Here is a 922,746-nt window from a genome sequence, read left to right as displayed (position 1 = left end):
AACGCTAACCGCGAGGCATTAAGATGGATTATACGCTCACCCGCATAGATCCTAACGGTGAGAACGACCGTTACCCCCTGCAAAAGCAGGAGATCGTAACCGACCCCCTGGAACAGGAAGTTAACAAAAACGTGTTCATGGGCAAACTGCATGACATGGTTAACTGGGGTCGCAAAAACTCAATCTGGCCTTATAACTTCGGCCTTTCCTGCTGCTACGTTGAGATGGTGACCTCGTTCACCGCCGTGCATGACGTGGCGCGCTTTGGTGCGGAAGTTCTGCGTGCTTCACCGCGTCAGGCCGACCTGATGGTGGTGGCGGGGACCTGCTTTACCAAAATGGCGCCGGTCATCCAGCGTCTCTACGACCAGATGCTGGAGCCGAAATGGGTGATTTCCATGGGCGCGTGTGCCAACTCCGGCGGTATGTACGATATTTATTCGGTAGTGCAGGGCGTTGATAAGTTTATCCCTGTGGATGTTTACATCCCGGGTTGCCCGCCGCGTCCGGAAGCGTACATGCAGGCGTTAATGCTGTTGCAGGATTCCATTGGCAAAGAACGTCGTCCGCTCTCCTGGGTGGTTGGCGATCAGGGCGTTTATCGCGCCAACATGCAGTCAGAGCGCGAGCGTAAACGCGGCGAACGCATTGCAGTAACGAATCTGCGTACACCAGACGAGATTTAATTTGCGCCTGTCGGCAGCAGCATTTTCTTCGCCCATCACTACATAAATTCAGCGAAGCTCTGTCGACAGTCACCACGGACCATTTGCAATGGTGAACAATATGACCGACTTAACCGCGCAAGATGCCGCATGGCAAACACGGGATCACCTTGATGACCCGGTCATCGGCGAACTGCGCAACCGTTTTGGGCCGGATGCCTTTACCGTTCAGGCGACTCGCACCGGGGTACCCGTTGTTTGGGTCAAGCGTGAACAATTACTGGAAGTGGGCGATTTCTTAAAGAGATTGCCGAAACCTTACGTCATGCTGTTTGACTTACACGGCATGGACGAACGTCTGCGCACACACCGCGAAGGGTTACCCGCCGCGGATTTTTCCGTTTTCTACCACCTGATTTCCATTGAGCGCAATCGCGATATCATGCTCAAGGTGGCATTGTCAGAAAACGATCTGCGCGTGCCGACCTTCACCAAACTGTTCCCGAACGCCAACTGGTATGAGCGTGAAACCTGGGAAATGTTTGGCATTGATATTGAAGGTCACCCGCACCTGACGCGCCTGCTGATGCCACATACCTGGCAGGGCCACCCGCTACGTAAAGACTACCCGGCGCGTGCCACCGAATTCGATCCGTTTGAGCTGACTAAAGCGAAACAGGATCTGGAAATGGAAGCGCTGACTTTCAAACCGGAAGACTGGGGTATGCAGCGCGGAACCGAAAACGAGGACTTCATGTTCCTCAACCTCGGCCCGAACCACCCGTCCTCACACGGTGCATTCCGTATTGTGCTTCAGCTTGATGGCGAAGAAATTGTCGACTGCGTGCCTGACATCGGCTACCACCACCGTGGTGCTGAAAAAATGGGTGAACGTCAGTCCTGGCACAGCTATATTCCGTATACCGACCGTATCGAATACCTCGGCGGCTGCGTTAACGAGATGCCGTACGTGCTGGCAGTGGAAAAACTGGCGGGCATTACCGTACCGGAACGCGTTAACGTTATCCGCGTGATGCTCTCCGAACTGTTCCGCATTAACAGTCACCTGCTGTATATCTCGACGTTTATTCAGGACGTCGGCGCCATGACGCCGGTCTTCTTTGCCTTTACCGATCGTCAGAAAATCTACGACATCGTGGAAGCGGTCACCGGCTACCGTATGCACCCGGCCTGGTTCCGTATCGGCGGCGTGGCGCATGACCTGCCGCGCGGCTGGGACAAACTGCTGCGTGAGTTCCTCGACTGGATGCCGAAGCGTCTGGCTTCTTACGAGAAAGCCGCACTGCAAAACACCATTCTGAAAGGGCGTTCGCAGGGCGTTGCCGCTTACGGTAAGAAAGAAGCGCTGGACTGGGGCTGCACCGGCGCGGCGCTGCGTGCGACCGGTATTGATTTCGACGTGCGTAAAGCGCGCCCTTACTCTGGCTATGAAAACTTTGACTTTGAAGTGCCGGTTGGCGGCGGGGTTTCCGACTGCTACACCCGCGTAATGCTGAAAGTTGAAGAGTTGCGTCAGAGTCTGCGCATCCTTGAGCAGTGCCTCAACAACATGCCGGAAGGCCCGTTCAAAGCGGATCACCCGCTGACGACGCCGCCGCCGAAAGAGCGCACGCTGCAACATATCGAAACCCTGATCACCCACTTCCTGCAAGTGTCGTGGGGCCCGGTCATGCCGGCGAACGAGTCCTTCCAGATGGTGGAAGCGACCAAGGGTATCAACAGTTACTACCTGACCAGTGATGGCAGCACCATGAGTTATCGTACCCGTATTCGTACCCCGAGCTATGCGCATCTGCAGCAGATCCCGGTGGCAGTACGTGGCAGCCTGGTGTCCGACCTGATCGTCCATCTGGGTAGTATCGATTTTGTTATGTCAGATGTGGACCGCTAATTATGCACGAGAATCAACAACCACAAACCGAGGCTTTTGAGCTGAGTGCGGCAGAGCGTGAAGCCATTGAGCACGAGAAGCACCACTACGAAGACCCGCGTGCGGCGTCCATTGAAGCGCTGAAGATCGTTCAGAAGCAGCGCGGCTGGGTGCCGGACGGTGCTATCCACGCGATCGCCGATGTGCTGGGGATCCCGGCCAGCGACGTCGAAGGTGTTGCGACGTTCTACAGCCAAATCTTCCGTCAGCCGGTGGGTCGCCATGTGATTCGCTATTGCGATAGCGTGGTATGCCATATCAACGGTTACCAGGGGATTCAGGCTGCGCTGGAGAAAAAGCTCAACATCAAGCCGGGGCAGACGACCTTCGACGGTCGCTTTACGCTGCTGCCGACCTGCTGCCTGGGGAACTGCGATAAAGGGCCGAACATGATGATCGATGAGGATACTCACGCTCACCTGACCCCGGAAGGCATTCCTGAACTGCTGGAGCGGTATAAATGAAAGACATTATCCGTACTCCCGAAACGCATCCGCTGACCTGGCGGCTGCGTGATGACAAACAGCCCGTCTGGCTGGACGAATACCGTAGCAAGAACGGCTACGAAGGTGCGCGTAAGGCGCTGACCGGTCTGTCGCCGGACGAGATTGTCAACCAGGTAAAAGACGCTGGCCTGAAAGGGCGCGGCGGCGCGGGCTTTTCCACGGGGCTTAAGTGGAGCCTGATGCCAAAAGACGAATCCATGAACATCCGTTACCTGCTGTGTAACGCCGATGAAATGGAGCCGGGCACCTATAAAGACCGTTTGCTGATGGAACAACTGCCGCACCTGTTGGTAGAAGGCATGTTGATCTCCGCGTTTGCGCTGAAAGCGTACCGGGGTTACATCTTCCTGCGCGGTGAATACATTGAAGCCGCCGTGAATCTGCGCCGTGCGATTGCGGAAGCGACCGAAGCCGGTCTGCTTGGCAAAAACATTATGGGCACCGGTTTTGACTTCGAACTGTTTGTCCATACCGGGGCAGGGCGGTACATCTGCGGTGAAGAGACCGCGCTTATCAACTCCCTCGAAGGCCGTCGCGCTAACCCGCGCTCGAAGCCGCCGTTCCCGGCGACCTCCGGCGCATGGGGTAAACCGACCTGCGTCAACAACGTGGAAACGCTGTGTAACGTTCCGGCGATCCTTGATAACGGCGTGGAGTGGTATCAGAACATTTCGAAGAGCAAAGATGCCGGTACCAAGCTGATGGGCTTCTCTGGTCGCGTGAAGAATCCGGGACTGTGGGAACTGCCGTTCGGCACCACCGCGCGTGAGATCCTCGAAGATTACGCGGGCGGCATGCGCGATGGGCTCAAGTTCAAAGCCTGGCAGCCCGGCGGCGCGGGAACCGACTTCCTGACGGAAGCGCACCTCGATTTGCCAATGGAATTTGAGAGCATTGGTAAGGCCGGAAGCCGTTTGGGTACGGCGCTGGCGATGGCGGTTGACCACGAGATTGGCATGGTGGGGCTGGTGCGAAACCTGGAAGAATTCTTCGCCCGTGAATCATGCGGCTGGTGTACGCCATGTCGTGACGGCCTGCCGTGGAGCGTAAAAATTCTGCGTGCGCTGGAGCGTGGTGAAGGTCAACCGGGGGATATCGAGACGCTTGAGCAACTGTGTCGTTTCCTCGGTCCGGGTAAAACCTTCTGTGCACACGCACCGGGTGCGGTTGAGCCGCTACAGAGCGCCATTAAATATTTCCGCGAAGAATTCGAAGCTGGCATCAAGCAGTCGTTCAGTAATACCCATGCGATTGGTGGTATTCAGCCGAACCTGCTTAAAGAGCGCTGGTAAACGTTTTACGCGAAAGCATTCAAGCTACGTCAAGGCGGCGACTGAGAGAATCCCCTGAGCTTACTGATGTAAGTGACTGGGGTGAACGAAGGAAGCCAACGCCGAGGTAGCTTGAAGGATAAAGCGGAAAAGAAATTCGATTAACGCTCAGTCTCTGACTGAGCCAACTGGAAGCATGCTGACTATGGCTACGATTCATGTAGACGGCAAAGAATATGAGGTCAACGGAGCGGACAACCTGCTGGAAGCTTGTCTGTCTCTCGGCCTTGATATTCCGTACTTTTGCTGGCATCCGGCGCTGGGAAGCGTTGGTGCTTGCCGCCAGTGTGCGGTGAAGCAATACCAAAACGCGGAAGACACGCGTGGTCGCCTGGTGATGTCTTGTATGACACCGGCCACCGAAGGCACGTTTATTTCGATTGACGACGAAGAAGCGAAACAGTTCCGCGAAAGCGTGGTGGAGTGGTTAATGACCAACCACCCGCACGATTGTCCGGTCTGTGAAGAGGGCGGTAACTGTCATCTTCAGGATATGACCGTGATGACCGGCCACAGTTTCCGTCGTTATCGTTTCACCAAGCGTACTCACCGCAATCAGGACCTCGGACCGTTCATCTCTCACGAAATGAACCGCTGTATCGCCTGCTATCGCTGCGTGCGTTACTACAAAGATTATGCAGACGGCACCGATCTTGGCGTGTATGGCGCGCACGATAACGTCTACTTCGGTCGCCCGGAAGATGGCACGCTGGAAAGCGAGTTCTCCGGCAACCTGGTAGAAATCTGCCCGACCGGCGTCTTCACTGATAAAACGCACTCCGAGCGTTATAACCGTAAATGGGACATGCAGTTTGCACCGAGCATCTGCCAGCAGTGTTCCATCGGCTGTAACACCAGCCCGGGCGAGCGCTACGGCGAACTGCGTCGTATCGAAAACCGCTACAACGGGACCGTTAACCATTACTTCCTCTGCGACCGCGGTCGTTTTGGCTATGGTTACGTGAACCTGAAAGACCGTCCGCGTCAGCCGGTACAGCGTCGTGGCGATGACCTGATCACACTCAACGCCGAGCAGGCGATGCAGGGCGCGGCAGACATTCTGCGTCAGTCGAAGAAAGTGATTGGCATCGGTTCTCCGCGCGCCAGCGTCGAGAGCAACTTCGCGCTGCGTGAACTGGTTGGAGCGGAAAACTTCTACACCGGGATTGCACATTCCGAGCAGGAACGTCTGCAACTGGCACTGAAAGTGCTGCGTGAGGGCGGAGTGCATACCCCTGCGTTGCGTGATATCGAATCTTACGATGCGGTGCTGGTGCTGGGCGAAGACATCACTCAGACCGGTGCTCGCGTTGCGCTGGCCGTGCGTCAGGCGGTAAAAGGCAAAGCACGCGAAATGGCGGCAGCCCAGAAAGTGGCTGACTGGCAGATTGCGGCGATCCTCAACATCGGCCAACGTGCGAAGCATCCGCTGTTCGTGACCAACGTGGACAACACCCGTCTGGATGATATTGCGGCCTGGACCTACCGTGCGCCGGTTGAAGATCAGGCGCGCTTAGGTTTCGCTATCGCCCACGCGCTGGACAACACGGCACCAGCCGTTGACGGCATCAGCAGCGATTTGCAAAACAAAATCGACGTGATCGTTCAGGCGTTGGCCGGGGCGAAAAAACCGCTGATTATTTCCGGCACCAACGCCGGTAGCACTGAAGTGATTCAGGCGGCTGCCAACGTGGCGAAAGCGCTGAAAGGTCGCGGAGCTGACGTCGGCATCACGATGATTGCCCGTTCTGTTAACAGTATGGGCCTGGGCATTATGGGCGGCGGTCCACTTGATGATGCGTTGACTGAACTGGAAACCGGTCGTGCAGACGCGGTGGTGGTGCTGGAAAACGATCTGCATCGTCACGCGTCGGCAACGCGCGTGAATGCCGCGCTGGCAAAAGCGCCGCTGGTAATGGTGGTTGACCATCAGCGCACCGCGATCATGGAAAACGCCCACCTGGTGCTTTCTGCGGCAAGCTTTGCCGAAAGCGACGGTACGGTCATCAACAACGAAGGCCGCGCTCAGCGTTTCTTCCAGGTTTACGATCCGGCGTACTACGACGCCAACACCATTATGCTGGAAAGCTGGCGCTGGCTGCATTCGCTGCACAGCACCGTGCAGAGCCGCGAAGTGGACTGGACGCAGCTTGACCACGTTATCGACGCTGTAGTTGCCGCGATACCTGAACTGGCCGGCATTAAAGACGCTGCGCCGGATGCCACCTTCCGCATTCGTGGACAGAAACTGGCGCGTGAGCCGCACCGTTACAGCGGTCGTACGGCGATGCGCGCGAACATCAGCGTTCACGAACCGCGTCAGCCGCAGGACAAAGACACGATGTTTGCCTTCTCCATGGAAGGGAACAACCAGCCGTCCGCGCCGCGTTCACAGATTCCATTTGCCTGGGCTCCGGGCTGGAACTCCCCGCAGGCGTGGAACAAGTTCCAGGATGAAGTGGGCGGTAAACTGCGTCATGGCGATCCGGGTGTGCGTCTGATCGAAGCGTCAGATGGTGGTCTGGATTACTTCACGACCGTTCCGGCGAGCTTCCAGGCGCAGGACGGACAGTGGCGTATCGCGCCGTACTACCATCTGTTTGGTAGCGACGAATTGTCTCAGCGCGCGCCGGTATTCCAGAGCCGCATGCCGCAACCGTACATCAAACTCAACCCGGCCGATGCCGCGAAGTTGGGCGTGAATGCCGGTACCCGCGTCTCCTTTAGCTACGATGGCAATACGGTCACGCTACCGGTTGAAATCGCTGAAGGGTTGACGGCAGGGCAGGTCGGTTTGCCGATGGGCATGCCGGGCATTGCCCCTGTTCTGGCGGGCGCACGTCTTGAGGATCTGCAGGAGGCACAACAATGAGTTGGATTACACCGGATCTGATTGAGATCCTGCTGACCATCCTCAAAGCGGTGGTGATCCTGCTGGTGGTGGTCACCTGCGGGGCATTCATGAGCTTTGGCGAACGTCGTCTGCTGGGGCTGTTCCAGAACCGTTACGGACCGAACCGTGTAGGCTGGGGCGGTTCGCTCCAGTTGGTCGCGGACATGATCAAGATGTTCTTTAAAGAAGACTGGATCCCGAAATTCTCGGATCGCGTCATCTTTACGCTTGCGCCAATGATTGCCTTTACTTCGCTGCTGTTGGCGTTTGCCATCGTGCCGGTGAGTCCGGGTTGGGTGGTCGCGGATCTGAACATCGGGATCCTGTTCTTCCTGATGATGGCGGGTCTGGCGGTGTATGCGGTGCTGTTCGCCGGTTGGTCGAGCAACAACAAATACTCGCTGTTGGGTGCAATGCGTGCGTCTGCGCAGACGCTCAGCTACGAAGTGTTCCTCGGACTTTCCCTGATGGGCGTGGTGGCGCAGGCCGGTTCATTTAACATGACCGACATCGTCAACAACCAGGCCGATATCTGGAACGTTATTCCGCAGTTCTTTGGTTTTGTCACTTTCGCTATCGCAGGCGTGGCGGTGTGTCACCGTCACCCGTTTGACCAGCCGGAAGCCGAGCAGGAACTGGCCGATGGTTATCACATTGAATACTCCGGGATGAAGTTCGGTCTGTTCTTTGTGGGGGAGTACATCGGTATCGTCACCATTTCTGCGCTGATGGTTACCTTGTTCTTCGGTGGCTGGCATGGCCCGTTATTACCGCCATTCATCTGGTTCGCGCTGAAAACCGCGTTCTTCATGATGATGTTCATTTTGATTCGTGCGTCGTTACCGCGTCCTCGTTATGACCAGGTAATGTCCTTCGGCTGGAAGATCTGCCTGCCGCTGACGCTCATCAACTTGCTGGTAACGGCGGCTGTCATTCTCTGGCAGGCGCAATAAGGGACACAAAGACCATGACCTTAAAAGAATTGTTAGTAGGTTTCGGCACCCAGGTACGCAGTATCTGGATGATCGGCCTGCACGCGTTCGCGAAACGCGAAACGCAGATGTACCCGGAAGAGCCGGTCTATCTACCGCCCCGTTTTCGTGGTCGTATCGTTCTGACACGCGACCCGGACGGCGAGGAGCGCTGCGTTGCCTGTAACCTGTGTGCGGTAGCGTGTCCGGTAGGCTGTATTTCTCTGCAAAAAGCGGAGACCAAAGACGGTCGCTGGTATCCGGAGTTTTTCCGCATCAACTTCTCACGCTGCATTTTCTGCGGTCTGTGCGAAGAAGCCTGTCCGACAACCGCGATTCAGCTTACGCCAGATTTCGAACTGGGTGAGTACAAGCGCCAGGATCTGGTTTACGAGAAAGAGGATCTGCTGATCTCCGGTCCGGGTAAATATCCGGAATATAACTTCTACCGGATGGCAGGTATGGCAATCGACGGCAAAGATAAGGGCGAAGCAGAGAACGAAGCTAAGCCTATCGACGTCAAGAGCCTGTTACCGTAAGGAGAGGGGCAATGGAGTTCGCTTTTTATATCTGTGGCCTGGTCGCCATTCTCGCTACCTTGCGGGTGATCACCCATACCAATCCGGTGCACGCGCTGCTGTACCTGATTATTTCGCTGCTGGCGATTTCTGGAGTGTTCTTCTCGCTGGGGGCTTACTTCGCGGGTGCGCTGGAAATTATCGTTTATGCCGGTGCCATTATGGTGCTGTTCGTGTTCGTGGTGATGATGCTTAACCTGGGCGGTTCTGAAATCGAACAGGAGCGCCAGTGGCTGAAACCGCAGGTGTGGATTGGTCCGGCGATTCTGTCGGCCATCATGCTGGTGGTGATTGTGTACGCCATTCTGGGTGTTAACGACCAGGGTATCGACGGTACGCCAATCAGCGCGAAAGCGGTCGGTATTACGCTGTTCGGGCCTTATGTACTGGCGGTAGAGCTGGCGTCTATGCTGCTGCTGGCGGGGCTGGTTGTCGCCTTCCACGTCGGTCGCGAAGAGCGCTCTGGCGAAGTGCTGAGCAACCGGAAAGACGACAGCGCGAAAAGAAAAACGGAGGAGCACGCATGATCCCCTTACAACATGGACTGATCCTCGCTGCGATTTTATTCGTTCTGGGCTTAACCGGTCTGGTTATCCGCCGCAATCTGCTGTTTATGCTGATCGGTCTGGAAATCATGATCAACGCTTCCGCGCTGGCCTTTGTGGTCGCCGGTAGCTATTGGGGCCAGACCGATGGTCAGGTGATGTATATTCTCGCTATCAGCCTTGCTGCTGCCGAAGCGAGTATTGGACTTGCGCTGTTGCTGCAACTTCATCGCCGTCGCCAGAACCTGAACATCGATTCAGTAAGTGAGATGCGTGGATGAACATGCTTGCCTTAACCATCATTCTGCCATTGATTGGCTTTGTCCTGCTGGCGTTCTCTCGCGGACGCTGGTCAGAAAATCTCTCCGCCATCGTAGGCGTGGGCTCCATCGGTCTGGCGGCGCTGGTCACCGCCTTTGTGGGTGTCGACTTCTTCGCCAACGGCAAGCAGGCGTTTAGCGTCCCGCTGTGGACGTGGATGTCTGTCGGTGACTTCAACATTGGTTTCAACCTGGTACTGGACGGCCTGTCGCTGACCATGCTGTCGGTGGTCACCGGTGTTGGCTTCCTGATCCACATGTTCGCGTCCTGGTACATGCGTGGTGAAGAGGGGTATTCCCGCTTCTTCGCCTACACCAACCTGTTTATCGCCAGCATGGTTGTTCTGGTGCTGGCCGATAACCTGCTGTTGATGTACCTCGGCTGGGAAGGCGTGGGTCTGTGCTCCTATCTGCTGATCGGTTTCTACTACACCGATCCGAAGAATGGCGCGGCGGCCATGAAAGCGTTTGTCGTGACCCGTGTGGGTGACGTGTTCCTCGCCTTCGCACTGTTCATTCTGTACAACGAACTGGGCACCCTGAACTTCCGCGAGATGGTGGAACTGGCGCCGGCACACTTCGCCGCAGGCAACAATATGCTGACGTGGGCGACGCTGATGCTGCTGGGTGGCGCGGTCGGTAAATCGGCACAGCTGCCGTTGCAGACATGGCTGGCTGACGCGATGGCGGGCCCGACGCCTGTTTCCGCGTTGATCCACGCCGCCACGATGGTCACCGCCGGTGTCTACCTGATTGCCCGTACCCACGGCCTGTTCCTGATGACCCCGGAAATTCTGCATCTGGTGGGTATCGTTGGTGCGGTGACGCTGGTGATGGCAGGGTTTGCTGCCCTGGTACAGACCGACATCAAACGCGTGCTCGCCTATTCCACCATGAGCCAGATAGGCTACATGTTCCTGGCGCTGGGCGTTCAGGCATGGGATGCGGCGATTTTCCACCTGATGACGCACGCCTTCTTTAAAGCGCTGCTGTTCCTGGCGTCCGGTTCCGTCATTCTGGCCTGCCATCACGAACAGAACATCTTCAAGATGGGCGGCCTGCGTAAGTCCATTCCGCTGGTTTATCTCTGCTTCCTGGTGGGCGGCGCGGCGCTGTCGGCTCTGCCATTGATTACTGCTGGCTTCTTCAGTAAGGATGAGATTCTGGCGGGGGCCATGGCAAATGGTCATATCAATCTGATGGTGGCAGGTCTGGTCGGTGCGTTCATGACCTCCCTGTATACCTTCCGTATGATTTTCATCGTGTTCCACGGTAAAGAACAAATTCACGCTCATGCAGGGAAGGGGATTACTCACCACCTGCCGTTGATTGTCCTGATGATTCTGTCCACCTTCATTGGCGCGCTGATTGTACCGCCGCTGCAGGGTGTATTGCCGCAGACAACAGAACTTGAGCATGGCCGCGTGATGACCCTGGAAATTACCTCTGGCGTGGTGGCGATTGCGGGCATCCTGATTGCTGCATGGCTGTGGCTGGGTAAACGTACGCTTGTGACGTCGATTGCCAACAGTGCGCCTGGCCGTCTGCTGGGGACCTGGTGGTATAACGCCTGGGGCTTCGACTGGCTGTACGACAAAGTGTTCGTTAAGCCGTTCCTTGGCGTCGCCTGGCTGCTTAAACGCGATCCGCTCAATGCCCTGATGAACGTACCGGCAATTCTTTCCCGCTTCGCAGGTAAAGGCCTGCTGTTCAGCGAGAACGGTTATCTGCGCTGGTATGTCGCGTCAATGAGCATTGGCGCCGTCGTGGTGCTGGCACTGCTGATGGTATTGCGTTGAGTTTGAGGATTGGGGTGTTTTGCCCGGTGGCGCAGGGCTTACCGGGCCTACGAAACGTAGGTCGGATAAGCGCTAGCGCCATCCGACAGTACCCAAAAGAATTTTCGAAATTCGTTGAAAATCAGGTCCTTTAGAGGACTTTTACAAGGAATAAAGATCACCATGTTATTACCCTGGTTGATACTAATCCCCTTTATCGGTGGCTTTCTGTGCTGGCAGACCGAACGCTTTGGCGTGAAGGTGCCGCGCTGGATAGCGCTGGTAACCATGGGACTGACGCTCGCGCTTGGCCTGCAACTGTGGCTACAGGGCGGCTATTCGCTGACGCAATCTTCTGGCATTCCGCAGTGGCAGTCTGAATTTGTCCTGCCGTGGATCCCGCGCTTTGGCATCTCAATTCATCTGGCAATCGACGGCTTGTCGCTGCTGATGGTGGTGCTAACCGGCCTGCTCGGCGTTCTGGCGGTACTGTGCTCCTGGCGAGAAATCGAAAAATATCAGGGCTTTTTCCACCTGAACCTGATGTGGATCCTCGGCGGCGTTATCGGTGTGTTCCTTGCCATCGACATGTTCCTGTTCTTCTTCTTCTGGGAAATGATGCTGGTGCCGATGTACTTCCTGATCGCGTTGTGGGGCCATAAGGCGTCTGACGGTAAAACGCGTATCACGGCGGCAACCAAGTTCTTCATTTACACCCAGGCGAGTGGCCTGGTGATGCTGATTGCCATCCTGGCGCTGGTGTTCGTTCACCACAATGCGACCGGCGTGTGGACCTTCAACTATGAAGACCTGCTGAAAACCCCGATGTCGCACGGCGTCGAGTATCTGCTGATGCTGGGCTTCTTCATCGCGTTTGCGGTGAAAATGCCGGTGGTTCCGCTGCACGGCTGGCTGCCGGATGCGCACTCCCAGGCCCCGACCGCGGGTTCCGTTGACCTCGCCGGTATTTTGCTGAAAACCGCCGCTTACGGTCTGCTCCGCTTCTCCCTGCCGCTGTTCCCGAACGCGTCGGCGGAATTCGCACCTATCGCGATGTGGTTGGGCGTCATCGGTATCTTCTACGGTGCGTGGATGGCGTTCACGCAGTACGACATCAAACGTCTGATCGCCTACACCTCGGTTTCACACATGGGCTTCGTGCTGATTGCCATCTACACCGGCAGCCAACTGGCATATCAGGGGGCGGTGATTCAGATGATCGCGCACGGCCTGTCCGCGGCGGGTCTGTTCATTCTGTGTGGTCAGTTGTACGAACGTCTGCACACTCGCGACATGCGCATGATGGGCGGTTTGTGGGGCAAAATGAAATGGTTGCCTGCACTGTCTATGTTCTTCGCGGTGGCGACGCTGGGTATGCCAGGTACCGGTAACTTCGTTGGCGAATTCATGATCCTGTTCGGCAGCTACCAGGTGGTTCCGGTCATCACCGTGATTTCGACCTTTGGTCTGGTGTTTGCCTCTGTTTACTCGCTGGCGATGCTGCATCGCGCTTACTTCGGTAAAGCAAAGAGCCAGATTGCAAAACAAGAACTGCCAGGGATGTCGCTGCGTGAGCTGTTTATCATCCTGTTGCTGGTCGTGCTTCTGGTACTGCTTGGCTTCTATCCGCAGCCGATTCTGGATACCTCGCATTCTGCGATGAGCAACATCCAGCAGTGGTTTGTTAATTCCGTTACTACTACAAGGCCGTAAATCGCCATGACAATAACTCCACAACACCTGATTGCGCTGCTACCGCTGCTGATCGTCGGCTTGACGGTGGTGGTTGTGATGCTCTCCATTGCGTGGCGACGCAATCACTTCCTCAATGCCACGCTGTCGGTCATTGGGCTTAACGCCGCGCTGGTTTCGCTCTGGTTTGTTGGCCAGGCTGGCGCGATGGATGTCACCCCGCTGATGCGGGTTGACGGTTTCGCGATGCTCTACACCGGACTGGTTCTGCTGGCGAGTCTGGCGACCTGTACCTTTGCCTACCCGTGGCTGGAAGGCTATGACGACAACCGGGAAGAGTTCTACCTGCTGGTGCTGATTGCCGCGCTGGGCGGTATTCTGCTGGCGAACGCGAATCATCTGGCGGCGCTGTTCCTCGGTATCGAGCTTATCTCCCTGCCGCTGTTCGGCCTGGTGGGTTATGCGTTCCGTCAGAAACGATCGCTTGAAGCCAGTATCAAATACACCATCCTGTCTGCCGCCGCCTCTTCATTCCTGCTGTTCGGTATGGCGCTGGTGTACGCGCAGTCTGGCAACCTGTCGTTTGTTGCGCTTGGTAAGAGCCTCGGCGACGGTATGCTGAACGAGCCGCTGCTGCTGGCAGGCTTCGGGATGATGATTGTGGGTCTGGGCTTTAAACTCTCACTGGTTCCGTTCCACCTCTGGACGCCAGACGTGTACCAGGGCGCTCCGGCTCCGGTTTCCACCTTCCTGGCGACGGCGAGCAAAATCGCTATCTTCGGTGTGGTGATGCGTCTGTTCCTGTACGCGCCGGTTGGCAACAGTGAAGCGGTTCGCGTGGTGCTGGGCGTGATTGCCTTTGCCTCCATCATCTTCGGTAACCTGATGGCACTGAGCCAGACCAACATCAAGCGTCTGCTCGGTTACTCGTCTATCTCTCACCTTGGCTATCTGCTGGTGGCACTGATTGCCCTGCAGAGCGGCGAGATGTCAATGGAAGCGGTTGGCGTTTACCTCGCCGGTTACCTGTTCAGCAGCCTCGGCGCATTCGGCGTAGTCAGCCTGATGTCCAGCCCGTACCGTGGCCCGGATGCCGATTCTCTGTTCTCCTACCGTGGTCTGTTCTGGCATCGTCCGATCCTCGCGGCAGTGATGACGGTGATGATGCTGTCTCTGGCCGGTATCCCGATGACGCTGGGCTTTATCGGTAAGTTCTACGTGCTGGCAGTCGGTGTGCAGGCGCACCTGTGGTGGCTGGTCGCCGCTGTGGTGGTGGGTTCCGCGATTGGTTTGTACTACTACCTGCGCGTTGCCGTGAGTCTGTACCTGAGCGCACCGCAGCAGCTTAACCGTGATGCGCCGTCTAACTGGCAGTACAGCGCAGGCGGCATCGTGGTGCTGATCTCCGCGCTGCTGGTGCTGGTGCTGGGTATCTACCCGCAGCCGCTGATAAGCATCGTGCAGTTAGCCGCACCGCTGATGTAAGCGAAAAGCAGAAACGACAAACCCGCTCCGGCGGGTTTTTTTATGCCGTATTCCATACGATGAAATACGTAAGGCGTGATTCGGTTATGGTATAACGCAGATGCCTACGTGACAGGATGCAAAAATGTTCTTTACACATTCATCAACTTCATCCATTGGCTATTGGTTTACAGGTGCAGATGAGCACCAAAATCTTATTGTCGGTAATAAGGTTAAAAATGCGCACCGTGGTCCACCGTGGATGGTTGTGGATCAAACGATCTCCTCGGTGATTGTAACGGCCAGGCACTGGCCTGGTCGTTTATGGCGTGTTCGTGTCATCAGGATGGGCGACATGTCTGGGTTGGTCGCTAACCCTGGCTACTGGCGCGCCAGTAAAATTGAGCTGATCGAAGCACTTTCCTGTGGCGTGCTGTTTGGCATGGCAGGGGAAGCAATCGTGACGCTACTGCAAGATATCAAACGTATAGACACAGAGCGGGCTGCGCTACTACAGACAAACCTGCCAGCGGATGCGCAACAACTCTGGCAACTGGCCTGGAAAAACTGGAACCGTCGTTTGCCCTCACCAAGAACTGAGTATGATGATGAAAACGAAGAATTAACGCTGGGATGGCCTGGGCGCGATGACCAGGAGGTCTCTCCTGTCGGACGTGGTTTTATGCTGGCACAGGAACTCTTCCGCCAGCATGTCCGCGAAACTCAAGGTTCTGCGGCCTTTATCCGGGTTGAGGAGGACGGAGAGACAGAAGAATATCTGACGCCTCTGTGGTCAGCGGCGATACGGGCGCTGTTGTTTCGGATGATGGCGTTGGCAGAACGGGAATATCTTAGCCCGAGCGAGTTCGCTCAATTAAGCCAAAGCTGGAACGCTGTTTTTGTCGGGAAACCCTGCATTCGTGACCGCCCAGGGGGCTGCGGTAGGGTATAAATAAAGACCCCAGCGTGCCAGCCTGGCGCAAAAGAGAAACGGCCCGAAGAGAGGGCCGTTCGTCTTTCAATACTCAGTATTCCGTGCACTCAAAACATCTTAAGCGAACATCAGGCAATTAGCTGACGGCTGACCAGCGGGCCGCTGACGTTTTGCGCCGCACGGTCCATTACTTCCTGAATAACGGATGACAGTTCATTGACCTCAAACTTTGCCACGTAGCCATCAGCTTTAACTTTGCGGACGTGATCTTCGTTGGCGCTGCCGGAGAGGGAAGAGTGAATCACCACCGGGATCTTCTTCAGCCGCTCGTCGGTTTTGATTTTCCGGGTGAGGGTGAAGCCATCCATCTCCGGCATTTCAAGATCGGTTAGCACCAGCGCGATCTTCTCGCTGATCGCTTTGCCTTCCGCCTCCGCTTCCTGCATCAACTGCTGGATTTTGTCCCACGCATCTTTACCGGTGACGTGCATCTGGTGGGGAATCTCCATCGCCGTCAGCGCTTTCTCCAGCATCGCGCGGGCCACGCGGGAATCTTCCGCGACAATGGCGACGGCACCGGGAGTGATGTTGAACTTATTGGTTTTCAGTTCCGTTGCGCGCAGGTCGTGATTCGACGGCACGATGTCATACAGGATCTGCTCAACGTCGAGCACCAGCGCCAGGTTGTTGGTCTCTTTGTCCTCATCCAGACAGGCGATACTGGTGATATAGCGGCCGTTCACCGCTTTCTCTGCGGTGTGTACCTGCTTCCAGTCCAGGCGCATGATGTTTTCCACTGACTCGACGGCGAAGGCCTGCACGCTACGGGCGTATTCGGTGATCAGCAGAATGTTGAGCCCATTCTCCGGTTTGCAGCCGGCAACGGCCGGGAGGTCAATGACCGGAATAACCTGATCGCGAATGTTGACCATTCCCAGCAGGGGGGCCTTCATCCCCGCCGGACGGGTAAAGGCAGGCATGGGGACAATTTCGCGCAATTTAAACACGTTAATGCCAAACAGCTCGGACTTCTGTTCGTGCAGGGAGTTTCCCAGGCGAAACAGCAGCAGCTCAAAGCGGTTGGACAGGGTCAGATTCGCCCTGTCATCGATATCTTTCTGGAAATTATCCATTCTGCCCTCAGTGTGAATACAGCGTTTTTACTGTTATCGGCACTGAGGGCGAAAAATGGAGCACTAAACCGTGAAAACGGCGAAATCGTCGGCAAGTTCCGTGGCAGGAAAGATTGCCTGACACTCTGCCAGCAGTCGCTGGCAGCCTGCGGCGTCATAGCGAGAACTGACGTGTGTCATGATGAGTTTCCCGACCCCGGCCTCCCGAGCCAGCAGCGCCGCCTGGCGGGTAGAACTGTGTCCACGGCTGTTGGCCTTTTCTTCCATAGACGCATCCAGCGTGGTTTCGTGAATCATCACATCAACCCCTTTCGCCAGCGCAAGCGAGGATGCACAGGGCGCGGTGTCGCCAAAAATCGCAACCGCTTTACCGGGCGTCGCCGGGGCAAGAAAATCCGCACCGCGTATCACGCTGCCGTCTTCCAGCGTAACCGTTTTGCCGGCTTTCAGATCCTGAAACCAGGGCCCGGCTTTCACTCCTGCGGCTTTCAGCGCCCTGGCGTTCAGCGCGCCGGGTTTATCATGCTCTTCAACGCGGTAGCCGTAGCATTCCAGCGGGTGTTCAAGCGGGTAAGCCGTCACTTTTCGCAGCCCGTCATCGAGAATTTCCCCGGCGGTGATTTCGACGATTTCCAGCGGATAGTCGGTCCAGGAGCCGCTCAGGCGCAGCGCGGTTTCAGTAAACTCACGCAGTCCCTTCGGGCCGTAAAGCGTCAGCGGGTGAGCATTGCCCGCCATCGAACGGCTGCACAATAATCCCGGTAAACCGAACAGATGATCGCCGTGCAGATGGCTGATGAAAATCCGTTCAATCTTGCCGGGATGATGTGCCGTGCTCAACATCTGATGTTGTGTGCCTTCACCACAGTCAAACAGCCACAGAGCGGGCTGCGTCGGGTGCTGATGATGCAGCAAAATGGCCGTCACGTTACGTGCCCGCGTGGGAACGCCAGCCGAGGTGCCTAAAAAGAGAAATTCCATTATTTCATTACACTTTTGAAAAATAATCTGGCTAGTATAAATCGTTTACGGAAAAAGGAGCGCACGATGATTACCTGGCAAGACCTGCATCATTCGGAATTAACCGTCCCTCAACTCTATGCGCTGTTAAAACTGCGCTGCGCGGTGTTTGTCGTGGAGCAGAACTGCCCCTATCTTGATGTGGACGGCGACGACCTCGTGGGTGATAACCGTCATATCCTTGGCTGGCATGATGGCGAACTGGTGGCGTATGCGAGGATTCTGAAAAGTGCTGAAGATCTTGAACCCGTAGTGATTGGACGGGTGATCGTCAGTGAAGCGTTACGTGGTGAAAAACTGGGTCAAAACCTGATGGCGCAGGCGCTGGCATCCTGCCAACGACGCTGGCCGGAGAAGGCGCTGTATCTGGGCGCACAGGCGCATTTGCAGGAATTCTATGCGCGATTTGGTTTTACGCCGGTCACTGACGTGTACGATGAAGATGGCATCCCTCATGTGGGGATGGCGCGCGAAGCGATTCGGGCGTGATCCTGAGTCATTGTCTATAGTTAGGGGCAGGTTTTACTAACATGGAGAACGAGAATGTCTTATCAATTTGGTGATTCGCGTATTGATGACGACCTGACGTTGCTGAGTGAAACGCTGGAAGAGGTGCTGCGTTCCTCAGGGGATCCTGCCGATCAAAAGTACATCGAACTGAAAGCGCGGGCGGAACAGGCGCTGGATGAGGTCAAAAAACGCGTAAGCCAGGCTTCAGATAGCTACTATTATCGCGCCAGGCAGGCGGTTTATCGTGCGGATGATTATGTACACGAAAAGCCCTGGCAGGGGATTGGTGTGGGCGCAACGGTCGGACTGGTGCTCGGTTTACTGCTGGCACGGCGCTAACCTGTAACCGGGATCGCATTTCCTCCCTAAACTGGGGTACTGCTTTTTTTCCGCAGTACCCCGTATAATGTGAGGTTTTTAACAGGGAGAGGTCCGCGTGCATTCACTCACTACTGCGCTGGAAGGTCTGACGCGTCTTTTGTCGCAGGCGATCCCGGCGGCACCAGGCATTCGGGTTCTCGATGTTCCTTTCCCCCTCAATGACGCCTTTGATGCGTTAAGCTGGCTGGCAAGTCAGGCCATTTATCCGCAATTTTACTGGCAGCAGCGCAACGGCGATGAAGAGGCCGCGGTGCTGGGTGTCGTTGCGCCTTTTTCCTCGCTTGATGAGGCGCAACGCTTTCTTCGCCAACATCCGCAGCAAACCGACCTGCGTATCTGGGGGTTAAATGCGTTCGACCCTCAGCAGGGCAATCTCGTGTTACCGCGACTTGAGTGGCGGCGCTGTGCGGGCGTAGCGGTGCTGCGTCTGCATCTGTGGAGCGATGTTTCTCTGCGCGAGGATGCTGACCGGGCGCTGACCTTCTTGGCTTCGCTGGCGAGCGTAAAACCGTTGCCGACGCTACGTCTGAGCAAAACGGGTGAACAGCACTGGCCTGAAAAAGCGGGCTGGATAAACCTGATTGAGCAGGCCACTCAGACGATTGCCGACGGTGAACTGGATAAAGTAGTGCTGGCGCGCGCCAGCGACCTGCTATTTTCTCGCCCGGTGAATGCCGCTGCCGTTATGGCCTCGAGTCGCCGTTTGAATCTGAACTGCTACCATTTTTACATGGCTTTTTGCGCCGAGCGCGCGTTCCTTGGCTCGTCTCCGGAACGTCTCTGGCGTCGTCGTGATACCGCGCTACGCACCGAAGCGCTCGCCGGTACGGTGGCGAATCATCCTGATGATTATAAGGCCTGGCAACTGGGCGAATGGCTGATGAAGGATGACAAAAACCAGCGCGAAAATATGCTGGTGGTCGAGGATATTTGTCAGCGCCTGCAGGACTACACTCACTCACTGGACGTTTTGCCACCGCAGGTGCTGCGGTTGCGAAAAGTGCAGCACCTGCGACGTTGCATCTGGACGGCGCTGAATCAGGCGGACGACACGTTGTGTTTACTGCAGTTGCAGCCGACGGCGGCCGTCGCCGGGATCCCCCGCGAGCGGGCGCGGGCATTTATTCAACAGCATGAACCCTTTGCGCGGGAATGGTACGCCGGGTCGGCGGGCTATCTGTCATTACAGCAAAGCGAATTTTGTGTCTCGCTGCGGTCGGCGAAAATCAGCGGTAACGTGGTTCGACTGTATGCCGGCGCGGGTATTGTTCGCGGTTCAGATCCTGAGCAGGAGTGGCAGGAAATCGACAATAAAGCCGCTGGCCTGCGATCTTTGTTACAGATGGATGGATAATGAGTCACATATTCCCGATTCATATCAATAATCCCTTTTTTCCATTCTTTATACTGAGTCGCAATATTGATACCGGACAATCTCATGTCAGTAAGCGCATTTAACCGACGCTGGGCGGCGGTCATTCTGGAAGCATTAACTCGCCACGGTGTCAGGCATGTTTGTATTGCCCCTGGCTCACGTTCCACGCCGCTCACCCTGGCGGCGGCAGAAAATTCGACCTTTATTCACCACACCCATTTTGATGAGCGTGGTCTTGGTCATCTGGCGCTGGGACTGGCGAAGGTGAGCAAACAGCCCGTTGCCGTGATAGTGACCTCCGGCACGGCGGTGGCTAACCTTTATCCGGCACTGATTGAAGCGGGGCTGACCGGTGAAAAATTGATCCTCCTGACGGCCGATCGTCCCCCTGAACTGATTGACTGCGGCGCAAACCAGGCGATTCGCCAGGCGGGCATGTTTGCCTCGCATCCGTCACAAACGCTTTCTCTCCCGCGTCCGACGCAGGACATTCCGGCCCGTTGGCTGGTGTCGACCATCGACAATGCGTTGACCTCGCTACATGCTGGCGCGGTTCACATCAACTGTCCGTTTGCCGAGCCGCTGTATGGCGAGATGGATGAGACCGGTCTGGCCTGGCAACAGCGCCTCGGTGACTGGTGGCAGGATGACAAGCCCTGGCTGCGCGAAGCGCGTCGGCTGGAGAGTGACAAACAGCGCGACTGGTTCTTCTGGCGCCAAAAACGCGGCGTCGTCGTCGCCGGGCGAATGAGCGCGGAAGAGGGCAAAAAAGTTGCGCTGTGGGCGCAGACGTTAGGCTGGCCGCTGATTGGCGATGTGCTGTCGCAAACCGGACAGCCGCTTCCGTGCGCCGATCTCTGGCTCGGTAATGCGAAGGCGGTGACGGAACTCCAACAGGCGCAAATTGTGGTGCAACTGGGGAGCAGCCTGACCGGAAAGCGCTTACTACAATGGCAGGCAAGCTGTACGCCTGAAGAGTACTGGATTGTCGATAATATCGAAGGACGGCTGGATCCTGCTCACCATCGCGGTCGCCGTCTGGTCGCAAAAATCGGCGACTGGCTGGAACTGCATCCAGCGGAAAAACGTCAGCCGTGGTGTGTGGACATCCCGCGTCTGGCGGAGCAGGCCTGGCAGGCCGTGGTGGCGCGTCGGGATACCTTTGGCGAGGCACAACTGGCGCATCGTATTCGTGACTATCTGCCTGAACAGGGGCAGCTTTTCGTCGGCAACAGCCTGGTGGTGCGCCTGATTGATGCGCTGTCAAAACTCCCGGCCGGTTACCCGGTTTACAGTAATCGTGGAGCCAGCGGCATTGATGGCCTGTTATCGACGGCCGCGGGTGTGCAGCGCGCCAGCGCGAAATCGACGCTGGCTGTCGTGGGTGATTTATCGGCGTTGTATGACCTCAATGCGTTAGCCTTGCTGCGCCAGGTTTCCGCGCCGTTCGTCTTGATTGTGGTGAACAATAACGGCGGGCAGATTTTCTCGCTACTGCCCACGCCGCAGAGCGAACGTGAGCGCTTCTATCTGATGCCGCAGAATGTCCATTTTGAACACGCGGCCGCAATGTTTAACCTCAAGTACCATCGCCCGGAAAGCTGGGATGAACTGGAGGCGGCGCTGGCGGGTGCATGGCGTACCCCGGCAACCACGGTGATTGAACTGGTGGTCAACGACACCGACGGCGCACAAACTCTGCAACAACTGCTGGCGCAGGTAAGCCGTCTATGATCCTGCACGCGCAGGCAAAAGACGCACAGCCAGGTTCACCCTGGCTGGTTTTTCTGCACGGCTTTTCGGGTGACGGTCAGGAGTGGCAGCCGGTTGGCGAGCAGCTTACGAATTTTTCCCGGCTGTATGTTGATTTACCCGGTCACGGCGGATCGACAGATATTCGCGTCAGCGGATTTACCGATGTCATTGCTTTGCTGCGTAATACCCTTATTAGTTACAACATACTAAACTACTGGCTGGTGGGATATTCGCTCGGCGGCAGAGTGGCGATGATGGCGGCCTGTCAGGAGATGCCGGGGCTTTGCGGCCTGGTGGTTGAAGGCGGTCATCCGGGACTGCAAAGCGAGGCTGAACGCGACGCGCGCCGACGTTCCGATCATCGCTGGGCGGAACGTTTTCGCCATGACGCGCTGGCTGACGTGTTTACTGACTGGTATCAGCAGCCGGTGTTTGCCTCGCTGAACGCGCAGCAACGAGAAGCGCTGGTTGTTCTGCGTAGCCAGAATAACGGCGAAACGCTGGCGGCAATGCTGGAGGCCACTTCGCTGGCGGTCCAGCCTGATTTACGCGAGGCGCTCAACGCGCGCGCATTTCCGTTTTATTATTTATGTGGTGAACGTGACAGCAAATTCTGCGCTCTCGCGACGGAGTTAGCGGCGACCCACCATGTGATTCGTAACGCCGGACACAACGCGCATCGGGAAAATCCCGCGGGCGTGGTGGACTGTCTGGCTCAGATTCTGCGTCTCTGACTAAAGGACACACTATGATCTATCCTTATGAAACAATGCTTTATGCGCCGGTAGAATGGCAAGATTGCTCCGAAGGCTACACCGACATTCGCTATGAGAAATCGACCGACGGTATCGCAAAAATCACCATTAATCGTCCACAGGTGCGCAACGCATTCCGTCCTCTGACCGTCAAAGAGATGATTCAGGCGCTGGCGGATGCCCGTTACGACGATAACGTGGGTGTGATTATTCTGACTGGTGCAGGCGATAAAGCCTTCTGTGCCGGCGGCGACCAGAAGGTTCGCGGCGACTACGGCGGCTATCAGGATGACTCCGGCGTGCATCATCTGAACGTGCTGGACTTCCAGCGCCAGATCCGTACCTGTCCGAAGCCGGTCGTGGCGATGGTGGCGGGTTACTCCATTGGCGGCGGTCATGTGCTGCATATGATGTGCGACCTGACGATCGCGGCGGAAAATGCCATCTTCGGCCAGACCGGCCCGAAAGTCGGTTCTTTCGACGGCGGCTGGGGCGCATCTTACATGGCGCGGATCGTTGGGCAGAAGAAAGCGCGTGAAATCTGGTTCCTGTGCCGTCAGTACGACGCTAAACAGGCGCTGGATATGGGGCTGGTCAACACCGTGGTTCCGCTGGCGGATCTGGAAAAAGAAACCGTGCGCTGGTGTCGTGAAATGCTGCAAAACAGCCCGATGGCGCTGCGTTGCCTGAAAGCCGCGCTGAACGCTGACTGTGATGGTCAGGCCGGCCTGCAGGAACTGGCGGGTAACGCGACCATGCTGTTCTATATGACGGAAGAAGGTCAGGAAGGCCGTAACGCCTTCAACCAGAAACGTCAGCCTGATTTCAGCAAATTCAAACGGAATCCGTAATGCGTAGCGCGCAGGTATACCGCTGGCAGATCCCCATGGACGCGGGGGTGGTTCTGCGCGACAGGCGGTTAAAAACGCGTGACGGGCTGTATGTCCGTCTGCACGACGGCGAGCGTCAGGGATGGGGAGAGATCTCTCCACTGCCGGGCTTCAGTCAGGAAACCTGGGAAGAGGCGCAGGTTGCGCTGCTGGCCTGGGTTGACGGCTGGCAGCAAGGAGAAGACGCATTGCCGACAATGCCTTCTGTGGCCTTTGGCGTCAGCTGTGCGCTGGCGGAACTGGAAGGCGTCTTGCCAGAGGCAGCGGATTACCGGGCAGCGCCGCTGTGTACCGGGGATCCTGACGATCTGGTGCTCCAGCTTGCCGACATGCCCGGCGAAAAAGTGGCGAAGGTGAAGGTCGGACTGTACGAAGCGGTTCGCGACGGCATGGTGGTCAATTTGCTGCTGGAGGCGATACCGGAGCTGCAGTTGCGGCTGGATGCTAACCGTGCCTGGACGCCGCTGAAGGCCCAGCAGTTCGCGAAGTACGTGAACCCGGACTACCGCAACCGCATCGCTTTCCTCGAAGAACCGTGCAGAACACGCGATGACTCGCGAGTCTTTGCCCGGGAAACCGGTATTGCCATCGCCTGGGACGAGAGCCTGCGTGAAGCGGATTTTGCCTTTGAGGCAGAAGAGGGCATCCGTGCGGTGGTTATCAAACCGACGCTGACCGGTTCGCTGGAGAAAGTACGCGAACAGGTGCAGGCGGCGCATGCGCTGGGGCTGACGGCGGTGATCAGTTCGTCTATTGAGTCGAGCCTGGGCCTGACGCAACTGGCGCGCATTGCCGCGTGGCTCACGCCAGATACCATTCCGGGACTGGATACGCTGAGTCTGATGCAGGCACAGCAGATTCGTCGCTGGCCGGGCAGCGCCTTGCCGCTGATTAACGACGACGCGCTGGAACGCCTGCGATGACCTTTCCTGACTGGCCGTGGCGTTACTGGCGGCAGGTTCAGGGAGACGTGCCAGCCTTACGCCTGAATGATGAGGTGCTAAGCTGGCGCGCACTCTGTAACCGGACTGATGTCCTGGCGAGCGGTTTTGCCGCACAGGGCGTCACCGAAGGCAGCGGCGTTATGCTGCGCGCCTGGAATCATCCGCAGACCCTGCTGGCGTGGCTGGCGCTGTTGCAGTGCGGAGCAAGGATTTTGCCGGTCAACCCGCAGCTTCCTCACCCGCTGCTGGCAACCCTGATACCCGATCTCACGTTGCAGTTTGCGCTGGATCTGGAGGGAGAAAATTCGTTTCCCTTTCTGATCTCGCTGGACTGTCAGGACGCTGACGGTCAGCATGCCGTCGACTGGCAACCGCAGCGTCTGTGTTCCATGACGCTGACCTCCGGCTCGACGGGTCTGCCGAAAGCGGCGGTCCATACCTGCCAGGCGCATCTTGCCAGTGCTGAAGGCGTGCTGTCGCTGATGCCGCTGGCAAAAGAGGATGACTGGCTGCTCTCTCTGCCGTTGTTTCATGTCTCCGGACAGGGGATTCTGTGGCGCTGGTTATCCGCCGGTGCGCGGATAACCGTGCGGGAAAAACAGCCGCTGGAACAGATGCTGGTCGGCTGTACGCATGCTTCGCTGGTGCCGACGCAACTCTGGCGACTGCTGGTGAACCAGACGCCGGTGGCGCTGAAAGCGGTTTTGCTGGGAGGTGCAGCGATTCCGGTCGCGTTAACCGAACAGGCGCGCGCACAGGGCATTCGCTGCTGGTGTGGTTACGGCCTGACGGAATTTGCCTCGACGGTGTGTGCGAAAGAGGCGGACGGTCTGGCTGACGTGGGTATGCCCTTGCCGGGACGAGAAGTCAGAATCGTGGATGATGAAGTCTGGCTGCGGGCGGCCAGTATGGCGGAAGGCTACTGGCGAAACGGTAAACTGGTTCCGCTGGTCAACGACGAAGGCTGGTTTGCCACACGCGATCGCGGCGTGCTGAATGATGGCAAACTGACCATCGCCGGGCGTCTGGATAATCTCTTTTTTAGCGGCGGAGAGGGGATTCAGCCCGAAGAGGTGGAACGGGTAATTGTGACACATCCCCATGTGCTGCAGGCGTTTATCGTCCCGATCGCGGACGCCGAGTTTGGTCATCGTCCGGTGGCGGTGGTTGAATATGACGCTGATGTTTCACAGACCGCTCTTAGTGAATGGGTGAAGGACAAACTGGCGCGCTTCCAGCAGCCGGTCCACTGGCTTTCTCTGCCTGCAGAACTGAAAAATGGGGGGATCAAGATTTCCCGACGGGCAATTGTTGATTGGGTGAATGAAATATTAAGAAAACATTAATTTCATTTCGCAATTTGCCAACTGACGCCCATTGCCACTTTGTTTATCTGCTACTGTGTAACGTAATGTGAACGTCCCCGATAAGTAAAGGTAAGCAATGGAATGGCAGGTGAAGAAGTCATGCTATGACAAAACGTCAGGGAAGCATGCATTAGTGTTGAGCGATGCCGGCGGTTCACTGAAAATGATCGCTGAAGTCCAGTCTGATATCGTTGTGAATGCCGGTGATATCCTTTCCCCGCAGAAGGATGCCCTGTATTCCGTCAACCGTGATAACGGGCGGACGGTGAAGATTCTGGATGCCAGAAGCTATACCTGCGACGAGTGGGATCGCCTGAAGAGGCTGTTGGTAAAAAAATGAGTATCAGCGAGTTCTCCGCTGCGCGGGCAGAAAAATGAACATCAGTCCGGCCATGATGCACAGTACGCCCAGCAACGCTTTCAGGGAAAATGCGCCTTGCCAGCCGGGTAAGGTCATCGACGCCACCCACACCAGCACATAACTCAGGCTGAGCAGCGCGTAAGCCTTGCTCAGCGCGAGGTGATGCAGCGCGTTATGCCAGCAGAAAACCGACAGCAAATAGCCCACCAGGCCGGCGAATAGCGCGAAGGTACCGGTATGACCGGAGAACAGCGCCGGGATAAACGTCTGCCACTGCGTCATCGGCGGCAGTTGTGCCATCGCAAAGCCCAGACTCAGTTGCGCGACGGACGTGATGATAACGCTGCACAGTCCCCACAGTAATCCCATCACGCCGCGCTCCCCAGAATAAAAATACCGCTGATAATTAAGACGATGCCCAGCCAGTGACGAAATGTTACCGGTTCGCGCCAGATTTTCCATGCCAGCAGTGTGACCCAGACAAAATTCAGGCTGAGCATGGGGTAAGCAATACCCACAGGAATGCGCTGCAATACCAGCAGCCACAAGACCATTGCCAGACCGAGGCAGGCGAGCGCCAGCCCCAGCCACAGGGTAATATGACGTCTTCGCGCGCGTGTTGGCACGCGGAACGTCGCCTGTTTCTGGCATAACTGCCCCGCAACGCTGAGCAGGCTGGCCATCACTAAAACCAGCCAGATCATTTGGGACGATACTGAATCAGCACCAGACGCCCCTGATTATCAATTGTATCGGCAGGCGGAATGGCAAGGCGGTTGATGTCTTCATCTTTCGCGATAGTGAGCACGAGCGTAATAATCCCCTCCTGACGGTGTTGGCTGAGCCAGTCCGCAAAATCGGCATAGCGAATGAACCGGCCTTTGGCATCGGGATAGTTAAGACCATATTTCAGTTCGCCGGTTTGCCCATACAGTAAGATGTCATCCCGCTTCAGACTCCAGGCCAGACCAGCGGCGACCCCCACGCTATCGGTAAGAATGTAGCGGCTCGGCGCGAGGTTTTCTCGGGTCATTTCGACAAAAAACTGCGGCTGTTTGGATTCCATCACCCGATCGGGAACGGAAAAACCAAACAATAATGCCAACGCCAGTGGACACAACGCGGCGTAAACCCAGCTTTTCTCCGTGTTACTCAGCGTATACCAGCCGAAAAAGGTCCACAGGAAAAAAATACCCAGCGAGCAGAAGACCTTGTATACCTCGATGTGCACCCAGACCGGCGATTTCAGCGGCCCCCACGGCGAGACGACCAGCGTGGCAATAATCCCGATAATACCAAACAGGATATTGATCCAGCCGTTGATGCGCAGCGCGGCATAGCCCTTTTCCGCGGCGTTCAGCCCATATCTCGCCATCAGTATCGCGAGCGGGGCGAAACATGACAGGATATAGGTGGGCAATTTACCTTTGGCGATGCTGAAGAACACCAGCGGCATCACTATCCAACCGAGCAGATAGAGGGCACCGCGCGATTCATCGCGCGCCTGCCAGCCGGTTTTTAATGCTCCCGGAAGCAGTGCAAGCCACGGCAGACTTCCGGCGATCAGCACCGGCAGATAGTACCAGAATGGCGCTTTGTGCTGGGCGTCGTCCATCGCGAAACGCTGGATATGTTCAACCCAGAAAAAGTAGTGCCAGAAATCGGGTTCACGTTGGGCGATAGCCAGTCCCCACGGCAGGATGACGGCGACACAGCTGATGACCGCCAATCCGCCGTAAAGAAACAGGTCTTTCCAGCGTTTCTGCACGGCGACCCACGGCAACACGCTGAGCACCGGTACGGCAAGCGCCAGAAAGCCCTTGGTCATGACGCCCATCCCGCAGGTCACGCCCAGCAGCAGGAATCCCATGCTTTTCCCTTGCCAGGTGGTGGACTGCATCGCCAGCCAGAAGCAGCACATTCCCGCCATCAGCCAGAGCGCGATCAGCGGATCGAGTACCGCATAGGTGCCAATCCCGTAAACAATGAACAACGACAAAAAGATAATGGCCGACAACAGCGCGGTACGCGTATCCCGCCATAAGCGCATGGCGAGCCATCCCACCAGCGCGGCGGTTACCAGCGTCGCAAAAATCGCGCCAGCGCGAACGCCGAAGTTGTTCGCTCCAAACAGCCATTGCCCGATGCTGTTGATCCAGTATCCGGCAATCGGTTTTTCAAAGTAACGCACCCCCAAAAAATGGGGGACGAGCCAGTCGCCGGATGCCAGCATCTCGCGACTGATCTCGGCATAGCGCGTTTCATCAGGCTGCCACAGCAGGCGCAGGTCGATGGGGATGATGTACCAGAACGCGATAAGTGCGATCAGTATCTGATAATAACGGGTGTTCTTCATCGTGTGACGCTCGTCGCTTGCTGACAGCCTAACCATCCTTCTCTTCCCGCGATTTTACCGCGAATAATCTCTCCCGACGGCAAGGTATTGCGATCGGCAGGCAGCAGGTCGCCAAGCGGGCAGAAGGTGATGCCCGCATCTGCCGCACGCGCAAGCAGATCCTCAAACTGGCTATGCCAGGCGCCGCCTTCGACTTCGGCATGGATGGTATACACGGGGGTACCGGTATCCTGCTGCATCCGGGAGAGGATCCAGTCGTTGAAATCTTCCGCCTGAACCTCGCGACCCACCGCTTCGTCCCACGTGGGCAGCGTAACCGGAATTTGCGGTGTGGCGAACGAATCCTCCTCGAGAAGCGGACGGAACGGCGTCCTGCCGCGGCAATCACTGTTGTAACGCAGAGGGAATGCCTCTTTGGCGAGAACCACACGCTGGTCAGCGCGCCAGCCTGCGACGGCTGAACAGGTCACCGGCTGGCCGGTGATCGCCTCCAGGGCGGTTATCCCGTGCAACATATCGGCGATCAGCTGCTGTTTGCTCCACTGAGGGCTACGGGACTGCCAGGCATGGTGATCCCAGGCGTGTAGCCCGGTTTCATGCAGGCGCGCCGCTTCCCGGATAATCTCTGCGTTTGCGCGGCCGATTTCTTTCCCCGGCCAGGCGGTACCGGCCAGCAGAATATCCCAGCCGTAAAGAGAAGCCGCGTTTGAGCGCAGCATCTTCCACAGAAACTGCGGTTTGATCAGGCGCCAGAGATGGCGCCCCATGTTGTCTGGTCCGACGCTAAAGAAAAAACTTGCCCGAATGTGGTATCGGCTCAATGACGCTAACAGGCGTGGCACACCTTCGCGGGTGCCACGGAAGGTATCGACATCAATTCGCAAGCCTACTTTTGTCATGATGAATGTTCCGTGAGATCCACACTGCGCAGGAAGAAATCCAGCGTCTCGTCGACCGTTTCGCGCATGTCGATGGTCGGTTCCCAGTCCAGGCAACGTTTTGCATTACGGATGTTGGGTTTACGGTGCTCAACATCCTGATAGCCTTTGCCATAATAGCTGCTGCTCTCGACGACCCGTAACCCGGCAAACGGCGGGAAGTGATTGCGCAGTGGATGTTTGTCGAAACTCTCCAGCAGCATTTCCGCCAGTTCCTTGATGCTGGCTTCGTTTTCCGGGTTACCAATGTTGATGATTTCACCGTCACAGCGGCCACCCGCGTTTTCAATGATCCGGTATAGCGCTTCGATACCGTCGCGAATATCCGTAAAGCAGCGCTTCTGTTTCCCCCCTTCGATCAGCTTGATCGGCGAGCCTTCTACCAGATTGAGGATCAGCTGTGTAATGGCGCGCGAGCTGCCGATTCGCGCGGAATTCAGGCTGTCCAGACGCGGTCCCATCCAGTTGAACGGGCGGAAGAGGGTAAAGCGCAGTCCTTCTTTTTCGCCGTATGCCCAAATGACGCGATCGAGAAGCTGTTTGGACACCGAGTAAATCCAGCGGGGTTTATTGACCGGCCCGACAATGAGATTCGAGCTATCCTCATCAAACACTTTATCGGTACACATCCCGTAAACTTCGGAAGTCGATGGGAAAATGATGCGCTTACGGTATTTCACGCAATAGCGAATGATTTTCAGGTTTTCTTCAAAATCCAGTTCAAAGACGCGCAACGGGTTGCGGGTATATTCAATAGGGGTGGCAATTGCCACCAGCGGCAGCACGACATCACATTTCTTAACGTGATATTCGATCCATTCAGAATGAATGCTGATGTCGCCTTCCACAAAATGAAAACGCGGATGACTGAGGAAACGACTGATGGCGTCGCTGCCGATGTCCAGACCATAGATTTCATAGTGGTCTTCGCGTAACAGACGTTCGGTAAGATGGTTGCCGATGAAGCCATTCACGCCGAGGATCAGCACGCGGGTGCGGCGCTTGCTGGCGGCCAGCGATGGGGTGTTTAAACGAGAACCCGCAACCAGGCCGAGAATCTGTGCTAACTGTGCGCCTTGCACCGTGATGCCGTTGCCAGCCTGTCCAGTCACCACTTCCAGCGCACCTTCGGAACAGGCGATCAGCAGAGGGGAGACGGAAATCACGGTACCCGGTTGCGCGGTCTGGTTCTGAGCGTGGACGCGGGATGACCAGATAGTGAATTTCTGCGTACCGGAATAGCTGAACGCGCCCGGCCAGGGGGCCGCGACCGCCCGCACCATGTTGTGCAGCGTCGTTGCCGGTCTGTCCCAGGTCAGGAAGCTGTCTTCTGGCGTGCGGCGACCAAAGTAGGTCGCTTCACTCTCGTTTTGCTGGACGTCGTGTATCTCTTTTCGTTCGATGGCCGGTAATGCTTGTTCCAGCACCCGCCGTGCGGTCTGGCAAAGCTTATGATGTAGCGTAAGGGCCGTGTCGTCAGGCGAGATGGCGACGCGCTGTTGCGCGACAATGGCACCCGCATCGGCGCGTTTCACCATGCGGTGCAGCGTCACGCCGGTTTCGCTTTCGCCATTCACCAGCACCCAGTTCAGCGGAGCGCGACCGCGATATTTCGGCAGTAGCGAACCGTGCAGGTTAAATGCGCCAGCCGGTGCCAGCGCCAGAATCGCATCGCTGAGCAGATGGCGATAGTAGAAAGAGAAAATAACGTCGGGAGCGAGTTGGCCGATACGCTCGGCCCAGATTGGGTGATTGACGTCATCGGGAGCATAGACCGGGATCCCCGCGTCAGCTGCCAGGCGAGAAACGGAGCCAAAAAACGCGTTTTCTCCCGGATTATCCGCATGCGTAAAAATGGCGGCAATTTCATAGCCGGCGTCGAGCACGGCCTGAACGCCCAAACACCCCATATCGTGATACGCGAAGACAACGGCTTTCATTGTTGGTTTTCCTTAGTAGAGTGCAGACTTTCCGGACGAATAACTTGCTGGACGAAATAGCGGGGACGGGCGCGTACATCGTTGTAAATCCGACCGATATATTCGCCGAGTAAACCCATGCCGATGAACTGCGCGCCAATAAAGGTAAACAGAACGGCAAACAGCATGAAAACCCCTTCTGCCGCCCATTGGGGGCCCAGCGTCAGGCGGAGGATGACGAGGAGTATCGACAGGGTAAATCCGGTGACGGCAATGACGCTGCCGAGCAGGCTCAGCATGCGCAGAGGCGTTGTCGTCAGGCAGGTCACCAGGTCGTACATCAGGTTAATCAGCCGCATAAAGCTGTATTTGGAGTCGCCAAATTCACGTTCAGCGTGATGAACGGGGATCTCCGTGGCGCGTCGGGCAAAGATATTCGCCAGAATCGGGATAAACGTGCTGCGTTCATGGCAATGCAGCATGGCATCAATAATGTGACGGCGATAAGCGCGAAGCATGCAGCCGTAGTCGCCCATCGCTTTGCCCGTGGTTCTCTGAATCAGATGGTTGATCATCTTCGAGGCTGTCTTGCGAAACAGACTGTCCTGACGATTCTGGCGCACGGTGCCGACTACGTCATACCCTTCGTCGGCTTTTGCCACCAGGCGAGGGATCTCTTCCGGTGGGTTTTGCAGATCGGCATCAAGCGTAATAATCAGGTCGCCGGTGACGTGACTGAATCCTGCCATGATGGCGGAATGCTGCCCGTAGTTGCGGTTCAGCAAAATCGAAACAACGTGGCTGCCTTCGGCTTCTGACGCGTCAATCAACAATTGTGCGGAGTTGTCGCTGCTGCCGTCATCAATCAACAGGATCTCATAATCTTTTCCCAGACTCTCGCAGGCTGCGGTGGTCCGCCTGAGCAGTTCCGGCAGGCTTTCCTGTTCGTTGTAGACAGGGATCACCACCGATACTTTCGTTATCGGGAGGGCTTCAAACATGGCTATTTTCCTGCAATCTGGCGAAGCGCGGTAATGACGCGAGCGGTATCCGCCGGGGTCATATCGGGAAACAGCGGTAGCGAGCAGATACGCGCGCTGTTCCATTCGGTATTGGGGAGCGACAGGGTGTTAAAGCGTTCGCGGTAATATTTCTGCGTGTGTGCCGCGCGGAAATGCAAACCTGTACCGATCCCCTGGGCTTTAAGTGCCTCCATCAGCGCGTCGCGACTGATGCCGCACCGATCTTCGTCGGTACGAATAATAAACAGATGCCAGGCATGCACGTGGGGCCACGGCGGCAGACTCAGCGGCTGAAACGGGAGATCGGCCAGCGCGTGTTGGTACTCCTGGGCGATGACTGCCCGACGATGGTTGAGTGTCTCAAGCTTCTCTAACTGAACCAGGGCCATCGCCGCGTTAATGTCGGTCAGATTGTATTTATATCCTGGCGTCAGGACCTCCGCCTGTGGCGCACGACCCCAGGTCTGGCGATCGAAGGCATCAACGCCGAGTCCGTGAAACTTCAGGTTACGTAACTGTTGGGCAAGTTGCTCATCGTCGGTGACGATGAGTCCTCCCTCCGCACAAGTGACATTCTTGATGGCGTGAAAGGAGAAAATCGCGGTGCCCCGAGCGCCGACGTGGCGACCCTGATAATAAGTGCCGACCGCGTGGGCGGCATCTTCGATAACCGCAATACCGTGGCGTTCCGCGAGGGCGTAAATAGCATCCAGATCGGCCGGTGCGCCGGCGTAATGGACAGGAATGATGGCTTTCGTGCGCGGGGTGATGGCAGCTTCAATGTGTTCAGCGGTGACCATCAGCGTGTCGCGGTCGACATCCACCATGACCGGGGTTGCCCCCAGCAGCACAATCATGTTCAGTGTGGAAACCCAGGTCATTGACGGGGTGATGACTTCATCACCGGCACCGATTCCCAGCGCCATGAGGGCGATATGCATACCTGCCGTGGCAGAACTCACGGCAATGGCGTGTTGGTTTCCCGTCAACTGGCAGAAAGCCTCTTCCAGTTGCTGATTTTTCGGGCCAGTGGTAATCCATCCAGAATCGAGAACCGCTTTGATAGCGGCAAGTTCTTCTGTACCTACCGCCGGGCGAGAGAAAGGCAGAAAATCAGACATTATATTTCCTTCAGCCATTTGGATACTGCGAACCTCTTATTTATTGCGTCATAAACAGGAGGCTAAATGAGGATTATCCAGTCAGACCTAAATAGTAGTATATGAATATTAAATTAACCTTAAGAACTTAACGTTATGGAAATATATGCTTTTTTACCCATGTTGCATTTGCAATGGCCGCGGCTTTCGGGCATTTTTCCCACATAAACGATCGTGCCTTTCATTAAGCAGTACGCTGCAAGGTTATATTTCTGTTTGCCGGTATCAAGTGGAGTTTAATGTGTTTGTAGTATCCCAATATTTTGTTAAATACAAAAAATATACCGTTGTTCTGCTATCGGCACTGGCGATCATGGTGGGGCTGGGCAGCCATTTCGCCTGGAGCAGCAACGGTCTACCGAGAATCGATTCCCGTACCCTGGCGATACTGGCAAAACAGCATCCGGTAGTGGTGCTGTTTCGCCATGCTGAGCGCTGTGACCGGTCAGACAATACCTGTCTGTCGGATAAAACCGGCATCACCGAACATGGGGCGATGCAGGCTCGCGCGCTGGGCGCCTCGTTTAGCAAAGAGATTAAAGACTACGATCTGTATGCCAGCGATACGGTGCGCACTGTTCAGTCAGCAACCTGGTTTGCTGCGGATAAAAAATTGACGGTGGATAAAGGCATGCATGCCTGTGGCCGGGGAACCGGACAGGCCATTGAGCGTTTAGCAAATAAGTCGGAAAATAAAGACGTGGTTATTTTTACTCATAATCATTGCCTGACCTATCTGGCAAAAAATATGCGTGGCGTAAAATTGACACCGGATTATCTGGACGGTCTGGTGATGCATGTCGATAAGGGAAAACTGTATCTTGACGGTAAACTGGTCTCACCTTAACCAACATTATGAATAAAAGATGACAGCCGCAACAGCTGTCATCAGAGATTATAATAACCCTTTCAGTGTTAAGGTTTTCACTGTCGCAACGTTCAGATCGTATTGCGGTAAATCTTCCGGCTTGACCCAGGCAAACGCCTGAAATTCTTCATTGATATGCACTTCGCGATTGGCGGCGGTGCAGTCAAAAATCAGGTAAATCATATAGATCTCTTCCTGACTGCCATCGGGGTAGGTTTTCGTACGGATATCGTCACTGAAGGTCCAGGGTTTGATGTCAGTCAGAACCAGCTCACTGCCCAGTTCTTCGCGAATTTCACGGCGCAGGGCCTCTTCAATACGCTCTCCTGGCTCAACGCCACCGCCAGACAGCGCCCATTGACCCGGGAAAACCCCCCGATCGTTAGCCATCTGGCACAGGAGATAACTTCCTGCATTCTGTATTAAGGGGCAAACAATAGTCCTTTGACGCACGGTAATGTTCCTTGAAGCAGAGGTAGAGTTAGCAGGGAAAAGTTTATCCCCTGGCAACATCAGATAACATGTTTATTTTCCATTCACATGAGAAATGTACTGTAAGGGATAGCGATAAATAAGAAATGGTTCCCGGACTCTCTCCGGGTCGATAAAAGGAATTAACGGCTCTCTTCTTCCCGCGTACCGGTATTATTTGGTTACAAAACGTTGAGCGATCGCTTTTTTAGCTCATTGATTCCTTTAGCGTTGGCAGTACAATCCCGCAGCTTTGGGAAACGTTATGTATTTGCTTGCTGGAAAGGGTAAAAATGAAGAAAAGCGTATTATTTGGAATAGCTGGAATGCTGTTCGTTTCTGCTTCTGCGAGTGCCATGAGCATCAGCGGTCAGGCGGGTAAAGAATATACCAACATTGGCGTCGGGTTTGGCACGGAGTCTACCGGACTGGCCTTGAGCGGTAACTGGATGCATAGCGATGACGACGGCGACGCTGCGGGGCTGGGATTGGGTATGAATATTCCACTCGGCCCGATGCTGGCGACCGTGGGCGGCAAAGGGGTCTATACCAGCCCGAACGACAGTGATGAAGGTTATGCGGCAGCCGTTGGCGGTGGATTACAGTGGCCGATAGGCGACAGCGTCCGCCTGTTCGGTGAGTACTACTACTCTCCGGATTCGTTATCCAGCGGTATCCAGAGCTATGAAGAGGCAAATGCCGGCGCGCGTTTGACGATCATGCGTCCGCTTAGCATTGAAGCGGGTTATCGCTACCTGAATCTGGCGGGTAAAGATGGCAATCGCGATAATGCCATTGCGGACGGCCCATACGTTGGGGTCAACGCCAGCTTCTGACTCCGGTGGCGCGATCTCCTGTCGCGCCACTTTTATTCCCTTCAGGATATTTCTCTGCCACGCCACTTCCCCCTTTGCGTTATAGTATTTTCATCATAAAAGCAGGAGAACACGATGTTAAACGTGGAGATGTTATCCACCGGGGATGAAGTGTTGCACGGGCAAATCGTCGACACGAATGCTGCCTGGCTGGCCGATTTTTTCTTTAATCAGGGATTGCCCTTAACGCGCCGTAATACGGTGGGCGACAACCTCAACGATCTGGTCGCCATTTTGCGCGAGCGGAGTCAGCATGCTGATGTTTTGATCGTCAACGGCGGCCTGGGGCCGACCAGCGACGATCTCAGCGCGCTTGCTGCGGCGACGGCGAAAGGGGAAGGGCTGGTTCTGCACGAGGCCTGGCTTGCCGAGATGGAGCGATTCTTCCGGGAGCGCGGCAGAGTGATGGCACCCAGCAACCGTAAACAGGCGGAACTGCCCGCCAGCGCCGAATTCATCAATAATCCTGTCGGCACCGCCTGCGGCTTTGCCGTGCAGCTCAATCGTTGCCTGATGTTCTTTACTCCGGGCGTACCGTCAGAATTTAAAGTGATGGTGGAACATGAGATCCTGCCGCGTTTGCGCGAGCGTTTCTCTCTCACCGAGCCGCCGCTGTGTCTGCGTCTGACCACCTTTGGCCGTTCGGAAAGCGATCTGGCGCAAAGCCTCGACTCGCTTTCATTACCGGAAGGGGTGACCCTGGGTTATCGCTCATCGATGCCAATTATCGAGCTTAAACTGACCGGACCGTACGCCCAGCGCGAGGCGATGCGCAACCTGTGGCAGGAGGTCAAGCGCGTTGCCGGGCAAAATCTGATTTTTGAAGGCACCGAAGGACTTCCTTTGCAGATTGCGCGCGAGTTGCAGAAAAGGCAGCTCAGCCTGACGTTGAGTGAGCAGTTCACCGGCGGGCTGGTGGCATTGCAGCTTTCTCGCGTGGGTGCGCCGCTGCTGGCCAGCGAAGTGGTGCCTTCGCAGGAAGAGACGCTGGCGCAGACCGCGCACTGGACGTCGGAACGACGCGGTAAACATTACGCCGGACTGGCGCTGGCGATCTCCGGGCTGGAAAACGATCACCTGAACTTTGCGCTGGCGACGCCAGATGGGACGTTTGCTCTGCGCGTGCATTTCAGCGTGACCCGTCACAGCCTGCTGGTCCGTCAGGAGGTCTGCGCGATGATGGCGCTTAACATGCTGCGTCGCTGGTTCAACGAACAGGATATTGCCAGCGAGCATGGCTGGATTGACGTGGTTGAATCGCTGACGCTGTAGTTTTTAATCGCCCGATGGCGCTGTGCTTTTCGGGCTGATACTCTTTTTGTCCAACCTGCTGTACTCCTCGCGAAAAAATCCGTGATTCATCTCGCATTTTTGCACGTTGTTTCTCCATTCTGCTGGAAGAAAGACGCGACATGACGCGCTTCACAAATTTACCCGCCATGACCGATCACACTGATTCCAGTATCTCAGACTGGAGTCCAGTATGTTGGAATCAAGCAAAGTCCCGGCGCTCACCCGCGCCATTGATATTCTCAATCTGATTGCGCGGATTGGCCCCTGCAGCGCCGCCACCATTATTGAAACGCTGGGTATTCCCAAAAGTACGGCTTACCTGCTGTTGAGTGAACTGAAGCGTCAGCGGTTTATCAGCGTCGATCATCAGGAGAACTTTTGTCTGTGGACCAAGCTGGTGGAGCTTTCCGGCCATGCGCTCAGCAAAATGGATCTGCGCGAACTGGCGCGTCCGCGCCTGACGAAACTGATGGATGAAACAGGGCTGCTCTGCCATCTGGGGATCATCGATCATGAAAGCGCGTATTACATTCTGAAGGTGGAATCGTCTTCGACCATCAGCGTGCGCTCCCATGAAGGGAAAAGCCTGTCGCTGTATCGCTCTGGCATTGGTAAATGTCTGCTGGCGTGGCAGCCTGCTGCCGTGCGCAACGCTATCATTGAGCAACTGGTGTGGGAGCAGGCGACCCCCACCACGATCACTCAACCTCAGCAACTCAGAGACGAACTGGAACGCATCCGCCAGCGCGGCTGGAGCTTTGATAACGGAGAAGATTATCCGGATGTGCGCTGCGTCGCCGCCCCCATTTTTAATGCCAACAACGAACCCGCCGCCGCCATTTCGGTGGTCGGCACCCGTTTAGAAATCAACGAAGAGAATCGTGATTATCTTGCTGGCAAAGCCATTGCCTGCGCGAAGGATATTTCACGTCTATTGGGATGGAAAAGTCCCTTCGATTCACTCGCATCATAATAATGGAGAACATCATGACCCTACCCAAAATTAAACATGTCCGCGCCTGGTTTACCGGTGGAGCAACGGCAGAAAAAGGAGCCGGCGGCGGCGATTATCATGACCAGGGCGCTAACCACTGGATTGACGATCACATCGCCACGCCGATGAGTAAATATCGTGAGTACGAACAGTCGCGTCAGTCGTTTGGGATTAACGTGCTGGGTACGCTGATTGTTGAAGTTGAAGCCGAAAACGGACAGACGGGCTTTGCGGTCTCCACGGCAGGAGAGATGGGCTGCTTTATCGTTGAAAAACATCTCAACCGTTTTATCGAAGGGAAATGCGTCAGCGATATCAAACTCATTCACGATCAGATGCTCGGTGCGACCCTGTATTACTCGGGATCCGGCGGTCTGGTGATGAACACCATCTCTTGCGTTGATTTGGCGCTGTGGGATCTGTTTGGCAAGGTGGTGGGCCTGCCGGTTTACAAACTGCTGGGCGGCGCGGTGCGCGATGAAATTCAGTTCTATGCCACCGGCGCGCGTCCTGACCTGGCAAAAGAGATGGGCTTCATTGGCGGCAAAATGCCGACCCATTGGGGACCGCACGATGGCGATGCGGGGATCCGCAAAGATGCCGCCATGGTAGCGGAAATGCGTGAGAAGTGCGGCCCGGATTTCTGGCTGATGCTGGACTGCTGGATGAGTCAGGACGTGAATTACGCCACGAAACTGGCCCACGCCTGCGCGCCATCTAACCTGAAGTGGATTGAAGAGTGTTTGCCGCCGCAGCAGTACGAAGGCTATCGCGAACTGAAACGCAATGCGCCAGCCGGAATGATGGTCACCAGCGGTGAGCACCACGGTACGCTGCAGTCCTTCCGCACGCTAGCGGAAACTGGAATCGATATCATGCAGCCGGATGTCGGCTGGTGCGGCGGCCTGACCACGCTGGTCGAGATTGCTGCGATTGCGAAATCGCGTGGACAACTGGTCGTGCCGCACGGCTCGTCGGTCTATTCGCACCATGCGGTGATTACTTTCACCAACACGCCGTTCAGTGAGTTCCTGATGACCAGTCCGGACTGCTCAACGATGCGTCCGCAGTTTGACCCGATTCTGCTTGATGAGCCGGTACCGGTGAATGGTCGCATTCATAAGTCCGTGCTGGATAAACCGGGATTTGGCGTCGAGCTTAACCGCGACTGTAACCTGAAACGCCCTTATAGCCACTAATGACCTGTGCGTTGCCGCAGAGACGGCAACGCCCTCATTTCTTTGAGGATCTTGCTATGAGTACCACTCTTCTTGACGGCGTAGTGAAGAAAAACCGCGCACGTTTGATCCCGTTCATGCTGGCACTGTATGTACTGGCGTTTCTGGACCGTTCGAACATTGGCTTTGCCAAAGAGACCTATCAGATTGATACCGGGCTGAGCAATGAGGCCTACGCGCTCGGCGCGGGGATCTTCTTTGTGGTCTACGCCTTTCTCGGCGTGCCCGCTAACCTGCTGATGCGCAAACTGGGGGCCAGAACCTGGATTGGCACCACTACGCTGCTGTGGGGATTCCTCTCCGCCGCGATGGCGTGGGCGGATACCGAGGCGAAATTCCTCATTATCCGTACTCTGCTGGGGGCGGCAGAAGCCGGTTTCTTCCCCGGCATGATCTATCTCACCTCGCAATGGTTCCCGCAGCGTAACCGCGCCAGCATTATGGGGCTGTTTTACATGGGGGCACCGCTGGCGTTGACGCTGGGATCGCCGCTGTCCGGCGCACTGTTGGAGATGCACGGTTTTATGGGCCATCCCGGCTGGTTCTGGATGTTCGTTATCGAAGGTTTGCTGGCGGTAGGCGCAGGGATCTTCACCTTCTTCTGGCTGGATGACACCCCACAACAGGCGCGTTTCCTCAGCGCTGAAGAAAAAGCGGCGCTCATTAGCCAACTGGTGAGCGAAGAAGAAAAGAAGACCACGTCAAAACTCTCGGATGCCTTGCGTAACGGACGCGTCTGGCAACTGGCGATTATCTATCTGACGATTCAGGTGGCGGTGTACGGACTGATTTTCTTCCTGCCAACCCAGGTTGCCGCGCTGCTGGGAACCAAAGTCGGCTTCACGGCGTCGGTGGTCACCGCCATTCCGTGGGTTGCCGCACTGTTCGGGACCTGGCTTATCCCTCGCTACTCCGATCGCACTGGTGAACGCCGTAATGTCGCCGCGCTGACGCTGCTGGCTGCGGGGATTGGTATTGGTGTATCCGGTCTGGCATCACCGGTGGTGGCGATTCTGGCGCTTTGCGTGGCAGCTGTGGGTTTCATCGCCGTACAGCCGGTGTTCTGGACAATGCCGACGCAACTGCTTTCCGGCACAGCGCTGGCGGCGGGGATCGGTTTCGTGAACCTGTTTGGTGCGGTAGGCGGGTTTATCGCGCCAATTCTGCGCGTTAAGGCGGAAACGATGTTTGCCAGCGATGCCGCAGGACTGCTGACGCTGGCGGGTGTCGCGATTATCGGCTCATTGATTATCTTCACGCTGAGCGTGAACCGTCCCGCGTCGCAACCGGGTGCTGCGCATCAATAATTTTATCCACGTTGTAAGGATCATTATGAACGGATTGTTAGCAAACCCTTTTAAAGACGCGCTCCGCAGAGGGGAAGTACAAATCGGACTGTGGCTGAGTTCGACAACCTCCTACATGGCGGAAATTGCCGCAACGTCGGGTTATGACTGGCTGTTGATCGACGGCGAACACGCGCCGAACACGGTGCAGGATCTCTATCATCAGTTGCAGGCGATTGCTCCCTACGCCAGCCAACCGGTGATCCGCCCGGTCGAAGGCGCTAAGGCGCTGATCAAACAGGTTCTGGATATCGGGGCACAGACGCTGTTGATTCCGATGGTTGATAGCGCAGAGCAGGCACGGCAGGTGGTTGCGGCCACCCGTTACCCGCCCGTTGGCGAGCGCGGCGTCGGGGCTAGCGTGGCGCGAGCGGCGCGCTGGGGGCGTATTGACAACTATATGGCGCAGGCCAATGCGTCACTCTGTTTGCTGGTACAGGTCGAAAGTAAAGCCGCGCTGGAGAATCTGGATGCGATCCTGGACGTGGACGGTATTGACGGTGTGTTTATTGGTCCTGCCGATCTTTCGGCGTCTTTGGGGTATCCGGACAACAGCGGACACCCGGAGGTGCAGCGGATTATCAAAGAGAGTATTCAGCGCATTCGTGCGGCTGGAAAAGCGGCGGGCTTTCTCGCCGTCGATCCGCTCATGGCGCAGAAATGTCTGGCGTGGGGCGCGAATTTTGTCGCCGTCGGCGTTGATACCATGCTGTATACCGAGGCGCTGGACCAGCGGCTGGCAATGTTTAAGCCCGGTCAGACGATGCCGAAACTGAAAAGCAGTTACTAAATCCATAGCCCGGCGGCACTGTGTCACCGGGCTATCTGTCAGGCTTTACGGACTGTTTGCCATGATATCGTCGAGTGACAGTCCGGTTATCACCAGTACCTTGTCGCGTTCGATCCCGCTTTTCAGCATCATCCGCGCGATACGTAATGCCTCCTCCCTGGTGCCTTTTTGTAATCCTTCCTTGTAGACCCTTTTGTAGTCCTTTCTGCAGCCCCGTGCGGTGGCCTTCCTGCCGAAGCCTTTCTGCAATCGTCATCAATTTCTCCTTGTGATGGGGAACGCGTCTGGCGACCTCATGGATAAAGTCACTGAAGCGGGACGCATCGCCGTACTGCACCAGGTAATTAAACAGCGTATGCAACTGGCTGTCATTAGTGGTACCGGTTATTAAAAGCGAAACCAGTCGGTCAACCAGCCCCATCAAATCACGATCGCGAATATGTTTTTGCATCAGTTCCAGCAGGGCTATGCGCTTATGCTGCATGATTTCGTCGTCAGAGATGACCGTGATATCGACCAGCGGAAAGGCTTCCGTGTAGAGCCGCCGCGCCAGCTGTGGGTCGTCAAATTCGTCCAGCCAGTTCAGTGAAAAAGGGTATGGGCTTGGTTCGCCATGATAAAACAGCATCGGGATCACCAGCGGCAGGGTTTTATTTCCGCTATCAAGATGGTGTTGCATAGCGGCAGTGGCATAACGCATCAAACGAAATGCCATGTGCGGCACGGCGGTACTCTGATGTTCGATAACGCAGTAAATGTAACCCTCACCCTCGCGTGTTTTCAGCGACCACAAAACATCGGAATAGTAGGTTCTCAGGTTGTCTTCAATGAAGGTGGTGGATTCCAGCTTGAGCGTGGCTAAATCGCAGAGTTTGCATAACGACTCAGGAAGATGAATCTTAAGAAAATCCTGCGCAATTTCAGGATGGGTCATCATCTTTTTAAACACGGCATCGTGCGGTGTTGACGTCGTTGATTTCGCCATGGTTGTCCGTCACCAAAGAATCCAGTGGCGTGACGATACGAGGTTATATTAAGGGCTGCATGCGCGAAATTCAGTCTTTGCGAAGAGGGGCGGGAGATAAATACGTACGACGGTAACGTATTCAATTTTGTGGAATGCTAAACGCAAAAACGCCCGGGGCACAGTACCGCCGGGCGAGTCATTTAGCCTAATGCTTTCGCCAGCAGGGTAATCGGATGTTCACAGCGTTTGCTGGTGGACATCTCGATTTGCCATTTGCAGGTCTCGCAGTCGGTAACCACAATATCCGCGCCGCTTTCTTCAATCTGTTTAAACAGTGGAGAGCCAATGGCTTGCGAGGTGGGGTAGTTCTCCTTCTTAAAGCCGTAGGTGCCGGCAATCCCGCAGCACTGAGAATCCAACACCGTGAGTTCCAGCCCCGGAATGCGACGCAGCAGTTCAAGGGTGTACAGCGTCCAGCCCATTTTTTCCATATGGCAGGGAGTGTGGTAAACCACTTTCAGCGGCAGCGTTTTCAGCGGCAGCGTTTTTCCTTCATCCAGTTTGCGCCACAGCCAGCGGGTCGCCAGTTCGATATGTTCCCGTAGACCGCTGTTGTCGACGTCCAGGACTTCCGGATACTCGTCACGCAGTGCAAAGGTACAGGTCGACGACGTGGCAATCACCGGAATTCCCTTCACACTAATTGCTTCACGTAGCGATTCGACGTTGGATACCGCCTGTTTACGCGCTTTATCGGTAAACCCGTTGGCAATCAGCGGTACGCCGCAGCACTTCTCTTTACTCAATAACTGGACGCCTGTGCCCATCGCGTTCAGCACGTTGATCAAATCTTTGCCGAGCTGTGGGTGATTGTAATTCACAAAACAACCGTGGAAGAAGGCAACCTGATCGTTGTACTGCGCCTGCTGGGTCGCCACGCTGCGATACCAGCGGCGGAAGGTGCCAAAAGAGTATTTCGGCAATGTACGACGATGATCGATTTTCAGCGCGTAATCGAGCAACTGGCGCACCGGTTTCAGCGAGGTTGCCGTATTGACCACTGGCGCGAACGGCGTGGAGACGCTGCCCATCAGGTCAGTATGGCTTAAGATAAAGTTACGCAGCGACGGACGCGACGTGTCATATTTGGCGCGCGCGCGCTGAATAATATCGCCGATTTTCACGTCAGATGGACAGGCTACTTCGCAGCGTTTGCAGTTAATGCAATATTTCAGCGCATCGTCGTACAGTGCGCCATCTTTCAGGCGCAGGCGTTCGCCGTCGGGGCCGGCCTGTTTTGGGCCCGGATAGCTCGGGTTAACGCGGCTGACCGGACAGGCGGTGGTGCACACCGTGCATTTGATGCAACTTTCAAAACGGGTATCGCTCATTGCTCACCTCCTGCACGTGCTGCAATGTGATGGGCGGCATGTAAAGCGGTGACCGCACAGACGCCGCCTCCGCACCCCTGGGCAATCGGGTCGAATCCGCCGAGAACAGATCCAATGGCATACAGATTGTCTACCGTTTGTCCCGCCAGCGACGGGCGCAGCGTCTCATCGGTGGTGACGCCAAACTGCTGCCAGGGTTGCGCATCAAAGAAATCGCGTTGATACCATTCGGCGCGGGTCGCCGCTTGCTGAACATCCAGCCCCAGAATGGGCTCGCGAATACCTTCACGTTCGGCGAGCAGGCCGCTGCTAAAGAAACTTCCGCTGGCGAGCACGGCAAAGCGCGGGCGCAGAGGGATGTCCGCGTGATTGCGCGTCCAGATTTCGCTCACCACGCCATTTTTACAGGTGACTTTCTTCACTTCATCGCCGGGCATCCAGAGTCCGCCCTGGCGGACGAACTGACGCTGTAACTGGTTATGCAGTCGGATCCCCAGCACCGACGGCGGCAAAGTGGGAAGTAACCTGAGCGAGCAGGGCAGGCGCTCGTTGAGCCAGCGCCAGAGACCGTCATCCGCCAGGCCAAAGCAGGCGGGCATGATGATCATTTCGCACGTTTTTGCTATCGGCAATAACGCGTCATATAGCAGGGGCCATTTGTCTTCGTTATCCAGAAAACGGGCGATGTTCACCGCCCGAAACTCGGTGGCGTTGTCGCGCAAAACGTCCAGTTCAGGCAGATCAATCTCGGCGGTTTCTACCTCCAGGTCGCGTTGACCGAGAGAGGCGGCAGCCAGGTGTGCCTGGAAATCAAGCAGGCCGCTAATGCCCACTACGCAGATACGTTTAGCCTCCAGCGGCCAGACAGGGACTTCCGGTGAACTGAGCCAGGTCGAGCGCAGAGTACCTAACGGGGTGACCCGCTGATGCGACGACTGAACCTCGCCCTGCAGATGCGCACCGGATGCGTTTAGCAGCGCCTGCGCTTGCTCTGCGAGCATCAGCACCTGTTGGGTGCCGAGTGTCGTGTAAGGGTGTGTGGGGGCCTGTTCGCGCAGGGCGTTCAGGCCCGCAGTGATATCATGCACCGGCTGCCCATCCGGCAGCGCGCTGAGCAGATCCAGCGAGCCGGAGGAGAAGTGCAGCGCGCTCTGTCCACGGGTGACCACCGCGCAGCGTAAACCGCTCTTTTGCAACTGTAGACCGCACAGGAGTCCGGCGAGACCGCCGCCCATAATGACCGTATCAAATCTCATCGCGCGGCTCCTTTTCCAGACCACATAATCCCTGGTACACCCAGCGGGTAAATTCGCTTTCGCGCAGCGCATCGCCCCAGGCGATCGGCTGCACGCCTTTCCAGCGTTCATTGAGAAAATCCGATAGCTGGGTGATGGATTGTGCAGCGGTGGTGATGTTAAAGCGTTGCAGCAACCCGGCAGCACGACAGGCGCAGAGTTCGCCCTGACAGGTGCCCATCCCTACGCGGGTGCGACGACGGAGATCCAGCAGGCTGTTAACGTTTAAATTTTCGACGGCGTACTGTACTTCACCCGCGGTGACGGCTTCGCACTCACAGACCAGGCTGCGGTGCTGGCGGCCATGGCTCAGCCACGCCGGCGTACGGTCGCCGTGGCGATACACCGCTGATCCGCGCAGTGGGGCGGGCAAGGAGATCACACGCTTCAGCGTGCTTTCCGTCGGTTCCTGTGAACCCGGTAGCGGTGTGTCTGCGGTGATGCAAGGGCGCGTGTTGCCAAGCTTACGGCAGACCGCGTCGGTAGCCCATTCCGCCATCAGGCGGTAGGTCATCAGTTTGCCGCCGGTAATAGTGATAAACCCGTCGAGGCCGTCGCGTTTCGCGTGATCGAACAGCACAATGCCGCGGCTGACGTTACGACCACTCGGATCGTCATCACTGGCTACCAGCGGGCGCACCCCGGAGTAGGCGCGCAGAATACGGGTTTTCGCCATAATCGGCGCCAACTTTTCACCTTCACGCAGCAGAATATCGACCTCATCGGCGGTCACCCTGTTGCTGTCGATATCGTTGTAATCAATGTGGGTTGAGGTCGTGCCAATCAGCGAAATCGTGTCGCCGGGCACCAGAATATCGGCGTCAGACGGCTTACGGCAGCGGTTGATGACGTGCTGGTTGATGCGGTGGTCCATAATCAGCAGCGATCCTTTTGCCGGGAACATGCGGATACTCAAATCAGCATATTCCGCGATCCGCTGTCCCCAGATCCCGGCGGCATTAACCACCACCGGCGCATGCAGGGTTTGTGTTTCGCCGTTGAGATGGTTGCGCACATGGACACCGCTGACGGTCGCGCCTTCGCGGATAAGTCCAGTCACTTCGTGGGCGGTCAGGATGATGGCGCCGTGCTCTTTCGCATCGAGCATATTGGCCGCGGTCAGGCGGAACGGGTCAACGGTGCCGTCCGGCACTTTGACCGCGCCGATCAGTTGCGGATTTACCGACGGCTCAATCATCCGCGCCTGTTGCGGATCGACTGCTTCTGCACGAATCCCCGCTTCTTCGCAGGCGCGGATAAAGGTGGTCTGGAAGGAAAGTTCATCCTCCGGCAAGGTAATAAACAGACCGTCCGTTGGCTCAACGCAGTGGCGGGCGATACGTTTCAGAATTTGGTTTTCGCTGATGCATTCACGGGCAGATTCCGCGTCAGTCACGGCATAGCGCGCACCGCTGTGCAGCAGTCCATGGTTACGGCCGGTCGCACCGGTCGCAATATCATGACGTTCGACTAAGATGACACGTAGACCGCGTAGCGCGCAGTCACGGGCAATCCCTGCGCCTGTGGCACCGCCTCCAATGATAATCACGTCACTTGTTTGCGAGTCGCGAGTTTTCATTGCTTTCCCTCACAGTTCGTTTTTTATCATTTAGCCACATAAAAAACATGGTTTGTTTGATTTCGCGCATATTCGCTCATGATTCGAAAATGAAACGTGATTTCGTGCGCCTTTCTGAACATTTGTCATAAATCTGTAACAATATGTGCTGCAATTCACATTCACGACAGGTATCTTTACCTAACATCGCCGCCATACGGGAATCTGCGGGGGGCGCTCGAACTACCTGCGGTGTTTACTACTTATAAAAGACGGGCCACGGAGGCTACATTATGTTGAGTATTTTTAAACCAGCGGCGCATAAAGCTCGCTTGCCAGCGGCGGAAATCGATCCGACTTACCGTCGGCTTCGCTGGCAGATATTCCTGGGAATATTCTTTGGCTATGCCGCGTATTATCTGGTGCGCAAGAACTTTGCTCTGGCGATGCCCTATCTGGTAGAGCAAGGCTTTTCGCGGGGAGATTTAGGTTTTGCCCTCTCGGGGATCTCCATTGCTTACGGATTTTCGAAATTCATCATGGGCTCGGTTTCGGATCGCTCGAATCCGCGCGTTTTCCTCCCTGCCGGTCTGATTCTGGCGGCGGCAGTGATGCTGTTCATGGGCTTTGTGCCGTGGGCGACATCGAGCATTGCCGTGATGTTTGTGCTGCTGTTCCTCTGCGGGTGGTTCCAGGGGATGGGGTGGCCGCCGTGCGGACGCACCATGGTGCACTGGTGGTCGCAGAAAGAACGTGGCGGAATCGTCTCCGTCTGGAACTGTGCGCATAACGTCGGTGGCGGGATCCCTCCGCTGCTGTTCCTGCTCGGGATGGCCTGGTTTAACGACTGGAAAGCGGCGCTGTATATGCCAGCGTTCGGCGCCATTCTGGTGGCAATTTTCGCTTTCGCGCTGATGCGTGATACTCCGCAATCCTGCGGTCTGCCGCCCATCGAAGAGTACAAAAACGACTACCCGGATGATTACAACGAAAAAGCGGAAGAAGAACTGACGGCGAAGCAGATCTTCATGCAGTACATCCTGCCGAACAAATTGCTGTGGTACATCGCTATCGCGAACGTGTTCGTCTATCTGCTGCGCTATGGCATTCTCGACTGGTCTCCGACCTATCTGAAAGAAGTGAAGCATTTTGCGCTGGATAAATCCTCCTGGGCCTACTTCTTCTATGAATACGCAGGGATCCCCGGGACGCTGCTGTGTGGCTGGATGTCGGACAAAGTGTTCCGTGGCAACCGTGGTGCGACCGGCGTGTTCTTTATGACGCTGGTGACTATCGCCACCATCATTTACTGGATGAACCCGGCAGGTAACCCGACCGTCGATATGATTTGTATGATTGTGATCGGCTTCCTGATTTACGGCCCGGTGATGTTGATTGGTCTGCATGCGCTGGAGCTGGCACCGAAAAAAGCCGCAGGGACGGCAGCTGGCTTTACCGGCCTGTTTGGTTACCTCGGTGGTTCCGTGGCGGCCAGCGCCATTGTCGGCTACACCGTTGACTTCTTCGGCTGGGACGGCGGCTTCATGGTGATGATCGGCGGCAGCATTCTGGCGGTTATCCTGCTCATTGTGGTGATGTTCGGCGAGAAACGCCACCATGCTGAGATGCAACTGAAACGCAACGGGGGCTAAGTGAATGAAGACAGCACTGAAAAACCTTAGTCTGACGCTGATGATGGCGGGCGCGGTAATGGGAAGTCATGCACTGGCGGCCACGACTACGGATAAAGTGGTGATTGCCCACCGTGGTGCGAGCGGATATTTGCCGGAGCATACGCTGCCCGCGAAAGCGATGGCCTATGCACAGGGAGCGGATTATCTGGAGCAGGATCTGGTGATGACCAAAGATGACCAACTGGTCGTTCTGCATGACCACTATCTGGATCGCGTGACGGATGTCGCCGAGCGTTTTCCGAATCGTGCGCGCAAAGACGGTCGTTACTACGCCATCGACTTTACGCTGGATGAAATCAAATCCCTGAAGTTTACCGAAGGGTTTGATCTGGAAAACGGCAAGAAGGTACAGACCTATCCAGGCCGTTTCCCGATGGGCAAGTCGGACTTCCGCGTGCATACCTTTGCCGAAGAGATCGAGTTTATTCAGGGGCTGAACCATTCCACCGGCAAGAACATCGGTATCTATCCGGAGATCAAAGCGCCGTGGTTCCATCATCAGGAAGGGAAGGACATTGCGACCAAGACGCTGGAAGTGCTGAAACAGTACGGCTACAGCGACAAGCAGGACAAGGTCTATCTGCAAAGTTTTGATGTAGCAGAACTCAAGCGCATCAAAAATGAGCTGGAACCCAAAATGGGGATGGATCTGAACCTGGTACAGCTGATCGCCTATACCGACTGGAATGAAACCCAGGAGAAGCAGCCGGACGGCAGTTGGGTCAATTACAACTATGACTGGATGTTCAAACCCGGGGCGATGAAGCAGGTGGCGGAGTATGCGGACGGCATCGGTCCGGACTACCACATGCTGATTGATGAGAAGTCGACGAAAGGCAATATCGCGCTGACTGGCATGGTGCAGGACGCCCATCAGAATAAGATGACGGTTCATCCTTATACGGTGCGTGCCGATCAGTTGCCGGACTATACGACGGATGTGAATCAGCTGTACGACATTCTGTACAACCAGGCGGGGGTGGACGGGCTGTTCACCGACTTCCCCGACAAAGCGGTGATGTTCTTACGTCAAGAGTAAAAACCGCGTTATCCCTCTCCACTGCACCCCAAAAGCGGGAAACCGCTGAGTAAGGTGCAGTTTTTTTATCTCATTTTCACGATAAGCCATAAAAAACGCACACCAGATCAAGAAATCCAGACCGGAACATAAATATCTTAAGAAATCCTTAAGCGGACGATTTATATTAATTGTCTGAATAGTTTATGACGTTATGGTAACGGATGAGGCCGAAATGGTGCAGGAAGAGTTTAATCACTGGTGGGCAACGGAAGGCGATTGGGTCGAAGAACCGAATTATCGACGCAAAGGGATGAGCGGTGTGCAATGCATCGAGCGCGACGGGAAGAAACTGTACGTGAAGCGGATGACTCAACACCTGTTTCACTCGGTACGCTATCCCTTCGGACGTCCGACGATTGTGCGTGAAATCGAGGTGATCAACGAACTGGCCCGCGCGGGCGTTATCGTGCCGAAAATTGTTTATGGCAAAGCGACAAAAATTGACGGTGAGTGGCGTGCGCTGCTGATCACCGAAGATATGAAAGGCTTTGTGAGCATCGAAGAGTGGTATAAACAGCATGCGGTGACGCCGTATCCTGATGAGGTGCGTGATGCAATGCTAAAAGCGGTCGCGCTGGCCTTTAAAAAGATGCACAGCGTCAATCGTCAGCACGGCTGTTGCTACGTACGTCATATCTATGTGAAAACGGAAGGGACGGTAGAAGCCGGGTTTTTAGATCTGGAAAAAAGCCGCCGCCGTTTACGTCGCCATAAAGCGGCACAGCATGACTTCTCCCAGCTTGAGAAGTACCTGAGTCCCATCCCGAAAGCGGACTGGGAACAGGTGAAGGCGTATTACTACGCGCTGTAGCGCACGCTACATCTCAATTTCAATGTCGCCTTTTGCCCGGCAACAGCAGGGCAAAATTTCACCCGGCTGAATGAACGCTAAAGGCTCGGCGATCCAGTCGACCTGGCCGGCAATCAGCCGGGTGCGGCACGAGCCGCAATAGCCTTCGCGACACTGGTATTCCACGTCAACGTTGTGCGACTCAAGCGCGGCGAGCAGGGAAGGGTGTTCATCCTGGCACAGCAACTGTGTGCCAGTGATGCGTAGCGTGACGCGTCCCATCAGAGCTGGAAATTACTCAGATCGTCGGTATCGACTTCGGAGTCGATCTGCCCGACCAGATAAGAGCTTACCTCCACTTCCTGCGGGGCCACCTGAACGTTATCGGACACCAGCCAGGTGTTGATCCACGGAATCGGGTTTGAACGGGTCTGGAACGGCAGATCCAGTCCGACCGCCTGCATACGAATGTTGGTGATGTATTCGACGTACTGGCAAAGAATGTCTTTGTTCAGGCCGATCATCGAACCGTCGCGGAACAGGTAGTCTGCCCACTCTTTTTCCTGCAGCGCGGCCTGCACAAACAGGTCATAGCACTCCTGCTTACACTCTTCCGCGATTTCCGCCATTTCCGGATCGTCAACGCCGCTGCGCAGCAGGTTCAGCATATGCTGAGTGCCAGTCAGGTGCAGCGCTTCGTCACGGGCAATCAGGCGAATGATTTTGGCGTTGCCTTCCATCAGTTCGCGCTCGGCAAAAGCGAAAGAGCAGGCGAAGCTGACGTAGAAGCGAATCGCTTCCAGCGCGTTGACGCTCATCAGGCACAGATACAGTTTTTTCTTCAGCGCGCGCAGGTTCACGGTGACGGTTTTGCCGTTCACGGTGTGCGTCCCTTCGCCCAGCAGATGCCAGTAGCTGGTCATCTCAATCAGCTCATCGTAATAGCTGGAAATCCCTTCCGCCCGTTTCTGGATCTGCTCGTTGGTGACGATGTCATCAAACACGATTGCCGGATCGTTAACGATATTACGGATGATATGGGTGTAAGAGCGCGAATGAATGGTCTCAGAGAAGGCCCAGGTTTCGACCCAGGTTTCCAGTTCCGGAATGGAGATCAGCGGCAGCAGCGCCACGTTCGGACTACGTCCCTGAATGGAGTCCAGCAGCGTCTGGTACTTCAGGTTGCTGATAAAAATATGTTTTTCGTGCTCCGGCAGCGCCTGGTAGTCGATGCGGTCGCGGGAAACGTCAACCTCTTCAGGACGCCAGAAGAACGAAAGTTGCTTTTCGATCAGTTTTTCGAAGATGTCATATTTTTGCTGATCGTAGCGGGCCACGTTAACCGGCTGACCAAAAAACATCGGTTCCAGAAGCTGGTCATTTTTCGTCTGTGAAAAAGTGGTGTATGCCATGAATATGTCCTGTTTGGAGTTTAATGCCGGATGGCGTTACGCTTATCCGGCCTACAACACTTTAATGCCGGATGGCGCTACGCTTATCCGGCCTACAACGCTTTAATGCCGGATGGCGCTATGCTTATCCGGCCTACAACACTTTAATGCCGGATGGCGCTACGCTTATCCGGCCTACAACGCTTTAATGCCGGATGACGCTACGCTTATCCGGCTTACAACGCTTTAATGCCGGATGGCGCTACGCTTATCTGGGCTACAACACGATGCATTTGTAGGCCGGATAAGGCGTTTACGCCGCCATCCGGCATCACAATATCAAATCTTACATGCGCCGCTTTCGCAGCCATCATCCTGAATGGAGGGCACCAGATCGTCCTGGGCATCTTCCGCGCCGTCGCGGGTGTTCTGATAATACAGCGTTTTGACCCCGAACTTATAGGCGGTGAGCAGGTCTTTCAGCAACTGCTGCATCGGCACTTTTCCTGACGGGAAGCGTGACGGATCGTAGTTGGTGTTGGCCGAAATCGACTGATCGATAAACTTCTGCATGATGCCGACCAGTTGCAGATAACCGTCGTTGCCCGGCATTTCCCACAGCAGTTCATAGGCGTTGCCCAGGTGCTCGTAGTCCGGCACGACCTGACGCAGAATACCGTCTTTCGACGCTTTAATGCTGACGTAACCGCGCGGCGGCTCGATACCGTTAGTGGCGTTCGAGATCTGCGAAGAGGTTTCGGACGGCATCAGGGCAGAGAGCGTTGAGTTACGCAGACCAAAGGTCTTGATGGACTCACGAAGCGCTTCCCAGTCATGATGCAGTGGTTCGTCGGCGATAGCATCCAGATCTTTCTTGTAGGTATCGATCGGCAGAATGCCCTGCGCGTAGGTGGTTTCGTTAAACCACGGGCAGGCGCCTTGTTCGATAGCCAGTTCGTTAGAGGCCTTCAGCAAATAGTACTGAATGGCTTCAAACGTCTTGTGCGTCAGGTTGTTGGCGCTGCCGTCGGAGTAGCGCTTACCGTTTTTCGCCAGCCAGTAAGCAAAGTTAATCACGCCGATACCCAGCGTACGACGACCCATCGCTCCGCGTTTGGCGGCCGGGATCGGGTAGTCCTGATAATCTAACAGCGCATCAAGGGCGCGAACGGCCAGTACCGCCAGCTCTTCCAGTTCCTCGAGGCTGTTGATCGCCCCCAGGTTGAACGCGGAGAGCGTACACAGGGCGATTTCACCGTTTTCGTCGTTCACATCCATCAGCGGTTTGGTGGGCAGGGCGATTTCCAGGCACAGGTTAGACTGGCGTACCGGCGCAACCTGCGGATCGAACGGGCTGTGGGTGTTGCAGTGGTCAACGTTCTGAATGTAGATACGACCCGTAGACGCACGTTCCTGCATCATCAGAGAGAACAGTTCGACCGCTTTGACACGCTGTTTGCGGATGCTGTCATCGTTTTCATATTTCACGTACAGGCGTTCGAATTCATCCTGATCGGCGAAGAACGCGTCATACAGCCCCGGAACATCGGATGGGCTGAAGAGCGTAATGTCGCCGCCTTTCAGCAGACGGGTGTACATCAGCTTGTTGATTTGTACGCCGTAGTCCATGTGACGAACGCGGTTGCCTTCCACACCACGGTTGTTTTTCAGTACCAGCAGGCTTTCAACTTCCAGATGCCACATCGGGTAGAACAGCGTGGCCGCTCCGCCGCGTACGCCGCCCTGAGAGCAGGACTTCACTGCGGTCTGGAAGTGTTTATAGAACGGGATACAGCCGGTGTGGAACGCTTCGCCACCGCGAATCGGACTGCCCAGCGCACGAATACGACCCGCGTTGATACCGATACCGGCACGCTGGGAGACGTATTTTACAATCGCGCTGGAGGTGGCGTTGATTGAGTCCAGGCTGTCGCCACACTCGATCAGTACGCAGGAACTGAACTGGCGCGTCGGGGTACGAACGCCGGACATAATCGGCGTCGGCAGCGAAATTTTGAACGTTGAGACCGCGTCATAAAAACGTTTTACGTATTCCAGACGGGTATCACGCGGGTAGTTAGAGAACAGGCAAGCCGCCACCAAAATATAGAGGAACTGGGCGCTTTCGTAGATCTCACCGGTGACACGGTTCTGTACCAGATATTTCCCTTCCAGCTGCTTAACGGCGGCGTAGGAGAAGGTCATATCACGGTCGTGTACGATAAACGAGTCCATCTGCTTGAACTCTTCTTCCGTGTAGTCTTCCAGCAGATGATTGTCGTATTTGCCCATTTCAACCATTTTCACCACATGGTCAAACAGTTTCGGCGGTTCGAACTCGCCGTAGGCTTTTTTACGCAGATGGAAAATCGCCAGGCGCGCAGCCAGGTACTGGTAATCCGGCGCTTCGCGAGAGATCAGGTCCGCCGCCGCTTTAATGATAGTTTCATGAATATCGGAGGTCTTGATACCGTCATAAAACTGGATGTGGGAGCGCAGTTCGACCTGAGAAATCGATACGTTATTCAGCCCTTCTGCCGCCCAATCCAGAACCCGATGGATTTTGTCGAGATTGATGCGCTCTGTACTACCATCACGCTTTGTCACCAGCAGACTCTGATTCATGTGGTTTTTACCTGTCCGTGAAAGAAAAAATATCCCCTGCATTATCCACAATGCCACCTTGTGACTAACTCTGTGGATAAATACTATATATAGGGGTTGAGTGTTAAAGTAAACGCTATATGGTGAGTATTCTAGTAGGGATTCTTTTCAGCACAAGAGTTGATTTTGAGGTTAAATTGAGGTTGCAAAAGGGTAAGAAAGGCTAAGTGCGCGTCTTATAAGGCCTGGCGGGGATGTCAATAATTTATAAAAAAAATAGATAATTTGATCGAGTGCTGATTTCTTCAACGAAGGTGTAGAATCTTCTTATGACCTGGCGCAAGTTTTGTAACCTGGATACAGGCGAGAGATGCCGAATGGCGACGTAAACGTCTTATCCGGCCTACAGGGCATATTTCCGTAGGCCTGATAAGCGTAGCGCCATCAGGCAAGTGGATTATTCCGCGTTAGCCGTGGTGTGCACCATATAGTTCACATCCACGCCGGGGCCAAGCTTGAAGGTGTTGGTGATAGGGTTGAAATGCAACCCGGTCATATGGCGTTCCTGCAATACCGTCTGATCCACCCAGCCTAACAGCTCCGCAGGTTTAATAAATTTTTTAACATCATGGGTCCCTTTCGGCACCATGCGCAGAATATATTCCGCGCCGACAACGGCCATCAGCCAGGATTTGCCATTGCGGTTAAGGGTTGAGAAGAACACCTCGCCGCCGGGTTTGACCAGTTGCGCACAGGCTCTGACCACCGATTGCGGATCGGGCACATGCTCCAGCATCTCCATGCAGGTCACCACGTCATACTGGTGGGCATGTTTCGCTGCGTGTTCTTCCACGGTTTCCTGCACGTAATCCACCTGAATACCACTTTCCAGCGCATGCAGTTTTGCTACCTGCAAGGGCTCAAAGCCCATATCCAGACCGGTCACCGTGGCACCTTCACGGGCCATACTTTCTGCCAGAATGCCGCCGCCGCAGCCCACATCGAGCACCTTTTTACCAAACAGGCCGCCTGCGCGTTCAGCAATGTAACCCAGTCGCAGCGGGTTAATGCGATGCAATGGCTTAAATTCGCCTTCCAGATCCCACCAGCGTGACGCGACGGCTTCAAACTTGGCAATTTCTTCGTGGTCAACGTTGTGGTTTACCGGTGGTTTTACGGCATTCATCGGGGCTTTTACTCCTTCTATGGCTTGTTACAGGAGTATATCAGTCAACGCGGGTGAATAAAGCTTATTGGTTTACCTCAATCGGTGCGGATGTGTTATAATTTGCGACCTTTGAATCCGGGATACAGTAGAGGGATAGCGGTTAGATGAGCGACCTTGCGAGAGAAATTACACCGGTCAACATTGAGGAAGAGCTGAAGAACTCTTATCTGGATTATGCGATGTCGGTCATTGTTGGCCGTGCGCTGCCGGATGTCCGAGATGGCCTGAAGCCGGTACACCGTCGCGTACTTTACGCCATGAACGTATTGGGCAATGACTGGAACAAAGCCTACAAAAAATCAGCCCGTGTCGTTGGCGACGTCATCGGTAAATACCACCCGCACGGCGACTCTGCGGTATATGACACCATTGTTCGTATGGCTCAGCCGTTCTCGCTGCGATATATGCTGGTGGATGGTCAGGGGAACTTCGGTTCCATTGACGGCGACTCTGCGGCGGCGATGCGTTATACGGAAATCCGTCTGGCGAAGATTGCCCATGAGTTGATGGCGGATCTGGAAAAAGAGACGGTTGATTTTGTCGACAACTATGACGGCACGGAAAAAATCCCTGACGTTATGCCGACCAAAATCCCTAACCTGTTAGTGAACGGCTCCTCCGGTATCGCGGTTGGGATGGCGACTAACATTCCGCCGCACAACCTGACTGAAGTGGTCAACGGGTGTCTGGCATATATCGACGATGAAGACATCAGCATTGAAGGGCTGATGGAATACATCCCGGGTCCGGACTTCCCGACGGCGGCGATTATCAATGGTCGTCGCGGCATTGAAGAAGCCTACCGTACCGGTCGCGGCAAAGTGTACATTCGCGCCCGCGCGGAAGTGGAAGCTGACGCGAAAACCGGTCGTGAAACCATCATTGTTCATGAAATCCCGTATCAGGTGAACAAAGCGCGCCTGATCGAGAAAATTGCGGAACTGGTAAAAGACAAACGCGTTGAAGGCATCAGCGCGCTGCGTGATGAGTCTGATAAAGACGGTATGCGCATCGTGATTGAAGTTAAACGTGACGCGGTTGGGGAAGTGGTACTCAACAACCTCTACTCCCAGACCCAGCTGCAGGTCTCTTTCGGTATCAACATGGTGGCACTACACCATGGTCAGCCGAAGATCATGAACCTGAAGGACATTATTTCAGCGTTTGTGCGCCACCGTCGTGAAGTGGTGACCCGCCGTACCATTTTCGAACTGCGTAAAGCCCGCGATCGTGCGCATATCCTCGAAGCGCTGGCGATTGCGTTGGCGAACATCGACCCGATCATTGAACTGATCCGTCGCGCGCCGACCCCGGCGGAAGCGAAAGCGGGGCTGATTGCGCGTCCGTGGGATCTGGGCAACGTGGCGGCGATGCTGGAACGTGCCGGTGATGATGCCGCGCGTCCGGAGTGGCTGGAGCCTGAATTTGGCGTGCGTGACGGTCAGTACTACCTGACGGAACAGCAGGCCCAGGCGATTCTGGATCTGCGTCTGCAGAAACTGACCGGCCTTGAGCACGAAAAACTGCTCGACGAATACAAAGAGCTGTTGGAACAGATTGCGGAACTGCTGCACATTCTGGGCAGCGCCGATCGCCTGATGGAAGTGATCCGCGAAGAGCTGGAACTGATCCGCGATCAGTTCGGCGATCAGCGTCGTACCGAAATCACCGCCAACAGCGCCGATATCAATATCGAAGATCTGATCAACCAGGAAGATGTGGTTGTCACCCTGTCTCATCAGGGCTACGTGAAGTATCAGCCGCTGACCGACTACGAAGCACAACGTCGTGGTGGGAAAGGCAAATCTGCTGCGCGTATTAAAGAAGAAGACTTTATTGACCGCCTGCTGGTGGCCAACACCCATGACACGATCCTCTGCTTCTCCAGCCGTGGTCGTCTGTACTGGATGAAGGTGTATCAGTTGCCTGAAGCGAGTCGTGGCGCGCGTGGTCGTCCGATCGTCAATCTGCTGCCGCTGGAAGCCAACGAACGCATCACCGCCATCCTGCCGGTACGCGAGTACGAAGAGGGCGTGAACGTCTTTATGGCGACTGCCAGCGGTACGGTGAAGAAAACGGCGCTGACCGAGTTCAGCCGTCCGCGTTCTGCCGGTATCATTGCGGTCAACCTGAACGACGGCGACGAACTGATTGGCGTGGATCTGACCTCCGGTTCCGACGAAGTCATGCTGTTCTCGGCGGCGGGCAAGGTGGTGCGCTTTAAAGAAAACGCCGTCCGTGCGATGGGCCGTACCGCGACCGGCGTCCGGGGTATCAAACTGGCGGGCGAAGACAAAGTCGTCTCCCTGATTATCCCACGCGGCGAAGGCGCGATCCTGACCGTAACGCAAAACGGTTACGGTAAGCGTACGGCGGCGGAAGAGTATCCGACCAAGTCCCGTGCGACGCAGGGCGTTATCTCTATCAAAGTGACCGAGCGCAACGGCTCCGTTGTTGGCGCGGTGCAGGTCGATGACTGCGACCAGATCATGATGATCACCGATGCCGGTACGTTAGTGCGTACTCGCGTGTCGGAAATCAGCGTGGTAGGGCGTAACACTCAGGGCGTGATCCTCATCCGTACCGCGGAAGATGAAAACGTAGTGGGTCTGCAGCGTGTGGCTGAGCCAGTGGATGACGAAGACCTCGATTCTATCGACGGTAGTGCGGCGGAAGGGGATGATGATATCGCTCCGGAAGCGGAAACCGACGACGATGTCGCAGATGATGCTGACGAGTAATCGGCGGGTTTAAATACTGCGCAAAAGGGAGGCTTAGCCTCCCTTTTTTACGTCCTGAATTCACCATTCCCCTTGTCAACATTCGTGTCAGGGTGGTTTTGTATTTAATGTATAAAAATACAAAATTAAATGAATAATTATAACTCTGTGAAGGTGCTCACTGTTTGTTCAGCCATTTACCGTTAACTTTCCTGTTACCAAACCGCGATATTTAAGAGCCCTTACTGGCAGGAGAACTAAAAATTAGTAAATAAAATAATCTGAAGTTTTAAAGAAAAAGCGTTGGCTGCCTTCGTCTGTCAGTTCACTTCTGACGGATGAATATACTTATACCTACACGTTGGGAGTTAACTATGATAGTTGAAATTGCAGAAGGCTTTATCCATCTTTTTCAGAGCGCAGGTAAGATATTCTCCGGGATGATCGTCAGTACCATTCCGATGCTGATAACCTTAATTTTGACCGTTAATTTTATTATGAAATTAATTGGCCAACAGCGAATGGAAAAAGTCGCCACCCTGATGGGGAAATCAAAAATATTAACCTATGGAATTTTACCCAGTTTTGCCTGGTTCTTCCTCAGCAGTCCAGGTGCGCTGACGATGGGTAAATTTTTACCAGAACGCTGTAAACCTGCTTATCAGGATGCGCTGGGTAGCACCGTACACCCGCTGACGTCTCTGTTCCCCCACATTGTACCATCGGAGCTCTTTATCTGGCTGGGCGTCGCCGCCGGTCTGACCCGACTCGACCTGCCCGTTGCCGACCTGGCTTTACGCTATATCGCCGCGGGTATTCTACTCGGCTTTATCCGTGGTTTTCTTACGGAATATATCTTCACCCGGCTGGAGAAACGCGAACTTAATCAGGAATAAGGGAAAACAATGAAAGTACTATTTTCGGCTGACGTCGTAAAAGCTGGAAGAAAAGTGGAAGAGGGACTGCTTAATGGCATGTTGATTACCTTTAATGACCGCGCTCCGGAAGATTATCTCGACTACGTGCTGGTTATTAAGAATATTGTTTGTGATGTTACCCCATTACAAAAAACAATGGATTATGTTCTGCAGATGAATCATCACACCTGGAATATAACCTGCTGGGGGGAGGCTGCATGGCAAAATTTATGCGAGTTAGGTCATGTGACGGTGGTATTTGACGGGGCTGAAAAGCCAATAGCCTATGGTTCATTACACGTAAACAGTCATTGTTCTCCATCCGTAAATGAATTGATTGGCCCATTGAAAATAATGAGGAAAACCAATGAAAACCGTACTGATTAAAAAAGGTCATTCAGGGATTGGCGATGATATGTATTTATATCGCGATACCCGCATGGTGATTCTGTCGCTAACCGGAAAAACCATTGACCCGGTCGCGAAAAAACTGGGTGAAATGCTGGAGATGACCGTGGTTAACGGTTTTGATGCCATGCCGGATGACAAGAAAATCCTCTGTGTGGTGATCAACTGCGGCGGTTCACTTCGCTGTGGCATCTATCCGCAAAAAAGAATCAAGACGATCAACGTGCTGCCTACCGGTGCGATGGGGCCGCTGGCGAAATATATCACCGAGGATATCTACATCTCGGATGTCAGCCTTGATTCGCTTTCGCTGATTGAGACCATTAATCAACCGGTAAACGGGGAGGAAAACGTTGAGCACATTGAGCCGCTCCCCGCAGGCGACGTCTTCGCGGTTGCTCGCGATACCGAGGCGGTAAAACCGCGCGCCTCAGCGACCAACACCGCGCTGGAGTTGATGACGCGTTTTGCGACGGGGATCGGTAACTTTGTCAGCCTTCTCTACTCCTCTGCGCGTGAATCGGTTGAGTTGTGCATTAAAAACGTTATCCCCTTTATGGCCTTTATCTCGGTGCTGATCGCCCTGGTTCAGGAGACGGCGATTGGTCAGTGGACCGGGAATGCGCTATCGCCGCTTGCCGGATCGTTAACCGGGCTGTTTGTGATTGCAATTATCTGTGGCCTGCCCTTTATCTCTCCCATTCTGGCTCCCGGCGCGGCGATTGCGCAGGTTGTTGGCGTGCTGGTGGGAACGTTAATCGGTAGCGGGGTGGTTTCGCCTCTGATGGCGCTGCCAGCGCTGTTCGCGATTAACGTCCAGGTGGGGGCTGACTTCATTCCCGTTGGGCTTTCCATGCAGGAGGCGAAAGAGAAGACCATCCGTCTCGGTGTTCCCTCGTTCTTGTTATCACGGATGATTACCGCACCTCTGGCGGTGGCCATCGGTTATCTGTTTTCGTTTGGCTTGTTTAACTGAGGAATCGTGTAATGAACAAAATCAATGCCGCAGTGGTGGGGGCTGGTATTTACGGCAAACATCATATCAATGCGTATCACTATAATCCGTGGGTGAATCTGGTGGGTTTTTGCGAGATCAATCCGGAAATCCGCGCCAGAGTGGCGGCGGAGTTTCAGGTGCCGGGTTATGCCTCGCTGGCAGAGTTATTTGCCGCGACGGAGGTTGATCTGGTGTCAATTGCCACACCGGATCCGTTCCACTTTGATGCCACCATTGAGGCCATCAACGCGGGTAAACATGTGCTGATTGAAAAACCGATGGCGACAACATCAGCGGAATGTCGGGAAATCATCCGTTGTGCACAGCAGCAGGGAGTGAAGATTGGTGTCGATTATCACAAGCGTTGGGACGGAATGGCGCAGCATATTCATCATGAACTGTTAAAACCCGAAACCGGCCAGGTCCTGCGTGGCTACATGAGCATGGACGACATCATCGACGTGCCGAAAAACTGGCTGTCATGGGCGAACGAGAGCTCTCCCGTTCATTTCCTTGGAACACATTGTTTTGATTTGATTCGATATTATATGAATGGCGCCAATGCAGTGAGCGTCTATGCGATAGGACAGAAGAAGAAGCTGGTTGCGGAAGGCATCGATTCTTGGGACACCATTCAGTCTTTCGTCACGTTTGATAATGGCGCGCAGTGGACTGTTGAAGTGGGGTGGTGCTTGCCTCCTTCCTTCCCCAAAGCAAATGACGGTCGTAGTTTTGTTATCACAGAGAATAACTATTATCGTGCCGACGCGCAGTTGCGGGGCTATGAAATGTTTACGCCACAGCGCAGCGCAACGCCAAATTATAATTTTATTAATTACGTTAATAATAAAGCCAGTGGGTATGGGATTCAGCCAATACATGATTTTGTTGAGTACGTTTTATTTGATACCCCTTATCTGGCAACCGCGGACGATGGGTTGCAAGCTACGTTAATTTGCGAAGCCGTGCATCATTCGTTATCAACAGGAAGTATTGTGCAGTTATAATTAATCTGCAATTTACGCCTCATAGACAGTCTTTTCTGGCTTTAATTTCTCTGATTAAGGCAGGGTTCTTTATTCCCCCGCAACCCGGTCGATGATCAGCGTTTATGAGGCGTCTTTTCATTATTCATATTCAGATAGCAATATTGCAGCGCATGGAAAAAAAGCGTATGCAATGACATTTTCAGCGCGGCAAAACTCAGTGGGCTGGCGCTGGACTGCGGCGTATATAAGGTCACATCGGCCAGCGACGCGCCGCTCTGATGGCAGGCTACCGCCAGCGAGGCTGCCTCATGCTCTCGAATCAAGGTAATCAATTGATTATCCGGCTCATCTTTAAGTCCCGGCAGCAGGATCACCGAATCGCAATCCGTCAGGGCGTTTGTCAACAGTGAATGGGCATTCTGGTACTCCACGGGAATACAGACTTTACCAATATCGCTATAGTCCTGAATGATATTGCTGAGTAAGGAACTCAATTCCCGTGGATGACAGAAATAGAGGTTACGACTGGAATTAATAATTTCAAAGAAGGTATTGAGTGCCGCCGGGTTATTATTATTAATAAACTCGCTAAGGATAACGTTGTTCTTCGTTGCCTGGGCCGGGAGTAGCGTCTCAGGTTCACTACGCAGACATTTAATTAAATCATATTTAAATGAAGTAAAACCCGTATAACCGAGAGATTGAGCAAAACGAACGATGGAGGGTTGGCTGGTCTGTGTCTTTTTTGAAATTGCCGTCGACGTCAGTTTTTCCGCGCCCGATAATGTAGCCAGAATGTAACGGCTAATTGTTTGTTCCGCGTGCGAGCCTGTTTTTACCAGTAACTGAAGTTGTTCGATAATGTTCATTAAGGTCCCTCGGTTTTGTTTATTATGACAGATACACTTTATCCTTCAAGCGGCCTCTGTGTTGGCTACGGCATTACTCGGCTCATCCATGAACCTCGTTCTTACGGACCGTCGCTTTGCCGGGTTGTAAAAAACCCCTGGCACATCGTTATCTCTGTGCCAGGGGTTTACAGGAGCGGCATCCATGCCAACTGAATGATGTTGTGTATAACCGGGGGACTCCAGGTATTAATTCATCCTTTCCACAATCATGGCTATTCCCTGACCGCCGCCGATACACAGCGTCGCCAGACCCAGCGTTTTATCTCTCGCGGCAAGCGCATGCAGTAATGTCACCAGAATTCGCGCGCCGCTGGCACCGATCGGATGACCAAGCGCAATCGCGCCGCCGTTAACGTTCACCTTCTCTGGATCGAAGCCCAGCGTCTTGCCGACGGCGAGGAACTGCGCGGCAAACGCCTCATTGGCTTCAATCAGATCGATATCCGAAAGCTGTAGTCCGCTGTATTGCAGCGCCTTTTGCGTGGCGGGCACCGGACCCATTCCCATCAGCGCCGGGGCGACGCCGCCGCTGGCGTAGGCCTTAATGCGTGCCAACGGTTTCAGCCCCGCCGCCAGTGCCGCCGATTCTTCCATTACCACCAGCGCCGCCGCACCGTCGTTGATCCCGGAGGCGTTACCGGCGGTGACGGTGCCAGCTTTATCAAATGCCGGACGCAGCGCGGCAAGACCTTCCGCTGTTGAGTCAGCTTTGGGGAATTCATCGCGGTCAAAGACGATGGTTTTCTTCCGCGACGTGACGCTGACCGGCACAATCTCGGCCTGGAAGGCACCAGAATTGATGGCCGCTACCGCTTTTTGCTGGGAGAGCAACGCCAGCTCATCCTGCATTTCGCGGCTGATACCGTATTCGCGGGCGACGTTTTCGGCGGTGATCCCCATGTGATAGCCGTGGGTGGCACAGAGCAGGCCATCGCGCAAAATCACATCTGATAACTGACCGTCGCCGAGGCGATAGCCCCAGCGGGCTTTCGCTTCCAGCAGATACGGTGCCAGACTCATGTTTTCCATGCCGCCGGCGACCAACGCCTGCGCCTGACCGGCCTGAATCGCCTGGGCAGCCAGCGCGACGCTTTTCAGGCCGGAGCCGCAGACTTTGTTGACGGTAAAACCGCAGACCGTCTCGCTAAGACCGCTCTTTAGCAGCGCCTGGCGCGCCGGGTTTTGTCCAAGACCTGCCTGCAGCACGTTGCCCATGATCACTTCATCCACGCGCTGCGGATCGAGTTGTGCGCGTTCCAGCGCGGCGCTAATCACGGTTGCGCCAAGATCGATGGCGCTGGTTGTTGCCAGCGCGCCGTTGAAGCTGCCGATGGCGGTACGTGCTGCGCTGACGATGACACAATTTTTCATCTTCTGTTCCTTAAAAGTGAGCGGCTGCCGTCAGAAAAAGGTCAGGCCGACAACAAAAATGACGCCGGAGAAAAGCAGGGCGGTGATGCAGTAACCCATGATGTCGCGAACCCCCAGCCCGGCGATGGCCAGTGCGGGAAGCGCCCAGAAGGGTTGCGCCATGTTCATCCACTGCTCGCCGTAGGCGATCGCCATGACGGACTTACCGAGATCGGCTCCTAACGCCTGCGCGGCTGGCATGACGAACGGTCCCTGAATAACCCAGTGACCGCCGCCTGACGGCACGGCAAAGTTGATCAGTGCGGAGCTGAAGAAGGTCATGACCGGGAAGGTGTCTTTATTGGCGACGTTGATGAAGAATTCGGTGATAAGTCCCCCGAGGCCGGAATGTTCCATCATTAACTGGATCCCGGCATAGAACGGGAACTGCACCAGGATACCGGCGGTGCTGCGCGCGGCGGCGCTAATGGCGCGCATGTAGGCCATTGGCGTTTTGTGCAGCAGTAGACCGGCAATCATGAACATCAGGTTGACGGTGTTGATGGTGATGTTGAATCCTTTCTCGGCGAAGTAGATCCCGAGATAGGCGATGCCTAATGCCCCAATGATCAGCGCCAGGATACGGCTCTCTTCCAGTTTTTCTGACGGAGGCGCATCTGCCGGCAAGGTCTTCTGGAAATCAGGCTCTTCCATCAACAGTTTCGGATCGACGCTGACCACATCTGACGGTTTTGGCGTCATCATGCGGGTGATAAACGGCATGACCACAATCAACCCGAGGGTGATGAAGATGTTGAAACCGGTGAACAGGGTATCGCTGACCGGAATTAAGCCCGCGATGTGTTCAACCGGGTTACCCGGCGTTGCCGCCAGCAGGGGCATCGAACCGGAGAAGCCGCCGCCCCAGGTCAGGAAACCGATATAGGCGCAGGCAATCAGCAGCGGATAATCGGAACCCGGCACGCGACGGGCAACTTCACGGGCAAACATCGCCCCAACCACCAGGCCGAAGCCCCAGTTGATGACGCAGGCGACGGAGCCAAAGAAGGTCACCAGCATTACGCCCTGGGCGGGCGTTTTAGCGGCAGACGCGGCGGTGCGCAGCAGGTTTTTCACCGGACCAGAACTGGCCAGCGCGTGGCCTGTCACGATGATCAACGCCATCTGCATCCCGAAGGCCAGCAGGTTCCAGAAGCCGTCCCCCCAGAAACGCACCATCGCGACGGGCGTTTGCGGTGTTAACCACAGCGCGATGCCGAACGTCAGCAGCGTCAGCAGCATGGCGAAAATCAGGGGATCGGGCAGCCAGCGGCTGACAAAGCGCGTCATGAAACGCGAGATACGGCCAATCATGCGTCACCTCGCTGAACGACCAGATCGGCGGCAACGTCAAAGTGTGCTTCGGTTTTTGCGCGTAGGGTATCAAGGTCACACCCGTCGACGATTTCCGTCAGCCACATTTTACCGTCGATAAAGCGGAACACCGCGAGTTCAGTGACCAGCACATGCACCGCATGCTGGGCAGTCAGTGGCATAGTGCAGTGGCGGAGGATTTTCGCCGAGCCGTCTTTCGCGCAGTGCTCCATCGCGATAATGACGTTGCGCGCGCCGGTCACCAGATCCATTGCGCCCCCCATACCGGGAACCATTTTGCCGGGCACCACCCAGTTCGCGAGGTTGGCCTGTTCATCAACCTGCAACCCGCCCAGAACGCAGGCATCCACATGACCGCCACGGATCAGGGCGAATGACATCGCGCTATCGAACATCGCCGCACCCGGCAAAATCCCGCAGGGTTGTCCGCCAGCGTTCACCAGATCGGGATGCGCGGTGGTGACCGGCCCCAGTCCAAGAAATCCGTTTTCTGATTGCAGAGTGATATGAATGTCATCTGGCAGGTAGTTGGCGACCATCGTCGGCAGGCCAATACCTAAGTTCACGACGTCACCATCATGAAGTTCTTGCGCCACGCGGCGCGCAATACGTTGTTTCGCATCCATTATTTGCTCTCCTGTGGAATGACGATATGGTCGATAACCGCACCGGGGGTGACTATCTGGTCAGGCAGCAGATCGCCTGTCTCAACGAGTTCGTCAGGTTCCACCAGGGTGATATCGGCGGCGAGGGCAATAAGTGGGTTAAAGTTGCGGGCGCTGAGTTGGTAGGTCAGGTTGCCGAGAGGGTCGGCACGGTGCGCGCGGATGAGCGCCAGATCGGCGCGCAATGGGCGCTCCAGCAGCCAGGTTTTTCCGTCGAGCGTCAGGGTTTGTTTGCCATCTTCCACGATGGTGCCGACGCCGGTGGGGGTCAGGAACCCGCCGAGTCCTGCGCCGCCGCAGCGGATCTGCTCAATCAGCGTACCTTGCGGCACCAGTTGAACCTCCATCTCTTTGGCAATCATCCGACGCCCCGTTTCCGGGTTGGTGCCGATATGAGACGCAATGACTTTGTTCACCCGGCCATTGACGATCAGTGGGCCAATACCGGTATCGACAAAGGCGGTATCGTTGGCGATCAGCGTCAGGTCTCTGACGCCGGATTCAAGTAAGGCTTCGACAAGACGGGGCGGGGTCCCTACCCCCATAAAACCGCCAACCATGATGGTCATGCCGTCACGAAAGAGCCCGGCAGCGTTTTGTAAGGTAATCAGTTTTGTTTTCATTATGTTTCCCTTTTGCATACTCCATTTTGGGTACGTAAAGGGAATAGCAAGCGGGATGCCAGAATGGCTAACGGATGAGGAAATTAATTAACTGATTGAATTAAGAAAGTTATTTGTTTGTGTGCAGTGGGCTGGCCGCGCGGAGGCTATGCAGAATTTTGCGCACTGTGCAAAATTCTGCATAGCAGATTCTGGTGCTACAACCCGGCCGTATCGATACCGTATTCCTGCAGTTTGTACATCAGAGCGCGTCGACTGATACCTAACATCAGCGCGGCGCGGGTGCGGTTGCCTTCATGCTGCTCGAGCACCTCGATAATAATTCGCTTCTCTTCACGTTTTATCTCTTCTTTCAGATTGCGTTCACCGGGCTGCGTGGCTTTTATCTCGCTGCTTCCACTCACCGGCTGGCGGAGCGGGGCGGGTAGATCTTCAGCAAAAATAACCGCCCCGGTATTCATCACGACCGCCCGCTCAATGACGTTAGACAACTCCCGAATGTTGCCGGGCCAGGGCCAGGTGGTAAGCATCGACATGGCCGCAGGATCGATTTCAATAATATCGCGCTGATTTTCCGAACTGAATTTCTGTAAGAAGTGGTTAGCGAGTAGCGCAATATCTTCCCGTCGTTCACGCAGCGGGGGAAGTTGCAGATGAATGACGTTCAGACGGTAAAACAGGTCTTCACGGAAGGCGCCTTCTTTTACCATTGCAGGGAGATCCCGGTTGGTGGCGGCAACGATACGGATATCTACCTGAATGGTCTGGTGTCCGCCCACGCGTTCGAACTCTCTTTCCTGCAGGATGCGCAGTAGCTTCGCCTGCAGTACCAGCGGCATTTCGCCAATTTCATCGAGCAGCAACGTTCCCTGATGGGCGCGTTCAAACAGTCCCTGACGCTGAGTCTGTGCCCCGGTGAAGGCGCCTTTTTCATGACCAAACAGCTCGCTTTCCAGCAGTGACTCCGGCAGCGCGGCACAGTTGATTTTGATAAACGGCCCGTTTGCCCGGCGCGAGTTGTAGTGAATGGCGCGTGCAATCAGCTCTTTACCGGTGCCGCTTTCGCCACTGATCAAGACGTTGGCCTGCGACAGAGCAATTTTTGCCGTGTCTTTGCAGATATCCATCATCCGTGGACTGTTGGTCAGGATATGCCCCCACTGCCAGCTGGTGCTCAGCGCCTGATGCAGGCTGCGGATCTCTTGTTTCATCGCCTGCAATTGCAGTGCGCGTTGGATCAGTAAATTGAGTTCATCGAGATCGAAGGGTTTGATCACGTAGTCAAACGCGCCGCTGCGCAACGCTTCGACGGCGGTTTCGACTTCAGCGTAAGCGGTCATCAGGATCACGGGGATGCGCGGCTGCCGGGTGCGCATGACTTTCAGTGCATCAATCCCGTTCATTTCCGGCATACGGATATCCATCAGCACCACATCCGGCGGTGCGTCGACAAAGCGCTGTAAGGCTTCCTCACCGTTACAGGCGCAGTGCGTTTCATGCCCCTGTAGCGAGAATGCGGTAGTGAGCATACGACGAACGTTGTCTTCGTCATCCACGATGAGGATACGATAGCGGGTTTTCATACTGACAAATTTCCCTGCGGGTTAATGGGCAAAATGAGGGTAAATGTCGCGCCGCATCCGGGCATGCTGGTGACGCGAATATCGCCCTGATGGGCATTGATGATGCGCTGGCTGAGCGCGAGTCCAAGCCCCGTTCCTGAGGCTTTGGTGGTGAAAAAGGGGTCAAAGATCTTTTTCTGTAGCGCGATATCGATCCCACAGCCGTTGTCTTCAATCGTCACGGCTTGTTGCGTGGCTGAATGTTGCCAGGTGCGAATGCGAATTTCGCCGCGCGCGTTGATGGCCTGCACGGCATTAATCAGGATATTGAGGATCACCTGTTTCAACAGTTCGCGATCGGCAACGATGGCAGGTAATCCTTTATCCTGTTCGACGTTGAACGCGATCCGCGCCTGTACACCGGAGGTTTGCACCAGAATCAGCGTCTCTTCGATCAACGAATTAAGCAGCACTTGCTGCCACTGGCTTTGTCGTGGGCGGGAGAAATCCAGCAACTGCTGAATGACTCTATTGATGGAATCAATTTCTTTCAGTACCACGGACAGATATTCCTGATGTACCGGCAGGCTGGTTTGCTGACGGATGATCTGCACATAGCCGCGGATAGCGGTAAGCGGATTACGCACCTCATGCGCCACCCCGGCCATCAGTTCACCCAGCGTGGCAAGTCTCTCCGTCTGGGCCAGACGACGCTGTGTCTCTTTACGGGCGGTCAGGTCGGAAAAAATCACCAGCGCGCCGATCAATTCACCATTGGGGTTATGAATGCGACTAGTGGTGACGCTGAGTTCGATGGTGCGATCGCGCGCCGGAAAACTGACTTCTTGTGCCAGATGTTCCGTACCGTGTGCCAGGGTATCGAGAACCGGGCTGGCAAAATGCGGGTCGGAAAACAGCGTGGCATACGGCTGACCGACCAGTTCATTCAGCGTGTAGCCGGTAATCATTTCCGCTGCGGGGTTCATGGTGGTGACATCGCCCTGTCTGTCGATAGCAATCACGCCGTCGGCGGCGTTTTCAATGATCAGGTCGTTCAGGGTTTTGGTTTCACGCAGCGTTTGCGCCAGGGCGTTGACGCTGCGGCTGATTTGCCCCAGTTCGCCGGGGAGATTGGGAAGTTGTGCCGGCGTTTTCTGCGCCAGCGTCGACAGACCGTCCGTGATAATGTCGATATTCGCGCCAAGACGTCGGGAAAACAGCACAATCAGTAACAGGCTACAGAGCAGACCCGCCGCCAGTACCGCAATGATGCGCACGTCCATCCTCCAGGCCTGACGCTGAATATCTTCCGTCAGCTCATTTGCCCAGATGTAACCCATCACGTTGCCGTCCCGGGTGATGGGGATCATTGAGTTGAGAATATCGCCACGCACCTGGCGACCGGAAAAGACCACCGGGGCATTGCTGCGCATCACTTCACGTCCGGGGTGATCGGCGGCAATCGTCACGCCGACGTTATTTTGATACAGCGCGGAAGGGGCGTAGGTCACAATCGCATCCAGCGCTTTGTTATAGTAGCCTGCGCCAATGCCCGGAAACGCCAGGGTTATCTGTTCGGTGATGGGGCCGAGTTCGGCATTCAGCGCCCGGATTCGCTCTTCCCGTGGCAACGTCGTAAAATCGTCAAAGCGTTCGCCGAGCGCCTGATCGAGCAGGTGTACGACGGCAGATAATTTTTTCTCTTTTTCGGATAAGACTGCTGACCGGCCTTCGGTTTCTACGATATAACCGATCGACAGCGTCGGCACGATGACCATCAGGATCGCCATCAGTATCATTTGATTGCGTAAGCGTCGCGGGTATAACCCTCTCAAAAAGCGCATGCTGGCATCCCTGTGGCTCTGTACGGCAAATGATGATTATCGATGGTTGCGGCAATGGTTTCTCAGCGGTGTATCATATTCCCGCAAACGGAGGCGCGGGCATTGCGACGCCGCGCATTTACCGCTACCTTAACCACACTCCATTTATCGCCTGAGGCGGAGCTTCGCCCTTTTGAAATACCTTGCTTCCTTTCGCACGACACTGAAAATCTCGCGCTACCTGTTCAGAGCGTTGGCGCTGTTGATTTGGCTGCTCATTGCCTTTGCCTCGGTGTTCTACATCGTGAACGCCCTGCATCAGCGGGAATCAGAGATTCGCCAGGAGTTTAATCTCAGTTCCGATCAGGCCCAGCGCTATATTCAGCGCACGGCGGATGTGATGAAAGAGCTCAAGTATATCGCTGAGAACCGCCTGACGGCGGAGAACGGCGTGCTGACTTCGCGGGCGCGTGACGATAAAACCGAGGTCCCGACCTTTCAGCCGCTGTTTGCTGATTCAGACTGTGCGGCAATGGGCAATGCATGGCGCGGATCGCTGGAGTCGCTGGCGTGGTTCATGCGCTACTGGCGCGACAACTTTTCTGCCGCCTACGACCTGAATCGCGTATTTCTCATCGGTAGCGATAATCTCTGCATGGCGAATTTCGGCCTGCGCGATATGCCCGTCGAGCGCGATAACGCGCTGAAAACGCTGCACGAGCGGATTATGAAGTACCGCAATGCGCCGCAGGATGAGTCCGGAAGCAATCTTTACTGGGTAGGGCAGGGGCCGCGTCCGGGGATCGGGTATTTCTACGCGCTGACGCCGGTTTATCTGGCAAACCGTCTGCAGGCGCTGTTAGGCGTTGAGCAGTCCATTCGGATGGAAAATTTCTTTACGCCGGGCAGCCTGCCGATGGGGGTGACCATTCTGGATGAAAATGGTCATGCGCTGATTTCACTGACCGGACCGGAAGGCACCATTAAGGCGGAGCCTCGCTGGATGCAGGAGCGTTCCTGGTTTGGCTATACGCCGGGCTTTCGTGAACTGGTGCTGAAGAAAAACCTGCCGCCGTCCTCGCTGAGCATTGTCTATTCCGTCCCGGTTGATCTGGTGCTGGAACGGATCCGGATGCTGATTCTGAATGCCATTCTGCTGAACGTGCTGGTGGGCGCGGCGCTGTTTACTCTTGCGCGGATGTACGAACGGCGGATCTTTATTCCGGCGGAAAGCGACGCCCAGCGTCTGGAAGAGCATGAGCAGTTTAACCGTAAGATTGTCGCTTCCGCGCCGGTCGGGATCTGTATTCTGCGCACCGTTGACGGTATTAACATTCTCAGTAATGAGCTGGCGCACACGTATCTGAACATGCTCACCCATGAGGACCGACAGAGGCTGACGCAAATCATCTGCGGACAGCAGGTGAACTTTGTCGATGTGCTGACCAGTAATAACACCAACCTGCAGATTAGCTTCGTCCATTCCCGCTATCGCAATGAAAACGTGGCGATCTGTGTGCTGGTGGATGTCTCCGCCCGCGTCAAAATGGAGGAGTCGTTGCAGGAGATGGCGCAGGCGGCTGAGCAGGCGAGTCAGTCGAAATCGATGTTCCTGGCGACCGTCAGCCACGAGCTGCGTACCCCGCTGTATGGCATCATCGGTAACCTCGATCTGCTGCAAACCAAAGCGTTACCCAAAGGGGTCGATCGTCTGGTGACGGCGATGAATAACTCTTCCAGTCTGCTGCTGAAAATCATCAGCGACATTCTCGACTTCTCGAAAATTGAATCTGAGCAGTTGAAAATTGAGCCGCGTGAATTCTCACCGCGCGAGGTGATGAGCCACATTACGGCGAACTATTTGCCGCTGGTGGTGCGCAAGCAGATAGGGTTGTACTGCTTTATCGAACCGAATGTGCCGGTTGCCCTCAATGGCGATCCGATGCGCCTGCAACAGGTGATTTCTAACCTGCTCAGTAATGCGATTAAATTCACCGACATTGGCTGCATCGTACTGCATGTTAGCCGTGACGATGATTACCTCAGTATTCGGGTGCGGGATACCGGCGTTGGGATCCCGGCGAAAGAGGTGGTGCGCCTGTTCGACCCGTTTTTCCAGGTCGGTACCGGCGTGCAGCGCAATTTCCAGGGGACGGGGCTGGGACTGGCGATTTGCGAAAAGCTGATCAGCATGATGGACGGCGACATTTCGGTCGATTCCGAACCGGGGATGGGCAGCCAGTTTACGGTGCGTATTCCGCTGTATGGCGCGCAGTATCCGGCGAAAAAAGGTCTCGATGGACTCGCCAGAACACGCTGTTGGCTGGCGGTGCGTAATGCCTCGCTGTGTCAATTTGTTGAAAACAGCCTGACGCGCAACGGCGTCGAAGTGATGCGTTATGAAGGCCAACCTCCGGCGAGTGACGATGTATTGATCGCTGACGATGAGCTGGAACAGCCCTGGCAGGGGCGTGCGGCGGTTATTTTCTGTCGCCGTCACATTGGCATTCCGCTGGAAAGGGTGCCGGGGGAATGGGTTCACAGCGTCGCGTCGCCGCATGAACTGCCGGCGCTGCTGGCCCGGATCTACAGTATTGAACTCGACGATGACGAGCTCTCTTCCGCGTTACCGGCCCCGGAAAAAGCGGCGGCCACCAATGATGACATGATGATCCTGGTGGTTGACGATCATCCAATCAACCGTCGCCTGTTGGCCGATCAGTTGGGTTCGCTGGGGTATCAGTGCAAGACCGCGAATGACGGCGTGGATGCCCTGAACGTGCTGAGCAAAAACCACATCGATATCGTGCTGAGCGACGTCAACATGCCGAATATGGACGGCTATCGTCTGACGCAGCGTATTCGTCAGTTGGGGCTGACGCTACCGGTAGTCGGGGTGACGGCAAACGCTTTAGCCGAAGAGAAGCAGCGCTGTCTGGAGTCGGGAATGGACAGCTGTCTGTCGAAGCCGGTCACGCTGGACATTCTCAAGCAGACGCTGGCGGTGTATGCGGAGCGGGTCAGGAAAACACGGGGTTAAAAATGCCGGATGGCGGCTTTGCCTTATCCGGCCTACAGAACGGGATGTTTTCCGTAATGAGTAGGCCTGATAAGCGGAGCGCCATCAGGCATTTTGCAACGGAAAGAGAAATTAGTCTTTGTCTGCCGGGCTCAGCGTCACGGAAGAAAGATAGTTCAGCAGTGCGATATCGTTCTCAACGCCCAGTTTCATCATGGCTGATTTCTTCTGGCTGCTGATGGTTTTGATACTGCGGTTCAGTTTCTTGGCGATTTCAGTGACCAGGAAACCCTCGGCAAACAGACGCAGGACTTCACTCTCCTTCGGAGAGAGACGTTTGTCGCCGTAGCCGCCCGCACTGATTTTTTCCAGCAGGCGAGAGACGCTTTCCGGGGTGAACTTTTTGCCTTTTTGCAGCGCCGCGAGCGCTTTCGGTAGATCGGTTGGCGCGCCCTGTTTCAGGACAATCCCTTCGATGTCGAGATCAAGAACCGCGCTCAGGATTGCCGGGTTATTGTTCATGGTCAGAACAATGATCGACAGGCTCGGAAAATGGCGCTTGATATATTTGATCAGAGTGATCCCATCGCCGTACTTGTCGCCCGGCATGGAGAGATCGGTAATCAACACGTGCGCATCTAATTTTGGCAGGTTGTTGATCAGTGCTGTGGAGTCTTCAAATTCGCCAACAACATTCACCCACTCGATTTGCTCAAGTGATTTGCGAATACCGAACAGTACAATCGGATGGTCATCGGCAATAATTACGTTCATATTGTTCATGTAAAGGCTACCTTGCTACAGCAAGCTCTTGACGTAGGCGTCAATGTCGCTGATGTATTTTTCTATTCCTGGAGCATCTTTCTCGCGAATCAGATGTTCCAGCGTTTCACATAACTGCTTGCCGGGTACCAGATTTAGCATGGCAAACACGCCTTTCAGGCGGTGAGCCGTTTGGGCTAGCGCAGCAAAATCGCTGATTGCTGCCTCAGTATACAACCTCTTAACATCATCCGGTACTGTGTCTACAAATAGTGCGTAATAACCGCTGGCATGAAGTTCGGCGTTTTCATCACCTCCCAGAGGGGATTCCGGGATCGCTTCCTGCGCCAGTTGCTCTTCAATTAGTTGTAGTACAGCTTCCTGCATAGCGTTGCTCATATTAAAGTTGACGCGAAGCTGGCCAGGGCCTATTTTCCGCACGCCTGACTCATCATCGCTTAAAAGCAAGCCGGAGGCAGTAAGATTAGACGGATTATCAGTTAAAAAGAGATCATATTCTTGACTTATGAGTCTCTCATCCGGGGTGATGCAGGTCGCCCCCCAGTTTTCCAACTGACGAAGCACAATGTTGCGAACCTCGTTAGAGGTCACGTCGATCATGACGCTGACATCATCCAGCAGACGCTCTTCGTCTTCTCTATGCTGGTCGAGCGGAGTCATTTTAACATGGACTGTATAGCGTGTACCCAGCGCATCTCGCGCTTTTATGTTCAAATGCCCACCGAGTTTACGTGCCAACTGATCGCATAGCCAGAAGGCCAGCGGATTGGCTTTGCCGTAACGATCTTTCTGCGTCTCGCTGATGAACGGGAAATGCAGGTTGTCGATTTCGCTTAACGTCACGCCTTCACCGGTATCCAGAATGCGGAAAGTCAGGCGCTCGGCCACCGACTCATCCTGACTCACCTCAAGCGTGATTTTACCAATCTGGGTGGTCGTCACCGCGTACTGCATCAACAACAGTAAGATCCGTCGCAGCGCATCGCGATCGCCACGCCGCTCGTCGTTGGCCTTCAGATGGTTGTTGATGAGCAGTTGCAGCCCTTTGCGCTTCATGGCCGGCAGCACTTCCGGTACGACTTCGTCAATCAGCGCCTGAACCGAGAAGAGGGTCGGCTCGCTCTTCCAGGCGTCGCTTTCCAGCATGTTCGCCAGTTGAATTTCATCGATCATGCGGATCAATACATCGGCATGATTCGCCAGTTGCTGTGCATCAGACGTTTGCACCTGCGCAACCTCCGCCGCCAGCTTTTTGACCGGGTCTTTTAACGCCTCGCTGATGTTTTGCATAAAGGCGGTGCGGCCCTGCTGATTTTTTTCGTACAACCGCTGCGCCTGTTTGAGCTTTTTGTTCACCAGCACTTCACGATCCTGGTCACGGATAATAAAGATCTGGGTGCGCGGAGCGACCTGGCTGCGGAACAGGCGTATCTCATACAGCTCATTATTGACGGTTGCCTGGATCACGCCCTGATGCTGTTCCGCCATACTGGTGATGTTTTGCAGATTCAGATGCGGCAACAGATGGTCGGCAATTTTGTTACTCATCACCGTGCGGTTCGCCTCCTGGTCATGCACCAGCAGACCCAGCGGCAGCAGGGAGACAATTTCTTCATTAATCGCACGCAGAATACGTAGCTCATTATTGGCTGCGGTATTCGGCGCGACTTCGGTTGTGCGTCCCGGCTGGTTACGAAAGGTGGTATAGCCAAACAGCGCGAGGGCCAGCAGGCCAATATTCAGCAACAGCGGTAACAGGATGTTTTGCAGCGTATCGAGCAACAGCGTACCGAACGGCACCTGCCAGACCAGCCGCATTCCCGTCGAGTTCAGCGCCGAAGAGATTTCAATTTTCGAACTGTTAAAGCTGATGCTTACGCTGTCGGGTGATTCTTTATCCGCGTTGCGTGTGCTGACTGGCGTGGTGTCAGGCTCTAGGCGGAAGCTGTCCAGCGGCATACCGGGGGGAATTAAGTCATTGATGGGCAGATCAAATGCAACAACGGTCGCCAGATGTCCCGGCTGGTTAAAGGTGGTCCGCAGGGTAAAGTAGTGGCCGTTTTGCCAGGCCAGACGACGCAGCGATGAAAAGCTTTCCCGTTCATCCAGCGCATTGGCCTGCTGAAGCATCTCTGCCCGGCGTGAATCGACAATGCTGCCAATGGTTGACTCTTTAAATCCCGACGAGAGGTCTTTCAACGGCAGCGTCGAGATGAGGGTCAGGCTGTTGTCCTGGCCGTTGAGATAATACATGGACCACGGCACCGTTTCGGCACCCCACAGGGTGTCGAGGTAGGCTGAGATCCGCTGCGTCATTTCCAGCGTTGAACTGTCATGCGAGCCAAAGATCAGCGCTTCGGTTTTACGACGCGGTTTTTCGAGATAGTAAACGTCCTGTTTCAGGCGCGTTTCCTGCAATCCTTCGCTGCTCGATGGATTCGTGGTCGCCGCAATGTTGTCATAGATTTGCCAGGTCGCGTAACGCCAGGTATCGACACGCTTATGGATAGCATGGGTGATATCGACGATTTGATAGCTCTTATCTTTTAGCCATGCGTTAACCGCGCTTTGCACCATCACGCCCATCGTTACCAGCAACACAATGATCAGCAATAAAAAGAAACGGGTAATGCTTCCCGGCAGGAGGGAGAATCGGGACGTAGCCGTTGTATCAGACTGACTCATTCGTGGTTATGACCTGTAAAACAACGCCGAAGGTGAAAGGGCAGTATAAAGGGTACGGTGTGAATTTCCACATTCTCTACTCATTGATGTTCTGCATTTTTTGCCAAAAAGAATTCATCGGTTAGATGACGTAAAAGTGTACAGCCCCGCAAGCTACGTACAAATATGACCCGACGCGTGATGACAAATAGCACGAAATAACAAGAAATCGGTTTCTGATATCAGTCAGTGACTGAATGAAGGTAAATAGTTAATAGTTGTTATTATTTTTGTGCGGTAGCACATAAAGAGAAAATAAGTGTAAAGAAGGGTAAAAAAAAACCGGACGCATCGCATCCGGTTGAAATAGGGGTAAACAGACATTCAGAAATGAATGACGGTAATAAATAAAGTTAATGATGATAGCGAGAGATATTTTAGTGATGCGCGACGATTTTGTTTTGTCATTCAGTGCTATGAAATTTATTTCAGTAAAATATTGTTTTTGTTGTTATTTTTATATTTCTTGAGTGATTGTGCTTATTTTTTGTCTTTTTGAAGCAAAAAAAAAGTTCCCTCATATTTACATTTTGAAACATCTATGTGGATAAATGAAACATCTTAAAAGTTTTAGTATCATATTCGTGTTGGATTATTCTGCAATTTTGAGGAGAATGAACTTGCCGACTGGTTAATGAGGGTTAATCAGTATGCAGTGGCATAAAAAAGCAAATAAAGGCATATAACAGAGGGTTAATAACATGAAAGTTAAAGTACTGTCCCTCCTGGTACCAGCACTGCTGGTAGCAGGCGCAGCAAATGCGGCTGAAATTTACAACAAAGACGGCAACAAATTAGACCTGTTCGGTAAAGTCGACGGTCTGCATTATTTCTCCGATGACAAGAGTCTTGATGGCGATCAGACCTATATGCGTATCGGCTTCAAAGGCGAAACTCAGGTTAACGATCAGATCACCGGTTACGGCCAGTGGGAGTATCAGATCCAGGGTAACGCACCTGAATCCGAAAACAACTCCTGGACTCGTGTCGCATTTGCGGGTCTGAAATTCGGCGATGCGGGTTCTTTCGACTACGGTCGTAACTACGGCGTTGTGTATGACGTTACGTCCTGGACCGACGTTCTGCCAGAATTCGGTGGCGACACCTACGGTTCTGACAACTTCATGCAGCAGCGTGGTAACGGCTTTGCAACTTACCGTAACGCGGATTTCTTCGGTCTGGTTGATGGCCTGAACTTTGCCCTGCAGTATCAGGGTAAAAACGGCAGCCCGTCAGGCGAAGGTGCTGATGGCTTAGCTTACACTGGCGTGACTAACAACGGTCGTGGAGCGCTGCGTCAGAACGGCGACGGTGTCGGCGGTTCCGTGACTTATGACATCGGTGAAGGCTTCGGTCTGGGTGCGGCAGTGAGCAGCTCCAAACGTACTGATGAGCAGAACAAAGCGATTTATCTTGGTAACGGCGATCGCGCTGAAACCTACACCGGCGGCCTGAAATACGACGCTAACAACGTTTATCTGGCAGCACAGTACACCCAGACCTACAACGCAACGCGCGTAGGCGGCGAAGGGTGGGCAAACAAAGCGCAGAACTTCGAAGTGGTTGCTCAGTACCAGTTCGACTTCGGTCTGCGTCCATCCGTTGCTTACCTGCAGTCCAAAGGTAAAAACCTGGGGACTCTCAAGGGTCGTAACTACGACGATGAAGATCTGCTGAAATATGTTGATGTTGGCGCAACCTATTACTTCAACAAAAACATGTCCACTTACGTTGATTACAAAATCAACCTGCTGGATGACAACAGCTTCACTCGTGATGCCGGTATCAGCACCGACGACATCGTTGCACTGGGCCTGGTTTACCAGTTCTAAGTTTGCTTAATGTCGATAAAAGGCCCTGCGGGGCCTTTTTTTGTGCGGTTCTACGACGCACAACCGGCGGTTTTTGGTGTACTCTTGCGCCTCTTTTGCAGGAGAACAATCACGTATGGAAATGAACATTGCTCGCGTGGCCTTACTGGCGATGACACTCTTTTTTACCGGGTGCGATAACGCGCCGGACGCGGCGCAAACGCCAGCGACGGCTCCGGTAGTGCTGGAAGGGAAAACGATGGGCACCTTCTGGCGCGTGAGTGTGGTCGGTATTGATGCTAACGCGTCAGCGGCGCTACAAACGAAAATTCAGACGCAACTGGATGCCGACGACCAACTGCTGTCAACCTATAAAAATGATTCGGCGCTGATGCGCTTCAACCTGTCGAAAAGCCTTTCTCCCTGGCCTGTCAGCGAAGCGATGGCGGATATTGTGACCTCTGCGCTGCGTATTGGGCAAAAAACGCAGGGCGCGATGGACATCACCGTCGGGCCATTGGTGAATTTGTGGGGATTTGGTCCCGACAAGCAGCCGGTCCAGATCCCGACGCAGGCGCAAATTGATGCGGCAAAAGCCAACAGCGGGTTGCAGCACCTGACGGTGATCAACCAGGCGAAACAACAGTATCTGCAAAAAGATCTGCCGGATTTGTTTGTCGATCTCTCCACCGTCGGTGAAGGTTACGCTGCCGATCACCTGGCACAGTTGATGGAGCGGGAAGGTATTGCCCGCTATCTGGTCTCTGTCGGCGGGGCGCTGAACAGTCGTGGGATGAACGCCGAAGGGCATCCGTGGCGGGTGGCTATCCAGAAACCCACCGATCGCGAGAATGCGGTTCAGGCGGTGGTGGATATTAACGGACACGGCATCAGTACCTCCGGCAGTTACCGCAACTATTACGAGCTGAACGGCAAACGCCTCACCCATGTTATCGATCCGCAAACGGGTCGTCCCATTGAGCACAATCTGGTGTCGGTGACGGTGATTGCGCCAACGGCGCTGGAGGCGGATGGTTGGGATACCGGGCTGATGGTGCTCGGCACGGAGAAAGCCAAAGAGGTCGTACGCCAGGAAGGACTGGCGGTGTATATGATCATCAAAGAGGGGGAGGGATTCAAAACCTGGATGTCGCCACAATTTGAAAGCTTCCTCATCCGTGAACAAAATTAAAAAGCAAGATTGCGGGTTTTCGAGTGACGGGTTTCGGACACACTGCAGCTAAGCAGGCACTATGCTTAACGAAGGAGTCCAGAATGAAAAATTATCAACGCGTAAATGACGATCAGCGCTGGCAGTCGGTGTTAGAACGCGATTCTGACGCCGATGGTCAGTTTGTTTTTGCCGTGCAAACGACCGGGATCTTTTGTCGACCATCGTGTACGGCAAAACATGCGCTGCGTAAAAATGTCCGCTTCTTTCCCGATGCGCAGGCCGCGCTGATGGCTGGGTTTCGCCCGTGTAAACGCTGTCAGCCGGATAAAGCCAACGCCCAGCAGCACCGGCTGGATAAAATCACGCATGCCTGTCAGCTTCTGGAGCAGGAGAGCCCAATAACGCTCAATGTTCTGGCTGAGAAGGTGGCGATGAGCCCGTATCATCTGCATCGCTTGTTCAAAGCCACAACCGGGATGACGCCAAAAGCCTGGCAGCAATCGTATCGCGCCCGCCGCCTGCGCGACGCCCTGAGTCACGGCGAAAGCGTGACCCAGGCGATTCTGAATGCCGGTTTTCCAGACAGCAGCAGCTACTATCGCAACGCCGATGCAGCGCTTGGGATGACGGCAAAACAGTTCCGCCGCGGCGGTGACAAACTGGCCGTGCACTACGCGCTGGCCGATTGCTCACTCGGACGCTGCCTGGTAGCGGAAAGCGAGCGGGGGATTTGCGCCATCTTGTTAGGGGATGACGATGCGGCGCTGATTGCTGAACTGCAGACCTTGTTCCCGGCCGCTCAGGGTCACCCTGCCGACGCCCATTTTCAGCAGCGCATCCACCGCGTTATTGCCAGTATTGACGGGCGCGACGCGGCGCTGACGTTGCCGCTGGATATTCAGGGCACCGCGTTTCAGCAGCAGGTCTGGCAGGCTCTGCGCACGATTCCTTACGGGGCGACCGTCAGCTATCAGCAACTGGCAAAAGCGATCGGCAAGCCGAAAGCGGTTCGTGCGGTCGCCAGCGCCTGTGGCGCGAACAAACTGGCGATCGTTATCCCCTGTCACCGCGTTGTCCGGGGTGATGGTTCGCTTTCCGGTTATCGCTGGGGCGTGTCGCGCAAGGCGCAGATCCTGCGGCGTGAATCGCCTGATGAGGGAGCATAATGCTCGATCTGTTTGCCGATTCGCAGCCCTGGCAGGAACCGCTGGCACCCGGCGCTGTCATTTTGCGCCGCTTTGCCTTCCGCGCGGCGCCGCAACTGGTACAGGAGATTGAGACGGTCGCCCACTGCTCGCCGTTTCGCCAGATGATCACCCCCGGCGGCTACACGATGTCGGTGGCGATGACCAACTGTGGGCGGCTGGGCTGGACGACTGACAGCCATGGCTACCTCTATTCGCCTGTCGATCCGTTGACGGGACACGCCTGGCCCGACTTCCCACCGTCCTTCCTGCGTCTGAGTCAGCAGGCGGCAACGGCGGCGGGCTATGCGGATTATCAGCCGGACGCCTGCCTGATCAACCGCTATGTGCCTGGCGCAAAGCTTTCCTTGCATCAGGATAAAGACGAGCCGGATCTGCGCGCGCCAATCGTCTCTGTCTCGCTGGGCTTACCGGCGGTCTTTCAGTTTGGCGGTCTGAAACGTAGCGATCCGCTGACGCGCATTCTGCTGGAACACGGTGACGTGGTGGTCTGGGGAGGAGAATCACGTCTGTTTTACCACGGAATTCAGCCGCTGAAGGCCGGGTTCCATCCGATGACCGCCGATTGTCGTTACAATCTGACTTTTCGCCAGGCGGGTAAAAAAGAATAAAAATAAGAATTATTATTGCTGAACGCGTTGAGACGTTTAAACTGCGGGCTGTTATTCCTTGTCCGGGTTGTATGAATGGAACTACTTCTTCTTGTCTGGCGGCAGTATCGCTGGCCATTTATTAGCGTGATGGCGCTCAGCCTCGTCAGCGCGGCGCTGGGGATTGGTCTTATCGCTTTTATCAACCAGCGTCTTATTGAGACCGCGGATCCCTCTCTGCTGGTTTTACCGGAATTTCTGGGATTGCTGTTGCTGTTGATGGCGGTGACGCTGGGCTCACAGCTGGCGCTCACCACGCTGGGACACCACTTTGTCTTCCGTCTGCGCAGTGAATTCATCAAACGTATTCTCGATACGCACGTTGAACGTGTTGAGCAACTGGGCAGCGCCTCTCTGCTGGCCGGGTTGACCAGCGACGTGCGCAACATCACCATTGCCTTTGTCCGTCTGCCTGAACTGGTTCAGGGGATCATCCTGACCGTCGGCTCGGCGGCGTATCTGGCGATGTTGTCGACCAAAATGCTGCTGGTCACGGCTATCTGGATGATCATTACCATCTGGGGCGGTTTTATGCTGGTATCGCGGGTTTACCGGCATATGGCGACGCTGCGCGAAACCGAGGATAAGCTGTATAACGATTATCAGACGGTGCTGGAAGGGCGCAAAGAGCTGACGCTCAACCGCGAGCGCGCGGAACATATCTTCACCCACCTCTATATTCCGGATGCCAAAGCGTATCGCCACCATATTATTCGCGCCGATACCTTCCACCTCAGTGCCGTAAACTGGTCGAATATCATGATGCTCGGCGCGATTGGCCTGGTGTTCTGGATGGCAAACAGCCTCGGCTGGGCGGATACCAACGTCGCGGCAACCTACTCGTTAACGCTGCTGTTCCTGCGTACACCGCTGCTGTCGGCGGTGGGGGCATTACCCACGCTGCTGACGGCGCAGGTCGCTTTCAACAAGCTGAACAAATTCGCGCTGGCGCCATTTAAGGCACAGTTCCCGCGCCCGCAGGCCTTCCCGGGATGGAAAACCCTCGAACTGCGTAACGTCATGTTCCACTATCAGGACAACGCGTTCTCCGTAGGACCGGTGAATCTGACGATTAACCGCGGTGAATTGCTGTTTTTAATCGGCGGCAACGGCAGCGGTAAATCGACGTTGGCGATGCTGCTGACGGGGCTATATCAGCCACAGTCCGGGGAGATCCTGCTGGACGGTAAGCCTGTCAGTGCCGAAAAGCCGGAAGATTATCGTAAGCTCTTTTCGGCGGTGTTTACCGACGTCTGGCTGTTTGACCAACTGCTGGGACCGGAAGGTAAACCGGCCGATCCTGCACTGGTTGAAAAGTGGCTTGAGCACCTGAAAATGGCGCACAAGCTGGAACTGAGCGATGGCCGGATCCTGAATCTGAAACTGTCGAAGGGGCAGAAAAAGCGCGTGGCGCTGCTGCTGGCGCTGGCGGAAGATCGCGACATTATTCTGCTCGACGAGTGGGCGGCCGATCAGGATCCGCACTTCCGCCGCGAGTTTTACCAGGTGCTGCTGCCGTTGATGCAGGAGATGGGGAAAACCATTTTTGCCATCAGCCACGACGACCACTATTTTATTCATGCCGACCGTTTGCTGGAAATGCGCAACGGACAGGTGAGTGAACTGGTGGGTGATGAGCGTGACGCTGCATCACGCGATGCGGTCGCGCGCACGGCCTGAGCTATCTGACCATTGTCCCGATGGCGCAACGCTTTTCGGGACAGCGGTTCTTTTTTTATCCATCTGACGCCCCCGTTTATTGTTATTTACATAACCTCGCGCCATGCTTAATGGCATCTCATATCATGGATTTATGATTAATGTTCGCAAAACACAAAAACAGCGCAAGGCTGCGCGATGAAGAGCGTGCGCGGCTGATCTGGCTGCTCACCACCGACAAAGCCATCGTTTCCACCCTGTTAGGCAAGCTCACCCTGGCTGAGCAATATGATGTCGGAACGTTATCCGACGATATTGCTGAGGTAGGCGCGCTGGTCGACCATCTTCCGCCGCCCGATCTCGCGGATACTCTGGAAGCGCTCCCGTCGGAAGAGCGTCACGCCCTCTGGCGGCTGATCGCAAGCGAAAAGCGCGGCTACGTGCTGCTCGAAGCTTCAGAAAACGTCTGGGACGACCTGATCGACGAAATGACCGATCGGGAGTTGCTCGAGGCGCTGCAATACCTCGACATCGACGAACAGATTTACCTGGTTCAACACCTGCCGCGTAACCTCACTGGCCGGTTACTGGCGACGCTGCCACCCGAAGAACGGGCCCGCGTGCGCCAGGTCATGCATTACGAAAAGAATCGCGTCGGTGCGATTATGGAGTTCGAGGTCATTACCGTTCGCCCGGACGTGACGCTGGAAGTGGTACAGCGCTATCTGCGTCGTCTGGGCAAGATGCCGGAAAACACCGATAAACTGTTTGTCACCCGTCGCGACAAAACGCTGGTCGGGGAGCTTACCCTGACCTGTATTTTGCTCAACGACGTGCAGCGCAAAGTCAGCGAGGTGATGGATGACGATCCGCTGACCTTCGCCCCGGAAGACAAAGCGGAAAACGCGGCGCGTACCTTCGAACGTGACAACCTGGTCAGCGCCGCGGTGGTTGATCCTTCCGGCAAACTGATGGGGCGCCTGACGATCGATGAGATAGTCGACGTGGTGTATGAAGAAACGGACACCGATCTGCGTCGGATGGGCGGGTTGAGCGCGGAAGAGGACGTTTTTGCGCCCGTACCTAAAGCGGTGAAAACGCGCTGGGCGTGGCTGGCTATCAACCTGTGTACCGCGTTCATCGCCTCGCGCGTGATTGATGGCTTTGAGCACACCATTTCGCAACTGGTGGCGCTGGCGTCGCTGATGCCCATTGTCGCCGGGATCGGCGGGAATACCGGTAATCAGACCATCACCATGATTGTCCGGGCGCTGGCGTTACAAAACATTCAGCCGGGTAACCTGACGTTTCTTATTCTGCGCGAGATGGGCGTGGCGTTGGTGAATGGCCTTGTCTGGGGCGGGATCATGGGTGGGATCACCTGGTGGCTGTACGACGACATGGCGCTCGGCGGGGTGATGACCCTGGCAATGATGCTGAACCTGTTAATGGCGGCGCTAATGGGGGTGATCATCCCGATGACGATGGTGAAGCTCGGGCGCGACCCGGCGGTCGGTTCGAGCGTAATGATTACCGCGATTACCGATACCGGCGGGTTCTTTATTTTTCTTGGGCTGGCGACGCTGTTTCTGATGTAGCGCATCGTTTACGCGTTACGACGCGGGGCAGTAATCCCATCGCCACCACTCCGGCAACCACGCCAATCGCCAGGTTGCCGGTGGAGACCGTTGCGCCAACGGTAATGACCATCACCAGCGTTTTCACCACGGGCAGTGTCGTCAGGGTAGCGGGCTGGATGCTGTGCCAACTGAACGTTTTCACCGCCACAATCACCATGATCCCGGCCAGAACCGACATCGGGATTTTCGCCATCACGTCGCTCAGCGCGGTCACCAGCAGCAGTAAAACCAGCCCGGCGGCGATTGTCGACACGCGGCTGCGGCCTTTCCCCATCTCCACGTTAACGATGGTCTGCCCGATCATCGCGCAGCCGGCAATGCCGCCGTAAAAACCCGCCAGAATGTTGGCCAATCCCAGACCCGTGCTTTCACGATTTTTATTCGACGGCGTGACCGTCAGGTCATCAACCAGTTTCGCCGTCAACAGCGACTCCATCAGGCCTACGAAGGCGATACTCAGTGCGCAGGGCCAGATAATCGCCAGCGTGTGCAGATTCAGCGGTACCAACAGTTGCGTCAGTGCCGGTAGGCCTCCACGCATTGAACCTTCATCGCCGACGGTTGGCAGCAATTGCCCGGTGGTTGCGGTAAACAGCGTCAGCAAGACAATGGCAATCAGCGGCGCAGGAATGCTTTTAATCACCCGCGGTACCCACAGCACAATCAGCAGCGTTAAAGTAAATAGTCCCCAGATGAGTGGGCTTGTGCTCCAGAAATGGGGAACCTGGGCGAAGAAAATCAGAATACCGAGGGCGTTCACAAAACCGGTCATGACGGCGGTGGGAATAAAACGCATCAGCCGCGCCATCCCGGTGACGCCAAACAGAATCTGAATGAGTCCGGCCAGCACCACCGCCGGCAGGATGTACTGTACGCCATGCTGATGCACCATCGGACCAATCACCAGCGCAACGGAACCGGCGGCCGCTGTGACCATCGCGGGGCGACCGCCCATGAAAGACATGGCAAGACAGAGGACCACCGAGGCGATCAGACTGACTTTCGGGTCAACGCCAGCAATCACCGAAAAGGAAATCACTTCCGGGATCAGCGCCAGCGCGGTAATGACTCCCGCCAGCGTTTCGCGTATCAGCAGACGTGGGGCGCGAAGGACGCCACTGACGGTGTGTTCTTCAGCCAGAGCAGGAGACGAAGGGGTTACAGACATATTTACTCTCAGGTCGGAAGGGGCCTGATAACAGCAGACCAGCAGGCGTCCGTGCGGTGAATAATAAAGCGCCGCATAGTACCTTTCTGGAGCGTCTGTTTCCAGAAAATATTGCGAATAACCCTATAAAGATTCAACGTATTTTTAACTTTTATAAAATTTAAATATAATTTATAAACAATATTTAAATATTTTTACTGAAATGTTAACGTTGATGCCGCTCGATTTTCACCTGCAAAAAGCAAAAAAACGATACTAAAAGTAAGGCATTAACAATATGAAAAAAGTGACTGCCATGCTCTTCTCGATGGCCGTAGGGCTGAATGCTGTCTCGATGGCGGCAAAAGCGAAAGCGACGGAAGAGCAGGAGACGGACGTACTGTTGATCGGCGGCGGCATCATGAGCGCTACATTGGGAACGTATTTACAGGAACTGGAACCCGGCTGGTCGATGACCATGGTGGAGCGCCTGGACGGTGTCGCGCAAGAGAGTTCAAACGGCTGGAACAACGCCGGTACAGGGCACTCCGCGCTGATGGAGTTGAACTACACGCCAAAGAAAGCCGACGGGAGTATCAGCACCGAAAAGGCAGTTGAAATTAACGAAGCCTTCCAGATTTCCCGCCAGTTCTGGGCGCATCAGGTCAACAGCGGCGTGTTGCACGACCCTCGTTCCTTCATCACCACCGTTCCGCACATGAGCTTCGTCTGGGGGGATGAGAATGTTAACTTCCTGCGCGCCCGTTATGCGGCGCTGCAACAGAGCACACTGTTCCGCGGCATGCGCTACTCTGAAGATCACGCGCAAATCAAAGAGTGGGCGCCGCTGGTGATGGAAGGGCGCGATCCGAAACAGAAGGTCGCCGCCACGCGAACTGAAATGGGAACGGATGTGAACTACGGCGAAATCACGCGCCAGTTGATTGCCTCGTTACAGAAAAAGCCTAACTTTACGCTGGAGTTAAGCACCGAAGTCCGCGGTTTTAAACGTAACGACGATAACAGCTGGACGGTGACCGTCGCCGATCTGAAAAACGGCGAAGCGGAACATCACATCAAAGCCAAATTCGTCTTTATCGGCGCAGGCGGCGCAGCGCTGAAACTGCTGCAGGAGACCGGTATTCCTGAAGCCAAAGAGTATGCTGGCTTCCCGGTCGGCGGTCAGTTCCTGGTCGCGGAAAACCCGGACGTTGTGAATCGTCATCTGGCGAAAGTGTACGGTCAGGCTTCCGTGGGCGCGCCGCCGATGTCGGTTCCGCATATCGATACCCGTATTCTGGACGGTAAACGCGTGGTGCTGTTTGGGCCGTTCGCTACCTTCTCCACTAAATTCCTGAAAAACGGTTCGCTGTGGGATCTGCTGAGCTCAACCACGCCTTCGAACTTCATGCCGATGGTCAATGTGGGACTGGATAACTTCGATCTGGTGAAATACCTGATTAGCCAGGTGATGCTGAGTGATGACGACCGCTTTGACGCGCTGAAAGCGTACTATCCGCAGGCGAAGAAAGCGGACTGGCGTTTGTGGCAGGCGGGTCAGCGCGTACAGATCATCAAGCGTGATGAAGACAAAGGGGGCGTACTGCGTCTGGGAACGGAAGTGGTGAGCGACAAAGAAGGAACCGTTGCCGCGCTGCTGGGCGCGTCACCGGGCGCATCCACTGCGGCACCGATCATGCTCCACCTGATGGAAACGGTCTTCAAAGATAAAGTGAGCACGCCGCAATGGCAGGCGAAGCTGAAAACGATTATTCCGTCTTACGGTACAAAACTGAACGGCAACGTTGAGGCGACGCAGCAGGAACTGCAATATACCAGTGAGGTGCTGGGTCTGAAATATGACAAGCAGCAGGTGGCAGACTCGCTGCCCACACCGCAACTGAAACCTCAGGCTCAGCCGGAGCGTAAAGCCGTCGCGGATATCGCACTGTAACCCGATTGCCGGATGGCGCTGCGCTTTTCCGGCCTACATCACGTTCCTGTAGGCCGGATAAGGCGGTACGTCGCTATCCGGCATCATTAGCTATTTATCGCGTTACCGCGTTCTGCACGTTATCTTCCGCTTTCCAGATGCGGAATTTCACATCGATATTTGCCGGGGTATACACCACGATCGGCAACTTGCTGTTGTAACGCAGCATCCCGTTATCACCCAGATACGCGGTGACAAACTTCTGCTCTTTTTTGCCGTCCGGGCAGGCCATCATGGTCGATACCGGAGAGGTGACTTTGTCAAAGACGTAGTAGTCATAACCCCAACCTTCCAGCGTTTTGCTTTCCAGTGCGCCGCCCAGACGATGCTGGTTGCAGTCGACCTCCAGCGTCTGGCCGATCATCAGTTCCACTTTCAGAGTAGATTCATCTTCCTGATGGGGTAACTGGATAACCTGGCGCTTCATCCCTTTTTCCGCCTGCGGATAAGGGGCGATTTTTTCCAGCGGTTGCGGGTTAGTCTCAGCGGATGCCGCCCATGCAGAGGTGCTGGCGAAGGCAGCGAACAAAACGGCAGGGACCATTGTCTTCATTTTAGAGTTCACAGGTTTTCCTTTTTTATCTTATGAACGATTTCACGGCAGGTTAGCATATTCACCAGAGTTATTGATCTGTCTTTACGTATTTTTTAAGTGCATTAACTGAGTGCATGTCTTTAGTCTGGTTATTTATTCTGTCAATGACCATTTGGCCCGGACAATTATCCTGACAGTTACTTCGATATATAAATAATTACATAACCCTTTGATATGTGCGGAGAAGCACATTCTGACAAGCTTCATTAACACTCTTTTGATCCAACCACTGGTTTTACCCCAATTGGGGTATGCACCTGGAACACATCCTTTACTATCTTACCGATCATAATAATGACTTAGTAGTAACGCGGTTTTTATTGTCGTTCACCCAGCCGGGGGAGCGTCGTTTATGGAAGGGCGATGCCATGGTTGATTTATCCCGTCGAGGCATACTGACTGGCAGTTGGCGTAATGCTAACCGTGGGATCCGTCCGCCGTGGAGCATGGAAGCCTCTCAGTTTCTGTCCCAGTGTACCCGTTGCGACGCCTGTATTCAGGCTTGTGAACACGATGTTTTGCAGCGTGGGCCGGGTGGCTATCCAAACGTTAATTTCCAACAAAGCGAATGCACCTTCTGCTACGCCTGCGCGCAGGCTTGCCCCGAATCTCTCTTTTCTCCGCGCCACACCAGGGCATGGGATCTGATTTTTACCATTGGGCAAGCGTGTCTGGCGTATCAGTCCGTAGAGTGCCGCCGCTGTCAGGATAGTTGTGAGCCGCAGGCGATTATGTTTCGCCCAACGCTGTCCGGCATTTATCAACCACAACTCAATAACCAGAACTGTAACGGATGCGGCGCGTGTGTCGCCAGTTGCCCGGTGTCAGCCATTACCGCGGAGTATAACCATGCACATTAACTGGCAGGTCTGCAGCCTGATTGTTCAGGCCAAAGGCGAACATGTACAGGATATCAGCACGCAGTTAAACGCATTGCCGGGCTGCGAAGTGGCGGTAAGCGACCCGCAAAGCGGTCAGATGATTGCCGTGGTTGAAGCAGAACACAGCGAAACGCTGATGCAAACAATTGAGTCGGTACGCAACGTTGCGGGCGTACTGGCGGTGTCGCTGGTTTATCACCAGCAGGAAGAACAAGGTGAGGAAACACCATGAAACTCAGTCGTCGTAGCTTTATGAAAGCTAACGCCGTTGCGGCCGCTGCGGCGGCTGCCGGGCTAAGCGTGCCGGGCGTTGCCCGTGCAGTTGTCGGTCAACAGGAAGCCATCAAGTGGGATAAAGCCCCGTGCCGTTTTTGTGGCACAGGCTGTGGCGTACTGGTCGGGACGCAACAGGGGCGTATTGTCGCCTGTCAGGGCGACCCGGAAGCCCCGGTTAACCGTGGTCTGAACTGCATCAAGGGCTATTTCCTGCCCAAAATTATGTACGGAGAGGACCGTTTAACGCAGCCGCTGCTGCGTATGAAAGACGGTAAGTACAGCAAAGACGGCGAATTTACGCCGATCGGTTGGGAGCAGGCTTTCGACGTGATGGAAGAGAAATTCAAAACCTCACTGAAAGAGAAAGGCCCGGAGTCTGTCGGCATGTTTGGTTCCGGCCAGTGGACCATCTGGGAAGGTTATGCCGCCTCCAAACTGTTTAAAGCCGGTTTCCGCTCGAACAACCTCGACCCAAACGCACGTCACTGCATGGCGTCAGCGGTAGTCGGCTTCATGCGAACCTTTGGTATGGACGAACCGATGGGCTGCTACGACGATATCGAGCATACCGATGCGTTTGTCCTGTGGGGCGCCAATATGGCGGAAATGCACCCGATCCTCTGGTCGCGCATCACCAACCGTCGTCTCTCCGATCCGAATGTTAACGTTTCCGTGCTGTCCACTTTCCAGCACCGTAGCTTTGAGCTGGCGGACAACGGGATGGTCTTTACGCCGCAGTCTGACCTGGTGATCCTCAACTACATCGCCAACTACATCATTCAGAATAACGCGATTAACCAGGACTTCTTCAGCAAGCACGTTAACGTCCGCAAAGGGGCAACGGATATCGGCTATGGCCTGCGTCCGACCCATCCGCTGGAAAAAGCTGCGAAAAACCCAGGTTCTGACGCCTCTGAGCCGATGAGCTTTGAAGATTACAAAGCGTTTGTTGCCGAGTATACGCTGGAAAAAACCGCTGAAATGACCAGCGTGCCAAAAGATCAACTGGAACAACTGGCGAAGCTGTATGCCGACCCGAACAAGAAGGTCATCTCCTACTGGACAATGGGCTTCAACCAGCATACGCGCGGCGTGTGGGCCAACAACCTGATCTACAACATCCACCTGCTGACCGGCAAAATTGCGCAACCGGGCTGTGGGCCGTTCTCTTTGACCGGACAGCCTTCTGCCTGTGGTACTGCGCGTGAAGTGGGCACCTTTGCTCACCGTCTGCCAGCGGACATGGTGGTCACCAACGAAAAACACCGTGAGATCTGCGAAAAACACTGGAATATCCCGGCAGGGACTATTCCGGCGAAAATCGGTCTTCACGCGGTTGCCCAGGACCGGGCACTGAAAGACGGCAAGCTGAACGTCTACTGGACGATGTGTACCAACAATATGCAGGCGGGTCCGAACATCAATGAAGATCGTCTGCCGGGCTGGCGCGATCCGCGCAACTTTATCATTGTCTCCGATCCGTACCCGACCGTCAGCGCGCTGGCAGCGGATCTGATCCTGCCAACCGCGATGTGGGTGGAGAAGGAAGGGGCTTATGGTAACGCCGAGCGCCGCACCCAGTTCTGGCGCCAGCAGATTAAAGCACCGGGTGAATCAAAATCTGACCTGTGGCAACTGGTTCAGTTCTCACGTCGTTTCAAAACGGAAGAGGTCTGGCCTGAAGAGCTGCTGGCACAGAAACCGGAACTGCGCGGTAAAACGCTGTATGACGTACTGTTTGCCACGCCTGCGGTGAGCAAGTTCCCGCTGACGGAGTTGAAAGAGGATCAGTTGAACGATGAATCCCGCGATCTGGGCTTCTACCTGCAAAAAGGATTGTTTGAAGAGTACGCCTGGTTTGGTCGCGGACACGGTCACGATCTCGCACCGTTCGATGACTACCACAAGGCGCGCGGTCTGCGCTGGCCAGTCGTTGACGGGAAAGAGACGCAGTGGCGCTACAGCGAAGGTAACGATCCGTACGTCAAAGCGGGCGAAGGCTACAAGTTCTACGGTAAGCCAGACGGTAAAGCGGTGATTTTCGCGCTGCCGTTTGAACCTGCCGCTGAAGTCCCGGATGCAGAGTACGACCTGTGGCTTTCCACGGGACGTGTACTGGAGCACTGGCATACCGGCAGTATGACGCGCCGCGTGCCTGAACTGCACCGGGCCTTCCCGGAAGGGGTTCTGTTTATTCATCCGCTGGATGCGAAAAAACGGGACCTGCGCCGTGGCGATAAAGTCAAAGTGGTTTCACGTCGTGGCGAGGTGGTTTCCATTGTTGAAACCCGTGGACGTAACCGTCCGCCGCAGGGGCTGGTATACATGGCGTTCTTCGATGCCGCACAGCTGGTGAATAACCTGACGCTGGATGCGACAGATCCGCTCTCTAAAGAGACGGATTTCAAGAAGTGTGCTGTGAAACTGGCGAAGGTGTAACACGCCATGTCCCGGTCAGCGAAACCCCAAAACGGCCGCCGCCGCTTTCTGCGCGATGTTGTACGCACAGCGGGTGGACTGGCTGCCGTTGGCGTGGCGCTGGGGTTACAGCAGCAAACCGCACGAGCTACGGGCGTGCGGTTGCGCCCGCCTGGTGCCGTGAACGAGAACGCCTTTGCCAGCGCCTGTGTGCGCTGCGGGCAGTGCGTTCAGGCATGTCCGTATGACACCTTAAAACTGGCGACGCTCGCGTCGGGCTTGTCGGCCGGTACGCCGTATTTTGTTGCCCGCGATATCCCGTGCGAAATGTGCGAAGACATTCCGTGCGCCAAAGTGTGCCCCAGCGGGGCGCTGGACCGGGAGATTGCCTCCATTGATGATTCGCGGATGGGGCTGGCGGTTCTGTTGGATCAGGAAAACTGCCTGAACTTCCAGGGCTTACGCTGTGACGTCTGCTACCGCGAGTGCCCAAAAATCGATGAGGCCATCACGCTGGAACTGGATCGCAACATGCGAACCGGCAAACATGCGCGATTTATCCCCACCGTTCACAGCGATGCCTGCACGGGTTGCGGTAAATGTGAAAAAGTCTGCGTGCTTGAACAGCCGGCGATAAAAGTGTTGCCGCTGACGCTGGCGAAAGGGGAGTTGGGTCACCATTACCGCTTCGGCTGGCTGGAGGGGAACGATGGCAAATCGTAAGCGTGACGCCGGGCGCGAAGCGCAGGCGAAAAAAGGCATATGGCGGAGTCACCGCTGGCTGATTTTCCGCCGTCTCAGTCAGTTTATCGTGCTGGGAATGTTTCTGAGCGGTCCGTGGTTTGGCGTATGGATCCTGCACGGGAACTACACCAGTAGCTTGCTGCTGGATACGATCCCGCTGACGGATCCGTTGATTACCCTGCAAAGCCTGGCGAGCGGTCATCTGCCCGCCGCGGTGGGACTCACGGGCGCGGCGATTATTACGGCGCTGTATGCCCTGGCAGGAAAGCGATTGTTTTGCAGTTGGGTCTGCCCGCTGAACCCGATTACCGATTTTGCGGCCTGGCTACGTAGAAGGTTTGACCTGAATCAGTCCGCAACCATTCCACGTCATATACGGTACGTACTTCTGGTTATTGTGCTGGTGGGGTCAGCGCTGACCGGGACGCTACTGTGGGAATGGATTAACCCTGTTTCACTGCTGGGGCGTAGCCTGGTGATGGGATTCGGTAGCGGCGCACTGCTGATTATCGCTCTGTTTTTATTTGATTTGCTGGTCGTTGAACACGGCTGGTGCGGGCATCTTTGTCCTTTAGGCGCACTGTATGGCGTGCTGGGTAGCCAGGGCGTGTTAACCGTTGCGGCAAAAGACCGACAGAAATGTAACCGCTGTATGGACTGTTTTCATGTTTGCCCGGAACCGCATGTGTTACGTGCCCCGGTGCTGGATGAGCAAAGCCCGGTGCAGGTCACCAGTCGCGATTGCATGGCCTGCGGTCGCTGCGTGGATGTCTGTTCTGAGGACGTATTTACAATAACTACACGATGGAGTTCGGGAGCGAAATCATGAAAAGCCATGACCTGAAGAAAGCGCTGTGTCAATGGACAGCCCTGCTGGCCCTGGTGGTGAGCGGTGCGGTTTGGGCGGCAAACGGAGTGGATCTTAGCCAGTCTCCGGAAGTGTCAGGGACACAGGAAGGGGCGATTCGCATGCACAAAGAGCAGGAGCGTATGCCGCTGAACTACGTGAATCAGCCGCCGATGATTCCCCATAGCGTCGATGGTTACCAGGTGACCACGAATACCAACCGCTGTCTGCAATGCCACGGTGTCGAAAGCTATCGTACCACCGGCGCGCCGCGTATTAGTCCAACTCACTTTATGGACAGCGACGGCAAAGTGCTGGCCGAAGTGGCGCCGCGTCGTTATTTCTGTTTGCAGTGTCATGTGCCGCAGACTGACGCCCCGCCGATTGTGGGTAACACCTTTACCCCATCGAAAGGTTACGGAAAATAAGAGGTCATTATGGAAAATTCTAACCGTAAACCAGGCCGGATTAAGCGCCTCTGGCAATGGTGGCGTCGCCCCAGTCGCCTGGCGCTGGGTACGCTGCTGTTAATCGGGTTCGTCGGCGGGATTATTTTCTGGGGTGGATTTAACACCGGGATGGAAAAAGCCAACACCGAAGAGTTCTGCATTAGCTGTCACGAAATGCGCAACACGGTGTATCAGGAGTACATGGAAACCGTGCACTACAACAACCGTAGTGGTGTACGCGCGACCTGTCCTGACTGCCACGTACCGCACGAGTTTGTGCCGAAAATGATCCGTAAGATCAAAGCCAGCAAAGAGTTATATGCCAAAGCGTTGGGGCTTATCGATACACCGCAGAAGTTCGAAGCGCATCGCCTGACGATGGCGCAGAATGAATGGCGAAGAATGAAAGATAACAATTCTCAGGAGTGTCGTAACTGTCACAACTTTGAATTCATGGACTTAACGGCCCAGAAGAGTGTCGCCGCGAAAATGCACGATCAGGCGGTGAAAGACGGGCAAACCTGTATTGATTGCCATAAAGGGATTGCGCATAAGCTTCCCGATATGCGCGACGTCAAACCGGGCTTCTGACGGGGTGGTAATGAGTGGGTAGTATGCTTGAAGCCAGAAAGCTCCTCTGCGAGCGGGATGAACGAGTCCTGTTTAGCGATTTGTCGTTCCAGGTCAACGCAGGGGAGTGGATACAAGTTACCGGGGGCAATGGCGCGGGGAAAACCACCCTGTTGCGATTGCTGACGGGACTCTCTCGCCCTGATGCCGGGGAGGTATGCTGGCAAGCGCAACCGCTGCATCGTGTACGGGACAGCTATCATCAAAATTTGTTGTGGATTGGACATCAGCCGGGGATCAAAACCCGGCTGACGGCGTTGGAGAACCTGCGTTTTTTCCACCAGGACGGTGACAGCGCAAAATGTCTCGCGGCGCTGGCGCAGGCTGGCCTCGCCGGATACGAAGATATCCCTGTCAATCAGCTCTCTGCCGGACAGCAGCGCCGGGTGGCGTTAGCGCGTCTCTGGCTGACTCGCGCCACGCTCTGGATCCTCGACGAACCCTTTACCGCCATTGATGTGAACGGCGTTGAACGCCTGACGCAGCGGATGGCGCAGCATACTGAAGAGGGGGGGATTGTCATCCTCACCACCCACCAGCCGTTGAACGTCGCCACGGACCGCATTCGCCGGATTGCGCTAACTCACGAGAGGGTAGGGCAATGATGTGGCGTATCTTTCGTCTTGAACTGCGCGTGGCTTTTCGCCATAGCGCGGAAATTGCCAATCCGCTGTGGTTCTTCCTGATTGTCATTACGCTGTTCCCGCTGAGTATTGGCCCGGAACCGCAGCTGCTGGCGCGCATTGCGCCGGGCATTATCTGGGTCGCTGCGCTGCTGGCTTCGCTGCTGGCGCTGGAGCGACTGTTTCGCGATGACCTGCAGGACGGCAGCCTTGAGCAACTGATGCTGCTGCCGATCCCGTTACCGATGGTGGTGCTGGCAAAAGTTATGGCCCACTGGATGGTCACCGGTTTGCCGCTGTTGATCCTCTCTCCGCTGGTGGCGCTGCTGCTGGGGATGGACATCTACGGCTGGAAAATTATGGCGCTGACCTTGCTGCTGGGGACGCCGACGCTGAGCTTTCTCGGCGCACCGGGGGTGGGCTTAACGGTTGGGCTAAAGCGCGGCGGCGTGTTGCTGAGCGTACTGGTGCTGCCGTTGACTATCCCGTTGTTGATTTTTGCTACCGCCGCGATGGATGCGGCATCCATGCATCTTCCTGTGGATGGATACATGGCGATTTTAGGCGCGTTACTGGCGGGTAGCGCGACGTTGAGTCCTTTTGCGACGGCGGCAGCGTTACGCATTAGTTTGCAGTAATGCGTTGCCTGATGGCGCTGCGCTTATCAGGCCTACAGGGACAGAGTATGCAGTATGTAGGCCGGATAAGGCGTCAGCCGCCATCCGGCATGACGGTAACTTCATTCGTTTGAGTCTGGTGACGGAATTATGTGGAAAACACTTCATCAACTGGCTATGCCCCCACGGCTGTATCAGCTTTGTGGCTATTTCGTGCCGTGGCTGGCCGTCGCCAGTGTACTGGTGCTGGCTACGGGTTGGATCTGGGGATTCGGTTTTGCACCCGCGGATTACCAGCAGGGGCAGAGCTACCGCATTATTTATCTGCATGTCCCGGCGGCAATCTGGTCAATGGGGATTTATGCCTCGATGGCGGTGGCGGCGTTTATCGGCCTGGTCTGGCAGATGAAAATGGCGAACCTGGCGCTGGCCGCGATGGCGCCGATTGGTGCGGTGTTTACGTTTATTGCGCTGGTTACCGGCTCTGCCTGGGGCAAACCGATGTGGGGCACCTGGTGGGTATGGGATGCGCGGCTGACTTCGGAACTGGTGCTGCTGTTTCTCTACGTTGGCGCGATTGCCCTGTGGCATGCCTTTGACGACCGTAAAATGGCAGGGCGCGCAGCAGGGATCCTGGTGCTGATTGGTGTGGTGAACCTGCCGATCATTCACTATTCGGTGGAGTGGTGGAACACGCTGCATCAGGGCTCAACCCGCATGCAGCAAAGCATTGACCCGGCTATGCGTACGCCGCTGCGGTTAGCGATTATCGGCTACCTGCTGCTGTTCATCACGCTGTCGCTGATGCGCATGCGTAACCTGATTCTGATGATGGAAAAACGTCGCCCGTGGGTGAGTGAACTGATTTTAAAAAGGGGCCGCCAATGACCACTGCATTTGCATCCTGGAGTGAATTTTTTGCGATGGGCGGTTACGCCTTTTACGTCTGGCTGGCCGTGGCGCTGAGCATCATCCCGCTGGCGGTACTGGTTATTCATACTGTGACGCAGCATCGCGCCATCTTGCGTGATGTTTCCCGACAACGGGCGCGTGAAGCCCGCCTGCGTGCGGCGCAGACAGAACGGGAGGCGGCGTGAATATTCGACGTAAGAACCGTTTATGGATTGCCTGCGGCGTACTCGTTGGATTAGCACTGACGATTACGCTGGTGCTTTACGCGCTGCGCGCCAACATCGACCTGTTCTATACGCCAGGTGAGATTATCTACGGTAAACGCGAGACGCAGCAGATGCCGGAAGTGGGCCAGCGGCTGCGGGTGGGCGGCATGGTTATGCCCGGCAGCGTGAAGCGCGATCCGAACTCGCTGAAGGTGAATTTCAGCATCTATGACGCCGAAGGCGTGGTGGATGTCACCTACGAAGGCATCCTGCCGGACCTGTTCCGTGAAGGGCAGGGCGTGGTGGTGCAGGGGGAACTCGGCGAGAAAAATCACATCCTCGCGAAAGAAGTTCTCGCCAAGCATGATGAGAATTACACGCCGCCGGAAGTCGAAAAAGCGATGCAGGAAAACCATCGTCGCCCGGCAAGCGTCAATAAGGATAAGACATCATGATGCCTGAAATTGGCAATGCGCTGTTATGCCTGGCTCTCGGCGTTGCGTTGTTACTCTCAGTCTATCCGCTATGGGGCGTGGCACGCGGCGACGCGCGGATGATGGCATCGGCAAGACCCTTCGCCTGGCTGCTGTTCATCCTGGTGATGGGGGCCTTCATGGTGCTGATTAACGCCTTTGTGGTGAATGATTTTACCGTGCTCTATGTCGCCAGTAACTCCAACACGCAACTGCCCGTCTGGTATCGCGCCGCGGCCACCTGGGGCGCGCATGAAGGCTCGCTGCTGCTCTGGGTGTTGCTGATGAGCGGCTGGACGTTTGCCGTCGCGCTGTTTTCTCAGCGGATGCCGCTGGATATCGTCGCCCGCGTGCTCGCGGTGATGGGGATGGTCAGCGTCGGTTTCCTGTTATTCATTCTGTTTACCTCCAACCCCTTTGCCCGCACGCTGCCGGATTTCCCGATTGAAGGGTGCGATCTGAATCCATTGCTGCAGGATCCGGGACTGATCTTCCATCCCCCGCTGCTGTATATGGGCTATGTTGGTTTCTCAGTCGCCTTCGCGTTCGCTATCGCGGCGTTGATGAGCGGCCGTCTGGACAGCACCTTTGCCCGTTTTTCGCGTCCGTGGACGCTGGCCGCGTGGGTTTTTCTGACGCTAGGGATCGTGCTGGGCTCGGCATGGGCTTACTACGAACTCGGCTGGGGCGGCTGGTGGTTCTGGGACCCGGTGGAAAACGCCTCGTTTATGCCGTGGCTGGTGGGTACCGCGCTGATGCACTCGCTGGCGGTCACTGAACAGCGCGGTAGTTTCAAAGCGTGGACGCTGCTGCTCTCCATCTGTGCGTTCTCGCTCTGTCTGTTGGGGACGTTCCTTGTACGCTCGGGCGTGCTGGTATCGGTGCATGCGTTTGCTTCCGACCCGTCCCGCGGGATGTTCATTTTGGCCTTCATGGTGCTGGTGATCGGCGGCTCGCTGCTGCTGTTTGCCACGCGTGGGCATAAGGTCCGCTCCAGGGTGAATAACGCCCTCTGGTCACGCGAATCGTTGCTGCTTGGTAACAACGTGCTGCTGATTGCCGCCATGCTGGTGGTGCTGCTGGGAACACTGCTCCCACTGGTGCATAAGCAGCTCGGGCTGGGGAGTATTTCCATCGGCGAACCGTTCTTTAATACCATGTTTACCTGGCTGATGGCGCCGTTTGCCCTGCTGCTGGGCATTGGCCCGCTGGTCCGCTGGGGACGCGATCGACCGCGTAAATTGCAACGGTTGCTGGTCATCGCGCTGGTCAGCACTTTTGGGCTCTCTCTGCTGCTGCCGTGGCTGTTTGAGAACAAGATTGTCGCCATGACGGTTGTCGGGCTGGCAATGGCCTGCTGGGTGTTTGTGCTGGCGATGGCGGAGCTTGCGCAGCGTATATCGCGTGGTACAAAAATGACGCTCAGCTACTGGGGGATGGTGGCCGGGCACGTCGGCCTGGCGGTGACGATTGTCGGGATCGCCTTCAGTCAGAACTACAGCGTCGAGCGCGATGTCCGCATGAAGGCCGGCGATAGCGTCGATATTCATGAATATCGCTTCACCTTCCGTGAAGTGAAGGATATCACTGGCCCCAACTATCGCGGTGGCGTGGCAATTATCGGCGTGACCCGTGATGGCAAAGCAGAAGCGACGCTGCACGCCGAAAAACGGTTCTATAACAGCACCAGTTCGATGATGACGGAAGCGGCGATTGATGGCGGGATCACCCGCGATCTGTACGCGGCGCTCGGCGAAGAACTGGATAACGGCGCGTGGGCCGTTCGTCTGTATTACAAACCGTTTATTCGCTGGATCTGGGCGGGTGGAATATTGATGGCGCTGGGTGGGCTGTTGTGTCTGTTTGACCCACGTTATCGCAAACGCGTACAACCGCAAAAATCGGCGTCGGAGGCGGTATGAAGCGTAACGTACTTTTGATTCCCTTTGTGATTTTCCTCGTGATTGCCGCGGCGTTGCTGTGGCAACTGGCGCGCAACGCAGAAGGCGACACGCCGACGAATCTGGAATCGGCACTGATTGGTAAACCGGTGCCGACCTTTCGACTCGAGTCTCTGGAAAACCCCGGTAAGCATTATGAGGCGGACGTGCTGACCCAGGGCAAACCGGTCTTACTTAACGTCTGGGCGACGTGGTGCCCGACCTGTCGCGCTGAGCATCAGTACCTGAACCAGTTGTCGGCACAGGGGATTCGCGTGGTGGGGCTGAACTATAAGGACGACCGCCAGAAAGCCATCGTCTGGCTGAAAGAATTGGGTAATCCCTACGCGCTGAGCCTGTTTGACGGCGACGGCATGCTGGGCCTGGATCTGGGGGTCTATGGCGCGCCGGAAACGTTTCTGATCGACGGTAAAGGCATTATTCGCTATCGCCATGCCGGGGATCTGAACGCCCGCGTCTGGGAGAGTGAAATCAAGCCGCTGTGGGAGAAATACAGCAAGGAGGCCGCGCAATGAGAATTCTGCTGAGTGTGCTGTTGCTGCTGCTTTCTGCCAGGGCGCTTGCCACCATTGATGTGATGCAGTTTAAGGATGAAACCCAGGAGCAACAGTTCCGTCAGTTAACCGAACAGCTGCGCTGTCCGAAATGCCAGAACAACAGCATCGCGGATTCCAATTCAATGATTGCGACCGACCTGCGGCAGAAAGTGTATGAACTGATGCAGGAAGGGAAAAGTCAGAAAGAGATAGTCGACTACATGGTGGCGCGCTATGGCAACTTCGTCACCTATGATCCGCCGCTGACACCGCTGACTATTCTGCTGTGGGTGCTCCCGGTAGCGGCAATTGGTGCCGGTGGCTGGATTATCGTTGCCCGCTCGCGTCGACGGGTACGCCTGAAACAGGAGGTATTCCCGGACGAGATGACGCTAGCGCAGGGCAAACGCGCCGGGCTGGCGGTTTATCTGCCGGGTATTGTGATTGCCGTCATTGTAAGTGCAGTCAGTTATTACCAGACCGGGAGCTATAAGCAGGTGGCAATCTGGCAGCAGGCGACGGCACAAAGCCCGGCCCTGCTGGAGCGCGCGCTGGATCCAAAAGCGCAGCCGCTGGATGAGGAAGAGATGACGCGTCTGGCGCTGGGGCTGCGTACCCGTCTGCAAAGTGATGCGACGAACGTGGAAGGCTGGATCATGCTGGGGCGGATCGGTATGGTGCTCGGCAATGCCAGTACCGCTACCGAGGCATATGCTAACGCCTATCGACTCGATCCGAAGAACAGCGATGCGGCGCTGGGCTATGCTGAAGCGCTAACCCGCTCTTCCGATCCTGATGATAACCGTCGGGGTGGGGAGTTGTTGCGAGAGCTGGTCCGTCGCGATCACGCCAATGTGCGGGTCCTGAGCATGTACGCCTTCAATGCCTACGAGCAGGAACGTTTTGGCGACGCGGTGGCGGCCTGGGAAATGATGCTGAAGATGCTGCCAGCGAACGATACGCGTCGTGCGGTGATTGAGCGCAGTATCGCGCAGGCAATGCAGCACTTATCACCAAAAAGTGAGTAACCACGTGGCCGGACTGAACGCTCCGGCCGCGTGTTGCTGAATTACTGTAGCCCGCGGGTTTGTAAAAACAGAATGGTAGCGGCAACGCGCGAGCGTACGTTGAGCTTGCGCAGCAGGTTGCGGATATGCACCTTCACGGTTTGTTCGGAGATGTTAAGGACCGAGGCAATCTGCTTGTTGGACAGTCCCTGTGCCAGTTCGTGCAGGACATCCAGCTCACGCTCGGTCAGCATGCTGAACGGATCGTCCTCCTCACCAAACATTTCGCGCTCGCGCAGATAATCACTGACGCGTTCGCTGAAAACCTGACCGCCGTTGGCACCCGTGCGAATAGCGTCCAGCAGGACTTCCGGATCGCTGTCTTTTAACAGATAGCCGTCTGCGCCAGCGTCAATCAGTGCGTAGATGTCACTGGCCGCATCCGAGACGGTGAGAATGATAATCTGCGCTGTGATCCCATCGCGGCGCAGGGCGTTCAACGTATCCAGACCGCTCAGCCCTTTCATATTCAGATCAAGCAGGATCAAATCCAGGTCGAGACGGTTTGCCAGATCAATCGCCGTTGCGCCATCGCCCGCTTCGGCAACCACCTCGAATGTCGGATCCAGTTCCAGTAACTGACGGATACCACGACGCATAAGAGGGTGGTCATCGACTATCAGCACCTGAAAAGGCGTTGCTTCAGGCATAGTTAGCTCCCGATATTTTATTAGAATCATTATTGTTATTCGATCAGGAATCGTCCAGATTCACCGCATCGATAATAGGGTGAAATATTACCCCAGATTACGCATGGGTAAGAAGTAAAACCTGTCGGGAAAAGGGGGGAGGGGGAGCCTCTCATCGTCATGAGAGGCGATGTGATTAGGGCAGTAGCGCGACGTGAGTCACGTCTTCCTCGGGTATCGCGCTGAAATACCAGTATTCATCGTTGATTTTTGCGACGCTAAAACGCGCAAGCGAGAGCGATATGTCGGACGATGCGGTCTTCACCTGTACGGTGCCGGTTAACGGACGTTTGCTCACCAGCATGAAATCGCCGCGGTTATTGAACCAGGCTGTGATATCGCCGCTGAGCGCTTGTTGCTTGCCGTTTGCCAACACGGAGTAATCGAAGTTAACCTTTTCCTTTTCCACATTCTCTGCGCCAAAATAACGGCCATAAACCTGCGGATCGTGAAAGAAACCGAAATGCCCCCCGCTGTTTTGCATCTTCAAAAAGTGGAAATCAGGCACGGTAAAGTCCTTGTGCCCCTGACTGAGTTGGCTCTTAACGATACTCACACGGACAAAATCTTGCTGATAAACGCGCGTATAAGCGGCATACATTAAGGAGTATGACCAGATGAATACCGCAGCCATCAGGCCCGTAACGGCATAGACGCCATTCATGACCCTGGGACCGGCTACCGTAACGACTTCCCTTGCGAGGAAAGAGAGGGCCAGCAGGAAGAATAAAAATGTCGACAGCATGACCCGGTCGGGATACGACGGGGAGGCCACCATGATAAAAGAGGTCCCCAGTCCCACCAGCAGCATTAACACGGCCATACCGAGATTGGCACTTTTAATGCGATGTCCCTGTCGTTTCGTCGCGAACAAAAGTATCGCCAGTAAAACCAGCACCACATAAGAAATCCATACCAGCGCCAGGTGGTTAAAGAAGCGCTCACTCAGATGAATAGTGATTCTTTCGACGATCGATTTATTGTACCAGACGGTATGCGCACCCTGGGCGCGAATAAAATTGCCTGGCGAGAAAATCAAAATACTGGCACCCACCAGCGCGGATAAAAAGTAAGCGATCTTATTCGCAATGATACGTTTCTCTTGCCAGTAATCGTACACAATAGCCAGCAGTGCGAGGCCAACGACAAAAGGCGCGACGCTTTCATTGGAGCAGCCTGCCAGTAGTCCGAGCAACAGCATTCCAACGTGCGTCCGCGCTTCGCGCTGTTGTTGTATGCGGTACAGGTTCCATATCCATGCGGCGACGAACAGATTCGTCCACAGGTAGTTTGCGCTACCAACGATCCAGAAAACCGTTTGTCCAATATTCGGGTTAGCGACCCAAAAGGTCAGAAAAATAAGGGTAAAAATCAATGCATCATGTTTTTTCCATTTCAGCGTGCCCGTAGGGGTTTTCACAATGAAATAGCAGAACGCGACGACGACAAGGCCCGTCATGGTCGAGACAAACCAACGAGACTCGGTGGCGAGTAACAGCGCGCTGACATAATCAGCGACGACGCGCCCGCTCCAGGTCAGGTAGTGATTCAGGTGCGCATCAAATGAGACGCCGAGCAGGGCATAACGGTAATCATCGGAGTGAATAGGGGTGAACCACTCCAGGACAAATACTGCAAAAAAGGCAATTAAAAGAATGCTTTTATTAACATGCTTTAACATCAGTTATCCTTGTCTGAATCATGACCCATCGTTTTACGTTTTTTCAGGATGTATCGAGGCCGCTGCTTAGTTTCGACATAGATTCGCCCGATATACTCACCCAGTACGCCAATACCAATAAGCTGAACGCCTCCCAGAAACAGGATTGACACAATCAGGGAAGAATAGCCACGCACGGGATTTCCCCACAGAAGCGTATCTATTACCATTCCCGCGCCGTAGGTGAAAGAAACCAGGGCGACCGCGAGACCAATGTAGGTCCAGATACGCAGAGGAAAGGTGGAAAAAGAGGTGATCCCTTCCAGTGCGAGGTTCCACAGCTTCCAGCCGTTAAATTTGCTCTTTCCGGCACAGCGAGTGGCGCGCGCGTAGAGGACGATGTCGGTTTTGCCGCCAACCCAGGATAAAATCCCTTTCATGAACAGATTTCGTTCGGGCATTTGTTTAATGTTGTCCACCACTTCACGACTCATCAGCCGAAAATCGCCGACGTTTTCTTCAATATGCGGTGTACTGATTTTATTGTGCAGTTTGTAGAACCACTCGGCGCTTTTACGCTTCAGGCGACTATCGACAGAGCGATCGGAACGTTTAGCCAGCACAATGTCCGCCCCTTCCTGCCATTTTTTGATCAGGTGAGGAAGGACTTCGACAGGGTCCTGGAGATCGACATCCATCGGAATAACGGCGTCGCCACTGGCATTGTCGAGCCCGGCAAGCAGCGCCGGCTCCTTGCCAAAATTTCGCGTAAACGAAAGCGCGACAACGAGGGGATCGGCAACGGCGAGAGCGTTAATGATGGATTCCGTTGCATCGGTACTGCCATCATTGATGAACACAATTTCGATGTCATGCGCTTTCAGCGCGTCGTATTCGCGCACCGTCTTGTAAAAAAGACCAATGGTTTCTTCTTCGTTGAAGACAGGAACGACCAGTGAAATTTTCATCGTGCGTCCTTGAATACAATGAATCGGGAATAGATAAATCCACAGATAAGGCTAATGGCTGAGAACGCAACCAGCGTCACCAGCGGCGGGAAACCGCACTGTTCTGCCCCCCAGCCCGTCAGGATACTGAGCAGGCCCATAAACCCGACATACAGCAGATAGCGACGTGTTGTAGTCGATTGCTTGAAGGTAAACCGGGCATTGGCATAAAAAGAGAAACTCACAGCAACACTGAACCCCAGGAAATTAGCCAGCGCCTGATGGGTATGAAAAGCGTAGATGCAGATAGCAAAAACTATCCAGTGAATCAATGTGTTGATCACGCCTACGGAAGTGTACTTAATGAAGTGATGCCACATAAGCAATAAGGTCGGCTGTGCAAAAAACGGGATTGTAACATTATTCCTTCCCCTAACTCGAATCGAATTCAACGCTTATGAGTGTGAATAATCAGAAGCCAGCCCACCAGGGCGGGTTTCCAGGGGAATGTTGGTCAACACGAGAGGATTTGAACCTCCGATCTCCGTCCTGTGACACCCATGATGATGCGCAGCACATACTGAGGGTCGGATATGTGCCGGGAGAGAACGCTGTCAATTAGAGTGTTATCAAAGAGATGAGTCGCTGTAGGGGCAGTCGAAGCTTCTCCTGGAAACTATTTCAGAATAGCCGTAACGATGCTGCTGAACACGGAACCCGTAGTAAAGGCGTGCTCCGTCGTTATCTCCTCTTTGCGCATGTCCGCGAGTCTGGCAAGTGCGCTTTTAGCATCGGTCGCGTGGACTTCCTCAAAGAGCTTCTCCCAGCCGTCTCTGGCAAGTTGCGCAGTTTTTTCCGCATCAGTTCTTTCCAGGGCGGCAATTTGAGCCCCTCTTTTAAAGAAACAGTATTCAGGCATACGTTACTCCAGGACAGGATGACATCAAAAATAACATATCTAATCGATCTGGGTTCGTACAGCGGAATTTTCAGCAGGCTGATTCAGTATCAATAAGATGTTGTGCTATATCGTCGATATATCGTAAAAGCATGAAAAGATTTATTCCGCTCCTCGCTCAGCGCAGACAGTAAAATGAATGGATTACAGCGTCAGACGCTCTACATTTCCGCCAGATTAAACAAGGGCGCGACAGAAGGTCGCTTCTTTTTTTGGGTTGTTGCAATAGCTTGAAAGTTAATTCAGGATTGTCAGTGTCGTCGACGGCATATCTGAACATAAAGGCAATTTAAAATGACTTTTGTTAAGGAGACGCTATGAGAACATATATTGATGCTATAGGGAAAGTTGAGGTTAGTAATGATGATATAATCATTGCGCTTAACCCTCCCTATCGCGATGGTCTGAAAGGATTAGACGGATTCAGCCACATCAATGTATTGTGGTGGTGCGATGGCTGTGATGATCCCTTATCTCGGCAGAAAATGATAACGTCAGCACCTTATACTGAGGAAACGTTGGGAGTGTTTGCGACTCGCACTCCTCAGAGACCAAACCCCATTGCACTCACGACGGCAGAAATAATGGATATTGATTCAGATAAAGGTATTCTGATTATATCCTGGATTGACGCGAACAATGGAAGTCCGGTTATAGATCTTAAACCTTATACACCGAGTCTTGACAGGGTGGAAAATCCAGTTACGCCATCGTATTTTTCTCACTGGCCTGAATCATTAGAGGCTTCTTCGAATTTTGACTGGTCGTCAATTTTTTAATTGTGATAACAGTACAACGATGCGCAGAACAATATCATTCCTGATATTCCACTGGATGAGATGATAATAACGAAAGGTGAGGGTATATCTCTCACCTTTAAATACCTTTCAACCAGACGGTGGCACGCGGGTAGCCTGAAAACGGGATCGCTTCGGGCGCTGTATGCGGCACCTTGTCTCTCTTGCGGAATAGCTCGTTCAAGCGATTACTCTTCCTGTTGTCAGGGATACACATCCCGTTGAGAAAAAATGAGAAAAAATAGCGCCAGAGTAAAAACTGACGCTACGGTGTTAATCACATTTTTCTGCTCAGGGTTGGGCTTACTTTTATCGTTTTGTCGGATATGAGAACCTGAGATTCATGGATGTCATTTGCTTTCTTCTTGTACTTCTCTTTCAGCAGCCTCAACTTCACGATACCAGCGAGGATGATGTTTCTTTGCCCACCGTCGACTGACTTTTCCTTCGATCATGCCGGTGATGGAGCCTTTCACCCAGAACGCCATATACATATGAATCAAAATGGCGTGGATCAGCACGATAGCTGCAGTTGCATGAATCAATAAACTCCAGCGAACGACGACGATGGGGAAATAGTGAGTAAAGTAAGGCCGCCAGATAATGACACCGGTCACCAGTAGTACAAAGATCAGACTCATGATGCTCCAGAACATCATTTTCTGTCCGGCATTATATTTCCCAACATCCGCGACTTTATGTTCATTTCCTTTCAGTACCTCGACAATGCCTTTAATCCAGGGAAGATCCTGTTTATCAGGGATATTGTGATGGACAAAACGGACGAACATAAACATCAGTACGACGAAGATCAGCACGCCGAAGAAGGGATGCAATATCCTTCCCATCTGCGGTGTCCCAAAGGTTTCGGTCAACCATTTCAGGGTAGGGAAGAACAGAGCGATACCGGAAAGCGCGACCAGAAAGAAGCTGATGACGACCGTCCAGTGACAGGCACGATCAATGAACGTCGTTCTCAGGATCATTTTGCTTTTACTCATGGGTGTTTTCCTCATCATCATCTGTCTCTTTGTTGGGCCCAATCCCTACATAGTGGTAAATCAGCCCAGCAAAGGTGGCGATAAATCCGGCAGCAGAGAGCGGTTTGAGGATCCCTTTCCATAAATTCACCGGGGTAGCAATATGCGGATCGTTCGGTAGGTTATGGTAAAGCTCCGGCCGATCGGCATGGTGCAAAACATACATCACATGAGTACCGCCCACCCCTTGCGGGTTGTACACACCCGCGTTGGTGTATCCGCGTTTTTTAAGTTGTGCCACACGGGTTTCCGCTACGTTCAGCATCTCTTTTTTGGTGCCAAACTGGATGGCACCCGTCGGGCAGGTTTTCACACAGGCGGGTTCCTGGCCGACGCTGATCCTGTCCACACAGAGCGTACATTTGTAGACACGATTATCTTCAGGGTTCAGTCGCGGGACATTAAACGGGCAACCGGCAATACAGTAACCACAACCGATGCAGTGCTCAGACTGGAAATCGACGATGCCGTTGGCGTACTGGATGATTGCGCCTGCAGACGGACAGGCTTTAAGACAGCCCGGATCCGCGCAGTGCATACAGCCATCTTTGCGGATCAACCATTCCAGCTTGTCATTCCGGGTGGTTTCGCTAAAACGCATCACAGTCCAGGATTTAGCGCTGAGATCGGTCGGGTTGTCATATACACCGTTGCAATATCCGACGTCATCGCGGATGTCGTTCCATTCGGAGCAGGCTACCTGACAGCCTTTGCAGCCAATACAGGTCGTGACATCAATGAGTTTTGCCACTTCGGCACGAAAATCCCGGGCATGCGGCGGTGGAGTAAGAGTGTTGGTCGCGGAGCGTTTGATAATATCTTGTGATTGCATAGCCATAAGTTCCTCTCCTACGCTCGCTCGATGTTAACCAGGAATGCTTTGTATTCTGGTGTTTGTGAGTTGGCGTCGCCGACGGATGGCGTCAGCGTGTTAGCGAGGAACCCTTTGCGTGTTGCCCCTTCAAATCCCCAGTGGCATGGGATCCCAATTGTGTCCACCTGCCTGCCGTCAATTGTCAGCGTTTGCAGGCGTTTGGTTACAACGGCTTTCGCTTTGATAAAACCACGTTTGGACATGACCTTCACCGTGTCGCCTGCCGTAATCCCCTTTTTGCTCGCCAGCGCTTCACCAATTTCGACGAACTGGTCGGGTTGGGCGATGGCGTTCAGAAGAGCGTGTTTCGTCCAGTGGCGGAATAATTCGGTAATCGAGTACGTGGTCGCGACGTACGGGAAAATGTCGGCTTTGCCCATATTAGCGATATCGCCAGGGTAGATGCGCGCAACCGGGCTGGACACAACATCCGGATGAAGCGGGTTGGTGCCAATAGGTGATTCAATGGGTTCGTAATGTTCGGGGAATGGCCCGTCGTTCATTTTGTCGAGAGAGAACAGACGTGCGACACCTTCCGGATTCATGATGAAGGGCCCGACGTTACTGCCCGGAGCGGCCTGGCCGTAGTCTGCCACATCCATTCCGGTCCATTTTTTACCGTCCCAATGCAGAAGAGGACGTCTGGCATCCCATGGCTTTCCGGCAGGGTCGGCAGAGGCGCGGTTGTAGAGAATTCGGCGATTTGCCGGCCAGGACCATGCCCAACCAGGCGTACAGCCCAGGCCATACGGATCGCTGTTATCGCGATTGGCCATTTGGTTACCTTGCTCGGTCCAGCTTCCGCAGTAGACCCAACAGAAGCTGCTGGTCGACCCGTCATTACGAAGCTGAGCAAAGCTGCTCAATTGCTGACCTTTCTTCGCGATCAATTGTCCTTTGTCATCGTAGAGGTCTGCCAGCGCTATTCCGTTGGCTTCGCGGGCAATCTCTTCCGGATGCGGGTCATACGGATCTTTATAGTTCCAGTTGATGTTCATAAGCGGTTCGGGATTCGCACCGCCTTCCTGTTGGTATAATTCGCGCAAACGCATAAACAGACGGCCGAGAATTTTGCCATCATGCAACGCTTCACCCGGCGGTTCCGCCGCTGCCCAGTGCCACTGTAACCATCGTCCAGAGTTGGCAATTGAACCGTTCTCCTCTGCAAAACAGGATGACGGCAGGCGGAACACTTCTGTCTGAATCTCTTCCGGTTTAACCTCGTTCATTTCGCCGTGGTGCTGCCAGAAGTTAGAGGATTCGGTAACCAGGGGATCGATAACCACCATATACTTCAGCTTCGAAAGCGCGCGGGACGATTTGTTTTTATCGGGAAATGCAGCCAGTGGATTGAATCCCTGGACGATGTAGCCGTTTATTTTGCCTTCCAGCATCAGCTCGGCTTGCGTCATCACGTCATAAAGACGATCCCATTTAGGCAGCCAGTCATAGCCCCAGTTATTTTCCGCAGTGGCATGATCGCCCCAGAAGCTTTTCATCATGCTGACAAAGAACTTCGGCGTATTCTGCCAATAGTTCACTTCATTTACGCCCAACGCTGGTGGAGTAATTTGCGAGATATAGGTCTGATAGTCTGGCTGTTTTTCGGAGGGTAGCGGCATATATCCGGGGAGGTTGGTCGACAGCAGACCAAGGTCAGTATAGCCCTGAATATTTGAGTGGCCACGCAGGGCGTTGACGCCACCGCCAGCCATACCGATATTGCCCAACAGCAGTTGCAGCATTCCGGCTGCACGAATGATCTGCGCCCCGGCGGAGTGGTGTGTCCAGCCCAGCGCATACAGGATAGTCGCGGTGCGGTCGGGTACGCAGGTGCTGGCGAGAATGTCGCAAATGCGGTTGAAGTCCTCCAGCGATGTCCCGCACAGGCGATTCACCATTTCCGGGGTGTAACGATCGACGTGAGTTTTGAGTAAATTCCAGACACAGCGAGGATGACTCAGGGTTTCATCACGCAGGGCATTTCCCTGTTCATCAAGCTGATAGAACCAACTCGATTTATCATATTGCCGTTTTTTAGGGTCATAGCCGCTGAATAATCCGTCATTGAACTGATAGTCTTCGCGGATCAGTAGCGCAGCGTTGGTGTAATGGAGAACGTATTCGTGCTGTACGCGCTCGTGTTTCAGCAGATACCGAATGACACCCAGCAGGAACGCGGTGTCTGAACCCGCACGGATCGGCGCATAGAGATCGGCAACAGCGGCGCTTCGGTTAAAACGTGGGTCGACCACCACAACGGTGGCGTCATTTTTGGTCTGTGCTTCAACCACCCATTTAAAACCAACCGGGTGAGCCTCTGCGGCATTGCCGCCCATAATCAGCACGACGTTGGCGTTTTTAATATCCACCCAGTTGTTGGTCATTGCGCCACGACCAAACGTTGGTGCCAGCGCAGAAACGGTTGGACCATGGCACAGACGAGCCTGGCAGTCGATGGCAACCATCCCCAGGCTACGGGTAAATTTGCCGTCGAGGATACCGGTTTCATTGCTGGCTGCGGAAGAGCACAGCATGCCGGTGGTCGTCCAGCGATTGACGGTCACACCCTGCGCGTTTTTCTCGATGAAATTAGCATCGCGATCGTCCTTCATTAACCGAGCGATGCGGTTAATGGCATCATCCCAACTGATACGTTCCCATTTACCAGAACCTGGGGCGCGATATTCGGGATACTGCAGGCGTGTTTCACTGTGAATATAATCCAACACGCCAGCACCTTTCGGACACAAAGAGCCGCGACTGACCGGATGATCAGGATCACCTTCAATGTGGTAGATGCTCTCTTTGACGTTTTTAGCGGTATCGCCAAGACTGTACATCAGCATGCCGCAGCCTACTGAGCAATAAGTACAGTTGTTACGCGTCTCTTTGGCTTTTAAGAGTTTGTACTGACGTGTTTCCGCGTGAACGGAAAAAGATGATAAGAATCCGAGAGATGCAACAGTTGTTCCTGCCATACCACCCGCGCAGATTCGAAAGAACTGCCTCCGGCTGAGCTCCATTTTTTCTCCAGCTTAAACTTAAGACATGAAAAAGTTCAGTTATTGTAAGGTTAAATCGAATGATAAACCATTAGCTTTTAGTGGTTATTGACATGCTGAAATATTGATATTTTTGATCTAAGAAGAGATTGCCAGATAAAGGACTGGCTTCGTCGGCCAGACAGGCCAGGTATTCTTCGCGGGTCTGTGCTTGTGCAAATCGTTCACACAGAGGAAACCTCCAGTCAGTCTGACTGAAGGTATAGGATAGCGACGGAATTTCAGGTGGTTACAGGTTAGCTTATGTCGGAGTTATTCCCCGTACAAATTCCAGGCATAAAAAAACCAGCCGTAACAGGCTGGTTCTTAAGGGGAATTTTGGTCGGCACGAGAGGATTTGAACCTCCGACCCCCGACACCCCATGACGGTGCGCTACCAGGCTGCGCTACGTGCCGACTCGTGGGAGGTAATACTACCGCTTTCCGCACCGAATGCAAGGGGACATCCGGCTAACTGATTAATAATAAATCAGTTAGCGATAAAACGCTTCTCGTCCGTCAACACCTGCAACAGCAGACTCAACTGTGGCTTCTGATCTTTAATCTTCTCGCCGCGTAAATCGTAAGTCTGGTACTTGCCGTTGTTGTTCAGCACCAGCGTCATTTCAGGCGTAGTGATCGCCAGCGTACTGAGATCGGCCGCCGTCACCCAGTAGTGGCGACGATTGGCGTTGAACAGATCCTGTCCCTGCGAATACTCATTGGCAGGCGTGCTGACGTGGAGCAGACGCTGCATTAGCGTGGTCATGACATCAGTATGATCGGTCAGGCTGTTGATCCGCTGCGCGGGGGTTCCCGGCCAGTGAATGATAAGCGGAACCTGCAGGTGGCCGCGTGACCAGGCGAAGTTTCTTTCTTCATCGTTCAGCGCGACGCCGCGACCGGCAGTGATAATCACAACGGTGTTATCCAGTTTGCCGGATTCACGCAGCGCACCGAGCACGCGGTTGATCTGTTTATCAACATCTCCCGCCGCGCGGGCGTAACGGCGGATGAAAGTCGCCTGGTTGCTGTCGTCAACGTTGGTGCCGTTAAACGAAACCCACGAGAACCAGCGGTTATCTTCCTGTGCGTAACGGCCCAGCCAGTTGATCCACTGGCTGGCGGTCTGCTCGTCGGACTGCGTTTGTACGCTGGGCATTGAGAAGTCAGACAGCAATGCCTGGCGGTACAGCGGGCTGGTAAAGCCGTCGGAGGAGAATAGCCCCAGTTGATATCCTTGTTGATTCAACGCCGAAATCAGCGCAGCGGGCGTTCGGGTGGACAGAATACCGTCCATATAGCTCGGTGACACGCCGTAGAACAGGCCAAAAATACCGTTGTCGGTGGTGTTGCCGGAACTCATGTGGCGCGTGAAGGCAATGTTCTGCTCGGCAAATCCGGCGAGGGCAGGCATCTGCTTTTCATAGCGCGAATAGTTCAGGCCATCGACGGTGATCAGCAGGACGTTTTGCCCGGTGCCCATATCGCGATAACGTAACTCGCTCAGCGGATACTGTACGGACACGGCTTCAGGATTTCCCTGCTCAACCAGACGGCGCTGATACTCCTGCGCATCCAGCAGGCCATGTTTTTCCAGAAACCGGCGAGCGGTCATCGGATAGGAGAGCGGCAGATTGGCGCGCTGCATGGTGATCGGGCGATAGAAATTGGCATCCGCCCAGATATAGACCACATGCGAGGTAATAAATGACACAAAGAAGAAGGCGGCCAGCGGCTTGGCGAAGTGGCGACGACGCGTCAGGCTGCGCAGTTTTTGCCAACTCCAGGTCGCAAACAGCATTTCAATCAGCAGGATAACCGGCACGCTGATAAACATCAGCTGCCAGTCGCGCGCCATTTCATTCTGGTCGGGGTTAATCACCAGTTCCCAGACGATGGGATTAAGATGCAGGTGGAAACGGGTAAACACTTCGCTGTCGATCAGCAGAAGCGTCATTCCGGCCGTCGCCAGAATGGCTGACAGGAAACGCATCAGCCTCTGGGACATCACAATGAACGTCAGCGGGAACAGAATCAGCAGATAAGTGGCAAACACCAGAAAGCTGAAATGACCGACGATACTCAGATACGAGTAAACACGACCCGCCAGCGTTGTCGGCCAGTCGGCGACAAACAGGTAACGGCTGCCAAGCACAATGGCCAGCAGAATGTTGAACAGTGCAAACCAGTGCCCCCAGCTAACCATCTGGGAGACTTTTTCACGGTAGCGCTGACGGTGAGTTACCATAACTTGTCGTTCGTTTCCCCGAAGTCGGCTTTTAGTGCGCTTTGTCGTCGTTTACCGAGGACTGTAACGCGCGGGCAAAAGAGTTCGCAATCGCCTGGCGCTGAGCCGGGGCAATGCTGGTATTTATAAGGTTGGTGACCATGTTTCCCAGCACCATCAGGGAAAGGTCAGTCGGTGCCTTATGTTTTTCCAGTACGTTGAGCATCTCGGTGAGCAGTTGTTCAACGTGTTCGTCACTATAGCGGGAGATTTGTGGCATAAATCGAAATCAGTTTATTCATGAAAGGGCAACATATTACCGTAGCAACAGTTTTTTTTCCGCTTTTTTATCCTCAATAATTCGCGTTACCGTGCGACAGGCAAAATGGCGCTGCATCTTCTGTTGCGTCGCCTCGCCGGTGGTGGTTGAATACCGCCCGGTCTTTAAGGAGAGTTTATCATGAGTCTGGATATCAACCAGATTGCCCTGCACCAGCTTATCAAGCGTGATGAGCAAAACCTTGAGCTGGTCCTGCGCGATTCATTACTGGAACCGACAAACACCGTTGTCGATATGATGGCTGAGTTGCATCGGGTCTATAGCGCGAAAAACAAAGCGTATGGCCTGTTCAGCGAAGAGAGCGAACTGGCGCAAGCACTGCGCTTGCAGCGTCAGGGGGACGAAGATTTTCTCGCCTTTAGCCGCGCGGCAACCGGACGTTTGCGTGACGAGCTCGCCAAATACCCGTTCGCTGACGGCGGCATTGTGCTGTTCTGTCATTATCGCTATCTGGCGGTAGAGTATTTACTGGTGGCGGTGCTGAACAACTTAAGCAGCATGCGCGTTAATGAGAATCTGGATATCAACCCAACGCACTATCTGGATATCAACCATGCCGATATTGTCGCGCGTATCGATCTGACCGAGTGGGAAACCAATCCGGAATCCACCCGCTACCTGACCTTCCTGAAAGGACGGGTAGGGCGCAAAGTGGCGGACTTCTTTATGGATTTCCTCGGGGCCAGCGAAGGTCTCAATGCCAAAGCGCAAAACCGTGGACTGCTGCAGGCGGTCGATGACTTCACCGCCGAAGCGCAACTGGATAAGGCTGAGCGTCAGAACGTGCGTCAGCAGGTGTACAGCTACTGCAACGAGCAGCTCCAGGCCGGTGAAGAGATTGAACTGGAGTCGCTGTCAAAAGAGCTTTCTGGCGTCAGTGAAGTGAGCTTTAGCGAGTTTACGGCAGAGAAAGGCTATGAACTGGAAGAGAGCTTCCCGGCCGATCGCAGCACGCTGCGTCAACTGACTAAATATGCCGGTAGCGGTGGTGGGTTAACCATTAACTTTGACGCGATGCTGTTGGGCGAACGCATCTTCTGGGATCCGGCCACCGATACGTTGACCATTAAAGGCACGCCGCCGAACCTGCGCGATCAGCTTCAGCGTCGTACTTCAGGCGGTAACTAAGCGCCATAAAAAAACCCCGCCGGAGCGGGGTTTTTCTTCAACTTGTTGGCGATTACGCGCGAACGAAGTCGATGTGAGTCAGCTTCGGCTTGAACGCGTGACGCTGTACAGCCTGAGCTTTAACTTTAACTTCTTTACCGTCAACAACGATAGTCAGAACGTCGCTATAAAAACCTTCTTTAGCTTGCATGTTCATGATGGAATCGTGGTCCAGTTCGATAGCAATCGGGGCTTCTTTGCCACCGTAGATGATTGCCGGGAACTTGTTAGCGGCACGCAGGCGGCGGCTCGCACCCTTACCCTGCTCTTTACGTACTTCAGCGTTGATAGTAAACATTTAAATCTCTCTTTAATAATTCCTGTTACAGGCGACCCAGCAACAGGTAAGTGATCTGCTTTGCGTATGCAAAAGCGGGCGAGATTCTATACTCAAACGCCCATTACATCAATCAAAAGTACGATTAACCGCGTAATTCATGTGCCCGACGGAAACGTCCCTCGTAATCGAACACTTTTTCCCGTACTTGCCAGTATTGACCTTTCATTCGCGCCACCACAAAGTCGGGATGACGTAACAACGTCTGCTGCGCGAGGATATCCGCCGCCGTGATCCAGCGTAGCGGCACGCCCGGCGTGCGGGTATGCGGGCGGATAAAGAGTTGTTCAAACGCTGTACGCTGGGCTGGAGTTTGTAAGCGAAAACGTTCGCTTACATCCGCGCCGTCTTCGTCGTAGTAGGTGATTTTCAACCATTCGCCTTTCTCGTCATGACCGTGCTGCAACGTCATGCCGCTACAGCGGAGCACCAGCGCGTCTTTCAGCTTCAGCGCCGCTTTCAGCATGTCGTCCGGATCGACGAGGATCGTATCGCATTCCCGGCAGCGACGGGCGGCAATGTCGTTTTCGGCATTACACTGTGGGCAATTTTTAAAGCGAAAGCGAAAATCGCACTGCTCACGGTGTCCCTCATCATCTTCAAACCAGCCCTGACAGCGGCGTCCGAAATGTTCTATCAGGGTACCGTCAGCGGTGGTTTTGCCCCAGAAGGTGTTGGCGAAGCCGCAGGCCGGACAAAAGACCTGTACCGGCACGTTGTCACTTTTGCCTTTCGGGCTGCCCACTTCCGGGGAATAGAGGTCGTGTGGATTACCGGCGTAATCGAGAATCAAACAGTCCGTCTTTCCCGGCGCGAGGCGCAGACCGCGACCCACAATTTGTTGGTACAGACTGACCGACTCGGTGGGGCGCAGGATGGCGATAAGATCGACGTGCGGGGCATCAAAGCCGGTGGTTAAGACGGAGACATTGACCAGATAGCGAAAACCCTGGGCTTTGAACGCATCGATCAGTGCGTCGCGTTCAGGGCCGGGGGTGTCGCCTGTAATCAGCGCAGAATCCTCTTTGGGCAGCAATCCGACTATCTCTCTGGCGTGTTCGACGGTGGCGGCAAATATCATCACCCCTTTGCGGGTCTGGGCAAATTCAACAATCTGGCTGATGATGTGCGGCGTGATGCGCTGCTGCTTTTTCAGCTCCCGGTTCAGATCAACGTCGCTAAACAGACCATTGCTCTGCGCCTGCAGGCGGCTGAAATCGTACTGTACCACCGGCATATCAAGTCGTTCCGGCGGTGTGAGATAGCCGTGCTTAATCATATAACGCAGCGGCAGTTCATAAATGCAGTCGCGAAACAGCGCCTTGTCGTCGCCGCGCACCATACCGTGGTAGTGGAAATGATAGATCCAGCCTTTACCCAGACGAAAAGGGGTGGCGGTCAGCCCCAGCAGGCGAATATGGGGATTAGCATTGCTCAGATGAGTAAGGATCTGCTGATACTGGCTCTCTTCGTCATCGCCGATGCGATGGCATTCATCAACAATTAGCAGCGAAAATTCGCTCTGGAAGGCGTCCAGGTTACGGGCCACGGACTGAACGCTGCCGAACACCACTTTGCCGTGGCTCTCTTTGCGTTTGAGTCCGGCCGCAAAAATATCGGCCTCCAGTCCCAGCGCGCAGTATTTGGCATGGTTTTGCGCCACCAGCTCTTTCACATGTGCCAGCACCAGCACACGCCCTCTGGCGACGCGCGCCAGTTCGGCAATCACCAGGCTTTTACCGGCGCCGGTGGGGAGAACAATCACCGCTGGCGTTTGATGGCGGCGGAAATGGTTGAGCGTGGCATCCACTGCTTCTTGCTGGTAGGGGCGAAGTGTAAAAATCATGGTCTCACAATACGTAACGAACTCGGGTATAGTATGCCACGAATCGTTTTCCCTTGAGGGATGTTGTTAGCCCGCTATACTGGGCAGATAACGGCTCCACTTTTCGGGCAGCGCGCCCGATTCCCGTATTGTTACAGGCAAAATCACACTCATGCGACTTGATAAATTTATCGCTCAGCAACTCGGCGTCAGCCGCGCTATTGCCGGGCGTGAGATCCGCGGTAGCCGTGTTACCGTGGATGGTGAAATCATCCGAAATACCGCGTTCAAACTGTTGCCAGAACACGACGTAGAATATGATGGCAACACGCTGGTTCAGCAAAATGGCCCACGTTACTTTATGCTTAATAAACCCCAGGGTTACGTGTGCTCAACCGATGACCCGGATCATCCGACGATCCTTTACTTCCTGGATGAGCCGGTCGCGCATAAATTACACGCTGCGGGTCGCCTGGATATCGACACCACCGGTCTGGTGCTGATGACCGACGATGGGCAGTGGTCGCATCGTATTACTTCGCCACGTCATCACTGCGAGAAAACCTATCTGGTCACGCTGGAGTCGCCGGTAACCGGTGATACCGCAGAGCAGTTTGCGAAGGGCGTGCAACTCCATAATGAGAAAGATCTCACGAAGCCGGCTGTGCTTGAGGTTATTACTCCCACGCAGGTGCGTCTGACCATTAGCGAAGGGCGCTATCATCAGGTGAAACGGATGTTTGCCGCCGTGGGCAACCACGTTGTCGGGCTGCACCGCGAGCGGATCGGCGCCATTATCCTCGATGCTGACCTTGAACCGGGTGAGTATCGTCCATTGACTGACGCGGAAATTGCCAGCGTTGTCTAAGCCAGACAGGCCAGGTTTTTAACCTGCCTCTGACAAATTCAGGAGTTTTTTGTGACCACCCGGCAGCACTCGTCTTTTGCCATTGTTTTTATCCTCGGTCTGCTGGCTATGCTGATGCCGCTGTCGATCGATATGTATCTTCCGGCGCTACCGGTGATCTCCGAGCAGTTTGGCGTGCCGGCGGGCAGTGCGCAGATGACGCTCAGCACCTATATTCTGGGCTTCGCCGTCGGGCAGTTGCTGTATGGGCCGATGGCGGATAGCCTCGGGCGAAAACCGGTGATCCTCGGCGGCACGCTGGTGTTCGCCGCGGCTGCTGTGGCCTGCGCGCTGGCGCAAACCATCGATCAACTGATTGTCATGCGATTCTTTCACGGCCTGGCGGCAGCCGCTGCCAGCGTGGTGATCAATGCGCTGATGCGCGATATGTATCCGAAAGAAGAGTTCTCCCGCATGATGTCATTCGTCATGCTGGTGACCACGATTGCGCCGCTGATGGCGCCGATTATCGGCGGCTGGGTGCTGGTATGGCTGAGCTGGCACTACATCTTCTGGATCCTGGCGATCGCAGCGGTGCTGGCCTCTGTCATGATCGCGACGCTCATTAAAGAGACGCTGCCGGTTGAAAAGCGCCAGCCGTTCCATATTCGCACGACGATAGGTAACTTCGCCTCGTTGTTTCGCCATAAGCGGGTGCTGAGCTATATGCTGGCCAGTGGCTTTAGCTTTGCCGGGATGTTCTCATTCCTTAGCGCCGGGCCTTTCGTGTATATCGAAATCAACCATGTATCACCGCAGGATTTTGGTTACTACTTCGCCCTGAACATCGTCTTTTTGTTCATTATGACGATTTTTAACAGTCGCTTTGTGCGGCGGATCGGTGCGCTGAACATGTTCCGTACCGGATTGTGGATCCAACTGGCGATGGCGGTGTGGATGGTGCTCAGCGCGCTGTTTGGCGTCGGTTTCTGGGCGCTGGTGCTGGGTGTGGCGGTCTTTGTCGGCTGCGTGTCGATGATCTCCTCCAATGCGATGGCGGTGATCCTCGATGAGTTCCCACATATGGCGGGAACGGCCTCGTCGCTGGCGGGTACCTTCCGCTTTGGCATTGGCGCGCTCGTCGGCGCATTGCTCTCTCTGGCGACGTTTAACTCGGCCTGGCCGATGATTTGGTCCATTGCTTTCTGTGCAAGTTGTTCAATTTTGTTCTATCTCTATGCGAGCCGCCCGAAAAAACGGTGATCAAATACACAACATGGAAGCCGTTCGGCTTCCTTTGTTGATGTATGTCAACGACAATTCCATCATTTCCCCGATATATGTTTATTTTATGTAAAATCAATTTATGTAAAAAGTCACATCATTGTAGTTAAAAAGGTTGAGTTAGATCGCAGAAACGGGTACATATAGCCCGCGCTCCCATCCCGACTGGAAACATCTATTTTAATAAAGGCCATACCGACCATACTGGCCACGCGGGATAAGGATCGTCACGTTATGCAACCGTTTAAGGACGGATTGTCAATGATGTGTTAATATAGATGTAAATAAATTGTGAAGTTATTGTGCTTCCGGGGAAAGAAAGTGACAACATTACAGCTCTCAATCGTTCATCGCTTACCACAGAACTATCGTTGGTCAGCGGGTTTCGCAGGTTCGAAAGTTGAACCGATTCCGCAAAATGGCCAAAGTGTAGAAAACAGTCTGGTGGCGCTTAAACTGCTGAGTCCGGATGGCGATAGCGCCTGGCCGGTGATGCATAAACTCAGCCAGGCGCTCAGCGATATTGAAGTGCCATGTTCAGTACTGGAGTGTGAAGGTGAACCGTGCCTGTTTGTGAATCGCCAGGACGAGTTTGCCGCGACCTGTCGTCTGAAGAACTTTGGCGTGGCCATTGCCGAACCGTTTTCTAACAACAATCCGTTTTGAGCGTCAGCTTAGCGTGAGAAGCTGACGCGTATACGCCTGCTGCGGTGCGCTAAAGACGTGCTGGCATTGCCCCTGCTCGATTACCTCTCCCTGTCTTAGCACAATCACCTGATGGCATAACGCGCGTACCACGTGCAGATCGTGGCTTATGAAGATATAGGCCAGACGATGCTTCTGCTGCAACGATTTCAACAGCGCGAGAATTTGCGTCTGCACGGTCCGATCGAGAGACGACGTGGGTTCATCAAGAATAATCAATGACGGTTTCAGGATCAGCGCTCTGGCAATTGCGATACGCTGGCGCTGACCGCCGGAAAACTCCGCCGGATAGCGATGACGCGTGTCGGCATCCAGTCCCACTTCCGCCATCACATCCACGACCTGCTGCTCACGCTGTTCGGCTGAGAGCGCTGGCTGGTGAACGCGCAGTCCTTCTTCAATGATTTGCAGTACGCTCAGTCGCGGATTCAGCGAGGAGTTGGGATCCTGGAAGACCACCTGGATACGATGACGAACGGGCAACAGCTGTCGGCGCTTAAGATGTTGTAACTGCTGACCGTCAAATTCTATGCTGCCCTGAGAGGTAATAAGCCGCAGGAGCGCCAGCCCGGTAGTGCTTTTTCCCGAACCTGATTCCCCCACCAGCCCCAGCGTTTCACCCGGTTGCAGACTGAAACTGATGCCTTTCACCACCTCATTGTTCGCCACCACGCGCTTAAGGATGCCCTTGCGAATGGGGAACGCGACGCGTAAATCCTCAACACTGAGAAGGGGGGACAGCCCCTGCGGCAATGGTACCGGATCGCCTGCCGGTTCGCTGTTGAGCAACTTCTGCGTGTAGGGATGGGTGGGCGCATGGAGAAGGGGAGCAGCCCGGTTTTGCTCAACGCATTGCCCGTTTTGCATCACCGCCACGCTGTCGGCGAGCTTCCTGACAATACTGAGGTTATGGGTGATGAACAACATCCCCATATTCAGCTCGCGCTGGAGTTCGCGCAGCAGTTGCAGGATCTGCGCCTGTACCGAGACATCCAGCGCGGTGGTTGGCTCATCAGCGATGAGCAATTCGGGTCGCGTTAATAGCGCCATTGCAATCATCACCCGCTGACGTTCGCCGCCGGAAAGTTGGTGCGGGTAATCACCCAGTCGTGTTGCCGCCTGACGAATGCCGACCCGGTCGAGACAGCTTAATATCTCCGCGCGTGCCGCTTCCCGGCGCATTCCCCGGTGCAGGGAAAGCACTTCATAGAGCTGTTTTTCGAGATTGTGGAGCGGGTTTAGCGACACCATCGGCTCCTGGAAAATCATGGCAATCTTGTTGCCGCGTACGCCGCGCAGGGTCTGCTCACTGGCGTGCAGTAAGGACTCACCGTGAAAACGGATATCGCCGCCGAGATACACTGCGGGCGGGGTAGGTAACAGGCGCAGAATCGACAGCGCGGTAACGCTCTTGCCGGAGCCGGATTCTCCCACCAGCGCCAGCGTTTCGCCAGCCTCCACGCGCAACGAAATCGCGTTAACCACCGTGCGGACCGTCTCCTGCTTGCGAAATCCCAGCGTCAGATTGTCAATGGCGAGCAAAGGTTGCGTCATATTACACCGCCTTGTTGGGATCGAATGCGTCACGGACGGCCTCGCCGATAAAGATCAGCAGCGAGAGTAAAATGGCCACGGACAGGAAGGCGGTGATGCCCAGCCACGGCGCTTGCAGGTTATTTTTACCTTGCAGGAGCAACTCGCCCAGCGAAGGAGAGCCTAGCGGCAAACCAAAGCCGAGGAAGTCCAGCGACGTCAGGGTAGTAATAGAACTGCATAAAATGAACGGTAAGAAGGTCAGGGTGGCAACCATTGCGTTGGGTAGCATGTGGCGAAAGATGATACTGCGGTCGCTAACGCCGAGCGCCTGGGCGGCCCGGATATAGTCAAAATTACGCGTGCGTAAGAACTCTGCGCGCACCACGCCCACCAGACTCATCCAGCCAAACAGCACCGTAATCGCCAGCAGCCACCAGAAGTTGGGTTGCACGACGCTGGAGAGCAAAATGATCAGGAACAGCGTCGGCATACCCGACCAGACTTCAATGAACCGCTGGCCCCATAGATCCACTTTACCCCCGTAATAGCCCTGCAACGCCCCGGCCAGCACGCCCATGACGCTTGAACACAGGGTAAGCATCAGGCCGAAAAGAATGGAAATACGCGTACCGTAAAGCACTCGCGCCAGCACGTCGCCGCCGTTGGCATCGGTACCCAGCCAGTTTTGCGCCGAAGGGGACGAGGGAAAGGGGGTGTCGGTTGCAAAGTTGATGCTGTTCGCCCCAAAACGCACCGGTGCCCAGAGAACCCAACCGCGCTTTTCCAGTTGTTGCTTTAACCACGGGTCCTGGTAATCCGCCCTCGTTGCCAGAGGGCCGCCAAAATCGCTCTCACTGTAGTTTTTGACCAGCGGGAAATACCAGCTTCCGTCGTAGCGCACCAGTAACGGTTTGTCGTTAGCAATCAGCTCAGAACACAGGCTCAGACCAAACAGGACAAGAAAAATCCACAGCGACCAGAAACCACGACGATTATGGCGAAAACGTGCCCAGCGGGCCTGATTGACGGGGCTTAAATGGGCCATTAACGTCCCTCAAAATCAATACGCGGATCGACCAGCGTATAGCTGATATCACTGAGAATATTCAGCAGCAGGCCAATCAGGGTGAATATGTACAGCGTGCCAAACATCACCGGGTAGTCTCGTGAAACCGTCGCCTCATAGCCCAACAGCCCCAGACCATTGAGTGAAAACATCACTTCAATCAGCAGTGAACCGGTGAAAAACATACTGATGAAGGTGGCGGGAAAACCGGCGATCACCAGCAGCATGGCGTTGCGAAAAACGTGCTTCCACAGGATATTCCCTTCACTCACCCCTTTGGCACGGGCGGTGACGACGTACTGCTTACGGACCTCATCGAGAAAGGCGTTTTTGGTCAGCATGGTCAACGCGGCAAACCCGCCAATCACTGTCGCCAGGACGGGTAAGGTGATGTGCCACAGATAGTCGGTTATCTTCTGATACCAGGGCAGGGAGTCAAAATTCGCCGAGACCAGGCCACGCAGCGGGAAGAGATCGTAATAGCTGCCGCCGGCAAAAAAGACAATCAACAGTATTGCGAACAGAAACGCCGGGATAGCGTAGCCAATGATAATAAACGCGCTGCTCCAGACGTCGAATCGGCTGCCGTTATGCACGGCCTTGCGGATCCCTAACGGAATCGACACCAGATAGATGATGAGCGTACTCCACAGCCCCAGGGTAATAGACACCGGCAGACTCTCTTTGATGAGCGCCAGCACCGAGGCGCTACGAAACAGGCTGTCGCCGAAATCGAAGCGAATGTAATTCCACAGCATGGTGAAATAGCGCTCGTGCAGTGGCTTATCAAAACCGTAGCGTTGGGTGATTTCGGCAATCACTTCAGGGTCAAGGCCGCGTCCTCCGCGATAGTTGCTGTCGCTGATATTACCCACCCCGGTCCGGGCGTGGCTGGCGCGGATGCCTTCGCTTCCGGCACCGGGCAGTGCGCTCGTCTGACCAAACTCAATGGCGGCAATCGCCTGGTCGACCGGGCCGCCAGGGGCAATTTGCACGATGAAAAAGTTGATGGTGATGATCGCCCAGAGCGTCGGGATAACCAGCAACAAACGGCGAATCAGGTACGCGCCCATTTATTCTCCCTGTCGTCTGGCGGCTGGCAACTTCGCCGCCCGGTTTACGTCATACCACCAGTTATCCAGGCCGATGGTATAAATCGGACGAATGGCCGGACGGGAGAATTTATCCCACCAGGCCAGTCGGTCTTCCGCCATGTACCACATCGGCAGCATGTAGTAATTCCAGGTAAGTACTCTGTCCAGCGCGCGCCCAAGCGGCAGCAGTTTGTTTTTATCACCTTGCGCCGCGATGATTTGATCGATCAGTTTGTCAACCACCGGACTTTTCACACCGGGGGCATTATAGCTGGAGTCGATGTATTCAGACGCCCAGGAGATTTGCAGATCGGAACTGGGCCACGGCATCGCGCGCCACAGGGTCGGCATCATGTCGTAGTCCCGGTTGCGCAAGCGATTGGTGAGTTGTGAGTTATCTACCTGGCGAATATTCATCGTAATACCCAGCCGCTGGAGATTGTGCTGGAAGGGCAGGACCCACTGGCTGTTACTGGCGGCGGAAATGAGCAGTTCAAAGCTCAACGGTTTACCGGTGGCCGTGTTAATGCGCTGCTGGTCTTTCAGTTCCCAACCCGCGTCTTTCAGTAAGTTATCGGCTTTTAACAGGTTTTCCCGATCGTAACCGTCGCCTTTAGACACGGGAGGCTGGTAAATCTGGCTGAAGACCTCCGGCGGCAGATCCTTTTTCATCGGCGCCAGCAGTACCAGTTCCGCCGCGTCAGGATAGTTTCTGGCGGCATACTCGGTGTTCTGGAAATAGCTGTTTGCCCGGCTCCAGGCGTTGTAGAACAGCGCTTTATTCATCCACTCAAAATCGAACGCCAGCGTAATGGCTTCACGGACGCGTCGGTCGCTGAAAACGAGGCGCTGAGTGTTGAACGCCAGCCAGCGCGTATCCTGCGCCGATTCATTTTTCTGCTCATCTTTGATGATGTACTGATTATCAAAGTTTTTACCGACATAACGTGTCGCCCAGTTTTTGGCGTCGCTTTCCAGACGCAAATCGAACGCGCCAGCCTTAAAGGCCTCAAAAGCCACGTTGTCGTCGAGGTAATAGTCGTAGCGAATGACATCGAAATTCCAGCGGCCACGATTGACCGGCAGATTGGCGGCCCAGTAATCCTTCACGCGTGAATAGACAATATACTGGCCCATCTTCCACTGACTGATGCGGTAAGGCCCACCGCCCAGCGGAGGTCTGGACAGCGGGTCGCTGAGTTTGTGATCTTTCCAGTACGCTTGTGGCATCACGGGCAATGAGAACAGGCTGAGCATGTCCTCTTTACCCGGCTTCGCGAGTTCCATACGGACGGTCAGCGGCGCAATGGCTTTGACCGTTGTGCCTTTGTAGACCAGACGAAACTGCGGCACACCTTCGGTCATAAATTTGTTGAAGGTGAAGGCGACATCCTTTGCCATGACGGGCGAGCCATCATGAAAACGGGCGCGAGGGTTGATCGTGATTTCAACCCACGAATAATCCTCCGCATAGCGTGCGCTCTCGGCGATCAGCGGATAATAGCTGCCGGGCTCGTCATCAGAGGTGGTAAACAGGGTGTCGTAGAGTTGTTCAGTCCGGGCTGCGGGATTACCGCGCAGGGCATAGCGGTTGAAATTGTCGAATGTGCCGAGGGCGGAAAGCGTGATCTGACCGCCTTTGGGGGCCGCGGGGTTGGCGTAATCGAAATGATCAAAATTGAACGCGTATTTAGGTTCTCCCAGCACCGCAAAGGCATAGCTCTCTTTGATCGCCTGCGCCTGGGCGCCCGCGCTCATCAATATGACAAACAGCAGCAATATGCGAATGATTATCTGCAAAGGGATTCCTTCTCTTGCTAACCTGCCGGCACAGGTCACACTTATGCCTGAATAATAGGGCAGGTGGCGTCTGTTGTGAATCCACGCGTTGGCGCTTTACCATTTCAGCGTGTGTGGCTGCGAAACCCACTGGACAAATTCGTCGAGCGGCATGGGGCGGCTGACCCAATAGCCCTGAAGGAAACGAACCCCGTGTTCATGCAGCCATTTCGCCTGCTCCGGCGTTTCCACTCCTTCGGCCACCGTCATCATATTGAGGCGCTTAGCGAGCGTCAGCACCGCATCAAGCACCGGTGAGGTGACGGTTTCTGTACCAATGGCGTGTATAAAACCGCGATCGATTTTCAGATAATCCAGGGTATAACGCTCCAGATAAATCAGCGCGCTGTGGCCGGTACCGAAGTCGTCTATTGCAATTTCGAAGCCTGCGGCATGCAACCATTCAAATAACTGTGAGGCTTCATGTTGCTGGATCATGTCGCGTTCGGTAATTTCCAGCACAATCTGGAAGTGGTTGGGAGGCATTGCGGCGACTAACTGGCGAACGTCGTCTTTAAAACTGCTGCTGTGCAGGTGGTCAGGTGCAATATTGATACCGTACTTTGCGCCAACAGGAAGGACTTTCTGCAATGTAGGGGCATCTCGCGCCAGCAGTTTAAACAGATGCTGGGTCAATGGCACAATCATGTGCTGGGCTTCGGCGTAATGAATAAACGCATCCGGCGGGATTTCTCCCGCTGTTGGATGTTTCCAGCGCAGCAACACCTCCAGCCCGGTGACCTTCAGCGACTGCGTATCCACGACGGGTTGATAGACCACGTAGAATTGATCGCGTTTGATCCCTGTGAGGATCTCTTTCCCGGGCCGCAAGCGAATGCACATGATGTAGTAGCAAAGTAAACCAGCAATGATGCCCCCCATCCCGCCAAGAAGCAGGGCATACCATAAGTCGGGCCAGGTCCAGTTGGTTGCGTACAGCCGGATCGTCACCGGAACACCGCTTATTTTTGCTTCGCGCTCCGGTGAACTGTCGAGATCGTTAACAGTGAGCAGATGGTCCGAAAAGGTCGACAACACGGTGTTGCCAACGATAATGGCGATCCCATCAAAGTCTTCTTGTCGGGCGGTATACAGCAGATACGGCGTAAGGTTGATATTCAGGGAGGTGAAAACACCGCTGTTCACCAGCAGGGGATTGCGATACCAAATCACCATCGCAGGTTTATTGGGCATCATCGGTGTTCCCGGGATAATCGCCATGTCGATATCTTTACTAATATCGAGGCTGGGGACCAGTTCGGTCAGCAGCGCATCCATTCCACCGGTTGCCGATGAGCAAAATGCTTTCTTATCCTTAACCAGCAAAAACGCGCGAACGTTCAGGCTAAACGCGGCACGAGAAGTGAGATCCGCGCTGACTTGTTTGCAGGTATTTAAGGTCAACGGCTGGAGGATATCGGTGGTATTTTTGAGATCGGCGAAATAGCTGACCAGGTAATGTTGAATGTCGGAAACCAGCGTGTCGTATTTGATTTCCCGCTTATGCCACGCCATCACGAACTGTAGGCTACTGATAACAATAGCAATGACAACCCCAGTGATCAGGCAGGTAAGCACGATTTTTCGACCAGTCGTTAAGGCGCGTGTGAACATGATGCCTGGTTGTACCCTGAGATTGTCGATGATGACAAATGTGATGGAATAACAAGACTATAGCCTGGATTGATTCGGCGAGTCATGCTTTTCCACAGAGAGAAAAGGGGAACCAAAAAAAAACACCGCCGAAGCGATGCTTTTCGTTTGTCTCGTCAGGGTCGCCAAGGGATAGCAACCAAACGATTAACTGCGGCTCAGAACCCGGCGCGCTTCGTTGTAGCGCTTTTTCCAGTATGGCTCGTTCATGCTGGAGATAATAACACCGCTGCTGGTAGAGGCATGAACAAACTGGTTGTTGCCAATATAGATACCAACATGACGGCCCGTCGAACCTGCGCGGAACAGAACCAGATCGCCAGTACGCAAATTCGTGCGTGACACGGACTTACCGGTTTCCTGCTGTTCGTAGGTGGAACGTGGGAGTTCTAAACCAAATTGTTCACGGAATGTACGTTGTACAAAGCTGGAACAATCAATACCTTTTTTGGAGTCGCCGCCGAGACGATAGCGCACGCCTTTCCAGTCAGCATATTGATCCATAATCCGCGACTTCACATCGAGGTTACGCACCATACTCTCAAATTCATCCTGAGAAGCTTGCAGTGAAGAAGCTTCTTGACCCACACCAAGCGTCTCAGAATGCGTGTTCTTTGCGGTGTTACTGGTAGTGCTACATGCAGAAAGCAGTACCGCGACTGCTATCGCGGGGATCCCGCGCAAGATATATCTCAAGATCGGTTGAGATTTGACCATTTTGTTTGTTTTCCCTTGAAGTCCTTAACGATAAATATCGTTATAAAAAATGCCAAACGTGACGAGACTAATTACCTACGCACAATGAGACAATTCTTTAAGCGCAAAACTGTGGCAGAACGCACAAATTTATTCGCGAAGAGAATAATAACCCAGCGAGGCAAAACGAGTTCGAGGTTACCCGATCGTTACAGGCTTGGCGAGTGATTTTATCTGAATTTTAATAAGAAAATGTGATACAGAAAGTGAATAAACGGGATTGGTCAATTTAAGTGCAGAATGGCGAAAAAACAGGCAACTCATTCATTCACAAAGATAATGTTATGACTAAATAATGACGGTGAGATGAATAATTTATCTTAATGCATCATCAGGGCTTAAGAATAAACCCTGATGATGTTAATAACTGTGGGTTATTTGTTTAAGATTTGTTTGTTTTTGCCGGGGAGATAATTGTCGAAAAGCGCGATAAGGCGATCGCTTAACGGGCTCAGGAGACACCAGGGCAGGCCAATTAAGACCACGGTTAATGAACCTACGGCGATATCAGTGAACCAGTGGGCGCCGATCATGACGCGCGGGAAAGCAAAAACCACAACGATAATAAGGCCGATAATCCCTGCGGCTTTTCCGAAATAGCGCAGCATAAATGCGGCGAAAATAAGCAGCATCATTCCGTGATCGCCAGGGAAACTGTCTCTGGACGCATCCTTCGTCGAAATATGCAGCAATTCACTGACGCGATAAATATTGTCAAAACTGAGCGTGGGACTTGCGCGTTTTACGGGCAGCAGCGCCTGACCCGCCTGGTTCAGAACCACGGCGGTGAGCAACATCACCAGGCCGATGATGACAATACGACGGCGGCCTGCAGGCGTCTCCTTCAGCCAGAAACTCAGCATCAGACCGCCCATCGCCAACAGGGAACAGGCGTCAAACGCCCGATTGTTGGTGATGGCGACCAGCCACAGGAAGGTCTGGCTCTCTACCAGTTTCTGGTTGAAAAAGTGAAAAATGCCGGCGTCAACCGGGAACCAGAATCCATGATTCACGGGCATATACCAGCTCATGAATAAAGCCAGACCGGCAAGATTCAGCAGAAGTATCAGTGGTAACCTGATTTTCATATTCAAAGAGTTCACTGTTCAATAAATCGCAGGCAACCTTACGCGTGTTCAGCTAAACGAAGCTTCAACAATGCGCTCTGCAACGTATTCCAGTCTGCCTCAGTACTGGAAATCAGTTCAATACGGCTGTCCGGCGGCGCGACGTTCTGCGTTTCAATGTGCAGATCTTCATCCTGGCGGTTAATGCGCACGAGACCTTCCGCAATACGCATGACCCCTTTCACCCGACCAACTGGCGCCAGACGCGCCCATTCCAGCAGCCCAATGGTGTCAAAGACGGTATCGGCATCGAAAATCCAGCCGCAGGCCTGATGCCCCTGGCCACTGTTCAGGCTACGACGCCAGCGCTGTTGTGCCGGCAGACTCATCGCCGCGAGTCCTCGTGTTACAGGCTGGCTGTGCGAATGCGCCGCGCTGGCGGGTAATTCAGCCAGATTCAGACGCGGTAAGTCCAGCAACTGTCCGTCAATCTGACCGTGATCGGCTTGCACTAACTGACGGTTGCCGCCGAACTGCTGCCACCAGGTCTGCAAAGCGCGTTCACTCTCCGCCGTCGCGCGATCGGTTTTATTCGCCACGATGATATCTGCCGCAGCCAGTTGGTCACGAAAGTTCTCATTGGCAACGCTTTTTTCATCCAGCAACCCGCGTGGGTCAAGAATACACAGCGTGGCGCGAAGGTCTATCCAGGGTTCATACACCGGCGCGGTGAGGAGAGAGAGGATCTGTTTCGGGTGCCCCAGTCCCGTCGGTTCGATCAGCAGACGGTCTGGTTTTCCCTGACGCAACAGCGTGTTCAGGCCAACCTGCATGGGCAGGCCGTTCACGCAGCACATACAGCCGCCGGGGATCTCTTTGAGCAACGCGCCGCTATCTGCCAGCAGGGCGCCGTCGATACCGACCTCGCCGAACTCATTGACCAGTACCGCCCATTTTTCGGCAGGATCTTTGTGCGCTAACAGATGAAGAATTGAAGTGGTTTTTCCGCTGCCGAGGAAACCGGTGATGAGGTTAGTTTTGGTCACGCCTGCTCCAGAATGATGTGCCGTAACGGGTTAGCTTTAATCCTGGCGAAAAAAAGTGAAAAAGAGAAGGGCGGGACGAACGAAGACAGGCTCCGTTCGCCTTAATGGCAGAAATTGTTAATTTTTTAACGTATCAATCACCGCCTGATGCGCGCCGCGTTGCGCGATACGCTGCCAGGCCGTTTCAATCACCTGAACAAAAGCAGGATTGTGCGGGAGGTCGTTGCCAAAGACTTCCTGTAAAGAGAGCAGTGCTGCGACGCGTTGGTCCTCATGACTGGCGGAGACGATTGAGCGGATTTTATCGCTCAGCGGATCGCGAACGTCGATGGTCGAGCCGGCATCATCGATGCCACTGACGTAGCGCATCCATCCCGCCACACCCAGTGCCAGTAATGGCCATGCGCTTTCGCGCGCCAGATGGAGGCGAATACCTGCCAGCATCCGCTGCGGTAGTTTCTGACTGCCGTCCATCGCGATTTGCCAGGTCTTGTGCTTCAGCGCTGGATTCGCAAAGCGTTCAATCAGGCTTTGTGCGTACCCGGTTAAATCCACGCCGGTAATACTGAGCGTCGGTGCCTGTTCATTCAACATCAGTCGGTACGCGGCTTCGCGGAACGCGCTGTCCTGCATACACTCATTAATATGCTGAAATCCAGAAAGATAACCGAGATAAGCGAGAAACGAGTGGCTGCCATTAAGCATTCGCAGTTTCATCTCTTCCCAGGGGCGAACATCGCTAACCATCTGCACGCCTGCGGCTTCCCATGCGGGACGACCAGCGACAAAATTGTCTTCAATCACCCATTGAATGAACGGTTCACAACTGATGGCGCAGGGGTCGGCAACGCCCAGTTCGCGGGTGATTTCCGCCAGAGATTCCTCTGTAGCGGCCGGAACAATGCGGTCGACCATGGTGGCGGGAAAACTGACGTATTCACGGATCCAGCTTGCCAGCGCGGGAGAGCGTTTTTCCGCCATCCCCAGTACGGCATTCTTCACTACGTGACCGTTATCAGGAATGTTGTCGCAGGAGAGCACAGAAAAAGGCGCCAGCCCGCGCGCCTGTCGACGTGACAGCGCTTCCACCAGAATGCCGGGCGCTGAATGGGGTTCGTCAGGCGCCTGCAGGTCGTGAATAATGCGCGGGTTTGTCAGGTCCAGCGTACCGGTAGCCGGATCGATGCAATAGCCTTTTTCGGTGATGGTCAGTGAGACAATCGCGACCTGGGGCTCGCAGAATTTTTCAATAATAGTGGCGAGCGAATCGAGTTTTGCGTTCAGACATTCGTTGACGGCACCGACGATAATTGCCTGATTGCCGTGCGCACCTTTTTCCAGCACGGTATAGAGATTATCCTGTGCGCGGAGTTGGCTCATCAACGTGTCGCCGCTGAACAGGCTGATTTCACAAATTCCCCAATCCCCGCCCTGGGCGTTCAGCACCCGGTCGGTCAGTAATGCCTGGTGCGCACGATGAAAGGCGCCAAAGCCGAAATGCACCATGCGCGTTTTGAGCTGCTGGCGGTCATAGTGCGGCGTTTGTACGCCATCCGGCAGTATTGCTGAGGCAATTGTAGTCATGAATTACACACCTGATTAACCATAAATTAACAACGCCAGTGTAAAGTTATATGACAACAAATTGAATTGGTAAGCCGAATTTATCCGGGTAATGTGAGCTGGATCAATCAATCATGCCCCTTTTATTGATCACCTCACAGAAGCCTGTATGGTAGTCGTCATTCAGGTAAGTTAATTTGGTATAACAACTTTGTGAGGTAAAGCAATGGAACAAACCTGGCGTTGGTACGGGCCTAACGATCCGGTATCGCTTGATGATGTGCGTCAGGCTGGCGCAACGGGCGTTGTGACGGCATTGCACCACATTCCGAACGGCGACGTGTGGCCGGTCGAAGAGATTAAAAAACGTCAGGCAATTCTGGCGGAAAAAGGGTTAACCTGGTCGGTTGTCGAAAGTATTCCGGTTCACGAAGAGATCAAGACTCGCTCCGGTCAGTATCAGACATGGATAGCGAATTATCAGCAGAGCATCCGCAATCTGGCGGCCTGCGGCATCGATACCGTCTGCTACAACTTCATGCCGATTCTGGACTGGACGCGTACCGACCTTGAGTACGAATTGCCGGACGGCTCGAAAGCACTACGTTTCGATCAAATAGCCTTTGCTGCTTTTGAGTTGCATATCCTCAAGCGTGCGGGAGCTGAAGCGGACTATAGCGACGAAGAACAGCGTCAGGCTCAGGCGTATTTCACCGCCATGAGCGATGCGGATATCGAAAAACTGACCCGCAATATCATTGCCGGTTTGCCCGGCGCGGAAGAGGGTTATACCCTCGATCGGTTCCGTGCGCGTCTGGCCGAGTATGACGGCATCAGCAAAGACGATCTGCGTGACAATATGGCAGTGTTCCTGCGCGCGATTGTCCCGGTGGCTGAAGAAGTGGGCGTACGCCTGGCGGTGCATCCTGACGATCCGCCGCGGCCGATTCTCGGATTGCCGCGCATTGTCTCTACCATTGAAGATATGCAGTGGCTGAAAGAGACGGTCGACAGCATCTACAACGGCTTCACCATGTGCACGGGGTCATACGGTGTTCGCGCGGATAACGATCTGGTGAAAATGATCGAAACCTTTGGCGATCGTATCCACTTTACCCACTTGCGCTCGACGTGCCGCGAAGAGAACCCGAAAACCTTCCATGAAGGCGCGCACCTGCAAGGGGATGTGAACATGGTGGCGGTGGTAACGGCGATTCTGACCGAAGAGCAGCGCCGTAAGAAGGCGGGTGATTTACGTCCAATACCGATGCGTCCCGATCACGGTCATCAGATGCTGGACGATCTGCATAAGAAAACCAATCCGGGCTACTCTGCGATTGGGCGTCTGAAAGGGCTGGCGGAAGTGCGCGGTGTTGAACTGGCGCTGAAAATGACCCAGTTCCGCGACCTGCTGTAAGAGCGAAAATGACAAAAAGGACAGCTCAGGCTGTCCTTTTTTACGTACATGCAAAACTTAATCCGCGCGACCCATATAACGGCGCTCTTCAATATGAATGCGGATTTTTTCACCGGCACTCAGGTATTCAGGAACCAGAATGACCAGACCGGTACTCAGCGTCGCTGGCTTGTTGCGCGCACTGGCGGAAGCACCTTTAATACCAGGAGCGGTTTCCACGATTTCCAGATCAACCGTCTGTGGCAGTTCGAGCGCCAGCAGCTGACCGTCCCAGGTTAATACCTGCATATCCGGCATCCCGCCTTCTGGAATAAACAGCAGCTCTTCTTCGATCTGATCTTTAGTGAAGGTATAGGGCGTGTAATCTTCTTTATCCATGAACACGTATTCGTTGCCATCGACATAGGAGAAGTCAACGCCACGGCGGCTCAGGGTGACGGTATCTACAATGTCATCGCCCTTGAAACGTTCTTCCACTTTCAGACCGGTACGGACATCGGAGAAACGCATTTTGTACAGCGTTGCTGCGCCACGGGCGGTCGGGGACTGAATATCGATATCTTTCACAATCAGCAGCTTGCCGTTGTAATTCAGTACCATACCTTTTTTGATTTCGTTCGCTCTTGGCATCGAAAAGATCCTGTTATAGAGATTAGCTAAATTATCGCGTCAAACTACTCGCGCCGGGTCATTCAGGCAAGCGGAATTCACCTTTTGCTGGTGCAAAAAAGGTGGTACTGTGCGCGCCTGTCCGGTGGTCATAATAAAGAGAGTCAGACTATGGAATGCCGTCCGGATTGTGGGGCGTGTTGCACCGCACCATCGATTTCCAGTCCCATCCCCGGCATGCCTGAGGGCAAGCCCGCCAATACGCCGTGTATCCAGCTTGATGAACACATGCGATGTAAAATTTTCGCGTCTCCACTGCGGCCAAAAGTGTGCTCCGGACTGCAGCCAAGTGCGGAAATGTGCGGCGAATCGACTCGCCAGGCGATGACCTGGCTTATTGAACTGGAGGCGCTGACGGCGCCTTAAACATCCTTAATACGCGTCAGGCAAACCATCGTGGCGATAATCATCCCCAGCGCAAACCAGAAGACGGCATGGTAGTTCCAGATTTCTGCGGCAATGCCCGCCAGTGACCCGGCGATAATCCAGCCGACGCGGATGGTATTAGTGTAGAGCGTTGTCGCTGACCCCGCCTGACCCGGCATCAGATCCTGAAAATAGAGCATGCCGATCCCGCCGAGAATACCGATGTAGATGGCGTTCAGCAGTTGTAAACCCAACAGCACCACAGGGGAGTGCGCGACCAGCATTCCTGCGTAAAAGCAAAAACCGGCGGCGACCGCAATGCACATTAGCAGGCGTTTGCCCAGCCGTTTTGCGAAGTAGCCGGCAATCAGCATCGTCGGGATTTCCAGTCCGGCCGCCGTACCCATCATCACGCCCGCCAGTTTTTCCGGCAGATGCAGCTCATTAATAATAAACAGCGGCATATTAATGATATACAGGCTGTTGGTACCCCACATTAAGGTGCAAATCGCAAACAGCAACAGGGTATCCCGACGGTTTCGACGCGGCGCTTCCAGCGTACCGGTGGCCAGTGTGGTTTCTTTACGCATAGACGGTAAGAAAAACCACACCATCGCGCCGCAAACCACAAACGCCACTGCGGCGCTGAGGTACATCACCGTAAAGCTGAAACCCATCGCCAGCGCGTAAGCCAACGGCGGACCTATCACCCACGCAAGTGAAACCTGGGCGCGCAGTATGGAACTGAACATCACCGCTTCACGACCTGTGCGGTCAGCATGTTCGCGGGCGAGAGCAAACATTTGCGGGTTGGCGGTCGAGCCAAAGCTGCTGAGAAACACGCCGACAAGCAGCAGGATAAAGTAGTTACGATTCCAGGCAAATAACACGCACGCCAGCATGCCCAGTGCACAGCAGAAGACGATCAGCTGTTTGCGATCGCCTTTTCTGTCTGAACGTCCTGCCAGAAACTGGCTGACCAGAATGCCGATCACCGCACTGCCGGTAAAAAAGAAACCGACCATCCCCGGGCGCGCATGGACTTCATCGGTCAGAAAGAGGCTCAGCGTGGGGGTTTGTAGCGCACCTGCAATACCGGTGAGAAAGGCGACAATAAGGAAAGCCGTAGACGTCAGGTCAAACGTTTTTGGCGTGGCGGCAGCGGGGGTGTTGTGCATGTTCTGGTATCAGTAGTGTGATGAGACGCGGAGTTTACGCCGCTTAGCTGAAAATAAACAGATGACTAAATCAAAATCGCCACGAAAAATCAAAATGGCATTTCACTCTGGCAATGCGGTTAGCTGACGCTGCTGAACCTTAAACGAAATAGCGCTGTATTTGCTTCAGCACCTTTTCGGTAATGAGGCAAAAATGTGCATTGCTTCTAAATTTTGCGATCAAAAATGCAACTTTTCTTGCGTGCTGAAGCAGAAAGAGCAAGACTTCTTGAAACGTTTCAGCGCTGTCGAGTTTCAGTTGAGGAAACCGTATAGCGTCTTTTTTCTCATGTAAGCTGAATCGTTTCAATTCAGCAGGAGAGGAGAACCATGTTTCAGTTATCCGTTCAGGACATTCATCCGGGCGAGCAGGCCGGAGACAAACAAGAAGCTATCCGTCAGGTCGCCGCTGCGTTAGTGCAGGCCGGTAACGTAGCGGACGGCTACGTAGACGGCATGCTCGCTCGCGAGCAGCAGACTTCCACTTTTCTCGGCAACGGGATTGCGATTCCACACGGCACCACCGACACTCGCGATCAAGTGCTGAAAACCGGCGTTCAGGTTTTTCAGTTCCCGCAGGGCGTGACCTGGGGTGACGGTCAGGTGGCTTACGTGGCGATTGGTATTGCCGCCAGCTCCGATGAGCACCTTGGTTTACTGCGTCAACTGACGCACGTGCTGAGTGACGACTCCGTGGCTGAACAACTTAAGTCAGCGACCACGGCGGAAGAACTGCGTGCGTTGCTGATGGGCGAAAAGCAGAGTGAGCCGTTGAAGCTCGACAACGAGACGCTGATGCTGGATGTCGCCGCGACCGACTTAGTGACGTTGCAGGCGCTGAACGCGGCGCGTCTGAAAGAGGCGGACGCGGTAGATGCGGCGTTTGTCGCGAAAGTGATTAACGATCGGCCGATGAACTTGGGGCAAGGGATCTGGCTGAGCGACAGTGCTGAAGGTAACTTGCGCAGCGCAGTGGCGGTGAGCCGTGCGGCGAATGCCTTTGACGTCGAGGGCGAAAAGGCGGCACTGCTGGTGACCGTCGCCATGGCTGACGATCGGCCTGTTGAAGTGCTGAAGCGTCTGGGCGATCTGCTGCTGGACACGAAAGCTGACCGTCTGCTGAACGCTGATGCGGCCACCGTACTGGCGCTGCTGACCAGCGATGACGCGCTGACGGATGATGTGCTGAACGCCGAGTTTGTCGTTCGTAATGAGCACGGCCTGCATGCCCGTCCGGGGACCATGCTGGTCAATACGATTAAACAATTTAACAGTGAAATTACCGTGGCAAACCTTGATGGAACCGGCAAACCGGCAAATGGACGTAGTCTGATGAAAGTGGTGGCTCTGGGCGTGAAGAAAGGGCATCGCCTGCGCTTTACGGCGCAGGGGGCTGATGCTGAGCAGGCGCTGAAAGCAATTGGCGAGGCCATCGCTGCCGGTCTCGGGGAGGGCGCATAATGAGCAGACGTGTTGCTACGATCACGCTAAACCCGGCCTACGATCTGGTGGGGTTCTGTCCTGAAATCGAACGCGGTGAAGTTAACCTGGTGAAAACCACCGGTCTGCACGCGGCGGGTAAAGGGATCAACGTGGCAAAAGTGCTGAAGGACCTCGGGATCGACGTAACGGTCGGTGGTTTCCTCGGCAAAGATAACCAGGACGGTTTTCAGCAGTTGTTCAGCGAGCTGGGTATTGCTAACCGTTTTCAGGTGGTGCAGGGGCGTACCCGCATCAACGTCAAGCTGACGGAAAAAGATGGTGAAGTCACCGACTTCAACTTCTCCGGTTTTGAGGTTACGCCTGCCGACTGGGAGCGTTTTGTTAATGATTCCCTGAGCTGGCTGGGTCAGTTTGACATGGTGTGCGTCAGCGGCAGTTTACCGTCCGGCGTAAGCCCGGAAGCGTTTACCGACTGGATGACGCGTCTGCGCAGTCAGTGTCCATGCATTATCTTTGATAGTAGCCGTGAAGCACTGGTTGCGGGACTGAAAGCCGCGCCGTGGCTGGTAAAACCAAACCGTCGCGAACTGGAAATCTGGGCTGGTCGCAAGCTGCCGGAAATGAAAGATGTGATTGAGGCAGCGCATGCGTTGCGTGAACAGGGTATCGCGCATGTGGTGATCTCCCTGGGCGCGGAAGGTGCGCTGTGGGTGAATGCCTCAGGAGAATGGCTCGCCAAACCGCCTTCGGTGGATGTGGTTAGCACCGTGGGGGCAGGGGATTCAATGGTCGGCGGCCTGATTTACGGTTTGCTGATGCGCGAATCCAGTGAACATACGCTGCGTCTGGCGACAGCCGTCGCTGCGCTGGCGGTCAGTCAGAGCAATGTCGGTATTACCGATCGTCCGCAGTTGGCCGCAATGATGGCGCGTGTCGACTTACAACCGTTTAACTGACAGCAGGAGAGGCATAATGAAAACGCTGCTGATTATTGACGCTAACCTCGGGCAGGCCCGCGCTTATATGGCGAAAACTCTGCTCGGTGCGGCGGCGAATAAAGCAAATCTGGAAATCATCGACAATCCAAATGACGCTGAACTGGCGATCGTATTGGCCGATGCCATCCCTAATGACAACGCGTTGAACGGCAAAAAAGTCTGGTTAGGCGATATTGCCCGGGCGGTTGCGCACCCTGAACTGTTTCTTAGCGAAGCCAAAGGTCACGCTAAGCCATACAGCGCACCGGTTGCCGTAGCACCTGTAGCCACGACCAATGGCCCGAAACGTGTTGTGGCCGTGACGGCGTGCCCGACCGGTGTCGCGCATACCTTTATGGCGGCGGAAGCGATCGAAACCGAAGCGAAAAAACGCGGCTGGTGGGTGAAAGTCGAAACCCGTGGTTCTGTGGGCGCCGGCAATGCCATTACGCCGGAAGAAGTGGCGCAGGCTGATCTGGTCATTGTGGCGGCTGACATTGAAGTGGATCTGGCAAAATTTGCCGGTAAGCCAATGTACCGTACTTCTACGGGTCTGGCGCTGAAGAAAACCGCGCAGGAACTGGACAATGCCGTGGCGCAAGCCGTGGTGTATGAGCCAACCGGCAAAGCGCAGGCTGCGGCGAATGAAGGGAAAAAAGAGAGTGCAGGCGCGTATCGTCACCTGTTGACGGGCGTTTCCTACATGCTACCGATGGTGGTTGCCGGTGGTCTGTGTATCGCGCTCTCCTTTGCTTTTGGTATCGAAGCGTTCAAAGTCGAAGGGACGCTGGCGGCGGCGCTGATGCAGATTGGCGGCGGTTCAGCCTTTGCGCTGATGGTGCCGGTTCTGGCGGGATACATTGCCTTCTCGATTGCTGACCGTCCGGGTCTGACGCCGGGTCTCATCGGCGGTATGCTCGCCGTCAGCACGGGTTCAGGCTTTATTGGTGGGATCATTGCGGGTTTCCTCGCAGGCTATGTGGCGAAGGCCATCAGCACGAAGCTGAAGCTGCCGCAGAGTATGGAAGCGCTGAAACCGATCCTGATCATTCCGCTTATCTCCAGCCTCGTGGTCGGTCTGGCCATGATCTACCTCATCGGTAAACCGGTCGCCGGGATCCTCGAAGGGTTAACGCACTGGCTGCAAACCATGGGGACGGCGAATGCGGTACTGCTGGGGGCAATCCTTGGCGGGATGATGTGTACCGACATGGGTGGCCCGGTTAACAAAGCGGCGTACGCGTTTGGCGTTGGTCTGTTGAGTACACAAACGTATGCGCCAATGGCGGCCATTATGGCGGCAGGCATGGTGCCGCCGCTGGCGCTGGGACTGGCAACGATTGTTGCGCGTCGTAAGTTCGACAAGGCGCAGCAGGAAGGGGGTAAAGCGGCGCTGGTACTCGGCCTGTGCTTTATCACCGAAGGGGCTATTCCTTTCGCCGCGCGCGATCCGATGCGTGTTCTGCCGTGCTGTATTGTTGGCGGCGCGTTGACGGGAGCAATCTCTATGGCGGTCGGTGCAAAACTGATGGCACCACATGGCGGTCTGTTTGTTCTGCTGATCCCTGGTGCGATTACCCCGGTGTTGGGATACCTGATTGCCATTGTTGCCGGTACGCTGGTGGCGGGTCTGGCCTATGCCTTCCTGAAACGCCCGGAAGAGGATGCTGTCGCCAAAGCGGCATGATGTTATCGCTTCATACAAGGGCAGAGCGTTCTCTGCCCTTTTTTTTATCTTCGTTTTGTGCCCTTCTTCGCAAATTTTTCCTCGCTTACAAACTGTATCTATAAAAAATTGTGATTCTGTTCATATCTGGCGGTTTTAGCCCTTGCCAGTGCGTTTACTTTCATCAAAACAAGTTTACTATGAACACATGTTTGAATGTAAACATGTGCTCTAATAAGTTGTTTGAGCCGTGAATAGTCTTAACGATCTCATTGTCATGGTATTTTCATACCAGGAGATGTGCTATGCGAGAAAAGGAATACATCATCACGATTGGTTCCGCCAATATGGACGTTGCAGGATATTCGCATGCTTCTTTAAATTATGCGGACTCGAATCCTGGAAAAATTAAATTTACACCGGGCGGGGTGGGTCGCAATATCGCCCATAATCTTGCCCTGCTCGGAAAAAATTCCTGGTTAATGACGGCGGTGGGCAATGATTTCTATGGGCAATCATTATTGGCGCAGACGAATCAGTCTGGCGTGCATGTGGATAATTGCCTGATTGTCGCCGGTGAGAATACCTCTAGTTATTTATCGCTTCTCGATAATACCGGTGAAATGCTGGTGGCAATCAATGACATGAGCATTACCGAGCATATTTCGGCGGCATTTCTGGCTCAGCATCTCGATTTCATCCGTGGTGCCAGTGTCATTGTGGCGGACTGTAACATTAGTGAACAGACGCTGGCCTGGCTACTGGATAATGTGGGGAATGTTCCGGTGTTCGTTGACCCGGTATCGGCGTGGAAATGCGTGAAAATCCGCGAGCGTTTAGCCCAAATCCACACGCTTAAACCCAACCGTCTTGAGGCGGAAACCCTCAGCGGCATCGCGCTTTCAGGGCGTGAAGATGTCGCGAAAGTCGCTGCCTGGTTCCACGAGCGTGGCCTGCATCGTCTTGTGCTGAGTATGGGGGGGGACGGGGTCTATTACAGTGAAAGAGGCGGCGTCAGCGGCTGGTCGCTACCGATAAAAACCCACGTAGTTAACGTCACCGGAGCGGGAGATGCCATGATGGCGGGACTTGCCTCCTGCTGGGTTGAAGGCATGCCTTTCATTGATTCTATCCGATTTGCACAGGGTTGTTCTTCGATGGCGCTGGCCAGTGAATATACCAACAACCCTGAATTATCTGTTGCGAACGTTAAAACCCTTGTGGAGAACACAGAATGTCTGAATTAACGCTTTCCTCTGAATTACTGCATATTTCGCCAGAAGTCCAGGACGCTATTAACAGTAATAAACCGATTGTTGCACTTGAGTCGACGATTATTTCTCACGGTATGCCTTTTCCACAAAATGCGCAGACGGCAATTGAAGTTGAAGAAACAATCCGTAAACACGGAGCCGTGCCGGCAACGATTGCCATTATTGGCGGGGTAATGAAAGTTGGGTTGAGTAAAGAAGAAATTGAATTATTAGGTCGCGAAGGACATAGCGTCACTAAAGTCAGTCGTCGTGATTTACCGTTTGTGGTGGCTGCTGGAAAAAATGGCGCGACCACTGTCGCCTCGACCATGATTATTGCCGCGCTTGCTGGTATTCACGTTTTTGCCACCGGTGGCATTGGCGGTGTTCACCGCGGTGCTGAACATACATTTGATATTTCCGCCGATTTACAGGAACTGGCCCATACCAATGTGACCGTGGTTTGTGCAGGCGCGAAATCTATTCTCGATTTAGGTTTAACCACGGAATATTTAGAAACGTTCGGCGTGCCATTAATTGGCTATCAGACCACCGCGCTACCGGCATTTTTCTGCCGTACCAGTCCGTTTGACGTCAGCATTCGTCTCGACAGCGCGAAGGAAATTGCCCGGGCGATGGCGGTGAAATGGCAAACCGGCCTGAACGGCGGTCTGGTGGTTGCCAATCCAATCCCGGAAACCTATGCCATGGCGGAAGAGAAAATCAACGCGGCGATTGACCAGGCCGTCCGGGAAGCGGAAGAACAGGGCGTTGTCGGCAAGGAAAGTACGCCGTTCCTGCTGGCGCGCGTCGCTGAATTAACCGGCGGCGACAGCCTGAAGTCCAACATTCAACTGGTGTTTAACAACGCCGTACTGGCCTGCGAGATCGCGAAGGAATATCAACGCCTCGCCTGATCATAACGAACGGGCAGCTCGCGGTCGCCCGAAACCACCAAAACCTGGCTTCGCGCCGGGTTTCCTGGCATGAAGGGAAATCATTATGGATATAATGAGAAGTGTTGTGGGTATGGCGGTATTGCTGGTGATCGCATACTTACTGTCGGTGAATAAAAAGCACATCAGCTTACGTACCGTAGGCGCTGCGCTGGTACTGCAAATCGCGATTGGCGGGATCATGCTCTACTTCCCGCCGGGCAAATGGCTGGTTGAGCAGGCCGCGTTGGGCGTGCATAAGGTCATGTCTTACAGTGACGCGGGCAGCGCCTTTATCTTTGGTTCCCTGGTAGGGCCAAAAATGGATGTGCTGTTTGATGGCGCCGGGTTTATTTTTGCCTTCCGCGTGCTCCCCGCCATTATTTTTGTGACAGCGCTTATCAGCCTGCTGTACTACATCGGCGTGATGGGGCTGCTGATTCGCATTCTGGGCGGGATTTTCCAGAAAGCCCTGAATATCAGTAAGATTGAATCATTTGTTGCGGTCACGACGATTTTCCTCGGGCAGAATGAGATCCCGGCGATCGTGAAGCCGTTTATTGACCGCCTGAATCGCAACGAACTGTTCACTGCTATCTGTAGCGGGATGGCCTCGATTGCGGGTTCGATGATGATTGGCTATGCCGGCATGGGCGTGCCGATTGATTATCTGCTGGCAGCCTCGCTGATGGCGATTCCGGGCGGGATCCTGTTTGCCCGTATTCTGAGTCCGGCAACGGAAGCGTCAAAAGTCACCTTCGAAAACCTCTCTTTCACCGAGACGCCACCAAAAAGCATTATCGAAGCTGCGGCAAGCGGGGCGATGACCGGGCTGAAGATTGCCGCCGGCGTGGCGACGGTGGTCATGGCGTTTGTCGCAATTATCGCGCTGATTAACGGCATTATCGGCGGAATTGGCGGCTGGTTCGGTTATGGTCATGCGACGCTTGAAGGGATCTTTGGCTGGGTGTTAGCTCCGCTTGCGTGGATTATGGGCGTTGACTGGAGTGATGCCTCTCTGGCGGGTAGCCTGATTGGGCAGAAGCTGGCGATCAACGAATTTGTCGCTTACCTCAATCTCTCGCCTTACCTGCAGGATGGCGGCACCCTGGATGTGAAAACTATCGCCATCATCTCTTTTGCGCTGTGCGGGTTTGCCAACTTTGGTTCCATTGGCGTGGTGGTTGGGGCGTTCTCTGCCATCTCGCCTCAGCGTGCGCCGGAAATCGCCCAGTTGGGTATGCGTGCGCTGGCGGCAGCTACGCTCTCTAACCTGATGAGTGCGACTATTGCCGGGTTCTTTATTGGACTGGCATAGCAGATAGCGGGAGTTTGCCGAACGGCGGCTGATGCCTTATCCGGCCTGGAGAAACGCTCCCAGGCCGGATAAGTTGTTTTTACTGGTTTGTTTTTAACAGATATAGCGCGTTATCAGCGGAAAGGGTGGGGTTGTTGATACTGACGCTGGCGCGTGACAGGGCCGCACAGGCCATCGCAAAATTCGCGCTTTCGCGAAAATCGCTCCCTTCCAGGAAGCAGTAGATAAGCCCGGCCATAAAACCGTCGTCAGCGCCGAAGCTGTCGACCACCGTATGAGCAGGCGGCGTGAGTAAGAATTGCTCACCGTCTTTCTCGCTACAGAAGACCGACTCATCTTCCAGACAGACAAAAATCTGCTTAATGCCCTGTTGGTGCAGAGCATTCACCGCGCTGAGCCGATCGGCGTCGCTGTTGATGGGATGACCCCATAAGATTTCCAGCTCTTTTTGCGTCGGTTTCAGCGTATGGATGCGCGTAAACCAGGTTTTCACCTTTGTTGCCTTGAACTCGGAAACGGTATCAATAAACACTGGAATATCATCAGCCACCGTAAAGACCCATTCGATGGCTTCCGGCGTCAGGTTGCAGTCCGCCAGCACCACGCCAGCGTGGCGGATTAAATCCCGCGAGCTGTTTAGTAACTGCGGCGTTAGCTGCTGCAGGATGTGGGTATCGTTAATCGCCAGCACCGTCTCTTCCTGCTGGTTGGCGATAGAGAGATAGGTGGAGGTGTTATGCCCGTGCAGGCGAATGCAGCTGGAGATATTGACGCCCGCCTGACGCGTTTGTTCCAGCAGCGTCTCGCCATAAAAATCACTGCCGACAGCGGAAATCAGATGCACATCACGACCCAGCAGCGCGAGGTTATGGGCGATATTGCGCCCAACGCCGCCTGCGGAACAGTGGATACTGCCCGGATTGGACGCGGCCTGCGGGTAGTGGATATCCGCCATACCGCGAATATCCATGTTGATTGCTCCCACCACCACGCAATAGGCCTGTTCGGTGAGGATGTAACCTTTCCCTTTTATCGCCCCTTTACGCATCAGGTCCATGATGTGCGCGGCAACGCGAGAACGGCTGATCTGCAAAATGTCGGCGATTTCGTTTTGCTGAATCAGCGGGTTGCGGCGCAGAATTTTGAGTATCTGTTTTTCCCTGTCGTTCATGATTACGCAACCGCCGTTTCAGTCTGTTGCGCTTTCAGCCAGGCAATCTCTTCTCCCCAGATGTCGGGATTGATGGTTTCCAGCACCAGCGGGATGCCGTCAAAACGGGCGTCCTGCATGATCCAGCGGAACGCGTCGTGACCAATGTTGCCTTCACCCAGGCTGTGGTGGCGGTCGACCCGGCTGCCAAAGGTACTCTTGGCATCGTTCAGGTGCATACCGCGCAGATACTGAAAGCCGACGATGCGCTCAAATTCGGCAAAGGTTTTTTCACATTCAGCAGCGGAGCGTAAGTCATAGCCTGCGGCGAAGGCATGGCAGGTGTCGATGCAAACGCCGACGCGCGATTTGTCTTCCACGCCGTCGATGATGGCGGCGAGGTGTTCAAATTTGAATCCGAGATTGCTGCCCTGACCGGCGGTATTTTCAATCACCGCAGTCACGCCTTCGGTCTGGGCGAGGGCGATGTTGATTGACTCGGCAATCTTCGCCAGACACGCGTCTTCCGATATTTGCATCAGGTGGCTGCCCGGGTGAAAGTTAAGCAGGGATAAGCCGAGCTGCTCGCAGCGCTGCATTTCATCGAGAAAAGCGTCGCGGGATTTTTCCAGCGCGTCGCTGACCGGGTGGCCCAGGTTGATCAGATAGCTGTCGTGCGGCAGGATCTGAGCGGATGTGAAGTGATATTTCTCACAGGCGGCTTTAAAGTCATCGATGATTTGCGCGGTGAGAGGGGCGGCGCGCCATTGACGCTGATTTTTGGTAAAGAGCGCAAACGCGGTTGCCTCGATTTCAGCGGCGCGAATGGCGGCATTTGCCAGCCCGCCCGCCGCGCTGACGTGTGCTCCGATGTATTTCATTAAAACTCCTGTTAACCCTATACGCTTTATCCTTCAGGCTGCCTTTGCGTTGGTGGCGTTCACTCACCCCGGTCACGCATTTATGTACGCTCCCGGGGATGAATTCACTTGCCATCTTGATGCAACGTGAGTGGTTTTGCGTATAAACAAACAATCAACAAATAATTCCCAATCATAGCGGGTTAACAGGGTCAGGATGTAGCGAATTATGCAATAACGTGCTGGACCAGGACGTTAATCACGCCACCGCCGACAATCAGCCAGATGAACAGCACCAGCGCCATTAACAGCGGTTTCGCCCCGGCTTTTTTCAGCGCACTCACATGCGTTGTCAGCCCCAGTGCCGCCATTGCCATGGCCAGCAGTATCGTATCCAGGGTGACCAGCATGTTCACTACCGCCTGTGGCAACAGGTGGAATGAGTTGAAAATGGCAACCACGATGAACAGAATTGCAAACCACGGAATGGTGATTTTGCTTTTTTCCCCACCGCTGGCCGGTGACAGTTGCTTAACACGTGCGGCCATAAAGATGAGGAACGGAGCCAGCATCATGACGCGCAGCATTTTGGCAATCACCGCCGCGTTTTCCGCATCCGGGTTGATCGCATGTCCTGCCGCCACAACCTGTGCCACTTCATGCATGGTGGAGCCAATAAAAATACCGTACGTTTCCGGGCTAAACCACTGAGCCAGCAGCGGGTACATCGCCGGGTAGAGGAAAATCGCCATCGTCCCGAAGATCACCACCGTCGCGACGGCGACCGTGACTTTGCTGGCCTCGGCTTTCACTACCGGCTCTGTCGCCAGCACCGCCGCCGCACCGCAAATACTGCTACCTGCGCCGATCAACCAGCTGGTCTGGCGATCCAGCCCAAAGACTTTCTGACCCAGAAAGCAGGCCAGCATAAAGGTGCTGGACAGCGTCAGAATGTCGATCAGGATGCCGCTGACACCCACGTCAGCAATCTGCGCGAAGGTGAGGCGAAAGCCGTAGAGGATAATCCCCAGGCGTAATAAATGTTGCTTGGCAAACAGGACGCCGCCGTCACAGCTTTTCCAGATCTGCGGATAGACGGTATTACCGATCACCATCCCCAACAAAATTGCTAAGGTGAGGGCGCTGAACCCGGCCCCTGCCACGGCGGGAATGGACCCGCCCCATAAGGCAACCCCGGTAATTACTGCACTCAGGGCAAGCCCCGGAATAAAATGCCACATTGTTCGACGATGAGTCGTTAAGGTGAGTTCTGTCATTGCCTTCTCCTCTTTTATGGGCAAAAGGTTACGGCGAACTGGCTTAAAAATAAAATTGATTATATATTTATAATTAATCTTTATAAGTGGTAAGCGACCATGCACATCACCCTGCGGCAACTCGAAGTATTCACTGAAGTTTTGAAAAGCGGCTCAACGACGCAGGCGTCGGTGATGCTGTCGCTGTCGCAGTCGGCGGTCAGTGCGGCGCTGACCGATCTGGAAGGCCAGCTGGGTGTTCAGCTTTTTGATCGCGTAGGCAAACGGCTGGTGGTGAATGAACATGGACGCTTGCTTTATCCGCGGGCGCAGGCGTTGCTGGAGCAGGCGGTGGAAATTGAGCAACTGTTCCGCGAAGACAACGGTGCTATCCGTGTGTACGCCAGTAGCACTATCGGTAACTATATTCTTCCGGGGGTGATCGCCCGTTATCGTCGTGATTTCCCCACTCTTCCCCTGGAACTCAGCGTCGGTAACAGTCAGGACGTGATGACGGCGGTGCTTGATTTTCGGGTCGACATTGGGCTTATCGAAGGGCCGTGCCACAATACGGAAATCATCTCGGAGCCGTGGCTGGAAGATGAACTGGTGGTGTTCGCTGCGCCGTCTTCGCCGCTGGCACAGGGACCGGTGACGCTTGAACAACTCGCCGCTGCCCCCTGGATCCTGCGCGAGCACGGTTCCGGAACGCGGGAAATTGTGGATTATCTGCTGCTGTCGCACTTACCGAAATTTGAAATGGCGATGGAACTGGGAAACTCCGAAGCCATCAAGCACGCCGTGCGTCATGGGCTGGGAATTAGCTGTCTGTCACGGCGGGTAATTGATGAGCAACTCCAGGCGGGAACGCTCAGCGAAGTCGCGGTGCCGCTTCCGCGTCTGGTGCGTACGCTCTGGCGGATCCATCATCGCCAGAAACACCTCTCCAATGCGCTCCAGCGCTTCCTGAGCTATTGCGAATAACGCCAGGGGACCGATGCCTTACCGGTGATGAGTCCTGAAGGCTATCGGTCCACTATTCTCTGCTATTACTTATAATCCGCGGCCGGTCATGAAGGTCTCTTATAACAGCGCATTTGTGCCAGATAGAGAGCGTTTCGTCTGTTACAATCGCGCCTCATTTTTTGGATGGATAGCATTTTCACATGGTTTCCGAAACTAAAACCACAGAAGCGCCCGCGTTACGTCGCGAACTGAAGGCGCGTCACCTGACGATGATCGCCATCGGCGGCTCCATCGGTACCGGCCTTTTTGTTGCGTCTGGTGCCACCATTTCCGCAGCGGGTCCTGGCGGTGCGCTGTTTTCCTATATTCTGATTGGCCTGATGGTGTACTTCCTGATGACCAGTCTTGGCGAACTCGCGGCGTATATGCCGGTGTCCGGTTCGTTTGCGACCTACGGTCAGAACTACGTTGAAGAAGGCTTTGGCTTCGCGCTGGGCTGGAACTACTGGTACAACTGGGCAGTAACCATCGCCGTTGATCTCGTGGCGGCACAGCTGGTGATGAGCTGGTGGTTCCCCGATACCCCAGGCTGGATCTGGAGTGCGCTGTTCCTTGGTGTGATCTTCCTGCTGAACTACATCTCGGTCAGAGGCTTTGGTGAAGCGGAATACTGGTTCTCACTGATCAAAGTGGCAACCGTGATTATCTTCATCATCGTGGGCGTGATGATGATAGTCGGCATCTTCAAAGGCACTCAGCCGGTGGGCTGGAGTAACTGGACGACGGGCGATGCGCCGTTTGCCGGTGGTTTTGCGGCAATGATTGGCGTGGCGATGATTGTCGGATTCTCTTTCCAGGGGACGGAGTTGATTGGTATTGCTGCCGGTGAATCTGAAGACCCTGAGAAGAACATTCCGCGCGCGGTGCGTCAGGTGTTCTGGCGGATCCTGCTGTTCTATGTCTTCGCTATTCTGATCATCAGCCTGATCATCCCGTACACCGATCCGAGCCTGCTGCGTAACGATGTGAAAGACATCAGCGTCAGCCCGTTTACGCTGGTCTTCCAGCATGCCGGTCTGCTCTCTGCGGCGGCGGTGATGAACGCGGTTATCCTGACGGCGGTGCTGTCGGCGGGTAACTCCGGGATGTACGCCTCAACCCGTATGCTCTACACCCTGGCCTGCGACGGCAAAGCCCCGCGTATTTTCGCGAAGCTGTCTCGCGGCGGCGTTCCGCGTAATGCGCTGTATGCTACGACGGTGATTGCTGGTCTGTGCTTCCTGACCTCGATGTTCGGTAACCAGACGGTTTACCTGTGGCTGCTGAACACGTCCGGGATGACTGGCTTTATCGCCTGGCTGGGGATTGCCATCAGCCACTATCGTTTCCGTCGCGGCTATGTCATGCAGGGCCGTGACCTGAAGGATCTGCCGTACCGTTCAGGCTTCTTCCCGCTGGGGCCGATCTTCGCGTTTGTCCTGTGCCTTATCATCACGCTGGGCCAGAACTACGAAGCGTTCCTGAAAGACACCATCGACTGGGGCGGCGTAGCGGCAACCTATATCGGTATTCCGCTGTTCCTGATTATCTGGTTCGGCTATAAGCTGACCCGAGGGACTCGCTTTGTTCGTTACAGTGAAATGCACTTCCCGGAACGCGTGAAGAAATAACAGCAACCACACAAGTGAAACGATAAAAAACCCCGACGCTGTCGGGGTTTTTTGTTGGGGGAGACTCAGAAGTTGTACGTCAGACCTACCGTGTAGCGACGACCATCGAGGATAGTGTCGTAGGTATCGTAATCAATCTGTTTATCCAGTGCGTTATAAACCCCAGCCGTCACCAGCAGGTTTTTGTTCGCGTTGTATCGCAGACCGACATCAACCTGCGTATAGGACGGCGTACCCTGCGACATAGAGGTGCGGCTCAGGTATTCGGAGGTTTTACCGCGGAAGTTCAGACGGCTCCAGAAGCCCACGGTCTCCGTTGCCTGCCAGTCCAGCGTCGTGTTAAACATATGCTTTGGCATTTTGTTTAATGGCTTGCCCTCGAATTGACCGCTTTTCTGTTCTGACTCGGTATAGGTGTAGTTGGCCGTCCAGTTGAGGTCGCGGGTCATTTTCCAGCCGAACGTCGATTCCACACCGCGCATGTTGGCTTTATCAACGTTCACGCGATCGCTGATAAAATCATAGTGCTCACCGCCAATCGTACAGGCCGGATCGGCGCTGCTGTTACAGCGGCGAACTTCGGTGATCTTGTCTTTGAAATCGGTATTGAACAGGGTGATGCCGGCGTTGAGGTTGTCGCCGTTATCCCACAGCAGCCCCAGTTCTTCGCTCAGGCTCTTTTCCGGCTTCAGATCCGGGTTACCGACGATAATGCCATTCAGACGACCGCCTCCGGTGACCTGACCCCAGTTTGCGGAGGATTGACGCAGGTCCGGCGCGCGATAACCTGCGGAGACACCACCTTTTAAGGTCCATTGATCGCTCAGATGCCAGACGCCATAACCGCGCGGTGTCCAGTTGTCGCCGTAGTTTTCGTCTTTATCCATGCGGATGCCGCCGGTCAGGGTGAAGCTGTCGGTCATTGCCCATTCATCTTCCGCAAACAGCGCCCAACTCCAGCGAGTCAGTTTGTCCAGACCATCAGCCGCTTTCAGTTGGTTGCCGGTATCGCGCAGTTTTTCATAACGATATTGACCGCCCAGCGTCAGGGTATGGGCGCCGAGGAAAATCTGGTTCTGGTTATTGAAGATCGTGTTGTACGACTTCATCTCACGACCCGGGTTGTTGGTCTCTTCCTGCTGGATATAGCTGGTGGTGTTGAACTCATCGTAATAGCCGCTGTGCGTTAATGAGTACGTGGTGTGCTCATAGCGGTTTTCACTTTTTGTATTGGGTTTACAGGTTCCGTTACGGCAACTCTCTGCGGCCATTGATTTGCCAGGCGTACTGTCGCGATCCTGCAATTCACGGGCGATATCAAAATCGATGTCATTCTTATCGTCCGGCGTAAAGTTAAGGGTCAGACCGCCGTTACGCAGGCGTTGCTCATTGTAGCCATTGACAATTTGGTCTTCCGCACGGCGAGACAGCAGTCCGGTGACTTTCGCGCCCAACAGGCCGTCGATCAGTGGGCCAGAGGCATAGGCATTGGTCTGGAACAGATCGCCGGAATCGCTGTTTTCCTGGAAGGTGGCATCGCCGTGCAGAGAGCCGGTCCAGCCTTTGGTATTAGAGACTTTTTTGGTGATCACGTTAATCACGCCGCCCATCGCATCGGAGCCATACAGTGATGACATCGGGCCACGGATAACTTCGATTCGCTCAATGGACTCCAGTGGCGGCAACCAGCCCTGCTCGATCCCAGAGTTATCGCTGTTCGGGCGTGTACCGCGAGTGCTAATGCGTTTGCCGTTCACCAGGAACAGCGTGTACTGCGACGCCATCCCGCGGATGCTGATATCACTGCTGCTGCCCCCGCCGGTGACCACCACGCCGGGCACATCTTTCAGCGCATCGGTAACGTCGCGGTAAGCTTTATCTTCAATTTGCTGTTTCGAAATAACCGAAATTGAAGCTGGGGCATTCTGGATTTTCTGCTCAAATCCCGTCGCGGTAACAACAACGGTATCCTGATCGGCAGCATGAACGAACGATGGGAGGCACGCCGCGCTGACTACGACGGCAATAGCCTTAACGTGAGGTATGGTCATTTTGTCATTCCATTAAACGAGTAAAAACCGCATGTCATGTGAAAGGCCATGACAACTGTATGTGTTTGTCTTTTAAGAACTCTTTGCGGTAAAGAAGCGAGGGGAATTGTACAAAATAATGAATATTTGTAAACAGTAATGATAATTGAAATCATTTGCATTTATCTGATTTGTAAAAGAAATCCTTTTACGTCAATGAGATAGGTGAGCGTAAATGTGAGGAAAAAATGAAGAAATCATGGAGAAGTAACGAAGAAAAAAGGAGGGCACATAGCCCTCCGCGGCTATTTCATCAAATGCTCTGCATGGAAGCGCAGATGATCCTCAATAAATGAGGCAATAAAGTAATAGCTGTGATCGTAACCGGGCTGAATGCGCAGCGTCATCGGCCAGGCGGTCTGACGTGCGGCTTCTGCAAGAACGGCGGGTTGTAGCTGGTCGGCCAGAAACTGATCGCTGTCACCCTGGTCAATCAGCGTCGGGATGGCATCTTCCGGCTGGCTGGCGTACATCAATGCACAGCTGTCCCATTCCGTCCATGCGGCCTGATCTTCGCCCAGATAGGCGCGAAACGCTTTCTCGCCCCACGGGACGCGGCAAGGATTAACGATGGGCGCGAAAGCGGAAACGCTGGTGTATTTGCCCGGATTTTTCAACGCCATGATCAACGCGCCGTGACCGCCCATTGAGTGTCCACTGATCGCGCAGCGATCGCTGACGTTAAAATGCGCCTGAATCAGCGCCGGGAGTTCATCACGTACGTAGTCATACATGCGGAAATGGGCAGCCCAGGGTTGCTGCGTGGCATTGAGATAAAAACCGGCTCCCTGGCCCAGATCGTAACCCTCATTATTGGCGACCTGTTCGCCACGCGGGCTGGTATCCGGCATGACTAATACAATACCCAATTCAGCCGCGATACGCTGCGCGCCGGCTTTGGTGGTAAAGTTTTCATCATTACAGGTTAACCCGGACAACCAGTACAGAACTGGCGGAGAGGTGGTGTCGCGAGGCGGGGGGAGAAAAATGCTGAACGTCATTGCGCAGTTCAGCGTGGTGGAGTCGTGTCGCCAGCGTTGCTGCCAGCCTTCAAAACAGCGGTGCTCTTCGAGCATTTCCATGCGTGGCTCCTTGTTGTGTTGAACCTGAATGTGTTCGCAAACTCCCCATAATACAGATAATTCATGGCACTGTGAGTAACTTTCACTTCCGCATTGCGCAGACATGCTTCATCATCGATACCACGTCGATGTAACCCTTCCCGCTGCCTTTTGCGAAACACGATTTGAAAGGCGACGGCGATTTCAATAATTATCGTTGCGAATACTGGATTATGTGCGCGGCCTCACGCACAATAATCAGGCTGTCTACAGCCTACAAACTTTGCCCCACGTAGGGCAGAGGTGCCACACCTGCAGGAGAAGAATAAATGTCATCACTCAGTAAAGAAGCGGCCCTGGTTCATGAAGCGCTGGTAGCGCGAGGGCTGGAAACGCCGCTGCGCCCACCCGTGCATGAGATGGATAACGAAACGCGCAAACGTCTTATCTCAGGCCATATGACCGAGATCATGCAGTTGTTGAACCTCGATCTGAGCGATGACAGCCTGATGGAAACGCCGCATCGCATCGCCAAAATGTATGTCGATGAGATTTTCTCGGGTCTGGATTACGCCAATTTCCCGAAAATCACCGTCATTGAAAACAAAATGAAGGTTGATGAGATGGTAACGGTACGCGACATCACGCTGACCAGTACCTGTGAGCATCACTTCGTGACCATTGATGGCAAAGCCACCGTGGCCTATATCCCGAAAGATTCAGTGATTGGTCTGTCGAAGATCAACCGCATCGTCCAGTTCTTTGCACAACGTCCGCAGGTACAGGAGCGTTTAACGCAGCAAATCCTGACTGCGCTGCAAACCCTGCTGGGGACCAACAACGTGGCGGTATCGATTGATGCGGTGCACTACTGCGTGAAAGCGCGCGGTATTCGCGATGCCACCAGTGCGACCACCACCACCTCGCTTGGCGGCCTGTTCAAATCGAGCCAGAATACGCGTCAGGAATTTTTGCGCGCTGTACGTCATCACAACTGATTAAGGCAGGGGCTATGGAGCGTAATGTCACGCTGGATTTTGTTCGTGGCGTCGCCATCCTCGGTATCCTGCTGTTGAATATCAGCGCCTTTGGTCTGCCAAAGGCGGCTTACCTTAATCCAGCCTGGTACGGAAATATTACCGCTTCCGATGCCTGGACCTGGGCTATTTTGGATTTATTCGCCCAGGTAAAATTCCTCACTCTTTTTGCACTGCTGTTTGGCGCGGGTCTGCAAATGCTGCTGCCACGCGGCAAGCGTTGGATCCAGTCCCGTCTGACCCTGCTGGTGCTGCTCGGTTTTATTCATGCTTTGCTGTTCTGGGATGGCGATATTTTACTGGCTTATGGACTGGTGGGGCTGATCTGCTGGCGACTGGTACGCGATGCACCGTCGGTGAAAAGCCTGTTTAACACCGGGGTGCTGCTCTATCTGGTTGGGATTGGGGTCCTGTTGTTGCTAGGTGCGATTTCCGGTAGCGCCTCTAATCGCGCCTGGACGCCGGATGCCTCAGCCTTACTGTATGAAAAATTCTGGAAAGTTAACGGCGGCGTCGACGCTATCAGCAATCGGGTTGAAGGATTATCAAACAGCCTGCTGGCGCTCGGCGCTCAGTACGGCTGGCAACTGGCGGGTATGATGTTGCTCGGAGCAGCACTGATGCGCAGTGGCTGGCTGAAAGGGCAGTTTCGTCTTTCGCATTACCGCCGCAGCGGCGTTTTACTTATCGCCGTGGGCCTGCTGATTAACCTGCCTGCCGTGGTCGCGCAGTGGCAACTGGACTGGAACTATCGCTGGTGTGCCTTCCTGTTACAGGCCCCGCGTGAACTCAGCGCGCCGTTTCAGACGATCGGCTATACCGCGTTGATGTTTGGTTACTGGCCGCAGCTTAGCCGCAGTAAAATTGTTCTCGCGATTGCCTGCGTCGGACGAATGGCGCTGACGAATTACCTGCTGCAAACCCTGATTTGCACCACACTGTTTTATCAATTCGGCTTATTTATGAAATATGACCGTCTTGAGCTGCTGCTGTTTGTTTTCCCGGTGTGGCTGGCAAACCTGCTTTTCTCCGTGATTTGGCTGCGATTCCTGCCTCAGGGCCCGGTGGAATGGCTCTGGCGACAATTAACCCTGCGTGCGTCAGGGATATCATTGCCCCATACATCCAGATAACGATCTGGATCACAATCATTAACAAAATGGATGTAAGCGCTTTCATCGCTGTGACCGCACTCACGTAGTCCTTTCCCCTCCGCTGACAAAATAGCCGCCAGTTATGCAGCGAGTGACTGCAATTCCAGACAGGGTAGTGAATATGATCACCATTCGTGATGTGGCGCGTCAGGCAGGCGTATCCGTGGCAACGGTTTCCCGCGTATTAAACAACAGTGCGCTGGTCAGTCCCGATACGCGCGAGGCGGTAATGAAGGCGGTGACGCTGCTGGGCTATCGGCCAAACGCCAATGCCCAGGCGCTGGCCACGCAGGTCAGTGAAACGATTGGCGTGGTGGTGATGGACGTTTCCGATGCGTTTTTTGGCGCGTTGGTGAAAGCGGTGGATCTGGTCGCCCAGCAGCATCAAAAATATGTGCTGATCGGCAACAGCTATCATGAGTCCGAAAAGGAGCGTCACGCCATTGAGGTGTTGATCCGCCAGCGGTGTAATGCTTTGATCGTTCACTCGAAAGCGTTAAGCGATCGGGAACTGGGCGAGTTTATGGACCAGATCCCCGGTATGGTGCTGATCAACCGTATAGTCCCTGGTTACGCCCACCGCTGTGTCTGCCTTGACAATATCAGCGGCGCGAAAATGGCGACCCGCATGCTATTGAATAACGGTCATCAGCGCATTGGCTATCTGGCCTCCAGCCACCGCATTGAAGATGACGTCATGCGCCGGGAAGGGTGGAGCAGCGCGCTCAAAGAGCAGGGCATTGTCCCGCCGGAAAGTTGGATCGGCACCGGTTCGCCGGACATGCAGGGCGGTGAGGCGGCGATGGTGGAGTTGTTGGGGCGCAACCTGCAGTTAACCGCTGTGTTCGCCTATAACGACAATATGGCTGCCGGGGCGCTGACGGCGCTGAAGGACAACGGCATTTCCATCCCTTTACACCTTTCAATCATCGGTTTTGACGATATTCCCATCGCCCGCTACACCGATCCCCAACTGACAACGGTGCGCTATCCCATTGCTTCTATGGCAAAACTGGCAACAGAACTTGCCTTGCAGGGCGCGGCTGGAACGCTGGATTTATCCGCGTCACACTGCTTTATGCCGACCCTCGTGCGGCGTCATTCGGTCGCCGTGCGACAGAATGCGGCGGCGATCACTAACTTATGATTTCGCCAGATGTAACCGCTTTCAATATGTGAGTAAATTCACAGTATCTTAACATTGTCGTCGCTATGATGGCACCGCTTGTCGCACTGTAACTACGATGTAACTGTGAGTAATCACTTTTACCGAGGTAAAGTCGCCTTAAGCGAAATTAAAGCCTATTTCTGGAGCGTTACCGGGCAAGGAAGAGAGATTTTTTTAAAATGAGCTTCGGCGTTTACATAACACTTCATTAACGTTTTGTCCCGCCGGGCATTTATCTTACGTACTACCCTGCATAATAAAACCGGAGTTACCATGAATAAGAAGGTGTTAACCCTTTCTGCTGTTATGGCAAGCATGTTATTCGGCGCGGCTGCGCACGCTGCTGATACTCGCATCGGTGTGACAATCTACAAATATGACGATAACTTTATGTCCGTGGTGCGTAAGGCTATCGAAGCAGACGCGAAAGCGGCACCAGATGTTCAGTTGCTGATGAACGACTCACAGAACGACCAGTCGAAACAGAACGATCAGATTGACGTGCTGTTGGCAAAAGGCGTGAAAGCGCTGGCCATCAACCTGGTTGACCCGGCGGCGGCGGGCACGGTTATCGAGAAAGCGCGCGGTCAAAATGTGCCAGTAGTCTTCTTCAACAAAGAACCTTCGCGTAAAGCCCTGGACAGCTATGACAAGGCTTACTACGTCGGTACTGACTCCAAAGAATCCGGTATTATCCAGGGCGATCTGATCGCTAAACACTGGGCGGCAAACCAGGGCTGGGATCTGAACAAAGACGGTCAGATTCAGTTTGTGCTGCTGAAAGGCGAACCGGGTCATCCGGATGCTGAAGCGCGTACCACTTACGTTATCAAAGAGCTGAACGACAAAGGCATCAAAACCGAGCAGCTGCAGTTAGATACCGCGATGTGGGACACCGCAATGGCGAAAGACAAAATGGACGCGTGGCTCTCCGGTCCGAACGCGAACAAAATTGAAGTGGTTATCGCCAACAACGATGCGATGGCAATGGGTGCTGTTGAAGCGCTGAAAGCGCACAACAAAACCAGCGTACCGGTATTTGGCGTCGATGCACTGCCAGAAGCGCTGGCGCTGGTGAAGTCCGGTGCGCTGGCCGGTACCGTGCTGAACGATGCGAACAACCAGGCAAAAGCGACCTTTGATCTGGCGAAAAACCTCGCAGACGGCAAAGGTGCAGCTGACGGCACTGAGTGGAAAATCGAAAATAAAATCGTCCGCGTTCCTTACGTAGGCGTTGATAAAGATAACCTGGCCGAGTTCACCAAGAAGTAAGTTTGTGGGGCGCGATGATTATCGCGCCCTTTCATCACGCACTCTGCGAGGCCAACAAGGTATAATTATGGTCAGCACAATTACTCAGCCGTCAGGCGAATTCTTGTTGGAAATGAGCGGCATCAACAAGTCTTTTCCCGGCGTTAAGGCACTTGATAATGTTAATTTAAAAGTCCGCCCGCATTCGATTCATGCATTAATGGGAGAGAATGGTGCTGGAAAGTCGACACTATTAAAATGTCTTTTTGGGATCTATCAAAAAGATTCTGGCAGCATATTATTTCAGGGTAAAGAAATCGATTTTCATTCAGCCAAAGAAGCGCTGGAGAATGGTATTTCAATGGTACACCAGGAGTTAAACCTGGTATTACAGCGTTCTGTAATGGACAACATGTGGCTGGGGCGTTATCCCACCAAAGGCATGTTTGTCGATCAGGAAAAAATGTACCGTGATACCAAAGCTATTTTTGATGAGCTGGATATTGATATCGATCCGCGCGCGCGCGTCGGGACATTGTCCGTGTCGCAAATGCAGATGATTGAAATTGCCAAAGCGTTTTCGTATAACGCGAAAATTGTGATTATGGATGAACCGACCTCCTCGTTAACGGAAAAAGAGGTCAACCATCTGTTCACGATTATTCGTAAGCTGAAAGAGCGTGGCTGCGGTATTGTGTATATCTCCCACAAAATGGAAGAAATTTTCCAGTTGTGCGATGAGATTACCGTTCTGCGTGACGGACAGTGGATTGCGACGCAACCGCTGGAAGGGCTGGATATGGACAAGATCATCGCCATGATGGTCGGTCGTTCCCTGAACCAGCGATTCCCGGATAAAGTCAACGAGCCGGGGGAAGTTATTCTGGAAGTGCGTAACCTGACCTCGCTGCGCCAGCCATCTATCCGTGATATCTCTTTTGATTTGCATAAAGGCGAGATCCTCGGTATCGCAGGACTGGTCGGCGCCAGGCGCACTGACATCGTTGAAACGCTGTTTGGTATCCGTGAGAAATCATCGGGCACCATTACGCTACACGGCAAAAAGATTAATAACCATAGTGCGAATGAAGCCATTAACCACGGTTTCGCGCTGGTCACAGAAGAGCGTCGTTCCACGGGGATTTATGCTTATCTGGACATCGGTTTCAACTCCTTAATTTCCAATATTCAGAATTACAAAAATAAAGTCGGTCTGTTAGATAACTCGCGAATGAAAAGCGATACCCAATGGGTTATTGACTCCATGCGGGTAAAAACGCCAGGTCACAAGACGCAAATTGGTTCGCTTTCGGGTGGTAACCAGCAGAAGGTGGTTATTGGTCGCTGGCTGCTGACGCAACCGGAAATTTTAATGCTCGACGAACCCACCCGTGGGATCGACGTCGGTGCGAAGTTTGAAATTTATCAGTTAATTGCGGAACTGGCGAAAAAAGGTAAGGGGATCATTATTATCTCCTCCGAAATGCCGGAATTGTTAGGGATAACAGATCGTATTCTGGTCATGAGCAACGGCCTCGTTTCTGGAATTGTTGATACAAAAACGACAACGCAAAACGAAATTCTGCGTCTTGCGTCTTTGCACCTTTAAGATTAGGGGCTCCTCATGAGTGCGTTAAATAAGAAAAGTTTTCTTACTTATCTGAAAGAGGGCGGTATTTACGTCGTTCTTTTAGTCTTGCTGGCCATTATTATTTTCCAGGATCCCACGTTCTTAAGTCTGCTTAACTTAAGTAATATTCTGACCCAGTCTTCCGTGCGTATTATTATTGCGCTGGGGGTTGCGGGTCTGATTGTCACCCAGGGGACTGACCTGTCCGCAGGTCGTCAGGTTGGGCTGGCGGCGGTGGTGGCGGCAACGCTGCTGCAGTCAATGGATAACGTCAATAAAGTGTTCCCGGAAATGGCAACCATGCCGATTGCGCTGGTTATCCTGATTGTCTGCGCTATTGGCGCGATCATCGGTCTGGTGAACGGGATTATCATCGCTTATCTGAACGTGACGCCTTTTATTACCACGCTCGGCACGATGATTATCGTCTACGGGATCAACTCCCTGTATTACGACTTCGTGGGGGCTTCACCGATTTCGGGCTTTGATAGCGGCTTCTCGACCTTTGCGCAGGGCTTCATCGCACTGGGTAGCTTCCGGCTTTCGTATATCACGTTCTATGCGCTGATCGCCGTCGCATTTGTCTGGGTACTGTGGAATAAAACCCGCTTTGGTAAAAACATTTTCGCCATCGGCGGTAACCCGGAAGCGGCGAAAGTGTCGGGTGTGAACGTGGCGCTGAACCTGCTGATGATCTATGCGCTGTCCGGTGTGTTCTATGCCTTCGGCGGCCTGCTGGAAGCGGGGCGTATCGGTTCGGCGACCAACAACCTGGGCTTCATGTACGAACTGGATGCGATTGCGGCCTGCGTGGTCGGCGGCGTGTCGTTTAGCGGCGGGGTGGGTACCGTGTTCGGTGTGGTGACCGGTGTGATTATCTTTACCGTCATCAACTACGGCCTGACCTACATCGGCGTTAACCCGTACTGGCAGTACATCATCAAGGGCGGCATTATCATCTTCGCGGTTGCGCTGGATTCACTGAAATACGCGCGTAAGAAGTAACCCTTCCATGCAGAATCAAACCGGTGCAGACGAGCTTTGCGCCGGTTTTTTATTTGATAAAAACCAGCCAGATGCCCACAAGCAGCGCGCCAACCGAAAGGCCAAAGTAGACGCCAATATAGCTCCAGTAAGCGGCAGGTTCTGCGGAACGCTGAATTAGGCGTGGTGTCTGCGAGCCCTTGACCGTTTTCTCGACGACGCCGGAGCGTAACCCTTTAATTCCTTCCCGCAGGGTCCAGGCGACAATCATCAGCACGCCAATCACGATAAAAAGCGTTTTATCTTCCATGTCTATTTTCCTTGTTTCTTTTGCAGTTCAAGCAATTGCTCTGGCGTCACGGCCGGATACCCTTGGGCATCGTCAGGAACCTGATGCAGGGTGGGGATCGGCACTAACGGGCCGAGGAACCGGGGTTCACGTTTAAACAGATACAGATCGGCAAGCGCCCCAAAGCGTGCGCCAAACTCGCGAACCCGAACCGTCAGCATATCTTTTGGCGAAGGTACGGCGTAGCACTGCGCCTGTATGCCCATATGCAGGGCGATAAACAGCGCGCGCTCGCAGTGGAAGCGCTGGGTAATGATGATGAAGTCATTGGTGTCGAAGACTTTACGGGTGCGAACAATCGAATCGAGCGTGCGAAATCCGGCGTAATCTAACACGATATCGGTAGGATCGACGCCAGCGGCAATCAGGTCTTTGCGCATGGTCATCGGTTCGTTGTAGCTTTGCAGCGCGTTGTCACCGCTAAGCAGCAGGTAGTTAACTTTGCCGCTGTTGTAGGCGTTGAGCGCGCCCTGAATACGATAGCGGTAATACTGGTTAATAACCCCGGTACGATAATATTTTGCGGTACCAAGTACCACGCCGACCTGGCGGTAGGGAAGGTCCTGAAGCTCATCGTAAATATAGGGGGCGGTTTTCCAGCTCATCCAGCGGTCAAGGCCCAGCACGACCAACAGCAGCAAGCCGATCAGGACCAACAGGCTGTAGAGTACGCGCTTTAGCATGAAGAAAACTCTGTCACTGGATGAAATTTCAATCAGGCTACTGTACCCGCTGTCGAAGCGCAAGAAACAGTAGTCTGATTGGGGGGATTTTCAGCAATACGCAGTCATGCCGAATGAAACCAGTGCAGGCCTGATAAGCGTAGCGCCATCAGGCGATTAGGCCGGATGGCGGTGAAAGCACCTTTTCCGGCCCAGGGGCTGGAGCCATCGGGCAATTAACCCAGTAGCACGCGATCGATGTGATGGCATCCCAGCGCTTTCAGCGTAGCGGCGGTGGCATCCCACTGGATCAGCGGCGCGTCGGCTTTTTCCGCCAGAACCGCACGTTGAATATCGGCATAACCGTAGCCGTTCAGATTCAGCAGAATCAGCGCCCCCTGCAACGGTGGCAGCGTCGGGTTAAACGCGGCATTCTCGCCATAGCTTCCGCTAAAGATGCGTCCGTCTTTGCACTCCAGCGCCACACCGCTCGGTGACTGGCTGTACGGCATATGACTGCGGCTGGCGGCGGCAATGGCCGCTTGCGTCAGTGCATCGCCCTGAGGGGCAAAACCGTGATCCTGTTCGTCCATCAGCAGCGTCTTGATGTCGAGATCTTTGGGCCCAAACGCGTCTGGTAAATAGTCGCGCAACGTATGCGGTTCGCGACCGGGCAGATGAATGCGCAGATCCAGTCCGCTGTTCAACTCGTTCATAAACTGACGGCAGTGGCCACACGGAGTGTAGTTAACGGTGATCGCCGCGAGGCCTTTCTCGCCGCGCAGCCAGGCGTGGCTGATGGCGCTTTGTTCAGCATGAACCGTTTGCTGCATGGTCGCGCCGAGGAATTCCATGTTGGCGCCGAAGTACCATGTTCCGCTCACGCCGCGTGCAATCGCGCCGACGTTGAAGTTCGACAACGGCGTACAGGCGCAGGCCGCCGCCAGCGGCAGCAGCGCGAATGCCAGCGCGTCTTCGTCCAGTCCCGTTGCGCTTTTAAGCATTGAAACCTGCTCAGCCGTCAGCGAAGCGGGGAAATGCGTATCCGCCAGGATGGGTGCCAGCGCTGATTGCAGATTGTCTGCAAGTTGGCTAAAGGCAGTGTGAAAACGTGGGTGCATGACGTTGCCTCATAACAATGTATTGGGATCGTAGTGTACGGGCCTGTCACGGCCATATGTGTGATCTAAATCTCATTGCGTGTGCAACTTATGAAACTTAAATTAAAAATGCGCGACGTATCGCAAATTTTAGCCCACAGCCGCGAGAATAATCGGAAACAGGAATGGGGCGATCAGTGAGGTAATAATCCCGCAAATCACCAGCGCCAACGAACTGAATGCGCCTTCCTGATAATCCAGCTCCGCGCAGCGGGCGGTGCCGAGGGCGTGAGACGCAGTGCCCATCGCCAGTCCACGCGCGGCTTTGGTTTTAATGCGCATGGCGTTTAACAGCGTATGACCAAAGACGGCGCCGAGAATACCGACGAAAATCACGCACACGGCGCTGACCGCCGGGATGCCGCCGATGCTGCCGCCGACGGCCATCGCAATCGGCGTGGTGACGGATTTCGGTAAGACAGAGGCGGCGATTTCAGGCGTTGCGCCCATCAGCAGCGCCACCGAGGTACCGGTCACCATGGCCACAATGCTGCCGACAAAGCAGATAGTAATAATCGACTTCCAGCGGGCACGGATCTGATGCAGTTGTTCGTACAGCGGGTAGGCCAGCGCCACCACCGCCGGTTGCAGCAGATCGTTTAATACCTCGCTGCCTTTAAAATAGCTGTCGTAGGAAATACCGGTCAGCAGGAGGAACGGGATAATCACCACCATTGCCACCAGCAGCGGATTCAGTAAAGGAAATTTGAAACGTGCAGCCAGTTTGCGCGCGCCGAAAAAAACCGCCAGCGTCAGCGGTAAAGACCACCAGATTGACGACATCATTCTTTAGACCCTTTCTGACCAACCACTTTGCGTTCACCGTGGACCAGGTGCGAACTCCAGCTCACCACCAGAAAAACCACCAGCGTACTGATTGCGCACGACACCACCACCGGACCAAACTGCGCGCGCAGCAGATCGAAGTACTGCATTACGCCGACGCCAATCGGCACAAACAGCAGCGCCATATAGCGAATCAACACATAGCAGCCGGGGTTGACCCATTTCGCCGGAATGATTTGCAACGCCAGCAGCACAAACAGGATCAGCATCCCGATGATGCTGCCTGAAATGGCGACGGGCAGCAGGGACGCAATAAAAATGCCTGCATACAGACAGGCATAAATCAGCACGAAAGCGCGTAAGTATTGCCAGATGATATTCAGTGTCTTGCTCATGTTGTAATTCCTTGAAGCGACGGATTCATCATACAATTAAACTTTAAAACGTGCTATCGATCACATCATGAATTCTTAGCATACTGAAGATAGACAGCGGGAACATTGGGCAATGTCCCCAATACGTGACGCTAAACTTGTGCCAGCAGTTGTAAGAAACGACTCAGCGCGCTGGACGGCGTCTCATTATTGCGCCAGAACACACCCACGCTGCCCTTTTGTTCAATTTTCGGCAGGTTCAGGATCACCAGTTGCCCCTGACTGGCATAGCGTTGTGCCAGCCGTAAAGAAAGGATAGAGATCATATCGCTGCTTTGCAGCAGGTTGGTACTGACGTTCATTGATGCCGATTCGATGGTGTTTTCCGGCAGCATCACCCCGTTATCGACCAGTGCGTTATCAATACTCAGGCGGATGGGCGTTCCCGTCGGCCAGACAATCCAGCGCCAGTGCGCGAGATCGGCCCAGCTCAGGGTATCAAACTTCGCCAGAGGATGGTGGGGACGAGCGACAAAGCAGACGGGTTCGGTATACAGCACCTGATAATTGAGCGGAAGTTGCAGCGCTCGCCCACCGACGCGACCCACTACCACATCCACGGAACCGGCAAGCAGGTCGTGCAGCAGCGGCGTCATGACCTTTTCTTCAATGTTAAGATGCAGCGTCGGCATCTCAACGAGCAGATTGAGGATCGCCTGCGACACACAGTCGGTCGCCACCGGCGAGCAGCCAATCTTCAGGCTCCCTACCAGCCCGCCTTCTTTAAAACGTGCCATTTCATACTGTGAACGTTCCATGTCATTGATTAAACGCTGGGCGTGTTGCAGCAGCAACTTGCCGCCTTCCGAGGGGCGCAGACCTTTACTGTGACGTTCAAAGAGCGTGATCCCCATCTCATCTTCGAGCTGTGACAGCCATTTCGACAGCGCGGGCTGGGTGATATTCATCATCCGCGCGACGTGCGTGAGATTCCCTTGTTCGCCCAGCGCCACCAGCATTTGCAGATGGTGCAGCTTCAGTTTTTGCGCCCAGTTTGCCATCAGCGATAACCTCCAGGTTATGTCTCTGCATGAAATGCCATTGTACATTTTATCGCCCAGTCTACAAACTCGTAACATACCAAAAACAAAACAACATCTGTCCCTACCTGCACCGAGGCATTCACTATGACTCAACGACGTGAACTACAAGCTCTGATCGATGCTGCTCCTGTCAGCAAGACACAGTGGCGGGTGATCATCTGCTGCTTTCTGGTGGTCATGCTTGATGGTTTTGATACTGCGGCCATTGGCTTTATCGCACCCGATATTCGTACCCACTGGCAGTTAACTGCCGGAGACCTGGCCCCGCTGTTCGGCGCGGGTCTGTTAGGACTTACCGCTGGCGCCTTACTATGCGGACCGCTGTCCGACCGTTTCGGTCGCAAACGGGTGATTGAGCTCTGCGTGGCGCTGTTTGGCGCGCTGAGCCTGATTTCCGCCTTTTCGCCAGATCTGCAAACGCTGGTCATTCTGCGCTTTCTGACCGGTCTGGGCCTGGGCGGCGCCATGCCAAACACCATCACAATGACCTCTGAATACCTGCCTGCCCGTCGCCGTGGTGCGTTGGTTACCCTGATGTTCTGCGGCTTTACGCTCGGTTCCGCCATGGGCGGGATTGTCAGCGCGCAGCTGGTGCCGGCCATCGGTTGGCACGGAATTCTGGTACTCGGTGGCGTGTTACCGCTGATGCTGTTCTTCGTACTGCTCGTGGTCCTGCCGGAATCTCCGCGTTGGCAGGTACGCCGTCAGCTGCCGCAGGCAACCATCGCCAGAACGGTCAGCGCGATCACCGGCGAACGTTACGACAATACGCAGTTTTACCTCCAGGAGGCTGCGGCGATTGCCAAAGGCAGCATTCGCCAGCTGTTTGTTGGCCGTCAGTTGCCCATTACCCTGATGTTATGGGTGGTGTTCTTCATGAGTCTGTTAATCATTTATCTGCTGTCGAGCTGGATGCCAACGCTGTTAAACCATCGAGGGATTGACCTGCAACAGGCTTCCTGGGTGACGGCGGCGTTTCAGGTTGGCGGTACGCTCGGTGCGCTGGCCCTGGGCGTGCTGATGGATAAACACAATCCGTTCCGGGTGCTGGCCGTGAGTTACGCGCTGGGGGCGGCATGCATCGTCATGATTGGTCTGAGCGAAAACGGTTTATGGCTGATGGCGCTGGCGATCTTCGGTACCGGGGTGGGTATCAGCGGATCGCAGGTGGGCCTCAACGCCTTAACCGCCACGCTCTATCCCACACAGAGTCGGGCGACGGGCGTGAGCTGGTCCAACGCGGTGGGGCGCTGCGGCGCGATTGTCGGGTCGCTTTCCGGTGGCGTGATGATGGCGATGAATTTCTCTTTCGATACTTTGTTTTTCATTATCGCTGTTCCAGCGGTCATCAGCGCGGTGATGTTAGCCGTACTGACAGTCGTCGTCCGCCAGTCAGCCTCTGTCCCGGATAGCTTGCCGCACGCAAGCGTCGTGAACGAATAAGGAGAATCCCTATGTCAGAACAAAATCAGGATGTTAAAAACAGCCGTCAGCAGTTTTATCAGCATATTTCGGGGCAGAATCTGACCCCGCTGTGGGAATCACTGCATCACCTGGTTCCGCAAACGCCGAATCCGACCTGTGCGCCAGCGTACTGGAACTACCAGGAAATTCGCCCGCTGCTGCTGGAAAGCGGCAACCTGATTGGCGCAAAAGAGGCGATTCGTCGCGTGCTGGTACTGGAAAACCCGATGTTACGCGGGCAGTCCTCCATCACGTCAACGCTCTATGCGGGGTTGCAGTTGATCATGCCGGGTGAAGTTGCACCCAGCCATCGTCATAACCAGTCGGCGTTACGCTTTATTGTCGAAGGGAAAGGCGCGTTCACTGCCGTGGACGGCGAGCGCACCCAGATGCACACCGGCGACTTTATTCTGACCCCGCAGTGGCAATGGCACGATCACGGTAACCCTGGCGACGAACCGGTGGTCTGGCTGGACGGTCTGGATCTGCCGTTGGTCAACCTTTTGGGCTGTGGCTTTGCCGAAGATTACCCGGAAGATCAGCAGCCGGTCTCGCGCAAAGAGGGTGACTACCTGCCGCGCTATGCCGCCAACATGCTGCCGCTGCGCCATCAGAAAGGCAACTCATCGCCGATTTTCAACTACCGCTATGACCGCAGTCGCGACGCGCTGCATGACCTGACTCGTCTGGGCGATGCCGACGAGTGGGATGGCTACAAGATGCGCTATGTCAACCCGGTAACCGGCGGCTACCCGATGCCATCGATGGGCACGTTCCTGCAACTGTTGCCAAAAGGCTTTACCTCGCGGGTGGCGCGTACCACTGACAGCACCATTTACCACGTCGTTGAAGGGGCGGGCGAGGTCACCGTCGGCAACGAGACCTTCCCTTTTTCAGCCAAAGATATTTTTGTGGTTCCGACCTGGCACGGCGTGTCGTTCAAAACCACCGATGAGACCGTTTTATTCAGCTTTTCGGACAGACCGGTACAGGAAGCCCTCGGGCTGTTCCGCGAAGCCCGCTATTAATTTGGGAGAGAGCCATGACTCAGTATGTATTTGCCCCACAGGCCCCCGTGACCGTACCGGTTGTCGGCAGCGATGCGCAGTTCCCCGTCCGTCGCGTGTACTGCGTGGGACGCAACTATGCCGCCCATGCCCGCGAAATGGGTTTCGACCCTGACCGTGAACCGCCGTTCTTCTTCTGTAAGCCTGCCGATGCGGTTGTGCCGGTTGCTGCAGGTGAAACGTTAGCGCTGCCGTATCCGGCGCAAACGGACAACTATCACTATGAAATTGAGCTGGTGGTTGCCATCGGCAAAAAGGGCAGCGATATCCCGTTAGAAAAAGCCCATGAATATATCTGGGGGTATGCCACCGGGCTGGATATGACCCGTCGCGATCGCCAGATGGAGATGCGTCAGATGGGGCGTCCGTGGGAAATCGGCAAAGCGTTCGATCTCTCTGCGCCCATCGCGCCGCTGCATAAAGCGGATGAGATTGCGGATATCACTTCCGCGCCCATCTGGTTGCAGGTGAACGGCGACGATCACCAGCGTAGCGACATTCGCCATCTGATCTGGTCGGTGAATGAAACGATCAGCTATCTGTCCGGTTTCTTCGAATTGCAACCGGGCGACCTGATCTTCACCGGTACGCCAGAAGGCGTCGGCGCCGTGGTGAAAGGGGATGTGATCACCGGTGGCGTGGGCGGGTTGACGCCTGTCGCTGTGAAGATTGTCTGAGGTGATGTATGAAGCTGTACAGTTTTTTTAACAGTTCGGCGTCATACCGCGTACGTATCGCGCTGGCATTAAAGGGCATCGACTACCAGACGGTGGGCGTCAATATTCGTATCGGTCAACAAAACGAACTGGCCTACCGGCGGATGAATCCGGTGGGGCTGGTGCCGACGCTGGTGACCGATGACGGCGAAGCGCTTGGTCAGTCGCTGGCCATCATCGACTGGCTGGACCGGCATTTTCCACAGTCGCGCTTGCTGCCCGTCAGCGATCCGGCGCGCACGCAGGTGCTGGAAATCGTCTATGCCATCGCTTGCGACATTCACCCGGTGAACAACCTGCGGGTGCTGCGCTATCTGAGCGAGGAACTGAAGGTCAGTGAAGAAGACAAAAAACGCTGGTACGCGCACTGGATCCAGCAGGGGTTAAGCGCCGTCGAACAGCTGTTGCGTCAGAGCCAGTCGCAGAACTACTGCGTGGGCAATGCGCCAACGCTTGCCGACTGCTGCCTGGTCCCACAATGGGCGAATGCGTTAAGAATGGGGTGCGATCTGAGCGGTTATCCGCGCTGCAAAGCCGTGTATGACGCCTGTACACAGCTATCGGCGTTCATCGCCGCAGCCCCCGAAAATCAACAAGATAAAATCTCAGCCTGAGAAGGAGAATGACAATGGCTAAAGTGATGAGAGCAATTATTGTCGGCGGCGGAATTGGCGGAGCAGCCACCGCGCTTTCGCTGGCACGTCAGGGCATCAAGGTGATGCTGCTGGAAAAAGCCCATGAAATTGGCGAAATTGGCGCGGGCATTCAGCTCGGTCCAAACGCCTTCTCAGCGCTGGACAGTCTCGGCGTCGGCGAAGTGGCGCGTTCACGCGCGGTGTTTACCGATCACATCACCATGATGGACGCTGTGAACGCGGAAGAAGTGGTGCGCATCGAAACCGGACAGGCCTTTCGCGACCACTTTGGCGGCCCGTATGCGGTTATCCACCGGGTTGATATCCACGCTTCCGTCTGGGAATCGGTTCTGACCCATCCGAATGTTGAGTACCGGACCTCGACCAACGTGGTCGATATTCGCCAGACGGCAGACGACGTGACGGTATTCGATGAGCAGGGGAACAGTTGGACCGCCGATATTCTGGTTGGCTGTGACGGCGTGAAGTCGGTAGTGCGTCAGAGTCTGCTGGGCGATTCGCCGCGCGTGACCGGACACGTGGTCTACCGCGCGGTTATTGACTGTGCGGATATGCCGGAAGACCTGCGCATTAACGCGCCGGTGCTCTGGGCCGGGCCGCACTGCCACCTTGTGCACTATCCGCTGCGTGGCGGCAAGCAGTACAACCTGGTCGTGACCTTCCACAGTCGTCACCAGGAGGAGTGGGGCGTTAAAGACGGCAGCAAGGAAGAGGTGCTGTCGTATTTCGCCGGGATCCATCCGCGCCCCCGGCAGATGCTGGATAAACCCACAACCTGGCGTCGCTGGTCAACTGCCGATCGCGAACCGGTAGAAAAATGGGGTACTGAGCGCATCACGCTGGTAGGCGATGCGGCGCACCCGGTGGCGCAGTACATGGCGCAGGGGGCCTGTATGGCGCTGGAAGATGCCGTCACGCTGGGCAAAGCGCTGGCACAATGCGACGGCGATGCGGCAAAAGCCTTCGCGCTGTATGAGTCCGTGCGCATTCCGCGCACGGCACGCATCGTCTGGTCTACCCGCGAAATGGGACGCGTGTATCATGCGGCGGGCGTAGAGCGCCAGGTGCGTAATCTGTTGTGGAAAGGCAAATCGCAGGCGGAGTTTTATCGCGGCATGGAATGGCTGTACGGCTGGAAAGAAGATAACTGTCTTCTGCCGCGCTGAGAATAAGGGCCTTTGCCGGGGGGCGCTTCGCTTGCCCGGCCTACCGCCATGATGGGGTGCCGGCCGGGATAAGGCGCTTTGCGCCGCCACCCTTGCAAAAGGTTTTGCTCATTCCGGATAGGCGCTATGATAGCGCCTCTTTTTTTTGCGGATGACGATATGCGTGTTTTACTGGCGCCGATGGAAGGTGTGCTCGATTCACTGGTGCGCGAACTTCTGACGGAAGTGAATGATTATGATCTCTGCATCACCGAGTTTGTACGCGTGGTGGATCAACTCCTGCCGGTAAAGGTCTTTCATCGTCTCTGCCCCGAGCTGCTCAACGGCAGTCGGACGCCTTCCGGCACCTTAGTGCGCGTGCAACTGTTGGGGCAGTACCCGCAGTGGCTGGCGGAAAATGCGGCTCGCGCTGTGGAACTCGGCTCTTACGGCGTTGATCTCAACTGCGGCTGTCCGTCTAAAATGGTGAACGGCAGCGGCGGTGGCGCAACGTTACTGAAGGATCCTGAACTCATCTACCAGGGCGCGAAAGCGATGCGTGAAGCCGTGCCGGCGCATCTGCCGGTGACGGTGAAAGTGCGTCTGGGCTGGGACAGCGGCGACAAGAAGTTTGAGATTGCGGATGCCGTCCAGCAGGCCGGGGCAAGCGAGCTGGTCGTGCACGGGCGCACCAAAGAGCAGGGCTATAAGGCGGAGCATATCAACTGGCAGGCGATTGGCGAAATCCGCGAGCGTCTGTCGATTCCGGTGATTGCCAACGGTGAAATCTGGGACTGGCAGAGCGCGCAGGCGTGTCTGGCTGTCAGCGGCTGTGATGCGGTTATGATTGGTCGCGGGGCATTAAACATTCCTAACCTTAGCCGGGTGGTGAAGTACAACGAGCCGCGAATGCCGTGGCCGCAGGTGGTTGCGCTGCTGAAAAAATATACCCGTCTGGAAAAACAGGGCGACACCGGGTTGTATCACGTCGCGCGCATTAAACAGTGGCTGGGTTATTTGCGTAAAGAATACCGTGAGGCCACGGACGTCTTTCAGGATATTCGCGCGTTAAATAATTCAGCGGATATTGCCCGCGCGATTCAGTCGATTGAAATTTAGTATTATTGGCGTGTTTATATTCTGCTGGAATATATTTTTCCAGTTGTGACTTTTCATTGCCGAAGATGTTATGCCACGCGTAACTAAAAAACAGGTCACCACAACGGGTAAGCTCCGCGCACCTTTTCTTATCAGAACCTCTTCATGACTCGTAATTCTTTTCACGCGCTGAACGCGTGCTTTCCGCTGGCTATTTTGCTTGCGGGATGCGCCCCCATGCATGACACCCAAAAGACGCTGGTTCAGCAACCTCCCACCTCTCACGTAGATTCCGCGCTGCCGTCGGCGCTGAATAACGGATGGCCTGGAAGCCAGTGGTGGCAGGATTATCATGACGCACAGTTGAACGAATTAGTGAAGAATGCGCTTGCCAGTTCCCCGGATATGCAGGTGGCGGAACAACGGATCGCGCTGGCCGAAGCGCAGGCTAAAGCGGTCGAAGCCCAGGATGGGCCGCAGGTTGATTTCTCGGCGGAGGCTGAACGGCAGAAAATGTCGGGAGAAGGGGTCATGGGGCCGTTTGCGGTCACCGATCCGGCAGCGGGCACGACCGGGCCCTGGTACACCAACGGGTCGTTCGGCTTAACCGCCGGTTGGGATCTCGATTTGTGGGGCAAGAACCGCGCGGAAGTGACGGCGCGAATCGGGGCGGTGAAAGCGCGGGAAGCCGAGCGTGAACAGTCGCGCCAGCTGTTGGCCAGCGGCGTTACGCGGCTTTACTGGGAATGGCAGACCGAGGCGGCGCTCAGCAAACTGCTGACGCAAATTGAACAGGAACAGCGCAGCATCATTGATACCGATCGCCAGTTGTATCAGAACGGCATCACCTCCTCGGTGGAAGGCGTGGAAACGGATATTGATGACAGCAAAACCCAGCAGCAGTTGAATGATATCGCCGGGAAGATGAAAGTGATTGAGGCGCGTCTGAGCGCGCTGACCAACACGCAGTCGACGTCGCTGCAACTGCACGAAGTGAGTCTGCCGCAGGTGGAGAGTCAGCTTCCAGCGCAACTGGGTTATGCCCTGCTGGCGCGCAGAGCGGATTTGCAGGCAGCGCACTGGGTGATCGCGTCATCCATGAGCAGCGTGGAGGCGGCGAAAGCGGCGTTCTATCCCGATATCAATCTGATGGCGTTTTTACAACAGGATGCGCTGCATCTGAGCGATCTGTTCCGCAGTTCTGCGCAACAGATGGGCGTGACCGCAGGCCTGACGCTGCCTGTTTTCGACAGCGGCAGACTGAATGCCAGTCTGGATATTGCCCAGGCACAAAACAATTTGTCGATCGCCAGTTATAACAAAGCGGTTGTTGATGCGGTGAACGACGTGGCGCGCACCGCCAGTCAGGTGGCGACGCTGATGCAGAAAAATCAGCATCAGCAGCAGATAGAGCATGACGCCGATCGGGTGGTCAGCCTGGCGCAGGCACGCTTTGACGCCGGGATCATTGCGGGTTCTCTTGTCAGTAAGGCCAGAATACCGGCGCTGCGCGAGCAGGCTAACGGACTGATTTTACAAGGGCAGTGGCTGGATGCGTCGATCCAGCTCACCAGCGCGCTCGGTGGCGGCTATCATCACTCCTGAGGCATCTTCGCTTTACTGCGGCGCTTTAGCCACCAGCGAGCGCCGATCACCAGCACTACCGCCAGAATCAGCCAGATCCAATGCTTGAGGTGCTGATCGAGGTGATGCAACCACGGCGCGACCACTTCACCTCCCACGTAGCCCAGGGTGGTGAAGATCAGCGCCCAGATCAGCGCGCCGAGAATATTCAGGGGTAAAAAAATCTTTGGTGGCAGATGGCTGGCACCAATCAGCAGCGGCCCGATCACGCGGAATCCGTACATAAAGCGGGTGCCGATCACGAACAGATACGGGCGGCGCTGGATCATCTTTTGCGCCTGGCGGATTTTGTTGCGGTGACGGGCGAAGCGGCGCAGAATCTTGCCGCCATAGCGGCGTCCCAGCAGATACAGCAGTTGATCACCTATCATGCCGCCTAAGGCCACGGCCACGACCACAAGAGGAAATTTGAGTAATCCCTGATGTGCGGCAACGCCTCCCAGCAGAGTGATGGTCTCGCCTTCCGCCAGACTCCCAATCACCAGAGCGGCATAACCGTATTGCGCAATAAGACTGTTTATATCCATACGTCTGTATGACCTCCATGACTGTAAGCATACACCCTCTGAATTCGGGATGCTCAAAAAGGGCCATCACACGCAGCGGCATTTCTTTGTCTGTACAATAAATAATCGAAAAGCTGAATTATACTTGAAGTGTTAAGTCCACAGCTGACAACAAGGGGGCGGTATGAACCATGTCTGGGGGCTGTTTTCCCATCCCAATCGTGAAATGCAGGTGATCAACAGCGAGAACGAAACGGTTTCGCATCACTACACCCACCATGTGCTTTTGATGGCGGCCATCCCGGTTATTTGCGCCTTCATTGGTACAACACAAATCGGCTGGAATTTTGGCGACGGCAATGTCCTGAAGCTCTCTTTGTTTACGGGACTTGCGCTGGCTGTCCTGTTCTATGCCGTGATGCTGGCGGGCGTGGCAATCATGGGGCGCGTGATCTGGTGGATGGCGCGGAGTTATCCGCAGCGTCCATCCCTGACGCACTGTATGGTGTTTGCCGGCTATGTCGCGACGCCGCTATTTCTTAGCGGTCTGGTGGCGCTGTATCCGCTGGTGTGGCTTTGCGCATTTGTTGGCACAGTAGCGCTGTTCTATACCGGCTATCTGCTCTATCTGGGCATTCCGACATTCCTGAATATCAATAAGGAAGAGGGATTAAGTTTCTCCAGCTCGACCCTGGCTATCGGCGTACTGGTACTGGAAGTGCTGCTCGCGCTGACCGTCATCCTCTGGGGATACGGCTACCGCTTGTTCTGATTACCGTGCTGCATTGTTGGTGCAAAAGCCAGCAATGCAGCATTTCCTGACGATTCTCTTATGGCGGCGAGGTCATTAGCTCGCTATGATTCCTCTGCTAGCCTGAGCCATCCTGACTCCGGCGGTGCGTGTCATCACGCGTGAATCATTTTCTGAAATCTCATCATGCTGAAATTCCGAGTTTCCATACTGAGCCTGGCGCTGATGCTGGCTGTGCCTTTTGCGCCACAAGCGCTGGCAAAAACGGCGGCGACTGCCGCGGCGTCTCAACCCGAGATCGCCTCCGGTAGCGCGATGATCGTGGATCTGAACACCAATAAGGTTATCTATTCGAACCATCCGGACCTGGTGCGTCCGATTGCGTCAATTACCAAATTAATGACGGCGATGGTGGTGCTTGATGCACGACTGCCGCTGGACGAAAAACTGAAAGTGGATATCAGCCAGACGCCGGAGATGAAAGGGATTTACTCTCGCGTGCGGCTGAACAGTGAAATCAGCCGTAAAAATATGTTGCTGCTGGCGCTGATGTCCTCAGAAAACCGGGCGGCGGCGAGCCTGGCGCACCATTATCCTGGCGGCTATAACGCGTTTATAAAAGCAATGAACGCGAAGGCAAAAGCGCTGGGTATGACCCAGACGCGTTTTGTGGAGCCAACCGGTTTGTCGATTCATAACGTGTCGACCGCACGCGATCTCACCAAAATGCTGATTGCCAGCGAGCAGTACCCGCTAATCGGTCAACTGAGTACCACGCGTGAAGATATGGCGACCTTCGCCAATCCGGCGTATACGCTGCCGTTCCGCAATACCAACCATCTGGTGTATCGCGATAACTGGAATATTCAGCTGACTAAAACCGGCTTCACCAACGCGGCTGGCCATTGTCTGGTGATGCGCACGGTAATCAATAACAAACCGGTGGCGCTGGTGGTGATGGATGCGTTCGGCAAGTACACCCATTTCGCCGACGCCAGTCGTTTACGCACGTGGATCGAAACCGGGAAAGTGATGCCGGTTCCGCCGGCGGCGTTGAGCTATAAAAAGCAGAAAGCCGCACAGATGGCTGCTGCGGGTGGCAATGCGGGTGAGCAGACCGCGCAAAACGACTGATGCCGCTATAGGCCGAATCAGGCGAAATCGTCCTGGAAAATAGCCTGATGACGCTTCGCTTATCAGGCCTACGAAAACACCTCACCCGTAGGCCGAATCAGGCGAAGTCGTCCTGGAAAATAGCCTGATGACGCTTCGCTTATCAGGCCGACGAAAACATCTCACCCGTAGGCCGAATCAGGCGAAGTCGTCCTGGAAAATAGCCTGATGGCGCTTCGCTTATCAGGCCGACGAAAACATCTCACCCGTAGGCCGGATAAGGCATTTATGCCGTCATCCGGCATGGATAACAAAACCTTACTCTGGCAGCGTCCAGTCACCTTCGTTGAGTGGGCGCTGCATAATCAACGTATCCCGCCAGTCTCCCTTTTTATACCCGACGCTACGCAACTGTCCGGCAATCTCGAAACCGTGCTTTTTATGCAGTCGCAGCGACCCCGGATTGTTATGCCCGTCGCCAATCACCGCCACCATCTGCCGCCATGGACCTTCTTCACAGCGGGTGATTAACGTATGCATCAGCAGGCTGCCGACGCCGCGTCCGGTCATGCTGGCATCGACATAAATCGACTCTTCCAGGGTAAAACGATAGGCCGGACGAGGACGATACTGCGTGGCATAACAATAACCGACGATCACGCCGCGATAGAGCGCCACCAGCCACGGCAATCCATACTGTGCCACCGTACGCATACGTCGGCGCATTTCATCGACCGTTGGGGGTGTTTCTTCAAAAGAGGCGCGGCCATTCAACACATGCCACGCATATAACGAGGAGATCGCCTCTACGTCGTCGGGCAGCGCATCGCGTACCACGATATCGTTATCAGAAAGCGTATCGGCAACAGACATGGTTCTCACCTTTGCGAAGAAAAACCGGAGTCATCACGACTCCGGCACATCTTATTACTTTTGCACGATATTTCGTGCAAATCCAGCCTGCGCATCAGGCACATTAGCTGGCGTTAATCTGAAGACGGTACTTTCCAGAATTTTTGCTTACTGGTCTTGCCAATTCCGGGATTCATACTGTTGGTCGGGTCATTTTCGCGATAAAAACGGGTCAGTGCGGGCGGTGCTTCATACAGATGCCCGACGTTATGCTCAGCCGGGTATTGCGCGCCGCGCTGTTGCAGCAGTTCCAGCATTTGCGCTTTCAGCGCGTGAGCATCCACACCTTTCTTCACGATATAATCCTGATGGAAGACGTAGCACATAAAGTGCCCGTAATAGAGTTTATGCACCAGTTGGTTATCCATCTCCGCCGGCAGATGTTCGTACCATTCGGTGTCATTGCGGCGCAGTGCGATGTCCAGCGCCAGAATATCCTCCACCTCGTCAGCATGAACCGCCTGATAGCGAATGGCTGCGCCAGCCGCTGCGAAGCGGTGCAGGAAGGCTTTGCTACCTTCTTCCGGCGTGCAGGCAAAGAAATCGCCTTCTGCGGTTTTAAAGAATTCGGTGAGCCAGCTTTGCGCTTCCGCGACGCCATCGCCCGCCATTTTTAACAGCAGATGATGTTCATATTTATCGCGCCAGCTTTTCATGCGTGGCGGCAGATGAGTCGGGAACAGATGACCAAACTTCTGCATCGCGCGGTCGGTAAAGTGCGGACGGAAGAATTTCACCTTTTCCAGCATCGCGTCGGTGCGCCCCTTCAGGGTGAAGAAGAACGGCATTTTGTCGGTGCCGAGCTTATCAATCATCAGGAAGGTGTCTTTGCCGTACTGTTCGGCAATGTCGTAAATGTCGCGGTGCATGTATTCACCCGCCACCGGCAGATTGTCGAACGTCGCCAGAATATGGCGGCGGATCTCCGTCAGCACCTCGGGTTGATTGGTGCCAATGTAAAATACCTGCTGATTTTTTTCCGCTTCAAAGGTGTCGAGACGCACCGCAAAGACCGCCAGCTTTCCGGCACAGCCAGAAGATTCGAACAGGCGATCCGGATCGGCGTTATAGCGTGCGGGCGTGTCGGCGTCGATGTCTCTGACGCGGGTGACGTAGTCGTGATCGTGGGCGTGTCGCCCGTCGTGGCGGACATTTTCCTCTTTGATCCGTTCATCGTCCAGTTGACTCAGGATCTGTTCTGGCGTTTGTCCCAGATCGATCCCCAGATGGTTAACCAGTTGCAGCTTGCCGTTTTCATCAATACGGGCAAACAGGGACATTTCGGTATACGCCGGGCCTCTTTGCACCAGCGAACCACCGGAGTTATTACAGATCCCGCCAATGACCGATGCGCCGATGCACGACGAACCAATCACCGAGTGTGGCTCACGCCCCAGCGGCTTCAGCGCTTTTTCCAGCGAATACAACGTGGTGCCGGGATAGGCCAGCACCTGCTCGCCTTTGCCCAGCACGTGGAGCTTGTCGAGGCGCAGGGTGCTGATGATGACAATCTCGCGGTCATAATCATTACCGTTCGGCGTGGAGCCTTCGGTCAGGCCGGTATTGGCAGCCTGCATCAGGATAATTTTATCGGCGTTGACGCAGGCGTTCAGCACGCGCCAGAGTTCCAGCAGCGATCCGGGAAAGACTACCGCCAGAGCCTCGCCCTGACCGGAACGGAAACCCTTGCGATAGCGGGCGGTTTTTGCAGGGTCAGTCAGCAGGTGTGAATGTCCCACCAGGCGGGCGAGCTCATTCAGGAAGGTTTTATTATCAGTTGTTGTAATGGAAGACATTCTCCACTCCTTGTGGTGGGACAAAATATCAGGTTCAAGCATAGCGCTTTGTATGACAATACGCTTTCTCATTCACACTGTCTTTGAATTGGCGGCGTTGAAAATTAAGAGAATAACCTTAGCTTTCTGCCGCGCTGCCGTTTAGGCTTATGGCAAAATGCGGTTTTTGCTATATTTTCGCTGCCACGTCGGGCTTTAGAGAAAGAGAGAATCAACATGAAATGGCTATGTTCTGTAGGTGTCGCAGTCAGTCTGGCGTTGCAACCAGCGCTGGCGGAGGAGCTGTTCGGTAACCATCCGCTGACGCCGGAAGCGCGGGATGCGTTTGTCACCCAGTTGCTGACGAAAATGACCGTCGATGAAAAGATTGGCCAGCTGCGTTTGATAAGCGTCGGCCCGGATAACCCGAAAGAAGCGATCCGCGAGATGATCAAAGACGGCCAGGTGGGCGCGATTTTTAACACCGTTACCCGTCAGGACATCCGTAAAATGCAGGATCAGGTGATGGAACTGAGCCGCCTGAAAATTCCTCTCTTTTTTGCCTATGACGTGCTGCACGGCCAGCGTACCGTCTTCCCGATTAGCCTTGGGCTGGCGTCCTCTTTTAACCTCGACGCGGTGAAAACCGTCGGACGCATCTCGGCGTATGAAGCTGCCGACGACGGCCTGAACATGACCTGGGCACCGATGGTCGATGTCTCCCGCGATCCGCGCTGGGGACGCGCCTCGGAAGGTTTTGGCGAAGATACCTATCTGACCTCCATCATGGGCAAAACGATGGTGGAAGCGATGCAGGGCAAAAGCCCGGCGGATCGCTATTCGGTGATGACCAGCGTGAAGCACTTCGCCGCCTACGGCGCCGTGGAGGGCGGTAAAGAGTACAACACCGTGGACATGAGTCCGCAGCGCCTGTTTAACGACTATATGCCGCCGTACAAAGCCGGTCTGGATGCAGGCAGCGGCGCGGTGATGGTGGCGCTGAACTCGCTGAACGGCACGCCAGCGACCTCTGATTCCTGGCTGCTGAAAGATATTCTGCGCGATAAGTGGGGCTTTAAAGGCATTACCGTGTCCGATCACGGGGCCATCAAAGAGCTGATTAAACACGGCACCGCCGCCGATCCGGAAGATGCGGTGCGCGTGGCGCTCAAGTCCGGCATTAACATGAGCATGAGCGACGAGTATTACAGCAAATACCTGCCGGGACTGATCAAATCCGGCAAAGTGACGATGGCGGAGCTGGATGACGCGGCGCGTCACGTGCTCAACGTGAAATATGACATGGGGCTGTTTAACGATCCGTACAGCCATCTGGGGGCGAAAGAGACCGATCCGGTGGATACCAACGCCGAAAGCCGGCTGCACCGCAAAGAAGCGCGTGAAGTCGCGCGTGAAAGCCTGGTGCTGCTGAAAAACCGCCTCGACACGCTGCCGCTGAAAAAATCGGGGACGATTGCGGTTGTCGGCCCGCTGGCTGACAGCAAACGCGACGTGATGGGCAGTTGGTCTGCCGCAGGCGTGGCCGATCAGTCCATTACCGTTCTGACCGGCATTAAAAATGCTCTCGGCACAAACGGTAAGGTGGTGTACGCCCATGGGGCCAACGTCACCAACGATAAAGACATTGTGACCTTCCTCAATCAGTACGAAGAGGCGGTGAAGGTGGACTCGCGTTCTCCTCAGGAGATGATTGATGAAGCCGTCGCGGCGGCGAAGCAGTCTGATGTGGTGGTTGCCGTGGTGGGTGAGGCACAGGGCATGGCGCATGAAGCGTCCAGCCGTACCGACATTACCCTGCCGCAGAGCCAGCGCGACCTGATCGCGGCGCTGAAAGCGACCGGAAAACCGCTGGTGCTGGTGCTGATGAACGGTCGTCCGCTGGCGCTGGTGAAAGAAGATCAACAGGCCGATGCGATTCTGGAAACCTGGTTTGCCGGTACGGAAGGGGGTAACGCGATTGCCGACGTCCTGTTTGGCGACTACAACCCGTCAGGCAAACTGCCGATGTCCTTCCCACGCTCGGTGGGGCAGATCCCGACCTATTACAGCCACCTCAACACCGGTCGTCCGTATAACGCCGACAAGCCGAACAAGTACACCTCTCGCTACTTTGACGAAGCTAACGGCCCGCTCTATCCGTTTGGTTATGGCCTGAGCTACACCACGTTTACTGTTTCTGACGTGACGCTTTCTGCGCCGACCATGAAACGTGACGGCAGCGTGACGGCAAGTGTGAAGGTGACCAACACCGGCAAGCGTGAAGGTGAAACGGTGATCCAGCTGTACGTGCAGGACGTCACGGCTTCCCTGAGTCGTCCGGTGAAAGAGCTGAAAGGCTTTAAGAAAGTGAACCTGAAACCCGGCGAAACGCAGACCGTCAGCTTCCCGATTGATATCAACGCGCTGAAGTTCTGGAATCAGCAGATGACGTTCGATGCCGAACCCGGCAAGTTCAACGTCTTTATCGGCGTCGATTCTGCCCGCGTGAAGCAGGGATCGTTTGAATTGCTGTGATCGGCGTAAGGGGGCGTTCCCGCGTGGATTCCCCCTGTTTTTCCCCCCGAAAAAACCGAAATGTCGGGTTAACGGAATACTTTTCGACTATGCTTTTCCCTCAAGTCGCTGAAAAAGTCGACAAAAAGATGAGGAAAGCATCATGACAATCTCAAAGATTTGGGCCGGTTCGCTGGCGCTGTTAGCGGCAGTGAGCTTACCCTTGCAGGCGGCGTCGCCGGTGAAGGTTGGGTCGAAAATTGATACCGAAGGCGCGCTGCTTGGCAACATCATTTTGCAGGTGCTGGAAAGCCACGGCGTCAAAACGGTCAATAAAGTCCAGTTAGGTACCACGCCGGTCGTGCGCGGTGCGATCACCTCAGGCGAACTGGATATCTACCCTGAATACACCGGTAATGGCGCGTTCTTCTTCAAAGATGAAAACGATCCGGCATGGAAAAATGCACAAGCAGGCTTTGAGAAAGTTAAAAAACTCGATGCAGAGCAGAATAAGCTGGTCTGGTTAACACCGGCACCGGCCAATAATACCTGGACTATCGCGGTGCGAAGCGATGTCGCCGAAAAGAATAAACTCACCTCGCTGGCCGATCTCGGACGCTATCTGAAAGAGGGCGGTACCTTCAAACTGGCCGCCTCCGCCGAATTTATCGAACGTGCCGACGCGCTGCCCGCGTTCGAAAAAGCCTACGATTTTACGCTCGATCAGACGCAACTGCTTTCACTGGCGGGCGGTGACACGGCGGTGACCATCAAAGCAGCCGCGCAGCAAACGTCCGGCGTCAACGCTGCGATGGCCTACGGGACGGATGGTCCGGTCGCCGCGCTGGGCTTGCAGACGTTAAGCGATCCCAAAGGCGTTCAGCCCATTTATGCGCCAGCCCCTGTGGTGCGTGAGGCGGTGTTGAAGGCGTACCCGCAGATGGCGGAATGGCTGCAACCTGTGTTTGCCAGCCTGGATGAAAAAACGTTGCAACAACTCAATGCCAGTATTGCCGTTGAAGGGTTAGATGCCAAAAAAGTGGCGGCAGATTACCTGAAACAAAAGGGATGGGTGAAGTAAAGGGACTGAAAAAGGTTGGGTGACGTGTCAAAAGTCAGTATTCAGCGCGTACTGCTGCTGCTGGTTGTTCTTTCAGCCGCCGCCGTTGCGCTGCCGTTTGTGAACTATGCCCCGAATCGTCTGGTGTCGGGAGAGGGGCGTCAGCTCTGGACGCTCTGGCCCGGTTCGGTGTCGATGCTCGCCGGCGCGGGTTGCGCCCTGCTGGCATTGTGCTTCGTGCCGGGAAGAAAAGGGGCGCTGTGTACGCTGGTGGTGGCACAACTGCTGGTGATCCTGATGCTGTGGAGCGTGGGTAAAGCGGCGACACATCTGGCAGAGACGGGAACGCCGCTGGCGCGAACCAGCGTGGGAAGCGGTCTCTGGCTGGGGCTCGCGCTGGGATTACTGGCCTGCAGCGACGCTATCAGACGTATTACCGCACAGCCACTCTGGCGCTGGGTTTTACATGCGCAGATGGCGATTATTCCCGTCGCACTCTTGCTGACGGGGACGTTCGATGACCTCTCTTTACTCAAAGAGTACGCTAATCGTCAGGATGTCTTTGATGATGCGCTGGCCCAGCATCTGACGTTGCTGTTGGGTACCGTGCTGCCCGCGCTGGCGATAGGCATTCCCCTTGGAATCTGGTGTTATTTTTCCACCGCCCGCCAGGGGCCGGTGTTTACCGTCCTCAATGTGATTCAAACCGTTCCTTCCGTCGCACTGTTCGGCCTGTTGATTGCACCGCTTGCCGGACTGGTAAAGGCGTTCCCCTGGCTTGCAACGGTGGGCGTGGCGGGAACCGGTCTGACCCCGGCGCTGATCGCGCTGGTGCTGTACGCGCTCTTGCCGCTGGTTCGCGGCGTGGTGGCCGGGCTGAATCAGGTTCCCCGCGATGTCCTGGAAAGCGCCCGCGCGATGGGGATGAGCACCGTGCAGCGCTTTCTACACGTTCAGCTTCCGCTGGCACTGCCGGTCTTTTTACGTAGCCTGCGGGTGGTGATGGTGCAGACCGTCGGGATGGCCGTCATCGCCGCGCTGATTGGCGCCGGGGGTTTTGGCGCGCTGGTGTTTCAGGGACTGCTCAGCAGCGCCGTGGATCTGGTGCTGCTGGGCGTGATCCCGGTCATTGCGCTGGCGGTACTGATTGATGCGCTGTTTGATTTAGGGAATGCTCTGCTGAAGGTAACCCACCATGATTGAATTTAGCCACGTGAATAAAGCCTTTGGTGAGCACAAGGCGGTTAGCGACCTGAATCTGCACGTTAAGGAAGGCAGTTTCTCGGTACTGATTGGCACCTCAGGTTCGGGGAAATCCACCACTCTGAAAATGATTAACCGGCTGGTGGAGCATGACAGCGGCAGAATTCGCTTTGCTGGTGAGGAAATTCGCAGTCTGCCGGTACTGGAACTGCGTCGGCGGATGGGCTACGCGATTCAGTCGATTGGCCTGTTTCCGCACTGGACGGTAGCGCAGAACATCGCCACCGTCCCGCAATTGCTGAAGTGGCCGCGCAGAAAAATTGATGAGCGGGTGGAGGAATTAATGGCGCTGCTCGGGCTGGAAGTCGTGCTGCGCGAGCGCTATCCGCATCAGCTTTCCGGTGGACAGCAGCAGCGCGTGGGCGTGGCGCGCGCGCTGGCTGCCGATCCGCAGGTGCTGCTGATGGATGAACCTTTCGGCGCGCTGGATCCGGTCACTCGTGGGGCGTTGCAGCAGGAGATGACCCGCATCCACCGTCTGTTGGGGCGGACCATTGTGCTGGTCACGCATGATATTGATGAAGCGCTGCGCCTGGCGGAGCATCTGGTGCTGATGGACGGCGGAGAAGTTGTTCAGCAGGGGACGCCGCTGGCGATGCTGACGGCACCGGCGAATGACTTTGTGCAACAGTTTTTCGGTCGCAGCGAGTTGGGAGTACGGTTGCTGTCGCTGCGAACCGTGGCTGACTATGTGCGCCGGGATGAACAGATTGCCGGGGAGGCGTTGACGGAAGAGATGACGCTGCGCGACGCGCTTTCCGCGTTTGTCGCGCGTGGGTGCGACGTGTTACCGGTGGTCAATCAGCAGGGCATTGTCTGTGGGACGCTGCATTTTCGCGATCTGCTACTGGAGACGCTAACGCATGAAACGACTGTCTGACCCGCTGCTCTGGTTGATCGCGCTCTTCCTGCTGATGCTGTTGGGGTTACCGCACAGCCAGGCGATTTTTGCCAGTCTGTTTCCTGAACTTCCGCGCCCGGTTTACCAGCAGGAAAGCTTTCTCGCGCTGGCGCTGGCCCATTTCTGGCTGGTTGCGGTGTCGAGCCTGTTTGCCGTGGTGATTGGCGTGGGCGCCGCAATTGTGGTGACACGACCAAAAGGACGGGAGTTTCGCCCGCTGGTGGAGACCATTGCTGCCGTTGGACAAACCTTTCCGCCTGTCGCGGTGCTGGCGATTGCGGTGCCGGTGATGGGGTTTGGTCAGAAACCGGCCATTATTGCGCTGATCCTGTACGGCGTGTTACCCATCCTGCAGGCGACGCTGGCGGGACTGGGGTCGATCGAGGACAGCGTGCGCAACATTGCCAGCGGAATGGGGATGAGCCCGGGACAACAGTTGCGAAAGGTGGAGTTGCCGCTGGCGGCGCCGGTGATTCTGGCAGGGGTACGGACGTCGGTGATTATCAATATTGGCACCGCGACTATCGCGTCAACGGTGGGGGCCAGTACGCTTGGCACGCCGATTATCATCGGTCTGAGCGGATTCAACACGGCGTATGTTATTCAGGGCGCGCTGCTGGTCGCGCTGGCGGCGATCGTCGTAGACCGCCTGTTCGAGCGGTTAGTGCAGCGCCTTAGCCGGCACGCAAAATGAAGGTATAGCCTGCGAGCATCACACCGCCAATACCGCCGATGGCCATGAGTAAAAAGAGGGTGATGACACCGATTTTCGCTACGCTCATGATGTTCTCCTTATGTTAACTCAGAGATTATACAGAGAAGCGTAGCTGTTAATGAATCATTAAATGCCAAGTGGATAAATATCGTGTCCTTCCGCGCGCCAGGTATTCAGCTGCTGCTGCTGTGCCGACGTCTGATTTTCGCCGCACCACACCAGTAGGGTTCGCCCCTCAAACAGGTCCGGGCGAAACTGGCTCAGCGAATGCGCCAGTACGTCAACCCGCCATCCCTGCTGGCTGGCAACCCAACCTTCCAGCCACAGACGCGTGGTATCGTGAATATTCCAGCCCACGACCAGCGCATCTTTGCCCTGTTTTTTTCTGGCCGAGGCGAGGCAAATGGCGATGTAGTTGATCAACACACCGTCAAGGATCCCCAATAGCGCCAGTAGTGTGGGCTGTTGGCACTGTAACCGCCGACGTAGCGGAAGAAAAAGGTGGGTGGTTAGCGTCTGCGCGGGGTAATCCTGTCCACGCTCTTTCAGCCAGACCCGGAGACTGTGCAGATTGTTATTTTGCAGATAGTGCAGCAGGGTTTCCTGTTGTTCACGCCATCCGTTTTGCAGGTCTACGTTCTCATTGCTCAACAGCATCTTGACTTTGCCGACCTGCACCCCGTTATCAATCCAGCGTTTGATTTCGCGGATCCTGTCGATATCTGAATCATTGAACAGGCGATGTCCGCCGTCGGTCCGCTGCGGTTTCAATAATCCATAACGCCGCTGCCACGCGCGGAGCGTAACGGGGTTAATATCACAAAGCAAAGCCACTTCACCTATGGTGTAAAGCGCCATCATTTTATCCTTGCTCGCGAGGTCCCAGTCTAACTTTAGTCGCTCTTTTTCGAACCAGGTAGTTTTGTCTGTTTTTTAATCAAAGGAGGCGTGATATTGTATTCACACGGACACTTTTGAGTGATCGTTCTCACGAATTCATCTTTTTTTGCAACAGTTCAAAGAAAGATCAACGTAGTCGATGTATGTTACGCGGTTTTAAACGCAGTGTGGTTTGCGGGTATGTACGATTTTAATCTGGTGTTGCTGCTGCTTCAGCAGATGTGCGTGTTCCTGGTTATTGCATGGTTGATGAGTAAAACGCGTTTATTCATACCGTTGATGCAGGTGACCGTTCGCTTACCCCATAAGTTGCTCTGTTACGTCACCTTCTCTATTTTCTGTATCCTCGGCACCTATTTTGGTCTGCACATTGATGATTCCATCGCCAACACGCGCGCGATTGGCGCGGTGATGGGCGGTCTGCTCGGCGGACCGGTCGTCGGTGGACTGGTGGGGCTAACCGGGGGTCTGCACCGCTATTCGATGGGCGGTATGACCGCGCTCAGTTGTATGATCTCCACCATTGTCGAAGGACTGCTGGGCGGTTTGGTGCACAGCGTGCTGACGCGGCGGGGACGCACCGATAAAGTCTTCAATCCGCTGACGGCAGGGGCGATCACGTTTGTCGCCGAAATGGTACAGATGCTGATCATTTTGCTGATCGCCCGGCCGTTTGACGATGCTTACCGGCTGGTCAGCAATATCGCCGCCCCGATGATGGTCACCAACACCGTTGGCGCGGCGCTGTTTATGCGTATTTTGCTCGACAAGCGCGCGATGTTTGAAAAATACACCTCTGCGTTTTCCTCCACCGCGCTGAAAGTGGCGGCCTCCACCGAAGGTATCCTGCGCCAGGGATTCAACGAAGTGAACAGCATGAAGGTGGCGCAGGTGCTGTATCAGGAACTCGATATCGGCGCGGTGGCGATTACCGATCGCGAGCGGCTGTTGGCCTTTACCGGGATTGGCGACGATCATCATTTGCCGGGCAGGCCTATCTCTTCCAGCTACACGCTACGGGCCATCGAGACGGGCGAGGTCGTATATGCTGACGGCAACGAAGTGCCGTACCGCTGTTCGCTGCATCCGCAGTGCAAACTTGGTTCTACGCTGGTTATCCCATTACGCGGTGAAAACCAACGGGTGATGGGGACCATCAAGCTGTATGAAGCAAAAAACCGACTCTTCAGTTCCATTAACCGAACGCTGGGTGAGGGGATTGCTCAGCTACTCTCCGCGCAGATCCTCGCCGGGCAATATGAACGTCAGAAAGCGATGCTGACTCAGTCAGAAATCAAGCTGCTGCATGCGCAGGTTAATCCGCATTTTCTGTTTAATGCGCTCAACACCATTAAGGCGGTGGTGCGCCGCGACAGTGAACAGGCGAGCCAACTGGTGCAGGATCTCTCTACCTTCTTTCGCAAAAACTTAAAGCGCCCGTCGGAGATCGTCACGCTTGCCGACGAAATTGAGCACGTGAATGCCTATCTGCAAATTGAGAAAGCGCGATTCCAGGCGCGGCTGCAGGTGAGTTTAAACGTACCGGATGCGCTGGCGCATCAGCAGTTGCCGGCCTTCACCCTGCAACCCATTGTCGAAAACGCCATTAAGCACGGGACGTCACAGCTGCTGGGGACGGGAGAGGTGTCTATCACCGCCCGTCAGGAAGGGCAGTACCTGATGCTGGATATTGAAGATAACGCCGGGTTGTACCAGCCCACCACGAATGTCAGCGGTCTGGGCATGAATCTGGTGGATAAACGCCTGCGCGAACGGTTTGGCGATGACTACGGTATTAGCGTGGTCTGCGAACCGGATAGCTTTACCCGAATAACCCTACGACTGCCCCTGGAGGAGACGCATGATTAAGGTGCTGATTGTGGATGATGAGCCGTTAGCGCGGGAAAATCTGCGGATCTTGTTACAGGAACAAAGTGATATTGAGATCGTGGGTGAGTGCGCCAACGCCGTTGAAGCGATTGGCGCGGTGCATCGACTGCATCCGGACGTGCTGTTTCTGGATATTCAAATGCCGCGTATCAGCGGGCTGGAAATGGTCGGTATGCTTGACCCGGAGCATCGTCCGTATATTGTTTTTCTGACCGCCTTTGACGAATACGCGATTAAGGCCTTTGAAGAGCATGCCTTTGATTATCTTCTGAAACCGATAGAAGAGGCGAGGCTGGAGAAAACCCTCAGTCGTCTGCGCCAGGAGCGGAGCAAGCAAGATGTGTCGGTGCTGCCGGAAAACCAGCAGTCGCTGAAGTTTATTCCCTGTAGCGGGCACAGCAGGATCTATCTGCTGCAAATGGATGATGTCGCCTTTGTCAGCAGCCGCATGAGCGGCGTGTTTGTGACCAGCAGTGAAGGCAAAGAAGGCTTTACGGAACTGACGCTCAGAACACTGGAAAGCCGGACGCCATTGTTGCGCTGCCATCGACAGTATTTGGTTAACATGGCGCAGTTACAGGAAATTCGCCTGGAAGATAACGGTCAGGCAGAGCTGATACTACGCAACGGGTTAACCGTTCCGGTCAGCCGCCGTTATCTGAAAAGTTTGAAAGAGGCGATTGGCCTGTAAAACTGGTACACTGCGCGCCATTGCATCATCGACAGTTGAAGGCTCTATGCTTAGTAACGATATTCTTCGTAGCCTGCGCTACACCCTGAAAGTTAATAATAACGACATGGTGCGCATTCTTGCGCTCGCCGACATGGAATCCACCTCCGCGAATTTCGACACCTGGATGACCAAAGAAGATGAAGAGGGTTTTGTCCGCTGCCCGGATATTATTCTCTCCGGATTTCTGAATGGTCTGATCTACGAGAAGCGCGGCAAGGATGATTCAGCGCCTGAACTGGCGCTTGAGCGTCGGGTGAACAACAACACGGTGCTGAAAAAGCTGCGCATCGCCTTTTCGCTCAAAACGGATGATATTCAGGCGATCATGACCCAGCAGAACGTTCGCGTTTCAATGCCGGAAATTACCGCCATGATGCGTTCTGTCGATCATAAAAACTACCGCGAGTGCGGCGATCAGTTTATGCGTTATTTCCTGCGTGGACTGGCTGTGCGTCTGCACGGCAATAAAGACTAAAAGAAAAGCGACGACCCGGCATGATGCCCGGTCGTCGTCGTTTGATTATTTCACTTCTTTAAAGCCTGAGGCTTCCAGCATTTTCTGGCTTTGCTTCATGCTGATACCGTTGCTCGGGTCACCAGAGAATTGAGTACCCGTCACGCCCTGCAGCTTTTTAAAGTCAACCTTCTCCATGTCAACAGAGACGGTTTCTTCAGCGTAGCCATCCTTATAGGTCAGCTTCTCTTCCACGCCGGGAATGTTTTGATATTTTGCACTGATCGGATCAAGGATCTTCGCCGCGTCTTCTTTGGTTTTTACCCCGATAGAGGCAAAGTTGATTTTGTTCTGTGAGGTCTGCTTAATGACTTTGTCACCCTTGTAGGTATAGGTCATTACGATCTCAGTACCATTGACATCCGCTTTGAATGTTTTGCTTTCTTCCTTGTCGCCACATCCAGCCAGAGAGAAAACGAGAACTGACGCGAAAACTACCGAAAAAAACGTATTTAATGCTTTCATGTAAAACTCCATTTTATTAAACGTCTGGTACTCAAAAAATCGTACCTGGTATGTATACCAGAAAGAGATACAGTATAGGGGGGAAAGGCTAGGGGAGATGTCTGAAAATGCGGTGTGAAAAATCTGAAAATGACGTGGTCTGCTGCCCTATTGGACAAAAAAAGCGCCGCGAAAGCGGCGCTTGAGGGCGAACTTATTTAACCTGATGTCCAGGCTTCGCGCCTTCATCCGGGCTCAGCAGGAAGATATCTTTCCCGCCAGGACCCGCCGCCATCACCATCCCTTCAGAGATGCCGAAGCGCATTTTACGCGGTGCCAGGTTTGCCACCATGATCGTATGACGGCCAATCAGTACCTGCGGATCCGGATAGGCTGAACGAATGCCGGAGAAGACGTTGCGCTTCTCGCCGCCCAGGTCCAGCGTCAGGCGCAGCAGCTTGTCGGAACCGTCAACGAATTCGGCGTTTTCAATCAGCGCCACGCGCAGATCGACTTTGGCGAAATCATCAAAGCTAATGGTTTCCTGAATCGGGAAGTCTGCCAGCGGACCGGTCACCGGAGCGGTCATGGCTTTGACCTCTTCCTTAGACGCTTCAACCAGCGCTTCAACCTGCTTCATGTCGATACGGTTATACAGCGCTTTGAAGGTGTTCACCTTGTGGGCCAGCAGCGGTTGCGTAATTGCATCCCAGCGCAGTTCCGTATTGAGGAACGCTTCGACGCGCTCGCTCAGGGTTGGCAGAACCGGCTTCAGGTACGTCATCAGCACGCGGAACAGGTTGATGCCCATTGAGCAAATCGCCTGCAGATCGGCGTCGCGACCTTCCTGTTTCGCCACAACCCATGGTGCCTGCTCGTCCACATAACGGTTTGCGACATCCGCCAGCGCCATGATTTCACGAATTGCTTTGCCGAATTCACGACTTTCCCAGGCTTCGCCAATGACAGTCGCTGCGTCGGTAAAGGTTTTATAAAGCGCGGGATCGGCCAGTTCAGAAGCCAGCACGCCATCAAAACGCTTGCTGATAAAGCCGGCGTTACGAGAGGCGAGGTTAACCACTTTGTTGACGATGTCGGTGTTCACGCGCTGCACGAAATCTTCCAGGTTCAGGTCGATATCATCAATGCGTGAAGAGAGTTTCGCGGTGTAGTAGTAGCGCAGGCTGTCGGCGTCAAAATGGTTCAGCCAGGTGCTGGCCTTAATAAAGGTGCCGCGAGATTTGGACATCTTCGCGCCGTTGACGGTGACATAACCATGCACGAACAGGTTAGTCGGCTTGCGGAAGTTGCTGCCTTCCAGCATGGCCGGCCAAAACAGGCTGTGGAAGTAGACGATATCTTTACCGATGAAGTGATACAGCTCGGCAGCAGAATCTTTCTTCCAGTATTCGTCAAAGCTGACGGTATCACCGCGCTTGTCGCACAGGTTTTTGAAAGAGCCCATGTAGCCGATCGGGGCATCCAGCCAGACATAGAAATATTTACCTGGCGCATTCGGGATTTCAAAACCAAAGTAAGGCGCATCGCGGGAGATATCCCACTGTTGCAGGCCAGATTCAAACCATTCCTGCATTTTGTTCGCAACCTGCTCCTGCAGCGCGCCGCTGCGGGTCCACGCCTGCAGCATTTCGCTGAAAGAGGGCAGGTCAAAGAAGAAGTGTTCAGAGTCACGCATCACCGGCGTTGCGCCAGACACCACGGATTTCGGCTCGATCAGTTCAGTCGGGCTGTAGGTCGCGCCGCACACTTCACAGTTGTCGCCGTATTGATCCGGAGATTTACATTTCGGGCAGGTGCCTTTCACAAAACGGTCCGGCAGGAACATGCCTTTTTCCGGATCGTAGAGCTGAGAGATGGTGCGGTTCTTAATAAAACCGTTCTCTTTCAGACGGGTATAGATAAGCTCAGACAGTTCCCGATTCTCATCGCTGTGCGTGGAGTGGTAGTTGTCATAGCTGATGTTGAACCCGGCGAAATCCGTCTGGTGTTCCTGACTCATTTCCCCAATCATCTGCTCCGGGGTGATGCCAAGCTGCTGTGCTTTCAGCATGATTGGCGTGCCGTGGGCGTCGTCGGCGCAGATGAAGTTGACCTCGTGGCCGCGCATTCGCTGGTAACGGACCCAGACATCAGCCTGGATGTGCTCCAGCATATGGCCGAGGTGGATTGAGCCGTTGGCGTACGGCAGTGCGCACGTTACCAGAATTTTCTTCGCGACTTGAGTCATAGTAGGTATTACTTCTTCTCTGTTGAAAGGGGGTTCTGATGTTACCTGAAAGGGAATAACTACGCCAAGAATTAAGGGCATCAAACCACAAATGAATAATTGTTACCGCTGGAGTACACTAGCTCGCTACAATTGACCTTTTCAGAACAACAAAAAGGAGTCGGGATGAACGCACAATCCCAGGCCAAATCACCAGAGACCCTGCGCGCGATGGTCGCCGGGACGCTGGCGAATTTTCAGCACCCCACCCTGAAGCATAATCTGACGACGCTGAAGGCGTTGCACCACGTCGCCTGGATGGATGACACGCTGCACGTTGAACTAGTCATGCCGTTCGTCTGGCACAGTGCATTTGAGGTGTTAAAAGAGCAATGTAGCGCCGACCTGTTGCGTATCACCGGTGCGAAGGCGATCGACTGGAAGCTTTCTCACAATATTGCCACCCTGAAGCGTGTGAAAAATCAGCCGGGCGTGAATGGCGTGAAGAACATTATCGCCGTCAGCTCTGGCAAAGGCGGCGTGGGCAAATCGTCGACTGCGGTAAACCTGGCGTTGGCACTGGCGGCAGAAGGGGCGAAAGTAGGGATTCTGGACGCCGACATTTATGGTCCGTCGATCCCAACCATGCTGGGTGCGGAAAACCAGCGTCCCACCTCGCCGGATGGCACGCATATGGCACCGATCGTGTCTCACGGGCTGGCGACGAACTCCATCGGCTATCTGGTCACGGATGATAACGCGATGGTCTGGCGTGGGCCGATGGCCAGCAAAGCGCTGATGCAGATGCTACAGGAGACGCTGTGGCCGGATCTGGATTACCTCGTGCTGGATATGCCGCCAGGCACCGGCGACATTCAACTGACCCTGGCGCAAAACATTCCCGTCACCGGTGCAGTGGTGGTCACGACGCCGCAGGATATCGCACTGATCGACGCCAAAAAAGGTATTGTCATGTTTGAAAAAGTCGAAGTGCCTGTGCTGGGCATTGTCGAAAATATGAGCATGCATATCTGCAGCAACTGTGGTCATCATGAGCCTATCTTTGGTACCGGCGGCGCGCAGAAACTGGCTGAGCAGTATCACACGCAACTGTTGGGGCAGATGCCGCTGCATATCAGTCTGCGTGAAGATCTCGATCGCGGGACGCCGACCGTTGTCAGTCGTCCGGACAGTGATTTCACCGTAATGTATCGCGAACTGGCGGGACGTGTTGCCGCGCAGCTTTACTGGCAGGGTGAAGTCATTCCTGGTGAGATTGCCTTTCGTGCCGTCTGAGTTCTGCTGAACTGTTTCTTTATCTCCGTTCACCGCATCCGCTAAATAATGATGCGGTGAATATTTAATTTAAATAATGCTGTCTGATCTATGTAGTTCCACTGAACAGAGTGGGCGCTTTTCTTAAAAAAGAAGCGTAATCCACCATTTAAATTGCTCATTCCCGCACGATTAATTTATTATTTCTATTGGTATGGCAATGGAGTCATGACCATACTTTACAGGCAGACATACTGCGCTGTAACTATTTTTACTACAGGGATTACACTCGACATGAAGAATTATCTGTTGTCAGGAATCATAGTTTTGACTTACGGAATGAGTACCCCTGCCTTTTCCTCCGATACAGCCACGTTAACCATCAACGGTAGAGTAACCATACCCACTTGCAGCACCGACGTCGTTAACAGTCAGTTGCAGCAGCGTTGCGGTAATACTCTCTATCAGTTTAATACGCAGGATGCAAAAAAGACCTCATCAGCAAGGGGCGTGGCGACCGAAATGACCCATCTTCCCGGAGATGCGGCACGACAGATCGTACTTAACCGCTACGATTAATCAGGCGGTGGTCTATTTAAGTAAATTTTCGTTCTTAGCCGAAATCATCATCATGAATGATTTCGGTATTTTAATTCCCTTCTCATATATTACTGTACAAAAATTATCTAAAATTAATCACCGCTAAAAATAGTCATTCCCTTCTTTATTTATTGAAATTATGTTTCATAATTTTATTTGCGTTAAATCAATAAAACAATGCGTTTACATTGCGGCAACGAACCGTCTATGAGAATTTACTCCCCGAGATAAGCTCTTTCTAAACAAATAGACATAATTCAATTCAGGAAAATATTATGAAGCGTTCAATTATTGCCATCGCTGTTCTTTCATCTGTTTTTATCAGTGCTGGCGCAGTGGCTGCCGCGGGTGATACCTATGATTCCGGTGTATTAAAAATTAACGGTAAAGTGGTTGGGACTACGTGTCAATTTATTGACTCAAATACTGCGGAAATCAGTCTGAACGAAGTGGGTATGGATAAACTGAGTACGCTTCCCGTCGGTCAGGCTTATACTCCGGTGGTTAATGGAACTCAGCAACCGTTGAGAATTAAGTGTGAAGGGAATAAAACACCGCGGGTAACATTCTCTGCCAGTCAATTTGATGATAAAAAAGTTACGTTTAATAACGGCGATGCAAAAGGGGTAGGTTTTGCGGTTTACTACGGTAATGATAACAAACAGATTGACCCTGCCGGGAAAATGGACCTCGCTCTCGAAAAAAATGCAAATGGCGAATATGAACTCAACTTCTTCGCCCGTTATGCACGTTTGAATAATAGTGATGCAGTTAAAGCCGGTAGTGTAAGTTCAACACTGACGCTGACGGTTGTGACAGACTGATATATGATACCGGCGGTACTTACCGCCGGTTCCTGGTGAGTAAGGCCGCGCAATTAAATATGAAAAGACTGGTTGCAGTATTATTATCTGCCATAATTCTACCTGTCCACGCAGGCATTGTTATTTATGGCACTCGGGTCATTTACCCGGCAGACAAAAAAGAAGTGGTTGTCCAATTGATGAATGAGGGCGGTAGCGCCTCGCTTGTGCAATCATGGATTGATGAGGGCGACACGTCATTACCCCCGGAGAAAATCCATGTTCCATTCATGTTAACTCCACCGGTGGTACGTGTCCCAGCCAGTTCCGGGCAACAGCTAAAAATTAAGAAAATGGCCAATGCATTACCAGAAGATAGAGAAAGCCTGTTTTATTTGAATGTTCTGGACATCCCGCCGAATAACGTGGAATCGACAGGTAAAAACACGCTCAAGTTTGCCATGCAAAACAGGATTAAACTTATCTGGCGTCCAAAAGGAATTACTGTCGTCAATGAGGATAGCTTTCGTAAGTTAGGCTTATCCGCAACAGGTAGAACTCTGACTTTGAGGAATGGCACCGCAAACTGGATTACTGTTGCCGATATTAATACAGGAACGGTGAAAATAAATGATAAAGCAATCATGCTGGAACCGTTCTCTGCGCAGACCGTAAATACGAAGTCTGCTGTCGAAAGACAATATGAATTAACTATTATTGACGATAGCGGAAATTATATCAGCAGCAAAGTGAATGTGAAATAAACAGGAGTTGATTATGCCGCGGATGACCCCTGTTGCATTACTTATATTATCTATTTTGTTATCTCATCAGGTTCACGCCACAGCGACAGAAACATTTGACACCCATTTTATGATGGGGGGAGCAAAAGATCAGAAAGTTTCAAACTTTAGTCTTGATGAAAGCAAGCCACTTCCCGGCCAGTATGAGCTGGATATTTATGTCAATAAACAATGGCGTGGCAGATATGAAATTAACGTTGGTGATGAACCCGATAATGTTTGTCTGACGGATGATATTTTGCATAACCTCGGTGTCATAACCGACGATCTGAAACCACAGGTACCCGATCGGTGTATTACATTAAAGCGCGCGATCAGAAGCGGCAGCTATACATTCGATATAGGCATTTTTCGTTTGGATCTGAGTGTTCCGCAAGCCTATGTTACACAAGTGGAGGCGGGTTATGTTTTACCAGAGAATTGGGAACGCGGAATTAACGCTTTCTATACGTCATATTATGTGAGTCAGTATTACAGCGATGATCAACGTTCAGGGCGTAACAAGAGTACTTATGTGCGATTTAACAGCGGATTAAACTTACTGGGGTGGCAGGCACATGCGGATACCAGTTTTGACAAAGCAGAGGCCAGTCAGGGGGAGTGGAAAAGCAATACGCTGTATCTTGAGCGCGGTTTTGCGCCAATTCTTGGCACATTACGTGCCGGTGATATGTATACGTCACCCGATATATTCTCGTCCGTACGATTTAGCGGTGTTCGCCTGTTTCGCGATATGCAAATGCTACCGAACTCAAAGCAAAATTTTACGCCGCGGGTGCAGGGGATCGCGCAGAGTAATGCTTTGGTTACCATCGAGCAGAATGGCTTTATCGTTTATCAAAAAGAAGTTCCGCCAGGACCCTTCTCAATTGCTGATATGCAACTGGCAGGCGGCGGGACAGATTTGGATGTAACGGTACGCGAAGCGGACGGTTCAGTAACAACCTATCTGGTGCCCTATGCTTCAGTCCCCAATATGCTACAGCCGGGGGTGTCGAAATATGACTTTGCGGCCGGGCGTAGCCATATCGAAGGTGCGAGCAACCAGTCCGATTTTGCACAGGCCAGTTATCAGTACGGATTAAATAATTTACTGACACTTTTTGGCGGTACCATGTTTTCTAATCACTACCATGCGTTTACCTTTGGTACGGGCTGGAATACGCGCATTGGCGCGATTTCTATGGACGCCACCCGGTCACACAGCGAGCAGGATAGTGGCGAGGTATTTGACGGACAGAGCTACCAACTCGCCTATAACAAGTATTTGGCGCAAACCGCGACCCGTTTTGGACTTGCGGCATATCGTTATTCATCGCGCGACTATCGGACATTTAACGATCACGTCTGGGCGAATAACAAAAACAGCTATCATCGTGATGAAAACGACGTTTACGACGTCGCTGATTATTATCAAAACGATTTTGGCCGTAAAAATACTTTCTCGGCAAACATCAGTCAGACATTGCCGGAGGGATGGGGCGCTGTTTCATTGAGTTCGCTGTGGCGAGATTATTGGGGACGAGGGGGGAATAGTGAAGATTATCAGCTCAGTTATTCAAATAGCTGGCAGCGGATTAGCTATACATTCTCAGCGAGCCAGACCTATGATGAAGACCATCGCGAAGATAAACGTTTTAACCTGTTTATTTCGGTTCCGCTTGACTGGGGGGACGGTATTACCACACCGCATCGTTACCTGAGCATGTCAAATTCAACCACCTTTGATGAGAATGGACTGGCGTCAAATAATATCGGCTTAAACGGAACGACGGGCGATCGCGATCAATTTATTTATGGTGTTAACCTGAACCACCAACGGCAGGATAATGAAACGGCCGTGGGGGGAAATGTCACCTGGAATACCCCGATAGCGGCCATTAACGGCAACTACAGTCAGTCGTCGCAATATCATCAGGCTGGCGGAAGTCTTTACGGGGGCGTAGTGGTGTGGTCTGGCGGCGTGAATTTATCGAATCGACTTTCGGATACGTTTGCCATTATGCAAGCGCCGGGTCTGGAAGGCGCCTACGTTAATGGACAAAAATATCGGACGACCAATGCTAACGGGACGGTCGTCTACGATAATCTGACGCCCTATCGCGAGAATCACCTGCTGCTTGATGTATCGCAAAGCGACAGTGAAACCGAACTACGTGGTAACCGTAAAAACGCATCCCCACACCGTGGTGCAGTTTTGCTTGTGCGTTTTGATACCGACCAGCGCAAACCGTGGTTTATTAAAGCCCAACGCCCGGATGGTGCGCCATTAACCTTTGGTTACGAAGTGAATGATATCCACGGGTACAACGTGGGGGTCGTGGGGCAGGGAAGCCAGCTTTTTATCCGTACGAATGAAATTCCACCTGAAGTCAGCGTGGCGATTGATAAAGAAAAGGGACTTTCATGTTCAATCACTTTCGATAAGACGATTGATGAAAGTAACGTCTATATTTGCCGATAGTGTCGGATACCGCTATGAAACTCAATTTTTTACTTTTACTGGTTCTGATGGTGGTGCTGCCCGCATCTTACGCAGGGTGTAAAGGAAATATCTCCTACGAGGATAATCTTATTATACGGGAAGATTTTTCTATAAATTCCTCACTGTCAGAATCCTATACTCATCAGTTTAACGATCTCACTTGTGCAGGGACGAATACTATTAGTCCATTAAAAACATCGGATGTTATTGTTGGATTGTATGATGATACCGTTAAACTAGCGTTGAAATTTACGTGGGTAAATAGTTCTGACATCAGTCTGGCAAGTGGGAAAGGTGATTTTTCAGCGAGCTATCGGGTCGATGTTTCACCGGCAAGCAGTGGTGCATCTGTGAACATCTCAGCGGGGTCAGGGAACAGCGTTTATATTAAAGATGTGGCTTCGCTTTCCAGCGCCACGGTTACTTCTCAACGTTCAGCACTCATGACCTTATTGGGTTGTTTACTGTCGGGTAAAGCATGGGAACCTTGCATCACAAGTTATCATAACTCGCTTGCAAAAGACGGCGGATTTTACTCGGCGAATTTGCGTTTAACCTACAACAGAAAGCAGACGACCTGCAAACCTGAAGAGTTGAATATTGTACTGCCTGACATTGCGCTTTCAGAGCTTGCTGTAAACGGAAAGATTGTTAGCAAAAATGTTACCGAAAATATTCGATTGCAGTGTGATAATCTTTTTGGTGACCGCAAACAGACGTCACGCAAAATGGCGACGTATCTCTCCAGCAGTGATTTAGTCGCGGGAAGCAGTTTTATTCTTCGTGGCAGTGCAGACAATGGCGTTGGGTTTGTTCTGGAGAATAATAATCAAGTCGTCAATATATCCAGCGTGACCGGACAAGGTGACGCAACCACATTATGGAAAGTGGATAAGCCAGGAGACGCGGTGAACAGCAATACTGTGAACATTCCCATCGTTGCCAGCTATTACGTTTATGACAAAAGTAAGGTGAAACCGGGCAATCTCAGCGCTACCGCGTTAATTTATGTGAAGTATGACTGACTGTGCCTGGGGTTATCCTGATTACGTTAACGATAAAGCAAGCGCTTGAATCCCCCCTCAGTCCGAGGGGGGATTTTTAGCGGTGATAAAAAATCTCGCCATCGTAGGCTTTGATAATTTTGCCGTCAGCGTCATTGATCAGCACATACGCACCGCCCATATAGGTCCAGTGCGTCCCGGCATCCGGTGCGGGTAAATTTCGCAACTTCCACTGCTTGATGTTGTACTCGTCGGTGCGATACATCTCTGGCACTGTATCGCCTGGTTTGAAATGGGTGAAGTCAGCGATGAAGCCGCTGAGTTCGTACTGATCAATCCCCTTCGCGGCGACGGTTGTGGCGGGTGCGGCCCAGACCGCGCTGGATGCGAGCAGCAGCGCGCTCATCACCAATTTGTTCTTCATACTTCTACGCTCCACTGTTAGAACCTTCAAAATCAATCGTGTATCTTTCCCGGCCTTCATGATGACTGACAAGCGCTGGTTTGTTAGATTCCCGGAAATTTCGTAAAAAATGTAAACCTGTTTTTCGTCTGACAACTGCACTATAGAAGAATTCGGCCAAAAATGATGGTGTCAGACAGCGTTTTCGGACCACTGGCTACCCATGCCACGATCCCCAGATGCAGAAATGCAGGCGTTCGGCATACATCACTCCAGCGATGAAGCCCATAGAGACCAGAAGGAGATACAGAAAAAGATAAAGGACTATCAACTTTAACTCACTGGGTTTCATATTGAAATAGGCTTCATAAACAGAGACGTTTTAAATATTTTCGAAGATAACCGTTAATCAATGGCAACATATAAATCACCTTGCACGATACTATGGCGTAGTAGGCGTTTTTTGATCTTGATAAATATCATAATATTAAATGTATTTAAGATTGTGGATAAAAGAATATATGATGACATTGTATCTTTGTACCTCCTTCGTTAATTAATTGCTAATTGAATAAATCAGAATGAAAAAACAGCCAGGAGTACTCTTATTATTCATGCCGGGAGCGCGTTTTGATATCAGCACTACATGAATTATATTGACAGAACAGAACAGAACAGAACAGAACAGAACAGAACAGAACAGAACAGAACAGAACAGAACAGAACAGAACAGAACAGAACAGAACAGAACAGAACAGAACAGAACAGAACAGAACAGAACAGAACAGAACGGCAAAAAATATCCTGCACGTGATCTGTTGATATAAAATTCGCGGCTGGCCAGCTGCGTTATTCTTTTTGTTAACTAATGATGGTGATGGCAGTGATGAAAGCGTTAAGCCTAAAAAAGAGTGTTTATGTTCTGGTTATAGCCAGCGTATTGTCTGGTTGTGTTTCGGAAGAAGAACGCCTCGCGCGCTGTGAAGCTAAAGGCGTGAGCCGTGATGTTTGTTATCAGGTCGATCGCGCTAATCAGCAAATGATCGACAACAATGCGCAACAAAGCGCTTATGCCAATGCCCGTGCTGCGGTAAAACAGCATGCGCAGGCCACGAAGAAAAAAAACGTCTATTACTATGAAGGGATGGAAATCAAAAAGGTGAGCACGGGTTTGAATATTAATGGTTTGCCAGCGTCTCTCGTGGAGAAAGAGGAAAGCGCTACCGTTTATCAGCAAGGTTTACATTATTTTATCGTGTACAACACGGGACGCCTGGCAGTACTTAATAACCAGCGTCAGATGCTGGGCTGGGCAAAATAAAAAGCCATCGCTTTCTAATCTGCTGTTCTTACCGCGGGTCAGGCAAAGCTGATTTCAGTCGCGCCAGGAATAAGACAATAAACGCCGACGATATCAATATTCATGTGGCGCTTCAGGTTGAAGCGCCACCGTTTTAACCGATACCTTAGCGTCGTTTCACTATATTCTTACCAGCCTAATGAAGCAGACGCCGCGACGACGGAATCACCATCAGACGTTCCGGCATAGCTAACCGTTGCGGCGACATTCTCCGCGAATTTATGACGATAGCCCATGGCATAACCTTGTTCACTTTTAAAATCAGCAGCGCCAACAGCAATAGCATTATCAGTGTCTACATAGTGAAGCCCGGCGATAGACGCGGCTCCAGCAATACCACTACGGTATTCTTTACGATCGTCGTTTTGCTGCTTTTCCATCGAAGAGAAGCGCGAATTATTTTGATTTTCCAGGGTTGTAATACGCGTTTCATGGTTAGCTAACTGTGTGGTGTGAGTCTGAATGACGCCATCTTGTGCTTTTTGTTTTGTTTGCACGTTAGCCACAGCGACCTGGTTAGTCGTTGTATGCTGTAAAGCAGTGTCTGCTTTACTACCATTAGCGCTAATTAACACGTTTTGATCGTTATCGACAATTTTCTGGTTTGCTTTGTTAGTGGCAATATCATCACGATTCTTAATGATTGCCTGTCCGTCATATTGTTCATCCAGAGTGACACGTTTTACCAGGTTATCATGATCGGTACGAATTTGTTGTGCATAAGTGGCAACATTATTCACCTGAGTTACATCCGCTTTACCCGCTTCCAGAGCGGATATTTGCCCTTCATGCTTTTGTAAATCATACGTAGCGCCATCAATACCAGAGACAAAAAAAGCCCCATTGGTTGTGGGATTCGTGACCACTGCATCAACGTTAGCCGCCTGGGCCGCAGGGGCAAGGGAAGCAAACAGAGCAGAGAAAACGGCAACAGCAATAATGGATTTATTTACAGATTTCATTTCAAAGTCTCACATTCAAAACACTATATAAAAACAGTTATTTCCACTCTTTTTAATTGCGAGTGTGATTTAACAGTTGTTAATAAAAATGGATGTCAACATTAATAATACGTTCAGAGCATCTTGATTAAGAATTTACTTAATTCGTGAGGCGAACTATCTACTAATGGAGGGCTAATAATCTTGACTTGGATCACATTTGAATTTAATAAGTAAAGAGGCGTGTCGAGTTATGGTTGGATTATTTTAATGTAAACATTAATAACCCATGCAGCATAAGGTGTCGGCATAATAAATATATTTCTGAAGAGGCGAAAATATTTTTTCATGCCTGGTTCAAATAATGGATTTCTTACATTAATAATGATTGTGCTGCTTATAAGCGTTGGCGGCGTTTTGTCCTGAAGATGCTGTTGTTGTTACGCACAGAAAAACTCCTTGCACCTGCTCGGTACAGGCGGTTACACTAAATATTGATATTTTGATATGTAATTTATTGTTTTATAAGTAATTTGACTCGGGGTGCCCCTTTTCACGAAGGGCTGAGAAATACCCGTACCACCTGATCTGGATAATGCCAGCGTAGGGAAGTCAGACACTGCTCGTGTCCCTTCTTCGCGCGGGCAGGAGCGTAATCATGCAGCCTGACCTGCACAGCCGCGAACATGCGGTTCGTACCTTAAAACAATTTCGTACCCTTTCTCCGTTAACACACTGTATGACTAATGACGTCGTGCAGAGTTTTACCGCCAATACGCTACTGGCTTTGGGCGCTTCTCCGGCGATGGTGATCGAGCCGGAAGAGGCTCGCCAGTTCGCTGCCCTTGCCAGCGCCTTACTTATTAACGTGGGTACGCTGACGCAGCCGCGCGCACGCGCAATGCGAACGGCGGTTGAGCAGGCGAATAGCGCAAAAACGCCCTGGACACTGGACCCCGTTGCCGTGGGCGCGCTCGAGTATCGTCGTCGCTTCTGCTTTGAACTCCTGGCCTTAAAACCCGCAGCCGTTCGCGGTAATGCTTCGGAGATCCTGGCGTTAGCCGGTGAAGACTCCGGGGGACGCGGTGTGGACGCCACCGATTCGGTCACAACGGCACTGCCAGCGGCGCAGATTCTTGCATGCCAGACCGGCGCTATTGTGGTGGTCACCGGTGAAGTGGATTACATCACGGACGGCGAGCGCACGCTGAGCGTCACCGGCGGCGACCCGTTGATGACGAAGGTAGTGGGCACCGGGTGCGCGCTTTCCGCCGTGGTGGCCGCCAGCTGCGCGCTGCCCGGAAACCGAATCGAAAATATCGCGTCGGCCTGTGGGTGGATGAAACAGGCGGGGCTGATTGCCAGTAAAACCTGTCACGGACCCGGCAGTTTCATTGCGGCATTTCTCGATGCGCTCTACACCCTGGAAACGGAGGTAGTAGCATGAAGCGGATTAACGCCTTGACGATTGCCGGCACCGATCCCAGCGGTGGTGCGGGCATTCAGGCCGATCTGAAAACTTTCTCGGCGCTCGGCGCTTACGGCTGTTCGGTGATTACCGCGCTGGTGGCGCAGAATACGCGCGGCGTGCAGTCGGTATATCGCATTGAGCCGGATTTTGTCGCCGCGCAGCTCGATTCGGTGTTCAGCGATGTACGCATTGATACCACCAAAATCGGCATGCTGGCGGAAACCGATATCATCGAGGCTGTGGCGGAGCGTTTACAGCGCCATCAGGTGCGGAATGTGGTGCTCGACACGGTCATGCTGGCGAAAAGCGGCGATCCGTTGCTGTCGCCCTCTGCCGTTGAGACATTGCGCAAGCGACTGCTGCCGCAGGTTTCACTGATTACGCCCAACCTGCCTGAAGCGGCAGCGTTGCTGGATTGTCCGCATGCGCGCGCAGAAAAAGAGATGCTGGAACAGGGACGGGCGCTGCTGGCGATGGGCTGTGGCGCGGTGCTAATGAAAGGCGGCCATCTGGATGATGCGCAAAGCCCCGACTGGCTCTTTACGGCTGACGGTGAGCAGCGTTTTACCGCACCGCGGGTGATGACCAAAAACACGCACGGCACCGGTTGCACGCTCTCTGCGGCGCTGGCCGCACTGCGTCCTCGGCATGCTGACTGGGCAGGGACGGTGCAGGAGGCGAAAGTCTGGCTGTCGGCGGCACTGGCGCAGGCGGATACCCTGGAGGTTGGGCACGGCATTGGACCGGTTCATCATTTCCACGCGTACTGGTAGCGTATATACTGGCAGCAGACTGGCTGTCAGGAAAAAGACTCATGGAACAAGCGCATACTCAACTTATCGCGCAACTGAACGAACGTATTTCAGCGGTGGATAATACGCCGCTCTATATCAAGTTTGCCGAGACGGTAAAAAATGCCGTGCGTAGTGGAGTGCTTGAGCATGGCAATATTTTGCCCGGCGAACGAGATCTCAGCCAGTTGACCGGCGTCTCACGCATCACGGTGCGTAAAGCGATGCAGGCGCTGGAAGAAGAGGGCGTGGTGACGCGTGCGCGCGGCTATGGTACGCAGATCAACAATATCTTTGAGTATTCGCTGAAAGAGGCGCGTGGTTTTTCTCAGCAGGTTGTCCTGCGCGGGAAAAAGCCGGACACCTTATGGGTCAACAAACGAGTCGTTAAGTGTCCGGAAGAGGTGGCGCAACAGTTGGCGATTGCCGCTGGCAGCGATGTGTTTTTGCTTAAGCGTATTCGCTACGTTGATGAAGATGCCGTATCTATTGAAGAGTCGTGGGTGCCCGCGCACCTCATTCATGATGCCGATGAGATAGGCATATCGCTGTACGACTATTTCCGTAGCCAGCACATCCACCCGCAGCGCACCCGCTCACGGGTGAGCGCAAAGATGCCGGATGCCGAGTTCCAGTCGCATATCCAGATGGACAGCAAAGTGCCGGTGCTGGTGATAAAGCAAGTGGCGCTTGACCAGCAGCAGCGCCCCATCGAGTACAGCATCAGCTACTGCCGAAGCGATTTATACGTCTTTGTGTGCGAGGAGTAACTCCTCGCGAAACGGCGCACAGTCACCGCCGCGATGTCCGACGACCCACGAGGCCACGGCGTTGCCGAGCAGCACCGCGTCCGCCAGCGACCAGCCCGATGCCAACCCGGCCAGCATCCCCCCCGCGTGACTGTCACCCGCGCCAATCGTATCAACGACCAGCGTTGGAAAGGCGGGGACATGACCAGAGGATGACGTGCTGAAAAACCAGGCGCCCTCTTTGTCATGGCGAACGATCAAAGGTGCCGCAAATCGCTTCACCCATTGCGCACCCAGCTCTTCCACATCCGAGCTCAGATCGAACCGTTGGGCCGCGATTTCAGCTTCCTGACGATTGAGCGACACCAACGGGCGACAGGACAGAATGCGCGCCATTAGCGCATCAGGTATATCGCCAATGCGCGGACCAAAATCGATAAACGGCATCATCTGATCCAGACCTTCCAGCCACTGCACCAGCAGTTCGCCGCAGGGTGAGGCCAACTGATAGCCCGAGAGATAAATCAGGCTATTACGCGGGACGGTGAGTTGAGCCAGCCAGTCAACGTTCCACTGGTTCTCAACGCCGCTGAATGACATGAACGTGCGCTCGCCATCCGGCTCGACCAGCGCCAGACACCAGCCGTTGTCCCCTTCTGCGGTCTCAATAAGGCTGTGTAACCCTTCTTTCGCCATCCGGTTACGAATGATATCTGCCCACACGCCCTGGCCCAGCGGCAGGGCATTACCGGCATCAATGCCCAGCCGTTTCAATGCGACGGCGATGTTCAGCGCGCAACCGCCGACGTTAACACCTTGCTGCTTTAGCTCAATGTCACAACCGCGCCAGGGCAGAGCATACGCATCGGCAATGACATCGATAACCGCTGCGCCGACGACCGTGACTGGTTGGCGAGTCGTTAAACCTGGCAGCAGTTCGGCTAAACGTGAAGCGTTCATGACTCCTCCCGACGTTGGCGCAGACGGGCAAGCGCCGTAGCATAGCGGTTGAAATCGAGCTGATTGACCGTATCCAGCTCCTGTTTCCATGCCGGATTAATGGCGCCAACGCCCTGCAACGCACCGCAAATGGCCGTTGCCATCGCCCCAATGGTATCGGTGTCGCCACCAAGATTTGCGCACAGAATAGCGCAACGATTGGGATCGGTTTGCGCCAGTTCGACCATCGCAATAGCGCACGCCACCGATTCGATCGTGCTGGTTCCCGCACCAATCACCTGATACAGCTGTTCGCTGGCCGCTTCGGCACCGTCGGCATGACGCACAATTTTTAGCGCCATCTCCAGACGTGCACAGAGCGACGCGCTAAAGGTGGTGATTCGCTTTTGTTGGGCATGCAGGGCGATGGCGGGGAGCGAATCAACGATCGCTGCCCAGGAATCGCCTTCGATCGCCCGTGAAATCGCCCATGCCACCACTACCGCACCGGCGATAGCCAGATCCGATTTGTGCGTCGGGCTGGAGGCCAGCGCGACGTCGTCGATAAACGCATCCAGATTGTGCGCTGGCAGCAGACATCCCAACGGCGACACGCGCATGGCTGCGCCGTTGGTGACGCCATTGTTCTCCAGTTCCGCCACCGGTTTCCCGTCGCGAATGGCGTTCAGGGCGATTTTCGATGTCGGCCCGAGGACGTTTTTGTTGAAGGCGTCAAAGCGCAGCGCCCAGTCGAGAATGTTACGCCCAATCAGATCCGGGTCGATCTCACCGTCGCGTGCCAGCAGGGCATCTGCCAGACAGAGCGCCATTGAGGTATCGTCGGTAAATTCTGCGCGGCCAAAATAGCAGGCCGCATTGTTTTCTTGCGGGCCCGGCAGAAAGCGGTCAATCCAGCCAAAATGCGCTTTAACGCGGGTTCTCGGCCACAGTTCTGACGGCATACCCATCGCATCCCCTAACGCCTGCCCGTAAAGAGCACCGAGAATACGTTCTGCTTTCATTTCACTTCCCCTTGTGTCAACGCAGTATCGCGAACCTCAATAGCGGTAATTTCTTTGTCCGATTCGCGAAAGAAAATCATAAACAGCACGGCAATCACGGCGATCATCACCGCCCCGAATGTCCACATGCCCGCCCAGTTGAAGGTGAGGCCGTTGACCGGCTCCTGATAGGCAAACATTTTTTCCATCATTACGCCGCCGAGACGGTAACCCAGCAGGCTGCCGAATCCCTGACAGCAGAGTGTAATCAACCCTTGTGCGGCGGTACGCATATGCACTGGCGCTTTTTTATCGACGTAGATATACGCCGTCACATAGTAGAAGTCATAGCTCACACCGTGCAGCAAAATGCCGAGGAACAGCAGAGCATAGGTGAAGTATTCGTCTGCGCTGCCGTAAATGAAGAAGCCATAGCGGATCGCGGCAGTGATAAGACCAAGGAGTAATACCTTTTTGATACCAAAGCGCTTGGTAAAGAAAGGCAACGCCAGCATAAAGAAGATTTCAGAGAATTGACCGAGGGTCATCCAGCCGGTGGCGTTTTTCATCCCCACTTCCGTCAGATATCCATTGGCGAAGATGTAATAGAACGCCAGCGGCATCGCGAACAGGAACGAGCAGAAGAAAAAGACGAGGAAGTTTTTATCACGCAGCAGGGTAATCGCATCCAGACCCAACATGACTTTGAAGTCCATCTTGCCGGTGCTTTTCGGCGGCGTATCCGGCAGGAAGAAGGCAAACACGCCCAGCAGCGCAGAGCTGGCAGCCGTCACCAGCAGTGGGATGTTGGTTGGCGATATATCGTTATAACCCAGCATTTGCGGCAGGAATCCACAGGCGAGACCGGAGGCAATCCAGCCGATGGTGCCCATCACACGGATGCGCGGGAAGTCGCGCTCCACGTCCGGCACGTTGGCAAATGCGATGCTGTTGGTCAGCGCAATGGTCGGCATATAGGTCAGCGAGTAGGCCAGCAACAGCGGGAAGAATCCACCGAACGTCGTCTGCTGAGCGGCAAAATACATCAGCACCGCACCGGCGAACATCAGAACTGCCAGCACCTTTTGCGCCGAGAAAAATCGGTCAGTCAGAGAGCCCACGAGGATCGGCGACAGAATCGCGGCGATTGCGGTACAGGCGTAAGACCAGCCAATCTCACCGGCGGTAAAACCACTTTTACTCAACCAGAGCCAGAGCGGAACAAACCAGGCTCCCCAGATAAACCATTCAACGAACATCATGAACGACAGCTTCACTGTAGTTTTCATCTTTAAATCCTTCATGACAGGTAAGGTACGTCATGACAGCACCATTTAATAATACCTTTTAAATACCTTTGAGGTGAAACCTTGACCGTCTTAACACTTTTTCGTCAGTGAATCGTGCCAGCGGATAACGCTGAAAAATGCCCGAAAGATGGAAAAAATGGCTGGTCAGTACCAGACTTATGGCTGCCCGCAAAACGCGGATCAGGACAATTCACATTCCGACTCATTCGGAACTTACGGGAGCATAGCTATGACTGATATTGCGCAGTTGCTTGGCAAAGACGCCGACAGCCTCTTACAGCATCGTTGCATGACCATACCCTCTGACCAACTCTATCTACCCGGACATGACTACGTCGACCGCGTGATGGTGGATAACAACCGTCCGCCTGCGGTGCTGCGTAACATGCAGACGTTGTATAACACCGGGCGTCTGGGGAAAACGGGTTATCTGTCCATTTTACCGGTCGATCAGGGTGTGGAACACTCGGCAGGTGCCTCGTTTGCCGCCAACCCGCTCTATTTCGACCCGAAAAACATCGTTGAACTGGCGATCGAAGCCGGATGTAACTGCGTAGCCTCGACCTATGGCGTGCTGGCCTCCGTATCGCGCCGTTATGCGCATCGCATTCCGTTTCTGGTAAAACTCAACCATAACGAAACCCTCAGCTATCCGAATACTTACGACCAGACGCTGTACGCCAGCGTGGAGCAGGCGTTCAATCTGGGGGCGGTGGCCGTAGGCGCAACCATCTACTTTGGTTCAGAAGAGTCGCGCCGGCAGATTGAAGAGATTTCTGCCGCCTTTGAACGGGCGCATGAGCTGGGGATGGTCACCGTACTGTGGGCCTATCTGCGAAATTCTGCGTTTAAAAAAGATGGCGTCGATTACCACGTCTCCGCCGACTTAACCGGGCAGGCGAACCATCTGGCGGCAACCATCGGCGCGGATATCGTCAAACAAAAAATGGCAGAAAATAACGGCGGATACAAAGCCGTGAACTATGGCTATACCGACGATCGCGTCTACAGCAAGCTGACCACGGAGAACCCTATCGATCTGGTGCGCTACCAACTGGCAAACTGCTATATGGGGCGTGCAGGGTTAATCAACTCCGGTGGCGCAGCGGGCGGCGAGACCGACCTGAGCGACGCGGTGCGTACTGCGGTTATCAACAAACGCGCGGGCGGCATGGGGCTGATCCTCGGTCGCAAAGCCTTCAAGAAATCGATGGCTGACGGCGTGAAACTGATCAACGCCGTGCAGGATGTCTATCTCGACAGCAAAGTGACGATTGCCTGATGTCACACAGTCCTCTCCCGCAACGGGAGAGGACTGACTATTACGACTTCAACGAAATCAAATAAGGCATATAAGTATAATGTAATTTCATAATATTCATGGCGTTATTGTGAGTGTCATTTTTCTCTTACAGTAGAAACTGGATAAATTTTATAACCTTTCTTATTTGGCAGGTGAGTCAAGGTATGTGCCTCATCATTTCTACTGTCGTATATAATATATTTTCCTTTCCACTCACCTATGCTGTCAGTATTTTTGATAATTATCAATATATGCGTCTTATTGAACCATATAGACTCTGGTATGTGTTTCTCTGCAAAACAAACACCTTCTGGTTTGTCTTTTTGAGATACATCATCTGTCATTCCTGTGATAAGACATCCCTTAATATATGGAGAGCCGTAATCTAAAGCAAATATGAGGGAGTGATTTATGCACTTCGAAAGGATAATATCTCCGGAAGATATGGTCTGATCTAAGAATGCGCTGACAATTATATTGTTGAATGTTAAATATGGAGTGTCGCCCTCAATTGTTTTTAATGAAATTAACTTGATGTTATAACCCCCAGGTAATTCACATTTTTTAATGTCGTGAACGTCACTGGTAAAACAATGAAAAGGGATGGTTATCATAATGCAAAAAAATAAATAAATCGCATAATTACCTAACCTCTACCATTTTCTTAATTACTTGTATATTATCAGGTTGTACAGATAATTTATCTGCGCACGATTTTTCTTGTTGTAATATATGTCATTTATTTTTCCCCAATAATCTTTATATGCCTGAGCTGTATTGTTTTTATTTTTATCTATCCAGTATTGAATGTATTCAGTTCCTATTTTCATATTTTCACCGAGAGTGACTTCTCTGACGATGCCGCTGTGCCCTGCCTGACAGTCAGTTCGGCACTTTTTTCAAGAAAATCGATCGCCACCAGGTCAGGAAGGCCACTGGCGATATCCACTTTAAGCAGAAAGGGGACTGAGTAATGCTGAGCCAGACGGAATCCCACCACCGCAGTGGCCATTTCCATCAGTCCGTCAATTTCCAGCGTAAAACGCAGTCCTTTTAAAGACATACTGACCTCTCTGGTGCTTACAGGAAAAAGTAATTATCCTATGTTGACCGTACCGCCACCGATGACTACACCACCACAATCAATGGCATCATCAGTTCTGGCTGCAGGCTTACCGTCAATAAAGACGGTTGAAGAACCTCCGGCGATTTTACGCGGATGGGGTGGATGCTTCGGTTTATCGTGCGGTGTCAGTGGGTCGCCCTGACGAGCTGCGGGTAATCCATCAATAAATACAGTCGATGAAGCCGCAATGATGACTGTCTCACGATAGCCGTCATGTTGGGTACCTTTGTCGTTTAATCTGGCAGCTAAAGGCATATATTATCCTGTTCGAAATATCAGTAGTAAAAACATCAAAAAACCGATAAAACACTCAATTCAAGAACAACCATCTAATCAGATATTCTGATCTCTGATTAAAAAAGCCAATTAAGTCACGGGGATAAATTTTCCGTCAATAAATGAAAACACTGGAGCATAGCTACTCATTAGTTTATCTCCATCTTCACCTGTATAGGTATAAGTCAACGGTGAATAAACTGGTTTTGATTTATTATATAACTGGACCATTCGCCCGTTATTCATAACCCGGACAGCATAATCATCCCATCGGATAGGTAGTATTCTAATCTTTCTACCTTCAAGTTCTTCTTTCGTATACAGTGAAAGTAATATGCTATCCTCACTGTCGCCGGTAGTGGCTGACCATGCTTTCAGTGCCTCGCTGTCAAAAGCCTTCAGGCTGGCTCTGTCCCCGCGGCTGATGATCCCGGCCATCTCGGTATAGGCTGCTTTTAACTTCTGCAACTGTTCATCGCTTCCGGTAAAGGGCGTAGCACGCGTCCACGCCCATTCAGGAAGCCCCGTCACCGTGACCTTTTGTGTGAACTGATACACTTTCATTCCCTTCGGGAAATAAGTTTCATCAAAATAGTCTGCGTCAATAAATCCGGGTTCTGCCTGTTCCGCCAGAATTTCTTTGCGCATGATGGGGTGCACACTGTCCAGGTGTGCTTCAGGAATTCCCTGCGCATTTACCGTCACTTTTATTGAAGACAGTGTGGTTTCATCCTGCTTCATCGAACGCACCAGATCCAGGCTGCATCCCGCCTGTGGTGAAAACCGTGCCCGCACTTCACTTCTGAGCGGCTTATCGGAAAACCACCCCAGTGCTCCCACTTCTAGGCTGATTTCATTTTCGCCATTCTCCATCAGCATCATGGCGTTGGTGCTGGATATGGCACCCGTGGGATCACCATTCTCTATCCATGCAGATCTCCGGTTGCTGAACCCGATGACGCCATTGGTTTTGATGGCGCAGTACGCCTCCTGAATATTGAACCGGCTGCGAATCTTCTGTTGATTATCACCTGCATAAAGTACTGCACCCATAATGCCTCCTGACAGTAAAACAACCGATATCAAATATCTTATCTTCATCACCACCTCCACTTAAGGATGAGGAATACCGTTATATCCAATATTATCCTCGCTATTACTGCTCCAGTCGGGGTTAGTTCCCATAGCCCACAGTTTTATCGGTTTTGGCGGCGTAACCTTTGGTCTGGTTATTGGGCGAGGCTTGCCATATAAATTAACTCGCACTGGTGAATCTAATGCCTTTAAGGGTGTGCACAGTTGCCATTCTTCTTTTATCTTATTTTCTGTTTTCGATTTTTGTTTTTCATTTTGACCATCACCTCCAGTTTTATAACTTATATCTGCCATAAACTCGAATGTGCCTTTAATACCATCGTGGTAGAACGCCAGATCCAGTCCGTTATCGTGAGGATCGCATTCAACTCCGGCTTTTGCCTCTATAGAAGCACTCGTCTTCGCCGTCAGTTGCACAACAAATACTTCTGCCTCAAACGTTGCGCTTACCGCACCTTTTAACCCCAGATAACTCTGATTTTTTTTAGGGATATTAAAATCCCATGACTTATCTTTTACTGCATAGACTGCACCAAGGTTGAGATTAATACCCGCTGAAATTTCGATATAGCATTCAACACTAGTTCCATGCTTACTGAGATATTCGCGGCATCTGTTTACCAGTGTTTCAACCTTACAGTATGCACATATAAATGAAATAATATCAAATTTAAATTTCGCTTCCAGAAATGGTTTCCCAAATAAGCCATAAAAATGACAGGGGCCATCCTTAATATCTATATATTGATAGGCATATGAAATGCCCAGTTTGACGGGTTCTATTTTGGTACTGAATAACGTGTATTTGCGTGTATCCTCTTTATTCTCAGGATCTGGCGCAAAATATTTGTTAATGTTTTCAATCAGAGAATCAATCCGTTTTAACTGATCTAGTGTTTTTATCCGTCGTAATTTTTTTATTTCCTCTTCATATTTGTGTGTATATTCAACATTCCCTACTTTCACACCGAACTCAACAGCTAAGGACGTTTTATTTGACCACTCAAATTCTTCAGTAGAGGACGTCCATCCATCCCGGAGTTTATTTTTATTTTGGGGCTTTGTATTATCCATTGCCTCTCTTGCTTTTATTCGTTCATCACGACGTTCTTTGACTGTGCGTTCACGTTTCGACGAAATGATGTCATAACTAAGGCCAGTGGTAAATCGAATTTCAATTGTAGGATAAACATCAATTTCAACATAACGGCCACATTCATAACAGCCGTCTATCATAACCGTATAATGTGCTGGTTCATCAAAAATATTCAGTGGTGTGGTTATCGAACTCAGATATTCCCACGGAGAACGAAAAGCATCAACAACATTTGTTTCACCTTTCTGCCCTTTATAATGCAGCGAGACACTATTGGTATTTCCATCAGTTTTCAGTTTATTATCATGGTTTCCTGACGCTTCTTCTAACCATGCTTCATGCGTCCCACTCCGGATACACTGGCACACGATAGCAATCGTACCATCACAACCATAGCCTTTATCCAGTAAATTAAAATGAACCATACCTTCCTTTGACCAGGTATGTTTCTCCTTATTTGCAGGGAAATCTGTAATGACATCAAGAACACATGGGTCAGGAATGCCACATTCAGCACAAGCCTTCCCGGCAGTTGAAGATGGATAAACCATATATTATCGTCCATTTAGCTGTTTATTGTGGAATAAATCCTAGTTCCCGTAATGCCAGTTTCTGTACCCGGACATGCTCCGGGTATGCCTGGTCCCTGAGTAAATAATGCCATTCATCAGGAATTCTTCTGGTATCACGGATGTTTCCCTTCATAAATATCAGCGTCATCATTCTGACGGAACGATCATCTTCTATATTTAATGACTGGAAAAAAGAGAAATAATCTTCTGCCAGAATTTGGGATGATTCAGCTTTTGATGAATCATCCCATCCTTCTTTTTCTGCATTTTCTTCGATAAATGCGGATAATGTATCAAGATAATTATCCCGTGCCTTTCGTTCCAGTTGGCTATATTGTCTGTAACTCAGAGTCAGTTGTGATGGACATTCTGTCCTTATATTCATGGTTTCAGGGTGACGGACGGAAGAAAAATTATCTTCACGACATTCTTCACCATAACGGGTACTTAGCTGTCTGACGGGTCTGATAAAAGAAAGATGCTGGCGGGGTGTCAGAACTTCCGTTAATACCCATATATTCCGGGGATCATAAAATCGCATGAGAACCGGTTTCTCCTGTTCGGGGATCATAACCCACAGATAACGTCTGAAGTGTTGCTGTAACTCACGCATGGATGACTCAGAAGTCAGATATATTCCCCACGGCGACGCCTTAACATTCAGCCATGCTTCAAGTTCAGGAACGACTTCCACGAGATAAGGGGCCAGCGCGACCAGATCCGGTTGTATGGGTTCTGCATACAGACAGCAGTGTGGGGGATTCACCTCGTTCAGAAAATCTAGCAATCCTTCCTCAACAGCACCATCAACGATGGCATACCGGGTAAGGTCCATTACTGCTCCTCCTTCGGACAATGCGACACGAACATCGAACCACTCCCGGCTGCGGCTTTCAGGATCACCGGACGCATCGGCAGGATCACGTCTCCCGGACTGCCGCCACCATTAAGATTGATTTTTGCGCCCTTAATATCCACACCTCCGGAATGGATCACCACAAATGAACTACCCACCCGCAGGCTGATTTTGCTGTCGCTCTGCAAAACAATATCACCCTGTACACTGATCCCCAGTGCGCCGCTTATCTTCTGTGCCAGATCACCTTTCACTTCCAGCCCCTGATTGCCCTCTGTCAGGCTGACATGGTCTTTGGTGGTTTTGTGGTCCTGTTTACCTTCAACCGTCACCTTCCTGTCGTTGGCTACGACCAGGGATTCATCATGACCAATGCTGACAGTCCGGTCATAGTTGACACGTTCATCCTTACTGTTCAGTACGATGAGCTGCATATTTTTCTGTGCGTGCAGATAAACTTCTTCCTGGTTTGTCGCATCGTCAAAACGCAGCTCATTAAACCCGCTGCCCTTGTAGGTCTTCGACCGGATGGTCATCTGGGTTCTGGTACCCGGCAGACTTCCCGGTGAACGGTTATCCTGGTGGTAGGTACGGCCCATCACTATCGGCTGGTCCGGGTCGCCGTTGAGGAAGTCCACGATGACTTCCTGGCCCACACGCGGTATCGCCAGGTTACCGAAGCCGGTTCCGGCCCACGCCTGCGACACCCGCACCCAGCAGGAGCTGTCCTCGTTCCCCGGACTGTAACGGTCCCAGTGAAAACGCACCCGCACCCGGCCATGCTCGTCGCAGAAGATTTCTTCCCCCGCCGGGCCGGTAACGATGGCGCTCTGCGGGCCGTCCACGCAGGGCTTGGGCAGGGGAGGGACGCGCCAGGTTCTGTCCGCCGGAATGATGCTGAACTGGTTAGACAGCGTGGTGCCTTTACCCTGACTGCCGTGCAGCGCCTGCGGCTGGTCGCCCGTCAGGACGCTGCTCACCACCTGCCATTCCCGGTTCAGCGTGTCAGAGGGATGTCCGGTCAGGGTGAAGCGTTTTCCCGGCCATAACCGGGGGGAGTTGCTGCAACCTGTCGCGGTCTCTGCATTATTCCGCCAGCCGTCCATCTGATAGCGGGCAAAAGCCTGCCCGTGCTGCTCGTCCTTGAAGCGTCCCGGATAATCGAAGATTTCATACTGCGTGAGCTGGCCGTTCAGGTTTTCACCGTCGCGGTTGTAATAGCCAGGCCAGCCCGGTGTTTTGAAGGTGTAGTCCTGGGTCTCGACGGAAGAAGGCCGTATCTGCGCCTGATAGCGGAACTGACTGATGCATTCCGTGGAGACCCCGGTCGTGGTGTTCGGGTTAAACGGCATCTTTCCCGACGACGACACCCCGGCGACATCGTCGCAGAGCACCAGCTTCTGCCCCGGCCCTTCCGGCGCGTGCCAGTCAAAAAAGAAGATACCTTCCTCTGACCATAGTCGCGTCAGGAATGCGAGGTCGGTTTCACCGTACTGAACGCAGAACTCGCGTGCAGGATGGGGTTCATAGAACACAGGAGTCCATCCGGTGACGCCATTTTCAGTGAGCAGGGTGGAGGAGATGGTCCGGATATCCTGCTGCTGGAAGATGCGGAAGTTCTGGCGCAGGCCACCGCGCCAGAGTGGAGGGACGATGGTGAGATGGTAGCGCATCTGCCAGTGGTTATTTTCACCCAGGGTGACTTCACTGACGATGCCACTGACATAACGCTGCGCCACGGTGCCCTGCCAGACAGTCAGTACGGCATTTTTTTCGAGAAAGTCGGTCGCCACCAGGTCAGGAAGGCCGCTGGCGATATCCACCTTAAGCCGGAAGGGGGTTGAGTAATGCTGAGCCAGACGAAAACTCACCACCGCGGTGGTCATTTCCATCAGACCGTCAACTTCCAGTGTAAAACGCAGTCCTTTTAAAGACACTGATACCTCCCTGGTTCAGATAAAACTTATCTTATGGGAACCGACACCGTGGCGGAGAGGAGAACAGGCCCGATCGCGTAATTCCGGAAAAACGATAAGCATGGTTACTGCATGAAATGGAATACTCCCTTTTTGCATTATTTTTTTTGACTGATATCAATAGGGTGAGTCAACATGCAGAATATTTACTAAGCACTGATTGCATATTGTTCATTGTATTTTTTGTTTGGATGTTTTTATTTTTTGATATTCATTTTGTGATTGAATTTAACGATGTCCCTGCTTTATTGCCTTTTTATTTGTTATTTTTTTTGCCACGCAACCATTACTTTAAAATCTATTTCAGGGGGCTGGGTTGTTTTCTCAGCCATACACAACTGCACTGGGCGGCATGAAACTGATCAACGCCGTGCAGGATGTCTATCTCGATAGCAAAGTGACGATTGCCTGATGTCACACAGTCCTCTCCCACTGAGGGAGAGGACTGTCTACGATGACTTCAGCGAAGTAAAGGACAATCCGGCGGTAACCGACACCGCAAGGCGGCGGGCAGAATTTCGATATGAAATTCCTGTCCGCTCAACGGTTCGCCGTCCAGATTAAAGGTGATGTCATGTGGGGCCCGGATAGCAAACCAGGCGGAGGCACCATCGATGATATTGGGATTCTCCTCCTGCGGTTTCAGGGTGGAAAACAGCGCGGGGAGGATCTCTTCACCGGTAAAAATCCGCAGTTGCAGCAGACCGTCGTTGATCAACGCATTCGGGCACAACTGCTGTCCGCCGCCAGCCTGACGTCCATTACCAATTCCAATCACCAGCGCGTCACCCTGCCAGTGGAAGTTTTCGCCACGGATTTCGCAGCGATCTGGCTTAAGCGTATCCATGCGCATCAGGCCGTGAATGATGTATGACACGCCGCCCAGCGCGGCTTTCAGTTTTTCCGGTGTCTCAGTGGTGATACGTGTGCCAAAGCCGCCGGTGGCCATATTGATAAAACAGGTTTTATCGTTGACCTGCGCCATATCAATCTCAATGGCGTTGCCGACAATCGCCAGCTTCAGCGCCTTATCCAGCTCAACAGGGATCCCAACGCTGGTGGCAAAATCGTTGGCGGTGCCCAGCGGCAGGATGCCGAGTGCCGGAATATCGGGACCCTCACAGTGAATCAGGGCTGTCGACACCTCGTTAATCGTGCCGTCACCACCGCCCGCGATCACCGTTTCAACGCCCAGATGACGGGCTTCTTCAACATAACGTTCAGCATCGCCTTTTTCCCAGGTGACGCGAACGTGAATCTCAACCCCTTCGTCGCGGAGCAGCCCAATGGCTTCTCGTAGTACGGGGTTATCTGCACTTTTACCATTCAGAATCAATACGCTGGACGGGAAATGATCCATTCCTTTTTTGCCTGTTTGTTTTTGAAAGACTTGAAGAAAGTGTATAGCAGAAACGAAAGGAGGAGGTCAGAACAGGACTAAAATACGCACACAATATACTATTTTTGCAAACTAAATCGCGGTACAGAAAGGCGGCAAATGAACGAATCCCTGGGAGCATAGAATTACTATGTGACCAGGGGGAGTGAGTGCAGCCAACGCATCAGTACCGCGATTCAGGCAGCAAAAAAAATAAGCCTGCGTAAGGGAGATTACGCAGGCTAAGGAGGTGGTTCCTGGTACAGCTAGCATTTATGGGTTATGTTTTTCAGCGAAATGGATAATACCCTTAAAGAACGAAGCGGTATGTGATCGGTTTCTAAGATTCATCCTGGCGTGAAAAAATAACCCTGATTAACTATTTGGCGTGCGGATTACGCGTCGATTCGCCGGAGAAATTACGCATTAACAGCGCATAATCCAGCATCAGATCCTGCGGAACAGGGATCCATACGGTATAACCGTCACCAGGTGCTACCGGCATCGGCTCGCCTTTGGCGTTTTCCATCTGCGCTAACGTGAAGTTAACGTTGCCCTGCGGGGTCATCAGTTCCAGACTGTCGCCAACGGAGAATTTGTTCTTCACCGCCACGGCGGCGAGGTCGCCTTTCCGCTCACCGGTAAACTCGCCCACGAACTGCTGACGCTCGGAAACCGAGTAACCATATTCGTAGTTTTGATAATCGTCATGGGTGTGGCGACGCAGGAAACCTTCGGTGTAGCCACGATGCGCCAGGCCTTCCAGCGTTTCCAGCAACTGTGGATCAAACGGTTTGCCGGCAGCGGCGTCGTCAATTGCTTTACGATAAACCTGTGCGGTACGCGCGCAGTAGTAGAAGGATTTGGTACGGCCTTCGATTTTCAGCGAATGCACGCCCATCTGTGTCAGGCGTTCAACGTGGGCGATGGCGCGCAGATCTTTCGAGTTCATGATGTAGGTGCCGTGCTCGTCTTCGAACGCGGTCATGTATTCACCCGGACGCTGGGCCTCTTCAATCATAAACACTTTATCGGTTGGCGCACCGATACCCAGCGTCGGCTCCACATTTTGTACCGGGATCGGCTCGTATTTGTGAACGATGTTACCGACCACATCTTCTTTGCCTTCCTGCACGTTGTATTCCCAACGGCAGGCATTGGTGCAGGTGCCCTGGTTTGGGTCGCGCTTATTGATATAGCCAGAGAGCAGGCAGCGGCCAGAGTAGGCCATGCACAGCGCGCCGTGAACGAAGATCTCAATCTCCATCTCCGGCACCTGATTGCGGATCTCTTCAATCTCTTCCAGCGACAGCTCGCGAGACAGAATCACGCGGGTCAGTCCCATCGAGTGCCAGAATTTTACCGTGGCCCAGTTAACGGCGTTGGCCTGGACGGAGAGATGAATCGGCATCTCCGGGAAGTTTTCACGCACCAGCATGATGAGCCCCGGGTCAGACATGATCAGAGCATCCGGACCCATTTCCACCACCGGCTTCAAATCGCGGATAAAGGTTTTCAGCTTCGCGTTATGTGGCGCGATATTCACTACCACGTAGAATTTTTTACCCAGCTCATGGGCTTCATTAATGCCGAGCTGCAGATTCTCGTGATTGAATTCGTTATTGCGCACGCGCAGAGAGTAACGTGGCTGGCCCGCATAGACGGCATCTGCGCCATAGGCGAAAGCGTAACGCATATTTTTCAGCGTTCCCGCCGGGGAAAGGAGTTCCGGTTTAAACATAATTTTCTCGTTCTGATGACAGGTCAGATCCGCTTCACCTGATGAAGCGGCTAGAGGAGAGTCCTCACTTTAAGGGCGGGCATTGTAGCGCTGCGGGGCAGGGAGGTAAAGGAAAACGCCTGGCCCGATAAGTGTTGCGTTATCGGGCCGCAATTTGTGCTACAGCCTCAGGCAATCCGGCATGCGTCCGCTTCCCAGCGATACCCGACGCCATACACCGCGCGGATAAATGACTGCTCTTCGTCGAGCGCTTCCAGCTTGCGACGCAGGTTTTTGATGTGGCTGTCGATGGTGCGATCCGTCACCACGCGGTAATCATCGTAGAGATGATTCAGCAACTGTTCGCGGGAAAACACTTTTCCCGGCTCGTGAGACAGGGTTTTGAGCAAGCGGAATTCCGCAGGCGTCAGGTCAAGCATTTTACCGCGCCAGGAGGCCTGGAAGCGGCTTTCATCGACGACAAGCGGGCTTTCAGCGTCCAGTTGCTGCAGTTCACGCTGTGGCTTGCAGCGGCGCAGAATGGTCTTCACGCGGGCGACCACTTCACGCGGACTGTAAGGCTTGCAGATATAATCATCCGCGCCGATTTCGAGCCCCAGCAGGCGGTCTATCTCCTCAATTTTGGCGGTGACCATCACAATAGGCACTTCGGAGAAGCGGCGGATCTCTCGACACAGGGTCAGGCCGTCGGTACCCGGCAGCATCAGGTCCAGCAGGATCAGATCCGGCGGGGTCTGGCGCACATAAGGCAGAACCCGATCGCCATGGCTAATCAGCGTCGGGGCATAGCTTGCGGCACGCAGATAGTCGATAAGTAACTGTCCCAGCTTGGGTTCATCTTCCACAATCAGGATGCGTGGTGTGTTTTCATCAATGGGTAACTCAGTCATACGTCTCTCTGTAAATCGCGTTCCAGCGGTAACTCTACTGTAATGCTAACCCCGCCAAAAGGCGAATGGGCTGCGTGGATGTGACCATTATGTGCGTCGACGATGTTGACGCAAATTGCCAGCCCCAGACCGGAGCCTCCGCTGGCGCGGTTGCGTGAACCTTCGGTGCGGTAGAATCGCTCAAACAGTCTCTGAAGCTGATCGTCACTGACCCCCGGCGCGGAGTCGGCAAAGGTGATCAGGACGCGTTTGTCTCGCTGTTCTGCGCTGATGCGCAATCCGCCGCCGCTGTCTGTGTAACGAAGGCTGTTTTCCAGCAGGTTGTTGAATAGCTGCATCAGGCGATCGCGATCGCCGAACACGGTCACGCTATCGGGCAGGGAAAACTCTAACGTCAGCCCACGACTGGCAAAACGTTCACGGAATGCGCCACCAGCCACTTCCAGTAGCGGGATTAAATCGACGGAGGTTTTTTGATAGGCCAGCGCGCCTTCGTCAGACATCGAAAGCTGGTGCAAATCGTCGACCAGTTTGGTCAGCGTACCCACTTCTGCCTGTAACGAGGCTACCGATTCCGGCGTGAATTTTCGCACCCCATCCTGAATCGCCTCCAGTTCACCGCGCAGGACCGCCAGCGGTGTGCGCAGCTCGTGCGAGATATCGGCCATAAAGTCACGACGCATCTGCTGATTCTTTTCCAGCGTACTGGCGAGCTGGTTGAAGTCCTGCGCCAGTTTGCCCAGTTCATCGGCGCTGGTGGCGGTCACACGGGTGGTGAAATCCCCCGCAGCCAGTTTGTGCGTGCCTTCAACCAGACGTTTGACCGGGGCCAGCAGTCCGCGCGCGAGTGGAAAGGTTGCCAGCGCCGCCAGCAACGTCGAGAGCGCGACGATAAGCCAACTGGTACGCCGCTGCTGTCTATCGAAATTGATGTCGGTGTTACGCGTCAGGCGTTCGACGGGGGAGGCGATCACCGCGCCGACCTCAAGGCCGTTCACCAGAATGGGACGCCGCGTGCCGTCTTTGGGAACCGGGCCGCGCGGGCCGACCATCACATGGGCATCCTGGTCCACCACCCAGAACTGCGTACGCCAGCCGTGCGGCGGCATACCGGGCCCCTGTTTGTCATCGTCGTTGTCATGTTCAAATGAGCGGAGGATCTGGAACACAAAGCGTTCATTATTGCGCAGAAAGCGCCAGTTGCCGTGCAACTGGTACTGTTCGCCCAACGCGTCGCTGAGCATGGTCAGGCGCTGTTCGTTGCCGTTCTTAATGTAATCAATGAACCCTCGCTCGAAGCTGATGCGCACCGCCCAATGCATACTGATCAACAGTACGATGCAGGTGGCGAAAATCGCCAGAAACAGTTTGCCGGTAATACCGGGTCGCCAGAGCTTCATCAGGTTCTCCTTTTACGTCGCGCAATGACGACATTTTTGTGGGTATCATTCGGGACGCGAGCAAAGATCACGGCAGGTAAGGCGATGATAAAAGCCATACACAGCCAGGTGTACATAAAGACGGTATGGGATGTTCCGCTATCGACCGTCATGTGCTGCTGCCCGAACATCCCCAGCAGCAACCCGGCGACGGTAACGCCGATACTCATCGAGAGCTGCATAATCATCGACAACAGGCTGTTCCCGCTGCTGGCCAACTCATCCGGCAGATCTTTCAGGGTCAGGGTGTTCATGGAGGAGAAACGCGTCGAGTTAACCATGCCCTGAACAAACAGCACCAGCGGCAGCAGGTAATACCAGCCAAGCAGGGCGGTGGACATAAACAGCAGGGTGACCACCGATAGCCCAAGCGTGGTGGTCACCAGCACCCGCCGATAGCCAAAGCGGTTAACCACCTGCACGACAATCCGTTTCATGCCCATACTGCCGAGCACCATGGGGATCATCATCAACCCGGCGTGAAACGGGGAGAAGCCAAGACCGATTTGCAAAAAGACCGGCGTCATAAAGGGCAACATGCCGCTGCCGACGCGCCCGGCGAAACTGCCGAACAGCCCCAGCGAGAAGGTCGGCGTGCGAAACAGGTGGAGGCTGAACAGCGCCCGCGGATTACCTTTGGCATGTACCAAATAGAATAAAATGGCCGCCACACCGCACGCCACCAGCGCGCCGAGGGCGAGTGGCGAAATCCCCATTCCCTTGCTGCCGTCCAGCGCGATGGTCAGGACCGCCATCCCTGCCGCCAGCAGCAGAAAACCCGAGAGGTCAAAGCGCCGGGTTTGCATGGTGTAGTTGGGCATCAGCATCAGCGTGGCGATAGCACCAATGATTCCGACCGGGAGATTGATCAGGAAAATCCAGTGCCAGGAGGCGTATTCCACGAGGATCCCGCCCAGTGCCGGGCCGAGCAGCGGACCAATCTGGCCCGGCAGTGTGACAAACGTCATCGCCGCCATGTACTGCTCACGCGGGACAATTTTCATCACCGTCAGCCTACCGACCGGCACCATCATGGCTCCGCCGATGCCTTGCAACACCCGCGCCATGACCAGTTCATTCAGCGTGCTGGAGCCCGCGCAGAACAGCGAGCCCAGGGTAAACAGCACAATGGCGGTGAAGAAAATGTTCCGCACGCCGATTTTGTCCGCCAGCCAACCGCTGGCAGGGAGCATGACCGCCACGGTCAGCACATACGAGACCACGACCATGTGCATATGCAACGGGCTTTCCCCGAGGCTTTTTGCCATCGAGGGAAGCGCGGTATTGACGATGGTGGTATCCAGCGACTGCATAAAAAAGCCGAATGCCACAATCCACAGTTGCCAGCGGGTGCTGTTGGGAAGTTCTGTCATGTCTCTGTTATCGGTTTACGGTGTTTACGCGAAAAACGCAGCCGCAGACGGTCGAAAAAGAGGTACACCACTGGAGTGGTGTAAAGCGTTAACAACTGGCTCATCACCAGACCGCCGACGATGGTAATCCCCAGCGGCTGGCGTAGTTCAGAACCGTCGCCGCCGGAAAGCACCAGCGGCAGCGCGCCAAACAGCGCGGCCAGCGTGGTCATCATAATCGGACGAAAACGCAGCAGACAGGCCTGGAAAATCGCCTGCTCCGGGGTGAGGTTGCCATGCCTTTGCGCTTCCAGCGCAAAATCGACCATCATGATGGCGTTTTTCTTCACGATGCCAATTAATAGCATGATCCCTATCAGGGCGATTAGGCTGAACGGGGCATCGAAAATCTCCAGCGCCAGCAGCGCGCCCACCCCAGCCGAGGGAAGGGTGGAGAGGATGGTCAGCGGATGAACGTAACTTTCATACAACATGCCGAGCACAATATAGACCGTGGCAATCGCGGCAATGATCAGGATAACCTGGGAATTCATCGTTTCCTGGAAAACCTGCGCGGTACCGGCAAAACTGCCGCGCACGGTGGACGGTACGCCAAGCTGGGTCATCGCCCGATGAATGGCATCACTGGCTTCTGACAGCGAGGATCCCGTTGGCAGGTTGAAGGATACGGTGGACGCCGCCGACAGGCCCTGATGATTCACCGACAGCGGCGCGTTCGCCGGTTGCCATTTGGCAAACCAGGAGAGCGGAATCGCTTTGCCGTCGCTGTTAATGACGTACATTTTCTCCAGCGCGCTGATGTCCTGGGTGTAGCGTGGATCGACTTCCATCACCACTTTATACTGGTTCATCGGCTGATAGATGGTGGAGATTTGCCGCTGACCAAAGGCGTTGTTCAACAGGCTGTTAGCCGCTTGCACGTCAATGCCCAGTCGCGACATGGTTTCACGATCGTAGATGAGATTCATCTCCGCCCCGTTGTCCTGTTGATCGGAATTGACGTCCGCCAGTTGGGGGAGAGCGGCTAAGGCTTTACGAATCTTCGGTTCCCATTCGCGCAGCGCGGCCAGATCGTCTGACAGCAGCGTGTACTGGTAGCTGGCATTGGACTGGCGTCCGCCGACGCGAATATCCTGTACCGCCATCAGGAACAGATTGGCGCCTGGCACTTTTGCCAGTTTCATCCGCAGGCGGTCAATCACCTGTTGCGCGGTCTCCCGACGTTCATCGCGGGACTTAAGGGTGATGAACATCATCCCGCTGTTGACCCGTGAGCCGCCGGTAAATCCGGTGACATTATCCACCGCCGGGTCGTCGCGAATGATCTTCATAAAGTCCTGAAGCTTGCCGCGCATCGCCTGGAACGAGATGCTCTGATCGGCCTGAATCCCGCCCATCAGTACGCCGGTGTCCTGCTCCGGGAAGAAAGTTTTCGGGATCGAAATGTAGAGCCAGATATTCAGCGCAATGGTGCTGAGTAGCACCACGCCGACCAGTCGCGTATGGTTGAGCACCCATTTCAACGACTTACCGTAGCCCTGTTGCAGCGCGACCAGCATGCGGCCAAATCCGCGCAGCCGCTTCTGCTCCCGCGGCTGGCTGGATTTCAGCATCCAGCCGCACATCATCGGGGTGAGCGTGAGCGACACCAGCAGTGAAATACCAATTGCCACCGACAGCGTGACGGCAAATTCACGCAGTAATCGCCCCGGCAGCCCGCCCATCAGCAGTAACGGCAGGAACACGGCGACCAGCGACAGGCTCATGGACAGCACGGTAAAGCCGACTTCACGCGTCCCCTGAAGCGCGGCCTGCAAGGGGTTCATTCCGGCTTCCAGATGGCGCGAGATATTTTCCAGCACCACGATGGCATCATCGACCACAAATCCGGTGGCGATGGTTAGCGCCATCAGCGACAGGTTATTGAGGCTGAACCCACACAGATACATCGCGGCAAAGGTGCCAATTAACGAAACCGGAACCGCCACGGCAGGGATCAGCGTGGCGCGTCCGGAGCGCAGGAATAAAAAGACCACCAGAATGACCAGCGCCACAGAAATGATCAGCGTTTGTTCGACCTCTTCCAGTGAAGCGCGGATGGTTGGCGAGCGGTCCTGGGCGATTTGCATATCAATCGAGGCCGGGATGGTGGACTGCAATTCCGGGAGTCTGGCCCGGATGCTGTCGACCGTCTGGATAATGTTGGCTTCCGGCAGCTTGCGGATCATCAGCAAAATCGCCGGTTTGGCGTTGGTCATCCCGGCGTTGCGTACATCCTGCACCGAATCCGTCACCGTGGCGACATCGCCCAGCCGTACGGCACCGCCATTGTTATAGTGAATAATCAGAGGCTGATATTCCGCCGCCGTTTTGAGTTCGTCATTGGTCTGGATCTGCCAGCGATGCGTGGTATCTTCCAGCGCGCCCTGCGGCTTGCGCACGTTAGCGTTGCTGATGGTCGTGCGCACGTCATCCAGCGAGACGCCCTGGTTAAACAGCGCCTGCGGATTCAACCCAACGCGCACGGCGGGCAGCGAACTCCCCCCCACATCAACATCGCCGACGCCATCGATTTGCGCGATGGTCTGCGCCAGTTGGGTTGAGGCGAAGTCGTACAGCTCACCCTGTGAATACGTTTCTGATGTCAGCGTCAGAATCATAATCGGCGCGTCGGACGGGTTCGCCTTGCGGTAGGTGGGACGGCTTGGCATCCCGCTTGGCAGCAGACTTTGCGCAGCGTTAATCGCCGCTTGTACATCCCGCGCCGCGCCGTTGATATCGCGATCGAAGTTAAACTGCAGAATGATGCGCGTGCTGCCCAGCGAACTGCTCGAGGTCATCTCACTGACCCCGGCAATGCGGCCCAGCGAGCGCTCCAGCGGCGTGGCTACGGATGACGCCATCGTCTCTGGTGAGGCACCCGGCAGCGACGCGCTGACCATGATCACCGGAAAATCGACCTGCGGCAGCGGGGCGACGGGCAACAGTCTAAAGCCCAGCACGCCGCACAGGGTGATGGCGAGGGAGATTAAAATCGTCGCCACCGGACGGTAAATGAAGAGGGCGAAAAACCTCATTTACGCCTCCTCTTTCCGGTGAGAGAAGCGGTTTTTCATATACAGCGACAGGCGGTCAAACAGCAGATAGATAACCGGGGTGGTGAAAAGCGTCAGAACCTGGCTGACCAGTAAGCCGCCTACCATGCCGATCCCCAGCGGACGGCGCAGTTCCGCCCCCACACCCGTACTCAGCATCAGCGGCAGGGCGCCCAGCAGTGCCGCCAGTGTGGTCATCAGGATCGGACGAAAGCGCAGCAGACAGGCCTGGAAAATCGCTTCGCGCGGCGCCATCCCCTGTTCGCGCTCAGCGGCAAGGGCAAAGTCGATCATCATGATGGCGTTCTTCTTCACGATGCCGATCAGCAAAATAATGCCGATGATGGCGATAACGCCCAGTTCGCTACCGGCAATCATCAGCGCCAGCAGCGCCCCGACTCCCGCCGTGGGCAGCGTTGAGAGAATGGTGATCGGATGAATAAAGCTTTCATACAGCACGCCGAGCACGATATACATCGCCACCACCGCCGCAACAATCAGCCAGATAGTGCTGCTTAGCGCTGCCTGGAAGGCGAGGGTGCTGCCCTGGAACTGAGTGGTGATATCTACCGGCAGATTCAGCGTTTTTTCGGCGTCCAGAATCGACTGGACCGCATCACCCAGCGAATAACCGTCCGGGACGTTAAACGAGATGGTGGTGACCGGGAACTGATCCAGATGATTGACTGAGAGCGGCGCAAAGCGCTGCTCTACTTTAGCGATGGCGCTGAGCGGTACCATGCCGCCGTCGCTGCTGGTCAGACGGATTGAATCCAGCGCCGCCAGCCCAGGCGTGTTTTCGGTATCGTGTTCCAGCACCACGCGATACTGATTCGCCTGGGTGTAGATAGTGGAAATCAGGCGCTGACCGAAGGCGTTATACAGCGCGTTATCGACATCCGCCATGCTGATCCCCAGCCGACTGGCGCTGTCGCGATCGACATTCACATACGCTACCAGGCCCTGGTCCTGCCAGTCGCTGCTGACGTCAGAAAGCTGCGGTAACGCCTGCAGTTTTTCCATCAACTGCGGCACCCACGTGCTGAGGGCATCCAGCGAGGTGGCCTGTAGCGTGAACTGATACTGCGTGCGACTCACCTGGGTATCAATCGTCAGATCCTGCGTCGGTTGCAGATACAGATCGACGCCCGGCACTCTTGCCACCGCGTCCTGCAAACGGGCGATCACTTTCTGGACGCGGTCGTCACGCTCGTCGAGCGGCTTCAGGTTGATTTGCAGACGCGCGCTGTTCAGCGACGGGTTGGTACCATCGACGCCGACAAAGGAGGTCAGGCTCTCAACCGCCGGATCTTTCAGAATCACGTCCGACACCTGGCGCTGGCGCTGGGCCATACTGGTAAAGGAGCTGGACTGCGGTGCCTGTAGCGTGCCCTGAATGATGCCGTTATCCTGGACAGGGAAGAAGCCTTTCGGAATAAACACCCACAGCATGATGCTTAACAGCAGGGTGCCCAGCGCCACGCTCAGCGTCAGCCACGGATGGTTCAGCACTTTCGCCAGCCAGTGTCCGTAGCCCGCAATCACGCGGTCAAACATTTTTTCCGACGCGCGGGAGAAGCGGTTTTGCTTACGCAATGACTCCTGGCTCAGCATTCTGGCGCACATCATCGGCGTCAGGGTTAACGACACCACGGCGGAGATTAAAATCGCCACCGCCAGTGTCACGGCAAATTCGCGGAACAGGCGCCCCACAATATCGCCCATGAACAATAGCGGGATCAGGACCGCAATCAGCGAGAAGGTTAACGAAATAATGGTAAAGCCGATTTCGCCAGCCCCTTTCAGCGCGGCCGTCAGCGGTTTTTCCCCTTTTTCGATGTAACGCGAAATGTTTTCGATAACCACGATCGCATCATCCACCACAAAGCCAGTGGCAATGGTTAGCGCCATTAGCGTCAGATTGTTGATGGAGAAATCGAGAAACACCATCACCGCAAAGGTCCCGATCAGCGACAGCGGGACGGCGACGCCAGGAATAATGGTGGCGGGAATATTGCGCAGGAACAGATAGATGATCATCACGACCAGCGCGATGGCCAGCATTAACTCGAACTGGGTGTCGCTCACCGAGGCGCGGATATTGGTGGTGCGATCGGACAGTACCGTTACGTTCACCGACTTCGGCAGGCTCTCTTTGAGCTGTGGCAGCATCTGATGAATGCTGTCTGCCGTTGAGATGATGTTAGCGCCAGGCTGGCGCTGGACGTTCATCACTATGGCCTGTTCTTTGTTTGCCCATGCGCCAAGCCAGCTGTTTTCCGCCCCTTGTTCAACGGTGGCGACGTCGCCAAGACGAACCGGCGCACCGTTTTGATAAGCAATGATAAGCTGGCGGTATTCGTCGGCGGACTGCATCTGATCGTTTGCCGAGAGCGTGACCGCCCGGGTGGGGCCATCGAGGCTGCCTTTGGCGGAGTTGACGTTCGCCCCGGTAATCGCCGTACGGACGGTTTCGCTGGTCAGGCCCAGCGCGGCAATGGCCTGCGCATTGAGCTTCACGCGGACCGCCGGGCGTTGACCGCCGGAGAGCGTCACTAACCCGACGCCGGAGACCTGAGAGATCTTCTGCGCTACGCGGGTTTCTACCATGTCTTCCACCTGAGTCATTGGCATGGCGGTGGACGTCACCGCCAGCGTCATGATCGGCGGATCGGCAGGGTTGACTTTACTGTAGACCGGCGGGTTTGGCAGGTCGCTCGGCAGCAGATTGGTGGCGGCGTTAATGGCCGCCTGAACTTCCTGCTCGGCCACATCCAGCGGCAGAGTCAACTGGAACTGGAGGGTCACCACCGATGCGCCGCCGGAGCTTTGCGACGACATCTGTTTCAGACCAGACATCTGACCAAACTGCCGTTCCAGCGGCGCGGTAACCGCAGAGGTCATCACGTCCGGGCTGGCGCCAGGATACAGCGTTACCACCTGAATGGTGGGGTAGTCCACCTCTGGCAGCGCAGAGACGGGCAGGAAACGATAGCCAATGATCCCGGCGAGAAGAATTGCCACCATCAGCAGCGTGGTGGCGACAGGACGCATAATAAACAGGCGCGACGGGCCGCCTGTGCTGCTCGGAGGTAACACCTGCATCAGGAGCGTGCTCCTTTCTTACCGTAGTCGCGGCTGGTGGCTTTTGCATCGGTTGTGGTGGCGGTCTGTGCTTCCACCACTTCCACCTTCGCCCCTTCCGTCAGGCGGTCAATCCCATCGGTAACGACGCGGTCGCCTGCCGAAATCCCGGCGCTGATCACCACCCTCTGGCTGTCCTGAATGCCCGTTTTAACCAGATGCTTACTGACCTTATTTTCATCGTTCAGCACCCAGACGAAGTGACCCTCGTTGCCCATTTGCAGGGCGGCGGTCGGGATCACCACGGCGTTTTGTTCAGTGTCGACCAGCATCCGGGCATTGACAAACTGGTTCGGGAACAGCGCGTCATCCTGATTATCAAAGCGAGCCTTCACTTTAATCGTTCCGGTGGTGGCATCGATCTGGTTATCCAGACTCAGCAGCACACCCGCGCTGAGCTTTTTCGAGTTGGTCCGATCCCAGGCTTCAACCACCAGCGGCTGTCCGCTTTTTTGTGCCTGTACCACGGTGGCGATATCGCTTTCTGGCAGGGTGAACACCAGATCGATGGGATGCGTCTGGGTGATCACCACAATGCCGGTGGTATCACCGCTGGAAATCTGATTGCCGACATCGACCTGTTTCAGACCGACACGACCATCGACCGGCGCGGTGATGCGGCTCCAGTCGAGTTGCAGTTGCGCGCTGGCGACGCTGGCCTCATCGGCCTTAATCGTGCCCTCGGATTCGCTCACCAGCGCCTGCTGGGCATCCAGCTCCTGGCGGGAGACTAAATTGCTTTTGACCAGTTGTTGGTAACGGGCCAGATCGCGCCGCGCGTTGGCGAGGGTGGCTTTGTCTTTCGCCAGGACGCCCTGCGCCTGTGCCAGCGCCACTTTAAACTGGCTGGGATCGATCTCCGCCAGCAGGTCACCGGCTTTAACCTGTTGTCCTTCCTGAAAATGAAGCGCCAGCAGTTGTCCATCCACGCGGCTACGCACGGTGACGGTGTTGGCAGCGGTAATCGTGCCCAGTCCGGTGAGATAGCGTGGAACAGCCTGCTCCGTGGCGGTCGCGGCCTGAACCGGCGCGAGTGGGCCCGAGCGCATGCCGCGACGACCTGCGCCAGCCGTTGGCTTCGCTTGCCCGGTTGCGCCGGGCGCTGTGCTCTGCGGTTCACTACGGTTCTGCCAGAACCAGAATGCGGCGATGGCGGCGATGACCACTACGATGGCGATCGTCCAGCGGGATTTGTTACTGCCTTTCATCGTTATGAGTTTCTCATCCTGAAACGTTTCACGGAATGATACTAGTTTAGTCAGCCATCAAGGGAGAAAAATGGAGGAATTATGAAACCCGGTACGGATTCATCCGAATGGCGGCGCGCTTTGCGAGGCGCTACGCAGCAATCATCGTCGAATAAAACGTATGTAAAATTGTGCGCTACAGTGGCGGCACGGCAAAAAGGAGGTAAGCCACGGATTTCAGCAGGATGCTGGAACGGGAAAGCCCCTCCCGAGGAAGGGGCCAAAATAAGGAAAGGGTTATGATGAGGCTAGTCATCATACTGGTGATACTCTTAGTGATCAGTTTCCACACTTACTAAGACACCAGGGGGAGGGGTAACCCTCCCTTGCCCTCACTCCTGACGTTAAGCCACACAAACAGGAATGTCAATCCATCCGCATTCAGCATGCGAGGCGTTTAGCGGAATACCACCTCAGCCCAGCGGGCCAGACCGGCGGTGACGGAACCGAAGTCATCGCCTCCGGCAACGGGAATGCCCGGCAGTTTGGCGGTCAGCGCTTTTTTGATCAGCGGCGAGCGGGCGCTACCGCCGGTCAGATAGATGACCTCCGGTTTTTCCTGGGCGTTATCCAGCGCCAGTTGCACCTGTTCCAGAATTCGGGTGAGCGGCTGCTCCAGCGCGCTCTCCAGTCCCTGTTGACTAATAACGGTCGCCAGATCGTCACGGATAAACGGGAGCGTTGCGTTTATCTCGGGCTGGGCGGACAGTGCAATTTTGCCTTCTTCAGCGCGGCGAACCAGACGATAGCCGAGACGCTGACGCCAGACTTTCAGCAGCAGCGCCACCTGTTCCGGTTCGCGGGCATCGCGCACCAGGTCGTTCAGCAGGCGGCCCGTGGCGCTGCTGTAGAAATCACTTTGCGCCGGAACATCGTTGATAGCCACCGCATTCCACCAGGGCAGTACTGGCAGGGCGATCCCTTTTTCCGTTTCGCCTCCCATTCCGAGCAGCGGCATCAGGTGTTTAAACGCCAGCGCGATATCCAGATCGTTCCCGCCAACACGACAGCCGCTGTGCCCGAGCAGGCTGGACTCGCGGTCGGCGCGGTGATGCCACTGCGGCCCCATCAGCAATAGCGAACAGTCGGTGGTACCACCGCCGATGTCTACCACCAGGACGCGTTTTTCCTCCTGCAATGTCGCTTCGTAGTCCAGCCCCGCCGCGACGGGCTCATACTGGAAAACGACATCCTGGAATCCGGCTCGTTTTGCCGCACGCTCCAGAATGCCCTGCGCCTGGCGGTTTGCTTCATCGCCGCCTAATCCCTGGAAGTTAATAGGACGTCCAATGACCGCCTGGGTGATGGTTTCAGGGAGCTGGTTTTGCGCCTGTTGACGGATATGCAGCATCATTGCGCAGACTAAATCTTCAAACAGCGCGACCTGCTGCGGCTTCAGCCCGCTGGCGCCGAGGAAGGATTTCGGCGATTTAACAAAGTACACCTCTTCCGGGTCGTCAATATAGTGCCCAAGCGATGACAGGCCAAACTGTACGCTGCTGGCGTGAACGTCAATGTCCTCGTCGCGATTAAAACGAATGGCCCGGCGCAGCAGCGCCTGCGTTTCATTGTCCGGTGTCGGCACATCATGATGGCGGTAGAGCCATTCGCTCACCGATTCACGCGTCGGCGCGCAAAGCATGGAGGGCAGCAGCGTGCTGCCGTTTTCCATTTTCAGCAGTTGCGGCTTGCCGTCGCGCATGACGGCGACAGAGCAGTTAGCGGTACCGTAATCAAATCCAATAAACACCTTAGAAATCCCCATGCCAGTGAAGAAGGGGCGTGACTTTAGCGAAATGTCGTCGTCGCGACAACTGGAATATGAAAGCAAAGCACAACGCCTGAATAGCGTTTATGCTGAAGGTTTGCAGAAAAAGGAGAAGATGATGTTTACCCTGAGCTGGCAGCCGCCGTATGACTGGTCATGGATTTTAGGTTTTCTTGCCGCTCGTGCGGTCAGCGGCGTGGAAACGGTAGAGGCGTTACGCTACACGCGGAGTCTGGCAATAGGTCAGCACACGGGAATCATCACCGTCGTTCCCGACACGGTAACTCACACGCTTCAGGTCACGCTGAGCGAAGGGCTGCTGCCGGTCGCGGATATCTGTCTTGAAAAAATGGAACGACTCTTCGACCTGCGCTGTAAACCGCAGCAGATAGGGCATGTTTTAGGTGAACTGGGCGCGGCGCGTCCGGGGCTGCGCCTGCCGGGTTCGGTGGACGCCTTTGAGCAGGGTGTTCGCGCGATTCTGGGTCAACTGGTGAGTGTGGCGATGGCGGCAAAGCTGACGTCGAAAGTCGCACGTTTATATGGCGACGTGTTAGCGGACGCACCGCAGTACGTCTGCTTTCCGACCCCTGAACGGTTAGCCGCAGCCGATCCGCTGGAGTTGAAAACGTTGGGTATGCCGCTGATGCGCGCCAACGCGCTCATCCATCTGGCGCAGGTCGCGCGGGATGGAACACTGATAACCCAGCCGCCGGAAGATATCGAACAGGGGATTAAAACGTTACAGGAATTTCCGGGAATAGGCCGCTGGACAGCAAGCTATTTTGCCCTGCGCGGCTGGCAGGCGAAGGATGTGTTTTTGCCTGACGACTATCTGATCAAGCAGCGTTTTCCGGGGATGACCCCCGCGCAAATCCGTCGCTATGCGGAGCGCTGGAAACCCTGGCGCTCCTACGCGTTATTACATATCTGGTATACCGAGGGATGGCAGCCGTCAGTTGATCGCGAAATAACTGGTATTGAGTAGCAGATCCAGCGGCTGCGCTTCGGCGATGATGTCGCCATAAATCTGATCGACACCAATGCCCGATAGCGTATCCATGACGATCGGCGTTTGCACCGGCCCGGCGATGGTTTTAATGCCCAGACGCTGGGCGTGACCCTGAATAATCGACACCAGCATTTCATCCATCATATTGCCGTGAATGCTGGTACTCAGCTCACTGTCGAGCAGCAGGTAATCCGCCATGCTTTTGGTCATCAGATTGAAGATCTGCAGATCGCGGCCAATCTGACTCACAATAATGTGACAACCTGCCTGACGTAATTTCTGGAGTGCCGAGGCGCTCTCCTGCGGATGCAGCAACAGCGCTTCTGCAGGCACCATCAGATGCAGCAGGCGTCCCGGCAGGGTGCTCTGCTCCAGTTGATCCAGGATCTCATCGATAAGCGTTGCGCTGGTCAACCCGGCAGCGGAAAGGGGCAGGGCGACGCTGAATCCTTTACTGGCAACCGCCGGAGCCGCATGATGAAAAAACTCATGGAGTACGCGGCGATCTAACGCATGGTTGAGCGCCGGATCGGCTAAGCTGGCCCGGAAGGCCTGTTCTTCCATGACTTCCCCTTCGCTGGTCCACAGGCGCAGCGAGATCAGCCAGAAATTGCTCGCTTCGGGAATGCGCGGGGACGCCACGCTGCGGGCGACCATCAGCAAATGGTTATCTTTAATCATCCGCCACTGCTCATCCAGCGACATCATCGCGCGCTCGTGATGCGCCAGTTCCTGCTGTGGTTCATACACGGTCACCTGACCACGTCCGCCATTTTTAGAGGCATAACAGGCGATATCCGCCTGCGACATTACCTCAACCGCCTGACAGTTGTTTTCGTCGATAAGCGTAATCCCGGCGCTGGCGCCAATGCGGTGCAGGCGGCCCTCCCACATAAAGTGGTAATCGTTGACGGCGTTAATGATCCGCGTGGCGATAAAGCGCGCGCTTTCAATATTACACTCCGGCAGCAGCAGTCCGAACTCATCGCCACCCAACCGCGCCAGCACGTCGCTGGAACGCAACATGCTAAGCATCAGTTGCGCCAGTTCGCGCAGCAGCGCATCACCCGCCGCGTGACCGGCGCTGTCGTTCACCGCTTTAAAGCGATCAAGATCGATAAAGACCAGTGCGTGACGCTGATGCGAATTGCGCTCGGTTTGCAGCAGTTGCTTCAGTTTGTTTTCAAAACTGGCCCGGTTGGTCAGGTGGGTGAGGGCGTCGTGGGTGGCGCTGTAGCTCAGTTGGCGCAGCATCTTGCGCGACTCGGTGACGTCCTGAATCACCAGCACCGAACCGATATTGCCGCCATCCAGCGTGCTGAGTGGGGTAATGCTGTAGTGAATATCGTAACTGCCGCCGTTGCGACAATGGAGAACCACATCCTGTTCGATGGCGGAACGGGACATATCGGCGCTGTAGATGTTCTCCATCAACGGACCGTTATCACCAAAGGTGATCCGCAACACCGTCAACAGCGGGATGCCAATGGCATTCTCCTGCTGCCAGCCGCTCATCTTCTCAGCGACCGGGTTCATAAAGGTGACCTTCATGTCGACATCAATACACACCACCGCTTCCCCGATGGAGTCCAGCGTGATGTGCAGACGCTCTTTTTCCTGAAACAGCGCTTCATTCAACTGCTTCACTTCCGTCATGTCCATATTGATGCCGAGTAGTCGTTCGACTTCGCCATCTTTATTTAACACCCGATTCGCCAGCGAGCGGATATGGCGGATGCCATCGTTGACCGCAATCCGGAATTCCAGCTTAAAGGGCAGGCGCGCGGCTAATGAGTCGCGAATCACCTTTTCCGTATACTCGCGATCTTCCGGGAGCACACAATCGTACCAGAGCGACCAGGTAGGCTTAACGTGGGCGGGGACATCGTACAGTTCGAACATGCGCTTATCCCAACTGATGACGTCGGGTTGCAGTTCCCACTCCCAGATCCCGATGCCGCCGGCTTCATTGGCCAGCGTGATGCGTTCCATCAGCCGTTTGTTGACCCATTCGGTATGTTTGAGATCGTTGATGTCTTCGATTTGGGCAATAAAGTAAAGCGGCGTGCCATCAGGATGGCGGACCAGCGAAACGGCCAGCAGCGCCCAGACGACCTCGCCTGCGCGGGTGTAATAGCGTTTCTCCATTGAATAGCTATTAATGTCGCCGCACACCAGCATCGTGAGTTGTTCCAGATCGTTATCCAGATCTTCCGGCCAGGTGAGTTGCTGAAAGGTCAGTGAGCGTAATTCATCCTGGCTATAGCCAAGAAACTGACATAACGCTTTGTTGGCCTGCAGCCATTGCCCTTCCGTACCAACCAGCGCCATGCCGATCGCCGAGTACTCCATCGCGTTGCGAAAACGCTCTTCGCTTTCCGTAATGTGCTTACGTTCGGCGCGAAAAGCATACATCACCATGGTCATGATGTTCGCCGGTAAGAGAATCATTAAGAACGGCAGCCACGGCAGGTTGTTCATCACATGCACTTTGGGGGTGGTCAGCAGCGACGGATCGGATGCCATCATCATTGACACCATCATGACGGTGGCGAGAAAAATGAGAAATGCCTCCATCCGCGGTAAGCGCACGGCGCTCCACATCAGTAACACGATCACTAATGTGAAGGGCCATGGAACATACTTCATGGCGAACCAGCTCAGGACTAAGGTCACCGTCAGCGTCAGCAGCGTCTCAAGGAGCAGGCGCGGATCGCGGTGGCGCAGCAGGTAGTGCGGTTTGAACAATAAGCCCAACGGCACCAGCGCCAGGGCACCAATGGATTCCGACAGGACCCAAATCAGAAACGCTTTCAGCGGCGTTTCGTGCGCAGACAACATCCAGACCAGAATTCCGCCCAACAACGGCGGGATAACCGCACTGCCGAAGGCGAGACGTAGCCAGTCATTGAGATTCTGTAATGGGTTGTACCAGGGGAGCAGCTTACGCAATAGCATTGCGCCGACGGCGGCTTCAATGATGTTGATCGCCGTGTAGGTAAAATTCAGCGCGCTGGGGGGAAACAGGACCAGCGATGCGCCAATGCTCCCCAGCGAGCAGGCAAGCGCAATGCCCGGCCACATGCGCCCGGCATGACGGTAAAAGGCCACCATCATGATAGACGTCGGGAACCAGAGCGGGGCGAGCTGGGTACCAAACTGTGATAATTCCAGCGAGAAAAGGGTAAAAATAAAAGCCGTCAGCCCTAAACTGACGACGCGCAGCAGAGGATGCGGCAAGGTAACTAAAACATGTTGGAATTGTTTACTCATTACCCTGTATCCGAGTGTCCGGAACGTCGCGGAACGCCCGGACGCATCGTAGTAATCTCTGTTTATGCTAGTACAAACAATTTACAATTTATATCCCAGTTGCTCATAATTTGACATTATATGGCGATTAATTACTGCGAAATCGGGTTAATTCCGCGAGTTGCTCCAAATCTGAACAAATAAATTTGCGACAGGGAATCATTGGGGGCTAAATACGCTCCCTGCTATCTCGACTGGTATCGTCCGGCTGAAATCCCTATAATTGCCGCGTTTGACGCCCGTGCGGCGTCGTCCTTCCTAACCAGGTTATTCAGGTCGCTAAATTTATGACTGATCAGTCTCATCAGTGCGTCATTATCGGTATCGCTGGCGCATCGGCTTCCGGCAAGAGTCTTATTGCCAGTACCCTTTATCGCGAGTTGCGTGAACAAGTCGGTGACGAACATATCGGCGTTATTCCCGAAGACAGCTATTACAAAGATCAAAGCCATCTGTCGATGGAAGAACGCGTCAAAACCAACTACGACCATCCGAACGCGATGGATCACAGTCTGCTGTTTCAGCACCTGCAGGCCCTTAAACGGGGTTCGGCGATCGAGTTGCCGGTTTACAGCTATGTTGAACATACCCGCATGAAAGAGACGGTTCGCGTTGAACCCAAGAAAGTCATCATTCTTGAAGGGATTTTGCTACTGACCGACGCGCGCCTGCGTGAAGAGATGAACTTCTCCATTTTTGTCGATACCCCGCTGGACATCTGTCTGATGCGCCGTATCAAACGTGATGTTAATGAACGCGGTCGTTCGATGGATTCCGTGATGGCGCAGTATCAGAAGACCGTGCGTCCGATGTTCCTGCAATTTATTGAACCGTCTAAACAGTACGCTGATATTATCGTGCCGCGTGGTGGGAAAAATCGCATCGCCATCGATATTCTGAAAGCGAAAATCAGTCAGTTCTTTGAATAAGCCCGGCGAATTGTGTACCGTTCAGTGATAACCTGGTTTGCCCTTAATGCACAATGCGTTAAGTACCCGATGCACGAAAGGAGAAAGTGCCATGCGTCTGTGTGACCGAGATATTGAAGCCTGGCTTGATGAAGGCCGTTTGTCGATCAACCCGCGTCCGCCCGTTGAGCGCATTAATGGTGCGACGGTGGATGTGCGCCTGGGCAATAAATTTCGTACATTTAGTGGACATACCGCTGCTTTTATCGATCTCAGCGGGCCAAAAGCGGAAGTGAGCGCCGCGCTGGATCGCGTGATGAGCGACGAGATCGTACTGGCTGAAGGTGACGCATTTTACCTGCATCCGGGTGAACTGGCACTGGCGGTGACCTATGAGTCGGTGACTTTGCCGGCGGATCTGGTGGGTTGGCTGGATGGCCGCTCTTCACTGGCGCGCCTCGGTTTGATGGTCCATGTGACCGCGCACCGTATCGATCCGGGCTGGTCCGGCTGTATTGTGCTGGAATTCTATAATTCCGGTAAATTACCGTTGGCGCTGCGCCCGGGAATGCTGATCGGCGCGTTGAGCTTCGAGCCGCTTTCGGGGCCTGCGCTTCGACCTTACAACCGTCGTGAAGATGCGAAGTATCGCGATCAGCAGGGTGCTGTCGCCAGCCGGATTGATAAAGACTGAGTCTAATCCATTGAGGATAGCATGAGACGATTTCTGACGACGCTGATGATTTTGCTGGTCGTGCTGGTGGCCGGCTTCTCTGCGTTAGTATTGCTAGTCAATCCGAATGATTTTCGTGCCTATATGGTGCAACAGGTGGCCGCGCGCAGCGGTTATCAACTGCAACTGGACGGCCCACTGCGCTGGCACGTCTGGCCGCAGCTCAGCATCCTCTCCGGGCGCATGGTATTAACGGCGCAAGGGGCCAGTGAGCCTCTGATTCGCGCGGATAACATGCGGCTGGACGTCGCACTGTGGCCGCTGCTGAGCCACCAGCTCAGCGTCAAACAGGTGATGCTCAAAGGCGCGGTGATTCAGCTGACGCCGCAAACGGAAGCGGTACGCCGCGCAAACGCGCCGGTGGCGCCGAGAGACAACACCTTGCCTGACGTCGCCGAAGATCGCGGCTGGTCGTTTGATGTTGCCAGTCTGCGCGTGGCGGACAGCGTGCTGGTCTTTCAGCATGAAAATGATGAACAGGTCACCGTTCGCGATATTCGTCTGGAGATGGAGCAGGATGCGCAGCATCGCGGTTCCTTCGAATTTTCCGGACGTGTGAATCGCGACCAGCGCGACCTTACCCTTGCCCTCAACGGAACCGTTGACGCCTCCGACTATCCACATAATTTAACCGCCGGTATTCAGCAGTTAAGCTGGCAATTGCAGGGCGCCGATCTGCCGAAACAGGGTATCCAGGGGCAGGGACAACTGCAGGCGCAGTGGCAGGAAGAGAAAAAAATGCTCACCTTCAGCCAGCTCAATGTGACGGCGAACGACAGTTCGCTAACCGGAAACGTGCAGGTGACGCTGAGTGAACAACCGGCGTGGCTCGTCAATCTGCAATTTACCCGATTGAATCTGGATAACCTGTTAGCCCCACCTGAGAACGCCAGCAGTACTAACGGTTCGGCGGAGCAAGGGGGCAGTCAGCCGCCGCTGGCGCGTCCGGTGATTTCAAGTCGTGTGGATGAACCTGCTTATCAGGGGCTGAAAGGCTTTAGTGCGGATATCGCGCTGAAAGCGGATACCGTTATCTGGCGTGGGATGAATTTTACCGACGTCAGTAGCCGCATGACAAATCAGTCCGACGTGCTGACGATTGCTGAACTGCAAGGCAAGCTCGACGGCGGAACGATATCGCTGCCGGGGACGCTGGATACGCGCGCGCAAACCCCGCAAGTGGTGTTCCAGCCGCGTCTGGACGAGGTCGAAATCGGCACGATCCTTAAGGCATTCAATTACCCGATAGCCCTGACCGGCAAGATGTCGCTGGCGGGTGATTTCTCCGGTGCGGATATCGATGCGCAGTCATTCCGCCATAGCTGGCAGGGGAAAGCCCATGTTGACATGCGCGACACGCGGATGGACGGCATGAACTTCCAGCAGTTGATTCAGCAGGCCGTAGAACGCAGCGGCGGCGATGTACAGTCGATGCAAAACTTCGATAACGCAACTCGTCTGGCGCGCTTTGTCACGGACCTGACGTTGGATAGCGGTAAGCTGATGCTGGATAACATGGAAGGGGAATCCACGATGCTGAGCCTGACGGGCCAGGGGACGCTCGACCTGGTCGGACAAACCTGTGATACGCAGTTTAACGTGCGGGTGCTGGACGGCTGGAAGGGCGAGGGCAAGCTGATCGATTTCCTGAAGGCAACCCCGGTTCCGCTGCGGGTCTACGGTAACTGGCAGGCGCTGAATTACAATCTGCAGGTTGATCAGCTACTGCGTAAGCATATGCAGGATGAAGCGAAGCGTCGCCTGAACGACTGGGCGGATCGCAATAAAGATTCCCGCAACGGCAAAGACGTGAAGAAGCTGCTGGATAAACTCTGATTCGGCAGGGCGTGTGTGCCGGATGGCGTCGCTGTGCGTCTTATCCGGCCTACAAACTGATTCGGCGGGAAATGCCGGATAGGGCTAGCGCTCATCCGGCATCGTTTAACGTTAAACCTCGTAATCCATCTCATCATTGTTGCGCAATGGAATTAACTGCACTTTCTGCACGCGATGGCTTTCTACCTGTAGCGTCTTGAGCAGATAATCGCCCACCTGAACCTCTTCCCCCGGCTTCGGCACGCGCTGCAATTCTTCCATCAGCAGGCCCGCAATAGTGTGGTATTCCCGTTTGTCATCGAGCGGCAGCGGGACATATTGCACCAGGTCCTCCAGCGGCATATGGCCGTTTGCGGTCCACGAGCCGTCCGGGTTTTTCTGGATGTCATGGCGGGCATCGATCTCTTGTGCCTCGTTCGGCAGATTACCGGCGATGGTTTCCGTGACGTCACTCAGCGTTACGATCCCTTCTACCGAACCAAATTCATCCACAACAAAGGCAAAGTGCGTCCGCGCGTTGCGGAACTGCTCCAGCGCCGGAAGCAGCGGCAGCGTCTCCGGGAACACCAGCGGCTGGCGAATCAATACCCGCAGGTTGAGCGGCTCACCGCGCAGCGACTGTTGCAGCAGATCAATAACGTGCACCACGCCGAGCAGATCTTCTTCATCATGACCGCCGGTCACCACCAGACGCGTGTGCTGGTTTTTTTCCAGCAGGGCGCGAATCTCCTCTTCCGGTGCGGTGAGGTCGATATGCTCGATGTCGTGACGCGAGGTCATAATACTGCTGACGGTACGCTGATTGAGGTTGAGTACGCGCTCAATCATCCGACGTTCCTGCGGGTTGAAAATCTGGCTGTCGTCATGGTCAACCAGCATCGAGGCGGTTTCCGCATCCAGTTCGGCTTCTTCTTTCTGCCCACTCAGCAGGCGCATTACCGCCTCGGTCGTACGCTGGCGCAGCGTGTGATTGGCCGACAGGAAACGACGGCGGTTGAAGATAGCCAACTGGTTCAGCGCTTCGATCATCACCGAGAAGCCAATTGCGGCGTACAGATACCCTTTCGGGATCCGGAAGCCGAAGCCTTCCGCTACCAGGCTGAAGCCGATCATCAGCAGGAAACTGAGACAGAGGATGACAATGGTCGGGTGGCTGTTCACAAAGCGGGTGAGTGACTTACTTGCCAGCAGCATCAGGCTGATGGCAATAATCACCGCCGCCATCATCACCGCCAGATGATCCACCATACCGACAGCCGTGATCACTGAGTCGAGCGAGAAGATGGCGTCCAGCACCACAATTTGCGCCACCACGCCCCAGAATTTCGCCCCTTTGCGCTGGGTGGGGTTGTCGCTGTCCTTCCCTTCGAGTCGTTCGTTCAGCTCCATCGTGGCTTTAAACAGCAAAAAGAAGCCACCAAACAGCATAATCAAATCGCGGGCGCTGAAGCTTAACCCCTGCACGCTAAACAGCGGTTTTGTCAGCGTGACCAGCCACGAGATCGATGCCAGCAGCAGTAGGCGCATCAGCATTGCCAGGATAAGCCCGGTGACGCGCGCACGGTCACGCTGCGCAGGTGGCAGTTTTTCTGCGAGGATGGCAATAAAGACTAAGTTATCAATGCCGAGGACTAATTCGATCACGACCAGCGTGACCAGTCCCGCCCAGATTGACGGATCGGCGATCCATTCCATAGTAAACGTAAAACCTTTCGTTATATGACAATTGTCACAATTCGATCATGGATAAAGCGGACGGAAAATGCAATGGCGAGAAGGGATTTCTCGCGTATTCATCTTACTGACTGTACTGAAAATAACCATAAAGTTTCTGTCGGGAATAATTAAAAAAGCTAAAAACTATTTAGGAAATATCGCAGGGTGAATTGAGGAAATAGATTCTGTCAACCTCAAGTAATTCCTAAAAACAGGTCAATATATCGCTTAATATTAATCTTAAAAACAGAGAATAGCAGGCTTGTTACCTTGCCTGCAATTACGTTAGCTGTAACAATTCTTCCAGCGTTAATGATGGAAGAGTAAATATATTAAGTTGGATCCCGTTTCATTAATGGCTGACATTCAGAATGCCTTACGTATTTCTCTGTTGCGGCAAATCACGAAATGACGAGGCTTGAAAAACATAACCTAATCAGTGTATTGGTAGCTAAAAAGCCAGGGGCGGTAGCGTGCCTGAACGCCTGATGACGAGTCTGCATTATTCTGTCAATAGCTTACGGATGAATTCAATTTTTTTAGGACTGATGCCAGTTAAATTTCTTTTCAATTAACTGCAATGTAAATGTGTACGGCGAAGTCGCTATTTAAATTGCACAGGATAATTACTCTGCCAAAGTGATAAATAATCAATGATGAAATCCAAAATGAAATTGATGCCATTATTGGTGTCGGTAACCTTGATAAGCGGTTGCACAGTACTTCCGGGCAGCAATATGTCTACGATGGGTAAAGACGTGATTAAACAGCAAGACGCTGATTTTGATCTCGACCGGATGGTGAATGTGTATCCACTCACTCCGCGACTGGTTGAACAATTACGTCCTCGCCCTAACGTCGCCCAACCGAATATGTCGCTGGACCAGGAACTCGCCAGCTATCAGTACCGCGTTGGCGCGGGGGATGTGCTGAGTGTGACCGTCTGGGATCACCCGGAACTCACCACGCCTGCTGGGCAATACCGTAGCTCCAGCGATACCGGCAACTGGGTTCAGCCCGATGGCACCATGTTTTATCCCTACATCGGCAAGGTTAGCGTGGTCGGAAAAACGTTGGCAGAAATTCGCAGTGATATTACCGGGCGCTTAGCGAAGTACATTGCTGACCCGCAGGTGGACGTTAATATCGCCGCTTTCCGTTCGCAAAAAGCTTACATCTCCGGGCAAGTGAATAAATCCGGACAGCAGGCGATCACCAACGTGCCGCTGACCGTGCTGGACGCGATTAACGCCGCCGGTGGCCTGACGGAAGTGGCCGACTGGCGCAACGTCGTGCTAACGCACGAGGGTAAAGAACAACGCATTTCACTGCAGGCGCTGATGCAAAACGGCGATCTCAGCCAGAACCGTCTGCTCTATCCGGGTGACATCCTCTATGTGCCGCGTAATGACGATCTGAAAGTGTTCGTGATGGGTGAAGTGAAAAAACAGAGCACACTCAAAATGGACTTCAGCGGCATGACGCTGACCGAAGCACTGGGTAATGCCGAAGGTATCGATATGACCACCTCCAACGCCAGCGGCATCTTCGTGATCCGTCCGCTGAAAGGCAAAGGCCCGGGCGGCAAGATTGCCAATATCTATCAGCTCGATATGTCTGATGCGACCTCTCTGGTCATGGCGACGGAATTCCGTCTACAACCGTATGACGTGGTGTATGTCACGACCGCACCGGTTGCGCGCTGGAACCGTCTGATCAATCAGTTGCTGCCGACCATCAGCGGTGTCCGTTACATGACGGATACGGCCAGCGACCTTCATAACTGGTAATCGTCATGTTTAACAAAATATTAGTGGTTTGCGTGGGGAACATTTGCCGTTCCCCAACGGCAGAGCGCCTGCTCAGACAGTATCACCCGCAGATTACAGTGGAATCCGCCGGTCTGGGGGCGCTGGTGGGAAAAGGCGCTGACGCCTCGGCGGTGAACGTCGCAGCCAGCCATGCACTTTCTCTCGAAGGGCACTGCGCGCGGCAGGTTACCGGACGACTGTGCCGGGACTATGACCTGATCCTGGCGATGGAAAAAAGGCATATCGCCTCTCTGCACGAAATGGCGCCCGAGATGCGCGGCAAGGTCATGCTTTTCGGTCACTGGGATAACGAGCGCGACATTCCCGACCCCTATCGCAAAAGCCGCGAGGCGTTTGAAGCGGTGTACGCATTACTTGAACGGTCTGCTCGCCAGTGGGCGCAGGCATTGAACGCAGAGCAGGTAAAATAATGACAGAAAAAGTAAAACAGTCTGCCGCTCCGGTAACGGGCAACGATGAGATTGATATCGGTCGCCTGGTGGGAACCGTCATTGAAGCACGCTGGTGGGTGCTGGGCATTACGGCGGTCTTTGCGCTATGCGCGGTGATTTACACGCTTTTCGCTACGCCTATCTACAGTGCAGATGCGCTGGTACAGATTGAACAAAACACCGGCAACTCACTGGTGCAAGATATTGGCTCTGCGTTATCCAATAAACCGCCGGCCTCCGAAGCGGAAATTCAATTGATCCAGTCGCGTCTGGTATTAGGCAAAACGGTAGACGATCTGGATCTGGATATTTCGGTTACTAAGAACACTTTCCCGCTGTTTGGTGCGGGCTGGGAACGGCTGATGGGGCGCCAGAATGAATCGGCGAAAGTCACCACCTTTACCCTGCCGAAAGGGATGAACGAACAGACCTTCACCCTGAAAGTACTGAACGATAAACGTTATGAGCTGTACAGCGACGGTGGTTTCAGCGCGCACGGACAGACTGGTCAGACGCTAAGTAAAGACGGCGTCACGATGGTGGTCAGTGAAATTCACGCCCGCCCGGATACCGAATTTACCGTCACCAAATTCTCCACTCTGGGGATGATCAATAATCTGCAAAATAACCTGACGGTGACGGAAAACGGCAAGGATACCGGGGTGCTTAGCCTGAGCTTTACCGGTGAGGATCGTGAACAGATCCGTGACATCCTCAACAGCATTACCCGCAACTATCTGGAACAGAACGTTGAGCGCAAATCGGAAGAGGCGGCGAAAAGCCTGGCCTTCCTGGCGAAACAGTTGCCGGAGGTGCGAAACCATCTGGACGTGGCGGAAAATAAACTCAATGCCTTCCGTCAGGATAAAGACTCCGTCGACTTACCGCTGGAGGCCAAAGCGGTGCTGGACTCGATGGTTAACATCGACGCGCAGCTCAACGAACTGACCTTTAAAGAAGCAGAAATTTCCAAGCTCTTCACCAAAGCACACCCGGCGTACCGCACGCTGTTGGAAAAACGTCAGGCGCTGGAAGATGAAAAAGCCAAACTGAACGGACGTGTGACGGCGATGCCGAAAACGCAGCAGGAGATTGTGCGTCTGACGCGTGATGTAGAGTCCGGCCAGCAGGTTTACATGCAGTTGCTGAACAAACAGCAGGAGCTGAAGATAACCGAGGCCAGCACCGTGGGGGACGTGCGGATCGTTGACCCGGCCATTGCTCAGCCCGGCGTGTTGAAACCAAAGAAAGCGCTGATCGTTCTCGGTAGCATCATCCTGGGCCTGATGCTTTCCATTGTGGGCGTGCTGCTGCGTTCACTGCTCAACCGCGGTATCGAAAGCCCGCAGGTGCTGGAAGAGAATGGCATCAGCGTGTACGCCAGCATTCCGCTATCGGAATGGCAGAAAGCGCGGGATAACGTCAAGACCGTGAAGGGCGTCAAACGTTACAAACAGAGTCAACTGCTGGCGGTGGGCAACCCGACCGATCTGGCGATCGAAGCGGTGCGCAGCCTGCGTACCAGCCTCCACTTCGCCATGATGCAGGCGCAAAACAATGTACTGATGCTCACCGGGGTCAGCCCGTCCATCGGGAAAACCTTTGTCTGCGCCAACCTTGCAGCGGTGATCAGCCAGACCAACAAGCGTGTGCTGCTGATCGACTGCGATATGCGCAAGGGCTATACCCACGAACTGCTCGGTACCAACAACGTCAACGGCCTGTCTGAGATTCTGGTCGGCAAAGGGGATATTGCCTCCTGTGCGAAACCCACGTCCATTGCCAACTTTGACCTCGTACCGCGTGGTCAGGTGCCGCCAAATCCGTCTGAACTGCTCATGAGCGATCGCTTAGGCGAGCTGTTGCGCTGGGCGAGCAGCCACTACGATCTGGTGCTTATAGATACCCCGCCCATCCTGGCCGTCACCGATGCCGCGATTGTCGGACGCCATGCCGGTACGACGCTGATGGTCGCCCGCTATGCCGTCAACACCCTGAAAGAGGTGGAAACCAGTCTGGGCCGCTTTGAGCAAAACGGCATTCAGGTGAAAGGGGTGATCCTCAACTCTATCTTCCGTCGCGCCACCGGGTACCAGGACTACGGGTACTACGAGTACGAATATAAATCAGACACAAAATAATAAATCGTGAGTGGCCTGCTCATTGAGTAGGCCTGATAAGCAAAGCGTCATCAGGCATCGCTGCCGGATGACGGCGTAAACGCCTTATCCGGCCTACACGTTCGGCCCTCCGGCAATATTTCCTGGGAAATGAAGATGAAAACAGACAAGCCATTGATTTCCATTTATATGCCAACCTGGAACCGGCAACAGCTTGCCATTCGGGCGATTAAATCGGTACTGCGCCAGGATTATCCCCACTGGGAGATGATCATTGTTGATGATTGCTCCTCCTCCTATGAGCAGCTACAACAGTTTGTTGAGGGATTAAACGACCCCCGCGTGCGTTACACCCATAATGAGATCAACTCTGGCGCCTGCGCGGTGCGTAATCAGGCCATCGTCCAGGCGCAGGGGCATTACATCACCGGAATTGATGATGATGACGAGTGGACACCAAACCGCCTGAGCGTGTTCCTTGCGCACAAGCATCAGCTGGTGACCCACGCATTTTTATACGCCAACGATTATGTCTGCGAAGGCGAGGTTTATTCTCAGCCGGCGAGCCTGCCGCTGTATCCGAAATCCCCTTACTCGCGTCACTTGTTCTACAAGCGCAACATCATTGGTAATCAGGTCTTTACGTGGGCGTGGCGTTTCAAAGAGTGCCTGTTCGATACCGAACTGAAGGCCGCGCAGGATTACGACATTTTTCTGCGAATGGTGGTGGAGTACGGCGAGCCGTGGAAGGTGGAGGAGGCGACGCAAATCCTGCACATCAATCATGGCGAAATGCAAATCACTTCGTCGCCGAAGAAGTTCTCCGGCTACTTCCATTTTTACCGCAAGCACAAAGACAAATTCGACCGCGCCAGCAAGAAATATCAGCTGTTTACGCTCTACCAGATCCGCAACAAGCGCATGACCTGGCGCACGCTGCTGACGCTGTTCTCACTGCGCAACGGCAAGCGTCTGGCGGATGGACTGCGAGGACGATAAGCATGCTGGAGGATATCCGCGCGAACAGCTGGAGTCTGCGTCCGTGCTGCATGGTGCTGGCCTACCGGGTGGCCCATTTCTGCTCCGTCTGGCGCAAAAAAAACGGGCTGAACAATCTGTGGGCAGCGCCGGTGCTGGTGCTGTATCGGCTGATGACCGAATGCCTGTTCGGTTATGAAATTCAGGCGGCGGCCACCATCGGACGGCGCTTCACCATTCATCACGGTTACGCCGTGGTGATCAACAAAAACGTGGTGGCCGGTGATGATTTTACGGTTCGTCATGGCGTCACTATCGGCAATCGTGGAGCAGACAGCCTGGCCTGTCCGGTGATTGGCAACGGCGTGGAGCTGGGGGCCAACGTTATCCTGTTGGGTGACATTCGCATTGGTAATAACGTGACCATTGGCGCAGGCAGCGTGGTGCTCGACAGCATCCCGGACAATGCGCTGGTGGTAGGTGAGAAGGCCCGGGTTAAGGTAATTAAATGAACATTCTGCAATTTAATGTGCGACTGGCGGAAGGCGGTGCGGCTGGAGTGGCATTAGATCTGCATCAGCGTGCGCTGCAAAAAGGGTTGGCTTCGCAATTTATCTACGGCTACGGCAAGGGTGGGAAGAAGAGCGTCAGCCATAGTCACTATTCCCATGTCATCAAACAGACACCACGTTTAACGTCGGTAGCCAATATCGCCCTGTTTCGTCTGTTCAATCGCGATCTGTTTGGCAATCTGAACAATCTCTACCGTACCGTGACCCGCACACCGGGTCCGCTGGTGCTGCACTTTCACGTTCTGCACAGCTACTGGCTGAATCTGGCTGACGTGGTGGCGTTCTGCGAAAAGGTGAAAAACCACAAGCCGGACGTGACGCTGGTCTGGACGCTGCACGATCACTGGAGTGTGACCGGGCGTTGCGCCTTTACCGACGGCTGCGAGGGGTGGAAATCCGGCTGTCAGAAATGCCCGACGCTGAATAATTACCCGCCGGTGAAGGTTGACCGTGCGCATGCGCTGGTCGACGGAAAACGTCAATTGTTCCGCCAGATGCTGGCGCTGGGCTGTCAGTTTATCTCTCCGAGCCAACACGTTGCCGACGCGTTTAACGGTCTGTACGGCGCGGGGCGTTGTCGCATTATTAATAACGGTATCGATGTGGCGACCGAAGCGATTCTGGCGGAGTTGTCCCCGGTCAATGAGACCCGGGGAAAACCGAAAATTGCGATTGTTGCTCATGACCTGCGCTACGACGGTAAAACCAATCAGCGTCTGGTGCGCGACATGATGGCACTGGGTGATAAGGTTGAGCTGCATACCTTTGGCAAATTCTCGCCGTTTGACGGGGCGAACGTGGTGAATCATGGCTTCGAAACCGACAAGCGCAAGCTGATGAGCGCGCTCAACCAGATGGACGCGCTGGTGTTCAGCTCCCGCGTGGACAATTACCCGCTGATTTTATGTGAGGCGTTGTCGATAGGCGTGCCGGTAGTCGCTACCCACAGCGACGCGGCGCAAGAAGTGCTGCATAAGTCGGGCGGAAAAACGTTTGCGGCTGAAGAGGTGCTACAACTGGTGCAGATGGATAAAGCCGGGATCGCGCAGACCGTTTTTGGCACCTCGCTCAGCGCGTTTCGCGAGCGCAGTCGTGCGGCATACAGTGGTCAACAGATGCTGGAGGAATATGTCTCGTTCTATCAGAATCTGTAGCTATCTGCTGCTGCCGCTGATCTACCTGCTGGTCAACGTCAAAATTGCCCAACTGGGCGAAAGCTTCCCCATCACCATTGTCACTTTTTTACCCGTTTTATTGCTGCTGTTCGTTGAGCGCATCAGCATTAAAAAGCTGATGATTGCGTTAGGGATTGGGGCAGGGCTTACGGCGTTTAACTATCTGTTCGGTCAGTCGCTGGACGCCAGCAAGTATGTCACGTCGACGATGCTGTTTGTCTATATCGTGATCATTATCGGCATGGTCTGGAGCATACGTTTCAAAACCATTTCCCCGCATAACTACCGTAAGATCCTGCGTTTTTTCTATCTGGTGGTGGCGCTGGTGGTGATATTGGCCGCGGCGGAAATGGCGCAAATTATCCTGACCGGCAGCAGCAGCTTGATGGAAGGCATTTCGAAGTATCTAATTTACAGTAATAGCTATGTACTGAATTTTATTAAATTTGGCGGCAAGCGAACCACCGCGCTCTATTTCGAACCGGCATTTTTTGCTCTGGCGTTAATCTCAATTTGGCTCAGTATCAAACAGTTTGGTATCAAAACGCCTAAAACCGATGCTATGATTCTGGCAGGGATAATATTATCAGGATCGTTTTCAGGGGTAATGACATTTATCCTGTTTTACCTGCTGGAATGGGCGTTTCAGTATCTGAATAAGGATGCGATAAAGAAAAAATTACCGCTGGCGATAATCTCATTAACCGTATTTTTAGTAGGGGTGATATTTGCATTCCCTTATATCTCTACGCGTCTGGGAGATTTAGGCACGGAAGGGTCGTCCTCTTATTATCGCATTGTGGGCCCGTTAGTCATGGTCGGTTATTCTTTAACCCATATTGATGGCGTAGTCAGATTTGGCTCACTTTATGAATATGTCGCATCATTCGGAATCTTTAACGGTGCAGATGTCGGGAAAACAATAGACAATGGTTTGTATCTGCTGATTATTTATTTTTCCTGGTTCGCGGTGTTAATGACGCTGTGGTACATGTGGAAAATCTTTAAAATGACGTTAAACGCATTTGGCGATAATCAGAATTTTCGGGTGCAACTTTATCTTTTTACGCCGGTGTCGCTGTTTTTTACCGGTTCAATATTTAGCCCGGAATATGCATTTTTAATTGTTTGTCCGTTTATTTTGCGCAAAGCGCTGAATATTACAAAAGTATGATGAGGTTAATCCTATGCTGCTCAGTGTTATCACCGTCGCGTTTCGCAATCTGGACGGCATCGCCAAAACCCATGCGTCTCTGGCGCATCTGGCGAAGGCGAGTGACATCAGCTTTGAGTGGATCGTGGTGGATGGCGGCTCAAATGATGGTACAGAGGAATTTCTGGAAAACCTCAGTGGTCACTATCACTTACGCTTTGTCAGCGAACCGGATAACGGCATCTATGATGCGATGAACAAGGGCATTGAAATGGCGCGTGGAAAGTTCGCGCTGTTCCTCAATTCCGGCGATATTTTCCATCCGGATGTTACCCACGTTGTCCGTCAGCTCAAGACACAAAAAGATGACGTGATGATTACCGGCGACGCGCTGCTTGATTTTGGCGATGGTCATAAAACGAAACGTAGCGCGAAACCCGGTTGGTATATTTATCACAGCCTGCCGGCAAGTCATCAGGCCATCTTTTTCCCGCTGGCAGGACTGAAAGTCTGGCGCTATGACCTGCAATATAAAGTGTCATCGGATTATGCGCTGGCCGCCAGATTGTATAAAGAAGGCTATGACTTTAAAAAACTGGACGGGCTGGTGTCTGAATTTTCAATGGGCGGCGTGTCAACGACGAATAATCTGGAATTATGCGAAGACGCGAAAAAAGTTCAGCGTCAGATATTACGCGTGCCGGGTTTTTGGGCTGAATTATCGAAACTATTACGTTTACGTACAACGGGTAAAACGAAAGCCTTATATAACAAAGTTTAAAATATAAGGATGCAATATGCAGGATCTGAGTGGTTTCACCGTACCCAAAGGATTCCGGGGCGGTAATGCAATCAAAGTCCAGTTGTGGTGGGCGGTACAGGCGACATTATTTTCCTGGTCGCCACAAGTGTTGTATCGCTGGCGCGCTTTTTTGCTCCGACTCTTTGGCGCAAAAATAGGAAAAAACGTAGTCATTCGACCGTCAGTGAAAATTACCTATCCGTGGAAATTAACCATTGGCGATTATGCCTGGGTGGGGGATGACGTTAATTTATATACGCTTGGCGATATTACAATTGGCGCCCATGCGGTGGTTTCGCAGAAAAGTTATTTGTGTACCGGCAGTCACGATCACGCAAGTGCGCATTTTGATATTAATGCCACCCCGATTGTGATTGGCGAGAAATGCTGGCTGGCAACGGATGTGTTCGTGGCACCAGGCGTCACGATAGGCGATGGCACCGTCGTCGGTGCGCGCAGCAGTGTTTTTAAATCGCTACCGGCAAATACGATTTGCCGTGGCAATCCCGCAGTGGCAACGCGTGAACGCGTTACAACGTTACACCCTAATGGGATCAATTAAGAGGTAATAAAATGTCAAAAGTCGCTCTCATCACCGGTGTAACCGGGCAGGACGGTTCTTACCTGGCAGAACTTCTGCTGGAAAAAGGTTATGAGGTTCACGGTATTAAGCGTCGGGCTTCTTCATTTAACACCGAGCGCGTCGATCACATCTATCAGGATCCGCATGCGGGCAACCCGAAATTCCATCTGCACTACGGTGACCTGACGGATTCCTCTAACCTGACGCGCATCTTGCAAGAAGTGCAGCCGGATGAGGTCTACAACCTGGGGGCCATGAGCCACGTGGCGGTCTCCTTCGAATCACCGGAATACACGGCCGATGTCGATGCGATGGGCACGCTGCGCCTGCTGGAAGCCATCCGCTTCCTCGGCCTTGAGAAGAAAACCCGTTTCTATCAGGCATCGACCTCCGAACTGTACGGCCTGGTACAGGAAATCCCGCAGAAAGAGACCACGCCGTTCTATCCGCGCTCGCCGTACGCGGTTGCCAAACTTTACGCCTACTGGATAACCGTCAACTACCGTGAATCCTACGGTATCTACGCCTGTAACGGCATTCTGTTTAACCACGAATCGCCGCGTCGTGGCGAAACCTTCGTCACCCGTAAAATCACTCGCGCGATTGCTAACATCGCTCAGGGTCTGGAGTCCTGCCTGTACCTCGGCAACATGGATTCCCTGCGTGACTGGGGCCATGCGAAAGACTACGTCAAAATGCAATGGATGATGCTGCAACAGGAACAGCCAGAAGATTTCGTGATCGCCACCGGCGTGCAGTACTCCGTACGTCAGTTCGTCGAAATGGCGGCGGCTCAACTGGGGATCAAACTGCGCTTTGAAGGTGAAGGCGTGGAAGAGAAAGGGATTGTGGTTTCGGTCACCGGTCATGACGCGCCGGGCGTGAAACCGGGTGACATCATGGTCGCCGTTGATCCGCGCTATTTCCGTCCGGCGGAAGTGGAAACCCTGCTGGGCGACCCAACCAAAGCGCATGAGAAGCTGGGCTGGAAGCCGGAAATTACGTTGCAGGAGATGGTTTCCGAAATGGTCGCCAACGATCTGGAAGCGGCGAAGAAACACTCCCTGCTGAAGTCTCACGGCTACGAGGTTGCCATCGCGCTGGAGTCCTGAGAATGAGCAAACAACGTATCTTTATTGCCGGTCATCGCGGAATGGTGGGTTCCGCGATTGCCCGCCAGCTTGAACAACGCGGCGATGTGGAGCTGGTGCTGCGTACGCGTGATGAGCTGAACCTGCTGGACAGCCGCGCGGTGCAGGACTTCTTTGCCACTGAGCGGATCGATCAGGTTTATCTGGCGGCGGCAAAGGTAGGCGGCATTGTTGCTAATAACACGTATCCGGCCGATTTCATCTTTGAGAACATGATGATGGAAAGCAACATCATTCACGCCGCGCATCTGCACAACGTGAATAAGCTGCTGTTCCTCGGTTCATCCTGTATCTATCCCAAACTGGCGAAACAGCCGATGGCGGAAAGTGAACTGTTGCAGGGCACGCTGGAACCGACCAATGAGCCCTACGCCATTGCCAAGATTGCCGGTATCAAGCTGTGCGAGTCTTATAACCGCCAGTACGGGCGCGACTACCGTTCCGTGATGCCGACCAACCTGTACGGCCCGCATGACAATTTCCATCCGAGCAACTCGCATGTGATCCCGGCGCTGCTGCGTCGTTTCCATGAAGCGACCGTGCAGAGTGCGCCGGACGTGGTGGTGTGGGGAAGCGGGACGCCGATGCGTGAGTTCCTGCACGTCGATGATATGGCTGCTGCCAGCATCCACGTGATGGAACTGGACCGCGAAGTCTGGCAGGAGAACACCCAGCCGATGCTGTCGCACATTAACGTCGGCACGGGCGTGGACTGCACCATTCGCGAACTGGCGCAGACCATCGCGCAGGTAGTGGGCTATAAAGGCCGCGTGGTGTTTGACGCCACGAAGCCGGACGGTACGCCGCGAAAACTGCTGGATGTGACGCGTCTGCATCAACTGGGCTGGTATCACGAGATCTCACTGGAAGCCGGCCTTGCCAGCACGTATCAGTGGTTTCTTGAGAATCAGCATCGGTTCCGGGGGTAAACATGTTTTTACGTCAGGAAGATTTTGCCACCGTCGTGCGTTCCACGCCGCTTATCTCCATCGATTTGATCGTGGAAAACGCGCAGGGGGAATTTCTGCTGGGTAAACGACTGAACCGACCGGCACAGGGCTACTGGTTTGTGCCCGGTGGGCGGGTGCAAAAAGATGAGCCGCTGAGTGCGGCCTTCGAACGCCTGACCGAAGCCGAACTGGGGCAACGTTTACCGCTGTCCGCCGGGGAATTTTATGGCGTCTGGCAGCATTTCTATGACGATAACTTTTCCGGCGAAGACTTCTCGACGCATTACATCGTGCTCGGTTTCCGTCTGCGGCTGCAGGCGCGCGATTTGCCTCTGCCTGACGCGCAGCACAACGCTTACCGCTGGCTGACGCCTGCGGCACTGCTGGCGAGCGACAATGTCCATGACAACAGCCGGGCGTATTTTTTGCCGGAATGTCAGGCTAAGGCGCTGGGATTATGAGAATCCTCGTTTATGGCATCAACTACTCACCAGAACTGACCGGCATCGGCAAATACACCGGTGAAATGGTGGAGTGGATGGCGCGTGAAGGCCATGAAGTACGGGTTATTACCGCGCCGCCGTACTACCCACAATGGAAAGTGGGCGCGCGTTACTCTGCCTGGCGCTATCGCCGGGAAGAGGGCGACGCCACCGTCTGGCGCTGCCCGTTGTATGTGCCAAAGCAGCCGTCAACACTGAAACGATTACTGCATCTGGGCAGCTTTGCCCTCAGCAGCTTTTTCCCGCTGATGGCGCAGCGTCGCTGGAAGCCGGATCGCATTATTGGCGTGGTGCCCACACTGTTTTGTACGCCGGGGATGCGTCTGCTGGCAAAACTCTCCGGTGCCCGCACCTTGCTGCACATTCAGGATTACGAAGTCGATGCGATGCTGGGCCTCGGTCTGGCGGGCAACGGTAAAACCGGCAAAGTGGCGCAACTGGCGACCGCTTTCGAACGCAGCGGCCTGCATAACGTCGACAATGTTTCCACCATCTCCCGCTCAATGATGAATAAAGCGCAGGAGAAAGGGGTGGCGGCAGAGAAGGTGATCTTCTTCCCTAACTGGTCAGAAGTCTCCCGTTTTCAAAATGTTAATGATGACGACGTCATTACCCTGCGCCAACGGCTTGGTCTGCCGGATGACAAAAAAATCATTCTTTACTCCGGCAATATCGGCGAGAAGCAGGGGCTGGAAAACGTGATTATGGCGGCGGAACAACTGCGTGAGCAGCCGCTCATTTTTGCCATCGTCGGTCAGGGGGGCGGTAAAGCGCGCCTGGAAAAAATGGCTCGCGATCGCGGTCTGCACAACGTGCTTTTTTCCCCGTTGCAGCCGTACGAGGCGCTGCCTGCGCTATTGAAGATGGGCGATTGCCATCTGGTCGTGCAAAAACGCGGGGCGGCGGATGCCGTTCTGCCCTCCAAACTGACCAATATTCTGGCGGTGGGCGGCAATGCGGTGATTACCGCAGAACCGGAGACGGAACTCGGCCAGCTTTGCGACAACTTTACAGGCATTGCGGTGTGCGTTGAGCCGGAATCGGTCGATGCGCTGGTGGCTGGGATCGCTCAGGCGCTCGCTATGCCAAAAAACAACACGGTGGCACGTGAATATGCCGAACGCACGCTCGATAAAGAGAACGTGTTACGTCAATTTATTACTGATATTCGGGATTAAATTATGGGTCAGACAACACTCTATCCGGTCGTGATGGCCGGTGGCTCCGGTAGCCGCTTATGGCCGCTTTCCCGCGTACTTTATCCCAAGCAGTTCCTGTGCCTGAAAGGCGATCTCACCATGCTGCAAACGACCATTTGTCGTCTGAACGGCGTGGAGTGCGAAAGCCCGGTCGTGATCTGCAACGAGCAGCACCGTTTTATCGTCGCTGAGCAGTTGCGCCAGCTCAACAAACTGACTGAGAACATTATTCTCGAACCGGCAGGTCGCAATACCGCGCCGGCCATTGCCTTAGCGGCGCTGGCGGCAAAGCGCCACAGTCCGGACAGCGACCCGCTGATGCTGGTGCTGGCGGCAGATCATGTCATTGCCAATGAAGACGCTTTCCGTGATGCGGTGCGAAACGCAATGCCGTACGCCGAAGCCGGAAAGCTGGTCACATTTGGTATCGTTCCGGATCTGCCGGAAACCGGCTACGGCTATATCCGTCGCGGCAATGTTACGCCCGGTGAGGAAGATGCCGTGGCGTTTGACGTTGCGCAGTTTGTGGAAAAACCGAATCTGGAAACGGCTCAGGCTTATGTTGCCAGCGGCGATTACTACTGGAACAGTGGGATGTTCCTGTTCCGCGCCGGACGCTATCTGGAAGAGCTGAAAAAATACCGTCCCGATATTCTGGAAGCCTGCGAAAACGCGATGAGCGCGGTCGATCCGGATCTCGATTTCATCCGCGTGGATGAAGCCTCATTCCTGGCCTGCCCGGAAGAATCCGTCGATTACGCGGTGATGGAACGTACGGCGGATGCGGTGGTGATGCCCATGGACGCGGGCTGGAGCGATGTCGGCTCCTGGTCTTCGCTGTGGGAAATCAGCGCCCATACCGCCGAGGGGAACGTCCACCACGGCGACGTTATCAGCCATAAAACCCAGAACAGTTACGTTTATGCCGAATCGGGTCTGGTGACGACCGTCGGCGTTAAAGATCTGGTGGTGGTGCAGACCAAAGATGCGGTACTGATCGCCGACCGTAATGCGGTACAGGACGTGAAAAAAGTGGTTGAACAAATCAAAGCCGATGGCCGCCATGAGCACCATATTCACCGCGAAGTGTACCGTCCGTGGGGGAAATATGACTCCATCGACGCCGGTGACCGCTATCAGGTCAAACGCATTACCGTGAAACCGGGGGAGGGGCTGTCGGTGCAGATGCACCATCACCGCGCTGAACACTGGGTGGTAGTGGCCGGTACTGCCAAAGTCACCATTGACGGTGATATCAAACTGCTCGGTGAAAACGAGTCTGTCTACATTCCGCTGGGAGCCACCCACTGTCTGGAAAACCCAGGGAAAATTCCGCTCGATCTGATTGAAGTGCGCTCGGGTTCTTACCTCGAAGAGGATGACGTGGTGCGGTTTCAGGATCGCTACGGCCGGGTGTAACGCCTTTATTGCGCCCGGTGGCGCTGTGCTTACCGGGCCTACGATTCTGTAGCGTGTAGGCCTGATAAGACGCGAAGCGTCGCCATCAGGCAATGACCGCTGGATGGCGCGTTGCTTATCCGGCCTACGACGCGCGCCGGGCCACTACCCGGCAAAAACAACAAAACACTTTTTTGGCCAACTACGGGTCAGGGCTAACTGTTGCCTGAATAAGGGTAAAAACATGACGAATTTAACCTGTTTCAAAGCCTACGATATTCGCGGCAGGCTCGGCGAAGAACTGAATGAAGAGATTGCGTGGCGGATTGGTCGCGCGTACGGCGAGTTTCTCAAGCCGAAAACCATTGTGCTGGGCGGCGACGTGCGCCTGACCAGCGAGGCGCTGAAGCTGGCGCTGGCGAAAGGGTTACAGGACGCGGGCGTTGACGTGCTGGACATCGGCCTGTCGGGGACCGAAGAGATCTATTTCGCCACCTTCCACCTCGGCGTGGATGGCGGGATTGAAGTGACCGCCAGCCATAACCCGATGGACTACAACGGGATGAAACTGGTGCGCGAAGGCGCACGCCCCATCAGCGGCGATACCGGTCTGCGCGACGTGCAGCGCCTGGCGGAAGCCAATGATTTTCCGCCGGTGAACGATGCGACGCGCGGAAGCTATAAGCAAATCACGCTGCGTGACGCCTATATCGACCACCTGTTCGGCTACATCAACGTCAAAAACCTCACGCCGCTGAAGCTGGTCATTAACTCCGGTAACGGCGCGGCAGGCCCGGTGGTGGATGCCATCGAAGCGCGCTTTAAGGCGCAGGGCGTGCCGGTGGAATTGATCAAAGTGCACAACATTCCTGACGGCAATTTCCCGAACGGGATTCCTAACCCGTTGCTGCCGGAGTGTCGCGCCGACACCCGTAATGCGGTGGTTGAACATGGTGCCGATATGGGCATCGCGTTTGACGGCGATTTCGACCGCTGCTTCCTGTTCGACGAGAAAGGGCAGTTTATCGAGGGCTACTACATTGTCGGCCTGCTGGCGGAAGCGTTCCTCGAAAAACAACCGGGTGCCAGAATTATCCACGACCCGCGTCTGTCCTGGAACACGGTGGATGTGGTAACGGCGGCGGGCGGCACGCCGGTGATGTCGAAAACCGGCCATGCCTTCATCAAGGAACGGATGCGCCGCGAAGACGCCATCTACGGTGGAGAAATGAGCGCCCACCACTATTTCCGTGATTTTGCCTACTGCGACAGCGGGATGATCCCGTGGCTGCTGGTGGCGGAACTGGTGTGTCTGAAGGGGCAGTCGCTGGGTGAACTGGTACGAGACCGGATGGCGGCGTTCCCGGCGAGTGGTGAAATCAACAGCACGCTGGACGAACCGGCGGCAGCGATTTCGCGGGTGGAACAGCACTTCGCCGGTGAGGCGCTGGCGGTGGACAGAACGGACGGCATCAGCATGTCGTTCGTCGACTGGCGCTTCAACCTGCGCTCCTCCAACACCGAACCGGTGGTGCGCCTGAACGTGGAGTCTCGCGGGGATATCCCGCTGATGGAAGCGCGAACGCGCACTCTGCTTACGTTACTGAATCAGTAAGGTCAGATCTCCCCTTACTCGTTAACGGGTAAGGGGGGCTAATAACAGGAACAACGATGACAAATCTAAAAAAGCGCGAACGGGCCAAAACCAATGCATCGTTAATCTCTATGGTGCAACGCTTTTCAGATATCACCATCATGTTTGGCGGGCTGTGGGTCGTCTGCAAAGTCAGTGGATTGCCTTTCCTGTATATGCACCTGTTGGTGGCGCTGATCACGTTGGTTGTTTTTCAGATGCTGGGCGGCATAACCGATTTCTATCGCTCATGGCGCGGCGTCAAAATTTTCACAGAACTAACCCTTCTGCTGCAAAACTGGACGCTTAGCCTCGTCTTTACTGCCGGTCTGGTCGCGTTTAACGCCGATTTCGATAACCGTCTCGCCATCTGGCTGGCGTGGTATCTGCTGACCAGCGTCGGGCTGGTCTTCTGTCGGTCGTTTATCCGCTACGGTGCGGGCTGGCTGCGTCATCGTGGCTATAACACGCGCCGGGTGGCGGTCGCGGGCGATCTGCCTGCCGGACAGTCGCTGCTCGACAGCTTTCGCAATGAACCGTGGCTGGGCTTTGAAGTGGTCGGCGTCTATCACGACCCGAAACCGGGTGGCGTAACGTCCGACTGGGCAGGGAACCTGGAACAGCTGGTTGAAGATGCCAAAGCGTCGCGGATTCATAACGTCTATATCGCCATGTCGATGTGCGACGGCGCGCGGGTGAAAAAACTGGTGCGCGAACTGGCGGATACCACCTGTTCGGTGATCCTCATTCCGGACGTGTTTACCTTTAACATTCTGCATTCCCGTATCGAAGAGGTGAGCGGCGTGCCGGTGGTGCCACTGTATGACACGCCGCTGTCGGGTATTAACCGTCTGCTTAAGCGTGCGGAAGATATTGTGCTGGCATCGCTGATTCTGCTGCTGATCTCCCCGGTGCTGTGCTGCATTGCGCTGGCAGTGAAGCTGAGTTCGCCGGGGCCGATTATCTTTCGTCAGACCCGCTATGGCATGGACGGTAAACCAATCAAAGTGTGGAAGTTTCGCTCGATGAAGGTGATGGAAAACGACAAGGTCGTTACGCAGGCGACGCAGAACGATCCGCGCGTCACCCGCGTGGGTAACTTCCTGCGTCGTACCTCGCTGGATGAACTGCCGCAGTTTATCAATGTGCTGACCGGCGGGATGTCCATCGTCGGGCCGCGCCCGCACGCGGTGGCGCATAACGAACAGTATCGTCAGCTGATTGAAGGCTACATGCTGCGCCATAAGGTCAAGCCGGGGATCACCGGCTGGGCGCAAATCAACGGCTGGCGCGGTGAGACCGACACGCTGGAGAAAATGGAAAAACGCGTGGAGTACGATCTGGAGTACATCCGCGAGTGGAGCGTGTGGTTCGACATCAAGATCGTTTTTCTGACGGTGTTCAAAGGCTTTGTCAACAAAGCGGCGTACTGAGGAACGGTTATGAGCTTACGTGAAAAAACCATCAGCGGTGCGAAGTGGTCGGCTATCGCCACGGTGATCATCATCAGTCTGGGGCTTATCCAGATGACGGTGCTGGCGCGGATCGTCGATAACCACCAGTTCGGCCTGCTGACCGTATCGCTGGTGATCATTGCGCTGGCCGATACGCTGTCTGACTTCGGTATTGCCAACTCCATTATTCAGCGCAAGGAGATAAGCCATCTTGAACTGACCACGCTGTACTGGCTGAACGTTGGGCTGGGGATTGTTGTCTGTGTGGCGGTCTTCCTGCTTAGTGATGTGATTGGCAATGTGCTGCATAACCCGGATCTGGCGCCGTTGATTAAAACGTTGTCGCTGGCGTTCGTGGCGATCCCGCACGGACAGCAGTTTCGCGCACTGATGCAGAAGGAACTGGAGTTCAACAAGATTGGGATGATTGAAACCAGCTCCGTGCTGGCGGGCTTTACGTTTACCGTCATCAGCGCCCATTTCTGGCCGCTGGCGATGACCGCCATTCTTGGCTACCTGGTCAACAGCGCGGTACGCACGCTGCTGTTTGGCTACTTTGGTCGCAAGATCTACCGTCCGGGCCTGCACTTTTCGCTGGCGTCCGTTTCGTCGAATTTGCGCTTTGGCGCGTGGCTGACGGCGGACAGCATTATCAACTACGTCAATACCAACCTTTCCACGCTGGTACTGGCGCGCATTCTCGGGGCCGGTGTCGCGGGGGGCTATAACCTGGCGTACAACGTAGCGGTGGTGCCGCCGATGAAGCTCAACCCGATCATCACCCGCGTGCTGTTTCCTGCATTTGCCAAAATTCAGGACGACACGCAGAAGCTGCGCGTGAACTTTTACAAGCTGCTTTCCGTGGTGGGGATCATTAACTTCCCGGCGCTGCTCGGCCTGATGGTGGTTGCCAATAACGTCGTGCCGCTGGTCTTTGGTGAAAAGTGGAACAGCATCATTCCCGTGCTGCAACTGCTGTGCGTGGTGGGGCTGCTGCGCTCGGTCGGCAATCCGATTGGTTCGCTGTTGATGGCGAAAGCGCGCGTGGACATCAGCTTTAAATTCAATGTTTTTAAAACGTTCCTGTTCATCCCGGCGATTATTGTTGGCGGGCACATGGCGGGCGCCATCGGCGTGACGCTGGGCTTCCTGCTGGTGCAAATCATCAACACCATTCTGAGCTACTTCGTGATGATCAAACCGGTGCTGGGTTCCAGCTATCGTCAGTACATCCTGAGCCTGTGGCTGCCGTTGTATCTCTCACTGCCAACGCTGGCGGTGAGTTATGGGCTGGGCATTGCGCTACAGGGGCATCTGTCACTGGGCGTGCTGTTGGCGACACAGATTACCGCCGGTGTCCTGGCGTTCGCGGTGATGATCGTGCTCTCGCGCCACCCGCTGGTGGTGGAGATGAAGCGCCAGTTTTGCCGCAGCGAAAAAATGAAAGCCCTGCTTCGCGCAGGTTGAACCTTACCGCCGCCATCCGGCAAAACCATGCCTGATGACGCTGCGCTTATCAGGCCTACGGGGCGCATGGCGCTTCGGTTATCGGACCGGGAAATAACGCTGTAGGCCGGATAAGGCGATAGCCGCCATCCGGCAAAACCATGCCTGATGACGCTGCGCTTATCAGGCCTACGGGGCGCATGGCGCTTCGGTTCTCGGACCGGGAAATAACGCTGTAGGCCGGATAAGGCGATAGCCGCCATCCGGCAAACCATGCCTGATGACGCAGCGCTTATCAGGCTCACGGGGCGCATGGCGCTTCGGTTATCGGACCGGCAAATAACGCTGTAGGCCGGATAAGGCGACCGCCGCCATCCGGCAAACCATGACTGATGACGCTGCGCTTATCAGGCCTACAGGGCGCATGGCGCTTCGGTTATCGGACCGGCAAATAACGCTGTAGGCCGGATAAGGCGACCGCCGCCATCCGGCAACGATTTTACGAGGGTGAAATGAAATTACTGATTCTGGGCAACCATACCTGCGGCAACCGTGGCGATAGCGCGATTCTGCGCGGCCTGCTGGACGCCATTAACCGCCTCGAACCTGACGCGGAAGTGGACGTCATGAGCCGCTACCCGGTGAGTTCGTCCTGGCTTTTGAATCGTCCGGTGATGGGCGATCCGCTTTTTTTACAGATGAAACAGCACAACAGCGCGGCTGGCGTGGTGGGGCGGGTGAAAAAAGTCCTCCGCCGTCGCTACCAGCACCAGGTGCTGCTTTCCCGCGTTACCGATACCGGCAAGCTGCGAAATATCGCGATTGCCCAGGGCTTTACCGACTTCGTGCGTCTGCTCTCGGGCTATGATGCCATCATCCAGGTGGGCGGTTCGTTCTTCGTCGATCTGTACGGCGTCCCACAGTTTGAACACGCGCTGTGTACCTTTATGGCGAAAAAACCGCTGTACATGGTAGGCCACAGCGTGGGGCCGTTCCAGGATCCTCAGTTCAACCAGTTGGCTAATTACGTTTTCGGTCACTGTGACGCGCTGATCCTGCGCGAATCCGTCAGTCTGGAACTAATGAAACGCAGTGAAATCACCACGGACAACGTTGAACACGGCGTGGATACCGCGTGGCTGGTGGATCATCACGAGGCGGACTTTGAACCGGGGTATGCCGTTCAGCACTGGCTGACGGTGGCGGCGCAGCAGAAGACGGTGGCGATCACCCTGCGTGAACTGGCTCCGTTTGATAAACGTCTGGGCACCACTCAGCAGGCTTATGAGAAGGCCTTCGCTGGCGTGGTAAACCGCATTCTGGATGAGGGGTATCAGGTTATCGCGCTGTCCACCTGTACCGGCATCGACAGCTATAACAAAGACGATCGCATGGTGGCGCTGAATCTGCGCCAGCACGTCAGCGATCCGGCGCGCTACCACGTGGTGATGGATGAACTGAACGACCTTGAGATGGGCAAGATCCTTGGCGCATGCGACCTGACGGTTGGTACGCGCCTGCACTCCGCGATTATCTCGATGAACTTCGCAACGCCTGCGATTGCCATTAACTACGAACACAAATCGGCAGGCATCATGCAGCAGTTGGGGATGCCGGAGATGGCGATAGATATTCGTCACCTGCTGGATGGCAGTCTGCAAGCGATGGTGGCGGATACGCTGGGACAATTACCGCGGATCAATGAGCGTCTTGCACAGGCGGTGCGTCGCGAACGCGAGCAGGGATACCGCATGGTGGAATCGGTGTTAACACGCATCGGGGAGGGGAAATGAAGGTCAGCTTCTTTTTACTGAAATTTCCGCTGTCGTCGGAAACCTTCGTCCTCAATCAAATTACCGCATTTATCGATATGGGCTTTGACGTTGAGATTGTCGCCCTACAGAAAGGCGATACGCAAAATACACATGCCGCCTGGGAAAAATATGGTCTGGCGGCCAGAACTCGCTGGTTGCAGGATGAACCGCAGGGACGCCTGGCAAAACTGCGCTCTCGGGCAATAAAAACGCTGCCGGGGTTGCACCGGGCGGCAACGTGGAAATCACTTAACTTCACCCGCTATGGCGACGAGTCGCGTAATCTGATCCTCTCGTCAATCTGTGCGCAGGTGAGTAAACCGCTGCGTGCGGATGTCTTTATCGCTCACTTCGGTCCGGCAGGCGTGACGGCGGCGAAGCTGCGCGAGCTGGGGGTCATTCAGGGCAAGATTGCAACGATTTTCCACGGCATCGATATTTCCAGTCGGGACGTCCTTAATCATTACACGCCGGAGTACCAGCAACTGTTCCGCCGTGGCGACCTGATGCTGCCGATTAGCGATCTCTGGGCTGGACGGCTGAGAAGCATGGGCTGTCCTCCCGAGAAGATTGCCGTTTCGCGAATGGGCGTGGATATGACGCGCTTTACGCACCGACCGGTGAAAGCACCCGGCACGCCGCTGGAGATTATCTCTGTTGCACGACTGACCGAGAAAAAAGGGCTGCATGTGGCGATAGAGGCTTGTCGCCAGTTGAAGGAGCAGGGCGTGGCGTTTCGCTATCGCATTCTGGGCATGGGCCCCTGGGAGCGACGGTTGCGCACGCTGATTGAGCAGTATCAGCTTGACGATGTGATTGATATGCCGGGCTTTAAGCCCAGCCATGAAGTGAAAACGATGCTGGATAACGCGGATGTCTTTCTTCTGCCGTCGATCACCGGTGCGGATGGCGACATGGAAGGGATCCCGGTGGCGCTGATGGAAGCGATGGCGGTGGGGATCCCGGTGGTCTCTACCGTTCACAGCGGGATCCCGGAACTTGTGGATGCCGGAAAGTCTGGTTGGCTGGTGCCGGAAAACGATGCCCGGGCGCTGGCGCAACAGCTCGCCTCGTTCAGCCAATTTGACCGCCGTACGCTGGAACCCATTATTCAGCGCGCGCGTGAAAAAGTTGAACATGATTTTAATCAGCAGGTGATCAATCGTCAGTTGGCCTGCCTGCTGCAAACGATGTAAACCGAGGTTGTATGCCAGAGAAAACACTCTCCCGACGTACCTTCCTGACGGCAAGCTCCGCGCTTGCCGTACTTCCTGTCCTCCATTCTCCCTTTGCCTGCGCTATTGCGTCCCGTAAAACCGTCAACATTCAGGATTACGATGCGAAAGACTGGATTGCCTCGTTTAAACAGGCCTTTAACGACGCCGGGACCGTCGTGGTGCCGGCGGGACTGGTGTGTGAGAACATCAATACCGGCATTGTTATTCCACCGGGCAAAACGCTGCATGTGCTGGGCCGTCTGAGCGGCAACGGGCGCGGTCGCTTTGTGCTCCAGGATGCCTGCCAGGTGACTGGAGAGAAGGGCGGCAGCCTGCACAATATCACGCTGGATGTCCGCGGTTCCGACTGCGCAATTACCGGTCTTACGATGAGCGGTTTCGGGCCGGTGACACAAATTTATATCGGCGGGAAAAAGCCGCGCGTGATGCGCAATCTGGTCATTGATAATCTCACCGTGACCCAGGCCAATTACGCGATACTGCGCCAGGGGTTCCACAATCAGGTTGACGGTGCACGTATTACTCACTGTCGCTTCAGTGATTTGCAGGGGGACGCCATCGAATGGAACGTCGCGATTAACGACAGCAATATCCTGATTTCCGACCACGTTATTGAACGGATCAACTGTACCAACGGCAAGATTAATTGGGGGATAGGCATTGGGCTCGCGGGGAGCACTTATGACAACACCTATCCCGAACAGCAGACGGTCAAAAACTTTGTGGTTACCAACATTACCGGATCAGATTGTCGGCAGCTGGTGCATGTCGAAAACGGCAAACATTTTGTTATTCGCAATGTTAAGGCGAAGAACATCACCCCGGATTTCAGCAAGAAGGCGGGCATTGACAATGCGACGGTCGCCATTTACGGCTGCGATAATTTTGTGATTGATAATATCAACATGGTCGACAGTGCCGGGATGCTCATTGGCTATGGCGTGGTCAAAGGGAAATATCTCTCCATCCCACAAAATTTCAAACTCAATAATATCTCCCTCGATAACACGCAGCTTGAATACACATTGCGCGGCATTCAAATTTCGTCGGGTAATGCGACCTCTTTCGTTGCACTGACCAACATCGAGATGAAGCGGGCGACGCTGGAGTTGCACAATCAGCCCCAGCATCTCTTTCTGCGCAATATCAAGGTGATGCAGGAATCAGCAACCGGTCCGGCGCTGAAAATGCACTTTGACCTGCGTAAAGACGTACGCGGCAAGTTCATGGCAAAAGACGACACGTTGCTGTCGCTGGCGAACGTGCACGCGGTGAATGAGAAAGGGCAAAGTTCAGTGGATATCGACCGGATAAACCATCATGTAGTGAATGTTGATGCGATCAACTTCCGGCTACCGGAGGGGAGGGGGTGATGCAACCCGCCATAATCTTACTGGATATCATGTGTTAAAAGATTATAATTGCGAAATTACCGTTAAAGCTGGGGCTGGGCAGCGCTGACTACTCAGGGAAGGTTCTCATCTTTATCTTGTGTTTTTGTCTTAATAACCAGACTAAGTGATTTATGAACGATAACGTTTTGCTCATCGGAGCCTCCGGGTTTGTTGGAACGCGCCTCCTTGAAACCGCCGTTGCTGACTTTAACATCAAAAATCTGGATAAACAGCAAAGCCATTTCTATCCGGAAATCACACAAATTGGTGATGTTCGCGATCAAGAATCACTGGATCAGGTGCTTTCGGGTTTTGATACCGTAGTCCTGTTGGCGGCTGAGCATCGCGATGATGTGAGTCCCACCTCTCTTTACTATGATGTCAATGTCCAGGGGACGCGCAATGTTCTTGCTGCCATGGAGAAAAATGGTGTCAATAACATCATTTTTACGAGTTCTGTTGCTGTATATGGTCTGAACAAAAATAACCCTGATGAAACGCATCCACACGACCCCTTCAACCACTATGGTAAAAGTAAGTGGCAGGCTGAAGAAGTGCTTCGTGAATGGCATGCAAAAGCACCTGATGAGCGGTCACTGACCATCGTTCGTCCAACGGTGATATTTGGTGAGCGTAACCGCGGCAATGTTTATAATCTGCTGAAGCAGATTGCGGGCGGTAAATTCATGATGGTTGGATCTGGCACGAACTACAAGTCGATGGCTTATGTTGGCAACATCGTTGAATTCATTAAGTATAAGCTTAAGAATGTGCATCCCGGCTATGAAGTCTACAATTATGTAGATAAACCAGATCTCAACATGAACCAGCTTGTAACGGAAGTTGAACAGAGTCTGAATAAAAAGATCCCTTCAGTTCATCTGCCGTATCCGTTAGGCATGCTTGGGGGGTACTGCTTTGATGTCCTGAGTAAACTCACCGGGAAGAAATTTGCAGTGAGCTCTGTTCGCGTCAAAAAGTTCTGCGCTACCACGCAGTTCGATGCGACTAAGGTTCACTCTTCAGGATTTGTTGCGCCCTACACACTTTCTCAGGGACTGGACAGAACGTTAAAGTTCGAGTTTGTCCACGTTAAGAAAGACGACATTACATTTATTTCTGAGTAAAACTTTGACTTTATAGAGTCTGCACAGCTACCTACGATAATTCGGAAAGCGGCTAAGGTATTGTTAGCTGAGAAAGTTTTCCGAGTTATCTGAGTTAAACCTCACGTTGATGAAGTGTAGTGTGAGAAGACATTTTGTCTTAATGGTGAGATTTCGATCATACCAAGCGAGAAGGAAGCCTGGCGCCGATTAGCACATGGCGAAGGCCCAGACTTCATCAGCCATTCAAAGGTAGGAAAGATAATGACGAATTTAAAAGCAGTTATCCCGGTAGCTGGACTAGGTATGCACATGTTGCCTGCCACAAAAGCGATTCCCAAAGAGATGCTCCCGATCGTCGACAAGCCAATGATTCAATACATCGTTGACGAAATTGTGGCAGCAGGGATCAAAGAAATCCTCCTGGTGACTCACGCGTCTAAAAATGCCGTTGAGAACCATTTTGATACCTCGTATGAACTAGAGTCACTGCTTGAGCAGCGCGTGAAGCGTCAGTTGCTGGCAGAAGTACAGTCTATCTGTCCCCCTGGCGTGACCATCATGAACGTACGCCAGGCGCAGCCTCTGGGGCTGGGTCACTCCATTCTTTGCGCGCGTCCGGCAATTGGCGATAACCCTTTTGTGGTTGTATTGCCTGATATCATTATCGATACTGCCAGTGCCGATCCATTGCGTTATAACCTCGCCGCGATGGTTGCTCGCTTTGAAGAAACAGGGCGTAGCCAGGTTCTGGCGAAACGTATGCCGGGTGACCTTTCCGAGTATTCCGTCATTCAGACGAAAGATCCGCTGGATAATGAAGGCAAGGTGAGTCGCATCGTCGAGTTTATTGAAAAACCGGATCAGCCGCAGACGCTGGATTCTGATCTCATGGCGGTAGGGCGCTATGTCCTCTCTGCGGATATCTGGGCTGAACTGGAAAGAACTGAACCGGGTGCCTGGGGCCGTATCCAGTTGACCGATGCGATTGCAGAACTGGCGAAAAGACAGTCTGTAGATGCCATGTTGATGACCGGCGACAGCTATGACTGCGGTAAAAAATTGGGCTACATGCAGGCGTTTGTGAAGTATGGGCTGCGCAACCTGAAAGAGGGGGCGAAGTTCAGGGATAGTATTGTAAAAATAATAAGCAATTAGTTTGATTTAATTAGCGGATTAATAAGCTGACATCTAAGCAGTAGCCTTATAAGAATTTCTAATCAGGTACTGCTTTTCTTTTTTATAGATAGTGCACTGGTAACTGATAAGCCAGGGGCGGTAGCGTGGAATTTTAAATGCGTAAAAACAAGGCAGCTGGCCATATGATTATATTAGCCGTTGGTACCCTATTAACGGCATTGTTAAATTTTGCCACGCAATTCATGCTTGCAAAACATATGTCACCGAGTGATTTTGGCATTTTTTCTTCAGCTTTTTATTTAACAATGACTGTTGCACCATTATGTGGCTTCGGAATACCACAGTTTTGGTTGAAAGCGTTTGGAAGTGAAGGATGGGGAGGTGTTAGATTCCTTATTCCCGGTTTAACATTTACACTGTTCACAACATCCATCATAATTATTGTTCTCTCAGGTTGGTTCTTATATACAGAATATTATCATCAAAAATTATTATTTTTATTATCATTTATCGTACTTTCTCAAGTTTTAATAGAACTATTGGGTGCAGTTTATCAGCTAGAAGAAAACTATATGGCTGTTTCTGTAGTACAAACTTCAGTATATATTTTACGCTTTTGCGTGCTAATTATTATTTGCTTGGTTTTTAATGAAGTTTCCATCAATAATATTTCTGCAGGATACGCACTGATATCCGTTTTAATGGTGATTGTAACTTATGGGGTGTTGAAACGTCTTCTTAAGAAGGATATTTATTTAAAAGGACATGCTAAAAAAGAATTAATTAAACCCCCAATCGTTGATATACTCGAGATGATTAAGGAATCCGCTATTTTTGGAATCTCTGGTGTTTTCTACATGGTTTATTATCAAGTTAATATTGTTCTTGTTAAATACTTTATTTCTACTGAAGATGCAGGGTATTACAGCGTTGCATTTCTATTTATATCTGCAGCTATCTTATTTCCAACAGTGATATATCAAAAATATCTACTTCCAAAACTGCATCGATGGGCCTATCAGGATGTTTCCAAACTTAAGATAGTTTATAAGTATGGTAATATTTTAATGTTTTTATTCGGGGTTATAATCACGTGCATTATATATTTTTTATCTCCGTTTATAATTTCATTTTTATTTGGTCAGAAATATATTGATGCGGTTGAATTAATCCAATTAATGGCAATTAGTATCCCAATTATTTATTTGGCAAGTAACTCAGGTGCAATCCTTGTTACTAAAGATAACATGCGAGCTAAAGTGAAAATAATGTCTATCGCGAGTATCATAAGTCTAATTAGCTTTTTTCTCTTTTACAAGCATATTGGTGTTTATGCCGGAGTTCTTGCGACAATTCTAAGTAATCTGTTCATATGCGTAGCATATAATTATAAAAGTATTGTTTTTTTGGAGGCGAGTAAATGAGCATTCAGAAAGTAATAAAGAATAACTACTGCATAGGATGCGGAGCATGCTCTTATAAAAATAACAATGTTACGCTGGAATGGGATGAATATGGAGCACTTGCACCGAAAGGGAATATCAATGAACTTGATGATGAAATATGTCCGTTCTCGACTCACCACAATGAATCGAGTATAGCAAATTCATTATATGAGGGCATTGAAAGTCTGCATTTCCATCAAAAAGTCGGTTATTACCATGAAATTTTTGCTGGTTTTGCTAGCGAGGGAAAATATAGGGAAAATGCTAGTTCGGGAGGTCTTACTACATGGTTACTTGTCGAGTTAATGTCAAAAAAACTAATCGATGGAGTAATTCATGTTGGACTATCAAAAAGTAATGAACAGTTATATTCTTATTCAATATCCGAATCTATTGAAGAGATTAAAGTAAAAACTCGTTCACAATATTACCCAACGAGATTTGATAATGCGCTAGAAAATATTAATACAGAAAAGAAATATGCTGTGGTTGGAATACCTTGTTATATAAAAGCGATCCGTCTCCTGTGTAAGAAAAATGAAGAATTAAATATTTCTTTGAAATATTTTATTGGCATATTTTGTGGACACCTCAAGACAAAAGCATTTTCTGAGCTTCTCTCTTGGCAACAAGGCATACTACCCGCAAACCTTAGCAGTATAAATTTTCGTGTCAAAAATTCATCTGGGACGGCCAGTCGCTATAATATTAAAGTTACATCATCAAGCGGCGTTGAAAGGATGGCTCAAACGGGACATTTATACGGAACAGATTGGGGATTAGGATTATTCAAACCTGAAGCATGTGAATGGTGTGATGATATAGCCGCTGAAGTTGCCGATGTTGTCTTCGGAGATGCATGGCTTCCAAAGTATGTCTCAGATTCAAAAGGGACCAACATAGTATTATCTAGGAACCTTGAAATATCGACTCTTTTAAAAGAGGGAGCTAGTGCGCAGCGACTATTTTTAGAGCATATTGACGTTGATGATGTTATACATGCTCAGGCAGGCAATTATAGACATCGACAGGAAGGGCTTTTAGTAAGAATTAAGGATGCAGATCTTGAAAAAAAATGGCATCCACAGAAAAGAGATTTTTTACTACCTCCAGAAGTTGACGAAGAGCGCAAGGAAATCTATCGCATAAGAAAAATTATTTCAAATAAATCACATGCAATATTTCTTGAGGCTAAAAAGAAGAATAATTTAATATTTTTCTTTTTTAATATGGCATTCTATGAAGTTAAGTATAGGATTCTAACTAAGTCATTAATTAAAAATGGCATTAAATATATATATTACGTCGCTAATTATTTGAAGAAAAAAGGTGTAAAATGAATAAAAAAATAGGACTACTCACGTTACCATTGATTGCTAATTATGGAGGCATCCTGCAATGCTTGTCGCTAATTTTTGTCCTAAGAAAAATGGGGCATGAAGTAACTCTAATTGATATAAGACCTTCATTAAAACCGACAAGACGCTTTTTGTTATATATTTTAGCTCGGCTCCCATTTCAGAACATCCGTGGTATTCGTGAGAGATTTATTAAAGAAAAACAAAATAAAAAAACCATTCATAAATATATATGTAAATATACTAAAAAGATTGAGAATTTAGATGAATTCAAAAATGAAAGTAAAACACTACTTTTGGACGCTATGATCGTAGGTAGTGATCAGGTCTGGCGCTATGATTATATTAATAATGATATGTACTCAGCCTATTTTTTAGATTTTTATGATGGCGAAAAATGTAAAAAAATATCATATGCAGCTTCATTTGGGGTTGATAGTTGGAAACATGAAGACAGAAGACAATTAACCAAGTCTTTACTTAAACAATTTGATGCAATTTCAGTACGTGAAGATTCAGGAATAGATATTTGTCGAGATGAGTTTTCTATAGAATCTGTAGTACACGTCCTCGATCCCACTATGCTTGATTTATCATTTTATGATGATCTGCTTTCAGCACATTCTTCGAATCATGAAACAGGCTATTTACTTAAATATATTCTTGATGAAGAAGAAACAGCGAGAGTTTATTCATCTATAGTTAAAGATAAGCTAGGGATAATGTCAGAAAAAGACATACATGGTGATAATAAATATTATACACTTGCCGAATGGGTTCAGGCGTTTAAGAATGCAGAATATGTAATAACAGATTCATTTCATGGCATGGTATTCTCAATAATATTTAACAAGAATTTTATAGCTATAGGGAACAAATCAAGAGGGTTAAGTCGCTTTATTTCTCTCTTAATGTTGGTGGGACTTGAAGAACGACTTGTTTACCCAGAAAACATAACAAGTAGTACTGACTTATCTAATGTTTTTTTAAACGATATTGACTATTCGAGAGTTAATCAAATTGTCGAGGCTTGGCGTGAAAAGTCATTAAATTATTTGGTCGATAGTCTCAAATAATTCCAAAAACTAATTAGAGATAACATATTTAAATGCATACAGCCCCACTTTCTCATAAATTAATCCTTGTATTGGGCGGTACAAGTTTATTATCCATTCCTTTTTCGCCGGTTGTCAGTTTTGCCATTGCAATTTTTACCTTACTTACAATGTCAAAGTACCTTATTGGCTATTATCGGCAATGTTTAATATTGCTAGCATTTATTTCTGTTTTGATAATTGTCGCATCGAGAAATTATACTGATGAACTAGATCATGATCTAAGTCATTATTTCATGGTATATAAAGCTCTCTCATCTGGTTATTATAGCGAAATTTTCGGTTTCTCAGGAGGCATTGAAGTAGGATGGCCATTTATATATTTGCTTATATCAAAATGTACGGCTAATTTATCACCGGTAAGTATTGCTGTAATTAATACGTCAATATGTCTCTTTCTTCTATATGTATGGATGCTCAGATATGCTTTCAAAAATGTGTTACATAGTCAGATAGGAATAATCGCTGCGATAATTATTCTATTTGCATCAATTCAAACATATGGATATTTACAAAGACAGGCAATATCGACTGTAATACTACTGTTTGCAATATCGACGTCGGGTAAAAAAAGTCTTTTGTTTTTAGCGATAGCTACGCTATTTCATTTGACATCACTGCCTCTAGGATTGTTTTATTTATTCTTAAAGAAATTCCACAGCAAAATAAGGCTACGTCACATAATTATAATTTTTATTTTAATGATAATCATAAAATTAAATTTATATTTTGTGCTCAAATTTTTATCTGAGATAGGTGAGGGATTACCCGGCGCAAATAAGTTGAATTTTTATTTGATGACAGCGACAGAGTTTAGTTTTACATCTAAAAGATTTGCAATATTAATTTTCCCATTAACAATTACGATGATGCTATTCTGGAACAAAATTGACAATAATTACTGGAAAATTATCGCGATATTTAGTTGTCTTTCATATATTGGTTTCCTGGGGGTCCCTTTGGGACCGGAGAGAATTAATTTCATATTACTATATATATATGGTTATTTTGTATATATGTATATATACAAACTTTATCCTTCTTTGACAACATATTTTATGCTGATTTATTTCTCGTTATTTATTGTGGAGAAATTGAACCTGTTCGGAAATTCTATAGATCCTTTCTGGTCTAGATATCCATTTTTTTCATTTGAACCGTTTTATTATCTCTACTAATTGATAATCTGCTGGAGACTGTGATGTTACTTTCAGTTGTAATCCCGTTATTTAATAAAAAAGAATCGATCAAATCAACGATTACATCGGTATTAAATCAATGCTATGCAGAGTTTGAATTAATTATAGTGAATGATGGTTCGACTGATGGAAGTGAGTATGTAGTCAGCGAATTTAATGATAAGAGAATCAGATTTATTAACATTAAAAATTCAGGGGTATCAGTAGCAAGAAATATTGGTATAGAGGCAGCAAAATCTGAATATGTGTGTCTACTAGATGCAGATGATTATTGGAAGTCTGCTCATCTGGAAAAAATAGCCAATCTGATTACTTTGCATCCACAATGTGCACTGTATTCCTCGTGTTACATTGAAATATTAGAAGATGGAACTACATTCATACCAAAGAACAAATATTCGAAAGATTATATAGGAGTATTAAACGATTTCTATTACGATTACTCTTGTTCCAGAGGTCTTATTAATTCATCTTCTGTTTGCGTTAATAAATTGCTATTTCAACAAATGGGAGGATTTCCACGTGATGTGAAACTCGGGGAAGATATTTACGTGTGGCTAAAAATGTCGATGCTTGGGAAAGTAGCATACTCTGGGGATCCTCAGGTAGTCATTCGAAGGAATGCTGAAAATAGAACTGCAGCCAGAGTTAGTAATGATATTTTATATCATGTTAAGTATTTCTATGAACACCCAGATGAAAAAAATGTACTGTCCAATGAAATGATTAAATCATTAAATACGTTCCTTAAAAAAAATATATTTGTTAATGCACTTTATTCTTTATCCATAAAGGATTTAGAGACATATTCTAAGTATTTAACTGCTATAAAACAGGTTAGTTTATCATATTATATATATCTTGGTGTTCTAGGCAAAATACTTAACCCAACTCTATTGAGAATACTTAGGAAATTAAGAAATAAAATACAGAGTTCATAAATGGGTTTTATTCTTGAGCATATAACTAACAAACGGGTGAACATATGTCTATATTAGTGACTGGTGGATGCGGATACATTGGAGTCCATACTGTGTACTCTTTGGTTTCCCAAGGGTATTCGGTTGTTGTATTAGATAATTTTTCAAATTCAACAATTGAGCCTTTGCGTAGAGTTGAGTCCATGACTGGTCAGAAAATTACTTTTTATGAAGGTGATTCTTGTTGCGAGAAAACATTAGATAATATCTTTGGTAATAATAATATCACAGCGGTGATTCATTTTGCTGGATTAAAGTCAATAAGTGAATCGATTCAAAAGCCGATTGAATATTATTCAAATAATGTTTCAGGTACCCTGACATTATTGAAATGTATGATAAGAAATAATGTTAACAACTTTATTTTCAGTTCCTCGGCAACTGTCTATGGTAAACAAACTAGTTATCCAATAAGCGAATCAACTTCTATAGGCGGAACTACAAATCCATATGGGAGTTCAAAATTATTCATGGAGCTAATGCTCAATGATATATCAGGGGCCCATGAGCAACTGAAAATCACGATATTGCGATACTTTAACCCTATTGGAGCACACGAATCCGGTAATATTGGCGAGCAGCCCAACGGAATACCAAATAATCTGATGCCCTATTTAACTCAGGTTGCAATTGGCACTTTACCTTATTTGAAAGTATATGGATTTGATTACCCAACTCATGATGGTACAGGTGTTCGAGATTATATTCATGTAATGGACCTTGCTGAAGCTCATGTACAAGCCTTATCTAAGGTTTCGTGCTCTAATGGTCTCCAAATCTATAATTTGGGAACTGGAAAAGGATATTCAGTTTTAGAGATTATCCACACTTTCGAAAGTGTTACTGGAATTAAAATTCCATACAAATTAGTCCCTCGTAGAAAAGGTGATATTGCAGAGTGTTGGTCTGATAGTTCAAAGGCAAATATTGAACTAGGTTGGAAGGCTAAAAGAGGAATAATTGAAATGATTCAAGATGCTTGGAAATGGCAGTCTGACAACCCTAATGGATACGGAAAATAAATTATCTGATTATATGGTAACTAAATGAATGCTGTCAAAAAAAATCTTGTCTTTGTAATTACGAAATCAGAAGTTGGCGGTGCCCAAAAATGGGTAAGCGAGCAAAAAACGATTCTTGATGATTATTTTAATATCTATCTTATTACTTCAGAAAAAGGATGGCTAACGGAGCAATTTCATGATGATAAAACATTTCTTATCCCAAGTTTAACAAGTGTAAAAAATATACTAAACATATTCTATATTTCTAAAGTTTTAAAAAAAATCAAAGCTGATATTGTTGTCAGTAATTCGGCAAATGCTGGTTTATATGCTCGTCTTTCTAAGTTGATTTGGAAGCATCGTGCTATTTATGTCTCACATGGGTGGTCGTGTATATATAATGGCGGTCGAGCGCAAAAAATTTACTGTCTAATTGAACGATGGCTGTCTTATCTTTCTGATTCTATTTTATGTGTCTCAGATAATGACAGGAAAAATGCCATTAAAGTAATAGGTATAAAAGAGTGTAAACTAGCACTTATAAATAATGCTACTCTTCCTGCTGAAACAGTGATTAACCCAGTCAACAATCATTCAGGGCCATTAAGACTGGTTTTTGTTGGGCGGATGACATATCCAAAGAGACCTGAATTGCTTGCTGAAGCATTGTGCAACAAAGAAGGCATTGATATGTCTTTTATTGGCGGTGGTGAGTACCTCGAGGCGCTTAGGATAAAGTATAGAAACAGTGGTAATATTAATTTTCTTGGTGAGCTTAAAGGGTTTAGTAACTACGGGGCTTATGATGCTTTTATTTTGGCTTCAGATAGTGAGGGACTCCCAATGTCCGCTATAGAAGCAGGGGTTGTTGGTTTGCCATTATTATTAAGCGATGTTGGCGGTTGTAGTGAATTAATATATGAGCGAGATGGCGAAAAAAACGGAATCTTATTTGGAAACAGTATTGAAGCAGTTTTATTGGCTATTGAGGATATGCAGACTCATTATAATGAATATAGACTTACTGCAAATAAAGTCTCACATCACTTTAATTTAAACAATCTGAAGGATGACTACATCAACTTATATAAAGGTTAGCAATAGAAAATCGGACGATGCAGACCCCAAGATCTGGTCATTACTTTTCCTCTGCTGTAAGATTTACTCACATTCAAGCCGCGCATACGTCGCGCGGTGACCACACCTGACAGGAGTATGTAATGTCTAAGCAACAGATCGGCGTCGTCGGTATGGCAGTGATGGGGCGCAACCTGGCGCTCAACATCGAAAGCCGTGGTTATACCGTCTCCGTGTTCAACCGCTCCCGTGAAAAGACCGAAGAAGTGATTGCCGAGAACCCGGGCAAGAAACTGGTGCCTTACTACACGGTGAAAGAGTTTGTTGAATCCCTCGAAACGCCTCGTCGTATCCTGTTAATGGTGAAAGCGGGCGCGGGTACCGATGCTGCCATTGATTCTCTGAAACCGTACCTGGATAAAGGCGACATCATCATTGATGGCGGCAATACTTTCTTCCAGGACACTATTCGTCGTAACCGTGAGCTTTCTGCCGAAGGCTTTAACTTCATCGGTACCGGTGTTTCCGGTGGCGAAGAGGGCGCGCTGAAAGGGCCGTCTATCATGCCTGGCGGACAGAAAGAAGCGTACGAGCTGGTAGCGCCGATTCTGACTAAGATCGCGGCTGTCGCTGAAGACGGCGAGCCTTGCGTGACTTACATCGGCGCTGATGGCGCAGGCCACTATGTGAAGATGGTTCACAACGGCATTGAATATGGCGACATGCAACTTATTGCTGAGGCCTATTCCTTGCTGAAAGGTGGTCTGAATCTCTCTAATGAAGAGCTGGCCAGCACCTTTACTGAGTGGAACAATGGTGAGCTGAGCAGCTACCTCATTGACATCACTAAAGACATCTTCACCAAAAAAGATGAAGAGGGTAAATACCTTGTTGATGTCATTCTTGACGAAGCGGCTAACAAAGGTACCGGCAAGTGGACCAGCCAGAGCTCTCTGGATCTCGGTGAACCGCTGTCGCTGATTACTGAATCGGTCTTTGCGCGTTATATCTCCTCGCTGAAAGACCAGCGTGTTGCGGCGTCTAAAGTCCTGACAGGTCCGAAAGCGCAACCTGCGAGTGATAAAGTTGAGTTTATTGAGAAAGTACGCCGCGCGCTGTACCTCGGTAAAATCGTTTCCTATGCGCAGGGCTTCTCTCAGTTGCGTGCGGCGTCTGATGAGTACTACTGGGATCTGAACTACGGTGAGATCGCGAAGATTTTCCGTGCAGGCTGCATTATTCGTGCGCAGTTCCTGCAGAAGATCACTGATGCCTATGCGAAGAATGCGAATATTGCCAATCTGCTGCTGGATCCGTACTTCAAGAATATTGCTGATGAGTATCAGCAGGCGCTGCGTGATGTCGTCGCCTACGCCGTACAGAATGGCATTCCGGTACCCACTTTCTCCGCCGCCATTGCCTACTACGACAGCTACCGTGCAGAGGTATTGCCGGCTAACCTGATCCAGGCGCAACGCGATTACTTCGGTGCGCATACCTATAAGCGTACTGATAAAGAAGGTGTTTTCCATACTGAATGGATGGATTAAGTACATTGTTTGTCAAAAAGCCCGGTTTTGACCGGGCTTTTTTTATCCTGATTCTTATTGCATAATCTCCATTGCTTAATATTAACTTAATATTATCCATTTAGGATGATAAAGAAAATCCTAATTGTATTAGGCTTCATTGACACATTATTCGCTCAGACGCTAAAACAATAATAACGTGTCAGGATGCGAATACATCATGATGTCTAATTAAGTTAATTCTGAGAGCATGCAATGAAAATTACCATCTCCGGTACCGGGTATGTTGGCCTGTCCAATGGTCTGCTAATCGCACAGCATCATGATGTTGTTGCGTTAGACATCATCCCTTCTCGTGTCGAAATGTTGAATGATCGGATATCTCCGATTGTTGATAAAGAAATTCAGCAGTTCTTAAAGTCGGAGACAATTAAATTTAAGGCTACGTTAGATAAACAGGATGCCTATCGAAACGCGGATTACGTTATTATTGCAACGCCAACCGATTATGATCCAAAAACAAATTACTTCAATACTTCCAGCGTAGAGTCAGTGATTGAGGATGTAAGCGCAATTAATCCAGACGCTGTGATGATTATTAAATCCACCGTACCGGTTGGATTTACCGCAGCGATGAAGAAGAAGTTTAAAACGCAAAATATCATTTTTTCCCCCGAGTTTCTGCGTGAAGGCAGAGCGCTTTATGACAATCTGCATCCGTCTCGTATTGTCATCGGCGAACGTTCAGAAAGAGCTGAGCGTTTTGCTGCTTTGCTTCAGGAAGGGGCAGTAAAGCAAGATATCCCAACGCTGTTTACAGATTCCACCGAAGCGGAAGCGATCAAGCTTTTTGCCAACACCTATCTGGCGATGCGCGTTGCCTATTTTAACGAGCTCGATAGCTACGCTGAAAGTTTAGGTTTAAATACCCGTCAGATCATCGAAGGTGTTTGTCTGGATCCACGTATTGGCAACCACTATAACAATCCCTCATTTGGCTACGGCGGTTATTGCTTGCCAAAAGACACCAAGCAGCTTCTGGCTAATTATCACTCAGTACCGAACAATATTATTTCCGCTATCGTTGATGCCAACCGCACCCGCAAAGACTTTATCGCCGATGCCGTTCTTGCCAGAAGGCCAAAAGTCGTGGGGATTTATCGTCTGATTATGAAGAGCGGCTCGGATAACTTCCGCGCATCTTCCATTCAGGGGATCATGAAACGTATTAAAGCTAAAGGTATTGAAGTGGTGATTTATGAGCCGGTGATGCAGGAAGAGGCGTTTTTTAACTCTCGTATCGAGCGTGATTTAACGCAGTTTAAGCAACAGGCGGACGTAATCATCTCGAACCGTATGGCAGAGGAACTCAAAGATGTGTCCGAAAAAGTCTATACCCGGGACCTCTTTGGGAGTGATTGACCTGTAAGCCAGAGGGAACGGATTCCCTGACAATGGGGTAAAACCTACCAGAATTTTCACTATCATATAAAATTTCCTATAGCATAAATTACGTTTCCCGATACACTGTGGCGGGATTAGAGCTTTCTTATTTAGGGCAGTGATGACAGTGGAAAATAACAACATGTCCGGGCGTAGCAACGAACCGGAACAGATTGATTTAATTGATTTAGTTGTGCAATTGTGGCGAGAAAAAGTGACAATAATCATCTGTACTATTGTAGCTATCGTTCTGGCTGCGGGTTACTTGGTGGTAGCGAAAGAGAAATGGACCTCGACGGCGATAATCACTCAGCCTGATGCAGGCCAGTTAGCGACCTATACCAATGCCATGAGTATCCTCTACGGTCAGGATGCGCCGAAAGTGAATGATGTTCAGTCCGGTGTTATTGGGCGTTTTAACTCGGCATTTTCCGCGCTTTCTGAAACGCTCGATAATCAGGAAGAACCAGAAAAATTGACAATCGATGCATCAGTGAAAGGTCAGCCTCTTCCGTTGAAAGTCACCTATCAGGGAATATCCGCTGAAGAAGCCCAAAAAACGTTGGCCCAGTATATTCAACAGGTCGATGAAGCGGTCTCTAAAGAAATCAATACTGACCTCGCGATGAGTATTAAAACTCGTACTTCTGATTTAGAGCATTCACTTGAAGCGCAGGAAAAGGTCGCAAGGGAACAAAAAGCACTCAATATTGCGCAGATCAACCAGGCACTGTCCGTTGCAAAGCAGGCAAATATTAAACTTCCTAAGATTCAACTGACCGATCAAGTTTCCCCTGACACCATGTTTATGTTGGGTAGCGATGCGCTTTCATCGATGGTAAATAATGAAGCGACTCGGCCGTTAACGTTCTCTGATGACTATTACCTGACCCGTCAGAACCTGTTATCGGTTAAGGCGCTGAAGGTCGATACGGACAGCATTCATGCTTACCGCTACGTGATGAAACCGACGTTACCAATTCGTCGCGACAGTCCGAAAAAAGCGATTACGCTGGTACTGGCGGTACTGCTCGGTGGAATGGTTGGCGCTGGTGTGGTACTGGGACGCAATGCGCTGCGTAACTACAAGCCAAAAGCGCAGTAACCTGATTTATATAATAAAAAAACCGGGCTTTGCCCGGTTTTTTACGCCTTAAGATCACTGATGCCGCTTGCGCAGATTCTCAATGACCGTTGTCAGGTCGAGATCCTGATCCTGCAGCAGAACCAGCAGGTGATACATCAAATCCGACGCTTCATTGGTCAGTTCGAATCGGTCATGCACCGTGGCGGCCAGTGCGGTTTCGACACCTTCTTCACCCACTTTTTGGGCGATACGCTTGGTGCCGCTGGCATAGAGTTTCGCGGTATAGGAACTCGCCGGGTCGGCCGTTTTGCGCTCGGCTAACAGTTGTTCAAGCTGATACAGGAACAGCCACTGGTGGCTGGTGTCGCCAAAGCAGCTGCTGGTGCCTTTATGGCAGGTGGGGCCGACAGGATTCACCAGCACCAGCAGGGTATCGTTATCACAATCTGGCGCAATGCTGACGACGTTCAGAAAGTTTCCTGACGTCTCGCCTTTGGTCCACAGGCGCTGTTTGGTGCGTGAGAAGAAGGTGACTTTGCCGGTTGCAAGGGTTTTATCCAGCGCGTCTGGGTTCATATATCCCAGCATCAACACTTCACCGGACACCGCGTGCTGCACGACGACAGGCATCAGTCCGTCGGTTTTTTCCCAGTCCAGTTGGCTGCGTTGTTGCTCTGTTAACATATCCTGATCTCCACGCCCTGTGTTGCCAGGTACGTTTTTAATTCACCAATATTAATGATTTGCTTGTGGAAGACGGAGGCGGCAAGCGCACCGTCGACATCGGCATCGCGGAAGGCCTCAAGGAAATGTTCCATGGTGCCTGCGCCACCGGAGGCGATCAGCGGCACGCGGCATACTGCGCGCACTTTTTTCAACTGCTCCAGGTCGTAGCCGTTACGCACGCCGTCCTGGTTCATCATGTTAAGGACTATTTCGCCGGCACCGCGCTTTTGCACTTCCTGCACCCAGTCGAGGGTTTCCCAGGTGGTGACGCGGGTGCGGCTTTCATCGCCGGTATACTGATTGACATGATACTTGCCGGTTTGCGCATCATACCAGGTATCGATACCGACCACGATACACTGCACGCCAAAACGATCCGCCAGACGGCTAATCAGCGTCGGGTCAGCCAGCGCTGGCGAGTTGATGGAGATTTTATCTGCGCCAAACGAGAGAATTTTGGCCGCATCGTCGACCGACTTAATCCCACCCGCCACGCAGAAAGGGATGTCGATCACTTCCGCGACGCGCGAAACCCAGCTTTTATCGACCACACGGCCGTCGCTGGACGCGGTGATATCGTAGAACACCAACTCATCGGCGCCTTCATCGGCATAGCGTTTTGCCAGCGGGACGATGTCTCCGATGATTTCGTGATTGCGGAACTGCACGCCTTTCACGACCTGACCGTCGCGAACGTCGAGGCATGGGATTATACGTTTTGCCAGCATTGGATCGCCTCCTTAACGGTGAATTTACCCTCCAGCAGCGCACGTCCGACGATCACGCCGCGCACGCCAGTTCCGCGCAATGCGGCGACGTCGTTGATATCACCGATCCCGCCAGAGGACTGAAAGGCCACCTGTGGATATTTTTTGCACACCTCTTCATACAAAGAGACGTTTGAGCCCGCCAGCGTGCCGTCGCGAGAAATATCCGTACAGAGCACATGTTTCAGGCCCACCGGTAGATAGGTTTCTACCAGTTCTTCGAGCGAAACGCCGGAGTTCTCCTGCCAGCCACTTACGGCGACCTGCTTGTTTCCCTGCTCATCAATACGGACATCCAGTGCGAGGACCAGCGCGTCGGCTCCAAAACGCTCGAACCAGCCTTTCACCATTTCCGGCGATTTTACCGCCGTGGAGCCGACCACCACGCGAGCGACACCCGCTGCCAGCAGCGCGGCGACGTCGTCTTCGGTGCGTATGCCTCCGCCCACCTGAACCGGTACGTTCACGCCCGCGACCAGGGTTTTAATCAGTGGGATCTGCCGTTTTGCCGGATCTTTCGCACCCGTTAAATCAACCAGATGTAACACTTCGGCACCCTGTGCCGCGTAATCCTGCAAACGCGGTAGCGGGTCGCTGCCGTAATCACGCTGTTGCGCATAATCGCCCTGATGGAGACGCACGACGGTACCGTCGATCAAATCTAAAGCCGGAATAATCATCACATCTCCAGAAAGTTTTTCAGCAACTGCGCGCCAGCGGCACCGGAGCGCTCCGGGTGGAACTGCACGCCGAAGAAGTTATCTTTTTGCACGGCAGCAGTGAACGGTTCGCCGTAGTGGCACTGGGCGATGGTCCACGGATTGACCGGCATGGCGTAGCTGTGCACAAAGTAGAAATACGCCCCATCCTCGATGCCCTGAAAAAGACGATTCCCGGCCTGCGGATAAACGCGGTTCCAGCCCATATGCGGTAATGGCAGACCGACGTCAGTCATCTTAGGTACATCCTGCTCGATGATGCCGAGCATATCGACGCCCCGTGTCTCTTCACTACGCCGTCCGAGGATCTGCATGCCGAGACAGATGCCCAGCACCGGCTGGGTACAGGCTTTAATCAGATCGATCAGTTCACGCTCGCGTAACTGATCCATTGCCGCCTGCGCCGTGCCGACGCCGGGCAGAAACAGTTTATCTGCGCGTAAGACCACATCCGGGTCGCGACTGACCACCGGGGAATAACCATGGCGCGCGACGGCGGATTTCACTGAGTTCAGGTTGGCGCAGCCGGTGTCGAGGATCACCACGTTCATCACAGCACTCCTTTGGAGGAGGGAAGGGTATCACCTTCAACACGGATGGCCTGGCGCAGAGTACGACCGAAGGCTTTGAACAGGCTTTCCACACGGTGATGGTCGTTTTTGCCCTTGGTCTTCAGATGCAGCGTCACACCCATGGTGTAGGAGAGTGAGCGGAAGAAGTGTTCGATCATCTCGGTACTCAGATCGCCGACGCGCTGATAGGCGAACTCGGCACGGTATTCGAGGTGCGGACGTCCGGAGATATCCAGTGCGCAGCGCGCCAGGCATTCGTCCATTGGCAGCACAAAGCCAAAACGGTTGATGCCACGTTTATCGCCGAGCGCCAGTTTTAACGCTTCACCCAGCGCCAGACCGGTGTCTTCCACGGTGTGGTGATCGTCGATATAGAGATCGCCTTTGACGGTAATCTCCATGCGGAACCCGCCGTGTGTCGCAATTTGATCGAGCATATGGTCAAAGAAGCCGACGCCGGTGTTAATTTTGCTGCCGCCTTCACGGTCCAGCCACACTTTGACGTCAATCTGCGTCTCTTTGGTTATGCGCTCAACGTGGGCGTAGCGATCGCGTTTCGTCAGTTGCTCGCCAATTGCCGTCCAGTTCAGCGTCTCGCGATGGTAACGGAGCCCGGTAATGCCCATGTTTTCAGCCAGTTGGATATCGGTAGCGCGATCGCCAATGACGTAGCTGTTGGCGCTGTCCATTGTCTGCTCAGCGAGGTAACGTTCGACCAGCTTCACTTTTGGCTTACGGCAGTCGCACTCGTCTGCGGGCAGATGCGGGCAGATCAGCACTTCATCAAACAGCACGCCCTGAGAGGTCAGGATTTGCATCATCAGATTGTGCGGGCCGTCGAAATCCGTCTGTGGAAAACTCGGCGTTCCCAGACCGTCCTGATTGGTGATCATCACCAGCTTAAAGCCCGCTTTTTGCAGCTTCAGCAGCACCGGCACAACGTCTGGCTCGAAGGCGAGCTTGTCAAAGCGATCCACCTGGAAATCGCTCGGCGGTTCGGAAATCAGGGTTCCATCACGATCGATAAAGAGATACTTCTGGCTCATACTTGCTCCGCACGTAAAGCGTCAATGACGCGCTGGCTTTCTTCACGGGTACCAACAGTAATACGCAGACAGCCGCTTAAAGAAGGTTGTTTGTTCTGGTCTCGTAAGATAATGCCCTGATCCCACAAAGATTTAAATACGCTGCTGGAGGCGGTGAAGCGCGCCAGAATGTAGTTGGTCTCGGAGTCGAAAACCTGTTCAACGCAGGCAATCTCTTTAAGCGCATTCACCAGGTACTGGCGCTCAAGCAGGATCTGCGCCACGCGTTCGCGCATGGCGTTGATGCCCTGTGGGCTGAGCGCCTGTTCGGCGATGTCAGCGACGGGCGTGGATAGCGGATAAGGGGCGATCACCTTCAGCAACAGGTTAATCACCTCTTCGTTGGCCAGCGTAAAGCCACAGCGCAGACCGGCGAGGGCAAACGCTTTGGACAACGTGCGCAGAATGACCAGGTTAGGGTACTCGGAAAGCCAACCCGCCAGCGTTGCCTGCGGGCAGAACTCGATATAGGCCTCGTCGGCGACCACAATGGCTTTGCCGCGCGTCAGTTCCAGCAGCGTGCGCAGATCCTGCGGATTAATCAGCTGTCCGGTGGGGTTATTGGGGCTGCACACGTAAACAACCTTCACGCCATCCAGATTGTCAGAAATGCCCTGCATATCCAGCTGCCAGTCGGCGAGCGTGGGGACGGTGCGGCACTCGACGCCAATGGTTTCGGCGCTGACGCTATACATCCCATAGGTGGGCGGACAGAAGAGAATGGCGTCTTTCCCCGGTTCGCAGAAAGCGCGGATAAGCAGCTCAATACCTTCATCTGCGCCACGACTGACCAACACCTGCTCCGGTTTGACCCCGGCGTACTGCGCATAATTTTCAATCACCGCTTTCGGCTGGCATTCCGGGTAACGGTTCAGCGTTTGCCGGGTGAGTTGATAGTCAACCGCCGTCGGGAATTCGTTGGCATTGAGCCAGACGTCGCCGTTGCCGCCCAGACGACGAGCAGATTGATACGGCGTCAGATTGCGGACGTTTTCACGGGCTAAGTCGGTGACGCTGAACGTGTTTTCAGTGCTCATGCTTGCTCCTTCAGGGCGTTGACGCGCAGGGTGACGGCGTTTTTGTGAGCGGTCAGGCGCTCAGCCGCCGCCAGTGTCTCAATGGTTGAAGCCAGCGCGGAGAATCCCGCTTTAGACAGTTCCTGAACCGTCATGCGCTTCTGGAAATCCGCCAGTCCGAGGCTGGAACAGGTGGACGTATAGCCGTAGGTCGGCAGCACATGGTTCGTTCCGGAGGCGTAATCGCCCGCCGATTCCGGTGACCAGTCGCCAAGGAACACTGAACCGGCGCTGGTAACCTCATCAACCATTTCACGGGCATTGCGGGTCTGGATAATTAAGTGCTCAGGGCCATACAAATTAGAGATGGCAATACATTGCGCCAAATCCTTCGTCACTATCAGCCGACTGGCGCTGAGCGCCTGACGCGCCGTTTCTGCACGCGGAAGTTCAGCCAGTTGACGTTCAACGGCTTCGGCAACGCGACGGGCGATATCGGCATCCGGGGTCAGCAGAATCACCTGTGAGTCCGGGCCGTGCTCCGCCTGTGAAAGCAGATCGGAGGCGACGAAATCTGGCGTTGCGCCACTGTCAGCAATCACCAGCACTTCGGAAGGACCGGCTGGCATATCAATCGCTGCACCGTCGAGACGCTGGCTGACCTGGCGCTTCGCTTCGGTCACAAACGCGTTTCCTGGGCCAAAAATTTTGTCCACCTTCGGCACGGATTCGCTGCCAAATGCCAGCGCGGCAATGGCCTGCGCGCCGCCGACGTTAAAGACGTCCTGCACGCCGCACAGTTGTGCCGCGTAGAGAATTTCATCGGCAATCGGCGGAGGAGAACACAACACCACCTTTTTACAGCCCGCAATGCGTGCCGGTGTGGCAAGCATCAGTACGGTAGAAAAGAGCGGGGCGGAGCCTCCTGGAATATATAAACCGACGGACGCCACCGGGCGCGTCACCTGCTGGCAGCGTACTCCTGGCAGGGTTTCCACATCGACGGGCGGTAATTTTTGCGCGTTGTGGAAGGTCTCAATGTTTTGCACCGCGACGGCCATGGCTTGCTTGAGATCGTCGCTCAGTCGTGCGCTGGCGGCGGTTATCTCTTCTGCGGTCACCTTCAGCGCCGCAACCTCAGTTTTATCAAACTTTGCGCTGTATTCGCGCAGGGCGTCATCGCCACGGGCTTTGACGTTATCCAGAATCTCGCTCACGGTACGAGTGATGCTGTCAGACGCGGAAATCGCCGGGCGCATCAGTAATTCACGCTGCTGCTCTGGGGAAGAGGTGTTCCAGTTAATGATTGTGCTAAAGCTCATGTCACTTTCCTTTTTATGTCGGATGACGCCTTGCTTATCCGACCTACTGAACCCGTAGGCCCGGTAAGCGAATGCGCCACCGGGCGCCGTCGCGTGCAATTATTCCATCATCTTCTCAATCGGCAGCACCAGAATCGAGCTGGCGCCGAGCGCCTTCAGTTTCTCCATGGTCTCCCAGAACAGGGTTTCGCTGCTGACCATGTGCATTGCCACACGCTGCTGATCGCCGGCCAGCGGCAGAATGGTTGGACGTTCCGCGCCCGGCAGCAGGGCGATCACCTCTTCCAGACGCTCGCTTGGCGCGTGCATCATGATGTACTTCGATTCGCGCGCCTGGATAACGCCCTGAATTCGGGTCAGCAGCTTATCGACCAGTTGCTGCTTGGCGTCGGTCATCTCGCCGTCACGCTGGATCAGGCAGGCTTTAGAGCGATAAATCACTTCCACTTCGCGAAGACCGTTGGCTTCCAGCGTTGCGCCGGTCGAGACCAGATCGCAGATGGCATCGGCCAGTCCAGCGCGTGGGGCCACTTCCACAGAACCGTTCAGGAGACAGGATTTAAAGGAGACACCTTTCTGGTCGAGATAACGTTTGAGCAGGTGGGGATAAGAGGTGGCGATGCGTTTGCCATCCAGCGCGGCGGGGCCATCCCAGGTTTCATCAACGGGCGTGGCCAGAGAAAGACGACAACCACCGAAGTCGAGACGACGCAGGGTAAAGTAGCGCGGATCTTCGCCCTGGGCGCGTCGGTTCAGCAATTCCTCTTCCAGAACGTTCTCACCGATGATGCCCAGGTCAACGACGCCGTCCATCACCAGACCGGGGATATCGTCGTCACGCACACGCAGAATATCAATCGGCATATTCTCTGCCATCGCAATCAGGCGCTGGGTGTGTAAGTTAATTTTAATCCCGCAGCGAGCGAGTAATTCGCGTGAGTCATCGCTCAAACGACCTGATTTCTGAATAGCTATGCGTAAACGGGTGTTATCTAACATTCTCTTTTCCTCTTTATCCTGTCTGAACCTGTCTGAATTGCGCACCAAAAAAAAAGCCCCCGGAAGAAATCTTCCGGGGGCTTTCTCATACGTTCATGCACCACTGGAAGATCTGAATGTCTCCCAGCACACATCGCCTGAAAGACTAGTCAGGATGATGGTGATGATGGTGGTGTTTAAATTGAACGCGTGTCATAAAATTCTCGATGAATGCTTATTCATTTGATGCCTTTTAACCTAAACCACTTTAACGCTTTAAAGCAAGCGCTTTTTTTAATTCCTATTTATAGTATGAATTGTCAGTCTTAAAACGCTGGCGTAGCCTTATAGACATAGTGCTGGAGTCAGGAGAAAACGGATGAAAAAGGTCGCAGTTGTCGGTTTAGGATGGTTAGGCATGCCGCTGGCGATGTCGCTCACTGCCAGGGGCTGGCGGGTGACGGGGAGCAAAACCACCCAGGATGGCGTGGAAGCGGCCAGAATGAGCGGGATCGAAGGGTATCCGCTACGGCTCGAGCCTGAACTGGTGTGCGAAACAGATGACCTGGATGCGCTGATGGATGTTGATGCGCTGGTGATTACTTTACCAGCCCGTCGCAGTGGTCCTGGCGAAGAGTTCTATCTGCAGGCCATGCAGGAGCTGGTGGACAGCGCGCTGGCTTACCGTATTCCGCGCATTATCTTTACCAGTTCGACCTCCGTCTATGGTGACGTGCAGGGGACAGTGAAAGAGGGAACGGCGCGTAATCCGGTCACCGCCAGCGGTCGCGTGTTAAAAGAACTGGAAGACTGGTTGCATAATTTACCGGGTACGTCGGTCGATATTCTGCGTCTGGCCGGACTGGTAGGGCCTGGACGTCATCCGGGTCGCTTTTTCGCCGGTAAAACAGCCCCTGACGGCGAGCACGGCGTCAATCTGGTTCATCTGGAAGATGTCATTGCCGCCATTACCCTGTTGTTACAGGCACCAAAAGGGGGACACATCTATAATATATGTGCGCCTTCGCATCCTGCCCGCAATGTATTCTATCCGCAGATGGCGCGTCTGCTGGGAATGGAACCGCCGCAGTTCCGTGATTCCATGGATAACGGTAAAGGTAAAATTATAGATGGCAGCCGGATCTGTAATGAGCTTGGGTTTGAATACCAGTATCCCGATCCGCTGGTGATGCCGTTGGAGTAATGCTTACCTCCAGCAGTTAGTCGCCATACACCGCAAGGGGGCGTGTATGAAACCACTGCTGGATGTGCTCATCATTCTCGATGCCCTTGAAAAAGAGGGCAGCTTTGCGGCCGCGTCGGCCAAACTGTATAAGACGCCGTCTGCACTCAGCTATACCGTCCACCGCCTGGAAAGCGACCTCAACATTCAGATCCTCGATCGCAGCGGCCATCGCGCCCGGTTCACGCGTACCGGGCAAATGCTGCTGGAAAAAGGGCGCGAAGTCCTGCATACCGTGCGGGAACTGGAAAAGCAGGCAATTAAACTCCACGAAGGTTGGGAAAATGAGCTGGTGATTGGCGTAGACGATACGTTCCCCTTTTCTCTGCTTGCCCCACTGATTGAATCTTTTTATCAACATCACAGCGTCACGCGTCTGAAGTTCATTAACGGCGTGCTGGGAGGATCGTGGGATGCGCTGACCCAGGGCAGGGCGGACATTATTGTCGGTGCGATGCATGAACCGCCCTCATCCAGCGACTTTAGCGTTGCGCGTCTGGGCGAACTGGAACAGGTCTTCGCTGTCGCGCCGCACCATCCTTTGGCTCAGGAGGCAGAGCCGTTGAGCCGCAGTACCATCAAACGCTATCGCGCAATTGTGGTCGGTGACAGTTCGTCTCTCTCTTCTGCATCGGCGACGCAACTGCTTGATGACCAGGAGGCGATCACCGTCTTCGATTTTAAAACCAAACTGGAACTGCAAATCAGCGGTCTGGGTTGCGGTTATCTTCCACGCTATCTGGCACAGCGCTTCCTGGAAAGTGGGGCGCTGATCGAGAAAAAAGTGGTAGCACAAATGCTCTTTGAACCGGTGTGGATGGGATGGAATGAGCAGACGGCGGGGCTTGCCAGCGCCTGGTGGCGGGATGCAATTTTAGCAAATAGTGCTATTGCTGGCGTCTACACAAAAGACGAGACAAACAAATCAAACATTTAAGAAAAAATAGTTCACGACAAGCCTCTCATTCTCTTGTCTTTTCGCCTCATTTTAGTGCACAATGCGCCGCTTGCAAAAAATGACATTAACCGACGTTTTCATACGCGTCGGTTATTTTTTTGCATCAAACCAATCATTCATACAAAGAGGCCGGGCTTCGTACCGGATAGATATTTACTAAAAACCGACAGTTGTTGTCGCTGAGGAATCCAGAAAATGGGGCAATTTTTTGCTTACGCGACGGCATTCGCCGTAAAGGGGAATGACCATGTCGCATAACGCTACTCCAAAAACCTCTCGCGTGGAATTGCGTAAAACGCTTACGCTGATTCCGGTTGTCATGATGGGTCTTGCCTATATGCAGCCGATGACGCTGTTCGATACGTTTGGTATCGTTTCGGGCCTCACTGACGGTCACGTTGCAACGGCGTACGCCTTTGCGCTGATCGCTATTCTTTTTACTGCGTTGAGCTACGGTAAACTGGTTCGCCGTTTCCCGTCTGCTGGCTCGGCGTATACCTATGCCCAGAAATCCATTAGCCCAACCGTTGGCTTCATGGTGGGTTGGTCATCCCTGCTGGACTACCTGTTCATGCCGATGATCAACATCCTGCTGGCTAAAATTTACTTTGAAGCGCTGGTGCCGTCCGTGCCGTCGTGGATCTTTGTTGTCGCGCTGGTGGCCTTTATGACCATCTCTAACCTGCGCAGCATCAAGACCGTGGCGAACTTCAATACCCTGATTGTGATCCTGCAGATGGGCATTGTGGCGGTGATTGTTGGCCTGATCATCTACGGTGTTTCGAACGGCGAAGGTGCCGGTACCCTGACCAGCACCCGTCCGTTCTGGTCGGAAGGCGCGCATGTTGTGCCGATGATTACCGGGGCAACGATTCTGTGCTTCTCATTCCTGGGCTTCGACGGTATCTCTTCGCTGTCTGAAGAGACCAAAGATGCAGAACGCGTGATCCCGAAAGCTATCTTCCTGACGGCGCTGATTGGTGGTCTGGTGTTCATCGGCGCTTCGTACTTCCTGCAACTGTACTTCCCGGATATCTCTCGCTTTAAGGATCCGGATGCGTCTCAGCCGGAAATCATGCTGTACGTGGCGGGTAAAACTTTCCAGTGGGGCGTGCTGATTTTCTCCAGCGTGACCGTTCTGGCTTCCGGTATGGCAGCACATGCAGGCGTCTCTCGTCTGATGTACGTAATGGGCCGTGACGGTGTATTCCCGACGCGTTTCTTCGGCTACATTCATCCGAAGTGGCGCACCCCGGCGTGGAACGTGCTGCTGGTGGGTGCGATTGCCCTGATGGCGATTAAGTTTGACCTGGTAACGGCGACGGCGCTGATCAACTTCGGTGCGCTGGTGGCATTTACCTTCGTGAACCTGTCTGTGATTTCACAGTTCTGGATCCGCGAAAAACGCAACAAGACGCTGAAAGACCATTTCAACTATCTGGTGCTGCCGGTATGCGGCGCGCTGACCGTTGGCGCTCTGTGGATCAACCTGGAAGAGAGTTCCATGGTTCTGGGTCTGATCTGGGCCGGTATCGGTCTGGTGTATCTGGCTTGCGTGACCAAAAGCTTCCGCAACCCGGTTCCGCAGTACGAAGATATCGCACAGTAATTCATAACGTCTGTAGTCCCGGTAAGCGAAGCGCCACCGGGCAGGAAGCCGGAGTTAACCACTCCGGCTTTTTTTATGTCGTTGGTTTATTTCCAGTCATTATTCATAACCATTCGTTCTAAATTAGAGAATTTGGTTATTGGTTCCCCGCCGCGTGGTCAGGAATAATTTCCTGATTGATATTCTTCAGGCTAACGAATTTATGTTTTCAATGATTTTGAGCGGGGTTATCTGCGGCGCGCTGCTGGGTTTTGTGATGCAACGTGGTCGATTCTGTCTGACCGGTGGTTTCCGCGATATGGTTATCGCCAAAAACAACCGCATGTTCTATGCGCTGCTGATCGCGATTTCCGTACAGAGCGTCGGTGCCTTTGCGCTGATTCAGGCGGGAGTAATCCGCTATGATGCTGGCGCGTTCCCGTGGCTTGGCACCGTTGTCGGTGGCTACATCTTCGGGATTGGGATTGTCTATGCGGGGGGATGTGCCACCGGAACCTGGTATCGTGCGGGTGAGGGGCTGATCGGCAGCTGGATTGCGCTGGCGACCTACATGGTGATGAGCGCGGTAATGCGTTCGCCTCATGCCAGCGGTTTAAACCAGACGCTGAAGGCGTACAGCACGGAGCACAACGCTATTGCCGACACGCTGAACCTCTCCGTCTGGCCGCTGATTGCGGTTCTGCTGGTCGTGACGCTCTGGGTGGTCAGCAAAGAGCTGAAAAAGCCAAAGCTGAAGGTGGCCTCTTTACCGCCGCGCCGTACCGGGCTTGCCCATATTCTGTTTGAAAAACGCTGGCACCCGTTCGTGACGGCGGTGCTGATCGGTCTTATCGCGCTGCTGGCATGGCCGCTGAGCGAAGCCACCGGGCGTATGTTTGGGCTTGGGATCACCTCGCCGACGGCTAACATCCTGCAGTTTCTGGTGGCAGGAGACAGCAAATTCCTCAACTGGGGCGTTTTCCTGGTGCTGGGGATTTTCCTCGGTTCGTTCATTGCGGCAAAAGCCAGTCGTGAATTCCGTGTACGGGCAGCCGATGCGCCAACGACGCTGCGCAGCGGTTTCGGCGGGATCCTGATGGGCTTTGGCGCCAGCATTGCCGGCGGCTGTTCTATCGGCAATGGTCTGGTGATGACGGCGATGATGACCTGGCAGGGCTGGATTGGCCTGGTATTTATGATCCTTGGCGTCTGGACCGCGTCGTGGATTGTGTTTGTACGACCGCAGCGTAAAGCCCGTCTGGCAAGCGCTGCGGCAAATTAAGTGTAAGGATTAATGATGGCAATTAAAAAACTGGACGTGGTCACGCAGGTTTGTCCGTTTCCACTGATTGAAGCAAAAGCCGCGCTGGCCGAGATGGCGAGCGGTGACGAACTGGTGATTGAGTTTGACTGCACCCAGGCGACCGAAGCGATCCCTCAATGGGCTGCACAGGAAGGGCATGCGATTACAGATTATCAGCAGGTTGGCGATGCCGCCTGGAGCATCACCGTACAGAAAGCGTGATAACAGGCCCTCCGCCGTGGCGCGGAGGGCGAATCTCAGACAATCTCTTCCGCGTACTGCCACAGCGCCTTCAGTAGCGCCTGCTTCTCTTTATCATCCGCATATTCCTGATATAACACCTGCAACTCATCGGCGTAGTGCTGTAAATATTCCGGCGTAAAGACCTGGCGACGGTGTTCCAGCCAGCGCTGCTGTTCTGCTTCATCCAGCGTTCCGGGGAAGTTACGCGCCCGATAGTTGAACAACAGTTTTTCAATACGCGGATCGAGAAAGGTGATATCCAGTGCCGGCAGATTCTGCGGGTCGGTTTCCAGCACAATCTTCATGGCCGCCCGGTCAGCATCGCTGAAGAAGCCGTTATAGAGCTGGGCATCGACGTTGTCAGACGGCGTGAATGGTTCCGCTTCAGCAAAGACGGCGACCACTTTGTCACGCACCTGCGGATTTTCACGCAGTACTTTCAAATTATCGAGGCAGTGCTGGCGATTAATGCCCAGACGGTCAGCATCTTCCGGGCGCAACGTGTTCGCCTGCGCCAGCACCGGACATTTGTTGATGTGTACCAGTTTCAGGGGAACGGCGGCGTTATCGCCCAGACTGGCTTTGGCGGTATACAGACGCTCGCGCAGGGTGTCGCTGTCCAGTTCCAGCAGCGGCGAAATATCACCGGCCAGGTCAACCATAATCACCGCATTGCGGTTATCCGGATGCCAGGCCAGAGGCGCAACCCAACTGGTATTGCCGCGCCATGCGCCAAACATACCGGAAACATGCACCAGCGGCTTCATTTGCGGCACATCTATCAGCGCGGCCAGCTTGTGCTTGTTGCGGTGCGTATAGAGATACTCAAACAGACGCGGCTGACGTGACTTCACCAGTTGTGCCATGGCAATGGTGGCATAGACGTCCGCCATCGCATCGTGCGCATTGCTGTGTTCGATACCATTCGCTTTCGTCAGATGCTCCAGGCGAAAACTGGGGAGCCCGTCGTCATTTTCCGGCCAGTTGATGCCTTCCGGGCGCAGGGCATAGCAGGCGCGCATGACGTCCAGCAGATCCCAGCGTGAATTATCATGCTGCCAGCTCCACGCGTAAGGATCGTAGAAGTTGCGGTACAGCACGTTACGCGTGACTTCGTCGTCGAAACGCACGTTGTTGTAGCCAATAATGCAGGTTTTCGGCACCGTAAACAGTGCGTGGATCCGCGCGGCAAACGCAGCTTCATTGTCACCTTTCTCCCACGCTTCCTGTGGGGTGATTCCGGTGACCATCACAGCACCTGGTTGAGGCAAATAGTCATCCGCCGGTTTGCAGTAAAACACCTCTGGCTCGCCGATAACGTTGAATTCGCTATCGGTACGCAGGGCGGCAAATTGCGCTGGTCTGTCGAGCGCCGGGTGAATGCCAAAGGTTTCGTAATCGTGGAAGAGAAAGGTGGGTTGCTGCTTGCCGTCATTCATAAATAAGTGGGTTCCGTGACTTCTGGTTGCGCGCTGCCTGGACTGCACAGAGTACCAAAGTTCGACGCGGTAATCAGCCTGACTCGCCGTGAAGCAATAAAGAAACTCGCGACCGGAAACGCGTTCATAACAACGAAAGAGAGAAAACTATGCGATAAGTCACATTTCCTTGCAATTAATCCCTGTTTGTTTTGCCAGTTTTCCGTAAAAAGGACGGCTCTTTTGGAACACCTGAGGACATGCTGTTGAAACCCCGTCTGTTTATTGCCGCTTCTTTACTCGCGATTCATCTCGCTTCTGCTTTTGCCGCGAGTTCGGCCAGTTTTGCGCCCCCTCCTCCCAGCATTGAGGCCGGTTCGTGGGTGCTTATGGATTACACCACGGGGCAAATCCTCACTGCGGGTAATGAACATCAGCAGCGCAATCCTGCCAGCCTGACCAAGCTGATGACCGGTTATGTGGTCGACCGCGCCATTGACAGCCAGCGCATTACGCCGGATGACATGGTCACGGTGGGACGCGACGCGTGGGCAAAAGACAATCCGGTTTTCGTCGGCTCCTCGCTCATGTTCCTCAAAGAAGGAGATCGGGTATCCGTGCGCGACTTAAGCCGTGGATTGATTGTCGATTCCGGTAACGACGCCTGCGTTGCGCTGGCTGACTATATTGCCGGTGGACAGCCGCAGTTTGTCGCCATGATGAATAATTACGTCAAGAAGCTCAATTTACAGGATACCCATTTTGAGACGGTTCACGGGCTGGATGCCCCCGGTCAGCACAGCTCGGCTTACGATCTGGCGGTATTGTCCCGGGCCATCATTCATGGCGAGCCTGAGTTCTATCATATGTACAGCGAGAAAAGTCTCACCTGGAACGGCATTACGCAACAGAACCGTAATGGGCTGCTGTGGGACAAAACCCTGAACGTTGATGGGCTAAAAACCGGTCACACCTCGGGCGCGGGCTTCAATCTGATTGCCTCTGCGGTGGATGGCCAGCGCCGACTGATTGCCGTTGTTATGGGGGCGAATAGCCCGAAAGGGCGTGAGGAGCAGGCCCGCAAACTGCTCCTCTGGGGGCAACAACATTTCGACACGGTGCAGATCCTGCGCAGCGGTAAGCAGGTTGGGACGGAGCGCATCTGGTACGGCGATAAAGAGAACATCGCGTTAGGCACCGAACAAGATTTCTGGATGGCGCTGCCGAAGGCGGAAATCCCGAACATCAAAGCGAAGTACATCCTGGATAAGAAGGAACTGGAAGCACCGCTCGCCGCGCATCAGCGGGTCGGAGAAATTGAGCTCTACGACCGTGACAAACTGGTCGCCCACTGGCCTCTGGTGACGCTGGAAGCGGTAGGCAAGGGGGGCGTCCTTTCGCGTCTGAGTGATTATTTTCATCATAAAGCCTGACGATCGCTGGCAGGAGACTGGCAGGAGTTCGGCTCTGCTCACATAATAATCACAAATCTCTTGTGGCTGTTATTCAGGCTTAGTTACACTGTATATAAATACAGTGTAACAATGGAGGCAACATGAACTACGAGATCAGACACGCTGACAAGCGTACCGTTGCAGGTTTCCACCTGGTGGGACCGTGGGAACAAACGGTGAAACAAGGCTTTGACCAGTTGATGATGTGGGTGGATGACAAGCAGGTTGTGACGCAAGAATGGATCGCCGTTTACTTCGACAATCCAGATGAAGTGCCTGCCGAAAAACTGCGCTGTAGTACGGTCGTTTCGGTGCCCGCTGATTTTGTCATACCGGAAAACAGCGAAGGCGTGACGCTCAGTGAAATCGATGGCGGTCAATATGCGACGGCGGTTGCGCGTGTTGACAATGGTGACTTTGCGACGCCATGGCATCAGTTATTTAATAGCCTGATGCAGGATCAAAAGTATGAAATGACATGCAAACCCTGCTTTGAAGTCTATCTGAACAACGGTTGCGAAGACGGTTACTGGGATATCGAGATGTATATCTCGGTGCAACCTGTCACGAAGTAAGCATAAAACCAGGCGGACCGGCGCTGAGCGACTACGCTTAGCGAGATGTCCTGTCCGCTGCGGTGATCTTCTGCGCGTAAAAACAGGTACAATCTGTTTTTGTCTTTGCCTGACGGAGTGCGTGAGTGCGTGCCGATAAGTCACTGAGTCCATTTGAAATCCGCCTGTATCGCCATTACCGCATTGTGCATGGTATTCGCATCGCGCTGGCCTTCATCCTGACCTTTTTACTTGTTCGCCTGTTTAACATTCCTGAAGGGACGTGGCCTCTGATTACGCTGGTGGTGATTATGGGGCCAATCTCGTTCTGGGGAAACGTGGTTCCCCGCGCGTATGAACGGATCGGTGGCACGATCCTCGGGTCGGCGCTGGGGCTGGTGGCGCTGCGCCTCGAGCTTTTCTCATTGCCGCTGATGCTGCTCTGGTGTGCGGCGGCCATGTTCCTGTGTGGATGGCTCGCGTTAGGTAAAAAACCGTATCAGGCGCTTTTAATTGGCATCACGCTGGCCGTGGTGGTGGGCGCTCCTGCAGGCGATATGGAGACCGCGCTCTGGCGCGGCGGCGATGTCATTCTCGGGTCGCTTCTCGCCATGCTGTTCACCGGAATCTGGCCGCAGCGCGCCTTTATCCACTGGCGAATCCAACTGGCACATTGCGTAACGGCCTATAACCGGGTGTATCAGGCTGCACTGTCGCCCAATCTGTTAGAACGTCCTCGGTTGGATAAACACCTGCAACAGCTCCTGGCTGACGTGGTAAAAATGCGCGGGCTTATCACTCCCGCGAGCAAAGAAACGCGCATCCAGAAATCTATTTTTGAAGCCATTCAGACCGTCAACCGTAACCTGGTCTGCATGCTCGAATTGCAGATCAATGCCCTGTGGGCGACCCGTGAGAGCCATTTTGTCATGCTCAACGCCCATACGCTGCGGGAAACGCAGAAAATGACCCAGCAGGCGCTACTGACGATTGCGCATGCGTTGTTTGAAGGCAACCCGCAACCGATTCTCGCGAACAGTGAAAAACTGAATGAGACCGTTAACGAACTGCGCACGCTGATACGCCAGCATGATGAACATAATGTGGCCGAAACGCCGATTCATGGCTATGTCTGGCTCAGTCTGGAAACCGCCCGTCAACTGGAGCTGCTGTCGCATCTTATCTGCCGCGCACTGCGCAAATAAAAAGCAGGTAAGGGGAATGCTGCCGCTGCTGCTTCGATTCAGCAAGGAATAAGGGTATGATGGAAACCAGAATGAAGCCATTGTCATTTGTGGCTGCGAAAAGTAATGTTAGCCCTATCGTTTAAACGAATCCGACTCTCACATTATCAGGGGTGTAAAAATGGAAACTACCAAGCCATCTTTCCAGGACGTGCTGGAATTTGTCCGTCTGTTCCGTCGTAAAAACAAACTGCAGCGTGAAATCCAGGACGTTGAGAAAAAGATCCGTGACAACCAGAAACGTGTTCTGCTGCTGGACAACCTGAGCGATTACATCAAGCCGGGTATGAGCGTTGAAGCTATTCAGGGCATCATCGCCAGCATGAAAAGCGACTATGAAGATCGCGTTGATGACTACATCATCAAAAATGCAGAGATCTCCAAAGAACGCCGCGACATCTCCAAAAAGCTGAAAGCAATGGGCGAAATGAAAAACGGCGACGCGAAAGCGGAGTAACGTTTGTGTGCAGTGAGGATTCGCAATGCGATCCTCACTGACGTTTTACGCCGCCGCTGACCATCCGTAACAGGTGCTGTTCTGGCCAGTGTTCGGTCAGTCTGTTTTTTGCCAGTAGCCACTTAACATAGTCCACATCGTGTCGCTGTCTGTCGAGCATCAGTCCGACGACGCTGCCGCTGTGCGCCACGTTCACGCCGTATAAATCGCACTCTTCAACCAGCGACAATAGCGCATCGAAATCGGGTTTCGGCAACAGCATCTGGCTGGCGATGGCGCTCAGCGTCGCCGCTTCTCCCATGCGATACGGATTTTGCTCCGCACAAGCTTCCTGTACTTTTTCCCACGCCCGCTTCAGCGCAGGCGCGCCAGCATGCAAACCGGCCTGCCGCGGAATGCGGTGATAGTCGGCGGTGCGTAAAGTTTGCGGGCTTTCCAGCACGAGGAGGTCCAGCGCGGGTTGAGAATCGCAGGGGATTTGCGTCGAAGCGTCGTTGTGGTCAAACAGCGTCAGCTGTTGAAAAACGGTGCTGTCAGTCGGTTCCAGCGAGACGCAAAGTTGCGCGAGCGTGGATTCATCCAGTTGATGACCGAGATGCTGCGCAGTAGCGACGGCTGTTGCGGCGATATCCGCCGTACTGCTGGCCATACCTTTTGCAATCGGGATAGTTGAATGGATCGAAACACGAATATCCTGGCTCAGGTGCGCGGGGTAGTTCCAGTGTTCAAGGAGTCGGTTGACCATCGCCCGCGAAAGAGGGCGCTCGTCCGCTAAAGGAGAACCGGTACAGACCTCGACGGTGCTGTACCAGTCAACCGGGCAGGAGACCAGTTTCTCGCTGCCCATAATCCAGCCCTGAATAAGCTCTCCGCATGACGCGGGGCACTGCGCAACAGCCACGTTATCACCTTTCTGCTCGACAATCCTCGGCGCATAGTGTCATGGCGATTTCGCTATTACCATGATTTGCCGCAATTTGTGCGGCGCGAACTCAGGCCGACACGGCGAAAGTTTCTGATTCTGCGAGAGCAATCCGCATCACGTCCTGGGCTATCATCAGCTCTTCATTGGTGTTGATGACCGCCACTTTGACGATCGCGTTTTCCGCCTGAATAAAGGTTGCATTCCGTTGGTTCTTCTCTTCGTCTATGGCAAGACCCAGGAAGTGCAGGTTCTGACAGATTGCCGCTCTGGCGCGCGCCGAGTTTTCCCCGATACCACCGGTAAACACCAGCGCATCCAGTCCACCCATTTGCATTATATAGCTGCCAATCGTGGCGCGAATACGCTCCGCAAACAGCGACAGTGCGAGCGCCGCGCGGGGATCCCCGGCGTCAGCAGCCTGCTCAACGTCACGATAGTCATGCGAGACGCCCGAAACGCCAAGCAGCCCGGATTCATTGTTCAGCAGGTGATTGAGCTGCTGTGGCGTCTTGCCTTCACGCTGGGCAACCCAGGGTAAGATGGACGGGTCGATATCCCCGCTGCGGGTTCCCATCATCACGCCAGACTGCGGGGTGAAGCCCATCGATGTATTAACCGACTTTCCGCCCTTAATCGCGCAAATACTGCTGCCGTTGCCCAGATGACAACACACGACGCGCAGTGCGCTGAGCGGTACGCCAAGCCTTTCGGCGAGTGTCGCACTGACATACTTATGGCTGGTCCCGTGAAAACCGTAGCGGCGGATACCAAACTCAGCGTAATACCGCCACGGAAGCGGATAGATATAGGCGGGTTCTTCCAGCGTTTGATGAAACGCGGTATCAAAAACGGCAACTGAAGGTACGTCGGGCAGCAACTGGCGAAACACGTTGATGCCAAGCAGGTTTACCGGGTTATGCAAGGGCGCCAGTTCGGCAAGGCGTTCAATTTCCGCCAGCGATTCATCGGTCACGCGCACGGAATCCTTAAACGATTCCCCGCCATGCGCCACGCGATGGCCGACACCCTCGATATCCTGCAGGCTGGTGATAATATCGTGGCTAATCAGCATTTCGAGAAGCAGGGTTACCGCCTCACGATGATCGGCAACCGGCGTGGTTTGCTGCCATTTTTGATCCTGCGCTTTCAGGGTGATCCGGGCATCCGGCAGGCCGATACGCTCAATGAGCCCCTGACACAGCAAATCGCCCTGCGGCATGTCCAGCAACTGAAATTTAAGGGACGAGCTGCCCGCGTTGATCGCCATTATTTTGTGAGACATGAAGATTCCTTTTGGTTCAGAAAGGCAAACAGTTCATCAAGACCGGAACGGTTGACGGCGCTGGTCACGAAGACGCGCCGTGCGCCGGCCTGCTCCAGCCACCCGGTGACCTGCGCAATTTTCTGCGGGTTCGCTAAATCTGATTTGGTCACCACGCCGAATGCCGGTCTGTTCATCGGTGCAGTAAAGCCGGGGGAGAAAGGTGACCACTGCGCATCGCTATTAAGCACCAGCGCAATGACATCCGCCTCGCAGGCGCTTGCCAGCAGTGCGCTGTACAGACAACGGTTTTCCAGATATTCGCCAGGGGTGTCGATGGTTTCGGCAGACCAGACAATCGCCTGCGTTTTCTGATACTCGAGAGCCTCGCCGCGCAGACACTGCGTCAGCGAGGTCTTACCGCACTGGCTGGGGCCAATCAACATCATGCGTTGCATAACGCTACGTCCGCGTGATGGAACAGGTTGTAAAGCGCATCATTTCACCAAGCGTGCGCGTTACCTGCTTCAGGGCGTATTCCACCGCCGACACGTCGCCGGTTAACACCACCGCACCGGTGAAACGGTCGAGAAAACCTATCTCTACTGCGCCGGATTTCGTTGCGATGTCACAGGCAATAATGGAAGCTTCACTTGGCGTGATGGTGAGAATGCCAATCGCCGAGACGCTGTCCTGCAATCCCAGTTTCTTGAACAGATCTTTGCCGGGGTTCGCAATCAGATGTGCCAGCGTGACCTGTTTGCCCGGTACGTACTCCTGGATCATGCGATCCGTGGTCGGTTGTCTTTCCATCATCCCTCCACTATCTGACGCCACATCGCGTCGTGCGGGCGTGGGATCACCGAACGATAAACCAGCAGACCTTTTTCACCCGCGCTCTCACTGGCAACCGTGACCGCGTTGTTGACATCGGAGACGTCGCCTGCGACCACCATGTAGCATTTGCCGCCGATGCCGAACGCCATATGAACGCGCACGAGCGTCACGTTGGACGCCTTCACCGCCCGGTCAGCCGCACTGATACAGGCCGCTACGCTCCAGGTTTCGACAATCCCCACCGCCTGACGTTTATCCACGCTGTTCAGGCCGCTGATTGCGGGAAGCACGCTGGCATGAATGTTGGGCAACACCAGACTGTCGACCAGCATTTCGCCAGCGAGCGCGTTTCCGGTTTCGATCGCCTGTTGTACCGCGCCAACGTCGCCGCCCAGCATGAGTAAAAATTTACCCGGACAAATGGTTTTGCTGACCAGCAGATCCACATTGGCGCTTTTCAGCATGGCATCGCCCGCTTCCATCCCTTTGGCAATGCTGGTGAGTTCTAAAATACCTATGGCCTGAGACATGGTTACCCTCTTACAACGATAATGGCCTGATCTGTTACCTCACAGACAATGCCGTCAATACTGGCGTGAACAGGCGCACCGAGTGCGCCTTGCGGAGTTTCAGCAACGCACTGACCACGCGCGACGCGCTCGCCTTTCTGAACGCAGGGCACCGCGCTGGCGCCGATGTGCTGGCGCAGCAACAGCGTCGTCTTCTCAACAACGGGCTCGCTGTCGACTAACGGCGCTTCCCGATACCACGGCGTTAGCCCCAGTTTGGCGATGAGTCGTTTAACCGGCACCAGACGGTATTTCGCCATCTCATCAGCCGGATTGAGCGGGCCCTCGTAGCGCTGATTTTGGGCGCGCAGTTCGCGTTTCAGCATGCGGTTAATCCGCATGGGTGAAATACCTACCGGACAGGCCACACTTTCACAGACGTTACATTCGGAACAGGTGAGGGCGCTGAGCAGCAGTTGTGGTGTGGCGGCCTGATGGAAATTGACTGCGCGCACCAGCAGATGCGGAGAGAGTTCGTGACCGATGAGATGCCTCGGGCAGAGATCGGTACACAGGCGACATTGTTCACAAACGGTTCTCGCCACCGACAGCACGGTACGCTCATCCTGCATACGCCGCTGAATCAGCGGATGTGATTTCGGCAGCACCAGCAGTCCGCCGGTAGTTTTCGTGACCGGCGCGTCCAGCGACGTCACCAGGCTTCCCATCATTGGTCCGCCGTTGATAAATCCCGGATCGTCGATGGTTGCGCCGCCAGCCATCTCCAGCACGTCGCGTAAGGACATGCCGATGGGGACGGTTACGGTCTGTGGGCGGGCAACGGCACCGTTAATCGTGAGCGTACGGCGCGTCACGGGATACTGCTGCTCGATCGCGCGGGCGATATTCAGTACGGTTTGTACGTTGTTGACCACCACCCCCACGCTGACCGGCAGGGCGGCGGGGGGAACGCGACGACCTGTTGCCATCCAGATCGTCAGAACTTCATCTCCCGCCGGATAGACGTCGGGCAGAATGTGAAGCCTGATCGCCGGAGGCAACAGCGGCGTCAGGGCGGCAATCGCTGGCTGGTACTTTTCTTTCAGGGCGATAATCCCTTCGCGGGCTCCGGTGGCCTTCATCGCATACTGTACGCCACGAATCAGACGCGCCGCCTGCTGCGCCATGAGTTGCTGATCGACTTTCAGCATCGGCTCGCATTCGGCAGCATTGACCAGGAAAATCTCCACCTGAGCCTGGAGTTTGACATGCGTCGGAAAGCCGGCACCGCCGGCCCCCACAATGCCTGCCGCGCGAACGCGCTCGACGAGGGTCTGCGCATTCAGTGTGGCCAGTTCATCATTCAGGGCGGTATTCATAGCAACTCCTCAAGCAGTTCCTGAATGGCTCTGGCATTCGCAGCTCTGGGGTTGGTTTTCAGCGTTACGTCCGCCAGCGCGGCCTGAACCATTGCCGGAATACGCTGTGACCAGTCCTGCTTTTGTTCTTTAAGCGCGGCGGCGAGAGTAGGGATAGCGCACGCTTTTTTCAGTTGTTCAATGTGCTGCACCAACGCATTCACACTCGCCGTTTCATTGGCGCTGTCAGGACATAAATGACAGGCTTTGGCGAATCGGGCATAGCGTTTAGCCGCCCGTGGATCGTGCGCGTTGAAGCGGATCACTGACGCCAGCAGCAGGGCATTTGCCAGGCCGTGGGGCAGATGGAACTGGCCGCCTAGCTGGTGGGCGATGGCATGGTTCAGTCCCAGTCCAGCCTGGCTGAATGCCATTCCTGCCAGCGTAGAGGCGTTGTGCATTTTGCCTCGAGTGGCTAGACAGTCGCCTTTACGAACGGCGACAGGCAGATACTGAAAGACGATCTGCGCTGCTTTTTCAGCGAGTGCATCGGTAAAGTCACTGGCGTGCGTGGACACATAGGCTTCCAGCGCGTGCGTCAGAACATCCATCCCGGTATTGGCGGTGATGGCGGGCGGGACGCTGACGACCAGCATCGGATCAAGGATCGCCATGTCCGGATAGAGCGCGTTGTTAAACAGCGGATACTTAATGCCTTTCTCCGGATCGCTAATCACGCAGGCGCTGGTGACTTCCGACCCGGTTCCGCTGGTGGTCGGGATCGCCACGCAGGTTTCAATATCAATATCAAACTGACGGCTGAACCAGACAATGGCCTTCGCCGCATCTAGCGCGGAGCCGCCGCCGAAACCGATCACCACATCGGGGCGCAGGGACTGCATTTGCGCAATCCCCTGAACGACGGTTCCGATGGTCGGGTCTGGCGTGATCTCACTGAATACGCTGATCCGGTTATCCGCCGGTATCGCCTCGCGCAGCGTATTAATCAGCGGCGAACGAGCGAGAAAACTATCGCAGATAATCCAGATGTGCTTGTTCGTAAAGCGGCCAAGCACCTTCAGACTTCCAGGGCCGCTGTACAAACGGGTTTGCAGTGAAAAGGTATTCATCACAACCTCATTAGCGGATTGAGAAACCGTTAGTCAGCACACAGCGACGGGAGCGGGCAAACGTGCGCGCCGACGTTGTCCCTTCACCGGTCGGCGTGGCGATGGTGAAGGTGGTAAAACCTTCGCCGCCGACGCCAATTCCCGCATAGGAGGGGCCATTTTTAACGAAAATGGAGGTTTGCAGGGTCCGCGCAGCGAGGTTCAGGCGGGACACATTCTGCGAGTGCATGATGGCGGTATGATGCAGCCCATCTTCCACTTTCAGCGCCAGCGACAGCGCGGCGTCAAAATCGTTAACCTTCACCACCGGCAGCATCGGCATCAACTGCTCACTGGTTACCCAGTTGTCATCCGCGCTGACGACGCCAATCAACAGGCGCGGCGCTTTTGCCGGGACCGGAATACCGGCGGCGTCGAGCATGGCGGAAGGGCTTTTACCGACCAGTTTTTTATTGGCAATGCCTTCAGGCAGGCAGGTCGCGCGCAGCTTCTCGATATCGGCCGGACTGAGCAACAGTGCGCCGAAACTTTGCATTTGCTGGATTAGCTGTTCCGCAACTGACTCCACCACAATCAGGCTTTTCTCTGAGATACAGGGTAGGTTGTAGTCAAATGCCGCGCCGTTGATGATATCTTCTGCGGCCTTCACCAGGTCCGCTGTCTCATCGACGATGCAGGGGGGATTGCCCGCGCCTGCGCCAATTACTTTCTTCCCACTCTTCATGCCCATTGCCACAATGCCTGGACCGCCGGTAATGGCCAGTACGGCAATTTTCGGATGCGCCATCATTTGTTGGGTAGCTTCAAATGTCGGTTCGGCGACGGTCACCACCAGATTGCGAATGCCACAGCTGCGAAACGCGATATCCTCAATCATGGCGATAAGCTTCAGCGACACCGTTTTGGCACCCGGATGCGGGCTGAAATAGACGCTGTTGCCTGCCGCCAGCATGCTAATGCTGTTGTTGATAATGGTTTCTGTCGGGTTGGTGCTGGGAGCGACTGAACCAATCACGCCAAACGGTGAATATTCAAACAGTACCATGCCGCCGTCGCCGGTGAGCGCGGTAGTGGTCAGGTCTTCGATGCCAGGGGTGTTGTCCAGCGCCGCTTTGTTTTTGAGGAATTTGTCCTCTTTGTTACCCATTCCGGTTTCCGCTGCGCTTTCTGCTGCCAGGGCTGCCAACTGTGGTGCCAGCTCTTCCCGGATAGCGCTGATAATGGCGCTGCGCGTTTTCAGCGGTGACTGCTGATAACGCAAGAACGCCTGGTGGGCGGCATCGACTGCTTCACCAACAGACTGAAAGATTCCGTTCCCTTTGATTTCAGTTTTTGCGGGAGCCAGTTGCTCGCTCAAAATGGTGCGGATGAGGGTTTCCAGTTCAGTAGTATTCATTGATGTGTTCTCACGTTTATTGCCGCAATGGCAGTCTGTGCAATGTCCATGTCCTGTTCAACGCTTCCCCCGCTGATACCAAGACCCCCAATAAGCAATCCATCACGCCATAGCGCGTAGCCGCCGCCAAACGTGACGACTTTTCCCTGCATATGACTTTCCAGCCCGTACAGCGGTGCGCCGGGCTGAACCACCGACGCGAGTTCATGAGTCGCGGTTTTCATCGCCACGGCGGTCCAGGCTTTTTTCGGTGCCAGTTCGCTGCTGACCAGCAGAGCGTCCGGCATCCGCCAGGTAACGGCTTCTGTGCCGTGGGCGTCAACAATACTGACGACCACCGGGACGTTTAAGGCTTGCGCCCGCTCGACGGCGGCGCGGGTTAACTGATGGAGATCGCCAAAAGAGAGCGACATCGCAGATTCCTTTTTGACAGGGGCGTGACCGGTTGCCAGATAGCGTTTCGTCACTTCCCGGATAATCGTGTCCTGATGGGCGTCGTGATCTTCCGCTCGCGCCAGCGCATACAAGCAGTCTGACAGGCGATTGATATAGCGCATTAGTACATGCCTGACGCTGACATCGGCAGCGAGTTCAACCAGCCGGCGTTCAGCCCGGCGCGCCAGCGTGCGGGCAAAATGCAGGCGGCTTGCGGCTTCACAGCGGCCTGGCAGAATAAAACTGTGCAAGGGCGCGACGCGTCCCATTGCGGTATCGATGGCCGCTTCCAGCGCGGCAATTTCCTCAGAGCTGATGTAGCGCTGGTCCGCTGAGGGCTGTTCGCTTTCGCTGGCAAGTTCAGCGCTGAACCAGAAAATTTGCAGTTGAATGGCTTCCAGCAGCGCGCGATGCTGCGCGTTGCGGGTGGCGCAGACGCACAGGCTCAGCGCGGCGTTAAGCTCATCAAGCGTGCCGTACGCTTCCACTCGGGGGTGCGTTTTACTGACGCGCTGTCCGGTAAAAAGCGCCGTTGTGCCTGCGTCGCCTGTGCGGGTATAAATCGCCATAACTCCCCCTTAACGAGAAAGCGTGTCGACAATGCCGACAACGGCCAGATCGATGGCCTCATTCGGCCCGGAAAAAACATGCCTGGCGCTGGAACCGCTGCTCAGGAGCACCAGTTCGCCAACGCCTGCGCCGACGGAGTCAACGGCGACTTCATCGCCTGCCGTCGGATTCGCCGGCAGTTCGCCGTCGGCACTGACCCGGCGTACCAGCAGAAGTTTTTTACCGACCAACGAGGGCGATTTTTGCGTGGATACCACCGCGCCTGTAACACGTGCCAGATGCATGGTTCACTCCTGCTTAATTAAATAGATGTGGCGTGAACTCGCGGTCTCGCGAGCCAGCGCGGTAACAACACATGTGCGATGCAGCACCAGTAACCCTGCGGGTAAGCGGGCAACATCGGCGTAACTTAACAGTCGGGTGGGGTGCAGTGTGATTGACTGCCCCTGTTCATCGCAGAAAACCAGCGGCAGTCGGGCCAGCTTCTTCACCGGCAATGCGGGCAACAACCGACGTTGCACTGAGAGTTGCACCCGGAGACCCAATGCCAGCGCCTCATGAATCATGACGGCGGCAGCATGCGACGAATCGTTGTCGGCGATCTGCTCCAGCAGGGGCAGATCGACCTGCAAAATATGCAGGGAGGCGTACTGACAAAACAGGGTGTGGGACTGTGTTTCCCGCAGTTGCGCGACGCTCAGCGTGACGGAGCTTTGTGCTCGACGCTGCAGGCGGGAGACCACCTCCTCGACGATTCGCTGCAACAGTTCGCCGTTCATCGCGGCGTCACCAGCGTGACGAAAGCATTGGCGTCATCTGCCCCAGCGGCATTGGCCTCGTCGGTATCAATATGCATCTCCAGGCGCATATCGGGGGAAACACGTACCGCAACGTTGTCGAAGATCAGCCGACGATCGGTTCCCTCAATGGCGACACTGACGCTATCGCCATGAGCAACGCGCAGGATCAGCGCATCCAGCGGTGACATGTGAATGTGGCGCTGGGCGACGATCACGCCAGAGGGGAGTTCGACTTCGCCAAAGGGGCTCACGAGACGAATACCCGGCGTACCATTAAGATTACCGGACATCCGTAACGGTACGGCGATGCCCAACGTTCTGGCATCCGTGCGGGAAATCTCCACCTGGCTGGTGCTACGTAGTGGCCCCAGCAGGCGGACATTTTTCAGTTGACCTTTTGGACCCACTAACGTGACGGTCTGCTCAGCCGCGTACTGTCCCGGTTGCAGGAGTCCTTTTTTCTCACTAATCGGATGTCCCGGAAAAAGACGGGCATAATCCTCAGCGTTAAGGTGGATATGACGGTTGGAAACGCCCAGTGGAATAGGGCGATCCCGCAATTCATTCAGCACTTTGCTGACCGTCGTTTCCAGAAGTTGCTTATCCATTACGCTTAACCTCGTTTACCTGAATGCAGGCAGAGCGACCGGGGTTCGCCTTTCTGGCGCTTACAGGCCGGGTCCAGACACAAATTGCAGCTGATAATCCCGTCTTCAGGCGCCGCTTCCGGTGCTGACTCTTCTACAACGACTTCAGTTTCAGGTTCTTCAATGGGGGCTGGCACGGGCTCAGGTACAGACACCGCTGCGGGTGCTGATACAGGCGCCGGGGTGGCAGCCATCGCGCGGGAGAGAATGCCCTCGCCGGGTCTGGCGATCACTTTATGCGCGACCAGGCCATCTTGCTGTTCGGCGAGATGAGCACCGGTGATGATGGCAGATTGTACTGACGCCACATCACCGGTTATCTTGATCACCGTCCAGCCTGAACCGTTGGTTTTTTCAAGGCCAACCAGCGTGATGGAAGCCGCTTTCGCCATGGCATCTGCGCAACAGATGGCTAATGCCAGACCACTAACTTCGAGTAATCCCAGTGATTGCTTCACGCTGTGCTCCTTTTCGATAGTACTCAGGCAGATTTCGGTAAAATAGCCTCAACGTCGCTGTGCGGACGCGGGATAACGTGGCTGGATTTCACCTCGCCCACGACGCTTGCTGCCGCGCAGCCTGCATCAACGGCGGCTTTAACGGCGCCGACGTCACCGCGAACCATGACGGTCACCAGACCGGAGCCGATTTTTTCGTAACCGACCAGTTGCACGTTGGCAGATTTCACCATGGCATCTGCGGCTTCAATCGCGCCGACCAACCCTTTTGTTTCAACCAGTCCCAGTGCGTTATTCATACTGCGATTCTCCTGTGGATTAAGCATTGAGATCCCGGAAGGGGATCCCTTTGACTAACCTTGCCGCGTTGTTTCCAGTACTTCGCCGGTCAAGGCTGTTTTGGCGATACGTCAGCGTAAAAAGCGGCGCTGAAGTGGGTAAATTTTTGTAGTGCACGACCAGGGTTTCTTCGTTGCAGGCGATGCCAACCAGCAGCGGCGACATGCGGGCTGCCTGCCATGCGCTCTGAACGACTTCTCCCGCCGCCTGGTGTTGAATCACAAACGGGATGCCTTCTTCTTCAATGCCGAGCAGCACCTCTTTCCAGACGGAAAGACAGTCGCCGATAGTCGAAATCACAATGGCAGGCGTAGTGACACTACTGTCCATGGGCAAACTCCTTATGCCAGGAAAGGATGAGGCCGGTAGCCACTGCGTTTCGCGGTCCTTCAGTGCCGCGAATATTTCCGCGTCCGGCAACCAGTCGATAATGCGCCAGGGCGTCCGTCACCAGTTGCGGCACTTCAAAGTCCAGCGAGGAGCCGCCCACCAGAACGACGAACGGAATGTCGCGGATATTGCCCGTCGGGCTAACCTGTCGTAGCGCGCGCAGGGCATTGGTGACAAATACGCGCTCTTTGGCGCTGCGACGAATGGCGCGAACTTTTTCCAGTGCGAGATCGCCGGGCAGAGGCACCAGTTCATCCGGCTTGACCACGCAGACGCGGGCAAATACCGCAGGGGGAAGCGGCGTCGGGAAAAACTGAACGCTGCCGTCTTCGTGACGCAGATGGAACAGGCTTTCGACCTTGGCTAACGGATACTTTTTGATCTCTTCTGCCAGGTAGCGGTCATCAAGCCCCAGTTCCCGGGCGATGATCATGGTCACCATGTCGCCAGCCCCGGCGAGGTGTGTGGCGATAATTTCGCCTTTGGGATTAATGATGGAGGCGTCGGTCGAGCCAGCGCCTAAATCCAGAATCGCCAGCGGACGCGTGGTACCGGGCGTGGTGAGCGCGCCCAGAATCGCCGCTTCAGCTTCTGCGCCGCCAACCTGAACGTCCACGTTCAGCTTTTCTTTGATTTCGCTGGCGATCATCGCCATCTGCAGACGGTCTGATTTCACCATCGATGCGATACCGACGGCCTGTTCCAGAGAAAACTCACCGGCCAGTCCGCCGGTGACGCTGACGGGGACGGAGGTGTCGACGGCCAGCAAATCCTGGATAAAAATTTCGTTGCTTGGCTTGTTGGTCAGTTCCGCCATCGTCTGGCGAACGTGTTCCAGCATGCCGCCAATATTGGTGCCCGCTTCACCGGTAACGTTGTCCAGTTTCGGGCATTCGCCGACCGCTTTCATAATGGCGTCGGCACCCGCGGCGACATCAACGCGTAGCGTACGTCCCTGTGACTGCAGTTCAATGTTTCCAGCAGGAATGGCGCGCGCTTTAACATCACCTGAAGGGGTTTTCACCACCACAGCGGAGCGGTTGCCAATCAGCGCTCGCGCCATCGGAACAATGTTTTTGGTCTCGTTCGCGTTGAGATTAAACACCGTCGCGATGCCATAAGGGTTTGACAGCGTTTCGATAACCTTGCCGGGTACGGCGACCTCAATGGCGGCCAACATTCCGAGCGGTATACGGTCGATGTACAGCACTTCATCAACGATAGGCAGCGGTTTTTCCAGTCTGTTACTGACCAGAACGCCATCGTCCTGTTGCAAAATGACGCCCGTTAACTGATAACCAGCACGGACAGAGGCGTTAATCATGGTGGCGACATCAGCGAAATCGAAAGCGGATGACACCACCAGAATTAACGGGGTATCCGCCGGGCGGGTGAGTAACTCTTCCGGCGTGATAGTGATCCCCACACCCAGACCGACACCGCCCGGTGTTTTCGGGTTATGACCGATCATGGTGGATTCGGTGATGATAGTTTCCGTGATGGTTTCCATCGCGACATCACCAATCACCGGGGTGGCTTCGTTGATACGGATAAGCGAGATATCGCTGACATTGATGCCTGCATTGTTAGCCGCAAGCGTAAGCGCCTCCTGAATCCCAAACACATTACGCAATGTGCCTTTTATCCCGGTGGTTTCCGCCAGCGCGCTACCGGTAATGGTGAGCGCGCCAGTGCCATCCACTGTCGCCAGTGCGACTTCTGTGGATGAGTTGCCGATATCAATGCCAGCTATATATCTCATGACCTTTCCTTAGTCGTCGCCTTTCAGTTTCTTACGCTCGACGTACAACACCGCAGCTTCACGAACAAACGCGGCGCAGATTTTGGCCTGATAGCGATTTTCAAGATCGTCCGCGATCGCGAGCAGTTCTTCTTTCGTTGAACGGTAAGGACGCAGAGCGTTATAGATCTCAAGAATGCGATCGTCCGGTACTGCCGTCAGTTCTGCGGCACGCTCAAAGTTCATCGCCAGGCGGTCACGTCCAGCATCTTTGGCGATAGCCGCCTGAATACGCAGCGTTTCCGGTGTGATACGCATATCCTGCGCGGTCACTTTGTTGCTCAGAACGTTTTCGAGAGTGAACTCATCCAGCGTTTTGTTGGTGGCCGTTTTGACCCACTCAGGATGCTTACTGGCGAGTGGATAGTCGGTCACTTTTGCGGTCTGGGTCGTACTGCTCGAACCGGCTGCCGGGGCAGATGTGTCGCCCTGCAGGCTGTTCATGCGGCTCAACACATCCCGTACCATCGATTCAATTGCATCGGTATTCATAAAGGGATCCTTATTAAAGCGCCACGCGCAGTTCCTGCGGGTTTTTGCCCGTCACGACGTACTTCGTCTCTTTAATGTGCAAAATGGCGGATTTAGCCTGATATTTCGGGCGTGCCATCTGATCGTTCAGCGTCGGAACCGGCTGCGGTGATTCACGCTTGGCATAACGCGCGGCGTTTTTACCAATCTGGCGATAGGTTTCCAGCGTCAGCAGCGGTGCCTGCGGGAACAGCTCCAGGTTGGACAGCGGCGGCAGTCCCTGTTGGTGGATGACCGTCGTGCCTTTTGACTGGATGCCGATAGAGATGCCAGAGCCGCTCAGACGGTTACCCTCCACGGCAACAAAGGCCACGTCGGACGATTTAAAGCAGCGAATCACACGCGCTTTGATGCCTTCTTCTTCAATACCGGCAATCACTTCACGCAGAATGTTCTTGTGCGGCAGACCGACGATATTAACGGTCTGAGAAAGGCCAAACGCCGGGCCGACAGCGATGATGACTTCATCCTGTTGCGTGCCCTGTTTTGCCTCGCCAATTTCCGTCAGAAAACTGTCACCGGCCGGTGCAGCAGGTGCGGTTGACGTTCCCGGCGCGCGAAACGAGACGGGCTTATCGCTGGTCTGCATTTCGGACAGAACGTCTTCAATAATCTGGCGCAGCAATTTTTCATTAATTTCCATTGTTCACCCCTTAGCCAAGCTCGTTGGGATCAAGTGCGCCAGGGATGTTCTTAATTTCTTCCCAGCGTTCGCCTTGCAGGCGATAACCTGTTGCCGGACCGGCATAATCGTTGACGTCATTGACTGCAGAGAGCACTTGTCCGTCGCCGACGATAATGGCGGAGGTATGCAGATAGTCCCCGGTTAACTTGGCTTTCTGGATGTTGAGCATGTCCTGCGCGACATCGGTAAAGCCACCCTGAGCCAGCGCTTTCACCACTTCCAGACCGTTGCGGTTTTTGTTGATGATTTCCTGCGCAAACTTGATGTCCTCAACGATGTTACGTTCAGGCATATCTTTTGAACCGTGTGCGTAGGTGGCGGCTTCGACTTCTTCATCCGTAATCGGCGGCAGACCCATGCCGGCGAAAACCGCCTGCAGAGCACGTGCTGCTTTGTTACGAATGGCGATAACGTCCTCTTCACGCACCGGACGCAGACCACCGTCCACTTTCAGGTCACGCTGGATAACGTTGTAGTCATCGAAGTCTTCCGCATCTTCGTTGGAGCCCGCGAACATGTTGTCGTAGTTCGGCACGGCGGAATAACCGGAAGAGATAAAGTCGGTACCCGGCAGGAACTGCATCAGCAGACGCGCGGTACGACGCATATCGGAGTGGGTAAAGGTCTGGTCGTTACTGGAGGCGCATTCCAGATCCAGTGATGAACAGATCAGGTTTTCTGCAAGTACCGCGCGGATCCCTGATGGAACGGCGGACGGAACGCCGATGCAGCTCACGGAGCCGTTTTGCAGACCTTGAACACCCGCCGCTTTGGTGATGTATATGCAGCGCGCTTCCAGATACAGCATGGATTTACCTTCGGCATAGCCCATCTGCACTTCGGAACCTGAACCGGAGGTGAAACGCATTTTCAAACCACGGGAGGCGTAAGAAGAGGCGAGGAAACCTTTTGACCACGGCGTATCATCGCCATCGGTAAAGACTGGTTCGGTACCGTAGACAGAAATGGTTTCGGCGTAGCAGGTATGGCCCAGCATGCCGAGTTTCAGTTCAGTGGCTTCTTCCAGCGAACATTGCGTCAACACGCCCGGACGACCGACCTGAGAACCGACGAGCAGAGCAATGGCGTTGAACGGGGCATAACGCGCCACGGCCACGGTCGTCTCTTGCTCATCAAAACCGCGCCATGCACCTTCTGCTGCGTCGGCAGCAATCTGCACCGGATTATCTTTGACGTTGGTGACGTGTGCCTGCTGGGATGGAGTACGACGTGCGCGCATTTTTTGCATCGCCATCATCATCTCAACCACGTTCATGTGCGAAACCACTTCGACAATTTTCGCCGGGGTCATCGCCGTAGTCAGCGGCACAATGTCGCGACGTTTCACGTTAGGATCGCACAGCATGTTGGCGAGCTTAACGGAGTCCATTGCCATGACTTCTTCTGCGCGCGTCAGGTTGATGCCGTAGCGGGCAATGAAGTGGTCAATCAGGTCGAACTGGCTGACCGATTTGCCATCGAGTTCGGTGACTGCGCCGTTAACGATTTTAATCGACGGCTTAGGATCGTTCGGGCTTTCCATCGCAATGAAGCCTTCTTCGATCCACTCCTTAACGAATCCGTCCTGATTTACAGGGCGTTTCGCCAGTGCTTCAAATCTTTTCGATCTCATGAATGAGCCTCACGGATATCAGATGTAGGACGGGCGATCGTTTTTCGGTTCTGAACCGAGGGTCGCAAGGACGGTTTTACCGATTTCTCGCGCCGAGATAACCGCCTGACGCACTGCGCCGGAATCGCCGGAGATAACCAGGATCGCTTCGTTACTGAAGCTGGTGCCATGCGCCGGAGAGCTGTAAGCCACGACTTCAACATTCGCTGCTTTCAGCGCGGTATCCGCCATCAGCACGCCGACGGAGGCCGGAGCACCGACAATCACGCCGCAGGCACGGCCAACCGGCGCGCCGAAGGCTTTTTCCAGTGCGTAACTGGCACGCGCGGTGTACTGCAGTTCGATGTGTCCGGCCTCATTGCCATAAACATCACCGAAGGTCCGGTCGAGTTCTTTCAGCGCCACTTCAATCCCGCGCTTAACGTCGGAAACGTCGTTGCCGCCGATAATGATTAACGAACCGTGGCCTGCACCGCCTTTGGTATCGCGTGGGAGTTCAATGCTCACCACTTCGGTATTGGTGGCTTTGACCGCTTCGTCTGCCGCCATGATGTGTGGACCCGCGCCGGTACGCGCGCCCAGGATGCCAATGGAGCGATAGCGCTTCTCAAGCTTCATTGCTTCCAACAGGGCACTGTCTACGTTTGCAATCACCAGACCTACGGTGTCGCCAATCGCAGTGCCAACAAATTCCGTTAAACTGCAGCTCTTCTCTGCCATAGCCGTCTCTCGTTTTGGATGGGTTTTATCAGGGATGCCCGCTTGATCAGGCGTTGCCACACGGGCAATGACCTGCGCCATGATCTGTTCAACCAGTTCATTGCTGCTCATGGGTTAATTCCCTTCGGTAAGATTTTTTCAACATCGGTATGAGGGCGTGGAATGACGTGTACGGCTTTCACTTCTCCCACGTTGCGCGCAGCGGCAGCACCCGCATCGGTCGCCGCTTTTACGGCACCGACATCACCGCGAACGATGACGGTTACCAGCCCTGAGCCAATTTTTTCGTAGCCGACCAACATGACATTGGCTGACTTCACCATTGCATCTGCGGCCTCTATGGCTGCAGTTAAGCCTTTGGTTTCTACCATTCCTAATGCTTCTTGTTGCATAAAGACCTCGCCTGGGTTTGTCCCGATAATCATGACTATAAAAAGAAGCGAGGAAAAAGAATGGCTGACTTGAAAGTAAGGGAGAAAAATTAGTGGGGTATGAATGTGATAAACTTGCTTTATTGTATTTTATCTTGTTGTTTTTTAAGGTTTTGTTAATTTTTATGGATGTGATATTTTGGTTTTTGCTATTCCATATTTACATTTTTAGGGGTGACAGTATTAATTTAATTTGCTATGCGGGAAAGCCGATTTGTGACGTTGATTGGAAAAGACGAATCTGCAAATAACCAATTTTTATTATTATGAATCGTTCTGGTTAATTACATTCAGGCACTCTACACGCTGCCTCTGAATAAATGAATGACAAGAAATTGCTATAACAACACGATTTTTCCAGGTCTCAGAGTGCTCAGTTTGCCAACAATTTTCAGCGACCTCTTTCTATAGTAGGTGTTGTTGTACTCTACGACCAGCAAGGGTCCGCTGGTAAGGACACGAACGCTTCTAAGAAGGTGTCACAATGAATGATTCACTGAAAGCGCAATGCATTGCCGAGTTTTTGGGTACCGGATTGTTTTTGTTTTTTGGTATCGGCTGCCTTAGCGCACTGAAAGTTGCAGGTGCCAGTCTGGGTCTCTGGGAAATTTGTATTATTTGGGGTCTGGGAATTTCGCTTGCGGTTTATCTGACAGCGGGAATTTCCGGGGCGCATCTGAACCCGGCGATCACCGTCGCACTCTGGCTGTTTGCCTGCTTCCCGGGACGCAAAGTTCTGCCTTACACCATTGCGCAGGTTGCGGGTGCGTTTGGCGGCGCGGTGCTGGCCTATCTGCTTTACGGCAATTTATTCACCGAGTACGAAACTGCCCACAATATGGTTCGCGGCAGCGCCGATAGCCTCTATCTGGCCAGCATTTTCAGTACATATCCGGCCGCCGCGCTTAGCGTGTGGCAGGCGGCAGGGGTCGAAATCGTCATCACCTCTATTCTGATGGGGCTGATTATGGCGCTGACGGATGATGGCAACGGCGTGCCTAAGGGACCACTGGCGCCGCTGCTGATCGGCATTCTGGTGGCGGTGATTGGCGCATCCACAGGCCCGTTGACAGGGTTTGCCATGAACCCGGCGCGTGATTTTGGTCCTAAACTGTTCGCCTGGATGGCGGGCTGGGGGGATATTGCGATGACTGGCGGACGTGATATTCCGTACTTTATTGTGCCGATTATCGCGCCACTGATTGGTGCGTGCGCGGGAGCGGCTATCTACAAGTACCTCATTGGTAAAAATTTGCCCTGTAATACCTGTAAAATTGAAGAGACAGACGCGTAATTCGGACACATACGGCTATTATCACGTCTTTAATTTCTATTTCGTGATCTGCTTTCACGAACTGACTAAAAAGTCTCCCCACCCGGGGAGACTTTTGTTATTGTCCCTTATACTTTCTGTCATTTACATACACGGATAGGGGATGATAAAAAGTGAATGTAAAATTTATGTTTTCATTATAACAATGGATTAACTGAGGGATTTTATCATGATTTCTGCGAGTACCCTGAACTCAGAACTCATTAATAAAATCGCACAGGATTTTGCGCAAGCGACCAGCCTGGCTGTTGTGGTTGTCAATATTCACGGTGATGAGATTTCTGAGCTGTTTAATTTCACGCCTTTTTGTCAACTGATGCGTCAGCATCCACAACACAGTACCCGGTGTCGTATGAGCGATCGCTGTGGAGGACTGGAAGCGTCAAAATCGGATCAACCCTGTATCTATCGCTGTCATGCCGGGCTAACCGATTTTTCTATTCCTCTCGTGATCTCAGGCCATCTTGTCGGGTTCGTCTTGTGCGGCCAGGTGCGTTTACGTAACGATGACGGTATCGATCTGCTTAACATCATGAAGGTTGACGATCGCTGGCAGGCCGATCCAGAACTGCTCAATGAGTTCAGTAATGTCCCGGAAATGGACTATTCACGCGTGATGGCCTCGGCGGATCTGCTCAAACTCATTGTTGAAAACTGCCTCAAAAAGCAGCTCAATTTCGTGGTGATCAAAGACAGTGCGCAGCCTACGGAACCTGCACGTCCGGCCCGCGCCGCCAGCCCTCATGACAGTAAGATGAAAAAAGCGTTGCGTTATATTGATGCGCATCTGTCTGACGATCTTCGTCTTGAAGATGTGGCATCGCACGTCTATCTGAGCCCGTACTATTTCAGCAAACTGTTCAAAAAATATCAGGGCATTGGTTTTAATGCGTGGGTCAATCAACAGCGCATGGCCAGTGCCAGAGAGCTGCTTTGCCACAGTGACTGGAGCATTGCCAGTATTGCCCGCAATTTAGGTTTTTCGCAAACCAGCTATTTTTGCAAAGTGTTCCGTCAGACTTATCAGGTTACGCCGCAGGCCTATCGACAAAAAATAAATGAAAACTTGCCTGCTGAGTCGGCATAAATAGCAATATTTTGCTATTGCCGATTTTTGATATTCTCGTGTAATCCGGTCATTTATAATGGTTAAGTGTTTTTAGTACAGCAATAAATTGTCATAGCGCAATAAAATATCGCTCTTTACGGAATAATCTTCACCAGTTTTTATTTCTGTGATGAGATACAGTGTCATTGTTAAGAGGTTTCATTATTCTCTTGCATGACATTTCATTCAGAATCGTTTTATTGCGGCATTTTATGTTGATAAAAAATGCGCAACGAATAAGTAACGAAAAAGTATTGTTGTGATGAGGAGAATTCATTCTGCTCATCATTTAAGCCGACAGGTTTGACACAATTGTGTCTGGGAAGGGGGTGAAAATCCCCCGCAGCCCCCGCTGCTGTGATGCTGACAACCCCGTGAAGACCACTGATCGCAAGATTGGGAAGGACGGGCGAGGACGACGCTAAGCCAGAAGACCAGCCTGTCGGATACTACCAACAACTTCGGTGGGAAGTGGGTTGCTCAGATGCGTACAGTCGGAAGACTGGGTGTCAGTACATCCCTACCACCCTGAACAGGATCAGGGTCATGGCGGCAAAGCAGTACGCGTTTGTTCTGGCAGGTACCGGTAGCGGCTGTGGTAAAACCACGGTGACGCTGGGCTTGCTGAACGCATTGAAACAACGTGGTTTACGCGTCCAACCCTGCAAAGTCGGCCCTGACTACCTGGATACCGCCTGGCATACGGCCATCAGCGGCACCGCTTCCCGTAATCTCGACAGCTTCATGCTTCCCGAATCGATTCTTAATGCGCTGTTCAGCGAACAGATGCAGGACATGGATATTGCGGTGATCGAAGGGGTGATGGGGCTGTACGACGGCTACGGCACTGACCCCAACTACTGTAGCACCGCGGCGATGGCAAAACAGTTGGGCTGCCCGGTGATTCTGCTGGTTGATGGGAAAGCCGTTTCTACCTCCATTGCCGCCACGGTGATGGGCTTCCAGCATTTTGACCCGACGCTGAACATTGCCGGCGTTATTGTTAATCGCGTTAATAGCGAGTCCCATTTCCAGTTGCTGAAAACCGCCATCGAACACTACTGCGCCGTGCCGGTGCTGGGTTACGTTCCGCGCGTTGAGGGCGTTGCGTTACCCGAACGGCATCTGGGGCTGGTGACCGCGCGCGAGTCCGTCGTGAATCAACCGTTGTGGCAGGATTTCGCTGCCCGACTGGAAAACACGCTGAATATCGACCAGTTACTGGCGTTAAGCCATCTTGAGGCGTTACCACAGGGTGAGTGGCCTGAGCTTCCTGCGGCGAACGCCGGGGACGGTCTGACGCTGGCGATGGCCGATGATGAAGCCTTTAACTTTTATTACCCCGACAACGTGAAGTTGCTGGCGCGTACCGGTGTCAACATTGTGCGCTTCAGTCCGCTCCACGATCGCGTGTTGCCCGATTGCCAGATGGTCTGGCTGGGCGGTGGTTATCCGGAACTGCATGCGGCCACGCTGGCGGCCAACAGCACCATGCTGGCAAGCCTGCGCGAGGCGCACCAGCGCGGCGTCGCGATCTACGCCGAGTGCGGCGGATTAATGTACCTCGGCAGCCTGCTGGAAGATGCTGACGGGGTAGAGCATCGCATGGCCGATATCATTCCCGGTCGCAGCAAAATGGGTAAACGACTGACCCGCTTCGGCTATTGTGAAGCGCAGGCTCTGCAGCCCACGTTGCTGGCTGCGGAAGGTGACGTGCTGCGCGGTCATGAATTTCATTACTCCGACTTTTCCCCTGAAACGCCCGCCGTGCTGGCATGTCGCAAAGTCCGTGACGGTCAGACGGTGCAAGCGTGGTCTGGCGGCTGGCGAATCGGCAATACCTTTGCCAGCTATCTGCACGTTCACTTTGCTCAGCGTCCATTAATGCTTAATCACTGGCTGAACGCCGCACGGGAGGCGTTATGACGCTACTGGCATGGTGCGTGGCCTGGCTTCTGGATGTCGTGATTGGCGACCCGCCAGACTGGCCGCATCCGGTGCGCTGGATAGGCAATCTGATCAATGTCGTGCAACGGATTATTCGCCGCTTCTGCCACAGCGATCGGGCGTTACGTATCGGCGGCGGGGTAATGTGGCTGGTGGTTGTGGGGCTGACGTGGGCGGTCGCCTGGGGCGTGTTACGGCTGGCGGCGCTGATTCATCCGTGGCTCGGTTGGGTCGTTGAAGTCTGGATGATCTTCACCGTGCTGGCGGGGCGCTGTCTGGCGACGGCGGCGCAGGAGGTTGAGCGCCCGCTACGTGAAGGTAACCTTGCGCAAAGCCGTGAAAAACTCTCGTGGATTGTCGGTCGCGATACGTCGCAACTTCAGCCGGAACAGATCAACCGGGCGGTGGTGGAAACTGTTGCGGAGAATACGGTTGACGGCATCATCGCGCCGCTGTTCTTCCTGTTACTCGGCGGCGCGCCGCTGGCGATGGCCTACAAAGCGGTGAACACCCTGGATTCCATGGTGGGCTATAAGCACGAAAAATACCGGGCGATTGGCATGGTAAGCGCGCGGCTTGACGACGTCGCGAACTATATTCCTGCGCGGCTGAGTTGGCTGTTACTGAGCGCGGCGGCGGTTTTGTGTCGGCGTAATGGCTCCCGGGCGCTCTGCGTGGGGTGGCGAGACCGCTATAACCACAGCAGTCCAAACTGCGCGTGGGCGGAGGCATCCGTTGCCGGTGCGCTGGGCATTCGACTGGGCGGCCCGAATGATTACTTTGGTGAGCGTGTTGAAAAACCGTGGATCGGCGACGCGCAGCGCACCATTTCCGTAGATGACATTTCCCAAACGATTCGACTGATGTGGGTCGCCTCAACGCTGGCTCTGGTGCTGTTCCTCGTAACGCGCTGGCTGGTGGTTGGGGTGGCCTGAGGATAAATGACAATGCAATACATCCAGCAACCCCAGGCGATTGAAGCCAAAAGTTTTGACATCATTGGCGAGATCATTAATGAAACGCGCCCGGAGTACCAGTTTGCCAGTCCGCTGCATGAAGCGATCATCAAGCGGGTGATTCATACCACCGCTGACTTTGACTGGCTGGATATTCTCTGGTTTTCGGGCGATGCGCTGGAAAAACTTTGCGCGGCGCTGAGTCGTCCGACGGTTATTTATACCGACACCACCATGGCACTTTCGGGGATTAACAAAACCCTGCTGGCGAAGACGGGGGGCGAGTGCCGCTGCTACATCAGCGATCCGCGCGTGGTAGCACAAGCGAAAGCGCAGGGGATCACCCGTTCAATGGCGGCGGTAGATGTGGCCGTGACGGAAGAGAGTGAAAAAGTGTTTGTCTTTGGCAATGCACCCACCGCACTGTTTCGCCTGCTGGAGCATGATGTGGCGGTAAGTGGCGTGGTGGGCGTACCGGTGGGGTTTGTCGGCGCGGCGGAGTCTAAAGAGGCGTTGACGCACAGTCAACTGCCCGCCATTGCAGCCCTTGGACGTAAAGGCGGCAGCAACGTTGCGGCGGCGATTGTCAACGCCATGTTGTATCACATGCAGGGGGCGCGATGAGCGATCAGACTTTCGACGCGCCCGTCTGGCATAACGGTAAAGCGCTGCGCAAAGGTTACACCACCGGATCGTGCGCCACGGCGGCGGCAAAAGTTGCCGCGCTGATGGTCCTGCGCCAGCATTTGATCCACCAGGTGTCGATTGTTACGCCGTCCGGCGTCACGCTGTGTCTGAACGTGGAATCGCCGCACATTGAAGGACAGCAGGCCATTGCCGCCATCCGCAAAGACGGTGGCGACGATGTGGACGCCACCCACGGCATGTTGATTTTCGCCCGCGTCACGCTGAACGATAGCGGCGAAATTGTCCTGCTTGGCGGCGAAGGGGTTGGCACCGTCACCCGCAAGGGGATTGGTTTACCCGTTGGCAGTGCGGCAATTAATCGCACCCCGCGTCACACCATTGAATCCGCCGTGCGTGAGGCGATAGGCCCGGCGCGCGGGGCGGAGATCGAAATTTTTGCTCCGGAAGGCGAAGAACGGGCGCAAAAAACTTACAACTCGCGACTCGGTATTCTTGGCGGCATTTCCATCATTGGCACCACCGGCATCGTGACCCCAATGTCCGAAGAGAGCTGGAAGCGGTCGCTGTCGTTGGAACTGGAAATTAAACGCGCCGCCGGGCTGGAGCGAGTGGTTCTGGTGCCGGGTAACCACGGTGAGCGTTTTGTCCGCGAACAGATGGGCATCGACACCAACGTGGTGGTCACCATGAGCAACTTTGTCGGCTACATGATTGAAGAGGCGGTGCGACTGGGATTTCGCCAGGTTGTGCTCGTTGGCCATCCTGGAAAGCTTATCAAAATTGCCGCCGGGATTTTCCATACCCACAGCCACATTGCCGATGCGCGGATGGAAACGCTGGTGGCCCATCTGGCGCTGCTCGGGGCACCGCTGGAGTTGCTAACGCTGGTGAGCGACTGCGACACCACCGAAGCGGCAATGGAGCACATTGACGCGTACGGTTTTCAGCACATCTACAACCACCTTGCCGAACGTATCTGCCTGCGCGTGATGCAGATGCTGCGCTTTACCAAAACCCCGCCGACCTGCGACGCTGTCATGTTTTCGTTTGATAACCAGGTACTCGGCAGCAACCGGCCCGTCGAGGCTATCGCCCGGGAGATGCAATGCTGACGGTGGTTGGGATGGGGCCCGCCGGTCTGCTACTGATGACGCCAGCAGCACGCGCGGCGGTTGACGAGGCTGATGTGCTGGTTGGCGGTCAGCGCCATTTGCAGCAGTTTCCGGACTTTCGCGGCGAGCAGTTTGCGCTGGGCGCCAACATTCCCGAGCTGCTGACGTGGATTGACGCGCATCAGGATAAGCAGGTGGTGGTTCTGGCCTCCGGCGATCCGCTGTTTTACGGCATCGGTACGCGGATGGTGGCGCATTTTGGCATTGAGCAGGTACGTATCATTCCTGGAATTAGTGCGGTGCAGTATCTGTGCGCACAGTCGGGAATCGACATGAATGACATGTGGCTCACCAGTAGTCACGGGCGCAGCGTCTGTTTCGATACGCTGGCCGAACATAACAAAGTGGCAATGGTCACCGACGGTCAGTGCGGACCGCGTGAAATTGCCGCGCAACTGGTTGCACGAGGAAAGGGCGATCGCTGGATGGTGATTGGCGAAAACCTGGCGATGGAAAACGAACGGATCCACTGGCTGCGCGTCAGCGAGGTCCATGCCGAATACGAGATGAATGCAGTGGTGATCCTTGATGAAAGATGAGCTTTTCCTGCGCGGTGAGAAGGTGCCGATGACCAAAGAAGCGGTACGTGCACTTGCTCTCGCAAAACTTGAGCTGCACCGGGCCAGTCACCTGATTGATATCGGGGCGGGGACCGGCAGCGTATCCATCGAAGCCGCGCTGCAGTTTCCGTCGCTGCACATCACGGCTATCGAGCGCAATCCGGCAGCGCTGCGTTTGCTCGACGAGAACCGTCAGCATTTCGCCTGCGCGAATATTGATATTCTGCCGGGCGAAGCGCCGATGATGATGACCGAGAAAGCCGATGCCGTCTTTATGGGCGGCAGCGGGGGACATCTCACGGAACTGATCGACTGGTCCATGCGCCAGTTGCACGTTGGCGGGCGTCTGGTGATGACCTTTATCCTGCAGGAAAACCTCAACACCGCGCTGGCGCATCTGCAACAACTTGGCATGCTGGAGGTGGACTGCCTGCAAATGCAAATTTCGTCACTGACCGCGCTGGGCGCGGGTCACTATTTCAAACCGAATAATCCCGTTTTTGTTATCGCCTGTCAGAAGGAAGAACACCATGTCTGAGACATTTGATCCCCGTTGTGTGTGGTTTGTCGGCGCAGGTCCAGGTGACCGGGAACTGATTACTCTTAAGGGTTACCGGCTGCTGCAACAGGCGCAGGTGGTGATTTATGCCGGATCGCTTATCAACACTGAACTGCTGGAGTATTGCCCGGAGGGCGCGGAGTGTCACGACAGTGCGGAACTGCACCTGGAGCAAATCCTCTCCCTGATGGAAGAGGGCGTGAAGGCCGGGAAAACAGTGGTGCGCCTGCAAACCGGCGACGTGTCGCTGTATGGCTCGGTGCGCGAACAGGGTGAAGAACTGACCAAACGCGGCATCAACTGGCAGGTGGTGCCGGGCGTCAGCGCTTTCCTCGGCGCAGCGGCGGAGTTGGGCGTTGAATACACCGTGCCGGAAGTCTCGCAGAGCCTGATTATCACGCGGCTTGAAGGCCGCACGCCAGTACCGGAACGCGAACAACTGGAATCCTTCGCCAGCCACCAGACCTCAATGGCTATCTATCTCTCCGTCCAGCGCATCAATCGGGTGGCGGAACGGTTGATCGAGGGCGGTTATCCGGCGACCACGCCCGTGGCGGTTATCTATAAAGCGACCTGGCCGGAAAGCCAGACCGTGCGCGGCACGCTGGCGGACATCGCGGATAAAGTGCGCGATGCCGGGATCCGCAAAACGGCGCTCATCCTGGTCGGGAATTTCCTCGGAGATGAGTATCACTACTCCAGACTCTATGCCGCGGACTTTAGCCATGAATACCGTAAAGCCTGAATCTATCGCGCTGTTTTGCCTGACGCCCGGCGGCGTTCAGTTGGCAAAACGGCTGGCAGCGATGCTGCCGCTGACCTGTTTTACCAGTGAAAAACTGCTGGAGGACGGTTTTCTGCCGTTCGACGGCGGATTCGCCCACGCCGCGCGCGACGCGTTCTCGAACTATTCCGCGCTGATTTTCATCGGGGCGACCGGCATTGCGGTGCGCGTGCTGGCCCCGCTGGTGAATGACAAGTTCAGCGATCCGGCGGTGGTGGTAATCGACGAGCGCGGGCAGCACGTGATCAGCCTGCTTTCCGGTCACGCGGGCGGCGCGAACGCGCTGACCCGTTATCTCGCCGGCATGCTGGGGGCCGATCCGGTGATTACGACCGCCACTGACGTCAATGAAATGGCGGCGCTGGATACCCTCGCGTTTCAGCTCAATGCCCGCATGACTGACTTCCGTTCGGCGGTGAAAGTGGTGAATCAGATGCTGGTGAGCAACCAGCGAGTGGGGCTGTGGTGGGATGAAGAACTGGATGAAGACGTCCGCCACTGCGATCGCCGTGGGTTCATTACCGTCACCGATCTCCAGCAACTACCGGAACTGGATGCGCTGGTGTGCGTCACGTTACGTAACGAACTGCCGGCTATCCCGGTTCAGCACTGGAAACTGGTGCCGCAGCGAGTCGTCGCCGGAATTGGTTGTCGCCGCGATACCCCGTTCCCGCTACTGGCGGCATTGCTGGCTCGTCAGCTTGAAGCGCAGCGCTTTGATCCGCTGGCGTTGAAAGCTATCGGCAGCGTGTCGCTCAAGAAAGATGAAGAGGGGCTGATTCAGCTTGCCTCCTGCTGGCGCGTGCCTTTTGAAACCTTTACCGCTGACGCGCTGCGTGAGCATGAACATCACTTTCCGACCTCGCCGTTTGTTCGCCAGACGGTCGGCGTCGGAAGCGTCTCGGGTCCGGCAGCGTGGCTGCTGAGTCATGGGCAATTGACCGGCGAAACCCTGCGCGAGCAGGGCGTCACTATCACTTTGGGAGTTTCACACTGATGTTAACCGTAATCGGAATCGGCCCCGGCTCACAGGCCATGATGACCATGGAAGCCGTTGAAGCACTGCAGGCGGCAGAAATCATTGTGGGTTACAAAACCTACACCCACCTCGTCAAAGCGTTTACCGGTGACAAGCAGGTGATCAAAACCGGTATGTGTAAAGAGATCGAGCGCTGCCATGCGGCGATTGAACTGGCGCAGGCCGGACATAACGTGGCGCTGATCAGCAGCGGTGACGCCGGTATTTACGGCATGGCGGGGCTGGTGCTGGAGCTGGTCAGCAAACAGAAACTGGATGTTGAAGTGCGTCTGATCCCAGGGATGACTGCCAGCATCGCTGCTGCGTCGCTGCTCGGTGCGCCGCTAATGCACGATTTTTGCCACATCAGCCTGAGCGATCTCCTGACGCCGTGGCCGGTTATCGAAAAACGCATTATTGCCGCTGGGGAAGCAGACTTCGTGATTTGCTTCTACAACCCGCGCAGCCGGGGCCGTGAAGGACATCTGGCACGCGCATTTGAACTGCTTTCCGCCAGCAAGAGCGGGCAAACGCCGGTAGGGGTGGTGAAATCTGCCGGGCGTAAAAAGCAAGAGAAATGGCTGACCACGCTGGGTGAAATGGATTTTGAACCGGTGGACATGACCAGTCTGGTGATCGTCGGCAACAAAGCGACCTATGTGCAGGAGGGTCTGATGATCACGCCACGAGGTTATGTGTTGTGAGTTTTGGCGAGGTTCTGGTCATGGGCGGCACCAGCGATGCCCGCGCGCTGTGCCAGCAACTGGACGCCGCCAACGTGGCGTACACCCTGTCGGTGGCAACGCCGACCGGGAAACAACTGGCCGGCGACATCAAGGGCCAGGTGCGCTGCGGTCGGCTGGAGCAGGATCAGATGGTGAACTGGCTGAAGGAAAACGGCACGCGTTGGGTGATCGACGCGTCGCACCCGTATGCCGAAGTGGTGAGCCGCAACATTCTGCGCGCCTGCGAACGGGCAGGAGTGCTGCTCAGTCGCTATCAGCGCCCGGAGCAGCTCAGCAATCTGACGCATCCGCTGCTCTTTGCCGTACAGAGCATTGATGAGGCGTGTGACGTTGCGCGACGTTTCGGCGAGCGAGTACTGCTGACCACCGGGAGTAAAGATCTGGCAACGTGGCGTGCGGGTTTACCAGAAAAAACGCTGCTCGCTCGCGTGTTGCCCGTACCCGAAGTGATTCAACAGTGCGCCGATCTTGGCTTTGGCGTTGGTGATACGTTCGCGCTGTGCGGACCGTTTAGCGCCGAGTTCAACGCCGCGTTTTATCGTCAGTGTCAGGCTGACGTCGTGATAACCAAGGCTTCTGGTGCAGAAGGTGGTTATCAGGAAAAGGTTCAACCCTGTCTGGATGCAGGCATTCCCTGCATCGTGATTACCCGCCCGGCGCCGCTGGTGACGGGAGATGAGTTACTGGAAAGTCAGGCCGCATTTGCGCAGCGTTTGGCGCGCTGGCTGGCCGCTGCTTAAGGAGTCAGAAAATGAAAAAAGCGCTTCTGGTGATAAGCTTTGGCACCAGCTATCACGACACCTGCGAGAAGAACATTGTGGCCTGCGAGCGCGATCTGGCCGCCAGCTGTCCCGACCGCGATTTGTTCCGTGCCTTTACCTCAGGAATGATTATTCGCAAGCTTAAACAGCGTGATGGAATCGAGATAGACACCCCGCTGCAGGCGCTGCAAAAGCTTGCTGAGCAGGGATATCAGGATGTGGCGATTCAGTCACTGCACATTATTAACGGCGACGAATACGAAAAAATTGTCCGTGAAGTGCAGAGTCTGCGTCCGCTGTTTGTCCGCCTGACGCTGGGCGTGCCGCTGCTGAGTAGCCATGATGATTACGCGCAGTTAATGCTGGCCCTGCGACAGCAGATGCCTGTGCCTGCCGACAATGAAAAAGTGGTGTTCATGGGCCACGGTGCCAGTCACCACGCGTTTGCCGCCTATGCCTGCCTCGATCACATGATGATGGCGCAGGGTTTCCCGGCGCGCGTCGGCGCGGTGGAGAGCTATCCGGAAGTCGACATTCTGATCGAGAGCCTGAGCAAAGAGGGCGTCAAAGCCGTCCATCTGATGCCGCTGATGCTGGTGGCGGGGGATCACGCCATCAACGATATGGCCTCTGACGAAGATGACTCGTGGAAAACGTTGTTTACTGCGGCAGGGATCACGGCAACGCCGTGGCTGAGCGGTCTTGGCGAAAATCCGGCGGTACGAGCGATGTTCGTTGCGCATCTGCAACAGGCGCTGAGCGTGGCGATGGAGGAAGCGGCATGAGCGGCAAACTGTACGCCCTGAGCACCGGTCCGGGAGCGGCCGATCTGATCACCGTTCGCGCTTCACGCATTCTGGGGGCGCTGGACATTCTCTATGCACCAGCGGGACGTAAGGGCGGCGACAGCCTCGCGCTTTCCATCGTGCGGGAATACATCGGCAAAAACACCGAAGTGCGCTGTTGTCATTTTCCCATGAGTGCAGACAGCGCGGAAAAAGAGGCGGTCTGGGATGAAGTGGCCGCCGCGCTGGTTAAAGAAGTGAAGGCGGGTAAACAGGTGGGATTTATCACCCTGGGCGACGCCATGTTGTTCAGTACCTGGGTCTTTTTGCTACAGCGCATCGGTTGTCCTGACTGGCTGGAAATTGTCCCTGGCGTGACGTCGTTTGCCGCCATTGCCGCACGATCCAAAACGCCGCTGGCGATGGAACAACAGTCGCTGGCGGTGATCTCTTGTACCGCGCCGGAAGCGGAAATCGCCCAGGCGCTCCGTCAACACGACAGTCTGGTTTTAATGAAAGTGTATGGTCGATTCGCGCGGATTAAAGCGCTGCTGGAACAGGCCGGATTACTGGACTGTGCACTGATGATGTCCGAGGCCACGCTCCCGGGAGAGCAGTGCTGGCGGCATCTCAACGAGGTCAGCGACGATCAGCCGTTGCCTTATTTCTCGACCATCCTGGTCAACAAACAGTGGGAGTATGCAGAATGAAACTCGAACAACAGCTGAAACAGCTGTCATTCAGTGGGCTGGCTGCGGCGCTATTGCTGATGATTGTGCCGGAGCAGGCGTTCGCCATGCACATTATGGAAGGGTTTTTACCGCCGATGTGGGCGCTGGCCTGGTGGCTGCTGTTTTTACCGTGCCTGTGGTATGGACTGGTGCGTTTGCGTCATATCGTGATGGACGACAGTCATCAGAAAGTGCTGCTGGCGCTGTGTGGGGCGTTTATCTTTGTGCTGTCCGCACTGAAGATCCCGTCGGTCACTGGTAGCTGCTCACATCCGACGGGCGTTGGGCTGGCGGTTATCCTGTTTGGGCCGGGCGTGGTGGCGGTTCTCGGCGCTATCGTCCTGCTGTTCCAGGCGCTGCTGCTGGCGCACGGTGGCTTAACCACCCTGGGCGCAAACGGCATGTCGATGGCGGTGATTGGCCCGGTTGTCGGTTATATGGTGTGGAAAATGGCCTGCCGCGCCGGGATCCGCCGGGATGTCGGTGTCTTCCTCTGCGCGATGCTGGCGGATCTGGTGACCTACTTTGTCACGTCGGTGCAGTTGGGCGTGGCTTTCCCGGATCCCGAGGCGGGTGCGACAGGGTCTGTCGTCAAGTTTATGGGGATTTTCTGCCTGACGCAGATCCCGATTGCTATCGCCGAAGGATTGCTGACCGTGATGATCTACGACCAGTTGACGAAACGGCAACTGATTACCGCGCAAGGACATTAAGATGAAAAAGACGCTGATATTGTTAGCCATGGTGATTGCCCTGGTCATTTTGCCGTTTTTTATTGACCATGGCGGAGAGTTTGGTGGTTCAGACGGCGAGGCGGAAAGCCAGATTCAGGTGGTCGCTCCGCATTATGAGCCGTGGTTCCAACCGCTGTACGAACCGGCGAGTGGGGAAATTGAAAGCCTGCTGTTTACCTTACAGGGGTCGATTGGCGCGGCGGTGATTTTCTATATTCTGGGTTACACCAAAGGCAGACAACGCCGTGATGACCGGGCTTGATCGACTGAGCTATCAGAGCCGCTGGTTTCACATCGCTCCTGAACGTAAGTTTCTGTTCTGGCTGCTGTTGATGATTCTGGCTTTTACCTTGCCTGCGTGGGGGCAGGGGATCGAACTGGCGCTGATAGCCGGGCTGACCTGTTGGCTGCTGCGGATCTCCCTGCGTCGCTGGTGTCGCTGGATGGCGTTGCCGTTTGGTTTTTTACTGGTCGGCGTGGTGACGATCCTGTTCAGCGTCAGCCGCGACCCGCAAACGCTGCTGGTAAGTTTCCCCGTGGGCAGTTACTGGCTGGGCGTGACGGCGTCAGGACTTCATACCGCTAACGAGACGTTCTGGCGCAGTCTGGCTGCGCTGGCCGCCACGTTCTGGCTGGTGCTTAATCTGCCGTTTCCGCAGTTGATCGTCCTGCTCAAACGGGCGCGGGTGCCGCGCCTGCTGACGGAACAGATCCTGCTGACCTGGCGCTTTATTTTTATTCTGTTAGATGAAGCGATGGCAATTCATCGCGCGCAGACGCTGCGTTTTGGCTATCGTAGTCTGCCGATTGGCTATCGCTCGCTGGCAATGCTGGTGGGCGTTCTGTTCACCCGGGTGCTGATTCGCTATCAGCAAATGGCGGCGACGTTAGATATCAAATTGTATCAGGGTGATTTTCACCTGTAAGGAAAAACATGCTTGCCACCACCGAACTCTGGTTTCGTTATCAGGATGCGCAGGTACTTAAAGGGCTGACGCTGGATTTTTCGCAGCACGCCGTCACCGGACTGGTGGGGGCCAACGGCTGTGGGAAATCCACCCTGTTTATGAATCTGAGCGGCTTACTGCGACCGCAGCAGGGCGCGGTACTGTGGCAGGGAAAACCGCTAGACTACAGTAAGCGCGGTTTACTGGCGCTGCGTCAGCAGGTGGCGACGGTATTTCAGGATCCCGATCAGCAAATTTTCTACACCGATATCGACAGCGATATCGCTTTCAGCCTGCGCAATCTTGGCGTGGAGGAAGCGGAAATTGCCCGACGAGTCGACGAGGCGTTAACGCTGGTAGATGCTCAGCATTTTCGCCAGCAGCCGATTCAGTGCTTAAGTCACGGTCAGAAGAAACGAGTGGCCATCGCCGGCGCGCTGGTGTTACGGGCGAAATACCTGTTACTCGATGAACCCACGGCGGGTCTTGATCCTTCGGGGCGCAGCCAGATGATTGACATCATCAAACGGATTGTGGCGCAGGGAAACCACGTGGTGATCTCCAGCCATGATATTGATCTGATTTATGAAGTCAGCAACGCCGTCTACGTCTTACGTCATGGCGAAGTGCTGGCGCACGGTGAACCGGGCGAGGTCTTTGCTCGCACGGCGCTGATTGAAGAGGCCGGGTTAACGCAACCCTGGCTGGTGAAACTGCACGCGCAGTTAGGCATGCCGCTGTGCAAAACCGAAGATGAATTTTTCAGTTGTATGCGACAACGCGCAATCAAGGAGGCGTCATGACGCAGGCCATTATGTTGCAGGGAACGGCGTCTGACGTCGGCAAGAGCGTTCTGGTGGCGGGTTTGTGCCGCATATTTTATCAGGACGGTCTGCGGACCGCACCGTTCAAGTCGCAGAATATGGCGCTCAACTCCGGCATTACGCCGGAGGGGAAAGAGATGGGCCGCGCGCAGATATTCCAGGCCGAAGCGGCGGGTATTGTGCCGGATGTCCGTATGAATCCGGTGCTGTTGAAACCGACCAGCGATCGCAAGGCGCAGGTGGTACTAATGGGGCAGGTGGCGACCGATATGGACGCGGTCAGCTATCACGAATACAAACCGCGTCTGCGCGAGCAAATCCTCTCCGTTTATACCAGTCTGGCGCAGGAGTTTGATGTACTGGTGCTGGAAGGCGCGGGCAGTCCGGCGGAGATCAACCTGCGCGACCGCGACATCGTTAATATGGGAATGGCCGAGATGGCGCAGTGCCCGGTGATTCTGGTCGCCGATATCGATCGCGGCGGGGTGTTCGCCTCTATTTACGGTACGCTGGCGCTGCTGCATGAACACGAGCGTGCGCGAGTGAAAGGGGTGATCATCAATAAATTTCGCGGTGATGTGGCGCTGCTTAATCCCGGCATCGAACAGATTGAAAGCCTGACCGGCGTTCCCGTACTGGGGGTGATGCCGTGGCTGGATGTCGATCTCGAGGATGAAGACGGCGTGGCGCTGCAAAAAGGGAAATACCTGCGTACGGAAAAACGCGATATCAACATTGCGGTGGTGCAAATCCCGCATATCTCCAATTTCACCGATTTTAACGCGCTGGCAGCGCAACCTGATGTGCGCGTGCGCTATGTACGCCATCCGCAAGAGTTGGCGGATGTTGATCTGGTTCTCCTGCCGGGCAGCAAAAATACGCTCGGCGATCTGGTATGGCTACGTGAAAGCGGCATGGCTCACGCGGTGTTGCAGGCGCACCAGCAAAACATCCCCATCGTTGGGATCTGCGGCGGCTATCAGATGCTCGGTGAAACCATCATTGATGAGGTTGAATCGGGACTGGGAACGCTGCCGGGACTGGGGTTGCTTGATACTGTCACCCACTTTGCCCAGCGGAAAACCACTACTCAGGTAACGGCGACGATGTCGTCGGCACTGCCTGACTGGCTGTCTGCGGCGTCCGGGTTGCCGGTACGCGGCTATGAAATTCATATGGGTGAAACGACGCTGAACGGTGACTGTCGGTCGGTGATGCAACTCCAGAAGCACGGCGAAAACGTCGCGGATGGCGCCGTCACGGCAGACGGACGGGTGTTTGGCACCTATCTGCACGGTCTGTTCGACAGTGATGGCTTTACGCGGGCGTTGATTAACGGCCTGCGCGTGCGTAAAGGCCTGGCTCCCCTGGATCCCGCCTTCCAATACGCGCAATATAAATCGCAGCAGTTCGATCTGCTGGCGGATGCGATGCGGCAACACATCGATATTGAGAAAATTTATACCATCATGCAGCAACACCGGGAGTCCGTATGATGATTCTGGTCACTGGCGGCGCGCGCAGCGGTAAGAGTCGTCATGCCGAAGCGCTAATCGCGGATTCCCCGCAGGTGCTGTACATCGCGACATCGCAGATTTTTGATGACGAGATGGCCGCGCGTATTCAGCATCATCGCGAGGGTCGCCCAGCGCACTGGCGTACTGCCGAGCGCTGGCAACATCTTGATGCGCTGATCGCTGCGGATAACGCGCCGGATGAGGCCATTCTGCTGGAATGTATCACGACGATGGTCACTAACCTGCTGTTTGCCTTTGGCGGTGACAGCGATCCGGATAGCTGGGACTACGCGGCCCTGGAAACGGCGATTGAGGCGGAGATCCAGACGCTGATCGCGGCCTGCCAGCGATGTCCGGCGAAGGTGGTGTTGGTAACCAACGAAGTCGGGATGGGGATTGTGCCGGAAAACCGTCTGGCTCGTCACTTTCGGGATATCGCCGGGCGCGTGAATCAGCGTCTGGCGGCTGCGGCGGATGAGGTCTGGCTGGTGGTATCCGGTATTGGAGTCAAAATTAAATGAGTAAGTTGTTCTGGGCAATGCTCTCTTTTATTACGCGTTTGCCTGTTCCTGGCCGCTGGTCGCAAGGACTGGAGTTCGATCAGTATTCACGCGGTATTGTGACTTTCCCACTCATTGGCCTGCTGCTTGGTGCCTTGAGTGGGCTGGTGTTTATGCTCTTTCAGCCCTGGTGCGGCGCACCGCTGGCAGCGCTTTTCACCGTGTTAGCGCTGGCGCTGATGACGGGAGGTTTTCACCTCGATGGTCTGGCCGACACCTGTGACGGTGTTTTCTCTGCCCGTAGTCGGGAACGCATGCTGGAGATTATGCGCGACAGCCGCCTGGGAACGCATGGCGGCCTGGCGCTCATTTTTGTTCTGCTGGCGAAAGTTCTGGTGGTCAGCGAACTGGCGCTACGCGGTACTCCTGTGCTGGCGGCGCTGGCGGCCGCCTGTGCGGTAGGGCGCGGGACGGCCGTGCTGTTGATGTACCGCCATCGCTACGCCCGTGAAGAGGGGTTAGGCAATGTGTTTATCGGCCATGTCACCGGAACGCAAACCTGCTTTACTCTTGGCCTTGCGGCGATTCTGGCGGCGGTCCTCCTGCCCGGAATGCAGGGCATCGCGGCGCTGGTCGTGACGATGGTGGCGATCTTCCTGCTGGGACAACTGCTAAAACGTACGTTGGGTGGGCAAACCGGCGATACGCTGGGTGCGGCAATCGAACTTGGTGAGCTGATATTCCTGCTGGCTCTGCTGTGAGTCAGCCAACACAATGAGAACCCTTATGCAAACGTTAACCTCTTTACTGTGCGAAATTCCGCCGATGAACCGTGACGCCATGACGCGAGCGCAGCAGCATATTGACGGTCTGCTTAAGCCGCCGGGTAGTCTTGGACGACTGGAGGCGCTGGCGGTACAACTGGCGGGTATGCCGGGTTTGAACGGGGTACCGCGTGTCGGTGAGAAAGCGATACTGGTGATGTGTGCCGATCACGGAGTCTGGGATGAAGGGGTTGCCGTTTCACCTAAAGTGGTGACCGCTATTCAGGCAGCCAATATGACGCGCGGCACGACGGGCGTCTGCGTGCTTGCGGCCCATGCTGGTGCAAAGGTTCATGTGATCGACGTGGGGATTGATGCGGAACTCATCCCCGGCGTGGTGAACATGCGCGTGGCGCGAGGGTGCGGGAATATTGCGACTGGTCCGGCAATGAGCCGTACGCAGGCGGAAGAGCTGCTGCTGGAAGTTATTCGCTACACGCGCGAACAGGCACAGCGCGGCGTGACGCTGTTTGGCGTGGGTGAATTGGGGATGGCGAATACCACGCCTGCCGCGGCGATTGTCAGCGTGCTGACAGGCAGCGAGGCTGAAGCAGTGGTAGGGATTGGCGCCAATCTGCCGCTTTCCCGCGTGGGAAATAAAGTGGAGGTGGTTCGTCGCGCGATTGCCGTCAACCAACCCAATCCGCATGATGGACTGGACGTGCTGGCGAAAGTCGGTGGTTTTGATCTGGTGGGCATGGCGGGGGTCATTCTGGGGGCCGCTTCCTGCGGCTTACCGGTGTTGCTGGATGGCTTCTTGTCCTATTCCGCTGCGTTGGCAGCCTGCCAGATTGCGCCTGAGATCAAGCCGTATCTGATTCCTTCGCACTTCTCCGCCGAAAAAGGGGCGCGGATTGCGCTGGAGCATCTGGAGCTCGATCCCTATCTCAATATGGGAATGCGTCTGGGCGAAGGCAGCGGTGCCGCACTGGCTATGCCGATCGTGGAGGCCGCTTGCGCGATGTACAGCAACATGGGGCAACTGGCTGCCAGCAATATCGTACTGCCGGATGGTAAAGAAACCGTCTGATACGTCTGTTTTCTGGCCTGCGCACTGTGCTGTTCGCCGGCCAGTTTCAGAAGACGGCAGAGGGTATAGGTTTACGCACGCTAAAAAAGCTATAATTTCCCTACATCTGCCGCGACTGAGGAAAGGGAAATGTTGCCTCGTGTAAAATTGTTCTGTTCATTATTTATGCTGTTTGCAAGCCAGAGCGCGCTGGCTGTCAGCTATCCACTACCACCTGAAGGAAGTCGTCTGGTCGGAAATCCGCTGACGATCACTGTCCCTGATAAGAATACTCAACCGCTTGAGGCTTTTGCCGCGCAGTACGGACAAGGGCTGAGCAATATGCTGGAAGCCAATCCGGATGTGGATGTGTTCCTGCCGAAGTCGGGTTCAACGCTGGTTGTGCCGCAGCAAATCATTCTGCCGGCTACCGTTCGTCAGGGTATTGTCGTGAACGTGGCGGAGATGCGTCTCTACTACTATCCGAACGGCAGTAATACCGTTGAGGTTTTCCCTATCGGTATTGGTCAGGCAGGGCGAGAAACGCCGCGTAACTGGGTGACGAAAGTTGAGCGTAAGCAGGAGGCACCGAGTTGGACGCCAACGGCGAATACCCGTCGTGAATACGCGAGAAGGGGAGAAAGCCTGCCCGCCTTCGTTCCTGCCGGGCCGGATAACCCCATGGGGCTGTACGCTATCTATATTGGCAAGCTGTACGCTATTCATGGCACCAATGCTAATTTCGGCATTGGTCTGCGCGTGAGCCAGGGCTGCATTCGTTTACGCAACGATGATATCGAGCATCTGTTCCAGAATGTACCTGTGGGAACCCGCGTGCAGATCATCGATCAGCCGGTGAAAACCACCACAGAACCGGATGGCAGTCGCTGGGTGGAAGTGCACGAACCACTGTCCCGTAACCGCTCAGAATATGAATCTGACAAAAAAGTCCCACTGCCGATCACGCCTGTGATGCGTAGCTTTATGAGCGGTGAGGGTGTGGATGTTCACCGCGTCAGCGAAGCGCTCGAACGCCGCTCGGGGATGCCCGTCAACATTAGCCATGGGCAAACCGGAATTTGATGGCGCTGAGGCTGCTGTCAGAAAAGCAAAAAGCCCGCTAAAAAGCGGGCTTCTTAAATATGGCTCCTCTGACTGGACTCGAACCAGTGACATACGGATTAACAGTCCGCCGTTCTACCGACTGAACTACAGAGGAATCGTTGTGGAGGCTTATCTTAGCGGCGAAAAATCTTTTGTCAAACCCCATTTCCGACATTGGCGATTAATTGGCGCTTCTCTCAACAATTTGTTGCAATTGCAGTGATTTTATCGGGAAAAAACTTTGCAGCTTTTCCGTTTCTCCCTCATCATTTGAAATGAGGTTTCAACTTTCTTCTCTAAGGTCCATTTTGAACGTCTCCGCAGCCCTACGCCAGGCCGTCGCCCGCACGCCCTGGTATGCCAAACGCAAGAGTTATAAGGTCCTTTTCTGGCGCGAAATTACCCCGCTTGCCGTGCCTATATTTCTGGAAAATACCTGTGTTTTGCTGATGGGCGTACTCAGTACGTTTCTGGTCAGTTGGTTGGGGAAGGAGGCGATGGCGGGCGTCGGTCTGGCCGACAGTTTCAATATGGTGATTATGGCCTTTTTTGCTGCTATCGATCTGGGAACGACGGTCGTGGTGGCCTTTAGCCTCGGTAAGCGCGATCGCAGACGCGCCCGTGCGGCGGCCCGACAATCTTTGGTGATTATGACGCTGTTTGCCGTGATTCTGGCGGCGGTGATTCACTACTTTGGTGCGCAGATTATCAATGTTGTTGCGGGAGAAGCAACGGCGGAAGTGAAGGCACTGGCGCTGACCTATCTGGAATTAACGGTCATTAGCTACCCTGCTGCGGCGATCGCCCTGATTGGCAGCGGTGCGTTGCGCGGTGCGGGCAATACGAAAATCCCACTGCTGATTAATGGTGGGATGAATATCCTCAACATTATTATCAGTAGCATCCTGATTTACGGGATTTTTTCCTGGCAAGGGGTCGGTTTTGTCGGCGCTGGACTGGGCCTGACCATTTCGCGCTATATCGGCGCGATCGCCATTATCTGGGTACTGATGATTGGGTTTAATCCGGCGCTGCGCATATCGCTGAAAAGTTATTTTAAACCGTTGAACTTCGCCATCATCTGGGAAGTGATGGGGATTGGTATCCCAGCCAGTATTGAATCCGTACTATTCAACGGCGGTAAGTTGTTAACGCAGATGTTCGTCGCCGGGATGGGGACCAGCGTCATTGCCGGTAATTTCATTGCTTTCTCCATTGCCGCGCTGATTAACCTGCCGGGGAACGCGCTGGGGTCTGCATCCACCATCATTACCGGAAGGCGTCTGGGAAACGGACAAATTGCCCAGGCAGAGATTCAACTGCGTCATGTGTTCTGGCTTTCCACTATTGGCCTGACCGCTATCGCCTGGTTGAGTGCACCGTTTGCCGGGCTGATGGCATCGTTTTACACCCGCGATCAGGAGGTAAAAGACGTTGTTGTCATCCTGATTTGGCTCAACGCGGCATTTATGCCGATCTGGGCCGCTTCCTGGGTTTTACCTTCAGGGTTTAAAGGCGCGCGTGATGCTCGTTTCGCCATGTGGGTATCGATGCTGGGGATGTGGGGCTGCCGTGTGGTTGCTGGCTATACGCTGGGGATCGTACTAGGCTGGGGTGTCGTGGGGGTCTGGATGGGGATGTTCTTCGACTGGGCAGTACGTGCAGTGCTGTTTTACTGGCGTATGGTTAGCGGTCGTTGGCTCTGGAAGTATCCGCGTCCGAAACATGAAAAGGTGACAAAATCCCCCGTTGTGTCTGAATAAACGACGAAGTGGAGAATATTTCGGCAAACAGTCGCGATAGCGCATTCAGGCTTTGACATTGGCAGTGGGCGTCGCTAATATGCGCCCCGTTCACACAATTCCTCTGTAGTTCAGTCGGTAGAACGGCGGACTGTTAATCCGTATGTCACTGGTTCGAGTCCAGTCAGAGGAGCCATATTTAAGAAGCCCGCTTTTTAGCGGGCTTTTTGCTTTTCCATCTTCAGATCAGCTTAACGGAACGGCGGCTCGTTGAAGGTGCGCAGTTTACGGGAGTGTAGACGGTCGCCTTCAGCACGCAGCAGGTCAATAGCGCGAATACCAATCTGCAGGTGTTCGGAAATTGCCCCCTCGTAGAAACGGTTTGCCTGACCGGGCAGTTTGATCTCGCCATGCAGTGGCTTATCAGAGACGCACAGCAAGGTGCCATATGGCACACGGAAACGGTAACCCTGCGCGGCAATAGTGGCGCTTTCCATGTCAATCGCTACGGCACGGCTCAGGTTAAAGCGTAGCGCCGAGGCGGAGTAGCGCAGTTCCCAATTGCGATCGGAAGTGGTCACCACTGTTCCGGTACGCAGACGCTGTTTGACCTCTTCACCGGGCATGCCGCTGACCATCTTCGTTGCGTCATACAGGGCGCGCTGTACCTCAGCGATACTTGGAATCGGGATATCTGGCGGCAGTACCGCATCGAGCACCTGATCGTCACGCAGATAGGCATGAGCAAGCACGTAGTTGCCAATCGCCTGGCTTTCACGCAGACCGCCGCAGTGACCAATCATCAACCAGACATCCGGGCGCAGTACCGCCAGGTGGTCGCAGATCGTTTTGGCGTTAGACGGGCCTACACCAATATTCACCAGCGTGATCCCCTGACCGTCGGAAGTGATCAGATGCCATGCTGGCATCTGATGTTTCTTCCATGCCAGATCGGAAATCGCTTCTTCGGGTGCTTCCGTTTCAGCCGTGATCCAGATCCCTCCGGCGCAGGAGAGGGCAATATACGGGCTGTCCGGATCCAGAATCTGGCTGCATCCCCAGCGTACAAACTCATCCACATAGCGGGTGTAGTTGGTGAACAACACGAACGGCTGAAAATGTTCCACTGGCGTCCCGGTATAGTGGCGCAAACGTGCAAGAGAGAAATCGACCCGGCGCGCGTCAAAGTGCGACAGGGGAGAATACTCGACCGGATGATAGATGCCATCTGCGGTTTCATCGCCAATTTGCGCCAGCTCGGTGGTTGGGAAATGGCGGGTTAACCCGGCACTCATGGAGCGATCAAGTGTGAGTTCGGAACCATCAATCACGTAGGGATAGGGGATTTCATGCTGCGAAGGCTCTACGGTTATCTGGGCGTCGTAATCCTGATACAGCAGCGTGAGTTGCTCTTCCAGATAGGGACGAAACAGTCCTGGCCGGGTGATGGTGGTGGTATAGCAACCCGCATGGGTAAAGCGTCCATACGCGCGGGTTTTGGGGGGATTGGTGGCATTGCCATCCCAGGTAACAGAAAGCGATGGGTAAACAAAAAGACCTTTACTCCGGGCGATGATATCGGGAAGTTCCCCCGTTTCAATGTACTTGCCAATGGCACTGCGTAGCGCCTTAACTGACTGCTCGTAGAGTGCGTCAAGTTTTTCCAGCGCTTGTGCAGGTGTCAGGCTGGAGCCCTTACTCTTCATCTGTGTCTCCTTGTTCTACAGGTGTACTGCTCACCTGATAGTATGTCACCAGAATGTGAAACAAAAGGCAGAGTTTTAGAGAAGAGGCGAGAGCCGAATGGCCCTCGCAGAGTACTCAGGCGTGTTGCTTATCTTTCATCAACAATGCGGTAGCGGCCGAGATCAGGCTGCCGGCCAGTAGATAGATAGCCACACTGTGCCAGTCGCCGCCAGAGAAGGTGACCAACGCCGCAGCGATGAAGGGGGTAAATCCGCCGCCCACCACGCTGGCGACCTGATAACCCACGCCAGCCCCGCTGTAGCGATATCCCGCGCCAAACATGCCGGTGAACATGGGTTGCTGTACGCAGACCACCATGTCATGGGCGATATTGGCGAGCATTATCGAGAAGAAGACAATCCAGAAGATCGACTGTGATTCGAGCGCCATAAAGAACGGAAATGCGCTCAGCGTGCCAATCAACGCGCCGGTAATATAAACGCGTCGGCGGCCAAAACGATCTGCTAACCAGGCAAAGCAGGGGATAGTCAGACAGCTCAGCCCACCAACCAGCAGGCCAATATTCAAAAAGAGCTCACGCGGCAGACCGAGATTTTGCGTCGAGTAGTTCAGGGCGAAAGCGGTAACAATATACATGGTCAGCAGTTCGCACAGGCGAAGCGCAATAATCTTTAAAAATGCTCCCGGATGGCGGGCGAGCGCTTCCATCACCGGCAGGCGTTTTTTCTCTTCAGAGGGTTGCTGCTTTTGCTGTTCAAATTCAGCGGACTCTTCCATCCCGTTTCTCACCCACAGCGCGCCGAGCACCAGGACGATGCTGAACAGGAACGGAATGCGCCAGCCCCAGCTCAGAAACTGTTCGTCGGTGGTCAGATAACTGATCACTGACACAAGGCCGGTGGAAAGAAGCAAACCGACGCCGTAACCCACCTGTACTCCGCTGCTATAGAACGCCTTTTTGTTTTCTGGCGCACTTTCTACGGAGAGTAACGCGGCACCGCCCCACTCACCGCCGACGGCAAATCCCTGAATGGCGCGCAGCAGTACCAACAGCACCGGCGCCCACCAGCCGATAGCGGCGAATGAAGGAAGAATGCCGATCAATGCTGTGGCAATCCCCATCATCCAGACGGTGAGCATCAGCATCCGCTTACGGCCTAAGCGATCGCCGAAGTGGCCGAAGATCACGCCGCCCAGCGGACGGAACAAGAAACCCACACCAAAGGTTGCAAATGCGGCAAGCGTGCCCATTGCCGGACTAACCTGTGGGAAAAACTCGCGGTTGAATACCAGGGCTGCGGTAATGCCATAAAGCAGAAAATCGTACCAGTCGACGACGGCTCCGGCAAAGCTGCCCAGCGCGGCGCGTCGAGCGCGATTAAGCGATGGGGTTTCCTCTGAGGAGGGCGTGGAGATGAGGGTGGAATCCATAGTAATCCTGTCTGTACTGATTTTATTATTAGTATGGGAATGAGAGTCACACACATTGCGGCCAACCTATAAGCGGCTGCTATGAGACTACCGCGACAGACAGGAAGAGAAAACGATTTTTAATCCGACGAGAGCAGAACAGGGAAATTAAGCGAGTATGGTGTTCGGAAAAGCAAAAAGCCCGCTAAAAAGCGGGCTTTTCAAAATTTGGCTCCTCTGACAGGGATCGCCTTAGCCAGTAACTGGCTAATAAGGAAGCTAACTAACTCTCGATTCTCATCCTGCAAGACCACCAGGATGACGACCAATCGACGCTGATGAGCGAATCAGGGGGCTGGGATGTCGTTACTTATTGTTGGAATTGGGGACATGCTGCTGCATCAATTCAATGATCCAATCAATAAAAACGCGTAGTTTAGCGTTGACATGGCGGTTCGGCGGAAACGCCAGGTGCAGGGGCATTGGACTGATACGCCACTGCGCAAATAACGGAATCAAAGAGCCAACAGCCTGATGTGGTGCCGCCATATAGACTGGCAGCACAATCACGCCTAACCCGGCTAACCCAGCTTCCAGGTAAGCATTGCCATCATCCACGGCAAGTACATAGCTGCCCGTGATTTCAATATGTTCACTCTCATTGCGCAGTATCAGAGGATCAATCTTACCCGTGCGTGAGGACAAGAATCCCACGATGCGATGGTCAGTATTTTCCAGCTCTCGCGGGTGCGCAGGGGCGCCAAGGCGTTCCACATAACCGGGGGCGACGTAGACGCCGATTTGCAAATCTCCGACATGGCGTGCGATTAGGGACTGGTCGTTGATTTCACCACCGCGCAGGACGCAATCCACGTTGTCGCCGATCAGATCCACTATCCTGTCGCTCACGCCCATGTCGAACTGGATATCTGGGTAGCGTGCGTGAAAAGCCGGTAGTGCCGGTATCAGAATGAAGCGGGCCAGTGGACTGGGCACATCCACCCGTAGCCGACCCCTGGGCGTAATCGCCGCACTGGACAGGCTGTTTTCAGCATCCTCCATGTCTGCCAGCAGGCGGATGACGCGTTCGTAGTAGATCGCGCCATCGGGAGTCATGCCGAGCTTGCGGGTGGTGCGATGGAGCAACTTGACGCGCAGGCGCGCTTCCAGTTGCTGAATGAGTTGCGTCACCGTGGTTTTGCTCATATGAAGCGTTTGGGCAGCCTTTGTGAAGCTACCTGCCTCCACCACGCGAGCAAAGGCGCGCATCGCATCGAAACGATCCATTCCTTATCCTCTCTTTTCACCGATTGTTTGGATTTTACAAACAATGATGGACAAAGTCGCTTGTTTATCCACCCGATCCAGCACCTGTAAAGTGTCTTTATGTTCACCGGGCTGATTTCGCCCCATTGCAAAGGTATAAACATGACAGCACGTGAAGCAGTTTTTCCCTTCGGTCGGCAGGCGCTCTATGAGCGTAATCGCTATTCACCAGCCATCAAATCCAACGGTTTCTTGTTCGTTTCGGGGCAGGTTGGTAGCCGCGAGGATGGTTCGCCTGAGCACGATCTAAAAGCGCAGGTCAGGCTGGCATTCAATAATCTTAATGCTGTTCTCGCAGCTGCGGGCTGCACGTTCGGTGATGTGGTTGACGTTACCCTCTTTGTCGTTGATCCCGAGTCAAACCTCGACGCTATCTGGAGTATCCTGCCAGAATATTGGGGGGAAGCGCCTTACCCTACGTTGACTGGGATCGGCGTGACGTGGCTTTACGGCTTCAAGTTTGAGATTAAGGTGATTGCCAGGCTGCCCTAACCGTTACGGGTCTTTCCGCCAATCGAAAATTCAAGAAGGCAGCCCGCGCTGCCTGGCGAGGTATATGCCGGATCGGGATAGTTTGCCAGATTGGTCTGGATTTACTGATGAGACAGAGGAAAATTTATGAAAGCAGCGGTTTATGACGTGGAAGGCGCTCCAGGCGTCCTGAAATATGTCGATATTCCGGAACCAGTCACAGGGCCTGATGACATCCTGATTTCTGTCGAGGCTATCTCGATTGAAGGTGGAGATCTGATCAATCGCCGTTCAACTCCGCCGCCTTTACCTTCATGGATTGTCGGCTACGCGGCTGCGGGCACCGTTGTTGCCGTCGGATCGAAAGTCCGTAGCCGTGCGGTTGGGGACAGAGTCGCTGCTTTTCACATGCAGGGATCGCATGCGGAACGTTGGGCTGTACCCGCGGAACGAACCTGGCTTATACCAGATGGGGTGGATATGACAGAAGCGGCGGTGTTGCCGATTTCTTTTGGAACCGCGCATCATTGCCTTTTCACACGAGGCATGCTCCGGCACGGAGAAACCGTCCTTATTCAGGCCGCTGCTGGTGGCGTAGGGATCGCGGCCGTTCAGCTTGCCTCACAAGCAGGCGCAACAGTCATCGCTGTGACAAGCGGAACGCAGCGAAGAAACCGGCTGCTTGAACTTGGTGCCGCTCATGTCGTGGATCGCGCAGAGAATAACGTCGTGGACAGTGTCCGACAGTACACCCATGGCACCGGTGTTGACCTCGTCATCGATCCGGTGGGGACGACGTTGCCTGCTTCGCTTTCTGCACTCGCTCCGCAAGGACGTCTCGTCTTCGTCGGTAATGCGGGCGGTGGCAGTCTGACTGTCGATTTGTGGCCGTCAATGCAGTCTAACCAGACGCTCATGGGGGTGTTCATGGGCCCCCTTTTTGAAAGGCCCGGCGTTCGGACAAGTGTGGACGACATGTTGCAGGCTGTAGCAACAGGGCGCATCAGGGTTGTCATTGACCGCATCTTCCCCCTGGCTAACGCTGCCGCGGCCCACGAATTCGCTGAAACAGCGAAACCGCTTGGCCGCATCGTTATGAAGCCATGAGGCGCATTTTCGCACCACGCCCTGAGTAGCGGACATCGGGTACGGCTTCTCGGGTAGCAGGAATCGCCCAGAGTTTGTTTCTGGAATCGATCTCAGACCCACGGGCGAAACGTAGTTCGCTGGAACGGATAAACAGGTGCAGGGTGAGTGAGACTGCCAGACGGGTTAATTCTCGTCCTTGCTGGTCGTCCTGAATTCGGGTCAACAATTCGGGTAGTCGTTCGTGTGAAAGCGCAGAAGTAGTGGCGTTTAACGAGAGGGGAGATTATACCGTCCAGATTTTTCACGCTAACTTATTGAATCTGAATCACATAGTGATTAGCAAAGTGGCATGAAAACAAGAATTTGGCTCCTCTGACTGGACTCGAACCAGTGACATACGGATTAACAGTCCGCCGTTCTACCGACTGAACTACAGAGGAATCGTGTGAACGAGGCGCATATTAACGACGACAATTGGGGTTGTCAAAGGGGGAAATGCGATTGTGCGTCTGTTTGCTGACAAAACCAGCAAAGCGGCGAACTTTCGATCTCCAGCCGGTTTTGCCCCATTCTGGTGCGAGCCTACCCCGGATGGGGCAGATCGGAAAACGTTGACTGAAATCGATATTACCGATAACAATCATAAATGCTTATTTTACGGGTGGTTAACGCGAATTTTTGATCTTATCCGAAACTGGCAAGCATCTTGCAATTCTCTCCTGACATCACTGCCAGCACAGGTTCTGGCATTCCGGACAGGAGGCAAAATGAACTTCAGACGATTGAAATATTTCGTGAAAATTGTCGATATTGGTAGCCTGACGCAGGCCGCTGAAGTATTGCACATCGCACAACCCGCGCTGAGTCAGCAGGTTGCCACACTGGAAGGTGAGCTCAATCAGCAACTGTTAATTCGCACCAAACGAGGTGTGACGCCCACTGAAGCAGGAAAAATTCTCTACACGCATGCGCGGACGATCCTTCGTCAGTGCGAACAGGCACAGTTAGCTGTCTATAACGTTGGACAGACCTTAACGGGGCAGGTGTCGATTGGTCTTGCGCCGGGGACGGCTGCGTCGTCGGTCACCATGCCGCTCTTGCAGGCGGTGCGAGCAGAATTGCCCGAAGTGCTGGTGTATCTGCATGAAAACAGCGGTGCCGTACTGAACGATAAACTACTGAATGGTCAACTGGATATGGCGGTGCTCTATGAGCGTTCCCCGCTGGCAGGTATTACCAGTCAACCTCTGTTAAAAGAAGACCTCTTTCTTGTCGGCACCCGTGACTGCCCTGGGCAGAGCGTGGATCTTACCGCTGTCGCACAGATGAATCTTTTTCTCCCTCGCGACTACAGCGCAGTCCGTTTGCGGGTCGATGAAGCCTTCTCGCTGCGTCGTTTAACGGCGAAAGTCATTGGCGAAATTGAGTCGATAGCCACGCTGACCGCGGCGATTGCCAGCGGCATGGGCGTGACGGTGTTGCCGGAATCCGCCGCGCGTTCCCTGTGTGGCGCGGCGAATGGCTGGATGGCGCGAATTACCTCGCCGTCGATGAGTCTGTCGCTGTCGCTGAATATGTCGGCTAGGGGGAGTTTGTCGCCACAGGCACAGGCGGTGAAAGAGATCCTGATGTCGCTGGTCAGCAGCCCAGCGTTGGATAACCGCGAGTTGCAGTTGGTCAGCTAAGCGTTATTCCATGATGGAATAAGATACGGGTTTTTATTATTTGTTATGCCGGACATCAGACTCTAACAATAGCAGCATGTCTGATGTATCCGGAGCAACGAGTGAATTTCCAGCAGCTTAAAATTATCCGTGAGGCAGCACGTCAGGATTACAACCTGACGGAAGTCGCCAATATGCTCTTTACCTCGCAGTCAGGGGTAAGTCGGCATATTCGTGAGTTAGAAGATGAGCTTGGGATCGAGATATTTATCCGTCGGGGTAAACGTCTGCTTGGAATGACTGAACCAGGTAAGGCGCTGCTGGTCATTGCCGAGCGCATTCTCAATGAAGCCAGTAACGTACGGCGACTGGCGGATTTGTTCACCAATGACACCTCTGGCGTGTTAACCATCGCCACGACGCACACGCAGGCACGCTACAGCCTGCCGGGTGTGATTAAAGCCTTCCGCGAATTGTTCCCGGAAGTCCGTCTGGAATTAATCCAGGGGACGCCGCAGGAAATAGAGACGCTATTGCAAAATGGCGGGGCGGATATTGGTATCGCCAGTGAACGCCTGAGCAACGATCCTCTGTTGGTCGCATTCCCCTGGTTCCGCTGGCATCATAGCCTGTTAGTGCCGCACAATCATCCGTTGAGCCAGGTTTCGCCGGTGACGCTGGAGTCGATAGCCCACTGGCCGTTGATCACCTATCGACAAGGGATCACAGGACGTTCCCGCATTGATGAAGCCTTTGCCCGCAAGGGGCTGCTGCCTGATATTGTTCTCAGCGCGCAGGATTCTGATGTGATTAAAACCTATGTCGCGTTAGGACTGGGGATTGGTCTGGTGGCGGAGCAATCCAGCGGTGAACAGGAAGAGGGGACGCTGATGCGTCTGGATACCCGGCATCTGTTTGACGCTAACACCGTCTGGCTGGGACTGAAACGTGGGCAACTCCAGCGCAACTATGTCTGGCGGTTTATCGAACTCTGCAATGCGGGACTGTCCGTGGAGGATATAAAGCGACAGGTGATGGAGCCTGATGACGTCGCGATTGATTATCAGATATAAGCAAAAAGCCCGCTAAAAAGCGGGCTTCTTTAAATTTGGCTCCTCTGACTGGACTCGAACCAGTGACATACGGATTAACAGTCCGCCGTTCTACCGACTGAACTACAGAGGAATCGTGTGAACGAGGCGCATGATACTGACCTCACTACGGCGTGTCAACAGTAAAATTAGCACGCCTTTTCAAGTGGTTAATTAATCCTCAATGCGAGGGATCAGTGAACCTGCGCGGGGTTATACGAGTCATCGTCTTCGCTATCACGAAGGCGTTGCAGGGGATCCTGCTGATAAAACTGGCAGAAGCGTTGCCACAGCGCGGGGAACCGTGGCGCAAAGAGCTCCGGGGCGCTGAAGAAATACTCCGACAGGACGGCAAAACATTCCGCCGGATCGCTTGCCGCATAGGCGTCAATACTCGACGCGGTTTCACCGACCAGATCAATTTCATCCTGAATATTGTTCATAGCAGCGTGTAGGTCATGTTCCCAACTGGCCACTTCCCGCAGAGGAATCAGCGGGATGCCGCTGGCGCGATCGCCATTGCGCATGTCCAGTTTATGGGCAACTTCATGAATAATCAGGTTAAATCCTGAGGCGTCAAAAGAGTCCTGAATATCCAGCCAGTTCAGGATGATCGGCCCTTGCTGCCAGCTTTGTCCGGACTGAACGACGCGCTGGTTATGGACCAGGCCAATATCATCTTCCCATTCGTCATCGACAACAAAGGGAGCAGGGTAGATCAGCACTTCATGGAAGCCATCCAGCCATTCGATACCCAGTTCCAGAACCGGTAGACAGAAAAGCAGAGCGATGCGCGCGCTTTTCAGCGAGTCGAGTTCGAAACCCTGAAGGGCGACCAGCCTTTTTTGTTGCAGGAATCGCTCTGCCAGCGCAATGAGTCTGGCTTGTTCTTGCGCAGTCAAGGTCACAAGCAGGGGGATCGCAAGGGCTTCCTCCCACTGGGCAGATTCATTTTGCGCGGAGTCTTGTGCTTTCCAGGGCCACTTAATCATCGTTTTGCTCGCAAACTCGTCACTTGAACAAAATTGAAGGGACAGGGTCTGTTAAAATGCCAAATTACCTGGCATGATGGCAACCATCAAAACGGAGAGATGCCGGAGCGGCTGAACGGACCGGTCTCGAAAACCGGAGTAGGGGCAACTCTACCGGGGGTTCAAATCCCCCTCTCTCCGCCACTATTCAAGCAGTTAGCTACGTTCCTTTCAACGACGCCCGTCACACTTGGTATTGTGTTGGTATATCCACTCGGTGTTTTTCGCGCCATCATCATCTTCCGATTTACCCAAAACAGGAAGATACAGGGCTGTGAATATTCTGACTTTGCGATCCTGAACATGAACCTGATGTTTCATTTTGTGGTCTGCGTCCGCTTTCACCCATGATGTGCAAACTGGCGAGACGTGGTCGCAGTTGTGCCCGCCAGGGCGCTTTTAAGCGTGCCTGTGAAACGGTGTTGCATCAACTGCATTGCGGTGGAAGATGCAGAGGTGCTGGCGCACCTTTGCATTCTGTTGATTGTTTTGAAATTGATATATTTCAAATAATGATGACACTTTCTGGCGCTTTTTAGCTCGTGTTAAGGACAATGCTTTATCCGTCCATCCCGGCTTCACCACCCGCATCGCGCTTAAAAGCTGAAGCGATATCCGCCGTTGACTTGCTTCTGATCAAAAGCATTTCCCTGCGTGTAATCGGCTTCGAGGTAGAGCGTGTGCTGCTTGTTGAACTGTGCACTCACACCCACGCCGTTGTTCCAGCCATTACCTTTGAAGCTGTGTTTCTCCCGGGAGCGGTTCAGTCGATACTCAGTATCCCCTGAAAACTCGCGGATACCGCCTGTCTTCACATACATATTCAACCGGCTGTTACCTGTGGTGACGTCATACCCCAGTGCTATGCTGGCACGCCCCAGCATCGAATCGTAGTGGCTCAGATGGATATTGAGGCCATTACTCGCCTTCATATCCATGTCATTCTGGTCGCTGTAAGTGAACTGGGCCTGTGGCTCAATATAGAGCCCATGAGCAGGTTGGTTCAGGCTGAACTTCTGCCCGGCTTCCAGAGAGACGCTGAATCCATTGGTGCTACCGCTGGCGCTAACGCCGTTGTTCTGGCTGTCCAGTACATGAAAGCTATTTTTCTGGCGTGACGCTTTTACAACCAGATCGCTGTAAAATCCGCTTTGTGCCATGTAGCTGGCGTACATCCCCATATAGTCTGAACGTGCAGTACCATCGCCTTCGCGATAGTCTGGCGACGCGCGCGTTGAGCCAATAAACAGACCCACATACAACGGCGTTGCATCAGAGAGACGTTTATCTCCGCCAAACTGTATACCGCTGTAACCCATGTCAAAGCCGCTCAGTTTGCCACTGGCGAAAGAGTCCAGGCTTCCCCCGTAACCGCGAAGCCAGATATTACCTTCCTTGCTCTGATTTCTCAGGTCGCCCATCCGTTGCATCAGCGTGCGGTTTTCGACATAGTTCATCAGATAACCGACGTTGAGATAATTGCCGCCAGCATCTGCGGTCGTGGTTGGCTTAGGCGCGGGAGAGGGTTTTACGACGGGAGGCTGAGCCGGATCTGGTGTTGGATCAGGAACCGGCTCCGGAGCTGTCCCGGAAGCGTAAAGTTCCCAGTTGGTCCCATTTTTACGCACATCATACAGATATCCCCCCAGCTCAACCTGAGAAGAGGCGGTGAATGAGGCCGCACCGTCGGGGGTCTGGACAACGGTCAGGACTTCATTTCCCGTTGTCGCCTCGCTGCCCTGGTTGCGGATGGTCAATACGTGATTACCGGCACTGCTTCCGCTGACATTCAGTAAATCTCCTGCGTTATTAACGCCATCCCCCTCGCCAACGACATCGGCACGCATAACAAAAGTGCTGCTACCGCTCAGGTTCGTGACGTTTAACGTGGTAAATGCGCTGGCGGTTGAGGCGTGGCTGGCAAAATCGACGGTTGAATGAGTCAGCGCCAGCGTATCGAGGTTGGAATGACTCGTCACGTTCCAGACGCTATTATCCATTGCGACGTCCAGTGTCCCGCCATTGATATTGTCGCTGAAGGAGGAACCCGTCCAGACAGATCCGGAATGCATGTCCAGATTGATCACCCCACCTCTGGAAAGTACGCTGCCATTGATCAGCATATGTCCCGAGGCGTTAATTCGACTGGCTGCATAGCCATCGTTATGTTGAGTCGCGATGGCCATCTGGTCGGGCGTGCTCATATCAATGACCAAATCGTTTGTCAGATCGATCTGGCTGTTAGTCATGGCGTAAACCCCCCGGGTTCCCGCCGCGCCAGTGATACTCAGATTATCACCGGTTATTTTACCGCCGCCAAGCGTCCACAAACCCAGCGCCAGGCTGCCATTGCGATCCACCGTAATGTCGGTGTTTTGCAAGTTGATAACGGCCGTTGCGCTCTGGGCAGAGGCACCGTAAGAACCGCCAGAGAGTATGCTGTTCCGTTGCGCTGTCGAACCGGAAAAATTGATCGTTGCGCCTGTGCCGCTGGTCACGAGCCCACCCCCCTGGGCGGAAGAAATGTGGCTGCCTTCACCAATAGTGGTCGTTCCACCACGCACTTCAATTCCATTGGCGTCAGTACCATTCACATCCACTGTGAGTCCACTCGCATTAACCTGGCCAAAGCTCCAGATGCCGTGCGCATAGCTGCCATTGGTTTTAATGATGCTGTTTGTTCCCAGGTCGACAACAGAGTTTCTCTGTACGTTTATGCCTAAGGCGCTGTTACCCTGAACATCGATCGTCAGATCTGTCGCGGTAAAACGTGCAACACCGTTGGCTGAATTACCGTTGAGACCACCGATATAAACCCCTGAGCCACCCTCGGTTTTGATTTGGCTTCCGCTACCAAGATCGGCACTGCTGCCATAGTCGTTGATGCTTAAGCCTGTTCCGTTCGCGTTTTCAATGGAGAGTTGGCTGGCTAATAGCGTAGAACTATGCCCAACAATGACGCCGTTACCGTTACTTTTAATGGTGCTGCCCGTACCCAAGTCAGCATGTGTATAGTTACCATTTAAGGTAATGCCGACGGCAGCGGTCTGACCGACAACGTTTACTGTCAGTTGGTTAGCTGTCAGGGTGCTATTGTCACCCTGAAGAATGATCCCTTTTGCATATCCGGAGGGGTCATTAACATTGACGGTAACATTATTACCCAGGTTGATGTTGCCAGGAGTATTGCCTGTAGGGGTCATTACGCCATAGATGCTCCCGTAAGGATCGACGTTATCTCCTGTAATTCTGTCACCATCATTAACTGTAATATTGGTACCATTTTGACTGCCTAAATCAGCAGCAACCACTAATGGCGAAAAGACAATGGCATTTAAACCAATAGCGCCGATCGTCGCCAGTTGAATTGAGGCAGAACGTATTTTAAATTCAGTGAGGCGATCGGCCCCAGTATTTTCATTGTGCTGTTTGATGCTCATACTACTCCTGTATAGTACCCAGACTGCGGGTACTATGAACCCTGTCATTTTGCATACGCGGGGCAATAATGTTTTCTCCCATCATCACCGGGTTATTTATATGATGCGGTTAAGACGAGAGGCCGGAGAATAGTTCTCTATTGCCGAATGTCATCAGAAAGGCTGAAAATTAAGGGGTTTTTAGCTTCCCTCTTGCGAGAGTGCGTTAAGAATAAACTGTTCTCATGCCTGCCGTCGTACTTTATTCCATGCAGTGACTATAAATAGGTCAAAAAATGTTGTCAAAAAGTTCGGCGATATCATTGGATAAATATTTTGGTAAAAGTCTTATTTGTTTGTCGAATTTTCTAATTTATTGTTTTATTTTAAACCGAAGCAATAAAGTGTTGGCTGTTTTTACATTCTTAATAATAAGAAAATGCAAAAATATCAGCAGTCTCTTTTGGTGAGAGAATTTCTACGCGGGAGTTTTACGAAACCATGCTCAGGTGCGGTTTCGCGTACGGTCAAAGCGGGAATGCTGCCGTGGAATGAGTATAAGAGGTACAAAAAAGCCCGCCGGAAGCGGGCCTGACATTATTCTGGAAATTAGAACTGATACACTAAGCCCAGAGCAACCACGTCATCAGTCGCGATGCCGTTGTCTGCATAGAAGTTGTCATCATTGTCCAGCAGGTTAATTTTGTAATCAACGTAGGTAGACATGTTTTTGTTGAAGTAGTAGGTCATACCTACATCAACATATTTCACCAGATCTTTGTCGGTGTAACGTGGGTTACCATCACCATCGTGATCCTGACCACCCAGTTCCTTACCTTTAGATACAAGGTAGGCGATGGATGGGCGCAGACCGAAATCGAACTGATATTGCGCGACCGCTTCAAAGTTTTTAGTCTGGTTAGCGATACCGCCAGTTGCTTCACCTTTGCCACCGCCGTAGTAAGTCATGTTGCGGGTTTCAGCATACATCGTGGCCAGATAGATATTGTTCGCGTCGTATTTCGCACCCAGGGTCCAGGCTTCTGCTGTTTCACCGCCAGCATAGTTGTTGGCATGGGAACGATCGCCATAACCACGAGTAACCTGATTATCGGTACGATCGGAATTGGCGTAAGCCGCGCCCAGGCTCAGACCAAAGTCAAAGTCGTAGGAGGTGGACATACCGAAACCGTCGCCGTTTTCTTGAGCCAGCTTACGGTTGGTGCTGTTACCAGAACCTTCTTGCCCAGCGAATCCGCCTGAACCTTCATTGTTACCCTGATATTGCAGCGCAAAGTTCAGGCCATCAACCTGACCGAAGAAATCTTTGTTACGGTAGGTGGCAACACCGTTAGTACGACCCAGCATATACACATCGGTCTGAGTGTAGCTGTCGCCACCAAATTCTGGCAGCATATCGGTCCAGGCTTCTACGTCGTAAACCACGCCGTAGTTACGACCATAGTCAAAGGTACCATTCTGGCCGAAACCTAAACCGGCAAAGGCCAGACGAGTTGCGGAATCGCCTTTGTCGCCTTCGGTACCATTGGCCTGGATGTTGTATTCCCACTGACCGTAGCCGGTCAGTTGGTCCATGATCTGGGTTTCGCCTTTGAAGCCAAGACGGGCGTAGGTCTGATCGCCATCGCTGCCGCTGTCGTCTGAAAAATAGTGTAAACCATCCACTTTTCCGTAGAGATCTACTTTATTGCCATTTTTATTATAGACTTCAGCTGCATGTGCCGCGCCAGCAATAAGTAATGCAGGAACAAGCATTGCCAATACTTTTCTTTTCATTATGTTTTCCCTTATGATGATAATTCACGTGAATATATTCCCCTTTCCAGAAGAACACGTTGGATACTATTCTATAGAGTTCATTTTATTTTAAAAATAACATGTAACAATTGTATTTTAAATATTTCCAAATATTTCATTTTAGTTTTTTATAATTAATTTTATATGGTTTATTTAAAAATCATTCACATTTATTATGGTGTTATATCAAATGCTTATGACTCCATTTGATAGCATCAATTATTTGAATGATTACTGAATAAGCGTATATCAATCAGTCTGGGATAATAATAAAGAAACTGGCATAGGAGCTGGTTATAAAAACAAGTTAATTTAACGATAAAAAGGCTAATGACTCGTTCATAATGATATGGATAATATAAAACAGAAAACAGGATGATGGGGTGAATGTTTTATTTGTTTGCAATATGAGTAAATAAACGGAAAACAGGGCGATTATTAATACCGCGGGAAGTAGCAGAGGATTTTTGTGACATAACTAAAATTGCCCTGGATCAATACATATGCAAAATCAATGACTGGCGGTGGTGTTGTGGCACACATAACATAAAAATGTGATTATAATCACAAAAATGAGCAATGATCTTTTTTGAGTCACATTACAAAAATGGAGTTTCCTTTGAGCAGTATGGAAGAAAGAGCAACACGGAGTCTGGGCGGAAAACTGGCATTGTGGGTGTTTTACGCTTTCTGCGTTTACTTTGTCTGGGCCATGCTTCGCTACGTGTGGGTGATCAGCCACATCGAGTCGATTCAGGTTGCTGGATTCGAAAGCTCACTTGGCTCAACCAGTGGGAAATGGATGGGCGCTCTGCTGGGTTTTCTGGTCCTCGGGCTGGTGGGATTGATCCTCGGCGGCATCGCCTGGTATACGCGTCCGCGCCGTCAGCCAACGTGAAGACACGGGAGAAACTTGCTACTGTAGCGTTTCTTAACGTACGGGAGGCAATGTGGATCTTCAGCACTGGCAATCACAATTTGAAGCGTGGCTAGGTAACCATCACACCCGGCAGGATACCGCGCATGATATCTTTCATTTTCGCCGCGTCTGGGCAACATCCCGGAAACTGATGGAAGGACAGGACGTAGATGGGCTGGTCGTGCTGACAGCCTGTTATTTCCATGACATTGTCAGTCTTGCCAAAAATCATCCTGATCGCCATCGCTCGTCGGTTCTGGCGGCTGCTGAAACTCGCCGTATCCTCATCCAGGATTTTCCGACCTTCCCCGAGCCGCGACTGGCGTCGGTTTGCCATGCGATCGAGGCCCACAGTTTTAGCGCGAACATTGTCCCGCTTACTCTGGAAGCAAAAATCGTTCAGGATGCTGACAGGCTTGAGGCGCTGGGCGCGATAGGGCTGGCACGGGTCTTTGCGGTTTCAGGCGCGTTAGGCGTGGCGCTTTTTGATGGTGAAGATCCCTTTGCAGAGCGGCGTGCGCTTAACGATAAACAGTTTGCCCTCGATCACTTCCAGACCAAACTACTGGCGTTGCCCGGTACCATGCAAACCGAGCGTGGACGTGAACTGGCCCGGCATAACGCGGCGTTCCTGGTAAACTACATGGCAAAACTGAGTGCTGAGCTAAAAGGGGAGTATGAGTCTGTCGATCCTGTGGTGATCCACGCATTTCGCCCCGGCCACTCGTAAAGCCAATTTTATGTTAACCTGACGACACTCTTTTTTGGCCGGTTGACGATATGCAGCAAAATCTTTCAGTAACAGGTTCGCTGGTTCCCGCGACAGACAGCAATGCAGAAACTGTGCAGGCGCTGTTGGCGAAATTGTTGGAAATTTATGATGTTAAAACGCTGGTGGCTCACCTGAATGGAATCGGCGAGAACCACTGGAGTCCGGCTATTTTAAAACGCGTGGTGGCGAATGCCTCGGCATGGCATCGATTAAGCGAACGAGAGTCGGCGTTTTTACACTCTCTGTTGCCCACGCCGCCTGCGCACCATCCTCACTATGCCTTTCGGTTTATTGATCTCTTTGCTGGCATTGGCGGTATTCGTCGCGGATTTGAAGCGATAGGCGGGCAGTGCGTGTTTACCAGCGAGTGGAACAAACATGCGGTGCGCACCTATAAAGCCAACTATTACTGCGACCCGGCGAGCCACCATTTTAATGAAGACATTCGCGATATCACGCTCAGCCATCACGAAGGCGTTAGCGACAGTCAGGCGGCAGAACATATTCGCCAGCATGTGCCTCAGCACGATGTCCTGTTGGCAGGCTTCCCGTGTCAGCCATTTTCCCTTGCCGGCGTGTCGAAGAAAAATGCGCTGGGACGAGCCCACGGTTTTGCCTGCGATACCCAGGGGACACTGTTCTTTGACGTCGTGCGCATCATTGACGCCCGCCGCCCGCCGATTTTTGTCCTGGAAAACGTGAAAAACCTGAAGAGTCACGATCGGGGCAAAACGTTCCGCATCATTATGCAAACGCTGGATGAGCTGGGCTATGACGTCGCCGATGCGGAAGATAACGGGCCGGACGATCCGAAAATTATCGATGGCAAACATTTCTTGCCGCAGCACCGGGAACGTATTGTGCTGGTTGGATTTCGTCGCGATCTGAATCTGAAGCGCGATTTTACCCTGCGTGATATCAGGACGCGTTATCCTCAGCGGCGCACTACTCTGGCGGAGCTGTTAGAACCGGTAGTCGAAGCCAAATATGTACTGACGCCCGTGCTGTGGAAATATCTCTACCGCTACGCGAAAAAGCATCAGGCGAAAGGCAACGGTTTTGGCTACGGCATGGTCTATCCCGCGAATCCGAATAGTGTGACGCGCACGCTTTCCGCGCGCTATTACAAAGATGGTGCAGAAATCCTGATCGACCGTGGCTGGGATTTTGCTACCGGGGAAGTAAACTTCGACGATCCGCAAAACCAGCAGCATCGTCCACGCCGCTTAACCCCGAGAGAGTGCGCGCGGCTGATGGGTTTTGAATCGCCGCAGGGATACCAGTTCCGTATCCCCGTTTCTGACACCCAGGCCTATCGCCAGTTTGGTAACTCCGTCGTGGTGCCCGCATTCGCCGCCGTGGCGACGTTGCTGGAAGAGAAAATTAAAGCAGCTGTCGCGTTACGCCAGCAAGAGAACGTGCATGGCGGACGTTCACGATAAGGCAACGCGCAGTAAAAATATGAGGGCCATCGCGACCCGCGATACTGCCATCGAAAAACGGTTGGCGGGACTGCTGGCGGAGCAGGGACTCGACTATCGCGTTCAGGATGCATCGCTGCCTGGGCGTCCTGATTTTGTACTGGATGAATACCGCTGCGTGATTTTTACCCACGGCTGTTTCTGGCATCACCATCATTGCTACCTGTTTAAAGTGCCGGCTACGCGCACAGACTTCTGGCTGGATAAGATCGGTAAAAACGTGGAGCGCGATCGCCGTGATATCCAGCGTTTGCAGGTACTGGGCTGGCGGGTGCTGATCGTCTGGGAATGTGCATTACGAGGGCGGGAGAAGCTCGCTGATGTTGCGCTGTCTGAACGTCTTGAAGAATGGATCTGCGGCGGAGGCGCGCCCGCGCAGATCGACACTCAGGGGATGCATTTACTGTAACGTTTTTTCGTTTTCCACCGCGTCAAGCGTCGGTTTGGCCGGGAAAAGATATTTCCCCAGCGTCACCAGAACCACCGCAAAAACGATAACCCCCAACGCCAGCCATTCAATCAGTGCCAGACGTTCACCTCCCAGTCCCGTCCCCAGTAACACCGCAACGACCGGGTTCACGTAGGCGTAGCTGGTTGCCAGTGCGGGGCTGACGTTACGGATCAAATACATATAGGCGTTGATGGCGATGATGGATCCAAACACCGCCAGATAGCCGACCGCCAGAAAGCCTGACAGTGACGGTAGCGCGGTCAGTTTTTCACCGCTGATAAGCGAAGCACACATCAGCACGATCCCGGCGGCGAGCATCTCAATGGCGCCCGCCATCATGCCTGTCGGCAGTGTAATGCGGGAACCGTAGACGGAACCAAACGCCCAACTGATTGAACCAATCAGAATCAATATCGCCCCCCACGGATTGCCGCTCAGGTTGCCACCGCTGTTGAGCATCACGATCCCCGCCAGGCCAATGGCAATCCCCATCCACTCCAGCTTGCGGGTTTTGATGCCAAAGAAATGGCTGAAGCACAGGGTGAACAGTGGGACTGTTGCCACCACGACCGCCGCGATGCCGGAGGGGACGTCCTGATGCTCTGCCACCGTGACCAGGCCGTTGCCGACGGCCAGCAGTAAAATACCAATCAGCGCCGCGTTAAGCAGCGGGCGAAGCGGTGGAAGTTTATGACCGCGCAACAGTAAAAAGGCGGTTAACACTCCCCCGGCGGCGAGAAAACGGACGCCAGCCATCATCAGCGGCGGCCAACTCTCCACACCGATACGGATGACGAAATAGGTGGAACCCCAGATGATATACAGCGCGAACAGTGCGCTGAAAAGCGGTAACAACTGCCTGAAACGCATAATCCCTCACGTGAGAAACGCTAACAAGCGACATAGTAAACGCGAAAACTATCGGACTGGCGAGCGATATAATTCACGCATCTTGTTAGAAAAATGTTGACGAATGATGCCAGTTTCAGGCTTATGCGTTTTACTCCATACTTAACGCTTCGAGAAGAAAAAAATGAGGGAATAATTTTGGCAGGAAGTAGCTTACTGACCTTACTCGATGATATCGCCACGCTGTTGGATGACATCTCGATGATGGGCAAACTGGCCGCGAAGAAAACCGCTGGCGTTCTGGGGGATGACCTGTCGCTTAACGCGCAGCAGGTGACGGGGGTTAGAGCGAATCGTGAGCTGCCGGTGGTCTGGAGCGTGGCGAAAGGCTCGCTCGTCAATAAAGTGATCCTTGTGCCGCTGGCGTTGCTCATCAGTGCCTTTATTCCCTGGGCTATTACCCCGTTGTTAATGATTGGCGGCGCCTTCCTCTGTTTTGAAGGGGTGGAGAAAGTTCTGCATACCCTCGAATCGCGAAAACACAAAGAAGATCCGGCTGAACGACAACGGCGGCTGGAAGCGCTGGCGGCGCAGGATCCGCTGGCGTTTGAAAAAGATAAAATCAAAGGCGCGGTGCGAACCGACTTTATTCTCTCTGCGGAGATTGTGGCGATCACGCTGGGGATTGTGGCCGAGGCGCCGTTGCTCAATCAGGTGCTGGTCCTGTCGGGGATCGCGCTGGTGGTGACAATTGGCGTTTATGGCCTGGTCGGACTGATTGTTAAGCTGGATGATATGGGCTACTGGCTGGCGGAAAAAACCAGCGTGCTGGCGCAGGCGTTAGGTAAAGGCTTGCTGGTTGTCGCGCCGTGGCTGATGAAATCATTGTCGGTGGTTGGCACGCTGGCGATGTTCCTGGTGGGCGGCGGGATTGTGGTGCACGGCGTTGCGCCGTTACATCATGCCATTGAACAGTTCGCCCAACAGCAAAGCGCCGTGGTGGCATTGATTTTGCCGACGCTTCTTAATCTGGTGCTGGGCTTTATCATCGGCGCGATCGTCGTGCTGCTGGTAAAAGCCGTGGCCAGAGTGCGCGGGGTGGCGCACTAAAAGTCTTCCCCACAATGAGGCAAAACCAGACATCCTCGTCTAAGGTGAAAACGTTCACTGTATACAGGAGGTAACATGGTTTTTTCGGTCAGTGAGGAAGTGACTGTGAAAGAGGGCGGTCCACGCATGATTGTCACCGGCTATTCCAGCGGTATGGTGGAGTGTCGGTGGTATGATGGGTTTGGCGTCAAGCGAGAAGCATTCCATGAGAATGAGCTCGTTTCCGGTGATGCCAGACAACGGTGTGAATGAGCCTGATGCCTAAACGCCCGGCGACTGTCGGGCGTTTTCTTAAATTCAAAAAATACGTGACGGCCATAATACGTAACGTACTGAGTTATGCCAGGATTAGGAAAGCAATCGCGAGTAGGGAGTGGTCAGAGTGCCGCACGAAACAACGATGGAAAACTGGGGCTGGCTGAAAACGCTGGCGCGGCGACTCGGCCCTGGCCATGTCGTGAATCTCTGTTTTCTGATCGTCATGCTCTTTTCAACCCTGCTGACCTGGCGGGAAGTGGTTGTCCTGGAAGACGCTTATATCTCAAGCCAGCGCAATCATCTGGAAAATGTCGCCAACGCCCTCGACAAGCAACTGCAATTCAATGTGGATAAACTGCTGTTTCTGCGTGATGGGATGCACGAGGCGCTGATCACTCCACTGGGATTTTCCGTCTTAAAAGATGCGGTTACCCATTTTGAACAGTTACGTCATTCGCGCGTCTGGCAGCTTGAACTGGATAAGCGACGAACGCTGCCGCTGAATGGCGTTTCTGATTCGTTTGTGAATCAAACTCAGTTGCTCTCGCGTGACAACGAATCGCTGGATAACGAACTGACTGCCGCGCTGGAAGTCGGTTATCTGCTGCGCCTGGCGATCACCCGCGCGTCCCTGTCACTACAGGCGATGTATGTCTCACGCGCGGGATTTTACGTCTCCACGCTGCCGACATCGCTCTCGAGCGAAATTACCACCCGCTACTACGACTACGTGATTCAACCCTGGTTTACCGAGCAGTCGCAGCGAAAAAACCGGACGCGCGGCGTGCGCTGGTTTACCTCGCCGTCACCCGAACTCAGCTATGAGCAACAGCGTGTAACCGTCAGTGTACCGTTGGATCACAACCATTACTGGCTCGGGGTGCTGGCGATGACGATCCCCGTTTCAGCGGTAGAACGGTTTATGGATGAGGCTATCGACAAGGATGTGGAAGGGGAGTACCAACTCTACGACAGTAAACTGAAACTGCTGGCAGCCTCAACGCCGGAACTGAGAAATGCAAAGACGTTTGACGAGCGCGAACTGGCGATGCTGGCGCATGATATTGAGCAGGATACGGTAGGCGGTTTGCGCATGGGGAGCCGCTATATTAGCTGGGAACGGCTGGACCATTTTGATGGTGTGCTGGTGCGGGTACATACCTTAAGCGAAGGAGTACACGGCGATTTCGGCAGCATCAGTATTGCGCTGGCGTTACTGTGGGCGCTGTTCACCGCGATGCTGATCATCTCCTGGGTGGTTATTCGCCATATGGTCAGCAATATGTTTGTGCTGCAAAGTTCACTTCAGTGGCAGGCATGGCACGATACGCTGACCCGCTTGTATAACCGCGGGGCGCTGTTTGAAAAAGCCAAACAGCTGACCCAGCGTTGTCGAACGCAAAAACAACCGCTGTCGGTTATTCAGATCGATCTGGATCACTTCAAAAGCATCAATGACCGTTTTGGCCACCAGGCCGGGGATCGGGTGTTAACGCATGCAGCAGGCTTAATCAGCGGCACATTGCGTACTTATGATGTTGCCGGCCGCGTGGGCGGGGAGGAGTTCTGTGTGGTTCTGCCAGAAACGTCTCTGGCGCAGGCGGAGCAGATAGCTGAACGTATCCGCCAGCGGCTGAATGAGAAAGAGATTCTGGTGGCGAAAAGCGCAACGCTGCGGATAAGTGCCTCACTCGGGGTGAGTGGCACCCAGGAAACCGGAGACTACGATTTTGAGCAACTCCAGTCGCTGGCGGACCGCAGACTCTACCAGGCAAAACAGGCGGGACGTAACCGGGTTTGCGCGGCGGATCGGGGCTAAGGCGCAGTGAACAGCCAGGTCATACCCTCCTGCCAGCCCTCGGGCCCTTCATGCTGTGTGCGGTAAACCTGCACCGCGCTGTCGGAGCGTAAAACCACCCCTTCGCGATTCAGTCCTTTGACGATCACCGCGTAATCCATCGCTTCAAGCAGAGGAGCGTCGTTCGGGCCATCGCCGAGGCCAACGGTGATCGGGCGTCTCTTCCACTGGCGCTGATAGAGATCAATCAGCCCGTTCGCCGCAGAGTTTTTTCCTGACGTGATGTCCAGGACATGCCAGAAGCGGGCGCCGTGGACAAACTGCAATCCCAGATCGTTTAGTTGTCGGGCAAACTCGGCCATGCGTTCATCGCTGTCGCGCCAGATTAGGGTGACAGAGGCCTCATACAGGCGCGTTAAGCTGGCCTGGGCAGGCGACAAGCCGGTCCATTCGGCGATCGTGGACTCATCAACATCATCAAACGTTGTGAATTTAAACGCGGAGCGGGCACGAAGTTTACTCAGTACGGCGCTAATTTCAGCATGTGAGGCCCCGACGATCTGACGCGGAAAGTCAGGATGCGTCTGCCAGCGGCTGTCCAGTTCAACCACGGCGCCATTCTCAGCAATCAGCGGTAGTCCTTGTAAGCCGAGTAACTTCTGGATGTGCAGCATCTCTGCGGCGGTTTTACTGCTGCACAGGATCACGGGAATATTTTTCTCACGCAGGCGAGCGAGCCAGTCGGCAGCGGGTTGCCAGTCATAGGTATGACTGTCCAGCAGCGTGCCATCGAGATCGGTAAAAATCAGCAGTGGAGCGTCGAGTGAAAGCATTTTTATTCCCGTCACGTTAGTCGCGGTATTCTGGATAAATCCTAAAAATAGGGTATTTTGCCTGACAGGGAATTGGGATCGATCCCGTCATCATGAGCGCTGACAGCCTGTCCGGCCTAACCATTAGAAGGATTAATCATTTGTCTGAAAAATATTTGCTTGTCATGCAAAAAAATTGCGGATAAGGTTTAGCGTACATCAGATTTCCTGGTGTAACGAATTTTCAAGTGCTTCTTGCATAAGCAAGTTTCATCCCGACCCGTCAGGGTCGGGATTTTTTTCGCTGCCGGTTAGCGATTAATTTCCGTGACGCTAAAGTCATGGATATCCAGCTCAAACGCCTCGGCTAATTCATGCCATGTATGATACTCGCGACCATCCACGCTGACCCTGTCCGGGTCGTTTCCGCTACGATGAATCTCGCTCTCGCTGATTTCATTAATCGCCGCCAGCAACGCGTCAACATCGACGCTGACTTCACGTTTTGCGGTATCGCTGTACTCTTTCGCGGTCTTCATTTCAACCTCGTCATTAACCGTGCCACAGACTAAGTATAGACCGTTGAGAAAACCCGCAATTGAACCGGTCAGACGCTGTCAGGCGGCGGTTTTTGTTCTACACTGGCACAAAGCCACAGGAGGATAATGATGAAGGTGAATGATCGGGTCACAGTCAAAACGGACGGCGGTTCTCGTCGCCCTGGCGTGGTACTGGCAGTGGAAGAGTTTAGTGAAGGCACAATGTACCTGGTTTCGCTGGAAGACTACCCGCTCGGCATCTGGTTCTTTAACGAGTCAGGGCATCAGGATGGTATCTTTGTGGAGAAGGTTGAGTAGGATTACGACGGTCGATGTAAACCCGGCTGGTGGGACATCCACCAGTCGGGACGTCTCATCGCATGTTAACAAATATACCGTTGGTCACGTTATCGGTCAGTCTGACGACATGATAGATAACCTGTTTGTTATGCGTCTTTATCTTTCGTTTTATATTCCCCTTATGGGATGACACCGTTTTCGCCTTGATGTTCATTTGATCTGAAATTTGAATTGTTCCCTGGCCTTCCATCCACATGCGCAGCATGCTGGACTCAGTACGACTTAATGATAACGTCGGTAAATTTATTACCCCGGCGGCGTCCGTCTCTTTTTTCAGAATATCGCCAAGGAGATCGTCCAGTGATTCTGGCTTTATTGATTTTGAACTGATCAATAAGTTTTTTCTGACTAATAGATATTCATCAAAATGGACATTGGCAATTGCCATAAAAACAATAAATAGCGTATTGGGATGCTGATTAATGATTTGCTTTATATGCTGACTGTTGGCTGGATCATGGATAAAACAGTCTTCATTAATAAACACCACAGAAGGTTGGTGCGTGTCACAAGCGATGTCGAGTTCGTCAACGGTTTCGATGTCGTTGATTTCCCTTTTTTTCACCCCTCTGCTTACCAGATACCCGGTCAAACCTAGCCGGGTGTAACTGCATAGATCCATAATAATCGTTGACATGGCTTACCCTCACTCAATGCGTAACGATAATTCCCCTTACCTGAATATCTCATCACAACTTAACGGAATCGAATGCTTCACCTAATGAGACGCTTATGCGGTTTTCAGGCGGACTTACTATCCCGTAAAGTTACGTATAATTTGCCTGGAATTGTCTTAAAGTAAAGTAAATGTTGCGTTATGTGAGAGAGATAAAAACAAATAAAGCGCGTGAGAGTTATCCTGGTAGATGTTTTTACTGAATGACTTTCGGATAATCCTTAGAAAAACACGATAAACATTATGGACTATTATTAACGGGTAATTCACTAACAATATCAGCTAATAAATTGAAAATTTCGCTAAATAGATGTTCGCAAAACGGCGCAATCAACGGCATTAATGCCGCGATTAATGTGATACCCACGGTCAGGGTGAGCGGAAAGCCAATCACAAATACGGATAATTGCGGTGCCATACGGTTTAGTAATCCCAGCGCCAGGTTCAGCGTTAGCAGCATAGTGATCACCGGCAGCGCCAGCATCATGCCGTTGAGGAAGATCAGACTCCCCGCTCTGGCCAGCGCCAGGAACGCGTTGCTGTTCACCAGATTGCCGCCAATAGGCAGGGTGTGGAATGTGTCAACCAGCAGTGAAATCAGCCACAGATGACCGTCAAAGGTCAGAAACAACAGCATCGCCAGCATATCAATGATTCTGGCGAGCACCGGCATATTCAGGTGGCTGGCCGGATCGACAAAAGTGGCAAAGGAAAGCCCCATCTGCAAACCGATAATCTCACCCGCCGTACGCACCGCCGCAAAGGCAAACTGCATGGTAAAGCCCAGCGCGATGCCGATCAGGATTTGCTGCATTGCCAACCATAACGCGTTAAACGAAAAAATCGGCACATCGTTAGGCGGCAAAGAAGGGGCAATGACGATGGTGATGATGATCCCCAGTCCCAGTTTCACCCGTTTAGGGACCGCGCGTTCACTGAGGATAGGTGCGGTGGTGATCAGCGCCAGTACGCGCAGCAGCGGCCAGAAATAGAGGCTTAGCCACTGCAGCCATTGATCGCTGGTTACCTGCAACATCCGTCGTCTTATCCGATGATGTACGGCAGATTGGTGAACAGCGTGCGTACGTAATCCAGCAGCAAGTTCAGCATCCACGGCCCGGCGACGATGATAGCCGTAAACACCGCCACGATTTTCGGGATAAACGACAGCGTCATTTCGTTAATCTGCGTGGCGGCCTGCAAGATACTGATGATAAGCCCCGTCACCAGCGCGACCAACAGCAGGGGGGCGGCAAGGGCGAGGGCAACTCTCATGGCCTCGGTGCCAATCATCATGACCGATTCGGGTGTCATTTTTCGCCTCTAACTGTAGAAACTTTGCGCAAGCGAACCCACCAGCAGTTGCCAGCCATCAACCAGCACGAACAGCATCAGTTTGAACGGTAGGGCAATGGTTGCCGGAGGAACCATCATCATCCCCAGCGCCATCAGTACGCTGGCGATCACCAGGTCGATAATCAGGAAAGGGATGAATATCGTAAAGCCGATCTGAAAAGCGGTTTTCAGCTCGCTGGTCACATAGGCGGGTAGCAAAATGCGCATCGGTACGGCTTCTGGCCCCTGAAGCGGGCCGCTGTTTGCCAGACGGGCGAACAGGGCCAGATCGGCTTCGCGGGTCTGGCGTAGCATAAATTCACGCAGCGGCTGTGCCCCTTTATCCAGCGCTTCCTGCATCGAGATTTTCTCTTCACTGAAGGGCTGGTAGGCCTCGACGTAAATCTTGTCGATGACCGGCGACATGATAAAAAAGGTCAGAAACAGCGCCAGCCCCAGCAGCACCTGGTTTGGCGGTGCAGACGGCGTACCAAGCGCATTGCGCAGCAGACCGAAGACGATGATGATGCGGGTAAAGCTGGTCATCATCAGCAAAATGGCCGGAATAAAGGTCAGCGAGGTGATGAAAACCAGCGTCTGTACGGGAAGCGACCAGCTCTGACCGCCGCCAGGCAGGGGCTGGCTCACCAGACCGGGAAGTTGCGCCAGTGCGGCGGGGCTGATAAGCCATAAACCGGTCAGCGTAAGGGATAACAAACGGCGCATCAGGATCTCCCGGAACGCTTAAGCAAACTCTTCATCATGGCCTGAAAATCGGCAGGAGCAGACGGCGTCTCTTCTGGCACAACAGGGGCCGGGGGGAGGGTATGCAGCACACTGATGTTTGACGCCGTGACGCCAAGCACCAGTCGCGCGTCCTCAACCTCGACAATCACCACGCGTTCGCGCGGACCCAGCGAGGTACTGGCGGAAACTTTCAGTCCGCGCGCATGGCTGCCTTTCGGCGCAAAGCCCAGACGTTTGATGATCCAGGCGGCCGCCAGGATCAACAGGATGATGCCCAACAGCGCGCCGCTAACCTGCATCAGGGGGGACCCCGGGACGGCGGAAGGCGGTTGAACAGTGGCCTGGGTTTTCATGACTAACGGCTCAGACGGCGCATACGCTCGGACGGGGTGATGATGTCGGTAATGCGTACGCCGTATTTATCGGCAACGACCACAACTTCACCCTGGGCGATCAGATAGCCGTTGATCAGGATATCCAGCGGTTCACCCGCCAGACCGTCCAGCGCCACCACGGAGCCCTGCGTCAGGCGCAGCAGCTCTTTAATGGTCATGCGCGTGCGGCCCAATTCGACGGTCAGCTTGACCGGAATATCCATGATCAGGTCGATATCCTGCAGCGTGCCGCTGACATCGCCACCGCCAAGCTGCTGGAAAACGGCATCGGCAGCACTTTTGCTGGTGGTCGTTTTTTGCTCGTTCAACGCGTCAGCCCACAGATCGTCCAATGCACCAGTGTTCTCATCAGACGGATTATTCATGTCACTCATTTGGGCTGTTCCTCATTCAGCGAATTCAAAATCGGGTTAATCAAATGTTCCACGCGTAACGCGTACTGACCGTTAACCGTGCCGTATTGGCTGGTCAGTACAGGCACACCGTCCACATGAGCAATAATGCGGTCTGGTTTTTCAATCGGCAGCACATCGCCGGGTTGCAGTTTTAATATCTGAGAAAGGCGCAGCGGAATATCGGCAAAGTTCGCCACCAGCTCCAGCTCGGAGTGCTGAACCTGACGCACCAGATTGTCGCGCCAGTTCTGATCTTCATTACGGGAGTTTTCCAGCGGCGGGTTCACCAGCAGTTCGCGCAGCGGCTCAATCATGCTGAATGGCAGACAGATATTGAACTCACCGGTCAGGTTGCCAATCTCGACATGGAAAGGGGTGTTAACCACGATATCGTTCGGCGACGTAGTGATGTTGGTAAATTTCACCTGCATCTCAGAACGCACGTACTCCACTTCCAGCGGATTGATGGCCTTCCACGCGTCGCTATAGCTTTCCAGCGCCAGTTTCAGCATGCGGTTGATAACGCGCTGCTCGGTGTGGGTAAACTCGCGGCCTTCCACTTTCGTCGGAAAGCGTCCGTCACCGCCAAACAGGTTATCGACGGCGATAAACACCAGGCTTGGCGAGAACACCACCAGACCCGTACCGCGCAGCGGCTTCAGGTGGATCAGGTTCAGGTTGGTCGGCACCGGCAGGTTGCGGGCAAACTCGTGATACGGCTGGATGCGGATTGCGCCCACGGTAATATCCGGGCTACGACGCAGCAGGTTAAACAGCCCCATCCGAAACTGACGGGCAAAACGTTCGTTGATGATCTCCAGCGCTTGCAGACGCTCGCGCACCACACGACGTTGGGTATTGGGATCGTACGGGCGAATTTCACTTTCGCCCGCGATACCCGGAGTCGGCTCGTCTTTCGTGTCGCTGTCACCGTTCAACAGCGCATCGATTTCAGCCTGAGAGAGAATACTGTCGCCCATGTCTTTACCGCAGAATGAAAGCTGTGTACAGCACGTCGGTAACGTCCTGTTTGGGTTGTCCGGCAACGAGCGGAGGGGAAAGCGTCTCTTTAATCGCCGCGATCAATTTTTGCTTACCTTCTTCGGTAGACAGCGCGTTGGCGTCCTGGCGAGAAAACAGCAGCAGCAGACGGCTACGGACTTCCGGCAAATATTCGTTCAGGCGCGTGCGCGTGGCTTCATCCTTCAGCCGCAACGTCACGCCGATATACAGTACGCGATCCGCATCGCCCAGATTGACGGTAAACGTATCCAGGGCGAAGAACACCGGTGCAGGCGGTGGCGGTGGTTCATTCGCCGCCGGAGTGGGATGCTGCTGCATACGCCAGTAGCTATAGCCTGCGGTTGCGCAGGCGGCAAGGGTAATGATTACCAGCAGCGGGATCCAAATTGAGCGTTTGCTCTTTTTGCTAATCGCGGAATCAGTCATCTGATACGGGCTTCCTGTTTCGGTACAGCTTATCGGCTGATTATCCCGTGTCCTGACCACGGCAAAGCGTGGAAAAGACGCGGATAATCATGCTACCTCTGGCGTTAGGCGAAGATATCGACGGCGCCGTTACCGCGTGCGGCGGACTGGAGCGAAGCGGGAACGGCCAGCTCACTCTCGTCATCGGCCATGTGCAGAGCCTGTCCCTGTGTGCGAGCCGTTTGCTGCTGTTGGGAAGAGGAGTGTTGCTGGCCGGCGAAACTCTCGCTGCTGATGCTGCTTTGCCCCAACTGAATGCCGCTTTCTGCCAGCTGTGTGCGCAGCGTCGGTAGGGCGGCTTCCAGCGCCGCGCGAACGTGGCTATGGGCTGAAACCATCTGTAGCTGTGCCTGGTTATCATCAAGCTTAAGCGAGATCTGTACCTGACCGAGATCTTCCGGATGCAGACGCAGTTCCGCACTCTGCTGACCCTGGCGGGTAAATAGCGTGATGTGCTGACTCAGGGATTGTTGCCATTCATGGCTGCCCAGCGGTGCGCTCAGAACCGGTGCCGCGCTGGTGGGCGGCGGCTGCGATGCGGAATGCGTGGCGGTGGTCATGGCAATGCCCGGCGTCACGGGGGAAGGCGTGCTGTCGATCTCGGCGTTTGCGGTGGCAGCCACCACCACAGGCGAGGTGACCACCTGGCCTTTAGCGTTTTCCGCAGCGATAACCTGCGGTGTGCTATCCACTTTGCCCTTTTTCGCGTCGTCACGGGTCAATGAACTGCCTGCGCCCTGCGCGAGCGAGCGGGGATCGGCGCTAAGCGAAGCGCTCAGCGCACTCACTTTCTCACCGACGGTTACCGGCGGTGTCGTCATTCCCGGTTGACCCGGCAACATGGCGAAAAGGGCGCTAAGGTTGGCGAGATCGTCATCGCTGAGTGCTGAGGTGTCTTCATTATTTTGTGCGGTCTGGCGCAGAGCTGCCAGCGCACTGTTCTTCTGCGTGGGGGTCAGCGCGGACAGCAGAGCCTGTGCGTCGCTCAACCCTTTTTGCACCTCTTCAGACTGCCCCTCTTTGGCGGCTAACAGGTCGGCCAGCTTAACGGCCTGCGAGGAGTCGCCGTCCTGCGTCAACAGGCCCTTTTGCAGCTTGCCGCCGGCGGCCTGCAAATCGGCTAACGTCAGCGGCGCGTCTTTACCCTGTGCGTCGCCTGCGCCTAACGCGCCGGCCAACAGGGCCAGAAAATCCTGGGCGGAGTCCGCCGTTTTCCCGGACGACAGGCCGGTGATAAGGTCTGTGTCAGTTGTGGCCATTTGGGGCAAAGTGATCATTCTGGTTTCCTCATTGCTGCACGCTGCGCAAATTCATCCATTTTTTTCTGATCCAGGCGGTTTTCAGCCAGTAAGGCTGCCGCGTTCTGTCTGTCTTGTAAGGTCTGCCAGGCCTGAAGTCGCTGTTTTTTTTCACGCCAGCTGTTCAGCGCCACATCCACTTTTTGCGTCCACTGCGTTAACTGCTGGCGATGCTGTTCCACCGCTTTTTCCAGGGTTTGAATAAACTGCTGGTAGTTAATCCAGCGATTACTGGCAATCCCCTGACTCATATCGTTGTTGAGGTTGCTGCGGTATTCGTTCTGGTAGTCGAGCAGCATCGTGAGCTGCTCTTCCGCTTGCTGAAAACCGCGGCGCATTTCACCTAACAGCAACGCCGCGTCGTCTACCTCTTTTTCGGCGAGATCTTTGAGCGTTGCCAGTGCACCATGTTCAGCCATGACCCTTACCCTCCTGCTTTATCACACCGTCGGGAAAATCAGATCGAGCGCCGACAGGGAATCCTCCCAGTCAGCGCGTTCGAAAATACCTTGCTGTAAAAACGCCTCCAGCTGTGGCCACAACGCGATGGCTTTATCGAGCATTGGATCGCTGCCTTTGGCATAAGCGCCGACGCTGACGAGATCGCGGTTGCGCTGGAAGCTCGACAACAGCTGCTTGAAGTGACGCACTTTGGCGTAGTGTTGTTCCGTAATCAGCGCCGTCATCGCGCGACTGATCGACGCTTCGATGTCGATTGCGGGGTAGTGCCCGGCTTCCGCCAGACGACGCGACAGCACAATGTGACCGTCAAGGATGGCGCGCGCCGAGTCGGCAATCGGGTCCTGCTGATCGTCACCTTCGGTCAGCACCGTATAAAATGCGGTGATAGAGCCGCCGCCGTGGATCCCATTCCCCGCGCGTTCAACCAGCGCCGGGAGTTTGGCGAACACTGAAGGTGGATAGCCTTTGGTGGCTGGCGGTTCACCGATCGCCAGGGCGATTTCACGCTGGGCCATGGCATAACGGGTCAGGGAATCCATGATCAGCAGTACGTGCTGACCGCGATCGCGAAAATCTTCCGCAATACGGGTGGCATAAGCGGCGCCCTGCATGCGCAGTAATGGCGAAACGTCCGCCGGGGCGGCTATCACCACCGAACGCGCGCGACCGTCGGCACCGAGAATGTTCTCGATAAAATCTTTCACTTCGCGACCACGTTCGCCAATCAGTCCGACGACGATGACGTCAGCGCGGGTATAGCGCGCCATCATGCCGAGCAGTACGCTTTTCCCGACGCCGGAACCGGCGAACAGCCCCATACGCTGGCCGCGACCAACGGTTAACAGGGCGTTGATCGGGCGCACGCCGGTATCCAGCACATGCTCAATCGGCGTACGTTGCAACGGGTTAAACGGCTGGGTAATCAGCGCCCCGGTTTCCGTGGTATCAGGGGAGGGCAGACCGTCGAGCGGTTTGCCGCTGCCGTCGAGCACGCGACCTAACAGCGCCGGACCCAGCGGCAGTTGTTTGCTGCTTTGCAGCCCTTCGCTGGCGATATTTTTGGCGTAGACGCGCGCGCCGGGCAGAATGCCTTCGACCTCTTCGAGCGGCATCAGAAACAGCCGCTGACCGTTAAAGCCCACCACTTCACTTTCCACTTCGCGGGTTTCGGTTCCCTCCTGGCGTTCAATCACGCAGGTCGCGCCAAGCGGCAGCTGTAACCCTGTGGCCTCCAGAACCAGACCGGTGGCGCGGGTCAGTCGCCCATAGCGACGAACGGCCGGAAGCTGCACCATTTTGGCTTCGAAGTTGTCCAGCGTCGTCAACCAGCGGGTCAGGCGTGAAGTCATCAGATCACTCCCGGCGCGGCCAGACGACACAGTTCTTGCCAGCGGGTCGCGACGCTGGCGTCAAGATCGCCTTCATCCGCAGAGACTTTACAGCCGCCGTGGTGCAGGGTCGGATCGCCACGCAAACGCCAGCCGTGCAGGCTGAGGGTGGCGCCGAGCATATCTTCGACGCGCTGTAAATCATCCGGGTGGACGCGAAGTTGCGGTTTGCCGCTGAACAAGGGCTCCTGCTGTAAGAGCTGCTGGATCTGCTTGATTAAAGCGGAATTGTCCACCGCGGGCGTCTGACCAATCACCTGACGCGCGGCTTCCAGCGCCATCTGCATCAGACGCGAGGCGATCACGCTGTCCAGTGCGTCCAGCGTGTGCTGAAATTCGCTGACCAGTTGCTGCATCCGCGCATGAAGCGGTGCCTGTTGGGAGCGGGCCTGCGCCTGGCCCTGCTCCAGTCCTTGCGCCAGCCCTTCCTGATAGCCTTGTTCATGACCGGACTTCCGACCTTCCACAAGGCCCGCGTTGTAACCTTGCTCGTGGGCCTGAATTTTCAGCTGCGCTAACTGCTGCTCGAGCTGCTGTTCCGCACTGATCTCTGGCTCATCCTCTGCTGGCACGGGGTCATCGTTGTGCTCCATGGGCACAAATTCAGCCAGCGGCGGCGCGAGATCGTCCGGGGTCCAGATTTTCCACGGCAGCTCGTTAGACATAGGTATCCTCGCCGCTGCCAATCATCATCTCGCCGGTCTCCGCCAGACGACGCACAATCAACAGAATGGCCTTCTGCTCGTTTTCCACCTGCGACAAACGCACCGGGCCACGGTTGGCGAGGTCGTCGCGCAGGATGTCTGCCGCACGTTGCGACATGTTGCGCAGGAACTTCTCGCGCAGCGGCTGTTCCGCGCCTTTCAGGGCGATCAGCAGCGACTCGGAATCCACTTCCTGCAGCAAACGCTGGATGCTGCGGTCGTCCACATCCACCAGGTTTTCGAACAGGAACATCTCGTCGATAATTTTTTGCGCCAGCTCGCCGTCGAATTCACGCACCGCGGTGATAACCGCTTCTTCCTGCTGCGTTTTCATCAGGTTGATAATTTCTGCCGCCGTTCTTACGCCGCCCATTTTGCTGCGTTTGAGGTTCTGACCGTCGAGCAGGCCGTTGAGCACTTCGGTCAGTTCCGCCAGCGCGGCGGGCTGTACGCCGCCAAAGGTGGCGATACGCAGCATGACGTCGTGACGCAGACGTTCGTCGAACAGTGCCAGAATATCCGCCGCCTGACCGCGTTTGAGGTGCACGAGAATGGTGGCGATAATCTGCGGGTGTTCGTCGCGGATAAGGTCAGCGGCGCTTTGCGGTTCCATAAAGTTGAGCGTTTCAATGCCGCTGGCGGTATCGCGGGTTTCGAGAATATCTTCCAGCAGGCTGGACGCTCGCTCTTCGCCCAGCGCTTTCACCAGCACCGAACGCAGATATTCGTTGGCGTTGATGTTCAGGGCGGCAAACTGCTCGGCTTCCTGCTCAAACTCCGCCAGCACGTCGGTCAGTTGTTTGTTGGAGATCTGGCGGACGTTTGCCATTGCCGCACTCAGCGTTTGTACTTCGCGCTGGGAGAGGTGTTTGAACACCTCCGCCGCGCGATCTTCGCCAATGGTCATCAGCAGGATGACGCTTTTATCGGTACCGGAAAGAGCATTACTCATGATCGTTATTCATCCACTGGCGAATGACCAGCGCCACGACGCGCGGATCGTTATCTGACATTTCGCGAATGCGCTGGCTCATCACTTCTGCGCCCAGTCGCTGATTTGCCCGGCGCTGCTGAGTCTGCTCATCTTTACTGAGGCGAACTTCAACGGCTTCTTCGGTCTCCTGACGGATCTGCTCGCGTTCCTGCAGGGCCTTCGCCTCTTCAGCACGACGTGTCAGCTGCGGACGAATCGCTTTACGCCACAGGATCCACGCCACCAACAGCACCAGCAGCCAGCGACCGGCAGAGATCAATTGTTCGATAAATAGCTGCTGTTTCCAGAACGGCAGTTCGCCCGCGTCGTCATCCGTGGCGCTGAACGGTGAGTTGACCACGTTCAGGGTGTCGCCGCGCTTGTCTGAGAAGCCCATTGCCTCGCGAGTCAAATCTTCAATCTGTTTCATTTGATCGGCGGTAAGCGGCAGCGGTTTGCCATCCGGCAACGTTTTGTAGTTCACAACCACCGCGACGGACAAACGCTGTACGTCGCCGACGTTCATTTTTGTATGGCGGATAGTGCGATCAACTTCATAGTTGCTGGTTTCGTTGCGCTGAGTATTACGCGGACCGACACTGGCGCTGGTGGCCGTCTGCTGCTGTGCGTTCTGTCCGTTTTGTGCATTCTGCGCATTTTGCTGATTCGCTGGCGGCGTGGTGATCGGTGCCGTATTCGCCGGCGCAGGCTGGTTGGACAGCGCCCCCGGCACGCCACCCGGCAGACCTGAGCCAATTTGCTCGCTTTCGTTCAGTTGACGCGAACGCAGCACGGCCTGAGAGGCATCGCCGTTGGGGCGATACTGCTCCTCCGTCTGCTCTTTATTGGCGAAATCCAACTGCGCGGTCACCTGCGCATGGACATTCCCGTTACCGACAATCGGTGACAGGATCGATTCGATACGGCGCTGGACGCGGCCTTCCACGTCGCTGGCGTATTTCAACTGAGCATCGTTCAGATCGCGACTGCTGGTGTTTGACTGGGTGAGCAGATGACCGGCCTGATCGACCAGCGTCACGTTACCCGGTGGCAGACCCGCCACCGCGCTGGAAACCAGATGCACGACCGCGCTGATTTGCCCTTCATCCAGGGCGCGTCCCGGCTCCAGATTGACGGTAACCGAGGCTGAAGGGGATTTCTGTTCACGTACGAACAGGGACGGCTTAGGCATTGCCAGATGCACGCGAGCGCGTTTAACCGGGCCAAGCGTTTCGATAGTACGCGCCAGTTCGCCTTCCAGCGCCCGCTGGTAGTTCACCTGCTCGCTAAACTGGCTGATGCCGAACTTTTCCTGATCCAACAGTTCAAAGCCTACCGCACCGCCTTTTGGCAGTCCTTGTTGCGCCAGGCGCAGGCGCAGTTCATGGACTTTTTCTGCCGGAACTTCAATCGCACCGCTGCCTTCCGAGAAGCGGTACGGGATATTCATCTGGGTCAACTGGGTGACGATAGCCCCGCCATCCTGATCGGATAAATTGCTGAACAACGTGCGGTAGTCAGGCGCTTTGGCCCACAGCACCATCGCCACAATAATGGCGACGGCAGCAGAGCCCGCAACAATCAGAGGAATTTTGGGATTCGCACGCAGGCGATTAAGCCACTCGAGAGGTTTAGGTTGGGTTGCAGCCGATGCAGTCGCGTTCATCTCGCACCTCGTGACTGTTCGTGGACGGCTTTATTTGCAAAGTGGAACAAGACTCACTCCCGGGTCAGCAAAATCGAAAAATTGACGGTCTCATTATTTGCGGTTTCGTTTTTTTCTATGCGGTAAAAACCGGGGTTTTATAGCGTTATTTAGCGCCTTTATCTTATTGACAAACTGGTAATCTCTGCTGCGTAGAAAACCATCCAGGGGATTATCATGTCAGCGATACAGGGGATTGAAGGGGTCATCAGCCAGCTCCAGGCCACGGCGATGGGCGCCCGGGCGCAGGAGATACTGCCGCAGCCGACCGTGAGTTTTGCCGGTCAACTGCACGCGGCGCTGGACCGCATCAGCGATACGCAAACCGCCGCCCGCACACAGGCGGAAAAATTCACGCTGGGTGAGCCGGGAATTGCGCTTAACGATGTGATGACCGATATGCAAAAAGCCTCAGTCTCTATGCAGATGGGGATCCAGGTGCGAAACAAACTGGTGTCGGCCTATCAGGAAGTCATGAGTATGCAGGTGTAGGTTTGCGTGCCGGATGGCGCTTACGCTTATCCGGCCTACGATTCACACTTCTTGTAGACCGGATAAGGTTTAGTTGCCTTCCGGCAACCTGTTATTTCTGAATCAGATAGCGGATCGTCGGTCCGTCCTGTTGAATATCCAGCACGGTGTAGCCGTGGTTACGGGCATCCAGCGGAATGTTGTTGATGGACTGCGGGCAGTCGCTGACCACTTCCAGTATTTCCCCTTTTTGCAGTTGTGGCATTGCTTCCAGCGTTGCCACGGCAGGGTAAGGACAGGGTTCACCGACCATATCAAGGCGATAATCAGGAACAATTTGTTTCATGCGGATTCCTTAGCAGGGGTCAGCCCGGCGCGACGGAAGAAGCGTTTTTCCCAGCCGATGATGAACATCAAGGCGGCAAACAGCAGCAGATAGGTTACCAGCAGGCCGCCGAGCGGACCGAAGGTGTTGAGCAGGTTGATTTTGTCCCAGTTGGTGGCAAGTGCAGGGGCGAAGTCATCCCAGTAGTAAGCCAGAATCGTTGAGCCGATGACGTTACCGAGACCCACCCACCAGTAGTGTACCTGGCCTTCCACCGCGCGATACATCCAGCCGGTTTCACACCCGCCAGCGAGCACAATACCAAAACCAAACAGCAGTCCGCCGATGACCGCATTCGGGCCCGCCCACATGATTTTGGCTTCTACGCCCAGTTGTACGTAGCTGAAAATACCGATCGCACTGACGCCCATCCCGAAGATGATCGCCTTTGCCATATGGGTTCGTCCGGTTATCCACAGATCGCGGAAGGCGGAGGTGAAGCAAATCTGCGCACGTTCGATTAACAGACCAAAGCCAACGCCGAACAGCATCGCCAGACCCAGTTTCGGCTGGTTCATGGCGGTCAGTAGCGCCCAGCCTACCATACCGATAAACACCAGCATGCCGAGACGGAAACGACGGCGCGCCTGCTCCGGCTTTTGCGTCAGCGGCGACGCGGCGGAGACTTTCTGCATTTTAACCGGAATGCGGAACATCGGCAGCAGGGTGAATCGCGCGCCGAACCAGGAACCGATGGCCGTTGCCACGGCAAAGAACCAGGCGTGCAGGGAGAACTGAGGAATACCGGTAAAGAACGCTGCCAGGTTGCAACCCATCGCCAGACGCGCGCCGAACCCGGCGATGATCCCGCCCAACACCGCCTGCATGATGCGAATGCGGCTGCGTGGAATTCGGAGTTTGACGTTATTGGCCCACAACGCTGCCGCGAAGCAACCGCCGAACATACCGAGGATCATCATCCCGTCGATGCGGGTGAACGGAGTGCCTTCCAGATGGATCAGCTTGTAGTAGCCCCATTCTTCCGCATGGACGCCAAACAGTTGCAGGATTTGTCCGCCCCAGCGGGTAAATTCACCCGTGACGGCCCAGAAGGTACCGGTGATGCCGAAATAGTAAGTAGAGAGAATACCTGCTGCGATGACCGCAGGGACAGGTGCCCAGAATTTAATTAACCAGGCGTGTTTGAATTGTTGCCATGACATGTGTTTTGCCTCTGAACTCAGAAGGTGTGATACAAGAATGCGGATAGTACACCACTGTGGTTGTTTTGCCTGGTACTATTAAGCGGTAATCCCAAATGGATCAAAGTTCTGCGGGTACCGCGAAAGGCTGGCGGCTGCAGGGCTTTAATGCCACAATCCTCTTTTCTTCGCATGCAGGATGAATGATGAAAAAATGTGCAATCATTGGGGCGTTGCTGATGTTAACGGGATGCGCCGAGGTAGAAAATTATAATGATGTCGTCAAAACGCCAGCGCCCGCCGGACTGGAAGGGTACTGGCAGACTAACGGACCGCAACGCAAACTGGTGAGTCCGGAAGCCATTGCCAGCCTGGTGGTGACCAAAGAGGGGGATACGCTCGACTGTCGCCAGTGGCAGAGGGTGATTGCGCTGCCGGGTAAGCTGACAATGCTGTCCGGCGACGTAACTAACGTGACGGTCAAACGTGAACTTTACGAGATCGAGCGGGAAGGGAACACCCTGGAATATGACGGGATGACCTTGCAACGCGTGGATCGTCCAACGGTGGAATGTGCCGCTGCGCTGGAGAAAGCGCCGCTGCCGACGCCACTCCCGTAATGTTTTGTCCCCCGACAGCCTCCCTGTCGGGGTGCTTCACGAGATCGCCTCTTCAATCACCCATACGCTGACGCTGCCGGCGTTGCAGTAAAACGTGGCGTCGCCGTTCTCGTCGGTAACCACGCTTTCGCTGCGGTTGCCGAGAAAATCTCGCCACGTTTTATTGCCGTAGTTCGCGCCCAGCGCGAGTGTCTTTTCGCCATCATCGCCATTGGATAACACCACCACACAGCCGGGATCGTCGTCCGTCCCGCTGCGACTAAACGCAATGCAGTTGGGATGATCAAACCAGAGCGTCTGAATGCCGTGGGCGAAACGCTGGCGGGCAAGAATGAGTTCGTCGAGTTGCTCAATGACCGGCATGTCGATCGTATAGGTTTCCCCATCACCCCCGGTATCTTCATAATGTGCGCCATAGAGATCGGGATAGAAAACCGATGGCACACCATTTTCCCGCAGCAGGATGAGCGCGTAGGCCAGCGGTTTAAACCATGCTTCAACCGGTGCCTCCAGCGCCTGTAACGGTTGGGTGTCGTGATTGGCGACCAGCGTCACGGCGTGAAACGGATCGGCTTCCACCAGCGTACCGCTGAAGATCTGGCTCATGTCGTAATCACGACCCTGGCGCGACGCCTCATGAAAATTGAGCTGGAGCGGGGCGTCAAAAAGCATCGTTTTGCCTTCCACCTGTTCGATATAGGTTTGCAGTTTATCCACTTCATGCGACCAGTATTCGGCGACGATAAACAGCGGCTTCGGCGCCACCTCCTGCACATGCTCAATCCACTCTTTATAGAACCAGGCCGGGATGTGCTTGACCGCATCGAGGCGAAAGCCGTCACATTGGGTTTGTTCCATCACCCAGCGTGCCCAGTATTTAATCTCCTCAGTGACGGCATGATTACGAAAGTCGATATTTTCACCCATCAGGTAATCGAAATTGCCCAGTTCGTCATCGACCTGGTCGTTCCAGCCCTCGCCGGTGTAGTCGTTGACGATTTTAAAGATGCCGTCTTCGTGAGGGTTTTCGATGTGGTCGATACCGCTGAAGCATTTGAAATCCCAGATGAACTGAGAGTACTGACCGCCCCGCGCCGGGAAGGTGTAACGCGTCCAGCCTTCGCATTCGATGATCTCATCCGCAATCTGCGTGCGATCCTCTTCATTGACCCGCTGTACGCGGATAGCCTCTTTCTCGTCCGCCCCCATTTTGTGATTCACCACCACGTCGAGCAGTACCGCGATGTCGTTTTTCTTCAGCGCATCGACTGCCGCCAGCAGCTGCGCCTTATCACCATATTTGGTCGCGAGGGTGCCTTTCTGATCGAACTCGCCGAGATCAAACAGATCGTAAGAGTCATAACCGACGGAGTAACCGCCTGACGCGCCTTTATAGGCGGGGGGCAGCCAGACCATATTGATACCGATATCATTGAGGCTATCTGCGCGCTCTGCGACTTCCTGCCAGAGTTTGCCTCCGTCAGGGTAATACCAGTGGAAGAACTGCAGTAAGGTGGGGTTTTTCATCTTCCGTGCTCCAGAAGTCTTTTAGACGACCTCTGGAGTATGGAAGATTTTTGCCAACGTAGCGGGAATTATTGCGGGGCAGTGGGGGCATCGGGCACCAGCAGCATGCCAGAAAGCCGACCATATGCATTGTTGAGCGACTGCTGACGCGTTGACTGACCGATCAGACCACTGAGCTCATCGAGCCGTTGGCGCAGTAAAACTTTCAGGTGCTCTTCGTTATCCAGCGTCTGTTTGATATGACTGGCAACGATATCCTGGATACTGCGTGTCATGCCCGGTGGAGTTTGCGTTTCAACGACCGCTTCAATACTTTGCAGATAGGAGACTTCCTGCTCCAGTAAAAGGTCCCATTCACCCCGCTGCGCAAATTCGAGCAGCGACTGACTGAGCAGCGCAATGCGCTGCCAACGGTTGATAAACTCCACGGCTGAGGTCATTAACGAGACTCCTGGGAAGATGCTTTCGGTGAGATCTGTTTCCAGGCTTCCGCAATGTTGCCGAGTAACCCTTCCACTTCTTCAATGGCTTGACTGTCATTGCGTAAATTAGCGAGTAATAAACGACGGATCATATAGTCATACAGCGAGGAGAGATGGTCAGCGATTTCGCCGCCATTCTCCTGATCCAGTCCCGCTTTCAACCCGTTATCAATGATGTTGATAGCCTTACTGAGCGCTTCCCCTTTGGCTGCAATATCACCTTGCGCTAAAAACAGGCGAGCGCGCACCAGGGCACTGTTTGCGCCATCAAACAACATTTCGATCAACTGGTGCGGACTCGCACTCATCACGCCGCTTTCCACGCTGACTTGCGCATAAGCTTTGGTACCGCTCGCGGTATACATGTTTACCTCTGGTTATCAGGAACTGGTCATCGCAGTAAATTGTTGGCTCAGGTAGCTACTGGTGCTGTTGAGTTTACTCATCATGGTATCCAGTTGTGTAAACTGAGTTTTGTACCGCGCGATGGTATCGTCGATACTGGTGCTGACAGCCAGATATTGCTTGGTCAGCTTTTTCAGCGTGGCGTTAATATTATCTTGCGCACTATCAATAATGCCGTCGTCGGCCAGATAACTTTTAACTTGCGCTGCAATTTTGCTGGTAATTCCGGTTTCTTTACCGTCACCGACCAGCAATTCGCGTGTGCCAGCGGTATTTTCATCCAGCGCTTTTTTCAGTTTGGCATCGTCAATTTTTAATTTACCGGTCGCGCCGTCGGATGTGATGCCAATTTCGCTCAGGGTTTTAAAGGCTCCGGTGCTGCCGGCATTAGAAAACTGAGCGCGAATCCCCGTCTGAATAGTACGTACAGCGCTATCGCCGAGTAGCGCACCGTTATTTTGATCCTGTGCTTCTGCGCCAGGATCCACTTCAGTGTACTTGGTCAGTGACGAGAAGGTATCAAGCAAGGAGTTATATGCATCCACCCAGCCTTTAATCGCATCTGTTGCTTTGCTGTTGTCTTTAGTGACCGTCAGGCGTGCGTCGGTGACTTCTTTGGTCAGATTCAGCGTAACGCCCTGCGGCGCATCGGTAATGGTGTTGCTGGAGCGTTCAATGTTGATACCATTAACGGTAAGTTGAGCATTCTGCGCGCTAACCAGTTGCTTCATCTGACCACTGCCAGCGGTGCTGTCATAGGCCAATAAATCGTTGAGTTTGCTGTCGCCTTCAACCGAAATGGTCATCTGGTTTTCTGTGCCAGAATCTGCGGTAAGCACTAACTGATAATCGCCTTCTTTTACTTTGACGATACTGGCCGAAATACCACTATCGGCATCGTTAATGGCATCGCGAATACCTTCCAGAGACGTCTGGTCTTTAGAAAGTTTAATTTCCAGCGGCTCTTTGCGCCCGGCTTGTTCAATTTTGATGGTGCGAGTGTCAGCAGAGGTATCACCCAACGCATCTTTCGTGGAGCTGATGTCAGCGGTGGTACTAAGTGACTGTGCTTGCGCCAGCTTTGTGACGCTGATGGTGTAGGTTCCTGCTGCTGCGCCCGCGGTCGTCGTTGCGGTTAAATCTTCCGTGCTGCTGGTAATGGTTGTGCTCTTAAAGAGATCGGCACTGTTCAGCGTGGTGTTGGCTGTCTGAAACTTTTCCAGTGCGCTTTTTAGCGTGCCATAAGCCGTTAAGCGCGCGGTATTTGCGCTCTGTTGCTGTGTGATAGGCGTTAAGCGTTTTTTCTCTGCAGTGGTCAGGTTCGTCAGCAATGTGTCCAGTGGTAAGTTTGAGCCTACGCCCAATGATGTAAACGAAGCCATGCCTTATTCCTTTTGATTGCAAACAGTAGTTAAACGCGTTATCGGCAATCCCGGGGCAAAGTTTAATAATAGTTTTAGAAAAATAATGCCCGGAATAATGGCGTATAAAGAGGGTATTTCAATGGCTAAGAAAAAATGATTGGGAAACTCAAAATTCTCTAAAGTTCGAATTTAAGGTGCCGATACAAGGGTTACGGTGAGAAACCGTGGGCAACAGCCCAATAACATCAAGTTGTAATTGATAAGGAAAAGATCATGGCACAAGTCATTAATACAAACAGCCTGTCGCTGTTGACCCAGAACAACCTGAACAAATCTCAGTCTACCCTGAGCTCTGCTATTGAGCGTCTGTCTTCCGGTCTGCGTATCAACAGCGCGAAAGATGACGCTGCGGGTCAGGCGATTGCTAACCGCTTCACATCTAACATCAAGGGCCTGACTCAGGCTTCTCGTAACGCTAACGACGGTATTTCCATTGCGCAGACGACGGAAGGCGCACTGAACGAAATCAACAACAACCTGCAGCGTGTGCGTGAACTGACTGTTCAGGCAACTAACGGCACTAACTCCGATAGCGACCTGACCTCCATCCAGAACGAAATCACCCAGCGCTTGAGCGAAATCGACCGCGTATCCGGTCAGACTCAGTTCAACGGCGTGAAAGTACTGGCTCAGGACAACACCCTGAAAATTCAGGTTGGTGCTAACGACGGTGAAACCATCTCCATCGACCTGAAAAAAATCGACACCCAGAGCCTGGGCGTGTCTGACTTCCGTGTGAACGGCGCGCAGAAAGCCACTGCCAGCGACCTGATTTCTAAATTTGGCGCGACCGGTACTGATAACTATACCGCTATGGTTAGCGACGGTACTAAAAATCCAGGGGATGCAGGCTATTCTGCTGAATCAACCAAAATTACTGTTGATGTTAAGTCCCAGACAGTAATGAACGATGGCAAAGCACTGTATGTTAGTGCGAAAGATGGCAGTTTAATCGATACAGCCACAGTTAATAATACAGCTTCCACCATTTATACAACCACAGCAGACCAAAATGATAGTGCTGAGGGGCTGGCAAAATTAGGCGCAAATGCTAAAGCAGGTGATAAATTCACTTATGATGGCATGGAGTTCACCGCTAAAGCTGACTCAGACGAATTTGGTAATGGTACTTATACGGCGAAAGTCGATGGAAAAACCGTCACCTTCACAATTGCTGATGAAGAGGTTACTGGAGATAAAGCGACAGTTAAGACTGATGTAGCATTGTATGCCTCTCAAAGTGGCACATTGACCACTAACGCAACAACCGCCAACAAAGCTGCTACGGTAACCGACCTGCAGAACGTCAGTGCAAACAAAACAGGTAGCACACTGAAATCAAGCGGTGCAACCTATAACGTTGACGTTGACGGCGTTGTGACTAACGCAGCTGATGACAAAGTCATGTACCTGACTACCGACAAAAACGGTAGCGCTAAACTGGTTAACGAAGATGTGGCGAAAGCCAGCACCAGCACTGAAGATCCGCTGGCGGTGATCGACGCTGCACTGGCACAGGTTGACGCCCTGCGTTCTGACCTGGGTGCGGTACAGAACCGTTTCGATTCTACCATCACCAACCTGGGTAACACCGTTAACAACCTGACTTCTGCACGTAGCCGTATTGAAGACGCTGACTACGCGACCGAAGTGTCCAACATGTCCAAAGCACAGATCCTGCAACAAGCGGGTACTTCTGTACTGGCACAGGCTAACCAGGTTCCGCAGAACGTCCTGTCTCTGCTGCGTTAATTTACGCTTCCTGCACAAACCCCGCTCCGGCGGGGTTTTTTCGTTCTGGCTTTACCGGTAACCCCTAAATAACCCCTCATTTCACCCACTATTCACCCGATTAAAACCCCTGCAGAAACGGATAATCATGCCGATAACTCATTTAACGCAGGGCTGTTTATCGTGAATTCACTGTATACCGCTGAAGGTGTAATGGATAAACACTCGCTGTGGCAGCGTTATGTACCGCTGGTGCGTCACGAAGCGTTGCGCCTGCAGGTGCGTTTGCCCGCGAGCGTAGAACTGGACGATCTGCTACAGGCGGGCGGTATCGGGTTATTGAATGCAGTTGACCGATATGACGCTCTGCAAGGAACGGCATTTACCACTTACGCAGTGCAGCGTATTCGTGGGGCGATGCTGGATGAACTACGCAGCCGTGACTGGGTGCCGCGTAGTGTCCGGCGTAATGCCCGCGAAGTGGCACAGGCGATGGGGCAACTGGAACAGGAATTAGGACGCAATGCGACGGAAACCGAGGTCGCGGAGCGACTGGCGATTCCTGTAGAAGAATATCGTCAGATGTTGCTTGATACCAACAACAGCCAACTCTTCTCCTATGACGAGTGGCGGGAAGAGCATGGCGATAGTATCGAGCTGGTGACAGAAGAGCACCAGCAGGAAAACCCGTTACAACAGCTCCTTGAGAGCAATTTGCGCCAGCGCGTGATGGATGCCATAGAAGCACTTCCGGAACGCGAACAACTGGTGCTCACGCTCTATTACCAGGAAGAACTCAATCTCAAAGAGATTGGCGCGGTTCTGGATGTCGGGGAGTCACGGGTCAGCCAGTTGCACAGTCAGGCCATAAAACGGTTACGCACGAAGCTGGGTAAGTTATAGCGAACGACGTTGTCGGCGCTGAAAAATGCCGCACAACGTATTAACTACCAGGAGTTCTCATGACGGTGCAGCAATCAAAAAGACGGCCTCTAAGCCGCTACCTCAAAGACTTTAAACACAGCCAGACGCATTGCGCCCATTGCCATAAGTTACTGGATCGCATCACGCTGGTGCGCAAAGGGCAGATAGTCAACAAAATCGCCATTTCCCGCCTCGACACGCTCATGGATGAAGCCGCCTGGCAACAGGAGCAGAAAGAGTGGGTGGCACTCTGTCGTTTCTGCGGTGATTTACACTGCAAAACGCAGAGTGATTTCTTCGACATCATTGGTTTTAAACAATTTTTGTTTGAGCAAACCGAAATGAGTCACGGGACCGTGCGCGAGTATGTCGTCCGTCTGCGCCGCCTCGGTAATCATCTTAGCGAACAGAAGATTTCTCACGATCTGCTCCAGGACGGTTACCTTGATGAAAATCTGGCGCCGTGGCTGCCGGAGACCAGTACCAACAACTATCGCATCGCGCTACGTAAGTACGCGCAATATAAAGCGCATGCCCATCCCGAACAGCAACAGAAATCCTCCCTCCGGATGACTTCTGATATATATTAAAAATGAATAAGATGTAGCAGAGTGATTTATGTCGTTACCGATAAACGCTCTACACTACGGGCATTCATAACAACATTCGGGGTAAATATGAAATTAGCACTTCTGGGACGCCAGGCGCTGATGGGCGTGATGGCAGTTGCTCTTGTCGCGGGAATGAGCGTAAAAACGTTTGCAGATGAAGGTCTGCTGAAGAAGGTCAAAGATCGCGGGACGCTGCTGGTGGGGCTGGAAGGCACCTATCCTCCGTTCAGTTTCCAGGGCGATGACGGTAAATTGACCGGCTTTGAAGTGGAATTTGCCGAAGAGCTGGCAAAGCATCTGGGCGTGAAAGCGACGCTGAAACCGACCAAATGGGACGGGATGCTGGCCTCTCTGGACTCTAAACGCATCGATGTGGTTATCAATCAGGTAACCATCTCCGATGAGCGTAAGAAGAAATATGATTTCTCTACCCCTTATACCGTTTCCGGTATCCAGGCGCTGGTGAAAAAAGGCAATGAAGGCGCGATTAAAACGGCCGCCGATCTGAAAGATAAAAAAGTTGGCGTGGGTCTGGGAACCAACTATGAAGAGTGGCTGCGTCAGAACGTACAGGGCGTCGACATTCGGACTTATGATGATGATCCGACGAAATATCAGGATCTGCGCGTAGGCCGTATCGATGCCATTCTGGTGGATCGTCTGGCGGCGCTGGATCTGGTTAAAAAGACCAAAGATACGCTGGCGGTTACCGGTGAAGCATTCTCCCGTCAGGAGTCCGGCGTTGCGCTGCGTAAAGGCAACGACGATCTGCTGAAAGCGGTGGACGCAGCCATCGCCGAAATGCAGAAGGACGGTTCGCTGAAGGCGCTTTCTGAGAAGTGGTTTGGCGCGGATGTAACGAAATAGTCCGAACAGTAAGAAAAAAAAGGCGCTTTAATCAGCGCCTTTTTTATTTCATGCGTTTGAACGTGCATAATAAAAAGAACATCACAACAACGAATACCTGGAGGCTTTATGCCACTGCACAACCTGACACGCTTTCCGCGTCTGGAATTTATCGGCGCGCCGACACCGCTTGAATACCTGCCGCGTTTTTCTGACTATCTGGGACGGGATATTTTCATCAAACGTGATGATGTGACACCAATGGCGATGGGCGGTAATAAGCTGCGCAAGCTGGAGTTCCTGGCAGCAGATGCGTTGCGCGAAGGCGCAGATACGCTGATCACGGCAGGCGCGATTCAGTCTAACCACGTGCGCCAGACGGCGGCGGTCGCGGCGAAGCTGGGACTGCACTGCGTGGCGCTGCTGGAAAACCCCATTGGCACCACGGCGGAAAACTATCTCACCAACGGTAACCGGCTGCTGCTGGACTTGTTCAACGTGCAGGTCGAAATGTGTGATGCGCTAAACCAGCCGGACGCGCAGTTGCTGGAGCTGGCCACCCGAGTCGAAGCGCAGGGCTTTCGTCCCTATATCATACCGGTTGGTGGTTCAAACGCGCTGGGGGCATTAGGTTATGTTGAAAGTGCGCTGGAAATAGCTCAGCAGTGTGAAGGGGCAGTACAACTCTCTTCGGTGGTAGTGGCCTCCGGTAGCGCGGGAACGCACGCCGGGCTGGCAATTGGTCTGGAACAACTGATGCCGGATGTGGATCTGATTGGCGTAACGGTCTCGCGCAGCGTAGCCGAACAAAAGCCGAAAGTGGTGGCGTTGCAACAGGCTATCGCCCACGAGCTGGAACTGACGGCGGCGGCGGAGATTTTGCTGTGGGATGACTACTATGCGCCCGGCTACGGCACGCCAAATGAAGAGGGGATGGAGGCCGTGAAGCTGCTGGCGCGTCTGGAAGGGATCCTTCTCGACCCGGTCTATACCGGAAAAGCGATGGCCGGACTGATTGACGGAATCAGCCAGAAACGCTTTAAAGACGAAGGCCCAATCCTCTTTATTCATACTGGTGGGGCACCCGCGCTGTTTGCCTACCATCCACACGTGTAATTTTCGGATAAGCTCATGCAAGAAAGTATCCAACTGGTTATTGATTCCCTGCCGTATCTGCTCAAAGGGGCCGTGTTTACGCTGCAGCTAAGTATTGGCGGGATGTTCTTCGGCCTGCTGCTGGGTTTTATCCTCGCGCTGATGCGCCTGTCGCCGCTGCTGCCTCTGCGCTGGCTGGCGCGTTTCTATATCTCCATTTTTCGCGGTACGCCGTTGATTGCTCAACTGTTTATGATCTATTACGGTCTGCCGCAGTTTGGTATTGAGCTGGATCCGGTTCCGTCTGCAATGATTGGCCTGTCGCTCAATACGGCGGCCTATGCTGCTGAAACCCTGCGTGCGGCGATTTCGTCGATTGACAAAGGGCAGTGGGAAGCGGCTGCCAGTATCGGGATGACGCCATGGCAGACGATGCGCCGCGCCATTTTACCGCAGGCTGCCCGGGTGGCGCTGCCGCCGCTGAGTAACAGTTTTATCAGCCTGGTGAAAGACACGTCGCTTGCGGCAACCATTCAGGTGCCAGAATTGTTCCGTCAGGCGCAGTTGATCACGTCGCGTACGCTGGAAGTATTCACCATGTATCTGGCGGCATCGCTGATCTACTGGATCATGGCAACCGTACTGTCTTCGTTGCAGAACTACTTTGAAAATCAACTGAACCGCCAGGAGAGAGAGCCGAAATGAGTGCGATCGACGTAAAAAACCTGGTCAAGAAATTCCATGGTCAGACGGTGCTGCACGGCATCGACCTGCAAGTGCAGGCGGGAGAGGTCGTCGCGATCATCGGTCCCAGCGGCTCAGGAAAAACAACGCTGTTGCGCAGTATAAATCTGCTGGAACAACCGGAAGCGGGTACGATCACCGTGGGTGATATCACCATTGATACAGCGCGTTCGCTGAGTCAGCAAAGAACGCTTATTCGTCAGTTGCGTCAGCATGTCGGCTTCGTGTTCCAGAGCTTTAATCTCTTCCCCCACCGGACGGTACTGGAGAACATCATTGAAGGTCCGGTTATCGTGAAGGGTGAAGGTAAAGAGGAGGCGGTGGCGCGGGCGCGGGAACTGCTGGCGAAAGTGGGGCTGGCCGGAAAGGAGACCAGCTATCCGCGGCGCTTGTCCGGTGGGCAGCAGCAGCGTGTGGCGATTGCCCGGGCGCTGGCGATGCGCCCGGAAGTGATTCTGTTCGATGAACCGACCTCTGCGCTCGATCCTGAGCTGGTGGGCGAGGTGCTGAGCACTATCCGCCAACTGGCGCAGGAAAAACGCACTATGGTGATTGTGACCCATGAAATGAGCTTTGCCCGTGATGTCGCGGACAGGGCGATATTTATGGATCAGGGGCGAATAGTGGAACAGGGCCCTGCCAAAGCGCTATTTGCCAATCCACAGCAGCCGAGAACGCGTCAGTTTCTTGAGAAGTTTCTGCTGCAATAATCGGTTTGCTTCCACTCGCCCGGGATTATCCCATTTCGGGCGAGTGGGCATGCATAAATATTAATATCATACGCATGACTATGAGTTCATTTCCCTGGGCGAAATACGCGTATTGAAACAACACTCAAGTAATTGGCGTTATGACCGATATTTTATTCATCTACTTTATTTTATGTGATAGGTTAATTCTCACATTAAAAATGATTATCACTCTCAAGGGCGCGAATACTGAGTATGCAGGATTTAGATTTCTTTACCTGGCGACGGACGATGCTGTTACGCTTTCACGAAATGACAAGCGCAGAGGAGGTCTATAGCGAATTGCAGCAGCAGACCCAATTGCTGGAATTTGATTATTACGCGCTATGTGTCAGACATCCGGTTCCGTTTACCCGCCCTAAAATTTCCCTTCATACCACCTATCCCGATGCGTGGGTTTCACAATACCAGGCGGAAAATTATTTCGCGATTGATCCGGTCCTGAAGCCGGAAAACTTCATTCAGGGACATCTTCCCTGGAGTGATGCATTATTCAGTGACGCGCAGACGATGTGGGATGCCGCTCGTACGCACGGATTGCGCAAAGGGATCACGCAGTGTCTGATGTTACCAAACCGTGCGCTGGGCTTTCTCTCGGTCTCGCGGTCGAGTCTGCGTAATACGCCGTTTGCGGGAGATGAGGTGGAATTGAAGCTGCAGTTGCTGGTTCGCGAAAGCCTGACGGTGCTTTCCCGCCTCGAGGATGAGATGGTGATGGCGCCGGAAATGCGCTTTAGTAAACGGGAGAAAGAGATTCTGAAATGGACGGCGGAAGGGAAGACCTCTGCTGAAATCGCGATGATTCTGTCGATATCAGAAAACACGGTTAACTTTCACCAGAAGAATATGCAGAAGAAGTTCAACGCCCCAAATAAGACGCAGATTGCGTGCTATGCCGCGGCGACCGGTCTTATCTGAAATAATGAGCGTTCTGCGTGGCAGACGACAAACCGGCTGAAAGCGTTGCTCTCAGCCGGTTTTTCTTTACTGACGGTAAGCTTGTTTAATTTGCTTAACAGTGCTGGAAAATACTGCTGCCTGCGCGTCGTCTTCGACCAGCGCGATCTGTTTTTCCATTTTAAGAATCACGCGGCCTGCGTCGGCCTGGCCCATTGCTTGCAGCATCAGTGTTAACAGCGCCTTCAGGCAGGTGACTTCGTTAGCCAGTTCTTGATTATTCTCGGCAGTGGAAAAATCAGGCGTACTCATTTATTTTCCTCGTAATGTCTCAGTAAAAATGTGCGATGGTAAATGTTAAGGCCGCGGAGTATACCATAAGCTGAGGAAAAAATAGCAGTGGTTGTTTTTTGATCGGAAATCACACCAGAGGAGTTAAATTAAACAACAACATGAGAAGCCAATATTTTCTTCATCTATTGTTTATTCCGAGTATTTTACTCGTTAATTATTGTTACAAACTTGCCCGGCTATTTAGCATTTAGGCAGGGGATAGCGAGCTTTTGTCACTATTGTGAAACCTTGCTCCCGAAATAACGTGAGTAACTGGCTGTTCTTAGTGAAAGTTTCCACAAAATGTATAGGCTAATTTCCAAAAACGAGAGCAAAATCGGGAACCGGACGTTTTTTTACGTTTCAAAGTTGAGATAAAACCCGCTAATATAGTGGGGATCCACTATCAGTAGCGTTATCCCTATTCTGGAGATATTCCTTTGATCAACGTTCTTCTTGTTGATGACCACGAACTGGTGCGCGCAGGGATACGACGCATTCTTGAAGATATAAAGGGCATAAAAGTTGTCGGTGAAGCCGGTTGCGGTGAGGATGCCGTGAAATGGTGTCGCGCCAACACCGTCGATGTTGTGTTGATGGACATGAACATGCCCGGTATTGGTGGCCTTGAAGCCACGCGCAAAATTGCGCGTTCGACTGCCGATATTAAAGTGATCATGTTGACCGTCCACACGGAAAACCCGTTGCCGGCAAAAGTGATGCAGGCCGGGGCCGCAGGTTACCTGAGTAAAGGGGCGGCACCTCAGGAAGTAGTGAATGCCATCCGCTCGGTTTATTCCGGGCAGCGATACATTGCTTCTGACATCGCACAGCAAATGGCATTAAGCCAGATTGAACCCGAAAAAACGGAAACGCCGTTTGCCAGTTTGTCTGAGCGTGAATTGCAGATTATGCTGATGATCACCAAAGGTCAGAAGGTTAATGAGATTTCGGAGCAGTTGAATCTCAGTCCTAAAACGGTGAACAGTTATCGCTATCGTATGTTCAGTAAACTAAACATTCATGGTGATGTTGAGCTGACTCACCTGGCAATTCGCCATGGCCTGTGTAATGCGGAGACGTTAACAAGCCAGTGAGCGATCAGTTTGACGCGAAAGCGTTTCTAAAAACCGTAACCAGTCAACCCGGCGTTTATCGCATGTATGATGCCGGTGGTACGGTTATCTATGTGGGTAAAGCGAAAGACCTGAAAAAACGGCTTTCCAGCTATTTCCGCAGCAACCTGGCTTCGCGTAAAACCGAAGCGCTGGTTGCGCTTATTCAGCAAATTGATGTGACGGTGACGCACACCGAAACGGAAGCGTTGCTGCTTGAGCACAACTACATCAAGCTGTATCAGCCGCGTTACAACGTGCTGCTGCGCGATGACAAATCCTATCCCTTTATCTTTCTCAGCGCGGATACCCATCCCCGACTGGCAATGCACCGTGGGGCGAAACATAGCCGGGGCGAATACTTTGGCCCGTTCCCCAACGGCTATGCCGTCCGTGAAACGCTGGCGCTATTGCAGAAAATTTTCCCGATCCGCCAGTGTGAAAACAGCGTTTATCGCAATCGCTCACGTCCGTGTCTGCAATATCAGATCGGCCGCTGCCTCGGCCCCTGCGTCGAAGGTCTGGTGAGTGAAGAAGAGTATGCGCAGCAGGTTGACTACGTCCGGCTGTTTTTGTCCGGCAAAGATGACCAGGTTTTAACCCAACTGATCGCGCGGATGGAGAAGGCCAGTCAAAACCTGGCGTTCGAAGAGGCCGCGCGTATACGCGATCAGATCCAGGCCGTGCGGCGGGTAACGGAGAAACAGTTCGTCTCTAATGCGGGCGACGATCTGGATGTGATCGGCGTCGCGTTCGATGCCGGAATGGCCTGTGTACACGTACTCTTTATCCGCCAGGGGAAAGTGCTGGGGAGCCGCAGTTATTTCCCGAAAGTGCCGGGAGGGACTGAACTGGGCGAAGTGGTTGAGACCTTCGTCGGGCAATTTTACCTCCAGGGCAGCCAGATGCGCACATTGCCTGGCGAGATCCTGCTGGATTTCAATCTGGACGACAAAACGCTGCTGGCGGATTCACTCTCTGAACTGGCAGGGCGTCGCATTAATGTGCAGACCAAACCCCGAGGCGATCGCGCACGTTATCTGAAACTGGCGCGCACCAATGCCGCCACGGCACTGACCACAAAACTCTCGCAGCAGTCGACCATTACCCAGCGTCTGACGGCACTGGCGACCGTGTTGAAGTTGCCGGCAGTAAAACGAATGGAATGTTTCGACATCAGCCATACGATGGGCGAGCAGACGGTGGCATCCTGCGTGGTCTTTGATGCGAACGGGCCGTTGCGTGCAGAATACCGTCGCTACAATATCACCGGTATCACGCCGGGCGATGACTATGCGGCAATGAATCAGGTACTGCGTCGCCGTTATGGTAAAGCTATCGAAGAAAGTAAGATTCCGGATGTTATCCTGATCGACGGCGGAAAAGGGCAACTGGGGCAGGCGAAGGCCGTTTTCGCTGAACTGGATGTCCCCTGGGATAAAAATCGCCCCATGCTGCTAGGGGTTGCGAAAGGCGCTGACCGTAAAGCTGGTCTGGAAACCTTGTTCTTTGAACCGGAAGGCGAGGGATTCAGCTTGCCGCCGGATTCACCGGCGCTGCATGTGATCCAGCATATCCGCGATGAGTCACACGATCATGCCATCGGCGGCCACCGTAAAAAACGGGCAAAGGTGAAAAACACCAGTACGCTGGAGACCATCGAAGGTGTCGGGCCGAAGCGTCGTCAAATGTTGTTGAAATATATGGGTGGTTTGCAAGGATTACGTAACGCCAGCGTTGAGGAAATTGCAAAAGTGCCGGGTATTTCTCAAGGTCTGGCAGAAAAGATCTTCTGGTCGTTGAAACATTGAGTCCGCTGTAGCAACATAGGGGTAAATTCTCTGACAACAGATAGTTACCCGTCACTATGCAATTTAATATTCCAACGTTGCTTACGCTGTTTCGCGTCATCCTTATCCCATTCTTTGTCGTGGTGTTTTATCTGCCATTCACCTGGGCGCCGTTCGTTGCTGCGCTGATTTTCTGTATCGCTGCCGTGACCGACTGGTTTGATGGTTTTCTGGCGCGTCGCTGGAATCAGAGTACGCGTTTTGGTGCGTTTCTCGACCCGGTCGCGGATAAAGTGCTGGTGGCGATTGCGATGGTGCTGGTGACCGAGCACTATCACAGTTGGTGGGTGACACTGCCAGCAGCCACAATGATCGCACGTGAAATTATCATCTCTGCACTGCGTGAATGGATGGCGGAACTGGGTAAGCGCAGCAGCGTGGCGGTCTCCTGGATCGGCAAAGTCAAAACCACCTCGCAAATGGCGGCGCTGGCCTGGCTGCTGTGGCGTCCGAATATTTGGGTGGAGTACGCGGGTATTGCGCTGTTCTTCGTTGCGGCAGTCCTGACACTGTGGTCAATGTTCCAGTATCTGAACGCCGCGCGCGGGGATTTGCTTGATCAGTGATCGTTTCGCCGTAAATTTCAGCAAACGAGCTTACGTGGCGAAAAATATCGTTGACTCATTGCGTCAGGTAAGTAGAATGCAACGCATCGAACGGCAGCACAGATTGCCAGACGATAATAAAATCAAGTGATTAACGATTTGCTTGATGATGCGGGAATAGCTCAGTTGGTAGAGCACGACCTTGCCAAGGTCGGGGTCGCGAGTTCGAGTCTCGTTTCCCGCTCCAGTTTACGACATCGGCTATTGCGGGTGTCAGTCGCAGGACAAAGATTTAAGGCGCGTTAGCAAAGCGGTTATGTAGCGGATTGCAAATCCGTCTAGTCCGGTTCGACTCCGGAACGCGCCTCCACTTTCTTCCCGAGCCCGGATGGTGGAATCGGTAGACACAAGGGATTTAAAATCCCTCGGCGTTCGCGCTGTGCGGGTTCAAGTCCCGCTCCGGGTACCATGGGAAAAAGCAGAATAATCAAAGCAATAAGCAGTGTCGTGAAACCACCTACGGGTGGTTTTTTTGTGCCTGCGATTCTTGTTCCTGACATTTTTCCTGACAATGACCCTGTCGCGGGATAGATACCGTCAGCTTGATAGTGGCTGTTCAATCAGAGTAAACATAATCGTTTCATCCTTGTCGTCATGCAGGACGATCTGGTTTATCTCGATTGCCGAGTCCGTCAGGAGCCCGTCAGTTCCTTAATCGGATCTCAAAAGAAAGTCTGATAGGATGTTGTCACAAGGGATGCGTCGTGCTGGAACAGAACGATTTTTCGGTATACTGCGCTCCTGTCTGTCAATTCGCAGTGAGGCGAAAAAATGTTAAGCAACGAAGCGAAGCGCAAAAGGGAAGCACTTTTCAGGGACTACGCGAGTAATGTCGATTTTGTGCTTAACACGCCTCTTCATGAACAAAGAAGAATATGGGAAGAAGGGGCAATGAATGCTCCGTTACCCGAAAATGTCAGCATTGAAACAATTGCGGAAGAGGGCATTTCAGCGGAGTGGGTGAGACATTCGCAGGCAGAAAAGCGTAAAGTCATCCTGTATCTTCATGGTGGGGGCAACGCTCTCGGATCCAGTATTACGCACAGGAAACTGGTTGGACATATTGTTCATTGTTCAAAAGTGAATGCACTCTCGCTCAATTATTCGTTAGCCCCTGAAAATCCATTTCCTGCCGGTCTGATGGATGCAAAATATGCCTGGCTGTGGCTATTAAAGCAGGCTTATCGGCCTGATGACATCATTCTTGGCGGCGACTCAAGCGGCGGTGGGCTGGTTTTATCTCTGCTCCTGTTACTGAAAAACGAACATTATCCGTTGCCGCACTCCAGTTTCTTACTCTCTCCTATGCTTGATTACACCTTATCGGGTGCCACTATTTCTTCTTGTGCAGATAAGGACCCGATGATCATTATTGAGGATTTACGGCAAACCGTCGCATACTACTGCTCTGCAGCTGAAACATCGAATCCACTGGTCTCCCCCCTTTATGGTGATCTGACAGGACTCCCCCCTATCCTGATACAGACAGGAAGTGACGAATTACTTCTTGCTGACTCGATCCGCCTGGCGCAACAGGCAACAGAAGCAGGTGTTAACGTCCACATTGAAGTATGGAATGGCTTGTGGCACGTATTCCAGTCATCCGCAGGAAAAATACCGGAAGCAAACCGCGCGATAAGTCGAATTGCATCATTTATTCATTCGCAGCCGCTCGAGGTACTGTAGGTGCGGCTTAATGTAAGCAGAATCAATCTTGTGCTAAGCAAGTATTAATTTAAGTTCAGTAAAGATATAAGAATTATCCCCGCCTTATTTAACAAGTAAAATATAAAAACAACATGGTACTTTTACAAATAAAAAGAGATATACATTCTTTATTTTTCCGACTATATTGAGCGAGAGAGGTTTCTACTTCTCTTTCTTAGTTAATGGAATCATTTACTGTTTTGAACGCATTTTTACCTTTAACATATGGCCATTATTCTGAATTTTACAGTTTCAGTGGTTTTCTGTGCATTTGATTTTATATTCTGCCGATTTTTACATGGCACAGGACGAAAATATTTCTTTTGAAAACAAAGGGCGTTACTGCAGGTGAAGTGATTTTTTAATTAATAGGAGTAATGGTGATTGGATGCCAATTATCTTAATTGGCAAAGCGGTACTCCATTTTTAATGGTTTAGTATTCGTGAAATATTACTTAATAAAAAGATGATGTAATGGTTCTGCCTGGAACCATTAGCAGGGAAACGTTTATTTCATGGGTCTCGAAAAGAATATTGCAGAGACACCAGGAAGGAACATGCTTGATCTGGAGGACTGACAAGTGACTCAAAGGAAATTGAAACAATTATTAATAGCTGCATCAGGTTGTGCCGCAATATGCGCTTTCCCTGTTGACGCTGTGGAATTAGTGGACCGTGAGTTCATCACCGGAGTATCCCCCATTAATTCCGGGAACCACACCGTAAGTGGAGACGATGACAACGTTACGTTAGATGCCAGTGGATTAACCACATCAGTTGCATACCAGCGTGCGATTATCAGCACCCTGAATGGCACGGTAAGGATTGCTATCTCTCAGGATAAAACCTTAACGGTGATAGGACACAATAATAATTCTACTGTCGAAAACAGTTCAGCGTTATATGCCTGGCAAAGAGACACATATCCCGGTAGCTCTATCATTTTTACTGGGGGCAATGTTGTTGTCAGCAATACGGTTCCTGGATCTTCCTCTGACATCTATGCCATCTACGCCGGTCCGGGCGGGAAATTGAATTTCCTCAGTGATGGAGATAACAAAATCAATCTCAAAGTGGATATGTCTGCGCAAGAGGGGGCCGGAACCCATCGCACGGGCATTGCTCTTCATAATGGTGAACTGGATTTTGATGGTGGTCGGTTTGAGGTCTACGTAGATGGTGCGCCTGGAAGTCATTCTATCGACGGACGCAACGGAATAACCATCGCTGCAGGGAGTAAGATGAATGTTAAGGCTGACAGCATTCATATTGAAACGAATCAAACGGCTATTGGGGTAACAGGGAGCACTGGCTCGAGTCGTCCGGCCGCTCCCTATGGTGTTTTAAATGAAGTGAACTTCGAGGCAGATTCCATTTATCTGAAAGGTTCTCAGGGAATTATTTCCATGTTGAACGACAACCTCGGAAGCCACACCCGTTTCACGTTCAGCGGCAGGACGGTTATAGAGGCCATCGCCAATACAGGCCCATGGGCTTTTCCCGGTGATTATGTGGGCGGGCACATTATTGCGGGCAACGCGACAGACTTTGAATTCAATGGCGACGTGACATTGACGGGGGAAGATCTGACGTCACTTGGCACAAGCCCTGGGCATGAACTCAAAGGCGTTACGCTTGTTAATAGATCAAAACTCGTCGCTAATGATGATTTCAGTCTCCGGAGCAACGGTGGTTATCAGAACACGGGGTTACGGATACTGGAAAGTCAGGCCCAGTTCAAAGGGCAAACACACATCTCCCTGTCAAATGGTATCGAATCGGCTACCGGGATCCACATTGATGGTCAACCCGGAATGACCACTCACGCTGAATTTCAGGATGACCTGACAATTTCAACTGCGGGTGCTCATGCGGCTAAAATTACCGGGATTGAAGTGCTCTCTGCGGGCACAGCAGATATCCAGAAAGGGTTGTTTATTAATGATAACCCGTCAATTGACTGGTCTCTTTTTTCAACGGGCGCCGACAGCCGGATCGATGCAAACTCATCGGGAACCGGGACCGTACAGGTTGAAGGTAATATTGGCGCGGCTGACAACGGCACGCTGGAGATGACACTCAACAATGCAAACTCGTGGTTAAAGGCTGCCAGTTATACCGCACGTGATACGGCCAGGGTTGGCATCCTTAACATGAATATCTCCAACGGTGCAGTGTGGGAGATGACCGGTAATTCGTACGTCACGAATCTGCTGTTGCAGGGAGGGCGCGTTAATATGCTTGCGCCGGGCAGTTCTGGCGCGTTTAAGACATTGACCGTCGAGGGCAATTATAGCGGCGGTGGAACCCTGACAATGAACACGGCGCTCGGAAGTGATAACTCAGCAACGGACAAACTCATCGTCGAGGGAAATACTTCCGGCCATACCCTGGTGGCAATCAACAATATCGGCGGTATGGGCGCGCAGACGGTTGAGGGGATTGAAATTGTCAATGTTGCAGGAACCTCCGACGGAACTTTCGAAAAAGAGAGCCGTATTGTCGCCGGGGCGTACGATTACGATGTGATCAGGCGCGGCAGCAACTGGTATTTAAGCAGCACAGTGGATCCCGTTGACCCGGTTGACCCGAACGATCCTACTGACCCGGGTGCGCCTGCTTCGCCAGAAACCCCGCAACTACCGGTACACCCGGGAGGCCCATCACAGATTCGCCCGGAATTCGGCAGCTATCTGGCAAACAACCTGGCTGCAAATACCTTGTTCATCTCGCGACTGCACGATCGTCCTGGCGAAACTCAGTATACCGATGTGCTAACCGGTGAGAAAAAAACCACCAGCATGTGGATACGTAACGTGGGGATCCATACACGGTTTCACGACAGCAGCGAACAGTTAAAAACCCAGAGTAATAACTATGTGCTGCAGATGGGGGGCGATCTGGCGCAGTGGAGTTCGGATGGTCTGGACCGCTGGCATCTTGGGCTCATGGCGGGCTATGCCAACAGCCGTAGCCGCACCACGTCGACGTTAAATAACCATAATTCCCGTGGTAAGGTCGACGGCTACAGCGTGGGTCTGTATGGCACGTGGTATGAAAACGAGCTTGATAAATCAGGGGGTTATGTAGACACCTGGATGCTCTACAACTGGTTTGATAACACCGTCGATGGTCAGTATCAGGCAAGTGAGGCGTATAAATCCAAAGGTATCACGGCTGCGGTTGAGGCGGGTTACAGCCTGAAGGTCGGAGAAAGTCAGCAATTGACCTACTGGATCCAGCCCAAAGCGCAGGTCGTCTGGATGGATGTGCAGGCGGACGATCATCGGGAACGTTACGGTACGCAGGTGAAGGTAGATAGCACCGGTAATCTGATGACCAGTCTGGGTGCCAGAGCATACTTCAATCGTAAACCCACCGGTGAAGAAGACAGAATGGCAGGCATTCAGCCATTTGTTGAAGCGAACTGGATCCACAACTCACACAGCCCGCGAGTGACAATGGGTGAGGTGCAGAATGACGTCCAGGGAGTGAAAGACCTGGCTGAACTGAAAGTGGGTGTGGAAGGGCAACTCACTTCTCGATTGACCGTCTGGGGAAATGTCTCCGGGCAAATGGGCAGCGACAGCTATCGCAATGCGCAGGGAATGGTGGGCGTGAAATACCACTGGTAAGTGGAATGGAGAGGGGCAGGGGAAACCTGCTCCTTATTCGTTCGGGATTGACTGGGCTCTGTTCCAGCAAATAGCAAAAGATCGGTCGTCTATCTCAGTTTCAAAGGGTATCTTTAGCGTGAGCCAGGAATTCCCTGCATCCGTTGCCATGAGAGAACGACCATGAAAAGAGAAGTTCACCAGGTTAAGCAGCACCGCTGCGTGGTACCTGATGTTGAAATCCTGTCGTTATATTCAGAGCGTGCTTTCCCGCGCCATTCACATGATCAATTCGGCATTGGGGTTTTCATCCAGGGTAGCCAACGCTCATGGAGTAATATCGGCAATGTGCACGCGGTGGCAGGGGATATCATTATGGTCAACCCCGGCGAAATTCACGACGGGATCCCAGCGTCAGGCCCCCGGGGCTGGCATATGCTCTATATCAATCCCGACGCCTTCATAAAGGAATGGAATGCTGACTTACCGGCAGACGATTTAATCCTGAAACCCGTGGTTAACGATCCTGCTCTTGGCCTGATGATTCGACAGTTTTTTAGCCAATTGGCTGCCAGCGCGCCTGACACCATGGCGATTGAAGAGGCGATCATGCGCTGTCTGATGCAGGCCGGACAGTATCACACCTTATCTGCTGCACAGCGTATTCCGTATTCTCCGACGGTACGGCTTGCCAAAGCGTTCATTGATGATGCCCCGGAAGAAAACATTACGTTGACTGGGCTCGCCAGCCTGTGTGACATCACCCGATTCCAGCTCATTCGCCGCTTTTCCCGTGAAGTGGGCATAACGCCGCATGCTTATCTTTTACAGTCCCGGGTCCGTCTGGCAAAACAACTCTTATCACAAGGCAAGAGAACGGTTGATGTTGCGATGATGGCGGGTTTTTCCGATCAGAGCCACCTCACCCGCGCGTTTCAGAAACAGACTGGCATAACGCCGGGGCAATATCGCTACGCCGTGGTTAATTAACGGTACTGCAATTTATTACAAGATCTGTAAGTCTGTCCTGATAAACACTGACTGCTCCTGTTATGTGTCTATCAGAGATAATGCTATGCAGATCGGTATCGAATTCTTATTAACCTCATTTATTGTGATTATTTCACCGGGAACGGGGGCTATTTACACTATTGCGATGGGCTTATCGCGTGGTGTGGCATTGAGTCTGCTGGCCGCCGTGGGATGTACTCTGGGGATCATTCCACACATGTTGGCCGCTATCACGGGATTAGCCGCCATATTCTACTCCAGTGAAATGGCATTCACTGTCATCAAATATGCCGGAGTCTTGTGGTTGCTGTACATGGCGTGGAATATCATAAAGGAGAAATCGACGTTACAACCCGATGATTGCGAAGTGACTCAGTCAGGCGTGAAAGTGATCCTGCATGCGATATTCATTAATCTGTTAAATCCTAAGCTGTCTCTCTTCTTTCTGGCCTTCTTACCCCAGTTTATTCAAACTACGTCAACTGCACCTGCAACGGACATGCTGATATTGAGCCTGATATTCATGTTAATGACGCTGCTCGTGTTTATGCTTTATGGTGCTTTTTCATCCTTTATGCGTCGCAAAGTACTAAACCATCCCACGATTTTGTCAGGATTACGGATCTTGTTTTCGTGTGGTTTTGTAAGTCTGGCCGTGAATTTATTTTTAACACAGCGAGGCCTGGGGGAGTAATGTCAATGGCATGCTATTTCTGCGTGAAGCTTATTCATGAGGGCCTGTTCTTACGGCGCGATCGTTTATCACGCCGTAAGAATGGTTTGTAATACGATGGGGAATATTATCGGCAAGCAATGGCGTCAAGTTGAAACAGCATTCCTGACGCCCCGCCGCGATGGGCAAACTCAGTCTGAATGGATTTTCTGGCAGGAAATTGACCGTTGAATCGTTGCTTCATGACTTTCTCCATGACCGGAATATCCCACACGTCGCGGAACAGGGCGTCAATTTTCACGACTGACTCCAGTGTCAGGCCGATAGTGCTGAGTCTTTCACTCAGATTATCAAAAGCGCCATTGATTTGTGCCTCAATGGGCTGCCCGATATTTCCGACACAGTAGCTCACAAAAACAAACCCACCAGCTTCAACCATTCCGGCAAGTGCCCAGTCTTCATTTATTTCATGTCTGGTTATTGTCGCCATCATTCACCCCTATTACCCTTAAGTTTTACGCGGCTATTCTCTGCCATCATACTATCTCCACGCATTGTAGTAATAAAGGCGTATTTCAGGCCGGAGAAATAAAAAGTAAGTCGACTCGCGCCCGTCGTTGTTATGCTTTATGCATGCACCCGCGCTCTCATTGACGGTGTTACCAGACTGCTGTCATTTCGCTAATCCTGACCTTACATTTCTCGGACTTTCCAGTGAATTGGAATTATTTTATTTTAGCAAGCCAGTCAAGTGTTAAGTAAAAGTAACAAATTTAAGCTTCTTATTGCCTCGGGCAATGCCTTGAATCTTATTCTGATGCAATGGCAGAAGGCATGATATCTCAGGTTTCAATACTCGGATCCTGCAATGTAACCCACGGGTTCTTTTATAGCATGTAATAATAACGATTATGTAAGCGGAGGGAGTTATGGGATTTGAAGTGAGAGAAATCGGAACGTCGAATGATACTGGTATCAGATTATTAAAACAGGGTAAATATTTATGCATTTCCTGTGTTATTGTTTTGTGTCAGATAGAGTATTTCAATGCTTTTTGTGTTAAATGTCCTCTCTGACTGGCTTAAATTAGCAATCATGAAAGCTTTTCTGTACCTTGTTTATCGTGGTTTTGTGTATTAATTACTTAATGTTACAGGTGTATATTCTTTTAAATCATGAGCTTAAAGAACTTCATTTTTTCGTGAGATTGCTGATGTTTCTCATTTAAGGTCGTTTAAGGCTATTTAAAATGACAATTTAAGATATCTACAGCAATAATCAATGTAACAAGAACAGGAAGTGTCTCTGTTGCTTGGCTTATCTATTCTCAAAATAAAATTTCATACGTGTCAGTCTATGCGAAAGGAATCGTCTATGCCTGTGAAAACGGTAATAAATAAAACGTTGTTGACGGCATCTGCAATTACTGCACTGTTCAGTCAACATACCGCAGGTGAGAGTGGCACCATTAACGTTACCGGGAATATGACAGCCAGTATCTGTGGAGACAGACCCTGCGGGCGGCTGCACGAATAGCCCGGCTACCGTGATATAGATTAACGTTAGTGTCCCAATGCTCATTGTCGCAGCAGGTGCAAAAGAACGTCGTTTCGTATGATGGTGGTAAAAATGTGGTTGACGGGCGTGATATTTAACTGAAGTACAGCGGCAACCGGATCTACATTGACGAAACAACCGGAGCAGTACAGGAAGTCATGGTCAGGTATGTCATGGGCAGGGTCGATACCACTTTATACATCCATCAGCCAGGTCATGTTTACGGCAAATTATATCCAGTCCAGTCCCATCATTTCAGATGATCATAATGATAGCGGACCGGTTTCCTGGAAGACAATATCTGGGTAACGTACAATTGATATATTTCGTATGCGCTTTTAAGCATTAAAATATCGTTATTACGAATGGGGTGATGCACGATGCATATATTTTCATATGACCAGTATTTTATTACCGGCTTGCAGCAAGTGTTGTTCTTTATCGGTCTTGATAAATCACCTGATATTGTTGTTTTTGATCCGGGAGGAGGGGCAGTGTATATTACAAACAGTGTAGAATGTCTTCGTGCGGGTTCATCAGATACGTTAACTCATTTTACACAAATACGGTGCTATTCATTGACCAAAAACGCGCCTTTGGCTGAGTACTTTTACGTGCTGGACCAGGTCAAGCAGAATAAACGAATCCCGTTGCATACCCGGTCATTGTCGAACAGGGAACGGGTAATCATTGAATATTATCTGGCGGGACTGGGAAAAAGGGCAATTGCACGAACCATGCTGCTTAGCGAGGGCGCTGTCAGCAATAGCCAGTTAAGAGCACTGCGGAAAATGAACATGAAAAATATTCCATTGTTTTTGCAAGTAATGCGTAACTGGTGTGCATTCAGAGCGAAGTACACCTGTGAATGCAATATCACTTTTCTGTCATAGATTTTACGCATTAACGATTATCCTGGAACCATAACCCGACATCACCAGGGCTGAATGCTCAGAGAGCGACATTGCGATGACAGCGTTGTTTGCCCAGAGAAAAGAAGTGACAAAAGAGTGATGTCATGCCGCCAATCAGGAGTACCTGAGGATGAAGGCGATAAAAGCAACAAGTAAGAATACCAGGCAATTATAGACAGTAAAGTGCATGGCTATTATGGTATTCAGAACGTATCGTTGCCCTCTTGTGGCAGGATAATGTCTGATTATGCGCGTTGTCAGATCTGTCACTGGATTTGTGATCCCGCGAAGTCGGCAGATAGTGATTTATCTGAAGCAAGAAATTCGTTGAGTCTCTCTGAAGCCAGGATCGCGTGAACCATACACGTGACAAAAATCTTTTTTTGGGGGATAACAGGACGCATCCAAAGGACATGGTGATGAAATTGTATTTAATAAATGGAACGGTAGAGTTCAATCCACAGACCCGGAGCCTGAAAAATCAATTAACTGGAGATGTTGTTTATTTACAGCAGCCCGCCGCGATATGTTTCCTTTATCTGATCCTGAATCAGGGTGTGGTTATCAAGCAAAAGGAACTGGTAACCGAGGGCTGGAAAGAGCGTGACGTTGTGGCCATGCCAAATACGTTTTATCAGACTATTTTAACATTGCGTAAGGCACTGGAAGAGATAGGTTTACCCAGAAACATGGTAAAGACCATTTCCCGTCAGGGATTAACCTTGTCATCAACCATTGTGATTGAACCGCTTCCTCTCCAGAATATTACCGCTTCTGATAGTCCATCAATAAAGACGGTGGTCAGCGAAAACGTAGTATGCGAAAAAACACCAATACGAAAATCTCGCAGGTTAAGTATCGGAGTCGCATTTTTCTTTGTTGTGACGTTAATCAACGGCATGTTTATTTATCAGAATCGATTGAAAATGCCATTTCAGAATTTTGTGGCGATGCATGTGGAGAAAAAGACAGGCAACGATTGCCATATCTATTATGAAGTGACGCAGCCAGTCACTGATAATTACGCTACGTTAATAAAAGAGCATCTGCATTTTTGCCAGAACAATAATTATATTTTTCTTACGGGCTACGCGAAAACTGGACGTACTGCGGCATTTGTCTGTAATAAAGATGTGCGGTCTGACACAGAGGCATTTTGTTCATCTCATTTTTTCTGGAACCTAAGCCAATGAGTAAAAATACCGCTGTTTTGCTCCTGATCGTGTTCTTCAGTACGACAGTTATTTCCGGGGCTTTTTTGTTCTACATGCTTTTCAAACCTTCATACCTGGAGTGTATTGGTGATGCCGACTGGAATGTTGATGATGCACGTTTTGTAGGTACCGTTTCCTTTCAGATGCATAAGAAGGAGGGGCTGGCTGTCATTACGGGGAAAGTTGATGGGGAGACAAGTGTTAACGTGAATCGGCTGGTCTACTTTAACTATACCCAGCAGTTCAGGACGCGGATTTTACATACGGTACGCATTGTTAAAACCTTTTCCGATACCGTTAATGATGAAACGCTCGGAAAGATATTATCCCAATTTTATCTGAGGACAGGAGGCGAATTGACCCTGGCCGTAGAGGAATATCAATCAGCGTATGTCTTTTCAAACGCCAATGTGCCCTATCTGTTTTGTAGAAAGAAGTGATACACGCTTAAGGAGCGGTTGATGACACTTTCGACGAACAGGTGTACCCGCGCGTGCTGTAGTCCGAAGACGATCGCCTGACTGTCATTGTGAATTCCCTGCGACAACAATTATCTGCGGATTGGGGCATTTCGCATAAACAGACCGCGGGCGGGATTATTGGCAAACCCATCCCGGGCAGGGTTGCCACCGGGGGTGGTGAAATTGTCGGATATCAGCGGATCGCCGATAAAAAATCTGGGTTTCCTGCTGTGTTTGCTAAACAGAGCGATGCCGACATCACCGCCCCCATCCATGTTTATCCCCCATCCTGGCGTCGTGGCGCTGAGATCGCGTTCCATCCCGGCCTGTCTCTGAAGCGCGTTAGCGGCGACCGGAGCAGAAGAAAGGAAAAATAACGTGAAAATGACGGGACAGGCACTCGACGATCGTTTCATGATAAAGACCTGGTAAAGCATTACGAGTAAAGTATAGCCCTTGCGACCAGAAGTCAGTGTTAACGGATCCCGCGGCAATCAGTATCGGTTTCCTCGTTCGCCATGTAAGATAGCCGCTGGCGAGAGTGTTTACCGAGGACAAGCATGATGAAAACGGGACCGTTGAACGAAAGTGAACTGGAGTGGCTGGATGATGTACTGACCAAGTACAACACCGAGCATGCCATTCTGGACGTGGCAGAACTGGATGGGCTGCTGACGGCTGTACTCAGTTCGCCACGTGAAATTGAGCCAGAGCAGTGGCTGGTTGCCGTATGGGGTGGGGCGCAATATGTGCCGCGCTGGTCCTCTGAAAAAGAGATGACGCGCTTTATGAATCTCGCTTTCCAGCATATGGCGGACACCGCTGACCGGCTGAATGATTTCCCGGAACAGTTTGAACCGCTGTTTGGTCTGCGCGAAATTGAAGGGCGTGAGATTACCATTGTGGAAGAGTGGTGCTTTGGCTACATGCGCGGCGTCGCGCTTTCCGACTGGTCTGCGTTACCTGACACCCTGAAACCGGCCCTGGATGCTATTGCGCTGCACGGCACAGAAGAGAATTTCGAGGTGGTTGAGAAACTGACTCCGGAAGCGTTTGAAGAGAGCGTTGACGCGATTCGCCTCGCGGCGTTGGATCTCCACGCTTACTGGATGGCGCACCCGCAGGAGACGCCGGTGCAGGTACCGGTGAAAGCGGAAGGGAAGGTGGGCCGTAACGATCCGTGTCCGTGTGGAAGCGGCAAAAAATACAAGCAGTGCTGTCTGCACTAGCACGAACAGAAAAGGGGCATTAGCCCCTTTTCTATCCACACGATAATATTATCCCACTTCGGGCAGTAGTCCCGCGGCTATCAAAAACTGCACGCCAATCACCCCAATGCCACACATAAACACCAGTGCTAAGGCGGGACGTCCGCCCCGCACGCGGTAGCCCGCCTGCGGATTCTGTTTGCGACTTTGCCATGCCAATAGTGAAGGGACGATCAGTGCCAGTACCGCCAGTGCGACGCCGGCATAGCCCAGCGCCATCACAAAACCTCGCGGATAGAAGAGGGCGAAGGCCAGCGGCGGCAGAAAGGTGATCGCACCCGTTTGTATCCGGCCAGACGCCGAATTGCGGCGCTGAAACAGATCGGCCAGATAATCGAACAGCCCCAGCGCGACGCCGAGGAAGGAGGTCGCCAGCGCTAAGTCAGCAAAGAGATGCACCGCCAGTTCAACGTGCGGCGAGGCAACAACTTCCCGTAGCGCCTGGAGCAAACCGTTCAGACCGGCATGATTTGCCAGCAGTCCCATAAACGTCGTGGAATCGATACTGCCCAGCGTCGCCAACTGCCAGAAAATATAGGCCACTAACGGAATCGCGCTGCCGGTGATAAACACCCAACGTAGTTTGCGAATATTACCTTCCATGTAGCTCACGATGCTGGGAACGCTGCCGTGAAAGCCAAAAGAGGTAAAGATGACCGGGATAGCTGAAAGCGCCAGCCCCTGCTCAAGCGGCAGAGTCAGCAGATTGACTTTATGAATGTGCGGCATCAGCAGCGCCAGCATCACCACCAGGAAGATGATCTTGGCGCTGAACAGAAAACGGTTAAACAGATCGACCAGCGAGGTACCCACACAGACGACGCCGCCGGCAACAAAGGTGAACAGCAGGACGCCTGTGGTGGGCGACATCTGCGTCCCGCTCCAGTCGCTGATACTGGAGGCGAGCAATTCCCCCGCGCCGCTGATATAGGCTGCCGTCAGCGCGTACATCAGGAACATCATACTGAAGCCGGTTACCCACTGACCGTAGTGTCCGAGATAGCGTTTTGCCAGCGTGCCCAGTCCGGTATCCGCCGGGACGTGCTGATACACTTCAAGCAGCAACAGCGCGGTGTAGCACATCAACGCCCACAGCCCAATTAATAACGCAAAAGTGACGCCAAAACCGACCCCGGCGGCTGCCAAAGGCATCGCCAGCATCCCTGCGCCAATCGTGGTGCCCGCCACGATGAAAACACTTCCCAGAGTTCTATTCTTCACGCTTTACACTATCCCAGAGATAAATGACGGTTAGATCTGCGGCGCAGGGTAAGGCAAAACGTTATTTTCGTCAAATGACCGTTACATCGACTGTATAAAAATATTTACACTCTTGAGTGACCGCAACCTGCGTTAGCGCAAAGCAGCGGATTCCGTATCGCCGTAGGCTACGCACTTTATTGAGGAGGAATGATGGATTCTGTACACGGTCACGAAGTGTTGAATATGATGATTGAGTCAGGCGAGCAATATTCTACGGCAAGCCTGGAAGCAGCGATTAAGACCCGGTTCGGTGAAACGGCGCGTTTTCATACCTGCTCAGCGTCGGACATGACGGCGGGAGAACTGGTGGCATTTCTGGCGGCGAAAGGGAAGTTTATTGCTCAGGATGACGGTTTCTCTACGCATGAAAGCAAGATCTGCCGTCATTAAGAAAACGGTGAGGAATTTCCTCACCGTTTACGATTAATTTGCGGTATCGAGCGTCGACAGCTCTTTATCAATAAAATACAAACCTTCGCCGCTTTTCCCTGCCAGCGTTAATTTATCAATCACCGATTTAAACAATTTCTCTTCTTCATGCTGTTCGGCAACATACCATTGCAGGAAATTAAAGGTCGGATAGTCCTGACTGGTCATGGCCGCATGCGCCAGCTCGTTAATTTTCTGGGTGATCAACTGTTCGTGTTCGTAGGTCACGCGGAATAATTCGTCCAGCGATCCATATTCAGCAAAAGGTGATGAAACGGTATTAATGCGTGGCAGGCTGCCGGTATCGGTCAAATAGTCGAACAGGCGCTGCATGTGGGTCATCTCTTCCTGGGCGTGGCGACGCAGGAACGCGGCGGCCCCTTCAAAGCTGTGGTAGCTGCACCAGGCACTCATCTGCTGATAGAGCAGGGAGGAATATAATTCCAGGTTCATTTGCTCATTCAGTTTGTCGATCATTTCTGTTTTCAGCATGACTTCGCTCCACGAAATTCATAAATATGTTGATGTGGCGTCACTATAATTTGTTATTTAAATATTTGCAAAAGGTAAAATAATAAATTTAATTATTAAAAATACGAATGGGAATAAAACGCATTTGCGCTATAAAATAATCAGCGTGCGATAAATCAGGCCAGTTAATACTGGCCCATAAATTAATAATAATGAGGCGTTGTTGGCGAAATGGCGACGCCCTGACACTGCCAGGAGAGTGTGATTTTGGTATTCATGCACAACGATCCGGCATAAACGCTACAGGTACTTACGGGTTGACCGAAAGACCGGGCGCTGGCGTAGCCTAATTGTTGACATGCACGCGTGGCGGTACCCTGGGCGATATAGTCATCGGTATGGGCGTTTTGTAACATCGCCTGATCGTAACTCAACCGCACTACGCCGGTCGTCGTGCTGACATCACTCACCTGCGCCTGTCTGTTGATCGTACATCCCGTCAGGAGTATCAGTGAGAGGGCAATAAAAAGAGTCTTCATAGTATCGCTCTGAATGTTCGGTGATACGCTATCCTAATTCACGCATCGGCGTTTCAATGGCCTGAATAACTTATAAATCAGCAACGACTAATCCACACGACGGGAGAGACGGTTTGCGGTCAGTGGATGAAAATGTGAAACCGCTCCTTATTTTTAAAACCATTTTTCACAAAATTTGAAAGTATGTTTGCTAAGTAGTACTGTGCGGTATCGTGATTGACTCAAGGCGGGACTTCCCGCATCGCATTCAGGAGAAGACAGAATGAAAATTGCACTGATGATGGAAAACAGCCAGGCAGGCAAAAACGCCATCATTCACCGTGAACTTAAAGCGGTTGCGGATGAAAAGGGCTTTCCGGTATTCAACGTCGGGATGAGCGACGAGAATGACCACCATCTGACCTACATCCATCTTGGCATCATGGCCAGCATTCTGCTGAATTCGAAAGCGGTTGATTTCGTCGTGACCGGTTGCGGTACGGGTCAGGGGGCGCTGATGTCGCTGAATATTCATCCGGGCGTGGTGTGCGGCTACTGCATCGATCCGGCGGATGCGTTCCTGTTTGCGCAAATTAACAACGGTAACGCATTGTCTCTGCCGTTTGCGAAGGGCTTTGGCTGGGGAGCGGAACTGAACGTGCGCTTTATCTTTGAAAAAGCCTTTACGGGCCGGAACGGTGAAGGTTACCCGCCAGAGCGTAAAGAACCACAGGTACGTAACGCCGGGATCCTCAATCAGGTCAAAGCGGCGGTCGTGAAAGACAACTATCTTGATACGCTGCGCGCGATCGATCCGGAGCTGGTGAAGACAGCGGTTTCCGGTCAACGTTTCCAGCAATGCTTCTTTGAAAATGGTCAGAATAAAGAGATTGAAGCGTTTGTTCGCGAAATCCTCGGCTGATTATTGCTGAAAAGCCGGATGGCGCAATGCGCTTCCGGCTTCACACATCACTGCCTTGCAGACACCGCGCTCCCCGCATTCTTCGTCAACCGTAATGTATCCACCATGCCAATCAGGCAAATAAGCGCGATGGACACAAATGCCAGACGGAAGCTGATGCCAGGAATTGCGCTCATCCCCAGCCATTCACTCACATTCGCGCCAATACGAATACCGATTGCACCCAGCGAAATCCCCAGTCCAACGGCCAGTTGTGTGGCGGTGCTGAACAAGGTATTGGCATAGCTCATCTGGGCGGAAGGAACGTCTGAAAAAGCCAGCGTGCTGATGCCGGTAAACTGAATCGAGCGGAACACGCCGCCAAGATACAGCACCAGCAAAATAAGCCAGACGGGAGTGGTCGGAGTGATCAGCGCGCAGGCGAGCAGGGCCAGCACATTGAGCGCCCCGTTAATCAGCAGTAGCTTTTTAAAGCCGAGCCAGCGGATGAGCGGCGTGGTGGCGGGCTTAATGGTCAGATTGCCGACAAATACCGCCAGTACCAGCGAACCGGCCTGAAAGGCATTCATGCCAAATCCCACCTGAAACATGAGCGGCAGAAGAAAAGGCACGGCGCTGATAGAAGCCCGGAACAGCGAGCCTCCGTACATGGTGACGCGAAACGTTGGGACCTGCATGGCGTCGAGGCGAATCATTGGATAGCTGGCCCGCTTGAAATGGCGCAGAGAAAAGGCAAATGTCCCCACGCCAAGCGCCAGCAAGGCTATCGTCAATCCGCCTTCGGGATGTTGCGCGCCCAGCAACTCCATCGCATAGACCAGGCTGACCATCGCAATAGCGGTGGTGATAAAACCAGGAAGATCGAAGGGACGGCGATCGTCATCGCGGATATTGGGAATAAATCGCAGCGCCAGTGCGATCGCCAGCAGGCCCAGGGGCACGTTAATAAAGAAGATCCAGCGCCAGTTGGCATAGCTGGTGATAAAACCGCCGAGCGGTGGGCCAATGATGGGGGCAACCAGTGCAGGCCAGGTTAAGGTGGCAATAGCCGTAATCAATTGATGCTTTGGCGTGGTGCGCAATACCGCTAAGCGACCAACCGGAACCATCAGTGCGCCACCCACGCCCTGCAGGATACGCATTGCCAGGAAGCCCTCCAGCGTCGTGGAAAGACCGCACAGTACTGACGCGAGGGTGAAAATGGCGAGGGCGAGCGTAAAGATTTTGCGTGCGCCAAAACGATCGGCTATCCAGCCGCTGGCCGGGATGAGAACCGCCAGGGTAATCAGATAGGCGCTGATACCAATGTTTAAATCAACCGCCGGAACACCGAAACTTTGGCCATATCGGGCAGGGCGGTCGCGATCACCGTACCGTCAATAAACTCCATAAAAAATGCCCCTGCGACGAGCAGGGCGGCAGGGGAGATACCTCGCTTGCTTTCTATGATCCGATCTTCGTGCATGTTGTACTTGCCATTCAAAAAAAATTATAAAATTTTACCGGAATTGATAGTTACGTAGATGCTTGATTTACCAGCTAAACAGACATAAATGCAAAGGATATGTAAATTTAAAATAGTGATGCCCATCACAAAATGGTTGATTTTTGTGATGGCGGTCATATTATGTGCGCATAGACAATAACACCTGCATAACAAGATATCTGGAGTCATGCCATGAAACTGAAACTGCGCAAAATCCTGAAAAGCATGTTTGAAAATTATTGCAAAACTTTCAAAGACGTACCGCCAGGCGCTATGTTCTGATGAAAAAACCTGCTTCGGCAGGTTTTTTTATGCCTGTCATTTGCGCTGGCAGGTCTGGCTATCGTTTTAGCGTCTGAATCGGTACTATGACGGCCTTTCAACACTATCAGGAACGCCTACTATGTCCCAACCGCTGAATGCCGATCAGGAACTGGTCTCTGACGTTGTCGCCTGTCAGCTCGTCATCAAACAAATACTCGATGTTCTCGACGTGATTGCGCCCGTCGAAGTTCGTGAAAAAATGACCAGCCAGCTGAAAAATATTGATTTTTCAACGCATCCCGCTGCTGCCGATCCCGTCACGTTACGCGCTATCCAGAAAGCGATCGCGCTGATTGAACTGAAATTCACGCCGCAGGGCGAAGCTCACTAAAATAAACCGTTGTTTTAGATTTTAGAAATACTTTTTGCGATACCTCCCCAAAGAGGGAGGCATCGGACTGAAAGGACTTTGCGAACGGGCCTGCTGGGGTGTGAAATGCAGGCCAATGACGGGGTCAATTAATGCTGTTGATAATTGACCACGTTAAGTACGTGCTGATCGGTTTGTGCCGGGCAGAGGCCTGCGCGTTTGGCGCTACGCACTTCATCAAGAATTGTTTGCAACAACAGCCCATCTTGCTGCTGTTCTTTTTCCAGATCGTGGAGAAAATCGAGGGTTGGAGCATCATTCAGGGCTTCAGCTTCGTCAGTTAGCTGCGAAAGCGTGCTGGCGCGCTGTTCATAATCATCCATCGTTTTCTGAAACAGTTCTTCCAGCGAATGTAAATCCTCACCCGGTACGTCGATGGCCTTCACGACCGGATTCGCCCCGGCATTTTTCATGAAGTTAAATACGCGCATCATGTGGGTGACGTTACTCTGAGCCTGAGTACGTAAGAAAGTCGCAGTACCCATCAGACGGTGTTCAGAACACCACTCACTCAGATGGAGGTAGAGATTGGAAGCATAAAACTCAAGATTCATTTGATTGTTGAGTTTGTGAACCATTCCAACTGCAGCCATATCAATATCCTTATTTCCTGATAGAAGGGATGTGCAAAGCCAATATGCACAACTTACTGTTAGCAGAATAAATCCATTCTGCCGGTCCATTATGTGATCGAAGAGTCAATTTCGTTGCGAATCGAAAATAAGCATACCCTCATAAAGGGAATAAGAAAATCCTTAAGTGGTATTGTTTATGTTTTTTTACATATTACTGAAGGTAATACATCAAGTAGCAGTTGGTAAACATAATGTGAAATTATATATCTGATTGATTTTAAATGGCGGGTAATGATTTGTTGATTTTGAAATAGTGTTTCAAGTCACAAAACAGAATGATTTCACATGGTAATATAAGAATATTGATAATTTCGACCGTCCCTGCCGCGATAATAATCCTGAGAAACCGTTTTGGCTGAAATAACTCCGGATTATCTCGTGCGGAAAATCAGGGCAGCGACATCATATTTAATTATAACCGAATGATTAACTCGTCATTTTCGGTGTTATCAGTATGTAATAAATGAGGAACGGTGAATGAAAAGAGTGGCAGTCTTGCTGGCATCGGGTTTCGAAGAAGCGGAAGCGATCGTCACCATTGATATCTTGCGTCGTCTGAATATCGACGTTGACACACTGGCCTGTGCGGAATCTCGCGCCGTGGTGAGCTACCACGATGTTCCAATGGTGACCGATTACACCCTGGCGGGGAAGCGGGAGCGTTTGTATGACGCGGTGGTGCTGCCGGGTGGACCACAGGGGAGCGTGAACCTTGCGGCGAATCCGCTGGTTGTCGAGTTTATCTCGCGCCATGATGCCGCCGGGAAATTAATTTGTCCCATTTGCTCAGCGGCCGCACGCGTATTAGGCGGCAACGGCTTACTGAAGGGGCGTCGTTACGTCTGTTCAGGCGATCTCTATGAAACGGTGGCCGACGGGATCTATGTCGATGCCCCTGTTGTGGAAGATGGTCATCTCCTGAGCGGTAAAGGATTAGGCCATATTTTTGATTTTGCCCTGACGCTTTCAGCCCGTTTATTAGGCGATGACAAACCGGTTCGCGATCACGCCGAGCATATCTATTATCCGTGGTAATCCGTTTGTTCCCGAATGCAGAGGTATTCGGGAACAAGGATTTGTGAGCTGACCTTATGGATTAATGTGCTACCCCACTTTTCATTTGTCTGACAATTACCCCCTTTCTTATGTCATTTTCCGCTGAATTTATGTACGCAATTACTGTAATTCTGCGGTGTGATGCCGCTCTCCTATGGAGAATCAATTTCCCGCTACAACTATTCCAGAACTGGCACTTATCACGAGTCTATTTGGTAATGCCTTGTTTTTCGTCTGAATTACACAAAGTCGTTGAATATTACCCTACATAAAATGACGCTAAAGCTGGAGTTAACCATGCACAAATTCACTAAAGCCCTGGCAGCCATCGGTCTGGCCGCCGTTATGTCACAATCCGCTATGGCAGAATCGATGAAGCTGGGTTTTCTGGTGAAACAACCGGAAGAGCCCTGGTTCCAGACAGAGTGGAAATTTGCCGATAAAGCCGGGAAAGATCTGGGTTTTGAAGTCATTAAAATTGCAGTGCCGGACGGCGAGAAGACCCTGAATGCGATTGATAGCCTGGCGGCAAGTGGGGCGAAGGGGTTTGTTATTTGTACCCCGGACCCAAAACTGGGCTCCGCCATTGTTGCTAAAGCGCGCGGCTATGACATGAAAGTGATCGCCGTGGACGATCAGTTCGTTAACGCCAAAGGCAAACCGATGGATACGGTCCCGCTGGTGATGATGGCAGCGACCAAAATCGGCGAACGTCAGGGCCAGGAACTGTATAAAGAGATGCAGAAACGTGGTTGGGACGTTAAAGAGAGCGCGGTGATGGCGATTACGGCCAACGAACTGGATACCGCTCGTCGTCGTACTTCCGGTTCGATGGAAGCGCTGAAAGCCGCGGGCTTCCCGGAAAAACAGATCTACCAGGTTCCAACCAAATCTAACGATATCCCAGGCGCATTTGATGCCGCCAACTCCATGCTGGTGCAGCACCCTGAAGTGAAGCACTGGCTGATTGTCGGTATGAACGATAACACCGTGCTGGGCGGCGTGCGCGCCACCGAAGGCCAGGGCTTTAAAGCGGCGGACGTGATAGGCGTGGGTATCAACGGCGTGGACGCAGTGAGCGAACTGTCAAAAGCGCAGGCGACCGGTTTCTTCGGCTCACTGCTGCCAAGCCCGGACGTTCACGGTTATAAATCCAGTGAAATGCTCTACAACTGGGTAACCAAGGGCGCTGAGCCACCTGCATTCACCGAAGTGACTGACGTGGTGCTGATCACCCGCGACAACTTTAAAGAAGAGCTGGCGAAAAAAGGGTTAGGCGGCAAGTAATACGACAGCAAGTGAAAGGCCGGGTGGCATCGTTCATGCTGCCATCCGGCAACCGGTTAGAACGATACTGACTCACGGAGACGTTATGCAACAGTCTACCCCGTATCTCTCATTTCGCGGCATTGGTAAAACCTTCCCTGGCGTCAAAGCGCTTACGGATATCAGTTTTGACTGTTACTCCGGTCAGGTGCATGCGCTGATGGGTGAAAATGGCGCCGGGAAATCAACACTCTTAAAAATTCTCAGCGGTAACTATGCGCCAACCACGGGCTCTTTGGCGATTCGCGAGCAGGAAATGAGCTTCGCGGACACCACTGCCGCGCTGAATGCCGGCGTTGCCATTATTTACCAGGAATTGCATCTCGTGCCGGAGATGACCGTTGCCGAGAATATCTATCTCGGTCAGCTTCCGCACAAAGGCGGCATTGTGAACCGCACTCTGCTCAACTATGAAGCGGGTCTGCAACTTAAACATCTGGGGATGGATATCGACCCCGCAACCCCTCTGAAGTATCTCTCAATCGGTCAGTGGCAAATGGTGGAAATCGCCAAAGCGCTGGCGCGTAACGCCAAGATCATCGCCTTCGACGAACCAACCAGCTCGCTCTCCGCAAGGGAGATAGAGAACCTGTTCCGGGTGATCCGCGAGCTGCGTAAAGAAGGGCGGGTCATTTTGTATGTTTCGCACCGCATGGAGGAAATCTTCGCCCTCAGTGATGCGATTACCGTGTTTAAAGATGGCCGCTACGTGAAAACCTTTACCGATATGCAGCAGGTCAACCACGATGCGCTGGTGCAGGCGATGGTAGGGCGCGATCTGGGCGATATTTACGGCTGGCAGTCACGTCCCTATGGCGCAGAACGCCTGCGTCTGCATGAGGTAAAAGCGCAGGGCGTACGTACGCCCATTAGCCTCACGGTACGCAGCGGCGAAATTGTCGGGCTGTTTGGGCTGGTGGGGGCGGGTCGCAGTGAGTTGATGAAAGGCCTGTTTGGCGGTACCCGCATCAGCGAAGGGCAGGTGTATATCGACGAAAAACCGATTGATATACGCAAGCCGGCAAATGCCATCGCGGCAGGAATGATGCTGTGTCCGGAAGACCGAAAAGCGGAGGGGATCATCCCGGTACATTCGGTTCGCGACAACATCAACATCAGCGCCCGGCGTAAGCATGTGCTGGGCGGATGCGTGATCAACAACGGATGGGAGGAGACCAATGCCGACCATCACATTCGATCGCTGAATATCAAAACCCCCGGTGCCGAACAGCTAATCATGAACCTCTCCGGCGGCAACCAGCAGAAGGCTATTCTTGGTCGCTGGCTATCGGAAGAGATGAAGGTGATTTTGCTCGACGAACCGACGCGTGGGATTGACGTTGGCGCGAAGCACGAAATTTATAACGTTATTTATGCCCTGGCCGCGCGCGGCGTTGCCGTGCTGTTCGCCTCCAGTGACCTGCCGGAAGTCCTCGGCGTGGCTGACCGCATTGTGGTGATGCGGGAAGGCGAGATCGCCGGGGAATTACTTCACGAACAGGCGGATGAGCGCCAGGCGCTGAGCCTCGCTATGCCTAAAGTCAGCCAGGCTGTCGCCTGAGAAAGGAGAGAATGATGTCTTCCGTAACTACTTCCGGATCGGGCGCGCCAAAGTCGCCGTCACCTTTTAGCCTTGGACGTATCTGGGACCAGTACGGCATGCTGGTGGTGTTTGCCGTCCTGTTCCTGGCCTGCGCCATTTTTGTGCCAAACTTCGCGACATTCATCAATATGAAAGGGCTGGGGCTGGCGATCTCCATGTCGGGCATGGTGGCCTGCGGCATGTTGTTTTGCCTGGCGTCAGGGGATTTCGACCTGTCCGTGGCGTCGGTGATTGCCTGCGCCGGGGTGACCACGGCGGTGGTCATCAATATGACCGAAAGCCTGTGGATCGGCGTGGGGGCGGGCCTGCTGCTGGGGGTGCTGTGCGGACTCGTCAACGGCTTCGTGATTGCACAACTGAAGATCAACGCCCTGATCACCACGCTGGCAACGATGCAAATCGTCCGCGGCCTGGCGTATATCATTTCCGACGGTAAAGCGGTGGGGATTGAAGACGAGCGCTTCTTTACTCTCGGTTACGCCAACTGGTTCGGCTTACCGGCCCCGATCTGGCTCACGGTGGGCTGCCTGATCATCTTTGGCTTGCTGTTAAACAAAACCACCTTCGGGCGCAACACGCTGGCAATTGGGGGCAACGAAGAAGCGGCGCGTCTGGCTGGGGTTCCGGTGGTGCGCACGAAGATCATTATTTTCGTGCTCTCCGGTCTGGTCTCTGCGGCAGCCGGGATTATCCTCGCTTCGCGTATGACAAGCGGACAGCCGATGACCTCCATTGGCTATGAGCTGATTGTCATCTCTGCCTGTGTGTTAGGCGGCGTTTCCCTGAAGGGTGGCATCGGAAAAATCTCATATGTGGTGGCGGGCGTCCTGATCCTGGGTACCGTTGAGAATGCGATGAACCTGTTGAACATTTCGCCTTTCGCTCAGTACGTCGTGCGCGGTCTGATCCTGCTGGCAGCGGTGATCTTCGACCGTTACAAACAAAAAGCGAAACGTACAATCTGATAAAAAACGTCCAACTTTTTAGTCTAGTTCCTCTCCTTTGCCAGCCGCTACCCCGGCTGGCAATTGTCTTTCCAAATGGCGAGCATTGTCACACTGTCTATACTTATCGTTGCTTATGAGGCGCGATCCGCGCGTCTCAGACATGACAATAAGGAGGAGTACCGGGTGGCAGAACCGTTAACCGTAACCCCTGAACAGTCCGCGCACTATGCTTATTTTTTTGATCTCGATGGAACCCTTGCAGAGCTCAAGCCGCATCCAGACCAAGTGGTGATTCCTCCCACGATCCTTCAGATGCTCCATCATCTTGCAGAATGCAACGCAGGGGCTCTGGCATTGATTTCAGGGCGCTCAATGGTTGAACTTGATGCGTTGGCTAACCCATGGCGCTTTCCACTGGCAGGCGTGCATGGGGCTGAACGCCGTGACATCAATGGGAAAATGCATATCGTACATCTCCCTTCGGCAATCGAACGCGATATCAGCGTGCAGTTACATACGGCGCTGAGGCATCTGCCAGGAACGGAGATTGAGACCAAAGGAATGGCGTTTGCGCTGCATTACCGACAGGCACCCGAGCATGAGGCCGCGCTACAGGCGCTGGCGCTGCGTATCACGCAAACCTGGCCGCAGCTTGCGCTTCAGCAAGGGAAGTGTGTTGTCGAAATTAAACCGAAAGGCACCAACAAAGGTGAAGCCATAGCCGCGTTTATGCAGGAAGCACCGTTTGCCGGGCGGGTCCCTGTTTTCCTGGGGGACGATCTGACCGATGAGACGGGGTTTCGTGTGGTGAACAAGGCGGGTGGTATTTCAGTGAAGGTTGGAGAGGGGGAGACGCAGGCACAATGGCGATTAGCCGGGGTGCCAGATGTCTGGCGCTGGCTGGAGTCTGTTTACGCTGCACAACAAGAAAAAAACACGAATGACAGGAGAGATGGCAATGAGTCGTTTAGTCGTAGTATCTAATCGAATAGCGCCTCCGGATAACAAAACCAGTGCGGGCGGTCTCGCCGTTGGGATACTGGGGGCGTTGAAAGCGGCAGGGGGGCTTTGGTTCGGTTGGAGTGGCGAACTGGGTAACGAGGATGAGCCATTAAAAAAGATCGCCCGGGGCAACATCACCTGGGCGTCGTTTAACCTGAGCGAAAAGGATCACGAAGAGTATTACAACCAGTTCTCTAATGCGGTGTTATGGCCGGCCTTTCACTACCGGCTAGACCTGGTAAACTTTCAGCGTACTGCCTGGGAAGGCTACCAGCGTGTGAATGCGCAACTGGCAGACAAACTCCTGCCGCTGCTGAAAGACGATGATATCCTCTGGATCCATGATTATCACCTGCTACCGTTTGCCAGCGAACTGCGCAAGCGTGGTGTAAACAATCGGGTCGGTTTCTTCCTGCATATTCCCTTTCCCACGCCGGAGATTTTTAATGCGCTGCCGTCGTCAGAGATCCTCCTTGAGCAGATGTGCGATTTTGATTTGCTGGGTTTTCAAACTGAAAACGACCGGCAGGCTTTCCTCGACAGCCTCTCCAGCCTGACAAGAGTCAGTTCCTGCGATACGCAGAACCACACGGCATGGGGGAAACACTTTCACACTGCGGTCTATCCTATCGGTATTGAACCGAAGGAGATTGCCCGCCAGGCGTCGGGACCATTACCACCCAAACTGGCTCAGTTAAAGGCCGAGTTAAAGAACCTGAAGAATATTTTTTCCGTTGAGCGACTCGATTACTCAAAAGGGCTTCCGGAGCGTTTTCAGGCCTATGAGGCGCTGCTGGAGAAATTCCCTCAGCATCATGGAAAAATCCGTTATACGCAGATTGCACCCACTTCACGTGGCGATGTGCAGGCATACCAGGACATCCGTCATCAGCTAGAGACGGAAGCCGGACGCATTAACGGCAAATATGGGCAATTAGGCTGGACGCCGCTGTTTTATCTTAACCAGCATTTTGAACGTAAACTGTTGATGAAAGTGTTCCGTGCGTCGGATGTAGGACTGGTCACGCCCCTGCGCGACGGTATGAATCTGGTAGCGAAGGAGTTCGTTGCCGCCCAGGATCCCGCCAACCCAGGCGTTCTGGTGCTGTCGCAGTTCGCTGGCGCGGCGAATGAGCTGACCTCCGCGCTGCTCGTCAATCCTTACGATCGCGATGAAGTGGCGGCAGCGCTGGATCGCGCACTCACTATGCCGCTGGCCGAGCGTATTTCACGTCATGCTGAGATGCTGGAAGTGATTGTGAAAAACGACATCAATCACTGGCAGGAGCATTTTATCAGCGATCTAAAGACGATCATCCCTCGCAGTGCTGAAACTCTTCAGTCACGCAAAGTCGCGACCTTCCCTAAGCTGGCCTGAATGACGTTTTAAGATTAATCACCTTCAAGCGGGACCAGCAGGACGTCCACCAGGCTTGAGCTCACCACACTTTTCGCCGAGCAGGACGCTCGCGAAAAGAAGCTATGGTTATGGTTGCCGCAGATGACCAGATCCACATCGTGCTTGCGGCACACGTCCAGAATATGTTCGCTTAACTCGCCGTAGGTAATGAAGGTCTGTTCTATCGGGTAACCAGCATCTTTCCCCAATTTTTCAAGAAAATCATTTGTTTCTTCATGCATCACCGCGCGTAAATCTTCCAGCATGGGGGCGGCAAATTGGTTGTATAACTCAGGGTCAGAGGCGAGGGTGATAAGGCTTATCCGGGCGTTGACGGGACGGGCAATGGAGACGGCTTTTGCCAGGAGTTGTTGGCTTTCCGGGGTCACAGCCACGGCAACAAGAATGTGGGTGTAGCTCATAACTCGCTCCTTATTGCAAGAATATGAGGTGGTTCTTCAGCATTACTCCGATTCGCTTACAACTGCAATGCTTCAATATGACAATAATGTGAAGACTATCATAATTATTCATTAATATTCCTTATAAGTGGATCTAAGGAATAACCAAAAGTGTTAACCAAATCGATTGACTTAAATTAAATCACGGGCTCAATCAATATTCGGTTTAACCAATTCACATTAGTGATTAATCGCAATGCAATCATAAGTACAGTATGTTGATTAAAAAATAGTAACAGTTAACGTGTTGTTTGGAAAGGATAAAAAATATTTTTCGTTCGGGTTGAGATAAATTCACCTGAATTATTTCCGTTAAGTGACTTTCACTGCCGTGATGTAATATCTTCTACCGCGTCAGACGCCCGATTTAATACTCGTGAGAATAAAAAGGAGTTTCACTGGTTAATTTACCAGCAAAATAAAAGCTCAACTGATGGATTTATGTTAACGATTAAGTTAATTTATGTGATGTGCATCACATATTTTCCAAATTCGCAGCGTGGCTTTGTTGTATGTCTCGGGTGTCACGAGTACAGTTGCGTCGAATTAGGAAAAATCTTAGGCATTTGTAAGAAATCATGTGCTCGCGTTACAACCTGGCAAGGGGCCAGCGTGACGCGTGTGTTCATGTTTTAGCGCCTGAGTAAAAGGTATGTGTTTGACCTATTTGCTTTTTTTACCGGGAATTCCCGGCGACATCACGGGGTGCGGTTTTACCGCATAAAAATAAAAGTTGGTTATTCTGGATGGGAATAATGCATACATCCGAGTTGCTGAAACACATTTATGACATCAACTTGTCATATTTACTCCTTGCACAGCGTCTAATCGTTCAGGACAAAGCGTCCGCTATGTTTCGTCTCGGGATCAATGAGGAAATGGCGGTCTCACTGGGGGCGCTGACCCTTCCACAAATGGTAAAACTGGCAGAAACGAATCAGCTTGTGTGTCATTTCCGTTTCGACAGTCATCAAACCATTACTCGTCTGACTCAGGATTCCAGAGTGGACGATCTCCAGCAAATTCATACCGGTATCATGCTGTCCACTCGTCTGTTAAGTGATGTCAATCAGGCCGATGAAACCGCGCGTAAGAAAAGGGCCTGATGATGAGTGAAAAAAGCATTGTTCAGGAAGCTCGTGATATCCAGTTAGCGATGGAATTGATCACACTGGGTGCCCGTTTGCAAATGCTGGAAAGCGAAACGCAGTTAAGTCGCGGTCGCCTCATCAAGCTCTACAAAGAACTTCGTGGCAGTCCGCCGCCGAAAGGTATGCTGCCGTTTTCCACTGACTGGTTTATGACCTGGGAGCAAAATATTCATGCTTCCATGTTCTGTAATGCCTGGCAGTTCTTGCTAAAAACGGGTCTGTGCAGTGGCGTTGATGCCGTGATTAAGGCGTATCGGCTGTACCTCGAGCAGTGTCCGCAGGGTGAACAGGGACCACTGCTGGCGTTGACTCGTGCGTGGACGCTGGTGCGTTTTGTCGAAAGTGGACTGCTTCAGTTATCGAGCTGCAACTGCTGTGGCGGTAATTTCATTACCCATGCTCACCAACCTGCGGGTAGTTTTGCCTGCAGTTTATGCCAGCCGCCTTCCCGTGCGGTAAAAAGACGTAAACTTTCCCAGGATGCTGCCGATATTATTCCACAACTGCTGGATGAACAGATCGAACAGGCTGTTTAACCGATACGGTGTGGTCGGAACACTCCAGCAGCGGTAAGCAATTACCGCTGCTTTTTTTTGCCTCGCCGACGTGTTAACGCCCCGACTGTACGTCCTGTCATAGTCAACAGCGGAAGGATGATGTCGTGCTTATCTTATTAGGTTACCTGGTGGTTATTGGTACAGTTTTCGGTGGTTACATGATGACCGGCGGAAACCTGGGGGCACTCTATCAACCGGCTGAATTTGTCATCATCGGTGGCGCGGGAATAGGGGCATTTATCGTGGGCAACAACGGTAAAGCCATCAAGGGGACGCTGAAAGCGTTGCCGTTACTGTTTCGCCGTTCGAAATACACCAAAGCGATGTATATGGATCTGCTGGCGCTGCTCTATCGCCTGATGGCCAAGTCTCGCCAGCAGGGAATGTTCTCGCTTGAGCGCGATATCGAGAACCCAAAAGAGAGTGAGATTTTTGCCAGCTACCCGCGTATCCTGGCCGATTCGGTGATGCTGGAGTTCATCGTCGATTACCTGCGCCTGATCATCAGCGGCAACATGAATACCTTCGAAATTGAAGCGCTGATGGACGAAGAGATTGAAACGCATGAAAGCGAATCGGAAGTGCCGGCCAACAGCCTGGCCCTGATGGGGGATTCACTGCCGGCGTTTGGTATCGTTGCCGCGGTAATGGGTGTGGTACATGCGCTTGCGTCAGCGGACCGACCTGCCGCAGAGCTCGGTTCACTGATTGCCCACGCGATGGTGGGGACATTCCTCGGCATTCTGCTGGCCTACGGTTTTATTTCGCCGCTCGCCAGCGTCCTGCGCCAGAAGAGTGCGGAAACCAGCAAAATGATGCAGTGCGTGAAGATCACATTACTGTCGAATCTGAACGGTTACGCCCCGCCGATCGCCGTCGAGTTTGGACGTAAAACACTGTATTCCAGCGAACGTCCGTCGTTCATTGAACTGGAAGAGCATGTTCGCGCAGTGAAAAATCCGAATCCGCAACAGACGACGACTGAGGGCGCATGAAGAATCGGTCTCATCCTATCGTCGTCGTTAAACGGCGCAAACATAAGGGACATGGCGGCGGCGCACACGGATCGTGGAAGATTGCTTACGCTGACTTTATGACCGCCATGATGGCCTTTTTTCTGGTGATGTGGCTCATTTCTATCTCCAGCCCTAAAGAACTGATTCAGATTGCCGAATATTTCCGTACCCCGCTGGCAACGGCGGTGACGGGAGGGAATCGAATTTCCAACAGCCAGAGTCCGATTCCCGGCGGTGGCGACGACTTCACTCAGCAACAGGGTGAAGTGAACAAGCAGCCGAACATTGATGAACTGAAAAAACGTATGGAACAAAATCGCCTGAGCAAGCTGCGCGGCGACCTCGATCAGCTCATCGAATCGGATCCTAAACTGCGGGCGTTGCGTCCTCACCTTAAGATTGACCTGGTGCAGGAAGGGCTGCGTATTCAGATTATCGACAGCCAGAATCGCCCGATGTTTAAGACCGGCAGCGCCGAGGTTGAGCCGTACATGCGTGACATCCTGCGGGCGATCGCGCCAGTGCTGAATGGTATTCCAAACCGTATCAGCTTGTCCGGGCATACCGACGATTTCCCTTACGCGAGCGGTGAAAAGGGCTACAGCAACTGGGAACTTTCTGCCGATCGCGCCAATGCGTCGCGGCGCGAACTGGTGCAGGGCGGTCTGGATGACGGAAAAGTATTACGGGTGGTCGGCATGGCCGCCACGATGCGCATGAGCGATCGCGGTCCGGATGATGCCATCAATCGCCGAATCAGTCTGTTGGTGCTGAACAAACAGTCCGAGCAGGCCATTTTGCATGAAAACGCTGAAAGCCAGAACGAGCCGGTAAGTGTATTACAACAGCCTGAGGCCAGTCCGCAGGTAAGCGTTCCCACATCGCCACCAGCCAATCCGAGGTGATAGCGTGAGCATGGATATAAGCGATTTTTATCAGACTTTTTTTGATGAAGCTGACGAGTTGTTGGCTGACATGGAGCAACATCTGCTCGATCTGGTGCCCGAGGCGCCGGATTCCGAGCAACTGAATGCCATATTTCGTGCAGCGCACTCCATCAAAGGGGGAGCCGGCACTTTCGGCTTTACCATTTTGCAGGAAACCACCCATCTGATGGAGAACCTGCTGGATGAAGCGCGTCGCGGTGAGATGCAGCTCAATACCGCCATTATCAACCTGTTTTTGGAAACGAAAGATATTATGCAGGAACAGCTCGATGCCTATAAAAGTTCGGAAGAACCGGACGCCGCCAGCTTCGAATACATCTGCACGGCATTACGCCAGTTAGCGCTGGAAGCGAAAGGTGAAACCGCGCCGGCGGTGGTGGCAAATGCCCGACTGAGCGTGGTCGACAACACGACGCCTGAAGAGGCTGTTGCAGCCCAGGAAGAGAAGTTGCGCATTGTTCTCTCGCGCCTGAAGGCCAATGAAGTGGCGCTGCTGGAAGAAGAACTGGGCAATCTGACCACCTTATCTGATGTGGTCAAAGGCGCAGACAGCCTTGCGGCAACGCTTGACGGCGACATTGCAGAAGACGACGTTATCGCCGTGCTGTGCTTTGTGATTGAAGCCGATCAGATTGCCTTTGAGAAAGTGGTAACCGCGACGGCACCTGTGGTGCAGGCGGAAGTGGCTGACCCGGTTGCCGTCGAACAATCTGTCGTCGCGGTTCCTGCGGTGAGCGCGGTTGCGGGTGAAGCGCAAACCGGACGCGCAGAGCGGGAAAAACCGGCGCGCGCGAGTGAATCCACCAGCATTCGTGTGGCGGTGGAGAAGGTCGATCAGCTTATCAACCTGGTCGGTGAACTGGTGATCACCCAGTCAATGCTGGCTCAGCGTTCGAATGAACTCGACCCGGTGAATCACGGCGATCTCATCACCAGCATGGGTCAGTTACAACGTAACGCCCGCGATCTGCAGGAATCGGTGATGTCGATTCGCATGATGCCGATGGAGTACGTGTTCAGTCGTTTCCCGCGTCTGGTACGCGATCTGGCGGGCAAACTCGGCAAGCAGGTTGAACTGACGCTGGTCGGCAGCTCGACAGAACTCGACAAGAGCCTGATTGAACGCATCATCGATCCGTTAACTCACCTGGTGCGTAACAGCCTCGACCACGGTATCGAACTGCCGGAAAAACGCATGGAATCCGGTAAGAATGTGGTGGGTAATCTGATCCTGTCGGCGGAGCATCAGGGCGGTAATATCTGCATCGAAGTGACCGATGACGGGGCCGGACTGAACCGTGAACGCATTCTGGCGAAGGCCATTTCCCAGGGGATGGCGGTCAATGAAAACATGACCGATGACGAAGTGGGAATGCTGATTTTTGCGCCTGGCTTCTCGACCGCCGAGCAGGTTACCGACGTTTCCGGACGCGGCGTGGGCATGGACGTGGTGAAACGTAACATCCAGGAGATGGGCGGCCATGTTGAAATCCAGTCGAAACAGGGAACCGGCACCACCATCCGCATTTTGCTGCCGCTGACGCTGGCTATCCTCGACGGTATGTCCGTCCGCGTGGCCGACGAAGTCTTTATTCTGCCGCTGAATGCGGTGATGGAATCCCTGCAGCCGCGTGACGATGATCTGCACCCGTTAGCCGGAGGCGAGCGCGTGCTGGAAGTGCGCGGCGAATATTTGCCGCTGGTTGAGTTGTGGAAAGTCTTCGAAGTGGAAGGGGCAAAAACCGAGGCCACCCAGGGCATCGTGGTGATCCTGCAAAGCGGCGGTCGCCGTTACGCGCTGCTGGTGGATCAGTTGATTGGTCAGCACCAGGTGGTGGTAAAAAACCTGGAGAGCAATTATCGCAAAGTGCCGGGTATCTCAGCCGCCACGATTCTGGGCGATGGCAGCGTCGCGCTGATTGTGGATGTCTCCGCCCTGCAGGGTTTAAATCGCGAACAACGTATGGCGATCACCGCCGCCTGATTGAGTGAGAAAGGGTAAAATATGACCGGTATGACAAATGTAAGCAAACTGGCCGGCGAGCCGTCAGGTCAGGAATTCCTGGTGTTTACGCTGGGAGATGAAGAATACGGCATCGACATCCTGAAAGTGCAGGAGATCCGTGGTTACGATCAGGTCACGCGCATTGCCAACACGCCTTCCTTTATCAAAGGGGTAACGAACCTGCGCGGCGTGATTGTGCCGATTGTCGATTTGCGCGTGAAGTTCTGCCAGGGCGATGTCGACTATAACGATAACACCGTGGTGATTGTGCTTAATCTGGGACAGCGCGTGGTGGGGATCGTGGTGGATGGCGTGTCTGATGTGCTGTCACTGACCGCGGAGCAAATCCGCCCGGCACCGGAATTTGCCGTGACCCTGTCGACGGAATATCTGACCGGACTTGGCGCGCTGGGCGACCGGATGCTGATCCTGGTGAACATTGAGAAACTGTTGAACAGTGACGAAATGGCGCTGTTGGATATGGCCGCTTCTCACGTTGCATAAACTGACCGCCGGATGGCGCTATGCTTATCCGGCCGACAGTTTGAATGTGTTGTAGGCCGGATAAGGTGTTTACACCGCCATCCGGCAATTACCGCCTCCGTTATGCTTCGACCTTCTGCGACACTTCTTCCTCATCACGCTCTTCCAGCAAACCTTCATTTTGTGCCAGCATCGCCGTGGCAATACCGTTACCTAACACATTGATAGCGGAACGGCCCATGTCGAGAAAATGGTCGATACCCATCAGCAGCAAAATCCCGGCGACCGGAATATTGAAGCTCGGAATCGTTGCCGCCAGCACGACCAACGCGGAGCGCGGGACGCCGGCAATGCCTTTTGACGCCAGCATCAGCGTGAGCATCAGGACGCTGATCTCGGCAAACGACAGGTGGATATTGTAGGCCTGAGCGATAAACATCGAGGCAAAAGAGCAGTAGACCATTGAGCCGACCAGGTTGAAGGAGTAGCCAATGGGGAGCACGAAAGAGACGATGTTGCGCGAGCAGCCAAACGTTGTGAGTTGCTCCAGCGTTTTTGGATAGGCCGCTTCTGAACTGCTGGTGGTAAAGGCTACCAGCACCGGATCCTTGAGCATACTGACCAGGCGAAACACCTCTTTCTTCAGTACCAGATACCCCACCGCCAGCAATACCAGACAGGTCATCAGAATGGCAACGTAATAGCCGCCAATGAACGAGGCGTAGTTGAGCAAAATACCCAACCCTTCGGTGGCGATCACCGAGGAGATGGCGGCAAAAATCGCCAGCGGCGCGACGTACATCACGTAGCCGGTCACTTTCAGCATGATGTGGGACACCACGTCCAGCGCGGCTACCAGCGGGGCATTGAATTTTTCGCCCAGCGACGCGCCGCCAATCCCGAAAAACATTGAGAACACCACAATCTGCAAAATTTCGTTATTGGCCATCGCGCCGACAATGCTGGTGGGAATAGTATGCGACAGGAAGCCTTTCAGGCTCATTCCGCCTACGGCGAGGCCGGTATCGACCGCTTCTTTCGGGATAGCCAGATTGAGTCCGCTGCCGGGTTGTTCCAGGGTAACAATAAACAGGCCCACCAGAATGGAGAGGATGGAGGAGCTAATGAACCAGATCATCGCTTTGCCGCCTACACGCCCAATGGTGGACGTTTCGCCAAGACGCATAATGCCTACGGTCAGGGTGCTGAACACCAGAGGGGCGATGACCATTTTAATCAGACGTAAGAAGATGTCGGTGAGAAGCGTGATGTTATCCGACCAGGCGACAATAGCGCTTTCGGATGTATACGAGTGAATAACCGCACCTGACAGAATGCCTGCCAGCATGAAAATCACGATAAATATCGTGAGCTTATTTGCATTTGCCACTAAAAATCCCTCGGGCTGAATTTAACCATTTGTTATCAGCGATATATACGTTTTGTGTATTTAATGCCGCTGAATCATTTCTTACCTAACCTGGAGTAATCCGCCGAGGGTTACAACTATTTTTTATTATTTACTCATTTTGTTGTGTTCTAACGAGGGCGATTTTGTGAACTGGATCGCATAAGAAGGAATATATCCTCTCAAATAACGAGGAAAACAGAATGCTAACGATGTTAATCAATTGATACGTAAGTGCTTTCTTCGTCAATCGCCCGTTCGTAGGGGGAAGCCTGACGGCAGTGGTCGTTTTCTCATCCGTAAACTAAATTTCTGATTATCGGTTTGTTTTACAGGTCTGCATGACCTTTCTCGCCATGCGAGTCGTGACTTTCGTTAAACGTGGCGATTTTTCGGAGGTGTTTGATGAACAGATTATCCCGATTCCTGGGGATGGCTGGCATTTTCCTTCTGCCGCTGCCTTCAGCAATGGCGGTGACCAGCAGCGGGACGGTTGGGGCGACGTTGACCTTAACCAACGGTTGCCTGATCAATGGTTCGCCCAGTCAGAACGGTATTAACTTTGGTACGCTGGATTTCGGTACCCATCCTGCCACATTCTCGGAATTAACCACCCAGTTGACGGGGGCCGCAGGCGGAAACAGTTTTGGCATTCAGTGCACTACCACGGACTACACCGTGCAAATCACCGGCAATACCAACTCGTCGGCACCCGGTACCGTTGTCGGTACGCCGGGTACGCCAGCCCGTTACCTGGTGAATGCCGCCAATACTACCCAGGGCGTGGCCTACAGCCTCTACAGCGACAGCGGCTTTAACAACGTTATCAGTAATAACGCCCCAATACCGAAAGCCTCAACGACGGCCGGGGTCGACAACTACACGTTATACGGCCGGATCCAGGGCGGCGGAAATAGCGTCACCGTGGTGCCAGGTACTTACACCGATACGATTAACGTCAGCGTCATTTACTGATTCGCCCCCTGTCATGAGGATCCTCAGAGCGTGCTTCCCATGCGGAGGCGGGGGACGGCTACGCCTTTTTCTGGCGATGTTCGGTCTGGTCACGGTGCCGGTCATGGCCGTCACCACGCAGTCCTTCCAGCTAAACGCCACCATCACGCCGGGTTGCTCGGTGACAACCAGCAGCGGCGCAGCGCTGGGAACCCTGAACTTTGGCACCTATAGCGGTGTAGAAAACCGACGGGTGAGTGCGCAATTTGTTCCCAATGCCGCGCTGGTACTGGCCTGCACGCCGGGCGTGGCGCTGAGCATGACGATTGACAGCGGACGCAACTATACCTCGGTGCGCAATATGCAACGCTCGGGGGGAACGGAGCGGGTGGCCTATCGGCTCTACAGTTCGTCATCGCTGGCGGCGAACAGTGAGATTGGCGTGAATCAGCCGGTCTCCGTCGTCTACACCGACAGCAATAATATCGCGTTACCGCTGTTTGGCGCGGCAACGCTGACGGGGTTTAGCCCCGCAGGTAACTATTCAGATCAGCTTACGGTGACCCTGTCATGGTAGCGAAGGGAGAAGTGATATGCATGTGCGAGCGTCTTTGGGACTGCTGTTTGGCCTTACGGCAGCGCTGGTTTCAGCAGGGGCAAACAGTGCCGCAACGATCCTGTTGTGGCCTATAGATCCCTGGCTGGCGGCGGAGACCAACGCCACCGAATTGTGGATCCAGAATCAGGGCAATACCCCCACGACGATGCAGGTGCGAATTGTTCGCTGGCGACAGGATGAGGGGTTCGAACGCTACCAGCCGCAGCAGGATGTGGTTGCCAGCCCGCCAATTGTCCGTATTGATAAGGGCAGTAAACAGCTGATTCGTCTGATTAAGCAGTCAGCCGTTCCCGCCGGTGTTGAGCAGGCTTACCGTATTATCGTCGATGAGATCCCACAACCTGACGGCGGGGATAAACCGCAAATGGGGCTGAAGGTGCAAATGCGCTATTCACTGCCGCTGTTTGTCTACGGCCAGGGAATTCAGACCTGGCCGCAGGGGGAGCACCATGCGCGGGTGGATACCGCGAAACTGCACTGGCGAGTGGTGCGCGCCGACGGACAGCCCCAACTGGAAGTGCGTAATGACAACAATGTGCACGTCCGGTTAAGCAAAGTGATGTTGCGTCAGGGCGGTGCGCAGCACACGATGGCGCAAGGCTTGCTGGGGTACGTCCTGCCGGGCAGCACTCGTCGCTGGCCGCTTCCCGCCGGAGCCACCCATCCAAACAACGTTAGCGCGGCAATCAACGCACAGGGTGGCAAATGGTTGTCTGGTCCCGCCCACTAAGCGGCTTACTGATGACGACCTTTCTTATCACCAGCGGAATTTGTCGCGCGGAGTCGGGGGATGATGCGCTCCCGCCGCCGCCCGATGCCCGCGCTATCAATCAGCAAGCGGTTTTTCATCTGGCGCTGATCGTAAACCATTACGACACGCAGCGAGTGGTGCCGGTGATCCAGCGGGCGGGGGAGTTCTACGTTAGCCGAGACGATCTATTGCAGGCCGGGCTTCCCGCAGAACACCTTTCGCAGGGCGAGGTCAATGTTTCGCGCTTACCGCAGGTCACGACGCAATACGACAGTAGCGGGCAGCGCCTGCTGCTGAGCGTACCGCAGGACTGGCTACCCGAACGCGCAACGCCATTCGGCGGTGAAGCCAGAGTAAACGAGGCGCACAACGGCCGCGGAGCGCTGCTTAATTACGACTTCTACAGTAGCCACTCGCAAAACGGCGACAGCCAGGCCTCCATCTGGCACGAGTTGCGCTTTTTTAACGATGTGGGTTCGCTCTCGTCAACGGGCTACGTGCGGCACATTCTGGCCGGGGATGGCGAGCGGCAGGACGGATACGTGCGCTACGATACCGTGTTCACTGCGACCCATGAGGCAGATGCCACGCAATGGCGGGTGGGGGATGTGATAAGCGACGCCCTGAGCTGGAGCAACAGCGTGCGGGTGGGCGGTGTGTCGTGGGGACGCGACTTCTCGTTGCGTCCGGATCTGGTGACCTGGCCTTTGCCTGAATTTTCCGGTGAGGCGGCGGTGCCGACGGCGGTAGACCTGTTTATCAACGGTTATCGCGCCGGTTCAACGGAACTCCAGCCGGGGCCGTTTACCCTCACTAATTTGCCCTACATTAATGGTGCCGGCGACGCGGTGCTGGTGACCCGTGACGCGCTGGGTCGCCAGGTGAGTACGACTTTACCGTTTTATGTCGCCAGTAATTTGCTCAAAACAGGCGTCAGCGACGGGGCGGTCACGCTGGGCAGCCTGCGCCGCAATTACGGCATCGACAATTTTGATTACGGTCCGGCGGTCGGTAGCGCAAGCTACCGCTACGGGGTGAATGACTATCTGACGCTTGAGGGCCACGCCGAGGGAGCGGAAGAACTGGCGCTGGGCGGCATGGGTTCGTTGGTCAAGCTGGGCCGGCTTGGCGTAATCAATGGCGCCTGGACGGAAAGCCGGATGCGCGGTAATCACGGCAATCAGATTAACTGGGGCTATCAGTACAGCACCGCCGAATTTAGCGTGGCCACCCAGCACTCCCGTCGTGAGCGCGGTTTTGGCAATCTGGCGCTGTACGATCAGACCCCGCTGGTGGATAACGACAATCAACCGCTGGCCTCGTTAAGCCAGCGCAGCGATCAGTATTCGCTGACGTTCAACATGGGTGAGTTTGGCAATATCGGCGCGGCCTGGATTGGGATCCGCAGTTTTGACTCACAGAAAACAGAACTGCTGAATCTTTCCTGGAGCCGGAGCCTGTGGGGGAGTAGCAGTCTTTATCTGTCTGCCAGTCGCGACAATCAGCAGGGCGACTGGACGCTGGCGATGTCGGTGCAGATCCCGCTGGGCGAGCGGGACAGCGCGGCGGTGTCGATGGAGAAAACGCCGGATGCCGGTCAGACACAGCGCATTAATTACAATCACTCAATGCCGACTGACGGCGGGTTTAGCTGGAATCTGGCATGGGCGCGCCAGTCTCAGGCGCGGGATTATCAGCAGGCGACGCTGGGCTGGCGGAATCGAAATATCGAATTACAGGGCGGAACTTACGGCGAAAGCGACGCCATGACCTGGTGGGGTGAGGCGATGGGATCGCTGGTCTTCATGGAAAACCAACTGTTTGCCGCCAATAAAATCAACGATGCCTTTGTGGTGGTCAGCACCGGCGGGCACCCTGATGTCCCGGTCAATTACGAAAACCAGCCGGTTGGTCACACCAACGATCGGGGCTATTTGCTGATAAGCGGCGTCTCCGCCTACTACCCGGCGAGCTACAGCATTAACACGCTCAATCTGCCTGCCGATACCCGCCTGAAGGAGACCGAACGGAAAGTGGCGCTGCGTCGCCAGAGCGGATACCTGGTTGATTTCCCGATGGAACAGGAGCGGGTAGCAAGCGTCATTCTGCATGATGAAAACGGGTACGCGCTGCCGGTGGCAAGCCAGGTTATGCGCGATAACAAATCGCCCGCCGTGGTCGGTTACGACGGGATAGTCTGGCTGGAGAATCTCGACGCGGTGAATCCACTGCGTGTCGTCACGCCGGACGGCCTGCGCTGCGAAACCCGCTTTTCACTGACGGCCAATCCTGAACATAAGCTCCAGACCTACGGGCCGCTGGTCTGTCATCAGGGGGGCGGATGACTGGACGCGCGCTGCTGCTGTTGCTGGTACTGATGGCCGCGCCTGGAGCGTGGGCGGCCTGTACCGTGAACACCGTGGCGGGGGCGTTTGGCAGCGTCTCTTCGTTTACTGTCAACAGTATCGAGCAGGCGACCAGCGCCAATCTGCTGGTGCAATGTGATGTGGTGCTGGGGCTATTAAATAACGATACGGTGACATTGACGTATACCGGGGCAACGGTGTCGGCAGGCACCCGCGCCAGTCTCAAGCGCACGGACAATACCACGGTGACGGATGCGATCCCGGTTCGTCTGTGCGGTCTGTCCGGTTGCGCCAGCAACAGTGAGGTGGCCATCGGCAGCAGCTATACCTGGAGTGGGAGTACGCTGTTAGCGCTGTTAGGTTCCACACGCTTTACCCTGCCGCTCTTCTTTCGTACCAGCACCGGACAGAACGTCAGCGCCGGACCGTATCAGGTGACGCTCAATTTCAATGTTTATTACAACATCTGTCAGGTGGGGGCTCTGGGACTGTGCGTCACCACGCAAACCAATACGGTCGCGACCACAATGCAGCTTAACCTGACGGTGACCAATGACTGCATCACCATTAATGCACCGAATGTCAATTTCGGCAGCGCGCCGCTGGTGAAAAATTTCCCGGCGATCTCGCAGGCGGTCTCGATTACCTGCACTAAAGGCAGCAGCTACACGGTAGGGATTAATAATGGCAGTTACGCTAATGGCAACGTGCGCAATATGGCGAGCGGCAACAATCGCCTGAGTTACGAAATTTACAAAGCGAGCACCACCAACCGATGGGGCAGCGTCGGCACGGAGCGCTGGACCAGCAGCGCTTCATCCTCCACCAGCAGCGATGGTCTGCTGCGAACCTACAACTACACCGCCGTCGTGTTACCCAGCCAATCCACGCCTCCCGCCGGGACTTACACCGACACGGTGGTGGTGGATATCGCCTTCTGAGCTGGATTTCCCTTTCGCAAACGTAAAGTTCTTATCCTGGGTGCCGATAACGTTGATAACTCGTTTTCAGGAAGGTGCCTTATGTTTAACCGTATCCGCGTTGTCACAATGCTGATGATGGTGCTGGGGGTTTTCGCACTGCTACAGCTTGTATCTGGTGGTTTGCTGTTTTCGTCTTTGCAGCAGAATCAAAAAAGTTTTGTTATTTCTAACGATCTACGCCAACAGCAAAGTGAACTGACCTCGACATGGGATCTGATGCTGCAAACGCGTATCAACCTCAGCCGTTCATCAGCACGCATGATGATGGATGCGAACAACCAGCAGAGCAGCGCAAAAACTGACTTGTTGAAGGGCGCGAAAGCGTCGCTCGCCCAGGCGGCGGAGCATTACGGCAGGTTTAAATCGTTTGCCCCTCTGCCGGAAATGGCGGAGGTCAGCAGCGATGTGGACGAAAAATACCAGAAATATTTTGCCGGTTTAACTGAACTGGTGCAGTTCCTTGAAAACGGCAACATGGATGCATTTTTCGCACAGCCCACGCAGGGCATGCAAAACGGCCTCGGCGACGCGAAGAGCAAATACGCCAGCGTCAGCGAAAAACTCTATCTCCAGGCGTTTGATGAAAGCGCGCGCGATTACCAGTTTGCGAAGTGGCAACTCGCCATCCTGGCGGTGGTGCTGGTGCTGATCCTGGTGGTGGTGTGGTACGGCATTCGTCAAACGCTGCTCAACCCGCTTGCCCGGGTCATCGCTCATATTCGTGAAATCGCAGGCGGAAACCTGACCAATACCCTGACCTTCGCCGGACGTAATGAGATTGGTGAACTGGCCAGCAGCGTCGATCACATGCAGCGCTCGCTGGTGGAGACCGTGACGCAGGTGCGCGAAGGATCGGATGCTATTTACTCCGGCACGACGGAAATTGCCACCGGCAACACCGATCTCTCATCGCGAACCGAGCAACAGGCGTCGGCGCTGGAAGAAACGGCTGCCAGCATGGAAGAGTTGACCGCGACGGTGAAACAGAACGCCGACAATGCCCGTCAGGCGTCGCAACTGGCGCAGAGCGCGTCGGAAACCGCGCAGCACGGCGGCAAAGTCGTGGATAACGTCGTCAAAACGATGCACGAAATTGCCGGCAGCTCGAAGAAGATTGCCGACATCATCAGCGTCATCGACGGTATTGCTTTCCAGACCAATATCCTGGCGCTGAACGCGGCGGTGGAAGCCGCGCGGGCAGGCGAGCAGGGGCGTGGGTTTGCGGTGGTGGCGGGCGAAGTACGTAACCTGGCCAGTCGCAGTGCGCAGGCGGCAAAAGAGATCAAAGCGCTGATTGAAGATTCTGTTTCGCGCGTGGATACCGGCTCCGTGCTGGTCGAGAGCGCGGGCGAGACCATGAACGATATCGTCAATGCGGTGACCCGCGTGACCGACATTATGGGCGAAATCGCCTCGGCCTCAGATGAACAAAGTCGTGGCATCGATCAGGTGGCGCTGGCGGTTTCTGAAATGGACCGCGTGACGCAGCAAAACGCCTCGCTGGTGCAGGAATCTGCTGCCGCTGCCGCCGCGCTGGAAGAACAGGCCAGCCGTCTGACGATGGCGGTGTCTGCATTTCGTCTTGCCGCGCGTCCCTTCGCGGTAAAAACCAAAGAAGAACGGACTTCTGCGGACGTGTCACGCACGGCGCAGAAGCCCTCGTTAAGCATGGAGCATGATACTAACTGGGAAACATTTTGACCGAACTTTAACACTGCGGCCGTTGCCGCCTGATGGGAGCGTTGATGTTTAATCGTATTCGAATCTCGACCACGCTGTTTTTGATTTTGATCCTCTGTGGTGTATTGCAGATCGGCAGTAATGGCTTGTCTTTCTGGGCATTTCGGGACGGTTTTCAGAGCCTGAATCAGGTCGAGCAGAGTAATCAGCAACGCGCGGCGCTGGCACAAACGCGCGCCGTTTTATTACAGGCGAGTACCGCCCTGAACAAGGCCGGGACGTTAACAGCACTGAGCTATCCGCCCGATGACATCAAAAGTCTGATGGTTATCGCGCGCGAAAGTCTGGCGCAATCCGGCACGCTGTTTAACAGCTTCAGGGCGATAGAGGTGAATACCCAGGAGGGGAAAGCCTTGCAGGACGCAACGGAGAAAAGCTTCACCCAGTGGCACAGCGATCTGGAGCATCAGGCCACCTGGCTTGAGAACAACCAGCTGTCAGACTTTCTGACCGCGCCAGTGCAGGCGTCGCAGGACGCCTTTGACGTTAATTTTAACGCCTGGCAGCAGAACATTAATCATGTGCTGGTGGTGGCGGGGCAACAGAGCAAGAACAACTATCACATGTCGGCGGCGATCTTTATCAGCATGGTGATTATTGCTGCACTGTTAACCACCGGGGCGCTGTTCTGGTCACGCAAAATGATCGTCCAGCCGCTGGCGATTATCGGCAGTCATTTTGACAGCATTGCCGACGGTAACCTGGCGCGTCCGATCGCGGTCTACGGGCGTAATGAGATTTCGGCGATCTTCGCCAGCCTGAAGGCGATGCAACAGGCGCTGCGGGAAACCGTCAGCGACGTGCGTCAGGGCAGTCTGGCGATGCATACCGGGATTTCCGAAATTGCGATGGGCAATAACGATCTCTCCTCACGCACCGAGCAGCAGGCGGCGTCGCTGGCACAGACGGCGGCCAGCATGGAGCAGTTGACCGCCACCGTCGGTCAGAACGCCGACAACGCGCGTCAGGCTTCAGTGCTTGCAAAAAGCGCGGCCGACACCGCGAAAACCGGTGGCGATCAGGCCACGAACGTCGCCAGTACGATGCAGGCGATTGCCGCCAGTTCGCAAAAGATTGGCGACATCATCGGGGTGATCGACGGCATTGCCTTCCAGACCAATATTCTGGCGCTGAACGCGGCGGTTGAAGCGGCGCGGGCCGGTGAGCAAGGGCGTGGATTTGCCGTGGTTGCCGGAGAGGTGCGCAACCTGGCGAGCCGCAGCGCTCAGGCAGCGAAAGAGATTAAAGGGTTGATTGAAGAGTCGGTGAATCGCGTCCACCAGGGATCGCAACTCGTCAATACCGCTGCACACACCATGACGGAAATCGTGAGCTCGGTAACGCGGGTCAACGACATCATGGGCGAGATTGCCTCGGCGTCAGACGAACAGCGCAGAGGGATTGAACAGGTGGCGCAGGCGGTCACGCAGATGGACCAGGTGACGCAGCAGAACGCCGCGCTGGTGGAAGAAGCCGCCGCGGCTACCGACCAACTCGCGCATCAGGCCGACTCGCTGTCAGCCCGCGTGGCGGTTTTCAAACTGGAAGAACACGTAGTAACACACCAAGAATCGGCACCGCTGCAGGCTGTGCCCGTTGTATCCTGAATGTGATTGAGAAGGCGCTATGACATCATCTCTGCCCAACGGGCAAACGTCATTATTGTTACAGATGACCCAGCGCCTTGCGCTGTCTGACGCGCACTTTCGTCGGATATGTCAATTAATCTACCAGCGCGCGGGGATCGTGCTGGCGGACCACAAGCGGGATATGGTTTATAACCGCCTGGTTCGTCGACTGCGTACGCTGGGGCTGGATGATTTTGGCGACTATCTCAGCGTGCTGGAAGCCAATCAAAGCAGCGCAGAGTGGCAGGCTTTTATCAACTCGTTGACCACCAACCTGACAGCCTTCTTCCGCGAAGGGCACCACTTTCCAGTATTAGCGGAAAGTGCCCGTCGCCACAGCGGCGAATATCGGGTCTGGAGCGCCGCGGCATCGACCGGTGAAGAGCCATACAGTATCGCCATTACGCTGGCTGATACGCTGGGTACGGCACCGGGACGCTGGAAGGTGTTTGCCAGCGATATCGACACCGAAGTGCTGGAAAAGGCCCGCAGCGGGATCTATCGGCTGGACGAACTGAAGACCCTGTCGCCGCAGCAGCTACAGCGCTATTTCATGCGCGGAACGGGCCCGCATGATGGGCTGGTGCGCGTGCGTCAGGAACTGGCAAGCCACGTCGAGTTTTCCGTGATTAACCTGCTTGATAAGCAGTACAACGTGCCGGGGCCGTTTGACGCTATTTTTTGTCGCAATGTAATGATCTATTTCGATAAAACGACGCAGCAGGACATCCTGCGCCGTTTTGTCCCTCTCCTTAAGCCTGATGGTCTGCTGTTTGCCGGGCATTCAGAGAACTTTAGTAACCTCGTGCGCGACTTTAGCCTGCGCGGGCAAACGGTTTATGCGCTAAGTAAGGGTAAAGCATGAGTAAAATCAGGGTGTTGTCGGTCGATGATTCTGCATTGATGCGCCAAATCATGACTGAAATTATTAATAGCCATAGCGATATGGAGATGGTGGCAACCGCGCCGGATCCACTCGTCGCCCGAGACTTAATCAAGAAATATAACCCTGACGTGTTGACGCTGGACGTCGAAATGCCGCGGATGGACGGCCTTGATTTTCTTGAAAAGCTGATGCGACTGCGTCCGATGCCGGTGGTGATGGTGTCATCGCTGACGGGGAAAGGGTCGGAAGTGACGCTGCGGGCGCTGGAACTGGGGGCGATTGATTTTGTCACTAAGCCGCAGTTGGGGATCCGTGAAGGGATGCTGGCCTACAGCGAGATGATTGCGGAGAAAGTGCGTACGGCGTCGCGGGCGCGTCTGACGGCCCATAAACCGCTCGAGGCTCCGGTGACCTTAAAAGCGGGTCCGCTGCTCAGCTCGGAAAAGCTGATTGCGATTGGCGCTTCAACGGGCGGCACCGAGGCCATTCGCCATGTGCTGCAACCGCTGCCGCTCTCCAGTCCGGCGGTCATTATTACGCAGCATATGCCGCCAGGCTTTACCCGCTCGTTCGCCGAGCGTCTGAACAAACTGTGTCAGATAGCCGTGAAAGAGGCGGAGGACGGCGAGCGCGTTCTGCCGGGGCATGCCTACATTGCGCCGGGCGACAAGCATATGGAGCTGTCGCGCAGCGGGGCAAACTATCAAATCAAAATTCATGACGGTCCGCCGGTTAACCGGCACCGACCGTCGGTGGATGTGCTGTTTCATTCGGTAGCGATTCATGCGGGGCGCAACGCCGTCGGAGTGATCCTGACGGGAATGGGCAACGACGGCGCTGCCGGAATGTTAGCGATGCACCAGGCGGGTGCCTGGACGATTGCGCAAAATGAAGCAAGTTGTGTGGTGTTCGGCATGCCGCGCGAAGCCATCAATATGGGTGGCGTCAGCGAAGTGGTCGATCTTAGTCAGGTAAGCCAGCAGATGCTGGCGAAAATCAGTGCCGGACAGGCAATACGTATTTGAATCAGGAGTAATTTTTTATGGCGGATAAAGAGCTTAAATTTTTGGTTGTGGATGACTTTTCCACCATGCGCCGCATCGTGCGTAACCTGCTTAAGGAGCTGGGATTTAACAACGTGGAAGAGGCCGAAGATGGCGCCGATGCGTTGAATAAACTGCAGGCAGGTGGGTTTGGCTTTGTGATTTCCGACTGGAACATGCCGAACATCGACGGTCTCGAGTTGCTGAAAACTATCCGCGCGGACGGTGGGATGTCCTCACTGCCGGTGCTGATGGTGACGGCAGAAGCGAAGAAAGAGAACATTATCGCCGCAGCGCAGGCCGGTGCCAGCGGCTACGTGGTGAAACCGTTCACTGCGGCGACGCTGGAAGAAAAGCTCAATAAAATCTTTGAGAAACTGGGCATGTAAGGGGCTGACCATGATGCAACCATCGATTAAACCCGTAGATGAACATTCTGCCGGGGATATCATTGCCCGCATTGGTAGCCTGACCCGTATGCTGCGTGACAGTCTGCGCGAACTGGGACTGGATCAGGCCATTGCCGAAGCGGCAGAAGCCATTCCCGATGCCCGCGATCGTCTGGACTATGTGGTACAGATGACCGCGCAGGCGGCTGAACGCGCCCTGAACAGCGTTGAGGCCTCCCAGCCGCATCAGGACGAAATGGAGAAAGGGGCGAAGGCGCTGAGCAAGCGTTGGGACGAGTGGTTCGAAAACCCGATTGAGCTCTCAGACGCCCGCGAACTGGTGACGGATACGCGCAAATACCTCGGTGATGTGCCTGGACATACCAGTTTCACCAACGCGCAATTGCTCGACATCATGATGGCGCAGGATTTCCAGGATCTGACCGGTCAGGTGATCAAGCGCATGATGGATGTGATTCAGGAAATTGAACGTCAGCTGCTGATGGTGCTGCTGGAAAACATTCCGGAGCAGGGCGCTCGGCCTAAACGCGAAAGCGAGAGCCTGTTGAATGGGCCGCAGGTTGATACCAGTAAAGCCGGTGTGGTCGCCAGCCAGGACCAGGTGGATGACTTGCTGGATAGCTTAGGGTTCTAAATTGCCGGTTCAGAGATGGCCCTTAGGGGGCATCTCTGAGAGCGGACGACGCTATTTAATGTCCATTTTCACGGTAACATTGCCTTCAAATTTGCCCGCGGCAGGTTTGCTGCTGGTGGTGGCGACCGGGGCGGCAGTCATCTGAATGTGACCATCGCCATTGCTGTCGAGCACAATGGGGAAGTCCTTCGTTCCATCCAGCGGTACGTCATGATCGTCGCTGTCGTACATCCGTACGCCAATATCATCGCGCCCAATCATTTTGGCAATTAATCCATCCGTATCACTCACGCCCTGATCCGCCGTCAGGGTCAGTTTGATCTTATCGCTATTGCTGACTGCAGTGCTGTCGCAGTGAAATTTGATATCCACATCGCGCAGGGCGAATCCTGTGGGAGGCTTACCCTTCGTGGTGAAATTACTGTTGGCCAGGGTATTGAAGTCGACATTGATGACGCTACCCGCGTTTATCGTACAGCTTAGCGGGGCGCTAATGGCCCCGGAGATGTACATCAGCGACGCGGTATCAGCATATGAGAAGTTACAGCCCCCCGTCGAGCTGGATAATATGCACACGTGAGTCGTCATGATTAGCTGAGAAGGAATGATTTCTTTCCCGAAGATGGGGGCTGCGATATACAACGAGGCGGTGATCTTGTTCCAGTTGAATTCGCGCTGAGGCGTTCCAGCGACAGGGCTCACCGCACATAGTGTTTGTGTCGCCTCGTCATTGGTGCCCTCATTTATGCTGGTGGTTGGGGCGGCTTGCGGGTAGGTGTCGAGAACCGTCACTACGGTGCTTCCTGCCACGGTATCACCGAAGGCGGAGATCTGAATATCGATGTTATCCGTAAGTTTGCCGTATTTGGCTATTCTTCCGCCAGTCAGAGGCGTGGTTCTGTAACTGTAGATTTTTTCTTTTGTGGAGGCTGTGACACTTGGGCAGCTTCCACACTGCGCCGGATGCGAAACGGCAGGGAAGACAAAGCTTGTTGCCGCCGAAATTTTATTACCGGCTTTATTATCGTCCGGAGTGAGATCGTAATTCAGCGTGACATTAACCTCACCCTTTACCGGGAAACAGTTATCCAGATAGGTGGCCGCGCTGACCTGACAGGCGAGGGGGAGTCCTGACAATAGAAGCCATACCTTCAGACGGCTACTGCCGATACGCCTGGACTTACGATAGTGAGACAGGTTCATTTATCCACCTTCTTATTTGCATAGCGCCGTGATGCGCCTGATTCCGGAGACATCCGTTGCCTGACGTGTCTCTCCATCTGTGGTCAGCGTTGCAGTGCACGTATCGCTACCCTGATTCCCCCATTTGGCGTTGAGCGTGACGGTTTCATTGAGTCCGGCGAGATACACCATGCCCTGATCGTCGGCAATACCGCTGAGCAAACCGTCCCCGGAGGTCACCATCGTGCCAAAAGGCAGCGGTTTTCCTGACAATTGCACCAGCGTAATCAGCGCGCGATAGCCCCGACGGGCGCTAAAATGCGCTACCACAGCAGCGTTACGGGAAGGGACGACCGTTGCTGAGGTGTTATTGCTGTCGACATCATCCGGCAGCATTGTGGTGTCAACGTTGATATGATTTTCCTGATACGCAGAAAGCGAGGGAATGACCGCATTGCCAAACATGTCGGTACGAATACCGCGCTGATTTTGAAAAGCCACCCCCGCTGCGCCATCAGCATCGACAATGGCAAACTGGTTGCCCAGCGGTTGCGACAGCGTGACCCCATGAGGATGGACAACCAGCGCCCCATTGGCGCCGTAGCTGAGCTGGCGAGCTCCATCGGATGCGGTGTAATAACCGGCATTGAGTCTGCCGTATTGCGCATACCAGGTTCCGTATAGACTGCTGCTGTCCTGCGAACTCTGGTTACTGTGGCTTTGCAAAAGCGAATAGCTCAGGCTGTTATCGGCCAGCAGTGAGCCATTGAGCCCGACGTTTTGCGAGGTAGTGCCGTGCTGGTTGTTATTGAGACTGTAGGTCGCCCAACTGTTAGGCAGCCAGCGGCTTAGCGGCACCGTTAACCCCAGATAGAGCGAACGATCGTCTTCGCTGTTGCTGCTATGATCCCATGTGAGCGACAGGTTGTAGCTAATGCCCATCAGGTTATAACTCGCCCCTGCGGAGAGGGAACGATCGCTGCGGCTATTATCCCAATAATTTTGCTGATAGCCGTTGAGGTAAAGACTCCCGTTGCCCAGTGACTGGCTGATGTTAACCTGAAGTCGGTGACGTTTATGATCCAGAGTCTCGTCTGCCGAATCGGCTGTCTGCCATTGATTAGCTTCGGAGAAACTGTAATAACCTTTACTCGAGTAACGGTAGCCTGAAAAGGAAAAATGCGTATTGGTGGGAGTGATATCCGCAGAGTAAAGCACCCGCCATGACTGACCGCTGCTAACTCTGCCGGAGTCGAGTTCGGTTCGCGCCGCCGTGACATCCGTCGAGACTGCGCCAAGGGTACCAAGGCTGACGCCGACACCAGTGTTGATGGCGTTATAATTTTGCGCTGCGGTTATGCCGCCAAAGGCCGTTAGCCGGTTGGTTAAGCCATAAATAGCACTTCCCTGGACGAATTCAGGTTCTTTGTCGTTGCTGCCGTTGTCTGCCCGGTAGCGCCCGGCGGTCGCTTCGAAACGCAGGCGGGTCGGGCGCAGCATCAGCGCAATGCTGGAAAAAGGCTGGGTGGTGGTGCGTACGGAGCCATCCGCTTCCTGTACGCTAATTTCCAGATCGCCGCTGTTGGTGGAGGCGGCCAGATTGTTGATCTCAAAGGCACCCGGCGCCACGTTCTGTTGATAAAGGGTGTAGCCATTTTGTTTAACGGTCACCACGGCATTCGAGTAAGCCGTTCCACGAATGATCGGTGCATACCCTCTTTCGCTGTTTGGCAGCATTTCGTCGTCAGAAGCGATATTAATGCCGCTGAACTGAAGGCTATCAAATACCTCACCACGGGTACTACTCTCACCGGCGACAAACTGTGCTTTTAGCCACTGGACATCATGCTGAATCCAACTGGCAATGTTTTGCCAGCTCCGCTTATCGGCCGAATCCGACCAGGTGCCGTAATTACGCAACCGCCAGCCGCCAACGTTAGCGCCACTGTGCAGGTTCAGGTATTGACTGTCAGACTGACGCTGATTGTGTGCGAGATTGTCATGGCCGCTATAAGCGTAATCGGCGAACATTACCGGCACGCCTGCGTCCCAGCGGTAAGGGTCGATAGCGTCTGCGTTCACTGTTTGCACGGCGATCTGCGGAATGCTGAGATGCAGGTTTTGCTGTTGAAAGTCGAATGACGCGCTCGCCGCCGGAATATACGTACCGAGTGCGCTTTTCAACGGCGTGTCTTCAGGGGCTGCCGCCAGTGCAGGAAAGCTGTCAATGTTGATTCCCCATTCGCGCAACATCTTCGGCGTCAGAAGGGGAACCAGGCTACCATCCTCGGCGTTAATATACGTCAGCGTCCGATCCTGGATTTTGTTGTCATTAAGCAGAATATGCGAAGGGTAGTTACCCGCAAGCTGTGCCGCAGGGTTCGAGAATATAGCCAGATCCACCGCCTGTGGCGCGTTATCTCCCCCTTCCAGTGAGCCAGGCTGAAAATAAAATTCGCGCGCGTACAGCATGTGACAGCTCAGCAGTAATAAACCACCCAGACCGTGCAGGAGTGGCGTACAGGCACGGTGGCAGGAATGGCTAAATAACTGCACGCGGGTATTCATGATTTCAACGATGCGGTGAATTTTTCGGACGTTCCGCCGTAGTCATTGATACAGCGCCATGAAACGGTCTGTGCCGTCGCGTTTGCCCCCATTTCCAGCGTGACGCGGCTTTTAGGGGGAACCATATCCGCTGTGCGCAGTAAGGTGCTGCCGACGAACACGGAGTCAAAGACGCTGTAAAAATCGCTATGGTTCTCGATCTGGAGTTGATTGCCTGAGCGGCTGTACTGAAGCTGCCTGCAGCCATCTTCAGCGCTCCCGTTCAGACCCGAAGGGCGGAAGAACAACTTGATCTGCGTCTTGTAGATAAGGTGCAGGACGTTATTCTGTTCGCTTTGACGATCGCTGGCGGGAATCATTCTGACAACGAGATAGTAGAGTGATTCTTTATCTGTTACGGCTATGTTTTCAGTGCGTATGATCCGCAGGCTTTGTTCAGACTGTGGATTTAAACGAAACAGCGGTGGCGTAATAATAAAAGGCGCTCGTGTCTTATTGTCGGCATTCATCACCCATGACTGAACAAGCCAGGGAAGTTCCTTTTCCGAGTTAATCAGCGGAAGGGCTGCCTCTTTTTTATTAGCGTAATAGATAATACGCGTACGGCCAAGTTGAATTCCTCCTGCTTTTATCGTAGAAGAAAAAAGAAGACAGAATATTATTAACGGAGCAAATTGTGGTAATACGCGCATTTTATTCCTTCATAACATGACAGATAATAGCCTGCCGCTGTGCAGACTATTATCTGTTAATGAAAAGGGGGTCTAACGATACAGAATGTTGACTGTCATATCTGCTTTCGCATCGCCAGGGGTGATAGGCGTTGAATCATAGGATTCATAGCGGGCGAGCATGTTCAGGTTTATATCACTTGCTGTTGATGGTAGCGGAATCGACGTCTGACCATCCTTTCCGGTCATATCAAGATCGACGGTTGGGTCCGTTTCCGTACTCACCGAAATGCCAACGCCTGAAGCACCACCAGCAATCAGTGCCAGAAGTTCGTCATGTCCGCTAATGACGGTGCCTTTGAAGGTTAACTGAACGTGATCCAACCCGGTTGTTGCCAGCGGACAACCGGTCAGTGTAATGGTAAAGGGAGTATCATCAGATTTTGTCACGCCACCGGTAAAATAGCTGGGGGAATATGAACCAAGGTAGACGGTACTGTCTGTTCCACTATCCCCTGCAATTTTACAACTGGGATTAACAATTTCACCGGTAAAATGGATGGTACCCGCGTTGGTTTCATCGGCCCTGGCCACTGTAAAATTGAGCATTAACAGTGGCATTAACGTTAACATTATTTTTAGACGCATTACACTCTCCATGTTGGCTAATCGTCATTGCAATAATTAAATATCTGTTTCACTAATAAAATGAAAATAGAGACTACTGGATAGGTAAAATACTCCACTCCCTGAAAATTCGAAAGTATTAACAACGCTAATGAAATAGAAATAATATTTCAAAAATAAATGTCATGAAATTCATTATTGCTATAAATCATTGGATAAAAAATGTGAATAGTTTTCGTTGTTTTATTTATGCGTATGCATTGTCTTTTTGTTAATTTATGTTTGGTTATTGTTTTGTAATGCGGTTATTTCTGTTTCATTTTAAAAATGAAGTGTAATGCTCTGCGCAGTAGTCAATTATTAATTAATGTTCAGAGTCCAAAATAAGACTCAAAAAAACGATAACCACGTCACGATGCGACGCCCTTGCGCAAAACGGCTAAAAAAGCAGGGAATCACCCCTCTGTTCCTCGCATTGCTTTGCATCTGGAAGGGCAAAATGAGCCTATCGTAAATCATCACAGATGCAAGCCGTGGCGGACGAAAGCGAGAGCGACGACAAGACAGAAGCCCCCACCCCCCACCGACTTGAAAAAGCGCGGGAAGAAGGGCAGATACCCCGTTCCAGAGAACTGACGTCACTGCTGATTTTGCTGGTGGGCGTCTGCATTATCTGGATTGGCGGCGAGTCGCTGGCCAGACGGTTGTCGGGCATGTTGTCAGCGGGACTGCGCTTTGACCACAGCATGGTCAATGACCCCAATCTGATTCTCGGGCAAATCATACTGCTGATTAAAGAAGCGATGATCGCGCTATTGCCGCTGATCGCCGGCGTGGTGCTGGTGGCGCTGATCTCGCCGGTTCTGCTCGGTGGTCTGGTCTTTAGCGGTAAATCGCTGCAACCCAAATTTTCCAAGCTCAACCCACTGCCTGGCATCAAACGTATGTTCTCGGCGCAGACGGGGGCGGAGCTGCTGAAGGCGATTCTGAAATCCACGCTGGTGGGCAGCGTGACGGCGCTGTATCTGTGGCACAACTGGCCGGAGATGATGCGTTTGATGGCGGAGTCACCGCGTACGGCGATGGGCAACGCGATGGATCTCGTCGGGCTGTGTGCGCTGCTGGTCGTGTTGGGCGTGATCCCGATGGTCGGATTCGACGTGATTTTCCAGATCATGAGCCATCTGAAAAAATTGCGCATGTCACGCCAGGACATCCGCGACGAATTTAAACAGAACGAAGGCGACCCTCACGTGAAAGGACGTATCCGGCAGATGCAGCGCCAGGCGGCGAGTCGACGCATGATGAGCGACGTCCCCAATGCCGATGTCATCGTTACCAACCCGACGCACTATTCGGTGGCGCTTCAGTACGACGAGAACAAGATGAGCGCGCCGAAAGTGGTGGCGAAAGGGGCTGGACTTGTGGCGTTACGTATTCGTGAGATCGGTGCCGAGAACAAAATTCCCACGCTTGAAGCGCCGCCGCTGGCGCGTGCGCTTTATCGTCATGCTGAGATTGGTCAGCAGATCCCGGGGCAACTGTACGCCGCCGTCGCGGAAGTGCTGGCCTGGGTCTGGCAGCTTAAACGCTGGCGACTCGCCGGTGGGGAACGTCCACCACAACCTGCAAATCTTCCGGTGCCTGAAGCTCTGGATTTTATGAACGAGAAGACTACTGATGGCTAATCTGGTCGCGATGCTGCGCCTGCCCAACAACATAAAAAACACGCAGTGGCAGATCCTTGCCGGGCCGATCCTCATCCTGCTGATCCTGTCGATGATGGTCCTGCCGCTGCCGGCGTTCATCCTTGACCTGCTGTTTACCTTTAACATCGCGCTGTCGATCATGGTGCTGCTGGTGGCGATGTTCACCCAGCGTACGCTGGAGTTTGCCGCGTTTCCGACCATTCTGCTGTTTACTACGCTGCTGCGTCTGGCGCTGAACGTGGCCTCCACCCGTATCATTTTGATGGAAGGGCACACCGGCGCGGCGGCAGCGGGGAAGGTGGTTGAAGCGTTCGGCCACTTCCTGGTCGGTGGCAACTTCGCCATCGGTATCGTGGTGTTCGTTATCCTCGTCATCATCAACTTCATGGTCATCACCAAAGGTGCCGGGCGTATCGCCGAAGTGGGCGCGCGCTTTGTCCTTGACGGAATGCCGGGTAAACAGATGGCGATTGACGCTGACCTTAACGCCGGTCTTATCGGCGAAGATGAAGCGAAAAAACGTCGTTCTGAAGTGACCCAGGAAGCCGACTTCTACGGGTCGATGGACGGTGCGAGTAAGTTTGTTCGCGGTGATGCTATCGCCGGTATTCTGATTATGGTGATCAACGTCGTGGGCGGTCTGCTGGTGGGCGTGCTGCAACACGGTATGTCCATGGGGCATGCTGCGGAAAGCTATACCCTGCTGACTATCGGTGATGGTCTGGTGGCGCAGATCCCGGCGCTGGTGATCTCAACGGCGGCGGGCGTCATCGTCACCCGCGTCAGTACCGATCAGGACGTTGGCGAGCAGATGGTCGGGCAACTGTTCAGTAACCCCAGGGTGATGTTGCTCAGTGCCGCGGTACTGGGTTTGCTGGGTCTGGTACCGGGGATGCCGAACCTCGTCTTCCTGATGTTTACCGCCGCGCTGCTGGGACTTGCCTGGTGGATCCGGGGTCGTGAACAGAAGGCGCCTGCCGAGCCGCAGCCAACTAAAGTTCCGGAAAATAATTCGGTGGTGGAAGCCACCTGGAACGATGTGCAACTGGAAGACTCGCTTGGCATGGAAGTGGGCTATCGTCTGATCCCGATGGTCGATTTTCAGCAGGATGGCGAACTGTTGGGGCGTATCCGCAGTATTCGTAAAAAGTTCGCCCAGGACATGGGCTTTTTGCCGCCGGTAGTGCACATCCGCGACAATATGGATCTCCAGCCAGCGCATTACCGCATTCTGATGAAAGGCGTTGAGATTGGCAGCGGCGACGCCTATCCGGGACGCTGGCTGGCGATCAACCCTGGTACCGCGGCCGGCACGTTACCGGGCGAGCAGACGGTTGATCCGGCATTTGGCCTGGACGCTATCTGGATCGAAAGCGCGCTAAAAGAACAGGCGCAGATTCAGGGCTTTACCGTGGTGGAGGCCAGTACCGTGGTCGCCACCCATCTGAACCACCTGATCGGTCAGTATGCGTCTGAACTGTTCGGTCGCCAGGAAGCGCAGCAACTGTTGGATCGCGTGTCACAGGAGATGCCGAAGCTGACCGAAGATTTGGTGCCTGGCGTGGTAACCATGACCACGCTGCATAAAGTGCTGCAGAATCTGCTGGACGAAAAAGTGCCGATTCGCGATATGCGTACCATTCTGGAAACGCTGGCAGAACATGCACCGTTGCAGAGCGATCCGCATGAACTCACTGCGGTGGTTCGCGTGGCGCTGGGCCGCGCCATTACTCAGCAGTGGTTCCCGGGTAACCATGAAGTCAGTGTGATTGGCCTCGACACCGCGCTGGAACGTCTGCTGTTGCAGGCGCTACAGGGCGGCGGTGGACTGGAGCCGGGTCTTGCCGACCGTCTGTTGGCGCAAACCCAGGAGGCGCTGTCTCGTCAGGAGATGTTGGGCGCGCCACCGGTGCTGTTGGTTAACCATGCGTTGCGTCCATTGCTGTCACGCTTCCTGCGCCGCAGCCTGCCGCAATTGGTGGTGCTGTCGAACATGGAGTTGTCCGATAACCGTAACATCCGCATGACGGCGACTATTGGAGGTAAATAATGCGCAAACTCTTTTGGTTGCTACTCTTCCCGCTGACGTTACAGGCTGCTGGGGAAGGAGCGTGGCAGGCCAGCAGCATCGGTATTACTCTGAATCATCGTGGTGTGTCAGCGTCGTCGGCACCGCTTTCATCCAGCCAGCCCGTCTCGGGTCTGATGACGCTGGTCGCCTGGCGTTATGAGCTGAATGGCCCGACGCCTGCTGGCTTACGGGTGCGCTTATGCTCGCAATCCCGCTGCGTGGAGATAGAGGGACAGAGCGGCACAACGATGGCATTTAGCAATGTGCCCGCCGTTGAACCGCTGCGTTTCATCTGGGAAGTTCCCGGCGGCGGTCGTTTAATTCCCGCATTAAAAGTCCAGAGCAATCAGGTGATTGTGAACTATCAATAACGGTTATTCTCCTCATCAGGCAGCGGACTGAATTGCTGCCTGACTCGCATTTTTGGCCTCACCTTTTGATCTAAAAGAAACGCTGTTTTATAAATCGGTGACACGTGTTGCCGGTCTCTTTGCGTTTTTGCCATTTCACTCCAACAGGTGGCAAAAACGAAAAGGTATCCCACTTTGTAAGCTTTTACTGTAGCCGTGTAAGTACTCCCCTGGCGCAGCCAACCGGCCGGGAGTCCCCCAACCATTTGCAGGGTTAACGGTGATGAAAACACGTAAAATTGGATTGGTGAATTATTTCGCCTATGGCTCAGGCGATTTCCTGGGCGCAGGCACCACGGCGCTTACGGCAGCCTGGCTGCTCTATTTCTATACAACCTTCTGCGGACTTTCTCCCATCGAAGCGACCTTCATTTTTGCGGCCGCAAGGGTGCTGGATGCCGTTGTCAGTCCGCTGATGGGCTTTTTGACCGATAACTTCGGCTCCAGCTGGCTCGGCAAGCGCTTTGGTCGGCGTAAATTCTTTATCTTGCTGGGGATCCCGTGCGTATTCAGCTACTCACTGATGTGGGTAGGGGATATGAGCTTCTGGTATTACCTGCTGACCTATTTGCTGTTTGATATCGTCTATACCATGATCCTAGTGCCTTACGAGACGCTGGTACCGGAAATGACCGATGATTTCAAACAGAAAACTAAATTTTCCGGCGCGCGTATCGGTATGGCGCAAATGTCCGCGATTCTGGCCTCTTTCTTGCCCGGCATTTTGTTAACTGCTTTCGGCAAGGACAACCCGATCTCCTTCTTTTATGCCAGCCTCGTGTTCTCGGTACTGTGCGCGTTGATGCTGACCTTTGTCTGGTTCTTTACCTGGGAACGTCCGCGTGAAGAGTGGACAGAAGCCGCGCTGCGTGCGGAAGAAGAGAAAAAGAGCCTGACGTTCAGCCAGAGCATGAACCGCCTGTTCGTAGAGTTAAGCTCCACACTGCGGATTAAGATATTCCGTCAGCATCTGGGGATGTACCTCGGCGGCTATATTGCGCAGGACGTGTTCAATGCGGTCTTTACCTATTACGTCGTGTTTGTCCTGATGCAGGAAGCCTCAATGGCGTCGAATCTGCTTGGAACGATGGCTATCTTCCAGTTTATTGCAGTCATCGCCATGATTCCGCTATGTATCCGTTTTGGACCTGCGCCATCCTACCGAATGGTGGTGGTACTTTTCGGTCTGAGTTCACTCTCTTATGCGGTGCTTTACTACGCCGGATTGAGCGATGTCTACTCTCTGTTACTGCTGGTTTCCGCGGTGGCAGGTCTGGGGCGTGGGGGTATCAACTATGTACCGTGGAACACCTACACCTACATTGCGGATGTGGATGAAGTCATTACCGGTCAGCGCCGCGAAGGGATCTTCGCTGGGATCATGACCCTGACGCGTAAAGCGTCACAGGCAGGAGCGGTGATGCTGGTCGGCATTGTCATGCAAATGTCAGGCTTTGTCTCAGGGCAGAGCACGCAGCCTGAAGCGGTCAGCCATACCATCCTGCTGATCCTCAGCTGCGGTACGCTACTGGTGCTGGCCTGCGGTTTCCTGGTCTCCCTGCGCTTTAAACTGAATTTGCAAACCCACAGCACGCTGCGCGAAGAGACGGCGAAAATGCGCGAGTCAGGCTGCGCAATGCCGGAAAGCATTACGCCACAGGCGCGCGCCACCGTCGAGATGCTCGCCGGACTGCCGTATGAATCACTTTGGGGTAACAACAACATTGGTTATCTGAATCGTAACAAACCAGCGGCTCCCTCACTGAAGCAGGCTGCGATATTGAATTCGACTTACAACAGAGGTTAAGGATATGAAGGTTTGGCCTGTCAAACATAGCGCATTACTGCGTCAGCCGGAACGTTTTATCTCCCGGGAAGAACTGAAAACGTTAATTCAGACGGTGACAACCAATCTGGTGAACATCAAGGACGAGACTGGTCAATTTCTGCTGCGCCTGGACGACGGACGCGTGATAGACACCAAAGGCTGGGCAGGGTGGGAATGGACGCACGGCGTTGGGCTGTATGGGATGTATCAGTACTACCAGCAGACCGGTGACGAGACCATGCGCGATATTATCGACAACTGGTTCGCCGACCGTTTTGCCGAAGGGACCACCACCAAAAACGTCAACACGATGGCGCCGTTCCTGACTCTGGCGTATCGCTATGAAGAGACGCGTAACCCGGCTTATCTGCCGTGGCTCGACGCATGGGCGGAATGGGCGATGTATGAGATGCCGCGCACCGATCATGGCGGCATGCAGCACATCACGCTGGCGGAAGAGAACCATCAGCAGATGTGGGATGACACGCTGATGATGACGGTGCTGCCGCTGGCGAAAATTGGACAATTGCTTAACCGGCCTGAATACGTGGAAGAGGCGACCTATCAGTTTCTGCTGCACGTACAGAATCTGATGGACCGGGAGACCGGCCTGTGGTTCCACGGCTGGAATTACGATGGACATCATAACTTTGCCAACGCCCGCTGGGCACGCGGCAATAGCTGGCTAACCATTGTGATCCCGGACTTCCTCGAACTGGTGAACCTGCCGGAAAACAACGCCGTACGCCGCTATCTGGTGCAGGTGCTGAATGCGCAGATTGCCGCGCTGGCGAACTGTCAGGATGAGAGCGGACTGTGGCATACGCTGCTTGACGACCCGCATTCCTACCTGGAAGCTTCCGCCACTGCAGGGTTCGCTTACGGGATTTTAAAAGCCGTGCGTAAACGGTATGTCAGCGCGGAATATGCCGACGTGGCGGAAAAAGCGATTCGCGGAATTGTGCGGAACATTTCACCGCAAGGAGAACTGCTACAAACCTCTTTCGGTACGGGAATGGGGCACGATCTTGATTTCTATCGGGCGATACCGCTGACGTCCATGCCCTACGGCCAGGCAATGGCGATGCTGTGTCTGACGGAGTATTTACGCAAGTACTTCTGACCTTTCCTCCGGAACGCGTCGTCCTTCGGGACGGTGTGACGGGGAGCCCGGATAAGGCAGTCGCCGCATCCGGGCACTTCACCACGCTAAAGTCTACAGGCGTGCCTCTTCATCCAGGGAAATAATCTGTATACCCGCATTGCGATACTCTGTTGCCTCATCGGGCAAGCGATCAATCACGATGGTATTGATACGATCTGCTGAGGTAAATTGAGCCAGTGACGTGTTCTTCAGTTTGCTGTAGTCGCAAACGATAATCACCTGGCTTGCATGCTCAACCATGCCCCGTTTTGTTTCTGCCAGCATAATGTCGGCCACACAGGCGCCCTGTTTGAGCGAGAGCGAATTGGTCCCCATAAACGCTTTATCGACGTTCAGCGTATCGAGAATGGATCGTCCGTTGATCGCCACCACACAGTGGTATCCTTTCTTCACGATCCCGCCCAGCAGGATGGTCTGAATTGAGGGACTGGATTCCAGTTCGCGAGCGATCTGATAATCATTGGTCACCACGGTCACGTTCTGCCGATCGCGGATATTACGCGCGATGTGTAGGGTCGTTGTGCCTGTATCCAGCACAATAATATCGCCATCTTCAACCAGCGCCGCCGCGCGCTGGCCAATCCGTTCCTTAGCGCTCAGGTTGACAATTTCGCGGGTGTCAGAAGCCTGTTCAAAACTCGCCCGCGTACGGAGAACGGCGCCGCCATGCGTTCGGGTAAGCAACCCTTCATCTTCCAACTGACGGAGATCGGCTCGAATGGTTGCGCCGGATACATTAAAGAGATCGCACATTTCAGAAACAGTGACTTTGCGTTTTTCCCTGAGAATACTGAGCAACTTCTCCTGTCTTTCTTCTGCAAACATTCTTCCTCTCTTATTTACGGCGCGTTCCGCACGATAGCGCGCTGGCTTATCTTCAGTCTGGTCCTGCGCTCAGGGCATCCAGCCTGTCATATAAGGCGGTGGACTGCTGGTAGAGCGTATCAAAAAGCTCAGTGCAGGCCTGGTAATAATCCCGCAGACGGGGATCTGGCGAAATCAGTTTGTCGAACTGAACCGTCTGTCGCACGCCGCTGGCAAAATCAGCGTACAGCCCCACGCCAACCCCTGCGATAATACCGCATCCGGTGACGCCATTCTCCTGATTACGCGTAGATAATATCGGGAGATTATATGCCGCCGCTTTGATTTCAAGCCATAGCGGGCTGCGTGCGCCACCGCCGGAAGCGATCATCTGTTCAGGGTATTGTCCGCACGCTTGTAACTGGCGAAGATTGCGCCAGGAAGCAAAAGCCACGCCTTCCAGTACCGCACGGAATAAATGACCGCGGCGATGCTTTCGTTGCAAGCCGAAGAACTGCGCGCGCGAGTTATTTTTTTCAGCCAGTCGCTCTCCCGTCAGATAGGGAAGAAATAGCAGCCCTTCAGCGCCCGCCTGTACCGTCGCCGCTTCCTGTAAAAGCTGCGGGTGCGTAATCTGATTGTCGGCAAGCGCCAGCCGCGCCCAGCGGACGGCATCACCGCCAGCATCCAGAATTGTGAATCCGCCCCAGGCAGCGTTAGCCAGATGAAGATTATTAACGAGGGGATGCTGTAACGGGTGCTTTGCGACAACCGTGAGTAACGTCGATGTTCCCGTAGAGTCAGACGCCATTCCCGGCTCATAGACCCCAGAACCCAGCAGGGACGCTGCCATATCAGATGTTCCTGCAACCACCGGGATCCCGCATGGGAGGTCGGTCAGACGGGATGCTTCGGGCGTCACGTATCCAATGATATCGCTGGATAACTTCAGCGTCGGCAATTGCTCAACGCGTAAGCCAAACAGAGCGCAGGCCTGTGAAGACCATCGACGGGTCTCGCTGTCCATCAGAAAATAACAGGATGCTTCACTATAATCGGTCGCCAGCGCGCCGGTTAACATGAAATTGATGTAATCCTTCGGCATAAGAATGGTGGCGATTTTCGACCAGCTTTCAGGCTTATGCTCACGCCACCAGGCTAATTTGAACGCGGGCCAGGCCGCCGCGGGCGGGTTATTTAAATGCGACAGCCATTTTTCCCGCCCTTCACGCACAGCAAAGGCGTCAACCTGCGGTTGGCTGCGCTTGTCATTCCACAATAGCGCCCTGTCTTCTACCAGCTCGCCATGATTATCCAGCAGCACGGTTCCATGCATCTGCCCGCAAACGCCGATGACCGCTATCTGCGAAGCCGTTTCAGGATAACGGTAGAGAACCTCGCGTACGCATTCGCAGGCGGCCTGCCACCATAAAGAAGGGGACTGTTCTGACCAGCCCGCCTGTGGCGTCGTCTGCTCATATTCTCTTTGAGCAAAGCCGACCATTGTGCCATCGACATGCAGAATCGCTGCGCGAGTACTGCCAGTGCCAACATCGATCGTGAGTATTTTATCTTTCATCACTGACTCCGGTGACGTTTCAGGCGGGCCATCAGGCCCGCAGCCCTTCGGTTTAATCGGCGTTCAACTCAGGAAAACGTTCAGGATATTGCTCCAGTTCAGCCAGCACTTTTGTGACCGCGCCATGGCTCATGCCGAAACGGCGAACGCCCAGCTGGTAGAGCGCGCGGACCGTTTCCAGGTCACGAATGCCCCCGGCGCCTTTGATGTCGATACGGCCGTTAAGCTGATCGGCGATAATGCTGACTTTTTCCACCGTTGCGCCAGTCGGGGCCCAACCGGTAGAGGTTTTAACCCATTTCATCCCGACTTCTACGGCAATATCACAAACGCGGCGAATCTGTTCTTCGTTCAAATAGTGCGTTTCGAGAATCACTTTTGCCGGTACTGGCGCTGCGGCTTCCACCACGCGGCGTAAATCGTCGCGCACATAGTCATAATCCCCGGATAACACTTTGCCAATGTTCACCACCATATCCACTTCACGAGCACCATCGGCAATAAGCTGCCTCACTTCCTGAACCTTGGTATCAGTGGCATGCCCGCCACCGGGAAAGCCAACGGGCCCGCCAATCATCACCTCTCCAGTCCCTTGCTGAGGTAGCAACGTGCTGAGAAAGCGTGTCCAGCAAGGCAGTACATGCACGGAAATGATGTTGTACCGGGTTGCCAGTTCGGCGCAGGCACGGACATCAGCTTCGGTACTGGTCGCCTGTACTGCGCTCAGATCGATTAAACGTGCAAAACGACGGGTTGTTTCATTCATGGTTATATCCTGCCCTTTGTTTTTAATTGGTTTCATTTGACGCTGTTTTAACGCTTAAATTCATTTAAAAACGCATCAAATGAAAATAACGTGATCAATTTAGCATTTTTTTATTTTCATTTGTTTTTAATTAGCAGGGCGGGGATGAGAAAAGAGGCATGAAGGGGGATGGGTCGGATAGATCGTCTGGCGCACCTCTGCTTAAAAAAACCGGCATAACGTCGGCAGTCAAATCGTCTGAGTACGTCGTCATGTTGTGACGGCTAATACGTGCATTGTTGAAACGCTGCTGCGTGCGGCGGGGAGAGCTTTTGCCCGGAAATCACCGGGTTGTCGTAATGAAGAAGCCTTATGCGTTGCGACATTTCACCTATCGCAGATGCGGATAGAGAACATGGGACTGACGGGACGGGTGGGCTTTTGGGATTCCTGGGCCGACAGACGACATGCCGACGCAATGGACGATCGCGTAGACCTGTATGGCGAACATGAACATCTTTTCCGTGCCGCTTCTGATGATGAAATGACATGAACCCTACAATATGAAAACCATTACGAGGATAGCTCAATGAGTACGCTAATTACGGATAAGGTCGATAAAGCGGTGGTCCAGAACGAAAAACTGGATACCAGCGCTTATTTATCGCATACCCCATGGCTACAGTTTTTACTGGTTTGCTGTTTGTTTGCGCTATGGGGGATGGCGGGCAACCTGAATGATATTTTGATTGCCCAGTTTAAAAAGGGGTTCGATCTGACGGATACCCAGACCGCGCTGGTACAGTCGATTTTTTTCCTGGGCTACTTTTTTGTCGCGCTACCTGCGGCGGCGCTGATTAAGCGCTATTCGTATAAAGTGGCGATTATCATTGGATTATGCCTGTATGCCCTGGGATGCTTCCTTTTTGTTCCCGCCGCTCAGATAATGACCTATGGCGCGTTCCTCGCCTGCCTGGGGGTAATTGCCTGTGGACTCTCCTTCCTGGAAACCTCGGCGAATACCTACTCAAGTTTGCTGGGACCCATTCAATCTTCCACACAGCGCATTAATTTCTCGCAGATCTTTAATTCGCTGGGCGTCATTTCCGGCGTGCTTATCGGCCAGGTGATGGTCTTTGGTGAAAACGACCCCAGCCATGAAGCGTTGCAGGCAATGCCGACCGCGGTTGCGGATGCGGCTCGCCATCAGATGGTGAGTCAGGTGGTCGGGCCCTATCTGATTATTGGTTCGGTGCTGGTTGTGCTGGCTCTGGTTTTTGTGTTTATTAAATTCCCGTCGTGTAAAGGCGCACAATCTCAGCAACAGGTTTCTGCGGAAAAGATGGGGCCCACCGTGAAGCGCTTGTTTGCAATGCCGCGTTTTCGTCTCGGCGTACTGTCGCAGTTCCTTTATGTCGGAGCGCAGGTTGGCGTATGGAGTTTCACGATTCGTTTCGTTCAGCTTGTACAGCAGGGAACGAGCGAACACTCAGCGACCTACTGGTTGCTTGCCTCACTGGTGATTTACGCCATTGGCAAAACGGTTGCCACCTGGCTGATGAATCGCCTGAATCCGGCGTTATTGCTCGGCAGCTTCGCCTTAGCGGCAACCGGGCTTTTGTTGATCGCGGTGTTTAACAGTTCAATGCTTGCCGTGTACGCGCTTATCCTCGTGAGTTTCTGCATGGCACCATGCTGGCCGACGAACTTTGGCCTGGTCATCAAAGGCATGGGGAAAGATACCCAAACCGCAGGCTCGATAGTGGTGATGTCAATTATCGGCGGCGCAGTGATTCCGCTGGTGATGGGCATTATCTCTGATATGAACGGCGGCAATATGCAAATCGCCTTTATCGCCCCGTTATTGTGCTTTGTTTACGTCGCTTTCTACGGTTTCTGGTGTGTGCGTAAGGGGGTATGACATGCGCGAGTTGATCAAGACGATTGCCCATGTTGGCTATCAGGTCAGTAATTTAACGCGGTCGCTGGCCTTCTACGAACCTCTGGGTTTTAAGCGCCAGCAGCGGTTTAGTAAAACGTCGCCGCAGGGAAATATTGACGTGGCATTCATTGAAATGGGTGGGGCGGTTCTTGAACTGTATCAGCTTCCCGAAGGGACACCTTTTGACGTCCCTCGCTGCGGTATCGATCATCTTGCGCTGGAAGTCAGCGACCTTGATGCCGTTCAGCGGAAACTGGCAATGCTTGGCTATCCGTTGGATGAAGGGCCGATTGAAGAAGATAACGTGCGTTTCTTGCTGATTCGCGGTCCCGATGGTGAACGGCTGGAGTTTGATGTGTTTGCCCGTTAGCGGCAGTAGGGTAGGTGGGCATCAAAAAACCCGGCGGTTGCCGGGCTTTTGCTATCATTTACATCCGCTCTACGGTTTCGATGCCTAATGTATCCAGACCGAGCTTCAATGTTTTCGCCGTCAGCAGCGCCAGTTTCAGGCGGCTGTTACGGATCTCGTCGTTTTCTGCGCTCAGGATTGGGCAGTGCTCGTAGAAGCCTGAGAACAGACCGGCGACGTCATACAGATACGCACACATTACGTGCGGTGTCCCTTCACGCGCGACAACGGTCAGCGTCTCTTCAAACTGCAACAGACGGGCCGCCAGCTGCGCTTCGCGATCTTCACTGAGCTGCACCTTCGCGTTCGCCAGGTCATTTTCATCCAGACCAGACTTACGGAATACCGACAGCACGCGGGTGTAGGCGTACTGCATGTATGGCGCGGTGTTACCCTCAAACGCCAGCATGTTGTCCCAGTCGAAAATGTAGTCGGTGGTGCGGTTTTTTGACAGATCGGCATATTTTACCGCGCCAATACCGACGGCGTTGGCCAGTTTTTCCAGCTCGTCTGCCGGCATATCCGGGTTCTTTTCACTCACCAGACGGCGCGCACGTTCCAGCGCTTCGTCCAGCAGGTCCGCCAGTTTCACTGTGCCGCCCGCACGGGTTTTGAACGGTTTGCCGTCTTTACCCAGCATCATGCCAAACATGTGGTGTTCCAGCGGCACGGAATCCGGGACATAACCGGCTTTACGCACGATGGTCCACGCCTGCATCAGGTGCTGGTGCTGACGGGAGTCAATGTAATAGAGCACACGATCGGCATGCAGCGTCTCATAACGGTACTTGGCGCAGGCAATATCGGTAGTGGTGTACAGATAACCGCCATCTTTCTTCTGAATGATGACGCCCATCGGTTCGCCTTCCTTGTTTTTATACTCATCAAGGAATACCACGGTTGCGCCTTCGCTCTCGACAGCCAGACCTTTAGCCTTCAGATCGGCCACGATCCCCGGCAGCATCGGGTTGTACAGACTTTCGCCCATAACGTCGTCGCGGGTCAGGGTCACGTTCAGACGGTCATAGGTGATCTGGTTCTGGGACATGGTGATGTCGACCAGCTTGCGCCACATTTGCAGGAAGTACTCGTCGCCACCCTGCAGTTTTACCACGTAGCTACGTGCGCGCTCGGCGAAGGCTTCGTCTTCGTCGTAGTGTTTTTTGGCTTCACGGTAGAAACCTTCGAGATCGGCCAGCGCCATTTCACCGGCGTTTTCCTGCTGCTGTTTTTCCAGATAAGCGATCAGCATACCGAACTGGGTGCCCCAGTCGCCGACGTGGTTGGCGCGAATAACGTGGTGGCCGAGGAACTCAAGGGTACGCACGGCGGCATCACCGATAATGGTGGAGCGCAGATGACCGACGTGCATCTCTTTCGCCACGTTCGGCGCGGAGTAATCTATCACTACTGTCTGCTTTGCTGGTTTCGCCACGCCAAGACGATCGGAGGTCAGCGCCTGTTCCACGTGTTTTGCCAGGAACGCCGGATCGAGGAAAATGTTGATAAAGCCAGGGCCCGCGATTTCAACTTTGCTGGCGATACCGTTCAGATCCAGATGAGTCAGCACCTGCTCAGCCAGTTGTCGCGGAGCCATACCCAGTTTTTTAGCAACTGCCATCATGCCGTTGGCCTGATAGTCGCCGAACTGTACTTTTGCTGACTGACGAACCTGCGGTTCGCAATCTGCAGGCGCGCCTGCAGCAATCATGGCCTGACTGACTTTTTCTGAGAGAAGAGCCTGAATATTCACCGGAATACCTTACGTTGATGAAGCGGGATGTTATTTACCGCACCAGTTTAAGAATTAAGGGCGGGAGTATACTGCAAATGCCCCCCTGCGTCAGCACTGCACAGCCGCAAGCGTGCGCAGAAAATAAGCGTTAAAGGAGTGCATAAGCATGCATACCGCAAAACCCGTAATCTACGGTTGGTTGCGAGAGGCCAACAGAGTAAATTAGCGGCTTTGTACACCGATAAGAGCTCTTATTATGGCGAACTGGCAGACCATTGACGAACTGCATGATATTTCCGCAGATTTACCGCGATTCACTCAGGCGTTCACAGAACTTTCCACTCGCCTCGGTCTGGATGTTTCACCGCTTGAGGCCGATCACATTTCTTTGCGCTGTCATCAGGATGCCACTGCCGAACGCTGGCGCCGCGGATTTGAACAGTGTGGTGAGCTGTTGTCGGAAAATACCATCAACGGCAGACCGATTTGCCTGTTTAAACTGCATGAGCCGGTGTGCGTCGCGCACTGGCGTTTTTGTGTGGTGGAACTGCCGTGGCCCGGAGAAAAGCGGTATCCTCATGAAGGGTGGGAACATATTGAAATCGTCCTGCCGGGCTCCCCTGAAACCCTGAACGCGCGCGCGCTGGCGCTGCTTTCGGATGACGGGCTGAGCCAGCCGGGCATTTTTGTGAAAACCAGTTCACCGAAAGGGGAACATGAACGTCTGTCGAACCCGACGCTGGCGGTCACTGACGGGAAGGTGACCGTCAAGTTCCACCCGTGGTCGATTGAGGCGATTGTCGCCAGCGAACAGCAACAGGAGTGAATATGGCATTGTTGGAAATCTGTTGTTACAGCATGGAGTGCGCGCTCACGGCGCAGCAAAACGGTGCGGACCGCATTGAACTGTGCGCCGCGCCAAAGGAGGGGGGCTTAACGCCGTCACTGGGCGTGTTACGCTCGGTCCGTCAGGCGGTGACGATTCCTGTACATCCGATCATCCGTCCACGCGGTGGGGATTTTTGTTATACCGACGGCGAGTTCGCTGCGATGCTGGATGATGTACGGACCGTGCGTGAACTGGGTTTTCCTGGACTGGTGACGGGGATTCTTGACCCTGATGGTCATGTCGATATGCCGCGTATGCAGCAGATTATGGCTGCAGCGGGTCCACTGGCCGTGACCTTCCATCGCGCCTTCGATATGTGTGCTAATCCGTTAAATGCACTGAAGAATCTCGCAGAATTGGGGATCGCCAGAGTGCTGACGTCGGGGCAAAAATCTGATGCAGTGCAAGGTTTAGCAAATATTTTGGAACTTATTGCTCAACCCGGTGCTCCAATCATTATGGCCGGAGCGGGGGTTCGCGCAGAAAATCTGTCGCGTTTCCTGGATGTCGGGGTACGGGAAGTACATAGCTCCGCTGGAACCTTGATGGCTTCGCCGATGCGTTATCGCAATCAGGGTCTGTCAATGTCGACAGATAAGCAAGCGGATGAATATTCCCGCTATGCGGTAGACGGCAAGTCGGTTGCTGAAATGAAAGGAATCATGGTTCGCCATCAGGCCAAATGATTTTACCGTTGCATCATGTCGCCCAATATGATGCTTGCTCGTACCAGGCCCCTGCCCATTCAACAGGGGCCTTTTTTTATCTTTCTCCTGCATATTTCGGCCTGCAACTGTGTTGGCTTTCCGCGCTCACCCCGGTCACTTACTTATGTAAGCTCCCAGGGATTCGCTGTGTCGCCGCCTTGTTGCAAACCGAACTATTTTGGAGAAAGGACCTTATTCCATCAGAAACCGTAGGCCGGATAAGCGAAGCGCCTCCGGCAAAACGCCGGATGCGGCTAACGCCTTATCCGGCCTACGACCCACAACATCACGGTTTACGCGCAATCAATACCGCGCGTAACGGGGCAGGGTAACCTTCAACGGTTTTGCTGTGATCGTTCGGGTCGAGGAAGTCGGCCAGCGATTCGGTAACCATCCACTCGGTACGACGCTGCTCTTCGGTTGAGGTGATGCAAACATCTGCGATGCGAACATCGACAAAGCCGCATTTCTCCAGCCAGTTTTTCAGTGCCAGAGCAGAAGGGATGAAATAGACGTTACGCATCTGCGCGTAGCGATCGCCCGGCACCAGTACGGTGTTTTCGTCGCCTTCCACTACCAGGGTTTCAAGCACCAGTTCGCCGTCTTTCACCAGCTGGTCTTTCAACTGCCAGAGGTGCTCCAGCGGGGAACGGCGATGGTAAAGCACCCCCATCGAAAAGACGGTATCAAACGCATTCAGCGCTGGCAGTTGTTCTATGCCCAGCGGCAGCAGATGCGCACGCTGATCGTTACCCAACAGTTTACGCACCGCTTCAAACTGGCACAGGAACAGTTGCGTTGGGTCAATGCCGACGGCCAGATGTGCCCCCGCGCCAATCATGCGCCACATGTGGTAGCCGCTACCGCAACCGACATCCAGAATTGTACGCCCGGTCAGGTCTGACAAATGTGGCAGCACGCGATCCCATTTCCAGTCGGAGCGCCATTCGGTATCAATGTTCACGCCATACAGCGAGTACGGCCCTTTACGCCACGGCATCAGATTTCGCATCAGGGTATCGATACGCTTGAGTTGCCCTGGGCTCAGCGGCTCTTCGCTTTCCGCCGTCACGCTGTGCAATAAGTCCAGACGGTACGGCGTCAGTTCCGGCAGAAATTCCACCGCGTTTGACCACTGCTTGAAGAGACCGTGCTGATCGCGCTGCCAGGTGGCTATCTGCGCGGGCAGTGTTTCCAGCCAGTGGGCAAGATGATTTTTGGCAATCAGCTGATAGAAGTTACCAAAGTCGATCATGCGCTCGCCCCGGCTTTTAGCGCCACCAGGGAGCCAAAGTTAAAGCACTGGAACCACAGTTCGCTGTGCTCAAAACCGGCCTGGCGCAGGCGCGCCTTGTGGGTTTCGACCGAATCGGTCAGCATCACGTTTTCCAGCATGCTGCGCTTCTGGCTGATCTCCAGTTCGCTGTAGCCGTTTGCCCGCTTGAAGTCGTGATGCATGTTGAACAGCAGTTCACCGACTTGTGCATCTTCAAAGCTGAATTTTTCCGACAGTACCAACGCACCGCCCGGATTCAGCCCCTGATAAATCTTATCCAACAACGCCTGGCGCTCCGGTGGCTCAAGGAATTGCAGGGTAAAATTCAGTACCACCATTGAGGCGTTCTCGAGGGTAATCGTGCGGATGTCGCCTTCCACGACTTCAACGGGTGTCGGCGCCTTGTAAGCATCGATATGACGGCGGCAGCGTTCGATCATCGCCGGGGAGTTATCAACGGCGATAATTTTGCAGTTTTCATGATGAATATTGCGACGCACAGAGAGCGTCGCTGCACCCAGCGAACAGCCCAGGTCGTAAACCTGCGTATCCGGCTGCACAAAGCGTTCGGCAAGCATGCCAATCATCGAGATAATATTGGAATAGCCGGGGACAGAACGTTGGATCATATCAGGGAAGACTTCGGCTACCCGTTCATCGAAAGTCCAGTCGCCCAGGCTGGCGATTGGCGCAGAAAAAAGCGTGTCGCGGTGAGACATAACGTAAAAATCCGGGAAAAATAAAGTGGCGTATTGTGCGCTAATGCAGGGAGAAAACCAACTCCCACGGCATATACCAAAGGTTCGCCAACACCATCAGCAGCAACGCGCACCAGGTGGCGCTCATGCCAGAGCGACGCCAGCGGAACAGACGGTGGTGGAAACCGTAATAATGCATCAGCCGACCCACGAGCAGAATAATGCCGCAAATGTGCACCATCCAGGTTTCTGCGCCGTTCATTTCCATAAACAGCAACAGTACTAACGCGACGGGAATGTATTCCACCGCATTACCATGAATGCGGATGGCGGTCTGGAGTTCACTGAAGCCGCCGTCGCCATAGGCAACGCGGTATTGCATCCGCAGGCGGACAACGTCAAAAGAAAACTTCATCAACAACAACGCACCCAAAACGGCATACAGCGCGCTTACCATACAAACTCCCTTTAAAATGGCTGATGGCACTGTCTATGATAGGTGGCAATTTCAGAAAAGAGAAGATTGCTGTGGAATGGACGGAGCAGTTCCGATGTCCGGTAAGGCGGTACGTAAGTCCTGCCACAAGGTGTCGACCAGTTCTGGGGCCTGCGCGATATCCGGAGTATGTAAAAAAAGATACGGCGTGGTGGTTTGCTCCCAGAGCGGTAATTTTTTTAGCCATGCGGCAAAAAATTCCCGGTTTTGCCGCATGTCATCGCTGCCGATAAAGCGCACCAGCGGATGGTTCGCGGTGACGACGGCATGCACCGGCAGCTTCGGTTTCTTGCGTTGGGCATCGCGGATGGCTTCATTATGCACAAGGGCCGCGTGTACCGGACGACTGTCGAGGATCACCCGATTGACTCCGCGCTGATGCAGCCCGCTATTGAGCTGCTGTTCCGCGTCGCTTTTGGCGAAAAACTCTGGGTGGCGCACCTCGACGCCGTAGGTAAACGTCTGCGGCAAGGTATCGAGAAAATGCCAGAGGGCAGGGAGATCGCGTGGACCAAAGCTGGCGGGCAATTGCAGCCAGTACTGACCAATGCGGGTTTCCAGCGGTGACATCCGGGTCAGAAATTCGTGGAGCAAATCATCGCAGTTGCGCAACGCTGCCTGATGAGAAATGGTCGCCGGAAATTTAAAACAAAAACGGAACGCATCGGTCGTTTGCGCGTGCCAGCGTGCAACAATCTCCACTTTTGGCAGCGCGTACAGCGTGGTGTTGCCTTCCACACAGTTAAAGTGGCGGGCATACTCTTCAAGACCCGTAATGCCAAGACGCACCCACTTCGGGTGCGACCATTGCGGCAGGCCAATGTAGATCATAAGGCGTTGACGATCTCTTCTGCACGGCGCACGCGCGCAATGCGAGGGAAGATGTGGGTCAGGCTGTTCTGATGCTGTTCAGCGCTGGCGGCACTGCAGGCGTCTTCGGCAATCACCAGGCTAAAGCCCAGCTCCCAGGCGTTACGCGCGGTGGACTCGACGCCGATGTTGGTCGAAATCCCGCACAGCACGATGGTGTCGATACCGCGACGGCGTAACTGAAGCTCCAGGTCTGTGCCATAGAAGGCGCCCCACTGGCGTTTGGTGACTTCCAGATCGCTGTCGGCTTTGTCCAGCGCCTTTGGATACGTCCACCAGTTTTCCGGTAGCGCTTTAGCCGGGGCCTGTGCGTCAACGGGCTGTTTGAGCGCTTCGGCGTAATCGTCAGACCAGCCCACGCGGACCATCACCACCGGAGAGCCTTTAGCACGAAATGTCTGCGCCAGTCGCGCGGCGCGCGCCACCACGTCATTGGCTGAATGAGGGCCGCCGGCGAAGGGCAGGATCCCTTCCTGCAGGTCAATAATGACCAGGGCTGTCGTTTTAGCGTTCAGTTGTAACATGGTAACTCCCGTCAAAATCAAGATTCCGTTACACCTTAATCGCGATTGCGTGTGTAAGGAGCGACAATTTTTGTTATTTTTTGTGAGAATTCGCAAGGCCCGTCCAGGAAACAGGCGTACAGTCAGTACCGGACTTATCGTGCGGCAGAATTTCCAGTATAATAGCCGCCTTTTTCATTCAGTTGTGACATACAGTTAAAGCTGCGACATCGTGGCCTGCAAGACAGGCGACAATCCGCCTGCGGCTAATTAAGGGATATCTCATGCGTACAGAATATTGCGGACAGCTCCGTTTGTCCCACGTGGGGCAGCAGGTGACTCTGTGTGGTTGGGTCAACCGTCGTCGTGATCTTGGTAGCCTGATCTTCATCGACATGCGCGATCGCGAAGGTATCGTGCAGGTATTTTTCGATCCGGATCGTGCGGACGCGTTAAAGCTGGCCTCTGAACTGCGTAATGAGTTCTGCATCCAGGTGACGGGCACCGTGCGTGCACGTGACGAGAAAAACGTCAATGGCGAGATGGCAACGGGCGAAATCGAAGTGCTGGCCTCTTCGCTGACGATCATCAACCGTGCTGAATCACTGCCGCTTGACTCCAACCACGTAAACACCGAAGAAGCGCGTCTGAAGTACCGCTATCTGGATCTGCGTCGCCCGGAAATGGCTCAACGCCTGAAAACCCGTGCGAAGATCACAAGCCTGGTGCGCCGCTTTATGGACGATCACGGTTTCCTCGACATCGAAACTCCGATGCTGACCAAAGCCACGCCGGAAGGTGCGCGTGACTATCTGGTTCCTTCGCGTGTGCACAAAGGTAAATTCTACGCGCTGCCGCAGTCTCCGCAGCTGTTCAAACAGCTGCTGATGATGTCCGGTTTTGACCGCTACTATCAGATAGTCAAATGCTTCCGCGACGAAGACCTGCGTGCTGACCGTCAGCCGGAATTTACCCAGATCGATGTGGAAACGTCCTTCATGACTGCCGAACAGGTGCGTGAAGTGATGGAAGCGCTGGTGCGCAGCGTGTGGAATGATGTGAAAGGCGTGGAACTGGGCGACTTCCCCGTCATGACCTTTGCCGAAGCCGAACGCCGTTATGGTTCCGACAAACCGGATCTGCGTAACCCGATGGAACTGGTGGATGTTGCTGACCTGCTGAAAGCCGTCGAATTCGCGGTCTTCTCCGGCCCGGCAAACGATCCGAAAGGACGCGTCGCTGCGCTGCGCGTACCGGGCGGTGCCGCTCTGAGTCGTAAGCAGATCGACGACTACGGTAACTTCATTAAGATCTACGGTGCGAAAGGTCTGGCTTACATTAAAGTCACCGAGCGCGCGAAAGGTCTGGAAGGGATCACCAGCCCTGTTGCCAAGTTCCTGAACGCTGAAATCGTGGAAGCCATTCTGGATCGTACCGCTGCGCAAGACGGCGATATGATTTTCTTCGGCGCGGACAACAAGAAAGTGGTTGCCGACTCTATGGGCGCGCTGCGTCTCAAACTGGGCAAAGACCTGGGCCTGACTGACGAAACCAAATGGGCACCGCTGTGGGTCATCGACTTCCCGATGTTTGAAGACGACGGCGAAGGCGGTCTGACCGCGATGCACCATCCGTTCACCTCACCGAAAGACATGACCGCGAGCGAACTGAAAGCGGCACCGGAAGACGCGGTGGCGAACGCCTACGATATGGTCATCAACGGCTACGAAGTGGGCGGCGGTTCCGTGCGTATTCACAGCGGTGAAATGCAGCAGACCGTTTTTGGCATTCTGGGCATCAATGAACAGGAACAGCGTGAGAAGTTTGGCTTCCTGTTAGACGCGCTGAAATACGGTACGCCGCCGCACGCAGGTCTGGCATTCGGTCTTGACCGTTTGACCATGCTGCTGACCGGCACCGATAATATTCGTGACGTTATCGCCTTCCCGAAAACCACCGCTGCGGCCTGTCTGATGACTGAAGCGCCGAGCGTTGCGAACCAGGCGGCCCTGGCTGAGCTGGGTATCGCCGTGGTGAAAAAGGAAGAGAAAAACTGATATGGCAGATATACACGGAATCATTCGCGCTGCATCGCGGCGGCAACTGAGTGAATTCCCATGAGCATAGATAACTCTGTGAATGGGATGAACGAAGGCAGCCAACAAAGAGGCGGCGTGAAGGATAAAGTGTATAAGCGTCCTGTTTCTGTCCTGGTCGTGATTTTTGCCCAGGATACGAAACGGGTGCTGATGTTGCAGCGACGCGACGATCCTGAATTCTGGCAGTCGGTGACTGGCAGTGTGGAAGAGGGAGAGACCGCGTCGCAGGCCGCCATGCGCGAAGTAAAGGAAGAGGTCGCCATTGACGTTGCGTCTGAGCAACTGACCTTAATTGACTGTCAGCGCACGGTGGAGTTTGAAATTTTTTCACATTTACGTCATCGCTATGCTCCGGGTGTGGTGCGCAACACAGAATCCTGGTTCTGCCTTGCGCTGCCGCACGAGCGTCAGATCGTTTTTAGCGAACATCTGGCCTACCAGTGGCTTGATGCGCCCGCTGCCGCGGCACTCACCAAGTCATGGAGCAACCGGCAGGCGATTGAAGAATTTGTAATTAACATCGCCTGAGAAGGCATGCTTTTTGAGGAAATATTTATGGCAGGTCATAGTAAATGGGCCAACACCAGACATCGTAAAGCGGCGCAGGATGCTAAGCGCGGCAAAATCTTCACCAAGATCATTCGTGAGCTGGTGACGGCAGCAAAACTGGGCGGCGGCGATCCGGATGCGAACCCGCGTCTGCGTGCGGCAGTCGACAAAGCGCTGGCTAACAACATGACCCGTGACACTCTGAACCGTGCAATCGCACGCGGCGTGGGCGGTGATGATGATGCGAACATGGAAACCATCATCTATGAAGGCTACGGCCCTGGCGGCACGGCGGTCATGATTGAATGCCTGTCTGACAACCGTAACCGTACCGTTGCCGAAGTGCGCCACGCCTTCAGCAAAACCGGCGGTAACCTGGGGACGGATGGTTCTGTTTCCTACCTGTTCAGCAAAAAGGGCGTGATCTCCTTCGAAAAAGGGGATGAAGACGCGATCATGGAAGCGGCGCTGGAAGCGGGTGCGGAAGACGTTGTGACCTTTGATGATGGGGCAATTGACGTCTACACGGCATGGGAAGAAATGGGTAAAGTGCGTGACGCTTTGGAAGCGGCTGGGCTGAAAGCCGACAGCGCTGAAGTCTCTATGATCCCATCAACTAAAGCAGACATGGATGCGGAAACCGCACCGAAACTGATGCGTCTGATCGACATGCTGGAAGACTGTGATGACGTGCAGGAAGTTTACCATAACGGTGAGATCTCTGATGAGGTTGCCGCTACATTAGAATGATGTGGCTTAACCCCGTTACCACCGGAGGCGCGTGATGTCCATCATTCTCGGTATTGATCCGGGCTCCCGCATTACCGGTTACGGCGTGATTCGTCAGACAGGCAGACAACTGACGTATCTCGGCAGCGGCTGCATTCGTACCAAAGTCGACGATCTTCCGTCGCGCCTTAAGCTGATTTATGCTGGCGTGACGGAAATCATCACCCAGTTTCAGCCCGACTACTTTGCCATCGAGCAGGTGTTTATGGCGAAGAACGCCGATTCTGCGCTTAAGCTGGGGCAGGCTCGCGGGGTGGCGATTGTGGCGGCGGTCAACCAGGAACTGCCGGTATTTGAGTACGCGGCACGTCAGGTGAAGCAGACGGTAGTCGGTATCGGTAGTGCAGAGAAAAGCCAGGTGCAGCACATGGTGCGAACCTTGCTGAAACTGCCAGCGAATCCACAGGCGGATGCGGCTGATGCGCTGGCCATCGCCATTACCCACTGCCACGTCAGTCAGAATGCGATGCAAGTGAGTGAATCCAGGCTTAATCTGGCGCGAGGTCGCTTGCGATAATAACAAATGAGGCTGGATATTTATCCAGCCTTTTTTTATGATACGGCTTTACTTTCGGCCCAACGCAGGAGCGTAACGTGATAGGCAGACTCAGAGGCATCATTCTGGAAAAACAACCCCCGCTGGTGTTACTCGAAGTGGGCGGCGTTGGCTATGAAGTGCATATGCCAATGACCTGTTTTTATGAGCTCTCGGAATCCGGAAAAGAAGCCGTTGTTTTTACTCACTTCGTGGTGCGTGAAGACGCACAACTGCTGTACGGGTTTAACAATAAACAAGAGCGCACGCTGTTCAAAGAGCTCATCAAAACCAACGGCGTCGGGCCAAAACTGGCGCTGGCCATCCTGTCCGGGATGTCCGCACAGCAGTTTGTTAACGCTGTCGAACGTGAAGAGCTGGGCGCACTTGTCAAGTTGCCAGGCATCGGCAAGAAAACGGCCGAACGACTGATTGTTGAAATGAAAGACCGATTTAAAGGCCTGCATGGCGATCTCTTTACGCCAGCCGCCGATCTGGTGCTGACCTCGCCAGCGAGCCCGACGTCGGACGATGCTGAACAGGAAGCGGTTGCGGCGCTGGTGGCGCTGGGCTATAAACCACAGGAAGCCAGCCGCATGGTGAGTAAAATCGCTCGCCCGGATGCCAGCAGTGAAACACTGATACGCGAAGCCCTGCGCGCCGCGTTATGAGGTAAAGGATGATAGAAGCAGATCGCCTGATTTCGGCAGTTGCCACCCTCCCCGAAGAGGTTGCCGATCGTGCCATTCGCCCGAAACTACTCGAAGAGTACATCGGTCAACCGCAGGTGCGCTCGCAGATGGAGATTTTCATCCAGGCGGCAAAACTGCGTGGCGATGCACTAGACCACCTGCTGATCTTTGGTCCTCCCGGTCTGGGGAAAACCACGCTTGCCAACATCGTTGCCAATGAAATGGGCGTCAATCTGCGCACCACGTCCGGCCCGGTGCTGGAAAAAGCGGGCGATCTGGCCGCGATGCTGACCAACCTTGAGCCCCACGACGTATTGTTTATCGATGAGATCCACCGTCTGTCACCGGTGGTGGAAGAGGTGCTCTATCCGGCGATGGAAGATTATCAGTTGGATATTATGATCGGTGAAGGACCGGCGGCGCGCTCGATTAAAATCGACCTGCCGCCGTTTACCCTGATTGGCGCGACGACTCGCGCGGGTTCACTGACCTCACCGCTGCGCGATCGTTTCGGTATTGTGCAGCGTCTGGAGTTTTATCAGGTGCCGGATCTTCAGTATATCGTTGGCCGCAGCGCGCGCTTTATGGGCCTGGAGATGAGCGATGAGGGGGCGCTGGAGGTGGCGCGTCGTGCACGAGGAACGCCGCGTATCGCTAACCGCCTGCTCAGACGCGTGCGGGATTTTGCCGAAGTGAAACATGACGGCACCATTTCCGCTGATATTGCCGCGCAGGCGCTGGATATGCTGAACGTTGATGCCGAAGGGTTTGATTACATGGACCGCAAGCTGCTGCTGGCGGTGATCGACAAATTCTTTGGCGGGCCGGTCGGGCTGGATAACCTGGCGGCGGCCATCGGCGAAGAGCGCGAAACGATTGAGGATGTGCTGGAGCCGTATCTGATTCAACAAGGCTTTTTGCAGCGCACGCCGCGCGGAAGAATGGCGACAGTGCGCGCCTGGAATCACTTTGGTATTACGCCGCCGGAAATGCCGTAATTTCTCGGGCCTGACGGCGCTTCGCTTATCGGGCCTACAAACCACGTAGGCCGGATAAGTCGCGACAGCGCCGCCATCCGGCAACACCCCGTCAGCTTGCCTGCTTCTTCATCATACTGAAAATAAACAGCACTGCGGCGCACAGCACGACTGACGGACCCGCAGGGGTATCGTAGAAGGCCGAGAAGGTCAGCCCGCCTGTAACCGCTATCATCCCAATCCCTACCGCAACGCTCGCCATCTGCTCCGGCGTACGGGCAAAACGACGCGCCGTGGCCGCAGGGATAATCAGCAACGAGGTAATGATCAGCGCCCCGACGAACTTCATCGCCACGCCAATGGTTAAGGCGGTGACCAGCATCAACAGAAGCTTCACGCGCTGCAACTTCACGCCATCGACAAACGCCAGATCGGGGCTGATGGTCATCGACAGCAGATTGCGCCATTGCCAGAAGAGGATTGCCAGCACGACAACCACGCCAATGGCGATAGAGATCAAATCGTCCGGCGTCACGGCCAGCAGATCGCCAAACAGGTAGGCCATCAGATCCACGCGAATATTTGACATCAGGCTGACCACCACCAGACCCAGCGACAGCGCACTGTGCGCCATAATGCCAAGCAGTGTATCAATGGCGAGGTGAGGGCGTTTCTCCAGCCACACCAGACCCGCCGCCAGCATCAGCGTGACGGCAATGACCGCATAGAAAGGATTCACATCCAGCAACAAACCGAAGGCGACGCCAAGCAGCGACGCATGCGCCAGCGTATCGCCAAAATAGGACATCCGACGCCAGACGACGAACGAACCCAGCGGACCTGCCGCACAGGCCAGCATGATCCCGGCTAACCAGCCAGGCAGTAATAATTCAATCATGAGTGACCATTTCCCCGGCGCAACACAATACGACCCTGTAGATCGTGGCGATGATTATGATGATGACGATAAATCCCCAGCTGTTCCGCGCCGCGAGGGCCGAACATCGAGATAAATTCCGGGTGCATGGAAACGATTTCAGGGGTGCCTGAACAGCAAATATGATGGTTCAGACACAACACTTCGTCCGTTTTTGCCATCACCAGATGCAGGTCATGAGACACCATCAGCACGGCGCAATCCAGTTCGCGACGTAGCTGATCGATAAGGTCATACAGCGCGACCTGGCCGTTGACATCCACGCCCTGAGTGGGTTCATCAAGCACCAGAAGTTGCGGCTGGTTGAGGAGCGCGCGCGCTAAAAGTACGCGCTGCGTTTCTCCTCCGGAGAGCTTTTGCATCGGCGCGTCAATCAGATGCCCGGCCTGCACGCGCTTCAGAGCTGGCAGGATGTCATCTTTCTTCGTTCCGGGGCGCAGGCGCAGGAAACGACTGACGGTGAGCGGCAGGGTGGTATCAAGATACAATTTCTGCGGAACGTAGCCAATTCGCAGCTTGCCGTTACGCTTGATCACCCCTTCATTCGGGGCTACCAGCCCGAGGACGACCCGAACCAGCGTTGACTTCCCGGCACCATTTGGGCCGAGCAGCGTTAAAATTTTTCCGGGTCTCAGTTCGAGCGACACGTCAGAAAGGACGCGGCGCTGACCGAAAGAGACCGAGACATTTTCCAGTGAAACCAAAGTCGTCATGTCAATTTTAGTCTTGCAGAAGTTATAGAATGTTATAATATCACATTTCTCACATTCATTACGATGATTGGTCGCATTATGTTACATAAAAATACGCTTCTTTTCGCTGCATTATCCGCCGCTCTTTGGGGCAGTGCAACACAGGCGGCAAATGCCGCTGTTGTCGCCTCTCTTAAGCCATTAGGGTTCATTGCTTCTGCCATTGCTGATGGCGTCACGGATACACAAGTCTTACTTCCGGATGGGGCATCCGAACATGACTACTCACTGCGTCCATCTGACGTAAAACGCTTACAGGGCGCGGACTTAGTGGTCTGGATTGGACCTGAGATGGAAGCATTCATGGAAAAGTCCGTCAGTAATATTCCCGAGGCTAAACAGGTAACGATTGCGCAGCTCAAAGATGTGAAACCGTTGCTCATGAAAGGGGCAGATGATGATGATGACGACCATGACCACGATCATGGGCATGCCGAAAAAGGTGATGCGCATCACCATCATGGTGATTACAACATGCATCTTTGGCTCTCCCCAGAGATAGCGCGGGCCTCAGCGGTTGCAATCCATGAAAAATTAGTGGAACTTATGCCGCAAAGTCGAGCCAAACTTGACGCCAACCTGAAGGATTTTGAGGCACAATTAGCCGCAACCGATAAGCAGGTCGGTAACGAGCTCGCACCGCTCAAGGGTAAAGGCTATTTCGTTTTTCACGACGCCTATGGCTATTACGAAAAACACTACGGACTCACTCCGCTGGGTCATTTTACCGTCAACCCTGAGATACAGCCTGGTGCGCAGCGTTTACATGAAATAAGAACACAGTTGGTTGAGCAAAAAGCAACCTGCGTTTTTGCTGAGCCACAGTTCAGGCCAGCGGTCGTTGAAGCCGTTGCGAGAGGGACATCCGTTCGAATGGGAACGTTGGATCCCCTCGGGACAAATATCAAACTGGGTAAAACGAGCTATTCAGCGTTCTTGAACCAACTAGCGAACCAGTATGCGAGCTGCCTGAAAGGAGATTAATGAGGAAGTGAATACGTGCAACAGATAGCCCGCTCTGTCGCCCTGGCATTTAATAATCTGCCAAGACCCCATCGCGTCATGTTGGGGTCGCTTACTGTTCTGACACTGGCCGTTGCCGTCTGGCGGCCTTATGTTTATCACCCGGAATCCACCCCCATTGTTAAAACGATCGAACTGGAGAAGAGCGAAATTCGTTCACTGCTCCCGGAGGCCAGCGAGCCTATCGATCAGGCTGCACAGGAAGATGAAGCCATTCCTCAGGATGAGCTGGACGACAAAACCTCAGGGGAAGCGGGCGTTCATGAATATGTTGTTTCGACGGGTGATACCCTCAGCAGCATTCTGAATCAGTACGGCATTGATATGGGGGATATCACCCAGCTTGCTGCCTCCGATAAAGAACTGCGTAATCTGAAGATTGGTCAACAGCTCTCCTGGACGCTGACCGCCGACGGCGATTTACAGCGTCTGACGTGGGAAATGTCGCGTCGTGAAACCCGTACCTATGACCGTACTGCGGCGAACGGCTTTAAGATGAGCGCTGAAACGCAGCAGGGCGACTGGGTAAACAGCCTGATGAAAGGAACCGTCGGCAACAGTTTCGTGTCCAGTGCGAAAGATGCCGGGCTGACCAGCGCAGAAATCAGTGCGGTGATCAAAGCGATGCAGTGGCAGATGGACTTCCGCAAACTGAAAAAAGGCGATGAGTTCTCTGTGCTGATGTCCCGCGAAATGCTGGACGGCAAGCGCGAGCAGAGCCAGTTGCTGGGCGTGCGGCTGCGTTCAGAAGGTAAAGATTACTACGCTATCCGTGCCGAAGACGGTAAGTTCTATGACCGCAACGGTACCGGGCTGGCGAAAGGTTTCCTGCGTTTCCCGACGGCGAAACAGTTCCGCATTTCGTCTAACTTCAACCCGCGTCGGGCTAACCCGGTTACCGGACGTGTCGCGCCGCACAGAGGTGTGGATTTTGCGATGCCGCAGGGGACGCCGGTGCTGTCCGTGGGTGATGGTGAAGTCGTCGTGGCGAAGCGCAGTGGGGCGGCTGGGTATTATGTGGCGGTTCGTCATGGTCGTACCTATACCACGCGCTACATGCACCTGCGTAAGCTGCTGGTGAAACCAGGACAAAAGGTCAAACGTGGCGATCGTATCGCGCTCTCCGGTAACACCGGGCGTTCTACCGGCCCGCATCTGCACTATGAAGTGTGGATCAACCAGCAGGCGGTTAACCCGCTGACGGCGAAGCTGCCGCGTACCGAAGGTCTGACCGGTAAAGATCGTACCGATTACCTGGCGCAGGTGAAAGAGGTTCTGCCGCAGTTACGCTTCGATTAATCACTCCTGACGTTAAAGCCGGTACGCAGCGCGTGTGCCGGCTTTTTTATTTTGTGCGCGGCAGGGTGCGCCGCTACACTATCATCAGATTTACTTTTCGCGTCATCAGGCACTGGATAAGCATGGAAACAAAAAAGAATAACATTGAGTACATCCCTGAGTTTGAGAAGTCTTTTCGCCATCCACGCTACTGGGGCGCCTGGCTGGGCGTCGCGGCGATGGCGGGTATTGCCTTAACGCCTGCGTCTTTTCGCGATCCGCTACTGGCGAAACTGGGCCGTTTTGCCGGACGTCTGGGTAAAAGCTCGCGTCGTCGGGCGCTGATCAACCTGTCCTTATGTTTTCCTGAGCGTAGCGAAGCCGAACGCGAGGCTATCGTCGATGCCATGTTTTCTACTGCGCCGCAGGCCATGGTGATGATGGCGGAACTGGCGATTCGCGGCCCAGAGAAAATACAGTCGCGCGTTGACTGGGAAGGCCTTGAAATCATCGAGGAGATGCGTCGCAACAATGAGAAGGTGATCTTCCTGGTGCCGCACGGTTGGGGCGTGGATATTCCGGCGATGCTGATGGCATCACAGGGACAGAAGATGGCGGCAATGTTCCATAATCAGGGAAATCCGGTGTTTGATTACGTCTGGAACACGGTTCGTCGCCGCTTTGGCGGTCGTTTGCATGCGCGTAATGACGGTATTAAACCGTTTATCCAGTCCGTACGACAGGGTTACTGGGGATATTATCTGCCGGATCAGGATCATGGTCCTGAGCACAGCGAATTTGTTGATTTCTTTGCCACCTATAAAGCGACGCTACCCGCCATTGGTCGACTGATGAAAGTGTGCCGTGCACGCGTGATCCCGCTGTTCCCGCTGTACAACGGTGACACTCATCGGTTGACGATTCAGGTGCGCCCGCCGATGGACGATCTGTTAACCGCAGATGACAACACCATTGCCCGGCGAATGAACGAAGAGGTGGAAATTTTTGTTGGCCCGCATCCCGAGCAATATACCTGGATCCTGAAACTGCTGAAGACCCGAAAACCGGGTGAAATCCAGCCTTATAAGCGCAAAGATCTCTACCCCCTCAAATAAAAAAGGCCTCTCGGAAGAGAGGCCTTTTGCATCAGTAGACAATTACTCGACGGTCAGAATACGCGTAGTATTGGTCGAACCGATGGTGCTCATCACGTCACCCTGAGTCACGATAACCAGATCGCCTGATACCAGGTAGCCTTTGTCACGCAGCAGATTCACCGCTTCGCTTGCCGCGACAACGCCATCCGCCGCGCTGTCGAAATAGACCGGCGTAACGCCACGGTAAAGCGAGGTCAGGTTCAGCGTACGCTCATGTCGGGACATGGCGAAAATCGGCAGGCCAGAACTGATGCGAGAGGTCATCAGCGCAGTACGACCGGATTCGGTCATGGTAATGATCGCGGTAACCCCTTTCAGGTGGTTCGCTGCATACATGGCGGACATTGCAATCGCTTCTTCAACATTGTCGAATTGAATATCCAGACGGTGTTTAGAGACGTTAATGCTGGGGATTTTTTCTGCACCCAGGCAGACGCGAGCCATCGCCGCGACGGTCTCCGCCGGGTACTGGCCTGCGGCCGTCTCGGCTGACAGCATGACCGCATCGGTACCATCCAGCACGGCGTTTGCGACGTCCATCACTTCCGCACGGGTCGGCATTGGGTTGGTAATCATCGACTCCATCATCTGGGTCGCGGTAATCACGGCACGGTTCAACTGACGTGCACGACGAATCAAGGCTTTCTGGATGCCGACCAGTTCCGGATCGCCAATCTCAACGCCGAGATCGCCACGTGCGACCATCACCACGTCAGAGGCCAGAATGATGTCATCCATCGCATTCTGATCGCAGACCGCTTCAGCACGCTCAACTTTTGCCACAATTTTGGCATCGCAGCCTGCATCGCGCGCCAGGCGGCGAGCGTAGTTCAGATCTTCACCGCAGCGCGGGAAAGAGACCGCCAGGTAGTCAACGCCAATCAGGGCGGCGGTAACGATGTCGGCTTTGTCTTTTTCGGTCAGGGCTTCTGCGGAAAGACCGCCACCCAGTTTGTTAATGCCTTTGTTATTGGAAAGCGGGCCGCCCACGGTCACTTCCGTGAACACTTTCATGCCCTGAACTTCCAGCACTTTTAACTGCACGCGTCCATCGTCGAGCAGCAGAATATCGCCAGGTACCACGTCTGCCGGCAGACCTTTGTAGTCAATACCGACTTTTTCTTTGTCGCCTTCACCTTTACCCAGGTTGGCATCCAGGAGAAATTTGTCGCCGATGTTGAGGAATACTTTGCCTTCTTTAAAGGTAGAGACGCGAATTTTTGGCCCCTGGAGGTCACCCAGAATGGCCACGTGGCGTCCCAGTTTGGCAGCTATCTCACGAACTTTATCCGCGCGCATTTTATGATCTTCTGGCGAACCGTGAGAGAAATTCATTCGTACGACGTTAGCGCCAGCGGCGATAATCTTCTCAAGATTGTTATCGCGGTCAGTAGCCGGGCCTAATGTCGTAACGATTTTGGTTCTGCGAAGCCTTCTGGACATGTAATACTCCGTTGACTGAAACAACTAGGTGTTGCGTGAACAATAAACCGGTCGTTCTGAAAACCTTCTACACCCGCTATACTTCACGTTGCCTGTGCGTTGGCTTCCTCGCTCACTCCAGTCACTACCTTAAGTCAGCTTCTGGGGATTCGCTGCGTTGCCGCCTTCCTGCAACGCGAATTATTTAGGGTCTACAAAGCATAGCGAACAAAACCGGATGATGAATTTAAGTCGGACTTATTATTGCTGTTAGCGGTCATTACTCTTGATGAGCAGTTCTTTATCAAAACGCGATTCCTTGAGCGCTTCTTTGACACGCTTCAAGTTATCTCTGAATTTTGCCCCACGACGCAAAGTAAATCCCGTAGCCAGCACATCTATCACGGTCAACTGCGCAAGTCGAGAGACCATGGGCATATAAATGTCAGTATCTTCCGGCACATCGAGGGTAATTGCCAGCGTTGCTTCACGTGCCAGCGGCGTATCGGCGGAGGTTAACGCAATCACCATGGCATCGTTTTCACGCGCAAGCTGCGCCAGTTCGACCAGACTCTTGGTGCGACCGGTGTGTGAAATCAGCACCACCACGTCATCGTCGCTACAATTCATACAGCTCATCCGTTGCAAAACGACGTCGTCGGAGTAGATAACCGGGACGTTGAAACGGAAAAACTTGTTCATGGCATCATGCGCGACGGCGGCAGAAGACCCCAGCCCAAAGAAGGCGATTTTCTTTGCCTGCGTCAGCAGATCCACCGCGCGGTTGATCGCCGATTTGTCCAGCGACTGGCGAACGTGGTCAAGACTGGCCATCGCCGATTCGAAAATTTTGCCCGTATAGGACTCGACGCTGTCATCTTCATCCACATTACGATTAACATAAGGGGTACCATTTGCCAGACTTTGTGCCAGATGCAGTTTAAAATCAGGGAAGCCACGGGTTTCCATGCTGCGACAAAAGCGATTCACCGTCGGTTCGCTGACGTCGGCTTCTTGTGCAAGCGTGGCAATACTGCAATGGATGGCCCGTTCAGGCGAGGCAATGATGACATCGGCGACTTTGCGTTCAGATTTGCTCAAATGTTCCAGCTGAGACTGGATCTTTTCCAGCATATTCATGATGTAGACTCAAAGATATGACGATTTCAGCAATACAAGAAATCGAGAGGCAATTTTGGTAGATAGTACCCCTGCTAACCTGAGAAGGGGGCAAAATGGTCAGAATAGTTGTTGTTTTTTTTCATTACATGATCAGCATCGTGTTTTGACTCAACGTTATGCGTCGCAAATCGACGACGTTTTTGACCATTTTGCGCCGTTAAACGCCAACCGCACGGTGGGGTAAGCGTTTACGGTTTCCGGAATCACGTAAAAGCAGTACAGTGCACTGTAATAAAATTACAAGTAATGCCTGGCAAAGTACCAGGATAGCTAACTAAGGAGAATGACATGGCGGTAACGCAAACAGCCCAGGCATGTGACCTGGTCATTTTCGGCGCGAAAGGCGACCTTGCGCGTCGTAAATTGCTGCCTTCCCTGTATCAACTGGAAAAAGCCGGTCAGCTCAACCCGGATACCCGCATTATTGGGGTAGGCCGTGCCGACTGGGACAAAGATGCCTACACGAAGGTCGTGCGCGAAGCGCTCGAAACCTTCATGAAAGAGAAGATCGATGAAGGATTGTGGGACACCCTGAGCGCTCGCCTGGATTTCTGCAATCTGGACGTGAACGACACTGCGGCATTTACCCGTCTGGGAGAGATGCTTGATCAGAAAAATCGCACTACGATCAACTACTTCGCCATGCCACCAAGCACTTTTGGCGCAATCTGTAAGGGGCTCGGCGAAGCGAAACTGAATGCCAAACCGGCGCGCGTAGTGATGGAAAAACCGCTCGGAACTTCACTGGCGACCTCTCGCGAGATCAACGATCAGGTCGGTGAGTATTTTGAAGAGTGCCAGGTTTACCGTATTGACCACTATCTGGGGAAAGAGACAGTTCTGAACCTGCTGGCGCTGCGTTTTGCCAACTCCCTGTTTGTCAATAACTGGGATAACCGCACGATCGATCATGTGGAAATCACTGTGGCAGAAGAGGTGGGCATTGAAGGACGCTGGGGCTATTTCGACCAGGCCGGCCAGATGCGCGACATGATCCAGAACCACCTGCTGCAAATTCTGTGCATGATTGCGATGTCGCCGCCGTCGGATCTGACCGCTGACGCCATTCGTGATGAAAAAGTGAAGGTACTGAAGTCGCTACGTCGCATTGATCGTTCCAATGTACGCGAAAAGACCGTACGCGGTCAGTACACCACCGGCTTTGCGCAGGGCAAAAAAGTGCCGGGTTACCTGGAAGAAGAGGGCGCGAACAAGAGCAGTAACACCGAAACGTTTGTGGCTATCCGCGTGGACATTGATAACTGGCGCTGGGCGGGCGTACCGTTCTACCTGCGTACCGGTAAGCGTCTGCCGACGAAATGCTCTGAGGTTGTGGTTTATTTCAAAACCCCTGAGCTAAACCTGTTCAAAGAGTCCTGGCAGGATCTGCCGCAGAACAAACTGACCATTCGTCTGCAGCCGGATGAAGGCGTGGATATTCAGGTTCTGAACAAAGTCCCGGGTCTTGACCACAAGCATAACCTGCAAATTACCAAGCTGGATCTGAGCTACTCCGAAACCTTCAATCAGACGCACCTGGCGGATGCTTACGAGCGCCTGCTGCTGGAAACCATGCGCGGTATTCAGGCGCTGTTTGTGCGCCGTGATGAAGTGGAAGAGGCGTGGAAGTGGGTCGACTCCATCACCGAAGCGTGGGCGATGGATAACGATGCGCCGAAACCGTATCAGGCAGGGACATGGGGACCGGTCGCCTCCGTGGCGATGATTACCCGTGATGGTCGTTCCTGGAACGAATTTGAGTAAAAAAGCGTCTAACTCTTCCGTGTTATTTTACCGGTAACATGATCTAACACAGATTGTTGAACAATTTTTGCACTTTTAAGCCTCGTGTGGATTCACCCACGAGGTTTTTTTTATTACACTGCCTGAAACGATTTTGCCCCAGAGCTCCGGCTAACAAGCGTTTCCTGTGTTTTAAACCATAGTAAATGAACTTGCCAAACCTACCGCTCTGACAGATAAATTTCAGGAGCTTCTATGAATCCTAATTTGTTACGCGTAACACAACGTATTGTTGAACGTTCCCGTGAGACCCGTTCTGCCTACCTCTCTCGTATAGAACAGGCTAAATCCTCAACCGTTCACCGTTCACAACTGGCATGCGGGAATCTGGCGCACGGATTCGCGGCCTGCCAGCCAGACGATAAAGCCTCTCTCAAAAGCATGTTGCGTAACAATATTGCGATCATCACCTCCTACAATGACATGCTCTCCGCACATCAACCCTACGAACATTACCCGGACATCATTCGCAAAGCGCTGCATGACGCGAACGCGGTCGGGCAGGTAGCGGGCGGCGTTCCGGCAATGTGCGACGGCGTGACGCAGGGTCAGGATGGTATGGAGCTTTCGCTGCTGAGCCGCGAAGTGATCGCGATGTCCGCCGCGGTCGGGCTGTCCCACAACATGTTCGACGGCGCGCTGTTCCTCGGTGTTTGTGACAAAATTGTCCCGGGTCTGGCGATGGCGGCGCTGTCATTCGGTCATCTGCCGTCCATCTTCGTGCCATCAGGTCCGATGGCGAGTGGCCTGGCCAATAAAGAGAAAGTCCGTATTCGTCAACTCTATACCGAAGGTAAAGTTGACCGTATGGCGCTGCTGGAATCTGAAGCGGCCTCCTACCATGCGCCGGGTACCTGCACATTTTACGGTACCGCGAACACCAACCAGATGGTGGTGGAGTTCATGGGGATGCAACTGCCGGGATCTTCTTTTGTCCACCCGGATGCTCCGCTGCGTGAAGCGCTGACGGCGGCGGCGGCGCGCCAGGTGACGCGTCTGACCGGTAACGGCAACGAATGGATGCCAATCGGCAAAATGATTGATGAGAAAGTGGTGGTGAACGGGATTGTTGCGCTGCTGGCGACCGGCGGTTCAACAAACCACACCATGCACCTGGTGGCGATGGCACGTGCTGCAGGTATCCAGATTAACTGGGATGACTTCTCCGATCTTTCCGACGTCGTGCCGCTGATGGCGCGTCTCTATCCTAACGGTCCGGCGGATATTAACCACTTCCAGGCTGCGGGCGGCGTTCCGGTCCTGATGCGCGAACTGCTGAACGCGGGTCTGCTGCATGAAGACGTCAACACGGTAGCCGGCTTTGGTCTGAAGCGCTACACCCTGGAGCCGTGGCTGAACAATGGCGAACTTGACTGGCGTGAAGGCGCGGCCAAATCGCTGGACAGCAATGTGATTGCCTCTTTCGACCAGCCGTTCTCCCATCATGGTGGCACCAAAGTGCTGAGCGGTAACCTCGGTCGTGCGGTCATGAAAACGTCCGCTGTACCGGTTGAGAATCAGGTGATTGAAGCGCCGGCCATTGTTTTTGAAAGTCAGCATGATGTTTTACCGGCTTTTGAAGCGGGTCTGCTAGACCGTGACTGCGTGGTTGTTGTGCGTCATCAGGGACCAAAAGCGAACGGAATGCCAGAATTACATAAACTCATGCCGCCACTTGGTGTATTATTGGACCGTCGTTTCAAAATTGCGTTGGTTACCGACGGTCGACTTTCCGGTGCTTCCGGTAAAGTGCCTTCAGCCATCCATGTCACCCCGGAGGCTTATGATGGCGGTTTGCTGGCAAAAGTACGCGATGGCGACATTATTCGGGTGAACGGACAGACAGGTGAATTGACGCTGCTGGTTGATGAGGCGGAGCTTGCCGCTCGTCAGGCTCACATCCCGGATCTGAGCGCATCGCGCATTGGAACGGGGCGTGAAATGTTCAGCGCGCTGCGTGAGAAGTTGTCCGGCGCGGAACAGGGCGCAACCTGTATTCATTTTTAAGGCATATTTTGTAATCAGTCGAGAGAAGAACTCTGATGAAAAACTGGAAAACAAGTGCAGAAACAATCCTGACCACCGGCCCGGTAGTCCCGGTGATCGTTGTGAATAAACTGGAACACGCGGTGCCGATGGCAAAAGCGCTGGTTGCGGGCGGGGTGCGCGTACTGGAAGTGACCTTACGTACCGCCTGCGCGATGGATGCTATCCGTGCTATCGCCAAAGAAGTTCCGGAAGCCATTGTGGGAGCCGGTACGGTGCTGAATCCGCAGCAACTGGCAGACGTCACCGCTGCCGGTGCACAGTTCGCAATCAGCCCGGGTCTGACCGAGCCACTGCTGAAAGCGGCAACCGAAGGCACAATCTCGCTGATCCCGGGCATCAGCACCGTTTCTGAACTGATGCTGGGCATGGACTACGGTTTGAAAGAGTTCAAATTCTTCCCGGCAGAAGCTAACGGCGGTACGAAAGCGCTGCAGGCTATTGCGGGTCCATTCTCTCAGGTGCGTTTCTGCCCGACTGGCGGCATCTCCCCGGCCAACTACCGTGATTACCTGGCGCTGAAAAGCGTGCTGTGCATCGGCGGTTCCTGGCTGGTGCCGAACGACGCGCTGGAAGCCGGTGATTACGATCGCATCACCAAACTGGCGCGTGAAGCGGTTGAAGGCGCGAAGCTGTAAGCTACCAACGTGTAAACCGTGAGCCCGATAAGACGCGTTAGCGCCAGTATCGGGCTTTGCCGGATGGCGGCGCTAATGCCTTATCCGGCCTACAGATCTGTTCCTTAACCAGCCACTTTCACCTGTGCCGCCGCGTTCTTCGCACGTTCAATCGCCTCATCAACGTTGTCAGCCGTTGCCAGCGCCACACCCAGGCGACGCGTTCCATCAATTTCCGGCTTACCAAAGAAACGAACCTGCAAACCGGCACCGACGGCGTTCTGAACATTGCCAAACGTCACGTCCTGACTGGTCAGTCGCGGTAAAATTACCGCAGAGGCGGCCGGACCATACTGACGAATGGCACCCACGGGCAGGCCAAGGAAGGCGCGTACATGCAGGGCAAACTCCGACAGATCCTGAGAAATCAGCGTCACCATGCCGGTATCGTGCGGGCGAGGGGAGACTTCGCTGAAAATAACGTCATCACCGCAGACAAACAGCTCCACGCCAAACAGACCATGACCTCCCAGAGATAACACCACCTTACGGGCAATTTCCTGAGCGCGTTCCAGCGCCAGCGCGCTCATCTGCTGCGGCTGCCAGGATTCACGATAATCGCCGTCCTCCTGACGATGACCTATCGGGGCGCAAAAGTGGACGCCGTCGACGGCGCTTACGGTGAGCAGGGTAATTTCAAAATCAAACTTCACGACGCCTTCGACGATCACCCTACCTGCGCCCGCGCGACCTCCCTGTTGCGCGTAGTCCCACGCCTGCGTCAGCTGCGCTTCAGTACGAATGAAGCTTTGCCCCTTGCCGGAAGAACTCATCACCGGTTTGACAATGCAGGGATAACCGATTTCAGCCACGGCGGTGCGGAAGGTGGCTTCGCTGTCGGCGAAACGGAAGGTCGAGGTGGGCAGCGCCAGTTCTTCCGCCGCCAGACGGCGGATACCTTCACGGTTCATCGTCAGCTTTGTCGCGCGTGCACAGGGCACGACGTTCAACCCTTCCTGTTCCAGCGTCACCAGCATGTCCGTGGCGATGGCTTCGATCTCCGGTACGATATAGTGCGGTTTTTCCAGTTCAACGATGCGGCGAAGCGCGTCGCCATCCAGCATATTGATGACGTGTGAACGATGCGCGACGTGCATTGCCGGTGCGTCGGCATACCGGTCCACCGCGATGACTTCCACACCGAGGCGTTGGCACTCGATGGCCACTTCTTTACCCAGTTCGCCTGAACCCAATAACATCACTCGAGTTGCTGCCGGACGCAGCGCTGTGCCTAATAACGTCATGAATATATCCCCCAACAAATTTGGCCGCAGTATATACGAAAACGTTTGCGTCTGTCTTTATTGCCAGGTTGATTTCAGCGGTAAAATAGAATATACTGTACATAATTACAGTAATATTGAGAGGCTGCAACATGGCGGTTGAAGTTAAATACGTAGTCATTCGGGAAGGTGAGGAAAAAATGTCATTTACCAGCAAAAAGGAAGCCGATGCGTATGACAAGATGCTGGATACGGCGGATCTGCTCGACACCTGGCTTGAACAGTCGCCGTTAGCACTGGAAGACGAACAGCGTGAAGCGCTGTCGTTGTGGCTGGCAGAACAAAAAGAGGTGCTGAGCACCATCCTCAAAACCGGTAAGTTGCCTTCTCCGCAGGCGGTTGAGAATGACGCCTCTGCCGGAGACGATACTCAGGCGGCCTGAATCTGACTTGCGCTCCTGACGTTTTGTACCATGCTTTTTCCTGAATCAATGTGCTATTGGGTAAAGGAAAAGTATGAAAAGAAAAGGTGCGTTAATCAGCCTGCTGTTGTTAGGCGCCAGTCTGTCGGTGTCTGCTGCGGACACTGACAGTAAAACCGTGAAATTCCCCCCGTGTGAGGGTCTCGATGCGGCAGGCATTGCCGCAAGTGTGAAACGTGATTATCAGCAAAATCGCGTGGTGCGCTGGGCAGACGATCAAAAACGGGTGGGGCAGGCCGATCCGGTTGTCTGGGCTAATCCGAAAGAGATTACAGGGCAGGACGGGAAATGGACGGTGCCACTGACCGTGCGTGGAAAAAGCGCGGATATTCATTATCAGGTGAAGGTCGACTGCAAGGCCGGCACGGCGCAATACCGCCAGCAATAGCGCGAACATTTGCGCATCTTTAGCGCTGGCAGACATTTCCTGACATCCCCTCGGGTACGCTTTGAGAATTCATTGTCAGTACTTGAGGGATAAAATGGCTAACTGGCTTAATCAATTACACTCTCTTCTCGGGCAAAACGGATCGTCTTCGTCCTCTTCAGGGGAACAGGGATTAAGTAAGCTGCTGGTACCCGGTGCGCTGGGTGGCCTGGCAGGGTTACTGCTCGCCAACAAATCTTCCCGCAAACTGCTCAGCAAATACGGCACTAGTGCGCTGTTGGTCGGTGGCGGCGCGGTGGCGGGTAGCGTGTTGTGGAACAAGTACAAGGATAAAGTTCGCGCGGCTCATCAGGATGAACCGCAGTTTGGCGCGCAAAGCACACCGCTGGATGTCCGTACCGAACGCCTGATTCTGGCGCTGGTTTTCGCGGCGAAAAGCGACGGTCACATCGACGCCAAAGAACGGGCGGCAATCGAACAGCAGCTACGTGAAGCGGGCGTTGAAGAACAGGGGCGCGCATTCATCGAACAGGCGATTGAACAACCGCTGGATCCACAGCGTCTGTCGCAGGGGATCCGCAACGAGGAAGAGGCGCTGGAGATCTATTTCCTCAGTTGTGCAGCCATTGACATCGACCACTTTATGGAACGTAGCTACCTGAACGCGCTGGGCGATGCGTTGAAGATCCCACAGGATGTCCGTGACGGCATCGAGCAGGATCTGAAACAGCAAAAACAGGCGCTACCCGGTTAACCGAATACCGTCGGCGGCATGTTTCGCTTGCATCATTCGTCAGTTTTGCCACCCTTAGAGGGTGTATAAAGACGAAAGAACAATAACATGCTGCCGAAAGCCAATCGCATTCCCCACGCCATGACTCTCCATGGCGACACACGCATTGATAATTACTACTGGCTGCGGGACGACACCCGTTCGCAGCCGGATGTGCTGGATTACCTGAAACAGGAAAACTGCTACGGACATCAGGTCATGTCTACGCAGCAGGCGTTGCAGGAACGTGTGCTGAAAGAAATTATCGATCGCATTCCTCCCCGTGATACTTCTGCACCGTATGTGAAAAACGGTTATCGCTATCGCCATCTCTATGAACCCGGATGTGAGTACGCCATTTATCAACGTCAGTCGGCGCTAAGCGAGGAGTGGGATGACTGGGAAACGCTGATCGACGGCAACAAGCGGGCGGCGCACAGCGAGTTTTACACCCTGGGGGGACTGGCGATCACGCCGGATAACACCATCATGGCGCTGGCGGAAGATTACCTTTCTCGCCGTCAGTACGGGATCCGTTTTCGCAATCTGGAAAACGGTAACTGGTATCCGGAGATGCTGGATAACGTGGAACCCGAGCTTGTCTGGGCGAATGACTCGCTGACCTTCTACTATGTGCGTAAGCATGAGACGACACTGTTACCCTGGCAGGTCTGGCGACACACCATCGGTACACCGTCGACGCAGGACGAACTGATTTACGAAGAAAAAGACGACACCTTCTACGTTAGTCTGCACAAAACGACATCCCAACATTACATCGTCATTCATCTGGCTAGCGCAACGACCAGCGAGGTTTTGCTGCTGGATGCCGAACTGGCCGATGCCGAACCGTTCATCTTCCTGCCACGCCGCAAGGACCACGAATACAGCCTCGATCACTATCAACATAAGTTTTACCTGCGCTCGAATCGCGAGGGTAAAAATTTTGGCCTCTATCGCACCCGTGTGCGCGATGAGAAACGGTGGGAAACGCTGATCCCGGCGCGCGACGCTATCATGCTGGAAGGGTTTACCCTCTTTACCGACTGGCTGGTGGTGGAAGAGCGCCAGCGCGGCTTAACCAGCCTGCGGCAGATCAATCGTAAAACCGGCGAGGTCGTGGGGATCGCCTTTGACGATCCGGCCTATGTCACCTGGCTTGCTTATAACCCGGAACCGGAAACGTCGCGCCTGCGCTATGGCTACTCCTCGATGACCACGCCGGACACGCTGTTTGAACTGGATATGGATACCGGCGAACGACGGGTGATTAAACAGACGGTGGTGGCGGGATTTGACGCCGCGAACTATCGCAGCGAACACCTGTGGATCACCGCGCGTGATGGCGTCGAGGTGCCTGTCTCGCTGGTGTATCATCAGAAGCATTTTCGCAAGGGACAAAATCCTCTCCTGGTGTACGGCTACGGTTCCTACGGTGCCAGCATAGATGCCGATTTCAGCAGCAGTCGCTTAAGTTTGCTGGATCGCGGCTTTGTTTATGCCATCGTCCACGTGCGTGGCGGAGGCGAACTGGGGCAGCAGTGGTATGAAGATGGTAAATTCCTGAAAAAGCGTAATACCTTCAACGACTATCTTGATGCCTGCGATGCGCTGATAGCCCAGGGCTACGGCTCGCCCTCCCTGTGTTATGGCATGGGGGGGAGCGCGGGAGGAATGCTGATGGGTGTGGCAATCAACGAACGTCCCGAACGTTTTCATGGCGTGGTTGCCCAGGTACCGTTTGTGGATGTGGTGACCACGATGCTCGATGAGTCGATCCCCCTGACGACCGGCGAGTTTGAAGAGTGGGGGAATCCGAAAGATCCGCAGTATTACACCTACATGAAAAGCTACAGCCCGTACGATAACGTCAGGGCGCAGGCTTACCCGCATCTGCTGGTCACCACCGGGCTGCATGACTCGCAGGTTCAGTACTGGGAACCGGCGAAATGGGTGGCGAAACTACGCGAACTGAAAACGGATGACCATCTGCTGCTGTTGTGTACCGACATGGATTCCGGGCACGGCGGAAAATCAGGCCGTTATAAATCCTGGGAGGGGGTTGCGCTGGAATTTGCTTTCCTGATTGGCCTGGCGCAGGGGACGTTGCCCGGCAACCGTGCGGCTTAAGCGTTATCCAGATAGTGCTTGAGAGTTAAACGCAGTTCCGGGCTCATGCTGTCAAGGTTGTTAAACAGCCAGCGCAGGTAGCCCGGATCGCGCTCAGCGACATCCGAGACAGCTTTGCCACGATACTTACCAAAGGTAAAGGTGGTCAGCAACCCCGGTCGCCCGGTGATGTCGACCATCTGCTCTGTCGTCCAGCCGGAGGTATTCATAATATCGATGAGCAGCGCGGCGGTGATATAGCAGTCATAGAGTGCGCGGTGATGGTGAAGTCCCACAGGGGTTTGCACATTCAGTTTGCGTGACTTGTAGAGCGCCATATTGCTGTACTTAATACCCGGCCAGAGGCGGCGGGAAAGTTTCATGGTGCAAATCCACTCGCCCGGCATGTCTGGCAGCACGCGGCGGTCAAAGCTGGCGTTATGTGCCACATACCATTCACTGCCGTAATAGTGGGGAATGACCTCTTCAATCCACGGCTTATCCGCCACCATCGCTTCAGTAATGCGGTGAATCGCCATGGCCTGCGGCGAGATCGGTCGGTCAGGGCGCACCAGGTGGCTCATAGGATTCACTATCTTACCGTCAACCACGTCGACAGAGGCGATCTCTACAATCCCGCCCTGCAGGCCACAGGTTTCAGTATCGATGATGCGCAGCATGTAAAACTCCTGACCGAAAACGATTAGCGTAATGGAATGATATCACCTTGCCAACCCTGCGCTGTGCGCTGTCCTGTTAATAACAGTGAACCGCGGTCAGCACGGACAATTAATTGCCCGCTTTCATCCCACAATGCGCTACTTCCCCGCGCATTGGCCATCAGTACGGCAATCGAGAATTTATGCGAGAAGCGTTGTAATCGTGACGTTGAGGTGAGCAACTCGGATTCGCTGACGCTTTGACTGGTTGTAAACAGAGAACACGCCGGATCCATATCGACACCTTCCGGTTGTTCATCCACCACGCTGATGGTTTTCAGGTCTTCACACAGACACGCGCCATGGCTTTGATGAAACATGCGCGGTGAGGTTACCCACGGGGCGAAAACGGCAATCCCGGTGACGAAGCGGTTGTTATGCTCGACCGGAAGACCGGCAATGATCGTCATGCGGTGCGCGTGGGCGGCCTGAGAGAGCGGCTGTAGCAGACTGATATCCGGCGGTGCGGGCAGCGACTGCGATTCGTCCATGCAACCGAGTAATGAAAGTGAGGGAAACACTAACAGTTCACACTGTTGTCTGGCTGCCGCCTCGATGAAATTCAGATGATGAGCGATATGTTCGCGAATAGACGTTTTTAGCGGTTCATACTGTGCTGCGGCTATTTTCCAGCGTGACATAATGACTTCCTTTTCATAGTGTCTACAATCATCCTTAAATCATAGAATAAGAATGTACTTATACTGTAGCAGCCAATATGTAAGGATACGTAACTTTACATCAAAGATATTACTTAGGTTTGGGCTCATACGGTAAGCGTGACAACGAAACGGACGCCAGACGGTGGGCGATCAGTCGTTCGCGAAACCATTCGCGCAGATGAGCGGGTTGCTCGCGTTCTACGACTTCGGCGACAACGGGCATGTTGTAGCGCTCTTTAAACGCGACGCCAGCAGCGGCCAGGTCAACGTTTACCTTGTCCATTTCAGCCTGTTCAAGCTGAGCCAAATTTTTGTGCATGGGCTTCTCCTTCGGTATTGCGCGCAAAAGTTACTAAGAGTCTGCCATAATGGCAAGCCGCAATTGAAGATTGTCGACGCGAACATTATAGAAGGTTATCCTCACAGGATAAGGCATTACAAAAGGGAATAGTTGATATGGTCTCTCCTGCTCGTACTTTTCGCTATACGCTCCTTTTTCTGGCTTCAGCCCTGGCGGCTCCGACCGTATGGGCCCATGCGCATCTGACCCACCAGTATCCGGCCGCGGAGGCCGAAGTTGCCGCCGCGCCACAGGCGCTGACGCTTAATTTCTCTGAAGGTATCGAGCCTGGATTCAGCGGGGCGACGATTACCGGTCCGAAACAAGAGGGAATCAAAACCCGTCCGGCAAAGCGTAATGAACAGGATAAGAAACAGCTGATCGTCCCGCTCGATGAAACGCTGAAGCCGGGTCAATACACGGTGAACTGGCACGTGGTGTCCGTCGATGGACACAAAACCAAAGGACAGTACACTTTTAGCGTGAAATAAACATGCTGACGCTGACCTGGGTTGCACTCCGCTTCATCCATTTTACCGCCCTGATGCTGGTGTTTGGCTCTGCGCTTTACGGCGCGTGGCTGGCACCGCTCTCTATCCGCCGTCTGATGAGCCGACGGTTCCTACGTCTGCAACAGCATGCTGCATGGTGGAGTTTTCTGAGTGCGTTACTGATGCTGGCGATCCAGGGCGGGCTCATGGGCTCCGGCTGGCAGGATGTTATCTCCGTTTCGATCTGGGTTGCCGTACTGCAAACCCAGTTTGGCGGGGTGTGGCTCTGGCAGATCGTTCTGGCGCTGGTCACGCTGGTTGCCGCGCTGATTGTGCCGCGTAATTTACCGCGACTATTACTGCTCTTAACCCTCGCACAGTTTGCACTACTGACGGGAGTTGGGCATGCCACGCTGCACTCTGGCGTTATTGGCGCGCTCCAGCAGACAAATCATGCACTGCATCTGATTTGCACTGCGGCCTGGTTTGGCGGTCTGTTACCGGTGATTTACTGCATGGACATGGCAAGAGGACGCTGGCAGCAGCAGGCGGTTTACACCATGATGCGTTTTTCACGCTATGGGCATCTCGCCGTGGCAGGTGTGTTGCTTACCGGTATCGCCAATGTGTTGTTTATACAGGGTTTCTCACTTCCATGGCGGACCGTCTGGGGGCAACTGCTTTTGCTAAAATGTGCACTTGTCCTGCTAATGGTGGCAATCGCACTGGCGAATCGGTATCTTCTCGTACCACGAATGCGCCAGGATAGTCGACGCATCAATCTGTACTTTATCTGGATGACGAAGATCGAATGGGGAATCGGCGCGGTCGTGCTGGCAATTGTCAGTTTGTTTGCGACGCTGGAACCGTTCTGAGGGACAGGCAAAACTCATGAAAAAAATGATTCTCTCTTTACTGCTTCTGACCAGTTCAGGGGTTGCGCTGGCGGCACCGCAGGTCATTACCGTGAGCCGTTTTGAAATCGGCAAAGATAAGTGGGCGTTCAATCGCGAAGAGGTCATGCTGACCTGTCGGCCCGGAAACGCGCTGTATGTGATTAACCCCAGCACGCTCGTTCAGTATCCGTTGAATGATATCGCGCAAGAGCAGGTGGTAAGCGGCAAAACGAATGCACAACCTCTGTCGGTGATTCAGATTGACGATCCGGCAAAACCGGGTGAAAAAATGAGCCTGGCACCGTTTATCGAACGAGCAGAAAAACTCTGTTAATTCCCAAAAGTATCTTTCTGATTTCCAATAAAAAACCGCAAGCCTTCTGCTGAGGGTCTTGCGGTTTTTACATTTCAGTCAGTGACTACCACCGTTTTTTTCCGGCCGCATAAGCCGCGGACTGGAAAACCTGGCGTCGTCATCTATTCTTAAAAGGCAAGGCGACTTAGCCTGCATTAATGCCAACTTTTAGCGCACGGCTCTCTCCCAAGAGCCATTTCCCTGGACCGAATACAGGAATCGTATTCGGTCTCTTTTTATCTGTAGAACGGATGCTTTTCCTGAGCCAAACGGCGTTTCGCACCTATCATTCTGAGTAAACCATACCTACACCCAGGCATAAACGTCCAGCGTTTTTTGCTGCTATTGTTAAATTTGTGTTAGGGCGTGACTGAGGACAAAAACTCTCATGAAACAGCCTGAAAAGAGTTACCAAATGATCGAGGGGGCGCACTGGCGGCACATCTGGGTAGTCGGGGATATCCACGGCTGTTTTGCGCTGTTGATGGCGAAATTACGGGCCTGTCGCTTTGACCCCTGGCAGGATCTGCTGGTTTCGGTGGGCGATCTCATCGATCGTGGTCCTGACAGTTTGCGCTGTCTGCAACTGCTGCATAAGCGCTGGATGGTGGCGGTCAGAGGGAATCATGAACAGATGGCGATAGATGCCTTGCGCACGTCTCAATGGTCGCTGTGGACGATGAATGGCGGAGGCTGGTTTACGATGTTGCCTGAGCAGAAACGGCATCAGGCCACGCTGGCACTGGAATACTGCCAGCAATTGCCGTGGATCCTGGAGCTGCATTGCCGCGAGGGGACGCATGTGGTTGCCCACGCTGATTACCCGGAAGACGTTTATCAGTGGCAAAAACCGGTTAACCTTACGGAGGTGCTGTGGCGACGTGCACGACTGAGTGCGCATCTTGCGGGAGATGGGGCCGCTATTGTCGGCGCTGACCATTTCTGGTTTGGTCATACGCCGCTGCATCAACGCGTTGACAGCTACAATCTTCACTACATCGACACGGGGGCGGTATTCGGCGGTGAGTTAACGCTGGTACAACTGCAGTGATTAAAAGTCACTGTATTGCTGCGCGGGTGCCCAGAATCCATCGATAAAATCCTCTACCGGGAAGCAGCCACCCTGGCGAATTCGTTGATCGTCCATATAATACAGACACTGCTGCTCGGTATCGTAAACATCCACTACGATATCTTCGCAACCGCCATCCAGATAACAGACAAACAGAACCAGTGCGAACATCCTATCCTCATTTTGTACAACCCTGACAAAAGTGTAGGAGGAATTAACGCAGGCGGGAAGGGGGAAATAAATAACCCGCCGATAGACGGGTTCTTTTTGAATCAGGCAAGACGCATGATCCAGGCATCAGACTTACGATCGTAATGGTTGCGAAAGAGGACCGAATGTTCTCCGTTGAGAAGGGCAGGAATGCTGGTCTCATCGTCCCAGGCATCCAGCTGCATGCATAAATCCGGATCGGATTTACACGGAATGGTTAACGTTCGGTCTCCCGGCGACTCGCCGTGTAACTCGGCATCGTCAATTTCAAAGGCGCCAATGCGCACACTGGTTTTCATCATCGTGCTCTCCGTTGGTTTGCTGATTGTGGTACGACCAGTTAGGCCGTCCATTTCTCAGCGTAGACAACGCAGGCAAAAGCGCCAGTCAAAAAATGCGCAAATTTTCCGATTTCAGACGTTACCGGTAAACAATTTGCCATCACGAACCAGTTCTCGCGGGTAACTGTTTTTCAGCCGCGAACCGATCCGTTTGGCAAGGCCAATCGGTTGATGCTGGAAGGTCACCAGCACATCGTCAGTGGCGGGGGCGGTCTGCGGGTAAACATCGCGCCCGCGATACCACTCTTGCGCCTCCTGGTGCGACAGTTCAAACGCACTGCGGTGATTCACATCAGCCAGCGCGATGACCGCTTCGTGCTGCCAGCGATAACCTTTGTTATGGGTTTCTGCCAGCTTAATGCCGAGGCGAGAGAAGCGGACTTTACCGATCAGTGGTTCAATCTCCGCCGGGAAAAGCCAGACCTCTTTATCGCGCTGCCAGAGGTGCAGGTTTTCATCCCAGAGCAGGCCGAGGGCGCTAGCCGCCTGGGCTATATTCGCGGCTTCGCTACCTTTGACGGGGGTGAAAGGGAAGTTACCCACTTTGTACTTCGGCGCAGGCAGCGCGGGAATGGACGCTGTTTTACGCAGACGAGCAACGAAGAATCCTTCGCAGTCATAAATCTGCGGAAAGACATGCAGGAAACCTTCGGCTGTTAGCGCCTGAGTCGCCTCAGGAAAAAGATCGTCTAACGGTAAAAATTCCACTGCCTCAGGCCAGGTCTCTTTCAGCCAGGCAAGCACCGATTCGTTTTCATCACGATTTAACGTACAGGTCGAATAGACCAGAATACCGCCAGGGCGCAGGGCGTGAAACGCACTTTCGAGCAGTTCGCGCTGGGTTGCGGCAATCTCATGATTGCTCCCCACGGACCAGTTTTTCAGCGCATCCGGATCTTTTCGCACGACCCCTTCACCCGAGCAGGGAGCATCAAGCAAAATCGCGTCGAACATTTCCGGCAGTGCTGCACCGAATACGCGGCCGTCAAAATGGGTCAGCGCCACGTTATTGATCCCGCAACGACTGATATTGGCATGCAGCACTTTCACCCGACTGGCGGAGTACTCGTTCGCGAGAATCGCCCCGCGGTTGCCCATGCGCGCTGCGATTTGCGTGGTTTTTGAACCCGGCGCGGCGGCAACGTCCATCACGCGGCTCGGCGAATTATCATCGGCAAACAGGGCGGCAACCGGCAGCATGGAACTGGCTTCCTGAATATAAAACAGGCCGCTCAGATGCTCGGCGGTACTGCCTAAGGGCAATGCTTCTTCATCGTCGCGCTCAATCCAGAAGCCCTCTTCACACCAGGGAACCGGCGTCAGCGACCAGCCATACGGGGCGGTTAAAGTGAGAAAATCGGCAACCGAAATCTTAAGGGTATTAACGCGGATGCTGCGGCGTAACGGGCGCTGGCAGGCGGCGAGAAAATCATCAAAAGAGAGGTGTGCAGGCATTGCCTCGCGCATTTGCGTCAAAAAGGCGTCAGGAAAATAAACAGCGTGTTGAGTCACGGGGGAGCACCACCGGCAGTAAAACAAGCGCGCAGTGTAGCATAAAGGCCCCGGCGCGAGCACGCCGGAGCCTGATATTAACGTGGCAGCGCGGTGCCCCATTCCCGCCACTCTTTCGGCTCACTTTCCAGCAGCAGGAAGTGTTTCCCGGCCTGCGCTTTCGGTGCCAGCGGGGTGCCTGGCGGCGTGGCGAACGCAATGCCGCCGCGAATGAACTGATTAAAGGTGCCGGTCTTCACGACGCCCCCCGTCAGGCCAAAGTCCAGACTGTATCCGGAGGCCAGCCAGAAGACGGAGTTATTGCGGACCAGATGCTGATAGCGTTGACTGATGCGCAAGGCGATCATCACGCGGTCAGACAATGTGCCGAGCGTCATGCCGGTTACCGTACCGACTTCAATCCCACGGAACAGCACCGGCGTACCGATCGCCAGTGAGCCTGCTTCGGGGACTTCGAGCACAATACTCAGCCCGTCAAGGTAGCGCGAGTCAGTAATGGTCGCTTCCTGCAGTTCGAAGTCTCGACGCGGATTACCCCGACCCGGCTCGACGTTGATGTAGGGTTGCAGGATAGTGTCGAGATGCTCCACGCCAGCGGCCGAGATCTGTGGCGTAATCACGGAAAAGCGCGTCCCGCCACGGGCAAAGGTCTGCACGTACTCCGGATACAGTACCGCCTTCGCCTGTACCTCGTTGCGCGAGGTGAGCAGTTCAAGCGTCTGAATCTGTCCGATATCAATGCCGAGGTAGCGAATCGGCATCCCGGCCGCCAGTTTCCCGGCATCAAAAGCGTGGAGTGTAATTTGCCCCCCGACCGCACGCGCGGCGGTTTCAGAGGCGTACAAAATACGCTTATCGCCTTTGCGCTGGCTGGCGCTGGCGCCGCTCAGGTTATCAAAGCTGATTGCTCCCTTCAGCGCGCGCGACAGGGGAGAGGCTTGCACGGTCAGACCGCTGCCGTTGAGCTGCACTTTAGCCCCGCCTTCCGCCCAGAATACGCTGTTGCTGGTCAGCAGGTTGCGGTACTCAGGCTTAATGTGGAGATCGATGTCAAAGGCGTCGGCGCGGGGGCGTACGGTGATCACTTCGCCCACCTCAAATTTACGGTACAGCACCACGGAACCGGCCTGCACGTCCGGCAGCGTTTCCGCACGCAGACTCAGGGTGGTGGTCGGCAGATCGCTCAGACTGTTCTCCACCGCTTTTTCCAGGTTGGCATACAGCGGATAACTGGACTTCATTTCTCCTTTGCTGCCCGGCAATATGCGGATACCGCCGCTTATCCATTCGCTGGCGCTGGCACCAAGAAATTCAACGCCATCCAGACCCACTTTGACATCCACACGACTGTTGACCACGAATTTACTGTCACCCTTAACCAGGTCGCGATGCTGTGGATCGACCGCCGCGGTGAACTCGACCCCTTTGCTGGTTAGCTTACGTTCGATCACCTGGCCTACCTGGACACCGTGGAGGATCAGCGGTTGACCCGCCTCGATACCGTAGCTTTCGGGCGCGGTCAGGGTAAACGTCAGAACGTCAGGTTCATGAAGCAGGGCTTTTTCACCAGGGACAACCACGAACTCGCTGCGCGATTCACCGGTACCGGGCACCAGTTCAAAGGTTTTGCCCGTCAGCAACGAACTGATGTTAGCGTCACTTAGCGACAGTTTGGGACTGCGCAGTTCAATGCGAGTGCCGTCGCGTAACAGCGTCACAACGCTGGGATCAACGGTCATTTCGCCGGTGACTTTACCGCCCGGCTCTAAATTCAGTTTGGTGAGTTCACCGACTTCCAGCCCCTGATACATGAGCGGGGTGGCGTTCGCTTTCAGCCCTTCGCCGCTGGGCAGTTCAAGCTTAACAATGACGCCGCGTTGGCTGTGCGCCAGATCGGCGTACAGGCCAAAGGTATCATCCTGATCCGCGACCTTTGAGTCGTCCGGGGAGTCAAAGGCGATGGCCCCGTTGACCAGGGCAGCCAGGCTCTCCAGCTTGACCTTCGCACCGCTCAGACTGATGTCGGCATTGACCCCTGAAACATTCCAGAAACGACTGCCTTTCTTCACGAGGTTGGTAAAGCGGCGTTCAACCAGAACATCGATAGTGACGCCCTGTTTGTTTGGGTTAATGCTGTAATCATAAACCCTGCCGACCGGGATCTTACGGAAATAGACCAGCGAACCGCTGTTCAGCGACCCCAGATCGGGCGCATTAAGATGGATCATCAGATCGCCGTTATCCAGGCGATATTTCGGCTGGGTATCAAGGGCGACGAAATGATCCTGCTCTTTGCCTTTACCGGGCATCATGCCGATATAGTTACCGCCAACCAACGCATCAAGGCCTGAAACCCCCGCGAGCGACGCTTTGGGCGTCACCAGCCAGAACTGCGTGTCTTCGCGCAGGGCATCTTTCATGTCCGACTTAATGCTGACTCGCACCTCAATTTTTCGCAGATCCTGACTCAGGCTGATGTCCTGAACCGTACCCACCTCTACGCCCTGATAGCGAACGGGCGTACGGCCCGGTACGATGCCATCCGCAGACATGAAATCGATGGTCACGGTGTTACCGCGATCTTCATAACTGTTCCAAATCATCCATCCCGCGATCATTAACGCAATCAGCGGGAGAAGCCAGAATGGTGAGATACGGCGTTTAGTTTTAATCTGCGCTTCAGTCTGCGAAGCGGGCGTTTCCTGACTCATGTGCATCCCAAAGTAAGCGGCTGTCCAGCCATTCCACTGCAAGAATAGTCAAAATGACCGCTGAGCCGAAATAAAACGCAGCCGGTCCCATAGTAAAAGCAAGAATCTGGTCGCGGTTAATCAGCGACATGGTTAAGGCGATAACAAAAAGGTCCAGCATCGACCAGCGACCGATCCACGTGACCAGGCGTAAGAGTTGCATACGCGTGCGTAAACCCTGTTCGCATTTGAACTGAATGCTGAGCAACAGCGTAAACATGACGATCACTTTGGTGAATGGCACCAGAATACTGGCGATAAAGACCACGGCGGCCACGGCGACATTGCTGTTCGCCAGCGACAGGATACCGGACATGATCGTGTCTTCCTGTCGTCCACCGTTCACGTAGATAACCGAGATAGGCATCAGGTTAGCAGGCAGCAGCAAAACAATCGATGCCAACAACGCCGCCCAGCATTTTTGTACGCTCTGATTTCGGCGCTCGCGCAAGGGAATATGGCAGCGTGGGCAGCGTCCACGCGGGTCCGGATAACCGGTAAAATGACAACCGAGGCAAATACGCAACTGCTCGTCCGGGCGTTTGGCCGGTCGCTGCGGATAAAAACGTTCCCACAGCTGCTCAATGTTCAGGTGAGATAGTGTCAGGATGCTGAGGATCACCAGCGCGATAAAGGCGTAAAGCCCAACGCCAGGCTGCAAGAAGGCGTAATCCTGAACTTTGATCGATGCCACGCCAATGCCCACCAGATAGATGTCCAGCATCACCCACTCTTTGAGTTTTTCCAGCATCAGCAGCACCGGGCGCAAATTCATGCCGAGAATATTGCCGAACCACAGGTAGGCAATCGCGCTCACGAGGATCAGCGGTGCGCCCGCAACGCAAAACAGCACCATCGTCGCGGTAATGGGATCGCCTTGCTGCGTCATCTGCCAGATCCCCTGCATCACGTTGGCATCAATGCGGATGCCCAGCAGATAGATATGCAGCAGAGGCTCGCCCCAGGCGAAGGGCATCAGCAACAGCATGGTGACAGCCATCGCCCCCAGGCGCGTCAGCGACCAGTCGCGACCATCACGAATTTTCGCCTGGCAGCGGGGGCAGTACGCGCTCTGGTGAGAGCGCATCTTCGGCAGACTAAACAGCAGGTCACACTGAGGGCAACGCTGATAGTGCGCACGAGGCAGTGCTTCGCTGATGGATCGGATCGCTATTTTTTTCGTTGGCGTGATCTGGGGTGTCTTGAGAGCCATGTATCGCGAATCAAAGTGTTAGAATTATGTAATCTTAACTCATGACGGGAATGATCTTGAGCATTAACGCATTTAATGCTTATTTTAATAGGCTGGCAGTATCAGAGTAAGACAACTAAGTGATTATATAATGAACAAGACAGAGCTATACGCGGATCTGAACCGCGATTTTCAGGCATTAATGGCAGGAGAGACCAGTTTTCTGGCCACGCTGGCGAACACCAGCGCGCTGTTGTACGAACGTCTTTCGCAAGTGAACTGGGCGGGATTTTACCTTCTTGAGGGCGATACGCTGGTATTAGGTCCGTTTCAGGGCAAAATTGCCTGTGTACGGATTCCGGTGGGTCGCGGCGTGTGCGGCACGGCTGTTGCCCTAAACCAGGTGCAACGGATTGACGACGTTCACGCGTTTGATGGCCACATTGCCTGCGATGCGGCCAGTAATGCGGAGATTGTCCTGCCAATAACCGTTAAGGGCCATATTATTGGCGTGCTGGACATCGACAGTACGGCGTTTGGGCGCTTCACCGCTGAGGATGAGCAAGGTCTTCGCCGGCTCGTCGCGCAGCTTGAAACCGTGCTTGCAATGACGGATTACAAAAAATTCTTTGCGAGCATCGCAGGATAATCAACGGATACCGTAGCAATTACTGATGGCGTCATTATAATGACGCCTGTTCATGCCTGCGGCTTGTTGGCTACGTCCGTTGTAATCAGGAAATTTCATGGAAAATCAACCTAAGTTGAATAGCAGTAAAGAAGTAATCGCGTTTTTGGCCGAGCGTTTTCCGCAGTGCTTTAGTGCGGAAGGCGAAGCGCGCCCACTGAAAATTGGCATTTTTCAGGATCTGGTAGAGCGTATTGAGGGCGAAATGAACCTCAGCAAAACGCAACTTCGTTCCGCTTTACGTCTTTATACTTCGAGCTGGCGTTACCTGTACGGCGTTAAGCCGGGCGCAACGCGTGTCGATCTCGACGGCAACCCTTGTGGGGAGCTGGATGAGCAGCACGTTGAACATGCGCGTAAACAGCTTGAAGAAGCGAAAGCTCGCGTTCAGGCGCAGCGTGCTGAACAGCAAGCGAAAAAACGCGAAGCTGCCGCTGCCGCAGGTGAAACCGAAGACGCACCTCGCCGTGAACGTAAGCCGCGTCCTGCACCACGCCGCAAAGAAGCGACTGAGCGTAAACCGCGTGCTGATAAACCGGCCGCGAAAGCGCCGCGCGCACCTCGTGAAGAGAAATTGACTCCGGTTTCGGATATTTCAGCGCTGAGCGTTGGACAGTCTCTGAAGGTGAAAGCGGGCAATGATGCGATGGATGCCACCGTATTAGAAATCACCAAAGATGGCGTCCGTGTACAGCTGAATTCGGGTATGTCTTTGATTGTACGCGCAGAACACCTGGTGTTCTGAAACGGAGGCCAGGCCTGGCATGAACACATTTTTTAGGCTTACCGCGTTAGCTGGCCTGCTTGCAATAGCAGGCCAGACCTTCGCTGTGGACGACATTACGCGTGCCGATCAGATTCCTGTTCTTAAGGAAGAGACACAGCACGCGACGGTGAGTGAACGCGTTACGTCGCGTTTTACGCGTTCTCACTATCGTCAGTTCGATCTCGATTCGGCCTTTTCCGCCAAAATTTTCGACCGCTATCTGAATTTACTCGACTACAGCCACAACGTGCTGTTGGCGGGGGATGTCGAGCAGTTTGCGAAGAAGAAAGGGCAGTTGGGCGACGAACTGCGCTCGGGTAAGCTCGACGTTTTTTACGATCTCTATAATCTGGCGCAAAAGCGCCGTTTCGAGCGCTTTCAGTACGCACTGAAAGTGCTCGAACGTCCGATGGATTTCACCGGGACTGATACCTTTAATCTCGATCGCAGCAAAGCGCCCTGGCCGAAAGACGAGGCTGAGCTTAATGCGCTGTGGGACGGTAAGGTGAAGTTCGATGAGTTAAGTCTGAAACTGACCGGCAAAGACGACAAAGAAATTCGTGAGACGCTGACCCGTCGTTATAAATCCGCGATCCGTCGTCTGACGCAAACCAACAGTGAAGACGTCTTCTCACTGGCGATGACGGCGTTTGCTCGCGAAATTGATCCACATACCAACTATCTCTCACCACGAAACACCGAACAGTTTAATACTGAAATGAGCCTGTCCCTTGAAGGGATTGGTGCCGTGTTGCAGATGGACGATGACTATACGGTCATCAACTCCATGGTAGCCGGCGGTCCGGCGGCGAAGAGCAAAGCGATTAGCGTTGGCGATCGCATTGTCGGTGTGGGTCAGACGGGCAAAAGCATGGTCGATGTGATCGGCTGGCGTCTGGATGACGTTGTTGCGCTCATCAAAGGGCCAAAAGGCAGCAAGGTTCGTCTTGAAGTTCTGCCTGCCGGCAAAGGAACAAAAACCCGAACGGTCACACTGACGCGTGAGCGCATTCGTCTGGAAGACCGTGCGGTTAAGATGTCTGTGAAGACGGTGGGTAAAGAGAAAGTCGGCGTACTGGATATCCCGGGCTTCTATGTTGGCCTGACTGACGATGTCAAAGTTCAGTTGCAGAAACTGGAAAAACAGAACGTCAGCAGCATCGTAATCGATCTGCGCAGCAATGGTGGCGGAGCGTTGACGGAAGCGGTTTCGCTGTCGGGTCTGTTTATTCCTTCTGGTCCGGTGGTTCAGGTTCGCGACAATAATGGCAAAGTCCGTGAGGACAGCGATACCGATGGCGTTGTTTACTACAAAGGTCCGCTGGTGGTGCTGGTCGATCGCTTCAGCGCGTCGGCATCGGAAATTTTTGCAGCCGCCATGCAGGATTACGGTCGCGCGCTGATCGTCGGTGAACCGACCTTCGGTAAAGGTACCGTGCAGCAGTATCGTTCGCTGAACCGTATTTACGATCAGATGCTGCGTCCGGAATGGCCTGCACTGGGTTCCGTCCAGTACACGATCCAGAAGTTTTATCGCGTGAACGGCGGCAGTACCCAGCGTAAAGGCGTCACGCCCGATATCATCATGCCAACAGGGAATGAAGAGACAGAAACCGGCGAGAAGTTTGAAGATAATGCGTTGCCGTGGGATAGCATCGACGCCGCAACGTATGTGAAATCAGACGATCTGACGCCGTTCGGTCCTGAGTTACTCAAAGATCACAACGCGCGTATCGCGCAGGATCCTGAGTTCCAGTACATCATGAAGGATATCGCCCGTTTCAATGCGATGAAGGACAAACGTAACATCGCGTCTCTGAATTACGCGCAGCGTGAAAAAGAGAATAACGAAGATGATGCGATGCGTCTGGCGCGAATCAATGACCGGTTTAAACGTGAAGGAAAACCGGTTCTGAAGAAACTGGACGACCTGCCAAAAGATTACCAGGAGCCGGATCCGTATCTTGATGAAACGGTGAAGATTGCGCTGGATCTGGCGACGCTTGAGAAAGCGAAGCCCGCGGAACAACCCGCTGCGGCGAAGTAACCTCAGACAGGCACAAGAAATTGTGCCTGTTTTTTTTAACAAGCGCATGAAGTCGTCAGTCTGGTACAACAAAATGTAAAGTTGTGTCTTTCTGGTGACTTACCGGGCATTGATACTTGAAAATAGCGGTACGACCCATACGATGTGGGTAATCGCATAGTGCGTTTTGTTAAGTTGAGGTTAAAAGAAAATTATGATGCGAATCGCGCTTTTCCTGTTGACGAACCTTGCCGTCATGGTCGTTTTCGGGCTGGTGCTGAGCCTGACAGGGATTCAGTCGAGCAGCGTTCAGGGCCTGATGATTATGGCGCTGCTGTTCGGTTTTGGTGGTTCCTTCGTTTCACTGCTGATGTCCAAATGGATGGCGTTACGTTCCGTCGGTGGGGAAGTGATCGAGCAGCCGCGTAACGAAAGAGAACGCTGGTTAATGAATACGGTCGCCACGCAGGCGCGTCAGGCCGGTATCGCCATACCGCAGGTTGCTATTTACCATGCGCCGGACATTAACGCGTTTGCCACCGGGGCGCGTCGTGATGCGTCTCTGGTCGCGGTCAGTACCGGCTTGCTGCAAAACATGAGCCCGGATGAGGCTGAAGCGGTTATTGCTCATGAAATTAGCCATATCGCGAACGGTGACATGGTCACCATGACGCTGATTCAGGGGGTCGTGAACACCTTTGTTATCTTTATCTCGCGCATTCTAGCGCAGATCGCCGCGGGTTTTCTCGGTGGCAACCGTGATGAAGGCGAGGGTAGCAATGGCAACCCGATGATCTATTTTGCTGTCGCGATGGTACTGGAACTGGTCTTCGGTATTCTGGCGAGCATTATTACCATGTGGTTCTCTCGTCATCGTGAGTTCCACGCCGACGCGGGTTCCGCCAAACTGGTTGGTCGTGAAAAGATGATTGCCGCGCTGCAGCGTCTGAAAACCAGTTACGAACCGCAGGAAGCATCCAGCATGATGGCCTTCTGCATTAATGGTAAAGGTAAATCACTGAGTGAACTGTTTATGACTCACCCGCCGCTGGATAAACGTATCGAAGCGCTGCGAAGTGGGGAATACCTGAAGTAAGCCTGTCGGCAAAACGAGAGAGCGCGTCCACGGACGCGCTTTTTTTTATCCCTGCGCTCGAGGTTGTGTGATGCGTAAACCACTCACCACCGCCGCCACGGTTGCCAGAATCCCCGCAGCCAGCAGAGAAACATGCGTGCCGTTATCCCCGAACTGGTTCAACAGCAGTGCGACCAGCGCCGCACCTGAACTTTGTCCCAGCAAACGAGCGGTTCCCAGCATTCCGCTCGCGCCACCGCTGCGTTCGCGCGGCGCTGACGTGATGATTGTGTGATTATTGGGTGACTGAAACAAACCAAACCCGGCACCGCAGAGGATCATCGGCCAGATGATATTGAGATCGGACGGTACGGCAGGAAGCAGCACCAGAGCAAAAAGTCCGCCAGCCATCACCAACAGGCCCAGCGCCCCCAGCAATCCCGCATGGACGCGCTCTATCAGATACCCGGCCAGCGGTGCCATGACCATCGTTGCCAGTGGCCAGGGAGTGAGCAGCAGACCCGTTTCAACTTCACTGCGCCCCAGTACCGTTTGCAGGTAGAAGGGAAGGGAGACCATCGCAAGCATCTGTGCGCAGAAGGAACAGATTGATGTCCCTATCGACAGTGAAAACAGGGGAATACGCAGCAGGTCGACCGGCAATAGCGGCACCGGTAGTGAGAGTTGACGGCGGATAAAGAAGTAGCCCACCACGACCAGCGCCGCCAGTTCAGCACCGACCAGCGTAAGGGACTGCCCCTGTGCAAAACCGCTCAGTGCGGTGATCAACAGACCAAACGTCAGTGCGTTCATCACGGCACTGGGGATATCAAAACGCGGTTTATTGCTGCGTGAACCATTGGGCGGCAGGAATCGTATCGCCAGAATTAGCGCAATAATTCCTAATGGCACGTTGATCAGGAACAGCCATTTCCAGGAGGCGATTGAGAGGATCGCCGCAGCAATGGTGGGGCCAGCGGCTGCAGAGACGGCAACGATAAAGGAGTTGATGCCCATCCCACGTCCCAGATGGCGCTGAGGATAAATCAGACGGATCAACGCGGTGTTGACGCTCATCAGCGCCGCGCCGCCAAACCCCTGCACGACACGCGCCATCGTCAACACCTGCAGCGAGTCTGCGAGTGCGCAGAACAGTGAAGCCAGCAGAAAGACGACCAGTCCGCATTTGTAGATGCGTCGATAGCCAAACATATCGCCCAGGAACGACAGCGACAGTAACGAGACGACAATGGCAATCTGATAGGCGTTGACGACCCAGATTGAGCTGGCGGCGGAGGCGTGTAAATCATCGGCAATGGTGGGGAGTGCCACGTTGGCAATGGCACCATCCAGTACGGCCATCGAAATACCAATAACAATGGTTAAAATGGCGCCATATCGCTGCGGAAGCGGCAGGCCGTCGGCCTGGGGTTTATTCATGTGATTGATAGTTTCTGCGAAGAATATGATCAGGGTAGTGATTCTAGCATTGATATTCAGGCTTTATGTCGCAGATTTGTAACGAAGTTAGCAAAGATGGATTGCGGGCGCCTGACCATGAAATTATAATAAAAAATCGTTCTGATTTTTATAAAACACTCGTAATGAGGTGATAGATGGCTAACGCAGATCTGGATAAACAGCCTGATTCTGTATCTTCCGTGCTGAAAGTTTTTGGCATTCTGCAGGCGCTGGGTGAAGAGCGCGAAATAGGGATTACCGAGTTATCACAACGCGTCATGATGTCAAAAAGCACCGTTTATCGCTTTTTACAGACCATGAAAACGCTGGGTTATGTGTCGCAGGAAGGGGAGTCCGAGAAGTATTCTCTGACGCTGAAACTGTTTGAACTGGGCGCGCGTGCGCTACAGAACGTTGACCTTATCCGCAGTGCGGACATCCAGATGCGTGAACTCTCTCGTTTGACTAAAGAGACCGTGCACCTCGGTGCGCTGGATGAAGACAGCATCGTATACATCCATAAGATTGATTCGATGTACAATCTGCGCATGTATTCGCGTGTCGGTCGTCGTAACCCGCTTTATAGTACCGCGATTGGTAAAGTGCTGCTGGCCTGGCGCGATCGTGATGAAGTGAAACAGATTCTGGACGGCGTTGAGTACAAACGCAGTACCGGGCGCACCATCACCACCACGGAAGCATTGCTGCCCGTGCTGGATAAAGTTCGTGAACAGGGTTATGGCGAAGATAACGAAGAACAAGAAGAAGGTTTACGCTGCATTGGCGTACCGGTATTTGACCGTTTCGGTGTCGTGATTGCTGGCCTGAGCATCTCCTTCCCGACGCTGCGTTTTTCCGAAGAAAACCTGCATGACTACGTTTCGATGCTGCATACTGCGGCGCGTAAAATTTCTGAACAGATGGGTTACAACCATTATCCATTCTGATGACGTCATGATGGCGATATTAAGAAACTGCCGACTTTCGCGCCGGCAGTTTTATCCTGATGACATCCTGCTTAGGATTACGCATTGCGGTCATCACGGCGGCGGATCTTAACCGTTATCGACGACCACGGTACTTTTACGCAATAGCGGGCAATCCGTTAACCCAATGATACCGCTATCGGTATGAACATATTGCGCGGTGGCGGTTCCTCGCGCGGTGAGATACTTACACTGCAGCCCCAATCCGGCCGCATTCTCCTGACTGCCTATCAGAACACCATATCCACTGAGTAATAATCCAATCCAGACAAGCGCAAACAACACGATAGCGCGAATAATCAAACGCATTATGACCTCTTTTCTTCTATAAGTTAGACTGAGCTTAGCGTCTACGCGCATTGATACAAGTAAATGATTCTTAAAAAATCGCGAATGTTCTCTGTAGTTAGCCCTGGTTTAAGATACACATGATATTTTGGTGGCATAAGATGTTGATGCGGAGAGTGGAGTGAAAAAGTTTCGATGGATAATTCTGGTGGTGGTGGTGCTTGTGTGCCTGTTGCTATGGGCCCAGGTGTTCAACATCATGTGTGACCAGGATGTACAATTTTTCAGCGGAATTTGCGCCATCAATAAATTTATCCCCTGGTGAGATCATTTTTTCATCTGTTGATTACCTTCCTGTGGCGCGGTGGTAAAATGATGCGTCTACATTGAGGTGGTGAAATGAACGAAGTAGTGAATTCCGGCGTGCTTAATTTTGCGTCGTTGATTGTATCGGTGGGGGTTCTGGTTGTTGGGCTGGTGCTGTGGTTCTTTATCAACCGTGCAAGCTCGCGAACCAATGAGCAGATTGAGCTGCTTGAAGCGTTGTTAGATCAGCAGAAGCGACAAAATGCCTTATTGCGTCGTCTCTGTGAAGCGAACGAACCGGAAAAAGTGGCTGAGGCATCGCCGAAGGCCAATGACCCGCAAGAGGATGATGACATCATCCGTCTGGTCGCAGAGCGTTAATCCTTTGTAAAACAGGAAGCGAATGGACTGGCATCCCGTCGGTCTTTCCTTCCTGGGTCATTATCCTGCACGCTATTAGTGCAGTTACATACCTCTTCGCTATATCCGTTCCTTCCTGAGTCATTCCGTTGGTTATTGTCTGCACACACTTAATTATATTTTTCCATACGTTAATAATGTGAACTTCCCCGTTTTGTGAGAATGATCGGCTTTATAAAAATCGAAACGTTTCTTTCCCTATTTTTGTGCATTGTCATCATTCTTTCATTAAATGAGTGCATAAGAACAGTGGATATCAGGTTGGACCGAAATGTGTTGTTATTATGATAACGGGCCATTTTGTGTTGAGACAAATTATGCATAACAAAGCAGAATTTGTGATAACGGCCTGACTCCACGTTTCATCATCGCGATGATCTGGAAGTCATGAAGTTATTGAGCTATGGTTGAAAAGTCCCCGTTGCGATGCTGGTCTGACAAGGGCTCAGCAAGAAAGCGGGAATATATCGGCTTGAGAATTGACGCATAACTGTGCAGATACTCTGTGTCGACTGGTGAGATTTGTGCGACCGATCGAGACACGTTTAAAAATGGCTTGCCATAATTAACGTTGTATGTGATAACACGTTTTGGGTTAAACGAGGTACAGTTCTGTTTATGTGTGGCATTTTCAGTAAAGAAGTCCTGAGTAAACACGTTGTCGTTGAATACCGCTTCTCTGCCGAACCTTATATTAGTGCCTCAAGCAGTAATGTCTCAGTTTTATCTATGTTAGGCCTGCGGGCTAAGAAAACACTCTAAGGAATTTTGCAAATGGCAAAGATTAAAGGTCAAGTTAAGTGGTTCAACGAGTCTAAAGGTTTTGGCTTTATTACTCCGGCTGATGGCAGCAAAGACGTGTTCGTACACTTCTCCGCTATCCAGGGTAATGGCTTCAAAACTCTGGCTGAAGGCCAGAACGTTGAGTTCGAAATTCAGGACGGCCAGAAAGGTCCGGCTGCTGTTAACGTAACAGCTATCTGATCGACACCACTGATTTGAAGCGCGTCTGCGCATCAACCTCAGATTTAAAGCCTCGCTGATGCGGGGCTTTTTCATGCATCTTCCTTCAAAGTATGTCTGAATACCTCCTTCGTTAGCGCCTTGTTGCAAAGCCGTGATGTTATTAGCATAGTTTTCCCCGCTTTCCCGCCGTTATTCCCGTTAAATCAGTCACCTGAATATCATGTTTGCCGGAGAACAGGTGAAAAAGAAAAGTGATGGTACGGCGCGAAGTTTCACACCGCTACGCTTTGCACTACTTTGTATAGCCATATTGCTGAGTCTGGGAGTGCTATTGGGACGCGTCGCATGGTTGCAGATTGTTGAACCCGATTCCCTGGTCAGGCAAGAAGATATGCGCTCGTTGCGCGAAGTCAGCACGGCATCGCCGCGCGGAATGATTACTGACCGGCAGGGACGGCCACTGGCGGTGAGCGTACCGGTGAATGCGGTCTGGGTTGACCCACAAATCTTGTTGAGTAAAGGCGGCGTTGGCGTCAACGAACGCTGGCAGGCGCTGGCGAATACGCTGCATCTCTCGCTCACAACGCTGGCGGCGCGTGTTAACCACGATCCGTCGGCACGGTTTATCTACCTTGCGCGTCAGGTCTCTCCTCAACAGGCGAAGTGGATAGAGAGACTGAATTTGCCCGGGATCAACTTGCGTGAAGAATCCCGGCGGTTTTACCCGGCAGGACATGTCGCGGCGAATCTGATTGGTTTTACCAACATTGACGGGCAGGGTATTGAAGGCATTGAGAAAAGCTTTAACGCACAGTTAATGGGTAAGCCGGGTTCCCGTCTGGTCCGCAAGGATAAATTCGGGCATGTGATTGAAAACATCACGGAAGTCAATCCTGTACCGGCTCATGAACTTCAGCTTAGCATTGATGAGCGACTGCAGACGGTTACCGAAGATGCGCTGGACAATGCGGTTAGCTGGAACAAAGCAGAATCCGGAGCCGCCGTGCTGGTGAACATTGCCACCGGTGAGATTCTGGCGATGGCCAGTTTCCCCGATTTTAACCCGAATAATCGGGACGGTGCGGGGCTTGACGATTTTCGCAATCGAGCGATTAGCGATACCTTCGAACCGGGATCGACGGTGAAACCGCTGGTCATCATGACGGCGCTTGAGCAGGGGATTGTGCAGCCTGACAGCGTAATCGATACCCATCCATTTTTTCTCGACGGGCATCGCATCCGCGACGTGGGTTTTTATCCGGAACTGACGCTGACCGGTATTTTGCAAAAATCGAGTGACACCGGAGTATCGCATCTCTCGCTGGCGATGCCCATTCAGCAGTTAGTGGATACATATCAGCGTTTTGGCTTTGGTCAGCCCACGGGACTGGGACTCACCGGGGAGAGTCAGGGGCTGATGCCACAGCGTCACTACTGGAGCGATTTGGATCGTGCAACATTTGCCTTTGGCTACGGCCTGATGGTGACACCGCTTCAACTGGCGCACGTCTATGCCACGATTGGCAGTTTTGGCCTTTACCGACCGCTCTCCATCACGCGTATCGATCCGCCGGTCATCGGCAAACGCGTGATGTCCGAAGCGTTGGTCAGACAGGTAGAACATATGATGGAAAGTGTTGCTCTGCCGGGTGGCGGCGGGACGAAGGCGGCGGTTCGGGATTATCGCGTGGCGGTTAAAACCGGGACTGCGAAGAAAATCGGTGATGACGGTAAATACGTGGATAAATATGTGGCCTACACCGCAGGCGTGGCGCCAGCCAGCAGCCCGAAGTTTGCACTGGTGGTGGTGATTAACGATCCGCAGAACGGCGCCTATTACGGCGGTGCCGTATCGGCACCCGTTTTTAGCCAGATTATGGGCGATGTGTTGCGACTGGAAAACGTCAAACCGGATGGAATGCCCGCCGACTCCAGTCATCTGCTGGTAATGCAGGGCAATCCGCAGACATTCCCTGTGCGCTAAGTGATTCTCCCAGGGCGTAAATCGCGTTACACTTGCGCCCTGAATTCACCTGCCGGAGTTGTTATGTCGTTTTCCTGCCCCCTTTGTCACCAGCCTCTCGCGCACGTCAATAACAGTTTTATCTGTCCGCAGCGGCATCAGTTTGATGTGGCAAAAGAGGGATACGTCAACCTGTTGCCGGTGCAGCATAAGCGTTCGCGCGATCCGGGTGACAGTGCGGAGATGATGCAGGCACGGCGTGCGTTTCTTGATGCCGGACACTATCAGCCGCTGCGTGACGCCATCGTTGAACAACTTTCCACGCGCCTCGACGCGTCGGCGGCCTCGATTCTTGATATCGGTTGTGGTGAAGGGTATTACACTCACGCCTTTGCTGATGCGCTGCCTGCGGCTACCACTTATGGACTGGACGTGGCGAAGGTCGCTATCAAAGCGGCGGCCAGGCGCTATCCGCAGGTGACATTCTGCGTTGCATCGAGTCATCGTCTGCCGTTTGCTGATGCCAGTCAGGACGCGATTGTGCGGATTTACGCGCCGTGTAAAGCAGAAGAACTGGCGCGTGTGGTCAAGCCGCGCGGATGGGTTCTCACGGCAACGCCGGGAGCGAGGCATTTAATGGAGTTGAAAGGGCTGATTTACGTTGAGGTCCGACTCCATGCGCCGCATACCGAGCAACTGGAAGGGTTCAACCTGCTGGAAGATATCGCGCTGGCGTACCCGATGAGCCTGAGCGGGAAGGAAGCGGTGGCGCTATTGCAGATGACACCTTTTGCATGGCGGGCGAAGCCAGAGGTTTGGGAACATCTGGCGAGTAGAGAAACGTTTGACTGCCAGACGGATTTTCGTCTTCACCTCTGGCAGCGCGCGGATTAACCGTGAAAGTGCGTCCAGAGGATCTGGACGCCGATACCGATCAGCACCACCCCGCCCAGAATTTCAGCCCGTTTGCCAAGCAGCGGGCCAATGAAGCGACCGACCATCATCCCCAGCGTGGACATAATCAACGTGGCGCAGCCGATAGCCAGTGCGGTAGCGATAATGTTGACCTGCAGGAACGCCAGCCCTACACCGACCGCCATGGCGTCGAGGCTGGTGGCGATGGCGGTCGTGACCAGTAACCAGAAACCGTGACGGCGCAGCGGTTCATCGTCTTCATCATCCGCGCCGCGAAATCCTTCTATAATCATTCGCCCGCCCAGAAAGACCAGCAGAATGAAGGCAATCCAGTGATTCCATTCCAGTACGAATTTGCTGGCTAACATGCCCAGCGCCCAGCCGATCAGCGGCGTCAATGTTTCGACTGCGCCGAAGATCAAACCGGTGCGCAGCGCTTCAGAGAATTTGGGTTTATGCAGGGTGGCGCCTTTGCCAATTGATGCCGCGAAAGCATCCATCGACATGCCGAAAGCGAGAATAATAGTGGCAGTGATATTCATGACAGCGTCCTGACCGGGGTTTCCATAAAACACACCACTGCCCCCAGTAAACATGCACACCTGAACACAGGCGTTCATACAGTATGCATAGCAGTTGATGTGCCTATGGTCTCGCCTGACTGAAAGAGATTTCAGTCCGTACGTGCCACGTTTTGCAACGAGTATGTTGACACGTACATTTCCGGAGTCTGGAAATCGGCTACTCCCCAAATGACGGCGCAACCTTAACATATTTTGAGAATATAAAACAACTGCGGAGAAATATTATTTGACTTCTAATTGTAAACGATTTTCATTTAGATTTATTGATAGATAGAACGTTAAAATAAATAACATCTTTACGCCTGGGTTATAGCCTTAGCTATGTTTTTAATTACAATTAAATTGCGAAAAACAAAGCACAGGCTATGTTTCTAACTCACTGAGAGGAAACGAGAAGTTTATATATCTTTTCCAGATCGTCGATATTTCGTACGCGAATAAGCAAACGCCTTTGTTCTAATTGCATCACCAGAACACCATCTTCCGATAAATTCATCTCTTTAATGCGGTTATATTCTATCCATACGTTGGCGAAGAAAAATCCACCCTGTTTGAAGAGGATCTTCGGTACCCGGATCCAGAAAATATAAAGCCCCATCAACGCCAGTGCACATAATAACCATGTGGTCATGATAGCCCCATGGCTGGTGACATTGTTGTAGATAAGAATCGCGATGAGGCCGATGAAGATGACGCTGTCCACGCGGCTTCGGCGTAGCAGGGGGATGGCAAGCAGAGTCTGGCCATTGCGGCGTGGCATGATGAACTGATCGTAAATGGCGTAAGCCAGCAACGCGGCAATAAAGAAAACCAGCACCAGGTCCGTAATAGTCATTAATCCTTGTTCCTCCAGATAAAAAAAACGGGGCCGTTAAGGCCCCGGTAGTGTACTACAGTCTTACAGACCCAACAGGCCGACCGCATATCCCGCGATACCGATGACGAAGAAGCCAACGATAATCCACAGCGGGTTGACTTTCTTACGCAGCAGCCACATACAGGCGAAGGTAAGCAGTAACGGAACCAGACCCGGCATCAGCTGGTCGAGAATGGTCTGGACGGTGGTAACACGCGTCTGACCATCCTGACCGGTGATGGTTGAGACCACTAGCGGGATGTTCACGTGCGTCCATTTGTTCACCAACGCCCCCATGACAAACAGGCCGAGGATTGACGCCCCCTCAGTCAGTTTTTGCAGGAAGCCGCCGCCCATATCCTTAACAATATCGACACCTTTGCGGTAACCGTAGGCGACGCCGTAGTAACGGGTCAGCAGACGGACTGCGTTGAACAGAATGAAGAACAGCAGTGGACCCAGCAGGCTGCCGCTCATCGCGATACCCGCACCTAACGCAGCAAACACCGGACGCACAGTACCCCAGAAAATCGGGTCGCCCACGCCTGCCAGCGGCCCCATCAGACCCACTTTGATACCGTTGATGGCACCATCATCAATCTCTGCGCCGTTAGCACGCTGTTCTTCCATCGCCAGCGTTACGCCGAGAACTGGCGCCGCAACGTACGGGTGGGTGTTAAAGAATTCCAGGTGACGCTTGATGGCTTGCTTACGCGCATCGTTGTTCTCGGGATACAGGCGACGAATAGCCGGTACCATGGAGAAGCAGAAACCCAGCGCCTGCATACGTTCGAAGTTCCATGAACCCTGAAACAGGTTAGAACGAATGAACACGCCACGAATGTCACTCTGTGTGAGTTTTTTCTCAGTGGTAGTTTTAGTCATATCAACCATTTCGCTCACCTGCTAGTCCAGTTCGTTATCGAGGGAGTTGTCACCCGCAGCCTGCGCTGGTGCACCCGCCACGCGGTTATATTTCGGGCTCAGTTGGATGTAGAGGATGGCCATTACCGCACCAATCACACCCAGAGCAACCAGGTTGAAGTTAGTAAATGCGGCAGTCACGAAGCCGAGGTAGAAGAACGGCATCAGGTAGCCTGCACGCATCATGTTGATAACCATCGCGTAACCGACCACAACGATCATGCCACCGGCGATGTTCAGACCGCCTGTCACCACTTCCGGAATCGCATTCAACATGCCCTGAACTTCGCTGGTCCCTACGGAAATCGCAACGATAACCGCCGGGATAGCGATACGCATCGCCTGCAGGAACAGGGAAGAGACATGCAGCCAGGAGAGCGCCGTCAGGTTACCGTTTTCCGCCGCTTTATCCGCGGCGTGCTGGAATGCCACGGTGATAGTACGAACGATAATAGTCAGAACCTGGCCTGCTGCGGCCAGCGGAATAGCCAGCGCGATACCGGCACCGATGCTTTGGTGACCCGCGATAACCAGAACGGTAGAGATAATGGACGCCAGTGCGGCATCAGGTGCAACGGCAGCCCCGATGTTCATCCAGCCCAGGGCGATCATTTCCAGGGTACCACCGATGATAATACCGGTTTTCATATCTCCGAGAACGGCACCAATCAGCGTACAGGCCACCAGTGGGCGGTGGAACTGAAATTCATCGAGTACCGACTCCATACCCGCGATACATGCGACGATGAACACCAGCACAATCTGAAGAGTGGTAATCTCCATTGTACTTCTCCTATTGCTATAACAGCCTTAAGTGTGAAAGCTCATTCAATGCCAGGGGGTTACTTGCCCACTTTGGCAATCAAATCCATCATTTTCAGTTTCTGATCGGTCGACACTTTACGCGCCTCAAGCTCAATACCGCGGGCATTGAGTTTGTTAAAGGCTTCGATGTCTTTTTCATCGACAGAGATGGCGTTGTTGACCTGCGTTTTACCCTGACGGAAAGCCATACCGCCAATATTAACGGAGGTGATTTTCACGCCGCCTTCGACAATGCGCTCAACATCGGTCGGGTTGGTGAACAGCAGCATCACACGTTCGCCAGCATATTTCGGGTTGTTATAAACGCGAATCATCTTGGCAACATCTACCACGTGAGCAGTCACACCTGGAGGCGCCACCTGCGTCAACAGCGTTTTACGCACGGTGTCTGCAGCCACTTCATCGCTGACAACGATAATACGGGTAACGTTGGTTTCTTTGGTCCAGCGGGTAGCCACCTGACCGTGGATTAAACGGTCATCAATACGGGCAAGACCGATTTGCATATAATCGTTCGGTCCCATCGGTTTTACCGGGGCCGCGGCTTTGGGGGCTGCTGCGACAGGGGCAGGGGCGGCTTTTTCCACCGGTTTCGCTTTCAGCGCTTTCACGCCTTCGCGACCGGTTTCAACAGCCAACGCCACCAACTCGTCGAAGCTCGGGTTGTCGTCACGCGCCATCAGCGTTTCGACCAGCATAGGGATGTTCACCCCGGCAATGACTTCATACTGCTCTTTGTCGACGACAATGCGGCTGGCAGCGTTGAATGGACTGCCTCCCCATGTATCGACGAGAAACAGCGCGCCGTTACTGGTATCGAGTTTTGCCAACTGAGCGTTGTACTTTTCAATCAGCGTTTCAGCATTTTCGCCGGGCACGAAATCGATCCAGCCGACGTTTTCCTGCTCGCCTAACAGCATTTCTGCTGTCTTGAGTAACTGCTCTGCAGCCCAACCATGTGTGCCTATAACAATAGCAATGGTCACTTGCTACCTCCTTTATTATCGTTAACACATCAACGTGAGAGATGTATTTGAATCGCCGTCCGCAACAGAATCGATTCAGATAAGGGTTACAATGAAAAACATATGATGTCCGCGAATTATTTTAGATATCGAAAAAAATATTTTATGTGATGAAGATCCGTAATTTAGCTTTCGCCAATGAGAAATTTCGTAGAGTAAAATATCTCTGTTACAACTCTTTGCAAAGGAAGGTAAATCTTTGCCAAAAACACGTTGCCTCTGTTATGTTTACGTTCTGTTTAACTTACCAGGAGTATAGGGCACTAGCCCGCTGTATGGATCGTCACCGACGTCATTTCACCTTCAGGCCGCATCGCGCCTGCCAGTCTGGCATTTCTTGCCACACGTTTTGTCTGCACCGTGTTTTATCGCCTGTTAACCATTCCTTAAGCAGGAGCTTGTCATGGAATTCTTAATGGACCCCTCGATTTGGGCGGGTTTGCTCACGCTTGTCGTCCTGGAAATTGTCCTGGGTATCGATAACCTGGTCTTCATTGCGATTCTTGCGGATAAGCTGCCGCCAAAGCAGCGTGACAAAGCGCGCCTGATTGGTTTATCCCTGGCGCTCGTGATGCGTCTGGCCTTGCTATCCATTATTTCGTGGATGGTCACGCTGACCCAACCGCTATTCTCCGTCATGGATTTCACCTTCTCCGGTCGCGATCTGATTATGCTGCTGGGGGGGATCTTCCTGTTGTTCAAAGCCACGACGGAACTTCATGAACGGCTGGAAAACCGTGAACATGACTCCGGGCATGGCAAAGGGTATGCCAGCTTCTGGGTCGTTGTGACGCAGATCGTTATTCTGGATGCCGTGTTCTCGCTGGATGCCGTCATTACCGCCGTCGGCATGGTGAACCATCTGCCCGTGATGATGGCAGCGGTGGTGATTGCGATGGCGGTGATGCTGTTGGCATCCAAGCCGCTGACGCGTTTCGTCAACCAACATCCGACGGTGGTAGTGCTCTGCCTGAGCTTCCTGCTGATGATTGGTCTGAGCCTGGTCGCTGAAGGTTTTGGTTTCCATATTCCGAAGGGCTATCTGTACGCCGCGATTGGCTTCTCAATCATTATAGAAGTGTTTAACCAGATTGCGCGTCGCAACTTTATTCGTCATCAGTCAACATTGCCGCTGCGTGCGCGTACGGCTGACGCGATCCTGCGTCTGATGGGCGGAAAGCGTCAGGCTGCGGTATCGCATGAATCCGAAAGCCAGGCTGCCGTTCCGATCCCGGAAGGGGCATTTGCGGAAGAAGAACGCTATATGATTAACGGCGTTCTGACGCTGGCACAGCGCTCGCTGCGCGGCATCATGACGCCGCGAGGTGAAATTAGCTGGGTGGATGCCAGTCTGAGTGTTGATGAGATCCGCGAACAGTTGCTCTCTTCTCCGCACAGCCTGTTCCCGGTGTGTCGTGGTGAACTGGATGAGATAATCGGTATCGTACGGGCGAAAGAGCTGCTGGTGGCACTGGAAGAGGGTGTCGACGTAGCGGCTATCGCATCTGCTTCACCGGCTATTGTGGTGCCGGAAACGCTGGATCCTATCAACCTGCTGGGCGTTCTGCGTCGTGCACGCGGTAGCTTTGTTATCGTCACCAACGAGTTTGGCGTGGTACAGGGGCTGGTTACGCCGCTGGATGTCCTCGAAGCCATTGCCGGTGAGTTCCCGGATGCTGATGAAACACCAGAAATTACCGTTGACGGCGATGGCTGGTTAGTCAAAGGCGGTACCGATCTGCATGCTCTGCAACAGGCGCTGGCAGTGGATAATCTGGTCGATGAAGATGAAGACATCGCGACGGTTGCGGGACTGGTGATTGCCGTTAATGGTCACATTCCCCGTACGGGTGATGTGGTTGAGGTTCCTCCGCTGAGCATTACCATTATCGACGCCAATGATTACCGCGTGGATCTGGTGCGAATTGTTAAAGAGCAACCTGCGCATGAAGAAGAGGAGTAATCTTCTCTAACGTAGAGGTACAGCGGGCGTCATGCGTCCGTTATGCCTGGGTGGCGGCGGGTGACTGCCCGCCAGCCACTGCGGAAAGTCGCGCAGCGGCATTGGCTTTGCAAATAAAAATCCCTGCAGCAAATCCACACCGTGACGGCGCAAATGCTGCGCCTGCTCCTGTGTTTCAACCCCTTCCGCGACCAGTTCGATATGCAGACGCTGCCCGAGGGCGATAATGATATCGGTAACCGTCGAGTTAACGGCATCAGTGCCAATGGCGTTGGTAAAGGACTTATCAATTTTCAGAATGTCAGGACGCAACTTTTCCAGCCATGACAGCGAACTGTTGCCGGTACCAAAGTCATCGAGCGCCAGCTTGATGTTTTGCTGTTGCAACTCGCGAACGATCCGATAATCAACGTCCCGCAGCGCATCCCGCTCGGTGAGTTCAATCACCAGTTGCTGAATGGGGTGCTGACTGAACCAGTACTGTTCGAGATCCTTCAGTAATTCACCCTGTTGGAAATGGCTGGCAGCGACATTAATGCCAATATGAAACTGACTGCTCATGGGAAAATAATGACGTTGTCGAATGGTTTCTGCTATCACATAGCGCGTTAGCGGTGCTATCTGGTGATGTTCTTCGGCAATAGGAATAAACACGTCAGGCGAAATCCACCCCTGACGAGGATTATTCCAGCGCAGCAGGATCTCCACCCCCACGCACTGTTTAGTCCGCGCGTTCAGTAACGGCTGGCAAAAAAGCTCAAATTCGCGTTGTGCCAGCGCGAGATTAATCTCCCAGGAAAAGCTCATCCGGTTGGCAGTGGCCAGCCACGCTAGATACCCCACCAGCAGACTGAGCATCAATGCCAGAGGCAGTTGCGCGGGCAGGGCTTTGAGCGCCAGTGCTTCTGCGGCAGGCCCGGTCACGCTAATGGTAAAAGGATAATGTTGCGAGGCGAGTTGATAACGCTGTTCATCTTTGAGCGTGGGCAGAGTCTCCACCACGCCGTTCCCGTAAATCAAATGCCGGTTGCCGACCGTCAGGCTGGCTCCGGTAATCAGCGGTTTACGCGGTTCCAGTAGCAAGGTGGTAAGCAGGTCGATATTGACAATTTCCAGTACACCGTCCTTACCGTCGGGAGAAGCCGGGTACCACTGGATGAGAATCGGGCTGCCTTTAATGAGCAGCGGGTCGGTGGACAGCAGCAGCTGCGCATTTGCGGTGGGTAGTTCAGGTTGGAGTTGGTGAACCGGGATATTGCGATAGCCAAAGACGCTGGAGCAGTAGAGTATACCGCGCTGGACCAGGGCGATTGCGCGTACCGTTTGCAGTCTGGCGGCCTGTTTGCGCAGTGGAAGATGCGTAACGGAACAGGGAAGACCAATCAGCGGCAACAGAATATCGCGGCCATTTTGCAACGGACGCAGCACTTCATCGAGCGTGGCGACCGCCCGGGAGGCAAAGGTCGCCGTGTGGTGGTGATTTAAATTCCGCTGTGAAATAAATCGGACGCTCAGGGTCAGGATGAGCGTAACAAGCGCACAAAGAGTGCAGAGAATAAAACGATTGCGACGATATTTATTTATGATCCGTTGTGCTGTCTGCATGCGGCCACCTGATAACCGTCAGCCACAAAAGCCAACCGTAACAGAGCAAGTGTAGTGGGGAAATGGCGAACAGACGAGAAAGGGGGCAAATTTCGCCCATCCGTTGCAGATGGGCGAGCGTGAAGTATTAGTGGCGCAGGGTGACTGGTTTAGTCACACTGAACTTTGATCGCCAGACCACCGCGCGAGGTTTCGCGGTATTTGGCATTCATGTCCTTACCGGTTTCGTACATCGTTTCGATGACTTTATCCAGTGAGACGCGCGGCGCGCTGGTACGACGCATCGCCATCCGCGCGGCGTTGATCGCTTTAACAGAGGCAATCGCATTACGTTCAATGCACGGCACCTGTACCTGACCCGCAACCGGATCGCAGGTCAGTCCCAGGTTATGTTCCATGCCAATTTCAGCGGCGACGCACACCTGCTCCGGGCTTGCCCCCAGCAGTTCTGCCAGACCGGCCGCTGCCATTGAACAGGCCACACCGACTTCGCCCTGGCAGCCGACTTCTGCACCCGAAATCGAGGCATTCATTTTATACAACGCGCCAATAGCGCCCGCCGCCAGGAAGTAGCGGGTATAGATATCCGGGCTGACGGATTCAATAAAGTGATCGTAGTAGGCCAGCACGGCTGGCACGATACCGCATGCACCGTTGGTCGGCGCGGTGACCACACGACCGCCCGCCGCGTTCTCTTCGTTGACGGCGAGGGCGAACATGTTCACCCAGTCGATCACATTCATCGGGTCGTTAGAGAGCTTATCGCTGGAAACCAGCATCCGACGCAGCGCAGAGGCACGACGCGGGACGCGCAGCGGGCCCGGTAAAACGCCTTCGGTATTCATGCCGCGATCGATACAGGCCTGCATGGTCTGCCAGACGTGACCGAAGTACTCTTCGATCTCTTTCTTGTCGTGTAATGCCAGCTCGTTCTGCATCGCCAGTCCGGAAAGAGAGAGGCCGGTGCTGTTACAGTACTCCAGCAGCTCGGTTGCGGATTTGAACGGATAAGGGACACTCACCTCATTCGCTGCATCCTGACCGAAATGCTCTTCATCGACGATAAAACCGCCGCCGATGGAATAGTAGGTTTTGCTGTAAACGACGGCATCGCCGTTATACGCATGGATCTGCATGCCGTTTTCGTGCAGCGACAGGTTGCTGTTATGAAAACGCATGCCGTCGTTTTGTGGGAAATCTACTTCGTGCTGACCGTGTGCCAGCAGCAGGCGACCGCGCGTCTCAACGTCGTGGATGAAACCAGGGATACTATCAATATCCACGGTGGCGGGCTCATTACCTGCCAGACCCATAATAATGGCGATATCGGTGTGGTGACCTTTACCCGTGAGCGACAGTGAACCATACACGTCAACGGCGACACGAGTAACGCTATCCAGTAATCCTTTTTCGACCAGGTCATCGACGAACTGTTTACCCGCCTTCATAGGCCCTACAGTATGGGAAGATGAGGGACCAATCCCCACCTTAAACATGTCGAATAGACTAATCACGATAATACTCCTGACAGGGTGACTGGAAACTTCCAGAAACGATGTAATAACTGCGCATAGTGTAAGAGGGAACGCGGGGATCGGCTTAACTATTCACATGAATTAAACTAATGGGTAACCGCGTTTTTACTAATGTTGTGACGGGAGCTTCAGGTTGTGTCGTCAGCGCGTAAAGATAAGTATAGTCAGGGCTTCACGCCAATTTGTAGTGCCAGTTCACGAATAATTCCGGCGGTCATGCCCCAGACGAAATAATGCTCATACCATGAAAGCCACACGCGATGTGAATCACCGCGACGCCAGACATCCAGCGGATGATAGCGGCCTAAATGCAGCGCCTGCGCCAGCGGCATTTCAAAGACCGCAGAAACCTCATCTTCGCTGGCACGGTAAGGCAGATTGGGCGGGATAATGCCAACCACCGGCGTGACCTGGAACCCGGTCACGCTGTCAACAGGCGGCAGTACGCCGATCACGTCAACGGCTTCTGGCGGGATCGCCACTTCTTCTTCTGCTTCACGCAGCGCGGCGGCGATGAGCGAGGCATCGGTGCTGTCAACCGCGCCGCCGGGGAAGGCCACCTGACCGGCATGTTTGCGTAAATGCACTGAACGCTGGGTCAACAGCAGTCCCGGCTGTGGCCGGCGAACCACGGGAATGAGCACGGCGGCCTGTCGCAGGTTCAGCGACTCGCGATTAATCTGCGGGCGCAAAAGTTGGAAGCGCGATAAAAAATCATCCAACGTCAGGCTCTTGTTATCCACGTTTTAGTTCTCCAGTTGTTGCAGGATACGATTAACTTTATCAAAGGTTTCCTGATATTCCGCCTGTTCCTCGCTATCAGCCACGATGCCGCCACCGGCGGAACAGTACAGTTGACCGGCCACGGCGGTCAGGGTGCGGATGGTAATGCTGGTATCCATATTGCCGCAGACGCTCAGATAACCGATGCTGCCGCACCAGGCGTTGCGCCGATGGGGCTCCAGTTCATCAATAATTTCCATTGCGCGCACCTTTGGCGCCCCGGTAATCGAACCGCCCGGAAACGCGGCGCGGAGCAGGTCGCTGGCATGCCGTGTGGGCGGTAACCGCGCGGTCACGGTACTGACCAGATGATGCACCGCCGGGAAGGGTTCGACGACGAACAACTCCGGTACTTTCACTGAACCGGGCACTGCCACGCGGCCAATGTCGTTACGCATCAGATCGACAATCATTAAGTTTTCCGCCCGATCCTTCGGTGAGTTCGCCAGTTTCTGCGCCTGCTCCCGGTCTGCCTCTTCCTGTGGGAGTCGCGGCAGGGTGCCTTTAATCGGGCGAGTCTGAATGTTGCCGTCGGCCAGAAGAATAAACCGTTCTGGCGACAGGCTCAGAATAGCGCCTTCATCCAGGCGTAAAAATGCGCTGAACGGGGCGCGGTTCTCCTGGTTCAATCGCTCAAAGGCCAGCCACTCATCACCTTGATAAGACGCCTGAAAACGCTGTGCCAAATTGACCTGATAGCAGTCGCCGCTGTGCAGATACGCCTGTACCTGGCGGAATTTCTCGCCATACTGTTCACGCGTCATATTCGAGCGCCAGTCTGCGGTTAACCTGAACGGCGCACGTACAGGGGATTGCTGGCTTTCGAGCCAGGCGAGTTTTTTCTGGACGTCCGAATGACTGAGCAGGGTCACGGTCTGGCGCTGGTGGTCGACAATGAGTGCCCAGTCGTAGAGGCCGATCGCCATGTCTGCCAGCGTGATATCCTGCCGGGCATGGCTGGGCAGGATTTCGAAGCGGCGTCCCAGATCGTAGCCGAATAACCCCAGCGCGCCGCCCTGGAACGGTAAATCGGCGTTGACCGGCGGCTGGAGGTTCAGCGCAGTCAGCGCGCTTTGCAATACCGCCAGCGGGTCGTCGTGAGTAAGACGACAGCCTTGCGCATCGCAAACCTGTGTGGTCTCGCCGTGCGTCTTCACGGTGCAAACCGGATCGGCCACCACGATGTCAAAGCGGCTATGCGGGTGATCCGCGTGACCGGAATGCAGCAGCATCGCCCACGGCAGATGGCTTATTGGCGCGAAATAATGTTCGGCGGCGTCCTGGCGCCAGGGGAGCGTGATAATAGCGGGAGATAACGTCTTCATTGATCCTGACTGTACTGGCTATGTTCCGGGTTGCATGAAATAATTAGCGCTGACAATTTAGCAGGAGTTAACGATGTTTGCAGGTTTACCTTCACTCAGTCATGAGCAGCAACAGAAAGCGGTTGAGCGTATTCAGGAGCTCATGTCGCAGGGAATGAGCAGCGGCGAGGCGATTATGTTAGTGGCAGAAGAACTGCGCGCCACTCATACCGGTGAGCGGATTGTGGCGCGTTTTGAAGATGAAGAAGATGAGTAACCCCGGCTTACACCGCGGCGATTATCTTAATCTCAACCTTGTATTTTGGGTTCATTAACCCAGCCTGAACCGTGCAGCGTACCGGCGCATGACCGGCCACAACCCAGGCGTCCCAGGCTTTGTTCATCGCCGCAAAGTCGTTTTTATCGGCGAGGAAAATGGTGGCATCCAGAATGCGTGATTTGCTGCTGCCTTGCTGTTCCAGCGCGGCGTCAATCTGCGCCAGCGTGTTAGCGGTCTGCTCAAAGGCGTCGGCATCGAGGTTTGCCGGTACGCCAGTGTAGTAGAGCGTATTGTTATGGATAACCACGTCAGACCAACGATCTTCGGCATCGATACGGATGATAGTCATAAAGCCTTCCTCTTAACGTTCTGCATAAAATGGCAAGACTGCCATATTGTCAGGGCCTCGTCATCTCTTCAACTGGCGTAAGCCGCTGCGGCCTGACATAATCCCTGTTCAAATCAACAGGGGGTAGTGTGACGGACGATTTTGCACCAGACGGTCAACTGGCTAAAGCGATACCGGGATTTAAACCGCGCGAACCGCAGCGGCAGATGGCGGTGGCCGTCGCTCAGGCCATTCAAAAATCACAGCCTCTGGTGGTCGAAGCCGGAACGGGGACGGGGAAAACCTACGCCTATCTGGCACCGGCGCTGCGCGCAAAAAAGAAAGTGATTATCTCGACCGGTTCGAAGGCGCTGCAGGATCAGCTTTACAGTCGCGATCTGCCGACGGTGGCTAACGCGCTGAAGTACACCGGAAGACTGGCCCTGTTGAAAGGACGTTCAAACTATTTATGCCTGGAGCGCCTCGAACAACAGGCGCTGGCGGGCGGCGATCTCCCCGTTCAGACCTTAAGCGATGTGATCCTGCTGCGGTCGTGGTCGAATCAGACCGTAGATGGCGACATCAGCACCTGCGTCAGCGTAGCCGAGGATTCTCAGGCCTGGCCGCTGGTCACCAGTACCAACGACAACTGTCTCGGCAGCGACTGCCCGCTGTATAAAGATTGCTTTGTGGTGAAAGCGCGTAAAAAGGCGATGGACGCGGACGTGGTGGTGGTGAACCACCATCTGTTTCTGGCCGATATGGTGGTCAAAGAGAGCGGTTTCGGTGAACTGATCCCGGAAGCGGAGGTGATGATTTTCGATGAAGCCCATCAGCTACCGGATATCGCCAGCCAGTATTTTGGTCAGTCGCTCTCCAGCCGTCAGCTCATGGATCTGGCGAAGGACATCACTATTGCCTATCGTACCGAGCTGAAAGATACCCAGCAGTTACAGAAATGCGCCGACCGTCTGGCGCAAAGCGCGCAGGATTTTCGTTTGCAACTGGGCGAACCGGGATATCGCGGCAACCTGCGTGAACTGCTGGCCGACCCGCGGGTGCAGCGGGCTTTTTTACTGCTCGATGACACGCTGGAGTTGTGTTATGACGTGGCGAAATTGTCCCTCGGACGTTCGGCATTGCTCGATGCCGCGTTTGAGCGCGCCACGTTGTATCGCGCACGTCTTAAGCGGCTGAAAGAGATCAACCAACCCGGCTACAGCTACTGGTATGAATGTACCTCGCGCAATTTCACCCTCGCGCTGACCCCGCTGACGGTGGCGGATAAGTTCAAAGAGGTGATGGCACAGAAGCCGGGGAGCTGGATTTTCACCTCCGCAACGCTGTCGGTGAATGACGACCTCCATCACTTTACGGCGCGTCTGGGAATCGACGAGGCGGAATCGATGCTGCTGCCGAGCCCGTTTGATTACACCCGCCAGGCGCTGCTCTGCGTGCCGCGCTATCTGCCGCAAACCAATCAGCCGGGCGCGGCGCGACAGCTGGCGGCAATGTTAAGACCGATCATCGAGGCGAACAACGGGCGCTGCTTTATGCTCTGTACCTCGCACGCGATGATGCGCGATCTGGCTGAACAGTTCCGCGCCACCATGACGCTTCCGGTTCTGCTGCAGGGGGAAACCAGCAAAGGCCAACTGCTGCAACAGTTCGTCAGTGCGGGAAACGCCCTGCTGGTGGCGACCAGTAGCTTCTGGGAAGGGGTGGACGTGCGCGGCGATACGCTGTCGCTGGTGATCATCGACAAACTGCCGTTTACGTCGCCGGACGATCCGCTGCTGAAGGCGAGGATGGAAGATTGTCGCTTACGCGGTGGCGACCCGTTTGATGAAGTGCAACTGCCCGACGCGGTGATTACGCTAAAGCAGGGGGTTGGGCGTTTGATCCGTGATGCTGACGATCGCGGCGTGTTGGTGATTTGTGATAACCGGCTGGTGATGCGACCTTACGGCGCCACGTTCCTTGCCAGTCTGCCACCGGCACCGCGCACCCGGGATATCGCCCGTGCCGTGCGATTCCTCGCGATACCATCCTCCGAGTAATCTGTTACGGAGTATGGTAAGATGCGGGTCATTTTATTGATCTAAGCACGAAGACTCATGCGAATTCTGGCTATTGATACCGCCACAGAAGCCTGCTCTGTGGCTCTGTGGAACGACGGTACTCACTCTGCTCATTTTGAGCTTTGCCCACGAGAACATACTCAACGCATCCTGCCAATGGTGCAGGATATCCTTGCCGCTAACGGCACCTCTCTGACGGAACTTAATGCGCTGGCCTACGGGCGTGGACCGGGTAGTTTCACCGGTGTGCGCATTGGGATTGGCATTGCCCAGGGGCTGGCGTTAGGTGCAGACCTGCCGATGATTGGCGTCTCCACGCTGATGACGATGGCGCAGGGCGCGTGGCGTAAAACCGGTGCTACCCGTGTCCTGGCGGCCATTGACGCGCGAATGGGTGAGGTCTACTGGGCCGAGTATCAGCGCGATGAACATGGCGTCTGGCACGGTGAAGAGACGGAGGCCGTGTTGAAACCGGAGCAGGTGTCCGAACGTTTACAACAGCTTTCCGGTGACTGGGTGACCGTCGGGACGGGTTGGCCTGCCTGGCCTGAACTCGGTAAAGAGAGCAAACCGACGCTGCGTGACGGTGACGTCCTGCTGCCAGCGGCGGAAGATATGCTGCCGATCGCCTGTCAGATGTTCGCCGACGGAAAAACCGTGGCGGTCGAGCACGCTGAACCGGTTTATTTACGTAACAACGTAGCCTGGAAGAAACTTCCCGGAAAAGAATGAATCTCAGTAGTATGACCAGTAAAAACCGGGTCAATGCGCTGAGAAAAGGAGTCGCAGTATGGCGGTTCAAAAACAAGTTGTTAAAGGCCTGCTCGCGGGAGCGATTGCGCTCATGGTGAGCGGGTGCGTCACGGTTCCGGATGCGATTAAGGGCTCCAGCCCCACGCCACAAGACGATCTGGTACGAGTGATGAATGCCCCGCAACTGTACGTGGGTCAGGAAGCGCGCTTTGGCGGCAAAGTGGTGGACATTCAAAACCAGCAGGGGAAAACCCGGCTGGAAATTGCGACCGTTCCGCTCGATAGCGGTGCGCGCCCCATTCTGGGCGAACCCTCGCGCGGGCGTATTTACGCCAATGTGAATGGGTTCCTTGATCCGGTCGATTTCCGGGGGCAACTGGTGACCGTTGTGGGACCGATTACCGGTACCGTCGAAGGCAAAGTGGGTAATACGCCGTACAAATTCATGACGATGGACGTGTCGGGTTACAAGCGCTGGCGGCTTGCTCAGCAGGTGGTGATGCCACCGCAACCGATCGACCCATGGTTCTACGGCGGGAGAAGAGGCTGGCCGTATGGCTATGGCGGTTGGGGATGGTATAACCCGGGCCCAGCACAGGTTCAAACGATAGTCACAGAGTAACGCGTTGTATTATCAGTAAAAGAAACAGCGGCTGGTCCGCTGTTTCTGTTTTATTAACGTCATAACAAAAATAAATAGTGACGCGCTTCGCAACCTTTCAGTTGAGTGATTAATAAACTGGTACGCTGAGTTAATATTATGTTAACGACTTGTTTATTATCTGGGGTTGAGATGACGACGAACACTCATTTTAGAGGTGATGCAGTGAAGAAGGTTTGGTTAAACCGTTATCCCGCGGATGTGCCTGCGGAGATCAATCCTGACCGTTATCAATCCCTGGTGGAACTGTTTGAACATGCTGTCGCGCGCTATGCCGATCAGCCGGCGTTTATGAACATGGGGGAGGTGATGACCTTCCGCAAGCTGGAGGAGCGTAGTCGCGCCTTCTCTGCTTACCTGCAGCAGGGGCTGGGGCTGAAAAAAGGCGACCGCGTCGCGCTGATGATGCCAAACCTGCTGCAATATCCGGTGGCGCTGTTTGGCATTTTGCGCGCCGGGATGATCGTGGTGAACGTCAACCCGCTTTATACCCCGCGCGAACTGGAGCATCAGCTAAACGACAGCGGCGCGGCGGCGATTGTGATTGTCTCCAACTTCGCCCATACCCTGGAAAAAGTGGTTGATAAAACCAGCGTTAAGCACGTCATTCTGACCCGTATGGGCGACCAGCTTTCCACGGCCAAAGGCACGCTGGTGAACTTCGTGGTGAAGTACATCAAACGACTGGTGCCGAAATATCATCTGCCGGATGCGATCTCTTTTCGCAGTGCGCTGCACGCCGGTTACCGTATGCAGTATGTGAAGCCGGAAGTGGTTTCTGCGGATCTGGCGTTTTTGCAGTACACCGGCGGGACGACCGGGGTGGCAAAAGGGGCGATGCTGACGCACCGCAACATGCTGGCTAACCTGGAGCAGGTGAAAGCCACTTACGGGCCACTTTTGCACCCGGGTAAAGAGCTGGTGGTGACCGCGCTGCCGCTGTACCACATTTTTGCCCTGACCATGAACTGCCTGCTGTTTATTGAACTGGGGGGACAGAACCTGCTTATCACCAACCCGCGCGATATTCCGGGTCTGGTAAAAGAGCTGGCGAAGTATCCGTTTACCGCCATGACCGGCGTGAATACCTTGTTTAACGCCTTGTTGAACAATAAAGAGTTCCAGCAGCTGGATTTCTCCTCTTTGCATCTTTCTGCGGGCGGCGGTATGCCGGTACAACAGGCGGTGGCTGAACGATGGGTTAAGCTGACCGGACAGTATCTGCTTGAAGGCTACGGGCTGACCGAATGTGCGCCGTTGGTCAGTGTTAACCCGCACGATATTGATTATCACAGTGGCAGCATCGGCTTGCCGGTGCCGTCGACCGAAGCCAAACTGGTGGATGACGACGACAACGAAGTTTCTCCGGATCAGCCGGGTGAACTGTGCGTGAAAGGACCGCAGGTGATGCTGGGCTACTGGCAGCGTCCTGACGCGACGGATGAGATCATCAAGAACGGCTGGCTGCACACGGGCGATATCGCGGTCATGGATGATGAAGGATTCCTGCGCATTGTCGACCGTAAGAAAGATATGATTCTGGTCTCCGGCTTTAACGTTTATCCGAATGAGATAGAAGATGTGGTGATGCAGCATCCGGGGGTGCTGGAAGTGGCTGCCGTCGGCGTTCCGTCCGGCAGCAGTGGCGAAGCGGTGAAGATTTTTGTGGTGAAAAAAGAGGCTTCGCTCACCGAGGAAGCGCTGGTCACCTTCTGCCGCCGTCAGCTCACGGGCTATAAAGTCCCGAAACTGGTTGAATTCCGCGATGAACTGCCGAAATCAAACGTCGGCAAAATTTTACGTCGAGAATTGCGTGACGAAGCCCGCGCCAAAGTGGACAATAAGGGCTGAGCGTTAAGCAACACGTCAAACGCCGGGTGAATCCGGCGTGAGAGTGATCGCAAACCTTACTCCGATACCGGACAAGCAGAGATCACCTTATTAAAACCAGGAAAATCAATTTATTGATTTTCGGCTGATAACCACAAAGAAGGAAAAACCACGTTTTTTCCCTTCTTTGTCAGCAATCTGACGCCGGGTGAATCCGGCGTTTTTTTTGGCGTAAACCGAAGAGAATGCAATTTGAATTACCAAATGATCACCACTGACGACGCGCTGGCAACCCTGTGCGAAGCGGTCCGTGCGTTTCCTGCGATTGCCCTGGATACTGAGTTTGTCCGTACCCGTACCTATTATCCGCAGTTGGGCCTGATCCAACTGTTTGACGGCGAACATGTTGCACTGATCGACCCGCACGGCATTAGCGACTGGTCGCCGCTGAAAGCGATTCTGCGCGACACCGCCATTACCAAATTTCTGCACGCGGGTAGTGAAGATCTGGAAGTCTTTCTGAATGCGTTCGGCGAACTGCCGCAACCGCTGATTGACACGCAAATACTGGCCGCATTTTGCGGCCGCCCGCTGTCGTGGGGCTTTGCATCGATGGTGGAAGAGTACACCGGCGTGGCGCTGGATAAGAGCGAGTCGCGTACCGACTGGCTGGCGCGGCCGCTGACTGAGCGTCAGTGTGAATACGCCGCAGCGGATGTCTGGTATCTGTTGCCGATTGCCGGAAAACTGATGGCGGAAACCGAGGCTGCGGGCTGGTTGTCCGCGGCGCTGGATGAGTGCCGCCTGATGCAAACGCGTCGTCAGGAAATCCTCGCACCCGAGGACGCCTGGCGCGACATCACTAACGCCTGGCAGCTACGCACGCGCCAACTGGCCTGCCTGCAACTGCTCGCCGACTGGCGTCTGCGTAAAGCGCGTGAGCGCGATCTGGCCGTGAACTTCGTGGTTCGCGAAGAGCATCTGTGGTCCGTGGCGCGTTATATGCCTGGCAGCATGGGCGAACTCGATAGCCTGGGGCTTTCCGGCAGTGAAATTCGCTTCCACGGTAAGACGCTGCTTTCACTGGTGGCTCAAGCGCAGGCGCTGCCGGAAGAGGCCCTGCCGGAACCGCTGCTGAATCTGATGGACATGCCGGGTTATCGCAAAGCGTTTAAGGCGATCAAGGCGCTTGTCACGCAAGTGAGTGCGGAACATAACGTCAGCGCAGAGCTGCTGGCGTCGCGCCGTCAGATCAACCAGTTGCTCAACTGGCACTGGAAGTTAAAACCGCAGAATACAGAGCCCGAATTGATTTCTGGCTGGCGGGCGGCGTTGATGGCGACAACGCTCAACGCGTTGCTGGCAGAGTATCCGCTTTAATGTTTTTGCCGGATGGCGGCTACGCCTGATCCGGCCTACAGACTCTCAACCGTAGGCCTGATAAGCGCAGCGCCATCAGGCATTGAACCCTTATATCCTCGCGCAGATCGCTTCACCGACCTGTTGTGTTGAGGCACTCCCCTGCAAATCCGGTGTTTTAGGTCCGTTGGCTATCACCTGCTCAATCGCCGCCAGAATCCCGTCGTGTGCGGCGGTGTACTTCGCATCTCCTGCGCCGAGGAAATCGAGCATCATCGCCCCAGCCCAGATAGTCGCAATCGGATTGGCGAGGTTTTTGCCATAAATATCCGGGGCGGAACCATGTACCGGTTCGAATAACGACGGGAAAGTGCGCTCAGGGTTCAGGTTAGCCGAGGGGGCAATGCCGATGGTGCCGGTACACGCCGGGCCGAGATCGGAAAGAATGTCGCCAAACAGGTTCGAGGCAACCACCACATCGAAGCGCTCCGGTTGCATCACAAAGCGGGCGCAAAGAATATCAATGTGCTGCTTGTCCCAGTGGATATCGGGATAGTGCTGCGCCATAAGCTCCACGCGTTCATCCCAGAACGGCATACTGATCGCCAGACCGTTGGATTTGGTCGCCGACGTCAACGTTTTGCGCGGACGGCTTTGGGCTAATTCAAACGCATAACGCAGAATACGATCCACGCCCCGGCGGGTGAAAACGGACTCCTGGATGACCACCTCATGCTCGGTGCCCGGATTAATATGTCCGCCCAGCGATGAGTATTCCCCTTCGGTGTTTTCACGCACAACATAGAAATCAATGTCGCCCGGCTTCTTGCCGGCCAGCGGGCAGGGCACGCCGGGGAAGAGGCGAACCGGGCGCAGATTTACATACTGATCAAATTCCCGACGGAATTTCAGTAGCGAACCCCACAGGGAAATGTGGTCCGGAACCGTGTCCGGCCAGCCGACGGCGCCAAAGTAAATGGCATCAAAAGAGGATAGCTGTTCGCGCCAGTCATCCGGCATCATTTTCCCGTGCTCAAGGTAATAATCACAGCTGGCCCATTCGAACGTCTCAATGCTGAGGGACAGGTCCCAACGTCTGGCGGCAGCCTGCAACACGCGAATGCCTTCTGGCAGCACTTCCTTACCGATACCATCACCGGGAATCGCGGCAATACGACAGGTTTTCTTCATACCAGTTCTCACTTGTAGGGTAGCGAAATTGACTTCCTCCTTATCCTATAATTGACTGATCGACAGTTAATCTCTTCAACTGGTGAAACATAAAACACAGATCATGAATAATCCTCCTTTGCTGACTGATTTACGCGTCTTTATTCTGGTCGCCCGACGGGCGGGATTTGCCGCCGTTGCCCAGGAACTGGGTGTTTCACCGGCCTATGTCAGTAAACGTATTGCGCTGCTTGAACAGAACCTGAATGTGATTTTGCTGCACCGCACTACGCGTCGCGTCACCATTACGGAAGAGGGCGAGCGCATCTATGAATGGGCGCAGCGCATTCTGCACGATGTCGATCAGATGATGGATGAACTCTCTGATGTCCGTCAGGTTCCGCAAGGAATGTTGCGAATCATCAGTAGCTTTGGGTTTGGCCGACAGGTTGTGGCGCCTGCGCTGTCCGCACTGGCAAGGCAGTATCCGCAACTGGAGCTGCGTTTTGATGTGGAAGACCGGTTGGTGGATTTGGCCAATGAAGGCGTCGATCTCGACATCCGCATTGGCGATGACATTGCGCCGAACCTGATCGCTCGCCGGCTGGGGACGAACTATCGAATCCTCTGCGCTTCTCCCGCGTTCCTGGCGCAGCACGGTACGCCAAAACAGCTTGCCGATCTTGCCACCTGTTCCTGCTTAGTGATCAAAGAGCGCGACCATCCCTTTGGGATCTGGCAATTGCAAAATAAAGAGGGGGAGCACGTCATTAAGGTGACCGGGCCGCTGTCATCAAATCATGGCGAAATTGTGCACCAATGGTGCCTCGACGGGCAGGGGATTGCGCTGCGCTCCTGGTGGGATGTCTGTGATAACATTGCCAGCGGTCATCTGGTGCATGTTCTGCCGGAATATTACCAGCCGGCCAATATCTGGGCAGTGTATGTATCACGACTGGCCACGTCGGCCAAAGTGCGTATTACGGTGGAATTCTTACGCCACTATTTTGCCGAGCGCTATCCAACCTTTTCACTGAAATAAAGGCGTCGGTAAAGCGCTTCCCTTGAGCAGGGGCATCCGTTAGCATATTGTTTCGCGGTTAAGCGAAAAAGTGGTTTCAGGAAGAAGAGGTTAACGTGTTTGCAGAGTATGGTGTACTGAATTATTGGACTTATCTGGTCGGGGCTATTTTTATTGTCCTCGTCCCTGGACCGAACACGATATTTGTGCTGAAAAACAGCGTCGGACGTGGAATGAAGGGCGGGTACCTTGCGGCAAGCGGCGTATTTATTGGCGATGCGGTGCTCATGTTTCTGGCGTATGCCGGGGTGGCAACGCTGATTAAAACAACGCCAGTATTGTTTAATATCGTCCGCTATCTCGGTGCCTTTTACCTGCTTTATCTGGGCGCAAAAATCCTCTATGCCACGCTTAAAGCAAAAGGCGGCGACGCTGCTGAAGAGGCGGTTCCCTTTGGCGCCATTTTTAAACGTGCGTTGGTGCTGAGCCTGACGAACCCGAAAGCAATTCTGTTCTATGTCTCCTTCTTTGTGCAGTTCATTGATGTGAATGCCCCACATGCGGGACTGTCATTCTTCATCTTAGCGACCACGCTTGAAGTGGTGAGCTTCTGCTACCTGAGCTTCCTGATCGTTTCGGGGGCCTTTGTTACGCAGTACATTCGTACCAAAAAGAAACTGGCGAAGGTCGGAAACTCGCTGATCGGCCTGATTTTTGTCGGTTTCGCCGCGCGGCTGGCGACATTGCAGTCGTAAGCCAGGAGGCCCGCCGCACAAGCGGGCTTTTTGTTGGGGAAAACCACCATAAAACAGAGTGTCACTGGCGGTTCACTTTTGAATAATCTCGTGTAAAATCCGCACTTTATATTTTATTAGCAGGATAATCGATGAAGTATCGTTCTGATATTGACGGCATAAGGGCGATTGCCGTATTGCTGGTGGTACTCTTTCACGCCGGGTTTTCGCTATTTGCATCCGGTTTCATCGGGGTCGATATTTTCTTCGTCATTTCAGGCTTTCTCATCGCATCGATAATAAAAGATCGAATGGATGCGGGTAATTTCAGTTTTAGCGATTTTTATTTGCGCAGAATATGGCGATTACAGCCCGCAATGCTGACAATGATGTTGCTGTGCATTGTCATTGCGTCGGTATTCTGGCTGCCGGAAGATTACGCCCCTTTTCTCAAAAGCATAAAGCAGACGCTGCTTGTCGTCTCAAACCGCTATTTTGGCGATGAAACAACCGCCTATGCCGCGCCTGATTCAAATGCCATGCTGTTGCTTCACACCTGGTCTTTATCCATCGAGTGGCAGTGGTATGTCTTTTTCCCGGTCATCTATTACGTCATCCGTAAAAAAACGCACGAGCGGGTGCATAATTATCTGGCACCGCTGCTGACGGTTGCAGGCATTTATATCGCCTGGCACTATTCAGGCGCGCATCCGACGAAAACGTACTATTTCTTTGCCTCCCGACTCTTTGAATTTATGCTCGGTGTCTGCGCATGTGTTTATCTCCCGATGGCGCAGAAAATAAACAGGGCCGTGCTTAATAGCCTTTCGCTCGTGGCGGTGGCGGCACTCTTTTTTGTTAGCGTCAGAAGTGATGTCATTCTGGGTTATCCCAATGCCTACACCCTGGCCGTTTGCGTCAGTACCGCGGTGTTGATTTTCACCGGTAGCCAACAAAATATTCTGACCAATAAGCTGCTGTCATTCCCGCCGTTGGTCTGGCTCGGCACGATCTCGTATTCGCTTTATCTTTTCCATTGGCCGATTTTTGCGACACTGCACTACATCGGTATTACCAGTATCTATGCCAGAGTTGCCGGTCTGGGTTTGGCCGTGCTGCTGGCGATGGGGTCATATTATTTCATCGAGAAACCTTACCGAAAACCCCGCCTGTCGTTGAAAAAAACGTTGGCTTTGCTGGTGGTCATACCGCTGGTCGTTATTATTACCCTGATGTCGGTCAGCAAGCGTTTTGACGGATTTAGCTATCTGCGGTTCGGCGAGTCGTTAAATCATATTAATAGTGTGCTCGAAAAGACGAAGATAAAACAGCGTCAAGACTGTATGAACGAAAACGTCACGGGAACCGATATGGCCTGTGTGGTGGGCGATAAAACCGCTTCAGAAAAAGCGCTTCTGATGGGGGATTCGCATTCTAACCAGTACTGGAATTTCTTCGACGTGATGGGAAAAAATGCGCATGTTGCCGTTGATATGAAAGCGACGTCACTGTGTCTGGCGATTCCCCGCGTGTATCACGACGATCTCTATACCTATAAAGGGGATTACTACAAGGTCTGCCACGAGAACGTCAAAAAATACTATGAGGCGATCCGAAGCCATAAGTATAAATATGTGATCATTTCCCAGGTCTGGGAAAACTATGCGGCATTCAAAGTCAGACAGCAGATTGGAGATTCCCCATCGCCTGCAGAATCTATCAATATCCTCACCCGAGCCACTGAACAGGCCATACAGGATATTCTTGATGCCGGGGCGCAGCCGGTACTGGTGAAAACGATGTTCCCGATGCCAAAGAATTTCCTGACCTGTTTCTATGAACATTTTAAAACGCGGGGAGAGTATGAGCATCAGGCCTGTAACCCGAATCCGCAGATTAATAAAAATGTCTGGACGGAGGCGTTTTTTGCCACATTACAGGCCCGATTCCCCTCGCTCATCATTGTCGATCCCAAAAGCGTGCAATGCCCTGGCGGGCTGTGCCGGACGGAAATTGAGGGCATTCCGCTGTATCGCGACGTCGGCCATTTAAATGACTACGCCACGAAAACGTTGGGAGAGGCGTATCTGCAGCAATTTGGTAATCCGCTCAAAACGCCTGGTCAATAAAATAGCCGGAGGAGAGCCTGGAGACAGGCTCTCCTCTGCCAGATAAAACCTGTGGTAAATGTCACGTGCCACTTTTGGTGTATTTAAAATGCCAGTTATGAAGCGTAACCTTTCTGGAACAGCGGTTTACTCACAATCGCATCCTACCGACTGGAAGAGGGAAGGACATGCTTCAGATTCCACAAAATCATATCCACACACGTGCCACGCCGTTCTGGAACAAAGAAACGGCACCTGCCGGAATTTTCGAACGCCATCTTGATAAAGGAACCCGACCGGGAGTGTATCCCCGTCTGTCGGTGATGCAGGGGGCGGTCAAATATCTCGGGTATGCGGATGAACACAGTCCAGAAGCGGAAACGGTGATGATCATCGAAGCGGGTCAGTTTGGTGTGTTTCCACCGGAAAAGTGGCACAACATCGAAGTGATGACCGATGACACTTATTTCAATATCGACTTTTTTGTCGCGCCAGAGATCCTGATGGAAAGCGCGGATCAACGAAAAGTCATTCATACCGGGAAGAAATAATCATGGGCAAAGCAACTTATACCGTCACCGTGACGAATAACAGCAACGGCGTTTCTGTCGATTACGAAACCGAAGCGCCAATGACCTTACTGGTGCCTGACGTCGCCGCCGAGGTGGTGAAAGATCTCGTCAATACCGTGCGCTCTTACGATACGGAAAATGAACACGACGTCTGTGGTTGGTAAGTGACGCCACGCAAACAAAGAGGAAACCGGCTGCCATTAGCCGGTTTTTTTATGTGTCCCGAAAACGCGCTCCGCACAATGCCCGCTCTAAAATGGACGGACGTCGTCATCCTGCGCAAAAATTTACAAACAGTATATTTGCAGGATCAATAAATGCTTACGCGCAATACGGCGAAACTTTGCGCCACGGCGTTTTGCCAATGGCTTGATCCCAGCCTTAGTTGAAATTACTGTATATAAAAACAGTATTCAAGGTGTGCATTATGACGTTGTACAGACCTGCGCAATGGCGTGAAGCCATCGCCGCCCCCCTTTTCAGCGAGCGGGTTCCGTGCGGATTTCCCAGCCCGGCGACCGATTATGTTGAGCAACGTATCGATCTCAACAAGTTACTTATTCCGCATCCCAGTTCGACCTATTTTGTGAAAGCGGCTGGCGACTCAATGATCGACGCAGGGATCGGCGATGGCGATCTGCTGGTGGTGGACAGTTCACGCACTGCCCGCCACGGGGATATCGTGATTGCGGCGGTGGAGAGGGAGTTTACGGTTAAGCGGTTGCAGTTGCGGCCCACTGTTCAGCTTAATCCTATGAATTGCGCTTATTCACCCATCATCATCGGCAGTGAGGATGCCCTGGATATCTTTGGCGTTGTGACATTTATTGTGAAAGCGGTGGGTTGACCTGGGTTGCGTCATTGCCTGTAACGCCAAAGCAAAACAGCGGACGTCGTTACATTATTCATTAACGGATAATACGTGCATCCAGATAGCTCCCTGATGTCCGGGTATAATATCTGGATGCACGGTACGATTTTATTTAAGCACGGTCGCGTCAAATAAATTATGGTCTGCTAATGATCTCTGCCGGAATAGGTTCGCCATGATACTTTTCGTAAATGGCATTCAGCTTCCCGTTTTTGAGATTAGTGACAATCCACTGATCGAGTTTTTCTTTTAGCTCTGGTTCATTCTTTTTCAGGCCAATGGCTAAATCAAATACGGTAAGGGTCATTTTAGGTTCAAATGCCAACTTAGGGTTTTGCTTCTTAATCTGATTAACCAGTGTGGCAGAGGTAGCGACAGCGTAAGCCTGACCACTCACCGCCGCCGTAACCAGCGTGGCATCGTCATCGTAGCGTTGAATGGTCACACCATTTTTCATCGCCTCTTTGGTCAGCATTGAATCCTGAGTGGTGCCCCGGGTGACGGTAATTGCATGCCCTTTTAAATCGCCCCAGTCGCTTATTTTCGTGGCTGCCGGCGCACCAATAACCGATCGTAACCCCGCATAGGCTCGGCTAAAGTCAATAACCTGCGCACGCTGTGGCGTAACGGAAAGGGTGGATATGATGATATCGGCCTTCCCGGTCTGTAAATTAGGTATCCGCGTCGGACCTGTTGTTTCAATGAATTTCAGTTTCACGCCCCAGTCCTTAGCCAACAGCTCCGCGGTTTCAACATCGGATCCAACCGGCTTCATTGAGGCATCCAACATTCCTGAAGGTGGAATGGATAAATCGGTGGCAACGCGTATTTCACCTCGTTTTTGAATTTCTTCCAGGACATTTGCCGAGGCAGGAAGGGTGATAACGGTGGACAGTAACGACACGAGCAGTAAGATTTTTTTTGCAGGGCTCATATTATTTTCCTTCGTAGGGATATTTCGCTGGGTGAGTGGTTCACAAATCGTTAGAAATAAATTCCTGTAATGCCGCCGTGCCCGGCGTTTTCAGGATGTCTACCGTGCCGCTTTCATGGACGGTACCCTGATGCATAAAGATGATTTTATCGGCGACCCGACGGGCGAAATTCATTTCGTGGGTGACCATAATCATGGTCATGCCACTTCCCGCCAGGCGCTCAATAACGCGCAGGACTTCTCCGGTGAGTTTTGGGTCTAATGCCGATGTCACTTCATCAAACAACATCACTTTTGGTTTCATTGCCAGGGAGCGCGCGATGGCTGCGCGCTGCTGCTGCCCGCCCGAGAGTTGCTCTGGATAGCTGTCTGCCTTGTCGGCCAGGCCCACTTGGTTGAGTACGGACAGCGCCAGCCTTTTGGCTTCAGCTTTAGCCATCTTTTGGACGGAGACAGGGCCTAACGTAATATTTTGCTCTATCGTCAAATGGGGAAACAGGTTGTAACTCTGGAACACAATCCCAACGTCCTGGCGCAACTTGCGCAGGTTGAGATGTGGATCTTCAACCTTGTGCCCACAGACTTCAATGCTGCCGCCATTGATGGTTTCCAGTCGATCAATACAGCGCAGCGCAGTACTTTTGCCTGAACCGCTGGCACCAATCAGTGCCACAACCTGCCCCTGATTCACGGAAAAAGAGACGTTTTTCAGCACAGGATTGTTGCCAAAGCTTTTGTGTACGTTTCTGAGAGTAATAATGGGCATAGTATTAACCTTCAGCACTTAATTGATTCGTGGACTCACCGTTTGTACAGGCTTAACGTTTTTCTCTGGCGCGCCCTGCTCAAGCCGGCGGCTTAATACCGATACGGGAAAGCACAGACAAAAATACAATGCAGCAACAATGAGATAGATAATAAATGGCTCAAAAATCGAGTTATTGATCAGTTGTCCGGCTCGCGCCAGTTCGACAAACCCCACGACAGAAGCCAGTGACGTGTTTTTGATGATTTGAACCGAAAATCCCACGGTTGGCGGTGTGGCAAGCTTGATGGCCTGCGGCAGTACGACTTTAAACATGCGCTGCGTACTGGAAAGTGCCAGACATTCAGCCGCCTCCCATTGCGCGCGGGGAACGGCCTGAATGCAGCCTCGCCAGATTTCGCCCAGATAGGCGCTCGCATAAATGGTGAGAGACAGGCCGGCGGCCAATAAAGGCGAAATCGTCATGCCCAGTTGCGGCAATCCGAAATAGACCATAAACATGATAATCAGCAGAGGCGTTCCCTGAATTAACTGCACCCATGCTGAAACGACCAGCCGTATGACACGAACCGGTGCGATGCGGCCCAGTGCTATCAGAAACCCCATTATTCCACCGCCGCCGAACGCCATGAGTGACAGGACTATTGTCCACAGCGTGCCTTCCAGCAGAAATTGAATATGGGCGAAATTGAGGGGAATATTCATCGTCATGACTCCCTAAATCATGGTGCCAAGCCGGCGACGGCGAGGGAAAATGGCCTGCCCAAACAACCAGAATATCAGCCGCATTAACAACGAGAGCGCGATATAAATCCCCGCCACAATCACGAAAGTTTCAAAGGGGCGGTAGGTTTCTGATTGAATAAAGTTAGCGGTCGCGGTGAGTTCTTCAGTGGATATTTGCGAGGTCACCGATGAGGCCAGCATTAATAAAATAAACTGGCTGGTCAGCGAAGGATAAACGCGCTCGATCGCGGGTCGTAATGCGACATGCCAGTATTGCTGCCATTTGGTTAATCCCAAGGTTTCAGCGGCCTCCCATTGCCCTTTATGCACGGATTCAAACCCGGCACGCATAATTTCTGCGGTATAGGCGCCCACATTAATCGTCAGTGCAATCACAGAGACGGTGAAGGCGCTAAACGAAAACCCCATGCTCGACAGGCCAAAATAAACAAGAAATATCTGTACCAAAAATGGCGTATTGCGAATGGATTCAACATAGATAGCCGCGACTCTCGCAAACACTCTGGATTGAGAGCGTCGGGCAATGGCACAGAGCGTGCCTATCAGAAAACCCGTCACTGTCGTCACTAAGGCCAGTTTGGCGGTCAATTCCGCACCGTCCAGCAAGAGCTGCCATTGTGAAAGTATTGCTGTGAAATCGAGCATCATGACTTTCGCCCCGGTTAATTTGTGTTTGCGGTCTGTTGGCCGGTTAACCGGTCATAGACTTTGAACAGGGCCTGGTTGCCATTCGCGCCTTCACCATAGGCCTGCGCATTCTGGTACTGGCTCGCCACAAGGGCGGTCGCCGGAAGGGGAACGGGATGTTTTTGCGCGGCTTCTAAAACCAGACGGAGATCTTTCATCATCAGATCGATGCGGAAACCGGCAGAGGTATCACCTTCAATCATGGCCGGACCCAGTTTGTCGAGCATCCATGAGGCTGCGGAACCGCCCAGCAGCACTTCCCGCATTTGTGGCAAATTGATATCCCAGGCGCGCGCCAGTGCCAGTGCTTCGCAAATCGCCTGAATATTGATCCCGCAAATCAGCTGGTTACACAGCTTCACGGTCTGCCCGGCACCGGATGCGCCAACATGATTTAACGTCGTCCCCATGGCGCGCAGATAGGGCGTGGCCCGCTCAAAACCCTTCGCATCACCGCCCACCATGATGGTCAGCGTGCCATTTTTAGCACCAATCGGTCCGCCGGAAACGGGTGCATCAAGCATGGTTACGCCGACGGCCAGGAGCGCCTGGCTCAGCTTGCGGGTGGCATCAGGGGCAATGGTGCTCATGTCCACATACAGTTTTCCGCGTGGCGGTACAGACAGCAGTCCCTGTGGGCCACGCACGATCTCTTCTACCTGGGGCGTGTCCGGCAGCATTGAAATAACGATATCGGCATCGCGGACGGCGGAGGGGATGTCGCTAACAATTTCAATACCGAACGGACGTAACGCATCGCCTGCGCTACTGACGATATCGAACGCGCGTACGGTATATCCTGCTTGCGCAAGATTGCGTGCCATCTCGCGCCCCATCACGCCTAAACCAAGAAAGCCAACAACGCCGGAATGAATCGTTTTCATGATGATTTCCTTCAGATTTATCAGTTATGTTGCTCGAGTAATGCCAGTTTCTCGACGCGGCGAACGAAGTCAGCATCCTGAACAAATGTCGCCTGCAAAAATGCGTCTATGAGATCGCGCGCCAGCCAGGGGCCAACGATCTGTGCGCCGATGCACATCACATTCACATCATCGTGCTCAACAGCCTGGTGCGCTGAATGCACGTCATGACAAACGGCGGCGCGGATGCCTTTTACTTTATTCGCGGCAATCACCGCGCCCACGCCAGTACCACAAACCAGGATCCCGCGCAGGCCGCTCTCCTCGCGCACCTTGCTGCATACGGCATAAGCAATGTCAGGAAAATCCACCGGATCGGGGTTGTAACTCCCGATATCGTTAATCTGATGGCCTGCCTGCTGCAGCCACTGAATGAGTTCTTGTTTGAGCTGGAATCCGGCGTGGTCACTGCCAATGACGATCTGCATCTGTTTATCCTTTTTACGGTGTAGGAGTAATGGACTGGGAACCGACCATGCGAATGGTGGCGCGACGACGAAAATCCGCACCAATTTCAAAATGGCGACTTAATAATTCATCGGCTTTGTCTTCGTCACGTTCGACGATGGCGGCAAAAATGGCGCGGTGATGGTCAATGAGAAACGCTTCAATACCTTCCACCTGAATAATTTGTTCACGTCTGTCGAGGTGAGAACGCTGCATCAGCACGCTAATGGACTGATAAATGCTGATAAGCGTTGGCGAGCCTGACGCGCTAACAATGGTTTCATGGAAGCGAAAATCAGCTCGTCCACCTGATTCAGGGACATGGATCGTTTCGCTTATCTCACGCAGGCAGTCGGCTAACCTGTCGTAGTCACTCTGTGTTCCCCGGCGGCAGGCCAGGCGGATCGCCTGACGTTCAATGGCGATTCGGGCTTGCATAACGTCATCAACCACGTTCGGCTGATGAGCCAGTACGAAGGTGAAAAATTCACCGAAAAGCGAAACATCAGGTTTTGTGACAACGGTGCCGATCCCGTGACGAATCTCTACCGCGCCTATCATGGCAAGCGCTCTCAGCGCTTCCCGCAATACCGGACGGCTTACACCTAACTTTGCAGACAGCTCGCGCTCGGGTAACAGGCTGTCGCCTGCTTTTAATGCCCCGCTTAACAGCTGTTCGCGTAAAAATTTAACAACGCGGTCATGCCCGCTGCAGTTTTCCGTTACTTCACGCTTGATTTCCATGCGATTCACCAGTGGTCTTGAGTGGTAATACCAATGGTAGATATGTTAATGAAACATTAATGTGATGTTGATCGATAATTGACCTGTCTGTTTTGTGAGCAGACATGCAAATCTTGATTTGAACCATTGAGGAGGGGAGTGGAAAGGTCCGGCTAACGTGCGGGCACGGCATAGGGACAAACCGGATTAACAAAGCCATATCACTCACCCACAGGGTTATGCACCGTTTCTGTGGATAACCGATGACGTTTTTCAGGCAGAACAGTCGACTAAGAAAAATGGCCAGGATTTCGCTTGCAAGTTAAAAAATATCTTAAATAATACTGGTTATAAATACAGTATTTGTGAAGGCATACTATGTTTGCACTATGCGATGTGAATTCGTTTTATGCGTCCTGTGAGACGGTGTTCAGGCCCGATCTGCGCGGGCGACCCGTTGTTGTGTTGTCGAATAACGATGGCTGTGTGATTTCTCGTAGCCCCGAAGCGAAACCGTGGGCGATCATGGGAGCACCCTACTTCAGGCAGAAAGAGACGTTCAGGCGTCATGGGGTGGTATGTTTCAGTTCGAATTATGAACTCTACGGCGACATGAGCAATCGGGTCATGACGACGCTTGATGAGTTGGCACCTCGCGTTGAAATTTACAGTATCGACGAGGCTTTTTGCGATCTGACAGGGGTTCGAAACTGTCGTGATCTCACGGATTTCGGCAAAGAGATCCGCAACACGGTCTTACAACAGACACATCTGACGCTCGGCGTGGGAATTGCGCAGACAAAAACCCTGGCCAAACTGGCTAACCACGCGGCGAAAAAGTGGCCGCAGCAGACGGGCGGGGTTGTGGATCTGTCGAATCTCGAACGACAGCGAAAATTGATGGCGGCCCTGCCGGTTGATGAGGTGTGGGGGGTTGGCCGTCGTATCAGCAAAAAGCTGACTGCGATGGGCATAAACACGGTACTCGATCTGGCAGATACGCACATCGCGGTGATACGCAAGCACTTCAATGTGGTACTGGAAAGGACCGTGCGGGAGTTACGCGGTGAACCCTGTCTGGCGCTTGAGGAGTTTGCGCCCGTGAAGCAGGAGATCGTCTTCAGTCGGTCATTCGGCGAGCGCGTTACGGAATACGAACCGATGCGCCAGGCGATTTGCGCTTACGCGGCCCAGGCGGCAGAGAGACTCCGGGGTGAGCATCAGTATTGCCGGTTTGTCTCGACATTCGTGAAGACGTCGCCGTTTGTGCCGAATGAGCCCTGTTACAGCAATAGCGCGTCCGTGAAACTACTGACACCGACGCAGGACAGTCGGGACATCATCAGCGCGGCCACGCGATGCCTGGACGCTATCTGGAAAGAGGGGCTTCGTTATCAGAAGGCCGGGGTCATGCTCGGCGATTTTTTCAGTCAGGGCGTGGCACAACTCAATCTGTTCGATGATAACGCACCGCGTCCCGGCAGCGAGAAGTTGATGGAAGTCCTTGATACGCTCAACGCCAAAGAGGGGAGAGGAACGCTGTACTTTGTCGGGCAGGGTATTCAGCAACCGTGGCAACTGAAACGACAGATGCTTTCTCCGCGTTACACTACGCGTTTTTCCGATCTGCTGGTCGTCAGGTGATCGTTACATTCAGCGTCTAGTCTTTTCCCTGGAACAGGCGAAATAAAAGGCATCATGCATGAATAATCGGGAGACAGAAAATACTGTCTCCATTCGCGCAGCCCGATGCTACAGGGGGAAGTTCAGCGTGAGTCCCACACCCGCTTCTTTGAGATCAACATAACGGGACAGATGAATTTTTGCGGCAAGATCGGTGCAATGGCTGGGATAAAGCGTATCAGCAGATAATGCGCTGAGATATTTCCCCGTTTCAGAGAGTAGCGATTCATCGGCATTAAGTAGATGAAAACCGCCTATAACGCAGGCGATTCTTGATTCTCCAGTGACGGATTTTGCGTACTCGATAATATTACAAATCCCGGCATGTGAGCATCCGGTGACAATCACCAACCCATCCTTTGTTTTAATTGCCATTGCGCTATCGTCAATCACGTAATCAGTCGTTAACGCCCCCTCATTATTATGCGTGTGGCCTACCGGATGCTGCGCTTCATAATGATTCAGACGGGGAATTTGCCCTAAAAAAGTGATGTTTTCTGATAACGCCAGGGGACGTGTGGAACTGACGACATTGAAGAAGTAATCAAAGCAAAATGCATTGTGGTTCATCCCAATGGGTTTTGACTCATAAAATTTAGGCACAAATGCGGCAGGGTGGGCGATGATATCGACTTTCTTTTCTGGTGGCGATGGAATTCGGTCGTAATACTGGAACAAATGGTTTAACCCCCAGGTGTGATCGTTATGCCCATGTGATAATACAATTTTATCAATGCGCGTAAGGTCGATACCCAGGATCTGTGCATTTTTTAAAAAAACATCAGAGTAGCCAACATCAAAAAGAAGTTTTAACCCTGAGCATTCAATGAAATAGGAAACGCCAGGTTCTCCCGTTAAATACCTGTCAATGTAAGTATTGTTATCTACCAGTATGGTTAATTTCATCGTCCCGCATCTCGTTTGGATTCAATATGTTGATTGGCTCCATTATCGAACTTTTTAATTTCCTGAAGCAAATCAGAACCGGGATCTCTGTCACATAAGCCAGGGATAGACACAGTGGACGTTCAGTACAAGGGGAGTTGCGTAGTGCAATGTGTGGTAAAAATGCACTATACAAAAAGTATAAATTAATACATATTGTATTAAATATGAAACACAGGAGAGTCGCACATGCACCCGGACATCACATTGAACTCAGCGTCTCATGGGCTTCCGCCCGCTGGCCACTACTCGGCGAGCGTGACAGCGGGGGGATTTGTTTTTATCTCAGGACAACTGCCAGTCACCCGACAAGGTGAGAAAAAGGCGGGGGCGTCTTTTGCGGAACAGACCAGACAAGTTCTGGAAAATGTCGATGCCTGCCTGACGGGGGCCGGTGTATCCCGTCAGCATCTGGTTTCTGTCCGTGTCTATGTGACAGATATCAATCTCTGGCCGACGTTTAATGAAATCTACGCCGAATGGATTGGTGATTTCCGCCCATCTCGTGTCGTTGCAGGGGTTGCAGAGCTGCATTATGGTTCTGCCTTAGAAGTGGAAGCGATCGCGCTGGCGCAATAAGCCTGACGCTTAACGGTATAAAGGTGAAAAAATGACTGAGATTACACGCCCGGAATATGCTGATGTTGCAGCCGCCGCTGAGCGCATTGAAGGATATGCAAACAAGACGCCCGTAATGACCTCCCGGACCGTCAATGAGGAATTTGGCGCCGATGTTTTCTTTAAATGTGAAAACCTCCAGCGAATGGGGGCCTTTAAGTTTCGTGGGGCGATGAATGCATTACGCCAGTTTACGCCACAACAGCGTGCAGCCGGCGTGGTGACATTTTCTTCCGGAAATCATGCCCAGGCGATAGCGTTGTCAGCCAAATTGCTGGGTATTCCGGCGACAATCATCATGCCTCATGATGCACCGGCCGCGAAAGTGGCGGCGACCAAGGGGTATGGCGGCAATGTCGTCATGTACGATCGCTATACGCAAGACCGTGAACAGATTGGTCGTGAACTGGCTGAAAAACAAGGATTGACGCTCATCCCTCCCTACGATCATCCCCATGTGATCGCCGGCCAGGGCACGGCGACCAAAGAGTTGATTGAGGAGGTCGGCCCACTGGATGTTCTTTTTGTCTGTCTGGGGGGCGGCGGGTTACTTTCCGGTTCAGCACTGGCAGCCCGGCAACTCTCTCCAGATTGCATTATTTATGGCGTGGAGCCTGAAGCCGGTAACGACGGACAGCAGTCTTTTCGCAGCGGGAAAATCGTGCACATCGATACGCCAAAAACGATTGCTGATGGTGCACAGACACAACATCTGGGGCACTATACGTTCCCTCTGATTCAAAAATACGTTAATGATATTTTGACCGTTTCAGACAATGAACTCGTTGCCTCGATGAAGTTCATGGCGGAGCGCATGAAAATTGTCGCCGAACCCACCGGCTGTCTTGGCTTTGCGGCAGCAAGGGCGAGAAAAGCAGAACTCAGCGGGAAAAAAGTCGGCATCATCATCAGCGGCGGCAATGTGGATATCGCGCGCTACGGTGAGTTTCTGGCCGGGAAATCCGTCTCGTAAAGCGGTAAACGGATAGCAATAATGACAACGGGCATCACTGTGGGAGACCGGCATGCCAAAAAACGACGAGAATTCGCTTCTCAGCCAACTTGACACTATCGCGAAGGGATTAAGCGAAACGTTTTCTCCCTTTTGCGAAGTGGTTGTTCATGACCTGAAGGATCCTGAGCATGCGATTATGTCGATACATAATAATTTATCCGGGCGTGAGGCTGGACAACCGGCTACGGAACTCGGTCTGGCAAGGATTGCGTCTCCAGATTTCCCTGAAATTATTGCGAATTACGGCAATCAGTTTGCCGATGGCCGTCCGGTAAAAAGTACGTCTATTGGCATTAAGGATGAAGAGGGCAAATACGTCGCGGCATTATGCCTTAATGTCGATATGACGCTTTTCCGGGGGATGCAGAGCGCGCTGGCGCGTTTTACCGAAACAGAGAGTTCACCGATACGTGAACATCTTGACCCCGGGAGTACTGAAGTTATTCGCCAGCGAATCGATGATTTTGCCGCGAAACGCGCCACTACGGCTCGCGCGCTTAAAACGGAAGACAGAAAGGTTGTGATCCAACAGTTACGAAAAGAGGGATTGTTGAATGTACGTAAATCCATGGATACGGTGGCGCAGCATTTAGGGGTATCAAGGGCGACAGCCTACCTCTATGCGCGCCAGTCCGGGTAAGTCCGGGCCGGTGTGCTATAGTTTCTGGTTTCTCTTTGGGTGAACAGACGTTTTGTCACTACGCCACGACAGGAACCGTATAATGTCTCAACGCCCACCACAGACAACAGGTCGGACAGCATTTTTTGCCGATACCACTGCGCTGCTCCTGTTCTTCACGACAACAGGCATTATTAATGAACGCGTGATAGCGGGCATGACGTGGGAACAGGTGCTGCATGCTCGTCTTCTGGGCGCGATTCTGATGGTTCCGGTTGCCAGACCTTACGGCATATGGCGGGACTGGTTGATGAAGCGAGCCGGAGAGAGTCGGATTTCTCAACTGCTGTGGGACAGTATGGCGCTCGTCAGTTTCCAGGTGCCGGTTTATGCGGCGATCATTGCGTTTAGCGGGGCGTCGGGGAGTGGGTTGGTCCAGGGGACGCTGGGCGCAGCCTTAATGATGCTCTTGCTGGGGCGCCCTTATGGTGCGTTTCTTAATGGGGTACGTAAGCTGTTCGGTTTACCGCCGGGGGGCGATAAACCCATGTCCCTGAATAGCTGAACCCTCTACAGACCAGGGTATTTCCCGTCATCATCGACCAGATAAAGCTGCGTCAGATACCAGCGCTGATTTTGCTTTATTAAGTGATACTCGTACTCGGGGGAGTAATAGGGCTGCGGAAACCGGGTTTTTACAATAGCTGAATTATTCTTGACGACTACCGACAGAATTTTTTCCTGATTTGGGTCATGCGACGAGTCTGAACCAAAAGCGACAGGCTCACCTTTATAGTTGGGAAGCGTATATTTTTTCAACAACGCATCCCAGCGTTGTTGAGCATATTTCATCACGTTGTGGTCATCCTGCGTTTGATGCAGTGCAAATGAGCGATCGTTCCACGCTTTGTAGTCCCGTTGAAAACTGACAACAATTTCCTCTGGTGTGTTTAACGTATCTGCAATGGCATAACGGATGTTTAAAAATCCCATCAGTAATAAACAGAGTGCGATAAAACAATGTTTCATTGGAGTGTCTCAGTATGCTGGAAAAGGAAATCACTTTATTGTGCAATATATCATCTTTGAGACATTGCTTTGTCTGAAGAATGAGCAAATGCGCGGGAATAATAAAAGAAAGTTGTCCACAGCTATTGCAGGGATAATTTGAGTTATGTATTATCTCGCCCGGTCCTGATGATGGGTAGATTCTCAATCAGAAATAATGACCGGCAGACCGCCATTAGCTCATCTGGAAGAGCGAACGACTTTTGTTGTAGGGAACGGGGTTCGAGGCCTCGATGGCGGCCCAAATTTAAAGGCCCAGACGTTTGTCTGGGCCTTTTTGCTTTCTCCGCGTGCTTGCCGGGATCAAAGCCCTTCCGTCACAATTTTTGCGGCGGCGGCCAGAACATCTTTACGTCCTTTGGCATCCTGCTGCGGCTGTGTAAAGTAAGTCACGAGGATCAGCGGCGCACGATCTTCGGGCCAGATCACCGCGATATCATTCGTGGTGCCGTAATCGCCGCCCCCGGTTTTATCGCCAACCACCCAACTTTCAGGCAGTCCGGCACGAATACTCTGGCCGCCGGTTGTATTCCCTTTCAACCAGGCGACCAGTTGTGCCCGCTGCATACCGGCCAGCGCATCACCCAGCGTCAGCTTATGCAGGCTTTTTGCCATCGCCAGCGGCGAGGTGGTATCGCGTTCATCGCCAGGGATGGCGGTATTCAGTTCGGGTTCAGTCCTGTCCAGACGAAACGTGGTGTCGCCAATCGAACGGGCAAAGGCCGTGACGTTGCCGGTGCCACCCAGATGCTCAAGCAATTTATTCATTGCCGTATTATCGCTGTATTGCAGAGCGGCAGCACTTAGCTCCGCTAATGTCATCTCTTTATCGACGTATTTTTCCGTCACTGGGTTCCAGTTCGTGAGATCGGCTTTATTGATGGCCATTTTCTGCTGCAAGATATCGCGTTGCGTTTCACTCTGTTTTAATACGGCTGCGACGACAATCGTTTTACTGGTACTGCACATGGCAAAGCGCTCGTCACCGCGATAAAGAATTTGCGAACGATCGGCGGTATTAATGAGCGCAACGCCGAGTCGACCACCCGATTGTTTTTCTAAGGCTGCCAGCTTTTGCTGAACCTGTGGGATAGCCGCTTGCTCACGGGCCGAAAGCGGCGAACTGCCGGCAAAGAAAGTGAGCATACCAGCGATAAGTAGCGTCTGATGTAATCGTTTTTTTAGCATAAATAACGTCCTTGAAAATCAGTAAATAGATCGATAAGCGCTTTCATTTTTTCCACTCAGACAGACAAAAGAAGAAAGAGAATTAAAGGCGCAAGATATCTCTGCGGTACCTGGACTATCCGCTATCAGCGCTTGCTTAACAAGCGAGAAGAATTTACCCTGGAATAAAGAAAATCTTATGAGTCTTTATTATGCGTTCTAATCTTCCCCTCAATGCGCTACGCGCCTTTGAAGCTTCAGCTCGCCATTTGAGTTTTACACGAGCGGCACTGGAACTCTGTGTCACGCAGGCTGCCGTCAGCCAGCAGGTGCGTATCCTGGAAGATCGCCTGAACAGGGTGCTTTTTAAACGTCTGCCCAGAGGGCTGGAGATGACGGATGAGGCGCAGGCGCTGTTTGCCGTCCTGACCGACGCCTTTAGCCAAATCGACACCATTTTCCGTAAGTTCGAGGGCGGGGAGTATCGTGAAGTGCTCACGGTCGCCGCAGTCGGGACATTTGCCGTTGGCTGGTTACTGCCGCGTATTGAGCAATTCCGGCAGGCGCATCCGTTCGTTGAATTGCGCTTGCGCACAAATAACAACGTCGTGAATCTGGCGGCTGAGGGACTGGATTTTGCCATCCGCTTTGGCAGCGGTCAGTGGCCCGCTACCCACAACGACATGCTGTGCGAGGCTCCGCTGACCGTCCTGTGCACGCCAGAAACCGCGCAACGGCTTAGCCAGCCCGCCGATCTTCTGCAAGAGAATCTTCTGCGGTCATACCGGGCAGATGAGTGGGACAACTGGTTTGCTGCGGCAGGCGTGACGGCGGAACGGATCAATGGCGCCGTTTTTGACTCCTCCCGCCTGATGATTGAAACGGTCATCCATACCGGCGGCGCGGCACTGGTTCCGGCAATGATGTTCACCAGAGAACTGGCCGCCGGACAACTCGTTCGGCCTTTCGCAATTGAAATCAACATGGGCGGTTACTGGCTTACCCACCTGAAGTCGAAACCGGTGACGCCCGCGATGGAAATATTCCGCGACTGGATCGTGAAAATGACATAAACGGGAGCCAGCAGACTCCCGTTTACGGCTCAGCGTACCACCAGTACAGGACAGTGTGCATGGCGCACGACGGCTGCGGCGGTAGAACCCAATAGGTACGTTGAGATACCGGGCTGGTGTGAAGCGATGATCACCAGGTCAGCACTGACGGAATCCGCCAGTTTCAGGATCTGATCTTTCGGGGGGCCATATACCACATGCTTTTGAACACGGCCTTCAGGGATATCGAATTGTTTCACAATCTCATCGAGTTTCTGTGATGCCTTCGTCTGCAGTCCATTTTTATCCGGGAGTTCGCCAGAGTAAGCGAGCCCCAGGGATGCATAAAAGGGGACTGAGGGAATGACTGACAGAAAATGGACTTTTGCCGTTTTGGCGTGAATTTTAACCTGAGGAATAAGTTGCCGGGTGAGATCGGCTTCTGAGATATCAATGGGCACCAGAACAGAACGATACATAGTCATTACCTCCTGTTTTTTGTCTCCAGTTGCAGTATATCGAATCTGCTTTTTGCATAAAAAGTGACCAGATCAAGTTTCCATCATTTACGCTCAGCGGTGTTGAATAAATTTAATTGTTATAATATAACATTTCATCTTATTCACTTGATTGAGGGTACGACGTTGGCAATGCATTGGAAAAAAATATCAATCTCTCTGGGAATGCTGTGGATCAGCAGTTATGCCTTCGCCCACGGCGATCACGCGCATGGCGTGCCGCTGACAGAAATGGAACAGAAGGCGGCGCAAGGCGAATTTGCGGATAGCAATGTCAGGGACAGGGCGCTTACCGACTGGGACGGCATGTGGCAATCCGTTTATCCTTATCTGGTTAGCGGCGAACTGGATCCGGTTTTTAAACAAAAGGCGGAAAAGGATAAGAGTAAAACGGCGGAAGAGGTGAAATCCTACTACCGTAAAGGCTATGCGACGAAGGTCGATACCATTGGCATCGAAAATGGCGTGATGGAGTTTCATACCGGCAAGCAGGTAGCCTCCTGTCAGTATGACTACGCCGGTTACAAAATCCTGACCTATACGTCAGGTAAAAAAGGGGTGCGCTATCTGTTTGAATGCAAAGATGCAAACAGTAAGGCGCCGAAGTTTGTGCAGTTCAGCGATCATATCATTGCGCCGCGCACGTCGAACCATTTCCACATTTTTATGGGCAATACCTCACAGCAGGCGCTACTGGAAGAGATGGATAACTGGCCGACCTATTACCCTTATCAACTCAAGGCCCAGGCCGTGGTGGATGAAATGCTGCACCACTAAATTCAGGTTCAGCCCGCTGCTTGTCGGCGGGTTTCCTGCCGCGTTAAGGTGTACCGGGCAGAAATGACATGATAACGGTTAAGACGATGACATCAACGATGCCGGATACCCTCCGGGACCAGCTGGAAAAGGCGAAGGCCATCATTGCACGGATCCTGGAAGACAGCCTGCTGGCCATTCACCTGTACGGGTCTGCCGTTGAAGGTGGGCTAAAACCCTACAGCGATATTGATTTGCTGGTTACCACGCGCGTGCCGCTGACGACGGCGCAGCGAGAAGCGCTTATGCAGGAACTGCTGTTGGTATCAGCCGGGCCTGGCTCGTCGGCGCTCTGGCGGGCGCTTGAGGTAACGGTGGTGGTGCATGGCGATGTGGTTCCCTGGCGTTTTCCTCCCCGGCGGGAGATGCAGTTTGGCGAGTGGTTGCGCGAAGATATTCACGCGGGGAAGTATGAACCTGCGCAGCAGGATAGCGATCTGGCGATTTTAATAACCCAGGCGCGTAGTGCCAGTGTTGCCTTATCCGGCGAGCGTGCGGACCTGCTTTTTGAGCCAGTGCCAGAAAACGACATACGAGAGACGTTCCGCCAGACGCTGACGCTCTGGCAGAACAGTCGTGATTTGCAAGGCGACGAACGCAATATCATTTTGACCCTGGCACGCATCTGGTACAGCGTGGCGACGGGCGGTTTTACCGCGAAAGACAGGGCGGCGGACTGGTTGCTGCCTTATCTCCCGGACGAACACGCTTCTCTACTTGCTACCGCGCGGCTTGACTATCTGGGGCAGGTAAGCGTTGACTGGGCAGAGGTTATGCCCGCCGTCTCGCGTTTTGTCTGCTATGCAAAAGCGAAAATAGCCGAAAAGTTATTGAGCGCGGATAAGTGAATTCCGTATTTCACGCATCATCACTGTCGCAACAGATAATGCGCTGAAAATAAAAAAGGCAGATCGCTCTGCCTTTTTTCCTGGAATCTTCTTAGTGACGCGTTTATTTCGACTCTTCAGTTTCCGGTAATGTGACGTTAAGTTCGAGAATGGAAATATCGCCGTCTTTTTGTTCTAGCTGAACGGTGACCATTTCCGGATCAATTTGTACATACTTACAAATGACTTCAAGAATATCTTTACGTAACTGCGGTAAATAATGCGGCTCGGCGTCGCTACGACGACGCTCGGCAACAATAATCTGCAATCGCTCTTTTGCGATGTTCGCTGTACTCTTTTTCCGCGAGAGAAAAAAATCCAGTAATGCCATAACTTATCCTCCGAACAGGCGTTTGAGGAAACCTTTCTTCTCTTCGTCAATGAAGCGGAAAGGACGTTCTTCTCCCAACAGACGGTCTACCGTATCGGCATACGCTTTACCTGCGTCTGCATTGATGTCCAGAATGACAGGTTCACCCTGGTTAGAGGCGCGCAGAACAGACTGATCTTCCGGGATAACCCCGACGAGTTTGATACGCAGGATCTCCAGCACATCTTCCATACTGAGCATATCGCCCCGGTTGACGCGGCCCGGGTTGTAGCGCGTCAACAGCAGATGTTCTTTAATCGGATCTTCACCGTTCTCGGCGCGGCGAGATTTAGACGCCAGAATACCCAGAATACGATCGGAGTCGCGCACCGAGGAGACTTCCGGGTTAGTGGTGATGATCGCTTCGTCGGCGAAATAGAGCGCCATCAGCGCGCCGGTTTCGATCCCCGCCGGGGAGTCGCAGACGATAAAATCGAAATCCATCGCTTTCAGATCGTCGAGGACTTTTGCAACGCCTTCACGCGTTAACGCGTCTTTATCGCGAGTCTGAGAGGCCGGAAGAATGAAGAGATTTTCAGTGCGCTTGTCCTTGATGAGCGCCTGATTGAGCGAAGCATCGCCCTGAATGACGTTGACGAAATCATAAACAACCCGACGCTCACACCCCATGATCAGATCGAGGTTACGCAGGCCGATATCAAAATCAATAACGACAGTTTTCTTTCCCTTCTGGGCCAAACCAGTAGCGATGGCCGCGCTGGAGGTGGTTTTGCCAACGCCCCCTTTACCCGAAGTAACTACAATAATGCGTGCCATAGAAATTCCTTGTTAAAAAGGGATCAATTCAACGGTTGAACTGTCAAAGCGTTATCTGCCAACTGCAGACGTGCCGCTTTGCCATAAAATTCTGCTGGGATTTTATCACTCAGCCAGTAAACACCTGCGATAGACACCAGTTCTGCCGTCAGATGGGTACAGAAAATTTGCGCTTCCCGGTCGCCGCTTGCCCCAGCCAGCGCACGACCTCTCATCATGCCATAGACATGGATATTGCCATCAGCGATCAGCTCTGCGCCAGCACTGACGTGGCTTGTAACAATCAGATCACATTGTGGTGCATAAATGCGTTGACCGGAACGAACCGGTACATCAATAAATCGCGTTTTTGTGACGGGAGTAGCGTTTTGCACTACTGCGGCGGGAGCAACGGGTTCTGCCGGCGCGGAACGCGCCACTTTATCTTTACCTTCAGTAAGTAAAGGAAGGCCCATTTTGTCGATTTCGGCTTTCAGCCGGGCATCTTTGCAACCGCTGACGCCAACAATACGCAACCCCGTCGACGCCACGACCTTCTGCAACTGCGGCCAGTTCACCGGCGCGTCAAGGCTACTGACATTCACCACCACAGGAGCGTGTTTTAAAAAAGCGGGAGCCTGCGCGATTTTGTCTTCTAACGCCTGACGAATAACCTCGGGTTCTGCTTCATGTAAATGAACCACTGATAAGGTGAAGCTACTGCCTTTAAGTTCGATGGGCGTGTTTGACATCCTGGCCTTACTCAATTTGCTATTTATCATCCCCGATGTGGAGTGATATTCCGAAGTCCAGAAGGCATGTTATAGTCACTATTATATTGAGGCAAGTCGCCATCCGTTTAATTCAGAGTAAAATGTATGTTTTGTGTGATCTACAGAAGTGCTAAGCGTGACCAGACCTATTTGTATGTCGAAAAAAAAGACGATTTCTCACGCGTGCCTGAAGAACTGATGAAAGGATTTGGTCAGCCGCTGCTGGCAATGATATTGCCGCTCGACGGGAGCAAAAAGTTAGTCAACGCCTCGCTGGATAAAGTAAAACAAGCCTTAACGGAGCAGGGATATTATTTACAACTGCCTCCGCCGCCCGAAGATTTATTGAAGCAACATCGTTTCAACGCCTCACAAAACAATCCAGAAACCGATAAATAAACGGTACCCGGCGTCATGCCTGTCGGTGCCATTCCTGAAGTCAACGATGACAAATTAGGGGAAAATGAATGTATCAACATCATAACTGGCAGGGTGCGCTGCTTGACTACCCGGTAAGCAAAGTGGTGTGCGTGGGCAGCAACTACGCCAACCACATTAAAGAAATGGGTAGCGTCACGCCGGATGAGCCGGTGCTGTTTATCAAGCCGGAAACCGCCCTGTGCGATTTGCGCCAGCCGCTGGTCATTCCGACAGATATGGGCTCGGTGCACCATGAGGTCGAACTGGCGGTATTAATCGGCGCGACGCTGCGTCAGGCGACCGAAGAGCATGTCCGTAAGGCGATCGCTGGATATGGCGTGGCGCTCGATCTGACGTTACGTGATATTCAGGGCAAAATGAAGAAGGCTGGGCAGCCCTGGGAGAAGGCAAAAGGATTCGATAACTCGTGCCCGCTGTCCGGGTTCATTCCGGCCACGGAATTTAACGGCGATCCGCAGGCGACGCCGCTGGGCCTGACCGTCAACGGCGAGGTTCGCCAGCAGGGCACGACGGCGGATATGATCCACAAAATCGTTCCCTTAATCGCCTATATGAGCAAGTTCTTTACCCTTAAAGCCGGCGACGTTGTGCTGACCGGCACCCCGGAAGGCGTTGGACCGCTTGCCAGCGGCGATGAGCTGGTGGTCAATTTTAACGGTCATTCGCTGACGACCCGCGTCCTGTAACACCTGATTGCCGCCTTTTTTGGGCGGCAAAACTTGCATCAGCGTGCCAGACTGGTTATAAGGTGCAGCTTTATAGTAATGGCGGATACCCTGATGAGCGATTTACCTTTCTGGCAACGTAAAACCCTGGATGAAATGACCGATGCCGAATGGGAGTCGTTATGTGATGGCTGTGGTCAGTGCTGCCTGCATAAACTGATGGACGAGGATACCGACGAGATCTATTTCACCAACGTCGCCTGTCGTCAGCTCAATATTAAAACCTGCCAGTGCCGCAACTATGAGCGCCGGTTCGAGTACGAGCCTGACTGCATCAAGTTAACGCGTGATAACCTGCCCACCTTTGAATGGTTGCCGATGACGTGCGCCTATCGTCTGCTGGCGGAAGGGAAAGGTCTGCCGGAGTGGCATCCGTTGTTGACGGGGTCGAAAGCGGCAATGCACGGCGAGCGAATTTCGGTACGCCACATTGCGGTAAGAGACTCAGAAGTCCATGACTGGCAGGACCATATCTTAAACAAACCTTCATGGGCGGATTGATCCGCCCGGTCTGATTTCAGGCGTTACGCTTTTTTCGCCTGATACATCTCATCGCCCTGATGTTCGTCAGCGACCCAGAAGTTGATGTTAAACTGGGCGTCATCGCTGAGTTCCACACGATGCCAGTACTGTGGCGGGCTGGTGGCGAACTGCCCGGCGTTAATCACCACTTTGACTTCTGGCTCTTTTGCCTCTTCGTTGGCGAATCCGTAATAGGTTACCGTACCTTCCATCACACAAAGCTGACCGAAAACGCCAGCGGCGGTGTTGTGGTGGGAAAGCAGTGCCGCGGGGACATTATCTTTGGTGAAGAAAGGGGTGGAACGTTTGATTTTCCAGTTTGCCGGGATACGTAAATGGGACACGGGACATCTCCTTGCCAGGCTGCATAAGATGCATTTAATATACATCTTATGCAGCGCCGTCAGCAATGACTTTAAGGCAAAAAAAACGCTCCTGGCAGGGAGCGTCTGAGATTAGCGACCAAACAGATCGCGTCTTTTCGGTTTAAGCGGCTGGACAAGCAGGACCAGAACCGCGATGACCAGATAGGCCGCAAAAATGCCCAGTAACCATTGTGGCATTTCCAGCGATAAAAATTCCCACTGGCGCTCAGCGCAATCTCCGGAGGCAACAAACACCTGTGGCACCCACTTATCCAGCGGCAACCAACTGGGGAAGCGGGCCATAAAATCACAGGTCATGAACGGAGAAGGGTGCAACTGGATCATCGTGTGTTCCCAGGCCAACTGCACGCCGCGCCAGGCACTGTAGATCCAGATAATCAGCGCCACGTAGCGCAACGGCGATTTAGGCGCAATAGCCCCAACCAGCCCGGCCCCCATGATGCCGAACAGCGCGCAGCGCTCATAGATGCACAGTACACAAGGCTTAAGCAGCATAACATGCTGAAACCACAGCGCGACCAGTTCAAGCGCCAGGGCAGTAAAAGCCATTAATAACCAGGCGCCCCGACCCCGTGAGCACTGGTTTAAATATCGCAACATAATAATTTCCCTGCAACATGCGTAGACACGGCAGTGTAAACCAATTCGATCACAGCGCCACCAGGAGAAACTTAAATATTGTGTAATCGGATAAATATCATGCAAAAAGGCAAACCGGGCAGTGAAATGCCCGGTAAGTTGTTATTAAAGTGTAGCTAACCAGCCGGCTTGCGTCATCCACTCGGTCAGCGGCGTCAGGGTAAACTCAACGCACAGCAGACCGACCAGGGTCAGCACGATGGTATACGGCAACGCCATCCAGACCATCCGACCATAGGAGAGGCGAATCAGCGGTGCCAGCGCGGAGGTGAGCAGGAACAGGAACGCCGCCTGGCCGTTTGGCGTCGCCACGGACGGCAGGTTAGTCCCGGTGTTGATAGCCACCGCCAACAGTTCGTACTGTGGCAGCGAGATAGCGCCGCTTTCCATGGCCGCTTTGGCCTCGTTAATGTAGATAGTACCAACGAAGACATTATCTGAGATTGACGAGAGCAGACCGTTGAAGAGATAGAACAGTGTCAACTGCGCGTGCTCCGAGGCCTGCAATACAAACTGGATAATCGGCGAGAAGAGTTGCTGATCGATGATCACCGCCACAATCGAGAAAAAGACCGTCAGCAGCGCGGTGAAAGGCAGGGACTCGGTAAACGCCTTGCCAATCGCATGCTCATCGGTCACACCGGTCAGCGAGGTGGCGAAGATAATGACGGACAGACCGATCAGCCCCACTTCCGCCAGATGCAGCGCCAGGGCAATAACCAGCCAGACGCCGATAATGGCCTGAACGATCAGCTTTAATCGGTCCTGACGATTACGCTGCTGGCGGCTTTGATCGTCAAACTGTTGCAATACGTCACGTACTTTTTCCGGCAGCGTTTCGCCATAGCCAAACCAGCGCAGCTTCTCAACCAGTACGCAGGTGAGCAGGCCGCAAATCAGTACCGGAACGGTGACGGGCGACATCCGCAGGAAGAAGTCGCCAAAATGCCAGCCAGCGGCTTTGGCGATGATCAGGTTCTGCGGCTCACCCACCATCGTCATCACACCGCCGAGCGCGGTTCCCACTCCGGCATGCATCATCAGGCTGCGAAGGAAGCCACGGAATTGTTCGAGTACCGATTTGTAGTGCTGATCGATATGGCTGTCATCAAGAATGTCATGATCGTCCGCGCGGGAAGAGGCCACGCGGTGATAAATGCCATAGAACCCGACGGCGACGCTTATCACCACCGCCACAACGGTCAGCGCATCAAGGAAGGCGGAAAGGAAGGCCGCCGCCACACAAAACGCAAGTGACAGCAGCGTTTTGGAGCGAATGCTCAGCAGCAGACGGGTAAAAATAAACAGCAGCAGCTGCTTCATAAAATAGATGCCTGCGACCATGAACATCAGCAGCAGCAAGACTTCCAGATTGTTTGCCACCTCTTCACGAACATGCGCGGCGCTGGTCATTCCAATCATAACGGCTTCAATGGCCAGCAAACCGCCTGGCAGCAACGGGTAACACTTCAGGGCCATCGCCAGTGTGAAGATGAATTCCGCCACCAGCAACCAGCCCGCAACAAATGGGCTGATAATGAAAATCAGTGGATTAACTATCAGGAAGGTCAGTAGTGCGAGCTTGTACCAGTCTGGCGACTGGCCTAAAAAGTTGCGCCAGAACGCGCGGCCCCATGAGAGTTCCATTATGGTTTCCCTTACCTTATTTATTGAAATGATGTTCTTATGGTTAGCCACAAAGAGTAACGGTCAGTCTGAAAGCAGGCAAGCCTTTAACCCCCGACAGCCCGTGTTATCAAGAAAATGAAGCCTTGATCCACTTTTTCTTCATTGTGTCTGCTATCGGGCGTGTACCCCGTCTGGTATGATGAGTGTAACTATGTTTTGCTGTGTAATGGAAATCTCACTATGGTCATTAAGGCGCAGAGCCCGGCGGGTTTCGCGGAAGAGTACATCATTGAAAGTATCTGGAATAACCGCTTCCCCCCTGGCACTATCTTGCCTGCAGAACGAGAACTCTCGGAACTCATCGGGGTGACTCGTACCACGTTACGTGAAGTGCTGCAGCGTCTGGCGCGAGACGGTTGGTTGACCATTCAGCATGGCAAACCGACGAAGGTGAATAATTTCTGGGAAACGTCCGGGCTGAATATTCTTGAAACGCTGGCGCGTCTCGATCACGAAAGCGTTCCGCAACTGATCGATAATCTGCTGTCGGTCCGGACCAACATCTCCACCATCTTCATTCGTACCGCGTTTCGTCAGCATCCTGACAAAGCGCAGGAAGTGCTGGCGACCGCGAAGGAAGTGGCCGATCACGCCGATGCGTTTGCCGATCTCGATTACAGCATTTTCCGCGGTCTGGCGTTTGCCTCCGGCAACCCGATTTATGGCCTGATTCTTAACGGGATGAAAGGGTTGTATACCCGCATTGGCCGTCACTACTTCGCCAATCCGGAAGCGCGCAGCCTGGCGCTCGGTTTCTATCATAAGCTGTCGCAACTGTGCTTACAGGGCGCGCACGATCAGGTATACGAAACGGTGCGTCGTTATGGTCATGATAGCGGTGAGATCTGGCACCGGATGCAGAAAAACCTGCCAGGCGATTTAGCCATTCAAGGCCGCTAAACGCGAACCCCCTCATGATGAGGGGGTTTTTGTTTTACAGGCTGTTCATTCTGGGTGGGCAGCGCTCGAGCAGTTCCACGCTTCCGTCCTCGTTTTGCTGTTCCAGCATCACATCAAACCCCCACAGCCGGTGCACATGCTTGAGTACCTCTTTGCGTCCTTTATCCAGCGGCGCACGATTATGCGGGATATAGCGTAGGGTGAGAGAGCGATCGCCCCGCAGATCCACGTTCCAGACCTGAATATTCGGCTCCACGTTGCTCAAATTATATTGCGACGAGAGGCGGTTGCGGATTTCACGATAGCCTTCTTCATTGTGAATAGCAGAGATCTCCAGGTAGTTATGCCGGTCATCATCCAGCACCGTAAAGAGGCGGAAATCACGCATCACCTTCGGTGACAGGAACTGGCTGATGAAACTCTCATCTTTGAAATCACGCATGGCAAAATGCAGCGTTTCCAGCCAGTCGGAACCCGCGATATCCGGGAACCAGTACTTATCTTCTTCCGTCGGTGACTGACAGATACGCTTGATGTCCTGGAACATAGCGAACCCCAGTGCGTAAGGGTTAATACCGCTGTACCACGGACTGTTATAAGGCGGCTGGAATACTACGTTGGTGTGGCTGTGCAAAAATTCCAGCATAAAACGTTCGGTGACTTTCCCCTCGTCATACAGGTGGTTCAGAATGGTGTAATGCCAGAAGGTGGCCCAACCTTCGTTCATCACCTGGGTCTGTTTCTGCGGATAAAAATACTGGCTGACTTTGCGCACAATGCGCAGGATCTCGCGCTGCCATGACTCCAGCAGCGGAGCATTTTTTTCCATAAAGTAGAGCAGGTTTTCCTGCGGCTCTGAAGGATAGCGCCGCGCTTCGGCGACCGTCTTCTCTTCTTCTTTCTTCGGCAGGGTACGCCACAGCATGTTCACCTGGCTTTGCAGATACTCTTCGCGACTTTGCTGGCGGGCCTTCTCCTCCTGGAGGGAGATTTTCTGCGGGCGTTTATAGCGATCAACGCCGTAGTTCATCAGCGCGTGGCAGGAGTCGAGCAATCGCTCAACCTCGTCCACGCCGTACCGCTCTTCGCACTGGGTAATGTAATTACGCGCGAAGATCAGGTAATCGACAATGGAACTGGCGTCGGTCCAACTGCGAAACAGATAGTTATTTTTGAAGAAGGAGTTATGCCCATAGCAGGCGTGCGCCATCACCAGCGCCTGCATGGTAATGGTGTTCTCCTCCATCAGATAGGCAATACACGGGTTGGAGTTAATCACAATCTCATAGGCCAACCCTTGCTGACCGTGTTTATACAGCCGTTCGGTCTCGATGAATTTTTTGCCAAACGACCAGTGAGGATAGTTAATGGGCATCCCGACGCTGGAGTATGCATCCATCATCTGCTCGGAGGTGATGACCTCAATCTGGTGCGGGTAGGTATCCAGTTTGTAGAGTTTCGCCACCCGGTCTATCTCTGCCAGATAGACATCCAGCAGATCAAACGTCCAGTCGGGTCCATCGCTCAACCGTGTGGTGTCCTTGTTCATGGAATCAATCGTAGCCATTCGCGCACCCTCATTGTTGGCGGCACTCTCTGTGTGGAGCACCTCATTTCAAGCATAGAACACCCTGTTAAAAACCGTGTCAGTGGAGAAATATTTTCTTTGCGATTTCCGCTGGTCGACCCGCCAGATTTCGCGGTCATAACAACATTTTATGCTGGATAAAAATAACCCGCAGCAGGAGATCCCAAAGCAGCGAGTTCAATGTTCCTCCTGCTATATGTGAGATGTGTCACCATAAAAAAGCCATATGTTGAATAATATTTTCATCTGGGTTATCAAGATGTAATTAGATGATTGTTCTTTTACTGTTACTGTTAACGGAGTGGCTATGCGAGTTGTCATACTGGGAAGTGGCGTCGTTGGCGTGACCAGCGCCTGGTATCTGAGTCAGGCTGGACATGATGTCACCGTCATCGATCGCGAACCTGGCCCGGCGCTGGAAACCAGCGCGGCGAATGCGGGGCAGATCTCTCCGGGCTATGCAGCGCCCTGGGCAGCACCGGGTGTACCGCTAAAGGCGATTAAATGGATGTTCCAGCGCCATGCGCCGCTGGCGGTTCGTCTGGACGGCACACAGTTCCAGTTAAAATGGATGTGGCAGATGCTGCGTAATTGCGATACCAGCCACTACATGGAAAACAAGGGCCGGATGGTGCGTCTGGCGGAATACAGCCGTGACTGCCTGAAATCGCTGCGTGCATCGACCGGTATCCAGTATGAAGGGCGTCAGGGCGGCACGCTGCAACTGTTCCGCACCGCACAGCAGTATGAGAACGCCACGCGCGACATTGCCGTGCTGGAAGACGCTGGCGTGCCGTATCAGTTGCTGGAAGCCAGTCGACTGGCGGAAGTCGAGCCGGCGCTGGCTGAAGTGGCGCACAAACTGACCGGCGGCTTGCGTTTGCCGAATGACGAAACCGGCGACTGCCAACTCTTTACCCAGCGTCTGGCGCAGATGGCCGAACAGGCGGGGGTTAAATTCCGTTTCAATACGCCAGTGGATAAACTGCTTTGCGAAGGCGAGCAGATTTACGGCGTGAAATGTGGTGATGAGATCGTTAAAGCCGATGCTTACGTCATGGCGATGGGCTCTTACTCCACGGCGATGCTGAAAGGGATTGTCGATATCCCGGTCTATCCGCTGAAAGGCTATTCGCTGACGATTCCGGTGGCGGAAGAGGACGGCGCACCGGTTTCGACTATTCTTGATGAAACCTACAAAATCGCCATTACCCGTTTTGACCAGCGTATCCGCGTTGGCGGTATGGCGGAAATTGTCGGCTTCAACACCGAACTACTCCAGCCGCGTCGGGAAACGCTTGAGATGGTGGTCCGCGATCTCTACCCGCGCGGAGGGCATGTTGAACAGGCGACATTCTGGACCGGACTGCGCCCGATGACGCCGGACGGTACGCCGGTGGTGGGGCGTACCCGCTTCAAAAATCTGTTGCTGAATACCGGACACGGTACGCTGGGATGGACGATGGCCTGTGGTTCAGGGCAGTTGCTGAGCGACATTCTGTCGGGTCGCACGCCCGCCATTCCGTATGACGATCTGAGCGTGGCGCGCTACCACGCTGGCTTTACGCCTTCACGTCCCCAACATCTGCACGGCGCACATAACTAAGAAGGACGAGAGATGACCCGCCCTATATTGGCCAGCCTTGACCTGCAGGCGATGAAACAAAACCTGAGCATAGTGCGTCAGGCCGCACCGGACGCCCGCGTCTGGTCGGTGGTGAAAGCGAATGCCTATGGTCACGGCATTGAACGTATCTGGAATGCGCTGGGCAACACCGACGGTTTTGCTCTTCTGAATCTGGAGGAGGCGGTAACCCTGCGTGAGCGCGGCTGGAAAGGGCCAATTCTCATGCTGGAAGGGTTTTTCCATGCGGAAGATCTGGCGCTGTACGACACCTGGCGTTTGACCACCTGCGTTCACAGCAACTGGCAGCTTAAAGCGATTCAGAATGCAAAGCTGAAGGCACCGCTGGATGTCTACGTGAAGGTTAACAGCGGCATGAACCGCCTGGGCTTCCTGCCGGAACGACTGCAAACCGTCTGGCAGCAACTGCGCGCGATGCCGAACGTTGGCGAAATGACGCTGATGTCGCATTTTGCCGACGCTGAGCACCCTGACGGGATCCGCAATGCGATGGAACGTATCGCGCTGGCAACGGAGGGGCTGGAATGCCGTCGCTCACTGTCAAACTCAGCGGCCACGCTGTGGCATCCCGATGCGCATTTTGACTGGGTGCGACCGGGTATCATTCTTTACGGTGCGTCGCCGTCAGGCCTGTGGCGCGATATCGCCAATACCGGGCTGAAGCCGGTGATGACGCTCAGCAGCGAAATCATCGGTGTACAAACGCTGAAAGCGGGGGATCGCGTCGGCTATGGCGGGCGCTATACTGCCAGAGGCGAACAGCGCATTGGCATCGTGGCGGCGGGCTACGCGGACGGTTATCCACGTCATGCGCCGAGCGGAACGCCGGTGCTGGTGGACGGTGTGCGGACCACTACCGTGGGCACGGTGTCGATGGATATGCTGGCGGTGGATTTAACGCCATGCCCGCAGGCGGGTATCGGGACGCCGGTAGAACTGTGGGGTAAAGAGATCAAAATTGACGACGTGGCGAAATCTGCCGGAACCGTAGGCTATGAGTTGATGTGTTCGCTGGCGCTGCGTGTTCCGGTCGTGACGGTGTAACTTTTATGTTGCCGGACGGCGGTGCGATGCGCCTTATCCGGCCTACAGCGGAGTCATCAGTAGGCCGGATAAGCGCAGCACCATCCGGCATGATAACTACTCTTCGTCTTCATCCCCGGCGACGCGAACCCCGACTTTACGAACCTGATTGTCTTCTTTTTCTGCGACCGTCCAGATCATCCCGGCGAAGATGACCTGGTCCCCGACAACCGGGGCCGCTCCCAGCAGTTGCTGAACAATTTCGCCCAGCGTTTGCTGCTTATCGCGGTACTCCGTTCCGTCATCCAGACCATAAATCAGCGCTACATCGGCATACTTGGCGCTGGCTTCCAGAATAAAGTCGCCGAAGAAGCGCTGATCCAGCGCCACCGGCGGCGACTGGCTGAACAGTTTACCCAGCGCCGGGAGGTCGCGTTCACGACCGATGACGCACAGCACGTCACCTTCACGCAGACGGGTACTGCCGGTGGGATGAAACAGCACGTTGTCACGAAACAGCGCCGCAATGCGCGTTTCCTGAGGCATATGCAGATCGCGCAGTGCCGCGCCGACACACCATTTATCGGCGCTGAGCTGATAGACAAACTGCTCCCACGGATTGTCCGGATGAATATCCAGCCCCACGCGTGAGACCGGCCAGCCGACCGGCGGCACCACCACTTTCGCTTTTTTCGCCGCCCAGGAGAGGGAGGTGCCCTGAAAAACCAGTGACACCAGCACCACGAAGAAGGCGACATTGAAGAACAGACGGGCATTTTCCAGGCCCGCCATCATCGGAAAGACGGCAAGGATGATGGGCACCGCGCCGCGCAGACCCACCCAGCTAATAAACACGCGTTCACGCAGATTAAAACCGCGAAACGGCAGCAGTCCGACAAAGACGGAAAGCGGGCGGGCGACGAAAATCATCCCGGCGGACAGGATCAGCGCCGGAATGGCAATCGGCAGCAGATCGGAAGGATTCACCAGCAGTCCGAGCACAAGGAACATGCCGATCTGCGCCAGCCAGGCCAGCCCGTCGAAGTTTTGCAGAATGCCAAAACGGTTGCGAATCGGGCGATTTCCCAGCAAAAAGCCGCACAGATAGACCGCCAGAATCCCGCTGCCTTCCAGCGCCGTGGTCAGCGCGAACACCAGAATCCCGCCGCTCAGGGCCAACAGCGGGTAGAGCCCGGCGGGCAGGGAGATACGATTAATCATCTGCTGTAGCAGATAGCCGCCGCCCAGTCCAAGCAGGATGCCCAGACCAAACTGCTGAATAATGTGGACCGCGAACATCCAGCTTAAGCCGGTTTCGTGCTGCTGAATCATCTCGATAAGCGTAATGGTCAGGAACACCGCCATCGGGTCATTACTGCCGGATTCAATTTCCAGCGTCGCGCCGACACGTTCGTTCAGCCCTTTGCCGCCAAGCAGGGAAAAGACTGCCGCCGCATCCGTTGAGCCAACAATGGCGCCAATCAGTAGCCCCTGGATCAGGTCGAGATTAAACAGCCAGGCGGCGATCATGCCGGTTAAACCGGAGGTGATCAGGACGCCAACGGTCGCCAGAGAGAGTGCCGGACCGAGCGCGACGCGAAACGAGCTGGCCTGCGTGCGCATCCCGCCATCCAGCAGGATAATCGCCAGCGCTAGGTTACTGACCATATAGGCAAAGGGATAGTTATCGAACGGGATACCGCCGACGCCATCGACGCCAGCCAGCATGCCAATCGCCAGGAAGATGACCAGAATAGGAATGCCAAGGCGTGATGAAAATGAACTGAGTAAGATACTACTGGTAACGAGGACGGACCCCAAAATGAAAAGACTGATTATTGCCGCGGCGTCCAACGTTCGGTTACTCCTCAATTAGCCATGTTTTTCTGCATTGACATTATCATATTAACGGCTGCAACCGGGCGTTACTTAGCCCTACAGCCGTTTTTTTTTATGATTTCAGAAAGGGATGACCCGAGATCGTAAGTTGTGTGCCATTTTGACTATTCTGTAGCACGGCATGCGCGCCTAACGCCAGCGTAACGGTTCGCGGCTCATGACCAAAATCAAGCCCGGTAATCAGGGGAACAGAGAGGCGTTCACGTAAAAACGCATACACCGTGTTGAGGTCGTAGCCGTCATCATACTCATTCGGGGCGCTGCCGCTAAAACTGCCCAGCACAATGGCGCGCTGGCGGTTTAAAATGCCCGCATCAAACAGCTGCAGCAACATGCGCTCGACGCGAAAAGGGTGCTCATTGATGTCTTCCAGCACCAGAATACCGTTTTCAATTTTTGGCATCCACGGGGTGCCGATAAGCGAAATCAACATCGCCAGATTGCCGCCCCACAGCGTTCCTTCGGTATGACAGGCCGGGCCTTCGCCTTGCCATTCCACCGTGTACTGCGCGTGACGTAATGCTTGCCAGAAATGGGTTTGCGTAAAGCTATTCAGCTCCGGTGCGCCAACGTTCGCTGCCAGCATCGGGCCGCTGAAGGTGATGACATTGCCCAGCGCCAGCAAACCACACTGGATCGCCGTAAAATCACTGTGACCGCAAATGAGCAACGGATCCCGCTGTTGTCGGGCAGCAAGGGCCTGCCAGTCGATGTGTTCCAGCAGTCGACTCGCGCCATAGCCACCGCGCACCGGCATAACGATGGTGTCCGGCGCGGTGAGATGCACAAGCCCGTTCACGTCTGCCAGACGCTCCGATTCCGTACCCGCAAAGCGTTGATGGCGACGACTGACCACCGCCGTATTATCGACCTGATGCCCCGCGTCCTTAAGGCGCTGGATACCAAGCAAAGCCGCGTGTTGATTAATGCAGTAGCCCGAGGGGGCAATTAAGTGAAACCGGGACATGGCAATTCCTTGCTACAACAGAAACCAAATGTATATCATGCCGCCTATAGTAGAACGTTTTGCCGGATGACGCTTTGCTTATCCGGTTTACAACGGTGATTTTAGTAACGAAGCGTTCCGGCGATAAGGACAGAAGACGTGAAATTGAGATGGTTTGCTTTTTTGATTGTGTTGCTTGCAGGTTGTAGTTCAAAACAGGATTATAAAAATCCCCCGTGGAATGCGGAAGTGCCGGTGAAACGCGCCATGCAATGGATGCCGATCAGTGAAAAAGCCGGGGCGGCGTGGGGCGTTAGCCCACAATTGATTACGGCGATTATCGCGATTGAGTCAGGCGGGAATCCCAATGCGGTCAGCAAATCGAATGCGATAGGGCTGATGCAACTGAAAGCATCGACCTCCGGGCGCGATGTCTACCGTCGGATGGGCTGGAGCGGCGAGCCTTCAACCAGTGAACTGAAAAACCCGGAGCGCAATATCTCAATGGGCGCCGCCTACCTGAGTATTCTGGAGACGGGCCCGCTCGCCGGTATTGAAGATCCGCAGGTGATGCAGTATGCGCTGGTGGTCTCCTATGCCAACGGCGCAGGCGCGCTGCTGCGCACGTTCTCTTCTGACCGGAAAAAGGCCATTAGCAAAATCAACGATCTCAGTGCCGATGAGTTCGTTGAACACGTCGCGGATAACCACCCTGCGCCCCAGGCCCCGCGCTACATCTACAAATTGCAGCGCGCGCTGGATGCGATGTAATTAGTCGCGCACTTTATTCGATTTCTCCCGGGCTTCGCGCTCAAGGGAAAAGATAATCCGCTGAAGTTCCCGCTCCACCGCCGGGCCAACGTTGAGAAAACGAAAGCTCAGGCGGGGAGTCGAAATCGTCTCATTTTTCCCGTCAATCACTTTGCGTTCAGTTACGGAGATTAGCTGCGCATCAAAGTGAAACATCCCCCATTCCCCCATATCCAGCGCAATCTGCGAAAAACGCATCCCTTCCGTGAGTCCTGACGGCTTCGGGCCTTCCAGCAGCGCGCCCATTCCGCCGAGGGAAAGATCGTACAGACGAAAACGTAGGGTGCTGTTATCTGGCATCTGCGCGGTACAACCGTAGGGGGGATGGAGCGGCGCGCAGATGCGAAAGTATTCCCGTCGTTGGACAAACCACAGCGCCGGAGGAAGCGGGGTGATAAAGGCCGGAAGTTGCTGATACTCACCGCTGTGCAACTGCTCAAGGGTAAACTCAACCTTCGCGCCCTGAGTTTCCGCCGTAAAGGTAATATTGCGCGCCTTCTGTACGGCGAGGTTTTCGTTTTGCTGACTGCCAAAGTCCATCACCAGTCTTTCGGCCGAGACGTCAAGGATCTTGCTGATGAATTGCCCGCCGCGCCAGGAGACGCGCAAAGGCACCTGATTGCTGTTTAAGTCGCGAAGAACGCCCAATACCGCCAACGGATTTTGCTTCAGAAACTGCTCATTATAATGACTCACGCGGAACGACCCCTGGATGCCTGACAGTCTATCGAACGGTTATCGGCAAGACGCAGGAGAACTTAATACAAACGCGTGATTTTTTTTACCAAAGACAAATAATTCAGTCTCGCGGAAACAGCGAGGATCAAGGGGTTGCCTATACTTAATGGACAAGCGCAAGAATCTGTTGCGTGTGGTTTCCCTGAAAAGAGGGTCTGAACATGGGAATTATTGCCTGGATTGTATTTGGTTTGATTGCCGGTGTTATCGCCAAATTGCTAATGCCGGGACGTGACGGCGGCGGATTCATCCTGACCTGTATTCTCGGCATAATCGGTGCCGTAGTGGGCGGATGGCTGGCGACCATGTTTGGTATTGGCGGCACAATCAGTGGCTTTAACCTTCACAGCTTCCTGGTTGCGGTGGTGGGTGCCATTGTGGTGCTGGGGGTATTCCGACTCGTGCGCCGCGATTAACAACACGGCTCCTGCGGGAGCCGCGTTTTTATCCTGGTCCCCTTAAATTCCCCTTAAATTCCCCTTCAATTCCTCTCTTGATTTACCTAATGAAATGAGAATAATTAGCATTCCAATTTAAACTGATAATTATTCTCACTATGACAACTTCCTGCTTCCGACTTTGTGCGCTCTCTGGCTGTATCTCACTGGCTCTGACCACGCCGTCTTATGCGGCAGATTCTAACGAATCCACCATCGTGGTATCCGCAACGGGACAGGAGACCCTGCTGCCGGCCTGGACCAACAGCGCCACCAAATCGGCCGTCCCGGAAAGTAAAACGCCGCAGGTGATTAATACCATCGATAATCACGAGATAACCTTACGTCATGCGAATTCTGTCAACGAGATCCTTCGCTATGCGCCGGGGGTGTCGACGGAAGTGCGCGGCAATACTTCCTATATGAGCGAGTACAAGATTCGCGGTTTCTCCGTCGATCAGGAGTACTACAACGGCTTGCAATTGCCGTATAACGTCACCGGTAATACCAAAGCGCGTATCGACTCGCTGTTGGTGGAAAGCGTGGATATCCTGAAAGGGCCCGCGTCCGTGCTGTATGGCAACGGTTCGCCGGGAGGGCTGGTGAATATTCAGGGCAAAAAACCGCAGGCTGAGCAAACAACGGAGATCGGCTTTAATACCGGTACGCGTAATCTGAAAGAGGGCTATCTGGACTCCACCGGTAACATCAGCGACAGCGACTGGAATTACCGTCTGCTGGGTAAGGCGACGGAGGGCGACGACCAACCGCACACCACGCGCTATGAAGACTATCTGCTGGCACCTTCCGTCACCTGGCAACCGGACAGCAAAACGCGTCTGACGCTGGATGCCCTGGTGCAAAATACGCCGTCGTTGTCACCGTCGAACCCGTTACCGATTGCTTATTTGCGCTCGGGTTACGCCGATCGTCGTGACTATGCCGGAGATGAGTGGAGTGGCTTTAAGCAGCGTCAGTGGATGGTGGGTTATCATTTCGAGCATGAATTTGACAGCGGTTGGGGATTCAGTCAGCAGGCGCGCTATTTTGACGTCGATACACACCAGCGCAGCGTCTATTCAACCGGTAATGGTATGAACCCGGTATGGATGCTTGACCGCTTTGCCTATACCACTGATGAAGATCTGAAAAGTTTCAACATCGACAACCAGGTGACAAAAACGGTCGCGCTGGGGGACTGGCAGCACCATTTGCTGGCCGGCTTTGACTATCAGAAACTCGACAGCCATTACTTCTATCGTTACGCCAGTGCCACGCCAGGAATCGACATGCGCGACCCGGATTTCCATCAGGTGCATACCGCCGATCTGGGGTTGTACACTGCGCAGAAAAACCGCCTTTCTTATCAGCAAAATGGCTACTATTTGCAGGATCAGGTCGCGTTTGGTGGCTTAAATCTGCTGGCCAGTCTTCGCTATGACGATTACCGTTCTACGACTACCGATGCGATGCAAAACGACGAGAAAACCTGGATCTCTCAAGACCGGGTGACCAAACGGTTGGGCGCGCTCTATGCCTTTGAAAACGGTATTTCACCGTTTATCAGCTATTCCGAGGGCTTCAAACCGATTTCACCACAGGGCACGCTGACGGCGAAAGACGTGAAGCCGACGACCAGCAAACAACTGGAAGGTGGGGTGAAATACCTGCTGGTCGATTACGCGACAACGCTGACCGCCTCGGTGTTTAACATTCGCCAGAAGAATGTCCTTTCCGCCACGCCGACCTGGGATTATCGACAGACCGGGGAGATCGAATCGAAAGGGGCGGAGCTTTCGGTCATCAGTCGTCCAGGTGACAACGTCACGTTGATCGCCAATTACGCTTACACCCATGCGATCAATACCGAAGATGAAACCTGGGAAGGCAAGCGCCCAACGCAGGTGCCGGAGAATGCGTTTAATCTGTGGGGGGATTACACCTTTGACGCGACCACACTGCGCGGGCTGACGATGGGCGCAGGGGCGCGCTATACCGGGCCGATGGAGATCTCGCCGGACAACAAGGGCGGTAAACTGGGGGGCACGACACAGTACGATCTCGCCGTGTCGTATCGCTTAGGCGAGGTGCTGCCGTCACTGAGCGGCGTGACGCTAAAAGCCAGCGCCCAGAACATTACCAACAAAGAAACGTTCAGCTGCTACGACAGCACCAACTGCTGGATTGGCCGTGACCGGACGGTCCAGGTCGGGGCAAGCTACCGTTTCTGATCGCATGAAGCGAAAACCGGCCTGGCATTCCCAGGCCGGTCAGACACTGAGTATTATGGCGTTGCCTGTTTTTGTGGCTGTTCAGCGGATGCCGGGCTGGTGACAGGGCGTTTTTCCGGCACGCTATCGCACGGTTTTTCCTTCACACAGATCAGGTCAAGCATCTTCAGCGTGACGCCATTGCTCCAGCCAAAACCATCCTGCAACGGATATTCTCCGCCACCACCACCGGTCCCGGTGCTGCTGACGTCATATTTTTCCACCAGCTTTTGTTCGCGATCGTACGTGTGCTGCACGTTGGTCAGAAAGCGCCAGCTCACCTCCATCGCTACGTCATTCTGACCATAGTTCTGTAAGCCCTCGGTGGCGACCCACTGCAGCGGCGCCCAGCCGTTTGGCGCATCCCATTGCTGTCCGCTTTTCACCGACGTGGTGGCAAGCCCGCCCGGTTGCAGCAGATGCGCGCGGGTGGCCGCAGCCATTTTACTGGCGCGATCTTTCGAGGCGGCATTGACATACAGCGGGAACAGCGCTGCAGCGGTCAACTGATTCCGTACCCGCTTGCTCTTCAGGTCGTAATCCGCGTACCAGCCCTCTTTATCATTCCACAGGTAATGTTCAATGGCTTTCTGTCGGGCATTCGCCAGCGTGTCGTACTGGCTGGCTTTTGCCTCATCCCCCGCGGCTTTGCTGGCGCGCGCGAGGATTTTTTCCATTTTGTACAACAGGGCGTTGAGATCGACCGGAACGATGCTGGTGGTCCGCAGCGTGCCAAGCTGCTGCGGATTATCCATCCAGCGTGAACTGAAATCCCAGCCGGACGCGGCCGCTGCGCGCAGATCGCGATAAATATCGGTCGCCGGGCGGTTTGGATTGCTTTTCGCCGTGGCAATATCTTCGACCCAGGATTCCGGTCGCGGCGTATCCCGCTCATCCCAGTAGCGGTTGAGAAGGGTGCCATCCTCCAGTTTCACCACCCGCTTGTTCTGTTGACCTGCCTGCAGCGTTTCGACGCCTTCCATCCAGTAGGTGTACTCTTTTTGCATCTGCGGCAGGTATTTTTTCAGCGCATCGTCGCCGTCGTGCTGAGCCAGCAGTTCGACCATCAGTGAAAAGAAGGGCGGCTGGGAGCGGCTCAGGTAGTAAGTGCGGTTGCCGTTGGGAATATGGCCAAAGGTATCAATCTCCCAGGCGAAGTTTGCCACCATATCGGCAATATTGTCCCAGCGACCGCTTTCGGCAAGTCCCAGCATGGTGAAGTAACTGTCCCAATAATAGACTTCCCGGAAACGCCCGCCGGGCACCACGTAAGGCTCAGGCAGCGGCAACAGGGAATCCCATTTTTCCACGCTTTCGGTGGAGCGGGTTAACACCGGCCACAGCCCGTCGATATGTTCACGCAGCGATTGCCCTTTCGGGGGAACATATTTTTCCCCTTCTTTCGGCAGCGTAAAGTTGACGCTCACGAAGTGGCGCAAATCGAAACTGGACTGATTCTTTTGCATCCGGTAATCCGCGAGGATCATCAGCGGGTCGCCGTTAGGCACGGCGTCGGCAAAGGTTTTCTGATCGGGAAACAGTCTGGCATTCTGCACATCGTTAAACAGGGGACCGAGCAGAATATCCGGCGGCTGCGGAGGGGAGAACGGCATCTCTTCGGCGTTAACCGACAGGGAAGAGAAGGTAAGCAGCGTGCCGGAAACCGCTAATGTTATGACCAACGACAGTGAAGCAGGCGCGCGAAAAGCAGGGGTATGCATTGATTAATCTCCTTAGTGTGTACCGAATAACGGTATCTACCATGAGAAAATCGTAGTCCAGGATCGCTCCCGGCGCGTGATTACCCCCCTTTTTTGCGACGTTATAGCGGTTTCCTTTCCCTGACGGCGCAATTGTGCGCCACATCAAGCGTGAGTCGTTCGCCCGTTTGTACATCGTTAAGCGCGTCGCCCTGCTGGCATACCCAGGCGATACCCATCTCCCGGGCGATCAACGCGCCATGCGCGAGCGAACTGCCCTCCCGCAGGCAGATGCCTTTCACCACGTTCGGGTCGAGCTCCGACACCGTTGACGGAAAGAGGTTGTCGGCAACCAGTATGGTGGGTGCGATAACGTCAGGCAGCACCAGCGGGCTTTGCAGCAAATGACGCAGCGTGCGGTGCAGGAGATCGTCGATATCGATGTAGCGCGCCTGCAGATAGGCGTCATCCAGTTGACGATACTGCGTACTGAGGCTGCTCAACACCTGCTGCCAGGCATATTCCGCCGTACAGTGCTCGCTGCGCAGGAGCCCGCAGGCGGTATCAAACAGCTCCGGATCGTCCAGCAACATATGGTGACCAGAGAAAATGGCCGCCAGGTCACCCGGCCAGTTTTCTTCCGCGCGGGTAATCAGCGTCATCAGGTCGAGCAGCGTGAGATCCAGCGCGTTACGCAGTCGCGCCTGCTCTGCGCCAGGACTGCGATCGGACGCTTGTCGAATCGGTGGCAGCGTTGGCGCGTAACAGAACGCGTTGCCCGTGATGTCCGCCGTCGACGATGTGACAACCGCCGCATCTTCCAGCGACTCGCCGAAATTCTCCGCCGCCAGACGACTAAACGCGGCCAGCGCATCATCCGCCTGTTCTCCACTTGCCAGCAGACGTACCGTGTCATGACAGCGAACCTGCAACAGCGAAATCTGATTCAGGCTGTCCGGCGTAACGCACTTGCCGTTTTTTTCCAGCAGCAGATCGGCGTTAAAGGCCGACAGCGTTGCCACAAGCCGGGAGGCCGGGCGAATGTGCAGACCGTTGGGATTCTTGATCACCACGGACACTGATTTTGCTGCCGCATCCTGTGCGATAAAGGTCGGGGTAATGCGGGTTTCAGAAGCAGAAGAGGGTAAACCCAGTTGCTCACGCTTGGCCTCGAGAGCGTTCGTCGCGTCGGCGATGACCTTTTCGATATCCGCGCCCGCAGCGGCGCTCACCGTTGCCGCCAGCGTCCCTTCCACCAGCGGCGCGGCGCACAGTCGTACTTTCGCAGCGATCGTCGGATCGAGGAGGTCCAGCGCCGTTTCTGCACTGAGCAGGGCGCTGCCAATGTCCATCATCACCAGCACGTGGTCGGTATCGGCAACAGACTCGATCGCCTCCATCACCTTAATGGGGTCGGTGCCGATGGGATTTTGCGGATCGTCGATACCAGCGGCAATGGCTATTTTACAGTTGCCGCCCATTAACATCTGTTGCGCCAGTTCGCCAACCCCTTCACCGAGGCGGGCGCTGTGAGAGACTATGACCAGGTTTACCATCTTACTGTCCTTACTCTTTTGCCGCGGCTGCCAGCATCTGGATCATAAACATCACCGAGGTTGCCCCCGGATCCCGGTGCCCGATACTACGCTCGCCCAGGTAGCTGGCGCGACCTTTGCGGGCCTGCATCGTAATCGTGCTTTGTGCGGCGGCTTCAGCCTCAGAGGCGGCAGCGTCCAGCGCGGCGGTGACGGAGAGGTTCTGCTCACTGGACTGGCGTAATGACTCCGCCACCGGTACCCAGACATCGCACATCGTTTTATCACCCGGCTCGGCTTTACCCCGGCTTATCACGCCATCAGCACCTTCGCGCATCATCAGATAGAGCTCATTGAGCGACAAACTCTGATGCGCCTGCGTGGCCTGCGCGGCACGGATGAAAAAGGTGCCGAACAGCGGGCCACTGGCCCCTCCAACGTTTGACAGCAGCGTCATCCCGGTGTTTTTTAAAATAAAACCGATATCTTTATCCGCAATGGCCGGTAATTTTTCGACCACTTTGCTAAAGCCGCGATGCATATTCAAACCGTGGTCAGCATCGCCAATCTCGCGATCCAGCCCGGTGAGATAATCACTCTCTTTACTGAAAATATCCCCGCAGCGATAAAGCCAGCTCACAATCTGCGCTCTGGTAAGTGACATGACTCTCTCCTTAGTTGCCCCAGTTCAGGCCTGGGGTGTGAACCGGTGCGTCCCAGAGTGCCAGCGTCTCGTCATCCACTTTAAGAAGCGTGATGGAAAAGCCGGTCATATCCAGTGACGTACAATATGAACCAATCAGATTGCGTTCGATGACGATACCCGCCTGCTGGCAGCGTGCGTCGAGACGGTTATAGACGCCGTACAGTTCAGAAAGCGGCGTGGCGCCGAGGTTATTGACCAGCGCGATGACGCGATCGCCACGTTGCAACGGTTGTTTGCCTTGCTTATCTTCCTGCCAGACGCCCTGGGTGGGATCCCAGTGGCGCAGCGTGCGGCTATAGGTTCCGTTTTCCAGCAGGGTATCGAACATTTCGTCAACGATTCTGTCGAGTGAGACGAAGGCGCGACGGTCAATGCCTGGCTCGCCGTGGATCCCCACACCGAACTCCATTTCATTGTCGGCGAGGGTGAAAGAGGGCTGCCCGGCTGCCGGAACCGTACACGCTGCGAGGGCGATACCGATCGAATGGCCATGATTATTGAGTTTGCGTCCGAGTTCGGCGCAGGCTTCCAGGGAATCGCCGCGTTCTGCCGCCGCACCGACCAGTTTTTCAATCAGCACGGTATTAGCAACACCACGTCGTCCGGCGGTATAGAGGCTGTCTTTGACCGCCACGTCGTCATCCACGACCACGGTGGTGACCTTCACGCCGCTTTCGTGCAGCAGTTCGGTCGCGGTTTCGAAGTTGAGAATATCGCCAGTATAGTTTTTCACGATCAGCAGCACGCCTTCGCCGCCGTCAATCTGCATGGCGCATTCGAACATTTTATCAGGGGTTGGGGAGGTGAAAATTTCTCCAGGACAGGCACCGGACAGCATGCCCTGGCCGATGTAGCCGCAGTGCATCGGTTCATGACCGCTGCCGCCGCCAGAAAGCAGCGCGACTTTGCCCTGTACAGGGGCATCTGAACGGGTCACATACACCGGATCCTGATGCAGGGTCAGTGACGGATGCGCTTTTGCGAGGCCAGCCAGTTGTTCACTCAGTACGTCTTCCACACGGTTAATCAGCTTTTTCATTCTTTTGCTCCGGGTCTTAGGCTCCAGGGGATCGGTTGTGTTCAACGCCACGGCGACCGCTCGCTGCCGATAACGTAATTGTGCCCCAGCGCGCGAAAAAGAAAATTCATCAATGTTATGTTTCATAAAGGAACACTAATCTCAATAAATGTTCCATAACGGAACGCTAAAACGCGAAATACGGCAAAATTGCGAGCAACCGCACCCGGAATCGCGGAGAAACCGACAGTGAAGAGCAGCGAGATGGCAACCACAGCAGCGGACGTCCCGGAATATATTCGCGCCTCATGGCTGCGCTGCGGCAAAATGATGCAGCGCGAGTTCTGGGCCCTGCCGCACCGGGCACAGGGGCTGACGTTTGACTCTATTTGTCGGCGCAAAACGGCGATGCTCACGCTCGGGCAGGCGGCGCTGGAGGATGCGTGGGAATACATGTCGCCACGAAAGTGTGCGCTGTTAATTCTTGATGAAAGCGCTTGCGTGCTCAGCCGCTGTGGCGATCCGGATACGCTCCAGCGCCTGGAGGCTCTCGGCTTTGCCGATGGCACCTATTGCGCGGAAAGCATCATTGGCAGCTGTGCGCTGTCGTTGGCCGCTATGCTGGGGCAGCCGGTAAAAACGTTACCCGATCACCATTTTAAGCAGGCGCTCGGTGCGTGGAGTTTTTGCTCGACACCCATTTTCGACAACCACGGACGCCTCTCTGGATCTATCGCGCTGGGCTGTCCGGCAGACGACGCCTCACCTGCCGATCTGTCATTAACGCTGGCGATCGCGCGCGAGGTGGGGAACTCGTTGCTTACCGATAGCCTGCTTGCAGAATCGAACCGCCACCTCAATCAGCTGTATGGTTTGCTGGAGAGCATGGATGACGGCGTGATGACCTGGAATGCGCAGGGAAGTCTGCAATTTATCAACGCTCAGGCGGCACGGCTGCTGCATCTTGACGTGACGGCTGCCCACGGCAAAAACCTCAGTGAACTCCTGACGCTGCCCAGCGTTCTGCTGCGTGCTATCCGCCATCAGCGTCCGCTCCATCATGTTGAGACGACGTTTGAAAGCCAGCACCAGTTTGTCGATACGGTGATAACCCTCAAGCCGATTGTCGAAACACAGGGCACCAGTTTTATTTTGCTGCTGCATCCGGTGGAAAAGATGCGTCAGTTGATGACCAGCCAGTTGGGTAAAGTGAGCCATACCTTTGCACAGATGGCGCAGGACGATCCGCAAACCCAGCGTATCGTCCATTTTGGTCGTCAGGCGGCGCGGGGCAGCTTCCCGGTGTTGCTATGTGGTGAAGAGGGGGTCGGCAAGGAGTTACTCAGTCAGGCGATTCATAATGCCAGCGAACGGGCGGAAGGCCCGTATATTGCGGTGAACTGCCAGCTGTATGCCGATCAGGTTCGGGATTTTATCGCCAGCACGGCGGACGACGACAGAGAAGGGCGGTTAAGCCGCCTGGAACTGGCGCACGGCGGCACGCTGTATCTGGAGAAAATTGAGTATCTGGCACCTGAACTGCAGTCGGCGTTATTACAAGTGATCAAGCAGGGCGTCATCACCCGTCTTGACGCGCGCCGCGTGGTGCCAGTCGACGTGAAGGTGATTGCCGCCACGACGGTGGATTTGGCGCGGCTGGTGGAACAAAACCGCTTTAGCCGTCAGCTTTATTACGCGTTGCACGCTTTTGAAATTATGATTCCACCGCTGCGACAGCGACGTAACAGCATCCCTTCGCTGGTGAATCACCGCTTGCGTCGCCTGGAAAAACGGTTTTCGACTCGCCTGTCTATGGATGACGATGTACTGACCCCGCTGATTGCCTGCGACTGGCCCGGCAATGATTTCGAACTCAACAGTGTTATTGAAAATACGGCGCTGAAAAGTGAAAACGGGCGTATTCACCTGAACCATCTGCCGGAGTATCTCTTTAACGAGCACCGGACCTCAGAATCCACGACCGGTAGCTTCTCTGCCAGCGTCTCATTTAGCGACATCGAGAAGGATGCCATTATTCACGCGGCAAGGGTGACAGGAGGGCGTATTCAGGAGATGGCCAGCCTGCTGAAAATTGGCCGTACCACGCTATGGCGAAAAATGAGGCAATACAATATTAACGCGGCGCATTTTAAGTTGAGCTCCTGAAAAACGGGCGTTTTTGCATCCTGTTTTAAAGCGATTTCTGTCCGTTATGGATTAAAACCAGACGATGACAACGCTGCCATTTTCCCGGCGTCGAACCTTGCCAGAAGATCCCGGAAGGCAATGCGCGCATTTTTTTTATTATCTTCCCGTATTTTTTTCATTCGATCCTTACCCTGTTCGCGCTGCCTGAAACCGCAAAATATCACGCAAGACATCATGCAATAACGCAACCACAAAGCATGCTGCGAGACAAATGGCGCGGATGACCGCACCGCAGCAGGTGCAGTCCCGGCAGCATCGCAGGTAACGACGGCACGCGGCAGAAATTAAAAATCCACGCCAGGCGTGGATTTTAGAGGGCGGGTGAGAACGGCGAGGTTAGCGTTCACGCCTTGCCATCAACAGCGCGAGGTCGACAAGGCGATTGGAGAATCCCCATTCATTGTCGTACCACGCCAGAATTTTGACCATATTGCCGCCAATCACCAGCGTTGAGAGACCGTCAATAATGGAAGAACGCGGGTCACCCTGGTAGTCGCTTGAGACGAGCGGTTCATCGCTATAGCCGAGGATCCCTTTCAGTGGCCCGCTGGCGGCGGCTTCACGAAATGCATTGTTGACCTCTTCAGTCGTCACATCCCGCTCAAGCGTTACGGTCAGGTCGACAATGGACACCACCGGAACCGGTACGCGCAGCGAGTAACCGGTTAAGCGACCGTCCAGTTCAGGAATGACTTTGCCAAGCGCCTTCGCGGCACCGCTGGAGTAAGGCACAATCGACAGTGCGGCGGCGCGGGCACCACGAAGATCTTTTTCCGGCTGGTCATGCAGCGCCTGGCTGTTGGTATAGGCGTGGGTGGTGTTCATCAGACCATGCTTAATACCAAAATGCTGGTGCAGAACCTGCGCGGCAGGTGCCAGACCGTTGGTGGTGCAGCTACCGTTGCTGACCACGAAGTGTTTATCCGGGGAGTAGAGGCTATCGTTAACGCCCATCACGATGGTTAAATCATCGTTTTTACCGGGGGCGGAGATAATCACTCGCTTTGCGCCACCGCTGTGGATGTGCACCGCTGCTTTATCTCGGTCAGTGAAAAAGCCGGTTGCTTCAATGACGATATCAACTTCACTCTGACGCCAGGGGATATTGGCGGGGTCGCGTTCACTGAACACGGTAATGGGTTTACCGTCAACCACAAGCTGCCCCTCACCGGCGGTGACATCGGCGTCGAGTTTACCGAGCAGCGAGTCGTATTTCAGCAAATGCGCCAGCGTTTTACTGTCTGTCAGATCGTTGATTGCCACAATCTGAATATCCGGGTTACCCAGTGCTGCACGCAGTACGTTGCGTCCGATACGGCCAAAACCGTTAATACCGACCTTTACCATGATCAACTCCTTATCTGTTGTCTCTGAAGGTAATGTAGGTCGGTGACCCGTTGGCGTAAATGACAAAAAAGGATCACTTTACGCCATTTTACGACAGTGAAAGCGCTGGCGATATTCACCAGGCGTAAGTTGAAGCTGTTTTTCAAACAGCCGCCGCAGGTTAATGCTGCTGCCAAATCCCGTTTGTTCGGCGATACGATCCAGCGTCTCGTTGGTCTGCTCCAGACGCTGTCGGGCAGCGGCCAGACGGGCTTCGGCGACATAGCGCGCCGGTGAAGCGCCGGTTTCCCGGGTAAACACGCGGGTGAAATTACGCGGACTCATGGCGACTTTTTCCGCCAGCTTATCCACACTGAGGTCGGCGGTGAGGTTCTCGAGCAACCATGCCTGCAGATCGTTAATGGGGCCCAGGGCGCTGGTCTGCTGAAGGTTATAGCGGCTAAACTGCAACTGGCCTCCGGGGCGGCGCAGGTACATGACGAAGTCCTGGGCGATGTCGCGCGCCAGGCTGAATCCGTAGTCTTCTTCAACCAGCGCAAGCGTCAGATCAAAGCCGGAACTGACTCCGCCTGATGTCCAGATGTGTTCGTCCTGAATATAGAGTGGACCGCCCTCGACGCGCACCTGAGGAAATGCGGCCTGCATGGTTTCCAGTAGCTTCCAGTGGGTGGTGGCGCGTCTGCCATCCAGCAGTCCGCTTTGTGCCAACAGCATCGCACCGCCGCAAATGGATGCAATGCGGCGGGCATGAGGAGCGGCCAGGCGCAGCCAGTCAACTACCGCAATCCCTTCCTGCGGATTTTGACCTTTGCCAGTGATAATGATGGTATCAAGAGGCTCACGAGGGTCAATTTCATGCAGGCGATGATCTGCCAGTAAATTTAAACCGGACTGACCATGGATCACCTGATGCGGCTGGGTTGTTGCTAGCTGAACCTGATAACAGACGTCCGTAGCGCCTTCTGGATGCAGGCGGTTGGCCTGCATCAGAATGTCGGCAATACCAGCGGATTCAAACAGCATACCGCCATCGGGGACAATGATTAGTATCTTCTTCATGTCCTGAAAAGTAATCTTTTTACAGAATAAGTCAACAACACAGACGCAGACGGGAAAAGCCTTATTCCTGCCGTAGTGACAGTCCCAACGCTGACCGCCAGCAAACGGACCGTGAATTGTGACGAGAAGTGGCGAGTGAGGGCGTATTTTTTTCTTGATGTAAATCATTCTCATTTTCACGCCATCATGTTAACTTGCTTTTAATATGCAACTTATAGTGAGGGCATCGTCATGAGCGCAAGTGAGAAAGCCGGACATACATTTTTAGCCAGCCTGGGGAAAACCCGTTTGCGACCCGGCGGCGTTGAGGCTACCGAGTGGCTGTTCAGTCAGTCGAATCTCACGGCGGACAGTGTCGTGCTGGAAGTCGCCTGCAACATGGGCACCACGTCTATCGAACTCGCCCAGCGCTTTGGCTGCACGATATATGCTATCGATATGGATAAAAACGCACTGACGAAGGCCCGGCAAAACGTCGCGGCTGCGGGTCTACAGGATAAAATTCAGGTGCTGGATGCGAACGCCACTAAATTGCCTTTCGCTGACGAGGCCTTCGATGTCGTGATTAACGAAGCGATGCTGACCATGTACGTGGACAAGGCGAAATCCCGGCTGATTAATGAATACTATCGGGTGCTCAAACCCGGCGGTCGCCTGCTGACACACGACATTATGTTCACCCATGAACATCTGGAGGCGGTCAGACAGACGCAACTGGAAGACGTTGTGAAATCCAACGTCAGCCCGATGACCCGAACGGCATGGAAAGCACTGTTTATCGCCAACGGCTTCCAGTCGGTTAACACGCATCACGGCGAGATGTCCCTTATGTCCCCGTCAGGGCTGATTCGTGACGAGGGTCTGACGGGCACGGCGAAGATCCTGTTTAACGGATTGCGAACCCGTGAGAACAGGACGCGCTTTCTGGGGATGTTCCGCTTCTTCCGGCACCATCGCCATCAGTTGAACTACATCGCCTGCTGCTCACGGAAATAATCTCCAGGTGGCCTGACGCAATGGTCTGTTTATTGATCCTGTGCGCTAGCGGCCAGTTCAGACACTTTTAACGTTGTGGACACGGTAGTAGGGCTTTCATGGAACCCCGTGGTTGAGAACCCACACCATGCAATTCCGGACCGCTTTTAACCGTTTCATAATAGCGGGCAGTCACCTGCCCGCAAATATCAACAGATACCTTTAGCATTAAGCATCCAGGCCTAAAACCACGGGGGTGGATCGATAACCAATCCCCATACGGTCGATTCCCATATCAATCAATTGCAGGAAGTGTTCACGCGTACGAATACATCCAGAACCTTTAACTTTGCAGCGTCCCTTTGCCGCATCGAGCATCACCTGAATCACCTCTGGTGTAGCACCTTTACTTTCGCCGCCGGTATAGAACCCGGTGGATGTTTTGACGAAATCCGCCCCGGCGCGGCATGCGTATTCCGTGGCGGTTGCAACCTGTTCCAGCGTTAACGCATCGGTTTCAAAAATCACCTTCAACAGGGTGTCGTAACGATGAGCAACGGCTGCCACAGCCCGGATGTCCTCTTCAAATTCCTGCCATTGCCCACTGCGGATAAAACCATAGTTGGCGACGATATCGAGGTCTTCAACGTCACCGTTTTGACAGATAATGTCGGCCTGCTTGACTTTGGATACCGTTGACGATGCGCCAAACGGGAAATCACACACGACACAAATGCCGGTGTTTGTCCCTTTGCACATCGTCCTGGCAATGTCGAGATATGCCGGATTTATGCACACGGTTTTACAATTAAAATCAATGCCTTCCTGAATGTATTTCTGCACTTCCGCCAGGGTAAATTCTGGTTTGAGGACCGACTGATCGATGTACCGACCCAGCTCCTGAGGTGACATCTCTGCGGCTTTCTTTTGCGGCTTCATAGGCGATCTCCATTCATTGTTTCATTTGTATGATACATATTAGAGAGTGAAAGCGCGTTGTCAATATCTATAAGAGCAGGGGCAATCAGCATGTTAACTGGCGGGAAAAATCGACCCTCGCTTTAGCTGAATTCTGTCCGGCATTAAACAGGTCAATTTTAAAATTGCACTTATCCGCTCGGGTCACCGACGTCGTATATTCAAAGACAAAGCCGTTCTCAAGGAATGAAACACGTTCAATATGGTAACCGGCCATGACTTTTTCCGTGCACTGCAGATAATGTGCGGCTGATTTGTTGATAATCACCGCTTCAATATGTTCAGTAGCATGCGCAATATTCAGCCCAAACTCATTTTTGAGAACATCATAAAGGGAAAGGGTGGCAAAGTCGTAAAACTCAATGCCGGGGCACAGATTCCAGGGAATACAGGTCGTTTCCAGAAGCAGGGGGGTGTCATCCCCCAGTCGGACACGTTTCAGGATGAAAACCTTACGCTGCGTTGGCGTCAGGTTCAGTTTGTCAGCAACCATCTCATCAGCATCGCTCACTTCCGATTGCAGCACCAGCGAATGGGGTTTTATTCCCTGTTCCCGCATACTTTCGGTGAAATTATAGAGCGAATTGAGTCGGCGATTAATTTTCTTATCGGCAATGAAGGTGCCTTTACGCCGCTGACGTACAATAAGACCTTCCTCAAGAAGTTCATTGAACGCCAGTCGAACGGTTGTCCTGCTGATATTAAGAATGTCACACAACTCATTTTCGGTGACGATTTTATCATGGGGCCTGAATACGCCGAGCTTGATTTGATGGCGAATAAACGCGGCCAGTTGCGAATACATAGAAGAACGAGTGCCTTCGGTAAAACGGAAGTTATCTTTGATAAAGAGTCCAGTGTCCATAGCATTCTCTTCTGACCTATTGTGTCACTCAAAGGTATCATACCATTAAATAGCCAGCCACGGCTGTCGTGCATTATGGTGCGCAATGACGTTTAAGATTTGTTATGGCGTGACGAACCCGCTGTCTGTCTTTCAACGCGACACCGGTGAGAATGGGCTCAGGCGACACGATGAGCAGCGAAGAGAGGGGCAATCAAATCATCAGGCAGGCGTAGAGGCATTCACAATGGTTCCTGTCACCGAGAGAGGCATGACTAACATTGGCGAAGTTTGGTCAACGGGCAGCCGGCACTGCGGCGCCACGCGCCGGGAGCCTGACCGTACTGACGCTTGAAACTGCGGTTGAATGACTGCTGAGAGTCAAAGCCCAACGCGATCGCCACGTTCAAAATCGGTTCGTCGCTGTGGGTTAAGCGTTCAACCGATTTTCGCAGCTTTTGGGCACGAATATACCCGGCGAGGGGATAACCCGTATGTTCTTTGAAGAGGCGCTGGAGGTGCCATTTCGAATAACCGGCTCGCCTGGAAACGGTGTCGATGTCCAGGCGGTTATCAAGGTTGTTGTCGATCCAGTCGAGTAAATCGTGAATAAATGCGCCAGTGTTCATCTTGTTTCCCCCCGTCGCTTATTTAAAAGCATCTTTGTCTGTTGCATTTAAAGGTGGCCTGTTTTCGCATTAATTGCAAGTTTTATTGTTACATTTAAATCCTTGCCGGAAACGCGTCTTTTGGCACTGACGCCAACAGCACATAAAGTGTATCAATTATTCTTGCACTAAATTTCACGCCTCCCTACAATCGCCGAAATAGTGTATTCGCAACTGTTACAGTTTTGTGGCGATGAACGACACAAATGTCCCTGAGCCAGCCCGGACAAAGGAAGTGGCGCGGTGTCTCCTGCTGCGTCTTGCCCGGCGGCTACAATTACCGGAATAAAAATAATGAGCCTGCAAAAAACCTGGGTTAGCTTTCATCTGCATGCGCTGGGAGCGATGCTGCTCGGCGTACTGCTCGTCGGTTGCGATGACGGTGTCGCCCAAAACGTCGCGCCACAAGCTCCCGCCGTCAGCGCCGCTGACGTGGTAATGAAATCCATTAATCAGTGGGATAGTTTTAATGGCAGGATTGACGCGGTGGAAAGTGTTCAGCTACGCCCGCGCGTCTCTGGCTACATTGATAAAGTGAATTACACCGACGGTCAGGAGGTGAAAAAAGGGGAGGTGCTGTTCACTATCGATGACAGGACCTATCGCGCCGCGCTGGAACAGGCGCAGGCGACGTTGGCGAGAGCCAAAACCCAGGCAAGCCTCGCGCGAAGTGAGGCGAACCGTACCGATAAATTAGTCAATACTAACGTCGTCTCCCGCGAAGAATGGGAGCAGCGCCGTTCGGTCGCCACCCAGGCACAGGCCGACATCCGCGCAGCGCAGGCGGCCGTTGATGCTGCGCAACTTAACCTGGATTTCACCAAAGTGACCGCGCCTATTGAGGGTCGCGCCAGCCGTGCGTTAATCACCAGCGGTAATCTGGTCACCGCGGGGGACAGCGCCAGCGTGCTCACCACGCTGGTATCGCAGAAGACGGTTTACGTCTACTTTGACGTGGATGAGTCGACCTACCTTCATTATCAACATCTCGCCCGCAGTGGGCAGGGCGCGTCCAGTAATCATCTGGCGCTACCGGTTGAAATTGGCCTTGTTGGCGAGGATGGCTATCCCCATCAGGGAAAAGTCGATTTTCTTGATAATCAGTTAACGCCGAGTACCGGCACAATCCGTATGCGCGCGCTATTAAATAACGCGCAGCGTCAGTTCACGCCGGGACTCTTTGCCCGCGTACGCCTGCCGGGCAGCGCGGAGTTCAACGCCATGCTTATCGACGACAAAGCGGTGCTGACCGATCAGGATCGCAAATATGTTTATATCGTTGATAAAGAAGGTAAAGCGCAGCGCCGCGATATTACACCGGGGCGTCTGGCCGCCGGATTACGCATCGTGCAGCAGGGACTGAACCCTGGCGACAGAGTCATCGTCGATGGTTTACAAAAAGTGTTTATGCCGGGTATGCCGGTTAACGCGAAAACCGTCGCCATGACCGCCAGCGCCACCCTCAACTGATCCCTTACCTGAGAATCCGCCACATGGACTTTTCCCGCTTTTTTATCGACAGGCCGATCTTTGCCGCGGTGCTGTCGATTCTGATTTTTATCACAGGATTAATCGCCATCCCGCTGTTGCCGGTCAGCGAATATCCTGATGTCGTACCGCCAAGCGTACAGGTGCGTGCGGAGTATCCAGGCGCCAACCCGAAAGTGATTGCGGAGACCGTGGCAACGCCGCTGGAAGAAGCGATCAACGGCGTTGAAAACATGATGTACATGAAATCCGTCGCAGGTTCTGACGGTGTGCTGGTGACAACCGTCACGTTCCGTCCGGGCACAGACCCCGATCAGGCGCAGGTTCAGGTACAAAACCGGGTATCCCAGGCCGAGGCGCGTCTGCCGGAAGATGTGCGCCGTCTGGGTATCACCACCCAGAAACAGTCGCCGACGCTCACGCTGGTGGTGCATCTGTTTTCGCCTGGTGGTAAGTACGATTCACTGTATATGCGCAACTATGCCACGCTAAAAGTAAAGGACGAACTGGCGCGTCTGCCTGGCGTTGGTCAGATCCAGATTTTTGGCTCAGGCGAATACGCTATGCGCATCTGGCTGGATCCAAACAAGGTGGCGGCACGCGGATTAACCGCTTCGGATGTGGTAACGGCGATGCAGGAGCAAAACGTACAGGTTTCCGCCGGGCAGCTTGGCGCCGAGCCGCTGCCGAAAGAGAGCGATTTCCTGATCTCCATTAACGCCCAGGGGCGTCTGCATACGGAAGAAGAGTTTGGCAATATCATTCTGAAAACGGCGCAGGACGGCTCACTGGTACGCCTGCGCGACGTGGCGCGTATCGAAATGGGCTCCGGAAGCTATGCGCTGCGTTCACAGCTTAACAATAAAGACGCGGTCGGGATTGGTATCTTCCAGTCTCCGGGGGCGAACGCCATTGATTTGTCTGACGCGGTGCGCGCCAAAATGAACGAGCTGTCCACGCGTTTCCCGGAAGATATGAAATGGGCGGCACCTTACGATCCTACCGTTTTCGTTCGCGATTCCATTCGCGCGGTAGTGCAAACGCTGCTGGAAGCGGTGGTGCTGGTTGTACTGGTGGTCATTTTGTTCCTGCAAACCTGGCGCGCATCTATCATTCCACTGATCGCGGTGCCGGTATCGGTTGTGGGCACGTTCAGCATTCTCTATCTGCTTGGTTTTTCGCTTAATACCCTGAGTTTGTTCGGGCTGGTATTGGCTATCGGTATCGTTGTGGATGACGCCATCGTCGTGGTGGAAAACGTCGAGCGAAATATCGAAGAGGGGCTTGCTCCACTTGAGGCGGCGCATCAGGCGATGCGAGAAGTTTCCGGGCCGATTATCGCCATTGCGCTGGTGCTGTGCGCGGTATTCGTACCGATGGCGTTTCTCTCCGGGGTAACCGGTCAGTTCTACAAACAGTTTGCGGTGACTATCGCAATTTCAACCGTGATCTCTGCTATCAACTCGTTGACGCTCTCTCCGGCGCTGGCTGCCCTGCTATTAAAGCCGCATGGCGCACCGAAAGACTTCCCGACCAGGCTTATTGATCGCCTGTTCGGTTGGCTTTTCCGTCCATTTAACCGCTTTTTCCACCGCAGCTCGAACGGCTATCAAGGGCTGGTTGGCAAAACGCTCGGACGACGGGGAGCGGTATTTGCTGTCTATGTGCTGCTGCTCTGTGCTGCTGGCGTCATGTTTAAAGCCGTACCCGGCGGGTTTATTCCAACGCAGGATAAGCTGTATTTAATTGGCGGCGTGAAAATGCCAGAAGGGGCGTCGCTGGCACGCACCGATGCGGTGATCCGCAAAATGAGCGAAATCGGTATGAATACCGAAGGTGTGGATTATGCGGTTGCCTTCCCGGGGCTTAATGCGCTGCAGTTCACCAACACGCCGAATACCGGGACCGTCTTTTTTGGCCTGAAACCGTTCGATCAGCGTAAACACTCTGCGGCGGAAATTAACGCGGAGATCAACGCTAAAATCGCGCAAATTCAACAGGGCTTTGGTTTCTCCATATTGCCACCGCCGATATTAGGGTTGGGGCAGGGCTCCGGGTATTCGCTGTATATCCAGGATCGCGCCGGTCTTGGTTATGGCGCGCTGCAAAACGCGGTGAACACGATGTCTGGTGCAATTATGCAGACGCCGGGGATGCATTTCCCGATCTCAACCTACCAGGCTAACGTTCCGCAACTGGATGTACAGGTCGATCGTGATAAGGCGAAAGCGCAGGGCGTGTTGCTGACCGACCTGTTTGGTACGCTGCAAACCTATCTGGGATCGTCTTATGTGAATGATTTTAACCAGTTTGGGCGTACCTGGCGCGTGATGGCGCAAGCCGACGGACCGTTCCGCGACAGCGTGGAAGATATTGCTAATTTGCGCACCCGTAATAATCAGGGCGAAATGGTGCCGATCGGCAGTATGGTGAATATCAGTACCACCTACGGGCCGGATCCGGTGATTCGCTACAATGGTTATCCGGCGGCGGATCTCATTGGCGATGCCGATCCTCGCATACTCTCTTCCGCACAGGCGATGACGCAGCTTGATAAGATGTCGAAGCAGATACTGCCGAATGGGATGAATATTGAATGGACGGATCTGAGCTTCCAGCAGGCCACTCAGGGCAATACGGCGCTGATTGTCTTCCCGGTTGCGGTTCTGCTGGCTTTCCTGGTGCTGGCGGCACTGTATGAAAGCTGGACGCTACCGCTGGCGGTGATCCTTATCGTCCCGATGACCATGCTGTCCGCTCTGTTTGGCGTCTGGTTGACCGGTGGCGATAACAACGTGTTCGTTCAGGTTGGTCTGGTTGTACTTATGGGGCTCGCCTGTAAAAACGCTATTCTGATCGTTGAGTTCGCCCGCGAGCTGGAAATCCAGGGGAAGGGTATCATGGATGCGGCGCTGGAAGCCTGTCGCCTGCGCTTACGCCCGATTGTGATGACGTCCATCGCCTTTATTGCCGGGACGATTCCACTGATCCTCGGGCACGGCGCAGGTGCAGAAGTGCGTGGTGTCACCGGTATCACGGTGTTTTCCGGTATGCTGGGCGTGACGTTGTTTGGTTTGTTCCTGACGCCGGTGTTTTACGTTACGCTGCGTAAATTCGTTACGCGCGGTAAACCGGTAAGGGATGTTTTGCCTGCTTCTTAAGGCATTGCACATAACAAAAAAACCGCCTTCACCGTTAAGGCGGTTTTTTTTGCAGTAGGGAAATAACTAATGCGCTTTTTTAGACCGGGCATCAATTTCAGGGACCGGATCGCAGCCGCTGGTATCGGCTTTTTTGACCTCTTCCAGCGCGCTTGCCACGGTATGGCGAGCTAATACCTCTAATGAAGCCTGCTCCGCTTCATCGGCGATAGATTTGAAGTACCAACACGCGTTGGCGCTGACCACGCAGCGAGCAGGTATGTCCGGACGCGACGCCCACAGTTTTTTATCTTCTATGACGGAAATGTAGATATCGCGCAGGGTGATCTTGTCCGCCGGGCGACCAAGATGAATAGAACCGTTGCGGCCAAGCGTTGAGACGATGATACCGTCTCGCGTGAGCGGAACCATTAATTTGCGAATAAAGCTCGGATTCGCTTCCAGACCATAGGCCAGAATTGCACTTGTCGAACGTTCACCCGACTGCTCCGCCATCGCTACGCTGAGAACCATCTGCAAAGCTGTCGGGAAGCGGTAATCTAACATTTTATTGTCCTGGGTTGCGGTGAATCTTGTTCTTTTTGGCACCGCGGAGGTGGATAAACAGTAAGCATCAATATAACAAAAAGGGTAATTTTTTTGAAGCAGTGAACGATTGACCTGACAGGCAAAAATGCGTTTCCGGTACGCGCCGGAGGGGAGAAAAGCATCAATCGCGAACGCTTTATTGATCTCAAATTCAACGATAGCGGATCGCGATGCCGTCCTGGCTACAATCAATGTTTCACTTAACTCTTTATCTGATAACAGCGGGAAACTACTCGACAAACCTTAATGACATACGGCAATTGAACGCTATCGTAATGTTATTTGTGAATTGGGTCTGTCGAGTAATGTGAAATCGTCTCTGAAATTTCTGCAAATATGATTTACTGAGACCATTCCGTTTTACCTCGCCCCGTGTTTTTTGCTTTATACAACGCTTCATCGACGCGTTTGATAAACGCACTGGTTTTTTCGTCTTTATTTTTAATGCCCAGCCCGATACTTATTGATAATGTGTTTTCTTCATCAATGGCGATTTTTGACGTATCATGCATAATCATGCTGGCATAGGTTGATAGTAATTTGGGATTTGCATTTTTTACCATAACGGCAAACTCCTCCCCGCCAATTCTTGTGGGTATGCAATTTTCTGATGAACAGGTGGAAAGTAATTTCCCAAACTTTCTGAGTGTTTCGTCACCTTTTACATGTCCGTATTGGTCATTAATCTTTTTAAAATGATCAATGTCAATTAAGATGAGACCCAGAGAAGTATAGGACAGGTCATGAATGGTGTTGATAAAAAAACGTCTGTTGGGTAGTTGCGTCAAATCATCGTATTTTGAAATTGTATTCGCCAGGGCATAGAGTTTTTCCAGGTCGCGTATTTTTTTATACCCCGAAATACAGACGAGAAAAATCCCCGCTAAGCGTAAAAAATTTTTCAGATAGCTGAGCCAGTGAGGCTGAAAGACGAGTTGTTCCGAAAACTCAAGCGTGGCGCCTGCCAGCCAGATGAGCAGGCCCGATCTCAACAGTACACTGTGTTTTGTGTACGCAGAAAATTTCCCGGTAAGATAAAGCGCCATCAACAGAAACAGAACAAGTGTTAAATCAAAATAAGTTTGTGGGTTTTGAAGGGCGCTACCAAAATAAACCGGTGGATAATTCCACCAGTTAACATAGAAAACTACAGCGATTATCAATATTCCCAGCGCAAAGAGTATTAATGAACGTTTTGAGCCGTGACTACCTTTAGGTTCGCCTGGATATTGTAAAGAAAAATTCATTAGTATGCCTGCGAAAGCGTCTTTTTATAGCTATTGAGTGCGAACATGTTGATTTCTCCTGACGTCACTTTTCTCGTTTGCAATAAGCATACTGTATAAAAGACCAATGATAGCATTTGGCTATTGGAAGGTAAATATCGATCGTTGTTATCAATTAATAATAACGATCAATTGCTTATTTTCAATTGTTGAATTCTATCGATAGGTGAAATCCCTGATATTTTATATCTATACACTCATTTTCGATTTCATTATCGGAATAAAATATTAACGTAACAAAAATTGCAGGGTTTAAATGTTGGTGTTGTCGTGGGATGGTTTTGTAAATATGACTATTGAAGAATGCCTGACCTGAGAGTGGTGTGTAAGCATCCCGCATAGTCGTCCCATTCACATTTAGCGATCGTCCGGCATACTCACTTTGCCAACGACGAAGATCGCTTTGCGTAACGCTCAGTTTTATTGAGCTTCAGGTCATTGTCGTGATTAAGGGGGGGGAAACGGGACGAACAGCTAAGGATTTCAGTCTTGAGAATCGGGCATGGAAAAGATGCTATCGAACCAACGCGTTGTAACTCCCGTTTTAGCAGCTTGTTGTAAACTCAGGTGGCGTCTGATAATTCAGTGCTGAAAGTGGTTTGTATTCGTTATCGTCATGCCGGCATTCATTGATGATTTTCTTTGCCTGAACAATATTGTTGAATCAATGTTCACGCATAGCACCGAACGCACGCTACACCCAGGGGGATTTTCTGGTGACAGATGATAATCAATTCAGGTTTGTGGCGTAAAAATATCAATCCATCCTTTCTGAAACTTTCAATTGATTAAAGCCTGTCACTTAATAATGGTGGTGATTTATTTTTATTGTACTGCATTAATATCAATGTTAATTATTTTTTATGCAATGAATGGATATTGGTTAAGTTGTTATCTTTAGATTAATATGGAATCGGTTGTTGCTTTTTTATTCTTTTGTTTCCAGTTTGTAAATTATGAGATAAACATAGAGTTGTCTTTTTCAATTAAAAAACAACATGATACTGTCTGTTTTATAATCGACCTTCTGTCTTGTTTCAAAATGTCAATGCTTTTTAAGAGAATTAACACGTTAAAGTCCGCCCCCTTTCTGCCGATAGATACGCTGGCACATGTTTAAAACATGATCAATTTCAATATGTTAGCTCAATCCCATCCTTAAGTGGAACGTTCCTGACATTGTTCTGATTTTTTCAACGGGGGGCAGGGAAAAGGTGACTTTTTTTGTATGAGACAGCAGATGAAAATAAATAATTTTGGCGTTGGTACCCGAATGGGGGCTGGCTTCAGTATTGTTCTCACCCTTGTCGTTATTATGGCTGTAACGGGTATCGTTAAATTAAATGGCATCCTGAAAGAGACCCATGCTATTACAGACCGGTTACTGGTTCTGGAGCGTCTCACGGGGGCGTGGGGGGCGGCAATTGACTATAACGGCGCGATGGGGCTGTCTGTACTGACTTCCTCTGATGAGGGAATTAAAAAGTTTGCTCAGTCAAAAATGAAAGTGGTGACGGAGCGTGTGAGTGCCATTCAGAAGGAACTGACAGAATTAATTGTCTCTGATACGGGTAAGTCACTCCTGGCGACCGTGGCTGAGAAAAGAAAACTGTACATCGATATTCGCAATGAGGCGATTCGCATTAGCGAACAAGGGGAGGGTGAGGCCACCAATGCCTTTATTCGCGAGAAACTCATTCCCGCCATGGAGGTCTATTCCGGCAGCGTAAAAGCACTGGAAGATTACGATAAAGCACAAATTGATGAAGCCGCTGATTCCATTCAGGGAAATGGCTCGGCAGCAATTCAGGCTCTGATTGTTCTTGGTGTCATCGCTATTCTCGTCGGCAGTCTGTTGGCGTGGTTTATCACTCGCGGGATAACTCGCCCATTGTTGTCTGCCGTTCATGTGGCCCGGGAAGTGGCGTCCGGTAATCTGGGCATCGACGTTAAAGTGGAATCCCGAGACCAGCTTGGACAACTGATGCTCTCCCTGAGGGAAATGACGGAGAGTCTGCGTAATACGGTGCGCAAGGTCCGTGAAGGGGCCGACAGCATAGCGTTAGCCGCGGCTGAAATTAATAGTGGTAATACCGATCTGGCATCTCGCACGGAAGAGCAAGCGGCAGGAGTGGAAGAGACCGCCTCGACTCTGGAAGAGCTGACGGCAACGATTAACAATACTGCAGCAAATACGGCGCAGGCACATCGTTACGTGAGTGAGACAGCATCTGTCGTGAAACAGAATGGCGCTGTGATGAGTGAAGTGTCTTCCCGAATGCAGGAAATTTACGATTCCTCATCAAAAATGGCTGACATCATCCAGGTTATTGATGGTATAGCCTTCCAGACCAATATTCTGGCGCTGAATGCAGCAGTGGAAGCCGCGCGAGCGGGTGAGTCCGGACGTGGTTTTGCTGTGGTGGCTGGGGAAGTCCGTACACTGGCGCAACGCAGTGCGTCAGCGGCTCGTGAAATTAAGGAATTGATCGATGACTCTGTCTCCCGTATTGCCTCTGGCCGCAACCTGGTTGAAAAAGCAGATGGCGGCATGACGGGAATTGTTACCAACGTCCAGAACATGACGCAACTGATTGAGGAAATCGCGCAAGCGAGCCGGGAGCAGAGTGATGGGATTGCTCAAATCAACAGTGCGATGGGACAGATTGATACCACCACACAGCAGAATGCCGCGCTCGTTGAAGAGTCAGCCGCCGCAGCCTCTTCAATGCAGGAACAATCCCGTGTACTCCAGGATATGGTCAGCGTGTTCAGTCTGAATGAGGAAGGAAAACAAGCCGCAAACATGGCCTCAGAAAAACGTGTTAGTCACCATAGGAAAAGGAATAATGGCGAAAAATATGTGTTGTCCAAAAAGATAGCTTCGGAAACAGACAACTGGGAAACTTTCTGAGCACCATAAAAATGAAAAATCCACGCAGTTGCGTGGATTTTATGGTTTTTCTTGAACGTCATGAGAGTCGATGAAACTTCATGAAACAACAAATTTTATTTAGACGTTGAACAGGAAGTTCATCACATCGCCATCTTTAACGATGTAATCTTTCCCTTCGGCACGCATCTTACCGGCTTCTTTCGCGCCCTGTTCACCTTTGTAGGTGATGAAGTCGTCAAACGCGATGGTCTGCGCGCGGATAAAGCCTTTCTCAAAGTCAGTATGGATTTTGCCCGCTGCCTGCGGAGCCGTCGCGCCGACAGGGATGGTCCATGCACGCACTTCTTTCACGCCTGCGGTGAAGTAGGTTTGCAGATTCAGCAGCTTATAACCAGCACGGATCACACGGTTCAGGCCCGGTTCTTCCAGCCCCAGTTCCTGCATGAATTCGTCGCGCTCGTCATCATCCAGTTCGGCGATGTCTGCTTCAACAGCCGCACAAACCGGAACCACGACGGAGCCTTCTTTCGCGGCAATTTCACGCACCTGATCGAGATACGGGTTGTTCTCGAAACCGTCTTCGTTGACGTTAGCGATATACATGGTTGGTTTCAGGGTCAGGAAGCTCAGGTAGCGGATCGCTGCTTTGTCTTCTTCCGTCAGATCCAGAGAACGCAGCATGCCGGCTTCAGAGAGTTGCGGCAGGCATTTTTCCAGTGCCGCCAGTTCGGCTTTCGCATCTTTATCGCCGCCTTTGGCTTTCTTCTGCACGCGGTGAATTGCGCGTTCGCAGGTATCGAGATCCGCCAGAGCCAGCTCGGTGTTAATAACGTCAATATCTTCCGCCGGGTTCACTTTGCCCGATACGTGAATGATGTTGTCGTTTTCGAAGCAGCGAACCACGTGGCCGATCGCTTCGGTTTCACGAATGTTGGTCAGGAACTGGTTACCCAGACCTTCACCTTTGGATGCGCCTTTAACCAGACCGGCAATATCAACAAATTCCATTGTGGTCGGCAGAATACGCTGCGGTTTGACGATCTCAGCCAACTGGTCCAGACGCGGGTCGGGCATCGGCACGACGCCGGTATTCGGCTCAATCGTACAGAATGGGAAGTTTGCCGCTTCAATACCGGCTTTGGTCAGCGCGTTGAACAGGGTGGATTTCCCGACGTTGGGCAAACCGACGATACCGCATTTGAATCCCATGATTTAAATCACCTTAATATCTTGATAATCAACCTGTTGCAGAGAACAGATTGTAGAAATGGAAATAACTCTGCCTATTATACACGGCATACGGCAAAAATGCCGCACATCACTGCTTATTGCGCTTTAAAGGCGTGCAATCGGTTCGTTGCTTTGGTCAAACCTTCTTTGAACCATAACTCGGTGCAACGTGCCGCTTCGTCAATTGCATCGTCAATTAACTTCTGTTCAGAAACAGGCGGTTTGCCTAACACAAAGCCGACAACTTTATTTTTGTCGCCCGGATGGCCGATTCCGACACGTAAGCGATGAAAGTTAGGGTTATTGCCGAGCTTGCTGATAATGTCTTTCAGCCCGTTGTGTCCGCCATGACCCCCACCGAGTTTAAACTTCGCCACGCCAGGCGGAAGATCCAGTTCATCGTGGGCCACTAAAATTTCATCAGGATTGATGCGATAAAAACTCGCCATCGCGCCGACCGCTTTGCCGCTCAGATTCATAAACGTGGTGGGAACTAACAAACGGACATCTTCACCTTCCAGACTGACTCTGGAGGTGTAGCCGAAGAATTTCGGCTCTTCGCGCAGGGGGGCGCGCAACCGCTCTGCCAGTAAATCGACGTACCATGCGCCCGCATTATGTCGGGTGGCTGCATATTCAGCGCCGGGGTTCGCCAGGCCGACAATCAGTTTAATCGTCACGTTTTCTATCCTGAGTGTTTCAATAACTGGCGCGTAGTTTACTGTCTGTCGTCCCGCTTGACAAAGAACCGTGTGACTTCACACGAAAACTGAATAATTGCCAACATTGATTATTGGAAAGTCAAGATGTTCAGAGGGTTATTTGTAAAGTTTTGTTGAATAATGGCTGGTAATTGTGATCGCAGGCGCACTACCAAAGCGGTGTGTTGTCTATACTTTACACATAAGGATTAGGGGTATTCCCTGAAGCAACCCAAAGGTTCCGGAGGTGACATATGAAACGCAAAAACGCTTCGTTACTCGGTAATGTTCTCATGGGTTTGGGGCTAGTGGTCATGGTGGGTGGCGTGGGTTATTCCATTTTAAACCAGTTACCGCAATTTAACCTGCCACAATTTTTCGCTCATGGTGCAGTGCTCAGTATCTTCGTCGGCGCCATTCTGTGGCTGGCGGGTGCCCGTGTAGGGGGGCATGAGCAGGTCAGCGACCGTTACTGGTGGGTGCGCCACTACGATAAACGTTGCCGTCGTAACGATAATCGTCGTCATAGCTAACGCTTAGTTGCAAGATAATGACCAGCCAGCATGAGGCTGACTGGTCAGAGTGCGGTTTCTTTCTCGCGCTTAGTTTTGTGCGCGTCTTTTCATTCGTCGTAACATCCACAATAGCGCCAGTATCACGGTGAGATAACCCATCACGTAAATTCCCTGATGCGTTCTCGTCTGCCGTTCAGGATCGGCTGCCCAAACCAGAAAGGCCGTCACATCCCGCGCGTACTGTTCTTCCGTTTGCGCGACATGCGCTTCTGTTTGCCATTCGATTTCGCCATCCGCCAGCGGCTTTGGCATGTTAATCACGCCACCCGGATAGTAGCGATTGGCTTTCATTTCCGGATCGTCGGGCAGGTAACCGGTTAAGAGTGCGAAAAGGTAATCCGCCCCTTGCTCAGAGTAAGGCACAAACGCGTCCAGCAGAAATTGCGGAAAGCCGCGATCGTACGTACGGGCGCGAACGATATAACTCAAATCCACGGGCAGGGCGCCGTTATTCAGATATCTCGCTTCCTGCTCATTCAGGTAAGGCGAAATAAAGCTGTCATTCAGGGTGCCATCCCGCTCGCCGGGCTGACCGTCATCCTGGATAGTCGGAAATACATAGCCGCTGGCGAGGCTTTTTGCCTCTTCTGTCGTCAGTTCCGGGCCACCGGGTTTCGTCAGTGTGCGAAACGTCAGGTATTTCATGCTGTGACAGGCCCGGCACTTCTCTTCATAGACCTGCAAACCGCGCCGCAGTTGCGCCTTATCATATTCACCGGCAAGGCCGCTGAAGCGCCAGTCCTGTCGTGTCGGTACGGCGTCTTGCGCGAATACCGACCCCATCACGCAAAATACCATCCACAGCATGCTGTATCTGAATAATTGTCTTATCATCTTCAGTCCTGCTTTTCCAGAAAACGCCGACAGGGCAGCACCAGTAAAAACCAGGCGAAATAGCCGAGTGTCGACAGCTGCGATGCCGCGCGGATCCAGCCCTCTTCATTACGAATGCCTTCCGTCAGATCGGGGCCAACCAGCGCTTTCGATCCCAGCCATCCCAGAAAACAGAGGTTCAGCACCCATAGCCAGAAACCCCCTTTCACCCATTTGCTGAAGTGGCGAAAACGCGCGCGGGAAGTATCCAGCCAGGGGAGAAGGTAGAAGATCAGTACCGCGCCACACATGGCCGCCAGCCCGACGCGTTCATCTGGAAAACAGCGCAGAATGGAAAAGAACGGGAGAAAGTACCATTCCGGGGCGACAATTGCCGGAGTGACCGTGGGATCCGCCGGGATGAAGTTATCCGCGCTACTCAGATAATGCGGCGCGAAAAACAAAAACCAGGTGAACAGCATCAGAAAGAGCGTGATTTTGATGGCATCAGAATCCGTGATTCGGTAATCAAAGAACAGACTGCGTGACGCCTTTTCGCTGAAGGTCCGTTTCATCGCGTGGGCAAATGCCGACTGTACCGTGCGGACGTGGAAAATCGTCACCACCACGACGGCAAAGGGAAGGATAAAGTGCAGAACATAAAAGCGTCCCAGCGTGGGGGTTCCAGGCGCATAACCGCCCACCAGGAAGGTGTACAGTCCGTCTCCCACTACCGGAATGGCGCGGGCGAAACGGGTGATGACCGTCGCTGCCCAGTAACTTTTTTGCCCCCAAATCAGGCTGTAGCCGAGAAACGCGGTGATCATCAGCAGCACGTAGAGCGTGACGCTAATCATCCACATCGTTATGTACGGTCTGCGGTAGACGTTGTAATACATGCCCCGGAAAATATGCAGATAGCAGGCGAAGAAAAACAGCGATGCCCCGATGGCGTGCATATTGCGCAGCAGTTCTCCGTGGCTCACTGCGCGCATGATGTGAATGATGGAATCAAACGCCAGCTCTGCCGTCGGGACGTAAAACATCGCCAGCACGATGCCGGTCAGTATCTGTATCCCGAGCATCACCAGCAGGATCGCGCCGATGGCGAATAGCCATACACCGGCGATGGAGCGTGGGAAAGGAATGCGCCAACGGATCATCTCACGCGTCCTTAGCGCCAATTCGCACGGTCAGGCCATCGGGGTGAAAGGCGTACTCGGGAACCGCCAGGTTGGCCGTTGCGGGCCCACGCGTGACCCGTCCGGAAGTATCAAACTCCGAACCGTGGCACGGACAAACCCAGCCCTGTCCGCCAGGCCTGGCATTGGGTACGCAGCCGGCATGTGGACAGTATCCCTGAACGACCAGCCACTGCGGATGGTCTGGCGTGACCCGTTCACTGTCCGACTGCGGATCGATAAGCGCGCTGTGGTCACCGGTACGGGCAGCGGCAATCTCTTCCGGCGTGCGGTGATGGATGAGGATTAACTTTCCCTGCCAGAGGCGTCTGACGGTTTGCCCGGCGGCGACACCCGCCAGTGAGACGTCTATCGGCTCATTTTCCCCGCGGGCCGTTTCGTCAGGGCCTAGTGCGGAAATCAGCGGCCAGACGGCGGCGGTCACCCCCGCCGCGGCAGCGAATTTTGTCAATTTACACAGGCAGTTGCGTCGTTGTTCCTGAATATCATCATCTGACGGTTTGTTCTCCACCACCACAGCGCTCTCCCTTACTGTTTATCAATGCGCGAATAGATCTCCTGGAAGCGCTTATCGGCGATCCCGGGGGCTTTAAACTCGCGGTAGGTGTCCGGCAGGGTGGCGTCGCCAACTTTGATCAGCATCACCATCCCTTGTGCATAGTGCGGGGTGCATTTAATGCCGTAGAATCCCGCGTCGTCATATTTCACCGCGATCTCCTCATCGATTTTGCCGATAAATCCCGGGTACCCCGCAGGAGACAGCTCAGCAATTGAGGCGGCATTGTGGCTTTTATGCTTACGGATAAACTTCACCGTGTCGCCGGGTTGAATCTCCAGATAGTCCGGCTCATAGACCATAGGTCCCGCTGAACCGCGATTCTTCATCAGCACTTCGTGAGTTTGCGCGAAAGCGGAGGCGGTGAGGGCCAGTAGACACAATGCGCTCAGGCTCTGTTTGACATATTTCATGGGATCTTCCTTAAGTTCCTTCAGGCTTTTGATAACGAATAAAACAGCTAGCGCCGTGGGGATCGCGTTCGACGATGGCGTCAATACCAAACCAGGCGCGGAGATTGTCGCGGGTGAAAATGGCGCAGGGACGGCCCTGCATTTCCAGACGACCGGCGTTCATCACGATGATGCGATCGCAGAACATGGCGGCATGATTGAGATCGTGGAGGGCGGCGACAACGGTCAGCTTTTCGCGTTTCACCAGACTGAGAAGGCCAATCTGATGCTGAATATCGAGATGGTTAGTGGGTTCGTCCATCAGTAACAGTTGTGGCTGCTGCGCGAGGGCGCGGGCAATGTGCAGACGTTGCTTCTCGCCGCCGGAAAAGGTGTGCCAGCAGCGGTGGCGAAGATGCTGAAGATCGACTTTCTCCAGCATGGTCTGAACGATGTCGTCATCGTTTTCCGACCACGGATTCAGCAGGCTAAGCCACGGGGTGCGTCCCAGTGAGACGGCCTGCAGCGCGGTCAGGCGTTCACTGGTTTCCGCCTGCTGTTCAACCAGAGCAACCTGTTGGGCCAGTTGACGGCGTGAATAGCGGTGCAGCGACTTTTGCTGCAACAGGATGTGACCGGCTGAGGGTTTTAGCAGACCGGCCAGCAGCGAAATCAGCGATGTTTTACCGGATCCATTAGGGCCGATAATGCCGACAAACTCACCCGGCGCTACGCTGAGTGAGACATCATTGACAATCACTTTGCCTTTCACCTGCCAGTGCAGACGCTGCGCCTGAATGATGGCCTCATCAGCCGCAACGGGCGTCGGTACAGGATTGACGGTCATTTCGCCTGGTTTCCTCTGATCAGAATAATTGAAAACGCGGGCGCGCCGACCAGCGCCGTGATAACACCTATTGGCAGAACTTGTCCGGGGAGCAGCGTGCGGGAAATAACATCGGCGACGATCAGGAAAATCGCGCCGATCAGCGCGCTGACGGGCAGCAGTCTGTGATGTTGATTGCCGACCAGCAGGCGGGCGGCGTGAGGGATAACCAGTCCCACAAAGCCAATGGCGCCGACGATGGAGACCATAATGGCCGTCATACCGGTCACCGCGGCAATCAGCACGCCACGGGTGCGTTTTACCGGAATCCCCAGTGAGGCTGCGGATTCTGCACCAAAGGAGAAGGCATCCAGATGACGGGCATAACAAAAGCATATTGCGACGCCAACCAGCGCGGTGGGGACAGCCAGTACCACGTCCGGCCAGCGGACACCGCTCAGATTCCCGAGTAACCAGAACATAATGCCGCGCGCCTGTTCTGCGTTGGCGGAGCGGGTGATGATCAGTGACGTCAGCGCATTGAACAGTTGTGAACTGGCGATACCGGCGAGAATGATTTGCGTGGTTATGCCACCACCCTGCCTGCCGCCCGCTGCGACGGCCAGCAGGGCCACAAACAGAAAGGCGGTCAGGGCGCCGATAAATGCGCCGAACGACATGCTTATCATGCCCGCGCCCAGTCCGGTCAGCGCAACCAGCACCGCCCCGGTAGACGCGCCGGCTGAAATGCCCAAGAGATAGGGCTCGGCAAGTGCATTACGCAGTAATGACTGTAAAACCACGCCCGACACGGCAAGGCAAGCGCCACAGCTGGCAGAAACCAGTGCTCGGGTCAGGCGATAGTTCCAGACGATCCCGGCGTCCAGCGCATCAACCGGATAGTGAGTATCAAACAGACGGTTTGCCAGCGTGTTGAGCACATGCTGCCAGGGAATAAACGTCTCGCCAATGGCGATCCCCGCCAGCAGGACGCCGCACATCAGCACGCTAACCCAGAGGGCGTGACCGCAAACATTGACCGCTAACCGACTGACGGCGTGACGCGTCCTGCGTAAATCGCTCATAGTAACCTGCGTTTCGGAGTGCATAAAACGCGCCGGACCCGTCGGGGTCTGGCGCGAAACGAGGATTAATGCGCGGCCTGAGGATGCGCTAAGCCGTACTCAACCAGGGCATCCGCCAGCTTTTCAACACCGTCAATGGTTCTGATACCGGCATTCATGGTCTGCACGTCAATCACCGGTAAATGATTGGCTTTTACGGCGGGGATCAGTTGGGTGACCGGATCGGATTTCAGGTAATCCATTTTCACCTGCCAGTCATCGGCCGGGAAACGACGACGACTCATTTCCCCCAGCACAATTACCGACGGCTGGGCTTTCGCGATAGTTTCCCAACCGACAGTCGGCCACTCTTCGGCGGAATCAATGACGTTTTTGACGCCCAGCGTTTGCGCAATCCAGGCCGCAGGCCCTAATTTCCCGGCGACGTAAGGATCAAGTTGCAGGTCAGCGCTGGAGAACCAGAAGACGGCGGAGACGTTGCTGTCCATCCCGGCGATTTTGTTTTTCGCTGCCGCTTCGCGCGCCTTAAGGCTGGCAATCAGTTCGTCACCCTTATCCTGAACGTCGAAGATCGTCGCTAAGTCGGCGACTTCCTGATAGACCATCGCGATATCAAACATCCCTTTGCGAACGCCGTCACCACCATCTTCGTTATCTTTCGCGCAGTCAGCCGGTGCGGTATAGACGGGGACCTTCAATTCGCTGAACTGTTCATAAGACGCCACGGTACCGGCGGGGCCGATTTGCCATTCGAACTGGCTGGCGACCAGATCCGGTTTTTTGGCAATGATGCCTTCGAAACTGGGGATGTTTTGCGCAATCACGGCAATTTTGTCATTTGCTGCTTTCCAGGCATCGGGAACCGGTCCAAACCACAGCGACGTTCCCACCACGCGGTCAGCCAGACCCAGTGCATACAGGATCTCTGTACTGTTTTGTCCCACGGTGGCAACACGTTTTGGCGCTGCGTTAAACGTGATATCCCGACCGCAGTTTTTAATCGTCAATGGATATTCCGTTTTTGCAGCATGAGAAAGACCTGAAGTAAGAAACAGCGCGGCACCAGCAACAGCCAGAAGCGTTTTTTTATAAGGTAAAGAGGTAAAATTAGCGTGCATTATTATCATCCCGTTCATGCCAGAATCTGAACGTCTGGTCATGGATTATGTCGTTCCTTATATCGGGAGAGTTCATGACGATAGATGACATAACATCGTGAAATTTATGCATGACTTTATGCAAATAAAGAAAGTATGCGGTTCAGTCAGAAAACTGATTCACCTTTTCACAGTGACTTATGTCAAATAAATCATCCCATGGACCATCCCGTCCACTCAATGGAGCATAAATTTGACAGCAGGTCTCCTGACTCACGGTAATCAGAATATCGGCCTTCCCATAAAGATTCGCTTTACAGTGACCTGCAACAAAATATGCTGCACGAGGATATTCTGCATCCGCCTACAGTTGCGGGGGCAGTTATGGCATAAGATTAGAATAATCCGCACCATATTCCTATTCACTACAATGTTGGTGTAATGAAATGCTGTCGGAAAGGACTGTATCGGCATTTGTTAACAAGATCAATCACCGGGTAAAGAGAGGGCATAATCGGGCGTGAAAGTATTTAATTCATAAATTTCAATTAGTTAGTATTTTTTGAATAATAAAATTCGGGATGACAAAACGTAGTGATGAAAAGCTAAATGAGAATTGATTGACATTGATCAATTAATATTCTTAGTCATGCCAATTTATGTGATCTCTCCATATGCACTAATTGCCAGTGATCGTGCATATCCATCACCACCTGAAAATTATTACGTTTCCAGAATGAATATCCGCCCGGTAAAAAATGGTGGGTATGCAAGTATAATAGGGTGTACTGGTGCTGCTCACAAAATGTTTCAGCAAAAGCGAGTAACTGACGGCCAATACCTTTTCTGCGATAGCGTTTGTCCACATAACAGCGACAAATTTCCGCCGTTTCATTCAAAATATAACGCCCGCGAAGTTCAGCTATTCGGTCGTCATATTGGCAGACGGCCAGGGTAGCAATGAGTTCATGCTCTTCGCTCCAGGCGCAAAGCAATAAATTCCGCTCCTGCTGAATATACTGCTGTTGCAGATGAAAAACATCCTGTCCGGCAGAAGGAACAGGTCTTCCAGCAGCAAAGAATTCATTCAAATGCTGGGTCAGAAATAACTGAACCGCCGGAATATCATCTCCGGTCATTTCACGTAAGGTAAAGGGAATCACGAACTGCCACTCTTATTCACAGGAACAGAAAACGGATAATAACAACTCAGGAGAGGAAAACCAGCGGGCAGAGTGGAAAATGTTACCGGCCCGTACAGGAACGGACCGATAACTGCCAGAGATTACAAATCAGCCAGCGCCGCGTCGCGGTTCGGGAAGAACGTCAGGCGTCCCGGAATCGGCTTAATACCGGCGCGCGCCATCGTGCGCAGCGGCTGGAATTCCACGTTTGTCACGCGCAGTTCGCACCCTTCCGGCAATCTTTTCACAAAGCGCTGGAAGGCATCCAGGCCCCCGGCATCCAGCACGGGCACCGCATCCCACTTCAGCACGACAATGCGCTTGCCTTCAATGCGCGACTCCAGATCGGTGAACAATCCTTCAGCCGCGGCAAAGAACAGCGGGCCTATCACGCGCAGCACCAGCACATCCTCTGGCACCTCAACGTTCACCGCGGCCAGTCGCGTCATGCGCGCGATACGGCGCATAAACAGTAACGAGGCCAGCACAATCCCGACGCTAATGGCAATGACCATGTCAAACAGCACCGTCAGCGACATACACATCATCATCACAATGATGTCGTCTTTGGGCGCGTGACGCAGTAAATCCACCACCTTGTGGGCTTCGCTCATGTTCCACGCCACCATCAGCAGCAGGGCCGCCATCGCCGACAGCGGTAGCCAGGAGAGCAGTGGCGCCAGCGCCAGCAGCGCCATGATCACCAGAAGCGCGTGGATCACAGCGGAAATCGGGGAGGTAGCGCCAGCGCGGACGTTCGCCGCCGAGCGGGCAATCGCCGCCGTTGCCGTAATCCCGCCGAAGAAAGGCGCGACGATGTTACCCAGCCCCTGACCGATCAGTTCACTGTTGGCCTTGTGTTTGGTACCGGTCATTCCGTCGAGCACCACGGCGCAGAGCAGAGACTCAATCGCCCCCAGCATCGCCATAGAAAACGCCGCCGGAAGCAGAGCGCGCAGGGAATCCCAGCTCAGGGTGAAATCAGAATCCGGCAGGTTCCACGGCAGCACCAGCTGCGGCAGCAGTTGCGGGATCCCATTGCCCTGTGAGCCGTCGGCCAGAATATAGTGGAACTGAGAACCAATGGTCGCAACATGTCCGCCCAGCAGGTTGACAATCCCCATGACGACGCAACCGGCGAGCAGGGCGGGCAGGTGACCTGGCAGGCGAATGCCCAGACGCGGCCAGAAAATCAGGGTGCCCAGCGTGACCACGCCGATGGCGGCGTCACCCAGGTTGATGGTCGGCAGAGCCATAAACAGCGCGCCGACTTTCTGCAGATAGTGCTCCGGTACGTGGGCCATCTGCAGACCGAGGAAGTCTTTGATTTGCATGGTACCAATGGTGATACCAATCCCTGAAGTAAAACCTAAGGTCACTGAAACCGGGATGTACTCAATCAGGCGACCGAAGCGGGCCAGGCCAAAGAGGATCAGAAAAACCCCGGACATCAGCGTCGCCACCAGCAGGCCAGCAAGTCCAAACTGCTGCGAAACGGGGTAGAGGATCACCACAAATGCGGCGGTTGGACCAGAGACGCTAAAACGCGACCCCCCGGTTAAGGCAATGACTATCCCTGCCACAGCGGAAGTATAGAGTCCGTACTGCGGCGCGACGCCACTCCCAATAGCCAGCGCCATCGCCAGCGGGATGGCAATAATCCCGACGGTGATCCCGGCAATCACATCACGGCTAAACCGTGAGGCGGTATATTTTTCTTTCCAACAAGCGTCGATGAGGGCGCGGAAAGGCATCACATGTGAGGAAAAAATTCTGTTCACAATAATGTTTCATCCATGAGCGCATCATCTGTCAACTCATAGGCTGGTTGGCAGGTGAAGGAGGCTTAAGTCATTCCACTTCATCCTTCCGATTGTCTCTTTGTTGGCTGCCTTCATTCGCCCCCGTCACGTACTACCGGTACGTTCCCGGGAACTCATTCGCTTGCCGCCTCGATGCATCCTGAATGATTTTGTGGAGAAATAAGGGTTACAGACGAAAAAACCCGCCGCAGCGGGTTTTTGAACCGGGTTCGATTAATGCTCGAACATAGCAGAAATAGATTCTTCGTTGCTGATACGACGAATCGCTTCGGCCAGCATACCCGACAGGGTCAATGTACGCACGTTCGGCAGTGCTTTGATTTCGTCGGTCAGCGGAATGGTATCGCAGACGACAACTTCATCAATCACTGAGTTACGCAGGTTGTTAGCTGCATTGCCTGAGAAGATCGGGTGAGTCGCGTAAGCAAATACGCGTTTCGCACCACGTTCTTTCAGTGCTTCAGCGGCCTTACACAACGTGCCACCGGTATCGATCATGTCGTCAACCAGTACGCAGTCACGGCCAGCGACGTCACCGATGATGTGCATCACCTGAGAGACGTTTGCACGCGGACGGCGTTTGTCGATGATTGCCATATCGGTGTCATTGAGCAGCTTAGCGATAGCGCGGGCACGCACGACGCCACCGATGTCCGGAGAAACCACAATCGGGTTATCCAGATTCAGCTGCAGCATATCTTCTAACAGAATTGGGCTACCAAATACGTTATCAACCGGTACGTCGAAGAAGCCCTGGATCTGTTCAGCATGCAGGTCAACGGTCAGAACGCGGTCAACGCCAACGCTGGACAGGAAGTCAGCGACAACTTTTGCCGTAATCGGTACACGGGCGGAACGTACACGACGATCCTGGCGCGCATAGCCAAAGTAAGGAATAACGGCGGTGATACGGCCTGCGGAAGCACGGCGCAGGGCATCAACCATAACGACCAATTCCATCAGGTTGTCGTTCGTTGGAGCACAAGTGGACTGGATGATGAAAATATCACCACCGCGTACATTTTCGTTAATTTGTACGCTGACTTCGCCATCGCTAAAGCGACCTACAGCGGCGTCGCCGAGAGAAGTGTACAGGCGGTTGGCAATACGTTGTGCTAGTTCCGGGGTGGCGTTACCAGCAAAAAGCTTCATATCAGGCACGAGAAGAACCTCAGGCATGCGTCCATTGGTGGAAAGAGTTTGCCGAAAACTGTGCGGGCCAGGCAGGACTCTCTCCATGCGGTGTATTAAAGAGCGCGATGCAACGTCTGGAACAAGGTGACGTTGTCACCGAAACTCAGCTTGCCCGGCTAAAGCATGGATTGATGGAGTGGAGAAAGGTTGACACCCTTCGCCACAAAGCCATTAAACCATTCCGGGGCTTGCTCAAGCACCTGTCGGGCACGAGATTCTGTATCGAATTCAGCAAAGACACAGGCCCCTGTACCAGTCAGGCGCGACGGCGCGTATTCTAACAGCCAGGAAAGCGCCGCATCAACCTCGCGAAAACGTTTTCTTGCGATAACCTCGCAATCATTGCTGAATTCACATTTTAATAACGTTTCTATTGACCTTTTTGGCGTATTGCGGGGGAGGTCTGGATCGTTAAAAATCATCGGCGTAGAAATACTGACGCCCGGATGCACCACCAGGTACCATTTTTCGGCCGGTTCCACCGGCGTCAGGCGCTCTCCGACGCCTTCAGCAAAGGCGGCGTGTCCGCGGACAAACACCGGGACGTCAGCACCCAGCGTTAATCCGAGCGCGGCCAGCTCGTCCAGCGACAAACCGCACTGCCAGATGTTATTCAGCGCGACCAGCACGGTTGCCGCGTTCGACGACCCCCCGCCAAGACCCCCGCCCATCGGCAGACGCTTTTCGATACGGATATCCGCGCCGCTGCCGGCCGGCAGGCGACCGCTCTCTGCGGCTGTTTTCATCAGCAGTCGTGCGGCGCGAACGATCAGGTTGTCTTCATGTGCTACGCCGTCAACCGGCGTCAGGAGATGAATTTCGCCGTCACTGCGCGGCTCCAGGCTGATGGTGTCGCCATAATCAAGGAACTGAAACAGGGTTTGCAGCGTGTGATAACCGTCCGCACGTCGTCCGGTGATGTATAAAAACAGATTCAGTTTTGCCGGAGAGGGCCAGTGGGTCATCATTTCACGATCCAGTTATCCATTTTCAGCTTGATACGCTGAGCGCCGTCAGAAAGCTCCATATTGGCGGGCATCGCCGGAGTAGTCTTGCTGTCGTACGCACTGTAGACCACCTTCCAGCGTTTGCCGTCCTGGCGGTAGTTTACTTCACTCAGTCGATACTGGTCGTCAAGCTTGTAGTCGGTGGCGTCGCCCGGAAGACCGAGGATCCATTGGCGCAGGCTGTTCAGCGGGATCGGCATACCGGTCAGCTTGCCGATCATCTCTTCGGCATCGTCAGCGGTATAGCGCTGCCCTTTGTTATCCATTAACTGCACGTTACCCGGCTGCGCATTCAGTTCAAGTTCGGTGCTGCCAAGCGGGTTGGTCAGCAGCAGACGATAGCGATCCTGGCCGGTCTGCTGCCAGAAAAAGCGCGCATAGACCTTCTGTTCGTCGGAAATATAGGCAAACGCGCCGCGCGTCTGATACTGATTTAATTGACGGACATCCTGCTGATGCTGCCGCCATTGAGGAGAGTCCGGGCTCTTCCCCGGGCCTTTCGGCGCGTTGAGCGTACAGGCGGTCAGAACCAGGCTTGCCAGCGGAAGCAGGCGGATCAGGCGAAAGTCAGGCAGGGTCATAATGATGACGAATCCTTGTGATACGTTGCAATAATAACCCTTAATGCTAGCGCTGTGCGGGTATATCGTCTACGTTCACGTTATCTTAATTTAAGCGACAAGCTATTACTCCAAAAGGGGGCACTCTCTTTTATTGATTCCGCGCATCCTGTATGATGCGAGCAGACTAACCATATCAACGCTGGTACTACTCCCGCAGACATGACCCTTTTAGCGCTCGGCATTAACCATAAGACGGCACCTGTATCGCTGCGAGAACGCGTAACGTTTTCGCCGGATACGCTCGATCAGGCGCTGGAAAGCCTGCTTGCGCAGCCAATGGTGCAGGGCGGTGTGGTCTTGTCGACGTGTAACCGCACGGAGCTGTATCTTAGTGTGGAAGAGCAGGACAATCTGCATGAGGCGCTGATTCGTTGGTTATGCGACTACCATAACCTCAACGAAGAGGAGCTGCGCAGCAGCCTCTACTGGCACCAGGATAACGACGCGGTCAGCCATCTGATGCGTGTCGCCAGCGGTCTGGATTCGCTGGTACTGGGTGAGCCGCAAATTCTCGGTCAGGTGAAAAAGGCCTTTGCGGATTCGCAAAAAGGGCATCTGAACGCCAGCGCGCTGGAGCGAATGTTCCAGAAATCTTTCTCTGTCGCCAAACGAGTCCGTACGGAAACCGATATCGGTGCCAGCGCGGTGTCCGTTGCCTTTGCCGCCTGTACGCTGGCACGGCAGATCTTTGAATCGCTCTCCACGGTTACCGTGCTGCTGGTCGGCGCGGGCGAAACCATCGAACTGGTGGCGCGTCATCTGCGCGAACACAAAGTGCAGAAGATGATCATCGCCAACCGCACCCGCGAGCGGGCACAGGTTCTGGCCGATGAAGTGGGTGCCGAAGTCATCGCGCTCAGCGACATCGACGAACGCCTGCGTGAAGCCGACATTATCATCAGTTCAACCGCCAGCCCGTTGCCTATCATCGGCAAAGGAATGGTGGAGCGCGCGCTGAAAAGCCGCCGCAATCAGCCGATGCTGCTGGTGGATATCGCCGTTCCGCGCGATGTCGAACCGGAAGTCGGCAATCTGGCTAACGCCTATCTCTATAGCGTTGACGATCTGCAGAGCATTATTTCGCACAACCTGGCGCAGCGCAAAGCCGCGGCGGTGGAAGCCGAAACCATTGTTGCGCAGGAAACCAGCGAGTTTATGGCCTGGCTGCGCGCTCAGGGCGCCAGTGAAACCATTCGTGAATACCGTAGTCAGTCTGAGCAGGTACGTGATGAATTGACCGCGAAAGCGCTGGCCGCTCTGGAACAGGGCGGCGACGCGCAAACCATTATGCAGGATCTGGCATGGAAACTGACCAATCGCCTGATCCATGCACCAACCAAATCTCTTCAGCAGGCCGCCCGTGACGGGGATGACGAACGCCTGAATATTTTGCGCGACAGCCTCGGGCTGGAGTAGCAACACACCCTTCTTTTTACAAGGTGCATTTACGCCTATGAAGCCTTCTATCGTTGCCAAACTGGAAGCCCTGCATGAACGCCATGAAGAAGTTCAGGCGCTGCTGGGTGATGCGGGAACCATCGCAGACCAGGAACGTTTTCGCGCATTGTCGCGTGAGTATGCACAACTTAGCGATGTTTCTCGCTGTTTTACGGACTGGCAACAGATTCAGGACGATATCGAAACAGCACAAATGATGCTCGACGATCCTGAAATGCGTGAGATGGCGCAGGAAGAACTGCGCGAAGCGAAAGACAAAAGTGAACAACTGGAACAGCAGTTACAGGTGCTGCTGCTGCCGAAAGATCCGGACGATGAGCGCAATGCGTTTCTGGAAGTTCGCGCCGGGACCGGCGGTGACGAAGCCGCCCTGTTTGCCGGCGATCTGTTCCGCATGTACAGCCGCTATGCGGAAACACGCCGCTGGCGGGTGGAGATCATGAGCGCCAGCGAAGGCGAGCACGGCGGGTATAAAGAGATTATCGCCAAGATCAGCGGCGACGGCGTCTATGGTCGCCTGAAATTTGAGTCCGGTGGACATCGCGTGCAGCGTGTCCCGGCCACAGAATCGCAGGGACGTATCCACACTTCCGCCTGTACCGTAGCGGTGATGCCAGAGTTACCGGAAGCCGAACTGCCGGATATCAACCCGGCCGACCTGCGTATTGATACCTTCCGTTCCTCCGGTGCGGGTGGCCAGCACGTTAACACCACCGACTCCGCCATTCGTATCACCCACCTGCCGACCGGCATTGTGGTGGAGTGTCAGGACGAACGTTCGCAGCACAAAAACAAAGCCAAAGCGATGTCGGTGCTGGGCGCGCGTATTCGCGCAGCCGAAGTGGCACGACGTCAGCAGGCGGAAGCCTCAACGCGTCGCAACCTGCTGGGCAGCGGCGATCGCAGCGACCGTAACCGGACCTACAACTTCCCGCAGGGGCGTGTAACCGATCACCGCATCAACCTGACGCTCTACCGTCTGGATGAAGCGATGGAAGGCAAACTGGATATGCTGATTGAGCCTATCGTGCAGGAATACCAGGCCGATCAGCTGGCGGCGCTGTCCGAGCAGGAATAATGGATTTTCAGCACTGGTTACGAGAGGCGATAAGCCAGCTACAGGAGAGTGAAAGCCCGCGCCGCGATGCCGAGATCTTACTCGAATTCGTGACCGGAAAAGGGCGCACGTATATCCTGGCATTTGGTGAAACGGCAATAACCGACGCCCAGCGTGAACAGCTGGACTGGTTACTGGCGCGTCGCAAACAGGGGGAGCCCATTGCGCACTTGACCGGCGTACGCGAATTCTGGTCATTGCCGCTGTTTGTCTCGCCCGCCACGCTTATCCCGCGTCCGGATACCGAATGTCTGGTGGAACAGGCGCTGGCGCGTCTGCCGTCAGGCCCGTGCCGTATTCTCGATCTCGGTACCGGCACCGGCGCGATTGCGCTGGCGCTGGCGTCTGAACGTCCTGACTGTGAGGTTACGGCGGTCGACAGGATGCCGGAGGCCGTTGAACTGGCGCAGCGTAATGCCACCCATCTGGCCATTAACAATGTTCATATCCAGCAAAGCGACTGGTTTAGCGCCTTGCCGGGGCAGCAGTTTGCGATGATTGTCAGCAATCCGCCGTACATTGACGAACAGGATCCGCATCTGGCGCAGGGCGATGTCCGCTTTGAACCGCTGACCGCCCTGGTCGCCCGCGATGGCGGAATGGCCGACATTGTGCACATCATCGAACAATCGCGCACGCGGCTGGAAGCCGGCGGTTATCTGCTGCTCGAGCACGGCTGGCAGCAGGGCGCTGCCGTACGTGACGCCTTCATTCGCGCGGGTTACCAGGCGGTAGAAACCTGTCGTGATTATGGTGATAACGAGCGTATTACGCTCGGACGTAAACCTGCATGAACAGCGTTACGCTCTTGCTCAGCGTTCACCTCATCAGTATTGCGCTTTCCATTAGTCTGTTTGTGTTGCGCTTCGGGTGGGGTGAATGTCACTCTGCGCGGGCTCACGCGCGCTGGACGCGCGTCGTCCCGCCGGTTGTTGACACCTTTTTGCTGCTCAGTGGCGTGGGGTTGATCGCTAAAACGCACATCCTGCCATTCACGGAGCAGGGGACATGGCTGACTGAGAAGCTGTTTGGAGTTATCATTTACATCGTTTTGGGTTTTATTGCGCTCGATTACCGTCGGGCGCGCAGTCGGCAGGCGCGGTTAATCGCGTTCCCGCTGGCACTGGTGGTGCTGTACATCATCATTAAACTCGCCACCACAAAAATACCGTTACTGGGGTAAGTCATGAGGTCGTTAGCTGATTTCGAATTTAATAAAGCGCCATTGTGTGATGGGATGATCCTGGCATCGGAATCGATCCGTCTGGATTTTCCTTCGCAAACTGTCTACGACGAGCTGGAACGTCTGGTCAGCCAGGCGCAAGAAGAAATTAGCCAGCTTTTGTCTCAGGATGAGCAACTGGAAAAATTGCTGGCACTTTTCTACGGCGAGTGGGGTTTTACTGACACCCGCGGCGTTTACCGTTTGTCCGATGCATTATGGCTTGACCAGGTACTGAAGAACCGCCAGGGCAGCGCGGTGTCTCTGGGGGCGATCTTATTGTGGATCGCCAACCGGTTGTCATTGCCGCTGGTACCGGTGATTTTCCCGACGCAGCTTATTTTGCGTATTGAGTCGCTGGAAGGCGAAATGTGGCTTATCAACCCGTTCAATGGTGAAACGTTGAATGAGCATACGCTGGAAGTATGGCTGAAGGGGAATATCAGTCCGGTCGCAGAGCTATTTAACGAAGACCTGGATGAAGCGGATAACGCAGAAGTCATTCGCAAGCTGCTGGACACGTTGAAATCTTCTCTAATGGAAGAACAACAGATGGAACTGGCGCTGCGTGCGAGTGAAGCGTTACTGCAATTTAACCCGGAAGATCCGTACGAAATACGTGACCGGGGCTTAATTTATGCGCAACTGGAATGTGAACATGTCGCGCTGACCGATTTAAGCTATTTCGTTGAACAGTGTCCGGAAGACCCAATCAGCGAAATGATTCGTGCGCAGATTAATAACATCTCGCACAAGCAAATTGTCCTGCATTAATTTATCGACATTCTTACTCATCATTAAGGCGATCCTATGAAACAAAAAGTGGTTAGCATTGGCGACATCAAGGTAGCAAACGATCTACCGTTCGTGCTGTTTGGTGGTATGAACGTGCTGGAATCGCGCGATCTGGCGATGCGCATTTGTGAGCACTACGTGACCGTTACCCAGAAACTGGGTATCCCTTACGTGTTCAAGGCCTCTTTTGATAAAGCCAACCGCTCCTCTATCCACTCCTACCGTGGACCGGGCCTGGAAGAAGGGATGAAAATCTTCCAGGAACTGAAGCAGACCTTTGGCGTGAAAGTGATCACCGACGTTCATGAAGCCAGCCAGGCGCAGCCGGTTGCTGACGTTGTGGATGTGATTCAGTTACCGGCGTTCCTCGCGCGTCAGACCGATCTGGTGGAAGCGATGGCGAAAACCGGCGCAGTCATCAACGTGAAGAAACCGCAGTTCGTGAGCCCGGGTCAGATGGGTAACATCGTGGATAAATTCCATGAAGGCGGTAACGATAAGGTGATCCTGTGTGACCGTGGGGCAAACTTTGGTTATGACAACCTGGTCGTTGATATGCTGGGCTTCAGCGTGATGAAGAAAGTCTCCGGTAACAGCCCGGTCATTTTCGATGTGACCCACGCGTTGCAGTGCCGCGACCCCTTCGGTGCAGCCTCTGGCGGCCGTCGCGGTCAGGTGACTGAGCTGGCGCGTGCGGGTATGGCGGTCGGTCTGGCCGGTCTGTTCATCGAAGCGCACCCGGATCCGGCCAACGCGAAATGCGACGGTCCGTCCGCGCTGCCGCTGGCGAAGCTGGAACAGTTCCTTGTGCAGATGAAAGCGGTTGACGATCTGGTGAAAAGCTTTGACGAGCTGGATACTGAGAACTAAGTCTCGCAGAAACAGAAAACCCCGCCGCAGCGGGGTTTTTTTTGCCTGCAAGGTCAGGCAAATATCGTCATCAGATAGGCGATAAACAGTGCCAGATGTGCCGCACCGTTCAGCACGTTGGTGCGTCCCGTTGAGAACGAGATATGGCACAGCACCAGCGACGCCACCATCACGACCATTTCCGGCGCGCCTAAGCCGAACACCAGGTCATTCCCCGTTGCCCATGCAATCAGCGTCACCACCGGTACCGTCAGGGAGATGGTTGCCAGCACCGAACCAAAGAACAGGTTCATTGCTCTCTGTACCTGATTATTCAACACGGCCTTCAGCGCCCCAAGCCCCTCCGGGGAGAGGATCAGTAGTGCGACAAGGAAGCCGGTAAAGGCGACCGGGGCGTTCAGCTCAGTCAGCAGCGTCTCCAGCGGGTTCGCGTTCATCTTGGTGACGGCAATCACCGCAATCAGATGAATCACCAGCCAGACGGCATGCCACAAATTGCTGTGCGCTGAGGGCTTACCGTGATGCGGGTCGTCATCGTCGCTGTCATCTTCATGCTCATAGACAAACAGGCTCTGGTGCGTTTTGGTCTGAATGAGCAGGAACACGCCGTACATCGCGGCAGAAATTAAAGCGACCAACAGCGCCTGGCTGGTGGTGAAATTCGCGCCCGGCAGCGCCATTGGAAAGACCAGCACGATAATCGCCAGCGGAAACAGGGCAATAAGATACTGCTTAATACCGAACAGGTTCATATACTGCGTTGCGAATTTACGCCCGCCCAGTAACAGTGAAAAACCCACCAGACCACCGGTCACAATCATGATGATGGAATAAAGCGTGTCGCGCATCAGCGTGGGTGCCGCATCGCCAGTCGCCATCAGGGCTGAGATCAAGCTAACTTCGAGAATGACCACTGACAGACTCAGAATGAGTGAGCCATAGGGTTCGCCGAGGCGGTGGGCCAGTACGTCGGCGTGACGAACAACGCTAAAGGCGCTGCTTAAAATACCAATCAGGGCAAGAAGGTTAATTCCGATCACCGCTGGTAGTGAATGGCTGCTTCCCCAAAGGAACAGCACTACCAGCGCCACAACCGGGAAAATAAGCGATGTCTCCTTATGGCGGGTTTTCACCGCCTCTTGTGCATGTGTCATTAATGCTCTCCATCTCTGCAGGTCGATTTTAGTTATAAATGTAATAAAGCGTGTAAAAAATAACAGAAAACGCAGACTTTCTGGTGATATTTTACGAAATTTTACGGCATTCCCGCATTTCACCTTTAAAACGACAGAAAGAGAAACTCTTGCTTTTTGAATGTTTAAATAACAACACCTTATGATGGCCGTAGGGTTAATAAACCTTTTTGCAGTGGCAGCGGCGTCCAGGGTTGACCACACTTAAGGTTTAGCCAAAAAGCGGAGTCAATGATGCCTTATCAAGCAAAAAAAGATCTACCAGACAGTGTACAGCACGTCTTACCCGCCCATGCCCAGGCTATCTACAAGGAGGCGTTCAATAGCGCCTGGGAGCAGTATAAGGACAACGCCTCTCGCCGTGATGATGCCAGTCGGGAAGAGACCGCGCATAAAGTCGCGTGGGCGGCAGTGAAAAAAGAGTATGCCAAAGGTGAAGATGATAAGTGGCATAAGAAAACCTAACCACTTAACTTATAAGGTTTAACGCTACAGCCCCCGTGAACGCATGGGCGAATCGTGCTACCCGCAACCGTTGCAGCCTTGCAAGCGGCCCGTGAATTGCATATTGTCGTGATATTGGTTTCAAAATGAGCAGTTAAAATGCCCGGAAGGCGTCAAAAAGTTGTCGCAGGGAAGTATGCAGTGGCGGAGGTGTAAGGTGTTAACGCGTGATTTCTTGATGAATGCCGATTGTAAGACGGCATTTGGTGCTATTGAAGAATCACTCTTATGGTCAGCAGAACAACGTGCGGCGTCCCTTGCGGCGACGCTGGCTTGTCGACCAGATGATGGACCGGTGTGGATCTTCGGTTATGGATCGTTGATGTGGAACCCGGCGCTAGAATTTGATGAGTCATGCACCGGTACGCTGGTGGGATGGCATCGGGCATTTTGCCTGCGTCTTACGGCAGGGCGCGGAACCGCGTGCCAGCCGGGGCGAATGCTTGCACTGAAAGAGGGCGGGCGCACCACTGGCGTGGCCTATCGTCTCCCGGATGCTTCGCTTGAGCAGGAGTTAACCCTGCTGTGGAAGCGAGAAATGATCACCGGTTGCTATCTGCCAACCTGGTGCCAACTGGCGCTGGACGACGGGCGAACGGTGAATGCGCTGGTGTTTATTATGGACCCGCGCCATCCGCTGTATGAGTCGGACACGCGTGCGCAAATTATCGCCCCGCTGATTGCCGCCGCCAGTGGGCCGCTTGGCACCAACGCGCAGTACCTGTTTTCGCTCGAACAGGAGTTGCAGAAACTTGGAATGCAGGATGAATGCCTTAACGACCTGGTGACTAACGTTCGGGGGTTGTTAGGTGAATCTCTGCCGGAAGGTGTTTTGCGCCCGGGTTTCGCGTGAGGCTTATATAAACCCGGTAGGCACAGGCGCTACCGGGCAATTCGCGTATCAGGCGGCGATATAACTGATGGAATGTTCAAGCGACTGGCTATGGCTGTCGATCAATACATTCCAGACGCCGGTATACGGTACGGTCAGCCACGCGTTATCACGATTTTGCACGCTTAATATGTCGGTCTGCGCGTCTTTAACGTGATTCTTCTCGCTCATCAGATGAATGTGGCAACACTCAGAACAGCGTACGACCACAGTATCCCCACCAAATAACTTCAAACTTGCCTTTACTAATGCCATTTCTCACCCCGTATTGAAAACAACGTACTTCCCTTAGGAAGTGCTGCGTGATGTTGTTCACATTTTACCCATGAGGCATAACACCAAAGAGTTAGGCTTCGGATGCTGATTTTGATCAAAAAATGGCATAACGATTAAACAATAGTGACAAAACGCCTGAGAAAAGCGTGATCGGGCGCACTTACTTTTGGTAAAGATACGCCCCAATAAGATTAAATTCGGAAATTACCGGCTGTTTCAGCAAGCTCACCTGAAAAGAGTGATTAGAACGTCAGAACTTTGTCGGCGGCCAGCGTCCACTGCGCCAGTTCTACCAGCGTGCCGACTTCCACGCCGTCAATCAGCGGCAGCGCCGTGATCCCGCGTCCGTCTGTGCAGGTCTTGCACAGTTTGACCGGGACATTCTGGGCGGTGAGAATCTCCAGCATCTGCTGAATGTTATAGCCTTCTGCGGGCTTCTGACCGCGTAAACCCGCGGTGACGGCATCCGACATCAGAAACAGTCGCAGGTCGAGATCGCCCGCCTGCTCACGTAACGCGATCGCCAGTCTCAGGCTGTTGAATAACGATTCGCTACCGTATGCCGCACCGTTGGCAATGATCACTATCTTTTGCATGTTGACTCCTGTAAGCGGGGAGGTTTGATTTGTCAGCCCGTTATGTTACCGCGCAAGCGGAGTGTTACCAATGAAAGTCTGACGAAAAGGAATACCAGGCAAGAGTAAGGATATTCCTGAAAGTGTGAGAAAGCCTGCAAAACACCCCTGAGTCAGGTAAGCTTTTAACGTGTTAAGTTAACTGAACTGTGTAAGAAGCCATCGTCGATTTGAGCCGTTTTGTATCGCATCCCGTCCCTCTCTGGTTACTCTTGCTGCTGGCAGGCGGTACGGCCAGTGCACAATCCTCCTTTATGCAACAGGCCGAAAATCCCTTTGACAATAATCAGGATGGGCTGCCCGATCTGGGGATGGCGCCCGACTCGCATGAAGGCGAAAAACATTTCGCCGAGATGGCGAAAGCCTTTGGCGAGGCGAGCATGATCGACAACGGTCTTGACACCGGTGAGCAGGCAAAACAGTTTGCCTTTGGCCAGGTGCGCGACGCGGTGAGTGAGCAGGTGAATCAACACCTGGAATCCTGGCTGTCGCCGTGGGGCAGGGCCAGCGTCAACGTACAGGTCGATAACGAAGGCAATTTCAACGGCAGTCGCGGAAGCTGGCTCGTTCCCTGGCAGGATAACTCGCGCTACCTCACCTGGAGTCAACTGGGGCTTACCCAGCAGGATGACGGACTGGTGAGTAATGTGGGTATCGGCCAGCGCTGGGCGCGCGACGGTTGGCTGCTCGGCTATAACACCTTCTACGATAATCTGCTGGATGAAAACCTTCAGCGCGGCGGACTGGGTGCCGAAGCGTGGGGGGAATACCTGCGACTTTCGGCCAATTATTACCAGCCGTTTGCCTCATGGCGCGCCCATACGCCGACGCTGGAGCAACGAATGGCGCGCGGTTACGACGTCACGGCTGAAATGCGTATGCCGTTCTACGAATTTCTCAACACCCGCGTCAGCGTGGAGCAATATTTTGGCGACAGCGTGGATCTGTTCGATTCAGGAACGGGCTATCACAATCCGGTGGCGGTGAAGTTGGGGCTGAACTACACCCCGGTTCCGCTGGTGACCGTAACCGCTCAGCACAAGCAGGGAGAGAGCGGCCTCAGCCAGAACAACCTCGGACTGAACCTGAATTACCGCTTCGGCGTGTCGTTGAAAAAACAGTTGGCGGCAAGCGAAGTGGCGGAAAGTCAGTCGCTGCGCGGAAGCCGCTATGACAATCCGCAGCGCAACAACCTGCCGACGATGGAGTATCGTCAGCGTAAAACCCTGAGCGTATTTCTGGCGACCCCGCCGTGGGATCTGCATGCGGGCGAAACGGTACCGCTAAAATTACAGGTGCGCAGTCTGCATGGCATTCGCCATATCACCTGGCAGGGGGATATGCAGGCGCTGAGTCTGACGGCAGGCGCAAACGCAGAAAGTGCTGAGGGCTGGACGGTCATTATGCCGGCCTGGGACAGCAGCGAAGGGGCGAGTAACCGCTGGCGACTGTCGGTGGTGGTGGAAGATGAGAAGGGGCAGCGTGTCTCTTCCAATGAGATCACGCTCGCGCTAACTGAACCGTTTATGACAATGCCAGAGGACGATCCGCGCTGGAGGTTGCTCCCGGAGGAGTAATCAGAAGATGCGTTCCTGATGCACCCACACTGCCGCTTCGACGCGTGATTTGAGCTTCATTTTCTTCAGCATATGCTTCACGTGGACTTTCACCGTGCTTTCGGTGATATCCAGACGGCGGGCAATCATTTTGTTTGGCAGGCCCTGGGCGATAAGCTTCAGAATGTCGCGCTCACGTGGGGTCAGTTGCGTGACGTCGCGATCGGAGGTGGCTCGGTTGGCGCGCAGGCTGGCAGCCAGCACCGGCGTTAACGCTTCGCTTAATACCATCTCTCCGGCAGCAGCCTGCTGTAACGACTTAAGCAAGTCTTCCGGTTCCATGTCTTTCAACAGATAACCGTCAGCGCCGCGCTTGAGCGCCGTCACGACATCCTCTTCATGATTCGACACGCTGAACACCACAATTCGACCGGACAGCGCCTTCTCACGCAGTTTGTCGAGGGTTTCCAGCCCGTTCATCCCCGGCATGTTCAGGTCGAGCAGGATCAGATCCGGGTCAAGCGATTCGGCCAGTTCGATACCCTGCTCGCCGTTACTGGCTTCACCGACCACAGTAATATCGGGTGCCATGCTGACAAGCTGTTTGACGCCGGTCCGCAGCATCGGATGATCGTCGATGAGCAGGATAGTTGCCGGTTCCTGATTATTCATGGGTATCTCCTTGAACTTCTGTGAAGTATTTTTCGGGAATAAAGGTGACAGCGACTTCAGTACCGCCCGTCTCGCGACGGCGTACCTGGCAATCTCCGCGCAGGCTCTGCGCCCGGTCGCGCATGATGATCATGCCATAGTGGTTACTGCGTTCGGCATTCTCAGGAACGCCGCAGCCGTTGTCTTGTACAGTCAATTTAACCTGCTTGCCCTTTAGCGCTACGGTGACTATCACTTCATCAGCGTGAGAGTGCTTAAGCGCATTGCTTAAGGCTTCGCGGGCAATTTGCAGTAGATGAATCGCCTGATGCGAAGGCACCAGACGCGGTGGTAGCTGATAATCCAGTTTCACCGTAAAGCCAAAACGGGCGCTGTATTCCTGACAACTGGCTTCCAGCGCCGGGCGTAGACCGGGCTCGGTCAACTGTAAGCGGAACGTGGTCAACAGTTCGCGCAGTTGCGCCCAGGAAGCGTTCAGTTCGTTGCGGATCTGGCTCAGCAGGTCGCGGCTGCTGTCCGGCAACGTCTCTCCCTGCATTTGCAGGCAACTGACCTGCATCTTCATACAGGACAGTGATTGTGCAATAGAATCATGCAGTTCGCGCGCAATGGTTGCACGCTCTTCCATGACAATCAACTGCTGCTGGCGTTCCTGATTGCGATCCAGCGCCAGCGTTGCGGTGAGTTGTTCCACGACGGTATCCACCAGTTGCTGCTGATCGTGACTCAGGTGACGCCCCTGCGGCAGGGTCGCCAGTAAAATGCCGTATTGGGTGTGGGTGTCCGTTAAGCGCCATTTCAGCGTCATTCCCCCTTCAATTTGCGGCAGCGCGTCGCGCGGGCAGAGATGGCACCCCTTATCATCACAGCTGATATCGGACTGGCAGGTAAATTCCTGATGGTTATCTTCGTCTTCCTGGTCATACACCCGCAGTTCGATGTCATGCATTTGGGTCAGGTTTTGCAGACCGTTCAGCACCGGGGAGAGCCGTTCGCAAAGCGGTACCGGTGAATGCAGACGACGGTTCGCCTGCCAGAGAAAAGAGAGGATCTGGTTTTTCTGCTCCAGCCCGGCGGTTTTTTCCCTGACGCGCTGTTCGAGCACCGAATAGCTTTCCGCCAGTTCGTCTGACATGTTATTAAGCGCATCGCCGAGCATCGCCATCTCATTGCGCCCGCCGATCTGCGCGCGCTGAGTGAAGTCGCGCTGGCTGACGGCACGGGCCATCGACAGCAGTTGTTTCCACGGCTGAAGCAGACGCGCCCGCAACCAGATAATGGTAAAGACCAGCAGCAGCGCCATGAAAATCGCCATCACCCGGTGGACCATGACCACGCGTTCGATGCGCATTTCGGTGATGTGATCAAACGCGGAGACGAGCCTGTCAAGACCGGTGACGAACTGGCTGACGTCGGCGGCGACGGCCTCTCTGCTGCTGGCCTGTTGCAGGCCAGGAGACAGTTCGCGATGCCAGTAATCCTGGAGTGCGCGCAGTTGCGCCTGCTGGCCGTCGCGTTCTGCCGCACGGGTGAGTTCCGGGCTGAACGCCGTCTGTTCCATCTCATTAAGCAGTTTCTGGTCGTCAGCGTTCAACGGCACCGCCGCGAGCAGGCGATAGCTTTGCATCCGCAGTGAGCCCGCTTTATTGATGGCGTGCGCACTGCCCTGTACGCCCTGGACCAGCCAGCCAGAGACAGCCATACCCGCCACGCCAATGGCGGTAGAGAGCATCACAATGAGCGCCACCTGGTTAACCAGCGTGAGCGGAGAGAGACAACGTTTTAGCATAAAACCTTCTTCCTTCAGGCCTCCGGACAGCGAATGAGGAAACCTTAATGAATGACGAGACTGCCGGTCAGAATTGGGCAGTGGCGTTATTCTCGACCATCCCCTGGAGTATACCCATACCTAAAACGAGTTACCTCTTAATTGCCGCGATCGGAGAGGATTTGAGGAAGGGGGGACCTGGGGCGGGCAGCACTGTGAAAAACCACGTATTTCTTGTCGAATTATTCTACTCACTTAGGGTGATCATGATTTTTTTGCTGTGATATCGACAACTTTTCCTTTGATTTATATCAACTTACCTTGCGCTGTAAACCCTAATGTTGCAGGCATCGAATCGAGTATCAGAGGTGTCTATGAGTCACTCATCCGCCCCGGAAAGGGCATCTGGAGCTGTAATCACAGAATGGCGGCCGGAAGACCCGGCGTTCTGGGCGCAGCGAGGTCAACGTATCGCCAGTCGCAACCTGTGGATTTCCGTCCCTTGTCTGCTGCTGGCGTTTTGCGTCTGGATGTTGTTCAGCGCTGTTGCGGTGAATCTGCCGAAAGTCGGCTTCAACTTTACGACTGACCAACTGTTTATGCTGACGGCATTACCGTCGGTCTCCGGCGCGTTGTTACGTGTGCCTTACTCTTTCATGGTACCGGTCTTTGGCGGCCGTCGCTGGACCGCGTTCAGTACCGGGATCCTGATTATTCCGTGCGTTTGGTTAGGGTTTGCGGTGCAGGATACTTCCACACCGTTCAGCACCTTCATTCTGATCTCTTTGCTTTGCGGTTTTGCCGGCGCGAACTTTGCCTCCAGTATGGCGAACATCAGCTTCTTCTTTCCGAAACAGAAGCAGGGCGGTGCACTGGGGCTGAACGGCGGTTTGGGGAATATGGGCGTCAGCGTCATGCAACTGGTTGCGCCGCTGGTGGTCTCTCTGTCGATATTCGCCATCTTTGGCAGCCACGGGGTTGAACAACCGGACGGTTCACAGCTGTATCTGGCGAATGCCGCGTGGGTCTGGGTACCGTTTCTCGCTCTCTTTACGCTGGCGGCCTGGTTCGGCATGAACGAACTGGCGACGTCGAAGGCGTCACTGAAAGAACAACTGCCGGTCCTCAAACGTGGTCACCTGTGGATCATGAGCCTGCTCTATCTGGCGACTTTTGGCTCGTTCATCGGGTTTTCCGCAGGCTTTGCGATGCTGTCAAAAACGCAGTTCCCGGAGATTCAGATCCTGCACTATGCCTTTTTTGGTCCCTTTGTCGGCGCGCTGGCGCGTTCGGCGGGCGGGGCTATCTCTGACCGTTTAGGCGGGACGCGCGTCACGCTGGTGAACTTCGTGCTGATGGCCATTTTCAGCGGCCTGCTGTTCCTGACGTTACCGACTAATGGTACCGGCGGCAGTTTCATCGCCTTCTTCGTGGTCTTCCTTGCGCTATTTATGACGGCAGGGCTGGGCAGTGGTTCCACCTTCCAGATGATCTCCGTTATCTTCCGTAAGCTAACGATGGATCGCGTGAAGGCGGAAGGCGGCTCTGAAGAGAAAGCGATGCGCGAAGCGGCGACCGATACGGCGGCAGCGTTAGGCTTTATTTCAGCGATTGGGGCCATTGGCGGCTTCTTTATCCCGAAAGCATTTGGCACCTCGCTGGCCTTAACCGGCTCGCCGGTTGGCGCGATGAAAGTCTTCCTGATCTTCTATATCGCCTGTGTGGTTATCACCTGGTTGGTATACGGGCGGCATTCGAAAAAATAAAAAGAGCAGTCATGTATCCCCCATTTGCGCGGCGTTAGACCGCGCTTTTTTTGCTTCTTATTTAGTTACAACATACTTTTGATTTGTTGTTCGCACCATTCTGCCACCCCCTCAGCCGGAGGGTGTCTCCAGGGGGCATACCCCTTAATACCCACTTGTAAAGAATTAAACATTCGCCGAATGCGTGATGAATAAAATAATCAATTAAATCAATATAATAAATGAAATAATCAAATCATCCGAAAGGGGTATGTCCAGATTTACTCCCCGTTTTCATCCCTTTCCGCCTTGATCGTTATCAATTCTGACGCCCTTTCAGAGCGTTACCTTCGCTCTCAATCAAGCAATGTCGATTTATCTGAATGTCGATTTATCAGAGAGCCGTCAGGCTCCACAGGAGAGAACCGATGAGTAAATTCCTGGACCGATTTCGCTACTTCAAGCAGAAGGGTGAAACCTTTGCCGATGGGCACGGCCAGCTTCTCGAAACCAACCGGGACTGGGAGGATGGATATCGCCAGCGCTGGCAGCACGACAAAGTTGTGCGTTCAACCCACGGGGTTAACTGCACCGGCTCATGCAGCTGGAAAATCTACGTTAAAAATGGTCTGGTGACCTGGGAAACCCAGCAAACGGACTACCCACGTACCCGTCCGGACATGCCAAACCACGAGCCTCGCGGCTGTCCGCGCGGCGCCAGCTACTCCTGGTATCTCTACAGTGCTAACCGTCTGAAATATCCGTTGATGCGTAAACGTCTGATGAAGATGTGGCGTGAAGCGAAGAAACTGCACAGCGATCCGGTTGACGCCTGGGCCTCCATCATTGAAGACGCAGATAAAGCAAAAAGCTTCAAACAAGCGCGTGGTCGTGGTGGTTTCGTCCGCTCCTCCTGGCAGGAAGTCAATGAACTGATTGCCGCCTCCAACGTCTATACCGTGAAAACGTACGGTCCTGATCGCGTGGCTGGCTTTTCGCCGATCCCGGCGATGTCAATGGTCTCCTATGCGTCCGGCGCGCGTTACCTCTCCTTGATTGGCGGGACCTGCCTGAGCTTCTACGACTGGTACTGCGACCTGCCTCCGGCCTCACCGCAGACCTGGGGTGAGCAGACTGACGTGCCGGAATCCGCTGACTGGTACAACTCCAGCTACATCATCGCCTGGGGTTCTAACGTTCCCCAGACCCGTACGCCGGATGCCCACTTCTTTACCGAAGTCCGCTATAAAGGCACTAAAACCGTTGCGATAACGCCGGACTACGCTGAAATCGCCAAACTGTGCGACCTCTGGCTGGCCCCGAAACAGGGGACTGATGCGGCGATGGCGCTGGCAATGGGGCACGTCATGCTGCGTGAATTCCATCTCGACAACCCGAGCCAGTACTTTACCGACTACGTGCGTCGCTACACCGACATGCCAATGCTGGTGATGCTGGAAGAGCGTGACGGTTACTATGCTGCGGGTCGTATGCTGCGCGCCGCAGACCTTGTTGACGCGCTGGGCCAGGAAAACAACCCGGAATGGAAAACCGTTGCCATCAACAGCAATGGCGATATGGTCGCGCCGAACGGTTCTATTGGTTTCCGCTGGGGCGAGAAGGGCAAATGGAACCTTGAGCAGCGCGACGGGACGACCGGTGCCGAGACGGAACTGCAATTGAGTCTGCTGGGTAGCCAGGACGAGATCGCCGAGGTGGGCTTCCCGTACTTCGGCGGTGAAGGCACTGAGCACTTCAATAAAGTTGAACTGGAAAACGTGCTGCTGCACAAACTGCCGGTTAAACGCCTGCAACTGGCGGACGGCACCACGGCGCTGGTTACCACCGTTTACGATCTGACGATGGCCAACTACGGTCTGGAACGCGGTCTGAACGATGCTAACTGCGCAACCAGCTACGACGATATCAAAGCGTACACCCCGGCGTGGGCAGAGCAAATTACCGGCGTTCCGCGTGCGCAGATCACCCGCATCGCGCGTGAATTTGCTGACAATGCGGATAAGACGCACGGTCGTTCGATGATCATCGTCGGTGCCGGTCTGAACCACTGGTACCACCTCGATATGAACTATCGCGGGCTTATCAACATGCTGGTGTTCTGTGGCTGTATCGGCCAGAGCGGCGGCGGTTGGGCGCACTATGTCGGCCAGGAAAAACTGCGTCCGCAGACCGGCTGGCAGCCGTTGGCGTTTGCCCTTGACTGGCAGCGTCCGGCACGTCACATGAACAGTACGTCGTACTTCTACAACCACTCCAGCCAGTGGCGCTACGAGACGGTTACCGCGCAGGAGCTGCTGTCGCCGCTGGCGGATAAATCGCGCTACAGCGGACATCTGATTGACTTCAACGTGCGTGCCGAGCGCATGGGCTGGCTGCCGTCGGCACCACAGCTTGGCACCAACCCGCTGACCATCGCACAAGAGGCGAAGAAGGTCGGGATGACGCCGGTGGATTACACCGTCAAGTCGCTGAAAGACGGTTCGATTCGTTTCGCGGCCGAACAGCCGGAAAATGGGAAAAACCATCCACGCAACCTGTTCATCTGGCGCTCCAACCTGTTGGGCTCCTCCGGTAAAGGTCACGAATTCATGCTGAAGTACCTGCTGGGAACCGAGCACGGTATTCAGGGCAAAGACCTGGGCAAGCAGGGCGGCGTGAAGCCGGAAGAAGTGGAATGGCAGGACAACGGTCTCGACGGCAAACTGGATCTGGTGGTAACGCTGGACTTCCGTCTGTCGAGCACCTGTCTGTACTCCGATATCGTGCTGCCAACCGCTACCTGGTATGAGAAAGACGACATGAATACCTCGGATATGCATCCGTTTATTCATCCGCTTTCCGCCGCCGTTGACCCGGCATGGGAATCAAAAAGCGACTGGGAAATCTACAAGGCTATCGCGAAGAAATTCTCAGAAGTGTGCGTGGGGCACCTCGGGAAAGAGACGGATGTCGTCACGCTGCCAATTCAGCATGATTCTGCCGCCGAACTGGCACAGCCGCTGGATGTGAAGGACTGGAAAAAAGGCGAATGTGACCTGATTCCGGGCGTTACCGCGCCGCATATCCTGACCGTTGAACGTGATTATCCGGCAACGTATGAGCGTTTTACCTCGATTGGTCCGCTGATGGAGAAAATCGGTAACGGCGGTAAAGGGATCGCCTGGAACACGCAGAGCGAAATGGATCTGCTGCGCAAGCTTAACTACACCAAGGCAGACGGCCCGGCGAAAGGCCAGCCAATGCTCAATACCGCCATTGACGCGGCAGAGATGATCCTGACGCTGGCCCCGGAAACGAACGGTCACGTGGCGGTGAAAGCCTGGGCGGCGCTCAGCGAGTTTACCGGTCGCGACCATACCCATCTGGCGACGAACAAAGAAGAGGAAAAAATCCGCTTCCGCGATATCCAGGCCCAGCCGCGCAAAATCATCTCCAGCCCGACCTGGTCCGGTCTTGAAGATGAACACGTCTCCTACAACGCGGGCTATACCAACGTTCATGAGCTGATCCCGTGGCGCACGCTGACCGGTCGCCAGTCGCTGTATCAGGATCATCAGTGGATGCGTGATTTCGGCGAAAGCCTGCTGGTTTATCGTCCGCCAATTGACACCCGTTCGGTGAAATCGGTGATGGGCGAGAAATCCAACGGTAACCCGGAAAAAGCGCTCAACTTCCTGACGCCGCACCAGAAGTGGGGCATTCACTCCACCTACAGTGACAACCTGCTGATGCTGACGCTGGGGCGCGGTGGTCCGATTGTGTGGATGAGTGAAGTGGATGCCAACGATCTGGAGATCAAAGATAACGACTGGATCGAAGTGTTCAACAGCAACGGTTCGTTAACTGCGCGCGCAGTGGTGAGCCAGCGTGTCCCCGCGGGTATGACCATGATGTATCACGCACAGGAACGTATCGTGAACATTCCAGGCTCAGAAATCACCGAGCAGCGCGGCGGTATTCATAACTCGGTCACCCGTATTACGCCGAAACCAACTCACATGATCGGCGGCTATGCGCAGTTGGCCTACGGCTTTAACTACTACGGCACCGTCGGTTCGAACCGCGATGAGTTCGTGGTGGTACGTAAGATGAAGAACATTAACTGGTTGGATGGCGAAGGCAATGACCAGGTACAGGAGAGCGTAAAATGAAAATTCGTTCACAAGTCGGCATGGTGCTGAATCTCGATAAGTGCATCGGCTGTCACACCTGTTCCGTGACCTGTAAAAACGTCTGGACCAGCCGTGAAGGTGCTGAATACGCGTGGTTCAACAACGTTGAAACCAAGCCTGGCACCGGCTTCCCGACCCACTGGGAAGATCAGGAAAAATACAAGGGCGGCTGGATCCGAAAAATCAACGGCAAAATCCAGCCGCGCATGGGCAACCGTGCGATGCTGCTGGGTAAAATCTTTGCTAACCCGCATCTGCCGGGCATTGATGACTACTACGAGCCGTTTGATTTCGATTATCAGAACCTGCATAACGCAGCCGAAGGTAAGCATCAGCCGATCGCGCGTCCGCGCTCGCTGATTACCGGTCAGCGGATGGCGAAAATCGAAAAAGGGCCGAACTGGGAAGACGATCTGGGCGGTGAGTTTGAGAAGCTGTCGCAAGACAAGAACTTCGAAAACATGCAGAAGGCGATGTACGGCCAGTTTGAAAACACCTTCATGATGTATCTGCCGCGACTGTGTGAACACTGCCTCAACCCGGCGTGTGTGGCGACCTGCCCGAGCGGCGCCATCTATAAGCGTGAAGAAGACGGCATCGTGCTGATCGACCAGGACAAGTGCCGTGGCTGGCGGATGTGCATTACCGGTTGCCCGTACAAAAAAATCTACTTCAACTGGAAGAGCGGTAAGTCTGAGAAGTGCATCTTCTGCTACCCGCGTATCGAAGCCGGTCAGCCGACCGTGTGCTCCGAAACCTGCGTGGGCCGTATCCGTTACCTTGGCGTGCTGCTGTATGACGCGGATGCGATTGAAAATGCAGCAAGCACCGAGCATGAGAAAGATCTCTACCAGCGCCAACTGGATGTGTTCCTCGATCCGAACGATCCGGCGGTCATTGAACAGGCGCTGAAAGACGGTATTCCGCTGAGCGTCATTGACGCGGCGCAGCAGTCGCCAGTTTATAAAATGGCAATGGACTGGAAGCTGGCGCTGCCGCTACATCCGGAATATCGCACGCTGCCGATGGTGTGGTATGTACCGCCTCTGTCACCGATTCAGTCGGCGGCGGATGCGGGCGAACTGGGCAGCAACGGCATTCTGCCTGACGTGGACAGCCTGCGGATCCCGGTTCAGTACCTCGCTAACCTGCTCACCGCAGGTGATACCCAGCCGGTATTGCTGGCGCTGAAACGTATGCTGGCGATGCGCCACTACAAACGTGCGGAAACGGTTGACGGCAAAGTGGACACCCGCGCGCTGGAAGAGGTGGGCTTAAGCGAAGCACAGGCGCAGGAAATGTACCGTTACCTAGCGATTGCCAACTACGAAGATCGCTTCGTGGTGCCGAGTAGCCACCGTGAACTGGCGCGTGATGCATTTCCGGAGAAAAGCGGTTGTGGCTTTACCTTCGGCGACGGTTGCCACGGTTCTGATACTACGTTCAACCTGTTTAACAGCCGCCGCATTGATGCCATCGATGTGACCAGTAAAACGGAGCCGCACCAATGATTGAACTCGTCATTGTTTCGCGTCTGCTTGAGTACCCGGATGCTGCCCTGTGGCAGCATCAGCAGGAACTGTACGATGCACTCGCGTCATCTGAAAATCTCAATAAAGAGGATGCGCATACGCTCAGCGTTTTCCTGCGCGACTTAACCGCGCAGGAGATGCTGGATGCGCAGGCCAATTACAGCGAACTGTTCGACCGCGGTCGGGCAACCTCGCTGTTGCTGTTCGAACACGTCCACGGTGAGTCTCGCGACCGCGGTCAGGCGATGGTTGACCTGATGGCACAGTACGAGCAGCACGGTTTGCAGCTCAACAGCCGTGAGCTGCCGGACCATCTGCCGCTGTATCTGGAGTATCTGGCACAGTTGCCCAAGCGCGAGGCGCTGGGCGGGTTGCAGGACATTGCCCCGATTCTGGCGCTGCTGGGTGCGCGTCTGCAACAGCGTGAAAGTCACTATGCGGTACTGTTCGATCTGCTGCTGAAACTGGCGAATGCGGCGATCGACAGCGACAAAGTCGCACAGAAAATTGCGGATGAAGTTCGCGATGATACGCCGCAGGCGCTTGATGCGGTCTGGGAAGAAGAGCAGGTGAAATTCTTTGCCGATCAGGGCTGCGGCGAGTCTGAAATTTCCGCTCATCAGCGTCGTTTTGCCGGAGCCGTTGCGCCGCAATATCTGAATATCACCACCGGAGGACAGCAATAATGCACTTCCTGAATATGTTCTTCTTTGACATCTACCCGTACATTGCCGGGTCCGTGTTTCTGATTGGTAGCTGGTTGCGTTACGACTATGGTCAGTACACCTGGCGTGCCGGGTCCAGTCAGATGCTGGATCGCAAGGGGATGAACATGGCATCGAACCTGTTCCATTTTGGGATATTGGGGATCTTTGCCGGCCACTTCCTCGGCATGCTGACGCCGCACTGGATGTATGAAGCCTGGCTGCCTATTGAAGTGAAACAGAAGATGGCGATGATTGGCGGCGGTGCGGCGGGCCTGATGTGCCTTGTCGGCGGTGTACTGTTGCTTAAGCGTCGTCTGTTCAGCCCACGCGTGCGGGCAACCACCACCGGAGCCGATATCCTGATCCTTTCGCTGCTGGTGATCCAGTGCGCGTTGGGACTGTTGACTATTCCGTTCTCCGCCCAGCATATGGACGGTAGCGAAATGATGAAACTGGTGGGCTGGGCACAGTCTGTGGTGACCTTCCACGGTGGCGCGTCTGCGCATCTGGAGGGCGTGGCGTTTATCTTCCGTCTGCATCTGGTGCTGGGGATGACGCTGTTCCTGCTGTTCCCGTTCTCCCGGCTGGTACACATCTGGAGCGCGCCGGTCGAGTACCTGACGCGCAAATACCAGATTGTTCGCGCCCGTCACTGATACGGAATTTGTGCTGTTAAACCCTGCTCCGGCAGGGTTTTTTTTATGGGCACGGTGCTACCTGAATTGTCGGATGGCGCTGCGCTTATCCGACCTACATGATGGCGATCTGGTAGGCCCGGAAAACGAACTGCCACCGGGCAAAGGTTGCCTGCTGAAACGCTTTCTCGCTTTGCTCGAATCGAACCTTAATCGACGTTTCTCATCCTTCCCGCATGGGCAGAATATAGGGCATTAGAGTTTGAATTTAAACGGGGACAATAGGGACGTGATGGTGGCGGGGGAAGGATTATTCGTCGCTTCGCTCCTCACCCTTCGGGCCGTTACCTACGGTAACGTTCTCTCGCTTTCGCTCGAGTCGAACCTTAATCGAAGGCTCTCACCCTTCCCGGTAAGTGCAAACTTCTGCATAACTTATTGGGGTTGCTACATTGCCGTAGCAAATAATGGTGGCGGGGGAAGGATTCGAACCTTCGAAGTCGATGACGGCAGATTTACAGTCTGCTCCCTTTGGCCGCTCGGGAACCCCGCCAGGGGTATGATGCTTTGATATCTCGAAAGAGATGGTGGTGGGGGAAGGATTCGAACCTTCGAAGTCGATGACGGCAGATTTACAGTCTGCTCCCTTTGGCCGCTCGGGAACCCCACCACGGGGTAATGCGCTTTACTGGCCTGCTTCCATTTCGGGAAGCGGGGCGCATCATATCAAATGATGCGCCCCTGTAAAGCATTCCGGTGAGAAAAATAAACTGGTTGCCTGATTTTTACCCGCAAAGGCGTAAAGCTAACCAATTCATTTCTCAGTCGATTAAAGAATAATCGTCCGATTGCCGTAGACAAAAACGCGCTGGGCAAGCACCTGATACAACGCGCGGCTCAGCACGTTCTTTTCGACGTCGCGCCCGGCTCGCATCATATCTTCCGCCGTGTAGGTGTGATCCACATGAATAACGTCCTGCATGATGATCGGACCTTCGTCCAGATTGTCATTCACATAGTGCGCCGTCGCGCCGATGATTTTCACTCCGCGCTCGTAAGCCTGGTGGTAAGGTCGTGCACCAATGAATGCCGGCAGGAATGAGTGGTGAATATTGATAATTTTGTTCGGGAAGCGGGCCACAAATTCCGGCGTCAGCACGCGCATATATTTCGCCAGCACCACGTAATCCGGTTGGTGTGCGTCAATCGCGTCCGCCATCTTCTGGTCGTGCTCTTCGCGGGTTAAACCTTCATGACTGACCAGTTCGAAGGGAATTTCAAAACGCTCAACCAGCGAACGCAGCGTTTCGTGATTGCCAATCACCGCGGCAATATCCACATCCAGCCCGCCATAGTTGGCTTTCATTAACAGGTCACCCAGACAATGCGCTTCTTTGGTGACCAGAATCACCACGCGACGACGTCCGGCGGGATTCAACTCACGAATGGAGCCTTCCGGCAAGGCGCTGTCCAGATCGGCCAGCAGCGTGGAGTCGTTAAAAATCCCTTCCAGTTCGGTACGCATGAAAAAGCGCCCGGTTCGGTGGTCTACAAACTCATTGTTCTGCACGATATTCAGTTCATGTTTGTAGCAAATATTCGTAATCCGCGCGATAAGCCCTTTCTGGTCAGGGCAGATGGTACGAAGCACTTTTCGTTGTAAAGAATGCATTGCAGCGGTAATCCTGTTGATGATGTTTGCTAAGTGAATACTGTCGGGCGGTTGACTAGCCGCAGCATTTTTTAAATTTTTTACCTGAACCACAAGGGCAGGGGTCGTTACGTCCCAATTGCGGGCGTGTACCATCGATATAGTACCACTGACCGTTTTCTTTTAAAAAACGAGAACGTTCAATGATCGCCCCCGGTTTATCGTGTTCGCGAAAACGGGCGACAAAACTGACGTAGCCGGTGTTGTCGGCCTCAGAGACGGTGTGCTCGAAAACGGTTAGCCCCAGCCATTCGGTCGTGGCAAATCCGGCACCGATCTCATCCCGAAAACGGGCCGCGTGACAGGTCGGATGCCAGGTTCTGATTAAATAATCTGCGTCTTTCATCACAAAAGCGCAGTAGCGCGAACGCATGAGGTGCGATGGATCGGGTGCGACTTGCTCACCAGACAGATATCGGTGGCAACATAGGCTATACTCGACTGCGCTACCACAGGGACAACGTTGAGACACAAAAAACTCCCTGATAAAAAAACGGCGTATAAAAAAAGCCTGGGTAGCACTATGTTAACTGAGCGTTGGAGATGTTGCTACGCCCGTAAGCCAGGGGAAGTCTGTCGGTCAAATGAGAAAAATGAAAATAGGTCTGGCGCTAGGCTCAGGTGCTGCGCGAGGCTGGTCGCATATTGGTGTCATCAAAGCCCTCAAACACATGGGCATTGATATTGATATCGTTGCAGGGTGTTCCATCGGTTCGTTGGTCGGTGCCGCCTATGCCTGCAATAAATTGCCCGCGCTTGAAGAGTGGGTTTGCTCGTTTAGCTATTGGGATGTCCTGCGTCTGATGGACCTGTCATGGCGAAGGGGCGGACTGCTGCGCGGCGAGCGCGTCTTCAATCAATACCGCAAAGTCATGCCTGTGGCCGAAATTGAGCAGTGCAGTCGTCGCTTCGCAACGGTGGCGACCAATCTCAGTACGGGACGCGAATTATGGTTTACTGAAGGCGATCTCCATCTCGCCGTTCGCGCCTCCTGCAGTATCCCTGGCCTGATGTCTCCCGTCGCCCACAATGGCTACTGGCTGGTGGACGGCGGTGTCGTTAACCCGGTTCCCATCTCTTTGACCCGCGCACTGGGTGCGGATATCGTGATTGCCGTCGATCTGCAACACGACGCGCATCTGATGCAGCAGGATTTGCTGTCGTTGAACGTCAGCGATGACAGTCAGGAGGGTGATGATGAAGGACTCTCCTGGCACGCACGCCTGAAAGAGCGGCTGGGTAATATCACCGCACGCCGCGTGGTGACCGCACCAACCGCGATGGAAATCATGACCACCTCGATTCAGGTGCTGGAAAATCGCCTGAAGCGTAACCGCATGGCGGGCGATCCGCCGGACATATTAATTCAACCTTTCTGTCCACAAATCTCCACCCTGGATTTTCATCGTGCCAGCGCTGCCATAGAAGCAGGGCGGTTAGCGGTAGAGAAAAAGATGGACGAACTTTTGCCTCTGGTGCGTGCCGGCGTTTGACGCACCATTATTAACTACACTTAAGCATATTCTGACAGGCGTGTGTGGCAATAGCATGCCACTATTGAGTAGAGCCAGTCAGGGGAGAGAACATGACGCAGCCATTGGTCGGAAAACAGATTTTAATCGTTGAGGACGAGCCGGTTTTCCGCTCGCTTCTGGATTCCTGGTTTTCCTCTTTGGGAGCGACAACGGCACTGGCGGGCGATGGCTTAGAGGCACTGGACCGTTTAACCGATTTCACGCCCGATCTCATGATTTGCGATCTCGCCATGCCAAGAATGAACGGCCTCAGCCTGGTGGAGCATTTGCGTAACCGCGGTGACCAGACGCCGATTCTGGTGATCTCGGCGACAGAGAATATGGCGGATATTGCCAAAGCCTTACGCCTCGGTGTGGATGACGTTCTGCTGAAACCGGTAAAGGACCTGACCCGGCTGCGGGAAACCGTGTTTGCCTGCCTTTATCCGAACATGTTTAATTCCCGTGTTGAAGAAGAAGAGCGCCTGTTTCGCGACTGGGATGCGATGGTGGACAATCCCGCCGCCGCCGCGAAATTGCTTCAGGAGCTTCAGCCTCCGGTACAGCAGGTTATTTCGCATTGCCGGGTCAATTATCGACAACTGGTTTCGGCGGATAAGCCTGGACTGGTTCTGGATATCGCGCCGCTCTCGGATAACGATCTCGCCTTTTATTGTCTGGACGTTACCCGGGCCGGTGACAACGGTGTGCTGGCGGCGTTACTTCTGCGGGCGTTATTTAATGGCTTGTTGCAGGATCAACTCGCGCATCAGAATCAGCGCCTGCCGGAACTGGGGGCATTATTGAAACAGGTCAACCATCTGCTTCGTCAGGCCAATTTACCCGGACAGTTCCCGCTATTAGTCGGCTATTATCATAGTGAGCTTAAAAATCTGATTCTGGTTTCGGCCGGACTCAATGCGACATTAAATACCGAATCGCATAATGTGCAGATCAGTAACGGCGTTCCGCTGGGAACGTTAGGCAATACCTACCTCAACCAAATTAGTCAACGCTGCGAAGCCTGGCAGTGTCAAATTTGGGGGGCAGGAGGTCGATTGCGCCTTATGTTGTCTGCGGAATGAACAATCGAGAGGGCGGATGCAAATTGCCGTACCTGCCTTTCTCTGCTGGTGCTACTATCAGCGCCAGTCTTATACGTATTTATCTTAATTATACGAACACGCATCCTTTTCGGACCTGAGGCTTGAGTCAGTCCTGATATACTCGATGCGATACAGATTGATGAACACGTTCAATACATGAACAGTCCAGGAGAATTTAAATGGCTGCCATTAACTCGAAAGTCAAAAAAGCCGTTATCCCGGTTGCGGGATTAGGAACCAGGATGTTACCGGCGACGAAAGCGATCCCGAAAGAGATGTTGCCGCTGGTTGATAAGCCATTAATTCAGTATGTCGTTAACGAGTGTATTGCTGCGGGCATCACTGAAATTGTGCTGGTGACTCACTCATCGAAAAATTCGATCGAAAACCACTTCGACACCAGTTTTGAACTGGAAGCGATGCTGGAAAAACGCGTTAAGCGCCAGCTACTCGAAGAAGTGCAATCTATTTGCCCACCACACGTCACGATAATGCAGGTTCGTCAGGGGCTGGCAAAAGGCCTGGGCCACGCGGTATTGTGCGCCCATCCGGTAGTCGGTAATGAGCCTGTCGCCGTAATTCTGCCTGACGTTATTCTTGATGAGTTTGAGTCCGATTTATCCCAGGATAACCTGGCAGAAATGATTCGTCGTTTTGATGAAACCGGAAATAGCCAGATCATGGTTGAGCCGGTCGCTGATGTGACCGCATACGGTGTTGTTGACTGTAAAGGCGTGCCGCTGGCACCTGGCGAAAGCGTTCCGATGGTGGGCGTCGTTGAAAAACCGAAAGCCGATGTCGCCCCGTCAAACCTGGCGATTGTTGGCCGCTACGTGCTGAGCGCGGACATCTGGCCTCTGCTGGCGAAAACCCCTCCGGGAGCGGGTGACGAAATTCAGTTGACTGACGCTATCGATATGCTGATCGAAAAAGAGACTGTCGAAGCCTATCATATGAAAGGGAAGAGCCACGACTGCGGCAATAAATTAGGTTATATGCAGGCATTTGTGGAATATGGCATTCGACATAATTCACTTGGCAGCGAATTTAAGGCCTGGCTCGAAGAAGAGATGGGTATTAAGAAGTAACCAGACGTTATAATTAACGAACAGAGACGGCGCTGGTATCCAGTGCCGTTTTTTTATACGCACGCTTTATGGGGAATCGGTAGATCGCGGACATAAAAAATCCCGCAGAGCGCGGGATTTTAAGCAGGTAGATTACAGATTATTCCTTAATCAGGAAATCATCCAGTTGTTTACCTTGCTCTTCCATTGCTTTCTTGATCACTGCCGGAGTACGACCCTGACCAGTCCAGGTTTTAGTTTCGCCGTTTTCGTCAACGTAGCTATATTTAGCCGGACGCGCTGCACGTTTAGCTTTGGTGCCGGATTTAACCGCAGCCATGCTATTCAGCAGTTCATTCGGATCAATACCATCAGCAATCAGCATTTCACGATATTGTTGCAGTTTACGAGTACGCTCTTCAACTTCAGCCGCTGCCGCGCTTTCTTCTTCACGACGTTCGTTAACAACAACTTCTAATTTTTCCAGCATTTCTTCCAGCGTTTCAAGGGTACATTCTCTTGCCTGCGCACGAAGAGTACGGATGTTGTTCAGAATTTTAAGTGCTTCGCTCATTGTAGTAATCTCAAACTTATATTGGGGGTGGTTTGTTGAGCTAATAATAGAGCGTTAAATTCAGATGTGCAATAGCCAGGAATGTAAGGAATTCAAAATTGCCCTTTATTTTTTGCCAACAATAAATATCCGAACTTAAATTTTTCTTGAAGGAACGCACAAAAAAGGGCTTATTGGCTGAGCGGTTACTCCTTTTTTCAGTCGAAAACATCCGGATTCAGGTCACATTTTCACATGGCGAAATAGACTCTCATCGTAGTGATTTCAACCTTTTGTATTAGTTTTGTTGATGGACTCCGTCTATTACTCCGCAATAGTTATGTAGAACAGTAACAATAAGTTCAGGGTTTCCATTAGGGCGGTGTTGATAAGCAGTGTTGATGAATATCGAACGCACAATACGACAAGAATGGGATCCGTCGCGCGTTGTTTGCTCAATTGTTAATTCGTATTTTCCGTACATTCACCTCTACAGATTTTTCGCGGGACGTGTGCTGGCGACGGAAGATATAGCCGACGGGTGCAGAACCAGGCACCGATAACGATTCAAATTATGCTACACTGCGCCCCGTCTTTATTTCACTTTGGTGAGGGTCTGTGGCCGATGGCACAGCTATATTTCTACTATTCAGCAATGAATGCCGGTAAGTCGACTGCCTTACTGCAATCTTCATACAATTACCAGGAACGCGGGATGCGTACTGTTGTATATACCGCCGAAATAGACGATCGCTATGGCGCGGGGAAAGTGAGTTCGCGTATCGGGCTGTCTTCTCCCGCCAAATTGTTTAACCAGAATTCATCGCTGTATGAAGAGATAGCAACCGATAATGCGCAACAGCCTGTTCATTGTGTACTGGTGGACGAATGTCAGTTTTTAACCCGACAGCAGGTTTATGAATTATCGGAAGTTGTTGATCAACTGGATATTCCGGTGTTGTGCTACGGATTACGCACGGATTTTCGCGGCGAACTGTTTGTGGGTAGCCAATACCTGTTGGCGTGGTCAGATAAGCTGGTTGAACTCAAAACCATCTGCTTCTGCGGACGTAAAGCGAGTATGGTGCTACGTCTTGATCAGGCGGGCAGACCTTATAATGAAGGCGAACAGGTGGTCATAGGCGGCAACGAGCGGTATGTGTCAGTCTGCCGTAAGCATTACAAGGAAGCGCTGGAGGAGGGGTCTCTGACAGCGATACAGGAACGCCATCGTCACGACTAACCGTCTGCCTTGATGAGCGGTTGGCGAAGTGCTCAGCCGTTCATTGACCCGACAGCAGTAACTGATTTCGGATATAAAAAAGCGGCCTCAACAGAGGCCGCTTTTACGTTATGGATGCTCAGCGAGGATTAAGCGGATTTCTTCGCTTTTTTCTCTGCTTTCGGCGCGGCAGCAACTTCTTTCGCCGCCGGCGTTCCTTCAGAGTACTCACGACCGTAGAAGGTATCCATCAGGATCTGTTTCAGTTCGGAGATCAGCGGGTAGCGCGGGTTAGCGCCGGTGCACTGGTCATCGAATGCATCTTCAGACAGCTTGTCTACGTGAGCCAGGAAGTCTGCTTCCTGAACGCCCGCTTCGCGGATTGACTTCGGAATACCCAGTTCAGCTTTCAGGCTTTCCAGCCATGCCAGCAGTTTCTCGATCTTCGCTGCAGTACGGTCGCCCGGTGCGCTCAGACCCAGATGGTCTGCGATTTCAGCATAACGACGGCGTGCCTGCGGACGGTCATACTGACTGAAGGCAGTCTGCTTGGTCGGGTTGTCGTTCGCGTTGTAGCGAATAACGTTGCTGATCAGCAGGGCGTTTGCCAGGCCGTGCGGAATGTGGAACTGAGAGCCCAGTTTGTGCGCCATTGAGTGACAAACACCGAGGAAGGCGTTCGCAAACGCGATACCGGCGATGGTGGCTGCACTGTGAACTCGTTCACGGGCTACCGGGTTTTTAGACCCTTCGTTATAGGACGCCGGCAGATTCTCTTTCAGCAGTTTCAGCGCCTGCAGTGCCTGACCGTCGGAGAACTCAGAAGCCAGTACGGAAACGTAAGCTTCCAGGGCGTGAGTCACCGCATCAAGACCACCAAAGGCACACAGTGATTTCGGCATCTCCATTACCAGGTTGGCATCGACAATCGCCATATCCGGGGTCAGGGCATAGTCAGCCAGCGGGTATTTCTGGCCAGTTGCATCGTCGGTCACAACCGCGAACGGCGTGACTTCAGAACCGGTACCGGACGTGGTGGTGACCGCGATCATTTTCGCTTTCACACCCATTTTCGGGAACTTGTAGATACGTTTACGGATATCCATAAAGCGCAGCGCCAGTTCTTCGAAGTGCGTTTCCGGATGTTCGTACATGACCCACATGATTTTCGCGGCGTCCATCGGGGAACCGCCACCCAGCGCGATGATAACGTCTGGTTTGAAGGAGTTCGCCAGTTCAGCGCCTTTACGGACGACAGAAAGCGTTGGGTCAGCTTCCACTTCAAAGAACACTTCGGTTTCAACGCCAGCGGCTTTCAGCACAGAGGTGATCTGGTCTGCATAACCGTTGTTAAACAGGAAGCGGTCAGTCACGATGAGCGCACGTTTGTGGCCATCAGTAATCACTTCATCCAGCGCGATTGGCAGTGAGCCACGGCGGAAGTAGATAGATTTCGGAAGTTTGTGCCACAACATGTTTTCAGCTCGCTTAGCAACGGTTTTCTTGTTGATCAGGTGTTTCGGACCAACGTTTTCAGAGATGGAGTTACCACCCCAGGAACCACAACCCAGAGTCAGGGAAGGTGCGAGTTTGAAGTTATACAGGTCACCGATACCACCCTGAGATGCCGGGGTGTTGATCAGGATACGAGCGGTTTTCATCATCTGACCGAAGTAAGCCACGCGTTCCGGCTGGTTGTCCTGGTCGGTGTACAGACAAGAAGTGTGACCGATACCGCCCATTGCAACCAGTTTCTCCGCTTTGATAACCGCGTCTTCGAAATCTTTCGCACGGTACATCGCCAGCGTCGGGGACAGTTTTTCGTGAGCGAACGGTTCGCTCTCATCAACCACTTTTACTTCACCGATCAGAATCTTGGTCGTTTCCGGTACCGAGAAGCCGGCCAGTTCAGCGATTTTATATGCGGGTTGACCCACGATAGCGGCGTTCAGCGCGCCATTTTTCAGGATAACGTCCTGAACGGCTTTCAGCTCTTTGCCCTGCAGCATGTAGCCGCCGTGGCTGGCGAAACGTTCGCGAACGGCGTCGTATACGGAATCAACCACAACAACAGACTGTTCAGAAGCACAGATTACGCCGTTGTCGAAGGTTTTGGACATCAGGACAGATGCAACAGCACGTTTGATATCAGCGGTTTCGTCGATAACCACTGGCGTGTTACCTGCGCCCACGCCGATAGCGGGTTTACCGGAGCTGTATGCCGCTTTCACCATGCCCGGACCACCGGTTGCCAGAATCAGGTTGATATCCGGGTGGTGCATCAGTGCATTAGACAGTTCTACGGAAGGTTGATCGATCCAGCCAATCAGGTCTTTCGGTGCGCCAGCCGCGATAGCCGCCTGCAGCACGATATCTGCCGCTTTGTTGGTCGCATCTTTCGCACGTGGGTGCGGAGAGAAGATGATTGCGTTACGAGTTTTCAGGCTGATCAGGGACTTAAAGATCGCCGTAGAGGTTGGGTTAGTGGTAGGTACGATACCGCAGATGATACCGATAGGTTCAGCAATGGTGATGGTCCCGAAGGTGTCGTCTTCAGACAGCACGCCGCAGGTTTTTTCATCTTTGTAAGCGTTATAGATGTACTCAGAAGCAAAGTGGTTTTTAATCACTTTATCTTCGACGATACCCATGCCGGATTCGGCAACGGCCATCTTCGCGAGAGGGATTCGAGCATCTGCAGCGGCCAGAGCGGCGGCGCGGAAGATTTTATCAACTTGTTCTTGAGTGAAACTGGCATATTCACGCTGGGCTTTTTTGACGCGCTCGACGAGTGCGTTAAGTTCAGCGACATTAGTAACAGCCATAATGCTCTCCTGATAATGTTAAACTTTTTTAGTAAATCATCTGCTCGATACGTGAGTATAGACAGCAGGCGTTAGTTTGCATAACGGCCAGAAAATCAATTGGTTACTTAACGTCCAGTTTGCTCTGATTTACTAAAAGAGTTTATGCGTCAGCGGCATCTAACTCTAACGCGTTACTTCCAGGTGGCGTAAGCAAGGTTACTCACTTCTGAGTAGCGATTACGTGATCTGGATCAAGATTTGTCCAAGCTGACACCTTTCAGCAGGCCCTTTTAGCCCTTAACGCTAAGTGTTGTCTAATTGTAGTGGTGAATGGCTATCAAATTATCATAATTAAAACATATTGGTAACACTCAGGAATGGTAGCAATTTTACGTTTGCCCTGGTGAAATGTACTGTGAAAAGGCGTATCTTCAGCACGGTTTTCACCCGGTAACTTTAACTCATTTTATACGGCTAACGCTTCGGAGCTAACCGTGATCCAAACGCTGTTTGATTTTCCTGTTTATTTCAAATTTTTCATCGGGTTGTTTGCGTTAGTGAACCCGGTTGGGATTATTCCTGTCTTCATCAGTATGACCAGCTACCAGACAGCGGCGGCGCGCAATAAAACGAACCTGACTGCCAACCTGTCCGTCGCGATCATTCTGTGGACCTCGTTATTCCTCGGTGACGGCATTCTGCAACTGTTCGGCATCTCAATTGACTCGTTCCGCATTGCTGGCGGTATCCTGGTGGTGACCATCGCGATGTCGATGATTAGCGGGAAACTGGGAGAGGATAAACAGAACAAGCAGGAAAAATCGGAAACGGCAATCCGGGAAAGCGTGGGCGTCGTTCCTCTGGCGCTGCCGCTGATGGCGGGTCCAGGGGCGATCAGTTCGACCATCGTGTGGGGAACGCGTTACCACAGCGTGATGTACCTGCTTGGCTTTTTTGTGGCGATTGCGATTTTTGCCCTGTGCTGTTGGGGACTTTTCCGTATGGCACCGTGGTTGGTGCGAGTTCTGGGGCAGACGGGTATTAACGTGATTACCCGAATTATGGGTCTGCTATTAATGGCGCTGGGCATCGAATTTATTGTTACGGGGATTAAGGCCATATTTCCAGGGCTGTTAAGTTAATTCGCTTTCAGATGAAATAACCTACGGAGCTGTTCGTGGCTCCGTTCATCTCTATGTTCTACTTCTCCGTTTCGTCACCTTTCTGACTTTCAGGCCCGTACTTCGGGGAAAACTCATGCCTTTCTGGGGGTAAATCCTCTTGATTTTGCAGCGCTTTTACTCCCGATTCATACCGCCACTTTGTTATTTTGCTCACATCACAATCCTGGGCTTGCTGAAGGATAATTGAGATGATATTAGTTAATTCAGTGAACTTGCAGATGAATGTGCTAAAAAATAACCAATTGTTAAATTATCGTACATTTTTACGCCTTTTGCTGATATCAACGCTTTCAGTCTGATGAGGTGCTGTTAATTGTATGATTAATAAGTGATTATATTTATTTTATATGTTTCGGAACGTTCCACCGGAACGGTATTTTTTCTCTAAAAGAGAATTGCTTAACAAATCTGTAAATTGTATTGGCGGTTAATTAATGCTTTTGTTACTTTCCGACAGTTCATATTGCAGCAGATTGCTCGTTGATGAGAATAAATATCAACAAGGCAGTTCAGCCCACTATTCATGCGCCCCTGGCAGGGGAGGCGTATAACGAATCGACGTAAGGTGATCAAACGAATCGCCAGAATAAATAAAGTCGGTGATAGCAGGCAGTAAACGACCTGACAGCTGAAAGTCTCCGGAGCTGCTCAGAGATCCCTGACGGGATTAACAGGCTGGTGATTTAACCAGTAATTATAATGAGGGAGTACAAACACAATGACCAACACGAAAAAAAGTTTAGTGGCGGCAGGAATTTTGACTGCGCTAATCGCCGGAAATGTGGCGACGGCGGCGGTTGTTCCCGCAGGTGTACAACTGGCAGAAAAACAGACGCTGGTGCGAAATAATGGCTCGGAAGTACAGTCCCTCGATCCGCATAAAATTGAAGGGGTGCCGGAATCCAATATCAGCCGCGATCTGTTCGAAGGTTTAATCATCAGTGACGTCGACGGTAAACCGTCCCCGGGCGTGGCTGAGAAATGGGAAAATAAAGACTTTAAAGTCTGGACATTCCATCTGCGCAAAGACGCAAAATGGTCAGATGGCTCGCCGGTGACGGCCCACGATTTTGTATACAGCTGGCAGCGTCTGGCGAATCCGAATACCGCATCTCCTTACGCCAGTTATCTCCAGTATGGTCACATCGTCAATATTGACGACATTGTTGCCGGCAAGAAACCACCAACCGATCTCGGTGTTAAAGCTATCGATGATAATACCTTTGAAGTCACCCTCAGCGAGCCTGTTCCTTATTTCTACAAACTGCTGGTGCACTCATCCGTTTCCCCGGTTCCTAAAGCCGCTGTCGAAAAATACGGTGAGAAGTGGACACAGCCAGCGAATATCATCACCAACGGTGCGTATAAGCTGAAAGACTGGGTCGTCAACGAGCATATCGTGCTCGAGCGCAATCCTAATTATTGGGACAACGCCAAAACGGTCATTAATCAGGTGACCTACCTGCCAATCGCTTCAGAAGTGACGGACGTCAACCGTTACCGCAGCGGTGAAATCGACATGACCTATAACAACATGCCGATTGAACTGTTCCAGAAGCTGAAAAAAGAGATCCCGAACGAAGTTCACGTTGACCCGTATCTGTGCACCTACTATTACGAAATCAATAACCAGAAAGCACCGTTTACGGATGTCCGCGTGCGTACCGCGCTCAAGCTGGCGCTGGACCGCGATATTATCGTTAATAAAGTGAAAAACCAGGGCGACCTGCCGGCATACAGCTTCACGCCTCCGTACACCGACGGCGCAAAACTGACTCAACCAGAGTGGTTTGGCTGGACGCAGGAAAAACGTAACGAAGAAGCGAAAAAATTACTGGCTGAAGCCGGATATACCGCGGAAAAACCGTTGACCTTCAACCTGCTGTATAACACCTCCGATCTGCATAAAAAACTGGCTATTGCCGCCGCGTCCATCTGGAAGAAAAACTTAGGCGTGAATGTGAAGCTGGAAAACCAGGAGTGGAAAACCTTCCTCGATACGCGTCATCAGGGTAACTATGATGTCTCGCGTGCGGCCTGGTGTGCGGATTACAATGAACCAACGTCCTTCCTGAATATGGTGTTGTCTGACAGCTCGAACAACACGACGCACTATAAGAGCCCGGCGTTTGACAAGATCCTTGCCGATGCGCTGAAAGCAACGAATGAAGAGCAGCGTACTGAGCTGTACAGTAAAGCCGAGCAGCAGCTTGATAAAGATTCTGCGATTGTGCCGGTGTTCTACTACGTCAACGCCCGTCTGGTTAAACCGTGGGTGGGTGGTTATACCGGTAAAGACCCGATGGATAATATCCACGTAAAAGACTTGTATATTATCAAGCATTAATGGCAAAGGGTGGGGCAGCATAGGTTGCCCCACAGTGTCTTTTTTCGTCGACTCTCAACACTCCTCATCAGTGGTTCTGCGTGAAGGGGTGTAAAGGCACTCGCCAGAAGGTACGGGCAATGTTGAAATTTATTCTACGCCGCTGTCTGGAAGCAATTCCGACACTGTTTATTCTTATTACCATTTCGTTCTTTATGATGCGCCTTGCGCCGGGAAGTCCTTTCACCGGTGAACGCGCGCTGCCAGCGGAAGTCCTGGCGAATATTGAAGCGAAATACCATCTAAACGATCCCATCATGACCCAGTATTTCAGTTACCTGAAGCAGCTGGCGCACGGTGATTTCGGACCTTCTTTTAAATACAAAGATTATACGGTTAACGATCTGGTTGCCTCGAGCTTCCCGGTTTCCGCGAAGCTGGGCCTTGCAGCCTTTCTTCTGGCCGTTGTCCTCGGGGTGAGCGCCGGCGTGATTGCCGCGTTGAAGCAAAACACGCGATGGGACTATGCGGTCATGGGGGTGGCCATGACCGGGGTGGTGATACCGAGCTTTGTGGTCGCGCCGCTACTGGTCATGATATTTGCGATCACCCTCAAGTGGCTGCCGGGCGGCGGCTGGAACGGTGGGGCGTTGAAATTTATGATCCTGCCGATGGTGGCGCTCTCGTTGGCCTATATTGCCAGTATTGCGCGTATCACCCGTGGCTCGATGATTGAAGTGCTGCACTCGAATTTCATCCGCACCGCGCGAGCCAAAGGGCTGCCGATGCGTCGCATCATTTTTCGCCATGCGTTGAAACCCGCGCTGCTCCCGGTGCTTTCGTATATGGGACCAGCATTTGTCGGGATTATCACCGGTTCGATGGTCATTGAAACAATTTATGGTTTGCCGGGTATCGGTCAGCTGTTTGTTAACGGCGCGCTGAACCGCGATTACTCGCTGGTTCTCAGCCTGACGATCCTCGTGGGGACATTAACCATTGTCTTTAATGCGATAGTTGACGTGCTGTACGCCGTCATCGACCCGAAAATTCGTTACTGATACTGGAGCTCGCGATGATGTTAAGTAAGAAAAACAGCGACGCGCTGGAGAATTTCAGTGAGAAGCTGGAGGTCGAAGGACGCAGCCTGTGGCAGGATGCACGCCGTCGTTTCATGCATAACCGCGCCGCGGTCGCCAGCCTGATTGTGCTGGTATTGATCGCGCTGTTTGTGACGCTGGCACCCATGTTGTCGCAGTTCACCTACTTCGATACCGACTGGGGAATGATGTCCAGCGCGCCAGATACCGAATCAGGCCACTATTTCGGTACCGACTCCTCCGGACGTGACCTGCTGGTGCGCGTGGCGATTGGCGGGCGGATCTCGCTGATGGTCGGCATCGCCGCCGCGCTGGTAGCCGTGGTGGTGGGCACGCTGTACGGCTCGCTTTCTGGCTATCTGGGCGGAAAAATCGACTCCGTGATGATGCGTCTGCTGGAAATCCTCAACTCCTTCCCGTTTATGTTCTTCGTTATTCTGCTGGTCACCTTCTTCGGACAAAACATTCTGCTGATTTTTGTGGCGATCGGAATGGTCTCCTGGCTGGATATGGCGCGTATTGTGCGTGGGCAGACCCTGAGCCTGAAGCGAAAAGAGTTTATCGAGGCCGCGCAGGTGGGCGGCGTGTCGACCGGCAATATCGTACTGCGTCATATTGTGCCTAACGTGCTGGGCGTGGTGGTGGTGTATGCCTCTTTGCTGGTGCCAAGCATGATCCTGTTTGAATCCTTCCTCAGCTTCCTGGGACTGGGAACGCAGGAGCCGTTGAGCAGTTGGGGCGCATTACTGAGTGATGGCGCCAACTCGATGGAAGTGTCGCCATGGCTACTGCTGTTCCCGGCAGGCTTCCTGGTGGTGACGTTGTTCTGTTTTAACTTTATTGGCGATGGCCTGCGTGATGCCCTCGACCCGAAAGACCGTTAAGGAGTGCAGCCATGAGCGTAATTGAAACTGCAAGCGTGCCGTTCACGCAGCAAAGGGCTAACGCACTGCTGGACGTAAAAGATCTCCGCGTGACGTTCAGCACCCCGGACGGTGATGTCACCGCAGTGAATGATTTGAACTTTACGCTGCGCGCCGGAGAAACCCTCGGTATCGTGGGGGAGTCCGGTTCAGGCAAATCGCAGACCGCGTTTGCGCTGATGGGGCTGCTGGCCGCCAATGGCCGGATTGGCGGTTCGGCGACCTTCAGCGGACGCGAGATCCTCAATCTGCCGGAGCGAGAACTGAATAAACTGCGCGCCGAACAGATCTCGATGATTTTCCAGGACCCGATGACCTCGCTGAACCCTTACATGCGCGTCGGAGAGCAACTGATGGAAGTGCTGATGCTGCATAAAAGCATGAGCAAAGCGGAGGCGTTTGACGAGTCGGTCAGAATGCTGGACGCGGTCAAAATGCCGGAAGCGCGTAAGCGGATGAAGATGTTCCCGCATGAATTTTCCGGTGGTATGCGCCAGCGCGTGATGATCGCAATGGCGCTGCTGTGCAGGCCGAAGTTACTGATTGCCGACGAACCGACGACCGCGCTGGACGTCACCGTACAGGCGCAAATCATGACGCTTCTGAATGAACTGAAGCGTGAATTTAACACCGCAATCATCATGATTACCCACGATCTTGGGGTTGTGGCCGGTATCTGCGACAAAGTACTGGTGATGTATGCCGGTCGGACTATGGAATACGGTAATGCCCGCGATGTCTTTTATCAGCCCGTTCATCCGTATTCGATTGGCCTGCTGAACGCAGTGCCGCGTCTGGATGGTGAAGGCGAAGAGATGCTGACTATTCCGGGAAACCCGCCCAACTTACTGCGTCTGCCGAAAGGCTGTCCGTTTCAGCCGCGTTGCCCTCATGCGATGGAGATTTGCAGCACCGCGCCGCCGCTGGAAGAGTTCAGTCCAGGACGTCTGCGCGCCTGCTTTAAACCGGTGGAGGATCTGGCATGAACGCTGTTGATGAAAAACGTAAAGTCCTCCTGGAAATCGCCGATCTGAAGGTGCATTTCGACATTAAAGATGGCAAGCAGTGGTTCTGGCAGCCCTCGAAAACCCTGAAGGCCGTCGATGGCGTGACGCTGCGGCTGTATGAAGGGGAGACGCTGGGTGTCGTTGGTGAATCTGGCTGTGGGAAATCGACCTTTGCCCGGGCCATTATCGGACTGGTAAAAGCAACCGAAGGGCGGGTGGCATGGTTAGGTAAAGACCTGCTGGGAATGAAACCCGATGAATGGCGCGACGTGCGCAGCGATATTCAGATGATTTTCCAGGATCCGCTGGCGTCGCTGAATCCGCGCATGACCATTGGTGAAATCATTGCTGAACCGCTGCGGACCTATCATCCGAAGCTATCGCGTCAGGATGTGCGCGATCGGGTAAAAGCGATGATGATGAAGGTGGGTTTGCTGCCAAACCTGATCAACCGCTACCCGCATGAGTTTTCGGGCGGACAGTGCCAGCGTATCGGGATTGCCCGGGCGTTGATTCTGGAGCCGAAGCTGATCATCTGTGATGAGCCGGTCTCCGCGCTGGACGTGTCGATTCAGGCGCAGGTCGTCAATCTGCTGCAGCAGCTTCAGCGGGAGATGGGACTGTCGCTGATCTTCATTGCCCATGACCTGGCGGTCGTAAAACATATCTCCGACCGCGTACTGGTGATGTATCTGGGCCATGCCGTGGAGCTGGGAACCTATGATGAGGTTTACCACAACCCGCTGCACCCCTACACCAAAGCACTGATGTCGGCGGTGCCGATTCCCGATCCCGATCTGGAAAAGAACAAGACGATTCAGTTACTGGAAGGGGAATTGCCGTCACCGATTAACCCGCCGTCAGGCTGCGTATTCCGCACCCGTTGTCCCATTGCCGGGCCCGAGTGTGCGAAAACGCGCCCGGTACTGGAAGGTAGTTTCCGGCATGCCGTATCCTGCCTTAAGGTAGACCCGTTATAATTGCAAGGGCTGACAAACTGTCAGCCCTTCTTTTTACTGAGGTTATCGTGTCGTTTTCATTGTCATCACTTCGCGGGCGGGTTTATCACCGTTTGTTCGACCTGAATACCCGTTCAGGCCGACGGGTTGAGGGATTATGCGCACTGTTCGCGCTGCTCAGCGTGCTGATTATTTTTATTGAGTCGGGCATTGGCACGCAATATCACCTGACATTTGATGAGTGGCATATTTTCGTCTGGCTCGAACTCTTCGTCACGCTGGTTTTTACGCTGGAATATTTTCTGCGTTTAGTGAGCTGGCCGAATCCGGCGAAATATGTCTTCAGCTTCTGGGGCCTGATTGATTTAGCCACCATTCTGCCCTTGTATGTGATGTGGCTGTGGCCGGAAATCAGCCTTAATTACGTTTTTGCCTGGCGGGCGATGCGGGCCATTCGTATTTTGCGGATCCTGAAGTTACTGCGCTTTATGCCTTCGCTACGGGTGTTCTGGCAGGCGATTCTGAGCGCCAGACATCAGCTGATTTTGTTTTATTCGTTTATCGGCATTGTGATGATTATTTTCGGCACGCTGATGTATCTCATCGAAGGGCCGGAATATGGATTTACCACATTGAATGCGTCGGTCTACTGGGCGATTGTTACGGTTACGACAGTCGGGTACGGCGATATTACGCCTCACACCCCGTTGGGGCGAGTAGTGGCGTCAGCACTGATTCTGATTGGCTACTCGGTGATTGCGATCCCCACCGGATTGATCACCACCCATATGAGCATCGCGTTTCAAAAGCGAAGCCAGCAGCGGAAATGCCCGCAGTGTCAGCAAAGTCAGCACGAACATAGCGCGAAGTTTTGTAACCATTGCGGCAGTAAACTACCGGACTAAATAAAAAGAGCCGCGCTGGCGGCTCTTCTCTTCATCATTATTACTCATTACTCGCGCCAGAGAATATGGCAGAGTTTGTGATCTTTTTCGCGACACAGCAGTACGCGAGCAAAAATATCGTTGATCTCGCCATCTTCGCTGTCCGCCAGACCAATCACCACTTCGGCAAAGAAGTCAGGGTTCAGGTCGTAATCAACATGCTCCTGCCAGTCTTCTGACGGGTCAAATAACTCCGCGCCGCCGCGTTCCTCAAACTGCAGGTTGAACAAAATAATGTCCGCCGGATCGAGGTTGTCGGCCGCCAGTTCGAGAAAAATATCGTAAGCCTGCTCAAGCGTTTCGTCTTCAGTCAGGCGATTGTTCAGATCCATATCCATAATGACTACCTGTTTACCGTCTCTTGGGCACGTTTTACAGCAACGGGCTGAAGAAGTAAAACAGTCGCTCGGTGATCCGCTGCCAGAGTGGCCGTTTTACCCACAAACTCGCGTCCAGCAGCCGGGAACGGGAGATGTAGTCGTCCTGCACGGCAGCCAGATCGCCGCCGAATCCGACGTCATCAATGACCAGTGTGATCTCAAAGTTAAGCCACAGGCTGCGCATGTCGAGGTTCACGGTCCCGACCAGACTGAGTTCACCATCGACCAGTACGCTCTTGGTATGCAGCAGACCGCCTTCAAACTGATAGATTTTCACTCCTGCCGCCAGCAGTTCGGTAAAGAAGGCGCGGCTGGCCCAGCCGACCAACAGCGAATCATTCTTGCGCGGCAGAATAATGCTGACGTCCACCCCGCGCTGCGCCGCCGTACAGATGGCGTGCAGTAAATCGTCGCTCGGCACGAAATAGGGGGTGGTCATGATCAAATATTCACGCGCCGAATAGGCCGCAGTCAGTAGCGCCTGGTGTATCAGATCTTCCGGAAAGCCTGGGCCAGAGGCGATGGTATGAATGGTGTGTCCGCTGGCCTCTTCGAACGGCATGATGTTGACGTCCGGCGGCGGAGGCAGGATCCGTTTGCCGGTTTCAATCTCCCAGTCGCAGGAATAGACGATGCCCATCGCGGTGGCGACCGGACCTTCCATTCGCGCCATCAGATCCACCCATTGACCCACTCCCGCATCCTGTTTGAAAAAGCGCGGGTCAACCATATTCATGCTGCCGGTATAGGCAATATAGTTGTCGATCATTACCATTTTACGGTGTTGACGCAGGTCCATACGGCGCAGGAACACACGGAACAGATTGACCTTCAGCGCCTCAACCACTTCGATGCCGGCGTTGCGCATCATCGCTGCCCAGGGACTGCGGAAGAAGGCGACGCTGCCGGCAGAGTCGAGCATCAGGCGGCAATGGATCCCGCGTCGTGCGGCAGCCATCAGAGATTCCGCAACCTGATCCGCCATGCCGCCGGGTTGCCAGATATAGAACACCATCTCGATGTTATGTCGCGCGAGCTGGATATCGCGGATTAGCGCCTGCATCACATCATCAGAATCGGTGAGCAACTGAAGTTGGTTGCCCTTGACGCCAGCGATGCCCTGGCGGCGCTCACAGAGTTTGAACAGCGAAGCGGCAACGCTGCTGTTCTCCTCGGCAAAGATGTGTTTGCAGGCTTTGAGATCGTTCAGCCACTTCGCGGTGGACGGCCACATTGCGCGGGCGCGCTCGGCCCGGCGTTTGCCTAAATGGAGTTCCCCGAAGGATAAATAAGCAATAATTCCGACCAACGGCAGAATGTAAATGATCAACAGCCAGGCCATCGCGGAGGGAACCGCACGGCGTTTCATTAAAATACGTAATGTTACACCGGCAATGAGCACCCAGTAGCCCAGAATGACCAGCCAACTCACCACCGTGTAGAAGGTTGTCATAGATTAAAAATCCTTTTGAAAGCGTATTGTTATGAGTTTACGCGTCATGATTAATCTGGCAAATAAAAACACGGCAAAAGCGCTAGCCTGCCTGTCTGCGGGGGGTATAATGCCAATTCTAGCACTGTAAGAGTAGGTATCATGAAGCGGAGTAGAACGGAAGTGGGGCGCTGGCGGATGCTGCGTCAGGCCAGTCGCCGTAAAGCGCGTTGGCTTGAGGGGCAGTCGCGTCGGAATATGCGCATCCACTCAATCAGAAAGTGTGTCCTGAATCAGCAGCGTAATTCGCTGTTGTTTGCGATCCACAGCCTCTGAGTGAACAGGGCACCGCATGCGGTGCCCAATGAACACGTCTTTCAGAACGTCTTCTTGAAGGGTTTCACCGAAACCTGCGCGTAAACCCCGGCGGCGACATAGGGGTCGGCCTCCGCCCAGGATTTCGCCTCTTCCAGTGAGTCAAATTCAGCAATAACGGTGGAGCCGGTAAAACCTGCCGCACCCGGATCGTTGCTATCGACAGCAGGCATTGGGCCCGCGGTCAGGAGACGTCCTTCGTCGTGGAGCAACTGCAGTCGCGCCAGATGAGCGGGGCGGACGGAAAGACGCTTTTCAAGTGAGTTTTGATTATCTTGCGCGTAGATGACATAAAGCACGGATAGGGCTCCTTGGTCGGTAAAAGTGCTAAATACGTTATTTGAAAGGTCTCTTTACTGCAACGCAAAGATGACAACCTTGTTAAGGCCGTGCAGTTGTCAGGGAATTGACAGGATAAAAATGGCGCTTATGTCGATGGCTTATTGAATATGATTGCTATTTGCATTTAAAATCGAGGCCTGGTTTTTCAACTGAAACGATTATGACTTCAATGACCCTTGATTTACCTCGTCGCTTTCCCTGGCCGACGTTACTTTCCGTTGGCATTCATGGCGCGTTAGTGGCGGGACTCTTGTATACCTCAGTACATCAGGTTATTGAACTGCCAGCCCCTGCGCAGCCTATCTCCGTAACGATGGTTTCGCCAGCCGACCTGGAACCGCCACAGGCGGTTCAGCCGCCGCCGGAACCGGTGGTCGAGCCTGAACCTGAGCCGATTCCCGAACCGCCTAAAGAGGCTCCGGTTATTATCGAGAAACCGAAGCCTAAACCTAAGCCAAAACCGAAGCCGGTGAAAAAGGTGCAGGAGCAGCCGAAGCGTGATGTTAAACCTGCCGAGCCGCGCCAGACGTCACCGTTTGAGAATACCGCGCCTGCGCGTCCGACGACCAGTACCGCACCGGCGACCAGCAAGCCGACGGTGAGCGTTCCGGCAGGTCCGCGTGCGTTGACGCGCAATCAGCCGCAGTATCCGGCGCGAGCCCAGGCATTGCGCATTGAGGGGCGGGTAAAAGTGAAATTTGACGTCACGTCTGACGGTCGGGTAGATAACGTACAAATCGTGTCAGCGCAACCGGCCAACATGTTTGAACGTGAAGTGAAAAATGCGATGCGCAGATGGCGCTATGAGGCCGGAAAACCGGGCTCAGGGTTAGTCGTGAATATTGTCTTCCGCCTGAACGGCACCACGCAAATCGAGTGATTGTGACGCAGGAAAAAAGAAGCCTCCAGAGCGGAGGCTTTTTTGTGCTTATTGCGCCGGAAGCGGGCGGGGTTTACCGTCCGGATCCACCGCGACGTAGATGAACAACGCTTCTGTCGCTTTGTAGCGCTGGCCAATCGGCTCAGACGCCACTTTCTTCACCCAGACTTCAATATTGATACTGACGGAAGTGGTCCCACGCTTCACGCAGCGGGCATAGCAGCACACGACGTCGCCGACTGCGACCGGGCGCAGAAAGCTCATTCCTTCCACGCGGACGGTCACCACGCGACCATGGGCAATCTCCTTGGCCTGAATGGCACCGCCAATATCCATCTGCGACATCAGCCAGCCGCCAAAAATATCACCGTTCGCATTGGTATCGGCAGGCATAGCCAGTGTGCGTAAAACCAGTTCGCCCTGTGGGGCGTGAGTTGTTGTTGTCATTGTAAAACCGACTGTAGAAAGAAATTTCAGGCGCGATGCTACTATGATTTTAGCACGGAGAACAGAGGGGAAACGCCCGCGAGGCGGGCGTTTGAGAGATTAGAATGACATCGTCACGCCTGCATAGTAAGCGCGCCCGGGTTCGTTATAGGTGGAGGCTCCGTCGTTTTCACGATAGATCTGCTTATCGAACAGGTTACTGATCCCGGCGTTCAGACGCAGGTTTTTCGTCATCTGATAGTTGGCACCGAGACCAACAATCGCATAAGCGCCAATCTCTTTATCCGACATGGCACCCGTTTCGTTACGCGTTTCAGCGTACTCGCGTGGTTTTTGTCGACCATACTGCGTCCACTGTAGCTGGGTGGACAACTTATCATTCACCTGCCAGTCGAGCAGGGTATTGATGGTGTATTTGGGGATCACAGAGAGCGGGTTACCGGTGTCCTTGTTCTCGGATTTGATCATATACGTCGCGTTGGTGCGCCAGTTTAACGTCTCCGGTACCAGCGGAATCACCACGTTGCCTTCCAGGCCTTCAACAATCGCTTTGCCGCCATTTTCCCATTGCAGGATATTATTCCCGTTGGAAGCGTAACCGATAATATCGGTCCCGGAGACGATCTTGTTTTTATAATCGTTACGGAACCAGGTGATTCCCGCATCCCAGCCTGAGTAAGTAAATTCAAGGCCGATTTCTTTGTTGATACTGATTTCCGGGTCCAGATCCGGATTACCCAGCAGATAACAGCTGCCAGTGGCGATATTATTCGGGCAACCGTTGCCGCGCGTGGAGAGCAAATATCCCTCGCTGGATTGGTACAAGTTTGGCGCTTTAAAGACGCGCGCAATCCCGGCTTTCAGTTTGAACAGACTGCCCAGTTCCTGCGACATATTCAGACTGGGGCTCCAGTTGCTGCCAAATTCGTCGTGATAGTCAAAACGGATCCCCGGAATAATATCTGTGCCCGGCCGCGCTTCGATATTATCTTCAAGATAGATACCGGTAAGCGTGGCGCTATTTTTGGTGCTGCGGCTGGACGCGTCACCGGAGACATTGCCAATCTGCACACCGGATGCGCTGGTAGCCTGCATCGATGCCGGGTCGTTAAGTTCATCACGGTTCCATTCAGCCCCAAGGGTCAGAGTCTGATCAACCAGCCAGAAAAGCGGAATGTTGAGTTCTCCGGAGGAACGATAAGATTCCAGGCGGCTGGTGGCATATTCGGTGTTATTGATCATACCTTCCACTCTACCGGTCGAACCTTCCTGCATCCGGGTATTGTTGGTTTTTTCGTAATACACGCCAAATTTAGACTGTCCCCAGTCCCAGATGCCGTTATGCGTCAGCCCCCATGACTGGCGATACATCCGGTTGGTTTCGTCACCGTAGAGCGAGCTGACTAACCCGTCAGGACTGACGTTGCTGTTGCTGTACTGCGTATCTCCGGCATAGATATTGCCCTGACGGCTGTAGCTGTAGTCAAAATCCACAATTTGCTGTGGCGTCAGTTTCCAGGAGAGCAGGGCGTTGATGTCTTTATTGCGCACCCCTTCACGTCCTGCGGCATAGGATCCATTTTGCTGGGTATTAATATCCGCCGCATCGGCATCGATTTTATTGATATTGCCGTACAGGCGCATGGTGAGAATGTCATCAATGAGCGGACCGCTCAGATTGAAGTTCGCACGTTTGGTGGCGCCTTCTTTGCTGTTCTCTGGCTGATTGGTATAAAGAGACAGCGAGCCATGCCAGTCGTTTGTCGGCTGTTTGGTGATGATATTTACCACGCCGCCCGCCGCACCAGAACCGTAACGCGCCGCCGCCGGGCCACGCAGGACTTCAATACGTTCGACCATCTCCGCAGGTACCCAGTTTGTGTCGCCACGCGTATCGCGCTCGCCACGCCAGCTATAGCGTACGGAATTGCGTGAAGTGACCGGTACGCCGTCAATCAGGATCAGCGTGTTTTCCGGCCCCATGCCGCGAATGTCAATCTGACGATTATTGCCCCGGCTCCCGCTGGCGCTGTTGCCTGTCAGGTTCACGCCTGGCATGGTGCGAATGATATCGGAGAGATCGTTGACCGGCGGGGATTTTTCAATGTCTTTGGCGGTGATGATAGAAACACCGGGTTGTTGTTTGAGGGCCTCTTCGGCGGTGGCCTGGACGACCATCGTTTCGCCGTCGTTCATGACCTCGTCTGCAGCGAATGCATTTCCGCTTAATGCTGTGGCAATCAAAAGCGCCAGAGGGCGCGGCGAGATTTTTGTTATCGTATTCATCAACTGACATCCATATTGTTAAAAATGCGATAAGGAATATCAATGATAACCATTCTCATTACAATATTGTGAAGGCAATCTCCATAATATCTTCATGATTCATGCAATTTAGGGTAGGTACGGCAGGGAATGTGCAGAAAGCAAAACCAGGCCCGAAGGCCTGGTCTGATGGACGTTTACGATTTGTCTTCTTGCGGGAGATGACGATAGATATAGACGCCGCTCAGCAGGGTAAAGATCAGCGTCAGTGCAGTGAGGCCGAACACTTTAAAGTTCACCCAGATATTTTGCGGCAGCCAGAATGCAATGTAGATATTGGCAAGTCCACACAGGATAAAGAAGATAGCCCACGCGAGGTTGAGCTTCGACCAGACCGGTTGCGGAAGCGTCAGTTCTTTACCCAGCATGCGCTGGATCAGCGGTTTTTTCATGATCCACTGGCTTACCAGTAACGCACCCGCAAACAGGCCGTAAATTACGGTCACCTTCCATTTAATAAATTCATCGTTATGGAAGAAGATAGTCAGACCACCGAACACGGCAACCAGCACAAAGGTGATCAGCGCCATTTTCTCAACTTTACGATAGCGAACCCAACTGTAGATGAGCACGATCGCCGTTGCGACAATGAGCGCCGAGGTGGCCGCATAGATGTCATACACTTTGTAAAAGACAAAGAAGACAACCAGCGGTAAAAAATCAAGAAACTGCTTCATTCTTCGATTCCGTAATCAAAGGCGTCGGGCATTTCTGCCGGCGACGCAGACAGGGTTATTGGCGAATCAACATATACAGACGAAACAGGTAGATGAGCAATACGGCGGAGATCAGATTGCTCAACGTATTCGCGATAACGGCGCCAACGTTAGGGTCAAATGCAGCAAAGCTGGAGGCAAACAGCAGCAACAGCGTTTTTGCCAGCAGCCAGCCCATGACTGCCGGGGCGACCAGTCGCATATTAGACCACGCCAGACGCATACTGTTGCGCATCGCGGTGAATATACCCATTTTATCCTGCACCAGCATGATTGGGGCAAGCGCCAGCAGAATAGCCAACAGGATGCCGGGCACCACCACCAGCATAATCCCGAGTTGTACCAGCAAGGTCGTCAGCAAAATCAGGATGAACAGGCGCGGCAGAATCGGCGCACTGGCACCGATAGCACGCAGGGCACTGACGCGATGACCCGCTGAAATCAACTGAATCATCAGCAGTACGCCACCGGCCATCACGGTATTACCGATCAGTCCTGAAAACGTGGAGGCCGCAGAGGCGCGCAACAGGATCTGCTGCTGCTCCGGCGTCATGTTTTGCACCAGTTCGAACAAGCCCACGCTTCCCGCAAGATTATCCCCTTCACTCAACTGCGCAATCTGCGCATCGCTGGGTGAGAAGGCATGCCCTAATACCACCGTGATGAGCGCGCACAGTAGTGCGATCAGGAGGATGGTTAAAAATTGATTACGGAAAAAATTCCCGGTGTCACGGTATACGGACTGCGCCGTGATAGACATGCACTCTCCTTGAGTTCTGCAGGTGTTGTTAAGCGTGCAATTGTACCCTGGATAACCGTGCAGTGGCAGCATCAAGGGGTGTATGGAAAAGCATATCTTTGTAAAGCCAGAGTAATTTGAACAACAAATCCACAACGTGATGGCGTCGTTCCCGCAAAAAATAAGAAAATACTTTCAGATTGAAAATATTACAAAATTGATCTGAACAGTAATAACCAGGATTTTGAATGCTACTTCTAACTTAATCTGGATCAATAAATGTTAAATTATGCAGCCTAATGTGATCCAGGTTAGATCACTTATTACTCCAATGTAGGTATATTCGTGACGCATTTATAACCATAACGATGGAGCGGGTATGAAAAAGTTAACAGTGGCGGCATTGGCAGTTAGTACACTTCTCTCTGGCAGCGTTTATGCACATGAAGCCGGTGAGTTTTTTATTCGCGCGGGGTCGGCGACGGTAAGACCTTCAGAAGGCGCGGACGGGACTTTAGGTCATTTAGGTGGCTTTAACGTCAGCAACAACACGCAGTTGGGTCTGACATTCACTTACATGGCGACCGATAACATCGGTGTTGAACTGCTGGCGGCAACGCCATTCCGCCATAAGGTGGGTACGCAGGCGACCGGTGATATCGCCACCGTTCACCATCTGCCGCCAACCCTGATGGCGCAGTGGTATTTCGGTGACTCCAGCAGCAAACTGCGTCCGTATATTGGTGCCGGTGTTAACTACACCACATTCTTCGATACCAAATTTAATGACGACGGTCAGGATGCTGGGCTATCCGATCTCAGTCTGAAAGATTCATGGGGTGTGGCAGGCCAGGTAGGTCTCGATTACCTCATCAACCGTGACTGGCTGATTAACATGTCAGTCTGGTATATGGATATTGATACCGAAGCCAAATACAAATCTAACGGCGCGGTGCTGCCTGAAGGTCGATACAACGACAATATCCGCCTCGATCCGTGGGTGTTTATGTTCTCGGCGGGCTACCGTTTCTAAAAAACGGTCACAACGGTTAAAAGCGGGCGCCTTCAGCCCGCTTTTTTTATGCACCGCGTACAGACCTGCTATCTTTTCTGATAGGCATGCACTGTAAGTATCGCATCATGAAATTAACGCCGTTTTTGCTGGAACAAAAAATTGCGACGCTTGAGCAACTGCCATGCAGGTTATCTGACAGAAGGGGATGATTAGCCGTTCTGACCTGTACTGCACAGGTAAAATCGAATACCGTAGTGATAACAGCGTGTTGATGCCCAGGGTGCCTTGGTGAAAATTGTGCAGGACAGTTTACGAAACAGACAGGCACTTATTATCTCAGCGTTGATCACGCTGCTTTTTACGTCGCTTTTCCTGTTCATTATCTATGAACAGCGACTGGCGGCGGTTAATGAAGGGATGAACCGCCTGCAAACGCGGATGCTCGATATCTTTAATGATAATGAAATGATCGCGGATGCCACCGGTGTGCGCTACCGGCAGATTAAAACCGCCGGCCAGTGCGGTGAGATGTCACAATTTACTCCCCGCGGGGAAGCCTGGGGTATTAACGCCGACAGCAAACGCATTCACTCCGCATCGGGAGCGATGGTGGCACGTGAGCGGACCGTCAACGCACTGTGCATGTTTGCCGCCGCTGAGTTTATTCGCAGCAGGGTGAATGCGCTCAATCCGGGTAATTTCGATGCTCATCGCTATATTATCGCCGATGATGCGAGCTATTTTTACTGGTTTACACCTGCGGATGCTAAAGCGTTTGATTATCTCACGTCGAAGATGGCGCGAAATATTTCCAGCTTCTTTCTTCCTCCCGTCGATTTTTATACCCGTCTGCTCGAAAAGAGTGTCAAAACGAAAGCATTGAGCTCCACGGATTTTTATGACGATAAAATCACGGATGAGAAAGCCTTCAGCGTCGTGAGCTATATTTATGACCTCTCTGGCAATGAGATTTCCGACCATATCGTGGGCTATCTGGTTTACGACCATGCGAGGCCGGAGCTTCAGGAAGCATTACGCGATGCCTTTGATCGGCAGGTGCCGCACGGGTTGAACGTTTCGCTGGTGAATACCCTGAATCAGCAATCGCTTTGTCTGTCGGGGGACTGTCAGCGTCGCCCGGAAATCCGTTTTAAGGTGCTCTCTGAAAAGTATGTGATTCACTACGCCATCTCGCTCAGCGGGTTTGCGATGCATGACACCCAGGCGGGACTGCTGATCCTGATGGCTCCGTTCTTCTTTGTGCTGATCATGATGGGATTAAAATCCTGGCTGAATGAGAGCGATCTGAAAATCTACATCGACTCGTTGACGGGCTGCTTCAACCGTAAAATTCTCGACATCATCAAGCGGCGGGATCTCTCAAACAGTTCGGTGGTACTGGTTGATTGCAATAAATTCAAAGCGATTAACGATACCTGGGGGCATGTTGCTGGCGACAGAGCGCTACAGGTCATTGCCAACCGGATGTTGTCCAACACCCGTACCAGTGACGATCTGGTGATTCGTACCGGTGGGGATGAGTTCGTGATCGTGCTGTATCATGCGAAAACTGCCGATGCGGTCGCCATCGCAGAACGTATCGCCAGCCAAATCAATGAGTATCAGTTTATCGTGCAGGATAAGCAGGTACCGCTCTCCATTTCCTGGGGCGCAGCAGAAGTGACTGAGGGGATTGATGATGCCATTCAGTTTGCGGATGGCGAGATGTATAAAATGAAGCAGACCAAAGGATAGGACCGCCAGAGGGTGTCTGGCGGTCCTGGGAAATTACCGGCGAGTGGCGGCTTTTAACCCGCTGACGAATGTCTTCAGCTCTGCGAGCATCTGCTCAGGTTGTTCAACGTTCTTCTCAATGATTTTGACGATCGCAGAACCGGAGATCGCGCCAGCGGCACCCGCGTCAATGGCGGCGGAAACCTGATCCGGTGCCGAAATGCCAAACCCCTGCAAAGACGGTGCTGCATTGTACTCTTTCAGCTTCTCTACCAGATGATGTAGCGGCAACGCGGCGCGGTTTTCAGCGCCAGTCACGCCTGCCCGCGATAGCAGATAGGTATAACCCCGTCCATGCGAGGCAATCTGGCGCAGCAGGTCATCATCGGCATTTGGCGGACAGATGAAGATCGGCGCAACGTTGTGGCGCAGCGCGGCCTGGCGGAATGGCGCAGACTCTTCAATGGGGACGTCGGCGACCAGCACGGAGTCGACGCCGACCTTTTCACACTGTGCGTAAAACGCGTCAATGCCCTTGCTGAACACTAGGTTCGCATACATCAGCAGGCCAATTGGAATGGTTGGGTGTTTTTCACGGATGGCTGCCAGCATCTCAAAACAGCGGGTCGGCGTAACGCCAGCAGCAAATGCACGCAGCGTGGCGCTCTGAATGGTCGGGCCATCGGCGAGCGGATCGGAGAAGGGGATCCCTAACTCCAGCGCATCCGCACCCGCCTCAATCAGGGCATCGATAATTTTCAGTGACTGCTCAACGCCCGGGTCGCCGAGGGTCACGAAGGGAACAAAGGCTCCTTCCTTGCGATCGTTGAGTTGAGCAAACAGGCTTTCATAGCGTTCCATCAGATTTCCCCTCGCGCTTTCAGAATATCGTGTACCGTGAAAATGTCTTTGTCACCGCGTCCGGAAAGGTTAACCACCAGCAGTTGCTCTTTTTCCGGGTTCTCGCGCATCATTTTCAGCGCGTGGGCCAGGGCGTGCGACGACTCAAGCGCCGGAATGATGCCTTCGTGCAGGCAGAGTGTTTTAAACGCTTCCAGCGCTTCGTCATCGGTGATCGACACGTAGTCGGCGCGACCGATGCTGTTCAGATACGCATGCTGTGGCCCAACGGACGGGAAGTCGAGACCCGCGGAGATGGAGTAGGATTCCTCAATCTGGCCCTCATCGGTCTGCATCATCGGCGCTTTCATGCCAAAATAGATCCCAACGCGACCGTGCTTCAACGGCGCACCGTGTTCACCGGTTTCAATTCCGTGACCGCCCGGCTCCACGCCGATCAATCCCACGTCGGGTTCATTGATGAAATCGGCAAACATCCCGATGGCGTTGGAACCGCCGCCCACGCAGGCGATCACCGCATCCGGCAGGCGACCCTCTTTTTCGAGGATCTGCGCTTTGGTTTCTTCGCCAATCATGCGCTGGAATTCACGTACGATGGTCGGGAACGGGTGCGGACCCGCAGCGGTACCCAGCATGTAGTGCGCGGTTTCGTAACTGCCAGACCAGTCGCGTAGCGCTTCGTTACAGGCATCTTTCAACGTGGCCGAACCGCTATGGACCGGAATCACTTCGGCACCCATCAGGCGCATACGGAAGACGTTCGGCGACTGGCGCTCAACGTCTTTTGCTCCCATGTAGATACGGCATTTCAGACCGAGCAGGGCGCTGGCGAGGGCAGAGGCGACGCCGTGCTGTCCCGCACCGGTTTCGGCAATAATCTCTGTTTTGCCCATGCGTTTTGCCAGTAACGCCTGACCTAACACCTGGTTAGTTTTATGTGCGCCGCCGTGCAGCAGATCTTCGCGCTTCAGGTACAGCGTGGTGCGGGTTCCGGCCGTGATGTTCTGACATTTGGTCAGCGCGGTGGGACGTCCCGCGTAGTTCTTCAGCAGGTCAGTAAACTGGGCCTGAAACTCGGGATCTTTTTGCGCACTGACGAACGCGTCTTCCAGTTGACGCAGAGCAGGCATCAGAATCTGCGGCACATACATGCCACCGAATTCACCAAAATAGGGATTGAGTAATGTTGTCATGTCCTTTTCCTTAATATGCGCGCAGTGTCTGAAATACCGAGGCCAGAAGGCGTGCATCTTTGATGCCCGGCTGTGACTCTACGCCAGAATTAAAATCGAGACCGGCACAGCCGGTTTTTGCCGCATCGACGCAGTTATCCGCGCCAAGACCGCCTGCCAGTAACACATTGTCCAGCGACTGTCCCTGCAGTAACGACCAGTCGAAACGCTGACCGCTGCCGCCCTGGCCGTTATCCAGCACGTACTTGTCAACGTGCTGATAATCGCGGGCCGGGAGGGTGTTACCGACGCTCAGCGCTTTCCAGATCTGTACGTTTTCAGGCAGCGCGGCGCGCAGGGCGTCAACGTACGCCTGATCTTCGCGGCCATGCAGTTGTACGGCTTTCAGCGAAAGCTGCACCGCTTTTTCGCAGACGTCGGCAATATCATGGTTGCGGAACACGCCGACGTATTGCAGCGGGGCGGCGGACTGCACCGCGCGGGCCTGCTCATCGCTGACAAAGCGTGGAGAAGAAGGGACAAAGATCAGTCCGCCATAAATCGCGCCAGATTCGCAGGCGGCTTTGGCATCTTCCGGACGCGTCAGGCCACAGACCTTATTTTCGCCAAGCAGAACGCGACGCACGGCGGCGTTGAGATCGTCAGAGGACATCAGCGCGGAACCAATCAGGAAACCATTGGCAAAGTGGCTCAGCTCGCGGATCTGGGCGTAGGTATTGATCCCCGACTCGCTAATCACCGTCACACCCTGACCCAGTTTCGGTGCCAGTTGACGGGTACGATTCAAATCAATCGACAGGTCGCGCAGGTCGCGGTTGTTAATCCCGACCACTTTCGCGCCCAGCGCAATGGCGCGCTCCAGTTCGGCCTCATTACTGACTTCCGTCAGCACGCCCATGTTCAGGCTGTGCGCTACGGTAGAAAGCTGGCGATACTGCTCGTCGTCGAGAACGGAAAGCATCAGCAGGCAGGCGTCAGCCTGATAGTAGCGCGCAAGGTAGATCTGGTAAGGGTCGATAATAAAGTCCTTACACAGAATCGGCTGCGGCGCGATGCTGCTCACGATCGGCAGGAAATCAATACTGCCCTGAAAATACTTCTCGTCGGTCAGAACGGAAATGGCGGAGGCGTAATGTTTGTATATTCCGGCAATCCGCGCCGGGTCGAAATCATCGCGGATCACGCCTTTGGATGGAGAGGCTTTCTTGCACTCCAGAATAAAAGCCGTACGCGCGCCCTGTAAGGCATCATAAAAATGACGCGTGCTGGGCTGGACATCGTTCTGAAAACGGGTTAACGGTTGTTGCTGTTTGCGGGCTTCCACCCAAATCGCCTTGTCTGCGACGATTTTCGCTAAAACGGTTTGCATCATTTATCCTCTTGCCGCCAGAGCGGTGACTCGGTCATAAGCGGAACCACTGTGCAATACCTCGAGAACGGTTTGCGCATTAGCCTTGAGATCTTCTTCACCATGCAGTCGCATCAACATTGCGACGTTTGCGGCAACGGCAGCCTCGTGGGCGGCGTCACCTTTACCTTGTAGTAAGCGTGTCAGAATGTCACGGTTTTCTTCCGGCGTACCGCCTGCCAGCTGTTCCTGATGGTAAGGGGTCAGGCCGAAGTCGTCCGCCGTCAACTGATAGCTTTTGATCTCGCCGTCATGCAGCTCCGCCACAATGGTCGGCGCATGCAGGGAGACTTCATCCATTCCGCCGCTGTGCACGACCGCAGCACGCTGGTAACCCAGCACCCGCAGGGTTTCGGCAATCGGCAGAACCAGTTCCGGGCTGTAGACGCCAATCAGCGCCAGCGGCGGGTGCGCCGGGTTAATCAATGGCCCCAGCACGTTGAACAGCGTACGGGTTTTCAACTGCTGACGTACCGGCATCGCGTGGCGGAAACCAGTGTGGTATTTCGGTGCAAACAGGAAGCAGACGCCCAAGTCGTCCAGCGCCTGACGCGATCTGTCGGCATTCATATCGAGATTGATGCCGAAGGCGGCCAGCAGGTCTGACGAACCGGATTTACTGGAGACGCTGCGGTTGCCGTGTTTAGCGACCTTCAGGCCGCACGCCGCAGCAACAAACGCGCTGGCGGTTGAGATATTAATGCTGTTACTCCCGTCACCGCCGGTACCGACAATATCGGCGAACAGATAGTCAGGGCGCGGGAACGGTGCGGCGTTTTCCAGTAAGGCGGTTGCCGCACCAGCAATTTCATTCGGATGTTCACCGCGAATTTTCATGCTGACCAGGGCGGCAGCCAACTGTTCCGGCTTCAGTTCGCCGCGCACGACGGCGGAGAACAGCTGATGACTCTCCTGCTGACTCAGGGTTTGCGCCTGATACAGTTTTTCGAGGATCGGCTGCAGCGTATTGGTCGGCTCCAGCTTCTGCTGCGCCCAGGCCAGCGTCTGCTCGAGCAGGCGTGCGCCCTGAGTGGTCAGAATGGACTCCGGATGGAACTGTAAACCGCAAACGCGATCGGCGTCGTGACGTACCGCCATCACCATGCCGTTAAAATGGGCGTTAATGGTCAGGCCTGCGGGAACGTTGCTGCCGATGAGTGAATGATAGCGTGCAACCGGCAGCGGATTTGTCAGACCGGCAAACATCGCCTGTCCATCGTGTTCAATGCTGGACGCCTTACCGTGCAGGATCTCGCCGGCCTGGCCGACGTAGCCGCCATAGGCTTCGACAATCGCCTGATGTCCCAGGCAGATGCCGATAATCGGCAGCTTACCGCGCAGGCGCGTCAGCAGTTCCGGCATACAGCCCGCTTCACTGGGCACGCCAGGGCCGGGAGAAAGGACCAGAACCGGGTTCTTCATGGTTGCCAGACGCTCAATCAGGGTCTGGGCCGGAATATGGTTACGGTAAATCACCACGTTGTGACCGTTGGTACGCAGCTGATCTGCCAGGTTATAGGTAAATGAGTCGATGTTATCGAGCAGCAGAATATCAGCCATCAGAAAGTCTCCTGTGCGTGGTGCGCGGTGGCAATGGCACGCAGGACCGCGCGCGCTTTATTACGGGTTTCGTCGGCTTCGGACTGGGGAACAGAATCGAGCACAATACCTGCGCCGGCCTGGACGGTGGCGATACCGTCTTCCACCAGGGCTGAACGAATAACAATGCAGGTATCCAGATCGCCGTGCGCGGTGAAGTAACCGACTGCACCGCCGTAGCTACCGCGTCGGCGACCTTCGGCTTCAGCAATCAGCTGCATCGCCCGCACTTTCGGTGCGCCACTGAGCGTGCCCATATTCATGCAGGCGCGGTAGGCGTGCAGTACATCGAGATCGCTGCGCAGTTCGCCGACCACGCGGGAAACCAGGTGCATGACGTAGGAATAACGGTCAACCTTGGTCAGGTCAGCCACATAGCGGCTGCCCGGCGTACAGATGCGGGCGAGATCGTTACGCGCCAGGTCAACCAGCATCAGGTGTTCGGAAAGTTCTTTATGATCGGTGCGCATCTCCAGCTCAATGCGGCTGTCGAGGTCGCGATCCAGCGAACCGTCGGCGCGACGACCGCGAGGACGCGTGCCGGCAATCGGGTAGATTTCAATCTGACGGCTGGTGGCATCGTATTTCAGCGAGCTTTCCGGCGACGCGCCAAACAGGGTGAAATCATTGTCCTGCATAAAGAACATGTACGGGCTGGGATTGCTTTTCTTCAGCACATAATAGGCCGCCAGCGGCGACGGGCAGGGCAGAGAAAAGCGGCGTGACGGGACGACCTGGAAAATTTCCCCGGCACGAATCGCTTTTTGCATTGAGCGTACCACTGCGCCAAATTCTTCATCGCTCTGATTGCATTCGCAGCGCATCTGCGGCACAGGAATGACCGGCAGCGGCGGTGCTGGTTCTGTCAGTTGCTGGCTAAGACGGGCCAGTCGCGCGGTGAGGCGCTGTTTCTCGGCGCTGTTATCGCTGAACAGACTGGCCTGAATACGGGTGCTTTGTTTCTGGTGGTCGATAACCATCAGCGTTTCCGCCAGATAGAAACAGTAGTCCGGGCAGCGGTTGCCTGCCTCAAGCTGCGGTAAATCTTCAAAACCGGCAACCAGATCGTAAGCAAACAGGCCGCCGAAGAACATCGCTTCGCGCTCCTGCGCCGGGACGTTGACCAGCTCCTGCAGCAGGCGGAAGGCGTCAAATACAGAGAGTGCGCACAGACGCGCGTCCTCGTCTAATAACGGGCTGACCGCCGGGAAACGCAGCACGCGTCCCGACTCCTGATGTTCATTCTCAACACCGGCAGGCAATGCCGCATCCAGCAGCGTCAGCAGCGCTGCACCGTTGTCGGTTAAGGCCTGAATGGTGACAGTGTCACCGACGGCGGTAATGCGCAACGCGCTATCCACCAGCAACAGGCTTTTGAGATCGTCTTTGCTGTCGATATCTGCCGATTCCAGCAGCAGCGTTGCCGGACGATCGCCGCAAACCTGATGGAACAACTCCGTCGGGTTTTTACGATAGGCGGCATCGCAGGTAATGAGTTCGAGTGTCGGTTTTGATGTCTGCATTGTTGTTCTCATTAATTTTGTTCAAAAAAAAGCCCGCTCTGTTGGCGGGCCGGGTATCTGGTGGCGATCTACACGCGAAATACACTGCCCGAAATCAGGAAGTGCGCCACCCACCGTGCAGAACAAATGTTGCTTTCATTTCGATACCCTTTTGCTTGTGAACTTTCGTACTAGTTAACTAGTTCGATGGGTTATTGTCAACACCTGATTTCAGTAAATTTGCTGGAACCGTTATGATGCGCAGGAAAGATTATTTTTGAGAGACGGGAGTTCGCCTTGAGCGACACGAATTATGCAGTGATTTATGACCTGCACAGTCACACAACGGCATCCGATGGACGACTGACGCCAGAAGCGTTAGTTCACCGCGCCGTCGAGATGCGCGTTGGCACGCTGGCGATTACCGACCATGACACCACAGCCGCTATTCCCGCGGCAAGCGAAGAAATTTCACGTTCTGGCCTGGCGCTGAACCTGATCCCCGGCGTTGAGATCTCAACGGTCTGGGAGAATCACGAAATTCATATTGTGGGTCTGAACATCGACATTGAAAATCCGGCGATGTGCGCGTTTCTGGCGCAACAGACGGAACGACGGCAACAGCGTGCGCGACTCATCGCCGACCGACTGGAAAAAGCGCATATCACTGGCGCGTGGGAAGGCGCATTGCGCCTGGCCGACGGCGGTGCGGTTACCCGCGGTCATTTTGCCCGTTACCTGGTGGAGTGCGGCAAAGCGACCACCATGGCGGATGTCTTTAAAAAGTATCTCGCGCGCGGGAAAACAGGATACGTTCCGCCACAGTGGTGTACAATAGAACAAGCTATTGATGTCATTCATCATTCTGGCGGTAAGGCCGTACTGGCTCATCCAGGTCGGTACGATCTTAGCGCTAAGTGGCTGAAAAGGCTGGTGGCGTATTTTGCGCAACATCACGGTGATGCGATGGAAGTTGCGCAGTGCCAACAGTCCCCCAATGAGCGCACGCAACTGGCCACGCTTGCCCGCCAGCATCAGCTATGGGCATCGCAAGGATCTGATTTTCATCAGCCTTGTCCGTGGATCGAGTTGGGCCGCAAGCTCTGGCTGCCGGCAGGCGTTGAAGGCGTCTGGCAGACGTGGGAACAGCCGCAGAACACCACAGTGAGGGAAGTATGAGCCAGTTTTTTTATATTCATCCTGATAACCCACAGCAGCGCCTGATCAACCAGGCGGTTGAGATTGTGCGTAAGGGCGGGGTGATTGTGTATCCAACCGATTCCGGTTACGCGCTCGGTTGTAAAATTGAAGACAAAGGCGCGATGGAGCGGATTTGCCGCATTCGCCAGTTACCGGATGGGCACAACTTCACCCTGATGTGTCGCGACTTGTCCGAACTGTCGACCTATTCGTTTGTCGACAACGTGGCTTTTCGCCTGATCAAGAACAATACGCCAGGCAATTACACTTTCATTCTGAAAGGGACGAAAGAGGTGCCGCGTCGGTTGTTGCAGGAAAAACGTAAGACCATCGGTCTGCGCGTGCCGTCGAACCCGATCGCGCTTGAACTGTTGCAGACGCTGGGCGAGCCAATGCTCTCCACCTCGCTGATGTTGCCGGGCAGTGATTTTACCGAATCCGATCCGGAAGAAATTAAAGACCGACTGGAAAAACAGGTGGACCTGATTATTCACGGCGGCTATCTGGGCCAACAGCCGACGACGGTGATCGATTTAACGGATGATTCCCCGGTTGTCTTGCGCGAAGGTGTCGGAGACGTTAAACCTTTCTTATAAGGGCGCAACTCTGTATACTACGCGGCCTTAAAATGGCGCTGAGAAGCGCCGTTGATTCTCCTGTTCGACGCCTGTGAAGGCGACAGCTAAAGGAAGCTCTATGAGCGAAAAGTTACAGAAAGTGCTGGCGCGTGCTGGCCACGGCTCCCGCCGTGAAATTGAATCCATCATTGCAGCAGGTCGCGTCAGTGTAGACGGCAAAATCGCCACGCTTGGCGATCGCGTTGAAGTGACGCCCGGTCTGAAAATTCGTATCGACGGTCACCTGATTTCGGTGAAAGAGTCGGCGGAACAAATTTGTCGCGTTCTGGCCTATTACAAGCCGGAAGGCGAACTGTGTACGCGTAACGATCCGGAAGGTCGTCCTACCGTCTTCGATCGCTTACCGAAACTGCGCGGCGCGCGCTGGATTGCGGTAGGGCGTCTGGACGTCAATACCTGCGGTCTGCTGTTGTTCACCACCGATGGTGAACTGGCGAACCGTTTGATGCACCCGAGCCGTGAAGTTGAACGTGAATACGCGGTGCGCGTCTTTGGCCAGGTCGACGACGCTAAACTGCGCGATCTGAGCCGTGGCGTTCAACTGGAAGATGGCCCGGCGGCGTTTAAAACCATCAAGTTCAGCGGTGGCGAAGGGATCAACCAGTGGTACAACGTCACCCTGACCGAAGGGCGCAACCGTGAAGTGCGTCGCCTGTGGGAAGCCGTTGGCGTGCAGGTAAGCCGCCTGATCCGCGTGCGCTATGGTGATATTCCGCTGCCGAAAGGCCTGCCGCGCGGCGGCTGGACGGAACTGGATCTCGCGCAGACCAACTATCTGCGCGAACTGGTAGAACTGGAGCCGGAAACCACCTCGAAAGTGGCGGTGGAGAAAGATCGTCGTCGCATGAAGGCGAATCAGATTCGTCGTGCGGTGAAGCGTCACAGCCAGGTGAGCGGCGGTCGCCGTGCTGGCGGTCGGAATAACAACGGTTAACGCTTTTGTAGGCCTGATAAGCGTAGCGCCATCAGGCAATTGCGCGGTGCCGGATGGCACCGCAAGCGCATTATCCGCCCCGGATCAGTAGTCGATACCCATCTGGGCTTTGACCCCTGCCTCAAAAGCATGTTTGACCGGACGCAGTTCACTGACGGTATCGGCCAGCTCGAGAATATCCCGATGGCAGCCACGACCGGTGATAATCACCGTCTGGTGAGACGGTCGCGCATTCAACGCGCTAATCACCTCTTCAAGCGGCAGATAGTCATACGCCACCATGTAGGTCAACTCGTCCAGCACCACCATGTCCAGTTGCGGGTCGGCAAGCATTCGCTTGCCGTGCTCCCATACTGCCAGACAGGCCGCCGTGTCGGCCTCGCGGTTCTGTGTTTCCCAGGTAAACCCGGTCGCCATCACCTGAAATTCGACGCCGTGCGGTTCCAGCAGGTTACGCTCGCCGTTGGGCCAGGTTCCCTTGATAAACTGCACGACACCGACCTTTTTACCGTGTCCCACCGCGCGGGTGGCCGTGCCGAAGGCGGCGGTGGTTTTCCCTTTCCCGTTGCCGGTGAAAACAATCACGATACCGCGCTCATCCTGAGCCTGGGCTACCCGGGCATCAACCCGGTCCTTCACGCGCTGCTGGCGCTGTTGATAACGTTCTTCACTCATTGGGCGATTCCTGGTTTGCGGCCCGGTTGGGCGTCGAAGGTCATGCCGGTCTTGCGGCGGCTGTCATCGCCCATTAGCCACAGATACAGCGGCATAATATCGGCGGGTGTTTTGAGCTTTTGCGGATCTTCCGTCGGAAAGGCGTTGGCGCGCATTCCGGTACGCGTGCCGCCCGGGTTGATGCAATTCACGCGCAGCGGGCGGTTTTGATACTCGTCCGCCAGCACCTGCATCATTCCTTCGGTGGCAAATTTAGAGGCCGCGTAGGCTCCCCAGTTGGCGCGGCCTTGTTGGCCTACGCTGGAGGAGGTGAAGACTAACGATCCGGAATCTGACTTAAGTAATAAAGGAAGCAATGCCTGGGTCAGCATAAACGTCGCGTTGACGTTGACCTGCATCACCTGTTGCCAGACCTGCGGGTCCTGCTCGATAATCGGGCAGACGTCGCCCAGTAATCCGGCATTGTGCAGGACGCCGTCCAGACGTGGATACTGTCCGGCGACGCGCTGCGCCAGTTGATGACAATCATCAGCGGTACAGGTTAACAGATCAAGCGTAAACCACGATGGCTGACGCCCTGTTTGCTGGGCAATCATTTCGGCGACGTGGCGCAATTTCTCATCATTACGGCCTAGCAAAATAACGCTGGCGCCGTAACGGGCGTAGGTCAGGGCCGCTTCCCGGCCAATGCCATCGCTGGCGCCGGTCACCAGAATGATGCGATCCTGCAAAAGGTCTTGTTTCGGTTGATAATGCATGGGGACTCCTCGGCGACATGCCTGGTCGCTCTGCTTCTCGTTGGTGTGTCGGGTTTATGCCTGAAACAGGACCCAATTTCAATCAGCCAACGGCGATAACGCCCTAAAATGAACACTTTGTCATACTTTTGTCCATCCGCATATCCCGCGAGACGACGCATTACGCCTGATGTACACTGAGCCGACGCTAAGTTGTTTAACCAAGGTGGAACGTGTGGAATTGTTGTCTGAATATGGGTTGTTTTTAGCAAAAATCGTCACCGTTGTACTGGCTATCGCGGCGATAGCCATCATTATCGTGAATGTTGCCCAACGTAAGCGCCAGCGTGGCGAACTGCGGGTTACCAACCTCAGCGAACAATATATAGAGATGAAGGATGAACTGGCGATGGCGTTGCTGGATAGCCATCAACAGAAACTCTGGCATAAAGCACAAAAGAAAAAGCACAAGCTGGAAGCGAAAGCCGCGAAAGTAAAAGCGAAGCAGGGCGACAGCGACACGTCGGATAAGCCGCGCGTCTGGGTGCTGGATTTCAAAGGCAGCATGGATGCCCACGAAGTCAGTTCGCTGCGTGAAGAGGTGACGGCCGTTCTGGCGGTGGTGAAACCGCAGGATCAGGTGGTAGTGCGTCTGGAAAGTCCCGGCGGCGTTGTCCACGGCTATGGTCTCGCCGCATCACAACTGCAACGCTTACGCGATAAGAACATCCCGCTGACCGTGACGGTGGACAAGGTCGCGGCGAGTGGCGGTTACATGATGGCCTGCGTGGCGGACAAAATTGTCTCGGCCCCCTTTGCGATTGTCGGCTCAATTGGCGTGGTCGCGCAGATCCCCAACTTCAACCGCTTCCTGAAAGGAAAGGATATCGATATCGAGTTACATACCGCCGGACAATACAAGCGGACCCTGACGCTGTTGGGTGAGAACACTGAAGAAGGGCGGCAGAAATTTCGTGAGGATTTGAACGAAACCCATCTCCTGTTTAAAGATTTTGTTCATCGTATGCGTCCGACTCTGGACATTGAGCAGGTCGCCACCGGTGAACACTGGTATGGACAGCAGGCGCTGGACAAAGGACTCATTGATGAGATAAATACCAGCGACGAGGTGATCCTGGGATTAATGGAAGGGCGAGAGGTGTTTAACGTTCGTTATCTGCAGCGTAAGAAACTGGTGGATCGCGTAACCGGCAGTGCCGCTGAAAGTGCCGACCGTCTGCTACTGCGCTGGTGGCAGCGCGGACAAAAACCGCTGATGTAAAAAGCCATATTAACGAAAAACGCGAGGCCTGAAGCCTCGCGTTTTTGCTTTAATCGATCAGGTGATACTTTTCAGAAAGCACATGCGCCAGATGTTTAAACATATTGAACACGGCAGTGCTCTTTGGCGTGGGTAAACCTTGCTCGTCTAAAAAGTAATCCCCACTGAAGACCAACACCCCATTTCGCTGGGTTACACCGGTGGCAACAATGCCGGCCAGCGTATCTTCATGCTCACGAATGATTTTGTTGGCTTCAATCAACAGCGTTTCGCGATCGATAGGTTGTGTCTCTTTGCGCATTTTTTACTCCTTAAACAAGGACATTAGTCTACGCCGACCGACTCTTTTGGGCAAATATTCCCTGAGCGTGATCAGGGGGTTGTCAACCTTTGCTGACTGGCAGGATTTGTTTTTGCATGCTAATAAAGTTGCGTAACGAATTTTATCAGGTACAGTGTGACGCTTTCGTCAACCAGGCAACAGATTTGCTTGACATTCGACCGAAATTCCGTCGTGCTATAGCGCCTCTGTGCGAAAAAACCTGTTAACTCAGTCACCTGGCTATTTAGTGTACAGAGTCAGTACAAAGGGTTGATATCCACAGACGCAGGGACCATATCCGTGGCTCGTCGTCTGTAGATGGTGTATCAATGTGCGACGCATTCCTGGAAGAATCAAATTAGGTAAAGGTGAATATGGGTAAAGCTCTTGTCATCGTTGAGTCCCCGGCAAAAGCCAAAACGATCAACAAGTATCTGGGTAATGACTACGTGGTTAAGTCCAGCGTTGGTCATATCCGTGATTTGCCGACCAGTGGCTCAGCAGCTAAAAAGAGCGCCGACTCTACCTCCACCAAAACGGCTAAAAAGCCCAAAAAGGATGAACGTGGCGCGCTCGTCAACCGTATGGGTGTTGATCCGTGGCACAACTGGGACGCGCACTATGAGGTGCTGCCCGGTAAAGAGAAGGTCGTCTCTGAACTGAAACAACTGGCTGAAAAAGCCGACCACATCTATCTCGCAACCGACCTTGACCGCGAAGGGGAAGCCATTGCATGGCACCTGCGGGAAGTGATCGGTGGTGATGAGTCGCGTTACAGTCGCGTGGTGTTTAACGAAATTACGAAGAATGCGATTCGTCAGGCATTTGAAAAGCCGGGCGAACTGAACATTGATCGAGTAAACGCTCAGCAGGCGCGTCGCTTTATGGACCGCGTGGTGGGGTATATGGTCTCGCCGCTGTTGTGGAAGAAGATTGCCCGCGGCCTGTCAGCTGGTCGCGTACAGTCCGTGGCGGTGCGTCTGGTCGTTGAGCGTGAGCGCGAAATTAAAGCGTTTGTTCCGGAAGAGTTCTGGGAAATTGACGCCAACACCACTACGCCTTCCGGCGACGCGCTGCCCTTGCAGGTGACCCATCAGAACGATAAGCCGTTCCGTCCGGTGAATCGCGAGCAGACGCTTGCGGCGGTGAACCTGCTGGAGAAAGCGCGCTACAGCGTTCTGGAACGTGAAGACAAGCCGACCAGCAGCAAGCCGGGCGCGCCGTTTATCACCTCCACCCTGCAACAGGCGGCCAGTACGCGTCTCGGTTTTGGTGTGAAAAAGACCATGATGATGGCGCAGCGTCTGTACGAAGCGGGCTACATCACTTATATGCGTACCGACTCGACCAACCTGAGTCAGGACGCCGTAAACATGGTGCGCGGTTATATCGGCGACAATTTTGGCAAGAAATATCTGCCAGAAAGTCCGAATCAGTACGCCAGCAAAGAAAACTCACAGGAAGCGCACGAAGCGATTCGTCCTTCTGATGTCTCCGTGCTGGCGGAAACGCTGAAGGATATGGAAGCCGATGCGCAGAAACTGTATCAACTGATCTGGCGTCAGTTTGTCGCCTGTCAGATGACGCCGGCGCAGTACGACTCCACCACGCTGACCGTTGGCGCGGGTGATTTCCGTCTGAAGGCGCGCGGTCGTATTCTTCGCTTCGACGGCTGGACGAAGGTGATGCCAGCGCTGCGTAAAGGTGACGAAGACCGGACGCTGCCGGCAGTCAATAAAGGCGATGCGCTGTCTCTGGTTGAACTGACCCCGGCTCAGCACTTCACCAAACCACCGGCGCGCTTCAGCGAAGCCTCACTGGTGAAAGAGCTGGAAAAACGCGGAATTGGCCGTCCGTCGACCTATGCGTCGATCATTTCGACCATCCAGGATCGTGGCTATGTGCGCGTGGAAAACCGTCGCTTCTATGCGGAAAAAATGGGTGAGATTGTCACCGACCGCCTGGAAGAGAATTTCCGCGAGCTGATGAACTACGATTTCACCGCGCAGATGGAAAACAGCCTCGACCAGGTCGCGAATCACGAAACCGAATGGAAAGGCGTGCTCGACAACTTCTTCAGTGATTTTACTCAGCAGCTGGACAAAGCTGAGAAGGATCCGGAAGAAGGGGGGATGCGTCCGAACCAGATGGTGTTGACCAGCATCGACTGCCCAACCTGCGGGCGCAAAATGGGGATTCGTACCGCCAGTACCGGCGTGTTCCTCGGTTGCTCCGGCTATGCGCTGTCACCGAAAGAGCGCTGCAAAACCACCATTAATCTGGTGCCGGAAAACGAAGTCCTGAACGTGCTGGAAGGTGATGACGCGGAAACCAATGCCCTGCGCGCCAAGCGTCGTTGTCAGAAGTGCGGCACGGCGATGGACAGCTACCTGATCGATCCGAAGCGTAAGCTGCACGTCTGTGGTAATAACCCGACCTGCGACGGCTACGAGATCGAAGAGGGCGAATTCCGCATCAAAGGGTATGACGGTCCGATCGTCGAGTGCGAAAAATGTGGTTCTGAGATGCACCTGAAGATGGGGCGTTTCGGTAAGTACATGGCCTGTACCAACGACGAGTGCAAAAACACCCGTAAAATCCTGCGTAACGGTGAGGTTGCGCCGCCGAAAGAAGATCCGGTTCCGCTGCCAGAGTTGCCGTGTGAAAAATCGGATGCGTATTTCGTGCTGCGTGATGGTGCCGCCGGGGTGTTCCTGGCCGCCAATACCTTCCCGAAATCCCGTGAAACGCGTGCGCCGCTGGTGGAAGAGTTGTTCCGCTTCCGTGACCGCCTGCCGGAAAAACTGCGTTATCTGGCCGATGCGCCTCAGCAGGATCCTGAAGGCAATAAAACGCTGGTGCGTTTTAGCCGTAAGACCAGGCAGCAGTATGTTGCTGCTGAAAAGGACGGGAAAGCGACCGGCTGGTCAGCCTTCTTTGTTGATGGCAAATGGGTTGAAGGCAAGAAGTAATCGCCCACGGTTCTGTCGTTGTGAAGAGGGTCGCGTAAGCGGCCCTTTTTTTGTTTTTATTGCGGGCTTATTATTTTTTAGTCATCCCTATACAGTCTGGCTATTAATGATATAGTGGTTATAGTTAATGGCTTTTTTATTATTAAATCGTATTAGCAGCGCCCCTCAGCCTGCTCTGAAACGATGACCTGATGGCGCTAATCTGGATGGTTTAACATGAAATTACAGCAGCTTCGCTACATCGTTGAGGTGGTTAACCACAACCTTAACGTCTCCTCCACCGCGGAAGGACTTTATACCTCGCAACCGGGTATCAGTAAGCAGGTCCGCATGCTGGAAGATGAACTTGGCATCCAGATTTTTGCCCGTAGCGGTAAGCATCTGACTCAGGTGACGCCAGCAGGCCAGGAGATAATCCGCATTGCGCGCGAAGTGCTCTCCAAAGTGGATGCGATAAAGTCGGTTGCCGGTGAGCACACCTGGCCGGATAAAGGCTCACTCTATATCGCGACGACACATACCCAGGCACGTTATGCGTTGCCGAACGTGATTAAAGGTTTTATAGAGCGCTATCCGCGCGTGTCGTTGCATATGCACCAGGGGTCGCCGACGCAGATTGCTGAGGCGGTTTCGAAAGGTAATGCCGATTTTGCCATCGCTACGGAAGCGCTGCATCTGTATGACGATCTGGTGATGCTGCCATGCTATCACTGGAATCGCTCGATTGTGGTGACGCCCGAACATCCCCTCGCCAATAAAGCCTCAGTGTCTATTGAAGAACTGGCGCAGTATCCGTTGGTGACGTACACCTTTGGCTTTACCGGTCGTTCCGAACTGGATACCGCCTTTAACCGCGCAGGGCTGACACCACGTATTGTTTTCACGGCGACTGATGCGGATGTGATCAAAACCTACGTGCGTTTAGGCTTAGGGGTAGGGGTGATCGCCAGCATGGCGGTTGATCCACTGTCGGACCCGGATCTGGTTCGCGTGGATGCGCACGATGTCTTCAGCCACAGCACGACCAAAATCGGTTTCCGTCGCAGCACGTTCCTGCGCAGTTACATGTATGATTTCATTCAACGTTTCGCACCGCATTTGACGCGTGACGTGGTGGATACCGCCGTGGCATTGCGCTCGAATGAAGAAATTGAAGAGATGTTTAAAGATATAAAATTGCCTGAAAAGTAATTGCCGCAGAAACAGTCGGTATCTTTTGTTCGCAGGGGATACCGAAAGTTTTAATTAAATCACAATTCTGTTTATTAAGGCTGACGTAATAATAATATCCATACGGGAGTTATGGATAATCAGTCGTAAAGTAGTGTCTTATTCCCCGCCTCGCAAATTTCCTATTCCAAATATTTATTTTCGATCAAAAGATTGATTTATTCACTGGAAACGATTCGTAAATTCACTGGATTTTTGACTAAAGTTTCATTAGGATTTGTCTCATCTGATGATTAATTGTACCGATTGTTGGTGCTTAAATGATAAGTGATGTCGATTGTATGAGGTTAGCAATGCCGTCTGAAAACCAGGAACCACGTCGGGACCCTGAGATGAAACGCAAAGCATGGCTTGCGGTTTTCCTGGGCTCAGCGCTGTTTTGGGTCGTGATTGCACTGTTGATCTGGAATGCCTGGGGGTAAACATGGTTGTTCACGACTCACAACAGACGTCTTTACCCACATGTCACTCTGGTGACACGGTGCGAGAAACGAAAAAAGGCGCGTGCGTGAAAACGGTTCCCGAAAACTGGAAGTTGACTCAACAACAGCAAGCATTTATTGCGTTATTCGACGAAGCCGAAGACGAACAACAGAAACAATAATCGTCCCCATTCTTATTACCGTTTTTTTGTACTGACAAATTATTGCGGTACGCTTTCACATATACACCACAGCAATAAATAGTTGAGAAAGTCTCAACACAATGTATTAAACAAAAACGGGTGTAGCCGATGCTTAGTGCAAATATGAAATACTGGTCCTGGATGGGCGCATTTTCCGTCTCGCTGCTCTTTTGGGCTGAACTGCTCTGGATGGTGATGAATTAATCTCAAACCTCGCTGCGGCGAGGTTTTCGTTTTCTCTCTTTCATACACTCGTTCGTCCTCGCGTCTGTACCCTCTGTCCCCATTGTTCGGTTTCTGCTCTTTTATCAATTCGGGTTGTTATCAAAACGTTACAGTGTGTTTGTGTTATCTTTAATATTCACCCTGAAGAGAATCAGGGCATCGCAACCCTGTCATTAAGGAGGAGCTATGTCGTCAACCCTACGAGAAGCCAGTAAGGACACACTGCAGGCCAAAGACAAAACCTACCACTACTACAGTCTGCCGCTGGCTGCGAAATCTCTGGGCGATATCACCCGTCTGCCCAAATCACTGAAAGTCTTACTGGAAAACCTGTTGCGTTGGCAGGACGGCGATTCCGTCACACAAGAGGATATCCAGGCGCTGGCAGGGTGGCTAAAGCGCGCCCATGCCGATCGCGAGATTGCCTACCGTCCTGCTCGCGTGTTGATGCAGGACTTTACCGGCGTTCCGGCGGTGGTGGATCTCGCCGCGATGCGCGAAGCGGTGAAACGCCTGGGCGGCGATACTGCGAAAGTGAACCCCCTGTCGCCGGTGGATCTGGTTATTGACCACTCCGTGACCGTTGACCATTTTGGCGATGACGATGCGTTCGAAGAGAACGTGCGCCTCGAAATGGAGCGTAACCACGAGCGCTATGTGTTCCTGAAATGGGGCCAGCAGGCCTTCAGTCGCTTTAGCGTCGTGCCGCCGGGAACCGGCATTTGCCACCAGGTTAACCTGGAATACCTCGGCAAAGCGGTCTGGAGCGAGCTGCAGGACGGTGAATGGCTGGCTTATCCGGATACGCTGGTCGGCACTGACTCACACACCACCATGATTAACGGTCTGGGCGTTCTGGGCTGGGGCGTGGGCGGTATAGAGGCTGAAGCGGCGATGCTGGGACAACCTGTTTCGATGCTGATCCCGGATGTGGTGGGCTTCAAACTGACCGGAAAACTGCGTGAGGGGATTACCGCAACGGATCTCGTGTTGACCGTCACTCAGATGCTGCGTAAGCACGGCGTGGTCGGAAAATTTGTCGAATTTTATGGCGACGGCCTGGACTCCTTACCGTTGGCTGACCGCGCCACCATCGCCAATATGTCGCCGGAGTATGGCGCGACCTGCGGCTTCTTCCCGATCGATGGCGTGACGTTAGACTACATGCGCTTGAGCGGGCGCAGTGAAGATCAAATCGAACTGGTTGAGAAATACGCGAAAGTGCAGGGCATGTGGCGTAACACCGGCGATGAACCGGTCTTCACCAGTACCCTGGCGCTGGATATGAATGATGTCGAGGCGAGCCTTGCCGGACCGAAACGTCCGCAGGATCGCGTCGCGCTGGGTGATGTGCCGAAAGCCTTTGCCGCCAGCAGTGAGCTGGAACTGAACACCGCGCAGAAAGATCGTCAACCCGTGGAGTACGTGCTGAACGGCCAGTCATACCAACTCCCTGACGGGGCTGTGGTGATTTCGGCGATAACGTCCTGCACCAACACCTCTAACCCGAGCGTGCTGATGGCGGCGGGTCTGTTGGCGAAAAACGCGGTGACGTTGGGACTGAAACGCCAGCCGTGGGTGAAAGCCTCGCTGGCACCGGGGTCGAAAGTGGTGTCGGATTATCTGGCCAAGGCGAAACTGACGCCGTATCTCGATGAACTGGGCTTTAACCTGGTGGGATATGGCTGCACGACCTGTATTGGTAACTCAGGGCCGCTGCCGGAACCTATCGAAACCGCGATTAAGAAGGGCGATCTGACCGTTGGCGCCGTGCTGTCAGGCAACCGTAACTTTGAAGGTCGTATCCACCCGCTGGTGAAAACCAACTGGCTGGCGTCTCCGCCGCTGGTGGTCGCCTATGCCCTCGCGGGCAACATGAACATCAACCTGGCGAAAGATCCGCTCGGTCATGACCGCAAAGGCGATCCGGTCTACCTGAAAGATATCTGGCCGTCGGCGCAGGAAATTGCCCGTGCGGTGGCGTTGGTCTCCTCAGAGATGTTCCACAAAGAATATGCGGAAGTGTTCGAAGGGACGCCAGAGTGGAAAGCGATCAACGTTGACCGCTCAGACACCTACGGCTGGCAAAACGATTCGACCTACATTCGCCTGTCGCCGTTTTTTGACGAGATGCAGGCGCAGCCCGCACCGGTGACCGACATTCACGGCGCGCGCATTCTGGCGATGCTGGGGGATTCGGTGACCACCGACCACATTTCCCCTGCCGGGAGCATTAAGGCCGACAGTCCTGCCGGGCGTTATCTGCAAAGCCGCGGCGTGGAGCGCAAAGACTTTAACTCCTATGGCTCACGACGTGGGAATCATGAGGTGATGATGCGCGGCACGTTCGCCAACATTCGCATCCGTAACGAAATGGTGCCGGGTGTGGAAGGGGGAATGACGCGGCATCTTCCCGGCACGGAGGTGCTGTCTATCTATGACGCGGCAATGCAGTATCAGCAGGAGAACATTCCGCTGGCGGTGATTGCCGGCAAAGAGTACGGTTCGGGTTCCAGTCGTGACTGGGCTGCTAAAGGGCCGCGACTGCTGGGCATTCGCGTGGTCATCGCGGAGTCGTTCGAACGAATCCACCGCTCTAACCTGATTGGGATGGGTATCCTGCCTCTGGAATTTCCGCAGGGTGTGACGCGAAAAACGCTGGGGCTGACCGGGGAAGAGGCAATCGACATTGCCGATCTGCAAAAACTGAAACCTGGCGCGACGGTGCCGGTGACGTTAACCCGGGCTGACGGGCACAAAGCGGTGGTGCAGTGCCGCTGTCGTATCGATACGGCGACCGAGTTAACCTACTACCAGAACGACGGTATCTTGCATTATGTGATTCGCAATATGCTGAAGTAAGCGATAAAAAAAAGCCTGCATGACACGATGCAGGCTTTTTTAATGCATTGCTTTTAACGCATTGCTTATTTACTCAACAGGTGGCCCATCTTGGCGGCTTTGGTATCCAGATAATGTTCATTATTGGGATTACGGCCAACAATCAGCGGGACCCGCTCCACAATATTAATTCCCGCTTCACTGAGAATTTCGACTTTCTTCGGGTTATTGGTGAGCAGACGCACTTCATCAACGCCCAGCAGCTTGAACATATCGGCGCAGAGGGTGAAATCACGCTCATCTGCGGCAAAACCCAACTGATGATTGGCCTCTACGGTGTCGTAGCCCTGGTCCTGCAACGCGTAGGCGCGAATCTTATTGAGCAGGCCAATGTTACGTCCTTCCTGACGATGATAAAGCAGAATTCCGCGTCCTTCTTCCGCGATATGCGTCAGGGCGGCTTCCAGCTGAAAACCACAGTCGCAGCGCAGACTGAACAGGGCATCGCCCGTCAGACATTCTGAATGGACACGGGCCAGAACCGGCGTCTGACCAGAAATATCACCATACACTAACGCGACGTGATCGTGCCCGGTTGCCAGTTCTTCAAATCCCACCATCAGGAAATCGCCCCATGGGGTTGGCAGTTTGGCTTCTGCCACTCGTTTAAGCTGCATGTGTTTCTCCAGATAATGCCGGCACGCGATGTAGTGCCGTTGCCTGTTGGCTTATCTTCTTATTTTGCCATAAGGCAACGGACTTCACCTAATCGCTGCCGCCCAATCGTCATGCGAATGGCACAAATCTGTCAATTTCCCCGAACAGGGAATTTTTCGGTTATGATTGTGGCACTTATCCGTCAAAGAGGTATACATGCTGTCGATTGCAAAGCGTACTGCGGCTGGTGCGGGATTATTGCTGATTATGCCCGTTGCCGTGTGGGTGTCCGGCTGGCGCTGGCAACCGGATCAGGATTCCGGATGGCTAAAAGTGATGTACTGGATAACGGAAACGGTCACCCAACCGTGGGGCATTATCACGCATGTCATTCTTTGCGGCTGGTTCCTCTGGTGCTTACGCTTTCGCCTTAAAGCAGCAGTGATGCTTTTTACCATTCTGGCGGGTGCTATCCTGATGGGTCAGGGCGTCAAGTCGTGGGTTAAGGACCAGGTACAGGAACCTCGTCCTTTCGTGATATGGCTGGAAAAAACGCATCATATCCCGGTTGATGAGTTCTACACTTTAAAACGTAAGGATCGCAGTGACCTGGTGAAGGCGCAACTCTCAACCCAGCAGGATATTCCGCTGTTTTTACGCCAGCACTGGCAAAAAGAGACCGGGTTTGCGTTTCCGTCCGGTCACACGATGTTTGCCGCAAGCTGGGCGCTGCTCGCCGTGGGGTTATTGTGGCCGCGCCGGCGGACAATGACGATTGCCCTTTTGCTGGTGTGGGCGACGGGCGTCATGGGCAGTCGTATGCTGTTGGGCATGCACTGGCCGCGCGATCTGGTGGTCGCGACGCTAATCTCCTGGGCGCTGGTAACGCTGGCGACCTGGCTTGCGCAGCGGTTCTGCGGGCCGCTCACGCCGCCGCCGGAAGAAAGGCAGGAGATTGTCGAACGCGAGCAAAACGGCTGACCGGGGTTGATTTTACCCGGTTTGCCCTTAAATCATCCGATAGCCGACTGCTTTCCCATTTCGCAGACGCCGTGAAAATGGTAATTTAAAAGGCTAAATGCGGTAAGTTGAACACGATTTATTCGCTTAAACCACATAACGGGAAGTAATGTGAAATATTTACTCATTTTCTTACTGGTGTTGGCGATATTTGTTATCTCGGTAACATTGGGTGCGCAGAACGATCAACAGGTGACGTTTAATTATCTGTTGGCCCAGGGCGAGTATCGTATCTCAACCTTGCTGGCCGTTTTGTTCGCTGCAGGTTTCGCCATTGGTTGGTTGATCTGCGGTCTTTTCTGGCTGCGGGTTCGTGTTTCTCTGGTGCGTGCTGAACGTAAAATTAAACGACTGGAAAACCAGCTCTCGCCTGCGACCGACGTTGTGGTGACGCCTGGTACGTCGGTCGCGAAGGAATAACCGTTTATGCTGGAGTTGTTGTTTCTGCTTTTACCTGTTGCTGCCGCCTATGGCTGGTATATGGGTCGCAGAAGTGCGCAACAAACAAAACAGGATGAAGCTAACCGCCTTTCCCGCGATTACGTCGCGGGCGTTAACTTCCTCCTGAGCAACCAACAAGATAAAGCGGTGGATCTGTTCCTCGATATGTTGAAAGAGGATACCGGCACCGTTGAGGCTCATCTCACCCTCGGAAACCTGTTTCGTTCTCGCGGCGAAGTTGACCGCGCCATCCGTATTCACCAAACCCTCATGGAAAGCGCCTCGCTGACCTATGAACAGCGACTGCTGGCGGTTCAGCAGTTAGGCCGTGATTACATGGCCGCTGGTTTGTATGACCGGGCGGAGGATATGTTCAATCAGCTTACCGATGAAACCGATTTTCGCGTAGGCGCGTTGCAGCAACTGTTGCAGATCTATCAGGCGACCAGCGACTGGCAGAAGGCCATTGAGGTTGCCGAAAGACTGGTCAAACTGGGCAAAGACAAGCAGCGTATCGAAATCGCCCATTTTTACTGTGAACTGGCGCTGCAGCAGATGGGTAGTGACGACATGGATCGCGCCATGACGCTGCTGAAAAAAGGGGCCGCGGCGGATAAAAATAGCGCCAGGGTCTCTATCATGATGGGCCGTGTCTGGATGGCGAAGGGCGATTATGCGAAGGCCGTTGAATGTCTCCAGCGGGTGATTTCCCAGGATAAAGAACTGGTTAGCGAAACGCTGGAAATGCTCCAGACCTGCTACCAACAGTTAGGCAAAAATGATGAATGGGCAGAATTCCTGCGCCGTGCGGTAGAAGAGAATACCGGCGCTGCCGCAGAACTGATGCTGGCCGATATTCTTGAGGCTCGCGAAGGGACGGAGACTGCACAGGTCTATATCACCCGCCAGCTCCAGCGCCATCCGACGATGCGTGTTTTCCATAAGCTGATGGATTATCACCTTAACGAAGCCGAAGAGGGCCGTGCGAAAGAGAGTCTGATGGTGCTACGTGATATGGTGGGCGAACAGGTGCGCAGCAAACCACGCTACCGCTGCTCTAAATGCGGTTTCACCGCCTATACGCTGTACTGGCATTGTCCTTCCTGCCGCGCCTGGTCAACGATTAAGCCAATTCGCGGACTTGATGGACTGTAATTTTTAAAAAGATCGTTGTTTAGTTACAACATACTAATGGTTTTATTCGCAACCTCACTCTGGCATTTGTGCCACATCGCCTGGCAGAGGTGTAATCGCGTCTGTTATTTTTTGCGCCTGACAGGTAGAATGCACGCCGTTTACCCATTTGCCCCTTAGCAAGAAGGCCTGGTTATGACGTTAACTGCTTCATCTTCTCCCCGTGCTGCTACCGATTCTCCTGTCGTTGTTGCTCTCGATTATAATAACCGCGATGACGCTCTGGCGTTTGTTGACCGAATCGACCCGCGCGATTGCCGTCTGAAAGTTGGCAAAGAGATGTTCACGCTGTTCGGACCTCAGCTGGTTCGCGATCTCCAGCAACGTGGCTTTGATATTTTTCTGGATCTGAAATTCCATGATATCCCGAATACCGCAGCCCACGCGGTAGCTGCCGCCGCGGATCTTGGCGTCTGGATGGTCAATGTCCATGCGTCGGGCGGGGCGAGAATGATGACCGCAGCTCGTGAAGCTCTGCTACCGTTTGGTAAGGATGCGCCGCTATTAATCGCGGTCACTGTGTTGACCAGCATGGAAGCCAGCGACTTAGCCGATATTGGTGTGACACTGTCACCTGCTGAGCATGCCGAGAGACTGGCGGCATTAACGCAAAAATGTGGTCTGGATGGCGTGGTCTGCTCAGCCCAGGAAGCGGTACGCTTTAAGCAGGCGTTTGGTCGTGATTTTAAACTGGTCACCCCGGGTATTCGCCCGCAGGGCAGTGCTGCCGGCGATCAGCGGCGGATTATGACCCCTGAGCAGGCGCTGAAGGCGGGAGTGGATTATATGGTCATCGGGCGTCCGGTGACGCAGTCTGACGATCCGGCACAGACGCTGAAGGCAATAAACGCGTTACTGAAGCGGGAGGCGTAATGAGCAATTCGAACAGTCGTCTGGTTTATTCGACTGAAAGCGGGCGGATTGATGAACCCAAAGTCGCACCTGAACGTCCGAAAGGCGATGGAATTGTCCGTATCCAGCGTCAGACCAACGGTCGTAAAGGGAAGGGCGTCTGCCTGATTACCGGCGTTGATCTGGATGACGGCGAACTCAACAAACTGGCTGCGGAGCTGAAGAAAAAATGTGGCTGCGGCGGAGCAGTAAAAGACGGTGTAATTGAAATTCAGGGTGACAAGCGCGATTTAATTAAGTCGTTGCTGGAAGCCAAAGGCCTGAAAGTGAAACTGGCGGGCGGTTGATGAAAAAGCCACGATATAAATATCGTGGCTTTAATTTCTACTGCTAAATAAATTGTGTAGTGCAGACCAGAAAAAAATAATCGTATTATTATATCGAGCCGGACAACCGTAGATTATTTACGATTATTTACCTACCTGGTGGCCGATAATACCACCGACAGCGGCACCACCCAGCGTACCCAGCGTGCTGCCATCTGTTAAGACTGCACCACCTAATGCACCTGCACCCGCACCAATGGCGGTGTTACGGTCACGTTTAGACCAGTTAGAACAGGCGCTCAGAGACATTGCCAGGGCAATCGCCAGCACAGCGGCGGTCATTTTTTTGCTCGTTACAAACATAATACTTTCTCCTGAATTAACGATTCACGGAAGTAAGCTCTCTTTAACTATAGTTAAAATATCTGTCATTAAAGAGAGCATCCGTGAAACCTTATTGCGCAGGGTAATATCACGCAGGTGATAGTCACTTCCTGTTATATCGCTACTATTAATTTTACGACTTTCGCCTGTGAACAACAGGTAAATAGTCTTAATTCAGGAGTCAGAATAGTCTCAGAGCGCAAATGATCTGCACAGCGCAAATCATCTGCGAATATTTCACTCAGCGTCGACGATATTAACGGTCAGGCCACGCTGTTCCATCAGCTTACGGTCGCTGGCGCTGATTCTGGCATCGGTGATCACGCGGCTAAACCGCTCAATAGGGCCCAGCGTGTAAGGATGGACCGCGCCAAATTTAGAACTGTCGGTCAGAACAATGGCTTCCGAACCTTTCTCCAGCACCGCATTGACCACATCAGCCCGCATCATGTCGCGACCCGTGAAGCCCGTTTCGGTTTGCCAGCCATCAATGCCAATAAACGCCTTACTGAAATGAACCTGCTGGATGAACTGACGGGTAAGTGGTCCCACCATGCTTTCGCTTTTTTTCTGATAAATACCGCCGAGCAGGATCACTTCACAGGGAGTCGCTTTCAACAGGTGCGCAATGTAACTACTGACCGTGATGATGGTGACGTCTTTCTGTTCCGCCAGCGTTCTTGCCAGCAGGGCATTGCTGCTGCCATTTTCAATGAACACCGACTCGCCAGGGTTAACCAGCGATGCCGCGAATTCCGCGAGCTGACGCTTCAGGGTGTAGTTGGTCATCATCCGGGTTTCCACGTCTTCGCTATCCAGCGAAACGGCGAAACCGTGCGCACGGCGTAGAAAGCTCTGCTTCTCCAGTGTGTTCAGATCCTGTCGGATGGTGACTTCGGAAACGCCAGTGATTTTGGCCAGTTCAGAGACGCTCATCTGACCTTTATCAATGACCATTTGCAAAATTTTTTGTTGTCGGGAGTTCATAGCTCTAATTTTTATAGCGGTAATCATACCGCGAAGATTAAACACATGCGGCGGTGCCACATCCAGGCGGCACACGGCCGCAAACCGTGCGCGAAAAAATCAGATCTCCCACGGGGCCCGGGGTTTCTTCGTCAATGATACGGCCTCATCCTGTACCTGACTCAACAATTCCGCCTTCAGAATTTCGAGATTATGGATGGCGGAGTGGACATCACCGGCCACCAGGATATCAAGCACGGTATCAATACGCTCGGCAACCCGCTTAGCATCGATATCAGACATGGGGGGATCCTTTGTCAAATAATGAGAGAAGTTAATGATGCAAAAAATGACGGCAAAAGAGAAGGGAAAATTCGGCCTCGCCAGAACCTTTAGGGAATATCATATGTTCTGCGAATACATACAGATATGTAGAAGGCAAAAAGCGAAACTTTCCGTTTCGCTCAGGCGATCATTTTGCCGGCTTAACGCTTTTTCTTATTGAGATAACGTTTGTACCAGCGCTCAAACACGGTAGCAGGCATTGGTTTGGCAAATAAAAAGCCCTGTCGCTCATTAACGCCGTTTTTCGTCAAAAAAGCATCCTCTTTGGCGCTCTCCACGCCTTCGGCAATCACCTGTAGATTCAACGCCTGCGCCACGGCGACAATCGCACGGACCATCGACTGCGATACCGATTTCTTGTGAATGTCGCGAACAAAAATCTGATCCAGCTTGATGGCATCAATCGGAAAACGCGTCAGCTGCGAAAGCGAGGAATAGCCGGTGCCAAAGTCATCCAGATGCACCTGGGCACCGAGCTGGCTAAACTGCTGAATGACGGACAGCGCAAGCGCTTCGTTTTCAATCAGACAGCTCTCCGTCAGTTCGACATCGATAGGACAATATTCAAAATTGAGCTCGTGCAACACTCGCTTCAGATCGGTGAATATCGTCTGGTCGGCCAGTTGGCGGGCAGAAATATTAACCGCCACGCGCAGGTTGATGCCTTTATCACGCCATTTCGCGACCTGGCGCACAACGTCGAGGATCACCCAGCGGCCGAGTGGCACAATCAACCCGGACTCCTCGGCGTAAGAGATGAACTCCAGCGGCGGGATTAGCCCGCGTTCAGGGGACTGCCAGCGCACCAGCGCCTCAAGGCTGCGGACTTCGCCTCGCCAGGTCACTTTCGGCTGATAGTGAATCAGCAACTGATCGTTTTCCAGCGCTTTGCGCAGGTTAGTGTCCAGCCACAGGTATTCGAATACCCGCTCGTTCATCTCCGGTGAGAAGACACAGAACTGGCCGCGTCCGCCTTCTTTTACGGTGTACATCGCGGTATCGGCATTGCGGATCAGGTCGCCGCTGTTCTCACCGTGCTGAGGCGCCAACGCGATACCGACAGAACAGCCCGTATAGACTTCTATCAGGCCGATACGGAAGGGCTGGCGCAATCGGGTGAGGATCCGCGAGGCGACCGCCTCAAGCGAACTCTGCGACGTCTGGCTGGCGAGTACAATAAACTCATCACCGCCGAGGCGGGCCAGCACTTGATTTTCTTCCAGACAACTCAGGATCGCTAACGACACCGCCTGTAAAAGCTGATCACCAAACATGTGACCATAGGCATCGTTCACCTTTTTGAAATTATCCAGGTCGAGATAGACAATGCCCACCTGGCTGTCTCCAACCGCCTGTTCGATGGCGTCATTGATCAGCTCATGAATAGCATTGCGGTTTGGCAAACCGGTAATCGTGTCGGTATTCGCCAGCACGCGTAATCGTTCCTGCGCGCGCCGTTCTTCAGTGATGTCCGTACCGGAGCAGATCAGGTAGATTTCATTCTTCCCGCTGCCGCTGTGGACAAACTTATTGCGGAACAGGAACAGCCGCTGGCCCTTGCGGGTCTGTACCCAGAGTTCAACTTCATACGAATTGCCGTTGCGAAAGAAACCGCTGATGTTGCGACGAGAGGCGGCGGCCTCCCGACGACTCATAAAGAGTTTGAAGACGCTCTGCCCAATCACTTCTTGCTCTTTCAACCCGGTGTACTCTTCACACAGGCGGTTGAAGCGCTGAATGTTGCCCCGGCTGTCGAGGATCACAATGGCAGAGTTGGCTTCAGACACCACCTGTTCAGCAAACGACAGCCCTTTGACCAGATCGCGCGCCACGGAAGGGGTATCGTGCCAGGCCGATGCGCTGCCCGCCCATTCATGCTTGCTGATTTTACGGCCCACCAGATGCACCGGGATATCGTTGTTGTCAAAGGGGAGCGTCATCATCAGGCTGGATGTGATAACGGTCATTTCGCGGATCCGTTCGGCTTGCTCGGGCGCAAGTTCAACGCTTTCCGTACGGTCGGTCGCTTCGGTGACGGACAAATGCAGGGTGTTGGAATCTTCTGACAAACGCCAGTAAGGCGTGTGAGTGCCCATATAGCTATACAACGTTGCGGACTCCAGAATGTCTTTCATAATGAACACCCTCCCGTTTAAAGCGCGAACAACCCTCAATGGAAGGGGCAGCTACCGTTCAGTTAAACTCATGACGGCTGAACATCTTGTTTTGTTTATGTATTTATTTGTAATTCAGATCCGGAAAAAAGCATAGGCGCGGTTGAAAATATATCCGGCTGACAGTCAGAGTGTAGTGAGAGAATAGGGATTTGGGGGAAAAGAAACGGCCTTTCCTGAAAAGAAAAGGCCGTTACAGAGCCGGTTATCAGACGGCTGGACGGGCAATGATGCTACGGGTTTCCATCCGCACTTCGGCGATGGTGACATCAATCACATCGGTCACTTTGTAGACGGTTTCGCCTTTGACCTGGATGGTGCCGTTTTCCTGGCTGCACACCAGTTCGTCACGCACCGCGTGCAGGAATGGCGCTGGGATAAAAGCAACCGCGCCGTTATCCACCAGGCGTACACGCATCCCGCCGCGGCTGACATCGATGATCTCCGCCGCGAAGCGGGTATCCGTACCGGCCTTATCGCTGAGGAAACGGGCATACAACCAGTCACCAACATCGCGTTCCGCCATACGGTTCAGGCGACGGCGTTCTGCCATCTGTACGGTTACCTCTTCCTGCGGACGGCTAATACTTTCACCTTTGATGACTGCTTTAAGCAGGCGATGGTTGATCATATCGCCATACTTACGAATCGGTGAAGTCCAGGTGGCGTAAGCCTCCAGACCCAGCCCGAAGTGCGGCCCCGGCTCGGTGCTGATTTCCGCAAAGGACTGGAAGCGACGAATACGGCTGTCGAGGAAACCCGACGGTTGCGCATCCAGTTCGCGACGAAGTTTGCAGAAGCCTTCGAGGGTTAATACCTCTTCGGCGTCCACATGCATGCCGTGGGATTGCAGCAGCGCCGCCAGCGCATCAGCATTGGCCGGATCAAAGCCCAGGTGAACGTTGTAAATGCCAAAGCCGAGTTTGTCGCGCAGCACGCGTGCGGCACAGATGTTGGCGGCAATCATTGACTCTTCGACAATCCGGTTCGCGATACGGCGCGGTTCCGCGACGATATCGAGCACTTCGCCTTTGTCGCCGAGAATGAAGCGGTAGTCAGGGCGATCTTTAAACACCAGCGCATGGTGATGGCGCCACTCGCCGCGGTTCAGGCAGATACGTTGCAGCAGGCGAATCTGCTGTGCGATTTCTTCGCGCTCAGGCTGCCAGCTACCGCTATTTTCCAGCCAGTCAGAGACGTTGTCGTAAGCCAGTTTTGCTTTCGACTCAATCGTGGCGGCGAAGAACGTGATGTCATCTTCAATGGCGCCATCCGCGGCAATGGTCATGCGACAGGCGAGCACCGGGCGCACTTCATTGGCGCGCAGCGAGCAGAGATCGTCAGACAGTTCGCGCGGCAGCATTGGAATGTTGAAGCCCGGCAAATAGTTGGTGAACGCACGGATTTTCGCGGCGTTATCCAGTTTGCTGCCTTCGGCTATCCAGGCGGTAGGATCGGCAATCGCCACGGTCAGTTGCAGCTTGCCGTCGGTCAGTTCTTCGGCATACAGCGCATCGTCCATATCTTCAGTGCTGGCACTGTCGATGGTGACAAAATTCAGCGCGGTAAGATCCTGGCGTTCCAGACCTTCATCCAGCATTTCCGTCGCCACGCCGTCTGGCGCTTCTTTTTCAAGATGGTGACGTGCCAGGGTGACCCACCACGGTACGAAGTGGTCGTCAGCGAAAGTGATAAACTGGGTTAATTCGGCGTAGAAGGTGCGGTCGCCTTTGAGTGGATGACGGCGCATTTCAGCAACGGCCCAGTCACCCTCTTTAAATTCATGTTCCACACCGCGCGCGGCGCGGCAGGGGATAGCGTCTTTCAACAGCGGATGATCCGGCACGATGGACAGGCGATCGTTCTTCCCCTGCACTTTACCGACAAAACGGGTCAGGAACGGCTCAACCAGTTCTTCCGGCTCCGCAGATTCACGATCTTTTTCAGTGTGGATGACGGCGATGATTCGGTCGCCATGCATCACTTTTTTCATCTGCGGCGGTGGGATGAAATAACTTTTTTGCGCATCGACTTCCAGGAAGCCAAAGCCTTTTTCCGTGGCTTTTACCACCCCTTCGGCACGTGGCGTCTGGGAATGCAGTTGCTGTTTAAGCTGCGCTAGCAGCGGGTTGTCCTGAAACATATTTGTCTATTTTCGTGGCCATAAGAGCGGCTGACAGTTTTACGCGAAAGTACCTGATGCGGCAAGTGCTCTTTATGGCAATGAGGGGGTTAATGCGTCTCGCCCAGCGCGATTTTCAGACGATTTATCCATCCGCACAAACCCGACCAGGCCAACAGATTGATTGCCTGTTCGACGGACGTACAGTACTCGCTGAGCGGGGTGAACTGTGCGGCACTGAAACGATCGGGCGCGCGCGTCAGCCATTGTATCGCCTGGAATAACGGGCGCTCAAGCGGCTGTTGCCGTTCCCGCCGCTCAATCTCATGTTCGCTCTGCCGTAGTGATTCGGCGACTTCTGATGCTGTCGCATATTGGTTAAAGCAGCTTGCACTGCCGTTAATACGTGACGTCAGCAGCGTGGTGAAACCGTGCGCGGGGGACTCAACAGACAATGTGCTCTTCAGTAAGGAGCCAAGCAGGGCGAGCAGCGTCGGTTGATGAACCAGATTGGGGGCGATGTGCTGAAGGGAGGCGACGGGCTGATAGCGCGACAGACACTCAAGCTGTTCCGCCGTTGCGTAGCGCAGTTCGACCTGCTCGTGCGCCGAATGCCAGGTCGCGTCGGGCTGCAGAAATGGGGCGACATCGGCGAATGACTGCGTGTCCAGGCCCGGCACCCAACGTACCGGTTGTCCAAGCCAGGCCTGAAACGTGGCGATGACGCGCGCCTGAAAGCCGATATAGCCGATGATTTGGTTTATCAGCGCGATATCCCAGGCGGAGAGACCCACGTCGCGTAGATGCTGGCGTGCGCGGTTATCAATCACCGAGGGCGAACGGGCAAGCTGGCGCGCGTACTGGGTAATCTGCGCCAGTCGGTGATTACTTTCACGTGACGAATCTGGGCCGGGAAGCGGCGTCAGACGGGCAGCATAATGGTTACAGAGTCGCTGCACACCGTACACCTGGGCGACCGTTAACGCGGTACTCATGCGTTCATAAGCGCTAAAGGTATGCAGGCGGTTCAGTAAAACGGTGTCAGGGAACAGTTCGTGAGCCAACTGGCGTGCCGGTTGCAGCCAGGACTGAAAGGGAATAAGCGCGTCTTCGGGGATCACCAAATCCAACAGAAAGCGATCGTCAACGTGTGCGGCTTCGGGCACCAGCGGTAACACGTCCTGCGGGCCGGTGCTGGACTGGGTTTCATGATACCAGTGGCTTTTGCCGTTGAATCGGCGTTGTTCCATGGGCGTTCCTTGGTCTGTATGTGGCGACCCGGACACGTCGTCGTCGAATCACGCCGGATCGTTTTCGCTGCTTTATCCTGGCGTAAGCGGGGGAAGGGATGAAAGATTGTTGCGTGATAACAAAGATCAAAAAGCTATATTGCGGGGAAGGTTTTAGAACATGGGCGGCAGGGCGCCGCCCACAGGGGAAGTCGGAACGATTATTTCAGTTCCAGTTCGTTCATTGCAGCGATGCTAAAGCCGCCGTCGACATGAACCACTTCACCGGAGATACCGCCAGACAGATCGGAGCACAGGAACGCCGCAGAGTTGCCCACATCTTCGATGGTCACAGTGCGACGAATCGGGGTGACTGCTTCGCAGTGTGCCAGCATCTTACGGAAATCTTTAATGCCGGAAGCCGCCAGCGTACGGATTGGACCCGCAGAGATAGCGTTAACACGCACACCTTCCGGACCCATCGCGTTCGCCATATAACGGACGTTTGCTTCCAGAGACGCTTTTGCCAGACCCATCACGTTGTAGTTCGGGATCGCGCGCTCAGCGCCCAGGTAAGAAAGCGTCAGCAGGGCAGAGCCCGGGTTCAGCATAGAACGGCAGGCTTTCGCCATCGCCACAAAGCTGTAGGAGCTGATGTCGTGAGCGATTTTAAAACCTTCGCGGGTGACCGCGTTCACATAGTCACCGTCCAGTTGGTCGCCAGGAGCAAAGCCGATAGAGTGAACGAAACCGTCAAATTTCGGCCAGGCTTTGGCCAACTCTGCGAACATGGTGTCGATGCTTTCATCTTCTGCCACATCGCACTGCAGAACGATGTTTGAACCCAGCTGAGCAGCAAATTCTTCCACGCGGCCTTTCAGTTTGTCGTTCTGGTAGGTGAATGCCAGTTCCGCGCCTTCGCGGTGCATCGCCTGCGCGATACCGTAGGCGATGGAAAGTTTGCTGGCAAGACCGGTCACCAGAATACGCTTACCGGAAAGAAAACCCATAGCTTAAATCCTTATGTCATTGCTTATTTTAGCTTTATATTCATTCGGTTATGACGAATGTAGCCAGAATAAAAGAGATAGCAGGCTGAAATTATAGCCCACTATACGCCTGAATTGTCACGTGATTTTTACATAGTGCTGAAAGTGGTTCGCGTCACGGAGCAGAAAACCAGCACTTTTCTATTATATCAGCAGTCGCTGTCTGTACTGATCCAACCTCATTTAATCAATACTTTTGCGGCAAATGATGGATAGCCATCAGTCGTCCATTTTCAATGCTGATATAGCCACCCAACTTGAGGTCGGCAAGGATTTTCATGATGCTGCTGCGAGAAAGATGGGTTCTGTCACGAATGAAGCGCTCAACGGAAAGTGTTTTACGCAAGGATTCCGGTTCGTGCATTAATTCAATTAACTGGCAGCAAATCACTTCATAGGCGGTGGGGGCACTCAATTGCCGACTGTAAAAAAACAGTTTACTGCTCACGACAACCATATGTTTAGCCAGTACTTCCCACAAACCCAGTTCCTGAATGTGCTGATGCGCCTCTTCTAAAGTCAGGGTCGCAATTTTGCAGGGTTCCGCGGTAACAATATAGCAGCCGCTGATGCCAAGACCCAGAATACGGGTTGCCGGAACGCGCACCATGAGCAGATGATCAGCAGTGCGGTGTACCTCAACGGAACCATTGATAATTAATCGGCAAAGCGGTTCATCGGTCTCGACAAAATCAAGGCGAATCCCTTTTCGATATGACTGCGTCGTGGCGAAGGGCTGTAACGCCTCGACCAACGTTTTTGACCATGGGGAGGGCGTATTGAGTGTCAGTGGAGTTAATACTTTTTCATCCATAAAGTAGTTATACCGAATAGCATGTCTCTTTGATAACTATAGACAAAGAGTGAAAAACGTGACAACAAAGCTTGAACTCAAAATTTTACCGGTAATTGGTTGATTGAAAGCAATTTTCCATTACTTATTTCAATGTAACTCCCCTGGCGTAGGGCTGAAAGGACAGCCATAATCCTGCTGCGCGACAGGAAACAGCGGCTTTGAATGTAACGCACCACCGGTTCCGATTTTCTGGATGCTTCTGACTCCAGTGAAAGTTCAAACAGGAGATAGCGTATGACGCCGTAAGCCCCCGGTTGAGACAAGCGCGTGCAATGCGCAAAAATGCGGGATGAAATATGCACCATGACATGGGAAAGTGACTCCCATAGCGCATGCTGCTGAATAATATCCATGGCCAGGTCCAGCGGGATCCGGCTCAGGACCGCATCTGTTAATGTGCATGATGTGCATAATGTTAATGTGTCACTCAACATGCTAAAACCAAAGATAAAAGGAGCGGTTTCAGCGTTTAACGATAACCCATCTTTTGTACGGTTGATCACCACATGTCCTTTATGCAGCAAGTAACAGTAATTTATTCCATCAATTGCATACGGCAGTAACGTACCCTTGTGTGTCAGCAGAGGGGTCGCCTGAGCGGTCAGTGCAGTAAGCAATTGCCGGAAGGATTGTTCAGGCTTATTTTCATGCAAGAAAATACCAATAGTCGGTGAATCTGACATAGTGAAGCTGAATCCTGATAATGAAAATAATAACTCCTGGATTATGACTTATTGATGTCTGCAATTGGAGCCTGAATAAGAGTCTAAAATTACACCACAAAAAATATTGCAATCAGCAAGCGAATAGCGTGAGGGGGTGTGTAATTTTGGATTTTGGTTGCATTGATTTTAAGTGCCGCCATAAATACAATATCCCTTGTCATCGAAGAGTCTGGTTTTTGTGATGGATATTTTTACTCATGCTTTCCATTCATACCGTATAAATAACATGTGGGCTGAATGGGTATCTGATATGTAATGGATAGAAGGAACGATTTGCAACGACGTATACGCTGTTATTGCATTTTATCTTTTCCTTTTATATGAAAATAAAATTATTCCAGGAACAGCAAATACAGCGACTATAGACTCGCGGTCAAGACATCATTTTATTTTTAGGAACGAAAATGAAACTATCTGTATTTTTTAAAGTCGGTCTTATTGCATCTGCATTGGTGGGGATGATTAATGCCTCATATGCCGCCGGAGTATCGAGTGGCACCATTACCTTTGAGGGTAAAATTACATCTTCAACCTGTGAAGCAACAGTAAATGGTGTTGCTGCCGACGGAACCGTAACAATGCCGCCAATTGCAATATCGGCGTTCACTGATGCGACGGCCGGACGTACACCTTTTACCATCGAACTGGCGAATTGTGCGCTGACGGATCCAGATACCAAGGTCGGGACGTTTTTTGAACCTGATGGTATTCAGGTGGATTCCGCAACCGGGCATCTGAATAATATTGCTACGACTGGCGCCGCGACCGGCGTAAGTCTGCAATTATCAAATGGTACTGACGACACCGCTATTCTTGTCGGCGATGCAGGGCAGACAGGTTCCGCGCAATATGTCGTGCCTGACGCTACAAGTAAAAAGGGAACCCTTTCTTACTTTGTTGAGTACTACAAAGTATCAGGCGCCACCCTGGGCGCTGGTGCGGTACAAGGCAAAGTCGTTTACGACCTGATTTATAAATAATCGACCAAAGAGTGTTATGACAATATGTTTATTCCTGTGATTCTGTCCAGACGTAAAGTAAAGTTTTTATTCGTAGCGCTATCAGGGATGACAGCATTAAGTTATAGCACTCTTTCTTGTGCTGGTATTGTGCTAAGCGGAACCCGCGTTATTTATCCTGCGGAGCAAAATGAAGTCACTGTGAACATGAAAAACGCCGGTAAAGCACCGGTGCTGGCACAAAGCTGGATTGATGATGGCAATCAATCCGCAACGCCGGATAAAATTATTTCACCGTTTGTATTAACGCCTCCCATTAATCGCGTCGATGCCGGAAAGGGGCAGACGTTAAGGATTAGTCTGGTTGATGGCAAGGGGATTGCGACGAATAAAGAATCCATATTTTATTTGAACGTTCTGGAGATCCCAGCCAAGTCAAAAAATGCCGCTGAGAATAACCATCTTAGTATCGCGTTCAGAACCCGAATAAAGCTTTTTTATCGTCCGCAAGGTTTAAGCGGTAGTGCCGGTGATGCGCCAGATGCATTGCAATGGTCAATCAGTAATGGCGGTGTAAAAGCCACAAACCCTACACCTTATTATATTACTCTCGGGACGGTGACCTATACCCAGGGGGGGAGTAAACACGTTGAAGAGGGAAAAATGATCGCGCCGGGAAGCAGTGCTGATTTTCATTTTAAAAATGCAAATCCGGTCAGTGATATCCACGCAATTACTTTTACCTCAATTAATGACTATGGCGCTGCAGTCAAACATATCCAGGGCAAATAGTCTTAAGTTCTGCCTCTGGTGGTAATATTATGATTATCCTGTTTCCCATTATGTTATTTTTGGCGTTAAACATTCTTATTGTACAATGTTCTGTGGCTGCCACGGGGGATGTGTTGACGCCGTCAGCAGAAGATCAAGTGGAGTTTGATTCTGACTTTGTGAAACAACCAGCGGGACAGTCCGTAGATTTAGCCCGCTTTTCCAACGGGGCTAACGTGCTGCCGGGTATTTATAAAATCGCAGTGGCCTTGAATCAACAAACGCTGACCGTGGCGGAAGTCGAGTTCAGGGCGGCAGATAACAAAAATGTCATCCCTTGTATTCCGCTGAGTGTGTTCAATTTGATTAATTTCAAGAAAGAACAAATTAATTTTACTCAGTGGGATTCCCTCACTGACAAAACAGAATGTATCAACCTTAAAGCGATCGTTCCTGAAGCGGTACTGGATTTTGACAACCAGAATCAGCAGTTAAATATCTCGATACCACAAATTTATATCAATAAACAACCCCGAGGGTCAGTGCCTGCCTCTATGTGGGACAGTGGTATTCCAGCGATGATGCTGAGTTATAACATGAACGCGTATCAATCTAAAAATAATGGCTACGATTCAAAGTCATTTTATACCGCCATTAACAGCGGGTTGAATATCGGCTCCTGGTATTTACGCCATAATGGGTCGTATAACTGGGCTGATGGAAGCGGGGGACGCTACAGCGTTCTGAATACTTACATTCAGCACGATTTACCGCGTATTTCTGGTCGTTTGGTAGCTGGGCAGTCCAACACCAGCGGACAGTTGTTCGATACTGTACCTTTTACCGGCGTTCAGATCGCCAGCGACGAGCGTATGCTGCCGGAATCACAGCGTGGTTATGCGCCCGAAATCCGTGGTATCGCGAAAACCAATGCGAAAGTAACGGTGAAACAGAGCGGGCAGAGCATTTATGAGACCACCGTTTCGCCGGGCTCTTTCGTCATCAACGATCTCTATCCAACCGGTTACGGCGGCAACCTGGATGTCACTATTGAAGAGGCCGATGGCTCTCAGCAGAATTTTTCGATTCCTTATGCCTCGGTGTCTCAGCTCTTGCGCCCAGGCAGTCAGCGTTACAGCCTGAGCTTGGGTAAACTGCGTAGTGACAGTGTTTCAAGCGATCCGAACCTGGTCGAAGCGACATACCAGCGGGGGTTCTCTAACCTGATTACCGGCTATACCGGTTTACAGGCCAATAAAGATTATCAGGCGGTAAAAGTGGGGACGGCGCTGGGGCTGCAAATCGGCGCGATCGCTTTTGACGTCACGCAATCGCAGACGCATTTGCCATCGCCAGATAAGCAGGTTATTTCCGGCCAAAGCTATCAGGTGAGCTACAGCAAGCTGATTAATGAAACCAACAGCAACATTACGCTTGCGGCATACCGCTTTTCGAGCAGCGGTTATATGGACTATATGACCGCAATGGAAAGCATTCAGGCGGTTAAAGATGGCGAAGACAGAAATACCATCCAGCGTGAAAAAAACCGTTTCACAGTCACGATAAGCCAGGGACTGGCTGATGACTGGGGCCAACTCTATCTCAGTGGTTCTTTACAGGATTACTGGGGACAAGATAATTATGAGCGCCAGTATCAGTTTGGTTACTCGAATCACTATAAACAACTGAGCTACAGCATCAACGTTAGCCGTAGCCAGGATGCCTGGGGCGAATCGCAGACCAGTTATTATTTGAATCTGTCATTCCCTCTGTGGGAAAACCACGACAGCAACTATGCACCACAAATGAGTCTGAGCTACAACCAGGACTCAAATGGTCGTTCGGGTGAACAGGCGATGATTTCAGGAAGTGCGGGAACGGATAATCAATTATCCTGGAACGCCAGCGGCACGCATGACAGTGAGGCCGGAACTTCCGCGAGCGTGGGCGGTTCGTATCGGAGCCGTGTGGCACAGATGTCAGGCAGTTACAGCCAAGGGCCGGACTACCGCAGCACGTCTCTGAGCATGTCCGGGGCGATGGTTGCCCACGCTGGCGGCCTGACGCTGTCACCTTATAACAGCGATACCTTCACGCTGGTGGAAGCGAAAGGTGCAGAAGGGGCAACAGTGCCGTCATATCCCGGGATTAAGGTTGACAGGTTTGGTTATGCGCTGCTGCCGGCTTCAAGTCCCTATCAGTTGAGTGATGTATCAATCGATCCGAAAGGCACGTCCCGTAACGTTGAGTTAGATAATACATCGCAAAAAGTAGTGCCTCGCTTTGGTGCCGTCGTGAAAGTGAAGTTCAATGCTGAGAAGGGGACACCGATTTTAATTACCTCGTCTTATTCAGGCAAAGCGCTACCGTTTGGCGCTGAAGTGTATGACGAAAAAGATCATAGCGTTGGTACCGTTGCGCAGGGGAGCACGATCTACGCTCGTGTTGCCGAGTCGAAAGGGACGTTGAAAGTGAAATGGGGTGAGGGTAGCGCATCACAATGTTTTGTTAGCTACGTGCTTGCGCCAGGTATTGAAGACGACACGAAGCAAACGGCGATTCAGCGGTTCAGTAATGTGTGCCGTTAGTCGAAATTATTGATCCTGATTATACCCATTAGGGCTATTGATGTTTCAGCGCCGGTAGTTTATTAGCCTGACCTACAAATGGCTCGTATATTTTTATATCAATCGATTGAAGTGGATTTAAACGTATAAATATCAATTTGCACATATAGATTGGTATTTAAATAATAGGCTGTCATCATGTGGAAATGTGAACGATATATATCTGCGTTATTTCTTTTTATAAGCTTAATTTTCACCGTTATCCCGATGAAAGTGCATGCCTTTTCGTGTACAAATAATGGCACGCAAACGGTGAGTGTTGATTTAACCCTCACTGACTCAGATGCAATGACACTCCTGACGGATATGAGTACGTATACCACTTGTACTGGCAATGTCGGGGGGAGTGAGAATGACGCCTTGAGAGTAAAATCACTCACTACGTCAAGTGCGCTGGCGATTCAGGGGTATACGGGGTATTTTCAGACTCCCGGTTCAACATTCCCGGATTCTACAACCTTTCCGGTTTGTGTCTGGCCGCAGGAAAGCGATGTTAATTGCGATCCTTTATCATCATCTGCCAGAGATTATTCAGAACCACTGGCACTGAAAATTTATGTGAAGCGTACTGGCATAACAACGTCGGACGATCTGATCCTGAAAGCGGGAACGGAAGTGGCACGAATTTCACTTGACCAACGCTCGCAGGGCGTCTGGGGATGGACCAGAACGTGGATTTTTGTACTGAAGAACGACGTGCCTATTCCGGCACATACCTGTGACGTGGATGCATCTACACCTTCTGAGGTAACGTTGCCATCTATTTCATCCGGCACCTTGCAACAGAGTGGCACCAGCGAGGCAACGGATTTTAGCATTAAGCTTAAATGCCAGGGAAACGTCAGTGTGAGCATATTATTGGATGGACAAGAAGATAAGAACGCAACAACCGACGGCGTACTTGCCAATATTGCAGATTCAGAACCAGCTTCCAGGGTTGGTATTCAGATATTATATAATAATATCCCGGTGAAGCTCAGAGAAACCTTTAGTGCTGGTGTAGCATCGGATGGGATCTACGATATTCCGATGCAGGCCCGTTATTACAAAACATCTGTCTCACCGGTAAGAGCTGGAAATGTAAAATCTGTAATGACGTATAATTTAACCTATAAATAAAAGCAAGATGTACCGTACGGAACACGATATAAATTTCACATTATGGAGTTGAGAAAAGGCAGAATAATTTCTGCCTTTTCTCTTTAGCGATCCTTGCGCCACGCATCCGCCGTTAATGCCTCACCAAAATGCCCGGCAATCAGGCGTTTGGTCAGTTCATGCAGCGGAGAGGCCAGCACATCCGCGGTACTGCCGCGCTCGACGACTTCCCCCTGGTGCATCACCAGCACCTGATCGCTGATGTGCTTCATCATGCCAAGATGCTGGGTGACGTAAATATACGAAATGCCTTGTTTCTCCTGCAATTCCAGCATCAGGTTGATTAACTGCGAGCGCATCGACATATCGAGCGACGCCAGTGCCTCATCGGCAATAATCACTTTCGGACGCAGGATCATCGCACGCGCAAGTCCCAGACGCTGTTTTTGTCCCGGCGCCAGCATATGGGGATAGTAGCTGACGTGATCGGGCAGCAGTCCTACCATCCGCATGGTCTCGATGATCTGTTTGCGTCGCTGTTCCGGCTCAAGATCGGTATTCAGTCGCAGCGGAAAATCGAGGATTTGCGAAATACGCTGGCGCGGGTTCAGTGATGTTGACGGATCCTGGAAAATCATGCGGATACGCTGACTGCGAAACGAATAGTCACCAAATTCGAGCGGATGATCGTCAATCAGCAGTTCACCGCCGGTCGGTTCAACCATGCCTGCCAGCATTTTTGCCAGCGTCGATTTACCGGAGCCATTTTCACCAATGATGGCCAGCGTCTGACGCTCGCGCAGCGTAAAGCTCAGCGGTTTTACGGCTTCCACGGTCTGGCGACGAAACCAGCCCGTACGATAGCGGAAGGTTTTACTCAGATTGCGGACTTCGAGTAAGGTCTCGACCATCTCACTCTCTCTCCATGTTTAGCGGGAAATGACAGGCGTAGAGATGGTTTTTCACCCCGGTCAGACGCGGCGTTTCAATACATTCACGCTGTGCATAGGGACAGCGCGGCCCCAGACGGCAGCCGATCGGCAATTGTTCCAGCAACGGTATGGCTCCGGGCATCGTGTTAAGTCGACTCTTGTGCGGCATGGCGCTACCAAAGTCGGGAATGGCGCGAATCAGCGCCTGCGTGTACGGATGATGCGGCGTTGTCACCAGCTCTTTGCTCAGTGCCGTTTCCACCGTCTGACCACAGTACAGCACGTTAATTTTATCTGCCCACTGGCTAAGCATTTGCAGGTCATGGCTGATCAGCAGAATAGTGGTATTGCTGTTCTGATTCAGTCGCGTCAGCAAACGGAAGATCTGTGCCTGGGTGGTCGGTTCCATCGCGTTGGTCGGTTCGTCCGCAATCAGCAGTCGCGGCTGATTCGCCAGCGCGATGGCGATCATCACCTTCTGGCATTCACCGTCGGTCAGTTCATAAGGGAAACTGCGCATCGCGTCTTTATGATCTTTAATCCCCACGCGGTGCAGCAGTTCAATGGCGCGACGTTTGCGCCAGCCAATACGCTGCCACCAGCGGCCTTTATAGGTCCAGGCCGGAATGTTTTGCATCAACTGGCGACCCACACGCTCGGAGGGATCCAGACACGACTGCGGCTCCTGGAAGATCATTGAGACGTTATGTCCCACCAGTTTGCGTCGTTCGCGCGGCGAAAGGCGCAGCAGGTCGATATCGTCAAAACGCATCCGGTCGGCGGTGACGCGCCAGTTGTCTTTGGCTACGCCGCAGATGGCTTTGGCAATCAGGCTTTTACCCGAACCTGATTCACCCACCAGCCCGCGAATCTCACCTTCGCTTAAAGTCATGCTGACGCGATCGACGGCTTTGACCCACTCTTCGCCGGCTTTAAATTCAATCGTCAGGTTGCGGATATCCAGTAACGGCATTATTCCACCCCCGCAATGATGGCGCGGCGAATGCCGTCACCCAGCAGGTTGACCAGCAGAACGCTTATCATGATTGCCGCACCGGGCAGCATCACCGTCCACGGCGCAACGTAAATCAACTCCAGCGCATCGCCCAGCATGGCCCCCCATTCCGGAGAGGGGAGTTGTGCGCCAAGATCGAGAAAACCCAGCGCGGCGATGTCGAGGATCGCCATTGACAATGCGCGGGTGATTTCAGTGATAAGACCCGCGGTAATGTTGGGCAGAATGGCAAACCAGAGGATGTTGAGCGTCGAGGCACCATCAAGACGTGCCGCGATAACGTACTCTTTTTCCAGCTCGTCATGCACCATACTGTAGACCGAGCGCACCATGCGCGGCAGCAGCGCCAGCCAGACGGCAAACATGGCATGGGTTAAATGCGGCCCGGCGAAGGCGACGACGATAATCGCCAGCAGCAGAGACGGAATCGACAGCAGCGTATCAAGAATATGGTTAAGCACGGCGGAACGCAGACCGTGCGTCGCCCCCGCGACAACACCCAGCAGCAGTCCGCACAGCGTCGCGGCGAGCGTAACGACAAACGCGCCGCCTACCGTAGGGGCGGCGCCGCTAAGCAGGCGACTCAGGACATCACGTCCCAGATCGTCGGTACCAAGGAAAAAGGAAACTTCGCCATAGCGTGACCAGGACGGCGGCAGCAACTGATAGCCGAGGAACTGCTGATCGATGCCATACGGCGCAAACCAGTTGCCAAACACGCATAGCACCACCAGTCCCGCACATCCGTACAGGCCGACCATTGCCGTGGTATCGCCATAAAATTTGCGCCATGCGGTGCGTAGCGTACCTGGCGGGCGCTTTTCGCTATAAACGCTATCGTAAGGCATACCATTCCTTATGTTTCAGAGGGTTAGCCATAGCACCCAAAATATCAGAAATCACGTTAACGATGATGACCAGCGAACCAATCACCATTACGCCGGCGGAAATCGCGGCGTAATCCTGCTGGCGGATGGCGTTGATCAGCCAGCGGCCCAGCCCGGGCCAGCTAAAGACCATTTCAGTAATCATCGCCAGCGTCAGCATGGTTGAAAACTGCAGGCCAAGACGAGGGATCACTGGCGGTAAGGCGTTATGCAACACATGGCGGCGCAGGATCGTAAACCGTGACAGACCGCGCGTGGCCGCGGCTTTAACGTAGTTCTGATCGAACACCTCGATGGTACTGATGCGCATCAGGCGAATCACTTCGGTGGTCGGCGCGACGGCCAGCGTCAGCACCGGCAATACCATATGACGCACGGCGCTCATCACCATTTCATCACGCCAGGGGGAGTCAGAGATCCAGGCGTCGATAATAGCGAGACCCGTGACCGGTTTAACTTCGTACAACAGATCGAAGCGGCCTGACACCGGCAGCCAGCCGAGGTTCAGCGAAAAGAAAAGGGTCAGCAGGAGCGCCAGCCAGAATACGGGGATTGAAAAACCGAGCAGGGCGAGGGCGCTGATCAGGCGATCCTGCCACTTGTTGCGGGTGATCCCCGCCAGCATGCCCACCGGAATCCCCACCATTAGCGCAAAGCCAAACGCCAACGTGCACAGCTCCATGGTGGCCGGGAACACCTCTTTAAGCTGCTCAGAGATGAGCTGTCCGTTGATGCTGGAGACACCAAAATCCCAGTGAATGAGGCCATTGAACCAGAACACCCACGCATTCCACAGCGATGCCCCCTGAAGCGGCGCATGCGGTGTAAAATAGCTGAGGCTGAAGCCAATAAAGGTCAGAAAAAACAGGGTGACCAACAGCAACAGAAAACGACGCAGGGTGAAGATAATCATGGCTTTTTCACCTCATCGTTTTTTTCGCGCGACACGCCGGCGAAAGAGGCGTTACCAAAAGGACTCAACACCAGACCTTTAATGTCATATCGATAGGCCTGCAAACGCAGCGACGAGGCAAGCGGCAGGATCGGCAACTCTTTGGCGAGAATGTTCTGCGCTTCATCATACGCATCAATACGCGCGGAAAGCTGCTGAGAAGAGAGCGCCTTGCGCAGCACGTTGTCGAATTCAGGATCGCACCAGTGGGCGAAGTTGGTTTGCGAATTGATGGCCGCGCAGCTGAGTAACGGGCGGAAGAAACTGTCCGGATCGTTACTGTCGGTTGCCCATCCGGACAACGTCAGATCATGGTTCATGTCCATCAACCGCGCCTCCTGGAAACGACCTTCAACCGGTACAATCACCACTTTCACCCCAACCTGAGCCATATCCGCCTGGATCAGCTCAGCCGTTTTCAGCGGGCTGGGGTTCCACGCCTGTGAACTGGTCGGCACCCACAGCCGCAGCGTCAGATTCTCCAGCCCCAGCGCCTTAAGCTGCTCGCGGGATTTGGCCGGATTGTATTCTGTTATTTTAGCCTCGTTGTCATACGCCCACGAGGCGCGAGGTAAAATAGAGGCTGCCGTTTCTGCCGTGCCGTAATAGATGGACTGCATCAGACGCTGGTTATTGATTGCCAGCGCCAGCGCGTGGCGAACCGCCGGGTTATTCAGCGGGGGTTTGTCAGTGTTAAACGCCAGGTAAGCGATATTCATCCCTGGACGCAGCGTCAAACGCAGGCGCGGGTCGTCACGCAGGATAGTCAACTGGCTGGCGGCAGGCCAGGCCAGCACATCACATTCACCGGTGAGCAGTTTTGATAAGCGTCCGGTTCCGCCAGAGCCCAAATCCACCACCACCTGTGGCATCAACGGTTTACCCCGCCAGAATTGTTCATGCCGTTGCAGGCGAATGTACTGTCCGGCGCGATACTCTGAAAGCTGGAACGGACCGGTACCGACCGGTTGGCGGTCAAGCTGTTCCTGGCGATCCTGCTTTGCCAGTTGCCCGGCATATTCAGCCGACATCACGGACGCATAGTGGGTTGCCAGGTGCCATAAGAAAGAGGCGTCCGGTTTCGTCAGCCGAAATTCCACCGTGTTGTTGTCAAGCTTACGCACGCTCTGCACGTTATCGGCAAACTGCAGGCTGTCGAAATAGGGGAAATTGCCGCCGTTGACGTTATGCCACGGATGGTTGCGATCAAAGATGCGCTGAAAGGTAAAGACCACGTCGTCGGCATTCAGCTTGCGGGAGGGGGTAAACCAGGCCGTTTTTTGAAACGCCACGTCGCGACGCAGGTGGAAGCGGTAGGTTGCGCCGTTATCCAGCACCTCCCAGCTTTCTGCCAGTTCCGGGACCAGACGATAGGTGTAGGGATCGACATCCAGCAGCCGGTCATAGAGCTGGGCGGCGAGGGTGTCAACGATCAGCCCGCTGCTCACTTTCTGCGGATTAAAGGTGTTGACCTGCCCACTCACGCAATAGACAAAGCCACTGTCGCGGATATCTTCACGCGGGGCGGTTTCAGGCGCAGCAGTAGCCTGACCACTCAGAAGTCCAGCCATCACTACCAGAGACGATAAAACCAGGCGCATAATTTTTAAGGTTTTTAGGTACGATTTGCAAAGTGTATCGCACTATCGCCCGCCAGGTACAAATGTCTGCGGGCAACTGGCGCAAATATGCGCAATCAGGGGGTGGCAAGCGCTAAATCTGATGTTTTTTGAGCAGTGCGCGCAACTGGTGATAGGTCAGTCCCAGCAATTGTGCCGCCCGCTTCTGGTTGAATTTTGCCTGTTGCAGACTCGTTTGCAGTAACGTTTTCTCCTGCTGTTGCTGAAACTCGCGTAAATCGAGGGGAAGTGAGGGGCCCGTTGTCGCGGCTTCTGCGACGGGGAGCGTTGGCACGTGACGCTGAAACGGATCGATCACAATCTCATCAAGCGGCGACTCGCTGGTGCCATGTCGGTATACCGAACGCTCAACCACATTTTTTAATTCACGGATATTCCCCGGCCAGCCGTAGTTCAGCAGCGCTTCTCTGGCATGTGGCGTAAATCCGGGAAACAGCGGCAGGCGAATTTCACGACACATCTGAATGGCAAAGTGTTCTGCCATGAGCATGATATCAGCCTGACGTTCGCGCAGCGGCGGCAGTTGCACCACGTCGAACGCGAGACGGTCAAGGAGATCCGCGCGGAAGGTGCCTTCATTGACCATCGCCGGAAGATCCGCATTGGTGGCGCAAACCAGACGCACGTTCACCTGCAACGGTTGGCTACCGCCGACGCGCTCCAGTTCGCCATATTCAATCACTCTGAGCAGTTTTTCCTGCACCAGCATTGGCGCGGTAGCAAGTTCATCCAGAAACAGCGTGCCGCCGTCGGCCCGTTCAAAGCGCCCCGGATGACGTTTTTGCGCACCGGTAAACGCGCCGGCTTCATGACCGAACAGTTCGCTGTCGAGCAGGTTTTCATTCAGCGCCGCGCAGTTGAGCGAAATAAACGGTCCCTGCCAGCGAGAGGAGAGATAATGCAGGCGGTTGGCAATCAGTTCTTTACCGGTTCCGCGCTCGCCGATGATCAGTACCGGCTTGTCCAGCGGCGCAAGGCGGGAAACCTGCTCCAGCACTTCCAGAAAACTGTTGGCTTCCCCTAACAGATTATCTTTGTATTCAGCCATGATGAATTTCGCCACATGTTAGTGTATTTAACCACTTTACCTTGTTTTTCTGTCGAGGTAAAACGGTGCATCGCAAGCAAAATCAAAGAATTAAAAAGTTGGCACGCAGATTGTATTAGAGAGTCAGCAGGGCATCGCCCGACATCAGAAAAATGTGAGGATAGAATTATGGGTATTTTTTCTCGTTTCGCCGACATCGTGAATGCCAACATCAACGCACTGCTTGAGAAAGCGGAAGATCCGCAGAAGCTGGTTCGTCTGATGATTCAGGAAATGGAAGATACGCTGGTTGAAGTGCGTTCTAACTCGGCACGTGCGCTGGCGGAAAAGAAACAGTTATCACGTCGAATCGAACAGGCAACGGCTCAGCAAACCGAGTGGCAGGAGAAAGCGGAACTGGCGCTGCGTAAAGAGAAAGACGATCTGGCCCGTGCCGCACTGATCGAAAAACAGAAGCTGACCGATCTGATTGGCAATCTGGAGCATGAAGTGACGCTGGTGGACGACACGCTGACGCGCATGAAGAAAGAGATTGGCGAGCTGGAAAACAAACTCAGCGAAACCCGCGCTCGTCAGCAGGCGCTGACGCTGCGTCATCAGGCGGCGAACTCATCCCGTGACGTGCGTCGTCAACTGGACAGCGGTAAGCTGGATGAAGCGATGGCGCGCTTTGAATCTTTCGAGCGTCGCATTGACCACATGGAAGCCGAAGCGGAAAGCCACAACTTTGGCAAACAGAAAACGTTGGATCAGCAGTTTGCCGACCTGAAAGCGGATGATGAAATCAGCGAGCAACTGGCACAGCTGAAAGCCAAAATGCAGCAAGACAAGCAATAATAATACCTGGCGGCGCCCGAACGCGCCGCCGCTCATCACCTGTAAGGAGTACTCATGAGCGCGCTATTTCTGGCCATTCCGTTAACCATTTTCGTGCTGTTTGTGTTACCGATTTGGTTATGGCTGCATTACAGCAACCGTTCCAGTCGCGGGGAGTTATCGCAAAGCGAACAGCAACGTTTAGTTCAGTTGACCGACGACGCGCAGCGTATGCGTGAACGTATCCAGGCGCTGGAAGATATTCTTGATGCGGAACATCCGAACTGGAGGGATCGCTAATGGGCGGCATTGATCTGAACAAAAAACTATGGCGCATTCCACAGCAAGGCATGGTGCGGGGCGTCTGCGCGGGGATCGCGCAGTATCTTGATGTGCCGGTAAAACTGGTGCGTATCTTAGTGGTGTTGTCGATCTTCTTCGGGCTGGCTTTTTTCACCCTGGTCGCCTACATCATTCTGGCGTTTGTGCTCGATCCGATGCCGGACAACCTCGCGGCTGGCGAACAGCAACCGTCCAGCGGCGAGCTGTTGGATATCGTCGATAAAGAGCTGGCGGCGGGGGAGAAACGCTTGCGGGAAATGGAACGGTATGTCACCTCGGACACGTTTACCTTACGTAGCCGTTTCCGTCAGTTGTAAGTCATTTAAGAGGGCTGAGATGAGCAATCGCTGGCAACGCGCCGGGCAGAAGGTTAGACCCGGAATGAAAATAGCAGGTAAGCTGGTGCTTCTGACCGCACTGCGCTACGGCCCGGCGGGTGTCGCAGGGTGGGCGGTGAAATCCGTCGCCCGCCGTCCACTGAAAATGCTGCTGGCTCTGGCACTGGAGCCATTTTTAAGCCGCATGGCGGCGAAAATATCAAAACGTTATTCCGGAAGTTAATTTCCGCCGTTTTCCTTTGTAACAATTAAATCACATCTAACTTATTAATTTGCGGCAGCTCACAAAGTCGATTGTTGGGCTGCTGAAATTGTTTTAATTCCTCCTTTAAACCCCTTTCTCTGCATTGACAGTTAATTTTTGCGGGAGTAGTCTCTTTTTTCATGGGACCGCTACCACGGAAAAAATAAGTGAACCAAAAAATTAAGGAATGCCTTAGCAATGTCTACGGCGATACATGGACTGAGCTTCACAATGAGTCATTGAATGCGCGTATTGAATGTGCTCGTAAGCTTATTAATAAAAAGCGTAAGCCGCACTGGGATGAACGTGATGTGGTACTCATTACCTATGCCGATCAATTTCATAGTGAGAACGAAAAGCCGTTGCCGGCATTTAATAAGTTCTGGAAGCGTTGGTTTTCCTCTGTATTTTCACATGTTCATCTTTTACCATTTTATCCCTGGTCATCAGATGACGGGTTTTCCGTCATTGATTACTACCAGGTTGCTCCCGAGACAGGTGAGTGGAATGATATTCTTGATTTAAATATGTCATGCCGTCTGATGTTTGATTTTGTTTGCAATCATATGTCAGCTAAAAGTGGCTGGTTTAACCGCTATTTGCAGCAGGCACCAGGATATGAAAACTTCTTTATTGAGATGGAACCAACAACCGATTTGCATGCGGTAACGCGTCCACGGGCATTACCGTTATTAACGCCATTTACCTTACAGGATAAATCGGTTCGTCATTTATGGACGACATTTAGCGAAGACCAGGTTGATCTCAACTACAGTAATCCGGACGTACTGCTCGCCATGACCGACGTACTGTTGACCTACCTGGAACGCGGAGCTGATTATGTTCGGCTGGACGCCGTTGGCTATATGTGGAAAACACCGGGTACCACCTGTATTCATCTGGAAAAAACACACCAACTGATCAAGTTGTTTCGCGCGATAGCTGATGAGATTGCCCCTGGTACGGTCATCATTACTGAGACTAATGTCCCGCACAAAGACAATGTTTCCTATCTGGGAAATGGGCACGACGAAGCACACATGGTTTATCAGTTTTCTCTGCCACCACTTGTCCTGCACACCCTACATCGCCAGGATTGTCGGGCATTGTGCCAATGGGCACAGTCGTTAACATTGCCCTCGAATGATACGACCTGGTTTAATTTTTTGGCCTCGCATGATGGCATTGGACTGAATCCTCTGCGCGGATTGCTGGCGGAAGAAGATATTCTGACACTGGTGACAGTCCTGCAAAAAGAAGGGGCGCTGGTGAACTGGAAAAATAATTCAGATGGCACCCGGAGTCCATATGAATTAAATGTTACCTGGATGGACGCATTAAGTCATCAGGATGACAGTGACGATGATCGGCTTGCTAAATTTATTCTCACCCATGTCCTCCTGTTAGCCTTCCCCGGCGTTCCGGCTATTTATATTCAAAGTATTTTGGGATCGCGCAATGACTACGAGGGCGTTGAAATACAGGGGTACAATCGGGCCATTAATCGGAAAAAGTATCAACGACAAGCTATTGACGCGGAATTGATGGTTGAAGATTCTCTTCGTCATAATGTTTATCAAATGTTGTCCCGATTAATTATCATTCGCAGAGGCAATAAAGCCTTTCATCCCGAAAGCGCTTTTGACATTTGCAGCCTGACGCCTTCTGTTCTGCGGATTATTCGTTCGGCCGATGAACGTGAAACGATCAATGCATTCTTTAATTTTAGCGATCGCATACAAATCATTGATGCCGGTATTTATACAGGGACTGATTTAATTAGCGGAATTAATGTTTCCGGAGAGACATTAACGCTGCAACCCTGGCAGGCTATGTGGATTAAAAGATAAAAAGGAACATCTGATGCTCAAAACTAAAATAGTGCTGTTATCAGCACTGGTTTCCTGCACCCTGATTTCAGGTTGTAAGGACGACAAATCCGCCCATGTTTCGATTGAGTTTATGCACTCTTCTGTTGAGCAGGAACGTCAGGCCGTCATTTCGAAACTGATTGAACGCTTTGAAAAAGCGAACCCGGAGATCAGCGTGAAACAGGTGCCAGTAGAAGAGGACGCCTACAACACAAAGGTCATCACGCTGGCGAGAAGCGGGTCGTTACCGGAAGTGATAGAAACCAGTCATGACTACGCGAAAGTGATGGATAAGGAATCACTTATCGATCGTGATGCGGTGACCAGAGTGATTCATTCGGTGGGTGAAACGGCGTTCTATGATGGTGTATTGCGCATTGTCCGTACTGAGGATGGACGTTCGTGGACGGGCGTGCCTGTGAGCGCCTGGATCGGCGGTATCTGGTATCGCAAAGATGTACTGGCGAAAGCGGGTCTGGAAGAACCCAAAAACTGGAAAGAATTACTCAACGTCGCGCAAAAACTTAACGATCCCACCAACAAGAAATTTGGCATCGCACTGCCCACGGCAGAGAGTGTGCTTACCGAGCAGTCCTTCTCGCAGTTTGCACTTTCAAATCAGGCCAACGTTTTTGATGCACAGGGAAAAATAACCCTCGACACACCAGAAATGGCCCAGGCGCTGGAATACTACCGTTCGCTTGCAGAAAACACGATGCCGGGGTCTAACGACATCATGGAAGTGAAGGATGCCTTCATGAACGGCACGGCGCCAATGGCGATTTATTCAACCTATATCCTTCCTGCAGTGATCAAAGAAGGCAATCCGCAAAATGTGGGATTCGTGGTCCCGACGGAAAAGAACGCGGCTGTGTACGGCATGCTGACCTCACTCACTATCACTGCGGGTCAAAAGTCTGACGAGACGGAAGCGGCAGAGAAGTTTGTCACTTTCATGGAGCAGGCAGACAACATCGCTGACTGGGTAATGATGTCGCCTGGTGCGGCTCTGCCGGTAAATAAAGCCGTAGTGGAAACCGCCACATGGAAAGATAACGCGGTGATCAAAGCATTAGGAACGCTGCCTGATCAACTCATTGCTGAGTTGCCTCACATCCAGGTGTTTGGAGCGGTTGGCGATAAAAACTTTACCCGCATGGGTGACGTTACCGGTTCCGGCGTGGTGAGTACGATGGTACATAACGTCACGGTCGGGAAAGCCGATCTCTCAGCGACCATCAAGGTAAGCCAGAAGAAACTGGATGACCTTGTTGAGCAGCACTAATGGGGAAGTGGAACGCCGTGATGAACAGGTTCTTTTCAGGTCGCTCTGATCTGCCGTTTGCCATGCTGCTCCTGGCGCCCAGTTTGCTTTTGCTGGGCGGTCTGGTGGTCTGGCCGATGCTATCGAATATTGAAATCAGCTTTATGCGGTTGCCGCTTAATCCGCGAATTGAAGCCACATTTGTCGGCTTGAGCAACTATATCCGCATCTTATCCGATCCCGGATTCTGGCATTCGCTGTGGATGACGGTCTGGTATACGGCACTGGTGGTGCTGGGCAGTACGGTACTCGGACTGGGCGTGGCGATGTTTTTTAATCGCGAATTTCGTCTGCGTAAGACGGCGCGCTCACTGGTGATCCTCTCTTATGTTACGCCGTCCATCTCGCTGGTGTTCGCGTGGAAGTACATGTTTAACAACGGTTATGGCATCGTGAATTATCTCGGGGTCGATCTCCTGCATCTGTTCGATCAAGCACCGCTGTGGTTTGACAACCCCGGCAGCAGCTTTGTTCTGGTGGTGCTGTTCGCCATCTGGCGCTACTTCCCGTATGCCTTCATTTCGTTCCTGGCGATTTTACAAACCATTGATAAATCGCTGTATGAAGCGGCCGAAATGGATGGCGCGAATGTCTGGCAGCGTTTTCGGATCGTTACTCTGCCCGCCATTATGCCCGTGCTGGCAACCGTGATTACGTTACGCACCATCTGGATGTTTTACATGTTCGCCGATGTTTATCTGCTGACCACGAAAGTCGATATTCTCGGTGTGTATCTCTATAAAACAGCATTTGCCTTTAATGACTTAGGAAAAGCCGCCGCAATTTCCGTGGTCCTCTTCGTCATTATTTTCGCTGTCATCCTGCTGACCAGAAAACGGGTGAACCTCAATGGCAACAAATAAGCGCAAGTTAGAACGTTTCGGCTTTTACTGCGGATTAATCGTTTTTTTGGTCATCACGCTGTTTCCTTTTTTTGTGATGCTGATGACGTCGTTCAAGAGTGCTAAAGAGGCGATATCGCTCCATCCCACGTTGTTACCGCAGCACTGGACGCTGGAACACTATATCGACATTTTTAATCCGCTGATTTTTCCCTTTGTCGATTATTTCCGTAACAGCCTGGTGGTGTCCGTCGTCTCGTCGGTGGTGGCTGTTTTTCTTGGCGTGCTCGGTGCCTATGCACTCTCGCGTTTGCGCTTTAAGGGGCGGATGACCATTAATGCCAGTTTCTACACCGTATACATGTTTTCCGGCATTTTGCTGGTGGTGCCGTTGTTCAAAATCATCACGGTGCTGGGCATTTACGACACAGAAATGGCGCTGATCGTCACGATGGTGACCCAGACGTTGCCCACTGCGGTGTTCATGCTGAAAAGCTATTTCGACACGATCCCGGATGAGATAGAAGAGGCGGCGATGATGGACGGTTTGAACCGCCTGCAAATTATCTTTCGTATTACCGTGCCGCTGGCGATGTCCGGGCTGGTGTCGGTGTTTGTCTACTGCTTTATGGTGGCCTGGAACGATTATCTGTTTGCATCAATTTTCCTCTCCAGTGCCAGCAATTTCACTTTACCTGTCGGCCTGAATGCGTTGTTCAGCACGCCTGACTATATCTGGGGACGCATGATGGCGGCGTCACTGGTGACAGCATTGCCGGTCGTCATTATGTATGCGCTTTCGGAACGTTTTATTAAGAGTGGTTTGACCGCCGGTGGCGTGAAGGGCTAAGGCGGCCTGTTTAATCAAGGAGTTGTAAATGAAAAAGTTAGTTGCTACTGCGCCGCGTGTTGCTGCATTGGTGGAGTATGACGAACGCCCGGTACTGGCGAATGAGGTAAAAATACGCGTGCGCTATGGCGCGCCGAAGCACGGTACGGAGGTGGTAGATTTTCGTGCCGCCAGCCCGTTTATCGATGAGGACTTTAACGCTGAGTGGCAGATGTTCATGCCGCGTCCGGAAGGCGCGCCGCGCGGTATCGAATTCGGCAAATTCCAGCTCGGCAATATGGTGGTTGGTGACATTATCGAATGTGGCGGCGATGTTACCGACTACGCCGTAGGGGACAGCGTCTGTGGTTACGGTCCCTTAGCCGAGACGGTCATTATCAACGGCGTGAACAACTATAAACTGCGCAAAATGCCGCAGGGAAGTTCATGGAAGAATGCTGTTTGCTATGACCCGGCCCAGTTCGCGATGAGCGGCGTGCGTGATGCCAATGTACGTGTGGGTGATTTTGTTGTCATCGTCGGGCTCGGGGCTATTGGTCAGATCGCAGTACAACTGGCGAAAAAAGCCGGGGCCTCGGTGGTTATCGGTGTGGATCCTATTGCGCACCGTTGTGATATTGCCCGCCGACATGGCGCAGATTTCTGTTTGAACCCCATGGGGACGGATGTCGGTAAGGAGATCAAAGCGCTCACGGGTAAGCAGGGCGCGGACGTGATTATTGAAACCAGCGGTTTTGCGGATGCGCTGCAATCGGCGTTACGCGGACTGGCCTACGGTGGCACCATCTCTTACGTCGCGTTTGCCAAACCGTTTGCCGAAGGATTTAACCTGGGGCGCGAAGCGCATTTCAATAACGCCAACATTGTTTTCTCGCGCGCCTGCAGCGAACCGAACCCGGACTATCCGCGCTGGAGCCGTAAGCGTATTGAAGAAACCTGCTGGGAACTGCTGATGAACGGTTATCTGAATTGTGAAGATCTCATCGACCCGGTGGTGACCTTTGCCAACAGCCCGGAAAGCTACATGCAGTTTGTCGACAGGCACCCGGAGCAGAGCATCAAAATGGGCGTCACATTTTAATTATCAGGGACGAAAATAGATGAAAATCGGTACACAGAATCAGGCATTTTTTCCGGAAAATATCCTGGAAAAATTCTCTTATATCAAAGCGATGGGTTTTGATGGTTTTGAAATTGATGGCAAATTGCTGGTCAATCATCTCGATGAGGTCAAAGCGGCTATCAAAGAAACAGGTCTGCCGGTGACAACCGCATGCGGCGGCTATGACGGTTGGATAGGTGATTTTATTGAAGAACGTCGTCTTAACGGATTAAAGCAAATTGAACGTATCCTGGAAGCGCTGGCAGAGGTAGGTGGGCAGGGCATTATTGTCCCTGCCGCATGGGGAATGTTTACGTTTCGGCTGCCACCTATGGTCTCACCGCGGAGTCTGGAGGGCGATCGCAAAATGGTCAGCGACTCGCTACGTTATCTCGACAAGGTGGCGGAGCGTACGGGAACAACGGTGTACCTGGAGCCGCTTAACCGCTATCAGGATCACATGATCAACACCCTGGCAGATGCACGTCGCTACATCGTGGAAAACGATCTGAAGCAGGTAAAGATTATCGGCGATTTCTATCACATGAATATCGAAGAAGACGACATGACGAAAGCGCTGCACGACAACCGTGATCTGCTGGGTCATGTGCATATTGCGGATAACCACCGTTATCAGCCGGGTACGGGCACTCTGAATTTCCGCCAGCTGTTTGATCAATTGCGCGACGATAATTATCAGGGTTACGTGGTGTATGAAGGTCGGGTTCGCGCAGAGAACCTGCCTGAAGCCTACCGTCAGTCATTGGCCTGGTTGCGTACCTGCTAAGAGGTTGCCGTGAAAAGTGCAATGACAAGCTCACCGCTGCGCGTCGCCATTATTGGCGCCGGGCAGGTCGCGGATAAGGTTCATGCTTCGTATTACTGCACTCGTGAAGATCTGGAACTGGTGGCTGTCTGTGACAGTCGCCTGTCTCAGGCACAAGCGCTGGCAGAAAAATACGGTCAGGCGCAGGTCTGGGATGATCCGCAGTTGATGCTGCAAACAGTGAAGCCCGACATTGTCAGCGTCTGTTCGCCGAATCGCTTTCACTACGAACACACTCTGCTGGCGCTGAAGGCCGGTTGCCACGTGATGTGTGAAAAACCGCCAGCGATGACGCCGGCGCAGGCGCAGGAGATGCGTGATACCGCTCGTCGCATGGGCAACGTGCTGGCGTATGATTTTCATCATCGATTTGCACTGGATACACAGTTGCTGCGCGAACAGGTCACGGCGGGCGTGCTCGGCGAAATCTACGTGACCAACGCCAGAGCGCTTCGCCGCTGCGGTGTGCCCGGTTGGGGCGTATTCACCAATAAAGCCTTACAGGGCGGTGGACCGCTGATCGATCTTGGCGTTCATATGCTGGATGCGGCGATGTATGTGCTGGGTTTCCCACTGGTGAAGCGAGTGTGGGCGCATAGTTTCCAGAGAATTGGGACACAGAAAAATTGTGGGCAGTTCGGTGAGTGGGATCCTTCGAATTATACCGTTGAGGACTCGCTGTTTGGCACCATTGAGTTTCATAACGGCAGCATACTGCGTCTTGAAACCTCCTTCGCGTTGAATATTCCAGAACAATCCATCATGAATGTGAATTTTTGCGGCGACAAGGCGGGGGCGACACTGTTCCCGGTACGCGTGTATACCGACAGAAATGGCGAACTGGAGATGCTCTTTGAGCAGGAGCAGGCAGATGACCAGCGCCATTTTCGCAGTATGGAGGCGTTCGTGAACCATGTGCAGGGCGCACCGGTCACCATCGCGGATGCCGAACAAGGCGTCGTGATACAGCAGTTAGTGTCGGCGCTTTATCAGTCTGCAGAAACAGGGATGTGCGTGGAGCTATGAGTAAACCAGTCAAATTACCAGAACCGGGTTTTTGCCCGCATCAGATAAATAAATACGCCTCCTTACTGGCGTTGGGCAACGGTTATATGGGGATCCGCGCCAGCCACGAGGAGGCTTATACCCAACAAACGCGTGGTATGTTTCTGGCGGGTTTGTATCATCGGGCGGGCAAAGGCGATATCACCGAGCTGGTGAATCTGCCCGACGTGACAGGAGTCGACATCTTCCTGAACGGCGAGCCTTTCTCTTTACTCAGTGGAACGCTTGAATGCTGGCAGCGTGAAATAGACTTTTCCAGTGGCGAACTGATGCGCTCACTGATCTGGCGCGCACCTGACGGCGCGCGATTTGCCATTGAAAGCCGTCGGTTCTCGTCTGCGGAACAGTTGCCGCTGCTGGCGATGACATTGTCTATTACCCCGCTTGATGGTGATGCCACAATAGCGTTATCCACCGGCATTGACGCGACAATGACCAACCACGGCCGTCAGCATCTGGATGAAAAGCAGGTACGGGTTTTCGGCCAACATCTCTTACAGGGGATCTATACAACTCAGGATGGTCACAGTGATATCTCTGTCTCCACGCACTGTCACATCAACGGGGAAGCACAGTCCTGCTTTACAGCCAAAGAACGGCGGCTTGTACAACATACTCAAGCGCAGGTGAAAGCGGGTGAGCGGTTGACGCTGGAAAAACTGACATGGGTGGAGTGGACAACAGGGCGCGATGTGTCGCTGGAAACATGGGGACGACAGGGACTTCGCCATCTTGAAGCTTGTGCGGCGCAGGGCTACCAGGCGCTGCTGGCGCAATCGGCGGCTAACTGGCAGAACTGGTGGCAACATCGTCGCGTGCAGGTGAGCAGTGTGAACAAGGACGATCAGCGAGCACTGGATTTCGCCCTGTATCATCTGCGGATCATGACGCCTGCCCATGATGAGCGTTGCAGTATCGGCGCGAAAGGGCTGACCGGGGAAGGGTACAAGGGACATGTTTTCTGGGATACCGAAGTGTTCCTGTTACCCCTTCATCTGTTCACTGAACCGACTATAGCCAGGAACTTATTGCGTTACCGTTGGCACAACCTGGCGGGGGCACGTGAAAAGGCGCGCAAGAACGGCTGGCAGGGCGCGCTATTCCCATGGGAAAGTGCGCGTAGCGGAGATGAGGAGACGCCGGAATTCGCCGCCATCAATATTCGTACCGGTTTACGCCAGAAGGTTGCCTCCGCACAGGCGGAACATCATCTGGTGGCCGATATCGCCTGGGCCGTAGTGAATTACTGGCAGGCTACAGGTGATGAGCCATTCATGTCTCGCGAAGGTCTTACGCTGCTGCTGGAGGCAGCGCGTTTCTGGATCAGTCGAACCACTGACGTGAATGGCCGACTTGAAATTTATGATGTGATTGGTCCGGATGAATATACCGAACACGTGAATAATAACGCCTTCACCAATTACATGGCGTATTACAACGTGAGTCAGGCGTTGTATTTTGCTCGCCGGTTTGGCTGCGCAGATGATGCATTTATCCATCGCGCCGAGCACTTTTTGCAGCATCTCTGGCGCCCCGAAGTACAGACTGATGGCATTTTGCCGCAGGATGACTCGTTCCTCAGTAAGCCCGCGATTGACCTGGCAATGTACAAGACAAAGGCCGGAAAGCAAACGATCCTGTTGGATTACTCACGGGCGGAAGTCAATGAGATGCAAATCCTGAAGCAGGCGGATGTGGTGATGCTGATGTATATGCTCCCTGAGTTATTCACACCGGATATTTGTCAGGCCAACCTGGATTTCTATGAACCTCGTACCATTCATGATTCCTCACTGAGTAAAGCCATTCACGGGATTGTGGCGACGCGTTGCAATAATGCAAAGCAGGGTTATCAATTCTGGCGCGATGGCGCACAAATTGACCTTGGTGACGATCCTCACAGTTGTGATGACGGCATCCACGCGGCCGCTACGGGGGCCATCTGGCTGGGGGCCATTCAGGGCTTTGCCGGGGTGAACGTGCGTAACGGCGAGTTGCATCTCAACCCTCTACTGCCCGATAGCTGGCAACAACTTACCTTTCCTCTGCACTGGCAGGGAAGTGAGGTAACAATCACCTTAAACCAACGGAGTGTGCACATCGAGTGCTCGTCGCCGGTGACGCTTTTTCTGAAGGGGACGCCGGTGACGATTGTGGACAAATACAGCGCTTCACTCACTGATTTTATTTTGGCTGCAAATGGGACCGCTACCACACACAAGGAGGATGAATGAAACCCCAGGCAATCGTGTTTGATCTGGATGGTGTGATCACCGATACCGCGCATTTGCACTTTCTTGCCTGGCGGAAAATTGCCAATGAGTTGGGAATTGCCATTGATGACGTGTTCAACGACAGCCTGAAAGGCATCAGCCGCGGAGAATCGCTGTTGCGAATATTGCGCCACGGTGGAAAAGAGGGGGCTTTCACTCAGGCTGAGCGCGATCGGATCGCGGCGCGCAAAAACGCGTGGTATGTCGATTCATTACGGACGCTGACGCCACAAGCGGTACTGCCGGGGATCCGGGAACTGCTTAGCACGTTACGTTCTGAACAGATTAAAACGGGACTGGCGTCGGTTTCACTGAATGCGCCCGCGATTTTACAGGCGCTTCAGTTAACGCCTTATTTCGATTTTTGCGCCGATGCCACACGAATTCAACGCTCAAAACCCGATCCGGAGATTTTTCTGGCGGCGTGCAACGGTCTGCACGTTAGTGCGCAGGCATGCATCGGCGTTGAGGATGCGCAGGCGGGGATTGATGCGATTAACGCCTGCGGAATGCATTCGGTGGGCATTGGTTCCTCCTTAACTGGCGCAGACCTGCTGCTGCCGACAACGGAATTTCTGACGTGGCCGCGCTTATCGGCTTTCTGGCAACTCGACAAGTAAAGGAATCAACATGGCACAGCTTTCGTTGCAGCATATACACAAAATTTATGACAACCAGGTGCATGTGGTTAAAGACTTCAACCTAGAAATTGAAGATAAAGAGTTTATTGTTTTTGTCGGTCCGTCGGGATGCGGAAAATCAACCACACTTCGGATGATTGCGGGTCTGGAGGAGATCAGCGCTGGCGAACTGTTGATCGACGGTAAGCGGATGAATGATGTTCCCGCAAAGGCGCGCAATATTGCGATGGTCTTCCAGAACTATGCGCTGTATCCGCATATGAGTGTCTACGACAACATGGCATTCGGCCTGAAGATGCAAAAGATTGATGCCGGCATCATTGAGGAGCGGGTCAACTGGGCCGCGCAGATCCTCGGTTTACGGGAGTATCTCAAACGTAAACCTGGCGCACTATCGGGCGGTCAACGCCAGCGTGTTGCCCTGGGGCGTGCAATTGTGCGTGAAGCGGGCGTGTTTTTAATGGATGAACCGCTCTCTAACCTCGATGCCAAATTACGTGTCCAGATGCGCGCAGAGATCAGCAAACTGCACCAGAAGCTGAATACCACCATGGTCTACGTCACGCATGATCAGACTGAAGCGATGACGATGGCAACGCGGATTGTGATTATGAAAGACGGCATTGTCCAGCAGGTCGGTGCACCAAAAGTGGTTTACAACCAGCCAGCAAATATGTTCGTTGCGGGTTTTATTGGCTCTCCGGCAATGAATTTTATTCGTGGCGCGATCGACGGAAATAAGTTTGTCACCGAAACACTTAAATTAACCCTCCCGGAAGACAAACTGCGAACAGTAAAAGCGAAGAATTATGAACATAAAGCGGTCGTGATGGGCATCCGCCCGGAGGATATTCATCCCGGAATGCAAGAAGAGAATAGCGTGACAGCAAAAATAAGCGTTGCGGAACTCACTGGCGCAGAATTTATGCTGTACACCACAATTGGGGGGCATGAGTTGGTGGTCCGTGCCGGGTCTGTTAATGACTATTATGCAGGAGAAAATATCACCATCCATTTCGATATGGCGAAATGCCATTTCTTTGACGCAGAGACGGAATTCGCTATTACATAATTACATTGCCCAGGGTGCAAGCCCTGGTTCTAACAAAATTTCATTTTTCTGTCATTTAACAAGGAATAGAAATGAAAACCTTATTGTCCTCTACTGCGCTAATGCTGTGCGCAGCGATATCTTGCGCACAGGCTGCCGAAAAAAATGACTGGCATTTTAACGTTGGCGCCATGTACGAAATTGAAAACGTTGAAGGCTACGGCGACGATATGGATGGCCTTGCCGAACCTTCAGTTTATTTTAATGCGGCAAACGGCCCATGGAGAATTTCGCTGGCCTATTATCAGGAGGGACCGGTTGACTACAGCGCCGGTAAACGCGGCACCTGGTTTGATCGTCCGGAACTGGAAGTACACTATCAGTTCCAGGAAAGTGATGACTTCGGTTTTGGCTTAACCGGTGGTTTTCGTAATTACGGCTATCACTATGTGAATGAAGCGGGTAAAGACACAGCGAATATGCAGCGCTGGAAGGTGCAACCGGACTGGGATATAAAACTCACAGATGGTTTGCGCTTTAGCGGATGGCTTGCGATGTATCAGTTTGTCAACGACCTGAGTACCACCGGTTATTCCGACAGTCGCGTCGAAAGCGAAACGGGCCTGCACTATACCGTTAACGAAACGGTTGGCGTGATCGTAAACTATTACCTCGAACGCGGTTTTAACCTTGCGGAACACCGGAATAACGGTGAATTTTCGACTCAGGAGATCCGCGCGTACTTACCGCTTTCTCTTGGTAATACAACGTTAACACCTTATACGCGCATCGGTCTGGATCGCTGGAGTAACTGGGACTGGCAAGACGATCCTGCGCGTGAAGGTCATGACTTCAACCGCCTCGGATTACAGTATGCATATGATTTCCAGAATGGCCTGTCGATGACGCTGGAATATGCCTACGAGTGGGAAGATCACGACGAAGGTGATAGTGACAGATTTCACTATGCGGGCGTAGGCGTTAACTACGCATTCTGATGATGGCGGGGCGAAGTAGTGCCCCGCTTTTTTATGCAAGCGATCCCGTAAGGGTTATCTGTGTCTTAATGATGATATTTTGCATGCGCTTTTTGCCACGTATTAAGTTAAAAAGCAGGGCGCAACTCTCTTCGCCTAACGCTTGAGTCGGCACATCAATCCCACCGGGGGAAGGGTTTAAAATAAATGACAACATTTCATTACTGTAACCAACCACGGCAAGTTGCTGTGGAATAGCAATATTTAGTTCAGCCGCGGCGCGGTATAAACTCATCAGCTTTAAACTATCAGTGGCAAATACCGCGTCGGGTAATTCTGCGCGTTCCAGTAATTCTCTCGCGGCACATAGCGCGCTATCGTGGGTATAACCCCCGTCAATAATCCATTCTTTGCAAATATCGATGTTATGTGCGTTAAGGCTGGCTTTATAACCATTTACACGATCGACTGAAACATGATATTCAAGCGGCGCATGCAGGCAGGCGATACGGTGATGACCACTGTCAATCAGGGCATCCGTAAGTGCGATACTGTCACGGTAATTATCGGTATCGACCGAGTAAACGTGATTGTATTCCCCTTCAACTTTACCAATCACGACGACCGGAATATCGTATTTATCCAGACGCACGAAGAAAGTTTCATCCGCAGGAGAGCTGAGCATAATAATGCCTTTGATCATCTTCTGCTTAATCTTGCTCTCACACTTTTGCAGATCATCTTCGGTGCTTCGGGATGTTTGCAGGATAACGTCGAAACCTTCCTCCTCTGCCTTTGCGGTGATGGCATGCAAGACTTCAGAGAAGAATGGATTACCCGCAGTCGTTTTAGTCGACCGGGTTGAGATAACCATGATGGCGTCAAACCCGGATGAGGTCAGGGCGCGAGCCAGTTTGTTTGGTTGATACTGCAGTTCATCAATGGCACGCTGCACTTTTTCCAGCGCTTCCGGTGAGATATTGGTTTGCTTATTCAGCACACGTGAGACCGTCGACTTCGACACACCCGCCACGCGAGCGATATCATAAATAGTGGGGGACATGCTCCTGCAACTCCATCGGAGAGTTAATGGCATACATCTTAGGGAGTTAGTCCCCGGTTGACAACATAACGCGATGGATTGTGCGCCGTAGGCAAGAAACGCGCCGGCTATTTTTTCCTGAACAACGCAACCATCGCCGTCGCTATAATCCCGATGAGCGGCATGACGCCCGCACCGGCTAAAAAGTTTTGCTGATCGATCTGTTTTTCCTTGCGGATATCTGCAAAACGGGCAAGCGCCTGTTCTTCATCTGCGGCATTGATCTCTTCAAATTGCTTCTCGTAGCCCTGCTCAGTCAGCCGCAATGCGGTTTTCGCGTCGGATCGTTTCACTGTTCTGGTGTGCTGCCCTTTTTGATAAAAACAGAACTCTGGCATAGGGTGCTCCTGACGAAGGGAGAGGGAGTAACGACTATAGCCTCCCAGGAATAATGCCAGCAATAGTGCACTGATTTTATGATCGTTCGTTTGGTGATTTTCCCGCCGTTCAGGTTTTAGCGACTCGCGCTGTGCGTAGCGGACGGCAAATCAGCACCAGGGCCGCAGCGCTACAGAGCGGAAACAACGCCAGTAAAAGCCAGGGATAAATCGCTTGTGTTGACGGAACAAGCGCATTGTCCAGTAAACGACCAAGCAGCAAATTACCCGCCAGCACTGCGCATCCCCCTGCGGTGGAGAGCGCACCATAGTGTGCGCCCAGCGTCGATTCATTGGCGAACTGAGGGATTACATCCTTTGCCGACGGTACCAGCAGCATCTGGCCCAGTGTTAATAGCGTGACCAGACAGACTGACGGTATTAACCGTAATCCTCCCTGCGGCGGTTCTGTCGCGGCAAAAAAGGCCACACTCGCAAACGCGGCGGAAAGCAACAAAAAACCCACAGGCAGTATCCTGACGGCACCAACCCGTCTCGCGACACGCGCGAGCGGAAGCTGAAATAAAATAATCAGTACCGAGGCCAGCATAAAGAGTGGACCGAGGTCCTTTTCACTGCCACCCGCACGCTGGAGCTCCACCGGCAAAGCCAGGTAGAGTTGGTTGTAGCTCAACAACCACGAACTGTAGGCGATGATAAAGGCAACGAAGCGAGGCTGACGAAAGGTCGTCCACCAGGGGAGAATGTTGAGCGTCTGTTTGTTGTGGTCAGAGGCAGGCAGGAAGAAGTAGAGAACGATTAACGCGATAAGAAACACACCGGCCCCAGCCAGCGCGATCTGTCGAAAACCGATCCCCGTCATCAGCGCACCCATCGCCGGGCCGAGTACCGCGCCAAGCTCCCCACAAACCGCAAACAGGGCGAACCATTCCGCACGGCTGCGCTTTCCGCGGGCTTCGCTTTGCGTGCCTGCTTTTGCCAGCAAGGCTTCAATTGACGGGGAGAACAGCGCCCCGCCGATTCCCGTCAGACACGCGCCCAGAATGATGGGGCCCAGCGATTGTCCATAGGCCAGAAGCAGATAGCCCAGGACGCGAACCATACAGCCGAAGAGGATGACAATTTTTGCCCCGAAACGATCGGAGAGGGCGCCGCCGACAATAAACATTCCTTGCTGTGAGAAGGTGCGCAATCCCAGCACCAGCCCAATAAGTCCACCAGAGAGCAGCATATCGTCACGCAGAAAGAGGGCGAGAAAAGGCACGACCGCGTAAAAACCGATATTAAAGGCAAACTGGCTGCCCAGCAGAACAGGCGGGCGGAGGGTTGTGGCTGGTCGCAGGGACCACGCAGAGAGACGCATTACACGGCCTTACACCAGGAAATGGATATGTTTTTTGCCATGGAAAGGCGAGATTTCGATTCGGGTCTTAACCCGGAAAACGTCCCAAAGCAGTTCCTCGCTCAGAATGTCCTGCGGCGTTCCCGTTGCCACAATCTGCCCGCGTTGCATAACCATCAGCGAGTCACAGAACATAGACGCATGGTTGAGATCGTGGATAGCCACAATGCTGGTCACTGGCAGCTCACTGATCAGATGCATTAATTGCATTTGATGGTGAATATCCAGGTGGTTGGTGGGTTCGTCCAGTAGAATTTCGGTGGGGGCTTGCGCCAGCGCACGGGCGATATGTACCCGCTGGCGTTCACCGCCGGATAAACTGAGCCAGCCTTGTTCGCATTTTTCCAGCATATCAACCCGCTGTAAGGCCGCGTTGACCGTTTCGTCGTCGTGCGCGCTCCAGTTAGAGAAGGGGGAGTGATGGGGAATGCGGCCAAGTTTTACGACATCACGCACGCGCATGTTTGCATCGGTCATGCCGTGTTGTTCAACGAAAGCTACCCGACGGGCAAGTTGCTTTTTGGGTATACGGGATAGGTTTTTGCCGTCCAGCGTCACGTTGCCGATATCGGGACGACGTAATCCTGCCAGGATGCGTAAAAGTGATGATTTCCCACAACCGTTTGGCCCAAGTAATCCAACGGTCTTACCGGGCGCGACGTTGAGCGAGACATTGTTGACGATGACCTTTTTACCGACTTTCCAGGTCACATTTTCAGCGGCAATACTCATCACTTATTCCTTGAGCGGTAAATGATCACGGCAAAGAAGGGGACACCGACCAGGGCGGTTACCACGCCAACCGGCAAACTTTGCGGCGCTATCAATAAACGCGACGCGATATCCGCCAGCACCATCAGGATCGCGCCAGCAAGTGCGCTGGCAATAAGCAATGTGCGATGCAACGGCCCAAAGAAGAAGCGCATGACATGTGGAACCACCAGCCCTACAAAACCAATTGAGCCAGCCATGCTGACGATAGTGGCGGTGATGAACGCGGTGGTGGTGAAAAGGGCAAGACGTACCCAGGGAACAGCAATCCCCAAAGACGCGGCGGCATCATCGCCAAAGGTAAAGGCATCCAGCGCACGCGAATAGTAAAGGCATATTGCCAGTCCGGTCAGTACCACAATCAACGCTAACTGGAACTCAGGCCAGCGTACGCCGCTGAAACTGCCCAGCAGCCAGAACATCACGTCGCGAGCCTGTTGCGCGCTAGCGGAGGTGCTGATGGTATAAGCCGTGATGGCATTGAAGAGCTGGGAAGCCGCCACGCCAGCCAGAATAGTTCGTTCGTTACCCCCTCGCGCGCCGTTTGTCAGAAAGGCGACAAAGGCAAAGGCTGCAAATGCCCCGGCAAATGCGCCAGCAGAGAGGGAGACCGCGCCCGTACCAATCCCCAAAACAACAACGGAAACCGCACCGGTTGATGCGCCCGCAGATACACCTAACACATAGGGTTCCGCCAGTGCATTCTTCAACAGACTTTGCAGTACTGCACCACAGATTGCGAGACCCGCCCCACAGCATGCCGCGACCAGCGCGCGGCTCAGGCGAAAGTCCCAAATCACACTTTCATAGATGCGGTTGAGCGGGATATCGGTGAGTCCCATTCTGTTGCTGATGGCGTAGAAAACGTCCCGCAGCGGGATAGACAACTCACCCACGCTGACCCCAGTGGCAATCGTGAGAAACAAAAGCAGGATAGCGAGTAAACATGAGCTGGTAAGAAGCAGACCCTGTCGTGTCTGAAGTACCGCAGATGTCATCAGTTCAGCCCCAGTTTTCTGAGCTGCTCGCCAACCTGTTCAGCACCGTAAAGGGTGCGGATAGTCGGGTTCATCGCCTGACCGTCCATAACCACAATATGGCCTTTTTTCACGGCGTCTAACTGACTGACGGCAGGATCGCTTTTCAGGAATTTGATTTTCTCTTCAGCGTTATCAAGCGCCCAGCGGTTGCGGTCAAGGCTGGATACCACAATGACGTCCGGGTTGGCTGCGATAACGCTTTCCCAACTCACCGTCGGCCATTCTGTCTCAGAGGTGATGGCGTTGTGTCCACCCAGCACGTTGGCAATGAACCCGGAAGCACTGTTTTTACCGCCGACGTAAGCATCGGCAGAAGGGGATGCGCTGGAGAACCAAAAGACAAAAGAGAGATCTTTCTTGCTGTTACCGAACTCCTGGCGGAGATCGGCTTCACGCTTTTTAAAATCGGCAATAACAGCCTGACCTCTGTCTTCCACATTGAAAATTTTCGCGAAATCTTCAATTTCTTTATAGAGATAGGTCATATCCCACAGGGTCTGACGACTGCCATATAAATCGCCGGCCGCTTTCTTTGTGGCGCACATGCCTGGCGATAAATAGCTGTTTACGCCGACGGTAAGCAAATCTTCACGTTTTGCTACCTTACTTTCTGGCCCTAATAACAAAGGTAACTGTGCGGGAACGAAATCCGGGTTTTGCGCAAGGATGGATTCAAGAGTGGGAATTTCTACCGTGAGCGTTTTGATTTTGGCATTTTGTTCAGCCAACTGAGGCAGCACTTTGGTCGGCCAGAAGGCACTGGCTTTCACGTTATTCTGCAAACCTAACAGCAGCAGAATCTCAACGGTATTCTGCCCGAGAGCCACGACGCGTTCTGGCGCTTTGGTGAACGTTTCAGTGTATCCACAGTTCTCCAGAGTCAGTGGATAGGTCGTTGCCTGAGCAGCACTGACGGATGCGAACACCATGCCGAATGCGCAAATGACTTTTTTCATTAACCGCTACCCTTCATTCAAATTATTATTAATGCAAATGAAACTCATTATTGAAGCGGGGTTTTATACAATGCAATATATTTGGTGTCAATGGGAGACATTGTCTGGCGCGGGATGAACAGGGGGACGGATAAGAATCGGGTAGAGAAATAAACGTTATGAAATTTAATTTAAAATGATGCTTTATTTGTGCGGCGTTGCTGATAACGCATCGTCCTGACGTATTCATGCCATTAAACCGCTTTTCAGGTGTAACGGTGTCGCACCTGCTTTTCCAGTACCACAACACGGTTGATAATCAACGACCTGCCCCCACAATATAGGTATGCGTTATACTTTTTTCTGGTCTTCAGGCATAACGGGATGGCGATGAAGAGACTCACCAATGAATTCAATGCGCTGGTTAATCGCGGCGTAGACCGACATTTGCGCCTCGCGGTCACCGGGCTGAGCCGGAGCGGAAAAACCGCATTTATCACCGCAATGGTTAACCAGTTATTGAATATCCATGCCGGGGCGCGATTGCCGCTGCTTAGCGCGGTGCGTGAAGAGCGCCTGCTCGGGGTGAAGCGGGTTCCCCAGCGCGATTTTGGCATTCCCCGCTTTACCTACGATGAAGGGCTGGCCCAGCTGTATGGCGATCCGCCGACGTGGCCGACGCCAACCCGCGGGGTCAGCGAAATTCGCCTGGCGCTACGCTATAAATCCAATGATTCCCTGCTGCGTCACTTCAAAGAGACGTCGACGCTGTATCTGGAGATTGTCGATTATCCCGGTGAATGGCTGCTCGACCTGCCGATGCTGGCGCAGGATTATCTGAGCTGGTCACGGCAGATGACCGGGTTGCTCACCGGACAGCGGGCAGAATGGTCGGCGAAATGGCGGCAACTGACGCAAGGACTGGATCCGCTGGCAACCGCCGATGAGAACCGCCTGGCCGACATCGCGGCGGCGTGGACAGAATACCTGCATCAGTGCAAACAGCAGGGGCTGCATTTCATCCAGCCAGGGCGGTTCGTGCTGCCTGGTGATATGGCTGGCGCGCCGGCACTGCAATTTTTCCCCTGGCCGGATGTGGACGCGTGGGGGGAATCCAGACTGGCTCAGGCGGATAAACACACCAACGCCGGGATGCTGCGCGAACGCTTTAACTACTACTGCGAAAAGGTGGTGAAGGGGTTCTATAAGAACCACTTTTTGCGCTTCGACCGTCAGATCGTGCTGGTGGATTGTCTGCAACCACTCAACAGTGGGCCGCAGGCGTTCAACGATATGCGCCTTGCACTAACCCAACTGATGCAAAGTTTCCATTACGGACAGCGCACGTTGTTTCGTCGGCTGTTTTCTCCGGTGATAGACAAGTTGCTGTTTGCCGCCACCAAAGCGGACCACGTGACTATCGACCAGCACGCCAATATGGTGTCGCTGCTGCAGCAGTTGATTCAGGACGCCTGGCAGAACGCGGCGTTTGAAGGGATCAGCATGGATTGTCTGGGGCTGGCTTCCGTCCAGGCAACCACCAGTGGGTTGATTGACGTTAACGGCGAGAAGATCCCCGCGCTGCGCGGAAATCGCTTAAGCGACGGATCGCCCCTGACGGTCTACCCCGGCGAAGTGCCGGCACGACTGCCGGGACAGGCGTTCTGGGACAGTCAGGGATTTCAGTTTGAAGCTTTTCGACCACAAAAGATGGATGTCGATAAGCCACTGCCGCACATTCGCCTGGATGCCGCGCTGGAGTTTTTAATAGGAGATAAATTGCGATGAGCGAACCGATAAAACCGCGGATTGATTTTGCCGGTCCGCTTGAAGTCGAGCAGAACCCGGCTTTTAAAGCGCAACAAACGTTTAGCGAGACGCAAGCCCAGTCCTTTGCCCCGGCCACCGTCGATGAGCCTCTGGAAGAAGAGGGGCAGGCCGAAGCGGTAATTGATGCGGCGCTGCGCCCGAAGCGCAGTTTGTGGCGCAAGATGGTGATGGGCGGTCTGGCGCTGTTCGGCGTAAGCGTGGTTGGACAGGGCGTACAGTGGACGATGAACGCCTGGCAAACGCAGGACTGGGTGGCGCTCGGTGGCTGCGCGGCCGGGGCGCTGATTATCGGCGCGGGCGTTGGATCGGTGGCAACCGAATGGCGACGCCTGTGGCGTTTGCGCCAGCGTGCGCATGAGCGCGATGAAGCGCGCGACCTGCTGCACAGTCACGGTGCCGGAAAAGGGCGGGCCTTCTGCGAGAAACTGGCGCAGCAGGCCGGAATCGATCAGTCGCATCCGGCGCTACAGCGCTGGTACGCCTCGATTCACGAAACGCAAAACGATCGCGAGGTGGTCAGCCTCTACGCCCATCTGGTTCAGCCGGTGCTCGATGCCCAGGCGCGGCGCGAAATCAGCCGTTCGGCGGCGGAGTCGACGCTGATGATCGCAGTCAGCCCGCTGGCGCTGGTGGATATGGCGTTTATTGCCTGGCGCAATCTGCGATTGATTAACCGTATTGCCACGCTGTACGGTATTGAGCTGGGCTATTACAGCCGTTTGCGTCTGTTCCGTCTGGTGTTGCTCAATATCGCCTTTGCCGGGGCCAGCGAGCTGGTGCGGGAAGTGGGGATGGACTGGATGTCGCAGGATCTCGCCGCGCGCCTGTCGACCCGTGCCGCGCAGGGGATTGGGGCAGGGCTGTTAACTGCGCGACTGGGAATCAAAGCGATGGAACTTTGCCGTCCGTTGCCATGGATAGAGGATGACAAACCGCGTCTGGGGGATTTCCGTCGTCAGCTGGTCGGTCAGCTCAAAGAGACAATGCAGAAAAACGGCTCCTCGCGAGAGAAATAATGTTGTCGCAGGCGTTGACCGCGTAACTTTACGCCGAAACGCCTGTTTTTCCGTCATGCTGTCAATATTTGTTGACAGAATCCTTCCTGCTTCCCCATTCCTGGCTTATCATCTTATCTATAGCTCATTATTCAGGTGAAGGTCCCCCCATGCGTCTGGAAGTCTTTTGTGAAGACCGACTCGGTCTGACTCGCGAATTACTCGATTTACTGGTGCTACGAAGCATAGATTTGCGCGGTATCGAGATTGACCCCATCGGGCGAATCTACCTTAACTTTGCCGAACTGGAGTTCACTAACTTCAGTAGCCTGATGGCTGAAATCCGCCGCATTGCGGGCGTTACCGACGTACGCACCGTGCCGTGGATGCCGTCAGAACGTGAACATCTGGCGCTCAGCGCGCTGCTTGAGGCGCTGCCTGAACCCGTCCTGTCACTGGATCTGAAAAGTAAAATTGAGATGGCGAACCCGGCGAGTTGCCAGCTCTTTGCGCTAAATCCGGAGCGAATGCGCAACCACACCGCCGCGCAACTGATAAACGGTTTTAACTTCCAGCGCTGGCTGGAGGGCAATCCGCAGACCTCCCACAACGAACATGTGGTGATCAACGGGCAGAATTTCCTGATGGAAATCACGCCGGTCTTTCTGCAAGGGGAAGCTGACGAAACCATGCTCACCGGGGCGGTGGTGATGCTACGTTCAACCATTCGGATGGGGCGTCAGTTGCAGAATCTGGCGACCCAGGATGTGAGCGCTTTCAGCCAGATCATCGCCGTCAGCGGCAAAATGAAACACGTTGTTGAACAGGCGCGCAAACTGGCAATGCTGAGTGCGCCGCTGCTGATTATCGGCGATACCGGCACCGGTAAAGATCTGTTTGCCCATGCCTGTCATCAGGCCAGCCCGCGTGCGGGTAAACCGTATCTGGCGCTCAACTGCGCCTCGATTCCTGAAGATGCGGTGGAAAGCGAACTGTTCGGCCATGCGCCGGAAGGCAAAAAAGGCTTCTTCGAGCAGGCGAACGGCGGTTCGGTGCTGCTTGATGAGATTGGCGAAATGTCGCCACGCATGCAGACTAAACTGCTGCGGTTCCTCAATGACGGCACGTTCCGCCGGGTGGGGGAAGATCATGAGGTCCATGTCGATGTGCGTGTGATCTGCGCGACGCAAAAGAATCTCGTTGAACTGGTGCAGAAAGGACTGTTCCGCGAAGATCTCTATTATCGCCTTAACGTGCTGACGCTGAATTTGCCGCCGCTGCGCGATTGTCCGCAGGATATCATGCCGCTGACCGAACTGTTCGTGGCGCGTTTTGCCGATGAACAGGGTGTCCCGCGCCCCAAACTGGCGGCCGATCTCAGTACGGTGTTGACCCGCTATGGCTGGCCAGGCAACGTGCGTCAGCTGAAAAACGCCGTCTACCGGGCGCTGACGCAGCTTGAAGGTTACGAGCTGCGGCCGCAGGATATTTTGCTGCCGGATTACGATGCGACGACGGTTGCAGTCGGTGAAGATGCGATGGAAGGTTCTCTGGATGACATCACCAGCCGCTTTGAGCGCTCGGTGTTAACCCAGCTGTACCGCAGTTATCCAAGTACGCGCAAGCTGGCGAAACGTCTGGGGGTTTCTCATACCGCGATTGCGAATAAGCTGCGCGAATATGGCCTGAACCAGAAGAAGAGTGAAGAGTAAAAAAAATGCCTCCGACAAAATGGAGGCATTTTTGTATGCCGGGATGACTTACGCTTTCAGCACTTCCAGTGCGGCGGCATAGTCAGGCTCGTTAGTGATTTCATTCACCAGTTGGCTGAAGATGACATTGTCATTTTCATCCAGAACCACCACCGCGCGAGCGGCCAGGCCTTTCAGAGGGCCTTCAGTGATTTCAACGCCGTAGTTTTTCAGGAACTCAGCGTTACGCAGCGTGGACAGCGTGATAACGTTGCTCAGGCCTTCTGCGCCACAGAAGCGGGACTGGGCAAACGGCAGGTCAGCAGACACACACAGTACGACAGTATTGTCGATTTCAGTGGCCAGTTGGTTAAACTTACGTACCGATGCCGCGCAAACGCCGGTATCGATGCTCGGGAAAATGTTCAGCACTTTGCGTTTGCCTGCAAACTGGCTCAGTGCGACGTCAGACAGATCTTTTGCCACGAGGGTAAAAGGCTGCGCTTTGCTACCCGCTTGAGGAATGGAGTTGGCGACTGCAACCGGGTTGCCCTGGAAATGAACGGTTTGTGACATGGTTATCTTCCTGTTTACATATAGTTAACGTCACAGCTAGTTTATGCCAACAGCCAATAACACGGCAAACGCTATTTCGGTGTAGCGCACAAACCACCACGTCATGGTTTAAGGAGAAAAAATGCGTTCTGTGAAGGTATACGAGGAAGCCTGGCCGTTACATACCCCCTTTGTGATTGCCCGTGGCAGCCGAAGCGAGGCGCGTGTCGTGGTGGTTGAACTGGAAGAAGAGGGCGTGAAAGGGACGGGCGAGTGCACGCCCTATCCGCGCTACGGGGAAAGCGATGCGTCCGTGATGGCGCAAATCATGAGCATAGCGCCGCAACTGGAAAAAGGATTGACCCGGGAAGCGCTACAGAAACTGCTTCCCGCCGGCGCGGCGCGTAACGCGGTTGACTGTGCATTGTGGGATCTGCATGCCCGTCAACAGCAGCAAACGCTGACGGAAACGCTTGGCGTGGCGTTGCCCGAGACGATCGCCACTGCGCAGACCGTGGTGATTGGCACACCGGAACAAATGGCGGCCAGCGCGGCGGCGCTGTGGGAAGCCGGTGCCAGAGTGTTGAAGGTGAAACTGGACGATCGGCTGATCAGTGAACGCATGGTGGCGATTCGGTCGGCGGTACCGGAGGCAACCCTGATTGTCGATGCCAATGAGTCATGGCGGGCGGAAGGGCTGGCGGCGCGCTGTCAACTGTTAGCCGATCTCGGCGTGGCGATGCTGGAACAACCGCTTCCGGCGCAGGATGACGCGGCGCTGGAAAATTTCATCCATCCGCTGCCGGTCTGCGCGGATGAGAGTTGTCATACCCGTAGCAGCCTGAAAGCGCTGCACGGGCGCTATGAAATGGTCAATATCAAGCTGGATAAAACCGGTGGACTGACCGAGGCGCTGGCACTGGCTGCCGACGCGCGCGAACAGGGATTTGCGCTGATGCTGGGTTGCATGCTTTGCACGTCACGGGCGATTACAGCCGCATTACCGCTGACGCCGCAGGTCAGTTTTGCCGATCTTGATGGCCCTACCTGGCTGGCTGTCGATGTCGAGCCCGCGCTGCACTTTACGACCGGACAACTTCATCTTTAGGATGCCAGCGCAGGAGCGTGGACATCGCCTGTAGATATTTCTCGCTGGCCTCATCGGATGAGATCGGCGGAAATTCCGCAGTGATGCAGTGTAATTCCAGGTCCGCACACCAGCTGCCGAAAGATCCGGGCGTTTCGTAACCCACGCTGGTCACCAGCGGCAGTTCGAACGCCTGCGCCAGCCATTCACCGAGTTCACTGCTTTTGGGATCTTCAATGCAGGCCAGCGGGTCATGGAAGGAGACGACCCACGCGGGGTGAATGCGATGAATCAACTGACATAGCGCCTGAGTTTCCGGTTCCGAACCCGGATGCTCTCCCGTCAACAGCACCACGTCACGCGCTTGTGCAGCGCTGTTCCAGCGATAAACCGTCTCCCCGGCTTTCCAGTTGGCTGACGGAAAATTGCGATTGAGATCGACGCCGTTGGCGTTCGCACGTAAACCTAGCTGACAGCCGTCCGGGTTTACCGCGAGGATCACATGGTGGCGGCGCAGTGACGGCGTCAGCGTGCGCAGCGCGCAGGAGAGCGTGACCACCGACGCGTTTTCGTCACCGTGCGTTCCCGCAATAATCAAACCACTGTCGCGACTGGCGGCGGAAGCCGGAAACCAGATCAGCGGAGCCCCCAACAGTGAACGTCCATAATGTTCGGTTCCTGGCGGAAAGGCGCCGCGTTGTGCACGAGGGCGGGTAACGGTCATAAGCGTCTCTGAATTCAGGGATTATTACTCGCAGTGTTGTGCAAATCTGGCCGATAATCAAATCGTTTTCACACGCACTGATTTTTAGTCGTAATATCAATTTTCTGCAGGAAGTTGTTTGCATTTCCTTCAGGCGAAACAAATAATTACGCCATCGTGACTAAGCCGGATTGAGGGGACTCTATGAAGCACTCTGTTTCAGTAACCTGTTGTGCGCTGTTGGTTAGCAGCATTTCTCTGTCATATGCTGCGGATGTTCCCAGCACAACGGTACTGGCAGAGAAGCAGGAGCTGGTTCGCCATATAAAAGATGAACCTGCGACGCTTGACCCGGCAAAAGCCGTTGGACTGCCGGAAATTCAGGTTATTCGCGACCTGTATGAAGGACTGGTGAACCAGAACGAGAAGGGCGAAATCGTGCCTGGCGTCGCCACGCAGTGGAAAAGCAACGACAATCGGATCTGGACGTTTACGCTGCGCGATAATGCGCGCTGGTCAGACGGTACCCCGGTGACCGCGCAGGATTTTGTCTATAGCTGGCAGCGGCTGGTAGATCCGAAAACGCTGTCACCTTTTGCCTGGTTTGCCGCGCTGGCGGGGGTGAATAACGCCCAGGCGATTATTGATGGCAAAATGACGCCCGATAAGCTCGGCGTGACCGCCATTGACGCTCGCACCCTGAAAGTGCAACTGGATAAACCGCTGCCGTGGTTCGCCAATCTCACCGCCAGCTTTGCGTTTTATCCGGTACAAAAAGCCAACGTGGCAAGCGGTAAAGACTGGACCAAACCGGGCAATCTGATTGGTAACGGCGCCTATGTGTTGCAGGATCGCGTGGTGAATGAAAAGCTGGTGGTGGTGCCGAATACCCATTACTGGGATAACGGTAAAACGGTGCTGCAAAAGGTGACCTTCCTGCCTATCAATCAGGAGTCCTCAGCCACCAAACGTTACCTGGCGGGTGACATCGACATCACCGAGTCGTTCCCCAAAAATATGTACCAGAAGCTGTTGAAGGACATTCCTGGTCAGGTCTATACGCCACCCCAGTTGGGAACCTATTACTATGCGTTTAACACGCAAAAAGGCCCGACTGCGGATCCCCGCGTGCGTCTGGCGCTGAGCATGACCATCGATCGTCGCATTATGGCTGAGAAGGTGTTGGGGACCGGGGAAAAACCGGCCTGGCATTTTACGCCGGACGTCACTGCCGGCTTTACGCCTGAACCGTCGCCTTTTGAGCAAATGAGTCAGGAAGAGCTGAACGCGCAGGCGAAAACGCTGTTGCGTGCGGCGGGATACGGCCCGCAGAAGCCGCTGAATCTGACGCTGCTGTACAACACCTCTGAGAACCACCAGAAAATCGCCATCGCGGTAGCCTCGATGTGGAAGAAAAATTTAGGTGTGGATGTCAAGCTGCAAAACCAGGAGTGGAAAACCTACATCGACAGCCGTAACACCGGGAACTTCGATGTGATTCGCGCTTCCTGGGTGGGGGATTACAACGAGCCTTCCACCTTCCTGTCGCTGTTGACCTCAACACACTCCGGCAATATTTCCCGTTTTAACAACCCGGCGTATGACAAAGTCATCACCCAGGCGACGATGGAAAATACCGATAAAGCACGTAACGCGGATTACAATGCGGCGGAAAAAATCCTCATGGAGCAGGCGCCGATCGCGCCAATTTATCAGTACACCAACGGGCGCTTAATCAAACCGTGGCTGAAAGGGTATCCGATCATGAACCCGGAAGATGTGGCTTACAGCCGGACCATGTACATCATTAAGCACTAACAATCCGTCAGCGGGCGCGGGATCGCGCCTGCTGATTACACCGTGTAAATGCGAATATCATGTTCGCGAAACGCCTCGCAATACTCCTTGCTGATGTTCGCCTCAACCACAATAACGTCAATTTCACTGCTTCGGGCGACGACATAGCGAGCCACCGCCGGGATCTTGTCTGCCGTTAGCGCCACAATGGTTTCATTGCACTGTTGAAGCACTGCGCGCTTGAATTCACAGTCGGCATAATCGAACCCGGTCAGACCGGATTCTGGTGCCATCGCACAGCCGCCGATAAAACCCTGATCAAACAACATCCCCTGAACCTGAGCGATCGCCGATGCGCCGACGCAACCGCCGGAAGAGCGCTGCAACTGACCGCCGAGCATGATGACGTCATACAGCGGCTTTTTTAGCAGTACGGCAGCGATTTCCGGTGAATTGGTGACCACGGTCAGAGAGAGTTCTGCCGGGAGTGCTTCCGCCATTGCCAGGTTGGTCGTGCCGGTGTCGATAAAAATACAACTGCCTGATTTGACCAGTCGTGCACATTTTTGCGCGATGCTGCTCTTTTGATCGGGTTTCTTCGTTTTTCGGACCGCATAGTCACCGGCCTCTGGCAGCATCATCACCGCGCCGCCATACACTTTTTTGCAAATACCTTCCTTACTGAGTTCGTGAAGATCGCGGCGAATGGTGTGTTCCGACACGTTCAGGCGGGAGGCGAGGTCGCTGCATACCACGCGCCCATTCTCCTGCAGGATCTGCTGAATCAGGGCTTGTCGTTGTTCCGGGAAAGCTGCATAATCGAGCATAATAAGTCCTGAAAATCATATCATCGAGCAATAAAAAGCATGATCGGGCAAAACGATCGCTGCTGTCAACATTCTGACGGGTTGAGACGAGGTAAAACATGAAAATCGCACACATGGCGCTATGGACCACGGAACTGGAGGCACAGGCGCGCTTCTGGGCAGAGTTTTTTGGCGGTACGCGCAATGAAAAATACAGCAGCAAGAACAATCCCGGATTCGAGTCCTATTTTGTGCGCATCGGCGATGACATTGCCATTGAACTGATGACAAAACCGGGGTTGCGTGCTCTGCGACCGGATAACCAGACAACCGGATGGGTGCATCTGGCGATCGCGGTGGGTAGTGCAAAAAAAGTGGATATGCTGGCGAAAAAAGCGCGGGCACAGGGGATTCTGGTTTCGCCGCCACGTACCACCGGGGATGGTTACTATGAAGCGGTCATCAAGGACCCGGACGGGAATTTCATCGAAATTGTCGAGTGAGGAGAGGGATCCCCAGCCCCGGATCGCGATGTCCGGGGCGGGGATAGTAAACGTCACGAACCGCTACCGGTTTCATTGATATAGAGCGTCTGGCTCGGGAAGGCAAAGTCAGCACCATGATTCTGTACAATATCAATAATATTAAGATAAACCTGTTGCTGTACGGCCAGCCACTCTTCCCAGATCGTGGTGCGGGTAAAACAGTACACCATGATATTTAACGAGGAGTCGCCAAAGCCATTGAAATAGACCAGCAGCGTTTGTTGCTGATCGATATCATTATGGGTTTGTAGCATCTGCCGTATATCCGCGACGATAGCACCGATTTTGCTGGCATCTTCGTAACGTAACCCGACAACCGTGTTGATTCGCCGGTTACTCATGCGGCCTGGGTTTTCGACGCTAATCGAGGAAAAAATTGAGTTGGGAACGTATAAGGGCCGATGATCGAAAGTGGTGATTTTGGTCATTCGCCAGCCAATTTCCGTCACGGTGCCTTCAATATTGCGATCCGGTGATCGCACCCAGTCACCGATGCTGAAAGGGCGGTCGAAATAGAGCATGATTCCTGAAAAGAAATTGCTCAAAATATCTTTCCCGGCCATCCCGACCGCGATACCGCCAATTCCGCCGAAGGTCAGTAATCCCGACAGACTCATACCGAAGTGTTCGCCATACAGCAGAATGATGACGATAACGAGGGTGATTTTGATTATCCGCGATAAAATTCTCGCGCGGGTGATATCATGACCTTTATTTATTTGCGATTTTTCAAACTGGTTAATGAGCAGAAACAGTTTCAGGGTCAGAATCAGCGCAATCAGTGAAGTACAGACAAAGTCGACAAAACTGGATGAGATCGCGCTGATATGATAATGCGTAATGACCGTATTCGCGACGCTACCCAATGTACTAATGATCAGGGTGTAAATAAGAAACTGGATGACATGCAGAACAAACCCTTTCTTCTTTTTATTACCGTGATGAAACCAAAAATTCATCAGAATTAAGCTGAAAAGGCTACTTAAAATAACCGTCACATTGAAGATGTTTTTTACAAACAGGTCAGTAAACATCGTTATCCCCGGTATTCCGGTCCCTTTTAAATAACAGCAATATAGCCACAGTCTTAATCATGATACTCAGGATAAACAATTGAGTCATCAAAGAATCGTGGCGATAAATAGTGATATCGGCATTTTCATACCAATAAGATTTCAATGTGACGCATTTGTGCGTGAAGACTTTTGCGCATTGTCATGGTATTGTTGCGCTAAAGTAACGGACTTTCAGTAACAGAAGGGCATTATGATGATGGAAAAGCTAAAGACGGCGAAGGGCAAAAAGTTTCTGCTGTGCCTGCTGGGGGTGTTTATCATTGCCGCATCGGTTGTCACACGCGCCACGATCGGCGGGGTGATTGAACAGTATGATATTCCGCTTTCTGACTGGACGACGTCGATGTATATCATTCAGTCATCAATGATTTTCGTCTATAGCCTTGTTTTCACTGTGCTGCTCGCCATCCCGTTGGGGATTTACTTCCTCGGCGGTGAGGACAAACAATAAAAAAGGCCCGATTATTCGGGCCTTTGGTTTCTTTCACGACGCGTTAGTCGTCTTCATCGTCATCAAGTTCAACAGGCGTCTGGTACTGATCGGGCTTGATGACCAGCAGGTCGCAACGCAGGTGATCGATGACCTGTTCCGCCGTGTTGCCCAGGAACGCGGCGGAAATCCCGGTACGACCCACCGTCCCCAGAACCACAATCCCCGCCTGCAGATGTTCTGCTAAATCGGGGATCACCTCTTCCGGTAATCCTTTTTCGACGTGCGTGACTTTCTCGTCGATGCTGAATTTTTGCCGCAGCGCTTTCATTGCCAGCAGGTGCTGACCGCGAATCGCATCGTTATAGACGCTGGGATCAAACTCCGGCAGTTCAATGGCGATATTGATAGGGGTGACAGGATAGGCCCCGACCAGATGCACCTCAGTATGATTGACCTGCTCGGCGAGTTGTAGCGTCTCTTTCACCAGCTTTTCATTCAGCGCATTGTGGTAGGGCTCTTCGCTGGCGAGGTTTACCGCTACCAGCGCTTTACCGCCTTCCGGCCAGGGCTGGTCTTTTACCATCCACACCGGGCTTGGGCATTTACGCAGCAGATGCCAGTCGGTCGGTGTAAAGATAACCGCCTCCAGTCTGTCATGCTGGTGCGCCATCTTCAGCACCAGATCGTGCCCGGCGCTAATGACTTCCTGAATAATGGCTTCAAAAGGACGGTTGTGCCAGACCACTTTAATGTCAACAGGAACGCCTGCTTCGATGTAGTATTTTGCTTGTTCGCGTATCCAGGCTGTCCGCTGACTAATGACGCCCTGACGCATGGCTGTACGCTCATCGGGCGACAGCAGGGTGGTCATCTCGTAGGAAAAGTCGTAGATCGGCAAAAAGGCTTTAATTTTGCCACCAATCCGTTGATGCAAATAAACCGCACGCCGTAACGCAGGTTGATCGTCCTGATTCGGATCGATAACCACCAGCATGTTTTGATACATAGCCATACAGGGTCTCCTTACAACTGTCATCGCAGTTTGTAACTAAAAGAGTAACCCAAGAATGTGAATTGAAACAGGGAAGAACCTTCTGTCAGATCAATAAATCAGGAAAATTTAGCGATTCGACAGAAGGGTTTCAGAAGGGTTGCGGAAAGATTAAGCAACGTTACGGGTGTGTCCGGCGAGTACCGCCAGCGCATCACTGTTTTCGATGGTGATGTATTTCCCCTTCACCGCCAGCATCCCGCTCTTCTGGAAACGACCCAGCAAACGGCTGATCGTTTCAACGGTCAGGCCCAGGTAGTTACCGATATCCCCACGGGTCATGGTCAGTCGGAATTCACGTGGAGAGAAGCCTCGCTGCGCGAAGCGACGGGACAGGTTATAGATAAATGCCGCCAGACGCTCTTCCGCGTTTTTCTTCGACAGCAACAGGATCATATCCTGGTCGCCTTTGATCTCACCACTCATCAGACGCATCATCTGCTGACGCAGGTTCGGCATTTTGCCGGACAGATCATCAAGTGTCTCAAACGGGATTTCACAGACCATTGAGGTTTCCAGTGCCTGCGCAAAACTCGGATGATGACCGCTACCGATCGCGTCGAAACCAACCAGGTCGCCCGCGAGGTGGAAGCCTGTTATCTGCTCATCGCCTTGTTCAGTAATGGTATAGCTCTTGATCGTACCGGAACGAATGGCATAGAGCGATTTCAGCTCATCACCCGCCTTAAACAGCGTCTGGCCTTTCTGGATCGGCTTTTTACGCTCGATGATATTATCAAGCTGATCAAGCTCATGCTCGTTAAGTGTGAACGGGATGCAAAGCTGGCTGATACTGCAATCCTGGCAATGGATAGCACAACCGCCAGACTGAATGCGCCGTATAATTCGCTTTTCCGGGATCATAGGTCTGCTCAAGCCGTAATTGATATTTGTCAATTTTAACATCTTTTTGGTGAGCACGTAAGTCTGAGCTAACCCCAATAGCGGATAATTCTGGTATACGTGAGCAAATTATTTCTATCTCTTTGAAAATCCATACTTTCCGTGTGGCGTCTTTACGTAAAAGTGTGAGCAAGAAGGCACGAATTGCCTGGATATTACAGTAACAGGTAACCTTCATGGCGCAACAGCCACTCTTTCCGCTGCACGCCGCCAGCATAACCGGTCATGGTGCCGTTGCGTCCGATGACGCGGTGGCAGGGCACCACAATGCTGATTGGATTCGAACCGTTCGCCGCGCCAACCGCCCGCGCGGCCCCAGGACGTCCCAATTGTTCAGCCAACTGGCCGTAGTGCATCACCTGACCACAAGGAATGGTGCGTAATGTCTGCCAGACTTCCCGCTGAAAAGGGGTACCGCCGGTGGCGGTAGGCAGCGAATCGATCGCGCTGAGGTTGCCGGCAAAGTAGTCGGCAAGTTTATCGCACAGGCCGCCCGGATTCGTCGCGCTGATGCGGGTATAACCTTCGGCGCGGTAATGGATATCCAGCAGTTGCACCATACGATCGCTGTACTGTTCCCACTCGATGGCGCGCAGCCTGTATTGCTCATCGCAAATCACCCAAAGCGGACCCAGCGGGGTCATCATTTTCTCTTCCAGTAGTGTCAGCATCGGTTGCCTCGTTGGCATGCAGTCGGTGGGCGTCAACGTATCATGGTCGTCGTCAGCAGCGCTATACCTCTGATTTGGGATAAAAAAATAGAGCCTGTCGACATCCGCCAGACTCTACAGTACACACAGCAGTTTATCCTTCATGTGTTCCCGTTATTATTCCGTGTGGCGGGTAATGTCTTATAGCAAGAACCGTTTACTGATGCCAGCCATCATGGGTGATTGATTTCACGAAAATCTAAGTTAAATCAAATGGATTTTAGAATCACTCAATATGAGTTAATCATGGATAAAATCGACGGTACTTAGTGCATCATGGGTTTATGACATCCCGATGTTTACTGGAAACATCTGTAAACCGTTGTCGCCCTTCTGGGCGACGGTTATGATAGTGGCTGTCTTTAAAAGCGGGAGGACGGAGCATGAACCTTGACGACAAATCATTATTTCTTGACGCCATGGAGGATGTTCAGCCGCTGAAACGTTGCGCCGACGTACACTGGCAACCCGTGCGCAATACGCGTACCCCGCAGCGCATTGATACACTCCAACTGGATAATTTTTTCACCACCGGTTTTCTGGAGGTCGTCCCGCTGACGCAGCCGCTGGCGTTTCGTCGCGAGGGATTGCAGCAGGGCGTGCTCGATAAACTGCACACAGGGAAGTACAGCCAGCAGGCGAGCCTGAACCTGTTGCGTCAACCGGTGGAAGCGTGCCGCCAACAGCTGTTCAGTTTTCTTCTCCAGTCGTTACAGGATGGTCTGCGTAACGTACTGATCATTCATGGCAAAGGACGAGACGATAACTCACATGCCAACATCGTACGCAGCTACGTGGCGCGCTGGTTGATCGAATTCGACGACGTTCAGGCGTATTGCACGGCGCTGCCGCATCATGGCGGCAGCGGGGCGTGTTACGTGGCGCTGCGCAAGACCGCACAGGCGAAGCAGGAGAACTGGGAGCGCCACGCCAAGCGAAGCCGTTAATGCAGCAACAGCGACAGCTCCTGCGCGGCTTTCTGCAACTCAGGCAGCACCCGGTTGCGCAACTCGTCCGCCGTCACCTGGCCAGCATGTACTCCCACGTTCAACGCGGCCTGAACCTGGCCCTGACTGTTCATCAGCGGTACGGCAATGGATCGCAGCCCCATCTCCAGTTCCTGATCGTTTAATGCATAGCCCTGTTGCCGCACTTTCTTCAGTTCGGCGCGCAGGGCGGGGACGGAATCCACGGTCTGCGAGGTGTAGCGGATCATGGTGATGCGACCGAGCATGTCGTTCAGCTTGTCCTCAGAAAGATGACTGAGCAGCACGCGTCCCATTGAAGTGGACCACGCGGGCAGTCGACTGCCGATGTCCAGATCGATGGTCATAATGCGTGAACTGGAGGCGCGGGCGATATACAAAATATCGTCACCGTCGAGGGTGGCGATGGAACAGGACTCATTGAGCATTTCGCTCAGATGCTTCAGAACCGGTTGCGTGGCACGTGCCAGCGGCGTAGAGGCCAGATAAGCATGTCCCAGCGCCAGGATTCGTGGGCGTAATTCAAAATTTTTTCCATCTTCGGCATAGACAAACCCCAGTTTTCCCAGCGTATACAGACAGCGTCTGACCGCCGCGCGCGGTATCCCGGTTTTCTGGCTAATCTGCGATATTGACATAACCCGCCGTTGCGGCGTAAACGCCTGAATCACCTCCAGCCCACGCGCCAGTGAAGCCATGTAGTTAGGGTCGCCCTTGAACGGATCGGCCTCATTGTTCAGTCGGTCATCAGGATGTTTTTCCACTGTTTTCCTCTCGTTGTTCGCCACGGATCACATTCTTCGTACAAATATAAATGATGTTCGATAATCGCACCATATTTCGATTATCGCCCTTGCCTGACTTCGTTAAGTGGGTCACATTTTGTGCGAACAACGCAAAAATGTGCGAAATACGCACCAAAAGGAGCGAGCTGATGATTGATAAAAGTGTGCCTTCGCTGGAGGAGGCCATCGCCGGGATCCCGGATGGTGCCACCATCATGATTGGGGGCTTTGGTACCGCCGGACAACCCACCACGTTGATCGATGCGCTCATTGCGCAGGGTGCTCGCGACCTCACCATCATCAATAACAATGCGGGCAACGGTGAAATCGGTCTGGCGGCGCTGTTGAAGGCCAGACGCGTGCGCAAAATGATCTGCTCCTTTCCGCGTCAGGTGGATTCACAGGTTTTTGACGCGCTGTATCGCCGCGGCGAGGTTGAGCTGGAACTGGTGCCGCAGGGTAATCTGGCGGCGCGGATTCAGGCTGCCGGGGCCGGACTGGGAGCCATTTATACGCCGACAGGCTACGGCACCCCGCTGGCGGAAGGTAAAGAAACCCGCCGCATCAAGGGGAAAAACTATGTACTCGACTATCCGATCAAAGCCGATTTTGCTCTGATTAAGGCGCACCAGGCCGATCGCTGGGGAAATCTGGTGTATCGAAAAGCGGCGCGTAATTTTGGCCCCATCATGGCGACCGCCGCGCAAACCACCGTGGTGGAGGTGAATCAGATTGTCCCGCTGGGCGAACTCGATCCCGAGCACGTCATCACGCCCGGTATTTTTGTCCAGCGCGTGTTTTCTCTGGAAAACCTCACCCACGCTGCGCTGCGCGCGTAAGGAGTAAATGATGAAGAAATTATCCCGTGACGACATGGCCAGACGCGTGGCGCAGGATATTCCTGAAGGAGCATACGTCAATCTGGGGATCGGCTTGCCGACCCGCATCGCCAACTACCTGCCGGCGGAAAAAGAGATTTTCCTGCACAGTGAAAATGGCCTGCTCGGGATGGGGCCAAAACCTGCAGAAGGGGAAGAAGATCCGGAACTGATTAACGCCGGAAAAGAGTACGTCACCTTGTTGCAGGGCGGTTGCTTTTTCCACCACGGCGACTCTTTCGCCATGATGCGCGGCGGACACCTCGATATCTGCGTGCTGGGGGCGTATCAGGTCTCTGCATCAGGGGATCTTGCCAACTGGAGTACCGGTGCGCCGGACGCCATTCCCGCCGTGGGCGGCGCAATGGATCTGGCGATCGGTGCGCGCCAGGTTTTCGTGATGATGGACCATCTGACCCGCGACGGTGAGTGCAAACTGGTTGAGTACTGCACCTACCCACTGACGGGCATGGGCTGTGTCAGCCGTATCTATACCGACCTGGCAGTGATCGACATTACCGACACGGGGCCGGTTGTCCGGGAGATTTTCAACGGTCTCTCTTTTGAGGAGTTGCAGCGTCTGACGCCGGTAACGTTGAGCTGTGAACCGCTGGCGCAAAGCGCATAAGGAACTATGATGAATCAGGCATTTATCTGCGATGCAGTGCGGACCCCTTTTGGTCGCTTCGGCGGAACGCTGGCGAGCGTCAGGGCTGACGATTTGGCCGCCATTGTGCTGAAAGCCTTGCTTGAACGTAATCCTGGCCTCGATCCGGCGCTGATTGATGATGTGATTTACGGCTGTGCAAATCAGGCGGGGGAAGATAACCGCAACGTGGCGCGGATGGCGCTGCTGCTGGCCGGGCTACCGGAAAGCGTTCCGGGCAGCACGGTGAACCGTCTGTGCGGATCCAGCCTTGATGCCATCGGCATCGCCGCGCGAGCGATTAAAAGTGGTGAAACGCAGCTGATGATCGCGGGTGGCGTGGAGAGCATGTCGCGTGCGCCATTTGTGATGGGTAAAGCAGAAAACGCCTTCAGCCGGAATATGAAAATCGAAGACACCACGATTGGCTGGCGTTTTATCAACGCGCAAATGAAAGCACGCTATGGTGTAGATTCTATGCCGGAAACGGCGGAAAACGTGGCGCAGGAGTTTGGCATATCGCGCACCGATCAGGATGCGTTTGCCCTGCGCAGCCAGTTACGCACCGCTGCCGCTCAGGAGCAGGGACTGTTCGCGCAAGAATTGATTCCTGTGACAGTGTCACAGAAAAGGGGCGATCCGCTGATCTTTCGCGAGGATGAGCATCCGCGCGCAACGTCGCTGGAGGCGCTCGCCAGGCTGAAAGGCGTGGTTCGCGCCGACGGTACGGTATCGGCGGGCAATGCGTCTGGCGTCAACGACGGTGCCTGTGCGCTGCTCATCGCCAGTGAACAGGCGATGGTACAGCAGGGGTTGCAACCGCTGGTGCGTATTGTCGGTGTGGCAACCGCTGGGGTCGCCCCGCGAATTATGGGCTTCGGTCCGGCACCGGCGGTCCGTAAAGTGCTGGCACAAACAGGATTAACGCTCAGTCAGATGGATGTCATCGAACTTAACGAAGCGTTTGCCGCGCAGGCGCTGGCGGTGATGCGCGATTTGGGGCTACCCGATGATGCCGCCCAGGTGAATCCCAACGGCGGCGCGATTGCCCTCGGCCACCCTCTGGGGGCATCGGGCGGTCGTCTGGCGATGACCGCCGCTTACCAGTTACAGCGTACCGGCGGCCGCTATGCGCTGTGTACGATGTGCATTGGCGTGGGTCAGGGGATCGCATTGATTATTGAACGTGTGTAAGGAGCAGGAATGACCTTGCTAACCCCGTTGATGCGCGGAACGGCGCTCACGGCAGAATTTTCAGATTTACAGCTTCTCCAGGGAATGCTCGATTTTGAAGCCGCGCTTGCCCGCGCGCAGGCCGCCTGCGGAGTGATCCCGGCAACGGCTGCCGGGCCTATCGCCCAGGCCTGTCGCGCGGAGTTGTTTGATCTGCCCGCGCTGGCGGAATCGGCGCGGGCGGCAGGCAATCTGGCGATTCCGCTGGTAAAACACTTAACCGAACGGGTGAAGAGCGCAGATCCTGACGCGGCGCGCTACGTCCACTGGGGGGCAACCAGTCAGGATGCGATCGATACCGGTCTGGTGCTGCAACTGCGTGCCGCGCTGAATCACACGCAACGCGCGCTGGGTCAGTTGACAGAAACCTTTGCCCGTCAGGCATTGCACTACCAGCACACCGTCATGCCTGGGCGTACCTGGATGCAGCAGGCGCTGCCGGTGACCTGGGGCTTAAAACTGGCGAGCACGCTTGATGCGCTGCTGCGCTGGCAGGAACGCCTGCAACAGTTGCGGCCTCGCGTCCAGGTGCTGCAGTTTGGCGGCGCGGCGGGAACGCTGGCATCACTCGGACAGGACGCTCTACCGGTGGCAGAACGGCTTGCGCAGGAACTGGCGCTGACGCTGCCGGATACGCCCTGGCATACCCAGCGCGATAGACTGTTAGAAGTCGGGGCATGGTATGCCGGTGTTGGTGGTACCCTCGGCAAGTTTGCTCAGGACTTTGCGCTGCTGATGCAGACTGAAGTGGCAGAAGTCAGCGAACCTGCCGCCGCAGGTCGGGGCGGATCGTCGGCGATGCCGCATAAACGAAATCCGGTAAGCTGTGCGGCGATCCTGACCGCCACGCAGCGTACGCCAGGGCTGATGGCCACACTCTTTGGTTGTCAGCTACAGCAGCATGAACGCGCGCTCGGCGGCTGGCAGGCCGAATGGGAAGTCCTGCCGGAGGTCGTCATGCTGGTCGGGCACGCGCTGGAGGAAACCCAGCTGCTCGCCCTGCATATGCAGGTTTTTCCGCAAAAGATGCGTGACAACCTGGACATCACCCACGGTCTGATGATGGCGGAAGCGGTCACTCTGGCGCTGGCGGCATTTATCGGCAAACAGGACGCGCACCATCTGATTGAAGGGCTGTGCCATCGCGCAATAGAAAACGATCGATCCCTGCATTCGGTGCTTGTCGATGACCCGCAGGTGATGGCCCATCTTAATGAATCTCAGCTGGCGGCGTTACTGGATCCCGGCACGGCGACCGGCAGCGCGGCACACTTTGTTCAACGTGTGCTTGCACGTTACGAGGAACGACAGCATGGAACTGAATTACCAGATTGATGGCCCGGACGATGCGCCGGTGGTGGTGTTATCCAATTCCCTGGGCACCACGCTTACGATGTGGGCGCCGCAACTTGCCGCGTTGAGCGCACAGTATCGGGTGTTGCGCTATGACACTCACGGGCATGGTGCTACGGGTAAAACGGGGCCAACCGATCTCGCCCGGTTAGGGCAGGATGTGATTGCGTTGCTTGACCACCTGGATATTCCGGCAGCGCATTTTTGCGGGATCTCGATGGGAGGGCTCACCGGGCTCTGGCTTGCCTGTCATCATCCTCAGAGGATGCTGAGCGTGACGGTGATAAACAGCGCCGCACGCATCGGTGATGAGGCGGGCTGGCACGCTCGCGCACAACATGTTCGTCAGAACGGACTGCGCGACATTGCCGTCAGCGCCCCTGAACGCTGGTTCAGCCCATCCTTTTGTCGGTCCGCACCGCAAACGGTCTCAACCCTGTGTCAGCAACTCGCGGACTCGTCAGCAGAAGGATACGCCGCCTGCTGTGATGCGCTGGCTACGGCTGATTTACGTGAACAGATTAGCCGTATTACGCGGCCGGTGCTGCTGATCGCCGGAGAATATGACCCGGTCACCACCGTGGACGACGCCCGGTTTATGCATCAGCGTATTGCAGGTTCCGTGCTGGCCGTGGTGAAGGCGTCCCACTTATCCACTATTGAAGCGCCGGCCACGGTGAACGCGGCGTTATTATCGTTTCTGGGAGGACAGCATGCAGGATGAAGAACGTTATCAGCAGGGAATGGCCATACGCCGGGGTGTCCTGGGCGATGCGCATGTTGACCGTACCGTGCAAAATCTGACGCCGCTGAATGAAGAATTTCAGAACTTTATTACCCGTTATGCATGGGGTGATATCTGGAGCCGTCCCGGACTGGATCGGCATACACGCAGTATGATAACCATTGCGATGCTGATTGCGCTCAATCGCGAGGCGGAGCTGAAAATGCATCTCAATGCTGCGTTCAACAACGGTGTAACGCGTGAGGAACTGAAAGAGCTGATCATGCATTCGGCGCTTTACTGCGGACTGCCTGCCGCCAATGCGACGCTGCATCTGGCGCAGCAGGTTTTTGATCAGCGCGACGCCGCGGGGAAATAAATCCGGACACCCCGGCGACGGTGCGCGTCGTCGGGGGACACCGTTTTCACGCTGCGAGCACCCGGTTTCGCCCATCGTTTTTGGCCCGGTAGAGTGCAGCATCCACCCGCTTAAACAGCTCATCGATACTTTCGTTAGGTTCGTGGTGGGCCACGCCAATGCTCACGGTAAAGCGCGGCAGGCCGGGGAGGCCAATTTTCGCCACCGAGGCGCGAATGGATTCGGCTAGCTGCAGCGCGGTCTCCAGCGGGGTACGCGGTAACAGCAAAATAAACTCTTCGCCGCCCCAGCGGAACACTAAATCACCGTTGCGCGCGCAGGATTCCAGGTTTCGCGCCAGCTCGCAGAGCACCTCATCCCCTTTCAGGTGACCATACAGGTCGTTAATGCTTTTAAACCGGTCGGTATCAATGAGCAGCAGGCTGTAATCCTGGGGCAGGGACAGATGCTGCATCTGTCCCTGTTCAGTCAGTTGATAGAACTGACGACGGTTGAGCAATCCGGTCAGCGCATCATGCAGGGCGGCGTGCTCCAGTTCTTGTTCGAGGCGTTTCTGCTCGGTGATGTCGTGAATGATGCACAGCATCAGTCTGTCGCCGTAGATTTCAATCGGCCCGGCATAGGTTTGCACATGGCGGGTTGTGCCATCGGCAATTTTATGGACAAAACTTAACGGTTTATGCCCGCCCGGAAGTCGCGCAATTTCATGCATAATCGGCAGAATCTTCCGACCCAACATATTGATTTCCCACGTATGTTTCTGGCACATTGCCTCCAGGCTGTAGCCGTAGAAATTGAGCGCCGCCAGGTTGGCATCGACAATAAGTCCCTCTCTGGAGGGGTCAATCAGCAGCATGGGGGCGGAGTTAGTGAGAAAAAATCGGGCGTAAAATCCCTGCTTTTTACGCTGATAGGTTGCAGACCGACTGGCCTTCAGCCCCTGCGCCGCCGGGGTATCAATGCCTTCGAAGAGAATCACTTCACCGGAGCCCGGCAGGTCTTTTACCGACAACCGGCAGGTGAGCGCAGCCGGATTATTTTCACGCGGCACCGTCAGAATTTCGACAATATCCTGCTGGTTGCGAAGATCCGTAATATAGTTCGGTAAGATAGTCTGCGCGTGGGTGGAATACACCCCTTTGCGCAGTTGGCTGAAGGTGTATCCTTGCATCATCTCTCTGGCGATACGATTGGCAAAGAGTAATTCTTCGGTGCCTGGAGAGACGATCCAGACCGGAAGCGTTAATAAATCCAGTGCATTCAGGTTGTGTGCAATCATCAGTAATCCCGTTATTTTTATTCATTATTTTGCGAACATGCGAGAATAGTTTTTTATAATGTAATAGAACGTTGTGGTGATAAACAGGAAACAACGTTTAGTTGTTCAATGAGATTATCCTTTTGTAATAGTGACGGTATTTGCTGTGCCGGTAAGGGATGGGCATATAAAAAACCTTGCAGTACGCCACACCCCATCTGCGTCAGGAGTCGCTCTTGCTCAGGCGTTTCGATCCCTTCCGCGACGACGCGTAAATTCATAGAGTGGGCGATATCAATAATCGTCGAGACAATTTTGCTGTTCTTGTTGTTCTCATTGATATCTTTAATAAAGATACGATCGATCTTCAATTCCCGCGCCGGGAGTGATTTCAACATTAGCATATTTGAATATCCGCTTCCGAAATCATCAATTGAAACCGTGATCCCGGCAGTCGAAAAGCTATTCAGGATCTGAGTGCTGCGCTCGAGATTTTTTAGCACGGCACTTTCCGTTATTTCCAGCGTTAACCGGGACGGCAGGATCTGGTAACGGGCAAGCGCGCTACAGACGATATCGACGATATCATGCTGTTCAAACTGCGTCGCAGAGAGGTTAATCGCAAGCGACCAGTCGGTATGTCCTTGCTGGGTCCATTGACAGAGCTGCGAACAGGCCTGCTGAATCACCCATTTCCCGACCGAAAGCATGAGACCCGTATCTTCAAGCGTGGGGAGAAACGCGCCAGGCATCAGTAGCCCTTGTTCAGGATGCCGCCAGCGCAACAGCGCCTCAAACCCGGCCAGAGTGCGGTCACTGGCAGTATATTTTGGCTGATACCATAGCTCAAATTCATGACGCGCCAGCGCCTGTGACAGGTCCTGTAAAAAGGCTGGCGCGGTGGTGACAAGGGCTTCCATTTCCGGCTGGTAGATGGCCCAGCCGTCGCGACCCTGCTGCTTCACATGATACATGGCGACATCCGACTTCACGCGTAGCTCATGCGGGGTGGTACCGTGTTCGGGATAGAAGCTGAGCCCGGCGCTGAGTGAAACGCGAATGACATGGCCTGAGAGAGAGAAAGGCATTCGCAGAGCGTTGGCAATACGGTCCATCCGCGTGGAGATAGCTTCGGTATTGTTCTCCGGCATCAATAGAATAAATTCGTCTCCCCCTAAGCGGGCAAGCGTCATGGTGTCATCAAGACAGGCGAGGATGCGCTGGCTACTGGCTACCAGTAATTGGTCGCCAATATGGTGACCCCAGGTGTCATTGACGACTTTAAAACGGTCAAGATCGATAAAAGCAAGGGCAAACCGCCGCTGGTTGAGCGCCGAGTCTTCCATACAGGCCAGTAAACAGGTGTCGATTTGTGCGCGGTTGGGCAGCCCTGTCAAGGCATCGAAATGACGTTGCTGGGTCAGTTTCTTGCTGAGATGGGAGAGGTTTTCTGCCAGTTGCGACGCCCGCACCTGCGAGTCAAGCATGGAGATCACCAGCATCACGCCCAGCGTGACCAGCGTGATACCCGCGACGCAGATGGCGAGTTCAACCTGACTGAGTCCCGTGTGGAGTGTGTGGCTATGATGACTGAACGTGGCCGCGCTCATACCGGTGTAGTGCATGGCGGAGATCGCCAGCGCGACAATCAGTGACGCCGCCAACCGGTTAAGCAACGTCTGGCGCGTATTCTGCTGCTGTGAAAAAGCCAGTCGCAGGCCGAGACCGGAAGCCATGACGGCGATGATAACGGACAGGGCTACCAGCCCCCGATTCCAGACGATGGCACCTTGTCCGACGACTGCGGCCATCCCAACATAATGCATGGCGACCATTCCCATGCTCAGAACCACGGTTGCGACCAGCAGTCTGATGCGTGAGAGCGGTGTGCCGGGAATCACAATGTGAATTGCAAACGACGCCGTGAGCAGGGCAATAGCAAGGGAGAGAAGGGTCAACGGCAGATGATAGTTAAGGGGCATGCTCATTTTCATCGCCAGCATTGCGATGAAGTGCATAGACCAGATCCCCATACCGAGCGTAATACCCCCCGATAAGCGCCAGAATATCGATTCTCGCCGCGCAGAAATAGCCACTTTACCCGCGCTATCGAGGGAGACAAATGCAGCAATGAAGGCAACAAGAAACGAGATGCCGATTAGTACCGGATCCCATGATATGTGCAACATCTTGCTTTCCATCGAGAGTCTGTCGTGCAGTTAAATTTAGCAGGGATTCATCCTTTCGCATGAGAAAAAAAAATGACAAATCCTGAAATTTTCACCTTCTTCATTAGCGTTCTGCGGTGAAAAGCGGCAAAAGCGCGAAGGTACTTATTTAAACGTTATGAAATCTAATCAGTTAAGCTGTGGTTAATGCGCGTTACATAGAGTGTCGTGTCACTTAACTGTTCAGGAGTGGAATCTCATGAGCCTGGAGGGGAAAGTCGTCTCTTCCATGATTAACATGAAGCATAAGGTAAATTTATCTTCCATTATCCCGCTTTAAGGTAAATTTAATTAATCTCAGCGTGAAGATGAGATACAGAGCTAAACGAGAAGAATATATGCTTTTCTGATGCTATATAAATATGACCTGCCATATTAACCTCTAACAGGTTTACAATGTTAAAACACATTAGCGTCAGAACATTTATTCTCGTATTTCTGCTATTTGTCTTTTTCATGATCAATGTTGTGCAAATAATGTACTTGGTGAAATTTCCGGTATTCATTGCAATGAACGTCATTTTTCTGCTGGCGCTACTGTCATTATGGTGCTACATGACAATATATCTTGTCACCCCCATCAATACGGTGAAAAGAAGTATTGAGGCGGTGACCGCGGGAAATCTCGCTGTTCATATTCCTGAATTTGGTAATAACTGTGCCGGGAGACTCATTCCGGGCATCAACAGTTTATCCGGCAGCATCGCGACGCTGGTGCGGGAGATCCGACTTTCTTCGAAAACAGCGCTGTTGTTGTCAGAGCAGTTGGCTGCCCGCAGCGCTGAATTATCGGTAAAAACAGAACAGCAGTCCGCCTCATTAATCCAGACCGCCGCCAGTATGGAACAAATGGCAGCCAGTACCCGCAACAACGCTGACCACACGCGACTCGCCAACCAACAGGCCGACAGCGCGATGCAATGCGCGTACAAGGGCAGCGAATTAATGGTTCAGGTCGCCAGTAATATGCATTCGATTACGGCGTGTGCGCAGCAAATGACAGAAATAATCACCCTGATTGATGATATTGCGTTCCAGACCAATATTCTGGCGCTGAATGCCGCTGTAGAAGCAGCGCGTGCAGGAGAGCACGGAAAAGGATTTTCCGTCGTGGCGACGGAGGTTCGAAATCTGGCGCACAGAAGTGCAGAGGCCGCGAAAAATATTCGGGGGCTCATCGATGTGACTCATCAAAATGTGCAGCAAGGCGCAACGATTGTGGGCGAAACAGAAAAAAATATGCAGGAAATTGTTCAGGGTGCAGGGCAATTAAGCCAGTTGATGAGTGAAATATCGGCCACCACGACTGAACAGGAAAAAGGGATTAATCAGATAACCCTGGCGATGAACGAACTGGAAAAAGTGACGCAAAGTAACACCCTGATGGTGGACGAATTATCAGGATCGTCAGATGTTCTGAAATCTCAGGTTGTCGATCTCCAGTCAAAAACACATCAATTCCGTTTAAGTGATTCGGCAGAAGAGATATCCCCCCCGGTGCACAAGCGCTATGCTCGCGGGTTTTCATGAGCCATTTCAGCACAATGGGAGAATGAGTGGTTGCTTAACATACGTCGACGGCTAGACTAACCAGAAAAGCGCGAGGTATGGGAGGCGAAATGGAAGCCATCAAAGGGTCTGAAGTCAGTGTGCCGGATGCGGTGTTTGCCTGGTTGCTGGACGGCAAAGGCGGCGTAAAACCGCTGGAAGATGATGATGTGATCAGCAGCGAACATCCGTGCTGGCTGCACCTGAACTACACGCATCCGGACAGCGCGCAATGGCTGGCAACGACGCCGTTATTGCCGAATAACGTCCGTGACGCGCTGGCCGGTGAAAGTCTTCGTCCGCGCGTTAGCCGCCTGGGGGAAGGGACGCTCATTACGCTGCGCTGTATTAATGGCAGCACCGATGAACGTCCCGACCAACTGGTCGCAATGCGTCTGTATATGGATGAACGGCTGATCGTCTCAACGCGACAGCGTAAAGTGCTGGCGCTTGACGATGTGGTCAGCGATCTCCAGGAAGGCACCGGGCCTGCCGACTGTGGCGGCTGGTTGGTTGACGTATGCGATGCGCTGACGGATCACGCCAGCGAATTTATCGAAGAGTTGCACGATAAAATCATCGATCTCGAAGACAATCTGCTCGATCAACAAATCCCGCCGCGCGGATTCCTCGCACTGTTGCGAAAACAGCTGATCGTCATGCGCCGCTATATGGCTCCACAGCGCGATGTGTACTCGCGCCTGGCCAGCGAGCGTCTGCCGTGGATGACGGACGATCAGCGACGCCGGATGCAGGACATTGCCGACCGACTGGGAAGAGGGCTGGATGAAATTGATGCCTGTATCGCCCGTACCGGCGTTATGGCGGATGAGATTGCTCAGGTGATGCAGGAGTCTCTGGCAAGACGCACGTATACCATGTCATTGATGGCGATGGTTTTCCTTCCCAGCACGTTTCTGACCGGACTGTTCGGCGTCAATCTCGGCGGCATACCCGGCGGAGGGTGGCAATTTGGTTTTTCACTCTTTTGCATTCTGTTAGTGGTTCTGATTGGTGGTGTTACTTTATGGTTGCATCGTAGTAAATGGTTGTAAAAACGGGTGTTTTAAGAGATTTCTACACCTAAAAACGGCTTTAAGATTGAGCGAAGTCAATAAATGCGACGCCTGTTAGGGGCAATATCACTCTTGCAGGTGAATGCAACGTCAAGCGATGGGCGTTGCGCTCCATATTGTCTTACTTCCTTTTTTGAATTACTGCATAGCACAATTGATTCGTACGACGCCGACTTAAATAAGTCGGCTTTTTTTTGTCTGCCTGTTTTCAGCAACTACCCTAAAAGGGAGTCAATGACAGACCGGAGGCAACGATGTTACCTGTGTTAACCTTGCACGATCGGGCGATTCATTTCTCTGATTCCGTGCCAACCGACCCCATACCCATCCCTGAGCCGATTCCCCGTCCGCAGCCGATGCCGGATCCGCCGCCGGATGAAGAACCGATTAAAATGTCGCATCACAGGCGCAGATCTGCGAGGATACGCGCCTGCTGACTGTGAGTCGTTTACCGTGAGATTAAATTGTGACTGCTTTTGCTACCCTGAATGTGTTACCCGCCGCCCAGCTTGAGAATCTGAACGAGCTGGGGTATCTGTCCATGACACCCGTCCAGGCGGCGGCATTGCCGGCGATCCTTGCCGGGCAGGATGTCCGGGTGCAGGCGAAAACCGGCAGCGGTAAGACGGCAGCATTTGGTCTCGGGCTGTTACAGCATATTGATGTCACCCTGTTTCAGACGCAGTCGCTGGTCCTGTGCCCGACGCGCGAACTGGCGGATCAGGTCGCGGGCGAACTGCGTCGTCTGGCGCGTTTCTTACCGAATACTAAAATCCTGACGCTTTGTGGTGGACAACCTTTCGGTGCACAGCGCGATTCTCTTCAACATGCGCCGCATATTATTGTCGCCACGCCCGGTCGCTTACTCGATCATCTGCAAAAGGGCACCGTTTCGCTGGACGCGCTGACCACTCTGGTGATGGACGAAGCTGACCGGATGCTGGATATGGGATTCAGTGAGGCGATAGACGAGGTGATCCGCTTCGCGCCCGAGTCGCGTCAGACGCTGCTGTTTTCGGCGACCTGGCCGGAAGCGATCGCGGCCATCAGCGGTCGCGTACAGCGAAATCCGCTCTCTATCGAAATTGATTCGGTGGATGCGCTTCCCGCCATCGAACAGCAGTTCTTTGAAACGTCCACGCACGGTAAAATTCCGCTGCTGCAAACGTTGCTCAGCCAGCATCAGCCAGCTTCCTGCGTGGTGTTCTGTAATACCAAAAAAGATTGCCAGGCGGTGTGCGATGCGCTGAATGAGGCTGGACAAAGTGCGCTCGCGCTGCACGGCGATCTGGAACAGCGCGACCGCGATCAGACGCTGGTGCGCTTTGCCAATAGCAGTGCGCGGGTGCTGGTGGCGACTGACGTTGCGGCGCGCGGACTCGATATCAAATCGCTGGAGTTGGTGGTGAATTTCGAACTGGCGTGGGATCCGGAAGTCCATGTTCACCGCATTGGACGTACCGCGCGCGCCGGGAACAGCGGTCTGGCTATCAGCTTTTGCGCACCGGAAGAAGCGCAGCGGGCGAATATTCTCTCTGAAATGCTACAGATAACCCTTAACTGGGTCTCCGCTCCGGCTCAGCGCACGGTAACGCCGCTGGTTGCTGAAATGGCGACGTTGTGTATCGACGGCGGTAAGAAGGCCAAAATGCGTCCGGGCGATGTGCTGGGCGCGTTAACCGGCGATATTGGTCTGGATGGCGCGGATATTGGCAAGATTACCGTTCATCCGGCGCATGTTTATGTGGCGGTCCGTCAGTCGGTGGCGCATAAGGCGTGGAAACAACTGCAGAATGGGAAGATCAAAGGCAAAACCTGTCGGGTTCGCCTGCTGAAATAAACGCTTGTTGGGCCGGAGACAAAACGTGTCCGGCCCGCTTCACATTACTTCACTTCAACAACGTTCAGACGCAGCTCGTCAAGCTGATTGTCGTCTTCTTCCGGTTGCCAGCCTGCGGGCTGAAGCGGGATCTCTTCACGATCAAACGCCAGATCGCCGCCATCGACAACATCAGAACCGTGCTTAATGCCTTTGAAATCGAACAGGTTAATGTCGCTCAGGTGTGAAGGCACCACGTTCTGCATGGCGCTGAACATGGTCTCAATACGGCCGGGATAGCGTTTATCCCAGTCGCGCAGCATATCGGCAATCACCTGACGTTGCAGGTTTGGCTGCGAACCGCACAGATTACAAGGGATGATCGGGAAGCCTTTGGCTTCGGCAAAGCGTTCAATATCCTTTTCACGGCAGTAGGCCAGCGGGCGGATCACGATATGTTTACCATCATCGCTCATCAGCTTCGGCGGCATGCCTTTCATTTTCCCGCCGTAGAACATATTCAGGAACAGGGTTTGCAGAATGTCGTCGCGATGGTGGCCCAGGGCGATTTTGGTGGCACCCAGTTCCGTCGCCGTGCGATAGAGAATGCCACGGCGCAGGCGTGAACAAAGAGAGCAGGTGGTTTTGCCTTCCGGGATCTTATCTTTCACGATCCCATACGTATTCTCTTCAACAATCTTGTACTCAACGCCAAGTTGTTCAAGATATTCAGGCAGAATGTGCTCGGGGAAACCGGGTTGTTTCTGGTCCAGGTTAACGGCGATCAGAGAAAAGCTAATAGGGGCGCTTTGCTGCAAATTGCGCAAAATTTCCAGCATGGTGTAGCTGTCTTTACCGCCGGACAGGCAGACCATGATGCGGTCGCCATCTTCAATCATATTGAAATCGGCAATCGCTTCGCCCACGTTACGACGCAGACGTTTTTGCAATTTATTCAGGTTGTACTGTTCTTTCTTAGTAATATCTTGATTTTGCGACATTTAATCTTTACTCAAATATCAAACGGGGCACCAGTGGGACAAAAGCGCTTTACATCGCCAGCGTCGAGTTTAGCATTGCTATCTGCTCACTCTTCATTTCTTCAATCCCGGTAGCATTGATTTCATACACCAGCTGCGCATTTTTGTGCCCCACCTGATGGCAACAAAAGACGGGTTTGCGCCTGCGGGTAATAATCCGCATGCGAAAGTGTGCCGTGTATGGTACGGATTGCGGCGACGAATGCCAGCACGTTTTACAGCTTAAACGTTCTGAAGGAAGGGAACAAAAAGCCCGCAGCGATGTGCGGGCTGAAAATGTTAGCGTACGACCAGTACGGAACACTCTGCATGGCGTACCACAGCAGCGGCGTTCGACCCTAACAGATATGTTGTAATGTCCGGGCGGTGCGAAGCAATAATCACCATATCAACCGCCAGTTTTTTCGCCATTTCAAGAATCTTGTCTTTTGGCGAGCCTTCAGCGATATGGATCTGTACTCTGTCCGACGGGATAGTGAACTTCTTGATAATCTCTTCCAGTTGAGATTTCGCTTCGGCTTTCAGATCGTCCATGGCAGGCAACTCCGCAGAGTAGGCCAGGCCCAGTGCAGAATAGTAAGGCAGAGACGGGATGACGGTCAGGAAATGAACCTGTGCATCGTCAATTTTCGCCTCGGCTTCGACATGATTAATCACACGTTGAGTTAATTCTGAGTCTGAAATATCGATGGGTACAAGAATTGTTCTGTTCATTAAACCTCCTGTTTGAGTATCCATATAAAGTGTAACGTCTTATCGCAGATTCAGTACAATGATAATGATCACATTTCAGCATTATTTGTTTTTAGTTTCTGGATACTTACCCTTAATAACGCCGTCATAAAATCGGCCTTTTGAGACCACAGAAAGAAAATTTTGGTATATATGCGCAGGGACTCCGCGATATTGCAGAACACCAGACTGGTAGAAACGAATTTCCAGCGTAGACGATTTCTCGTCATAGCCGACGGATGCGATTCGTGATGATTTTACGGGTTGATGGTTCATGGCGGCATCCTCGACGGCAGGTCATACAATGAATATATCATCTAACTGAAGGGGATTTTAGTCTACAAGATATCGCGTTTTGTTATAGGTAAAGCGGATAGGTTCTAACCGGGTGAACGTGATAACAGCCCGCCGTTACCCGCGGGCTGAGGGGCTTAGAACTGGTAGACCATACCGAGTGCGACGACATCATCGGTATTAATATTGTTACGAGAATAGAAGCTGTCGTCGTTATCCAGCAGGTTGATTTTATAATCAACGTAGGTGGACATGTTCTTGTTAAAGTAGTAAGTCGCGCCAATATCCGCGTATTTCACCAGATCTTTGCTGTTGTCATTGCCCTGACCGGTCAGATCTTTACCCTTTGACATCAGGAAGGAAACCGCTGGACGCAGCCCGAAGTCGAACTGGTATTGTGCCGTCACTTCTACGTTCTGGGTTTTGTTTGCTACGCCGTCATCACCATACGGGGTCATGTTACGGGTTTCAGAATACATAGTGGCCAGATAAATGTTGTTGGCGTCATATTTCAGACCCGCAGTCCAGGCATCCGCCTTATCGCCACCCGCGACGCGACCGCCGGTATTGACCTGCTCGTTGGTACGATCGGAAGTGGTGTAGGCTGCACCGAAGCTAACCCCCATCCCGACGTCATAGGTAGACGAGATACCGAAACCGTCGCCGTTAGCGTTCTGGACGGTGCGATCGCCACCATTACCGGTGCCTTCCTGTTCATTGGTTTTCTGATTTTCGTTGGCACCCTGATACTGCAGGGCGACGTTCAGGCCATTAACCAGACCGAAGAAATCAGTATTACGCCAGGTTGCAACACCGTTAGCACGACCCGTCATAAAGTTGTCAGACCGGGTATAGGAGTCGCCGCCAAATTCAGGCAGCATATCGGTCCAGCCTTCCACGTCGTACATGACGCCGTAGTTACGACCGTAGTCAAATGAACCGTAATCGCCAAATTTCAGACCAGCAAAGCCAAGACGGGTAAAGCTGTTGCCGTGATCGCTTTCGGTGGTGTTAGCGTTAACCTGATATTCCCACTGGCCGTAACCGGTCAGTTGGTCGTTAATCTGCGTTTCACCTTTGAAACCCATACGGACATAAGTTTGATCGCCATCACTGTTGGCATCATCAGAGAAATAATGCAGGCCATCAACTTTGCCATACAGATCTAATTTGTTGCCGTCCTTATTATAAACTTCAGCGGCATGCGCGGCGCCTGCGGCTAACAGGGCAGGGATAACAAGGGCCAGTACTTTTCTTTTCATCGACATTATCCTTTAGTTTTATTATTTACCTGTAACTCCCTCTGTTGGGGAGTAAAAAAATACTAAAGGAGAAGTTCCGCAAAGAGATAAACATCAATCGTTACGTCTTAAGTTAAACCTTAAATAAATAATTCTGTAGAAATGATAATAATTGGCATGAATATAATTGCATGAAAGATATAAAATTTAAATTATACAAAATAAAGACGATGCGATATTCTGCGCCTGTTATATGCCTTTATTGTCACGTACTGCTTTTTTGTTGGTCCATTGCGAAACGTACTGATTTACCGACAAAGAAATTGACAAGCCCGAACAGATGTTCGGGCTTTTTTTTGCGTTCAGTCAGCGATTCCAGCAACCGGGTCAGTCAGTACTGGTCTTCTCTGCTTTACCTGCCAATTGCGCAAGGAAGTCATAGCGTTTTTGCAGATCCGCCGCGGCGTCTTTCCATAACTGCTCGGCCACGTCCGGTTGCTGCGCATTCAGGCGACGGAAACGCTGCTCGTTGAGCAATGTCTCCGCCAGCGCATCTGACGGTGGGCGAGAGTCCAGCGCCAGCGGCAATTTGCCTTCATCCGCGCGGCGTGGGTCAAAGCGGTAGAGCGGCCAGAAGCCGGTCGCCGTCAACTGACGCATCTGATCGTGACTCAGCGCGAGGTCATAGCCGTGTTCTTCACACGGGCTGTAGGCGATGATCAACGACGGCCCAGGATACGCTTCCGCTTCCTGAATGGCCTTCACGGTCTGGTTGAGTTGTGCACCGAGCGAAATCTGCGCCACATAGACATGACCGTACATCATCATGCTGACACCCAGATCTTTACGCGCCTTACGCTTACCGTGCTCGCCAAATTTCGTCACGGCACCGAGCGGCGTGGCTTTTGAGGCCTGACCGCCCGTGTTGGAGTAGCATTGCGTATCCAGCACCAGAATATTGACGTTTTCAGTCAGGCTCAGCACATGATCCAGCCCGCCAAAGCCAATATCGTAGGCCCAGCCGTCACCACCAATCAGCCAGATGGATTTTTCAACCAGCGCGTCGGCATCGGTGAGCAGTTCACTTGCGCCATCGACATCCTTCAGATGCTGACGCAGCGCGGCAACCTGCTCGCGACGCACTTCAGGCGTCGCTTCCGCATGCAGTGCATCGTTCAGTTCGGCCGGGATCTGGTCGGCAAACTGTTCAAGCAGGCGCAGAACACGTACCCGATGCTGATCGACCGTCAGCCGGAAGCCCAGACCGAATTCCGCGTTATCCTCAAACAGCGAGTTTGCCCACGCCGGGCCGCGACCATGGATATCGGTGGTGTAAGGTGTGGAAGGCAGGTTACCGCCGTAAATAGACGAACAACCGGTGGCGTTGGCGATCAGCATTCTGTCACCGTAGAGTTGGGTCAGTAGCTTGATATACGGCGTTTCGCCACAGCCGGAACAGGCACCGGAATACTCAAACAGCGGCGTAATCAGCTGCGACGTACGGATATCGATGCGCTCAAGTTTACTGCGGTCAATTTCCGGCAGACTGAGGAAGAAGTCATAATTCACTTTTTCTTCTTCTACGTGTTCAAGGCGGGACATCATATTGATGGCCTTGATTTCCGGATCCTGACGGTCCTTCGCCGGACAGACTTCCACGCACAGATTACAACCGGTGCAGTCTTCCGGCGCGACCTGCAGAACGTATTTTTGCCCGCGCATATCCCGTGATTTCACATCCAGCGAATGCAGGCTGGCAGGGGCGTTTTCCATCGCTTCCGGCGAGACCACTTTGGCACGAATTGCCGAGTGCGGGCAGGCTGCAACGCAGTGGTTACACTGGGTACACAGTTCTTCTTTCCAGATGGGGATCTCTTCGGCGATGTTGCGTTTTTCCCAGCGCGTAGTGCCCATCGGCCATGTGCCGTCAGGGGGTAGCGCCGAAACGGGAAGGGCGTCGCCAAGGCCCGCGAGCATGGCTGCGGTGACCGTTTTTACAAAGTCAGGCGCGGCGTCAGATACCACCGGAGGACGGTTAGCGCTGTGCGGATCAACCGCCTGTAGCGGCACCTCAGCAACGGATTCTCGCGCCAGCGCCAGTGCCTGCCAGTTGCGTTCTACCAGGTCCTGACCTTTACTGCTATAGCTTTTGGCGATCGCGCCCTGCAGCTCAACCAGCGCGCTGTCGCCCGGCAGGATTTGTGTCAGATGGAAAAACGCCATCTGCATGACGGTGTTAATACGCGCCGCCAGTCCACATTCACGGGCGATTTTCACCGCATTAATGACGTAAAAACGCGCTTTCTTCTGGTTCAGTACCGCCTGTACTTCCTGCGGCAACCGTGACCAGACCTCATCGGCGGGATATGGCGTATTCAGCAGGAAAATACCACCGGGCTTCAGACGCTCAGCCATCTGGTACTTGTCGATAAACTGCAACTGATGGCAGCCGACAAAATCGGCCTGAGAGATCAGGTAAGCGGAACGGATCGGCTGTTCACTCACGCGCAGGTGAGAAACCGTCAGACCGCCGGCCTTTTTGGAGTCGTAAACGAAGTAACCCTGGGCATACCACGGCGTCGAATTACCGATGATCTTGATGTTGTTTTTGGTTGCCGAAACGCTGCCATCACTGCCGAGGCCGTAAAACAGCGCTTCCAGTTTGGCCGTCGCCGGCAGGGTGTTATCAGGCAGCGGCAGCGACAGGTTAGTCACATCATCGTAGATACCAACGGTAAAGCGCGGTTTGGGTTTGGCGTGGCTCAATTCATTAAAGACCGCCAGCACGCAGTCCGGACCAAACTCTTTTGACGAAAGGCCATAGCGGCCACCAATCACGCGCGGCAACGTTTCGCGTTCGCCGCAGTTGAAGGCTTCCGCCAGCGCGGTCATCACGTCGAGATACAGCGGCTCGGCCTGGGCACCCGGTTCTTTGGTTCGATCGAGCACGGCAACCGCGCGAACGGATTCAGGCAAAGCCCGCAGCAGATGTTTAGCCGAGAAGGGGCGGAACAGACGGACTTTCAGCACCCCGACTTTCTCGCCGCGCGTCAGCAGTTCGTCGACCACCTCTTCGCTGGTGCCGATGGCGGAGCCCATCAGAATGATGACCCGTTCGGCCTGCGGATGACCGTAGTATTCGAACGGCTGATACTGACGACCGGTTGCCGCGGCGAAGTCATTCATCGCCTGTTCGACATGGTCATATACCGCGTCATACCACGGGTTGGTTGCCTCTCGGGACTGGAAGTAGGTGTCCGGATTCGCGGAGGTGCCGCGGATCACCGGGTGTTCCGGATTGAGCGCCCGCGCACGGTGCGCCTCAATTTCAGCCTGTGGCATCAGGCCGCGAATGGTGTCATCCGCGAGCGGGATGATTTTGTTGATTTCATGCGATGTGCGAAAACCATCAAAGAAATGAATAAAGGGAACCCGACTCTTCAGGGTGGCGATTTGCGAGATCAGCGCAAAGTCCTGCGCTTCCTGTACGCTCGCCGCGCACAGCATGGCGCAGCCGGTCTGGCGGACGGCCATGACGTCAGAATGATCGCCAAAAATAGACAGCGCGTGGGTTGCCACAGTACGCGCAGCGACATGCAGTACAAAGGGGGTTAACTGTCCCGCCAGTTTGTACAGCGTGGGGATCATCAGCAGTAACCCCTGTGAAGAGGTAAAGGAGGTAGCTAGCGCGCCGGTTTGCAGCGCACCGTGAACGGTAGCAATAGCACCGCCTTCCGACTGCATTTCGACGACACGCGGCGTATCCCCCCAGACGTTTTTTAGCCCGTTGCCTGCCCAGGCATCTGCCTGTTCAGCCATCGTTGAACTGGGCGTAATGGGGTAGATGGCGATAACTTCACTGGTACGAAACGCCACCGAAGCGACTGCACCATTACCGTCAATTGTTTGCATATGACACCCTTACATTGCGCAAAAAAAGAGGGACGCAGGAAACAACTTAGCGCCCTGATAGTTATTCCTTAAGTATAGGGCTTTCCTGTATTCCCTTGAAGTTGTGCTGCTTTCGAGTGCACAAATTGACACAAGGATCGCAAAAATAGCGACCATTTTATTACGTACCAACAAAGGCTGGGTTGTATATTTAATTGTGTATTTTTGTTGCTAATTGGTTATTGGTTGCGGGAGATGAGCGAAATTTTCCTTACTCTCCGCGATAATTTTATCGCTGGAATAACAATAAAAAATACATTGTCCAAAAATGGATTGGGATTCTCTTTGAGGATTTCCTTAATGAATTTATTATCTTCGCTGTCGTCATCACGATGTAAATTTCTTAATAAGGTTTTTTAAGTTCGGTATCCGGTAGCCCACGTCTATACTGGGCGCTATTCAGAACAAGAGAGCCTGAAAATCTTCAGGTCACTGAATGTCGATAATCTCTATTTAATCGCGAATACGCGTTATAACAACAATGACTCTTTTATCTATCCCTATAGATAACTCTTTTTCGTGCGCAAAAAGTCTGGATGTGTCCATGTATTTAATTGTTTTGATTAGGTTATGTTTCGAATATTATTGCTCGCTTTACTTATTTCCGTCTCGTCGTCGCCATTTGCCATGGTGAAAAGCCAGGTTAAAAACATAGGTTTCAATGCCGTATCTCATCTGACTTATTCTGAAGGGTACTTTTCGCAAGCACCTGTTCCGAATAAGAAAGCGCAACTTAAGCGTCGCATTATGAGTGAATTTGCCGCGTGGAGAGGAACCGATTACCAATGGGGGGGAGATAGCCGCAGAGGAATTGATTGTTCCGCATTCACACGCAGAATCATCGCGTCGGTGATCAACAGACGTTTACCGCGAACGGCGCTGGAACAAAGTCATACCGGTCATCCTGTCAGCCAGCGTGAACTCAAAGTCGGCGATCTAGTGTTCTTTAAAACGGAGCCGAACGTGCATCATGTTGGCGTCTATATCGGCAATGATTCCTTTATTCATGCGTCCAGTTCGCAGGGTGTGACGCTGTCACATTTGTCGAATCAGTACTGGCAGGCGCATTATTTGACCGCGCGTCGGGTAAGCGCATAACGACAGAACAGGTCAATAGGATCAAAAACCGCGTGAAAAAGCGCAATAAAATGCGGCGAGGCCGCATAAATGCGCGTTTTGGCTCTCGACGCGACGGATTCGGATGCCTATTATTAGTGCGGCTTGTTTACGCTTACAGAATATGAGGGGAGTCAAATGCGCGCAGCGTTTTGGGTAGGATGTGCCGCGTTAATATTGTCGGCTTGCAGCAGTGACAATGAACCTGTTCAGCAGGCGACAGCAGCGCACGTCGCACCGGGTTTAAAAGCGGCGATGACCAGTTCCGGTGAGGCCAATTGCGCCATGATTGGCGGTTTACTTTCCGTTGCTCGTCAGTTGGATGGATCGGCAATCGGCATGTGCGCGCTTCCCAACGGCAAACGTTGCAGCGAACAATCCCTCGCCGCGGGAAGCTGTGGTAGCTACTAAGCTTCCATTACTGCACTAAATCGGCAAGTTTATAGCTTAACGTATGCTCCGCGGTGGCCAGGGTGAGCTGGTTCGCGGTCAGGTCGACCTGTGCGCCTTGTTTCAGCATCGTGCTGAGGGTGTTATCCAGCTCGCTGAGCTGGGGATCGGCGCACATCATACGGGTCATCGCCATCTCTTTTACCTTCAATGCGCCGTCAGAGAGTGATGCCTGACCGTTGAAGCGATTGCACATATTGCCGGAAATCGTCATCTTTTCGCCAAAGCTCAGCTCAAGCGGATGGCCCGTCGCACCGATCGGTTTACCGTCCACACTCTCCAGAACAAAGCGATGATGCTGCAATTGCTCGCGGCTAACCGACACTTTTCCATTACTGACACAACCTGCTATCAGCAGGCTCAGCGCAACCAGCGCTATGACCTTCTTCATGTTAGTTCTCTGCATTAAAACCGTATTTACCACCGACAGCATACCGATCTTATTGCCAGTGGCTTTGGGGAAATTCTGAAATGCCCTCCTGAAAACAGGAGGGCGACGGGATCAGAACAGGGCGTTAGGACTGGTTTCTCCGTTCGCTAACTGCCGCAAATTCTGTAACGTAGTCTCAGAAATGCTGGTCAGCGCTTCCGCGGTCAGGAAGGCCTGATGCCCGGTGAACAGCACGTTATGACAGGCGGACAAGCGACGGAAAACATCATCCTGGATAACGTCATTCGACTTATCTTCGAAGAACAGATCGCGTTCGTTTTCGTAAACATCCATCCCCAGGGAACCAATTTTCTGATTTTTCAGCGCCTCAATCGCAGCCTGAGAATCGATCAGCGCACCACGACTGGTGTTGATGACCATCACGCCGTTTTTCATCTGATCAAACGCTGCATGGTTCAGCAGATGATAGTTTTCCGGTGTTAACGGGCAGTGTAGCGAAATCACATCGGATTCGGCGAACAGCGTCGGCAGGTCAACATATTCCACGCCGAGTTCGAGCGCAGCGGCGCTGGGATAGGGATCAAACGCCAGCAGACGCATGCCAAAACCTTTCAGAATACGCAGGGCGGCGATGCCAATCTTCCCGGTGCCAATGACGCCCGCAGTTTTTCCGTGCATAGTGAAACCCGTTAACCCTTCCAGAGAGAAGTTGGCATCGCGGGTACGCTGGTAAGCGCGGTGAATACGGCGGTTGAGGGTCATCATCATGCCCACCGCGTGTTCCGCGACGGCTTCAGGAGAATAGGCCGGGACGCGAACGACCTGCAGACCAAGCTCTTTTGCCGCATCCAGATCGACGTTATTGAAACCCGCACAGCGCAGCGCAATATACTTAACGCCATGATTTTTCAGCTCTTCGAGTACCGGGCGACTGCCATCATCATTCACGAAGATACAAACGGCTTCACAACCATGTGCGGTTTTTGCCGTTTTCTCCGTCAACAGAAAATCAAAGAATTCAAGCTCAAAGCCAAAAGCCTCGTTAACCTGTTGCAGGTACTTCTTGTCGTACTGTTTTGTACTGTAGACGGCGAGTTTCATAAGACTTTCTCCAGTGATATTGAATCACAGTTATCTAATTCAAATTATTCTACAAAATATAAAATATCATTGAAAGTGATACGTATAATGAATAATTCTAGAGCATCTATCGGTTATGCATCCATCATACTAAATTTTAACAACTTTCTTAAGCATATGACTTCTGTGGTGCATCCAGGGGGCATAGTGGTTGACATGCGGTCATTCAGCACATCGACCTGATTCCTCTCTCAGCGCCACCTTGAGTCGGCCTCATCGGCCCTCTGTGTCAGCGATATGAGGACACGCTTTGGGAAAACCAACCGCATGGGTCAGTGAACATAAGAGGCGCTGTCATACTAAATCGCTTCGGTATTGTCTGGATTGATATGCTAATTCACCGTTTGAAATTTTCAGTTTGCTTTAAAAATAGATAAATGATCGGTTTGACAAACTTCATGTTTTTTATTCAATCATCCATGTTACCATTAATGATAATGGATATTTACATCGTTTATGTTAAGAGGCAGAAATGGATGGTTTGATCTATCACTATACTTCTGAAAATACCTTTAAAAGCATGATGCAATCAAAAAGTATCTGGCTTACAGACTTGAGAAAGATGAATGATGACACTGAATATATTTCGGGCTTTAAAATCATAAGTGAATATATTAGAGAGTTCTTTCCCATCTTGAGTGAAGAGGTTGCTAAGCTATCCCCAGAAAATATGGGCGATGATTTTATGATTCTTATTTCTTCGTTTTCTTTATCGGGAGACTCTCTCGGTATGTGGAGGGGATACGGTGACTTTGGCAGTGGGATCTCGTTTGGCGTAGAACATGCTGATATGTCTATGATTAATTTAGTAAACAGATACGTTGAGAAAGGAGGGCCTGTTTTCGGTAAGGTGATGTTTTTCGGGGTTATTTATAATGAAGATAATTTTAAAGAATGTTTGCGTGGTTATTTAGAGCATATAAGCAATCAGTATAGTAAAAATGATAAAGTGCATCAGTCAATGGCTATTGGAAAACTTAAATCAGTCGTTGTAAGACTTTCTTCGCTATATAAGCACCATGGTTATTATGATGAACAAGAATTCAGAGGTCTTATTGAGGTTATGGGGAAAAACGATCCATATAAAATCTTAGAAAGAAGTACCTCCTTTGGTGAGGCTAAATATTATAAAATGGATCTTGCTGTTGGCGATTATATGCCAGTCAAAAAAGTAGTGCTTGGACCTAAGAATAAAACCACAATAAATGACATGCAGGAGTATCTGAAATCCATTAATATCAATGGTGTCGATGTGATCAAGTCAGAAATCCCATTCAGGTAGTGAGCAACGGTTCGACCAGGTCTTCAGAACAGTGAGTTGCACGAGTGATTCTTTGTCGAAACTGATTTTGAAAACAAAGGAGTGTTACCTTGAACATCTATACTTACCCTAAAAGCAGATCGCTCAGAGTGCTCTGGACCCTTGAAGAAATTGGCGTAACGTATGAATCTACAAAAGTCGATCTCCTGAGTCCTGCTTCCGGAGTCAAATCACCGCATCCTTATAGAAAAGTCCCCTATTTGACGGACGGAAACGTCTCTCTTAGCGAGACAATGGCAATATGTATATACATCTGTGAGCAACATCCCGGAACATCTCTGTATCCCGAAAATTCGGCAGAAAAAGCGGCTGTTAATTCATGGATTAGCTTTGCCCTGACCGATCTGGAATCACCTGTCTGGAATTTACTGAAACAGAGAGTGTTAACGCCGGAAAATCTGCGCTCTACAGAGTTAATGAACTACTTCGGAAATGAAGCAAGCAAAGTTCTCTCCCAAATTCAATTTAATCCAGATTACGCATGGATTGCGGGAGACAACTTTACCCTGGCCGATATTTTTATATCTCATACGTTGCTATGGGCAAAAGCCTGTGGTTTAGAAATAGACAGGGAGGTAGACAGTTACATACTCAGAGCGATGAGCCGGCCTGCATTGCTGAGGGCACAGGACAGGAATAATCGTTAAAGACGGCATTTGCCTAATCATACGGACTCCGAGACCGTCGTGTTCAGGCGATTTCCTCTATCCCCGCTGGCCTCTGATTTTTACACCGCCGGGGCTTGGGGCAGGATTGAAGGCCATAGTTTGCTCGCTATTGCTCAATATCAGGCTTTAGATTTATCTGATAACCCACTGTAATTTATCTGACTTTCTGATTTTTAAGAGGGTGAAAAATTGTGTATGTCATCCCGGAGCATCTATTCTTAATCTGGGCATGTTTCACTAAACATGACACAATAGCAGCCTAATTCGGCTTAATTTTTCGCTAAATCAGGATATTAACTGCCCATGAAGGGTAAATATAAAGCCGTTCTGGCGCTTCTGTTACTCGTGATCCTCGTGCCGCTGACGTTGGTGATGACGCTGGGGCTGTGGGTTCCCACGCTTGCGGGCATCTGGCTGCCGGTCGGAACGCGCATTGCGCTGGATGATAGCCCCCGATTCACGCGCCACGGTTTGCATATTCCTGAGCTCCGCTATCTGGTTGATGACTGCCAACTGGCCCGTGTCAGTCAGGCCCGCTTGTCGCATCCCAGTCGCTGGCAACTGGACATCGGCACGCTTGAACTCGACTCCGCCTGTCTGGCAAAACTGCCGCAGGTGGAACAATCTCCCGCCGCGCCGCGTACGCTTGCCCAATGGCAGGCCATGCTGCCCAATACCTGGATAACTATCGACAACGTCATTCTTTCCCCCTGGCAGGTGTGGCAGGGCAAACTGAACGTCTCGCTGAGCGCTTCGGTTCAGCAACTTCGTTATCAGGGCGACAAAGTGAAATTTCAGGGTCAACTGCGCGGTCAGACACTGACGGTAAGTGAGCTTGATGTCATGGCATTTGAAGGACAACCGCCGGTCAAGCTGGTCGGTGAATTCACGATGCCGCTGGTGCCGGATGGACTGCCGGTGAGCGGGCACACCGTCGCTACGCTCAGTCTGCCGCAGGAGCCGTCGTTGGTCGATGCGGAACTGGAATGGCGTGAGAATGCCGGACAGTTGATCGTGATGGCGCGGGATAATGCCGATCCGCTGCTCGATCTGCCGTGGGAACTCACGCGCCAGCAGTTAACCATCAGCGACGGGCGCTGGTCGTGGCCTTATCAGGGCTTCTCCCTCAGCGGGCGTCTGGGCGTGAAGGTGGACAACTGGCAGGAAGGCATCGAGAAAGCAGCAATCAGTGGACGATTGAATGTGCTGACCCAGGGGGACGCGGGGAAAGGCAACGCGGTGCTTTCATTTGGGCCAGGAAAACTGAGCATGGACAACAGCGCGATGCCGCTGCAACTGACCGGTGAAGCCAAGCAGGATGATTTGGTTTTCTATGCCAGACTTCCTGCCCAGTTGACCGGCAGCCTGACCGATCCGGAACTGGCGTTTGGTCCTGGCGCGCTGCTGCGTTCGCGCGGACGGGTCATCGACTCGCTGGATATTGACGAAATCCGCTGGCCGCTGGCGGGCGTGAAGGTGACACAGCGCGGGGTGGATGGACGATTGCAGGCGATCCTGCGCGCTCATGAGAATCAGATGGGGGATTTTGTCCTGCACCTGGACGGCCTGGCGAATGATTTTCTGCCCGATGCAGGGCGCTGGCAGTGGCGCTACTGGGGCGAGGGAAGTTTTACCCCGATGCACGCTAAATGGGATGTGGCAGGCAAGGGCGAGTGGCATGACGACACGATCACGCTGACCGATTTGTCTACGGGATTTGACCAGCTTCAGTACGGCACCATGAAGGTTGAAACGCCCCGTCTAGTCATGGATAAACCGGTTGAATGGGTACGTGATGCGGCGCACCCTCGATTTAGCGGGGCGCTTTCGTTTGATGCCGGGGAAACCCATTTTTCCGGTGGTAGCGTCTTACCCCCCTCAACCCTTAAGTTCAGCGTGGAAGGGCGCGATCCGACATTTTTCCTGTTCAAAGGCGATTTACATGCCGGCGCGATCGGCCCCGTGAGGCTCAACGGTCGTTGGGATGGCCTGCGTTTACGCGGTCAGGCCTGGTGGCCAAAACAGTCGCTGGAGGTGTTCCAGCCGCTGGTGCCGCCGGAGTGGAAAATGAAACTACGCGAAGGTGAGCTGTATGCTCAGGTGGCGTTTTCAGCGGCAGCGGAACAGGGATTCGAGGCCGGCGGTCACGGCGTCTTAAAAGGCGGCAGCGCATGGATGCCGGATAACCAAATTAACGGCGTCGATTTCGTGCTGCCGTTCCGCTTTAGCGCGGGTGCGTGGCAACTGGGGACGCGCGGACCGGTTTCGCTGCGAATTGCTGAAGTGATCAATCAGGTGACCGCCACGAATATCACCGCCTTCCTGGAAGGGGCCTATCCGTGGAGTGAAGCGGATCCGCTGTTGCTCACGGATGTGAGTGTGGATGTATTGGGCGGCAAGGTTTCCATGCAACAACTGCGTATGCCGCAGCACGATCCGGCGCTGGTGCGGGTGCAAAACATCTCTTCAAGCGAACTTATCAGCGCGGTTAATCCGAAACAGTTTGCGATGTCCGGGCCGGTGAGCGGGGCGCTCCCTCTGTGGTTGAACAATGAAAAATGGATTATCAAAGACGGCTGGTTAACCAATCCCGGTCCGATGACGCTGCGTATCGATAAAGACACCGCAGATGCGGTGGTGAAAGATAACATGGCGGCAGGGGCGGCGATTAACTGGTTGCGATACATGGAGATTGCCCATTCATGGACCAAAATCAATTTAGACAATTTGGGGGTATTGACGATGCAGGCGCAGATCACCGGCAACAGCCGGGTGGATGGCAAGGTCGGCACGGTGAATCTCAACTATACCCATGAAGAGAATGTCTTTACGCTGTGGCGCAGTCTGCGCTTTGGCGACAATCTCCAGGCATGGCTTGAACAAAACGCGGCGCTGCCGGAAAAAAACTGTCCGCAAGGCAAGGAATGTGAGGAACCCCAATGAAAACAATGATAGCCATGCTGGCGCTTCTTCCGCTGTGGTTAGTGACGGGCTGTACGCCGCGCATTGAAGTCGCGGCGCCAAAAGAGCCCATCACTATCAATATGAACGTCAAAATTGAGCATGAGATCCATATCAAAGTGGATAAGGACGTTGAAAGCCTGCTCAAATCCCGCAGCGACTTGTTCTGAGGTCATGATGAAAAGAACCTTAATCCTGGCGACGCTCATTCTGAGTTTGCTGAGTGGGAGCGCCCTGGCGCTGACGCTAAATGAGGCCAGAACCGAGGGTCGGGTCGGTGAGACGTACAGTGGCTATCTGGTGGCGCTGAAACAAGACGCGCAAACGCAGGCGCTGGTCAGGGATATCAATAAAGCGCGCAGCGTAAGTTATCAGCAGCTCGCACAAAGCCATAATCTACCCGTTGATGAAGTGGCGAAAATGGCCGGACAGAAACTGGTTGAGCGTGCGAAACCAGGAGAATATGTCCAGGGCATTAACGGCAAGTGGTTACGTAAGTAATTCGTCGTATCTGCGATCTGCGGCTTTCCGTTTTGCTGAGTTGGGCGTAATAATTTGCAGGGTAAGTTTCTATACTCTCTTTTCTAACGCGCTATTCAGCAGAAGGGGCAGTTATGGCAAGTCATGGTAAATCTGACACGTTTTCACTCGGTTCACGGCAGGTCAAACGCATAGGATATGGGGCAATGCAACTGGCGGGGCCAGGGGTTTTTGGTCCACCGCGCGATCGTCATGTTGCATTGACGGTGCTTCGGGAAGCGATCGCGCTGGGGGTCAATCATATTGATACCAGCGATTTTTACGGTCCGCACGTCACCAACCAAATCATTCGCGAAGCGCTGCATCCTTATCCGGACGATCTGGTGATTGTCACTAAAATCGGCGCTCGTCGTGGAGACGATGCTTCCTGGTTACCGGCGTTCTCACCCGAGGAACTCAGGCAGGCGGTTCACGATAATCTGCGCAACCTCGGTCTGGATGTGCTGGATGTCGTTAACTTACGCATTATGCTGGGCGACGGTCACGGCCCTCATGAAGGATCCATTGAGGAGAGTTTCAGCGTGCTGGCGGAGCTTCAGCAGCAGGGACTGGTCAAACACATCGGTCTGAGCAATGTGACCGCACGCCAGGTGGCGCAAGCGCGCAGCATGGCAGACATCGTTTGTGTGCAGAATGAATACAATATTGCCCATCGCCAGGATGATGCGTTAATCGACATGCTGGCAGAAGACGGTATTGCTTACGTTCCCTTTTTCCCGCTGGGCGGGTTCACGCCGCTGCAATCCTCCACGCTCTCAGATGTGGCCGCGAGCCTCAATGCGACGCCGATGCAGGTCGCTCTGGCCTGGTTACTGCACCGCTCGCCGAATATTTTGCTGATACCTGGCACGTCGTCGGTGACGCATTTACATGAAAATATGGCCGCTGGCGATCTGATTCTTTCAACTGACGTGCTGGCGACTCTGGAGGGGATATCAAAAGAAGGACAGACCGATGACTGAAAAAAGAGCAGCACAATGCCACTGCGGCGCCGTCAGATTTACCGTTCAGCTCAGTGACGGTTTTAATACGGTCCGGCGCTGTAATTGTTCATTTTGTCGGATGCGGGGAGCGGTGGTGGTCTCTGCGCCCCTGATGGGAATAGAGATTCTTACGGGAAAAGACAAGCTCACGGAATACCGCTTCAATACCGGCACCGCCAGGCACTTCTTTTGTTCAGTGTGCGGGATTTATACCTTCCATCAACGCCGATCCAGCCCGGATCAATACGGGGTTAATGTGGCATGTATTGAAAACGTGTCGCCGTTTGATTTTCCCTGTGTAGAAGTCACAGACGGAGTGAACCATCCGAGTGATGGTGTGAGTCAGGGAGTGGTGGGTTATTTACGCTATCAGAGCAAATAAAAAAACCTCCCGCCGGAGCGGGAGGGGAAGAACTTACGCGGCAACCACGCTATCGATGGCGGCTTTTGCGTCAGACTGCGCTTTAGACGCTACTTCCGGACCGTAGGCGATCCCTTCTGCGAACACGAAGTTCACGTCGGTGATGCCGATAAAGCCGAGGAAGACTTTCAGGTACGGCGCAATCAGGTCGGTCGGCGTATCTTTGTGGATACCGCCACGGCTGGAGAGGATCACCGCGCGTTTGCCGGTTACCAGACCTTCCGGACCTTTCTCGGTATAGCGGAACGTCACGCCGGCACGAGCAATCAGGTCGAAGTAGTTTTTCAGCTGCGTCGGGATGTTGAAGTTGTACATCGGCGCGGCGATAACAATCACGTCGTGCGCTTTCAGTTCAGCAATCAGCTCATCAGACAGCGCCAGCGCGTCCTGCTGACGAGGCGTCAGCGGCGCGTCGCTCGGGCGCAGGGCACCCACCAGTTCGCCATCCAGTACCGGGATTGGATTGGCAGCCAGGTCACGAACGGTGATTTCGTCAGCAGAGTGCTTTTCACGCCACTGTTCAACAAAATAATCAGACAACTGACCAGACTGAGAGTACCCTGCCAGAATACTGGATTTGAGAACTAATACCTTGCTCATGGGTGTTTCCTTATAGGTGTTTGAATGGGCTGTGCCCCGTTGCTTGTTGACACTTTATTCACAATCCTGTCGCAGAGAAAGCGCAATATATCGAATCCTATGTTCGAATTTATTGAACAACACACAAAATGCGCTGATGTGGTACTCTATTCCAATCATTTAGAAGAGATTTAACCAGGCAGAGCACTGCCTTTTAACGCTATGACAGAACAACAAAAATTAACCTTCCACGCATTACAACAGCAGCTGGATTCACTGATGCTGCGCGACCGGCAGCGCTTTTCGCGTCGCCTGCACGGCGTGAAGAAGGTTAAAAATCCTGATGCACAACAGGCCATTTACCAGGAGATGGCGAAAGAGATTGAACAGGCGGCAGGTAAAGTTGTGCTACGCGAAGCAGCACGACCGTTGATTACCTACCCGGAAAACCTGCCCGTTAGCCAGAAGAAACAGGCGATCCTCGAGGCCGTTCGCGACCATCAGGTGGTGATCGTTGCCGGGGAAACCGGTTCAGGTAAAACCACACAGTTACCGAAAATCTGCATGGAACTGGGGCGCGGGGTGAAAGGGCTGATCGGCCACACCCAGCCGCGGCGTCTGGCGGCGCGTACGGTAGCTAACCGTATCGCCGAAGAGTTGCAGACGGAGCCGGGCGGGTGCATAGGCTATAAGGTGCGCTTTAGCGATCACGTCAGCGACAACACCATGGTCAAGCTGATGACCGACGGTATCCTGCTGGCGGAAATTCAGCAGGACCGTCTGCTGATGCAGTACGACACCATCATTATCGATGAAGCGCACGAACGTAGCCTGAACATCGATTTCCTGCTTGGCTATCTGAAAGAACTGCTGCCGCGCCGTCCGGATCTGAAAATTATCATCACATCCGCCACCATCGACCCGGAGCGCTTTTCGCGCCATTTCAACAATGCGCCGATCATAGAGGTTTCCGGGCGCACTTATCCGGTGGAAGTTCGCTATCGACCGATCGTTGAAGAGGCGGATGACACCGAGCGTGACCAGTTGCAGGCCATCTTCGATGCGGTAGACGAACTGGGTCGAGAAAGTCCAGGCGACATCCTGATTTTCATGAGCGGTGAGCGCGAGATCCGCGATACCGCCGACGCGCTGAATAAACTGAATCTGCGCCATACGGAAGTGCTGCCGCTGTATGCGCGACTGTCGAATAGCGAACAAAACCGCGTCTTCCAGTCGCACAGCGGGCGTCGTATTGTGCTGGCGACCAACGTAGCGGAAACCTCGCTGACGGTGCCGGGCATCAAGTACGTCATCGACCCGGGCACCGCGCGTATCAGTCGCTACAGTTTCCGTACTAAAGTCCAGCGGCTGCCCATTGAACCGGTATCGCAGGCTTCAGCCAACCAGCGTAAAGGCCGCTGCGGGCGCGTTTCCGAAGGCATCTGTATTCGTCTCTATTCCGAAGACGACTTCCTGTCGCGCCCGGAATTTACCGACCCGGAAATTCTGCGCACCAACCTGGCGTCGGTCATTTTGCAGATGACCGCGCTGGGGCTGGGTGATATCGCCGCGTTCCCGTTTGTCGAGGCGCCGGATAAGCGCAACATTCAGGACGGCGTGCGTCTGCTGGAAGAACTGGGCGCGATTACTACCGATGAACAGGCGACGGCCTATAAACTGACGCCGCTGGGGCGTCAACTGAGCCAGTTGCCGGTGGATCCGCGTCTGGCGCGAATGGTGCTGGAAGCGCAAAAACACGGCTGCGTGCGCGAGGCAATGATCATCACCTCGGCGCTGTCGATTCAGGATCCGCGCGAACGCCCGATGGACAAGCAGCAGGCGTCCGATGAGAAACACCGTCGCTTCCACGACAAAGAGTCCGATTTCCTCGCGTTTGTGAATCTGTGGAACTATCTCGGCGAACAGCAAAAAGCACTGTCGTCAAACGCCTTTCGCCGTCTGTGCCGGACCGACTATCTGAACTATCTGCGCGTGCGTGAATGGCAGGATATCTACACCCAACTGCGTCAGGTGGTGAAAGAGCTGGGGATTCCGGTAAACAGCGAACCGGCGGAGTACCGCGAGATCCATATTGCGCTGCTGACCGGGCTGTTATCGCATATCGGTATGAAAGATGCCGATAAGCAGGAATATACCGGTGCACGTAACGCGCGCTTTTCGATTTTCCCCGGTTCCGGCTTATTCAAAAAACCGCCGAAGTGGGCGATGGTGGCGGAACTGGTGGAAACCAGTCGCCTGTGGGGACGTATTGCGGCGCGGATCGATCCCGAGTGGGTGGAACCGGTTGCTCAGCATCTGATTAAGCGTTCCTACAGCGAACCGCACTGGGAGCGGACGCAGGGTGCGGTGATGGCGACGGAAAAGGTGACCGTTTACGGTCTGCCGATTGTCGCCGCGCGTAAGGTGAACTACAGCCAGATTGACCCGGCGCTGTGCCGCGAACTGTTTATCCGCCATGCGCTGGTGGAAGGCGACTGGCAGACGCGTCATGCCTTTTTCCGTGAAAACCTCAAGCTGCGCGCCGAAGTGGAAGAACTGGAACACAAATCGCGCCGCCGCGACATTCTGGTGGACGACGAGACGCTGTTTGAGTTCTACGACCAGCGCATCAGCCATGACGTGATTTCCGCCCGTCACTTTGATAACTGGTGGAAGAAGGTCAGCCGCGACACGCCGGATCTGCTGAACTTTGAAAAGAGCATGCTGATCAAAGAGGGCGCAGACAACATCAGCAAGCTGGACTATCCCAACTTCTGGCATCAGGGCAATCTGAAGCTGCGGTTGAGCTATCAGTTCGAACCGGGTGCGGATGCGGACGGCGTGACCGTACATATTCCGCTGCCGCTGCTCAATCAGGTCGACGAAAGTGGTTTTGAATGGCAGATACCGGGCCTGCGCCGCGAACTGGTGATTGCGCTGATTAAGTCGCTGCCCAAACCGGTGCGGCGCAACTTTGTGCCAGCACCGAACTATGCCGAGGCGTTTTTAGGCCGCGTAACGCCGCTGGAACTGCCGTTGCTGGACGCGCTGGAGCGTGAACTGCGGCGGATGACGGGCGTAACGGTTGACCGCGAAGACTGGCACTGGGATCAGGTGCCCGATCATCTGAAAATCACTTTCCGGGTGGTGGATGATAAAAACAAGAAGCTGGAAGAAGGGCGCTCGTTGCAGGAGCTGAAAGACCGGCTGAAAGGGAAAGTGCAGGAAACGCTCTCGGCGGTGGCCGATGACGGTATCGAACAGAGCGGGCTGCACATCTGGAGCTTTGGAAAACTGCCGGAAAGTTACGAGCAGAAACGCGGTAATTACAAAGTGAAAGCGTGGCCCGCGCTGGTGGATGAGCGCGACAGCGTGGCGATCAGGCTGTTTGATAATCCGCTGGAGCAACAGCAGGCGATGTGGTCAGGTTTGCGCCGTTTGCTGTTGTTGAACATCCCGTCGCCGATCAAATACCTGCACGAGAAGCTGCCGAACAAAGCCAAACTGGGTCTGTATTTCAACCCGTACGGCAAGGTACTGGATCTGATCGACGACTGCATTTCCTGCGGCGTGGATAAGCTGATTGATGCCAATGGGGGACCGGTCTGGACGGAAGAAGGCTTTGCCGCGCTGCATGAGAAGGTTCGCGCTGAACTGAACGAGACGGTTGTGGAGATTGCGCAGCAGGTCGAACAGATTCTGACCGCGGTCTTTACCATCAACAAGCGACTCAAAGGGCGCGTGGATATGGCGATGGCGCTGGGCCTTTCTGATATCAAAGCGCAGATGGGCGGGCTGGTGTATCGCGGGTTTGTCACCGGTAACGGTTACAAACGCCTTGGCGATACGCTGCGTTATCTGCAGGCGATTGAAAAACGTCTCGAGAAACTGGCGATTGATCCCCACCGCGATCGCGCGCAGATGCTGAAAGTCGAAAGCGTACAGCAGGCATGGCAGCAGTGGTTTAACAAACTGCCACCGGCGCGGCGCGAAGACGAGGATGTGAAAGCGATCCGCTGGATGATTGAAGAACTGCGCGTCAGCTACTTTGCCCAGCAGCTGGGGACGCCGTATCCGATTTCGGATAAGCGTATCCTGCAGGCGATGGAGCAGATTAGCGGGTAATTCAGTGCCGGATGGCGGCTTCGCCTTATCCGGCCTACGCGTTCAATGGCATCGGATGAGAATGACGCGTTCCGGCGAGCGCCGGATGACAATGCATTGTTGTTAGGCCCGATAAGCGCAATTCGTAGGCCCGATAAGCGCAGCGCCATCGGGCTCCGGTGATGCATTCCACCTGTCGCCCGGTCATTCAGTGCCGGATGGCGGCTTCGCCTTATCCGGCCTACGCGTTCAATAGCATCGGGTGAGAATAACGCGTTCCGGCGAGCGCCGGATGGCAATGCATTGTCGGTAGGCCCGATAAGCGCCGCGCCATCGGGCACCGGTGATGCACTCCACCCGCCGCCCGGTCATTCAGTGCCGGATGGCGGCTTCGCCTTATCCGGCCTGCACGTTCAATAGCATCGGGTGAGAATGACGCGTTCCGGCAAGTGCCGGATGGTAATGCATTGTTCGTAGGCCCGATAAGCGCCGCGCCATCGGGCACCGGTGATGCACTCCACCCGCCGCCCGGTCATTCAGTGCCGGATGGCGGCTTCGCCTTATCCGGCCTACGCGTTCAATAGCATCGGATGAGAATAACGCGTTCCGGCGAGCGCCGGATGGTAATGCATTGTTCGTAGGCCCGATAAGCGCAGCGCCATCGGGCACCGGTGATGCACTCCTCCTGCAGCACAGTCATTCAGTGCCGGATGGCGGCTTCGCCTTATCCGGCCTACACGTTCAATTGCATCGGATGGGAATGACGCGTTCCGGCGAGTGCCGGATGGCGGCTTCGCCTTATCCGGCCTACGCGTTCAATAGCATCGGGTGAGAATGACGCGTTCCGGTGAGCGCCGGATGGCAAAGCATTGTTCGTAGGCCCGATAAGCGCCGCGCCATCGGGCACCGGTCAGACACTCCACCCGCCACCCAACGCTCTATACAAATCAATCTGCGCCAGCAGCAGGTTGTTTTTCACCTGCACCACGCTGGTCTGTACTGAGAACAGCGTACGCTGCGCGTCCAGCACGTCGAGATACGAGGAATAGCCGTTACGATAGCGGTTTTGCGCGATTCGCAAGGTCTCCTGTGCGACCGCCTGTTGCGCCTGCAACTCCTGCAACTGCTCCTGATAACGGGTGATGGCATCCAGACTGTCGTTCACTTCTCTGAAGGCGTTGCGCACGGTTTTCTCGTAACCGTACAGCGCCTGATTGCGCTGCGACTGCGAAATATCCACCTGCGCGTTCAGCGCCTGACGGTTTAACAGCGGGGCAAGAATGCTGCCGCCAAGACTCCACAACTGGAGGGGATTATCGAGAAGCGCGGGCAGGGTGCGATCCTGTATCGATCCGCCTGCAGTGAGATTGAACGACGGTAGCAGGCTGGCGCGGGACGCCGCCAGTGAGGCATCGGCAGCAATCAACTGACGCTCGGCCTGGACAATATCCGGACGGCGATTAAGCAATGTTGACGGAAGCTGCGAGGGAATCTTCAGCGGCGTCAGCGCCTCGAAATCCGCGCTGCGATCGACGCGTTGCGGGTTAGCGCCAAGCAAAATGCTCAATGCGTTCTCCTGCTGGGCAATCTGATGTTGCAAGAGCGGAATTTGCGCCCGCGTGGAGCGCAGTTCAGAGTCGGACTGCATGAGCTCCAGGCGCGAACTGTAGCCCGTTTCATACTGGCGTTTAGCCAGATTCAGCGCCTCTTCGCGGGATCTCACCGTCGCCTGGGTCACATCCAGTTGTTCATCAAGCGCCAGCAGCGTGACATACCCGGAGGCGACCGATGATGCGATGGTCAAATCTGCCGCAGCGGCCGCCGCTTTTTGCGCCTCCAGCGAGGCCTGCGCCGCACGCGCCGTGCTGCGGTTAACCCCCCAGATATCGACGTCATAACTGGCGGTCAGGCTGCCTTTATACAGTGTACTGTAAATGGGCAGTCCGGTGGCGGCGGACTGTGCGCGGGCGCGGGCACCAGCAAGGCTGGCATCCAGTGAGGGAAACAGGCTGCCCTGCGCGGCATAGACCTGCGCCTGGTATTCATTGATGCGCTCACGGGCGATCAGCACATCGCTGTTATTATTCAGCGCCTGATCGACATACTGATTCAGATAACGATCATGAAAATTTCGCCACCACACCTGCTCTGCGGGGCTGGCGGGGCCGCTGGTTGCTCGCCAGGCAGCGGGGATTGTCAGCGAGGATGTCGCGGGCTGAACATCGACAGACTGACAGCCAACCAGCAGCAGGGCGACCGCCACGCCCGACAAGGGGCGGAAGGTCATGGTTTCACCTCCCGGGTATCAATATGCACCTGTACCGACATGCCGGGGCGCAGCAGCGCGACATCCTTTGGCTTGCCAAGCACTTCCACCCGTACCGGGATGCGCTGGGCTATTTTCACGAAGTTGCCGGTCGCGTTATCCGGCGTGATGGCGCTAAATTCCACGCCCGTTGCCGGCGAGATACTCTCAACGCGGCCTTCATACTGTTTATCGTTTAAGGCATCGACGCTAAATTTCACCGGCTGACCGACGCGGAGGTCGGCCAACTGCGTCTCTTTGATATTCGCGATGACCCAGTGCTGAGGCGGGACCAGGGTGGTGAGATGCGTACCGGCAGTGACGTATGCCCCAAGCCGTACGGCGATTTGTCCAAGCTGACCGTCGCGCGGGGCGATGATCCGCGTGTTTTGCAGATCAATTTCCGCCAGTTCCAGCGCGGCTCTGGCGTTTTCCACATCCGCCTGCAACGCGTCGCGGTTAACAATCACGGTCTGCAAATCCTGGCGCGACATGTCCAGCGTCGCCTGGGCCTGATCGATATCCGCGCTGCCCTGCGCCGCGCTGGCGAGGGCGGCGTCACGCTCACGAATCGACAGTGAGCCATCAGCCGTCAAATCTTTCACTCGTTTCAGATCGGCCTGGGTCTTCAGACTTTGCGCTTTGGCATTTCTCAGAATGGCCTCGTTGCGCACAATCACGGCTTCCGCGCTTTTACGCTGCTGCTGGTTATTGTTGAGCGCGGCGATTTTCATCGCCAGCTGCGCCTGAGCCTGATGCACTCGCTGACGATAGATGCGGTCATCTATCTGCAATAACAGATCGCCTTTTTTAACCTGCACGAAATCCTGCACGTTCACCTGGGTGATGTAGCCGTTTACCTGCGGGCTGATAAATGTCGTTTGCCCGCGCACATAGGCGTTATCGGTAAACTGCGTATGGCGGGTAAACGGCGGAAGCTGCCACGCATACAGGATCACCAGCACGCCGACGATGCCAATCGCTGCAGCGGCAAAAATGGAGACAATGCGCAAATTATTGCGGGTGTGGGCCTGCTCTTTGGCGGCATCCTGCTGACTCATAACTGCTCCTGAGAGAACACTTTCAACATCATTATTTTCCGTTATTTGGTACCTGTGGCTTTCTTCAGCGCCAGATGCGCCGTCACGCGCAGACGCAGCAGACGCCAGAAAATCCACACCAGCGTGGCGGTAGCGATGCTGGCCGTCAGCAGGTAAGTATCATTGTAGGCGAGGATATTGGCCTCAAGGGCGCTAACGTTCTGCAGTTGCAGCACGGCCTGGGTGTCCAGCAGTGCGCTGTCGCCAATCAGGCCCTTGTACATCTGCGTATAGAGCTGTAGCCGCTCATTCACCAGCGGATTAAGCGTGGTGAGCTGGTCGGCCAGCAGACTGGAATGGTATTTTTCGCGCCAGGTTTGAAAGGTGCCGAGGATCGCCGACCCTAACAGGCCGCCGATGTTTTGACTCATCCCAAACAGCACGGAAAAGCTGACCAGATTTCGCGGATCGGCGACAACGCCACCGATCCCGGCCAGCATCGCCGGGGCGAGAAAGAACGCGCTGCCGAAGCCAAGCAGAAACTGGCTAATCATCAACTGATCCGCACGCGTCAGGTTATTCGACTGGCTGTCCAGCAGCGAGGCAACGATCATCAGCACCAGCGAGGTGACGATGGGCCAGGCTAGCCGCGTCGGCTTAATCGTCAGACAGCTGGCGACAATGCCGCAAACAATCCCGGCAAAGATCGACCACGCGAGCCAGGTCATCTGCTCGTTCTGTAGTCCGGCATACTGCAGCCAGCCAATCACACCGGTATTTTGCTCCGCCAGGACAATGCGGATCAGCAGCATAATCAGCCCGAGACGTAAGATACTGCCGCTCGACAACCAGCGGGTATTGAGCAGGGGGTTGCTGCGGTTATGTTCAAACGTGATGGCGGCAATGATGAGCACCGTTGCCAGCGCCAGCGACCAGCCTATCCACGGCGCTTCAAACCACCAGTCCAGGCGCCCCAGCGACAGCACGGCGCAAAGTAATGCCATCCCCGGTGCCAGTAAGATAAACGTGATGAAGTCTTTCTTTTCAAACACCTTTTTGCGATCGCCCGGTGGTAGCTTCAGGGCGATGACGCAGCCCAGCGAGATCAGCGCCAGACCCAACTCAAAAAAGTACAGGCCGCGCCATTCATCAAGCTGTAGCAGTTCAGTCGAAAACAGACGGGCTATTGGGATCGCCAGAGAGGAGCCGGTAATCCCTATCGTCAGCGCTTTGAGACGATGTTTCGCCGGCCACGCCTGAATCTGATAATAAATCCCCAGCGAACTGAGCGCGGCGGCGACCATGCCGTGCGCGGCACGCACCATGAGTGCAGAGCTCAGATCGTTAACAAACAGGTGGAAGAAGGTGACCAGCACGTACAGCACCAGAAACCCTTCGGTGAACGCCCGCAATCCGTATTGCTGGCGAAATTTCACCAGTAGCAGGTTGATAGAGACATTGGTCATCACGTAAACCGCGGGTAGCCATGCGATCTCCGTTGACCAGGCCGCAAAGGTGCCCTGCAAATTTTGCAGGTTGGCGGAAACCATCGCGTTGCCTAATGCCCCCGTCAGACACACCAGCAGGCCAACGACACCATAAGCGATACGTTTTGGCGTGCTGTGAACAGGCGTTGAGGGAGAGCCCAGCAGAGCCGGTTTTTCGTGAGGCTGCCAGTCGCGAGGCGCGTAGGGATCGCGTTGAGGCAGACGCATAAGGTTTTTTACCTTCATTGAATCTATTTATTAGCAGGCTAATGGTAATGTGTGTTACGTAAATTATAAATCAAGTGAATAGGAAAACGCCTGGTAAATCAAATGTTCCGTGCAGGTATTACATCAAAGCGGCCAGAGGGTCTGGCCGCGAAGGGATTACAACACGTCGGGTTGGGCGTTGATCGCCGGGTTACGCTTCACCCGGCTGGCAAAGAAAATGGCAACCAGTGATATCGCCACGGTAGTGAGCAGATACCACGCCACGGGCACCCAGTCGCCGTCATATTTCGCCAACAGACCGGTGGCGATAAGGGGCGCGGTACCGCCCGCCAGCGCGGCGCCAATCTGGTAGCCAAGGGTGATGCCGGTGTAGCGAACGTTGGCGCTGAAGATTTCGGAACACAGTGTTCCCAGCACCGCCGTCACCGGAGCCCAAAGCACGCCGAACATCACGATTGTCGCCAGCATAATGCCCCAGGTGGTGCCGGTATTGAGCAGCAGGAACCACGGCACGATAAACAGGCCAAGCAGGGAGACGCTGATGGCATACATCCGTTTACGCCCGATCTTGTCCGACAGCAGGCCCATCAACGGGATCATCACGGTGGCGATCAGCGCGCCAACGGTGACGGCTTCCAGCACCTGAGATTTCTGATAGCTGAGGGTGCTCGTGGCATAGCTGACCACAAAGGTCGAGAAAATATAGAACGGTGCGGTTTCCACCACCTTCAACCCGGCGGCAATCAACACTTCACGCCAGTGATGGGTCAGCGTATCGCGCAGCGGCGCTTTGGCGACCTGACCAGACGCTTTCACTTTTTTAAAGTCCGGCGTTTCGTCGATATCCCGACGGATCCACAACCCTAACAGCACCAGCACGGAGCTCAGCAGGAACGGAATGCGCCAGCCCCAGGAGAGAAAATCCTCTTCGCTAAACAGGGTCATCAGCGACACGATAAACGTCGCCATCAGCATCCCAATTGTCACGCCCGCCTGTGGAATACTGCCGAAGAAGCCTTTGCGTTTTTCCGGCGCGTACTCATAGGCCAGCAGCAGCGCGCCGCCCCATTCGCCGCCAATGCCCATCCCCTGGATGATGCGCATCAGAATAAGCAGGATAGGGGCCCAGATACCGATCATGTCATAAGTGGGCAGCAGGCCAATCATCACCGTTGCGCCGCCCATCAGGGAAAGCGTCAGTACCAGCGTCTTTTTACGCCCGATGCGATCGCCGATGTGGGCGAAAATCACCCCGCCAATCGGGCGAATGAAAAAGGTCAGAGAGAAGGAGAGATACGAGAGGATTAGACCGATCACCGGGTCGACCATCGGGAAGAAAATCTTGTTGAACACCAGCGCTGCCGCGGTGCCGTACAGGAAGTAGTCGAACCACTCAATCGCACTGCCGGTCAGACTGGCGACGAGTACTTTCTTATTTTTCTTCAGAATAGCCGTACTGCTTTCATGGGTTGTCATTACCTTAAAACCTCCGCCAGAGAACAAAGAAGGTGTCACCTGGCAGCGCGGCAGGTGCAACCTGTAACGTTAAATGGTTGTAAAATTGTTAATCAAACTAGGTGCGTTCTTAACATTTAACAAGCGACGTCGTGCGGGAATGGGCTAAAAAGAGAGTGATTTGGCAGTGTTATTTTCTGTATGAACAGAAGTTATAGCGTTAATCATTTATAAAATGGCGGAAAAACAGGATAACATGCAGGTGCAACCGCCCGGTTTTTAGACGTTTTGTGTTATTTCACCCAGATGACAAAAAAAGCGTCGAAATATCAATCACCAGCCTTTCAGAGAGATCTGCTGTTTATTCAGCGCGGGTGCGGTACTCTGCTGCAATGAGAGGAGGAGCCTAATGATGCATCCGTTCCCGAAACTTTCTGCCACCACCCTTGAGGCTATCAATACGGTGGGGCAGTGGCTGGCGCAGGATGACTTCTGCGCAGGGGCCGCTTACCCGGCAGACTGCGTGGTGCTGGCGGGCAATGCCGTCATCCCGACAATTGACGCCGCCTGTCGAATTGCTCACGAGCAAGCGATCCCGCTGCTGATCGCCGGTGGGATTGGTCACTCCACGACCTTCCTGTATGCCGCCGTCGCTCAACATCCGCGCTACAACACGATTCAGACTACCGGTCGCGCCGAAGCTGCCATTCTGGCGGATATTGCCCGGCAGTTCTGGCACATTCCCGCAGACAAAATCTGGCTGGAAGATCAGTCAACCAACTGCGGAGAGAACGCCCGTTTTAGTGCGCAGATCATCGCGCAGGCCGCAACGCCGATTAACACCGCCATTGTGGTACAGGATCCCACGATGCAGCGGCGCACGGTGGCGACCTTTCGCCGGGTGACCCGTGACGATCCGGACGCGCCGCGCTGGTTAAGCCATCCGGGGATTACGCCCGTATTGTGCCAGCAGGAAGACGGTGTCGCGTTCGCCAACGACCCTGACGGCCTGTGGACCGTCGATCGTTATTTAGCGCTGGTGGTGGGAGAAATCCCGCGCTTGCGCAATGATGAAACCGGCTATGGTCCACGCGGGCGTGATTTCATTGTGCATGTGGATTTCCCGCCAGAGGTCGAGGCCGCATGGCAGATCCTGCAACAGGATGCGGCGCTGAATGACGCGATGAACACCCGTTCGCTGCGCTAGCGTCTGCCCGTTTGGGCGTATTTTCTCCCAAACGGGCAAAACGCAAAGGCCTGCCTTTTTGTTCTCCCCAGCCCGATCCCCCTCTTTTATGAAGCAGTTCACAGAATCACGACGCCAGGCGGGATCGCTGAGGCATGATTGATATTTATTAACAATAGTTTTACTTGTTAAAAACAATTCAATCACAGGAGCAGCGCATGTCAGTACCCGTACAACATCCAATGTATATCGATGGACAGTTTGTGACCTGGCACGAAGATGCCTGGATTGATGTCGTCAACCCGGCAACCGAAGCGGTGATTTCGCGTATTCCTGATGGTCGTGCTGAAGATGCGCGTAAAGCCATTGACGCCGCCGATCGCGCTCAGGCCGACTGGGAAGCGCTACCGGCGATCGTTCGTGCGGGCTGGCTGCGCAAAATTGCCGCCGGGATCCGCGAGCGCGCCGATGAAATCAGCGCCTTAATCGTCGCGGAAGGGGGGAAGATTCAGCAACTGGCGGAGGTGGAAGTCTCCTTTACCGCCGATTACCTCGACTATATGGCAGAGTGGGCTCGCCGTTATGAAGGCGAAATTCTGCAAAGCGACCGCCCCGGTGAGAATATTTTGTTGTTTAAGCGCGCGCTGGGGGTCACCACCGGGATCCTGCCGTGGAACTTCCCGTTCTTCCTCATCGCCCGTAAATTGGCTCCGGCGCTGCTTACCGGAAATACCATCGTGATTAAGCCCAGCGAATTTACACCCAATAACGCCATCGCATTTGCCAAAATTGTCGACGAAATTGGCCTGCCGCGCGGTGTGTTTAACCTGGTGCTGGGGCGCGGCGAGACCGTCGGACAGGAACTGGCTGGCAACCCGAAGGTGGCAATGATCAGCATGACCGGTAGCGTTGCCGCAGGTGAGAAGATTATGGCGACGGCGGCGAAGAACATTACCAAAGTGTGCCTGGAACTGGGCGGCAAGGCACCGGCCATTGTGATGGATGATGCCGATCTTGACCTTGCGGTAAAAGCAATTGTGGATTCCCGGGTCATCAATACCGGACAGGTCTGTAACTGCGCTGAGCGCGTATACGTACAAAAAGGGATTTATGACCAGTTTGTGAACCGTCTGGGTGAAGCCCTGAAGGCGGTACAGTTTGGCAATCCTGGCGAGCGTAACGACATCGCCATGGGACCGCTTATCAATGCTGCTGCTCTGCAACGTGTTGAGCAGAAAGTGGCGCGTGCGGTACAGGAGGGCGCGCGGGTGGCGCTCGGCGGTAAAGCCGTTGAGGGTAAAGGTTATTATTATCCGCCCACGCTGCTGCTGGATGTCCGTCAGGAGATGGCCATTATGCACGAAGAGACTTTCGGTCCGGTGCTGCCCGTTGTGGTCTTCAACACGCTGGAGGAGGCCATCGCGATGGCGAATGACAGCGACTACGGTCTGACGTCGTCAATTTATACGCAGAATCTCAACGTGGCGATGAAAGCCATTAAAGGGTTGAAGTTTGGTGAGACCTATATTAATCGCGAGAACTTTGAGGCGATGCAGGGTTTCCACGCGGGCTGGCGTAAGTCGGGGATTGGTGGTGCTGACGGCAAACACGGGCTGAACGAATACCTGCAAACCCAGGTGGTCTATTTGCAGTGCTGATCGGCGAAGAAGAGCGGAGGTTTCCCTCCGCCTTTACGCTTAGCGTTTAATGAATTTATCAAGGGTACGGATAAGCTGCGTCACAAAGCCGTATTCGTTGTCGTACCAGGCCACCGTTTTCACCAGTTGCAGATCCCCCACCTCGGTGATTTCAGTCTGGGTGGCATCAAACACGGAACCAAAATGGGAGCCGATGACGTCAGAGGAGACAATTTCTTCATCGGTGTAACCAAAAGATTCATTGTTTTGCGTCGCTTTTTTCAGTGCGTTGTTAACCTCTTCCGCCGTCACTTTTTTAGCCAGAATCGACACCAGCTCGGTGACGGAACCTGTTTTCACCGGAACGCGCTGTGCATGGCCCTTCAGCTTGCCGCTGAGATCCGGAATAACGAGACCGATCGCTTTCGCCGCCCCCGTGGTATGCGGGATGATGTTTTCGGCTGCCGCACGCGAGGCGCGCAGATCCTTCCCACGCGGGCCATCGACCAGCGACTGCGTGCCGGTGTAAGCGTGAATCGTGGTCATGGTGCCCACCTTAATACCAAAGTTGTCGTGCAGGGCTTTGGCCATCGGCGCCAGGCAGTTGGTGGTACAGGAGGCCACCGAAACAATTACATCACTGGCATTCAGCGTGTCATCGTTAACGTTGAAGACGATGGTCTTCATGTCCCCTGCAGGCGCGGAGATCAGCACTTTTTTCGCACCAGCATCAATGTGTGCCTGAGATTTCTCGGTTGAGGTATAAAAGCCGGTGCATTCAATGATGACTTCCGCACCTTTGGCTTTCCACGGGATATTTTTAGCGTCTTTCTCTGCATAAACCGCGATCGTTTTCCCGTCAACAATCAGCGCGTCTTCCGTAAAATCAACGCTCCAGGGGAACGGGCCGTAGTTTGAGTCATGCTTAAGCAGATAGGCGAGGATTTTAGGGGAGGTGAGGTCGTTGATTGCGACCACATCAACATCGCTTTTGACTTCCAGTAACCGACGCAACACCAGACGACCAATACGACCAAAACCGTTAATGCCAATTTTACTCATGATTAACTCCTGTGAGGTTGTCGCGGACATTCTTTTTTCCCTACCAGGCATAGTCCAGTATGGCGGGGTGAGCAATCGCACTTCTTGCCGTTGAGCCTAACTGACTGATAAGCAGTGAAGAAAAATTAATGAATTTTTAACAAAAGCTCGCTATGTTGTCGCTTTATTGTTTTTACTCAGGAAGTGTTATGGGCAATAAGTACTCAAGCCTGCAGATTGGCATCCACTGGCTGGTCTTTTTACTGGTGATTGTGGCCTACTGTGCGATGGAATTTCGCGGCTTTTTCCCGCGCAGCGACCGTCCCGTGATTAACATGATTCACGTTTCTTGCGGGATAGCCATTCTGGTTCTGATGGTTGCGCGTTTGCTGATCAGACTGAAATATCCGGCTCCAGCCATCGTGCCGAAACCTAAACCGATGATCACCGGACTGGCACATCTGGGGCACCTGGTGATTTATCTGTTGTTTATTGCACTGCCATTGATCGGCCTGGTGATGATGTACAACCGCGGGAATCCATGGTTGGCCTTTGGTCTGGTGATGCCGTACGCGGCAGAAGGCAATTTCGAACTGGTGGATACGCTGAAGTCCTGGCATATCACGCTGGCGAATCTCGGCTATTTTGTCATTGCGCTACATGCCGCCGCCGCGCTGATGCACCATTATTTCTGGAAGGATAATACGCTGCTGCGGATGATGCCGCGTAAGCGATAAGGTGATTTTCGCCCGGTGCGGGGAGACTCCCCACACCGGGTGCTACTGATGACCCGCTGTGCAAAGCCATCGGGTTGGTGGTATATACGAGAAGGGTTCCGGCTTCCTTTCTGCGTTGCGATGCCTTTGCGGAGCAGCAGGAGCCGTGAGATAAGGTTATTTCACATTTTGTTGATACCACTAACGCGTTTCTGCGCCTGGAGAAAATATGGATTTTTATAGCAGCAGGGAATTTACCGGTTCTAAAGCCTGGGACTCTCAACATATTGCCAGCTTTGATAACGTCAGCGTAAAACTTCACTGGACCGATCAACCCTACAAGTGGCATATCAATGATGGACAAGAGGTTTTTGCTGTAATGGATGGCAGTGTTGAAATGCGATACAAAGAAGACGGTAAGGTTAACAGTAAGATACTGCATGCCGGTGATATTTTTTATGCAAGTGAAGGGACAGAACACATCGCTCATCCACAGGGGGTGGCCCGGGTTCTTGTTATTGAAAAAGAAGGCTCAGTCTAATCCTGTTTTTCTTCGCCTCGCGATATCATTGATAATGTGGCGCGGCTGGTACTAAGCCGCCAGTTGCGAGGGCATCAGAAATAAAAGTGTCATTACAGGTCATGAAAAATAAACATTCGCTGCTGATGGCCCACGCAGACCATTTATCCGACAAAACTCAACGCGTAGCCCAGGGGTAAGTTTTTCTGAATCGCGGAGGTTGAGTGCTGAAATGTGAAGCTGAACATCTATACGGCCATCGGAGGGGGTGATAAGACCTTTGCCACTTTTGTAGTCAAAGGTTTTGACAATTCCTGTCATTTTACGGGACAAACAAATTCCTTAATACTGATAACCCGGTGCACTATACAGATGATTTGAAAGAAAGCCAGCGTTTTCTGGTGGGTATAAAGGAGTCCGGATGGCTAAAATAAACATTGATTAATTGGTATGACCGTGCGTTAATGGCGACGTCGGTTTGAAGAACAGACGATATACAAAGTAGTTTACTAAAGCAGTTCTCATTTCAGGTGTTATTCACTTATTCCTTCTTTGAGTCTCTCCAATAAGTACTAAGTAATTTCTGTAATAAAAACCATCTAAGCCGAAAGGCTCAATTTAAGGAATATAAAATGTCAAATAAAATGACTGGTTTAGTAAAATGGTTTAACGCTGATAAAGGTTTCGGTTTCATTACTCCTGCTGACGGTAGCAAAGATGTTTTTGTGCATTTCTCCGCTATTCAGAATGATAATTACCGTACCCTGTTTGAAGGACAGAAAGTCACATTCTCAATAGAGGATGGCGCTAAAGGTCCTGCGGCAGCGAATGTCGTTACTACAGAGTAAAATCCAACGCTTTGTCTGTATGCGATAACGAAGAAGGCTGTTGCCTGAGTAGACATATCGACAGAGTGGGTAGGGGCTGGCTTTCCCCAAAAGCATCACAATTTAAATTAAGCACATAAACCCGCAATTGCGGGTTTTTTATTATATCAATTGACTAATGATATATATTTTTTGCTATTACATGCACTCGAGGGAGGATCAAAACACTCAGGCAACGGCTTTGAGATTTGTCTGGAAAACTTTATTGCAATGAGGGCAAATCAAAAGAGCACCTTTTTGTACTCTTGAAAAACTGTGTTGAGATTCTTTGGCGCAGTTTGGGCAGGAACAGTTGACAAGATAATTGCGACGTGATTTTGAGTCTTTACGTTCTGACATAGGCTTTTCCTGTATGAATGGACATCAATAATACACCAAATAACAAAATAAATCTCATGTTTATTTTGATAAGCATAAATTCCGCGTACCCGAAATGTTTATTTAGAACACTTTTATGTCAGGCTCCGGGAATTACCTCCTTTCACATTAAAAAAACGGAAACCTGATACGCCCAGCGCATCCGGGTTATCGGAGGTGATAGGGCTAAAGGCATGCACGACAAAGAGAGTATTGCCAGGATTATCCTGGACCGCCGTCCTTGTACTTGCAGCCGGGGAGGTGGGCGTGTTTCGGGAGCGCCAAAAAGACGGTGTGTGTTTACATATGTACTTCAATACAAGCCTGTAACATACTGATTTTGATAAAATATTATATTTCACAAATTGTTAATATTTATGATAGTATACCCCCCTATAGTATACAGGAGGGCGTATGCCACATTCACCCGCAGATAAAAAACGTATTCTGACTCGCGTACGGCGCATTCGGGGGCAGGTGGATGCTCTGGAGCGTGCGCTGGAGTCCGGCGAACCTTGCCTGGCTATCCTGCAACAAATCGCCGCGGTTCGCGGCGCGTCCAATGGCTTAATGGGCGAAATGGTTGAGATCCACCTGAAGGATGAACTGGTGAGTGGTGAAACCACGTCTGACCAGCGCGCCGTGCGCATGGCTGAAATCGGCCACCTTCTTCGCGCTTATCTAAAATAAACCTATCACCTCGCAATAAAGGGAAGAGACAGATGAAATCACGTGCAGCAGTCGCGTTTGGCCCCGGCCAGCCGCTTAAAATTGTTGAGATTGACGTCGCACCGCCGAAAAAAGGTGAAGTGCTGGTCAGGATCACCCACACCGGTGTGTGTCACACTGACGCGTTTACGCTTTCTGGCGACGATCCGGAAGGGGTATTCCCGGCGGTTCTGGGACATGAAGGCGGTGGTGTGGTGGTCGAGGTCGGCGAAGGCGTTACCAGCCTGAAACCGGGCGACCATGTCATCCCGCTGTATACCGCCGAATGCGGCGAGTGCAAATTCTGTAAATCCGGGAAAACCAACCTCTGTCAGGCCGTACGTGCCACCCAGGGGAAAGGCCTGATGCCGGATGGCACTACCCGTTTTTCTTATAACGGCGAACCTATCTATCACTACATGGGGACCAGTACCTTCAGCGAATACACCGTGTGTGCGGAGATCTCACTGGCAAAAGTCAACCCGCAAGCGCCGCTGGACAAGGTCTGTCTGCTGGGCTGCGGTGTGACAACGGGGATTGGTGCCGTGCATAACACCGCGAAAGTCAAAGAGGGCGACACCGTTGCCGTGTTTGGCCTTGGCGGAATTGGTCTGGCGGTGATTCAGGGCGCCGTGCAGGCGAAAGCCGGACGTATTATTGCCGTCGATACCAACCCGGAAAAATTCAAACTGGCGGCTGAAATGGGGGCAACCGACTTCATCAACCCGAAAGACGATGACAAACCGATCCAGGAGGTGATTGTTGAACTCACCGATGGCGGCGTCGACTTTAGCTTCGAATGTATTGGTAATGTGAACGTGATGCGCGCGGCGCTGGAATGTTGTCACAAAGGGTGGGGCGAGAGCATCATCATTGGTGTTGCCGGTGCGGGCCAGGAAATTAAAACCCGTCCGTTCCAGTTGGTGACTGGCCGTGTCTGGCGTGGTTCCGCATTTGGCGGCGTAAAAGGGCGAACCCAGTTACCCGGGATGGTGGAAGACGCGATGACCGGGAAAATCCAGTTGGATCCGTTCATTACCCACCGCCTGCCGCTGGATCAAATCAACGACGCGTTTGACCTGATGCACGAAGGTAAATCCATCCGTACCGTTATCCATTTCGGCGATAACTGATTCATCCGCCAGCGGAAATCTCCGCTGGCGCTCTCCTGTTTTTAACATAAATGTTGTCAAACTGTGACGAAATCGGCGCTTTTCCCGGTAAGTAAACCTCGCGGAATGCCGATGACTATCTAACGGGCGCGTATTACGCATTAATCCTACAAGAGAGTCGACGGTCATGGACAACACAACATCGATGCAAGCACCACATAAGCTGGGCTTTTTGCATCACATCAGGCTGGTTCCGCTGTTTTCCTCCATTCTCGGTGGCATCCTTTTACTGTTCGCGCTGAGCTCAGGTCTGGCGGGCTACTTTCTCATGCAGGCTGACCGCGATCAGCGGGACGTGACGGATGAGATCCAGGTTCGCATGGGATTATCGAACAGCTCGAACCACCTGCGTACCGCGCGAATCAATATGATTCATGCAGGCGCTGCCAGTCGGATTGCCGAAATGGATGACATGAAGGCCAACATTGCCGCAGCGGAAAAGCGTATCAAGCAGTCTGAGGAAGGATTTAACGTTTACATGGCGCGCAAGGTGAAAACCCCTGCGGATGAAGCGTTGGATGGCGAACTGGAGAGTAGCTTCAAAGCCTATGTTGCAGGGATGCAACCGATGCTCAAGTACGCCAAAAACGGCATGTTTGAAGCGATCATCAACCACGAGAGCGAACACGCAAGACAACTGGATGACAGTTACAACAAAGTCTTACTGAAGGCGATCGAACTGCGCATGGCGCGTGCTAACCAGTTAAGTGAGCAGGCGCATCAGCGCACACAACTGGGGATGATGTTCATGATTGGCGCCTTTGGTCTGGCGCTGCTGCTGACGCTGATGACGTTTATTGTTCTGCGTCGTACCGTCATTCAACCTTTGCAGCATGCCGCGCAGCGTATTGAGCAAATTGCCGCTGGCGATCTGACCATGCAGGATGAGCCGACCGGGCGCAGCGAGATTGGGCGTCTGAGTCGCCACCTGCAACAGATGCAGCGTTCGCTGGTGCAAACGGTCGGATCCGTGCGTCAGGGCGCAGAAGAGATTTACCGTGGCACCAGCGAAATCTCGGCGGGCAATACCGACTTGTCTTCACGCACCGAGGAGCAGGCTGCGGCGATCGAGCAAACGGCAGCCAGTATGGAAGAGTTGACCGCAACGGTGAAGCAAAACGCCGATAACGCGCACCACGCCAGCAAACTGGCGGAAGATGCGTCCGGTAAAGCCAGTCGTGGCGGACAGATGGTCTCCGGCGTGGTCCAGACGATGGGTAATATTTCGACCAGTTCGAAGAAAATCTCTGAGATCACCGCGGTCATTAACAGCATTGCCTTCCAGACCAATATTCTGGCGCTGAACGCCGCAGTAGAGGCCGCGCGTGCCGGTGAGCAAGGGCGTGGATTCGCCGTGGTCGCCAGTGAGGTCCGTACGCTGGCCAGCCGCAGCGCCCAGGCGGCGAAAGAGATTGAAGGGCTGATCAGCGAGTCAGTCCGGCTGATCGATCAGGGTTCCGGTGAAGTGGTCGCGGCGGGGAATACCATGACCGACATTGTGGAGGCGGTTAAACGCGTCACCGATATCATGCTGGAAATCGCGGCGGCGTCGGACGAACAGAGTCGTGGGATAGTCCAGGTTAGCCAGGCTATCTCAGAGATGGATAAAGTGACACAGCAGAACGCCTCGCTAGTGGAAGAGGCCTCTGCGGCGGCGGCATCGCTGGAAGAGCAGGCCGCGCATCTGACGGAGGCGGTGGGTACGTTTCGCTTGCAGGGTGGACGCTCGGGTAAACGCGTGTCGACAACAAAGACGCCCGTTCAGCCTTTAGCACAGCCGGTTACCGATAGTGGGGATAACTGGGAAACCTTCTAATCGCCATTGCCGGGTGTGGCGCAATGGCGCCTCATCCGGCCTGTCTGACCGGTTATAACGGCATCGATTTACGAATGGCGGAAATTAAGGTCTGTGCGCCAGAGGAGAGCGGGGAATCCACGCGGGTCAGAATACCGATCGGCTCGCCAGCGCCCTGTGTCGGCACCGGTAGCGAAACCAGCGTCGCCTGGCGCAAATCCTCTTTTACCGCACCTGACGGCACAAACCAGACGTAGTCATAATCGACGGTTAACTGGCGCGACAGCGACGCGGAGAGCGTTTCAATGCAGCCGGTTGGCATCTTACAGCCCTGACTTTGCAGCAACGCCTCGGCATTCTGACGGGGGATTGTCCCTTTTGGCGAGACAACCACGGGCCAGTCCATCACGCGACTCAGCGTCACATTTTCCTGCAGTAACGGGTGGTTGGGGCGAACGACCAGCTTTAACGACTCGAGAAACAGCAGCTCATAATTGAGGCCGCTCATCAATTCCGGATCGGACATCCGGCCAATGCCGATGTCGATCTCGCCGGATTTCAGACCCGCCAACAGCATGGTGTTGTTCATCGTCGCGACTTGCAACGTGGTCTCTTTTTGTTGCCGATGAAACTGCCCGATGACCGACGGAAGAATACCCAGCGCGGCGGTCGGCAGAGCGCCTATTCTTACCACATCATTGTTAAGACCTTCTTTACGATTCAGCGCCTGTCCGGCGGTATTGAGCGCGTCAAGCACTTTCACCGCATGCGTTAAGAACTGCTCGCCGGGCAGCGTTAGCTGCGCGCCAAGCCGTCCGCGCTCGAAGAGGCGGGTTCCGGTCAGTTGCTCCAGTTCGTTAAGCGTCTTGGAAAGCGCAGGCTGGCTAAGGTTAAGGGTTTCTGCTGCGCGCCCCAGGGTTCCTTGTTGAGCAACAGCGACAAATGTATGAAGATGGCGCAATCGGATGCGCTGACTGAACAGACTATTTTTTTCCATAAGCGATGTTAAGAACAGAGCGGTGCCGGTGACAAGTAAAGTTGTTTGTTTTTGATAACTTGATTGCAAAATATTATTAACATTTAACTTATTTAAGTAACAGCACTTTCTCTTCGGAGGCGAAAATGATCCATGTCACAGGCCACCTTAATCCGGACAGTGATGCCATTTGTACCGCTTTTATGGCAGCGCGCTGGCTGAATATGCGCGGACTTCAGGCCACCGCCTGGCGTCTGGGCGAACCCAATCGCGAAACCCGCTTTCTGTTCGAGCGGGCCGGGCAGGATATACCGCCGTTGCTGGAAATACCGTTGACGGACCTCGACGTCTGGCTGGTGGATTTCACCGAGCCGACACAGGGGCCGGAAACCCTCCGGGAGAGCAATATCGTCGGCATTATCGACCATCATCGCCTGGGTGGGCTGGTTACCCGCCTGCCGCCAGAGGTATGGATAAAGCCGGTGGGCAGCAGTGCCACGCTGTTGTGGCAACTGATGAGCCCAGAGAACAGGGCGCAGATAACGCCTGCGCAGGCGTTATTGTTGTTGGGTGCGACGCTGAGTGACACTGTCACGCTACGTTCGCCCACGACGACTGCGGATGACCGTCTGGCCGTCGAAGAACTGACAGCGCGTGCCGGGATTGATCTGACCGCGTTCAGCGCCGATCTGCTGAGCGCGAAAACCAGCGTTGAAGGATTGCGCGCCAGCGAACTGCTGCAAAAGGATATCAAGCGTTTCACTATCAACGGTCAGCAGGTGAGCGTCGCACAGATTGAACTGTACGCGCTGAGCCAGGTCGCCGACATGATGGACGCTCTGCGTGAGGAGATGACCGATTACGCGGCCCGCAGCGGGGCGGATTTGGTTGTGCTGATGCTGACCGACATCAACGTGGGCAATTCACAACTCTGGTTCGCCGGCCCGCGCCAGCCTGAACTGGTGCAACCGGTAACAGTGGAAGGGATGTTGAGTCGTAAGAAACAGATGCTGCCGTGGCTGGAAAGTCATGTTGCGCAGATAAACTAGACAAAACGGGCTGACAGATTCAGCCCGTTCCCTTGACGGCATCAGACGTCAAAAAAGACGGTTTCATTTTCGCCCTGCAGGTGAATATCGAAGGTATAGACGGTCTCACTACCGCGCTGCTCGCGGCGGGCAATCAGGGTCTGACGGCGAACTTCCCATTCGATCAGATTGAGCACCGGATCGCGCTGATTGGCTTCTTGTTCATCCGCAAAATAGAGGCGAGTATTCAGGCCAATGTTGATGCCGCGTGCAACAATCCACAGATTGACGTGCGGCGCCATCGTACGGCCATCGCGTCCCACCACGCAGCCAGGTTTGATGGTGTCGAAACGCCAGACGCCGCTGTCGAAGTCGGAACAGGTTCGTCCCCAGCCGCGAAAATCCGCGTCGATCGGCTTTTCTTCCTGACGGTCCGCCGGATGGTTATAGCGTCCGTGGGCGTTGGCCTGCCAGATTTCCAGCAGCACATCGCGCACCGGCGTGCCTGAACCATCAATCACCCGGCCTTCAATCACGATGCGCTCGCCTTCGGTATGACTGTTGGTCAGCGTGGAACTGAAATTCTTCTCAAAGATGTGAAACCCTGCGGCGTCAGGCGCAAGCCCAATGTGCACATACGGTCCCGCCGTTTGCGAGGCGGTTTCCTGCAAATAGTCTTTCATCGCGAGCCCCCCTGAGTACGGTTTTCAAATAAGGTGGCGCGCTGCCCGCGGAGCACGAGGTCAAAGCGATACGCCAGGCAATCGAGCGGTACGGCGGCGTGGGTATCCAGTTCGGCAATCAGCGTGCGGATGGCATCATCGTTATTGATGGTTTTCACAATCGGACACTGCTTGATCAGCGGATCGCCTTCAAAATACATTTGCGTAATCAAACGTTGGGCGAAAGCTTCACCGGAGAGTGAAAAGTGGATGTGCGAAGGACGCCAGTCACTGACCTGATTGCGCCACGGGTAGGGGCCGGGCTTGATGGTACGGAAAAAGTAATAGCCGTTCTCATCGGTTAACACCCGCCCGCAGCCGCCGAAGTTAGGGTCGATCGGTGCGAGGTACTGATCCTTCTTGTGGCGATAACGACCGCCGGCATTGGCCTGCCAGACTTCGACCAGCGTATTTTTCAACGGCCGACCAAAGCCATCACGCACATAGCCATGGACGATAATGCGCTCGCCAATCGGCAGGCCGTCTTTGGCGTAATTCATGATCAGGTCATTATCCAGCGGGCCAAGATCGTTGTTGCTGAAGACCGGTCCGGTGATTTCAGACAATGAGTTTTGTAAGGAGATCAGCGCGTTGCGCGGCGAGCGCAGAACGCTGGTTTTATAGCCGGGGGCAAAGGCCGGCGGATGGCTGTTATAGTCGCGATGGACCACCTCGCGAGAGGTCACTTTTTCACGCATAGCGGACTCCGGTACAGGGAAGAGAGTTATTGTTTTATGCTTACCTGACACAGTGTGTGTAAATGTATTGTTAATTAAAAGTGAATTTATGCCGTTTATTACATAACCAAAGGCTATATAAGGGCGCAGGGTCTGACGCAGAGCGAATTCAGGTGAGATCACACTTTGTAAATTCTTCCCCCCAGAGTGAATGGCGTTTCCTACACTCCAGGTAACATTCACTGGAGGCATGACATTATGGCGAACACCATCACGGCAGATGAGATTCGGGAACACTTTTCGCAGGCAATGTCAGCCATGTACCAGCAGGAAGTTCCGCAGTACGGCACGCTGCTGGAACTGGTGGCGGATGTGAATCTGGCGGTCCTCGAAAATAACCCCACGCTGCATGAAAAACTGGCTAATGCGGATGAACTGGCGCGCCTCAACGTAGAACGTCATGGCGCTATTCGCGTCGGTACGGTAGAGGAACTGTCCACGCTGCGCCGCATGTTTGCCATCATGGGGATGTTTCCGGTCAGCTATTACGATCTCTCCCAGGCCGGGGTACCGGTGCACTCAACGGCATTCCGCCCGATTGACGATGCCTCGCTGTCGCGAAATCCGTTTCGCGTCTTTACCTCGTTATTGCGTCTTGAACTGATTGAAAACGCCTCGTTGCGCCAGCGCGCGGCGGAGATCCTCGCTCAGCGCGATATCTTTACGCCACGCTGTCGTGAACTGCTCGATGTCTGGGACAGCCAGAATGGGTTTAGTGCGTCACAGGCGCGCGAGTTTGTGAAAGAAGCGCTGGAAACCTTCCGCTGGCATCGTCATGCCACTGTGGATGAACAAACCTATCATGCGCTGCATAACGAACATCGACTGATCGCCGATGTGGTCTGTTTCCCCGGTTGTCACATTAACCACCTGACGCCCAGAACGCTGGATATCGACCGGGTGCAGTCGATGATGCCGGAATGTGGTATTGAACCGAAAATCCTGATTGAAGGCCCACCGCGTCGTGACGTACCCATTCTGTTGCGCCAGACCAGTTTCAAAGCGCTGGAAGAACCGGTGCTGTTCGCTGGTGAAATGCAGGGGACGCATACGGCCCGCTTCGGCGAGATAGAACAACGCGGCGTGGCGCTGACGATCAAAGGGCGTCAGCTGTACGATGAATTATTGCGCAATGCCGGGACGGGCAAAGATAACCTGACGCACCAACTGCACCTGCAGGAGGTGTTTAACGCGTTCCCGGACAGCGAATTTCTGTTGCGCCAGCAGGGGCTGGCATGGTTCCGCTATCGTCTGACGCCGTCAGGCGAAGCGCACCGCAAGGCGATTCATCCCGGTGACGATCCACAACCGCACATTGAACGTGGCTGGGTGCAGGCGCAGCCCATCACCTATGAAGATTTCCTGCCGGTCAGCGCGGCGGGGATTTTCCAGTCGAATCTGGGGAATGAAACTCAGGCGCGCAGTCATGGCAATGGCAGTCGCGAGGCCTTTGAACAGGCGTTGGGCTGTCCGGTGTTTGACGAGTTTGTGTTGTACCAGGAAGCGGAAGAACGCAGCAAACGGCGTTGCGGCCTGCTTTAATCCAGGTATCCTGTAGGGATCTGCGATTAACGGGTAAACATGGACATGGTCAATCCCAGCATTCCACTGATTAAAACGGTGCAGGGCCAGTTGATGGGTGTTGTACAGGATGACACCCACCTCTGGCGCGGCATTCCTTACGCCTCGCCGCCAACGGGTGAACGACGCTGGCGAGCACCTCAACCGGTCGCCCCCTGGTCCGGGGTTCGTGACGCCAGTACCTTCTCCAGTGCAAGCTGGCAGGACATTGAATACTGCAAAGAGTTGGGCGGCGGCGATCCGGGCGCTTTTTCTGAAGATTGTCTCTATCTCAACGTCTGGTCTCCGGCGAAACGTCATCAGCCGCTTCCGGTAATGGTCTGGCTGCACGGCGGTGGCTACACCATCGGTGCCGGCAATCTGCCACCTTATGACGGCGTTGCGCTGGCGAAGCGTGACGTGGTTGTCGTTACCGTCAATTATCGCCTCGGTCATCTCGGCTTTTTTGCCCATCCGGCGCTGGAAGGCGAAGAGGGCGAGTGCCTCAATAACTTCGCGCTGCTCGACCAGATTGCCGCGCTGCGCTGGGTTCAGGAAAACATCGCCGCGTTCGGCGGCGATCCGCAAAACGTCACGCTGTTTGGGGAGTCGGCCGGGGCGCGCAGCGTACTCTCGCTGTTAGCCTCTCCGCGCGGAAAAGGGCTGTTTCATAAAGCGATTGTACAGAGCGGCTACACGCTGCCGGACACGCCTCGCGAGATTGCCCTGGAAAACGGCGTTGCGCTGGCAGAGCACTTTGGCTTGCAGAACGCGACGGCGGAACAACTTCGCGCCATTCCGGCTGAGGCATTCTGGCCGCTGGGCGCGCCGTATAAAATTGCGCCGACGCCCATCTCCGGCGATGCAATACTGCCGGAACCGATGCTGGACGTCTTTTTTGCCGCCAGACAACACCCAATGCCCATGATGATTGGCTCGAACAGCGATGAAGCCAGCGTGATGGCCGTCTTTGGCATCGACCTTGCCGGGCAAATCCAGAAACTACGTCGTGAACGCAGGCTGGGACTCGGCCTGATTAAGCTGCTGTATCCGGGTGTGAAGGGCGATGAAGAGCTGGGGCGGCAGGTGTGTCGGGATATGGCGTTTACGGCATTGGGCTATGTGGTGATGCAGGCGCAGCAGCGGGTTGGCGAACCGTGCTGGCGCTATTGGTTCGATTACGTTGCGGAAACGGAGCATCACACCTACGCCAACGGCGCATGGCATGGCAATGAAGTGCCTTATGTTTTTGATACATTGATGCTCGCCGAGCCCTCGCGCAATTACGTGAACGCTAACGATCTCGCTTTTGCCGCCCACGTTGCGGATTACTGGGTCAATTTCGCCCGTCATGCCAGCCGGTCTTGCGATGTGCTTCACGGACCGGTCCGCTGGCCTGCCTGCATTCAGGGCCGCGATCGGTTGTTACGCATTGGGCTGAACAAGTTCGCCGGATTTAAGGTTGAGAACCGGTTCATGCGGGCGCGGCTTTCGCTCTTTAAACGGGTGATGGCCCACCATGTCAGTCTCGACTAACTTTGCACAAGCTGAAAGTTTGTGCGGGAAAATTTACGTGGGAATCAGTCTGTTCTCATCGACACGAAATATTTTCCGTTTTGTTCAGATAATCAGCGGCCAACAATTGGATTCTTAATGAATTTTGTCTAGAGTGAGCGGTCAGAATTATGCAACTTCTTGCCGCTGTCGAGCGCCAGCGCGGGACCCTTCACATGACCAGAAGGATTTACTTTCAGGTATGAATCGCAGACGATTTATTAAAGGTTCAATGGCAATGGCCGCCGTGTGCGGTACCAGCGGTATTGCTTCACTCTTCACCCGTGCTGCTTATGCGGCGGAATCCGACATTGCAGACGGACAAACCGTCCGCTTTGATTTTTCCGTACTGCAATCCATGGCGCACGATCTCGCGCAGAAACCGTGGGGCGGTGCGCCGCGTGCGTTGCCCAATACGCTGGCGAATCTGACGCCGCAGGCCTACAACAGTATTCAGTACGATGCCGCGCAATCGCTGTGGAACAACGTCGAAGACCGCCAGTTGGATGCGCAGTTCTTCCACGTCGGGATGGGCTTTCGTCGCCGCGTACGCATGTTCTCCGTTGATTCCAGCACCCATCAGGCGCGTGAGATCCACTTCCGTCCGGAACTGTTTAAATACAATGATGCCGGCGTTGATACCAGACAACTGGAAGGGCAAACCGATCTCGGCTTTGCCGGTTTTCGCGTCTTCAAAGCGCCCGAACTGGCGCGTCGCGACGTCGTCTCCTTCCTTGGCGCAAGCTATTTCCGTGCGGTTGATGATACCTATCAGTACGGGCTTTCCGCGCGCGGTCTGGCAATTGACACCTACACCGACACCAAAGAAGAATTCCCGGATTTCACCGCCTTCTGGTTCGATACGGTGAAGCCAGGCGCCACCTCGTTTACCGTGTACGCGCTGCTGGACAGCCCGAGCATCACCGGTGCCTATAAGTTCGTGATTCACTGCGAGAAGAGCCAGGTGATCATGGATGTCGAAAATCGTCTCTATGCCCGCAAAGACATCAAACAGTTGGGCATCGCCCCGATGACCAGTATGTTCAGCTGCGGCAATAACGAACGCCGCATGTGCGACACCATTCATCCGCAGATCCACGACTCCGATCGACTGGCGATGTGGCGCGGTAACGGCGAGTGGATCTGCCGCCCGCTGAACAATCCGCAGAAGCTGCAATTCAACGCCTATACCGATAACAATCCGAAAGGGTTCGGCCTGCTGCAACTGGACCGCGATTTTACCCACTATCAGGACATCATGGGCTGGTACAACAAGCGCCCAAGCCTGTGGGTTGAACCGCGTAACCAGTGGGGCAAAGGCACCATCGGCCTGATGGAGATCCCGACGACGGGCGAAACGCTGGATAACGTGGTCTGCTTCTGGCAGCCGGAAAAAGCCATCGAAGCGGGTGACGAGCTGGAATACAAATACCGTCTGTACTGGAGCGCACAGCCGCCGGTCCGTTCGCCGCTGGCGCGCGTGATGGCGACCCGCACCGGTATGGGTGGATTCCCGGAAGGCTGGGCACCGGGTGAGCACTATCCGGAGAAATGGGCACGGCGTTTTGCGGTCGATTTCGTGGGTGGCGATCTGAAAGCGGCCGCGCCGAAAGGCATTGAGCCGGTGATTACGTTGTCCAGCGGTGAAGCGAAACAGATTGAGATCCTCTACGTTGAACCGTTTGACGGTTATCGCATCCAGTTCGACTGGTACCCGACGTCTGACTCGACCGATCCGGTGGATATGCGTATGTTCCTGCGCTGTCAGGGAGAGGCGATCAGTGAAACCTGGCTGTATCAGTATTTCCCGCCTGCGCCGGATAAACGTAACTACGTCGACGACCGCGTGATGCGTTAATCGACGCCGACGCCCTTCGTTATGCGAAGGGCGTCATCAGAGATGAGCGTGAAATATCTGTACAGGAATTAAACACGATCCCGTTCGCATTTTTCCCTAAGTCAAATGAGTAAGCTGAAGGAGTGTATTTCTTATACACATGGTTTATCACTAACAGGGAGAGCGTATGTTTCCAGAATACAGAGATCTGATTTCCCGACTGAAATCCGAGAATCCTCGCTTTCTGTCTCTTTTCGAAAAGCACAACAACCTTGATCATGAAATTGCCAGGCTGGAAGGTTCCGATGGTCGGGGATACAATCTCGAAGTCGTTCGTCTGAAAAAACAGAAACTCCAGCTTAAGGACGATATGCTCAAAATACTGCAGAAAGAAAGCGTTGATGCGGGGTAATCCGCGTTGATGAGCCGCTAACCGCACAGAAGGAAAACCACGCTTTTTCCTTCTGTGTCAGCAAGCTAAGCCGCCGGCCATGGCGGCTTTTTTGCGCCTGTCATTCAGCGATGTGGCAACACCAGATGACATCCCGCGTGGGTGTAGCGCTGCACAATGTCATCCGCGAGCGCGCTGTCGCTGATGATCGTTTTAATACATGAGAGCGTGGCAACCGCGTGAGGTTCGACGGTATCAAACTTTGAATGATCGGCCATCAGCACCACGTCGCGGGCGCGTTGAATAATTCGCGTTTTAACGCCGACTTCGAACATCGTGGCGTTGGTGATCCCCGTTGCCAGCGACAGCGCATCGCAGGAGATAAAGGCCCGTTCTACCGAAAACGCATTGATCATCTCCAGCGCCAGGCTCTCACCCACCGAAAAGTAACCCGGACGAATCAGTCCGCCGATGATGTAGCTCTCGACGTGCGGAAAACAGCCCAGCTCATTGGCGATTTTGATGTCGTTGCAGATGACTTTCACCCGCGCATCGGCCAGACATTTCGCCAGTTCCAGACAGGTGGAACCGGAATCAAGAAAGAAACAGTCGCCGTCTTTGATCATCGTGCGGGCCAGGGCGGCAATCTCTTTTTTGGCCTCCGCCTGCAATGTCCGTTTGACATCAAAAACATACTCTTTGTCATCCATGCTGTCGTCAAAATCAAGGCTGCCGTGACCGCGAATCATGCCGGGATACTGGCTGGCGATATACTGGAAATCACGACGGACGGTGGCCTCCGCATAGCCAAACAGTTCCATGGCCTGCTGGGTAGAGAGATGACGATGCTGCCACAGATAGTGCAGCATCTGTTTGATACGGTCAGGGCGCTGTTGGCTCATCGAAGCAATCTCCTCTTACAGTCCGGCAAACCGGGATAACGTGGCGTGATAGTTTTCTGATGAGAACAGCGCGCGTCCCACGACAAGATGCTGCGCGCCCGCTGTCGCCAGTTGTTGTGCGGCGGAAAGCGTTATGCCACCGTCGGCCCAGCACGCCGCTTCAGGAAAACAGTCGCGTACGCGACGGACCTTCTCACACAGGGCGGGAATGAACTGCTGACCGACGCCGTCGGGTTCGCTGGTCATGACCATCAGCGCATCCAGGTGTGGTGCCAGATAGCAATACGCGTCAACAGGGGTGGCCGGATTAAACGCCAGCCCGGCTTTCGCGCCGATAAGCCTTATTTGTGTCAGCGTTTCAGAAGGGTATGCCAGCGTTTCAGCATGAACAAAAATCCACGCCGGTTTGAGTTCTGCCAGAGCAGAAAACCAGTCCTGTGGGCGGGAAATCATAAAATGAAATGAGAGGGGATGTGTCGTCTGCCGGGCGACGGCCTGCACGGTTTTGAGGCCAAAGGTAATGTTGTTAATAAAGCTGCTGTCTTCGATATCCAGATGCAGTGAACCCATATCGGCATCGGCCAGGGCAGTCAGCGTCGTCCCGTAGTGCAGCGGATCCGCCGACGCAAGAGAAGGGTGCAGAATCATCATCGCCTCCGTTATCCGCATACCTGCGCGAACAGCGCGGCGTCGGTTTGCGCTTGTCGCACCGCCGCGAGTCGTTCGGGTGAATCAATAAACTGACTGATGCGCTGGAGGGTGAGGATATGCGCATTGGCATCCGTCGCGCTGACGCACAGCAGCAGCCAGACCGGGTCGCACTCCTCATGACCAAACGCGACGGGCGTTTTAAGCGTCGTGATGCTGACCTGATTATGGTTAGCCCCTTGTTCGGGCCGCGCATGGGGTAAGGCGATACCGGGGGCAATTAAATAGTACGGCCCCCAGTTCAGCGTGTTGTCGATAATGCCGTCCACGTAGCCCGGTTGCGCAGCGCCAAAGGTAATCAGCGGGCGAGCGGCGATCTCGACGGCCTGGCGCCAGTCTTTGGCCTCGCGCTGTGCCTGCACCCACTTAACATCGTTTATCATCAGTCGTTGACTCCTTGCCGGTTAGGGTTACTCTGATAGCGATCCCCGTCGAGACTTTTGACGAAGGCGGCAGGGATCGCTGTACTACCGGGGGTAAGCGCTCTGCTTATCCCCTTTTTTATTGCCGTATATGATGCACTTTTTCCATAAACCGACTGACCCGCGCCTGATCGACAAAGTTGGCGAAAACGCCGTCCTTTTTAAAGGTGGTGGCCGTTACGCAACCGTCAGCAATGCTAAGCTGTTCCTCAACGTTTTCCAGACACACGCCGGTATTCGCCAGCACCACGGTATCCGGCACCGTCTCTTTTACCCGCTTTAGCAGGGCGCTGTCGGTGCGTGCGCCCGCCGTCAGACCAGAGACGCAGAGGGCATCCGGATGGTTGTTAAAGACGGTGGATTTCGCAATGGAACAAATATCGCGATTGCCCAGGTATACCGCCGCTTCAGGCACAATATTGAACAGGGTTTTGACCCCACCCGCGCCGATGCGGTGCTGATGACGTATGGTCTCACCGACGTTGGTGTCCCAGACGCCGAAGTCGCTGGCGTAGGCACCGGTAAAAATCTCGCGAATAAACGATGCGCCCGTCGCCATAGCCAGGTCGAACGACGCGACCGGATCCCACAGCACATTGACGCCAAACGGGATGCGGATTTCGCTCATCAGTTGTCCAATCACCCTCGCCATTGCCGCGGTGGTTTCCGGGCGAACCTTCGTGAGATAGGGGAGACTAAACTCGTTGGAAAACATCACGGCATCCACGCCGCCATTTTGTAGCGCCAGCAGATCGTCCCGGGCGCGGTCGATCACCCAGTTCATCCCTTTCTGTGCATCAAAGCTCGGGTCGCCGGGCAATGCGCGCAAATGGCACATGGCAATAACAGCTTTTTCCGTTCCAATAACCTCTTTCAGCCAACTCATTGAAGGTACTCCTTATTCCGATAGTTCACGTTTACGTAAGAACAGCACGACGCTGGCGACGATACCCACCGCCACGACGACGCCAATAATGCCAAGCGACATCAGCTCCGAAATTGACCAGCCAAACATGTTGCCTACGGACAGTGCAGAGATTTGCGCGTTTTCACCGGCAAAGCTGAAGCCGCCCTTAAGCGCCATGTCGGTGAAGTAGGGGGCAAACTGCGTGGCGATCAGCAGGACGGTGACCATGACAATCACGCCGCTGATTAAGGTGCGAATCAGGTCGCCGCGATGGATAACCGTCGCCATACAGATAAAGAACGGTGCGACGGGCAGGTCGGCAAGCGGCAGCACTTTGTTGCCGGGCAAGATGCTGGCGAGAATCAACATGATAGGGATCAGCAACAGGCCAACGGCAATGGTGGTGGGGTGACCCAGCGTGACGGCGGTATCCAGACCGATATACACCTCACGTCCCTTAAAATGCTTCTGGAAGAATTTACGTGCGCCGTCGGAGATGGGGAGTAACCCTTCAACAATCAGACGGATCATGCGCGGGAACAGCACCATAATCGCCGCGACGGTGATCATCAGGCTGGCGCAGCCTTTAAATCCTTCACCCGCTGCGAGACCAAAGATCAGACCGAGCACCACGCCGATAATGACCGGGTCGCCGACCATGCCGTAGCGTTTCTGGATCTCCTGGGCATCGATGTTGCGTCCCTTCATAAACGGAATTTTTTCGTAGATGGCATCGAGCAGAACGAACAGGGGTACCGAACTGGAACCATAGCCCTGCGGAATGGAGATCCCCTCCAGTCCGACGATGTTCTGCACGCGCTTAGCCGTCCAGTCGGCCATTTTCAGCGACAATGCCGCGTGGCAAATGGCGCCCAGCACGCCATAAATCAGACTGCCGGTCATTAACTGGACCACGGTGCCGGTAATGGCGTAGTGCCAGTAGTTATAGATATCGACGTTCATGGTTTTGGTCAGACGGGTGACCAGCATCGCGACGTTGAGCAGAAAAATAATCGGGATAATCATTGCGCCAATGGCGGTGGCGTACCCGACGCCAGAGGCCGGTCCTGCGCCGACGTCAAACACATGCAGGGTCAGACCAAAGCGTTCAATCATCACTTTGATGGGCGGACTGAGGCTGTCGATCGCCATGACGATCACCAGCCCCATTCCGACAAAACCAATCCCTACCGTGACCCCGGCTTTGATCGCCTGCAGCCAGGGAATACGGAAGATCAACCCAATCACAATCATGATGATGGGAACAAAGACGGTACCACCGAGAGACAGGATGTAGTCAAACATAATGCCTCCTTGTTATTGCGTTAACAGTGCCTTGATTTCTTGCTTCAAGGCGTCGTCGTTAATTCCCGTTAGCAGTGCCGCGCCGTTTAACGTGGGAATACCGTAATCGTTGTTGGTACGCATGGACGTCACAATCAGGTCCATGCCGTTACAATTCAGCGGGATCTCATTGAGACAACACTGGGCGGTGCTTGCCGGAATGCCTTGTTCAGCAAGGAACTCCTGCAACTTGTGCGCAATCATGGTTGACGTCGACATGCCGGTACCGCATGCCACAAGGATCTTTTTCATAATGGATTTGCCTCTTGTGTAGTGCCTGAATCAGGCTCAACGGGAAAGTGCCCGGCTGGCATGCCAGCCAGGGCGGTCAATAAGCGAATGCAGTCAGTCAAATCGCGCAGACTGGCGACCTCCGCGGGAGAGTGGGTATAGCGACAAGGGATAGAGAGGCTGGCGCAGGGAATGCCGTCCTGCTCAACCTGGATATAGCCCGTTTCGGTGATAACACCGGGCGCGACTTCGCGCTGCACGGGAATATGGTGCGCAAGGGCCGTTTGCTCAAGCATGTGGATCAGTCGCGGTGGCGTGATTAATCCGGCCAGCGTGCCACGTCCGTGATAGTTCAGGCAGGTGATGCCGACCCCCTGGTTGACCCGGACGTCGGAGTAGTCCTGCAGATCCGGCGTATCGCATGACGGCGTGATATCAATGCCGATGGCGAGATCCGGCTTAACGCGGCGTAAAACCGGGACAATGCCGCGGATGTTGAACTCTTCCTGCACGGACGCCACCAGATAAACCGCGATATCCAGCGACGCTGTGCCGATGGCATCCGCCACGCCCAGCAGCGCCGTGCACCCCAGACGATCGTCCAGCGCTTTGCTGCACACGAGATCGTTCGCCAGCAGTTGCGGTGGGTTATACAGCGTAACCGGCGTACCGACCTGGATGCCCATCCGCAGGGCGTCGGCTTTATCCTTCGCGCCGATATCAATCCACAGTTTATCGACGCAAGGTGATTGCGTGCGTTCATCCCCCTTTGCAAAGTGATACGCCTTAATGCCGATGCATCCCATCACCGGGCCATTATCTCCGGCGAGCGTGACGACCGAACCGGACATAGTGACCTGCGCCGGGCCGCCCACACGTTCGAAGCGCAAAAATCCCGACGGCTCAATTTTGCGCACCATAAAGCCGACTTCATCCATGTGGGCAAACATCATCAGTCGCAAGGCATTCGGGTTATCGCTACCGTAGCGGGCGACGACATTTCCCAACCGATCGCGCCAGACCTCTTTTGCCTGACGTTTAAATTCGCGTAGCATGACCTCAGCGACGCTGTTTTCATGCCCTGAAACGGCATTGAGATGCAAAAGCGAGAACAGTGTTTCCTGCACAGAAAATGACATAAGGATCTCCGTAGAAGATAAAACAATCACTCGTTGAGCGTTTTATAGGCGCTGGCTGGGCGAATAATTGTGAGCAGTCTCACGTGGAAATAGCGAAAGTAGAGGAAATAAAAAATAATGTGAGGTAAGTAGAATAAAAACGCTCAATGCTGATGAATGTCTGAACGCGGGAGGAAGAATACGGGTGAGTGAAATTATTGAGATCAATGACACGCTACAACTACGGGCGGTAGAGGAATGTCACGTTGCCGGGCTGTATCAACTGGTACGTAAAAACAGTGCCTGGCTACAGCAGTTTTTAGACTGGCCGCAATACGTCAACTCTGAAGAGGATTCGCGAAAATCCGTGCAGGGCAACATGATGCTCCACCAGCGGGGCTATGCCAAAATGTTCCTGATTTTCGACGGCGAGGCGATGCTGGGCGTGCTGTCGTTTAATCAGATCGAGCCGTTGAACAAAGCGGCTTATATCGGTTACTGGATAGATGAAGCGCAGCAGGGGAAAGGGATCCTGTCGCGCGCGCTGCAGGCGTTTATTCATCACTATGCCGGGCGAGGCGAAATTCGCCGCTTTGTTATCAAATGTCGGGTAAAAAATCTGGCAAGCAATCAGGTGGCACAGCGCAATGGCTTTACGCTTGAAGGCTGCCTGAAGCAGGCGGAGTTCCTGAATGGTCACTATGACGATGTTAATCTGTATGCACGAATCATCGATTCGTCGCTACAGTGAACCAATCAGCGGTGTGCGGGTGATATGCTGTTCACCGTTGAACACTTTCGGGCCGCGCAGGTGAATGGCCTCGTCTGTGGCGGCCTCAACGGTGGTGCGTCCTCGGATGTCGATGTGATTTTCAATCAGCACCTCACCGAGAATACGCGCGTCGCCTTCAATCAGAATATGATCGTCGAGTAAAATGGGACCGCCGCGCAGCACGGCGTTTCCGCCCACCAGCACGTGATGTTTAAGCACACAGTTGCCTTCCACTCGCGCCTGTTCCGCCACCTGTGAACTGTAGCGCAGGGTGGGGATCGCATCGTCCCCGGTGCCGGCTATCACCTGCGCACGACCGTAGACTTTCGCACAATCACAAATCCAGACGTTATTTTCGTCATTACCTTCAATCAGCGCGTCATCAAAAACTTCGGCCCGATGCTCAATAAACGCGTAGCTGACGATGGCGTCGCCATAGATTTGCGCCTGGTGGACAATGCGCGAATTGATAACCGTGGCGCGGTCATAAACTTGCAGGATCCGATCGCGCTCGACGGTGAGTCCGCGCGCCGCGACAATCTCTGATTGTTGCAGAATCCGCGCGTCGCCAAAGAGGTGGCAGTCGCCGCGAACCGTGGATGACTGAATCGTGACGTTGTCACTGATTCTGGCGCCGTGGCTGAGCTCCGCGTGGTCAATCCAGACGTTATCGCCAAGGCTGACGTTGTCGCGTAGCAGGCAGGGCTGTGTGATACGGGCATTGCCCGAAATTATACAGCCGGCAAAGGCCAGCGTGTTTTCGTCGTAAATCCAACAATCTCCGGTGTGGGCCAGCACGCTTTCATCATCAATCCAGCCGCCAGCGTCACCGGCTTTCACATCATTAAAGTCAACGAGTGCGATAATCTGGCGTAGTAATACGCTCTTTTTATTGCCATTATCCAGGTAACTGAACGCGCGCGGTTCGTCGCTGAGTCGGTATTTACGCATGAAGGCATTCCGTTTAGTCGCTTACTATAACCGTAGCAAATTCTGCGACGCTGGCTAACGCGGATAAAATTCCATAAAATGCATTTAAAATATACTTTATAAATTAAACAAAATGAGCAACAGCAAGAGTAGCGATCGCGTCCTGAATCTTCCCGCCGGTTACTTCGGCATGGTCCTTGGGACGATTGGAATGGGCTTTGCCTGGCGCTATGCCAGCCAGATCTGGTCGGTCAGCCACTGGTTCGGCGACGGTCTGGTGATGCTGGCGATGGTGATATGGGGACTGCTGACGCTGGCGTTTATCACGCGTCTGATCCGCCTTCCGCACAGCGTGATCGCCGAGATTCGCCATCCGGTGATGAGCAGTTTTGTCAGCCTGTTTCCAGCCACCACGATGCTGGTGGCGATTGGTTTTGTTCCGTGGTGTCGTCCGCTGGCGATTGGCCTGTTTAGCGTCGGGGTCGTCATTCAACTGGTTTACGCGGCGTGGCAGACCGCCGGGCTGTGGCGCGGCTCACACCCACAAGAGGCAACAACGCCAGGACTCTATTTACCCACGGTCGCTAACAACTTCATCAGCGCGATGGCCTGTGGCGCATTAGGCTATACCGATGCCGGACTGGTCTTTTTAGGGGCGGGCGTTTTTTCCTGGCTGAGCCTGGAGCCGGTTATCTTGCAGCGTCTGCGCAGCGCCGGCGAATTGCCCACCGTTATGCGGACTTCGCTGGGGATCCAGCTTGCGCCTGCGCTGGTGGCCTGTAGCGCCTGGCTGAGCGTCAACGGCGGTGAGGGCGATACGCTGGCAAAAATGTTATTTGGCTACGGCCTGCTGCAACTCCTGTTTATGCTGCGCCTGATGCCCTGGTATCTGTCGCAGCCGTTTAACGCCTCATTCTGGAGTTTCTCGTTCGGCGTGTCGGCCCTGGCGACCACCGGGCTGCATCTTGGCCACGCCAGTTCCGCTGGCTTTTTTCACACGCTGGCGGTGCCGTTGTTCATCTTTACTAATGTTATCATCGCATTATTGTTGGTACGCACGTTCGCACTACTGATGCAGGGAAAACTGCTCATTCGCACAGAACGTGCGGCATTACTGAAATCTGAGGATAAAAAATGACCCTTCGTGATGAAAATTACTTCACTGAAAAATATGACTTAACCCGCACTCACTCTGACGTTCTGGAGGCGGTGAAGGTCGTCAAACCGGGAAAAACGCTGGATTTAGGCTGTGGCAATGGCCGTAACAGTCTGTATCTGGCGGCGAGGGGCTATGACGTGACCGCGTGGGATAAAAACCCGATGAGTATCGCCAACGTCGAACGTATCAAAGCGGCAGAAGGGCTGGACAATCTCCAGGCGAAAGTGGTGGATCTCAACGCCCTGACGTTTGAAGGCGAATATGATTTTATTCTCTCCACCGTGGTACTGATGTTCCTGGAAGCCAAAACGATTCCGGGTTTAATCGACAATATGCAGCGTTGCACCAAACCTGGCGGTTATAACCTGATTGTTGCCGCCATGGATACCGCTGATTTTCCGTGCACGGTAGGATTCCCGTTTGCTTTTAAAGAAGGGGAACTGCGTCGTTATTACGACGGCTGGGAATTACTGAAATATAATGAAGATGTTGGCGAATTGCATCGTACTGATGCCAACGGCAACCGAATTAAACTGCGCTTCGCCACGCTGCTGGCGCGTAAAATAGCCTAAGTAGATGTACCGCTAACCCCTTCAGCGCCCAGCATTTTTCCTAAATATGGGCGCTCTGAAATAAATTGTGCTGTGGTTACCATTTTTAGTCCAACGCAGATGATTTCCCTTTGCTACTATTTCAATTGCATATCTGCATATTCTAAGGGATCGTTTCATGCGTACTCATACTTTATTTAAAGTTGCAGTGCTTACTGGTTTACTGGCCTTATCCGGCTGTGCATCAAAAGTCACACAGCCAGATAAATATTCTGGTTTTTTAAAAGACTACTCTGGTCTTAAGGAAACAAAATCCGCCACCGGGCATCCGGTGTTACGTTGGGTCGATCCCGGCTATAGCGAAACCAAATATGACAACATTGTCTGGAATCCAATAACCTATTATCCGGTACCAAAACCGACCACTCAGGTCGGCCAGAAGGTGCTCGATCAGCTGTTGACCTACACCAACACGAAACTGAAAACTGCCGTTGGTCAACGTAAACCGCTGGTGACCACGCCGGGGCCGCGTAGCCTGATCTTTCGTGGTGCGATCACGGGGGTAGATACCAGTAAAGAAGGGCTGCAATTCTATGAAGTGGTACCTGTGGCGCTGGTGGTTGCCGGTACACAAATGGCGACCGGTCACCGTACCATGGACACCCATCTTTACTTTGAAGGCGAGCTAATCGATGCGGCAACCAATAAGCCGGTGATTAAAGTTGTTCGTCAGGGCGAAGGTAAAGACCTGAGTAATCAGAGCACACCGATGGCGTTTGAGAACCTGAAACAGGTTGTGGATGACATGGCGACGGATGCCACCATGTTTGACATAAACCGGAAATAATGTCGATGCGCCATCGTCTGATGGCGCGTTTCTTTATGCCGTCCGGCGGCGCAAGAGTGCCGGTGGGCGGGCAAACATCACCAGATTTCCCACCAGAATCAGAACCAGCCCGGTCACCGCATTCACCTGCCAACTATAGCCTTCGTAAACCGTAGAAAATGACAGCGCAACCAGCGGAAATAGCAGCGTGCTGTAGGCGGCATTGCTCGGGCCAATTCTCCCCACCAGCGTAAAGTAGGCACCAAAAGCGATGACCGATCCGAAAACGGCCAGATACAGCAGGGCGCCGAGATAACTGAAGGTCCACTGCGGGGTGAAATTATCCCCACGCACAAGCGCAATCGTCGCAATCAACAGCGTGCCATACAGCATGGCCCAACTGTTGGTGGTCATCACTTCCAGACCCTTTTTCTGATGGCGGAGGCTTATCATATTTCCCAGTGAAAAACCAAATGTCCCCAGCGCGCTAAGACCAATGCCCAGCAGCAGCGATCCGCTAAAGCCGCTGCTCATCAGATCGTGCCAGAAGAGGGTGACGATACCGGTGAGTCCCAGCGCGGCGGCGCAATAAAAGCGCAGCGGCGGTTTTTGCCCAAAGAAGAAGAAACTGTTCACCGCGTTAAACAGCACCGCCATGGAGAAGATAACCGACTCCAGTCCCGTATTGATCCAGGCCGCTGCGGTATAAAAACACCAGAAGTTGAAGCAAAAGACGCAACTCCCTTGCAGCAGGCAGAACAGATGGTCACGTAGCGATAGCGTGCGCAACTTTCCGCGCAGCAGCATAATGACCATCATCAATGCCGTCGCCACCGCAAAGCGCCAGAAAATCGAGACCGGTGCGGCAACGGGGCCCTGCTGCAAATAAATGGCGATCCATGTGGTACCCCAGATAACCACGACCAGACAATACAATAGTGCGTTCATCATTATTCTCTCTTCTTACCCGATAATTGACTGTCGCCGATCTCAGGTGGGACGCGCTTTCATCGATTTGCGGGATACTTGCAAAATCTTGCGCTTTTTTCTGTCTGGCGGGTGGTAACCGCAATGACCTGCGATAGACTGAATGCCTGAACAACAGCGTTTATGTGGTGGTATGACCCGGTCTTACGATGCCTTTGAAAAATTGAGTCAGCACAATGCCGTGTTGCAGGAGTCGGTCGAGCTGCGTTCGGGCGTTCAGTTAGCGGCATGGTCAAACAAGCGCGATACCATCACGCAGTATTGCGATCATCACACGCTCAGTCTGTATGTCGCGGATGGCTACGAAAGTTATCAGAAAACGGCTTCTGGCTGGAAAAATGGTGGTGGGCCGGACCGCTTTTGCCTGTTGCCAAAAGAGAGTGAATCCACCTGGGATATCCGTGACAACCTCTCGTTCGTGCATCTCTACTGCACCGACGCGCATTTGCGTGACGTGGGGGAAAAGGTCTGGGACAAAAGTCCATACCGCTTTACGCTGGATGAACGGACGTTTGGTAACGATCCGGGCATTACGGCGGTCTACCGACAGTTTTTGCTGGGTAACGACTGGCATCAACCCGCGAATCACCTGACGCTCAGCGCCGCGTCGTCACTTCTGATGACTCATATTATTCAGCACTACAGCAACGTGCAGTGGCGATTGCCGACGGTAACGGGCGGACTGGCGCCGGTGACGTTGCGCAATGTGCTGGCCTATATCGACGCCCACCTGGCAGAACCGTTGACGCTAGCCGATCTGGCGTATGAAGCCGCGCTGAGTGAATTTCATTTCGCCAGAATGTTCCGCCAGTCGATGAAAATGGCACCGCATCAGTACGTGATGCAGCGCCGGATGGCCGTGGCAAAGCAGCTGGTCTGTCACTCACAGCGTCCGTTAACGGAGATTGCGCTGGCCTGCGGATTCAGTTCGCCGAGCCACTTCAGCAATCGCTTTAAGCAGGTGACGGGTAAGACGCCGACGCAGTTACGCGCGTCGGGCTAACCTTAAGACGGTGTAGCAGATCCCGCCTGCGATCAGTCCCCAAAATGCCGAACCCACTCCCCACAGCGTCAGCCCACTGGCGGTGACCAGAAACGTCACCACGGCGGCATCACGCTCGTTTTCATGATTCAGCGCCTGGTACAGGCTACCCGAAATCGTCCCCAGCAGCGCCAGTCCCGCCAGCATTTGAATGCCACTCGTCGGCAGGGCCGCCATCATGCCGGTAATCGAACTGCCGAAAATACCGGCTAACAGATAGAACATCCCGGCGGCCGCGGCGGCCAACCAGCGTTTAGCGGCGTCCGGATGGGCATCCGGACTCTGGCAAATCGCCGCAGTAATGGCGGCAATGCAGATGGAATAGACGCCAAAAGGGGAAAACAGCAGTGCCAGTAATCCGGTGACAATGATCAAAGGTGAAACGGGGACATCGTATCCGGCGGCTTTCATCGTTGCCACGCCGGGCGCATTCTGTGACGCCATCGTCACCAGAAAGAGCGGTACAGCAATGCCCAGAGCGTGGGCCAGAGAAAACTGAGGGGCAATAAAGGTGGGTAACACCGGGGTCATGGCGAATGAAGAGGTGACAATGTCACCTTCGAATAGCGCAATGACCGCGCCGGCAATCAGTGCCGCAATGACCGCGTAGCGCGGCGCAATCCTCTTCATCACTAACCACGCCAGCAGCATGCCGCCACAAAGCAGAAACTGGTCGCCGAGACGGGCAAATGCCTCCAGGCCAAAGCGGAGCAAAATCCCGGCCAGCATGGCCGCCGCCAGCGAGTGGGGGATCACCTGCATCAGGCGGGCGAATAATCCCGTCACGCCACATAGTACGATTAACGCGTTAGCGATGATAAACACACCAATCGCTTCTGGCAGCGTCAGCCCCTGGAGTCCGGTCACCAGCAGCGCCGCGCCGGGCGTTGACCACGCCGTCAGTACGGGGGCGCGATACCAGAGCGTCAAGAGCAGCGTACTGACACCCATTGCGATGCCAAGGGCGGTCATCCAGCCGGCAATTTGCGTTGTGCTGGCGCCCGCCGCCACGGCGGCCTGCCAGATGATGGCCGCAGAACTGGCATAGCCAACCAGTACGGCGACAAATCCAGAAAGCAGTGTGGGTAATGGCAGGGAGAATGAACGCATAAGCCCCTCTTGTGCGTTATAACGGTCGTTTAATCTAGCATCTGGGCGTTATAACGTACAAGTGGTAAGCTGACCTTTTGGGAGGATACCAATGGACAACCTGACGCACTATCTGGCGAACACCTTAAAAACATTACGCAAGCAGCGGGAGTGGAGTTTATCGCGCCTGGCTGAAGCGACCGGTGTTTCAAAAGCGATGCTCGGGCAAATTGAGCGCAACGAATCCAGTCCCACGGTGGCGACGTTATGGAAGATTGCCACCGGACTGAACGTCCCGTTCTCCACTTTTATTTCACCGCCGGAAACTGAACCGCTGCCGACGTTTGATCCGCAAGAGCAGGCGATGGTCGTGACGCCGTTATTTCCGTGGGATCCGGTGCTGCGCTTTGACCACTTTTCGATTCTGCTGGCACCCGGCGCGCTCAGCGAATCCACACCGCATGAAGCTGGCGTGATTGAACATGTGGTCGTGATAGCAGGCGCACTGGAGATGTGCATTGAACAGCAATGGCGCGTGATCCGTGCCGGAGAAGGCATTCGTTTTGCGGGTGACCGCGCCCATGCCTATCGCAACAGCAGCGAACAGACCGTGCACTTTCATTCGCTTATCCATTACCCACGCAGTTAAGCGGGAAAACTATTTCGCAACGCGGCGCTTCTGACTACAATAGCCGCCATTTTGCTGCTACTGGATACAACAACGCTATGCGCCAGTCCCCACATCGCCTTGAATTGTTAAGCCCGGCACGTGATACCGCCATTGCCCGCGAAGCCATTTTACATGGTGCAGATGCCGTCTATATCGGCGGTCCTGGCTTTGGGGCGCGTCATAATGCCAGCAATAGCCTGAAAGATATCGCCGAACTGGTGCCGTTCGCCCATCGCTATGGCGCGAAAATCTTTGTCACGCTGAATACGATTCTTCACGACGATGAACTGGACCCCGCGCAGCAGCTCATTACCGATCTCTACCAGACCGGCGTTGATGCGCTGATCGTACAGGACATGGGCATTCTGGAACTCGACATCCCGCCCATCGAACTGCATGCCAGCACCCAGTGCGATATTCGCAGCGTGGAGAAAGCCAAATTCCTCTCTGACGTGGGTTTTACGCAGATAGTCCTGGCGCGCGAACTGAGTCTTGAACAGATTCAGGCTATTCATCAGGCGACCGACGCTACAATAGAATTCTTTGTCCACGGCGCGCTGTGCGTGGCGTATTCGGGACAGTGCTATATTTCGCATGCGCAAACGGGGCGCAGCGCCAACCGTGGCGACTGCTCGCAGGCGTGCCGTTTGCCGTACACCCTGAAAGACGATCAAGGACGGGTGGTGTCGTATGAGAAACACCTGCTGTCGATGAAAGATAACGATCAGACCGCCAACCTGGGCGCGCTGATCGACGCTGGCGTGCGCTCCTTCAAGATTGAAGGGCGTTACAAAGACATGAGCTATGTAAAGAACATCACCGCGCACTATCGCCAGATGCTGGATGCCATTATTGAGGATCGCGACGACCTGGCGCGGGCTTCTGCCGGGCGTACGGAACATTTCTTCACGCCGTCAACGGATAAAACATTCCATCGCGGCAGCACCGACTACTTTGTGAATGCGCGTAAAGGGGATATTGGGGCCTTTGATTCGCCGAAGTTTATCGGTCTGCCGGTGGGTGACGTGCTGAAAGTGGCAAAAGATCACCTCGACGTTGAAGTCAGCGAACCGCTGGCAAACGGTGACGGTCTTAACGTCCTGATCAAACGCGATGTTGTCGGCTTTCGCGCCAATACCGTCGAAAAAACCGGACATCATCGCTATCGCGTCTGGCCGAACGAGATGCCCGCCGAACTGCATAAACTGCGTCCGCCCCATCCGCTGAATCGCAATCTTGACCATAACTGGCAGCAGGCGTTAACCAAAACCTCAAGCGAGCGTCGGGTGGCCGTGGATATTGAACTGGGCGGCTGGCAGGAACAGCTGATCCTGACGCTGACCAGCGAAGAGGGCGTCAGCATCACCCATACGCTGGACGGACAGTTTGATGAGGCCAACAACGCGGAAAAAGCGCTGAACGGTCTGAAGGATGGACTGGCGAAACTGGGGCAGACTCTCTATTACGCCCGCGATATCGCGGTGAACCTGCCGGGGGCGCTGTTTGTGCCGAACAGCCAGCTTAATGCGTTTCGCCGGGAAGCGGTGGAGCTATTGGATGCCGCGCGCCTGGCGGGCTATCAACGCGGCGTTCGCAAACCGGTGTCTGAACCTGCGCCGGTTTACCCGCAAACGCACCTGAGTTTTTTGGCCAACGTTTATAACCATAAAGCGCGCGAGTTTTACCATCGCTATGGCGTGCAGTTGATTGATGCGGCATATGAAGCGCATGAAGAAAAGGGCGATGTGCCGGTGATGATCACCAAACACTGTCTGCGTTTTGCCTTTAATCTGTGCCCGAAACAGGCGAAGGGCAATATCAAAAGCTGGAAGGCAACGCCGATGCAACTGGTTAACGGCGATGAGGTGCTAACGCTGAAATTTGACTGCCGCCCGTGCGAAATGCATGTGATCGGTAAAATCAAAAATCATATCCTGAAGATGCCGCTGCCCGGCAGCGTGGTGGCTTCCGTCAGCCCGGAAGAGCTGATGAAAACGCTGCCAAAGCGTCGTAAAGGTTAACGATTATGCCGGATAAACGCAGCGTCATCCGGCATAAACTTAATGCGATTTAAATCCTGCCGCCGTCATGATCAGGCGAAAGAACATGCCCACGGCAGCCAGCGCCAGCACGCTGCCGCCCCACAAAATCACCAGCCACATCAGGCGGTTCCAGACAGATTGTTGCATCAGTGATACCCCTCGCCATGTTGAACTTTGCCACGGAATACGTAGTAACTCCAGAAGGTGTAAACCAGAATAATGGGAATGATCAGTAACGCGCCGACCAGCATAAAGCCCTGACTCTGCGCGGGCGCAGCAGCCTGCCAGAGAGTAATGGAGGGCGGAATGATGTACGGCCAGATGCTGATCCCCAACCCGCTGAAACCGAGGAAAACCAGACCAAGGGTCAACACAAAGGGCAGCGCGTGGCTGTCTTGCTGGTTAAGCGTTCGCCATAACCAGAAGCCAATCACCGCAACCAGCAGCGGAACCGGCAGCAGGAACCACAGATTCGGCAGCGTAAACCAGCGTTCAGCGATCGCTGGGTGCGCCAGTGGCGTCCACAGGCTGATGAGCGCGATGACCAACAGCATCGCCAGCAAGAGTTTTTTCGCGACGGTGCGCATCTTATCCTGCAAGGGGTTCTCGCTTTTCATCACCAGCCAGGTGGCACCCAACAACGCATAAGCGACGACCAGACCAACGCCACAGAACAGGGTGAAAGGGGTGAACCAGTCAAACGGGCCGCCGCTGAAACGGCGACCGGTGACGGCAAAACCGTTAATCACCGCACCCACCACCACGCCCTGGGTGAACGTCGCCAGCATCGAACCGCAGAGAAACGCTTTATCCCAGAACGGACGATGGGCTGGCGTGGCTTTGAAGCGAAATTCAAAGGCGACGCCGCGAAAAATCAATCCGATGAGCATCAGCGTCAGCGGGATCGTGAGCGCGTCAATAATCACCGCATAGGCCAGCGGAAACGCGCCGAACAGCCCGGCACCCCCGAGGACCAGCCAGGTTTCATTGCCATCCCAGACCGGGGCGACGCTGTTAACCATCACGTCGCGATCGTCGGCATCGCGGATAACGGGAAACAAAATGCCAATACCCAGGTCGAATCCATCCATCACGATGTACATCAGCGTGGCGAAGACGATGATGACGAACCAGATTACCGATAAATCAATACCCATTAGCGGTGTGCCTCATGTTGAGAGTCGAGGACGGCGGCAGACAGCGGCCGGGCTGGCGTGCCGGTGGGCGGCGTCGGAGCAATCGTCTCCTGTGGCCCCTTGCGGATGAGGCGGATCATGTAGCTATAACCCACGCCAAAGACTGAGCTGTAGACGACAAAGAACGCCAGCAGAGAAAGACTCATGTGTAGATCGCCATGTGCGGAGACCGCATCCGCAGTACGTTGTAGCCCGTAAACCACCCACGGCTGGCGACCGACCTCCGTCGTGACCCAGCCCGCCAGAATGGCTATCAATCCTGACGGTCCCATCCATAAAGCAAAGCGCAGGAACGGTCGTGAGGTATAAAGACGCTGTCGGTAGCGTAACCACAGGGCACAAACACCGAGCAGGATCATTAACATCCCCAGACCCGCCATGATGCGAAACGACCAGAACACCATCGTGGCGTTGGGGCGATCCTCTTTGGCAAACTCTTTCAGCGCCGGGACCTGTTTATCCAGACTGTGGGTCAGGATCAGGCTGCCCAGCGCCGGGATCGCCAGCCCATAGCGGGTACGTTCTTGTTCCATATCCGGCCAGCCGACGAGCAGCAGCGGGGTGGGTTCCCCCGGCGGATTTTCCCAGTGGCCCTCAATGGCGGCGATTTTGGCGGGCTGATGTTTGAGGGTATTCAGGCCGTGCATGTCGCCAATGAGCGCCTGAAGCGGTGCGACAATCAGCGTCATCCACAGCGCCATCGAAAACATGGCGCGGATAGCAGGAGTCGTGTTTCCGCGCAGCAAATGCCAGGCCGCTGAGGCCCCGACAAACAATGCGCTGCTGAGAAACGCCGCCACCGACATGTGTAGCAAGCGGTAGGGGAACGACGGGTTGAAAATGACGGCGAACCAGTCCACCGGCACGACCTGGCCGTTGACTATCTCATAGCCCTGTGGCGTCTGCATCCAGCTGTTGGAGGCAAGGATCCAGAAGGTGGAGATAATCGTACCCAGTGCCACCATGCAGGTGGAGAAAAAATGTAATCCAGGACCAACCTTGTTCCAGCCAAACAGCATCACGCCGAGGAATCCGGCCTCAAGGAAGAACGCCGTGAGCACCTCGTAGGTCAGCAATGGCCCGGTGATACTGCCGGCGAACTCGGAAAACCCGCTCCAGTTGGTGCCAAACTGGTAGGCCATCACCAGACCGGATACCACGCCCATACCAAAGTTAACGGCGAAAATTTTCGACCAGAACTGGTAGAGCGAGCGCCAGACGGGATTTTTGCTTTTCAGCCAAAGCCCTTCCAGCACCGCAAGGTAGCTGGCAAGACCAATGGTGATCGCCGGAAAAATAATGTGGAAGGAAACCGTAAAGGCGAACTGGATCCTTGCCAGATGAAACGCATCAAGACCGAACATGCAGAGCTCCGCACTAAAAATTGATTCAGCGCAATTTTAAGTCTTTGATGATTTCAGTATCAGAAACAGTAAGGGCTTTTAAAACCATAACAGTTACCAGAGCGTTGAGTATTTTACTCACTGATATACACTGTGCGGGTCCACATGTTTTGACCCGCGAGATAATAACGATGAAAAAATACCAGCGTCTGGCTGAACAACTCTGCGAGCAGATTGCCTCTGGCGTCTGGCAACCTGGCGACCGTTTACCGTCACTGCGTGAGCAGGTGGTCAGTAGCGGGATGAGTTTTATGACCGTCGGACATGCCTATCAGCTGCTGGAAAGTCAGGGACGGATTATTGCGCGTCCCCAGTCCGGTTATTATGTCGCGCCACGTCCGGTTAGCCAGCCCGAGGTGCAACCGGTCCAGGTGATGTGCGACGAAGCGGTAGATATCAACACCTATATCTTCGAGATGCTACAGGCCAGTCGGGATGCGTCGGTGATGCCGTTTGCCTCGGCCTTTCCCGATCCGCGTTTATTCCCCCTACAGCAACTGAACCGTTCTCTGGCGCAGGTGAGCAGGACCGCAACCGCGATGAGCGTGATTGAAAACCTGCCGCCGGGGAACGCAGAGCTGCGTCACGCCATTGCCCGCCGTTATGCCTTACAGGGTATTACCGTCTCGCCCGATGAGATAGTCATTACCGCCGGAGCGCTGGAGGCGCTTAACCTGAGCCTGCAGGCGGTGACAGAACCGGGCGACTGGGTGATTGTCGAAAACCCCTGTTTCTATGGCGCGTTGCAGGCGCTGGAGCGGCTGCGGCTTAAAGCGTTGTCGGTGGCTACGGACGTGAAGGAGGGGATCGACCTCGCGGCGCTGGAGCTGGCGCTGCAGGAGTACCCGGTCAAAGCCTGCTGGCTCATGACCAACAGCCAGAATCCGCTCGGCGTGACCCTCAGCCCGGAGAAAAAGGCGCGTCTGGTTGAGATACTCGATCGCCATAATGTGATGTTGATTGAAGATGATGTCTACAGCGAACTCTACTTTGGTCGGGAGAAACCGCTGCCCGCCAAAGCGTGGGATCGGGGCGACAAGGTGCTGCACTGCTCGTCATTCTCTAAGTGTCTGGTGCCGGGTTTTCGCATCGGTTGGGTAGCCGCCGGCAAACATGCCCGTCAGATCCAGCGATTACAACTGATGAGTACGCTCTCCACCAGTTCGCCGATGCAGCTGGCACTGGTCGATTATCTCTCTACGCGCCGGTATGACGCCCATCTTCGCCGCCTGCGCCGTCAACTGGCGGAGCGCAAACAGCAGGCCTGGCAAACGCTGCTGCGTCATCTTCCGGCGGAAGTAAAAATACATCATAACAACAGCGGTTATTTTCTCTGGCTTGAACTACCGGAATCGCTGGACGCGGGTGAGCTGACCACACAGGCGCTGGCCCACCATATCAGCATCGCGCCGGGGAAAATGTTCTCGACCTCAGACACCTGGAAGCGCTTTTTCCGCTTCAATACCGCATGGAATTGGGGAGAGCGCGAAGAAGACGCGGTGAAACAATTGGGGCAACTCATTCGCGCTCAGATGAAATAAAACACGCGCGCTATTCAATATAAAAGAATGGCGCGTTCTTATTTATAAAATATCAGCAAGAACCGTACGACTTTATTTCCCGCCGATCATCATAGGAAATATCAATAGCTTTTGTTTTTCCACCTCCTCAGCTAACCCCTTGTCTATACTCCAGAAGATAGCCGCTCAGTGCCGGCGTACGGGGCGTAATGCGCGTTATGTCACAACCTGATTAAATTTCCTCGTGCCGGGAGGTGCGCTGACGGCGCGCCGACTATTTTTAGGAAAGGACATATATTTACGGCAAGGCTGCCGCTCAATATTTTGCGACAGGAGTAAGACCTTATGAGCAAGAAATTTGCCCGCAGCAGCCTGTGCGCGCTCAGTATGACGCTGATGACCGCGCACGCCGCCGAACCGCCCACCGCGTTAGGTCAGGCTGAAGGCCGCCTGGATATTATCGCCTGGCCGGGCTATATCGAACGGGGTCAGACCGATAAACAGTACGACTGGGTGACACAATTCGAAAAAGAGACCGGCTGTGCGGTAAACGTCAAAACGGCGGCGACGTCGGATGAGATGGTCAGCCTGATGGCGAAAGGCGGTTACGATCTGGTGACGGCCTCTGGCGATGCCTCTCTGCGCCTGATCATGGGTAAACGCGTGCAGCCAATCAACACGGCGCTCATCCCTAACTGGAAAACCGTCGATCCCCGGGTGGTCAAAGGCGACTGGTTCAACGTGGCGGGCAAAGTCTACGGCACGCCGTATCAGTGGGGACCGAACCTGCTGATGTACAACACGCAAACTTTCCCGACGCCGCCGGATAGCTGGAACGTGGTGTTCGTTGAACAAAACCTGCCGGATGGAAAAAGCAACAAAGGCCGCGTGCAGGCCTATGACGGACCGATTTACATTGCCGACGCGGCGCTGTTTGTGAAAGCCACCCAGCCGCAACTGGGGATTTCGGATCCGTATCAACTTACCGAAGCGCAGTATCAGGCGGTACTGAAAGTACTGCGCGCGCAGCAACCGTTGATCCACCGTTACTGGCACGACACCACCGTACAAATGAGCGATTTCAAAAATGAGGGCGTCGTGGCGTCCAGCGCCTGGCCGTATCAGGCGAACGCGCTGAAGGGTGAAGGGCAGCACATTGGTACAGTGTTCCCGAAAGAAGGGGTCACCGGCTGGGCGGATACCACCATGCTGCACAGCGAAGCAAAACACCCGGTTTGCGCCTACAAGTGGATGAACTGGTCGTTGACGCCAAAAGTTCAGGGTGATGTGGCGGCCTGGTTTGGATCGCTGCCGGTCGTCACCGAAGGCTGCAAAGCCAGTACGCTGCTGGGCGACAAAGGCTGTGAAACCAACGGCTACCGCTATTTTGACAAAATCGCCTTCTGGAAAACGCCTGTCGCTGAAGGTGGTAAATTCGTGCCGTACAGTCGCTGGACGCAGGATTACATCGCCATCATGGGCGGTCGTTAACGTCACTGGGGTGATTTATGACGTACGCAGTGGAGTTTGACAACGTCTCGCGTCTGTACGGTGACGTGCGGGCGGTCGATGGCGTCAGTATTGCGATTAAAGACGGTGAGTTTTTCTCCATGCTGGGGCCCTCCGGCTCCGGCAAAACCACCTGCCTGCGCCTGATTGCCGGATTCGAACAGCTTTCTGGCGGTTCGATTGCCATCTTTGGCAAGCCAGCCAGCGATTTACCGCCCTGGGAGCGGGATGTGAATACCGTGTTTCAGGACTACGCGCTGTTTCCACACATGTCGATTCTCGACAATGTCGCCTATGGCCTGATGGTCAAAGGCGTTAATAAGAAGCAGCGTCAGGCCCAGGCCCGCGAGGCGCTGGAAAAGGTGGCGCTGGGGTTTACCTTCGAACGCAAACCGTCACAGCTCTCAGGCGGTCAGCGTCAGCGGGTCGCCATCGCCAGGGCGCTGGTCAACGAACCGCGCGTGCTGCTGCTGGATGAACCGCTTGGTGCACTGGATCTGAAACTGCGCGAGCAGATGCAACTGGAACTGAAAAAGCTCCAGCAGTCGCTGGGGATTACGTTCATCTTCGTGACGCACGATCAGGGCGAAGCGCTGTCGATGTCCGATCGCGTGGCGGTGTTTAACAACGGCCGCATTGAGCAGGTGGATTCGCCGCGCGAGCTCTACATGCGTCCGCGCACGCCGTTTGTTGCGGGTTTCGTCGGAACATCGAACGTCTTTGATCCCGCGATGGCCTCAAACGTCTGCGGGATGACGGGCAGCTTCTCGCTGCGCCCGGAGCATATCCGGCTCAATACTCCCGGAGAGATCCAGGTGCAGGGGGTGATTCAGGCCGTGCAGTATCAGGGGGCCGCCACCCGTTTTGAGCTCAGGCTTGCTGGCGGCGAAAAGCTGCTGGTCAGTCAGGCCAATCAGACGGGAGAACCGTTTGCGACTCTGCTCGCGCCCGGTCAGCAGGTGATGGTGTCATGGCCGCGCGAGGTCATGGTGCCGCTGATCGAGGAGAGGTGAATGGCAATGAATGTGCTCTCTACGCCCTCGCGGCCCGGCGGTCTGAGTAAACTCACCGGCTTTTTCTGGCGTCATCCCGGTCTGGGGCTGTTTTTGCTGCTGCTTGGCCCGCTGATGTGGTTTGGCATTGTCTACTTCGGCTCGCTGCTGACGCTGCTGTGGCAGGGGTTTTACACCTTCGACGACTTTACCATGTCGGTGACGCCGGATCTGACGCTCGCCAATCTTCGCGCGCTGTTTAACCCCGCCAACTACGACATCATCTTACGCACGCTGACGATGGCGATTGCGGTGACAATAGCCAGCGCAATTCTGGCGTTTCCGATGGCGTGGTACATGGCGCGCTATACCTCTGGCAAGATGAAAGCGTTCTTCTATATTGCGGTCATGTTGCCGATGTGGGCGAGTTACATCGTCAAGGCCTACGCCTGGACGTTGCTGCTGGCGAAAGATGGTGTGGCGCAGTGGTTCCTGGTTCATCTTGGCGTAGAACCTCTGCTGACCAGCCTGCTGACGCTGCCGGCCGTAGGGGGAAACACGCTCTCGACGTCGGGATTAGGGCGCTTTATGGTGTTCGTCTACATCTGGCTGCCGTTTATGATCCTGCCGGTTCAGGCCGCGCTGGAGCGGTTGCCACCGTCGCTGTTACAGGCGTCCGCCGATCTGGGGGCTCGTCCACGTCAGACCTTCCGCTATGTGGTTCTGCCGCTGGCGATCCCCGGCATCGCCGCCGGTTCTATCTTCACCTTCTCGCTGACGCTGGGGGATTTTATCGTGCCGCAGCTCGTGGGGCCGCCGGGCTATTTTATCGGCAACATGGTCTATTCCCAACAGGGTGCGATTGGCAACATGCCGATGGCGGCGGCGTTTACGCTGGTGCCAATTGTGCTGATAGCCCTTTATCTGGCGTTCGTGAAACGTCTGGGAGCGTTCGATGCACTCTGAGCGCGCACCGTTTTTCCTCAAACTGGCGGCCTGGGGCGGGGTGGTTTTCCTGCACTTCCCGATTCTTATCATCGCAGCCTATGCGTTTAATACCGAAGATGCCGCCTTTAGCTTTCCACCGCAGGGGCTGACGCTACGCTGGTTCAGCGTTGCCGCGCAGCGCAGCGATATTCTGGATGCTGTGACGTTGTCACTAAAAATCGCGGCGTTGTCGACGGCGATTGCGCTGGTGCTCGGTACGCTTGCCGCTGCGGCGCTCTGGCGGCGTGATTTCTTCGGTAAAAACGCTATCTCATTATTGCTGCTGTTACCGATAGCCCTGCCGGGGATCGTCACCGGTCTGGCGCTACTGACCGCGTTTAAGACGGTCAATCTCGAACCGGGTTTTTTCACCATCGTCGTCGGTCATGCGACGTTCTGTGTGGTGGTGGTCTTTAACAACGTGATAGCCCGCTTTCGTCGTACCGCCTGGAGCCTGGTGGAGGCCTCTATGGATCTCGGCGCCAACGGCTGGCAGACCTTTCGCTACGTGGTGCTGCCGAATCTGGGATCGGCGCTGCTGGCCGGGGGAATGCTGGCGTTCGCGCTGTCTTTCGATGAAATCATCGTCACAACCTTTACTGCCGGTCACGAACGGACGCTGCCGCTGTGGTTGCTCAATCAGTTAGGGCGACCGCGCGACGTGCCGGTGACGAACGTCGTGGCACTGCTGGTCATGCTGGTCACAACCATTCCGATTCTGGGGGCCTGGTGGCTCACGCGTGAAGGCGACAGCCTCGCCGGAAACGGTAAATAAACAACGATATGGGAAAATGCTATGCAACATCAATTACTGATTAACGGCGAGCTGGTCAATGGTGAAGGTGAGAAACAGCCCGTCTATAACCCCGCCACCGGCGAGGTGCTGCTGGAAATTGCAGAAGCGTCTCCCGCTCAGGTGGATGCGGCCGTTCTCGCCGCCGATCGTGCGTTTAGCGAATGGGGACAGACGACCCCAAAAGCGCGCAGTGAACTGCTGCTGAAACTGGCAGACGTTATTGAACAGAATGCGCAGGTCTTTGCCGAACTGGAATCACGCAACTGCGGCAAGCCGCTGCATTGTGCGCTCAATGATGAGATCCCGGCGATTGTCGATGTCTTTCGCTTTTTCGCCGGTGCAGCACGTTGTCTGAACGGTCTGGCGGCGGGGGAATATCTGGAAGGTCATACCTCGATGATTCGTCGCGATCCGGTCGGCGTTGTCGCCTCCATCGCGCCGTGGAACTATCCTCTGATGATGGCGGCGTGGAAACTGGCCCCCGCGCTGGCGGCCGGTAACTGCGTGGTGATCAAACCGTCGGAAATCACACCGCTGACCGCGCTGAAACTGGCGGAATACGCCAAAGATATCTTCCCGCCGGGCGTGCTCAACGTACTGTTTGGCAGAGGCAAAACGGTCGGCGATCCGCTGACCGGGCACAAGAAAGTGCGCATGGTCTCCTTAACCGGTTCGATTGCTACCGGCGAGCACATCATCAGCCACACGGCGCCGTCGATTAAGCGCACGCACATGGAACTGGGGGGGAAAGCGCCGGTGATTGTGTTCGACGACGCTGACGTGGATGCGGTGGTGGAAGGGGTGCGCACCTTCGGTTTCTACAATGCCGGTCAGGACTGTACCGCCGCCTGTCGTATTTACGCGCAGAAGGGCGTTTACGACGCGCTGGTTGAGAAACTCGGTGCCGCAGTGGCCAGCCTGAAGACCGGCGCGCCGGAGGAGGAATCGACTGAACTGGGCCCGTTGAGCTCACTGGCGCATCTGGAGCGCGTCACCAAAGCCGTTGAAGATGCCAAAGCGCTGGGACATATCAACGTGGTTACCGGTGGGAAAAGAGTCGAAGGGCCGGGTTACTACTTTGCCCCGACGCTGCTGGCAGGGGCTAAGCAGGAGGATGCGATCGTCCAGCGAGAAGTGTTCGGTCCGGTGGTCAGCGTGACGGTCTTCGAGGAGGAAGAACAGGTGCTGGAATGGGCCAATGATTCGCAATATGGCCTCGCCTCATCGGTCTGGACGCGTGATGTCGGACGCGCGCATCGGGTCAGTGCGCGTCTGCAATACGGCTGCACCTGGGTTAATACCCATTTCATGCTGGTGAGCGAAATGCCGCACGGCGGGCAGAAACTGTCTGGTTATGGTAAAGACATGTCACTGTATGGACTGGAGGACTACACCGTGATCCGTCATGTCATGGTGAAACACTGACCGACCATGTCCGTGATAAGCCGTAAGCCCTGCCGCCGTGCAGGGCTTTTTGTTGTCAATACTCAGGGGCAAAAGAGTATGGTATGGTGAATAATCATTCATAAAAAATGCATTTAAATGGAGTGGGTATGATTGTTAGAACGTGGCATGGCTGTGTACCCGTGCAGCATGGCGATGGATTTGCAGTACATTTAGAATTGACCGGCGTTAAGCATTCCCAAAGCATTCAGGGGAATGCAGGGGCATTTGTACGCCGGGAGCGGCAAGGGGAATGGGAACACTTCTTCCTCGCCACGTACTGGCACAATCTGGCGGCAATTAAAGCTTTTGCCGGCGAAGATTATCACGTCGCGGTGACCTATCCCGATGACGAACAGTTTGCGTTGCTTTCCGATCCGTATGTGTTCCAGTTTGAGGTCAACGAGCAGGTGCCGCTCTGATGTCATCCCGAATGAGTAAACATTAGGGATCATTTACGCTATCGCGGGGAAGTGAGAGGATCGTCGACCGAAGGCAGAGAGGATTCTCCTCTCTGCCCGTCTGCGCCGCAAGCACTCAAAATTTAGATAAACCAGCCAAATCTCAATGAGATAAGAGCAAAAAGACCAACAGCAGCAAAGAGATTTATCAACACCACGGTTCTACTGGAAACATTCATATTTGCCACCCTGTGTTAGTGCCCCTTTGTATATAGTTCGCTGTCTCGCGATCCGCAATAGTACAAACCAGGGACTTAACGTAAGCGGTCATAAAAAGCGGCAAAATGATTGACCAAAAGTGATAAAACTTGATGTGCATCAAAAAATGGAGCATATTGCGCGCGTTTTATTCTTCTGGCCGGATGCCCTTAAATGTCTTTGTACCAAAAAATGTTGATGTTCTATGCGGTAATGGCCGCGATTGCCTTTCTGATCACCTGGTTCCTCTCGCATGATAAAAAACGCATCCGCTTTCTGAGTGCCTTTCTGGTCGGGGCCACCTGGCCAATGAGTTTTCCTGTCGCTCTGTTGTTTTCGCTGTTTTGAGTCGACTCAGCCGGTGTCCATCCCGGCTGAACCTCAGGCCGTTGTCAGCAACGCGCTCAGCGCCTTTCGGTCTGCTTCAGTCACATCCTGCGGATGCTGATACCCCTTGTTTTCCGTTGCCCGCGTATACAGCGCAACCAGCCAGTCATAGACATAGCGGCTGGCGGCGTGTACCGGTTGCTCTTCCAGTTGTGTTAGTCGCGCCATCGGCTGGCGTTTGACCGCGCTGAAAATTGCCGTCCCTTTGACGATCCGACTGGCGGGGCGTTCTGCCTCAGCCACGTCGGCATAGCCAAGCCAGGCAATAAAATTGGCGATACAGGCGTGCAACTGGGCAGCGCAGACCTCTTCACGCTGCAATATCTGTTGCAGTTGCTGCGGCAGTTGCAGGCGGTAGCTGGCGATCGCCAGAATGTCGACGACCTGACGCAGCGCAGCGGGCGTCAAACCTAAACGTTTCGCCTGACCATCATCGCGACTCCACTGGCGAATGTGGTTGAGCCACATGCGGTGCGCCTGATAGCCCGTCTCTTTGTTCTCTGCCTGTTGCGGCGCGTCACGGACGTCCGCGAAAAGGTCAATGGCGTCATTGAACAAGCCGCTGACCTGTTCTTCGCGCGGTTGCGGGCGACGGAGCAGAGTTTCAAATTGTTGTACCGCCGGTAACAGGCCGTCGAGCAGATCGCCGTGATGCGCCGCCTGCTGTTGTAACTGGCGGACCACCGCTTCCGCGCTGGGCGCTTCGGCAGGTTGCGCCAGCATCAGTTCACGAACATGCTGTAGATGCTGCTCGCTCAGCGCCTGCAGCCGCGCCTGACGCTGGGGCGTTGACGTGGCTTGCGACAGCCATTCAGTCAACCGCAGCAGACTGTGTTTATCCAGCGCCTGTAGAGTGCCCCAGTGCTGGCCCGGTTTTCCCATCAGATGCTGGACCGCTTCGTCCAGATTCTGCTGCGTGGTAAATCGCGCATCCTGCGGCGTAATCGCCCACACCACGCCAGGCATCGCGGTTTCGCGCGTCGGCTGCGTGTCGTGCACCCAGTTGAGCAACGTTCTGGCCGAAGACGGCGTCTGCGTGCGGGTGGCGGTGGCATTGCAGACAACCAGTACATCGGGCTGAAGCTGCTGTCGGTAATGCTCCAGCAACCAGCCCAGTTTAGCCTGCCAGAGCGGTTGCGGATGGTTGAGCGGCGCGAGCGGAATATCCAGCAGATCGACGCCATCCAGTACGCTATCTTCCACACTCAGCACCAGTTCGCGCGTCAACAGGGCCAGCGACGCCTGGGCCAGACTGACGGCGTTAAGTCGCTTCTCATCCACAACGGGATGGACGACCACATCGCTTTGCGCCTCCTGCGAGGCGAGAAATTCCTGAGTGATAAAGCTTTCGGAGGGTAAACCAAACTGATCGACCAGCAGGCTCAGCGGCGCGGCGACTTCGCTGGCATGACCGGTCTGCTGCAGGACCTGTGCCAGTTCCAGCCACTGCTGCGTCAGCTCCGGTTGTTCACCCCACAACAGCGACCAGGCGCTGGCACGGGTTGAGAGATCGACCGTCGGCAGCAGCAGGGCAAACTGCTGCCACAGCGCGTCATCAATCTGCTGTTGCGATGCGGGGAGACAACGCTGCCAGAAGCGGGCAATGGTCGCCACTTCCTGCGCCGTCACGCCCTGAACGGGATGTAGCTGACGTAGCGACTGCCACTTCTCGATGCGCGATTCGATAATCGCTTTTTCCACCTGCCGGTACGCTGGCTGGGCACAGGCCTGGGCGATGAATATCTGCACCAGTTCTGCTTCTGTTATCAGCCGCAGGCGCAGCGGCCACTCGTCGTCGGACAGGTTAGCCTGGCGCGTGAAGCGCAGTGCCATGTTGGTTGGCGCGTGTCCGGGGTTGAGATGACTGAAATAGTCGAAGCTGCGATCCGGCGTAATGACATTGACCTTACCGTTGTCGCTGCTGCACAGCGCGGCAAGGAGATGCGCTTTCGCCGCCTGCGAATAGCCGTAAAGCCCAATGCTGGCGCGCTCATGTCGGGCGGCATTGAGGGCGGATTCCGTGGCGGCTGCGCCGTTGAGTTGTGCCAGCAGGGCGTCTGCTTCATCATCCAGCGTCATGGCGTGCTGACGGGTGCGGTTAACCCACGCGATCGCGGCCTGAGTGGTATTCAACATCTTGCTCATTTCAGGTACACGCTCCCGCTGTCAATCCAGTAATGGCTGCCGCTGTGTCGGCGATCGGCCAGGGTATTCAATTTTAAGGTCAGGGCATTTGCCGCCACGGCCGTGCCGTCCTGTAGCCAGGCGTCACTCAGCACAAATGACTCGGGTCCGCTCTCTTTGTTGCCGCCGCGCAGTTGCAGACGCACATTTAACACACCGTCGCCGGCGATATTCTTCGCCAGATCGGCAGAGTTAATGCTCAGCGTATACAGCGGCGTTGCGGGCCAGCGACTGTTCGCCAGTTGGCGGAAACCGAGAGTAACGTTGCCGCGCAGCGGGAAGTGCAGGCGGGTGTCGAGTTTCGCACCGGGTTTATCGAGATCAATATCCTGATACCAGACGTTTTCCTCACGCAGCGTGTTCACCGTATTGTCGAGCACCCCGAGGTAGCGCACGGTTGAGTAAGCGCCAATATCGGCGGCTTTAAAGTTAAAGCGCGGCAGGCGCAGATCCAGCGCCAGGCTGCACAGCATCGCCCCCACGGCGGCGGTGGATTTCGGATTGCCAATGCGCCCCTGCTGACTGAACGGATACCACTCATGGACGCGGTAGTTGTCCATCCACACCATGCGGTTGACCGGAACCGGCTGCAGATGACGGATCAGCGCCTGAACCGCCGGGATACAGGTCGGTCTGCCGGTGACCAGCAGAACATCACAGCAATAATGCGAAATGGCTTCACAGACCGCATGCAGCGGAGAGGTCAGGGTAAACTGGCCTGCCAGCATCGCCTCCTGCAACTGGCTGAACTGAACCTGCAACGGAACGCTAAAGAGATCAAACGTCGGTGAACCTGACGGCAGCGCGTGGTCGATCGCCTGCTGAATGTAGTTCAGTACGTTGCGGGTCGGACGATGGTTCAGCAGATCGCCAAAGGTGGCGTGCAGTCCGGCCAGCGGATCGTTGATGTCGCTCTTTTCCCACGCAGAGAGCACCGCGTGACCGAGTGGCATAAAGAGCTGTAGCGCCGTCTGTTGCCGTAAAACGGCCTGGGTATCGATGCGTCCGGAATCGCCAAACAGCGTGGCGAGCAGGGCGGCGGCATCGGTGACTCCCGCCTGCTGCAGTCGGGTTTGCAGGGCGGGCAAAATGCATTTCTGGATAATGTCCAACAGCATGTCATCGCCCGCGACCTTGAAACCCTCGCGGAACAGCAGATGCGGCGTGATTTTCACATTGGCGCCGACGCCATCGTCCAGTTGATAGTGGACAATCGCCATGTCGGTGGTGCCGCCGCCGATATCAATCGAGGCCACGCGCAACGCCCGGCCTTTCGCCTCTCCGGGTTCCGGCAGACGATCCGGGCGGGCAAGGGCGTTGAAGAATGCTTCGCTGCGACCGGCATAGTGGGAAATGGCTTCGTTGTACAGCCAGACTAACTGACCGCAACTGGCTTCGTCCCACTCCATCTGAATTTCAGGGACTGGAACCACACTTTTTTCCTGCTGTTTACGCGTGCTGAAATCCTCATCCTGCGGGTGCCAGCCCATTGCTTTCCAGACAATGGCTATCGCTTCGAACATGCGCAGACGGAAAATTTCGCGTTCCTGCTTGGGCATCGCCGACGGGAGCGTGAGGATCAGCGAGCGCAGTTGACGCGGCGATGCCGGAAAGCCCAGACGCAGACGGGTCGCGACGCTGTTGATTTGTCCCAGCGCCTGGGCGAGGATCTCGCACAGCATATGGGTCATCAGCGTACTGCGGCTGTACTGGGGCGAAAACACCGGCAGGCGGTCATCCTGGGGCAGTGAATAGAGCGGCTGACCGTCATCGTTCATCAGGTTCATCAGTGGAAAGGCGGTGGCTAACGGTTCGCGTTGCGTTTTACTGTTCATCTGGCTGAAGCGCCAGTCATGCAGCACCGGCGTTTCATCCCACAGATAGCGGCGCGGGCTGGAAATACCGCTGTTACCGTCCGTTCCCGTGCGCTGCATTGCCAGCTTACGCGCTTCGTCACCGACCCGTACAATCGACGGCCAGATGAAGGCATCTTCACGTCCGCTTTCCACGGAGAAATGCTGTTTGCCAAAGCGGGCTTCTGAAAATTCAAGACGACTGGTGAACAGCGGATCGTTGAGATACTGCGGTTCGCTCAGCGATCGGACCTGCAGTTCCGCCGTCTGACGCAGTCCGTCATTGGCGTCGCCATGATCTTCAATCAATACACCGCAGGTATGGGTGTTACCGACATCCAGAATCAAATCGACCGGGATCGCCGGGGTACTGAGGGTGTGGGTCACCAGTTTGACTTCCGGTACGGCAAGCTGTTCCCCCAGTAGCGCCAGCAGGTTCAGCCAGTGCGCCTGATACTCAAAGTTGCGCAGTGCCAGGCTGATAGCCTGTTCAGTACGGTTTTCCTGCTGGCTGACGTGGTTGAGAAACGCCTCGCGCAGCCAGCCGTCAATCCAGGTCTGATCGAGAAAATCCGCTATTTCATCGTCGCGCCAGGCCAGGGCAAAGCGGGTGCCGTTCAGCAGATCGTTTTCGCCGGGCGCGAGCGCGGCGGGCGCATTCTCGCTTAACTGGCTATCGAGCGCGAGGGTGACGCGGTGGGTATTACCCGCGCTGTCGGGTTCGGCAAGTTTGCGTACCTGAACGCGCGCCCAGTTGTCAGGCCCTTCAACGAAGGTGCGCGGCGGATTAAAGCGCAGGAACGGCAGCGGCAGCCAGATGCCGTCGAGGACATCCAGGGAATAATGCAGCGTTTGCGTACTTTCCGGTTTCACCACTTCCGGCTGCGAGCCTGACCGCGCAGGCAGGGTATAGCGATCGTTTGCCAGATCGTAATCCAGTCGCAGCAGGGGGCCATTGGCCGTTTTACGCACGAAACGACCATGATGCGCAGATTCCTGCGGCGTCAGCCCAAAGTCGAGAAACTGAACGCCGCTGTTTGCGATGAGCGTGACGCTCTGTTTGTAATCACACAGATTCACCAGCATAAAATCAGGCACCTATCTTTTTGAACGTCAACGGAATCGCTGCTTTCGCATCAAAGCGGGCGGTACAGGCGGCGACATCATTGGCCCCGGCTTTACAGGTGATCTCCGGCATCGGATAGCGTGAACCGTCGGTGCAGCGCGCATTGCCGCGACTCTTAATCATTAATTCCCCACTCTGATGCAGCCCCGAGAAGAGATCCGCGCGGCAGACGATGTTGTCGCCGTGAACCACACGCGCCGTACCTTTATTGTTCTGGATCTGGTAGCGCAGAGACGGCGCTTTGCCGGTGACGGGATCTTTCACATCCACTATGACGCGCCAGTTACCGTTGAGAAAGCGCGTGGTGCCTGCCTTCATCTGGTTCGCATCCATCACCAACGCGTCTTTCGGAATCGCGGTAATCACCACCGGCTCATCGGCAGGTTTTTCTTTTTTCATCGGTGCAATGACTTCCGCCTGATGCAGCGGCAGCGCGGCGGTAAGCGTCGGCAGAGGTTTCAGTTCCGGCGGCGGTGGCGGCGGTACATTGACCACTTCCGTCGCGATGGCTGGCGTCTGTGATTTCCACAGTAGCGGAGCGGCAATGGCGGCGACAATCAACGCGGCGACGGGCAGGCTCCACAGCGGCAGGCGACGTGACGGTTTGACCGGGACTGGCGTCACTTTTTCTTCTGTGACCACAGGAACCGGCTGCGGCACACTAACCGGTTCTGGCTCGCTGACCGGGACGACAGGCGTGGAGAGCAGCGGTTCGTCCGCCTGGGCAAATGTCACCTCAGGAACCGTCTCTTCGACCGGTTCTGGCTCAATGTGAATTTCCGGTTCAGGTTCTTCCTGAGTACGCAGGCATTCCAGCACATCCTCGCGGATGTTCGCATTGAGATTGATAAATCCCCAGAAGGTAATGACCGGTTTGCCATCCACCAGGAAGACGTGATTTTCGCCTGGAAACTGGACGGCCTTTTCCAGCAGCGAACCAAACAGTTGTAGTGACGTTTTCCCGGACTGCAGACTTTTGCGGCTCAGCGATGCGGCGCTTTCCAGCGTAGCACTGAGATAGCGCAGGGCGCGAAAGCGCGCCTCTTCATCGGCGGCTTTCCACGCGATGGATGCCCCTTCAACGGGGGAATACCAGTCAACCCGATCGCCGCTGTCGTTGACTTGTGGAATGGCGAGACAATCCACCATCGCCTGCTGTTTACGCAGACGGAGCGTTTCACGAATTTGTAATGCTGAATCAAAGACGGCCTGGCCGCCACCGCCGACGGCCTGATAATCATCCAGATTGCCGCTGCGCAAGAGTGTTTTTGCCACGATAAGGACCCTAAGACTTTTTCACGCATCTACTTTACGGATTCGTGGCCCAGGCAAACGGTGGAAGAGAGGCAAAAAGGGGTGAATTTTCAGGGCATAGATGCGTTGACGTTTTCGAAAAGACTTAACAGAAATTCTGTGGCGAAAGATCCAACAAAAATGCGTGGATTCGCATAACCTGAGACAGATTTGTTATTTTTCAGTTGTCTTAATCTATGCTCCTATAACCCCCTCAATAATAACGAAGAAGGTTCATATCATGTCCACAGGGAAAACGCTGCTCGCACTGGCGCTCAGTACCGTGTTACCAACGGGTGCCGCGCTGGCGGCAAATAACGACACCCTTGTCTATTGCTCGGAAGCCTCGCCAGAATCCTTTAACCCGCAAATTGCCAGTTCTGGCCCGTCGTTTGTCGCCAGTTCACAGGTGCTGTACAACCGCCTGATCAATTTCGACCCGGTAAAAAACACGCCGGTTCCGTCGCTGGCGACGGACTGGACTATCTCTGAAGATGGTAAAACCTACACCTTTACGCTGCGTCAGGGCGTGAAGTTCAACAGTAACAAGTTCTTCAAGCCAACCCGCGATTTCAACGCAGATGACGTCATTTTCTCGGTGTTACGCCAGAAAGACGCGACACATCCGTACCACAATGTGTCGCAGGGCAGCTATGAGTATTTCAACGACGTGGGCTTCGATAAGCTGATTAAAGAGGTGAAAAAGGTCGACGATTACCACGTGCAGTTTGTGCTCAGTGAACCTAACGCCGCGTTCCTTGCCGACTGGGGAATGGATTTTGCCTCCATTCTTTCTGCGGAATACGCCGACGCCATGCTGAAAAAAGGGACGCCGGAAAACGTCGATAACTGGCCGATTGGCACCGGTCCGTACGTCCTGCAACAGTACAAACAGGACTCGCAGATTCGCTATCTGGCGAACCCGAATTACTGGGACGGCGAGGTGCCGACAAAGCATCTGATCTTCGCCATCACGCCGAACGTCCAGACGCGGATGGCGAAACTGCAAACTAACGAATGTCAGATTATCCCTGCGCCTTCGCCGGTACAGTTTGATGAAATCAAGAAAAACAAAGACCTGGCGCTACATGCCGTTGAGGCGCTGAACGTCGGCTATCTGGCCTTCAACACCGAGAAAAAGCCGTTTGATAATGTGCTGGTGCGCCAGGCGCTGAACTACGCCACCGATAAGCAGGCGATTGTGAAGGCCGTCTTCCTCGGTTCGGCGAAAGTGGCAAAATCACCGATCCCGCCAAATATGATGGGTTTTAATCCGGAACTGAAGGATTACGCCTACGACCCGGAGAAAGCGAAAGCACTGTTGCAGCAGGCCGGGCAGGAGAAAGGGTTTGAAGTGACGCTCTGGTCGATGCCGGTGCAGCGTCCGTATAACCCCAACTCACGACGCATTGCGGAGATGATTCAAAGCGACTGGGCAAAAGTGGGCGTGAAGGCGAAGATCGTCTCTTACGAGTGGGGCGAATACCTTTCCGGCATGCGTAAAGGCGAGCATGACAGCGCGCTGTTTGGCTGGATGTCGGATAACGGCGACCCGGATAACTTCGCCGATGTACTGCTGGGCTGCAACAACATCAAAACCGGATCGAATGCCGCGCGCTGGTGTGATAAGGAGTATGATTCACTGGTCCAGAAAGCGAAGCTGACCAGCAAACCGGAAGCGCGCGTGAAGCTCTACCAGCAGGCGCAGGAGATCTATTATCAGCAGGCGCCGTGGATTGCGCTGGCAAACGGCAAGACATTCTACGCCACGCGCAGTAACGTGACCGGTTACAGCGTCAGCCTGATGGGCAGTGATTTTTCAAAAGCAAAACTGAATTAAGGAGTTTTTATGTCGCACCTGGATGAGGTCAGCGCCCGTGTCGATGCCGCCATTGATGAGGGCGTCATTACCCATATGAACGAACTGCTGGTTGCCCTGAGCGAGGACGCGCAGTTAAGCCGTGAAGATCGCTACACGCAGCAGCAGCGATTAAGAACGGCTATCGCGCACCACGGTCGTCAGCATAAGGAAGATATGGAAGCGCGCCGCGAACAACTCACGAAAGGCGGCACGATCCTCTGATCAGAACTGGCGCCTGGCGACGAGCCAGGCGCCGACCACCAGCATCACGGCGCCGCAGACCGGGCCGATTAAGGCTCTGAGCGGGACGCCGTGGCTGCGTAAAATATCCAGCACGAGACCGCCAATTAACTGGCTGGCGACCAGCACCGCAATGGTGGTCGCCGCACCAACATGTTGATAGCCGCTGATGCTGGCGAAAACGAAAAACGAGCCCAGCAGACCGGGGATCAGCGTCCACCAGCGCACGCTGGAAACCAGTTCGCCAAATCCCGCCACGCCCTGTTTAAACCACAAAATGCTGACAAACAGCACAATCCCGACCAGCGAGTTCAACAGCATGGCGATCAGGATGGTCGATGAGGTCTGTGTAATCCGCACCATCAGGGTGTTTTGTACCACCAGACCGATACCGGCGGCGATGAGAAAGGCGAGGGTGAGCGACTGGTTCATCCGCGCGCGTCCGGTTCGGGGCGGTCGTCAAGCTGTAACTGCATAAAGGTCAGATCCAGCCAGCGGCCAAATTTGGTGCCTACCTGCGGCATCTGCGCGGTAGTGTTAAACCCGAGCGTTTCGTGCAGGTGTAGTGAGGCGTGGTTCTGCGATTCAATACCGGCGACCATCACATGTTTACCACAGAGGCGGGCTTCATCAATCAGCCTGCTCAGTAACTGGCGTCCCAGACCTTTTCCCTGATGATCCGGATGGACATAAACCGAATGTTCGACGGTATGGCGGAAGCCATCAAAGTTGCGCCAGTCACCAAACGAGGCGTAACCCGTGACAACGTCACCTTCCACACTTACCAGCACCGGGTAACCCAGCGCCTGCCGCGCTTGATACCATGTAATGCGGTTATCGGCATCGACCGTCTGATCGTTCCAGATGGCGGCCGTGTGCAGCACCGCATGGTTATAAATCTCTGCGATGGCGGCGCAGTCCTCTTTGCTGGCGAATCGAATAGACATGTTGAACCTCAGGGCTTGTTCACTATAGTATTACGATATGAATACTATTGAAGACAGCATAAATCAACGGATCGGTGCAAGAATTCGCATTGAACGAGAATCCCGCAGCTGGTCGCTTACCGAACTGGCTGAACGGGCGGGCGTGTCGCGCGCCATGATCCACAAAATCGAACGCGGCGAAAGCAGTCCAACGGCGACGCTGCTCGGCAGGCTCTCTGGGGCGTTTGGCATCAGTATGTCCATGCTGATTGCTCGTGCCGAAATGCAGGAGGGTAAACTGTCCCGTTTCGCCGATCAGCCCGTGTGGCACGATCCGCAGAGTCACTATCTGCGCCGCCATGTGTCGCCGCGTAGCGATCTGCCTATCGATCTGGTGCAGATTGAATTGCCAGCGGGTAGCGATATCCCCATGCCAGCGTCATCGTACGTTCAGGCCCGGCAGCTGATCTGGCTGCAGCGGGGCGAACTGGTGTTCGTCGAAGGGGATACGCGTCACGAGATGAAGGCGGGAGATTGCCTGGAACTGGGGCCGCCAAATGACTGTCGTTTTATCAATGAGACGACGCAACCCTGCGTTTACCTCGTTGTGCGCTTAAACCAGGCCGGGAGTTAATGACCGCGGCGGCCTGCTACTATTGATGGATTCATGCCAAAAGCAGAGGAGAACATCATGGCTCAACAAACACAGCGTAATCGTCGTTGGGTGTTAGCATCCCGGCCACATGGCGCACCGCTGGCGGAAAATTTTCGTCTGGAAGAAGACGATGTCGCCACCCCTGGCGAAGGTCAGATTTTACTGCGCACGATTTATCTGTCGCTCGACCCGTATATGCGTGGACGCATGAGCGATGAACCGTCGTATTCGCCGCCGGTCGAGATTGGTGGTGTGATGGTTGGCGGCACCGTCAGTCGTGTAGTGACGTCAAATCATCCTGACTATAAACCTGGCGAATGGGTCCTGAGCTACAGCGGCTGGCAGGATTATGATATCTCCGACGGCACTGGGCTGGTGAAGCTTGGGGATCATCCCGAGAATCCGTCGTGGGCGCTCGGCGTGCTGGGGATGCCCGGATTTACCGCCTATATGGGATTGCTTGACATCGGTCAGCCGAAAGAGGGCGAGACGCTGGTCGTGGCGGCCGCAACCGGCCCTGTCGGCGCAACGGTTGGGCAAATTGGCAAGCTGAAGGGGTGTCGCGTCGTGGGCGTTGCTGGCGGTGCAGAAAAATGCCGCCATGCCACTGACGTGCTGGGCTTCGATGTCTGTCTGGATCACTATGCCAGCGACTTTGCTGAACAACTGGCGAAAGCTTGCCCACAAGGTATTGATGTCTACTACGAAAATGTGGGCGGGAAGGTGTTTGACGCGGTGCTGCCGTTGCTGAACACCTCGGCGCGGATCCCGCTCTGTGGTCTGGTCAGCGGTTATAATGCGACAAACTTGCCGGCGGGTCCCGACAGACTGCCGCTGTTGATGGCGACCCTGCTGAAGAAACGGATCCGACTGCAGGGGTTTATCATCGGTCAGGACTACGGACACCGCATTCACGAATTTCAGCAGGAAATGGGGCGCTGGGTGAAAGAGGGGAAAATCCACTACCGCGAGCAGGTCACTGACGGACTGGAGAACGCGCCAGAGACGTTTATCGGCCTGCTGACCGGTAAAAACTTTGGCAAAGTGGTGATCCGTCTGGCCGACGACGCGTAAACAGAACCTGGCGGCGAAAGCCGCCATTAAAAAATAGGCAAAATTTTAAATTCCAGCTTTAATTATACCCTAAATAAGTCGAGTTGCAGGACAAAGCCCAAAGGGCTTTGAACAGCGCTAGCGCTGGCCCCGAAGGGGCGAAGCCGAAGGCTGAGTCACGCGGCATGGGCGTGACAAATTCGTCGGGAACGAATTTGACCAGCCGCAGGCTGGCCTTCGGTGAGAGACAGGATGTCTCTCATTAATCTCCGGGAGCTTACTCGAGTAAGTGACGGGGGTGAACGAGCGCAGCCAACGCATCTGCAACTTGAAGTATGACGAGTATATATCACCGCGTAACCGACGAATAATCTGTCGGGGCAGTTAAAATAACGTGGGTAAATTACTGTTGTTTACGTTTTACATTTTTCATACCAGGCGATATTTATATCAATTAGGCGATTTAGCTTAATTGCGATTGGTTATGTTATGAGGTGAAGAAATAGAATGCCCGGTATGGAAAAAACGCAACATTTAAGTCTGACTACACAAGTTGAAAGAGGATTAAAAGACAAATTAAGCATTGGTGCTTTACGTCCGGGCGCCAGGCTTATCACCAAAAATATCGCACAGGAGTTGGGGATCAGCATCACACCGGTCCGGGAAGCGCTGCTACGGCTGGTCTCCTCAAGCGCATTGGCTATCGCGCCCGCACAGGCGTTTATGGTTCCGGATATCACAATGACGAGGTTTAGCGAGATCGTTCACATCCGCTGCGAACTGGAAGGTATGGCGGTGATGGCGGCGACGGGCGAGGCCACGCCGGAACGAATGGGTATTCTGCATGCGCTTCTGGCGGACTATCAGCAGGCTCACGAGAGCGGTACGATAGAAGACCGGCTGTTGGCAAACCGGGCCTTGCGCTTCAAAATTTACCAGTTTGCCAATATGCCCACGCTTGTCGAAATGATCGAACAACTTTGGGTGCGCATGGGGCCGAGCCTGCATTTTCTTTATGATATGGCAAAGCAGGAAGCCTATCAGCACAACGTCGGACATTATCAGGAATTGCTACGCGTGATGGCGACCGGAAATAAAGACGCCAGCCGTCATTGTTTAATTGACCTGATACATAAAAATGTAGTGGTAATTAAACAGCAATATAGTTATTAAGCATAGCTAAAATATAGCGGGGAAAATCCCCGCTAGTGCGGCATTAATAATCAGCCTTACTCAAAATGCCAGGCCAGGTTAACACCAACGCCATAGTTTCGCCCTGGCGCAGATTCGTAGTAGCGGCCATTCGATTCATTCACGATAACCGAGCCGACATACTCTTTGTCGAACAGGTTATCGACGCGACCAAACACATCTACCGTCAGACGGCTGACGCTAAATTTATACCCGGTATTCAGGCCGACGACGGTATAAGACGGCGCCTTCGCGGTATTTTCATCATCGGCCATGATATCGCCCATATAGCGTGCATCGGCACCCGCATACCAGCCTTCATCAGGAACGTATCCCAGCGAGGCGAACCCCATGTTCCGCGCGATGCCGGGCATCCGGTTACCGTTACAGTTCTGGTCGCTACACACGTTACTGCGATAGGTGGCATCCAGCCAGGTCCACGACGCGATGAACCGCCAGTCTCCGGCAACGCGTTGATCCCAGGCGAGCTCTGCGCCTTGGCGGCGCGTTTTACCGGCATTTTTATAGGTCGTACGTCCCCCGCTGCTGGAATCGACCACCAGTTCATCATCGGTATCGGTCTGGAAGAGCGCCGCCGTCAGCAACCCGTCACCGATCCGGGTTTTACTGCCGATTTCCACCGTATCGTTGGTCGAGGGTTTGAGCGCAAAATTCATCCCGCTTTGTCCGTCAGCGCGATAGGAAAGCTCATTGATGGTCGGCGTTTCGAAGCCACGGCCTGCGGCGAGATAGACGTTCCACCCATCGGTTAAGGCGTATTTTAACGCGCCGGCAGGCAGCCACTGATGGTAGCTGGCCTCACCGCTGTCATCGCCATTACCCGGCGTGACGTAACGATCGTTGGAATCGAACCACACTGAACTGTAGCGCACGCCGGCATCCAGCGAGAGTTTGTCGGTCAACTGCCACTGGGTTTGCAGATAAGGATCCACGTTCCACATCAGGTTGCGTTCATCGCGGCGCAGACTGCCTTTTTGTCCGTACTCCGGCACACCGTTACTCAGGCGATAGTTGTTATAGCCTTTACGGTTTTCACTCATGTTCTCGTAGTTCAAACCGGTGGTGAAGGTCACGGGGACACCCAGTTCACCACGATGCGTCCAGCGACTGTCGATGCCCTGATAATGACGTTGCAGAGCGATCACGCCGCCTGCATGAGAGGGGCGAAGCTGGGGCGTGATGGGAATGGACTGGTACTGCGTGGTTTCGCGCTCTCCGGCGTACATCATGACGCTCATGTCATCCCGCGCGCTGATCTGGCGCTCATAGCGCAATCCGGCCTGGGTCTGTTTGATGGTTTTGCGCGTGTTGTATTGCTCAGCGCGAGGGGATTGCCGCGGATCTTCCCGCCATTCCGTTTCGCTGAGGCCACCAGGATCGTCGGCTTTGATGTCGACACTGTTAAAAATCAGGCTCAGTTTACTGTCGTCATCGAGGCGTACGCCCAGTTTTGCGTTCGCCAGATTTTTCTGCGCGCCGCTGCGGTCACGATAGCCATGCGTGGTGAAACGGGTGGTGGAGACCGTGTAATCCACGTCGCCTGGCTGGGTGCCATCACCCATCGCGCCCGTGGCTTTCAGCCCATAACGCCAGCTACCGAAACTGCCGTAATAGCTGCTCGCTTCTATTGTCGGCGGCTGCTGACCGGTTTGGGTGGTGACATTCATCACGCCACCGGAGGCATTGCCGTACAGCGCTGAGAAGGGGCCGCGCAGCACCTCAACGTTCTGCACGCTGCTGAGGTCAATGTTCGATGTCTGCCCCTGACCGTCCGGCATGGTGGCGGGAATACCGTCCACATACAGACGGATGCCGCGAATGCCATAGGTGGAGCGGGAGCCGAATCCGCGCATTGAAATCTGCAAATCCTGCGCATAGTTTTGCCGGTTTTGTACCTGAAGTCCCGGCACGCGGGTCAGCGATTCTGACAGGTTGATGCGCGGCGCTGCCAGACGCATCTCATCGCCGTCAACGACGCTGACGGCTGCTGGCGTATCCAGCTCTGATATCGCCTGGGGTGACGCGCTAACGATCATCGTCTGGGCATCGGTCGAGTCATCAGCCATCACTGGCGATGAGAACACGAGCGGGAGAAAAAGTGCGGGAACTGCGGTATGTCGTGCGGAAATAATCTTCATGAAAAAGGCCAGTTAAATTGAACGTACCCAGCGGTATGTAAGTTCTATGTTAATGGATTTGTAAAAGTATGAAAATTTTAACGGCACGATGCGTTAATAATTGATGGAGAAATTAAGAAGATTGTAGCCAGAATGAGAATAAATGCTCCACATTCACATGAATAATGATTACCATTCCCATCTATAAAAAAGAGCAATACCATGATGTTGCTCGTTGAAGCGATGTGAAGCAGCAAAAATAGCGATTTATCAAAGGGAGTCGTCATGCATTTTCGTCATCTGTTTTCACCGCGCCTGCGGAGTTCATTGCTGTTAGGTTCGCTGCTGGTTGCTTCGTCATTCAGCGCCCAGGCCGCAGAAGAAATGCTGCGTAAAGGCGTGGGCAAAGGTGCCTACGAAATGGCTTACAGCCAGCAGGAAAACGCGCTGTGGTTGGCTACCTCGCAGAGCCGCAAGCTGGACAAAGGCGGCATCGTTTATCGTCTTGACCCGGTGACGCTGGAAGTCACGCAGGCCATCCATAACGATCTCAAGCCGTTTGGCGCCACCATTAACAATGCGACCCAGACGCTGTGGTTCGGCAACACGGTGAACAGCGCGGTGACGGCCATTGATGCGAAAACGAGTGAAGTGAAAGGGCGACTGGTCCTCGATGCCCGTAAGCGCTCAGAAGACGTGCGTCCGCTGCAGCCGCGTGAACTGGTTGCCGATGAAGCTACCAACACGGTTTATATCAGCGGTCTTGGCAAAGAGAGCGTGATTTGGGTAGTTGATGGCGATAAAATTGCGCTGAAAGAGACTATCCAGAATACCGGTAAGATGAGCACCGGTCTGGCGATCGATAGCCAGGCGAAACGTCTGTACACCACTAATGCCGATGGCGAATTCATTACCATCGATACCGCCACCAACAAAATCCTCAGCCGTAAAAAACTGCTGGATGACGGTAAAGAGCACTTCTTTATTAACCTGAGCCTCGATACTGCCGGTCATCGCGCATTTGTTACCGACTCAAAAGCGGCCGAAGTGCTGGTCGTTGATACCCGCAACGGCAACGTGCTGGCGAAAATCGCCGCGCCGGAATCGCTGGCCGTGTTGTTTAACCCGACGCGCAATGAAGTCTATGTGACGCACCGTCAGGCGGGTAAAGTGAGCGTGATTGATGCGAAGAGCTACAAAGTCGTGAAAACGTTTGATACGCCGACCTTCCCGAACAGCCTGGCGCTGTCAGCCGATGGCAAAACGCTGTACGTGAGCGTGAAACAGAAATCCACTCGCGAGAAAGAAGCCACTGAACCGGATGATGTGATTCGCATCGCCCTGTAAGACGCCAGAGGGCGGTAATGTCGGGCGCCAGCGCTAAGACTACCGCCTGATGGCGCTTCGCTTATCAGGCCTACGCCTGAGGGGGGGCGTAGGCCGGGTAAGGCGAAGCCGTCACCCGGCAGATACATGAAATACGCCGACCTTCCCGAACAGTCTGGCGCTGTCAGCCGATGGCAAAACGCTGTACGTGAGCGTGAAACAGAAATCCACTCGCGAGAAAGAAGCCTCTGAACCGGATGATGTGATTCGCATCGCCCTGTAAGACGCCAGAGGGCGGTAATGTCGGGCACCGGCGCTAAGACTACCGCCTGATGGCGCTTCGCTTATCAGGCCTACGCCTGAGGGGTGTCGTAGGCCGGGCAAGGCGAAGCCGTCACCCGGCAGATACATGAAGGTGCAATCTGAGAAGGCCTGCCCGAAAGTGCAGGCCTTATTATTTATGGCGCGGTGCGGTGTATTTCCGCCACGCGTTTACGCACGCCGTACCAGCCAGCGACCAGCAGGATTGCAATCAGCGGCAGAGAAGCAATGGTCCAGGTTCCGTTCGGATAATCGAACGCCATCAGCACCAGAACGCTCAACAGAAACAGCAGCGTTAACCACGAGGTAAACGGCGCGCCAGGCAGCCTGAAGCTGACGTCGGCGGCTTTCCCTTCTTTGATGGTCTGACGCAAGCGCAGCTGGCAAACCACGATAAAACCCCACGAGGCGATGATCCCCAGCGACGCAAAGTTCAACACGATTTCGAAGACCTGTGACGGGACCAGATAGTTGAGAAAAACCCCGACAACATACACCACCAGCGTCGCCAGAATCCCCGCATAGGGCACATGCTGACGGCTCATCTTACTCATGAATTTGGGGGCTGAGCCGCCCATCGCCATTGAGCGCAAAATGCGTCCGGTGCAATAAAGACCGGAGTTCAGGCTGGAGAGGGCGGCAGTCAGTACGACGATGTTCATCATACTGCCAATGTAAGGAACGCCGAGCTTCGAAAAGAAGGTCACAAACGGGCTTTGTCCCGCCTGATAGGCGTTCCATGGCAGCAGCAGAACCAGCAGCACTACGGACCCGACGTAGAACAGGCCGATACGCCAGATCACGCTGTTGATGGCTTTTGGCACCATCGTCTGCGGATCTTTACACTCGCCAGCGGCGGTTCCCACCAGTTCGATAGAAGCAAAGGCAAAGACCACCCCTTGCACCAGCACCAGCGCTGGCAGCAGGCCGTGGGGGAAGAATCCGCCGTTATCGGTAATCAGATGAAAGCCGGTGGCATTACCATCCAGCGGTTTACCCGAGCCGAGGAAAATCGTCCCGACCACCAGAAAGAGGACAATGGCCAGTACTTTGACCAGTGCAAACCAGAACTCCATTTCGGCAAACCACTTCACGCCGATCATGTTCATAGTACCCACAATAGCCAGCGCGCCGAGCGCAAAGACCCACTGCGGAACGTCACCAAACGCGCCCCAGTAGTGCATATACAGCGCGACGGCGGTGATATCGACAATGCCGGTCATTGCCCAGTTGATGAAGTACATCCATCCTGCGACGTAGGCGGCTTTCTCGCCGAGAAATTCACGGGCGTATGAGACGAAACTGCCGCTGGAAGGACGGTGTAAAACCAGTTCGCCCAGCGCGCGCAGAATAAAGAACGAGAAGATCCCGCAGACCAGATAGACCAGCGCCAGCGCCGGACCCGCCATCTGCAGGCGTGCGCCAGCCCCCAAAAATAACCCGGTTCCAATGGCGCCGCCGATGGCGATCATCTGGACCTGACGGTTGCCCATCGCTTTGTGATAACCCTCTTCATGGGCATTCAACCAGCGTCGTTTCGCCGCATGCTGCTCCGACACCGTTGTCTCTTGTGTATTCATTACGTTACCTGTTTACCTGTCTGATAAGTCGAACTTTTCGTCGCAACCACCTGCTGCGACGCAGGGGGGGCTTCCCGTCATTCTGGGTAGGGATAACACCACCGGCGGAGCATCCTACCTGCAAATAATAAACGGTGCAAAATAGTCCATTCTGAATGGTCAGATTGCGTAATAATCAACCAGAACTGAAGTGAGAACCCGCTCTGAACAGGCAGAGCGGGAGGGGATCAGGCGGAGGTGCCGAAGACGTGTACCGCCTGTTGCAGGCGTGACGAGCGCCCGGAAAGATTGCCAGCGGCGTCCCTGACGCTTTCCACCATCGCGGCATTGTTATCGGTCATGGTGCCAATGCGGGAGATAGAATCGTTAATCAGTTCCAGCGCCTGCGTCTGTTCGCGCGTCGCGAGGCCAATTTCTTTAATCATGGTCGACATCTGGAACACGTCGTCGATCATCCCGGTCAGATGGGTTTCCGTCTGCTCAACCATGCTCACCCCGGCGTTGACGTTGGCGACGTTCTTCTCAATCAGCGACGCAATCTCTTTGGCGGCCGACGCGGAGTGCTGCGCCAGATTCCGCACTTCAGCGGCAACGACCGCAAATCCGCGTCCGGATTCTCCGGCGCGGGCGGCTTCAACCGCCGCGTTAAGCGCGAGGATATTGGTCTGGAAAGCAATACTGTCGATCACGCCAATGATATCGACGATCTGCCCGTTATCGCGGGAAATCGACTGCATCATGCCGATCGTCTGCTTCATGAAGTCGCCCCCTTCGCTGGCGTTAGCGCTGGTTCTGTCCGCCATCGTCATCGTTTGTGCGGCGGTATCTGCCGTTTGCTGCACCGCGCTGCCTATCTCTTCAATCGCGGCCGCGGTTTGTTGCAGGTTGGCCGAGGTCTCTTCGGAGCGCTTATGCAGCGCCGAGCCTTCCTGACTGACGCGGGTACTGATCTCCTGAATACCGGCAATTTGGGTACTGACATCGTCTACCAGTGAATTCAGATTTAATCCGGCCTGATTAACCAGACGCATCATCATCCCCAGTTCATCGACGCGATCTAAATGAATGCTGTCGGGTTTTCGCCCGGCGACCACTTTCTGCATCTGCGACAGGATCTGTTTAACCGGATGACAAATTTGATACTTAAGGTAAATAACCAGCAGCAGAAATAAGAGGGTAAACGCGCCTGCCTGAATAAGCGGATTAATCGCTAAGAAAATAATCGCCAAGGCGAGAAACAGACTGGCACCAATAGCATAATTGACACGTTGACGGATGGATAACCATTTAAACGCGGATAAAAAGGCCAGGATGCCACGGCGAATAATAATGCCCTTAAATAATCGATGGCCCTTGAAATTGTTATTATTTATCTTTTGATAAAGCTGCTCACTTTGCTCAATTTCCTGACGCGCAGGAACAGTGCGTACCGAGATGTATCCGGTTAACTGTTCGTTATGCCAGACGGGGGTAACGTTGGCGCGAACCCAGTAGTGGTCACCATTGTGACGACGATTCTTGACCATGCCGGTCCAGCTGTCGCCCTGTTGCAGGGTAAACCACATATCAGCAAAGGCGGCAGGCGGCATATCCGGATGACGAATGATATTATGCGGTTCGCCCATCAGTTGATTTTCGCCAAATCCACTGGCGTCGATAAACGCTGAATTCGCATAGGTAATATGGCTTTGCGTATTCGTTGTAGATAAGAGCGTCGCTTTCTCGTTAAGTAAAAACTCTTTCTGTGTAACGGGAATGTTACTTCTCATGAAAGACTCCTGGTGATACTGTGCGGAATAAACACAAAAATCCGTCAGCCCGGGCAGACGGATAATAGAGATTGATGTATTTAGAATGCTGCATTCTCTACTAAACATAAGAATGACGAAAGTATTTAAAATGAAATTTACACGCTTTAATTAAAATGAGATGTCAGTAAAATGAAAAATAAATACAACTGCGCAACCTGAAAAGTACAGGCTGTTCTCCTAAGTAAAATCTAACCAATAAAACGATGCCAAAAAGAAAATAGGGTCGTTCAATTGCGGTTAAGATCATTCATTTTACTGACCTATTAATTTTTGTAGGGAGCGGTTGGCAGGAACGTTCAGAAAGCCATGCCAGAAATGCAGGTTACTCTACACTTAGAGTTTTAACCTGCAGGAGGCAGTATGATTAAGGTTTATGGGGCGCCAGGGTGGGGGTCAGCGATCGGCGAATTAATGCTTACGCTGGCGGACATTCCGTATCGTTTTATTGATATCAGCGGTTTTGACAGTGAAGGGCCGCAGCGCGATCTGCTGAAAAAAATCAATCCGCTGTGCCAGGTACCGACGCTGACGCTTGAAAATGGTGAGGTGATGACCGAAACGGCAGCCATCGCGCTGATGGTACTCGATCGTCGCCCCGATCTGGCTCCGCCCGTTGGAAGTACAGAGCGCCAGCAGTTTCAGCGCCTGTTAATCTGGCTGGTGGCTAATATCTATCCGACATATACCTACGCTGACTATCCGGAACGCTGGGTTCCTGATGCGCCCGCACAGTTGAAAAAGAACGGTATTGAATACCGTAAATCACTCTACCTCTGGCTGAACGACCAACTGAGCGCCGAACCGTATGCCTTCGGCGAGCAGTTAACCCTGCTTGATTGTTATCTGTGCGTGATGCGCACCTGGGGGCCGGGTCATGACTGGTTTCAGGACAATACGCCGAATATCAGCGCGATAGCGGACGCCGTGTGTCAGCGGGCAGAATTACGCCAGGTGCTGAAAAACAATGAGATCATCTGAGAGAAGGTGACACTGGCAGCGGGTGAAAGCGCAATAAAAAAACGCTGTTCCGAGGAGTGCAATCCCGGAACAGCGGGGCGAAGTCTTCGCCATAGGGACTATCAGGCAGCAGACGGGGTTAGCGTAATGCGATCCAACGGTCCAACAATAAACAGGTAGGAAATAAGGCCAATGAGCCCCATTGAGCCGACGTACAGAATGGCGAAGTCAAACGACTGGGTATTGGCCAGAATTACGCCGATCACCAGCGGAGTGACGATACTTGCCATGTTGCCGCACATATTGAAGACACCCCCCGCGATGCCCAGTACCTCTTTCGGTGACGTATCGCTAAGGACGCACCAGCCGAGATTGCCAAACCCTTTGGCGAAAAAGGCCAGGCTCATCGCAGCAATGACCACGAACTCCGAAGAGGTGTAGTTAGCGATAACAATCACGCAGGAGAGCAGCATGCCGCAAATCACCGGCAGTTTACGCGCGATGGTGAGGCTGTAGCCGCGTTTGAGCAACCAGTCGGAGAAGACGCCACCGAGCAGGCCGCCGATAAATCCGGCAATCGCCGGGATACTGGCGACAAAACCCACTTTCAGTATCGACATCCCCTTGGCCTGGTACAGGTAGGTTGGGAACCAGGTCAGGAAGAACCAGGTGATAGAGGTGACGCAAAACTGTCCGATGTAGACACCGATCATCATCCGGTTAACGCAGACGCTTTTGATCTGGGCGAACGAGACCTTCTGCGGCTCCTTTTTACTGCCAAGCATCGGTTCACCGCCACCCTCGCGGATATAGTCAATCTCCTGCTGATTCACTTTGGGATGGTGCATCGGATCCTTGATTTTAATTAACCAGAAGACGCCGAGAATAACGCCAATCGCACCGATGTAATAAAAGACAAAATGCCAGCTCAGGTTATGCAGAATAATGGTCATCAGCGGGGTAATAATCCCCAGCGAGATATACTGTGCGGCCTGATAAACCGAGGTGACAAAACCTCGCTCATTATTCGGGAACCACTGTACGCTTAAGCGACTGTTTGCCGGAAAGGCTGGCGCCTCGATTGCGCCCATCAATAAACGCAGAATAATCAACACAATCAGCGGACTGGCATACAGATAGATGGTGCCCTGAAACATGGTCACCAGCGACCAACCGATCAGCGCGCAGCCATATACCAGGCGTGAGCCGTAGCGGTCTAATAACCAACCGCCGGGTAATTGCATTATCACATACGCAATACCAAAAGAAGAAAAAGCCAGTCCCATGGCTTCCGGATCAAAGCCTAATTCTTTACTCATAATGGGCGCGACGACGGATAACGTTGCCCGGTCGGCATAATTAAATACAGTGGCAAGAAATAAAAATATAAGAATGCTGTAACGCACTTTGGTGCGCTTTATCATTGTGCTCATTCTCTACTCCTCAGTAAGGGCAGAAAGCGTTCTGTAAGGTAAGAGGGCGGGAGTTATTCCCGCCAGTGGGGATCAGGGGCGTTTGCCAAATTCGCAGCTTAGTTGGGTCCAGCGGCGGGCCTGTTCGCTCAGGGTGAAGCCCAGACCGTGACGATCGGAGATCCACATGCGACCGTCGCGCAGTTCAAGCTGCTCGTTGAACAGCGGGTTCAGCCATTCGAAATGCTCCAGCCACGGCTCCAGCGGGTAGGCGGCGGACAGATGCAGGTGAACTTCCATGGCAAAATGCGGCGCAAGTTTACGCCCGTGCTTCGCGGCCAGATCCATAATCTTCAGGAACGGTGAAATGCCGCCAACGCGAGGAGCGTCTGGCTGGACGAAGTCGCTGGCGTTCCCCAGAATCAGCTGTTCGTGCTCGCGGAAGCTGGTGAGCATTTCACCGGTGGCGATGGGCGTATCCAGCGCGGCGGCAAGCTGAGCGTGACCTTCAACATCGTAGGCGTCCAGCGGCTCTTCAATCCAGATAAGATTGAACTGTTCCATTTTGCGCCCCATGCGAATAGCCGTTTCACGATCCCACTGTTGGTTGGCATCGACCATCAACGGGAAGTCATCGCCCAGCGCTTCGCGAACGGCGGTTAAGCGGCGGATATCCTCGGCACAGTTGGGTTGACCCACTTTCAGTTTGATCCCGCCGATGCCGTTTTCGCGTGAAATCACGACATTTTTCAGTACCTGATCGAGCGGGGTATGCAGGAAACCGCCGGAGGTGTTGTAGCACTGCACGGAATCCCGGTGCGCGCCCAGCAGTTTAGCCAGCGGCAGGCCAGCACGCTTGGCTTTCATGTCCCAGAGGGCGATATCGATAGGGGAGATGGCCTGAACCGCCATTCCGCTGCGGCCAACGGATGCGCCTGCCCACAGCAGCTTGGTGTAGATCTTATCGATGTCATTCGGATCTTCACCCAGCAGGTTGTCGGCGATCTCTTTGGCATGAGCGTAAATGCCCTGACCACCGGCTCGTTTTGAATAGCTGAAGCCGACGCCTTCAAATCCATCGCGACTGCGGATCTCGGCAATAATAATCGCCACTTCGGTCAGCGGTTTCTGGCGACCGGTTAACACTTTGGCGTCACTCACCGGGGTCGCCAGCGGCAGAAATGCCAGTGACAGCTTCACCCACTCGATGCGATCGCCGGTTTCCGCTGCCGTTCTGGCGTTGGCTGCTTTGGCATAGGTTACGGCGTCAGAATTCGCGCTTAAGGACATGTCATTCTCCTGATTGATGTAAAATGATTGCGCTAACATTTCTATTCTTATGGCGGAAATTAATCCAGAGAGTTGATGTTGAATTGAACAATCGATCACATATGGCGAATAAAAAAGGGGAATTCCTGCAAAACAGGTCACGATCCAAAACAATCTGGTAAAATGCACAACATTGAATGATGGCGCTAACATTTCATTGTGCGAGGGGGGAAGTAAGCTGCTGTATTTGCGGCGTTTCCTGGTCAGAAGCTGGCAATAGCCACCGGCATGATGAATAATGCACAGATAAATCAGTGAATTTTGCAGGGGCATCCACAGTGAAGAGCACAAAACCACCTCGCGCGCCGACGCTGGAAGATGTTGCCCGCAGTGCTGGACTGTCGCCCATGACGGTGAGTCGGGCGCTCAATACACCGCAACTGGTGCGGCCTAAAACGGTTGAGAAAGTGATGCAGGCGGTGCGGGCGACCGGCTATATTCCCAACGCGCTGGCGGGAGGTCTTGCGTCACGGCGCAGTAAATTGATTGCCATTGTGGTGCCTCAGATCAACAACAACATGTTCGTCGATACTATCCAGTCGCTGAGCGATGAACTGGCAAGGCGCGGCTATCATATTCTCCTGTGCGTGGCGGGGTATACCGAGCAGACGGAAGCGGAGCTGGTGGCAACACTGCTTTCCCGGCGTCCGGACGGCGTAGTGTTAACCGGCATCCACCACACCAGCGAACTGAAAAAAGTGATTCTCAACGCGGCTATTCCGGTGGTCGAAATCTGGGATCTCACGCCAACGCCGCTTGATATGCTGGTCGGTTTCTCTCATGAAAAAGTCGGGCAGGCCACCGGCGAGTATCTGCTAAGTAAAGGGTATCGTCGTCCCGGTTTGCTGTGGACGGCCGATCGCCGCGCCGGTCAGCGTAAGCAGGGGCTATGCAGCGTTCTGGCACGTCATGATATTCATGATGTGCCGCAGGTCGATGTGCCGCTCCCGGCATCGCTGTCGCTGGGACGCAGCGGACTCACGCAACTCTTCAGCGAAGGGGAATTCGACGTAATTGTCTGCAGTTCCGACACCCTGGCGCAGGGCGCGATGATGGAAGCGGAAAGCCGTGGATTACGTATTCCGCAGGATTTAGCGGTCATCGGTTTTGGCGATCTCGATTTTGCCGCCAGTAATCGTCCGTCGATCACCACCGTCAGCGTTGACCGTCGCGCCATTGGTCAGCGAGCCGCCACGCTGTTGGCGAATCGCATTGAACAAACGGCAGTGGAAGAGGCCATTATCGATATCGGTTTTCACCTTATTGAGCGTGAGTCCGCATAAACTGACACTGGCGTATTCACAACTGTGCTCGTTTTTATCCTCACACTGATAATAAGGAACCTGCAATGCCACACGTTGATATTAAATGTTTTCCGCGCGACCTGACTGATGAACAAAAAGCGGCACTGGCCTCAGAGATTACTGAGACGATCGTTCGTCATCTGAAAAGCAAAGCGCGCTCGGTGAGCGTGGCGCTGACTGAAGTTCCTGAAGAAGCGTGGCAGGACGTATGGGATAGCGAGATTGCACCGCAGATGGACGCGCTGATTAAAAAGCCAGGCTACAGCATGTAATAAAACGCCCGGTCGCGAAGGCTGACCGGGCGACGTCGGATTATGGCGTGACGATATTGAACATTGAACCAGAACTCAACTTTATCCGTATAGCCAGGCAAGAGGAGCACTATGGTGCAGGCGCAGCTAACCCGCCGTTACGCGTTTGCCGCTGGTGACGAACGTTCCAGCGCCAAGATGATGCAGGGTATTAAGCTTATCGTCATCAAACTGCCAGCGACCTTCGACAAACACACGTTCATCCGCGGCGGCAGAAACCACTTCACCGAATAAGGTGTCGTATTTTTCCTGCGCGGCGGTGGCGGGGAGGAGACGACACTCCATCCATGCCAGACATTTTTCTTCGACCACCGGCAGCCCCAGAACCGGCCCTTGTATCACCGGGATACCGTAACAGTTGAACTTGTCTTCATCGCGACCGGAGACGCTGCCGACAGCGTACGTCCAGTTGGTGGCGGCGACGCCGGGAATGACGATACCGAACAGGCCGCTGCGCTCAATTAACTCTCGCGACCAGGCCGTTTTATCGACCACAATGGCGAGACGGGGCGGTTCAAACTCGACGGGCATAGACCACGCGGCGGCCATGATGTTGCGTCGGTTGCTGACCTCATCGCGACTGGTGATAAGCACCGTAGGGCCATGATTGAGCAGGCGACTGGCGTGGCGTAATTCGACAGGACGGAATCGGCTCATAGGATTGTCTCGCAAAGGGTTTTTCTGAGTATTAATGAAAATCGACGTTGCGCCAACCTACTAATAACATCAGCCTCACGCTTTGAGCGCATCGTTTATACTCGGGTAACGATTAAGGCTCACGACAGGAAACCTGATGACTCCCATCCTGAATGCTTATTTTGCGCGTCTGAACTGGTCAGGGCGTACCGAAGTCAATATTGAGACGCTTCGGGCGCTACATTTGCAGCATAACTGTACTATCCCGTTTGAGAATCTCGACGTGCTGTTGCCGCGAGAAATGCACCTTGACGATCGGTCGCTGGAAGAGAAACTCATTACCGCACGTCGCGGTGGCTATTGTTTTGAGCAAAATGGCGTGTTTGAGCGCGTACTGCGCGAACTGGGCTTTACCGTGCGCAGCCTGTTGGGTCGCGTGGTGCTGGCAAATCCACCGAATTTACCCCCGCGAACTCACCGTCTGCTGTTGGTGGAACTGGACGGCGAATCGTGGATAGCCGATGTGGGGTTTGGCGGCCAGACGCTCACGGCTCCCATTCGTCTGCAAGCGGACATGATTCAGAAGACGCCGCACGGTGAATACCGTTTGCAGCAGGAGGGGGACGACTGGATCCTGCAGTTCTGTCATCACGAACACTGGCAGTCCATGTATCGCTTCGATGGGGTGACGCAGCAGCAAAGTGACCATGTGATGGGCAACTTCTGGTCTGCGCACTGGCCGCAATCGCATTTTCGTCATCACCTGTTAATGTGTCGTCATTTGCCGGACGGGGGAAAATTGACCCTCACCAACTTCCATTTCACGCATTACGAAAATGACAGGGTGGTAGAACAGCGCAATTTGCCGGATGTCGCCTCGCTGTATGCGTTACTACAGGAACGTTTTGGCCTGGGGGTGACGGACGCGAAGCATGGGTTTACGGAAACTGAGCTGGCAAGGGTGATGGCGGCGTTTGATACGCATCCGGAAGCCGGAAAATAAAGAAAACCCGGCAGGCGACGCATGCGCTTACCGGGGATTTTTCATCAGAACGAGGCTTTAATCCCGATCATCGCTGAGGTATCGCTGTAACCTTTGTCGCCAACCTGCTGAGCGACGTTACCCCACAGCGCGACGTTCTTCGTCAACTGGCCTTCGACACCGGCTTTCAGTTCGCCGATATTGCGGGCACCCTGCAGATTCACGTTTTCACCGTTCATCGAGACGCCAAAGTCTTTGCTGTTGTGGATCCAGTTGGCTTCCACAAACGGCTGGAAGGTGCGGTTCTTATCATTGTCCAGTTGGTTATGTCCCTTGCCGAACAGACGGACGCCGACGCGGGTCTGGATGTTGCCATCGCCGTTGCCTTCCACGCGGGTACCGTTAACTTCTTTGTGCTCATCCCCTTTTACGCCCATCCAGGTGACCTGCGCTTTCGGCTGGATATACAGCGCGTTACGTTCGCTTAACGCCGCCAGTTTCCAGGTATAGCCGGATTCGACAGACGCGGTGAATCCGCTGGAATCATACTCTTCCGCTTCAACGTCACGACCGGAAACGGTGTTATCGAACCAGCTGTACTGCGCCCAGGTGTCAACGTATGCCCCTTCGTGAGTGGCGTTGTCCTGCAGCCACGTACCGTACAGACCGACGCTGTAACCGCTGATGCGACTGTCAGCGCGGTTACCATTACGCTGGTTTTCCGCACGGCTCTTCTGGTTAGCGTAACCGGCCATCAGACCCAGATGGTAACGATCGGTGTTGTCCGAAGACCACTGCGCGAGATCGCCACCCAACTGCATGACATAGCGGTTGCTCTGCATGTTCAGCTGGTCGCTGCTGTCTTTCTGACGGGTATGACCACCGACATTACGCAGCCACAGGCTGGTGACCGCGTCCTCGCCGGTCAGTGCGTCAACATAATGCGTTTCGCCCAGACGATCCTGTAAGCGGGTGTTAAACATCGTGTTCGCCGCCTGCAGGTTCATACCGTACAGACCGGCTTCCGGACGTATCGCGTGTTCACGCGGCGTCGGCGATGGCGACTGCGGATCGGTGGGATCAACAGGCGATGCCGGATCCACCGGGGTGACCGGAGACAGCGCGCTGCTCAGGTACCAGTTCTTGTTGTTCCCGCCTTCGCCGCGTTGCAGGGTGTAGTCATAGGCGCCTGCCACGATGCGGCCATTCTGTCTGAACTCCCCGTCGGAATGACCGGCGACGCTGATGAGTTCGATACCGTCCGTCGTCAGTCCACCCGCGCCCCCGGCGTTCAGCACGTTGACGCTCGTCGTGCCCGAGGTGTTGCCGGCAACGATCATCCGGTCAGTCGGCGAGGCGTCATCGCCCAGTTGAGTGTTCATCACGATGTTACCGTTCGCCCCGGTATAATCGCCGTCCACCGTCAGGGTTTTGAAGCGCGTGGCCTCACGGGTCAGCCTGCGACTCTGCACGCTGGTGGGCATGAAGGTCAGCGTGGAATCATCCAGCGTCAGGTGAGTAAGCTGAGAACTTTTGGTCATGTTCCAGGCCGAGCCTTCCGCCAGCGACAGGTTATTCACCGCGTTGCCGCGGGTTACCGTTCCGCCAACGAAACGCGACTGGCTGGTCGCACGGATGTCAACCACGGCGGCATCGCTGGCTTCGACAGTACCGACAATCTGCACGTTCTGCGGATGAATCGTCACGCGGGAGTCCGCGTTTTCAGCCAGAATAGCGGTGGCATTCGGGTCGTTGTAGTTCACCCCCATCTGCACCCCGCCGTTCAGCGTGATTTCGCCGCCTTTGTCCGCATGGACATAGTTCCAGCTCCCGCTGCGGGTGGTATCAACAACATCAATATTGAGACGCCCATTAATGTCGATTTTACCCGCCGTCGACGCATCGTCTTTACTGGCCAGAATACCGGTACCGGTCGTCTGCTGGTGTCCCTGGGTGTCCAGCGTGATGTTCAGGTCGTTGCTGGTAAACTGCGTGGACCCCATGGAGTCAACGCCATCAAGAACCGTCCTGTCTGCACCTGATTTCAGCAGCAGGGTCGTTGTACCGTGGGTGGTGATAGTCGAATCCAAATCGATGCCCGAAAGACCATCAGAAAGCCAGATTGCGGACGCGACGCCCCCGACGCCATTGACGGTGACATCGACATTGGTATCGCCAAACGCTTCGATATAACCGGCGTTAGCATTAATACCATCCGCAAAATCATCGGCAACGGATTTAACGCTGGCATTTTGATACTGAATCAGCGAGCGGTTAGCTGCGTCTGTCGCTTCCGAAACGATCCCCACGGCGTATTCTGTACTCTTGCTATTAACAATAAGATTTTCAGCGTCGATGAAAGTCCCTTCCTTCGCATAAACGTTAAAAGCGTGTCCATTCGCCCCGGTTACCGTTGCATTCACCGTGGTATCGCCGGTTAAGGTAATAACGCCATTATTTTTATCAGAAAAGATACCCGAGATAGTCTTGCCATCACGCTGGTGGCTGATGTTGATGGTTAAATCATCAGCAATAAGCGCGCCTTTTTGTGCACGATAGGCGTCACTGGTTCCCCCCATATCAACAATGCCGACGGCGAACAGAGATTGATAATCTTCATCAAGCGCCAGGTCCGGGCGTCCGTCGACCGTACCCGGAATAAAATCCCCGGTAATTTGATTCACCGTAGAGCCTGACCCTAAATTGATTGTTCCGCTGTTGGCAACAAAAACAGTACCAGACGCGAGCGTTAAATCGCCATCTTCAAACTCGCCCCTGCCGCTAACGATTGGCGTTCCGCCCGGGTGGGTAACCGTAATCCCGCCATTGTTCGCCACGGAGAGGGTGTTATTTTCCCCGGAGGTACTGATAATTTTATAGGTACCGCCGTCGGTAAGGGCTCCACTCCCGGTGATAATCCCCTCATCATCATTATAGATTTTTGCACAAACGTTATTTGTCATTAACAGGCTGCCAATCAATAATGCCATGGTTGTTAAGTTAAATTCTTTCATATCAATATTCACATTCTTAATAGACAAATACAGCGCGTAATATATTATATTTACGGCGTTGAGTTTTTTGTTTCCAGACAGAACGAGTGTTGTTTAACTTTTTCTATATCTGAAGGGTCCTTTGCTGCGACTCACTCTCAAGATAATGACTTATTTTTCATATCGCCTAAGAAAATTACAAATGAATTGTTCTTACGTAACTAAATAAATCGATTAATAACAGTATTAAAATAAAACAAAACAGATGAAATGATGTTGATTTTTAATTAATCCCAGCTGATGCAAGAAGAAAATAAAGCGGATTATCATTATGATTTTTAAAGTGTTTACACCTTAAATGCTATTTAAGATTAATTGGACTATCTTAATAAGAATTTGAAGCGGTCAATATAAGAAAGGGAAATAAAACCGCCCGGTAAGGCGTATCTTTACCGGGCTGTTTTTAAAAATCTACCGCCCATTGTGCGTGAAACAGGATCACTGCGTTACCGGATATCGTGACTTTTACCGGTTGGTTATCCTGAATCGTCACGTCAATATCAACGATGCCGTCACGGCCTAATGCCCGTCCCTGATGTCCTTTTACCTGTAGCAATTTCCCGTCATGTTGTAATAAATGATGATGCGCCAGCCAGGCCCCCATGGGGCCATTGGCATTGCCCGTCACCGGATCTTCCACAATACCGATTGCCGGAGAGAACATGCGTCCGTCGGTCTCATTTTTACCCGGACGGATCTGAAAAGGAAAAAAGCCATTGCAGCCAATCTGCTGACTGATAGCGCAAAGCGCAGAAAGGTCGGGGGCGAGGGCGTCAATATTGACCTCAGGCTTCAGTGGGATCATCACTTTGGAATGACCGGTCGAGGCGACCTGAATCGGCAGCCCCGGTAGCATGGCGTCCTCACTCAGGTGCAGCGCGCGTAGAATGGCGGCGCGGATGTCGCCTTCGAGCGGCGCGTCGAAGGAGGGCGCACCTTGTTCCAGCGAGATACGATAATCGTCGCTATCATAGCGGATCTCAACCCGGTGACGTCCCGCCAGCGAGGTTTGCCACACCGTGGTATTACCCAGTCCCAGCGCCGTGGCGCGGACATAATGCGCCGCAACGGTGGCGTGCCCGCAAATGGGCACTTCTACCGTCGGCGTAAAATAGCGAATGCGTACATCGCTGTCGTCGCTTTGCAGCAGGAATGCGGTTTCGGAGTGACGCAGTTCGCGGGCAATCAGTTGCATCTGCGCGTCGCTAAGGCCGTCAGCATGCAGGACAACACCGGCGGAATTGCCGCGAAAAGGGGTTCTGGTGAAGGCATCAACGTGGTAAACCTGTGGTTTCATTAGCATTCTCCCTGAGTTGGAGAAGCATCATAACGTGCAGCGTAGCGGATGGCGATGCCGCCAACATGAACACGCTTTTCGGCTGGAGCGAACAGTCGCCCGGCAGATTGCACTGCCGGGCAGTGGAGGGCTATCGACGGGAACGAACGATCTGGTAGCGACGACTGAAGTACTCAAACGGCGCGCTCCAGACGTGAACCAGACGGGTGAACGGGAAGAGCAGGAAGATGGTCATCCCCAGCACCAGGTGCACGCGGAAAATAAACGCCACGCCGTCCAGGTGGGCAGAGGCCCCGCCACGGAAGGTCACAACTGACTGCGCCCACTCCACCAGTTTCAACATTTCACTACCGTCCGGGTGCTGCGCGGAGAACGGTATCGTGCTTAAGCCCAGTATGCACTGAATCAGCAGAATGCAGAGGATCAGGATATCCGCCGTGGACGAGGTGGCCCGGATGCGGGAGTTTGTCAGACGACGTACCAGCAACCCCGCACCGCCGACCAGCGTCAGCACGCCGCAGATCCCGCCTGCAATCATCGCCATCTGCTGTTTCACCGCAATGGGCAGGAACCAGGCGTACATCCAGTGTGGGGTTAACATCCCGAACAGGTGGCCAAAGAAGATCCCCAGAATGCCGATGTGGAACAGATTCGACCACAGGACCATCCCGCGTTTGTCCAGCATCTGACTGGAGGACGCCCGCCAGGTGTACTGCCCGTAGTCATAGCGCAGCCAACTGCCGAGGATGAAGACCGTCCCGCAAAGATAGGGGTAGATGTCGTAAAAAAAGACGTTCAGGAACTGTATCATTTCGGGCCTCCCGCGCTGACGTCGACGTACTGCGGCGCCACGTCCTGGCTAAAGCGTCGTTGATATTGCTGTAATGGCGAACTGTCACAGGCCGTGGCGTTATCTTCGATAAATTTCACCTGTTCTTCTTCCCAGACGGCATCCAACGCCTGACGAGTGTCATCACGCGTTTCAGTGTCAACCTGTTTCGTGACACTGTCACTTGAAAGTGGGCTACCCGACAGGAGCAACAGGGCATCGAATAGCTGATACCACGGTGTGCCGCGCTGCTTTAAACGTCCCCCCAGCAGGGCCAGAATCGGCGAGACGTTCTGCAAGCCTTCGCGTGCGTCGGCTTCTGGCAGCACGCTCAGGTATTCCAGATACAGCGGCAGATGGTCCGGCAGTTCGCGACAGTCGAGTTGCAATCCCACTTTTTCGTACTGCGTCAACAGATCCACCATCGCCTGGCCGCGATCGCGGGACTCTGCATGCACGTGCTCGAACAGCAGGAGCGAAGTGGCGCGCCCACGGTCAAACACCTCGCACCATTCGGCCTGTTTATCGAGCAGTGGCGCGTTGAGCAGTGCTTCGGTGAAGTCGGTGAGCATCGGCGCATCGTGGCGCACCAGTGCCAGCGCGTCGTCCTTACACGCCCACAGCCACTCATCCGGATACTCCATCAGCAGGCCAATCACCTTGAGGATTTGCATTATTCCCCCTCCGCCTTGTCACGCACTTCGGTGATGTTGATGGCGTCAATGCGACTGCTGTTGAACAGATTGAATTTGGTATCGGAACCGTGGCACCCGTCGCCGAAGGAGAAGCCGCAACCGTTTTTCTCCGGGAAGGCATCGTGCGCCATTTCACGGTGGCTGGTCGGGATCACAAAGCGGTCTTCGTAGTTGGCAATCGCCAGGTAGCGATACATCTCTTCAATTTGTTCAACGCTTAAGCCCACTTCATCAATCGCACGAGTATCGGTGATGCCTTCGACGGTTTGCGCCCGCATATAGTGGCGCATTGCCATCATGCGCTTGAGCGCACGCAGCACCGGCCCGGTGTCGCCTGCGCTCAGCATATTGGCGAGATACTGCACTGGGATCCGCAGGCTTTCGATCGCCGGCAGCACGCCGTCGCTTTTGGGCAGTCCGCCCGCATCGGCGTAGGACTGAATGGGCGACAGCGGCGGCACATACCAGACCATTGGCAGCGTGCGGTATTCCGGATGTAGCGGCAGCGCCAGCTTCCAGTCCATCGCCATTTTGTATACCGGCGATCGCTGCGCCGCGTCGATAACGTTTTGTGGGATCCCTTGTTTCAGTGCTTCTTCAATCACCGCCGGGTCGTGCGGGTTCAGAAACACGTCGCACTGGCGCTCATAGAGATCGGTTTCATGTTCGGTGCTGGCCGCTTCTTCAATGCGATCCGCATCGTAGAGCAGTACGCCGAGATAGCGGATACGCCCGACGCAGGTTTCCGAACAGACGGTCGGCTGGCCGGACTCAATGCGCGGATAGCAGAAAATGCATTTCTCTGATTTGCCGCTTTTCCAGTTGAAATAGATTTTTTTGTACGGGCAGCCGCTGATGCACAAACGCCAGCCGCGGCATTTATCCTGATCGATAAGCACAATCCCGTCTTCTTCACGCTTGTAGATGGCACCGCTCGGACAGGTAGCGACACAGCTTGGATTCAGGCAGTGTTCGCACAGGCGCGGCAGATACATCATGAAGGTGTTTTCAAACTGGCCGTACATCTCCTTCTGGATCTTGTCGAAATTGCGGTCGCGGGCGCGTTTTTCAAATTCACCGCCAAGCAGCTCTTCCCAGTTCGGCCCCCAGATGATTTTATCCATCCGCTTGCCGTCAATGAGCGAACGGGGACGGGCGGTAGGCACATGTTTTCCTTCCGGTGCGCTGTGCAGATGCTGATAGTCGTAGGTGAACGGCTCGTAATAATCATCGATTTGCGGAATGACCGGGTTAGCGAAGATTTTAGTGATGACGCCCATTTTACCGCCCAGACGGGGTCTGATCTTGCCATTCACGTCGCGAACCCAACCGCCTTGCCACTCCTCCTGATCTTCCCAGTTTTTCGGATAGCCGATGCCGGGTTTCGTCTCGACGTTGTTAAACCACGCGTACTCCATTCCTTCACGTCCGGTCCAGACGTTCTTACAGGTAACGGAGCAGGTGTGACAACCAATGCATTTATCGAGGTTCAGTACCATGCCAACCTGTGAGCGTATCTTCATTTTTTCGCCTCCTGTACCTGATCCCGACCTTCATCATCCAGCCAGTCAATGTTCTTCATTTTTCTAATCATGATGAACTCGTCGCGGTTGGAGCCGACGGTACCGTAATAGTTAAAACCGTAGGCAAGCTGCGCATAGCCGCCGATCATGTGCGTCGGTTTCGGGCACACACGGGTGACGGAGTTGTGGATCCCGCCGCGCATGCCGGTCACTTCCGAGCCGGGGATATTCATGATGCGTTCCTGCGCGTGGTACATCATGGTCATGCCGGGCGGCACGCGCTGGCTGACGACCGCACGAGCGGTGAGGGCGCCGTTGGCGTTGAAGGCCTCGATCCAGTCGTTATCCTCAATACCGAGCTCTTTCGCATCCGTTTCACTGATCCAGACAATCGGCCCGCCGCGCGACAGCGTCAGCATCAACAGGTTTTCGCTGTAGGTGGAGTGAATGCCCCATTTCTGGTGCGGCGTCAGGAAGTTCAGCGCTTTCTCCGGGAAGCCGTTCGGCGGAATTTCACGCATCTCACTGACGCTGCGGGTGTCAATCGGCGGGCGATAGGCGACGAGACTTTCACCAAACGCGCGCATCCACTGATGATCCTGATACAGCTGCTGACGGCCGGAGAGTGTGCGCCACGGAATCAGCTCATGGACGTTGGTATAGCCCGCGTTATAGGAGACATGCTCGCTTTCCAGACCAGACCATGTCGGGCTGGAGATGATTTTGCGCGGCTGTGCCTGGATATCGCGAAAACGAATCTTCTCGTCTTCTTTGTTGAGCGCCAGATGGGTATGCTCACGTCCGGTCATCGCGCCAAGCGCTTGCCACGCTTTCACCGCCACCTGACCGTTGGTTTCCGGTGCCAGCGCCAGGATAACCTCCGAAGCATCGATTGCCGTTTCGATCAGCGGGCGGCCTTTCGCCGGGCCTTCGCGCTTGGTGTAGTTAAGCTTGCCGAGGAAATCGACCTCCGTCTGGGTGTTCCACGAGATCCCCTTACCGCCGTTACCCAACGTATCCATCAGCGGTCCGAGCGAGGTAAAACGCTCGTATGTCGCGGGATAGTCGCGTTCCACCACGGCAATGTTTGGCGCGGTTTTTCCGGGGATCAGGTCGCATTCCCCTTTACGCCAGTCCTGAATGTCGAACGGCTGTGAGAGTTCTGCCGGTGAATCGTGCTGTAACGGTTGCAGCACCACGTCGGTTTCTTGTCCCAGATGGCCGACGCAGACCTCGGAAAAGACGTTGGCGATGCCTTTGTAGATTTCCCAGTCGCTTTTCGATTCCCACGCGGGATCCACCGCCGCCGACAGCGGGTGAATAAACGGATGCATATCCGAGGTATTCATGTCGTCTTTTTCATACCAGGTGGCGGTCGGCAGAACGACGTCTGAGAACAGACAGGTGCTCGACATACGGAAATCGAGCGTCACCAGCAGGTCGAGTTTGCCTTCGATCGCCGCAGACTGCCATTCCACCTCTTCTGGCTTAATGCCTTCGCTGGAACCCAGCGCTTCCCCCTGAATACCGCTCTCTGTACCGAGCAAATACTTGAGCATGTATTCATGGCCTTTACCGGAAGAACCGAGCAGGTTAGAACGCCAGACAAACAGGTTACGCGGATGATTCTTACCGCTGTCCGGCTGTTCGCAGGCAAAGCGAATATCGCCAGATTTCAATGCCGCAACGGTGTATTCCACGGGTGACAAGCCGGCCTTTTCGGCGCTGGCTTTGACCGTCAGCGGATTGAGATTAAGCTGCGGCGCAGAGGGTAGCCAGCCCATGCGTTCGGCGCGCACGTTGAAATCGATCAGATGACCGGTGAATTTTGAGGCATCCGCCAGCGGCGAAAGCAGTTCCTGCGCGGTCAGTTTTTCATAACGCCACTGGCTGGCGTGATTGTAGAAAAACGAGGTGCTGTTCATCTGGCGCGGCGGACGGTTCCAGTCCAGGGCAAAGGCCAGCGGCAGCCAGCCGGTTTGCGGACGCAGCTTTTCCTGGCCGACATAGTGCGCCCAGCCGCCGCCGCTCTGCCCGACACATCCGCAGAACACGAGGATGTTGATCATTCCCCGGTAGTTCATGTCCATGTGATACCAGTGGTTGACGCCGGCACCGAGGATAATCATCGAGCGACCGTGGGTCTTATGCGCCGTATCGGCGAACTCACGGGCGATGGTTTCAATCTGAAAACGCGGCACGCCGGTTATCTGTTCCGCCCACGCTGGCGTATAGGCTTTCACCTCGGAATACGCAATCGCTGCATACGCGTCTTCCAGACCGCGATCGAGGCCGTAGTTTGCCAGTACCAGATCGTAGACGCTGACCACCGGGCATCGGCTGCCATCGGCAAGCGTTAACTGCTTCACCGGCAGTTGGCGCACCAGTACGGGTTCCTGCTTCACGCTGCGAAAATGGGGGTTTTCGTTGCCGCCGAAATAGGGGAAGGCGACGCCCAGCACCTCATCATGCTGACCGAGCAATGACAGTGACAGTTCGGTTTCTGATCCTGCCGCCAGTGATTCAAGGTTCCATTTGCCTTTTTCACCCCAGCGGAAACCAATCGAACCGTTAGGCACCACCAGTTTCCCGGTGCTGTTACAGGCGACCGTTTTCCACTCCGGGTTATTGCTTTCACCCAGCCCATCGACCAGATCCGAGGCGCGCATCATCCGTCCCGGCACGTAACTGCCGTCCTCGCGGGCATCCAGTAATACCAGCATCGGCATGTCGGTGTAGTGACGGCAGTAGTTGAGGAAGTAGTCGCTGGGATTGTCGAGATGGAATTCTTTTAAGATAACGTGTCCCATCGCCATGGCCAGCGCGCTGTCGGTGCCTTGTTTTGGTGCCAGCCACTGATCGCTCAGCTTGGCAACTTCGGAGAAATCAGGCGTAATCGCGACGGTTTTGGTGCCTTTGTAACGGACTTCGGTAAAGAAGTGGGCATCCGGCGTACGGGTTTGCGGTACGTTGGAGCCCCAGGCAATGATATAACTGGAGTTGTACCAGTCGGCGGATTCTGGCACGTCGGTCTGTTCGCCCCAGGTCATCGGTGAAGCGGGCGGCAGGTCGCAGTACCAGTCGTAAAAACTCAGACAGGTGCCGCCGAGCAGGGAAAGATAGCGGGTGCCGGCGGCGTAAGAGACCATCGACATCGCCGGGATCGGCGAGAAGCCAGCGACGCGGTCCGGGCCATAGGTTTTGACGGTCCAGACGTTAGCGGCAGCAATGAGCTGGTTGAGCTCTTTCCAGTTGGAGCGGATAAACCCGCCGCGTCCGCGCACCTGCTTGTAGCTCTGGCACTTTTGCGGGTCATTCATGATCGAATCCCACGCCAGCACCGGATCGGGATGGGAGGCCAGGGCCTCGCGCCACAGTTCGATCAGCCGTTTGCGCACCAGCGGGTATTTCAGACGGTTGGCGCTGTACAGATACCAGGAGTAGCTGGCACCACGCGGACAGCCGCGCGGTTCATGGTTGGGCAGGTCCGGACGGGTACGCGGATAGTCGGTCTGCTGGGTTTCCCAGGTCACCAGACCATTTTTGACGTAGATTTTCCAGCTACAGGAGCCGGTGCAGTTCACCCCATGGGTTGAACGGACAATCTTGTCAAATTGCCAGCGCTGACGATAGCTGTCTTCCCAGTCCCGGTTGGTATGCATCACCTGACCGTGACCGTCAGCAAAGGTGTCACCCTTTTGTTTAAAGTAACGGAAGCGATCCAACAGTTTACTCATGACATTTCTCCTGCTCCATAGGGTCTTGTAGGCCGGATAAGGCGCAAGCCGTCATCCGGCATTGCGTGATTGCCTGATGGCGACGCATGGCGTCTTATCAGGCCTACGTCAGTTGTTGTTATTTTTGTTGTGGTTTACGGCGGCCATAGACCAGCCAGGTCACCAGCACGCAGACGATGTAAAACACCAGAAAGATTTTCATGGCGCCGACGGGGGAACCGGTCATCGCCAGCGAACTGCCGAATGCTTTAGGAATGAAGAAGCCGCCGACGGCGCCAATAGCGGAAATAAAACCCAGCGCCGCGGCGGTGTCGGTCACCGCTTCACGCTGTGCCTGTTCGTCGCTGCCGCCGCGCAGTTTCACTTTGTAGAGAGTGAGCTGGCGGAAAATGACGGCAATCATCTGGAAGGTAGAACCGCTACCCAGACCTGCGGTTAAGAACAGCCCCATAAAGACCAGATAGAAGGCGATAAAACTGCCGGAACCTGAGCCGGGCAGCGTCAGGAAGAGCAGGGCCGAGAACAGCGCCATAAAGATGAAGTTAATCAGCGTCACGCGCACGCCGCCAAACTTGTCGGAGATGACCCCGCCCGCAGAACGCGCCAGCGCGCCGATAAACGGGCCAAAAAACGCTAGGTTGAGGATATTCACATCCGGAAACTGCGTCTTCGACAACATGGCAAAGCCCGCGGAAAAGCCGATGAATGAGCCGAACGTGGCCAGATAGAGCAGGCTTAATAGCCAAAGGTGGAAGCGCTTGAGCACCGGCAACTGAGAGGCGATGGAGGCTTTGGAACTGGCGATGTCATTGGTGCCAAGCCAGGCGGCTATTGTGGCAATCGCCAGCAGCGGCACCCAGATCCAGGCGGCGTTTGCCAGCGAAAGCAGTGACCCATCGGGTTGCGGGACACCCTGGACGCCGAGGAAGGCAAATATCGGCAGGAAGATAACCAGCGGCGCAGCCAGTTGCATCACGCTGACGCCGAGATTACCCAGCCCTCCGTTCACCCCCAGCGCGCTGCCTTGCTTCGCTTTCGGGAAAAAGAAACTGATATTGCCCATGCTGGAAGCAAAGTTTGCACCGGCAAAACCGCACAGCAGCGCGATGATGATAAATACCTCGAAAGGGGTGGTGGTATTTTGCACCGCAAAGCCGAGCCAGACGCAAGGAATAATCAGTATCGCGGTGCTAAAAACCGTCCAGCGGCGTCCGCCAAATATAGGCACCATAAAGGAGTAGGGAACGCGTAATATTGCGCCAGAAAGTGAAGGTAATGCGGTTAATAAAAAGAGTTGATCGGTGGTGAAATTAAAACCAATTTTATTGAGATTGACGGCGACGGCGCTGAACAACATCCAGACGCAGAAGGCAAGTAGCAGGCAAGCGACTGAGATACAAAGGTTTCTTCGTGCTATGTGTTTACCTTTATTCTCCCAGAATGCGGGATTTTCCGGCTTCCAGTCACTCAAAAGATAACGGTTATTTTTCTCATTTTGTCGCGCCATATTACCCCTCACATGCACATGCGTTCATGAAAAAAAAGAAATAGTCTGCGCAGAGCGCTATACGCCCTTTTAAGAATTTATTGATGCTTTTATGAATGTTGAGGAAAGGATAGATAAAAATGCGCAACCACGTGGAGTGAAGGGAGAATAACAGGTTGCTTAAGTGTTACCAAATGTAAATAAAAAGTATAAATGGTTAACATTCATTCGTTCAGGCAGTCGCTCAGGAAAAAAGCTCCAGCGCAATCATGCGATCCAGATGGCGATCAAACGCCGGATCGGCCATCTCCTGAATGCCGAGAACGTACATGCCATCCAGACCGCACACCAGCGCTATCAAGCGCCAGGCGATGTCTGCGGGGGCGGAGGCGGTGGTGAACTCTCCGGCGGCGAGTCCGCTTTCGATAATGGCGACCGTTTCCTCATGCCACATGCGCATGGTGAGAAGGTAGGCGCTTTTGATTTCCGGGTCTTTGTCCGCAAGGATCTGCGCTTCGCGCCAGAGCTTAATATAGGGCTCGAATCCGCGGTCATCACTGCCCAGCGTGGCGTGCAGACGCATGCGCCAGGTGGCATCTTCCGCGACGAGTTCCGCATCCAGCAGGGCGCGAATAAGACGGACAAAGGCCTGCGATTTAAGTTCTCCGGCGGAGGTGAAATGGTGGTGGACTTGACCGGTCGCCACTTTCGCTTCTGTGGCGATTCGCCGGACGGTCATGGCGGAAAAACCGTCTTCGAGCGCCACGCGCATGGCCGCCTGTAATATTACTTCGCGACGCTCATCTTTATTCAGATAGCTCATACCACCTCCATTCTTGCTGGAGAGGCAGTGTATCAACAAGCTGGACAGACGTTCAATTGTTACACGCTACAGCTGAAGTGAGAGCTCCATCGCGGAACGACGCAAAGGAGCCAGCGCTTTCTCTTTTAACGCGGCAGCGCTCATGGATGACGCTGGCACCCCGACGTTGAGGGCAGCAACCACGGTGCCATTGCGGGAAAGCAGCGGAACGGCAAGGGAACAGAGTCCAACTTCAATCTGCCTGTCGGCCAGCGCATAGCCCTGAATACGCACCCGGGCGATCTCTTCCCGCAGCGCTGCCTGGTCACAAATCGTGCGTGGGGTATAGCGGAGTAACTGCTCGCGTGACAATGTCACTTCAAGCAGTTCTTCGGGAAGCGCACTGAGCAACACGCGTCCCATAGAGGTGGCCCACGCGGGCAGTCGACTGCCACGTCCGATGTCGACGCTGAGCAGGTTGTTAACCGCCGCACGGGCAATGTACAGCACATCAATGCCGTCGCCCCCGGGGGGGACCGATGCCCCGGCGCGTCTTGTACCGCGTAATGAAGAAACGCCCTCTGCCCAGGAACAGGCGTGGTATCAGCAGGTGATTGATCAGACCGTCGACAGCAGTCTGATGCACCGCTATGGAACGCTGGCGGAGCAGGCGAATGCGATTCTGTTTCTCGCCAGCGACGACGCCAGTTATATCACCGGCATCACCTTACCGGTTGCCGGCGGCGATCTCGGCTGATGTTGTTCTGCCAGTAGGCCGGCCATCGTGTTCGGCTTACTGTCTTATCCTGCGGTTCTGCCATTCTTCACCGACGTCAAAATCATTCACTCATTCAATACTCTCATTATTTGGTAATCACGGCGCTGAACAAAAAGTTGGACATATGTTCAATTTTCCGTAGGATCGACAAAGCTGGACGTGTGTCCAGTTTGTTTTCGTAGGGAGTTTTATGTTTCGTCAGTGGTTAACGTTAGTGATTATTGTGCTGGTCTACATTCCTGTTGCGATTGATGCAACGGTGCTGCACGTTGCCGCACCCACGCTGAGCATGACGCTCGGTGCCAGTGGCAACGAACTGTTGTGGATCATTGATATTTACTCGCTGGTGATGGCAGGGATGGTACTGCCGATGGGCGCGCTCGGCGATCGTATCGGCTTTAAACGCCTGCTGATCCTCGGCGGGGCGCTGTTCGGTCTTGCGTCACTGGCCGCCGCCTTTGCCCATACTGCCAGTTGGCTTATTGCCACCCGTGCCATTCTGGCGATAGGCGCGGCGATGATCGTGCCAGCGACGCTGGCCGGGATCCGCGCCACCTTTTCGCAAGCGCGCCACCGCAACATGGCGCTTGGCGTCTGGGCGGCAGTGGGATCGGGCGGTGCGGCATTCGGCCCGCTGGTTGGCGGTATGCTGCTTGAGCACTTTTACTGGGGCTCCGTGTTCTTAATCAATGTGCCGATTGTACTGGTCGTGGTAGCACTTACCGCGCGCTATGTTCCGCGTCAGACCGGACGCCGCGATCAGTCGTTGAATCTGGGACACGCCATTATGCTGATTGTCGCGATTCTGCTGCTGGTCTACAGCGCGAAGACGGCGCTTAAAGGGCATATCGCCACCGGCGTTATTGCGCTGGCGCTGGTGAGCGGCGCACTGCTGCTGGCGCAGTTTGTCCGCATTCAACTGGCGGCGAGTCGTCCCATGATTGATATGCGCCTGTTCACCCATCGCATCATTTTGAGCGGCGTGGTGATGGCAATGACGGCGATGATTACGCTGGTCGGTTTTGAGCTGTTAATGGCGCAGGAACTGCAGTTTGTTCATGGCTTAACGCCGTATCAGGCGGGATTATTTATGCTGCCGGTGATGCTCGCCAGTGGATTCAGCGGCCCGATTGCCGGGATGCTGGTGTCGCGGCTGGGGCTGCGGAAAGTCGCGACCGGCGGGATGGCGCTGAGCGCCCTGAGTTTCTATGGTCTGGCGGCAACGGACTTCAGTAGCCAGCAACTTCAGGCCTGGGTGTTAATGGCATTGCTCGGATTCAGCGCGGCCAGCGCCCTGTTGGCCTCAACGGCGGCGATCATGGCGGCGGCACCGGCAGAAAAAGCGGCGGCGGCCGGGGCTATCGAAACGATGGCCTATGAACTGGGCGCGGGGCTGGGGATTGCCATCTTTGGTCTGTTGCTCAGTCGCAGTTTCTCTGCGTCAATTGCGCTGCCTGACGGTCTGAACGCCGGGGAAATCGCACGCGCCTCGTCCTCAATGGGTGAAGCGGTACAACTGGCGCAGACGCTTCCTTCGGCAATGGCGGATACGGTTCTGCTGGCCGCGAAGCAGGCTTTTACCTGGTCGCATAGCGTGGCATTAAGCAGTGCCGGAAGCATGTTGATTCTGTTGGCGGTGGGCATGTGGTTCAGTCTGGCGAAGGCCGCACGCGAATAACTCAGTGGGTGAACTGACAGCGGTTATCCAGTTCTTCAACTTCCTTTCCGCTCAGGCGGGCGTATTGACCCGTGAGTCGCCAGAACGCAGGTTGCGTCTCGGTATAAATCTCGGCGGCAAGGATCAGACGGCGACGGTCGACCTCGTTAAATTCGAGCAACGTCCAGGGAATGAAATAGCGCTCGGTGTCGGTTAACTTGATCCACAGTGGGCAACCACAGCCGGAACAAAAATACCGTTCGCCGCGCGAAGACGATGCAAAGTAAGCGGGCCCGGGCGCATCGGGGTCCATCACCGGTTGTCCACAGGCTTCCAGATACATAGCGATACCGCCAGACCATTTCTGGCATATCGTACAGTGGCAGGCATAGACGTCGAGGGATTCGACATCGACGGTGAAATGACTCTGCCCGCAGAGGCAACGTCCTGTATAGGTTTGCACGGCATTCTCCTTATGGCCGGTTTAACATCGGGGGGAAAAAAAGCCAGCCCATCGTGGGCTGGCTTTTTGTACAGCTCAATTCTAAAAATTAGAACTGATAGGTCAGGCCAACGGCAACGATGTCGTCAGTTGAGATACCCGCTGCACGGGTAAAGTTGTTGTCATCCAGCAGGTTGATTTTGTAATCAACATAGGTAGACATGTTTTTGTTGAAGTAGTAGGTTGCGCCAACATCAACATATTCAACCAGATCCTGATCGCCGTAACCGCCCACGTCTTTAGCTTTGGATTTCAGGTAAGCCAGGGACGGACGCAGACCGAAGTCGAACTGGTACTGTGCAACCACTTCGAAGTTCTGCGCTTTGTTAGCAATACCGTTTACATCACCGAAAGTGGTCATGTTACGGGTTTCAGCATAGGTGGTTGCCAGGTAGATGTTGTTCGCATCATATTTCAGACCAGCAGCCCATACTTCAGCGTTTTTACCCGCTGCATAGAATACGTTGTCGCCACCGCGAGTCTGGGAATCGGTACGGTCAGATTTCGCGTACGCAGCAGTAGCAGCAAAGCCTTCATATTCGTAGCTGGTGGACAGACCGAAACCGTCGCCGTTTTGCTCAACGAGTTTAGAACGACCATTGTTGGTTTCGCCAGAAGCGCCATTTTTGCCCTGATACTGCAGCGCGAAGTTCCAGCCTTCAACCAGACCGAAGAAGTCAGTGTTACGGTAGGTTGCAACGCCAGTAGTACGGGCAGTCATGAACACGTCAGTCTGGGTCCAGGTGTCACCACCGAACTCAGGCAGAACGTCGGTCCATGCGCCAACATCGTAAGCCACACCGTAGTTACGGCCATAATCGAAAGAACCAAATTCAGCAAATTTCAGGCCAGCAAACGCCAGACGGGTTTTGTTGCCTTTGTTGCCAGTTGATTCAGCATTGTTGCCTTTGAATTCATATTCCCACTGACCGAAACCGGTCAGCTGATCGTTAATCTGCGTTTCGCCTTTGAAACCCAGACGAGCATAAGTTTTGTCGCCATCATCGCCGTCATTGTCGGAGAAGTAGTGCAGAGCGGTAACTTTACCGTACAGATCCAGTTTGTTGCCGTCTTTGTTGTACACTTCTGCCGCATTCACGACGCCTGCTGCCAACAGGCTAGTCACTGCCACTGCAACTAATTTAAGTTTCATTGTTAACAATCCTTATAATTTTCTTGGTGTGATTCCTGAACCATTGCCGAACGAATCGCTTCATCAATGGCAAACTATTTTTAAGGTACGCAGCAGTACCAATTCAATAATAAGTTTCATGGAATTGCAGATTATTTCTATTTGTGTGATCCAGATCGCCTTAAGTCAAATCTGAGGCGCGGAAATTCCTGGAAATAACTCTCTATGCAATATTTCCGCAGGGGATTATATACGGGTTATCGGTTATTATATGAGTTAGTTACCCATGTGTATTATATACGCATTAATAATTGTAAATTAGCGAAATCATTTAATTATTTAGCGTCTTGTTAGCATAAATTTAACATAAGTATAAAGACTTAATATTCCTGTTTTAAGGAAATAAATAGACCTGAATCGGCTCCATAATAAAGGTATGGCAGAGCGATCGGAAAAAAGCGAATAAGAATTTTCTAACAATCAGTAAATATCCTAAGGAACGACAGTTGATTTATTGTCTCGCGAAGGATGAAGTCCGGGTCAGAAAAGGGGGGCGACCCGGTGATAGCGTTACGCGCGGCGTGTGGCCCACCAGCAGAGCAGCGAACCAATGCAAACCATAATGGCGCCCTGCCAGAAGGAGAACGACAGCGGGGCGCTCAGCAGCACGGCTGCCAGCGCAGATGACAGCACCGGTGTGAAATAAGATCCTACCGCCATGATGGTGACATTTCCGTGCAAAATCCCCACGTTCCAGGCGGCATAGGCAAAGCCCAGCGTCAGCGCGGCAGAGACGAGCTTAATCACCACCGGCGTACTGAACATCATTTCGGGCTGCGGCGTCAGAAAATAGTGCACCCACAAACTGAGTGCCGTCAGTAAAACAAAAACCGTAATGCCATTAAACCCCCGCGCGTATTTATTGGTCACAGTACAGTAGGTCGCCCAGATAAACGCGCCGAGAAAGGCGAGAAAGTAGCTCAACGGACTGCTGGTGATATTGCTGATAATCTCTCCAGGATTCAGACCATTTTCTCCCCCCAGCACCCAACAGATACCGGTTATTGCGAGCAGGACGCCGGGAACGATTATCCAGGTGGTTTTTTGACCGTTAAACAGAATCGCGAATAACACCGTCAGACTTGGCCATAAATAATTGACCATACCGACCTCAATCGCCTGATGACGGGTAGCGGCATAGCCCAACGATAACGCCAGACATATTTCATAACTGACAAACAGCACGCTACCGGCGATTAAATAACCAACAGGGAATCGACGGATATTGGGAAATCCCACGGTAAATATCAACAGCAGCCCACTTAATGAATAGATTGCCGCCGCACCACCAACTGGCCCAAGTCCCTCACTGACGCCACGAATCAGACCCACCATTGTGCTCCACAGCACAATGGCAATAAGTCCAATCAGCGTTGCTTTTTGTTTCGTCATTCTGTTTGCCGTTTTCCATGCCTTATCAAAAAAGAAGTTGAAATATATAGCACTTTTTTAGCGGAATTATCCAGGCGAATACTGAGGGGGCATTACCACCTTGGTGGTATATAAAACCGACAATTGGGACTATTTAGTAGCGGAACCGTTTCGTTATTGATTTGACTCAAAAAAAATACGGGTATTGCTGTTAGTTTCCTCGGCGACATGACAACTCTGGAAAAAGAGGGAAAGCAATGAACGTCAGCCGCAGAAAGTTTTTTAAAATCTGCGCGGGCGGTATGGCTGGAACAACGGTTGCTGCGTTGGGATTTACGCCCAAAATGGCACTGGCTCAATCGCGAAATTATAAGCTGTTGCGCGCGAAAGAGATCCGAAACACCTGCACATACTGTTCCGTAGGTTGCGGGCTATTAATGTATAGCCTGGGAGATGGAGCAAAAAACGCCAAAGAAGCGCTTTATCATATCGAAGGGGATCCGGATCATCCGGTGAGCCGTGGCGCATTGTGTCCGAAGGGTGCCGGTCTGCTGGATTACGTCCATAGCGAAAACCGCCTGCGTTACCCGGAATATCGCGCGCCAGGCTCCGATAAATGGCAGCGTATTAGCTGGGATGAGGCACTCACCCGCATTGCTAAACTGATGAAGGCTGACCGTGACGCCAACTTTATTGAGAAAAACGAACAGGGCGTAACGGTAAACCGCTGGCTTTCCACGGGGATGCTCTGTGCCTCCGCTGCCAGTAATGAAACCGGCATGCTGACGCAAAAATTTGTGCGCTCACTCGGCATGCTGGCAGTAGACAACCAGGCGCGCGTCTGACACGGACCAACGGTAGCAAGTCTTGCTCCAACATTTGGTCGCGGTGCGATGACCAACCACTGGGTTGATATCAAAAACGCGAACGTCGTGATGGTGATGGGCGGTAACGCCGCTGAAGCCCATCCAGTGGGATTCCGCTGGGCGATGGAAGCGAAGAACAACAATGACGCTACGCTGATTGTTGTCGATCCCCGTTTCACCCGTACCGCCTCGGTTGCCGATATTTATGCGCCGATTCGCTCTGGCACGGACATTACGTTCCTGTCCGGCGTGCTGCGGTATCTGATTGAAAATAACAAGATTAACGCCGAATACGTCAGGCATTACACCAACGCCAGCCTGCTGGTGCGGGATGATTTCACCTTTGACGACGGTTTATTCAGCGGTTATGACGCGAAAAAACGGCAGTACGACAAGTCGTCCTGGAACTACCAGTTCGATGAAAACGGCTATGCCAGACGCGATGAAACCCTGTCGCATCCGCGCTGCGTATGGAATCTGCTGAAACAGCACGTTTCCCGCTATACGCCGGAGGTGGTAGAGAACATCTGTGGGACGCCGAAAGCTGACTTCCTGAAAGTGTGTGACGTGCTGGCCTCCACCAGTGCGGCGGATCGTACCACGACATTCCTGTATGCGCTGGGCTGGACGCAACACACGGTCGGGGCGCAGAACATCCGCACGATGGCGATGATCCAACTGCTGCTCGGCAACATGGGAATGGCAGGCGGCGGCGTTAACGCCCTGCGCGGTCACTCCAACATTCAGGGCTTAACCGACTTAGGTCTGCTCTCTACCAGCCTGCCGGGTTATCTGACGCTGCCGTCAGAAAAGCAGAGCGACTGGCAGACCTGGCTGAACGCCAACACGCCAAAGGCCACGCTGGCAGACCAGGTGAACTACTGGAGCAATTATCCGAAGTTTGCCGTCAGCCTGATGAAATCGTTCTACGGCGATGATGCACGCAAAGAGAATGACTGGGGCTTTGACTGGTTGCCGAAATGGGATCAGGCGTACGACGTCATCAAATACTTCAACATGATGGATAGCGGGAAAGTCACCGGCTATATCTGTCAGGGCTTTAACCCGGTGGCGTCCTTTCCGGACAAAAACAAAGTGGTTCGCAGCCTGAGCAAGCTGAAGTACATGGTGGTTATCGATCCGCTGGTGACCGAAACCTCAACCTTCTGGCAGAACCACGGCGAGTCGAACGATGTCGACCCGGCGTCGATTCAAACCGAAGTATTCCGTCTGCCGTCCACCTGTTTTGCCGAAGAAGATGGTTCTATCGCCAACTCCGGACGCTGGTTGCAGTGGCACTGGAAAGGTCAGGATGCACCGGGTGAAGCGCGTAACGACGGCGAAATTCTGGCCGGGTTGTTCCATCGTCTGCGCGAGATGTATCGCACAGCGGGGGGTAAAGGCGTGGAACCGCTGCTGAAAATGCGCTGGGACTACAAACAGCCGGATCATCCAGAGTCAGAAGAGGTGGCGAAAGAGAACAACGGCTATGCGTTGGCCGATCTCTATGACGCCAACGGTGTGCTGATCGCGAAGAAAGGGCAACTGCTCACCAGCTTCGCACAACTGCGTGATGACGGGTCGACCTCGTCTTCCTGCTGGATCTACACCGGTAGCTGGACGGAGAAGGGCAACCAGATGGCCAACCGCGATAACGCCGACCCGTCAGGGCTGGGCAATACGCTGGGTTGGGCATGGGCATGGCCGCTGAACCGTCGCGTGCTGTATAACCGCGCCTCAGCGGATATCAACGGGAAACCGTGGGATGCGAAACGCATGCTGATCCAGTGGGACGGGGCGAAATGGACGGGTAATGATATCCCGGACTTCAACACCGCGCCTCCGGGCAGCGCAACCGGGCCGTTTATCATGCAGCCGGAAGGGCTGGGGCGTCTGTTTGCCCTTGATAAGCTGGCGGAGGGTCCGTTCCCGGAACACTACGAGCCGATGGAAACGCCGCTGGGAACCAACCCGCTGCATCCGAACGTCGTTTCCAGCCCGGTCGTGCGCATCTATGAAGATGACGTGTTGCGCCTTGGGAAGAAAGACGCGTTCCCGTATGTCGGAACGACCTATCGTCTGACCGAGCACTTCCACACCTGGACCAAGCACGCGCTGCTGAACGCCATCGCGCAGCCGGAACAGTTTGTGGAGATCAGCGAAACGCTGGCCGCCGCCAAAGGCATTGGCAATGGCGACTACGTGACGGTAACCAGCAAGCGCGGATTCATTCGCGCGGTTGCGGTGGTCACGCGTCGTCTGCGAACGCTGCACGTCAACGGTCAGCAGGTTGAAACCGTCGGGATCCCGCTGCACTGGGGCTTTGAAGGGGTTGCGCGTAAAGGCTATATCGCCAACACCCTGACGCCAAACGTCGGTGACGCAAACTCGCAAACGCCGGAGTACAAAGCGTTTTTAGTTAACATCGAGAAGGCGTAAGGGGGCGAGCATATGTCTTTGGAAACGCAGGACATCATCAAAAAGTCCGCAACGAACGCGATCACGCCGCCGCCGCAGGCGCGTGATTACAAAGCCGAGGTCGCCAAACTCATTGACGTCACCTCCTGCGTGGGCTGCAAAGCCTGCCAGGTGGCCTGTTCTGAGTGGAACGACATCCGCGATGACGTGGGACATTGTGTCGGGGTGTATGACAACCCCGCCGATCTCAGCGCCAAGTCCTGGACGGTGATGCGTTTTAGCGAAACCGAGCAGAACGGCAAGCTGGAATGGCTGATTCGTAAAGACGGCTGTATGCACTGTGAAGCTCCGGGCTGCCTGAAGGCGTGCCCGTCTGCCGGGGCAATCATCCAGTACGCCAACGGGATTGTCGATTTCCAGTCCGAACACTGCATTGGCTGCGGCTACTGCATCGCCGGGTGTCCGTTTAATATTCCTCGCCTCAATAAAGAGGATAACCGCGTCTATAAATGCACACTCTGCGTCGATCGCGTCAGCGTGGGTCAGGAACCGGCCTGTGTCAAAACCTGTCCGACCGGAGCGATTCATTTCGGCACCAAACAGGAGATGCTGGAAATGGGCGAACAGCGCGTCGCAAAGCTGAAGTCGCGCGGTTACGAACATGCTGGCGTCTACAATCCGCAGGGCGTAGGCGGTACGCACGTGATGTATGTTCTGCATCACGCGAATCAGCCGGAGCTCTATCACGGTTTGCCGAATGAACCGAAAGTCGACACGTCTATCAATCTGTGGAAAGGGGCGCTGAAACCCCTGGCGGCGGCCGGATTTATCGCCACTTTTGCCGGGCTTATCTATCACTACATCGGTATTGGCCCGAACAAAGAAGTGGACGATGACGAGGAGGATCATCATGAGTAAGTCGAAAATGATTGTGCGCACGAAGTTCATCGACCGCGCCTGTCACTGGACGGTGGTGATTTGCTTCTTCCTGGTGGCGCTGTCGGGGATTTCGTTTTTCTTCCCGACGCTGCAATGGCTGACGCAAACCTTCGGTACGCCGCAGATGGGACGTATTTTGCATCCGTTCTTTGGCGTGGCGATTTTTGTCGCGCTGATGTTCATGTTTGTTCGTTTCGTCCATCACAACATCCCGGATAAGAAAGACCTGCCGTGGCTGAAGAACATTGTTGAAGTGCTGAAAGGCAACGAACATAAAGTGGCGGATGTCGGTAAATATAACGCCGGACAAAAGATGATGTTCTGGTCGATCATGAGCATGATTTTTGTGCTGCTGGTGACCGGCGTGATCATCTGGCGTCCGTACTTCGCGCAATACTTCCCGATGCAGGTGGTGCGTTACAGCCTGCTGATCCACGCGGCGGCGGGGATCGTTCTGATTCACGCCATCCTCATCCATATGTATATGGCATTCTGGGTGAAGGGATCGATTAAAGGGATGATTGAAGGGAAGGTGAGTCGCCGCTGGGCGAAGAAACACCACCCGCGCTGGTATCGTGACATCGAAAAGGCAGAAGCAAAAAAAGAGAGTGAAGAAGGGTTAAACTAATTCTCTTTTTTTCAGATTAAAGGGGCGCTACACAAGTAGTGCCTTTTTTTTGCCATAAAAACGTCATGATCCTGACATCGACTAAACGTAACGTGTTGTCTTCACAAATAACCGAAGAGTTAACCGACAATGCATCTGGTCAAAAAATTAGTCGCGGTAAGCGTACTTCTTTGTGCGTCAGTTCAGGCGCAGAACATCCTCGATTTTCCACAACCGGAGAACAATCCGGAAGAGTTTTACGCCGTGACGGAAATTCCGTCCGGTGGGATCATTAAATACGAAACCGACGCTAAAACCGGATTCATCTTCGCGGACCGCTTCCAGTCGATGCCGGTCGCTTATCCGGCAAACTACGGCTCGCTGACCCAGTCACTGGCGGGCGACGGGGATCCGCTGGACGTGATTTTCTACACCCGCGCCCCGATGGCACCGGGAACGCTGATCAAGCTGCGCGCGATTGGCGTACTGAAGATGATTGATGGCGGCGAGAAGGATGACAAAATTGTGGCGGTTCCCGCCAGCAAAATTGATCCCACGTATGACGACATCAAGGAACTGGCCGACCTGCCAAAAATTGAGGTTCAGCGTCTGGAATCGTTCTTCCGTGTCTATAAAGCGTTACCGGAAGGGCGTAAGAAAGTGGAGCTGAACGGCTTTAACGACGCGGCAACCGCGAAGCAGGAAATCAAACAGGCATGGGACGCCTGGAAAGCGAAAAATCCTCAGCAATAAGCGAATCTGCCGGACGGTGCGTTTGCCTGTCCGGCATGCAACGCCTTTACTGCGCGGCCAGCCGGCGCAGGCGGGAAACGTCGACGCTTTTTTGCGCCTGTGCCAGACTCCAGGTATTTTGCAGATTCAACCACATTTCCGGAGAACTGCCGATCACTACCGAGAGTTTGATCGCCATTTCCGGGGTAAGAGCCGCTTTGCCCGTGAGTAACCGACTTGCCGTTGAGGGCGCAATCTCCATTGCTCGGGCAAATTCACGCAAACTGACGTTCAGTTCGTCCAGCGCTTCCTGAATGATATCCCCGGGGCGGGGATGATTCGCCATTTTCATCAGTGATAATCCTCGTAATCCAGAATGTACGCATCGCCATTGACTAATTCAAACGTCATACGCCAGTTGCCTGAAACCGAAATCGCCCAGACGCCATCGCGATCGCCGCTCAGGGGATGCAGTCGGTAACCGGGCATGTTGATATCGTTCACGCAGCCTGCGGCATCAATCACAGCAAGGCGGTGTCGTAAACGTCTGACGTGATTTGTCATCACACCTGACGTTTTGCCGTGAAGAAACAGGTCGCGTAATCCCTTGTGCCTGAAATTCATGATCATCCAGTTCACCTCGTTCCTTCAGGAGGAACAGTAGCATTATGTTCCGTGTGGCGCAACAATTTTCGCCGTCGTGTGCGTGATTGTCTGGTGAAATGAGCAAAGAGAAAAGGAGAGGGGATGAATACTGGAAAGCGCTACGCAAATTGCCCGGTAAACATCACGTTACCGGGCATTGAGGATTAAAGGCGTGCGGTGAGGTCGTCTATTTCTTTACGCCATTGAGCCTGTAACTGCGGCTTCTGGTGTCTGGGTTTACGGGCCAGATCCTCAGCCAGACGCTGCTCAAGCGCGAGCAGCTTTTCCAACAGGTCTTCCTCGTCAATGCGCTCCAGGGCAAGCGGACCGTCATCTTTCACATCAGCCGACGAAAGTTCCGCCGTGGTCTGCCGGATATGCGCGTAGACGGCTTCCAGATCGTGCCACTCGCTCAGTTCACCGTCGTCAACAAACCAGAACCGATTACAGCTCTGGCTGATGAGTTGACGATCGTGACTGACCAGCAGCACGCCGCCTTCAAAGGTTTGTAGCGTCTGCGCCAGCGCCTCTTTGCCCTCCATATCCAGATGGTTAGTCGGTTCATCCAGCATGAGCAGGCTATAGCGTGCCAGCGACAGTCCGACGAACAACAGGCGCGAACGCTCGCCGCCGCTTAATGTACTGACCGATTGCGAATGGCGAATCCACGGGAATCCCGCGTTTATCAGCGCCATTTTGCGGATGTCCGGTTGCGGGGCGAACGGTTCAAGGGCGTCAAACAACGACGCATCATCCGGTAGTTGATGCAGCGTCTGGTCGTAGTAGCCCAGTGAAACGCGAGGGTGAAGGCGCAGTGAATCTGACGTCTGTTCCGTCAGATAATGCTGCCAGATCAGTTTTAACAGCGAGGATTTACCGCAACCGTTACGCCCGACGATCGCCACCCGATCGCCGCACTTCAGGCGGATGCCTGCAATGGTAAACAATGTTGGCGCGTCCGGGGCAGGCATGACCGACAGGTGCGATAATTCCAGCAGACGGTCTGCTCGAAGTGCGTCTCCGTGTAACGTTAGTGACCACTGACTTCCTGCTGTCAGATCCGTTTGCACCTCCTTCAGACGTAACACCTGCTTTTCCATTTGCTTCGCTTTGCGCGACAGATCTTCGTTGTCGTACACTCTCCCCCAGGTTGCCAGTCGTTTAGCGCTGGCGGTGACGCGGTCGATCTCTTTTTGTTCCGCCTTATGGCGTAACGCGTCGCTGGCATCGCGCTCAATCAGCGCCTGCCGGGCCGCGCTACAGGGCAACGCAAAGGTATGAAGGGTACGATCGCGCAGGATCCACGTGCCGTTTGCGATCGCATCCAGCAGGTGCGGATCGTGGGATACCACCACGAAACTGCCGGACCAGTTCTGTAAAAACTGTTCCAGCCACAGTAGCGTCGGCAAATCCAGGTGGTTGCCCGGTTCGTCAAGCAGCAGAAGGTCTGGTTGGCGCATCAGCGCGCGGGCCAGCAGCAGACGCGTATGCTGACCGCCGCTCAGGGTCTGCGCCGTCAGTTGTCGATCCAGGACACGGAAGCCCATCTGCGCGAGCAAGGTGTCGACCTGCCAGAGTTGACTGGGGCGTTCATGTTCAGGAAGTTGAGCCAACACGGCTTCCTGTAACGTCAGCGGCAGGATCTCATCAGGCAAATGTTGTTCAACACGGGCAAGATGGCAATGGTTCGCCAGCGCCAGGGTTCCGCCGGTCGGGGCAATCGAACCGTCGAGAATTTTAAGCAGTGTGCTTTTGCCGCAACCGTTGTAGCCGATAAGCCCAATGCGATCGCCTTTTTTCAGGGTAAACGTCAGATCGTCGAAAAGCGTGCCGAACGCCGTATCAACGTGCAGGGATTGTGCGGTTAGTAATGTGCTCATTGTTGCTTACTCAAGAGTTACAAGCGTAAAAACGCCTCGTCAAACATCGCTGACGATAACCCGGTAAGCCCGAGAGAAGGGGAATTCAGAAGTTAGCTTCGCTCAAGCAGAAGTTATCGCAGCACGATACCGATAACGCTTGAGCACTGGCGATCGCCAAAAGCATGTGAAGCGATGAATCGTTCACAGTACAGCATAAGTATCCTCCTTTTATTTATCCGAATGTTAATCGATGGTGAAAGTGTAAGCGCAAGTGATGAGACAGCGCAAGCCTGAAGGCCCGGCAGCGTACGCCACCGGGCCGTTCATCAGATGGAAGTACGACGATAATCGCGATATTCCGCCTGCCAGAAGTTCTCTTCGATAGCCTGCAACAGCGCTTCGGCAGAGGTTTTCACCGCCACGCCCTGTTGTTGCGCCATCTTACCGACGGCAAACGCAATGGCGCGCGAGACGGTCTGAATGTCTTTCAGTTCCGGTAACACCAGCCCTTCACCGTTGAGCACCAGCGGGGAGTACTGGGCCAGCGTTTCACTGGCGGACATCAGCATCTCATCGGTAATGCGGGATGCGCCGGAGGCAATCACGCCCAGCCCAATCCCGGGGAAAATATAGGCGTTGTTACACTGGGCAATAGGATAGATTTTGTCTTTCCAGACCACGGGCATAAACGGACTGCCGGTGGCGACCAGCGCGTTACCTTCCGTCCAGGCGATGATGTCCTGTGGCGTTGCTTCTACACGCGAGGTGGGGTTAGACAGCGGCATCACGATCGGGCGAGGGCAATGCTTGTGCATTTCGCGGATGATCTCTTCGGTGAACAAACCGGTTTGTCCGGAAACGCCGATCAGAATATCGGGCTTAACGTTACGGACTACGTCAAGCAGCGACAATACGTCGTTGTCGCTGTCCCACGATTGCAGATTTTCACGTTTCTGCACCAGTTTGGTCTGGAAGGAGAGTAGATTCGGCATCTGGTCGGTCAGCAGGCCAAAACGGTCCACCATGAAGACTCTCTGGCGCGCGGCCTCTTCGCTTAATCCTTCACGCTGGATCTGAGCAACTATCTGCTCGGCAATACCGCAACCGGCGGAACCCGCGCCGAGGAAGACAATTTTCTGCTCGCTGAGCTGGCTACCTGCTGCCCGGCTGGCGGCGATCAGCGTACCAACGGTAACCGCAGCGGTGCCCTGAATGTCGTCGTTAAAGGAGCAGATTTCGTCGCGGTAGCGGTTAAGTAGCGGCATGGCGTTCTTCTGCGCGAAATCTTCGAACTGCAGCAGAACGTCCGGCCAACGGTGCTTAACCGCCTGAATAAATTCATCGACAAACGCATAGTATTCATCATCGGTGATGCGCGGATTCCGCCAGCCCATGTACAACGGATCGTTGAGCAGTTGCGGGTTGTTGGTTCCCACATCCAGCACCACGGGCAGGGTATAAGCAGGGCTAATCCCGCCACAGGCGGTGTACAGTGAAAGCTTCCCGATTGGAATGCCCATCCCGCCGATCCCCTGGTCGCCAAGACCGAGGATACGCTCGCCGTCGGTCACCACGATCACTTTGATGTTGTGGTTGGGTACGTTTTGCAGGATGTCGTCCATGTTGTGGCGGTTCTGGTAGGAGATGAACACGCCGCGCGCGCGACGATAAATCTCGGAGAAGCGTTCACAGGCCGCGCCTACCGTCGGGGTGTAGATAACCGGCATCATCTCATCGAGATGGTTGTGAACCAGTCGGTAGAACAGGGTTTCGTTGGTATCCTGGATATTGCGCAGGTAGATGTGCTTGTCGATTTCCGTTTTGAATCCCTGATACTGGATCCAGGCACGTTCCGCCTGTTCTTCAATCGACTCGACCACTTCCGGCAGTAACCCCAGCAGGTTGAAGTTACGGCGTTCCTCCGTACTGAACGCACTGCCTTTATTCAGTAAGGGAAATTCCAGCAGTACCGGGCCAGCGTAAGGAATATAAAGGGAACGCATTTTTTTGCTTTTGGTTTCCATGTCACTCACTCTTTTTTGGATATCCGTCCCTGGCACTTTTTATAATACGTCGCCATTCCACCAGGGTACCGGGCACAGAGTATAAAGCATTGCGAATGGATTAAGGCTTTTTGTAAGCAAAAACACCATCGCGGTTGCGATGGTGTTTATCGTCATATTCGGGCTGTACGGTTACTTCTTGCTGTCTGCGTGGCGTTTTCTGCCGGTAGGGTTGTTCACCACGCTGGATTTTTCACCTTCAGTCACCACTTTGCGCTGATTGGAGATTTTATGGTCCAGTCCAAGAATATGACGGGCCTGACGGTTCGATTTCATTCTAACTCCTTTATCCTGTTACTGGTTTCAAGGATGAGTCCATGTGACTTCGGACGAAATATAACCCTTAAGGTCGACGATACAGAAAAATACCGACCTGATTGATGGTCGGCCATTTTCTCTGAAAGGTCAATGTGTAAGCAGGGAATTAAGAAGTCTCTGCTAACCGCCGCAAAATCTCCCGAACGTCCTATACTTGTTATCCCGACGATAAAAAGGAGAGAACGATGACTATCCATAAGAAAGGTCAGGCACACTGGGAAGGCGACATCAAACGCGGAAAAGGCACTGTTTCGACGGAAAGTGGCGTGCTTAACCAGCAGCCTTATGGTTTTAATACCCGTTTTGAAGGGGTGAAAGGCACCAACCCGGAAGAGCTGATTGGCGCGGCGCATGCCGCCTGTTTCTCAATGGCGCTGTCGTTGATGCTTGGCGAAGCGGGCTTCACGCCAGAGGCTATCGACACTACAGCGGACGTGTCGCTGGATAAAGTCGATGCCGGTTTTGCCATTACCAAAATCGCGCTGCATAGCGAAGTGAAGGTACCGGGAATCGATGCCGCCACCTTCGACGGCATCATCCAGAAAGCGAAAGCCGGTTGCCCGGTGTCGCAGGTGCTGAAAGCTGAAATCACCCTCGATTATCAACTGAAGTCATAGCGACAGTATTGCCCGGTCGCGTGATGCGAACCGGGCATAAAAGCCTTACCGCGACAGCCAACCCTCATCATGCTCATTCGTATAGTTAAAACGTCGACTAACCAGAGCCAGGAATAACGTCCGCTCTTCGCCCTGGGCTGTGAGCCATGTCTGTATAAGAAACAAACGTAACGTTTTATTTTTTCCAGGCGATAACTGGTGGTAGAACGCGTAAAAAATGCACTGAATAATTAAATGCGATCAGTACTTCAACGGGATATTTTTGATGTCTTTAAGATAGCCGTTCTCAATAACAATATATCCCCCGTTTTTCAAATCAGACAAAATGCGCATGATAGCACTTCTGGATGCCCGGATTTTTTCCCTGATATAAGGTTCGACAAGAACACTGTCCCGTATAGACTGCGGTTTCTCCATTAACTCATAAAGTTGCATTCGTACGGCTTCAAAAACAGTCGGAGCGGTTAGTTTGAATATCACTTCAGGCATAATACTGGCAATTAACTGTAAATGTCTGGCAAAGGCTTCCCAAAGGTGGTGCTCGTTAAGTAAGGCATAAAAATAATCAAGGTCTATGATGGCAATTTCGGCTTTTACAATAACCCTGATTGTATACGCGGATATATAATCTACATGAATGGGTATGATGCCGCGCATTGTTGGCGCTTCTATATATTCGATAAGCACATCATCAGGTTGGCGATGTATTGAAATAACGCCACTGCGTATCATGTAGCATTTTGTCTGGTTTTTAGTGCTTCTTGTAAATCGGTGCCCTGATTCAAACGTTTTATATTCAAGTTTTGATTCAAGTTTTTCCATTATATAACGGCAATAAGTACTGTCCGTCTTGGTCGAAGCGTGTTTAATGGTGGTTGTCATTAGGTTTCGCAACGTAAAAAAGTATCATCGTATTATGATAGCAACTTTTGTGAAATTCACCTAAAAATGAAATCGATACCTGTCAGAATCTATCCTGACAGGATGGTGTTGCGTACGGTAATGTACGGCAATGAGAGATGAAAAGTATCGCATTGCCTCAGGGCGTTCGACGGTCTTCTCCCGATGAAGAAAGTAACCGGCTGAAGCGACTCACGCTACGGTACGTGGGCTCTGTCACCCAGTAGTGAACGTCGCGGTTTGTGATTTTAAACGCTTCCCACTTTTTTTCTCGACGGTAATGGCATCAGTACTCACCGATTATCAACACATTGACAATGTCAGTCTAAAAGATGATTTGTTTTATATTACTGCTAGTAATGGTGCTATTTCTTTTCTGCGTAGATTACGCTACCGCCGCTGACTTAACACTGTTCATTGTCCTTAATGATTATCGGTAAGCGGATATCTGTCTCGCATTTTTTATTTGTCAAGATTTTTCTAAATGAAAATGGGAGCACCTTTATTTTGCCCGTTTCAGACGCCCTCATTACTATCATTTCCACCTGGGAACGTACCAAACGAGTTGTCAGGCAGGCATTGCCCAGTCAGACAGGATGATGGGTAATGAAAATATTCGCAGAACAGATGAAATGTTTTTGTAGGGCACTGTTCATTTGAATATTGGGCTCTGTTTCAAACGCATAGCGCGTAATTGTACTGGCGAACATACATAAGGATTATTAAGAGGTTTTATGATGAATACTAAAAAATTAGTACTGGTACTGGCAATGGCTTCATGTGCAGCATTTGGTACCGCCAATGCGAAAGATCAGGGTCACGGTACTGTGACTTTCACGGGTTCAATTATTGATGCCCCGTGCTCCATTACTCCGGAAAGTTCTGAACAAACCATCGATCTGGGTCAGGTTTCTAATATGGCACTGGAAGACAGCGGCAAATCTATTCCGCAAACTTTCAGCATCAAGCTGGAACAGTGTGATATTTCAGGTACTGACAAAACGGTCACCACGACCTTCTCCGGTACTGCATCTGCCGCTGACTCAAAACTGCTGGGTATTGAAGGGACTGCGAAAGGCGCTTCTGTAGGGATCAGCACCACCACCGGTACGCTGATTGAATTAGGCAAACCTTCTCCGGCATATACCTTCCTCGCGGGTCCTAATGAACTGCGCTTTGCCGCCTATCTTCAGGGTGACGGTGCTTCCGCCACTATCGTCCCGGGTACCTTCCAGGCCGTGGCTAACTTCGCTCTGACGTATCAGTAACAGCGACAGGGCAGAATACCTCTGCTGTTTGCTTTCTTCACGCCATGTTGGCGGTTGTTTTCCGTGTGCTAACAACAGACAGCATGGCTTGTTTAAGAAATGATCACGTTGGAATTTTCGTATGTCATTGAACCACACTTTTTACTGCAAAGTGCTTCCCTGCATGCTTGCACTGTCCGTGTCAGGGGCGCTTTCAGCGGCCTATTCCGACCACGGACGTGTCGATATGCAGGGGAGCATTATTGACACTCCCTGTGCGATTGCCACCGCCGATCTCTCCCAGAGTATTGATATGGGCGATACCACAATAGGCGAGATTTACCTGAACGGACGCGGGCGGCCAAAACCGTTTTCTCTGAATCTGGTTAACTGTGTCCTGAGTTCGGGGGATTCTGCCCGCAGCCATTTTCGTACCACCTTTGACGGGCCTTCTGCTAAAGGGCTGTTCAGCGTCAGTGGGGCGAAGGGCGTGGGGTTACAGATAACTGATTCCACCGGTAACGTCGCAATCCCCGGCGAGCCACTTCCGGCCGGTATTCTGACCCCAGGTTCGCAGCGTCTGGATTACAACCTTCGCCTGGTGAGCGACCTTAGCCACCTGAAGGCAGGTGATTATCACGCGATTTTGCGTTTTAAAGTGGATTACCTCTGAAGGTTTATGACATGGAAAGACTCATGATGCTTGCTACAGGTGAGCAGTCACCCCGCCAGATATACAGTCTGCTTTGCCCTGTTGCAGTGAGTGTGTTATTGGCGCTGTGTGCTATGCGTAATGCCAGAGCAGATGATACCGTGCAGTTCAACACCGAAGTGTTGGATGTGAAAGAACGCGCCAACATTGATCTGAGCCAGTTTTCGCAGGCGGGTTACCTGATGCCGGGTAAATACCAAATGACGCTGCGGGTGAATAAATTTGAAATTCCTGACCAGCAAATTGAATTCCTGGCGCCTGAAAATGACCCGAAAGGCAGTCAGGCGTGTTTGACTCTGGAGATGGTGAAGCAGTTTGGCCTGAAGGATGCGACGCTCAAAGCGGCCACCTGGTGGCACGATAATCAGTGTTTGAATGTGTCATCCTTGCAGGGGATGACGGTAAGACCCGATCTCGGTACCGGTTCCTTATACATCAACATGCCTCAGGCCTATCTCGACTATTCATCGGAAGATTGGGATCCGCCTTCTCGTTGGGAAGACGGCATCCCGGGAATACTGTTTGATTACAGCATGAATGCCATGAACTCAAACCAGAACGACGGTGGGCATGATCGTACGGTCAGCGGCAACGGTACCACCGGGGCGAATGTTGGCCCGTGGCGTCTGCGAGCTGACTGGCAGGCACAATATAACAAGTCCAGCGGGACGAACGGCAGCACACAGAAAAACTGGGACTGGAGTCGTTATTACGCTTACCGTGCCATCACCTCACTTGGGGCAAAAATGGTGCTGGGGGAGACCTCGCTGGATTCTTCCATGTTCGACAGTTTCAACTTCACCGGCGCGAGCCTTGCCACCGACGATAACCAACTGCCACCCAACCTGCGGGGTTATGCGCCGGAAGTGGTGGGGGTGGCGAAAACCAACGCTAAGGTCACCGTTAGCCAGCAGGGACGTGTGATTTATGAAACCACCGTTGCCTCCGGCCCGTTCCGTATTCAGGATTTGAACTCGGCGGTGTCAGGGAAAATGGATGTGAAAGTGGAAGAGCAGGACGGCAGCGTCCAGACCTTCCAGGTCGACACCGCCAGTATTCCTTATCTGACCCGTCCGGGGCTGGTGCGCTATAAATTTGCATCCGGCAAACCGATGAACGACATACACCATACTCAGGGGCCAGAGTTTGGTACTGGGGAGTTTTCCTGGGGGATCAACAACGGTTGGTCGTTATACGGCGGTGGGTTATTTGCCGGGGATTACAACGCGTTGTCCGTGGGGATTGGCCGGGACTTGCTGGCGCTGGGTGCTATCTCTTTTGACATCACGCAGTCTCAGGCTAAGCTGCCGGATGAAGGCACGCTGAGCGGCAAGTCTTTTCGGGTCAGCTATTCAAAACGCTTTGATGAGTACGACAGCCAGGTCACGTTCGCCGGCTACCGTTTCTCCGAGCGCAACTTTATGAGCATGTCTCAGTATCTGGACCGCCGTTACAGTGAAAACACTAACAATGGTAACGATAAAGAGCTTTATACCGTCACGTTCAATAAACAATTTCGTCAGCTCAACGGCAGTGCCTATCTGAACTACAGCCACCAGACCTACTGGGACCGTGAAGCGAGCGACACCTGGAACCTGTCACTATCGAGCGCATTTGATGTCGGGCAATTTAAAAATGTCAGCGTCAGCATATCCGCTTACCGCTCTATGTATGACGGCACCAAAGATGACGGCGTCTATCTGAGCCTCTCCTTACCCTGGGGGGATGGCGGCACCATCAGCTACAACAGTCAGTACAGCGATGGCGGAGCTACTCGCACAGCGGGCTACTACAACCGTATCGACGAGAACAACAATTACCGTATTAATGCGGGCACCTCTTCCGACGGGCGCGGTACCGCCAGCGGCTATTTCACGCATGACGGCAGTATGGGCAGCGTCACGGCTAACGCCAGTTACACGGGCAGTGAATACAACGCGTACGGATTGTCGATGCGGGGCGGGTTGACGGCCACGGCGCAAGGGGCCGCATTACACCGCACGAACATACCTGGCGGGACCAGAATGCTGGTCGATACCGACGGCGTAAGCGACGTGCCGGTACACGGCATGGGCGGCACGGTGCGGACGAACTATTTTGGTAAGGCGGTGGTGAGTGACATCAGCAGCTATTACCGCAGCACGGTAGATGTTGACCTCGACAAACTGCCGGACAACGTCGATGCCACCCGTTCGGTGGTACAAGGCACCCTGACCGAAGGCGCCATCGGCTACCGTAAATTCGGGATCCTGGCCGGTGAGAAGGCCATGGTGGTGGTGAGACTGGCTGACGGCAGTTTCCCCCCGTTTGGTGCTGAGATCCGTAATAAAGAAGGGACGCCGACTGGCATCATTGGCGACAGCGGCAGCGCATGGCTGTCGGGTATTCGACCGAATGAAAAAATGGATGTGTACTGGAGCGATGGCGTGCAGTGCCGTATCGACCTGCCGTCTCCGCTGCCGAAAGCAAACAAAAGCTTATTGCTGCCGTGCATTACGGTCGCGGACTAACCGAAGAATCGTTGACGCAGGCATGGCGGCGACATGACAGCAGGCCGGATGCCCGTGACTCCTCAATCTTAATAAAGAAGTGAATAAGCATGAACGTGACAATCCCGAAAAATCGTATCCACATCGCTCTTAGCCTGATAGCCCTGACGCTGGTTACCCAGCAGGCACACGCCGCGATTGCCCTTGACCGCACGCGGGTTGTGTTCAACGGCGGACCAAAATCCATGACCTTGTCGGTGAGTAACCAAAATAAATCCCTGCCGTATCTGGCCCAGTCCTGGGTGGAAGATGCGAAGGGTAACAAAATTGAGGCTCCGCTAACCGCGCTACCGCCGCTCCAGCGGGTGGAACCGGGGGCGAAAGGGCAGGTGAAAGTGCAGATGACGAGTGACAAGAGCGTACTGCCGCAGGACAGGGAATCGCTGTTTTACTTCAACGTGCGTGAAATCCCACCGAAAAGCAGCAAGCCCAATACGCTGCAACTGGCGCTTCAGACGCGTGTGAAACTGTTCTACCGTCCGGAAGCGATCGCCATTGGACGCGGCGAAGAAAATGAAGCGCAGAAAAAACTGACGCTGACCCGTCAGGGTGATGGCTGGCAACTGAATAACCCTACGCCGTACTTTGTCACCATTGTGGCGGCCTCGTCCACGGCAAAGGGGAAATCGCCCGCTGATTTCACACCGGTGATGGTTGAACCGAAAGGTAATATTGCGCTGGGTACCAGCGCGGCAGCACTGGGCAACAGTCCGGTACTCACGTTTGTGAATGACTTTGGCGGGCGGCCGCAGTTGACCTTTCGCTGCAATGGCAGCACCTGCACCGTAAGCAATCTGAAAGCGGGCTAATGAACGAGCCAGGCGGGCAAACACAGGAGGGGCAAATGCGTAAAGGAAAACAACACATAATGTTGATTTCAATCCTGGCCGGTATGTTGCTGTGCTCCTGCACGGCTGGCGCGAGTGATGACTGGGACATTCCCGGTAATCACGGCGAGCTGGAGGTGTCTGGTTCGCTACGCGAAGGCGTCTGCCAGTTGGATATGCGATCGGAGTTTCAGGATGTGAAGATGGACAGTTCGGCGCTGGCTAATCTGGTGCATCCGGGTGACACCGGGCGACCGGTGAAACTGGTCCTTCGTTTATTGGGCTGCCAGGTGGCTAGATCGCCGAAGGCGGGCAAAGAAGAGATGCCCGCTGTCAGTTTTCAGTCACCGTCGGACCCGGATGAACCCTCACTTTTGCGCATGGGCGGGGTGACAGGGATTGGGTTACGCATCCTGGATGAACAGGGGAAACAGGTTTTACCGGGCACCCGGCATAAACCGCAGTTCTCGACTGAAGGCGGCAATGTTGTGGTGTACACCGTGCTGCCCGTGCGCACCAAAGCACCGTTGACCACCGGTGACTTTGTAGCCTCGGTAGATTTCCGGATGAGCTATGAATAAGGAGTTCGTGAAATGACCGTTACCGCTCGCATTTTTTCAACGCTGTTAATGGCGTCAGCCCTGCTTGTTTTACCTCCGGCGCAGGCCGCGCCTGGCAGTACGGGTGACAAATACTCACTGGATATCAACATGTACGGGACGCTGATGGCGAACAGTTCCTGCACTTTTAATGAGGGTGGGCCATTGCAGGTCGATTTTGGCGACGTGCAGTTGAAAGAGGGTGATAACAACACGGTCGAAGTGGACGGTGAGTACAGTAAACCCATGCCTTCCGATTTTACCTGTATCGGGGAGACTGGCGGGTTGGGGCTATTGCAGATGAAATTCACCTCTACCTCCGGCAGTTATGAAACCTGGCAGGGAACCGCCGTGATGGCAGTAGATAAAGGCATTGTCGGTATTGAGATGCAGGTGAACGGTACGGCTCAAAACATGGATGAATGGTTTGATGTCGATCCTGATGCGATGCCGGTGCTGACCGCTAAATTGGTGCAGCTCAGCACCACCAACAGCCAGAATGTGGTCAGCGGCGATAAATTCAATGCGTCCGGTACGTTGACGCTGGCGTTTAACTAAAGGTGCCTGTGATGAAAATACGTCTTCTGGTCGTCGGTGCGCTGTTAAGCCCGTTAGTCCTGAACTCAATTCCGGTGGCTATTGCTGCCGGGACGGGCGACAGCAACCAGGTTAATTTTACCGGACGTTTTATGCTGGGCGGACCCTGCAAGCTAGATCCACAAACGACGGATATCAAACTGGATTTCACCACGGTGGTCAAGAAAGAACTCTATCTCCACACCCGCACCAGCGCGATACCGTTCACCATCAAGCTGACGGATTGTGACACGACAAAAGCTGACCAGGTGGTTATCACTTTTAGCGGGACGGAAAGCGCCTTGCCTGGCGCGTTAGCGGTCACAGGAGAGGCAACAGGCGTTGCCATTGGTATGGAAAAACCAGACGGCACGCCGCTGCCGTTTAATAAGGCGACGCCGGGTTATAACCTGACCAGCGGTTCTAACAATATTACGCTTCAGGCTTACGTCATCGGTGAACCCAATGCCATAACGGCACAAACGATAAACGCCGGTGATTTTACGGCAACCGCAACTTTTGAACTGGCGTACCCATAAGGTTCGTTGCCGGAAATTTAACTACCAGAGCAACGAATAGAATAATGAGGTAATAATAATGTTTATCTTCAAACTGGAGAGTGTTTTATGCTTTCTTCAGAAAAGAGTAATTAAATTGCTGGTGATGCTATTTACTTTCTTGCAAATCCTGTTTATGCATCAAGCCAGTGCATACATACATGGTGCGCATGGGGTGCAATCCGCAAGTGGAAACGTAATCAATTGTTACGACGCAGTAACAGGGCTAGGCGACGGGGCAGTGATTAGATCAAATTATTGCACACTTCAAATTGATACTAATAATTATGTCCCTGCTTCCGGTACTTATAAAGTGCGTTTATATGTTGTAAATCCTAGTAGTGGGCAACAGTGGACTGCAGACAGTAAGGCGGTTTATATTGATCAAAATAAATCAGTGCAGGATCAGGATTTGGGTGTAGGAGGTGGTCAGGGCGACGTGGCTTTCGGTATTTCTACATATGGATTAGCAGTTACTAGTTGTTATTCATTAGTGGACGAACGAGGGGAGGTATACCTTATAAATATGCCAAATTATGGTCACAATTGCGAAGGTGTACCTGTACCGCCACTTCCGCCCACGCCCCCGGAGCCAGATATCGCCTGTGTTATCAACAACGGTAATGCACTTGACGTGGATTTAGGTACCCTCGATCGCGCTCAGTTGCCCACCGTACCCACAGAGGGGAAAACGGTTCCCATCGATGTCAATTGTACTGGGGGGGAGGTGACGGTCAATATGCAACTTAATTATACGCCAATCACAGTCGGTGCCACAGAAATAGCGAAGTCTGACGCGAATGGACTGGGGGTGGCGATTATGTATAACAGCAAAACGCTTTCGACGACGGACATCACACCCCTCAATTTTGTTGAAGGGGGGAATACGTTTGATCTTGCTTTTCAGGCGGTGCGTGACCCGAACGTTGCCGAAGGTGATGTACCCGTTGGCCAATTTAAAGCCAGCGCAACGTTAGTGCTGACACAGCAATAAATTATAACGATGAAGATTCATCACGGCGAAACGTTACCTGTGCGTAAATTTAATGATGCTGGCGTCACCCTGTTATTGTTTCTTTGGCTGTGTTGCGGCCTGAATGTTGTTTTACTCAATCGCGGCGGCGCGGGACTGGCGCTGCCGCAAAACCTGATGGCCTGGGCGTTTATGGCGCTGATTGCGCTCTGGTGTCTTTATACTCTGCCGCTAAAACGCAGGATAACCCTGGGCAAACTGCCCGCGGGGACTCTGCTCATCATCGCGGGCGTCGTGTGCTGGTCTTTGCCGCTGCTGTGGTCTCCGCGCCCGGACTGGCAGCTTAACGCATTACCCAAAGTTCTGGCGCTGTGGGGTATGGCCGCATTTTATATTCTGCTGCTCTGTTCCACGTCGTGCTGGCGTCTGCGTTCCCACTGGTTATTTGTTCTGGTCATCTCGGCACTTTTGCAGGCGGTGTATTCGGTTTGGCAGATAGAAACATTGCAGGATTTACCCGGTGGACGGCCTTATGCCAGTTTTCAGCAGGTCAATGTGTTGGCCTCTTTCCTGGCGACCGGTCTGGCATGCGCGCAATGGCTTTTTTTACAAAGCGGCGAGAGATGGGCAAAAATCGTCAATGGATGCGCGCTCCTCGTATTACCCCTGATGCTCGTTATCCTGCAAAGCCGGGCCGGACAGTTAGGTGCAGCATGCGGCATTTTCCTGCTAACGGTTATCACTATCCGCCGTAAAAAGCGCATGACGTTACGCGCAATGTTGCTGATAGCCGCAGGCACAGGCTTAGGGGTGCTGTGGCTGCATTTTGCACCGGATTTACTTCCCGTCGTCGATAAACAGAATTCCAATTTTTACCGTTTATACATGCTCAAGCTGTCCTGGCAACTGATTCAGTTACATCCGATTGCAGGCAATGGGTATGGCAGTTTTGAAGCTTTGTTTGGGCAACTGGCGCAACACAACCTGCCGGGTTTAGAAGCGGCAACGCTTTTCTATCCGCACAACGAACTGTTGTATGCCTGGGCTGAAGGGGGGCTGGTTGCCGTGGCAGGAATAGCGCTTATTATCCTTGGCGTTCTGAAACGCCTGTGGTGCACTAATGGCGCTAAATGGGCCGGGATCGCGCTGCTGTTACCGATTGCAGTCCATATGAATCTGGAATATCCAGTCTATCAATCCATCACGCATGGCCTGACGATCGTCATGCTGCTGACGGTTTGCGGCAGCGCGGTTCAAACCGTCAGTACAGGACAATATGGCGAGCATAAAACATCGCGCTCAGGCTTGCTTTGTCGCGGTCTGGCGGGGATAGCTTCACTGGCGGTGCTGGTTTTTATGCTCACCGGACTGCAAACCCAACATACTATTACCCTGGTTGAGCAACAGGGGTTGGTGCCCCTGGCGCTCGATGAACAGGCCGTCACGGCGTCATTACTCAATCCCTATAGCCAGTCCAGTCGGCTGGATTTTGACCGGCATGTGGCGATGCTACTGAGATTCAACCAGACGCGAGATCTTGCGCTGCTCGACGCGTTTCGACACTGGGCGACGGATTATCTGCAAGTCCATAACGACCCCGAGGTCTATGCCAGCCTGCTGATGATTTCTCGTGCGCAGAATTTAGCCTCCGCAGAGTCGATATGCCGGGGGGCAAACGGCCGCTGGCCATCCGATCCACGATTTGTCTGTGGCAACGCGCAATAGCGTTATGCGCACGTAACCTCTGCCGGCAGTCGGCATTGGCTTTTCCGGCCAACGTAGCGCCTGTAGGCCGGATGAGCGGAGCGCTATCCGGCACGCCAGCAGCGCACGTCGATTCCCGAATCAAGCCTGCGTAGCCCCTGTCGGTTTTCACATCCGCTACCGGCCTGCGGGCACCGTTCGCGAAAGAAACACCCCACCGGCAAAACCCGGTTGCCGGGCAACTCCGTTTTGCGAATCACCAGCTCTTCGGCCAGCGGCGCGCCGGTTTTCGGCACGGAATCCAGCAGCAGACGAGTATACGGATGTGCCGGGGTGGTAAGCACCTGCGCCGTATCGCCGAGTTCGACGATTTGCCCGAGGTACATCACCGCCACCCGGTCGCTCATATGACGTACCACCGAGACGTTATGTGAGATCAGAATGTAGGTCAGATTGCGACTGGCCTGCAGTGCAACCAGCAGGTTCAGGATCTGTGCCTGAACGGAAATATCCAGCGCTGATGTGGGTTCATCCAGCACGATCACGTCCGGTTCTGACGACAGCGCGCGGGCAATAGCAATACGCTGACGCTGCCCGCCGGAGAAGGCGTGTGGCAGACGGTCGAGATATTCCGGGCGGATCCCGACCTGGCTTGCTAACGCGGCGGCCAGCGCCCGACGTTCCCGCTCGCCGCTGCGCTTGTGGATCCACACCGGTTCGGTGATTATCCGCCAGACGGGCAGACGCGGATCCAGCGAAGAGAGCGGGTCCTGAAACACCATCTGCATTTCGGTCGACGCGGAGTCCTGCTGATACTGCCCCTGGCTGGGTTTCAGCATTCCCATAAGCAACTGCGCCAGCGTACTTTTACCGCAGCCGGATTCGCCCACGATCCCCAGCGTTTCGCCCCGACGGATCTGTAAATCCATCCCGTTGAGCGCGTGCACGCGTTCGGTCACCCGTCCCAGCCAGTTTTTCTTCGCCGGGAAATCAACGTGCACATCTTCTAAGGCCAGCAATGTTTCAGACATGGGAACTCTCCAGATGGGGATACCAGCAGGCCGACCGCTGGTCGCCAGCGCCGAGGGGGCTCATGGTGGGTATCGTTTCGCAAAGCGGACCCGCGGCAAAACAGCGATCCCGAAACGCGCAGCCGTGCGGCAAACGGGTGAGATCCGGCACGGTGCCGGGGATTGCCGGCAGCGGTTGGCGCGGTTCCCCCTGTTCCGGCGCGCATTTGAGCAGGCCAATCGAATAGGGATGGGTCGGATGGTGAATCACAGCATCGGTTGGGCCGCTTTCAATGACGCTTCCGGCATACATCACGTACAGCCGGTCACACAGTTGCGACACCACCGCCATGTCATGGCTGATAAACAGCACGGCCGTGCCGCTGGCGCGGGCTTTGTGCTTCAGCAACCGCAGCACCTGCAACTGCACGGTAACGTCCAGCGCGGTGGTGGGTTCATCGGCGATGATCAGTTCCGGCTCGCAGGAGAAGGCAAGGGCGATCATGACCCGCTGACGCATCCCACCCGAAAGCTCAAACGGAAAGCGGCTCATCACCCCGGCGGCGTCGGGGATCTGCATCTCTTCCAGCAGGGTAATCGCTTTTTCGCGGGCCTGCGCGCGACTCACCGTCTGGTGGTGGCGAATCACCTCTACCATCTGCTGGCCGATACGGCGCGTCGGGTTGAGGGCCGTCATCGGCTCCTGGAAGATCATCGCCACGCGGGCGCCGCGCCACTGGCGCATCTGCTTCTCACTGGCGTTCAGCACATCTTCGCCCAGTAACGAGACGCGCCCCTGATGGATGCGATAGCTGCCTTCCGGCAGCAGACGCATGGTGAGCATCGCCGTGACCGACTTCCCGGAGCCTGATTCGCCTACCACGCCGACAATCTCGCCGCGATGAATGCGCAGCGACACATGGCTCAGTGCATGAACATCGGCTTTGTATCCCGGAAAGCTTAAGTGTAAATCGTCTATTTCCAGCACCGGTTGAGTCATCACTGTTTTCCTCCTGCTTTCGGATCCAGCAGATCACGGATCCCGTCACCGAACAGGTTAAAACCGACGGCGGTGATCAGGATGGCGGCACCGGGGAAGGCGCAATACCACCACTGATCGAGAACGTAGTTGCGACCAATCGCCACCATTGCCCCCCATTCTGCGCTCGGTTGCTGGGCACCAAGCCCGATAAAGCCCAATGTTGCCGCCATCAGGATGGCGCTGCCGATATCCAGCGACGCCTGCACAATCAGCGGCGGCAGCGAGTTGCGCAGGATGTGCCAACTGATCAAATGCCAGCGGGAGGCGCCGTACGTGCGGGCAGCCTGCACATAGGCAAACTGGCGCACGACCAGCGTTTGTCCGCGCGCCAGCCGCACATAAAAGGGAATGCGCACGATGGCAATTGCCAGCATCGCGTTAAGCAGGCTCGGACCCAGCGCGGCGGCCAGCGCCATCGTCAGCACCAGAGAGGGGATCGACAGCATGATATCCATCATCCGCATGATGATGGCGTCAGCGCGACCGCCCATCACGCCGGACAGACAACCGAGCAGTGAGCCAACGCCGCCCGCAATCCCGACCACCACCAGCCCGGCGACAATTGACTGCTGGCTGCCCACCAGCACGCGACTGAACAGATCCCGTCCGACCTCATCCGTTCCGAACCAGTGCGCCGCCGTCGGCGGCAACAACCGCGCGCTTAAATCAATGGCATTCGGATCGTAAGGCGTTAGCCACGGCGACAGCACCATCAGCAGCAGCATCAGGACAATGATCGCCCCGCCAATTAGGGTCAGCGGACTGCCTTTCATCAGCCAGAACAGTCTGGCCCAGTCAATGCGCCGACGCGTCGCGCGAACCGGCGTCGGGGTCTCTTCGGTTAACATCATTCAGCACCTCCGCGCCCGATGCGTGGGTCCACCCACAGATAGAGCAGATCGACCACCAGGTTGACCAGCACATAAGCAAAAGAGACCACCACGGCAAAACCCATCACCGCCGGGAAATCAAGCGCCTGAATCGACGTTACAACCCAGGCGCCCATACCGGGCCAGGCAAAAACAGTTTCGGTCAGTACTGCGCCATACAGCAGATCGCCCAGCGCCAGTCCAAGTACGGTGATCGACGGGATCAGCGCGTTGGGCAGGGCGTAACACAGTACGATGTACCAGCCGGGAAGACCGCTGGCTTTAGCCGTGCGGATATAATCTTCACTGAGCTGTTCCAGCATCGCAGAACGAATTTGCCGTGCCACAATCCCCAGATGAACGAACGCCAGCGTCAGCGACGGTAAAATCAGATGCTGTAGTGCATTGAAAAAGACCTCGCCGTTGCCTTCCAGCAGAGCATCAATCAGATAAAACCCGGTGACATGCGTCGGCGGATCCAACCAGTCATCCAGTCGTCCGCCTCCCGGTAAAATGTGCAGTTGTCCGTAAAACAGCACGATAACGCCCAGGCCCAGCCAGAATGCCGGCGTTGAAATACCGGTGATCGCCATCAGGCGCACCAGATGGTCCAGCCAGCGATTACGCCAGACGGCGGAGAGGATGCCTAACGGAATACCGATAACCAGCGCCAGCAGCAGCGAGCAAAAGGCCAGCTCCAGCGTGGCCGGGAAAAAGACGCGCAGCTCTTCCATCACCGGACGTCCGGTGCGAATCGAAATGCCTAAGTCGCCCTGGAAGACATCGCCTACGTAGCGGGCAAACTGCACGTACAGCGGTTGATTCAACCCAAGCTGTTGGCGAATGTTCTCGACAATCTCTTCGCTTGCCCGGTCGCCCGCCAGCAGGCGCGCCGGATCGCCGGGGATCAGGTGCGAAATAATAAAAGTGATGACGCAAACGCCGGCCACGACAAGGACAAGTCCCCAGCAGCGCTGGCGCAAAATGCTCCAGAAAGTCATTGGCTTCCCCTGGCGGAGCCAGTACGGCTCCGCATTAACGTGGCTTATTTGCTCATGGTGCCGATATTAAAGACCTGCTCGAGCATCGGATTGAACACGAAGCCTTTGACCTCTTTGTTCATCGCTAACTGGTAGTTCTTCTGGAACAGATAGACGTAAGCCGCTTCATCAATGACTATCTTCTGTGCCTGCTGGTAGTCCGTGGTTCTGGCCGTCTGATCGGTCGTGCTCAGCGCACTGCGCAACAGCTTGTCGACCTCGGCGTTTTCATAGAACGAACGGTTTCCGGGCAGTCCTTTCTTGTCAGACTCGAACCAGTAGTTCATGAACATATACGGGTCAGCGAAGTCCGGACTCCAGTTGCCGATGGCGATGTCGTAATCGCCTTTACCCACGCGATCGCGCATCGTGGCATTCGCCAGTTTTTCCAGCTTCACGGTAATGCCCAGTTTGCCGAGGCTGGCCTGGGTGGCGAGGGCAATTGGCTCCCAATTTGGATCGTTATCGGAATAGAGGAAGCTCAGGCTGGTGGGTTTGCTGGCGACTTTCTCCCATTCAGCTTTCGCTTTGGCTTCATCAAAATGGTATTGCAGCGCAGAGGGGTCATAGCCCCACATGCCTTCCGGGATCGGCCCGCGCATCTGTTTGCCGTTACCGCTGAGGATCCCTTTCACCATGCCCTGATAGTCGGTGGACCAGGAGATGGCCCGACGCAGTTCCGCCTGATTCAGCGGCGCTTTGCTGTTGTTCAGATAAAGATAGGTCACGCGCAGCGACGGATAGTCCGCCACCGCAACGCTGCCTTCCTGTTTTAACGCGCTGAGCTGATCCACCGGCAGGGCATCGGCGATATCGATATCGCCACGCGACAGTTGCAGGCGACGCGACGCGCTCTCACCAATGATTTTCACCGACACGCGTTTAAAATTCGGTTTTGGCCCGGCGTAATGCGGGTTCGGAACCAGCACCAGTTGTTGACCTTTCTGCCAGTTTTTCAGCATAAACGGCCCGGATCCTGCGGTGTTTTGCGCCAGAAAACCGCGAGCGTCATCTGCCGCATGCGCTTTCAGCACGGCAGGGTTGATGATCGATGCACCGTCATTGGCCAGGGTATAAAGGAACGGCGCGAACGGTTGGCTGAGCGTAAATTTCACCGTGTGCGCATCAACGGCTTCCACTTTGAGATCCTTGGGAAACGCTTCTGCGGGGCCCTGGCCGATTTTCAGCAGGCGCTCGAAGGACTGCTTCACTGCCTCGGCAGTTACGGCGGAGCCATCGGCAAATTTGGCCCGATCGTTAAGCGTGAAGGTCCACTCTTTCTGATCGTCAGAGGCTTTCCAGCCGCTTGCCAGATCGCCTTCCACTTCGGTAGAGCCTTTGTCACCCTCGGTTTTATACTTCACCAGGCGCTGATAGGACGGATAAGTGACCGTCCAGTCGTTATTATCAATGGTAACCGCCGGGTCAAGGGTTTGCGGATCGGCGGCTTTGCCGATCACCAGCATGTCTTTCGGGACGGCAGCCTGAGCCGCAGGCAGGGTCATCGCCAGGGCAACAGCAATCAACGCGGGGCGAAATAGCAGAGTTAATTTCATGATGAAGCTCCGGAATCAAAAGGATGTGTGTGTCGTTGTGGTCGTAACGGGAAAGCAGGCAATACAGTCGTCCAGCAGCGGATAGCGACTCGCGGCGGGTAACTCAAAATGCCACCACTCGCTGCTGATGCCGACGAAGCCACCGCCAAACATAATGGCGTTGAGTAACAGTCGGTTACGCTGCGCGGCGGCAGGAACAGAAGGGTGGTAAGCATGGGAACGGTCGTGCATCTCATCAAAACCCGCGCCCATATCCAGGATCTTGCCGTTGGCGTCTTTCAGGGTGACGTCGATGGCCGTTCCGCGACTGTGGTTAGAGCCGATGGCGACATCGACCACGTACTGCGGATCGGGGCAGGCATCCCACAGGATCGACTGCGCCTGCTGTGGGCGATAGGCGTCATAAACCACCAGAGAAAGGCCCGCCAGTTGCGCGATGCTGATGCTTTTTGCCAGCGCGGTGACAGCATCCTGATGCAGCAGGCAGCGCGATTCGCGATAAATCGGCGCGCCGGTCAGGTTATCGGCGGTCGCGTATTTGAGGTCGATATCCAGCGTCGGAAAAATCACCGACAGATCGGCCAGTTGCGGAGTTTCAGACATAGCACGTTTCCTGTTTATTGTTCGAATTGACCAAATTCTTGTTGTAACTGGCGGTTGGTCTGTAACCGCCCGGTAAGTGAATCGCCCAGTTGTTCCGCCACGCCGGAAAGCAACAGGTTGAACAGACAGCTCACGGGAGCCAGCGAATCCCAGAAGTGTCCGGTGTCGGTTTTCACCTGCAGTAAGTCGATGGCGTAATCTCGCGCCCAGGGGCACCAGATATCGGTTACCAGCGCCAGCGGTATTTGCCGCTCGCTGGCGACGCGGCAATACTGCCGGGCGATGGCGGAATAGGCGCGGGTATCGGTCAGCACCACATACGGTTTCTCAAACCCGGAATTGAGGGACTCCACCCAACTGCCGGAGAGCCCTTCGGAATAGTTCACCCTGGGCCGCAGATACTCGAGGTGACTGAAAAAAGCGTTGGCGATACCCCGCGTCGACTGGATCCCCAGCACATATACCGCTTCCGCCTGCGCCAGTTGCCGGATAATGCGCTGGAAAGTTTCCCCTTGCGCCAGTTGATAAACATGGGCGATCGCATCTATCTCCAGCGACAGCGACTGACGTGCGCGGTCCGGCAACTGCTGCTGTTGCTGCCAGGAGTCCAGACGCTCGTTCATGCCCCAGGGCTGATAGGGAACGCCCGGCAGTTCCCGCAGGCTGGCTTTGACATCTTCCAGATTGCGGTAGCCGATTTTGCGCAGGTAGCGTCCGACGGTAATCCCGCTGGTGCCCGTCGCTTTGCCAATGCTGTCGGCGGTTTCAAACGGGATCTGCGCCGCATGGGTTAACAGCCAGCTGGCAACGCGCTTTTCGCTCGGCGTATGCAGGCTGAAGGTCTGTTCAATTCGGGTCAGTAACTCAGGTTTTGCTGTCATCACCGTCTCGCTGTTACCAGGCTGTCAAAAGTCCGCTCACTGTTAGTCAATTAACAATGCAGGACGCGTGCCATGTTCGGAAACGCCGCCGCTGCGGGCGTCAATTGTTAAAATGACGCCGATTTTATTAACCAATGATCAACATTTGTGCAGCGTAGTGCAGTTTTGGTGCAACGGTAAGGTGGAAGGGCGTTTATCTGCAGGATACGCAGGCGGGATCACATTCTCGCGGCGAAATAAGCGGCAAACATCGGGATCGGTACAGGGAAATATCAATAACAGCCATAACACGTGTACATGTATTTATTTCTTTGAGGGGAAGGGTATTATTTTTCTCGTTCTACATTAACGGTTTAAAGCGCTCATGTAGAGGTTATTTATATCATTAACGGAGCCATCATAATGAACAAATTCTCCCTTTCTGCAGCAGGTATTTTAGTGGCAGCGCTGTTGACCAGTGTTAGCGTAAATGCAGCAACAACAGACACGAAAACCGACGTCACCCCCAAAAGCATGAGCTGCCAGGAGTTCATCGACCTGAACCCGCAGACGATGGCACCGGTTGCCTTCTGGGTATTAAATGAAGATGAAGACTTTAAGGGCGGGGACTACGTCACTTTCGATGAAACCGTGACAACCGCCGTTCCTCTAACGGTTGAAATCTGTAAAAAACATCCGCAAAGCGAATTGGCTAAAATCAAAGACGAAATCAAAAAAGAATTAAGCAAATAAGATTAAGCGCTTATTTAAACCCAGCCAGAGTGCTGGGTTTTGCTATTTGTGACAACGTCACATTATTAATTTAAGACAATATTGGATTTTGTATAAAGCTCTAAAACCATGTGCCGATACTGAATATAAATTAGTCTGGAAATAAAAGGATGTTTATATGGTCTGGTATCCGTCACGTATTTCGACTCGTTTGACACTCGGGGGGATCGCGTTACTTGCCGTAACGACGTTAGTTATTGTTGTTATTATGCTTTGGCGCGGGCAACCTCGCGTCGTTGAAATCAACACGGCGTTGATCGAGGAGACCGGGCATGGCCTGACGCGTCAACTCAGCAGCGTCCTGTCACGCATTGAGGGAGAAACCGTTAGCCTGTCGCGCCTGGCCGAAGTCCTGCCAAATGACGAAGCGCTGTACCGCGCGGTTGTGCCGCGTTTACTGGGCGAACAAAATAATTCGATCATCACTGGGGGCGGAATCTGGCCTGAACCCGATGCCTTCACGCCCGGTGTTGCGCGTCGCAGCTTTTTCTGGGCACGCAATACCGACGATAAGCTGGTGTTTTCCGATGAATATAACGCGCCTGGCGGCAACGGTTACCACAGCGAAAGCTGGTATCAGGGCGCGAAAGGTCATTCAAAGGAAAACTGTGTCTGGTCTGATGTTTATCAGGATGCTATTTCCGGAATCAACATGGTGACCTGCAGCATTCCGTATCAACTGGCGGGTAAATTCGCCGGTGTGGCAACGACAGATATTCGACTCGATAACGTTGCCAGCTTTATGCAGCAGCAGGGCGGACGCACCGGTGGATACGCCTTTGTGGTCGATAAGCAGGGACAAATTCTCTATTTCCCGCAAAACGATCGGGATCATTACAAAACCGTTGGCGATCTGGTGAAGGCTTCCGCGTGGCTGAGTCCGGTCGCGCAGCGTTTGCAGAAACTACGCACCGCAACCACCGATGTCTCCTCCATTGCACTGGAAAACGACGGCATTCTGAACGCGCCATCACGCGTGATGCTGTTCCCGATGGCTGATACCGGTTGGGTGGTGGGGCTGGTGACGCCGCAAGAACGCATCGTCGGACTGGCGAAAGTGATGATGCGCGATGTTCTTGAAGTGCTGATCCCGGTCATGACGCTGTTGCTGGTGGGATCCTGGCTGGTGGTCCGTCGCTTGATTGCCCGTCTGGACGACACGCGCCGGGCGCTGGACGATATCGCACAGGGTGAAGGCGATCTGACCCGTCGCTTAGAAGTGAGAGGTAAAGACGAAATTTCGGCGATTGCGCAGGCGTTTAACCTTTTCGTGGATAAAATTTCCGCCATCCTGCTTACGGTGCGCAGCAGCAGTGAGGTGGTGGCGAACAACGCCGTCAGCCTTGCCGACAGCAATACTGAATTGTCATCACGCGTCACCCAGCAGGCGGCGGCGCTGGAAGAGAGTGCGGCGGCGATGGAGCAACTTAATGCGACCGTACATCAAAATGCCAGTAATACCCAACTGGCCGATGAGCTTTCAGAAAGTACAGCGCAAACGGCTAATCGTTGCGGAGACGTCATGCATGGGGTGATTTCGACCATGGATAACGTCAGTGCCTCATCGGGTCGAATGGTTGAGATCGTATCCGTGATTGACAGCATTGCTTTCCAGACGAACATTCTCGCGCTCAATGCCGCCGTGGAAGCGGCCCGCGCCGGGGATGCCGGGCGCGGATTTGCCGTCGTGGCATCGGAAGTCAGAACGCTGGCCCAGCGTAGCGCTACCGCCGCCCAGGAGATCAAAGCGCTGATTGATGAGTCGGTATCTCATGTCGATAACAGCAGCCAGCAAATTCATCATGCCGGCGATCGTTTACAGGAACTGGTGGGGCATGTTCGTCAGGTGCGTCAGTTAATGGGGGAAATTCGCGTGGCGGGAGAAGAGCAGCGCAAGGGCGTGGCCGAAGTTACGCTCGCCGTGACGGAAATGGACAGCACGGTCCAACAGAACGCCTCGCTGATTGATGATGCGGCGGCGCGCACGCATATCTTAAAAGCCGAAGCGGAAGAACTGGCCTTGCAGGTATCATCGTTTAAATTGCCGTAACGTCGTTGTGATGGAATTGCCGGAGGCGACGTTGTCTTATCCGGCCAACGCATGACATCACCCCAGAGGCCCGGTAAGCGACAGCGCCATCGGGCCTCTCATCACGGTGAATCAGATTTTCAACGGCAGCGCCGTCTGCATCCAGGTGGCTATCTCATCTGCCGGAATGGGACGGGAAAAATAATATCCCTGAATCACCGGACAATTCATTGAGCGCAACAGCTCAAATTGTTCCTTCGTTTCAACGCCTTCCGCAATTACCATCAGGTTCAGACTCTGCCCAATGCTGATAATCGCTTCCAGCAAAGACTGAATGCGTTTCTCGGTCTGGCAGCGATCGACAAAGGTTTTATCAATTTTTAATTCTGTTACGGGCAGGCTGACCAGGCGGGAGAGGCCGGAAAAACCGGTGCCGAAATCATCGATCGACAGTCCCACGCCCATGTTGCGTAAGATCTCAATGCGCCTGAGGATCTCTTCATCCTGCTCCATCATCATGCTTTCGGTGATTTCGACCGTCAGCTGATCGCCCGGAATGGCAAATTCCACCATCGCTTCCGATACCTGGTCCGGCAGCTGATTGCTACGAAAGTGCAGGGCGGAGAGGTTCACCGACAGGGTCGGAATGGTCAGCGACATCGTGCGCCATTCCGCCAACTGGCGACACGCTTCTCTGACCACCCAGCGACCAATATTCTCAATTTCGCCCGTCTCTTCAGCGAGCGGAATAAAACGATTGGGCGGTACGTGACCGTGCACCGGATCGCTCCAGCGCGCAAGCGCTTCGAAACCATACAGCTCGCCGGTCTGGGCAAAGATCTGCGGCTGATACACCAGCCGCAACTGGTCATTGGCAATGGCATTTTTCAACGCCGCGCCCAGTTGCAGACGTTCTTTTACGGCGAGGTTCATTTCCGGGTTGAAGAACTGCCAGCCGTTACCCCCCGCTTTGCGAATGAAATCCATCGCGTTGTGGGCCGTGGAAAGCAGATAATCACGTTCTCGTCCCGCCTCATAGCTAATCCCGATGCTGAAGGTCAACGGGAAGGGCTTGTCGTCATAAAGTGTCGCTTCACTGCCGATATTGATCAGTTCATCCGCAAACTGGGTGATATTACTCATTTCGTGGTCGTCACTGACCAACACAAACTGCGTGCCTTCGATACGGCTTAAATACTGATTGGGCCTGAGCCGGTCGCGAATTTTATTGATAACCTGCTGCAAAACCTGATCGGCCACGGCGTAGCCAAGACTGTCGATGACATCCTGGAAGTGATCGACGCTGATGAGAAACACCACCGGCGAGAAGGCTTTTGCGCCAACAATGAGATCGTCGAGATAGGCGTGCAGGTGATTGCGGTTGGGCAGACCGGTGAGCGGGTCAAACTGCAGGAGATGCTCGATATGTTGACGGCTTTTCTCCTGTTCCAGCGCCAGGGCCGCCATATGCTGGCTGATATCTGCCACGCGCTCAATAAAGGCGCTGGTCTCTTTCCCTTTTGTCGTTTTAATTAATAGCGTCCCGGCCGGCTCACCATCACGTTGACGAATGGTGAGCGTCCAGACGCTCAAATCCTTCGCGTCGATCTCTTTTGATGACGCGGCCCAGAACTGGCGGGCGTTATCTTTCAAGGCATACAGCGAAACATGCGTATCCCGCAGTACCGCTTCGATATTGCGGCAAATAATGTCACCCATTTCGTGAAACGGCGGGCTGGTGCACATTGCCGCCAGAATATTGCCTTCAAGCTGGCGAATCTGCCGTTCTTCGGTGATATCAGAAAAGGTCATGACCAGGTTTTGCAGTTCACGACGCGGGTCATGAACCGGGCTGACAGACGCTTTAATCCAGATCTTTTCGCCCGCACGGGTGACCACCAGAAACTCATCCTGATCGCGGGTCGTTTTCCAGAGTAGCTGCTTGAGTCTCTGGCGATTATCCGACGGCTCTTCGGGAATATTGAGCAGGTCATCCGGTTGTTGACCCGACGCATCGGTAATGCCGTAGCCAAACATTTCGGTAAAGGCGCGGTTACACTGAACAATGCGGCGCGCAGGGTCGAGCACAATCACCGGGCGGTCGAGATGATCGACCGCCAGCACCAGCAGACGTTTCTGTTCTTTTTGTTCCATCTCTACGCTGGCATCTCGCACAAACGCCAGATAGAAAATCTTGCCAGCCACGTTTACTTTTGACAGGGCAAAACGCGTCCAGACTTTGCTGCCGTCTTTTCGTTCCAGCAGCAATTCCCGGCTCATCCCTTCGACACGCGCCTGGCCGCCTTCACGGTTATGCCGAATGTAATCCGGGTGAGCGGGGCGTAAATCATGGGGAATGAGCATCGAGATGCCATTACCGATCACCTCGTCACGACGATATCCCCAGAGCTTTTCCGCTGCCGGATTAAAAAACAGGACTTCGTCATTTTCATTAATTAATACCGCCCCCATCATATTCTGCTCAAGAGCAGGAAAGAAAATGCTGTCTCCGGAGCCTTCAACGTCGGTTAGCTTCATTTTTTACCTCTGCATCCGGATATTTCTCAGGAAGCTGGTTTCCAGAGTTCAACACAATTCCTGCCTCGTCTTTTTGCCGTATACAGAGCTTCATCTGCGATCTGAATTAAGCGCTCGTAATCCGGGTGACCATTAAACATGGCGGCGCCAATTGACAGTGAAAGCGGAATGATTTCGCCATTCGGCGATTTAATTTTGGTTTTCTCGACGCGACTGCGAATACGTTCGGCAGTGCGCAGCGTATCGGTTTGGTTCGCCTCGGTAAGAACGATAACAAATTCATCGCCCCCGTAGCGGAAAACATAGTCACTGCTGCGTACGTTATCATAAAAAGCCTGAGAAACCCGACGCAGAATATCATCACCGGTATTGTGTCCCCAGGTGTCATTGATCTCTTTAAATTTATCGACGTCGATAATCAATACCGAGAGTGGAGTGCCGGCGCGATTAGCATGGGCGATCTCACGTTTAAAAATGGTCGGCAGGAAGCGACGATTCAGTAATTTAGTTAACACGTCCATCCCCACCTCATGGCGGGAAACTTCTTCAAACAATTCGCGCAGCAGGGTGATTATCTGCGAGATGGAATTGCGGATTTGCAGCAGGAACTTCACTCGCGCCGCTTTATTGTTCAGCGCTTTTGTTGAGCCATTGGCGTTATGAAAAATGCCGTCAAAATCCTGAATTAAGCGTGAAATATGGCCAACTTCAGCAATGCCACTGAAATAATGCCGACCTTTGTGATTGAACCACAGGCCAAAATCAGCCTGACTCAGCGGCAGGCTGTTGCCCAGATCGGAATCGAGTAACACTTTATAAATAATGTCCATTTCCCATGAAAGCAGGGCGCCAATTTGTCGCTCTTTCTCTTCTTCCGCATTTTCCAGCAGGGTGAAAATACGATAATTTTCATCCTCTTTGGCGGCAGTACTTTCACTGAATGAGAAGGCGCGGGACATCACTTCCATTGCCAGATCGATGCTGTTTATAGAAAAATGATAAACCTGTAATTTTTCAATTGAATCATGGTGACCATCAATAATGATGGGGTAGAGGATCTTTTTCAGAACCCGGAAACCCATTTCGACCAGTTCAACCGGAATACCTATACGCGCATGCACCTCAGCAACCGTATGTTGATCTTTTATAAGCTGGTCAATATCGTCAACCTTGCAGGAGAGAACGTTGATAATCCAGAGTTCGAGGGCATTTTTAAGCTGTCTCTCAACCTGTTCATTACTCAAAAACTCTTCGGCATGCGGATCGGTGAGAACATCGCGATAGAACTCAATGCTCAGGGTATGTGCATGGGCCTTTGCGATCTCAGACGCAAGCTGGCGAATGTGAGGGTGGGTGTTTTCAACCAGTGCCTCCCATTCGTTTTTCATTCTTTTAAGATACATCTCCATGATGCAGATCCTTACAGTGGTTAGCGAACAACATTGCGGCCTGGGTCATATGCACATTCGGGATAGTAAGATGAATCTAAAGCACAGAACACCTGAAATGTAGCATGGGTACATTAATGAAATAGTGTAATGCCTTAAGCCATATTTTCATGCAATCAGGCGAAGTAGGCCTGAAATAATTATGGATATAGCCAAAAGTAGCAAAAAAAATCCTTTTTAAGCGACTTTTTAAACTAATCGACTTCTGAAAAGTATAGTCCATCCTTTTGATCGTTGAGAGGAATGAGTAACCCGCGCAAGATGACGAATGGTATCTTTTATCATCTCGCTGTTTTTCAATTTCATGAAATGACATGAGTGATTTTTTGAAAGAAATCTTCATCATTATGTAATAAATCCTATTTTTTACGCCGGGGAATAATCAGCGTATTTTTTGACGCTTATTTCCGCCGTTATTTATTGATCATTCGCCGTAGAGTTGATCGCCAACAACCCTTAAGATCACACGTTGCGTTCTACTCTCTCCTTAGCCACAGCATATCGGCAGCGAAATAGTGGAGGTTACGATGGGACGACAACTCGTTATTTTTCTGGATGGCACGGGCAATCGCTTCAGTCATAAACCAACAAATGTTATTCGGTTGCTACGCTCACTGCCTAAAGACCGCGAGGACGTGCTGACCTATTACGATCAGGGCGTCGGGACGTTTGGCGTTAAGGAAACGCTCTTTGAATGGCAAAAGTTGCCTTCGCGGATCTGCGGACTGGCGTTTGGTTGGGGACTCAAGCGCAACGTCGAAGGGGCTTATCACTTCCTGGCAGAGAATTACCGTCAGGGAGATGAAATCTATCTGTTCGGTTTTTCCCGCGGTGCCTATGCGGCCAGAGCGCTGGCGGCGCTGATTCACACGGCGGGTATTGTTGAAGGCTATCAGGCGCATCTCTTTGACTATGCGTGGGCAATGCTGCTGGCAAGAACCGGGGAGAATCATACGCCAGACTTCAAACTTCAGGCGCGTTTCAAGTCTACCTTTGGCAGGCGGGTGAACGTCCATTTCCTTGGCCTGTTTGATACGGTGAAGTCGGTGGGCTGGATTTACGATCCGGTCATCATTCCATATACCGCGAACAACCCAACTGTTGAGATTGTCCGTCATGCGGTGTCCATTGACGAGCGGCGCTGCTTTTTTCGCCAGCATCTCTGGCGCAAAAATGATGATATGAAAACGGATCTAAAAGAGGTGTGGTTTGCCGGGGTGCATTCCGACGTTGGTGGTGGTTATCCGCCATCGCAGTCGCAACTGGCGTTGACGACGTTTCGCTGGATGTTGGGTGAAGCCTGGCGCGCTGGACTGAGCATCGATTTTTCCCGTGCTAAAAAAGAACTGTCGATTCGCATGCGGGGATTTCCTGCTATTCATGACTCCATGCTGTTGGGGTGGAAGTTTGCCGAATGGCTACCTCGTCTGGTCTGGACCGGAGAAGATCATCAGCGTGAACTCAAAATTGGCGCAATGCCCCCGTTTGGTCAACCGGTTCCGCGGCCAATGACGGGCGTCATCAGCGTACATGAATCGGTGGTTAATTTAATGAACGCCAATCCGGATTATCGACCGTCCAATCTTCCTCGTTATTATTCGATTGAGGGCGACGATCCGGGGATCGCGAGTTTACTCTGAAGCCGCTTACGTCGCCGGGTTATTATTGCCGCTGTTTACCCTGTTCTGAATATTCGTGAACAGGGTAAACAGATTAATGCCTCAGTGTGATGTCCTCTGCCGGAATAACCTTTTTCTCTTAGAGTCCCCCTGAAATTCACTGCACTATCCTGAAGTGTGTAAAACGCATAAATACGGCTATCCGGCCGGTTCAGGAGTGAAACCATGAGCACACGTTATACCGTAGAAATTACCTCTTCCGACGGTCATTCTGCCCGTTTAAAAATTGAGATTTCCTTTCTTCCTGGACAGTCGGAATGGACGTCAGAGCAGCCTGATGTCTTCTCAATTAATACTGGTCCAATGCTTAACAATTTTCAGCTAATGGGACTGGGCGTGACGCCAGTGGCTTTTCTGACGAATTTCCCCGGCAAAAGCAGCGGAAAGGGCGGGAAGAACGATCCGGGAGGGTCATTTCCACAGGGGGAGCTGGACTGGGAAATTGTGCCATAAGCGTGACGCGTTCGGCTGATACCGCAGTTTCATTATTCCCTGGAGGTTGCAATGTCAGAACTCACCACCGCCTGGCAAGACTTAATGGAAAGCATTGAAGCGGGCTGGCGTCGCAGTCGACGCAGCGATCGGGTCAGCCTTTTACCAATGTTCAATAAGAATAACGACCTCCAGCTAAAATTTGATGTGAATGGCGTCGTCGCCGTGACGTTTGATTCCCGCCAGAATCCCTCTTTTCGCTGGGCGCCATCGACAAAGCGTCCGGGTTTTTCTGTGCTCACCGCCACATTACCGCTACAGAAGGCATCGCAAAAAACGGTCTATTTTGATGGGCTGGCGCTGAACCTGGCGACGTCCGGACATGTGGTCAGCCTGTTTCTGAAAAAAGACACCTTCGATATGTACTACAAACTGACGCTGCAACTGGACAGCGTCAGTCTCTCGCCGGTACTGGCGGAATCGAATTTGCATCGTTCAGCCCTGCGCAACATGACGGCGGAAGAAGCGGGGCATGAACCACATTATTTCAGCGCCAACTGCGGTGAGGGCATTGCGATCGCCGACTCGCAGGCTAAAGCCAGTCTGAAGATCGTGTGTGAAAGCGGGCAGCCCGGGCGGGATACGACGTGGACCGTCACGCTGGAACAGGCGGAGAGCATTTTGACTCCCCGGCAAGGGAGCGCGATTCAGATTAGTCACACGCCGTTTATTGTCTCGCAACTACAACAACCGACGCTGGCGGAAGAGGCCGGTAATATTATTGCGCAATGGAAAAGTGACGATCCTGACGGGGCACAGTGGCGGTTCGGTATTGAGAGCGTTTCGCTGAATTTTCCACCGCAGGCGGTGGGTGAAGCGATGGTTCGCGGGGAGCGTTTTCGTCCTGTCGGGCAGGCCAGCCCCATCGATCCACATAAACCGATTCCGTTTCGCTTTTCTCGTCGCACCGAGTTGACGGTGCGTCCTTCTCGCGTGGACCGCCGCTATACCGTACATCCTGGCGACACGCTATCCGTTCTGCGGGATGCCGAACTGACGCGGATGGTGAGCGAAATGGTGTATCCGCTGGAGTTGACCTATCAGCGCACGCCGGAATTACAGCGCACGGTGATTGTTTCCGAGATAGCCAGCGCGCTGGGTCAACCCGCGATTGCCTTGCCGGTCAGTGACCAGAGCTTTGCTATGAGTCCGCTACTGGAAACCTATTTTCGCCATCACGCGGCAAAAGAAATGGGTGACCTGAAAACGCGTATTACCACGCTGAGAACTCACCATCTCGCCGCCCGGCAAAATTTCATCCATCGTCTCGCCCGGTTCACGCTGAAAGAGGCGAATTACCCGCTGCGCAAGCTGGATCTGACGGAAGGTCTGAGCGCCACACTGCGTGGCAAAAAGCAGGGGGCAGCCGCTGTCTGGCCCCTTCCCGAAGGGGCATCGCTGAGTGATTCCCAGCGTATCGCGCTGGATAACTATGTGGACAGCCTGCCAGACAGTCCTGCCGCTGCACGTTCGCTGCCCATTGGACTGCTGTACTCCATTGAGTTTGCCTCTGAACTGATGGCGGTGTTACACACCCCGGTCACGAAAGAGGTTCGCCTGCTGGAACTGACGCTCTCGGTACTCGGTGCAACCGGCGCGGTACAGGCGGCCTTTGACGAGGGGCGCACGCAGTTCGATGCCAGCGTTGAAAACGGTCAGCTGTCACGGCTGGTAAAAACGCGCTATGGCCGTATCGCCACCGTCTGGAATAAGGCGCGTCACGTGGTGGTTTATACCCGCAGCACCGCCCCCGGCGCACAATTTGCCGGGGAGCAGAAAGATGAGGAATTTTTAGGGCGTCCGCTGCTGCGCAAAATGGAAGAGTACATTGAGATCCTCGAACCGTACCGCCTTTTCGACGGCGAAGCGTCTGCGGCGAATAATAAGCCGGGATGCCTGCACGCCTTTCATTTCGCCACGCAGCGCATTTATGTCAATGGTTCATGGGGACACGACGTGGATGAGGGCTACGAAATCCCGTTGTTTAACGAACTGGACAGCTCCGGTTTTTACGTTAAGCCGTGGGCAGGCCCGGTTGCGCGGGGCGGAGGGGATGAACTGACGCAACACTGGCATGACCAGCCACAGCATCTCTACTTTTTTACCACGACAAAAGTCGGGGCCGGGGCGGATACGGACACCTGGGCGTCGCAGTTAGCCATCGATTGCGACGAGAATTACAGCTTTGGCAGAATGACTCGACCAGAGACAGGCGAGCTTCTGAAACCTGTTCAGCTTCCCAGCCTGACGTTACAGGCGCTGGCCAATCCCCGATTTTCGATGCCGCTACGCCCGGAGGGCGTCTCTGACATTGTTCATGGTCGTGGCACAGAAGAACTGGTCGCCAGTATTCGCACAATGCAGATTGAACGTACGCTCGCAACACGCAGGGTGGATCTGAGCACACTACCGGATGATAAGGATAAAAACATTGCGTCGCTGATCCAGCACGCGACATACAGCGCGGAGCTAAAAAGTCTGGAGGCGACGCTTCAGACGCTGTTTCAGGATGCCAAAAAACTCTGGGCGCTATACGAGGGTAACAACGTCAAGACGTTCAAAGAGCGTCTGCTCACACAGGTGGATGACGTCTTTAAAGAATGCAGTGACCGTCTGGACATCAAGGTTAGCGATATAACACAAGGAAAGGGCGAAACCCTTGATCACGTCAAAAAGACCCTGGGGTTGGCGCGATCGCTATCGGTTCAGATGATCGATGAACTCTGTGCTCAGGGGCACGCGGCGACAGACAGCCTGCTGACAACATTGTCTGCGATCCACGATCCGAACCTTGCGCTGGATAGCGTAAAGTCCCTGCTGGAGGCGCGTTATCTCAGCCTCCCCGTACAGGCCTTCCTCAGGCGTTCCGCTGAGTCATTGAACGGTGCAAAAGCGGTCATCGCCGATTTACGGCTCTTTTGTGCGAAAGCGCCCGACAACATTGCCGCCCTGTGGCCAGCGCTCAGAGAGATTATTACGCGTGCGGATACGGCGTATAAGGATCTGTTGGGTATAAAGGATCGGGATGCGCTGCTTCTGGCCGTCGACGCGTATTGTCGCACGATGACGACCATGCTTAGCGGTGGCATGAAGAGCGTTGATGAACTCGGTACCGCCATTGGCGCGTTAAAATTCCCTGCACAGTGGCAGGGGCCTCAGCATCTTCGCGATATGCTCACGCTGCCGCTGACCAATCTGAAACGGGCGGTTGCCGCATTTAGCGCGACCATCAGTCATGTGTCAGAACACATCAGGAACATCGGCGAGCTGGATGCCCAGCGTGCAGAACTGCAAAAGCTGATCCCGGCGGTACTCACTCCACTGGATGATACGCTCAGCCTGCTGGAGACGTTCGACTGGCAGACAATGCGTAATACGACAACGACGCTGGAATCGGTACTCGCCGCCATCGACACCCTGCAGGGCAACCTTTTCGGCCTGGACAATATCAGGCAAACATTCTCCCAACAGTGGCAACAGGAGTGCGCGGCATACCGGGCGCTGGTTAAAAACATTGAAGATAAAAAGCCGATTGATAAAGAATTTGCGGATTTTGTCACAGCGCTGGAGGCACTGAACGCGTCTCTGGTTGTAGCTGCTTTCCCCAACCGTTCGCCATTTTCAACCGCCCTGACTGACGCCTGGAACCGGGAATTTATTTCCATCGATAGCGCGGTTTCGACACTCTCCACCAGGTTTGACGAGGTTAATAAACAGGCCACCGCGTTTTTGAGCCGCAACGCCGCCGTCGTAAAGGCGGAGCTTGAGCGGCGCAGACTCGACGTGAGGGCGCTGATTGAGGGACTGTCTGACGCCGGTCAATGGTTTGAGGTCGCGAACAGACTGCAAGAACAGTTAGCCGAGACGACCCGGCAGGTACGCGAACAGTTTGTTGATCGGGCCACGCGGTTGTTTGATCAAAAAAGTCGCGAGTACGCGAAAGCGATCGACGCGACGTTAAAGCAGGCGAATACGGGCATCACCGGGGCACTTCCCAAAGCCGGTCAGGCCATAAAGCTGATGAAGCTGCTTTCGGATCCGCCACAGCTTCCGCAACTGACTATTCGTACCGATAACATTGAATATGTTTTCGACGATCTAAAAGACCAGATTGAAACATCGCCGTTTGTCGCCCGACTCCGTGAGGCCGACGCGGGGATTAAAGAACTGGGGCTGACGATCCCTTCCTGTGAACTGAACGGCAACATTGTCCCTGCATCGCTTCGGGGCGTTGATTTCTCGCAGATCGTTCGCAATACGGCGATTGATTTTGAAAATTTTTTCAAGAAGTTCAAACTGCCGGACTTGCCCGATGATGCCATTCGTATCAGCCATCATATCGATGCCAAAACGCGTAGCGCCAGTATCAAAGCGGTTATTGATCATCAGTTTACAAGCACAGAATCGCTGTTTGAAATCCCGCCGCTGAGCCTTGATGTCCGTAAACCCAAGCTGGTGGCCACCAGTGATGTCGATATCTCCGTCAGTGACGCGACCAGAAGCCGCACGCAGGCGCTGTTCAGCGGCGACTGGATCCTCAACTTTTCAGGCCAACCGCTGGTGACCTTTGCGGATGCCCGCATTCAGTACAGTGAAGCCAGCGGATTCACGTTCGATCTCGACCCGAAGAATATCGAACCACACGCCGCGCTGAAATTTATCGGCGACGTATTACGGGGCGCGATGCCAGACGTTCCTCCGTATGTGGAAATCGTCAAAAACAAAGCGGGGATCCCGACGGGGGCGTCGGTGAGCCAGAAACAGGCGTTTGGTCCGCTGGAGTACGGCGGCGTCTCACTGGGGAAATCTGTGCTGGCTTCCGGGTTCCGGCTGAATATGAACGACGGGATGATGCAGATTGAAACTTACTTTGGCATTGGTGAAAAAGCCTCCCCGGTGTCCATGCAGATAGGCGTCTATGGCGGTGGCGGCTGGCTAACGACCCGGGCCGCCGCGGTGAATAAGGACGGCAAACTCACAGCGGAGTATGAGGCATCGATTGGCGTGGCATTGGTCTCGACGAAAACCTTCAATCTTGCCGGGGTCGCCGAGGGTCATTATGCCATTCGCCTGTTTGTCGAAGCCGGTTTTTCCTCCGACGCATCGCAGAACTTTTTTGCCGCCGGCGTGCAAATGACCGGTAGCGCGAAGGTACTGGGCTATCTGACCGCTTATCTGAATTTACTGGTGCAGGTCGAGCACCGAAACGGACAGATGAAAGGGCGCGGACATCTGGATATTTCTATCGAAGTTTGCTGGTGCTACACGGCGCATATTTCCCGCACAGTGGAACAGGATTTGTGAGGTGTCTATGTCATTAACAACGTTTAGCTGGATGATGCATGGCAATGATGAAGGGCTGGTGGATGGGGATACGAAACGGCGAATCTCAGTTAACTGGGTGATGCCGACGGGAGAACTTCCCGTTGGTGTCCCGTCCATAGACGGACAGACGGTGATTGACACCGTCGGCTCGCTGCTCTGGCCCTGGCAAATGCGTATTACCGGCTGGGCGATAGTTACCGATAAACAATTTCACCTCGCCACGCCGGTCCCGACCAATGTGCTGACCGATCCGCAGAATCTGCAGGAAAAAATGGCGGACGAGATCGGGCAAAAGAGCAGCCGTTGTAAACTGCCGTTTTCCACCGCTATGGCGCAGGCCCAGACCAGCCCTGGTGAAATCAGTCTGCCGCACCTGTTTGCCCCCCTGACGCTGTTACCCGCTGGCGTGAGTCTGGATATGCTGGGCATGACCCGCAGCCTTACCCTTGACGATGCAACACTCCCTGTTGCCTGTGCTCCGGAATTCACGATGACTCATAAGGGGCAAGAGATCGTCTTTAGCCCTGTGCGTGCCGACACAAAGGGCGAGATAGTGACGATCGGCTACGAGGCAAAGGTGGAGAAAGAAGATAAGCCTTACTCGGGTTTGCCTGCCTTTGCTGTCGTGATGAAAAAGATCAAACCCGCCGACAGCGCGACGCTGACGCCGACACTAAAGAGCGCCGAACGAGCGGAAACCGGGATGCGTGCCTGGCTGGCCGATGCCGTTCTGGCACCGTTGCCCATGTTGACTCACGTACTCAATGCCAAAACAGTCAATGGCGAATGGCAACCAGGCATTGAACAACATCAACTGCTGAACCGCGCATTAGGCCCTGGGTATCTGCGTACTGAAATACGCGATAGGTCGATTCGGCATTTCTGGTTCTGGGATCGCCTTCAGGGCGGCAACCCGGTGGCGATTTCTATCGAGACCTGGGACGCTAACACCCAGGTCTGGGAAACACTCAGGCAGGCGATTAATAACCCCGGGACGGGTGAACATCGGTTATTGCAACCCCTTGTCGACGATAGCAGTAAGTCCATTACGGGCTTTGCGCTAAACGTGGGGATGATGCTCAGCACCGCCGATGGCCGACGGATAATGATGACCTCATGGCTGGCGGCAGTGGCGGTGAATTTTCATCAGCCAGATGCTAACAACCCAACACTCAACTTTAGCGAGTGGTATCAACTGATATCGTTACATTACTCAGACCCCGGCATGGCCGAACTACAGGCGCGCTGGTGGTTTTTCCATCTGTCGAAAAATGCGCCAGCGGCAACACAAGCACTGCGCGCCGGCATCGAGTCCTGGATTGCCGGAGATGTTTCAACTCAGGCCACCGTTCTGAGTGACCGCTATCAGGAGATGCTGGCGTTGCTGGTGGAGTGCCCAACGCCGGACACGCAGAATGCCAGTATCAGTGAAGTACTTCAGACGCTACAGCAGCAAATGCAGTTACCCGGCGCGCAAAAGGTTATCAGTCTGGGCGAGGAGCGCGATCTGGCGGTTGAAATCTGCCCGCCAGACGGGGCCTATGACGATCGGGACATTCGCGGTTATGCCGTCGCCATGGCCATGGGGAAGGAAAGTATCGTCCCCAAATTAGGTTGCGCGTGGCTGACGGACACGGCGCTGAAAGTGCAGGGGGCGTGGCTGCCGGACACAGAGCGGAAAGGGCCCACACAGCGCTTTCACGACACCGTGGGGGCGACCGTGCAGAATGGTCGCAAAGTGGTGGCGTTTGCCTATTCGGGCGCGCCGCTGAGCGGTGCGGTGAGCCTCAAAGACGGCGTCGACTGTCTCGATTTTGGTTGGCCCAAAGACCCACAGGAAAACTCGGATATCTATACCTCACCCTGGCGACTCCCTCCGCTAGCCTATGGGTTCCGCTATTGGGTAACCGGAACGGCAATTGGCAACGGCGGGCAGATTCTGCAGGAGAACTTTCGCAGCGGTGACAATCCCTGTGCGCTCAAAGCTGCCAGCCAACTGAATTTCTTACCCGGTGAGGGCTATCTTTATTTGTGCCGGGTAGCACCAGGTGCCGTCACCGTGCAGTCCACAGAGAAGGCCGTCGATCCCTGGCTGATGGAGGGGGAATCCCGCGCCTGGGATCAGCAAGGCTTGGCGGCGGATCGGGCGCAGGCAGGTGAACACCCGAAAGTGGCAGACGGCCGGCGCCCCCGTGTTGTTGTCATTTGCGACGGCAAAAACAACTGGAACAGCAGCGCGCTCACGTCGGCCACGCTGACGTTGACCCCGCCTGATGCCACGGAACAGGTACTGACAAAGTGGATGGAAGCCGACATCTGCCAGGAATTGCTCAAACCCGACCTCGGGAAGAGTGCAACGCTCAGAGCCCAGCGCACCACACTACTCAATAAACTGCGTAAAACAGACAAAAACCTGCCTGAGGATGTGGTCGATCTTCCTCGCCATCCCGCCGTTAAGGCTATCGGGGTGAGAGTGAAATTTGATGATGGTCCGCAAGTCGATTACCTCGTCACGCCAACATACCTCACAGAACGAGGTTTTTTAACGCCAGCCACACTGCGCGTAGAGGCCGGAAGCGCATCACGCGTCCTGCCGCCAAAGGGTACGGATACTGGCACGATAACGCTCATCCTGAAACCGGGAACGATTGCCACCGTGACCCTCTGGTCTCTGGTGCCAACGACATTCTTTATCCCAGGGCCAGATATCCGGATGGCAGACTTTGCCACTGATAATAACGACAAGACACACCCGACCTGGAGCGAGGCGTCACACCGGGGGTTTTCACCCGTTGTGCACCTGTTTGAGTGTTTACCTGACACCATAACGCTGTTCGAAGGTGCGGGCAGGGCGCTAAAAGAGATTCAGCAGGCGCTCCGTTTTGTGCCACAAGAGTCAGATACCGTCGCCTATCTGGCAACGGAGAAGGGGTTCGACGCGAACGGGCTGAAGGGGTTTCTGGTTCAGCGACACGAATGGCACTGGACGGGCTACCCGCTGGCGCTGCCCAAGCGGCTGGATGACAACACTCAACTGGAGCAGTGGTCCGAAGCGTTTGCTGGCACCTCGTCTTTACGCGAAACGCAGAGCCATATTCTGCAAACCAGTCGTGCGGCAACACCCGCGGACTGGCGCTTTGGCTCACTTGCCGAACCGGCGCTCCTCTGTCGACTGCGAATGCCCGGCTATCACGGTGCGCGTTTTTTCGCCTGCGTCATGCGCCCGATCCTGCGTTATCGCCGTTGGCTGAAAACCAGCGCGGTTCAGGATCTTGAGAACACGATTGTCGCTAAAGGCACCGTCGTGCCCGCACGTATCAACTGGCACGATCCCTCACTGCGGCTGGCCCCGCCGACGGTCCATACCACGATCCCGCTGGTCCGCACGGTCATGGCGATTGAGAAGGAAAAGCTGGCGGAGATCCGTACCAGTGCAAACGGGGCGCTGATTTGCCTGAACGACGCGCTCTGTCGAACGGCGGCGCTGACGCAGTACAGCGGCGTCGGGGAAACCTTCGACGTTGACCTCGAAGCCACGCGTTATGCCACGGTGAATGAAATTGGCCCCAATCCCATCTTCCACGCAGGGCCGGGGCAGCGCGTGGATGATGCGAAGAAGGTCACGCTTTTTCTGCCTGGGAGTAGCTGGTTCACCCAATTGGGCGAGCCGGTCGTGCCTGAGCGCGAGATGAACTGGGGAATCGAGGTCGAGCGTCCCTTTGGCCTGACTTACGATACCGACAGCAATGCCAAAGTGGTGCAGGCGGCCATCATCGTCCGCCCGACGGGACACGATGTTTTTGCCTACTGGATAATGGCGAAGATCCGTATCCGTCGCATGCTTGACCCACACGAGAAGTGGACGTTGAGCGATCAATTTCCCCTCAGCGAGGATAAGCAGAGTTGGTTACTCGGGCGCCGGGAAGAAGGCGACGATCGCGTTCCGTTTGATTTCGTCATCGAGATCCCGCCGGGAACTGATTTTCTCCTCTCCCTGCATTTTGCAGAGGGAAAACGTATCGAGAAAAATGGCGACGCGAACGCGTCACGCCGTCTGTTGTGCAGTTGGCACAAAGGCCAGTGGGACGGGACGGCGGCAATGCGCTGGGGAGTGCAGGTGCTTGATCAGGTCATGGCCTTTGGGAGCGAACAATGGGCCACCGTCAAACGTTATTCGCCGTGGGAAACGACAGAGGCGACGACCGGATTGCCAATAAAGTCGGTGTTGCCCATTGCGCTGAAAAACGCGGAAGGTTGTAAGGCCCGCCGCCTGTTGCTAAGCGACTATGGTGAATCGCACTGGTTGACCTTTATTGGCATGCCGTACCGGCATCTGGCCATTGCCCGGGAGTCTTTGCGGATGGCGATTGAGGATAAGTACGATCTCGCGCAGTCAAACAGGGAACACGCCATCACGCTGACCCGCAGTAGCGTGGTACAAGCCAGTGAAAATATCTCCCGCGATTTACTGATTGAACCTCTGGAACCGATTAAGAAAACGGCTCCGGGGGAAGAACCGCCCCGTGTCAGACCGGGTGGCGGCACCTTTCACCTGTTGTTGGTGTTTGAACCCGTCAATGACGTGGCAACACCGCTAGCCAATCAGCAACTGGGGAGGCTGACAGGCGTTTATTATCCGCAGCGCGATCCCATCACGGCTAAGACGCGTTATCCGCAATTGCGCTTTCATTCTTACATGGCGGATTCGCCGATAAAGAATAAATTACCTGATGGCTCAATCGGTTATATCTATAAATTTCACTATACCGACTGCCTGCCAGCGGACTGGACAACGCTGCAAGCGCAGTTGTTTCCCGTCAGGAACGCGGACGGCTCAGGAGAAGAAGCGAAGGTTCGCTGGCTGCCTGAAATCATTGGCCCCATTACCACCGCGCCGCTACCTGTGCATGATGGGCACTGGCCGAAGCCCAACATAACGCTTAAGCGAAAAGAGGGGAAAGAGAGGTCCATTGACCTGAATGTTGATGAAGACCGGGGGTGGCGCTGTCAGGTAACAAGGGAAGAAGGAACCGATGTGTTCAGTGCGCTTAGTTGGGCCGATGACCTGCCGGGAGGACTCTGTACCGTGCTGGAAGGCGATCGGCTGGCACTGGTTGGCAGTGGAGGGCGACTTATCGCAACGTTCACAGACTGGTCGCAGAAGAAAGGGGATGTACAGACGTATGATGACAAAGGCCAGCCCCGAAGTGAGCGCTGGGGCTGGAACTGGAACGCGTAAATGACGACGTAAAGAGAGAACGGTGTCTCTCTTTACGTTACAGTGTCACTTAGACCAGCGGTTTCTCAGATAACTGACGACCTGCTGGGCCTGCGGTTGGTTGAGATTGTTTTCTCTGAACAAAATCGTGCCGCTGATTTGTGGCATCGATTCATTTAAATCGAGTTGTTTCTTCAGTTCCGGGACGCCGCCGTTGACCGTCCAGTCCGGTTCATTGCGTGAGGGCTCGCCGACCTTGTACAGCGCAACACCGATATACAGCCGCGTTTTTGTCGGCTTCACGACGTCCGCCCACCATTTTGCCAGCACGTCATAGCGCGCGGCATCGCGGGAGAAGGGCCAGTAAATTTGTGGCGCGATGTAATCCAGCAGGCCCTGTTTCACCCAAAGCCGTGTGTCCGCATACGACTCATCATAAGCCGCCGCGCCACGGGTATCGGATCCGGCGGGGTCATGCGAACGGTTACGCCAGACGCCAGCCGGACTGACGCCAAACTCCACGTCCGGATTGATTTGTCGGATAGTACGGGAAACCTGCTCAATTAACTGTTGCGTATTATGGCGACGCCAGTCAGCTTTTGAGCTGAATCCCTGGCCGTAACGCTGGAAGGTCAGACTGTCGTTCAGCGCTGAACCGGGGGACTCGGCATAGAAATAATCATCAAACTGGACGCCATCCACCGGATACCGTTTCACCACTTCAGCCACGATACTGGTTATCCAGTCACGGACCTCCGGGATCCCCGGGTCGAGAACATAGCGATCGCCAGCGGTACGGATCCAGTCACGATGGAGGACAAACACGCTGGCGGGCTGAAGCGATACGGTGCGGTTTAGCGCATTTACCGTTGACGATTTCACATTGGTGGAGACGCGATAAGGATTAAACCAGGCATGAACGCGCATGCCGCGCTTGTGGGCTTCATCGAGCATGAACTGGAGCGGATCGTAGCCTGGATCCTCACCAATCTTCCCGGTGAGCATATCCGACCACGGTAAAATGGATGACGGCCAAAGGGCGGTGCCGTCGGGTTTAACCTGAAAGAAAACGGTATTAATACCCAGTGACTGTAAGTTATCGAGTTTATCCGTTAACGCCTTTTTCTGCATTGCAATGCGCGTAGCGGCGCTACTGACATTAACAGACGCTACCGGCGGCCAGTCCAGCCGGGAAACCGTCGCCAGCCACACGCCGCGAACCGGCTCATTCAGTTTCTGCGCTTTAGACGGCGATGTCGGCGTCGATTTCGGCGGCGTTACCAGTGAAACCGGGGGTTTTGATGAACAGCTCGCCAGGAAGAACGCTGCCACCACCAGGGCACTGATTTTTTTAACGCGAAACAGAGAGAAAACGCCACGAGAACAGATATCCATATAGGCCAGTCATCCGGTTAACACAAAAGAGAAATTATTTTGTTCCTAATCGACGTTAAGTCAAGCTGGCGAAGGGGTGAGGCGTGCAATTTTGCCCGGTTCCAACCAGACTGGGGCCCGGTATCGCCTTCAGCGTTGAATCGCGAGCTATACCGCACGCCATGTTGGCGAAAAACAAAGAAAATATCTGACTAGACCCTCAGCGGCACATTGCCAGCCCGATATAGCAATGGGTCTGATATTGAGAGTTAATTAAATGTAATTTTTTACGGAGGATAAATCGACTTCCGGTCATTATTTGGCTACTTTTCATATAGTAGAATTTATATTGAAAATCGACCAGGTGTTGCGAGGGTGTAATTTTAATTATGAAAATGAATTGTTAATCAATTTAGTAGAAAAAAACACATGCAACACTTTAAGATTATTCTCGTGAAAATTCGGAAAAATCAATATAAATAATAACAATTGAATTAATTTTAATAATACAGTATATCTTTATTTATTTGATTTTATTGGTGTTTTATCGTGATTGCTGGGTTATAAAATAACTTTTATTTTTAAATATTTAAAACGCAAACTATTGACTGCGGTATTGATATTCATTAAGCTAAAAATAATCTTATGATTAGATAATAGTATTGTGAATTCTATAGTAAATAGTATTCAAATTCATAAATCAGGAATGAATTATAATGGATAAGGATATCAATTCAAATGACCTTACTATCTGCGTTTTACCGCCATAAAAGGCATTTTCAGATCACGGCGATTGCACTGGCCATCAGTGGCGCCCTGGTATCGTCACAAGTTCATGCCGTTGTTACCACCTATGTCATGGCTTCGGATGGACAGGAGGTGACATTAACGCCTAATGAACAGTACATAACGAATGATATTGCTGCGTTAATCGCTGCTGAATCGGGAACGATTAGAGGAGAAGGGGTTTCTCTTACTGTAAATGATGGAGCGGCCGCAATTACTGCGCATTCCGGAGGAAAGATATTTCTTACCGGGGCAACGATTAATTATGTAAGAAGTCAGCCCAGTTTTAGCGTTGACCGCACGCAGGCTATTCAGGTAACGGGTCTGAATTCACTTGTCGATATCTCTGACTCCAGAATAGAGAGCTTTAATTACATTGTAAAAGTGCTTGAAGGGGCAACAGCCCGCTTCCATAACACGGTGATGATCGCGAATTTGCATGGATTGAATGCGAAGGATATTGGTTCAAGCATTCATGTCACTGATTCTGATATCACGTTCCTTGGTCAGTCGACCGGTTTTAATGCACGCAATGGCGCGCTGGTCACCGCCCAGAATACCTATATTCATGGTGATGTCAGTTATGGCTCGGCACTCTCCTGGGATTCAAATTTCCAGGTGCCAAACCAGACGCTGGCGTCTAAAGGTATTTATGATAATGTCACGATCGAAACACAGCGAAATGAAAATGTAGGTTATGCGATCTGGCAAATTGGGCGTTCTCATTTTTTGATGAACGACTCACATATTATTACGCATGGTAGCAATACCAGTGCGGTATTTGCCGATAAAAGTCAGGAAATATCGGAAGTTCGCAATACAAAAATGGAGACGCTGGGTAATAATGCTATCGCTGTTAGCATGAGAAATGGTAGCCAGATTCTGTTTGCGGACAACAGTGAAATTATTACCTCTGGTGATAACAGTTACGCCCTGTATGCGCATCATAACAATAGCGACAACGTTGCTCCCACCACAATTACGGCATCGGATACCGCCATTACACTTTATGGTACAGGGAGTTACGGCGTCAACGCTGAATCTGCGGGGTCACAGGTTTACCTCGATAATGTTCAACTGACCACGCACGGAAATACCTCAACGGGGCTCCAGGCAAAAACGGCAGGGAGTATTTTACATGCGAACCGTCTTAACGCGCAAATTCATGGCGATACTTCCGTCGGGGTGCGGGTACAAAACGGGGCTGACGTTCAACTGAATAATAGTCTGTTGAATATGACCGGTAACGGCAGCCATGGTATTGTTTTTAACACCGCCAGCACGAGTGATGCTAATAGTTTACAGGTAACCGGTAGCCATATTGAAACCAATGATGGCTATGCCATCCAGAATGAAAGCGGCTCGTTAGCCCTGAACCTGAATGACTCCACGATTATTGGTCGTTCGGGAGGCGAAACCGGTGTTGCCATCAACGTCAAAGATTTAAGTTCATCAAGGCGATCGGGCGCAGTGGATATCACGGCGGATAATTCGCATATTTTCGGCGATATTATTTCGCAGTCAATGAATGCCAACGGATCTTTAGACGTGACGTTAAACCATGCCTCCACATTCACCGGTCGGACACCCGATGTTGATACAATGACCCTGAATGATACCAGCCAATGGAATGTGACTGATAGTTCGACAGTTGCAACGCTTTCAAATAACGGTTCGGTCGTGTTTTCGTCCCCAGGCAACAGCGGCGGATTTAAAACATTGACGGTGAATGGCAATTATAGCGGTGGTGGTAACGTCACCATTAATACGACGTTAGGTGATGACGATTCTGAGACGGATAAACTGGTGGTGCAGGGGAATACGTCGGGGACAACCGGTCTGTTTGTTAATAACCATAATGGCGGCGGTGCTCAAACGACGGATGGTATTGAGATTATTACTGTCGCTGGAGAATCTGAGGGTATTTTCACTCTCCGAAATCGCGTCGTTGCCGGCGCTTATGAATATCACGCTGTTAAAACGGGTAAAAACTGGTATTTAACCAGTTCTGTCTATGAAGAACCGGAAGAACCTGTAACCCCCACTGACCCGGAAACGCCAGTCACTTCGCCAGATCCAGCGACTCCCGCCACACCGTCAGATCCAGCGGCTCCCGCTACACCGTCAGAACCGGCAATTCCAGAAAGTCCGAATCAACCCGCAGAGGAGAGTGGCGGTGGGGGCGTTAAGGTAATACGTCCAGAAGCAGGGGCCTATGTCGCAAACCTTGCGCAGGCAAATACCATGTTCGTTTCCCGTTTACACGACAGGCTCGGTGAAACAAAGTACACCGACTTTTTAACCGGTGAGAAAAAAGTGACCAGCATGTGGTTGCGTCAGGACGGCGGGCACAATCGCAGTAAAACTCAGTCTGGCCAGCTAAAAACGCAGAGCAATCGTTACGTGGTGCAAATCGGCGGGGATATCGCGCAATGGAGCCATAGTGGCCTGGACCGTTTTCATTTAGGTGTCATGGCGGGTTATGGTTATGCACAGGGCAATACGAATGCTAAATACAGTGCGTATAAGGCCAAAAACAGAGTAGATGGCTATTCGCTGGGAATGTATGGTACCTGGTATGCCAACCAGCAGGATAAATCCGGATTCTATGTCGACAGCTGGGTCCAGCATGCCTGGTTTACTAACTCCGTACAGGGCGATGGATTATCCAAAGAGAAATATGATTCGCAAGGATGGTTAGCGTCGGTTGAAGCTGGATACAGTTTTAATCTGAGCCAGCACGATAACGTCAGTTACTGGATTCAACCAAAAGCTCAGGTGGTCTGGATGGGTGTCCATGCAGATAAACACGATGAAACGAATGGAACAAAAGTGACTGGCAATAGCGGGAATTTGTCGACGCGTTTAGGTTTGCGCGCTTATCGCCAGGAGCAACGTGAAACAGATGCAGGAACCACGCGAGCACTGCAACCGTTTGTTGAGGTTAACTGGCTGCACAATACTAAAAACGTCGGCGTGACAATGAATGATGTCTCTGATTATCAGGCTGGTGCACGCAACATCGGAGAAGCTAAAGTCGGTATTGAAGGCAACATTAACAAAAAAATGAGCGTATGGGGTAGTGTGGCCCAGCAAATCGGTGACCACGGATACCGTGATTCGCAGGCGTCTATTGGCATCAAATACAGTTTCTGATCCATTTGCCTGAAGGGACGTTGCGTCTGACCGGAGCAAGCCGGAAGGAAAAGGGAGTAATCGTTATTTCAGGACTGCAGTCACCAGAAAGGAGAATCTGGTGACTGCAATGCCGTATCAGGACCGGTTCAGCAAAGGGTAACAAGATAGTAAGCGGTACAGGATTCATCCTGCCAGATTCAATTTAACATAATATACATTATGCGCACTTATATAGATTCAGGGGGAATCCAGCCGTTCATGGCTGTCATTTTGTTGTGCTCATTGTGCTACATAACACTGTGCACATAACCGTTGAAATGTCTTACGGCCTTTTACTGGCATTCTGTTCATTCCTCTGTTTCCCGGTTTAACCGACCATGCAGCCTAAGTACATTCCCCCTGATTGCCATCGCGACATTCTCCGGAAAATCTGTTGGTAATGCGGCAGTCACGTTATCCAGTGCTGCGGGTATCTGCTCTGCAAACGTACACAGAATTTCTCGCATCTGCTCTTGCGGAAATTTGAGCGTCTTTGCCGTTGCCATAAAATGACGCGGATAAATTTTATCAATAGCTGTTTTTCTGCCTTTGGATGCGTTAAGCCCCATTGCCAGTTTCAAATCGCTGATATGTATTCCCGTACCGCCAAGAACCGGAAATGCCGAAATAATGTCGTAAAATGGCGTGAGCCGATAACTGCCGCCGGCCTGAATAAAAACAGAGAAGTTTTTCGCATGGCCATCCGTTGCGCCAATCAACCACTGGAACACCTGAAACTTCATAAAATCATAGCGATCTTTCAGCGCCTCGCTGGATCCCATCAAGAACGCCATGATTTGCGCGATGCTTGGTCCTCCGTCAGATTCGTATTTGACTGATGACGGTAAACCGAATGTCTGGCACATATCTTCCTGCGGCAAGCGGAGTAAAACTGACCGTTCAGCATTCCAGCGTCTGTCAAAGCGCTCGACCGCTAACGCACGCACCCTTCCCGCGTTGATAATTTCGGCTCCGGGAACATCCAGTCCGAGTTGTTTCGCCAGCAGTAGACAAAAATATTCATTATCAACGCTTTGGCTAAGATCGAGTGTCGCATTGGGCTGTCTGATTTCGCCAATAGGCAACTTAATAATATGCGTAGTTGGTGTTATCCCTTTTGGGATGCACCAGTCATTGCCCATTTTGAGCAGCGCGGTCTTTTCCTGCGCGCCGGCAACTGAGATGCGAAAGTCATTTTCTTCATTAATCATGCCCAGCGGAATATCTGATTTATAAGCCGACAACACCTCTTCAAGCTTTGCCTCGCTTAACTTTTCCCATGTCATCACCGGATTTGTCACCGCTTCATTTTCCGGTAACAACGTCACTGCCCCCACGCTATCTCGACCCACTTCTGACAATAAATCAAAGGGTTGCTTTGATTTTGCGCGATAGCGTTTAACGATCCTGTCACGCACGATTGGGCTATCAGGCAACAAGTTATCGAAGAAGTTAAACACGGCATCAGAAGTGATATTCCCCACCTGCAATGGCAGCGAAAGCGACAATGGCCTGGCGTAACGGCTGGCTAACCAATCCGGCGCATATTTAAATGTATGCGCACCGTTAGCCAGTTTCGTCAACTCACCTACCCGCTGATTATTCATCCACGTTACGAGTTTAGGCATTACCACTCCAGACTCTGTTGATCAGTCGATTCTGGCGCAGCGTCTTTTGTTTCGCATAGCGTCATTGAGAGCTCAAGTGACTGTAAAATTTTAAAAAAGGTCATCAATGTGGTGTTGTCAGGGTTATTTTCGAAATTGGAAATGGTTGCCTGCTTTATGCCGATTTTTTTCGCCAGCTCGCTCTGCGTCCAGCCATTTTGCTGACGAACCAGTTTCATTGCATTCGCTAATTGCGTTGGGCTGTAGATCATCGGTAAGCTCTTCATGTCATTCGTCCACAGGAAAATTATCCGCGTAAGAGGATATTACCGGTTTTATCCCTTCCCGGGGATAAAGTCAATCTGTAAACTCATTTTATCCGCTATACGGGATAAGTGAAGAGATATCCGCAATCGCGGATAAAAGGAAGATAATGTCATTCGCTAAGAAAGTGTGTCACAGGCAACGACTCCCGCGATAATATTGCGTAATGACACAGGAGGACATATGAACTCAGAGAGTACATCGAATGAAGTGCTGTTTCTGCTTATTCCAGAATATGCAGACTGGGAGTTCGCCTTGCTGGCGCCTGGATTGCGTCGGGGATTCGGGATCTGGGCCCCACAGTACGACGTTAAGGTTGTGGCGCCTGATGAGGGGCCAGTGATGTCGCTGGGAGGCTTTCGCTGCCTGCCGGATTACACGTTTGATTCCATGCCGGCAGATTACGCCGCGCTGATCCTGGTCGGAGGCACGAACTGGTGGGGGGAAGAGGCAAAGCGCGTCGTCCCCATCGTGCAACAGGCGCTGGCAAGGAAAAAAGTAGTAGGCGCGATTTGCGATGCGTCAGCCTTTATGGGGGCCAACGGCTTTCTGAATGACGTCAGTCATACCTCCAATGGGCTGGTCTACCTCAAAGAACGGGCCGGTTCAGCCTATACCGGGGCGGCGAGATATCAGGCCGTACCTTCGGTTCGCGACGGTAGTTTGATCACCGCCAGCGGATGCGGGTTTCTCAGTTTTACCTGCAACGTACTGGCCGCACTGAACGTCACCGATGAAGCAAATATTGAGGGGATCAGAGAGGCATTTACCTCGGGCATTTTCCCCGAAATTTGACGATTTTCACGCTGCGATCGGTTTCATGTCTGGCAATACACATCACGGCGGATCTCATCCTGGATGATATATCCGGTGAGATCACCGCCACGTGAGCGACCCGTTGACGGTTGTCACTTCGTTCCGGATGTCTCTGTCGATTTCATTTTTTCGATGGCAACAATATTGTCTGACATCGCTTCGTTGAGGACTTCTACGGCCGTGCTGGCATCGCGGTTCTTAATCGACATATAAACTTTGATGTGGGCTTCCACGCTCTCAAGGGTGATCCCCAGCGCACGGTTAAGCTCTTCAAGGTAGTAGTAATAGATGTCTTTAATTGAGTACATTACGTTGTAAAACACGCTGTTGTGCGAGGCCCTGACAATCGCCAGATGAAATGCGTAG

The 922,746-nt window shown here is 53.7% G+C and carries 847 protein-coding genes, 12 tRNA genes, 1 other RNA gene, 10 pseudogenes, 3 riboswitches and 2 other annotated features (2 of these 875 cut by a window edge); of the genes and pseudogenes, 480 read left to right on the top strand and 390 right to left on the bottom strand.

The features are described 5' to 3' along the window. The 14 genes from nuoA to ACERJC_RS10880 all read left to right on the top strand — a co-directional run. Positions 1–8, top strand: partial view of an NADH-quinone oxidoreductase subunit NuoA gene (gene nuoA / locus ACERJC_RS10945; protein ID WP_042317806.1) — the final stretch only. Its footprint begins 436 nt before the window's first position; only the last 8 of its 444 coding nucleotides appear in the window; its start codon lies beyond the left edge, outside the window; the stop codon is at positions 6–8. Between the two features lie 15 nt (positions 9–23). After that, entirely contained in the window at positions 24–686 is a 663-nt protein-coding gene (nuoB, locus tag ACERJC_RS10940) for an NADH-quinone oxidoreductase subunit NuoB (RefSeq protein WP_003028075.1), read from the top strand. A gap of 88 nt (positions 687–774) precedes the next feature. After that, positions 775–2,577: an NADH-quinone oxidoreductase subunit C/D gene (gene nuoC / locus ACERJC_RS10935; protein WP_152403367.1), complete on the top strand. Its 1,803-nt coding sequence runs from the start codon at positions 775–777 to the stop codon at positions 2,575–2,577. 2 nt (positions 2,578–2,579) lie between these two features. Next, a complete protein-coding gene (nuoE, locus tag ACERJC_RS10930) occupies positions 2,580–3,080 on the top strand; it encodes an NADH-quinone oxidoreductase subunit NuoE (RefSeq protein ID WP_042317807.1) in 501 nt (166 codons plus the stop codon). Beyond that, complete coding sequence (nuoF, locus tag ACERJC_RS10925; RefSeq protein ID WP_152403369.1) at positions 3,077–4,414, top strand: NADH-quinone oxidoreductase subunit NuoF; 1,338 nt, start codon at positions 3,077–3,079, stop codon at positions 4,412–4,414. Before nuoE ends, nuoF begins: the two co-directional genes overlap by 4 nt. A 184-nt stretch (positions 4,415–4,598) precedes the next feature. Then, positions 4,599–7,325 carry an NADH-quinone oxidoreductase subunit NuoG gene (gene nuoG / locus ACERJC_RS10920; protein WP_373671647.1) on the top strand — a complete coding sequence of 909 codons (2,727 nt, stop codon included), beginning with the start codon at positions 4,599–4,601 and terminating at the stop codon, positions 7,323–7,325. Beyond that, positions 7,322–8,299 (top strand): NADH-quinone oxidoreductase subunit NuoH, encoded by a 978-nt coding sequence (nuoH, locus tag ACERJC_RS10915; protein WP_152403373.1) that lies wholly within the window; start codon positions 7,322–7,324, stop codon positions 8,297–8,299. Before nuoG ends, nuoH begins: the two co-directional genes overlap by 4 nt. Before the next feature lie 14 nt (positions 8,300–8,313). Beyond that, positions 8,314–8,856 (top strand): NADH-quinone oxidoreductase subunit NuoI, encoded by a 543-nt coding sequence (gene nuoI, locus ACERJC_RS10910; RefSeq protein ID WP_005129470.1) that lies wholly within the window; start codon positions 8,314–8,316, stop codon positions 8,854–8,856. Between the two features lie 11 nt (positions 8,857–8,867). Beyond that, a complete protein-coding gene (gene nuoJ / locus ACERJC_RS10905) occupies positions 8,868–9,422 on the top strand; it encodes an NADH-quinone oxidoreductase subunit J (protein ID WP_043000019.1) in 555 nt (184 codons plus the stop codon). After that, positions 9,419–9,721 (top strand): NADH-quinone oxidoreductase subunit NuoK, encoded by a 303-nt coding sequence (gene nuoK / locus ACERJC_RS10900; RefSeq protein WP_000612644.1) that lies wholly within the window; start codon positions 9,419–9,421, stop codon positions 9,719–9,721. The genes nuoJ and nuoK overlap by 4 nt, the downstream gene beginning before the upstream one ends. After that, positions 9,718–11,559 (top strand): NADH-quinone oxidoreductase subunit L, encoded by a 1,842-nt coding sequence (nuoL, locus tag ACERJC_RS10895; protein ID WP_373671646.1) that lies wholly within the window; start codon positions 9,718–9,720, stop codon positions 11,557–11,559. Before nuoK ends, nuoL begins: the two co-directional genes overlap by 4 nt. A 162-nt stretch (positions 11,560–11,721) precedes the next feature. Further along, complete coding sequence (nuoM, locus tag ACERJC_RS10890) at positions 11,722–13,251, top strand: NADH-quinone oxidoreductase subunit M (protein ID WP_152403379.1); 1,530 nt, start codon at positions 11,722–11,724, stop codon at positions 13,249–13,251. A gap of 6 nt (positions 13,252–13,257) precedes the next feature. Next, entirely contained in the window at positions 13,258–14,715 is a 1,458-nt protein-coding gene (nuoN, locus tag ACERJC_RS10885) for an NADH-quinone oxidoreductase subunit NuoN (protein ID WP_152403381.1), read from the top strand. A 334-nt stretch (positions 14,716–15,049) separates the two neighbouring features. Then, positions 15,050–15,646 (top strand): hypothetical protein, encoded by a 597-nt coding sequence (locus ACERJC_RS10880; protein ID WP_178828525.1) that lies wholly within the window; start codon positions 15,050–15,052, stop codon positions 15,644–15,646. Between the two features lie 110 nt (positions 15,647–15,756). Here the strand turns inward: ACERJC_RS10880 and ACERJC_RS10875 are convergent, their stop codons facing one another. Then, a complete protein-coding gene (locus tag ACERJC_RS10875; protein ID WP_373671645.1) occupies positions 15,757–16,761 on the bottom strand; it encodes a chemotaxis protein in 1,005 nt (334 codons plus the stop codon). A 63-nt stretch (positions 16,762–16,824) separates the two neighbouring features. Continuing rightward, positions 16,825–17,742 carry a ribonuclease BN gene (gene rbn, locus ACERJC_RS10870; protein WP_373671644.1) on the bottom strand — a complete coding sequence of 306 codons (918 nt, stop codon included), beginning with the start codon at positions 17,740–17,742 and terminating at the stop codon, positions 16,825–16,827. A gap of 66 nt (positions 17,743–17,808) precedes the next feature. Between rbn and ACERJC_RS10865 the strand changes: the two genes are divergently transcribed. From ACERJC_RS10865 to pmrD, 9 genes are all read left to right on the top strand, one after another. Beyond that, positions 17,809–18,270, top strand: a complete 462-nt coding sequence (locus tag ACERJC_RS10865) for a GNAT family N-acetyltransferase (protein ID WP_152403388.1) — start codon at positions 17,809–17,811, stop codon at positions 18,268–18,270. 54 nt (positions 18,271–18,324) lie between these two features. Beyond that, on the top strand, positions 18,325–18,630 hold the full coding sequence (gene elaB / locus ACERJC_RS10860; RefSeq protein ID WP_042317819.1) for a stress response protein ElaB: 306 nt from the start codon (positions 18,325–18,327) through the stop codon (positions 18,628–18,630). Positions 18,631–18,727: 97 nt separating this feature from the next. After that, positions 18,728–20,026: an isochorismate synthase MenF gene (gene menF, locus ACERJC_RS10855; RefSeq protein ID WP_373671643.1), complete on the top strand. Its 1,299-nt coding sequence runs from the start codon at positions 18,728–18,730 to the stop codon at positions 20,024–20,026. An 84-nt stretch (positions 20,027–20,110) separates the two neighbouring features. After that, a complete protein-coding gene (gene menD, locus ACERJC_RS10850) occupies positions 20,111–21,781 on the top strand; it encodes a 2-succinyl-5-enolpyruvyl-6-hydroxy-3-cyclohexene-1-carboxylic-acid synthase (protein WP_373671642.1) in 1,671 nt (556 codons plus the stop codon). Then, positions 21,778–22,536 (top strand): 2-succinyl-6-hydroxy-2,4-cyclohexadiene-1-carboxylate synthase, encoded by a 759-nt coding sequence (gene menH, locus ACERJC_RS10845; RefSeq protein ID WP_373671641.1) that lies wholly within the window; start codon positions 21,778–21,780, stop codon positions 22,534–22,536. The genes menD and menH overlap by 4 nt, the downstream gene beginning before the upstream one ends. Before the next feature lie 14 nt (positions 22,537–22,550). Next, positions 22,551–23,408 (top strand): 1,4-dihydroxy-2-naphthoyl-CoA synthase, encoded by an 858-nt coding sequence (gene menB, locus ACERJC_RS10840; RefSeq protein ID WP_373671640.1) that lies wholly within the window; start codon positions 22,551–22,553, stop codon positions 23,406–23,408. Then, positions 23,408–24,370, top strand: a complete 963-nt coding sequence (gene menC / locus ACERJC_RS10835; protein WP_373671639.1) for an o-succinylbenzoate synthase — start codon at positions 23,408–23,410, stop codon at positions 24,368–24,370. Before menB ends, menC begins: the two co-directional genes overlap by 1 nt. Then, on the top strand, positions 24,367–25,737 hold the full coding sequence (gene menE, locus ACERJC_RS10830) for an o-succinylbenzoate--CoA ligase (RefSeq protein ID WP_373671638.1): 1,371 nt from the start codon (positions 24,367–24,369) through the stop codon (positions 25,735–25,737). The genes menC and menE overlap by 4 nt, the downstream gene beginning before the upstream one ends. Before the next feature lie 109 nt (positions 25,738–25,846). After that, the gene (gene pmrD / locus ACERJC_RS10825) at positions 25,847–26,098 is read left to right on the top strand and encodes a signal transduction protein PmrD (protein ID WP_373671637.1); all 252 of its coding nucleotides are present in this window, start codon (positions 25,847–25,849) and stop codon (positions 26,096–26,098) included. Positions 26,099–26,101: 3 nt separating this feature from the next. On the opposite strand, the gene arnF is transcribed toward pmrD, so the two are convergent. From arnF to arnB, 7 genes are read right to left on the bottom strand one after another with little or no spacing between them, the layout of a single operon-like run. Beyond that, the gene (gene arnF, locus ACERJC_RS10820) at positions 26,102–26,488 is read right to left on the bottom strand and encodes a 4-amino-4-deoxy-L-arabinose-phosphoundecaprenol flippase subunit ArnF (protein WP_373671701.1); all 387 of its coding nucleotides are present in this window, start codon (positions 26,486–26,488) and stop codon (positions 26,102–26,104) included. Continuing rightward, on the bottom strand, positions 26,488–26,823 hold the full coding sequence (gene arnE, locus ACERJC_RS10815) for a 4-amino-4-deoxy-L-arabinose-phosphoundecaprenol flippase subunit ArnE (RefSeq protein ID WP_373671636.1): 336 nt from the start codon (positions 26,821–26,823) through the stop codon (positions 26,488–26,490). The genes arnF and arnE overlap by 1 nt, the downstream gene beginning before the upstream one ends. After that, positions 26,820–28,475 carry a lipid IV(A) 4-amino-4-deoxy-L-arabinosyltransferase gene (arnT, locus tag ACERJC_RS10810; protein ID WP_373671700.1) on the bottom strand — a complete coding sequence of 552 codons (1,656 nt, stop codon included), beginning with the start codon at positions 28,473–28,475 and terminating at the stop codon, positions 26,820–26,822. The genes arnE and arnT overlap by 4 nt, the downstream gene beginning before the upstream one ends. Beyond that, complete coding sequence (gene arnD, locus ACERJC_RS10805) at positions 28,472–29,374, bottom strand: 4-deoxy-4-formamido-L-arabinose-phosphoundecaprenol deformylase (protein ID WP_373671635.1); 903 nt, start codon at positions 29,372–29,374, stop codon at positions 28,472–28,474. The genes arnT and arnD overlap by 4 nt, the downstream gene beginning before the upstream one ends. Continuing rightward, the gene (arnA, locus tag ACERJC_RS10800; protein ID WP_373671634.1) at positions 29,371–31,353 is read right to left on the bottom strand and encodes a bifunctional UDP-4-amino-4-deoxy-L-arabinose formyltransferase/UDP-glucuronic acid oxidase ArnA; all 1,983 of its coding nucleotides are present in this window, start codon (positions 31,351–31,353) and stop codon (positions 29,371–29,373) included. The genes arnD and arnA overlap by 4 nt, the downstream gene beginning before the upstream one ends. Continuing rightward, entirely contained in the window at positions 31,350–32,333 is a 984-nt protein-coding gene (gene arnC, locus ACERJC_RS10795) for an undecaprenyl-phosphate 4-deoxy-4-formamido-L-arabinose transferase (protein WP_152403410.1), read from the bottom strand. The genes arnA and arnC overlap by 4 nt, the downstream gene beginning before the upstream one ends. Positions 32,334–32,335: 2 nt before the next feature. Beyond that, positions 32,336–33,475, bottom strand: coding sequence for a UDP-4-amino-4-deoxy-L-arabinose aminotransferase (gene arnB, locus ACERJC_RS10790; protein ID WP_373671633.1), 1,140 nt, complete (start codon positions 33,473–33,475; stop codon positions 32,336–32,338). 280 nt (positions 33,476–33,755) lie between these two features. Between arnB and ACERJC_RS10785 the strand changes: the two genes are divergently transcribed. Further along, the gene (locus ACERJC_RS10785) at positions 33,756–34,361 is read left to right on the top strand and encodes a histidine phosphatase family protein (RefSeq protein ID WP_373671632.1); all 606 of its coding nucleotides are present in this window, start codon (positions 33,756–33,758) and stop codon (positions 34,359–34,361) included. Positions 34,362–34,409: 48 nt separating this feature from the next. Here the strand turns inward: ACERJC_RS10785 and nudI are convergent, their stop codons facing one another. Further along, the gene (nudI, locus tag ACERJC_RS10780) at positions 34,410–34,835 is read right to left on the bottom strand and encodes a nucleoside triphosphatase NudI (protein WP_373671631.1); all 426 of its coding nucleotides are present in this window, start codon (positions 34,833–34,835) and stop codon (positions 34,410–34,412) included. 311 nt (positions 34,836–35,146) lie between these two features. On the opposite strand from nudI, the gene ACERJC_RS10775 reads away from it, so the two are divergent. The 6 genes from ACERJC_RS10775 (at position 35,147) to yfaU (ending at position 41,389) form a co-directional block, all read left to right on the top strand. Next, a complete protein-coding gene (locus tag ACERJC_RS10775) occupies positions 35,147–35,689 on the top strand; it encodes a YfaZ family outer membrane protein (protein WP_286631344.1) in 543 nt (180 codons plus the stop codon). A 114-nt stretch (positions 35,690–35,803) separates the two neighbouring features. Then, positions 35,804–37,000, top strand: a complete 1,197-nt coding sequence (locus ACERJC_RS10770) for a nicotinamide mononucleotide deamidase-related protein YfaY (RefSeq protein WP_286631345.1) — start codon at positions 35,804–35,806, stop codon at positions 36,998–37,000. Positions 37,001–37,211: 211 nt separating this feature from the next. Next, positions 37,212–37,994, top strand: coding sequence for an IclR family transcriptional regulator (locus ACERJC_RS10765; RefSeq protein ID WP_152403423.1), 783 nt, complete (start codon positions 37,212–37,214; stop codon positions 37,992–37,994). Between the two features lie 14 nt (positions 37,995–38,008). Then, entirely contained in the window at positions 38,009–39,214 is a 1,206-nt protein-coding gene (gene rhmD, locus ACERJC_RS10760) for an L-rhamnonate dehydratase (RefSeq protein ID WP_178825367.1), read from the top strand. A 56-nt stretch (positions 39,215–39,270) separates the two neighbouring features. Beyond that, positions 39,271–40,560, top strand: a complete 1,290-nt coding sequence (locus ACERJC_RS10755) for an MFS transporter (RefSeq protein ID WP_373671630.1) — start codon at positions 39,271–39,273, stop codon at positions 40,558–40,560. 25 nt (positions 40,561–40,585) lie between these two features. Continuing rightward, entirely contained in the window at positions 40,586–41,389 is an 804-nt protein-coding gene (yfaU, locus tag ACERJC_RS10750) for a 2-keto-3-deoxy-L-rhamnonate aldolase (protein ID WP_152403429.1), read from the top strand. Between the two features lie 45 nt (positions 41,390–41,434). Here the strand turns inward: yfaU and ACERJC_RS10745 are convergent. From ACERJC_RS10745 to glpA, 4 genes and pseudogenes are all read right to left on the bottom strand, one after another. Further along, positions 41,435–42,374 (bottom strand): annotated as a pseudogene (locus ACERJC_RS10745) (Rpn family recombination-promoting nuclease/putative transposase). A gap of 182 nt (positions 42,375–42,556) precedes the next feature. Next, positions 42,557–43,747, bottom strand: a complete 1,191-nt coding sequence (glpC, locus tag ACERJC_RS10740) for an anaerobic glycerol-3-phosphate dehydrogenase subunit GlpC (protein ID WP_373671629.1) — start codon at positions 43,745–43,747, stop codon at positions 42,557–42,559. Beyond that, positions 43,744–45,003 carry a glycerol-3-phosphate dehydrogenase subunit GlpB gene (gene glpB, locus ACERJC_RS10735; protein WP_152403432.1) on the bottom strand — a complete coding sequence of 420 codons (1,260 nt, stop codon included), beginning with the start codon at positions 45,001–45,003 and terminating at the stop codon, positions 43,744–43,746. Before glpB ends, glpC begins: the two co-directional genes overlap by 4 nt. Then, entirely contained in the window at positions 44,993–46,621 is a 1,629-nt protein-coding gene (gene glpA / locus ACERJC_RS10730; protein WP_373671628.1) for an anaerobic glycerol-3-phosphate dehydrogenase subunit A, read from the bottom strand. Before glpA ends, glpB begins: the two co-directional genes overlap by 11 nt. A gap of 272 nt (positions 46,622–46,893) precedes the next feature. On the opposite strand from glpA, the gene glpT reads away from it, so the two are divergent. From glpT to inaA, 3 genes are all read left to right on the top strand, one after another. After that, positions 46,894–48,252: a glycerol-3-phosphate transporter gene (gene glpT, locus ACERJC_RS10725; RefSeq protein WP_152403434.1), complete on the top strand. Its 1,359-nt coding sequence runs from the start codon at positions 46,894–46,896 to the stop codon at positions 48,250–48,252. Positions 48,253–48,256: 4 nt separating this feature from the next. Beyond that, entirely contained in the window at positions 48,257–49,333 is a 1,077-nt protein-coding gene (glpQ, locus tag ACERJC_RS10720; RefSeq protein WP_371894602.1) for a glycerophosphodiester phosphodiesterase, read from the top strand. A gap of 214 nt (positions 49,334–49,547) precedes the next feature. After that, positions 49,548–50,186 carry a lipopolysaccharide kinase InaA gene (gene inaA / locus ACERJC_RS10715; RefSeq protein WP_286631385.1) on the top strand — a complete coding sequence of 213 codons (639 nt, stop codon included), beginning with the start codon at positions 49,548–49,550 and terminating at the stop codon, positions 50,184–50,186. Positions 50,187–50,192: 6 nt separating this feature from the next. Here inaA and yfaE read toward each other — a convergent pair whose 3' ends face one another. From yfaE to ubiG, 4 genes are all read right to left on the bottom strand, one after another. Then, positions 50,193–50,447: a ferredoxin-like diferric-tyrosyl radical cofactor maintenance protein YfaE gene (gene yfaE / locus ACERJC_RS10710; protein WP_046482703.1), complete on the bottom strand. Its 255-nt coding sequence runs from the start codon at positions 50,445–50,447 to the stop codon at positions 50,193–50,195. After that, positions 50,447–51,577, bottom strand: a complete 1,131-nt coding sequence (gene nrdB / locus ACERJC_RS10705; RefSeq protein WP_042317865.1) for a class Ia ribonucleoside-diphosphate reductase subunit beta — start codon at positions 51,575–51,577, stop codon at positions 50,447–50,449. The genes yfaE and nrdB overlap by 1 nt, the downstream gene beginning before the upstream one ends. A gap of 318 nt (positions 51,578–51,895) precedes the next feature. Continuing rightward, positions 51,896–54,181, bottom strand: a complete 2,286-nt coding sequence (gene nrdA, locus ACERJC_RS10700; protein WP_178826575.1) for a class 1a ribonucleoside-diphosphate reductase subunit alpha — start codon at positions 54,179–54,181, stop codon at positions 51,896–51,898. Positions 54,182–54,617: 436 nt separating this feature from the next. After that, entirely contained in the window at positions 54,618–55,346 is a 729-nt protein-coding gene (ubiG, locus tag ACERJC_RS10695) for a bifunctional 2-polyprenyl-6-hydroxyphenol methylase/3-demethylubiquinol 3-O-methyltransferase UbiG (protein ID WP_152403437.1), read from the bottom strand. A 146-nt stretch (positions 55,347–55,492) separates the two neighbouring features. Between ubiG and gyrA the strand changes: the two genes are divergently transcribed. The 5 genes from gyrA to ACERJC_RS10670 all read left to right on the top strand — a co-directional run bounded on the left by gyrA (position 55,493) and on the right by ACERJC_RS10670 (position 61,437). Continuing rightward, a complete protein-coding gene (gyrA, locus tag ACERJC_RS10690) occupies positions 55,493–58,129 on the top strand; it encodes a DNA topoisomerase (ATP-hydrolyzing) subunit A (RefSeq protein ID WP_046482694.1) in 2,637 nt (878 codons plus the stop codon). 353 nt (positions 58,130–58,482) lie between these two features. Continuing rightward, positions 58,483–59,004, top strand: a complete 522-nt coding sequence (gene srlA, locus ACERJC_RS10685) for a PTS glucitol/sorbitol transporter subunit IIC (protein ID WP_042317872.1) — start codon at positions 58,483–58,485, stop codon at positions 59,002–59,004. A 9-nt stretch (positions 59,005–59,013) separates the two neighbouring features. After that, complete coding sequence (locus tag ACERJC_RS10680; protein ID WP_178824057.1) at positions 59,014–59,412, top strand: PTS glucitol/sorbitol transporter subunit IIA; 399 nt, start codon at positions 59,014–59,016, stop codon at positions 59,410–59,412. Continuing rightward, positions 59,393–60,409, top strand: a complete 1,017-nt coding sequence (gene srlE / locus ACERJC_RS10675) for a PTS glucitol/sorbitol transporter subunit IIB (protein WP_178824055.1) — start codon at positions 59,393–59,395, stop codon at positions 60,407–60,409. Before ACERJC_RS10680 ends, srlE begins: the two co-directional genes overlap by 20 nt. An 11-nt stretch (positions 60,410–60,420) precedes the next feature. Further along, the gene (locus tag ACERJC_RS10670; protein WP_178824053.1) at positions 60,421–61,437 is read left to right on the top strand and encodes a Gfo/Idh/MocA family protein; all 1,017 of its coding nucleotides are present in this window, start codon (positions 60,421–60,423) and stop codon (positions 61,435–61,437) included. A gap of 95 nt (positions 61,438–61,532) precedes the next feature. On the opposite strand, the gene ACERJC_RS10665 is transcribed toward ACERJC_RS10670, so the two are convergent. The 7 genes from ACERJC_RS10665 to atoS all read right to left on the bottom strand — a co-directional run bounded on the left by ACERJC_RS10665 (position 61,533) and on the right by atoS (position 69,769). Beyond that, positions 61,533–62,288 (bottom strand): MurR/RpiR family transcriptional regulator, encoded by a 756-nt coding sequence (locus ACERJC_RS10665; RefSeq protein WP_046482684.1) that lies wholly within the window; start codon positions 62,286–62,288, stop codon positions 61,533–61,535. A 228-nt stretch (positions 62,289–62,516) separates the two neighbouring features. Further along, positions 62,517–63,701, bottom strand: coding sequence for an acetyl-CoA C-acetyltransferase (locus ACERJC_RS10660; RefSeq protein ID WP_373671627.1), 1,185 nt, complete (start codon positions 63,699–63,701; stop codon positions 62,517–62,519). Positions 63,702–63,731: 30 nt separating this feature from the next. Next, on the bottom strand, positions 63,732–65,054 hold the full coding sequence (locus tag ACERJC_RS10655; protein ID WP_354652392.1) for a TIGR00366 family protein: 1,323 nt from the start codon (positions 65,052–65,054) through the stop codon (positions 63,732–63,734). Continuing rightward, positions 65,051–65,701 (bottom strand): 3-oxoacid CoA-transferase subunit B, encoded by a 651-nt coding sequence (locus ACERJC_RS10650; protein WP_152403443.1) that lies wholly within the window; start codon positions 65,699–65,701, stop codon positions 65,051–65,053. The genes ACERJC_RS10655 and ACERJC_RS10650 overlap by 4 nt, the downstream gene beginning before the upstream one ends. Continuing rightward, positions 65,701–66,363, bottom strand: coding sequence for an acetate CoA-transferase subunit alpha (gene atoD, locus ACERJC_RS10645; RefSeq protein WP_373671626.1), 663 nt, complete (start codon positions 66,361–66,363; stop codon positions 65,701–65,703). The genes ACERJC_RS10650 and atoD overlap by 1 nt, the downstream gene beginning before the upstream one ends. Before the next feature lie 197 nt (positions 66,364–66,560). Then, positions 66,561–67,946, bottom strand: coding sequence for an acetoacetate metabolism transcriptional regulator AtoC (gene atoC, locus ACERJC_RS10640; RefSeq protein WP_373671625.1), 1,386 nt, complete (start codon positions 67,944–67,946; stop codon positions 66,561–66,563). After that, the gene (gene atoS / locus ACERJC_RS10635; protein ID WP_373671624.1) at positions 67,943–69,769 is read right to left on the bottom strand and encodes a two-component system sensor histidine kinase AtoS; all 1,827 of its coding nucleotides are present in this window, start codon (positions 69,767–69,769) and stop codon (positions 67,943–67,945) included. The genes atoC and atoS overlap by 4 nt, the downstream gene beginning before the upstream one ends. A gap of 172 nt (positions 69,770–69,941) precedes the next feature. Between atoS and rcsC the strand changes: the two genes are divergently transcribed. Continuing rightward, positions 69,942–72,788 (top strand): two-component system sensor histidine kinase RcsC, encoded by a 2,847-nt coding sequence (gene rcsC, locus ACERJC_RS10630; protein WP_373671623.1) that lies wholly within the window; start codon positions 69,942–69,944, stop codon positions 72,786–72,788. Positions 72,789–72,899: 111 nt separating this feature from the next. Here the strand turns inward: rcsC and rcsB are convergent, their stop codons facing one another. Together rcsB and rcsD are read right to left on the bottom strand one after the other, a co-directional pair. Next, positions 72,900–73,550: a response regulator transcription factor RcsB gene (gene rcsB / locus ACERJC_RS10625; protein WP_001061917.1), complete on the bottom strand. Its 651-nt coding sequence runs from the start codon at positions 73,548–73,550 to the stop codon at positions 72,900–72,902. A 15-nt stretch (positions 73,551–73,565) separates the two neighbouring features. Next, positions 73,566–76,235 (bottom strand): phosphotransferase RcsD, encoded by a 2,670-nt coding sequence (rcsD, locus tag ACERJC_RS10620; RefSeq protein WP_373671622.1) that lies wholly within the window; start codon positions 76,233–76,235, stop codon positions 73,566–73,568. Positions 76,236–76,975: 740 nt separating this feature from the next. Here rcsD and ACERJC_RS10615 point away from each other — a divergent pair. The 6 genes from ACERJC_RS10615 (at position 76,976) to mgtE (ending at position 84,371) form a co-directional block, all read left to right on the top strand. Continuing rightward, positions 76,976–78,106 (top strand): porin OmpC, encoded by a 1,131-nt coding sequence (locus ACERJC_RS10615; RefSeq protein ID WP_373671621.1) that lies wholly within the window; start codon positions 76,976–76,978, stop codon positions 78,104–78,106. A 115-nt stretch (positions 78,107–78,221) separates the two neighbouring features. Continuing rightward, positions 78,222–79,277, top strand: coding sequence for an FAD:protein FMN transferase ApbE (gene apbE / locus ACERJC_RS10610; RefSeq protein ID WP_286631359.1), 1,056 nt, complete (start codon positions 78,222–78,224; stop codon positions 79,275–79,277). Between the two features lie 83 nt (positions 79,278–79,360). Beyond that, complete coding sequence (ada, locus tag ACERJC_RS10605; protein WP_371894614.1) at positions 79,361–80,425, top strand: bifunctional DNA-binding transcriptional regulator/O6-methylguanine-DNA methyltransferase Ada; 1,065 nt, start codon at positions 79,361–79,363, stop codon at positions 80,423–80,425. Further along, complete coding sequence (alkB, locus tag ACERJC_RS10600; protein WP_371894615.1) at positions 80,425–81,075, top strand: DNA oxidative demethylase AlkB; 651 nt, start codon at positions 80,425–80,427, stop codon at positions 81,073–81,075. Before ada ends, alkB begins: the two co-directional genes overlap by 1 nt. Before the next feature lie 75 nt (positions 81,076–81,150). Beyond that, positions 81,151–82,794, top strand: coding sequence for a multidrug ABC transporter permease/ATP-binding protein (locus ACERJC_RS10595; RefSeq protein WP_373671620.1), 1,644 nt, complete (start codon positions 81,151–81,153; stop codon positions 82,792–82,794). 140 nt (positions 82,795–82,934) lie between these two features. After that, positions 82,935–84,371: a magnesium transporter gene (gene mgtE, locus ACERJC_RS10590; protein ID WP_152403464.1), complete on the top strand. Its 1,437-nt coding sequence runs from the start codon at positions 82,935–82,937 to the stop codon at positions 84,369–84,371. Here the strand turns inward: mgtE and ACERJC_RS10585 are convergent. Further along, entirely contained in the window at positions 84,334–85,581 is a 1,248-nt protein-coding gene (locus ACERJC_RS10585; protein WP_373671619.1) for a SulP family inorganic anion transporter, read from the bottom strand. The genes mgtE and ACERJC_RS10585 overlap by 38 nt on opposite strands. A gap of 277 nt (positions 85,582–85,858) precedes the next feature. Here ACERJC_RS10585 and mqo point away from each other — a divergent pair, with 277 nt between their 5' ends. Then, on the top strand, positions 85,859–87,514 hold the full coding sequence (mqo, locus tag ACERJC_RS10580) for a malate dehydrogenase (quinone) (protein WP_373671618.1): 1,656 nt from the start codon (positions 85,859–85,861) through the stop codon (positions 87,512–87,514). 94 nt (positions 87,515–87,608) lie between these two features. Here mqo and eco read toward each other — a convergent pair whose 3' ends face one another. Beyond that, entirely contained in the window at positions 87,609–88,106 is a 498-nt protein-coding gene (gene eco / locus ACERJC_RS10575) for a serine protease inhibitor ecotin (protein WP_286631386.1), read from the bottom strand. Between the two features lie 410 nt (positions 88,107–88,516). Here eco and napF point away from each other — a divergent pair, with 410 nt between their 5' ends. The 15 genes from napF (at position 88,517) to ACERJC_RS10500 (ending at position 100,749) form a co-directional block, all read left to right on the top strand. Continuing rightward, on the top strand, positions 88,517–89,008 hold the full coding sequence (gene napF / locus ACERJC_RS10570; RefSeq protein ID WP_152403469.1) for a ferredoxin-type protein NapF: 492 nt from the start codon (positions 88,517–88,519) through the stop codon (positions 89,006–89,008). Beyond that, on the top strand, positions 88,998–89,261 hold the full coding sequence (gene napD / locus ACERJC_RS10565) for a chaperone NapD (RefSeq protein ID WP_042317904.1): 264 nt from the start codon (positions 88,998–89,000) through the stop codon (positions 89,259–89,261). Before napF ends, napD begins: the two co-directional genes overlap by 11 nt. Next, positions 89,258–91,744, top strand: a complete 2,487-nt coding sequence (gene napA / locus ACERJC_RS10560) for a nitrate reductase catalytic subunit NapA (protein ID WP_152403471.1) — start codon at positions 89,258–89,260, stop codon at positions 91,742–91,744. The genes napD and napA overlap by 4 nt, the downstream gene beginning before the upstream one ends. Positions 91,745–91,750: 6 nt before the next feature. Beyond that, positions 91,751–92,446 carry a ferredoxin-type protein NapG gene (gene napG / locus ACERJC_RS10555; RefSeq protein WP_371894620.1) on the top strand — a complete coding sequence of 232 codons (696 nt, stop codon included), beginning with the start codon at positions 91,751–91,753 and terminating at the stop codon, positions 92,444–92,446. Next, positions 92,433–93,296, top strand: coding sequence for a quinol dehydrogenase ferredoxin subunit NapH (gene napH / locus ACERJC_RS10550; RefSeq protein WP_373671617.1), 864 nt, complete (start codon positions 92,433–92,435; stop codon positions 93,294–93,296). The genes napG and napH overlap by 14 nt, the downstream gene beginning before the upstream one ends. Continuing rightward, complete coding sequence (gene napB / locus ACERJC_RS10545; protein WP_042317908.1) at positions 93,293–93,742, top strand: nitrate reductase cytochrome c-type subunit; 450 nt, start codon at positions 93,293–93,295, stop codon at positions 93,740–93,742. Before napH ends, napB begins: the two co-directional genes overlap by 4 nt. Positions 93,743–93,751: 9 nt before the next feature. Then, a complete protein-coding gene (napC, locus tag ACERJC_RS10540) occupies positions 93,752–94,354 on the top strand; it encodes a cytochrome c-type protein NapC (protein ID WP_178824476.1) in 603 nt (200 codons plus the stop codon). 23 nt (positions 94,355–94,377) lie between these two features. After that, positions 94,378–94,998, top strand: coding sequence for a cytochrome c biogenesis heme-transporting ATPase CcmA (gene ccmA / locus ACERJC_RS10535; protein ID WP_152403478.1), 621 nt, complete (start codon positions 94,378–94,380; stop codon positions 94,996–94,998). Further along, positions 94,995–95,654, top strand: coding sequence for a heme exporter protein CcmB (ccmB, locus tag ACERJC_RS10530; protein ID WP_042317911.1), 660 nt, complete (start codon positions 94,995–94,997; stop codon positions 95,652–95,654). Before ccmA ends, ccmB begins: the two co-directional genes overlap by 4 nt. Before the next feature lie 129 nt (positions 95,655–95,783). Beyond that, a complete protein-coding gene (locus ACERJC_RS10525; RefSeq protein ID WP_152403481.1) occupies positions 95,784–96,521 on the top strand; it encodes a heme ABC transporter permease in 738 nt (245 codons plus the stop codon). Beyond that, positions 96,518–96,730 (top strand): heme exporter protein CcmD, encoded by a 213-nt coding sequence (gene ccmD / locus ACERJC_RS10520; RefSeq protein ID WP_152403483.1) that lies wholly within the window; start codon positions 96,518–96,520, stop codon positions 96,728–96,730. Before ACERJC_RS10525 ends, ccmD begins: the two co-directional genes overlap by 4 nt. Continuing rightward, positions 96,727–97,206 carry a cytochrome c maturation protein CcmE gene (gene ccmE, locus ACERJC_RS10515; protein WP_152403485.1) on the top strand — a complete coding sequence of 160 codons (480 nt, stop codon included), beginning with the start codon at positions 96,727–96,729 and terminating at the stop codon, positions 97,204–97,206. Before ccmD ends, ccmE begins: the two co-directional genes overlap by 4 nt. Then, the gene (locus tag ACERJC_RS10510; protein WP_373671616.1) at positions 97,203–99,146 is read left to right on the top strand and encodes a heme lyase CcmF/NrfE family subunit; all 1,944 of its coding nucleotides are present in this window, start codon (positions 97,203–97,205) and stop codon (positions 99,144–99,146) included. Before ccmE ends, ACERJC_RS10510 begins: the two co-directional genes overlap by 4 nt. Next, positions 99,143–99,700, top strand: a complete 558-nt coding sequence (gene dsbE / locus ACERJC_RS10505; RefSeq protein ID WP_152403490.1) for a thiol:disulfide interchange protein DsbE — start codon at positions 99,143–99,145, stop codon at positions 99,698–99,700. Before ACERJC_RS10510 ends, dsbE begins: the two co-directional genes overlap by 4 nt. Continuing rightward, complete coding sequence (locus ACERJC_RS10500) at positions 99,697–100,749, top strand: cytochrome c-type biogenesis protein CcmH (protein ID WP_371894623.1); 1,053 nt, start codon at positions 99,697–99,699, stop codon at positions 100,747–100,749. Before dsbE ends, ACERJC_RS10500 begins: the two co-directional genes overlap by 4 nt. Positions 100,750–100,790: 41 nt before the next feature. Here ACERJC_RS10500 and narP read toward each other — a convergent pair whose 3' ends face one another. The 5 genes from narP to ACERJC_RS10475 form a co-directional block, all read right to left on the bottom strand. Next, a complete protein-coding gene (gene narP / locus ACERJC_RS10495; RefSeq protein WP_373671615.1) occupies positions 100,791–101,438 on the bottom strand; it encodes a nitrate/nitrite response regulator protein NarP in 648 nt (215 codons plus the stop codon). 175 nt (positions 101,439–101,613) lie between these two features. Further along, the gene (locus ACERJC_RS10490; RefSeq protein ID WP_373671614.1) at positions 101,614–103,158 is read right to left on the bottom strand and encodes a DUF6056 family protein; all 1,545 of its coding nucleotides are present in this window, start codon (positions 103,156–103,158) and stop codon (positions 101,614–101,616) included. Next, positions 103,158–104,105, bottom strand: a complete 948-nt coding sequence (locus ACERJC_RS10485) for a glycosyltransferase family 2 protein (protein ID WP_178823699.1) — start codon at positions 104,103–104,105, stop codon at positions 103,158–103,160. Before ACERJC_RS10485 ends, ACERJC_RS10490 begins: the two co-directional genes overlap by 1 nt. Next, positions 104,102–104,464 (bottom strand): GtrA family protein, encoded by a 363-nt coding sequence (locus tag ACERJC_RS10480; RefSeq protein ID WP_044326632.1) that lies wholly within the window; start codon positions 104,462–104,464, stop codon positions 104,102–104,104. Before ACERJC_RS10480 ends, ACERJC_RS10485 begins: the two co-directional genes overlap by 4 nt. Before the next feature lie 296 nt (positions 104,465–104,760). Beyond that, positions 104,761–105,003: a hypothetical protein gene (locus ACERJC_RS10475; protein WP_178823697.1), complete on the bottom strand. Its 243-nt coding sequence runs from the start codon at positions 105,001–105,003 to the stop codon at positions 104,761–104,763. 356 nt (positions 105,004–105,359) lie between these two features. Here ACERJC_RS10475 and tsaA point away from each other — a divergent pair, with 356 nt between their 5' ends. Further along, positions 105,360–105,821, top strand: a complete 462-nt coding sequence (tsaA, locus tag ACERJC_RS10470) for a tRNA (N6-threonylcarbamoyladenosine(37)-N6)-methyltransferase TrmO (protein WP_178823695.1) — start codon at positions 105,360–105,362, stop codon at positions 105,819–105,821. A gap of 368 nt (positions 105,822–106,189) precedes the next feature. Here tsaA and fdnI (ACERJC_RS10465) read toward each other — a convergent pair whose 3' ends face one another. The 8 genes and pseudogenes from fdnI (ACERJC_RS10465) to ACERJC_RS10430 form a co-directional block, all read right to left on the bottom strand. Continuing rightward, complete coding sequence (gene fdnI, locus ACERJC_RS10465) at positions 106,190–106,840, bottom strand: formate dehydrogenase-N subunit gamma (RefSeq protein ID WP_178823693.1); 651 nt, start codon at positions 106,838–106,840, stop codon at positions 106,190–106,192. Continuing rightward, positions 106,833–107,717: a formate dehydrogenase subunit beta gene (gene fdxH, locus ACERJC_RS10460; RefSeq protein WP_373671613.1), complete on the bottom strand. Its 885-nt coding sequence runs from the start codon at positions 107,715–107,717 to the stop codon at positions 106,833–106,835. Before fdxH (ACERJC_RS10460) ends, fdnI (ACERJC_RS10465) begins: the two co-directional genes overlap by 8 nt. An 11-nt stretch (positions 107,718–107,728) precedes the next feature. Beyond that, positions 107,729–110,779 (bottom strand): formate dehydrogenase-N subunit alpha, encoded by a 3,051-nt coding sequence (gene fdnG / locus ACERJC_RS10455; protein ID WP_373671612.1) that lies wholly within the window; start codon positions 110,777–110,779, stop codon positions 107,729–107,731. 145 nt (positions 110,780–110,924) lie between these two features. Beyond that, positions 110,925–110,990: pseudogene (locus tag ACERJC_RS10450) on the bottom strand (SOS response-associated peptidase); the annotation flags it as partial. 84 nt (positions 110,991–111,074) lie between these two features. Further along, positions 111,075–111,182: pseudogene (locus ACERJC_RS10445) on the bottom strand (hypothetical protein); the annotation flags it as partial. Beyond that, positions 111,138–111,214, bottom strand: a tRNA-Pro gene (locus ACERJC_RS10440). The gene ACERJC_RS10440 and the pseudogene ACERJC_RS10445, both read right to left, overlap by 45 nt. Before the next feature lie 73 nt (positions 111,215–111,287). Further along, positions 111,288–113,048 (bottom strand): LPS biosynthesis-modulating metalloenzyme YejM, encoded by a 1,761-nt coding sequence (gene yejM, locus ACERJC_RS10435; protein ID WP_152403509.1) that lies wholly within the window; start codon positions 113,046–113,048, stop codon positions 111,288–111,290. Positions 113,049–113,079: 31 nt separating this feature from the next. Continuing rightward, on the bottom strand, positions 113,080–113,307 hold the full coding sequence (locus tag ACERJC_RS10430; protein WP_042317936.1) for a YejL family protein: 228 nt from the start codon (positions 113,305–113,307) through the stop codon (positions 113,080–113,082). A 180-nt stretch (positions 113,308–113,487) separates the two neighbouring features. Here ACERJC_RS10430 and yejK point away from each other — a divergent pair, with 180 nt between their 5' ends. Further along, the gene (gene yejK, locus ACERJC_RS10425) at positions 113,488–114,495 is read left to right on the top strand and encodes a nucleoid-associated protein YejK (RefSeq protein ID WP_178823513.1); all 1,008 of its coding nucleotides are present in this window, start codon (positions 113,488–113,490) and stop codon (positions 114,493–114,495) included. 52 nt (positions 114,496–114,547) lie between these two features. Here the strand turns inward: yejK and rplY are convergent, their stop codons facing one another. Both rplY and radD read right to left on the bottom strand, forming a co-directional pair. Next, positions 114,548–114,832 carry a 50S ribosomal protein L25 gene (gene rplY / locus ACERJC_RS10420; RefSeq protein WP_043000095.1) on the bottom strand — a complete coding sequence of 95 codons (285 nt, stop codon included), beginning with the start codon at positions 114,830–114,832 and terminating at the stop codon, positions 114,548–114,550. 124 nt (positions 114,833–114,956) lie between these two features. After that, positions 114,957–116,717, bottom strand: a complete 1,761-nt coding sequence (gene radD, locus ACERJC_RS10415) for a DNA repair helicase RadD (RefSeq protein WP_373671611.1) — start codon at positions 116,715–116,717, stop codon at positions 114,957–114,959. 151 nt (positions 116,718–116,868) lie between these two features. On the opposite strand from radD, the gene rsuA reads away from it, so the two are divergent. The 3 genes from rsuA to ACERJC_RS10400 all read left to right on the top strand — a co-directional run bounded on the left by rsuA (position 116,869) and on the right by ACERJC_RS10400 (position 119,493). Further along, entirely contained in the window at positions 116,869–117,564 is a 696-nt protein-coding gene (rsuA, locus tag ACERJC_RS10410; protein ID WP_152403515.1) for a 16S rRNA pseudouridine(516) synthase RsuA, read from the top strand. A 51-nt stretch (positions 117,565–117,615) separates the two neighbouring features. Beyond that, the gene (locus ACERJC_RS10405) at positions 117,616–118,806 is read left to right on the top strand and encodes a Bcr/CflA family multidrug efflux MFS transporter (RefSeq protein WP_152403517.1); all 1,191 of its coding nucleotides are present in this window, start codon (positions 117,616–117,618) and stop codon (positions 118,804–118,806) included. 342 nt (positions 118,807–119,148) lie between these two features. Continuing rightward, the gene (locus ACERJC_RS10400) at positions 119,149–119,493 is read left to right on the top strand and encodes a YejG family protein (RefSeq protein WP_043000099.1); all 345 of its coding nucleotides are present in this window, start codon (positions 119,149–119,151) and stop codon (positions 119,491–119,493) included. 3 nt (positions 119,494–119,496) lie between these two features. Here ACERJC_RS10400 and yejF read toward each other — a convergent pair whose 3' ends face one another. From yejF to ACERJC_RS10355, 9 genes are all read right to left on the bottom strand, one after another. Beyond that, complete coding sequence (gene yejF, locus ACERJC_RS10395) at positions 119,497–121,086, bottom strand: microcin C ABC transporter ATP-binding protein YejF (protein ID WP_373671610.1); 1,590 nt, start codon at positions 121,084–121,086, stop codon at positions 119,497–119,499. Position 121,087: 1 nt separating this feature from the next. After that, the gene (locus ACERJC_RS10390; RefSeq protein WP_373671609.1) at positions 121,088–122,113 is read right to left on the bottom strand and encodes an ABC transporter permease; all 1,026 of its coding nucleotides are present in this window, start codon (positions 122,111–122,113) and stop codon (positions 121,088–121,090) included. After that, complete coding sequence (locus tag ACERJC_RS10385) at positions 122,113–123,207, bottom strand: microcin C ABC transporter permease YejB (protein ID WP_373671608.1); 1,095 nt, start codon at positions 123,205–123,207, stop codon at positions 122,113–122,115. The genes ACERJC_RS10390 and ACERJC_RS10385 overlap by 1 nt, the downstream gene beginning before the upstream one ends. Next, positions 123,208–125,022 (bottom strand): extracellular solute-binding protein, encoded by a 1,815-nt coding sequence (locus ACERJC_RS10380; protein WP_373671699.1) that lies wholly within the window; start codon positions 125,020–125,022, stop codon positions 123,208–123,210. It abuts the gene before it with no gap. A 102-nt stretch (positions 125,023–125,124) separates the two neighbouring features. Next, positions 125,125–126,681: a cyclic di-GMP phosphodiesterase gene (locus ACERJC_RS10375; protein WP_373671607.1), complete on the bottom strand. Its 1,557-nt coding sequence runs from the start codon at positions 126,679–126,681 to the stop codon at positions 125,125–125,127. A gap of 186 nt (positions 126,682–126,867) precedes the next feature. Next, a complete protein-coding gene (gene mepS / locus ACERJC_RS10370) occupies positions 126,868–127,437 on the bottom strand; it encodes a bifunctional murein DD-endopeptidase/murein LD-carboxypeptidase (RefSeq protein ID WP_373671606.1) in 570 nt (189 codons plus the stop codon). Positions 127,438–127,850: 413 nt separating this feature from the next. Then, a complete protein-coding gene (locus ACERJC_RS10365; protein WP_373671605.1) occupies positions 127,851–128,570 on the bottom strand; it encodes a phosphatase PAP2 family protein in 720 nt (239 codons plus the stop codon). A gap of 32 nt (positions 128,571–128,602) precedes the next feature. After that, a complete protein-coding gene (locus ACERJC_RS10360; RefSeq protein ID WP_373671604.1) occupies positions 128,603–129,589 on the bottom strand; it encodes a CobW family GTP-binding protein in 987 nt (328 codons plus the stop codon). A gap of 117 nt (positions 129,590–129,706) precedes the next feature. After that, on the bottom strand, positions 129,707–131,173 hold the full coding sequence (locus tag ACERJC_RS10355) for a mannitol dehydrogenase family protein (RefSeq protein ID WP_373671603.1): 1,467 nt from the start codon (positions 131,171–131,173) through the stop codon (positions 129,707–129,709). Between the two features lie 205 nt (positions 131,174–131,378). Between ACERJC_RS10355 and uxuA the strand changes: the two genes are divergently transcribed. Beyond that, positions 131,379–132,569 carry a mannonate dehydratase gene (uxuA, locus tag ACERJC_RS10350; protein WP_286631379.1) on the top strand — a complete coding sequence of 397 codons (1,191 nt, stop codon included), beginning with the start codon at positions 131,379–131,381 and terminating at the stop codon, positions 132,567–132,569. A gap of 57 nt (positions 132,570–132,626) precedes the next feature. Here the strand turns inward: uxuA and yeiP are convergent, their stop codons facing one another. Continuing rightward, positions 132,627–133,199 carry an elongation factor P-like protein YeiP gene (gene yeiP / locus ACERJC_RS10345; protein WP_045445067.1) on the bottom strand — a complete coding sequence of 191 codons (573 nt, stop codon included), beginning with the start codon at positions 133,197–133,199 and terminating at the stop codon, positions 132,627–132,629. 150 nt (positions 133,200–133,349) lie between these two features. Between yeiP and ACERJC_RS10340 the strand changes: the two genes are divergently transcribed. Further along, positions 133,350–133,604, top strand: a complete 255-nt coding sequence (locus ACERJC_RS10340) for a YkgJ family cysteine cluster protein (protein ID WP_152403535.1) — start codon at positions 133,350–133,352, stop codon at positions 133,602–133,604. Here ACERJC_RS10340 and setB read toward each other — a convergent pair. Further along, the gene (gene setB, locus ACERJC_RS10335; protein WP_373671602.1) at positions 133,601–134,782 is read right to left on the bottom strand and encodes a sugar efflux transporter SetB; all 1,182 of its coding nucleotides are present in this window, start codon (positions 134,780–134,782) and stop codon (positions 133,601–133,603) included. The genes ACERJC_RS10340 and setB overlap by 4 nt on opposite strands. 369 nt (positions 134,783–135,151) lie before the next feature. Between setB and fruB the strand changes: the two genes are divergently transcribed. From fruB to ACERJC_RS10305, 6 genes are all read left to right on the top strand, one after another. Then, on the top strand, positions 135,152–136,282 hold the full coding sequence (fruB, locus tag ACERJC_RS10330) for a fused PTS fructose transporter subunit IIA/HPr protein (RefSeq protein WP_373671601.1): 1,131 nt from the start codon (positions 135,152–135,154) through the stop codon (positions 136,280–136,282). After that, on the top strand, positions 136,282–137,220 hold the full coding sequence (gene fruK / locus ACERJC_RS10325) for a 1-phosphofructokinase (RefSeq protein ID WP_042317960.1): 939 nt from the start codon (positions 136,282–136,284) through the stop codon (positions 137,218–137,220). Before fruB ends, fruK begins: the two co-directional genes overlap by 1 nt. A 16-nt stretch (positions 137,221–137,236) precedes the next feature. Continuing rightward, positions 137,237–138,928 carry a PTS fructose transporter subunit IIBC gene (fruA, locus tag ACERJC_RS10320; protein WP_286633701.1) on the top strand — a complete coding sequence of 564 codons (1,692 nt, stop codon included), beginning with the start codon at positions 137,237–137,239 and terminating at the stop codon, positions 138,926–138,928. 284 nt (positions 138,929–139,212) lie between these two features. After that, positions 139,213–140,154 (top strand): pseudouridine kinase, encoded by a 942-nt coding sequence (locus tag ACERJC_RS10315; protein ID WP_371894638.1) that lies wholly within the window; start codon positions 139,213–139,215, stop codon positions 140,152–140,154. After that, positions 140,142–141,077: a pseudouridine-5'-phosphate glycosidase gene (locus tag ACERJC_RS10310; RefSeq protein ID WP_373671600.1), complete on the top strand. Its 936-nt coding sequence runs from the start codon at positions 140,142–140,144 to the stop codon at positions 141,075–141,077. Before ACERJC_RS10315 ends, ACERJC_RS10310 begins: the two co-directional genes overlap by 13 nt. A gap of 85 nt (positions 141,078–141,162) precedes the next feature. After that, positions 141,163–142,413: a NupC/NupG family nucleoside CNT transporter gene (locus tag ACERJC_RS10305; RefSeq protein WP_178828323.1), complete on the top strand. Its 1,251-nt coding sequence runs from the start codon at positions 141,163–141,165 to the stop codon at positions 142,411–142,413. Positions 142,414–142,492: 79 nt separating this feature from the next. Here ACERJC_RS10305 and ACERJC_RS10300 read toward each other — a convergent pair whose 3' ends face one another. The 3 genes from ACERJC_RS10300 to ACERJC_RS10290 all read right to left on the bottom strand — a co-directional run bounded on the left by ACERJC_RS10300 (position 142,493) and on the right by ACERJC_RS10290 (position 145,700). Then, positions 142,493–143,584 (bottom strand): sugar kinase, encoded by a 1,092-nt coding sequence (locus tag ACERJC_RS10300; protein WP_152403546.1) that lies wholly within the window; start codon positions 143,582–143,584, stop codon positions 142,493–142,495. A 2-nt stretch (positions 143,585–143,586) separates the two neighbouring features. Further along, a complete protein-coding gene (nfo, locus tag ACERJC_RS10295) occupies positions 143,587–144,444 on the bottom strand; it encodes a deoxyribonuclease IV (RefSeq protein WP_371894639.1) in 858 nt (285 codons plus the stop codon). Between the two features lie 206 nt (positions 144,445–144,650). Next, positions 144,651–145,700 (bottom strand): YeiH family protein, encoded by a 1,050-nt coding sequence (locus tag ACERJC_RS10290; protein ID WP_371894640.1) that lies wholly within the window; start codon positions 145,698–145,700, stop codon positions 144,651–144,653. 99 nt (positions 145,701–145,799) lie between these two features. Between ACERJC_RS10290 and yieE the strand changes: the two genes are divergently transcribed. Together yieE and lysP are read left to right on the top strand one after the other, a co-directional pair. Continuing rightward, positions 145,800–146,663 carry a DNA-binding transcriptional regulator YeiE gene (gene yieE / locus ACERJC_RS10285; protein ID WP_152403553.1) on the top strand — a complete coding sequence of 288 codons (864 nt, stop codon included), beginning with the start codon at positions 145,800–145,802 and terminating at the stop codon, positions 146,661–146,663. 182 nt (positions 146,664–146,845) lie between these two features. Beyond that, the gene (gene lysP, locus ACERJC_RS10280) at positions 146,846–148,315 is read left to right on the top strand and encodes a lysine-specific permease (RefSeq protein WP_286633697.1); all 1,470 of its coding nucleotides are present in this window, start codon (positions 146,846–146,848) and stop codon (positions 148,313–148,315) included. Positions 148,316–148,380: 65 nt separating this feature from the next. Here the strand turns inward: lysP and ACERJC_RS10275 are convergent, their stop codons facing one another. Together ACERJC_RS10275 and fghA are read right to left on the bottom strand one after the other, a co-directional pair. Next, entirely contained in the window at positions 148,381–150,366 is a 1,986-nt protein-coding gene (locus tag ACERJC_RS10275; protein ID WP_373671599.1) for a ligand-gated channel protein, read from the bottom strand. Positions 150,367–150,650: 284 nt separating this feature from the next. After that, on the bottom strand, positions 150,651–151,487 hold the full coding sequence (fghA, locus tag ACERJC_RS10270; RefSeq protein ID WP_152403559.1) for an S-formylglutathione hydrolase: 837 nt from the start codon (positions 151,485–151,487) through the stop codon (positions 150,651–150,653). A gap of 308 nt (positions 151,488–151,795) precedes the next feature. On the opposite strand from fghA, the gene folE reads away from it, so the two are divergent. The 6 genes from folE to mglC all read left to right on the top strand — a co-directional run bounded on the left by folE (position 151,796) and on the right by mglC (position 158,711). Next, a complete protein-coding gene (folE, locus tag ACERJC_RS10265) occupies positions 151,796–152,464 on the top strand; it encodes a GTP cyclohydrolase I FolE (protein ID WP_012131616.1) in 669 nt (222 codons plus the stop codon). 14 nt (positions 152,465–152,478) lie between these two features. Beyond that, the gene (gene yeiB / locus ACERJC_RS10260; RefSeq protein ID WP_286633696.1) at positions 152,479–153,636 is read left to right on the top strand and encodes a DUF418 domain-containing protein YeiB; all 1,158 of its coding nucleotides are present in this window, start codon (positions 152,479–152,481) and stop codon (positions 153,634–153,636) included. 142 nt (positions 153,637–153,778) lie between these two features. After that, positions 153,779–154,804, top strand: a complete 1,026-nt coding sequence (gene galS, locus ACERJC_RS10255) for an HTH-type transcriptional regulator GalS (RefSeq protein ID WP_373671598.1) — start codon at positions 153,779–153,781, stop codon at positions 154,802–154,804. 294 nt (positions 154,805–155,098) lie between these two features. Further along, entirely contained in the window at positions 155,099–156,097 is a 999-nt protein-coding gene (mglB, locus tag ACERJC_RS10250; RefSeq protein WP_042317978.1) for a galactose/glucose ABC transporter substrate-binding protein MglB, read from the top strand. Between the two features lie 67 nt (positions 156,098–156,164). After that, complete coding sequence (mglA, locus tag ACERJC_RS10245) at positions 156,165–157,685, top strand: galactose/methyl galactoside ABC transporter ATP-binding protein MglA (protein WP_152403568.1); 1,521 nt, start codon at positions 156,165–156,167, stop codon at positions 157,683–157,685. A 15-nt stretch (positions 157,686–157,700) separates the two neighbouring features. Beyond that, the gene (mglC, locus tag ACERJC_RS10240) at positions 157,701–158,711 is read left to right on the top strand and encodes a galactose/methyl galactoside ABC transporter permease MglC (RefSeq protein WP_373671597.1); all 1,011 of its coding nucleotides are present in this window, start codon (positions 157,701–157,703) and stop codon (positions 158,709–158,711) included. A gap of 49 nt (positions 158,712–158,760) precedes the next feature. Here mglC and ACERJC_RS10235 read toward each other — a convergent pair whose 3' ends face one another. The 6 genes from ACERJC_RS10235 to ACERJC_RS10210 all read right to left on the bottom strand — a co-directional run bounded on the left by ACERJC_RS10235 (position 158,761) and on the right by ACERJC_RS10210 (position 163,082). Then, the gene (locus ACERJC_RS10235) at positions 158,761–159,000 is read right to left on the bottom strand and encodes a DUF2542 family protein (RefSeq protein ID WP_046481618.1); all 240 of its coding nucleotides are present in this window, start codon (positions 158,998–159,000) and stop codon (positions 158,761–158,763) included. A gap of 2 nt (positions 159,001–159,002) precedes the next feature. Next, positions 159,003–159,722 (bottom strand): outer membrane permeability protein SanA, encoded by a 720-nt coding sequence (sanA, locus tag ACERJC_RS10230; RefSeq protein ID WP_373671596.1) that lies wholly within the window; start codon positions 159,720–159,722, stop codon positions 159,003–159,005. Positions 159,723–159,937: 215 nt separating this feature from the next. Beyond that, positions 159,938–160,822, bottom strand: coding sequence for a cytidine deaminase (cdd, locus tag ACERJC_RS10225; RefSeq protein WP_371894644.1), 885 nt, complete (start codon positions 160,820–160,822; stop codon positions 159,938–159,940). A 129-nt stretch (positions 160,823–160,951) separates the two neighbouring features. After that, on the bottom strand, positions 160,952–161,647 hold the full coding sequence (locus ACERJC_RS10220) for a CidB/LrgB family autolysis modulator (protein WP_371894645.1): 696 nt from the start codon (positions 161,645–161,647) through the stop codon (positions 160,952–160,954). Beyond that, positions 161,644–162,042: a CidA/LrgA family protein gene (locus ACERJC_RS10215; protein WP_046481609.1), complete on the bottom strand. Its 399-nt coding sequence runs from the start codon at positions 162,040–162,042 to the stop codon at positions 161,644–161,646. Before ACERJC_RS10215 ends, ACERJC_RS10220 begins: the two co-directional genes overlap by 4 nt. A gap of 131 nt (positions 162,043–162,173) precedes the next feature. Next, on the bottom strand, positions 162,174–163,082 hold the full coding sequence (locus ACERJC_RS10210) for a LysR family transcriptional regulator (protein WP_042317990.1): 909 nt from the start codon (positions 163,080–163,082) through the stop codon (positions 162,174–162,176). A gap of 126 nt (positions 163,083–163,208) precedes the next feature. Between ACERJC_RS10210 and mhbT the strand changes: the two genes are divergently transcribed. The 7 genes from mhbT (at position 163,209) to mdtQ (ending at position 170,875) form a co-directional block, all read left to right on the top strand. After that, complete coding sequence (gene mhbT, locus ACERJC_RS10205; RefSeq protein ID WP_373671595.1) at positions 163,209–164,567, top strand: 3-hydroxybenzoate transporter MhbT; 1,359 nt, start codon at positions 163,209–163,211, stop codon at positions 164,565–164,567. Between the two features lie 11 nt (positions 164,568–164,578). Then, positions 164,579–165,616 (top strand): gentisate 1,2-dioxygenase, encoded by a 1,038-nt coding sequence (gtdA, locus tag ACERJC_RS10200; RefSeq protein WP_178825921.1) that lies wholly within the window; start codon positions 164,579–164,581, stop codon positions 165,614–165,616. A 14-nt stretch (positions 165,617–165,630) separates the two neighbouring features. After that, positions 165,631–166,332, top strand: coding sequence for a fumarylacetoacetate hydrolase family protein (locus ACERJC_RS10195; RefSeq protein ID WP_178825919.1), 702 nt, complete (start codon positions 165,631–165,633; stop codon positions 166,330–166,332). A gap of 8 nt (positions 166,333–166,340) precedes the next feature. Next, positions 166,341–166,985, top strand: coding sequence for a maleylacetoacetate isomerase (maiA, locus tag ACERJC_RS10190; RefSeq protein WP_152403597.1), 645 nt, complete (start codon positions 166,341–166,343; stop codon positions 166,983–166,985). 14 nt (positions 166,986–166,999) lie between these two features. After that, positions 167,000–168,193, top strand: a complete 1,194-nt coding sequence (locus tag ACERJC_RS10185; RefSeq protein ID WP_373671594.1) for a 3-hydroxybenzoate 6-monooxygenase — start codon at positions 167,000–167,002, stop codon at positions 168,191–168,193. A gap of 159 nt (positions 168,194–168,352) precedes the next feature. After that, the gene (gene dusC, locus ACERJC_RS10180) at positions 168,353–169,291 is read left to right on the top strand and encodes a tRNA dihydrouridine(16) synthase DusC (RefSeq protein ID WP_284554198.1); all 939 of its coding nucleotides are present in this window, start codon (positions 168,353–168,355) and stop codon (positions 169,289–169,291) included. A 144-nt stretch (positions 169,292–169,435) separates the two neighbouring features. Then, positions 169,436–170,875, top strand: a complete 1,440-nt coding sequence (gene mdtQ, locus ACERJC_RS10175; RefSeq protein WP_373671593.1) for a multidrug resistance outer membrane protein MdtQ — start codon at positions 169,436–169,438, stop codon at positions 170,873–170,875. Here the strand turns inward: mdtQ and ACERJC_RS10170 are convergent. Then, positions 170,866–171,441: a DedA family protein gene (locus ACERJC_RS10170; protein ID WP_152403604.1), complete on the bottom strand. Its 576-nt coding sequence runs from the start codon at positions 171,439–171,441 to the stop codon at positions 170,866–170,868. The two genes, mdtQ and ACERJC_RS10170, sit on opposite strands and share 10 nt — an antisense overlap. A 163-nt stretch (positions 171,442–171,604) precedes the next feature. Between ACERJC_RS10170 and ACERJC_RS10165 the strand changes: the two genes are divergently transcribed. Then, positions 171,605–172,192, top strand: a complete 588-nt coding sequence (locus ACERJC_RS10165; RefSeq protein WP_152403606.1) for a Yip1 family protein — start codon at positions 171,605–171,607, stop codon at positions 172,190–172,192. A 165-nt stretch (positions 172,193–172,357) separates the two neighbouring features. After that, entirely contained in the window at positions 172,358–173,305 is a 948-nt protein-coding gene (pbpG, locus tag ACERJC_RS10160) for a D-alanyl-D-alanine endopeptidase (RefSeq protein ID WP_373671592.1), read from the top strand. Between the two features lie 297 nt (positions 173,306–173,602). Here pbpG and ACERJC_RS10155 read toward each other — a convergent pair whose 3' ends face one another. Together ACERJC_RS10155 and dld are read right to left on the bottom strand one after the other, a co-directional pair. Then, positions 173,603–174,157, bottom strand: coding sequence for a GNAT family N-acetyltransferase (locus tag ACERJC_RS10155; RefSeq protein WP_152403610.1), 555 nt, complete (start codon positions 174,155–174,157; stop codon positions 173,603–173,605). Between the two features lie 113 nt (positions 174,158–174,270). Beyond that, complete coding sequence (dld, locus tag ACERJC_RS10150; protein ID WP_373671591.1) at positions 174,271–175,992, bottom strand: D-lactate dehydrogenase; 1,722 nt, start codon at positions 175,990–175,992, stop codon at positions 174,271–174,273. Positions 175,993–176,208: 216 nt separating this feature from the next. On the opposite strand from dld, the gene bglX reads away from it, so the two are divergent. The 5 genes from bglX to ACERJC_RS10125 all read left to right on the top strand — a co-directional run bounded on the left by bglX (position 176,209) and on the right by ACERJC_RS10125 (position 182,403). Beyond that, positions 176,209–178,506, top strand: a complete 2,298-nt coding sequence (bglX, locus tag ACERJC_RS10145) for a beta-glucosidase BglX (protein WP_373671590.1) — start codon at positions 176,209–176,211, stop codon at positions 178,504–178,506. Between the two features lie 142 nt (positions 178,507–178,648). Beyond that, on the top strand, positions 178,649–179,566 hold the full coding sequence (gene osmF / locus ACERJC_RS10140; RefSeq protein ID WP_152403616.1) for a glycine betaine ABC transporter substrate-binding protein OsmF: 918 nt from the start codon (positions 178,649–178,651) through the stop codon (positions 179,564–179,566). Between the two features lie 15 nt (positions 179,567–179,581). Further along, positions 179,582–180,748 carry an ABC transporter permease gene (locus ACERJC_RS10135; RefSeq protein WP_373671589.1) on the top strand — a complete coding sequence of 389 codons (1,167 nt, stop codon included), beginning with the start codon at positions 179,582–179,584 and terminating at the stop codon, positions 180,746–180,748. Then, complete coding sequence (locus ACERJC_RS10130; RefSeq protein WP_152403621.1) at positions 180,741–181,688, top strand: ABC transporter ATP-binding protein; 948 nt, start codon at positions 180,741–180,743, stop codon at positions 181,686–181,688. Before ACERJC_RS10135 ends, ACERJC_RS10130 begins: the two co-directional genes overlap by 8 nt. Then, positions 181,672–182,403, top strand: coding sequence for an ABC transporter permease (locus ACERJC_RS10125; protein WP_152403624.1), 732 nt, complete (start codon positions 181,672–181,674; stop codon positions 182,401–182,403). The genes ACERJC_RS10130 and ACERJC_RS10125 overlap by 17 nt, the downstream gene beginning before the upstream one ends. Here the strand turns inward: ACERJC_RS10125 and ACERJC_RS10120 are convergent. Next, positions 182,384–182,491: a protein YohO gene (locus ACERJC_RS10120; protein ID WP_042318015.1), complete on the bottom strand. Its 108-nt coding sequence runs from the start codon at positions 182,489–182,491 to the stop codon at positions 182,384–182,386. The two genes, ACERJC_RS10125 and ACERJC_RS10120, sit on opposite strands and share 20 nt — an antisense overlap. 59 nt (positions 182,492–182,550) lie before the next feature. Beyond that, entirely contained in the window at positions 182,551–183,282 is a 732-nt protein-coding gene (gene mlrA / locus ACERJC_RS10115; protein ID WP_373671698.1) for an HTH-type transcriptional regulator MlrA, read from the bottom strand. Positions 183,283–183,504: 222 nt separating this feature from the next. On the opposite strand from mlrA, the gene ACERJC_RS10110 reads away from it, so the two are divergent. From ACERJC_RS10110 to ACERJC_RS10100, 3 genes are read left to right on the top strand one after another with little or no spacing between them, the layout of a single operon-like run. Then, positions 183,505–185,193, top strand: coding sequence for a sensor histidine kinase (locus ACERJC_RS10110; RefSeq protein WP_152403626.1), 1,689 nt, complete (start codon positions 183,505–183,507; stop codon positions 185,191–185,193). Continuing rightward, positions 185,186–185,905 carry a two-component system response regulator BtsR gene (btsR, locus tag ACERJC_RS10105; protein ID WP_152403628.1) on the top strand — a complete coding sequence of 240 codons (720 nt, stop codon included), beginning with the start codon at positions 185,186–185,188 and terminating at the stop codon, positions 185,903–185,905. The genes ACERJC_RS10110 and btsR overlap by 8 nt, the downstream gene beginning before the upstream one ends. Before the next feature lie 46 nt (positions 185,906–185,951). After that, entirely contained in the window at positions 185,952–186,422 is a 471-nt protein-coding gene (locus tag ACERJC_RS10100) for a YehS family protein (RefSeq protein WP_152403630.1), read from the top strand. A 45-nt stretch (positions 186,423–186,467) separates the two neighbouring features. Here the strand turns inward: ACERJC_RS10100 and ACERJC_RS10095 are convergent, their stop codons facing one another. Continuing rightward, complete coding sequence (locus tag ACERJC_RS10095; RefSeq protein WP_152403632.1) at positions 186,468–186,926, bottom strand: YehR family lipoprotein; 459 nt, start codon at positions 186,924–186,926, stop codon at positions 186,468–186,470. A 193-nt stretch (positions 186,927–187,119) separates the two neighbouring features. After that, a complete protein-coding gene (gene metG / locus ACERJC_RS10090) occupies positions 187,120–189,153 on the bottom strand; it encodes a methionine--tRNA ligase (RefSeq protein ID WP_373671588.1) in 2,034 nt (677 codons plus the stop codon). Between the two features lie 165 nt (positions 189,154–189,318). Here metG and apbC point away from each other — a divergent pair, with 165 nt between their 5' ends. The 6 genes from apbC (at position 189,319) to ACERJC_RS10060 (ending at position 196,123) form a co-directional block, all read left to right on the top strand. After that, positions 189,319–190,428 carry an iron-sulfur cluster carrier protein ApbC gene (gene apbC, locus ACERJC_RS10085; protein ID WP_284554184.1) on the top strand — a complete coding sequence of 370 codons (1,110 nt, stop codon included), beginning with the start codon at positions 189,319–189,321 and terminating at the stop codon, positions 190,426–190,428. Positions 190,429–190,701: 273 nt separating this feature from the next. After that, complete coding sequence (locus ACERJC_RS10080) at positions 190,702–190,986, top strand: DUF2574 family protein (RefSeq protein WP_286633687.1); 285 nt, start codon at positions 190,702–190,704, stop codon at positions 190,984–190,986. A 296-nt stretch (positions 190,987–191,282) separates the two neighbouring features. After that, on the top strand, positions 191,283–191,831 hold the full coding sequence (yehD, locus tag ACERJC_RS10075; protein ID WP_373671587.1) for a fimbrial protein YehD: 549 nt from the start codon (positions 191,283–191,285) through the stop codon (positions 191,829–191,831). A gap of 59 nt (positions 191,832–191,890) precedes the next feature. Beyond that, positions 191,891–192,574, top strand: coding sequence for a fimbria/pilus periplasmic chaperone (locus tag ACERJC_RS10070; RefSeq protein ID WP_373671586.1), 684 nt, complete (start codon positions 191,891–191,893; stop codon positions 192,572–192,574). A 13-nt stretch (positions 192,575–192,587) separates the two neighbouring features. Beyond that, complete coding sequence (locus tag ACERJC_RS10065; protein WP_373671585.1) at positions 192,588–195,077, top strand: fimbrial biogenesis outer membrane usher protein; 2,490 nt, start codon at positions 192,588–192,590, stop codon at positions 195,075–195,077. 14 nt (positions 195,078–195,091) lie between these two features. After that, complete coding sequence (locus tag ACERJC_RS10060) at positions 195,092–196,123, top strand: putative fimbrial-like adhesin protein (protein WP_373671584.1); 1,032 nt, start codon at positions 195,092–195,094, stop codon at positions 196,121–196,123. A gap of 76 nt (positions 196,124–196,199) precedes the next feature. On the opposite strand, the gene rcnB is transcribed toward ACERJC_RS10060, so the two are convergent. Next, entirely contained in the window at positions 196,200–196,526 is a 327-nt protein-coding gene (rcnB, locus tag ACERJC_RS10055) for a Ni(II)/Co(II) efflux transporter accessory subunit RcnB (protein ID WP_373671583.1), read from the bottom strand. 865 nt (positions 196,527–197,391) lie between these two features. On the opposite strand from rcnB, the gene ACERJC_RS10050 reads away from it, so the two are divergent. After that, complete coding sequence (locus ACERJC_RS10050; protein ID WP_373671697.1) at positions 197,392–197,826, top strand: hypothetical protein; 435 nt, start codon at positions 197,392–197,394, stop codon at positions 197,824–197,826. 167 nt (positions 197,827–197,993) lie between these two features. Here the strand turns inward: ACERJC_RS10050 and ACERJC_RS10045 are convergent, their stop codons facing one another. After that, on the bottom strand, positions 197,994–198,827 hold the full coding sequence (locus ACERJC_RS10045; protein ID WP_373671582.1) for a YadA C-terminal domain-containing protein: 834 nt from the start codon (positions 198,825–198,827) through the stop codon (positions 197,994–197,996). A gap of 508 nt (positions 198,828–199,335) precedes the next feature. After that, positions 199,336–199,433, top strand: a riboswitch (TPP riboswitch). A 31-nt stretch (positions 199,434–199,464) separates the two neighbouring features. Here ACERJC_RS10045 and thiM point away from each other — a divergent pair. From thiM to ACERJC_RS10030, 3 genes are read left to right on the top strand one after another with little or no spacing between them, the layout of a single operon-like run. Then, entirely contained in the window at positions 199,465–200,253 is a 789-nt protein-coding gene (gene thiM / locus ACERJC_RS10040) for a hydroxyethylthiazole kinase (protein WP_373671581.1), read from the top strand. Further along, entirely contained in the window at positions 200,250–201,050 is an 801-nt protein-coding gene (gene thiD, locus ACERJC_RS10035; protein ID WP_373671580.1) for a bifunctional hydroxymethylpyrimidine kinase/phosphomethylpyrimidine kinase, read from the top strand. Before thiM ends, thiD begins: the two co-directional genes overlap by 4 nt. 41 nt (positions 201,051–201,091) lie before the next feature. Then, entirely contained in the window at positions 201,092–201,838 is a 747-nt protein-coding gene (locus tag ACERJC_RS10030) for a GntR family transcriptional regulator (RefSeq protein WP_042318035.1), read from the top strand. On the opposite strand, the gene ACERJC_RS10025 is transcribed toward ACERJC_RS10030, so the two are convergent. The 3 genes from ACERJC_RS10025 to ACERJC_RS10015 are packed head-to-tail and all read right to left on the bottom strand — an operon-like array spanning position 201,812 to position 205,046. Further along, positions 201,812–202,777 carry a PfkB family carbohydrate kinase gene (locus tag ACERJC_RS10025; protein ID WP_373671579.1) on the bottom strand — a complete coding sequence of 322 codons (966 nt, stop codon included), beginning with the start codon at positions 202,775–202,777 and terminating at the stop codon, positions 201,812–201,814. The two genes, ACERJC_RS10030 and ACERJC_RS10025, sit on opposite strands and share 27 nt — an antisense overlap. Continuing rightward, positions 202,774–203,778, bottom strand: coding sequence for an ADP-ribosylglycohydrolase family protein (locus tag ACERJC_RS10020; protein ID WP_373671578.1), 1,005 nt, complete (start codon positions 203,776–203,778; stop codon positions 202,774–202,776). Before ACERJC_RS10020 ends, ACERJC_RS10025 begins: the two co-directional genes overlap by 4 nt. Next, positions 203,775–205,046: a nucleoside permease gene (locus tag ACERJC_RS10015; protein WP_152403651.1), complete on the bottom strand. Its 1,272-nt coding sequence runs from the start codon at positions 205,044–205,046 to the stop codon at positions 203,775–203,777. Before ACERJC_RS10015 ends, ACERJC_RS10020 begins: the two co-directional genes overlap by 4 nt. Positions 205,047–205,296: 250 nt before the next feature. On the opposite strand from ACERJC_RS10015, the gene fbaB reads away from it, so the two are divergent. Continuing rightward, on the top strand, positions 205,297–206,349 hold the full coding sequence (gene fbaB / locus ACERJC_RS10010; RefSeq protein ID WP_178823629.1) for a class I fructose-bisphosphate aldolase: 1,053 nt from the start codon (positions 205,297–205,299) through the stop codon (positions 206,347–206,349). Positions 206,350–206,465: 116 nt separating this feature from the next. On the opposite strand, the gene ACERJC_RS10005 is transcribed toward fbaB, so the two are convergent. From ACERJC_RS10005 to ACERJC_RS09935, 15 genes are all read right to left on the bottom strand, one after another. Next, positions 206,466–206,714, bottom strand: coding sequence for a hypothetical protein (locus ACERJC_RS10005; protein ID WP_373671577.1), 249 nt, complete (start codon positions 206,712–206,714; stop codon positions 206,466–206,468). 482 nt (positions 206,715–207,196) lie between these two features. Then, positions 207,197–207,433: a hypothetical protein gene (locus tag ACERJC_RS10000; protein WP_373671576.1), complete on the bottom strand. Its 237-nt coding sequence runs from the start codon at positions 207,431–207,433 to the stop codon at positions 207,197–207,199. Positions 207,434–207,466: 33 nt separating this feature from the next. Continuing rightward, positions 207,467–207,751 (bottom strand): type VI secretion system PAAR protein, encoded by a 285-nt coding sequence (locus tag ACERJC_RS09995; protein WP_373671575.1) that lies wholly within the window; start codon positions 207,749–207,751, stop codon positions 207,467–207,469. A 111-nt stretch (positions 207,752–207,862) separates the two neighbouring features. Beyond that, on the bottom strand, positions 207,863–208,825 hold the full coding sequence (locus ACERJC_RS09990; protein WP_373671574.1) for a hypothetical protein: 963 nt from the start codon (positions 208,823–208,825) through the stop codon (positions 207,863–207,865). Positions 208,826–208,885: 60 nt separating this feature from the next. Further along, a complete protein-coding gene (locus ACERJC_RS09985) occupies positions 208,886–210,514 on the bottom strand; it encodes a hypothetical protein (RefSeq protein ID WP_373671573.1) in 1,629 nt (542 codons plus the stop codon). Positions 210,515–210,536: 22 nt separating this feature from the next. Continuing rightward, complete coding sequence (locus ACERJC_RS09980) at positions 210,537–211,370, bottom strand: DUF4123 domain-containing protein (RefSeq protein ID WP_373671572.1); 834 nt, start codon at positions 211,368–211,370, stop codon at positions 210,537–210,539. Further along, entirely contained in the window at positions 211,370–213,328 is a 1,959-nt protein-coding gene (locus tag ACERJC_RS09975) for a type VI secretion system Vgr family protein (RefSeq protein WP_373671571.1), read from the bottom strand. Before ACERJC_RS09975 ends, ACERJC_RS09980 begins: the two co-directional genes overlap by 1 nt. 499 nt (positions 213,329–213,827) lie before the next feature. Continuing rightward, the gene (gene yegS / locus ACERJC_RS09970) at positions 213,828–214,727 is read right to left on the bottom strand and encodes a lipid kinase YegS (protein ID WP_373671570.1); all 900 of its coding nucleotides are present in this window, start codon (positions 214,725–214,727) and stop codon (positions 213,828–213,830) included. A gap of 397 nt (positions 214,728–215,124) precedes the next feature. Continuing rightward, positions 215,125–216,486: a prephenate-dependent tRNA uridine(34) hydroxylase TrhP gene (gene trhP, locus ACERJC_RS09965; protein WP_152403657.1), complete on the bottom strand. Its 1,362-nt coding sequence runs from the start codon at positions 216,484–216,486 to the stop codon at positions 215,125–215,127. A 167-nt stretch (positions 216,487–216,653) separates the two neighbouring features. Continuing rightward, complete coding sequence (baeR, locus tag ACERJC_RS09960) at positions 216,654–217,376, bottom strand: envelope stress response regulator BaeR (protein ID WP_152403659.1); 723 nt, start codon at positions 217,374–217,376, stop codon at positions 216,654–216,656. Continuing rightward, on the bottom strand, positions 217,373–218,776 hold the full coding sequence (baeS, locus tag ACERJC_RS09955; protein WP_373671569.1) for an envelope stress sensor histidine kinase BaeS: 1,404 nt from the start codon (positions 218,774–218,776) through the stop codon (positions 217,373–217,375). The genes baeR and baeS overlap by 4 nt, the downstream gene beginning before the upstream one ends. Then, positions 218,776–220,188: an MFS transporter gene (locus tag ACERJC_RS09950; RefSeq protein ID WP_152403663.1), complete on the bottom strand. Its 1,413-nt coding sequence runs from the start codon at positions 220,186–220,188 to the stop codon at positions 218,776–218,778. The genes baeS and ACERJC_RS09950 overlap by 1 nt, the downstream gene beginning before the upstream one ends. Further along, on the bottom strand, positions 220,185–223,265 hold the full coding sequence (gene mdtC / locus ACERJC_RS09945; protein ID WP_373671568.1) for a multidrug efflux RND transporter permease subunit MdtC: 3,081 nt from the start codon (positions 223,263–223,265) through the stop codon (positions 220,185–220,187). The genes ACERJC_RS09950 and mdtC overlap by 4 nt, the downstream gene beginning before the upstream one ends. Then, positions 223,266–226,388 carry a multidrug efflux RND transporter permease subunit MdtB gene (gene mdtB, locus ACERJC_RS09940; RefSeq protein ID WP_373671567.1) on the bottom strand — a complete coding sequence of 1,041 codons (3,123 nt, stop codon included), beginning with the start codon at positions 226,386–226,388 and terminating at the stop codon, positions 223,266–223,268. Continuing rightward, the gene (locus ACERJC_RS09935) at positions 226,388–227,635 is read right to left on the bottom strand and encodes an MdtA/MuxA family multidrug efflux RND transporter periplasmic adaptor subunit (RefSeq protein ID WP_286633666.1); all 1,248 of its coding nucleotides are present in this window, start codon (positions 227,633–227,635) and stop codon (positions 226,388–226,390) included. Before ACERJC_RS09935 ends, mdtB begins: the two co-directional genes overlap by 1 nt. Positions 227,636–227,859: 224 nt before the next feature. Between ACERJC_RS09935 and ACERJC_RS09930 the strand changes: the two genes are divergently transcribed. Then, complete coding sequence (locus ACERJC_RS09930) at positions 227,860–227,973, top strand: type I toxin-antitoxin system Ibs family toxin (protein WP_152403671.1); 114 nt, start codon at positions 227,860–227,862, stop codon at positions 227,971–227,973. A gap of 98 nt (positions 227,974–228,071) precedes the next feature. On the opposite strand, the gene yegD is transcribed toward ACERJC_RS09930, so the two are convergent. After that, positions 228,072–229,424 carry a molecular chaperone gene (gene yegD / locus ACERJC_RS09925; RefSeq protein ID WP_373671566.1) on the bottom strand — a complete coding sequence of 451 codons (1,353 nt, stop codon included), beginning with the start codon at positions 229,422–229,424 and terminating at the stop codon, positions 228,072–228,074. Positions 229,425–229,560: 136 nt separating this feature from the next. Between yegD and alkA the strand changes: the two genes are divergently transcribed. After that, complete coding sequence (gene alkA, locus ACERJC_RS09920) at positions 229,561–230,430, top strand: DNA-3-methyladenine glycosylase 2 (protein ID WP_373671696.1); 870 nt, start codon at positions 229,561–229,563, stop codon at positions 230,428–230,430. Here the strand turns inward: alkA and ACERJC_RS09915 are convergent. Beyond that, entirely contained in the window at positions 230,398–233,727 is a 3,330-nt protein-coding gene (locus tag ACERJC_RS09915; protein WP_373671565.1) for a diguanylate cyclase, read from the bottom strand. The two genes, alkA and ACERJC_RS09915, sit on opposite strands and share 33 nt — an antisense overlap. A 326-nt stretch (positions 233,728–234,053) precedes the next feature. Here ACERJC_RS09915 and udk point away from each other — a divergent pair, with 326 nt between their 5' ends. The 3 genes from udk to asmA all read left to right on the top strand — a co-directional run bounded on the left by udk (position 234,054) and on the right by asmA (position 237,243). After that, positions 234,054–234,695 carry a uridine kinase gene (gene udk / locus ACERJC_RS09910; RefSeq protein WP_042318055.1) on the top strand — a complete coding sequence of 214 codons (642 nt, stop codon included), beginning with the start codon at positions 234,054–234,056 and terminating at the stop codon, positions 234,693–234,695. A gap of 91 nt (positions 234,696–234,786) precedes the next feature. Beyond that, a complete protein-coding gene (gene dcd / locus ACERJC_RS09905) occupies positions 234,787–235,368 on the top strand; it encodes a dCTP deaminase (protein ID WP_043000174.1) in 582 nt (193 codons plus the stop codon). 21 nt (positions 235,369–235,389) lie between these two features. Further along, entirely contained in the window at positions 235,390–237,243 is a 1,854-nt protein-coding gene (asmA, locus tag ACERJC_RS09900) for an outer membrane assembly protein AsmA (RefSeq protein ID WP_373671564.1), read from the top strand. Between the two features lie 111 nt (positions 237,244–237,354). Here asmA and ACERJC_RS09895 read toward each other — a convergent pair whose 3' ends face one another. After that, positions 237,355–238,938, bottom strand: coding sequence for a TerC family protein (locus ACERJC_RS09895; RefSeq protein WP_152403680.1), 1,584 nt, complete (start codon positions 238,936–238,938; stop codon positions 237,355–237,357). A 674-nt stretch (positions 238,939–239,612) separates the two neighbouring features. Here ACERJC_RS09895 and ACERJC_RS09890 point away from each other — a divergent pair. The 32 genes from ACERJC_RS09890 to wzzB all read left to right on the top strand — a co-directional run bounded on the left by ACERJC_RS09890 (position 239,613) and on the right by wzzB (position 277,286). Further along, positions 239,613–240,749 carry a polysaccharide export protein gene (locus tag ACERJC_RS09890; protein WP_152403681.1) on the top strand — a complete coding sequence of 379 codons (1,137 nt, stop codon included), beginning with the start codon at positions 239,613–239,615 and terminating at the stop codon, positions 240,747–240,749. Positions 240,750–240,754: 5 nt separating this feature from the next. Further along, entirely contained in the window at positions 240,755–241,201 is a 447-nt protein-coding gene (gene wzb / locus ACERJC_RS09885) for a low molecular weight protein-tyrosine-phosphatase Wzb (RefSeq protein WP_152403683.1), read from the top strand. Continuing rightward, positions 241,201–243,363 (top strand): tyrosine-protein kinase Wzc, encoded by a 2,163-nt coding sequence (wzc, locus tag ACERJC_RS09880; RefSeq protein ID WP_373671563.1) that lies wholly within the window; start codon positions 241,201–241,203, stop codon positions 243,361–243,363. The genes wzb and wzc overlap by 1 nt, the downstream gene beginning before the upstream one ends. A gap of 135 nt (positions 243,364–243,498) precedes the next feature. After that, positions 243,499–244,341, top strand: coding sequence for a colanic acid biosynthesis glycosyltransferase WcaA (wcaA, locus tag ACERJC_RS09875; protein ID WP_152403687.1), 843 nt, complete (start codon positions 243,499–243,501; stop codon positions 244,339–244,341). A 2-nt stretch (positions 244,342–244,343) separates the two neighbouring features. Then, a complete protein-coding gene (gene wcaB / locus ACERJC_RS09870; protein WP_286633632.1) occupies positions 244,344–244,832 on the top strand; it encodes a colanic acid biosynthesis acetyltransferase WcaB in 489 nt (162 codons plus the stop codon). Beyond that, positions 244,829–246,046, top strand: a complete 1,218-nt coding sequence (gene wcaC, locus ACERJC_RS09865; protein ID WP_152403692.1) for a colanic acid biosynthesis glycosyltransferase WcaC — start codon at positions 244,829–244,831, stop codon at positions 246,044–246,046. The genes wcaB and wcaC overlap by 4 nt, the downstream gene beginning before the upstream one ends. Next, complete coding sequence (gene wcaD, locus ACERJC_RS09860; RefSeq protein ID WP_373671562.1) at positions 246,021–247,241, top strand: colanic acid polymerase WcaD; 1,221 nt, start codon at positions 246,021–246,023, stop codon at positions 247,239–247,241. Before wcaC ends, wcaD begins: the two co-directional genes overlap by 26 nt. Positions 247,242–247,254: 13 nt before the next feature. Further along, entirely contained in the window at positions 247,255–248,001 is a 747-nt protein-coding gene (wcaE, locus tag ACERJC_RS09855; RefSeq protein ID WP_373671561.1) for a colanic acid biosynthesis glycosyltransferase WcaE, read from the top strand. A gap of 16 nt (positions 248,002–248,017) precedes the next feature. After that, positions 248,018–248,584 carry a colanic acid biosynthesis acetyltransferase WcaF gene (gene wcaF / locus ACERJC_RS09850; RefSeq protein ID WP_373671560.1) on the top strand — a complete coding sequence of 189 codons (567 nt, stop codon included), beginning with the start codon at positions 248,018–248,020 and terminating at the stop codon, positions 248,582–248,584. An 11-nt stretch (positions 248,585–248,595) separates the two neighbouring features. Continuing rightward, positions 248,596–249,717: a GDP-mannose 4,6-dehydratase gene (gene gmd, locus ACERJC_RS09845; protein ID WP_152403701.1), complete on the top strand. Its 1,122-nt coding sequence runs from the start codon at positions 248,596–248,598 to the stop codon at positions 249,715–249,717. A gap of 2 nt (positions 249,718–249,719) precedes the next feature. After that, on the top strand, positions 249,720–250,685 hold the full coding sequence (gene fcl / locus ACERJC_RS09840; RefSeq protein ID WP_373671559.1) for a GDP-L-fucose synthase: 966 nt from the start codon (positions 249,720–249,722) through the stop codon (positions 250,683–250,685). 2 nt (positions 250,686–250,687) lie between these two features. Further along, positions 250,688–251,167 (top strand): GDP-mannose mannosyl hydrolase, encoded by a 480-nt coding sequence (locus tag ACERJC_RS09835; RefSeq protein WP_373671558.1) that lies wholly within the window; start codon positions 250,688–250,690, stop codon positions 251,165–251,167. Beyond that, positions 251,164–252,387: a colanic acid biosynthesis fucosyltransferase WcaI gene (wcaI, locus tag ACERJC_RS09830; protein ID WP_373671557.1), complete on the top strand. Its 1,224-nt coding sequence runs from the start codon at positions 251,164–251,166 to the stop codon at positions 252,385–252,387. Before ACERJC_RS09835 ends, wcaI begins: the two co-directional genes overlap by 4 nt. Before the next feature lie 3 nt (positions 252,388–252,390). Next, positions 252,391–253,827: a mannose-1-phosphate guanyltransferase gene (gene cpsB / locus ACERJC_RS09825; RefSeq protein ID WP_373671556.1), complete on the top strand. Its 1,437-nt coding sequence runs from the start codon at positions 252,391–252,393 to the stop codon at positions 253,825–253,827. 223 nt (positions 253,828–254,050) lie between these two features. After that, the gene (gene cpsG, locus ACERJC_RS09820) at positions 254,051–255,421 is read left to right on the top strand and encodes a colanic acid biosynthesis phosphomannomutase CpsG (protein ID WP_286633627.1); all 1,371 of its coding nucleotides are present in this window, start codon (positions 254,051–254,053) and stop codon (positions 255,419–255,421) included. A gap of 56 nt (positions 255,422–255,477) precedes the next feature. Then, entirely contained in the window at positions 255,478–256,872 is a 1,395-nt protein-coding gene (gene wcaJ, locus ACERJC_RS09815) for an undecaprenyl-phosphate glucose phosphotransferase (protein WP_152403713.1), read from the top strand. Positions 256,873–256,881: 9 nt separating this feature from the next. Further along, on the top strand, positions 256,882–258,360 hold the full coding sequence (gene wzxC, locus ACERJC_RS09810) for a colanic acid undecaprenyl disphosphate flippase WzxC (protein ID WP_373671555.1): 1,479 nt from the start codon (positions 256,882–256,884) through the stop codon (positions 258,358–258,360). Between the two features lie 491 nt (positions 258,361–258,851). After that, positions 258,852–260,132: a colanic acid biosynthesis pyruvyl transferase WcaK gene (gene wcaK / locus ACERJC_RS09805; protein ID WP_373671554.1), complete on the top strand. Its 1,281-nt coding sequence runs from the start codon at positions 258,852–258,854 to the stop codon at positions 260,130–260,132. Beyond that, complete coding sequence (wcaL, locus tag ACERJC_RS09800) at positions 260,129–261,349, top strand: colanic acid biosynthesis glycosyltransferase WcaL (RefSeq protein ID WP_286633624.1); 1,221 nt, start codon at positions 260,129–260,131, stop codon at positions 261,347–261,349. Before wcaK ends, wcaL begins: the two co-directional genes overlap by 4 nt. A gap of 11 nt (positions 261,350–261,360) precedes the next feature. Further along, positions 261,361–262,764: a colanic acid biosynthesis protein WcaM gene (wcaM, locus tag ACERJC_RS09795; protein WP_373671553.1), complete on the top strand. Its 1,404-nt coding sequence runs from the start codon at positions 261,361–261,363 to the stop codon at positions 262,762–262,764. Between the two features lie 152 nt (positions 262,765–262,916). Continuing rightward, the gene (locus ACERJC_RS09790; protein ID WP_373671552.1) at positions 262,917–263,912 is read left to right on the top strand and encodes an NAD-dependent epimerase/dehydratase family protein; all 996 of its coding nucleotides are present in this window, start codon (positions 262,917–262,919) and stop codon (positions 263,910–263,912) included. A gap of 243 nt (positions 263,913–264,155) precedes the next feature. Further along, positions 264,156–265,049: a GalU regulator GalF gene (gene galF, locus ACERJC_RS09785; RefSeq protein ID WP_373671551.1), complete on the top strand. Its 894-nt coding sequence runs from the start codon at positions 264,156–264,158 to the stop codon at positions 265,047–265,049. 137 nt (positions 265,050–265,186) lie between these two features. Continuing rightward, positions 265,187–266,455 (top strand): oligosaccharide flippase family protein, encoded by a 1,269-nt coding sequence (locus ACERJC_RS09780; RefSeq protein WP_373671550.1) that lies wholly within the window; start codon positions 265,187–265,189, stop codon positions 266,453–266,455. Next, positions 266,452–267,816, top strand: a complete 1,365-nt coding sequence (locus ACERJC_RS09775; protein ID WP_373671549.1) for a Coenzyme F420 hydrogenase/dehydrogenase, beta subunit C-terminal domain — start codon at positions 266,452–266,454, stop codon at positions 267,814–267,816. The genes ACERJC_RS09780 and ACERJC_RS09775 overlap by 4 nt, the downstream gene beginning before the upstream one ends. Continuing rightward, complete coding sequence (locus ACERJC_RS09770) at positions 267,813–268,910, top strand: polysaccharide pyruvyl transferase family protein (RefSeq protein ID WP_373671548.1); 1,098 nt, start codon at positions 267,813–267,815, stop codon at positions 268,908–268,910. Before ACERJC_RS09775 ends, ACERJC_RS09770 begins: the two co-directional genes overlap by 4 nt. Positions 268,911–268,942: 32 nt before the next feature. After that, positions 268,943–270,127, top strand: coding sequence for an EpsG family protein (locus tag ACERJC_RS09765; protein ID WP_373671547.1), 1,185 nt, complete (start codon positions 268,943–268,945; stop codon positions 270,125–270,127). A 23-nt stretch (positions 270,128–270,150) separates the two neighbouring features. Continuing rightward, positions 270,151–271,089 (top strand): glycosyltransferase family 2 protein, encoded by a 939-nt coding sequence (locus tag ACERJC_RS09760; protein WP_373671546.1) that lies wholly within the window; start codon positions 270,151–270,153, stop codon positions 271,087–271,089. Between the two features lie 44 nt (positions 271,090–271,133). Continuing rightward, the gene (gene galE, locus ACERJC_RS09755) at positions 271,134–272,150 is read left to right on the top strand and encodes a UDP-glucose 4-epimerase GalE (protein WP_373671545.1); all 1,017 of its coding nucleotides are present in this window, start codon (positions 271,134–271,136) and stop codon (positions 272,148–272,150) included. Between the two features lie 24 nt (positions 272,151–272,174). Next, positions 272,175–273,230, top strand: coding sequence for a glycosyltransferase (locus ACERJC_RS09750; RefSeq protein ID WP_373671544.1), 1,056 nt, complete (start codon positions 272,175–272,177; stop codon positions 273,228–273,230). A gap of 122 nt (positions 273,231–273,352) precedes the next feature. Beyond that, positions 273,353–274,759, top strand: coding sequence for an NADP-dependent phosphogluconate dehydrogenase (gnd, locus tag ACERJC_RS09745; protein WP_373671543.1), 1,407 nt, complete (start codon positions 273,353–273,355; stop codon positions 274,757–274,759). 234 nt (positions 274,760–274,993) lie between these two features. Then, positions 274,994–276,160 (top strand): UDP-glucose 6-dehydrogenase, encoded by a 1,167-nt coding sequence (gene ugd / locus ACERJC_RS09740; protein WP_373671542.1) that lies wholly within the window; start codon positions 274,994–274,996, stop codon positions 276,158–276,160. Between the two features lie 142 nt (positions 276,161–276,302). Then, a complete protein-coding gene (gene wzzB, locus ACERJC_RS09735; protein WP_373671541.1) occupies positions 276,303–277,286 on the top strand; it encodes an LPS O-antigen chain length determinant protein WzzB in 984 nt (327 codons plus the stop codon). Between the two features lie 54 nt (positions 277,287–277,340). Here the strand turns inward: wzzB and hisIE are convergent, their stop codons facing one another. The 9 genes from hisIE to hisL all read right to left on the bottom strand — a co-directional run bounded on the left by hisIE (position 277,341) and on the right by hisL (position 284,670). Further along, entirely contained in the window at positions 277,341–277,952 is a 612-nt protein-coding gene (hisIE, locus tag ACERJC_RS09730; RefSeq protein WP_373671540.1) for a bifunctional phosphoribosyl-AMP cyclohydrolase/phosphoribosyl-ATP diphosphatase HisIE, read from the bottom strand. Next, on the bottom strand, positions 277,946–278,722 hold the full coding sequence (hisF, locus tag ACERJC_RS09725) for an imidazole glycerol phosphate synthase subunit HisF (protein WP_178823429.1): 777 nt from the start codon (positions 278,720–278,722) through the stop codon (positions 277,946–277,948). Before hisF ends, hisIE begins: the two co-directional genes overlap by 7 nt. Continuing rightward, positions 278,704–279,441: a 1-(5-phosphoribosyl)-5-[(5-phosphoribosylamino)methylideneamino]imidazole-4-carboxamide isomerase gene (hisA, locus tag ACERJC_RS09720; protein ID WP_373671539.1), complete on the bottom strand. Its 738-nt coding sequence runs from the start codon at positions 279,439–279,441 to the stop codon at positions 278,704–278,706. Before hisA ends, hisF begins: the two co-directional genes overlap by 19 nt. Then, the gene (gene hisH / locus ACERJC_RS09715) at positions 279,441–280,031 is read right to left on the bottom strand and encodes an imidazole glycerol phosphate synthase subunit HisH (RefSeq protein WP_152403758.1); all 591 of its coding nucleotides are present in this window, start codon (positions 280,029–280,031) and stop codon (positions 279,441–279,443) included. The genes hisA and hisH overlap by 1 nt, the downstream gene beginning before the upstream one ends. Then, a complete protein-coding gene (gene hisB / locus ACERJC_RS09710; protein WP_373671538.1) occupies positions 280,031–281,098 on the bottom strand; it encodes a bifunctional histidinol-phosphatase/imidazoleglycerol-phosphate dehydratase HisB in 1,068 nt (355 codons plus the stop codon). The genes hisH and hisB overlap by 1 nt, the downstream gene beginning before the upstream one ends. Then, entirely contained in the window at positions 281,095–282,174 is a 1,080-nt protein-coding gene (hisC, locus tag ACERJC_RS09705) for a histidinol-phosphate transaminase (protein ID WP_373671537.1), read from the bottom strand. Before hisC ends, hisB begins: the two co-directional genes overlap by 4 nt. After that, positions 282,171–283,475 carry a histidinol dehydrogenase gene (gene hisD / locus ACERJC_RS09700; protein WP_373671536.1) on the bottom strand — a complete coding sequence of 435 codons (1,305 nt, stop codon included), beginning with the start codon at positions 283,473–283,475 and terminating at the stop codon, positions 282,171–282,173. Before hisD ends, hisC begins: the two co-directional genes overlap by 4 nt. 99 nt (positions 283,476–283,574) lie before the next feature. Then, on the bottom strand, positions 283,575–284,474 hold the full coding sequence (hisG, locus tag ACERJC_RS09695) for an ATP phosphoribosyltransferase (RefSeq protein WP_152403766.1): 900 nt from the start codon (positions 284,472–284,474) through the stop codon (positions 283,575–283,577). A gap of 47 nt (positions 284,475–284,521) precedes the next feature. Next, positions 284,522–284,644, bottom strand: a sequence feature (His leader region). Continuing rightward, complete coding sequence (gene hisL / locus ACERJC_RS09690; RefSeq protein ID WP_001364200.1) at positions 284,620–284,670, bottom strand: his operon leader peptide; 51 nt, start codon at positions 284,668–284,670, stop codon at positions 284,620–284,622. It overlaps the preceding feature by 25 nt. A gap of 162 nt (positions 284,671–284,832) precedes the next feature. On the opposite strand from hisL, the gene ACERJC_RS09685 reads away from it, so the two are divergent. From ACERJC_RS09685 to tsuB, 6 genes are all read left to right on the top strand, one after another. Next, complete coding sequence (locus ACERJC_RS09685) at positions 284,833–285,657, top strand: SDR family oxidoreductase (protein ID WP_371896356.1); 825 nt, start codon at positions 284,833–284,835, stop codon at positions 285,655–285,657. Positions 285,658–285,703: 46 nt separating this feature from the next. Next, positions 285,704–286,633 carry a LysR substrate-binding domain-containing protein gene (locus ACERJC_RS09680; RefSeq protein WP_373671535.1) on the top strand — a complete coding sequence of 310 codons (930 nt, stop codon included), beginning with the start codon at positions 285,704–285,706 and terminating at the stop codon, positions 286,631–286,633. Between the two features lie 216 nt (positions 286,634–286,849). Continuing rightward, positions 286,850–286,912 (top strand): membrane protein YoeI, encoded by a 63-nt coding sequence (yoeI, locus tag ACERJC_RS09675; RefSeq protein WP_099433339.1) that lies wholly within the window; start codon positions 286,850–286,852, stop codon positions 286,910–286,912. Further along, positions 286,902–288,263, top strand: a complete 1,362-nt coding sequence (locus ACERJC_RS09670) for an APC family permease (protein WP_042318166.1) — start codon at positions 286,902–286,904, stop codon at positions 288,261–288,263. The genes yoeI and ACERJC_RS09670 overlap by 11 nt, the downstream gene beginning before the upstream one ends. 202 nt (positions 288,264–288,465) lie before the next feature. Then, a complete protein-coding gene (gene tsuA, locus ACERJC_RS09665; protein ID WP_373671534.1) occupies positions 288,466–289,524 on the top strand; it encodes a thiosulfate utilization transporter TsuA/YeeE in 1,059 nt (352 codons plus the stop codon). Positions 289,525–289,539: 15 nt separating this feature from the next. Continuing rightward, positions 289,540–289,767, top strand: a complete 228-nt coding sequence (tsuB, locus tag ACERJC_RS09660) for a thiosulfate utilization sulfurtransferase TsuB/YeeD (protein WP_046481470.1) — start codon at positions 289,540–289,542, stop codon at positions 289,765–289,767. A 35-nt stretch (positions 289,768–289,802) separates the two neighbouring features. On the opposite strand, the gene sbcB is transcribed toward tsuB, so the two are convergent. Beyond that, positions 289,803–291,227 carry an exodeoxyribonuclease I gene (sbcB, locus tag ACERJC_RS09655; protein ID WP_373671533.1) on the bottom strand — a complete coding sequence of 475 codons (1,425 nt, stop codon included), beginning with the start codon at positions 291,225–291,227 and terminating at the stop codon, positions 289,803–289,805. Positions 291,228–291,466: 239 nt separating this feature from the next. Between sbcB and dacD the strand changes: the two genes are divergently transcribed. The 4 genes from dacD to ACERJC_RS09635 all read left to right on the top strand — a co-directional run bounded on the left by dacD (position 291,467) and on the right by ACERJC_RS09635 (position 294,915). Next, positions 291,467–292,639 carry a serine-type D-Ala-D-Ala carboxypeptidase DacD gene (gene dacD / locus ACERJC_RS09650; RefSeq protein WP_373671532.1) on the top strand — a complete coding sequence of 391 codons (1,173 nt, stop codon included), beginning with the start codon at positions 291,467–291,469 and terminating at the stop codon, positions 292,637–292,639. Between the two features lie 122 nt (positions 292,640–292,761). Continuing rightward, on the top strand, positions 292,762–293,235 hold the full coding sequence (gene sbmC, locus ACERJC_RS09645; protein ID WP_178823151.1) for a DNA gyrase inhibitor SbmC: 474 nt from the start codon (positions 292,762–292,764) through the stop codon (positions 293,233–293,235). Between the two features lie 125 nt (positions 293,236–293,360). Further along, on the top strand, positions 293,361–294,419 hold the full coding sequence (locus ACERJC_RS09640) for an FUSC family protein (protein ID WP_152403780.1): 1,059 nt from the start codon (positions 293,361–293,363) through the stop codon (positions 294,417–294,419). Positions 294,420–294,579: 160 nt separating this feature from the next. After that, entirely contained in the window at positions 294,580–294,915 is a 336-nt protein-coding gene (locus ACERJC_RS09635) for a DUF496 family protein (protein WP_042318175.1), read from the top strand. A 34-nt stretch (positions 294,916–294,949) separates the two neighbouring features. On the opposite strand, the gene ACERJC_RS09630 is transcribed toward ACERJC_RS09635, so the two are convergent. The 21 genes from ACERJC_RS09630 to pduA form a co-directional block, all read right to left on the bottom strand. Beyond that, on the bottom strand, positions 294,950–295,816 hold the full coding sequence (locus ACERJC_RS09630) for an L-threonine kinase (protein ID WP_373671531.1): 867 nt from the start codon (positions 295,814–295,816) through the stop codon (positions 294,950–294,952). Between the two features lie 91 nt (positions 295,817–295,907). Further along, positions 295,908–297,122 (bottom strand): acetate/propionate family kinase, encoded by a 1,215-nt coding sequence (locus tag ACERJC_RS09625; RefSeq protein ID WP_373671530.1) that lies wholly within the window; start codon positions 297,120–297,122, stop codon positions 295,908–295,910. After that, positions 297,107–297,559 carry a propanediol utilization protein PduV gene (gene pduV / locus ACERJC_RS09620; RefSeq protein ID WP_373671529.1) on the bottom strand — a complete coding sequence of 151 codons (453 nt, stop codon included), beginning with the start codon at positions 297,557–297,559 and terminating at the stop codon, positions 297,107–297,109. The genes ACERJC_RS09625 and pduV overlap by 16 nt, the downstream gene beginning before the upstream one ends. A gap of 4 nt (positions 297,560–297,563) precedes the next feature. Next, positions 297,564–297,914 (bottom strand): propanediol utilization microcompartment protein PduU, encoded by a 351-nt coding sequence (gene pduU / locus ACERJC_RS09615; protein ID WP_042318179.1) that lies wholly within the window; start codon positions 297,912–297,914, stop codon positions 297,564–297,566. After that, positions 297,914–298,468 (bottom strand): propanediol utilization microcompartment protein PduT, encoded by a 555-nt coding sequence (gene pduT, locus ACERJC_RS09610; RefSeq protein WP_371894865.1) that lies wholly within the window; start codon positions 298,466–298,468, stop codon positions 297,914–297,916. Before pduT ends, pduU begins: the two co-directional genes overlap by 1 nt. Before the next feature lie 2 nt (positions 298,469–298,470). Beyond that, positions 298,471–299,826, bottom strand: coding sequence for a 4Fe-4S dicluster domain-containing protein (locus tag ACERJC_RS09605; RefSeq protein WP_373671528.1), 1,356 nt, complete (start codon positions 299,824–299,826; stop codon positions 298,471–298,473). Beyond that, positions 299,823–300,935, bottom strand: coding sequence for a 1-propanol dehydrogenase PduQ (locus ACERJC_RS09600; RefSeq protein WP_373671527.1), 1,113 nt, complete (start codon positions 300,933–300,935; stop codon positions 299,823–299,825). The genes ACERJC_RS09605 and ACERJC_RS09600 overlap by 4 nt, the downstream gene beginning before the upstream one ends. Positions 300,936–300,945: 10 nt before the next feature. After that, entirely contained in the window at positions 300,946–302,331 is a 1,386-nt protein-coding gene (pduP, locus tag ACERJC_RS09595) for a CoA-acylating propionaldehyde dehydrogenase PduP (protein WP_373671526.1), read from the bottom strand. Continuing rightward, positions 302,328–303,335, bottom strand: a complete 1,008-nt coding sequence (pduO, locus tag ACERJC_RS09590) for a two-domain cob(I)yrinic acid a,c-diamide adenosyltransferase PduO (RefSeq protein ID WP_373671525.1) — start codon at positions 303,333–303,335, stop codon at positions 302,328–302,330. Before pduO ends, pduP begins: the two co-directional genes overlap by 4 nt. A 9-nt stretch (positions 303,336–303,344) precedes the next feature. Continuing rightward, on the bottom strand, positions 303,345–303,620 hold the full coding sequence (pduN, locus tag ACERJC_RS09585) for a propanediol utilization microcompartment protein PduN (protein ID WP_012906340.1): 276 nt from the start codon (positions 303,618–303,620) through the stop codon (positions 303,345–303,347). A gap of 3 nt (positions 303,621–303,623) precedes the next feature. Beyond that, on the bottom strand, positions 303,624–304,115 hold the full coding sequence (gene pduM, locus ACERJC_RS09580; RefSeq protein ID WP_373671524.1) for a microcompartment protein PduM: 492 nt from the start codon (positions 304,113–304,115) through the stop codon (positions 303,624–303,626). Beyond that, positions 304,112–304,744 carry a phosphate propanoyltransferase gene (locus ACERJC_RS09575; RefSeq protein WP_373671523.1) on the bottom strand — a complete coding sequence of 211 codons (633 nt, stop codon included), beginning with the start codon at positions 304,742–304,744 and terminating at the stop codon, positions 304,112–304,114. Before ACERJC_RS09575 ends, pduM begins: the two co-directional genes overlap by 4 nt. 5 nt (positions 304,745–304,749) lie before the next feature. Further along, on the bottom strand, positions 304,750–305,241 hold the full coding sequence (locus ACERJC_RS09570; RefSeq protein ID WP_286633588.1) for a BMC domain-containing protein: 492 nt from the start codon (positions 305,239–305,241) through the stop codon (positions 304,750–304,752). A gap of 23 nt (positions 305,242–305,264) precedes the next feature. After that, positions 305,265–305,540 (bottom strand): propanediol utilization microcompartment protein PduJ, encoded by a 276-nt coding sequence (gene pduJ, locus ACERJC_RS09565; RefSeq protein ID WP_042318188.1) that lies wholly within the window; start codon positions 305,538–305,540, stop codon positions 305,265–305,267. 19 nt (positions 305,541–305,559) lie between these two features. Beyond that, positions 305,560–305,910 carry a glycerol dehydratase reactivase beta/small subunit family protein gene (locus tag ACERJC_RS09560; protein ID WP_042318189.1) on the bottom strand — a complete coding sequence of 117 codons (351 nt, stop codon included), beginning with the start codon at positions 305,908–305,910 and terminating at the stop codon, positions 305,560–305,562. Beyond that, complete coding sequence (locus tag ACERJC_RS09555; RefSeq protein ID WP_286633587.1) at positions 305,900–307,732, bottom strand: diol dehydratase reactivase subunit alpha; 1,833 nt, start codon at positions 307,730–307,732, stop codon at positions 305,900–305,902. Before ACERJC_RS09555 ends, ACERJC_RS09560 begins: the two co-directional genes overlap by 11 nt. A 9-nt stretch (positions 307,733–307,741) precedes the next feature. Further along, the gene (gene pduE / locus ACERJC_RS09550) at positions 307,742–308,263 is read right to left on the bottom strand and encodes a propanediol dehydratase small subunit PduE (RefSeq protein ID WP_152403807.1); all 522 of its coding nucleotides are present in this window, start codon (positions 308,261–308,263) and stop codon (positions 307,742–307,744) included. A 13-nt stretch (positions 308,264–308,276) separates the two neighbouring features. Further along, the gene (gene pduD, locus ACERJC_RS09545) at positions 308,277–308,945 is read right to left on the bottom strand and encodes a propanediol dehydratase medium subunit PduD (RefSeq protein WP_043000237.1); all 669 of its coding nucleotides are present in this window, start codon (positions 308,943–308,945) and stop codon (positions 308,277–308,279) included. A 10-nt stretch (positions 308,946–308,955) separates the two neighbouring features. After that, a complete protein-coding gene (gene pduC / locus ACERJC_RS09540; RefSeq protein ID WP_152403809.1) occupies positions 308,956–310,620 on the bottom strand; it encodes a propanediol dehydratase large subunit PduC in 1,665 nt (554 codons plus the stop codon). 18 nt (positions 310,621–310,638) lie between these two features. Continuing rightward, on the bottom strand, positions 310,639–311,451 hold the full coding sequence (gene pduB, locus ACERJC_RS09535) for a propanediol utilization microcompartment protein PduB (protein WP_042318194.1): 813 nt from the start codon (positions 311,449–311,451) through the stop codon (positions 310,639–310,641). Beyond that, a complete protein-coding gene (gene pduA, locus ACERJC_RS09530) occupies positions 311,448–311,732 on the bottom strand; it encodes a propanediol utilization microcompartment protein PduA (RefSeq protein ID WP_012906330.1) in 285 nt (94 codons plus the stop codon). Before pduA ends, pduB begins: the two co-directional genes overlap by 4 nt. A gap of 523 nt (positions 311,733–312,255) precedes the next feature. On the opposite strand from pduA, the gene pduF reads away from it, so the two are divergent. The 23 genes from pduF (at position 312,256) to ldtA (ending at position 332,317) form a co-directional block, all read left to right on the top strand. Continuing rightward, positions 312,256–313,065, top strand: a complete 810-nt coding sequence (gene pduF / locus ACERJC_RS09525) for a propanediol diffusion facilitator PduF (protein WP_044326732.1) — start codon at positions 312,256–312,258, stop codon at positions 313,063–313,065. A 208-nt stretch (positions 313,066–313,273) separates the two neighbouring features. Beyond that, positions 313,274–314,191 carry a transcriptional regulator PocR gene (pocR, locus tag ACERJC_RS09520; RefSeq protein ID WP_152403811.1) on the top strand — a complete coding sequence of 306 codons (918 nt, stop codon included), beginning with the start codon at positions 313,274–313,276 and terminating at the stop codon, positions 314,189–314,191. Between the two features lie 303 nt (positions 314,192–314,494). Then, positions 314,495–314,669: riboswitch (cobalamin riboswitch) on the top strand. 89 nt (positions 314,670–314,758) lie between these two features. After that, positions 314,759–316,138: a cobyrinic acid a,c-diamide synthase CobB gene (locus tag ACERJC_RS09515; protein ID WP_373671522.1), complete on the top strand. Its 1,380-nt coding sequence runs from the start codon at positions 314,759–314,761 to the stop codon at positions 316,136–316,138. Beyond that, complete coding sequence (gene cbiB, locus ACERJC_RS09510) at positions 316,135–317,094, top strand: adenosylcobinamide-phosphate synthase CbiB (RefSeq protein ID WP_373671521.1); 960 nt, start codon at positions 316,135–316,137, stop codon at positions 317,092–317,094. Before ACERJC_RS09515 ends, cbiB begins: the two co-directional genes overlap by 4 nt. 12 nt (positions 317,095–317,106) lie before the next feature. Continuing rightward, positions 317,107–317,739, top strand: a complete 633-nt coding sequence (locus tag ACERJC_RS09505) for a cobalt-precorrin-8 methylmutase (protein WP_286633736.1) — start codon at positions 317,107–317,109, stop codon at positions 317,737–317,739. Next, positions 317,736–318,875, top strand: a complete 1,140-nt coding sequence (gene cbiD / locus ACERJC_RS09500; protein WP_152403817.1) for a cobalt-precorrin-5B (C(1))-methyltransferase CbiD — start codon at positions 317,736–317,738, stop codon at positions 318,873–318,875. Before ACERJC_RS09505 ends, cbiD begins: the two co-directional genes overlap by 4 nt. After that, complete coding sequence (locus tag ACERJC_RS09495; protein WP_286633582.1) at positions 318,869–319,474, top strand: cobalt-precorrin-7 (C(5))-methyltransferase; 606 nt, start codon at positions 318,869–318,871, stop codon at positions 319,472–319,474. The genes cbiD and ACERJC_RS09495 overlap by 7 nt, the downstream gene beginning before the upstream one ends. After that, on the top strand, positions 319,464–320,033 hold the full coding sequence (locus ACERJC_RS09490) for a decarboxylating cobalt-precorrin-6B (C(15))-methyltransferase (RefSeq protein WP_373671520.1): 570 nt from the start codon (positions 319,464–319,466) through the stop codon (positions 320,031–320,033). Before ACERJC_RS09495 ends, ACERJC_RS09490 begins: the two co-directional genes overlap by 11 nt. After that, positions 320,026–320,799 carry a cobalt-precorrin-4 methyltransferase gene (locus tag ACERJC_RS09485; protein ID WP_046481390.1) on the top strand — a complete coding sequence of 258 codons (774 nt, stop codon included), beginning with the start codon at positions 320,026–320,028 and terminating at the stop codon, positions 320,797–320,799. The genes ACERJC_RS09490 and ACERJC_RS09485 overlap by 8 nt, the downstream gene beginning before the upstream one ends. After that, positions 320,780–321,835 (top strand): cobalt-precorrin 5A hydrolase, encoded by a 1,056-nt coding sequence (gene cbiG, locus ACERJC_RS09480; protein WP_373671519.1) that lies wholly within the window; start codon positions 320,780–320,782, stop codon positions 321,833–321,835. The genes ACERJC_RS09485 and cbiG overlap by 20 nt, the downstream gene beginning before the upstream one ends. After that, positions 321,835–322,560, top strand: a complete 726-nt coding sequence (locus tag ACERJC_RS09475) for a precorrin-3B C(17)-methyltransferase (protein ID WP_152403827.1) — start codon at positions 321,835–321,837, stop codon at positions 322,558–322,560. Before cbiG ends, ACERJC_RS09475 begins: the two co-directional genes overlap by 1 nt. Beyond that, on the top strand, positions 322,557–323,342 hold the full coding sequence (locus ACERJC_RS09470) for a cobalt-precorrin-6A reductase (protein WP_373671518.1): 786 nt from the start codon (positions 322,557–322,559) through the stop codon (positions 323,340–323,342). Before ACERJC_RS09475 ends, ACERJC_RS09470 begins: the two co-directional genes overlap by 4 nt. An 11-nt stretch (positions 323,343–323,353) precedes the next feature. Beyond that, entirely contained in the window at positions 323,354–324,148 is a 795-nt protein-coding gene (gene cbiK, locus ACERJC_RS09465) for a sirohydrochlorin cobaltochelatase (RefSeq protein ID WP_152403831.1), read from the top strand. Further along, positions 324,145–324,858, top strand: coding sequence for a cobalt-factor II C(20)-methyltransferase (locus tag ACERJC_RS09460; protein WP_373671517.1), 714 nt, complete (start codon positions 324,145–324,147; stop codon positions 324,856–324,858). Before cbiK ends, ACERJC_RS09460 begins: the two co-directional genes overlap by 4 nt. Then, positions 324,855–325,592 (top strand): cobalt ECF transporter S component CbiM, encoded by a 738-nt coding sequence (gene cbiM / locus ACERJC_RS09455; protein WP_042318216.1) that lies wholly within the window; start codon positions 324,855–324,857, stop codon positions 325,590–325,592. The genes ACERJC_RS09460 and cbiM overlap by 4 nt, the downstream gene beginning before the upstream one ends. 1 nt (position 325,593) lies before the next feature. Continuing rightward, complete coding sequence (locus ACERJC_RS09450; RefSeq protein ID WP_042318217.1) at positions 325,594–325,875, top strand: energy-coupling factor ABC transporter substrate-binding protein; 282 nt, start codon at positions 325,594–325,596, stop codon at positions 325,873–325,875. Continuing rightward, positions 325,862–326,539 (top strand): energy-coupling factor ABC transporter transmembrane protein, encoded by a 678-nt coding sequence (locus tag ACERJC_RS09445; RefSeq protein ID WP_152406296.1) that lies wholly within the window; start codon positions 325,862–325,864, stop codon positions 326,537–326,539. The genes ACERJC_RS09450 and ACERJC_RS09445 overlap by 14 nt, the downstream gene beginning before the upstream one ends. An 8-nt stretch (positions 326,540–326,547) precedes the next feature. Beyond that, positions 326,548–327,363, top strand: coding sequence for an energy-coupling factor ABC transporter ATP-binding protein (locus ACERJC_RS09440; protein ID WP_152403835.1), 816 nt, complete (start codon positions 326,548–326,550; stop codon positions 327,361–327,363). Continuing rightward, a complete protein-coding gene (locus tag ACERJC_RS09435; protein ID WP_373671516.1) occupies positions 327,360–328,880 on the top strand; it encodes a cobyric acid synthase in 1,521 nt (506 codons plus the stop codon). Before ACERJC_RS09440 ends, ACERJC_RS09435 begins: the two co-directional genes overlap by 4 nt. After that, positions 328,877–329,422 carry a bifunctional adenosylcobinamide kinase/adenosylcobinamide-phosphate guanylyltransferase gene (gene cobU, locus ACERJC_RS09430; RefSeq protein WP_152403840.1) on the top strand — a complete coding sequence of 182 codons (546 nt, stop codon included), beginning with the start codon at positions 328,877–328,879 and terminating at the stop codon, positions 329,420–329,422. Before ACERJC_RS09435 ends, cobU begins: the two co-directional genes overlap by 4 nt. Continuing rightward, positions 329,419–330,162, top strand: a complete 744-nt coding sequence (cobS, locus tag ACERJC_RS09425) for an adenosylcobinamide-GDP ribazoletransferase (RefSeq protein WP_152403843.1) — start codon at positions 329,419–329,421, stop codon at positions 330,160–330,162. The genes cobU and cobS overlap by 4 nt, the downstream gene beginning before the upstream one ends. Positions 330,163–330,187: 25 nt before the next feature. Beyond that, a complete protein-coding gene (gene cobT / locus ACERJC_RS09420; RefSeq protein ID WP_373671515.1) occupies positions 330,188–331,255 on the top strand; it encodes a nicotinate-nucleotide--dimethylbenzimidazole phosphoribosyltransferase in 1,068 nt (355 codons plus the stop codon). 129 nt (positions 331,256–331,384) lie between these two features. Next, positions 331,385–332,317: a L,D-transpeptidase gene (gene ldtA / locus ACERJC_RS09415; RefSeq protein ID WP_371894883.1), complete on the top strand. Its 933-nt coding sequence runs from the start codon at positions 331,385–331,387 to the stop codon at positions 332,315–332,317. Between the two features lie 60 nt (positions 332,318–332,377). On the opposite strand, the gene ACERJC_RS09410 is transcribed toward ldtA, so the two are convergent. Continuing rightward, a tRNA-Asn gene (locus tag ACERJC_RS09410) sits at positions 332,378–332,453 on the bottom strand. 160 nt (positions 332,454–332,613) lie between these two features. Here ACERJC_RS09410 and ACERJC_RS09405 point away from each other — a divergent pair. Together ACERJC_RS09405 and ACERJC_RS09400 are read left to right on the top strand one after the other, a co-directional pair. Then, positions 332,614–334,101, top strand: coding sequence for an EmmdR/YeeO family multidrug/toxin efflux MATE transporter (locus tag ACERJC_RS09405; protein WP_373671514.1), 1,488 nt, complete (start codon positions 332,614–332,616; stop codon positions 334,099–334,101). A 99-nt stretch (positions 334,102–334,200) separates the two neighbouring features. Further along, a tRNA-Asn gene (locus ACERJC_RS09400) sits at positions 334,201–334,276 on the top strand. Positions 334,277–334,331: 55 nt separating this feature from the next. Here the strand turns inward: ACERJC_RS09400 and ACERJC_RS09395 are convergent. The 3 genes from ACERJC_RS09395 to ACERJC_RS09385 all read right to left on the bottom strand — a co-directional run bounded on the left by ACERJC_RS09395 (position 334,332) and on the right by ACERJC_RS09385 (position 338,484). After that, on the bottom strand, positions 334,332–335,786 hold the full coding sequence (locus ACERJC_RS09395; RefSeq protein WP_373671513.1) for an AMP nucleosidase: 1,455 nt from the start codon (positions 335,784–335,786) through the stop codon (positions 334,332–334,334). A 115-nt stretch (positions 335,787–335,901) separates the two neighbouring features. Beyond that, on the bottom strand, positions 335,902–337,218 hold the full coding sequence (gene shiA, locus ACERJC_RS09390; protein WP_373671512.1) for a shikimate transporter: 1,317 nt from the start codon (positions 337,216–337,218) through the stop codon (positions 335,902–335,904). Positions 337,219–337,563: 345 nt separating this feature from the next. Continuing rightward, the gene (locus tag ACERJC_RS09385) at positions 337,564–338,484 is read right to left on the bottom strand and encodes a LysR family transcriptional regulator (RefSeq protein WP_373671511.1); all 921 of its coding nucleotides are present in this window, start codon (positions 338,482–338,484) and stop codon (positions 337,564–337,566) included. Positions 338,485–338,625: 141 nt separating this feature from the next. Here ACERJC_RS09385 and ACERJC_RS09380 point away from each other — a divergent pair, with 141 nt between their 5' ends. Both ACERJC_RS09380 and ACERJC_RS09375 read left to right on the top strand, forming a co-directional pair. Then, positions 338,626–339,015 (top strand): RidA family protein, encoded by a 390-nt coding sequence (locus ACERJC_RS09380; RefSeq protein ID WP_152403857.1) that lies wholly within the window; start codon positions 338,626–338,628, stop codon positions 339,013–339,015. A gap of 126 nt (positions 339,016–339,141) precedes the next feature. Next, positions 339,142–340,101, top strand: coding sequence for a quinone oxidoreductase family protein (locus tag ACERJC_RS09375; protein WP_373671510.1), 960 nt, complete (start codon positions 339,142–339,144; stop codon positions 340,099–340,101). A gap of 1 nt (position 340,102) precedes the next feature. Here the strand turns inward: ACERJC_RS09375 and ACERJC_RS09370 are convergent. Together ACERJC_RS09370 and ACERJC_RS09365 are read right to left on the bottom strand one after the other, a co-directional pair. Continuing rightward, a pseudogene (locus tag ACERJC_RS09370) lies at positions 340,103–340,382 on the bottom strand (integrase); the annotation flags it as partial. Positions 340,383–340,447: 65 nt separating this feature from the next. Further along, positions 340,448–340,523: transfer RNA gene (locus ACERJC_RS09365), tRNA-Asn, on the bottom strand. Positions 340,524–340,850: 327 nt separating this feature from the next. On the opposite strand from ACERJC_RS09365, the gene nac reads away from it, so the two are divergent. Beyond that, the gene (gene nac, locus ACERJC_RS09360; protein WP_152403889.1) at positions 340,851–341,768 is read left to right on the top strand and encodes a nitrogen assimilation transcriptional regulator NAC; all 918 of its coding nucleotides are present in this window, start codon (positions 340,851–340,853) and stop codon (positions 341,766–341,768) included. Between the two features lie 101 nt (positions 341,769–341,869). Continuing rightward, positions 341,870–342,820 carry an HTH-type transcriptional regulator Cbl gene (cbl, locus tag ACERJC_RS09355; protein ID WP_286633560.1) on the top strand — a complete coding sequence of 317 codons (951 nt, stop codon included), beginning with the start codon at positions 341,870–341,872 and terminating at the stop codon, positions 342,818–342,820. Positions 342,821–342,856: 36 nt separating this feature from the next. Here cbl and ACERJC_RS09350 read toward each other — a convergent pair. After that, a tRNA-Asn gene (locus ACERJC_RS09350) sits at positions 342,857–342,932 on the bottom strand. Positions 342,933–343,032: 100 nt separating this feature from the next. Then, positions 343,033–343,830, bottom strand: a complete 798-nt coding sequence (gene mtfA, locus ACERJC_RS09345; protein ID WP_152403930.1) for a DgsA anti-repressor MtfA — start codon at positions 343,828–343,830, stop codon at positions 343,033–343,035. A gap of 93 nt (positions 343,831–343,923) precedes the next feature. On the opposite strand from mtfA, the gene ACERJC_RS09340 reads away from it, so the two are divergent. Further along, a tRNA-Ser gene (locus ACERJC_RS09340) sits at positions 343,924–344,013 on the top strand. A gap of 452 nt (positions 344,014–344,465) precedes the next feature. On the opposite strand, the gene ACERJC_RS09335 is transcribed toward ACERJC_RS09340, so the two are convergent. Next, positions 344,466–347,309 (bottom strand): autotransporter outer membrane beta-barrel domain-containing protein, encoded by a 2,844-nt coding sequence (locus tag ACERJC_RS09335; RefSeq protein ID WP_373671509.1) that lies wholly within the window; start codon positions 347,307–347,309, stop codon positions 344,466–344,468. A gap of 588 nt (positions 347,310–347,897) precedes the next feature. Further along, complete coding sequence (gene ompC, locus ACERJC_RS09330) at positions 347,898–349,085, bottom strand: porin OmpC (RefSeq protein ID WP_373671508.1); 1,188 nt, start codon at positions 349,083–349,085, stop codon at positions 347,898–347,900. Positions 349,086–349,734: 649 nt separating this feature from the next. Here ompC (ACERJC_RS09330) and drpB point away from each other — a divergent pair. From drpB to ACERJC_RS09310, 4 genes are read left to right on the top strand one after another with little or no spacing between them, the layout of a single operon-like run. After that, positions 349,735–350,004 carry a cell division protein DrpB gene (gene drpB / locus ACERJC_RS09325; protein WP_152406299.1) on the top strand — a complete coding sequence of 90 codons (270 nt, stop codon included), beginning with the start codon at positions 349,735–349,737 and terminating at the stop codon, positions 350,002–350,004. A 52-nt stretch (positions 350,005–350,056) separates the two neighbouring features. Further along, positions 350,057–350,755 carry a phosphohydrolase gene (locus ACERJC_RS09320; protein WP_373671507.1) on the top strand — a complete coding sequence of 233 codons (699 nt, stop codon included), beginning with the start codon at positions 350,057–350,059 and terminating at the stop codon, positions 350,753–350,755. A 50-nt stretch (positions 350,756–350,805) separates the two neighbouring features. Then, positions 350,806–352,239 carry a DNA cytosine methyltransferase gene (locus ACERJC_RS09315; protein ID WP_373671506.1) on the top strand — a complete coding sequence of 478 codons (1,434 nt, stop codon included), beginning with the start codon at positions 350,806–350,808 and terminating at the stop codon, positions 352,237–352,239. After that, positions 352,220–352,687: a very short patch repair endonuclease gene (locus ACERJC_RS09310; protein WP_286633535.1), complete on the top strand. Its 468-nt coding sequence runs from the start codon at positions 352,220–352,222 to the stop codon at positions 352,685–352,687. Before ACERJC_RS09315 ends, ACERJC_RS09310 begins: the two co-directional genes overlap by 20 nt. Here the strand turns inward: ACERJC_RS09310 and yedA are convergent. Next, entirely contained in the window at positions 352,679–353,599 is a 921-nt protein-coding gene (gene yedA / locus ACERJC_RS09305; RefSeq protein ID WP_371894892.1) for a drug/metabolite exporter YedA, read from the bottom strand. The two genes, ACERJC_RS09310 and yedA, sit on opposite strands and share 9 nt — an antisense overlap. Positions 353,600–353,770: 171 nt before the next feature. Here yedA and ACERJC_RS09300 point away from each other — a divergent pair, with 171 nt between their 5' ends. From ACERJC_RS09300 to dgcQ, 3 genes are all read left to right on the top strand, one after another. After that, positions 353,771–354,688, top strand: coding sequence for a DUF808 family protein (locus tag ACERJC_RS09300; RefSeq protein ID WP_152406300.1), 918 nt, complete (start codon positions 353,771–353,773; stop codon positions 354,686–354,688). Between the two features lie 75 nt (positions 354,689–354,763). Further along, positions 354,764–354,940, top strand: coding sequence for a YodC family protein (locus tag ACERJC_RS09295; protein ID WP_178823915.1), 177 nt, complete (start codon positions 354,764–354,766; stop codon positions 354,938–354,940). A 130-nt stretch (positions 354,941–355,070) separates the two neighbouring features. Next, a complete protein-coding gene (dgcQ, locus tag ACERJC_RS09290; protein ID WP_373671505.1) occupies positions 355,071–356,765 on the top strand; it encodes a cellulose biosynthesis regulator diguanylate cyclase DgcQ in 1,695 nt (564 codons plus the stop codon). On the opposite strand, the gene ACERJC_RS09285 is transcribed toward dgcQ, so the two are convergent. Together ACERJC_RS09285 and yodD are read right to left on the bottom strand one after the other, a co-directional pair. Further along, positions 356,762–357,577: a mannosyl-3-phosphoglycerate phosphatase-related protein gene (locus ACERJC_RS09285; RefSeq protein ID WP_373671504.1), complete on the bottom strand. Its 816-nt coding sequence runs from the start codon at positions 357,575–357,577 to the stop codon at positions 356,762–356,764. The genes dgcQ and ACERJC_RS09285 overlap by 4 nt on opposite strands. Positions 357,578–357,867: 290 nt before the next feature. Beyond that, positions 357,868–358,095: a YodD family peroxide/acid resistance protein gene (yodD, locus tag ACERJC_RS09280; RefSeq protein WP_042318260.1), complete on the bottom strand. Its 228-nt coding sequence runs from the start codon at positions 358,093–358,095 to the stop codon at positions 357,868–357,870. Positions 358,096–358,224: 129 nt separating this feature from the next. On the opposite strand from yodD, the gene dsrB reads away from it, so the two are divergent. Continuing rightward, positions 358,225–358,413, top strand: a complete 189-nt coding sequence (gene dsrB / locus ACERJC_RS09275; protein WP_046481260.1) for a protein DsrB — start codon at positions 358,225–358,227, stop codon at positions 358,411–358,413. Positions 358,414–358,468: 55 nt separating this feature from the next. Here the strand turns inward: dsrB and rcsA are convergent, their stop codons facing one another. The 14 genes from rcsA to fliF all read right to left on the bottom strand — a co-directional run bounded on the left by rcsA (position 358,469) and on the right by fliF (position 369,982). After that, positions 358,469–359,092 carry a transcriptional regulator RcsA gene (rcsA, locus tag ACERJC_RS09270; RefSeq protein ID WP_178823464.1) on the bottom strand — a complete coding sequence of 208 codons (624 nt, stop codon included), beginning with the start codon at positions 359,090–359,092 and terminating at the stop codon, positions 358,469–358,471. 280 nt (positions 359,093–359,372) lie between these two features. Beyond that, positions 359,373–360,167 carry a flagellar biosynthetic protein FliR gene (gene fliR, locus ACERJC_RS09265; protein ID WP_373671503.1) on the bottom strand — a complete coding sequence of 265 codons (795 nt, stop codon included), beginning with the start codon at positions 360,165–360,167 and terminating at the stop codon, positions 359,373–359,375. A gap of 8 nt (positions 360,168–360,175) precedes the next feature. Further along, positions 360,176–360,445 (bottom strand): flagellar biosynthesis protein FliQ, encoded by a 270-nt coding sequence (fliQ, locus tag ACERJC_RS09260; protein ID WP_042318268.1) that lies wholly within the window; start codon positions 360,443–360,445, stop codon positions 360,176–360,178. Between the two features lie 9 nt (positions 360,446–360,454). Next, positions 360,455–361,192 carry a flagellar type III secretion system pore protein FliP gene (gene fliP / locus ACERJC_RS09255; RefSeq protein WP_043000284.1) on the bottom strand — a complete coding sequence of 246 codons (738 nt, stop codon included), beginning with the start codon at positions 361,190–361,192 and terminating at the stop codon, positions 360,455–360,457. Further along, on the bottom strand, positions 361,192–361,566 hold the full coding sequence (fliO, locus tag ACERJC_RS09250; RefSeq protein WP_373671502.1) for a flagellar biosynthetic protein FliO: 375 nt from the start codon (positions 361,564–361,566) through the stop codon (positions 361,192–361,194). The genes fliP and fliO overlap by 1 nt, the downstream gene beginning before the upstream one ends. 2 nt (positions 361,567–361,568) lie before the next feature. Then, positions 361,569–361,982: a flagellar motor switch protein FliN gene (gene fliN, locus ACERJC_RS09245; RefSeq protein ID WP_042318274.1), complete on the bottom strand. Its 414-nt coding sequence runs from the start codon at positions 361,980–361,982 to the stop codon at positions 361,569–361,571. Continuing rightward, entirely contained in the window at positions 361,979–362,983 is a 1,005-nt protein-coding gene (fliM, locus tag ACERJC_RS09240; protein ID WP_152403957.1) for a flagellar motor switch protein FliM, read from the bottom strand. Before fliM ends, fliN begins: the two co-directional genes overlap by 4 nt. 4 nt (positions 362,984–362,987) lie before the next feature. Then, positions 362,988–363,452, bottom strand: a complete 465-nt coding sequence (fliL, locus tag ACERJC_RS09235; RefSeq protein ID WP_043000286.1) for a flagellar basal body-associated protein FliL — start codon at positions 363,450–363,452, stop codon at positions 362,988–362,990. Between the two features lie 104 nt (positions 363,453–363,556). Then, on the bottom strand, positions 363,557–364,768 hold the full coding sequence (gene fliK / locus ACERJC_RS09230; protein ID WP_373671501.1) for a flagellar hook length control protein FliK: 1,212 nt from the start codon (positions 364,766–364,768) through the stop codon (positions 363,557–363,559). Continuing rightward, on the bottom strand, positions 364,765–365,208 hold the full coding sequence (gene fliJ / locus ACERJC_RS09225) for a flagellar export protein FliJ (protein ID WP_042318278.1): 444 nt from the start codon (positions 365,206–365,208) through the stop codon (positions 364,765–364,767). Before fliJ ends, fliK begins: the two co-directional genes overlap by 4 nt. A 21-nt stretch (positions 365,209–365,229) precedes the next feature. Next, positions 365,230–366,600 (bottom strand): flagellar protein export ATPase FliI, encoded by a 1,371-nt coding sequence (fliI, locus tag ACERJC_RS09220; RefSeq protein ID WP_152403961.1) that lies wholly within the window; start codon positions 366,598–366,600, stop codon positions 365,230–365,232. Further along, positions 366,600–367,304, bottom strand: coding sequence for a flagellar assembly protein FliH (gene fliH / locus ACERJC_RS09215; RefSeq protein WP_152403963.1), 705 nt, complete (start codon positions 367,302–367,304; stop codon positions 366,600–366,602). The genes fliI and fliH overlap by 1 nt, the downstream gene beginning before the upstream one ends. Further along, positions 367,297–368,295 carry a flagellar motor switch protein FliG gene (gene fliG, locus ACERJC_RS09210; RefSeq protein WP_042318283.1) on the bottom strand — a complete coding sequence of 333 codons (999 nt, stop codon included), beginning with the start codon at positions 368,293–368,295 and terminating at the stop codon, positions 367,297–367,299. Before fliG ends, fliH begins: the two co-directional genes overlap by 8 nt. Further along, positions 368,288–369,982, bottom strand: a complete 1,695-nt coding sequence (gene fliF / locus ACERJC_RS09205) for a flagellar basal-body MS-ring/collar protein FliF (protein WP_373671500.1) — start codon at positions 369,980–369,982, stop codon at positions 368,288–368,290. Before fliF ends, fliG begins: the two co-directional genes overlap by 8 nt. 216 nt (positions 369,983–370,198) lie before the next feature. Between fliF and fliE the strand changes: the two genes are divergently transcribed. Further along, the gene (gene fliE, locus ACERJC_RS09200) at positions 370,199–370,513 is read left to right on the top strand and encodes a flagellar hook-basal body complex protein FliE (protein WP_373671499.1); all 315 of its coding nucleotides are present in this window, start codon (positions 370,199–370,201) and stop codon (positions 370,511–370,513) included. A 91-nt stretch (positions 370,514–370,604) separates the two neighbouring features. Here the strand turns inward: fliE and yedF are convergent, their stop codons facing one another. Together yedF and yedE are read right to left on the bottom strand one after the other, a co-directional pair. Further along, the gene (gene yedF / locus ACERJC_RS09195) at positions 370,605–370,838 is read right to left on the bottom strand and encodes a sulfurtransferase-like selenium metabolism protein YedF (protein ID WP_046481248.1); all 234 of its coding nucleotides are present in this window, start codon (positions 370,836–370,838) and stop codon (positions 370,605–370,607) included. Further along, complete coding sequence (gene yedE, locus ACERJC_RS09190; RefSeq protein ID WP_152403972.1) at positions 370,835–372,040, bottom strand: selenium metabolism membrane protein YedE/FdhT; 1,206 nt, start codon at positions 372,038–372,040, stop codon at positions 370,835–370,837. Before yedE ends, yedF begins: the two co-directional genes overlap by 4 nt. 185 nt (positions 372,041–372,225) lie before the next feature. On the opposite strand from yedE, the gene yedD reads away from it, so the two are divergent. After that, on the top strand, positions 372,226–372,639 hold the full coding sequence (yedD, locus tag ACERJC_RS09185; RefSeq protein WP_373671695.1) for a lipoprotein YedD: 414 nt from the start codon (positions 372,226–372,228) through the stop codon (positions 372,637–372,639). Between the two features lie 36 nt (positions 372,640–372,675). On the opposite strand, the gene amyA is transcribed toward yedD, so the two are convergent. From amyA to fliD, 4 genes are all read right to left on the bottom strand, one after another. After that, entirely contained in the window at positions 372,676–374,166 is a 1,491-nt protein-coding gene (gene amyA, locus ACERJC_RS09180) for an alpha-amylase (protein WP_152403974.1), read from the bottom strand. Between the two features lie 68 nt (positions 374,167–374,234). Then, the gene (fliT, locus tag ACERJC_RS09175; protein WP_042318296.1) at positions 374,235–374,606 is read right to left on the bottom strand and encodes a flagella biosynthesis regulatory protein FliT; all 372 of its coding nucleotides are present in this window, start codon (positions 374,604–374,606) and stop codon (positions 374,235–374,237) included. Next, positions 374,606–375,013 carry a flagellar export chaperone FliS gene (gene fliS / locus ACERJC_RS09170; protein WP_042318298.1) on the bottom strand — a complete coding sequence of 136 codons (408 nt, stop codon included), beginning with the start codon at positions 375,011–375,013 and terminating at the stop codon, positions 374,606–374,608. Before fliS ends, fliT begins: the two co-directional genes overlap by 1 nt. Positions 375,014–375,028: 15 nt before the next feature. Next, positions 375,029–376,435: a flagellar filament capping protein FliD gene (fliD, locus tag ACERJC_RS09165; RefSeq protein WP_373671498.1), complete on the bottom strand. Its 1,407-nt coding sequence runs from the start codon at positions 376,433–376,435 to the stop codon at positions 375,029–375,031. A gap of 255 nt (positions 376,436–376,690) precedes the next feature. On the opposite strand from fliD, the gene ACERJC_RS09160 reads away from it, so the two are divergent. The 8 genes from ACERJC_RS09160 (at position 376,691) to sdiA (ending at position 384,095) form a co-directional block, all read left to right on the top strand. Beyond that, on the top strand, positions 376,691–378,229 hold the full coding sequence (locus ACERJC_RS09160) for a flagellin N-terminal helical domain-containing protein (RefSeq protein ID WP_178825090.1): 1,539 nt from the start codon (positions 376,691–376,693) through the stop codon (positions 378,227–378,229). A gap of 162 nt (positions 378,230–378,391) precedes the next feature. Continuing rightward, positions 378,392–379,111 (top strand): RNA polymerase sigma factor FliA, encoded by a 720-nt coding sequence (locus tag ACERJC_RS09155; protein WP_042318303.1) that lies wholly within the window; start codon positions 378,392–378,394, stop codon positions 379,109–379,111. Positions 379,112–379,170: 59 nt separating this feature from the next. Beyond that, positions 379,171–379,722, top strand: a complete 552-nt coding sequence (fliZ, locus tag ACERJC_RS09150) for a flagella biosynthesis regulatory protein FliZ (RefSeq protein WP_152403980.1) — start codon at positions 379,171–379,173, stop codon at positions 379,720–379,722. A gap of 87 nt (positions 379,723–379,809) precedes the next feature. Then, a complete protein-coding gene (gene tcyJ, locus ACERJC_RS09145; RefSeq protein WP_178825857.1) occupies positions 379,810–380,610 on the top strand; it encodes a cystine ABC transporter substrate-binding protein in 801 nt (266 codons plus the stop codon). A 108-nt stretch (positions 380,611–380,718) separates the two neighbouring features. Then, positions 380,719–381,705 (top strand): D-cysteine desulfhydrase, encoded by a 987-nt coding sequence (gene dcyD / locus ACERJC_RS09140; RefSeq protein ID WP_373671497.1) that lies wholly within the window; start codon positions 380,719–380,721, stop codon positions 381,703–381,705. Between the two features lie 15 nt (positions 381,706–381,720). After that, positions 381,721–382,389, top strand: coding sequence for a cystine ABC transporter permease (gene tcyL / locus ACERJC_RS09135; protein ID WP_042318310.1), 669 nt, complete (start codon positions 381,721–381,723; stop codon positions 382,387–382,389). Next, complete coding sequence (gene tcyN / locus ACERJC_RS09130) at positions 382,386–383,138, top strand: L-cystine ABC transporter ATP-binding protein TcyN (RefSeq protein WP_152403987.1); 753 nt, start codon at positions 382,386–382,388, stop codon at positions 383,136–383,138. The genes tcyL and tcyN overlap by 4 nt, the downstream gene beginning before the upstream one ends. A 234-nt stretch (positions 383,139–383,372) precedes the next feature. Beyond that, positions 383,373–384,095, top strand: coding sequence for a quorum-sensing transcriptional regulator SdiA (sdiA, locus tag ACERJC_RS09125; RefSeq protein ID WP_152403989.1), 723 nt, complete (start codon positions 383,373–383,375; stop codon positions 384,093–384,095). Between the two features lie 66 nt (positions 384,096–384,161). On the opposite strand, the gene ACERJC_RS09120 is transcribed toward sdiA, so the two are convergent. Together ACERJC_RS09120 and ACERJC_RS25515 are read right to left on the bottom strand one after the other, a co-directional pair. Beyond that, positions 384,162–384,386, bottom strand: coding sequence for a DUF2594 family protein (locus ACERJC_RS09120; RefSeq protein WP_042318315.1), 225 nt, complete (start codon positions 384,384–384,386; stop codon positions 384,162–384,164). 19 nt (positions 384,387–384,405) lie between these two features. Continuing rightward, positions 384,406–384,453: a hypothetical protein gene (locus ACERJC_RS25515; protein ID WP_418656714.1), complete on the bottom strand. Its 48-nt coding sequence runs from the start codon at positions 384,451–384,453 to the stop codon at positions 384,406–384,408. Between the two features lie 394 nt (positions 384,454–384,847). Between ACERJC_RS25515 and uvrY the strand changes: the two genes are divergently transcribed. The 10 genes from uvrY (at position 384,848) to ACERJC_RS09065 (ending at position 395,003) form a co-directional block, all read left to right on the top strand. Continuing rightward, positions 384,848–385,504 (top strand): UvrY/SirA/GacA family response regulator transcription factor, encoded by a 657-nt coding sequence (gene uvrY, locus ACERJC_RS09110; protein ID WP_178823572.1) that lies wholly within the window; start codon positions 384,848–384,850, stop codon positions 385,502–385,504. Beyond that, entirely contained in the window at positions 385,501–387,333 is a 1,833-nt protein-coding gene (gene uvrC, locus ACERJC_RS09105; RefSeq protein WP_373671496.1) for an excinuclease ABC subunit UvrC, read from the top strand. Before uvrY ends, uvrC begins: the two co-directional genes overlap by 4 nt. 56 nt (positions 387,334–387,389) lie before the next feature. Further along, positions 387,390–387,938 carry a CDP-diacylglycerol--glycerol-3-phosphate 3-phosphatidyltransferase gene (pgsA, locus tag ACERJC_RS09100; RefSeq protein ID WP_042318323.1) on the top strand — a complete coding sequence of 183 codons (549 nt, stop codon included), beginning with the start codon at positions 387,390–387,392 and terminating at the stop codon, positions 387,936–387,938. 150 nt (positions 387,939–388,088) lie between these two features. Beyond that, a tRNA-Gly gene (locus ACERJC_RS09095) sits at positions 388,089–388,164 on the top strand. Between the two features lie 49 nt (positions 388,165–388,213). Next, positions 388,214–388,287: transfer RNA gene (locus ACERJC_RS09090), tRNA-Cys, on the top strand. A 12-nt stretch (positions 388,288–388,299) separates the two neighbouring features. Then, positions 388,300–388,386, top strand: a tRNA-Leu gene (locus ACERJC_RS09085). Between the two features lie 362 nt (positions 388,387–388,748). Beyond that, positions 388,749–389,663 carry an alpha/beta hydrolase gene (locus tag ACERJC_RS09080; RefSeq protein ID WP_373671495.1) on the top strand — a complete coding sequence of 305 codons (915 nt, stop codon included), beginning with the start codon at positions 388,749–388,751 and terminating at the stop codon, positions 389,661–389,663. A 680-nt stretch (positions 389,664–390,343) separates the two neighbouring features. Next, positions 390,344–393,319, top strand: a complete 2,976-nt coding sequence (locus ACERJC_RS09075) for an autotransporter outer membrane beta-barrel domain-containing protein (protein WP_373671494.1) — start codon at positions 390,344–390,346, stop codon at positions 393,317–393,319. Positions 393,320–393,481: 162 nt separating this feature from the next. Continuing rightward, complete coding sequence (locus ACERJC_RS09070) at positions 393,482–394,288, top strand: helix-turn-helix transcriptional regulator (protein ID WP_373671493.1); 807 nt, start codon at positions 393,482–393,484, stop codon at positions 394,286–394,288. An 85-nt stretch (positions 394,289–394,373) separates the two neighbouring features. Then, the gene (locus tag ACERJC_RS09065) at positions 394,374–395,003 is read left to right on the top strand and encodes a LysE family translocator (RefSeq protein WP_373671492.1); all 630 of its coding nucleotides are present in this window, start codon (positions 394,374–394,376) and stop codon (positions 395,001–395,003) included. A 106-nt stretch (positions 395,004–395,109) separates the two neighbouring features. Here ACERJC_RS09065 and ACERJC_RS09060 read toward each other — a convergent pair whose 3' ends face one another. Next, positions 395,110–395,475 carry a RidA family protein gene (locus tag ACERJC_RS09060; RefSeq protein ID WP_235922406.1) on the bottom strand — a complete coding sequence of 122 codons (366 nt, stop codon included), beginning with the start codon at positions 395,473–395,475 and terminating at the stop codon, positions 395,110–395,112. A gap of 1,444 nt (positions 395,476–396,919) precedes the next feature. Here ACERJC_RS09060 and ACERJC_RS09055 point away from each other — a divergent pair. From ACERJC_RS09055 to ACERJC_RS09030, 6 genes are all read left to right on the top strand, one after another. Further along, entirely contained in the window at positions 396,920–397,432 is a 513-nt protein-coding gene (locus ACERJC_RS09055; protein WP_373671491.1) for a LuxR C-terminal-related transcriptional regulator, read from the top strand. A 258-nt stretch (positions 397,433–397,690) separates the two neighbouring features. Then, entirely contained in the window at positions 397,691–397,810 is a 120-nt protein-coding gene (locus tag ACERJC_RS09050; protein WP_353655495.1) for a CPCC family cysteine-rich protein, read from the top strand. Between the two features lie 62 nt (positions 397,811–397,872). Next, positions 397,873–398,646, top strand: coding sequence for a winged helix-turn-helix domain-containing protein (locus ACERJC_RS09045; protein ID WP_371894908.1), 774 nt, complete (start codon positions 397,873–397,875; stop codon positions 398,644–398,646). Beyond that, positions 398,643–399,107, top strand: a complete 465-nt coding sequence (locus tag ACERJC_RS09040; protein WP_371894909.1) for a YqeJ family protein — start codon at positions 398,643–398,645, stop codon at positions 399,105–399,107. Before ACERJC_RS09045 ends, ACERJC_RS09040 begins: the two co-directional genes overlap by 4 nt. A gap of 89 nt (positions 399,108–399,196) precedes the next feature. Next, complete coding sequence (locus ACERJC_RS09035) at positions 399,197–399,505, top strand: hypothetical protein (protein WP_373671490.1); 309 nt, start codon at positions 399,197–399,199, stop codon at positions 399,503–399,505. 186 nt (positions 399,506–399,691) lie between these two features. Further along, a complete protein-coding gene (locus ACERJC_RS09030) occupies positions 399,692–400,357 on the top strand; it encodes a YecA/YgfB family protein (RefSeq protein ID WP_152406304.1) in 666 nt (221 codons plus the stop codon). A 48-nt stretch (positions 400,358–400,405) separates the two neighbouring features. Here ACERJC_RS09030 and tyrP read toward each other — a convergent pair whose 3' ends face one another. Then, on the bottom strand, positions 400,406–401,617 hold the full coding sequence (tyrP, locus tag ACERJC_RS09025) for a tyrosine transporter TyrP (protein ID WP_373671489.1): 1,212 nt from the start codon (positions 401,615–401,617) through the stop codon (positions 400,406–400,408). A gap of 192 nt (positions 401,618–401,809) precedes the next feature. On the opposite strand from tyrP, the gene ACERJC_RS09020 reads away from it, so the two are divergent. Further along, positions 401,810–402,049 carry a YecH family metal-binding protein gene (locus ACERJC_RS09020; RefSeq protein ID WP_373671694.1) on the top strand — a complete coding sequence of 80 codons (240 nt, stop codon included), beginning with the start codon at positions 401,810–401,812 and terminating at the stop codon, positions 402,047–402,049. Between the two features lie 33 nt (positions 402,050–402,082). Here the strand turns inward: ACERJC_RS09020 and ftnA are convergent, their stop codons facing one another. Next, positions 402,083–402,580: a non-heme ferritin gene (ftnA, locus tag ACERJC_RS09015; RefSeq protein WP_152404015.1), complete on the bottom strand. Its 498-nt coding sequence runs from the start codon at positions 402,578–402,580 to the stop codon at positions 402,083–402,085. A 182-nt stretch (positions 402,581–402,762) separates the two neighbouring features. Beyond that, positions 402,763–403,098 (bottom strand): YecR-like family lipoprotein, encoded by a 336-nt coding sequence (locus ACERJC_RS09010; RefSeq protein ID WP_152404017.1) that lies wholly within the window; start codon positions 403,096–403,098, stop codon positions 402,763–402,765. 262 nt (positions 403,099–403,360) lie between these two features. On the opposite strand from ACERJC_RS09010, the gene ACERJC_RS09005 reads away from it, so the two are divergent. Further along, on the top strand, positions 403,361–403,999 hold the full coding sequence (locus ACERJC_RS09005; RefSeq protein WP_152404019.1) for an RpiB/LacA/LacB family sugar-phosphate isomerase: 639 nt from the start codon (positions 403,361–403,363) through the stop codon (positions 403,997–403,999). A 47-nt stretch (positions 404,000–404,046) separates the two neighbouring features. On the opposite strand, the pseudogene ACERJC_RS09000 reads toward ACERJC_RS09005, so the two are convergent. Continuing rightward, positions 404,047–405,464 (bottom strand): annotated as a pseudogene (locus tag ACERJC_RS09000) (MFS transporter). A 219-nt stretch (positions 405,465–405,683) separates the two neighbouring features. On the opposite strand from ACERJC_RS09000, the gene azuC reads away from it, so the two are divergent. After that, positions 405,684–405,767 (top strand): stress response protein AzuC, encoded by an 84-nt coding sequence (azuC, locus tag ACERJC_RS08995; protein WP_014229869.1) that lies wholly within the window; start codon positions 405,684–405,686, stop codon positions 405,765–405,767. A 121-nt stretch (positions 405,768–405,888) separates the two neighbouring features. Beyond that, positions 405,889–406,140, top strand: coding sequence for a DUF2766 family protein (locus ACERJC_RS08990; RefSeq protein WP_042318348.1), 252 nt, complete (start codon positions 405,889–405,891; stop codon positions 406,138–406,140). Positions 406,141–406,268: 128 nt separating this feature from the next. On the opposite strand, the gene ACERJC_RS08985 is transcribed toward ACERJC_RS08990, so the two are convergent. Beyond that, a complete protein-coding gene (locus ACERJC_RS08985) occupies positions 406,269–406,772 on the bottom strand; it encodes a non-heme ferritin-like protein (RefSeq protein WP_046481222.1) in 504 nt (167 codons plus the stop codon). 519 nt (positions 406,773–407,291) lie between these two features. Here ACERJC_RS08985 and ACERJC_RS08980 point away from each other — a divergent pair. The 6 genes from ACERJC_RS08980 (at position 407,292) to otsA (ending at position 414,126) form a co-directional block, all read left to right on the top strand. After that, on the top strand, positions 407,292–407,849 hold the full coding sequence (locus tag ACERJC_RS08980) for a DJ-1/PfpI family protein (protein WP_373671488.1): 558 nt from the start codon (positions 407,292–407,294) through the stop codon (positions 407,847–407,849). A gap of 318 nt (positions 407,850–408,167) precedes the next feature. Further along, positions 408,168–409,157: an arabinose ABC transporter substrate-binding protein AraF gene (araF, locus tag ACERJC_RS08975; protein ID WP_046481220.1), complete on the top strand. Its 990-nt coding sequence runs from the start codon at positions 408,168–408,170 to the stop codon at positions 409,155–409,157. Positions 409,158–409,242: 85 nt separating this feature from the next. Beyond that, on the top strand, positions 409,243–410,757 hold the full coding sequence (gene araG / locus ACERJC_RS08970; RefSeq protein ID WP_373671487.1) for an arabinose ABC transporter ATP-binding protein AraG: 1,515 nt from the start codon (positions 409,243–409,245) through the stop codon (positions 410,755–410,757). 14 nt (positions 410,758–410,771) lie between these two features. Further along, the gene (gene araH, locus ACERJC_RS08965) at positions 410,772–411,764 is read left to right on the top strand and encodes an arabinose ABC transporter permease AraH (RefSeq protein ID WP_152406306.1); all 993 of its coding nucleotides are present in this window, start codon (positions 410,772–410,774) and stop codon (positions 411,762–411,764) included. A gap of 165 nt (positions 411,765–411,929) precedes the next feature. After that, entirely contained in the window at positions 411,930–412,730 is an 801-nt protein-coding gene (otsB, locus tag ACERJC_RS08960) for a trehalose-phosphatase (RefSeq protein WP_152404033.1), read from the top strand. Then, positions 412,705–414,126 (top strand): alpha,alpha-trehalose-phosphate synthase, encoded by a 1,422-nt coding sequence (gene otsA / locus ACERJC_RS08955; RefSeq protein ID WP_373671486.1) that lies wholly within the window; start codon positions 412,705–412,707, stop codon positions 414,124–414,126. The genes otsB and otsA overlap by 26 nt, the downstream gene beginning before the upstream one ends. Before the next feature lie 14 nt (positions 414,127–414,140). On the opposite strand, the gene uspC is transcribed toward otsA, so the two are convergent. After that, the gene (uspC, locus tag ACERJC_RS08950; protein WP_152404038.1) at positions 414,141–414,569 is read right to left on the bottom strand and encodes a universal stress protein UspC; all 429 of its coding nucleotides are present in this window, start codon (positions 414,567–414,569) and stop codon (positions 414,141–414,143) included. 794 nt (positions 414,570–415,363) lie between these two features. Here uspC and flhD point away from each other — a divergent pair. From flhD to cheW, 6 genes are all read left to right on the top strand, one after another. Continuing rightward, positions 415,364–415,714, top strand: coding sequence for a flagellar transcriptional regulator FlhD (flhD, locus tag ACERJC_RS08945; protein WP_042318359.1), 351 nt, complete (start codon positions 415,364–415,366; stop codon positions 415,712–415,714). 2 nt (positions 415,715–415,716) lie between these two features. After that, positions 415,717–416,295, top strand: coding sequence for a flagellar transcriptional regulator FlhC (gene flhC, locus ACERJC_RS08940; protein WP_046497981.1), 579 nt, complete (start codon positions 415,717–415,719; stop codon positions 416,293–416,295). 125 nt (positions 416,296–416,420) lie between these two features. Then, positions 416,421–417,311 carry a flagellar motor stator protein MotA gene (gene motA / locus ACERJC_RS08935; RefSeq protein ID WP_178824575.1) on the top strand — a complete coding sequence of 297 codons (891 nt, stop codon included), beginning with the start codon at positions 416,421–416,423 and terminating at the stop codon, positions 417,309–417,311. Beyond that, the gene (gene motB, locus ACERJC_RS08930; protein WP_152404042.1) at positions 417,308–418,237 is read left to right on the top strand and encodes a flagellar motor protein MotB; all 930 of its coding nucleotides are present in this window, start codon (positions 417,308–417,310) and stop codon (positions 418,235–418,237) included. The genes motA and motB overlap by 4 nt, the downstream gene beginning before the upstream one ends. A 4-nt stretch (positions 418,238–418,241) precedes the next feature. After that, on the top strand, positions 418,242–420,263 hold the full coding sequence (gene cheA / locus ACERJC_RS08925) for a chemotaxis protein CheA (protein WP_373671485.1): 2,022 nt from the start codon (positions 418,242–418,244) through the stop codon (positions 420,261–420,263). A 21-nt stretch (positions 420,264–420,284) separates the two neighbouring features. Then, positions 420,285–420,788: a chemotaxis protein CheW gene (gene cheW, locus ACERJC_RS08920; protein WP_152404047.1), complete on the top strand. Its 504-nt coding sequence runs from the start codon at positions 420,285–420,287 to the stop codon at positions 420,786–420,788. A 100-nt stretch (positions 420,789–420,888) separates the two neighbouring features. Here the strand turns inward: cheW and ACERJC_RS08915 are convergent, their stop codons facing one another. After that, positions 420,889–422,157 (bottom strand): dicarboxylate/amino acid:cation symporter, encoded by a 1,269-nt coding sequence (locus ACERJC_RS08915; protein ID WP_373671484.1) that lies wholly within the window; start codon positions 422,155–422,157, stop codon positions 420,889–420,891. A 423-nt stretch (positions 422,158–422,580) separates the two neighbouring features. On the opposite strand from ACERJC_RS08915, the gene ACERJC_RS08910 reads away from it, so the two are divergent. The 11 genes from ACERJC_RS08910 to cheZ all read left to right on the top strand — a co-directional run bounded on the left by ACERJC_RS08910 (position 422,581) and on the right by cheZ (position 434,189). After that, on the top strand, positions 422,581–423,150 hold the full coding sequence (locus tag ACERJC_RS08910; protein WP_178823069.1) for a Csu type fimbrial protein: 570 nt from the start codon (positions 422,581–422,583) through the stop codon (positions 423,148–423,150). Between the two features lie 76 nt (positions 423,151–423,226). Further along, entirely contained in the window at positions 423,227–423,706 is a 480-nt protein-coding gene (locus ACERJC_RS08905; protein WP_178823068.1) for a Csu type fimbrial protein, read from the top strand. A 16-nt stretch (positions 423,707–423,722) separates the two neighbouring features. Beyond that, positions 423,723–424,478: a fimbrial biogenesis chaperone gene (locus ACERJC_RS08900; protein WP_152404054.1), complete on the top strand. Its 756-nt coding sequence runs from the start codon at positions 423,723–423,725 to the stop codon at positions 424,476–424,478. A gap of 11 nt (positions 424,479–424,489) precedes the next feature. After that, positions 424,490–426,844, top strand: coding sequence for a fimbria/pilus outer membrane usher protein (locus ACERJC_RS08895; RefSeq protein WP_373671693.1), 2,355 nt, complete (start codon positions 424,490–424,492; stop codon positions 426,842–426,844). Then, complete coding sequence (locus ACERJC_RS08890) at positions 426,841–427,806, top strand: Csu type fimbrial protein (protein WP_373671483.1); 966 nt, start codon at positions 426,841–426,843, stop codon at positions 427,804–427,806. Before ACERJC_RS08895 ends, ACERJC_RS08890 begins: the two co-directional genes overlap by 4 nt. A gap of 81 nt (positions 427,807–427,887) precedes the next feature. After that, the gene (gene tar, locus ACERJC_RS08885; RefSeq protein ID WP_152404060.1) at positions 427,888–429,549 is read left to right on the top strand and encodes a methyl-accepting chemotaxis protein II; all 1,662 of its coding nucleotides are present in this window, start codon (positions 427,888–427,890) and stop codon (positions 429,547–429,549) included. Positions 429,550–429,593: 44 nt separating this feature from the next. Then, positions 429,594–431,195: a methyl-accepting chemotaxis protein IV gene (gene tap, locus ACERJC_RS08880; protein ID WP_371894918.1), complete on the top strand. Its 1,602-nt coding sequence runs from the start codon at positions 429,594–429,596 to the stop codon at positions 431,193–431,195. Between the two features lie 19 nt (positions 431,196–431,214). Beyond that, entirely contained in the window at positions 431,215–432,081 is an 867-nt protein-coding gene (gene cheR / locus ACERJC_RS08875; RefSeq protein ID WP_042318377.1) for a protein-glutamate O-methyltransferase CheR, read from the top strand. Beyond that, positions 432,078–433,127: a protein-glutamate methylesterase/protein glutamine deamidase gene (gene cheB / locus ACERJC_RS08870; RefSeq protein ID WP_152404065.1), complete on the top strand. Its 1,050-nt coding sequence runs from the start codon at positions 432,078–432,080 to the stop codon at positions 433,125–433,127. Before cheR ends, cheB begins: the two co-directional genes overlap by 4 nt. A gap of 17 nt (positions 433,128–433,144) precedes the next feature. Continuing rightward, entirely contained in the window at positions 433,145–433,534 is a 390-nt protein-coding gene (cheY, locus tag ACERJC_RS08865; protein WP_042318379.1) for a chemotaxis response regulator CheY, read from the top strand. A 10-nt stretch (positions 433,535–433,544) separates the two neighbouring features. Further along, positions 433,545–434,189 (top strand): protein phosphatase CheZ, encoded by a 645-nt coding sequence (gene cheZ, locus ACERJC_RS08860; RefSeq protein ID WP_152404067.1) that lies wholly within the window; start codon positions 433,545–433,547, stop codon positions 434,187–434,189. Positions 434,190–434,240: 51 nt separating this feature from the next. On the opposite strand, the gene ACERJC_RS08855 is transcribed toward cheZ, so the two are convergent. From ACERJC_RS08855 to ACERJC_RS08840, 4 genes are all read right to left on the bottom strand, one after another. After that, positions 434,241–435,392, bottom strand: coding sequence for a fimbrial protein (locus ACERJC_RS08855; RefSeq protein WP_373671482.1), 1,152 nt, complete (start codon positions 435,390–435,392; stop codon positions 434,241–434,243). Positions 435,393–435,404: 12 nt separating this feature from the next. Continuing rightward, positions 435,405–437,939, bottom strand: coding sequence for a fimbria/pilus outer membrane usher protein (locus tag ACERJC_RS08850; protein ID WP_373671481.1), 2,535 nt, complete (start codon positions 437,937–437,939; stop codon positions 435,405–435,407). Next, positions 437,936–438,631, bottom strand: a complete 696-nt coding sequence (locus ACERJC_RS08845; protein WP_373671480.1) for a fimbrial biogenesis chaperone — start codon at positions 438,629–438,631, stop codon at positions 437,936–437,938. The genes ACERJC_RS08850 and ACERJC_RS08845 overlap by 4 nt, the downstream gene beginning before the upstream one ends. 72 nt (positions 438,632–438,703) lie before the next feature. After that, a complete protein-coding gene (locus ACERJC_RS08840) occupies positions 438,704–439,258 on the bottom strand; it encodes a fimbrial protein (protein ID WP_178824123.1) in 555 nt (184 codons plus the stop codon). A 512-nt stretch (positions 439,259–439,770) separates the two neighbouring features. On the opposite strand from ACERJC_RS08840, the gene flhB reads away from it, so the two are divergent. The 5 genes from flhB (at position 439,771) to bglB (ending at position 446,378) form a co-directional block, all read left to right on the top strand. Next, positions 439,771–440,925 (top strand): flagellar biosynthesis protein FlhB, encoded by a 1,155-nt coding sequence (gene flhB, locus ACERJC_RS08835; protein ID WP_373671479.1) that lies wholly within the window; start codon positions 439,771–439,773, stop codon positions 440,923–440,925. Then, the gene (gene flhA, locus ACERJC_RS08830) at positions 440,918–442,996 is read left to right on the top strand and encodes a flagellar biosynthesis protein FlhA (protein ID WP_373671478.1); all 2,079 of its coding nucleotides are present in this window, start codon (positions 440,918–440,920) and stop codon (positions 442,994–442,996) included. Before flhB ends, flhA begins: the two co-directional genes overlap by 8 nt. Continuing rightward, positions 442,996–443,388, top strand: coding sequence for a flagellar protein FlhE (gene flhE / locus ACERJC_RS08825; protein WP_152404074.1), 393 nt, complete (start codon positions 442,996–442,998; stop codon positions 443,386–443,388). Before flhA ends, flhE begins: the two co-directional genes overlap by 1 nt. Before the next feature lie 262 nt (positions 443,389–443,650). Further along, the gene (locus ACERJC_RS08820) at positions 443,651–445,234 is read left to right on the top strand and encodes an MFS transporter (protein ID WP_373671477.1); all 1,584 of its coding nucleotides are present in this window, start codon (positions 443,651–443,653) and stop codon (positions 445,232–445,234) included. Between the two features lie 4 nt (positions 445,235–445,238). Continuing rightward, positions 445,239–446,378: a beta-galactosidase BglB gene (bglB, locus tag ACERJC_RS08815; RefSeq protein WP_178825784.1), complete on the top strand. Its 1,140-nt coding sequence runs from the start codon at positions 445,239–445,241 to the stop codon at positions 446,376–446,378. 93 nt (positions 446,379–446,471) lie between these two features. Here the strand turns inward: bglB and ACERJC_RS08810 are convergent, their stop codons facing one another. The 3 genes from ACERJC_RS08810 to deoC (ACERJC_RS08800) are packed head-to-tail and all read right to left on the bottom strand — an operon-like array spanning position 446,472 to position 449,605. Continuing rightward, positions 446,472–447,245 (bottom strand): DeoR/GlpR family DNA-binding transcription regulator, encoded by a 774-nt coding sequence (locus ACERJC_RS08810; RefSeq protein WP_286633496.1) that lies wholly within the window; start codon positions 447,243–447,245, stop codon positions 446,472–446,474. Positions 447,246–447,297: 52 nt separating this feature from the next. Beyond that, a complete protein-coding gene (locus ACERJC_RS08805) occupies positions 447,298–448,803 on the bottom strand; it encodes a xylulokinase (RefSeq protein ID WP_373671476.1) in 1,506 nt (501 codons plus the stop codon). Positions 448,804–448,855: 52 nt separating this feature from the next. Continuing rightward, positions 448,856–449,605: a deoxyribose-phosphate aldolase gene (gene deoC, locus ACERJC_RS08800; RefSeq protein WP_373671475.1), complete on the bottom strand. Its 750-nt coding sequence runs from the start codon at positions 449,603–449,605 to the stop codon at positions 448,856–448,858. Positions 449,606–449,825: 220 nt separating this feature from the next. On the opposite strand from deoC (ACERJC_RS08800), the gene ACERJC_RS08795 reads away from it, so the two are divergent. From ACERJC_RS08795 to ACERJC_RS08785, 3 genes are read left to right on the top strand one after another with little or no spacing between them, the layout of a single operon-like run. Beyond that, positions 449,826–450,101: a hypothetical protein gene (locus tag ACERJC_RS08795; protein WP_373671474.1), complete on the top strand. Its 276-nt coding sequence runs from the start codon at positions 449,826–449,828 to the stop codon at positions 450,099–450,101. Positions 450,102–450,137: 36 nt separating this feature from the next. Beyond that, positions 450,138–451,469 (top strand): L-fucose:H+ symporter permease, encoded by a 1,332-nt coding sequence (gene fucP / locus ACERJC_RS08790; protein WP_152404085.1) that lies wholly within the window; start codon positions 450,138–450,140, stop codon positions 451,467–451,469. Position 451,470: 1 nt separating this feature from the next. Beyond that, on the top strand, positions 451,471–451,860 hold the full coding sequence (locus ACERJC_RS08785; RefSeq protein ID WP_286633493.1) for a VOC family protein: 390 nt from the start codon (positions 451,471–451,473) through the stop codon (positions 451,858–451,860). 58 nt (positions 451,861–451,918) lie between these two features. Here the strand turns inward: ACERJC_RS08785 and argS are convergent, their stop codons facing one another. Further along, the gene (argS, locus tag ACERJC_RS08780) at positions 451,919–453,652 is read right to left on the bottom strand and encodes an arginine--tRNA ligase (RefSeq protein WP_286633492.1); all 1,734 of its coding nucleotides are present in this window, start codon (positions 453,650–453,652) and stop codon (positions 451,919–451,921) included. A gap of 238 nt (positions 453,653–453,890) precedes the next feature. Between argS and ACERJC_RS08775 the strand changes: the two genes are divergently transcribed. Both ACERJC_RS08775 and cutC read left to right on the top strand, forming a co-directional pair. Then, positions 453,891–454,460: a VOC family protein gene (locus ACERJC_RS08775; RefSeq protein ID WP_373671473.1), complete on the top strand. Its 570-nt coding sequence runs from the start codon at positions 453,891–453,893 to the stop codon at positions 454,458–454,460. Between the two features lie 2 nt (positions 454,461–454,462). Further along, positions 454,463–455,209, top strand: a complete 747-nt coding sequence (gene cutC / locus ACERJC_RS08770) for a copper homeostasis protein CutC (protein WP_152404095.1) — start codon at positions 454,463–454,465, stop codon at positions 455,207–455,209. Between the two features lie 307 nt (positions 455,210–455,516). Here the strand turns inward: cutC and cmoB are convergent, their stop codons facing one another. From cmoB to ACERJC_RS08745, 5 genes are read right to left on the bottom strand one after another with little or no spacing between them, the layout of a single operon-like run. After that, positions 455,517–456,485 carry a tRNA 5-methoxyuridine(34)/uridine 5-oxyacetic acid(34) synthase CmoB gene (cmoB, locus tag ACERJC_RS08765; protein ID WP_152404097.1) on the bottom strand — a complete coding sequence of 323 codons (969 nt, stop codon included), beginning with the start codon at positions 456,483–456,485 and terminating at the stop codon, positions 455,517–455,519. Then, positions 456,482–457,225, bottom strand: coding sequence for a carboxy-S-adenosyl-L-methionine synthase CmoA (gene cmoA / locus ACERJC_RS08760; RefSeq protein WP_373671472.1), 744 nt, complete (start codon positions 457,223–457,225; stop codon positions 456,482–456,484). The genes cmoB and cmoA overlap by 4 nt, the downstream gene beginning before the upstream one ends. Positions 457,226–457,265: 40 nt before the next feature. Next, entirely contained in the window at positions 457,266–457,661 is a 396-nt protein-coding gene (locus tag ACERJC_RS08755; protein WP_042318401.1) for an MAPEG family protein, read from the bottom strand. 51 nt (positions 457,662–457,712) lie between these two features. Next, on the bottom strand, positions 457,713–458,531 hold the full coding sequence (locus ACERJC_RS08750) for a DUF72 domain-containing protein (protein ID WP_373671471.1): 819 nt from the start codon (positions 458,529–458,531) through the stop codon (positions 457,713–457,715). Then, a complete protein-coding gene (locus tag ACERJC_RS08745) occupies positions 458,528–459,094 on the bottom strand; it encodes a hydrolase (protein WP_373671470.1) in 567 nt (188 codons plus the stop codon). The genes ACERJC_RS08750 and ACERJC_RS08745 overlap by 4 nt, the downstream gene beginning before the upstream one ends. 263 nt (positions 459,095–459,357) lie before the next feature. Here ACERJC_RS08745 and aspS point away from each other — a divergent pair, with 263 nt between their 5' ends. The 6 genes from aspS to ruvB all read left to right on the top strand — a co-directional run bounded on the left by aspS (position 459,358) and on the right by ruvB (position 464,735). Continuing rightward, on the top strand, positions 459,358–461,130 hold the full coding sequence (aspS, locus tag ACERJC_RS08740) for an aspartate--tRNA ligase (protein ID WP_286633488.1): 1,773 nt from the start codon (positions 459,358–459,360) through the stop codon (positions 461,128–461,130). 117 nt (positions 461,131–461,247) lie between these two features. After that, positions 461,248–461,700: a dihydroneopterin triphosphate diphosphatase gene (gene nudB / locus ACERJC_RS08735; protein WP_286633731.1), complete on the top strand. Its 453-nt coding sequence runs from the start codon at positions 461,248–461,250 to the stop codon at positions 461,698–461,700. 27 nt (positions 461,701–461,727) lie between these two features. After that, complete coding sequence (locus ACERJC_RS08730) at positions 461,728–462,471, top strand: YebC/PmpR family DNA-binding transcriptional regulator (protein ID WP_152404107.1); 744 nt, start codon at positions 461,728–461,730, stop codon at positions 462,469–462,471. A 34-nt stretch (positions 462,472–462,505) separates the two neighbouring features. Further along, positions 462,506–463,027: a crossover junction endodeoxyribonuclease RuvC gene (gene ruvC, locus ACERJC_RS08725; protein ID WP_152404109.1), complete on the top strand. Its 522-nt coding sequence runs from the start codon at positions 462,506–462,508 to the stop codon at positions 463,025–463,027. A 77-nt stretch (positions 463,028–463,104) separates the two neighbouring features. Continuing rightward, entirely contained in the window at positions 463,105–463,716 is a 612-nt protein-coding gene (gene ruvA / locus ACERJC_RS08720) for a Holliday junction branch migration protein RuvA (protein WP_373671469.1), read from the top strand. 8 nt (positions 463,717–463,724) lie between these two features. Then, positions 463,725–464,735 carry a Holliday junction branch migration DNA helicase RuvB gene (gene ruvB, locus ACERJC_RS08715; RefSeq protein ID WP_152404113.1) on the top strand — a complete coding sequence of 337 codons (1,011 nt, stop codon included), beginning with the start codon at positions 463,725–463,727 and terminating at the stop codon, positions 464,733–464,735. A gap of 91 nt (positions 464,736–464,826) precedes the next feature. On the opposite strand, the gene znuB is transcribed toward ruvB, so the two are convergent. Continuing rightward, the gene (znuB, locus tag ACERJC_RS08710; RefSeq protein ID WP_152404115.1) at positions 464,827–465,612 is read right to left on the bottom strand and encodes a zinc ABC transporter permease subunit ZnuB; all 786 of its coding nucleotides are present in this window, start codon (positions 465,610–465,612) and stop codon (positions 464,827–464,829) included. Further along, positions 465,609–466,364 carry a zinc ABC transporter ATP-binding protein ZnuC gene (znuC, locus tag ACERJC_RS08705; protein ID WP_178824456.1) on the bottom strand — a complete coding sequence of 252 codons (756 nt, stop codon included), beginning with the start codon at positions 466,362–466,364 and terminating at the stop codon, positions 465,609–465,611. Before znuC ends, znuB begins: the two co-directional genes overlap by 4 nt. 78 nt (positions 466,365–466,442) lie before the next feature. Here znuC and znuA point away from each other — a divergent pair, with 78 nt between their 5' ends. The 3 genes from znuA to lpxM all read left to right on the top strand — a co-directional run bounded on the left by znuA (position 466,443) and on the right by lpxM (position 469,819). Beyond that, the gene (znuA, locus tag ACERJC_RS08700) at positions 466,443–467,387 is read left to right on the top strand and encodes a zinc ABC transporter substrate-binding protein ZnuA (protein ID WP_152406308.1); all 945 of its coding nucleotides are present in this window, start codon (positions 466,443–466,445) and stop codon (positions 467,385–467,387) included. Between the two features lie 15 nt (positions 467,388–467,402). After that, positions 467,403–468,725 (top strand): murein DD-endopeptidase MepM, encoded by a 1,323-nt coding sequence (gene mepM, locus ACERJC_RS08695; RefSeq protein ID WP_373671468.1) that lies wholly within the window; start codon positions 467,403–467,405, stop codon positions 468,723–468,725. A gap of 122 nt (positions 468,726–468,847) precedes the next feature. After that, complete coding sequence (gene lpxM, locus ACERJC_RS08690; RefSeq protein WP_152404120.1) at positions 468,848–469,819, top strand: lauroyl-Kdo(2)-lipid IV(A) myristoyltransferase; 972 nt, start codon at positions 468,848–468,850, stop codon at positions 469,817–469,819. A gap of 42 nt (positions 469,820–469,861) precedes the next feature. On the opposite strand, the gene pyk is transcribed toward lpxM, so the two are convergent. Both pyk and ACERJC_RS08680 read right to left on the bottom strand, forming a co-directional pair. Further along, positions 469,862–471,304, bottom strand: coding sequence for a pyruvate kinase (gene pyk / locus ACERJC_RS08685; RefSeq protein ID WP_152404122.1), 1,443 nt, complete (start codon positions 471,302–471,304; stop codon positions 469,862–469,864). Positions 471,305–471,553: 249 nt separating this feature from the next. After that, positions 471,554–472,423 carry a MurR/RpiR family transcriptional regulator gene (locus ACERJC_RS08680; RefSeq protein WP_286633483.1) on the bottom strand — a complete coding sequence of 290 codons (870 nt, stop codon included), beginning with the start codon at positions 472,421–472,423 and terminating at the stop codon, positions 471,554–471,556. 330 nt (positions 472,424–472,753) lie between these two features. On the opposite strand from ACERJC_RS08680, the gene zwf reads away from it, so the two are divergent. From zwf to kdgA, 3 genes are all read left to right on the top strand, one after another. Continuing rightward, the gene (gene zwf, locus ACERJC_RS08675; protein ID WP_152404126.1) at positions 472,754–474,229 is read left to right on the top strand and encodes a glucose-6-phosphate dehydrogenase; all 1,476 of its coding nucleotides are present in this window, start codon (positions 472,754–472,756) and stop codon (positions 474,227–474,229) included. A 234-nt stretch (positions 474,230–474,463) separates the two neighbouring features. After that, positions 474,464–476,275 carry a phosphogluconate dehydratase gene (gene edd, locus ACERJC_RS08670; RefSeq protein ID WP_373671467.1) on the top strand — a complete coding sequence of 604 codons (1,812 nt, stop codon included), beginning with the start codon at positions 474,464–474,466 and terminating at the stop codon, positions 476,273–476,275. 35 nt (positions 476,276–476,310) lie between these two features. After that, the gene (gene kdgA, locus ACERJC_RS08665; protein ID WP_373671466.1) at positions 476,311–476,952 is read left to right on the top strand and encodes a bifunctional 4-hydroxy-2-oxoglutarate aldolase/2-dehydro-3-deoxy-phosphogluconate aldolase; all 642 of its coding nucleotides are present in this window, start codon (positions 476,311–476,313) and stop codon (positions 476,950–476,952) included. Positions 476,953–477,056: 104 nt separating this feature from the next. On the opposite strand, the gene purT is transcribed toward kdgA, so the two are convergent. Next, positions 477,057–478,235, bottom strand: coding sequence for a formate-dependent phosphoribosylglycinamide formyltransferase (purT, locus tag ACERJC_RS08660; RefSeq protein WP_373671465.1), 1,179 nt, complete (start codon positions 478,233–478,235; stop codon positions 477,057–477,059). Positions 478,236–478,366: 131 nt separating this feature from the next. Here purT and yebG point away from each other — a divergent pair, with 131 nt between their 5' ends. The 4 genes from yebG to ptrB all read left to right on the top strand — a co-directional run bounded on the left by yebG (position 478,367) and on the right by ptrB (position 481,986). Next, positions 478,367–478,657 (top strand): DNA damage-inducible protein YebG, encoded by a 291-nt coding sequence (gene yebG / locus ACERJC_RS08655; RefSeq protein ID WP_046481167.1) that lies wholly within the window; start codon positions 478,367–478,369, stop codon positions 478,655–478,657. 73 nt (positions 478,658–478,730) lie between these two features. Next, positions 478,731–479,084, top strand: coding sequence for a protein YebF (gene yebF, locus ACERJC_RS08650; RefSeq protein ID WP_286633480.1), 354 nt, complete (start codon positions 478,731–478,733; stop codon positions 479,082–479,084). 94 nt (positions 479,085–479,178) lie between these two features. Next, positions 479,179–479,838, top strand: coding sequence for a tellurite resistance TerB family protein (locus ACERJC_RS08645; protein WP_373671464.1), 660 nt, complete (start codon positions 479,179–479,181; stop codon positions 479,836–479,838). Positions 479,839–479,925: 87 nt separating this feature from the next. After that, positions 479,926–481,986: an oligopeptidase B gene (gene ptrB, locus ACERJC_RS08640; protein WP_373671463.1), complete on the top strand. Its 2,061-nt coding sequence runs from the start codon at positions 479,926–479,928 to the stop codon at positions 481,984–481,986. Here the strand turns inward: ptrB and exoX are convergent. The 3 genes from exoX to ACERJC_RS08625 all read right to left on the bottom strand — a co-directional run bounded on the left by exoX (position 481,983) and on the right by ACERJC_RS08625 (position 483,665). After that, positions 481,983–482,645, bottom strand: coding sequence for an exodeoxyribonuclease X (exoX, locus tag ACERJC_RS08635; protein ID WP_152404136.1), 663 nt, complete (start codon positions 482,643–482,645; stop codon positions 481,983–481,985). The genes ptrB and exoX overlap by 4 nt on opposite strands. Before the next feature lie 23 nt (positions 482,646–482,668). Next, complete coding sequence (locus ACERJC_RS08630) at positions 482,669–483,325, bottom strand: carbon-nitrogen hydrolase family protein (protein WP_286633478.1); 657 nt, start codon at positions 483,323–483,325, stop codon at positions 482,669–482,671. A 109-nt stretch (positions 483,326–483,434) separates the two neighbouring features. Further along, complete coding sequence (locus tag ACERJC_RS08625; RefSeq protein WP_046481161.1) at positions 483,435–483,665, bottom strand: DNA polymerase III subunit theta; 231 nt, start codon at positions 483,663–483,665, stop codon at positions 483,435–483,437. A 137-nt stretch (positions 483,666–483,802) separates the two neighbouring features. Here ACERJC_RS08625 and yobA point away from each other — a divergent pair, with 137 nt between their 5' ends. The 4 genes from yobA (at position 483,803) to pphA (ending at position 486,479) form a co-directional block, all read left to right on the top strand. Next, entirely contained in the window at positions 483,803–484,177 is a 375-nt protein-coding gene (gene yobA, locus ACERJC_RS08620) for a CopC domain-containing protein YobA (protein WP_152404140.1), read from the top strand. A gap of 2 nt (positions 484,178–484,179) precedes the next feature. After that, positions 484,180–485,052 carry a copper homeostasis membrane protein CopD gene (gene copD, locus ACERJC_RS08615; protein WP_286633475.1) on the top strand — a complete coding sequence of 291 codons (873 nt, stop codon included), beginning with the start codon at positions 484,180–484,182 and terminating at the stop codon, positions 485,050–485,052. A 16-nt stretch (positions 485,053–485,068) separates the two neighbouring features. Beyond that, positions 485,069–485,407, top strand: coding sequence for a YebY family protein (locus tag ACERJC_RS08610; RefSeq protein WP_373671462.1), 339 nt, complete (start codon positions 485,069–485,071; stop codon positions 485,405–485,407). A gap of 409 nt (positions 485,408–485,816) precedes the next feature. Continuing rightward, complete coding sequence (gene pphA, locus ACERJC_RS08605) at positions 485,817–486,479, top strand: protein-serine/threonine phosphatase (protein WP_371894956.1); 663 nt, start codon at positions 485,817–485,819, stop codon at positions 486,477–486,479. Here the strand turns inward: pphA and ACERJC_RS08600 are convergent, their stop codons facing one another. From ACERJC_RS08600 to yebS, 5 genes are all read right to left on the bottom strand, one after another. Continuing rightward, a complete protein-coding gene (locus ACERJC_RS08600) occupies positions 486,480–486,671 on the bottom strand; it encodes a YdfD/YebW family protein (RefSeq protein WP_042318465.1) in 192 nt (63 codons plus the stop codon). It lies immediately after the preceding gene. A gap of 101 nt (positions 486,672–486,772) precedes the next feature. Next, entirely contained in the window at positions 486,773–487,009 is a 237-nt protein-coding gene (locus tag ACERJC_RS08595; protein ID WP_167382411.1) for a YebV family protein, read from the bottom strand. Positions 487,010–487,123: 114 nt separating this feature from the next. Beyond that, positions 487,124–488,563 (bottom strand): 16S rRNA (cytosine(1407)-C(5))-methyltransferase RsmF, encoded by a 1,440-nt coding sequence (rsmF, locus tag ACERJC_RS08590; RefSeq protein WP_373671461.1) that lies wholly within the window; start codon positions 488,561–488,563, stop codon positions 487,124–487,126. A gap of 77 nt (positions 488,564–488,640) precedes the next feature. Continuing rightward, positions 488,641–491,274, bottom strand: coding sequence for a PqiB family protein (locus tag ACERJC_RS08585; protein ID WP_152404149.1), 2,634 nt, complete (start codon positions 491,272–491,274; stop codon positions 488,641–488,643). Next, entirely contained in the window at positions 491,243–492,526 is a 1,284-nt protein-coding gene (gene yebS, locus ACERJC_RS08580) for a membrane integrity lipid transport subunit YebS (protein ID WP_286633467.1), read from the bottom strand. The genes ACERJC_RS08585 and yebS overlap by 32 nt, the downstream gene beginning before the upstream one ends. A gap of 130 nt (positions 492,527–492,656) precedes the next feature. Between yebS and msrC the strand changes: the two genes are divergently transcribed. The 4 genes from msrC (at position 492,657) to htpX (ending at position 497,081) form a co-directional block, all read left to right on the top strand. Next, positions 492,657–493,154: a free L-methionine (R)-S-oxide reductase MsrC gene (msrC, locus tag ACERJC_RS08575; protein ID WP_178827129.1), complete on the top strand. Its 498-nt coding sequence runs from the start codon at positions 492,657–492,659 to the stop codon at positions 493,152–493,154. Positions 493,155–493,251: 97 nt separating this feature from the next. After that, positions 493,252–493,938 (top strand): RNA chaperone ProQ, encoded by a 687-nt coding sequence (gene proQ / locus ACERJC_RS08570; RefSeq protein ID WP_152404155.1) that lies wholly within the window; start codon positions 493,252–493,254, stop codon positions 493,936–493,938. Positions 493,939–493,957: 19 nt separating this feature from the next. Next, the gene (gene prc, locus ACERJC_RS08565) at positions 493,958–496,006 is read left to right on the top strand and encodes a carboxy terminal-processing peptidase (RefSeq protein WP_152404157.1); all 2,049 of its coding nucleotides are present in this window, start codon (positions 493,958–493,960) and stop codon (positions 496,004–496,006) included. A gap of 193 nt (positions 496,007–496,199) precedes the next feature. Further along, complete coding sequence (gene htpX / locus ACERJC_RS08560; RefSeq protein WP_373671460.1) at positions 496,200–497,081, top strand: protease HtpX; 882 nt, start codon at positions 496,200–496,202, stop codon at positions 497,079–497,081. 45 nt (positions 497,082–497,126) lie between these two features. Here htpX and ACERJC_RS08555 read toward each other — a convergent pair whose 3' ends face one another. Further along, positions 497,127–498,500 (bottom strand): MFS transporter, encoded by a 1,374-nt coding sequence (locus ACERJC_RS08555; RefSeq protein ID WP_373671459.1) that lies wholly within the window; start codon positions 498,498–498,500, stop codon positions 497,127–497,129. Positions 498,501–498,676: 176 nt separating this feature from the next. Here ACERJC_RS08555 and kdgR point away from each other — a divergent pair, with 176 nt between their 5' ends. Beyond that, a complete protein-coding gene (gene kdgR / locus ACERJC_RS08550; protein ID WP_046481145.1) occupies positions 498,677–499,468 on the top strand; it encodes a DNA-binding transcriptional regulator KdgR in 792 nt (263 codons plus the stop codon). Positions 499,469–499,576: 108 nt separating this feature from the next. Here kdgR and ACERJC_RS08545 read toward each other — a convergent pair whose 3' ends face one another. Next, positions 499,577–499,816 (bottom strand): YobH family protein, encoded by a 240-nt coding sequence (locus ACERJC_RS08545; protein WP_042318478.1) that lies wholly within the window; start codon positions 499,814–499,816, stop codon positions 499,577–499,579. A gap of 160 nt (positions 499,817–499,976) precedes the next feature. On the opposite strand from ACERJC_RS08545, the gene mgrB reads away from it, so the two are divergent. From mgrB to rlmA, 6 genes are all read left to right on the top strand, one after another. Then, positions 499,977–500,120, top strand: a complete 144-nt coding sequence (gene mgrB, locus ACERJC_RS08540; RefSeq protein WP_042318479.1) for a PhoP/PhoQ regulatory lipoprotein MgrB — start codon at positions 499,977–499,979, stop codon at positions 500,118–500,120. A gap of 74 nt (positions 500,121–500,194) precedes the next feature. Next, a complete protein-coding gene (locus ACERJC_RS08535; RefSeq protein ID WP_178825251.1) occupies positions 500,195–500,482 on the top strand; it encodes a YebO family protein in 288 nt (95 codons plus the stop codon). 657 nt (positions 500,483–501,139) lie between these two features. Beyond that, positions 501,140–501,283: a DUF2627 domain-containing protein gene (locus ACERJC_RS08530; protein ID WP_042318481.1), complete on the top strand. Its 144-nt coding sequence runs from the start codon at positions 501,140–501,142 to the stop codon at positions 501,281–501,283. Between the two features lie 12 nt (positions 501,284–501,295). Continuing rightward, the gene (gene cspE, locus ACERJC_RS08525; protein ID WP_001062678.1) at positions 501,296–501,505 is read left to right on the top strand and encodes a transcription antiterminator/RNA stability regulator CspE; all 210 of its coding nucleotides are present in this window, start codon (positions 501,296–501,298) and stop codon (positions 501,503–501,505) included. A 220-nt stretch (positions 501,506–501,725) separates the two neighbouring features. Then, complete coding sequence (ftsI2, locus tag ACERJC_RS08520) at positions 501,726–503,471, top strand: peptidoglycan DD-transpeptidase FtsI2/PBP3(PARA) (RefSeq protein WP_373671458.1); 1,746 nt, start codon at positions 501,726–501,728, stop codon at positions 503,469–503,471. A 63-nt stretch (positions 503,472–503,534) separates the two neighbouring features. Then, entirely contained in the window at positions 503,535–504,344 is an 810-nt protein-coding gene (rlmA, locus tag ACERJC_RS08515) for a 23S rRNA (guanine(745)-N(1))-methyltransferase (protein WP_373671457.1), read from the top strand. On the opposite strand, the gene mntP is transcribed toward rlmA, so the two are convergent. The 5 genes from mntP to manX all read right to left on the bottom strand — a co-directional run bounded on the left by mntP (position 504,341) and on the right by manX (position 508,540). Further along, positions 504,341–504,907: a manganese efflux pump MntP gene (gene mntP, locus ACERJC_RS08510; protein ID WP_061077791.1), complete on the bottom strand. Its 567-nt coding sequence runs from the start codon at positions 504,905–504,907 to the stop codon at positions 504,341–504,343. The two genes, rlmA and mntP, sit on opposite strands and share 4 nt — an antisense overlap. 418 nt (positions 504,908–505,325) lie before the next feature. Further along, positions 505,326–505,784 (bottom strand): DUF986 family protein, encoded by a 459-nt coding sequence (locus ACERJC_RS08505; RefSeq protein WP_152404168.1) that lies wholly within the window; start codon positions 505,782–505,784, stop codon positions 505,326–505,328. A gap of 63 nt (positions 505,785–505,847) precedes the next feature. Next, complete coding sequence (locus tag ACERJC_RS08500) at positions 505,848–506,699, bottom strand: PTS mannose transporter subunit IID (RefSeq protein WP_042318485.1); 852 nt, start codon at positions 506,697–506,699, stop codon at positions 505,848–505,850. A 12-nt stretch (positions 506,700–506,711) separates the two neighbouring features. Further along, positions 506,712–507,512 (bottom strand): PTS mannose/fructose/sorbose transporter subunit IIC, encoded by an 801-nt coding sequence (locus ACERJC_RS08495; protein ID WP_042318487.1) that lies wholly within the window; start codon positions 507,510–507,512, stop codon positions 506,712–506,714. Between the two features lie 59 nt (positions 507,513–507,571). Then, on the bottom strand, positions 507,572–508,540 hold the full coding sequence (gene manX, locus ACERJC_RS08490) for a PTS mannose transporter subunit IIAB (RefSeq protein WP_373671456.1): 969 nt from the start codon (positions 508,538–508,540) through the stop codon (positions 507,572–507,574). 149 nt (positions 508,541–508,689) lie between these two features. On the opposite strand from manX, the gene ACERJC_RS08485 reads away from it, so the two are divergent. Together ACERJC_RS08485 and yoaE are read left to right on the top strand one after the other, a co-directional pair. Continuing rightward, entirely contained in the window at positions 508,690–508,995 is a 306-nt protein-coding gene (locus tag ACERJC_RS08485; RefSeq protein WP_373671692.1) for a protein YoaL, read from the top strand. Beyond that, the gene (yoaE, locus tag ACERJC_RS08480; RefSeq protein ID WP_152404170.1) at positions 508,983–510,542 is read left to right on the top strand and encodes a CNNM family cation transport protein YoaE; all 1,560 of its coding nucleotides are present in this window, start codon (positions 508,983–508,985) and stop codon (positions 510,540–510,542) included. Before ACERJC_RS08485 ends, yoaE begins: the two co-directional genes overlap by 13 nt. Before the next feature lie 6 nt (positions 510,543–510,548). Here the strand turns inward: yoaE and pdeD are convergent, their stop codons facing one another. From pdeD to pabB, 4 genes are all read right to left on the bottom strand, one after another. Then, on the bottom strand, positions 510,549–512,147 hold the full coding sequence (gene pdeD / locus ACERJC_RS08475; protein WP_286633461.1) for a cyclic di-3',5'-guanosine monophosphate phosphodiesterase PdeD: 1,599 nt from the start codon (positions 512,145–512,147) through the stop codon (positions 510,549–510,551). 149 nt (positions 512,148–512,296) lie between these two features. Next, a complete protein-coding gene (gene sdaA / locus ACERJC_RS08470; RefSeq protein WP_152404173.1) occupies positions 512,297–513,661 on the bottom strand; it encodes an L-serine ammonia-lyase in 1,365 nt (454 codons plus the stop codon). Positions 513,662–513,846: 185 nt separating this feature from the next. After that, entirely contained in the window at positions 513,847–514,425 is a 579-nt protein-coding gene (locus ACERJC_RS08465; protein WP_152404175.1) for a CoA pyrophosphatase, read from the bottom strand. Positions 514,426–514,428: 3 nt separating this feature from the next. Next, the gene (gene pabB / locus ACERJC_RS08460) at positions 514,429–515,790 is read right to left on the bottom strand and encodes an aminodeoxychorismate synthase component 1 (protein WP_373671455.1); all 1,362 of its coding nucleotides are present in this window, start codon (positions 515,788–515,790) and stop codon (positions 514,429–514,431) included. Between the two features lie 73 nt (positions 515,791–515,863). Here pabB and ACERJC_RS08455 point away from each other — a divergent pair, with 73 nt between their 5' ends. Beyond that, the gene (locus ACERJC_RS08455; protein ID WP_286633459.1) at positions 515,864–516,046 is read left to right on the top strand and encodes a YoaH family protein; all 183 of its coding nucleotides are present in this window, start codon (positions 515,864–515,866) and stop codon (positions 516,044–516,046) included. A gap of 7 nt (positions 516,047–516,053) precedes the next feature. On the opposite strand, the gene ACERJC_RS08450 is transcribed toward ACERJC_RS08455, so the two are convergent. Next, complete coding sequence (locus ACERJC_RS08450) at positions 516,054–516,398, bottom strand: RidA family protein (RefSeq protein ID WP_042318496.1); 345 nt, start codon at positions 516,396–516,398, stop codon at positions 516,054–516,056. 128 nt (positions 516,399–516,526) lie between these two features. Between ACERJC_RS08450 and yoaA the strand changes: the two genes are divergently transcribed. The 5 genes from yoaA to rnd all read left to right on the top strand — a co-directional run bounded on the left by yoaA (position 516,527) and on the right by rnd (position 523,082). Then, complete coding sequence (gene yoaA / locus ACERJC_RS08445; protein ID WP_371894966.1) at positions 516,527–518,437, top strand: DNA repair helicase YoaA; 1,911 nt, start codon at positions 516,527–516,529, stop codon at positions 518,435–518,437. Between the two features lie 57 nt (positions 518,438–518,494). Continuing rightward, the gene (gene tsaB, locus ACERJC_RS08440; RefSeq protein WP_286633458.1) at positions 518,495–519,190 is read left to right on the top strand and encodes a tRNA (adenosine(37)-N6)-threonylcarbamoyltransferase complex dimerization subunit type 1 TsaB; all 696 of its coding nucleotides are present in this window, start codon (positions 518,495–518,497) and stop codon (positions 519,188–519,190) included. Between the two features lie 58 nt (positions 519,191–519,248). Then, on the top strand, positions 519,249–519,833 hold the full coding sequence (locus tag ACERJC_RS08435) for a Slp family lipoprotein (RefSeq protein ID WP_373671454.1): 585 nt from the start codon (positions 519,249–519,251) through the stop codon (positions 519,831–519,833). 204 nt (positions 519,834–520,037) lie between these two features. Beyond that, positions 520,038–521,723 (top strand): long-chain-fatty-acid--CoA ligase FadD, encoded by a 1,686-nt coding sequence (fadD, locus tag ACERJC_RS08430; RefSeq protein WP_152404188.1) that lies wholly within the window; start codon positions 520,038–520,040, stop codon positions 521,721–521,723. A 231-nt stretch (positions 521,724–521,954) separates the two neighbouring features. Further along, positions 521,955–523,082, top strand: coding sequence for a ribonuclease D (rnd, locus tag ACERJC_RS08425; RefSeq protein WP_178825117.1), 1,128 nt, complete (start codon positions 521,955–521,957; stop codon positions 523,080–523,082). A gap of 90 nt (positions 523,083–523,172) precedes the next feature. On the opposite strand, the gene ACERJC_RS08420 is transcribed toward rnd, so the two are convergent. Continuing rightward, positions 523,173–524,252: a tartrate dehydrogenase gene (locus ACERJC_RS08420; RefSeq protein WP_373671453.1), complete on the bottom strand. Its 1,080-nt coding sequence runs from the start codon at positions 524,250–524,252 to the stop codon at positions 523,173–523,175. Positions 524,253–524,355: 103 nt separating this feature from the next. Here ACERJC_RS08420 and ACERJC_RS08415 point away from each other — a divergent pair, with 103 nt between their 5' ends. The 6 genes from ACERJC_RS08415 (at position 524,356) to ACERJC_RS08390 (ending at position 529,513) form a co-directional block, all read left to right on the top strand. Further along, positions 524,356–525,273 (top strand): LysR substrate-binding domain-containing protein, encoded by a 918-nt coding sequence (locus tag ACERJC_RS08415; RefSeq protein ID WP_373671452.1) that lies wholly within the window; start codon positions 524,356–524,358, stop codon positions 525,271–525,273. A 95-nt stretch (positions 525,274–525,368) separates the two neighbouring features. After that, complete coding sequence (gene leuE, locus ACERJC_RS08410; protein ID WP_152404196.1) at positions 525,369–526,007, top strand: leucine efflux protein LeuE; 639 nt, start codon at positions 525,369–525,371, stop codon at positions 526,005–526,007. A 131-nt stretch (positions 526,008–526,138) separates the two neighbouring features. Next, a complete protein-coding gene (locus tag ACERJC_RS08405) occupies positions 526,139–528,115 on the top strand; it encodes an acyltransferase family protein (RefSeq protein ID WP_373671451.1) in 1,977 nt (658 codons plus the stop codon). A 167-nt stretch (positions 528,116–528,282) separates the two neighbouring features. Then, positions 528,283–528,645, top strand: coding sequence for a DUF1971 domain-containing protein YeaR (gene yeaR, locus ACERJC_RS08400; protein WP_373671450.1), 363 nt, complete (start codon positions 528,283–528,285; stop codon positions 528,643–528,645). Positions 528,646–528,647: 2 nt separating this feature from the next. Next, positions 528,648–528,830, top strand: coding sequence for a DUF1869 domain-containing protein (locus tag ACERJC_RS08395; protein WP_012132688.1), 183 nt, complete (start codon positions 528,648–528,650; stop codon positions 528,828–528,830). Between the two features lie 263 nt (positions 528,831–529,093). Continuing rightward, positions 529,094–529,513: a translesion error-prone DNA polymerase V autoproteolytic subunit gene (locus tag ACERJC_RS08390; RefSeq protein WP_373671449.1), complete on the top strand. Its 420-nt coding sequence runs from the start codon at positions 529,094–529,096 to the stop codon at positions 529,511–529,513. A gap of 160 nt (positions 529,514–529,673) precedes the next feature. Here ACERJC_RS08390 and ACERJC_RS08385 read toward each other — a convergent pair whose 3' ends face one another. From ACERJC_RS08385 to ACERJC_RS08355, 7 genes are read right to left on the bottom strand one after another with little or no spacing between them, the layout of a single operon-like run. After that, complete coding sequence (locus tag ACERJC_RS08385) at positions 529,674–530,471, bottom strand: transporter substrate-binding domain-containing protein (RefSeq protein ID WP_286633454.1); 798 nt, start codon at positions 530,469–530,471, stop codon at positions 529,674–529,676. A 40-nt stretch (positions 530,472–530,511) separates the two neighbouring features. Next, positions 530,512–531,237, bottom strand: a complete 726-nt coding sequence (locus tag ACERJC_RS08380) for an amino acid ABC transporter ATP-binding protein (protein ID WP_152404203.1) — start codon at positions 531,235–531,237, stop codon at positions 530,512–530,514. Between the two features lie 18 nt (positions 531,238–531,255). Next, entirely contained in the window at positions 531,256–531,942 is a 687-nt protein-coding gene (locus tag ACERJC_RS08375) for an amino acid ABC transporter permease (RefSeq protein WP_373671448.1), read from the bottom strand. Between the two features lie 12 nt (positions 531,943–531,954). Beyond that, positions 531,955–532,632 carry an amino acid ABC transporter permease gene (locus tag ACERJC_RS08370; protein ID WP_152404207.1) on the bottom strand — a complete coding sequence of 226 codons (678 nt, stop codon included), beginning with the start codon at positions 532,630–532,632 and terminating at the stop codon, positions 531,955–531,957. Between the two features lie 14 nt (positions 532,633–532,646). Then, entirely contained in the window at positions 532,647–533,555 is a 909-nt protein-coding gene (locus ACERJC_RS08365) for an NAD(P)-dependent oxidoreductase (protein WP_371894972.1), read from the bottom strand. Between the two features lie 20 nt (positions 533,556–533,575). Beyond that, on the bottom strand, positions 533,576–534,022 hold the full coding sequence (gene rpiB / locus ACERJC_RS08360) for a ribose 5-phosphate isomerase B (RefSeq protein WP_152404210.1): 447 nt from the start codon (positions 534,020–534,022) through the stop codon (positions 533,576–533,578). Positions 534,023–534,035: 13 nt separating this feature from the next. Continuing rightward, positions 534,036–534,785 carry a FadR/GntR family transcriptional regulator gene (locus ACERJC_RS08355; RefSeq protein WP_178823044.1) on the bottom strand — a complete coding sequence of 250 codons (750 nt, stop codon included), beginning with the start codon at positions 534,783–534,785 and terminating at the stop codon, positions 534,036–534,038. Between the two features lie 357 nt (positions 534,786–535,142). Between ACERJC_RS08355 and ACERJC_RS08350 the strand changes: the two genes are divergently transcribed. Then, complete coding sequence (locus ACERJC_RS08350; RefSeq protein ID WP_373671447.1) at positions 535,143–536,408, top strand: Y-family DNA polymerase; 1,266 nt, start codon at positions 535,143–535,145, stop codon at positions 536,406–536,408. A 108-nt stretch (positions 536,409–536,516) separates the two neighbouring features. On the opposite strand, the gene ACERJC_RS08345 is transcribed toward ACERJC_RS08350, so the two are convergent. Next, positions 536,517–537,353 carry an MBL fold metallo-hydrolase gene (locus ACERJC_RS08345; protein WP_373671446.1) on the bottom strand — a complete coding sequence of 279 codons (837 nt, stop codon included), beginning with the start codon at positions 537,351–537,353 and terminating at the stop codon, positions 536,517–536,519. A gap of 228 nt (positions 537,354–537,581) precedes the next feature. On the opposite strand from ACERJC_RS08345, the gene ACERJC_RS08340 reads away from it, so the two are divergent. The 4 genes from ACERJC_RS08340 to alaE all read left to right on the top strand — a co-directional run bounded on the left by ACERJC_RS08340 (position 537,582) and on the right by alaE (position 540,209). Further along, complete coding sequence (locus ACERJC_RS08340) at positions 537,582–537,971, top strand: RidA family protein (RefSeq protein WP_152404218.1); 390 nt, start codon at positions 537,582–537,584, stop codon at positions 537,969–537,971. 31 nt (positions 537,972–538,002) lie between these two features. Next, complete coding sequence (locus ACERJC_RS08335) at positions 538,003–538,983, top strand: threo-3-hydroxy-L-aspartate ammonia-lyase (protein WP_373671445.1); 981 nt, start codon at positions 538,003–538,005, stop codon at positions 538,981–538,983. A 52-nt stretch (positions 538,984–539,035) separates the two neighbouring features. Continuing rightward, the gene (locus ACERJC_RS08330; RefSeq protein ID WP_152404222.1) at positions 539,036–539,665 is read left to right on the top strand and encodes a helix-turn-helix transcriptional regulator; all 630 of its coding nucleotides are present in this window, start codon (positions 539,036–539,038) and stop codon (positions 539,663–539,665) included. 82 nt (positions 539,666–539,747) lie between these two features. After that, positions 539,748–540,209 carry an L-alanine exporter AlaE gene (gene alaE / locus ACERJC_RS08325; RefSeq protein WP_373671444.1) on the top strand — a complete coding sequence of 154 codons (462 nt, stop codon included), beginning with the start codon at positions 539,748–539,750 and terminating at the stop codon, positions 540,207–540,209. A 5-nt stretch (positions 540,210–540,214) separates the two neighbouring features. Here the strand turns inward: alaE and ACERJC_RS08320 are convergent, their stop codons facing one another. Then, positions 540,215–540,673 carry a hypothetical protein gene (locus ACERJC_RS08320; protein ID WP_373671443.1) on the bottom strand — a complete coding sequence of 153 codons (459 nt, stop codon included), beginning with the start codon at positions 540,671–540,673 and terminating at the stop codon, positions 540,215–540,217. Positions 540,674–540,881: 208 nt separating this feature from the next. Between ACERJC_RS08320 and ACERJC_RS08315 the strand changes: the two genes are divergently transcribed. Then, positions 540,882–540,956 (top strand) — tRNA-OTHER (locus tag ACERJC_RS08315). A 59-nt stretch (positions 540,957–541,015) separates the two neighbouring features. Here ACERJC_RS08315 and blaTEL read toward each other — a convergent pair. Beyond that, on the bottom strand, positions 541,016–541,900 hold the full coding sequence (gene blaTEL / locus ACERJC_RS08310; RefSeq protein ID WP_373671442.1) for a TEL family class A beta-lactamase: 885 nt from the start codon (positions 541,898–541,900) through the stop codon (positions 541,016–541,018). Between the two features lie 191 nt (positions 541,901–542,091). Between blaTEL and sedR the strand changes: the two genes are divergently transcribed. After that, on the top strand, positions 542,092–542,952 hold the full coding sequence (sedR, locus tag ACERJC_RS08305; RefSeq protein ID WP_373671441.1) for a beta-lactamase transcriptional regulator SedR: 861 nt from the start codon (positions 542,092–542,094) through the stop codon (positions 542,950–542,952). 29 nt (positions 542,953–542,981) lie between these two features. Here sedR and uspF (ACERJC_RS08300) read toward each other — a convergent pair whose 3' ends face one another. Then, a complete protein-coding gene (gene uspF / locus ACERJC_RS08300; RefSeq protein ID WP_152406310.1) occupies positions 542,982–543,410 on the bottom strand; it encodes a universal stress protein UspF in 429 nt (142 codons plus the stop codon). A gap of 171 nt (positions 543,411–543,581) precedes the next feature. On the opposite strand from uspF (ACERJC_RS08300), the gene zinT reads away from it, so the two are divergent. Both zinT and ant(3'')-Ic read left to right on the top strand, forming a co-directional pair. Then, positions 543,582–544,226: a metal-binding protein ZinT gene (zinT, locus tag ACERJC_RS08295; protein ID WP_178823036.1), complete on the top strand. Its 645-nt coding sequence runs from the start codon at positions 543,582–543,584 to the stop codon at positions 544,224–544,226. A gap of 86 nt (positions 544,227–544,312) precedes the next feature. Then, positions 544,313–545,113 (top strand): aminoglycoside nucleotidyltransferase ANT(3'')-Ic, encoded by an 801-nt coding sequence (ant(3'')-Ic, locus tag ACERJC_RS08290; RefSeq protein ID WP_373671691.1) that lies wholly within the window; start codon positions 544,313–544,315, stop codon positions 545,111–545,113. Positions 545,114–545,216: 103 nt separating this feature from the next. On the opposite strand, the gene minE is transcribed toward ant(3'')-Ic, so the two are convergent. Genes minE through minC form a run of 3 tightly spaced genes read right to left on the bottom strand, consistent with a single transcriptional unit; the run spans position 545,217 to position 547,030 of the window. Then, entirely contained in the window at positions 545,217–545,483 is a 267-nt protein-coding gene (gene minE, locus ACERJC_RS08285) for a cell division topological specificity factor MinE (RefSeq protein WP_046481107.1), read from the bottom strand. Between the two features lie 3 nt (positions 545,484–545,486). Next, positions 545,487–546,299, bottom strand: coding sequence for a septum site-determining protein MinD (gene minD / locus ACERJC_RS08280; protein WP_042318537.1), 813 nt, complete (start codon positions 546,297–546,299; stop codon positions 545,487–545,489). Positions 546,300–546,322: 23 nt separating this feature from the next. Further along, positions 546,323–547,030 carry a septum site-determining protein MinC gene (minC, locus tag ACERJC_RS08275; RefSeq protein ID WP_373671440.1) on the bottom strand — a complete coding sequence of 236 codons (708 nt, stop codon included), beginning with the start codon at positions 547,028–547,030 and terminating at the stop codon, positions 546,323–546,325. A 126-nt stretch (positions 547,031–547,156) separates the two neighbouring features. Here minC and ACERJC_RS08270 point away from each other — a divergent pair, with 126 nt between their 5' ends. From ACERJC_RS08270 to ycgN, 3 genes are all read left to right on the top strand, one after another. Further along, the gene (locus tag ACERJC_RS08270) at positions 547,157–547,450 is read left to right on the top strand and encodes a YcgL domain-containing protein (protein ID WP_373671439.1); all 294 of its coding nucleotides are present in this window, start codon (positions 547,157–547,159) and stop codon (positions 547,448–547,450) included. Between the two features lie 68 nt (positions 547,451–547,518). Next, entirely contained in the window at positions 547,519–548,178 is a 660-nt protein-coding gene (locus tag ACERJC_RS08265; protein ID WP_152404235.1) for a fumarylacetoacetate hydrolase family protein, read from the top strand. 93 nt (positions 548,179–548,271) lie between these two features. Beyond that, on the top strand, positions 548,272–548,718 hold the full coding sequence (gene ycgN / locus ACERJC_RS08260; RefSeq protein ID WP_373671438.1) for a cysteine cluster protein YcgN: 447 nt from the start codon (positions 548,272–548,274) through the stop codon (positions 548,716–548,718). Positions 548,719–548,741: 23 nt separating this feature from the next. On the opposite strand, the gene ACERJC_RS08255 is transcribed toward ycgN, so the two are convergent. The 3 genes from ACERJC_RS08255 to nhaB all read right to left on the bottom strand — a co-directional run bounded on the left by ACERJC_RS08255 (position 548,742) and on the right by nhaB (position 551,411). Further along, a complete protein-coding gene (locus tag ACERJC_RS08255; RefSeq protein ID WP_061077761.1) occupies positions 548,742–549,083 on the bottom strand; it encodes a TehB family protein in 342 nt (113 codons plus the stop codon). A gap of 111 nt (positions 549,084–549,194) precedes the next feature. After that, positions 549,195–549,725, bottom strand: coding sequence for a disulfide bond formation protein DsbB (gene dsbB / locus ACERJC_RS08250; protein ID WP_152404237.1), 531 nt, complete (start codon positions 549,723–549,725; stop codon positions 549,195–549,197). A gap of 144 nt (positions 549,726–549,869) precedes the next feature. Further along, positions 549,870–551,411, bottom strand: a complete 1,542-nt coding sequence (gene nhaB / locus ACERJC_RS08245; protein ID WP_373671437.1) for a Na(+)/H(+) antiporter NhaB — start codon at positions 551,409–551,411, stop codon at positions 549,870–549,872. Between the two features lie 222 nt (positions 551,412–551,633). Between nhaB and fadR the strand changes: the two genes are divergently transcribed. Further along, entirely contained in the window at positions 551,634–552,353 is a 720-nt protein-coding gene (fadR, locus tag ACERJC_RS08240; protein WP_152404241.1) for a fatty acid metabolism transcriptional regulator FadR, read from the top strand. Between the two features lie 34 nt (positions 552,354–552,387). On the opposite strand, the gene ACERJC_RS08235 is transcribed toward fadR, so the two are convergent. Beyond that, entirely contained in the window at positions 552,388–553,920 is a 1,533-nt protein-coding gene (locus ACERJC_RS08235) for a SpoVR family protein (RefSeq protein WP_152404242.1), read from the bottom strand. Positions 553,921–554,248: 328 nt separating this feature from the next. On the opposite strand from ACERJC_RS08235, the gene ACERJC_RS08230 reads away from it, so the two are divergent. Next, on the top strand, positions 554,249–555,547 hold the full coding sequence (locus ACERJC_RS08230) for a D-amino acid dehydrogenase (protein WP_373671436.1): 1,299 nt from the start codon (positions 554,249–554,251) through the stop codon (positions 555,545–555,547). Between the two features lie 12 nt (positions 555,548–555,559). After that, entirely contained in the window at positions 555,560–556,630 is a 1,071-nt protein-coding gene (gene dadX / locus ACERJC_RS08225; protein ID WP_152404244.1) for a catabolic alanine racemase DadX, read from the top strand. A 96-nt stretch (positions 556,631–556,726) separates the two neighbouring features. On the opposite strand, the gene ACERJC_RS08220 is transcribed toward dadX, so the two are convergent. Beyond that, positions 556,727–558,463, bottom strand: coding sequence for a potassium/proton antiporter (locus ACERJC_RS08220; protein WP_152404246.1), 1,737 nt, complete (start codon positions 558,461–558,463; stop codon positions 556,727–556,729). Positions 558,464–558,560: 97 nt separating this feature from the next. After that, complete coding sequence (ldcA, locus tag ACERJC_RS08215; protein ID WP_373671435.1) at positions 558,561–559,475, bottom strand: muramoyltetrapeptide carboxypeptidase; 915 nt, start codon at positions 559,473–559,475, stop codon at positions 558,561–558,563. A 138-nt stretch (positions 559,476–559,613) separates the two neighbouring features. Between ldcA and emtA the strand changes: the two genes are divergently transcribed. Beyond that, on the top strand, positions 559,614–560,225 hold the full coding sequence (emtA, locus tag ACERJC_RS08210; RefSeq protein ID WP_046481095.1) for a membrane-bound lytic murein transglycosylase EmtA: 612 nt from the start codon (positions 559,614–559,616) through the stop codon (positions 560,223–560,225). Here the strand turns inward: emtA and ycgR are convergent, their stop codons facing one another. Next, positions 560,226–560,960 carry a flagellar brake protein YcgR gene (ycgR, locus tag ACERJC_RS08205; protein WP_152404250.1) on the bottom strand — a complete coding sequence of 245 codons (735 nt, stop codon included), beginning with the start codon at positions 560,958–560,960 and terminating at the stop codon, positions 560,226–560,228. 203 nt (positions 560,961–561,163) lie between these two features. On the opposite strand from ycgR, the gene ACERJC_RS08200 reads away from it, so the two are divergent. Continuing rightward, entirely contained in the window at positions 561,164–561,418 is a 255-nt protein-coding gene (locus ACERJC_RS08200; RefSeq protein WP_178827424.1) for a GlsB/YeaQ/YmgE family stress response membrane protein, read from the top strand. 140 nt (positions 561,419–561,558) lie between these two features. Then, positions 561,559–563,670: a TonB-dependent siderophore receptor gene (locus tag ACERJC_RS08195; RefSeq protein WP_373671434.1), complete on the top strand. Its 2,112-nt coding sequence runs from the start codon at positions 561,559–561,561 to the stop codon at positions 563,668–563,670. A 53-nt stretch (positions 563,671–563,723) separates the two neighbouring features. On the opposite strand, the gene ACERJC_RS08190 is transcribed toward ACERJC_RS08195, so the two are convergent. The 4 genes from ACERJC_RS08190 to dhaK form a co-directional block, all read right to left on the bottom strand. Next, a complete protein-coding gene (locus ACERJC_RS08190) occupies positions 563,724–565,430 on the bottom strand; it encodes an alpha,alpha-trehalase (RefSeq protein ID WP_373671433.1) in 1,707 nt (568 codons plus the stop codon). A 101-nt stretch (positions 565,431–565,531) separates the two neighbouring features. Continuing rightward, on the bottom strand, positions 565,532–566,965 hold the full coding sequence (gene dhaM / locus ACERJC_RS08185; protein WP_286633441.1) for a dihydroxyacetone kinase phosphoryl donor subunit DhaM: 1,434 nt from the start codon (positions 566,963–566,965) through the stop codon (positions 565,532–565,534). A 10-nt stretch (positions 566,966–566,975) separates the two neighbouring features. Beyond that, entirely contained in the window at positions 566,976–567,608 is a 633-nt protein-coding gene (dhaL, locus tag ACERJC_RS08180; RefSeq protein WP_373671432.1) for a dihydroxyacetone kinase subunit DhaL, read from the bottom strand. Positions 567,609–567,618: 10 nt separating this feature from the next. After that, positions 567,619–568,689 (bottom strand): dihydroxyacetone kinase subunit DhaK, encoded by a 1,071-nt coding sequence (dhaK, locus tag ACERJC_RS08175; RefSeq protein ID WP_373671431.1) that lies wholly within the window; start codon positions 568,687–568,689, stop codon positions 567,619–567,621. A gap of 243 nt (positions 568,690–568,932) precedes the next feature. On the opposite strand from dhaK, the gene dhaR reads away from it, so the two are divergent. Further along, the gene (gene dhaR / locus ACERJC_RS08170) at positions 568,933–570,834 is read left to right on the top strand and encodes a dihydroxyacetone kinase operon transcriptional regulator DhaR (RefSeq protein ID WP_373671430.1); all 1,902 of its coding nucleotides are present in this window, start codon (positions 568,933–568,935) and stop codon (positions 570,832–570,834) included. A 378-nt stretch (positions 570,835–571,212) separates the two neighbouring features. On the opposite strand, the gene gap (ACERJC_RS08165) is transcribed toward dhaR, so the two are convergent. Further along, entirely contained in the window at positions 571,213–572,223 is a 1,011-nt protein-coding gene (gene gap, locus ACERJC_RS08165) for a type I glyceraldehyde-3-phosphate dehydrogenase (protein ID WP_152404264.1), read from the bottom strand. Between the two features lie 78 nt (positions 572,224–572,301). After that, positions 572,302–573,282 (bottom strand): GlxA family transcriptional regulator, encoded by a 981-nt coding sequence (locus ACERJC_RS08160; protein WP_373671429.1) that lies wholly within the window; start codon positions 573,280–573,282, stop codon positions 572,302–572,304. 231 nt (positions 573,283–573,513) lie between these two features. Between ACERJC_RS08160 and ACERJC_RS08155 the strand changes: the two genes are divergently transcribed. Next, positions 573,514–574,278: a class I SAM-dependent methyltransferase gene (locus tag ACERJC_RS08155; protein ID WP_152404266.1), complete on the top strand. Its 765-nt coding sequence runs from the start codon at positions 573,514–573,516 to the stop codon at positions 574,276–574,278. Positions 574,279–574,485: 207 nt separating this feature from the next. Here ACERJC_RS08155 and deoC (ACERJC_RS08150) read toward each other — a convergent pair whose 3' ends face one another. The 3 genes from deoC (ACERJC_RS08150) to ACERJC_RS08140 all read right to left on the bottom strand — a co-directional run bounded on the left by deoC (ACERJC_RS08150) (position 574,486) and on the right by ACERJC_RS08140 (position 576,708). Continuing rightward, positions 574,486–575,196 carry a deoxyribose-phosphate aldolase gene (deoC, locus tag ACERJC_RS08150; RefSeq protein WP_373671428.1) on the bottom strand — a complete coding sequence of 237 codons (711 nt, stop codon included), beginning with the start codon at positions 575,194–575,196 and terminating at the stop codon, positions 574,486–574,488. Positions 575,197–575,281: 85 nt separating this feature from the next. Continuing rightward, positions 575,282–576,100: a GntR family transcriptional regulator gene (locus tag ACERJC_RS08145; protein ID WP_152404270.1), complete on the bottom strand. Its 819-nt coding sequence runs from the start codon at positions 576,098–576,100 to the stop codon at positions 575,282–575,284. 254 nt (positions 576,101–576,354) lie between these two features. Next, the gene (locus tag ACERJC_RS08140) at positions 576,355–576,708 is read right to left on the bottom strand and encodes a helix-turn-helix domain-containing protein (RefSeq protein WP_152404272.1); all 354 of its coding nucleotides are present in this window, start codon (positions 576,706–576,708) and stop codon (positions 576,355–576,357) included. 333 nt (positions 576,709–577,041) lie between these two features. Between ACERJC_RS08140 and oqxA the strand changes: the two genes are divergently transcribed. Together oqxA and oqxB are read left to right on the top strand one after the other, a co-directional pair. After that, positions 577,042–578,217, top strand: coding sequence for a multidrug efflux RND transporter periplasmic adaptor subunit OqxA (gene oqxA, locus ACERJC_RS08135; protein ID WP_373671427.1), 1,176 nt, complete (start codon positions 577,042–577,044; stop codon positions 578,215–578,217). A 23-nt stretch (positions 578,218–578,240) separates the two neighbouring features. Further along, the gene (gene oqxB / locus ACERJC_RS08130; protein ID WP_373671426.1) at positions 578,241–581,396 is read left to right on the top strand and encodes a multidrug efflux RND transporter permease subunit OqxB; all 3,156 of its coding nucleotides are present in this window, start codon (positions 578,241–578,243) and stop codon (positions 581,394–581,396) included. Positions 581,397–581,462: 66 nt separating this feature from the next. Here the strand turns inward: oqxB and oqxR are convergent, their stop codons facing one another. Beyond that, positions 581,463–581,942, bottom strand: a complete 480-nt coding sequence (oqxR, locus tag ACERJC_RS08125) for an efflux pump transcriptional repressor OqxR (protein WP_042318574.1) — start codon at positions 581,940–581,942, stop codon at positions 581,463–581,465. 383 nt (positions 581,943–582,325) lie between these two features. Then, the gene (locus tag ACERJC_RS08120) at positions 582,326–583,231 is read right to left on the bottom strand and encodes a GGDEF domain-containing protein (protein ID WP_373671425.1); all 906 of its coding nucleotides are present in this window, start codon (positions 583,229–583,231) and stop codon (positions 582,326–582,328) included. 1,279 nt (positions 583,232–584,510) lie between these two features. Here ACERJC_RS08120 and ACERJC_RS08115 point away from each other — a divergent pair. Continuing rightward, a complete protein-coding gene (locus ACERJC_RS08115; protein ID WP_373671424.1) occupies positions 584,511–586,184 on the top strand; it encodes a methyl-accepting chemotaxis protein in 1,674 nt (557 codons plus the stop codon). 99 nt (positions 586,185–586,283) lie between these two features. Here the strand turns inward: ACERJC_RS08115 and ychF are convergent, their stop codons facing one another. Both ychF and pth read right to left on the bottom strand, forming a co-directional pair. Beyond that, the gene (ychF, locus tag ACERJC_RS08110; RefSeq protein WP_046481078.1) at positions 586,284–587,375 is read right to left on the bottom strand and encodes a redox-regulated ATPase YchF; all 1,092 of its coding nucleotides are present in this window, start codon (positions 587,373–587,375) and stop codon (positions 586,284–586,286) included. A gap of 116 nt (positions 587,376–587,491) precedes the next feature. Beyond that, positions 587,492–588,076, bottom strand: coding sequence for an aminoacyl-tRNA hydrolase (gene pth, locus ACERJC_RS08105; RefSeq protein WP_152404289.1), 585 nt, complete (start codon positions 588,074–588,076; stop codon positions 587,492–587,494). Positions 588,077–588,351: 275 nt separating this feature from the next. Between pth and ychH the strand changes: the two genes are divergently transcribed. After that, positions 588,352–588,630, top strand: a complete 279-nt coding sequence (ychH, locus tag ACERJC_RS08100) for a stress-induced protein YchH (RefSeq protein ID WP_042318582.1) — start codon at positions 588,352–588,354, stop codon at positions 588,628–588,630. A gap of 69 nt (positions 588,631–588,699) precedes the next feature. On the opposite strand, the gene ACERJC_RS08095 is transcribed toward ychH, so the two are convergent. The 12 genes from ACERJC_RS08095 to lolB form a co-directional block, all read right to left on the bottom strand. After that, on the bottom strand, positions 588,700–589,506 hold the full coding sequence (locus tag ACERJC_RS08095; RefSeq protein ID WP_373671423.1) for a cytochrome c1: 807 nt from the start codon (positions 589,504–589,506) through the stop codon (positions 588,700–588,702). Positions 589,507–589,508: 2 nt separating this feature from the next. After that, positions 589,509–590,648, bottom strand: coding sequence for a cytochrome b (locus ACERJC_RS08090; RefSeq protein ID WP_373671422.1), 1,140 nt, complete (start codon positions 590,646–590,648; stop codon positions 589,509–589,511). A gap of 1 nt (position 590,649) precedes the next feature. Next, a complete protein-coding gene (petA, locus tag ACERJC_RS08085) occupies positions 590,650–591,201 on the bottom strand; it encodes a ubiquinol-cytochrome c reductase iron-sulfur subunit (protein ID WP_353655499.1) in 552 nt (183 codons plus the stop codon). 14 nt (positions 591,202–591,215) lie between these two features. Then, entirely contained in the window at positions 591,216–591,656 is a 441-nt protein-coding gene (locus tag ACERJC_RS08080) for a pseudoazurin (protein WP_371894990.1), read from the bottom strand. Positions 591,657–591,666: 10 nt separating this feature from the next. Continuing rightward, entirely contained in the window at positions 591,667–592,482 is an 816-nt protein-coding gene (locus tag ACERJC_RS08075; protein ID WP_373671421.1) for an ABC transporter ATP-binding protein, read from the bottom strand. Continuing rightward, positions 592,479–593,546 carry a FecCD family ABC transporter permease gene (locus ACERJC_RS08070; protein WP_373671420.1) on the bottom strand — a complete coding sequence of 356 codons (1,068 nt, stop codon included), beginning with the start codon at positions 593,544–593,546 and terminating at the stop codon, positions 592,479–592,481. The genes ACERJC_RS08075 and ACERJC_RS08070 overlap by 4 nt, the downstream gene beginning before the upstream one ends. Before the next feature lie 65 nt (positions 593,547–593,611). Continuing rightward, complete coding sequence (locus tag ACERJC_RS08065; protein WP_152404296.1) at positions 593,612–594,664, bottom strand: ABC transporter substrate-binding protein; 1,053 nt, start codon at positions 594,662–594,664, stop codon at positions 593,612–593,614. Positions 594,665–594,884: 220 nt separating this feature from the next. Beyond that, positions 594,885–595,112: riboswitch (cobalamin riboswitch) on the bottom strand. Between the two features lie 178 nt (positions 595,113–595,290). Beyond that, a complete protein-coding gene (locus ACERJC_RS08060; protein WP_371895020.1) occupies positions 595,291–595,782 on the bottom strand; it encodes a GNAT family N-acetyltransferase in 492 nt (163 codons plus the stop codon). A gap of 146 nt (positions 595,783–595,928) precedes the next feature. After that, positions 595,929–597,608 (bottom strand): C4-dicarboxylic acid transporter DauA, encoded by a 1,680-nt coding sequence (gene dauA / locus ACERJC_RS08055; protein ID WP_152404298.1) that lies wholly within the window; start codon positions 597,606–597,608, stop codon positions 595,929–595,931. Positions 597,609–597,863: 255 nt separating this feature from the next. After that, positions 597,864–598,811, bottom strand: a complete 948-nt coding sequence (gene prs, locus ACERJC_RS08050; protein WP_001518537.1) for a ribose-phosphate diphosphokinase — start codon at positions 598,809–598,811, stop codon at positions 597,864–597,866. 149 nt (positions 598,812–598,960) lie between these two features. Beyond that, the gene (gene ispE, locus ACERJC_RS08045; RefSeq protein ID WP_152404299.1) at positions 598,961–599,812 is read right to left on the bottom strand and encodes a 4-(cytidine 5'-diphospho)-2-C-methyl-D-erythritol kinase; all 852 of its coding nucleotides are present in this window, start codon (positions 599,810–599,812) and stop codon (positions 598,961–598,963) included. Further along, on the bottom strand, positions 599,809–600,432 hold the full coding sequence (lolB, locus tag ACERJC_RS08040; RefSeq protein ID WP_373671419.1) for a lipoprotein insertase outer membrane protein LolB: 624 nt from the start codon (positions 600,430–600,432) through the stop codon (positions 599,809–599,811). Before lolB ends, ispE begins: the two co-directional genes overlap by 4 nt. Before the next feature lie 201 nt (positions 600,433–600,633). Here lolB and hemA point away from each other — a divergent pair, with 201 nt between their 5' ends. From hemA to kdsA, 6 genes are read left to right on the top strand one after another with little or no spacing between them, the layout of a single operon-like run. Then, positions 600,634–601,890, top strand: a complete 1,257-nt coding sequence (gene hemA / locus ACERJC_RS08035; RefSeq protein ID WP_152404302.1) for a glutamyl-tRNA reductase — start codon at positions 600,634–600,636, stop codon at positions 601,888–601,890. A 37-nt stretch (positions 601,891–601,927) separates the two neighbouring features. Beyond that, positions 601,928–603,010 carry a peptide chain release factor 1 gene (prfA, locus tag ACERJC_RS08030; RefSeq protein ID WP_046481068.1) on the top strand — a complete coding sequence of 361 codons (1,083 nt, stop codon included), beginning with the start codon at positions 601,928–601,930 and terminating at the stop codon, positions 603,008–603,010. Then, positions 603,010–603,843 (top strand): peptide chain release factor N(5)-glutamine methyltransferase, encoded by an 834-nt coding sequence (gene prmC, locus ACERJC_RS08025; RefSeq protein WP_373671418.1) that lies wholly within the window; start codon positions 603,010–603,012, stop codon positions 603,841–603,843. The genes prfA and prmC overlap by 1 nt, the downstream gene beginning before the upstream one ends. Next, a complete protein-coding gene (sirB2, locus tag ACERJC_RS08020; RefSeq protein WP_178823822.1) occupies positions 603,840–604,232 on the top strand; it encodes an invasion regulator SirB2 in 393 nt (130 codons plus the stop codon). Before prmC ends, sirB2 begins: the two co-directional genes overlap by 4 nt. 3 nt (positions 604,233–604,235) lie before the next feature. After that, a complete protein-coding gene (sirB1, locus tag ACERJC_RS08015) occupies positions 604,236–605,045 on the top strand; it encodes an invasion regulator SirB1 (protein ID WP_046481065.1) in 810 nt (269 codons plus the stop codon). A gap of 36 nt (positions 605,046–605,081) precedes the next feature. After that, entirely contained in the window at positions 605,082–605,936 is an 855-nt protein-coding gene (gene kdsA / locus ACERJC_RS08010; RefSeq protein WP_046481064.1) for a 3-deoxy-8-phosphooctulonate synthase, read from the top strand. A 53-nt stretch (positions 605,937–605,989) separates the two neighbouring features. On the opposite strand, the gene chaA is transcribed toward kdsA, so the two are convergent. Continuing rightward, positions 605,990–607,090 carry a sodium-potassium/proton antiporter ChaA gene (gene chaA / locus ACERJC_RS08005; protein WP_373671417.1) on the bottom strand — a complete coding sequence of 367 codons (1,101 nt, stop codon included), beginning with the start codon at positions 607,088–607,090 and terminating at the stop codon, positions 605,990–605,992. A gap of 273 nt (positions 607,091–607,363) precedes the next feature. On the opposite strand from chaA, the gene chaB reads away from it, so the two are divergent. Continuing rightward, a complete protein-coding gene (gene chaB, locus ACERJC_RS08000) occupies positions 607,364–607,594 on the top strand; it encodes a putative cation transport regulator ChaB (RefSeq protein WP_373671690.1) in 231 nt (76 codons plus the stop codon). A gap of 196 nt (positions 607,595–607,790) precedes the next feature. Beyond that, positions 607,791–608,486, top strand: coding sequence for a gamma-glutamylcyclotransferase (locus tag ACERJC_RS07995; RefSeq protein ID WP_152404306.1), 696 nt, complete (start codon positions 607,791–607,793; stop codon positions 608,484–608,486). A 48-nt stretch (positions 608,487–608,534) separates the two neighbouring features. Here the strand turns inward: ACERJC_RS07995 and ACERJC_RS07990 are convergent, their stop codons facing one another. Together ACERJC_RS07990 and ACERJC_RS07985 are read right to left on the bottom strand one after the other, a co-directional pair. Next, positions 608,535–608,780 (bottom strand): DUF1883 domain-containing protein, encoded by a 246-nt coding sequence (locus ACERJC_RS07990; protein WP_046481060.1) that lies wholly within the window; start codon positions 608,778–608,780, stop codon positions 608,535–608,537. 263 nt (positions 608,781–609,043) lie between these two features. After that, positions 609,044–609,397, bottom strand: a complete 354-nt coding sequence (locus tag ACERJC_RS07985) for a DsrE/DsrF/TusD sulfur relay family protein (RefSeq protein ID WP_152404307.1) — start codon at positions 609,395–609,397, stop codon at positions 609,044–609,046. A gap of 209 nt (positions 609,398–609,606) precedes the next feature. Between ACERJC_RS07985 and ACERJC_RS07980 the strand changes: the two genes are divergently transcribed. Next, on the top strand, positions 609,607–611,013 hold the full coding sequence (locus tag ACERJC_RS07980; protein ID WP_373671416.1) for a YchO/YchP family invasin: 1,407 nt from the start codon (positions 609,607–609,609) through the stop codon (positions 611,011–611,013). Here the strand turns inward: ACERJC_RS07980 and narL are convergent, their stop codons facing one another. After that, entirely contained in the window at positions 611,014–611,664 is a 651-nt protein-coding gene (narL, locus tag ACERJC_RS07975; protein WP_042318615.1) for a two-component system response regulator NarL, read from the bottom strand. It lies immediately after the preceding gene. Continuing rightward, positions 611,657–613,453 carry a nitrate/nitrite two-component system sensor histidine kinase NarX gene (gene narX, locus ACERJC_RS07970; protein WP_373671415.1) on the bottom strand — a complete coding sequence of 599 codons (1,797 nt, stop codon included), beginning with the start codon at positions 613,451–613,453 and terminating at the stop codon, positions 611,657–611,659. Before narX ends, narL begins: the two co-directional genes overlap by 8 nt. Before the next feature lie 353 nt (positions 613,454–613,806). On the opposite strand from narX, the gene ACERJC_RS07965 reads away from it, so the two are divergent. The 5 genes from ACERJC_RS07965 to narI (ACERJC_RS07945) all read left to right on the top strand — a co-directional run bounded on the left by ACERJC_RS07965 (position 613,807) and on the right by narI (ACERJC_RS07945) (position 622,265). Continuing rightward, entirely contained in the window at positions 613,807–615,198 is a 1,392-nt protein-coding gene (locus ACERJC_RS07965) for a NarK family nitrate/nitrite MFS transporter (protein ID WP_152404310.1), read from the top strand. A 407-nt stretch (positions 615,199–615,605) separates the two neighbouring features. Next, complete coding sequence (locus ACERJC_RS07960) at positions 615,606–619,349, top strand: nitrate reductase subunit alpha (protein WP_373671414.1); 3,744 nt, start codon at positions 615,606–615,608, stop codon at positions 619,347–619,349. Then, positions 619,346–620,881, top strand: a complete 1,536-nt coding sequence (gene narH, locus ACERJC_RS07955; RefSeq protein ID WP_373671413.1) for a nitrate reductase subunit beta — start codon at positions 619,346–619,348, stop codon at positions 620,879–620,881. The genes ACERJC_RS07960 and narH (ACERJC_RS07955) overlap by 4 nt, the downstream gene beginning before the upstream one ends. Then, the gene (gene narJ, locus ACERJC_RS07950) at positions 620,878–621,588 is read left to right on the top strand and encodes a nitrate reductase molybdenum cofactor assembly chaperone (protein WP_373671412.1); all 711 of its coding nucleotides are present in this window, start codon (positions 620,878–620,880) and stop codon (positions 621,586–621,588) included. Before narH (ACERJC_RS07955) ends, narJ begins: the two co-directional genes overlap by 4 nt. Next, entirely contained in the window at positions 621,588–622,265 is a 678-nt protein-coding gene (gene narI / locus ACERJC_RS07945; protein WP_152404316.1) for a respiratory nitrate reductase subunit gamma, read from the top strand. Before narJ ends, narI (ACERJC_RS07945) begins: the two co-directional genes overlap by 1 nt. A 272-nt stretch (positions 622,266–622,537) precedes the next feature. On the opposite strand, the gene ACERJC_RS07940 is transcribed toward narI (ACERJC_RS07945), so the two are convergent. The 5 genes from ACERJC_RS07940 to ACERJC_RS07920 all read right to left on the bottom strand — a co-directional run bounded on the left by ACERJC_RS07940 (position 622,538) and on the right by ACERJC_RS07920 (position 624,427). Further along, positions 622,538–622,669: non-coding RNA, RtT sRNA (locus tag ACERJC_RS07940), on the bottom strand. A 43-nt stretch (positions 622,670–622,712) separates the two neighbouring features. Next, a tRNA-Tyr gene (locus tag ACERJC_RS07935) sits at positions 622,713–622,797 on the bottom strand. A gap of 32 nt (positions 622,798–622,829) precedes the next feature. Next, positions 622,830–622,914: transfer RNA gene (locus ACERJC_RS07930), tRNA-Tyr, on the bottom strand. A 159-nt stretch (positions 622,915–623,073) separates the two neighbouring features. Continuing rightward, complete coding sequence (purU, locus tag ACERJC_RS07925; RefSeq protein ID WP_152404318.1) at positions 623,074–623,916, bottom strand: formyltetrahydrofolate deformylase; 843 nt, start codon at positions 623,914–623,916, stop codon at positions 623,074–623,076. A 55-nt stretch (positions 623,917–623,971) separates the two neighbouring features. After that, a complete protein-coding gene (locus ACERJC_RS07920; RefSeq protein WP_152404321.1) occupies positions 623,972–624,427 on the bottom strand; it encodes a YchJ family protein in 456 nt (151 codons plus the stop codon). 112 nt (positions 624,428–624,539) lie between these two features. Here ACERJC_RS07920 and rssA point away from each other — a divergent pair, with 112 nt between their 5' ends. The 3 genes from rssA (at position 624,540) to galU (ending at position 627,663) form a co-directional block, all read left to right on the top strand. Beyond that, entirely contained in the window at positions 624,540–625,448 is a 909-nt protein-coding gene (gene rssA / locus ACERJC_RS07915; RefSeq protein WP_373671411.1) for a patatin-like phospholipase RssA, read from the top strand. A 92-nt stretch (positions 625,449–625,540) separates the two neighbouring features. Further along, positions 625,541–626,554, top strand: coding sequence for a two-component system response regulator RssB (gene rssB / locus ACERJC_RS07910; RefSeq protein WP_373671410.1), 1,014 nt, complete (start codon positions 625,541–625,543; stop codon positions 626,552–626,554). Positions 626,555–626,754: 200 nt separating this feature from the next. Further along, positions 626,755–627,663: a UTP--glucose-1-phosphate uridylyltransferase GalU gene (galU, locus tag ACERJC_RS07905; protein WP_152404327.1), complete on the top strand. Its 909-nt coding sequence runs from the start codon at positions 626,755–626,757 to the stop codon at positions 627,661–627,663. A gap of 139 nt (positions 627,664–627,802) precedes the next feature. Here galU and hns read toward each other — a convergent pair whose 3' ends face one another. Continuing rightward, on the bottom strand, positions 627,803–628,216 hold the full coding sequence (gene hns / locus ACERJC_RS07900) for a histone-like nucleoid-structuring protein H-NS (protein WP_042318627.1): 414 nt from the start codon (positions 628,214–628,216) through the stop codon (positions 627,803–627,805). Positions 628,217–628,820: 604 nt separating this feature from the next. On the opposite strand from hns, the gene tdk reads away from it, so the two are divergent. Continuing rightward, positions 628,821–629,438, top strand: coding sequence for a thymidine kinase (gene tdk, locus ACERJC_RS07895; RefSeq protein ID WP_178825973.1), 618 nt, complete (start codon positions 628,821–628,823; stop codon positions 629,436–629,438). Positions 629,439–629,566: 128 nt separating this feature from the next. Here tdk and adhE read toward each other — a convergent pair whose 3' ends face one another. Beyond that, on the bottom strand, positions 629,567–632,242 hold the full coding sequence (gene adhE, locus ACERJC_RS07890; RefSeq protein ID WP_371895006.1) for a bifunctional acetaldehyde-CoA/alcohol dehydrogenase: 2,676 nt from the start codon (positions 632,240–632,242) through the stop codon (positions 629,567–629,569). Positions 632,243–632,718: 476 nt separating this feature from the next. On the opposite strand from adhE, the gene ychE reads away from it, so the two are divergent. From ychE to ACERJC_RS07855, 7 genes are all read left to right on the top strand, one after another. Further along, entirely contained in the window at positions 632,719–633,366 is a 648-nt protein-coding gene (gene ychE, locus ACERJC_RS07885) for an NAAT family transporter YchE (RefSeq protein WP_042318631.1), read from the top strand. 760 nt (positions 633,367–634,126) lie between these two features. After that, positions 634,127–635,755 (top strand): oligopeptide ABC transporter substrate-binding protein OppA, encoded by a 1,629-nt coding sequence (gene oppA, locus ACERJC_RS07880; RefSeq protein ID WP_373671409.1) that lies wholly within the window; start codon positions 634,127–634,129, stop codon positions 635,753–635,755. 119 nt (positions 635,756–635,874) lie between these two features. Further along, positions 635,875–636,795: an oligopeptide ABC transporter permease OppB gene (gene oppB, locus ACERJC_RS07875; RefSeq protein WP_042318633.1), complete on the top strand. Its 921-nt coding sequence runs from the start codon at positions 635,875–635,877 to the stop codon at positions 636,793–636,795. 14 nt (positions 636,796–636,809) lie between these two features. Continuing rightward, the gene (oppC, locus tag ACERJC_RS07870) at positions 636,810–637,718 is read left to right on the top strand and encodes an oligopeptide ABC transporter permease OppC (protein ID WP_152404338.1); all 909 of its coding nucleotides are present in this window, start codon (positions 636,810–636,812) and stop codon (positions 637,716–637,718) included. 11 nt (positions 637,719–637,729) lie between these two features. After that, complete coding sequence (gene oppD / locus ACERJC_RS07865; protein WP_152404340.1) at positions 637,730–638,743, top strand: murein tripeptide/oligopeptide ABC transporter ATP-binding protein OppD; 1,014 nt, start codon at positions 637,730–637,732, stop codon at positions 638,741–638,743. Further along, positions 638,740–639,744 carry a murein tripeptide/oligopeptide ABC transporter ATP-binding protein OppF gene (gene oppF / locus ACERJC_RS07860; RefSeq protein WP_178826088.1) on the top strand — a complete coding sequence of 335 codons (1,005 nt, stop codon included), beginning with the start codon at positions 638,740–638,742 and terminating at the stop codon, positions 639,742–639,744. The genes oppD and oppF overlap by 4 nt, the downstream gene beginning before the upstream one ends. A gap of 47 nt (positions 639,745–639,791) precedes the next feature. After that, a complete protein-coding gene (locus ACERJC_RS07855) occupies positions 639,792–640,628 on the top strand; it encodes an ion transporter (RefSeq protein WP_152404345.1) in 837 nt (278 codons plus the stop codon). Between the two features lie 47 nt (positions 640,629–640,675). Here ACERJC_RS07855 and ACERJC_RS07850 read toward each other — a convergent pair whose 3' ends face one another. Together ACERJC_RS07850 and cls are read right to left on the bottom strand one after the other, a co-directional pair. After that, positions 640,676–641,005, bottom strand: coding sequence for an HI1450 family dsDNA-mimic protein (locus ACERJC_RS07850; RefSeq protein WP_042283511.1), 330 nt, complete (start codon positions 641,003–641,005; stop codon positions 640,676–640,678). A 34-nt stretch (positions 641,006–641,039) separates the two neighbouring features. Next, entirely contained in the window at positions 641,040–642,500 is a 1,461-nt protein-coding gene (gene cls, locus ACERJC_RS07845; RefSeq protein ID WP_061077688.1) for a cardiolipin synthase, read from the bottom strand. A 141-nt stretch (positions 642,501–642,641) separates the two neighbouring features. Here cls and ACERJC_RS07840 point away from each other — a divergent pair, with 141 nt between their 5' ends. Beyond that, positions 642,642–642,815 carry a YciY family protein gene (locus tag ACERJC_RS07840; protein ID WP_086512586.1) on the top strand — a complete coding sequence of 58 codons (174 nt, stop codon included), beginning with the start codon at positions 642,642–642,644 and terminating at the stop codon, positions 642,813–642,815. A 41-nt stretch (positions 642,816–642,856) separates the two neighbouring features. On the opposite strand, the gene ACERJC_RS07835 is transcribed toward ACERJC_RS07840, so the two are convergent. Next, on the bottom strand, positions 642,857–643,153 hold the full coding sequence (locus ACERJC_RS07835) for a YciI family protein (RefSeq protein ID WP_046481037.1): 297 nt from the start codon (positions 643,151–643,153) through the stop codon (positions 642,857–642,859). A 212-nt stretch (positions 643,154–643,365) separates the two neighbouring features. On the opposite strand from ACERJC_RS07835, the gene tonB reads away from it, so the two are divergent. Further along, positions 643,366–644,076, top strand: coding sequence for a TonB system transport protein TonB (tonB, locus tag ACERJC_RS07830; protein ID WP_152406318.1), 711 nt, complete (start codon positions 643,366–643,368; stop codon positions 644,074–644,076). Positions 644,077–644,124: 48 nt separating this feature from the next. Here the strand turns inward: tonB and yciA are convergent, their stop codons facing one another. From yciA to ACERJC_RS07805, 5 genes and pseudogenes are all read right to left on the bottom strand, one after another. Then, positions 644,125–644,523 (bottom strand): acyl-CoA thioester hydrolase YciA, encoded by a 399-nt coding sequence (gene yciA / locus ACERJC_RS07825; RefSeq protein WP_152404351.1) that lies wholly within the window; start codon positions 644,521–644,523, stop codon positions 644,125–644,127. 99 nt (positions 644,524–644,622) lie between these two features. Continuing rightward, on the bottom strand, positions 644,623–646,809 hold the full coding sequence (locus tag ACERJC_RS07820; protein ID WP_373671408.1) for a TonB-dependent siderophore receptor: 2,187 nt from the start codon (positions 646,807–646,809) through the stop codon (positions 644,623–644,625). A 176-nt stretch (positions 646,810–646,985) separates the two neighbouring features. Then, positions 646,986–647,525 (bottom strand): septation protein A, encoded by a 540-nt coding sequence (locus ACERJC_RS07815; protein WP_046481035.1) that lies wholly within the window; start codon positions 647,523–647,525, stop codon positions 646,986–646,988. Between the two features lie 55 nt (positions 647,526–647,580). Next, a complete protein-coding gene (locus ACERJC_RS07810) occupies positions 647,581–648,324 on the bottom strand; it encodes a YciC family protein (RefSeq protein ID WP_178828567.1) in 744 nt (247 codons plus the stop codon). A gap of 28 nt (positions 648,325–648,352) precedes the next feature. Then, positions 648,353–648,430 (bottom strand): annotated as a pseudogene (locus tag ACERJC_RS07805) (YkgJ family cysteine cluster protein); the annotation flags it as partial. Positions 648,431–648,682: 252 nt separating this feature from the next. Here ACERJC_RS07805 and ompW point away from each other — a divergent pair. Both ompW and ACERJC_RS07795 read left to right on the top strand, forming a co-directional pair. Beyond that, positions 648,683–649,336, top strand: coding sequence for an outer membrane protein OmpW (ompW, locus tag ACERJC_RS07800; RefSeq protein ID WP_371895011.1), 654 nt, complete (start codon positions 648,683–648,685; stop codon positions 649,334–649,336). 270 nt (positions 649,337–649,606) lie between these two features. Continuing rightward, positions 649,607–651,073 (top strand): GGDEF domain-containing protein, encoded by a 1,467-nt coding sequence (locus ACERJC_RS07795; RefSeq protein ID WP_373671407.1) that lies wholly within the window; start codon positions 649,607–649,609, stop codon positions 651,071–651,073. A 33-nt stretch (positions 651,074–651,106) separates the two neighbouring features. Here ACERJC_RS07795 and trpA read toward each other — a convergent pair whose 3' ends face one another. Genes trpA through ACERJC_RS07770 form a run of 5 tightly spaced genes read right to left on the bottom strand, consistent with a single transcriptional unit; the run spans position 651,107 to position 657,636 of the window. Next, entirely contained in the window at positions 651,107–651,913 is an 807-nt protein-coding gene (gene trpA / locus ACERJC_RS07790; RefSeq protein WP_152404358.1) for a tryptophan synthase subunit alpha, read from the bottom strand. Further along, on the bottom strand, positions 651,913–653,106 hold the full coding sequence (trpB, locus tag ACERJC_RS07785) for a tryptophan synthase subunit beta (RefSeq protein WP_046481030.1): 1,194 nt from the start codon (positions 653,104–653,106) through the stop codon (positions 651,913–651,915). The genes trpA and trpB overlap by 1 nt, the downstream gene beginning before the upstream one ends. 10 nt (positions 653,107–653,116) lie before the next feature. Further along, positions 653,117–654,475, bottom strand: a complete 1,359-nt coding sequence (gene trpCF, locus ACERJC_RS07780; RefSeq protein WP_373671689.1) for a bifunctional indole-3-glycerol-phosphate synthase TrpC/phosphoribosylanthranilate isomerase TrpF — start codon at positions 654,473–654,475, stop codon at positions 653,117–653,119. 3 nt (positions 654,476–654,478) lie between these two features. After that, positions 654,479–656,074 carry a bifunctional anthranilate synthase glutamate amidotransferase component TrpG/anthranilate phosphoribosyltransferase TrpD gene (trpD, locus tag ACERJC_RS07775; protein ID WP_042318656.1) on the bottom strand — a complete coding sequence of 532 codons (1,596 nt, stop codon included), beginning with the start codon at positions 656,072–656,074 and terminating at the stop codon, positions 654,479–654,481. Continuing rightward, complete coding sequence (locus ACERJC_RS07770) at positions 656,074–657,636, bottom strand: anthranilate synthase component I (protein ID WP_373671406.1); 1,563 nt, start codon at positions 657,634–657,636, stop codon at positions 656,074–656,076. The genes trpD and ACERJC_RS07770 overlap by 1 nt, the downstream gene beginning before the upstream one ends. A 23-nt stretch (positions 657,637–657,659) precedes the next feature. Next, positions 657,660–657,754: a sequence feature (Trp leader region), on the bottom strand. Positions 657,755–657,912: 158 nt separating this feature from the next. Here ACERJC_RS07770 and rnm point away from each other — a divergent pair. The 3 genes from rnm (at position 657,913) to rluB (ending at position 660,387) form a co-directional block, all read left to right on the top strand. After that, entirely contained in the window at positions 657,913–658,794 is an 882-nt protein-coding gene (rnm, locus tag ACERJC_RS07765; RefSeq protein ID WP_152404364.1) for an RNase RNM, read from the top strand. Next, positions 658,791–659,411, top strand: a complete 621-nt coding sequence (locus ACERJC_RS07760) for an L-threonylcarbamoyladenylate synthase (protein ID WP_043000530.1) — start codon at positions 658,791–658,793, stop codon at positions 659,409–659,411. The genes rnm and ACERJC_RS07760 overlap by 4 nt, the downstream gene beginning before the upstream one ends. A 100-nt stretch (positions 659,412–659,511) precedes the next feature. Then, positions 659,512–660,387, top strand: a complete 876-nt coding sequence (rluB, locus tag ACERJC_RS07755; RefSeq protein WP_043000531.1) for a 23S rRNA pseudouridine(2605) synthase RluB — start codon at positions 659,512–659,514, stop codon at positions 660,385–660,387. An 84-nt stretch (positions 660,388–660,471) separates the two neighbouring features. Here the strand turns inward: rluB and cobO are convergent, their stop codons facing one another. Both cobO and ACERJC_RS07745 read right to left on the bottom strand, forming a co-directional pair. Next, positions 660,472–661,062, bottom strand: a complete 591-nt coding sequence (cobO, locus tag ACERJC_RS07750; protein ID WP_042318665.1) for a cob(I)yrinic acid a,c-diamide adenosyltransferase — start codon at positions 661,060–661,062, stop codon at positions 660,472–660,474. Further along, the gene (locus ACERJC_RS07745) at positions 661,059–661,820 is read right to left on the bottom strand and encodes a YciK family oxidoreductase (RefSeq protein WP_373671405.1); all 762 of its coding nucleotides are present in this window, start codon (positions 661,818–661,820) and stop codon (positions 661,059–661,061) included. The genes cobO and ACERJC_RS07745 overlap by 4 nt, the downstream gene beginning before the upstream one ends. Before the next feature lie 214 nt (positions 661,821–662,034). Between ACERJC_RS07745 and sohB the strand changes: the two genes are divergently transcribed. Then, positions 662,035–663,081: a protease SohB gene (sohB, locus tag ACERJC_RS07740; RefSeq protein ID WP_373671404.1), complete on the top strand. Its 1,047-nt coding sequence runs from the start codon at positions 662,035–662,037 to the stop codon at positions 663,079–663,081. A 49-nt stretch (positions 663,082–663,130) separates the two neighbouring features. Here the strand turns inward: sohB and ACERJC_RS07735 are convergent, their stop codons facing one another. Then, a complete protein-coding gene (locus tag ACERJC_RS07735) occupies positions 663,131–663,382 on the bottom strand; it encodes a YciN family protein (protein WP_042318668.1) in 252 nt (83 codons plus the stop codon). 395 nt (positions 663,383–663,777) lie between these two features. On the opposite strand from ACERJC_RS07735, the gene topA reads away from it, so the two are divergent. From topA to acnA, 6 genes are all read left to right on the top strand, one after another. After that, entirely contained in the window at positions 663,778–666,375 is a 2,598-nt protein-coding gene (gene topA, locus ACERJC_RS07730) for a type I DNA topoisomerase (RefSeq protein WP_373671403.1), read from the top strand. 216 nt (positions 666,376–666,591) lie between these two features. Beyond that, a complete protein-coding gene (cysB, locus tag ACERJC_RS07725) occupies positions 666,592–667,566 on the top strand; it encodes an HTH-type transcriptional regulator CysB (protein WP_152404376.1) in 975 nt (324 codons plus the stop codon). Between the two features lie 299 nt (positions 667,567–667,865). After that, positions 667,866–668,027 carry a YmiA family putative membrane protein gene (locus ACERJC_RS07720; protein ID WP_090050391.1) on the top strand — a complete coding sequence of 54 codons (162 nt, stop codon included), beginning with the start codon at positions 667,866–667,868 and terminating at the stop codon, positions 668,025–668,027. Then, on the top strand, positions 667,952–668,209 hold the full coding sequence (locus ACERJC_RS25555; RefSeq protein ID WP_507161364.1) for a YciX family protein: 258 nt from the start codon (positions 667,952–667,954) through the stop codon (positions 668,207–668,209). Before ACERJC_RS07720 ends, ACERJC_RS25555 begins: the two co-directional genes overlap by 76 nt. Before the next feature lie 129 nt (positions 668,210–668,338). After that, positions 668,339–668,434 (top strand): small membrane protein YmiC, encoded by a 96-nt coding sequence (ymiC, locus tag ACERJC_RS07715; protein WP_373671402.1) that lies wholly within the window; start codon positions 668,339–668,341, stop codon positions 668,432–668,434. 207 nt (positions 668,435–668,641) lie between these two features. After that, positions 668,642–671,317, top strand: coding sequence for an aconitate hydratase AcnA (acnA, locus tag ACERJC_RS07710; protein WP_373671401.1), 2,676 nt, complete (start codon positions 668,642–668,644; stop codon positions 671,315–671,317). Between the two features lie 65 nt (positions 671,318–671,382). On the opposite strand, the gene ribA is transcribed toward acnA, so the two are convergent. After that, complete coding sequence (ribA, locus tag ACERJC_RS07705) at positions 671,383–671,973, bottom strand: GTP cyclohydrolase II (protein ID WP_042318727.1); 591 nt, start codon at positions 671,971–671,973, stop codon at positions 671,383–671,385. 196 nt (positions 671,974–672,169) lie between these two features. On the opposite strand from ribA, the gene pgpB reads away from it, so the two are divergent. The 5 genes from pgpB to yciH all read left to right on the top strand — a co-directional run bounded on the left by pgpB (position 672,170) and on the right by yciH (position 675,807). Beyond that, positions 672,170–672,934: a phosphatidylglycerophosphatase B gene (gene pgpB, locus ACERJC_RS07700; RefSeq protein ID WP_373671400.1), complete on the top strand. Its 765-nt coding sequence runs from the start codon at positions 672,170–672,172 to the stop codon at positions 672,932–672,934. Between the two features lie 150 nt (positions 672,935–673,084). Continuing rightward, positions 673,085–673,393, top strand: coding sequence for a lipopolysaccharide assembly protein LapA (lapA, locus tag ACERJC_RS07695; protein ID WP_152404382.1), 309 nt, complete (start codon positions 673,085–673,087; stop codon positions 673,391–673,393). Positions 673,394–673,399: 6 nt separating this feature from the next. After that, entirely contained in the window at positions 673,400–674,569 is a 1,170-nt protein-coding gene (gene lapB / locus ACERJC_RS07690; RefSeq protein WP_286633399.1) for a lipopolysaccharide assembly protein LapB, read from the top strand. Between the two features lie 174 nt (positions 674,570–674,743). Next, positions 674,744–675,481 (top strand): orotidine-5'-phosphate decarboxylase, encoded by a 738-nt coding sequence (pyrF, locus tag ACERJC_RS07685; protein WP_373671399.1) that lies wholly within the window; start codon positions 674,744–674,746, stop codon positions 675,479–675,481. Beyond that, positions 675,481–675,807: a stress response translation initiation inhibitor YciH gene (gene yciH, locus ACERJC_RS07680; protein WP_373671398.1), complete on the top strand. Its 327-nt coding sequence runs from the start codon at positions 675,481–675,483 to the stop codon at positions 675,805–675,807. Before pyrF ends, yciH begins: the two co-directional genes overlap by 1 nt. Positions 675,808–675,930: 123 nt before the next feature. On the opposite strand, the gene osmB is transcribed toward yciH, so the two are convergent. The 9 genes from osmB to ACERJC_RS07635 form a co-directional block, all read right to left on the bottom strand. Beyond that, positions 675,931–676,149, bottom strand: a complete 219-nt coding sequence (gene osmB / locus ACERJC_RS07675) for an osmotically-inducible lipoprotein OsmB (protein ID WP_042318738.1) — start codon at positions 676,147–676,149, stop codon at positions 675,931–675,933. Positions 676,150–676,407: 258 nt separating this feature from the next. After that, positions 676,408–677,157, bottom strand: a complete 750-nt coding sequence (yciT, locus tag ACERJC_RS07670; protein WP_152404390.1) for a DNA-binding transcriptional regulator YciT — start codon at positions 677,155–677,157, stop codon at positions 676,408–676,410. 99 nt (positions 677,158–677,256) lie between these two features. Beyond that, on the bottom strand, positions 677,257–677,439 hold the full coding sequence (locus ACERJC_RS07665; protein ID WP_286633395.1) for a YciZ family protein: 183 nt from the start codon (positions 677,437–677,439) through the stop codon (positions 677,257–677,259). 182 nt (positions 677,440–677,621) lie between these two features. Further along, positions 677,622–679,616 carry a cyclic di-GMP phosphodiesterase gene (gene pdeR, locus ACERJC_RS07660; RefSeq protein WP_373671397.1) on the bottom strand — a complete coding sequence of 665 codons (1,995 nt, stop codon included), beginning with the start codon at positions 679,614–679,616 and terminating at the stop codon, positions 677,622–677,624. A gap of 247 nt (positions 679,617–679,863) precedes the next feature. After that, positions 679,864–681,798 carry an exoribonuclease II gene (locus ACERJC_RS07655; RefSeq protein WP_373671396.1) on the bottom strand — a complete coding sequence of 645 codons (1,935 nt, stop codon included), beginning with the start codon at positions 681,796–681,798 and terminating at the stop codon, positions 679,864–679,866. A gap of 89 nt (positions 681,799–681,887) precedes the next feature. After that, positions 681,888–683,027 carry a CMD domain-containing protein gene (locus tag ACERJC_RS07650; RefSeq protein WP_371896372.1) on the bottom strand — a complete coding sequence of 380 codons (1,140 nt, stop codon included), beginning with the start codon at positions 683,025–683,027 and terminating at the stop codon, positions 681,888–681,890. Positions 683,028–683,227: 200 nt separating this feature from the next. Next, positions 683,228–684,016, bottom strand: coding sequence for an enoyl-ACP reductase FabI (gene fabI / locus ACERJC_RS07645; RefSeq protein WP_046481005.1), 789 nt, complete (start codon positions 684,014–684,016; stop codon positions 683,228–683,230). 226 nt (positions 684,017–684,242) lie between these two features. After that, positions 684,243–684,869 carry a winged helix-turn-helix transcriptional regulator gene (locus ACERJC_RS07640; protein ID WP_371896373.1) on the bottom strand — a complete coding sequence of 209 codons (627 nt, stop codon included), beginning with the start codon at positions 684,867–684,869 and terminating at the stop codon, positions 684,243–684,245. Between the two features lie 77 nt (positions 684,870–684,946). Next, complete coding sequence (locus tag ACERJC_RS07635) at positions 684,947–685,594, bottom strand: helix-turn-helix domain-containing protein (protein ID WP_371896374.1); 648 nt, start codon at positions 685,592–685,594, stop codon at positions 684,947–684,949. 446 nt (positions 685,595–686,040) lie between these two features. Between ACERJC_RS07635 and ACERJC_RS07630 the strand changes: the two genes are divergently transcribed. The 4 genes from ACERJC_RS07630 to ACERJC_RS07615 all read left to right on the top strand — a co-directional run bounded on the left by ACERJC_RS07630 (position 686,041) and on the right by ACERJC_RS07615 (position 691,112). After that, positions 686,041–686,616 (top strand): fimbrial protein, encoded by a 576-nt coding sequence (locus ACERJC_RS07630; RefSeq protein ID WP_286633388.1) that lies wholly within the window; start codon positions 686,041–686,043, stop codon positions 686,614–686,616. Between the two features lie 24 nt (positions 686,617–686,640). Further along, complete coding sequence (locus ACERJC_RS07625) at positions 686,641–687,387, top strand: fimbrial biogenesis chaperone (RefSeq protein WP_286633387.1); 747 nt, start codon at positions 686,641–686,643, stop codon at positions 687,385–687,387. Positions 687,388–687,524: 137 nt separating this feature from the next. Then, a complete protein-coding gene (locus tag ACERJC_RS07620; RefSeq protein ID WP_371896375.1) occupies positions 687,525–689,954 on the top strand; it encodes a fimbria/pilus outer membrane usher protein in 2,430 nt (809 codons plus the stop codon). A gap of 177 nt (positions 689,955–690,131) precedes the next feature. Beyond that, on the top strand, positions 690,132–691,112 hold the full coding sequence (locus ACERJC_RS07615) for a fimbrial protein (RefSeq protein ID WP_371896376.1): 981 nt from the start codon (positions 690,132–690,134) through the stop codon (positions 691,110–691,112). Positions 691,113–691,195: 83 nt separating this feature from the next. Here ACERJC_RS07615 and sapF read toward each other — a convergent pair whose 3' ends face one another. From sapF to pspF, 6 genes are all read right to left on the bottom strand, one after another. After that, positions 691,196–692,002: a peptide ABC transporter ATP-binding protein SapF gene (sapF, locus tag ACERJC_RS07610; protein ID WP_152404416.1), complete on the bottom strand. Its 807-nt coding sequence runs from the start codon at positions 692,000–692,002 to the stop codon at positions 691,196–691,198. Position 692,003: 1 nt separating this feature from the next. Beyond that, positions 692,004–692,996, bottom strand: coding sequence for a peptide ABC transporter ATP-binding protein SapD (gene sapD, locus ACERJC_RS07605; protein WP_046480997.1), 993 nt, complete (start codon positions 692,994–692,996; stop codon positions 692,004–692,006). After that, positions 692,996–693,886: a peptide ABC transporter permease SapC gene (sapC, locus tag ACERJC_RS07600; protein WP_152404418.1), complete on the bottom strand. Its 891-nt coding sequence runs from the start codon at positions 693,884–693,886 to the stop codon at positions 692,996–692,998. Before sapC ends, sapD begins: the two co-directional genes overlap by 1 nt. Further along, on the bottom strand, positions 693,873–694,838 hold the full coding sequence (gene sapB / locus ACERJC_RS07595) for a peptide ABC transporter permease SapB (RefSeq protein WP_152404421.1): 966 nt from the start codon (positions 694,836–694,838) through the stop codon (positions 693,873–693,875). Before sapB ends, sapC begins: the two co-directional genes overlap by 14 nt. Next, a complete protein-coding gene (gene sapA, locus ACERJC_RS07590; protein ID WP_373671395.1) occupies positions 694,835–696,478 on the bottom strand; it encodes an ABC transporter substrate-binding protein SapA in 1,644 nt (547 codons plus the stop codon). Before sapA ends, sapB begins: the two co-directional genes overlap by 4 nt. A 112-nt stretch (positions 696,479–696,590) precedes the next feature. Beyond that, positions 696,591–697,565, bottom strand: a complete 975-nt coding sequence (gene pspF, locus ACERJC_RS07585) for a phage shock protein operon transcriptional activator (protein ID WP_373671394.1) — start codon at positions 697,563–697,565, stop codon at positions 696,591–696,593. Between the two features lie 168 nt (positions 697,566–697,733). Between pspF and pspA the strand changes: the two genes are divergently transcribed. From pspA to ACERJC_RS07510, 15 genes are all read left to right on the top strand, one after another. Beyond that, positions 697,734–698,402, top strand: coding sequence for a phage shock protein PspA (pspA, locus tag ACERJC_RS07580; protein WP_371896379.1), 669 nt, complete (start codon positions 697,734–697,736; stop codon positions 698,400–698,402). Between the two features lie 54 nt (positions 698,403–698,456). Then, entirely contained in the window at positions 698,457–698,681 is a 225-nt protein-coding gene (gene pspB, locus ACERJC_RS07575) for an envelope stress response membrane protein PspB (RefSeq protein WP_042318763.1), read from the top strand. Beyond that, entirely contained in the window at positions 698,681–699,040 is a 360-nt protein-coding gene (gene pspC / locus ACERJC_RS07570) for an envelope stress response membrane protein PspC (protein ID WP_046480991.1), read from the top strand. Before pspB ends, pspC begins: the two co-directional genes overlap by 1 nt. 19 nt (positions 699,041–699,059) lie before the next feature. Beyond that, entirely contained in the window at positions 699,060–699,284 is a 225-nt protein-coding gene (gene pspD, locus ACERJC_RS07565; protein WP_152404430.1) for a phage shock protein PspD, read from the top strand. Positions 699,285–699,472: 188 nt separating this feature from the next. Further along, entirely contained in the window at positions 699,473–701,155 is a 1,683-nt protein-coding gene (locus tag ACERJC_RS07560) for a sugar phosphorylase (protein ID WP_373671393.1), read from the top strand. Between the two features lie 13 nt (positions 701,156–701,168). Further along, complete coding sequence (locus ACERJC_RS07555) at positions 701,169–702,461, top strand: ABC transporter substrate-binding protein (protein ID WP_373671392.1); 1,293 nt, start codon at positions 701,169–701,171, stop codon at positions 702,459–702,461. Between the two features lie 20 nt (positions 702,462–702,481). Continuing rightward, positions 702,482–703,363: a carbohydrate ABC transporter permease gene (locus ACERJC_RS07550; RefSeq protein WP_373671391.1), complete on the top strand. Its 882-nt coding sequence runs from the start codon at positions 702,482–702,484 to the stop codon at positions 703,361–703,363. Next, positions 703,350–704,192: a carbohydrate ABC transporter permease gene (locus tag ACERJC_RS07545; protein WP_373671390.1), complete on the top strand. Its 843-nt coding sequence runs from the start codon at positions 703,350–703,352 to the stop codon at positions 704,190–704,192. Before ACERJC_RS07550 ends, ACERJC_RS07545 begins: the two co-directional genes overlap by 14 nt. A 28-nt stretch (positions 704,193–704,220) precedes the next feature. Continuing rightward, complete coding sequence (ycjQ, locus tag ACERJC_RS07540) at positions 704,221–705,273, top strand: D-guloside 3-dehydrogenase (protein WP_373671389.1); 1,053 nt, start codon at positions 704,221–704,223, stop codon at positions 705,271–705,273. A gap of 19 nt (positions 705,274–705,292) precedes the next feature. Continuing rightward, on the top strand, positions 705,293–706,081 hold the full coding sequence (gene ycjR, locus ACERJC_RS07535; protein ID WP_373671388.1) for a 3-dehydro-D-guloside 4-epimerase: 789 nt from the start codon (positions 705,293–705,295) through the stop codon (positions 706,079–706,081). Between the two features lie 9 nt (positions 706,082–706,090). Continuing rightward, the gene (ycjS, locus tag ACERJC_RS07530) at positions 706,091–707,146 is read left to right on the top strand and encodes a D-glucoside 3-dehydrogenase (RefSeq protein WP_373671387.1); all 1,056 of its coding nucleotides are present in this window, start codon (positions 706,091–706,093) and stop codon (positions 707,144–707,146) included. Further along, positions 707,143–709,419 carry a glycoside hydrolase family 65 protein gene (locus ACERJC_RS07525; RefSeq protein WP_373671386.1) on the top strand — a complete coding sequence of 759 codons (2,277 nt, stop codon included), beginning with the start codon at positions 707,143–707,145 and terminating at the stop codon, positions 709,417–709,419. Before ycjS ends, ACERJC_RS07525 begins: the two co-directional genes overlap by 4 nt. After that, positions 709,416–710,078 (top strand): beta-phosphoglucomutase, encoded by a 663-nt coding sequence (gene pgmB / locus ACERJC_RS07520; protein WP_373671385.1) that lies wholly within the window; start codon positions 709,416–709,418, stop codon positions 710,076–710,078. The genes ACERJC_RS07525 and pgmB overlap by 4 nt, the downstream gene beginning before the upstream one ends. Before the next feature lie 10 nt (positions 710,079–710,088). Then, on the top strand, positions 710,089–711,171 hold the full coding sequence (locus tag ACERJC_RS07515; protein WP_373671384.1) for an ABC transporter ATP-binding protein: 1,083 nt from the start codon (positions 710,089–710,091) through the stop codon (positions 711,169–711,171). 71 nt (positions 711,172–711,242) lie between these two features. Then, positions 711,243–712,148, top strand: a complete 906-nt coding sequence (locus tag ACERJC_RS07510) for an OmpG family monomeric porin (RefSeq protein ID WP_373671383.1) — start codon at positions 711,243–711,245, stop codon at positions 712,146–712,148. 31 nt (positions 712,149–712,179) lie between these two features. Here the strand turns inward: ACERJC_RS07510 and ACERJC_RS07505 are convergent, their stop codons facing one another. From ACERJC_RS07505 to eitA, 6 genes are all read right to left on the bottom strand, one after another. Further along, entirely contained in the window at positions 712,180–713,190 is a 1,011-nt protein-coding gene (locus ACERJC_RS07505; protein WP_373671688.1) for a LacI family DNA-binding transcriptional regulator, read from the bottom strand. A gap of 107 nt (positions 713,191–713,297) precedes the next feature. Then, complete coding sequence (locus ACERJC_RS07500) at positions 713,298–713,567, bottom strand: hypothetical protein (RefSeq protein ID WP_373671382.1); 270 nt, start codon at positions 713,565–713,567, stop codon at positions 713,298–713,300. A gap of 109 nt (positions 713,568–713,676) precedes the next feature. Continuing rightward, a complete protein-coding gene (locus ACERJC_RS07495) occupies positions 713,677–714,930 on the bottom strand; it encodes an MDR family MFS transporter (RefSeq protein WP_373671381.1) in 1,254 nt (417 codons plus the stop codon). Positions 714,931–714,939: 9 nt separating this feature from the next. Beyond that, positions 714,940–715,701 (bottom strand): siderophore ABC transporter ATP-binding protein EitC, encoded by a 762-nt coding sequence (gene eitC, locus ACERJC_RS07490; RefSeq protein WP_178825632.1) that lies wholly within the window; start codon positions 715,699–715,701, stop codon positions 714,940–714,942. After that, a complete protein-coding gene (locus tag ACERJC_RS07485; RefSeq protein ID WP_373671380.1) occupies positions 715,701–716,738 on the bottom strand; it encodes a FecCD family ABC transporter permease in 1,038 nt (345 codons plus the stop codon). The genes eitC and ACERJC_RS07485 overlap by 1 nt, the downstream gene beginning before the upstream one ends. After that, positions 716,738–717,736: a siderophore ABC transporter substrate-binding protein EitA gene (gene eitA / locus ACERJC_RS07480; protein WP_373671379.1), complete on the bottom strand. Its 999-nt coding sequence runs from the start codon at positions 717,734–717,736 to the stop codon at positions 716,738–716,740. Before eitA ends, ACERJC_RS07485 begins: the two co-directional genes overlap by 1 nt. A gap of 369 nt (positions 717,737–718,105) precedes the next feature. Here eitA and ACERJC_RS07475 point away from each other — a divergent pair, with 369 nt between their 5' ends. From ACERJC_RS07475 to tyrR, 3 genes are all read left to right on the top strand, one after another. Next, positions 718,106–719,503, top strand: a complete 1,398-nt coding sequence (locus ACERJC_RS07475; protein WP_371896382.1) for a YcjX family GTP-binding protein — start codon at positions 718,106–718,108, stop codon at positions 719,501–719,503. After that, complete coding sequence (locus tag ACERJC_RS07470; protein ID WP_373671378.1) at positions 719,500–720,561, top strand: TIGR01620 family protein; 1,062 nt, start codon at positions 719,500–719,502, stop codon at positions 720,559–720,561. The genes ACERJC_RS07475 and ACERJC_RS07470 overlap by 4 nt, the downstream gene beginning before the upstream one ends. Positions 720,562–720,710: 149 nt before the next feature. Then, positions 720,711–722,252: a transcriptional regulator TyrR gene (gene tyrR / locus ACERJC_RS07465; protein WP_373671377.1), complete on the top strand. Its 1,542-nt coding sequence runs from the start codon at positions 720,711–720,713 to the stop codon at positions 722,250–722,252. A 48-nt stretch (positions 722,253–722,300) separates the two neighbouring features. On the opposite strand, the gene tpx is transcribed toward tyrR, so the two are convergent. Beyond that, positions 722,301–722,807, bottom strand: a complete 507-nt coding sequence (gene tpx, locus ACERJC_RS07460; RefSeq protein WP_043000571.1) for a thiol peroxidase — start codon at positions 722,805–722,807, stop codon at positions 722,301–722,303. A 121-nt stretch (positions 722,808–722,928) separates the two neighbouring features. Between tpx and ycjG the strand changes: the two genes are divergently transcribed. Then, the gene (gene ycjG / locus ACERJC_RS07455; RefSeq protein ID WP_373671376.1) at positions 722,929–723,894 is read left to right on the top strand and encodes an L-Ala-D/L-Glu epimerase; all 966 of its coding nucleotides are present in this window, start codon (positions 722,929–722,931) and stop codon (positions 723,892–723,894) included. Here the strand turns inward: ycjG and mpaA are convergent. Then, complete coding sequence (gene mpaA / locus ACERJC_RS07450) at positions 723,869–724,597, bottom strand: murein tripeptide amidase MpaA (protein ID WP_152404453.1); 729 nt, start codon at positions 724,595–724,597, stop codon at positions 723,869–723,871. The genes ycjG and mpaA overlap by 26 nt on opposite strands. A 183-nt stretch (positions 724,598–724,780) precedes the next feature. On the opposite strand from mpaA, the gene ACERJC_RS07445 reads away from it, so the two are divergent. Continuing rightward, positions 724,781–726,394, top strand: coding sequence for a peptide ABC transporter substrate-binding protein (locus tag ACERJC_RS07445; protein ID WP_373671375.1), 1,614 nt, complete (start codon positions 724,781–724,783; stop codon positions 726,392–726,394). A gap of 35 nt (positions 726,395–726,429) precedes the next feature. Here ACERJC_RS07445 and ACERJC_RS07440 read toward each other — a convergent pair whose 3' ends face one another. Next, the gene (locus tag ACERJC_RS07440) at positions 726,430–727,200 is read right to left on the bottom strand and encodes a DeoR/GlpR family DNA-binding transcription regulator (protein WP_152404458.1); all 771 of its coding nucleotides are present in this window, start codon (positions 727,198–727,200) and stop codon (positions 726,430–726,432) included. Positions 727,201–727,298: 98 nt separating this feature from the next. On the opposite strand from ACERJC_RS07440, the gene ACERJC_RS07435 reads away from it, so the two are divergent. Continuing rightward, entirely contained in the window at positions 727,299–727,682 is a 384-nt protein-coding gene (locus tag ACERJC_RS07435) for a VOC family protein (protein WP_373671374.1), read from the top strand. 53 nt (positions 727,683–727,735) lie between these two features. Here ACERJC_RS07435 and ACERJC_RS07430 read toward each other — a convergent pair whose 3' ends face one another. Then, complete coding sequence (locus ACERJC_RS07430) at positions 727,736–728,758, bottom strand: mechanosensitive ion channel family protein (protein ID WP_373671373.1); 1,023 nt, start codon at positions 728,756–728,758, stop codon at positions 727,736–727,738. 232 nt (positions 728,759–728,990) lie between these two features. Here ACERJC_RS07430 and ACERJC_RS07425 point away from each other — a divergent pair, with 232 nt between their 5' ends. Then, entirely contained in the window at positions 728,991–729,251 is a 261-nt protein-coding gene (locus tag ACERJC_RS07425; protein WP_152404464.1) for a DUF2534 family protein, read from the top strand. Between the two features lie 43 nt (positions 729,252–729,294). On the opposite strand, the gene uspE is transcribed toward ACERJC_RS07425, so the two are convergent. The 3 genes from uspE to ogt all read right to left on the bottom strand — a co-directional run bounded on the left by uspE (position 729,295) and on the right by ogt (position 731,858). Then, positions 729,295–730,245 (bottom strand): universal stress protein UspE, encoded by a 951-nt coding sequence (gene uspE / locus ACERJC_RS07420; protein WP_192478953.1) that lies wholly within the window; start codon positions 730,243–730,245, stop codon positions 729,295–729,297. A gap of 150 nt (positions 730,246–730,395) precedes the next feature. After that, complete coding sequence (gene fnr / locus ACERJC_RS07415; protein WP_003020397.1) at positions 730,396–731,148, bottom strand: fumarate/nitrate reduction transcriptional regulator Fnr; 753 nt, start codon at positions 731,146–731,148, stop codon at positions 730,396–730,398. 194 nt (positions 731,149–731,342) lie between these two features. Then, positions 731,343–731,858, bottom strand: a complete 516-nt coding sequence (gene ogt, locus ACERJC_RS07410) for a methylated-DNA--[protein]-cysteine S-methyltransferase (protein ID WP_152404468.1) — start codon at positions 731,856–731,858, stop codon at positions 731,343–731,345. Positions 731,859–732,280: 422 nt separating this feature from the next. Between ogt and smrA the strand changes: the two genes are divergently transcribed. Beyond that, positions 732,281–732,844, top strand: a complete 564-nt coding sequence (gene smrA / locus ACERJC_RS07405) for a DNA endonuclease SmrA (RefSeq protein WP_373671372.1) — start codon at positions 732,281–732,283, stop codon at positions 732,842–732,844. Here smrA and ACERJC_RS07400 read toward each other — a convergent pair. Beyond that, a complete protein-coding gene (locus ACERJC_RS07400; RefSeq protein WP_152404472.1) occupies positions 732,841–733,647 on the bottom strand; it encodes an IclR family transcriptional regulator domain-containing protein in 807 nt (268 codons plus the stop codon). The genes smrA and ACERJC_RS07400 overlap by 4 nt on opposite strands. Before the next feature lie 170 nt (positions 733,648–733,817). Here ACERJC_RS07400 and ACERJC_RS07395 point away from each other — a divergent pair, with 170 nt between their 5' ends. The 6 genes from ACERJC_RS07395 to pcaC are packed head-to-tail and all read left to right on the top strand — an operon-like array spanning position 733,818 to position 738,881. Then, entirely contained in the window at positions 733,818–734,507 is a 690-nt protein-coding gene (locus ACERJC_RS07395; protein ID WP_373671371.1) for a 3-oxoacid CoA-transferase subunit A, read from the top strand. A 10-nt stretch (positions 734,508–734,517) separates the two neighbouring features. Further along, positions 734,518–735,174, top strand: a complete 657-nt coding sequence (locus ACERJC_RS07390) for a 3-oxoacid CoA-transferase subunit B (RefSeq protein WP_371896409.1) — start codon at positions 734,518–734,520, stop codon at positions 735,172–735,174. A 9-nt stretch (positions 735,175–735,183) separates the two neighbouring features. Beyond that, entirely contained in the window at positions 735,184–736,386 is a 1,203-nt protein-coding gene (gene pcaF / locus ACERJC_RS07385) for a 3-oxoadipyl-CoA thiolase (RefSeq protein ID WP_373671687.1), read from the top strand. 9 nt (positions 736,387–736,395) lie between these two features. Next, positions 736,396–737,760, top strand: coding sequence for a 3-carboxy-cis,cis-muconate cycloisomerase (locus tag ACERJC_RS07380; RefSeq protein ID WP_373671370.1), 1,365 nt, complete (start codon positions 736,396–736,398; stop codon positions 737,758–737,760). Then, positions 737,738–738,502: a 3-oxoadipate enol-lactonase gene (gene pcaD, locus ACERJC_RS07375; protein WP_373671369.1), complete on the top strand. Its 765-nt coding sequence runs from the start codon at positions 737,738–737,740 to the stop codon at positions 738,500–738,502. Before ACERJC_RS07380 ends, pcaD begins: the two co-directional genes overlap by 23 nt. Beyond that, on the top strand, positions 738,492–738,881 hold the full coding sequence (gene pcaC, locus ACERJC_RS07370; RefSeq protein ID WP_152404480.1) for a 4-carboxymuconolactone decarboxylase: 390 nt from the start codon (positions 738,492–738,494) through the stop codon (positions 738,879–738,881). The genes pcaD and pcaC overlap by 11 nt, the downstream gene beginning before the upstream one ends. 46 nt (positions 738,882–738,927) lie before the next feature. On the opposite strand, the gene ACERJC_RS07365 is transcribed toward pcaC, so the two are convergent. Both ACERJC_RS07365 and ACERJC_RS07360 read right to left on the bottom strand, forming a co-directional pair. Further along, complete coding sequence (locus ACERJC_RS07365; RefSeq protein ID WP_373671368.1) at positions 738,928–740,160, bottom strand: diguanylate cyclase domain-containing protein; 1,233 nt, start codon at positions 740,158–740,160, stop codon at positions 738,928–738,930. Positions 740,161–740,213: 53 nt separating this feature from the next. Further along, positions 740,214–742,328: a putative bifunctional diguanylate cyclase/phosphodiesterase gene (locus ACERJC_RS07360; protein ID WP_373671367.1), complete on the bottom strand. Its 2,115-nt coding sequence runs from the start codon at positions 742,326–742,328 to the stop codon at positions 740,214–740,216. A gap of 435 nt (positions 742,329–742,763) precedes the next feature. Here ACERJC_RS07360 and ACERJC_RS07355 point away from each other — a divergent pair, with 435 nt between their 5' ends. From ACERJC_RS07355 to dbpA, 4 genes are all read left to right on the top strand, one after another. Continuing rightward, the gene (locus tag ACERJC_RS07355; RefSeq protein WP_373671366.1) at positions 742,764–743,897 is read left to right on the top strand and encodes a methyl-accepting chemotaxis protein; all 1,134 of its coding nucleotides are present in this window, start codon (positions 742,764–742,766) and stop codon (positions 743,895–743,897) included. Positions 743,898–743,986: 89 nt separating this feature from the next. Continuing rightward, the gene (zntB, locus tag ACERJC_RS07350; protein ID WP_152404488.1) at positions 743,987–744,970 is read left to right on the top strand and encodes a zinc transporter ZntB; all 984 of its coding nucleotides are present in this window, start codon (positions 743,987–743,989) and stop codon (positions 744,968–744,970) included. A 275-nt stretch (positions 744,971–745,245) separates the two neighbouring features. Next, the gene (gene ynaL / locus ACERJC_RS07345; protein WP_152404490.1) at positions 745,246–745,428 is read left to right on the top strand and encodes a proline-rich small protein YnaL; all 183 of its coding nucleotides are present in this window, start codon (positions 745,246–745,248) and stop codon (positions 745,426–745,428) included. 29 nt (positions 745,429–745,457) lie between these two features. After that, positions 745,458–746,831 (top strand): ATP-dependent RNA helicase DbpA, encoded by a 1,374-nt coding sequence (gene dbpA, locus ACERJC_RS07340; RefSeq protein ID WP_373671365.1) that lies wholly within the window; start codon positions 745,458–745,460, stop codon positions 746,829–746,831. Between the two features lie 44 nt (positions 746,832–746,875). Here dbpA and ttcA read toward each other — a convergent pair whose 3' ends face one another. The 6 genes and pseudogenes from ttcA to nifJ all read right to left on the bottom strand — a co-directional run bounded on the left by ttcA (position 746,876) and on the right by nifJ (position 754,029). Continuing rightward, positions 746,876–747,811, bottom strand: a complete 936-nt coding sequence (gene ttcA, locus ACERJC_RS07335) for a tRNA 2-thiocytidine(32) synthetase TtcA (RefSeq protein ID WP_152404494.1) — start codon at positions 747,809–747,811, stop codon at positions 746,876–746,878. Positions 747,812–747,860: 49 nt separating this feature from the next. Next, a pseudogene (locus ACERJC_RS07330) lies at positions 747,861–748,072 on the bottom strand (site-specific integrase); the annotation flags it as partial. 57 nt (positions 748,073–748,129) lie between these two features. Continuing rightward, entirely contained in the window at positions 748,130–748,564 is a 435-nt protein-coding gene (gene uspF / locus ACERJC_RS07325) for a universal stress protein UspF (protein ID WP_042318856.1), read from the bottom strand. 81 nt (positions 748,565–748,645) lie between these two features. Beyond that, a complete protein-coding gene (locus ACERJC_RS07320; RefSeq protein ID WP_152404496.1) occupies positions 748,646–748,858 on the bottom strand; it encodes a KTSC domain-containing protein in 213 nt (70 codons plus the stop codon). 155 nt (positions 748,859–749,013) lie between these two features. Next, a complete protein-coding gene (ompC, locus tag ACERJC_RS07315; protein WP_152404499.1) occupies positions 749,014–750,138 on the bottom strand; it encodes a porin OmpC in 1,125 nt (374 codons plus the stop codon). Positions 750,139–750,504: 366 nt separating this feature from the next. Continuing rightward, a complete protein-coding gene (nifJ, locus tag ACERJC_RS07310) occupies positions 750,505–754,029 on the bottom strand; it encodes a pyruvate:ferredoxin (flavodoxin) oxidoreductase (protein WP_373671364.1) in 3,525 nt (1,174 codons plus the stop codon). A 609-nt stretch (positions 754,030–754,638) separates the two neighbouring features. Between nifJ and ACERJC_RS07305 the strand changes: the two genes are divergently transcribed. Next, the gene (locus ACERJC_RS07305; protein ID WP_373671363.1) at positions 754,639–755,166 is read left to right on the top strand and encodes a C40 family peptidase; all 528 of its coding nucleotides are present in this window, start codon (positions 754,639–754,641) and stop codon (positions 755,164–755,166) included. Between the two features lie 156 nt (positions 755,167–755,322). Next, positions 755,323–755,595 carry a putative hemolysin gene (locus tag ACERJC_RS07300; RefSeq protein WP_373671362.1) on the top strand — a complete coding sequence of 91 codons (273 nt, stop codon included), beginning with the start codon at positions 755,323–755,325 and terminating at the stop codon, positions 755,593–755,595. Between the two features lie 7 nt (positions 755,596–755,602). Here the strand turns inward: ACERJC_RS07300 and hslJ are convergent, their stop codons facing one another. Further along, positions 755,603–756,025 (bottom strand): heat shock protein HslJ, encoded by a 423-nt coding sequence (hslJ, locus tag ACERJC_RS07295; protein ID WP_178822945.1) that lies wholly within the window; start codon positions 756,023–756,025, stop codon positions 755,603–755,605. Positions 756,026–756,136: 111 nt separating this feature from the next. Next, positions 756,137–757,126, bottom strand: a complete 990-nt coding sequence (locus ACERJC_RS07290; RefSeq protein WP_152404505.1) for a 2-hydroxyacid dehydrogenase — start codon at positions 757,124–757,126, stop codon at positions 756,137–756,139. Positions 757,127–757,637: 511 nt separating this feature from the next. Between ACERJC_RS07290 and ACERJC_RS07285 the strand changes: the two genes are divergently transcribed. The 7 genes and pseudogenes from ACERJC_RS07285 to ACERJC_RS07255 all read left to right on the top strand — a co-directional run bounded on the left by ACERJC_RS07285 (position 757,638) and on the right by ACERJC_RS07255 (position 764,106). Then, positions 757,638–758,447: a DUF2971 domain-containing protein gene (locus ACERJC_RS07285; protein WP_373671361.1), complete on the top strand. Its 810-nt coding sequence runs from the start codon at positions 757,638–757,640 to the stop codon at positions 758,445–758,447. Positions 758,448–758,536: 89 nt separating this feature from the next. Beyond that, positions 758,537–759,133 carry a glutathione S-transferase family protein gene (locus ACERJC_RS07280; protein WP_373671360.1) on the top strand — a complete coding sequence of 199 codons (597 nt, stop codon included), beginning with the start codon at positions 758,537–758,539 and terminating at the stop codon, positions 759,131–759,133. A 324-nt stretch (positions 759,134–759,457) separates the two neighbouring features. Further along, positions 759,458–762,097, top strand: coding sequence for a YdbH family protein (locus ACERJC_RS07275; protein WP_373671359.1), 2,640 nt, complete (start codon positions 759,458–759,460; stop codon positions 762,095–762,097). Continuing rightward, positions 762,094–762,285, top strand: coding sequence for a YnbE family lipoprotein (locus ACERJC_RS07270; protein ID WP_152404514.1), 192 nt, complete (start codon positions 762,094–762,096; stop codon positions 762,283–762,285). Before ACERJC_RS07275 ends, ACERJC_RS07270 begins: the two co-directional genes overlap by 4 nt. 7 nt (positions 762,286–762,292) lie before the next feature. Further along, entirely contained in the window at positions 762,293–762,616 is a 324-nt protein-coding gene (locus ACERJC_RS07265; RefSeq protein WP_178822946.1) for a YdbL family probable chaperone protein, read from the top strand. Between the two features lie 113 nt (positions 762,617–762,729). Then, complete coding sequence (locus ACERJC_RS07260) at positions 762,730–763,617, top strand: aldo/keto reductase family oxidoreductase (RefSeq protein WP_373671358.1); 888 nt, start codon at positions 762,730–762,732, stop codon at positions 763,615–763,617. Continuing rightward, positions 763,610–764,106, top strand: a pseudogene (locus ACERJC_RS07255) (GFA family protein). Before ACERJC_RS07260 ends, ACERJC_RS07255 begins: the two are co-directional and overlap by 8 nt. On the opposite strand, the gene azoR reads toward ACERJC_RS07255, so the two are convergent. Next, positions 764,054–764,659 (bottom strand): FMN-dependent NADH-azoreductase, encoded by a 606-nt coding sequence (gene azoR, locus ACERJC_RS07250; protein ID WP_043000613.1) that lies wholly within the window; start codon positions 764,657–764,659, stop codon positions 764,054–764,056. The pseudogene ACERJC_RS07255 and the gene azoR overlap by 53 nt on opposite strands. A gap of 201 nt (positions 764,660–764,860) precedes the next feature. Here azoR and hrpA point away from each other — a divergent pair, with 201 nt between their 5' ends. Beyond that, positions 764,861–768,763: an ATP-dependent RNA helicase HrpA gene (gene hrpA / locus ACERJC_RS07245; RefSeq protein ID WP_373671357.1), complete on the top strand. Its 3,903-nt coding sequence runs from the start codon at positions 764,861–764,863 to the stop codon at positions 768,761–768,763. Positions 768,764–769,652: 889 nt separating this feature from the next. Here hrpA and ACERJC_RS07240 read toward each other — a convergent pair. The 4 genes from ACERJC_RS07240 to ACERJC_RS07225 all read right to left on the bottom strand — a co-directional run bounded on the left by ACERJC_RS07240 (position 769,653) and on the right by ACERJC_RS07225 (position 775,278). Further along, positions 769,653–771,029, bottom strand: coding sequence for an efflux transporter outer membrane subunit (locus tag ACERJC_RS07240; RefSeq protein ID WP_373671356.1), 1,377 nt, complete (start codon positions 771,027–771,029; stop codon positions 769,653–769,655). Beyond that, positions 771,026–772,108 (bottom strand): HlyD family secretion protein, encoded by a 1,083-nt coding sequence (locus tag ACERJC_RS07235; protein ID WP_371896404.1) that lies wholly within the window; start codon positions 772,106–772,108, stop codon positions 771,026–771,028. Before ACERJC_RS07235 ends, ACERJC_RS07240 begins: the two co-directional genes overlap by 4 nt. 41 nt (positions 772,109–772,149) lie before the next feature. Further along, positions 772,150–773,802: an MFS transporter gene (locus ACERJC_RS07230; protein ID WP_371305388.1), complete on the bottom strand. Its 1,653-nt coding sequence runs from the start codon at positions 773,800–773,802 to the stop codon at positions 772,150–772,152. Positions 773,803–773,958: 156 nt separating this feature from the next. Beyond that, a complete protein-coding gene (locus tag ACERJC_RS07225) occupies positions 773,959–775,278 on the bottom strand; it encodes an MFS transporter (protein ID WP_152404527.1) in 1,320 nt (439 codons plus the stop codon). A 391-nt stretch (positions 775,279–775,669) separates the two neighbouring features. Here ACERJC_RS07225 and ACERJC_RS07220 point away from each other — a divergent pair, with 391 nt between their 5' ends. Then, the gene (locus ACERJC_RS07220) at positions 775,670–776,464 is read left to right on the top strand and encodes a YdcF family protein (RefSeq protein WP_373671686.1); all 795 of its coding nucleotides are present in this window, start codon (positions 775,670–775,672) and stop codon (positions 776,462–776,464) included. Positions 776,465–776,661: 197 nt separating this feature from the next. Beyond that, on the top strand, positions 776,662–778,101 hold the full coding sequence (gene aldA / locus ACERJC_RS07215) for an aldehyde dehydrogenase (protein ID WP_373671355.1): 1,440 nt from the start codon (positions 776,662–776,664) through the stop codon (positions 778,099–778,101). A 39-nt stretch (positions 778,102–778,140) separates the two neighbouring features. Here aldA and gap (ACERJC_RS07210) read toward each other — a convergent pair whose 3' ends face one another. Next, positions 778,141–779,142: a type I glyceraldehyde-3-phosphate dehydrogenase gene (gap, locus tag ACERJC_RS07210; RefSeq protein ID WP_178827946.1), complete on the bottom strand. Its 1,002-nt coding sequence runs from the start codon at positions 779,140–779,142 to the stop codon at positions 778,141–778,143. Between the two features lie 188 nt (positions 779,143–779,330). Between gap (ACERJC_RS07210) and cybB the strand changes: the two genes are divergently transcribed. Both cybB and ACERJC_RS07200 read left to right on the top strand, forming a co-directional pair. Continuing rightward, complete coding sequence (gene cybB, locus ACERJC_RS07205; protein WP_152404532.1) at positions 779,331–779,858, top strand: cytochrome b561; 528 nt, start codon at positions 779,331–779,333, stop codon at positions 779,856–779,858. Positions 779,859–780,066: 208 nt separating this feature from the next. Next, complete coding sequence (locus ACERJC_RS07200; protein WP_286633343.1) at positions 780,067–780,378, top strand: cupin domain-containing protein; 312 nt, start codon at positions 780,067–780,069, stop codon at positions 780,376–780,378. A 99-nt stretch (positions 780,379–780,477) separates the two neighbouring features. Here the strand turns inward: ACERJC_RS07200 and cspF are convergent, their stop codons facing one another. Further along, the gene (cspF, locus tag ACERJC_RS07195) at positions 780,478–780,690 is read right to left on the bottom strand and encodes a cold shock-like protein CspF (protein ID WP_052746894.1); all 213 of its coding nucleotides are present in this window, start codon (positions 780,688–780,690) and stop codon (positions 780,478–780,480) included. Between the two features lie 299 nt (positions 780,691–780,989). Here cspF and cspE (ACERJC_RS07190) point away from each other — a divergent pair, with 299 nt between their 5' ends. Continuing rightward, positions 780,990–781,205 (top strand): transcription antiterminator/RNA stability regulator CspE, encoded by a 216-nt coding sequence (cspE, locus tag ACERJC_RS07190; RefSeq protein WP_152404534.1) that lies wholly within the window; start codon positions 780,990–780,992, stop codon positions 781,203–781,205. Positions 781,206–781,412: 207 nt separating this feature from the next. On the opposite strand, the gene ACERJC_RS07185 is transcribed toward cspE (ACERJC_RS07190), so the two are convergent. Beyond that, positions 781,413–781,583: a YnfU family zinc-binding protein gene (locus tag ACERJC_RS07185; protein ID WP_167337380.1), complete on the bottom strand. Its 171-nt coding sequence runs from the start codon at positions 781,581–781,583 to the stop codon at positions 781,413–781,415. A 432-nt stretch (positions 781,584–782,015) separates the two neighbouring features. On the opposite strand from ACERJC_RS07185, the gene ACERJC_RS07180 reads away from it, so the two are divergent. The 3 genes from ACERJC_RS07180 (at position 782,016) to ACERJC_RS07170 (ending at position 785,297) form a co-directional block, all read left to right on the top strand. Next, on the top strand, positions 782,016–782,291 hold the full coding sequence (locus tag ACERJC_RS07180; protein WP_046480941.1) for a metal/formaldehyde-sensitive transcriptional repressor: 276 nt from the start codon (positions 782,016–782,018) through the stop codon (positions 782,289–782,291). A gap of 32 nt (positions 782,292–782,323) precedes the next feature. Further along, positions 782,324–783,442: an S-(hydroxymethyl)glutathione dehydrogenase/class III alcohol dehydrogenase gene (locus ACERJC_RS07175; protein ID WP_152404536.1), complete on the top strand. Its 1,119-nt coding sequence runs from the start codon at positions 782,324–782,326 to the stop codon at positions 783,440–783,442. 166 nt (positions 783,443–783,608) lie between these two features. Then, positions 783,609–785,297 carry a methyl-accepting chemotaxis protein gene (locus tag ACERJC_RS07170; RefSeq protein ID WP_286633337.1) on the top strand — a complete coding sequence of 563 codons (1,689 nt, stop codon included), beginning with the start codon at positions 783,609–783,611 and terminating at the stop codon, positions 785,295–785,297. A 52-nt stretch (positions 785,298–785,349) separates the two neighbouring features. Here ACERJC_RS07170 and ACERJC_RS07165 read toward each other — a convergent pair whose 3' ends face one another. Further along, positions 785,350–786,273 (bottom strand): LysR substrate-binding domain-containing protein, encoded by a 924-nt coding sequence (locus ACERJC_RS07165; RefSeq protein WP_152404540.1) that lies wholly within the window; start codon positions 786,271–786,273, stop codon positions 785,350–785,352. Positions 786,274–786,398: 125 nt separating this feature from the next. On the opposite strand from ACERJC_RS07165, the gene ACERJC_RS07160 reads away from it, so the two are divergent. Next, entirely contained in the window at positions 786,399–787,301 is a 903-nt protein-coding gene (locus ACERJC_RS07160; protein WP_373671354.1) for a manganese-dependent inorganic pyrophosphatase, read from the top strand. 41 nt (positions 787,302–787,342) lie between these two features. On the opposite strand, the gene pcaG is transcribed toward ACERJC_RS07160, so the two are convergent. Together pcaG and pcaH are read right to left on the bottom strand one after the other, a co-directional pair. Continuing rightward, positions 787,343–787,963 (bottom strand): protocatechuate 3,4-dioxygenase subunit alpha, encoded by a 621-nt coding sequence (gene pcaG, locus ACERJC_RS07155; RefSeq protein WP_178825834.1) that lies wholly within the window; start codon positions 787,961–787,963, stop codon positions 787,343–787,345. After that, the gene (gene pcaH, locus ACERJC_RS07150) at positions 787,960–788,700 is read right to left on the bottom strand and encodes a protocatechuate 3,4-dioxygenase subunit beta (RefSeq protein WP_373671353.1); all 741 of its coding nucleotides are present in this window, start codon (positions 788,698–788,700) and stop codon (positions 787,960–787,962) included. Before pcaH ends, pcaG begins: the two co-directional genes overlap by 4 nt. 237 nt (positions 788,701–788,937) lie before the next feature. Here pcaH and hglS point away from each other — a divergent pair, with 237 nt between their 5' ends. From hglS to ACERJC_RS07130, 4 genes are all read left to right on the top strand, one after another. Beyond that, complete coding sequence (gene hglS, locus ACERJC_RS07145; protein WP_373671352.1) at positions 788,938–790,281, top strand: 2-oxoadipate dioxygenase/decarboxylase HglS; 1,344 nt, start codon at positions 788,938–788,940, stop codon at positions 790,279–790,281. A 45-nt stretch (positions 790,282–790,326) separates the two neighbouring features. Then, positions 790,327–791,835 carry a carboxylesterase/lipase family protein gene (locus ACERJC_RS07140; protein ID WP_373671685.1) on the top strand — a complete coding sequence of 503 codons (1,509 nt, stop codon included), beginning with the start codon at positions 790,327–790,329 and terminating at the stop codon, positions 791,833–791,835. A gap of 220 nt (positions 791,836–792,055) precedes the next feature. Beyond that, positions 792,056–793,711: a glucan biosynthesis protein D gene (locus tag ACERJC_RS07135; protein WP_286633329.1), complete on the top strand. Its 1,656-nt coding sequence runs from the start codon at positions 792,056–792,058 to the stop codon at positions 793,709–793,711. A gap of 166 nt (positions 793,712–793,877) precedes the next feature. Continuing rightward, the gene (locus tag ACERJC_RS07130; RefSeq protein ID WP_042318909.1) at positions 793,878–794,102 is read left to right on the top strand and encodes an HP1242/YdcH family protein; all 225 of its coding nucleotides are present in this window, start codon (positions 793,878–793,880) and stop codon (positions 794,100–794,102) included. Positions 794,103–794,206: 104 nt separating this feature from the next. On the opposite strand, the gene ACERJC_RS07125 is transcribed toward ACERJC_RS07130, so the two are convergent. The 7 genes from ACERJC_RS07125 to ACERJC_RS07095 form a co-directional block, all read right to left on the bottom strand. Continuing rightward, positions 794,207–794,983, bottom strand: a complete 777-nt coding sequence (locus ACERJC_RS07125; RefSeq protein WP_178825827.1) for a DeoR/GlpR family DNA-binding transcription regulator — start codon at positions 794,981–794,983, stop codon at positions 794,207–794,209. A 15-nt stretch (positions 794,984–794,998) separates the two neighbouring features. Next, on the bottom strand, positions 794,999–795,631 hold the full coding sequence (locus tag ACERJC_RS07120; RefSeq protein ID WP_373671684.1) for a ribulose-phosphate 3 epimerase family protein: 633 nt from the start codon (positions 795,629–795,631) through the stop codon (positions 794,999–795,001). 11 nt (positions 795,632–795,642) lie between these two features. Next, a complete protein-coding gene (gene sgcA, locus ACERJC_RS07115) occupies positions 795,643–796,074 on the bottom strand; it encodes an SgcA family PTS sugar transporter subunit IIA (RefSeq protein WP_371894849.1) in 432 nt (143 codons plus the stop codon). Positions 796,075–796,192: 118 nt separating this feature from the next. Continuing rightward, entirely contained in the window at positions 796,193–796,999 is an 807-nt protein-coding gene (sgcQ, locus tag ACERJC_RS07110; RefSeq protein ID WP_152404554.1) for a BtpA family protein SgcQ, read from the bottom strand. Between the two features lie 12 nt (positions 797,000–797,011). Continuing rightward, positions 797,012–798,325 (bottom strand): PTS sugar transporter subunit IIC SgcC, encoded by a 1,314-nt coding sequence (gene sgcC / locus ACERJC_RS07105; protein WP_152404556.1) that lies wholly within the window; start codon positions 798,323–798,325, stop codon positions 797,012–797,014. A 12-nt stretch (positions 798,326–798,337) separates the two neighbouring features. Continuing rightward, positions 798,338–798,616 (bottom strand): PTS sugar transporter subunit IIB SgcB, encoded by a 279-nt coding sequence (sgcB, locus tag ACERJC_RS07100; protein WP_152754380.1) that lies wholly within the window; start codon positions 798,614–798,616, stop codon positions 798,338–798,340. After that, positions 798,613–799,734, bottom strand: coding sequence for a M42 family metallopeptidase (locus ACERJC_RS07095; protein WP_373671351.1), 1,122 nt, complete (start codon positions 799,732–799,734; stop codon positions 798,613–798,615). Before ACERJC_RS07095 ends, sgcB begins: the two co-directional genes overlap by 4 nt. 184 nt (positions 799,735–799,918) lie before the next feature. Between ACERJC_RS07095 and rimL the strand changes: the two genes are divergently transcribed. Continuing rightward, on the top strand, positions 799,919–800,464 hold the full coding sequence (gene rimL / locus ACERJC_RS07090) for a 50S ribosomal protein L7/L12-serine acetyltransferase (RefSeq protein ID WP_373671350.1): 546 nt from the start codon (positions 799,919–799,921) through the stop codon (positions 800,462–800,464). On the opposite strand, the gene ydcK is transcribed toward rimL, so the two are convergent. Beyond that, entirely contained in the window at positions 800,456–801,436 is a 981-nt protein-coding gene (ydcK, locus tag ACERJC_RS07085) for a YdcK family protein (RefSeq protein WP_373671349.1), read from the bottom strand. The genes rimL and ydcK overlap by 9 nt on opposite strands. A 112-nt stretch (positions 801,437–801,548) precedes the next feature. Here ydcK and tehA point away from each other — a divergent pair, with 112 nt between their 5' ends. The 3 genes from tehA to ACERJC_RS07070 all read left to right on the top strand — a co-directional run bounded on the left by tehA (position 801,549) and on the right by ACERJC_RS07070 (position 803,972). Continuing rightward, positions 801,549–802,553 (top strand): dicarboxylate transporter/tellurite-resistance protein TehA, encoded by a 1,005-nt coding sequence (gene tehA, locus ACERJC_RS07080; protein WP_373671348.1) that lies wholly within the window; start codon positions 801,549–801,551, stop codon positions 802,551–802,553. Further along, positions 802,550–803,146 (top strand): tellurite resistance methyltransferase TehB, encoded by a 597-nt coding sequence (gene tehB / locus ACERJC_RS07075; RefSeq protein ID WP_178823478.1) that lies wholly within the window; start codon positions 802,550–802,552, stop codon positions 803,144–803,146. Before tehA ends, tehB begins: the two co-directional genes overlap by 4 nt. Positions 803,147–803,303: 157 nt before the next feature. Next, entirely contained in the window at positions 803,304–803,972 is a 669-nt protein-coding gene (locus ACERJC_RS07070; protein WP_178823476.1) for a DUF3313 domain-containing protein, read from the top strand. A 33-nt stretch (positions 803,973–804,005) separates the two neighbouring features. Here ACERJC_RS07070 and ACERJC_RS07065 read toward each other — a convergent pair whose 3' ends face one another. After that, on the bottom strand, positions 804,006–804,899 hold the full coding sequence (locus tag ACERJC_RS07065; protein WP_373671683.1) for a DMT family transporter: 894 nt from the start codon (positions 804,897–804,899) through the stop codon (positions 804,006–804,008). Positions 804,900–805,071: 172 nt separating this feature from the next. Between ACERJC_RS07065 and ACERJC_RS07060 the strand changes: the two genes are divergently transcribed. Continuing rightward, complete coding sequence (locus tag ACERJC_RS07060) at positions 805,072–805,941, top strand: helix-turn-helix domain-containing protein (protein WP_152406329.1); 870 nt, start codon at positions 805,072–805,074, stop codon at positions 805,939–805,941. Here the strand turns inward: ACERJC_RS07060 and ACERJC_RS07055 are convergent. Then, positions 805,924–807,090, bottom strand: a complete 1,167-nt coding sequence (locus tag ACERJC_RS07055; RefSeq protein WP_286633319.1) for a benzoate/H(+) symporter BenE family transporter — start codon at positions 807,088–807,090, stop codon at positions 805,924–805,926. The two genes, ACERJC_RS07060 and ACERJC_RS07055, sit on opposite strands and share 18 nt — an antisense overlap. A gap of 91 nt (positions 807,091–807,181) precedes the next feature. Here ACERJC_RS07055 and ACERJC_RS07050 point away from each other — a divergent pair, with 91 nt between their 5' ends. Next, the gene (locus tag ACERJC_RS07050; RefSeq protein WP_373671347.1) at positions 807,182–807,718 is read left to right on the top strand and encodes a helix-turn-helix domain-containing protein; all 537 of its coding nucleotides are present in this window, start codon (positions 807,182–807,184) and stop codon (positions 807,716–807,718) included. A gap of 77 nt (positions 807,719–807,795) precedes the next feature. Further along, positions 807,796–809,760 carry a peptidase U32 family protein gene (locus ACERJC_RS07045; RefSeq protein ID WP_371894842.1) on the top strand — a complete coding sequence of 655 codons (1,965 nt, stop codon included), beginning with the start codon at positions 807,796–807,798 and terminating at the stop codon, positions 809,758–809,760. 39 nt (positions 809,761–809,799) lie between these two features. On the opposite strand, the gene ACERJC_RS07040 is transcribed toward ACERJC_RS07045, so the two are convergent. From ACERJC_RS07040 to ACERJC_RS07030, 3 genes are read right to left on the bottom strand one after another with little or no spacing between them, the layout of a single operon-like run. After that, positions 809,800–809,928 carry a DUF2474 domain-containing protein gene (locus ACERJC_RS07040; protein WP_152404578.1) on the bottom strand — a complete coding sequence of 43 codons (129 nt, stop codon included), beginning with the start codon at positions 809,926–809,928 and terminating at the stop codon, positions 809,800–809,802. Then, positions 809,928–810,938, bottom strand: a complete 1,011-nt coding sequence (cydB, locus tag ACERJC_RS07035) for a cytochrome d ubiquinol oxidase subunit II (protein ID WP_373671346.1) — start codon at positions 810,936–810,938, stop codon at positions 809,928–809,930. Before cydB ends, ACERJC_RS07040 begins: the two co-directional genes overlap by 1 nt. Further along, entirely contained in the window at positions 810,938–812,341 is a 1,404-nt protein-coding gene (locus ACERJC_RS07030; protein ID WP_178825646.1) for a cytochrome ubiquinol oxidase subunit I, read from the bottom strand. The genes cydB and ACERJC_RS07030 overlap by 1 nt, the downstream gene beginning before the upstream one ends. 170 nt (positions 812,342–812,511) lie before the next feature. Here ACERJC_RS07030 and ACERJC_RS07025 point away from each other — a divergent pair, with 170 nt between their 5' ends. The 7 genes from ACERJC_RS07025 (at position 812,512) to ACERJC_RS06995 (ending at position 820,049) form a co-directional block, all read left to right on the top strand. Beyond that, a complete protein-coding gene (locus tag ACERJC_RS07025; RefSeq protein ID WP_152404585.1) occupies positions 812,512–813,921 on the top strand; it encodes an aminotransferase-like domain-containing protein in 1,410 nt (469 codons plus the stop codon). Positions 813,922–814,245: 324 nt separating this feature from the next. Beyond that, positions 814,246–815,391, top strand: a complete 1,146-nt coding sequence (gene ydcS, locus ACERJC_RS07020; protein WP_286633313.1) for a putative ABC transporter substrate-binding protein YdcS — start codon at positions 814,246–814,248, stop codon at positions 815,389–815,391. 17 nt (positions 815,392–815,408) lie between these two features. Next, positions 815,409–816,422 carry an ABC transporter ATP-binding protein gene (locus ACERJC_RS07015; RefSeq protein WP_373671345.1) on the top strand — a complete coding sequence of 338 codons (1,014 nt, stop codon included), beginning with the start codon at positions 815,409–815,411 and terminating at the stop codon, positions 816,420–816,422. After that, complete coding sequence (locus ACERJC_RS07010; protein WP_152404591.1) at positions 816,423–817,367, top strand: ABC transporter permease; 945 nt, start codon at positions 816,423–816,425, stop codon at positions 817,365–817,367. Next, positions 817,357–818,163 carry an ABC transporter permease gene (locus tag ACERJC_RS07005; RefSeq protein WP_286633309.1) on the top strand — a complete coding sequence of 269 codons (807 nt, stop codon included), beginning with the start codon at positions 817,357–817,359 and terminating at the stop codon, positions 818,161–818,163. The genes ACERJC_RS07010 and ACERJC_RS07005 overlap by 11 nt, the downstream gene beginning before the upstream one ends. Positions 818,164–818,184: 21 nt before the next feature. Continuing rightward, complete coding sequence (gene patD / locus ACERJC_RS07000) at positions 818,185–819,609, top strand: aminobutyraldehyde dehydrogenase (protein WP_371894838.1); 1,425 nt, start codon at positions 818,185–818,187, stop codon at positions 819,607–819,609. A 128-nt stretch (positions 819,610–819,737) separates the two neighbouring features. Beyond that, the gene (locus ACERJC_RS06995; protein ID WP_373671344.1) at positions 819,738–820,049 is read left to right on the top strand and encodes a hypothetical protein; all 312 of its coding nucleotides are present in this window, start codon (positions 819,738–819,740) and stop codon (positions 820,047–820,049) included. Between the two features lie 122 nt (positions 820,050–820,171). Here the strand turns inward: ACERJC_RS06995 and yncL are convergent, their stop codons facing one another. Then, entirely contained in the window at positions 820,172–820,267 is a 96-nt protein-coding gene (gene yncL, locus ACERJC_RS06990; RefSeq protein ID WP_071820580.1) for a stress response membrane protein YncL, read from the bottom strand. A 193-nt stretch (positions 820,268–820,460) separates the two neighbouring features. Between yncL and ortT the strand changes: the two genes are divergently transcribed. After that, positions 820,461–820,634 carry an orphan toxin OrtT gene (ortT, locus tag ACERJC_RS06985; protein WP_042318948.1) on the top strand — a complete coding sequence of 58 codons (174 nt, stop codon included), beginning with the start codon at positions 820,461–820,463 and terminating at the stop codon, positions 820,632–820,634. Positions 820,635–820,667: 33 nt separating this feature from the next. On the opposite strand, the gene ACERJC_RS06980 is transcribed toward ortT, so the two are convergent. The 3 genes from ACERJC_RS06980 to ACERJC_RS06970 are packed head-to-tail and all read right to left on the bottom strand — an operon-like array spanning position 820,668 to position 827,111. Next, entirely contained in the window at positions 820,668–822,818 is a 2,151-nt protein-coding gene (locus ACERJC_RS06980) for a virulence factor SrfC family protein (RefSeq protein ID WP_373671343.1), read from the bottom strand. Then, positions 822,815–825,796: a virulence factor SrfB gene (locus ACERJC_RS06975; protein ID WP_373671342.1), complete on the bottom strand. Its 2,982-nt coding sequence runs from the start codon at positions 825,794–825,796 to the stop codon at positions 822,815–822,817. Before ACERJC_RS06975 ends, ACERJC_RS06980 begins: the two co-directional genes overlap by 4 nt. 4 nt (positions 825,797–825,800) lie before the next feature. Then, positions 825,801–827,111, bottom strand: a complete 1,311-nt coding sequence (locus ACERJC_RS06970; protein ID WP_373671341.1) for an SrfA family protein — start codon at positions 827,109–827,111, stop codon at positions 825,801–825,803. Positions 827,112–827,370: 259 nt separating this feature from the next. On the opposite strand from ACERJC_RS06970, the gene ACERJC_RS06965 reads away from it, so the two are divergent. Both ACERJC_RS06965 and ACERJC_RS06960 read left to right on the top strand, forming a co-directional pair. After that, positions 827,371–828,969, top strand: coding sequence for an ABC transporter substrate-binding protein (locus ACERJC_RS06965; protein ID WP_152404606.1), 1,599 nt, complete (start codon positions 827,371–827,373; stop codon positions 828,967–828,969). A gap of 9 nt (positions 828,970–828,978) precedes the next feature. Beyond that, positions 828,979–829,212, top strand: coding sequence for a YdcY family protein (locus ACERJC_RS06960; protein WP_152404608.1), 234 nt, complete (start codon positions 828,979–828,981; stop codon positions 829,210–829,212). Here ACERJC_RS06960 and ACERJC_RS06955 read toward each other — a convergent pair whose 3' ends face one another. Then, positions 829,213–829,662, bottom strand: a complete 450-nt coding sequence (locus ACERJC_RS06955; protein ID WP_152404610.1) for a DMT family transporter — start codon at positions 829,660–829,662, stop codon at positions 829,213–829,215. Beyond that, a complete protein-coding gene (locus ACERJC_RS06950) occupies positions 829,659–830,177 on the bottom strand; it encodes a GNAT family N-acetyltransferase (RefSeq protein ID WP_373671340.1) in 519 nt (172 codons plus the stop codon). Before ACERJC_RS06950 ends, ACERJC_RS06955 begins: the two co-directional genes overlap by 4 nt. 37 nt (positions 830,178–830,214) lie before the next feature. On the opposite strand from ACERJC_RS06950, the gene ACERJC_RS06945 reads away from it, so the two are divergent. The 3 genes from ACERJC_RS06945 (at position 830,215) to ACERJC_RS06935 (ending at position 833,037) form a co-directional block, all read left to right on the top strand. Further along, complete coding sequence (locus ACERJC_RS06945) at positions 830,215–830,790, top strand: helix-turn-helix domain-containing protein (RefSeq protein WP_152404614.1); 576 nt, start codon at positions 830,215–830,217, stop codon at positions 830,788–830,790. Between the two features lie 57 nt (positions 830,791–830,847). After that, positions 830,848–831,885 carry an NADPH-dependent curcumin/dihydrocurcumin reductase gene (curA, locus tag ACERJC_RS06940; protein ID WP_373671339.1) on the top strand — a complete coding sequence of 346 codons (1,038 nt, stop codon included), beginning with the start codon at positions 830,848–830,850 and terminating at the stop codon, positions 831,883–831,885. Positions 831,886–832,371: 486 nt separating this feature from the next. Beyond that, complete coding sequence (locus ACERJC_RS06935; RefSeq protein ID WP_152404620.1) at positions 832,372–833,037, top strand: GntR family transcriptional regulator; 666 nt, start codon at positions 832,372–832,374, stop codon at positions 833,035–833,037. 56 nt (positions 833,038–833,093) lie between these two features. On the opposite strand, the gene pqqU is transcribed toward ACERJC_RS06935, so the two are convergent. Further along, positions 833,094–835,214: a TonB-dependent receptor PqqU gene (pqqU, locus tag ACERJC_RS06930; protein WP_373671338.1), complete on the bottom strand. Its 2,121-nt coding sequence runs from the start codon at positions 835,212–835,214 to the stop codon at positions 833,094–833,096. 264 nt (positions 835,215–835,478) lie between these two features. On the opposite strand from pqqU, the gene yncE reads away from it, so the two are divergent. Continuing rightward, the gene (yncE, locus tag ACERJC_RS06925; protein ID WP_373671337.1) at positions 835,479–836,540 is read left to right on the top strand and encodes a 7-bladed beta-propeller protein YncE; all 1,062 of its coding nucleotides are present in this window, start codon (positions 835,479–835,481) and stop codon (positions 836,538–836,540) included. Between the two features lie 437 nt (positions 836,541–836,977). Here yncE and ansP read toward each other — a convergent pair whose 3' ends face one another. Both ansP and ACERJC_RS06915 read right to left on the bottom strand, forming a co-directional pair. Next, on the bottom strand, positions 836,978–838,420 hold the full coding sequence (ansP, locus tag ACERJC_RS06920) for an L-asparagine permease (RefSeq protein ID WP_373671336.1): 1,443 nt from the start codon (positions 838,418–838,420) through the stop codon (positions 836,978–836,980). A 227-nt stretch (positions 838,421–838,647) separates the two neighbouring features. After that, the gene (locus ACERJC_RS06915) at positions 838,648–840,189 is read right to left on the bottom strand and encodes a methyl-accepting chemotaxis protein (protein WP_373671335.1); all 1,542 of its coding nucleotides are present in this window, start codon (positions 840,187–840,189) and stop codon (positions 838,648–838,650) included. A gap of 402 nt (positions 840,190–840,591) precedes the next feature. Between ACERJC_RS06915 and ACERJC_RS06910 the strand changes: the two genes are divergently transcribed. Beyond that, a complete protein-coding gene (locus ACERJC_RS06910) occupies positions 840,592–841,209 on the top strand; it encodes a glutathione S-transferase family protein (protein WP_371894825.1) in 618 nt (205 codons plus the stop codon). A 101-nt stretch (positions 841,210–841,310) separates the two neighbouring features. On the opposite strand, the gene ACERJC_RS06905 is transcribed toward ACERJC_RS06910, so the two are convergent. Together ACERJC_RS06905 and ACERJC_RS06900 are read right to left on the bottom strand one after the other, a co-directional pair. After that, entirely contained in the window at positions 841,311–842,621 is a 1,311-nt protein-coding gene (locus ACERJC_RS06905; protein WP_373671334.1) for an MFS transporter, read from the bottom strand. Between the two features lie 72 nt (positions 842,622–842,693). Further along, complete coding sequence (locus ACERJC_RS06900; RefSeq protein WP_042318970.1) at positions 842,694–843,890, bottom strand: L-talarate/galactarate dehydratase; 1,197 nt, start codon at positions 843,888–843,890, stop codon at positions 842,694–842,696. A 317-nt stretch (positions 843,891–844,207) separates the two neighbouring features. Between ACERJC_RS06900 and ACERJC_RS06895 the strand changes: the two genes are divergently transcribed. Further along, positions 844,208–845,212: a LacI family DNA-binding transcriptional regulator gene (locus ACERJC_RS06895; RefSeq protein WP_152404628.1), complete on the top strand. Its 1,005-nt coding sequence runs from the start codon at positions 844,208–844,210 to the stop codon at positions 845,210–845,212. Positions 845,213–845,277: 65 nt separating this feature from the next. After that, on the top strand, positions 845,278–845,505 hold the full coding sequence (gene pptA / locus ACERJC_RS06890) for a tautomerase PptA (protein WP_371894824.1): 228 nt from the start codon (positions 845,278–845,280) through the stop codon (positions 845,503–845,505). Positions 845,506–845,631: 126 nt separating this feature from the next. On the opposite strand, the gene ACERJC_RS06885 is transcribed toward pptA, so the two are convergent. Further along, entirely contained in the window at positions 845,632–846,201 is a 570-nt protein-coding gene (locus ACERJC_RS06885; protein WP_152404630.1) for a flavin reductase family protein, read from the bottom strand. 136 nt (positions 846,202–846,337) lie between these two features. Between ACERJC_RS06885 and nhoA the strand changes: the two genes are divergently transcribed. Continuing rightward, positions 846,338–847,183, top strand: coding sequence for an N-hydroxyarylamine O-acetyltransferase (gene nhoA / locus ACERJC_RS06880; RefSeq protein ID WP_373671333.1), 846 nt, complete (start codon positions 846,338–846,340; stop codon positions 847,181–847,183). A gap of 44 nt (positions 847,184–847,227) precedes the next feature. Here nhoA and ACERJC_RS06875 read toward each other — a convergent pair whose 3' ends face one another. The 9 genes and pseudogenes from ACERJC_RS06875 to ACERJC_RS06835 form a co-directional block, all read right to left on the bottom strand. Then, positions 847,228–850,176, bottom strand: a complete 2,949-nt coding sequence (locus ACERJC_RS06875) for an autotransporter outer membrane beta-barrel domain-containing protein (protein WP_373671332.1) — start codon at positions 850,174–850,176, stop codon at positions 847,228–847,230. Positions 850,177–850,618: 442 nt separating this feature from the next. Continuing rightward, positions 850,619–851,512, bottom strand: a complete 894-nt coding sequence (locus ACERJC_RS06870) for a PhzF family isomerase (RefSeq protein ID WP_371894820.1) — start codon at positions 851,510–851,512, stop codon at positions 850,619–850,621. A gap of 130 nt (positions 851,513–851,642) precedes the next feature. Beyond that, entirely contained in the window at positions 851,643–852,323 is a 681-nt protein-coding gene (gene narI / locus ACERJC_RS06865; RefSeq protein ID WP_042318984.1) for a respiratory nitrate reductase subunit gamma, read from the bottom strand. Then, entirely contained in the window at positions 852,320–853,015 is a 696-nt protein-coding gene (narW, locus tag ACERJC_RS06860; RefSeq protein ID WP_286633291.1) for a nitrate reductase molybdenum cofactor assembly chaperone, read from the bottom strand. The genes narI (ACERJC_RS06865) and narW overlap by 4 nt, the downstream gene beginning before the upstream one ends. Continuing rightward, complete coding sequence (gene narH, locus ACERJC_RS06855) at positions 853,015–854,559, bottom strand: nitrate reductase subunit beta (protein ID WP_373671331.1); 1,545 nt, start codon at positions 854,557–854,559, stop codon at positions 853,015–853,017. Before narH (ACERJC_RS06855) ends, narW begins: the two co-directional genes overlap by 1 nt. Then, complete coding sequence (locus tag ACERJC_RS06850) at positions 854,556–858,296, bottom strand: nitrate reductase subunit alpha (protein WP_373671330.1); 3,741 nt, start codon at positions 858,294–858,296, stop codon at positions 854,556–854,558. The genes narH (ACERJC_RS06855) and ACERJC_RS06850 overlap by 4 nt, the downstream gene beginning before the upstream one ends. A 118-nt stretch (positions 858,297–858,414) precedes the next feature. After that, a complete protein-coding gene (locus ACERJC_RS06845; RefSeq protein WP_373671329.1) occupies positions 858,415–859,803 on the bottom strand; it encodes a NarK family nitrate/nitrite MFS transporter in 1,389 nt (462 codons plus the stop codon). Positions 859,804–860,026: 223 nt separating this feature from the next. Beyond that, entirely contained in the window at positions 860,027–860,605 is a 579-nt protein-coding gene (locus ACERJC_RS06840) for a TetR family transcriptional regulator (protein WP_371894815.1), read from the bottom strand. Between the two features lie 66 nt (positions 860,606–860,671). After that, positions 860,672–861,106, bottom strand: a pseudogene (locus tag ACERJC_RS06835) (IclR family transcriptional regulator domain-containing protein); the annotation flags it as partial. On the opposite strand from ACERJC_RS06835, the pseudogene ACERJC_RS06830 reads away from it, so the two are divergent. Both ACERJC_RS06830 and ACERJC_RS06825 read left to right on the top strand, forming a co-directional pair. Continuing rightward, a pseudogene (locus tag ACERJC_RS06830) lies at positions 861,089–861,341 on the top strand (SDR family oxidoreductase); the annotation flags it as partial. The pseudogenes ACERJC_RS06835 and ACERJC_RS06830 sit on opposite strands and share 18 nt — an antisense overlap. Before the next feature lie 211 nt (positions 861,342–861,552). Continuing rightward, positions 861,553–863,040, top strand: a complete 1,488-nt coding sequence (locus ACERJC_RS06825; protein ID WP_373671328.1) for an MFS transporter — start codon at positions 861,553–861,555, stop codon at positions 863,038–863,040. Position 863,041: 1 nt separating this feature from the next. Here ACERJC_RS06825 and ACERJC_RS06820 read toward each other — a convergent pair whose 3' ends face one another. The 3 genes from ACERJC_RS06820 to yddG all read right to left on the bottom strand — a co-directional run bounded on the left by ACERJC_RS06820 (position 863,042) and on the right by yddG (position 866,105). Further along, a complete protein-coding gene (locus ACERJC_RS06820; RefSeq protein WP_152404653.1) occupies positions 863,042–863,482 on the bottom strand; it encodes a GFA family protein in 441 nt (146 codons plus the stop codon). Positions 863,483–863,570: 88 nt separating this feature from the next. Further along, entirely contained in the window at positions 863,571–864,674 is a 1,104-nt protein-coding gene (gene ompC, locus ACERJC_RS06815) for a porin OmpC (protein WP_371894813.1), read from the bottom strand. A gap of 549 nt (positions 864,675–865,223) precedes the next feature. Continuing rightward, positions 865,224–866,105, bottom strand: coding sequence for an aromatic amino acid efflux DMT transporter YddG (gene yddG, locus ACERJC_RS06810; RefSeq protein WP_152404658.1), 882 nt, complete (start codon positions 866,103–866,105; stop codon positions 865,224–865,226). Positions 866,106–866,341: 236 nt separating this feature from the next. Here yddG and fdnG (ACERJC_RS06805) point away from each other — a divergent pair, with 236 nt between their 5' ends. From fdnG (ACERJC_RS06805) to ACERJC_RS06790, 4 genes are all read left to right on the top strand, one after another. Continuing rightward, entirely contained in the window at positions 866,342–869,389 is a 3,048-nt protein-coding gene (gene fdnG / locus ACERJC_RS06805) for a formate dehydrogenase-N subunit alpha (protein WP_371894811.1), read from the top strand. Between the two features lie 12 nt (positions 869,390–869,401). Further along, positions 869,402–870,286, top strand: a complete 885-nt coding sequence (gene fdxH, locus ACERJC_RS06800; protein WP_373671327.1) for a formate dehydrogenase subunit beta — start codon at positions 869,402–869,404, stop codon at positions 870,284–870,286. Then, on the top strand, positions 870,279–870,935 hold the full coding sequence (gene fdnI / locus ACERJC_RS06795) for a formate dehydrogenase-N subunit gamma (protein WP_371894810.1): 657 nt from the start codon (positions 870,279–870,281) through the stop codon (positions 870,933–870,935). Before fdxH (ACERJC_RS06800) ends, fdnI (ACERJC_RS06795) begins: the two co-directional genes overlap by 8 nt. 129 nt (positions 870,936–871,064) lie before the next feature. Continuing rightward, entirely contained in the window at positions 871,065–871,667 is a 603-nt protein-coding gene (locus ACERJC_RS06790; RefSeq protein WP_373671326.1) for an inorganic diphosphatase, read from the top strand. Positions 871,668–871,713: 46 nt separating this feature from the next. On the opposite strand, the gene ACERJC_RS06785 is transcribed toward ACERJC_RS06790, so the two are convergent. The 5 genes from ACERJC_RS06785 to sra form a co-directional block, all read right to left on the bottom strand. Beyond that, positions 871,714–871,998 (bottom strand): HigA family addiction module antitoxin, encoded by a 285-nt coding sequence (locus ACERJC_RS06785; protein WP_152404669.1) that lies wholly within the window; start codon positions 871,996–871,998, stop codon positions 871,714–871,716. Beyond that, entirely contained in the window at positions 871,998–872,276 is a 279-nt protein-coding gene (locus tag ACERJC_RS06780) for a type II toxin-antitoxin system RelE/ParE family toxin (protein ID WP_373671682.1), read from the bottom strand. The genes ACERJC_RS06785 and ACERJC_RS06780 overlap by 1 nt, the downstream gene beginning before the upstream one ends. Positions 872,277–872,455: 179 nt before the next feature. After that, the gene (locus ACERJC_RS06775) at positions 872,456–874,171 is read right to left on the bottom strand and encodes an ABC-F family ATP-binding cassette domain-containing protein (RefSeq protein ID WP_373671325.1); all 1,716 of its coding nucleotides are present in this window, start codon (positions 874,169–874,171) and stop codon (positions 872,456–872,458) included. Between the two features lie 308 nt (positions 874,172–874,479). Continuing rightward, complete coding sequence (gene maeA / locus ACERJC_RS06770) at positions 874,480–876,177, bottom strand: malate dehydrogenase (RefSeq protein WP_286633280.1); 1,698 nt, start codon at positions 876,175–876,177, stop codon at positions 874,480–874,482. Between the two features lie 171 nt (positions 876,178–876,348). Continuing rightward, positions 876,349–876,492, bottom strand: coding sequence for a stationary-phase-induced ribosome-associated protein (gene sra, locus ACERJC_RS06765; protein ID WP_061077521.1), 144 nt, complete (start codon positions 876,490–876,492; stop codon positions 876,349–876,351). 227 nt (positions 876,493–876,719) lie between these two features. Between sra and osmC the strand changes: the two genes are divergently transcribed. Next, positions 876,720–877,151, top strand: coding sequence for a peroxiredoxin OsmC (gene osmC / locus ACERJC_RS06760; protein ID WP_178825552.1), 432 nt, complete (start codon positions 876,720–876,722; stop codon positions 877,149–877,151). Between the two features lie 240 nt (positions 877,152–877,391). On the opposite strand, the gene ACERJC_RS06755 is transcribed toward osmC, so the two are convergent. Further along, entirely contained in the window at positions 877,392–878,033 is a 642-nt protein-coding gene (locus ACERJC_RS06755) for a helix-turn-helix domain-containing protein (RefSeq protein WP_178825550.1), read from the bottom strand. 755 nt (positions 878,034–878,788) lie between these two features. Here ACERJC_RS06755 and ACERJC_RS06750 point away from each other — a divergent pair. From ACERJC_RS06750 to ACERJC_RS06710, 9 genes are all read left to right on the top strand, one after another. Next, entirely contained in the window at positions 878,789–879,319 is a 531-nt protein-coding gene (locus ACERJC_RS06750; protein ID WP_178825563.1) for a fimbrial protein, read from the top strand. Positions 879,320–879,482: 163 nt separating this feature from the next. After that, complete coding sequence (locus tag ACERJC_RS06745) at positions 879,483–879,971, top strand: fimbrial protein (RefSeq protein ID WP_373671324.1); 489 nt, start codon at positions 879,483–879,485, stop codon at positions 879,969–879,971. Between the two features lie 23 nt (positions 879,972–879,994). Further along, positions 879,995–882,520 (top strand): outer membrane usher protein, encoded by a 2,526-nt coding sequence (locus ACERJC_RS06740; protein WP_373671323.1) that lies wholly within the window; start codon positions 879,995–879,997, stop codon positions 882,518–882,520. A gap of 89 nt (positions 882,521–882,609) precedes the next feature. Continuing rightward, complete coding sequence (locus tag ACERJC_RS06735) at positions 882,610–883,368, top strand: fimbria/pilus periplasmic chaperone (RefSeq protein WP_373671322.1); 759 nt, start codon at positions 882,610–882,612, stop codon at positions 883,366–883,368. Positions 883,369–883,427: 59 nt separating this feature from the next. Next, complete coding sequence (locus ACERJC_RS06730) at positions 883,428–883,967, top strand: fimbrial protein (protein WP_373671321.1); 540 nt, start codon at positions 883,428–883,430, stop codon at positions 883,965–883,967. 12 nt (positions 883,968–883,979) lie between these two features. After that, entirely contained in the window at positions 883,980–884,543 is a 564-nt protein-coding gene (locus tag ACERJC_RS06725) for a fimbrial protein (RefSeq protein ID WP_373671320.1), read from the top strand. A gap of 11 nt (positions 884,544–884,554) precedes the next feature. Next, complete coding sequence (locus tag ACERJC_RS06720) at positions 884,555–885,100, top strand: fimbrial protein (RefSeq protein ID WP_178825740.1); 546 nt, start codon at positions 884,555–884,557, stop codon at positions 885,098–885,100. A gap of 58 nt (positions 885,101–885,158) precedes the next feature. Next, entirely contained in the window at positions 885,159–886,112 is a 954-nt protein-coding gene (locus ACERJC_RS06715; RefSeq protein ID WP_178825742.1) for a fimbrial protein, read from the top strand. A gap of 9 nt (positions 886,113–886,121) precedes the next feature. Further along, a complete protein-coding gene (locus tag ACERJC_RS06710; RefSeq protein WP_373671319.1) occupies positions 886,122–887,816 on the top strand; it encodes a PglL family O-oligosaccharyltransferase in 1,695 nt (564 codons plus the stop codon). A gap of 83 nt (positions 887,817–887,899) precedes the next feature. Here the strand turns inward: ACERJC_RS06710 and ACERJC_RS06705 are convergent, their stop codons facing one another. Genes ACERJC_RS06705 through ACERJC_RS06675 form a run of 7 tightly spaced genes read right to left on the bottom strand, consistent with a single transcriptional unit; the run spans position 887,900 to position 894,796 of the window. Beyond that, complete coding sequence (locus ACERJC_RS06705) at positions 887,900–888,826, bottom strand: oligopeptide/dipeptide ABC transporter ATP-binding protein (RefSeq protein WP_373671318.1); 927 nt, start codon at positions 888,824–888,826, stop codon at positions 887,900–887,902. Continuing rightward, complete coding sequence (locus ACERJC_RS06700; protein WP_286633715.1) at positions 888,819–889,805, bottom strand: ABC transporter ATP-binding protein; 987 nt, start codon at positions 889,803–889,805, stop codon at positions 888,819–888,821. The genes ACERJC_RS06705 and ACERJC_RS06700 overlap by 8 nt, the downstream gene beginning before the upstream one ends. Beyond that, the gene (gene ddpC, locus ACERJC_RS06695; protein WP_286633270.1) at positions 889,805–890,698 is read right to left on the bottom strand and encodes a D,D-dipeptide ABC transporter permease; all 894 of its coding nucleotides are present in this window, start codon (positions 890,696–890,698) and stop codon (positions 889,805–889,807) included. Before ddpC ends, ACERJC_RS06700 begins: the two co-directional genes overlap by 1 nt. After that, positions 890,695–891,717 (bottom strand): ABC transporter permease, encoded by a 1,023-nt coding sequence (locus ACERJC_RS06690; protein ID WP_152404681.1) that lies wholly within the window; start codon positions 891,715–891,717, stop codon positions 890,695–890,697. The genes ddpC and ACERJC_RS06690 overlap by 4 nt, the downstream gene beginning before the upstream one ends. A 44-nt stretch (positions 891,718–891,761) precedes the next feature. Continuing rightward, entirely contained in the window at positions 891,762–893,312 is a 1,551-nt protein-coding gene (locus ACERJC_RS06685; protein WP_373671317.1) for an ABC transporter substrate-binding protein, read from the bottom strand. A 15-nt stretch (positions 893,313–893,327) separates the two neighbouring features. Beyond that, positions 893,328–893,915 (bottom strand): D-alanyl-D-alanine dipeptidase, encoded by a 588-nt coding sequence (gene ddpX, locus ACERJC_RS06680; RefSeq protein ID WP_286633267.1) that lies wholly within the window; start codon positions 893,913–893,915, stop codon positions 893,328–893,330. Between the two features lie 14 nt (positions 893,916–893,929). Then, entirely contained in the window at positions 893,930–894,796 is an 867-nt protein-coding gene (locus ACERJC_RS06675) for a MurR/RpiR family transcriptional regulator (RefSeq protein WP_286633266.1), read from the bottom strand. A gap of 402 nt (positions 894,797–895,198) precedes the next feature. On the opposite strand from ACERJC_RS06675, the gene hdeB reads away from it, so the two are divergent. Next, positions 895,199–895,528: an acid-activated periplasmic chaperone HdeB gene (hdeB, locus tag ACERJC_RS06670; protein ID WP_373671316.1), complete on the top strand. Its 330-nt coding sequence runs from the start codon at positions 895,199–895,201 to the stop codon at positions 895,526–895,528. Between the two features lie 157 nt (positions 895,529–895,685). Further along, the gene (locus tag ACERJC_RS06665; protein WP_373671315.1) at positions 895,686–897,617 is read left to right on the top strand and encodes a methyl-accepting chemotaxis protein; all 1,932 of its coding nucleotides are present in this window, start codon (positions 895,686–895,688) and stop codon (positions 897,615–897,617) included. A gap of 111 nt (positions 897,618–897,728) precedes the next feature. On the opposite strand, the gene dosP is transcribed toward ACERJC_RS06665, so the two are convergent. Together dosP and ACERJC_RS06655 are read right to left on the bottom strand one after the other, a co-directional pair. Then, the gene (gene dosP / locus ACERJC_RS06660; RefSeq protein ID WP_373671314.1) at positions 897,729–900,134 is read right to left on the bottom strand and encodes an oxygen-sensing cyclic-di-GMP phosphodiesterase DosP; all 2,406 of its coding nucleotides are present in this window, start codon (positions 900,132–900,134) and stop codon (positions 897,729–897,731) included. Between the two features lie 26 nt (positions 900,135–900,160). After that, positions 900,161–901,543 carry a diguanylate cyclase gene (locus ACERJC_RS06655; RefSeq protein ID WP_152404696.1) on the bottom strand — a complete coding sequence of 461 codons (1,383 nt, stop codon included), beginning with the start codon at positions 901,541–901,543 and terminating at the stop codon, positions 900,161–900,163. A 566-nt stretch (positions 901,544–902,109) separates the two neighbouring features. Here ACERJC_RS06655 and ACERJC_RS06650 point away from each other — a divergent pair. From ACERJC_RS06650 to ACERJC_RS06635, 4 genes are all read left to right on the top strand, one after another. Beyond that, entirely contained in the window at positions 902,110–903,222 is a 1,113-nt protein-coding gene (locus ACERJC_RS06650) for a T6SS phospholipase effector Tle1-like catalytic domain-containing protein (protein WP_373671313.1), read from the top strand. 204 nt (positions 903,223–903,426) lie between these two features. Further along, a complete protein-coding gene (locus ACERJC_RS06645) occupies positions 903,427–903,714 on the top strand; it encodes a hypothetical protein (protein WP_178823168.1) in 288 nt (95 codons plus the stop codon). Positions 903,715–903,765: 51 nt separating this feature from the next. Continuing rightward, on the top strand, positions 903,766–909,057 hold the full coding sequence (locus ACERJC_RS06640; RefSeq protein WP_373671312.1) for a hypothetical protein: 5,292 nt from the start codon (positions 903,766–903,768) through the stop codon (positions 909,055–909,057). 1 nt (position 909,058) lies between these two features. Then, positions 909,059–914,317 (top strand): hypothetical protein, encoded by a 5,259-nt coding sequence (locus ACERJC_RS06635; protein ID WP_373671311.1) that lies wholly within the window; start codon positions 909,059–909,061, stop codon positions 914,315–914,317. Between the two features lie 45 nt (positions 914,318–914,362). On the opposite strand, the gene ACERJC_RS06630 is transcribed toward ACERJC_RS06635, so the two are convergent. Further along, a complete protein-coding gene (locus ACERJC_RS06630; protein WP_373671310.1) occupies positions 914,363–915,691 on the bottom strand; it encodes a glycoside hydrolase family 10-like protein in 1,329 nt (442 codons plus the stop codon). Positions 915,692–916,408: 717 nt separating this feature from the next. Here ACERJC_RS06630 and ACERJC_RS06625 point away from each other — a divergent pair. Beyond that, positions 916,409–919,612, top strand: a complete 3,204-nt coding sequence (locus ACERJC_RS06625; protein WP_373671309.1) for an autotransporter outer membrane beta-barrel domain-containing protein — start codon at positions 916,409–916,411, stop codon at positions 919,610–919,612. Between the two features lie 329 nt (positions 919,613–919,941). Here the strand turns inward: ACERJC_RS06625 and ACERJC_RS06620 are convergent, their stop codons facing one another. Both ACERJC_RS06620 and hipB read right to left on the bottom strand, forming a co-directional pair. Continuing rightward, positions 919,942–921,261, bottom strand: a complete 1,320-nt coding sequence (locus tag ACERJC_RS06620; RefSeq protein WP_373671308.1) for a type II toxin-antitoxin system HipA family toxin — start codon at positions 921,259–921,261, stop codon at positions 919,942–919,944. After that, on the bottom strand, positions 921,261–921,527 hold the full coding sequence (hipB, locus tag ACERJC_RS06615; RefSeq protein WP_178827000.1) for a type II toxin-antitoxin system antitoxin HipB: 267 nt from the start codon (positions 921,525–921,527) through the stop codon (positions 921,261–921,263). The genes ACERJC_RS06620 and hipB overlap by 1 nt, the downstream gene beginning before the upstream one ends. 220 nt (positions 921,528–921,747) lie before the next feature. On the opposite strand from hipB, the gene ACERJC_RS06610 reads away from it, so the two are divergent. Further along, entirely contained in the window at positions 921,748–922,359 is a 612-nt protein-coding gene (locus tag ACERJC_RS06610; RefSeq protein ID WP_373671307.1) for a DJ-1/PfpI family protein, read from the top strand. A 113-nt stretch (positions 922,360–922,472) separates the two neighbouring features. Here the strand turns inward: ACERJC_RS06610 and ACERJC_RS06605 are convergent, their stop codons facing one another. Further along, on the bottom strand, positions 922,473–922,746 hold the final stretch of the coding sequence (locus ACERJC_RS06605; RefSeq protein WP_178827004.1) for a FadR/GntR family transcriptional regulator. Its footprint extends 446 nt past the window's final position; the window shows 274 of its 720 coding nt (coding positions 447–720); its start codon lies off the right edge, out of view — the gene reads right to left on this strand; it ends in the stop codon at positions 922,473–922,475.

It is taken from the genome of Citrobacter telavivensis, from assembly GCF_041807075.1.
Classification (GTDB): Bacteria; Pseudomonadota; Gammaproteobacteria; order Enterobacterales; family Enterobacteriaceae; genus Citrobacter_A; species Citrobacter_A telavivensis.
The sequence above is the reverse complement of the archived record's forward strand: the minus strand, read 5'-3'. Positions and strand labels throughout refer to the sequence as shown.

What these genes read in the sequence shown, in the direction of transcription:
- nuoB (WP_003028075.1), top strand. Translation starts at nt 24, where the DNA reads ATGGATTATACGCTCACCCGCATAGATCCTAACGGTGAGAACGACCGT.
- nuoC (WP_152403367.1), top strand. Translation starts at nt 775, where the DNA reads ATGGTGAACAATATGACCGACTTAACCGCGCAAGATGCCGCATGGCAA.
- nuoE (WP_042317807.1), top strand. Translation starts at nt 2,580, where the DNA reads ATGCACGAGAATCAACAACCACAAACCGAGGCTTTTGAGCTGAGTGCG.
- nuoF (WP_152403369.1), top strand. Translation starts at nt 3,077, where the DNA reads ATGAAAGACATTATCCGTACTCCCGAAACGCATCCGCTGACCTGGCGG.
- nuoG (WP_373671647.1), top strand. Translation starts at nt 4,599, where the DNA reads ATGGCTACGATTCATGTAGACGGCAAAGAATATGAGGTCAACGGAGCG.
- nuoH (WP_152403373.1), top strand. Translation starts at nt 7,322, where the DNA reads ATGAGTTGGATTACACCGGATCTGATTGAGATCCTGCTGACCATCCTC.
- nuoI (WP_005129470.1), top strand. Translation starts at nt 8,314, where the DNA reads ATGACCTTAAAAGAATTGTTAGTAGGTTTCGGCACCCAGGTACGCAGT.
- nuoJ (WP_043000019.1), top strand. Translation starts at nt 8,868, where the DNA reads ATGGAGTTCGCTTTTTATATCTGTGGCCTGGTCGCCATTCTCGCTACC.
- nuoK (WP_000612644.1), top strand. Translation starts at nt 9,419, where the DNA reads ATGATCCCCTTACAACATGGACTGATCCTCGCTGCGATTTTATTCGTT.
- nuoL (WP_373671646.1), top strand. Translation starts at nt 9,718, where the DNA reads ATGAACATGCTTGCCTTAACCATCATTCTGCCATTGATTGGCTTTGTC.
- nuoM (WP_152403379.1), top strand. Translation starts at nt 11,722, where the DNA reads ATGTTATTACCCTGGTTGATACTAATCCCCTTTATCGGTGGCTTTCTG.
- nuoN (WP_152403381.1), top strand. Translation starts at nt 13,258, where the DNA reads ATGACAATAACTCCACAACACCTGATTGCGCTGCTACCGCTGCTGATC.
- ACERJC_RS10880 (WP_178828525.1), top strand. Translation starts at nt 15,050, where the DNA reads ATGTCTGGGTTGGTCGCTAACCCTGGCTACTGGCGCGCCAGTAAAATT.
- ACERJC_RS10875 (WP_373671645.1), bottom strand. Translation starts at nt 16,761, where the DNA reads ATGGATAATTTCCAGAAAGATATCGATGACAGGGCGAATCTGACCCTG.
- rbn (WP_373671644.1), bottom strand. Translation starts at nt 17,742, where the DNA reads ATGGAATTTCTCTTTTTAGGCACCTCGGCTGGCGTTCCCACGCGGGCA.
- ACERJC_RS10865 (WP_152403388.1), top strand. Translation starts at nt 17,809, where the DNA reads ATGATTACCTGGCAAGACCTGCATCATTCGGAATTAACCGTCCCTCAA.
- elaB (WP_042317819.1), top strand. Translation starts at nt 18,325, where the DNA reads ATGTCTTATCAATTTGGTGATTCGCGTATTGATGACGACCTGACGTTG.
- menD (WP_373671642.1), top strand. Translation starts at nt 20,111, where the DNA reads ATGTCAGTAAGCGCATTTAACCGACGCTGGGCGGCGGTCATTCTGGAA.
- menH (WP_373671641.1), top strand. Translation starts at nt 21,778, where the DNA reads ATGATCCTGCACGCGCAGGCAAAAGACGCACAGCCAGGTTCACCCTGG.
- menB (WP_373671640.1), top strand. Translation starts at nt 22,551, where the DNA reads ATGATCTATCCTTATGAAACAATGCTTTATGCGCCGGTAGAATGGCAA.
- menC (WP_373671639.1), top strand. Translation starts at nt 23,408, where the DNA reads ATGCGTAGCGCGCAGGTATACCGCTGGCAGATCCCCATGGACGCGGGG.
- menE (WP_373671638.1), top strand. Translation starts at nt 24,367, where the DNA reads ATGACCTTTCCTGACTGGCCGTGGCGTTACTGGCGGCAGGTTCAGGGA.
- arnF (WP_373671701.1), bottom strand. Translation starts at nt 26,488, where the DNA reads ATGGGATTACTGTGGGGACTGTGCAGCGTTATCATCACGTCCGTCGCG.
- arnE (WP_373671636.1), bottom strand. Translation starts at nt 26,823, where the DNA reads ATGATCTGGCTGGTTTTAGTGATGGCCAGCCTGCTCAGCGTTGCGGGG.
- arnT (WP_373671700.1), bottom strand. Translation starts at nt 28,475, where the DNA reads ATGAAGAACACCCGTTATTATCAGATACTGATCGCACTTATCGCGTTC.
- arnD (WP_373671635.1), bottom strand. Translation starts at nt 29,374, where the DNA reads ATGACAAAAGTAGGCTTGCGAATTGATGTCGATACCTTCCGTGGCACC.
- arnA (WP_373671634.1), bottom strand. Translation starts at nt 31,353, where the DNA reads ATGAAAGCCGTTGTCTTCGCGTATCACGATATGGGGTGTTTGGGCGTT.
- arnC (WP_152403410.1), bottom strand. Translation starts at nt 32,333, where the DNA reads ATGTTTGAAGCCCTCCCGATAACGAAAGTATCGGTGGTGATCCCTGTC.
- arnB (WP_373671633.1), bottom strand. Translation starts at nt 33,475, where the DNA reads ATGTCTGATTTTCTGCCTTTCTCTCGCCCGGCGGTAGGTACAGAAGAA.
- ACERJC_RS10775 (WP_286631344.1), top strand. Translation starts at nt 35,147, where the DNA reads ATGAAGAAAAGCGTATTATTTGGAATAGCTGGAATGCTGTTCGTTTCT.
- ACERJC_RS10770 (WP_286631345.1), top strand. Translation starts at nt 35,804, where the DNA reads ATGTTAAACGTGGAGATGTTATCCACCGGGGATGAAGTGTTGCACGGG.
- ACERJC_RS10765 (WP_152403423.1), top strand. Translation starts at nt 37,212, where the DNA reads ATGTTGGAATCAAGCAAAGTCCCGGCGCTCACCCGCGCCATTGATATT.
- rhmD (WP_178825367.1), top strand. Translation starts at nt 38,009, where the DNA reads ATGACCCTACCCAAAATTAAACATGTCCGCGCCTGGTTTACCGGTGGA.
- ACERJC_RS10755 (WP_373671630.1), top strand. Translation starts at nt 39,271, where the DNA reads ATGAGTACCACTCTTCTTGACGGCGTAGTGAAGAAAAACCGCGCACGT.
- yfaU (WP_152403429.1), top strand. Translation starts at nt 40,586, where the DNA reads ATGAACGGATTGTTAGCAAACCCTTTTAAAGACGCGCTCCGCAGAGGG.
- glpC (WP_373671629.1), bottom strand. Translation starts at nt 43,747, where the DNA reads ATGAGCGATACCCGTTTTGAAAGTTGCATCAAATGCACGGTGTGCACC.
- glpB (WP_152403432.1), bottom strand. Translation starts at nt 45,003, where the DNA reads ATGAGATTTGATACGGTCATTATGGGCGGCGGTCTCGCCGGACTCCTG.
- glpA (WP_373671628.1), bottom strand. Translation starts at nt 46,621, where the DNA reads ATGAAAACTCGCGACTCGCAAACAAGTGACGTGATTATCATTGGAGGC.
- glpT (WP_152403434.1), top strand. Translation starts at nt 46,894, where the DNA reads ATGTTGAGTATTTTTAAACCAGCGGCGCATAAAGCTCGCTTGCCAGCG.
- glpQ (WP_371894602.1), top strand. Translation starts at nt 48,257, where the DNA reads ATGAAGACAGCACTGAAAAACCTTAGTCTGACGCTGATGATGGCGGGC.
- inaA (WP_286631385.1), top strand. Translation starts at nt 49,548, where the DNA reads ATGGTGCAGGAAGAGTTTAATCACTGGTGGGCAACGGAAGGCGATTGG.
- yfaE (WP_046482703.1), bottom strand. Translation starts at nt 50,447, where the DNA reads ATGGGACGCGTCACGCTACGCATCACTGGCACACAGTTGCTGTGCCAG.
- nrdB (WP_042317865.1), bottom strand. Translation starts at nt 51,577, where the DNA reads ATGGCATACACCACTTTTTCACAGACGAAAAATGACCAGCTTCTGGAA.
- nrdA (WP_178826575.1), bottom strand. Translation starts at nt 54,181, where the DNA reads ATGAATCAGAGTCTGCTGGTGACAAAGCGTGATGGTAGTACAGAGCGC.
- ubiG (WP_152403437.1), bottom strand. Translation starts at nt 55,346, where the DNA reads ATGAATGCCGTAAAACCACCGGTAAACCACAACGTTGACCACGAAGAA.
- gyrA (WP_046482694.1), top strand. Translation starts at nt 55,493, where the DNA reads ATGAGCGACCTTGCGAGAGAAATTACACCGGTCAACATTGAGGAAGAG.
- srlA (WP_042317872.1), top strand. Translation starts at nt 58,483, where the DNA reads ATGATAGTTGAAATTGCAGAAGGCTTTATCCATCTTTTTCAGAGCGCA.
- ACERJC_RS10680 (WP_178824057.1), top strand. Translation starts at nt 59,014, where the DNA reads ATGAAAGTACTATTTTCGGCTGACGTCGTAAAAGCTGGAAGAAAAGTG.
- srlE (WP_178824055.1), top strand. Translation starts at nt 59,393, where the DNA reads ATGAAAACCGTACTGATTAAAAAAGGTCATTCAGGGATTGGCGATGAT.
- ACERJC_RS10670 (WP_178824053.1), top strand. Translation starts at nt 60,421, where the DNA reads ATGAACAAAATCAATGCCGCAGTGGTGGGGGCTGGTATTTACGGCAAA.
- ACERJC_RS10665 (WP_046482684.1), bottom strand. Translation starts at nt 62,288, where the DNA reads ATGAACATTATCGAACAACTTCAGTTACTGGTAAAAACAGGCTCGCAC.
- ACERJC_RS10660 (WP_373671627.1), bottom strand. Translation starts at nt 63,701, where the DNA reads ATGAAAAATTGTGTCATCGTCAGCGCAGCACGTACCGCCATCGGCAGC.
- ACERJC_RS10655 (WP_354652392.1), bottom strand. Translation starts at nt 65,054, where the DNA reads ATGATTGGCCGTATCTCGCGTTTCATGACGCGCTTTGTCAGCCGCTGG.
- ACERJC_RS10650 (WP_152403443.1), bottom strand. Translation starts at nt 65,701, where the DNA reads ATGGATGCGAAACAACGTATTGCGCGCCGCGTGGCGCAAGAACTTCAT.
- atoD (WP_373671626.1), bottom strand. Translation starts at nt 66,363, where the DNA reads ATGAAAACAAAACTGATTACCTTACAAAACGCTGCCGGGCTCTTTCGT.
- atoC (WP_373671625.1), bottom strand. Translation starts at nt 67,946, where the DNA reads ATGAAAACCCGCTATCGTATCCTCATCGTGGATGACGAAGACAACGTT.
- atoS (WP_373671624.1), bottom strand. Translation starts at nt 69,769, where the DNA reads ATGCGCTTTTTGAGAGGGTTATACCCGCGACGCTTACGCAATCAAATG.
- rcsB (WP_001061917.1), bottom strand. Translation starts at nt 73,550, where the DNA reads ATGAACAATATGAACGTAATTATTGCCGATGACCATCCGATTGTACTG.
- rcsD (WP_373671622.1), bottom strand. Translation starts at nt 76,235, where the DNA reads ATGAGTCAGTCTGATACAACGGCTACGTCCCGATTCTCCCTCCTGCCG.
- ACERJC_RS10615 (WP_373671621.1), top strand. Translation starts at nt 76,976, where the DNA reads ATGAAAGTTAAAGTACTGTCCCTCCTGGTACCAGCACTGCTGGTAGCA.
- apbE (WP_286631359.1), top strand. Translation starts at nt 78,222, where the DNA reads ATGGAAATGAACATTGCTCGCGTGGCCTTACTGGCGATGACACTCTTT.
- ada (WP_371894614.1), top strand. Translation starts at nt 79,361, where the DNA reads ATGAAAAATTATCAACGCGTAAATGACGATCAGCGCTGGCAGTCGGTG.
- alkB (WP_371894615.1), top strand. Translation starts at nt 80,425, where the DNA reads ATGCTCGATCTGTTTGCCGATTCGCAGCCCTGGCAGGAACCGCTGGCA.
- ACERJC_RS10595 (WP_373671620.1), top strand. Translation starts at nt 81,151, where the DNA reads ATGGAACTACTTCTTCTTGTCTGGCGGCAGTATCGCTGGCCATTTATT.
- mgtE (WP_152403464.1), top strand. Translation starts at nt 82,935, where the DNA reads ATGTTCGCAAAACACAAAAACAGCGCAAGGCTGCGCGATGAAGAGCGT.
- ACERJC_RS10585 (WP_373671619.1), bottom strand. Translation starts at nt 85,581, where the DNA reads ATGTCTGTAACCCCTTCGTCTCCTGCTCTGGCTGAAGAACACACCGTC.
- mqo (WP_373671618.1), top strand. Translation starts at nt 85,859, where the DNA reads ATGAAAAAAGTGACTGCCATGCTCTTCTCGATGGCCGTAGGGCTGAAT.
- eco (WP_286631386.1), bottom strand. Translation starts at nt 88,106, where the DNA reads ATGAAGACAATGGTCCCTGCCGTTTTGTTCGCTGCCTTCGCCAGCACC.
- napF (WP_152403469.1), top strand. Translation starts at nt 88,517, where the DNA reads ATGGTTGATTTATCCCGTCGAGGCATACTGACTGGCAGTTGGCGTAAT.
- napD (WP_042317904.1), top strand. Translation starts at nt 88,998, where the DNA reads ATGCACATTAACTGGCAGGTCTGCAGCCTGATTGTTCAGGCCAAAGGC.
- napA (WP_152403471.1), top strand. Translation starts at nt 89,258, where the DNA reads ATGAAACTCAGTCGTCGTAGCTTTATGAAAGCTAACGCCGTTGCGGCC.
- napG (WP_371894620.1), top strand. Translation starts at nt 91,751, where the DNA reads ATGTCCCGGTCAGCGAAACCCCAAAACGGCCGCCGCCGCTTTCTGCGC.
- napH (WP_373671617.1), top strand. Translation starts at nt 92,433, where the DNA reads ATGGCAAATCGTAAGCGTGACGCCGGGCGCGAAGCGCAGGCGAAAAAA.
- napB (WP_042317908.1), top strand. Translation starts at nt 93,293, where the DNA reads ATGAAAAGCCATGACCTGAAGAAAGCGCTGTGTCAATGGACAGCCCTG.
- napC (WP_178824476.1), top strand. Translation starts at nt 93,752, where the DNA reads ATGGAAAATTCTAACCGTAAACCAGGCCGGATTAAGCGCCTCTGGCAA.
- ccmA (WP_152403478.1), top strand. Translation starts at nt 94,378, where the DNA reads ATGCTTGAAGCCAGAAAGCTCCTCTGCGAGCGGGATGAACGAGTCCTG.
- ccmB (WP_042317911.1), top strand. Translation starts at nt 94,995, where the DNA reads ATGATGTGGCGTATCTTTCGTCTTGAACTGCGCGTGGCTTTTCGCCAT.
- ACERJC_RS10525 (WP_152403481.1), top strand. Translation starts at nt 95,784, where the DNA reads ATGTGGAAAACACTTCATCAACTGGCTATGCCCCCACGGCTGTATCAG.
- ccmD (WP_152403483.1), top strand. Translation starts at nt 96,518, where the DNA reads ATGACCACTGCATTTGCATCCTGGAGTGAATTTTTTGCGATGGGCGGT.
- ACERJC_RS10510 (WP_373671616.1), top strand. Translation starts at nt 97,203, where the DNA reads ATGATGCCTGAAATTGGCAATGCGCTGTTATGCCTGGCTCTCGGCGTT.
- dsbE (WP_152403490.1), top strand. Translation starts at nt 99,143, where the DNA reads ATGAAGCGTAACGTACTTTTGATTCCCTTTGTGATTTTCCTCGTGATT.
- ACERJC_RS10500 (WP_371894623.1), top strand. Translation starts at nt 99,697, where the DNA reads ATGAGAATTCTGCTGAGTGTGCTGTTGCTGCTGCTTTCTGCCAGGGCG.
- narP (WP_373671615.1), bottom strand. Translation starts at nt 101,438, where the DNA reads ATGCCTGAAGCAACGCCTTTTCAGGTGCTGATAGTCGATGACCACCCT.
- ACERJC_RS10490 (WP_373671614.1), bottom strand. Translation starts at nt 103,158, where the DNA reads ATGTTAAAGCATGTTAATAAAAGCATTCTTTTAATTGCCTTTTTTGCA.
- ACERJC_RS10485 (WP_178823699.1), bottom strand. Translation starts at nt 104,105, where the DNA reads ATGAAAATTTCACTGGTCGTTCCTGTCTTCAACGAAGAAGAAACCATT.
- ACERJC_RS10480 (WP_044326632.1), bottom strand. Translation starts at nt 104,464, where the DNA reads ATGTGGCATCACTTCATTAAGTACACTTCCGTAGGCGTGATCAACACA.
- ACERJC_RS10475 (WP_178823697.1), bottom strand. Translation starts at nt 105,003, where the DNA reads ATGCCTGAATACTGTTTCTTTAAAAGAGGGGCTCAAATTGCCGCCCTG.
- tsaA (WP_178823695.1), top strand. Translation starts at nt 105,360, where the DNA reads ATGAGAACATATATTGATGCTATAGGGAAAGTTGAGGTTAGTAATGAT.
- fdnI (WP_178823693.1), bottom strand. Translation starts at nt 106,840, where the DNA reads ATGAGTAAAAGCAAAATGATCCTGAGAACGACGTTCATTGATCGTGCC.
- fdxH (WP_373671613.1), bottom strand. Translation starts at nt 107,717, where the DNA reads ATGGCTATGCAATCACAAGATATTATCAAACGCTCCGCGACCAACACT.
- fdnG (WP_373671612.1), bottom strand. Translation starts at nt 110,779, where the DNA reads ATGGAGCTCAGCCGGAGGCAGTTCTTTCGAATCTGCGCGGGTGGTATG.
- yejM (WP_152403509.1), bottom strand. Translation starts at nt 113,048, where the DNA reads ATGGTAACTCACCGTCAGCGCTACCGTGAAAAAGTCTCCCAGATGGTT.
- ACERJC_RS10430 (WP_042317936.1), bottom strand. Translation starts at nt 113,307, where the DNA reads ATGCCACAAATCTCCCGCTATAGTGACGAACACGTTGAACAACTGCTC.
- yejK (WP_178823513.1), top strand. Translation starts at nt 113,488, where the DNA reads ATGAGTCTGGATATCAACCAGATTGCCCTGCACCAGCTTATCAAGCGT.
- rplY (WP_043000095.1), bottom strand. Translation starts at nt 114,832, where the DNA reads ATGTTTACTATCAACGCTGAAGTACGTAAAGAGCAGGGTAAGGGTGCG.
- radD (WP_373671611.1), bottom strand. Translation starts at nt 116,717, where the DNA reads ATGATTTTTACACTTCGCCCCTACCAGCAAGAAGCAGTGGATGCCACG.
- rsuA (WP_152403515.1), top strand. Translation starts at nt 116,869, where the DNA reads ATGCGACTTGATAAATTTATCGCTCAGCAACTCGGCGTCAGCCGCGCT.
- yejF (WP_373671610.1), bottom strand. Translation starts at nt 121,086, where the DNA reads ATGACGCAACCTTTGCTCGCCATTGACAATCTGACGCTGGGATTTCGC.
- ACERJC_RS10390 (WP_373671609.1), bottom strand. Translation starts at nt 122,113, where the DNA reads ATGGCCCATTTAAGCCCCGTCAATCAGGCCCGCTGGGCACGTTTTCGC.
- ACERJC_RS10385 (WP_373671608.1), bottom strand. Translation starts at nt 123,207, where the DNA reads ATGGGCGCGTACCTGATTCGCCGTTTGTTGCTGGTTATCCCGACGCTC.
- ACERJC_RS10375 (WP_373671607.1), bottom strand. Translation starts at nt 126,681, where the DNA reads ATGTTCACACGCGCCTTAACGACTGGTCGAAAAATCGTGCTTACCTGC.
- mepS (WP_373671606.1), bottom strand. Translation starts at nt 127,437, where the DNA reads ATGGTCAAATCTCAACCGATCTTGAGATATATCTTGCGCGGGATCCCC.
- ACERJC_RS10355 (WP_373671603.1), bottom strand. Translation starts at nt 131,173, where the DNA reads ATGACTACAATTGCCTCAGCAATACTGCCGGATGGCGTACAAACGCCG.
- uxuA (WP_286631379.1), top strand. Translation starts at nt 131,379, where the DNA reads ATGGAACAAACCTGGCGTTGGTACGGGCCTAACGATCCGGTATCGCTT.
- yeiP (WP_045445067.1), bottom strand. Translation starts at nt 133,199, where the DNA reads ATGCCAAGAGCGAACGAAATCAAAAAAGGTATGGTACTGAATTACAAC.
- ACERJC_RS10340 (WP_152403535.1), top strand. Translation starts at nt 133,350, where the DNA reads ATGGAATGCCGTCCGGATTGTGGGGCGTGTTGCACCGCACCATCGATT.
- setB (WP_373671602.1), bottom strand. Translation starts at nt 134,782, where the DNA reads ATGCACAACACCCCCGCTGCCGCCACGCCAAAAACGTTTGACCTGACG.
- fruB (WP_373671601.1), top strand. Translation starts at nt 135,152, where the DNA reads ATGTTTCAGTTATCCGTTCAGGACATTCATCCGGGCGAGCAGGCCGGA.
- fruK (WP_042317960.1), top strand. Translation starts at nt 136,282, where the DNA reads ATGAGCAGACGTGTTGCTACGATCACGCTAAACCCGGCCTACGATCTG.
- fruA (WP_286633701.1), top strand. Translation starts at nt 137,237, where the DNA reads ATGAAAACGCTGCTGATTATTGACGCTAACCTCGGGCAGGCCCGCGCT.
- ACERJC_RS10315 (WP_371894638.1), top strand. Translation starts at nt 139,213, where the DNA reads ATGCGAGAAAAGGAATACATCATCACGATTGGTTCCGCCAATATGGAC.
- ACERJC_RS10310 (WP_373671600.1), top strand. Translation starts at nt 140,142, where the DNA reads ATGTCTGAATTAACGCTTTCCTCTGAATTACTGCATATTTCGCCAGAA.
- ACERJC_RS10305 (WP_178828323.1), top strand. Translation starts at nt 141,163, where the DNA reads ATGGATATAATGAGAAGTGTTGTGGGTATGGCGGTATTGCTGGTGATC.
- ACERJC_RS10300 (WP_152403546.1), bottom strand. Translation starts at nt 143,584, where the DNA reads ATGAACGACAGGGAAAAACAGATACTCAAAATTCTGCGCCGCAACCCG.
- nfo (WP_371894639.1), bottom strand. Translation starts at nt 144,444, where the DNA reads ATGAAATACATCGGAGCACACGTCAGCGCGGCGGGCGGGCTGGCAAAT.
- ACERJC_RS10290 (WP_371894640.1), bottom strand. Translation starts at nt 145,700, where the DNA reads ATGACAGAACTCACCTTAACGACTCATCGTCGAACAATGTGGCATTTT.
- yieE (WP_152403553.1), top strand. Translation starts at nt 145,800, where the DNA reads ATGCACATCACCCTGCGGCAACTCGAAGTATTCACTGAAGTTTTGAAA.
- lysP (WP_286633697.1), top strand. Translation starts at nt 146,846, where the DNA reads ATGGTTTCCGAAACTAAAACCACAGAAGCGCCCGCGTTACGTCGCGAA.
- ACERJC_RS10275 (WP_373671599.1), bottom strand. Translation starts at nt 150,366, where the DNA reads ATGACCATACCTCACGTTAAGGCTATTGCCGTCGTAGTCAGCGCGGCG.
- fghA (WP_152403559.1), bottom strand. Translation starts at nt 151,487, where the DNA reads ATGGAAATGCTCGAAGAGCACCGCTGTTTTGAAGGCTGGCAGCAACGC.
- folE (WP_012131616.1), top strand. Translation starts at nt 151,796, where the DNA reads ATGTCATCACTCAGTAAAGAAGCGGCCCTGGTTCATGAAGCGCTGGTA.
- yeiB (WP_286633696.1), top strand. Translation starts at nt 152,479, where the DNA reads ATGGAGCGTAATGTCACGCTGGATTTTGTTCGTGGCGTCGCCATCCTC.
- galS (WP_373671598.1), top strand. Translation starts at nt 153,779, where the DNA reads ATGATCACCATTCGTGATGTGGCGCGTCAGGCAGGCGTATCCGTGGCA.
- mglB (WP_042317978.1), top strand. Translation starts at nt 155,099, where the DNA reads ATGAATAAGAAGGTGTTAACCCTTTCTGCTGTTATGGCAAGCATGTTA.
- mglA (WP_152403568.1), top strand. Translation starts at nt 156,165, where the DNA reads ATGGTCAGCACAATTACTCAGCCGTCAGGCGAATTCTTGTTGGAAATG.
- mglC (WP_373671597.1), top strand. Translation starts at nt 157,701, where the DNA reads ATGAGTGCGTTAAATAAGAAAAGTTTTCTTACTTATCTGAAAGAGGGC.
- ACERJC_RS10235 (WP_046481618.1), bottom strand. Translation starts at nt 159,000, where the DNA reads ATGGAAGATAAAACGCTTTTTATCGTGATTGGCGTGCTGATGATTGTC.
- sanA (WP_373671596.1), bottom strand. Translation starts at nt 159,722, where the DNA reads ATGCTAAAGCGCGTACTCTACAGCCTGTTGGTCCTGATCGGCTTGCTG.
- cdd (WP_371894644.1), bottom strand. Translation starts at nt 160,822, where the DNA reads ATGCACCCACGTTTTCACACTGCCTTTAGCCAACTTGCAGACAATCTG.
- ACERJC_RS10220 (WP_371894645.1), bottom strand. Translation starts at nt 161,647, where the DNA reads ATGATGTCGTCAATCTGGTGGTCTTTACCGCTGACGCTGGCGGTTTTT.
- ACERJC_RS10215 (WP_046481609.1), bottom strand. Translation starts at nt 162,042, where the DNA reads ATGAGCAAGACACTGAATATCATCTGGCAATACTTACGCGCTTTCGTG.
- ACERJC_RS10210 (WP_042317990.1), bottom strand. Translation starts at nt 163,082, where the DNA reads ATGGCAAACTGGGCGCAAAAACTGAAGCTGCACCATCTGCAAATGCTG.
- mhbT (WP_373671595.1), top strand. Translation starts at nt 163,209, where the DNA reads ATGACTCAACGACGTGAACTACAAGCTCTGATCGATGCTGCTCCTGTC.
- gtdA (WP_178825921.1), top strand. Translation starts at nt 164,579, where the DNA reads ATGTCAGAACAAAATCAGGATGTTAAAAACAGCCGTCAGCAGTTTTAT.
- ACERJC_RS10195 (WP_178825919.1), top strand. Translation starts at nt 165,631, where the DNA reads ATGACTCAGTATGTATTTGCCCCACAGGCCCCCGTGACCGTACCGGTT.
- maiA (WP_152403597.1), top strand. Translation starts at nt 166,341, where the DNA reads ATGAAGCTGTACAGTTTTTTTAACAGTTCGGCGTCATACCGCGTACGT.
- ACERJC_RS10185 (WP_373671594.1), top strand. Translation starts at nt 167,000, where the DNA reads ATGGCTAAAGTGATGAGAGCAATTATTGTCGGCGGCGGAATTGGCGGA.
- dusC (WP_284554198.1), top strand. Translation starts at nt 168,353, where the DNA reads ATGCGTGTTTTACTGGCGCCGATGGAAGGTGTGCTCGATTCACTGGTG.
- mdtQ (WP_373671593.1), top strand. Translation starts at nt 169,436, where the DNA reads ATGACTCGTAATTCTTTTCACGCGCTGAACGCGTGCTTTCCGCTGGCT.
- ACERJC_RS10170 (WP_152403604.1), bottom strand. Translation starts at nt 171,441, where the DNA reads ATGGATATAAACAGTCTTATTGCGCAATACGGTTATGCCGCTCTGGTG.
- ACERJC_RS10165 (WP_152403606.1), top strand. Translation starts at nt 171,605, where the DNA reads ATGAACCATGTCTGGGGGCTGTTTTCCCATCCCAATCGTGAAATGCAG.
- pbpG (WP_373671592.1), top strand. Translation starts at nt 172,358, where the DNA reads ATGCTGAAATTCCGAGTTTCCATACTGAGCCTGGCGCTGATGCTGGCT.
- ACERJC_RS10155 (WP_152403610.1), bottom strand. Translation starts at nt 174,157, where the DNA reads ATGTCTGTTGCCGATACGCTTTCTGATAACGATATCGTGGTACGCGAT.
- dld (WP_373671591.1), bottom strand. Translation starts at nt 175,992, where the DNA reads ATGTCTTCCATTACAACAACTGATAATAAAACCTTCCTGAATGAGCTC.
- bglX (WP_373671590.1), top strand. Translation starts at nt 176,209, where the DNA reads ATGAAATGGCTATGTTCTGTAGGTGTCGCAGTCAGTCTGGCGTTGCAA.
- osmF (WP_152403616.1), top strand. Translation starts at nt 178,649, where the DNA reads ATGACAATCTCAAAGATTTGGGCCGGTTCGCTGGCGCTGTTAGCGGCA.
- ACERJC_RS10130 (WP_152403621.1), top strand. Translation starts at nt 180,741, where the DNA reads ATGATTGAATTTAGCCACGTGAATAAAGCCTTTGGTGAGCACAAGGCG.
- ACERJC_RS10125 (WP_152403624.1), top strand. Translation starts at nt 181,672, where the DNA reads ATGAAACGACTGTCTGACCCGCTGCTCTGGTTGATCGCGCTCTTCCTG.
- ACERJC_RS10120 (WP_042318015.1), bottom strand. Translation starts at nt 182,491, where the DNA reads ATGAGCGTAGCGAAAATCGGTGTCATCACCCTCTTTTTACTCATGGCC.
- mlrA (WP_373671698.1), bottom strand. Translation starts at nt 183,282, where the DNA reads ATGGCGCTTTACACCATAGGTGAAGTGGCTTTGCTTTGTGATATTAAC.
- ACERJC_RS10110 (WP_152403626.1), top strand. Translation starts at nt 183,505, where the DNA reads ATGTACGATTTTAATCTGGTGTTGCTGCTGCTTCAGCAGATGTGCGTG.
- btsR (WP_152403628.1), top strand. Translation starts at nt 185,186, where the DNA reads ATGATTAAGGTGCTGATTGTGGATGATGAGCCGTTAGCGCGGGAAAAT.
- ACERJC_RS10100 (WP_152403630.1), top strand. Translation starts at nt 185,952, where the DNA reads ATGCTTAGTAACGATATTCTTCGTAGCCTGCGCTACACCCTGAAAGTT.
- ACERJC_RS10095 (WP_152403632.1), bottom strand. Translation starts at nt 186,926, where the DNA reads ATGAAAGCATTAAATACGTTTTTTTCGGTAGTTTTCGCGTCAGTTCTC.
- metG (WP_373671588.1), bottom strand. Translation starts at nt 189,153, where the DNA reads ATGACTCAAGTCGCGAAGAAAATTCTGGTAACGTGCGCACTGCCGTAC.
- apbC (WP_284554184.1), top strand. Translation starts at nt 189,319, where the DNA reads ATGAACGCACAATCCCAGGCCAAATCACCAGAGACCCTGCGCGCGATG.
- ACERJC_RS10080 (WP_286633687.1), top strand. Translation starts at nt 190,702, where the DNA reads ATGAAGAATTATCTGTTGTCAGGAATCATAGTTTTGACTTACGGAATG.
- yehD (WP_373671587.1), top strand. Translation starts at nt 191,283, where the DNA reads ATGAAGCGTTCAATTATTGCCATCGCTGTTCTTTCATCTGTTTTTATC.
- ACERJC_RS10070 (WP_373671586.1), top strand. Translation starts at nt 191,891, where the DNA reads ATGAAAAGACTGGTTGCAGTATTATTATCTGCCATAATTCTACCTGTC.
- ACERJC_RS10065 (WP_373671585.1), top strand. Translation starts at nt 192,588, where the DNA reads ATGCCGCGGATGACCCCTGTTGCATTACTTATATTATCTATTTTGTTA.
- ACERJC_RS10060 (WP_373671584.1), top strand. Translation starts at nt 195,092, where the DNA reads ATGAAACTCAATTTTTTACTTTTACTGGTTCTGATGGTGGTGCTGCCC.
- rcnB (WP_373671583.1), bottom strand. Translation starts at nt 196,526, where the DNA reads ATGAAGAACAAATTGGTGATGAGCGCGCTGCTGCTCGCATCCAGCGCG.
- ACERJC_RS10050 (WP_373671697.1), top strand. Translation starts at nt 197,392, where the DNA reads ATGAAAGCGTTAAGCCTAAAAAAGAGTGTTTATGTTCTGGTTATAGCC.
- ACERJC_RS10045 (WP_373671582.1), bottom strand. Translation starts at nt 198,827, where the DNA reads ATGAAATCTGTAAATAAATCCATTATTGCTGTTGCCGTTTTCTCTGCT.
- thiM (WP_373671581.1), top strand. Translation starts at nt 199,465, where the DNA reads ATGCAGCCTGACCTGCACAGCCGCGAACATGCGGTTCGTACCTTAAAA.
- thiD (WP_373671580.1), top strand. Translation starts at nt 200,250, where the DNA reads ATGAAGCGGATTAACGCCTTGACGATTGCCGGCACCGATCCCAGCGGT.
- ACERJC_RS10030 (WP_042318035.1), top strand. Translation starts at nt 201,092, where the DNA reads ATGGAACAAGCGCATACTCAACTTATCGCGCAACTGAACGAACGTATT.
- ACERJC_RS10025 (WP_373671579.1), bottom strand. Translation starts at nt 202,777, where the DNA reads ATGAACGCTTCACGTTTAGCCGAACTGCTGCCAGGTTTAACGACTCGC.
- ACERJC_RS10020 (WP_373671578.1), bottom strand. Translation starts at nt 203,778, where the DNA reads ATGAAAGCAGAACGTATTCTCGGTGCTCTTTACGGGCAGGCGTTAGGG.
- ACERJC_RS10015 (WP_152403651.1), bottom strand. Translation starts at nt 205,046, where the DNA reads ATGAAAACTACAGTGAAGCTGTCGTTCATGATGTTCGTTGAATGGTTT.
- fbaB (WP_178823629.1), top strand. Translation starts at nt 205,297, where the DNA reads ATGACTGATATTGCGCAGTTGCTTGGCAAAGACGCCGACAGCCTCTTA.
- ACERJC_RS10005 (WP_373671577.1), bottom strand. Translation starts at nt 206,714, where the DNA reads ATGACAGATGATGTATCTCAAAAAGACAAACCAGAAGGTGTTTGTTTT.
- ACERJC_RS10000 (WP_373671576.1), bottom strand. Translation starts at nt 207,433, where the DNA reads ATGTCTTTAAAAGGACTGCGTTTTACGCTGGAAATTGACGGACTGATG.
- ACERJC_RS09995 (WP_373671575.1), bottom strand. Translation starts at nt 207,751, where the DNA reads ATGCCTTTAGCTGCCAGATTAAACGACAAAGGTACCCAACATGACGGC.
- ACERJC_RS09990 (WP_373671574.1), bottom strand. Translation starts at nt 208,825, where the DNA reads ATGGGTGCAGTACTTTATGCAGGTGATAATCAACAGAAGATTCGCAGC.
- ACERJC_RS09985 (WP_373671573.1), bottom strand. Translation starts at nt 210,514, where the DNA reads ATGGTTTATCCATCTTCAACTGCCGGGAAGGCTTGTGCTGAATGTGGC.
- ACERJC_RS09980 (WP_373671572.1), bottom strand. Translation starts at nt 211,370, where the DNA reads ATGGACCTTACCCGGTATGCCATCGTTGATGGTGCTGTTGAGGAAGGA.
- yegS (WP_373671570.1), bottom strand. Translation starts at nt 214,727, where the DNA reads ATGGATCATTTCCCGTCCAGCGTATTGATTCTGAATGGTAAAAGTGCA.
- trhP (WP_152403657.1), bottom strand. Translation starts at nt 216,486, where the DNA reads ATGTTTAAACCGGAACTCCTTTCCCCGGCGGGAACGCTGAAAAATATG.
- baeR (WP_152403659.1), bottom strand. Translation starts at nt 217,376, where the DNA reads ATGACTGAGTTACCCATTGATGAAAACACACCACGCATCCTGATTGTG.
- baeS (WP_373671569.1), bottom strand. Translation starts at nt 218,776, where the DNA reads ATGAAGCTCTGGCGACCCGGTATTACCGGCAAACTGTTTCTGGCGATT.
- ACERJC_RS09950 (WP_152403663.1), bottom strand. Translation starts at nt 220,188, where the DNA reads ATGACAGAACTTCCCAACAGCACCCGCTGGCAACTGTGGATTGTGGCA.
- mdtC (WP_373671568.1), bottom strand. Translation starts at nt 223,265, where the DNA reads ATGAGGTTTTTCGCCCTCTTCATTTACCGTCCGGTGGCGACGATTTTA.
- mdtB (WP_373671567.1), bottom strand. Translation starts at nt 226,388, where the DNA reads ATGCAGGTGTTACCTCCGAGCAGCACAGGCGGCCCGTCGCGCCTGTTT.
- ACERJC_RS09935 (WP_286633666.1), bottom strand. Translation starts at nt 227,635, where the DNA reads ATGAAAGGCAGTAACAAATCCCGCTGGACGATCGCCATCGTAGTGGTC.
- ACERJC_RS09930 (WP_152403671.1), top strand. Translation starts at nt 227,860, where the DNA reads ATGCTGGAACGGGAAAGCCCCTCCCGAGGAAGGGGCCAAAATAAGGAA.
- alkA (WP_373671696.1), top strand. Translation starts at nt 229,561, where the DNA reads ATGTTTACCCTGAGCTGGCAGCCGCCGTATGACTGGTCATGGATTTTA.
- ACERJC_RS09915 (WP_373671565.1), bottom strand. Translation starts at nt 233,727, where the DNA reads ATGAGTAAACAATTCCAACATGTTTTAGTTACCTTGCCGCATCCTCTG.
- udk (WP_042318055.1), top strand. Translation starts at nt 234,054, where the DNA reads ATGACTGATCAGTCTCATCAGTGCGTCATTATCGGTATCGCTGGCGCA.
- dcd (WP_043000174.1), top strand. Translation starts at nt 234,787, where the DNA reads ATGCGTCTGTGTGACCGAGATATTGAAGCCTGGCTTGATGAAGGCCGT.
- asmA (WP_373671564.1), top strand. Translation starts at nt 235,390, where the DNA reads ATGAGACGATTTCTGACGACGCTGATGATTTTGCTGGTCGTGCTGGTG.
- ACERJC_RS09895 (WP_152403680.1), bottom strand. Translation starts at nt 238,938, where the DNA reads ATGGAATGGATCGCCGATCCGTCAATCTGGGCGGGACTGGTCACGCTG.
- ACERJC_RS09890 (WP_152403681.1), top strand. Translation starts at nt 239,613, where the DNA reads ATGATGAAATCCAAAATGAAATTGATGCCATTATTGGTGTCGGTAACC.
- wzb (WP_152403683.1), top strand. Translation starts at nt 240,755, where the DNA reads ATGTTTAACAAAATATTAGTGGTTTGCGTGGGGAACATTTGCCGTTCC.
- wzc (WP_373671563.1), top strand. Translation starts at nt 241,201, where the DNA reads ATGACAGAAAAAGTAAAACAGTCTGCCGCTCCGGTAACGGGCAACGAT.
- wcaA (WP_152403687.1), top strand. Translation starts at nt 243,499, where the DNA reads ATGAAAACAGACAAGCCATTGATTTCCATTTATATGCCAACCTGGAAC.
- wcaB (WP_286633632.1), top strand. Translation starts at nt 244,344, where the DNA reads ATGCTGGAGGATATCCGCGCGAACAGCTGGAGTCTGCGTCCGTGCTGC.
- wcaC (WP_152403692.1), top strand. Translation starts at nt 244,829, where the DNA reads ATGAACATTCTGCAATTTAATGTGCGACTGGCGGAAGGCGGTGCGGCT.
- wcaD (WP_373671562.1), top strand. Translation starts at nt 246,021, where the DNA reads ATGTCTCGTTCTATCAGAATCTGTAGCTATCTGCTGCTGCCGCTGATC.
- wcaE (WP_373671561.1), top strand. Translation starts at nt 247,255, where the DNA reads ATGCTGCTCAGTGTTATCACCGTCGCGTTTCGCAATCTGGACGGCATC.
- wcaF (WP_373671560.1), top strand. Translation starts at nt 248,018, where the DNA reads ATGCAGGATCTGAGTGGTTTCACCGTACCCAAAGGATTCCGGGGCGGT.
- gmd (WP_152403701.1), top strand. Translation starts at nt 248,596, where the DNA reads ATGTCAAAAGTCGCTCTCATCACCGGTGTAACCGGGCAGGACGGTTCT.
- fcl (WP_373671559.1), top strand. Translation starts at nt 249,720, where the DNA reads ATGAGCAAACAACGTATCTTTATTGCCGGTCATCGCGGAATGGTGGGT.
- ACERJC_RS09835 (WP_373671558.1), top strand. Translation starts at nt 250,688, where the DNA reads ATGTTTTTACGTCAGGAAGATTTTGCCACCGTCGTGCGTTCCACGCCG.
- wcaI (WP_373671557.1), top strand. Translation starts at nt 251,164, where the DNA reads ATGAGAATCCTCGTTTATGGCATCAACTACTCACCAGAACTGACCGGC.
- cpsB (WP_373671556.1), top strand. Translation starts at nt 252,391, where the DNA reads ATGGGTCAGACAACACTCTATCCGGTCGTGATGGCCGGTGGCTCCGGT.
- cpsG (WP_286633627.1), top strand. Translation starts at nt 254,051, where the DNA reads ATGACGAATTTAACCTGTTTCAAAGCCTACGATATTCGCGGCAGGCTC.
- wcaJ (WP_152403713.1), top strand. Translation starts at nt 255,478, where the DNA reads ATGACAAATCTAAAAAAGCGCGAACGGGCCAAAACCAATGCATCGTTA.
- wzxC (WP_373671555.1), top strand. Translation starts at nt 256,882, where the DNA reads ATGAGCTTACGTGAAAAAACCATCAGCGGTGCGAAGTGGTCGGCTATC.
- wcaK (WP_373671554.1), top strand. Translation starts at nt 258,852, where the DNA reads ATGAAATTACTGATTCTGGGCAACCATACCTGCGGCAACCGTGGCGAT.
- wcaL (WP_286633624.1), top strand. Translation starts at nt 260,129, where the DNA reads ATGAAGGTCAGCTTCTTTTTACTGAAATTTCCGCTGTCGTCGGAAACC.
- wcaM (WP_373671553.1), top strand. Translation starts at nt 261,361, where the DNA reads ATGCCAGAGAAAACACTCTCCCGACGTACCTTCCTGACGGCAAGCTCC.
- ACERJC_RS09790 (WP_373671552.1), top strand. Translation starts at nt 262,917, where the DNA reads ATGAACGATAACGTTTTGCTCATCGGAGCCTCCGGGTTTGTTGGAACG.
- galF (WP_373671551.1), top strand. Translation starts at nt 264,156, where the DNA reads ATGACGAATTTAAAAGCAGTTATCCCGGTAGCTGGACTAGGTATGCAC.
- ACERJC_RS09780 (WP_373671550.1), top strand. Translation starts at nt 265,187, where the DNA reads ATGCGTAAAAACAAGGCAGCTGGCCATATGATTATATTAGCCGTTGGT.
- ACERJC_RS09775 (WP_373671549.1), top strand. Translation starts at nt 266,452, where the DNA reads ATGAGCATTCAGAAAGTAATAAAGAATAACTACTGCATAGGATGCGGA.
- ACERJC_RS09770 (WP_373671548.1), top strand. Translation starts at nt 267,813, where the DNA reads ATGAATAAAAAAATAGGACTACTCACGTTACCATTGATTGCTAATTAT.
- ACERJC_RS09765 (WP_373671547.1), top strand. Translation starts at nt 268,943, where the DNA reads ATGCATACAGCCCCACTTTCTCATAAATTAATCCTTGTATTGGGCGGT.
- ACERJC_RS09760 (WP_373671546.1), top strand. Translation starts at nt 270,151, where the DNA reads ATGTTACTTTCAGTTGTAATCCCGTTATTTAATAAAAAAGAATCGATC.
- galE (WP_373671545.1), top strand. Translation starts at nt 271,134, where the DNA reads ATGTCTATATTAGTGACTGGTGGATGCGGATACATTGGAGTCCATACT.
- ACERJC_RS09750 (WP_373671544.1), top strand. Translation starts at nt 272,175, where the DNA reads ATGAATGCTGTCAAAAAAAATCTTGTCTTTGTAATTACGAAATCAGAA.
- gnd (WP_373671543.1), top strand. Translation starts at nt 273,353, where the DNA reads ATGTCTAAGCAACAGATCGGCGTCGTCGGTATGGCAGTGATGGGGCGC.
- ugd (WP_373671542.1), top strand. Translation starts at nt 274,994, where the DNA reads ATGAAAATTACCATCTCCGGTACCGGGTATGTTGGCCTGTCCAATGGT.
- wzzB (WP_373671541.1), top strand. Translation starts at nt 276,303, where the DNA reads ATGACAGTGGAAAATAACAACATGTCCGGGCGTAGCAACGAACCGGAA.
- hisIE (WP_373671540.1), bottom strand. Translation starts at nt 277,952, where the DNA reads ATGTTAACAGAGCAACAACGCAGCCAACTGGACTGGGAAAAAACCGAC.
- hisF (WP_178823429.1), bottom strand. Translation starts at nt 278,722, where the DNA reads ATGCTGGCAAAACGTATAATCCCATGCCTCGACGTTCGCGACGGTCAG.
- hisA (WP_373671539.1), bottom strand. Translation starts at nt 279,441, where the DNA reads ATGATTATTCCGGCTTTAGATTTGATCGACGGTACCGTCGTGCGTCTC.
- hisH (WP_152403758.1), bottom strand. Translation starts at nt 280,031, where the DNA reads ATGAACGTGGTGATCCTCGACACCGGCTGCGCCAACCTGAACTCAGTG.
- hisB (WP_373671538.1), bottom strand. Translation starts at nt 281,098, where the DNA reads ATGAGCCAGAAGTATCTCTTTATCGATCGTGATGGAACCCTGATTTCC.
- hisC (WP_373671537.1), bottom strand. Translation starts at nt 282,174, where the DNA reads ATGAGCACTGAAAACACGTTCAGCGTCACCGACTTAGCCCGTGAAAAC.
- hisD (WP_373671536.1), bottom strand. Translation starts at nt 283,475, where the DNA reads ATGAGCTTTAGCACAATCATTAACTGGAACACCTCTTCCCCAGAGCAG.
- hisG (WP_152403766.1), bottom strand. Translation starts at nt 284,474, where the DNA reads ATGTTAGATAACACCCGTTTACGCATAGCTATTCAGAAATCAGGTCGT.
- ACERJC_RS09685 (WP_371896356.1), top strand. Translation starts at nt 284,833, where the DNA reads ATGAAAAAGGTCGCAGTTGTCGGTTTAGGATGGTTAGGCATGCCGCTG.
- ACERJC_RS09680 (WP_373671535.1), top strand. Translation starts at nt 285,704, where the DNA reads ATGAAACCACTGCTGGATGTGCTCATCATTCTCGATGCCCTTGAAAAA.
- ACERJC_RS09670 (WP_042318166.1), top strand. Translation starts at nt 286,902, where the DNA reads ATGTCGCATAACGCTACTCCAAAAACCTCTCGCGTGGAATTGCGTAAA.
- tsuA (WP_373671534.1), top strand. Translation starts at nt 288,466, where the DNA reads ATGTTTTCAATGATTTTGAGCGGGGTTATCTGCGGCGCGCTGCTGGGT.
- tsuB (WP_046481470.1), top strand. Translation starts at nt 289,540, where the DNA reads ATGGCAATTAAAAAACTGGACGTGGTCACGCAGGTTTGTCCGTTTCCA.
- sbcB (WP_373671533.1), bottom strand. Translation starts at nt 291,227, where the DNA reads ATGAATGACGGCAAGCAGCAACCCACCTTTCTCTTCCACGATTACGAA.
- dacD (WP_373671532.1), top strand. Translation starts at nt 291,467, where the DNA reads ATGCTGTTGAAACCCCGTCTGTTTATTGCCGCTTCTTTACTCGCGATT.
- sbmC (WP_178823151.1), top strand. Translation starts at nt 292,762, where the DNA reads ATGAACTACGAGATCAGACACGCTGACAAGCGTACCGTTGCAGGTTTC.
- ACERJC_RS09635 (WP_042318175.1), top strand. Translation starts at nt 294,580, where the DNA reads ATGGAAACTACCAAGCCATCTTTCCAGGACGTGCTGGAATTTGTCCGT.
- ACERJC_RS09625 (WP_373671530.1), bottom strand. Translation starts at nt 297,122, where the DNA reads ATGTCTCACAAAATAATGGCGATCAACGCGGGCAGCTCGTCCCTTAAA.
- pduV (WP_373671529.1), bottom strand. Translation starts at nt 297,559, where the DNA reads ATGCAACGCATGATGTTGATTGGCCCCAGCCAGTGCGGTAAGACCTCG.
- pduU (WP_042318179.1), bottom strand. Translation starts at nt 297,914, where the DNA reads ATGGAAAGACAACCGACCACGGATCGCATGATCCAGGAGTACGTACCG.
- pduT (WP_371894865.1), bottom strand. Translation starts at nt 298,468, where the DNA reads ATGTCTCAGGCCATAGGTATTTTAGAACTCACCAGCATTGCCAAAGGG.
- ACERJC_RS09605 (WP_373671528.1), bottom strand. Translation starts at nt 299,826, where the DNA reads ATGAATACCGCCCTGAATGATGAACTGGCCACACTGAATGCGCAGACC.
- ACERJC_RS09600 (WP_373671527.1), bottom strand. Translation starts at nt 300,935, where the DNA reads ATGAATACCTTTTCACTGCAAACCCGTTTGTACAGCGGCCCTGGAAGT.
- pduP (WP_373671526.1), bottom strand. Translation starts at nt 302,331, where the DNA reads ATGAATACTACTGAACTGGAAACCCTCATCCGCACCATTTTGAGCGAG.
- pduO (WP_373671525.1), bottom strand. Translation starts at nt 303,335, where the DNA reads ATGGCGATTTATACCCGCACAGGCGACGCAGGCACAACGGCGCTTTTT.
- pduN (WP_012906340.1), bottom strand. Translation starts at nt 303,620, where the DNA reads ATGCATCTGGCACGTGTTACAGGCGCGGTGGTATCCACGCAAAAATCG.
- pduM (WP_373671524.1), bottom strand. Translation starts at nt 304,115, where the DNA reads ATGAACGGCGAACTGTTGCAGCGAATCGTCGAGGAGGTGGTCTCCCGC.
- ACERJC_RS09575 (WP_373671523.1), bottom strand. Translation starts at nt 304,744, where the DNA reads ATGGATAAGCAACTTCTGGAAACGACGGTCAGCAAAGTGCTGAATGAA.
- pduJ (WP_042318188.1), bottom strand. Translation starts at nt 305,540, where the DNA reads ATGAATAACGCACTGGGACTGGTTGAAACAAAAGGGTTGGTCGGCGCG.
- ACERJC_RS09560 (WP_042318189.1), bottom strand. Translation starts at nt 305,910, where the DNA reads ATGGACAGTAGTGTCACTACGCCTGCCATTGTGATTTCGACTATCGGC.
- ACERJC_RS09555 (WP_286633587.1), bottom strand. Translation starts at nt 307,732, where the DNA reads ATGAGATATATAGCTGGCATTGATATCGGCAACTCATCCACAGAAGTC.
- pduE (WP_152403807.1), bottom strand. Translation starts at nt 308,263, where the DNA reads ATGAATACCGATGCAATTGAATCGATGGTACGGGATGTGTTGAGCCGC.
- pduD (WP_043000237.1), bottom strand. Translation starts at nt 308,945, where the DNA reads ATGGAAATTAATGAAAAATTGCTGCGCCAGATTATTGAAGACGTTCTG.
- pduC (WP_152403809.1), bottom strand. Translation starts at nt 310,620, where the DNA reads ATGAGATCGAAAAGATTTGAAGCACTGGCGAAACGCCCTGTAAATCAG.
- pduB (WP_042318194.1), bottom strand. Translation starts at nt 311,451, where the DNA reads ATGAGCAGCAATGAACTGGTTGAACAGATCATGGCGCAGGTCATTGCC.
- pduA (WP_012906330.1), bottom strand. Translation starts at nt 311,732, where the DNA reads ATGCAACAAGAAGCATTAGGAATGGTAGAAACCAAAGGCTTAACTGCA.
- pduF (WP_044326732.1), top strand. Translation starts at nt 312,256, where the DNA reads ATGAATGATTCACTGAAAGCGCAATGCATTGCCGAGTTTTTGGGTACC.
- pocR (WP_152403811.1), top strand. Translation starts at nt 313,274, where the DNA reads ATGATTTCTGCGAGTACCCTGAACTCAGAACTCATTAATAAAATCGCA.
- ACERJC_RS09515 (WP_373671522.1), top strand. Translation starts at nt 314,759, where the DNA reads ATGGCGGCAAAGCAGTACGCGTTTGTTCTGGCAGGTACCGGTAGCGGC.
- cbiB (WP_373671521.1), top strand. Translation starts at nt 316,135, where the DNA reads ATGACGCTACTGGCATGGTGCGTGGCCTGGCTTCTGGATGTCGTGATT.
- ACERJC_RS09505 (WP_286633736.1), top strand. Translation starts at nt 317,107, where the DNA reads ATGCAATACATCCAGCAACCCCAGGCGATTGAAGCCAAAAGTTTTGAC.
- cbiD (WP_152403817.1), top strand. Translation starts at nt 317,736, where the DNA reads ATGAGCGATCAGACTTTCGACGCGCCCGTCTGGCATAACGGTAAAGCG.
- ACERJC_RS09495 (WP_286633582.1), top strand. Translation starts at nt 318,869, where the DNA reads ATGCTGACGGTGGTTGGGATGGGGCCCGCCGGTCTGCTACTGATGACG.
- ACERJC_RS09490 (WP_373671520.1), top strand. Translation starts at nt 319,464, where the DNA reads ATGAAAGATGAGCTTTTCCTGCGCGGTGAGAAGGTGCCGATGACCAAA.
- ACERJC_RS09485 (WP_046481390.1), top strand. Translation starts at nt 320,026, where the DNA reads ATGTCTGAGACATTTGATCCCCGTTGTGTGTGGTTTGTCGGCGCAGGT.
- cbiG (WP_373671519.1), top strand. Translation starts at nt 320,780, where the DNA reads ATGAATACCGTAAAGCCTGAATCTATCGCGCTGTTTTGCCTGACGCCC.
- ACERJC_RS09475 (WP_152403827.1), top strand. Translation starts at nt 321,835, where the DNA reads ATGTTAACCGTAATCGGAATCGGCCCCGGCTCACAGGCCATGATGACC.
- cbiK (WP_152403831.1), top strand. Translation starts at nt 323,354, where the DNA reads ATGAAAAAAGCGCTTCTGGTGATAAGCTTTGGCACCAGCTATCACGAC.
- ACERJC_RS09460 (WP_373671517.1), top strand. Translation starts at nt 324,145, where the DNA reads ATGAGCGGCAAACTGTACGCCCTGAGCACCGGTCCGGGAGCGGCCGAT.
- cbiM (WP_042318216.1), top strand. Translation starts at nt 324,855, where the DNA reads ATGAAACTCGAACAACAGCTGAAACAGCTGTCATTCAGTGGGCTGGCT.
- ACERJC_RS09450 (WP_042318217.1), top strand. Translation starts at nt 325,594, where the DNA reads ATGAAAAAGACGCTGATATTGTTAGCCATGGTGATTGCCCTGGTCATT.
- ACERJC_RS09445 (WP_152406296.1), top strand. Translation starts at nt 325,862, where the DNA reads ATGACCGGGCTTGATCGACTGAGCTATCAGAGCCGCTGGTTTCACATC.
- ACERJC_RS09440 (WP_152403835.1), top strand. Translation starts at nt 326,548, where the DNA reads ATGCTTGCCACCACCGAACTCTGGTTTCGTTATCAGGATGCGCAGGTA.
- ACERJC_RS09435 (WP_373671516.1), top strand. Translation starts at nt 327,360, where the DNA reads ATGACGCAGGCCATTATGTTGCAGGGAACGGCGTCTGACGTCGGCAAG.
- cobU (WP_152403840.1), top strand. Translation starts at nt 328,877, where the DNA reads ATGATGATTCTGGTCACTGGCGGCGCGCGCAGCGGTAAGAGTCGTCAT.
- cobS (WP_152403843.1), top strand. Translation starts at nt 329,419, where the DNA reads ATGAGTAAGTTGTTCTGGGCAATGCTCTCTTTTATTACGCGTTTGCCT.
- cobT (WP_373671515.1), top strand. Translation starts at nt 330,188, where the DNA reads ATGCAAACGTTAACCTCTTTACTGTGCGAAATTCCGCCGATGAACCGT.
- ldtA (WP_371894883.1), top strand. Translation starts at nt 331,385, where the DNA reads ATGTTGCCTCGTGTAAAATTGTTCTGTTCATTATTTATGCTGTTTGCA.
- ACERJC_RS09405 (WP_373671514.1), top strand. Translation starts at nt 332,614, where the DNA reads ATGAGGTTTCAACTTTCTTCTCTAAGGTCCATTTTGAACGTCTCCGCA.
- ACERJC_RS09395 (WP_373671513.1), bottom strand. Translation starts at nt 335,786, where the DNA reads ATGAAGAGTAAGGGCTCCAGCCTGACACCTGCACAAGCGCTGGAAAAA.
- shiA (WP_373671512.1), bottom strand. Translation starts at nt 337,218, where the DNA reads ATGGATTCCACCCTCATCTCCACGCCCTCCTCAGAGGAAACCCCATCG.
- ACERJC_RS09385 (WP_373671511.1), bottom strand. Translation starts at nt 338,484, where the DNA reads ATGGATCGTTTCGATGCGATGCGCGCCTTTGCTCGCGTGGTGGAGGCA.
- ACERJC_RS09380 (WP_152403857.1), top strand. Translation starts at nt 338,626, where the DNA reads ATGACAGCACGTGAAGCAGTTTTTCCCTTCGGTCGGCAGGCGCTCTAT.
- ACERJC_RS09375 (WP_373671510.1), top strand. Translation starts at nt 339,142, where the DNA reads ATGAAAGCAGCGGTTTATGACGTGGAAGGCGCTCCAGGCGTCCTGAAA.
- nac (WP_152403889.1), top strand. Translation starts at nt 340,851, where the DNA reads ATGAACTTCAGACGATTGAAATATTTCGTGAAAATTGTCGATATTGGT.
- mtfA (WP_152403930.1), bottom strand. Translation starts at nt 343,830, where the DNA reads ATGATTAAGTGGCCCTGGAAAGCACAAGACTCCGCGCAAAATGAATCT.
- ACERJC_RS09335 (WP_373671509.1), bottom strand. Translation starts at nt 347,309, where the DNA reads ATGAGCATCAAACAGCACAATGAAAATACTGGGGCCGATCGCCTCACT.
- ompC (WP_373671508.1), bottom strand. Translation starts at nt 349,085, where the DNA reads ATGAAAAGAAAAGTATTGGCAATGCTTGTTCCTGCATTACTTATTGCT.
- drpB (WP_152406299.1), top strand. Translation starts at nt 349,735, where the DNA reads ATGGAAGAAAGAGCAACACGGAGTCTGGGCGGAAAACTGGCATTGTGG.
- ACERJC_RS09315 (WP_373671506.1), top strand. Translation starts at nt 350,806, where the DNA reads ATGCAGCAAAATCTTTCAGTAACAGGTTCGCTGGTTCCCGCGACAGAC.
- ACERJC_RS09310 (WP_286633535.1), top strand. Translation starts at nt 352,220, where the DNA reads ATGGCGGACGTTCACGATAAGGCAACGCGCAGTAAAAATATGAGGGCC.
- yedA (WP_371894892.1), bottom strand. Translation starts at nt 353,599, where the DNA reads ATGCGTTTCAGGCAGTTGTTACCGCTTTTCAGCGCACTGTTCGCGCTG.
- ACERJC_RS09295 (WP_178823915.1), top strand. Translation starts at nt 354,764, where the DNA reads ATGGTTTTTTCGGTCAGTGAGGAAGTGACTGTGAAAGAGGGCGGTCCA.
- ACERJC_RS09285 (WP_373671504.1), bottom strand. Translation starts at nt 357,577, where the DNA reads ATGCTTTCACTCGACGCTCCACTGCTGATTTTTACCGATCTCGATGGC.
- yodD (WP_042318260.1), bottom strand. Translation starts at nt 358,095, where the DNA reads ATGAAGACCGCGAAAGAGTACAGCGATACCGCAAAACGTGAAGTCAGC.
- dsrB (WP_046481260.1), top strand. Translation starts at nt 358,225, where the DNA reads ATGAAGGTGAATGATCGGGTCACAGTCAAAACGGACGGCGGTTCTCGT.
- rcsA (WP_178823464.1), bottom strand. Translation starts at nt 359,092, where the DNA reads ATGTCAACGATTATTATGGATCTATGCAGTTACACCCGGCTAGGTTTG.
- fliR (WP_373671503.1), bottom strand. Translation starts at nt 360,167, where the DNA reads ATGTTGCAGGTAACCAGCGATCAATGGCTGCAGTGGCTAAGCCTCTAT.
- fliQ (WP_042318268.1), bottom strand. Translation starts at nt 360,445, where the DNA reads ATGACACCCGAATCGGTCATGATGATTGGCACCGAGGCCATGAGAGTT.
- fliP (WP_043000284.1), bottom strand. Translation starts at nt 361,192, where the DNA reads ATGCGCCGTTTGTTATCCCTTACGCTGACCGGTTTATGGCTTATCAGC.
- fliO (WP_373671502.1), bottom strand. Translation starts at nt 361,566, where the DNA reads ATGAAAACCCAGGCCACTGTTCAACCGCCTTCCGCCGTCCCGGGGTCC.
- fliN (WP_042318274.1), bottom strand. Translation starts at nt 361,982, where the DNA reads ATGAGTGACATGAATAATCCGTCTGATGAGAACACTGGTGCATTGGAC.
- fliM (WP_152403957.1), bottom strand. Translation starts at nt 362,983, where the DNA reads ATGGGCGACAGTATTCTCTCTCAGGCTGAAATCGATGCGCTGTTGAAC.
- fliL (WP_043000286.1), bottom strand. Translation starts at nt 363,452, where the DNA reads ATGACTGATTCCGCGATTAGCAAAAAGAGCAAACGCTCAATTTGGATC.
- fliK (WP_373671501.1), bottom strand. Translation starts at nt 364,768, where the DNA reads ATGATCACTTTGCCCCAAATGGCCACAACTGACACAGACCTTATCACC.
- fliJ (WP_042318278.1), bottom strand. Translation starts at nt 365,208, where the DNA reads ATGGCTGAACATGGTGCACTGGCAACGCTCAAAGATCTCGCCGAAAAA.
- fliI (WP_152403961.1), bottom strand. Translation starts at nt 366,600, where the DNA reads ATGACTTCACGCCTGACCCGCTGGTTGACGACGCTGGACAACTTCGAA.
- fliH (WP_152403963.1), bottom strand. Translation starts at nt 367,304, where the DNA reads ATGTCTAACGAGCTGCCGTGGAAAATCTGGACCCCGGACGATCTCGCG.
- fliG (WP_042318283.1), bottom strand. Translation starts at nt 368,295, where the DNA reads ATGAGTAATGCTCTTTCCGGTACCGATAAAAGCGTCATCCTGCTGATG.
- fliF (WP_373671500.1), bottom strand. Translation starts at nt 369,982, where the DNA reads ATGAACGCGACTGCATCGGCTGCAACCCAACCTAAACCTCTCGAGTGG.
- fliE (WP_373671499.1), top strand. Translation starts at nt 370,199, where the DNA reads ATGTCAGCGATACAGGGGATTGAAGGGGTCATCAGCCAGCTCCAGGCC.
- yedF (WP_046481248.1), bottom strand. Translation starts at nt 370,838, where the DNA reads ATGAAACAAATTGTTCCTGATTATCGCCTTGATATGGTCGGTGAACCC.
- yedE (WP_152403972.1), bottom strand. Translation starts at nt 372,040, where the DNA reads ATGTCATGGCAACAATTCAAACACGCCTGGTTAATTAAATTCTGGGCA.
- yedD (WP_373671695.1), top strand. Translation starts at nt 372,226, where the DNA reads ATGAAAAAATGTGCAATCATTGGGGCGTTGCTGATGTTAACGGGATGC.
- amyA (WP_152403974.1), bottom strand. Translation starts at nt 374,166, where the DNA reads ATGAAAAACCCCACCTTACTGCAGTTCTTCCACTGGTATTACCCTGAC.
- fliT (WP_042318296.1), bottom strand. Translation starts at nt 374,606, where the DNA reads ATGACCTCAGCCGTGGAGTTTATCAACCGTTGGCAGCGCATTGCGCTG.
- fliS (WP_042318298.1), bottom strand. Translation starts at nt 375,013, where the DNA reads ATGTATACCGCGAGCGGTACCAAAGCTTATGCGCAAGTCAGCGTGGAA.
- fliD (WP_373671498.1), bottom strand. Translation starts at nt 376,435, where the DNA reads ATGGCTTCGTTTACATCATTGGGCGTAGGCTCAAACTTACCACTGGAC.
- ACERJC_RS09160 (WP_178825090.1), top strand. Translation starts at nt 376,691, where the DNA reads ATGGCACAAGTCATTAATACAAACAGCCTGTCGCTGTTGACCCAGAAC.
- fliZ (WP_152403980.1), top strand. Translation starts at nt 379,171, where the DNA reads ATGACGGTGCAGCAATCAAAAAGACGGCCTCTAAGCCGCTACCTCAAA.
- tcyJ (WP_178825857.1), top strand. Translation starts at nt 379,810, where the DNA reads ATGAAATTAGCACTTCTGGGACGCCAGGCGCTGATGGGCGTGATGGCA.
- dcyD (WP_373671497.1), top strand. Translation starts at nt 380,719, where the DNA reads ATGCCACTGCACAACCTGACACGCTTTCCGCGTCTGGAATTTATCGGC.
- tcyL (WP_042318310.1), top strand. Translation starts at nt 381,721, where the DNA reads ATGCAAGAAAGTATCCAACTGGTTATTGATTCCCTGCCGTATCTGCTC.
- tcyN (WP_152403987.1), top strand. Translation starts at nt 382,386, where the DNA reads ATGAGTGCGATCGACGTAAAAAACCTGGTCAAGAAATTCCATGGTCAG.
- sdiA (WP_152403989.1), top strand. Translation starts at nt 383,373, where the DNA reads ATGCAGGATTTAGATTTCTTTACCTGGCGACGGACGATGCTGTTACGC.
- ACERJC_RS09120 (WP_042318315.1), bottom strand. Translation starts at nt 384,386, where the DNA reads ATGAGTACGCCTGATTTTTCCACTGCCGAGAATAATCAAGAACTGGCT.
- pgsA (WP_042318323.1), top strand. Translation starts at nt 387,390, where the DNA reads ATGCAATTTAATATTCCAACGTTGCTTACGCTGTTTCGCGTCATCCTT.
- ACERJC_RS09080 (WP_373671495.1), top strand. Translation starts at nt 388,749, where the DNA reads ATGTTAAGCAACGAAGCGAAGCGCAAAAGGGAAGCACTTTTCAGGGAC.
- ACERJC_RS09070 (WP_373671493.1), top strand. Translation starts at nt 393,482, where the DNA reads ATGAAAAGAGAAGTTCACCAGGTTAAGCAGCACCGCTGCGTGGTACCT.
- ACERJC_RS09065 (WP_373671492.1), top strand. Translation starts at nt 394,374, where the DNA reads ATGCAGATCGGTATCGAATTCTTATTAACCTCATTTATTGTGATTATT.
- ACERJC_RS09060 (WP_235922406.1), bottom strand. Translation starts at nt 395,475, where the DNA reads ATGATGGCGACAATAACCAGACATGAAATAAATGAAGACTGGGCACTT.
- ACERJC_RS09055 (WP_373671491.1), top strand. Translation starts at nt 396,920, where the DNA reads ATGCATATATTTTCATATGACCAGTATTTTATTACCGGCTTGCAGCAA.
- ACERJC_RS09050 (WP_353655495.1), top strand. Translation starts at nt 397,691, where the DNA reads ATGTCTGATTATGCGCGTTGTCAGATCTGTCACTGGATTTGTGATCCC.
- ACERJC_RS09045 (WP_371894908.1), top strand. Translation starts at nt 397,873, where the DNA reads ATGAAATTGTATTTAATAAATGGAACGGTAGAGTTCAATCCACAGACC.
- ACERJC_RS09040 (WP_371894909.1), top strand. Translation starts at nt 398,643, where the DNA reads ATGAGTAAAAATACCGCTGTTTTGCTCCTGATCGTGTTCTTCAGTACG.
- ACERJC_RS09030 (WP_152406304.1), top strand. Translation starts at nt 399,692, where the DNA reads ATGAAAACGGGACCGTTGAACGAAAGTGAACTGGAGTGGCTGGATGAT.
- ACERJC_RS09020 (WP_373671694.1), top strand. Translation starts at nt 401,810, where the DNA reads ATGGATTCTGTACACGGTCACGAAGTGTTGAATATGATGATTGAGTCA.
- ftnA (WP_152404015.1), bottom strand. Translation starts at nt 402,580, where the DNA reads ATGCTGAAAACAGAAATGATCGACAAACTGAATGAGCAAATGAACCTG.
- ACERJC_RS09010 (WP_152404017.1), bottom strand. Translation starts at nt 403,098, where the DNA reads ATGAAGACTCTTTTTATTGCCCTCTCACTGATACTCCTGACGGGATGT.
- ACERJC_RS09005 (WP_152404019.1), top strand. Translation starts at nt 403,361, where the DNA reads ATGAAAATTGCACTGATGATGGAAAACAGCCAGGCAGGCAAAAACGCC.
- ACERJC_RS08990 (WP_042318348.1), top strand. Translation starts at nt 405,889, where the DNA reads ATGTCCCAACCGCTGAATGCCGATCAGGAACTGGTCTCTGACGTTGTC.
- ACERJC_RS08985 (WP_046481222.1), bottom strand. Translation starts at nt 406,772, where the DNA reads ATGGCTGCAGTTGGAATGGTTCACAAACTCAACAATCAAATGAATCTT.
- ACERJC_RS08980 (WP_373671488.1), top strand. Translation starts at nt 407,292, where the DNA reads ATGAAAAGAGTGGCAGTCTTGCTGGCATCGGGTTTCGAAGAAGCGGAA.
- araF (WP_046481220.1), top strand. Translation starts at nt 408,168, where the DNA reads ATGCACAAATTCACTAAAGCCCTGGCAGCCATCGGTCTGGCCGCCGTT.
- araG (WP_373671487.1), top strand. Translation starts at nt 409,243, where the DNA reads ATGCAACAGTCTACCCCGTATCTCTCATTTCGCGGCATTGGTAAAACC.
- araH (WP_152406306.1), top strand. Translation starts at nt 410,772, where the DNA reads ATGTCTTCCGTAACTACTTCCGGATCGGGCGCGCCAAAGTCGCCGTCA.
- otsA (WP_373671486.1), top strand. Translation starts at nt 412,705, where the DNA reads ATGAGTCGTTTAGTCGTAGTATCTAATCGAATAGCGCCTCCGGATAAC.
- uspC (WP_152404038.1), bottom strand. Translation starts at nt 414,569, where the DNA reads ATGAGCTACACCCACATTCTTGTTGCCGTGGCTGTGACCCCGGAAAGC.
- flhD (WP_042318359.1), top strand. Translation starts at nt 415,364, where the DNA reads ATGCATACATCCGAGTTGCTGAAACACATTTATGACATCAACTTGTCA.
- flhC (WP_046497981.1), top strand. Translation starts at nt 415,717, where the DNA reads ATGAGTGAAAAAAGCATTGTTCAGGAAGCTCGTGATATCCAGTTAGCG.
- motB (WP_152404042.1), top strand. Translation starts at nt 417,308, where the DNA reads ATGAAGAATCGGTCTCATCCTATCGTCGTCGTTAAACGGCGCAAACAT.
- cheW (WP_152404047.1), top strand. Translation starts at nt 420,285, where the DNA reads ATGACCGGTATGACAAATGTAAGCAAACTGGCCGGCGAGCCGTCAGGT.
- ACERJC_RS08910 (WP_178823069.1), top strand. Translation starts at nt 422,581, where the DNA reads ATGAACAGATTATCCCGATTCCTGGGGATGGCTGGCATTTTCCTTCTG.
- ACERJC_RS08905 (WP_178823068.1), top strand. Translation starts at nt 423,227, where the DNA reads ATGTTCGGTCTGGTCACGGTGCCGGTCATGGCCGTCACCACGCAGTCC.
- ACERJC_RS08900 (WP_152404054.1), top strand. Translation starts at nt 423,723, where the DNA reads ATGCATGTGCGAGCGTCTTTGGGACTGCTGTTTGGCCTTACGGCAGCG.
- ACERJC_RS08895 (WP_373671693.1), top strand. Translation starts at nt 424,490, where the DNA reads ATGACGACCTTTCTTATCACCAGCGGAATTTGTCGCGCGGAGTCGGGG.
- ACERJC_RS08890 (WP_373671483.1), top strand. Translation starts at nt 426,841, where the DNA reads ATGACTGGACGCGCGCTGCTGCTGTTGCTGGTACTGATGGCCGCGCCT.
- tar (WP_152404060.1), top strand. Translation starts at nt 427,888, where the DNA reads ATGTTTAACCGTATCCGCGTTGTCACAATGCTGATGATGGTGCTGGGG.
- tap (WP_371894918.1), top strand. Translation starts at nt 429,594, where the DNA reads ATGTTTAATCGTATTCGAATCTCGACCACGCTGTTTTTGATTTTGATC.
- cheR (WP_042318377.1), top strand. Translation starts at nt 431,215, where the DNA reads ATGACATCATCTCTGCCCAACGGGCAAACGTCATTATTGTTACAGATG.
- cheB (WP_152404065.1), top strand. Translation starts at nt 432,078, where the DNA reads ATGAGTAAAATCAGGGTGTTGTCGGTCGATGATTCTGCATTGATGCGC.
- cheY (WP_042318379.1), top strand. Translation starts at nt 433,145, where the DNA reads ATGGCGGATAAAGAGCTTAAATTTTTGGTTGTGGATGACTTTTCCACC.
- cheZ (WP_152404067.1), top strand. Translation starts at nt 433,545, where the DNA reads ATGATGCAACCATCGATTAAACCCGTAGATGAACATTCTGCCGGGGAT.
- ACERJC_RS08855 (WP_373671482.1), bottom strand. Translation starts at nt 435,392, where the DNA reads ATGAACCTGTCTCACTATCGTAAGTCCAGGCGTATCGGCAGTAGCCGT.
- ACERJC_RS08850 (WP_373671481.1), bottom strand. Translation starts at nt 437,939, where the DNA reads ATGAATACCCGCGTGCAGTTATTTAGCCATTCCTGCCACCGTGCCTGT.
- ACERJC_RS08845 (WP_373671480.1), bottom strand. Translation starts at nt 438,631, where the DNA reads ATGCGCGTATTACCACAATTTGCTCCGTTAATAATATTCTGTCTTCTT.
- ACERJC_RS08840 (WP_178824123.1), bottom strand. Translation starts at nt 439,258, where the DNA reads ATGCGTCTAAAAATAATGTTAACGTTAATGCCACTGTTAATGCTCAAT.
- flhA (WP_373671478.1), top strand. Translation starts at nt 440,918, where the DNA reads ATGGCTAATCTGGTCGCGATGCTGCGCCTGCCCAACAACATAAAAAAC.
- flhE (WP_152404074.1), top strand. Translation starts at nt 442,996, where the DNA reads ATGCGCAAACTCTTTTGGTTGCTACTCTTCCCGCTGACGTTACAGGCT.
- ACERJC_RS08820 (WP_373671477.1), top strand. Translation starts at nt 443,651, where the DNA reads ATGAAAACACGTAAAATTGGATTGGTGAATTATTTCGCCTATGGCTCA.
- bglB (WP_178825784.1), top strand. Translation starts at nt 445,239, where the DNA reads ATGAAGGTTTGGCCTGTCAAACATAGCGCATTACTGCGTCAGCCGGAA.
- ACERJC_RS08810 (WP_286633496.1), bottom strand. Translation starts at nt 447,245, where the DNA reads ATGTTTGCAGAAGAAAGACAGGAGAAGTTGCTCAGTATTCTCAGGGAA.
- ACERJC_RS08805 (WP_373671476.1), bottom strand. Translation starts at nt 448,803, where the DNA reads ATGAAAGATAAAATACTCACGATCGATGTTGGCACTGGCAGTACTCGC.
- deoC (WP_373671475.1), bottom strand. Translation starts at nt 449,605, where the DNA reads ATGAAACCAATTAAAAACAAAGGGCAGGATATAACCATGAATGAAACA.
- fucP (WP_152404085.1), top strand. Translation starts at nt 450,138, where the DNA reads ATGAGTACGCTAATTACGGATAAGGTCGATAAAGCGGTGGTCCAGAAC.
- ACERJC_RS08785 (WP_286633493.1), top strand. Translation starts at nt 451,471, where the DNA reads ATGCGCGAGTTGATCAAGACGATTGCCCATGTTGGCTATCAGGTCAGT.
- ACERJC_RS08775 (WP_373671473.1), top strand. Translation starts at nt 453,891, where the DNA reads ATGGCGAACTGGCAGACCATTGACGAACTGCATGATATTTCCGCAGAT.
- cutC (WP_152404095.1), top strand. Translation starts at nt 454,463, where the DNA reads ATGGCATTGTTGGAAATCTGTTGTTACAGCATGGAGTGCGCGCTCACG.
- cmoB (WP_152404097.1), bottom strand. Translation starts at nt 456,485, where the DNA reads ATGATCGACTTTGGTAACTTCTATCAGCTGATTGCCAAAAATCATCTT.
- cmoA (WP_373671472.1), bottom strand. Translation starts at nt 457,225, where the DNA reads ATGTCTCACCGCGACACGCTTTTTTCTGCGCCAATCGCCAGCCTGGGC.
- ACERJC_RS08755 (WP_042318401.1), bottom strand. Translation starts at nt 457,661, where the DNA reads ATGGTAAGCGCGCTGTATGCCGTTTTGGGTGCGTTGTTGTTGATGAAG.
- ACERJC_RS08750 (WP_373671471.1), bottom strand. Translation starts at nt 458,531, where the DNA reads ATGATCTACATTGGCCTGCCGCAATGGTCGCACCCGAAGTGGGTGCGT.
- ACERJC_RS08745 (WP_373671470.1), bottom strand. Translation starts at nt 459,094, where the DNA reads ATGTTACAACTGAACGCTAAAACGACAGCCCTGGTCATTATTGACCTG.
- aspS (WP_286633488.1), top strand. Translation starts at nt 459,358, where the DNA reads ATGCGTACAGAATATTGCGGACAGCTCCGTTTGTCCCACGTGGGGCAG.
- ACERJC_RS08730 (WP_152404107.1), top strand. Translation starts at nt 461,728, where the DNA reads ATGGCAGGTCATAGTAAATGGGCCAACACCAGACATCGTAAAGCGGCG.
- ruvC (WP_152404109.1), top strand. Translation starts at nt 462,506, where the DNA reads ATGTCCATCATTCTCGGTATTGATCCGGGCTCCCGCATTACCGGTTAC.
- ruvB (WP_152404113.1), top strand. Translation starts at nt 463,725, where the DNA reads ATGATAGAAGCAGATCGCCTGATTTCGGCAGTTGCCACCCTCCCCGAA.
- znuB (WP_152404115.1), bottom strand. Translation starts at nt 465,612, where the DNA reads ATGATTGAATTATTACTGCCTGGCTGGTTAGCCGGGATCATGCTGGCC.
- znuC (WP_178824456.1), bottom strand. Translation starts at nt 466,364, where the DNA reads ATGACGACTTTGGTTTCACTGGAAAATGTCTCGGTCTCTTTCGGTCAG.
- znuA (WP_152406308.1), top strand. Translation starts at nt 466,443, where the DNA reads ATGTTACATAAAAATACGCTTCTTTTCGCTGCATTATCCGCCGCTCTT.
- lpxM (WP_152404120.1), top strand. Translation starts at nt 468,848, where the DNA reads ATGGAAACAAAAAAGAATAACATTGAGTACATCCCTGAGTTTGAGAAG.
- pyk (WP_152404122.1), bottom strand. Translation starts at nt 471,304, where the DNA reads ATGTCCAGAAGGCTTCGCAGAACCAAAATCGTTACGACATTAGGCCCG.
- ACERJC_RS08680 (WP_286633483.1), bottom strand. Translation starts at nt 472,423, where the DNA reads ATGAATATGCTGGAAAAGATCCAGTCTCAGCTGGAACATTTGAGCAAA.
- zwf (WP_152404126.1), top strand. Translation starts at nt 472,754, where the DNA reads ATGGCGGTAACGCAAACAGCCCAGGCATGTGACCTGGTCATTTTCGGC.
- edd (WP_373671467.1), top strand. Translation starts at nt 474,464, where the DNA reads ATGAATCCTAATTTGTTACGCGTAACACAACGTATTGTTGAACGTTCC.
- kdgA (WP_373671466.1), top strand. Translation starts at nt 476,311, where the DNA reads ATGAAAAACTGGAAAACAAGTGCAGAAACAATCCTGACCACCGGCCCG.
- purT (WP_373671465.1), bottom strand. Translation starts at nt 478,235, where the DNA reads ATGACGTTATTAGGCACAGCGCTGCGTCCGGCAGCAACTCGAGTGATG.
- yebG (WP_046481167.1), top strand. Translation starts at nt 478,367, where the DNA reads ATGGCGGTTGAAGTTAAATACGTAGTCATTCGGGAAGGTGAGGAAAAA.
- yebF (WP_286633480.1), top strand. Translation starts at nt 478,731, where the DNA reads ATGAAAAGAAAAGGTGCGTTAATCAGCCTGCTGTTGTTAGGCGCCAGT.
- ACERJC_RS08645 (WP_373671464.1), top strand. Translation starts at nt 479,179, where the DNA reads ATGGCTAACTGGCTTAATCAATTACACTCTCTTCTCGGGCAAAACGGA.
- ptrB (WP_373671463.1), top strand. Translation starts at nt 479,926, where the DNA reads ATGCTGCCGAAAGCCAATCGCATTCCCCACGCCATGACTCTCCATGGC.
- exoX (WP_152404136.1), bottom strand. Translation starts at nt 482,645, where the DNA reads ATGCTGCGCATCATCGATACTGAAACCTGTGGCCTGCAGGGCGGGATT.
- ACERJC_RS08630 (WP_286633478.1), bottom strand. Translation starts at nt 483,325, where the DNA reads ATGTCACGCTGGAAAATAGCCGCAGCACAGTATGAACCGCTAAAAACG.
- ACERJC_RS08625 (WP_046481161.1), bottom strand. Translation starts at nt 483,665, where the DNA reads ATGCACAAAAATTTGGCTCAGCTTGAACAGGCTGAAATGGACAAGGTA.
- yobA (WP_152404140.1), top strand. Translation starts at nt 483,803, where the DNA reads ATGGTCTCTCCTGCTCGTACTTTTCGCTATACGCTCCTTTTTCTGGCT.
- copD (WP_286633475.1), top strand. Translation starts at nt 484,180, where the DNA reads ATGCTGACGCTGACCTGGGTTGCACTCCGCTTCATCCATTTTACCGCC.
- ACERJC_RS08610 (WP_373671462.1), top strand. Translation starts at nt 485,069, where the DNA reads ATGAAAAAAATGATTCTCTCTTTACTGCTTCTGACCAGTTCAGGGGTT.
- pphA (WP_371894956.1), top strand. Translation starts at nt 485,817, where the DNA reads ATGAAACAGCCTGAAAAGAGTTACCAAATGATCGAGGGGGCGCACTGG.
- ACERJC_RS08600 (WP_042318465.1), bottom strand. Translation starts at nt 486,671, where the DNA reads ATGTTCGCACTGGTTCTGTTTGTCTGTTATCTGGATGGCGGTTGCGAA.
- ACERJC_RS08595 (WP_167382411.1), bottom strand. Translation starts at nt 487,009, where the DNA reads ATGAAAACCAGTGTGCGCATTGGCGCCTTTGAAATTGACGATGCCGAG.
- ACERJC_RS08585 (WP_152404149.1), bottom strand. Translation starts at nt 491,274, where the DNA reads ATGAGTCAGGAAACGCCCGCTTCGCAGACTGAAGCGCAGATTAAAACT.
- yebS (WP_286633467.1), bottom strand. Translation starts at nt 492,526, where the DNA reads ATGGCTCTCAAGACACCCCAGATCACGCCAACGAAAAAAATAGCGATC.
- msrC (WP_178827129.1), top strand. Translation starts at nt 492,657, where the DNA reads ATGAACAAGACAGAGCTATACGCGGATCTGAACCGCGATTTTCAGGCA.
- proQ (WP_152404155.1), top strand. Translation starts at nt 493,252, where the DNA reads ATGGAAAATCAACCTAAGTTGAATAGCAGTAAAGAAGTAATCGCGTTT.
- prc (WP_152404157.1), top strand. Translation starts at nt 493,958, where the DNA reads ATGAACACATTTTTTAGGCTTACCGCGTTAGCTGGCCTGCTTGCAATA.
- htpX (WP_373671460.1), top strand. Translation starts at nt 496,200, where the DNA reads ATGATGCGAATCGCGCTTTTCCTGTTGACGAACCTTGCCGTCATGGTC.
- ACERJC_RS08555 (WP_373671459.1), bottom strand. Translation starts at nt 498,500, where the DNA reads ATGAATAAACCCCAGGCCGACGGCCTGCCGCTTCCGCAGCGATATGGC.
- kdgR (WP_046481145.1), top strand. Translation starts at nt 498,677, where the DNA reads ATGGCTAACGCAGATCTGGATAAACAGCCTGATTCTGTATCTTCCGTG.
- ACERJC_RS08545 (WP_042318478.1), bottom strand. Translation starts at nt 499,816, where the DNA reads ATGCGTTTGATTATTCGCGCTATCGTGTTGTTTGCGCTTGTCTGGATT.
- ACERJC_RS08535 (WP_178825251.1), top strand. Translation starts at nt 500,195, where the DNA reads ATGAACGAAGTAGTGAATTCCGGCGTGCTTAATTTTGCGTCGTTGATT.
- ACERJC_RS08530 (WP_042318481.1), top strand. Translation starts at nt 501,140, where the DNA reads ATGTGTGGCATTTTCAGTAAAGAAGTCCTGAGTAAACACGTTGTCGTT.
- cspE (WP_001062678.1), top strand. Translation starts at nt 501,296, where the DNA reads ATGGCAAAGATTAAAGGTCAAGTTAAGTGGTTCAACGAGTCTAAAGGT.
- rlmA (WP_373671457.1), top strand. Translation starts at nt 503,535, where the DNA reads ATGTCGTTTTCCTGCCCCCTTTGTCACCAGCCTCTCGCGCACGTCAAT.
- mntP (WP_061077791.1), bottom strand. Translation starts at nt 504,907, where the DNA reads ATGAATATCACTGCCACTATTATTCTCGCTTTCGGCATGTCGATGGAT.
- ACERJC_RS08505 (WP_152404168.1), bottom strand. Translation starts at nt 505,784, where the DNA reads ATGACTATTACGGACCTGGTGCTGGTTTTCTTTATTGCCGCGTTGCTG.
- ACERJC_RS08500 (WP_042318485.1), bottom strand. Translation starts at nt 506,699, where the DNA reads ATGGTTGATATGACTAAAACTACCACTGAGAAAAAACTCACACAGAGT.
- ACERJC_RS08495 (WP_042318487.1), bottom strand. Translation starts at nt 507,512, where the DNA reads ATGGAGATTACCACTCTTCAGATTGTGCTGGTGTTCATCGTCGCATGT.
- ACERJC_RS08485 (WP_373671692.1), top strand. Translation starts at nt 508,690, where the DNA reads ATGAAGATCCGTAATTTAGCTTTCGCCAATGAGAAATTTCGTAGAGTA.
- yoaE (WP_152404170.1), top strand. Translation starts at nt 508,983, where the DNA reads ATGGAATTCTTAATGGACCCCTCGATTTGGGCGGGTTTGCTCACGCTT.
- pdeD (WP_286633461.1), bottom strand. Translation starts at nt 512,147, where the DNA reads ATGCAGACAGCACAACGGATCATAAATAAATATCGTCGCAATCGTTTT.
- pabB (WP_373671455.1), bottom strand. Translation starts at nt 515,790, where the DNA reads ATGAAGACGTTATCTCCCGCTATTATCACGCTCCCCTGGCGCCAGGAC.
- ACERJC_RS08455 (WP_286633459.1), top strand. Translation starts at nt 515,864, where the DNA reads ATGTTTGCAGGTTTACCTTCACTCAGTCATGAGCAGCAACAGAAAGCG.
- ACERJC_RS08450 (WP_042318496.1), bottom strand. Translation starts at nt 516,398, where the DNA reads ATGACTATCATCCGTATCGATGCCGAAGATCGTTGGTCTGACGTGGTT.
- tsaB (WP_286633458.1), top strand. Translation starts at nt 518,495, where the DNA reads ATGCGAATTCTGGCTATTGATACCGCCACAGAAGCCTGCTCTGTGGCT.
- ACERJC_RS08435 (WP_373671454.1), top strand. Translation starts at nt 519,249, where the DNA reads ATGGCGGTTCAAAAACAAGTTGTTAAAGGCCTGCTCGCGGGAGCGATT.
- ACERJC_RS08420 (WP_373671453.1), bottom strand. Translation starts at nt 524,252, where the DNA reads ATGAAGAAAACCTGTCGTATTGCCGCGATTCCCGGTGATGGTATCGGT.
- ACERJC_RS08415 (WP_373671452.1), top strand. Translation starts at nt 524,356, where the DNA reads ATGAATAATCCTCCTTTGCTGACTGATTTACGCGTCTTTATTCTGGTC.
- ACERJC_RS08405 (WP_373671451.1), top strand. Translation starts at nt 526,139, where the DNA reads ATGAAGTATCGTTCTGATATTGACGGCATAAGGGCGATTGCCGTATTG.
- yeaR (WP_373671450.1), top strand. Translation starts at nt 528,283, where the DNA reads ATGCTTCAGATTCCACAAAATCATATCCACACACGTGCCACGCCGTTC.
- ACERJC_RS08395 (WP_012132688.1), top strand. Translation starts at nt 528,648, where the DNA reads ATGGGCAAAGCAACTTATACCGTCACCGTGACGAATAACAGCAACGGC.
- ACERJC_RS08390 (WP_373671449.1), top strand. Translation starts at nt 529,094, where the DNA reads ATGACGTTGTACAGACCTGCGCAATGGCGTGAAGCCATCGCCGCCCCC.
- ACERJC_RS08385 (WP_286633454.1), bottom strand. Translation starts at nt 530,471, where the DNA reads ATGAGCCCTGCAAAAAAAATCTTACTGCTCGTGTCGTTACTGTCCACC.
- ACERJC_RS08380 (WP_152404203.1), bottom strand. Translation starts at nt 531,237, where the DNA reads ATGCCCATTATTACTCTCAGAAACGTACACAAAAGCTTTGGCAACAAT.
- ACERJC_RS08375 (WP_373671448.1), bottom strand. Translation starts at nt 531,942, where the DNA reads ATGAATATTCCCCTCAATTTCGCCCATATTCAATTTCTGCTGGAAGGC.
- ACERJC_RS08370 (WP_152404207.1), bottom strand. Translation starts at nt 532,632, where the DNA reads ATGATGCTCGATTTCACAGCAATACTTTCACAATGGCAGCTCTTGCTG.
- ACERJC_RS08365 (WP_371894972.1), bottom strand. Translation starts at nt 533,555, where the DNA reads ATGAAAACGATTCATTCCGGCGTTGTTGGCTTTCTTGGTTTAGGCGTG.
- rpiB (WP_152404210.1), bottom strand. Translation starts at nt 534,022, where the DNA reads ATGCAGATCGTCATTGGCAGTGACCACGCCGGATTCCAGCTCAAACAA.
- ACERJC_RS08355 (WP_178823044.1), bottom strand. Translation starts at nt 534,785, where the DNA reads ATGGAAATCAAGCGTGAAGTAACGGAAAACTGCAGCGGGCATGACCGC.
- ACERJC_RS08350 (WP_373671447.1), top strand. Translation starts at nt 535,143, where the DNA reads ATGTTTGCACTATGCGATGTGAATTCGTTTTATGCGTCCTGTGAGACG.
- ACERJC_RS08345 (WP_373671446.1), bottom strand. Translation starts at nt 537,353, where the DNA reads ATGAAATTAACCATACTGGTAGATAACAATACTTACATTGACAGGTAT.
- ACERJC_RS08340 (WP_152404218.1), top strand. Translation starts at nt 537,582, where the DNA reads ATGCACCCGGACATCACATTGAACTCAGCGTCTCATGGGCTTCCGCCC.
- ACERJC_RS08335 (WP_373671445.1), top strand. Translation starts at nt 538,003, where the DNA reads ATGACTGAGATTACACGCCCGGAATATGCTGATGTTGCAGCCGCCGCT.
- ACERJC_RS08330 (WP_152404222.1), top strand. Translation starts at nt 539,036, where the DNA reads ATGCCAAAAAACGACGAGAATTCGCTTCTCAGCCAACTTGACACTATC.
- alaE (WP_373671444.1), top strand. Translation starts at nt 539,748, where the DNA reads ATGTCTCAACGCCCACCACAGACAACAGGTCGGACAGCATTTTTTGCC.
- ACERJC_RS08320 (WP_373671443.1), bottom strand. Translation starts at nt 540,673, where the DNA reads ATGAAACATTGTTTTATCGCACTCTGTTTATTACTGATGGGATTTTTA.
- blaTEL (WP_373671442.1), bottom strand. Translation starts at nt 541,900, where the DNA reads ATGCTAAAAAAACGATTACATCAGACGCTACTTATCGCTGGTATGCTC.
- sedR (WP_373671441.1), top strand. Translation starts at nt 542,092, where the DNA reads ATGCGTTCTAATCTTCCCCTCAATGCGCTACGCGCCTTTGAAGCTTCA.
- uspF (WP_152406310.1), bottom strand. Translation starts at nt 543,410, where the DNA reads ATGTATCGTTCTGTTCTGGTGCCCATTGATATCTCAGAAGCCGATCTC.
- zinT (WP_178823036.1), top strand. Translation starts at nt 543,582, where the DNA reads ATGCATTGGAAAAAAATATCAATCTCTCTGGGAATGCTGTGGATCAGC.
- minE (WP_046481107.1), bottom strand. Translation starts at nt 545,483, where the DNA reads ATGGCATTACTGGATTTTTTTCTCTCGCGGAAAAAGAGTACAGCGAAC.
- minD (WP_042318537.1), bottom strand. Translation starts at nt 546,299, where the DNA reads ATGGCACGCATTATTGTAGTTACTTCGGGTAAAGGGGGCGTTGGCAAA.
- minC (WP_373671440.1), bottom strand. Translation starts at nt 547,030, where the DNA reads ATGTCAAACACGCCCATCGAACTTAAAGGCAGTAGCTTCACCTTATCA.
- ACERJC_RS08270 (WP_373671439.1), top strand. Translation starts at nt 547,157, where the DNA reads ATGTTTTGTGTGATCTACAGAAGTGCTAAGCGTGACCAGACCTATTTG.
- ACERJC_RS08265 (WP_152404235.1), top strand. Translation starts at nt 547,519, where the DNA reads ATGTATCAACATCATAACTGGCAGGGTGCGCTGCTTGACTACCCGGTA.
- ycgN (WP_373671438.1), top strand. Translation starts at nt 548,272, where the DNA reads ATGAGCGATTTACCTTTCTGGCAACGTAAAACCCTGGATGAAATGACC.
- dsbB (WP_152404237.1), bottom strand. Translation starts at nt 549,725, where the DNA reads ATGTTGCGATATTTAAACCAGTGCTCACGGGGTCGGGGCGCCTGGTTA.
- nhaB (WP_373671437.1), bottom strand. Translation starts at nt 551,411, where the DNA reads ATGGAACTCTCATGGGGCCGCGCGTTCTGGCGCAACTTTTTAGGCCAG.
- fadR (WP_152404241.1), top strand. Translation starts at nt 551,634, where the DNA reads ATGGTCATTAAGGCGCAGAGCCCGGCGGGTTTCGCGGAAGAGTACATC.
- ACERJC_RS08235 (WP_152404242.1), bottom strand. Translation starts at nt 553,920, where the DNA reads ATGGCTACGATTGATTCCATGAACAAGGACACCACACGGTTGAGCGAT.
- ACERJC_RS08230 (WP_373671436.1), top strand. Translation starts at nt 554,249, where the DNA reads ATGCGAGTTGTCATACTGGGAAGTGGCGTCGTTGGCGTGACCAGCGCC.
- dadX (WP_152404244.1), top strand. Translation starts at nt 555,560, where the DNA reads ATGACCCGCCCTATATTGGCCAGCCTTGACCTGCAGGCGATGAAACAA.
- ldcA (WP_373671435.1), bottom strand. Translation starts at nt 559,475, where the DNA reads ATGTCCCGGTTTCACTTAATTGCCCCCTCGGGCTACTGCATTAATCAA.
- ACERJC_RS08200 (WP_178827424.1), top strand. Translation starts at nt 561,164, where the DNA reads ATGGGAATTATTGCCTGGATTGTATTTGGTTTGATTGCCGGTGTTATC.
- ACERJC_RS08195 (WP_373671434.1), top strand. Translation starts at nt 561,559, where the DNA reads ATGACAACTTCCTGCTTCCGACTTTGTGCGCTCTCTGGCTGTATCTCA.
- ACERJC_RS08190 (WP_373671433.1), bottom strand. Translation starts at nt 565,430, where the DNA reads ATGCATACCCCTGCTTTTCGCGCGCCTGCTTCACTGTCGTTGGTCATA.
- dhaM (WP_286633441.1), bottom strand. Translation starts at nt 566,965, where the DNA reads ATGGTAAACCTGGTCATAGTCTCTCACAGCGCCCGCCTCGGTGAAGGG.
- dhaL (WP_373671432.1), bottom strand. Translation starts at nt 567,608, where the DNA reads ATGTCACTTACCAGAGCGCAGATTGTGAGCTGGCTTTATCGCTGCGGG.
- dhaK (WP_373671431.1), bottom strand. Translation starts at nt 568,689, where the DNA reads ATGAAAAAGCTGATTAACCGTGTGGAAGACGTACTGAGTGAACAACTG.
- dhaR (WP_373671430.1), top strand. Translation starts at nt 568,933, where the DNA reads ATGGCAACCACAGCAGCGGACGTCCCGGAATATATTCGCGCCTCATGG.
- gap (WP_152404264.1), bottom strand. Translation starts at nt 572,223, where the DNA reads ATGGTAAAGGTCGGTATTAACGGTTTTGGCCGTATCGGACGCAACGTA.
- ACERJC_RS08160 (WP_373671429.1), bottom strand. Translation starts at nt 573,282, where the DNA reads ATGAAGAAGATACTAATCATTGTCCCCGATGGCGGTATGCTGTTTGAA.
- ACERJC_RS08155 (WP_152404266.1), top strand. Translation starts at nt 573,514, where the DNA reads ATGAGCGCAAGTGAGAAAGCCGGACATACATTTTTAGCCAGCCTGGGG.
- deoC (WP_373671428.1), bottom strand. Translation starts at nt 575,196, where the DNA reads ATGAAGCCGCAAAAGAAAGCCGCAGAGATGTCACCTCAGGAGCTGGGT.
- ACERJC_RS08145 (WP_152404270.1), bottom strand. Translation starts at nt 576,100, where the DNA reads ATGGACACTGGACTCTTTATCAAAGATAACTTCCGTTTTACCGAAGGC.
- ACERJC_RS08140 (WP_152404272.1), bottom strand. Translation starts at nt 576,708, where the DNA reads ATGAACACTGGCGCATTTATTCACGATTTACTCGACTGGATCGACAAC.
- oqxA (WP_373671427.1), top strand. Translation starts at nt 577,042, where the DNA reads ATGAGCCTGCAAAAAACCTGGGTTAGCTTTCATCTGCATGCGCTGGGA.
- oqxB (WP_373671426.1), top strand. Translation starts at nt 578,241, where the DNA reads ATGGACTTTTCCCGCTTTTTTATCGACAGGCCGATCTTTGCCGCGGTG.
- oqxR (WP_042318574.1), bottom strand. Translation starts at nt 581,942, where the DNA reads ATGTTAGATTACCGCTTCCCGACAGCTTTGCAGATGGTTCTCAGCGTA.
- ACERJC_RS08120 (WP_373671425.1), bottom strand. Translation starts at nt 583,231, where the DNA reads ATGAATTTTTCTTTACAATATCCAGGCGAACCTAAAGGTAGTCACGGC.
- ACERJC_RS08115 (WP_373671424.1), top strand. Translation starts at nt 584,511, where the DNA reads ATGAAAATAAATAATTTTGGCGTTGGTACCCGAATGGGGGCTGGCTTC.
- ychF (WP_046481078.1), bottom strand. Translation starts at nt 587,375, where the DNA reads ATGGGATTCAAATGCGGTATCGTCGGTTTGCCCAACGTCGGGAAATCC.
- ychH (WP_042318582.1), top strand. Translation starts at nt 588,352, where the DNA reads ATGAAACGCAAAAACGCTTCGTTACTCGGTAATGTTCTCATGGGTTTG.
- ACERJC_RS08095 (WP_373671423.1), bottom strand. Translation starts at nt 589,506, where the DNA reads ATGATAAGACAATTATTCAGATACAGCATGCTGTGGATGGTATTTTGC.
- ACERJC_RS08090 (WP_373671422.1), bottom strand. Translation starts at nt 590,648, where the DNA reads ATGATCCGTTGGCGCATTCCTTTCCCACGCTCCATCGCCGGTGTATGG.
- ACERJC_RS08080 (WP_371894990.1), bottom strand. Translation starts at nt 591,656, where the DNA reads ATGAAATATGTCAAACAGAGCCTGAGCGCATTGTGTCTACTGGCCCTC.
- ACERJC_RS08075 (WP_373671421.1), bottom strand. Translation starts at nt 592,482, where the DNA reads ATGACCGTCAATCCTGTACCGACGCCCGTTGCGGCTGATGAGGCCATC.
- ACERJC_RS08070 (WP_373671420.1), bottom strand. Translation starts at nt 593,546, where the DNA reads ATGAGCGATTTACGCAGGACGCGTCACGCCGTCAGTCGGTTAGCGGTC.
- ACERJC_RS08065 (WP_152404296.1), bottom strand. Translation starts at nt 594,664, where the DNA reads ATGCACGCTAATTTTACCTCTTTACCTTATAAAAAAACGCTTCTGGCT.
- ACERJC_RS08060 (WP_371895020.1), bottom strand. Translation starts at nt 595,782, where the DNA reads ATGACCGGAGATGATATTCCGGCGGTTCAGTTATTTCTGACCCAGCAT.
- ispE (WP_152404299.1), bottom strand. Translation starts at nt 599,812, where the DNA reads ATGATGACCCACTGGCCCTCTCCGGCAAAACTGAATCTGTTTTTATAC.
- lolB (WP_373671419.1), bottom strand. Translation starts at nt 600,432, where the DNA reads ATGACCCTGCCTGACTTTCGCCTGATCCGCCTGCTTCCGCTGGCAAGC.
- hemA (WP_152404302.1), top strand. Translation starts at nt 600,634, where the DNA reads ATGACCCTTTTAGCGCTCGGCATTAACCATAAGACGGCACCTGTATCG.
- prfA (WP_046481068.1), top strand. Translation starts at nt 601,928, where the DNA reads ATGAAGCCTTCTATCGTTGCCAAACTGGAAGCCCTGCATGAACGCCAT.
- prmC (WP_373671418.1), top strand. Translation starts at nt 603,010, where the DNA reads ATGGATTTTCAGCACTGGTTACGAGAGGCGATAAGCCAGCTACAGGAG.
- sirB2 (WP_178823822.1), top strand. Translation starts at nt 603,840, where the DNA reads ATGAACAGCGTTACGCTCTTGCTCAGCGTTCACCTCATCAGTATTGCG.
- sirB1 (WP_046481065.1), top strand. Translation starts at nt 604,236, where the DNA reads ATGAGGTCGTTAGCTGATTTCGAATTTAATAAAGCGCCATTGTGTGAT.
- kdsA (WP_046481064.1), top strand. Translation starts at nt 605,082, where the DNA reads ATGAAACAAAAAGTGGTTAGCATTGGCGACATCAAGGTAGCAAACGAT.
- chaA (WP_373671417.1), bottom strand. Translation starts at nt 607,090, where the DNA reads ATGACACATGCACAAGAGGCGGTGAAAACCCGCCATAAGGAGACATCG.
- chaB (WP_373671690.1), top strand. Translation starts at nt 607,364, where the DNA reads ATGCCTTATCAAGCAAAAAAAGATCTACCAGACAGTGTACAGCACGTC.
- ACERJC_RS07990 (WP_046481060.1), bottom strand. Translation starts at nt 608,780, where the DNA reads ATGGCATTAGTAAAGGCAAGTTTGAAGTTATTTGGTGGGGATACTGTG.
- ACERJC_RS07985 (WP_152404307.1), bottom strand. Translation starts at nt 609,397, where the DNA reads ATGCAAAAGATAGTGATCATTGCCAACGGTGCGGCATACGGTAGCGAA.
- narL (WP_042318615.1), bottom strand. Translation starts at nt 611,664, where the DNA reads ATGAATAATCAGGAACCGGCAACTATCCTGCTCATCGACGATCATCCG.
- narX (WP_373671415.1), bottom strand. Translation starts at nt 613,453, where the DNA reads ATGCTAAAACGTTGTCTCTCTCCGCTCACGCTGGTTAACCAGGTGGCG.
- ACERJC_RS07965 (WP_152404310.1), top strand. Translation starts at nt 613,807, where the DNA reads ATGAGTCACTCATCCGCCCCGGAAAGGGCATCTGGAGCTGTAATCACA.
- ACERJC_RS07960 (WP_373671414.1), top strand. Translation starts at nt 615,606, where the DNA reads ATGAGTAAATTCCTGGACCGATTTCGCTACTTCAAGCAGAAGGGTGAA.
- narH (WP_373671413.1), top strand. Translation starts at nt 619,346, where the DNA reads ATGAAAATTCGTTCACAAGTCGGCATGGTGCTGAATCTCGATAAGTGC.
- narJ (WP_373671412.1), top strand. Translation starts at nt 620,878, where the DNA reads ATGATTGAACTCGTCATTGTTTCGCGTCTGCTTGAGTACCCGGATGCT.
- narI (WP_152404316.1), top strand. Translation starts at nt 621,588, where the DNA reads ATGCACTTCCTGAATATGTTCTTCTTTGACATCTACCCGTACATTGCC.
- purU (WP_152404318.1), bottom strand. Translation starts at nt 623,916, where the DNA reads ATGCATTCTTTACAACGAAAAGTGCTTCGTACCATCTGCCCTGACCAG.
- rssA (WP_373671411.1), top strand. Translation starts at nt 624,540, where the DNA reads ATGAGAAAAATGAAAATAGGTCTGGCGCTAGGCTCAGGTGCTGCGCGA.
- rssB (WP_373671410.1), top strand. Translation starts at nt 625,541, where the DNA reads ATGACGCAGCCATTGGTCGGAAAACAGATTTTAATCGTTGAGGACGAG.
- galU (WP_152404327.1), top strand. Translation starts at nt 626,755, where the DNA reads ATGGCTGCCATTAACTCGAAAGTCAAAAAAGCCGTTATCCCGGTTGCG.
- hns (WP_042318627.1), bottom strand. Translation starts at nt 628,216, where the DNA reads ATGAGCGAAGCACTTAAAATTCTGAACAACATCCGTACTCTTCGTGCG.
- tdk (WP_178825973.1), top strand. Translation starts at nt 628,821, where the DNA reads ATGGCACAGCTATATTTCTACTATTCAGCAATGAATGCCGGTAAGTCG.
- adhE (WP_371895006.1), bottom strand. Translation starts at nt 632,242, where the DNA reads ATGGCTGTTACTAATGTCGCTGAACTTAACGCACTCGTCGAGCGCGTC.
- oppA (WP_373671409.1), top strand. Translation starts at nt 634,127, where the DNA reads ATGACCAACACGAAAAAAAGTTTAGTGGCGGCAGGAATTTTGACTGCG.
- oppB (WP_042318633.1), top strand. Translation starts at nt 635,875, where the DNA reads ATGTTGAAATTTATTCTACGCCGCTGTCTGGAAGCAATTCCGACACTG.
- oppC (WP_152404338.1), top strand. Translation starts at nt 636,810, where the DNA reads ATGATGTTAAGTAAGAAAAACAGCGACGCGCTGGAGAATTTCAGTGAG.
- oppD (WP_152404340.1), top strand. Translation starts at nt 637,730, where the DNA reads ATGAGCGTAATTGAAACTGCAAGCGTGCCGTTCACGCAGCAAAGGGCT.
- oppF (WP_178826088.1), top strand. Translation starts at nt 638,740, where the DNA reads ATGAACGCTGTTGATGAAAAACGTAAAGTCCTCCTGGAAATCGCCGAT.
- ACERJC_RS07850 (WP_042283511.1), bottom strand. Translation starts at nt 641,005, where the DNA reads ATGGATATGGATCTGAACAATCGCCTGACTGAAGACGAAACGCTTGAG.
- cls (WP_061077688.1), bottom strand. Translation starts at nt 642,500, where the DNA reads ATGACAACCTTCTACACGGTGGTGAGTTGGCTGGTCATTCTGGGCTAC.
- ACERJC_RS07840 (WP_086512586.1), top strand. Translation starts at nt 642,642, where the DNA reads ATGAAGCGGAGTAGAACGGAAGTGGGGCGCTGGCGGATGCTGCGTCAG.
- tonB (WP_152406318.1), top strand. Translation starts at nt 643,366, where the DNA reads ATGACCCTTGATTTACCTCGTCGCTTTCCCTGGCCGACGTTACTTTCC.
- yciA (WP_152404351.1), bottom strand. Translation starts at nt 644,523, where the DNA reads ATGACAACAACAACTCACGCCCCACAGGGCGAACTGGTTTTACGCACA.
- ACERJC_RS07820 (WP_373671408.1), bottom strand. Translation starts at nt 646,809, where the DNA reads ATGAATACGATAACAAAAATCTCGCCGCGCCCTCTGGCGCTTTTGATT.
- ACERJC_RS07815 (WP_046481035.1), bottom strand. Translation starts at nt 647,525, where the DNA reads ATGAAGCAGTTTCTTGATTTTTTACCGCTGGTTGTCTTCTTTGTCTTT.
- ACERJC_RS07810 (WP_178828567.1), bottom strand. Translation starts at nt 648,324, where the DNA reads ATGTCTATCACGGCGCAGTCCGTATACCGTGACACCGGGAATTTTTTC.
- ompW (WP_371895011.1), top strand. Translation starts at nt 648,683, where the DNA reads ATGAAAAAGTTAACAGTGGCGGCATTGGCAGTTAGTACACTTCTCTCT.
- trpA (WP_152404358.1), bottom strand. Translation starts at nt 651,913, where the DNA reads ATGGAACGCTATGAAAGCCTGTTTGCTCAACTCAACGATCGCAAGGAA.
- trpB (WP_046481030.1), bottom strand. Translation starts at nt 653,106, where the DNA reads ATGACAACATTACTCAATCCCTATTTTGGTGAATTCGGTGGCATGTAT.
- trpCF (WP_373671689.1), bottom strand. Translation starts at nt 654,475, where the DNA reads ATGCAAACCGTTTTAGCGAAAATCGTCGCAGACAAGGCGATTTGGGTG.
- trpD (WP_042318656.1), bottom strand. Translation starts at nt 656,074, where the DNA reads ATGGCTGATATTCTGCTGCTCGATAACATCGACTCATTTACCTATAAC.
- ACERJC_RS07770 (WP_373671406.1), bottom strand. Translation starts at nt 657,636, where the DNA reads ATGCAGACATCAAAACCGACACTCGAACTCATTACCTGCGATGCCGCC.
- ACERJC_RS07760 (WP_043000530.1), top strand. Translation starts at nt 658,791, where the DNA reads ATGAGCCAGTTTTTTTATATTCATCCTGATAACCCACAGCAGCGCCTG.
- rluB (WP_043000531.1), top strand. Translation starts at nt 659,512, where the DNA reads ATGAGCGAAAAGTTACAGAAAGTGCTGGCGCGTGCTGGCCACGGCTCC.
- cobO (WP_042318665.1), bottom strand. Translation starts at nt 661,062, where the DNA reads ATGAGTGAAGAACGTTATCAACAGCGCCAGCAGCGCGTGAAGGACCGG.
- ACERJC_RS07745 (WP_373671405.1), bottom strand. Translation starts at nt 661,820, where the DNA reads ATGCATTATCAACCGAAACAAGACCTTTTGCAGGATCGCATCATTCTG.
- ACERJC_RS07735 (WP_042318668.1), bottom strand. Translation starts at nt 663,382, where the DNA reads ATGCGCAAAGAGACACAACCTATCGATCGCGAAACGCTGTTGATTGAA.
- topA (WP_373671403.1), top strand. Translation starts at nt 663,778, where the DNA reads ATGGGTAAAGCTCTTGTCATCGTTGAGTCCCCGGCAAAAGCCAAAACG.
- cysB (WP_152404376.1), top strand. Translation starts at nt 666,592, where the DNA reads ATGAAATTACAGCAGCTTCGCTACATCGTTGAGGTGGTTAACCACAAC.
- ACERJC_RS07720 (WP_090050391.1), top strand. Translation starts at nt 667,866, where the DNA reads ATGATAAGTGATGTCGATTGTATGAGGTTAGCAATGCCGTCTGAAAAC.
- ACERJC_RS25555 (WP_507161364.1), top strand. Translation starts at nt 667,952, where the DNA reads ATGGCTTGCGGTTTTCCTGGGCTCAGCGCTGTTTTGGGTCGTGATTGC.
- ymiC (WP_373671402.1), top strand. Translation starts at nt 668,339, where the DNA reads ATGCTTAGTGCAAATATGAAATACTGGTCCTGGATGGGCGCATTTTCC.
- acnA (WP_373671401.1), top strand. Translation starts at nt 668,642, where the DNA reads ATGTCGTCAACCCTACGAGAAGCCAGTAAGGACACACTGCAGGCCAAA.
- ribA (WP_042318727.1), bottom strand. Translation starts at nt 671,973, where the DNA reads ATGCAGCTTAAACGAGTGGCAGAAGCCAAACTGCCAACCCCATGGGGC.
- pgpB (WP_373671400.1), top strand. Translation starts at nt 672,170, where the DNA reads ATGCTGTCGATTGCAAAGCGTACTGCGGCTGGTGCGGGATTATTGCTG.
- lapB (WP_286633399.1), top strand. Translation starts at nt 673,400, where the DNA reads ATGCTGGAGTTGTTGTTTCTGCTTTTACCTGTTGCTGCCGCCTATGGC.
- pyrF (WP_373671399.1), top strand. Translation starts at nt 674,744, where the DNA reads ATGACGTTAACTGCTTCATCTTCTCCCCGTGCTGCTACCGATTCTCCT.
- yciH (WP_373671398.1), top strand. Translation starts at nt 675,481, where the DNA reads ATGAGCAATTCGAACAGTCGTCTGGTTTATTCGACTGAAAGCGGGCGG.
- osmB (WP_042318738.1), bottom strand. Translation starts at nt 676,149, where the DNA reads ATGTTTGTAACGAGCAAAAAAATGACCGCCGCTGTGCTGGCGATTGCC.
- yciT (WP_152404390.1), bottom strand. Translation starts at nt 677,157, where the DNA reads ATGAACTCCCGACAACAAAAAATTTTGCAAATGGTCATTGATAAAGGT.
- ACERJC_RS07665 (WP_286633395.1), bottom strand. Translation starts at nt 677,439, where the DNA reads ATGTCTGATATCGATGCTAAGCGGGTTGCCGAGCGTATTGATACCGTG.
- pdeR (WP_373671397.1), bottom strand. Translation starts at nt 679,616, where the DNA reads ATGAAAGACATTCTGGAGTCCGCAACGTTGTATAGCTATATGGGCACT.
- ACERJC_RS07655 (WP_373671396.1), bottom strand. Translation starts at nt 681,798, where the DNA reads ATGTTTCAGGACAACCCGCTGCTAGCGCAGCTTAAACAGCAACTGCAT.
- ACERJC_RS07650 (WP_371896372.1), bottom strand. Translation starts at nt 683,027, where the DNA reads ATGGAACAACGCCGATTCAACGGCAAAAGCCACTGGTATCATGAAACC.
- fabI (WP_046481005.1), bottom strand. Translation starts at nt 684,016, where the DNA reads ATGGGTTTTCTTTCCGGTAAGCGTATTCTGGTGACCGGTCTTGCCAGC.
- ACERJC_RS07640 (WP_371896373.1), bottom strand. Translation starts at nt 684,869, where the DNA reads ATGGATGAAAAAGTATTAACTCCACTGACACTCAATACGCCCTCCCCA.
- ACERJC_RS07635 (WP_371896374.1), bottom strand. Translation starts at nt 685,594, where the DNA reads ATGTCAGATTCACCGACTATTGGTATTTTCTTGCATGAAAATAAGCCT.
- ACERJC_RS07630 (WP_286633388.1), top strand. Translation starts at nt 686,041, where the DNA reads ATGAAACTATCTGTATTTTTTAAAGTCGGTCTTATTGCATCTGCATTG.
- ACERJC_RS07625 (WP_286633387.1), top strand. Translation starts at nt 686,641, where the DNA reads ATGTTTATTCCTGTGATTCTGTCCAGACGTAAAGTAAAGTTTTTATTC.
- ACERJC_RS07615 (WP_371896376.1), top strand. Translation starts at nt 690,132, where the DNA reads ATGTGGAAATGTGAACGATATATATCTGCGTTATTTCTTTTTATAAGC.
- sapF (WP_152404416.1), bottom strand. Translation starts at nt 692,002, where the DNA reads ATGGTCGAGACCTTACTCGAAGTCCGCAATCTGAGTAAAACCTTCCGC.
- sapD (WP_046480997.1), bottom strand. Translation starts at nt 692,996, where the DNA reads ATGCCGTTACTGGATATCCGCAACCTGACGATTGAATTTAAAGCCGGC.
- sapC (WP_152404418.1), bottom strand. Translation starts at nt 693,886, where the DNA reads ATGCCTTACGATAGCGTTTATAGCGAAAAGCGCCCGCCAGGTACGCTA.
- sapB (WP_152404421.1), bottom strand. Translation starts at nt 694,838, where the DNA reads ATGATTATCTTCACCCTGCGTCGTTTTCTGTTGCTGTTGGTCACCCTG.
- sapA (WP_373671395.1), bottom strand. Translation starts at nt 696,478, where the DNA reads ATGCGCCTGGTTTTATCGTCTCTGGTAGTGATGGCTGGACTTCTGAGT.
- pspF (WP_373671394.1), bottom strand. Translation starts at nt 697,565, where the DNA reads ATGGCTGAATACAAAGATAATCTGTTAGGGGAAGCCAACAGTTTTCTG.
- pspA (WP_371896379.1), top strand. Translation starts at nt 697,734, where the DNA reads ATGGGTATTTTTTCTCGTTTCGCCGACATCGTGAATGCCAACATCAAC.
- pspB (WP_042318763.1), top strand. Translation starts at nt 698,457, where the DNA reads ATGAGCGCGCTATTTCTGGCCATTCCGTTAACCATTTTCGTGCTGTTT.
- pspC (WP_046480991.1), top strand. Translation starts at nt 698,681, where the DNA reads ATGGGCGGCATTGATCTGAACAAAAAACTATGGCGCATTCCACAGCAA.
- pspD (WP_152404430.1), top strand. Translation starts at nt 699,060, where the DNA reads ATGAGCAATCGCTGGCAACGCGCCGGGCAGAAGGTTAGACCCGGAATG.
- ACERJC_RS07555 (WP_373671392.1), top strand. Translation starts at nt 701,169, where the DNA reads ATGCTCAAAACTAAAATAGTGCTGTTATCAGCACTGGTTTCCTGCACC.
- ACERJC_RS07550 (WP_373671391.1), top strand. Translation starts at nt 702,482, where the DNA reads ATGAACAGGTTCTTTTCAGGTCGCTCTGATCTGCCGTTTGCCATGCTG.
- ACERJC_RS07545 (WP_373671390.1), top strand. Translation starts at nt 703,350, where the DNA reads ATGGCAACAAATAAGCGCAAGTTAGAACGTTTCGGCTTTTACTGCGGA.
- ycjQ (WP_373671389.1), top strand. Translation starts at nt 704,221, where the DNA reads ATGAAAAAGTTAGTTGCTACTGCGCCGCGTGTTGCTGCATTGGTGGAG.
- ycjR (WP_373671388.1), top strand. Translation starts at nt 705,293, where the DNA reads ATGAAAATCGGTACACAGAATCAGGCATTTTTTCCGGAAAATATCCTG.
- ACERJC_RS07525 (WP_373671386.1), top strand. Translation starts at nt 707,143, where the DNA reads ATGAGTAAACCAGTCAAATTACCAGAACCGGGTTTTTGCCCGCATCAG.
- pgmB (WP_373671385.1), top strand. Translation starts at nt 709,416, where the DNA reads ATGAAACCCCAGGCAATCGTGTTTGATCTGGATGGTGTGATCACCGAT.
- ACERJC_RS07515 (WP_373671384.1), top strand. Translation starts at nt 710,089, where the DNA reads ATGGCACAGCTTTCGTTGCAGCATATACACAAAATTTATGACAACCAG.
- ACERJC_RS07510 (WP_373671383.1), top strand. Translation starts at nt 711,243, where the DNA reads ATGAAAACCTTATTGTCCTCTACTGCGCTAATGCTGTGCGCAGCGATA.
- ACERJC_RS07505 (WP_373671688.1), bottom strand. Translation starts at nt 713,190, where the DNA reads ATGTCCCCCACTATTTATGATATCGCTCGCGTGGCGGGTGTGTCGAAG.
- ACERJC_RS07500 (WP_373671382.1), bottom strand. Translation starts at nt 713,567, where the DNA reads ATGCCAGAGTTCTGTTTTTATCAAAAAGGGCAGCACACCAGAACAGTG.
- ACERJC_RS07495 (WP_373671381.1), bottom strand. Translation starts at nt 714,930, where the DNA reads ATGCGTCTCTCTGCGTGGTCCCTGCGACCAGCCACAACCCTCCGCCCG.
- eitC (WP_178825632.1), bottom strand. Translation starts at nt 715,701, where the DNA reads ATGAGTATTGCCGCTGAAAATGTGACCTGGAAAGTCGGTAAAAAGGTC.
- ACERJC_RS07485 (WP_373671380.1), bottom strand. Translation starts at nt 716,738, where the DNA reads ATGACATCTGCGGTACTTCAGACACGACAGGGTCTGCTTCTTACCAGC.
- eitA (WP_373671379.1), bottom strand. Translation starts at nt 717,736, where the DNA reads ATGAAAAAAGTCATTTGCGCATTCGGCATGGTGTTCGCATCCGTCAGT.
- ACERJC_RS07475 (WP_371896382.1), top strand. Translation starts at nt 718,106, where the DNA reads ATGAAGAGACTCACCAATGAATTCAATGCGCTGGTTAATCGCGGCGTA.
- ACERJC_RS07470 (WP_373671378.1), top strand. Translation starts at nt 719,500, where the DNA reads ATGAGCGAACCGATAAAACCGCGGATTGATTTTGCCGGTCCGCTTGAA.
- tyrR (WP_373671377.1), top strand. Translation starts at nt 720,711, where the DNA reads ATGCGTCTGGAAGTCTTTTGTGAAGACCGACTCGGTCTGACTCGCGAA.
- tpx (WP_043000571.1), bottom strand. Translation starts at nt 722,807, where the DNA reads ATGTCACAAACCGTTCATTTCCAGGGCAACCCGGTTGCAGTCGCCAAC.
- ycjG (WP_373671376.1), top strand. Translation starts at nt 722,929, where the DNA reads ATGCGTTCTGTGAAGGTATACGAGGAAGCCTGGCCGTTACATACCCCC.
- mpaA (WP_152404453.1), bottom strand. Translation starts at nt 724,597, where the DNA reads ATGACCGTTACCCGCCCTCGTGCACAACGCGGCGCCTTTCCGCCAGGA.
- ACERJC_RS07445 (WP_373671375.1), top strand. Translation starts at nt 724,781, where the DNA reads ATGAAGCACTCTGTTTCAGTAACCTGTTGTGCGCTGTTGGTTAGCAGC.
- ACERJC_RS07440 (WP_152404458.1), bottom strand. Translation starts at nt 727,200, where the DNA reads ATGCTCGATTATGCAGCTTTCCCGGAACAACGACAAGCCCTGATTCAG.
- ACERJC_RS07435 (WP_373671374.1), top strand. Translation starts at nt 727,299, where the DNA reads ATGAAAATCGCACACATGGCGCTATGGACCACGGAACTGGAGGCACAG.
- ACERJC_RS07430 (WP_373671373.1), bottom strand. Translation starts at nt 728,758, where the DNA reads ATGTTTACTGACCTGTTTGTAAAAAACATCTTCAATGTGACGGTTATT.
- ACERJC_RS07425 (WP_152404464.1), top strand. Translation starts at nt 728,991, where the DNA reads ATGATGATGGAAAAGCTAAAGACGGCGAAGGGCAAAAAGTTTCTGCTG.
- uspE (WP_192478953.1), bottom strand. Translation starts at nt 730,245, where the DNA reads ATGGCTATGTATCAAAACATGCTGGTGGTTATCGATCCGAATCAGGAC.
- fnr (WP_003020397.1), bottom strand. Translation starts at nt 731,148, where the DNA reads ATGATCCCGGAAAAGCGAATTATACGGCGCATTCAGTCTGGCGGTTGT.
- ogt (WP_152404468.1), bottom strand. Translation starts at nt 731,858, where the DNA reads ATGCTGACACTACTGGAAGAGAAAATGATGACCCCGCTGGGTCCGCTT.
- smrA (WP_373671372.1), top strand. Translation starts at nt 732,281, where the DNA reads ATGAACCTTGACGACAAATCATTATTTCTTGACGCCATGGAGGATGTT.
- ACERJC_RS07395 (WP_373671371.1), top strand. Translation starts at nt 733,818, where the DNA reads ATGATTGATAAAAGTGTGCCTTCGCTGGAGGAGGCCATCGCCGGGATC.
- ACERJC_RS07390 (WP_371896409.1), top strand. Translation starts at nt 734,518, where the DNA reads ATGAAGAAATTATCCCGTGACGACATGGCCAGACGCGTGGCGCAGGAT.
- pcaF (WP_373671687.1), top strand. Translation starts at nt 735,184, where the DNA reads ATGAATCAGGCATTTATCTGCGATGCAGTGCGGACCCCTTTTGGTCGC.
- ACERJC_RS07380 (WP_373671370.1), top strand. Translation starts at nt 736,396, where the DNA reads ATGACCTTGCTAACCCCGTTGATGCGCGGAACGGCGCTCACGGCAGAA.
- pcaD (WP_373671369.1), top strand. Translation starts at nt 737,738, where the DNA reads ATGGAACTGAATTACCAGATTGATGGCCCGGACGATGCGCCGGTGGTG.
- pcaC (WP_152404480.1), top strand. Translation starts at nt 738,492, where the DNA reads ATGCAGGATGAAGAACGTTATCAGCAGGGAATGGCCATACGCCGGGGT.
- ACERJC_RS07365 (WP_373671368.1), bottom strand. Translation starts at nt 740,160, where the DNA reads ATGATTGCACACAACCTGAATGCACTGGATTTATTAACGCTTCCGGTC.
- ACERJC_RS07360 (WP_373671367.1), bottom strand. Translation starts at nt 742,328, where the DNA reads ATGTTGCACATATCATGGGATCCGGTACTAATCGGCATCTCGTTTCTT.
- ACERJC_RS07355 (WP_373671366.1), top strand. Translation starts at nt 742,764, where the DNA reads ATGTTAAAACACATTAGCGTCAGAACATTTATTCTCGTATTTCTGCTA.
- zntB (WP_152404488.1), top strand. Translation starts at nt 743,987, where the DNA reads ATGGAAGCCATCAAAGGGTCTGAAGTCAGTGTGCCGGATGCGGTGTTT.
- ynaL (WP_152404490.1), top strand. Translation starts at nt 745,246, where the DNA reads ATGTTACCTGTGTTAACCTTGCACGATCGGGCGATTCATTTCTCTGAT.
- ttcA (WP_152404494.1), bottom strand. Translation starts at nt 747,811, where the DNA reads ATGTCGCAAAATCAAGATATTACTAAGAAAGAACAGTACAACCTGAAT.
- uspF (WP_042318856.1), bottom strand. Translation starts at nt 748,564, where the DNA reads ATGAACAGAACAATTCTTGTACCCATCGATATTTCAGACTCAGAATTA.
- ACERJC_RS07320 (WP_152404496.1), bottom strand. Translation starts at nt 748,858, where the DNA reads ATGAACCATCAACCCGTAAAATCATCACGAATCGCATCCGTCGGCTAT.
- ompC (WP_152404499.1), bottom strand. Translation starts at nt 750,138, where the DNA reads ATGAAAAGAAAAGTACTGGCCCTTGTTATCCCTGCCCTGTTAGCCGCA.
- nifJ (WP_373671364.1), bottom strand. Translation starts at nt 754,029, where the DNA reads ATGCAAACAATTGACGGTAATGGTGCAGTCGCTTCGGTGGCGTTTCGT.
- ACERJC_RS07305 (WP_373671363.1), top strand. Translation starts at nt 754,639, where the DNA reads ATGTTTCGAATATTATTGCTCGCTTTACTTATTTCCGTCTCGTCGTCG.
- ACERJC_RS07300 (WP_373671362.1), top strand. Translation starts at nt 755,323, where the DNA reads ATGCGCGCAGCGTTTTGGGTAGGATGTGCCGCGTTAATATTGTCGGCT.
- hslJ (WP_178822945.1), bottom strand. Translation starts at nt 756,025, where the DNA reads ATGAAGAAGGTCATAGCGCTGGTTGCGCTGAGCCTGCTGATAGCAGGT.
- ACERJC_RS07290 (WP_152404505.1), bottom strand. Translation starts at nt 757,126, where the DNA reads ATGAAACTCGCCGTCTACAGTACAAAACAGTACGACAAGAAGTACCTG.
- ACERJC_RS07285 (WP_373671361.1), top strand. Translation starts at nt 757,638, where the DNA reads ATGGATGGTTTGATCTATCACTATACTTCTGAAAATACCTTTAAAAGC.
- ACERJC_RS07275 (WP_373671359.1), top strand. Translation starts at nt 759,458, where the DNA reads ATGAAGGGTAAATATAAAGCCGTTCTGGCGCTTCTGTTACTCGTGATC.
- ACERJC_RS07270 (WP_152404514.1), top strand. Translation starts at nt 762,094, where the DNA reads ATGAAAACAATGATAGCCATGCTGGCGCTTCTTCCGCTGTGGTTAGTG.
- ACERJC_RS07265 (WP_178822946.1), top strand. Translation starts at nt 762,293, where the DNA reads ATGAAAAGAACCTTAATCCTGGCGACGCTCATTCTGAGTTTGCTGAGT.
- ACERJC_RS07260 (WP_373671358.1), top strand. Translation starts at nt 762,730, where the DNA reads ATGGCAAGTCATGGTAAATCTGACACGTTTTCACTCGGTTCACGGCAG.
- azoR (WP_043000613.1), bottom strand. Translation starts at nt 764,659, where the DNA reads ATGAGCAAGGTATTAGTTCTCAAATCCAGTATTCTGGCAGGGTACTCT.
- hrpA (WP_373671357.1), top strand. Translation starts at nt 764,861, where the DNA reads ATGACAGAACAACAAAAATTAACCTTCCACGCATTACAACAGCAGCTG.
- ACERJC_RS07240 (WP_373671356.1), bottom strand. Translation starts at nt 771,029, where the DNA reads ATGACCTTCCGCCCCTTGTCGGGCGTGGCGGTCGCCCTGCTGCTGGTT.
- ACERJC_RS07235 (WP_371896404.1), bottom strand. Translation starts at nt 772,108, where the DNA reads ATGAGTCAGCAGGATGCCGCCAAAGAGCAGGCCCACACCCGCAATAAT.
- ACERJC_RS07230 (WP_371305388.1), bottom strand. Translation starts at nt 773,802, where the DNA reads ATGCGTCTGCCTCAACGCGATCCCTACGCGCCTCGCGACTGGCAGCCT.
- ACERJC_RS07225 (WP_152404527.1), bottom strand. Translation starts at nt 775,278, where the DNA reads ATGACAACCCATGAAAGCAGTACGGCTATTCTGAAGAAAAATAAGAAA.
- ACERJC_RS07220 (WP_373671686.1), top strand. Translation starts at nt 775,670, where the DNA reads ATGCATCCGTTCCCGAAACTTTCTGCCACCACCCTTGAGGCTATCAAT.
- aldA (WP_373671355.1), top strand. Translation starts at nt 776,662, where the DNA reads ATGTCAGTACCCGTACAACATCCAATGTATATCGATGGACAGTTTGTG.
- gap (WP_178827946.1), bottom strand. Translation starts at nt 779,142, where the DNA reads ATGAGTAAAATTGGCATTAACGGTTTTGGTCGTATTGGTCGTCTGGTG.
- cybB (WP_152404532.1), top strand. Translation starts at nt 779,331, where the DNA reads ATGGGCAATAAGTACTCAAGCCTGCAGATTGGCATCCACTGGCTGGTC.
- ACERJC_RS07200 (WP_286633343.1), top strand. Translation starts at nt 780,067, where the DNA reads ATGGATTTTTATAGCAGCAGGGAATTTACCGGTTCTAAAGCCTGGGAC.
- cspE (WP_152404534.1), top strand. Translation starts at nt 780,990, where the DNA reads ATGTCAAATAAAATGACTGGTTTAGTAAAATGGTTTAACGCTGATAAA.
- ACERJC_RS07185 (WP_167337380.1), bottom strand. Translation starts at nt 781,583, where the DNA reads ATGTCAGAACGTAAAGACTCAAAATCACGTCGCAATTATCTTGTCAAC.
- ACERJC_RS07180 (WP_046480941.1), top strand. Translation starts at nt 782,016, where the DNA reads ATGCCACATTCACCCGCAGATAAAAAACGTATTCTGACTCGCGTACGG.
- ACERJC_RS07175 (WP_152404536.1), top strand. Translation starts at nt 782,324, where the DNA reads ATGAAATCACGTGCAGCAGTCGCGTTTGGCCCCGGCCAGCCGCTTAAA.
- ACERJC_RS07170 (WP_286633337.1), top strand. Translation starts at nt 783,609, where the DNA reads ATGGACAACACAACATCGATGCAAGCACCACATAAGCTGGGCTTTTTG.
- ACERJC_RS07165 (WP_152404540.1), bottom strand. Translation starts at nt 786,273, where the DNA reads ATGGAAAAAAATAGTCTGTTCAGTCAGCGCATCCGATTGCGCCATCTT.
- ACERJC_RS07160 (WP_373671354.1), top strand. Translation starts at nt 786,399, where the DNA reads ATGATCCATGTCACAGGCCACCTTAATCCGGACAGTGATGCCATTTGT.
- pcaG (WP_178825834.1), bottom strand. Translation starts at nt 787,963, where the DNA reads ATGAAAGACTATTTGCAGGAAACCGCCTCGCAAACGGCGGGACCGTAT.
- pcaH (WP_373671353.1), bottom strand. Translation starts at nt 788,700, where the DNA reads ATGCGTGAAAAAGTGACCTCTCGCGAGGTGGTCCATCGCGACTATAAC.
- hglS (WP_373671352.1), top strand. Translation starts at nt 788,938, where the DNA reads ATGGCGAACACCATCACGGCAGATGAGATTCGGGAACACTTTTCGCAG.
- ACERJC_RS07140 (WP_373671685.1), top strand. Translation starts at nt 790,327, where the DNA reads ATGGTCAATCCCAGCATTCCACTGATTAAAACGGTGCAGGGCCAGTTG.
- ACERJC_RS07135 (WP_286633329.1), top strand. Translation starts at nt 792,056, where the DNA reads ATGAATCGCAGACGATTTATTAAAGGTTCAATGGCAATGGCCGCCGTG.
- ACERJC_RS07130 (WP_042318909.1), top strand. Translation starts at nt 793,878, where the DNA reads ATGTTTCCAGAATACAGAGATCTGATTTCCCGACTGAAATCCGAGAAT.
- ACERJC_RS07125 (WP_178825827.1), bottom strand. Translation starts at nt 794,983, where the DNA reads ATGAGCCAACAGCGCCCTGACCGTATCAAACAGATGCTGCACTATCTG.
- ACERJC_RS07120 (WP_373671684.1), bottom strand. Translation starts at nt 795,631, where the DNA reads ATGATTCTGCACCCTTCTCTTGCGTCGGCGGATCCGCTGCACTACGGG.
- sgcA (WP_371894849.1), bottom strand. Translation starts at nt 796,074, where the DNA reads ATGATAAACGATGTTAAGTGGGTGCAGGCACAGCGCGAGGCCAAAGAC.
- sgcQ (WP_152404554.1), bottom strand. Translation starts at nt 796,999, where the DNA reads ATGAGTTGGCTGAAAGAGGTTATTGGAACGGAAAAAGCTGTTATTGCC.
- sgcC (WP_152404556.1), bottom strand. Translation starts at nt 798,325, where the DNA reads ATGTTTGACTACATCCTGTCTCTCGGTGGTACCGTCTTTGTTCCCATC.
- sgcB (WP_152754380.1), bottom strand. Translation starts at nt 798,616, where the DNA reads ATGAAAAAGATCCTTGTGGCATGCGGTACCGGCATGTCGACGTCAACC.
- ACERJC_RS07095 (WP_373671351.1), bottom strand. Translation starts at nt 799,734, where the DNA reads ATGTCATTTTCTGTGCAGGAAACACTGTTCTCGCTTTTGCATCTCAAT.
- ydcK (WP_373671349.1), bottom strand. Translation starts at nt 801,436, where the DNA reads ATGCGTAAATACCGACTCAGCGACGAACCGCGCGCGTTCAGTTACCTG.
- tehA (WP_373671348.1), top strand. Translation starts at nt 801,549, where the DNA reads ATGAGCAACAGCAAGAGTAGCGATCGCGTCCTGAATCTTCCCGCCGGT.
- tehB (WP_178823478.1), top strand. Translation starts at nt 802,550, where the DNA reads ATGACCCTTCGTGATGAAAATTACTTCACTGAAAAATATGACTTAACC.
- ACERJC_RS07070 (WP_178823476.1), top strand. Translation starts at nt 803,304, where the DNA reads ATGCGTACTCATACTTTATTTAAAGTTGCAGTGCTTACTGGTTTACTG.
- ACERJC_RS07065 (WP_373671683.1), bottom strand. Translation starts at nt 804,899, where the DNA reads ATGAACGCACTATTGTATTGTCTGGTCGTGGTTATCTGGGGTACCACA.
- ACERJC_RS07060 (WP_152406329.1), top strand. Translation starts at nt 805,072, where the DNA reads ATGACCCGGTCTTACGATGCCTTTGAAAAATTGAGTCAGCACAATGCC.
- ACERJC_RS07055 (WP_286633319.1), bottom strand. Translation starts at nt 807,090, where the DNA reads ATGCGTTCATTCTCCCTGCCATTACCCACACTGCTTTCTGGATTTGTC.
- ACERJC_RS07050 (WP_373671347.1), top strand. Translation starts at nt 807,182, where the DNA reads ATGGACAACCTGACGCACTATCTGGCGAACACCTTAAAAACATTACGC.
- ACERJC_RS07045 (WP_371894842.1), top strand. Translation starts at nt 807,796, where the DNA reads ATGCGCCAGTCCCCACATCGCCTTGAATTGTTAAGCCCGGCACGTGAT.
- ACERJC_RS07040 (WP_152404578.1), bottom strand. Translation starts at nt 809,928, where the DNA reads ATGCAACAATCTGTCTGGAACCGCCTGATGTGGCTGGTGATTTTGTGG.
- cydB (WP_373671346.1), bottom strand. Translation starts at nt 810,938, where the DNA reads ATGGGTATTGATTTATCGGTAATCTGGTTCGTCATCATCGTCTTCGCC.
- ACERJC_RS07030 (WP_178825646.1), bottom strand. Translation starts at nt 812,341, where the DNA reads ATGTTCGGTCTTGATGCGTTTCATCTGGCAAGGATCCAGTTCGCCTTT.
- ACERJC_RS07025 (WP_152404585.1), top strand. Translation starts at nt 812,512, where the DNA reads ATGAAAAAATACCAGCGTCTGGCTGAACAACTCTGCGAGCAGATTGCC.
- ydcS (WP_286633313.1), top strand. Translation starts at nt 814,246, where the DNA reads ATGAGCAAGAAATTTGCCCGCAGCAGCCTGTGCGCGCTCAGTATGACG.
- ACERJC_RS07015 (WP_373671345.1), top strand. Translation starts at nt 815,409, where the DNA reads ATGACGTACGCAGTGGAGTTTGACAACGTCTCGCGTCTGTACGGTGAC.
- ACERJC_RS07010 (WP_152404591.1), top strand. Translation starts at nt 816,423, where the DNA reads ATGGCAATGAATGTGCTCTCTACGCCCTCGCGGCCCGGCGGTCTGAGT.
- ACERJC_RS07005 (WP_286633309.1), top strand. Translation starts at nt 817,357, where the DNA reads ATGCACTCTGAGCGCGCACCGTTTTTCCTCAAACTGGCGGCCTGGGGC.
- patD (WP_371894838.1), top strand. Translation starts at nt 818,185, where the DNA reads ATGCAACATCAATTACTGATTAACGGCGAGCTGGTCAATGGTGAAGGT.
- ACERJC_RS06995 (WP_373671344.1), top strand. Translation starts at nt 819,738, where the DNA reads ATGATTGTTAGAACGTGGCATGGCTGTGTACCCGTGCAGCATGGCGAT.
- yncL (WP_071820580.1), bottom strand. Translation starts at nt 820,267, where the DNA reads ATGAATGTTTCCAGTAGAACCGTGGTGTTGATAAATCTCTTTGCTGCT.
- ortT (WP_042318948.1), top strand. Translation starts at nt 820,461, where the DNA reads ATGTCTTTGTACCAAAAAATGTTGATGTTCTATGCGGTAATGGCCGCG.
- ACERJC_RS06980 (WP_373671343.1), bottom strand. Translation starts at nt 822,818, where the DNA reads ATGAGCAAGATGTTGAATACCACTCAGGCCGCGATCGCGTGGGTTAAC.
- ACERJC_RS06975 (WP_373671342.1), bottom strand. Translation starts at nt 825,796, where the DNA reads ATGCTGGTGAATCTGTGTGATTACAAACAGAGCGTCACGCTCATCGCA.
- ACERJC_RS06965 (WP_152404606.1), top strand. Translation starts at nt 827,371, where the DNA reads ATGTCCACAGGGAAAACGCTGCTCGCACTGGCGCTCAGTACCGTGTTA.
- ACERJC_RS06960 (WP_152404608.1), top strand. Translation starts at nt 828,979, where the DNA reads ATGTCGCACCTGGATGAGGTCAGCGCCCGTGTCGATGCCGCCATTGAT.
- ACERJC_RS06955 (WP_152404610.1), bottom strand. Translation starts at nt 829,662, where the DNA reads ATGAACCAGTCGCTCACCCTCGCCTTTCTCATCGCCGCCGGTATCGGT.
- ACERJC_RS06950 (WP_373671340.1), bottom strand. Translation starts at nt 830,177, where the DNA reads ATGTCTATTCGATTCGCCAGCAAAGAGGACTGCGCCGCCATCGCAGAG.
- ACERJC_RS06945 (WP_152404614.1), top strand. Translation starts at nt 830,215, where the DNA reads ATGAATACTATTGAAGACAGCATAAATCAACGGATCGGTGCAAGAATT.
- curA (WP_373671339.1), top strand. Translation starts at nt 830,848, where the DNA reads ATGGCTCAACAAACACAGCGTAATCGTCGTTGGGTGTTAGCATCCCGG.
- ACERJC_RS06935 (WP_152404620.1), top strand. Translation starts at nt 832,372, where the DNA reads ATGCCCGGTATGGAAAAAACGCAACATTTAAGTCTGACTACACAAGTT.
- pqqU (WP_373671338.1), bottom strand. Translation starts at nt 835,214, where the DNA reads ATGAAGATTATTTCCGCACGACATACCGCAGTTCCCGCACTTTTTCTC.
- yncE (WP_373671337.1), top strand. Translation starts at nt 835,479, where the DNA reads ATGCATTTTCGTCATCTGTTTTCACCGCGCCTGCGGAGTTCATTGCTG.
- ansP (WP_373671336.1), bottom strand. Translation starts at nt 838,420, where the DNA reads ATGAATACACAAGAGACAACGGTGTCGGAGCAGCATGCGGCGAAACGA.
- ACERJC_RS06915 (WP_373671335.1), bottom strand. Translation starts at nt 840,189, where the DNA reads ATGAGAAGTAACATTCCCGTTACACAGAAAGAGTTTTTACTTAACGAG.
- ACERJC_RS06910 (WP_371894825.1), top strand. Translation starts at nt 840,592, where the DNA reads ATGATTAAGGTTTATGGGGCGCCAGGGTGGGGGTCAGCGATCGGCGAA.
- ACERJC_RS06905 (WP_373671334.1), bottom strand. Translation starts at nt 842,621, where the DNA reads ATGAGCACAATGATAAAGCGCACCAAAGTGCGTTACAGCATTCTTATA.
- ACERJC_RS06900 (WP_042318970.1), bottom strand. Translation starts at nt 843,890, where the DNA reads ATGTCCTTAAGCGCGAATTCTGACGCCGTAACCTATGCCAAAGCAGCC.
- pptA (WP_371894824.1), top strand. Translation starts at nt 845,278, where the DNA reads ATGCCACACGTTGATATTAAATGTTTTCCGCGCGACCTGACTGATGAA.
- ACERJC_RS06885 (WP_152404630.1), bottom strand. Translation starts at nt 846,201, where the DNA reads ATGAGCCGATTCCGTCCTGTCGAATTACGCCACGCCAGTCGCCTGCTC.
- nhoA (WP_373671333.1), top strand. Translation starts at nt 846,338, where the DNA reads ATGACTCCCATCCTGAATGCTTATTTTGCGCGTCTGAACTGGTCAGGG.
- ACERJC_RS06875 (WP_373671332.1), bottom strand. Translation starts at nt 850,176, where the DNA reads ATGAAAGAATTTAACTTAACAACCATGGCATTATTGATTGGCAGCCTG.
- ACERJC_RS06870 (WP_371894820.1), bottom strand. Translation starts at nt 851,512, where the DNA reads ATGAAACCACAGGTTTACCACGTTGATGCCTTCACCAGAACCCCTTTT.
- narI (WP_042318984.1), bottom strand. Translation starts at nt 852,323, where the DNA reads ATGATACAGTTCCTGAACGTCTTTTTTTACGACATCTACCCCTATCTT.
- narW (WP_286633291.1), bottom strand. Translation starts at nt 853,015, where the DNA reads ATGCAAATCCTCAAGGTGATTGGCCTGCTGATGGAGTATCCGGATGAG.
- narH (WP_373671331.1), bottom strand. Translation starts at nt 854,559, where the DNA reads ATGAAGATACGCTCACAGGTTGGCATGGTACTGAACCTCGATAAATGC.
- ACERJC_RS06850 (WP_373671330.1), bottom strand. Translation starts at nt 858,296, where the DNA reads ATGAGTAAACTGTTGGATCGCTTCCGTTACTTTAAACAAAAGGGTGAC.
- ACERJC_RS06845 (WP_373671329.1), bottom strand. Translation starts at nt 859,803, where the DNA reads ATGGCGCGACAAAATGAGAAAAATAACCGTTATCTTTTGAGTGACTGG.
- ACERJC_RS06840 (WP_371894815.1), bottom strand. Translation starts at nt 860,605, where the DNA reads ATGAGCTATCTGAATAAAGATGAGCGTCGCGAAGTAATATTACAGGCG.
- ACERJC_RS06825 (WP_373671328.1), top strand. Translation starts at nt 861,553, where the DNA reads ATGTTTCGTCAGTGGTTAACGTTAGTGATTATTGTGCTGGTCTACATT.
- ompC (WP_371894813.1), bottom strand. Translation starts at nt 864,674, where the DNA reads ATGAAACTTAAATTAGTTGCAGTGGCAGTGACTAGCCTGTTGGCAGCA.
- yddG (WP_152404658.1), bottom strand. Translation starts at nt 866,105, where the DNA reads ATGACGAAACAAAAAGCAACGCTGATTGGACTTATTGCCATTGTGCTG.
- fdxH (WP_373671327.1), top strand. Translation starts at nt 869,402, where the DNA reads ATGTCTTTGGAAACGCAGGACATCATCAAAAAGTCCGCAACGAACGCG.
- fdnI (WP_371894810.1), top strand. Translation starts at nt 870,279, where the DNA reads ATGAGTAAGTCGAAAATGATTGTGCGCACGAAGTTCATCGACCGCGCC.
- ACERJC_RS06790 (WP_373671326.1), top strand. Translation starts at nt 871,065, where the DNA reads ATGCATCTGGTCAAAAAATTAGTCGCGGTAAGCGTACTTCTTTGTGCG.
- ACERJC_RS06785 (WP_152404669.1), bottom strand. Translation starts at nt 871,998, where the DNA reads ATGAAAATGGCGAATCATCCCCGCCCCGGGGATATCATTCAGGAAGCG.
- ACERJC_RS06780 (WP_373671682.1), bottom strand. Translation starts at nt 872,276, where the DNA reads ATGATCATGAATTTCAGGCACAAGGGATTACGCGACCTGTTTCTTCAC.
- ACERJC_RS06775 (WP_373671325.1), bottom strand. Translation starts at nt 874,171, where the DNA reads ATGAGCACATTACTAACCGCACAATCCCTGCACGTTGATACGGCGTTC.
- maeA (WP_286633280.1), bottom strand. Translation starts at nt 876,177, where the DNA reads ATGGAAACCAAAAGCAAAAAAATGCGTTCCCTTTATATTCCTTACGCT.
- sra (WP_061077521.1), bottom strand. Translation starts at nt 876,492, where the DNA reads ATGAAATCGAACCGTCAGGCCCGTCATATTCTTGGACTGGACCATAAA.
- osmC (WP_178825552.1), top strand. Translation starts at nt 876,720, where the DNA reads ATGACTATCCATAAGAAAGGTCAGGCACACTGGGAAGGCGACATCAAA.
- ACERJC_RS06755 (WP_178825550.1), bottom strand. Translation starts at nt 878,033, where the DNA reads ATGACAACCACCATTAAACACGCTTCGACCAAGACGGACAGTACTTAT.
- ACERJC_RS06750 (WP_178825563.1), top strand. Translation starts at nt 878,789, where the DNA reads ATGAATACTAAAAAATTAGTACTGGTACTGGCAATGGCTTCATGTGCA.
- ACERJC_RS06745 (WP_373671324.1), top strand. Translation starts at nt 879,483, where the DNA reads ATGCTTGCACTGTCCGTGTCAGGGGCGCTTTCAGCGGCCTATTCCGAC.
- ACERJC_RS06740 (WP_373671323.1), top strand. Translation starts at nt 879,995, where the DNA reads ATGATGCTTGCTACAGGTGAGCAGTCACCCCGCCAGATATACAGTCTG.
- ACERJC_RS06735 (WP_373671322.1), top strand. Translation starts at nt 882,610, where the DNA reads ATGAACGTGACAATCCCGAAAAATCGTATCCACATCGCTCTTAGCCTG.
- ACERJC_RS06730 (WP_373671321.1), top strand. Translation starts at nt 883,428, where the DNA reads ATGTTGATTTCAATCCTGGCCGGTATGTTGCTGTGCTCCTGCACGGCT.
- ACERJC_RS06725 (WP_373671320.1), top strand. Translation starts at nt 883,980, where the DNA reads ATGACCGTTACCGCTCGCATTTTTTCAACGCTGTTAATGGCGTCAGCC.
- ACERJC_RS06720 (WP_178825740.1), top strand. Translation starts at nt 884,555, where the DNA reads ATGAAAATACGTCTTCTGGTCGTCGGTGCGCTGTTAAGCCCGTTAGTC.
- ACERJC_RS06715 (WP_178825742.1), top strand. Translation starts at nt 885,159, where the DNA reads ATGTTTATCTTCAAACTGGAGAGTGTTTTATGCTTTCTTCAGAAAAGA.
- ACERJC_RS06710 (WP_373671319.1), top strand. Translation starts at nt 886,122, where the DNA reads ATGAAGATTCATCACGGCGAAACGTTACCTGTGCGTAAATTTAATGAT.
- ACERJC_RS06705 (WP_373671318.1), bottom strand. Translation starts at nt 888,826, where the DNA reads ATGTCTGAAACATTGCTGGCCTTAGAAGATGTGCACGTTGATTTCCCG.
- ACERJC_RS06700 (WP_286633715.1), bottom strand. Translation starts at nt 889,805, where the DNA reads ATGACTCAACCGGTGCTGGAAATAGACGATTTACACTTAAGCTTTCCG.
- ddpC (WP_286633270.1), bottom strand. Translation starts at nt 890,698, where the DNA reads ATGATGTTAACCGAAGAGACCCCGACGCCGGTTCGCGCGACGCGTCGG.
- ACERJC_RS06690 (WP_152404681.1), bottom strand. Translation starts at nt 891,717, where the DNA reads ATGACTTTCTGGAGCATTTTGCGCCAGCGCTGCTGGGGACTTGTCCTT.
- ACERJC_RS06685 (WP_373671317.1), bottom strand. Translation starts at nt 893,312, where the DNA reads ATGAAATTAACTCTGCTATTTCGCCCCGCGTTGATTGCTGTTGCCCTG.
- ddpX (WP_286633267.1), bottom strand. Translation starts at nt 893,915, where the DNA reads ATGTCTGAAACTCCGCAACTGGCCGATCTGTCGGTGATTTTTCCGACG.
- ACERJC_RS06675 (WP_286633266.1), bottom strand. Translation starts at nt 894,796, where the DNA reads ATGACAGCAAAACCTGAGTTACTGACCCGAATTGAACAGACCTTCAGC.
- hdeB (WP_373671316.1), top strand. Translation starts at nt 895,199, where the DNA reads ATGAACAAATTCTCCCTTTCTGCAGCAGGTATTTTAGTGGCAGCGCTG.
- ACERJC_RS06665 (WP_373671315.1), top strand. Translation starts at nt 895,686, where the DNA reads ATGGTCTGGTATCCGTCACGTATTTCGACTCGTTTGACACTCGGGGGG.
- dosP (WP_373671314.1), bottom strand. Translation starts at nt 900,134, where the DNA reads ATGAAGCTAACCGACGTTGAAGGCTCCGGAGACAGCATTTTCTTTCCT.
- ACERJC_RS06655 (WP_152404696.1), bottom strand. Translation starts at nt 901,543, where the DNA reads ATGGAGATGTATCTTAAAAGAATGAAAAACGAATGGGAGGCACTGGTT.
- ACERJC_RS06650 (WP_373671313.1), top strand. Translation starts at nt 902,110, where the DNA reads ATGGGACGACAACTCGTTATTTTTCTGGATGGCACGGGCAATCGCTTC.
- ACERJC_RS06645 (WP_178823168.1), top strand. Translation starts at nt 903,427, where the DNA reads ATGAGCACACGTTATACCGTAGAAATTACCTCTTCCGACGGTCATTCT.
- ACERJC_RS06640 (WP_373671312.1), top strand. Translation starts at nt 903,766, where the DNA reads ATGTCAGAACTCACCACCGCCTGGCAAGACTTAATGGAAAGCATTGAA.
- ACERJC_RS06630 (WP_373671310.1), bottom strand. Translation starts at nt 915,691, where the DNA reads ATGGATATCTGTTCTCGTGGCGTTTTCTCTCTGTTTCGCGTTAAAAAA.
- ACERJC_RS06625 (WP_373671309.1), top strand. Translation starts at nt 916,409, where the DNA reads ATGACCTTACTATCTGCGTTTTACCGCCATAAAAGGCATTTTCAGATC.
- ACERJC_RS06620 (WP_373671308.1), bottom strand. Translation starts at nt 921,261, where the DNA reads ATGCCTAAACTCGTAACGTGGATGAATAATCAGCGGGTAGGTGAGTTG.
- hipB (WP_178827000.1), bottom strand. Translation starts at nt 921,527, where the DNA reads ATGAAGAGCTTACCGATGATCTACAGCCCAACGCAATTAGCGAATGCA.
- ACERJC_RS06610 (WP_373671307.1), top strand. Translation starts at nt 921,748, where the DNA reads ATGAACTCAGAGAGTACATCGAATGAAGTGCTGTTTCTGCTTATTCCA.